Annotated in this window: 781 protein-coding genes, 5 tRNA genes and 24 pseudogenes (1 of these 810 cut by a window edge); 394 read left to right on the forward strand and 416 right to left on the reverse strand. The window is 62.8% G+C overall.

Annotated features, from left to right (window positions below):
* The first annotated feature begins 131 nt into the window (after positions 1-131).
* Positions 132-1,613 (forward strand): arginine-ornithine antiporter, encoded by a 1,482-nt coding sequence (arcD, locus tag H0I86_RS16810; protein WP_180925859.1) that lies wholly within the window; start codon positions 132-134, stop codon positions 1,611-1,613.
* Positions 1,614-1,702: 89 nt separating this feature from the next.
* On the forward strand, positions 1,703-2,245 hold the full coding sequence (locus H0I86_RS16815; RefSeq protein WP_180921342.1) for an Hsp20/alpha crystallin family protein: 543 nt from the start codon (positions 1,703-1,705) through the stop codon (positions 2,243-2,245).
* Between the two features lie 104 nt (positions 2,246-2,349).
* Here H0I86_RS16815 and polX read toward each other — a convergent pair whose 3' ends face one another.
* Complete coding sequence (gene polX, locus H0I86_RS16820; RefSeq protein WP_180921343.1) at positions 2,350-4,155, reverse strand: DNA polymerase/3'-5' exonuclease PolX; 1,806 nt, start codon at positions 4,153-4,155, stop codon at positions 2,350-2,352.
* Here polX and H0I86_RS16825 point away from each other — a divergent pair.
* Positions 4,154-4,318 carry a hypothetical protein gene (locus tag H0I86_RS16825; RefSeq protein ID WP_180921344.1) on the forward strand — a complete coding sequence of 55 codons (165 nt, stop codon included), beginning with the start codon at positions 4,154-4,156 and terminating at the stop codon, positions 4,316-4,318. The genes polX and H0I86_RS16825 overlap by 2 nt on opposite strands.
* A gap of 116 nt (positions 4,319-4,434) precedes the next feature.
* Positions 4,435-5,802 (forward strand): erythromycin esterase family protein, encoded by a 1,368-nt coding sequence (locus H0I86_RS16830; RefSeq protein WP_180921345.1) that lies wholly within the window; start codon positions 4,435-4,437, stop codon positions 5,800-5,802.
* 20 nt (positions 5,803-5,822) lie between these two features.
* Here H0I86_RS16830 and H0I86_RS16835 read toward each other — a convergent pair whose 3' ends face one another.
* Both H0I86_RS16835 and H0I86_RS16840 read right to left on the reverse strand, forming a co-directional pair.
* Entirely contained in the window at positions 5,823-6,482 is a 660-nt protein-coding gene (locus H0I86_RS16835) for a dienelactone hydrolase family protein (protein ID WP_180921346.1), read from the reverse strand.
* Positions 6,475-7,182, reverse strand: a complete 708-nt coding sequence (locus H0I86_RS16840) for a phosphoribosyltransferase (RefSeq protein ID WP_180921347.1) — start codon at positions 7,180-7,182, stop codon at positions 6,475-6,477. The genes H0I86_RS16835 and H0I86_RS16840 overlap by 8 nt, the downstream gene beginning before the upstream one ends.
* A 411-nt stretch (positions 7,183-7,593) precedes the next feature.
* Here H0I86_RS16840 and H0I86_RS16845 point away from each other — a divergent pair.
* Together H0I86_RS16845 and H0I86_RS16850 are read left to right on the forward strand one after the other, a co-directional pair.
* Positions 7,594-7,923 (forward strand): annotated as a pseudogene (locus tag H0I86_RS16845) (phosphoribosyltransferase); the annotation flags it as partial.
* Between the two features lie 19 nt (positions 7,924-7,942).
* Complete coding sequence (locus tag H0I86_RS16850; RefSeq protein WP_180921348.1) at positions 7,943-8,908, forward strand: ribose-phosphate diphosphokinase; 966 nt, start codon at positions 7,943-7,945, stop codon at positions 8,906-8,908.
* Positions 8,909-9,003: 95 nt separating this feature from the next.
* On the opposite strand, the gene H0I86_RS16855 is transcribed toward H0I86_RS16850, so the two are convergent.
* The 9 genes from H0I86_RS16855 to H0I86_RS16895 are packed head-to-tail and all read right to left on the reverse strand — an operon-like array spanning position 9,004 to position 19,082.
* On the reverse strand, positions 9,004-9,279 hold the full coding sequence (locus H0I86_RS16855; protein WP_180921349.1) for an acyl carrier protein: 276 nt from the start codon (positions 9,277-9,279) through the stop codon (positions 9,004-9,006).
* Positions 9,280-9,290: 11 nt separating this feature from the next.
* Positions 9,291-10,418, reverse strand: coding sequence for a dihydrolipoamide acetyltransferase family protein (locus tag H0I86_RS16860; protein WP_180921350.1), 1,128 nt, complete (start codon positions 10,416-10,418; stop codon positions 9,291-9,293).
* A gap of 46 nt (positions 10,419-10,464) precedes the next feature.
* The gene (locus H0I86_RS16865; RefSeq protein WP_219637294.1) at positions 10,465-11,439 is read right to left on the reverse strand and encodes an alpha-ketoacid dehydrogenase subunit beta; all 975 of its coding nucleotides are present in this window, start codon (positions 11,437-11,439) and stop codon (positions 10,465-10,467) included.
* An 8-nt stretch (positions 11,440-11,447) separates the two neighbouring features.
* Positions 11,448-12,431 (reverse strand): pyruvate dehydrogenase (acetyl-transferring) E1 component subunit alpha, encoded by a 984-nt coding sequence (pdhA, locus tag H0I86_RS16870; protein ID WP_180921352.1) that lies wholly within the window; start codon positions 12,429-12,431, stop codon positions 11,448-11,450.
* Entirely contained in the window at positions 12,428-14,188 is a 1,761-nt protein-coding gene (acsA, locus tag H0I86_RS16875) for an acetate--CoA ligase (RefSeq protein ID WP_180921353.1), read from the reverse strand. Before acsA ends, pdhA begins: the two co-directional genes overlap by 4 nt.
* Before the next feature lie 26 nt (positions 14,189-14,214).
* Positions 14,215-15,054, reverse strand: a complete 840-nt coding sequence (locus tag H0I86_RS16880) for an FAD/NAD(P)-binding protein (RefSeq protein WP_180921354.1) — start codon at positions 15,052-15,054, stop codon at positions 14,215-14,217.
* Positions 15,051-16,070, reverse strand: a complete 1,020-nt coding sequence (locus tag H0I86_RS16885) for a 4Fe-4S dicluster domain-containing protein (protein WP_180921355.1) — start codon at positions 16,068-16,070, stop codon at positions 15,051-15,053. The genes H0I86_RS16880 and H0I86_RS16885 overlap by 4 nt, the downstream gene beginning before the upstream one ends.
* Positions 16,057-18,156 carry a formate dehydrogenase subunit alpha gene (gene fdhF, locus H0I86_RS16890; RefSeq protein WP_180921356.1) on the reverse strand — a complete coding sequence of 700 codons (2,100 nt, stop codon included), beginning with the start codon at positions 18,154-18,156 and terminating at the stop codon, positions 16,057-16,059. The genes H0I86_RS16885 and fdhF overlap by 14 nt, the downstream gene beginning before the upstream one ends.
* Before the next feature lie 41 nt (positions 18,157-18,197).
* Positions 18,198-19,082, reverse strand: coding sequence for a universal stress protein (locus H0I86_RS16895; protein WP_180921357.1), 885 nt, complete (start codon positions 19,080-19,082; stop codon positions 18,198-18,200).
* Positions 19,083-19,374: 292 nt separating this feature from the next.
* Here H0I86_RS16895 and H0I86_RS16900 point away from each other — a divergent pair, with 292 nt between their 5' ends.
* On the forward strand, positions 19,375-20,427 hold the full coding sequence (locus H0I86_RS16900) for a phosphotransferase (protein WP_180921358.1): 1,053 nt from the start codon (positions 19,375-19,377) through the stop codon (positions 20,425-20,427).
* A 21-nt stretch (positions 20,428-20,448) separates the two neighbouring features.
* Here the strand turns inward: H0I86_RS16900 and groL are convergent, their stop codons facing one another.
* Complete coding sequence (gene groL, locus H0I86_RS16905) at positions 20,449-22,065, reverse strand: chaperonin GroEL (protein ID WP_180921359.1); 1,617 nt, start codon at positions 22,063-22,065, stop codon at positions 20,449-20,451.
* Positions 22,066-22,381: 316 nt separating this feature from the next.
* On the opposite strand from groL, the gene H0I86_RS16910 reads away from it, so the two are divergent.
* Positions 22,382-22,879 carry a BCAM0308 family protein gene (locus H0I86_RS16910; protein WP_180921360.1) on the forward strand — a complete coding sequence of 166 codons (498 nt, stop codon included), beginning with the start codon at positions 22,382-22,384 and terminating at the stop codon, positions 22,877-22,879.
* Positions 22,880-22,945: 66 nt separating this feature from the next.
* Complete coding sequence (locus tag H0I86_RS16915; RefSeq protein WP_180921361.1) at positions 22,946-23,179, forward strand: hypothetical protein; 234 nt, start codon at positions 22,946-22,948, stop codon at positions 23,177-23,179.
* Between the two features lie 98 nt (positions 23,180-23,277).
* On the opposite strand, the gene H0I86_RS16920 is transcribed toward H0I86_RS16915, so the two are convergent.
* The 4 genes from H0I86_RS16920 to H0I86_RS16935 form a co-directional block, all read right to left on the reverse strand.
* A complete protein-coding gene (locus H0I86_RS16920) occupies positions 23,278-25,560 on the reverse strand; it encodes a heavy metal translocating P-type ATPase (protein ID WP_180925860.1) in 2,283 nt (760 codons plus the stop codon).
* A gap of 121 nt (positions 25,561-25,681) precedes the next feature.
* The gene (locus tag H0I86_RS16925) at positions 25,682-27,070 is read right to left on the reverse strand and encodes an MBL fold metallo-hydrolase RNA specificity domain-containing protein (protein ID WP_180921362.1); all 1,389 of its coding nucleotides are present in this window, start codon (positions 27,068-27,070) and stop codon (positions 25,682-25,684) included.
* A gap of 97 nt (positions 27,071-27,167) precedes the next feature.
* The gene (locus H0I86_RS16930) at positions 27,168-28,088 is read right to left on the reverse strand and encodes a universal stress protein (protein ID WP_180921363.1); all 921 of its coding nucleotides are present in this window, start codon (positions 28,086-28,088) and stop codon (positions 27,168-27,170) included.
* 82 nt (positions 28,089-28,170) lie between these two features.
* Positions 28,171-28,425: an Lpp/OprI family alanine-zipper lipoprotein gene (locus H0I86_RS16935; protein WP_180921364.1), complete on the reverse strand. Its 255-nt coding sequence runs from the start codon at positions 28,423-28,425 to the stop codon at positions 28,171-28,173.
* Between the two features lie 234 nt (positions 28,426-28,659).
* Here H0I86_RS16935 and H0I86_RS16940 point away from each other — a divergent pair, with 234 nt between their 5' ends.
* The 3 genes from H0I86_RS16940 (at position 28,660) to H0I86_RS16950 (ending at position 31,720) form a co-directional block, all read left to right on the forward strand.
* Positions 28,660-29,307, forward strand: coding sequence for a BON domain-containing protein (locus H0I86_RS16940; protein WP_180921365.1), 648 nt, complete (start codon positions 28,660-28,662; stop codon positions 29,305-29,307).
* 86 nt (positions 29,308-29,393) lie between these two features.
* Complete coding sequence (ftsH, locus tag H0I86_RS16945) at positions 29,394-31,235, forward strand: ATP-dependent zinc metalloprotease FtsH (RefSeq protein ID WP_180921366.1); 1,842 nt, start codon at positions 29,394-29,396, stop codon at positions 31,233-31,235.
* 59 nt (positions 31,236-31,294) lie between these two features.
* The gene (locus tag H0I86_RS16950) at positions 31,295-31,720 is read left to right on the forward strand and encodes a potassium channel family protein (protein WP_180921367.1); all 426 of its coding nucleotides are present in this window, start codon (positions 31,295-31,297) and stop codon (positions 31,718-31,720) included.
* A gap of 33 nt (positions 31,721-31,753) precedes the next feature.
* On the opposite strand, the gene H0I86_RS16955 is transcribed toward H0I86_RS16950, so the two are convergent.
* Entirely contained in the window at positions 31,754-34,129 is a 2,376-nt protein-coding gene (locus H0I86_RS16955) for a phosphoketolase family protein (protein ID WP_180921368.1), read from the reverse strand.
* A 243-nt stretch (positions 34,130-34,372) separates the two neighbouring features.
* Between H0I86_RS16955 and fnr the strand changes: the two genes are divergently transcribed.
* Together fnr and H0I86_RS16965 are read left to right on the forward strand one after the other, a co-directional pair.
* Positions 34,373-35,119, forward strand: coding sequence for a fumarate/nitrate reduction transcriptional regulator Fnr (gene fnr / locus H0I86_RS16960; protein WP_180921369.1), 747 nt, complete (start codon positions 34,373-34,375; stop codon positions 35,117-35,119).
* 24 nt (positions 35,120-35,143) lie between these two features.
* The gene (locus tag H0I86_RS16965; RefSeq protein ID WP_180921370.1) at positions 35,144-36,127 is read left to right on the forward strand and encodes a zinc-dependent alcohol dehydrogenase family protein; all 984 of its coding nucleotides are present in this window, start codon (positions 35,144-35,146) and stop codon (positions 36,125-36,127) included.
* Between the two features lie 12 nt (positions 36,128-36,139).
* On the opposite strand, the gene H0I86_RS16970 is transcribed toward H0I86_RS16965, so the two are convergent.
* Entirely contained in the window at positions 36,140-37,036 is an 897-nt protein-coding gene (locus tag H0I86_RS16970; protein WP_180921371.1) for a universal stress protein, read from the reverse strand.
* 222 nt (positions 37,037-37,258) lie between these two features.
* Between H0I86_RS16970 and H0I86_RS16975 the strand changes: the two genes are divergently transcribed.
* Positions 37,259-37,822 (forward strand): GNAT family N-acetyltransferase, encoded by a 564-nt coding sequence (locus H0I86_RS16975; RefSeq protein WP_180921372.1) that lies wholly within the window; start codon positions 37,259-37,261, stop codon positions 37,820-37,822.
* Between the two features lie 57 nt (positions 37,823-37,879).
* Here H0I86_RS16975 and H0I86_RS16980 read toward each other — a convergent pair whose 3' ends face one another.
* The 4 genes from H0I86_RS16980 to H0I86_RS16995 all read right to left on the reverse strand — a co-directional run bounded on the left by H0I86_RS16980 (position 37,880) and on the right by H0I86_RS16995 (position 41,545).
* A complete protein-coding gene (locus tag H0I86_RS16980) occupies positions 37,880-38,797 on the reverse strand; it encodes a universal stress protein (RefSeq protein WP_180921373.1) in 918 nt (305 codons plus the stop codon).
* Positions 38,798-38,903: 106 nt separating this feature from the next.
* Complete coding sequence (locus H0I86_RS16985) at positions 38,904-40,142, reverse strand: MgtC/SapB family protein (RefSeq protein WP_180921374.1); 1,239 nt, start codon at positions 40,140-40,142, stop codon at positions 38,904-38,906.
* Between the two features lie 45 nt (positions 40,143-40,187).
* A complete protein-coding gene (locus tag H0I86_RS16990; protein WP_180925951.1) occupies positions 40,188-40,430 on the reverse strand; it encodes a hypothetical protein in 243 nt (80 codons plus the stop codon).
* 41 nt (positions 40,431-40,471) lie between these two features.
* Positions 40,472-41,545, reverse strand: a complete 1,074-nt coding sequence (locus H0I86_RS16995; protein ID WP_180921375.1) for an NAD(P)-dependent alcohol dehydrogenase — start codon at positions 41,543-41,545, stop codon at positions 40,472-40,474.
* Between the two features lie 259 nt (positions 41,546-41,804).
* Here H0I86_RS16995 and H0I86_RS17000 point away from each other — a divergent pair, with 259 nt between their 5' ends.
* Positions 41,805-42,737, forward strand: a complete 933-nt coding sequence (locus H0I86_RS17000) for a universal stress protein (RefSeq protein ID WP_180921376.1) — start codon at positions 41,805-41,807, stop codon at positions 42,735-42,737.
* Between the two features lie 61 nt (positions 42,738-42,798).
* Here the strand turns inward: H0I86_RS17000 and H0I86_RS17005 are convergent, their stop codons facing one another.
* Entirely contained in the window at positions 42,799-43,437 is a 639-nt protein-coding gene (locus H0I86_RS17005) for a TetR/AcrR family transcriptional regulator (protein ID WP_180921377.1), read from the reverse strand.
* A 129-nt stretch (positions 43,438-43,566) separates the two neighbouring features.
* On the opposite strand from H0I86_RS17005, the gene H0I86_RS17010 reads away from it, so the two are divergent.
* Positions 43,567-44,226, forward strand: coding sequence for an O-methyltransferase (locus tag H0I86_RS17010; protein WP_180921378.1), 660 nt, complete (start codon positions 43,567-43,569; stop codon positions 44,224-44,226).
* Between the two features lie 94 nt (positions 44,227-44,320).
* On the opposite strand, the gene H0I86_RS17015 is transcribed toward H0I86_RS17010, so the two are convergent.
* From H0I86_RS17015 to H0I86_RS17060, 10 genes are all read right to left on the reverse strand, one after another.
* Positions 44,321-45,997: a M28 family peptidase gene (locus tag H0I86_RS17015; RefSeq protein WP_180921379.1), complete on the reverse strand. Its 1,677-nt coding sequence runs from the start codon at positions 45,995-45,997 to the stop codon at positions 44,321-44,323.
* Positions 45,998-46,783: an amidohydrolase family protein gene (locus tag H0I86_RS17020; RefSeq protein WP_016702955.1), complete on the reverse strand. Its 786-nt coding sequence runs from the start codon at positions 46,781-46,783 to the stop codon at positions 45,998-46,000.
* A 64-nt stretch (positions 46,784-46,847) separates the two neighbouring features.
* Positions 46,848-47,636 (reverse strand): ABC transporter permease, encoded by a 789-nt coding sequence (locus H0I86_RS17025; protein ID WP_016702954.1) that lies wholly within the window; start codon positions 47,634-47,636, stop codon positions 46,848-46,850.
* Positions 47,633-48,436: an ABC transporter permease gene (locus tag H0I86_RS17030; RefSeq protein ID WP_016702953.1), complete on the reverse strand. Its 804-nt coding sequence runs from the start codon at positions 48,434-48,436 to the stop codon at positions 47,633-47,635. The genes H0I86_RS17025 and H0I86_RS17030 overlap by 4 nt, the downstream gene beginning before the upstream one ends.
* Entirely contained in the window at positions 48,436-49,422 is a 987-nt protein-coding gene (locus tag H0I86_RS17035) for an ABC transporter ATP-binding protein (protein WP_016702952.1), read from the reverse strand. The genes H0I86_RS17030 and H0I86_RS17035 overlap by 1 nt, the downstream gene beginning before the upstream one ends.
* A 118-nt stretch (positions 49,423-49,540) precedes the next feature.
* The gene (locus tag H0I86_RS17040; protein ID WP_180921380.1) at positions 49,541-50,377 is read right to left on the reverse strand and encodes a hypothetical protein; all 837 of its coding nucleotides are present in this window, start codon (positions 50,375-50,377) and stop codon (positions 49,541-49,543) included.
* 86 nt (positions 50,378-50,463) lie between these two features.
* A complete protein-coding gene (locus H0I86_RS17045) occupies positions 50,464-51,093 on the reverse strand; it encodes a class I SAM-dependent methyltransferase (RefSeq protein ID WP_180921381.1) in 630 nt (209 codons plus the stop codon).
* A 36-nt stretch (positions 51,094-51,129) separates the two neighbouring features.
* Complete coding sequence (locus H0I86_RS17050; RefSeq protein ID WP_180921382.1) at positions 51,130-52,152, reverse strand: outer membrane protein assembly factor BamB; 1,023 nt, start codon at positions 52,150-52,152, stop codon at positions 51,130-51,132.
* 125 nt (positions 52,153-52,277) lie between these two features.
* The gene (locus H0I86_RS17055) at positions 52,278-52,685 is read right to left on the reverse strand and encodes a VOC family protein (protein WP_258019331.1); all 408 of its coding nucleotides are present in this window, start codon (positions 52,683-52,685) and stop codon (positions 52,278-52,280) included.
* A gap of 26 nt (positions 52,686-52,711) precedes the next feature.
* Entirely contained in the window at positions 52,712-53,830 is a 1,119-nt protein-coding gene (locus tag H0I86_RS17060) for a tetratricopeptide repeat protein (protein WP_180921384.1), read from the reverse strand.
* Between the two features lie 803 nt (positions 53,831-54,633).
* Between H0I86_RS17060 and H0I86_RS17065 the strand changes: the two genes are divergently transcribed.
* Complete coding sequence (locus H0I86_RS17065; protein ID WP_028683953.1) at positions 54,634-56,607, forward strand: elongation factor G; 1,974 nt, start codon at positions 54,634-54,636, stop codon at positions 56,605-56,607.
* A 17-nt stretch (positions 56,608-56,624) separates the two neighbouring features.
* Here the strand turns inward: H0I86_RS17065 and H0I86_RS17070 are convergent, their stop codons facing one another.
* From H0I86_RS17070 to H0I86_RS17130, 13 genes are all read right to left on the reverse strand, one after another.
* A complete protein-coding gene (locus tag H0I86_RS17070) occupies positions 56,625-57,593 on the reverse strand; it encodes an aldo/keto reductase (RefSeq protein ID WP_028683952.1) in 969 nt (322 codons plus the stop codon).
* A 143-nt stretch (positions 57,594-57,736) separates the two neighbouring features.
* On the reverse strand, positions 57,737-59,524 hold the full coding sequence (locus H0I86_RS17075) for a SulP family inorganic anion transporter (protein WP_180921385.1): 1,788 nt from the start codon (positions 59,522-59,524) through the stop codon (positions 57,737-57,739).
* A gap of 44 nt (positions 59,525-59,568) precedes the next feature.
* Positions 59,569-60,390, reverse strand: coding sequence for a polyphosphate kinase 2 (gene ppk2, locus H0I86_RS17080; protein WP_180921386.1), 822 nt, complete (start codon positions 60,388-60,390; stop codon positions 59,569-59,571).
* A 126-nt stretch (positions 60,391-60,516) separates the two neighbouring features.
* The gene (locus tag H0I86_RS17085) at positions 60,517-62,127 is read right to left on the reverse strand and encodes a gamma-glutamyltransferase family protein (protein WP_180921387.1); all 1,611 of its coding nucleotides are present in this window, start codon (positions 62,125-62,127) and stop codon (positions 60,517-60,519) included.
* Positions 62,128-62,159: 32 nt separating this feature from the next.
* Entirely contained in the window at positions 62,160-62,939 is a 780-nt protein-coding gene (locus H0I86_RS17090; protein ID WP_180921388.1) for an amino acid ABC transporter ATP-binding protein, read from the reverse strand.
* 2 nt (positions 62,940-62,941) lie between these two features.
* Positions 62,942-63,709 carry an amino acid ABC transporter permease gene (locus H0I86_RS17095; protein ID WP_180921389.1) on the reverse strand — a complete coding sequence of 256 codons (768 nt, stop codon included), beginning with the start codon at positions 63,707-63,709 and terminating at the stop codon, positions 62,942-62,944.
* Between the two features lie 11 nt (positions 63,710-63,720).
* Positions 63,721-64,530 carry an ABC transporter substrate-binding protein gene (locus tag H0I86_RS17100; protein ID WP_180921390.1) on the reverse strand — a complete coding sequence of 270 codons (810 nt, stop codon included), beginning with the start codon at positions 64,528-64,530 and terminating at the stop codon, positions 63,721-63,723.
* Between the two features lie 79 nt (positions 64,531-64,609).
* A complete protein-coding gene (locus H0I86_RS17105) occupies positions 64,610-65,278 on the reverse strand; it encodes a GntR family transcriptional regulator (protein ID WP_180921391.1) in 669 nt (222 codons plus the stop codon).
* A 317-nt stretch (positions 65,279-65,595) separates the two neighbouring features.
* Positions 65,596-66,030, reverse strand: coding sequence for a nuclear transport factor 2 family protein (locus H0I86_RS17110; protein WP_180921392.1), 435 nt, complete (start codon positions 66,028-66,030; stop codon positions 65,596-65,598).
* A 149-nt stretch (positions 66,031-66,179) separates the two neighbouring features.
* Complete coding sequence (locus H0I86_RS17115; RefSeq protein ID WP_180921393.1) at positions 66,180-66,704, reverse strand: cupin domain-containing protein; 525 nt, start codon at positions 66,702-66,704, stop codon at positions 66,180-66,182.
* Between the two features lie 106 nt (positions 66,705-66,810).
* Positions 66,811-68,697, reverse strand: a complete 1,887-nt coding sequence (locus H0I86_RS17120; RefSeq protein ID WP_180921394.1) for a GldG family protein — start codon at positions 68,695-68,697, stop codon at positions 66,811-66,813.
* A gap of 10 nt (positions 68,698-68,707) precedes the next feature.
* Complete coding sequence (locus H0I86_RS17125; RefSeq protein ID WP_038579079.1) at positions 68,708-69,442, reverse strand: ABC transporter permease subunit; 735 nt, start codon at positions 69,440-69,442, stop codon at positions 68,708-68,710.
* Positions 69,439-70,362 carry an ABC transporter ATP-binding protein gene (locus H0I86_RS17130; protein ID WP_180921395.1) on the reverse strand — a complete coding sequence of 308 codons (924 nt, stop codon included), beginning with the start codon at positions 70,360-70,362 and terminating at the stop codon, positions 69,439-69,441. The genes H0I86_RS17125 and H0I86_RS17130 overlap by 4 nt, the downstream gene beginning before the upstream one ends.
* A gap of 335 nt (positions 70,363-70,697) precedes the next feature.
* Between H0I86_RS17130 and H0I86_RS17135 the strand changes: the two genes are divergently transcribed.
* Complete coding sequence (locus H0I86_RS17135) at positions 70,698-71,741, forward strand: hypothetical protein (RefSeq protein WP_258019332.1); 1,044 nt, start codon at positions 70,698-70,700, stop codon at positions 71,739-71,741.
* A 56-nt stretch (positions 71,742-71,797) separates the two neighbouring features.
* Here H0I86_RS17135 and H0I86_RS17140 read toward each other — a convergent pair whose 3' ends face one another.
* The gene (locus H0I86_RS17140; protein ID WP_180921397.1) at positions 71,798-72,589 is read right to left on the reverse strand and encodes a substrate-binding periplasmic protein; all 792 of its coding nucleotides are present in this window, start codon (positions 72,587-72,589) and stop codon (positions 71,798-71,800) included.
* Between the two features lie 780 nt (positions 72,590-73,369).
* Here H0I86_RS17140 and arnB point away from each other — a divergent pair.
* The 12 genes and pseudogenes from arnB (at position 73,370) to H0I86_RS17200 (ending at position 86,511) form a co-directional block, all read left to right on the forward strand.
* Positions 73,370-74,518 (forward strand): UDP-4-amino-4-deoxy-L-arabinose aminotransferase, encoded by a 1,149-nt coding sequence (arnB, locus tag H0I86_RS17145; RefSeq protein WP_180921398.1) that lies wholly within the window; start codon positions 73,370-73,372, stop codon positions 74,516-74,518.
* Positions 74,515-75,534, forward strand: a complete 1,020-nt coding sequence (gene arnC, locus H0I86_RS17150; protein WP_180921399.1) for an undecaprenyl-phosphate 4-deoxy-4-formamido-L-arabinose transferase — start codon at positions 74,515-74,517, stop codon at positions 75,532-75,534. Before arnB ends, arnC begins: the two co-directional genes overlap by 4 nt.
* Positions 75,531-77,537: a bifunctional UDP-4-amino-4-deoxy-L-arabinose formyltransferase/UDP-glucuronic acid oxidase ArnA gene (gene arnA, locus H0I86_RS17155; RefSeq protein WP_180921400.1), complete on the forward strand. Its 2,007-nt coding sequence runs from the start codon at positions 75,531-75,533 to the stop codon at positions 77,535-77,537. The genes arnC and arnA overlap by 4 nt, the downstream gene beginning before the upstream one ends.
* Positions 77,537-78,421, forward strand: coding sequence for a 4-deoxy-4-formamido-L-arabinose-phosphoundecaprenol deformylase (arnD, locus tag H0I86_RS17160; protein WP_180925861.1), 885 nt, complete (start codon positions 77,537-77,539; stop codon positions 78,419-78,421). Before arnA ends, arnD begins: the two co-directional genes overlap by 1 nt.
* The gene (arnT, locus tag H0I86_RS17165) at positions 78,418-80,064 is read left to right on the forward strand and encodes a lipid IV(A) 4-amino-4-deoxy-L-arabinosyltransferase (protein WP_180921401.1); all 1,647 of its coding nucleotides are present in this window, start codon (positions 78,418-78,420) and stop codon (positions 80,062-80,064) included. Before arnD ends, arnT begins: the two co-directional genes overlap by 4 nt.
* A complete protein-coding gene (gene arnE / locus H0I86_RS17170; protein WP_009048973.1) occupies positions 80,061-80,405 on the forward strand; it encodes a 4-amino-4-deoxy-L-arabinose-phosphoundecaprenol flippase subunit ArnE in 345 nt (114 codons plus the stop codon). The genes arnT and arnE overlap by 4 nt, the downstream gene beginning before the upstream one ends.
* A complete protein-coding gene (gene arnF / locus H0I86_RS17175; protein WP_180921402.1) occupies positions 80,402-80,815 on the forward strand; it encodes a 4-amino-4-deoxy-L-arabinose-phosphoundecaprenol flippase subunit ArnF in 414 nt (137 codons plus the stop codon). Before arnE ends, arnF begins: the two co-directional genes overlap by 4 nt.
* Entirely contained in the window at positions 80,812-82,185 is a 1,374-nt protein-coding gene (locus tag H0I86_RS17180; RefSeq protein WP_180921403.1) for a UDP-glucose dehydrogenase family protein, read from the forward strand. Before arnF ends, H0I86_RS17180 begins: the two co-directional genes overlap by 4 nt.
* Positions 82,186-83,796: pseudogene (locus H0I86_RS17185) on the forward strand (ArnT family glycosyltransferase); the annotation flags it as partial. It lies immediately after the preceding gene.
* Positions 83,797-83,848: 52 nt separating this feature from the next.
* Positions 83,849-84,424 carry a GNAT family N-acetyltransferase gene (locus H0I86_RS17190; RefSeq protein WP_180921404.1) on the forward strand — a complete coding sequence of 192 codons (576 nt, stop codon included), beginning with the start codon at positions 83,849-83,851 and terminating at the stop codon, positions 84,422-84,424.
* Positions 84,425-84,465: 41 nt separating this feature from the next.
* Positions 84,466-85,647 (forward strand): MFS transporter, encoded by a 1,182-nt coding sequence (locus H0I86_RS17195; RefSeq protein WP_180921405.1) that lies wholly within the window; start codon positions 84,466-84,468, stop codon positions 85,645-85,647.
* A gap of 156 nt (positions 85,648-85,803) precedes the next feature.
* A complete protein-coding gene (locus tag H0I86_RS17200; RefSeq protein ID WP_180921406.1) occupies positions 85,804-86,511 on the forward strand; it encodes an HPP family protein in 708 nt (235 codons plus the stop codon).
* A 160-nt stretch (positions 86,512-86,671) separates the two neighbouring features.
* Here H0I86_RS17200 and H0I86_RS17205 read toward each other — a convergent pair whose 3' ends face one another.
* The gene (locus H0I86_RS17205) at positions 86,672-87,535 is read right to left on the reverse strand and encodes a LysR family transcriptional regulator (RefSeq protein WP_180921407.1); all 864 of its coding nucleotides are present in this window, start codon (positions 87,533-87,535) and stop codon (positions 86,672-86,674) included.
* 318 nt (positions 87,536-87,853) lie between these two features.
* On the opposite strand from H0I86_RS17205, the gene H0I86_RS17210 reads away from it, so the two are divergent.
* The 5 genes from H0I86_RS17210 to H0I86_RS17230 all read left to right on the forward strand — a co-directional run bounded on the left by H0I86_RS17210 (position 87,854) and on the right by H0I86_RS17230 (position 93,081).
* Positions 87,854-88,267, forward strand: coding sequence for a GtrA family protein (locus tag H0I86_RS17210; protein WP_180921408.1), 414 nt, complete (start codon positions 87,854-87,856; stop codon positions 88,265-88,267).
* Between the two features lie 25 nt (positions 88,268-88,292).
* Positions 88,293-89,246, forward strand: coding sequence for a glycosyltransferase family 2 protein (locus H0I86_RS17215; protein ID WP_258019333.1), 954 nt, complete (start codon positions 88,293-88,295; stop codon positions 89,244-89,246).
* Positions 89,243-90,640 carry an ArnT family glycosyltransferase gene (locus H0I86_RS17220; RefSeq protein ID WP_180921410.1) on the forward strand — a complete coding sequence of 466 codons (1,398 nt, stop codon included), beginning with the start codon at positions 89,243-89,245 and terminating at the stop codon, positions 90,638-90,640. Before H0I86_RS17215 ends, H0I86_RS17220 begins: the two co-directional genes overlap by 4 nt.
* Before the next feature lie 164 nt (positions 90,641-90,804).
* On the forward strand, positions 90,805-91,926 hold the full coding sequence (locus H0I86_RS17225; protein ID WP_180921411.1) for an enoyl-CoA hydratase/isomerase family protein: 1,122 nt from the start codon (positions 90,805-90,807) through the stop codon (positions 91,924-91,926).
* Positions 91,927-91,929: 3 nt separating this feature from the next.
* Complete coding sequence (locus tag H0I86_RS17230) at positions 91,930-93,081, forward strand: acyl-CoA dehydrogenase family protein (protein WP_180921412.1); 1,152 nt, start codon at positions 91,930-91,932, stop codon at positions 93,079-93,081.
* Between the two features lie 257 nt (positions 93,082-93,338).
* Here the strand turns inward: H0I86_RS17230 and H0I86_RS17235 are convergent, their stop codons facing one another.
* From H0I86_RS17235 to H0I86_RS17260, 6 genes are all read right to left on the reverse strand, one after another.
* Positions 93,339-94,112, reverse strand: a complete 774-nt coding sequence (locus H0I86_RS17235; protein WP_180921413.1) for an enoyl-CoA hydratase — start codon at positions 94,110-94,112, stop codon at positions 93,339-93,341.
* Between the two features lie 20 nt (positions 94,113-94,132).
* Positions 94,133-95,260, reverse strand: a complete 1,128-nt coding sequence (locus H0I86_RS17240) for an acyl-CoA dehydrogenase (RefSeq protein WP_180921414.1) — start codon at positions 95,258-95,260, stop codon at positions 94,133-94,135.
* Between the two features lie 9 nt (positions 95,261-95,269).
* A complete protein-coding gene (locus H0I86_RS17245) occupies positions 95,270-96,463 on the reverse strand; it encodes an acetyl-CoA C-acyltransferase (protein ID WP_180921415.1) in 1,194 nt (397 codons plus the stop codon).
* Positions 96,464-96,472: 9 nt separating this feature from the next.
* A complete protein-coding gene (locus H0I86_RS17250; protein WP_180921416.1) occupies positions 96,473-97,234 on the reverse strand; it encodes an SDR family NAD(P)-dependent oxidoreductase in 762 nt (253 codons plus the stop codon).
* Positions 97,235-97,252: 18 nt separating this feature from the next.
* Positions 97,253-98,917, reverse strand: coding sequence for an AMP-binding protein (locus tag H0I86_RS17255; RefSeq protein ID WP_180921417.1), 1,665 nt, complete (start codon positions 98,915-98,917; stop codon positions 97,253-97,255).
* A 469-nt stretch (positions 98,918-99,386) separates the two neighbouring features.
* Positions 99,387-100,403: an AraC family transcriptional regulator gene (locus tag H0I86_RS17260; protein WP_180921418.1), complete on the reverse strand. Its 1,017-nt coding sequence runs from the start codon at positions 100,401-100,403 to the stop codon at positions 99,387-99,389.
* Between the two features lie 240 nt (positions 100,404-100,643).
* Between H0I86_RS17260 and H0I86_RS17265 the strand changes: the two genes are divergently transcribed.
* The 9 genes from H0I86_RS17265 to H0I86_RS17305 all read left to right on the forward strand — a co-directional run bounded on the left by H0I86_RS17265 (position 100,644) and on the right by H0I86_RS17305 (position 112,462).
* Complete coding sequence (locus H0I86_RS17265; RefSeq protein ID WP_180921419.1) at positions 100,644-102,851, forward strand: TonB-dependent receptor; 2,208 nt, start codon at positions 100,644-100,646, stop codon at positions 102,849-102,851.
* A gap of 340 nt (positions 102,852-103,191) precedes the next feature.
* Positions 103,192-104,502: an ABC transporter substrate-binding protein gene (locus tag H0I86_RS17270; RefSeq protein WP_180921420.1), complete on the forward strand. Its 1,311-nt coding sequence runs from the start codon at positions 103,192-103,194 to the stop codon at positions 104,500-104,502.
* A gap of 77 nt (positions 104,503-104,579) precedes the next feature.
* Positions 104,580-105,506, forward strand: coding sequence for a carbohydrate ABC transporter permease (locus H0I86_RS17275; RefSeq protein WP_180921421.1), 927 nt, complete (start codon positions 104,580-104,582; stop codon positions 105,504-105,506).
* Between the two features lie 10 nt (positions 105,507-105,516).
* A complete protein-coding gene (locus tag H0I86_RS17280; protein ID WP_180921422.1) occupies positions 105,517-106,347 on the forward strand; it encodes a carbohydrate ABC transporter permease in 831 nt (276 codons plus the stop codon).
* Between the two features lie 150 nt (positions 106,348-106,497).
* Positions 106,498-107,601, forward strand: a complete 1,104-nt coding sequence (locus H0I86_RS17285; protein WP_180921423.1) for an ABC transporter ATP-binding protein — start codon at positions 106,498-106,500, stop codon at positions 107,599-107,601.
* Between the two features lie 14 nt (positions 107,602-107,615).
* A complete protein-coding gene (locus tag H0I86_RS17290; protein WP_180921424.1) occupies positions 107,616-109,097 on the forward strand; it encodes a mannitol dehydrogenase family protein in 1,482 nt (493 codons plus the stop codon).
* A 248-nt stretch (positions 109,098-109,345) separates the two neighbouring features.
* Complete coding sequence (gene xylB / locus H0I86_RS17295) at positions 109,346-110,842, forward strand: xylulokinase (protein WP_180921425.1); 1,497 nt, start codon at positions 109,346-109,348, stop codon at positions 110,840-110,842.
* A gap of 13 nt (positions 110,843-110,855) precedes the next feature.
* The gene (locus tag H0I86_RS17300; RefSeq protein WP_180925862.1) at positions 110,856-111,794 is read left to right on the forward strand and encodes a carbohydrate kinase family protein; all 939 of its coding nucleotides are present in this window, start codon (positions 110,856-110,858) and stop codon (positions 111,792-111,794) included.
* Between the two features lie 50 nt (positions 111,795-111,844).
* On the forward strand, positions 111,845-112,462 hold the full coding sequence (locus H0I86_RS17305) for a transglycosylase SLT domain-containing protein (protein ID WP_180925863.1): 618 nt from the start codon (positions 111,845-111,847) through the stop codon (positions 112,460-112,462).
* A 212-nt stretch (positions 112,463-112,674) separates the two neighbouring features.
* Here the strand turns inward: H0I86_RS17305 and H0I86_RS17310 are convergent, their stop codons facing one another.
* Complete coding sequence (locus H0I86_RS17310; RefSeq protein WP_180921426.1) at positions 112,675-113,991, reverse strand: OprD family porin; 1,317 nt, start codon at positions 113,989-113,991, stop codon at positions 112,675-112,677.
* Positions 113,992-114,633: 642 nt separating this feature from the next.
* Here H0I86_RS17310 and H0I86_RS17315 point away from each other — a divergent pair.
* The 22 genes from H0I86_RS17315 (at position 114,634) to H0I86_RS17420 (ending at position 140,253) form a co-directional block, all read left to right on the forward strand.
* Positions 114,634-115,986 carry a UDP-glucose dehydrogenase family protein gene (locus tag H0I86_RS17315; protein WP_180921427.1) on the forward strand — a complete coding sequence of 451 codons (1,353 nt, stop codon included), beginning with the start codon at positions 114,634-114,636 and terminating at the stop codon, positions 115,984-115,986.
* Complete coding sequence (locus H0I86_RS17320; protein WP_025808992.1) at positions 115,983-117,011, forward strand: NAD-dependent epimerase; 1,029 nt, start codon at positions 115,983-115,985, stop codon at positions 117,009-117,011. The genes H0I86_RS17315 and H0I86_RS17320 overlap by 4 nt, the downstream gene beginning before the upstream one ends.
* A gap of 75 nt (positions 117,012-117,086) precedes the next feature.
* Positions 117,087-117,860, forward strand: coding sequence for a sugar transferase (locus H0I86_RS17325; RefSeq protein ID WP_258019466.1), 774 nt, complete (start codon positions 117,087-117,089; stop codon positions 117,858-117,860).
* A gap of 1 nt (position 117,861) precedes the next feature.
* Positions 117,862-118,506, forward strand: a complete 645-nt coding sequence (locus H0I86_RS17330; protein WP_180921428.1) for a CpsD/CapB family tyrosine-protein kinase — start codon at positions 117,862-117,864, stop codon at positions 118,504-118,506.
* Positions 118,507-118,528: 22 nt separating this feature from the next.
* Positions 118,529-119,542: a polysaccharide biosynthesis/export family protein gene (locus H0I86_RS17335; protein ID WP_180921429.1), complete on the forward strand. Its 1,014-nt coding sequence runs from the start codon at positions 118,529-118,531 to the stop codon at positions 119,540-119,542.
* An 11-nt stretch (positions 119,543-119,553) separates the two neighbouring features.
* Positions 119,554-121,122 carry a GumC family protein gene (locus tag H0I86_RS17340; protein WP_180921430.1) on the forward strand — a complete coding sequence of 523 codons (1,569 nt, stop codon included), beginning with the start codon at positions 119,554-119,556 and terminating at the stop codon, positions 121,120-121,122.
* 23 nt (positions 121,123-121,145) lie between these two features.
* Positions 121,146-122,210: a glycosyltransferase family 4 protein gene (locus H0I86_RS17345; protein WP_180921431.1), complete on the forward strand. Its 1,065-nt coding sequence runs from the start codon at positions 121,146-121,148 to the stop codon at positions 122,208-122,210.
* Positions 122,207-123,565 (forward strand): O-antigen ligase family protein, encoded by a 1,359-nt coding sequence (locus H0I86_RS17350; protein WP_180921432.1) that lies wholly within the window; start codon positions 122,207-122,209, stop codon positions 123,563-123,565. The genes H0I86_RS17345 and H0I86_RS17350 overlap by 4 nt, the downstream gene beginning before the upstream one ends.
* A gap of 208 nt (positions 123,566-123,773) precedes the next feature.
* Entirely contained in the window at positions 123,774-124,739 is a 966-nt protein-coding gene (locus H0I86_RS17355) for a glycosyltransferase family 2 protein (RefSeq protein ID WP_180921433.1), read from the forward strand.
* Positions 124,732-125,868 (forward strand): glycosyltransferase family 2 protein, encoded by a 1,137-nt coding sequence (locus tag H0I86_RS17360; RefSeq protein WP_180921434.1) that lies wholly within the window; start codon positions 124,732-124,734, stop codon positions 125,866-125,868. The genes H0I86_RS17355 and H0I86_RS17360 overlap by 8 nt, the downstream gene beginning before the upstream one ends.
* A gap of 1 nt (position 125,869) precedes the next feature.
* Entirely contained in the window at positions 125,870-126,868 is a 999-nt protein-coding gene (locus H0I86_RS17365; protein ID WP_180921435.1) for a polysaccharide deacetylase family protein, read from the forward strand.
* Positions 126,865-128,175, forward strand: a complete 1,311-nt coding sequence (locus tag H0I86_RS17370) for a lipopolysaccharide biosynthesis protein (RefSeq protein WP_180921436.1) — start codon at positions 126,865-126,867, stop codon at positions 128,173-128,175. Before H0I86_RS17365 ends, H0I86_RS17370 begins: the two co-directional genes overlap by 4 nt.
* Positions 128,169-130,103: a hypothetical protein gene (locus tag H0I86_RS17375; protein WP_180921437.1), complete on the forward strand. Its 1,935-nt coding sequence runs from the start codon at positions 128,169-128,171 to the stop codon at positions 130,101-130,103. Before H0I86_RS17370 ends, H0I86_RS17375 begins: the two co-directional genes overlap by 7 nt.
* On the forward strand, positions 130,100-130,804 hold the full coding sequence (locus H0I86_RS17380; protein ID WP_180921438.1) for a GNAT family N-acetyltransferase: 705 nt from the start codon (positions 130,100-130,102) through the stop codon (positions 130,802-130,804). Before H0I86_RS17375 ends, H0I86_RS17380 begins: the two co-directional genes overlap by 4 nt.
* A complete protein-coding gene (locus H0I86_RS17385) occupies positions 130,801-131,931 on the forward strand; it encodes a GNAT family N-acetyltransferase (protein WP_180921439.1) in 1,131 nt (376 codons plus the stop codon). The genes H0I86_RS17380 and H0I86_RS17385 overlap by 4 nt, the downstream gene beginning before the upstream one ends.
* Positions 131,932-131,951: 20 nt before the next feature.
* Complete coding sequence (locus H0I86_RS17390) at positions 131,952-132,734, forward strand: ChbG/HpnK family deacetylase (RefSeq protein ID WP_373369431.1); 783 nt, start codon at positions 131,952-131,954, stop codon at positions 132,732-132,734.
* Between the two features lie 167 nt (positions 132,735-132,901).
* Entirely contained in the window at positions 132,902-135,193 is a 2,292-nt protein-coding gene (locus tag H0I86_RS17395) for a type VI secretion system Vgr family protein (protein WP_180921440.1), read from the forward strand.
* A complete protein-coding gene (locus H0I86_RS17400) occupies positions 135,190-136,746 on the forward strand; it encodes a hypothetical protein (RefSeq protein WP_180921441.1) in 1,557 nt (518 codons plus the stop codon). Before H0I86_RS17395 ends, H0I86_RS17400 begins: the two co-directional genes overlap by 4 nt.
* A 4-nt stretch (positions 136,747-136,750) precedes the next feature.
* A complete protein-coding gene (locus tag H0I86_RS17405; RefSeq protein ID WP_180921442.1) occupies positions 136,751-137,692 on the forward strand; it encodes a PoNe immunity protein domain-containing protein in 942 nt (313 codons plus the stop codon).
* Positions 137,693-137,898: 206 nt separating this feature from the next.
* Positions 137,899-138,774: a hypothetical protein gene (locus H0I86_RS17410; RefSeq protein ID WP_180921443.1), complete on the forward strand. Its 876-nt coding sequence runs from the start codon at positions 137,899-137,901 to the stop codon at positions 138,772-138,774.
* 75 nt (positions 138,775-138,849) lie between these two features.
* On the forward strand, positions 138,850-139,731 hold the full coding sequence (locus tag H0I86_RS17415; RefSeq protein WP_180921444.1) for a hypothetical protein: 882 nt from the start codon (positions 138,850-138,852) through the stop codon (positions 139,729-139,731).
* A 261-nt stretch (positions 139,732-139,992) separates the two neighbouring features.
* Positions 139,993-140,253 (forward strand): DUF2790 domain-containing protein, encoded by a 261-nt coding sequence (locus tag H0I86_RS17420; RefSeq protein WP_038579170.1) that lies wholly within the window; start codon positions 139,993-139,995, stop codon positions 140,251-140,253.
* Between the two features lie 142 nt (positions 140,254-140,395).
* Here H0I86_RS17420 and H0I86_RS17425 read toward each other — a convergent pair whose 3' ends face one another.
* On the reverse strand, positions 140,396-140,665 hold the full coding sequence (locus H0I86_RS17425) for a DUF1652 domain-containing protein (RefSeq protein WP_096374174.1): 270 nt from the start codon (positions 140,663-140,665) through the stop codon (positions 140,396-140,398).
* A gap of 504 nt (positions 140,666-141,169) precedes the next feature.
* Here H0I86_RS17425 and eco point away from each other — a divergent pair.
* The gene (eco, locus tag H0I86_RS17430; RefSeq protein ID WP_096374173.1) at positions 141,170-141,652 is read left to right on the forward strand and encodes a serine protease inhibitor ecotin; all 483 of its coding nucleotides are present in this window, start codon (positions 141,170-141,172) and stop codon (positions 141,650-141,652) included.
* 153 nt (positions 141,653-141,805) lie between these two features.
* On the opposite strand, the pseudogene ilvA reads toward eco, so the two are convergent.
* Positions 141,806-142,813, reverse strand: a pseudogene (gene ilvA, locus H0I86_RS17435) (threonine ammonia-lyase, biosynthetic); the annotation flags it as partial.
* A gap of 267 nt (positions 142,814-143,080) precedes the next feature.
* On the opposite strand from ilvA, the gene H0I86_RS17440 reads away from it, so the two are divergent.
* The 3 genes from H0I86_RS17440 to map all read left to right on the forward strand — a co-directional run bounded on the left by H0I86_RS17440 (position 143,081) and on the right by map (position 144,459).
* Positions 143,081-143,416 (forward strand): DUF2834 domain-containing protein, encoded by a 336-nt coding sequence (locus H0I86_RS17440; RefSeq protein WP_180921446.1) that lies wholly within the window; start codon positions 143,081-143,083, stop codon positions 143,414-143,416.
* Between the two features lie 78 nt (positions 143,417-143,494).
* Entirely contained in the window at positions 143,495-143,698 is a 204-nt protein-coding gene (locus tag H0I86_RS17445; protein ID WP_180921447.1) for a ParD-like family protein, read from the forward strand.
* Positions 143,695-144,459, forward strand: coding sequence for a type I methionyl aminopeptidase (gene map / locus H0I86_RS17450; protein ID WP_180921448.1), 765 nt, complete (start codon positions 143,695-143,697; stop codon positions 144,457-144,459). Before H0I86_RS17445 ends, map begins: the two co-directional genes overlap by 4 nt.
* A gap of 4 nt (positions 144,460-144,463) precedes the next feature.
* Here map and H0I86_RS17455 read toward each other — a convergent pair whose 3' ends face one another.
* Together H0I86_RS17455 and H0I86_RS17460 are read right to left on the reverse strand one after the other, a co-directional pair.
* Complete coding sequence (locus tag H0I86_RS17455; protein WP_180921449.1) at positions 144,464-145,405, reverse strand: magnesium transporter CorA family protein; 942 nt, start codon at positions 145,403-145,405, stop codon at positions 144,464-144,466.
* Positions 145,406-145,412: 7 nt separating this feature from the next.
* Complete coding sequence (locus H0I86_RS17460) at positions 145,413-146,999, reverse strand: RimK family ATP-grasp domain-containing protein (protein ID WP_258019334.1); 1,587 nt, start codon at positions 146,997-146,999, stop codon at positions 145,413-145,415.
* 92 nt (positions 147,000-147,091) lie between these two features.
* On the opposite strand from H0I86_RS17460, the gene H0I86_RS17465 reads away from it, so the two are divergent.
* A complete protein-coding gene (locus H0I86_RS17465; RefSeq protein ID WP_180921451.1) occupies positions 147,092-148,198 on the forward strand; it encodes a GNAT family N-acetyltransferase/peptidase C39 family protein in 1,107 nt (368 codons plus the stop codon).
* 110 nt (positions 148,199-148,308) lie between these two features.
* Here the strand turns inward: H0I86_RS17465 and H0I86_RS17470 are convergent, their stop codons facing one another.
* Entirely contained in the window at positions 148,309-149,460 is a 1,152-nt protein-coding gene (locus H0I86_RS17470; protein WP_180921452.1) for a PQQ-dependent sugar dehydrogenase, read from the reverse strand.
* 67 nt (positions 149,461-149,527) lie between these two features.
* Complete coding sequence (locus H0I86_RS17475) at positions 149,528-149,893, reverse strand: hypothetical protein (RefSeq protein ID WP_180921453.1); 366 nt, start codon at positions 149,891-149,893, stop codon at positions 149,528-149,530.
* A gap of 216 nt (positions 149,894-150,109) precedes the next feature.
* Between H0I86_RS17475 and ku the strand changes: the two genes are divergently transcribed.
* On the forward strand, positions 150,110-150,973 hold the full coding sequence (gene ku / locus H0I86_RS17480) for a non-homologous end joining protein Ku (protein WP_180921454.1): 864 nt from the start codon (positions 150,110-150,112) through the stop codon (positions 150,971-150,973).
* A gap of 32 nt (positions 150,974-151,005) precedes the next feature.
* Positions 151,006-153,537: a DNA ligase D gene (gene ligD, locus H0I86_RS17485; RefSeq protein WP_180921455.1), complete on the forward strand. Its 2,532-nt coding sequence runs from the start codon at positions 151,006-151,008 to the stop codon at positions 153,535-153,537.
* 86 nt (positions 153,538-153,623) lie between these two features.
* Here the strand turns inward: ligD and lpxO are convergent, their stop codons facing one another.
* Both lpxO and H0I86_RS17495 read right to left on the reverse strand, forming a co-directional pair.
* Complete coding sequence (gene lpxO, locus H0I86_RS17490) at positions 153,624-154,523, reverse strand: lipid A hydroxylase LpxO (protein ID WP_124313521.1); 900 nt, start codon at positions 154,521-154,523, stop codon at positions 153,624-153,626.
* Between the two features lie 1,675 nt (positions 154,524-156,198).
* A pseudogene (locus H0I86_RS17495) lies at positions 156,199-156,447 on the reverse strand (IS110 family transposase); the annotation flags it as partial.
* 407 nt (positions 156,448-156,854) lie between these two features.
* Between H0I86_RS17495 and H0I86_RS32500 the strand changes: the two are divergent.
* Positions 156,855-157,045 (forward strand): annotated as a pseudogene (locus H0I86_RS32500) (IS110 family transposase); the annotation flags it as partial.
* Between the two features lie 838 nt (positions 157,046-157,883).
* On the opposite strand, the gene H0I86_RS17500 reads toward H0I86_RS32500, so the two are convergent.
* Complete coding sequence (locus H0I86_RS17500) at positions 157,884-159,173, reverse strand: hypothetical protein (RefSeq protein WP_180921456.1); 1,290 nt, start codon at positions 159,171-159,173, stop codon at positions 157,884-157,886.
* A 1,163-nt stretch (positions 159,174-160,336) separates the two neighbouring features.
* On the opposite strand from H0I86_RS17500, the gene H0I86_RS17505 reads away from it, so the two are divergent.
* The 4 genes from H0I86_RS17505 (at position 160,337) to H0I86_RS17520 (ending at position 169,057) form a co-directional block, all read left to right on the forward strand.
* The gene (locus tag H0I86_RS17505) at positions 160,337-161,344 is read left to right on the forward strand and encodes a hypothetical protein (protein ID WP_180921457.1); all 1,008 of its coding nucleotides are present in this window, start codon (positions 160,337-160,339) and stop codon (positions 161,342-161,344) included.
* 54 nt (positions 161,345-161,398) lie between these two features.
* Positions 161,399-166,390 carry an RHS repeat-associated core domain-containing protein gene (locus H0I86_RS17510; RefSeq protein WP_180921458.1) on the forward strand — a complete coding sequence of 1,664 codons (4,992 nt, stop codon included), beginning with the start codon at positions 161,399-161,401 and terminating at the stop codon, positions 166,388-166,390.
* Between the two features lie 437 nt (positions 166,391-166,827).
* Positions 166,828-167,400, forward strand: a complete 573-nt coding sequence (locus tag H0I86_RS17515; protein WP_180921459.1) for a hypothetical protein — start codon at positions 166,828-166,830, stop codon at positions 167,398-167,400.
* Between the two features lie 463 nt (positions 167,401-167,863).
* Positions 167,864-169,057 (forward strand): hypothetical protein, encoded by a 1,194-nt coding sequence (locus H0I86_RS17520; RefSeq protein ID WP_180921460.1) that lies wholly within the window; start codon positions 167,864-167,866, stop codon positions 169,055-169,057.
* 293 nt (positions 169,058-169,350) lie between these two features.
* Here H0I86_RS17520 and H0I86_RS17525 read toward each other — a convergent pair.
* The 4 genes and pseudogenes from H0I86_RS17525 to H0I86_RS17540 all read right to left on the reverse strand — a co-directional run.
* Positions 169,351-169,546 (reverse strand): annotated as a pseudogene (locus H0I86_RS17525) (transposase); the annotation flags it as partial.
* Between the two features lie 443 nt (positions 169,547-169,989).
* On the reverse strand, positions 169,990-175,026 hold the full coding sequence (locus H0I86_RS17530) for an RHS repeat-associated core domain-containing protein (RefSeq protein WP_180921461.1): 5,037 nt from the start codon (positions 175,024-175,026) through the stop codon (positions 169,990-169,992).
* 147 nt (positions 175,027-175,173) lie between these two features.
* Complete coding sequence (locus H0I86_RS17535; protein ID WP_180921462.1) at positions 175,174-180,174, reverse strand: RHS repeat-associated core domain-containing protein; 5,001 nt, start codon at positions 180,172-180,174, stop codon at positions 175,174-175,176.
* A 54-nt stretch (positions 180,175-180,228) separates the two neighbouring features.
* Positions 180,229-181,236, reverse strand: coding sequence for a hypothetical protein (locus tag H0I86_RS17540; RefSeq protein ID WP_180921457.1), 1,008 nt, complete (start codon positions 181,234-181,236; stop codon positions 180,229-180,231).
* A 1,625-nt stretch (positions 181,237-182,861) separates the two neighbouring features.
* Between H0I86_RS17540 and H0I86_RS17545 the strand changes: the two genes are divergently transcribed.
* The 3 genes from H0I86_RS17545 (at position 182,862) to H0I86_RS17555 (ending at position 185,183) form a co-directional block, all read left to right on the forward strand.
* On the forward strand, positions 182,862-183,926 hold the full coding sequence (locus H0I86_RS17545; protein WP_180921463.1) for a hypothetical protein: 1,065 nt from the start codon (positions 182,862-182,864) through the stop codon (positions 183,924-183,926).
* Between the two features lie 129 nt (positions 183,927-184,055).
* Positions 184,056-184,535 carry a hypothetical protein gene (locus H0I86_RS17550; RefSeq protein ID WP_180921464.1) on the forward strand — a complete coding sequence of 160 codons (480 nt, stop codon included), beginning with the start codon at positions 184,056-184,058 and terminating at the stop codon, positions 184,533-184,535.
* Between the two features lie 120 nt (positions 184,536-184,655).
* On the forward strand, positions 184,656-185,183 hold the full coding sequence (locus tag H0I86_RS17555; protein WP_180921465.1) for a hypothetical protein: 528 nt from the start codon (positions 184,656-184,658) through the stop codon (positions 185,181-185,183).
* Positions 185,184-185,622: 439 nt separating this feature from the next.
* On the opposite strand, the pseudogene H0I86_RS17560 reads toward H0I86_RS17555, so the two are convergent.
* The 7 genes and pseudogenes from H0I86_RS17560 to H0I86_RS17590 all read right to left on the reverse strand — a co-directional run.
* Positions 185,623-185,818: pseudogene (locus H0I86_RS17560) on the reverse strand (transposase); the annotation flags it as partial.
* Between the two features lie 1,190 nt (positions 185,819-187,008).
* Positions 187,009-187,341, reverse strand: coding sequence for a phage holin family protein (locus H0I86_RS17565; RefSeq protein WP_180921466.1), 333 nt, complete (start codon positions 187,339-187,341; stop codon positions 187,009-187,011).
* Between the two features lie 529 nt (positions 187,342-187,870).
* On the reverse strand, positions 187,871-188,230 hold the full coding sequence (locus H0I86_RS17570; RefSeq protein ID WP_180921467.1) for a PA0613 family protein: 360 nt from the start codon (positions 188,228-188,230) through the stop codon (positions 187,871-187,873).
* Positions 188,223-190,442 (reverse strand): VapE domain-containing protein, encoded by a 2,220-nt coding sequence (locus tag H0I86_RS17575; RefSeq protein WP_180921468.1) that lies wholly within the window; start codon positions 190,440-190,442, stop codon positions 188,223-188,225. The genes H0I86_RS17570 and H0I86_RS17575 overlap by 8 nt, the downstream gene beginning before the upstream one ends.
* Positions 190,432-190,656: a TraR/DksA family transcriptional regulator gene (locus tag H0I86_RS17580; protein ID WP_116254822.1), complete on the reverse strand. Its 225-nt coding sequence runs from the start codon at positions 190,654-190,656 to the stop codon at positions 190,432-190,434. Before H0I86_RS17580 ends, H0I86_RS17575 begins: the two co-directional genes overlap by 11 nt.
* A complete protein-coding gene (locus H0I86_RS17585) occupies positions 190,649-191,167 on the reverse strand; it encodes a phage regulatory CII family protein (protein ID WP_009049401.1) in 519 nt (172 codons plus the stop codon). The genes H0I86_RS17580 and H0I86_RS17585 overlap by 8 nt, the downstream gene beginning before the upstream one ends.
* 319 nt (positions 191,168-191,486) lie before the next feature.
* Complete coding sequence (locus H0I86_RS17590) at positions 191,487-191,744, reverse strand: hypothetical protein (protein WP_086946419.1); 258 nt, start codon at positions 191,742-191,744, stop codon at positions 191,487-191,489.
* Positions 191,745-191,820: 76 nt separating this feature from the next.
* On the opposite strand from H0I86_RS17590, the gene H0I86_RS17595 reads away from it, so the two are divergent.
* The 7 genes from H0I86_RS17595 (at position 191,821) to H0I86_RS17625 (ending at position 198,658) form a co-directional block, all read left to right on the forward strand.
* A complete protein-coding gene (locus tag H0I86_RS17595) occupies positions 191,821-192,543 on the forward strand; it encodes a LexA family protein (protein WP_180921469.1) in 723 nt (240 codons plus the stop codon).
* A gap of 272 nt (positions 192,544-192,815) precedes the next feature.
* Positions 192,816-193,406, forward strand: a complete 591-nt coding sequence (locus H0I86_RS17600) for a hypothetical protein (protein ID WP_180921470.1) — start codon at positions 192,816-192,818, stop codon at positions 193,404-193,406.
* Between the two features lie 10 nt (positions 193,407-193,416).
* On the forward strand, positions 193,417-193,698 hold the full coding sequence (locus H0I86_RS17605) for a phage antirepressor KilAC domain-containing protein (protein WP_180921471.1): 282 nt from the start codon (positions 193,417-193,419) through the stop codon (positions 193,696-193,698).
* Positions 193,699-193,856: 158 nt separating this feature from the next.
* Positions 193,857-194,237, forward strand: coding sequence for a pyocin activator PrtN family protein (locus H0I86_RS17610; protein ID WP_180921472.1), 381 nt, complete (start codon positions 193,857-193,859; stop codon positions 194,235-194,237).
* A 190-nt stretch (positions 194,238-194,427) separates the two neighbouring features.
* The gene (locus tag H0I86_RS17615) at positions 194,428-195,621 is read left to right on the forward strand and encodes a tyrosine-type recombinase/integrase (protein ID WP_180921473.1); all 1,194 of its coding nucleotides are present in this window, start codon (positions 194,428-194,430) and stop codon (positions 195,619-195,621) included.
* A 20-nt stretch (positions 195,622-195,641) separates the two neighbouring features.
* Positions 195,642-197,228 (forward strand): ABC-F family ATPase, encoded by a 1,587-nt coding sequence (locus tag H0I86_RS17620; protein ID WP_009043780.1) that lies wholly within the window; start codon positions 195,642-195,644, stop codon positions 197,226-197,228.
* 242 nt (positions 197,229-197,470) lie between these two features.
* Entirely contained in the window at positions 197,471-198,658 is a 1,188-nt protein-coding gene (locus H0I86_RS17625; protein ID WP_180921474.1) for an MFS transporter, read from the forward strand.
* Position 198,659: 1 nt separating this feature from the next.
* Here the strand turns inward: H0I86_RS17625 and H0I86_RS17630 are convergent, their stop codons facing one another.
* Together H0I86_RS17630 and H0I86_RS17635 are read right to left on the reverse strand one after the other, a co-directional pair.
* Positions 198,660-199,697, reverse strand: a complete 1,038-nt coding sequence (locus H0I86_RS17630) for an alpha/beta hydrolase family protein (RefSeq protein ID WP_180921475.1) — start codon at positions 199,695-199,697, stop codon at positions 198,660-198,662.
* A gap of 243 nt (positions 199,698-199,940) precedes the next feature.
* Positions 199,941-200,552, reverse strand: coding sequence for an FMN-dependent NADH-azoreductase (locus H0I86_RS17635; RefSeq protein ID WP_009048898.1), 612 nt, complete (start codon positions 200,550-200,552; stop codon positions 199,941-199,943).
* 129 nt (positions 200,553-200,681) lie between these two features.
* On the opposite strand from H0I86_RS17635, the gene H0I86_RS17640 reads away from it, so the two are divergent.
* Complete coding sequence (locus H0I86_RS17640; RefSeq protein ID WP_180921476.1) at positions 200,682-201,590, forward strand: LysR substrate-binding domain-containing protein; 909 nt, start codon at positions 200,682-200,684, stop codon at positions 201,588-201,590.
* 23 nt (positions 201,591-201,613) lie between these two features.
* Positions 201,614-201,958 (forward strand): MmcQ/YjbR family DNA-binding protein, encoded by a 345-nt coding sequence (locus H0I86_RS17645; RefSeq protein ID WP_025809028.1) that lies wholly within the window; start codon positions 201,614-201,616, stop codon positions 201,956-201,958.
* Here H0I86_RS17645 and H0I86_RS17650 read toward each other — a convergent pair.
* Positions 201,955-202,380, reverse strand: a complete 426-nt coding sequence (locus tag H0I86_RS17650) for a DUF1294 domain-containing protein (protein ID WP_180921477.1) — start codon at positions 202,378-202,380, stop codon at positions 201,955-201,957. The two genes, H0I86_RS17645 and H0I86_RS17650, sit on opposite strands and share 4 nt — an antisense overlap.
* Positions 202,380-203,210 carry an undecaprenyl-diphosphate phosphatase gene (locus tag H0I86_RS17655; protein WP_180925866.1) on the reverse strand — a complete coding sequence of 277 codons (831 nt, stop codon included), beginning with the start codon at positions 203,208-203,210 and terminating at the stop codon, positions 202,380-202,382. Before H0I86_RS17655 ends, H0I86_RS17650 begins: the two co-directional genes overlap by 1 nt.
* Before the next feature lie 284 nt (positions 203,211-203,494).
* On the opposite strand from H0I86_RS17655, the gene H0I86_RS17660 reads away from it, so the two are divergent.
* From H0I86_RS17660 to fapF, 9 genes are all read left to right on the forward strand, one after another.
* Positions 203,495-205,129, forward strand: coding sequence for a methyl-accepting chemotaxis protein (locus H0I86_RS17660; protein ID WP_180921478.1), 1,635 nt, complete (start codon positions 203,495-203,497; stop codon positions 205,127-205,129).
* A gap of 107 nt (positions 205,130-205,236) precedes the next feature.
* Positions 205,237-205,803 (forward strand): nicotinamide riboside transporter PnuC, encoded by a 567-nt coding sequence (pnuC, locus tag H0I86_RS17665; protein ID WP_038579217.1) that lies wholly within the window; start codon positions 205,237-205,239, stop codon positions 205,801-205,803.
* Positions 205,800-206,324, forward strand: a complete 525-nt coding sequence (locus tag H0I86_RS17670; RefSeq protein WP_180921479.1) for an AAA family ATPase — start codon at positions 205,800-205,802, stop codon at positions 206,322-206,324. Before pnuC ends, H0I86_RS17670 begins: the two co-directional genes overlap by 4 nt.
* Positions 206,325-206,679: 355 nt before the next feature.
* Positions 206,680-207,141: a functional amyloid chaperone FapA gene (gene fapA / locus H0I86_RS17675; protein WP_180921480.1), complete on the forward strand. Its 462-nt coding sequence runs from the start codon at positions 206,680-206,682 to the stop codon at positions 207,139-207,141.
* A gap of 1 nt (position 207,142) precedes the next feature.
* Positions 207,143-207,721, forward strand: a complete 579-nt coding sequence (gene fapB, locus H0I86_RS17680) for a fibril amyloid subunit FapB (RefSeq protein ID WP_180921481.1) — start codon at positions 207,143-207,145, stop codon at positions 207,719-207,721.
* 63 nt (positions 207,722-207,784) lie between these two features.
* Positions 207,785-208,804, forward strand: a complete 1,020-nt coding sequence (fapC, locus tag H0I86_RS17685; RefSeq protein WP_180921482.1) for an amyloid-like fimbrin subunit FapC — start codon at positions 207,785-207,787, stop codon at positions 208,802-208,804.
* Between the two features lie 63 nt (positions 208,805-208,867).
* On the forward strand, positions 208,868-209,548 hold the full coding sequence (gene fapD, locus H0I86_RS17690; protein ID WP_062825807.1) for a fibril amyloid maturation endopeptidase FapD: 681 nt from the start codon (positions 208,868-208,870) through the stop codon (positions 209,546-209,548).
* Positions 209,549-209,592: 44 nt separating this feature from the next.
* Positions 209,593-210,339 (forward strand): fibril amyloid subunit FapE, encoded by a 747-nt coding sequence (fapE, locus tag H0I86_RS17695; protein ID WP_164485497.1) that lies wholly within the window; start codon positions 209,593-209,595, stop codon positions 210,337-210,339.
* Positions 210,340-210,384: 45 nt separating this feature from the next.
* A complete protein-coding gene (gene fapF / locus H0I86_RS17700) occupies positions 210,385-211,677 on the forward strand; it encodes a fibril amyloid transporter FapF (RefSeq protein ID WP_180921483.1) in 1,293 nt (430 codons plus the stop codon).
* Between the two features lie 61 nt (positions 211,678-211,738).
* On the opposite strand, the gene H0I86_RS17705 is transcribed toward fapF, so the two are convergent.
* The gene (locus H0I86_RS17705) at positions 211,739-213,064 is read right to left on the reverse strand and encodes a sigma-54 dependent transcriptional regulator (protein WP_180921484.1); all 1,326 of its coding nucleotides are present in this window, start codon (positions 213,062-213,064) and stop codon (positions 211,739-211,741) included.
* 351 nt (positions 213,065-213,415) lie between these two features.
* Between H0I86_RS17705 and H0I86_RS17710 the strand changes: the two genes are divergently transcribed.
* Positions 213,416-213,682, forward strand: coding sequence for a hypothetical protein (locus H0I86_RS17710; protein WP_009048883.1), 267 nt, complete (start codon positions 213,416-213,418; stop codon positions 213,680-213,682).
* A gap of 272 nt (positions 213,683-213,954) precedes the next feature.
* Here H0I86_RS17710 and H0I86_RS32695 read toward each other — a convergent pair whose 3' ends face one another.
* Both H0I86_RS32695 and H0I86_RS32700 read right to left on the reverse strand, forming a co-directional pair.
* On the reverse strand, positions 213,955-214,137 hold the full coding sequence (locus tag H0I86_RS32695) for a PaaX family transcriptional regulator C-terminal domain-containing protein (protein WP_506551581.1): 183 nt from the start codon (positions 214,135-214,137) through the stop codon (positions 213,955-213,957).
* 38 nt (positions 214,138-214,175) lie between these two features.
* The gene (locus tag H0I86_RS32700; protein WP_506551580.1) at positions 214,176-214,460 is read right to left on the reverse strand and encodes a hypothetical protein; all 285 of its coding nucleotides are present in this window, start codon (positions 214,458-214,460) and stop codon (positions 214,176-214,178) included.
* Here H0I86_RS32700 and H0I86_RS17720 point away from each other — a divergent pair.
* Positions 214,425-215,014, forward strand: a pseudogene (locus tag H0I86_RS17720) (MaoC/PaaZ C-terminal domain-containing protein); the annotation flags it as partial. The gene H0I86_RS32700 and the pseudogene H0I86_RS17720 overlap by 36 nt on opposite strands.
* Before the next feature lie 138 nt (positions 215,015-215,152).
* Positions 215,153-216,655 carry a sodium/proton antiporter NhaB gene (gene nhaB / locus H0I86_RS17725; RefSeq protein ID WP_180921485.1) on the forward strand — a complete coding sequence of 501 codons (1,503 nt, stop codon included), beginning with the start codon at positions 215,153-215,155 and terminating at the stop codon, positions 216,653-216,655.
* Positions 216,656-216,784: 129 nt separating this feature from the next.
* Here nhaB and H0I86_RS17730 read toward each other — a convergent pair whose 3' ends face one another.
* Genes H0I86_RS17730 through gnd form a run of 3 tightly spaced genes read right to left on the reverse strand, consistent with a single transcriptional unit; the run spans position 216,785 to position 220,100 of the window.
* Positions 216,785-217,606 (reverse strand): HAD family hydrolase, encoded by an 822-nt coding sequence (locus H0I86_RS17730; protein WP_180921486.1) that lies wholly within the window; start codon positions 217,604-217,606, stop codon positions 216,785-216,787.
* Positions 217,603-219,123 carry a glucose-6-phosphate dehydrogenase gene (gene zwf / locus H0I86_RS17735; RefSeq protein ID WP_180921487.1) on the reverse strand — a complete coding sequence of 507 codons (1,521 nt, stop codon included), beginning with the start codon at positions 219,121-219,123 and terminating at the stop codon, positions 217,603-217,605. Before zwf ends, H0I86_RS17730 begins: the two co-directional genes overlap by 4 nt.
* The gene (gnd, locus tag H0I86_RS17740) at positions 219,120-220,100 is read right to left on the reverse strand and encodes a phosphogluconate dehydrogenase (NAD(+)-dependent, decarboxylating) (protein WP_180921488.1); all 981 of its coding nucleotides are present in this window, start codon (positions 220,098-220,100) and stop codon (positions 219,120-219,122) included. The genes zwf and gnd overlap by 4 nt, the downstream gene beginning before the upstream one ends.
* 277 nt (positions 220,101-220,377) lie before the next feature.
* Between gnd and H0I86_RS17745 the strand changes: the two genes are divergently transcribed.
* The 6 genes from H0I86_RS17745 (at position 220,378) to H0I86_RS17770 (ending at position 228,023) form a co-directional block, all read left to right on the forward strand.
* Complete coding sequence (locus H0I86_RS17745) at positions 220,378-220,551, forward strand: DUF6026 family protein (RefSeq protein WP_007922719.1); 174 nt, start codon at positions 220,378-220,380, stop codon at positions 220,549-220,551.
* Between the two features lie 284 nt (positions 220,552-220,835).
* Positions 220,836-222,578, forward strand: coding sequence for a phosphoethanolamine transferase CptA (locus H0I86_RS17750; protein WP_180921489.1), 1,743 nt, complete (start codon positions 220,836-220,838; stop codon positions 222,576-222,578).
* Positions 222,579-222,794: 216 nt separating this feature from the next.
* Entirely contained in the window at positions 222,795-225,026 is a 2,232-nt protein-coding gene (locus tag H0I86_RS17755; protein WP_180921490.1) for a TonB-dependent siderophore receptor, read from the forward strand.
* Positions 225,027-225,211: 185 nt separating this feature from the next.
* Positions 225,212-225,433, forward strand: coding sequence for a hypothetical protein (locus tag H0I86_RS17760; protein ID WP_180921491.1), 222 nt, complete (start codon positions 225,212-225,214; stop codon positions 225,431-225,433).
* A gap of 500 nt (positions 225,434-225,933) precedes the next feature.
* Positions 225,934-226,608 carry a heavy metal response regulator transcription factor gene (locus H0I86_RS17765; RefSeq protein WP_180921492.1) on the forward strand — a complete coding sequence of 225 codons (675 nt, stop codon included), beginning with the start codon at positions 225,934-225,936 and terminating at the stop codon, positions 226,606-226,608.
* Positions 226,605-228,023 carry a heavy metal sensor histidine kinase gene (locus H0I86_RS17770; RefSeq protein WP_180921493.1) on the forward strand — a complete coding sequence of 473 codons (1,419 nt, stop codon included), beginning with the start codon at positions 226,605-226,607 and terminating at the stop codon, positions 228,021-228,023. The genes H0I86_RS17765 and H0I86_RS17770 overlap by 4 nt, the downstream gene beginning before the upstream one ends.
* Positions 228,024-228,048: 25 nt before the next feature.
* Here H0I86_RS17770 and chrA read toward each other — a convergent pair whose 3' ends face one another.
* The 7 genes from chrA to speB all read right to left on the reverse strand — a co-directional run bounded on the left by chrA (position 228,049) and on the right by speB (position 233,971).
* Entirely contained in the window at positions 228,049-229,251 is a 1,203-nt protein-coding gene (chrA, locus tag H0I86_RS17775; RefSeq protein WP_180921494.1) for a chromate efflux transporter, read from the reverse strand.
* Between the two features lie 21 nt (positions 229,252-229,272).
* Positions 229,273-229,764, reverse strand: coding sequence for a GNAT family N-acetyltransferase (locus H0I86_RS17780; protein WP_180921495.1), 492 nt, complete (start codon positions 229,762-229,764; stop codon positions 229,273-229,275).
* A 94-nt stretch (positions 229,765-229,858) separates the two neighbouring features.
* Positions 229,859-230,464, reverse strand: a complete 606-nt coding sequence (locus H0I86_RS17785) for a DinB family protein (protein ID WP_180921496.1) — start codon at positions 230,462-230,464, stop codon at positions 229,859-229,861.
* A 32-nt stretch (positions 230,465-230,496) separates the two neighbouring features.
* On the reverse strand, positions 230,497-231,609 hold the full coding sequence (gene zapE / locus H0I86_RS17790) for a cell division protein ZapE (protein ID WP_180921497.1): 1,113 nt from the start codon (positions 231,607-231,609) through the stop codon (positions 230,497-230,499).
* Between the two features lie 105 nt (positions 231,610-231,714).
* Positions 231,715-232,056 carry a nuclear transport factor 2 family protein gene (locus H0I86_RS17795; protein WP_180921498.1) on the reverse strand — a complete coding sequence of 114 codons (342 nt, stop codon included), beginning with the start codon at positions 232,054-232,056 and terminating at the stop codon, positions 231,715-231,717.
* 54 nt (positions 232,057-232,110) lie between these two features.
* On the reverse strand, positions 232,111-232,827 hold the full coding sequence (locus H0I86_RS17800; RefSeq protein WP_038579249.1) for a helix-turn-helix transcriptional regulator: 717 nt from the start codon (positions 232,825-232,827) through the stop codon (positions 232,111-232,113).
* Between the two features lie 184 nt (positions 232,828-233,011).
* Positions 233,012-233,971, reverse strand: a complete 960-nt coding sequence (gene speB, locus H0I86_RS17805; RefSeq protein ID WP_180921499.1) for an agmatinase — start codon at positions 233,969-233,971, stop codon at positions 233,012-233,014.
* Between the two features lie 151 nt (positions 233,972-234,122).
* Here speB and H0I86_RS17810 point away from each other — a divergent pair, with 151 nt between their 5' ends.
* From H0I86_RS17810 to H0I86_RS17820, 3 genes are all read left to right on the forward strand, one after another.
* Positions 234,123-235,049, forward strand: a complete 927-nt coding sequence (locus H0I86_RS17810) for a LysR family transcriptional regulator (RefSeq protein WP_180921500.1) — start codon at positions 234,123-234,125, stop codon at positions 235,047-235,049.
* 177 nt (positions 235,050-235,226) lie between these two features.
* Positions 235,227-236,666 (forward strand): nucleobase:cation symporter-2 family protein, encoded by a 1,440-nt coding sequence (locus H0I86_RS17815; RefSeq protein WP_180921501.1) that lies wholly within the window; start codon positions 235,227-235,229, stop codon positions 236,664-236,666.
* A gap of 217 nt (positions 236,667-236,883) precedes the next feature.
* A complete protein-coding gene (locus tag H0I86_RS17820; RefSeq protein ID WP_180921502.1) occupies positions 236,884-237,357 on the forward strand; it encodes an LEA/WHy family protein in 474 nt (157 codons plus the stop codon).
* Between the two features lie 189 nt (positions 237,358-237,546).
* Here the strand turns inward: H0I86_RS17820 and glsB are convergent, their stop codons facing one another.
* The gene (gene glsB, locus H0I86_RS17825; RefSeq protein ID WP_009043730.1) at positions 237,547-238,455 is read right to left on the reverse strand and encodes a glutaminase B; all 909 of its coding nucleotides are present in this window, start codon (positions 238,453-238,455) and stop codon (positions 237,547-237,549) included.
* Positions 238,456-238,679: 224 nt separating this feature from the next.
* Between glsB and H0I86_RS17830 the strand changes: the two genes are divergently transcribed.
* Entirely contained in the window at positions 238,680-239,567 is an 888-nt protein-coding gene (locus H0I86_RS17830) for a LysR family transcriptional regulator (RefSeq protein WP_180921503.1), read from the forward strand.
* Positions 239,568-239,707: 140 nt separating this feature from the next.
* Positions 239,708-240,961 (forward strand): ferredoxin reductase family protein, encoded by a 1,254-nt coding sequence (locus H0I86_RS17835; protein WP_180921504.1) that lies wholly within the window; start codon positions 239,708-239,710, stop codon positions 240,959-240,961.
* A 6-nt stretch (positions 240,962-240,967) separates the two neighbouring features.
* Here the strand turns inward: H0I86_RS17835 and H0I86_RS17840 are convergent, their stop codons facing one another.
* Positions 240,968-242,491 (reverse strand): MFS transporter, encoded by a 1,524-nt coding sequence (locus H0I86_RS17840; RefSeq protein WP_180921505.1) that lies wholly within the window; start codon positions 242,489-242,491, stop codon positions 240,968-240,970.
* Between the two features lie 113 nt (positions 242,492-242,604).
* Between H0I86_RS17840 and H0I86_RS17845 the strand changes: the two genes are divergently transcribed.
* The 5 genes from H0I86_RS17845 to H0I86_RS17865 all read left to right on the forward strand — a co-directional run bounded on the left by H0I86_RS17845 (position 242,605) and on the right by H0I86_RS17865 (position 246,576).
* On the forward strand, positions 242,605-243,501 hold the full coding sequence (locus H0I86_RS17845) for a LysR family transcriptional regulator (RefSeq protein WP_180921506.1): 897 nt from the start codon (positions 242,605-242,607) through the stop codon (positions 243,499-243,501).
* A 387-nt stretch (positions 243,502-243,888) separates the two neighbouring features.
* Positions 243,889-244,674 carry a hypothetical protein gene (locus H0I86_RS17850; RefSeq protein WP_180921507.1) on the forward strand — a complete coding sequence of 262 codons (786 nt, stop codon included), beginning with the start codon at positions 243,889-243,891 and terminating at the stop codon, positions 244,672-244,674.
* A 10-nt stretch (positions 244,675-244,684) separates the two neighbouring features.
* Entirely contained in the window at positions 244,685-245,623 is a 939-nt protein-coding gene (locus tag H0I86_RS17855) for a DUF6708 domain-containing protein (RefSeq protein ID WP_180921508.1), read from the forward strand.
* Positions 245,624-245,719: 96 nt separating this feature from the next.
* Positions 245,720-245,977 (forward strand): PAAR domain-containing protein, encoded by a 258-nt coding sequence (locus H0I86_RS17860; protein WP_180921509.1) that lies wholly within the window; start codon positions 245,720-245,722, stop codon positions 245,975-245,977.
* A gap of 53 nt (positions 245,978-246,030) precedes the next feature.
* Positions 246,031-246,576 (forward strand): GNAT family N-acetyltransferase, encoded by a 546-nt coding sequence (locus H0I86_RS17865; protein ID WP_180921510.1) that lies wholly within the window; start codon positions 246,031-246,033, stop codon positions 246,574-246,576.
* On the opposite strand, the gene H0I86_RS17870 is transcribed toward H0I86_RS17865, so the two are convergent.
* Positions 246,569-247,489 carry a carbon-nitrogen hydrolase family protein gene (locus H0I86_RS17870; RefSeq protein WP_180921511.1) on the reverse strand — a complete coding sequence of 307 codons (921 nt, stop codon included), beginning with the start codon at positions 247,487-247,489 and terminating at the stop codon, positions 246,569-246,571. The genes H0I86_RS17865 and H0I86_RS17870 overlap by 8 nt on opposite strands.
* An 85-nt stretch (positions 247,490-247,574) precedes the next feature.
* On the opposite strand from H0I86_RS17870, the gene H0I86_RS17875 reads away from it, so the two are divergent.
* Complete coding sequence (locus H0I86_RS17875) at positions 247,575-248,510, forward strand: LysR family transcriptional regulator (RefSeq protein WP_180921512.1); 936 nt, start codon at positions 247,575-247,577, stop codon at positions 248,508-248,510.
* Here the strand turns inward: H0I86_RS17875 and H0I86_RS17880 are convergent.
* Positions 248,482-248,736, reverse strand: coding sequence for a hypothetical protein (locus tag H0I86_RS17880; protein WP_007928582.1), 255 nt, complete (start codon positions 248,734-248,736; stop codon positions 248,482-248,484). The genes H0I86_RS17875 and H0I86_RS17880 overlap by 29 nt on opposite strands.
* 155 nt (positions 248,737-248,891) lie before the next feature.
* Between H0I86_RS17880 and H0I86_RS17885 the strand changes: the two genes are divergently transcribed.
* Positions 248,892-249,212: an ElaB/YgaM/YqjD family protein gene (locus H0I86_RS17885; protein ID WP_180921513.1), complete on the forward strand. Its 321-nt coding sequence runs from the start codon at positions 248,892-248,894 to the stop codon at positions 249,210-249,212.
* Between the two features lie 96 nt (positions 249,213-249,308).
* Here H0I86_RS17885 and H0I86_RS17890 read toward each other — a convergent pair whose 3' ends face one another.
* Positions 249,309-250,346 (reverse strand): Ldh family oxidoreductase, encoded by a 1,038-nt coding sequence (locus H0I86_RS17890; RefSeq protein ID WP_180921514.1) that lies wholly within the window; start codon positions 250,344-250,346, stop codon positions 249,309-249,311.
* A 374-nt stretch (positions 250,347-250,720) separates the two neighbouring features.
* Between H0I86_RS17890 and H0I86_RS17895 the strand changes: the two genes are divergently transcribed.
* Positions 250,721-251,722: a FecR family protein gene (locus tag H0I86_RS17895; RefSeq protein ID WP_180921515.1), complete on the forward strand. Its 1,002-nt coding sequence runs from the start codon at positions 250,721-250,723 to the stop codon at positions 251,720-251,722.
* A gap of 52 nt (positions 251,723-251,774) precedes the next feature.
* Here H0I86_RS17895 and pvdQ read toward each other — a convergent pair whose 3' ends face one another.
* Positions 251,775-254,123, reverse strand: coding sequence for a bifunctional acylase PvdQ (gene pvdQ, locus H0I86_RS17900; RefSeq protein ID WP_180921516.1), 2,349 nt, complete (start codon positions 254,121-254,123; stop codon positions 251,775-251,777).
* A 312-nt stretch (positions 254,124-254,435) separates the two neighbouring features.
* On the opposite strand from pvdQ, the gene H0I86_RS17905 reads away from it, so the two are divergent.
* Positions 254,436-254,816 carry a fe2+ zn2+ uptake regulation protein gene (locus tag H0I86_RS17905; protein WP_180921517.1) on the forward strand — a complete coding sequence of 127 codons (381 nt, stop codon included), beginning with the start codon at positions 254,436-254,438 and terminating at the stop codon, positions 254,814-254,816.
* An 18-nt stretch (positions 254,817-254,834) separates the two neighbouring features.
* Here the strand turns inward: H0I86_RS17905 and H0I86_RS17910 are convergent, their stop codons facing one another.
* Positions 254,835-255,023: a hypothetical protein gene (locus H0I86_RS17910; RefSeq protein WP_180921518.1), complete on the reverse strand. Its 189-nt coding sequence runs from the start codon at positions 255,021-255,023 to the stop codon at positions 254,835-254,837.
* Positions 255,024-255,221: 198 nt separating this feature from the next.
* Here H0I86_RS17910 and H0I86_RS17915 point away from each other — a divergent pair, with 198 nt between their 5' ends.
* Positions 255,222-255,386 (forward strand): hypothetical protein, encoded by a 165-nt coding sequence (locus H0I86_RS17915; protein WP_180921519.1) that lies wholly within the window; start codon positions 255,222-255,224, stop codon positions 255,384-255,386.
* 59 nt (positions 255,387-255,445) lie between these two features.
* Here H0I86_RS17915 and H0I86_RS17920 read toward each other — a convergent pair whose 3' ends face one another.
* Positions 255,446-256,363, reverse strand: a complete 918-nt coding sequence (locus H0I86_RS17920) for a LysR family transcriptional regulator (RefSeq protein WP_180921520.1) — start codon at positions 256,361-256,363, stop codon at positions 255,446-255,448.
* A gap of 119 nt (positions 256,364-256,482) precedes the next feature.
* Between H0I86_RS17920 and H0I86_RS17925 the strand changes: the two genes are divergently transcribed.
* Complete coding sequence (locus H0I86_RS17925) at positions 256,483-257,478, forward strand: aldo/keto reductase (protein WP_180921521.1); 996 nt, start codon at positions 256,483-256,485, stop codon at positions 257,476-257,478.
* A 61-nt stretch (positions 257,479-257,539) separates the two neighbouring features.
* On the opposite strand, the gene H0I86_RS17930 is transcribed toward H0I86_RS17925, so the two are convergent.
* Positions 257,540-258,070: a hypothetical protein gene (locus H0I86_RS17930; RefSeq protein WP_009043715.1), complete on the reverse strand. Its 531-nt coding sequence runs from the start codon at positions 258,068-258,070 to the stop codon at positions 257,540-257,542.
* 529 nt (positions 258,071-258,599) lie between these two features.
* Here H0I86_RS17930 and H0I86_RS17935 point away from each other — a divergent pair.
* From H0I86_RS17935 to H0I86_RS18020, 18 genes are all read left to right on the forward strand, one after another.
* Positions 258,600-259,055, forward strand: a complete 456-nt coding sequence (locus tag H0I86_RS17935; protein WP_038579284.1) for an SRPBCC family protein — start codon at positions 258,600-258,602, stop codon at positions 259,053-259,055.
* Positions 259,056-259,177: 122 nt separating this feature from the next.
* Positions 259,178-260,962, forward strand: a complete 1,785-nt coding sequence (locus H0I86_RS17940; RefSeq protein WP_180921522.1) for a copper resistance system multicopper oxidase — start codon at positions 259,178-259,180, stop codon at positions 260,960-260,962.
* On the forward strand, positions 260,959-261,888 hold the full coding sequence (locus tag H0I86_RS17945) for a copper resistance protein B (protein ID WP_180921523.1): 930 nt from the start codon (positions 260,959-260,961) through the stop codon (positions 261,886-261,888). The genes H0I86_RS17940 and H0I86_RS17945 overlap by 4 nt, the downstream gene beginning before the upstream one ends.
* A 59-nt stretch (positions 261,889-261,947) precedes the next feature.
* Positions 261,948-262,331 (forward strand): copper homeostasis periplasmic binding protein CopC, encoded by a 384-nt coding sequence (gene copC / locus H0I86_RS17950; RefSeq protein WP_180921524.1) that lies wholly within the window; start codon positions 261,948-261,950, stop codon positions 262,329-262,331.
* 3 nt (positions 262,332-262,334) lie between these two features.
* Entirely contained in the window at positions 262,335-263,249 is a 915-nt protein-coding gene (copD, locus tag H0I86_RS17955) for a copper homeostasis membrane protein CopD (protein ID WP_180921525.1), read from the forward strand.
* 205 nt (positions 263,250-263,454) lie between these two features.
* Positions 263,455-263,904 carry a DUF411 domain-containing protein gene (locus H0I86_RS17960; protein ID WP_180921526.1) on the forward strand — a complete coding sequence of 150 codons (450 nt, stop codon included), beginning with the start codon at positions 263,455-263,457 and terminating at the stop codon, positions 263,902-263,904.
* Positions 263,901-264,338 carry a YqaA family protein gene (locus tag H0I86_RS17965; RefSeq protein ID WP_180921527.1) on the forward strand — a complete coding sequence of 146 codons (438 nt, stop codon included), beginning with the start codon at positions 263,901-263,903 and terminating at the stop codon, positions 264,336-264,338. The genes H0I86_RS17960 and H0I86_RS17965 overlap by 4 nt, the downstream gene beginning before the upstream one ends.
* A gap of 134 nt (positions 264,339-264,472) precedes the next feature.
* Positions 264,473-265,498, forward strand: a complete 1,026-nt coding sequence (locus H0I86_RS17970; protein ID WP_180921528.1) for an alpha/beta fold hydrolase — start codon at positions 264,473-264,475, stop codon at positions 265,496-265,498.
* A gap of 21 nt (positions 265,499-265,519) precedes the next feature.
* Positions 265,520-266,473, forward strand: a complete 954-nt coding sequence (locus H0I86_RS17975) for a D-2-hydroxyacid dehydrogenase family protein (RefSeq protein WP_180921529.1) — start codon at positions 265,520-265,522, stop codon at positions 266,471-266,473.
* A 486-nt stretch (positions 266,474-266,959) separates the two neighbouring features.
* Positions 266,960-268,528, forward strand: a complete 1,569-nt coding sequence (glgA, locus tag H0I86_RS17980) for a glycogen synthase GlgA (protein WP_180921530.1) — start codon at positions 266,960-266,962, stop codon at positions 268,526-268,528.
* A gap of 14 nt (positions 268,529-268,542) precedes the next feature.
* On the forward strand, positions 268,543-270,339 hold the full coding sequence (gene treZ / locus H0I86_RS17985) for a malto-oligosyltrehalose trehalohydrolase (RefSeq protein WP_180921531.1): 1,797 nt from the start codon (positions 268,543-268,545) through the stop codon (positions 270,337-270,339).
* Positions 270,336-272,417 (forward strand): 4-alpha-glucanotransferase, encoded by a 2,082-nt coding sequence (gene malQ / locus H0I86_RS17990; RefSeq protein ID WP_180921532.1) that lies wholly within the window; start codon positions 270,336-270,338, stop codon positions 272,415-272,417. Before treZ ends, malQ begins: the two co-directional genes overlap by 4 nt.
* Positions 272,414-275,206, forward strand: a complete 2,793-nt coding sequence (locus H0I86_RS17995; protein ID WP_180921533.1) for a malto-oligosyltrehalose synthase — start codon at positions 272,414-272,416, stop codon at positions 275,204-275,206. Before malQ ends, H0I86_RS17995 begins: the two co-directional genes overlap by 4 nt.
* A gap of 21 nt (positions 275,207-275,227) precedes the next feature.
* The gene (locus H0I86_RS18000) at positions 275,228-275,566 is read left to right on the forward strand and encodes a DUF2934 domain-containing protein (protein WP_124336586.1); all 339 of its coding nucleotides are present in this window, start codon (positions 275,228-275,230) and stop codon (positions 275,564-275,566) included.
* A 113-nt stretch (positions 275,567-275,679) separates the two neighbouring features.
* On the forward strand, positions 275,680-277,854 hold the full coding sequence (gene glgX, locus H0I86_RS18005; RefSeq protein ID WP_180921534.1) for a glycogen debranching protein GlgX: 2,175 nt from the start codon (positions 275,680-275,682) through the stop codon (positions 277,852-277,854).
* A 291-nt stretch (positions 277,855-278,145) separates the two neighbouring features.
* A complete protein-coding gene (locus tag H0I86_RS18010) occupies positions 278,146-278,901 on the forward strand; it encodes a PIG-L deacetylase family protein (RefSeq protein ID WP_180921535.1) in 756 nt (251 codons plus the stop codon).
* A gap of 122 nt (positions 278,902-279,023) precedes the next feature.
* Entirely contained in the window at positions 279,024-279,794 is a 771-nt protein-coding gene (locus tag H0I86_RS18015; protein ID WP_373369363.1) for an endonuclease/exonuclease/phosphatase family protein, read from the forward strand.
* Positions 279,795-280,128: 334 nt separating this feature from the next.
* Entirely contained in the window at positions 280,129-281,187 is a 1,059-nt protein-coding gene (locus H0I86_RS18020) for an autotransporter domain-containing protein (protein ID WP_180921537.1), read from the forward strand.
* 184 nt (positions 281,188-281,371) lie between these two features.
* Here H0I86_RS18020 and glgB read toward each other — a convergent pair whose 3' ends face one another.
* The 3 genes from glgB to H0I86_RS18035 all read right to left on the reverse strand — a co-directional run bounded on the left by glgB (position 281,372) and on the right by H0I86_RS18035 (position 289,056).
* Entirely contained in the window at positions 281,372-283,600 is a 2,229-nt protein-coding gene (gene glgB / locus H0I86_RS18025) for a 1,4-alpha-glucan branching protein GlgB (protein ID WP_180921538.1), read from the reverse strand.
* Positions 283,597-286,941, reverse strand: coding sequence for a maltose alpha-D-glucosyltransferase (gene treS / locus H0I86_RS18030; RefSeq protein WP_180921539.1), 3,345 nt, complete (start codon positions 286,939-286,941; stop codon positions 283,597-283,599). Before treS ends, glgB begins: the two co-directional genes overlap by 4 nt.
* A 114-nt stretch (positions 286,942-287,055) precedes the next feature.
* Entirely contained in the window at positions 287,056-289,056 is a 2,001-nt protein-coding gene (locus tag H0I86_RS18035; RefSeq protein ID WP_180921540.1) for an alpha-1,4-glucan--maltose-1-phosphate maltosyltransferase, read from the reverse strand.
* Positions 289,057-289,303: 247 nt separating this feature from the next.
* On the opposite strand from H0I86_RS18035, the gene H0I86_RS18040 reads away from it, so the two are divergent.
* On the forward strand, positions 289,304-289,501 hold the full coding sequence (locus H0I86_RS18040; protein WP_180921541.1) for a hypothetical protein: 198 nt from the start codon (positions 289,304-289,306) through the stop codon (positions 289,499-289,501).
* Between the two features lie 90 nt (positions 289,502-289,591).
* On the opposite strand, the gene H0I86_RS18045 is transcribed toward H0I86_RS18040, so the two are convergent.
* The gene (locus H0I86_RS18045) at positions 289,592-290,107 is read right to left on the reverse strand and encodes an MgtC/SapB family protein (protein ID WP_180921542.1); all 516 of its coding nucleotides are present in this window, start codon (positions 290,105-290,107) and stop codon (positions 289,592-289,594) included.
* Positions 290,108-290,303: 196 nt separating this feature from the next.
* On the opposite strand from H0I86_RS18045, the gene H0I86_RS18050 reads away from it, so the two are divergent.
* The 3 genes from H0I86_RS18050 to mapR all read left to right on the forward strand — a co-directional run bounded on the left by H0I86_RS18050 (position 290,304) and on the right by mapR (position 293,683).
* Complete coding sequence (locus H0I86_RS18050; protein WP_124311115.1) at positions 290,304-290,537, forward strand: DUF3203 family protein; 234 nt, start codon at positions 290,304-290,306, stop codon at positions 290,535-290,537.
* A gap of 207 nt (positions 290,538-290,744) precedes the next feature.
* Complete coding sequence (ccoG, locus tag H0I86_RS18055; protein WP_180921543.1) at positions 290,745-292,157, forward strand: cytochrome c oxidase accessory protein CcoG; 1,413 nt, start codon at positions 290,745-290,747, stop codon at positions 292,155-292,157.
* Positions 292,158-292,273: 116 nt separating this feature from the next.
* Entirely contained in the window at positions 292,274-293,683 is a 1,410-nt protein-coding gene (gene mapR / locus H0I86_RS18060; protein ID WP_180921544.1) for a GntR family transcriptional regulator MpaR, read from the forward strand.
* A 179-nt stretch (positions 293,684-293,862) separates the two neighbouring features.
* Here mapR and H0I86_RS18065 read toward each other — a convergent pair whose 3' ends face one another.
* From H0I86_RS18065 to nirA, 12 genes and pseudogenes are all read right to left on the reverse strand, one after another.
* Entirely contained in the window at positions 293,863-294,609 is a 747-nt protein-coding gene (locus H0I86_RS18065; RefSeq protein ID WP_180921545.1) for an SDR family oxidoreductase, read from the reverse strand.
* A gap of 261 nt (positions 294,610-294,870) precedes the next feature.
* Positions 294,871-296,949 carry a putative bifunctional diguanylate cyclase/phosphodiesterase gene (locus tag H0I86_RS18070; RefSeq protein ID WP_180921546.1) on the reverse strand — a complete coding sequence of 693 codons (2,079 nt, stop codon included), beginning with the start codon at positions 296,947-296,949 and terminating at the stop codon, positions 294,871-294,873.
* 195 nt (positions 296,950-297,144) lie between these two features.
* Positions 297,145-298,623, reverse strand: a complete 1,479-nt coding sequence (locus H0I86_RS18075) for an efflux transporter outer membrane subunit (RefSeq protein ID WP_180921547.1) — start codon at positions 298,621-298,623, stop codon at positions 297,145-297,147.
* Positions 298,620-301,727, reverse strand: a complete 3,108-nt coding sequence (locus tag H0I86_RS18080) for an efflux RND transporter permease subunit (RefSeq protein WP_180921548.1) — start codon at positions 301,725-301,727, stop codon at positions 298,620-298,622. Before H0I86_RS18080 ends, H0I86_RS18075 begins: the two co-directional genes overlap by 4 nt.
* Positions 301,724-304,828: an MdtB/MuxB family multidrug efflux RND transporter permease subunit gene (locus H0I86_RS18085; protein ID WP_180921549.1), complete on the reverse strand. Its 3,105-nt coding sequence runs from the start codon at positions 304,826-304,828 to the stop codon at positions 301,724-301,726. Before H0I86_RS18085 ends, H0I86_RS18080 begins: the two co-directional genes overlap by 4 nt.
* Entirely contained in the window at positions 304,825-306,153 is a 1,329-nt protein-coding gene (locus H0I86_RS18090; RefSeq protein WP_180921550.1) for an MdtA/MuxA family multidrug efflux RND transporter periplasmic adaptor subunit, read from the reverse strand. Before H0I86_RS18090 ends, H0I86_RS18085 begins: the two co-directional genes overlap by 4 nt.
* 175 nt (positions 306,154-306,328) lie before the next feature.
* Positions 306,329-306,829, reverse strand: coding sequence for a thiol peroxidase (tpx, locus tag H0I86_RS18095; RefSeq protein ID WP_180921551.1), 501 nt, complete (start codon positions 306,827-306,829; stop codon positions 306,329-306,331).
* 203 nt (positions 306,830-307,032) lie between these two features.
* Positions 307,033-307,260 (reverse strand): annotated as a pseudogene (locus H0I86_RS18100) (polyketide cyclase); the annotation flags it as partial.
* A gap of 380 nt (positions 307,261-307,640) precedes the next feature.
* The gene (locus H0I86_RS18105; protein WP_180921552.1) at positions 307,641-308,312 is read right to left on the reverse strand and encodes a DUF3313 domain-containing protein; all 672 of its coding nucleotides are present in this window, start codon (positions 308,310-308,312) and stop codon (positions 307,641-307,643) included.
* A 171-nt stretch (positions 308,313-308,483) separates the two neighbouring features.
* Positions 308,484-309,449, reverse strand: a complete 966-nt coding sequence (locus H0I86_RS18110) for a hypothetical protein (protein ID WP_180921553.1) — start codon at positions 309,447-309,449, stop codon at positions 308,484-308,486.
* A gap of 221 nt (positions 309,450-309,670) precedes the next feature.
* Positions 309,671-310,165: a DUF934 domain-containing protein gene (locus tag H0I86_RS18115; RefSeq protein WP_180921554.1), complete on the reverse strand. Its 495-nt coding sequence runs from the start codon at positions 310,163-310,165 to the stop codon at positions 309,671-309,673.
* Positions 310,166-310,240: 75 nt separating this feature from the next.
* On the reverse strand, positions 310,241-311,914 hold the full coding sequence (nirA, locus tag H0I86_RS18120; RefSeq protein WP_180921555.1) for a nitrite reductase NirA: 1,674 nt from the start codon (positions 311,912-311,914) through the stop codon (positions 310,241-310,243).
* 357 nt (positions 311,915-312,271) lie between these two features.
* On the opposite strand from nirA, the gene ccoN reads away from it, so the two are divergent.
* Both ccoN and H0I86_RS18130 read left to right on the forward strand, forming a co-directional pair.
* Positions 312,272-313,699, forward strand: coding sequence for a cytochrome-c oxidase, cbb3-type subunit I (gene ccoN / locus H0I86_RS18125; RefSeq protein WP_009048795.1), 1,428 nt, complete (start codon positions 312,272-312,274; stop codon positions 313,697-313,699).
* Positions 313,700-313,771: 72 nt separating this feature from the next.
* On the forward strand, positions 313,772-313,999 hold the full coding sequence (locus H0I86_RS18130; protein ID WP_180921556.1) for a cbb3-type cytochrome c oxidase subunit 3: 228 nt from the start codon (positions 313,772-313,774) through the stop codon (positions 313,997-313,999).
* Positions 314,000-314,071: 72 nt separating this feature from the next.
* Here the strand turns inward: H0I86_RS18130 and H0I86_RS18135 are convergent, their stop codons facing one another.
* Positions 314,072-314,563, reverse strand: coding sequence for a hypothetical protein (locus tag H0I86_RS18135; protein WP_180921557.1), 492 nt, complete (start codon positions 314,561-314,563; stop codon positions 314,072-314,074).
* A 121-nt stretch (positions 314,564-314,684) separates the two neighbouring features.
* Positions 314,685-315,503, reverse strand: coding sequence for a helix-turn-helix domain-containing protein (locus H0I86_RS18140; RefSeq protein WP_180921558.1), 819 nt, complete (start codon positions 315,501-315,503; stop codon positions 314,685-314,687).
* Positions 315,504-315,582: 79 nt separating this feature from the next.
* Between H0I86_RS18140 and H0I86_RS18145 the strand changes: the two genes are divergently transcribed.
* Entirely contained in the window at positions 315,583-316,281 is a 699-nt protein-coding gene (locus H0I86_RS18145) for an aspartate/glutamate racemase family protein (RefSeq protein ID WP_180921559.1), read from the forward strand.
* A 120-nt stretch (positions 316,282-316,401) separates the two neighbouring features.
* On the opposite strand, the gene H0I86_RS18150 is transcribed toward H0I86_RS18145, so the two are convergent.
* The 22 genes from H0I86_RS18150 to gspG form a co-directional block, all read right to left on the reverse strand.
* Positions 316,402-316,920, reverse strand: coding sequence for a GNAT family N-acetyltransferase (locus tag H0I86_RS18150; protein ID WP_180921560.1), 519 nt, complete (start codon positions 316,918-316,920; stop codon positions 316,402-316,404).
* A gap of 157 nt (positions 316,921-317,077) precedes the next feature.
* On the reverse strand, positions 317,078-318,055 hold the full coding sequence (locus tag H0I86_RS18155) for a LysR substrate-binding domain-containing protein (RefSeq protein ID WP_180921561.1): 978 nt from the start codon (positions 318,053-318,055) through the stop codon (positions 317,078-317,080).
* Positions 318,056-318,156: 101 nt separating this feature from the next.
* Entirely contained in the window at positions 318,157-319,110 is a 954-nt protein-coding gene (locus H0I86_RS18160; protein WP_180921562.1) for a peptidylprolyl isomerase, read from the reverse strand.
* On the reverse strand, positions 319,107-319,601 hold the full coding sequence (locus H0I86_RS18165; protein ID WP_180921563.1) for a YbjN domain-containing protein: 495 nt from the start codon (positions 319,599-319,601) through the stop codon (positions 319,107-319,109). Before H0I86_RS18165 ends, H0I86_RS18160 begins: the two co-directional genes overlap by 4 nt.
* A gap of 20 nt (positions 319,602-319,621) precedes the next feature.
* The gene (locus H0I86_RS18170; protein WP_180925867.1) at positions 319,622-320,266 is read right to left on the reverse strand and encodes a DNA repair protein; all 645 of its coding nucleotides are present in this window, start codon (positions 320,264-320,266) and stop codon (positions 319,622-319,624) included.
* Positions 320,267-320,314: 48 nt separating this feature from the next.
* Positions 320,315-322,009 (reverse strand): putative porin, encoded by a 1,695-nt coding sequence (locus H0I86_RS18175; RefSeq protein ID WP_180921564.1) that lies wholly within the window; start codon positions 322,007-322,009, stop codon positions 320,315-320,317.
* A 43-nt stretch (positions 322,010-322,052) separates the two neighbouring features.
* Positions 322,053-322,760, reverse strand: a complete 708-nt coding sequence (locus H0I86_RS18180; protein ID WP_180921565.1) for a TonB C-terminal domain-containing protein — start codon at positions 322,758-322,760, stop codon at positions 322,053-322,055.
* A gap of 3 nt (positions 322,761-322,763) precedes the next feature.
* Positions 322,764-323,189, reverse strand: coding sequence for an ExbD/TolR family protein (locus tag H0I86_RS18185; RefSeq protein WP_023964687.1), 426 nt, complete (start codon positions 323,187-323,189; stop codon positions 322,764-322,766).
* A gap of 11 nt (positions 323,190-323,200) precedes the next feature.
* Complete coding sequence (locus H0I86_RS18190) at positions 323,201-325,018, reverse strand: DUF2341 domain-containing protein (protein WP_180921566.1); 1,818 nt, start codon at positions 325,016-325,018, stop codon at positions 323,201-323,203.
* Positions 325,019-325,038: 20 nt separating this feature from the next.
* Entirely contained in the window at positions 325,039-326,700 is a 1,662-nt protein-coding gene (locus H0I86_RS18195; protein ID WP_258019337.1) for a ShlB/FhaC/HecB family hemolysin secretion/activation protein, read from the reverse strand.
* A gap of 74 nt (positions 326,701-326,774) precedes the next feature.
* Positions 326,775-327,386 carry a transposase gene (locus H0I86_RS18200; protein WP_172666944.1) on the reverse strand — a complete coding sequence of 204 codons (612 nt, stop codon included), beginning with the start codon at positions 327,384-327,386 and terminating at the stop codon, positions 326,775-326,777.
* 364 nt (positions 327,387-327,750) lie between these two features.
* A complete protein-coding gene (locus tag H0I86_RS18205; RefSeq protein ID WP_258019338.1) occupies positions 327,751-327,981 on the reverse strand; it encodes a hypothetical protein in 231 nt (76 codons plus the stop codon).
* A 237-nt stretch (positions 327,982-328,218) separates the two neighbouring features.
* Positions 328,219-328,854, reverse strand: a complete 636-nt coding sequence (locus tag H0I86_RS18210) for a flagellar biosynthesis protein (RefSeq protein ID WP_258019339.1) — start codon at positions 328,852-328,854, stop codon at positions 328,219-328,221.
* A gap of 196 nt (positions 328,855-329,050) precedes the next feature.
* Positions 329,051-341,746 (reverse strand): filamentous hemagglutinin family protein, encoded by a 12,696-nt coding sequence (locus tag H0I86_RS18215; protein ID WP_180921568.1) that lies wholly within the window; start codon positions 341,744-341,746, stop codon positions 329,051-329,053.
* A gap of 212 nt (positions 341,747-341,958) precedes the next feature.
* Entirely contained in the window at positions 341,959-343,125 is a 1,167-nt protein-coding gene (locus H0I86_RS18220) for a phosphate ABC transporter substrate-binding protein PstS (protein WP_180921569.1), read from the reverse strand.
* Between the two features lie 550 nt (positions 343,126-343,675).
* A complete protein-coding gene (gene gspF, locus H0I86_RS18225; protein ID WP_180921570.1) occupies positions 343,676-344,887 on the reverse strand; it encodes a type II secretion system inner membrane protein GspF in 1,212 nt (403 codons plus the stop codon).
* Positions 344,887-346,308: a type II secretion system ATPase GspE gene (gene gspE, locus H0I86_RS18230; RefSeq protein WP_063430407.1), complete on the reverse strand. Its 1,422-nt coding sequence runs from the start codon at positions 346,306-346,308 to the stop codon at positions 344,887-344,889. Before gspE ends, gspF begins: the two co-directional genes overlap by 1 nt.
* Before the next feature lie 889 nt (positions 346,309-347,197).
* Positions 347,198-349,588, reverse strand: coding sequence for a type II secretion system secretin GspD (gspD, locus tag H0I86_RS18235; RefSeq protein ID WP_180921571.1), 2,391 nt, complete (start codon positions 349,586-349,588; stop codon positions 347,198-347,200).
* Positions 349,585-350,151: a type II secretion system protein M gene (locus H0I86_RS18240; RefSeq protein ID WP_180921572.1), complete on the reverse strand. Its 567-nt coding sequence runs from the start codon at positions 350,149-350,151 to the stop codon at positions 349,585-349,587. The genes gspD and H0I86_RS18240 overlap by 4 nt, the downstream gene beginning before the upstream one ends.
* Positions 350,144-351,337, reverse strand: coding sequence for a type II secretion system protein GspL (gene gspL, locus H0I86_RS18245; protein WP_180921573.1), 1,194 nt, complete (start codon positions 351,335-351,337; stop codon positions 350,144-350,146). The genes H0I86_RS18240 and gspL overlap by 8 nt, the downstream gene beginning before the upstream one ends.
* Positions 351,334-352,317 carry a type II secretion system minor pseudopilin GspK gene (gene gspK / locus H0I86_RS18250; RefSeq protein WP_180921574.1) on the reverse strand — a complete coding sequence of 328 codons (984 nt, stop codon included), beginning with the start codon at positions 352,315-352,317 and terminating at the stop codon, positions 351,334-351,336. The genes gspL and gspK overlap by 4 nt, the downstream gene beginning before the upstream one ends.
* Before the next feature lie 8 nt (positions 352,318-352,325).
* Positions 352,326-352,793 carry a type II secretion system major pseudopilin GspG gene (gspG, locus tag H0I86_RS18255; protein WP_180921575.1) on the reverse strand — a complete coding sequence of 156 codons (468 nt, stop codon included), beginning with the start codon at positions 352,791-352,793 and terminating at the stop codon, positions 352,326-352,328.
* Positions 352,794-352,941: 148 nt separating this feature from the next.
* Between gspG and gspI the strand changes: the two genes are divergently transcribed.
* Positions 352,942-353,370: a type II secretion system minor pseudopilin GspI gene (gene gspI / locus H0I86_RS18260; protein ID WP_180921576.1), complete on the forward strand. Its 429-nt coding sequence runs from the start codon at positions 352,942-352,944 to the stop codon at positions 353,368-353,370.
* Between the two features lie 134 nt (positions 353,371-353,504).
* Here the strand turns inward: gspI and H0I86_RS18265 are convergent, their stop codons facing one another.
* Positions 353,505-353,936: a type II secretion system protein N gene (locus tag H0I86_RS18265; RefSeq protein WP_180921577.1), complete on the reverse strand. Its 432-nt coding sequence runs from the start codon at positions 353,934-353,936 to the stop codon at positions 353,505-353,507.
* Positions 353,937-354,044: 108 nt separating this feature from the next.
* On the opposite strand from H0I86_RS18265, the gene gspH reads away from it, so the two are divergent.
* Together gspH and H0I86_RS18275 are read left to right on the forward strand one after the other, a co-directional pair.
* Positions 354,045-354,506 (forward strand): type II secretion system minor pseudopilin GspH, encoded by a 462-nt coding sequence (gene gspH / locus H0I86_RS18270; protein ID WP_180921578.1) that lies wholly within the window; start codon positions 354,045-354,047, stop codon positions 354,504-354,506.
* Positions 354,503-355,126, forward strand: coding sequence for a type II secretion system protein GspJ (locus H0I86_RS18275; RefSeq protein WP_180921579.1), 624 nt, complete (start codon positions 354,503-354,505; stop codon positions 355,124-355,126). Before gspH ends, H0I86_RS18275 begins: the two co-directional genes overlap by 4 nt.
* Positions 355,127-355,329: 203 nt before the next feature.
* Here the strand turns inward: H0I86_RS18275 and H0I86_RS18280 are convergent, their stop codons facing one another.
* From H0I86_RS18280 to H0I86_RS18290, 3 genes are read right to left on the reverse strand one after another with little or no spacing between them, the layout of a single operon-like run.
* Positions 355,330-356,280, reverse strand: a complete 951-nt coding sequence (locus H0I86_RS18280; protein ID WP_180921580.1) for a FecR family protein — start codon at positions 356,278-356,280, stop codon at positions 355,330-355,332.
* 39 nt (positions 356,281-356,319) lie between these two features.
* The gene (locus H0I86_RS18285) at positions 356,320-356,865 is read right to left on the reverse strand and encodes an RNA polymerase sigma factor (RefSeq protein WP_180921581.1); all 546 of its coding nucleotides are present in this window, start codon (positions 356,863-356,865) and stop codon (positions 356,320-356,322) included.
* The gene (locus H0I86_RS18290; protein ID WP_180921582.1) at positions 356,862-357,470 is read right to left on the reverse strand and encodes an STN domain-containing protein; all 609 of its coding nucleotides are present in this window, start codon (positions 357,468-357,470) and stop codon (positions 356,862-356,864) included. Before H0I86_RS18290 ends, H0I86_RS18285 begins: the two co-directional genes overlap by 4 nt.
* Positions 357,471-357,751: 281 nt before the next feature.
* Here H0I86_RS18290 and H0I86_RS18295 point away from each other — a divergent pair, with 281 nt between their 5' ends.
* Positions 357,752-358,099 carry a hypothetical protein gene (locus tag H0I86_RS18295; protein ID WP_180921583.1) on the forward strand — a complete coding sequence of 116 codons (348 nt, stop codon included), beginning with the start codon at positions 357,752-357,754 and terminating at the stop codon, positions 358,097-358,099.
* Positions 358,100-358,221: 122 nt separating this feature from the next.
* On the opposite strand, the gene H0I86_RS18300 is transcribed toward H0I86_RS18295, so the two are convergent.
* Both H0I86_RS18300 and H0I86_RS18305 read right to left on the reverse strand, forming a co-directional pair.
* Positions 358,222-358,848, reverse strand: coding sequence for an FMN-dependent NADH-azoreductase (locus tag H0I86_RS18300; RefSeq protein WP_180921584.1), 627 nt, complete (start codon positions 358,846-358,848; stop codon positions 358,222-358,224).
* Between the two features lie 36 nt (positions 358,849-358,884).
* Positions 358,885-359,325 (reverse strand): carboxymuconolactone decarboxylase family protein, encoded by a 441-nt coding sequence (locus H0I86_RS18305; protein ID WP_180921585.1) that lies wholly within the window; start codon positions 359,323-359,325, stop codon positions 358,885-358,887.
* A gap of 246 nt (positions 359,326-359,571) precedes the next feature.
* Between H0I86_RS18305 and pdxR the strand changes: the two genes are divergently transcribed.
* The 3 genes from pdxR to H0I86_RS18320 all read left to right on the forward strand — a co-directional run bounded on the left by pdxR (position 359,572) and on the right by H0I86_RS18320 (position 361,985).
* Positions 359,572-361,005 (forward strand): MocR-like pyridoxine biosynthesis transcription factor PdxR, encoded by a 1,434-nt coding sequence (pdxR, locus tag H0I86_RS18310; protein ID WP_180921586.1) that lies wholly within the window; start codon positions 359,572-359,574, stop codon positions 361,003-361,005.
* A gap of 181 nt (positions 361,006-361,186) precedes the next feature.
* The gene (locus H0I86_RS18315) at positions 361,187-361,468 is read left to right on the forward strand and encodes a putative quinol monooxygenase (RefSeq protein WP_180921587.1); all 282 of its coding nucleotides are present in this window, start codon (positions 361,187-361,189) and stop codon (positions 361,466-361,468) included.
* A 97-nt stretch (positions 361,469-361,565) separates the two neighbouring features.
* Positions 361,566-361,985, forward strand: coding sequence for a cupin domain-containing protein (locus H0I86_RS18320; protein WP_180921588.1), 420 nt, complete (start codon positions 361,566-361,568; stop codon positions 361,983-361,985).
* A 193-nt stretch (positions 361,986-362,178) separates the two neighbouring features.
* Here H0I86_RS18320 and H0I86_RS18325 read toward each other — a convergent pair whose 3' ends face one another.
* The 4 genes from H0I86_RS18325 to H0I86_RS18340 all read right to left on the reverse strand — a co-directional run bounded on the left by H0I86_RS18325 (position 362,179) and on the right by H0I86_RS18340 (position 385,923).
* Positions 362,179-367,050 (reverse strand): NAD-glutamate dehydrogenase, encoded by a 4,872-nt coding sequence (locus tag H0I86_RS18325; protein ID WP_180921589.1) that lies wholly within the window; start codon positions 367,048-367,050, stop codon positions 362,179-362,181.
* A gap of 429 nt (positions 367,051-367,479) precedes the next feature.
* Positions 367,480-374,595: a non-ribosomal peptide synthetase gene (locus tag H0I86_RS18330; protein ID WP_180921590.1), complete on the reverse strand. Its 7,116-nt coding sequence runs from the start codon at positions 374,593-374,595 to the stop codon at positions 367,480-367,482.
* A complete protein-coding gene (locus H0I86_RS18335) occupies positions 374,592-385,469 on the reverse strand; it encodes a non-ribosomal peptide synthetase (protein WP_180921591.1) in 10,878 nt (3,625 codons plus the stop codon). The genes H0I86_RS18330 and H0I86_RS18335 overlap by 4 nt, the downstream gene beginning before the upstream one ends.
* Positions 385,470-385,713: 244 nt before the next feature.
* Entirely contained in the window at positions 385,714-385,923 is a 210-nt protein-coding gene (locus H0I86_RS18340) for an MbtH family protein (protein WP_124354959.1), read from the reverse strand.
* A gap of 527 nt (positions 385,924-386,450) precedes the next feature.
* Here H0I86_RS18340 and H0I86_RS18345 point away from each other — a divergent pair.
* The 12 genes and pseudogenes from H0I86_RS18345 to H0I86_RS18400 all read left to right on the forward strand — a co-directional run bounded on the left by H0I86_RS18345 (position 386,451) and on the right by H0I86_RS18400 (position 399,258).
* Complete coding sequence (locus H0I86_RS18345; RefSeq protein WP_180921592.1) at positions 386,451-386,804, forward strand: hypothetical protein; 354 nt, start codon at positions 386,451-386,453, stop codon at positions 386,802-386,804.
* Between the two features lie 106 nt (positions 386,805-386,910).
* On the forward strand, positions 386,911-387,621 hold the full coding sequence (locus tag H0I86_RS18350) for a FadR/GntR family transcriptional regulator (RefSeq protein WP_180921593.1): 711 nt from the start codon (positions 386,911-386,913) through the stop codon (positions 387,619-387,621).
* A gap of 114 nt (positions 387,622-387,735) precedes the next feature.
* Entirely contained in the window at positions 387,736-388,929 is a 1,194-nt protein-coding gene (lhgD, locus tag H0I86_RS18355; protein ID WP_124354957.1) for an L-2-hydroxyglutarate dehydrogenase, read from the forward strand.
* A 63-nt stretch (positions 388,930-388,992) separates the two neighbouring features.
* Positions 388,993-390,332, forward strand: a pseudogene (locus H0I86_RS18360) (MFS transporter).
* A gap of 557 nt (positions 390,333-390,889) precedes the next feature.
* Positions 390,890-391,582, forward strand: a complete 693-nt coding sequence (locus H0I86_RS18365; RefSeq protein ID WP_258019340.1) for a formyl transferase — start codon at positions 390,890-390,892, stop codon at positions 391,580-391,582.
* Positions 391,583-391,884: 302 nt separating this feature from the next.
* Positions 391,885-392,844, forward strand: a complete 960-nt coding sequence (locus H0I86_RS18370; RefSeq protein ID WP_009048745.1) for an AAA family ATPase — start codon at positions 391,885-391,887, stop codon at positions 392,842-392,844.
* Between the two features lie 5 nt (positions 392,845-392,849).
* The gene (locus tag H0I86_RS18375; RefSeq protein ID WP_009048744.1) at positions 392,850-393,794 is read left to right on the forward strand and encodes a DUF58 domain-containing protein; all 945 of its coding nucleotides are present in this window, start codon (positions 392,850-392,852) and stop codon (positions 393,792-393,794) included.
* Positions 393,791-394,285 carry a DUF4381 domain-containing protein gene (locus tag H0I86_RS18380; RefSeq protein ID WP_180921594.1) on the forward strand — a complete coding sequence of 165 codons (495 nt, stop codon included), beginning with the start codon at positions 393,791-393,793 and terminating at the stop codon, positions 394,283-394,285. Before H0I86_RS18375 ends, H0I86_RS18380 begins: the two co-directional genes overlap by 4 nt.
* The gene (locus H0I86_RS18385; RefSeq protein WP_180921595.1) at positions 394,278-395,354 is read left to right on the forward strand and encodes a vWA domain-containing protein; all 1,077 of its coding nucleotides are present in this window, start codon (positions 394,278-394,280) and stop codon (positions 395,352-395,354) included. The genes H0I86_RS18380 and H0I86_RS18385 overlap by 8 nt, the downstream gene beginning before the upstream one ends.
* Positions 395,351-397,111 (forward strand): vWA domain-containing protein, encoded by a 1,761-nt coding sequence (locus H0I86_RS18390; protein WP_180921596.1) that lies wholly within the window; start codon positions 395,351-395,353, stop codon positions 397,109-397,111. Before H0I86_RS18385 ends, H0I86_RS18390 begins: the two co-directional genes overlap by 4 nt.
* Entirely contained in the window at positions 397,108-398,757 is a 1,650-nt protein-coding gene (locus H0I86_RS18395; protein WP_180921597.1) for a BatD family protein, read from the forward strand. The genes H0I86_RS18390 and H0I86_RS18395 overlap by 4 nt, the downstream gene beginning before the upstream one ends.
* A 123-nt stretch (positions 398,758-398,880) precedes the next feature.
* The gene (locus H0I86_RS18400; RefSeq protein ID WP_180921598.1) at positions 398,881-399,258 is read left to right on the forward strand and encodes a hypothetical protein; all 378 of its coding nucleotides are present in this window, start codon (positions 398,881-398,883) and stop codon (positions 399,256-399,258) included.
* Positions 399,259-399,923: 665 nt separating this feature from the next.
* On the opposite strand, the gene H0I86_RS18405 is transcribed toward H0I86_RS18400, so the two are convergent.
* Complete coding sequence (locus H0I86_RS18405) at positions 399,924-401,075, reverse strand: polymorphic toxin type 44 domain-containing protein (protein ID WP_180921599.1); 1,152 nt, start codon at positions 401,073-401,075, stop codon at positions 399,924-399,926.
* Between the two features lie 569 nt (positions 401,076-401,644).
* Here H0I86_RS18405 and H0I86_RS18410 point away from each other — a divergent pair.
* Genes H0I86_RS18410 through H0I86_RS18420 form a run of 3 tightly spaced genes read left to right on the forward strand, consistent with a single transcriptional unit; the run spans position 401,645 to position 407,129 of the window.
* Entirely contained in the window at positions 401,645-402,889 is a 1,245-nt protein-coding gene (locus H0I86_RS18410; RefSeq protein ID WP_007923235.1) for an exonuclease SbcCD subunit D C-terminal domain-containing protein, read from the forward strand.
* A complete protein-coding gene (locus H0I86_RS18415) occupies positions 402,886-406,527 on the forward strand; it encodes an AAA family ATPase (RefSeq protein ID WP_180921600.1) in 3,642 nt (1,213 codons plus the stop codon). The genes H0I86_RS18410 and H0I86_RS18415 overlap by 4 nt, the downstream gene beginning before the upstream one ends.
* Positions 406,524-407,129 (forward strand): glutathione S-transferase, encoded by a 606-nt coding sequence (locus tag H0I86_RS18420; protein WP_180921601.1) that lies wholly within the window; start codon positions 406,524-406,526, stop codon positions 407,127-407,129. Before H0I86_RS18415 ends, H0I86_RS18420 begins: the two co-directional genes overlap by 4 nt.
* Positions 407,130-407,277: 148 nt before the next feature.
* On the opposite strand, the gene H0I86_RS18425 is transcribed toward H0I86_RS18420, so the two are convergent.
* The 8 genes from H0I86_RS18425 to H0I86_RS18455 form a co-directional block, all read right to left on the reverse strand.
* On the reverse strand, positions 407,278-407,535 hold the full coding sequence (locus H0I86_RS18425; protein WP_180921602.1) for a hypothetical protein: 258 nt from the start codon (positions 407,533-407,535) through the stop codon (positions 407,278-407,280).
* The gene (locus tag H0I86_RS18430; protein ID WP_180921603.1) at positions 407,532-407,738 is read right to left on the reverse strand and encodes a hypothetical protein; all 207 of its coding nucleotides are present in this window, start codon (positions 407,736-407,738) and stop codon (positions 407,532-407,534) included. The genes H0I86_RS18425 and H0I86_RS18430 overlap by 4 nt, the downstream gene beginning before the upstream one ends.
* Before the next feature lie 115 nt (positions 407,739-407,853).
* Positions 407,854-407,979 carry a hypothetical protein gene (locus H0I86_RS32220; RefSeq protein WP_007923222.1) on the reverse strand — a complete coding sequence of 42 codons (126 nt, stop codon included), beginning with the start codon at positions 407,977-407,979 and terminating at the stop codon, positions 407,854-407,856.
* A 212-nt stretch (positions 407,980-408,191) separates the two neighbouring features.
* Positions 408,192-408,371: a hypothetical protein gene (locus H0I86_RS18435; RefSeq protein WP_007923220.1), complete on the reverse strand. Its 180-nt coding sequence runs from the start codon at positions 408,369-408,371 to the stop codon at positions 408,192-408,194.
* Positions 408,372-408,538: 167 nt separating this feature from the next.
* Positions 408,539-409,711: a lactonase family protein gene (locus H0I86_RS18440; RefSeq protein WP_180921604.1), complete on the reverse strand. Its 1,173-nt coding sequence runs from the start codon at positions 409,709-409,711 to the stop codon at positions 408,539-408,541.
* Positions 409,698-409,991 (reverse strand): DUF5629 family protein, encoded by a 294-nt coding sequence (locus H0I86_RS18445; RefSeq protein ID WP_038579469.1) that lies wholly within the window; start codon positions 409,989-409,991, stop codon positions 409,698-409,700. The genes H0I86_RS18440 and H0I86_RS18445 overlap by 14 nt, the downstream gene beginning before the upstream one ends.
* Before the next feature lie 256 nt (positions 409,992-410,247).
* The gene (locus H0I86_RS18450; protein WP_180921605.1) at positions 410,248-412,623 is read right to left on the reverse strand and encodes an efflux RND transporter permease subunit; all 2,376 of its coding nucleotides are present in this window, start codon (positions 412,621-412,623) and stop codon (positions 410,248-410,250) included.
* Between the two features lie 47 nt (positions 412,624-412,670).
* Positions 412,671-413,720 carry a WD40/YVTN/BNR-like repeat-containing protein gene (locus H0I86_RS18455; RefSeq protein WP_180921606.1) on the reverse strand — a complete coding sequence of 350 codons (1,050 nt, stop codon included), beginning with the start codon at positions 413,718-413,720 and terminating at the stop codon, positions 412,671-412,673.
* Positions 413,721-414,122: 402 nt separating this feature from the next.
* Between H0I86_RS18455 and H0I86_RS18460 the strand changes: the two genes are divergently transcribed.
* Positions 414,123-415,796: a SulP family inorganic anion transporter gene (locus tag H0I86_RS18460; RefSeq protein ID WP_180921607.1), complete on the forward strand. Its 1,674-nt coding sequence runs from the start codon at positions 414,123-414,125 to the stop codon at positions 415,794-415,796.
* A gap of 28 nt (positions 415,797-415,824) precedes the next feature.
* Here the strand turns inward: H0I86_RS18460 and pepN are convergent, their stop codons facing one another.
* The 6 genes from pepN to H0I86_RS18490 are packed head-to-tail and all read right to left on the reverse strand — an operon-like array spanning position 415,825 to position 422,344.
* Entirely contained in the window at positions 415,825-418,494 is a 2,670-nt protein-coding gene (pepN, locus tag H0I86_RS18465) for an aminopeptidase N (protein ID WP_180921608.1), read from the reverse strand.
* Between the two features lie 13 nt (positions 418,495-418,507).
* Positions 418,508-419,338 carry a DUF2797 domain-containing protein gene (locus H0I86_RS18470; RefSeq protein ID WP_124354951.1) on the reverse strand — a complete coding sequence of 277 codons (831 nt, stop codon included), beginning with the start codon at positions 419,336-419,338 and terminating at the stop codon, positions 418,508-418,510.
* Positions 419,335-419,595, reverse strand: coding sequence for a YeaC family protein (locus H0I86_RS18475; protein WP_007920905.1), 261 nt, complete (start codon positions 419,593-419,595; stop codon positions 419,335-419,337). The genes H0I86_RS18470 and H0I86_RS18475 overlap by 4 nt, the downstream gene beginning before the upstream one ends.
* Positions 419,596-419,610: 15 nt before the next feature.
* Positions 419,611-420,483: a rhomboid family intramembrane serine protease gene (locus H0I86_RS18480; RefSeq protein WP_038579484.1), complete on the reverse strand. Its 873-nt coding sequence runs from the start codon at positions 420,481-420,483 to the stop codon at positions 419,611-419,613.
* A complete protein-coding gene (locus H0I86_RS18485; protein ID WP_180925870.1) occupies positions 420,480-421,457 on the reverse strand; it encodes a metallophosphoesterase in 978 nt (325 codons plus the stop codon). Before H0I86_RS18485 ends, H0I86_RS18480 begins: the two co-directional genes overlap by 4 nt.
* Positions 421,454-422,344 carry an NAD(+) kinase gene (locus H0I86_RS18490; RefSeq protein WP_007920913.1) on the reverse strand — a complete coding sequence of 297 codons (891 nt, stop codon included), beginning with the start codon at positions 422,342-422,344 and terminating at the stop codon, positions 421,454-421,456. Before H0I86_RS18490 ends, H0I86_RS18485 begins: the two co-directional genes overlap by 4 nt.
* 105 nt (positions 422,345-422,449) lie before the next feature.
* Between H0I86_RS18490 and H0I86_RS18495 the strand changes: the two genes are divergently transcribed.
* Positions 422,450-423,400 carry a DUF1853 family protein gene (locus tag H0I86_RS18495; protein WP_180921609.1) on the forward strand — a complete coding sequence of 317 codons (951 nt, stop codon included), beginning with the start codon at positions 422,450-422,452 and terminating at the stop codon, positions 423,398-423,400.
* Positions 423,401-423,424: 24 nt separating this feature from the next.
* On the opposite strand, the gene H0I86_RS18500 is transcribed toward H0I86_RS18495, so the two are convergent.
* From H0I86_RS18500 to H0I86_RS18510, 3 genes are all read right to left on the reverse strand, one after another.
* Positions 423,425-424,711, reverse strand: a complete 1,287-nt coding sequence (locus tag H0I86_RS18500; protein ID WP_180921610.1) for an arsenic transporter — start codon at positions 424,709-424,711, stop codon at positions 423,425-423,427.
* A gap of 41 nt (positions 424,712-424,752) precedes the next feature.
* Entirely contained in the window at positions 424,753-425,100 is a 348-nt protein-coding gene (locus H0I86_RS18505; RefSeq protein ID WP_038579491.1) for a metalloregulator ArsR/SmtB family transcription factor, read from the reverse strand.
* A 130-nt stretch (positions 425,101-425,230) separates the two neighbouring features.
* Positions 425,231-425,788, reverse strand: coding sequence for an NADPH-dependent FMN reductase (locus H0I86_RS18510; RefSeq protein ID WP_180921611.1), 558 nt, complete (start codon positions 425,786-425,788; stop codon positions 425,231-425,233).
* Positions 425,789-426,016: 228 nt separating this feature from the next.
* Here H0I86_RS18510 and H0I86_RS18515 point away from each other — a divergent pair, with 228 nt between their 5' ends.
* Positions 426,017-426,253 (forward strand): hypothetical protein, encoded by a 237-nt coding sequence (locus H0I86_RS18515; protein WP_025809195.1) that lies wholly within the window; start codon positions 426,017-426,019, stop codon positions 426,251-426,253.
* An 86-nt stretch (positions 426,254-426,339) separates the two neighbouring features.
* A complete protein-coding gene (locus tag H0I86_RS18520; RefSeq protein ID WP_180921612.1) occupies positions 426,340-427,233 on the forward strand; it encodes a LysR substrate-binding domain-containing protein in 894 nt (297 codons plus the stop codon).
* On the opposite strand, the gene H0I86_RS18525 is transcribed toward H0I86_RS18520, so the two are convergent.
* From H0I86_RS18525 to dnaQ, 3 genes are all read right to left on the reverse strand, one after another.
* Complete coding sequence (locus tag H0I86_RS18525; protein ID WP_180921613.1) at positions 427,230-427,820, reverse strand: GNAT family N-acetyltransferase; 591 nt, start codon at positions 427,818-427,820, stop codon at positions 427,230-427,232. The two genes, H0I86_RS18520 and H0I86_RS18525, sit on opposite strands and share 4 nt — an antisense overlap.
* Before the next feature lie 14 nt (positions 427,821-427,834).
* Positions 427,835-430,090 (reverse strand): Orn/Lys/Arg family decarboxylase, encoded by a 2,256-nt coding sequence (gene ldcA / locus H0I86_RS18530; RefSeq protein WP_180921614.1) that lies wholly within the window; start codon positions 430,088-430,090, stop codon positions 427,835-427,837.
* Positions 430,091-430,209: 119 nt separating this feature from the next.
* A complete protein-coding gene (gene dnaQ, locus H0I86_RS18535; RefSeq protein ID WP_180921615.1) occupies positions 430,210-430,968 on the reverse strand; it encodes a DNA polymerase III subunit epsilon in 759 nt (252 codons plus the stop codon).
* A 195-nt stretch (positions 430,969-431,163) separates the two neighbouring features.
* Here dnaQ and H0I86_RS18540 point away from each other — a divergent pair, with 195 nt between their 5' ends.
* Both H0I86_RS18540 and H0I86_RS18545 read left to right on the forward strand, forming a co-directional pair.
* Positions 431,164-431,487, forward strand: coding sequence for a DUF2388 domain-containing protein (locus H0I86_RS18540; RefSeq protein WP_180921616.1), 324 nt, complete (start codon positions 431,164-431,166; stop codon positions 431,485-431,487).
* A 143-nt stretch (positions 431,488-431,630) separates the two neighbouring features.
* Entirely contained in the window at positions 431,631-432,581 is a 951-nt protein-coding gene (locus H0I86_RS18545; protein ID WP_180921617.1) for a glycerophosphodiester phosphodiesterase family protein, read from the forward strand.
* Positions 432,582-432,597: 16 nt separating this feature from the next.
* Here H0I86_RS18545 and rnhA read toward each other — a convergent pair whose 3' ends face one another.
* Together rnhA and H0I86_RS18555 are read right to left on the reverse strand one after the other, a co-directional pair.
* On the reverse strand, positions 432,598-433,050 hold the full coding sequence (rnhA, locus tag H0I86_RS18550; protein ID WP_180921618.1) for a ribonuclease HI: 453 nt from the start codon (positions 433,048-433,050) through the stop codon (positions 432,598-432,600).
* 83 nt (positions 433,051-433,133) lie between these two features.
* The gene (locus tag H0I86_RS18555) at positions 433,134-433,898 is read right to left on the reverse strand and encodes a methyltransferase domain-containing protein (protein WP_180921619.1); all 765 of its coding nucleotides are present in this window, start codon (positions 433,896-433,898) and stop codon (positions 433,134-433,136) included.
* A gap of 65 nt (positions 433,899-433,963) precedes the next feature.
* On the opposite strand from H0I86_RS18555, the gene gloB reads away from it, so the two are divergent.
* The 7 genes from gloB (at position 433,964) to H0I86_RS18590 (ending at position 443,912) form a co-directional block, all read left to right on the forward strand.
* The gene (gene gloB, locus H0I86_RS18560) at positions 433,964-434,731 is read left to right on the forward strand and encodes a hydroxyacylglutathione hydrolase (protein ID WP_180921620.1); all 768 of its coding nucleotides are present in this window, start codon (positions 433,964-433,966) and stop codon (positions 434,729-434,731) included.
* A gap of 99 nt (positions 434,732-434,830) precedes the next feature.
* Positions 434,831-436,285 carry a transglycosylase SLT domain-containing protein gene (locus tag H0I86_RS18565; protein WP_180921621.1) on the forward strand — a complete coding sequence of 485 codons (1,455 nt, stop codon included), beginning with the start codon at positions 434,831-434,833 and terminating at the stop codon, positions 436,283-436,285.
* A gap of 242 nt (positions 436,286-436,527) precedes the next feature.
* On the forward strand, positions 436,528-438,357 hold the full coding sequence (locus tag H0I86_RS18570; RefSeq protein WP_180921622.1) for an extracellular solute-binding protein: 1,830 nt from the start codon (positions 436,528-436,530) through the stop codon (positions 438,355-438,357).
* On the forward strand, positions 438,354-440,207 hold the full coding sequence (locus H0I86_RS18575) for an extracellular solute-binding protein (protein ID WP_180921623.1): 1,854 nt from the start codon (positions 438,354-438,356) through the stop codon (positions 440,205-440,207). The genes H0I86_RS18570 and H0I86_RS18575 overlap by 4 nt, the downstream gene beginning before the upstream one ends.
* A 1-nt stretch (position 440,208) precedes the next feature.
* A complete protein-coding gene (locus H0I86_RS18580; RefSeq protein WP_009048701.1) occupies positions 440,209-441,282 on the forward strand; it encodes a microcin C ABC transporter permease YejB in 1,074 nt (357 codons plus the stop codon).
* A 1-nt stretch (position 441,283) separates the two neighbouring features.
* The gene (locus H0I86_RS18585; protein ID WP_180921624.1) at positions 441,284-442,303 is read left to right on the forward strand and encodes an ABC transporter permease; all 1,020 of its coding nucleotides are present in this window, start codon (positions 441,284-441,286) and stop codon (positions 442,301-442,303) included.
* Position 442,304: 1 nt separating this feature from the next.
* The gene (locus H0I86_RS18590; protein ID WP_180921625.1) at positions 442,305-443,912 is read left to right on the forward strand and encodes an ABC transporter ATP-binding protein; all 1,608 of its coding nucleotides are present in this window, start codon (positions 442,305-442,307) and stop codon (positions 443,910-443,912) included.
* Positions 443,913-444,000: 88 nt separating this feature from the next.
* On the opposite strand, the gene H0I86_RS18595 is transcribed toward H0I86_RS18590, so the two are convergent.
* From H0I86_RS18595 to H0I86_RS18615, 5 genes are all read right to left on the reverse strand, one after another.
* Positions 444,001-444,609: a GGDEF domain-containing protein gene (locus H0I86_RS18595; RefSeq protein WP_180921626.1), complete on the reverse strand. Its 609-nt coding sequence runs from the start codon at positions 444,607-444,609 to the stop codon at positions 444,001-444,003.
* Between the two features lie 91 nt (positions 444,610-444,700).
* Positions 444,701-445,279, reverse strand: coding sequence for a hypothetical protein (locus H0I86_RS18600; RefSeq protein ID WP_180921627.1), 579 nt, complete (start codon positions 445,277-445,279; stop codon positions 444,701-444,703).
* A gap of 1 nt (position 445,280) precedes the next feature.
* Positions 445,281-447,428 carry a xanthine dehydrogenase family protein molybdopterin-binding subunit gene (locus H0I86_RS18605; protein ID WP_180921628.1) on the reverse strand — a complete coding sequence of 716 codons (2,148 nt, stop codon included), beginning with the start codon at positions 447,426-447,428 and terminating at the stop codon, positions 445,281-445,283.
* 23 nt (positions 447,429-447,451) lie between these two features.
* Positions 447,452-447,907 carry a (2Fe-2S)-binding protein gene (locus H0I86_RS18610; protein ID WP_009048695.1) on the reverse strand — a complete coding sequence of 152 codons (456 nt, stop codon included), beginning with the start codon at positions 447,905-447,907 and terminating at the stop codon, positions 447,452-447,454.
* 189 nt (positions 447,908-448,096) lie between these two features.
* Positions 448,097-448,942: an oxidoreductase gene (locus H0I86_RS18615; RefSeq protein ID WP_180921629.1), complete on the reverse strand. Its 846-nt coding sequence runs from the start codon at positions 448,940-448,942 to the stop codon at positions 448,097-448,099.
* Between the two features lie 111 nt (positions 448,943-449,053).
* Here H0I86_RS18615 and H0I86_RS18620 point away from each other — a divergent pair, with 111 nt between their 5' ends.
* From H0I86_RS18620 to H0I86_RS18630, 3 genes are all read left to right on the forward strand, one after another.
* Positions 449,054-449,968 carry a LysR family transcriptional regulator gene (locus H0I86_RS18620; RefSeq protein ID WP_180921630.1) on the forward strand — a complete coding sequence of 305 codons (915 nt, stop codon included), beginning with the start codon at positions 449,054-449,056 and terminating at the stop codon, positions 449,966-449,968.
* A 124-nt stretch (positions 449,969-450,092) separates the two neighbouring features.
* Complete coding sequence (locus H0I86_RS18625; RefSeq protein WP_180921631.1) at positions 450,093-450,596, forward strand: VOC family protein; 504 nt, start codon at positions 450,093-450,095, stop codon at positions 450,594-450,596.
* Positions 450,597-450,635: 39 nt separating this feature from the next.
* Positions 450,636-451,469 (forward strand): AraC family transcriptional regulator, encoded by an 834-nt coding sequence (locus H0I86_RS18630; protein WP_180921632.1) that lies wholly within the window; start codon positions 450,636-450,638, stop codon positions 451,467-451,469.
* A 114-nt stretch (positions 451,470-451,583) separates the two neighbouring features.
* Here H0I86_RS18630 and H0I86_RS18635 read toward each other — a convergent pair whose 3' ends face one another.
* Complete coding sequence (locus H0I86_RS18635; protein ID WP_180921633.1) at positions 451,584-452,171, reverse strand: LysE family translocator; 588 nt, start codon at positions 452,169-452,171, stop codon at positions 451,584-451,586.
* Positions 452,172-452,276: 105 nt separating this feature from the next.
* On the opposite strand from H0I86_RS18635, the gene H0I86_RS18640 reads away from it, so the two are divergent.
* The 16 genes from H0I86_RS18640 (at position 452,277) to H0I86_RS18715 (ending at position 467,096) form a co-directional block, all read left to right on the forward strand.
* Complete coding sequence (locus tag H0I86_RS18640) at positions 452,277-452,867, forward strand: GNAT family N-acetyltransferase (RefSeq protein WP_180921634.1); 591 nt, start codon at positions 452,277-452,279, stop codon at positions 452,865-452,867.
* Positions 452,864-453,370 carry a GNAT family N-acetyltransferase gene (locus H0I86_RS18645; RefSeq protein ID WP_180921635.1) on the forward strand — a complete coding sequence of 169 codons (507 nt, stop codon included), beginning with the start codon at positions 452,864-452,866 and terminating at the stop codon, positions 453,368-453,370. Before H0I86_RS18640 ends, H0I86_RS18645 begins: the two co-directional genes overlap by 4 nt.
* Before the next feature lie 407 nt (positions 453,371-453,777).
* Positions 453,778-454,527, forward strand: a complete 750-nt coding sequence (locus tag H0I86_RS18650; protein ID WP_373369364.1) for a YjfI family protein — start codon at positions 453,778-453,780, stop codon at positions 454,525-454,527.
* A gap of 26 nt (positions 454,528-454,553) precedes the next feature.
* Entirely contained in the window at positions 454,554-455,255 is a 702-nt protein-coding gene (locus H0I86_RS18655) for a PspA/IM30 family protein (RefSeq protein WP_009048686.1), read from the forward strand.
* Between the two features lie 193 nt (positions 455,256-455,448).
* The gene (locus tag H0I86_RS18660; protein ID WP_028682286.1) at positions 455,449-456,015 is read left to right on the forward strand and encodes a rhomboid family intramembrane serine protease; all 567 of its coding nucleotides are present in this window, start codon (positions 455,449-455,451) and stop codon (positions 456,013-456,015) included.
* A gap of 69 nt (positions 456,016-456,084) precedes the next feature.
* A complete protein-coding gene (locus tag H0I86_RS18665) occupies positions 456,085-457,119 on the forward strand; it encodes a potassium channel family protein (protein WP_180921636.1) in 1,035 nt (344 codons plus the stop codon).
* On the forward strand, positions 457,106-457,756 hold the full coding sequence (locus H0I86_RS18670) for a DUF2491 family protein (protein WP_009048683.1): 651 nt from the start codon (positions 457,106-457,108) through the stop codon (positions 457,754-457,756). Before H0I86_RS18665 ends, H0I86_RS18670 begins: the two co-directional genes overlap by 14 nt.
* Positions 457,757-457,771: 15 nt before the next feature.
* Positions 457,772-458,200: a DUF350 domain-containing protein gene (locus H0I86_RS18675; RefSeq protein WP_009043573.1), complete on the forward strand. Its 429-nt coding sequence runs from the start codon at positions 457,772-457,774 to the stop codon at positions 458,198-458,200.
* 20 nt (positions 458,201-458,220) lie between these two features.
* Positions 458,221-458,937 (forward strand): DUF1190 domain-containing protein, encoded by a 717-nt coding sequence (locus H0I86_RS18680; protein WP_180921637.1) that lies wholly within the window; start codon positions 458,221-458,223, stop codon positions 458,935-458,937.
* Positions 458,938-458,948: 11 nt separating this feature from the next.
* Positions 458,949-460,106 carry a glutathionylspermidine synthase family protein gene (locus tag H0I86_RS18685; RefSeq protein ID WP_180921638.1) on the forward strand — a complete coding sequence of 386 codons (1,158 nt, stop codon included), beginning with the start codon at positions 458,949-458,951 and terminating at the stop codon, positions 460,104-460,106.
* Positions 460,107-460,536: 430 nt separating this feature from the next.
* Positions 460,537-460,821, forward strand: coding sequence for a hypothetical protein (locus H0I86_RS18690; RefSeq protein WP_180921639.1), 285 nt, complete (start codon positions 460,537-460,539; stop codon positions 460,819-460,821).
* Between the two features lie 289 nt (positions 460,822-461,110).
* Positions 461,111-463,825 carry a magnesium-translocating P-type ATPase gene (gene mgtA / locus H0I86_RS18695; protein ID WP_180921640.1) on the forward strand — a complete coding sequence of 905 codons (2,715 nt, stop codon included), beginning with the start codon at positions 461,111-461,113 and terminating at the stop codon, positions 463,823-463,825.
* A gap of 126 nt (positions 463,826-463,951) precedes the next feature.
* A complete protein-coding gene (locus H0I86_RS18700; protein ID WP_180921641.1) occupies positions 463,952-464,167 on the forward strand; it encodes a hypothetical protein in 216 nt (71 codons plus the stop codon).
* Between the two features lie 21 nt (positions 464,168-464,188).
* Positions 464,189-465,898 carry a Na/Pi cotransporter family protein gene (locus H0I86_RS18705; RefSeq protein ID WP_180921642.1) on the forward strand — a complete coding sequence of 570 codons (1,710 nt, stop codon included), beginning with the start codon at positions 464,189-464,191 and terminating at the stop codon, positions 465,896-465,898.
* Complete coding sequence (locus H0I86_RS18710) at positions 465,886-466,239, forward strand: DUF2493 domain-containing protein (protein ID WP_180921643.1); 354 nt, start codon at positions 465,886-465,888, stop codon at positions 466,237-466,239. Before H0I86_RS18705 ends, H0I86_RS18710 begins: the two co-directional genes overlap by 13 nt.
* A gap of 71 nt (positions 466,240-466,310) precedes the next feature.
* Positions 466,311-467,096 carry a PA4824 family protein gene (locus H0I86_RS18715; RefSeq protein ID WP_180921644.1) on the forward strand — a complete coding sequence of 262 codons (786 nt, stop codon included), beginning with the start codon at positions 466,311-466,313 and terminating at the stop codon, positions 467,094-467,096.
* Positions 467,097-467,283: 187 nt separating this feature from the next.
* On the opposite strand, the gene H0I86_RS18720 is transcribed toward H0I86_RS18715, so the two are convergent.
* From H0I86_RS18720 to H0I86_RS18730, 3 genes are all read right to left on the reverse strand, one after another.
* A complete protein-coding gene (locus H0I86_RS18720) occupies positions 467,284-467,913 on the reverse strand; it encodes a LysE family translocator (protein ID WP_180921645.1) in 630 nt (209 codons plus the stop codon).
* Positions 467,914-467,970: 57 nt separating this feature from the next.
* Entirely contained in the window at positions 467,971-468,891 is a 921-nt protein-coding gene (locus tag H0I86_RS18725; protein WP_180921646.1) for a pyridoxal-phosphate dependent enzyme, read from the reverse strand.
* Between the two features lie 86 nt (positions 468,892-468,977).
* On the reverse strand, positions 468,978-469,634 hold the full coding sequence (locus tag H0I86_RS18730; protein ID WP_180921647.1) for a ribonuclease T2 family protein: 657 nt from the start codon (positions 469,632-469,634) through the stop codon (positions 468,978-468,980).
* A gap of 340 nt (positions 469,635-469,974) precedes the next feature.
* Here H0I86_RS18730 and H0I86_RS18735 point away from each other — a divergent pair, with 340 nt between their 5' ends.
* Together H0I86_RS18735 and H0I86_RS18740 are read left to right on the forward strand one after the other, a co-directional pair.
* Positions 469,975-470,673, forward strand: coding sequence for an AzlC family ABC transporter permease (locus tag H0I86_RS18735; protein ID WP_180921648.1), 699 nt, complete (start codon positions 469,975-469,977; stop codon positions 470,671-470,673).
* Positions 470,673-470,984 carry an AzlD domain-containing protein gene (locus tag H0I86_RS18740; protein ID WP_009043562.1) on the forward strand — a complete coding sequence of 104 codons (312 nt, stop codon included), beginning with the start codon at positions 470,673-470,675 and terminating at the stop codon, positions 470,982-470,984. The genes H0I86_RS18735 and H0I86_RS18740 overlap by 1 nt, the downstream gene beginning before the upstream one ends.
* A gap of 197 nt (positions 470,985-471,181) precedes the next feature.
* Here H0I86_RS18740 and H0I86_RS18745 read toward each other — a convergent pair whose 3' ends face one another.
* From H0I86_RS18745 to H0I86_RS18755, 3 genes are all read right to left on the reverse strand, one after another.
* Positions 471,182-472,402 carry a cytochrome c biogenesis protein DipZ gene (locus H0I86_RS18745; RefSeq protein WP_180921649.1) on the reverse strand — a complete coding sequence of 407 codons (1,221 nt, stop codon included), beginning with the start codon at positions 472,400-472,402 and terminating at the stop codon, positions 471,182-471,184.
* Between the two features lie 72 nt (positions 472,403-472,474).
* Positions 472,475-472,726, reverse strand: a complete 252-nt coding sequence (locus tag H0I86_RS18750) for a hypothetical protein (protein WP_180921650.1) — start codon at positions 472,724-472,726, stop codon at positions 472,475-472,477.
* A gap of 44 nt (positions 472,727-472,770) precedes the next feature.
* Complete coding sequence (locus H0I86_RS18755) at positions 472,771-473,034, reverse strand: DUF2790 domain-containing protein (RefSeq protein WP_180921651.1); 264 nt, start codon at positions 473,032-473,034, stop codon at positions 472,771-472,773.
* A 293-nt stretch (positions 473,035-473,327) separates the two neighbouring features.
* Between H0I86_RS18755 and H0I86_RS18760 the strand changes: the two genes are divergently transcribed.
* The 4 genes from H0I86_RS18760 (at position 473,328) to H0I86_RS18775 (ending at position 476,738) form a co-directional block, all read left to right on the forward strand.
* Complete coding sequence (locus H0I86_RS18760; RefSeq protein ID WP_009048666.1) at positions 473,328-474,068, forward strand: response regulator; 741 nt, start codon at positions 473,328-473,330, stop codon at positions 474,066-474,068.
* Entirely contained in the window at positions 474,065-475,384 is a 1,320-nt protein-coding gene (locus H0I86_RS18765) for an ATP-binding protein (RefSeq protein ID WP_180921652.1), read from the forward strand. Before H0I86_RS18760 ends, H0I86_RS18765 begins: the two co-directional genes overlap by 4 nt.
* Positions 475,385-475,500: 116 nt before the next feature.
* On the forward strand, positions 475,501-476,136 hold the full coding sequence (locus tag H0I86_RS18770) for a hypothetical protein (protein WP_180921653.1): 636 nt from the start codon (positions 475,501-475,503) through the stop codon (positions 476,134-476,136).
* A gap of 95 nt (positions 476,137-476,231) precedes the next feature.
* Complete coding sequence (locus H0I86_RS18775) at positions 476,232-476,738, forward strand: HvfX family Cu-binding RiPP maturation protein (RefSeq protein ID WP_180921654.1); 507 nt, start codon at positions 476,232-476,234, stop codon at positions 476,736-476,738.
* Between the two features lie 143 nt (positions 476,739-476,881).
* Here H0I86_RS18775 and H0I86_RS18780 read toward each other — a convergent pair whose 3' ends face one another.
* The 8 genes from H0I86_RS18780 to H0I86_RS18815 form a co-directional block, all read right to left on the reverse strand.
* Positions 476,882-477,643, reverse strand: coding sequence for an HvfC family RiPP maturation protein (locus tag H0I86_RS18780; RefSeq protein WP_180921655.1), 762 nt, complete (start codon positions 477,641-477,643; stop codon positions 476,882-476,884).
* Positions 477,636-478,532: an HvfB family MNIO-type RiPP peptide maturase gene (locus H0I86_RS18785; protein ID WP_258019341.1), complete on the reverse strand. Its 897-nt coding sequence runs from the start codon at positions 478,530-478,532 to the stop codon at positions 477,636-477,638. The genes H0I86_RS18780 and H0I86_RS18785 overlap by 8 nt, the downstream gene beginning before the upstream one ends.
* A gap of 64 nt (positions 478,533-478,596) precedes the next feature.
* Positions 478,597-478,983, reverse strand: a complete 387-nt coding sequence (locus H0I86_RS18790; protein ID WP_009048660.1) for an EF-hand domain-containing protein — start codon at positions 478,981-478,983, stop codon at positions 478,597-478,599.
* 202 nt (positions 478,984-479,185) lie between these two features.
* Positions 479,186-480,118: a GDP-mannose pyrophosphatase NudK gene (gene nudK, locus H0I86_RS18795; protein ID WP_180921656.1), complete on the reverse strand. Its 933-nt coding sequence runs from the start codon at positions 480,116-480,118 to the stop codon at positions 479,186-479,188.
* 169 nt (positions 480,119-480,287) lie between these two features.
* Entirely contained in the window at positions 480,288-481,484 is a 1,197-nt protein-coding gene (gene fabV / locus H0I86_RS18800) for an enoyl-ACP reductase FabV (protein WP_016704607.1), read from the reverse strand.
* A gap of 209 nt (positions 481,485-481,693) precedes the next feature.
* Entirely contained in the window at positions 481,694-482,983 is a 1,290-nt protein-coding gene (locus H0I86_RS18805; protein WP_180921657.1) for an NAD(P)/FAD-dependent oxidoreductase, read from the reverse strand.
* Positions 482,983-484,536, reverse strand: coding sequence for an amino acid permease (locus H0I86_RS18810; protein ID WP_180925872.1), 1,554 nt, complete (start codon positions 484,534-484,536; stop codon positions 482,983-482,985). The genes H0I86_RS18805 and H0I86_RS18810 overlap by 1 nt, the downstream gene beginning before the upstream one ends.
* Before the next feature lie 415 nt (positions 484,537-484,951).
* Positions 484,952-487,543: an EAL domain-containing protein gene (locus tag H0I86_RS18815; RefSeq protein WP_258019342.1), complete on the reverse strand. Its 2,592-nt coding sequence runs from the start codon at positions 487,541-487,543 to the stop codon at positions 484,952-484,954.
* Positions 487,544-488,244: 701 nt separating this feature from the next.
* Between H0I86_RS18815 and H0I86_RS18820 the strand changes: the two genes are divergently transcribed.
* Positions 488,245-488,745, forward strand: a complete 501-nt coding sequence (locus H0I86_RS18820; RefSeq protein ID WP_028682184.1) for a DUF3916 domain-containing protein — start codon at positions 488,245-488,247, stop codon at positions 488,743-488,745.
* 47 nt (positions 488,746-488,792) lie between these two features.
* Here H0I86_RS18820 and H0I86_RS18825 read toward each other — a convergent pair whose 3' ends face one another.
* From H0I86_RS18825 to H0I86_RS32505, 3 genes are all read right to left on the reverse strand, one after another.
* Complete coding sequence (locus H0I86_RS18825) at positions 488,793-489,278, reverse strand: hypothetical protein (protein ID WP_180921658.1); 486 nt, start codon at positions 489,276-489,278, stop codon at positions 488,793-488,795.
* Positions 489,279-489,553: 275 nt separating this feature from the next.
* The gene (locus tag H0I86_RS18830; RefSeq protein WP_180921659.1) at positions 489,554-490,060 is read right to left on the reverse strand and encodes a GNAT family N-acetyltransferase; all 507 of its coding nucleotides are present in this window, start codon (positions 490,058-490,060) and stop codon (positions 489,554-489,556) included.
* A gap of 103 nt (positions 490,061-490,163) precedes the next feature.
* Positions 490,164-490,550, reverse strand: coding sequence for a DUF7002 family protein (locus H0I86_RS32505; protein WP_373369432.1), 387 nt, complete (start codon positions 490,548-490,550; stop codon positions 490,164-490,166).
* A 64-nt stretch (positions 490,551-490,614) separates the two neighbouring features.
* Between H0I86_RS32505 and H0I86_RS18840 the strand changes: the two genes are divergently transcribed.
* A protein-coding gene (locus tag H0I86_RS18840) for an IS3 family transposase (RefSeq protein ID WP_180921255.1) occupies positions 490,615-491,777 on the forward strand; the annotation gives its coding sequence in 2 pieces (ribosomal slippage) (positions 490,615-490,870 and positions 490,870-491,777; 1,164 coding nt in all).
* Here H0I86_RS18840 and H0I86_RS18845 read toward each other — a convergent pair.
* The gene (locus tag H0I86_RS18845) at positions 491,770-492,414 is read right to left on the reverse strand and encodes an adenylosuccinate synthetase (RefSeq protein WP_258019343.1); all 645 of its coding nucleotides are present in this window, start codon (positions 492,412-492,414) and stop codon (positions 491,770-491,772) included. The two genes, H0I86_RS18840 and H0I86_RS18845, sit on opposite strands and share 8 nt — an antisense overlap.
* On the opposite strand from H0I86_RS18845, the gene H0I86_RS18850 reads away from it, so the two are divergent.
* Positions 492,304-493,523 (forward strand): IS3 family transposase gene (locus H0I86_RS18850; protein ID WP_373369362.1). Its coding sequence is split into 2 segments (ribosomal slippage): positions 492,304-492,649 and positions 492,649-493,523, totalling 1,221 coding nucleotides; the frame shifts between segments, so codons are not numbered across the junction. The two genes, H0I86_RS18845 and H0I86_RS18850, sit on opposite strands and share 111 nt — an antisense overlap.
* Here H0I86_RS18850 and H0I86_RS18855 read toward each other — a convergent pair.
* The 4 genes from H0I86_RS18855 to H0I86_RS18870 all read right to left on the reverse strand — a co-directional run bounded on the left by H0I86_RS18855 (position 493,495) and on the right by H0I86_RS18870 (position 499,871).
* Positions 493,495-494,733 (reverse strand): adenylosuccinate synthetase, encoded by a 1,239-nt coding sequence (locus H0I86_RS18855; RefSeq protein ID WP_180921661.1) that lies wholly within the window; start codon positions 494,731-494,733, stop codon positions 493,495-493,497. The two genes, H0I86_RS18850 and H0I86_RS18855, sit on opposite strands and share 29 nt — an antisense overlap.
* Position 494,734: 1 nt before the next feature.
* Positions 494,735-495,283: an AAA family ATPase gene (locus H0I86_RS18860; protein ID WP_219637295.1), complete on the reverse strand. Its 549-nt coding sequence runs from the start codon at positions 495,281-495,283 to the stop codon at positions 494,735-494,737.
* Positions 495,284-496,534: 1,251 nt separating this feature from the next.
* Positions 496,535-498,994, reverse strand: coding sequence for a DEAD/DEAH box helicase (locus H0I86_RS18865; RefSeq protein WP_180921663.1), 2,460 nt, complete (start codon positions 498,992-498,994; stop codon positions 496,535-496,537).
* Positions 498,987-499,871, reverse strand: a complete 885-nt coding sequence (locus H0I86_RS18870) for a hypothetical protein (RefSeq protein WP_219637296.1) — start codon at positions 499,869-499,871, stop codon at positions 498,987-498,989. Before H0I86_RS18870 ends, H0I86_RS18865 begins: the two co-directional genes overlap by 8 nt.
* A gap of 368 nt (positions 499,872-500,239) precedes the next feature.
* On the opposite strand from H0I86_RS18870, the gene H0I86_RS18875 reads away from it, so the two are divergent.
* Complete coding sequence (locus H0I86_RS18875; RefSeq protein WP_180921664.1) at positions 500,240-501,400, forward strand: IS30 family transposase; 1,161 nt, start codon at positions 500,240-500,242, stop codon at positions 501,398-501,400.
* Positions 501,401-501,703: 303 nt separating this feature from the next.
* On the opposite strand, the gene H0I86_RS18880 is transcribed toward H0I86_RS18875, so the two are convergent.
* The 9 genes from H0I86_RS18880 to H0I86_RS18920 form a co-directional block, all read right to left on the reverse strand.
* Positions 501,704-502,324 carry a dihydrofolate reductase family protein gene (locus tag H0I86_RS18880; protein ID WP_180921665.1) on the reverse strand — a complete coding sequence of 207 codons (621 nt, stop codon included), beginning with the start codon at positions 502,322-502,324 and terminating at the stop codon, positions 501,704-501,706.
* A gap of 199 nt (positions 502,325-502,523) precedes the next feature.
* Positions 502,524-502,808: a DUF3077 domain-containing protein gene (locus H0I86_RS18885; protein ID WP_180921666.1), complete on the reverse strand. Its 285-nt coding sequence runs from the start codon at positions 502,806-502,808 to the stop codon at positions 502,524-502,526.
* 488 nt (positions 502,809-503,296) lie between these two features.
* Positions 503,297-503,707 (reverse strand): hypothetical protein, encoded by a 411-nt coding sequence (locus H0I86_RS18890; RefSeq protein WP_124338199.1) that lies wholly within the window; start codon positions 503,705-503,707, stop codon positions 503,297-503,299.
* Entirely contained in the window at positions 503,704-505,173 is a 1,470-nt protein-coding gene (locus tag H0I86_RS18895; protein ID WP_180921667.1) for a PAAR domain-containing protein, read from the reverse strand. The genes H0I86_RS18890 and H0I86_RS18895 overlap by 4 nt, the downstream gene beginning before the upstream one ends.
* 189 nt (positions 505,174-505,362) lie before the next feature.
* Positions 505,363-505,602, reverse strand: coding sequence for a pyocin S6 family toxin immunity protein (locus H0I86_RS18900; RefSeq protein ID WP_180921668.1), 240 nt, complete (start codon positions 505,600-505,602; stop codon positions 505,363-505,365).
* Between the two features lie 17 nt (positions 505,603-505,619).
* The gene (locus H0I86_RS32225) at positions 505,620-505,994 is read right to left on the reverse strand and encodes a pyocin S6 family toxin immunity protein (protein WP_241161574.1); all 375 of its coding nucleotides are present in this window, start codon (positions 505,992-505,994) and stop codon (positions 505,620-505,622) included.
* A 29-nt stretch (positions 505,995-506,023) separates the two neighbouring features.
* Positions 506,024-506,521 (reverse strand): RES family NAD+ phosphorylase, encoded by a 498-nt coding sequence (locus H0I86_RS18910; RefSeq protein ID WP_180921669.1) that lies wholly within the window; start codon positions 506,519-506,521, stop codon positions 506,024-506,026.
* Positions 506,521-507,117 (reverse strand): Xre family toxin-antitoxin system antitoxin, encoded by a 597-nt coding sequence (locus H0I86_RS18915; RefSeq protein WP_180921670.1) that lies wholly within the window; start codon positions 507,115-507,117, stop codon positions 506,521-506,523. The genes H0I86_RS18910 and H0I86_RS18915 overlap by 1 nt, the downstream gene beginning before the upstream one ends.
* 126 nt (positions 507,118-507,243) lie before the next feature.
* Positions 507,244-507,558 carry a hypothetical protein gene (locus H0I86_RS18920; protein ID WP_180921671.1) on the reverse strand — a complete coding sequence of 105 codons (315 nt, stop codon included), beginning with the start codon at positions 507,556-507,558 and terminating at the stop codon, positions 507,244-507,246.
* Between the two features lie 221 nt (positions 507,559-507,779).
* On the opposite strand from H0I86_RS18920, the gene H0I86_RS18925 reads away from it, so the two are divergent.
* Complete coding sequence (locus tag H0I86_RS18925; protein ID WP_023969102.1) at positions 507,780-508,613, forward strand: DeoR/GlpR family DNA-binding transcription regulator; 834 nt, start codon at positions 507,780-507,782, stop codon at positions 508,611-508,613.
* 18 nt (positions 508,614-508,631) lie between these two features.
* Here the strand turns inward: H0I86_RS18925 and H0I86_RS18930 are convergent, their stop codons facing one another.
* The 6 genes from H0I86_RS18930 to ltnD form a co-directional block, all read right to left on the reverse strand.
* Positions 508,632-509,045: a hypothetical protein gene (locus H0I86_RS18930; protein WP_180921672.1), complete on the reverse strand. Its 414-nt coding sequence runs from the start codon at positions 509,043-509,045 to the stop codon at positions 508,632-508,634.
* Between the two features lie 165 nt (positions 509,046-509,210).
* Positions 509,211-509,993, reverse strand: coding sequence for a 2-oxo-tetronate isomerase (otnI, locus tag H0I86_RS18935; RefSeq protein WP_180921673.1), 783 nt, complete (start codon positions 509,991-509,993; stop codon positions 509,211-509,213).
* A gap of 19 nt (positions 509,994-510,012) precedes the next feature.
* A complete protein-coding gene (locus H0I86_RS18940; protein WP_180921674.1) occupies positions 510,013-511,479 on the reverse strand; it encodes a GntT/GntP/DsdX family permease in 1,467 nt (488 codons plus the stop codon).
* A 192-nt stretch (positions 511,480-511,671) separates the two neighbouring features.
* Positions 511,672-512,322: a 3-oxo-tetronate 4-phosphate decarboxylase gene (gene otnC / locus H0I86_RS18945; RefSeq protein WP_180921675.1), complete on the reverse strand. Its 651-nt coding sequence runs from the start codon at positions 512,320-512,322 to the stop codon at positions 511,672-511,674.
* A complete protein-coding gene (gene otnK / locus H0I86_RS18950; protein ID WP_180921676.1) occupies positions 512,319-513,611 on the reverse strand; it encodes a 3-oxo-tetronate kinase in 1,293 nt (430 codons plus the stop codon). The genes otnC and otnK overlap by 4 nt, the downstream gene beginning before the upstream one ends.
* 10 nt (positions 513,612-513,621) lie before the next feature.
* Complete coding sequence (gene ltnD / locus H0I86_RS18955) at positions 513,622-514,527, reverse strand: L-threonate dehydrogenase (protein ID WP_180921677.1); 906 nt, start codon at positions 514,525-514,527, stop codon at positions 513,622-513,624.
* A gap of 480 nt (positions 514,528-515,007) precedes the next feature.
* On the opposite strand from ltnD, the gene H0I86_RS18960 reads away from it, so the two are divergent.
* Complete coding sequence (locus H0I86_RS18960; RefSeq protein ID WP_124320586.1) at positions 515,008-515,361, forward strand: hypothetical protein; 354 nt, start codon at positions 515,008-515,010, stop codon at positions 515,359-515,361.
* Positions 515,362-515,413: 52 nt separating this feature from the next.
* Here the strand turns inward: H0I86_RS18960 and H0I86_RS18965 are convergent, their stop codons facing one another.
* The 4 genes from H0I86_RS18965 to H0I86_RS18980 all read right to left on the reverse strand — a co-directional run bounded on the left by H0I86_RS18965 (position 515,414) and on the right by H0I86_RS18980 (position 518,274).
* Positions 515,414-516,451 (reverse strand): hypothetical protein, encoded by a 1,038-nt coding sequence (locus H0I86_RS18965; RefSeq protein ID WP_180921678.1) that lies wholly within the window; start codon positions 516,449-516,451, stop codon positions 515,414-515,416.
* Entirely contained in the window at positions 516,448-517,437 is a 990-nt protein-coding gene (locus H0I86_RS18970) for a DUF2157 domain-containing protein (protein WP_180921679.1), read from the reverse strand. Before H0I86_RS18970 ends, H0I86_RS18965 begins: the two co-directional genes overlap by 4 nt.
* Positions 517,438-517,658: 221 nt before the next feature.
* Complete coding sequence (locus tag H0I86_RS18975; protein ID WP_124313377.1) at positions 517,659-517,931, reverse strand: DUF4242 domain-containing protein; 273 nt, start codon at positions 517,929-517,931, stop codon at positions 517,659-517,661.
* A gap of 61 nt (positions 517,932-517,992) precedes the next feature.
* The gene (locus tag H0I86_RS18980; RefSeq protein ID WP_023969091.1) at positions 517,993-518,274 is read right to left on the reverse strand and encodes a DUF3303 domain-containing protein; all 282 of its coding nucleotides are present in this window, start codon (positions 518,272-518,274) and stop codon (positions 517,993-517,995) included.
* A gap of 342 nt (positions 518,275-518,616) precedes the next feature.
* On the opposite strand from H0I86_RS18980, the gene H0I86_RS18985 reads away from it, so the two are divergent.
* A complete protein-coding gene (locus H0I86_RS18985; RefSeq protein ID WP_180921680.1) occupies positions 518,617-519,102 on the forward strand; it encodes an adenosine-specific kinase in 486 nt (161 codons plus the stop codon).
* A 34-nt stretch (positions 519,103-519,136) separates the two neighbouring features.
* Here the strand turns inward: H0I86_RS18985 and H0I86_RS18990 are convergent, their stop codons facing one another.
* On the reverse strand, positions 519,137-519,328 hold the full coding sequence (locus H0I86_RS18990; protein ID WP_009048622.1) for a hypothetical protein: 192 nt from the start codon (positions 519,326-519,328) through the stop codon (positions 519,137-519,139).
* Positions 519,329-519,431: 103 nt separating this feature from the next.
* The gene (thpR, locus tag H0I86_RS18995; protein ID WP_180921681.1) at positions 519,432-519,977 is read right to left on the reverse strand and encodes an RNA 2',3'-cyclic phosphodiesterase; all 546 of its coding nucleotides are present in this window, start codon (positions 519,975-519,977) and stop codon (positions 519,432-519,434) included.
* Positions 519,978-520,193: 216 nt separating this feature from the next.
* Here thpR and H0I86_RS19000 point away from each other — a divergent pair, with 216 nt between their 5' ends.
* A complete protein-coding gene (locus H0I86_RS19000; RefSeq protein ID WP_180921682.1) occupies positions 520,194-521,306 on the forward strand; it encodes an endonuclease/exonuclease/phosphatase family protein in 1,113 nt (370 codons plus the stop codon).
* Positions 521,307-521,442: 136 nt separating this feature from the next.
* On the forward strand, positions 521,443-521,529 hold the full coding sequence (locus tag H0I86_RS19005) for a hypothetical protein (protein WP_258019468.1): 87 nt from the start codon (positions 521,443-521,445) through the stop codon (positions 521,527-521,529).
* Between the two features lie 32 nt (positions 521,530-521,561).
* On the opposite strand, the gene H0I86_RS19010 is transcribed toward H0I86_RS19005, so the two are convergent.
* Complete coding sequence (locus tag H0I86_RS19010) at positions 521,562-522,764, reverse strand: PrpF domain-containing protein (RefSeq protein WP_180921683.1); 1,203 nt, start codon at positions 522,762-522,764, stop codon at positions 521,562-521,564.
* Between the two features lie 235 nt (positions 522,765-522,999).
* Here H0I86_RS19010 and H0I86_RS19015 point away from each other — a divergent pair, with 235 nt between their 5' ends.
* The 4 genes from H0I86_RS19015 to H0I86_RS19030 all read left to right on the forward strand — a co-directional run bounded on the left by H0I86_RS19015 (position 523,000) and on the right by H0I86_RS19030 (position 525,748).
* Positions 523,000-523,353 (forward strand): DUF3302 domain-containing protein, encoded by a 354-nt coding sequence (locus H0I86_RS19015; RefSeq protein WP_180921684.1) that lies wholly within the window; start codon positions 523,000-523,002, stop codon positions 523,351-523,353.
* Between the two features lie 3 nt (positions 523,354-523,356).
* Positions 523,357-524,316: an HlyD family secretion protein gene (locus H0I86_RS19020; RefSeq protein ID WP_180921685.1), complete on the forward strand. Its 960-nt coding sequence runs from the start codon at positions 523,357-523,359 to the stop codon at positions 524,314-524,316.
* 166 nt (positions 524,317-524,482) lie between these two features.
* Positions 524,483-524,965: a GNAT family N-acetyltransferase gene (locus H0I86_RS19025; RefSeq protein WP_180921686.1), complete on the forward strand. Its 483-nt coding sequence runs from the start codon at positions 524,483-524,485 to the stop codon at positions 524,963-524,965.
* Between the two features lie 171 nt (positions 524,966-525,136).
* Positions 525,137-525,748 (forward strand): LysE family translocator, encoded by a 612-nt coding sequence (locus H0I86_RS19030; RefSeq protein WP_180921687.1) that lies wholly within the window; start codon positions 525,137-525,139, stop codon positions 525,746-525,748.
* 91 nt (positions 525,749-525,839) lie between these two features.
* Here H0I86_RS19030 and H0I86_RS19035 read toward each other — a convergent pair whose 3' ends face one another.
* Complete coding sequence (locus H0I86_RS19035) at positions 525,840-526,301, reverse strand: GNAT family N-acetyltransferase (protein WP_180921688.1); 462 nt, start codon at positions 526,299-526,301, stop codon at positions 525,840-525,842.
* A gap of 819 nt (positions 526,302-527,120) precedes the next feature.
* Positions 527,121-528,340 (reverse strand): IS3 family transposase gene (locus H0I86_RS19040; RefSeq protein ID WP_373369362.1). Its coding sequence is split into 2 segments (ribosomal slippage): positions 527,121-527,995 and positions 527,995-528,340, totalling 1,221 coding nucleotides; the frame shifts between segments, so codons are not numbered across the junction.
* A 56-nt stretch (positions 528,341-528,396) separates the two neighbouring features.
* On the opposite strand from H0I86_RS19040, the gene H0I86_RS32510 reads away from it, so the two are divergent.
* From H0I86_RS32510 to H0I86_RS19060, 5 genes are all read left to right on the forward strand, one after another.
* Positions 528,397-528,660, forward strand: coding sequence for a DUF6680 family protein (locus tag H0I86_RS32510; RefSeq protein WP_373369365.1), 264 nt, complete (start codon positions 528,397-528,399; stop codon positions 528,658-528,660).
* Positions 528,661-528,986: 326 nt separating this feature from the next.
* A complete protein-coding gene (locus H0I86_RS19045; protein WP_180921689.1) occupies positions 528,987-529,697 on the forward strand; it encodes a histidine phosphatase family protein in 711 nt (236 codons plus the stop codon).
* Positions 529,698-529,747: 50 nt separating this feature from the next.
* The gene (locus tag H0I86_RS19050; RefSeq protein WP_007921837.1) at positions 529,748-530,062 is read left to right on the forward strand and encodes an SCP2 sterol-binding domain-containing protein; all 315 of its coding nucleotides are present in this window, start codon (positions 529,748-529,750) and stop codon (positions 530,060-530,062) included.
* A gap of 310 nt (positions 530,063-530,372) precedes the next feature.
* Positions 530,373-532,109 (forward strand): hydrogenase maturation protein, encoded by a 1,737-nt coding sequence (locus tag H0I86_RS19055; RefSeq protein WP_180921690.1) that lies wholly within the window; start codon positions 530,373-530,375, stop codon positions 532,107-532,109.
* Positions 532,110-532,158: 49 nt separating this feature from the next.
* Positions 532,159-533,973, forward strand: a complete 1,815-nt coding sequence (locus tag H0I86_RS19060; protein ID WP_180921691.1) for a P-loop NTPase fold protein — start codon at positions 532,159-532,161, stop codon at positions 533,971-533,973.
* A gap of 48 nt (positions 533,974-534,021) precedes the next feature.
* On the opposite strand, the gene H0I86_RS19065 is transcribed toward H0I86_RS19060, so the two are convergent.
* Positions 534,022-536,658: an MGH1-like glycoside hydrolase domain-containing protein gene (locus H0I86_RS19065; protein ID WP_180921692.1), complete on the reverse strand. Its 2,637-nt coding sequence runs from the start codon at positions 536,656-536,658 to the stop codon at positions 534,022-534,024.
* A gap of 198 nt (positions 536,659-536,856) precedes the next feature.
* Between H0I86_RS19065 and H0I86_RS19070 the strand changes: the two genes are divergently transcribed.
* Positions 536,857-537,135 (forward strand): hypothetical protein, encoded by a 279-nt coding sequence (locus tag H0I86_RS19070; RefSeq protein ID WP_258019344.1) that lies wholly within the window; start codon positions 536,857-536,859, stop codon positions 537,133-537,135.
* A gap of 107 nt (positions 537,136-537,242) precedes the next feature.
* Entirely contained in the window at positions 537,243-537,704 is a 462-nt protein-coding gene (locus H0I86_RS19075; RefSeq protein WP_180921694.1) for a hypothetical protein, read from the forward strand.
* Positions 537,705-537,716: 12 nt separating this feature from the next.
* Here H0I86_RS19075 and H0I86_RS19080 read toward each other — a convergent pair whose 3' ends face one another.
* The 3 genes from H0I86_RS19080 to bsrA form a co-directional block, all read right to left on the reverse strand.
* Positions 537,717-538,121, reverse strand: coding sequence for a DUF488 domain-containing protein (locus H0I86_RS19080; RefSeq protein ID WP_180921695.1), 405 nt, complete (start codon positions 538,119-538,121; stop codon positions 537,717-537,719).
* Positions 538,122-538,262: 141 nt separating this feature from the next.
* Positions 538,263-538,889, reverse strand: coding sequence for a thiol:disulfide interchange protein DsbA/DsbL (locus tag H0I86_RS19085; protein ID WP_180921696.1), 627 nt, complete (start codon positions 538,887-538,889; stop codon positions 538,263-538,265).
* Between the two features lie 124 nt (positions 538,890-539,013).
* Positions 539,014-539,952: a LysR family transcriptional regulator BsrA gene (bsrA, locus tag H0I86_RS19090; RefSeq protein WP_180921697.1), complete on the reverse strand. Its 939-nt coding sequence runs from the start codon at positions 539,950-539,952 to the stop codon at positions 539,014-539,016.
* Between the two features lie 94 nt (positions 539,953-540,046).
* Here bsrA and H0I86_RS19095 point away from each other — a divergent pair, with 94 nt between their 5' ends.
* Positions 540,047-541,216 carry an SRPBCC family protein gene (locus H0I86_RS19095; RefSeq protein WP_180921698.1) on the forward strand — a complete coding sequence of 390 codons (1,170 nt, stop codon included), beginning with the start codon at positions 540,047-540,049 and terminating at the stop codon, positions 541,214-541,216.
* Between the two features lie 25 nt (positions 541,217-541,241).
* Complete coding sequence (locus H0I86_RS19100) at positions 541,242-542,351, forward strand: SMP-30/gluconolactonase/LRE family protein (protein ID WP_180921699.1); 1,110 nt, start codon at positions 541,242-541,244, stop codon at positions 542,349-542,351.
* A gap of 175 nt (positions 542,352-542,526) precedes the next feature.
* On the opposite strand, the gene H0I86_RS19105 is transcribed toward H0I86_RS19100, so the two are convergent.
* The 8 genes from H0I86_RS19105 to H0I86_RS19140 form a co-directional block, all read right to left on the reverse strand.
* On the reverse strand, positions 542,527-542,760 hold the full coding sequence (locus H0I86_RS19105; protein WP_097137880.1) for a DUF465 domain-containing protein: 234 nt from the start codon (positions 542,758-542,760) through the stop codon (positions 542,527-542,529).
* Positions 542,761-542,961: 201 nt separating this feature from the next.
* Positions 542,962-545,622, reverse strand: coding sequence for an excinuclease ABC subunit UvrA (locus H0I86_RS19110; protein ID WP_180921700.1), 2,661 nt, complete (start codon positions 545,620-545,622; stop codon positions 542,962-542,964).
* A 174-nt stretch (positions 545,623-545,796) separates the two neighbouring features.
* Entirely contained in the window at positions 545,797-547,908 is a 2,112-nt protein-coding gene (locus H0I86_RS19115) for a hybrid sensor histidine kinase/response regulator (protein ID WP_180921701.1), read from the reverse strand.
* Positions 547,909-548,069: 161 nt separating this feature from the next.
* Positions 548,070-551,153, reverse strand: coding sequence for an error-prone DNA polymerase (locus tag H0I86_RS19120; RefSeq protein WP_180921702.1), 3,084 nt, complete (start codon positions 551,151-551,153; stop codon positions 548,070-548,072).
* A complete protein-coding gene (locus H0I86_RS19125) occupies positions 551,150-552,565 on the reverse strand; it encodes a Y-family DNA polymerase (protein WP_180921703.1) in 1,416 nt (471 codons plus the stop codon). The genes H0I86_RS19120 and H0I86_RS19125 overlap by 4 nt, the downstream gene beginning before the upstream one ends.
* Before the next feature lie 7 nt (positions 552,566-552,572).
* Complete coding sequence (gene imuA, locus H0I86_RS19130; protein WP_180921704.1) at positions 552,573-553,190, reverse strand: translesion DNA synthesis-associated protein ImuA; 618 nt, start codon at positions 553,188-553,190, stop codon at positions 552,573-552,575.
* Positions 553,190-553,807, reverse strand: coding sequence for a transcriptional repressor LexA (gene lexA, locus H0I86_RS19135; protein WP_180921705.1), 618 nt, complete (start codon positions 553,805-553,807; stop codon positions 553,190-553,192). Before lexA ends, imuA begins: the two co-directional genes overlap by 1 nt.
* A 38-nt stretch (positions 553,808-553,845) precedes the next feature.
* Complete coding sequence (locus H0I86_RS19140; RefSeq protein WP_180921706.1) at positions 553,846-554,763, reverse strand: LysR family transcriptional regulator; 918 nt, start codon at positions 554,761-554,763, stop codon at positions 553,846-553,848.
* Positions 554,764-554,866: 103 nt separating this feature from the next.
* On the opposite strand from H0I86_RS19140, the gene H0I86_RS19145 reads away from it, so the two are divergent.
* From H0I86_RS19145 to H0I86_RS19155, 3 genes are all read left to right on the forward strand, one after another.
* Positions 554,867-556,609, forward strand: coding sequence for an amidohydrolase (locus H0I86_RS19145; protein ID WP_180921707.1), 1,743 nt, complete (start codon positions 554,867-554,869; stop codon positions 556,607-556,609).
* Positions 556,610-556,726: 117 nt separating this feature from the next.
* Complete coding sequence (locus H0I86_RS19150) at positions 556,727-557,464, forward strand: TorF family putative porin (protein WP_180921708.1); 738 nt, start codon at positions 556,727-556,729, stop codon at positions 557,462-557,464.
* A gap of 125 nt (positions 557,465-557,589) precedes the next feature.
* On the forward strand, positions 557,590-559,248 hold the full coding sequence (locus H0I86_RS19155) for a phosphoethanolamine transferase (RefSeq protein ID WP_373369366.1): 1,659 nt from the start codon (positions 557,590-557,592) through the stop codon (positions 559,246-559,248).
* 20 nt (positions 559,249-559,268) lie between these two features.
* Here H0I86_RS19155 and H0I86_RS19160 read toward each other — a convergent pair whose 3' ends face one another.
* The 3 genes from H0I86_RS19160 to H0I86_RS19170 form a co-directional block, all read right to left on the reverse strand.
* The gene (locus H0I86_RS19160) at positions 559,269-560,237 is read right to left on the reverse strand and encodes a Gfo/Idh/MocA family protein (protein ID WP_180921709.1); all 969 of its coding nucleotides are present in this window, start codon (positions 560,235-560,237) and stop codon (positions 559,269-559,271) included.
* Between the two features lie 28 nt (positions 560,238-560,265).
* Positions 560,266-561,150, reverse strand: a complete 885-nt coding sequence (locus H0I86_RS19165; protein WP_180921710.1) for a Dyp-type peroxidase — start codon at positions 561,148-561,150, stop codon at positions 560,266-560,268.
* A 109-nt stretch (positions 561,151-561,259) separates the two neighbouring features.
* Positions 561,260-562,297: an AraC family transcriptional regulator gene (locus H0I86_RS19170; protein WP_180921711.1), complete on the reverse strand. Its 1,038-nt coding sequence runs from the start codon at positions 562,295-562,297 to the stop codon at positions 561,260-561,262.
* Positions 562,298-562,568: 271 nt separating this feature from the next.
* Between H0I86_RS19170 and H0I86_RS19175 the strand changes: the two genes are divergently transcribed.
* Positions 562,569-563,519, forward strand: a complete 951-nt coding sequence (locus tag H0I86_RS19175; RefSeq protein ID WP_180921712.1) for a SphA family protein — start codon at positions 562,569-562,571, stop codon at positions 563,517-563,519.
* A 68-nt stretch (positions 563,520-563,587) separates the two neighbouring features.
* Here H0I86_RS19175 and H0I86_RS19180 read toward each other — a convergent pair whose 3' ends face one another.
* From H0I86_RS19180 to H0I86_RS19215, 8 genes are all read right to left on the reverse strand, one after another.
* A complete protein-coding gene (locus H0I86_RS19180; RefSeq protein WP_180925876.1) occupies positions 563,588-564,796 on the reverse strand; it encodes a DSD1 family PLP-dependent enzyme in 1,209 nt (402 codons plus the stop codon).
* An 82-nt stretch (positions 564,797-564,878) separates the two neighbouring features.
* The gene (locus tag H0I86_RS19185; RefSeq protein ID WP_180925877.1) at positions 564,879-566,207 is read right to left on the reverse strand and encodes a D-arabinono-1,4-lactone oxidase; all 1,329 of its coding nucleotides are present in this window, start codon (positions 566,205-566,207) and stop codon (positions 564,879-564,881) included.
* 86 nt (positions 566,208-566,293) lie between these two features.
* Positions 566,294-566,695 (reverse strand): c-type cytochrome, encoded by a 402-nt coding sequence (locus tag H0I86_RS19190; protein ID WP_180921713.1) that lies wholly within the window; start codon positions 566,693-566,695, stop codon positions 566,294-566,296.
* Between the two features lie 344 nt (positions 566,696-567,039).
* Complete coding sequence (locus tag H0I86_RS19195; protein ID WP_180921714.1) at positions 567,040-567,876, reverse strand: energy transducer TonB; 837 nt, start codon at positions 567,874-567,876, stop codon at positions 567,040-567,042.
* A complete protein-coding gene (gene tolR / locus H0I86_RS19200; protein WP_180921715.1) occupies positions 567,873-568,319 on the reverse strand; it encodes a protein TolR in 447 nt (148 codons plus the stop codon). Before tolR ends, H0I86_RS19195 begins: the two co-directional genes overlap by 4 nt.
* Positions 568,320-568,332: 13 nt before the next feature.
* Positions 568,333-569,043, reverse strand: a complete 711-nt coding sequence (gene tolQ / locus H0I86_RS19205; RefSeq protein ID WP_180921716.1) for a protein TolQ — start codon at positions 569,041-569,043, stop codon at positions 568,333-568,335.
* A gap of 91 nt (positions 569,044-569,134) precedes the next feature.
* Entirely contained in the window at positions 569,135-571,057 is a 1,923-nt protein-coding gene (locus H0I86_RS19210) for a phytase (RefSeq protein WP_180921717.1), read from the reverse strand.
* Positions 571,058-571,122: 65 nt separating this feature from the next.
* Complete coding sequence (locus tag H0I86_RS19215; RefSeq protein WP_180921718.1) at positions 571,123-573,657, reverse strand: TonB-dependent receptor; 2,535 nt, start codon at positions 573,655-573,657, stop codon at positions 571,123-571,125.
* 445 nt (positions 573,658-574,102) lie between these two features.
* On the opposite strand from H0I86_RS19215, the gene H0I86_RS19220 reads away from it, so the two are divergent.
* The 4 genes from H0I86_RS19220 (at position 574,103) to H0I86_RS19235 (ending at position 579,010) form a co-directional block, all read left to right on the forward strand.
* Positions 574,103-575,017 (forward strand): GGDEF domain-containing protein, encoded by a 915-nt coding sequence (locus H0I86_RS19220; RefSeq protein WP_180921719.1) that lies wholly within the window; start codon positions 574,103-574,105, stop codon positions 575,015-575,017.
* A 9-nt stretch (positions 575,018-575,026) separates the two neighbouring features.
* On the forward strand, positions 575,027-576,064 hold the full coding sequence (locus H0I86_RS19225) for an AraC family transcriptional regulator (protein WP_180921720.1): 1,038 nt from the start codon (positions 575,027-575,029) through the stop codon (positions 576,062-576,064).
* A gap of 218 nt (positions 576,065-576,282) precedes the next feature.
* Positions 576,283-577,908 carry an NADP-dependent glyceraldehyde-3-phosphate dehydrogenase gene (locus H0I86_RS19230; RefSeq protein ID WP_180921721.1) on the forward strand — a complete coding sequence of 542 codons (1,626 nt, stop codon included), beginning with the start codon at positions 576,283-576,285 and terminating at the stop codon, positions 577,906-577,908.
* A gap of 61 nt (positions 577,909-577,969) precedes the next feature.
* A complete protein-coding gene (locus H0I86_RS19235) occupies positions 577,970-579,010 on the forward strand; it encodes an FUSC family protein (protein WP_180925878.1) in 1,041 nt (346 codons plus the stop codon).
* 31 nt (positions 579,011-579,041) lie between these two features.
* Here H0I86_RS19235 and H0I86_RS19240 read toward each other — a convergent pair whose 3' ends face one another.
* Positions 579,042-580,247 (reverse strand): molybdopterin molybdotransferase MoeA, encoded by a 1,206-nt coding sequence (locus tag H0I86_RS19240; protein WP_180921722.1) that lies wholly within the window; start codon positions 580,245-580,247, stop codon positions 579,042-579,044.
* The gene (gene moaB / locus H0I86_RS19245) at positions 580,244-580,783 is read right to left on the reverse strand and encodes a molybdenum cofactor biosynthesis protein B (RefSeq protein ID WP_180921723.1); all 540 of its coding nucleotides are present in this window, start codon (positions 580,781-580,783) and stop codon (positions 580,244-580,246) included. The genes H0I86_RS19240 and moaB overlap by 4 nt, the downstream gene beginning before the upstream one ends.
* 251 nt (positions 580,784-581,034) lie before the next feature.
* Here moaB and mobA point away from each other — a divergent pair, with 251 nt between their 5' ends.
* Both mobA and H0I86_RS19255 read left to right on the forward strand, forming a co-directional pair.
* Complete coding sequence (gene mobA / locus H0I86_RS19250) at positions 581,035-581,625, forward strand: molybdenum cofactor guanylyltransferase MobA (protein WP_180921724.1); 591 nt, start codon at positions 581,035-581,037, stop codon at positions 581,623-581,625.
* A gap of 149 nt (positions 581,626-581,774) precedes the next feature.
* On the forward strand, positions 581,775-582,677 hold the full coding sequence (locus tag H0I86_RS19255) for a LysR family transcriptional regulator (RefSeq protein WP_009049723.1): 903 nt from the start codon (positions 581,775-581,777) through the stop codon (positions 582,675-582,677).
* 30 nt (positions 582,678-582,707) lie between these two features.
* On the opposite strand, the gene moaE is transcribed toward H0I86_RS19255, so the two are convergent.
* The 5 genes from moaE to moaA form a co-directional block, all read right to left on the reverse strand.
* Complete coding sequence (gene moaE, locus H0I86_RS19260) at positions 582,708-583,154, reverse strand: molybdopterin synthase catalytic subunit MoaE (RefSeq protein ID WP_180921725.1); 447 nt, start codon at positions 583,152-583,154, stop codon at positions 582,708-582,710.
* A gap of 3 nt (positions 583,155-583,157) precedes the next feature.
* Positions 583,158-583,409, reverse strand: coding sequence for a MoaD/ThiS family protein (locus H0I86_RS19265; protein WP_180921726.1), 252 nt, complete (start codon positions 583,407-583,409; stop codon positions 583,158-583,160).
* The gene (gene moaC / locus H0I86_RS19270) at positions 583,406-583,900 is read right to left on the reverse strand and encodes a cyclic pyranopterin monophosphate synthase MoaC (RefSeq protein WP_180921727.1); all 495 of its coding nucleotides are present in this window, start codon (positions 583,898-583,900) and stop codon (positions 583,406-583,408) included. Before moaC ends, H0I86_RS19265 begins: the two co-directional genes overlap by 4 nt.
* 78 nt (positions 583,901-583,978) lie before the next feature.
* A complete protein-coding gene (locus tag H0I86_RS19275; RefSeq protein WP_180921728.1) occupies positions 583,979-584,878 on the reverse strand; it encodes a bestrophin family protein in 900 nt (299 codons plus the stop codon).
* A 39-nt stretch (positions 584,879-584,917) separates the two neighbouring features.
* Entirely contained in the window at positions 584,918-585,916 is a 999-nt protein-coding gene (moaA, locus tag H0I86_RS19280) for a GTP 3',8-cyclase MoaA (RefSeq protein WP_025804561.1), read from the reverse strand.
* A gap of 443 nt (positions 585,917-586,359) precedes the next feature.
* Here moaA and H0I86_RS19285 point away from each other — a divergent pair, with 443 nt between their 5' ends.
* The 5 genes from H0I86_RS19285 to H0I86_RS19305 all read left to right on the forward strand — a co-directional run bounded on the left by H0I86_RS19285 (position 586,360) and on the right by H0I86_RS19305 (position 591,555).
* Complete coding sequence (locus tag H0I86_RS19285) at positions 586,360-588,684, forward strand: FdhF/YdeP family oxidoreductase (RefSeq protein WP_180921729.1); 2,325 nt, start codon at positions 586,360-586,362, stop codon at positions 588,682-588,684.
* A 127-nt stretch (positions 588,685-588,811) separates the two neighbouring features.
* Positions 588,812-590,233, forward strand: a complete 1,422-nt coding sequence (locus H0I86_RS19290; protein ID WP_180921730.1) for a cytochrome ubiquinol oxidase subunit I — start codon at positions 588,812-588,814, stop codon at positions 590,231-590,233.
* Positions 590,234-590,248: 15 nt separating this feature from the next.
* Positions 590,249-591,265 (forward strand): cytochrome d ubiquinol oxidase subunit II, encoded by a 1,017-nt coding sequence (gene cydB / locus H0I86_RS19295; RefSeq protein WP_180921731.1) that lies wholly within the window; start codon positions 590,249-590,251, stop codon positions 591,263-591,265.
* Positions 591,252-591,407: a hypothetical protein gene (locus tag H0I86_RS19300; protein ID WP_164486474.1), complete on the forward strand. Its 156-nt coding sequence runs from the start codon at positions 591,252-591,254 to the stop codon at positions 591,405-591,407. The genes cydB and H0I86_RS19300 overlap by 14 nt, the downstream gene beginning before the upstream one ends.
* Complete coding sequence (locus H0I86_RS19305; protein WP_180921732.1) at positions 591,394-591,555, forward strand: DUF2474 domain-containing protein; 162 nt, start codon at positions 591,394-591,396, stop codon at positions 591,553-591,555. Before H0I86_RS19300 ends, H0I86_RS19305 begins: the two co-directional genes overlap by 14 nt.
* Before the next feature lie 126 nt (positions 591,556-591,681).
* Here H0I86_RS19305 and H0I86_RS19310 read toward each other — a convergent pair whose 3' ends face one another.
* Positions 591,682-592,635: a Dyp-type peroxidase gene (locus tag H0I86_RS19310; RefSeq protein WP_180921733.1), complete on the reverse strand. Its 954-nt coding sequence runs from the start codon at positions 592,633-592,635 to the stop codon at positions 591,682-591,684.
* Positions 592,636-592,719: 84 nt separating this feature from the next.
* On the reverse strand, positions 592,720-593,616 hold the full coding sequence (locus H0I86_RS19315; protein WP_009049735.1) for a DMT family transporter: 897 nt from the start codon (positions 593,614-593,616) through the stop codon (positions 592,720-592,722).
* Positions 593,617-593,748: 132 nt separating this feature from the next.
* On the opposite strand from H0I86_RS19315, the gene H0I86_RS19320 reads away from it, so the two are divergent.
* Both H0I86_RS19320 and H0I86_RS19325 read left to right on the forward strand, forming a co-directional pair.
* The gene (locus tag H0I86_RS19320; protein ID WP_180921734.1) at positions 593,749-594,186 is read left to right on the forward strand and encodes an Lrp/AsnC family transcriptional regulator; all 438 of its coding nucleotides are present in this window, start codon (positions 593,749-593,751) and stop codon (positions 594,184-594,186) included.
* Positions 594,187-594,268: 82 nt separating this feature from the next.
* Positions 594,269-594,598 carry a YceK/YidQ family lipoprotein gene (locus H0I86_RS19325; protein ID WP_180921735.1) on the forward strand — a complete coding sequence of 110 codons (330 nt, stop codon included), beginning with the start codon at positions 594,269-594,271 and terminating at the stop codon, positions 594,596-594,598.
* 123 nt (positions 594,599-594,721) lie between these two features.
* Here H0I86_RS19325 and H0I86_RS19330 read toward each other — a convergent pair whose 3' ends face one another.
* Positions 594,722-595,393 (reverse strand): Bax inhibitor-1/YccA family protein, encoded by a 672-nt coding sequence (locus H0I86_RS19330; protein ID WP_007929309.1) that lies wholly within the window; start codon positions 595,391-595,393, stop codon positions 594,722-594,724.
* 123 nt (positions 595,394-595,516) lie between these two features.
* Between H0I86_RS19330 and H0I86_RS19335 the strand changes: the two genes are divergently transcribed.
* Both H0I86_RS19335 and H0I86_RS19340 read left to right on the forward strand, forming a co-directional pair.
* Positions 595,517-595,604, forward strand: a tRNA-Ser gene (locus H0I86_RS19335).
* A gap of 806 nt (positions 595,605-596,410) precedes the next feature.
* Entirely contained in the window at positions 596,411-596,947 is a 537-nt protein-coding gene (locus tag H0I86_RS19340) for an AidA/PixA family protein (RefSeq protein WP_180921736.1), read from the forward strand.
* Positions 596,948-597,501: 554 nt separating this feature from the next.
* On the opposite strand, the gene H0I86_RS19345 is transcribed toward H0I86_RS19340, so the two are convergent.
* From H0I86_RS19345 to H0I86_RS19365, 5 genes are all read right to left on the reverse strand, one after another.
* On the reverse strand, positions 597,502-597,693 hold the full coding sequence (locus H0I86_RS19345) for a hypothetical protein (RefSeq protein ID WP_180921737.1): 192 nt from the start codon (positions 597,691-597,693) through the stop codon (positions 597,502-597,504).
* Between the two features lie 151 nt (positions 597,694-597,844).
* Complete coding sequence (locus tag H0I86_RS19350; RefSeq protein ID WP_180921738.1) at positions 597,845-598,081, reverse strand: hypothetical protein; 237 nt, start codon at positions 598,079-598,081, stop codon at positions 597,845-597,847.
* 160 nt (positions 598,082-598,241) lie between these two features.
* Positions 598,242-598,406 carry a hypothetical protein gene (locus H0I86_RS19355; RefSeq protein ID WP_180921739.1) on the reverse strand — a complete coding sequence of 55 codons (165 nt, stop codon included), beginning with the start codon at positions 598,404-598,406 and terminating at the stop codon, positions 598,242-598,244.
* Between the two features lie 330 nt (positions 598,407-598,736).
* On the reverse strand, positions 598,737-599,009 hold the full coding sequence (locus tag H0I86_RS19360) for a hypothetical protein (protein ID WP_038577921.1): 273 nt from the start codon (positions 599,007-599,009) through the stop codon (positions 598,737-598,739).
* A gap of 108 nt (positions 599,010-599,117) precedes the next feature.
* Positions 599,118-600,689 carry a L,D-transpeptidase family protein gene (locus tag H0I86_RS19365; RefSeq protein WP_180921740.1) on the reverse strand — a complete coding sequence of 524 codons (1,572 nt, stop codon included), beginning with the start codon at positions 600,687-600,689 and terminating at the stop codon, positions 599,118-599,120.
* Positions 600,690-600,830: 141 nt separating this feature from the next.
* On the opposite strand from H0I86_RS19365, the gene H0I86_RS19370 reads away from it, so the two are divergent.
* Entirely contained in the window at positions 600,831-601,544 is a 714-nt protein-coding gene (locus H0I86_RS19370; RefSeq protein WP_009049746.1) for a murein L,D-transpeptidase catalytic domain family protein, read from the forward strand.
* 13 nt (positions 601,545-601,557) lie between these two features.
* Here H0I86_RS19370 and nosR read toward each other — a convergent pair whose 3' ends face one another.
* Positions 601,558-602,916 (reverse strand): response regulator c-di-GMP phosphodiesterase, NosR family, encoded by a 1,359-nt coding sequence (nosR, locus tag H0I86_RS19375; RefSeq protein ID WP_180921741.1) that lies wholly within the window; start codon positions 602,914-602,916, stop codon positions 601,558-601,560.
* Positions 602,917-603,129: 213 nt separating this feature from the next.
* On the opposite strand from nosR, the gene H0I86_RS19380 reads away from it, so the two are divergent.
* The 6 genes from H0I86_RS19380 to H0I86_RS19405 all read left to right on the forward strand — a co-directional run bounded on the left by H0I86_RS19380 (position 603,130) and on the right by H0I86_RS19405 (position 613,973).
* Positions 603,130-605,406, forward strand: a complete 2,277-nt coding sequence (locus tag H0I86_RS19380; protein ID WP_180921742.1) for a GGDEF/EAL domain-containing response regulator — start codon at positions 603,130-603,132, stop codon at positions 605,404-605,406.
* Positions 605,403-607,271 carry a putative bifunctional diguanylate cyclase/phosphodiesterase gene (locus tag H0I86_RS19385; RefSeq protein ID WP_180921743.1) on the forward strand — a complete coding sequence of 623 codons (1,869 nt, stop codon included), beginning with the start codon at positions 605,403-605,405 and terminating at the stop codon, positions 607,269-607,271. Before H0I86_RS19380 ends, H0I86_RS19385 begins: the two co-directional genes overlap by 4 nt.
* Before the next feature lie 25 nt (positions 607,272-607,296).
* The gene (locus H0I86_RS19390; RefSeq protein ID WP_180921744.1) at positions 607,297-608,250 is read left to right on the forward strand and encodes a cytochrome-c peroxidase; all 954 of its coding nucleotides are present in this window, start codon (positions 607,297-607,299) and stop codon (positions 608,248-608,250) included.
* On the forward strand, positions 608,247-610,058 hold the full coding sequence (locus H0I86_RS19395) for a DAHL domain-containing sensor histidine kinase (protein ID WP_180921745.1): 1,812 nt from the start codon (positions 608,247-608,249) through the stop codon (positions 610,056-610,058). The genes H0I86_RS19390 and H0I86_RS19395 overlap by 4 nt, the downstream gene beginning before the upstream one ends.
* Complete coding sequence (locus tag H0I86_RS19400; RefSeq protein ID WP_180921746.1) at positions 610,055-611,461, forward strand: ATP-binding protein; 1,407 nt, start codon at positions 610,055-610,057, stop codon at positions 611,459-611,461. The genes H0I86_RS19395 and H0I86_RS19400 overlap by 4 nt, the downstream gene beginning before the upstream one ends.
* 328 nt (positions 611,462-611,789) lie before the next feature.
* Positions 611,790-613,973: a TonB-dependent siderophore receptor gene (locus tag H0I86_RS19405; RefSeq protein ID WP_180921747.1), complete on the forward strand. Its 2,184-nt coding sequence runs from the start codon at positions 611,790-611,792 to the stop codon at positions 613,971-613,973.
* 12 nt (positions 613,974-613,985) lie between these two features.
* Here H0I86_RS19405 and H0I86_RS19410 read toward each other — a convergent pair whose 3' ends face one another.
* From H0I86_RS19410 to H0I86_RS19420, 3 genes are all read right to left on the reverse strand, one after another.
* The gene (locus H0I86_RS19410; RefSeq protein ID WP_180921748.1) at positions 613,986-614,384 is read right to left on the reverse strand and encodes a hypothetical protein; all 399 of its coding nucleotides are present in this window, start codon (positions 614,382-614,384) and stop codon (positions 613,986-613,988) included.
* Positions 614,385-614,641: 257 nt separating this feature from the next.
* Positions 614,642-616,288 (reverse strand): malate dehydrogenase (quinone), encoded by a 1,647-nt coding sequence (mqo, locus tag H0I86_RS19415; protein WP_009049755.1) that lies wholly within the window; start codon positions 616,286-616,288, stop codon positions 614,642-614,644.
* Positions 616,289-616,999: 711 nt separating this feature from the next.
* Positions 617,000-617,335: a hypothetical protein gene (locus H0I86_RS19420; RefSeq protein ID WP_016701875.1), complete on the reverse strand. Its 336-nt coding sequence runs from the start codon at positions 617,333-617,335 to the stop codon at positions 617,000-617,002.
* A gap of 437 nt (positions 617,336-617,772) precedes the next feature.
* Here H0I86_RS19420 and H0I86_RS19425 point away from each other — a divergent pair, with 437 nt between their 5' ends.
* The gene (locus H0I86_RS19425) at positions 617,773-618,009 is read left to right on the forward strand and encodes a DUF6555 family protein (protein WP_038577898.1); all 237 of its coding nucleotides are present in this window, start codon (positions 617,773-617,775) and stop codon (positions 618,007-618,009) included.
* A gap of 89 nt (positions 618,010-618,098) precedes the next feature.
* Here H0I86_RS19425 and H0I86_RS19430 read toward each other — a convergent pair whose 3' ends face one another.
* On the reverse strand, positions 618,099-618,347 hold the full coding sequence (locus tag H0I86_RS19430) for a DUF1652 domain-containing protein (protein WP_092421978.1): 249 nt from the start codon (positions 618,345-618,347) through the stop codon (positions 618,099-618,101).
* Positions 618,348-618,629: 282 nt separating this feature from the next.
* Between H0I86_RS19430 and H0I86_RS19435 the strand changes: the two genes are divergently transcribed.
* From H0I86_RS19435 to H0I86_RS19470, 8 genes are all read left to right on the forward strand, one after another.
* Complete coding sequence (locus H0I86_RS19435; RefSeq protein ID WP_180921749.1) at positions 618,630-618,962, forward strand: DUF6388 family protein; 333 nt, start codon at positions 618,630-618,632, stop codon at positions 618,960-618,962.
* Positions 618,963-619,013: 51 nt separating this feature from the next.
* On the forward strand, positions 619,014-619,718 hold the full coding sequence (locus H0I86_RS19440; RefSeq protein WP_038577893.1) for a YoaK family protein: 705 nt from the start codon (positions 619,014-619,016) through the stop codon (positions 619,716-619,718).
* Positions 619,719-619,782: 64 nt separating this feature from the next.
* Positions 619,783-620,175 carry a sulfurtransferase complex subunit TusD gene (gene tusD, locus H0I86_RS19445; RefSeq protein WP_180921750.1) on the forward strand — a complete coding sequence of 131 codons (393 nt, stop codon included), beginning with the start codon at positions 619,783-619,785 and terminating at the stop codon, positions 620,173-620,175.
* Position 620,176: 1 nt separating this feature from the next.
* Positions 620,177-620,539: a sulfurtransferase complex subunit TusC gene (gene tusC, locus H0I86_RS19450; protein WP_180921751.1), complete on the forward strand. Its 363-nt coding sequence runs from the start codon at positions 620,177-620,179 to the stop codon at positions 620,537-620,539.
* Positions 620,539-620,838, forward strand: coding sequence for a sulfurtransferase complex subunit TusB (tusB, locus tag H0I86_RS19455; protein WP_180921752.1), 300 nt, complete (start codon positions 620,539-620,541; stop codon positions 620,836-620,838). Before tusC ends, tusB begins: the two co-directional genes overlap by 1 nt.
* Complete coding sequence (locus H0I86_RS19460) at positions 620,835-621,170, forward strand: TusE/DsrC/DsvC family sulfur relay protein (RefSeq protein WP_025804683.1); 336 nt, start codon at positions 620,835-620,837, stop codon at positions 621,168-621,170. Before tusB ends, H0I86_RS19460 begins: the two co-directional genes overlap by 4 nt.
* The gene (locus H0I86_RS19465) at positions 621,167-622,168 is read left to right on the forward strand and encodes a glycosyl transferase family protein (RefSeq protein WP_180921753.1); all 1,002 of its coding nucleotides are present in this window, start codon (positions 621,167-621,169) and stop codon (positions 622,166-622,168) included. Before H0I86_RS19460 ends, H0I86_RS19465 begins: the two co-directional genes overlap by 4 nt.
* Positions 622,169-622,257: 89 nt before the next feature.
* Complete coding sequence (locus H0I86_RS19470; RefSeq protein ID WP_180921754.1) at positions 622,258-623,259, forward strand: glutathione S-transferase family protein; 1,002 nt, start codon at positions 622,258-622,260, stop codon at positions 623,257-623,259.
* 99 nt (positions 623,260-623,358) lie between these two features.
* Here H0I86_RS19470 and cysG read toward each other — a convergent pair whose 3' ends face one another.
* The 6 genes from cysG to ftsK form a co-directional block, all read right to left on the reverse strand.
* Positions 623,359-624,753: a siroheme synthase CysG gene (cysG, locus tag H0I86_RS19475; RefSeq protein ID WP_180921755.1), complete on the reverse strand. Its 1,395-nt coding sequence runs from the start codon at positions 624,751-624,753 to the stop codon at positions 623,359-623,361.
* Positions 624,754-626,034 (reverse strand): serine--tRNA ligase, encoded by a 1,281-nt coding sequence (gene serS, locus H0I86_RS19480; protein ID WP_009049768.1) that lies wholly within the window; start codon positions 626,032-626,034, stop codon positions 624,754-624,756.
* 16 nt (positions 626,035-626,050) lie between these two features.
* Positions 626,051-626,425: a fluoride efflux transporter CrcB gene (gene crcB / locus H0I86_RS19485; RefSeq protein WP_180921756.1), complete on the reverse strand. Its 375-nt coding sequence runs from the start codon at positions 626,423-626,425 to the stop codon at positions 626,051-626,053.
* Positions 626,422-627,747: a replication-associated recombination protein A gene (locus H0I86_RS19490; RefSeq protein WP_016701882.1), complete on the reverse strand. Its 1,326-nt coding sequence runs from the start codon at positions 627,745-627,747 to the stop codon at positions 626,422-626,424. The genes crcB and H0I86_RS19490 overlap by 4 nt, the downstream gene beginning before the upstream one ends.
* Positions 627,748-627,777: 30 nt before the next feature.
* Positions 627,778-628,401 carry an outer membrane lipoprotein periplasmic chaperone LolA gene (gene lolA / locus H0I86_RS19495; protein ID WP_007929220.1) on the reverse strand — a complete coding sequence of 208 codons (624 nt, stop codon included), beginning with the start codon at positions 628,399-628,401 and terminating at the stop codon, positions 627,778-627,780.
* A gap of 69 nt (positions 628,402-628,470) precedes the next feature.
* Positions 628,471-630,879, reverse strand: coding sequence for a DNA translocase FtsK (ftsK, locus tag H0I86_RS19500; protein WP_009049771.1), 2,409 nt, complete (start codon positions 630,877-630,879; stop codon positions 628,471-628,473).
* A 317-nt stretch (positions 630,880-631,196) separates the two neighbouring features.
* Between ftsK and trxB the strand changes: the two genes are divergently transcribed.
* From trxB to infA, 4 genes are all read left to right on the forward strand, one after another.
* Complete coding sequence (gene trxB / locus H0I86_RS19505; RefSeq protein WP_180921757.1) at positions 631,197-632,147, forward strand: thioredoxin-disulfide reductase; 951 nt, start codon at positions 631,197-631,199, stop codon at positions 632,145-632,147.
* A gap of 71 nt (positions 632,148-632,218) precedes the next feature.
* Entirely contained in the window at positions 632,219-632,899 is a 681-nt protein-coding gene (gene aat / locus H0I86_RS19510; RefSeq protein ID WP_180921758.1) for a leucyl/phenylalanyl-tRNA--protein transferase, read from the forward strand.
* Positions 632,900-632,956: 57 nt separating this feature from the next.
* Positions 632,957-633,664 carry an arginyltransferase gene (locus H0I86_RS19515; RefSeq protein WP_180921759.1) on the forward strand — a complete coding sequence of 236 codons (708 nt, stop codon included), beginning with the start codon at positions 632,957-632,959 and terminating at the stop codon, positions 633,662-633,664.
* 100 nt (positions 633,665-633,764) lie between these two features.
* Entirely contained in the window at positions 633,765-633,983 is a 219-nt protein-coding gene (gene infA / locus H0I86_RS19520) for a translation initiation factor IF-1 (RefSeq protein WP_002553999.1), read from the forward strand.
* A gap of 105 nt (positions 633,984-634,088) precedes the next feature.
* Here the strand turns inward: infA and clpA are convergent, their stop codons facing one another.
* A complete protein-coding gene (gene clpA, locus H0I86_RS19525) occupies positions 634,089-636,359 on the reverse strand; it encodes an ATP-dependent Clp protease ATP-binding subunit ClpA (protein WP_023964421.1) in 2,271 nt (756 codons plus the stop codon).
* 29 nt (positions 636,360-636,388) lie between these two features.
* Entirely contained in the window at positions 636,389-636,751 is a 363-nt protein-coding gene (clpS, locus tag H0I86_RS19530) for an ATP-dependent Clp protease adapter ClpS (RefSeq protein WP_180921760.1), read from the reverse strand.
* Positions 636,752-636,977: 226 nt separating this feature from the next.
* Here clpS and cspD point away from each other — a divergent pair, with 226 nt between their 5' ends.
* The gene (cspD, locus tag H0I86_RS19535) at positions 636,978-637,235 is read left to right on the forward strand and encodes a cold shock domain-containing protein CspD (RefSeq protein ID WP_180921761.1); all 258 of its coding nucleotides are present in this window, start codon (positions 636,978-636,980) and stop codon (positions 637,233-637,235) included.
* Positions 637,236-637,325: 90 nt separating this feature from the next.
* Here the strand turns inward: cspD and icd are convergent, their stop codons facing one another.
* Positions 637,326-638,582 carry an NADP-dependent isocitrate dehydrogenase gene (gene icd / locus H0I86_RS19540; RefSeq protein WP_007929208.1) on the reverse strand — a complete coding sequence of 419 codons (1,257 nt, stop codon included), beginning with the start codon at positions 638,580-638,582 and terminating at the stop codon, positions 637,326-637,328.
* A gap of 504 nt (positions 638,583-639,086) precedes the next feature.
* Between icd and H0I86_RS19545 the strand changes: the two genes are divergently transcribed.
* The 24 genes from H0I86_RS19545 (at position 639,087) to H0I86_RS19660 (ending at position 666,058) form a co-directional block, all read left to right on the forward strand.
* Entirely contained in the window at positions 639,087-641,312 is a 2,226-nt protein-coding gene (locus H0I86_RS19545) for an NADP-dependent isocitrate dehydrogenase (protein WP_081360453.1), read from the forward strand.
* A 124-nt stretch (positions 641,313-641,436) separates the two neighbouring features.
* The gene (locus tag H0I86_RS19550) at positions 641,437-641,883 is read left to right on the forward strand and encodes an NUDIX hydrolase (protein WP_180921762.1); all 447 of its coding nucleotides are present in this window, start codon (positions 641,437-641,439) and stop codon (positions 641,881-641,883) included.
* A gap of 71 nt (positions 641,884-641,954) precedes the next feature.
* A complete protein-coding gene (gene mnmA, locus H0I86_RS19555) occupies positions 641,955-643,079 on the forward strand; it encodes a tRNA 2-thiouridine(34) synthase MnmA (protein ID WP_028682820.1) in 1,125 nt (374 codons plus the stop codon).
* A complete protein-coding gene (gene hflD / locus H0I86_RS19560; RefSeq protein ID WP_009049779.1) occupies positions 643,076-643,699 on the forward strand; it encodes a high frequency lysogenization protein HflD in 624 nt (207 codons plus the stop codon). The genes mnmA and hflD overlap by 4 nt, the downstream gene beginning before the upstream one ends.
* 126 nt (positions 643,700-643,825) lie before the next feature.
* Positions 643,826-645,196: an adenylosuccinate lyase gene (gene purB, locus H0I86_RS19565; RefSeq protein ID WP_124324920.1), complete on the forward strand. Its 1,371-nt coding sequence runs from the start codon at positions 643,826-643,828 to the stop codon at positions 645,194-645,196.
* Positions 645,197-645,278: 82 nt separating this feature from the next.
* Complete coding sequence (locus tag H0I86_RS19570) at positions 645,279-646,445, forward strand: ribosomal protein uL16 3-hydroxylase (protein ID WP_180921763.1); 1,167 nt, start codon at positions 645,279-645,281, stop codon at positions 646,443-646,445.
* Positions 646,438-646,863: a GNAT family N-acetyltransferase gene (locus tag H0I86_RS19575; RefSeq protein ID WP_038577846.1), complete on the forward strand. Its 426-nt coding sequence runs from the start codon at positions 646,438-646,440 to the stop codon at positions 646,861-646,863. The genes H0I86_RS19570 and H0I86_RS19575 overlap by 8 nt, the downstream gene beginning before the upstream one ends.
* A gap of 180 nt (positions 646,864-647,043) precedes the next feature.
* Entirely contained in the window at positions 647,044-647,799 is a 756-nt protein-coding gene (locus H0I86_RS19580; RefSeq protein ID WP_180921764.1) for a secretin N-terminal domain-containing protein, read from the forward strand.
* A gap of 499 nt (positions 647,800-648,298) precedes the next feature.
* Positions 648,299-649,624 carry an isocitrate lyase gene (aceA, locus tag H0I86_RS19585; protein WP_007929188.1) on the forward strand — a complete coding sequence of 442 codons (1,326 nt, stop codon included), beginning with the start codon at positions 648,299-648,301 and terminating at the stop codon, positions 649,622-649,624.
* 595 nt (positions 649,625-650,219) lie between these two features.
* Positions 650,220-650,633 carry an NADH-quinone oxidoreductase subunit A gene (locus H0I86_RS19590; protein ID WP_007929187.1) on the forward strand — a complete coding sequence of 138 codons (414 nt, stop codon included), beginning with the start codon at positions 650,220-650,222 and terminating at the stop codon, positions 650,631-650,633.
* A gap of 10 nt (positions 650,634-650,643) precedes the next feature.
* On the forward strand, positions 650,644-651,318 hold the full coding sequence (locus H0I86_RS19595) for a NuoB/complex I 20 kDa subunit family protein (protein ID WP_007929186.1): 675 nt from the start codon (positions 650,644-650,646) through the stop codon (positions 651,316-651,318).
* Between the two features lie 72 nt (positions 651,319-651,390).
* A complete protein-coding gene (gene nuoC, locus H0I86_RS19600; RefSeq protein ID WP_009049783.1) occupies positions 651,391-653,172 on the forward strand; it encodes an NADH-quinone oxidoreductase subunit C/D in 1,782 nt (593 codons plus the stop codon).
* Positions 653,173-653,174: 2 nt separating this feature from the next.
* Entirely contained in the window at positions 653,175-653,672 is a 498-nt protein-coding gene (nuoE, locus tag H0I86_RS19605; protein ID WP_009044589.1) for an NADH-quinone oxidoreductase subunit NuoE, read from the forward strand.
* Positions 653,669-655,027, forward strand: coding sequence for an NADH-quinone oxidoreductase subunit NuoF (gene nuoF, locus H0I86_RS19610; protein ID WP_180921765.1), 1,359 nt, complete (start codon positions 653,669-653,671; stop codon positions 655,025-655,027). Before nuoE ends, nuoF begins: the two co-directional genes overlap by 4 nt.
* 125 nt (positions 655,028-655,152) lie before the next feature.
* A complete protein-coding gene (gene nuoG / locus H0I86_RS19615; RefSeq protein ID WP_180921766.1) occupies positions 655,153-657,867 on the forward strand; it encodes an NADH-quinone oxidoreductase subunit NuoG in 2,715 nt (904 codons plus the stop codon).
* Positions 657,864-658,871 (forward strand): NADH-quinone oxidoreductase subunit NuoH, encoded by a 1,008-nt coding sequence (gene nuoH, locus H0I86_RS19620; protein ID WP_007929607.1) that lies wholly within the window; start codon positions 657,864-657,866, stop codon positions 658,869-658,871. The genes nuoG and nuoH overlap by 4 nt, the downstream gene beginning before the upstream one ends.
* A gap of 11 nt (positions 658,872-658,882) precedes the next feature.
* Entirely contained in the window at positions 658,883-659,431 is a 549-nt protein-coding gene (gene nuoI, locus H0I86_RS19625; protein ID WP_003223795.1) for an NADH-quinone oxidoreductase subunit NuoI, read from the forward strand.
* A gap of 9 nt (positions 659,432-659,440) precedes the next feature.
* Positions 659,441-659,941 carry an NADH-quinone oxidoreductase subunit J gene (gene nuoJ / locus H0I86_RS19630; protein ID WP_009049787.1) on the forward strand — a complete coding sequence of 167 codons (501 nt, stop codon included), beginning with the start codon at positions 659,441-659,443 and terminating at the stop codon, positions 659,939-659,941.
* A gap of 13 nt (positions 659,942-659,954) precedes the next feature.
* Positions 659,955-660,263, forward strand: coding sequence for an NADH-quinone oxidoreductase subunit NuoK (gene nuoK / locus H0I86_RS19635; RefSeq protein WP_023964387.1), 309 nt, complete (start codon positions 659,955-659,957; stop codon positions 660,261-660,263).
* Positions 660,260-662,113 (forward strand): NADH-quinone oxidoreductase subunit L, encoded by a 1,854-nt coding sequence (gene nuoL / locus H0I86_RS19640; protein ID WP_124321368.1) that lies wholly within the window; start codon positions 660,260-660,262, stop codon positions 662,111-662,113. Before nuoK ends, nuoL begins: the two co-directional genes overlap by 4 nt.
* A gap of 39 nt (positions 662,114-662,152) precedes the next feature.
* Positions 662,153-663,685, forward strand: coding sequence for an NADH-quinone oxidoreductase subunit M (gene nuoM / locus H0I86_RS19645; protein ID WP_180921767.1), 1,533 nt, complete (start codon positions 662,153-662,155; stop codon positions 663,683-663,685).
* 7 nt (positions 663,686-663,692) lie between these two features.
* Positions 663,693-665,156 (forward strand): NADH-quinone oxidoreductase subunit NuoN, encoded by a 1,464-nt coding sequence (gene nuoN, locus H0I86_RS19650; RefSeq protein ID WP_009044594.1) that lies wholly within the window; start codon positions 663,693-663,695, stop codon positions 665,154-665,156.
* Between the two features lie 184 nt (positions 665,157-665,340).
* A complete protein-coding gene (locus tag H0I86_RS19655; protein WP_180921768.1) occupies positions 665,341-665,754 on the forward strand; it encodes a toxin in 414 nt (137 codons plus the stop codon).
* Positions 665,744-666,058: a helix-turn-helix domain-containing protein gene (locus H0I86_RS19660; RefSeq protein ID WP_025804712.1), complete on the forward strand. Its 315-nt coding sequence runs from the start codon at positions 665,744-665,746 to the stop codon at positions 666,056-666,058. The genes H0I86_RS19655 and H0I86_RS19660 overlap by 11 nt, the downstream gene beginning before the upstream one ends.
* A 180-nt stretch (positions 666,059-666,238) precedes the next feature.
* Here H0I86_RS19660 and H0I86_RS19665 read toward each other — a convergent pair whose 3' ends face one another.
* The 6 genes from H0I86_RS19665 to H0I86_RS19690 are packed head-to-tail and all read right to left on the reverse strand — an operon-like array spanning position 666,239 to position 672,199.
* Positions 666,239-667,981: an ABC transporter substrate-binding protein gene (locus H0I86_RS19665; protein WP_180921769.1), complete on the reverse strand. Its 1,743-nt coding sequence runs from the start codon at positions 667,979-667,981 to the stop codon at positions 666,239-666,241.
* A 50-nt stretch (positions 667,982-668,031) separates the two neighbouring features.
* Positions 668,032-668,304 carry a DUF2160 domain-containing protein gene (locus H0I86_RS19670; RefSeq protein ID WP_009049795.1) on the reverse strand — a complete coding sequence of 91 codons (273 nt, stop codon included), beginning with the start codon at positions 668,302-668,304 and terminating at the stop codon, positions 668,032-668,034.
* A gap of 10 nt (positions 668,305-668,314) precedes the next feature.
* On the reverse strand, positions 668,315-669,115 hold the full coding sequence (locus H0I86_RS19675) for a carbohydrate ABC transporter permease (protein WP_038577819.1): 801 nt from the start codon (positions 669,113-669,115) through the stop codon (positions 668,315-668,317).
* Between the two features lie 11 nt (positions 669,116-669,126).
* Positions 669,127-669,993 carry a carbohydrate ABC transporter permease gene (locus H0I86_RS19680; RefSeq protein WP_180921770.1) on the reverse strand — a complete coding sequence of 289 codons (867 nt, stop codon included), beginning with the start codon at positions 669,991-669,993 and terminating at the stop codon, positions 669,127-669,129.
* On the reverse strand, positions 669,990-671,105 hold the full coding sequence (locus H0I86_RS19685) for an ABC transporter ATP-binding protein (protein ID WP_180921771.1): 1,116 nt from the start codon (positions 671,103-671,105) through the stop codon (positions 669,990-669,992). Before H0I86_RS19685 ends, H0I86_RS19680 begins: the two co-directional genes overlap by 4 nt.
* On the reverse strand, positions 671,105-672,199 hold the full coding sequence (locus H0I86_RS19690; protein ID WP_062825323.1) for an ABC transporter ATP-binding protein: 1,095 nt from the start codon (positions 672,197-672,199) through the stop codon (positions 671,105-671,107). The genes H0I86_RS19685 and H0I86_RS19690 overlap by 1 nt, the downstream gene beginning before the upstream one ends.
* 444 nt (positions 672,200-672,643) lie before the next feature.
* Between H0I86_RS19690 and H0I86_RS19695 the strand changes: the two genes are divergently transcribed.
* Positions 672,644-674,494 (forward strand): sigma-54-dependent Fis family transcriptional regulator, encoded by a 1,851-nt coding sequence (locus H0I86_RS19695; RefSeq protein WP_180921772.1) that lies wholly within the window; start codon positions 672,644-672,646, stop codon positions 674,492-674,494.
* Positions 674,495-674,571: 77 nt separating this feature from the next.
* Here the strand turns inward: H0I86_RS19695 and cysS are convergent, their stop codons facing one another.
* Entirely contained in the window at positions 674,572-675,954 is a 1,383-nt protein-coding gene (gene cysS / locus H0I86_RS19700; protein ID WP_180921773.1) for a cysteine--tRNA ligase, read from the reverse strand.
* Between the two features lie 18 nt (positions 675,955-675,972).
* Positions 675,973-677,670, reverse strand: a complete 1,698-nt coding sequence (locus tag H0I86_RS19705) for a glutamine--tRNA ligase/YqeY domain fusion protein (protein ID WP_180921774.1) — start codon at positions 677,668-677,670, stop codon at positions 675,973-675,975.
* Between the two features lie 277 nt (positions 677,671-677,947).
* On the opposite strand from H0I86_RS19705, the gene H0I86_RS19710 reads away from it, so the two are divergent.
* The gene (locus H0I86_RS19710) at positions 677,948-678,451 is read left to right on the forward strand and encodes a peptidylprolyl isomerase (RefSeq protein ID WP_007929634.1); all 504 of its coding nucleotides are present in this window, start codon (positions 677,948-677,950) and stop codon (positions 678,449-678,451) included.
* Entirely contained in the window at positions 678,448-679,197 is a 750-nt protein-coding gene (lpxH, locus tag H0I86_RS19715; protein WP_180921775.1) for a UDP-2,3-diacylglucosamine diphosphatase, read from the forward strand. The genes H0I86_RS19710 and lpxH overlap by 4 nt, the downstream gene beginning before the upstream one ends.
* Before the next feature lie 131 nt (positions 679,198-679,328).
* Here the strand turns inward: lpxH and H0I86_RS19720 are convergent, their stop codons facing one another.
* The 7 genes from H0I86_RS19720 to H0I86_RS19750 all read right to left on the reverse strand — a co-directional run bounded on the left by H0I86_RS19720 (position 679,329) and on the right by H0I86_RS19750 (position 690,404).
* Positions 679,329-680,858: a DHA2 family efflux MFS transporter permease subunit gene (locus H0I86_RS19720; RefSeq protein ID WP_180921776.1), complete on the reverse strand. Its 1,530-nt coding sequence runs from the start codon at positions 680,856-680,858 to the stop codon at positions 679,329-679,331.
* A gap of 65 nt (positions 680,859-680,923) precedes the next feature.
* On the reverse strand, positions 680,924-682,126 hold the full coding sequence (locus H0I86_RS19725) for an HlyD family secretion protein (protein WP_180921777.1): 1,203 nt from the start codon (positions 682,124-682,126) through the stop codon (positions 680,924-680,926).
* Positions 682,127-682,141: 15 nt separating this feature from the next.
* The gene (locus tag H0I86_RS19730) at positions 682,142-683,611 is read right to left on the reverse strand and encodes an efflux transporter outer membrane subunit (RefSeq protein WP_180921778.1); all 1,470 of its coding nucleotides are present in this window, start codon (positions 683,609-683,611) and stop codon (positions 682,142-682,144) included.
* Entirely contained in the window at positions 683,612-684,085 is a 474-nt protein-coding gene (locus H0I86_RS19735) for a MarR family winged helix-turn-helix transcriptional regulator (protein WP_180921779.1), read from the reverse strand.
* 206 nt (positions 684,086-684,291) lie between these two features.
* Positions 684,292-687,966: a translocation/assembly module TamB domain-containing protein gene (locus H0I86_RS19740; protein ID WP_180921780.1), complete on the reverse strand. Its 3,675-nt coding sequence runs from the start codon at positions 687,964-687,966 to the stop codon at positions 684,292-684,294.
* A complete protein-coding gene (locus H0I86_RS19745) occupies positions 687,963-689,690 on the reverse strand; it encodes an autotransporter assembly complex protein TamA (RefSeq protein ID WP_180921781.1) in 1,728 nt (575 codons plus the stop codon). The genes H0I86_RS19740 and H0I86_RS19745 overlap by 4 nt, the downstream gene beginning before the upstream one ends.
* 63 nt (positions 689,691-689,753) lie before the next feature.
* Complete coding sequence (locus tag H0I86_RS19750; RefSeq protein ID WP_180925879.1) at positions 689,754-690,404, reverse strand: GNAT family N-acetyltransferase; 651 nt, start codon at positions 690,402-690,404, stop codon at positions 689,754-689,756.
* A gap of 223 nt (positions 690,405-690,627) precedes the next feature.
* Between H0I86_RS19750 and xthA the strand changes: the two genes are divergently transcribed.
* A complete protein-coding gene (xthA, locus tag H0I86_RS19755) occupies positions 690,628-691,440 on the forward strand; it encodes an exodeoxyribonuclease III (RefSeq protein WP_180921782.1) in 813 nt (270 codons plus the stop codon).
* Positions 691,441-691,495: 55 nt separating this feature from the next.
* Here xthA and H0I86_RS19760 read toward each other — a convergent pair whose 3' ends face one another.
* The gene (locus tag H0I86_RS19760; RefSeq protein WP_180921783.1) at positions 691,496-691,822 is read right to left on the reverse strand and encodes a DUF1508 domain-containing protein; all 327 of its coding nucleotides are present in this window, start codon (positions 691,820-691,822) and stop codon (positions 691,496-691,498) included.
* A gap of 249 nt (positions 691,823-692,071) precedes the next feature.
* On the opposite strand from H0I86_RS19760, the gene H0I86_RS19765 reads away from it, so the two are divergent.
* Entirely contained in the window at positions 692,072-693,454 is a 1,383-nt protein-coding gene (locus H0I86_RS19765) for a substrate-binding domain-containing protein (RefSeq protein WP_180921784.1), read from the forward strand.
* 94 nt (positions 693,455-693,548) lie between these two features.
* Here H0I86_RS19765 and H0I86_RS19770 read toward each other — a convergent pair whose 3' ends face one another.
* A complete protein-coding gene (locus H0I86_RS19770; protein ID WP_180921785.1) occupies positions 693,549-694,778 on the reverse strand; it encodes an acyl-CoA dehydrogenase in 1,230 nt (409 codons plus the stop codon).
* 177 nt (positions 694,779-694,955) lie between these two features.
* On the opposite strand from H0I86_RS19770, the gene H0I86_RS19775 reads away from it, so the two are divergent.
* The 3 genes from H0I86_RS19775 (at position 694,956) to H0I86_RS19785 (ending at position 697,511) form a co-directional block, all read left to right on the forward strand.
* On the forward strand, positions 694,956-695,882 hold the full coding sequence (locus H0I86_RS19775) for a LysR family transcriptional regulator (protein WP_009044615.1): 927 nt from the start codon (positions 694,956-694,958) through the stop codon (positions 695,880-695,882).
* Positions 695,883-696,049: 167 nt separating this feature from the next.
* Positions 696,050-696,454: a MerR family transcriptional regulator gene (locus tag H0I86_RS19780; protein ID WP_007929654.1), complete on the forward strand. Its 405-nt coding sequence runs from the start codon at positions 696,050-696,052 to the stop codon at positions 696,452-696,454.
* A gap of 157 nt (positions 696,455-696,611) precedes the next feature.
* Positions 696,612-697,511: a hydroxymethylglutaryl-CoA lyase gene (locus H0I86_RS19785; protein ID WP_180921786.1), complete on the forward strand. Its 900-nt coding sequence runs from the start codon at positions 696,612-696,614 to the stop codon at positions 697,509-697,511.
* A gap of 656 nt (positions 697,512-698,167) precedes the next feature.
* On the opposite strand, the gene H0I86_RS19790 is transcribed toward H0I86_RS19785, so the two are convergent.
* Positions 698,168-699,862 (reverse strand): AMP-binding protein, encoded by a 1,695-nt coding sequence (locus H0I86_RS19790; RefSeq protein ID WP_180921787.1) that lies wholly within the window; start codon positions 699,860-699,862, stop codon positions 698,168-698,170.
* Between the two features lie 225 nt (positions 699,863-700,087).
* Between H0I86_RS19790 and H0I86_RS19795 the strand changes: the two genes are divergently transcribed.
* The 5 genes from H0I86_RS19795 to H0I86_RS19815 are packed head-to-tail and all read left to right on the forward strand — an operon-like array spanning position 700,088 to position 705,911.
* Positions 700,088-701,251 (forward strand): isovaleryl-CoA dehydrogenase, encoded by a 1,164-nt coding sequence (locus tag H0I86_RS19795; RefSeq protein ID WP_180921788.1) that lies wholly within the window; start codon positions 700,088-700,090, stop codon positions 701,249-701,251.
* A gap of 9 nt (positions 701,252-701,260) precedes the next feature.
* Entirely contained in the window at positions 701,261-701,524 is a 264-nt protein-coding gene (locus H0I86_RS19800; RefSeq protein WP_180921789.1) for a hypothetical protein, read from the forward strand.
* Positions 701,525-703,132, forward strand: coding sequence for a carboxyl transferase domain-containing protein (locus H0I86_RS19805; protein WP_180921790.1), 1,608 nt, complete (start codon positions 701,525-701,527; stop codon positions 703,130-703,132). It abuts the gene before it with no gap.
* A 17-nt stretch (positions 703,133-703,149) separates the two neighbouring features.
* Positions 703,150-703,965, forward strand: a complete 816-nt coding sequence (locus H0I86_RS19810; protein ID WP_023964344.1) for a gamma-carboxygeranoyl-CoA hydratase — start codon at positions 703,150-703,152, stop codon at positions 703,963-703,965.
* The gene (locus H0I86_RS19815; RefSeq protein ID WP_180921791.1) at positions 703,965-705,911 is read left to right on the forward strand and encodes an acetyl/propionyl/methylcrotonyl-CoA carboxylase subunit alpha; all 1,947 of its coding nucleotides are present in this window, start codon (positions 703,965-703,967) and stop codon (positions 705,909-705,911) included. The genes H0I86_RS19810 and H0I86_RS19815 overlap by 1 nt, the downstream gene beginning before the upstream one ends.
* 56 nt (positions 705,912-705,967) lie before the next feature.
* Here H0I86_RS19815 and H0I86_RS19820 read toward each other — a convergent pair whose 3' ends face one another.
* Positions 705,968-706,633, reverse strand: coding sequence for a LexA family protein (locus tag H0I86_RS19820; RefSeq protein WP_180921792.1), 666 nt, complete (start codon positions 706,631-706,633; stop codon positions 705,968-705,970).
* A 131-nt stretch (positions 706,634-706,764) separates the two neighbouring features.
* Here H0I86_RS19820 and H0I86_RS19825 point away from each other — a divergent pair, with 131 nt between their 5' ends.
* Together H0I86_RS19825 and H0I86_RS19830 are read left to right on the forward strand one after the other, a co-directional pair.
* Positions 706,765-707,106 (forward strand): DUF6124 family protein, encoded by a 342-nt coding sequence (locus H0I86_RS19825; protein ID WP_180921793.1) that lies wholly within the window; start codon positions 706,765-706,767, stop codon positions 707,104-707,106.
* Between the two features lie 510 nt (positions 707,107-707,616).
* A complete protein-coding gene (locus tag H0I86_RS19830; RefSeq protein WP_180921794.1) occupies positions 707,617-708,768 on the forward strand; it encodes a M14 family metallopeptidase in 1,152 nt (383 codons plus the stop codon).
* A 5-nt stretch (positions 708,769-708,773) separates the two neighbouring features.
* Here the strand turns inward: H0I86_RS19830 and H0I86_RS19835 are convergent.
* Positions 708,774-709,217, reverse strand: a pseudogene (locus H0I86_RS19835) (winged helix-turn-helix transcriptional regulator); the annotation flags it as partial.
* Between the two features lie 97 nt (positions 709,218-709,314).
* On the opposite strand from H0I86_RS19835, the gene H0I86_RS19840 reads away from it, so the two are divergent.
* On the forward strand, positions 709,315-710,526 hold the full coding sequence (locus tag H0I86_RS19840) for an MFS transporter (RefSeq protein WP_180921795.1): 1,212 nt from the start codon (positions 709,315-709,317) through the stop codon (positions 710,524-710,526).
* Positions 710,527-710,568: 42 nt separating this feature from the next.
* On the opposite strand, the gene H0I86_RS19845 is transcribed toward H0I86_RS19840, so the two are convergent.
* Positions 710,569-711,108, reverse strand: a complete 540-nt coding sequence (locus H0I86_RS19845) for a cytochrome b (RefSeq protein WP_180921796.1) — start codon at positions 711,106-711,108, stop codon at positions 710,569-710,571.
* Entirely contained in the window at positions 711,105-712,190 is a 1,086-nt protein-coding gene (locus tag H0I86_RS19850; RefSeq protein ID WP_180921797.1) for a catalase family peroxidase, read from the reverse strand. Before H0I86_RS19850 ends, H0I86_RS19845 begins: the two co-directional genes overlap by 4 nt.
* Positions 712,191-712,367: 177 nt before the next feature.
* Here H0I86_RS19850 and H0I86_RS19855 point away from each other — a divergent pair, with 177 nt between their 5' ends.
* Both H0I86_RS19855 and H0I86_RS19860 read left to right on the forward strand, forming a co-directional pair.
* Positions 712,368-712,874, forward strand: a complete 507-nt coding sequence (locus H0I86_RS19855; RefSeq protein WP_009044629.1) for an RNA polymerase sigma factor — start codon at positions 712,368-712,370, stop codon at positions 712,872-712,874.
* Complete coding sequence (locus H0I86_RS19860; RefSeq protein WP_180921798.1) at positions 712,871-713,626, forward strand: anti-sigma factor family protein; 756 nt, start codon at positions 712,871-712,873, stop codon at positions 713,624-713,626. The genes H0I86_RS19855 and H0I86_RS19860 overlap by 4 nt, the downstream gene beginning before the upstream one ends.
* Before the next feature lie 214 nt (positions 713,627-713,840).
* Here H0I86_RS19860 and H0I86_RS19865 read toward each other — a convergent pair whose 3' ends face one another.
* The 7 genes from H0I86_RS19865 to H0I86_RS19895 form a co-directional block, all read right to left on the reverse strand.
* Entirely contained in the window at positions 713,841-714,827 is a 987-nt protein-coding gene (locus H0I86_RS19865; RefSeq protein WP_180921799.1) for a Csu type fimbrial protein, read from the reverse strand.
* Between the two features lie 32 nt (positions 714,828-714,859).
* Positions 714,860-717,217 carry a fimbria/pilus outer membrane usher protein gene (locus tag H0I86_RS19870; protein ID WP_180921800.1) on the reverse strand — a complete coding sequence of 786 codons (2,358 nt, stop codon included), beginning with the start codon at positions 717,215-717,217 and terminating at the stop codon, positions 714,860-714,862.
* Positions 717,218-717,332: 115 nt separating this feature from the next.
* Positions 717,333-718,130 (reverse strand): fimbrial biogenesis chaperone, encoded by a 798-nt coding sequence (locus tag H0I86_RS19875; RefSeq protein ID WP_180921801.1) that lies wholly within the window; start codon positions 718,128-718,130, stop codon positions 717,333-717,335.
* Between the two features lie 27 nt (positions 718,131-718,157).
* Complete coding sequence (locus H0I86_RS19880) at positions 718,158-718,658, reverse strand: Csu type fimbrial protein (protein WP_038577747.1); 501 nt, start codon at positions 718,656-718,658, stop codon at positions 718,158-718,160.
* 4 nt (positions 718,659-718,662) lie between these two features.
* Positions 718,663-719,196, reverse strand: coding sequence for a Csu type fimbrial protein (locus H0I86_RS19885; RefSeq protein ID WP_180921802.1), 534 nt, complete (start codon positions 719,194-719,196; stop codon positions 718,663-718,665).
* 20 nt (positions 719,197-719,216) lie between these two features.
* A complete protein-coding gene (locus tag H0I86_RS19890; protein ID WP_081360422.1) occupies positions 719,217-719,756 on the reverse strand; it encodes a Csu type fimbrial protein in 540 nt (179 codons plus the stop codon).
* A gap of 101 nt (positions 719,757-719,857) precedes the next feature.
* Positions 719,858-720,358: a Csu type fimbrial protein gene (locus tag H0I86_RS19895; protein ID WP_371920944.1), complete on the reverse strand. Its 501-nt coding sequence runs from the start codon at positions 720,356-720,358 to the stop codon at positions 719,858-719,860.
* A gap of 309 nt (positions 720,359-720,667) precedes the next feature.
* On the opposite strand from H0I86_RS19895, the gene zapE (H0I86_RS19900) reads away from it, so the two are divergent.
* Positions 720,668-721,813 (forward strand): cell division protein ZapE, encoded by a 1,146-nt coding sequence (gene zapE / locus H0I86_RS19900; RefSeq protein WP_180921803.1) that lies wholly within the window; start codon positions 720,668-720,670, stop codon positions 721,811-721,813.
* 93 nt (positions 721,814-721,906) lie between these two features.
* Entirely contained in the window at positions 721,907-723,220 is a 1,314-nt protein-coding gene (locus tag H0I86_RS19905; protein WP_180921804.1) for a leucine-rich repeat-containing protein kinase family protein, read from the forward strand.
* Between the two features lie 85 nt (positions 723,221-723,305).
* Here the strand turns inward: H0I86_RS19905 and H0I86_RS19910 are convergent, their stop codons facing one another.
* Both H0I86_RS19910 and H0I86_RS19915 read right to left on the reverse strand, forming a co-directional pair.
* On the reverse strand, positions 723,306-724,010 hold the full coding sequence (locus tag H0I86_RS19910; protein ID WP_038577737.1) for a YebC/PmpR family DNA-binding transcriptional regulator: 705 nt from the start codon (positions 724,008-724,010) through the stop codon (positions 723,306-723,308).
* 118 nt (positions 724,011-724,128) lie between these two features.
* A complete protein-coding gene (locus H0I86_RS19915) occupies positions 724,129-724,992 on the reverse strand; it encodes a LysR substrate-binding domain-containing protein (protein ID WP_180921805.1) in 864 nt (287 codons plus the stop codon).
* A gap of 128 nt (positions 724,993-725,120) precedes the next feature.
* On the opposite strand from H0I86_RS19915, the gene H0I86_RS19920 reads away from it, so the two are divergent.
* From H0I86_RS19920 to H0I86_RS19930, 3 genes are all read left to right on the forward strand, one after another.
* On the forward strand, positions 725,121-726,230 hold the full coding sequence (locus H0I86_RS19920) for a 2-aminoethylphosphonate--pyruvate transaminase (RefSeq protein WP_180921806.1): 1,110 nt from the start codon (positions 725,121-725,123) through the stop codon (positions 726,228-726,230).
* 121 nt (positions 726,231-726,351) lie between these two features.
* Positions 726,352-727,179 carry a phosphonoacetaldehyde hydrolase gene (gene phnX, locus H0I86_RS19925; protein WP_180921807.1) on the forward strand — a complete coding sequence of 276 codons (828 nt, stop codon included), beginning with the start codon at positions 726,352-726,354 and terminating at the stop codon, positions 727,177-727,179.
* Positions 727,180-727,350: 171 nt separating this feature from the next.
* The gene (locus H0I86_RS19930; protein ID WP_180921808.1) at positions 727,351-727,899 is read left to right on the forward strand and encodes a cytochrome b; all 549 of its coding nucleotides are present in this window, start codon (positions 727,351-727,353) and stop codon (positions 727,897-727,899) included.
* Here the strand turns inward: H0I86_RS19930 and H0I86_RS19935 are convergent.
* Both H0I86_RS19935 and H0I86_RS19940 read right to left on the reverse strand, forming a co-directional pair.
* A complete protein-coding gene (locus tag H0I86_RS19935) occupies positions 727,896-728,828 on the reverse strand; it encodes a 1-aminocyclopropane-1-carboxylate deaminase/D-cysteine desulfhydrase (RefSeq protein ID WP_180921809.1) in 933 nt (310 codons plus the stop codon). The two genes, H0I86_RS19930 and H0I86_RS19935, sit on opposite strands and share 4 nt — an antisense overlap.
* A gap of 168 nt (positions 728,829-728,996) precedes the next feature.
* Entirely contained in the window at positions 728,997-731,036 is a 2,040-nt protein-coding gene (locus tag H0I86_RS19940) for an NADPH-dependent 2,4-dienoyl-CoA reductase (protein WP_180921810.1), read from the reverse strand.
* A 211-nt stretch (positions 731,037-731,247) separates the two neighbouring features.
* On the opposite strand from H0I86_RS19940, the gene H0I86_RS19945 reads away from it, so the two are divergent.
* A complete protein-coding gene (locus H0I86_RS19945; protein WP_038577722.1) occupies positions 731,248-732,378 on the forward strand; it encodes a carbon-nitrogen hydrolase family protein in 1,131 nt (376 codons plus the stop codon).
* Positions 732,379-732,382: 4 nt separating this feature from the next.
* Complete coding sequence (locus H0I86_RS19950) at positions 732,383-733,420, forward strand: AraC family transcriptional regulator (protein WP_180921811.1); 1,038 nt, start codon at positions 732,383-732,385, stop codon at positions 733,418-733,420.
* Positions 733,421-733,438: 18 nt separating this feature from the next.
* Here the strand turns inward: H0I86_RS19950 and H0I86_RS32235 are convergent, their stop codons facing one another.
* The 3 genes from H0I86_RS32235 to H0I86_RS19960 form a co-directional block, all read right to left on the reverse strand.
* A complete protein-coding gene (locus H0I86_RS32235; RefSeq protein WP_258019479.1) occupies positions 733,439-733,567 on the reverse strand; it encodes a hypothetical protein in 129 nt (42 codons plus the stop codon).
* A 208-nt stretch (positions 733,568-733,775) separates the two neighbouring features.
* Positions 733,776-734,645, reverse strand: coding sequence for a DUF2242 domain-containing protein (locus H0I86_RS19955; RefSeq protein ID WP_180921812.1), 870 nt, complete (start codon positions 734,643-734,645; stop codon positions 733,776-733,778).
* Positions 734,646-734,736: 91 nt separating this feature from the next.
* On the reverse strand, positions 734,737-735,636 hold the full coding sequence (locus H0I86_RS19960; protein WP_180921813.1) for a LysR family transcriptional regulator: 900 nt from the start codon (positions 735,634-735,636) through the stop codon (positions 734,737-734,739).
* Positions 735,637-735,766: 130 nt separating this feature from the next.
* On the opposite strand from H0I86_RS19960, the gene H0I86_RS19965 reads away from it, so the two are divergent.
* Positions 735,767-736,972, forward strand: coding sequence for an MFS transporter (locus tag H0I86_RS19965; protein WP_180921814.1), 1,206 nt, complete (start codon positions 735,767-735,769; stop codon positions 736,970-736,972).
* A gap of 55 nt (positions 736,973-737,027) precedes the next feature.
* On the opposite strand, the gene H0I86_RS19970 is transcribed toward H0I86_RS19965, so the two are convergent.
* From H0I86_RS19970 to H0I86_RS20010, 9 genes are all read right to left on the reverse strand, one after another.
* Positions 737,028-738,899, reverse strand: coding sequence for a SurA N-terminal domain-containing protein (locus tag H0I86_RS19970; protein ID WP_180921815.1), 1,872 nt, complete (start codon positions 738,897-738,899; stop codon positions 737,028-737,030).
* Positions 738,900-739,132: 233 nt separating this feature from the next.
* Entirely contained in the window at positions 739,133-739,405 is a 273-nt protein-coding gene (locus tag H0I86_RS19975) for an HU family DNA-binding protein (protein WP_002552737.1), read from the reverse strand.
* Positions 739,406-739,555: 150 nt separating this feature from the next.
* Positions 739,556-741,952 (reverse strand): endopeptidase La, encoded by a 2,397-nt coding sequence (lon, locus tag H0I86_RS19980; RefSeq protein WP_016701944.1) that lies wholly within the window; start codon positions 741,950-741,952, stop codon positions 739,556-739,558.
* A 163-nt stretch (positions 741,953-742,115) separates the two neighbouring features.
* A complete protein-coding gene (gene clpX, locus H0I86_RS19985) occupies positions 742,116-743,399 on the reverse strand; it encodes an ATP-dependent Clp protease ATP-binding subunit ClpX (RefSeq protein ID WP_007927204.1) in 1,284 nt (427 codons plus the stop codon).
* Positions 743,400-743,504: 105 nt separating this feature from the next.
* Positions 743,505-744,146, reverse strand: a complete 642-nt coding sequence (gene clpP / locus H0I86_RS19990; RefSeq protein WP_007927205.1) for an ATP-dependent Clp endopeptidase proteolytic subunit ClpP — start codon at positions 744,144-744,146, stop codon at positions 743,505-743,507.
* Positions 744,147-744,239: 93 nt separating this feature from the next.
* Positions 744,240-745,550, reverse strand: coding sequence for a trigger factor (gene tig, locus H0I86_RS19995; protein ID WP_009044653.1), 1,311 nt, complete (start codon positions 745,548-745,550; stop codon positions 744,240-744,242).
* Between the two features lie 422 nt (positions 745,551-745,972).
* Positions 745,973-746,057, reverse strand: a tRNA-Leu gene (locus H0I86_RS20000).
* Between the two features lie 60 nt (positions 746,058-746,117).
* Positions 746,118-746,193: transfer RNA gene (locus H0I86_RS20005), tRNA-His, on the reverse strand.
* 40 nt (positions 746,194-746,233) lie between these two features.
* Positions 746,234-746,310: transfer RNA gene (locus tag H0I86_RS20010), tRNA-Arg, on the reverse strand.
* Between the two features lie 280 nt (positions 746,311-746,590).
* On the opposite strand from H0I86_RS20010, the gene folD reads away from it, so the two are divergent.
* Positions 746,591-747,445 (forward strand): bifunctional methylenetetrahydrofolate dehydrogenase/methenyltetrahydrofolate cyclohydrolase FolD, encoded by an 855-nt coding sequence (gene folD / locus H0I86_RS20015; protein WP_124309065.1) that lies wholly within the window; start codon positions 746,591-746,593, stop codon positions 747,443-747,445.
* Between the two features lie 282 nt (positions 747,446-747,727).
* Positions 747,728-748,666, forward strand: coding sequence for a D-alanyl-D-alanine endopeptidase (gene pbpG / locus H0I86_RS20020; RefSeq protein ID WP_180921816.1), 939 nt, complete (start codon positions 747,728-747,730; stop codon positions 748,664-748,666).
* A gap of 90 nt (positions 748,667-748,756) precedes the next feature.
* Here pbpG and H0I86_RS20025 read toward each other — a convergent pair whose 3' ends face one another.
* A complete protein-coding gene (locus H0I86_RS20025; protein ID WP_180921817.1) occupies positions 748,757-749,431 on the reverse strand; it encodes a PA2778 family cysteine peptidase in 675 nt (224 codons plus the stop codon).
* A 222-nt stretch (positions 749,432-749,653) separates the two neighbouring features.
* On the opposite strand from H0I86_RS20025, the gene H0I86_RS20030 reads away from it, so the two are divergent.
* Complete coding sequence (locus tag H0I86_RS20030; RefSeq protein ID WP_180921818.1) at positions 749,654-749,821, forward strand: hypothetical protein; 168 nt, start codon at positions 749,654-749,656, stop codon at positions 749,819-749,821.
* Positions 749,822-749,900: 79 nt separating this feature from the next.
* Here H0I86_RS20030 and H0I86_RS20035 read toward each other — a convergent pair whose 3' ends face one another.
* Both H0I86_RS20035 and H0I86_RS20040 read right to left on the reverse strand, forming a co-directional pair.
* A complete protein-coding gene (locus H0I86_RS20035; protein ID WP_180921819.1) occupies positions 749,901-750,662 on the reverse strand; it encodes a TerC family protein in 762 nt (253 codons plus the stop codon).
* A gap of 32 nt (positions 750,663-750,694) precedes the next feature.
* Positions 750,695-750,943, reverse strand: coding sequence for a hypothetical protein (locus H0I86_RS20040; protein WP_009044657.1), 249 nt, complete (start codon positions 750,941-750,943; stop codon positions 750,695-750,697).
* A 135-nt stretch (positions 750,944-751,078) separates the two neighbouring features.
* Here H0I86_RS20040 and nhaR point away from each other — a divergent pair, with 135 nt between their 5' ends.
* On the forward strand, positions 751,079-751,984 hold the full coding sequence (nhaR, locus tag H0I86_RS20045; protein WP_007927225.1) for a transcriptional activator NhaR: 906 nt from the start codon (positions 751,079-751,081) through the stop codon (positions 751,982-751,984).
* A 6-nt stretch (positions 751,985-751,990) separates the two neighbouring features.
* On the opposite strand, the gene H0I86_RS20050 is transcribed toward nhaR, so the two are convergent.
* Positions 751,991-753,145, reverse strand: coding sequence for an MFS transporter (locus H0I86_RS20050; RefSeq protein WP_180921820.1), 1,155 nt, complete (start codon positions 753,143-753,145; stop codon positions 751,991-751,993).
* A 284-nt stretch (positions 753,146-753,429) separates the two neighbouring features.
* Between H0I86_RS20050 and sstT the strand changes: the two genes are divergently transcribed.
* Positions 753,430-754,662, forward strand: a complete 1,233-nt coding sequence (gene sstT, locus H0I86_RS20055; protein ID WP_180921821.1) for a serine/threonine transporter SstT — start codon at positions 753,430-753,432, stop codon at positions 754,660-754,662.
* A gap of 99 nt (positions 754,663-754,761) precedes the next feature.
* Here the strand turns inward: sstT and H0I86_RS20060 are convergent, their stop codons facing one another.
* Complete coding sequence (locus tag H0I86_RS20060) at positions 754,762-755,271, reverse strand: DUF1993 domain-containing protein (RefSeq protein WP_009049861.1); 510 nt, start codon at positions 755,269-755,271, stop codon at positions 754,762-754,764.
* A 137-nt stretch (positions 755,272-755,408) separates the two neighbouring features.
* On the opposite strand from H0I86_RS20060, the gene H0I86_RS20065 reads away from it, so the two are divergent.
* Positions 755,409-756,059, forward strand: coding sequence for a YceH family protein (locus H0I86_RS20065; protein ID WP_180921822.1), 651 nt, complete (start codon positions 755,409-755,411; stop codon positions 756,057-756,059).
* Positions 756,060-756,131: 72 nt separating this feature from the next.
* On the opposite strand, the gene H0I86_RS20070 is transcribed toward H0I86_RS20065, so the two are convergent.
* Entirely contained in the window at positions 756,132-756,650 is a 519-nt protein-coding gene (locus H0I86_RS20070; protein ID WP_180921823.1) for a cupin domain-containing protein, read from the reverse strand.
* A 107-nt stretch (positions 756,651-756,757) separates the two neighbouring features.
* Complete coding sequence (locus H0I86_RS20075) at positions 756,758-757,576, reverse strand: shikimate 5-dehydrogenase (RefSeq protein ID WP_180921824.1); 819 nt, start codon at positions 757,574-757,576, stop codon at positions 756,758-756,760.
* 253 nt (positions 757,577-757,829) lie between these two features.
* Between H0I86_RS20075 and H0I86_RS20080 the strand changes: the two genes are divergently transcribed.
* The 3 genes from H0I86_RS20080 to H0I86_RS20090 all read left to right on the forward strand — a co-directional run bounded on the left by H0I86_RS20080 (position 757,830) and on the right by H0I86_RS20090 (position 758,922).
* The gene (locus H0I86_RS20080; RefSeq protein WP_373369367.1) at positions 757,830-758,186 is read left to right on the forward strand and encodes a hypothetical protein; all 357 of its coding nucleotides are present in this window, start codon (positions 757,830-757,832) and stop codon (positions 758,184-758,186) included.
* Between the two features lie 249 nt (positions 758,187-758,435).
* Entirely contained in the window at positions 758,436-758,630 is a 195-nt protein-coding gene (locus tag H0I86_RS20085; RefSeq protein WP_007927235.1) for a hypothetical protein, read from the forward strand.
* A 109-nt stretch (positions 758,631-758,739) separates the two neighbouring features.
* The gene (locus H0I86_RS20090) at positions 758,740-758,922 is read left to right on the forward strand and encodes a hypothetical protein (protein WP_007927236.1); all 183 of its coding nucleotides are present in this window, start codon (positions 758,740-758,742) and stop codon (positions 758,920-758,922) included.
* Here the strand turns inward: H0I86_RS20090 and H0I86_RS20095 are convergent.
* The gene (locus tag H0I86_RS20095; RefSeq protein WP_180921825.1) at positions 758,919-759,986 is read right to left on the reverse strand and encodes an AI-2E family transporter; all 1,068 of its coding nucleotides are present in this window, start codon (positions 759,984-759,986) and stop codon (positions 758,919-758,921) included. The two genes, H0I86_RS20090 and H0I86_RS20095, sit on opposite strands and share 4 nt — an antisense overlap.
* Before the next feature lie 165 nt (positions 759,987-760,151).
* Between H0I86_RS20095 and trhP the strand changes: the two genes are divergently transcribed.
* Positions 760,152-761,489: a prephenate-dependent tRNA uridine(34) hydroxylase TrhP gene (trhP, locus tag H0I86_RS20100; RefSeq protein ID WP_180921826.1), complete on the forward strand. Its 1,338-nt coding sequence runs from the start codon at positions 760,152-760,154 to the stop codon at positions 761,487-761,489.
* A 105-nt stretch (positions 761,490-761,594) separates the two neighbouring features.
* Here the strand turns inward: trhP and ctpM are convergent, their stop codons facing one another.
* Both ctpM and H0I86_RS20110 read right to left on the reverse strand, forming a co-directional pair.
* Entirely contained in the window at positions 761,595-763,274 is a 1,680-nt protein-coding gene (ctpM, locus tag H0I86_RS32705) for a methyl-accepting chemotaxis protein CtpM (protein WP_180921827.1), read from the reverse strand.
* Between the two features lie 213 nt (positions 763,275-763,487).
* A complete protein-coding gene (locus tag H0I86_RS20110; protein WP_180925881.1) occupies positions 763,488-764,804 on the reverse strand; it encodes a Na+/H+ antiporter family protein in 1,317 nt (438 codons plus the stop codon).
* Positions 764,805-765,431: 627 nt separating this feature from the next.
* Between H0I86_RS20110 and H0I86_RS32525 the strand changes: the two are divergent.
* Together H0I86_RS32525 and H0I86_RS32530 are read left to right on the forward strand one after the other, a co-directional pair.
* Positions 765,432-766,454: pseudogene (locus H0I86_RS32525) on the forward strand (cache domain-containing protein); the annotation flags it as partial.
* 390 nt (positions 766,455-766,844) lie between these two features.
* Positions 766,845-767,360, forward strand: a pseudogene (locus tag H0I86_RS32530) (methyl-accepting chemotaxis protein); the annotation flags it as partial.
* 28 nt (positions 767,361-767,388) lie between these two features.
* Here the strand turns inward: H0I86_RS32530 and H0I86_RS20120 are convergent.
* Genes H0I86_RS20120 through H0I86_RS20135 form a run of 4 tightly spaced genes read right to left on the reverse strand, consistent with a single transcriptional unit; the run spans position 767,389 to position 769,989 of the window.
* Positions 767,389-768,702, reverse strand: a complete 1,314-nt coding sequence (locus tag H0I86_RS20120) for a sensor histidine kinase (RefSeq protein ID WP_180921829.1) — start codon at positions 768,700-768,702, stop codon at positions 767,389-767,391.
* Complete coding sequence (locus H0I86_RS20125) at positions 768,699-769,367, reverse strand: response regulator transcription factor (protein ID WP_180921830.1); 669 nt, start codon at positions 769,365-769,367, stop codon at positions 768,699-768,701. Before H0I86_RS20125 ends, H0I86_RS20120 begins: the two co-directional genes overlap by 4 nt.
* The gene (locus H0I86_RS20130) at positions 769,367-769,681 is read right to left on the reverse strand and encodes a PepSY domain-containing protein (RefSeq protein ID WP_007930564.1); all 315 of its coding nucleotides are present in this window, start codon (positions 769,679-769,681) and stop codon (positions 769,367-769,369) included. Before H0I86_RS20130 ends, H0I86_RS20125 begins: the two co-directional genes overlap by 1 nt.
* Positions 769,681-769,989: a PepSY domain-containing protein gene (locus H0I86_RS20135; protein WP_007930566.1), complete on the reverse strand. Its 309-nt coding sequence runs from the start codon at positions 769,987-769,989 to the stop codon at positions 769,681-769,683. Before H0I86_RS20135 ends, H0I86_RS20130 begins: the two co-directional genes overlap by 1 nt.
* Positions 769,990-770,149: 160 nt before the next feature.
* Here H0I86_RS20135 and H0I86_RS20140 point away from each other — a divergent pair, with 160 nt between their 5' ends.
* From H0I86_RS20140 to codA, 10 genes and pseudogenes are all read left to right on the forward strand, one after another.
* On the forward strand, positions 770,150-771,229 hold the full coding sequence (locus H0I86_RS20140) for a patatin-like phospholipase family protein (RefSeq protein ID WP_180921831.1): 1,080 nt from the start codon (positions 770,150-770,152) through the stop codon (positions 771,227-771,229).
* 97 nt (positions 771,230-771,326) lie between these two features.
* The gene (gene queD, locus H0I86_RS20145) at positions 771,327-771,683 is read left to right on the forward strand and encodes a 6-carboxytetrahydropterin synthase QueD (protein ID WP_007930577.1); all 357 of its coding nucleotides are present in this window, start codon (positions 771,327-771,329) and stop codon (positions 771,681-771,683) included.
* Positions 771,684-771,830: 147 nt separating this feature from the next.
* A pseudogene (locus H0I86_RS20150) lies at positions 771,831-772,016 on the forward strand (N-acetyltransferase); the annotation flags it as partial.
* A gap of 21 nt (positions 772,017-772,037) precedes the next feature.
* Positions 772,038-772,874: an alpha/beta fold hydrolase gene (locus tag H0I86_RS20155; RefSeq protein ID WP_180921832.1), complete on the forward strand. Its 837-nt coding sequence runs from the start codon at positions 772,038-772,040 to the stop codon at positions 772,872-772,874.
* Positions 772,871-773,377 (forward strand): nucleoside 2-deoxyribosyltransferase, encoded by a 507-nt coding sequence (locus tag H0I86_RS20160; protein WP_180921833.1) that lies wholly within the window; start codon positions 772,871-772,873, stop codon positions 773,375-773,377. The genes H0I86_RS20155 and H0I86_RS20160 overlap by 4 nt, the downstream gene beginning before the upstream one ends.
* Before the next feature lie 37 nt (positions 773,378-773,414).
* Complete coding sequence (locus H0I86_RS20165) at positions 773,415-774,038, forward strand: NUDIX hydrolase (RefSeq protein WP_180921834.1); 624 nt, start codon at positions 773,415-773,417, stop codon at positions 774,036-774,038.
* A 74-nt stretch (positions 774,039-774,112) separates the two neighbouring features.
* Positions 774,113-774,487 carry a hypothetical protein gene (locus H0I86_RS20170; RefSeq protein WP_180921835.1) on the forward strand — a complete coding sequence of 125 codons (375 nt, stop codon included), beginning with the start codon at positions 774,113-774,115 and terminating at the stop codon, positions 774,485-774,487.
* Positions 774,484-774,681: a helix-turn-helix transcriptional regulator gene (locus tag H0I86_RS20175; protein ID WP_180921836.1), complete on the forward strand. Its 198-nt coding sequence runs from the start codon at positions 774,484-774,486 to the stop codon at positions 774,679-774,681. The genes H0I86_RS20170 and H0I86_RS20175 overlap by 4 nt, the downstream gene beginning before the upstream one ends.
* A 223-nt stretch (positions 774,682-774,904) precedes the next feature.
* Positions 774,905-776,176, forward strand: a complete 1,272-nt coding sequence (gene codB, locus H0I86_RS20180) for a cytosine permease (RefSeq protein ID WP_180921837.1) — start codon at positions 774,905-774,907, stop codon at positions 776,174-776,176.
* A gap of 78 nt (positions 776,177-776,254) precedes the next feature.
* On the forward strand, positions 776,255-777,508 hold the full coding sequence (codA, locus tag H0I86_RS20185) for a cytosine deaminase (protein WP_180921838.1): 1,254 nt from the start codon (positions 776,255-776,257) through the stop codon (positions 777,506-777,508).
* A 165-nt stretch (positions 777,509-777,673) separates the two neighbouring features.
* Here codA and H0I86_RS20190 read toward each other — a convergent pair whose 3' ends face one another.
* The 3 genes from H0I86_RS20190 to H0I86_RS20200 form a co-directional block, all read right to left on the reverse strand.
* Positions 777,674-778,669 carry a diaminopimelate epimerase gene (locus H0I86_RS20190; protein WP_180921839.1) on the reverse strand — a complete coding sequence of 332 codons (996 nt, stop codon included), beginning with the start codon at positions 778,667-778,669 and terminating at the stop codon, positions 777,674-777,676.
* A gap of 98 nt (positions 778,670-778,767) precedes the next feature.
* The gene (gudD, locus tag H0I86_RS20195) at positions 778,768-780,123 is read right to left on the reverse strand and encodes a glucarate dehydratase (RefSeq protein WP_180921840.1); all 1,356 of its coding nucleotides are present in this window, start codon (positions 780,121-780,123) and stop codon (positions 778,768-778,770) included.
* A gap of 23 nt (positions 780,124-780,146) precedes the next feature.
* Positions 780,147-781,499: an MFS transporter gene (locus H0I86_RS20200; protein ID WP_180921841.1), complete on the reverse strand. Its 1,353-nt coding sequence runs from the start codon at positions 781,497-781,499 to the stop codon at positions 780,147-780,149.
* A gap of 353 nt (positions 781,500-781,852) precedes the next feature.
* On the opposite strand from H0I86_RS20200, the gene H0I86_RS20205 reads away from it, so the two are divergent.
* On the forward strand, positions 781,853-782,569 hold the full coding sequence (locus H0I86_RS20205) for a FadR/GntR family transcriptional regulator (RefSeq protein WP_180921842.1): 717 nt from the start codon (positions 781,853-781,855) through the stop codon (positions 782,567-782,569).
* Positions 782,570-782,611: 42 nt separating this feature from the next.
* Here H0I86_RS20205 and H0I86_RS20210 read toward each other — a convergent pair whose 3' ends face one another.
* Positions 782,612-783,397: an AraC family transcriptional regulator gene (locus tag H0I86_RS20210; RefSeq protein WP_180921843.1), complete on the reverse strand. Its 786-nt coding sequence runs from the start codon at positions 783,395-783,397 to the stop codon at positions 782,612-782,614.
* Positions 783,398-783,489: 92 nt separating this feature from the next.
* Between H0I86_RS20210 and H0I86_RS20215 the strand changes: the two genes are divergently transcribed.
* A complete protein-coding gene (locus tag H0I86_RS20215; RefSeq protein WP_180921844.1) occupies positions 783,490-783,741 on the forward strand; it encodes a hypothetical protein in 252 nt (83 codons plus the stop codon).
* Between the two features lie 138 nt (positions 783,742-783,879).
* Here H0I86_RS20215 and H0I86_RS20220 read toward each other — a convergent pair whose 3' ends face one another.
* On the reverse strand, positions 783,880-784,884 hold the full coding sequence (locus H0I86_RS20220) for a cyclase family protein (RefSeq protein ID WP_180921845.1): 1,005 nt from the start codon (positions 784,882-784,884) through the stop codon (positions 783,880-783,882).
* A 98-nt stretch (positions 784,885-784,982) separates the two neighbouring features.
* Here H0I86_RS20220 and H0I86_RS20225 point away from each other — a divergent pair, with 98 nt between their 5' ends.
* Positions 784,983-785,909 (forward strand): LysR family transcriptional regulator, encoded by a 927-nt coding sequence (locus H0I86_RS20225; protein ID WP_180921846.1) that lies wholly within the window; start codon positions 784,983-784,985, stop codon positions 785,907-785,909.
* Here the strand turns inward: H0I86_RS20225 and H0I86_RS20230 are convergent.
* Entirely contained in the window at positions 785,882-786,802 is a 921-nt protein-coding gene (locus tag H0I86_RS20230) for a LysR family transcriptional regulator (RefSeq protein WP_180921847.1), read from the reverse strand. The two genes, H0I86_RS20225 and H0I86_RS20230, sit on opposite strands and share 28 nt — an antisense overlap.
* 147 nt (positions 786,803-786,949) lie before the next feature.
* Here H0I86_RS20230 and H0I86_RS20235 point away from each other — a divergent pair, with 147 nt between their 5' ends.
* Positions 786,950-787,372 (forward strand): DoxX family protein, encoded by a 423-nt coding sequence (locus H0I86_RS20235; RefSeq protein WP_009049889.1) that lies wholly within the window; start codon positions 786,950-786,952, stop codon positions 787,370-787,372.
* 224 nt (positions 787,373-787,596) lie between these two features.
* Here H0I86_RS20235 and H0I86_RS20240 read toward each other — a convergent pair whose 3' ends face one another.
* On the reverse strand, positions 787,597-788,067 hold the full coding sequence (locus H0I86_RS20240; RefSeq protein ID WP_124315279.1) for an Lrp/AsnC family transcriptional regulator: 471 nt from the start codon (positions 788,065-788,067) through the stop codon (positions 787,597-787,599).
* Positions 788,068-788,221: 154 nt separating this feature from the next.
* Between H0I86_RS20240 and H0I86_RS20245 the strand changes: the two genes are divergently transcribed.
* A complete protein-coding gene (locus H0I86_RS20245; RefSeq protein ID WP_241194616.1) occupies positions 788,222-788,563 on the forward strand; it encodes a PALP domain-containing protein in 342 nt (113 codons plus the stop codon).
* Positions 788,564-788,594: 31 nt separating this feature from the next.
* Positions 788,595-789,755, forward strand: a complete 1,161-nt coding sequence (locus H0I86_RS20250) for an MFS transporter (protein WP_180921848.1) — start codon at positions 788,595-788,597, stop codon at positions 789,753-789,755.
* A gap of 179 nt (positions 789,756-789,934) precedes the next feature.
* On the opposite strand, the gene H0I86_RS20255 is transcribed toward H0I86_RS20250, so the two are convergent.
* From H0I86_RS20255 to H0I86_RS20270, 4 genes and pseudogenes are all read right to left on the reverse strand, one after another.
* Entirely contained in the window at positions 789,935-792,382 is a 2,448-nt protein-coding gene (locus tag H0I86_RS20255; protein ID WP_180921849.1) for a TonB-dependent siderophore receptor, read from the reverse strand.
* Between the two features lie 96 nt (positions 792,383-792,478).
* Positions 792,479-793,462, reverse strand: coding sequence for a FecR family protein (locus H0I86_RS20260; RefSeq protein WP_180921850.1), 984 nt, complete (start codon positions 793,460-793,462; stop codon positions 792,479-792,481).
* A gap of 43 nt (positions 793,463-793,505) precedes the next feature.
* Positions 793,506-794,003, reverse strand: coding sequence for a sigma-70 family RNA polymerase sigma factor (locus tag H0I86_RS20265; protein WP_180921851.1), 498 nt, complete (start codon positions 794,001-794,003; stop codon positions 793,506-793,508).
* 422 nt (positions 794,004-794,425) lie between these two features.
* A pseudogene (locus H0I86_RS20270) lies at positions 794,426-794,981 on the reverse strand (transposase).
* A 353-nt stretch (positions 794,982-795,334) separates the two neighbouring features.
* Here H0I86_RS20270 and H0I86_RS20275 point away from each other — a divergent pair.
* The 7 genes and pseudogenes from H0I86_RS20275 (at position 795,335) to H0I86_RS20305 (ending at position 804,135) form a co-directional block, all read left to right on the forward strand.
* On the forward strand, positions 795,335-795,550 hold the full coding sequence (locus H0I86_RS20275; RefSeq protein WP_180921852.1) for a hypothetical protein: 216 nt from the start codon (positions 795,335-795,337) through the stop codon (positions 795,548-795,550).
* 126 nt (positions 795,551-795,676) lie between these two features.
* Positions 795,677-795,982 carry a colicin V synthesis protein gene (locus tag H0I86_RS20280; protein ID WP_180921853.1) on the forward strand — a complete coding sequence of 102 codons (306 nt, stop codon included), beginning with the start codon at positions 795,677-795,679 and terminating at the stop codon, positions 795,980-795,982.
* 788 nt (positions 795,983-796,770) lie between these two features.
* On the forward strand, positions 796,771-798,027 hold the full coding sequence (locus H0I86_RS20285) for an HlyD family secretion protein (RefSeq protein ID WP_180925882.1): 1,257 nt from the start codon (positions 796,771-796,773) through the stop codon (positions 798,025-798,027).
* A gap of 11 nt (positions 798,028-798,038) precedes the next feature.
* Positions 798,039-800,198 (forward strand): peptidase domain-containing ABC transporter, encoded by a 2,160-nt coding sequence (locus H0I86_RS20290; RefSeq protein WP_180921854.1) that lies wholly within the window; start codon positions 798,039-798,041, stop codon positions 800,196-800,198.
* Positions 800,198-801,601, forward strand: a complete 1,404-nt coding sequence (locus tag H0I86_RS20295; RefSeq protein WP_180921855.1) for a TolC family protein — start codon at positions 800,198-800,200, stop codon at positions 801,599-801,601. The genes H0I86_RS20290 and H0I86_RS20295 overlap by 1 nt, the downstream gene beginning before the upstream one ends.
* A gap of 384 nt (positions 801,602-801,985) precedes the next feature.
* Positions 801,986-802,622 (forward strand): annotated as a pseudogene (locus H0I86_RS20300) (lytic polysaccharide monooxygenase auxiliary activity family 9 protein).
* Between the two features lie 46 nt (positions 802,623-802,668).
* On the forward strand, positions 802,669-804,135 hold the full coding sequence (locus H0I86_RS20305) for a carbohydrate-binding protein (protein WP_180921856.1): 1,467 nt from the start codon (positions 802,669-802,671) through the stop codon (positions 804,133-804,135).
* Positions 804,136-804,338: 203 nt separating this feature from the next.
* On the opposite strand, the gene H0I86_RS20310 is transcribed toward H0I86_RS20305, so the two are convergent.
* On the reverse strand, positions 804,339-805,325 hold the full coding sequence (locus H0I86_RS20310; RefSeq protein WP_180921857.1) for a fimbrial protein: 987 nt from the start codon (positions 805,323-805,325) through the stop codon (positions 804,339-804,341).
* Positions 805,322-806,110 (reverse strand): fimbrial biogenesis chaperone, encoded by a 789-nt coding sequence (locus H0I86_RS20315; RefSeq protein ID WP_258019345.1) that lies wholly within the window; start codon positions 806,108-806,110, stop codon positions 805,322-805,324. Before H0I86_RS20315 ends, H0I86_RS20310 begins: the two co-directional genes overlap by 4 nt.
* 286 nt (positions 806,111-806,396) lie before the next feature.
* Between H0I86_RS20315 and H0I86_RS20320 the strand changes: the two genes are divergently transcribed.
* From H0I86_RS20320 to H0I86_RS20345, 6 genes are all read left to right on the forward strand, one after another.
* Complete coding sequence (locus H0I86_RS20320) at positions 806,397-806,990, forward strand: fimbrial protein (protein WP_180921858.1); 594 nt, start codon at positions 806,397-806,399, stop codon at positions 806,988-806,990.
* A gap of 50 nt (positions 806,991-807,040) precedes the next feature.
* Entirely contained in the window at positions 807,041-807,766 is a 726-nt protein-coding gene (locus H0I86_RS20325) for a fimbrial biogenesis chaperone (RefSeq protein WP_180921859.1), read from the forward strand.
* 112 nt (positions 807,767-807,878) lie between these two features.
* The gene (locus tag H0I86_RS20330; RefSeq protein ID WP_180921860.1) at positions 807,879-810,371 is read left to right on the forward strand and encodes a fimbria/pilus outer membrane usher protein; all 2,493 of its coding nucleotides are present in this window, start codon (positions 807,879-807,881) and stop codon (positions 810,369-810,371) included.
* A 32-nt stretch (positions 810,372-810,403) separates the two neighbouring features.
* On the forward strand, positions 810,404-811,402 hold the full coding sequence (locus H0I86_RS20335; RefSeq protein WP_180921861.1) for a fimbrial protein: 999 nt from the start codon (positions 810,404-810,406) through the stop codon (positions 811,400-811,402).
* 704 nt (positions 811,403-812,106) lie between these two features.
* Complete coding sequence (locus tag H0I86_RS20340) at positions 812,107-812,751, forward strand: response regulator (protein WP_180921862.1); 645 nt, start codon at positions 812,107-812,109, stop codon at positions 812,749-812,751.
* A gap of 438 nt (positions 812,752-813,189) precedes the next feature.
* Positions 813,190-816,069 carry an ATP-binding protein gene (locus H0I86_RS20345; RefSeq protein WP_180925884.1) on the forward strand — a complete coding sequence of 960 codons (2,880 nt, stop codon included), beginning with the start codon at positions 813,190-813,192 and terminating at the stop codon, positions 816,067-816,069.
* A gap of 196 nt (positions 816,070-816,265) precedes the next feature.
* Here H0I86_RS20345 and H0I86_RS32535 read toward each other — a convergent pair.
* The 8 genes and pseudogenes from H0I86_RS32535 to H0I86_RS20385 form a co-directional block, all read right to left on the reverse strand.
* Positions 816,266-816,400: pseudogene (locus H0I86_RS32535) on the reverse strand (ATP-binding protein); the annotation flags it as partial.
* 150 nt (positions 816,401-816,550) lie between these two features.
* Positions 816,551-817,636 (reverse strand): fimbrial protein, encoded by a 1,086-nt coding sequence (locus tag H0I86_RS20355; RefSeq protein WP_258019347.1) that lies wholly within the window; start codon positions 817,634-817,636, stop codon positions 816,551-816,553.
* A gap of 283 nt (positions 817,637-817,919) precedes the next feature.
* Complete coding sequence (locus tag H0I86_RS20360) at positions 817,920-820,961, reverse strand: two-partner secretion domain-containing protein (protein WP_180921864.1); 3,042 nt, start codon at positions 820,959-820,961, stop codon at positions 817,920-817,922.
* 72 nt (positions 820,962-821,033) lie between these two features.
* A complete protein-coding gene (locus H0I86_RS20365) occupies positions 821,034-822,719 on the reverse strand; it encodes a ShlB/FhaC/HecB family hemolysin secretion/activation protein (RefSeq protein WP_180921865.1) in 1,686 nt (561 codons plus the stop codon).
* A 79-nt stretch (positions 822,720-822,798) separates the two neighbouring features.
* Entirely contained in the window at positions 822,799-823,578 is a 780-nt protein-coding gene (locus H0I86_RS20370; protein WP_180921866.1) for a fimbrial biogenesis chaperone, read from the reverse strand.
* Positions 823,578-826,172 (reverse strand): fimbria/pilus outer membrane usher protein, encoded by a 2,595-nt coding sequence (locus tag H0I86_RS20375; protein WP_180921867.1) that lies wholly within the window; start codon positions 826,170-826,172, stop codon positions 823,578-823,580. Before H0I86_RS20375 ends, H0I86_RS20370 begins: the two co-directional genes overlap by 1 nt.
* A 166-nt stretch (positions 826,173-826,338) precedes the next feature.
* On the reverse strand, positions 826,339-827,106 hold the full coding sequence (locus H0I86_RS20380) for a fimbrial biogenesis chaperone (protein ID WP_180921868.1): 768 nt from the start codon (positions 827,104-827,106) through the stop codon (positions 826,339-826,341).
* A 24-nt stretch (positions 827,107-827,130) separates the two neighbouring features.
* Positions 827,131-827,691 (reverse strand): fimbrial protein, encoded by a 561-nt coding sequence (locus H0I86_RS20385; RefSeq protein ID WP_180921869.1) that lies wholly within the window; start codon positions 827,689-827,691, stop codon positions 827,131-827,133.
* Between the two features lie 419 nt (positions 827,692-828,110).
* Here H0I86_RS20385 and H0I86_RS20390 point away from each other — a divergent pair, with 419 nt between their 5' ends.
* Complete coding sequence (locus H0I86_RS20390) at positions 828,111-828,734, forward strand: response regulator transcription factor (protein WP_180921870.1); 624 nt, start codon at positions 828,111-828,113, stop codon at positions 828,732-828,734.
* 337 nt (positions 828,735-829,071) lie between these two features.
* A pseudogene (locus tag H0I86_RS32665) lies at positions 829,072-829,383 on the forward strand (transposase); the annotation flags it as partial.
* A gap of 209 nt (positions 829,384-829,592) precedes the next feature.
* Here the strand turns inward: H0I86_RS32665 and H0I86_RS20400 are convergent.
* A pseudogene (locus H0I86_RS20400) lies at positions 829,593-829,921 on the reverse strand (MFS transporter); the annotation flags it as partial.
* A 53-nt stretch (positions 829,922-829,974) separates the two neighbouring features.
* Here H0I86_RS20400 and H0I86_RS20405 point away from each other — a divergent pair.
* Positions 829,975-830,490, forward strand: a pseudogene (locus tag H0I86_RS20405) (TetR/AcrR family transcriptional regulator); the annotation flags it as partial.
* A 66-nt stretch (positions 830,491-830,556) separates the two neighbouring features.
* On the opposite strand, the gene H0I86_RS32370 reads toward H0I86_RS20405, so the two are convergent.
* The 3 genes from H0I86_RS32370 to H0I86_RS20420 all read right to left on the reverse strand — a co-directional run bounded on the left by H0I86_RS32370 (position 830,557) and on the right by H0I86_RS20420 (position 835,539).
* Positions 830,557-832,053 (reverse strand): methyl-accepting chemotaxis protein, encoded by a 1,497-nt coding sequence (locus H0I86_RS32370; RefSeq protein ID WP_180921872.1) that lies wholly within the window; start codon positions 832,051-832,053, stop codon positions 830,557-830,559.
* Between the two features lie 303 nt (positions 832,054-832,356).
* Entirely contained in the window at positions 832,357-834,435 is a 2,079-nt protein-coding gene (locus H0I86_RS20415) for a TonB-dependent siderophore receptor (protein ID WP_373369434.1), read from the reverse strand.
* A gap of 198 nt (positions 834,436-834,633) precedes the next feature.
* Entirely contained in the window at positions 834,634-835,539 is a 906-nt protein-coding gene (locus tag H0I86_RS20420) for a LysR family transcriptional regulator (RefSeq protein ID WP_180921874.1), read from the reverse strand.
* Between the two features lie 120 nt (positions 835,540-835,659).
* Here H0I86_RS20420 and H0I86_RS20425 point away from each other — a divergent pair, with 120 nt between their 5' ends.
* Together H0I86_RS20425 and H0I86_RS20430 are read left to right on the forward strand one after the other, a co-directional pair.
* Positions 835,660-836,520 (forward strand): type 1 glutamine amidotransferase domain-containing protein, encoded by an 861-nt coding sequence (locus H0I86_RS20425; RefSeq protein ID WP_180925885.1) that lies wholly within the window; start codon positions 835,660-835,662, stop codon positions 836,518-836,520.
* Positions 836,521-836,631: 111 nt separating this feature from the next.
* Positions 836,632-838,806, forward strand: coding sequence for a DNA/RNA non-specific endonuclease (locus H0I86_RS20430; protein WP_180921875.1), 2,175 nt, complete (start codon positions 836,632-836,634; stop codon positions 838,804-838,806).
* 26 nt (positions 838,807-838,832) lie between these two features.
* Here H0I86_RS20430 and H0I86_RS20435 read toward each other — a convergent pair whose 3' ends face one another.
* On the reverse strand, positions 838,833-839,519 hold the full coding sequence (locus H0I86_RS20435) for a GNAT family N-acetyltransferase (protein ID WP_180921876.1): 687 nt from the start codon (positions 839,517-839,519) through the stop codon (positions 838,833-838,835).
* A 105-nt stretch (positions 839,520-839,624) separates the two neighbouring features.
* Positions 839,625-840,236: a cell wall hydrolase gene (locus tag H0I86_RS20440; protein ID WP_180921877.1), complete on the reverse strand. Its 612-nt coding sequence runs from the start codon at positions 840,234-840,236 to the stop codon at positions 839,625-839,627.
* Positions 840,237-840,461: 225 nt separating this feature from the next.
* Here H0I86_RS20440 and H0I86_RS20445 point away from each other — a divergent pair, with 225 nt between their 5' ends.
* Entirely contained in the window at positions 840,462-841,313 is an 852-nt protein-coding gene (locus H0I86_RS20445) for a CAP domain-containing protein (RefSeq protein WP_180921878.1), read from the forward strand.
* 393 nt (positions 841,314-841,706) lie between these two features.
* A complete protein-coding gene (locus H0I86_RS20450; RefSeq protein WP_124311698.1) occupies positions 841,707-842,753 on the forward strand; it encodes a class I SAM-dependent methyltransferase in 1,047 nt (348 codons plus the stop codon).
* Positions 842,754-842,861: 108 nt separating this feature from the next.
* On the opposite strand, the gene H0I86_RS20455 is transcribed toward H0I86_RS20450, so the two are convergent.
* A complete protein-coding gene (locus tag H0I86_RS20455) occupies positions 842,862-843,311 on the reverse strand; it encodes a hypothetical protein (protein ID WP_180921879.1) in 450 nt (149 codons plus the stop codon).
* Between the two features lie 203 nt (positions 843,312-843,514).
* On the opposite strand from H0I86_RS20455, the pseudogene H0I86_RS20460 reads away from it, so the two are divergent.
* Together H0I86_RS20460 and H0I86_RS20465 are read left to right on the forward strand one after the other, a co-directional pair.
* Positions 843,515-843,631: pseudogene (locus H0I86_RS20460) on the forward strand (tautomerase family protein); the annotation flags it as partial.
* Between the two features lie 206 nt (positions 843,632-843,837).
* Complete coding sequence (locus tag H0I86_RS20465) at positions 843,838-844,377, forward strand: phosphohydrolase (protein WP_180921880.1); 540 nt, start codon at positions 843,838-843,840, stop codon at positions 844,375-844,377.
* 4 nt (positions 844,378-844,381) lie between these two features.
* On the opposite strand, the gene H0I86_RS20470 is transcribed toward H0I86_RS20465, so the two are convergent.
* From H0I86_RS20470 to H0I86_RS20530, 13 genes and pseudogenes are all read right to left on the reverse strand, one after another.
* On the reverse strand, positions 844,382-844,735 hold the full coding sequence (locus H0I86_RS20470; RefSeq protein WP_016702331.1) for a DUF1428 domain-containing protein: 354 nt from the start codon (positions 844,733-844,735) through the stop codon (positions 844,382-844,384).
* Positions 844,736-844,869: 134 nt separating this feature from the next.
* The gene (locus tag H0I86_RS20475; protein WP_180921881.1) at positions 844,870-845,955 is read right to left on the reverse strand and encodes a hypothetical protein; all 1,086 of its coding nucleotides are present in this window, start codon (positions 845,953-845,955) and stop codon (positions 844,870-844,872) included.
* A gap of 343 nt (positions 845,956-846,298) precedes the next feature.
* Positions 846,299-846,475: a hypothetical protein gene (locus tag H0I86_RS20480; RefSeq protein WP_180921882.1), complete on the reverse strand. Its 177-nt coding sequence runs from the start codon at positions 846,473-846,475 to the stop codon at positions 846,299-846,301.
* 241 nt (positions 846,476-846,716) lie between these two features.
* A pseudogene (locus H0I86_RS20485) lies at positions 846,717-847,298 on the reverse strand (benzoate/H(+) symporter BenE family transporter); the annotation flags it as partial.
* Between the two features lie 27 nt (positions 847,299-847,325).
* Complete coding sequence (locus H0I86_RS20490) at positions 847,326-848,663, reverse strand: MFS transporter (RefSeq protein ID WP_180921883.1); 1,338 nt, start codon at positions 848,661-848,663, stop codon at positions 847,326-847,328.
* A gap of 159 nt (positions 848,664-848,822) precedes the next feature.
* Positions 848,823-849,596, reverse strand: a complete 774-nt coding sequence (locus H0I86_RS20495) for a 1,6-dihydroxycyclohexa-2,4-diene-1-carboxylate dehydrogenase (RefSeq protein WP_180921884.1) — start codon at positions 849,594-849,596, stop codon at positions 848,823-848,825.
* 88 nt (positions 849,597-849,684) lie between these two features.
* Positions 849,685-850,698, reverse strand: coding sequence for a benzoate 1,2-dioxygenase electron transfer component BenC (benC, locus tag H0I86_RS20500; protein WP_180921885.1), 1,014 nt, complete (start codon positions 850,696-850,698; stop codon positions 849,685-849,687).
* Positions 850,699-850,708: 10 nt separating this feature from the next.
* On the reverse strand, positions 850,709-851,197 hold the full coding sequence (benB, locus tag H0I86_RS20505) for a benzoate 1,2-dioxygenase small subunit (RefSeq protein ID WP_180921886.1): 489 nt from the start codon (positions 851,195-851,197) through the stop codon (positions 850,709-850,711).
* On the reverse strand, positions 851,197-852,558 hold the full coding sequence (gene benA / locus H0I86_RS20510; protein WP_180921887.1) for a benzoate 1,2-dioxygenase large subunit: 1,362 nt from the start codon (positions 852,556-852,558) through the stop codon (positions 851,197-851,199). The genes benB and benA overlap by 1 nt, the downstream gene beginning before the upstream one ends.
* A 368-nt stretch (positions 852,559-852,926) precedes the next feature.
* Positions 852,927-853,883, reverse strand: a complete 957-nt coding sequence (locus H0I86_RS20515) for an AraC family transcriptional regulator (protein WP_180921888.1) — start codon at positions 853,881-853,883, stop codon at positions 852,927-852,929.
* A 166-nt stretch (positions 853,884-854,049) separates the two neighbouring features.
* Positions 854,050-854,979, reverse strand: a complete 930-nt coding sequence (gene catA, locus H0I86_RS20520) for a catechol 1,2-dioxygenase (RefSeq protein WP_180921889.1) — start codon at positions 854,977-854,979, stop codon at positions 854,050-854,052.
* A 51-nt stretch (positions 854,980-855,030) separates the two neighbouring features.
* Complete coding sequence (catC, locus tag H0I86_RS20525; RefSeq protein ID WP_180921890.1) at positions 855,031-855,321, reverse strand: muconolactone Delta-isomerase; 291 nt, start codon at positions 855,319-855,321, stop codon at positions 855,031-855,033.
* Between the two features lie 32 nt (positions 855,322-855,353).
* A complete protein-coding gene (locus H0I86_RS20530; RefSeq protein ID WP_164485383.1) occupies positions 855,354-856,481 on the reverse strand; it encodes a muconate cycloisomerase family protein in 1,128 nt (375 codons plus the stop codon).
* A 125-nt stretch (positions 856,482-856,606) separates the two neighbouring features.
* Here H0I86_RS20530 and H0I86_RS20535 point away from each other — a divergent pair, with 125 nt between their 5' ends.
* Positions 856,607-857,500 (forward strand): LysR family transcriptional regulator, encoded by an 894-nt coding sequence (locus H0I86_RS20535; protein ID WP_180921891.1) that lies wholly within the window; start codon positions 856,607-856,609, stop codon positions 857,498-857,500.
* Positions 857,501-857,668: 168 nt separating this feature from the next.
* Positions 857,669-858,931: an OprD family porin gene (locus H0I86_RS20540; RefSeq protein ID WP_180921892.1), complete on the forward strand. Its 1,263-nt coding sequence runs from the start codon at positions 857,669-857,671 to the stop codon at positions 858,929-858,931.
* A gap of 53 nt (positions 858,932-858,984) precedes the next feature.
* On the opposite strand, the gene H0I86_RS20545 is transcribed toward H0I86_RS20540, so the two are convergent.
* Genes H0I86_RS20545 through H0I86_RS20555 form a run of 3 tightly spaced genes read right to left on the reverse strand, consistent with a single transcriptional unit; the run spans position 858,985 to position 860,554 of the window.
* Positions 858,985-859,401 carry a T6SS amidase immunity protein Tai4 family protein gene (locus H0I86_RS20545; RefSeq protein ID WP_180921894.1) on the reverse strand — a complete coding sequence of 139 codons (417 nt, stop codon included), beginning with the start codon at positions 859,399-859,401 and terminating at the stop codon, positions 858,985-858,987.
* Positions 859,398-859,970, reverse strand: a complete 573-nt coding sequence (locus tag H0I86_RS20550) for a type VI secretion system amidase effector protein Tae4 (protein WP_180921896.1) — start codon at positions 859,968-859,970, stop codon at positions 859,398-859,400. Before H0I86_RS20550 ends, H0I86_RS20545 begins: the two co-directional genes overlap by 4 nt.
* Complete coding sequence (locus H0I86_RS20555; protein WP_009049936.1) at positions 859,970-860,554, reverse strand: PAAR domain-containing protein; 585 nt, start codon at positions 860,552-860,554, stop codon at positions 859,970-859,972. The genes H0I86_RS20550 and H0I86_RS20555 overlap by 1 nt, the downstream gene beginning before the upstream one ends.
* A 461-nt stretch (positions 860,555-861,015) precedes the next feature.
* Between H0I86_RS20555 and H0I86_RS20560 the strand changes: the two genes are divergently transcribed.
* Positions 861,016-861,387 (forward strand): PH domain-containing protein, encoded by a 372-nt coding sequence (locus H0I86_RS20560; RefSeq protein ID WP_009044741.1) that lies wholly within the window; start codon positions 861,016-861,018, stop codon positions 861,385-861,387.
* Positions 861,388-861,399: 12 nt separating this feature from the next.
* Here the strand turns inward: H0I86_RS20560 and H0I86_RS20565 are convergent, their stop codons facing one another.
* A complete protein-coding gene (locus H0I86_RS20565) occupies positions 861,400-862,284 on the reverse strand; it encodes a LysR family transcriptional regulator (RefSeq protein WP_180921898.1) in 885 nt (294 codons plus the stop codon).
* A 112-nt stretch (positions 862,285-862,396) separates the two neighbouring features.
* On the opposite strand from H0I86_RS20565, the gene argC reads away from it, so the two are divergent.
* Positions 862,397-863,323 (forward strand): N-acetyl-gamma-glutamyl-phosphate reductase, encoded by a 927-nt coding sequence (gene argC, locus H0I86_RS20570; protein WP_180921900.1) that lies wholly within the window; start codon positions 862,397-862,399, stop codon positions 863,321-863,323.
* 193 nt (positions 863,324-863,516) lie between these two features.
* Here the strand turns inward: argC and H0I86_RS20575 are convergent, their stop codons facing one another.
* From H0I86_RS20575 to katG, 8 genes are all read right to left on the reverse strand, one after another.
* Positions 863,517-863,870, reverse strand: coding sequence for a BON domain-containing protein (locus H0I86_RS20575; protein ID WP_096374925.1), 354 nt, complete (start codon positions 863,868-863,870; stop codon positions 863,517-863,519).
* 228 nt (positions 863,871-864,098) lie between these two features.
* Positions 864,099-864,464: an avidin-fold protein gene (locus H0I86_RS20580; protein WP_038577565.1), complete on the reverse strand. Its 366-nt coding sequence runs from the start codon at positions 864,462-864,464 to the stop codon at positions 864,099-864,101.
* 181 nt (positions 864,465-864,645) lie between these two features.
* Positions 864,646-864,906: a PAAR domain-containing protein gene (locus tag H0I86_RS20585; RefSeq protein ID WP_180921902.1), complete on the reverse strand. Its 261-nt coding sequence runs from the start codon at positions 864,904-864,906 to the stop codon at positions 864,646-864,648.
* Between the two features lie 76 nt (positions 864,907-864,982).
* Positions 864,983-866,020, reverse strand: coding sequence for a T6SS immunity protein Tli4 family protein (locus H0I86_RS20590; RefSeq protein ID WP_258019349.1), 1,038 nt, complete (start codon positions 866,018-866,020; stop codon positions 864,983-864,985).
* 264 nt (positions 866,021-866,284) lie between these two features.
* A complete protein-coding gene (locus tag H0I86_RS20595; RefSeq protein WP_506551576.1) occupies positions 866,285-867,328 on the reverse strand; it encodes a T6SS immunity protein Tli4 family protein in 1,044 nt (347 codons plus the stop codon).
* Positions 867,329-867,420: 92 nt separating this feature from the next.
* Entirely contained in the window at positions 867,421-869,121 is a 1,701-nt protein-coding gene (locus tag H0I86_RS20600) for an esterase/lipase family protein (RefSeq protein WP_180921905.1), read from the reverse strand.
* Entirely contained in the window at positions 869,118-871,649 is a 2,532-nt protein-coding gene (locus H0I86_RS20605) for a type VI secretion system Vgr family protein (RefSeq protein WP_180921911.1), read from the reverse strand. Before H0I86_RS20605 ends, H0I86_RS20600 begins: the two co-directional genes overlap by 4 nt.
* Before the next feature lie 589 nt (positions 871,650-872,238).
* Positions 872,239-874,503, reverse strand: coding sequence for a catalase/peroxidase HPI (gene katG, locus H0I86_RS20610; RefSeq protein WP_180921913.1), 2,265 nt, complete (start codon positions 874,501-874,503; stop codon positions 872,239-872,241).
* A 446-nt stretch (positions 874,504-874,949) separates the two neighbouring features.
* On the opposite strand from katG, the gene H0I86_RS20615 reads away from it, so the two are divergent.
* Both H0I86_RS20615 and H0I86_RS20620 read left to right on the forward strand, forming a co-directional pair.
* A complete protein-coding gene (locus H0I86_RS20615; protein WP_180921915.1) occupies positions 874,950-875,540 on the forward strand; it encodes a hypothetical protein in 591 nt (196 codons plus the stop codon).
* A 113-nt stretch (positions 875,541-875,653) separates the two neighbouring features.
* Positions 875,654-876,433 (forward strand): nucleotidyltransferase domain-containing protein, encoded by a 780-nt coding sequence (locus H0I86_RS20620; RefSeq protein WP_180921916.1) that lies wholly within the window; start codon positions 875,654-875,656, stop codon positions 876,431-876,433.
* A 106-nt stretch (positions 876,434-876,539) separates the two neighbouring features.
* Here the strand turns inward: H0I86_RS20620 and H0I86_RS20625 are convergent, their stop codons facing one another.
* Positions 876,540-877,946 carry an MFS transporter gene (locus H0I86_RS20625; protein ID WP_180921917.1) on the reverse strand — a complete coding sequence of 469 codons (1,407 nt, stop codon included), beginning with the start codon at positions 877,944-877,946 and terminating at the stop codon, positions 876,540-876,542.
* A gap of 141 nt (positions 877,947-878,087) precedes the next feature.
* On the opposite strand from H0I86_RS20625, the gene H0I86_RS20630 reads away from it, so the two are divergent.
* The gene (locus H0I86_RS20630; protein WP_180921919.1) at positions 878,088-879,035 is read left to right on the forward strand and encodes a LysR family transcriptional regulator; all 948 of its coding nucleotides are present in this window, start codon (positions 878,088-878,090) and stop codon (positions 879,033-879,035) included.
* A 200-nt stretch (positions 879,036-879,235) separates the two neighbouring features.
* On the opposite strand, the gene H0I86_RS20635 is transcribed toward H0I86_RS20630, so the two are convergent.
* Positions 879,236-880,876, reverse strand: a complete 1,641-nt coding sequence (locus H0I86_RS20635) for an ATP-binding response regulator (protein ID WP_180921921.1) — start codon at positions 880,874-880,876, stop codon at positions 879,236-879,238.
* A gap of 113 nt (positions 880,877-880,989) precedes the next feature.
* Here H0I86_RS20635 and H0I86_RS20640 point away from each other — a divergent pair, with 113 nt between their 5' ends.
* Together H0I86_RS20640 and H0I86_RS20645 are read left to right on the forward strand one after the other, a co-directional pair.
* On the forward strand, positions 880,990-881,595 hold the full coding sequence (locus tag H0I86_RS20640) for a LuxR C-terminal-related transcriptional regulator (protein ID WP_180921923.1): 606 nt from the start codon (positions 880,990-880,992) through the stop codon (positions 881,593-881,595).
* A gap of 83 nt (positions 881,596-881,678) precedes the next feature.
* The gene (locus H0I86_RS20645; protein WP_180921924.1) at positions 881,679-882,341 is read left to right on the forward strand and encodes a glutathione S-transferase family protein; all 663 of its coding nucleotides are present in this window, start codon (positions 881,679-881,681) and stop codon (positions 882,339-882,341) included.
* Positions 882,342-882,515: 174 nt separating this feature from the next.
* Here H0I86_RS20645 and H0I86_RS20650 read toward each other — a convergent pair.
* Positions 882,516-882,590, reverse strand: a tRNA-Gln gene (locus H0I86_RS20650).
* A 429-nt stretch (positions 882,591-883,019) separates the two neighbouring features.
* Here H0I86_RS20650 and H0I86_RS20655 point away from each other — a divergent pair.
* Positions 883,020-884,732, forward strand: coding sequence for an amidase (locus H0I86_RS20655; protein ID WP_180921926.1), 1,713 nt, complete (start codon positions 883,020-883,022; stop codon positions 884,730-884,732).
* 202 nt (positions 884,733-884,934) lie between these two features.
* On the opposite strand, the gene cls is transcribed toward H0I86_RS20655, so the two are convergent.
* From cls to H0I86_RS20685, 6 genes and pseudogenes are all read right to left on the reverse strand, one after another.
* Positions 884,935-886,230 carry a cardiolipin synthase gene (cls, locus tag H0I86_RS20660; protein ID WP_258019351.1) on the reverse strand — a complete coding sequence of 432 codons (1,296 nt, stop codon included), beginning with the start codon at positions 886,228-886,230 and terminating at the stop codon, positions 884,935-884,937.
* 318 nt (positions 886,231-886,548) lie between these two features.
* A complete protein-coding gene (locus H0I86_RS20665) occupies positions 886,549-887,109 on the reverse strand; it encodes a lipid-binding SYLF domain-containing protein (protein WP_180921930.1) in 561 nt (186 codons plus the stop codon).
* A 302-nt stretch (positions 887,110-887,411) separates the two neighbouring features.
* Positions 887,412-887,537: pseudogene (locus H0I86_RS20670) on the reverse strand (LysR family transcriptional regulator); the annotation flags it as partial.
* Between the two features lie 33 nt (positions 887,538-887,570).
* Positions 887,571-888,356: a PhzF family phenazine biosynthesis protein gene (locus H0I86_RS20675; protein ID WP_180921931.1), complete on the reverse strand. Its 786-nt coding sequence runs from the start codon at positions 888,354-888,356 to the stop codon at positions 887,571-887,573.
* A gap of 5 nt (positions 888,357-888,361) precedes the next feature.
* On the reverse strand, positions 888,362-889,078 hold the full coding sequence (locus tag H0I86_RS20680; RefSeq protein WP_180921933.1) for a helix-turn-helix transcriptional regulator: 717 nt from the start codon (positions 889,076-889,078) through the stop codon (positions 888,362-888,364).
* A 78-nt stretch (positions 889,079-889,156) separates the two neighbouring features.
* Complete coding sequence (locus tag H0I86_RS20685; protein WP_180921935.1) at positions 889,157-890,035, reverse strand: LysR family transcriptional regulator; 879 nt, start codon at positions 890,033-890,035, stop codon at positions 889,157-889,159.
* Between the two features lie 182 nt (positions 890,036-890,217).
* On the opposite strand from H0I86_RS20685, the gene ampC reads away from it, so the two are divergent.
* Entirely contained in the window at positions 890,218-891,408 is a 1,191-nt protein-coding gene (gene ampC, locus H0I86_RS20690; protein WP_180921937.1) for a class C beta-lactamase, read from the forward strand.
* A 181-nt stretch (positions 891,409-891,589) separates the two neighbouring features.
* Positions 891,590-892,144, forward strand: coding sequence for a UPF0149 family protein (locus H0I86_RS20695; protein ID WP_180921939.1), 555 nt, complete (start codon positions 891,590-891,592; stop codon positions 892,142-892,144).
* A gap of 106 nt (positions 892,145-892,250) precedes the next feature.
* Here the strand turns inward: H0I86_RS20695 and H0I86_RS20700 are convergent, their stop codons facing one another.
* The 8 genes from H0I86_RS20700 to H0I86_RS20735 all read right to left on the reverse strand — a co-directional run bounded on the left by H0I86_RS20700 (position 892,251) and on the right by H0I86_RS20735 (position 899,624).
* A complete protein-coding gene (locus tag H0I86_RS20700) occupies positions 892,251-893,036 on the reverse strand; it encodes a sulfite exporter TauE/SafE family protein (protein ID WP_124309121.1) in 786 nt (261 codons plus the stop codon).
* 219 nt (positions 893,037-893,255) lie between these two features.
* The gene (locus tag H0I86_RS20705; protein WP_180921941.1) at positions 893,256-893,789 is read right to left on the reverse strand and encodes a DUF3087 domain-containing protein; all 534 of its coding nucleotides are present in this window, start codon (positions 893,787-893,789) and stop codon (positions 893,256-893,258) included.
* A gap of 224 nt (positions 893,790-894,013) precedes the next feature.
* Complete coding sequence (locus H0I86_RS20710; protein ID WP_180921943.1) at positions 894,014-894,781, reverse strand: DUF533 domain-containing protein; 768 nt, start codon at positions 894,779-894,781, stop codon at positions 894,014-894,016.
* Positions 894,782-894,938: 157 nt separating this feature from the next.
* A complete protein-coding gene (locus H0I86_RS20715; protein ID WP_180921945.1) occupies positions 894,939-895,379 on the reverse strand; it encodes a carboxymuconolactone decarboxylase family protein in 441 nt (146 codons plus the stop codon).
* Between the two features lie 227 nt (positions 895,380-895,606).
* Entirely contained in the window at positions 895,607-897,046 is a 1,440-nt protein-coding gene (locus H0I86_RS20720; RefSeq protein ID WP_180921947.1) for a mechanosensitive ion channel family protein, read from the reverse strand.
* A gap of 247 nt (positions 897,047-897,293) precedes the next feature.
* Positions 897,294-897,920, reverse strand: coding sequence for an isochorismate family cysteine hydrolase YcaC (gene ycaC / locus H0I86_RS20725; RefSeq protein WP_180921949.1), 627 nt, complete (start codon positions 897,918-897,920; stop codon positions 897,294-897,296).
* Positions 897,921-897,975: 55 nt separating this feature from the next.
* On the reverse strand, positions 897,976-898,659 hold the full coding sequence (locus tag H0I86_RS20730) for an isochorismatase family protein (RefSeq protein ID WP_180921951.1): 684 nt from the start codon (positions 898,657-898,659) through the stop codon (positions 897,976-897,978).
* Between the two features lie 98 nt (positions 898,660-898,757).
* On the reverse strand, positions 898,758-899,624 hold the full coding sequence (locus H0I86_RS20735) for a pirin family protein (RefSeq protein WP_180921952.1): 867 nt from the start codon (positions 899,622-899,624) through the stop codon (positions 898,758-898,760).
* Between the two features lie 108 nt (positions 899,625-899,732).
* Between H0I86_RS20735 and H0I86_RS20740 the strand changes: the two genes are divergently transcribed.
* The 3 genes from H0I86_RS20740 to dkgB all read left to right on the forward strand — a co-directional run bounded on the left by H0I86_RS20740 (position 899,733) and on the right by dkgB (position 902,298).
* Positions 899,733-900,641: a LysR family transcriptional regulator gene (locus tag H0I86_RS20740; RefSeq protein ID WP_180921954.1), complete on the forward strand. Its 909-nt coding sequence runs from the start codon at positions 899,733-899,735 to the stop codon at positions 900,639-900,641.
* A gap of 125 nt (positions 900,642-900,766) precedes the next feature.
* On the forward strand, positions 900,767-901,306 hold the full coding sequence (locus tag H0I86_RS20745; RefSeq protein ID WP_180921956.1) for a PaaI family thioesterase: 540 nt from the start codon (positions 900,767-900,769) through the stop codon (positions 901,304-901,306).
* A 188-nt stretch (positions 901,307-901,494) separates the two neighbouring features.
* Positions 901,495-902,298: a 2,5-didehydrogluconate reductase DkgB gene (dkgB, locus tag H0I86_RS20750; protein ID WP_180921957.1), complete on the forward strand. Its 804-nt coding sequence runs from the start codon at positions 901,495-901,497 to the stop codon at positions 902,296-902,298.
* Between the two features lie 7 nt (positions 902,299-902,305).
* On the opposite strand, the pseudogene H0I86_RS20755 reads toward dkgB, so the two are convergent.
* From H0I86_RS20755 to H0I86_RS20780, 6 genes and pseudogenes are all read right to left on the reverse strand, one after another.
* Positions 902,306-902,782: pseudogene (locus H0I86_RS20755) on the reverse strand (hypothetical protein); the annotation flags it as partial.
* 355 nt (positions 902,783-903,137) lie between these two features.
* Complete coding sequence (locus H0I86_RS20760) at positions 903,138-903,566, reverse strand: ANTAR domain-containing protein (protein ID WP_180921958.1); 429 nt, start codon at positions 903,564-903,566, stop codon at positions 903,138-903,140.
* 173 nt (positions 903,567-903,739) lie between these two features.
* Complete coding sequence (locus H0I86_RS20765) at positions 903,740-904,456, reverse strand: MgtC/SapB family protein (protein WP_007927856.1); 717 nt, start codon at positions 904,454-904,456, stop codon at positions 903,740-903,742.
* A 299-nt stretch (positions 904,457-904,755) separates the two neighbouring features.
* Positions 904,756-907,521 carry a magnesium-translocating P-type ATPase gene (gene mgtA / locus H0I86_RS20770; RefSeq protein ID WP_180921965.1) on the reverse strand — a complete coding sequence of 922 codons (2,766 nt, stop codon included), beginning with the start codon at positions 907,519-907,521 and terminating at the stop codon, positions 904,756-904,758.
* 615 nt (positions 907,522-908,136) lie between these two features.
* Positions 908,137-909,471, reverse strand: a complete 1,335-nt coding sequence (locus H0I86_RS20775) for a lysine N(6)-hydroxylase/L-ornithine N(5)-oxygenase family protein (RefSeq protein ID WP_180921966.1) — start codon at positions 909,469-909,471, stop codon at positions 908,137-908,139.
* Positions 909,472-909,602: 131 nt separating this feature from the next.
* Positions 909,603-910,085 carry a sigma-70 family RNA polymerase sigma factor gene (locus H0I86_RS20780; RefSeq protein WP_180921968.1) on the reverse strand — a complete coding sequence of 161 codons (483 nt, stop codon included), beginning with the start codon at positions 910,083-910,085 and terminating at the stop codon, positions 909,603-909,605.
* Positions 910,086-910,420: 335 nt separating this feature from the next.
* Here H0I86_RS20780 and H0I86_RS20785 point away from each other — a divergent pair, with 335 nt between their 5' ends.
* The 3 genes from H0I86_RS20785 to H0I86_RS20795 are packed head-to-tail and all read left to right on the forward strand — an operon-like array spanning position 910,421 to position 914,969.
* Positions 910,421-911,593 carry an efflux RND transporter periplasmic adaptor subunit gene (locus tag H0I86_RS20785; protein ID WP_180921970.1) on the forward strand — a complete coding sequence of 391 codons (1,173 nt, stop codon included), beginning with the start codon at positions 910,421-910,423 and terminating at the stop codon, positions 911,591-911,593.
* The gene (locus tag H0I86_RS20790) at positions 911,594-913,567 is read left to right on the forward strand and encodes a MacB family efflux pump subunit (RefSeq protein WP_180921972.1); all 1,974 of its coding nucleotides are present in this window, start codon (positions 911,594-911,596) and stop codon (positions 913,565-913,567) included.
* A gap of 7 nt (positions 913,568-913,574) precedes the next feature.
* Positions 913,575-914,969, forward strand: coding sequence for an efflux transporter outer membrane subunit (locus H0I86_RS20795; protein ID WP_180921974.1), 1,395 nt, complete (start codon positions 913,575-913,577; stop codon positions 914,967-914,969).
* Between the two features lie 222 nt (positions 914,970-915,191).
* Here the strand turns inward: H0I86_RS20795 and pvdP are convergent, their stop codons facing one another.
* The gene (gene pvdP, locus H0I86_RS20800) at positions 915,192-916,817 is read right to left on the reverse strand and encodes a pyoverdine maturation tyrosinase PvdP (protein ID WP_180921976.1); all 1,626 of its coding nucleotides are present in this window, start codon (positions 916,815-916,817) and stop codon (positions 915,192-915,194) included.
* 218 nt (positions 916,818-917,035) lie between these two features.
* Between pvdP and pvdM the strand changes: the two genes are divergently transcribed.
* From pvdM to pvdO, 3 genes are read left to right on the forward strand one after another with little or no spacing between them, the layout of a single operon-like run.
* The gene (gene pvdM, locus H0I86_RS20805; protein WP_180921982.1) at positions 917,036-918,385 is read left to right on the forward strand and encodes a pyoverdine-tailoring dipeptidase-like protein PvdM; all 1,350 of its coding nucleotides are present in this window, start codon (positions 917,036-917,038) and stop codon (positions 918,383-918,385) included.
* Positions 918,386-918,415: 30 nt separating this feature from the next.
* Entirely contained in the window at positions 918,416-919,708 is a 1,293-nt protein-coding gene (pvdN, locus tag H0I86_RS20810; protein WP_180921984.1) for a pyoverdine-tailoring periplasmic protein PvdN, read from the forward strand.
* A 52-nt stretch (positions 919,709-919,760) separates the two neighbouring features.
* On the forward strand, positions 919,761-920,660 hold the full coding sequence (gene pvdO, locus H0I86_RS20815) for a dihydropyoverdine dehydrogenase (protein WP_180921986.1): 900 nt from the start codon (positions 919,761-919,763) through the stop codon (positions 920,658-920,660).
* 152 nt (positions 920,661-920,812) lie between these two features.
* On the opposite strand, the gene H0I86_RS20820 is transcribed toward pvdO, so the two are convergent.
* The gene (locus tag H0I86_RS20820; protein WP_180921988.1) at positions 920,813-921,640 is read right to left on the reverse strand and encodes a formyl transferase; all 828 of its coding nucleotides are present in this window, start codon (positions 921,638-921,640) and stop codon (positions 920,813-920,815) included.
* 186 nt (positions 921,641-921,826) lie between these two features.
* Here H0I86_RS20820 and H0I86_RS20825 point away from each other — a divergent pair, with 186 nt between their 5' ends.
* Positions 921,827-922,746, forward strand: partial view of a cyclic peptide export ABC transporter gene (locus tag H0I86_RS20825; RefSeq protein WP_180921990.1) — the 5' portion only. 733 nt of this gene lie beyond the right edge of the window; 920 of the gene's 1,653 nt are visible here — the first part of the coding sequence; it begins with the start codon at positions 921,827-921,829; the stop codon falls past the right edge of the window.

A 922,746-nucleotide genomic window follows, 5' to 3' on the forward strand; every position in this document is an offset into this window, starting at 1 on the left:
GCGACGAAATGCTTTCCGGCTTCTGACCTAAATCAAACACGAACCGGTCATTCACGCAGAAATTGACATCCAGTGTTCGCGCCATCGCATTCGCGATGAGCGTAGAACCTCTTTTCTCGTGGAGGCTTCTCATGGCTACGCACCTGCACGGCACGCAACCTATTGGCCCTCACCCGCTTGCTGGCAGTGTGCGGAAAGTGGAGCCCAAGCGTTTTTCCCTGAGCCTGCTGATTGCCCTGGTGGTCGGCTCGATGATTGGCAGCGGCATTTTCAGCCTGCCACAGAACATGGCGGCCAATGCGGGGGCCGGGGCGATCCTGATTGGCTGGTCGATTACGGGCGTCGGCATGCTGTCGTTGGCCTTGGTCTATCAGACCTTGTCCAACCGCCAACCGACACTGGATAACGGTGTGTTCGCCTATGCCCACGCCTTAGGGGGTGAGTTCCTCGGTTTCAACTCGGCCTGGGGCTATTGGATCAGCGCCTGGATCGGCAACGTCAGCTACCTGGTGATTCTTTTCGCTGCGTTGAGTTACTTCTTTCCGCTGTTCGGCGAAGGCAACAACAAAGCGGCGATTGCCGGTGCATCGGTGGTGCTTTGGGTGTTGCACTGGATGATCCTCAGGGGAATGCGCACCGCGGCACGGGCCAACGCATTCACGACATTGGCCAAGATCGTGCCTTTGCTGTTGTTTATCGGACTGGTGATTGCAGCTTTCCGGAGTGAAACCTTCAGGACGGACTTCTGGGGGACTCCCGCGCTGGGTAGTACCCTGGAGCAGGTCAAAAGCACCATGCTGGTGACCGTCTGGGTCTTTATCGGGATCGAAGGCGCCAATGTATTCTCCGCCCGTGCCGCGGAACGGGCCAATGTCGGCCGCGCCACCGTCATCGGTTTTGTCATCACCCTGCTGTTGCTTATTGCGGTGTCCCTGCTGTCGCTGGGCATCCTCAAGCAGCCCGAACTGGCAGCTCTGAAAAACCCCTCGATGGCGGGCGTGCTCGAGGCGGCAGCCGGGCCATGGGGAGCGATCCTGATCAGTATCGGCTTGATCATTTCGGTCGGAGGCGCCCTTCTCGCCTGGACGCTGCTGGCTGCTGAGTCGGTATTCACCCCGGCCAAGGAAAGGGTCATGCCCGGGATGCTCGCCGCGGAGAATCCCCAAGGCGCCCCGGTCAATGCACTGTGGACCACCAATGGCTGCATTCAGCTGTTTTTGCTGCTGACGCTGTATTCGAGCGCCAGTTACCTTGCCCTGATCTCCCTGGCCACTTCGATGATTCTGCTGCCGTATCTGTTCAGTGGCTTGTATGCGCTGAAGCTGACCTGGCAGGGCCAGACCTACGCCGGGCACAGGGCGCTCCAGCTGCGCGACATGGCCATCGCTTCGGTCGCCACGCTGTATTGCCTGTGGCTGTTGTATGCCGCCGGCCCTAAATACATGTTGCTCAGCGCGTTGCTCTACGCCCCAGGATCATTGATTTACCTGGCGAGCATGAAGTCTCGCCAGGGGCAAGCGCTCAATGGCCCCGAAACCGCATTGTTGATCATCATCTGGACGGCGGCAGCCTTCGCCGGCCGGATGTTGTGGACCGGGACCCTGGCTTTGTAAAGCCATGGCCCACGCGCTGTTCTGTTCAGGGTGGACTGGTGTCCAGGACGTCCGCAGCCTGCCCTTTTATCCAAGAGGAGTAGTGAAAAATGAGCAATTCCATGAAGAAAGTGCCAGTAACGACTGAAGACAAAGCCCGTCAGCCATCGCTGACGACAGACCTCTGGCGGCCCCTGGAAAAACTGCGGCAACAGGTCGATCACCTGTTCGAAGATTTCAATCGCGGCTCCGGTCTGTCGCCCTTCAGCCGCGGATTGTTCGATGTCGAGCCGCTCTGGCGGCGCGAACTGATCGGCCATGGCCTGCCCGCCGTGGACATTACCGAGAAAGACAAGAGCTTCGAGATCTCCGCCGAACTGCCGGGCATGGATCAGAAGAACATCGAGCTCAAGCTGTCCAACGGCTGCCTGATCATCAAGGGAGAAAAGAAAGAGGACAAGGAAGAGAAAAGAAAAGGCTATCACCTCAGCGAGCGTCACTATGGCTCCTTCGAGCGGGTGTTCAACCTGCCCAAAGGTGTCGACGCCGATAAGATCGAAGCCAGTTTCAGCAAAGGCGTGCTGAGCATCTCGCTGCCGAAAAAGCCCGAAGCCATGAAGGCCGAGAAAGTCGTGCCGATCAAAGCCGATTGAATCCGGGCCAGCCTGCCCCTTGTCGGGAAACCGGCATGGGGCTTTTTTGTTGTCAACGCCATGGATGAGAAAGCTAGTCGGATACGGTGAGCTCGCCCCGACCGTCAGTCAGCTGTGGCTGGAATAAGCTGCAGAATCCGTTTGAGTTCGATCAGCGAACGGGTATTGAGCACGTCGTTTTTTTTCAGCCAGGCGCGGCGAGCCTGAGCGACCCCATAACGCAAGTGGGTAAAGTCGGCGGTGCGATGGGCATCCGAGTTGATGCTGATGAGCACCCCCTCCTCCTTGGCGTATTGGCACTGCAGATCGAACAGGTCCATGCGTTGCGGCTGTGCATTGAGCTCCAGACAACAACCGCGCTGAGAGGCTGCCTTGATGATTGCCGGCAGATCCACATCCAGAGGGGCGCGCTCATTGATCAGTCGACACAGCGGATGCGCCAGAATCGTGAAGTAGCGATGATCCATGGCCCTTAGAAGGCGTTGGGTTTGTTGACGCCGAGTCAGGCCGAAATGACTGTGGACGGCCCCCACCACCAGGTCCAGGCGTCCCAGAATATCATCCGGCAGATCCAGGCTTCCCTCTTCAAGAATGTCCACCTCGATCCCTTTGAGCAAGGTTATGCCTTGCAGGTTGGCGTTGAGTGCGTCGATCTGCTCGATCTGCTTCAACAACCGGTCTGCATCCAGGCCATGGGCAACTCTGAGGGAGCGTGAATGTTCGGTGATCGCCAGATACTCCAGCCCCGCTGCCCGTGCCGCAAGCGCCATCTGCTCCAGACTGTTGCCGCCATCCGAAGCGAGAGTATGGGCATGCAAGTCCCCTTTCAGGTCGCCCGGTTCGATCAACCTGGGTAATCGATTCGCTTGTGCCGCTGCAATCTCGCCCCGATCCTCACGCAACTCCGGGGTGATCCACGGCAGGCCCAGTGCGTGATAAACCGCAGCTTCAGTGGCGCTGGCCACACATTTCCTGGCCTTGAATACGCCATATTCGCTGAGCTTGAACCCTTGCCGCCGGGCCTTCTGGCGAAGCGCGATGTTGTGTGCCTTGCTGCCGGTGAAATACACCAATGCGGCACCATACACCGCAGGCTCGACCACACGCAGATCCACCTGCGTGCCTGAACCCAGAGTCACGCTGGCGCGCGCGTGGCCTTGCACCAGCACGGTGGAAATCTCGGGATGGCTGATGAACCCTGCAACGACCTCCACCGAAGGCTGCGCGGCGACGAGGATATCGATATCGCCTACGGTATCGCGCATGCGGCGCAAGCTTCCGGCAACCGTTGCTTTCTCGACGCCCGGAATCTGTTGCAGGTACTCGGTCAATCGCTGCGCCACAGGGGCGACAAAGGCTATCGGCGAACGACGGTCCTTGCCGATCCCCTTCTGGGCGGCCAGCAACAACCGGGCCTCCATTTTCTCGCCGAAGCCGGGTACATGGCGAATCCTCCCCTGCCTGGCGGCCTCGCACAATTGCGCCACGTTTTCGACACCCAGATCGTGATAAAGGTGTTTGACCCGCTTGGGGCCCAATCCGGCAATGGACAACAGGTCAACCAGCCCCGGCGGCAATGTCGATCGCAACCGCTGGTGTAGAGAACAATCGCCGGTGCCGACGATTTCGTTGATCTTGCCAGCCAGGTCGACCCCGATACCGGAAAGCTTTGGCTGCGACTCGCCACGCGCAATGCTCTTCGCCAGGTCGAAGGTCAGGGCCCTTAGAGTCCGCGCAGCATTACGGTAGGCACGGATCCGGAAGATATTGGCGTCCTCGATTTCCAGCAAGTCGGCAATATCGTCAAAAACCGCGGCGATGTAATCATTATCGATAATCTGGCTGCCCTGGGCCGAGGAACGTGGCAACGCTGGCAATGGCGTTTGAGGAGGCACGGCAGGGAGCTTCATGGCGCAATCCCGATTCGACGACGGTCATGCAAGCAGTTTTGCCGCCCTTGCTTCCCGGGTATTGATAAAAGTCAGGCAGGGCTTCTTCATCGGCACCGCCTGGTTCCGATTATTGATAAAACTCAAGCGGGCGACGGCAGGCAGGCGTAAAAATGATAAATGAGGCGGCGCAGGCCTGAGACGTTCCTGAGACGTTGAATCAAACGCCTCCGTCTGCGCTTCTGACAGTCGACGTGATGCTGCACGTCGGGTAATCCATCCTTGATGGGAATGACCGTCATGAACACCTCTTCCCAAGACATGCTCGATAGTCTGTACGGCTTGCCTGCGCACATCGACCAGGCAGCCATTACCCCTCTCTTGCGCCAATACGCCGAGCCCCTGCCGGAGCTGAATTCGTCTGCTTTCGGTGAAATGTTCGACCGCTACGCGGATGCGCGCGTGGTGATGATCGGTGAGGCCAGTCATGGCACCAGCGACTTCTATCAAGCCCGGGCAGCAATCACCCGGAGGCTGATCGAGCAGCACGGGTTCAACATCGTTGCCGTTGAAGCCGACTGGCCAGACGCGGGCCATGTCGACCGTTACGTGCGCGGATTGGCACACTCGGCCTGGAAGCGCCATATCTTCAGCCGATTCCCGACCTGGATGTGGCGCAACATCGAAGTGAAGGAGTTCGCCCATTGGCTGCACCAGTTCAACCACCAGCACGCCCCGCAGCGCCGCGTCGAGTTCCGCGGCCTGGACGTTTACAGTTTGCGCAACTCCATTCATGAAGTCCTGAGCTATCTGGACCGGGTCGACCCGCAGTTGGCCCATGAGGCTCGCCGGCGCTATGGCTGTTTGACGCCCTGGCAGGATGATCCGGCGCTGTACGGTCACTTCGTCGAGCGCGGCGGCCTGATGCCGTGTGAGCAGCCAGTGGTCGAACAGCTCAATACCATGCTGACCGAGCAACTGGCCGGGCTCATCAAGGACGACGAGGCGTTCTTCGATGCGGCGCAAAACGCCCGGGTAGTGCTGGCGGCGGAACAATACTACCGCGCGATTTATCGAGGCTCGACAGCCTCCTGGAACCTGCGCGACCGACATATGTTCGACACCTTGCGCGCGCTGCTTGAACACCGAGGCCCGCAAGCCAAAGCCGTGGTCTGGGCACACAATTCCCATATCGGCAATGCGGCGGCCACGGAAATGGGCTGGAAGGGTCAGTTCAATATCGGTCAACTGTGCCGCAGTGCCTTCGGGCGAGATGTCGTTCTGATCGGCATGGGCACCGACCGTGGCCAGGTCGCTGCGGCCGATGACTGGGATGGCGACCTGCTGATCAAGGATATCCGGCCGTCACGCCCAGACAGCTGGGAGTATCAGTTCCTTAAGGTCGGCGTCGCGGCGTCCTTGACCGACTGGCGTGATCCGCAACGAAAAGAACTGCGTCGAGCCCTTTCCAAACCCTTGCTGGAGCGAGCCATCGGCGTGATCTATCGCCCCGAGAGCGAGCGTAGCAGTCACTACTTCGAAGCGGTGCTGGCCGAACAGTTCGACGCCATGATCTGGATCGAGCAAACGAAACCGGTAACGGCGCTGCCACTGCCGAAAAGCCAGGAACTGGAACCGGAAGACGAAACCTTTCCGTTCGGTGTATGAGGCCGGTCAACGAATGCCAGCTATGGAGGGGGGCCGTGCAGATACGTCTCAAACCAGTCGCCAGCAAGCCTGGCGACTTCCTCGAGGGCGCCGGGCTCTTCAAACAGATGCGTGGCGCCAGCCACGACTTCCAGGCGCTGCTCACACCGCAGGGCACGACGGCTCTGGCAATTCAGATCGAACACCACCGGGTCCTGTGCGCCGACGATCTGCAGGGTCGGTGCCTTCACTCGAGACAGCACAGGCCCCGCCAGATCGGTCCGCCCTCCCCGGCTAACCACGGCATGCACCACGTCCGGCCGTGCGGCCGCGGCCAGCAGCGCCGCGGCCGCACCGGTACTTGCGCCGAACAGGCCGATCCGCAGAGATTGCAACTCCAGGTCCCGACCGATCCAGTCGATCACCTCAATCAGTCGCCTGGCAAGCAATTCGATATCGAAACGCAGCTCCCGGGTCCGGTTATCCAGGCGTTGCTCGGTCTCCGTGAGCAGGTCGAACAGCAATGACCCCAGCCCTCGCAGGGCCAGCGACTCGGCAATGTACCGATTACGCGGGCTTGAACGGCCGCTGCCACTGCCATGAGCGAAGACCACCAGCGCCCTGGCGCCCGGAGGCAGGCGCAAATCGGCTGATAATTCAGTTCCCTGCAGGTCCAGCTGGCGAGATTGAAGTTCAAACATCGCGATACTCCTGGGCCGAGGGACCGGGAATCGATTCCCGCTCCCAGGCTCGCTGCAACAGATCGATGACCTCGGTATCCGACGTCTGGGAAAAATCCAGGTACCAATAGCCGATCGACATCATCCATTCGGGGGTGAGCGGACAGATCAGCTCATCCACTTCGCTACGCAGCGCCTCCACTGTCTCAAGCGGCGCAACCGGCACCGCAATGACGATACGCGCCGGTGCTTGCGCGCGCACCGCGCGAACCGCCGCCAGCATCGAGGCGCCTGTGGCCAGGCCATCGTCGATCAGAATCACCACCTGATCCTTGAGTTGCAACGGTGGACGGCCCTCCCGGTAAACCTGTTCACGACGCAACAACTCCTGCGTTTCCCGTGCGACCACGGCATTGAAACTGGCTTGATCGACCGGATAGGCGCGCAGGGCGTCTTCATTGAGGATTTGAATGCCGCCGCTGGCTATGGCACCCATGGCGAACTCCTCGCGGGAAGGTACGCCCAGCTTGCGGACCAGCATCAGGTCCAGGCGAATGTCCAGGGCCTTGGCCACCTCATAGGCAACCGGAACACCGCCACGGGGCAAGGCGAGGACAATGACATCGGGTCGATGGGCATATTCGAGCAACGGCTCCACCAGGCGGCGTCCGGCATCTGCCCGATCCCGCAAGATGGTTTGCAATGAGAGATCTCTGGACATGAGAAGAACCTCCTCAGGCGATTACGCGGCGCAAGCAGCAGCGCTTGCCATCCAGAATCCTCCGTCGATTCCGCCCTGGCGTTGATATATATCAAGCGCCTGTGCAGCGCTGTCCTGTGGGATGTGCGTCTGCCAATATCCCGGGTTGGCCCTGTCCATATGGGACGACAGGGAGCGCGGGATTCGCGCTCGGGAAATGGCTTCAGCCTTCATTGCACCGCAGTTGATCAATATCAATCGGGTCAAGGCCGAGCGGGTTACGTTGACAAGACTGGACAGCACGGCGCTGTGCTCAGGACTTCGATGCTCGCCGGTCCCTTGGTGGTGTTATGCGCCCCAACGCTTGCGACCATCTGCAATACAGCCCCTTGGCGTCATGATTGTCCCTCCGATTCTCGACAGGAGACCGCCATGCCGAGCCTGCTTGCGAGTCAACGATTGCGGCTGTACGACAGCGATGGACTCGACGGAGTGCTGCGAGTCATGGCACGCCAAGCCGCAACACTGTTGCCACCTGCTCAAGCGGCACTGATTGGCATCCAACGCCGCGGCGAACCTCTGGCGCAGCGTTTGCAGCAACACCTTTCACATCACAACGGTCAGCCGGAACCGCCTCTTTATCCCCTGAAGGTCAAGCGCTATGCCGATGACCTCAAGGTGCTGCACGCCCGCACGGCGTTGACCGAGAACCCATTGCTGGGCGAACTGGACCTCGCCGGTACCACCCTGCTGGTTGTCAATGCGTCAAAGGAGCCAGTACATGCCCTCCGAGCCCCCACTTCTTTTTGCCCTGCAAGGCAGTGAACACTATGCAACCGGCGTCGCGCAGCGGCTTGGCTGCCAACTGGCCCGTCATGAGGAGCGCGACTATGAGGACGGCGAGCATAAATGCCGACCGCTGGAACCGGTCAACGGTCGCGAGGTCGTGGTGTTCCATTCTTTGTATGGGGATGGTCGGCAGAGCGCAAACGACAAGCTGTGTCGCTTGCTGTTCTTTGCTGCAGCACTCAAGGACGCCGGCGCTCGTCAGGTACAGGCAGTGACGCCCTACCTCTGCTACGGGCGCAAGGATCGTCGCAGTCAGCCTCAGGACCCAACGATCACTCGCTATCTGGCGACCCTGCTCGAAGCCTGTGGCGTAGATCGCCTGATTGCCCTGGAGGTGCATAATCCGGCGGCCTTCGACAACGCCTTTCGCATTCCTGCGTGGAACCTGCAGTGCGCGGAGTTGTTCGCCCGGCATTTCGCCAGGCTCGTCGGCGACGCCGAAGTGGTTGCGGTGTCCCCGGACTCCGGCGGCGCCAAGCGAGCCGAGCTGTTTCGTCAGGCTCTGGAGCAACAACTGGGACGTTCGGTAGGCGCTGCCCTGATGGAAAAGCACCGTGACCATGCCACGCTTACCGGGACTCTCCTGGTCGGCGATGTGCGGGGTAAGACAGCCATTATTTTCGACGACCTGATCAGCACGGGCGAAACGCTCAAGCATGCAGGTCTAGCCTGCCAAAAGGCTGGAGCCGTTCGGCTGTTCGCCGCCGCCACCCATGGTTTGTTTACCGCTGGCAGCCATCTGTTCGACAGCGCGCTTTTTGAGCTGATTGCGGTCTCTGACAGCGTGCCTCCATTTCGCCTGTCCGCCGAATGTGCGACCCAATACTTGCACATACTCGACAGCACAGCCCTGATTGCCGCCGTGCTCGCTGAAAGTGGTGCGTTTGATCACGTTTAAGATCGGCCCCGTCGGATCCACTCGCGGCACAACCGATTCGGCGAACCGCTGCTGGACAGCGCCACCCTGGCGAGTTCCCTGCTCTGTTGTCGCCATCAGTCGCCGGTCGAAGGCTCGTCTGCGCAGGGTTTGATCTTGTGCCCAAGATAGTCGATGAGCTTGTCCAGGGTATCCACGTGCTGGTAATCGGTTTCAGCAATCGCCACACCCAGGCTCCGATTCAAAGCCTCAATGAAACGAAGCCAGTCCATGGAGTCCAGATCAACCTCTTCGCGCAGTGGCCGATCAGGGAGTAATTGCCCGGCCTCAAATTCCGGGGCAATGCTTTTCAAGGCGCTCAGTACCTCATTACGGATCATTTGCCGATTCATGTGTCCTCTCCTTAAAGGGCCTCGGGCATTTGCAGCAAGCGACGGACCTCCCCCAGAAAGCGGGCGCCATAGTGACCGTCGCTGACTCGATGATCGGCGGACAAACTGCTCATGACGGTCGGCATGACACACAACTGGCCATCTTTCACCCAGGGCCTTTCACTGATACGACCGAAGCCGACCAGGGCTACCTGGGGCGGATAAATAACCCCCAGTACACTGTCCACGCCCTGATCGCCGAGTTGAGTGACTGCCATGCCGGCCCCCACCAGCTCGGAGCTGCGCAGAGACCCACTGCGGGCGCGCTCTACCAGGCTGCTCAGCTCACTCATCAAATGGCTCGGGGTCATGTCAGCCACATGATGCAGAACCGGGGCGACGAGACCTCCCTGGCGCAATGTGATCGCCACCCCAAGGTCTGTATCGAGGGCTGGCTTGAAGGCATTGTCCTGCCAGAAACCATTGAGCCGTGGATAGTCGCGCAAGGCCAATGCCACTGCTTTGAGCAGCAATACGCTGGGTAGCAGGCGCTCCTGTAGCCCGTGTTGGGCGTTGTGTGCCTGCAGCCAGGTCATAGCCTTATCCAGAACGATGGTTTCGCTCAGGTAATAATGGGGGATCTCTCGCTTGGAACGACTCATGGCCGCCGCAATCGTATGTCGCATGCTCTGGTCATGGTCGGGCTCCGAAGCCACACGTGCGGCTGCCTCGACATCTTCCAGGGTAATGACACCGTGGGGGCCATGGCCTTGTAATCGACTGATATCGAGCCCCAACTCTGCAGCGCGCTTGCGTGCAGCTGGAGAAATCCGCGAGCGTCTGCCAGAGCGGTTTTCCCCTTCGATCAAAACAGGCGCTGGGGTCGATGTTCGTCGCACACGTTGCGCACGTTGCGCACGCTCACCCGGTGCCAGCAACTGTGCGATGGTCGTCCCGACGGGTACCTTGGTTCCCACGTCGATCAGCAACTGCGAGACCGTCCCCTCATGCCAGCACTCTACGTCGATGGCGGCCTTGGCTGTGTCAACGATGGCAATGACCTGGCCGGGCCTGACCGGATCGCCAGGATGGACTTTCCACTCCAGCAACGTGCCTTCATCCATATCGGCCCCCAGGGAGGGTAGTTTGAATTCGATCATCGTTTACTCTCCTGGCCCGATACTCGAATACGCCAAGTCATTGCGATCACCCTGATGTCCCCTGGCACAGTTCATGAGCAACCGCGACGATCGTCGACACTTGTGGTAGCGCAGCCTCTTCCAGATGCCGGGGATAAGGCATTGGTACCTCGGCGCTGCACACTCGCGCGGGCGGAGCATCCAGTTCGAAAAAACCTTGTTCGATGATCCGGGTGATGATCTCGGCGGATAGACTACCGCTGCGCCATCCCTCATCAACCACCAGGGCACGACGGGTCTTGCAGACAGAAGCCATCAGCGTCTTGTCATCCAGAGGGCGCAGAACCCGCAGGTCGATGACTTCGCATTCAATTCCCTCCCCAGCCAGTTCCTCAGCGGCCGCCAGGGCCTTGCCGAGAGTGCCGCCATAAGTGACCAACGTCAGGTCCTTGCCGACCCGGCGTACCTTGGCGGAGCTGATGTCCACAGCCTCCCATTCGCCTGCATCGCCCTCCAGATTGTAGAGCTGGGCATGTTCAAATATCAGCACCGGGTCTGGGTCCTGCAGCGCTGGCCAGAGCATGCCGCGCGCGTCCTCGACGGTCGCCGGTACCAGGATTCTCAGCCCTGGAATATGTGCGTACCAGCCCTCCAGGCTGTGCGAGTGTTGCGCCGCAAGCTGGCGTCCCGCGCCTGTCGCCATGCGCACAACCAAGGGCACAGAAAACTGTCCACCGGACATGTGCCTTAAGGCAGCAGCCGTATTCATCAGAGGATCGAGGGCGAGCAGACTGAAGTTCACAGTCATGATTTCCACAATCGGCCGCATCCCCCCCAGCGCCGCCCCGATACCGGCCCCCACGAAGCCCAGCTCGGACAGCGGCGCGTCTCGAATACGTTCAACGCCGAATGCCTCAAGCAGCCCCAAGGAAACGGCATAGCTGCCGCCGTAACGACCGACGTCTTCTCCCATCAAGAATACCCGTGGGTCCCGTTGCAACGCGTCACGCATGGCCTCGCGCAGCGCTTCGCGATAGGTCATGCGCGTGCTCATGGCGCCCCCCCGGGGGTGTACAGATCGCGTGACAAATCCTCGATCAGCTCCAGGCTACCGTTTTCGGCATAAGCGACAGCGGCTTCCACCTCGGCGCTCACTTGGGCCAGGATTGCCAGGAAACCGGGTTCATCCAACAGGCCCTTCGCCTTGAGCCACGCACTGTAGGTATGAATGGGGTCTCGCGCCCTCCATTGTTCCACCTCTGCCTTGTCACGATAAAGTTGCGGATCGAACATCGAGTGGGCACGAAATCGATAGGTGCGAAACTCCAGAAAAAAAGGCCCACGCTCCGCGCGGATGTGTTCAACCGCATGACGAGTGGCTTCGTGCACTGCGATCACATCCATGCCATCGACGGACCGGGCATTGACCTTGTACGCCAAGGCTTTGCTACACAAGTCGGTTTGCGATTGCGAGCGATCCAGGGCTGTACCCATCGCATAGAGGTTGTTCTCGCAGCAGAACAGCACCGGTAGATGCCACAACGCGGCCAGATTGATGGACTCATGAAATGCCCCTTCCGCCATTGCGCCTTCACCAAAAAAACAGGCGCAGAGGCGCGATCCATCTTGCATACGTTCAGCGAGCGCCAAGCCGACAGTCAATGGCAAGCCCCCCGCCACGATGGCATTGCCACCGAAGAATCGCGTACGGGCATCGAACAGGTGCATTGAGCCGCCACGCCCTCGCGAGCATCCTTCCTGACGCCCATACATCTCGGCCATGATCGCACTCATGGGAACCCCCTTGATCAGGGCATGGCCGTGTTCGCGATAGGTCGCAACCACGGCGTCGTTTGCGGCCAGTGCATGCAGAACGCCGACGGCTACCGCTTCTTCACCAATGTACAGGTGCAGAAAACCTCGAATTTTGCCCTCCCCGTACAGTTCACCGGCGCGCTCCTCAAGACGGCGGATACGCATCATGTCTCGTAGCAAGTGCAGAGATATGTCCTGGGGCAGCAGTGCAAGACTCATGACGGGCTCTCCATGCTGGAAGTATCGCCTTCAGGCAGGCCCAACTCCCGGGCCTTGAGCAGACGCCGCATGAGTTTTCCGCTCCGGGTGTGCGGAAGCGTTTCCACAAATTCCAGTTCCTTGGGCGCAACGACCGCTCCAAGGCGCTTGCGTCCATGGCCGAGCAATTCGTCGTGCAGGGCCTGGCTGACAGTGAAACTGCCCTTGAGCGAAACAAAGGCCTTCACGGTTTCACCCAACAGCGGATCGGGCTTGCCTATCACCGCAGCCTCTGCCACGGCCGGGTGTTCCATGAGGGCGCTTTCTACTTCGAACGGACCGATCAGGTGCCCGGCCGACTTGATGACATCGTCGCTGCGTCCAATGAACCAGTAGTAACCATCGACATCGCGACGCACAAGATCGCCACTCAGGTACCAGTCACCGACAAAACAGCGACGATAGCGCTCCTCCTGCCCCAGGTAGGCACGGAACATGGCAGGCCATGGCTGCTTCAAGGCAAGCTCACCAAGCTCATTGTCAGCCAGGAACTCCAGTCCCCCCGCTTCTCCTCGTGTGACGATGGCCGCCTCGACACCCGGCAGCGGCTTCCCCATCGAGCCCGGCTTGATGGGCATGGCGACAGTGTTGGCGATCATGATGCCGCCGGTTTCGGTCTGCCACCAATTGTCATGGATCGGCAGCCCAAGCACCTCTTTGCCCCACCAGACGGCCTCGGGATTAAGCGGCTCTCCGACGCTGGCGATAAACCGCAGGCTCGGAAAACGATGGCCGCGCGCCAAAGCCGGACCCGCTTTCATCAAGAGGCGAATGGCCGTCGGCGCTGTGTACCAGACCGTCACCTGTTGCTTCTCAAGTATCCGGTACCAACGCTCCGCGTCGAACTCATAACCCTCGACCACGCTAGTGACACCGAGCAACAAGGGCGCAAAAATCCCATAAGAAGTACCGGTAACCCAGCCCGGATCGGCACTGCACCAATAGACATCATCGGGGTGCAAGTCCAGGGCGTATTTTCCTGTGACGCGGTGGGTCAACGCCGCGCCATGGACATGCAATACCCCTTTTGGGGTGCCCGTCGTACCGCTGGTGAAATGTAAAAGTGCCGGGCTGTCGGCTGTCGTCGGTACGACGCAGAACGCCTCTTCTGCCTGCGCCAGCAGTTGATGCAGATTAAGCGTCCCCTCGACAGGCGCCGTATTCCCGCCATTTTCGTCATACAGCAACACATGCCGGAGCGCCGGTAGACGCTCACGAATGGCCGCGATCTTGCGGCGATAGAGGGTTTTGCTGGTCAGCAACACACTGCCTTCGCCAAGACGCATACGGGTTTCGATGGGGGCTGGGCCAAACGCACAGAATAATGGCGACACCACGCAACCTAGCTTCAGGCCTCCGAGCACACCCAGATAGAGCTCCAGCCCTCGGCCACAGAGCACGAATAGTCGTTCGCCGGGTACCACGCCCAGTTTTTTCAACACATTGGCGAATCGATTGCTCAGGGTACTCAACTGACCATAACTGATATCGCAACACCCACCCTTGTGATCAAGAATGCGCAACGCCGTGTGCCGATGCGCACGCTCCACATGGCGATCCACAGCTTCATACGCGAGGTTCAAACCGCCGCCCGGTAGTCCGGCCAGGGCAGCGCCCTCCAAAGACCAGGAAAAAGCCTCGCGGGCTTGCACGCTATCAAGCCAATTCGGCGCCACCGGCAAGCCAGTCAGGATTTTCTCGATGATCGGCGGATGCATGATCAACCTCTTCAATAGCATGCGGCTCAACAGAGCCCGCTGTCTTGCCCGGCAGGTCCCATCGAGGCGCTGGCCAGCAGTCGTCGATAGTCGTTATAGCGATAGGTCGGGCCATCCCTGCAGGCATAGCTTTCACCGACATAACAGTGACCGCACAAACCGTCTGCACAGTGCATCCGGCGTTCCACGGATAACCAGATCCGGCTGTCCGCAACACCTCGCTTCATACAGTCCCGAGCGGTGGCCAGCATGAAAGGCTCCGGCCCACAGCACAGCACGGTGTCGGGAGGTTCATCGCCAAACAGCTCATCGAGATACGCCAGGGGGCTTCCCTGGCGGTGCCCCACGGGAGCGACATCAAAAGTCTCGATCCACGGCAATGCCAACCGCCAATGCTCACGCTCTCGCGACAGCACTTGGGAGCTGGCATGTCGGGCCCCATACAGCACGCTCAGGCATGCTGCCCCAGGGTGGTTGATCGCGCCATCGATCACCCCAGCCAACGGGGCCAATCCGCAACCTCCCGCGACCACCAGGACTCGGCGAGCACTTTTGAGTGACGGCCAGCCCTTGCCAAAGGGGCCTCGATACCCCAGTACCGGGTCCTGTACCCGATCGAACAAGGCTGCGGTAAGGCTTCCCGTCCGACGAATCAGGGCATTGAAATGCCCCCTCTTGTCCGGCGGACTGACATAGGTAAAGGGCGCCTCGCCCAGGCCGGGCACGGTGAGCATGAAAAACTGCCCGGCCCTGGCGGCCAGATCACTGGCCTGGGGCAAGTCGATGCAAAAGCTGAAGTGTCGGGCATCTTCGCCGTCTTCGTACTGAGCGACTATATGCAGGTTTCTTGGCGTCAGGTCGATCATGGGCGGGCCACCTTGTGCATGACACCGTGAACACCGATTCCACCTGGACACACACGATCGCAACGACCACATCCAACACAGCCGTAACGCTCGAAATGATCCTTGAACCCATCCCCCAACTTGTGAAACCAGAAACGCTGTACCCGCTGCCCCGGCGTGGCACTGGGGTTATACCCACTGGCTTGCTTTTGAAATCCCTCGTACAGGCAAGAGTCCCAGACCCGCAGGCGCTGCACGTCGCCCTCGGCCGAAGGCCTGTCCAGTGGCGCAAAGCACGAACAGGTCGGGCATACCGAGGTGCATCCCGAACACCCCAGGCAATGCAGCCCCAGGTCATCCCAACGTTGTGGTTCTATCTGCCCGGCGTTCAACGCTTTGATTCCGTCGACGACATCGCGCTGTTCTCCCTGCTCGCTGGCGACCTGAAGACTGTTGGCCGTCCGCTGAGCCTGCCAGTCCAGTCCTGCCGGCGTCAGACCAAGGCCGCTGACAGCGGCCCCCCCGGCTTCGGAGGCGACCAGCAGCAACCAGCCGGCGTCATCGGTGGCAGGAGGTAATAGAACAAGGTCGGCGGTATGGGGCTGTACCGTAGGCCCACTGTTCATAACGCTACAAAAGCCGCCACTGCAACTGTGCAGACAGTCGAGCCCCACCAGCAAAGTGGCCTGGCGTCTGGCCTGATAATGTGGGTCATCGGCAAAAAAACGATCCTGATAGGCCACTGCTATCAAATCGCAGGCGTTCAGACCGAAGATCACCTGTGGCACCACCTCTGGCAATGTCGAATAGAACTGCCCACCATCGAAGCGAAACAGCGGTTCGCGCTCGGCGAAGAAAAAACTCTTGGCGGAAAAGGGCGGCGGCTCGACGCTCGGTTCAAAAGGACTGGGGTCGCAAGCCGTGACCGTTTCCCAGTGCTGACCACCCTGCCCGTCTGCACGGGCCTCGTACAGCATGCGTTGCCTGGCCAGATGAGTGCGCAGAGTTTCCGGCCGGTCCAGGTTATAAGCGTGCATGATGATTGCCCCCCAGCAGAATCGCCTCGGGCATGCGAGGCAGAACCCCGGTGGGTAATGGCTCGACCGCTACCGCACAGGCTTTGAGTTCAGGCATCTTGCTGTTGGGATCCTGCGCGCTGTTGGTCAGCAGGTTGCACGGTGCTTCCCGAAAGTGATAAGGCATCGCCAGGGTTCCCGGAGGAACGTCATCCGTGAGATGGACCCGGGTCTCAAGCCAGCCTCGACGCGAGCGAACGCGAACAGCTTGCTGATCGTGCAGGCTGAGTGCGGCACCGTCGGCCGGATGCATGAACAGCAACGCCTCGGGCGTCTCGCGCTCAAGCAAAGGCGACTTGCGCGTCATTGAGCCACCACCGTAATGGAAATGCAGCCGATGGGTAGTGAACGCGAATGGATACTCGGCGTCAGGGCATTCGTCCGGTGCCACCTGGGTCACCGGCAGCAGTCGGGCTCGACCGCGAGGAAAGGAATGTTCATGCAGTACGGGAGAACCGTGCGGATGGGCGACATCGCAGGGCCATTGCAAGCCGGCATGGCCATCCAGTGCGGCATAGCTCATGGCTGAGAAGATCGGCGTCAGAGCTCTCATCTCATCGAACAACGCTTCGGCATTTGCCCAGTTCATGCCTGCATAGCCCATGCGCCGAGCCAATGCCCCTAGGATCTGCCAGTCACAACGAGCCTGACCCGGTGGCGCGATAGCCTGGCGGACCCGCTGCACACGGCGCTCGCAATTGGTGAACGTGCCATCCTTTTCGGCGAAGGCCGCTGCCGGCAGCACCACATCAGCGAGCCGGGCAGTTTCGGTCAGCGTCAGTTCCACCACCACCAGAAAATCCAGCGCTTGCAAGGCCTTGCTCACCTGATGTTGATCTGGATCGGTGAGTACAGGCTCTTCGCCCATGATCATCAGGGCCCGCAATTGTCCATGCAGGGCCGCCCGGCTCATACCCAGGGAGGTCAGGCCTGGTTGCTGCGGAATAGGGGCTGCCCAGGCCGCAGCGAATTTTTCTTGTACTGAGCGGTCATTGGCATCCTGATAGCCAGGATAAACATTCGGCAGGCAACCCATATCGCAGGCGCCCTGCACGTTATTTTGCCCTCGTAGCGGGTTGATGCCCGTCCCTGGTCGACCGATCTGACCACAGGCCAGTACCAGGTTCGACACCGCGACCACATTATTGGTACCGCTCTGAAACTGGGTAATACCCATGCCATAGGCGGTGAACGCGGCATTGGCGTGGCTGTATAGATAGGCCACCTGCAACAGCTCGGCGATGCTGATGCCGGTGCTGGCACAGGTCTGTTCCGGGGTCAGTCGGGCAAGGTATCGGCGCAGCGGTTCGATGGTCTCACAGCGCGTTGCGAGAAACGCCTGGTTCTCCCAGCCATTGGCCAGGATGATCTGCAGCAGACCGTTGAACAATGCGATATTGCTGCCCAGACGCAATTGCAAATGAATATCGGCCAGGCGTGCCAGACGGGTCTTGCGCGGGTCCACGACTATTACCGTGGCTCCACGGGCCTGCGCGCGCAGGATGCGAGCGCCGATCATCGCGTGATTTTCCGTGACATCGGCACCGATTATCAGAATCAGGTCGGCCTGATCGATGTCGACGATGCTGTTGCTCATCGCTCCCGAACCCAGGGTACACAGCAACCCCGCCACCGACGGGCTGTGGCAGATGCGGGCACAGTGATCGATGTTGTGAGTTCCCAGCACCGCCCGGGCAAACTTCTGAGCGGCGTAGTTATCCTCATTAGTGGCGCGGGCGCAGCTGATGATCCCCACGCCCGACGGGCCCAGCTCATCCAGCGCCATGCGAAACTCGTCGGTAATCCGTGTCAGCGCTTCATCCCAGCTAGCCCGCCGAAAGCCTCCGCACTCTTTGATCAAAGGGCTGGTCAGACGATTGACCGGGTCTACGGCAAAACTGGTAGCCCATCCCTTGGAGCACAGCTGGCCTTGGCTGAGCGGATGTCCGGGTTGAGGTTCGACACCGACGACCCTATCGTCTTCCACGCGCAACCCAAGACCGCAACCCACCCCGCAGAACGTGCATATGATTGGCACAACGTGCATCACATGTCCCTCATCAATGGTTTCAGGCGCAGGTCTGCCCCTTAGACCGCCAAGACGCTGCAAGGCACCTGATAGAGGATATGTTCGGTCGTGCTGCCCAGAAGCTTGCCCAGGCCCTGGGACTGGACTCGGCCCATCACGATCACATCCACGTGCTGCTCATTGACGAACTCGCTCAGCACCGGGACGGGGTGGCCCTGGATGAAATGCCGGCGGTCAGAGGGCACGCCATACCGACCGGCCAGTTTGAGGAACGATTTTTCCAGGTCCCTGCGCTGCTCTTTAGTGAGGTCGGCAAGTGCCCCCTCTCCCATGTCGGCCAGATAGGCGGCTGAAATATCGCAGGCATACAGCAGGTGCAGCTCGGCATCACACTGCATGGCAAGGGCGCAAGCCTGCTTGATGATCCGCTCATTGAGCTCATTGCCCTGTGGCTTGGTGCTCGAAGCATCGACCGCCGCCACCACCTTGCGCGGCATGGCATGGCCACCTTCGCCAACCAGATAGACCGGTATCGGGCAATGGCGCAGCAAGCGCCAATCCAGCGGGGTGAAAAACGCGCGTTTGAGGGCCGGTTCATGCTGCACTTGCTTGAGCAACAGGTCGGGCTGCATCTCCATGACGTGATCGAGAATGTCTTTCTGCAGGTCATCGGCCCACGCCACCTCTGTCGTCACCTCCAACCCCCTGGCACGCAGATTTTTCGCTTGTTCCTTGAGCCAGTCGCGATGGTCTTGCAGGTAATCCTCGCGAGCCTTTTTCCGGTCGCCTTCTTCGAGCAATGCCAAGAGTTTCCAGGACGGCATCAAGGCACAAACATGCAGGCTCGCGCCGCAGGCCTTGGCCAGGGCAGCGGCATGGTTCATGGCCTGGGAATGGCGCAGGGCCGGGTTGATGATCAGCAATAACCGTTGATATTGGCTCATGATCTGGCTCCGGGCAGATGGGTTTCAACGCCTGCCGTGCCCCCTTTCGACGGCCGCCGCGGCGTCATCGCTGGCGCAGGCACCAGCGCTTGCAATCCAGCGTCCTCCGTCGATGCCACCTTGGCGTTGATTTTTATCAAGTGCCCGCGCGAGGCATGCAAAATGTCCCCTCCGGCCCGAACGCCTGAGGCAGGTGCGGTCTTTCGTTTCAGCGTATTTGATCAATATCAATCAGACCGGGAGCGCCCTTCTTCACACTGCCCAAAAGGTCGCAGGCAGCGGGGAGAAGACTATGAGCAACGGGCAAGACGAGGTGATTGCCTTTCTCTCCAGACCCTCCAGTTACGATGCGTCCAACCGGCCGGTGGAACGCATCGAGACCCATGGTTCGGTGATTTTCCTGCATGCGGACCGTGCCTACAAACTCAAACGCGCCGTGGCTTTTGCCGAGTTGGACTTCCTCAGCCTGGAAAGCCGCAGAAATGCCTGCCAGGCAGAATTGCTACTGAACAGGCGCACCGCCCCCAGGTTGTATTTGGGGCTGTGCCCGATCAATCGCCGGGAAAATGGCCAGCTGGCGCTCAATGGCCGTGGCCCCGTGGTGGACTGGCTGGTGGTGATGCGCCGCTTTGCGCAAGAGCGGCTGTTTGACCGTATGGCCATTGAAGGGCGCCTGACCGAATCCTTGATGGAGCAGCTCGGAGCCGAGATCGCCCGGTTCCATGCGAGCGCACAAATCACCCTGGCTTTCGGCCACATCCCGGACCTGTACGAAGAAATCGAGAAAAACCACAGGGAAATGTGTCGCTACCGGGAAATCCTCGACATGGCGACAGTCAGCACGATTACCCGTGCCTCCCAGGCGATGCTGAATGCACTGGTCGATTGTCTCGAATCACGTCGCCGCGAGGGTCGCGTTCGACGCTGCCATGGTGATATGCGCCTGGCCAATATCTGCCTGATCGACAACCGGCCGACACTGTTCGACGGTATCGAGTTCAGTGAACGGATTGCCTGCATCGACGTGCTCTACGATCTCGCCTTTGTGCTGATGGACCTGCAACACCATGGCCTGCCCAGGCTGGGTGCACGGCTCTTATCCAGTTACCTCCAGCACAGTGTCATGATGGAAGATTGCCGGCCCCTGTCATTTTTCCTGGCTCTGCGTGCCGCTACGCGTTGCTTCTCCCTTGCGAGTGGCGCGCTGCGCCATGTCGATCCTGCCAAGCGATATGAAAAAAAAGAACAAGCCATCCAGTTGATGCACCTGGCACTGGCTTACCTGCAGGATGAAAACCTGCGGCACAATCACCTGTCCCTGATCACGGCGTCCTCCCATGTGTGAGTACGACCCGACTCACGGCCATCACTCAGGGAATGGTGGCTGGGCAGGCGATTCCTTTTCCGGAATATCGGTCATGGTCGCTTCGGTCAGCAGCAAGATGCTGGCCACCGAAACAGCATTTTCAAGGGCAATGCGCACTACTTTGGTCGGGTCGATAATGCCGGCTTCGTACATGTCGACATAGCTGTTGGTGGACGCATCGAAGCCAATGCTCCCAGGTTCCGCCAACATGCGCGCAACGACGACACCGGCATCCACCGACGAGTTTTCCGCGATGAGCCGCGCCGGCGCTTCCAACGCCCGACGCAATATCTGCAGACCGGTCCTGGTATCGCCCTCATGCAACGTCTCCTCGGCGGCGACCGTCGGGACAGCCTTGAGCAGGGCCAGGCCACCCCCAGGAACGATGCCTTCGGCGATCGCCGCCCGGGTCGCCGAGATCGCGTCATCCAGTGCATCCTTACGGGCCTTCATTTCAACCTCGGAAGGCGCCCCGACCCGGATCACCGCGACACCGCCAGACAGCCTGGCCAACCGCTCCTGAAGCTTTTCCCGGTCGTAATCGCTGGTAGTACTGCCCATTTGCGCGCGAATCTGTTGCAAGCGCGCCTCGATAGCTTCACGGGTACCTGCCCCTCCAATCAGCGCCGTGCTGTCTTTTTGCACCACGACTCGATGCGCTCGTCCTAACTGGCCCAGTTCCACCTGTTCAAGGCTGATGCCCAACTCGTTGGAAACCACCGTTGCCCCTGTCAGGACAGCCATGTCCTGAAGTACCTCCTTGCGTCGGTCACCAAAGCCTGGCGCCTTGATCGCCACTGCGCGCAGGACACCCCGTATCTGGTTCACGACCAGCGTAGTCAATGCCTCTCCTTCGATGTCGTCCGCGATCAACACCAGGGGTTGCCCGCTTTTGGCAACCAGCTCAAGCAATGGGAGCAAGTCTTTGAGTACGCCGATCTTATGGTCGCAGAGCAGCAAATAGGCATCATCGAGCTCGACCTGCATCTTCTCGGTATTGGTGACGAAGTAAGGCGAGACATAACCCCGGTCGAACCGCATCCCCTCCATGACCTCGACCACGGTCTCGGTGGTCTTGGACTCTTCGACGCTGACGACGCCTTCAACGCCCACCTTTTCCAGAGCGTCAGCCACCAGTTGACCGATGACGGCATCGTTATGCGCCGACAGCGAGGCCACCTGTGCCTTTTCCCTGGGCGTGCCCACCGGCCGCGACTGGGCCTGGAGCGACGTCACGACCAACGACAACCCCCGATCCAGGCCGCGCTTGAGGTCGATCGCACTGGCTCCCGCGACGACGTTGCGTATGCCATCGGCCAGGATCGCATGGGCCAATACCGTTGACGTACTGGTCCCATCGCCTACCGCGTCGCCTGTGCGCTCGGCCGCTTGACGCAGCATTTGGGCCCCGAGGTTTTCCTCGGGGTCGAGCAGGTCGATGCGTTTGGCGATCGTCACGCCATCATTGCAGACCGTCGGGTTGCCCCACTTGTTCTGAATCAGCACTGATTTCGATTTCGGGCCCAGCGTCACGCGCACGGCGTCCGCCAACTGTGTGGCGCCACTCAGGATCTTCTCGCGAGCAGCAGCACGAAACACGATTTTACTGTGAGCCATGAAGTCGTTCTCCTGCCCGTTCGATAGTCCTTACAGCTTCCATTAACCCCCCCTCAAAAAACCTTGACTTTCATCAACAAAACCACACGTCAGCGGGCACGTGCCCCCAAACATAAAGAGTCCTGGCGCAGGGGGTTGAACGGCTCTCGGCGCTCGCCTCGCGATTGATATAAATCAACCCGTGCGGCAAGAAATCGAGCCCAAATAAAGTCGTGGGGGTCCACGGTGTTTTCGGTGGGCAGAGGGGTGGGTACTCAATTTTCAGTCACCGCTAAACGTGCAACCTTTTTCCATCTCGTGCGCGAGGAGCAAAGCCATGGACAAGTATCAGCAGAGCCAGAAAAACAAACTGTTCAAACCCGCCATCCATGATCCCTATTACGTGCAGCGAATTGAAGGCTCAGCCATCTGCTCGCAGTGTGGAGCGGTTTATCAGGCCGGTAACTGGAGCTGGAAACGCCCCGAAAACACAGTAATCCACGACGCGCAAACCATGACATGTCCTGCCTGCCGGCGCACCGAGGACAACATGCCGGCGGGTACGCTCAGGCTGTCGGGGGGGTTCTTGCTCAAGCATCGGAATGAAATCGTCCATCTGATCGAAAATACTGAAAAAAAGGAAAAAGCCGATCATGCCCTGGAACGCATCATCAACCTGAGCGACGCGACGGGTGAGCTGATCGTGACGACTACCGGCATCCATCTCGCTAATCGCCTGGGCCATGCATTGGTGGCAGCTTTCAAAGGGCACGCCGATTACCAGTACAGCGATAACGAGTATGGGGTGAGCGTCAACTGGACACGTGACGAGTAGAACCAGGCGCGGTCGTTTCAATATGGATACGGCCCGGATTCTTTTGTCTCCAGAAGGCGTAAGACCATGACCATCAATGAGTCTGTAACACCGCATGCTGCCAACCCTGGACCGATCGACCGTAGCGCGCTGCTGTTTCTTGAAGCAGATCAACTGTACGAGCAAGCCTACGCCCTGTTGAAGGAACCCGTTTCAACGCAAAGCATGGGGGAGTTTTCTGCTGCGAAAAAACACGCGGATGAAAAATATCGACAAGCTCGTCAGGAATGGTTGAATGCCAGGCTCCGGATCAACCGATGACGGCAGTGAGCGGGATTCTGTATGGTTTCCGCATTGGCGAACGCACAAGATGCCAGGTGACGATTGCCGGAAAACGGCTGTGTGTCGGCCTCATGCCGTTAGCGCCAGTCAAGATAACGGTACAGTTCTTCCTCCTGATCGAAATGCAGCCTCACGAGGGTATCCAGGCGAATCAACTGATGCTGGATCTCCTCGGCAGAAGCCGTGGCGGGGGCGGCGCTGAAGTCGGCGCTCATACGTGCCAGCAAATGGATAAGGCGAAAAATTTCCCGGTGAGCGTGGCTCATCGTCGACAGGGGGTCCTCGCCCGGCAGGCTTCGAGTCAGCAACGGGTACAGGGTGTTTTCATCATCGCGCTCATGTTGCGCCAGCGATGTCTGCAGCTTTCCAACCAGTTCCAGCAAGTCGGCCTGTGCCTGCTCAAGGGGACGCCGCGAAAAGTCACTGGCCAGCTGATGCAGATCGCTCAGCACCGCGGCCAGTTGCTGGTGTTCGTCTTGCAGGCGATCGATATGTTCTGCGGCAAGCTTTCGTTGACCCATTCCCGGCAGAGGCCCCAATGCACGCAGGGCGTTGATGATGATCAACACATCAATGCCCTCCTGCACGACGGCACCGACAAGCGGTGGCAGGTAACCGAGCGCAGCCACGACCATGGCCAGCAATGACATGCCCATGCCGACCCATACGCCCTGCCGGGCGATCCGGCAGGTCCGGCGAGCGATGTCCAGCGCATCGACCAGACGGTCCAGGCGATCGACCAGCAATACGACACCCGCCGCTTGCGCTGAAGCCGTGGCACCACTGGCGCCCATCGCCACACCGACATTGGCCGCCGCCAGCGAGGGGGCATCGTTGATGCCGTCGCCGACCATCAGTGTGCTGGCGCGCTGGCAGCCCTGCTGGACAGCCTGCACTTTATCCTTGGGCGTCAACCCGGCCCGCAGCTCGTCTATCCCGGCAGACAGGGCAATCATCTCGGCGGTTTCCAGGCGGTCCCCGGTGAGCATGACGATTTTCTCGATGCCTCGGTTGCGCAATCGCCGCAAGGTTTGCGGGGTTTCTCGGCGCACCCTATCCGAAAACACCAGCAAGCCAGCCAGTATCCCGTCCACGTCGATGAAGCTGCCACTGCACGCCAGGTAATCCATGTGGCGCAGCATGGCCGTGGCCCAGTCGGTCGCAGGCGCTTGTTCATGAGCAAAAGACAAGGTGCCGAAACGCACGCGCCGGCCTTCGACCAGACCACAAAGCCCCGAGCCAGGATGTTCCTGAACCTCCCGCGGAACGCTGAGCGATAAATGGCGTTGATGTGCCGCCTCGACCATTGCCTGGCAGATGGGGTGCGTCGAAGCCTGCGCCAGCGAGGCCGCCAGGCCAAGCAGATACTGGGGATTGGCCAGCCCGTTGACTTCTATCGACTGCAGGCGCGCATGGCCGCTGGTCAGTGTGCCGGTCTTGTCGAGAAATACCTGCCTGATCCCGGCCAACGCCTCCAGGGTCGTGCCGTCCTTGATCAATATCCCGCGCCGCGCCGCCCTCGAAATGCCTGACATGATGGAAATCGGCACCGCCAGGATCAACGGGCAAGGTGTGGCGACCACCAGCACCGCCAGAACCCGCAAGGGATCGCCACTCATTTGCCAGGCCACTGTGGCGATCAGCAAGGTCAGCGGGATGAACAGCAGCGCATAGCGGTCGGCCAGGCGCACAAAAGGTGCGCGCGAGCGTCTTGCCGTCTCCGCCAGCCGCACTATCCCGGCATAGGTGCTTTGCGCTGCCGTGCGCGTGGCGGTCAGCAGGAAAGGTGCACCAACATTGGATACGCCGCTGGGCAGTTGCTCACCTTTGCGACGGGTTACCGGCAACGACTCACCGCTGAGCGCCGATTCGTCCAGGATGGCCGCGGGACTCAACAGGCGACCATCGACCGGTATCACCTCCCCCAGGCGCACCAGCAATGTCTGCTGCGGTTGGATCTGTTCGACGGGGATCCTGCGTAAGCCGCCCTGCTCCTGTAGCCAGGCAAAACGTGGGGCGCGATCGATGAGCGCGCGAAGCTCGCGCTCGGCGCGTTGCCTGGTGAAGAATTCCAGGGTGCGCCCGGTAGCCAGCATCAAGGCAATCACCGCAGCCACCAGCATTTGCTCCAGGACCAGGGCGGCAATCATCGACATCAGCGCGATCAGGTCTACACCCGCCTCGCGCCGGGCCAGGCGCCGGGCAATCTCGACGAGCAGGACCAGGGTCATCACCAGGCTGCCTGCGGCCCAGCCTAGCGATGCCCAGCCGGGCTTCTGCGCCATGTGCGCAACGCCACCGGCCAGGAGCGTCAGGACGCAGAACAGCAATAGCAGTGGGTTCAGCCACTTGCCGAACATCGAGGAGAGTTCCTCAAAAGGCGAATCGAATTCAGCGCGGTGAAAAACGTTGTCCTTCATAGGATCACTCTCGTATCCACCACGACGCCTCGATCGATGAGTGGCAACACCGGGGGATCTGTCAGAGCGACAGGCTTGCAGGCTGGTCGGCAGCCGAGAGCTCGACGCTGTCGCGGTACTCCGGCACCGAGACCGACCATCCCAGCTCCTGGCTGATGCGGCGGCGCAGCACGTCCGAGGCGTTGGGCTCGCCATGCACCACGAAGGTGTGCTTCGGTGGCCGCTTGAACCCGCGCAGCCACTGCATGATTTCATCGGCGTCGGCGTGCGCGGACAAGGTTTCCATCGGCACTACTTCGGCGCGGATCGGCACATCCTTGCCGTGGATACGCACCGACTCGGCGCCCGCGACTATCTGCGCGCCGCGGGTGCCGCCGGCCTGGAAGCCCGGAACCAACAACGTATTGATCGGGTTGGGGGCCAGCGCCTTGAGGTGGTGAACCACCCTGCCGCCGGTGGCCATGCCACTGGCGGCGATGATCACCGCGGGCGTGCGCTGCAGATCCAGGTTGATCGATTCCTGGGTCGTGCGCACGAAATGCGCGACATGACACATGCCTTCGCACTCCTCCTGGGAGAGGCGATGCTCGCTGCGAAAACGCTGGTACAGGCGCGTGACATCGGTGGCCATGGGGCTGTTGAGGTAGATCGGCAGGTCGGGAATCGCACGTTTCTGCAGCAGCCGGTACAGGTGATACATCAGCAATTGCGCACGCCCTACCGCAAACGACGGTACCAGGGTGATGCCACGGCGCATCGCGGTTCGGCTGATGACCTGTGCCAGTTGCTCTTCCGGCGACTCGACGGGGTGCCGGCGGTCGCCATAGGTCGACTCCACCAACAGATAATCGGCGTGCTCGATGGTTTCCGGGGCGAACATCAAAGGGTCGTTGGGCCGTCCCAGGTCCCCGGAGCACACCAGCGTGACGCCGCCGGCCACGACTTCCACCGTGGCCGCGCCGAGAATGTGCCCGGCGCAGCGCAACTGGATGCTCACTCCCGGAAGGATATCGACCCGATGGTGCAACTCCAGCGGCCGCAGCAGCTTCAGGGCACGTTCCGCGTCCTGCTCGGTATAGAGCGGCAGCGCCGGGGTGTGTTTCGAGTAACCATGGCGATTGGCGAACTCGGCCTCTTCCTCCTGCAGGCGGCCACTGTCGCGCAACAGGATTTTCACCAGCTCACAGGTGGCGGCCGTGGCATATACCGGGCCTCGGTAACCGTTGCGCGCCAGTACCGGCAGGTAGCCGCTGTGATCCAGGTGGGCATGGGTCAGGACAATCGCGTCCAGGTCGCGAACCGGTAGCTGGAACGGGTCCCAGTTATGCAGGCGTAATTGCTTGTAGCCCTGGAACAGGCCGCAATCGATCAGCACATGCTGGCCTTCATGCTCCAGCAGGTACTTGCTGCCGGTGACCGTTCCGGCCGCGCCGAGAAATGACATTCGCATGCTCGTCTCCTTGAACTTTCATGGGAACGCTATTGATCGCTCCTTTCGCCCTGGCGACCGTTGACCTTTATCAACCGTGGCTGTGCCCGCGGTCATTTCAGCCGGTCTCGGCGGGCGGCTTGACCAGCATCAGGCTGCAGGGGGCACGGTGCAGCAGGCTCTCGGCGGTACTGCCGACGAAAGTCTCGACTCCGTGGCGGCAGGCCGTGCCCAGCACAATCATGTCGAAAACGTTCCTGCGGGCGAAATGGCCGATCACCTGATGGGGAATGCCGGCCAGCAGATGTCGGCGTTTCTGCTCGACCCCATAACGCTCGGCGAGCAGATCGAAGGCCTCTTGCTGGGCATCGTTGACCGCATCCCGCAGGCTGTCGTCCAGGCTCGAGGTCGGCACACTCGTCACCGTGTCGCCCACTACCGACCAGTTGCTGACATTGAGCAGGTGCAAGGTCGCGCCGCAGGACGTTGCCAGCGTCGAGGCCAGGTCGAGAATCCGTTCGTTGAGCCCTTGGGTCAGCGCTTCCAGGTGGGACAGGTCGATGGCGGCAAGGATCTTCAACGGCTTGGGGTTTTCCGCGCGGGTGACCAGGTGCAAGGAGCCGGGACAGTCACGCAGCAGCAGCCAGTCCAGGGGCCGATGGAAGACCCGGTCGAGCGCCGGCACCCGTTGCACATCCTTGATCACCAGGTCCGGGTGGAAGTCGTTCACGTATTCAAGCACGTGGCCCGGGCTCAACCTGGCCCAGACCACCTCGGTGGTCACCTGCCCTCCCTTGCATCGCTCCAGCCTGGCCTGTTGCTCGAGCCAGTGCCGGTGCACCTGCAGGTATCCTTCCCGGGCCTGGGTCATCGCGTCATGGTCGAACAGGCCGGCCACCGCCAGCGCGTTGACATAATCGAAAGCGACAATGTGCAACATCGCACCTGTTGCGCAGGCCAACGCCTGCGCCCGTTCGAATGCGGGGGTGCGGATCATCTCCGTCGGTGCAATGAGCAGTAAACGTTGTATTTTCAACATCACACACCTCGTCCTGGAAACGCTTTACCGTGTAACTGCCAGCCCGGCTTCCTGCCCGTGAGCGTCGTTCAAAGATCATTCATTACTTGCGAGCCGCCTTGTCGAGCATCCGGCGAGCACGTTCATTGGCCTCATCCGCAGTCCGTTGCGCCTGGCTGGCCGCTGCCTCTGCCCGTTCCGCCTTCAAATAAGCCTCATCGGCCCTGAGCCTCGCCGTCGCGGCGTTGTTTTCCGCGGACTCCAGTCGCGCGTCGACTTCCTGGGCATATCGGTGGCTGCAACCGGCAGTCGTCGCCAACACGATGTTCAGCAATACAACGGGCAAGTGCTTATCCATGGTTTTCCCCTCAGTCGATTGCGACTGGATAGCTTCAGGCTGTGTTTCGAGTATCGGGCGTTATCGACGTGAACCTCTGATCTTTGTCAACTAATGCCGGCTAGCGATCAGCGGACGGACTCAGCGAAGCCTTGTTGATTTAGCTCAATGTCCTGGTGTTGCTCAGGCGTAGAAAAAAACAGGGAGGCCGGTTTGTAATCCGTACAACCAACACATCAGCCAAAGGACACCATCATGAGCGACCTGAATCTGCGTAAATTCATTCTGGAGGAGCTGGAGTTCCAGCCTGACATCGATGCCGCCAACATCGGTGTGACAGTGGAGAACGGTGTGGTCACGCTCACCGGCCACGTCAACAGCTACGCCCAGAAAATCAGTGCCGAACGTGCGGTAAAAGGCATCAAGGGGGTACGCGCGCTGGCCGAGGAAATCCAGGTCAGGCTGGAAAAAGGCGCCGGCACGGCGGACGACACCATTGCCAACCGAGCCGCGAACATCCTCAGTTGGAGTTCAGACGTTCCTGAAGGCGACATCAAGATCATGGTGCAGAACGGCTGGATCACCCTCGAAGGTGAAGTCGACTGGCAGTACCAGAAAGAAACCGCGGAGCGGGCGGTACGTAAATTGTCTGGCGTGGTGGGCGTGGACAATCGACTTACCCTGCGTCCGCGGGTGGATGTGGCCGATATCCAGCAGCGTATCGAGGATGCCCTCAAGCGCAATGCGGAAATCGATGCCAAGGCCATTCACATCAAGGTCGACGGTGATGTGGTAAAGCTTGAAGGCAAGGTTCATTTGTGGCGCGAACGGCAGATAGCCGAACGAGCTGCCTGGTCAGTGCCGGGGGTGAGGAAGGTAGACGATCATTTGCTGATCGCCTGAATCGATCACCCGGGGAGCCCACGGTTTCCCCGGGTGATAGGCGGCCTGCCCGGCCTCACCCCGTGCCCTCTCCTTGAGACAAGGCCATGAACAAAAGTCACCAATGGAACCTGTCCTACTTCGTGATCGCGTTGGCCATGGTCGCCCTCGCTCAGTTTCTCTTTTTCGATCGTCATGTCGTGCAGGACATTCCTTACAGCCAGTTTCTGCAACTGCTGAACGAGCAGAAGGTCAGCGATTTGCGAATCGAGAAGGATCGGATCAGCGGCAAACTGCAGCCTCCCATCGATGGGCACAACCTGTTCTCGACGGTGCGGGTCGAGCCGGCACTGGCGGCGGATCTTGCCCGATCGGCTGTCGGATTCAGAGGAGTCAATGAAAACCCCCTGTTGAGTAACCTGCTGGGGTGGTTGCTACCTTTTGCCCTCATCATGGCGGTCTGGCATTTCCTGTTTCGCGGGCTGGCAGAAAAACAGGGCCTGGGGGGATTGATGAGCATCGGTAAGTCCCGGGCCAAAGTGTTCGTGGAGCGCGATACCGGGGTGACCTTCGCCGATGTCGCGGGCATCGATGAAGCCAGGGCAGAACTGGTGGAGATCGTCTCGTTCCTCAAGGACAAGGCCAGGTACGCGCGCCTTGGGGCGCATATTCCCAAGGGGACGTTGCTGGTCGGTCCACCGGGTACAGGCAAGACCCTGGTGGCCAAGGCCATCGCCGGGGAAGCCGGGGTACCGTTTTTCTCGATCTCGGGCTCCGAATTCGTCGAAATGTTCGTTGGCGTCGGCGCCGCCCGAGTGCGTGATCTGTTCGAACAGGCCAGGCAGGCCGCACCCTGCATTATTTTCATCGATGAGCTCGATGCCCTGGGCAAGATGCGGGGTATCGGCGCGTTCGGTGGCAATGACGAAAAAGAGCAGACGCTCAACCAGCTATTGGCCGAGCTGGACGGATTCGACCCCCGCGAAGGCGTCGTCCTGCTGGCCGCAACCAATCGCCCCGAGATTCTCGACCCGGCGCTGTTACGGGCGGGCCGCTTCGACCGGCAGTTGCTGATCGATCGCCCCGATCGCAAAGGCCGAGAGGCAATTCTCAAGGTCCACCTGAAAAAAATTGCCGCGGCAGCGGACCTCGATTGCCAGCGTATCGCCGACATCACCACCGGTTTCACTGGCGCCGACCTGGCCAACCTGGTCAACGAAGCCGCCATCGTGGCCACCCGCCGCGGCGCCGAGTCGGTCCACCTCGACGACTTCACCTCGGCTGTGGAGCGCCTTGTCGCGGGGGTCGAGCGCAAGAGCAGCTTGCTGCACCCCGACGAACGCAAGGTGGTGGCCTACCACGAGATGGGGCATGCCCTGGCCGCCAGCAGCCTCCCGGCCATGGACCCGGTCCACAAGGTGTCGATCATCCCCCGCGCTGCCGGTTCTCTGGGGTATACCCTGCAACGGCCGACCGAGGATCACTTCCTGATCAGTTGCCAGATGCTCAAGGACCGGATTGTCGTGCTGATGGCCGGGCGCGCCGCCGAGTTCCTTGCCTATGGCCAGATATCCACCGGCGCCGCCGACGACCTGGGGCACGCCACCGATATTGCCCGCCAGTTGATCACTCGGTTCGGCATGGACTCGACACTCGGCCAGTCGGTACTCGAACGACAACCTGCAAGCTATTTGGGCGAACGCCTGCCGCGAGGTGGCGAGAGAGACTATTCGGAACAAACCGCCCGGGAAATTGACCTGGGCATCCGCGCCTTGCTCGATGAAGCCTATGACAAGGCCAAGGCCCTGCTCCAGAGCCGCCGGAACGACCTGGATGCCGGAGCCCGCCTGCTGCTGGAAAAGGAGACCCTGACTCCCGAGGAATTTCCACCGCTCCGGCCGTTGGTGCCAGCCCCGGCGTCGCAGCGGCTGAGCGCGACGCGGTCCTGACCAGGCATTGTTCTGCGCAACGAACGCGCGCCCTTCCCCTTTTTAGCTGGAGGCCCGTCATGCTCGTTGTCACGCTGATCAATACGCTGGTGGTGGTCGTCGTCGTGGTCATTCACTACGAATGCCTGTTACGTCTGAACGACTGGCTGCCCAAACTTAAACTCTGGAGCCGCTTCAGGATCGTTGTCGGGGTGTTCGGTGCGCTGATGGCTCATGCGCTGGAAGTCTGGTGCTTCGCGCTGGTCTATTACCTGATGACGCTCTCCAGTGAGTGGGGCAACCTAAAGGGCAACTTCGATGGCTCGCTCATGGACTGCGTGTACTTTTCCTTCACCACGTACACGACGATCGGTTTCGGCGATATTTCACCTGTGGGCAACCTCAAGTACCTGACCGGGCTGCAGGCATTGACCGGGCTGGTCCTCATATCCTGGACAGCATCGTTTCTGTTTCTCGAAATGCAGAAGTACTGGAAGAACAGATGACCCCCAGCCCTCCTTCCTTGCACGCTCTGACACTCAAGTACCGGTAGCCGGCGTCCATTGCCAATTCAGCACCTCGGGCATGTCCTGCCCGTGTTCGATGAGGTAGAGCTTGTGTTTTTCCAGGGTCGACCAGTAGCGTGACCGCGCCAGCTGCAACTGATCATGCAGCCGTGGCACCCGCTCGATCACGTCCAGCGCCAGTTGGTAACGATCCAGGTTGTTGATCACCGCCATGTCGAACGGTGTGGTGGTCGCGCCCTCCTCCTTGAAGCCCCGCACATGGAAACGCTCGGGATTGTTTCGCTTGTACAGCAACCTGTGGATCAGCGCCGGGTAGCCGTGGAACGCGAAGATCACCGGCTTGTCGAGGGTAAACAGCTGCTCGAAGGCACTGTCCGGCAAACCGTGGGGGTGCTGGTATGAAGGCTGCAGCACCATCAGGTCGACGACATTCACCACCCTTACCCGCAGGTCCGGGACGTACTCACGCAGCAGGGTCACGGCGGCCAGGGTTTCCAGGGTCGGCACGTCGCCGGCGCAGGCCATCACTACGTCGGGGTCCTGGTCATCCCGGCAGGCCCAGTCCCATCGACCGATCCCGGCCTGGCAATGGCGGATGGCCGCATCGATATCCAGCCACTGCCATTCCGGTTGCTTGCCGGCCACGATGACGTTGATGTAGTTACGACTGCGCAAGCAGTGATCGGCTACCGACAACAGGCAATTGGCATCGGGTGGCAGATAGATTCGCGCTATATCGGCCTTTTTGTTCGCCAGCAGGTCGATGAACCCCGGGTCCTGGTGGGAGAAGCCGTTGTGGTCCTGGCGCCAGACGTGGGAAGTCAGCAGATAGTTGAGCGAGGCCACGGGTTTGCGCCACGGCACCTCGGCGGCGGTTTTCAGCCATTTGGCGTGCTGATTGACCATCGAATCGACGATGTGAATGAACGCCTCGTAGCAGGACAGCAGGCCGTGCCGCCCCGTCAGCAGGTAGCCCTCGAGCCAGCCTTCACAGACCTGTTCGCTGAGGATTTCCATCACCCGACCGTCAGCCGCCAGGTGGCTGTCGTCGGGCTCTTGTGGATCCATCCAGGCCTTGGCACTGACCTCATAGACCGCGTCCAGCCGGTTCGAGGCCGTTTCATCCGGGCCGAACAGGCGAAAGTTGCGCGACAGCAGACTGTTTTTCATCACATCCCGCAAGAACCTGCCCAGCACGCGGGTGGCCTCTGCCCGCAGGCAGCCCGGCGCCGTGAGCTGCACGGCGTAGTCGGCGAACCGTGGCAGATCCAGCGACCGCAACAACAAGCCGCCATTGGCATGGGGGTTGGCGCTCATGCGCCGGTGCCCGGTGGGCGCCAGTGCGGCAAGCTCGGGCAGCAAGGCACCGTTGGCATCGAACAGCTCGGCGGGGCGATAGCTGTTGAGCCACTCCTCGAGCTGGCGCAGGTGCAGCGGCTGCTGGAAATCGGCCAGGGGCACCTGATGCGCACGGCAGGTGCCTTCGACTCGATGGCCGTCGACGAATTTCGGCCCGGTCCAGCCCTTGGGCGTGCGTAACACCAGCATGGGCCAGAGGGGGCGCTCCGGAGCCCGGTCCTGGTTATTACGACGGGCGACGCGCTGGATCTCGCGAATTTCCTGCAGCACTGTGTCCAGTGTCCTGGCCAGCGCCTGGTGCACCTCCATCGGGTCATCGCCTTCGACGAAATACGGGTCGTAGCCATAGCCATACATCAGGGCCGACAGCTCGTCCTCGCTGATCCTGGAGAGCAGCGCCGGATTGGCGATCTTGTAGCCGTTGAGGTGCAGGATCGGCAACACCGCGCCGTCGCGCGCCGGGTTGAGGAATTTGTTGGAATGCCAGCTGGCCGCCAGCGTTGCCGTTTCCGCCTCTCCATCACCGATGACACAGGCCACGATCAGGTCCGGATTATCGAAGGCGGCGCCGTAGGCATGAGCCAGGCTATAACCCAACTCGCCGCCTTCATGGATCGACCCTGGAATCTGCGCCGAAACATGGCTGGAGATCCCGTACGGCCAGGAAAACTGCCTGAACAGGCGGCTCAGGCCGCTGGTGTTGCGCCCCACCTCTGGATTGAGCTCGGTGTAGGTGCCTTCCAGGTAGGTCTGGGCCACGACAGCCGGCCCGCCATGACCGGGGCCGGCGATAAAGATCATGTTCAGATCGTACTGGTTGATCAGCCGATTGAGGTGCGTGTAGATGAGGTTGAGCCCCGGTGTGGTGCCCCAGTGCCCCAATAACCGCGGCTTGATATGGGCCAGGGCCAGAGGCGCCTTCAGCAACGGGTTGTCCTTGAGGTAGATCTGCCCGACCGCCAGGTAATTGGAGGCCCGCCAGTAGGCATCCAGCGTCTCCAGTTGTTCCGCACTCAGGAAGCCGCTCATGAAGTTCTCCGCCAGGGCCCGGCCCACCGAGCGACATGCATTGATTCTGGGGACCTGGAACACTCAAGACTTGATTTACATCAAGCACCGGCGAGGCCATTGAAGCTGAATAAGCCATCGTTCCATCGACGCCGTTTAACCAGGCCCTTCCACTCGTCGTCTGTTTTTTGCCAGCAGCCGAACGGCCCGCCCTGGCAAGACTCAGAGACTATGCTTTACCAACCGATAGAGGGGTCTTATGGCATGCCAGACGCCCGAGCGTACCCGAACCATCATCTCAAGGCTGCCTGTGCCAACTGCAGCGTCTTGGAGCTGTGCCTGCCGCTTGGCCTGACCGGACAGGAAATCGAGCGCCTGGACACCCTGATCGTGCAACGGTTCAAGGTCAGGAAAGGCGCCGCCCTCTATCGCGCCGGCGATCCATTGCGCTCGCTTTATGCCGTGCGTATCGGCTCATTCAAGACCAGCGTGCTTTCACTCGATGGGCGCGAGCAGGTCACCGGCTTCCAGATGCCGGGCGAAATGCTTGGCCTGGACGCCATCAGCACCGACACTCACACCTGTAATGCGCTGGCCCTCGAAGACAGCGAAGTCTGCCCTATCCATTTTGCCCATCTGGAAAAACTCGCCCTGGAGCTGCCGTCGCTGCAGCACAACCTGAACCGGATCCTCAGCCGCGAGATCGTGCGCGATCATGACATGTTGATGATGCTGGGCAACATGAACTCCGACGAACGCCTGGCGGCCTTCCTGCTGAACCTGTCGCAACGCCTGAGCCTGCGTGGCTACTCGTCCAGGGACTTCATCCTGAAGATGCGCCGCGAGGAGATCGGCTCCTACCTGGGGCTGAGACTGGAAACCATCTGCCGGGGCATCGCGCACCTGCGGGACCAGGGGCTGGTGGAAATTTCCGGCCGGGAAGTCAAGGTCCTGAACATGGAGGGACTCAAGCAATTGGTCGCAGGTTGCCACCGTTCAGCCCTGTACTGAGCCCTGGAAGCGTGGAGAACCATCATGCGCGCCATGGTCCTGCATATCCCCGGCGAGCCGCTGCGCCGGGAAGAACGCCCGGTCCCGACACCCGGTCCCCAGCAACTGCTGATCAAGGTCCTGGCCTGCGGTGTCTGCCGCACCGACCTGCACCTGGTCGACGGCGAGTTGCCCCAGGCCGTGCTGCCACGGGTGCCGGGCCACGAAATCGTTGGCCAGGTGACCGCCGTGGGCGCCGACGTCGCGCCGGACCGGATCGGCCAGCGGGTGGGCGTGCCATGGCTCGGCTGGACATGCGGCGAATGCGAGTTCTGCCGCACGGGCCGGGAAAACCTGTGCGACCAGGCGCAATTTACCGGCTGTCACCTGGACGGCGGCTATGCCGACTACACCCTCGCCGACGCCCGTTTCTGCCTGCCGCTTCCCGATGCGCTCTCGGCCACCCAGGCCGCACCGTTGCTGTGTGCCGGGCTGATCGGTTTTCGCGCGTTGCGGATGGCCGGGAATGCGCGGCACCTGGGCCTCTATGGTTTCGGCGCGGCAGCGCACCTGGCGATCCAGGTGGCGCTGGGCCGGGGGCAGCAGGTGTATGCCTTCACCCGACCCGATGACCACGCGGGCCAGGACTATGCCCGGTCGCTGGGGGCCAGCTGGGCCGGCCCCTCGGATCAGCCCCCGCCGCACCCGCTCGATGCCAGCCTGATCTTCGCCCCCGTCGGCCCGCTGGTGCCGTTGGCGCTGGCCGTCACGGCCAAGGGCGGCTGTGTGGTCTGCGCCGGCATCCACATGAGCGACATCCCGGCATTCCCTTATCGACTGCTCTGGGGCGAACGCAGCCTGCGCTCGGTGGCCAACCTGACCCGCGAAGACGGCAGCGCGTTTTTCGCAGAATTGCAGCACACCCCGGTTCACTGCGACGTCACCTGCTTCGCCCTGGACGATGCCAACCAGGCACTGGAATGTCTGCGGGCCGGTCAGTTCAACGGTGCGATCGTGCTCACCCCGTGACGCCCGAGCCGTTCACCTGACCGCCAGAATACTGCCCGGCACCGAGTACAGTGCCCGCTCGGTATTGCTGCCGATCAAGCGGTCGATCCCCAGCCGATGCACAGTTCCCATCACCACCACATCGGCCAGGTACTGCTCGACGAAATCACTGATCGCCGGCACCGGCGGACCCGGGACGAAGTGCCGGCGTTCCGGCGGGATGGCGTAGCGCTCCGCCAGGGTGACAAACGCCTGGTGCAAGGACTCACGCAGCTCCTCGACGACGTCCATGCCCCAGCCACCGCTGACCAGCGGTGCATCGCCATTGAATGCCGGCGACAGGTCATAGGCGTACAGCAGGTGCAGTGGCGCATCGCATTGCAGGGCCAGGACATTGGCGGTCTGGATGATGGTGTCGTTGAGGCCGCTGATCTGTGTCGATGGATCGAATGGATCCACCGCCGCCACGACCCGGTGCGGCAACCCGTAACGGGCCTGGTTCACCAGATGCACAGGAATCGGGCATTCACGCAGCAAATGACAATCGAGTGGGGTGATGAACACCCGCTTGAGCAGCGGTTCCAGGCTGACGTCCTTGATCAGCAGGTCGGGGCCGAGCTCCTCGACCGTCTTCAGGATGTCCAGCAGCGGATGGGTGGTGAACAGCACGTCGACCGTCGCCTCCAGCCCCAGGTCGCCGAGCCGCCGGGTCTCTTCGGCCACCCAGCGGCGATGGCGCCGCATATAACGCTGATAACCCGCCTCGTCGATCTTCTCTTCCCACAAGTGCACCACCGGCGCCGGCTCGGCGAAGGCGCGTACATGCAGCGCAGCTCCGCTGGCCTTGGCCAGCGCAACCGCCCGCAGCGAGGCAGGCGACTGATGCAGGGTTGGATCGGCAATCAGCAGCAAATGTTGGTAATGCCCCATCACACACCTCGCTCAGGCACCGGTCGAACAGGCCGGCATGCGCCAAGAGTGCGCCTTGTCCCCCGGTAAGCGGCTTGATTTACATCAGATCCCAATCAATGAACGAGGTCTGTCGCCAGTGTCTGATCCAGATCAGATCCGGGTGCCATCAGCAGGGTAAAACCAAGCGAACCGCGTGTGCATTGCCGCGCGGCCCCTTTCGGCCGTATGGAGAACCCCATCATGCTCACTGTCAAAGACCACAACGAACGGGCCGCCGCCGTCTACGCCGCGGTCCCCGGAGAACACTGGATCGAAGCGCTGAGGGACGGCCATCATGTGCTGATCCGGCCACTGGCGGAAAAGGACCGCGAGCGGGAGTACGCCTTTATCAAGCGCCTGTCTCCCGAATCCAGGCACATGCGCTTTCTTGCCCAGATCAGCGACCCCAGTGGTGCCATGCTCGATCAGTTGATGAACATCGACGGCAAGCAGCGCATGGCCTACGTCGCACTGGCTCACGATAACGGACAACTGATCGAGATCGGCATCAGCCGCTACGCCGCCACGGGCGAACAAGAATGCGAATGCGCGGTGACCGTCGCCGACGAATGGAGACACCTGGGCCTGGGAACCTTGTTGATGGAGCATCTGATCAAGGCTGCCCGCAAGAACGGCTTTCGCCAGATGTATTCGATCGACGCCGCCAGCAATGCGCCCATGCGCGACCTGGCCAAGGCCCTGGGTTTCGAACGCAGTCACGATCCCGACGACAGCCGCCAGGTCATCCATCGCCTCCACCTGTAAAATCAGCGCCCCGTGGCGGACCGGCCAGCGGTCCGCCCGGGGCGACTCAACCCTCGATTACAGCCTTTTGTCCGGTTTTATCGCCAGCACACTGCATGGTGTCCGATGCAAAAGCTGCTCGGCGGTGCTGCCCAAGAGTTTTTTCAATCCCTTGTGCTGAACGGTTCCCATGACAATGACGTCAGTGCGGTGGGTAATCGCGAAGTCACAGATGCACGACAGCGGCGTACCTTCGATGAAGTGGCGACGCTCTGGCGGCACGCCATGGCGTTCGGCGAGTGCCGCGAACGCCTCGAATTGCGCCTCGCCCAACACTTCGTAGATCCCGGCGCTCAATGGCAGCACGCCAACCCCCATGTCCTGGGCATACACCGCGGCCCAGTCATACACATGCACCAGCTCGAGTCCCGCGGCACATTGCCCGGCCAGCTTTACCGCGGCGTCGATAATCTGGTCGTTGAACACCTTGTCCTGCTCTTCGCTGCGCAGCACGTCGACGATGGCCAGCACATTGCGTGGCCGCGGGTTGAGGGCATTGGTCACCAGGTGCACCGGCACCGGACAATCCCGTAGCAGCTGCCAATCCAGCGGGGTGAAGAACACGCGCTTCAAGGCCGGCTCTTCTTCGGCGTCCTTGATGATCAGGGCCAGGGGCATTTCATTGACGAAGTGCAGGATTTCTTCGAACGGACGGTGCACCCAGACCACTTCGCAGGTGACCTCTATGCCCTGTTCGCTCATCGAGCGAGCTTGCTCTTCGAGCCATTGCCGATGGCTGTGCAGATAACCATCCCGGGCCTGGGCGATCTGTTCGGGCGCGAACAGGCCGGCCACCGCCAGCGCCTGCAGATAATCAAACGCCACGATATGCAAGGGTAACTGCATCGCCCGGGCCAGTGCAGCGGCGCGGTCGAACGCCGGCGTCCGGTTCATGGCTGGCGGGGCAATGAGCAATAAACGCTGAGTCTGCGACATAAGGCACCTTGGCATGCGGCCGTCTAAAAACACTGACTGGAATTGCAGATTGAAGGTTTCAAGGCCGGGTGACTTGATCTTTGTCAGCTACCCGAAGCAACAGGCTTCAGTACAACCAGATGCCGGCCCACATCGCCAACGTCAGCAGTACCTGGCCCGGAATGACATAAGCGGCGAAGCGGTGCCCGCCGCTGACCCAGGCCACCAGGCATTTGCTCAGGGAATTGCTGCTGATCACGATCAGCACCGGCGTGGCGATAGCCTGGAACGGCAACTGGCCGGACTTGGCCAGGGAGGCTATCGACGCCGTCGAGGAATGGGCGTCGGCGAAACCGCTGAGGGTCGCCGTGACCATCACCCCTACTTCGCCAAAGTGGCTCAACATCACCGACGACAGGAAAGTAATACCGGTCATGGCCAGCGTGACGAGCAAGGCCAGCTTGAGGTTGAACGCGCCGCCGACCTTGATCGGCTGGTGGGCGTCCTGGGCTGGTGCGGGAAACATCAGGCACAGGCCATACAATGCCGTGGCGGCCGCACCGGCGAATAGCGGCCCCCACATAGGCCCCAGCAGACCGGTATCGACCGCGCCCAGGATCAGGCCCACCTGGGTCAGGGTGGCCAGGTTGGAGAGTAGCGCCGCCGAGCCCAGGACCTTGATGCTGTCCGGTTCTTTGGCAGCGATATGCCCCATAGCGGCGATGGTCACCGTGCTGGAGGCGAACCCCGAAGCGATGGCACTGATCGCATAACCATAACGGGTGCCCAGGGTACGGACGGCGATATGGCCTATCGCGCCCACGGCCATCAGCAACACGGTCAGGGTGCAGATGGTGCGCAAATTGATCGCGGCATAAGGCCCGATGTAACGATCCGGCGCCAGCGGCAACACCACCAGCGCGGCGATCAGCAGTACCAGGCCGTCGCGCATTTCCGCTTCGCTCAGTTGGCTGCGGGCGAAATGATGCAACTTTTGCCGATAGGCCAGCAGCCCGGCCATCACCACGCCAATGGCAATCGCCAGTTCCGGCGCCGTACCGCACATCGCCCCCAGCGCCAGTACCGTGAGCAACGCCACTTCGCTGGTCACGCCCGGGTCGCTGCCCAGGCTTCGCCAATACGCCACGGTGACCAGCGAGGCCAGGCAGATCGTCATGATCCCTAGCAGCAGGCCACCACCGACCTGCATGGCCACGTATCCCAGCAGCGCGGTAATGGCGAATGTGCGCAACCCGGCACAGGCTCGGCTGTCTCCTCGCCCCTTGTGCCGCTCGCGCTCCAGGCCGATGAGCAGGCCGATTCCCAACGCAGCCGCCGCGCCCTCCGGGCCAAGGGTCGCACTCATAGCGCCTCCATATCCGGGTGAACCTTGCAGCCCTGGCCACGAGGGTCACTTCACCAGGCCTGGGCAGGCTCCCTTGCTGGTCGTCGGGGCGGATCGGTTGCCGGCGGTCCGAGGGGCGTCCCCCATCAGACCGGGGCTGGCCGGCCAGGCATGCGGCGCAGCGATGCGCGCCTTGAGTTGACCGACGAAGGCCGTTGCCGCTTCCAGGCTGCTGAAGCTCACTTCCAGGGTATCCATGTGCACCACCCAGCCGTGGCCGGTCGGATTCTCTGTAATGTCGATGATCATCGATCGCCTCCGTCCAAGCACCCGCGTCGCCCGCCCCGGCATCACGGGGTAATCGCCACCTTCATGACTCCGTCCCGCTGGTGAGCGAACAGCTCATAGGCGGCTTCGATATCGTCGAGTTTGAAGCGGTGGGTCACCAGCGGCGACAGATCGACCCCGCCGCTTTGCACCACCGCCATCAAGCGGCGCATGCGTTCCTTGCCGCCGGGGCACAGGGTGCTGACGATGCTGTAGTCGCCCAGCCCGGCGGCGAAGGCATCGAGGGGGATGTGCAGGTCGCTGGAATACACGCCGAGGCTGGACAAGCGCCCGCCGGGCCGCAGCACGCGCAAGGCGGACTCAAAGGTGCCCTGGGTGCCCAGGGCTTCGATGGCCACGTCGACGCCACGGCCATCGGTGAGCGCCATGATCTGCTCGACCACGTTGCCGTCCCTGAAGTTGACCACCTGGGTCGCCCCCAAGCGTTTGGCCACCGTCATGCGCTCGGCCACGGCATCCACGCCGATGATCTGGCTGGCGCCTTTGAGCCGTGCACCGGCCACCGCGCAGAGGCCGATCGGCCCCAGGGCGAATACCACGACGGTGTCGCCGATATTGACCTCGCCACGCTCTGCCCCGGAAAACCCGGTGGACATGATATCGGGGCACATCAGCACCTGTTCGTCGCTGAGGCCGTCGGGGATCGGGCACAGGTTGGCCAGGGCATCCGGCACCAGCACGTACTCGGCCTGGCAACCGTCGATGATATTGCCGAACTTCCAGCCGCCGGTGGCGCGAAAGCCGTGACGGGTGTCCGGGCCGTCCTGGGAAGCGCAACCACACAAGCAGGCATAGCTTTGCCCGCTGGGCGTGATGGCCCCGGCTATCACCCGCTGCCCTTCGGTAAAACCGCGCACCTGCGAACCCAGTCGCTCGATGATGCCCACCGGTTCATGACCGATGGTCAGGCCCTTGGCCACCGGGTACTCGCCCCGCAGGATGTGCACGTCGGTGCCGCAGATCGTTGTCGTGGTGATGCGCACCAGGGCGTCCAGTGGGCCTACTTCCGGGATCGGCTTCTCATCAAGCACGATCCGGTTCTTTTCAACGAAAATTGCCGTTTTCATGGTGGCCATGGTGATCCTCCAGTCCTGAGCTCGCGCTTGAGTCCAGCAAGAGTTCCAGGCTGCGCCGGGAGGCAGGCCCTGAGGTTGATCATGATCAATAATTCATCAATGGGCCCCTCGCGACTGACCGCACGTCAGCTGGCCCGCTCCACTGCCGGACGGGTTGATACAGATCAAGCCCGCTCCCCCGGCCGGAGGCAGGATCGCAGAAGGTTTCACGGCCGAAGACGCGTTGCCGTCACTTGCTATTACCCCTGGGAGATTTGTCATGTCCGAGCAAGCACGTTTCATGCTGGTCGCCTCGCCGCTGATGGAGAACAGCCCGGCCTTCGATCGGGCCGCCGCGCTGGCCAGGGCCGAAGATGCAGCCCTGCACATCGTCGCCTTCGACTACCTGGAGGGTCTGGCCACGGCCAGCCTGGTCAACGAACAGGCCCTGGAGCAGATGCGCCTGGGCTACGTCGAGCGCCATCGCCAATGGCTTGAGGAACAGGCCCGCCCGCTGCGCAAACTGGGTGTCACCGTCACCACTGAAGTGGTGTGGGTGCAAAACCCGCTGCAGGAAATCCTGACGCACCTCAAGGAACAGCCCATGGCCCTGCTGATCAAGGCCCTGGAGCATCAATCGCGGCTGTCGAGGGTGTTCTTCACTCCCCTGGACATCCACCTGCTGCGCGAATGTCCGGTGCCCCTGCATTTTGTCAGCCATGTACGGCATGCGTTGCCACGCAGGATCGTCGCGGCGGTCGACCCGTTCCATCGCGATGGTCAGTACCAGGACTTCAACGACCGGATACTGCATGAAGCCTCGAAACTGGCCAGCGCCTGTAACGCCGAACTCGACGTGATCTATGCCCATGACTTGTCATCCATCGACGAGGACGAATTCAACTTCGACCAGAGCTCGACGTTTTTCTCGTCCAGCAAAGTCAAGACCCTGTTCGACGCACAGGGCGCGGCCTTCAACGAACTGGCCGAACGCAACGGCATTCCAGCGGAACGCCAGCACATGATCATGGGCAACCCGGCCAAGGTCCTGACCAGCTACGCAGACGCCTATGACGTCGACGTGATTGTCATGGGCAGGGTCGGTCATCGTGGTGGCTTGGGGCGCCTGATCGGCAGCACGGTGGAGCAATTGCTGTACAAGATGCCTTGCAGTGTGTGGGTGGTTTCGCCCGAGGTGCTGACGGCTGAATAGAGCCCCTTTTCAGGAGGCTTGCCCCCGCGCGCCTGGCCGGCAACCTCGCGGCCTTTACCGGTCAGCCAGCGCGGCGCGCCAATTGCGTGAGGTAAGCGCAGAACATGTCTGCCATCGCGTCGGCATAGGTCTGGATCTCTGCGGCGGTGCGCGGGCTTTCTGAAAAGTCCTTGCCTACGCTGCTGAGGGTGGTGGTGATCAAGTCGGCGGCCAGGACGCGGGCCGCCTGCGGCGCCTCGGGCAGCGCCTCTTCCATGAAAGCCTGGAAAATCCTCTCTCCTTGCGCCTTCACGGCCTGCGCTTCGGGGGCGTGGCGATACAGCGGCGCGGCGTCGTTGAGCGCCACGCGCATCCTGGCTTCCTCGCATTCGGAATGGATAAACACCCGGACCAGCACGCGCAACCGTTCCAGCGGGGCTTCGCCGACATCTTCGAGGATGCCGCGCAGCATCTGCGTGGTCTGTTGCCACTCATCGCTTTGCAGCCGGAACAGGATCGCCGCCTTGTTCGGGAAGTATTGGTACAGCGAACCGATGCTGACGCCGGCCTTCTCGGCCACCCGCGCGGTGGTGAAACGCTGCGCGCCTTCTTTGGCCAAAACCTGAGTAGCGGCTTCCAGGATCGCCGCGACCAGCTCCGTCGAGCGCGCCTGTTTAGGGGCTTTTCGCGAGGAAACCTGCGGGGTCCGGCGATTGCTCATGACGGCCTGGCAGGGCCGGAGCCAATGCGAATAGCAGATGCGGTCACTTGCTCATATCCTCTAAATGCGACGAATTGATCGCATTTTAGTTACGCGCCACCCGGCGTCAACTTCACACGGGATCCCCCCATGACCAGCACACTGACTACTTCCCCGCTCGCGCCCTTGCTCGATCGCCTGTTCGAGCAGGCCCATACGGCAACCAGCCCGGCCGTCGCCGGCATCTCCCGCGAAGAACGCGAGCGCCTGATGCACAGCAAGACCGAATACATGGATTTCTATGGCCGCCTGAAAGACCTCTGGCTGCCCGTCTCGCGCGAAACCGGCGGACTGTTGTACATGCTGGCACGCAGCACCCGGGCCCGACACATCGTCGAATTCGGCACCTCGTTCGGCATCTCGACCCTGCACCTGGCCGCGGCCATCCGCGACAACGGCGGCGGCCGCCTGATCGGCAGCGAGTTCGAAGCGTCCAAGGTAGAACGGGCACGCCAGCACCTGCTCGAAGGCAGCCTGGCTGACCTGGTGGAAATCCGCGAAGGCGACGCGCTGAAGACCCTGGCGGTCGACCTTCCGGAAGCCATCGACCTGCTCCTGCTCGACGGCGCCAAGGCGCTGTATGCCGACATCCTGGCCCTGGTCGAAAGCCGCCTGCGCCCGGGCGCGCTGATCGTCGCCGATAACACGGATTACTGCCCGGACTACCTGGCCCGGGTACGTTCGCCCGGCAGTGGCTACCTGTCCGTGCCCTTCGGCAACGACGTGGAGCTGTCGATGCGGCTTGGCTGAGTCATATCCAAGAGTACCAAGCGATCATCGAAACCCTCGGCCACTGCATCGAAGGCAACCGGCAGGCCAGCAGCGCGACGATGAAGCCTGTGTTTCATGAACATGGCGACGATTTTCGGCCGCCTTGATCTGGATAACGTCGCGGGCCATCAGCCGGATCTGCCTGTCCCTGGAGTCTGGTCCGGATAGCCGGCGAGCGCAGTGCGGGACGCCATGACGAGTCGGCCAGCAGGAGCAGCGTTTCATGAAGCACGTCGATGTCGGCGCAGAGGCTGGTGAAGTCCCAGTACCTGTCGAACGCATCGGACGTGCTGTGATACAGGTTCGAGTCGTAGAAGTCATGCCGTTTCAGGCCTTCCTCCACGCCCCCGCTGATCAGGTCGCTGCCGGTACTGACCTGGACCGCGGGGATGTCGATCTTGGCGAAGCTCGCCTGGTCGGATCGGTAGAAGTAGCCGGCGGCGGGCGCGTCATCGAGACTGATTTGCCGGTTCAGTTGCTTGCCGGCCCGCATGAACGCACTGGGCAGCTCGGATTGATCACCGTCCACCAGGCTCAGGTCGCGGGTCCTGCCGATTGGCACGAAGCCATCAACGTTGAGCGCCGCGACCACATCAAGGCCGGTCTCGTCGATCAACCGGGCGACCTGGGCGGAACCGAGCATGCCCACCTCCTCCGCGGTGGTCCAGGCAAAGAGCACGGTGCGGCGTAGCGGGCCCGCGTTCGCCAGCCGCCTGGACAGTTCGAGCAACACAGAGACACCGACCGCGTTGTCAACTGCGCCGGGGTAGTAGCCACGGGGCTGGCTGCTGTCCGGGGTCCTGCCGAGATGATCCCAGTGCGCGCACAGCAATACGCATTGCCGGGGGAAAAGCGCGCCTTTGTGCATGCCCAGCACATTCCGGCAATGGCCGATCTTGATCTCGAAACCCAGGCGCAGCTGCAAGCGGACGTCGAGCCAGGGCGCGCGTCTGGCCATCGGCCATGGGTCGGCCAGGAAGGCATCGAGCTCGACACCGGCCCTGGACAACAACTGCCGGCCGAAACGTTCGCTGCAGATCCCCTCGAATGCCAGGCCACTGCGCACCGCGCCCGGAAGAAACCGAAACGGCCGGCGCATCTCGTCCCGTACCAGATGGAAGGCGCTGCCGAACAGCTCATCGGTGTGGACGATGATCACGCCCGCGGCGCCTTGTCGAGCGGCCTCCTCGAACTTGTATTCCCAGCGGCCGTAGTAGGTCATCCGCTCACCCTGGAAGCGCTCGCCCCCCGGGCTGTTGCGCCCGGGATCGTTGGGCAGCGCCACCACCACCTTGCCGACGACATCGAGCCCGGCGTAATCGTCCCACTGGTATTGCGGCGCGACTATGCCGTAGCCGACGAAGACCAGAGGCGCGTTGTCGAACACGACGCGGGCCTGCTGGGAACGAATCAGCAACTCACCATCGTGCAGCGGGTCGGGCTGCCAACCGTCGCCCTGGATGGTCACCTGCCCGCCCCGCGGGGTAGCGGAACCAAGCGCCACGGACTGAAAAAGGCTTCTGCGGCCGTGCCAGGCCTTGAGCCCCATCCCCCGTGCCTTCCCGGCAATCCACAGGGATGCCCGCGCCCCTCCGGGCTCCCCTGCCCCACGCCCGGCGAAAAGCGCGCCGGACAGGGTCCGGCAGTTGTCGGCGAGTGCCGCGGCATGGGCCTTGTGCCTGAGGTAGCCACGCAAGGACGGCGCGCCCCCGGGCTTGGACTTGGCCTTTTTTGGCAGTGACCGGCGCATCTAGGCCCCCTGCTCCCTGGAAAAATGCTTGAACAACCGGGCGCCATTGTCGAAGAACACCTGCCGGTGGTACTGCGGCGCAATCGCCCTGGCGCACGCGGCGAAATAACCCGGGTAATCGACAGCGGGCCAACCCGAGCCGAAGACCAACCTGTCCGGCTTGCCGGTGTAGTCGAGCATCCAGCGGATCGGCTCGATCAGCAGCCTGTCCAGCGTGGCCTCGGAGACATCGCTCAACGGGCCCTCGATGATCGAACTGAGGTCGAGCCAGACATTGTGATTCTTCGCCGCGAGCACCGCGGCATCGGTGAACCAGGGATTGCCGCTGTGCACCAGGAGGAAGTTCACCTCGGGATGCTCGACTATGACCTCGTCCAGGCTCAGCGGATGGGCATACTTGAGCTTGGAGCGATGCCAGCCGGTGTCGCCGCTGTGGAACAGCACCGGGACATCGAACTGGCGCGCCAGGGCGTACAGCTCCCGAAGCCGAGGGTCGTCGGCGTACACATGCATGAACCCGAGGTTGATCTTGATCGCCAGGTAGACGCCGTCGGCCAGCCCCTGTGCCAGCGACTCGGAGCACCATTCAGGCTGGGCGATGACCGCGCACCTGCCCACCCCCAGTTCCCGCAACGCCTGGTCGCCGCAGGCGGGGGCACGGGAGTCGGTCACCGAGGCGACGATATTGAAGCGTGATTGCAACGCCTGGAACGCTTGCAGGCTGCCCGCCGCGGCGAACTCGGTATGCACGTGCGCGTCGAGAACGGGCCCGGAATAAGTGCTCATCGAAAAACTTCCCTGTGGGTCGATCACTATCGCCGCGCGGCATCCGGCGCGGCACCTTGAAGCACTAGCTGCTAGCGCTGCTGTAGGACCTCAGGGCAAACAGCCAGAACACCCTGGACAGGCACAGGAAGGCGACAGCGAACAGAATCGCGCCGAGTACCTGCGGCCATCCGACCATGCCCATGGCCCCGGTAACCGGGACGTTGGAAACGAAATACACCGGGACGAGGAAGGTCAGTATCGTGCGGATCGTCTGCGGAAAGGCCGATACCGGAAACCGTGCGATTTCCATCAGCGTATAGCTGATGATCCAGACATCGCCGATCTTCACGAACCAGATCGACAAGGTGCAGGTGATCAGGAACACCGAGTAGAAAATCGCCACCCCCGCGGCCATCAGCCCGAGGAACGCTGCGAGGTTGCCTGCACCCAGCGCGCCTTCGCTGTACATGGCGTACAGCACCACGGCAAGGCCGATCAGTACCCGGGGCAGTTCCCAGAGGCTGATCTTCGAACAGGACACCAGGAACTGACTGTCGACCGGACGCACCAGCAGGTAATCCAGGTCACCGGTGCGCACCTTCTCCGACAACGCGTGCAGGCTGGGAAACAGCCAGACCTCCAGCAGGCCCTCGAGGATCAGCGCCACGCCGAACAGCGCCAACACCTGGTGGAGGTTCCAGCCGCCCAGGCTGCCGACTTCGGCGAACATGGCATCGAGGAAGTACAGCGCCAGGAGCATGCCGACCACCGTATTCACCGCATTGGTGATGGCATTGGCGCGAAACTCCAGTTCCGCGAGCATCGAATGCCTGATCAGGGCCAGCAGGACTTTCAAGGTTCTCAGGCTCATATGCCGGCTCCGGAAAAGCGCTTCAGGCCCTGGCGCCACAGGCCCCGGCGCAACGCCACCAGCACCAGCACCCAGAACAGCTGGGCCACGAAACCGTACAGCAGCTCGATGCCCGCGGCCTTACCGATCAGCACCTTGACGGGAAAATCCAGAGCCGAGGCGAATGGCAGCAGCGCGACGATGGAGCGGGTCGCCTCGGGGAACAGGTCGACGGGAATGAGCGTGCCGCCCAGAACGGTGTACATCGACCAGACCAGGGCATCCAGCGCCACGGAGTTGGCCATCCAGAACGCCAGCAGGCCGACGCAGTAATAGATATGGAAAATGATGATCCAGGCCAGGACCAGCGAGACCAGGAAAAACGGCAGCTGCCTGGCGATGCTCGGCAGGTCAATGTCGAACAGGGAGGCGCCGATGCAAAACACCGTCACCACGATCGGCGCGCGCACCAGCATCTGCCCCAGATGTTCGGCCACATGGAACCAGAACGGCGCGACCGGCTTGAGCAGGCGGCCCGACAAGGTGCCGTGGCGTATCTCGTCGTTCAGCACGAAGATGACCCAGACCGCGGTCAGTTGCCTGACCAGATAGATGCCCAGGAAATACGCCACGAAATCGCTTGCAGCGTACCCACCAATCACCTGGTCCCGGGAAAGCTCCCACCAGATCAGCATCATGAACAACGGCGCGACGCCGCTGATCAGCCACACGAACAGCTGCGCCCGGTAGATCACGGTCACCAGCACGCTCGTGCGGATCAGGCGCCCGGCAATGCCGGGCAACGAAGCCAGGGCGACCATCAGGCGTGCTCCCTTGGCAGCAACAGGCGGGGGAACGCCTGCTCGAGGGACGGGCTCTGGATCGAGATGTCCGTCACCGGGAAGCTCGCCAGCAGCTGTGCCACGGTCTTGGCGACCTGCTCCTCGGGCACCAACAGTTCGGCGCCTTCGTTGTCCAGCCGGATCAGCTCGCCATAGGGGCGCAGGGATTCGTCGCTGACCGCCGAGGAGAAACGCAGGCACACCCGGCGCTCGGAAACATGGGCCTTCACCAGCGCCTGCCGGCCGCCGTCGAACACCACCTGGCCACGGTCCAGGACGATGACCCGGTTGGCCAGCGCCTCGATGTCCGCCATGTAGTGCGAGGTCAGGATGATCGTCGCCCCGAACGCCTTGTTGTAGTCGACGAGGAATTTGCGGATCGCGACCTGCATTTCCAGGTCCAGGCCGATGGTGGGCTCGTCGAGAAACAGAATGCTCGGGCGATGCAGCAACGACAGGATGAGCTCGCATTTCATCCGCTCGCCCAGGGACAGCTTCCTGACCGGGCGGCGGGCGATGTCGCCGGCCGACAGCAACTCGCACAGTTCATCGATCCGGCGCCGGCATTCGGCAGGCGGTATGTCGTAGAGGGCACCGTGCAGGTGGAAAGACTCCAGCGCCGGCAAGTCCCAGGTCAGTTGCTGCTTTTGCCCCATGACCAGGGTGATCGACTTGAGGAACTCCGGCCGTCTCTTGAAGGGTTCATGTCCCAGGACCGAGAGATGCCCGCTGCTGGGCCGGACGATGCCCGAGAGCATTTTCAGGGTCGTGGTCTTGCCCGCGCCATTGCCGCCGAGAAACCCGACCACCTCACCCGCGTCGATCGAAAAGGAGACATCCCTGACCGCGGGGATGAACTCTTTCTCACGCCGAAAATACCGGAGCAGGCTGCGTGAATGGCCGTCACTGGCTCGGTACACTTCGTATACCTTGCTGACATCACACAGCTCGATTGCTTTTGACATACATCTCCTTGATAACTCGCGCGTCCTGCGATTCAGTCAAAACGCCAGAATACTAGCATGGTGATCCTAGGTACTTGCCCGGCTGGCCGGGACCATCGGCAGCTGTGGCGCGGCGTATTTATCGGCGGCGCGCCAGCAGTTGCGCCTGATGCCAGGCAGGGGACAATCCCGTGTCGATTACAAGACAGATCGACGGCGCGACCTTTGACTGGGCGAGCAGCCCCAGGCCGGGCACGTGGTCCAGGGCGAAGTCGGCCGCTTCGAGCATCGCGGTTGTCCGACCCAGGTCGACCGTGGCCAGGTGCACCAGGCAGGACGCCCGCGCCAAGTCCACCGGCCCACTGTGGCGCTGCGCTGCGCGGTGCAGAAACGCCAGCCACTGGTGACCGATGGACAAGTGCCCCTCCTCCGTGCCGATGCTCCCCGTCACGTCGCCAAGGCCTTCGAAGCAATGGCGTCGATCCTGCTCGGGCTGGGCGCAGAGCAATGACACCCCGCTGATCGCAAACAGGCCATTTTCCGCTACCAGCAGGGTGAGGTCCGTACCGATACCGCGCAGGTACTGAATGACCGACACCGGTACATCTCCCGGGCTGCGGGCCGGCAGGCTGGCAATCAGCCAGGCCGGTGCCTCCTCGCCCAACGGCGTCTTCTCGGTCACCGCCAGGGCCGCACGCCGCGCGGGCGAAAGGCCTTCGACATCCGCCAGCAGATCGGTCGAGCAGAGCCAGATCGAACAGGGTCGAAGATCCTGCCCCTCCCCGGCCCCCACGGCCCCCTCGGAACAGAACTCAAGATACCCCCCACTCAACCTGAAGAAGGCGCTTACGCGTCCGTCGCCGTGCTGCACTTGTCGCGTATGCCCGATGAAGCCTGCCCGCTCCCACTGTCCGATGACCTCCGCGAACAGGCCCTCCGGCAGCGGATAGACGATGTGATCAAGATGGGATATCACCAGCGCTCTCCCTGCGGCTGCAATCGATGTCCAGTTCCCCCGTCGCCCGCCGAAGCACCGTCCTGTGCTCAGGCATGGGTATCGGTCTAAGGGCGCTTGCCCCGGGTGCAAAGCGTCAGCCCGTGCTCGTGCACGCCACCGCTTTTCACCTCCTGGGTCACCGCCTGCAAGCCCGTCGCCTTGAAGGCGTCGAGATAGCGAGCTTGCGGCCAGCGCGTCAGCTTCACGCCCAGCTCTTGCGCCCAGTCCTGCGACTCGTGGCTTTCCTCGTAGTAGTCGACCATGACGATCAGTTCTCCGCCCGGCGCCAGCAGGCTGGCGGCTTTCTCGATGGCGGCGGCGATGTCCTCGAAGTAATAGAACACCTCCATGGAGAAGATCAGATCGAAATGGCGGCCTGCTGGCGGGCGCCAGTTCAGGAAGCTCTCGACATCGATCTCGACGTTATCCAGGTCGGACACCCTGGTGGCGCACATGCGGGCCATTTCCTGGCTGAGTTCCACGGCAAGGCAATGCCCGCTGGCGAACTTCGACCTGGCCATGTACTCCAGGGCGTAACCATTGCCCGGCCCGATCTCCAGGTAACGCCCTGTAGATGGTTCAAGGGCGGACAGCACAGGCTCGACCCGGGCCCAATGTTCCCGGGCCATGTCCACCGCGCCATCCTCGATGGCCCACTCGTCGAAGAGCGCCTCGACTTCCAGTTCGTGACTCATCCAACACTCCTGTTTGCAGTTGGGATTCGACCCGCGTCAGCGGATCCATCGATAGAAATGTACGGCGTTGCGATGCGAGCCGATCACCAGGTGACCGTCATCCGTAAGCAGTGGCGAGGAATGAAAACCGCCACTGTGCTCCAGGCGCCACAGGCTCTCGCCGGTGCGTTGCGCCAGGCAATGCAGGCGCTCATCCGTGCCGACCAGCAAGGCATCGCCGGAAGGCAGCACGGTAAAGGGCGTGTACCTGAACTCGCACTCCAGGTTGACCCGCCACAGGCATTGCAGGCTGTGCAGGTCGATCCCGTACACATGCCCGTCATTGCTGCCGACGTACGCCACCCCCTGCGGGGACAGGCTCGGGCAAGACACCACGAAGCCATCGGTGTGAAATTGCCTGAGGACCGTACCGCTTTTGGTCTCGAACACGATGATCTTGCCGTCGACTTCCGTGCCTATGACACCACGCCCCGAGGCATGGTCGATCGCCGCGGTGCCTTCGAACCTGCCGGTTTCGGTGATTCTCCAGCGCTCCTCGCCGTCGGGCCTGAAGCACATCAGGATATTGTCGGTGCCGACGATGACATTGCCGTCCGCATCCAGTGCTGGCGAGCTGTAGAGATCGTCCTCTACCTGCTCGTCGAACGACTGCTTCCACAGCAACCTGCCCGAGGCATGGTCAAGGGCGTACAGCGTATGATCGTAGCTGCCTGCGTAGACGATGCTTCTGGCTGGATCGATGGTCGGGCTGGCATGGAATGGCCCCTGAGCATGAAAGGCCCAGAGGCATTCGCCATCCTGGCTTATCCGGCGCAAGACATGGTCCTCGCAACCCACCACGAAACTGCCATCGTCCGACACCGCAGGAGAGCTGTAGACCGGCCCCTGGGTCGCGAAACGCCACTGGTGCGCGCCATCGCGCAGGCTGACGCACTGCAGGCTGTTGTCCCAGCAGCCGAAAACGATGCGGTCCTCGCCGATCCTGCACGGAATGCTCCATACCCGTTCGGCGCAGGGAATCGTGCGCTGATGAGTCGGCTTGACGTGCCAGTCCAGCACCGGCGTATCCCGCCATGGCCTGTAACAGCGCAGCGCCTGGTTGTTTTTGTACCATGTGCTTTGCAAATGCTCAGCGTAATCCGACACGCCACCCTCCCCGGACACTTCCCGGTCCGTCGCGCTGCTTATTGGCACATTGTCCGCCTGGCGTCTTCTATGCCGCCGCCGTACTTCTCGGATATCTCGATCTTGTAACCATTGGGATCGAGAAAATAAACCGAACGTGAAGAGTGGTATTGAACTTCATAATCGGGGAGCAACTTCACGCCGTGATCGCGTAGTTGCGCCAGAACATGGTCGAAGTCTTCCACCAAAATACCGAAGTGAGTAATTTCCAGGCCATCATTCTTTACACCCCGCCCTTCGGCATATTCATGCATGCATAAATACAGTGTCTGATCCGCGCCAATAATCATCCAGCGGGTAAAGGCACGAATACCCACTTCCTTCACTTCGAAACCGAACACCCGCGCATAAAACGCCTGGCTTTCTTCAATATCGGCCACATCGAGCTGGATATGATCGATACCCACGATTCTGATCCTGTCGAGCGGAGCATTCATTGGACAAGCCCTCGATAATCATCCGGCAACAGGCCGTCGGTTTCCCAGGTATCGATATAGGATTTGAAGAACGGCAGCACTTCCGGCGAATGTTGCCGGGCTACTTCATAACCGGCGATACCGGCGGATATATTTGTCTTGTCGAGTAACAGGGTGCTCTTGAACGCGTCCAGCGCCTGGTCGAAGTTCCCCAGTTGCTGATGACAGGCACCGATCATGTATTGCGAGTAAGTCACCCGTGGAAAACCGATGTCGTAAGCCTTCTGGAAGCGTTGCAACGCGCGTTGCCATTGCCGGTCGACCACTTCGACCTCACCGGCCTCGTGATAGGAAATACTCCAGTCGGGATCGTAGGCAAGCAGCTCATCGGCCACACGCCGGGCACTTTCGACATCGCGGGCGACGTAGAGCATTTCCTTGAGCTTCGACTCGTAGACAGTCTTGCGTGCTTCCCGGGCCTCGATACTGCCGCCTCTCTCGCCGCGCAACACCGCCTCGGCATACTCTTCGGCCAGCAGCATGTATTGCCGCGTGGTGGCGACGTCGCCCCGGGCCGCCGGCACCATGGCCAGGCCGCGATAGAACGAAGACAGCGAAACCAGATCCGCCGGCGTGGTGCTCGAGGCAATCTGCTTGACCGCCGCCTCGCCCGTGCCGATGAACCAGCGGTTCAGCTCGTCATCGATGGCATTGCCCTTGATTTTCCAGACGATCGCCTGGGAGCAGACATCCAGCACCCGGGCTGGCGACAGCCGATGGGCCTGCATGAGCGCCTTGAGTGCGGTGAAGTCGTCCTGATGCGAGGATTGCATCTCAAGACGGTTCTGAATGGCAAAGCGGGCCAGATGATAAGTCACCCGCTGATCGGGATAGAGCGCGTCATAAGGTACCTCGGCCAGTACCTGATTGGCGAAGCGGTACCGGCAGCTGGCGGCCAGGGACTGTGCCAGGCTCAGTTTCTGCACCGGCGGAGCCCATTCGCGCAGGTCCGCCAGCCACTTCAGCTTGGCGACCGGACCGTCCATCCCGTACGAGAAAAACTCGAGCTCATCGACGCTGATGGCGTGCCGCTGCGCGACTTCGACCAGTGTCGAGGGTTCAAGAAGTTGAGGCACCCGATAAGGCACTTCATCGAAATTCTGTTCCGCCAGCCCCGCACACACAGAGCGGGACCAGTTCGTTTGATGCACGCCCGTGTCATCGTAAAAGAACACGGCGCGCGAGAATGCGTCATCCACTTTTCTGGACATATCATCTCCCTATGACATGTAGGAACCGCGAGAGGTGTGATTAAAAATACGGCCGAAGCAATGCTTCGGCCGTACTTCACAAGACACCGGTATCTTGTGTACAGCAGACAATCAGAGGATGAACAGCGCCGAAAGGATTCGGGTCTGAACGCTTTGATATTTAATCATTTCACTATCTCCATGTGATTAAAGGTTGCTGCCGAGTTGCAGCGATATCAGGTCTAGTTGCCACCCCGAAAAAGGTCAAGGAAACTCATCCAAAAAAATTTATTTAGCCGAAAAGCAGTCACAGAGAAAAAACCCGCTCATCCTTTATATACTTAGAACATATACTCAACCGCACAAGAATTTAACTGAACAGTTAGAACACATATAGAGCCCATTGTTATCAGCGACTTACTCGCGCAAACAAAATGACAACGGCGCCACTGCGACTATCCACTCGAACGGTTATCAATCGCTGCGCCGTTTCATTTGAATGCCTATACCCACGAGCTTATCGCCGCAACAACTTGTAATACTTCGCCTTTGCTTGACGCTTTCACAAAACTCAACTAATTAAACTTCCTTCCAGAACGGTACATGGACTTGTCCGCAGACGGAAACAAGGCACATGAATGGAACTCAACAGGCTGCCCGGCAGTCGCGAAGATCAGGAGCGATCGACGATGAAATCCCTGAGCATGGGTATCCTGGCGCATGTCGATGCCGGCAAGACCAGCCTGACCGAGCGGATACTTTTCGACGCTGGCGCCAGGCCGCGCCTGGGCAGTGTGGACTCGGGCAGCACCTACACCGACAACCTGCTCCTGGAGCGTGAACGCGGCATCACCATCAGGTCCGCGGTGGCTTCGTTCGAGCTCGACGGCATCCTGGTGAACCTGCTGGACACTCCCGGGCACCCGGACTTCATCGCCGAGGTGGAGCGCACGCTGGCCTTGCTGGACATCGCCATTATCGTGGTGTCGGCGATCGAGGGGGTCCAGGCCCAGACCCGCGTACTGGTGGGCGCCCTGCAGCGACTGGCGATTCCCCATGTGTTCTTCGTCAACAAGGTCGATCGCAAGGGGGCCGACTTCCAGCGCACCCTGGAGGCGCTCGGCAGCCACCTGAAGAGCCGGCCCCTGTCACTGGTCAGCGTGCACGATGCCGGGACTGGCCTGGCGACGGTCGAAACCAGCGATCCGGCGGCGCCCCAGGTGATGGCGCAGTGGCTGGATCTGCTGTGCGAGCATGACGAAGCCTTGCTGCACGACTATGTCAGCGCCCCTGAAGCCATTGGCAAGGCGCGCCTCGAGCGGGAGTTGCGCCAGCAACTTGGCCAAGGCCTGGTCAACCCGGTGTTCGCCGGGTCCGCCATCACCGGGGTCGGCGTCGCACAGATGATCGAGGCAATCACCCGGCTGGCCCCGGTCAAGTCTTATGACGCCAGTGCCCCTGTGCTTGCCTCGGTGTTCAAGATCGACAGAGGCTGGGGTGGGCACAAGCGCTTTCATCTCTGCATGCTGGCCGGGACCTTGCGCCTCAGGCAAACCGTCGACACGCCGCAAGGTGCGTCCAGGGTCACCGGCATTCATGTGTCCGCCAGCGGCGGCTTGCAACCCGCCACCCAGGCCACCGCAGGCCAGATTGCCTGCATCACCGGGCTCGAAGGCGTGCGCATCGGTGACCGCATCGGCGCTTGCAGCGAGCGCGGCAAAGGCGCCCACACCTTCACCCCCCCGGCTATCGAAACCCATGTCTCCCCCGCTTCGCCGGGGCAGACCAAGGCGCTCTGGGAGGCGCTCAGTGCGCTGGCCGAGCAGGATCCACTGATCGACCTGCGAAGAAATGCCGCGGGCCAGGTGTTCGTCTCGCTGTACGGCGAGGTACAGAAAGAGATCATCCAGGCCACGCTGCAGGACGAGTACGACATCCAGGCCCTCTTCGAGGAAAGCTCGGCCATCTGCGTCGAAACGTTGCTGTCGAGCGCCGAGGGCCTGGAGTCGCTCGACGATGAAGGCAATCCCTTCCTCGCCACCGTGGGTATTCGGGTCAGTCCGGGGGCGCCGGGATCGGGCCAGACATTCATCCGCGAAGCCCATGCCGGGCTGATGCCGACGAGCTTCTACAAGGCCATCGAGGAATCGGTCTTCGAAACCCTCCGGGAAGGCCGGCATGGCTGGGCGGTGCACGACTGCGAAGTCGCGCTGACCAGGGTCGACTATGCATCCCCCTCGAGCACGGCCGCTGATTTCCGCCACCTCACCCCCCTGGTGCTCGCTGCGGCGATCGGACGGGCCGGTACCCAGGTGTGCGAGCCGCGCAGCCAGTTCCGCATCGAGGTGCCCGCGGCGCTGAGCAGCCCAGTCCATGCCTTGCTGGCCAAGGCCGGCGCCACCCTCAACGGTGCGACCCTGAGCGGCGAGACCGTGCGCATTCAAGGCTCGATCGTCACCACGCGCATCTACCGGCTGCAACATGAAATCCCTAACGCCACCAGCGGCCTGGGCTTCATGGAAAGCGAACTCGCCAGCTATGCGCCAGTTGCGGGAACACCCCCCTGCCGGGAGCGGACCATGGCCAACCCTTACAACCGGCATGACTACCTTCGGCAGGTACGGCTCGGCCTGCGCATGGGCAGGCCGGCCAGCAACGCCTGATCACCTCGGCCCCGGGTTCAGACCACGGGCGCGGCGCTTACCTGGTTCAACTGATACAGATCGGCCTGCGACAGCTGCAACTGCGGGGCCGCCATGATCTCCCGCAGTTGCTCGACCGAGCTGGCTCCCACCACGGGTGCGACCACGGCGGGGCGAGACAACAGCCAGGCCAGGGCAACCTGGGTGCAGCTGCTGTCGCGCTCCTGGGCGATCCGCCGCAGCACCTCGAGGGCCTGCCAGTTCCGGGCGTTGAAGTAGTCTCGCTGCACGCCCGCCGCGCGAGGCGAGCCCGGCAAGGCTGCCTGCTGTTGGTAGCGGCCGCAGAGAAAGCCCTTGGCCAAGGGGTTGTAGGGCAACAGACCGACCCCCTCCTCCACGCACAGCGGCTGCAGTTCGGACTCGATTCGATCACGCTCCAGCAGGTTGTAGCGTTCCTGGACGCTGACATAGCCCGCCAGGGCCGAGCGCTCGCTGATCGCCAGCGACTTCATCAACCGCCAGGCCTTGAAGTTGGAGCACCCCACATAACGAACCAGCCCACGCTGCACCAGATGGTCGAAGGCCCGTAGCGTCTCCTCCACCGGGACATCGTCGTAGTCGTCATGCGCCTGATACAGGTCGATGCAGTCGACTTGCAAGCGGCTCAAGGAACCTTCGACAGCCTTGACGATATGCCGCCAGGAAAGCCCCTGGTCATTCGGCCCTGGCCCCATGCGCCCGGACACCTTGGTCGACAGCAGCACCTCGTGCCGCTTGGTCGTGGTCTGCAACCAGCGCCCGACGAACTCCTCCGAGGCCTTGCCCCCCACCCCGTCGGCAAAGACCGGATAGACATCGGCGGTGTCGATCAGGTTGCCGCCTGACTCGACGTAGGTATCGAACAACCTGCGCGATGTCGCTTCATCCACCCACCAGTCGCATTGCGCGGTTCCCAGCGCAATGGCGGAAACCTTCAGCCCTGAACGGCCAAGACGCCTGTAATCCATGATCGATCCTTACTTCCCTGTGGTATTGGTTCCATGCATCCGCGGCGCAGTATAGTCGCGGCCGCCTCTGGCGCTCCCGCCCTCGCGCGATGATGTGGCGCAGCGACAGCGAGACAAACAAGCGTCAATCAGGCGCCTGCCGTTCAAGGTTGCTCGTCGTACCCTTCCCCCTCCAGCGGCTGTAGCGCGAGGTAGCTGTCGACGGCATCGTCTATGGTCGGGAAGAACGCCGCTTCGCCAAACCGCGCGAACAGCCCGAACCGCTTCAGCTTGTCCTTGACCGGGTCTTTCATCTGGGCCACGCACAGCTTTATGCCAGCCTGGTGCAGGGTGTCGTCCAGTTCCGCCAGCATGTCGGCGGACGTCACGTCGACGCTGGTCACCGGTTCCGCCGCCACCACCAGCCAGCGCACCGGTGTCGGCGAGGCCGCCACGGCGTCCAGCACCCGGTCATGGAACAGCTCGGCGTTGGCGAAGAACAACGGTGCATCCCAACGAAACAGCACCACACCAGGGATCAGGCGCGCATCGGGATAACGCGTGATGTCGTGATAGCCCTTGATCCCTTCCGCCCGCCCCAGGACCGCCGAGTAAGGGCGCCACCCATCCCACAGGAACTCGATGACGGCGATCACGATGGCCAGGCCGATGCCTTCGATCGCGCCCAGCACGGCCACGCCGACGGTGCAGACGATGGAGAGCCCGCATTCCCAGCGCTGGATGCGGTAAATCCGCCGCAGGTCGCGGATTTCGATCAGGCCAATGGCCGATGCGATCACCACCGCGGCCAGGGCGCTGGTGGGCAGATTCTCCAGCAGGTCCGGGGCCAGCATCAGTAGCAAGGCCACGGCCAGCGCGCCTATGACTCCGGTCAACTGGGTCCTGGCGCCGGCGGCCTCGGCCACGGGGGTTCGCGACGAACTGCTGCAGACCGCAAATCCCTGGAAAAAACCGGCGGCCAGGTTGGCAACGCCAAGCCCGACCATCTCCTGGTTCGGATCGACATAGCTGTGGGTCCGTGCCGCGTAGACCCGGGACAGCACGCTGGTATCGGCGAACGAAACCAGGGCCACCGCGCAGCCGCCGATCAGCACCGGGCCGATATCGGCGCGGCTGATCCAGGGGATGGCGAACCCCGGCAGGCCTTGTGGCAGCGAGCCCAGGACCGACACGCCGGCTGTTGCCGCAAGGTCCAGCCCCGCGACGGCAATGGTCGCCGCGGTAACGGCGATCAGGATGCCCGGCAAGCGCTTGTACTTCCTGAACAGCAGGATCACCGCCAGGGTCGCCGCGCCGACCATGAAGGCTGTCCAGTTGGTTTTCCCTTCCAGCACCGCTGTGGCAATGGCCCACAGGTTGTTCAGCGGCCCGTCGGCGTCCACCGTGAAACCGAAGAGTTTCGGCAACTGGCTGATCAATACCGTCAATGCGATGCCGTTCATGTAGCCGTAGCGGATCGGTTTGGAAAGCAATTCAGTGACAAAACCCAGGCGCGCGATGCCGGCCAGGACGCACACCGCCCCCGACACGATGGCCATCATGCTCGCCAGGACGACCGCGCGCTGCGGGTCACCACCGGACAGTGGCAGGACCACGGCGAGGATTACCGCGACCAGCGAGGAATCCGGTCCCAGCACCAGGATCCGGCTGGGGCCGAACAGCGCATAGGCGAGCAACGATACTATGGTCGCGTAGAGGCCATAGATGCCGGGCAGGCCCGATGCCACGGCGTAGGCGATGCCGACAGGCACCAGCACCGTGGTCAGCACCAGCCCGGCCACGAAGTCGTAGCGCAACCAGGCCATCCGGTAGTCCTGCAGCATGCGCAGCCCGGGCAGCCAGCGGCTCCAGCGGTTGTGCCCGGCGCCGGCATCCCGGCGGGCAATCCGGCCGGACTCCGGGACGGGTGGTGAAGACCCCGAACGGCTCATGGGATACGGTCCTTTGCAATGTGCAAATTGGCGTGTACCTGCGCTCAGAACTTTTCCGGCACCCGCCGCAACGGATGGTCCGACTCCCGATAGCCGCCCGGCTTCTGGCGTTTGGGCAATACCACTTTCTCTCGTGGTACTTCCTTGTAGGGAATACGGCTGAGCAGGTCGGAGATGATATTCAGGCGCGCGCGGCGCTTGTCGTTGGAGTCGGCCACCAGCCAGGGTCCATGTTCGGTGTCGGTGGCCTTGAACATCTCGTCGCGGGCGCGGGAGTAGTCATACCAGCGGCTGTATGACTTGAGGTCCATGGGCGTCAGCTTCCAGATTTTGCGTCCGTCCTTGATCCGTGCTTCGAGGCGGCGGGTCTGTTCTTCCGGGCTGACTTCCAGCCAGTACTTGAGCAGGATCACGCCCGAATCGACGATCGCCCGCTCCACCAGCGGCACGGCCTTGAGGAAGCCGACCGCCTGCTCTTCGCTGCAAAAGCCCATCACCCGCTCGACACCCGCGCGGTTGTACCAGCTGCGATCGAAGATCACCACTTCGCCCGCCGCGGGCAGGTGCGGCAGGTAGCGTTGCAGGTACATCTGGCTTTTCTCGCGGTCGGTCGGCGCCGGCAGCGCCACCACCCGGAACACCCGCGGGCTCAGGCGCTCGGTCAGGGCCTTGATGGTGCCGCCCTTGCCGGCGCCGTCGCGCCCCTCGAAGACGATGCAGATCTTGATGCCCTTTTCGCGCACCCACTCCTGCAGCTTGACCAGCTCGACATGCAGTCGCCGCAACTCGTCCTCATAGTCTTTTTTGCTCAGCTTCGCGTGTTCAACGGCAGCGCCCTTGGCGGCGCCCTTGTTGTTTTTTGCCATGACCCGAACCTCATTCCCGACTCCATCGATCGCGTGAGTCTAGTCGATGATCCGCCACCCACAGGGTCGCCCAGGCCGGCTGGGGGCGCGGCGAGGAACAAGCGCCCCCGCCCGCTCGCCCCTGGCTCAAAACACCGCGATATGGGCATCCGTGCGCGGTTCGGTGCCGCCGCACAGCACGCCGCTTTGCGGGTCGCGCAGGATAATCTGCCCGCGCCCATAGCTGGTCAGGTCGCAGGCCACCTGCACCTCGTGCCCGCGACGCGCCAGGGCGGCGCTCATGTCCCGCGAGGCGTTCTGTTCGATCCCCACCTGCAGCCCGCCCAGCCATTGCCAGCGCGGCGCATCCAGGGCCGCCTGCGGATTGAGGCCGAAATCCACCAGGTTCATGACCATCTGCACATGCCCCTGGGGTTGCATGTAGCCGCCCATCACGCCAAACGGTCCCATTGGCACGCCGCCCTTGCTGAGGAAACCCGGAATGATGGTGTGGAAGGTCTTCTTGCCGGGCGTCAGGCAGTTGGCGTGTGCAGGGTCGAGGCTGAACTCTTCGCCGCGGTTCTGCAGGGCGATGCCGCTGTCGGGCAGCACCACGCCCGAACCGAAGCCGTGGTAGTTGCTCTGGATGAACGACACCATGTTGCCCTCGGCATCGGCGCTGGCCAGGTAGACCGTGCCGCTGGCGTGCGGGTCGCCCGGCTGCGGGGCCTGCGCCTGTTCGCCGATCTGTGCCCGGCGCTGGGCCGCATAGCGGTCGCTGAGCAAGTCCTCCACCGCGACCCGCATATGCGCGGGGTCGGTGATGTAGTGCAGGCCGTCGCTGTAGGCCAGCTTCATCGCCTCGAGCTGGCGGTGCCAGGTCTGCTGGCTATCGCGGTGATCGAAGTCGAAGCCTTCGAGAATCTTCAGGGTCATCAGTACCACCAGGCCTTGGCCGCTCGGTGGAATCTCCCAGACGTCCACGCCACGATAGTTGACCTTGATCGGCTCGACCCACTGCGCGCGGTAATCCTGCAGGTCGCTGGCGCGCAGGTAACCGCCGGTGGCCCGCGAGTGCTGGTCCAGGCGTTGCGCCAGGGCACCGCGATAGAAGCTTTCGCAGCCGCTGGCGGCCAGTTCCGCCAGGGTCCGGGCTTGCGCCGGGTTGCGAAACATCTCCCCGGCCCGGGGCGCCCGGCCGTCGATCAGATAGGTGTCGAACCAGCTGTCGAGCACGGTATTGCGGCTCGGGGTGAAGTTCTCCAGCGCGCTTTGCCATTGCAGGGCAACCACCGGCGACACCGGAAAGCCGTCGCGCGCCAGGCTGATGGCAGGCTGCAACAGCTCGGCGAATGGCTGGCGGCCGAAACGTTTGGACAGTTCGGCCCAGGCCGATGGGCAGCCCGGCACCGTCACTGGCGTCCAGCCGTGCAAGGGCATCTGTTCATGGCCGGCGGCTTTCACCGCCTCGATGCTCAGGGCCTGGGGGGCCACGCCGTTGGCGTTCAGGCCATGCAGCTTGTTCTGGGTCCAGACCAGGGCAAAGGCATCGCCACCGATGCCGCAGCCGGTGGGCTCGACCACGGTCAAGGCCGCCGCCGTGGCGATTGCGGCGTCGATGGCGTTGCCACCGCGACGCATGATTTCGATGCCGGCCTCGGCGGCCAATGGCTGGGACGCGGCGACCATGCCGCGCTTGGCGAACACGCTTTGTCGCTGGGAGGCGTAGGGATACTCGTGGGCAGAAAATTTGAACATGGCAGGACTCACACAAGGTTGAGAATTCGGGTTCACAACACCCGACTGAGAAAGGCCCGGGTCCGGGCATGGCGGGGCTGGCTGAAGATCTGTTCGGGCGGGCCCTGCTCGATCAGCTCACCTTGATCGAGCACCGCCACCCGGTCGGCCACTTCGCGGGCAAAACCCATTTCGTGGGTGACCACCACCATGGTCATGCCCTCCTCCGCCAGCTCCTTGATCACTTGCAACACTTCGCCCACCGTCTCCGGGTCGAGGGCGCTGGTCGGCTCGTCGAACAGCATCGCCTGGGGTTTCATCGCCAGCGCCCGGGCGATCGCCACCCGCTGTTGCTGGCCGCCAGACAACATTGAAGGATAGTGGCCAGCCTTCTCCGCCAGCCCCACACGCTTGAGCAGTACCCGCGCCTGCTGCTCCGCGGCGGCGCGCGGCACGCCGAGGACGTGGACCGGCGCCTCGATGATGTTTTCCAGGGCGCTCATGTGCGGGAACAGGTTGAAGCGCTGGAACACCATGCCGATGTCCCGGCGCTGGCGGGCGATGTTGCGTTCCGAATCGCGCACCAGGCTGCCGTTGGCCCGCGTGCGATAGCCCATGGGCTGGCCGGCGACGCGGATCTGCCCGGCCTGGATGTCTTCCAGCAGATTGATGCAGCGGATAAAGGTGGTCTTGCCCGAGCCGGAGGCGCCGATCAGCACCACCACTTCGCCGCGCCGGACTTGCAGGGAGATGCCCTTGAGAATATCCAGGTCGCCGAAGGACTTGTGAATGTCCAGGGCTTCGATGACCAGTTCTTCACTCATGTGCGCCATGCTCAACGCCCTCTCAGCAGTTTCAGGGTGTGACGCCCGAACAGGCGGCTGGCCGCCGGCGCCGGCCGCTCGGACTGGCCGAAGCGGTTCTCCAGCCAACGCTGGAAAAAGCCCCAGAGCGTGGTCAACGCCAGGAAGTAGAGGGCGACCACCAGGTACAGCTCGAACACCCGGAAGGTCGCCGAGGTGACCATCTGCGTACTGAGCAACAGCTCCTGCACGCCGATGACGCTGACCAGGGTGGTGTTCTTCAACATCACGTTGAACTCGTTGCCCAGCGGCGGGACGATCACCCGGAACGCCTGGGGCAGCACAATGCGCCGCATCAGCTTGGGGAAAGTCATGCCCAGGGAGCGCCCGGCCTCGTACTGGCCTTTATCCACCGCGCCGATGCCGGCGCGGATGATCTCGGCCATGTACGCGCCTTCGTTGAGGCCCAGGGCGATGATCGCCGCCTGGATATTGCCCGGCACCACGAACCAGCCCAGGTGCAGGTCCTCGAAGCGGAAAATCCCCCCGGCCGCCAGCGCGGTGTACAGGAACACGATCTGCACCAGCAGCGGCGTGCCGCGCATCAGCCACACATAAAAGCACACCGGATACTGCAACAGCGGGTTGCGCGACAGCTTCATCAACGCCGCCAGCAACCCCAGCACACAGCCCAGGAGCATGGCCGATACGCTGATCAGGCAGGTCAGCCCGAGCCCCGTCAGGTAGACATCGCTGGGCAGCAACAGGTACTGCCAGAACACGTCCCAATTGAAGTTCATCGAGTCCGCCCTCAGTCCAGTTTGTCGCTGCCGACATGCCATTTATCCAGCAACGCGGCGTAGCTGCCATCGGCGCGCATGTCCTGCAGGATCGTGCCCAGCGCCGCGCTCAGTTGCGGGTCCTGCTTGCGCACGCCGAAGCCGGTGAGGATCCGGTTGAACGCCGGCACCGCCGGTTGGAACAGGTCCGGGGCCAGTTGCTGATAGTGCCCGGCGGATTCCACCGTGGTGCCGAAGGCGTCCACCTGGTTGATGCGCAGCGCCTGGAAGGCATCGGCGTCGACGTTGTACACCACCAGTTTCATCGGTGGCTTGCCGGCCGCCTGCAACTTGTCGTTCTCGGCGCCGAGCAGGAGGCGGATGGTCGAACCGTTGCTGACCGCCACCTTGAGCCCGGACAGGTCCTGTAGTGAGTTCACCGCTTTCGGGTTGCCCTTGGGCACCACGATCGACTGGCTGGAGTACATGAAATTGACGATGTCGATCACTTCCCGACGCTCGGGCTTGTCGAACAGCTGGTCGACGATCATGTCGCATTGCTGCGCCAGCAGCGCCGGGATCAACCCGGCGAATGGCGAGATGCGCCACTCGACTTTCTTGCCACCCAGGCGCTGGGCAATCGCCTCGCCCATGTCCACTTGCAGCCCCACCGGTTTCTGTTGCGTGTCGAAGGACACCAGCGGCGGCGAGTCCATGCCGGAGCAGTAGACGATCTTCTCGCTCTTGCTCAAGCGCTCCGGCAACTCGGGGGCGGCTTGCGCCCATAGGGAACAACATAGACTCAAGGTAAGAACGGCAGCTGACGCGCAAGGCTTGTGCATGGCATTACTCCAGTCATGTCGGGTAGCAAGGGCGGCTGGCGCTCACGGCAAGCGTGAGTGCCCGGCGAAACGTGGGTGGTTACTGATGGGCCTCCAGGAACTGGATCAGCCGCGGAATGGTGCCTTCGATGTGTTCGCACACCACTTGCGCCGCCTTGTCCGGGTCGCCGGAACGCAGCGCGGCAATGATCGAGGCGTGTTCGTCACGGGCGCTGCGGGGCTTGTCGGCGTGTTGCAGCCACAGGCGCATGTGCGGCTCGATCACCGAATACAGCGCCGAGATCTGCCGCATCAGCCGCGGGCGTTCGCTCAGGCTGCACAGGTATTCATGGAAGGCGCGATGGCGGCTGACCCACTCGGCGCTGTCTTCGCGGTAGTCGTCCATCTCGTCGAGCAGGCGCTCCAGATGGCTGAAATGGCGCTCGGTGATCTTGCCCGCCGCCACCCGGATCGCCAGGCCTTCGAGGGCGCTGCGCATTTCGAAGACTTCGCGCATTTCATCGATGTTCAAGCCACGGACAATGGCGCCGCGATTCGGTCGCAAGGTCACCAGGCCATCGGCATCCAGGCGTCGGAAGGCTTCGCGCACCGGCATGCGGCTCATGTTGATTTCGCTGGCGATGTCCTCGGCGATCAGCCGCTCGCCGGTGCGGAAACGCCCTTTGCAGATCGCTTCCAACAGAAAGTTGTAGGCCTCCTCCTCCGCGGTCACGGGCTGGCGCTCGGTATAGGCTGGGGCGAATTTCATCGGCGGCACCTTTTGTATTTTTGTATCCAATTATCCATATAGCCAAAACAGCACATTGCATGCCAAGGCCCCGCTGCGTTTTGCAGGTGTTTGATTCGTTTGGTTTTTGATTAATCGGGAAGGCGGGCCAAGAGAATTGCTGATCATGACGGCGAGTGAAAACGCCCCAGGACGGGGCTCATGGTGCACAGAAAATGTGCTGGCGGTAACAGTTGACCGGGGCTCTTCATTTTCCACTGACCCACATAAAAAACGGGCGCCTGCCACGGTGCCCGTTTTTTTGGCCAATGGCTGGCCGCCCTGCTCTCGCTGGCGGCTCAGCCAGACGCCTTGCTCGCCGCCAGATAGGGCGCCAGGCGGCGCGCCATTTCTTCGCCGAGGGCCTGCAGGCCGCTCATGGGACGGACCATCACCTCGAATTCGACGATCTTGCCGGCTTCGTCGAAGCAGATCAGGTCGATACCCTTGATCTGCCGCTCGCCGACCCGCGCGCTGAACTCCAGCACCACGCTCAGGCCATCGGCGCTGACCAGTTGGCGGTGATAGGCGAAGTCGCTGAACACCTTGAACACGGTATTGAGGATGGTCGAGACCACCGGCGCGCCCGGATAAGGCGTATGGGCCATGGGCGAACGGAATACCACTTTCGAATCCAGCAGGTCAGGCAAGGCGCCCAGGTCGCCCTGGGCAAGCATGGCGTGCCAGCGCTGCAGGGAGGCAGCAGCCTGGGGATGCAGTTTCAGATCGGACATGGTGTTCTCCTGTCGCTGGTAAGGGTCGGACTGGGGAGCTGAGGTTCGCTGCGATTGACCGGGCCACCATAAACGCCGGGCGCGGCGCGCAACAATGATCGAAAATGACACTTGACTGATCGCAATGAGCAATCCGCGTGGCGGCATCTTCAGGGCTGGCAGAGTTGCTCGAACAGCCTGGCGTGCTGCGGGAAGCGTTCGCTGAGCTGGCGTTTGCAGCCCAATTGCATGTCCGCGTAGTCGAACCCGGGGCACACCGCTTCACTGATCAGGCCATAACCCGCCGCGCCGGGCAGCAGCCGCGAGGCCTTCCATACGCCGCCGGGAACGTGCAGCTGCAAACATTGCCCGGCCAGGACATCGCTGCCCATCACCAGGGTTTGCAGGCGGCCGTCCGGGAACACCAGGCAGTATTCGAGGGCATCCCCGAGATGGAAGTAATGCAGGATGTCGGACTGGTTCAGATGGAAGTGAGCGATAGGCAAATCCCCGGTCAGCAGGTAATAGATGGAGGTCATCAAGTAACGCTGCCCGCCCGCGCTGGCGAGCATTGGCCGCTGGTCCGTCTGGAAGGTCCGGCGGTAGTAACCGCCTTCCGTATGCGGCTCCAGGTTGAGGGCGCTGAGCAATTGTTGGGCACTGCAAGCAGGCTTGGGCGGGAGCTGGTCAGTCATGGCGGGATCGCAGGTCAGGGAGTTGCTCCCAGCGTAGCAGCGCCTCGCCCTGGCGCCCTCGGCTGGCCCGACCTGCCGTGCGAATGGCAGGTCGAGCCCTTGTCATTTACGCCCGCCGCGTGCCGGCTACCTTGCCGGCCGGTGCAGGCTTGCGCGACAGGGTCCTGGTCCGGCGCAGGTAACGCACGGCCCAGACCAGCAGCATGCCAAGGCTCAACAACAGCGGAACCGCGGCGATGTTGAGCATCTTCAAGGTCCTGCCCAGCTCATCGATATTGGCGTTCAGCTGGTACTGCACCTCGCGCAGTTCCTTGCGAATGCGGGTTTTCTCCTGCAGGAACTGGCGCACCGTTGCCTGCTGTTCGGCGCTGAGGCTCTCGCCCTTTTCCGACGAACCCTGCAACTGCTGCAGCTTGCCTTCGGTTTCCTCGAGACTTTCCTCGAGGGCGAAGCGTTTGGCGCGGAAGCTGTCTTCGGCCTGGCGGCGCAATTGCTCCACCACCACGAACGGACGGCTGTAGGGGCCGCGCGAGCGCAGGTTGTTCAGGGCATCCGAACCAGCGAGGTTGTCCAGGGTGTTGAGCACGAAGGAGGCGTTGTCCGCCCATGGCCGCGTTGCCGGGCGCCCGTTGATGTCCTGCATCTCCAGCCACATCCGGTCGCTCAACAGGTCCGTATCGGCCACCACCACCAGGTTGACCTGCTGCGCTTCCTTGAGGCCGTCCTTGCGTCCCTCTATGCCCTCGGCAAAGGCGGTCTTTACCGGCCCCTGCACCCGGGCGGCGACGATGTAGCGCTGGCTGGGCTGCGCCTGATCAAGCAACATCTGTTTGCGGTCGGCGGGCTTGTCGAAACGGTCCGCCTCGAAGGCCTTGGCCGAGTCGGAGCTGTACATCAGCGGGGTAAAGCGCGTGCTGGCGCCGGCCACCGGTTCGAGGATGCCGACTGTGCTCAGGGCGATGAACTCCAGCCCGGCGGTACTCGGGTCCTGCTGGCTCAAGGCGGCTTGCGGCACACCCAGGGTGAACGGCCGCGGCATCGGACGCCCGTCCTCCTCAGAACTCTCCATCAAGGCATAGAGGTTGTCCCCCAGGACCTTGCCCGGCTGCATATGAATGCCCCAGGCCTTGAACAACGGCTCGAGATTGGAGGACTTGTCCTTGCTCTGGATGCCGAAGTACTCCTCGCCGGAGTCCTGTTCGCTGTAAGGATCGACGAAGGCCAGCAGCTTGCCGCCGCGCAGCACGAACTGGTCGATGGCGTACAGGGTCGGCTGCGAAAGTTTTTTCGGGTGCAGCAACATCAGGATGTCGACGTCTTTCGGGATGTCCTGGGTATCGGACTTGAGCTGTTGCAGATCGAAATCCCGGCGCAGCTCCTGGATCAGCATCCACGGCTCGGTCTTGCTCTGCGTGCGGATATCGAAGCCACCGTTGGCCGGCAGGCTGCTCAGCAGGCCCAGGGTTGGACGCTTCGGGTTGGCCAGGGCCTGCAGCAAGCGGCTGATGTCGTACTCGAGAAACTCTTCCTGATCCGGCGCAAAAAACTCGATCGTCTGGGCGTTGTTCTGCTCATCGGTGCCGGCCAGGCCGAAATACACTGGCGCCCCGCCCTGCCCCAGCGGCACGGCCTGCAGGCCGAACTCGCTGGCCTTGTCCTCGTCCGCGGAAAACGGCAGCGGGTCGATGACATGCAGGCGGATCTTGCCGTCGGCCTCGCGCTCATAGACCTTGAGCAATTCCTGGACACGCTGGGCATAGCCGCGCATCGGCACCAGTTCCTTCGAGCCACTGTCGGAAAAGTAGAAATACAGGTCGAGCGGTTGTTTCAGCTCCGCGAGAATCTGCCGGGTGCCGGCGCTGATGGAGTAGAGCTTGTTCTGGGTCAGGTCGAACCGGACACCGGTGAGCAGCAACCCGGTCGCCAGGTTGAAGGCCAGGAACAGCACGGCAATCAGCAACAGGCCGGAAGTGGAATACAGCATGCGTTTCATCGAATCGTCCTCACTCGGCTTTCTTCAGGTTGACCGTCACCACCGTGGCCATCAGCCAGGCGACGATCACGCTGAGGAAATACAGCGGATCGCGCAGGTCGATCAGCCCTTTGCTGATCGCGCCGAAATGCGTCAGCAGGCTCAGCGAGGCCAGCAAGTCCAACAGCCATTGCGGCGCCCACGGGTTGATGGCATCCAGCACCAGGGAGAAACCGCAGGCAACGAACAGGAAACACACCGTGAAGGCGAGGATCAGGGCGATCACCTGGCTCTTGGCCATGGCCGACATGCAGGAGCCGATCGCCAGGTAGGCGCCGGCGAGCAACCAACTGCCCAGATAACCGGTCAGGATCACGCCGTTGTCCGGGTTGCCCAGGTAATTCACGGTCAGCACCATGGGCAGGGTCAACAGCAGGGTGAGGCCGGCGACGACCCAGGCGGCGAGGAACTTGCCGACCACCGCTTCGAAACAGCTCACCGGCAGGGTCATCAGCAATTCGATGCTGCCGGACTTGCGCTCCTCCGACCACAGGCGCATGGCCAGGGCCGGCAGGAGGAACAGATAAAGCCAGGGATGGACGTCGAAGAACGGCGCCAGGTCCGCCTGGTTACGCTCGTAGAAACTGCCCAGGTAGAAGGTGAAGACGCCCGAGAGCACCAGGAAGATCTCGATGAACACGAAGGCCAGCGGCGTGGCGAAATAACTGCCCAGCTCGCGCTTGAAAATCACCGGTAGCTGTCTCATGCCGATCCTCCTCGGGTCAGGGTCTGGAACACTTCATCGAGACGACCCTGCTCCAGTTCCAGGCGCTTCATCTTCCAGCCACGCGCGGTTACCAGCGCGTTGACCTGCGGGAAAATCACCTCGCCAGGCCGCGCCAGCAGGGTCAGGCTGCCCTCGGCCGGGTTCTCCTCGACGCCCGCCACGCCCGGCAATACCACCAGGGCCAGCAGGTCCAGCGGCTCGTCGGCCTGCAAGGTCACCGCCTGGCGATAGCGCGAACTGCGCTCCAGCTCATACGGCGTGCTGTCGGCCAGCAAGCGGCCATTGCTGATGATCAGGGCGCGGTTACAGACGGCCGAGACTTCTTCGAGGATGTGGGTCGAGATGATCACGATCTTGTCCTGGCCCAAGTCCTGGATCAGTTGGCGAACCAGTTGCTTCTGGTTCGGGTCGAGCCCGTCGGTGGGTTCGTCGAGAATCAGCACCCGCGGATCGTGGAGGATCGCCTGGCCCAGGCCGACCCGGCGGGTGAAGCCCTTGGACAGGGTCTCGATGGTCTGGCGCCGGACTTCGCCCAGCTCCAGCAGGTCGATCACTCGATCCACCCGTTCGCGCTTCTGTGCGCCGCGATAGCCGCGAACGCTGGCAATGAACTCGAGAAACCCCTGTACCGCCATATCGCTGTAGCTGGGTGCGCCTTCCGGCAAGTAACCCATCTGCTGCTGGGCGTGACGGGTCTGGGTGCGGATGTCGAACCCCATGATGCTCGCGGTGCCGGAGGTCGGCGCCAGAAAGCCGGTGAGCATTTTCATCGTGGTGGATTTACCTGCACCGTTTGGCCCAAGAATCCCCAGAACTTCTCCCGGGCCGATATGACAGGACAGATCGTCGACCGCGACCTGTCCGGAAAAAGACTTGGTTAGTTTTGATATTTCGATCATGGCTTCCAGGTTCAACAAGAGAAGTCTGAGGTGAACAGCTAAAGGCCATTCATATTCAGCAGGGGGTTGGGATTGGGTAGTTGCAACAGGATCAATAGCCGTGTTGTGCCGGAATGGGCGCAATACAATACACGCTGATATTTTCAATAAGGGTATAAAGCCATATGAACAAGATCATTCAGTAGAAATATAAGATTTATCTTACTCATGCAAAGTATTGCTCTTAACGCCAGCTGACATTATTTCCTAGTATCCTACCCCTCATATTTTTACTTGAGTTTACTGGGAGACATATGCTCTTACGTACTATCTTCATCGAAAACAAAGAGCAGCAAATGCTGACTGCGGCTTTGCTCTGCAGTTTTTCTGTTCCAGAAGCAGGTCGAAACTTTCTCGCCTATAGCCTGAACGAAAGCATTGATGATGATAATCTGCGCGTCTATATCGCTTTGTTATTCAACGAAGGCGGTAATTACTGCCTGGGCGCCCTGGACTCGGACGAAGATGGGCAACTGGCGATGCGCGTGTTCGGCCAGATCCTGCGCGAAGCCGCCACTGGCGAACGCCGTGAAAGCGATGTGCCCTACCATCTGCTGGACCTGAACAAACAACAGTTGCCCGCCGCCGCCGCGGCGGACCATCGACTCTTGAGCACCAAGAAGGAATGGGTCGCCAGGCTGCTGAGCTTCCAGGCTTCAGCTCAATCTGGCCCGGCGGTTGAACATTCACCCACCGTCATCGATGACCAGCAACTCGACGCCGCCCTGGCACAGCTCGACGAACAGTTGGACCACAGCGCGGAACAGGAACACCACGAATCCACCGAGACTGCCGATGGCTGCGAAACGGAAAGCCCCCGGCCAGAGGCGCCTGCGGCCGAAATTCGCTACTCCGATGCCGGCCCCCTGCCGATGCCGGCCGAGCAGCAGAACCCGGGCGGCTTCCAGGATGACGACTGGCCTTTCCCGGGCACCGACCCCGAGCAGTTCCTGCAGGATGTAGAGGTCAGCCTGATGGAGTTTTCCACTATCGCCGACCGGCTCAAGCAGCAGAAACAGCACAGCCAGGCACAACAGCAGACCTTGAACTCCAGGGAGTCTCAACTGCAGGAGAAAGAGCGCCTGTTCGAACGGAAGGAAGAACAGTTACAACAATGGCAACGGCAACTTGATCAGGATCGGCAAGCCGACAGTGCGCTACGCGCGCAACAAGAAGAGCGTCAGTGCGAACTGGATAAACGTGAAGAAGCTCTGCAGCAAAAGACCAGGGAACTGGCGCAGCAATTCAAGAAGCTCAACCATGCCAAGGACCACTTCAACAACACCCTGAAAAACCTCAATGAGATCATTCGAGTCAATGAGGATGTGCTGTCCGAATAAACCTATCCTGGCCGCCAGGCAAACTTCGTTGTTACCAGGACTGATGGCCCACTCAATTACAAGCTGCCTGACTTTGTCGACTTTGCCATCGAATCGTTATTTAGATAGCGACCTTTGACTTTCTCGATATAACCGTCACGGCGCATGGTTTCTATGGCTTTCGCGACATGGGTCACGACATCGGCGTTGCACACTTTGGAACAGGCAAGGTAAAGCTCATGACTGACCATGGGCGGGCTCATCAACAGCGGCCGGCTGGAGACGCGCTTCCAGATATACCGGCTTTCCTGGACCCCGTTGAACCAGGCGTCCACCCTGCCCTTCAACAACAGTTGCGCGGGGTTTCCGCCGATCTTGATCGCATAGATCTGTTCCGGGGCGAAGCCTTTGCTGCGCAGGATTTCTTCCTGGGCACTGCCCAGCCCCACGGCGATGGCCTTGAAACGCCGCCGGGCTTCTTCGAAGCTCGCCACTTTATGCTCGAGGCTGAAAAACGCCCGGTCCATCTGCATGATCGGGGCAATCCAGGTGTAGCGATGTTCCCGCTCGGGTGTGCGGCTGAGTGGAGCGATCAGGACGTTGTCCTTTTCAATGGCATATTTCTGCGCCCGCGCCCACGGCAGGGCTCTGGGTTCGCTGGCATACCCGCTGTTTTTCAGCGCCTGCAAGACAATGTCACCGACTATGCCGTGACGATCGCCCTGATCGATCAGGGTCAGGGGCGGTGCGTCCGGCACCAGGAACTCGAGGGGCTCCTGTGCCCCGAGCACAGGAATCGATCCCAAAAATAGCGGCAGTAACAACAGGGTGAAAAGAGAAACGCCTTTGGCTGGTGTTCTGTCAATCACACAACGAGCCTCTTATTGGCTTTTATTCGATATTGAGTGGTCGGTGGTCAGGGTGTGAATGGTAGAGCAGTGTGGTTGTCGGTACCCTGCTTCTGCCGATTCGGACAAAGATAGCCCCCGTTTTCTTCACTATTGTTTGACTTCAGGCAAATGATCGGGCGGCGCTACAGACCCTGCGCAGTATACGACGGGAACGCGACGGCCTTATCGAAGGTCGTATCGGTCGCCATGGTCGGGCGGCCTGAAAGTGTCAAGGCAACCAGATAGAGCGTCCATGGATCGCTGGTGTGCAAACGGATGCGCCTTGGTTCAAGTGACGCTTGAAAACAGTGGCGCCCGCAAAGTTGAAGAACGTCTCTCGACCAAGCGACTTTCACCCATGTTATCAGCGCAAAAAAACACCTTTGGGATTGCTGCAACCGGGGTTTTCCCGGTCAACGAGTGGCGAAGTCTGAACACCGGCTGTCTAGGTGAAAGATAAACGCGCCGTTGGCCTTTTTTTCATGTTCGTTTCACATTTTTCCGCTTAACCTGAATCCATTCAGGGGCGCTGGGAGCCAGCTCGGCCATCTAATCGAGACAAAAGCTAACACATTGATCTGGCTTTACTTTTACCTTGCATGATCTTTACTGCAATCAGGCATGGATGAGCATACCGACCTCACTTATGGACGCGCTTCAATGACCGAACCAAAAACGCCTTTTTTGAATAACCCCATCTGTAGCACAGGCGCTTTTTCTTCTTTCGATTGCTGAAATCCTTTTTTCCCCGAGGTCTAAATGAACCAGGTTTTCCTTCCTTTCTCGCGCCCGAGTATCGGCGATGAAGAGGTTGCTGCGGTCGAGCAGGTTCTACGTTCCGGCTGGATCACCACCGGACCGAAAAACCAGGAGCTCGAGCAGCAATTCGCCGCGCGGGTCGGCTGCAAGCACGCGGTGGCGCTGTCGTCGGCCACCGGCGGCATGCACATCACCTTGCTGGCCCTGGGGATCGGTCCCGGCGACGAGGTGATCACCCCCTCGCAGACCTGGGTTTCCACCGCCAACATGATCTGCCTGCTGGGGGCGACGCCGGTCTTCGTCGATGTCGACCCGCACACCCTGATGACCGACGCCGCCACGGTTGAAGCAGCGATCACGCCACGGACCAAGGCGATCATCCCGGTGCATTACGCCGGCGCCGCCTTCGATCTCGACCCGCTCTACGCCCTGGCCGACAAACACGGGATCGCGGTGATCGAGGACGCCGCCCACGGCGCCGGCACTACCTATCGCGGGCGGCCCGTCGGCGCCCGGGGCACGGCGATCTTTTCCTTCCATGCGATCAAGAACATGACCTGCGCCGAAGGCGCGATGTTCGTCAGCAATGACGAGGCCCTGGCCAACCGGGTGCGCATGCTCAAGTTCCATGGCCTGGGTGTCGACGCCTATGACCGCCTGACCCACGGGCGCAAGCCCCAGGCCGAGGTGATCGAGCCCGGCTTCAAATACAACCTGGCGGATATCAATGCCGCCATCGCCCTGGTGCAGTTGCAGCGCCTGGACGCGATCAATCGCCAGCGCGAAGTCCTGGCCAACGCCTATCTGGAGCAACTGCGCGACCTGCCGGTGCAACCGCTGCACCTGCCGACGTATCCGCAACAGCATGCCTGGCACCTGTTCATCCTGCGCATCGACGCCGAGCGTTGCGGCATCGATCGCGACGGCTTCATGAAGGCTTTGCAGGAACAGAACATCGGCAGTGGCATCCATTTCGTCGCCACTCACCTGCACAGTTATTACCGCCAGCGCTTCCCGGATGTGCATTTACCCAACACCGAATGGAACTCGACACGCCTGTGCTCGATTCCGCTGTTCCCCGACATGACCCTCGACGATGTCGAGCGGGTCGTCGGCGCCATCAAAACCTGTCTGGACCGAAGCCTTTGAAACCTTACCCAATCCAGTTCGTGTCGATCGTCATTCCGGTCTACAACGAAGAACAGAGCCTGCCCGAACTGCTGCGCCGCACTGTAGCGGCATGCCGCCAGCTCAAGCACGATTTCGAGATCGTCCTGGTCGACGACGGCAGCCGCGACGAATCGGCACAGATCCTCGAGGACGCCGCCAGCCGCGAAGGCAGCCCGGTGGTGGCGGTGATCCTCAACCGCAACTACGGCCAGCATGCGGCGATCATGGCCGGTTTCGAGCAGTGCCGCGGCGACGTGGTCATCACCCTGGATGCCGACCTGCAGAACCCGCCGGAAGAAATCCCGCACCTGGTGGCCCAGGCCGAGCTGGGCTACGACGTGGTCGGCACGGTGCGCAACAACCGCCAGGATTCCGCCTGGCGCCGCTGGCCGTCGAAGCTGATCAACCTGGCCGTGCAACGCTCCACCGGCGTGGCCATGAACGACTACGGCTGCATGCTGCGCGCCTACCGCCGCAGTGTGGTCGACGCCATGCTCGCCTGCCGCGAACGCAGCACCTTTATCCCGATCCTGGCCAACAGCTTCGCCCGCCACACCACCGAGGTGCTGGTGAACCACGCCGAGCGTGAACACGGCGATTCCAAGTACAGCCCGATGCGCCTGATCAACCTGATGTTCGACCTGATCACCTGCATGACCACCACGCCGCTGCGCCTGCTGAGCATCATCGGTTTCAGCATGGCCGGCCTCGGTGTGCTGTTCGCCCTGTTGCTGATTTTCCTGCGCCTGGTGTTCGGTTCCGAATGGGCCGGCGACGGTATGTTCGTGCTGTTCGCCATCCTGTTCGTGTTCACCGGTGGCCAGTTCATCGGCATGGGCCTGTTGGGTGAATACCTGGGGCGCATGTACAGCGATGTGCGCGCCCGCCCACGCTTCTTCATTGAAAAAGTCCTGCGCAGCCAGCCTGCCGCCCCTGCTCCCGCTGTCACGGTCGACGGTCTAACTTCCACTCTCTCCGATCAGGTTTCGCCATGAGTCATAAAGCTGTTGTCTTCGCCTATCACGATATCGGCTGCGCAGGCCTCGAAGCCCTGCTCAATGCAGGCTATGAAATCGGCGCGGTCTTCACCCATGCCGACGATCCGCAGGAAAACACCTTCTACGCCTCCGTGGCCCAGTTGTGCTCGCTCAAGGGCATCCCGGTGCATGCCCCGGAGGACGCCAACCACCCGCTGTGGATCGAGCGCATCGCCAAGCTGAAGCCTGACTACATCTTCTCCTTCTACTATCGCAACCTGCTCAACGAAGCGCTGCTGGCCACCGCCAGCAAAGGCGCGTTCAACCTGCACGGTTCGCTGCTGCCGAGCTACCGTGGCCGCGCGCCGGCCAACTGGGTGCTGGTCAATGGCGAAAGCGAAACCGGCGTGACCCTGCACCGCATGGTCAAGCGCGCCGACGCCGGGGCGATCATTGCCCAGCAGCGGGTGGCCATCGAACGCAGCGATACCGCGCTGAGCCTGCACGGCAAGCTGCGCGCCGCCGCCGCCAGCCTGCTGCGCGACACCCTGCCCGCCCTGGCGCAAGGCAAGGTCAGCGAAACCGCCCAGGACGAATCCAGGGCCAGCTACTTCGGTCGCCGCACCGCGGCCGACGGCAAGTTGCTGTGGAGCCAGCCGGCCGAACAGCTGTTCAACCTGGTGCGTGCCGTGACCAAGCCTTACCCGGGCGCGTTCTGCGCCGTGGGCGAACACAAGCTGATCGTCTGGAGCGCCGAGGTGGTCAAGGGCAACGACGGCCAGGCCCCGGGCCGGGTGATCAGCGTCGACCCGCTGCGCATCGCCTGTGGCCAGGACTCGCTGCGGATCAACGCCGGCCAGCGCAACGATAACGGCCTGTACCTCAGCGGCCCGCAACTGGCCAACGAGCTGGGCCTGGTGGACGGCTCGCTGCTGCGCGGCGCCGAATCCGGCCGTGCCCCACGGCGTACCCGGGTGCTGATCCTCGGCGTCAACGGCTTTATCGGCAACCACCTGTCCGAGCGCCTGCTGCGTGACGACAAGTACGAAGTCTACGGCCTGGATATCGGCTCCGACGCCATCGAGCGCCTGCGCGACCACCCGCACTTCCACTTCGTCGAAGGCGATATCAGCATTCACTCCGAGTGGATCGAGTACCACATCAAGAAGTGCGACGTGGTCCTGCCGCTGGTGGCCATCGCCACGCCGATCGAATACACCCGCAACCCGCTACGCGTGTTCGAACTGGACTTCGAAGAGAACCTCAAGCTGGTCCGCTACTGCGTCAAGTACAACAAACGCGTGATCTTCCCGTCGACCTCCGAGGTCTACGGCATGTGCCAGGACCAGAACTTCGACGAAGACAGCTCCAACCTGATCGTCGGCCCGATCAACAAGCAGCGCTGGATCTACTCGGTGTCCAAGCAGTTGCTGGACCGGGTGATCTGGGCCTACGGCAGCAAGGGCCTGAACTTCACCCTGTTCCGTCCGTTCAACTGGATGGGGCCGCGCCTGGACCGCCTGGACTCGGCACGCATCGGCAGCTCCCGGGCCATCACCCAGCTGATCCTCAACCTGGTGGAAGGCACGCCGATCCGCCTGTTCGACGGTGGCGAGCAGAAGCGCTGCTTCACCGACATCGCCGACGGCATCGAGGCCCTGGCGCGCATCGTCGACAACGAAAACGATGTGTGCAACGGCCAGATCATCAACATCGGCAACCCGGACAACGAAGCCAGTATCCGCCAGTTGGGCGAAGAGCTGCTGCGCCAGTTCGAGGCCCACCCGCTGCGTGGCAACTTCCCGCCGTTCGCCGGTTTCCGCGAGGTCGAGAGCAAGTCGTTCTACGGCGCCGGCTACCAGGACGTGGAACACCGCAAGCCGAGCATCGCCAACGCCAAGCGCCTGCTGAACTGGGAGCCGACCGTCGAGATGAAGCAAACCATCGGCAACACGCTGGACTTCTTCCTGCGCGAAGCCATGCTCGAAATCGCGGAGCCCTCTAAAGAAGAAGCATGCTGATGCAGGCAGGTCTGCGAATCGATGTCGACACCTATCGCGGCACCCGTGAGGGGGTGCCGCGGTTGCTGGAACTGCTCGACGAGGCCGGGATCAAGGCCACCTTCTTCTTCAGCGTCGGCCCGGACAACATGGGGCGCCACCTGTGGCGCCTGATCCGCCCGCAATTTCTGTGGAAGATGCTGCGTTCCAACGCCGTCGGCCTGTATGGCTGGGACATCCTGCTGGCGGGCACCGCCTGGCCGGGCAAGCCGATCGGTCGCGACCTCGGGCACCTGATGCGTCAGGCCCGGGACGCCGGTCATGAAGTCGGCCTGCACGCCTGGGATCACCACGGCTGGCAGGCCAATGCCGGGCGCTGGAACCAGGCGCAGCTGATCGAGCAGATTCGCCAGGGCGTCGACACCCTCAATGACATTCTCGGCCAGCGCATCGACTGTTCGGCGGCCGCCGGCTGGCGCGCCGACGAGTCGGTGATCGAGGCCAAGCAGGGCTTCGGCTTTCGCTACAACAGCGACTGCCGCGGCACCTCGATCTTCCAGCCGCGGCTGGCGGATGGCGGCCTGGGCGCCCCGCAGATTCCGGTCGACCTGCCGACCTTCGACGAAGTGGTCGGGCCGACCGTCGTGGCCCACGACTTCAACACATTCATCCTGGACCGGTTCAGCCCCGACAGGCTCAACGTCTACACCATTCACGCCGAGGTCGAAGGGATTCTGATGGCCAACGATTTTCGCCAACTGCTGGCGCAAGCCCGCCAGCGCGACATTCATTTCACTGCCCTGGGCGAGCTGTTGCCCGCGTCCTTGCAGAGCCTGCCCCAGGGGCAGGTCATTCGTGGCGCCCTCGAAGGCCGCGAAGGCTGGCTGGGGGTGCAAGGCGCATGACCAGACGCTGGGCCCTGCCTCTTTTACTGCTTGCCTTCGGCCTGTTCTACCTGCTGCCGATGGCCACCCACGGTTTGTGGATTCCCGATGAAACCCGCTATGCGCAGATCAGCCAGGAAATGCTCCTGACCGGCCACTGGGCATCGCCGCATTTCATGGGCATCCGTTATTTCGAGAAGCCGGCCGCCGGCTACTGGATGATCGCCCTCGGCCAGGCGGTGTTCGGCCAGAACCTGTTCGGCGTGCGGGTGGCTTCGGCCCTGAGCATGGGCCTGAGCGTGCTGCTCACCTACCTGCTGGCCAGGCGGCTGTGGAACGACCCGCGCAAGAGCCTGGTCTGCGCCCTGCTGTACATGAGCTTCTGCGTGGTGGTCGGCGCCGGTGGTTATGCCAACCTCGACCCGCAGTTCACCTTCTGGGTCAACCTGAGCCTGGTGGCGCTGTGGTTCGCCCTGGACAACCAGACGCTGCGCGGCCGCCTGCTGGCCTGGACCGGCCTGGGCTTCGCCTGTGGCATGGGCTTCATGACCAAGGGTTTCCTCGCCTGGCTGCTGCCGGTGCTGATCGCCCTGCCCTACATGCTCTGGCAGAAACGCTTGCGCGAGCTGTTTGTCTACGGCGGTGTGGCGGTGCTGGTGGCGATTGTCGTCAGCCTGCCGTGGGCCCTGGCGGTGCATGCCCAGGAAGCGGATTACTGGCGCTTCTTTTTCTGGCATGAACACATCCGTCGTTTTGCCGGTGACGACGCCCAGCACGCTTCACCATGGTGGTACTACCTGCCGCTGCTGGTGGCGTTCAGCATGCCCTGGGTCCTGGTGCTGCCGGGCGCCTTGAAGCAGGCCTGGCAGACCCGGCGCCAGGCGAGCATCGGTTTCCTGCTGCTGTGGCTGATCCTGCCGCTGGCGTTCTTCAGCCTGAGCAAGGGCAAGCTGCCAGCCTATATCCTGCCGTGCCTGCTGCCGCTGGCGCTGCTGATGGGCAATAGCCTGAGCGACCGGCTGCACGCCGGGCAGACCCGGATCATCCGCCTCAACGCTGTGCTCAACCTGGTGCTGGGCCTGTTGCTGCTGTTGGCGCTGGTGTATTTCCAGCTGAAGAAGCCGCTGTACAGCAACGAGCCCGGGCACCTGGTGCTGGTGTTCCTGGCCCTGCTTGGCTGGAACATGAGCAACCTGCTGCCGGCCTTCCGCCCGCTGCGCCTGTGGGCCGCGCCGGCGCTCGGCAGCTGGCTGTTCATCGCCCTGCTGCCCGCCGGCCTGCCGAACTCGGTGGTCTACAACAAGATGCCGGATCAATTCATCATCGATCACGCCGAGGAACTCGCCCGGAGCCACACCCTGGTGAGCAATGACCTGGGCGCCGCCTCGGCCCTGGCCTGGCGCCTCAAGCGCCCGGATATCGCCTTGTACAACACGACAGGCGAAGTGAAATATGGCCTGGCCTATCCTGACACCCAGCATCGTTACATCGACCTGCGCAAGGTCGGCGAATGGATGCCTGCGGCCCGCAAGCTGGGTCAGGTGGCCGTGGTGATGCGTATCAATGGCGACGAACACTACGAAATCGATCTGTTGCCGCAGGATTTCAAACGTTATGACCAGGGCAATCTCGTGATCCTGATCTTCCCTCAGAGCCAACCATGAGCCTGTTGCTGCTACTCGTCGCCTGCCTGCTGACCTGCCTGGGCCAGATCGCCCAGAAGTTCGCCGTGGAAAGCTGGCGCGGCCAGCCTTCGGGCGCGCTCGACAAACTGCGCTCGCCCTGGCTGTGGCTGGCCCTGGCCAGCCTCGGCCTGGGCTTGCTGGTGTGGTTGCTGGTGCTGCAACGGGTCGAGGTCGGCATTGCCTACCCGATGCTCAGCCTGAACTTCGTGCTGATCACCCTGATCGCCCGCTTCGTCTTCCATGAAGCCATCGACCGCCGCCACTGGCTCGGCGTGGTGCTGGTGCTCGCTGGCGTACTGCTGTTGAGTCGCCACGCATGAGCCGGGTTCGCGGTTTCACTTTCGCCATGGGCAGCGTGCTGCTGGTCAGCACCGCGCAACTGGGCATGCGCTGGAGCATGACCCGCCTGCCGACGCCGGCGGACTGGCTGGCGGCGCTGTCCAGTGGCCAGGTCGACCTGCTGGCGCTGGGCGTGGTGCTGGCGGCAATCCTCGCCTATGTCCTGTCGATGCTCTGCTGGCTGGCGGCGTTGCGCGACCTGCCGCTGGGCCGGGCCTATTCCCTGCTCAGCATCAGCTACGCCCTGGTCTACCTGCTGGCCGCCGCGCTGCCGCTGTTCAACGAGCCGTTCAGTCTTTCGAAAACCCTGGGGGTGGCCCTGGTCATCCTCGGCGTCATTATCATCAACTCACGACCTGCTCCCGCGACAAGTCCCAGGAATACCCCATGAAAATCAGCGTATTTGGAAGTGGTTACGTCGGCCTCGTACAGGCCGCCGTGCTGGCCGAAGTCGGCCACGATGTCATCTGCATGGACATTGACGAGCACAAAGTCCAGCAGTTGCAACAGGGGCACGTCAGTATCTTCGAGCCCGGGCTGTCGAGCCTGGTGCGCGACAACCTGGAAAGCAAACGCCTGAGCTTCACCAGCGACGAAAAGCTCGCGGTGCAACATGGCCAGGTGCTGTTTATCGCGGTCGGCACGCCGTCCAGCGAGGACGGCTCGGCCGACCTGCGTTATGTGCTGTCGGTGGGCGACGCCGTGGCCCGGCACCGTGAGCAGCCGGTGATCCTGGTGGAGAAATCCACGGTGCCGGTAGGCACCGGCGACACCTTGAAAGCCCATATCGAAAAGGCCCTGGACGGGCGCGCCCTGCAGTTCGATATCGTCTCCAACCCGGAATTCCTCAAGGAAGGCTCGGCGGTTTCCGATTGCCGCCGTCCGGACCGGATCATCGTCGGCTGCGAGCGCGAAGAAGTCCGCGACGTGATGCGCGACCTCTACGCCCCCTTCAACCGCAACCATGACCGCATCATGTTCATGGACCTGCGCAGCGCCGAGCTGACCAAGTACGCCGCCAACTGCATGCTGGCGACCAAGATCAGCTTCATCAACCAGATCGCCGAGCTGGCCGAACACCTGGGGGCCGACATCGAATCGGTGCGCCTGGGGATCGGCGCCGACTCGCGCATCGGCTACCACTTCATCTACCCGGGCTGCGGTTATGGCGGCTCGTGTTTCCCCAAGGACATGCGCGCGCTGATCCACAGCGCCGAGCAGGCCCATTGCTCCAGCGACCTTTTGCAAGCGGTGGAAGCCATCAACGAACGGCAGAAACACAAGCTGTTCGAGCGCATCAACGCCTTCTACCAGGGCGACCTGAAAGGCAAGACCTTCGCCCTCTGGGGCCTGGCCTTCAAACCCAACACCGACGACATGCGCGACGCCCCCAGCCGGGTGCTGCTGGAGTCGCTATGGGCCGCCGGCGCCAACGTGCGCGCCTTCGACCCGGAAGCCATGCAGGAAACCCAGCGCCTGTACCCCGACGAGCCAAAGCTGATGCTGATGGGCACCCCGGAATCGGTGCTCAACGACGCCGACGCGCTGATCATCTGCACCGAGTGGCAGCAGTTCAAGGCGCCGGACTTCCAGCTGCTGCAACAGCGCCTCAAGGCCCCGGTGATCTTCGACGGGCGCAACCTGTACGACGCCGAGCGCCTGGCCCGTGGCGGCTTCACCTACTTCCCGATCGGTCGCGGCGAGTCGCGCCGCCTGCCGATTCCTCACCGGCAATGGGCCGACGCCAGGGCCAAGGCCTGAATGCCCAGGGCCGGCAGCACGCCTTCCAGCACCCTGCATTGGCAAGCCTGGGGGCTGGGGCTGCTGGCCCTGCTGCTGTTCTGTGCCGGCGCCGGGCAAGTGGCGGTGATCGGCTTCGATTCGCGCTTCGTGCTGTTCGCCAAGGAAATGCTGCGCCATGGACCGGGCTTCTTTCCCACCACCTACGGCCAACCCTACGCTGACTACTCCAGCGCCTCGACCCTGCTGATCGACCTGTTCGCCCTGGCCTCGGGCCAGGTCACGACACTCGCGGCCTGGCTGCCCACGGCCATCGCCGGGGCGCTGATCGTCAACCTCATGTACCGCCTGCTGGCGCCCAGTTCAAAAACCTGGGCCTTGACCAGCATCGCCCTGCTGTTGCTCAGCAGCACCTTCATCAGCGAAACCCGCGCCGTCTCCCTCGACCTGATGCTCGCGGCCATCGCCCTGGCGGTGTTCTACCTGGGGTATGCGCACGATCATTTCGCCGCGCCGCGCCGCCTGTGGCTGATCCTCGCGTTGCTGGTCGCGGGGTTCGCCATTCGCGGGCCGATCGGCCTGGTGATTCCCTGCGGCATGCTGTGCAGCTATTACCTGCTCGAAGGCCAGTGGCGGCGGATGTTCATCTTCGGTGGCTGCGCCCTGCTCCTGCTGCTGGCGTGCGTGGCGCTGTTGCTGGGGCTGGCCCGACTGAGCGGCGGCCCGGCCTTTGTGCAGGAGGTGATCCGCATGCAGTTCATCGGGCGCATGGATGGCAGCGAAGGCAGCAGCGGCCCGTTCTATTACTTCAGCAGCTCCCTGGGCAACTATGCCCTGGCCTACCCGCTGGCGATCCTGACCTGGCTGGCAGTGTGGCTCGGCCCCCGCGAACAGCAGGACCGCGCGCGCAGGCTGCTGGTGCTGTGCAGCGCCGCGGCCCTGCTGGTGTTGATCGGCCTGTCGATTCCCCAGGCGAAAAAAGCCCGCTACCTGCTACCGATGTTGCCCATGCTGGCGATCGTCGCGGCTTATCCCTTCCACGATATCCAGGGTCGCGGCCTGGCCTGGCTGCGCCAGGGCATCCAGGCCCTGTGGCTGCTGACACCCGGATTGCTGATAGCGGCGTTGCTGGTGGTGCAGCGGCGCTTTGCCGAACCCTTGGCCGGCTTGACCCCTCTGCTGGTGTTGCTCGGCGTTTTTCAGCTGGCGGCGCTGGGCCTGTTGCGCATGCCGCGCTGGCGGATTGGCGGCCTGGCCCTGGGGGCCGTGCTGGCCGTCTGGAGTGCCTATATCCTTGGGTTCGAGCCGCTGGCCCGCCAGCTCTACGACACCCGCACCTTCACCCTGGCCGCCTGGAAGCTGATCGAACAGGACCCGGCCCCGGTGGTGCTGCACCATATGGGCAAGGACGCCAAGGCCATCAAGTTCATGGTCCATCTCGACCAGGATCTGCAGCCGCTGTTCACCGAACGCGCCGAAGCCCTTGCCGCCATACCAGGCCCAGCCTGGGTGGTGATGGATCAAAGTGACCTGGCGACGCTCAAGGCCACGCCCCTGGCGCGGCTGGCCCCGGTGCTCAGCGGGCGCTTCGACAAGAACGACTTCGTCATGCTGCACCTGCCTGCCACCCCCCCAACCCTGAACGGTTGCCCCACCGCGCCCTGGCTCCTTACACTCGCGCCCCATGACTCTGCAAATCCGCCTGGCCACAGAGGCCGATGCCCTTCTGCTCCCCGCCATCGAACGCAGCGCCGCCGCGCTGTTTCGCCGCGACCCCGAACTGGCCTGGCTGGCCGATGCCGAGGTGCCCGACGCCGCGCAGCACCGCGCGCATATCCGCCAGCAGCGGGTGTGGGTGGCGGTGCTCGATCAAGAGGTGTGCGCCTTCCTCGACGCCGAAGCCTGCGCCAATGCACTGCATATCTGGGAAATCTCGGTCGCCAGTAGCGCCCAGGGGCGCGGCATTGGCCGCCGCCTGCTGGAGACGGTGCGCGAACAGGCGCGCCAGCAAGGCTTCAGTGCCCTGACCCTGAGCACCTTCCGCCAATTGCCGTGGAATGAACCTTTCTACCAGCGTTGCGGTTTCGTCACCCTGGACGCCGACCAACTGGGGCCGCGCCTGCAGCAGGTACTGGCCGAGGAAGTTCGCCACGGCCTGCCAGCGGCCCGGCGCTGCGCCATGCGCCTGACGTTGCCTGCTAATTGTAGGAGCGAGGCTTGCTCGCGATGCGATGGCAAGCCTGGGCTGCCGGATCGCTAGGGGTTGTCGCCCACTCAGACAACAAGGACTCATGCACCACCGTGGCCACTTATTCGCTGGTTATCCGCCGCCTGATGATCTGCTCGCTGACCATTGTCGTCAGTCGCGCCATCACCAGCCCCTTGCTCACCCTGTTCCTCAGCGAAAAACTCAGCCTCGACCAGCAGGACGTCGGCCTGCTGCTGGGGATCGCGGTGTTCATCGCCACCCTGCTCGCGCTCTATGGCGGCTACATCCTCGACCGCCTGGACAAGCGCCGGCTGCTGATCCTGAGCATGCTCTCCAGCGGCATCGGTTTTGTGCTACTGACCTTCGCCCACAACCTCTACCTGACCACCGCGATCCTGGTGATCACCGAAACCGCCTCGGCGCTGTTCCTGATCGGTTCCAAGGCGATCATCAGCGAGAACCTGCCGGTGAGTCAGCGGGCCAGGGTGTTCTCCCTGCGCTACACCCTGACCAATATCGGCTACGCCACCGGCCCCATGCTCGGCGTGGTGATCGCCGGGCAGCTGCCGCTGGCACCGTTCCTGATCGCCGGCGCCATCGCCTTTCTCAGCACCCTGCTGATGCGCGGCATTCCACCCACGCCGGGCCTGCCCTTGAGCAAGCCGCAGAGTTTCCTCAATACCCTGGTGACCCTGAAAAACGACCGCACGCTGATCATGTTCACCTGCGGCTGCCTGCTCAGCACCATCGTCCATGGGCGTTTCACCCTGTACCTGTCGCAGTACCTGCTGGTCACCGAAGACGCGAAAAGCGCCCTCGACACCATGGCCGCCCTGCTGGCCTGCAACGCCATCAGCGTGATCCTGTTGCAGTACCAGATCGGCCGGTTCCTCAAGCGCGAACAATTGCGCCACTGGATCGCCGTCGGCACCAGCCTGTTCATCCTCGGCCTGATCGGCTTCAGCCTGGCCGACAGCCTGCTGGGCTGGTGCCTGGCGATGTTCGTCTTCACCCTCGGCGAGATGATCATCTACCCGGCGGAATTCCTGTTCATCGACACCCTGGCCCCCGAGGCACTGCGCGGCAGCTATTACGGCGCGCAGAACCTCGCGGCCCTGGGCGGCGCCTTGAGCCCGGTGATCTGCGGTTATCTGCTGGTACACACCCCGGCACCGACCATGTTCTATGCCCTGAGCGCCTTGACCGCCCTCGGCGGGCTGCTGTGTTTCATCAGCGGACGGCGGGTGGCGCAGGTCGCGACAGTGCAAAAATAGTGCATTTAAACAGCATTATTATGAATTTGTAGGCGCTTCGATTGATCGGCACACTGTGCCGGTTCCTCCCCCAACTGTTGGAACGCTTCAGGGCTTTCTGGTGATCCAGACAAGCCCTTCTTTTTGCCCGCTGAACCGGAATTGGATCGCTTCGTCATGCTTGCTCGCTGGAAACCCGCCGCCATCAATACCCGCCCCTCGGAATGGAGCCGCGCCGCGATCGGCATGGCCTTGGGCACGCTGTTCAGTGTCTGGTTGTGCAGCCGGGTGTTCGGCATGGAGGTGGCGCTGCACCTGATCGGCCCGCTGGGGGCTTCGGCGGTGCTGCTGTTCGCGGTGTCGTCCGGGGCGCTGGCGCAACCCTGGTCGATCCTCGGCGGCTACCTGTGCGCCGCGGTCCTGGCGTTGCTGGTATCCCATGTGCTCGGGCGTACCCTGGGCAGCGCCTGCCTGGCCGCCGGCATGTCCCTGGTGCTGATGTGCTGGCTGCGCTGCCTGCACCCGCCGGCCGGCGCGGTGGCCCTGACGATGGTGCTGGCCGACCCGGCGACCATCGCCCTCGACTGGCTGGCCCTCGGGCCGGTGATGCTGGCGGCCCTGTGCCTGTTGCTCAGCGCCCTGGCCTATAACAACCTGACCCGCACCCGCTATCCCAAGGGCCAGAGTGAACCCGCGACCCAGCTGCCCGCCGAGCAGCCATCCACCGATGCCCTGGCCATCACCGCCGCCGACCTCAAGCTGGCGCTGGATGAGATGCAGGAGTTCTTCGACGTCACGCCGCAAGACCTGGAGCAACTGATCCATGCCAGCGAAGCCCATGCGCGCCGGCGCAGTATTGGTGAGGTGTTGGCGTCGCGGGTTTGATCGGGGATATCCGGACAGATCGCGGAGTCAGGCTTTACGGCAACTGCGTTGCCGATCGCAGCCTCGCAGACTCCGCGATCCCTGTAGCCGCTGCCGCAGGCTGCGCTCGAGCGCGAAGCGGTCGTAAAACCAGACGCCGCGTTTTCAAGATTGCCCCGACTCAGATCATCGGGTCCCAACGCTGCGACCAGTCGGTGTCGCTGGCGATGACTTCGCGCAGCACTTCGAAGGCCTGCTGCAGCTCCGCCGAATCCCGTTCGCGGGCGTACAGCAGGTAGGTCGGGAAGTTGAACTCCGGGGCCTTTTCCACCCGTTCCAGCACGCCGCTGTCCAGGTAGCTCTGCACCACCCGGGTACGGAAGTAGCCACTGCCGCCGCCCTCGAGGATGAACTGCAAGGCCAGCGGCCCGAGGTTGAACCCCACCGCGGCCTTGGCCTGGTCCGGCAGCGCCGCGTCGTGCTGGCGGCGGAAATCCTCGCCCCAGTCGATGTACACATAAGGCTCGGGCTTGCCGGCCAGGCGCACCAGGATCAGTTTTTCCTCGAGCAACTGCTCGACCTGCAACCCCGGCCCGTACACCGGCTGGAACACCAGAGCCGCATCCAGCACACCCAGTTCCAGTTGGCGTTGCAGGCTCGCGCCCTCGGCGATCTGGCTGCGCACCGCATAGCTGGGAATCGCCTGGCGCAAGCGGCGCACCCAGTTGAGCATCAGCGGATTGCACAGGCTGACTTCACCGCCGATGTGCAGCACGTTGCGATAACCGGCCAGCAGCGGCAGGTCGCGCTGGGCGGCCTCCCAGGTCTGCACCAGCTGGTTGGCATAGACGATGAACGCCTCTCCGTCGGCAGTCAGCCGCGCCCCGGCGCGGTTGCGCACGAACAGCTTGCAATTGAGCTGGCCTTCGAGGTTCTGCACCCGGGCGCTGATCGCGGTCTGGGTCAGGTGCAGGCGCTCGGCCGCGGCGATCAGGCTGCCGCTGCGGACGATTTGCAAAAAGGTGCGGGCCAGGTCGATGTCCATGGAACCTCTGGGTCACGAAAGTCGAGCGCCATTGTAACGACCCTCGGCCATCGAGCCAGGCTTTCAACGCTTGCACAGCGGCTGACTGTTACAAGCTGACAGCTGAATAACAACCACGATATGTTTCGGTAAGTTTGCTTATTACCATGTCCGACAACACCGCGACTTTACTGGCGCCGAATAAATAATGACTTATTTGTCAGGTTACTTCGTGAAATATCTTCACTGACCTGAGAAACAATATTTTCACAAAACACCCACTTAATATCGACACAACTCCTCCAAGAATTAGTGCGCTCGCCACCTTGGGAACTGTCGATGTCGCAATCGTTAAAAACGGCCTTCAATCATTATCTGCAGCAACTTTCCCGCTATGCCCTGGTGGGCGTTCTCGCCACCTTGAGTCACTACGCGCTGTTCCTGGTCCTCATCGCTTGCATGCCGGCTCTGCTGGCAAGCCTGCTGGGCGCCGGCCTGGGCACCTGGGTCAGCTATCAGGGCAACCGACGCTGGACCTTTTCCCGGGCGGACCACGAGGCCAGGGCCGATCAGGCCCTGCGGTTCTGCCTGACGGCCGCCGGCTACAACCTCGGCAATGCCTTGCTGATGCTGTTCCTGCTGCGCCTCGAACCTGACTCGCCACTGCTGATGCAAGTGTTCAGCACCCTCTGCCTGACCCTGGTCAGTTACTGGATAAATCGAACCTGGACTTTTAAAAATGAAGTTACCTAGTTGTGCTCGACCAGATACTGGCGAAATGCTCAGCATCATTATCTGCTGCTATAACGAAGCCCATGTATTACCCGAGTTCCATCGCCGCCTGATGTTGGTGATGGATACACTTTCACTGGTCTACGAGGTTCTCTATGTGAACGACGGCAGCCAGGATGACAGTTCCGACTTGTTGGAAGCATTCTGCCAAACGCCCCAAGTACGCTGCCTCAACTTGAGTCGCAACTTCGGCAAGGAATCGGCGATGTCCGCCGGGCTGGATCATGCCAGCGGCGATGCGGTGCTGTTTATCGATGCCGACTTGCAGGACCCGCCAGAACTTATTCCGCTGATGGTCCGCCAATGGCTGGCCGGTCACGACATCGTCAACATGCAACGCAGCGACCGACGCAGTGACACGGCAGGCAAGCGCCTGGGTGCGCAGCTCTATTACAAGCTAATGAACCTGCTAGTGGACAAGTACCCGGTGCCGCCGGACGTCAGCGACTTTCGCCTGATCGGCGCCGCGCCCCTGCATGCACTGCGCACCATGCCCGAGCGGGCCACCCTGATGAAAGGCCTGGTCAACTGGCTGGGTTTCAAGACCGTGGAGATCCCCTACCAGCGAGCGCGCCGGGGCGCCGGCGAGTCGAAGTGGAGCCCCATGGCGCTGGTGGACCTGGCCATGGAGGGCGTACTGGCCTTCTCCCGCAAACCCCTGCGCTGGTTCAGCGTGCTCAGCCTGGCGACCCTGCTGCTGACCGGCGGCTACCTGCTGCGCCAGTGGTTCATCGATGCCTTCGACGTGCATCACCTGATCCTCGGCGCACTCGCCCTGGCCCTGGTGGGCATCGCCATGGTCGGCGAGTACATCGGCGCCACGCTGGTCGAGGTCAAGCGCCGCCCGCTGTATTTCCTGCGCAGCACCTTTGGCGGTTTTCCCCGGCGGCTGCAAGCGCCACCCTCAGTGCCATCCAGCGAACAAGACGAGATCCGATGAACAGCCTTTCAACCCGCAGCTGGTGGTGGCTGCTGCTCGGCATCCTCGGCCTGCGTCTGATGACGCTCGGCCTTTACCCCCTGATGGACACCTCGGAAGCGCGCTACGGCGAGATGGCGCGCAAGATGCTCGAACTCGACGACTGGGTCACCCCGATGTTCGACTATGGCGTGCCCTTCTGGGGCAAGCCGCCGCTGGCCTTCTGGACCCAGGCCTTGAGCATGCAGCTGCTGGGCATCAACGAATTCGCCGCGCGCTTGCCCGCCTGGCTGTTGCACGTCGGCAGTTGCCTGATCCTCATCCGCTTTGCCCGCGAGGAATACGACGAACGCACCGGGCTGGTGGCGGCCATCCTGTTTTCCAGCTCCAGCCTGGGCCTGGTCTCGGCAGGCGTGGTGCTGACCGATCCGGCCCTGGGTTTCGCCGTGCTGCTGGCCTGTTATGGCTTCTGGCGCGGCACCGTGCACGGCGACCGGGCCTGGGCCCTGGCCGGCTTCTTCGGCCTGGGCCTGGGGTTGCTGGCCAAGGGACCGCTGGCGCTGGTGCTGGTGGGCGTCCAGGCGGGGCTCTGGACCTTGTTGAACACACAATGGCGCGCCCTCCGGGCCCTGCCCTGGTTCAGCGGACTGTCGCTGATGCTGTTGGTGGCGCTGCCCTGGTATATCTGGGCCGAACTGCGCAGCCCGGGGTTTCTCGATTACTTCCTGGTGGGCGAACACTGGAAGCGTTATGTGATCAGCGACTGGGCCGGCGACCTGTACGGCAGCGCCCATGCACGCCCCACTGGCAGTATCTGGCTCGACCTGCTGCTGGCGCTGTTCCCCTGGAGCCTGTTGTTGCCCCTGCTGTACAGGGTCTATCGGCAGCATGCAAACATGCGTCGATCCCTGAGTTTCATCAGCTTGTGGGCACTTACCACCCCGCTGTTCTTCACCTTCTCCGGCAATATTCTCTGGACCTATGTGCTGCCCGCCCTGCCCGCCTGGTGCCTGCTGCTGGCGCTGGCCCTGCGCACCCGCTTGAACGCCCCCGGCAAGCTGGTGGCCGGCTTGGCGCTGGCCTTGCCCCTGGGATTGACGGTGGCGGTGGTCGAGGGCGGAACCTTCCAGCGCCCACAGAACCAGCGAGCCCTGGCCCAGGCCTGGAGCGACCTGCAGACGACGGAGGCCGCGCCGCTGTACTACTGGGGGCGGCGCTCCTACTCAGGGGAGTTCTACAGCGCGGGGCAGGCACGGCGGATCAAGAGCCTCGCCGAATTGCCCGACAGCGGCGCCTTCTACCTGGCACGCCGGGCCAAAGACCTGGACCAGGACCGCGAACAGCTGCACCCCCTGGGCTGCGAGGAGCGGCTGCGGCTCAGCCAGAGCGTATTGTTCAAGTGCGCGGGGCGTTGAAAACAGGCCTTGGAGGGCGCCATCGCGAGCGCTGCGCCTCATGCAAAAATGCACAGCCAACCTGCAGTTATCCGGGTTGTACATGGCAAATTTGCACTGTTACGATCCTTCATCGTTCGCGCGCGAACACACCTATAAAGAACAATAAAAGCAGGGAGTTAGTGATGACTGCTCAGGTTCCATCCCAGGCCACGCGAGACGCCGGCACCGCGCCGGTGGACGCCTCGCAACAGCACGTGCTGGCCGAAGTCCGCAACCATATCGGTCACCTGACCCTCAACCGCCCCGCCGGCCTCAATGCCATCACCCTCGGCATGGTGCGCACCCTGCAGCGCCAGCTCGATGCCTGGGCCCAGGACCCGCAGGTGCACGCAGTGGTCCTGCGCGGCGCCGGCGAAAAAGCCTTCTGCGCCGGCGGCGATATCCGCACCCTCTACGACAGCTACAAGAACGGCCAGACCCTGCACGAGGAGTTCTTCGTCGAGGAATACGCGCTGGACCTGGCGATCCACCGTTACCGCAAGCCGGTGCTGGCGCTGATGGACGGTTTTGTCCTCGGCGGCGGCATGGGCCTGGTCCAGGGCGCCGACCTGCGCCTGGTCACCGAGCGCAGCCGCCTGGCGATGCCGGAAGTGGCCATCGGTTATTTCCCGGATGTCGGCGGCAGCTACTTCCTGTCGCGCATCCCCGGCGAGCTGGGCATCTACCTGGGGGTCAGCGGCGTGCAGATCCGCGCCGCCGATGCCCTGTACTGCGGGTTGGCGGACTGGTACCTGGAGAGCGACCAGCTGAGCCTGCTCGACCAGCGCCTCGACAACCTGCAATGGCGCGACACCCCGCTCAAGGACCTGCAAGGCCTGCTGGCCAAGCTCGCCGTGCAGCAGTTTCCGGACGCACCGCTGGCGGCGCTGCGCCCGGTCATCGATCATTTCTTCGCCCAGGCCGACGTGCCGAGCATCGTGCAACAGCTGCGCGAAGTGACCCTGGGCGATACTCATGAATGGGCCACCAGCACCGCCGACCTGCTGTCGACCCGCTCGCCCCTGGCCATGGCCGTGACCCTGGAAATGCTCCGGCGCGGTCGCCAGCTGAGCCTGGAACAGTGTTTCGCCCTGGAGCTGCACCTGGACCGCCAATGGTTCGAGCGCGGCGACCTGATCGAGGGCGTGCGCGCCCTGCTGATCGACAAAGACAAGAACCCACGCTGGAACCCGCCCACCCCGCAGGCGCTGGACGCCGCGCACGTGGCGAGTTTCTTCAGCGCTTTCGACCCGAACCGGAGCTGAGCCATGCACGACATTGAATTGAGCGAAGAGCAGGTGATGATCCGCGACATGGCCCGGGACTTCGCCCGCGGTGAAATCGCCCCCCACGCCCAGGCCTGGGAAAAGGCCGGCTGGATCGATGACGCCCTGGTGGCGAAGATGGGCGAGCTGGGCCTGCTGGGCATGGTGGTCCCCGAGGAATGGGGCGGCACCTATGTCGACTACGTGGCCTACGCCCTGGCGGTGGAAGAAATCTCCGCCGGCGACGGCGCCACCGGCGCGCTGATGAGCATCCACAACTCGGTGGGCTGCGGGCCGATCCTCAACTACGGCAGCGAGGAACAGAAACAGGCCTGGCTGGCGGACCTGGCCAGCGGCCAGGCGATCGGCTGCTTCTGCCTGACCGAACCCCAGGCCGGTTCCGAAGCCCATAACCTGCGCACCCGCGCCGAACTCAAGGACGGCCAGTGGGTGATCAACGGCGCCAAGCAGTTCGTCAGCAACGGCCGGCGCGCCAAGCTGGCCATCGTCTTCGCGGTGACCGATCCGCAGCTAGGCAAGAAAGGCCTGTCGGCGTTCCTGGTGCCCACCGACACCCCGGGTTTTATCGTCGACCGCAGCGAACACAAGATGGGCATCCGTGCCTCGGACACCTGCGCGGTGACCCTCAACCAGTGCACCGTCCCCGAAGCCAACCTGCTGGGCGAGCGCGGCAAGGGCCTGGCCATCGCCCTGTCCAACCTCGAAGGCGGCCGTATCGGCATCGCCGCCCAGGCCCTGGGTATCGCCCGTGCCGCGTTCGAGGCGGCGCTGGCCTACGCCCGCGAGCGGGTGCAGTTCGACAAACCGATCATCGAGCACCAGAGCATCGCCAACCTGCTGGCCGACATGCACACCCGCCTCAACGCCGCGCGCCTGCTGATCCTGCATGCCGCGCGCCTGCGCAGCGCCGGCCAGCCGTGCCTGTCGGAAGCCTCCCAGGCCAAGCTGTTCGCCTCGGAAATGGCCGAGAAGGTCTGCTCCTCGGCGATCCAGATCCACGGCGGCTACGGCTACCTCGAGGACTACCCGGTGGAGCGTTATTACCGGGACGCGCGGATCACCCAGATCTACGAAGGCTCCAGCGAGATCCAGCGCATGCTGATTGCCCGCGAGCTGAAGCACTATCTGTTGTGACCCCAAAAGCATCGCGGGCACGCCGGATAGAGGTAGCCGCTGGCGCAGCCTGCGATCGAGGCCGAAGGACTCGCTGTCAGCCCTGACGCGGCTCATCCACTGAACCGCGTCGCCCGCCTTGCGACCGTACCGGTCGATCGCAGGCTGCGCCAGCGGCTACAGGCACACGCGCTACCCGCGATAGCTTCCGTACAAACACCACACAAATAAAAATCGCAGCCAAGGCTGCGATTTTCTATGGGTAACGACAGCCCGGACTATTTGTCCTTGAACTGTGCCTCGCGCTTGGCAATAAACGCTGCCATGCCTTCCTTTTGATCCTCGGTGGCGAAAGCCGCGTGGAACACCCGGCGCTCGAAACGCACGCCTTCCGACAGGCTGACTTCGAAGGCGCGGTTCACGCTTTCCTTGATCATCATGCTCACGGGCAGCGACTTGGCGGCGATCAGCGCCGCGACTTTCAGCGCTTCGTCCAGCAGTTCATCGGACGGCACGATGCGCGCGACGATGCCGCAACGCTCGGCTTCCACCGCATCGATAAGACGCCCGGTCAGGCACATTTCCATGGCCTTGGCCTTGCCCACGGCGCGGGTCAGGCGCTGGGTGCCGCCCATGCCCGGCAGTACCCCGAGGTTGATTTCCGGCTGGCCGAACTTGGCGTTGTCGCCGGCCAGGATGAAGTCGCACATCAGCGCCAGCTCGCAGCCGCCACCCAGGGCAAAACCGTTGACCGCGGCGATGATCGGCTTGCGCCGGTTGGCCACCCGGTCACTGTCGCTGAACAGGTCGTCCATGTAGATCCGCGGGTAGGTCAGCTCGGCCATTTCCTTGATGTCGGCACCGGCAGCGAAGGCCTTCTTCGAACCGGTGAGGACGATACAGCCGATCTGCGGATTGGCTTCCAGGCTGTCCAGGGCCTGGTTCACTTCGCTGACGATCTGCGCATTGAGGGCGTTCAGCGCATTCGGGCGATTGAGGGTGATCAGGCCGACGCGGTCCTTGATCTCCAACAGAATGGTTTCGTAACTCATGGATCAGCTCCTGCTAAAAGTCAGAGGTTGCGCGAAATGACCATGCGCTGAATGTCGCTGGTGCCTTCGTAGATCTGGCAGACCCGCACGTCGCGGTAGATGCGCTCCAGCGGAAAGTCGTTCAAGTAGCCATAGCCGCCCAGGGTTTGCAAGGCGGCGGAACAGACCTTCTCGGCCATTTCCGAGGCGAACAGCTTGGCCATCGACGCCTCCACCAGCGCCGGCTTGCCGCTGTCGCGCAGGGCCGCGGCGTAGTGCACCATCTGCCGCGCCACGGCGATCTGGGTGGCCATGTCCGCCAGGCGGAAAGCCACCGCCTGATGCTCGATGATCGGCTTGCCGAAGCTCTGCCGTTCGCGGGCGTAGTCACGGGCAGCCTCGAAGGCCGCGCGGGCCATGCCCACCGATTGCGAGGCGATGCCCACCCGCCCGCCTTCGAGGTTGGCCAGGGCGATCTTGTAGCCCTCGCCCTCCTCGCCCAGACGGTTGGCCACCGGCACCTTCACCTCCTCGAAGAGGATCTGGCAGGTGTCGGAGGCATGCTGGCCGAGCTTGTCTTCCACCCGCGCGACGCTGTAGCCCGGCGCGTCGGTGGGCACGATAAAGGCGCTGATGCCGCGCTTGCCGGCCGCCGGGTCGGTCACCGCGAACACGATCACCACCCCGGCGTTCTGCCCGGAGGTAATGAACTGCTTGCAGCCGTTGAGCACGTAATGATCGCCCTCCAGCCGCGCTCGGGTTTTCAGGCTGCTGGCGTCGGAGCCGGCCTGGGGTTCGGTCAGGGCAAAGGCGCCAAGCATCGCGCCGCTGGCCAGGGGCTTGAGGAAACGCTCCTTCTGCTCGTCGTTGCCGAACTTGAGGATCGGCACACAGCCCACCGAGTTGTGCACGCTCATGATGGTCGAGCAGGCGCCGTCGCCGGCGGCGATCTCTTCCAGGGCCATGGCGTAGGCCAGGTAGCCGGTGTCGCAACCGCCCCACTGCTCCGGCACCAGCATGCCGAAGAAGCCCAGCCCGGCCATCTCGCCGATGGCCTCGCGGGGGAAGCGATGCTCGCGGTCCCATTCGGCGGCGAACGGCTTCAGGCGTTCCTGGGCGAACTGCCGGGCCGCGTCGCTGATCTGCTGTTGTTCGTCATTAGGCAGCATGGTGATTCCTTAATACAGGCATTCGACGGCCATGGCCGTGGCTTCGCCGCCGCCGATGCAGATCGCCGCGACGCCGCGCTTCAGGCCTTTCTGGCGCAGGGCCGAGAGCAGGGTCACGAGGATCCGCGCGCCGGACGCGCCGATCGGGTGGCCCAGGGCGCAGGCGCCGCCATGGACGTTGACCTTGTCGTGGGGGATTTCCAGCTTCTGCATGGTGACCAGGCTGACCACGGCAAAGGCTTCGTTGATTTCGAACAGCTCGACCTGGTCCAGCGACCAGCCGGTCTTCTTCATCAGCGTCTTGATCGCCCCGACCGGCGCCACCGGGAACAGTCCCGGGGTATCGGCGAACGCCGCATGACCGTGGATCACCGCCAGGGGCTTGAGGCCACGTTTCTCGGCCTCGGAACGGCGCATCAGCACCAGGGCCGCGGCGCCGTCGGAGATCGAACTGGAGTTGGCCGCGGTAACGGTGCCGCCGTCGCGGAACGCCGGTTTCAGCGTGGCGATCTTGTCCAGCCTGGCCTTGGGCGGCTGTTCGTCGTCGCTGACGGTCTGCTGCTCCTTGCCGACGGTGACCTGCAACGGCACGATTTCCGCCTTGAAGCTGCCGTCCTTGATCGCCTGCTGGGCGCGGGTCAGCGAAGCCACGGCGAAGGCGTCCTGGGCTTCGCGACTGAAGCCGTTGGTCTCGGCGCAGTCTTCGGCGAAGGTGCCCATCAGGCGGCCCTTGTCGTAGGCGTCTTCGAGGCCGTCGAGGAACATATGGTCGAGCACCCGCCCGTGGCCCATGCGGTAGCCGCTGCGGGCGCGATCCAGCAGGTACGGCGCGTTGGACATGCTTTCCATGCCGCCGGCGATCACCACCTCGGCGCTGCCGGCCAGCAGCATGTCGTGGGCGGCGATGGTCGCGGCCATGCCGGAGCCGCACATCTTGTTCAGGGTGGTGCAGCGGGTGGCCTTGTCCAGCCCGGCGCCCAGCGCCGCCTGACGGGCCGGCGCCTGGCCGAGACCGGCCGGCAGCACGCAGCCGAACAGCACTTCATCGATGCTGTCGCTGGCCACCCCGGCGCGCTCCACTGCGGCCTTGATGGCGGCGGCGCCGAGTTGCGGCGCGGTCAGGCTTTTCAGCTCGCCCTGGAAGCCGCCCATGGGGGTGCGGACGGCGCTAACGATAACGATCGGATCTTGGTTCATGGTCATCCTCCTTCCTTACTTGGCTGCCATGCGCAGGGCGCCGTCGAGACGGATCACCTCGCCATTGAGCATGCTATTGCCAATGATATGCCCGACCAGCGCGGCGTACTCGTCCGGCTTGCCCAGGCGTGGCGGGAACGGCACGCCGGCGGCCAGCGAAGCGCGGACTTCGTCGCTCATGCCGGCCATCATCGGGGTTTCGAAAATGCCCGGGGCGATGGTCATCACCCGGATGCCGAAGCGCGCCAGCTCGCGGGCGGCCGGCAGGGTCAGGCTGGCGATCGCGCCCTTGGACGCGGCATAGGCGGCCTGGCCGATCTGCCCGTCGAAGGCCGCCGCCGAGGCGGTGTTGATGATCACCCCACGCTCGCCGTCGGCGTTCGGCTCGCTATTGGCGATAGCCGCGGCGGCCAGGCGCATCAGGTTGAAACTGCCGATCAGGTTGACGTTGATCACCTGGCTGAAGCTGGCCAAGGCATGCGGACCGTTCTTGCCGAGGATCTTCTCGCCGCGCACGATCCCGGCGCAGTTGACCAGCCCGTGCAGGCTGCCGAACGCCTTGAGCGTGGCCTGCACCGCCGCTTCGGCGGCCGCTTCGTCAGTGATATCGGCGACCGTGCTCTGGCAGCCGAGCTGTTGCGCCTGGGCCGCGACGGCCTCGGCGTTGAGGTCCACCAGCATCACCTGGGCGCCGGCCCTGACCAGCATCTGCGCGGTGGCCGCACCGAGACCGGAAGCGCCGCCGCTGACGAGAAAAACCTTGTTTTCGATGTGCATCATGAGTTCCTGGGTAATTCAGGCCGAAGCCTTGTGCGCCGCGGCCTCTTGAGCCTTGGCGATTTCCTGGTTGCGCAGGATGAAGCGCTGCAACTTGCCGCTTGGGGTTTTCGGCAATTCGCTGACAAATTCGATTTCACGGGGGTACGAGTGCGCGGCCAGGCGCTTGCGCACATGCTGGCGCAGCTCTTCGGCCAGCTCCGGCGCGGCGCGGTATTGCGGGTTGAGCACGACGAAGGCCTTGACCAGCTCGGTGCGCTCCGGATCGGGCTTGCCGATCACCGCCGCCTCGACCACCGCCGGGTGCTCGATCAGCGCGCTTTCCACGTCGAACGGGCCGACCCGGTAACCCGAGGTGGTGATCACATCGTCACTGCGCCCGACGAAGCTGATGCTGCCGTCCGGGTTCAGCTCCACGGTGTCGCCGCTGAGGTAGTAGTGGCCGACGAAGGCCTTGGTCACCACGCCGTCGTAGCCGTTGAACCAGCACATCGGCGACTGGCTGCGGTCGATGGCGAGGATCCCCGGCTGGCCGACCGAGAGTTCCTGGTGCTGCTCGTCGAGCACCACGATACGGTGGCCCGGCGAGGCGAAACCGGCCGCGCCGACATGCACCGGATGCTCCAGGCCGTGGTGGTTGCACAGGACCATGCCCAGCTCGGTCTGGCCGTAATGGTCGTGGATCACCACCCCGAGGTTGTCGGCGAACCAGCGGATCACCTCCGGGTTCAGCGGCTCGCCGGCGCTGCTGACGATGCGCAGCTTGCCCTCGATCGAACGGGCGAACTCGTCGCCGCCGGCGATCAGCAGGCGGTAGGCGGTCGGCGAACCGGTGAGGTTGCTGATCCCGTATTTGTTGATCACCCGGCAGGTGCTTTCCAGGGTGAAGGGCCCATCGTAGAAGGTGATCGGGTGGCCCAGGCCCAGCGGGCCGGTGACGCCGAAATAGATGCCGTAGGCCCAGCCCGGGTCGGCGACGTTCCAGAACGCGTCCTCGGGACGCAGGTCGACGGCGTCGCGGGTGTAGCTCTGGAACGCGACGATGGCCTTGAGCGGCACGTAGAGCGCCTTGGACGGACCGGTGGTGCCGGAGGTGAACATCAGCAGGAATGGGTCTTCGCCCGTCAGCAGCACGGGTTCGCACTGCGCCGGGTAATTGGCCAGCTCGGCCCAGAAACTGAAGTCGCCACGGACGATGCCCTGGCCCTTGGCGCCCGCGACCGTGACGATGGTCGGGCAGTCGGCCACCTCGTTGAGCTTTGACCGGTTGACCGCGTCGGTCACCACCACTTTGGCCCCGGAGCTGTTCAGGCGGTGTTCGATGGCCTTGGGGCCGAAGGCGGTGAACAGCGGCTGGTAGACCGCGCCGATGCGCCAGGTGGCGAGCACCGCGATCAACAGTTCGACGTTGCGCGGCAGCAGGCCGGCGACCTTGTCGCCCTTGCCCACGCCCTGGGCCAGGAGGAAGTTGGCGAAACGTGCGGCCTGGTCCTGCAATTCGCTGAAGGTGTAGGTCGCGCTACTGCCGTCGCGGCCCTCCCAGAACAGCGCGATACGCCCCGGCAAGGCGTGCCGGTCACAGCATTCGACGCAGGCATTGAGTGCCGACAACGAGCCATGCAGGGCCGCATCGACGGTGTACTGGTAATTGAAGTGTGCCGTGGCAGACAGGTAATCGCGCATTGCCAGAATCCCTCGCTGTTCTTATTAGGATGGGAACCAATGGGAACCACAAAGACATCAGGCAAATACTGGCGCCACGGCCCGGGCGGGACAATGGTCAAAGCTTTCAAGTTGCGTGACTGGTTTGGCCAAGAACCCCATGGCGGCCAAGACATTCTGTAGCCGCTGCCAAGCGACAGTGAGGCTGCGCCGGACCTGGGCGGCATTCCGACGTAGCGCTCGCAACCCAGGCAATGCATTCAGCCTGACCCACCGCAAGCTCGGGTTTTGCGGCAACTGCGTTGCCGATCGCAGCCTCGCGCTGCTCGACAGCGGCTACCCAGGTTCCCCGTAGCCGCTGCCGCAGGCTGCGATCGAGGCCACAGGACTCGCTATCAGCCTTGACGCGGAGCATCAGAGACACCGCGCCGCACGCCTTTGCGACCGTTCCGGTCGATCGCAGCCTGCGACAGCGGCTGCAGGGATGCGCTCAGGTCGGGTCGTTGAGGATCAGGCTGCGGTAATGCCCGGGGTTGGAGCCGGACCACTTGCGAAAGGCCTTGTAGAACGAGCTGGCGTCGGCGAAGCCCAGGCGGCTGGCGATTTCCGTGAAGCTGATCTGCGGCTCGGCCAGCCAGGCGATCGCCAGTTCCTTGCGCACCCCGTCCTTGATTCCCTGGTAGGTCTGCCCCTCTTCCGCCAGGCGGCGGCGCAGGGTCGAGGCCGACATGCACAGGCTGTGGGCCAGGCTCTCGGTTTCCGGCCACTGGGCGGCGGGCAGCTGGCGCAGGTCGTGCTTGATGCGGCTGGCCAGGCTCTCCGGGTCGCGGTATTTGACCAGGATATTGGCCGGCGCCTGGGCCAGGAAGCGCTTGAGCTCCTCGTCAGTGCGCTTGATCGGCAGGTCCAGGCAGTCGGCGGCGACGATCATCCGCGTGCGCGGCCGGTCGAACCGCAGGTTCTGCGAGAACATCACCTGGTAGTCGTCGCAGAAATCCGGTTCTGGGCAGCGCAGCTCGATGGCCAGGATCGGGATGCGCCGCCCGGCCAGCCAGCAGGCCACGCCGTGGACGATCATCCAGTAGGTGAAATAGGTGAAGGCCCGGCGCGGCGCCTGCTCGTCCTCCAGCAGGACGATCTCCGCCAGGCTCTGCTGGCGTACCAGCTGGGCCGGCAGGTGTTCGAGCATCAGCGACAAAAAAGCCAGCCCGGACTCCAGGCCCGCCGCCAGGTTCTGCCGGGCCATGGCGGTGCGGCAGAGAAACTCCAGGCTGCCGGACTTGAGCTTGCGCGGGTCCATGCCGAAGAACTCGTCGTCCGTGCGCCGCGCCAGCAGGCGCCACAGCCGGGCATAGGCCAGCGCCGGCACGCGGGCGGCACTGACGTCCAGCTGGGCCGGGTCGATGCCGACCTTGAGCAGCACTTCTTCGCTGGCGGCACCCGGGGCGCAGCTTTGCAGCAGCGCTTCGCGCACCAGTTGCATGGAGATGGTGTCTTTTTCCGACATCGCGCTGAACGGCTTCCTGCATAAAGGGATGGGCCGGTCATCTTAGGCAGTGACCGGTAAAAAGCTAGCGTGCTTTTGGCTAAAGTGCGGCATCCGTCCGATACCCGGCGGTGACTTTTACCGGGCTCTCTCGGGAAACGTCCTAAATTTCGCGAGATCGCCGCAAGTAGCACCTGTGCAGCCGTTCTTAGCAATCAATCTCAAATAGGATTCGCTCTCACCAAAAAGAGAGTGCTTCTTATGCAAACGAAAGCCCCATCCCCACTGCCGCCACACCGCTTGCTGGCCTCTACCTTGGGCCTTGCCCTCGCCTCCTGCGCCGGCGCGGCCGAAGCCGGCGAACGGCAGAAATCCCTGCAACTGGACAACATCAAGGTCGAGGCCGAGCAACCCGGTTCCCGGACCGATCGCTCGGCCTCCGCCAAGTACGTGGCGCCGCTGCTGGACACCCCGCAGACCATCACCGTGGTGCCGCCCAAGCTGATCCAGGAACAGCAGGCGCTGAGCCTGCGCCAGGTGCTGTCGAACGTGTCCGGCATCACCTTCAACGCCGGCGAAGGCGGTGGCGGCTCGGGGGACAGCATCAACATCCGCGGCTTCTCGGCCAACAGCAACATGCAGATCGACGGCCTGCGCGACAGCGCGCAGACCAACCGTTCCGACACCTTCAACGTCGAGCAGGTGGAGGTCATCAAGGGCCCCAACTCGGTGTTCGGCGGCGCCGGCACCACCGGCGGCAGCATCAACGTGGTCAGCAAGCAACCGAAGAACCAGGCGTTCACCCGCCTGGGCGGTAGCCTCGGCACCGACAATTACTACCGCCTGACGCTGGACAGCAACCAGCCCCTGGAAGGCGTCGGCCAGGACAGCGCGGTGCGGATCAACCTGATGGGCCATCAGAACGATGTGCCCGGCCGCGAAAAGATCGACCGCGAGCGCTGGGGCATCGCGCCGTCGTTGCGCCTGGGGTTCAGCGACGCCACCCGGCTGACCCTCAGCGCCTTCCACCAGACCGACGACAACCTGCCCGACTACGGCGTACCGGCGCTGGACGGCAAGAAGCTGGCCGGGGTCAAGCGCGATGCCTATTTCGGCTGGAAGAACCTCGACAAGGAAGAGATCGAACAGAACGCCTTCACCGCCGACTTCGAGCATGATTTCAGCGACCACCTGCGCCTGCAGAACCTCACGCGCTACAGCCACACCGCGCGCGACACCATCGTCTCGGCATCCCATGCCAATACCAGCGGCGTGCCGGCGGGCCGCTACCGCCCGGCCGGGCCCCAGGCCTACGGGCGCGACGCCACCACCGAGATGTGGATCAACCAGAGCAACCTGATCGGCGACTTCGAATTCGCCGGCATGCGCCACGATCTGGTGGCGGGCGTGGAACTGTCCCGGGAAATCCTCGACCTGAAGACCTACAACCACGGCCTGAACACGGCCTTGTATCCACGCAACGGCTATGCCCTGGGCAACCCGCCCGGGCGCTGGAACGGCCCGGTCAACAAGGCCACCAGCGGTTATACCGAGACCACCCTCAAGGGCCAGGCGTACTACCTGTTCGACACCATCGCCCTGAGCGAGCGCTGGGACCTCAACCTCGGCCTGCGCTACGACAAGATCAAGGGCGATGTCGACAAATACTCGGCCAGCCATGTGAAGAGCGACAGCCTGGCCTCGGACACGAACAAGGCCAGCGCCCGTACCGGGCTGGTGTTCAAGCCGACCGAGAACGGGCGCATCTATGCCGCCTGGGGCAACTCCTTCAACCCGTCCGCCGAGAACCTGGCCTCCACCGGCGGAGGCTTGAGCAAGGGCAACCAGGACCTGGCGCCGGAAAAGAACGAAACCTGGGAACTGGGCACCAAGTGGGAGCTGCTGGACAAGCGCCTGGAACTGGACGCCGCGCTGTTTCGCGTAGAGAAGAGCAACGCCCGGGAAACCATGGCCGACGGCTCGACCCAACTGGCCGGCAAGCAGCGGGTGCAGGGTGTGGAAATCGGCGTCACCGGGCATGTCAGCGAGCAGTGGGATGTGTTCGCCAACTACACCTTCCTCGACAGCGAAATCCTCAACGCGGCGAACACCGCCTCGGGCATCGCGCGCAAGGGCCAGGCCCTGGGTAACACGCCGCCGCGTTCGCTCAACCTGTGGACCACCTATGAGTTGCCGGCCGGCTGGACCCTGGGTTACGGCACGCGTTATGTCAGCGAGCGCAACGTCAGCTCCAGCACCCGCGCCAAGCTGGATGCCTACTGGGTGCACAACGCCATGCTCGGCTACAAGGTCAACCACAACCTCGACCTGCAGTTGAACGTCAACAACCTGTTCGACAAGGACTACGTGGAACGGGTGCGCCAGCAGTCCGGCTCAACGACGCGCTCCTCGGCCATCGAATACGGCGACGCGCGCGCGGCGATCATGTCGGCCACCTACACCTTCTGACCCCTCCCCCATCAGCGCGAAGCCCCGGTCGACCGGGGCTTCGCCGCTGTCATCGGCGCCGTCTCCCCGTTCTCCGGCTCAGGCCGCCACGGTAAAAAACCAATACGTTATCTCCCCGGCTTTACCTGGCCCGAACGGGCGAATCCTTGGCCCATGGCGGCTTGCGCCGGGTGGAGGATTTCGTCGCAGTGCAAAAAAGTATCGATTCGAGTGTCAGGGATGATTTGTCAGCGCGGGCGTTGAGGGCTGTAATCAGCCCCACATTCTTCCCTGCATCCGGAAGACACAACAACAATAACCGTCCTTCTGCCGCCCACCGGGCCCGGAAGAGGAGTGCACGATGAAACCCAGCATCACAGCCCTGCTCGTCACCACCTGCATGACCTTGAGCGGCGTCAGCCTCGGCGCCCAGAGCGTGACCATCGCCACCGTCAACAACAGCGACATGATCCGCATGCAGAAACTCTCGAAAACCTTCGAGAGCGAGCACCCGGACATCAAGCTGAACTGGGTGGTGCTCGAAGAGAACGTGCTGCGCCAGCGCCTGACCACCGACATCGCCACCCAGGGCGGGCAGTTCGACGTGCTGACCATCGGCATGTACGAAGCCGCTTTGTGGGGCGCCAAGGGCTGGCTGCAACCGATGCAGGACCTGCCCGCCGCCTATGACCTGCAGGATATCTTCCCCGCGGTACGCGAAGGCCTGTCGGCCAAGGGCACGCTGTACGCCCTGCCGTTCTACGCCGAAAGCTCGATGACCTACTACCGCACCGACCTGTTCAAGGACGCCGGCCTGGTCATGCCCGAGCACCCGACCTGGGAGCAGATCGGCGAGTTCGCCGGCAAGCTCAACAAACCCGAGCAGGAGCAGTACGGCCTCTGCCTGCGCGGTAAGGCCGGCTGGGGCGAGAACATGGCCCTGATCACCACCCTGGCCAACGGTTTCGGCGCGCGCTGGTTCAATGAGCAGTGGCAACCGGAATTCACCGGGCCGGAATGGAAGAACGCCCTGACCTTCTACGTCGACACCATGAAAAAGGCCGGCCCGCCCGGCGCCTCCAGCAACGGTTTCAACGAGAACCTGGCGCTGTTCAACAGCGGCAAGTGCGCGATCTGGGTCGACGCCAGCGTCGCCGGCTCCTTCGTCACCGACAAGTCGCAGAGCAAGGTCAGCGAACACGTCGGCTTTACCTACGCCCCGCACCAGGTGACCGACAAAGGCAGCGCCTGGATGTACTCCTGGGCGCTGGCGATCCCCACCAGTTCCAAGGCCAAGGATGCCGCGCAGACCTTCGCCACCTGGGCCACGTCCAAGGAATACGGGGCCCTGGTCGCCGAGAAGGACGGCATCGCCAACGTGCCGCCGGGCACTCGCGCTTCGACCTACAGCGAGGCCTATATGCAGGCCGCGCCGTTCGCCAGGGTGACCCTGGAATCGCTGAAAGTCGCCGACCCGACCAGGCCGACCCTCAAGCCGGTGCCCTACATCGGTATCCAGCTGGTGACCATTCCCGAGTTCCAGGCCATCGGCACCCAGGTCGGCAAACTGTTCTCCGCCGCGCTGATCGGCCAGACCACGGTCGACCAGGCCCTCGCCGCCGCGCAGCAAACCACCGAACGCGAAATGAAACGCGCCGGCTATCCCAAGTAAATCCCATCTCCTGTAGGAGCAGGGGGACGCCTAGTCCTACAGAAGAAAGCATCTGTACCTGAACGGTTGTGATCGCCATGAATACCTCGACTGCCAAAGCTCATTTGCCAATGCCCCAGGTCGCGCGCAAGCGCCGCCTGCTCAACCCCGGCTGGTTCCTGGTCAGCCCCTCGGTGGCGCTGTTGCTGCTGTGGATGATCGTGCCGCTGGGCATGACCCTGTACTTCTCGCTGATCCGCTACAACCTGCTGTACCCCGGGGAAAACCAGTTCGTCGGACTTGAGAATTTCAGCTACTTCCTCAGCGATTCGGGCTTTTTGCCCGGGGCCGGCAACACCCTGTTGCTGGTGGGCAGCGTGCTGCTGATCAGCGTGGTGTTCGGGGTGCTGATCAGCGCCCTGCTGGAGGCCAGCGAGTTCCTCGGCCGCGGCATCGTCCGGGTGTTGCTGATCTCGCCGTTCTTCATCATGCCCACGGTGGGCGCGCTGATCTGGAAGAACCTGATCTTCCACCCGGTGTCGGGGATTCTCGCCGCCGTGTGGAAGCTGTTCGGCGCCCAGCCGGTGGACTGGCTGGCTCACTACCCGCTGCTGTCGATCATCATCATTGTCTCCTGGCAGTGGCTGCCGTTCGCCATCCTGATCCTGATGACCGCCATGCAGTCCCTGGACCAGGAGCAGAAGGAAACCGCGCGCCTGGATGGCGCCGGGGCCATCGCGATCTTCTGGCACCTGACCCTGCCGCACCTGGCGCGGCCCATCGCGGTGGTGGTGATGATCGAGACCATCTTCCTGCTCTCGGTGTTCGCCGAAATCTTCACCACCACCAACGGTGGCCCGGGCTACGCCTCGACCAACCTCGCCTACCTGATCTACAACCAGGCGCTGGTGCAGTTCGACGTGGGCATGGCCTCGGCCGGCGGCCTGATCGCCGTGGTCATCGCCAATATCGCCGCGATCATCCTGGTGCGGATGCTCGGCAAAAACCTGACTGACAAGCCCTGAGGTGCGCGCCATGACCCTGCAACAATCCCGCCGCCTGCAAAGCCTTCTGCTCGGCACCCTGGCCTGGGCCATCGCCATCCTGATTTTCTTCCCGATCTTCTGGATGCTGCTGACCAGCTTCAAGACCGAAATCGATGCCTTCGCCACGCCGCCGCAGTTCATCTTCACGCCGACGCTGGAGAACTACCTGCACATCAACGAGCGCAGCAACTACCTGGCCTTCGCCTGGAACTCGGTGGTGATCTCCTTCAGCGCCACCGCCCTGTGCCTGCTGATCGCGGTGCCGGCGGCCTATTCCATGGCCTTCTTTGAAACCCGCAACACCAAGCGCACCCTGCTGTGGATGCTGTCGACCAAGATGCTGCCGCCGGTGGGCGTGCTGATGCCGATCTACCTGCTGGCCAAGAGCTTTGGCCTGCTGGACACGCGCATCGCGCTGATCGTGATCTACACCCTGATCAACCTGCCGATCGTGGTCTGGATGATTTACACCTACTTCAAGGACATCCCCCGGGACATCCTCGAAGCCGCGCGGCTGGACGGTGCGACGCTGGGCCAGGAAATGCTCCGGGTGCTGCTGCCGATCGCCAAGGGCGGGCTGGCCTCCACCGTGCTGCTGTCGCTGATCCTGTGCTGGAACGAGGCGTTCTGGTCGCTGAACCTGACCTCGTCCAACGCCGCGCCGCTGACCGCGCTGATCGCCTCCTACTCCAGTCCCGAAGGGCTGTTCTGGGCCAAGCTCTCGACGGTCTCGACCCTGGCCTGCGCGCCGATCCTGATCTTCGGCTGGATCAGCCAGAAACAACTGGTGCGCGGCCTGTCCTTCGGCGCCGTGAAATAACCCAACGACCCACTACCTGTAGCCGCTGCCGAAGGCTGCGATCGAGCCGCAGGCTCGCCAGCGATCGCACAGACGCCCAGGCCCCTGCGGTGCCTATCGCAGCCTGAGGCAGCGGCTACACACCGACATTCAGAAACATGGAGACCCATCATGGCCAACCTGAAAATCAAGAACCTGCAAAAAGGCTTCGAAGGTTTTTCCATCATCAAGGGCATCGACCTGGAGGTGCGCGACAGGGAGTTCGTGGTCTTCGTCGGCCCCTCGGGCTGTGGCAAGTCCACCCTGCTGCGGCTGATCGCCGGCCTGGAAGAAGTCAGCGGCGGCAGCATCGAACTGGATGGCCGCGACATCACCGAGGTCAGCCCGGCCAAGCGCGACCTGGCCATGGTGTTCCAGACCTACGCCCTGTACCCGCACATGAGCGTGCGCAAGAACATGTCCTTCGCCCTGGACCTGGCCGGCGTGCCGAAAGCCGAGGTGCAACAGAAGGTCAACGAAGCGGCGCGCATCCTCGAACTGGGGCCGATGCTGGAGCGCAAGCCCAAGCAGCTGTCCGGCGGCCAGCGCCAGCGCGTGGCCATCGGCCGGGCCATCGTGCGCAACCCGAAGATCTTCCTGTTCGACGAACCGCTGTCCAACCTCGACGCCGCGCTGCGGGTGCAGATGCGCCTGGAGCTGGCGCGCCTGCATAAAGAGCTGCAGGCGACCATGATCTACGTGACCCACGACCAGGTCGAGGCCATGACCCTGGCCGACAAGGTGGTGGTGCTCAATGGCGGCCGCGTGGAACAGGTGGGCTCGCCGCTGGAGCTGTACCACAGCCCGGCCAACCTGTTTGTCGCCGGTTTCCTCGGCACACCGAAGATGGGCTTCCTCAAGGGCCGGCTGAGCCGGGTCGATGGCCAGGGCTGCGAGGTGCTGCTGGACGCCGGCACCCGCATCCAGTTGCCACAGAGCGGCGCCCACCTGAGCGTCGGCAGCCCGGTGACCCTGGGCATCCGTCCCGAGCACCTGGAACTGGCCCGGCCCGGCGACTGCACCCTGCAGGTTACCGCCGACGTCAGCGAGCGCCTGGGCAGCGACACCTTCTGCCACGTCGTCACTGCTTCCGGCGAAGCCCTGACCCTGCGTATCCGCGGCGATCTGGCCAGTGCCTACGGCCAGCAACTGAGCCTGAACCTGGACGCCGAACACGGCCACCTCTTCGATGCCGACGGCGTGGCCGTGGCCAGGCCGCTGCGCGCCGCCGCCTGAACGAGAACCGAACGATGAAACTGAACCGACACAACCTCCACCGCCTGGCCCCTGAAGTGCGGCTGCCCGCCTACGACCTGGGCGAGACCCGGCAAGGCATGGTGCATATCGGCGTCGGTGGTTTCCACCGGGCGCACCAGGCCTACTACACCGATGCCCTGATGAACACCGGCGAAGGCCTGGACTGGAGCATCTGCGGGGTCGGCCTGCGCGCCGAGGACCGTCGCGCCCGCGACGACCTGGCCGGCCAGGACTACCTGTTCACCCTGTTCGAGCTGGGCGACAGCGACGACGCCGAAGTACGGGTGATCGGCGCCATTAGCGACATGTTGCTGGCCGAGGACGACGCCCAGGCGCTGATCGACAAACTGGCCGACCCGCAGATCCGCATCGTCTCGCTGACCATCACCGAGGGCGGCTACTGCATCGACGACAGCAGCGGCGAGTTCATGACCCACCTGCCGCAGATCCAGCACGACCTGGCCCACCCGCAGCAGCCGAAGACCGTGTTCGGTTTTCTCTGCGCGGCCCTGGCCCAGCGCCGGGCGGCCGGGGTCCCGGCCTTTACCCTGATGTCCTGCGATAACCTGCCGCACAACGGCGCGGTGACCCGCAAGGCGCTGCTGGCCTTCGCCCGCCAGCGCGACGCCGACCTGCACGACTGGATCGCCGCCAACGTCAGCTTCCCCAACGCCATGGTCGACCGCATCACGCCCATGACCAGCACCGCCCACCGCCTGCAACTGCGTGACCAGCACGGCATCGACGACGCCTGGCCGGTGGTCTGCGAGCCTTTTGCGCAATGGGTGCTGGAAGACAAGTTCGTCAGCGGCCGGCCGGCCTGGGAAAAGGTCGGCGTGCAATTCACCGACGACGTCACGCCCTATGAAGAGATGAAAATCAAGCTGCTCAACGGCAGCCACCTGGCCCTGACCTACCTGGGGTTCCTCAAGGGTTATCGCTTTGTCCACGAGACGATGGCCGACCCGCTGTTCGTGGCGTACATGCGCGCCTACATGGACCTGGACGTGACCCCACAACTGGCGCCAGTGCCGGGCATCGACCTGGACGACTACAAAGACACCCTGGTGGCGCGTTTCTCCAACCGGGCGATTGCCGACCAGCTGGAACGGGTCTGCTCCGACGGCTCGTCGAAGCTGCCCAAGTTCACCGTGCCGACCCTCAACCGCCTGATCGCCGATGGCCGCGACACCGAGCGCGCTGCCCTGGTGGTCGCCGCCTGGACCCTGTACCTCAAGGGCGTGGACGAAAACGGCGACAGCTATGCCATTCCCGACCCGCGTGCCGGATTCTGTCAGGCGCTGGTGGAGGATGACGCGCTGATCGACCAGCGGCTGTTGGCGGTCGAGGAAATCTTCGGCACGGCGATCCCCGCCAGCGCCGCATTTACCGCGGCTTTCGAGCGCTGCTACAGCAGCCTGCGCGACAACGGCGTGACCCGCACCCTGGAGCGGATATTGGGCCGGGACCGCTGATGCTTGCCTGTCGCCGATGCGTTTCTCCAGACAGATCGTGCATTCAGGTTCTGCGATTGCTGCGCAATCGATCGCAGCCTCGCAGGCTCGGCAGCGGCTACACAGGCACTGCGAACCCTGTAGCCGCTGCCGAAGGCTGCGATCGGGTTGGGCGGCATTCCGACGCAGCAGCCGCAAGTGCAGTCCACGCGCTGTACCTGATACACCAGCTACAGTGGGTTTGATTTGAATTTCGTGCAGGTTCATCCATGACGACGCAACAGCTTTTCCTCGGTATCGACTGCGGCACCCAGGGCACCAAGGCCATCGTCCTCGACGCTGCCAGCGGCGAGGTGCTGGGGCTGGGCGCGGCGCCCCATAGCCTGATCAGCGGCGCCAACGGCCGCCGCGAACAGGACGTCGGGCAATGGCGCGAGGCGTTCGCCCTGGCCACCCGCCGTGCGTTATTGGCCGCTGGTGTCAGCGGCCTGGACATCCTCGGCATCGGCGTGTCCGGCCAGCAGCACGGCCTGGTCCTGCTCGACCAAGAGGGCCAGGTACTGCGCCCGGCCAAGCTCTGGTGCGACACCGAATCCACCCCACAGAACCAGCGCCTGCTGGATTACCTGGGCGGCGAACAGGGCTCCCTGGAGCGCCTCGGCGTGGCGATTGCCCCCGGCTACACGGTGTCGAAACTGCTGTGGACCCGGGAGCAGCACCCGCAGATCTTCCAGCGCATCGCCCATGTGTTGCTGCCCCACGACTACCTGAACTACTGGCTGACCGGCCGCTGCTGCAGCGAATACGGCGACGCCTCGGGCACTGGCTATTTCAATGTGCGCACCCGGCAATGGGACCTGGCGCTGCTCAGGCACATCGACCCCGACGGCCGCCTGGAAGCCGCCTTGCCGGAGCTGCTCGAAGCCCACCAGCCAGTGGGCACCCTGCTGCCGGAGATCGCCCGGCACTTGGGCCTCAACCCCCAGGCGCTGGTGTCCGGCGGTGGCGGCGACAACATGCTGGGGGCCATCGGCACCGGCAATATCCAGCCCGGGGCGATCACCATGAGCCTGGGTTCTTCCGGCACCCTGTACGCCTATGCCGAGCAACCGCGGGTCAGTGCGGACGCGGCGGTGGCGACCTTCTGTTCCTCCAGCGGCGGCTGGCTGCCGCTGATCTGCACCATGAACCTGACCAATGCCACGAGCGCGGTGCGCGAGTTGTTCGAGCTGGATATCGACGCCTTCAACCAGTTGGTGGCGCAGGCGCCGATCGGCGCCAAGGGCGTGTGCATGCTGCCGTTCCTCAACGGCGAGCGGGTCCCCGCCCTGCCCCATGCCAGCGGCAGCTTGCTGGGCCTGACCGCCAACAACCTGACCCGGGCCAACCTGTGCCGCGCGGTGGTCGAAGGCACCACCTTCGGCCTGCGCTACGGCCTGGACCTGCTGCGCCACAACGGCCTGCAAAGCCAGAGCATCCGCCTGATCGGCGGCGGTTCGAAAAGCCAGCTGTGGCGGCAGATGGTCGCCGATATCATGCACACCCCGGTGGTCTGCACCGAGCAGAGCGAAGCGGCGGCCCTGGGCGCGGCGATCCAGGCGGCCTGGTGCGAGTCGCACCACAGCGGCCAGGCACAGAGCCTGGCGCAGCTGTGCCAGCGCTGCGTGAGGCTCGATGCAAGCAGCGAAACCTTGCCGATAGCGACCAATGTCGCGGCCTACCAGCAGGCCTATGAACGCTACCAACAGCATGTGGCAACCCTTTGAAGAGCGAATGACTATGTACCTGGTCTGTGGTGAAGCACTGTTCGATTTTTTCAGCGAAGACGATGCCAGCGGTCGGGCATCGCGGGTCAACTTCCAGGCAATCGCCGGCGGTTCGCCTTTCAACGTCGCGGTGGGTTTGCGCCGCCTGGGCGTGGACGCGGCGCTGTTCGCCGGGCTGTCCACCGACTACCTCGGCCGGCGCCTGTTGCAGGTGCTGCGCGACGAAGGCGTGGGCGAAGACTACCTGCTGCACATCCAGGCCCCGACCACCCTGGCGATGGTCGCGGTGGGCGCCGACGGCTCGCCGCAATACAGCTTCCGTGGCGAAGGCGGCGCCGACCGCCAGTTGCAACTGGCCGACCTGCCGCAACTCGACAGTCGGGTGCGCGGCCTGCACATCGGTTCGTTTTCCCTGGTGGTTCAGCCGATCGCCGACACCCTGCTGGCGCTGGTGCGCCGCGAACGCGGCCAGCGCCTGATCAGCCTCGATCCCAACGTGCGCCTCAACCCGGCCCCGGACATCCAGCTGTGGCGCCAGCGCATCGATACCCTGGTCCGGCTGGCCGACCTGATCAAGGTCAGCGACGAGGACCTGCACCTGCTCTATCCCGACCAGGACCCGCAGCAAGTGATCGAAGGCTGGCTGCAGCATCGCTGCCAGTTGGTGTTCCTGACCCGCGGCGCAGAGGGCGCGACGGTGTTCAGTCGGGTGCATGGCCGCTGGTCGGCGCCGGCCATGCCGATTAAGATGGCCGACACCGTGGGCGCCGGCGACACCTTCCAGGCCGCTCTGATTGCCTGGCTGACCGAACGACAGCTGGATTCGTTGGAAGGTGTGGCGGGCTTGAGCCGGGACCAGATCGACCAGATGCTCAGGTTCGCCATCCACGCCGCGGCGCTGACCTGTGGCAAGACCGGACCGGACCTGCCCTATCGCCACCAATTGAACTGATCGCAGGGGCGCCACGCGGCGCTCCCATCGACCCGAATAGAGCCTTGCCTTTGACCCGCTTCGCCTATGCCGCCGTAGCACTCCCCCTCATCCTGACCGGTTGCGCGACCTCGCCGCCGGCCAACCCCAACGACATCTGCGAGATCTTTCGCGAGAAAAGCGACTGGTACAAGGCGGCCAAGGCCACCGAAGAGAAATGGGGGGTGCCGATCCAGGTGCCGCTGTCGATTATCTACCAGGAGTCGAGCTTCAAGCAGGACGCCTTGCCGCCACGCAAATACCTGTTGTGGGTGATTCCCTGGGGCCGGGTCTCCACGGCGGCCGGCTACCCGCAGGCCAAGGACGAAGTCTGGGGCGACTACCAGCGCAAGGGCGACAACTACTGGGCCAGCCGCACCAACTTCGCCGACGCCACCGACTTTATCGGCTGGTACATGGACCAGACCACGCGGGTCAACGGCGTGACCAAGCAGGACGCCTACCGCCAGTACCTGAACTACCACGAAGGCTGGGGTGGCTACCGCCGGCAGACCTATGTGGCCAAGCCCTGGCTGCAGACCGTGGCGATGAAGGTGCAAAGCCGCTCCAGCCTGTACGGCCAGCAATACGCCGGTTGCCGGGAAGAACTGAACCGCGGCTTCTGGAGCCGTTTCTGGGATTGGTTGTAAGCGCCTGACGCGGATCTTCCCGCCTCCTCGCGCTCCGTAGCCGCTGCCGAGCACCGCGAGGCTGCGACCGGCTGCAACGCAGCCGCCCAACCATCGCACGCGTTGTACCTGATGCAACGCGGTTGCCGGGTTTGCGACGGCTGCGCAGCAGCCGCAAGGCTTGTCGGCGCGTTTCTCCAGGCAGATCGCGGATTCAGCTTCCGGCAGTGCCGTCAGAGGATCGAGAAGTTGTAGCTGACGATCAGCCGCGTCTCGTCCACGTCCCGGGCGAACTTCTCGTAGTTGCTGCGGTAGGTGGCGTTACGCAGGCGCAGGCTGACGTCCTTGAAGGTGCCGCTCTGCACCACGTACTTGAGTTCGCTGTCGCGCTCCCACTCGCGGCCTTCCTGGTCGCTGCCCGGGACCTTGATATGGTCGCCGCTGACATAGCGGGTCAGGAAGCTCAGGCCGTTGATGCCGATGGCCTTGAAGTCGTAGTCGTAGCGCAGCTGCCAGGAACGCTCCTGGGCGGCGGCGAAGTCGTTGACCTGCACATAGTTGACCAGGTACGGGTTGCTGCCATCGAGGTACGGCATCGAGTTGTCGCCGTTCATGCGCTGCCAGCCGGCGCTGAAGGTGTGGCCGTCGATGGCATAGCCGAGCATGCCGCTCAGGGCGCGGTTGTCGATGGAGCCGGCGCGCTCGGCGCCGCTGTCGGCGCTCTTGAGCAGGCGCAGGTCGGCCTTCAATACGCCCGGGCCCAGCGGCTGGTTGGCCAGCAGGCCGATGAAGTGCTGGCGGTAGATGTCTTCCAGCTCGGCGTAGTGGTACTGGCCGGTCAGGCGGTCGTTGAACTTGTAGTCGATGCCGTACATGTCGAAATGGTCGGCGGTGACGTTGCAGGCGTACCGCTTGTTCTTGCAGTGCACGCGGATGTCCTGGGCGTCCGTGGAATCCCGGGCGGTGTACCGGTCCAGGCGCGCGGCCATGAACGTCAGGTCCTTGATCTCCTTGGACGTGAGCATGGCGCCGTTGAACATAGTCGGTAGCAGGCGCCCGTCGTTGTACTTGAGCAGCGGCAGGTCCGGCAGCAGCGCGCCGTACTTGAGCACGCTCTGCGACACGCGCACCTTGGCCGTCAGGCCGAGCTTGGCGTACTGGTCCTTGGAGCCTCGCGGGTCCTGGCCGCTGGACGGCAGCAGGCCGCTGTTGCTGCGGTCGGGGCTGGAATCGAGCTTGAAGCCGAGCATGCCCAGCGCGTCGACACCAAAACCGACGGTGCCTTCGGTGTAGCCCGATTGCAGGTTGAGAATGAAGCCCTGGGCCGCCTCTTCGCGCCTGGAAGCGCCCTGATCGTTGCTGGTATGGCCGTCGCGGAAGTCACGGTTGAAATAGATGGTGCGCGACTCGAGCTTGGCGCTGCTGTCTTCGAAGAAGCCCGCGGCCTCGGCCTGGGCGGTAAAACCCGCGCACAGGCAAAGGGCGCCGAGGCCCACCGTTGGATAACGCAGCGGTCGGAATGAGTGCAGCAAAGGGAAAGGGGGACGCATGAAAAGCTCCAGCAGTGCATCGGTAACGCGGATGAAAGAAAGGCAATAGCAATCCATCTGGCGAATCATGTCTGGCCAAGTGAATTGATCAAATCAATGTTGACTCGCAATGATGGCAGATGGCCTTGGCTGGCTACACCCGACTTTAGTCTGAAGCTGCTCTAGCCTTTGGCACTTCCCGCGCTCCTCCAGCGCACGGCCCTGCCTGCAATAAAACGATCATTTTCAACACTTTTCCTCCTTCGTCGACGCTCTTGGCCCAGACATCATTCATTGGGCGATTCCAGAGGTTTTGGATCCAATGAAGCGTCCGTCGACAATAAAAGCGCTGTATTTTTTACCCAAAACACTACCGTTCGTCGGCTTTATTTGCCTTGCCGAGATTTGTATCAAGGAATTGACACAATGCTTTCAGCACCCTTTCAGACAACCTATCTAGTTGATTTTAAAAACAATTAATTAAATTATAAAAGGATACAAAACGCCATCGTCATTTATACAACACGGCAAAACGCCAATTAACCGTCTCCTTGCTGTGGTAGTGTCAAAAAAAGAACACCGAAAGGACTTGCACCTATTCAGTTCTTTAAGAAGTGGGCAAAAAAAACTCACTCATTACCCATCACGGATGAGGTTCCTCCCTTGGATGTCAGCGTTTTTGGTACCGGCTACGTCGGCCTGGTACAAGCAGTCGCCCTGGCCGACGTCGGCCACAACGTGGTCTGTGTCGACATCGACGGCCAGAAAGTCGCCCAATTGCAGCGCGCCATCGCGCCCATTCACGAGCCGGGGCTGACGACGCTGATCGAGGACAATCTGAAAGCCGGCCGCCTGTCCTTCACCACCCAGGCCCAGGACGCAGTGAACCATGGCGAGCTGATGTTCATCGCGGTCGGCACCCCGTCCAACGAAGACGGCTCCGCCGATCTCGACCATGTGATTGCCGTCGCCCGCGACATCGCCCGCCTGATGCACAGCGACAAGACCCTGGTGATCAAATCCACGGTGCCGGTGGGCACCGCCGACCAGGTGCTGGAAACCGTCATCGAGCAGCTCACCGACCTGGGCAAGTCCGAGCTCAGGGTGCATGTGGTGTCCAACCCCGAGTTCCTCAAGGAAGGCAGCGCGGTGGCCGACTGCATGCGCCCGGACCGGATCATCGTCGGCTGCGCCCATGACAAGCCGCGCCAGCAATTGAGCGAGCTGTACGCGCCGTTCAACCACAACCGCGACCGCCTGATGTTCATGGATAACCGCAGCGCCGAGCTGGTGAAGTACGCCGCCAACGCGATGCTCGCCACGCGCATCAGCTTCATGAACGAAATGGCCAACCTGGCCGAGCGCCTGGACGTCGACATCAGCGCCGTGCGCAAGGGCATCGGCGCCGACCCGCGGATCGGCTATCACTTCATCTACCCGGGTGCGGGTTTTGGCGGCTCGTGTTTCCCCAAGGACCTCAAGGCGCTGATCCACACAGCCGAGAGCCATGGCCTGGAACCGCACATGCTCAGGACCGTGCGCGACGTCAACGAGCAGCAGCGCCACGTGCTGTTCCGCAAGCTCAAGGCGCACCTGGGCGACGACCTGCGCGGCAAGGTCATCGCCATCTGGGGGCTGGCCTTCAAGCCCAATACCGACGACATGCGCGAAGCCACCAGCCGCTACCTGATGGAAGCGCTGTGGGACGCCGGCGCCACGGTGCATGCCTACGACCCGGAAGCCATGACCGAATGCCGGCGCCTGTATGGCTACCGCCCCGACCTGCAGCTGTGCGCGACCCGCGACGACACCCTGCAATGCGCCGATGCGCTGGTGATCTGCACCGAGTGGAAGGCCTTTCGCGTGGTCGATTTCAACCAGCTGCGCGAGCGCCTCAAGGCGCGGCTGATCGTCGACGGGCGCAACCTCTACAGCCCGCAACAGGCGGCGGATGCCGGCCTGCATTACTTGAGCATCGGACTACCCTATCGTCTACCGGGGGCGCTCTACGCATGAATATCCTGATCACCGGGGCCGCCGGTTTCATCGGCGCCCATACCGCACTGCGTTTGCTCAAGGATGGGCATCAGGTCACCGGGCTGGATAATTTCAACGACTACTACGACCCGCAGCTCAAGCGCGACCGGGTGCGCTGGGTCGAACAACAGGTGGGCGCCTTCCCGCTGTACCGCCTGGACCTGAGCGATGCCGACGCCCTCGATCGGCTGTTCGCCCAGGTCCGCCCGCAGGTGGTGATCAACCTGGCGGCCCAGGCCGGGGTGCGTTATTCCCTGGAGAACCCCAAGGCCTACCTGGACAGCAACCTCGGCGGTTTTCTCAACCTGCTGGAAATGTGCCGGCGCTACCCGGTCGAGCACCTGATCTACGCCTCGTCCAGCTCGGTGTACGGCGCCAACCATCACACGCCGTACAAGGTCAGCGACAACGTCGACCATCCGCTGTCGCTGTACGCCGCGAGCAAGAAGGCCAACGAGTTGATGGCCCACAGCTACAGCCACCTGTTCGACGTGCCGGCCACCGGCCTGCGCTTTTTTACCGTGTACGGCCCCTGGGGCCGCCCGGACATGTCGCCGATCCTGTTCGCCCAGGCCATCAGCGAAGGCCGGCCGCTGAAGCTGTTCAACTACGGCATGCACCAGCGCGACTTCACCTACATCGACGACATAGTCGAGTCCCTGGTGCGACTGCTGGGTAAACCGCCGGTACGCGACCCGCTGTGGGACCGCGAACAGCCCGACCCGGCCACCAGCATGGCGCCCTGGCGCCTGTTCAATATCGGCGGGCAGCGCCCGGTGGAACTCAAGGACTACGTCGCCACCCTGGAGCAACTGCTCGGGCGCAAGGCGCTGGTCGAGTACCTGCCGCTGCAGCCCGGCGATGTGCTGAACACCTGCGCCGATGCCAGCGCCCTGGAGAACGTCACCGGTTTCGGCCCGCAGGTGCCCCTGGCCGAAGGCCTGGGACGCTTCGTCGACTGGTTCCAGAGCTACTACCGGCCGCCCTCGCCGCCACGGGCCTGACGAATCGCACCGAGCTGCACCGGCGAATCCGCTCGCCGCTTCTACCCACTGCCTATGGAAATACCCCCGATGGACATGGAGAGACCATTCTCATCGCCCGCGCCTTCTGTTCCCGAGGAGCCGGCACCGGCTGCCGGCCGCGTCCATATCGACCGGCGCAACGACCCGTTCCGGCGCAAGGTCGAGGCCGCCGTCGAGCTGCAACGCCGTGGCTGGCTGATCGGTCGCCTCGGCGGCTGTCCCTGGACCCTGTCCCTGAGCAAGCGCCTGACCTCGACCCTGCTGGCCGCGCTGATTTTGCTGCTGATCGCACCGCTGCTGCTGGCGATCGCCCTGCTGATCAAGCTGACCAGCCCCGGCCCGGTGTTTTTCGTGCAACTGCGCACCGGTTTTCGTGGCCGGCGCTTCGGCATGTACAAGTTCCGCACCATGGTGGTCAACGCCGAATCCCTGAAGGACTCGGTGCGCCACCTGAACAAGCACGGCCCGGACTCGGTGGACTTCAAGATCGACCGCGACCCGCGGATCACCGGGATCGGCGGTTTCCTGCGGCGCACCAGCCTCGACGAGCTGCCGAACCTGATCAACGTGCTGCTCGGCCAGATGCGCATCGTCGGCCCGCGGCCGACCTCGTTCCACGCCCAGACCTACAAGGAACACCACCTCGGCCGCCTGAGCATCTACCCCGGCATCACCGGCCTGTGGCAGGTGTCCGGGCGCAGCGATGTGGATTTCGACGGCCGGGTGACCCTGGACATGACCTACATCTTTCAGCAGAGCCCCTGGCTGGACCTGAAGATCCTGCTCAAAACCCCTCTCAAAGTCCTCAACGGCCACGGAGCAAGTTGAAATGGCGGCTGCAACCTTTGCCAGTCTGGAAATCCAGACCCCCACCGAAAGCAACCTGGCCGTGACCGTACTCGACCAGCAGCTGCGGGTGATCCTGCTCACCGCGCCGAACCGCAACAGCGGCGTGACCACCAGCAGCCTGGCCCTGGCCAACGAGCTGGCGCGCACCAGCCGCGGACGGGTGCTGCTGCTGGACACCAGCCTCGCCGACGACAGCCTGACCCAGCGCCTGGGCCTGGAGCAGAACCCGGGCTTCCTCGACCTGGTACTGGCCGAGCAGCCGCCGAGCCTGGCGTCCTGCATCGAGCACCCCGGTGCCCCGGGCTTCGACTTCCTGCCCCTGGGGCGTCGACAGCAGTACAGCGAACGCCTGACCAGCCAGCCGCTGCGGGAGCTGTTCGCCGCGCTCAACGAGGTGTACCGCTTCGTGATCGTCGACGGCGACCCGGTGTACAGCAACGGCGACCTCCTCACCCTCAGTACCCAGGTCGATGGCGTGGTGCTGGTGGTGCGCGGCGAGGAAACCCGCTGGGAAGTGGCCCAGGCCGCCGCGCAACGGCTGGTCCAGGCCGAGGCGAAGCTGATCGGCAGCGTGTTCAACGCGCGCAAGTATTACATGCCCAAATGGGTCTACGACCGTCTCTGACCGGCACAAGGAAAGTCTGCACATGAAACCTCAAGCACTCCCCCTTTGCCTGTTGCTGGCCGTCCTCGCCGGCTGTTCCAGCCCCGACGTCGAGGAAATGCCGGTGCAAGTCCTCAGCGCCGGGGCCGGCCAGGGCCAGATGACCGAAGTGCTGCCGGTGGAGCAGGTCCTGCGTCCCCAGGACGTGCTGGACGTGATCTTCCACATCGGCAGCACCAGCCCGACCCGCTATCGGGTGCAGCCGGGCGACCAGGTCGACGTCTCGTTCCTCAGCGCCGCCGAGCTGGGCGGCGACAAGCTGGTATTGCCCGACGGCAGCATCGAGATGCCCTACGTCGGCAACGTGCAGGTCGCCGGGCTGACCGCCGAAGAGGCGCGCCGGACCCTGGAAAGCGCCTATTCGCAGGTGCTGAAAAAGCCCCAGGTGACTTTCTCGATTTCCCACGCCATGGCCCTGCTGGACAACCTGCGCACCAGCCTGACCAACCCGGCCACGGGCCTGAGCCGCGAGATCACCGTCGGCTCGGACGGGCGCGCCAGCTTCCCGCTGCTGGGCGCCATGTCCTTGCAGGGCATGACCCTCAGCCAGTTGCAGAAGACCATCAACCAGCGCTACGCCAAGGAAGTCGGCCAGGTCAGCGCCGACGTGCTGCTCAAGTCGACGGCGGCCAACGAGGTGTTCGTGCTCGGTGAAGTCGGCCAGCCCGGCGCCTACCCGATCCGCCGCCCGGTGTCGGTGCTCGAGGCCCTGACCCTGGCCAAGGGCGCCGGCCCCACCGCGCGCCTGGACTCGGTGGTGATCATGCGCCGCACCGGCAACCAGGTGCAGGCCCGCACCTATGACGTCGCCGCCGCGCTGGACCGCAACGCTGCGCAGTTCGCCTACCTGCAACCGGACGACCTGCTCTACGTGCCCAAGACCCGCCTGGCCAAGGCTGGTGCGTTCAGCAAGCAACTGGCGGACATCATCATGTTCCAGGGTGTCGGCTTCAGCTTCGGCTACCGCGTCGACAACAAAGAATCGGACAACAATTGAGCCTTCCCGCGATGAACAGAATCGAAAACTACCTGCACGAGTTCCTCCTCGTGTTCTTCGTCAATCGCCGGCTGATCAAACGCGTGTTCCTCGGCTTCGCCGTGATCGCCCTGCTGTTGCCGCTGGTGCTGCGCCAGAGCTACGAGATCACCGCCGAAGTCATAGTGCAGTCGAAGAAGCTGTCGCAGAGCGACGCCAACACCGTGCTCACCCCGGACAGCGACAAGTTCATCCCGCCGTCCCTGGCGGACATGGAAACCGAGAGCAATATCCTGCGCTCGCCGACGCTGATCCGCGAAACCATCGGCCAGTTGCGCGAGGCCGGCGAGTTCGGCGACGGCGAGGGCCTGCTCGCCCGGCTGCTCTTCAACCCGCTGCGCGATCATGTGACCACCCCGCTGCGCGCAGCCCTGGGCCTGAAGATCGAGCCGGTACGCGACACCGCCCTCGACGCCATGACCAACCAGGCGGTCCAGGACCTGAAGATCGCCACCCTGCCCGGCTCCAACGTGATCTCGGTGGTCTATGCCAGCGCCGACCCGACCCAGGGCACGCGTTTCGTCGAGCGCCTGCTGGCCAACTACCTGAAGAACCGCCAGGACCTGCAATCCAACGAGCTGCCGCAGACCTTCTTCGAGCAGAAGAAAGTCCAGTACCAGGAGCGCCTGGACGACCTAGAAGGCTTGCGCCAGGCCCTGCTGGAAGCCGCCCATGCCTCCGATCCCAAGGAAGAGATCACCTTCCGCCTGAACGCGATCAACACCGAGGAGCAGTCGCTCAACGGCTACCGCGACCAGGCCCTGGAGAACCAGCGCCGCCTGGACTACCTGCAAAACAACCTGAAGGCCGCGCGCAAAGGCAGCCTGACCGACTACACCTTCCCCTTCGCCTTCGCCAACACCGTCGACAACGTGGCCTACGAGGACCGCGAGATCAAACAGCTGGGCGAGCAGTTGACCAACCTGGTGAGCCAATACGGCACCACTTCCGACACCTACCGCGCCGACAGCGTGCCGATGCAGCAGCAGCGCGAGCAGATCGTCCGCGCCCGCGCGCAGTTCCTCAAGGTCGTGGAAAACCGCGTCCGCGAGCGCACCAGCGACTTGCAGATCACCAACTCGGTGATCGCCCAGAAGACCGCGCGGATCAACGAATACAAGACCCGTGTGCGCGACCTGCAGGAAGTGCTGAGCAAGCTGCGCCAGCTCGACACCGAGATCGACGCCCTGCACAAGGCGTTCTTCACCTACACCCAGCGCTACGAAGAAAGCCGCGGCGAACGCCTGATCAATGGCGAGCTGTCCAATGCCCGGGTGCTCAGCCAGCCCTATGAACCCAGTGAAGCAGCGTTTCCCAAACCGATGCTGATCATTCCCCTGGGCCTGCTCACCGGCCTGCTGCTGGCGATTGCCCTGGGCTATGTCTACGAGTTCTTCGATCACCGCTTCAAGCATCCGGCCCAGGTCGGCGACCACCTGAACCTGCCGGTGCTGATGGTGCTCGACGCGGTGCAGGCGCCGGTGGTCAACCCCTACCCGCGCTGGACCTGGCAGTGGCTCTGGCACTGGGCCAAGCAGTGAACCGCACGGAACGCGAGAGGCTCATGGCCGACCTGCCGATTGTCCATGTGATCCACAGCGGCGGCTTCTATGGCGCCGAACGCATGCTGCTCGACCATTGCCGGGGCATGCCCGGGCAGCATCGTGTGCTGTTCATCGACGCACCGCCGGCCCTGCTCGAGCGTTTTCGCGCGGACGGCGTCGAGTGCCACAGTTGCAGCGGACTGCGGGCGATGCTCAGCCACCTGGGCCGACAACCGGTGCTGCTCAATGCGCACAACTTCAAGGCCCAGCTGTTTGCCCTGCTCTGCGCCTGGCGCCTGGGCCTGCCGCTGGTATGGACCCAGCACGGGTTCACCCCGCGCAGCGCCAAGCAGAAGTTCTACACCTGGCTCAGCCTGCGCCTGTGCCGCCGGCGCACGGTGCGGCGAGTGGCCTGCGTGGCGCAGAGCATCGCCCATTTGCATCGCCAGGCGGGAGTCGAGGCGGAGAAACTGCAGGTGATCCCCAACGGTCTGCCCGAGCAGTGCATCCCCGACCAGAACCTGCGCGACCGCAATGCGCCGCTGGTGGGCTTCGTCGGCCGCCTGAGCCAGGAAAAAGGCCCGGACCTGTTTCTCGACGCACTGATCCCGCTGTGCCAGCAACGCCCGGCGCTGAAGGTGGTGCTGCTCGGCGACGGGCCCTTGAGCGACATGCTGCGCCAGCGCATCCAGGACGCCGGCCTGGCGTTGCAGATCCTGATGCCTGGCTACCAGAGCAATATGAGCAAATGGATGCACCGCGTCAGCGTGCTGGTACTCAGCTCGCGCACCGAAGGCACGCCGATGATCCTGCTCGAAGCCATGCAGGCCGGAACGCCGATCGCCGCCTTTGCCGTCGGCGGCATTCCCGATGTGATCGAACACAGCGTCAACGGCCTGCTCGCCCGGCCGCTGGACAGCGCCGAGCTGGCCGGGCATATCGCCGAACTGCTGGACGACCCCGACCTGGGCGAACGCCTGAGCCTGGCGGCGCGCCAGCGGCAACGCCGCGACTATCACCTGCCGCGCCTGGCCCTGCGCTGGCAGGCCCTGTACCGCGCGGCCAGCGAGGCCTGGAACCGATGATCGCCTCCCTTTCCCTGGGCGCCCTGCTGGGCCTGGCCTGCCTGCTGCTTCTTGCCAGCCCCTGGCCCTACCTGGCACCGCTGGCGGTGGTCGGCCTGTTTGGCCTGGCGCTGCTGCACCGCCGCACCGGCTGGGGCCTGCTGGGCATCTGCGCGCTGGTGCCGTTCGAAGGCCTGTTCAAGGACAGCGCCTTTTCTGCGGCCAAGCTGCTGGGGGCCTCGCTGATCCTGATCCTGCTGTTCAAGCTGCTGATGCGCCAGATCGGCGAGACGCGCCTGCGCAGCAACCTGTGGCGGGCGCTGCTGCCGTTCCTGCTGTGCCTGCTGCTGAGCCTGATGTACAGCGAGAACCTCGGCGTGTCCCTGGGCAGCCTGCGGGAACTGGCGGTGGGCCTGGTGCTGTTTTTCGTGACCCTGCTGATCGGCCGCGAGGTCAACCTGCTGATGCTCTGCCGCCTGCTGGCGCTGAGCGTGGCCGCCACCTGCGTGATTGCCCTGTTCTCGGCCAAGTACCAGGTCGGCGGCCGGGCCATCGGCCTGTTGCAGGACGCCAACTACTTCGCCCTGCTGATCGCCATGGCCGTGCCGCCGGCGATCCTCCTGGCCCTGCGCGACCGGCATTGGCCGCTGCGGCTGTTCTGGGCCGGGGTGACCCTGACCCTGATGGCCGGCATGACCAAGACCGACTCGCGCTCCGGGCTGCTTGTCGTGCTGTTCACCATCGCCATCGGCGCCTGGCACTACCGCCATCGGCTGCAACGGCTGCGGCCCAAGCACCTGGGATTCGTCATGTTCGCCGTGGCAATCGTCGTGCCCCTGGGCATCGCCGCGCTGCCGGCGGACTATGTGGCGCGGATCCAGTCCCTGAGCCTGCTCAAGTCCGGCGCCCACTCCGCCGACACCTCCCTGGGCCGGCGCACCTCGTACCTGGTGGTCGGCGGGCAGATGATCCGCGAGAACCCGCTGCTCGGCTCGGGCCTGGGCACCTTCCCGATCCATTACGCGCAGACCGGTTTTGCCAGCGGCTTCTCGGAGAACATGAACGAGCCGGACCTCTACCGGCGCGCCCACAACACCTACCTGGAGCTGTTCAGCGAACTGGGGATTCCCGGCGGCCTGAGCTTCGTCGCCCTGCTGCTGATGGGCCTGCGCAACTTCGAGCGGGCGCGGGTTGCATGGCTGCACAAGGGCCGGCAGGACCAGGCCGATATCGCCACCCACCTGGGCCTGAGCCTGTTGGCCCTGGCGGTGTTCCTGCTGTTCCTCAGCGCACCGAACCACAAGTACCTGTGGATCTTCCTGGCCCTGTCCAGCGTCCTGCGCCGCCAGGCCGAAGCCCCGGAGAACCGCCCATGACGATGTACTCACCCCCTGTAGCCGCTGCCGAAGGCTGCGATCGAACGCGCAGCGCTCGCCAAACCAGCCTGCGCGTTTCTCCAGGCAGATCGCGGACTCAGGCTTTGCGCTTGCTACGCAACCGATCGCAGCCTCGCAGGCTCGGCAGCGGCTACACAGGCAATGCGCTGCGGCAGCGGCTACCGGTCAGGAACAAGGAAAGCCGAGCATGAAACGGATCAGCGTGATCGTGCCGATGTACAACGAGGCGCGCCATATCGTGCGCACCCTGGACAGCGTCAGCAGCGCCGCCGCCGTGGCGGGGCTCGAATGCGAGCTGATCGTGGTCGACAACGGCTCGCGCGACAACGGTCCGCGACTGGCCATGGACCAGGGCGCGCGGGTGCTGCATTACCCCGGGCTGTCCATCGGTGCCCTGCGCAATCGTGGCGCGGCCTGCGCGACCGGCGACTGGCTGGCCTTTCTCGATGCCGACATCGAGGTGCCGCTGAACTGGCTGCTGCTGTGGAAATCCGCCGAGGCCAGCCAGCGCGCCGATGTCTTCGCCCTGGACTGCGACGCGCCGCGCAGCGCGCCCTGGTTCGCCCGTGCCTGGCAGCGCCGCAGCCTGTCCGGCAACCAGCAGGAACGCCTGCTGCAATGGCTGCCCACCCCCAACCTGTGCATGGCCCGGGTCTGGTTCAACCGCATCGGCGGTTTCGACGAGGGTCTGCGCACCGGCGAGGACAAGGATTTCGGCCTGCGCCTGAACCGCGCCGGCGCCCGGCAGCTGAGCCTGGCCACACCCGTGGTGCGGCACTGGGGCTTCGAGGGCAGCTGGCGCGAATGGAGCGGCAAGGAGTTCTGGCGCCAGAGCAGTCATGTGCAGTTGCTGCGCAATGGCGGGCTGAGCCCGCGGCTGCTGCGCTTCCCCCTGCTGTGCCTGGCCACCGCCCTGCTCAGCCTGCTGGCCGTGCTCTGCCTGCTCGGCGGGCAATGGCCGGCGGCCCTGCTGGCCCTGCTCGGCAGTGCCCTGGCGCCCCTGGGCCTGGCCCTGCGCCAGAGCTACCGGCACCGCGACCCGCTGTTTTTCCTGCAACTCTGGCTGCTGCACTGGCTGCGCCTGCACCTGGGCGCCGGTGCTCTGCTGCAGGGCCTTTTCAACCGTACTGCCGTGAGGCCCGATCGTGGCTAAGACACTCTTCTGGTTATGCCTGCTGTTGCCGGTCTACGCCTGGGTCGGTTACCCGCTGATCCTGGCACTGATCAGCCTGTTTATCCGCAAGCCCCGGGTCGAACCGGGGCCGCCCTTGTCGGTCAGCGTGATCATTGCCGCGCACAACGAAAGCCGGCACATCGAGCACAAGCTGCGCACCCTGCTGGCCCAGGACTACCCGGCCAGCGACCTGCAGATCATCCTCGCCAGCGACGGCTCGACCGACGCCACCGTGGCCACCGCGCTGGCGATCCACGACCAGCGGGTGCTGGTGCTCGACCTGCCGCGAGTAGGCAAGGCCGGAGCGCTGAACGCCGCGGTGGAACTGGCGCGCAACGAGATCCTGGTGTTCACCGACGCCGACAACCAATGGTCCGGCGACACCCTCGGCAAGCTGCTCGCCCCCTTCGCCGATCCGGAAGTCGGCGCCTGCGGCGGGCATATGATCATCCCCACTCCCGGCCACGCCCTGAGCCTGGGCGACAGCCTGTACCGGCACTACGAAGCCTGGCTGCGCGAGGCGGAAAACCGCACCGGCTGCATGGTCTCGGCCGACGGCGCGCTGCTGGCCCTGCGCCGCGAGCTGTTCGAGCGGGTTCCGGCGGAGGTCAACGACGACTTCTTTATCAGCACCTGCGCGCCGGTGGCCGGCAAACGCATCGTCTACGTCGAGGAGGCCCAGGTGCTGGACCAGGGCGTCGATGAAGTCGGCAAGCAATACCGCCGGCGCCTGCGGGTCACGGTCGGCGGCTTGCAGAGCCTGGCCCAGCGCCGTGGCCTGATGAATCCCTGGCGCCACGGCTTCTACGCGATCGCACTGATCAGCCACAAACTGATCCGACGCCTGGCGCCGGTGCTGTTGATCCCGCTGCTGCTCAGCAACCTGTGGCTGTGGAACGCCGGGGCCTTCTACAGCCTGTGCCTGATCGCCCAGCTGTGCGGTTATGGCGCCGGCATTCTTGGCCTGCTCGATCAACGCGGGCGTTTGCCCAAACCCTTTCGCCTGGCCGGTTTCGTCCTGGTGACCCTGGCCGGCATGAGCATGGGCCTCTGGCAATTTCTCCGCGGGCAGCGCTACAGCCTGTGGAACCCGCAGCAGAACCGCTGACATGAAGCTCAAACAACACTTCAAGCGCCTGGCCGGCACTGCCTACCTCAATAGCTTCGGGCGCACGCGCCTGAGCGAGGCTGGCGTGGTACTGATGCTGCACCGGGTGCTGGCGGACGAGCACGCGGCGAACCTGCCCCATCGCGGGCCGCTGTGTGTCGGCCATAGCAGCTTCGAGCACCTGCTGCGCTGGCTGCGCCGGCATTTCGACTGCGTGCCGCTGGAGCACCTGCTGCTGTACCCCGGCGGCGATCGCCCACGGCTGGCCCTGACCTTCGACGACGGCTGGCGCGACAACGCCGAGCAGGCCTATCCACTGCTGGAACGCCATGAAGTGCCGGCGAGCATCTTTCTCTCCACCGACTTTATCGGCACCGGCAAGGCGTTCTGGTGGGAAGCCCTAGGCGAGACCCTGTGGCGCCAACCCGAGAGCATCGCCGGCCGGCAATTGCAGGAGCAACTGCGGGTGCTGGGCGTGGTGCTGCCGGCCAGCCTCAGGCAGCCGGGTACTGGCGAGGCCCGCAGCCGTGACCTCGGGCTGTTGTTGCAACGCCTGAAAACCCTGGCCCCGGACAGCCTGCAATTGCTGGCCGACAGTTGCCCGCGGGACGCCGCGCCCCATAGCCTGGACTGGAGCCAGGTCAAGCGCCTGGAACGCTCCGGGCTGGTGCGCTTCGGACCCCATGGGGCCAGCCACGGCATCCTCACCCAATTCGACAACGCGGCCCTGAAGGACGATCTGGCACGCTCCCACGCCTGCGTGCAACACCATTGCGCCGCGCCGCTGCCAATCTATTGCTACCCCAATGGCGACCATGACCCGACCGTGCGCCAGGCCGTCGCCGACCTTGGCTACCGTTATGCCCTGGGCACCGCCCCGGGGCTGATCGAATCCTCGCGCAACGAGCCCCTGGCCCTGCCGCGCATCGACGTCAGCCAGGCCAGCGCCCGCCGTCCGTCACTGCTGGCCTGGCGTGTGTTGAAAGGGGCGCGGGCATGAAGCGCAACGGCTATGTCTGGCACCTGCTGCTGAGCATGGGCACGCGGCTGGCGATGATCGCCATTCGCCTGTTGCGCAACGTGCTGCTGGCGCGCCTGCTGGGCCCGGCGGATCGCGGCCTGTTCGCCCTGCTCAGCGCCCTGCCCGACCTGATCGCCGCCCTCACCAGCGGCGGCCTGAACACCGCGGTGGGTTATGAAGCGGCGCGCCAGCGACCGATGGGCCTGCTGCTGACCCAGATCCTTATCTATGGCTGCCTGCTGGCCGGGACGTTGACCGTGATCGGCCTGCTGCTGATGAACAGCCTGGGCCAGGACTGGTCGATCACCACCCAGCTCGGCCCCTTCGCCTGGTTGTTGTTGCTGGCGGTCCCGCTGACCGTACTCAAGAGCGGCCTGCTGACCCTGCACAACGCTGACGGTCGGGTCGGCGCGTTCAATGGCCTGCGCCTGCTGGAATCCCTGGTGCCCTTGCTGCTGTTTGTCGTGCTCTGGTGGCTGTGGCGCGACCAGGCCCTGTCGGCGGCGCTGGCCGGCTGGCTCGGCGGCACGCTGCTGGTGGTGCTGGCGGGCTGGTACTGGCTGAGGCGTTATCACCGGTTGCGGCTGCGCTGGCAGCCGGGCGAGCAAGGCAAGCTGCTGCGCTACAGCGCCCAGAGCCACCCCGGCGTGCTTTCGCAGCAATTGATGCTGCGCTGCGACTACCTGTTTATCGGCGCCCTGCTCGACCCGGTCGCGCTGGGCCTGTACGCCATGGCCAGCGCCGCCGCGGAACTGCTGCTGATCATTCCCGAGGCGGTGACCACGCCACTGATGAAGCGCCTGCTGCAACAGGGCGCAGGCATCGAACGCCTGACCCCGCTGGCCCTGCGCATCACCGCCACGGTAATGCTCGGCGCCTGCCTGGGCATGGCGCTGGTCGGCCACTGGCTGATCGTCAGCCTGTTCGGCGAGGCCTACGGCCCGGCCTATCCGGCCCTGCTGGCGTTGCTGCCGGGGCTGTTCGGCCTGTGCTACGCGAGCATCCTGCGCCTGGACCTGCTGGGCAAGCAGCGTCCCGGCGCGCTGTCGTGGCTGCTGGGCGGCGGCGCGCTGCTCAACCTGCTGCTCAACGCGGTGTTGATCCCGACCCTGGGCATAGTCGGCGCCGGCCTGGCCTCGTCCCTGGCCTATCTGGCGGTGAGCCTGGCGATGCTGGTGATGTACTGCCGCCTGAGCGGCGTGGCCTGGTACCGCACCCTGCTCCTGCTGCCCGAAGACCTGATGCAGTTGCGCGCGCTGCTGCGCCCTCGGGAGGCGGCATGCTGAAAACCGCTCTCTACCCGCTCCTGGCCCTGCTCAGCCTGGCCCCGGGCGCCCACGCCGACTCCATGCAGTGGTCGAGCATCCGCGACGGCAGCCTGTACCTGCGCGTCGTCCAGCCGGACCGGCTGAAGATCGGCTGGAGCCCGGCCTGGCAGAGCGACGCCAATCGCGAGCAGCTGTACCTGCTGCAGCCCGGTGGCCAATTGTTCAAGCAACTGGAGATCCGCGCCGACCAGGCCTATGGCGAACAGGACATCGAGCTGCCAGCGGCCGCGGGCGACTACCGCCTGCAGATTCCCGGCTACAGCTTTCGCGGGTTCAGGGTCAGCCACCGCGGCAGCACGGCGGCGCAATTCGAGCCGACCAAGGTGCATTTCAGCGCCGAAGTGCACAGCGGCGCCGAGCTGTTCTTCCGGGTCGCGGCCGGCGAGCAGGCGATACTGGCCGGCAAGTATTACGGCGGCGTCAGCGTATTGCAGGCCAGCCGCCTGAGCGATGGCGCCAAGGTCCGCCTGGAGCTGAAAGAACACCCGGCCTACGGGCAATTCGATCAGGTGGCGCTGCCGTCGGCCGAGCGTGACGAAGTCTGGCGCCTGGCCCTGGGCGGCTCCGGCAAGGCGGCGTTCTGGCTGGACGGCACGGCCAATCTGTTTGCCCAGGAGGTCCAGCAACTGCACCCGCTGGACCCGCCCCGGGGCGAGGCACGCCTGCGACTGCAACCCCAGATACTCGGGGCCACGCCGCGCCTGGGCATCGCCCTGCCCTATGCCCAGCCGCCGCAGTCCACCTTCGGCCTGTTGCAGGCGATTGGCGCCCGCGCGGCCAACTTATACAGCTTCGTCGATGTGATCGAGCAGGAGCCCGAGCGGGAAATCGGCTTTCGCCGGCTGTACCGCGAGCGCTTCGGGATCGACCGCGACATCACCCTGCTGGCCGGCACCGGGCGCCGCGCCGTGCTCGCGGCGCACGCCCAGAGTTTCGCCGGCCTCGACGCCTGGCTGGCCGACAGCGTGCGCCTGGCCGGCAACGGCCTGCATTACCTGGCTTTCGCCGACGAGCCCAACCTCAACTACCCGGACTACAGCAGCTACGCCCTGTACTTCGAGCAGATGCTGGCCCGGGCCAAGGCCAATCCCGAGGCCCGCGCGGCCGGGGTGCGGATCGCCATGCCGGCCAGTTCGCGGCTGCTCGACGGGCCGTTCCGGGTCGGCGCCGGGCAACGCCGCGGCATCGACTGGGCGCGCAAGCTGCTGGAGCGGCACGGCGAGGACATCGATGCCCTGGCCTGGCACGAATGGATGGTCCGCGACCTGCTCGCCACCCGCCGCTACCGCGACAGCGTGCGCGCCGCCGCCGAGCTGGTGGGCCTGGATGCCGCGGGCCGGCCGCGCAAGGCCCTGCTGCTGAGCCAGACCAATATCTCCAGCGGCCGCGATCTGAGCCCCTACCAGCAGGACACCCATTACGCCGGCCTGTGGTGGGCCTCGGTGGTGATCAACGCCTCGGCGGACGGCCTGCTGGACATGCTCAACTGGTTCCAGGCCGCCGACGAGCCGGACTACCCCAAGGGCATGCTCGCGCAACGCAGCGCCAACCAGTTCAGCCTCAAGCCGGTGGCCGTGGCCCAGCAGTTCATTGCCCGGCACTGGCTGGCCCATGTGCAGGCCCTGGACAACCCGGCGTTCGAGGTCGATGCCCTGGCCATGAGCGAGGCCGGTCGCCACAGCCTGCTGGGGGTGAACAAGGCGTCGCGGGTGCAGGCGGTGAGTCTCGACGGCCCCGGCGACCTGTGCCAGGCCGCGCCGCTCAAGCTGAGCCTGCTCGGCCCCGACGACCAGCCTCGCGACGCGACCGTTGAATGCCGCGATGGCCGGGTGCACTTCGAACTGCCCGGCGAAACCCTGTTTGCCCTGACCTGGAAAGCCTTATGAGCCGATTGAGCGCATTGCTGGAAAAAATCCGTCGCAAGGGCCTGCGCGACAGCCTGCGGGTCCTGCGCGAGCGCTACTTCTATTACCACTGGGAACTGCTCAGCGTCGAACGCTCCCTGGCGCTGCCGGTGCCCTGTCCGGTCACCACGCGGCGCTGGCCCCAGGTGCCGATCGAGCGCGCGCTGCTGCCGGCCTTCGACAAGTACTTTTCCGCGCAGTTGCCGGCGATCCGCGGCCTGCTGGACAAGGGCTGTCGCGGCTACGCCCACCTCGACGCCAACGGCAACGTGATGCTGATGATCTGGATCAACGAGCGCGACTACTACGACGATCAGCTGTACCGCTGCTGGATCCGCATCCCGCCGGGCTGCATCTATCAGTTCGCCGGCGAGTGCGCCCTGCCTTACCGCGGCACCGGGGTGGTGGTGCTGGCGCAGAAACTGATCTGGGAGCACTACCGCGAACGCGGCTTCAAGACCACCCGGGCGGTGGTCAACGTGCGCAATGAGGCGGCGCTGAAGATGCACATGCGCATGGGTTTCACCGAGGTCGGCGAATCGATCCACGTCTATTGCCTGTTGCGCTGCCTGCATTTCCATCGGCGCGTGCCCTATCACCAGCCCCGCCTGCTGCACCTGCGCAAGTCGCGACCGACGGCACAAGCAGGCACCTCGACCGACACCGGTAGGGAGCCGCTGTGACAATCCGCTTCGCCTGGCGCACCAGCCTGCTGGACCATGACTTTCCCGCTGCCGCTTTCGAGCAACTGCGCAACGCGGTCGAACTGGCCACGCCCTTCAATCGCCTGGTCTGGCTGCGCGGCGCCGAGCAGGCGCTGGACGCCGGGCAACGCCTGCGGGTGCTGCTGGGCTGGCACGGGGAACGGCTGGTGCTGTGCCTGCCGTTGCTCCATGGCCGCGAGCACAAGGCCGGCCTGCCGTTACAGGTGGTGCGCCACCTGGGCTTCCCCCTCAGCGACCGCCTGGCGCTGCTGGTGGCCGAGGACGCACTGCCGGCCATGCCCCGGGCACTGGAGGAAATCCGCCGTGAGCTGCCCCACGCCCTGCTGCAGTTAAGCGAACTGCTGGCGGCCGAACCCACCCTGGCGGGCTGGCGCGAACACAGTTGGTACAGCGCCTGCGCGATCAGTTGCCGGGCGCCGGAACACTTGATCATCGAAGCCGACCGCCAGGAAGCCCGGGACAAGAACCTGCGCTACGAGCTGCGCCGGGCGAAAAAACGCTGCGCCGAAATCGACGCCCGGGTGATCCGCGTCAGCCCCGATGGCGAGGGCATGGACGCGTTGCTGGACTTTATCGGCGCCGTGGAACAGGCCAGCTGGAAAGGCGCGGACGGCCTGGGGATCTTCTCCGGCGCCCAACGCCAGCAGTGGATGCGCAGCGCCCTGCGTGGGCTGGCCGCCGACGGCTGCGTGCGCGTGGTGCTGCTCGAACACCAGGGCCGCTGCATCAGTTATCGCCTGGGGCTGCTGGAGCGCGGGCGACTGTACGACTACAACATCGCCTTCCTGCCGGACTACGCCAGCTTAGGCAGCGGCCGGCTGCTGCTCGACGAGTGGATTCGCTGGGGCCTCGACGAAGGCTGGCGGTGGGTCGATGCCTCGCGGGTCAGTCTCAGCCGCTCCAGCCATCAATTGCACGAACGCATGAGCGGCCAGGTCGAGCACCAACGCTGGAGCTTCTATTCGCGCCGCCCCGACGGCCTGCTGCTGGGCCTCGCCGATCGCCTCTGGCAGGCGCTCAAACCCCATATCAAAAACTGGCGCGAACGCCGTGCCGCCCGCCACCAGCAAGAGAGCCGACCTTGAGCGCTACTTTGAACAGCCGTTTGAACAGCACAACGACCGCGGCGAACCTGCCGGCGGTAATCGTCAACGCCGACGACTTCGGCCTCGACCCCGAGTACAACCAGCTGACCCTGCGCGCCTTCGAGCGTGGGGTGATCAGCTCGGCGACCCTGATGGCCAATATGCCGGCCTTCGAGGACGCCTGCCGGCTGGCCCGCGAGAACAGTCTGCAAGGACGCATCGGCCTGCATTTCAACCTGACCTACGGCGAGCCGCTGAGCGTGCCGATCCGCAGCCAGCGGCGGTTCTGCAACAGCAGCGGCGAGTTCGACCTCAGGCTGCCGCGCTCGGTGCTGCACCTGCCCGCCAGCACTGTGGCCGCGGTCCGCGACGAACTCCAGGCGCAATGGCAGCGCTGCGTCGACCAGGGCCTGCGCCCGAGCCATATCGACTCCCATCAGCACGTGCACAACCTGTGGCCGATCGCCCCGATCGTCGCCCGCTTCGCCGCGCAACAGGGGGTGCCGGTGCGCCTGGCGCGCAATGTCGGAGGCAATATCGGCCTGGCCAAGCGTCTGTTCAAGAGCGCCCTGAACCGGCGCATCGTCCGTTTGAGCGGCGCCACGGTGGCCTTCGTCTGCACCCCGCGGGACCTGCTGCAAGGCTTGCGGCCAGCCGGTGCGCTGGAGGTGGTGGCCCACCCGACCCTGCTGGCCGACGGCGATTTCGGTGACGATTACCTGCCCGAGGGGCAGTCCCTGGACCGGTTGCTCCGGGAAACCCTGAGGGGCCATCGGCATATCGCCTACAGCCAGTTGCGCTGATACCCGTAGGGCGTTAGCCGGATCGGTTGTCAGGCCTAAGGGATAGTTGGCGCGGACATTTCTGAATGTTCCAGGGGGGCGGATGGCGGCGGCCGACCCTGCTTGAATCGACTGGCTTATTGCTGCACCATCCGCCCCCTGCTTATTCAATGGATGGATTTCACGGCATGCTGGATGCTAACGCTACCCATATTTCCCTGACGATCGAAGGCGCCTCGGTCGACCTTCAGGTCCTCAGTTTCGTTGGCCGCGAAGCCCTCAATCAGCCCTTCTGCTTCGATATCGAACTGGTCAGCGCGCGTCCCGACCTCAAGCTCGAAGAACTGTTGCACAAGCCGGCCTGCCTGACGTTCGGCAGCACGGGTAAAGGCCTGATCCATGGCCTGGTGTACCGCATCGCCCAGGGCGATTCCGGGCGCAAGCTGACCCGCTATAGCATCAGCCTGACCCCGCAGCTCAACTACCTGCGCCACAGCGTCAACCAGAAAATCTACCAGCACCTCAGCGTGCCGAAGATCATCGCCCAAGTCCTCGAGGCCCGCGGCATCCTGGCCGACGCCTACAGTTTCCAGCTCGGCGCCACCTACCCGGAGCGGGTCTACTGCACCCAGTACGACGAGTCCGACCTGCACTTCATCCAGCGCCTGTGTGAAGAAGAAGGCATTCACTTCCACTTCCAGCACAGTGCCAGAGGCCACAAGCTGGTGTTCGGCGACGACCAGACGGTGTTCCGCAAGCTGGCGGCAGTGAACTACCAGCAGGATTCCGGCATGGCCGCCGAGCAGCCGGTGATCAAGCGCTTCAACCTGCGCCTGGAAACCCGTACCAGCCGCGTCAGCCGCCGCGACTACGACTTCGAGAAACCACGCCTGCTGCCCGAGGGCGCGGCCAAGTCCGGGGTCATGCCGGACCTGGAAGACTACGACTACCCCGGCCTGTTCACCCAGCAGGCCCGCGGCAAGCAACTGGCGACCCGCGCCCTGGAACGCCACCGCAGCGACTACCAGCTGGCCGAAGGCAAAGGCGACGAGCCGAGCCTGGTCAGCGGCCACTTCCTGACCCTGGCCGCCCACCCGCGCAGCGAATGGAACGACCTGTGGCTGCTGCTGGAAGTGATCCATGAGGGCAAGCAGCCGCAGGTGCTGGGCGAAAACATCACCAGCGACGTCACCCGCAACAAGGACGACTTCCACCAGGGCTACCGCAACCGCTTCCTCGCCACGCCCTGGGACGCCCACTACCGCCCGCCGCTGGAGCACCCGAAACCCAAGTCCCTGGGCAGCCAGACCGCGGTGGTCACCGGACCCAAGGGTGAAGAGATCCATTGCGACCAATACGGCCGGATCAAGGTGCAGTTCCACTGGGACCGCGACGGCCTGGCCGACGACAACACCTCCTGCTGGGTCCGCGTCGCCAGCGGCTGGGCCGGCAAGGCCTACGGCGGCATCGCCATCCCGCGGATCGGCATGGAAGTGCTGGTGACCTTCCTCGAGGGCGACCCCGACCAGCCCCTGGTCACCGGCTGCCTGTACCACAAGGAAAACGTGGTCCCCTACGACCTGCCGGCGAACAAGACCCGCAGCACCTTCAAGACCCTCAGCTCGCCGGGCGGCAAGGGCTACAACGAACTGCGCATCGAAGACAAGAAAGGCGCCGAGCAGATCTACCTGCACGCCCAGCGCGACTGGGACGAGAACGTCGAGCACGACCAGCGGATCCGCGTCGGCAACGAACGCCACGACACGGTCGAAGCCAACACCCTGACCGAACTCAAGGCCGAAGAACACCGCATCACCCACCTCGACCGCAAGAGCGAAATCCGCGCCAACGACCACCTCACCGTGGCCGTCACCCAGCACGCCAACATCGGCACCGCGCAATTCGTCGAAGCCGGCCAGGAAATCCACTACAAGACCGGCAACATCGTGGTCCTGGAAGCCGGCGCCGAACTCACCGCCAAGGCCGGCGGCAGCTTTGTGAAGCTCGATGCCGGTGGCGTGACCATCAGTGGGGCCGACGTGAAGATCAATTCCGGCGGCGCGCCGGGGGTGGGGACAGGTATTGCTTCTCTCTTACCACTCATTCCCGGCGCAGTCGCTGTAGACAGTGCCGGTAACTTGATGGAAAGCGCCAAGGCCAATCCGACCTGGCTCGAACTGAACCTGCACTATAAAAACCTTGAACCTGTTCCTGGTGCGTCCTATCGCGTCGAGTTTGCCGATGGTTCTACTCGTGAAGGTGTTTTGGATGCAGATGGTTTTGCACGTCTGGAAGATGTCCCCAAAGGTCCCGCCAAAGTTTACTACGGGGAGGATCCACGACCTTATGATCGAGAGGCAGTCAAGGTCGTTGAAAGTTCTGATGAAAAGATCAACGACGACTTGCGCAAGCTGGGGCTCGATCCTGATCAGATAGATTTGCAGGCATTGATTGAGCAAGCGGCAGGGAGGCTGGTATGAGTGGTGTCACAAATGCTTCAGGAACCAATGATCGTAAGGAGGCCTACAAGGAGGCGGCAGTCGAATTGGCCAAAGGCATTGCCTTGGGAGCTGTCCCCTTTCTCGGTCAAGCGATTGATGCCTACGACACCGTAGAGTCCTGCGTGCTGTTGTACAAATCCGATAGCGAGTCCGCAAAGGAAGATGCTCAGTTCGACTTGTTGCTGGCAATTATCGGATGGGTGCCTGGACCTGGAGACGGGCTGAAAAAAAGTCTGCGTATCGTCAATCGCAACCCACAACGATTTGCCCCAGTATTATTCGACCTTCTGCGTTTTGTCCTTGATGAGTGCGGCATAAAATCCAGTCCTGAGGCATTGCTCGAACAGATGTTCAACGCTGGAAAGCTGAAAGCAGAAATCGACGACATCATCGGCGGAGTTAAAGGTTCCAGTACCTTCAAAAGTCTGCCCAACTGGACTCAATCAGCCGTTGTAACAGTGCTTGCAACATCGCGTGACAACATGCCAGCCATGATTGGAATTGTTGAAAAGCGATTAAAAAAGTGGAAAGGCATGCAACGTAACAGTTCGGCAAGCTCATCCGGTACAAGTCGGCCTGCTCATGGTAAAAAGCCAGCGAACAGAGATGCAGTTGTTGCCAATAGTGGTAAAGATGGGGCGAGCAACACTCACTCAAATAAGATTGATAGCTCCAATATCGGAACTCAGGCCTTGCCCAGTATTCTTAATGAAGGGCTTGGTGTAAGTGGTGAGCACATTGCTGACTATATTTGTGCTGTAAAGTTTGGATGGGGGAAGGACTGGGACGGACATGATAAGGGCAGTGATGGAAAATGGCTCGAAGGAACCCCTGACGCATCCAAGAAGGGCAAACTTTCGCAAGGTGGAAGTCCAAAGACAAGGCATGCTCTTTACAAGCTAACGGATGGTGCAAACGGTACGGGTATCGATGCTGTATGGCGTGCCAATCCAGCAACCAACAATGGAGAAAAGTTTGCCATTGTTGAGGCAAAAGCGAGTCGCGACGAAGATGCTCCGAAGTTCATGCGCAAGCCGAATAATACACGTAAGCCTGGAGTTGGATCTCGACTCGGTGTATCTGGCCTAAGCGATCCTAGTGAGCTGATTGAACCGGTTGAAGATAGCTCGACTCAATCAGGGAAAAACACCCGAACAGTTGTCAGAGGAAAGAAAAGCACCTCGCCGCAAAAAGTCACTCAAGGGACAACGGGAAAATCTAAAAACATTTTGGTTCAAATGAGTTCAGAATGGATAGCTGAAAACATTGGTAAAGCGGTATCAGGGCGTCTATTAGCAGCACAGGTAATCAACTCCTACAGCCGCCATCTCTTTTATGCCCCGCTTTACCACCCTAGTTCGAGCCCCAAAGAGCACGCGCAAGCACGACTGGACGGTGATATTGAAAGTGCTCATGCAAAACATGAAGCATTCCATTATGGCGAAAGCGAAGTAAAGTCATTTGTTAATAAGCGCAAGAAGTCGCTAACAAAAAAACATGGCGCATTAAAAAACTTAAAGATCGAGGCTTAAACAAATGACCAAAAGACAAAAATTTCTAAGTGACAATCAGTATAAAATATTTCTGAAGGAGTCCGATGAGGTAACCAAGTTCTTTGAGTCCAATCGTTTCAAGTCTGAAACTGACGAAGAAGAAAAGTCTCTCAGAGCAAGACACTTCCAACGCTTGACTCTTGACAAATTATTTATCACCTATACCGCAGGCCAGCCAATAGAGGCTCTTTTGCCGATATTGGAGGAAGTAATTGAAGGATACGAAACTTGGCAGCGAGCACTGGCCTTACATGAGGGAATCATAAATATTTCGCCTCTTGCAATTGATGACTGGTCTTACCAATACGAAGAATGCGTTCAAGTTATTTCTCTTTGTATTTTGCTTCACCGCAAGGACTTATTGAAGCGTTTTGTGGCCTTGATCGATCAAGCAGGTTATGCAGGCGACGATACGCTATACGAAGATCTACTTAGAAAAGTCCTTCCAGAAAGACATGACGTGGATCAGTGGTACCATGATTCGTATACTCTTTTGGTTCGTGCCATTTATGCAAGCAGTCAAAAAGAAGCATCTGAACTATTAAAAAACTATTGTAAAGACTGGTACTCTGAATTTGAACAGGCGCCTTGGCATGACTCTCACTTACAAGGTGACGAGGGCAGTTATGTCGGCTATTGGGCTTTTGAAGCTGCGGCTGTAGCTTTTTTGTATGATATTGACGACAGTCAAGTTGACAACCCGGTTTATCCAAAAGATTTGACTGAGTATGCTAGAAACTATAAATCGCTGAATTCACCTCAAGTTAATCGTATTGAGTCAGGCAAGCCCTGCAGTCGTTCGGGTTACTGGTTCACCCCTGCCCAGACTGGTTCTCGTCGCTATTTCAATCAAGGGGACATCATGCCTTGCTTCAGCGACTCTGATTGGGGCGACACACTTTGGTACTGGTCAGGCGAAAAGTAGAACTCGACGGAAGCCCTCTTAGAATCTTTTGTAGGTAGAGGGCCACCTCAACTGTTTTCTCATTACACCCTGAGTTTCAGAACTCCAGTTAAACTAACTACATGAAGCTCATTCATCCCATGAAAAACAGTAGCACCCGTTGATCAAAGCCGAATACCCTACATGGAGATGCTGATATCAAGTATCGCTTTCTGGAAAAACAAAACATGAGAAGACTGTACTACCTTATCATTATTACCTTTCTGGTCGGCTGCAATAAAAGCGAGAACACATATGCAAAAAGCCAACTCATCCACATAGACCTCAACGGATCTGCGCAAAGCCTACTACAAAAGAGTCCGGTCGAGTTCTCTAAAGACTGCATGAATGCAGTGGATATGTGCTGGTATAAAATCCAGAGTCCTTCCAGCATAAACCTTCCTTCAGTAGATATCAGCCTTGACAATAAAATATTAAATATCAATCAGGTTTCAGATATCACAACTGCTGTCAGCAAAGAGTTTGGCGAAAATCTGAGCAACCTCAAGTTGACCTTGCGCGGCCTTCCAGACAACAGCCTCCACAAGGATCAAAGAGATTTTATCTATGCGCTGATAAACTCTATAAAAGCTGTGGGATGGCAGCACTACTTCTTTCCATCTGACCCTAGAGTAAGTGATTCACAGGCAAAAAAGATAAACAGCCCAGATGATGTACTTGGATTTTATGTAAGCAGCCATCCCTGGCTGGATCCGGACTATGAAATGGACATGGACTCCTGGCTTAAAGTCGGCTCCTTCTATAATTGGTATTTTTTCAAGGATGGAGTTCATTTAAATCTTCGCGCCTGGCGAAAAAACTCCAAAGATACACCTGGTGAACGCGGAACTTACCTAATCACCTTGAATTTCAAAACTGAGGAATTCTACTGGCTTTCTGGATTTGAAGAGAAAAATGAACGACGTAACTGGAGAGAGTTACTCCCTGCACGTTTGAAAAAATATGCTGAAATGCGGCAAGAACGAGAAGAAAAGGTACGCACAGTAGGTATTGAGGTGGATGAAAGCTACCAAGACCCTCAAATCAAAGCTCTAGAGAAATGAGAAATTTTATCACGGCATCGCCTTCCATGGACCGGTTAGTGGGATCGTTACGATCGCCAGTTAGAGGAGCAAGGAATGAAAACACTCTGGTTACTGTCCCTTGTCTTGCTCGTTGGCTGCGATGGCTTTACAAATGAAGGCACGTACAAGATTAAAAAAGAAACCAAGAGCATAAATATTCAACTAGGATCGCCTGTTGAAGACCTACTTAAACAAAGCCCTGTCAAGTTCAGCTCCGACTGCCTGGCTGCCGCCAATATATGCTGGCACGAAATCAATAAAAGCAGGGATAACCAGGACCTATTGAGCCTGAGCATCACTCAACCTGAGAGTGCCCTCAAGTTGGATCAGGTCGTGTCCCTTGGCATTGTGGCTGACGATGCCGTTTCCAAGAACATCGAGGAGGTTGAGGTTACGTTCCGTGGCTTGCCGGATAACAGCACACACGAAGAAAACCGGACGCTGATCTACGGCCTCATAGACAAGCTGAAAGCGGCGGGATGGCATAAATACTACTTCCCTTCGGACCCACGAATCCCAGGTTCCGAACTGGATAAATTCGACTGGAAAAAATCGGTATTCGGGCGAAGTCCTTTGAGCCATCCGCTCTTTGATCCAGACAGAAAAATGAGTCTTGAGCAGTGGGTAGCATCAGGCATGTTCTATGACTGGTACTTGTACAGTGGCGACTACCTGGCTCACATCAAGGTCTTGCGAAACTCGGCGGTCGCCTCGAGAGAGACCGGGTCCTATTTGATAAAAATCGAATTCACCTCACTGAATAGCTTTTGGCAAAGCAGCTTCGAAGAGGAAGAGCGCCCTGACTGGAAGAAGCTATTTCCCGAGCACTTGAAAGCTCTTTTACTGCTTAGATCGGAAGCCGAGTCCAAGGCAAGAACTGCAGGAGTGAAAATTGACCAGAGTTACCAAGCTCCCGCCATGGAACTGGTTAACTGAAATAGTAAAAATGACCCGAAAGGCAGGGGGCTTCCCTTGCCTTCAAGCCTCACACTGGGATTGAACAACGGGTAAACATTTCTGCCCACAGCCCCTTCCCCTGACCGATCTCCCTTCACACCACAAATCATTAGCCCCCTACTTAATCTTCGATTAATCCCGCCGCCCAAAACTGTACGGGGCCGCGCAGCGCAGAATCCTCTGCCGCCCTCCGCGGCGTGCTCGATGGCGGTTTGTGTCGGGCTTATCGGAGAAATGCTCATGAACATGCGTATTTTGCTGGTCGGGGCCTTGGCTTTTGTCGGGGCCGTGGGTGTGGCTCAGGCGGACACGGCTCAGGTGCAGCCGGTGCCTTATCACTATGGCATGCCGCTGAATGTGGCCAAGGTGGTGTCGATGACCGAGCCCGCGACGCCGGAGTGCAAGGTGATCACCGCGGACATGACCTTTATCGACAAGGCGGGCAAGCTGGAAGCCATCAGCTACCGCAAGTTGTCGGACGCCTGCAGTTATCAGAACTGAAGACCGCCCTGCTCTACCGCGCGCAAGGTTGCAGGCAGCTCTGTGAGATTCAGGCGGGGATTTTATTCGCGGTGAGGGTCGGGTTTGCGCCTGGCCCGGGATCTATCCAGGCCAGGCAGGCAACGCTGGCAAAGCCGACCGTTCAATGAACCCTGGATTTCAGGGTGATGGGCTGGCTTCCCGGATGATTGGCCAGGTCGTAGCGCAGTTCGGCGATCAAGTCGTTGATTTCCCGGCAGCCGTTGAGGCTCGCCGCATCGATGCCGGTGACCACCAGGTCCACACGGTCGGTTTCATGGTCGCCATAGACTTTCACAGTCATGTGCAGGTCGGGGCTCAGGGTGCACTCGCAGCGTTTGGGCAGGAAGCTGCATTCAATGATATTGCGCAGTTCCAAGGCAGATAAAAACATGGCAGATCTCTCCGTTGGTGCAGTGGCCATTCAATGATGGCAAGAATATCGTCTCGGGATTCCACCCCCGAAATACGGCGTACGGCATGACTAAACCTCCCTGGAAGAGAAAGCCAATTCCTAGACTAGGCCGTATTTGCGCTTCTACTAAATTCTTTTTTGCTCTGAGTAGTGGGCTTTTTTCACGTGATGTCCCGATACCTCCGTCAGGGGGATGACCTCCTGCGAACGGGTGCGGCCGACTTCTCGCTGATAGCGAATGGAGCATTAAGCGTGCCGTCTTCGTACGCGTTGTCATGCCGTGATAAATCATCGGGTTATAAAGCGCTATCGGAGGATTGCGTCGTGCAGACTGCCGGATTTGCCGTTGGTCACCCGGCAATTTGCCGGAGTGAAATGGCCACGGTTTGCATGACCGGGCGTTACCCGGTCAAACTGCCCGGCGTTTCAAGCAAACGGCTCCCTCCATTGGCAGAGCCGTCGATCAACCTGCAAGGAGGCCTTATGCGCTTTTTTCCTGTTTCCACCGCCATCGCTGTGCTGTTGAGCGGTATTTCCACCCTGAGCCATGCGGCCAAGCTCGAAGACGTGGCGCCCTACCCCAAGGCCGAAGACGGTTTTGTGCGCCAGGTGATCCATCTGCCCAAGCAGGCCAAGGAAGAGGAGTTCAAGGTCGAGGTGCTGGCCGGCAAGACCCTGACCGTCGACTGCAACCGTCAGCGCCTGGGCGGCACCCTGGAAGAGAAGAACCTCGATGGCTGGGGTTACCCCTACTACCGCCTGGACAAGGTCAGCGGCCCGATGAGCACCCTGATGGCCTGCCCCGAAGGCACCAGCAAGCAGGCCTTCGTGCCGGTGGTCGGCGAAGGCTTCGTGCTGCGCTACAACAGCAAGCTGCCGATCGTGATCTACGCCCCCAAGGACATCGAAGTGCGCTACCGCCTGTGGTCCGCCTCCGATAAAGTCGAAAAGGCCCGCGCGGAATAACCCTGCCTTCGCAGCGGCTACATCGCAGGTGATGTAGCCGCCAGGCCAGGCAACGCGGTGCAGCAGTGGTTCGGCTGGCGAGCGCTTCGCGCTCGTGCGCAGGCTTCGCCAGCGGCTACATGACACCCGTCAGCCTCACGCCAATGCACCAGCTCCCAAGGCCGCGCGCTCGGCCACCTGCCCCAGGCGATCGAAGTTGATATTGGCTCCGGAATCGATGGCCACCAGGGTTTCACCCTGCACGCCGCTGCGGGCCACGTACTGCTTGATCCCGGCCACCGCCAGCGCCCCCGACGGCTCGGTGATGGAACGGGTGTCGTCATAGATGTCCTTCATCGCGCAGCAGAGTTCGTCGTTGCTCACCGTAAGCACCTCATCGACCAGCACTCGGCACAGCTCGAAACAATGGGCACCAACCTGCGCCACGGCAACGCCGTCAGCGAAGGTGCCGACACTGGGCAGCAGCACCCTTTCCCCGGCGTGCAACGCCTGCTGCAGGCAGTTGGAGTGCTCGGACTCGACGCCGACGATGCGCACCTCGGGCCGCAGGTATTTCACATAGGCGGCGATGCCGGCGATTAATCCGCCACCGCCCACCGGGACGAAGATCGCATCCAGGCGTCCGGAGTGCTGACGCAAAATCTCCATGCCCACCGTGCCCTGGCCGGCGATCACGTCCGGGTCGTCGAAGGGCGAGACGAAGGTCTGGCCGCTGCTCTCGGCCAGTTGCAGGGCATGGGCCAGGGCAAAGGGAAAACTCTCGCCATGCAGCACCGCCTCGGCGCCACGGCTGCTGACGCCCTGCACTTTCAGCTGCGGCGTGGTGGAAGGCATGACGATGGTCGCCTTGATCCCCAGTTCCCGCGCCGCCAACGCCACGCCCTGGGCGTGATTGCCGGCGGATGCGGTGATTACCCCACGACGCTTCTGCTCGTCACTGAGCTGCACCAGCTTGTTGTAGGCACCGCGGATCTTGAAGGAAAAGGTCGGTTGCAGGTCCTCGCGCTTGAGCAGCACCTGGTTGCCCAGCGCCGCCGACAAGGCCGGCGCCGGTTGCAATGGCGTACGCACCGCCAGGTCGTAGACCGGCGCCGCGAGAATCTTCTTCACGTAGTGCTCAAGCAGGTCCAGTTGCGTGTCGGGCTCGGCGGGATGGTTCATACGGCTCTCCTGGCTGTGTTGAAGGCCCCGGAGACAGAAAGAAAAAAACCCGCCTCTAGGGCGGGTTGGGTGCAGTCGTCAGCAAGCCCGCCAATCAGGAATGGCGGTAATAATGCTTGGCTGGGAACGCAATGCGGAAAAAGTCATGGCCAGGAAATTAACCGGCGCGCTGCTGGCAAGTCAATGGCCAATTCTTTGAGGCGGCCGCTGCCTGCGCTACTCGCGGCTCGCTTCTCAGCCCTCATTCAGCCACCAAGGAAGGAACCCATGAAGTCTGTCGGATTGCCGTTGATTGCCCTGATCGCCTTTGCCGGCTACACCTTCGCGGTGATGCTGCAGGCGGAACAATCGCTGATCGAGTTTGGCCTCAGCCTGATGTCCCGCCCCGACACCGCGCAGGTGGTGATCGACCTGTACCTGCTGGCGACCCTGGCCGGTATCTGGATGTACAAGGACGCCCGCTCCCGTGGCCAGTCCGCGCTGTCGGTGCTGCCGTATCTGCTGCTGACAGCGGTGTTCGTCTCCATCGGTCCGCTGTTGTATCTGGTGGTTCGCGGCCTTCGTCAACGCCGGTCCGCCCGCCCTGCCCGCCAGCAGGCTTGAGCCCGATCGAGCGATTGTCGTTTGCCGACGAATATATGAAACGTATATGCTTCGTATATTTACCAGGACAGAAACCCCGTGGGCATCGTCAAGATTTCAGATCAGCTGCATGAACAGGTCCGCGTCGCCAGCGACGCCATGGATCGCTCCATCAACGCCCAGGCCGAGTTCTGGATCAAGATTGGCCTGCTGGCCGAGCTCAATCCGCACCTGGCCTACAACGACCTGATCAACAAACTGCTGCTGAACAAGAGCGACCTGATCCGGGGGCGCAGCGAATGACCCAGGCCCTGATCAAGACCCCGCAACAACTGGCGCTGATGCGTGAGTCCGGGCGCCTGCTGGCGACGGTGTTCACCTTTCTCGACGACCTGGTCGCGCCCGGCCTTTCCACCATGGAGCTGGACACCGCGGTGGAGCGCTTCATTCGCCACGACCTGGGCGCCCGCCCGGCCAGCAAGGGCCAGTACAACTACCCCTACTCGATCAACACCTCGATCAACGAGGTGGTGTGCCATGGCATGCCCCATGAGCAGGCCATTCTCAAGGACGGCGACATCATCAACATCGACATCACCCTGGAAAAGAACGGCTTTATCGCCGACTCCAGCAAGATGTACCTGGTCGGCAACGTCAGCCCCAAGGCCCAGCATCTGGTCAGCACCACCTTCGAGGCGATGTGGCAAGGCATCAAGGTGGTCCGCCCCGGCGCGCGCCTTGGCGATATCGGCCACGCCATCCAGAAACACGCGGAAACCCAGGGCTACAGCGTGGTCCGCGAGTATTGCGGCCACGGTATCGGCCGGCAGATGCATGAAGAGCCGCAGATCCTGCATTTCGGTCGCCCCGGCACCGGCCTGGAGCTGCGCGAAGGCATGGTGTTCACCATCGAGCCGATGATCAACCAGGGCAGCGCCCGGGTGCGCGGCCTGAAAGACGGCTGGACCGTGGTCACCCGCGACAACCGCCTGTCGGCGCAGTGGGAACATACGGTGGCGGTGACCCGCGACGGCTATGAAGTGCTGACCCTGCAACCGGCCTGAAGGCTCAGGCGCACTTGCCGCTGCCGCCGGCCAGGCGCCTGAGACCGAGCACCATCCCCCCTGCCGCCAGCAGCATCGCCACGAGGAACAGCGGGTAGGCGATCCACCAGGGGGTGCCGGCGGTCATCATGCTGAATTCGGACATGCCACCGATGCTGGCGATCAGATTCAGCGGCAGGAACACCACGTTGATCAACGTCAGTTTGCGCAACAGGCTGTTCATGTTGTTGTTCATCAGGTTGCCGCGCGCGTCGATCAGCCCGGAAAACACCGTCGAATAGATCTCCGCCTGCTTGTAGCACTGGTTGTTTTCGATGATCAGGTCGTCGATCAGGCCGATGGCCTCGGCGCTGAAATGCGCCTTCTCGGCGTGGTTGCGCAAGCGGGTCAGCACCGCGCCGTTGCTGTGAATGGCATTGATGTAATAGATCAGGCTTTCACTGAGGTTGAACATCTGGATCAGGTGGCGGTTTTCCATCGAGTCGTTGAACTGCTGCTGCAACTCCCGGGCGACCATCTTGATCACCTTGAGGTGCCCCAGGTAGTGATGGATGTTGTTGGACAGCAGGTCCAGCAGCACATCCAGGGGGCTATTCAAGGCCTGGCGCGCGCCCAGGCCGCTGAGCTGGCTGTCGTCATGGGCGATCACCAGCAGCCGTTGCGGGGAAAACAGCAGGCCGCAGGACGACACCTCGAACGACAGGCTGCCGCCGCCGGAATAGTTCTCCGGGCGCTTCCAGATCAGGAACAGGTTGTCCGGGTGGAATTCGATGCGCGACACCTCGTCCGGGTCCAGGGCCGAGGCCAGGGCATGCTCGTCGAGCTTGAAGCCGGTGCGCAGCAGATCGCGTTCGGCGGGGTCCGGGTTGCTGAACAGCATCACCTCGGCGTCCAGACGCTCCACCGCCAGCAGGCGGCCCTGGCTCAGCTGATAGCTCTTGATCATCGGCCGTTCACCAGGCCTGTCCGCGGCGCTTGAGCTCCAGGCGGCGGACGAACTCCTCGAGCACCAGGGAATACAGGTCGTCGCGCAGGTAGGCATCTTCGATACCGGCGTCCAGGTTGGGGTTGTCGTTGACTTCGATCACCACCACCTTGTCGCCGGACTGTTTCAGGTCGACGCCGTACAGGCCGTCGCCGATCAGGTTGGCGGTCTTCACCGCCAGCTCCACCACCGCCCGCGGCGCCTCGTGGATCGCCAGGGTGCGGCATTCGCCGTTGATGTCCTGGCCCTTGGCCTTGTGGTTGTAGATCTGCCAATGGCCCTTGGACATGAAGTACTGACAGGCAAAGATCGGCTTGCGGTTGAGCACGCCGATGCGCCAGTCGTACTCGGTGTAGAAGAACTCCTGGGCCAGCAGCAACACCGAATGCTCGAACAGCTCGGCGGTGGCCTCCAGCAGCGCCTGCTGGCTCTCGACCTTGATCACCCCACGGGAGAAACAACCGTCGGGAATCTTCAGCACCAGCGGGAAGCCCAGGCGTTCGCCGACCCGCTCGAAATCTTCCGGTCGCTCCTTGTAGAGAATCTCGGTGGCGGGCATGCCCAGCTGATGGCTTTTCAGCAGATCGGTCAGGTAGACCTTGTTGGTGCAGCGCAGGATCGAGGTCGGGTCGTCCATCACCACCAGGCCCTCGCTTTCGGCCTTCTTGGCGAAGCGGTAGGTGTGGTTGTCGACGCTGGTGGTCTCGCGGATCAGCAAGGCGTCGTATTCGGCGATCCGCGGGTAATCCTTCTTCTCGATCAGCTCGACGTCGATGCCCAGGCCCTTGCCGACCCGGACAAAGTTCTCCAGCGCCCGGGCGTTGGAAGGCGGCAAGGCTTCCTGGGGGTCATGCAGAATGGCCAGGTCATAACGGGCCAATCTTTTCGAGCGCGGCACGCGCCAGATCTTGCGACTGAAACTGTCCAGGGAGTGGGCGAATTGATCTTCCTGATCTTCACGCAACTTATGTAAGGCACCGGACTTCACGCCTTCTATATGCCAACCGTTAGTTCGCTTGAAGTCCACCAGCAATATCGGACAGGGGAAAACTTCGAATAACTGGCGGGCCAATTCCTGCAACGGTTCGATATGGGTCTTGCCGAAGTACAGGGTCAGGGTAAAACCTTCGGTATCGCTGTAAAGATGATTGCTCAGGGCCTTTTCCAGGGTTTTATCCAGGTCGTCCAGGGCCAGCCCGTAGAGCGACTTGCGGGTCAGTTCGCTGATGGTGCGCACCGAGGGAATCACCTTGTGCCCCCGCGCCTCGGCCAGCAGCGAGCAGTAGTAACCGTGGCCCAGGTACTTGTAGCTGCGGCACAGGTTGATCACCTGGACCCGCTTGCCGGGCTGGGTTTCGCGGGTCTGTTCCAGGTACTCCTGGGCGCTGAGGATGTCTTCGCTGGGGAAGTAGGAAGCCCAGTCTTCCTTGCGCTCGACAATAATCACCAACTGACTGGAGGTTTCATTCACCGCTGAAAAATAATTAACCGGCGTTATTGTCGCCGGCAGACTTTGCTCGGATACTCCACGCCAATGACCTTGTACCGCTGACATAATGTTTGATCCGCTTAAGAACAAGACCTTTTCTATTAAGCACGAACTTTTCTGAAAGTCTCGTTTCGTTACGCAACTTTTACGGCGGTTATATGGATCTTGTCTTTCGCATTGCCACACCTGAGGATTTGCCCGCGTTAGTGCGACTGGAACAGCAGTGTTTCACCACCGATCGCCTGACGCTGCGCAGCTTCCAGTGGATGATCAGCCGCGCCCATGCGCGCCTGATCGTCGCCGAGCAGGCGGAGCAGTTGCTGGGTTACGCCCTGGTGCTGTTCCATCGCGGTACGTCCCTGGCCCGCCTGTACTCCATCGCCACCGCGGTCGAGGCCCGCGGGCTGGGCCTGGGCAAGCGCCTGCTGGAGCGGATCGAGGCCTGCGCGCGGGAGCACGACTGCGCCTACCTGCGGCTGGAGGTGCGCGCCGACAATCCGACGGCTATCGCCCTGTACGAACGCAGCGGCTACCGGCGCTTCGCCGTGCTGCACGATTACTACGAGGATCACGCCGATGCCCTGCGCCTGGAAAAGCGCATCCTGCAGCATCGCGAAACCCGCAATATCAGCGTGCCCTATTACCAGCAAACCACCGATTTCACCTGCGGCCCGGCCTGCCTGTTGATGGCCATGGGCGCGCTGCAACCCGGACGGGCGCTGGAGCGACGCGAAGAGCTGCAACTGTGGCGCGAGGCGACCACCGTGTTCATGACCTCCGGGCATGGCGGCTGCAGCCCTCAGGGGCTGGCGTTGGCCGCGTGGCGCCGGGGCTTCAGGGTGAGGCTGCAGGTCAATACCCGCGGGCCGCTGTTTCTTGGCGGAGTGCGCGACGAGCATAAAAAAGACGTCATGCGCCTGGTGCACGAGGAGTTCTGCGCAGAGCTGGATAGCAGCGACGTCTTGCAGGTGCTGGGCGGCCCGCTGGACCTGCCGAGGCTGCTGGCCGATGGCGGCCAGCCCCTGGTGCTGATCAGCAGCTACCGCCTGACCCGCTCCAAGGCCCCGCATTGGGTGATGGTCACCGACTGCGATGAGGAGTTCGTCTACCTGCACGATCCCGATGTCGACCACAGCCAGCATCGCCAGCCTATGGATTGCCAGCACCTGCCGGTGAGCCACGGTGAGTTCGCCAAGATGTGCCGTTTCGGCAGCGGCAAGCTGCAGGCGGCGGTGATCCTCTACCCGGCCGCAGTGCCTCTGTAGGAGCGAAGCTTGCTCGCGAAAAATCCTCGACGATAACGCGTGTTGGCAGGATGAATCGCCGCTTCGCGGCTATCGCGAGCAAGCTTCGCTCCTACAGAAGAGGGCCTGGATTATTCCAGGCCGACCTTGTACAGCGTGCCCTTGTCCTCGTCGGTCAGCACATACAGATAACCGTCCGGCCCCTGGCGCACGTCGCGGATGCGCTCCTTGAGTTCGCTCAGCAGGCGCTCTTCGTGGCCCACCTTGTCGCCGTCGAATTGCAGGCGGATCAGTTCCTGGGAAGCCAGGGCGCCGATAAACAGGTTGTGTTGCCAGGCCTTGAAGCGGTCGCCATCGTAGAAGGCCATGCCGCTGATAGCGGGAGACTTCTCCCAGACATGCCGCGGCCCCACGGTGCCTGGAGCGGTCTTGCCCTGGGCTTCGGGAATCGGCGCACCGGAATAGTTGATGCCGTGGGTCGCCAGGGGCCAGCCGTAGTTCTTGCCCCGCTCGATCAGGTTGATTTCGTCGCCGCCCTTGGGCCCGTGCTCGTTATCCCACAGGGTGCCGCTCCAGGGGTTGAGCGCCGCGCCCTGGGGGTTGCGGTGGCCGTAGGACCAGATTTCCGGGCGCACGCCCGGCTGGCCGACGAAGGGGTTGTCCTGCGGGATCCGGCCGTCCGGATACAGGCGCACGATCTTGCCCTGCAGCTTGTCCAGGTCCTGGGCGGTCGGGCGCTCGTTGTTTTCCCCCAGGGTGATGAACAGGTAGCCGTCGCGGTCGAACACCAGGCGCGAACCGAAATGGTTGCCGGTGGAGAGCTTGGGCGTCTGGCGGAAAATCACCTGGAAATCCTTGAGTGTCTTCAGATCCTCGGACAGCCGCCCTCGCCCCACCGCCGTCCCCGCCGTGCCGCCCTCGCCGCCGCCTTCGGCATAGGACAGGTAGACCAGGCGGTCCTGCTTGAAGTCCGGCGACAGCACCACATCCAGCAAGCCGCCCTGGCCCTTGGCCCAGACCTGCGGCACGCCGCCCAGGGGCGCCGAGAGCTTGCCGTCGGTGCCGACCAGCCGCAGGTTGCCCGGCCGTTCGGTCACCAGGATGCCCTGGCGGTCCGGCAGGAACGCCAGGGCCCAGGGATGATCCAGGCCCTCGACCACCGGGGTCACGCTCAGCGGGCCCTGCTCGCTCTGCAACTGTTGGCGGGTGGCGGCCGCGGCCGGTAGCGCGCTGCTCAGGACAAGGCTGGCGCAGACTGTCGCCAAGAGGGTTTTACGCAACATGCACGATTCCTTCTGTCGATAAAAAGGTTTCCACCCGGAGCCGGCATCGGCCTCGGGCGGTCAGCGTTTATCGCTGCTGTTGGTTACGCGGTGGGGTCACGGGTGTCGGATCGATGATCCGTGGCTGGGTGATGGTGCGCGGGTAACCGTTGCCGATGCCGCCGTTCTCCAGGGTCGGAGGGCGTTGCACCGGTACCGGATTAACCCCACGGACAGCTGGGGCACTCGGCTGGGTGCCCTGCATGCTGTTGGGGTTGGCCCGGCGAATCGGGCTGTTGTAGGGATTGTTGTTACTGCTGCCGGGCAGGTTCTGCGCCAGCAGCATGGCGGGCGCCGGGCTGCTGTCCGCGTGCGCCTGGGGCGCGGCGAACGCCGCGGTGCTGGCCCAACTCATCAATGCGAAAGCGGCAAGACCGCGAAGCAGGCTGTTCATGACGACCCTCTTGGATGGCGACGAGTTATCGCATTCGAGTCCAGGCTACGTCGCAGGTTCGGCCTTGTTAATTAAATAATCCGCCAGACATGTAACACGAGTTATCGGCTTGCCCCCTGCAGCCCGGCACCCCGGGGAAACTTTCGCGCCACGCCACGGGTCACCTGAAAACCAGTCGCTGCATAGCGATTCCACAGTCAATACGGGGACAGGCTCATGGCACGGGCAATCTGGAAAGGCGCGATCAGTTTCGGCCTGGTTCACATTCCGGTGGCGCTGGTCTCGGCGACCTCTTCCCAGGGCGTCGACTTCGACTGGCTGGACCAGCGCACCATGGACCCGGTGGGTTACAAGCGGATCAACAAGGTCACCGGCAAGGAAGTCACCAAGGAACATATCGTCAAGGGCGTGGCCTACGAAAAAGGCCGCTATGTGCTGCTCAGCGAGGACGAGATCCGCTCGGCCCACCCGCTGTCGACCCAGACCATCGATATCTTCGCCTTCGTCGACAGCCAGCAGATCCCACTGCAGAACATCGACACCCCCTACTTCCTGGCCCCGGACAAGCGTGGCGGCAAGGTCTATGCGCTGCTGCGCGAAACCCTGCAGAGCACCTCGAAAGTCGCCCTGGCCCTGGTGGTGTTGCACACCCGCCAGCATCTGGCGGCGCTGATGCCGCTGGAGTCGGCGCTGGTGCTGGTAATGCTGCGCTGGCCGGCCGAGGTGCGCAGCCTCGACGAACTGGCCCTGGGGCCGGAGGTGACCCAGCCGGACCTGACCAAGGGCGAACGGGACATGGCCAAGCGCCTGGTGGCGGACATGAGCACCGACTGGCAGCCGGAGGAATACCGCGACAGTTTCACCGACAAAATCATGGCCCTGGTGGAGAAAAAGGCCCAGGCCGGCAAGATCGAGGACGTGGAAAGCAGCACCGGCGAAGAGCAACGCAAGAGCGCCGATGTCATCGACCTGACCGAGATGCTCAAGCGCAGCCTGGGAAGCAGATCCAGGAGCAAGGCGCCCGCCAGCCCGGACAAACCCGGCAAGACCAGGAAAACCACGAAGAGCTCCCGCGCCTGAACCGCGCGGCTCGCCACACGAGGTAGTCGGTCATGGCCAGATCCTTGAGTGAATACCAGCGCAAGCGCAACTTCGCGATCACTTCCGAGCCGGCGGCGGACCAGCCCTCCGGCCAGTCCGGCCAGTCCGCCAAGGCCGCCTCGGCCCTGCGCTTCGTGATCCAGAAGCACGATGCGCGCAACCTGCACTACGACTTTCGCCTGGAACTGGGCGGCAACCTGAAAAGCTGGGCGGTGCCCAAGGGCCCGAGCCTGGACCCCAGGCAAAAACGCCTGGCGGTGCATGTCGAAGACCACCCGCTGAGCTATGGCAATTTCGAAGGCAGCATCCCCGCCGGGCAATATGGCGCCGGCGACGTGATCGTCTGGGACCATGGCGTCTGGCAACCCCATGACGACCCCGACGCCAGCTACCGGGCGGGCAAGCTCAAGTTCACCCTGATCGGCGAGAAGCTCGGCGGCGACTGGACCCTGGTGCGCACCCATATGCGCGGCAGCGGCGACAAGGAACAGTGGCTGCTGATCAAGGAGCAGGATGCCCAGGCGCGGCCGAGCGACGAGTACGACGTGGTCCAGGCCCTGCCCAGGAGCGTGCTCAGTGGTGCCACGGTGGGCGCCAAGCCCCAGGCCGCGAAAAAAACCGAGAAGAAGCCGCCAAGGAAAAAGACCGTGGTCCTGCCGCGAAGCCTGGCGCCGCAACTGGCGACCCTGGTGGACAAGGCGCCCAGCGGCGACTGGCGCTATGAGATCAAGTTCGACGGCTATCGGGTCCTGGCGCGGATCCAGGGCGACGAAGTACACCTGCTGACCCGCAACGGTCACGACTGGACCAGCCGCCTACCCCAACAAGCCAAGGCCTTGGCCGCCCTGAAGCTCAAGGACAGCTGGCTGGACGGTGAAATGGTAGTGCTCAACGACGAAGGCCTGCCGGACTTCCAGGCATTGCAGAACGCCTTCGATATCGGCCGCAGCGTGGACATCATCTATTACCTGTTCGATGCGCCCTTTCTGCAGGGCGAGGACCTGCGCGAAACGCCGCTGGAAGAACGCCGTCAGGCGCTCAAGCAGGTGCTCGGGCGCAAATCGAGCAAGGTCCTGCGCTTTTCCGAAGCCTTTGCCGCCCATCACCAGGACATCCTCGAAAGCGCCTGTGCCCTGTCCCTCGAGGGGGTCATCGGCAAGCGGGCCGGCAGCCCCTATGTGTCGCGCCGCAGCGCCGACTGGATCAAGCTCAAATGCCGGCTGCGCCAGGAGTTCGTGGTGGTCGGCTACACCCGTCCGCAAGGTTCGCGCAGCGGTTTTGGCGCCCTGCTGCTGGGGGTCAACGACGCGAGCGGGCTGGTGTACGCCGGCCGGGTCGGCACCGGTTTCGACCAACAGACCTTGAAGCAGCTGTATGAGCGGATGCAGGAACTTGAGCGGGATTCATCGCCCCTGGCCAAGCCCCTGACCGCGGCCCAGGCCTGCGGCGTGCACTGGATCGAACCGCAACTGGTGGCCGAAGCCGAGTTCGCCGAGTGGACCCGCGAACAGGTGGTGCGCCAGGCTGCCTTCATCGCCCTGCGCAGCGATAAGCCGGCCAGCGAAATCGTTCGCGAGCGGCCACAGACCTCCAAGACCGTCGAGACCCGCAGCCGGAGCACGCCCGCCCGTTCGGATAAGTCGGCCGCCCACAGCGTCGCCGGGGTCAGGATCACCCATCCGGAACGAGTCATCGACCAGCAGTCCGGCACCACCAAATTGCAACTGGCGCAGTTCTACGCCAGCATCGACGAGCAGATCCTGCCGCACCTGCGCGACCGGCCGGTGTCGTTGCTGCGGGCGCCTGAGGGAGTGGAAGGCGAGCAGTTTTTCCAGAAACATGCCGAGCGCCTGGCCATTCCCAATATCCGTCACCTCGACCCGGCGCTGGACCCCGGCCACGCGCGACTGATGGAAATCGACAGTACTTCGGCGCTGATCGGCGCGGTGCAGATGGGCACCATCGAGCTGCACACCTGGGGCGCGACTCACGATCAGATTGAAACCCCGGACCTGTTCGTGCTCGACCTCGACCCGGACCCGGCCCTGCCCTGGAAAAGCATGCTGGAAGCCACCCAACTGACCCTGTCGGTGCTCGATGAGCTGGGCTTGCAGGCCTTCCTGAAAACCAGCGGCGGCAAAGGCATGCACCTGATCGTGCCGCTGGCGCGCAAGGCCGACTGGGAAACGGTCAAGGGCTTCGCCAAGGCCGTCGCGCAGTTCATGGCGCAGCAGTTGCCGGAACGCATCACCGCGACCATGGGCCCGAAAAACCGGGTCGGCAGGATCTTCGTCGATTACCTGCGCAACACCCGCGGCGCCAGCACCGTGGCCGCCTATTCGGTACGGGCGCGCCCGGGACTGCCGGTCTCGGTGCCTATCGCCCGGGATGAACTGGGCGATGTCCGGCATGCCCAGCAGTGGAATGTGGCGAACCTGAGTCAGCGCCTGGAGGCCTTGACCGAGGATCCGTGGCACGGCTACGCCCATCGGCAGCGGATCACCGCGAAGATGTGGCAGCAATTGGGGGCGGACAAGCCTTGAGAAAATGATGGCGGGCAAGCCTCGTTCCTGCAGAACCCCTGCAGGAGCGAGGCTTGCCCGCGATCAGCGATTCGCCGGGCGGCGAATCAGATGAAGATGAACAGCAGCAACAGCGCAGCGAAGATCGCCCACTTTTCCAGGTAATAAAGCTTGCGGTTGCGCTTTTTCAGCTCTTTACCGCGCAGGCGGATCTTGTACAGCTTGGTGAAGGCGCGGTTCAGGCCCCCGGTGCGGTCGCCGGCATCGTTGGGCGCACCGGCGGCGGCCATCACGGTGCGGCTGAACCAGCGGTTGAAAGCGGCGGCCCAGCGGTACTTCATCGGCCGCTCGACGTCACAGAACAGGATGATGCGGTTCTGCTCGGTGGTGTTTTCCGCGTAGTGGATGTAGGTCTCGTCGAACATCACCGCTTCGCCGTCGCGCCAGTGATACTTCTCACCATCGACATTGATGTAGCAACCGGCGCTGTTGGGCGTTTCCAGGCCCAGGTGGTAACGGTAGGAACCGGCATAAGGGTCGCGGTGGCGCACCAGCTTCGAGCCCGGCGGCAGTTCGGCGAACATCGCCGCCTTGATCGAGCCGATGCTCTGCACCAGCTCGGTGGTCCGCGGGCACAGCTTCATCGCCGAAGGATGGCTGTCGCCGTACCACTTGAGGTAGAAGCGCTTCCAGCCGGTCTTGAAGAACGAGTTGAAGCCGACGTCGTCGTACTGCTCCGAACGCTTGATCTCCCCGGCCCTGAGCAGGCTCTGGCCCTCGGCGCGGATTTCTTCCCAGTGGGCCTGCAACGGGCTCAGGTCGGGAAAGTCGGCCGGATCGAGGTACGGGCGGTTGGGGATCTTCGAGAACAGATAAAGGAAGCAGTTGATCGGGGCCAGGAACGTCGAGTGATCACTCAGCTGACGGCCCAGTTTATGGCGCACGCGACCACGCAGGTGCACATACGCAATGGATAAAACGTAAACAGCGGCAATGATGAGTTTCACGGAAATCGTCACATGTCAGAAGAGAACATACTGCGCCCCCATGTGGGCCACCTGGGCCGAGGGGTCATGTGCAGCGTCCGAAAGCGATAAGAGGTCCTGAAGGCACGTCCCTGAGCCCATGCCAATGATGGCATGTGGCAACTGGTCGGCATTTTAGCCACAGTTTGTAACCAAAGGTTAACTCCGATTTGTGAAAATGTGTCCGCCCACGGTGCCACGACCTAAGTCGCATTGCCCGGGACAAATCCGCAGCGGCGACTTTTACAACGGCTGGCGCTGAGCCGCCTGGATGAAAAATCCGTGGCTCGCCGTCATACAACTGCCGGCGCACATATGCGACAATGCGCGCCAAATTCCAACATGACCTCCCACCTTTATTGCCCAGCAACTTGGCCATAGCGTCCAGATGTTGCTGTCTACTTATGCTCGCTGGCTCGACTCTGGCGATGACCGGGGCGAAATGGAAACGCTCCAAACTGCCCCGGGAATGGCCCAAGAGCCAACACGATGCTCGCAACCCCTTGATAGGTAAAGTAATTGATCTCCACAGCTAACATCACGATGCGATCTTGGATGCATTGTGATGCGGTCACAAGCGTAGGAAAATCAATGGGTTAGCTCACACAGGATCGCACGAGAATGCATCTTTAAGCGGTCCCTGGTATCAAAATCGGTATCAGATCTTGCCCCGCTCTTCTTCGACTTACCAAGGGAGCAACACCTCCTTGGCAAGTCGTTTGTACGCGGCGAATATGGCATCCGCCCTCGCAAACAAGTCATATAAATCCTTTTAAACACATGGGATTTTAAGTCCGACATTAATTTGATATGAACTGGTCAAGTAATTCTGGACACCAGTTAAGGTTTTCACGCCTCCAGTTTCTCCGTAGCTACCGGCGATCGGTAATCGTTGTAGCTATCGAGCCTGACATTGTTGTAGCACATCACGTAGCGCTGCACATCCACCTGGGCCTTATGCTCCGAGCTGTAGCCCGTTTCAGGCACTCACTCTGACTTCAGGCTTTCGAAGAAACGTTCCATCGGAGCGTTAACCCCATACGCAGGACAGGACACTCAAGATGCAGTACAAGGCTCCTATCAGGTCGCAGACGCAGGACCCGGCAATGCCAGGGAACATCAGCGTCCAACCGACAGGTCAACGCAAAGGCACTCTATTGGCCAATCCCAGCACGGGTCAGATTGGGCTGTCGCTCCTTAAGCATAGTGAACTGAGTATCCCAGCACTCGCCTTTACGACTCATGCTTTGCCGATGGCCATGCCTGAGCAGTTCATTCCTGAACTTATGGCTGGTGTACTGACAGCCTTGATCCGAGTGAAAAAGAACATCTTTGGGTCGACCTCGCAGTTCGACGTCCATTCACAGGGCCTCGCAGGTCAGCGAGGCATCGGAGATCATCGAAAACGACCAACCCACGATCGGCGGGCGAACAGATCCTGAACCGCGGCGAAATACATACACCGTGTACCGACCTTGATGTACGTCACGTCGCCACACCTCGTTGATCGCAGTGACATCAATCTGGCTCTTGAGTACATGTGTGCCACCAGCGTTTCCACGCCGGATGATTTGTACTTGTGACGCCTGCGCTCACGGCTGGAGATGCCGGCTTCGCGCATCAAACTTCGCGCTATGTACCTTCCGACACGATGTCCTTAAGAAACACCTTCAGCCGGCTGAAGCGTAAAGCCAAATTCGGCAGCGCGTCGGTGTAGACCTTTCACTACTCGCTCCCGATATTTTTGCTCATAGTGATCGGCCTCCGGGTCTTGATATTTCATGCCGAAACGCATGGCGTTATAGAACAGGATCGCGATCTTTCGAGCAGTCGCAGTGGTCGCCTTTGCTTTGCTGGTTAAAATCGCGAGACGCCGATAGAACGCTCCCAATGCCGTGCTCGTTCTAGCGCCGGGGAGGCGTTTTTTTAGGATTTCGATATCCCGATCCTTTTGCCTGAACAAAGCCTTGAGCTCCTGGATTTCCAGCTGGAGCATCTGCAACACCAATTGCGCCTCCAACAGTTGGCCGCGCTTTTCAAGAATCAGTGAATGCAGCGCAGTCCCTCGTTACTCTGGATGAGTAAATCACTTAGTTGGATAAAGAGATGGCTGGCCAACTGGCTGACGATGATCCGGCAGTCGTTTGTTGAGTATGCTCGGAGTCAGCCCGCCCCCCCAGCCTGCTAGTTGTCGAAATGGGTGATGATAAACAGTTCGGAGGTCGAAATTTCGGCCTCCATCGGCTTGGTACTCAAGCAGTACAGCATCGACGGCGGCCCCAACTTGAAGAGGATCAGCATGCGAGATTTCGGTGCACCAGGGTTTACATTCAGGAGCTGGAGACTCAAAACGGGGGCTGGCCAATTGGGTACGCTTATTGCTCCAGCGACGACACTCGAATGTAGAGACATGCGCTTTGGCCAATAAACTGGAGCGAATTGCCTGGGCAATGTCCGCTCACCATTCACAGTATGACGCGAGGTCAGGCGCCTTGAACATCTGACCTCGTGATTGAGAATAACAGTGATGGGACAATGCCCAGAGTATTTTTCGTTCCAGTTTTAAGGCAGGCTTCTAAATCATTCTCTCCCGTGCTTTTTGGGGGGGAGTTATTACCGTCTCTGGAAAGTAGATCATGGCAAACGATTCAATTTTTTGAACTCTGGGTGAGTCTATTGCTCTGACCCAAAAAATATATTTCAGCTGTCTCAAACACTTGAGAAAATTGCCCCTTCGGCTTGGCTAAAACCCTTCAACAAAAACTGCTCAGGCTGTATGCCACAACTGTTACAAACAGCAATATACCAGCCTACATGAACAATTACACCCCCCCCTTCTTCCGCTTGCTCTTGTGGGGAAAAATGAGCTTTGCTCGAAAACTAAAATCCAATGACTTATAGTGCTTATTACTGGACACAGTGGAACGGCACTGCCGTCTTTTTTACGAAAACGTCAGCACTCATTAGTAATTAAATCACCTTAGGTACTTATGATTCCCGCCATCTTGGATATCCGAAGATGCTCATTTGGAGCGGGCAATTACTATCTGATTCGCCACTGTGTAAGGAGTCGTTGTTTGTACTCTCCTCTATAAATTCACTTCCTGCATTTTCAACACTCATCTCAACAGTGGCACGGGAACGAATACCACTCCTGTGATAAGTTATAAAAAGTGCACACTGAGTGTTCAAAAAAACCAGTTTTTGGCGATGACTTGCTATCTGACGCCATTACCGAATCTGGTATAAAATATGACGATACCTTGTCGGCGGTATTACTTTGTGAAGGATGAGCAATCACTTTCGCAAAAGCCATCCCGCGGCAAAGCAGCGTCGAAATTTTTATTGCCTGAGAGTGTCAATCCTTATCATATGCTCCTCATCGTTACTGTTAATATCAAGCTTCACATCCAAAGTAATCCAATTCCCGCAACCATCGACTACATCAATTTTCGCGTCCCGGCGAGTTGTTCCTATCCCAGAGGCATTCCCTTTCGCGCGAATGGCAAATACCACTGTCATTTCATTGTTGCTCGGCTGACGAGCACCGTAAGTTCGCATCAAGTATAGCATACGCGCCGCTTCGGGATCATTCCCCTCATAATGGCAATTCACATAATTGCTAACCGGACCTCTAAAGCCAGTTGAAAGGTTCATCATCATACTTCCACTTTTTTTCCCCATATACCCCGTCGACAGTAACAAATTATTATTATGCATGTAAGCTTGATAGACGGGGACGGGTCTAAGCGTACCAGGGAGTTGCAAAGAAATATAATAATTTTTAACTTGCTCTATCCGAAGGTCCCAAGTGTCTTGGTCACTGTGTACCAACACGTTGCGCTCTACTAACCCGTTCCCCTTAACATAGTTAGGCTGATTGACCGAGCGCAGCTGGACACAGCTGTTAAAACGCCCGGCCTGTCCGGCGCCGCCGTAAGGCACCTCCGGGTAATTGGTCCGGAACTCCACCCCATTAAAACTCACCTTCACTGCAAAGCGGTCAACCCGCCCTCCGATATTGCCCTGATTGCATAGATAGACATTAAATTGCTGATAAAGCACCTCGCCGCCGTCCGGAGACAGTAAGCACGTCCAGACCGGTGATGAGGGTGGTTGAAAATATACCTCGGAAGCCTGGCCCGGGCTGACCTCCGGAGCTGGGCACTGGACACTCGCACAGTCTTCTCCCGTACCTGAAGTCATTTCTTCTTCCAGCGTCAGGCTTTCATCAAACCGCTGGTAACGGGTGATTTCCCACTCTTTCGTCACTGGCGGCCAGCGCCCGGCCAGAGCGGTGTAAGGAATAATTTCAACCTTTGCATTAGCAGGCAACTCAGTCACTTGCCCATCTGCATCATGCGCCCGCAGTGTCACAATAAAACGTGAGACCTGACCGGAATAATATATGCTCCCGTCATTCAGTTCCTTCGCGTTGTTGTACAATCGGGCGGTTGCATTCTGTTGCCCCTGGAACGCCTCCGTTTCCAACAGTAAATAACTCAGCGTTGTGGCCGGGCCGCGCGTGGACTGTGGCCTAATGTTTTCCAGCCATTTTTTAGCTTCTTCTTCATTCGTCGGCAGGGGCTGGGGCCAGGGGGATAGTGCATTTGGTACGGTATTATCAGTCATGGGGAACTCCTTTTCTTTACCGATGTTAGAGGTCTGATCGGCCAGCTCGGGTGTATGCCAACCGAGGTTACGAACATTAGTATCATCCACCAGCGACCGCCATTCCTTGTCGCTGTTTTTTTAAACAAGATCACTACCCTGCACGAAACACCACCGTCACCGAAAGCAATAAGTAGCATTAATATGTGCTGTATCAAACACATACGCATGCATGATCAATTGGGACAACTGCTCCACCCTGCTTGTCCGAAACTGTTCTTTATGGAGTGCGCTCACATTTATCACTTAACCATCACACTTTTTTGTAACTTGTCATAGGAATGACTTGATACGATGATTCGCGTTGTCAGCACGATTGAGCTCCTTAGCCTAGCCAGCCACTCCAGGCGAGTCGTTGTGGAGCCACCAAGGCCTTCACTCCAAGACGTTGAAGACCCAAGGTCGCACACCCCCTCCGACAGGCGTCACGCTGGACGGCTACGCCGCCTCGCACCGAGCGGTGCGAGAACTGTCAGATAAAGGTATCTTGCTGGAGAAACACACGGGCGTGCTCGTCGAAATACCACATTAACCTGATAGAGCAAGACGCATTACCCCGGCGTCAGCACTCGGCTACACAAAAAAACCTGCACCAGCCCCCCTTTTTCAGACGCGATTGGCTTCGAACAGCGATCTAAAGCAGTCTGCCATGCTCATCTGGCCTTTCCTTATTGAATTTACGAGCCCGCAAGTAACTCGTCGGAAGTTGCCGACGGCCAAACGTCAATAGATGGAGATAAGGCGCGCACTTTACCTCTGCGCACCGCTCTACTTATATCTTTTGCTGCTAGAAACACTCGCCTCAAGAGTCAAATATTATGAGCCGGGCGCTTGCTATCACTTGTTATTCAACTAGGATCCAATTCGCACAGGTGAAGTCATAGTGGCTGAAATATACTCCGGCATGTTCAAGCTTATTATCAGGCCCACAACATTAGTGATTAGGTAGCATGTAAAAATTGAAAGCGCATACAAACTCTATGTGCCTGCGCTTTTATGTCCCGTACAAACACTCTAAGACAGTGATCTTATAATTATCGATGCCATATCGATGCGGTCTCGTAGGCTATTTCCGCCTTAAGGCTACCTGTTTGTTCTTGGTAACATTTATAAAAGGAATTTAAATGACTATCGCCCATCAAAAGCCCCCTCTAACAGACTGGTTAAGCCGTTTTGAAATTGCCCTCACCTCGGCATCCCCGCAACTCTATCCCAACGCTCGCCAACAAATTGCGGTAACCCTGACGATTCAAGCCAGGACGGGGAAAGTCATCAGCCGTCAGGAACAGGAGAGCCTCTGCCTGTCCGTCCGGAACAACACTGGCCAGTTTTCGCCGCTACCGGTAGAGGACAATGGCACGGCCCACTGGTTTGCCAGCGCTACCCGAAACAATTACTCCTACTATCCGTCGACTGCTGATCCCGCCCCGAACAAAAATGAGGAAGGCGGCACATCGGCTGGAGTGGCGGATGGCGATGTTACGTTTTTTGAGAAAACCTTCTATGTGATGAGTCGCGCCCCAGAGGGTAGTCAGGAAACGCTGTATGCGCGGGTGACGCGTCATATGGACAATGAGAGCTACGTCTACAATACCGTCGAAGACCCGAGTTTTAAGACATCCGTAGGTATCACGGCAGCGCCTATTCCACAATTCTTCGCTCCTGAGCATTACACCTTCGATCGTACCCTTGTCGGCGGTAACGGGAGCAGCGACCTGTTCATCTGGGAATACTCCCTGGCGGGTCGCAACATGCAGCTGCCGGTCGTGACCTTTCGGTCGGCCGAGATGCAACCGGCGGGGATGATCCAGTGGGCGGATCGCGACCCAAGCGAGACCCGAGCTTCGCATGTAGGCTATGCCGCACCCGGCCAATCGGAATTCCATTACAACCCCGCCATCCGATTGGGGAGCCAGTTCCAGCCGACCCCGACAGCGGTGCGTCCGCGCAGTGGCCATATCACGATCGTGCTGCAGGGCAGCAACAACATTCCCTACGACCGTGACAGTGCCATTGGTCAGGGCGGCCCTTGCGTGATAACCGCGATCGACATGTATGGCAATGACCATCGCTTCCGGGTGCGGTTTCAAGACGGTACGCCGACAGGTCGTTTGGCACTGGAACTGTATTAACAGTCAACTTGCCCCCCCTGATTGCCCTTCGCCATCCCCTATTGGGAGTCTGTAATGAATGAGATTTCTCCTGCCTCGGCACGGCTGATCGCTGGCGGCCTGTATTCCCAAGCTGGCAACTTTCTCAGTCACGGCAATACCGGTGTGGACGCTCGCACCGGCCAGTTTACGCTGCACTTCACGCTGCCCGGCCTGCAGGCCAACAACCTCGCGGGGCCTGTCGTGACGCCGGCGCTGTCGTTCAGCCCGCTGGCGTCTCACACTGACTATGGCTTCGGCCGTGGCTGGAGCATGGAGCTTTCCCGGTTGGACCTGGCGGCGGGTAGCTTACGGCTGACAACGGGCGAGAGCTTCAGCCTCGATCGTGATAAGTCGGAGTTCTCTGACGGTGGTGAGTTGGTATTCCGTGACCAAAAGCTCAAGACCTTCCGTGTGATTCAGGAAGGCGTGGCGGGACAGCGCTTTCGTATCGAGTCCAAGGACGGCGACACCCAGTGGCTGGTGAGGCAGGATGGCGGTAGCCTGGCCCTGCCGGAGGAGGTGCGCTCACCAGAGGGGCGTCAGGCTTTCCTGTCCTGGCGGCCCCACGGCAGTGGTCAGTATGCCCTGACCGAGGTCCGGGATGAGCGGCGTGTGCTGCTGCGTCGGGACCAGTCAGAGAACGGCGATGAAGTTTACCTGCATCTCTTTCCTGACAGCGCCCAAGCCTGCACCTTTACTCTGCAACTGAGCGGCGATCAACTGACCGCACTCATCTTGCCGGATAGGGATAGCCGCTGGACCTTTCGTTACGACCCGCATGAAGGGCTGTTGTTTCCAATAGGTGCGACGGGGCCGCTTGGCAGTGAGGACGAAGTTCTCTATGCCACGGGGCCGGAGGGGCATCGGTTGCCACCTGGCGCGCCGCTGGCATATTTGCCCCGGGTTACGTCTCACCGCCACAGCCCTGGTGCGGGTCAGCCGGCCATTTACCGGACTTACACCAAGCTGGGTGACGCCAACTTCCTGGGATATGGCGCAGAGTTGCCCGGCGGCTGGCGGGATGGTGAAGAGAATCTGTATCGCACTGATGATTATCAATACAAGAGCATCGAGACCCTGAAAGATGCGCTTGGCGCCACGCTGGCAGAGGTTGAGCGCACCTGGAATCGTTTCCACCTGCAGACCGAAGAAGTGAAGAGGCGTCAGGGTAAAACCGTGCGGACGCTCACCACGTATGGCGACGACCCCGCGCTGAGCTGGGAACGTCAACCGGCCTGGTGTCAACTGCCGGTCAAGGGGGTCACCCGTTACGAGGGCGATCCGTCTCGAGAAGACATCACGCAGACGAGCTATGACGACTACGGCAACACGCTGACGCAGTGCCATCCCGATGGACGAACCGAGCGTTGGATCTATTACCCGGTGGGCGGCGCGGAGGGCTGTCCGGATGATGACGGCCTCTTTGTTCGCTGGCTGCAAGCACATACCCGGATGCCCGTCACACTTCCTGACGGTGAGAGCGGAGGCGCTCTGCCGACCCGGACCGACTACCGGTATGAGCGTCTGCCGCTGAGGCAGAGTGATGACCGCCCATTCCTGGTGGCTGTTTCAGAAGCCGCGGTGGTGGTGACGCCGGAGGGGGACCGCCCGCTCGGCGTCACCACTCAGCGCTATCAGACCGATGTGAACAACCCGCACTATGCTCAGATCGTGCAGGCGGTCACCACACTGAACCAGCTGGCCACCACCACCGACTATACCCACACCCTCGCCGGTACCACCTTGACGGTCGAGAGCACCGTGACCGGCCATGACGGTACCGCCACCACCGAGAGCACGACCCGTGACAGCCTGACCGGCCTGACGATGCGCGAACGTAATGTCAATGGGGTGGAAACCGCCTATGACTACGACAAGCTCGGACGGGTAATCCGTCGCATGGAGGCACCCGGCACCCCCTATGAAGCCAGCGCCACGTGCCGTTATGTCACGGCGGGGCGTGAACGTCTGCGAGCGGTGATGGCGGAAGAAACCGATATCACGGGCCAGCAGCGGCGGATCTACCTCGATGGTGCCGGACGGCGGGTGCGCGAGGAGCGTCGGGATGAGGACATCACCGGAGAGGCATTCCGGGAAATCTGGCGAGGCACCTACAATCACGAAGGGCAGCTGGAGAGTGAAACCGCCCAGGACTGGCGAGCGGACCGGGACACTCCGATCAGCCTGACCACCGAATACCGCTTTGATGCCTGGGGTCAGGTCAGCGAACTGATACGGCCGGACCGGATGATCGAACACACGCAATCTGATCCGCTGACGCTGGTCACGCAGCGTTGGCACACAAGTGCCGACGGAGAGCGCAGCGCGCAGACCGAGATCCTTCATAACAAAGCCGGCGACGTACTCAAAGTGACCTTGCGTTCTCCCACGGGAGACACACAGCGTATTGAAGAATGGACACATGACGGTTGGCATCGGCCGATCACCCATCGGGTGACCGTGCCAGGCGAGGCATCGGTGACGACCCAAACCCGCTACGATGCCCATGGCCGGATTCTGAGCCGGACCCTGGCGGACGGGAGCGAAGTCAACTGGGAGTATGCGGCGCACAGCGACGGCGATCACCCGATCAGCGTGACCCTCACCCCGCCGGGCGGCGACCCAGTATTACTGGGAGAGCAGACCTTCGATGGGCTGGGGCGGCAGCTGACTTGCAGTGCGGGTGGACAGCTGGACCAGTTGCACTATATCAAAGGGCAGGTGCCACCCGTCTCTCGGGAGAGTACCAGTGGCCGGATGCAGACTTACCGCTATGAGCCGTTGCTGAACAATCGGCTGATCGGATTGACCCAGAATGATGGGAGTCCGGAAAGCACCTATCGCTACCATCCTCGCCTAACTCAACTGGTGGAAGCGCAGGGAGGACTGGGGCAATTAGCGTGGACCTACTCTGCCAGTGGTCGCCTGACCGCAGAGCACTGGACCGTAGACGGTAAACGCAACACCACCACTTGGCAGAATTCGTTGAACGGCTTGCTGCTGACGTTTACTGACGTCAACGGCGTTGAACATCGGACCGAGTACGATGCGCTGGGACGGCCAGACCAGCAGCAGGCTGACACGGTCACGATGCGCATGACCTACGATGCCTTCAGCCGGGTCAGCCAGATGGTGACGGAGGACACCGGCAGTGGCCAATCGCTGCAGCAGACCGTGGGGTATGACGCCTTCGGCCGCGAAGTGTCGCGCCAGTGGCTCAGCATCAGTCCGGCAGGTCGGCGTCAGCTGACCCAGACGTTGGGTTGGACGAACCTGGATCAGGTCGCCCGTCGCCGCTGGGAGGCCGACGGCCAACTGCTCAGTGAGGAATCCTATCAGTATGATTGCCGGGGACGTCTAACGGAAACCACGGCGTCCGGCCCCGAGGGGCCGGTGGACGCGCGAACCGGCAAGCGGATACGGCAACAACGCTTTACGTTGAATGCGCTGGATGGGTATGAACGGGTGGTCACGGTGTACACCGATGGAACTCAGAACGAGATGACGTTCACGTACGCGGCCGTGGCGCCAGATCGGCCGGTCAAGATCAGTCACTCCTACCCGACCCCGCGGGACTTCACGCTGGAATACGATGCGGATGGCCGGTTGATACGCGATGGGCAAGGACGTCTGTTGCACTGGAACGCCGATGGGCAGTTAAGCCGCGCCAGTCGAGAAGATCAGGAATGTGGCTACCAATACGACCCCTTGGGGCGACTGAGTGAAGTAAAACCGAATGGCGTTGTGAAGCGCCGCTACTACCAAGGTGAACATGTCGTCAACGAACAGGGCGCGGATGAGACGGTAACGCTGTTGCGCACCGGTTCGTCGGTGTTCGCGCAAACCCGCATCAGTCAGGCCGTCCGCGAGGTGCTGTTGACCGGAAGCGACGGCCAGGGAACGGTTCGACTGGAGGCTGGGACAGATGATACCCGCCTCGTCAGTTATACCGCGCACGGTGCCGATGCTGGCGAGGCGAATAGCCTGATAGGTTATGCCGGCGAGTCTCGTGATGCGATATCGGGGTGTTATTTGCTGGGGAGTTACCGGCTGTACGATCCGGTGTTGATGATGCTCCTGGAGCCGGACAGCGAGAGTCCATTCGGAGCGGGGGGATTGAACCGCTATGCCTATTGTGCGGGTGATCCAGTGAACCGGATTGACCCGGACGGTCATAGTTTCTGGAAGTGGCTGATTGCCGGTGTGGGGATCGCCTTGGGCGTTATCGGGACGATAGCGTCATTCGGGGCGGCAGCCCCCGTGCTGGCGGGCGGTATCGCGGCGCTGACAGTGAGTAGCGCGCTGGCGGTGACCTCGACGGCGCTAGGGGTGCTCAGCCTTACGACGGGGGTGGCGTCAATGATTTTGGAGGCCACGGGTGACGAGTCGGCGGCGGGTGTTCTGGGGTGGATCTCGCTAGGAACCGGCATCGCCTCCGCGGTGACCGGCTTGGCGCCGGCGGCGACCAAAGCAGCGTCCAAGCTAGGAAGAGTTGTGGGAAGGTGGAAAAATACAACTTCAGGGAAAGGCACCAGACTTAACCTTGTTGATATGAGTGTTGAAGGTGACGGATTTTTAAAATTTCGGCGTGGTTATACAGATAACTTTAGGGGGACTGGTGAAGAGGCTGTTTATCTTCATGGCAGTAAACAAGGTAGGCTACTCGTTGGGGAGGAAGCTGTAAGGCAGGGGAGATTGAGGTGGGTTACTAATTACGATAACTCTATGTTAGTAACTGGAGATGAACTCCCCGTATACATGCTTAATGAACACCGTATCGATTTATATTCAGGACGTGGGCCTGTACATTTGCTAAGTTGTTATGCCAAACGAGGGGCGGCCCAGGCTTTGGCTACGGAAATTCAAAGGCCCGTCATTGCTTACTCAAAGCACCCGATCTGGGCTAATAGCTTAGACACCATTGAAAACGTGAACTTTTCAGTTGGCGCTGATTTCAGGAAGTATGATCCACGCCGCCTTTTCTTTTCTGAGCATAAAGCCAAGCCAAGGACCTTCAACCCTTAATTTTACGACGCACTTAACGAGGTAACATTTTTATTCTGCACCGGAGTAAAAAACCGGGTGAATTCATCTGAATGCGAATTCACCCGATTTTATCTTCACTTTTAGATCCGGGTATTCTGTTGGTCGTGTAGTGGTCAATAAGTTATAGATGGTTTTTGAGTCTCACTTTTCGTGCAACTGGGGCTGGCTGTAAGTCCTTTGTTGTAATTGTGGAGGTGTCTCTACTAACTGTAAGAGCAAGGTTGGACTCCCTCGCGGGGAGACACCACCTTTATGCAACAAAGCAACAAAGCAACAAAGCAACAAAGCAACAAAGCAACAAAGCAACAAGGCAACAAGGCAACAAGGCAACAAGGCAACAAGGCAACAAAACGATAATGGACGGGAGTGTTAGCGCATAACCTCCAAACTAATGATGATAAGGAACCCTTTAAGTCATGAGAAAACTATTGACTTGCACTATGGTCGCCTCCATTGTTTTCGGCCCCAATGCTGTCGGAGCTGCGGAAGAAAAAACTGAAATTAAGACGACTCCTATAATTGAATTTTACGGTAAGCACGGGGACAACGATTACAAATGTGAGTTCACCTTGACTTCCGGAAATCATAATTTCAAAAAAAACTCCTGCCCCAATGACGACGTTTACTCTTTCAAGATCAAAAACCCTAAAGAAGGCTATGTCATAAGGATAGAGGATAGTCCGGATTGCGACCACAGCGAACCTTGGGCGAGCTATGGCATCAGAGATCCACACCCCCCCATGGACCCAACGCAGCGTATGAATGTCGATGCAGGATACGGCCTATCTTTCGGAAAGGAAATCGTACCTGGAATTTATGCAAGGTACCATAAAAACAGAAACCAACTGACCGGCAAGGTTTCCTGTGTAAATGTCGTAATAAACAGCCGAGCAGAGATCGAAAAAGAGAATGAGAAAATTACAAAAACACAACCTGAGCAAGAGAGAGAAAGGGTGAAAGAAGCAAAGGAATATCAAAAGTCTTTATGAACTGATGAAGAACACCGCTCAGCAGGCCACGCTGTTCGCTCTATCAAACTTATGGATGGCTCGAAAACAGCTGATGGGTATGGTGAGTTACGCATGTAACGCGGAGAAATGGGCTGACAAGGCGATGCGTACGGGTTTCGCGAGAAATAGCGCCGAACGCCACGAGATTTTCAATCTTGCCGCGTGGTTGCAGCATGTTGATCGGAGCTTCCCTAGCCCCTTTATGCTTTATCATAATTGCAGAGCGTTTATTTATTAAAAACAAATCACACCATGGCTATTCACGTACTTGCGAAATCAAAAGGTGCATCTATCATCAGTAAGCGGCATGACTCGATCTAACTTAAACTTCAAGGAGGACATTTTTTGAGATTCAATCAAAGAGAGCATCAAAAAAAACGCAGGCTACCTCAGTATCAATACAATATAAAAAGCGCAAAAGCCACATTGCAGGAGTTCCCAGATGAGTGAACATACCCTTCAAGAATCGAGCATTGATGACGAGGCAGTTAAAAGACATCTAGAGCACTTCAACCCACGAAAGATAACTGCTGGACCGGCTGTTACGTTGAGCTATTTACTTCTTAAGGCAGAAAATTTTCAATCACAAGAAAATGCCACTGCCAGAGTCTATGGTAACGGTAATCAGGCATCTGAATTGCTTGTGGAAGTGGAGGCTCGCGACGCAAATGGCCAGGTAACAAACTTGCCCGTAGGTACTGTAGTTGAACTTATACCCTATACTACTAACCGCGGTAACTGGACTCCAAAGCCGGGACTGAATGGCTATAAACGATTTAACGAAAGTTTTCCAAATAGTGAGATAGCGGAGGGTACTACCCCGCCAGACGATGGGGCGGCAACATTATCTCCAGCCACCAATGACGGTCTCTCGAGTGTGGAGATTACTACTACGTCAAAATCAGAGTGGCGTCCGACTGAAATGTCTGACGGAGATACAGTCTGGCGCCAATCCATCTCTTTGTTTCTCGCAAGTGGAAATACTATCGAAATCACAGATCGTTTTGCAGTAAGAGTCAGATTTCCCAATGAGGTATCTTTTAGCAGTAATCACCCGGACGTACCTTATGGTGGGGCTGGACAAAATGGTCGCTTCAACAGCAGTGTGTACTTACGCTCCGTGGTTCCTCCAAGATACACCATAGCAAACGGAGGGTTAGCTTTAGATATTGTTGAATTTGATGATCCAATATATATTGCCGTTATCAAAAACCACTACATCACACTAAAACACCCAACAACCAAAACACCGATTGAATTCAATAAGGTAGACTATTCTCCCGGTCCGATTTCTGCATACCATGCTCTTGTTTATGGGGACGAAGTTTTAGTCGTAGTGGTTAGCGGCATGCAAATTCCTTCTAGGCCAAATGAACTATCGGAGGATCTTCCGAACTCATTCCCAGTCAATAAAAAATATTTCAGAGAACGAGGCCTAGTAGGGCAGCGCCCTAATACTATAGTTTATTCTGTTCTTGGTGGCTTAGAGCTTTTACCGTTGATGACGCCAAGCAAAAGAAATAGCTTGTGCAGTGTGGTGGATGAGTACGGCAACAGCTTTAAACTAACCGTGAGCCTTACGTTGGATCCTGCACTTACAGGGTACTACTCTGTACTAATTGATTCAGCTTCTTAAAAAATACAATTAGGACTCGCGAGACAATCTGGCGAGACGCGCCTGTGAAGCAGAAAGCCGAGCTGAAAAGTTCGGCCCTCTGTAATAGACACTACGAATACCGAAAGCAAAGAACAACATGGGTTGTATTTCATATCGATGGCATACGCTTGCCTGCTTGTCCGACACTGCTCTTCTATGGGAGTGTTCACATTGCTCACTTCACGACCTTACATTGTAACTTGTTGCAGAAGTGACTTGATACCACAGATCTCCGCACCACCGCGGTTAGCCTCGCAGCAGCCTCCCCCGCATTACAGGTGCATCTCCCCTGAATTCGCCAGTAAATGTCGGCGAGCCTTCCAGAGGTCCGACAGGGCGAATAACGTGACCATCTGCGCCGTATTCTTTGCCCAGGCCGCGGAAACGCACCATCATCACATAACCGAACTGGCGCTTGGTCACTCGAAATGGATGCTCGATCTTCGCTCGCACCTGGGCCTTAGCTTGCCCTAACATTTTGCTGAGACGCCACAAGCGACCAATAGCCTGTGGCCGGCATCCTCAGGGGGCAACACCTGTTTCTCGCATAAGTGGTATCCGTACGATGCAAGGCCGATCGCCTCCCCTGACCGCTGGGCAATCGGTAGAGGAGAACGTTGGCCGGGGGGAACGCCGGCGGAGACATGGCTGAGTAGTTGTCGGTGTTGTTTGCCAATTGCGCGGTGATCGGCGTACCGTCTGCGGGATCTCGGTGTAGGGACTCCTTCTTGTTGCAGGACTGAAGAGAAGCGTTTGAAGCCCGGCAGGGCGACGCCTGTCGGACACCAGCACTAATAAACGCAAGGTCAGTCTCAGATATCAGTGGTGCCTCCTGAACACTAGGGACGGTGCTTCAGGAGGAACAAATCACCAGGTTCTGTATATAAATTCTGCTATGACCTTCTTGTCCGTCAGTTGAAGGTTGGCCTTTGTATGTCTCCTGGAATATAACTGGTAAAAACTTTACTGTTTGAATAAAATCTTAGCGCCTCGTCATTTATACCATAACAATAACCCAAAATAACATGAGCCTTCTTGTTAGAGAGATATTCACTAAATCGGATGTCGGTCATTCCATCAGCATCCACAACTTTAACTCGCCCTCCGATCTGCCCGTGATGAAACGTCCTGTCCTGCCGATAGAAACCTCCATCAATTAGGCTTGGGTCACGCATGCCAGAAGTAGTCCAATTGTTTCCAGATGGCCTACCATGGGTACCTGAAATGACGATAATATCTCGTTGCGTAATGCTAGGTCGTTTATTAAAAAACTCGAGTGGCGTACCTATACCGAATGAATCTACTATCGTGTCCGAGCCAAAAATAAATTGATCTGCTCCGGCGTCGTGAACGGCTTTCCAATGACTGGAAGATGTCGAGGGTTTAAGTGCCGCAGTAGGGGGGGGCGCGAGATCAGAGAAATATGCGGGCCCTCTGGGAGTGAGGTCGCCACTGTTAACAACCAATTTTCTTTTCCATCCTCCCACAACTCTTCCTAGCTTGGACGCTGCTTTGGTCGCCGCCGGCGCCAAGCCGGTCACCGCGGAGGCGATGCCGGTTCCTAGCGAGATCCACCCCAGAACACCCGCCGCCGACTCGTCACCCGTGGCCTCCAAAATCATTGACGCCACCCCCGTCGTAAGGCTGAGCACCCCTAGCGCCGTCGAGGTCACCGCCAGCGCGCTACTCACTGTCAGCGCCGCGATACCGCCCGCCAGCACGGGGGCTGCCGCCCCGAATGACGCTATCGTCCCGATAACGCCCAAGGCGATCCCCACACCGGCAATCAGCCACTTCCAGAAACTATGACCGTCCGGGTCAATCCGGTTCACTGGATCACCCGCACAATAGGCATAGCGGTTCAATCCCCCCGCTCCGAATGGACTCTCGCTGTCCGGCTCCAGGAGCATCATCAACACCGGATCGTACAGCCGGTAACTCCCCAGCAAATAACACCCCGATATCGCATCACGAGACTCGCCGGCATAACCTATCAGGCTATTCGCCTCGCCAGCATCGGCACCGTGCGCGGTATAACTGACGAGGCGGGTATCATCTGTCCCAGCCTCCAGTCGAACCGTTCCCTGGCCGTCGCTTCCGGTCAACAGCACCTCGCGGACGGCCTGACTGATGCGGGTTTGCGCGAACACCGACGAACCGGTGCGCAACAGCGTTACCGTCTCATCCGCGCCCTGTTCGTTGACGACATGTTCACCTTGGTAGTAGCGGCGCTTCACAACGCCATTCGGTTTTACTTCACTCAGTCGCCCCAAGGGGTCGTATTGGTAGCCACATTCCTGATCTTCTCGACTGGCGCGGCTTAACTGCCCATCGGCGTTCCAGTGCAACAGACGTCCTTGCCCATCGCGTATCAACCGGCCATCCGCATCGTATTCCAGCGTGAAGTCCCGCGGGGTCGGGTAGGAGTGACTGATCTTGACCGGCCGATCTGGCGCCACGGCCGCGTACGTGAACGTCATCTCGTTCTGAGTTCCATCGGTGTACACCGTGACCACCCGTTCATACCCATCCAGCGCATTCAACGTAAAGCGTTGTTGCCGTATCCGCTTGCCGGTTCGCGCGTCCACCGGCCCCTCGGGGCCGGACGCCGTGGTTTCCGTTAGACGTCCCCGGCAATCATACTGATAGGATTCCTCACTGAGCAGTTGGCCGTCGGCCTCCCAGCGGCGACGGGCGACCTGATCCAGGTTCGTCCAACCCAACGTCTGGGTCAGCTGACGCCGACCTGCCGGACTGATGCTGAGCCACTGGCGCGACACTTCGCGGCCGAAGGCGTCATACCCCACGGTCTGCTGCAGCGATTGGCCACTGCCGGTGTCCTCCGTCACCATCTGGCTGACCCGGCTGAAGGCATCGTAGGTCATGCGCATCGTGACCGTGTCAGCCTGCTGCTGGTCTGGCCGTCCCAGCGCATCGTACTCGGTCCGATGTTCAACGCCGTTGACGTCAGTAAACGTCAGCAGCAAGCCGTTCAACGAATTCTGCCAAGTGGTGGTGTTGCGTTTACCGTCTACGGTCCAGTGCTCTGCGGTCAGGCGACCACTGGCAGAGTAGGTCCACGCTAATTGCCCCAGTCCTCCCTGCGCTTCCACCAGTTGAGTTAGGCGAGGATGGTAGCGATAGGTGCTTTCCGGACTCCCATCATTCTGGGTCAATCCGATCAGCCGATTGTTCAGCAACGGCTCATAGCGGTAAGTCTGCATCCGGCCACTGGTACTCTCCCGAGAGACGGGTGGCACCTGCCCTTTGATATAGTGCAACTGGTCCAGCTGTCCACCCGCACTGCAAGTCAGCTGCCGCCCCAGCCCATCGAAGGTCTGCTCTCCCAGTAATACTGGGTCGCCGCCCGGCGGGGTGAGGGTCACGCTGATCGGGTGATCGCCGTCGCTGTGCGCCGCATACTCCCAGTTGACTTCGCTCCCGTCCGCCAGGGTCCGGCTCAGAATCCGGCCATGGGCATCGTAGCGGGTTTGGGTCGTCACCGATGCCTCGCCTGGCACGGTCACCCGATGGGTGATCGGCCGATGCCAACCGTCATGTGTCCATTCTTCAATACGCTGTGTGTCTCCCGTGGGAGAACGCAAGGTCACTTTGAGTACGTCGCCGGCTTTGTTATGAAGGATCTCGGTCTGCGCGCTGCGCTCTCCGTCGGCACTTGTGTGCCAACGCTGCGTGACCAGCGTCAGCGGATCAGATTGCGTGTGTTCGATCATCCGGTCCGGCCGTATCAGTTCGCTGACCTGACCCCAGGCATCAAAGCGGTATTCGGTGGTCAGGCTGATCGGAGTGTCCCGGTCCGCTCGCCAGTCCTGGGCGGTTTCACTCTCCAGCTGCCCTTCGTGATTGTAGGTGCCTCGCCAGATTTCCCGGAATGCCTCTCCGGTGATGTCCTCATCCCGACGCTCCTCGCGCACCCGCCGTCCGGCACCATCGAGGTAGATCCGCCGCTGCTGGCCCGTGATATCGGTTTCTTCCGCCATCACCGCTCGCAGACGTTCACGCCCCGCCGTGACATAACGGCACGTGGCGCTGGCTTCATAGGGGGTGCCGGGTGCCTCCATGCGACGGATTACCCGTCCGAGCTTGTCGTAGTCATAGGCGGTTTCCACCCCATTGACATTACGTTCGCGCATCGTCAGGCCGGTCAGGCTGTCACGGGTCGTGCTCTCGGTGGTGGCGGTACCGTCATGGCCGGTCACGGTGCTCTCGACCGTCAAGGTGGTACCGGCGAGGGTGTGGGTATAGTCGGTGGTGGTGGCCAGCTGGTTCAGTGTGGTGACCGCCTGCACGATCTGAGCATAGTGCGGGTTGTTCACATCGGTCTGATAGCGCTGAGTGGTGACGCCGAGCGGGCGGTCCCCCTCCGGCGTCACCACCACCGCGGCTTCTGAAACAGCCACCAGGAATGGGCGGTCATCACTCTGCCTCAGCGGCAGACGCTCATACCGGTAGTCGGTCCGGGTCGGCAGAGCGCCTCCGCTCTCACCGTCAGGAAGTGTGACGGGCATCCGGGTATGTGCTTGCAGCCAGCGAACAAAGAGGCCGTCATCATCCGGACAGCCCTCCGCGCCGCCCACCGGGTAATAGATCCAACGCTCGGTTCGTCCATCGGGATGGCACTGCGTCAGCGTGTTGCCGTAGTCGTCATAGCTCGTCTGCGTGATGTCTTCTCGAGACGGATCGCCCTCGTAACGGGTGACCCCCTTGACCGGCAGTTGACACCAGGCCGGTTGACGTTCCCAGCTCAGCGCGGGGTCGTCGCCATACGTGGTGAGCGTCCGCACGGTTTTACCCTGACGCCTCTTCACTTCTTCGGTCTGCAGGTGGAAACGATTCCAGGTGCGCTCAACCTCTGCCAGCGTGGCGCCAAGCGCATCTTTCAGGGTCTCGATGCTCTTGTATTGATAATCATCAGTGCGATACAGATTCTCTTCACCATCCCGCCAGCCGCCGGGCAACTCTGCGCCATATCCCAGGAAGTTGGCGTCACCCAGCTTGGTGTAAGTCCGGTAAATGGCCGGCTGACCCGCACCAGGGCTGTGGCGGTGAGACGTAACCCGGGGCAAATATGCCAGCGGCGCGCCAGGTGGCAACCGATGCCCCTCCGGCCCCGTGGCATAGAGAACTTCGTCCTCACTGCCAAGCGGCCCCGTCGCACCTATTGGAAACAACAGCCCTTCATGCGGGTCGTAACGAAAGGTCCAGCGGCTATCCCTATCCGGCAAGATGAGTGCGGTCAGTTGATCGCCGCTCAGTTGCAGAGTAAAGGTGCAGGCTTGGGCGCTGTCAGGAAAGAGATGCAGGTAAACTTCATCGCCGTTCTCTGACTGGTCCCGACGCAGCAGCACACGCCGCTCATCCCGGACCTCGGTCAGGGCATACTGACCACTGCCGTGGGGCCGCCAGGACAGGAAAGCCTGACGCCCCTCTGGTGAGCGCACCTCCTCCGGCAGGGCCAGGCTACCGCCATCCTGCCTCACCAGCCACTGGGTGTCGCCGTCCTTGGACTCGATACGAAAGCGCTGTCCCGCCACGCCTTCCTGAATCACACGGAAGGTCTTGAGCTTTTGGTCACGGAATACCAACTCACCACCGTCAGAGAACTCCGACTTATCACGATCGAGGCTGAAGCTCTCGCCCGTTGTCAGCCGTAAGCTACCCGCCGCCAGGTCCAACCGGGAAAGCTCCATGCTCCAGCCACGGCCGAAGCCATAGTCAGTGTGAGACGCCAGCGGGCTGAACGACAGCGCCGGCGTCACGACAGGCCCCGCGAGGTCGTTGGCCTGCAGCCCGGGCAGTGTGAAGTGAAGCGTAAACTGACCGGTGCGGGCATCCACACCGGTGTTGCCGTGACTGAGGAAGTTGCCAGCTTGGGAATACAGGCCGCCGGCGATCAGCCGCGCCAGGGCAGGAGAAATCTCGTTCATTACGGACTCCCAATAGGGGGTGGGTAGCGAAGGGCCATCATTGGCTGGCCAAGTGGACTGTTAATACAGTTCCAGTGCCAAGCGACCTGTCGGCATGCTGTCTCTAATTCCAATTCAAATTGAAACGATGACTGCGAACTACGCAAGTTATATGACTGGCCTAGGGAAGTAATAACTCATTCCAGCCACTTCGAATCCACCAGTTGGATTTCCAATCCACGAAACTTTATCCTGTTTAACTAGGTTTCCGAAAATATCGAAGGCGTCTAATTGCCAGACTTCGCCCAACAAATCCGGTGATTTTGCATAAATGCTATTAGCCTGTGAATACGATACAACAGGGCGTCTAAGGACGTTTGCCACATCCTGTGCGGCGCCAGAGCGCCCAGCATAGCAAGCCATCAATACCATCGGTTGATCATCGGGAATCTGTAATTGGCTGACCCTAGGCAATATATCGTTATGTGCAACTTCAGTAGCGGTTCGCCAATTTCCGGTTGAATCCATGAGTTGGCCACTTGGATTTCCATGAGTTCGATAAGCCACGATTTTTTGTCCATAAAGGTCATCAAAAAAAGCAACATCGGGTTGCCCAGGAGGGCGATATATCGTCTCCGGACCACCTAAAGCTCCCGACGATTGGCTTGCCTTCCTTGACACATTCCCATGTTGTTTCCACCGTCCGACGAAGCGGCTGGCTTTTTGTGCGGCTTTGGTCGCCGCCGGTGCCAAGCCGGTCACTGCGGAGGCGATGCCGGTTCCCAACGAGATCCACCCCAGAATACCCGCCGCCGACTCGTCACCCGTGGCCTCCAGAATCAGCGACGCCACCCCCGTCGTAAGACTGACCACCCCCAGCACCGTCGAGGTCACCGTCAGCGCGCCGCTCACGGTCAGCGCCGCGATACCGCCCGCCAGCACGGGGGCTGCCGCACCAAATGACGCGATCGTCCCGATAACGCCCAAGGCGATCCCCACACCGGCAATCAGCCACTTCCAGAAACTATGACCGTCCGGGTCAATCCGGTTCACTGGATCACCCGCACAATAGGCATAGCGGTTCAATCCCCCCGCTCCGAATGGACTCTCGCTGTCCGGCTCCAGGAGCATCATCAACACCGGATCGTACAGCCGGTAACTCCCCAGCAAATAACACCCCGATATCGCATCACGAGACTCGCCGGCATAACCTATCAGGCTATTCGCCTCGCCAGCATCGGCACCGTGCGCGGTATAACTGACGAGGCGGGTATCATCTGTCCCAGCCTCCAGTCGAACCGTTCCCTGGCCGTCGCTTCCGGTCAACAGCACCTCGCGGACGGCCTGACTGATGCGGGTTTGCGCGAACACCGACGAACCGGTGCGCAACAGCGTTACCGTCTCATCCGCGCCCTGTTCGTTGACGACATGTTCACCTTGGTAGTAGCGGCGCTTCACAACGCCATTCGGTTTTACTTCACTCAGTCGCCCCAAGGGGTCGTATTGGTAGCCACATTCCTGATCTTCTCGACTGGCGCGGCTTAACTGCCCATCGGCGTTCCAGTGCAACAGACGTCCTTGCCCATCGCGTATCAACCGGCCATCCGCATCGTATTCCAGCGTGAAGTCCCGCGGGGTCGGGTAGGAGTGACTGATCTTGACCGGCCGATCTGGCGCCACGGCCGCGTACGTGAACGTCATCTCGTTCTGAGTTCCATCGGTGTACACCGTGACCACCCGTTCATACCCATCCAGCGCATTCAACGTAAAGCGTTGTTGCCGTATCCGCTTGCCGGTTCGCGCGTCCACCGGCCCCTCGGGGCCGGACGCCGTGGTTTCCGTTAGACGTCCCCGGCAATCATACTGATAGGATTCCTCACTGAGCAGTTGGCCGTCGGCCTCCCAGCGGCGACGGGCGACCTGATCCAGGTTCGTCCAACCCAACGTCTGGGTCAGCTGACGCCGACCTGCCGGACTGATGCTGAGCCACTGGCGCGACACTTCGCGGCCGAAGGCGTCATACCCCACGGTCTGCTGCAGCGATTGGCCACTGCCGGTGTCCTCCGTCACCATCTGGCTGACCCGGCTGAAGGCATCGTAGGTCATGCGCATCGTGACCGTGTCAGCCTGCTGCTGGTCTGGCCGTCCCAGCGCATCGTACTCGGTCCGATGTTCAACGCCGTTGACGTCAGTAAACGTCAGCAGCAAGCCGTTCAACGAATTCTGCCAAGTGGTGGTGTTGCGTTTACCGTCTACGGTCCAGTGCTCTGCGGTCAGGCGACCACTGGCAGAGTAGGTCCACGCTAATTGCCCCAGTCCTCCCTGCGCTTCCACCAGTTGAGTTAGGCGAGGATGGTAGCGATAGGTGCTTTCCGGACTCCCATCATTCTGGGTCAATCCGATCAGCCGATTGTTCAGCAACGGCTCATAGCGGTAAGTCTGCATCCGGCCACTGGTACTCTCCCGAGAGACGGGTGGCACCTGCCCTTTGATATAGTGCAACTGGTCCAGCTGTCCACCCGCACTGCAAGTCAGCTGCCGCCCCAGCCCATCGAAGGTCTGCTCTCCCAGTAATACTGGGTCGCCGCCCGGCGGGGTGAGGGTCACGCTGATCGGGTGATCGCCGTCGCTGTGCGCCGCATACTCCCAGTTGACTTCGCTCCCGTCCGCCAGGGTCCGGCTCAGAATCCGGCCATGGGCATCGTAGCGGGTTTGGGTCGTCACCGATGCCTCGCCTGGCACGGTCACCCGATGGGTGATCGGCCGATGCCAACCGTCATGTGTCCATTCTTCAATACGCTGTGTGTCTCCCGTGGGAGAACGCAAGGTCACTTTGAGTACGTCGCCGGCTTTGTTATGAAGGATCTCGGTCTGCGCGCTGCGCTCTCCGTCGGCACTTGTGTGCCAACGCTGCGTGACCAGCGTCAGCGGATCAGATTGCGTGTGTTCGATCATCCGGTCCGGCCGTATCAGTTCGCTGACCTGACCCCAGGCATCAAAGCGGTATTCGGTGGTCAGGCTGATCGGAGTGTCCCGGTCCGCTCGCCAGTCCTGGGCGGTTTCACTCTCCAGCTGCCCTTCGTGATTGTAGGTGCCTCGCCAGATTTCCCGGAATGCCTCTCCGGTGATGTCCTCATCCCGACGCTCCTCGCGCACCCGCCGTCCGGCACCATCGAGGTAGATCCGCCGCTGCTGGCCCGTGATATCGGTTTCTTCCGCCATCACCGCTCGCAGACGTTCACGCCCCGCCGTGACATAACGGCACGTGGCGCTGGCTTCATAGGGGGTGCCGGGTGCCTCCATGCGACGGATTACCCGTCCGAGCTTGTCGTAGTCATAGGCGGTTTCCACCCCATTGACATTACGTTCGCGCATCGTCAGGCCGGTCAGGCTGTCACGGGTCGTGCTCTCGGTGGTGGCGGTACCGTCATGGCCGGTCACGGTGCTCTCGACCGTCAAGGTGGTACCGGCGAGGGTGTGGGTATAGTCGGTGGTGGTGGCCAGCTGGTTCAGTGTGGTGACCGCCTGCACGATCTGAGCATAGTGCGGGTTGTTCACATCGGTCTGATAGCGCTGAGTGGTGACGCCGAGCGGGCGGTCCCCCTCCGGCGTCACCACCACCGCGGCTTCTGAAACAGCCACCAGGAATGGGCGGTCATCACTCTGCCTCAGCGGCAGACGCTCATACCGGTAGTCGGTCCGGGTCGGCAGAGCGCCTCCGCTCTCACCGTCAGGAAGTGTGACGGGCATCCGGGTATGTGCTTGCAGCCAGCGAACAAAGAGGCCGTCATCATCCGGACAGCCCTCCGCGCCGCCCACCGGGTAATAGATCCAACGCTCGGTTCGTCCATCGGGATGGCACTGCGTCAGCGTGTTGCCGTAGTCGTCATAGCTCGTCTGCGTGATGTCTTCTCGAGACGGATCGCCCTCGTAACGGGTGACCCCCTTGACCGGCAGTTGACACCAGGCCGGTTGACGTTCCCAGCTCAGCGCGGGGTCGTCGCCATACGTGGTGAGCGTCCGCACGGTTTTACCCTGACGCCTCTTCACTTCTTCGGTCTGCAGGTGGAAACGATTCCAGGTGCGCTCAACCTCTGCCAGCGTGGCGCCAAGCGCATCTTTCAGGGTCTCGATGCTCTTGTATTGATAATCATCAGTGCGATACAGATTCTCTTCACCATCCCGCCAGCCGCCGGGCAACTCTGCGCCATATCCCAGGAAGTTGGCGTCACCCAGCTTGGTGTAAGTCCGGTAAATGGCCGGCTGACCCGCACCAGGGCTGTGGCGGTGAGACGTAACCCGGGGCAAATATGCCAGCGGCGCGCCAGGTGGCAACCGATGCCCCTCCGGCCCCGTGGCATAGAGAACTTCGTCCTCACTGCCAAGCGGCCCCGTCGCACCTATTGGAAACAACAGCCCTTCATGCGGGTCGTAACGAAAGGTCCAGCGGCTATCCCTATCCGGCAAGATGAGTGCGGTCAGTTGATCGCCGCTCAGTTGCAGAGTAAAGGTGCAGGCTTGGGCGCTGTCAGGAAAGAGATGCAGGTAAACTTCATCGCCGTTCTCTGACTGGTCCCGACGCAGCAGCACACGCCGCTCATCCCGGACCTCGGTCAGGGCATACTGACCACTGCCGTGGGGCCGCCAGGACAGGAAAGCCTGACGCCCCTCTGGTGAGCGCACCTCCTCCGGCAGGGCCAGGCTACCGCCATCCTGCCTCACCAGCCACTGGGTGTCGCCGTCCTTGGACTCGATACGAAAGCGCTGTCCCGCCACGCCTTCCTGAATCACACGGAAGGTCTTGAGCTTTTGGTCACGGAATACCAACTCACCACCGTCAGAGAACTCCGACTTATCACGATCGAGGCTGAAGCTCTCGCCCGTTGTCAGCCGTAAGCTACCCGCCGCCAGGTCCAACCGGGAAAGCTCCATGCTCCAGCCACGGCCGAAGCCATAGTCAGTGTGAGACGCCAGCGGGCTGAACGACAGCGCCGGCGTCACGACAGGCCCCGCGAGGTTGTTGGCCTGCAGGCCGGGCAGCGTGAAGTGCAGCGTAAACTGGCCGGTGCGAGCGTCCACACCGGTATTGCCGTGACTGAGAAAGTTGCCAGCTTGGGAATACAGGCCGCCAGCGATCAGCCGTGCCGAGGCAGGAGAAATCTCATTCATTACAGACTCCCAATAGGGGATGGCGAAGGGCAATCAGGGGGGGCAAGTTGACTGTTAATACAGTTCCAGTGCCAAACGACCTGTCGGCGTACCGTCTTGAAACCGCACCCGGAAGCGATGGTCATTGCCATACATGTCGATCGCGGTTATCACGCAAGGGCCGCCCTGACCAATGGCACTGTCACGGTCGTAGGGAATGTTGTTGCTGCCCTGCAGCACGATCGTGATATGGCCACTGCGCGGACGCACCGCTGTCGGGGTCGGCTGGAACTGGCTCCCCAATCGGATGGCGGGGTTGTAATGGAATTCCGATTGGCCGGGTGCGGCATAGCCTACATGCGAAGCTCGGGTCTCGCTTGGGTCGCGATCCGCCCACTGGATCATCCCCGCCGGTTGCATCTCGGCCGACCGAAAGGTCACGACCGGCAGCTGCATGTTGCGACCCGCCAGGGAGTATTCCCAGATGAACAGGTCGCTGCTCCCGTTACCGCCGACAAGGGTACGATCGAAGGTGTAATGCTCAGGAGCGAAGAATTGTGGAATAGGCGCTGCCGTGATACCTACGGATGTCTTAAAACTCGGGTCTTCGACGGTATTGTAGACGTAGCTCTCATTGTCCATATGACGCGTCACCCGCGCATACAGCGTTTCCTGACTACCCTCTGGGGCGCGACTCATCACATAGAAGGTTTTCTCAAAAAACGTAACATCGCCATCCGCCACTCCAGCCGATGTGCCGCCTTCCTCATTTTTGTTCGGGGCGGGATCAGCAGTCGACGGATAGTAGGAGTAATTGTTTCGGGTAGCGCTGGCAAACCAGTGGGCCGTGCCATTGTCCTCTACCGGTAGCGGCGAAAACTGGCCAGTGTTGTTCCGGACGGACAGGCAGAGGCTCTCCTGTTCCTGACGGCTGATGACTTTCCCCGTCCTGGCTTGAATCGTCAGGGTTACCGCAATTTGTTGGCGAGCGTTGGGATAGAGTTGCGGGGATGCCGAGGTGAGGGCAATTTCAAAACGGCTTAACCAGTCTGTTAGAGGGGGCTTTTGATGGGCGATAGTCATTTAAATTCCTTTTATAAATGTTACCAAGAACAAACAGGTAGCCTTAAGGCGGAAATAGCCTACGAGACCGCATCGATATGGCATCGATAATTATAAGATCACTGTCTTAGAGTGTTTGTACGGGACATAAAAGCGCAGGCACATAGAGTTTGTATGCGCTTTCAATTTTTACATGCTACCTAATCACTAATGTTGTGGGCCTGATAATAAGCTTGAACATGCCGGAGTATATTTCAGCCACTATGACTTCACCTGTGCGAATTGGATCCTAGTTGAATAACAAGTGATAGCAAGCGCCCGGCTCATAATATTTAACTCTTGGGACGAGCCTTTCTAGCAGTAAACGATATAAGAAAATATTGATCTTGTCTCGAATGCCGGGCATAAATTGACGATCGATCAACATCAGATCCGCAGTCCAAAAGTCCTTCCCAGGCTTCTCATACGCTCACTGCGCTTACATTAAGATGAGCACATCATGGCAATGTTGAGGAACACGCTTTTTGAGATCTCCAGCCTTCCCTGATAGTTTGGAAATAGCTCATTCGAAATCCGTGGATACACCAGCCAACCTTCTCCATCGATCTCCTGCCACGATGCCTCCTTTTACCTTCAAGACACTGGCGAGTCGCTCACGAACCTGATTGAGCTGCGGGTTTGTGAAACTGTCGACAAACGCCCTCGCAACGAATGCAGTGGTTTGACATTACGCTCGGCCCGGTGAATTGCGACAGTCGGCCCGTGCCTGGTACATTCATCGCAGGTTGGAGCCTTGTGAATCGACAAACCCTCCAGCGCCTGAGAGTGGGTGATGGTTTGCTGTTGCAGGATTTATTCATTATCGCCCACTCGGCACCCTATCGGTCCACGCCGCCCCTATCGTTACTATCAAGGCCGTTTCTGGCGCATCAGATTTGCCAGTGTGCCCCGACGCGGGTCCAGGAACGACGACATGCCAAATCAGCATAAGCCCTATCATTTTAATCACGAATTAGTATTTGCTGTTCGAAAAGTTTAGCTACGATCTTTTTATGTTTTCGATCTTGAAAGAGCTTCTATTGATAAAGATAAACAATCGTCTAGTTTAGCCTCTGGTCAGCAATGGATGCATTTCCCAAGGCAGGTCAAAATCATGGATGAAATTTACACCTTCGCTAGGCATTTTGTCAGTCCCGCTAGCTTTCTTTTTTTGCCTTTCTCAAATCACCCGATTTGTACCAGGGTTCACTGGACAAATTTAATTCCCCTCTCGCCAAAGACACAAAATTACCTTTCCTGGTCTTAGGCTGGGCAGGGTGATTTCTGTGCGTTTATGGATGCCGAATTTTGGCGTGGCCGCTCAATAATGGGCGGGGAAATATTGCCCGTCCGAATTGAGCAAGTATTAGTCGCTGATTCCTATTTGTTATTTGCAGTATTTTTATTTTGTTCCGAGCGGCGCTATTTACCGGGCCTGCTGTGGTTTCCGATGGTTGCAAGACGGTACAGCAATTAATTTTTACTGAGCTCCAGGGCGACCCAAGATGCAGGCTCTTGGGCTGCCTGGAAGAACAGTGAAGTTGGACGAAGATACTCATCTGGAGAGGTGCTTACTACCTGCTCCGCTACTGTGTAAGGAGTCTATGATGTCTGAGCATTCAGTTTCGAAACCGGCCGATGAAAGAAATACGGCCGTAACATTGTCGTATTTACTAGTGGAAGCCGAGCACTTTCAGGGGCAACAAAATGCAACGGCCAGGCTGTACGCCAACGGTACGCAAAAATCCACAGCACTTATCACACTGGTTGCACGTAATGCTTTTAACGAAGTGGTAACGCTACCGCCCAATACGTCTATTGAGATTATCCCGTACGGAAGCTTTGTGGGGCTGTGGCCAAGTGATGGGACGCCGCCTGCCGCGGGCTTCTTACCATTCGATGAGTCGCTTCCAGGTCTCATTCACGAACCTGTATCGACTGTCCATGAAGCGGCAACCAAGGATGAAGAGGGGGGAGACGTTCTCAGTCAAACGTTTCGTCGCTACATTCGAAATGTAAACAACCCTGCTTTTTTGACTGAAAAATTTGCGGTACAGGTCACGTTGGGTACTACCGTATTTCGGACCAATCACTTAGATGTTGAGTACGGTGGTAACGGTGAGAACGGCCGATTCAACAGCAGTTTCCAACTGCGCTCGGTAGAGCCCACGCGCTATACACTGGGAATGGGCGGATTGCACATCAGCGATTCTACAGAAGTATATAGCCAGTCAGTCGACGGATATACCGCGAAGGTACTAAATTATAAGGTAGCCCTGCGACATCCAGCGACTGGAAGAGCGGTCGCGTTTCATGCCTCAAGTAATATCACTGCAGATTCGTCGCACAATGGCAACAAAGCAACGGCCTTTGGCGCACCGGGTAGTGCTGTTTCCAAGAAAAACATCCCCGCGACCCCCAGCCGATTGGCATCAGCGTTGAATAACCACGCCCTCAGTACGATCATGTCTCCGAGCGCCGATCGGATAACGGTGGCCGTCGGAATGTGGTCCCGTGTGAGCGAGCGCTTTGCAACTCGGCAAACCAGCTATTGCAGAGGCGCCGTGGATGTCTATGGGAATCCGGTCAATTTGCGGGTCGAGCTGATTTCGACACCGGTGGATGAGGGGCGGGATCCGTGGAAGTACAGCATCAGCATTGATGGGGAATAGTGCGGTTGGGAAAGTGTGCCACGAACCGCGCTTTTAAAACCGCCAGTTGATACCCGATGCTGGCTCCTGATTGCGTTCAGGAGCCAGCAACCATGAACGCGAACAAATTGACTATTGGGAAGCATTGCAATGAACAACATCAAAACATTTATTGCAACACTGTTATTAATGCTCGGCCTCTCGGCGTGTACTAGCGGAGTATCGTCTACTACGACCTATCCAACATTAAAGTTGTATGGTCCGGCTGCAAATCTGCTGTGTGAGGTTGCTATGTCATCAGGAGAGACATTGCTCCCTCAACGGTGCGGAACAAAAAACTACCTCTACTATTTCACCATTGAAAATCCGAAAGAAGGCGTGTCATTCTCTTTCCATACTCCCACTCCAAATAATTGTCTCTTTTGCCGAGCCAGCGTTAATTACAAAGTCCGTGACCCTATCTATGGCTCGTCGACCAAACTTATGGCTATCAATGCCGGCGCCACCCTGCCATTATCAGGAAATGTGGAAATATTTAGGGGGGTTTGGACCGACGTACGAGTCGCTCCGGATACCCCAGCCGCTGCGTTGGGGCCGTTCATGTATGTTAAAATCTCGAATAACAACTAAGTTGTCAATTTTTTGAAAACGGACATTTAAGCAGCTGGACACCAGCGTACAGCGTAGACGCAAGTCCATAAGCCAGCCAACTCTAAGTACCATTATACCCATCGCAAAGGGCCGAAACTCATGAAAGACATATCGAAGGCAATACTTGTTTTTTTGGCATTGTTCGCTCCGTTCATTCACGCATCCGAACCTGTAAATCGGGGATTGTATCCAGTTCTCGTACTGTATACCCAGGGAGGAAGTTTAACATGCATGATCACAATGACCCCTGGCATACATCTTTTCAACCAAACCTGTCCGTATAAATTCGCGTCATATTTCAGCGTTGCGAATCCAAGAGAGGGCCTCTCATTCAAGTTTGGGGAATATAACGTCATGTATGATCCGCAATACCCTGAGCGTGCTTGCGCCGGTTTTAACTCACCCACCCCTGAGTACTATGTAGCCGCTCCTCTTGCTGATGGAGAGCCGACTAGGCAGGTAATATTGAACTACGCTCTTGACGTGCCAGCCAATACCGAGATAGTTCCCGGAATAAAAAACACTTACCGGGCAACTAAACAGATTGGCTTGTCGGGCTGCGTATACATTACTAACACCGGAAAACTAACCGAGCTCTCTCCAATCGAAAAGCCGAAAGTGTATTGAACAATGCCGGCAGGCGAACGGAGCAGTTCTGGTGGATGTCAGATGAGCACGGGCACGTGGTGAAGACATTGCAGAACAGGAACCAGCTGTTCAAGGAGCAGCGGTATCTCAAACGCGAGGTCACTGTGCTTTGCGTCCGCGAGTACCTTCCTATCTGCGGAGCGCGCAGGGCTCAACGCTTCGTGCCGGAGTTCGAGAAGCGCTGGGGAGCCGGCTTGATCGCAAGGTCGGCCTGCCCTGGCACGTCGATGAGACCTACGTGTGCCGACGTGCCCTCAATAGATTCGACAGAGCAGACAAGGTAATCCGTTGCGCGGTGTTTTTAGCCAAGCCACGCAAGTGTACTTTCACGTAGCCAAACTGGCGTTTGATCGCCCGGCGAGGTGATCTCGTACAGCGCTTCCTCCATCGCCGAGTCGCTGAGAGCAAACCAGTTTTACAGCAGGTGGATGCGCAGCATGGTTTCCAGCGAATACGGTGGACGTCCATTGCCCGCGTTGGGGTAGAACGGCTCGATCATCGCCAACAGCCCCGGCCCATGGCGCCACTTGCTCCATCTCCGCCAGACAGCGCTCGTGCCGGGTCTGTTTGTGTTTACCGGCGTACTCGGCATCGGAAACGCTCATCTGGATCATGCGATAGGGCTCAGATTTAGCGGGGATGCCATTTCAGCAGATTGTCCAGGACTTTCCGGAGTGTCCCTAGGTGCCCGCCTGCACAGCCGTTTGCTTACGAACTCGCTGTTCAGCAAGGCCACCACGATGTCATTGTGATCAACGACATCGCCCGGCCACTGTCACCAGATCATCGTCAAATACTCCCGCCCTCTGCATGCTGCCACTGGCAATGGACACCAGGTACACATGGGGGGTGCGCATGTTGAGTACCTCATTCCGTGAGATGTGCTGTTCGATATGGTCAACTGCCGGCGAAGGAAAATCCGCATGCGGCGCTGGCAGTTTCTGGCTCACTATCGTTAAAGGTGTACGTTCCCTACAGTCGATAGCAAAACAAATGGTTAAGTTGCAGAGCCTGCACGAACTTCAAGATCTTTAGCGGCCCCCCGTAGATGCCTTCAAAAACCGGCCGAATCGAGTAGTCCTGCCGGTCATCCGGTATGCCCAGCATCGCTGCCTCATTCCCCTTCGGTAACGAGATGTACCCCGAACTCCTCGCGCGATATCTGCAAGGCCTCGCGAAGCCGTTGTCGCAGGGGCGGCCATCAGGTGCCGTTCGACTTGCCACGGATCCGACGTGGCCACCAGTTCCGGTGCTAATGGTGGCGACATGCCTAGCAGAGTTTCGTGGAGCATGCGTCCGACCTGGAAAACACCCCTCTGTACCACACCGACTTCCACCAGGGCTCCCTGCGCTTTGCGGAACTCATCTCAGCCAACTGCGCCAAGTAGTGTTCGCGAGTAGCCAGGACGTCGACCTGCTTGCCGTTCGGCGGAAGCACCATCCACTGCGGTCCTTCAGCCAGTTGATGGTGCGGTCGAGAGCCCTCCTTTTCAGCGGCTTTTCAATGAGTCCTTTCAAGATTTCAGTGATTGAAATTTCAGTAAGCTGGCGGGCCTGCCACTAACACGATCCCGCGGGTTTCCGACCCCGTGTCCTTTGGAAGTCCCCAGGGTCCCCGGCGGTTTTCTGCACGGTCCGGTCGGTCGACTGCCATGCCCTGCCCCCATTCCTTTGGAAAGACGGACATCCGTGCGAAGGTTTCAGCTAGAGAGATTCCGCGAGTTCGATCACCCGTGTAGGGGGCGGCCCTCGGGGAGGACCCGGAAAAATCGGCGCCCCGCCCGGCCTGCCCGGCCTGCCCGGCTCATGCCTCCGGTTCGGCTTCGCTCAGGTCCAGGCGCTTGGCCACCCAGCGTTCGTACAAGCCGATGGCGACATCCGCACCGGCCATCGCGGTCAAGCAACCCAGAGCGCCTGCTGTCCAGATCGACAGGCCCGCACCGAACAGCAACATCATCGCTGACACGCCGCAGACGATGCAGGCGCCGGACCGAAGTGCGAGGCGGCGCAGTAACGCCCAGCCTCGTGCCCCGTCCTTGTCAGCGCGCCACATCTCGCCGGACACGCCGCCCACCAGGGACAGGGCAATCACCAACCAGATCGGCATCTCTGCCAGTGCCTGTTGCTCATTCGTCATTGCCCTGCCCCTTAAACAAAAAGACCCGGCGCATTGGCCGGGTCATGTGGTGGGTTGCCTGCCGCATTCTGCGGTCGCACCCATCGAAGATGGCTCCTTTTTACAGATCGATTCTGCTGGCAGCAAGACCGTTTTAATGCCATCCGGTGAATGCGTGGGTGACGCCCGGTGAACGGCTGGCGAATGTCGGTGAATATCTCTCTCGGCTATCTTTTGCTTTGGCGGCGTCCCATGCGTCCCACCTCTTTAAAACTAGGTGGGACGTCTGAAAGCCCCGCAGATTGGGGCTTTGCCCCACCGTCCTACTTTTATCTCTTCTTTCTCGTGTAAAGAGAGAAATTTAAAAAGCACGCGTGCGCGTAAACGCGCGTATCTGTACCCGCTACGCACACACGGGCGGGAGGCATGAAAAAGGTGGGACGGTGGGACAGCCCAACAACGACGCGGCCTGCGCCCGTCCCACCACCGCAAAAAGCGGTGGGACGGAGGCAGGCCGGTGGGACGGCGTAAGCAAGAGGGACGCCCACGATCAAGCCGCTTCCCCCAGGAGGAAGTGCTCGACCACGATGTGAGCGTCATGCAGGCGCTGGTAGTAGATGTTGCGCGTACAGCCACTTCGCGCCAGACGCGCAGCCAAGGGCGCATCGGGCTGGCAGTAATGCACCTGCACCACCGCCATCAGCTCAGGATCGAGGCGTTTCTTGACGATGCGCTCAATGTCCAGCGACGCTTCTAGCGGCACCCTGCTCCCGCGCCTTCCGCGCACGAGCTGACCACCGCTTTCCATCATCATGGCGACCATGTTGCCGCCCGAGTAACCGGCCGCCACCTCGTCGCCGTGCAGCTCCTGCGCCCATTGTTTGAGGGCCATATCGATTGCCTTAATCATCGAAGCACGGCTCCTCGAATTCGTCCTTTTGCAGCGCAGGCGCCCTGCCCCAATGCTCCGGTTTCTTGTACGCCCAAGGTCGCTGACCGCTCTTGCTCAAAGCGCCCAAACGGAACCGTCGCCAGCCCAGCCGATGCATGATCGCGCCGACGCGCATCTGCTCCGGTTTGCCCCAGTGCCCCGGATCGAGCTTGAGTGCCTGACTCATCACTTCACTGCCGGTGGCGGTCTCGCCGATCTGCGATTCCTCCAGCCAGGTCAGGATCGGACCTTCCCATTCATCGACGACAAAACGCTGGTCCTGGGCTTCGGCGAACATCGGCGCTTCGTCCGGGGTCACCCACCACAAGTCCCCCGCCTCGTAACAGAACACGGCTTCGGCCCAGAGTTGATCACGGATCTCGCGTAGCAACGCCACGTCGACCTTGGTACAGGCCACCGGCCAATAACGCCGGTTGCCGGTGGCGTCCTTGAGGTACTCGTCCTGGTTGGTGGTGCCGACGAACACACACTGGCGTGGCACGTCCATGGTTCTGCGGCCATAGCTTTCGCGGTAGGTGTCGGTGGATGCGGAGAAGAACTGCTTGGCCTTGGTGCTCTCGGCCTTGTTGAAGCTGTCCAGCTCGCCCAATTCGACGATCCATTTACCGCGGATCGCCTGAAAGCCATCCTTGTCGCCGAGGGCAAACGGCGTGTCCATGAACCACTCACCGCCGAGCACGCTCATGGCGGTCGACTTACCAGCGCCCTGCGCACCTTCGAGAATCATCACCGAGTCGGCCTTGCAGCCGGGTTTCATCACCCGCGCCACGGCCGAGATCATCCAGCGCTTACCGACCTTGGCGGTGTAGTCGCAAGCCGGTACACCCATCACGTCGGTGAGCCAGGCTTCCAGGCGTGGCACGCGGTCCCACTCCAGTTTTTTCAGGTACTCGCGTACTGGGTGAAACGCGTGGTCATGGGCGACGACACTCACTGCCTCGATCACATGCGAGGACTTCACGCGCAGGTTGTACTGCTGTGCGAGCCACTTCATCACGCGCACGTCATCGATGTCGGCCCACTCGCCGGTGCCGCCGCCATACGGCGCGGCCCGCAGCTTGACGATCTTCGAGCTGAACGCGCTGTAGCTGATCACTCCGGCCCAGCGCTCATCGTGGGCCAGAATCAATTCGACATTCTGCATGTGCGCAATCAGGGCGCCGCTCTCGCTACGGGCGAGCTGATCCTTCCAACCACCGGCAGCCGGTGGACGGACCACGGCCAGCACCTGTCGGCGCACAGCTTCGAGCCCTTCGGCGACGTGCAGGTCATTGAAGTCAGTCCACTTCTCGTGACGCTCGACCGAAAAGATCGGCGCAACGACTTGGGCACCAACGATCAGGGCGGCGTTGCTGGCCTTCTCCTCGCCGGGATTCCAGGCGTCGCCGTTGGGCTTGGTGGTCTTCCAGTCGTCATCGCGGCAGATGATCAGCGGGCAGCCGGCAAAGCGTTCGCGCATGGCCTTGCACACAGCCAGCAAGTTACCGGCATCGAAGGCCACGGCCACAGCGAGCGACGTCGCCATGTGCAGGCTGGCGCCAGTGGCGTAACCCTCACAGACCAGCACCGGTTCACCTGGCTCCGGATGTGGACCAAGCAGGTGAAAAGTGCCCTCCTTCGCCATCCCGTAAGGCCAGTAGGATTTATCGCGGCCGGTGTCTTCCTGTTTGTTCGGGAAGATCACCTGCAGGCCCATGATCTGATCACGGGCATTGTTCATCGGAACCAGCACGGCGCCAGTGCGCGGCGCGTAACGGACCTTGATGCCGACAATCTGCTTGCGGTCCAGGTAATCGCTGCGCCCGGTGGTCGGCATGCGCTCGAACAGACCCTGCGCTTTTTTCGCGGCCCGCCGCGCAGCGTTATTCGCGATTTCCGCGGCGCGGCGCTTGGCTTCTTCCTGGCGGGCGCGCATCACTTCACGCTCTTCCGGCGACATCCGCCCGGCCTTGACCTTGATCTTCTGCGTCTCGCCCGAACGCCAGTCACCGAAGGCGCCGAAGATCAGCGTGTCGCCCTTCTCCGTACGCTGCTCGTGGACGACGTACCAGCCGTTCTTTTCCTTGCCCTTATCCTGCGATGTCTTGCAGCGGGTCAGCTTGCCGAACACCAGCGGTTGCGCCGGTTCCAGACCGTAATCGGCGAATTGCCCCAATACCTCATCGAGCATGCTGAATCCCCCGCTCAGAGAGGGATTGGCAACTGATGCACTGCGAGCAACCCGGCGAGGCCAAGCGACGTGCTTCCGGAATCGGATCATCACAGGCTTCACAGAACAGCAAGGAATGAGCAGCGCTCTCTGCCTTGGCAGCGCTGCGCGCGGCCATGGCCTGATCGATGCGTTCCTGCACCAGATCGTTGGCAAAATCAGCGATGTCAGCCACGGTCGGCACCCCGCGTCGTCTGATTGACGTAGGTGGCGCGGTTGAACAACCCCAGCAGCCCTTGAATGCCACGGAATACCTGCAGGCGAATCGCGGCGAGTTCCTGATCAGTCACCACACCGTCGCCGATGCTCTTGGCCCAGGTCTCGGCCAGATCCGCGACCTGACGGAAGTATTCGGCGATGCCGGTGGTGAGGGTTTCGGGCATGTCGTTGGTGTAGGTGTCGGCCAGCTCCTGCCAGATCGTGTCGCCGACCAGCGCATGCACCGCATCGAGAATGCGGCGGTCCTTGGTCAGTTCGAGGATCTCGCCGAATTCCTGAATGTTGATGGAGTGGCTCGGATGGGTCGGCGACAGTTTGTGCTGCAGGGTGGTCGGATTGCGACCAGTGGTAGCGGCGATGGCCGCGGCACCGCCCGGGTAATCGCGAGCGGCGTGGTACAGCGCTAAATCGAGCGGCAGGATTTCCCGCTGCGCCCGTTCCAGAGAACTAAGAGCGATTCGGCTCATGGCATTAATCCTAAAAGTTGCCAGTGCCGCGTGACAGAAGTTGGTGATACATTTGTCACGTGGCACGAGAGGCCCAAACGCCGGCGAGGTTCTCAAGACCAACACCGGCACCGTGCCGGGGCGAACAATCCGTTGTTCACCCCTGGCGCAACAGCTGCCAGCTCTGTGGTAAGAACGGCAGCAACACCAAGGCTTCCGAGCCTTGGAAACGCGATGAAATTCGGCGGCATGTGGTGTGCGCACCTACTGACATCGCGCCCCGACAGCATTGTGGTGATGCTATCGGGAGAAACTGGGCGACCCTTGGGTCGCCTTTTTTCTATGCCGCCTTCTGGGGAGCGGATTTTCCAAGCAACCAGCAGGCGTCGAATGGATTGCCTTTTTCCTGCGCAGCTGCAGCAAGCAACTTCGCGTACTCAGTTTCACCTGTGTAATCGGTGCGCGGTAACGATGCTGCTAGCCTCCACTTATTGAGAGCTTGGTAACTCCGTCCACACACACGTGCTGCGGCGCCGATACCGCCAACCGCCTCAAAAGCGAAGGCAATAGCATTAGGGAAACTTTGTGGGTCTAGCATGACCGCCTCCTTTCAACTGTCGGTTGATAATAATGTTCAACTGACAGATTAGCAATGATTATGTGACTATCAACCTATGATTGATAAAGAATCCGAAAGATACATGTTCGCCGAGCGGCTTCATGCCGCACTCGACGCCAATGGCATTCGCCAGCGTGGCCGAGGGGCTGACATCATTAAACAGCTCAGCTCCAAGGGAGTCGTTAAGACCCCCCAAGCCGTTAGTAAATGGCTCAATGGTGCGGCTATTCCTGAAATTGATAGTTTGACCGCCCTATCCGCCTGGCTAGGTGTGCGGAGAGAATGGCTGGAGCATGGAGTCATGCCTGTCTTTCCCCATGAAGCAGGCCATCAGCAAGCAGTGCATGACGAGAACGTAATTGCCGTAACCTCAAGCATGAACAAAGTCCCGCTGATTTCATGGGTTCAAGCCGGCGCCTGGTGCGAAATAGCTCCTACCGTCGAGCTTCTTCATGCAGAACAGTGGGTGCCCTGCCCCGTAAATATCAGCAGATCAGGATATGCGCTTCGAGTGGTAGGAGACTCAATGACAAATACTGGCCCGGGCCGTAGCTACCCCGAGGGCTGCATAATCTTTGTCGATCCGGATCTCGCTGTGAACAATGGTGATCGAGTGATTGCGTCGCTACCGAGTAGCAATGAAGCTACGTTCAAGGTGTTTGTGAAGGATGCTGGAAAGCATTACTTGAAGCCTATCAATCCCCAATATCCCATCATTGAAATGACAGACGAAATGCAAATTTGCGGAAAAATTGTGGGGGCATTCACTCCAGAGTGAATGCGACACACCACTTTTTCACCCATCAGTTGTTGACTTAATTTAACCACTGGTTGATATTTGCCCCACTCTTTACCACAGAGCGAGGCAGTACCTATGCGCACCATCGCAACCCTGCATGTCCATCCGGCATGCGTCAGCAATCGCAAACTGATCGAACAGCTGCAGCTCGCTACGGGCTGCCTGGTCGTCATCCATAACAGCAAGCCCAGGCTAGTTGCCAAAACTTGCCAGCCCTCTCCTCTCGATCCGAACGGTGGAGGGCATGCGGCATGATCAAGTACAAAATCGACAACCGCACCCTGCAGTTGCTCAACGCTCAGGTCAACCTGACCGAGACCTTCAACCACGTCCTTCGGACAGCGCCCAAGCGTGAGTGCCTGGCATTCCGTCTCAAGGCTGAGCGCGGCGTGACTCAGAGCACTTTTGTCATCGAACTGGGCAGCGAACGCCACACGCTAACCCTGCAGAACGACAAAAAGATGCACCTCAAGCTGGCCGACTTCATCGAAGAGATTGCCAACGGTCCGCTCGACCCGAGCAACACCAGCGACGTGGTGTCCCACCCGCACGCAGATCGCCAATACGGCCGCTTTGAAGTCCAGGACAAGCAGCGCGTATTCGAGCTGATCCGCACCGGCGGCGTGCTGAGCCTCGACATGGGCTTTGACGTGCCTCTGCATGTCGCTGTGCATCGCCCGCACACGCTCACCTGCGTCACCGCCATCCTCAGCATTGGCAAAAAGAGCCCACGCACACGGTGCTTCACTGCGTGTGGAACCGATGTCGAGATCTACGGCAAGGTCAGCGAGTCCATCAACCACCTCGCTGCAGCGGCCACCCCTGCCGCGCACGCGGCATGAGGAGGACGTCATGGAACGCACCCTCGCTCAAGCAGCCGCTCAACTCGGCCTCACCCGACCCAAACTGATCGCTCTCATGCGGGAGAAAGGTCTGCTCAAGGGGAATTTGCCTGCCGACCTCAAGCGCGACAAAGAGTATCTGCGGGTCAAGGACAGTCCTTGGTATGACGAGAAGTACGGCCTGCAGTACAGCCAGTCGACCCGGGTAAAACAACCAGGCATCCGCTGGCTGGCCGACGAGTTGGGCATCGATCTTCCTGCCATCCCGGCAGACCGCCGTGACGTGGCCTAGGGAATACGCCCGCCAGATCATCGCCATGCGCACACGCGAGGAGCGCAACGCCGCGCTCCTCGAAGTGCCCGAACATCTGCGCGAGCTGACCAGACGCCACTGCCTGAACGCGTGGAACCACCCGGCACGAAAACATCGCAAGGAGGCTCAATAAGGCCATGAGTAACGCAGCACAGAACCCGCTTCGCCTGCACCCGGCGCCCGAATCGGCCACCGTCGAACTGCTCTACCGTATTTTCGGTGACGTCCTGATCCCGCTGGAAAAGGTACGCGAGCAGTACTTTCGCAACCTCAACGAGCAGTCATTCGTGACGGAGATCAACAGCGGCCGCATCCAGCTTCCTATCACCACGCTGGACACCAGCCGCAAGGCACTCAAGTACGCGCACATCCGACACATCGCCTCTCTGATCGACATCCGCGCCTACAAGGCGGATGAAATCATGCAGCGACAGCAGGACGGCCAGCACCAGGTAGCAGCCACACCGTTGATGGCTGTCACCACCAGCCAACGACAACCACAGGAGCACTCCACATGATGCCCCCAATACAAACCGATGCACTCATGCCTCATCCCGACGTTGACAAGGTCTCGGAAGAAGTCATGGCCCACATTTTGGGGATCTCGTTTAGAGCTCTCGCAACGCGGCGCGCACGGAAACAGATACCCGAGGGGGTCTGGAACAGACAAGGGCATCGCATTATGTACAGCAAAAGAAGGTATGAAGAATGGCAAGAAGCACAGTGGATTTGCCCAGAGGAGTGGAAATCTTCCGCAAATCCCTCCGGATTCGTTTTACTTGGAACGGGGTCCGACGATGCGAAACACTCCCCTACCCCGCGACGCCGAAAGGCATTAAAGCTGCATCCCAACTACGCGATCAAGTAACCAGCCTGATCAAGCTCGAGCTCTTGGATGATACCAAGTACGCTGAGCTGTTCCCGCGCTCGACTGTTTTACTGGACGGCATTCCAACGTTTCACGAGTACGCTCAGTTATGGCTTGATGGTCGAGTCATCACCTCCGGCACGCGCAACAATTACAAGGGCGCGCTGAACCTGTATTGGATTCCGCCGCTGGCCCTGATCCGCCTCGACCAGATCACCACCACGCTCCTGCGCCGCGTCATTGCGGCGACGGAGTGGACGTCGCCAGGTGTTCGCCGCAACGCCTTGGTCAAACTCTCGACCATCCTGGAATCGGCCGTCACTGAAGAGCTGATCAAGAAGAACCCTGCCAAAATGATCGACCGCCCCAAACGGGCGCGTAAGGAAATTAACCCTTTCTCTCTAGACGAGGCGAACAGGATCATAGCCCACATGTACCAGACCACTCACTGGCCCAGCGGGATCTACGCCGCGTTCTTTGAGTTTGCGTTCTTCACCGGGCTCCGGCTGTCAGAGGTCGCGGCACTGCGCTGGGATGCTGTGGACCTGGTGAAGCGCCAGGTTCATGTCCGCCGCACTGTGGCACTGGCCGTAGTCGAAGAACGCACTAAGACCGGCAAAGATCGCTATGTGCTGCTCAATGAGCGGGCGCTGCACGCGCTGGAGTACGCCCGCCAGTACGCGGAACGTCGCAAAAAAGGCGTCGGCAGGATCAAGGAAACGCCCTATGTGTTCCCGCCATCGAAGAACAGCGAGTACATCAAACAGACGTCCGACCTGCATAAGCAGTGGGGACCAGCCCTGAAGGCACTGGCGATGTCTTATCGGCCACCGTACAACTGCCGTCATACTTATGCGACAATATGCTTAATGTCCAACATGAACCCCGCCTTCATCGCTCAGCAACTTGGCCACAGCGTCCAAATGTTGCTGACGACGTATGCGCGTTGGCTCAACTCAAGCTCAGACTGGGCGGAGCTGGAAAAGCTCCAGATTGGTATCAAATCGGTATCAGGCAAAAACGACCAGCTCTAACCCATTGATAGGTAAGGTAATTGATTTCCACAGCTAACATCACGATGCAGTTCGGCGCCAAGCCGCTATTCGAGAACGTTTCGGTCAAGTTCAACGGCGGCAACCGCTATGGCCTGATCGGCGCCAACGGTTGCGGCAAATCGACTTTCATGAAGATCCTCGGCGGCGACCTCGAGCCGTCCGGCGGCCAGGTCATGCTGGAGCCGAACGTTCGCCTGGGTAAACTGCGCCAGGACCAGTTCGCCTACGAAGAATTCACCGTGATCGACACCGTGATCATGGGTCACGAAGAGCTGTGGAAGGTCAAGGCCGAGCGCGATCGCATCTACTCGCTGCCGGAAATGAGCGAAGAAGACGGCATGGCCGTGGCCGAGCTGGAAACCGACTTCGCCGAGATGGACGGCTACACCGCCGAATCCCGCGCCGGTGAACTGCTGCTGGGCCTGGGCATTCCCCTGGAACAGCATTTCGGCCCGATGACCGAAGTCGCTCCGGGCTGGAAACTACGGGTCCTGCTGGCCCAGGCGCTGTTCTCCGATCCGGAAGTGCTGCTGCTCGACGAACCGACCAACCACTTGGACATCAACACCATCCGCTGGCTGGAAACGATTCTGACGGCGCGTAACAGCACCATGATCATCATTTCCCACGACCGTCACTTCCTCAACAGCGTCTGCACCCACATGGCCGACCTGGACTACGGTGAGCTGCGCCTGTTCCCGGGCAACTACGACGAGTACATGACCGCGGCGACCCAGTCCCGCGAGCAGCTGCTGTCGGACAACGCCAAGAAGAAAGCGCAGATCGCCGAGCTGCAGACCTTCGTCAGCCGCTTCTCGGCCAACGCCTCGAAAGCCAAGCAGGCCACCTCCCGCGCCAAGCAGATCGACAAGATCCAGCTGGCCGAGGTCAAGCCATCGAGCCGCGTCAGCCCGTTCATCCGTTTCGAACAGACCAAGAAGCTGCACCGCCAGGCCGTGACCATCGAGCAGATGTCCAAGGGCTTCGACGGCAAGACCCTGTTCAAGAACTTCAGCTTCACCGTCGAAGCCGGCGAGCGCGTGGCGATCATCGGCCCGAACGGCATCGGCAAGACCACCCTGCTGCGCACCCTGATGGGCGAGCTGACCCCGGACGCCGGTTCGGTGAAATGGACCGAAAGCGCGGAGCTGGGCTACTACGCCCAGGACCACGCCCATGACTTCGAAGACGACGTCAGCCTGTTCGACTGGATGGGCCAATGGACCCAGGGCGAGCAGATCATTCGTGGCACCCTGGGCCGCATGCTGTTCTCCAACGACGAGATCCTCAAGTCGGTCAAGGTCATCTCCGGTGGTGAGCAGGGCCGCATGCTGTTCGGCAAGCTGATCCTGCAAAAGCCCAACGTACTGGTGATGGACGAGCCGACCAACCACCTGGACATGGAATCCATCGAGGCGCTGAACCTGGCGCTGGAAAACTACCCGGGCACCCTGATCTTCGTCAGCCACGACCGTGAGTTCGTATCGTCCCTGGCCACTCGCATCATCGAGCTGAGCCCGAACGGCGTGACCGACTTCAGCGGCACCTACGACGACTACCTGCGCAGCCAGGGCGTGGTGTTCTAAGGAACACCCGTTGCTTGCCCGTCTGAAAGCCCCGTCCTGGTGACGGGGCTTTTTTTGTCCGGCTATAAAAGCATCGCGGGCAAGCGTGCGTACGCATTTCTGTAGGAGCGAGGCTCGCCCGCGATGGCGTCCTCCCTGCCCCCACAAATAGCCGGCCATAAGAAGTCGTTAGCCTGCTTCCTTTTATTTCCAGCCCGCGCCATGATGCAGTCCTCCAACCGCCCGCCCGCGAACGAGCCCTCATGTCTGCGCAACAAAAGCCCGTGCCCAGTTCCATGGCGATCACTCAGCAGATTGTCTCCATCGTCTTCTATACCTTTATCGCGTTTCTCTGCATTGGCCTGCCAATCGCGGTATTGCCCGGTTACGTCCATGGCGAGCTGGGCTTCAGCGCGGTGGTGGCCGGGCTGACTATCGGCGCGCAGTACCTGGCCACCCTCCTCAGCCGGCCCATGGCCGGGCGCCTGTCGGACAACCTCGGCACCAAACGGGCGATCGTCTACGGCCTGGCGGGGATTTTCCTCAGCGGGCTGCTGACCCTGGCGTCCACCCTGCTGCAGGCATTGCCGCTGCTCAGCCTGGGCATCCTGCTGCTCGGACGTTTGCTGCTGGGGATGGCCCAGGGCCTGATCGGCGTCGGCACCATCAGCTGGTGCATGGGCCAGGTCGGCGCCGAGCACACCGCGCGCTCGATTTCCTGGAACGGCATCGCCTCCTATGGCGCGATTGCCATCGGCGCGCCGCTGGGGGTGGTGATGGTCGCCGACTACGGCTTCGAAAGCCTGGGGCTGGCCCTGTCGCTGCTGGCGGCCCTGGCCCTGCTGCTGATCCGCAACAAGCCGTCGGTGCCGGTGATCCGTGGCGAGCGCCTGTCATTTCGCACGGTGTTCGGCCGTATCGCGCCGTACGGCGCCGGCCTGAGCCTGGCCTCCATCGGCTACGGCACCCTGACCACCTTTATTACCCTGTTCTACCTCAGCCGCGGCTGGACCGGCGCGGCCTATTGCCTGACGGTATTCGGCGTCTGCTTCATCCTCTCGCGCCTGCTGTTCATCTCCAGCATCAGCCGTTTTGGCGGCTATCGCGCGGCCATCGCCTGCATGAGCATCGAGACCCTGGGCCTGATCCTGCTGTGGCTGGCGCCCTCGACCGCGTACGCCATGATCGGCGCCGGGCTCGCCGGCTTCGGCCTGTCGCTGGTATACCCGGCGCTGGGCGTGGAGGCGATCAAGCAGGTGCCCAGTACCAGCCGCGGCGCAGGCCTGAGCGCCTACGCGGTGTTTTTCGACCTGGCGTTGGCGATTGCCGGGCCGCTGATGGGCGCGGTGGCGTTGAACCTGGGTTATTCGTGGATTTTCTTCTGCGCGGCGCTGCTGTCGCTCAGCGCCCTGGGCCTGACCCTGCTGCTCATGCGCCGGGCCGACGCCTGAATCACTGATCCGCGGTCTGCATCCCGGCACGACTCGGCTTGCCCAGGGCCTGGGCAAAGAAGCGGCCAGCCTCGGCAATCAGATTGCGGTGGATGTCCGCGCGGTCGACGCCATCGGCGTCGGTGCACAAGGCCGGCATGCTCAGCAACTGCTCCTCGGTGCACGGCGCCATGAACACGAAGTGCCCGGCCCCGGCCAACAGCCTGAAGTCCGGCGCCACCGGCAGCTTGCGGGCCAGGGCCGCGGCGTTCTTGTCCAGGGCCACCAGCTTGTCGACATCGCCGCTGTACAGCAGTACCGGCACATGAACACCCGACAGGGTTTGCCGCCCGAACTTGAGGCTCAGCGGCGCCATCAGCAGCAAGGCCTGGACCCGCGGGTCGGCGACCGGTTGCAAGTCATCGCGATCGACGATCAGCTCGCCCTGGGTATTGCAGGCATCGTGATCGTCTGGGCGCTCCTGGCAATAGCGGCGCAAGCGGTCCAGTTCGGGGGTCGCCCCGGACAGGATCAGCGCGGTTTCGCCGCCGGCCGAATAACCGATAACCCCGACCTGCCCGGCATTGACGAAAGGCGACAGCATCGGGTCGGCCAGGGTCGCGGTAATGGCTTCGGAAATCTGGATCGGCCGGCCATAGAGGTTGCTCAGGGTGCCCAGCCGGCTGTGATCCTTGTAGTTGTCACCCGGATGAATCACCGCCACTACCACGAAGCCCTTGCGCGCCAGCGAGGTGGCCAGGTCGTGCAGGGCCAGCGGCGTGCCGGTGTTGCCGTGGGACAGCATCAACAGCGGGAAACGGCCGATGGCGATCTTCGAATCCCGGGAGGCGGCAATCTGATAACCCTCGACCTGGCTGCTGTGCTCGATGCCGGTGGAGGGATAGAAGGCAATGGCCCGCATCGGCTGCTGGTCCAGCGGGTCGAGAAAACTCATCTCGTGGAAACCGACGCTCCAGTGCGGATGGGGCGCAGGCGCGGCGTGCACGATAATCGGGCCGCCAAGCAGGCAGATCAGTGACATTGCCCAAAGACGCATCATGGATGCACCACCTTCCCTACCTGATGAAAACGCCGGTTCATTGCTCCAGTGGCCAGGGTTTCGCTGGCCTGATGCCTGGGCTGTCGGCCGGATCACACCGTTGTATGCGCTGCAATTTGCATAACCCGGGCCAGAACGAAAAAAGCACGAACACGAAAAACTCCGTATCCCGCTGCCTGGAGGGCATCAGAATACAGAGTTTAAAGGGCGTTGCCTGGGGCGTAAGCGACTTTTACACAAGCCTTACGCGGCAGCGAACAGTTGCTCGCTGATTTGCGCCTGGGCGTCGTTCAAGGCCTTGGTGCGGACTTCGTCGCCATAAGCCAGGCCGTGGGCGCGGACGAATTCGATGTCGGTGATGCCGAGGAAACCGAACAGCACTTTCAGGTAGTCCTCGTGAGCCACGCCAGTGGCTTGGCCGGCATGCAGGCCGCCGGAGGTGGAGACCACCACGACTTTCTTGCCACCGCACAGGCCTTCAGGGCCGGCTTCGGTGTAGCGGAAGGTCTGGCCGGCCACGGCGATGCGGTCGATCCAGGCCTTGAGCTGGGTCGGGATGGTGAAGTTGTACATAGGCGCGGCGATCACCACCGCGTCGGCGGCCTGGAATTCGGCGAGGGTCGAAGCGCTCAGCTCGGCTTCGTGCTGCTGGGCGGCGTTGCGCACTTCGGCCGGGGTACCGGCGGCCACCAGGGTGGCGGAGCTGAAGTGACTGATGGCATCGGCGGCCAGGTCGCGGTAGGTCACCTCAACGCTGGCGTCGGCGTTTTTCCAGGCCTTGACCACGCTTTCGCTCAACTGACGGGAAGCCGAGTTGTCACCAAGGATGCTCGAATCGATATGCAGCAGTTTCATCTGGGATTCTCCAAGTGAGGATCGCCACCGGGCGATCAATTGAGGACAATCCTACAGATGAAACCAATAGCTGATTAGCCGACATAAATGCGATAGTTTGTCCCATCAGCAGGACAGTCGAGCCATTCTATGCAAGACCTCAACGATCTTTATTATTTCGCCAAGGTGGTGGAAGCCGGTGGTTTCGCCGCCGCCGGGCGTTTACTGGGGGTGCCCAAATCCCGTTTGTCGCGGCGTATCGCCGAGCTGGAAGAGCGACTGCACACCCGGTTGCTGCAACGCACCACCCGCCAATTGAAGCTGACCGCGGTCGGCGAACGTTACTTGCGCCACTGCCAGGCCATGCTGCTGGAAGCGGAAATGGCCGACGAGGCCGTGGCCAGCATGTCCAGCGAACCTCGCGGGCGCCTGCGGGTGTCCTGCCCGGTCGGCCTGGCCCACCATATGTTGCCGACCGTCATCAGCTCCTTCCTCGAGCAATATCCCCAGGTCCAGCTGGACATGCAATTGCTCAACCGCCGGGTCGACGTGGTCGCCGAAGGCATCGACGTGGCGCTGCGGGTTCGCGAGCATGGCGACGAAGACCCCTTGCTGGTGACCCGGCGCCTGCGCCAGGCACAGACCGTGATGGTCGCCAGCCCGGGGTTCGCCCGGGAATGGCCGATCCACAGTCCCGAAGACCTGCACAAGGTGCCGGTGCTGGGTGCCCTGGAGGCCGACCGCATGGTGCATTTGCGCATGCTCGATGCCCGGGGCGAGAAATGCGACCTGGTCCTGGAGGCGCGCCTGGGCATCGACGATTTTCTGGTGCGCCGCTCCTGCGCCCTCGCCGGCCTTGGCTGTACCATCCTGCCGATGATGTATTGCGAGGAAGAACTGCAGACCGGGCAACTGGTGCAACTGCTGCCTGAATGGTCGCTGCCTGGCGGTTGGCTACAGGCGGTCTACCCTCACCGGCGCGGTGTATTGCCAGCGGTAAGGGCGTGGATCGAGCATGTCAGCGAAGCGTTCAAAGGCTGCGGAGACCGAATGCTATGACGGCCGCGATAAAAGGAAAAACCATGACTGAAGCGGATGTGGCGCAATTCTGCCTGGACTTGCCGGGTGCGCGCGAAGACTACAAATGGGGCGGTGTACGAGTGTTTTCCGTGGCCGGCAACAAGATGTTCGCCCTGCAGAACCTGCGGGGCGAGTCACTGGCGTTCAAGGTGGACAAGGAACTGTTCCTCGGCCATGTCGACCGTCCCGGCATCGCGCCGGCGCCGTACCTGGCCCGGGCGCACTGGATTATCATGCAGACGCCCTACCCACTGGGCGCCGGTGAGCTGCGGGACTTGCTGCAGCGTTCGCACCAGCTGGTGGTGAGCAAGCTGCCCAAGCGGGTACAGGTTGGCTTGTTGCTTTAGAACAGCGAGAACAGGCTGCCTTCGAGAAACAGCCGGTCGATCCAGAACACCTGGTGCAGCAGCACGATCAGCCAGAACACCAGTTGATAGGACAGCTTGCGGGTCTTGTGGCGAAAGGCCTGCTGCGCCAGCAAGGCGCCTGGCCAGCCACCGGCCAGCTCCACGGCGTGCAGGACGTTTTCCGGGGTCCGCCAGCTGTCGCTACGGGCCTTGCGCTTGTCGCTCCAGTAAAGGAAGAACGTCAGCACGCTGACCGCGCCGTAGGCCGCCAGCGGTACCCAGGAAATCCCCTTCACGCCCAATAGCAGCGAGCCGCACAGGGGCAAGGCGCAGAGCAGCAGGAAAACCACCGCCTTGAGCCGTGGCTGCTGGATCCGTGCCCCGGCGACTTCGCCGGGGCGGTTCTGGTTGCGTGCGTTCATCAGGAATGTACCGCGGTCCAGTCGACCCAGCCGAACTGCCAGGTGGCGAGGATCACCAGGCCGAAGGCAATGCGATACCAGGCAAACGCCGCGTAGCTGTGGTTGGCGATGAACTTGAGCAGGCCCCTGACCGCGATCATCGCGAAGATGAACGAGGTGATGAAGCCGACGGCGAACACCGGCAGGTCATCCGGCTGGAACAGGTTGCGGTACTTGTAGCCTGAGTAGACCGCGGCACCGACCATGGTCGGCATGGCCAGGAAGAACGAGAACTCGGTGGCGGTCTTGCGCGACAGGCCGAACAACAGGCCGCCGATAATCGTGGAGCCCGAGCGCGAGGTGCCTGGAATCATCGCCAGGCACTGGGCGAAACCGACCTTCAAGGCATCTTTCCAGCTGATTTCGTCCACGCTGTTGGCATGTATTTCATGCTGCCGGCGCTCGGCCCAGAGCATGACCAGGCCACCCACCACCAGCGCCGTGGCGACGGTGATCGGGTTGAACAGGTATTCATGGATCAGGTCGGCGAAGATCACCCCCAGCACCACGGCGGGCAGGAAGGCGATCAGCAGGTTGATGGTGAATCGCTGCGCGTTGCGCTGGGTCGGCAGGCCGGTGACCACGCCGAGGATCTTGCGGCGAAACTCCCAGACCACCGCGAGAATGGCCCCCAGCTGAATGATGATGTTGAACGCCATGGCGCGCTCGCCACCGAAGTTGAGCAAGTCCGCCACGATAATCTGGTGGCCGGTACTGCTGATGGGCAGAAACTCTGTCAGCCCTTCCACAATCCCCAAAATCAATGCCTGTACGGCGGTCCAAAGCTCCATCAATCCCCCGAAGGTCATGCCGTGGCATGCCTTTTAGTTTTTCTTCAATGTTCACTGACACGTGCGTCGCGACTTCACAGCCGCAATAGGATCATCATCGCCCCTGAAAATTCCGTGAAAAATCAGCCGGATTCAGGTTTTTCGCGATGAGGCCGAAATCCTAGCAGACAGATGCGATAAAGACTGTCGCGTTGCGAGAATCCGATGGACCTGACTGCAAGGAGCGCATGACGGATGTACAGGGTGTTTCCATTACAAGAACAACAATCGGGAGTGACAGATTCATGAACAGCTTACGCAGAATGTCGATCAGCCGCCGGCTGTGGCTGATCCTGATTGTGGCGGTACTGATGCTGCTGACCCTGGGCATGCTGATGCTCAAGCAGATCCGCGACGACCTGTACCAGGCCAAGGCCCAGAAGACCCAGCATGTGGTGCAGACTGCCAACGGCGTGCTGGCCCATTTCCAGGGCCTGGAAAGTGCCGGCAGCCTCGATCGCGCGACGGCGCAGAAGCAGGCGCTGAGCGTCATCCGCGGGCTGCGCTACGACCAGAGCGACTACTTCTGGATCAACGACCTGACCCCGGTCATGGTCATGCACCCGACCAACCCCAAGCTCGACGGCCAGAACCTCGCGGCGATCCGCGACCCGGACGGCTTTGCCGTGTTCAACGAAATGGTGGCCATCGCCAAGGCCAAGGGCGCCGGCATGGTCAACTATCGCTGGCCGAAACCGGGCGCCAGCGAGCCGGTGCAAAAGACCTCCTATGTCCAGCTGTTCCAGCCCTGGGGCTGGATCATCGGTTCGGGGGTGTACATCGATGACGTGCAAGCCGAGTTCCGCAGCCAGGTGGTGAAAGCCTCGGTCGTCGGCATCGCCATTGCCCTGCTCATGGCCCTGCTGGTGTTGCTGATCGCTCGCAGCATCGTCCGCCCGTTGCAGGAAACCGTGCACGCCATGGCCAACATCGCCAGCGGCGAAAGCGACCTGACCCGCACCCTCGACACCCATGGCCAGGACGAGGTAACCGAACTGGCCCGTCACTTCAACGGTTTCACCGCCAAGCTGCGTCTTGTCGTCAGCCAGCTGCAGGTGTCGGCCAGCGCCCTGGCGCAATCCTCCACCGACCTGGGTGCCAATGCCAGCCAGGCCCAGGAACGCAGCCAGCAGCAGTCGCAGCAGATGGAACTGGTGGCCACCGCCATCAACCAGGTGACCTACGGCGTACAGGACGTGGCGAAGAATGCCGAGCACGCCGCCAGCGAGATGCGCGCCGCCGAGGCCCAGGCCCAGCAGGGCCAGGTCAATATCGACGGCAGCCTGCAACAGATCGACTGGCTCTCGGCCACCATCGACCAGGCGGTGGAGGTGATTCGCACCCTGGCCCAGGAAAGCACCCAGATCGGCAGCGTGCTGGAGGTGATCCACTCGATCGCCGAGCAGACCAACCTGCTGGCGCTCAACGCAGCGATCGAAGCCGCGCGGGCCGGCGAACAGGGCCGTGGGTTCGCTGTGGTGGCCGATGAGGTGCGCCTGCTGGCCCAGCGGACGCAGAAATCCACCGCCGAGATCCAGTCGATGATCGAGCGCCTGCAAGGGCACTCGGAAGCCGCGGTGAGAGTCATCGGCGACAGCAGCCGGGCTTCGCAGCAGACCATCGAGCAGGCCGGGCTGGCCGGGGAAAGCCTGAACGCCATCGGTCAGGCTCTGCGCAACCTCAACGGGCTGAATGCCTCCATCGCCAGCGCCACCCTGCAACAGGCCCATGTGGTCGAAGACATCAACCAGAACGTGACCCAGGCCGCCGGCCTGTCCCACAGCACGGCCCTCGCGGCCGAGCAGTCCAGTGCCGCCAGCCTGCACCTCAAGGAATTGAGCGAGCAGCTCAACGGCCTGTTGCGCCAGTTCCGGGTCTGAGACTGTCCGTTGGCGGGGTTCGCCTCGCCACGGTTGCCGGCCTTCACTAACATGCAAGGCCGCTTCTGGTTACAATCCGCACCCTCCTTTGCTTCCAGGTAGTTTTCATGTCCGGGCTTGAACTGTTCGCCGCTGCACTCGGCGTGATCGCCGTCTGGCTGACAGTCAGACAGAACCCCTGGTGCTGGCCGATCGGCCTGGTCATGGTGCTGCTGTACAGCTGGATCTTCTTCGAGGTGAAGCTGTATTCGGACATGCTGCTGCAAGTGGTCTACGCCGCCCTGCAACTCTATGGCTGGTGGCAATGGACCCGCGGCGGCGCCAGCCATCAGGGGCGTCCGGTCAGCCTGCTGGCGCCCCGCTCGATGCTGTTGGGCCTGAGCCTCGGGGCTGTCGGCAGCCTGCTGCTGGGGGCCGCCATGGCCCATTGGACCGATGCCGCGCAACCCTGGCTGGACGCCGCGCTGACCGGCTTCAGCCTGGTGGCGCAATGGTGGATGGCGCAGAAGCGCGTGCAATGCTGGCCGCTGTGGATTGCCGTCGACGTGATTTTTGTCGGCCTGTTCATCTACAAGGATCTGTACCTGACAGCGGCACTCTACGGGCTGTTCACCCTGCTCGCCGTGCAGGGCTGGCGCGCCTGGCGGGCCGACCCGGCGTTGCGCCCGGCATGAAGGTCCTGGTGCTGACCGGCCCCGAGTCCAGCGGCAAAAGCTGGCTCAGCGGCCACTTGCAGGCGCGCTTCGGCGGCATCCAGGTGGGCGAGTACGTCCGCCATTTCATCGAGCAGCACCGGCGCGACACCTGCCTGGCGGATATCCCGGAGATTGCCCGCGGCCAGTTGGCCTGGGAAGACCAGGCCCGGACGCAACACCCGCCGCTGCTGATTCTCGACACTCACCTGCTGAGCAATATGCTCTGGAGCCAGACCCTGTTCGGCGCCTGCCCGGACTGGCTGGAACCCGAGTTGCTGGCTCGCCGCTATGATCTGCACCTGCTCCTCTCGCCGGAAGATGTCGGCTGGAGCGACGACGGCCAGCGCTGCCAACCCCAACTGAGCGAGCGCCTGGCCTTCTTCAAGGCCACCGGTGATTGGCTGGTGCGACACCAGCAGCCCTTCGAAGTGATTCGCGGCGACTGGGAAGCCCGTCGGCAGCGGGCATTCGAACGGGTCGAGCGCCTGCTTCAGGGTTAGTCGAGCCCTCTGCTCAATTCGCCGTTTTCTCTCCACCGCTGGCGGAAAAACTGTCCACTCCTGAAACACTCGCCATTGTGTAAAAGCGCTGAATCAAAAGGCTTTTCACCGTCCGTCAGGCAACTGTTAACCCTGTGACACACCCCCTCGCAAGCCTTGGATCCAGAGCGCCGCCCCGACGATACCGGCCTGTTGGAGGCTGTCGCTGTCTCATCGCTGAAACGGCGGTGCTGCGGCCAATGCCTCGAATACTCATAACCTGTTGAATTGCTGAAACAATCGAAAAGCGGCACGGCTTCTGCTCTCTCCCTCGCAACGCCGGCTAGGGCCAGCGACAAAAGAAGGGAATGCTGCCGTGGAGAATCTCAATTCAGCTCTGACTCGCCTGCTGCTGATCGGCTGTGCCATCAGCTCGCTGCTCAGCCTCCCGGTCCAGGCTGCCGGCGACATCAGGGACGGCCGGATCGTTCTCGACCGCGACGTCCAACCTCATACCGTCGGCCGCCCTCCGCTGCGTCCTGATCCCTACCCGACCACCGTCAATGCCAACCCATCGGCCCGGGTCAAACAGATGACCAGCAACACCGAATTGAGCGACGGCGATTTTGCCGGGGTCAGCAGCGGTTCCACGATCAGCAGCAGCGTCATGCCCAACGGCGTCAACCTGCAGGGGCTGAACACCGTCACCAATCCCAACGGCATGGCCGGCATGAGCGCCGGCCACGGCGGCGGCAGCGGCGGCGCCATCTCCGGCACCATCAACCGCTCCCTGAATTCTGGCCTGGCTCCTTTGGGCAGACTGGCCGGAGGCCAATGAGATGACCCGTACCCTCGTATGGCTTGCATTGTTCGGCTGCGCTTCGGTGATGGCCGATCCAGGCATCCAGGCGGTGGACACCGCCACCCTTCACAACTCCGGCGCCCGCTACAACGGCAACTTCAACGTCAACCAGGCCGCCGGCGACCAGCAGCAACAGACCAACACACGCGCCATCGCCATCGGCACCGACGCCCAGGCCACCACCGTGGTCCGGCAGAAGCTCGGCACCCCGGCCAACAGCGCGATCGACGCCACCAGCAGCATCGGCGGCAACGCTTTCAGCAACGGCAACGGGGTCCTGGGCGTGAACCAGGGGGCCGGGGCCAACAACCAGATGGTCAACGCAATGCGAGTGAGCATCAGTGCCCAGCCGCAAAGCATCGACGACAGCGTCCTGTCCCAGCAGAACGTGGCGCTGTTACCAGGCTCGGGAGCAACTGACGCTTCCAAAGGCAGCCGCCAGGTCCTTACCAGCGACCAGGCCTTCACCGGCAGCCGGGGAGTGATTCAGGTGAACCAGAGTGCCGGGGTGGGGAACCGAATGGCTAACACCCTGAGCATACGGGTCGCTGACTGACCCGCAGCAGTGCGATTGGAAGGTACCAACACTTAACCAACTAAATATGCACGGAGAAACACCATGAAACCTACAATGGCTCTCAAGCCACTGGTTTTTGCCCTCGCCGCGGTCATGGCAATCGCCGCACAGGCAGGCGGTAATGACAACAACCACGGAGGTCACGGTGGTCACGGTGGCCATGGCGGTCACCACGGCGGTCACGGCGGCCAAGACCTCAACACCAAGCTGCAACTCACCGCCGGTGCGGTGGCCAGCGTAACCGACGAGCAGTTCAGCTCGGGCAACAGCGTCAGCAACCGCGGCACCAATAACAACGCCGACGCCAGCAACTCGATGAACAACTCCAACGGCAACATGGGCGCCAACGTGGCTGCCGGCGACGGCAACCAACAAGACAACGCCGTCGCCCTGGCCACCGCCGATGAAAGCTTCATCTTCGGCAGCGCGGTAGCCACTTCCAGCGCGACCCAGACCAACACCAACAACACGGTAAAAAACTGGTCCACGCAAAACAGCGCAACACTCGACAATGCAGGCAACAGCGGCTCCGGCAACATCGGCATCAACGTCACCGCCGGCAACTTCAACCAACAGAAAAACAACCTGGCAATCGCCGTATCCGGCGGACGCGTAGCGACCGCGTCGGCTTCGGCCGACCAGACTTCCACTGGCCTGGACGTGGACAACAAGGGTGTGCGTACCTACAAAAAAGACACCCTCAGCGGCGAGTTCAATGCCTCTGGCACCTACAAAGGCACCGGCTACGGCAAGATCCAGGGCGACGACGATCACCATGGCGGCGGTCATCATGGCTACGGTGATCGTAGTGGCGGTGGCGACCACGATAATGGCAATCAGAAGTTCACCTTCAAGGAACAAGGGACGATCGAACTTTCCGGCGTCTGGACGAAGCAAGTGCTGACCAAAGACGGCTGGAAAAACCCTGTGATCAACAACGCGTCGATGTCTGGCTCGATGAACGGCTTCTCCGGCAACGGCGGCGCCAACGTCTCGGCGGGTGTCGGCAACCAACAAAGCAACTCGCTGTCCATCGCTGCCGGCTGCAGAGCCTGCCTGTAATCACGAGAGTGACGAAAGCCCCGGAAACGGGGCTTTTCCACAGTCCCACAAGGCGTAGCGATCATGCGAATGGCGACCTTCTCTCTTTTGCTTTGTCTGACGGGCCTGGCTCAGGCCGCACAGATGCCGGTGGCCGTGCTGCCTGGCGGAAACCTGGTGTACAAGCAGGTGCAAAGCGTCCGGGAGCGCAAATTCGCCGACCTGGTCGAGCAGAAAACCGACTTCAGCTGCGGCGCCGCCGCGCTGGCGACGGTACTGCGCCAGGCCTACTGGCTCGATGTCGATGAGGAGCACGTCATCAAAGGCATGCTGGCCACCGCTGACCAGGACCTTGTGCGTACCCAGGGTTTCTCCATGCTGGACATGAAGCGCTACCTGGAAAGCATCGGCATGCGCGCCCGGGGCTACCGGATACCTCCCGACAAACTGCAGGCGGTTTCCATTCCGGTGGTGGTACTGATGGACATTCGTGGTTACAAGCACTTCGTGGTCATGCAGCGGGCGCAGAAAGACTGGGTCTATATCGGCGACCCCGTCCTCGGCCATAAACGCTACTCCCACGAAGACTTTGTCAAAGGCTGGAACGGTATCGTCTTCGCCATCGTCGGCCCCGGCTACGACAAGGCCAACGCCTTGCTCGACCCGCCCAACCCGCTGACCGCAAAGAACAAGCTGGATACCTTCAACCCGGTCAAAGACGCAGAACTGATGGAATTCGGTTTCATTCAGAGCGACTTCTTCTAGGGTCGCCCTAAGGATAAAGGGGCAGGATGCTCCGGGAGCTGCAGATGAAAAGCGCTTACTGGCTGGCCGCTGCCTGCCTGGTCACAAGTCTTCCTGCATACGCCAACGCAGGGTTCAAGCCTATCGAAATCAAGGACCAGGAACTCTCCGAGCTCCGTGGTCGCTACGTCATGCCGGGGCGGATCATCAGCTTCGGCATTGTCATGAGCAGCACCTGGCGCAACGCCTCGGGCGATCTGATCGGCGCCACGACCTCGATGCAGATCCAGCAATCGACGATCAAGCCTGAATTCTATGTCTCCACGATCACCGAAACCGGCAACGGCTCCACGCCGACCCAGGGCTCGGGCAACGTGATCGGCGGCGCGGGCCTGGCCACCACCCAAGGGGTGACCCAGAGCGTACGCGCGGCGGGCGACCGCAATAGCGCCTATAACAACGTTTCCATCGACGTCAAGGAAGCCAGCCATGCTCCGGCGCTGGTGCCGGCGCAAGGCCAGCTATTGATGAGCGGGCAAACCATCAGCGGCAGCAACGCCGCGGGTAGCGTGGCCGTATCCGCCACCGGTGGCGGCATCCAGATGGCCATCCAGGCCAACAACAACCAGGGCTCAGCCGTGCAACAAGTGGCCCAGGGCGGCTTGCTGCAGAACACCCGCCTGCTGGGCGACAACAACCTGGTCAGCAACCTGACGCAACTGAACGTGGTACTCAACAATAACGGAGCGAGCACTGGCGCGTTGGATTGCAACCTGACCCAGCTCAAGGGCCTTCGCAACCTGGGATATTGAACTACGCTGATTCTCGATCATTAGGCTCAAAGGGACGGCTTATTCATGTATCGATCAGTCTCGCTGCGCGCGGTTGTATGTTTGAGCACGCTCCTCCCGACGGCACTGCTGCAAGCAGCGCCTGATGCCGACGTTGAGGCCCTGAAACGAGAATTACTGGAGCTTAAGCAACGTTACGAAGTGCAGCAGCAAGCACTGGCGGTATTGGAACAACGGGTACGCCAGGTCGAGGAGCAACCGGCGGCGCCACCCCCGAAACGCCTGGCCAAGTCGCCAGCGGACATGCGTGGCAACCAGCAGGTGGCCGGGACCACGAGCAAAGGCCCGACCCCGGCCGGCGGCAGCTCCTACGGGGAATCGCTCAGGGATGATTCGCAACCGGCGCAGAGTGTGTCCAACCTGTACGACGAAGCCAGCGGCTTCTTCGGCGGCGGCAAGTTCAGTGTCGAGACCGGCCTGACCTACTCCCGTTACGACACCCGGCAGCTGATTCTCAACGGCTTCCTGGCGTTGGACTCGATCTTCCTCGGCAACATCAACCTGGACCGGATCAAGGCCGACAACTGGACCCTTGACCTCACGGCCCGCTATAACCTGGACAACCGCTGGCAATTCGACGTCAACGTGCCGGTGATCTACCGCGAGTCGACCTACCAGTCCGGCGGCGCCCAGAACGGCGCGGCGGGCGTCACCAGCGAAAAGACCGTGTCCAAGGATCCGAGCCTCGGCGACGTGAACTTCGGCATCGCCTACAAATTTCTCGACGAATCGGTCAATACCCCGGATGCGGTGTTGACCTTGCGCGTCAAGGCGCCAACCGGCGAAGAGCCCTTCGGCATCAAGCTGCGCCAGGTCCAGGACAACACCAACCTGTTCGTCCCGGATGACCTGCCGACCGGTAACGGCGTCTGGTCGATCACCCCGGGTATCTCGCTGGTCAAGACCTTCGACCCGGCGGTGCTGTTCGGTACCCTCTCCTACACCCACAACCTGGAAGAGTCGTTCGACGACATCAGCTCCACGGTCAACCAGAAGATCCCGGGCAAGGTCAAGCTCGGCGACAGCTTCCAGATCGGCATGGGCATCGCCTTCGCGCTGAACGAGAAGATGAGCATGTCGTTCTCCTTCTCGGACCTGGTCCAGCGCAAGAGCAAGCTCAAGGAGGATGGCGGCGATTGGCAGTCCGTGGTGTCCAGCGATGCCAACGCCGGTTACTTCAACGTCGGCATGACCGTGGCGGCCACCAACAACCTGACCATAGTGCCCAACCTGTCCATCGGCCTGACCGACGATGCGCCGGACTTCACCTTCAGCCTGAAATTCCCCTACTACTTCTAAACGCCAACCAAAAAAAGGCCCGCGGCGATCACCTCGCCGCGGGCCTTTTCGTCGCACCGCCCTAGCGGATCTGATGCTTGTGCAGCAACCGGTAGAAAGTCGGGCGCGATACGCCCAGCACCCTGGCCGCGACACTCAGGTTGTCGCTGTGCCGATTCAACACATCGCACAGGGCCTGGCGCTCGGCCCGGTGCTTGTAGTCCTCCAGCGTGCCCATGGGCGCGATGCTGGCCTGCGGGCTCAGCAGCCCCAGGTCCCGGGCCTCGATCTGCCGGCCCTCGGCCAGTACCAGGCCACGCCGCACCCGGTTGGCCAGCTCGCGGACATTGCCCGGCCAGTCGTGCTTGCCCATGGCCGCCAGCGCGTCTTCGCTGAAACTGCGCGGCCGGCGCCCGGTTTCCTGGCTATAGAAGTGGGAAAAATGGTTGGCCAGCATGCCGATATCACCATGCCGTTCGCGCAGTGGCGCGGTGACCACCTGCAACACGTTCAGGCGGTAATACAGGTCTTCGCGAAAGCGTCCTTTGTCGATCGCCGCCTCGAGGTCGACATGAGTCGCCGCCAGCACCCGTACATCCACCGGGATCGGTTGGCTGCCGCCCACCCGTTCAATGTGTTTTTCCTGCAAAAAGCGCAACAGATTGGCCTGCAGCTCCAGCGGCAGGTCGCCGATTTCGTCGAGAAACAGCGTGCCGCCATGGGCCGCCTCGATACGCCCGACCTTGCGTTGATGGGCGCCGGTGAACGCGCCCTTCTCATGGCCGAACAGTTCGGACTGGATCAAGTGTTCGGGGATCGCCCCGCAGTTGATCGCCACGAAGGGCTTGCTGTGGCGCTGCGACTGGCGGTGCAGGGTCCTGGCCACCAGCTCCTTGCCGGTACCGCTTTCGCCGCGAATCAGCACCGGCGACTCGGTGGGCGCCAGTTTGCTCAAGAGTTTGCGCAAGTCGCGGATCGGTCGGCTGTCGCCCAGCAGCTCATGCTCGGGCTGAGCGACATGGATGTGCCCCTGGCCACGCAGGCGGGCCATGCCGAAAGCCCGTCCGAGGGTTACCTGGACCCGCGAGACATCGAACGGCAGGGTGTGGAAATCGAAAAACCACTCGCAGACAAAATCGCCGACTTTCTGCAGGCGCAACACGTCCGGGCTGAGCACCGCGATCCACTCGGTACCGCTGCGGCTGATCAGGTCCTTGACCGCCTCCGGTCGCTCCAGGTGAAAAGCCTGCAAACGCAGCAAGCCGACATCACAGCCGCGATCGACGGCCGACTCCAGGTCACAACTGTCGACATCCCAGCCCACCGTGCGTAATCCAGGCAGCAGACGATGGCAATCGTCGCACGGGTCAACCACTAAAAGGCGGCGTAAGGCGGTCGCTTCAAGCATGACTGTTCCTTGGCGCCAAAAAGAGGAAAAGTTATTAGAAACAGTAGTTTGGCAAACCTGGCTGTAACATTAGCAATTACTTGACGGGGTCTTGTATCGATTGTTTATAGCGCCAATCACCATTTGGACTAACCGTTAGATGGATCCAAAAGCCTGGTTTGTTTCCGTGCGCCAATCTTTCATTCAGCTTTCAAAAGAAGGCTCTGAATCGCGGGTGTGAACAAAAGTTGTAAATTCTGGTCTTTCTATGTGACCTGATCCCTGGTTCGAGACATCAGTACAAGTAACCAGCCGAACGGTAAGCCCAACCGACGGCACATCATTTGATTGGGCACATAGAGAGAAGACCCCATGAACGCCCCGCTCCGTATCAACGAAGCACTTTTGATCGCCGACCGCGCATTCCAGCCGTTCCAATGCGTCGCCTGGGCCCCACAAGACGGTAACGGCGAACTGAGCCTGACCGTCATCGACCGCACCAATACCCGTATTGGCCGCAAACAGATTCCAAGCAGTGCCTACTCCGACCCGGCGCAACTGGAAGACCTGCTGAAACAGGCCCGCGCCGAACTGAGCCAGGAAGGTTACAAACTGCAATCCTGGGCCATGCCAGAGTAAAAACACGAACGCAGATCACCTTCGGGTGATCTGCGTTATTTTGTCGCAGTTGATATGCCAGCACTTTATCCCGTTTACAGAAAGTTCAACTTTCGCTGTCTGAGCCGCCTCTCCCTCGCCTGTTTCAAGGCGAGTCTCCAGACACTCGTTAAAACCTCTTTATTGCCGCCTTAGTCCGCGCCTGACATGGCGCTTTAGTATCTGCCGCACATCCCTCGCCAGGCGCCCCGATACTCGAGTTTTCCTGAACGAGGGCTGCATCTTGAAACGCCTTACTTCAAACCGCCAAAACGCCGATAGAAACTTTCGCCCACGTCGGGCAGCGGACCGTCGGCGTTTTCCAGCGCGTCGTTGAGCCATTCCCCGGCCTTGACGTAGATCAGGCGATAGATGTTGCGGCAGAGCTGGCGCGCCGCCCGGCCTTCCCAGTCGCCAGGGAGCAGCTCGTCCGGCAACTGCGGGTCGCGCAGCAGCAGTTTGCGGTACTCGTGGATCAGCAGCAGGCACGCCAGGAAACAATCGGCCGGTTACAGCTGCTCCTGCTCGCGCAGCGCTTGCCACAGCGGCCGGAACAGCTGGATGAACTCGCTGTAATGAGCCGCCAGCTCGTCGATGTTCCAGCTTTCGCGCACCTGCAGGCGCAGCGCCTTGGAGGCCAGCACATCCTGAGCGGTGGTCTCGGGCGCCCGACCTTCTCGGCGGTCAACCAGCCTTCCTTGGTCAGGCGGAAGATCGAGGTGCGGATCAGCCGTTCGTTGATGCCGATGGGTTCGAGCAACTGGATCAGGCTGCCCAGCCGTTCGGCGCCCGCGACGGCTTCGAGCCACGCGGTACAAACGTCAGCCAGGGCGCGTTCTTCGCCCCGACCCTGCTGCTGGCCCACGACCCGCATGCCGAAGACGGCACCCACGATATCGAGGCCTTCGGCCCGGTCAGCACGCTGATGGCCTATGACGACCTCTCGGCTGCCTGTCCGGCGACCACTTCTATATGCACTTCGACGAGATCGCGGCCAAGGAGTCGCAGTTCGGCAAGCGTATCGCCCACGGTTACTTCGTGCTGTCGGCGGCGGCCGGGCTGTTCGTGTCCCCGGCACCGGGCCCGGTGCTGGCCAACTACGGCCTGGATACCCTGCGCTTCATCAACCCGGTGGGTATTGGCGACACCATCCAGGCGTGCCTGACCTGCAAGCGCAAGATCGACCAGGGCAAGAAGAGCCCGCAAGGCATTCCCCAGGGCGTGGTGGCCTGGGACGTGGAGGCCACCAATCAGTCGGGTGAGCTGGTGGCCAGCTACGACATCCTGACCCTGGTGGTCAAACGCGAAGACTGACCGACACGGCCCGCAGGAGCTGGTTTATCGGCTCCTGCACGGGCCTCGGCGGCATTTGTGGCAAAAGATTTCAGAGTTTCTTGATCTTCACCGGTGCTTGCGGCAAGTTGCGCGCTTCGTCAATACAAGGAGCAGCCAATGTCCGGTTCACTGGCCCAGGCTTTCACCCACAACTTTCTCGGCCATTCACCGCGCTGGTACAAAGCCAGCATCCTCACCTTCCTGCTGCTCAACCCCTTGCTGCTGTTCACGGTCGGCCCGGTGGCGGCCGGCTGGATGCTGGTGGCCGAGTTCATCTTCGCCCTGGCCATGGCCCTCAAGTGCTACCCGCTGATGCCCGGCGGCCTGCTGGTGCTGGAAGCCGTGGCGCTGGGCATGACCACGCCCGAGGCACTGTACGACGAACTGGTGCACAACTTCCCGGTGATCCTGCTGCTGATGTTCATGGTGGCCGGCATCTATTTCATGAAGGAACTGCTGCTGTTCCTGTTCTCCCGGCTGTTGCTGGGGGTGCGCTCCAAGGCGCTGCTGGGCCTGCTGTTCTGCTTTCTCTCGGCCTTCCTCTCGGCGTTTCTCGACGCGCTGACGGTCACCGCGGTGATCATCAGCGCCGCGGTGGGCTTCTATTCGGTGTATCACCGGGTGGCCTCCGGCGGCGACCCGCGCCAGGACAGCGAATTCAACGACGACCAGCATCTGCCCCTGTTGCATCATCAGGACCTGGAACAGTTCCGCGCCTTCCTGCGCAGCCTGCTGATGCACGGTGCGGTGGGCACCGCCCTGGGTGGCGTCTGCACCCTGGTGGGCGAGCCGCAGAACCTGCTGATCGGCCATGAAATGGGTTGGCACTTCGCCGACTTCTTCCTCAAGGTCGCCCCGGTGTCGCTGCCGGTGCTGGTGGCCGGGCTGGTGACTTGCGTGCTGCTGGAGAAACTGCGCTGGTTCGGCTACGGCACCCTGCTGCCGGACAACGTGCGCGCGGTGCTGGCCAACTATGCCGCCGAAGACAACGCCGAACGCACCGACCGGCAACGCGCGGCGCTGCTGGTACAGGGCGTGGCCGCGCTGATCCTGATTGCCGCGCTGGCCCTGCATATCGCCGAGGTCGGACTGATCGGCCTGATGGTGATCGTGCTGATTACCGTGTTCACCGGCATCACCGACGAGCACCGCCTGGGCAATGCGTTCAAGGATGCGATGCCGTTCACTGCCCTGCTGGTGGTGTTTTTCGCGGTAGTCGCGGTGATTCACGACCAGCAGCTGTTCACCCCGCTGATCCAGTGGGTGCTGGCGCTGCCGGCGGGCCAGCAGCCGGGCATGCTGTTTATCGCCAACGGGCTGTTGTCGGCCATCAGCGATAATGTGTTCGTCGCCACCATCTACATCACCGAAGTGAAGCAGGCCTTCGTTTCCGGGCAGATGAGCCGCGAGCACTTCGAAACCCTGGCGGTGGCCATCAACACCGGCACCAACCTGCCGAGCGTGGCCACGCCCAACGGCCAGGCGGCGTTCCTGTTCCTGCTGACCTCGGCGATCGCGCCGCTGGTGCGCCTGTCCTATGGACGCATGGTGTGGATGGCGTTGCCTTACACCCTGGTGATGGGTGCGCTGGGCTGGTATGCGGTGAGCTACTGGCTGTAAACCTGTAGCCGCTGCCGCAGGCTGCGATCGGCCCGTAGGGTCGTTGCGATTTCCAGATCGCTGAAGGCCTTCGGCCTTATCGTCCGAACGCGGCCCGAGCCTGCGGCAGCGGCTACAGAGGTTTTTGCGTTAGCGCGGCAGGATAAACCGTTCGATCGCCTCGGCGGCGCCGTCGGCGACATTGCTGCCCGTCACCAGGTCGGCCTGGCGTTGCACCGCTGCTTCGGCCTGGCCCATGGCAATCGACAACCCGGCCTGCTGGAACATCGCCGGGTCGTTGCCGCCATCGCCCAGCGCCGCGGTGCGCTCCAGCGGCACCCCGAGAAACTCCGCCAGGGTGATCAGCGCCTGTCCCTTGTTGGCCTGCAGCGCCGTCACATCCAGGTACACCGGCTGCGAGCGGGAGATTTGCGCCTGTTCACCGACCTGCTCCAGCAGGCGCGCCTCCAGTTCCACCAACAGCTCGGTGTCGGCACTGGCGGCGACTATCTTGTCGATGCGCGGCAGGTAGTGGTCGAAACGCTCCACCACCACTGGCGGATAACCCAGGCCGTGCTGCTCGCGCGGCACCATCGGCCCGCGGGGGTTGCGCAGCAGCCATTCACCGTCGGCAAAGACCCAGACCTCCACTTCCGGCTGCGGCGACAGCAACGCCAGGACAGTATTGGCAACCGCTACCGGCACATGGTGGCGCACCAGGAAACTGCCATCGGGGTTGACGATGGTGCCGCCATTGAAGGCCGCGGTCGGCAGGTCGACGCCCAGGGCTTCGATCTGCTGCAACATGGCCCGCGGCGGCCGCCCGGTGGCGAGGCTGAAGAACACCCCGGCTTCGCGCAGCGCGCGCACCGCGGCGATGGTGCGCTGGCTCAGGCTGTGATCGGGCAGCAGCAAGGTGCCGTCCATGTCGCTGAGCAGGAACTGGATGGGATGCTGCCCCTCGCCCCTCATCCGAGGCTGTGCCATTCACGGCCGTCGCGGGTCAGCAACTCGTCGCCGGCCGCCGGTCCGTCTTCGCCGGCCCGGTAGATATGGACCTTGGCCTTTTGCTTCCAGGCATCGAGGAACGGCTGCACCGCGCGCCAGCCGTTTTCGATGTTGTCGGCACGCTGGAACAGGGTCTGGTCACCGGTCAGGCAATCGTAGATCAGCGTCTCGTAGCCGGTGGAAGGCTGCATCTCGAAGAAGTTCTTGTAGGCAAAGCCCAGCTCGATATTGGCCATGTCCAGGGTCGGCCCGGGCTTTTTCGCCAGCAGGTCAAACCACATGCCTTCATTGGGCTGGATCTGGATGCGCAGGTAGGTCGGCTGCAAGTGGTCGACCTCGGTGTCGCGGAACTGCGCGTACGGCGCAGGCTTGAAGCAGATGGCGATCTCGGTGTCGCGCACGCTCATGCGCTTGCCGGTGCGCAGGTAGAACGGCACGCCGACCCAGCGCCAGTTGTCGATCATCACCTTGAGGGCAACGTAGGTTTCGGTGTTGCTGTCCGGGGCCACGTTGGCTTCTTCGCGGTAGCCGGCCACGGGCTTGTCGCCTGCCTTGCCCGCCACGTACTGGCCGCGCACCGAGTTGGCCAGGGCCTCTTCGGTGCTCCAGGGACGAATCGCCCCCACCACCTTGGCCTTTTCGCCGCGTACCGCATCGGCGCCGAAGGCGGCCGGCGGTTCCATGGCGACCATCGCCAGCAGCTGGAACAGGTGATTGGGCACCATGTCGCGCAGGGCGCCGGTGTTTTCATAAAAGCTGCCACGGGTTTCCACCCCGACGGTTTCCGCCGCGGTGATCTGCACGTGGTCGATGTAATGGTTGTTCCAGAAAGCCTCGAACAGGCTGTTGGAGAAACGGCTGACCAGAATGTTCTGCACCGTCTCCTTGCCCAGGTAATGGTCGATCCGATAGATCTGCTTCTCGCTCATCACCTTGAGCAGGCATTCGTTCAGCGCTTGCGCCGTTTGCAGGTCGGAGCCGAACGGCTTTTCGACCACCACCCGGCGAAACGCATTGTCACCTTCGACCAGCAACCCCGACGCGCCCAGGCGCTGCACCACTTCACTGAAGAAGCGCGGTGCGGTGGCCAGGTAGAACACCGCATTGCCGGTGCCGCTGGCGGCGATTTTCGCCGCCAGCGCGTCGTAGGTGCTGTCGTCCAGGAAGTCGCCCTGGACATAGCTGATGCCGTTGGCCAGCTTGGCCCAGAGCGCCGGATCCAGCGCTTGCGCGCCGTTGCCGACCTTGCCGGCGGCCTCGGTGCGAATGAAGTCCTCGAGCTTCTTGGCGAAGTCCACATCGCTGATCGCGTTGTGATCGACGCCGACAATCTTCAACCCCTCATCCAGCAGGCCGTCACGGTTGAGGTTGTACAGCGCCGGCATCAGCAGGCGCTTGACCAGGTCGCCATGGGCGCCGAACAGAAACAGTGTGGTGGGTGGAGCGGGTTGAGCCTTGGACTTCTTTCGCGAGGAGGTCATTTTTTCGGAGTCTCCACGTGGCCGCCGAAGCCGAAGCGCATGGCCGACAGCATCTTGTCGCCATAGGTGCTCTGCTGGCGGGAACGGAAACGGGCGAACAGCGAACTGGACAGCACTGGAACCGGCACCGCCTGCTCGATGGCGGCTTCGATGGTCCAGCGGCCTTCGCCGCTGTCGGCCACTTCGCCGGAGAAACCGTCGAGTTGCGGATCGGTGGCCAGGGCGTCGGCGGTCAGGTCCAGCAACCAGGACGAGACCACGCTGCCGCGGCGCCAGACTTCGGCGATATCGGCGACGTTGAGGTCGAAGCGCTGGTCTTCCGGCAGGCTTGGCGAGGCTTTGGTCTTGAGGATGTCGAAGCCCTCGGCGAAGGCCTGCATCATGCCGTACTCGATGCCGTTGTGGATCATCTTGACGAAGTGTCCGGCACCGGCGGGGCCGGCGTGGATGTAACCGCGCTCGGCGCGATCGTCTTCAGCCACCCGGTCCTTGGTCCGCGGGATGTCGCCCATGCCCGGTGCCAGCGCATCGAACAGCGGGTCCAGGCGGCGCACCACCTCGGCGTCGCCGCCGATCATCATGCAGTAGCCGCGCTCCAGGCCCCAGACGCCGCCGGAGGTGCCGACGTCGATGTAGTTCAGGCCCTTTGCCGCCAGCGCCTGGGCGCGACGAATGTCGTCCTTATAGTAGGTGTTGCCGCCATCGATGATCACGTCGCCCGGTTCGAGCAACTGGCTGAGGGTTTCGATGGTGTCTTCGGTGGGCGCGCCAGCCGGCAGCATGACCCAGACCGCGCGTGGCTTTTCCAGACCGGCGACCAGGGCCGGAAGGTCGGCGACGCCCTTGGCGCCTTCGTCACTCAGGGTGCTGACAAAAGCGCTGTTGCGGTCATAGACCACGGTTTCATGCCCATTGAGCATCAGGCGCCGTGCAATGTTCCCGCCCATGCGGCCCAGTCCGATAATCCCCAGTTGCATGTGCTGATGCTCCTTACTACTAAATTGTGTCAAAAGGTTATAGCCCAACGAGGCCAGTGAGGGTTAGTCCAGAGCATCCGGACTAAGTTTCCAAAGCAGTGTTTCCCAAGCGGTGAGTGGATAACGACGCGAATCGCCACGAAGGCACAACGACCGTTAAAAATAAAAAAGTTCCCTTTGCCGGCAAAAGAAATCAAAATTGCCGCCGATAGTGTTTCAGGCCCCGGAGTTCGAGCGGCCGGACCACAGTTGATGCACGCCATTTGCGAGGTGAGCAATGGGCACAGTACTACCGGCACGACCTGCACAAACCCTCTACGTCACTATCCGTCGTGACGAGTTGCGCGAACTGAAGAACGAGCGCGACCAGTTGAAGCAAGAGCTGGCGCAACTGCGCCTGGCATTGCAGAACCAGGGTCAGGTGGCTGCCGTCACCCAGCTCCACGCCTGAGGATCCGAGGAACCCGCCCGCCGTGGCCGGTCCTTGCAACAGGTTGTTAATGAAGCCGGCCGAGTCCTCGATGGATCGCCGGCTTCTTTTTGCCCGTCGCCTTTTACCCTATCCGCCTCCTGGCGACGGCATTATCTGACACGCAGGTACCAACTCACAAAGTTTTCACACCTTCTTATGGATACTCCGGCGCGATATTGCCGCCCCCACGGGCGCGGCGCGCGTTCGCCGAGGTAGTCGAAGCTTTCCGGCGAATGTCATGTTCAATGAAGCTGGAGCGCTCGATGGCTGTGTTTAAACGCGACAAGACGTCCACGAAAGGGTTTGACTGGACGGGCCTGGGCTGGCTCTTCCTGTTCTTCTGGTACTTCTCCGGCATCACCCAGTTACTGATCCAGCTGACCGACACGTCCGGCTTCGCCGGTTTCCGCCAGGCGTTCATCATGAGCGCGATCTGGCTGGCGCCGATGCTGCTGTTCCCGGCCCGCACCCGCGCGATGGCCGCCGTCATAGGCGTGGTGCTCTGGGCTTGTTCCATGGCCAGCCTGGGTTACTTCTTCATCTACCAGCAGGAGTTCTCCCAGAGCGTCATCTTCATCATGTTCGAGTCGAACCCCTCCGAAGCCGGCGAGTACCTGACCCAGTACTTCGCCTGGTGGATGGTGCTGGCGTTCCTCGTCCATACCGCCTTCGCCATCTTCCTCTGGACCCGCCTGCGCCCGGTCTACCTGCCGCGCGGCCGCGCGCTGGTGGCGGCCATGGCGATCCTGATCGCCGTCGTCGGCTACCCGCTGATCAAGCAGACCGCACGCACCGGCAGCTTCGCCGGCGGCCTGGAGAAATTCGAGACGCGCATCGAGCCCGCGGTGCCCTGGCAGATGGTGGTGGCCTACCGGCGCTACCGCGAGCAGCTGGAAAACATGCAGGGCATGCTCGACAACGTGAGCAAGATCCCGCCGCTGCACAACCTCAAGGACAGCATGGCCAACCAGCCTTCGACCCTGGTCCTGGTGATCGGCGAGTCGACCAACCGCCAGCGCATGAGCCTCTACGGCTACCCGCGCCAGACCACGCCGGAACTGGACAAGCTCAAGGACCAGCTGGCGATCTTCGACAACGTCATCACCCCGCGCCCCTACACCATCGAAGCCTTGCAGCAGGTGCTGACCTTCGCCGACGAAGAAAACCCCGACCTGTACCTCAAGACCCCGTCCCTGGTCAGCGTGATGAAGCAGGCCGGCTACAAGACCTACTGGATCACCAACCAGCAGACCATGACCAAGCGCAACACCATGCTCACCACCTTCTCCGAACAGGCGGACGAGCAGGTCTACCTGAACAACAACCGCAACCAGAACGCCCGCCAGTACGACGGCGACGTGCTGGAGCCGTTCTCCAAGGCGCTGGCCGACGGCGCGCCGCGCAAGTTCATCGTGGTCCACCTGCTGGGCACCCACATGAGCTACCAGTACCGCTACCCGCCGAGCTACGACAAGTTCACCGACCGCAGCGGCGTACCGGCCGGCGTGCGCGACGACCAGGTACCGACCTACAACAGCTACGACAACGCGGTGCTGTACAACGACTTCGTGGTCTCGAGCCTGATCAAGGACTACGCCAAGACCGCCCCCAACGGTTTCCTGCTGTACCTGTCAGACCATGGCGAAGACGTGTTCGACTCCGCCGGCCACAACACCCTGGGTCGCAACGAAGGCAAGCCGACCGCGCCGATGTACACCATTCCCTTCATCGCCTGGGCCTCGCCGAAGTGGAAGCAGAACCACGACTGGAACTTCGCCGGCGACCTCGGCCGTCCCTACAGCAGCTCGCACCTGATCCACACCTGGGCCGACATGGCCGGCCTGAGCTCCGACGAACTGGACCGCAGCAAGAGCCTGGTCAGCGACAGCTTCAAGCCGCGCCCGCTGCTGATCGGCAATCCTTATGAGCGCAACGAGAAAGCCCTGATCGACTTCAGCCTGATGAAGCCCAAGGCGCCGCCGCCCACCGCGGTGGTACAAAAATAGGTAGCACAGAAATAAGTGATACAGAAATAAGCGATATAAAAATAAGCCTTTTCCTACGGGGCTCGAGCAGCCCCGTAGTACCGGCCTTCAATGCCCCTTCATGGGGCATTTTTGCACCTTAAAGATAATAATTATTCTCGTTTAGCCTAAATACCCTTCCTCCTTTTCGTCTCAGTGCAAACGGATTTTTCCCTCGACGACAAGGAGACGGCAACGATGTTGGCGCCATTCACTCGTTCCATGACTTTGATATTCAGCCTGTGCGGCGCGGTTCTGAGCCCCGAGCTGCTGGCTGAAAACGAACCCGCGCAAAGTGCCGAGCCTGTCGCCCAGGCCCTGGAACTCGATGCCACCAGCGTCACCGCCCAGGGCCTGGGCGCGACCACGGAAAACAGCGGTTCCTACACCACCGCCACGCGCCTGAACCTGTCGATCAAGGAAACCCCGCAATCGGTGTCGGTGGTGACCCGCCAGCAGATGGACGATTTCAAACTCGATACCTTGTCCGAGGTGCTGGGGCAAACCACCGGGGTGGTGGTCCAGCACCTGGACTCCGACCGGGTGATCTATTCCTCCCGCGGCTACTCCATCAACAACTTCCAGATCGATGGCATGCTCAACACCTTCAACCGCATGAAGTCCGATTCGGACACCATCATCTACGACCGCATCGAAGTGGTCCGCGGCGCCACCGGCCTGACCACCGGCGCCGGCGACCCTTCGGCCACCGTCAACATGGTGCGCAAGCGACCGACCCACGAATGGGCGGCCAAGGCCGGCGTCAGTGGCGGCAGCTACGACAACTACTACAGCTACGTCGATGTCGGCGGCCCCCTGGCGTTCGACGGTCGCCTGCGCGGGCGCACGGTGCTGGCCTATCGCGACAGCCAGTCGTTTCGCGACCACTACCAGCTGCAGCGGGAAGTCGGCTACGGCATTCTCGAGGCCGACCTGACCGACAGCACCACCCTGGCCGTGGGCTACGACTACCAGGACAAGCAGGTCCAGGGCACCTCCTGGGGCACCGTGCCCTACTGGAACGCCTCGGGCGGCAAGGCCAACCTGCCGCGCGCCACCAACATGGCGGCGCACTGGAGCTCCTGGCCGCTCAAGGACAAGACCGCCTTCGCCACCCTCGACCAGCGCCTGGGCCATGGCTGGCACCTGAAAGCCGCCTACACCCACCGCGACAGCGACAGCGACGGCAAGGTCTATTACGGCGGCGCCGGTTTTCCGGAAGCCGACCGCTCGGGCATGACCGCCTGGGCCAGCCATATGATCGGCACGCAGAAAATGCGCGTGTACGACTTCAACCTGGCCGGTCCCTACAACCTGCTGGGCCGCGAACATGAACTGATGCTGGGCTACGGCGAGGCCGAGCGCCGCGAGTCGTCGCCCTACACCGTCGACGGCCCGAGACCACCGGGCTACACCAGCATCGCCGACTGGAAATACATGGGCGGCATCGCCAAGTTTCCCGACACCGTGACCAACCTGCCAGGCTCCGGCGACAGCACCCGGCAAAAGGCCGGCTACCTGGCCACTCGCCTGAGCCTGGGCGACGACCTGCATGCGGTGCTCGGCAGCCGTTACGGCAGCTGGAGCGCCCACAGCCGCTCTCGCAGCTACGACGCCGACAACCAGCTGACCAGCCTCGAGGACACCCGCCAGCAGCACAACGACATGTGGACGCCCTACGCCGGCCTGCTGTACGACCTCACCCCCGAATACACGGTGTATGTCAGCTACACCGACATCTTCAAGCCCCAGACCGAGCGCGACGCCAGCCGCAAATACTTGGAACCGATAGTCGGCAGCAACTACGAGCTGGGGCTCAAGGGCAGCCTGCTGGAGGAGCGCCTGAACCTGGCCACCGCGGTGTTCTGGAGCAAGCAGGACAACGTCGCCGAACTGGACAGTTCGGTGCCGCCGGACCCGGTCACCGGCGAGGAGTTCTACAAGTCGGGCGGCAAAGGCGGCAAGGTGCGCGGGTTCGAGGCCGAGGTCTCGGGGGAGATCCTCCCGGGCTGGAACCTCACCGCCGGCTACACCTACACCCATGCCCTGGACGGCGAAAAGCAGCGTGCCAACGGCGGCGAACCGATGAACATGTTGCGCCTGTCGACGGCCTATCGCCTGCCGGGCCAGTGGCGGGCGCTGACCGTCGGCGGCAGCCTGAACTGGCAAAGCGAAATCTACGGCAGCAGCCGGCGGCCGGTGGGGCGCGACGGCAACGGGCGCCTCGTCACCGAAAACACCCGCATCCACCAGCAGGCCTACAGCGTGGCCGGGCTGATGTCGCGCTACGAGTTCGACCCGCACCTGTCGGCCTCGCTCAACGTCACCAACCTGTTCGACAAGAAGTACTACGAACGGGTCGGCTTCTATAACGGCGTCTATTGGGGAGAACCGCGCACCATGACCCTGAGCCTGGACTGGAAGCTTTAACCCGCCTTTCTTCCTACACGGCCCATCTCAGTGGGTCGTCAGTGCTTCTCATCCGGGATGACAGAATTGTCATCCCGCCTTCAGCGCCCTGTTAACCCCCCGTTAATAAGATCGCACCATACTTCTATTACTGCTTCGTCACAGGGACGCGACGGATTCCGATAACCGTCAATGGGACACCGCACATGAAAGCCTCCACACTCCTGCTCGCCGGTCTGATGATTGCCAGCTCGGGTGCAGCGTTCGCCGAAGGCGGCGCTGAACGCATGAAGCACTACTGGGACAACTTCCCCATCAGCCAGCAGATACCCCGCACCGATAGCGAACAGACGTCCTCCGAGAGCGGGAAAAAACCCCAGGCACCCGCCGCGGACCCGACCCGCGCCCCTGCGCAACCGGACGCCTGAAACGCCCCGAGCTCTACTCCTCTCTGGCGATAATGCTCCTTTGCCAGAGAGGATCTTCCGGCGCCCTTTCACGGGCGCCTTTTTTATCCCGTCGATATCGGCAACATGACCATGGGTTATCAAATTTCTGACGTCAAAATGACAATTACGCCATCTAAGAAACCGTCATTAATCGCTGTATTAACATAAGTTCCCGGCAAACTTAGACATACATTGAAACAGTAATAACGATGACACCCCCGCTTGTTGCTCACTACCAGAGAAAAAGCGCCCGGCTGCGGAAAAGGCCAAGCGACCGGCTGTCGAAAACAGGCACAAGCCGTTGATATCAGTTACTTAAAATCTTGACCCTAAAGCCACTTCAGGCTTGAGCATTCCCCCACCCTAGCGGCTGAGGCTATTTATCAGCAGCAACTTCGCGGGGTTTTATGGCTGGTCCAACAACAACTTCACATCCAGCGCCATTGAATTCTTTTTAATGATCAAGAGGTCACTTTTCCATGCGCATTCTGGTTGTCGAAGACGAGCGTAAAACTGCCGATTACTTGCATCAGGGGCTGACCGAAAGCGGTTATGTGGTCGACCGCGCCGCCACCGGTGTCGACGGTCTTTACCTGATCGAACAGCAAAACTACGAACTGGTGATTCTGGACGTCAATCTGCCGGAAAAGGACGGCTGGCAAGTGCTGGAAGACATGCGCAAGGACAACAGTACCCGGGTGATGATGCTCTCGGCGCGCGGGCGCCTGGCCGACAAGGTCAAGGGGCTGGACCTGGGGGCCGACGATTATCTGGTCAAACCGTTCGAGTTCCCCGAACTGCTGGCGCGGGTGCGCACCCTGCTGCGGCGCAGCGAGAACCTGCCGGCGACCGACACCCTGCGGGTCGCCGACCTCGAGCTCGACCCGCGCCGGCACCGGGCCTATCGCGGTTCGCGGCGCATCGACCTGACCACCAAGGAATTCACCCTGTTGCAGGTGCTGATGCGCCAGTCGGGCGAGGTGCTGACCCGGACCCAGATCATTTCCCTGGTCTGGGACATGAACTTCGACTGCGACACCAACGTGGTGGAAGTCTCCATCAGCCGCCTGCGGGCGAAGATCGACGATGCCAGCGATATCAAGCTGATCCACACCATCCGTGGCGTCGGCTATGTCCTGGAAGTGCGCCAATGAAAGCCTCGCAACGCACCGCCAGCAGCCTGTCTATGCGCCTGGGCCTGACCGTCAGCCTGATGGGCGCCGGCCTGGTTTTGCTGCTCGCCACCCTGGCGTACCTGGCCCTCAGTCATGAACTGGGCAGCCTGGCGCGGCAAAGCCTGGACAGCAAGCTCGAACAGATCCGCCATACCCTGACCAGCGACCTGAAGACCGGCGATATCGCCGCCCGCCCGCATTCGCTGCTGGACCTGGTGATGGGCCACGACAACCTGCACCTGAGCATTTTCGGCGCCGATCCCCGGGCCGAAGCGCTGCTGAACATCGGCAACCGCAACCTGGGTCCGCTACCCGAAGCCCTGACCCAGCCGGAGAGCCCGGCGTTCCTCGACTGGCTCGACAGCGCCGGCAACCGGTTGCTCAGCGCCTCCAGCCTGATAACCCTGCGCAATGGCGAACAGGTGCGGGTGGTGCTGTCCCTGGACCGGGCCAACGACCAGGCGCTGCTCAGTGCCTACCTGCGGTCCACGGTGATCGCCCTGCCCTTGCTGCTGATGCTGATCGGCATCGGCGCCTGGTGGGTGGTGCAGCGCGGCCTGGCGCCGTTGCAGCAGTTCAGCCGGGTGGCCGCCAAGGTCACCACCCAGGATCTGACCCATCGCCTGTCGCCGGACAACCTGCCGCGGGAGCTGGCCGAGCTGGCCCACAGCATCAATTTCATGCTGCACCGGCTCGACGGCGGCGTGCAGCAACTCTCGCAATTCTCCGACGACCTGGCCCACGAGCTGCGCTCGCCCATCACCAACCTGATGGGCAAGGCCCAGGTCACCTTGTCCCGGGAACGCCCGCCCCATGAATACAAGGCAGTGCTGGAGTCTAGCACCGAGGAGCTGGAGCGCCTGACCCGGATCGTCAGCGACATGCTGTTCCTCGCCCAGGTCAGCCACCCGGCCTCCCAGGTGGCGTTCGAAGAAATCTCCCTGGGCGAAGAAGCGCGGCGGGTCATGGAACTGTTCGCCCTGAGCGCCGAGGAAAAACACCTGGGCATCAGCCTTTCCGGCGATGGCCTGGTGTACGGCGACCGCCTGATGATCCAGCGGGCGATCTCCAACCTGCTGTCCAACGCCATCCGCCACAGCCCCCGGGCGGCGAGCATTTCGATCCTGGTGGAGGAACACGATTCGAGCGTGTCGCTGTCGGTGGGCAACCCCGGCGCCGGTATCCCGGAGCAGCATCTGGAACACCTGTTCGAGCGTTTCTACCGGGTCGACAGCAGCCGCTCGCGCGCCGAAGGCGGTACGGGACTGGGCTTGGCGATCGTACGCTCGATCATGAACCTGCATCAGGGGCGGACCGAGGTCAGCAGCGTACCGGGCAGCTTTACCTTGTTCCGCCTGGTGTTTGCCCGGCCCAATCATCCGTCGCGGGTGTAATGCTGCTGATTGCAGGAGCGTGACTTCAGGCCCCCAGCAGCAGGCCGACGGCGCCACCAGCGAGCACCACCAGCCAGGACGGCAGCCTCCAGCGCATCAACGCGGCCAGGGCCAGCAGCGCCAGCGCCAGGTCCAGCGGCTTGAGGATGGTGCTGGTCCACAGCGGGTCGTACAGCGCCGCCGCCAGCAGGCCGACCACCGCTGCATTGACTCCGGCCAGCGCGGCCTGGACCCAGCCCAGGTGGCGCAGGTTCTGCCAGAACGGCAGGACGCCGACGATCAGCAGCATGGCCGGCAGGAAAATCATCACCAGGCACAGCAGCGCGCCGCTCCAGCCGTCGATGGCTGCGCCGAGAAAGGCCGAGAAAGAAAACAAGGGCCCCGGCACCGCCTGGGCGGCGGCATAACCGGCGAGGAACAGATCGTTGCTCAGCAGGCCCGGTGCGACCACCTCGCTCTGCAATAGCGGCAGCACCACATGGCCGCCACCGAACACCAGGGCACCGGCGCGATAGAAACCGTCGGCCAGCACCAGCGACAGGCTGGGCCAGAACCCGGCCAGCAGCGGCAAAGCCGCCAGCAACAGGGCAAATAGCACAAGGGCCAGGTAGCCCGTACGCTTGCCGACCATAATCGCCAGGCCGTCTTCGCGGTTGTTGAAGGTCGGCTGGAGCAGGCCCGCGCCGACCACGCCCGCCAGCAACATGACGCAGACCTGGCCGAGGGTGCTCGGCCAGAGCAGCACACTGGCCGCCGAGGCAAGTGTGATCAGCATGCGCAGCGGCCCGCGGCACAAGGCATGGGCCATGCCCCACAACGCCTGGGCCACCACCGCCACCGCGACTATCTTCAGGCCATGCACCAGTCCGCCGGGCAGCCCCGTGCCGCTACCGGTCAAGCCCATGGCCAGGGCAATCAGGATCAGCGCCGAGGGCAAGGTGAACCCCAGCCAGGCACTCAGCGCACCGGCCAGGCCGGCCCGCGACCAGCCGAGGGCGAAGCCCACCTGGCTGCTGGCGGGCCCCGGGAGGAACTGGCACAGGGCAATCAGTTCGGCATAGGCCGCCTCGCTCAGCCAGGCGCGGCGCTGGACGAACTCGGTACGGAAGTACCCCAGGTGCGCCACCGGCCCGCCGAAGGAGCTCAGCCCCAGCCGCAGGAACACCAGGAACACCGCCCAGGCGCTGTCACGGTGGATCACGGGGGCATGCTGGGGGCGTGAATTCATCGGCCGGCGGGCTCCTGGGGTCTACAGGGTCTTGTTCCAGAACAGCATCCGGCCATGGCTCGGGTCGAGCCTGGCGTCGTCGAAGCCGAACTTGCGGTAGGACGCCTGGGCCACCGCGTTGCCCTCCAGCACTTCCAGGGTGATCTTGCAGCAGCCGCGCTGGCGGGCAATCTCCTCGACCTTCTGCAGCATCTTCTGGCTCAGGCCCAGGCCGCGGAATTTATCGATCACCGACACGTCGTGCACATTGACCAGCGGCCGGCCGGCAAAGGTGGAAAAACCCTCGAAGCAATTCACCAGCCCGGCCGGTTCGCCACCGACAAAGGCCAGCACGCTGAAAGCATGGGGGCGCTTGGCCAGTTCGCCGGGCAATTGCCGCAACAGATCGGCGTCCAGCGGCTGGCCGCCACCCATCGGGTCCTGGGCATAGTGATTAAGCACCAGGGCGATTGCCTCGGCGTGTACCGGGTTGGTGTAGCTGGCCTGGAGTACCAATACGTCTGCAACGTCCATGTCTGTCCTCAACAGTTATTGATCCGGGCGGGTCCCCGGGAGAGCGATTGTAAACATCGGCACATGACCAAACGAGCGGCTAGCGCGTCAAGCGCTACCGTTCTTTTTCCTCGACCGCCTCCGCGCCCCAGATCTGCGCTTCGCTCCAGCCCAGCTCGGCAAAGTCCTCGGCGCGCAGGGCCGCCTCGCCCGCGCAGAAGAACTCGTCCAGCTGCGGCGGCGCCACCCGGGTGCCACTGAGCATGGCGTGCACCTGGCCACGGTGATGCAACTGGTGCGCGAACAGGTGCGAAAGCATGCGCAGCCGGGTATCGCGCTGCGGTTTTTCCCGGGCGATGGTGACGATACGCGCAAGGTCCACATCCCGCTGCTGCTCGCAGTAGGCGATCAGCCGGCGGTCCACCAGCGCCTGCTCTCGCCGCAGGTCGGCGGCCTGGTCGAAAGGTTCCTCAATCTCGAAAAACACATAGCAGTCGGCCCGTGGCGCCTCGCCGCGCAGCTCCCGCTCCAGCGCGTCGACGTAGAACCAGTCGCAGGTGAGGATGTGGTTGAGGGTGGCTTTGAGGCTGGGAAAGAAGCTCACCCGCGGCGCCGCCAGCTCGCTCGGGGTGAGTGTTTCCCAGGCCTTGCCCAGGCGGTGATTGGCCCAGGCGTTCTGGTAAGCCATGGTCAGCAGATGATGGGACAGGGGCTGGTTCACGGTCAGGTCTCCCTTGTAATGATCAGGCGTGTTCAGCCGAAACGCTGCAGCTGCATCTCCTTCAGACGACTGAGGGTACGGCGGAATGGAAACTCCAGGTAGCCCTCGGTGTACAACGCCTCCATCGGCACCCGCGCCTCGAGGTACAGCGGCACCTTGCGGTCGTAGCACTCGTCCACCAGGGCGATGAACCGCCGCACACTGTCATCGTGGATCGACAGCTGCGGCAGCTCGCGATCGCCGGCCACGACTCGCTCGGCGCCGTCCTCGGTGCCCCGGGCAATCCGTCCCGGGCGCTGTTGCGCACTGAGTTCGGGCACTTCGCTGAGCAGGATCGCGCTGAAACGGTCGCACAGGGCCATGAAGTCCATGGCGGCGAACGGCTGCTCGCACAGGTCGGCGAAACGGCACCAGAGCACCCGCTCGCTGGTCTTGATCACCTGGACCTCGCGGTAACCCACCGGCAACACCGCGCTGGACGCCGCCTGCCCCGCCGCCAGTTGTTCGAACACCGGGCCCAGGGCGCTCGGTTGGCCGTCCGGGGTCACCCAATAACGCTGGGTCAGCGCCCCCGGGTGCAGGCGATGGTCCTGGGCGCCATCCACCGCCACCACCTGCATATGCGCCTCGATCGCGGCGATCGCCGGCAGGAAACGCTCGCGGTTGAAGCCATCGGCATACAGCTGTTGCGGCGGCTGGTTGGAGGTGCAGACCATCACCACGCCCTGTTCGAACATCACTTGGAACAGGCGACCGAGAATGATCGCGTCGCCGATGTCGTTGACGAACAGCTCGTCGAAACACAGCACCCGCACCTCTTCGCTCAGCTCCCGGGCCAGGGCCTGCAGCGGGTCGGCGGTGCCGGTCAACTGGAACGAACGCTGGTGGACCCAGCCCATGAAATGGTGGAAGTGCTGACGCCGCGCCGGCACCTCGAGGCTTTGATAGAACTGGTCCATCAGCCAGGTCTTGCCCCGTCCCACGGGGCCCCACAGATAGACCCCGGTGATCGACTTGCGCCCTTCATGCAGGGCGACATGGCACTGCTGCAGGGCCAGCATCGCCCGCTCCTGGGCCTCGTCGGCGACAAAACCGCGCTCCTGGAGGGCGTACTGATAGGCGCTGAGGGGAGAATCGAAAGGCATGGGGTCCACGCATCCGCAAATGGGCCCGCAGTATGCCATGCCCCATCTTGCGTCGGGATGCCGCCCAGGTCGATCGCAGGCTTCGCCAGCGGCTACATTGTGCGGCTACAGCGAGATATCCAGCCGGGCGATCTTGCCCTGCTCGTCGAGCCGGAACACGTAGCGCAATTCCAGCGGGCTGCCGGGGAAGCTGCCGGAGATCAGGTTGTCCACCAGCACCTTGCCGGTGCGCTGCTGGACCTTGAGCACCTCGAGCCGTGGCTGGTAACGGCGGGCGGTGTCTTCCATCCATTGGGCGATGGCCCGGGTGCCGGCCTGATGCTGGCCCTCATCGAACACCTGGGCGTCTTCGGCGAAGAAACTGGCGACCGCCGAACTGTCACGACCATTGGTGGCCGCGAGGTAGGCGGCGATGGCCGGTGCGAGAGAAGTGACTGTGCTGGACATGGTGCTGCGGCTCCTTGTTTATCATTGCTGGAGCCATGCTAAAACGCCGTCGCGTCAATTCTTGTCAGGAGTGAAACGCCCGGCATCGTCCAGTTGCATGCGCTGGCGCCAGGTGCGCAACAGGTCGCTGCGGCGCCCCGGATATCGCTGGCCCTGCTCGCTCGCGGCGGCGATCCGGTCGGTGCGAAAAGTGCGGAAATCGTCGCGCAGCTCACACCAGGCGACTATCACCCGCGCCTCGTTCATGAAGCCCAGGGCCAGCGGCCAGATCAGGCGCTGGCTGGGGGTCTTGTTCACGTCGGCGTAATCGATGTGCAGCTTGGCCTGCTCGCGGATCGCCTGACGAAATACATTCAGCGGCACCACGTTTTCCGGATAGCGGTATGCCGGCGGGCCGGGCAGCACCGTCGGGTTGTGCAAGGCTTCCTGGGCCGCCGGGGCCAGCACCGCGGCGATCTTCGCCAGGGCATCGGCGGCGGCCTTGCCGAGTACCTCGTCGCCACGCTGGTCGACATAACGCAGGCCGAGGACGATGGCCTCGGTCTCGTCGGCGTTGAGCATCAGCGGCGGCAGAAACAGGCCGCTGCGCAGCACATAGCCGATCCCGGCCTCGCCATGGATCGGCGCGCCCAGGGCCGTCAGCTCGGCGATATCGCGGTACAGGGTGCGCTCGGACACCTCCAGCTCGGCCGCCAGCGCCGCGGCGGTCACCGGGCAGCGCTTGCCGCGCAGCACTTGCAACAAGGTCAACAAACGAGTGGTGCGCGACACGTCATCAGGCTCGGCAGGGAAAGATCGGCGCAGCTTAGCAGAGCCCCCTGTCAGGATCTGTCAGTAGCGATCAGCGCCAACGATTCGTGGAACCTGTAGCCACTGCCGAGCCCGCGAGGCTGCGATCGGCAACGCAGTTGCCGCAAACCGGATGCCTGCGGCAATCCCGCGCCCGCTTCCCGCCCTACCGATCGACCTTATGCCGCGCCGCATACAGGCAGAGCATTTCCATCGCCAGGGTGGCCGCCGCCAGCGAGGTGATTTCCGCGCTGTCATAGGCGGGGGCCACTTCCACCACGTCCATGCCCACCAGGTTGATGCCACGCAGGCCACCGAGGATCTCCAGCGCCTGCAGCGTGCTCAGGCCGCCGCACACCGGAGTGCCGGTACCGGGGGCGAAGGCCGGGTCGAGGCAGTCGATGTCGAAGGTCAAGTACACCGGCTGCTCGCCGACCCGCTGGCGGATCGCCTCGACGATCGCTTCGCAACCGCGCCGATGCACCTGCCGCGCATCCAGCACCTGGAACCCCTGGTGATCGTCATTGGTGGTGCGCAGGCCGATCTGCACCGACCGCGCCGGGTCCACCAGCCCTTCCCTGGCCGCGTGCCAGAACATGGTGCCGTGGTCGATGCGCTTGCCCTCTTCGTCCGGCCAGGTATCGCTGTGGGCATCGAAGTGGATCAGCGCCAGCGGACCGTGCTTGCGCGCATGGGCCTTGAGCAGCGGATAGGTGATGAAGTGGTCGCCGCCGAAGGTCAGCATCGCGCTGCCGCTGCCGAGGATCTGCTCGGCATGGGCCTCGATGCGCTCCGGCACCGACTGCGGCACCCCGGAATCGAAGGCGCAATCGCCGTAGTCGACCACCGCCAAATGGTCGAACGGATCGAACGTCCACGGCCAGTGGCGCTCCCAGGCGATGCCGGTGGAGGCCGCGCGAATCCCCCGTGGGCCGAAACGCGCGCCGGGGCGGTTGCTGGTGGCGGTATCGAACGGCACGCCGCTGACCGCCACATCCACCCCGCGCAGGTCGCGGCTGTAGCGGCGGCGCATGAAGCTGGTGATGCCGGCGTAGGTGCTTTCGGCGGCGGTGCCGTACAGGCTGTCACGGGTCAGGGCCTGGTCGTTGCGGTTGGCGATATCCATGGATGCGTCCTTATGGTGGGCAGCTAACGAAGGGTTGCAGATATCCCCGCGCTGACGGCCCTCGAGGAATCTGTGGCGGCAGCTTGCACCGGTCGATACATTGGAAAAATATCAAGCGTATTAACCTGACATTCGCCCGGAGTAATGTTTGATGCTCGGCCAACTGCACGACCTCGACCTGCACCTGCTGCGCCTGTTCGTCTGTGTGGTCGAATGCGGCGGCTTCAGCGCCGCCCAGGGCGAACTGGGGTTGAGCCAGTCGAGCATCAGCCAGCAGATGGCCAAGCTGGAAACCCGCCTCGGCTATCGCCTGTGCAGCCGTGGCAAGGGAGGCTTTCGCCTGACACCCAAGGGCGAACAACTGCTGCTGGCGACCCGCAGCCTGTTCGACTCCATCGAGCAGTTTCGCCATCAGTCCAACGGGGTGGCCGGGCGTTTGCTCGGCGAGGTGCGCCTGGGCCTGTCGGAGGCGCTCGACCCGGCGGTGTTGCAGAAAGTCGCCGAGGCGATCCGGCGCTTTCGCCAGCGCGACGAATCGGTGCGCATCGAGATGCTGAGCGCCATGACCGGCGAGATGGAACGCCTGCTGTTGCAGCAGCGCCTGGACCTGGCGATCGGCTATTTCTCCAAGGTGCAGAGTGCCTTCGATTACCGGCAGCTGTTCACGGAAACCCAGCACCTGTACTGCGGGCGCGGCCATCCGCTGTTCGCTCAGGACAACCCGGACCTGGACGAACTGCATCGCGCCGACAAGGTCGACCACAGCTACCGACTGCCGAGAAACGACGAGCCGTTGCGGGGCGTGCCCGGCTCGGCCTGTTCCCAGCAGGTCGAGGCCACCCTCACCTTCATCCTCTCGGGCCAGCATATCGGCTATCTGCCCAGCCACTTTGCCCGCGCCTGGGAAGACCAGGGCCTGCTCAAGGCCTTGCGCCCGCGGGAGTTGAGCTACGACGTCGGCTTCTACCTGGCCCGCCACCGCGCCCAGGCTCCCGGCGATGCGCAGCAGGCCTTCGAGGAAGACCTGCTGGCCGCCTTCGGGCAAGCGCCGCATCCGCTAGCCGCTACCGTCGATTGAAGTTTCAGCCGGCAACGCGCTTTGCTCTTCTGACCCGTTCACCTTTCTGGCATCCTGCGCCTCCATTTTTCCGACCGGGTTCGCAGATTTTGCCTTACGTCCTCCGACAGCCCGCGTCGTGCCCCTTTTCTTCACGTGTTTCATGCCCTATCGACACGTCATTGGCAGGCTTTTCCCATGACCGCACCTGATCGCTCCACGCCGCGCTACAAGTCCGACCTGATCTATGGCCTGGAGGACCGCCCGCATTTCAGCGCGGCGATCTTCGCCGCGCTGCAACACGTGCTGGCGAGCTTTGTCGGCATCATCTCCCCGACCCTGATCTTCGGCGGCGTGCTGGGCCTGCAGAACGAAACGCCCTACCTGATCAGCATGGCGCTGTTCGTCTCGGGCCTGGGCACCTTCGTCCAGGCCCGGCGCCTGGGGCCGATCGGCTCCGGGCTGCTGTGCGTGCAGGGCACCAGCTTTTCCTTTATCAGCGTGCTGCTCAGCGCCGGGCTGATGGTCAAGGGCCGTGGCGGCAGCAACGAGGAGATCCTCTCGACCATCTTCGGCATCTGCTTCTGCGCGGCCTTTATCGAGATGTTCCTCAGCCAGTTCATCGGCAAGCTGCGCAAGCTGATCACCCCGGTGGTCACCGGCACCATCATCACCCTGATGGGCCTGTCGCTGATCAAGGTGGCGGTCACCGACATGGCCGGCGGCTTCGGTGCGCCGGACCTGGGCGCCGCCAGCAACCTCGGCCTGGCCGCCCTGGTGCTGCTGACCATCGTGATCCTCAACCGCTTCAGCCACCCGATGCTGCGCCTGGGCTCGATCGTCATCGGCCTGACCCTGGGCTTCGTGGTCGCCTGGCTGCTGGGCCGGGTCGATTTGGCGACGATGCCGGAAGTGCCGATGGTCAGCGTGCCGGTGCCGTTCAAGTACGGTTTCTCCTTCGACCTGATCGCCTTCATCCCGCTGGCGGTGATTTTCCTGATCTCGCCCCTGGAAGCGGCCGGCGACCTGACCGCCAACTCGATGATTTCCCAGCAGCCGGTCAAGGGCCCGCTGTACATCAAGCGCATCAAGTCCGGGCTGCTGGCCGACGGTTTCAACTCGATGGTGGCGGCGGTGTTCAACAGCCTGCCGATGGTCACCTTCGCCCAGAACAACGGGGTGATTCAGCTGACCGGCGTGGCCAGCCGCTACGTGGCGTACTTCATCGCCGGCCTGCTGGTGCTGCTGGGGCTGTTCCCGGTGATCGGCGCGGTGCTGCAACTGATGCCCAAGCCGGTGCTGGGCGGCGCCACCCTGATCATGTTCGGCACCGTGGCCGTGGCCGGGATCAAGATCCTCGCCGAAGCCGGGCTGCATCGACGCAATGTGCTGATCGTGGCCATTTCCCTGGGCATGGGCCTGGGCGTGGCGGCGGTGCCGGAAGTCCTGCGCGAACTGCCCAAGGCGCTGCACAACATCTTCGAATCACCGATCACCGTGGGCGCGATGTGCGCGATCCTGCTGAACATCTTCCTGCCGGAAGAATTCATCGAGCTGGAAGAAGACGAGTTCGACCCGGAAGCGGCGACCCTCAAGGTCATGCAGGACCCGGATGTAAGCACCAAGTCCATCGCCTGACCCAACACGCATCTGTAGGAGCAGCCGGTCGACGCTCGATTGCTCGCGATAGCATCGGTGGCGACGCTACCAGATGGCAGGCCTCAAGCTCACTGCCGGCCTTATCGCCGGCAAGCCTGGCTCCTACAGAAGAGGGTGCTCAAACAACCTCCGGTTTGTGGTGCAGATCTGGTCGCGCTAGATTCGCTACTGCCTCCTTTCCCGCAGAGAGCTTCCAATGCGCAGATTCCTCGGCCTCACCCTTTCCTTGCTGTTGCTCAGCCTGAACGCCTGCGCCCTGTTTCCCCAGCACGATCCGCTGAATATCAATGTGGTCGGTATCGAACCCCTGCCCGGCCAGGACCTGGAAGTGCGTTTCGCAATCAAGCTGCGCCTGCAGAACCCCAACGAAACCGCGATCAACTACAACGGCGTGGCCCTGGACCTTGAGGTCAACGGCCGGCCGCTGGCCTCCGGGGTCAGCGACCAGAGCGGCAGCATCGGGCGCTTCTCCGAGGGCGTGCTGGTGGTGCCGGTCAGCGTCTCGGCCTTCGCCGTGCTGCGACAGACCCTGGGCCTGAGCCAGACGCAAAGCCTCGACGACCTGCCCTACGTGCTGCGCGGCAAGCTCGCCGGCGGCCCGTTCGGCACTATGCGTTTCGTCGAAAAAGGCCAGCTGAGCCTGCCGAAGACCGCCAACTTCACCTGGTAATCGGGCGCGTAACGCTCGCAAATAGCTTATCCAGGCAGATCGCGGACTCAGGTTTTGCGGTTGCTACGCAACCGAGCGCAGCCTCGCAGGCTCGGCAGCGACTACACAGACACCGCGCCCCTGTAGCCGCTGGCGCAGCCTGCGACCGGGTGTGCAGCGCCCGCAACCGGCCACAATGCTCCCGCCGTCCTAGAACACCGACCAGCCGATGCGCTGGCTCAGCAGTTCCAGCGCCGCCATGCCCACCAGGGAATTGCCCGCCGCATTCAATTCCGGCGACCACACGCACACCGTGAACTGCCCCGGCACCACCGCGACGATACCGCCGCCCACGCCGCTCTTGCCCGGCAGGCCGACGCGGTAGGCGAAATTGCCAGCTTCGTCGTACAGGCCGCTGGTAGCCATGATCGAGTTGACCTGCTGGGTCTGGCGCGCCGTGAGGATCTGCTCGCCGCTGTGCTTGCAGAAGCCGTCGTTGGCCAGGAAGCAGAAGGCCCGCGCCAGGTCGATACAGCTCATGCGCAGCGCGCAGTGGCTGAAGTAGCTGCGCAGCACCGCCTCGACGTCGTTGTGGAAATTGCCGAAGGACTGCATCAGGTAGGCCATCGCCGCATTGCGCGCGCGGTGCTGGTATTCCGAATCGGCGACGCGGCCGTCCACCAGCACCTGCATGTTGCCGGACAGGCGCCGCACGAAATCGCGCATGGACAGCGCCGGCGCGGCGAAGCGCGACTGGTTGATATCGCAGATCACCAGCGCCCCGGCATTGATGAACGGGTTGCGCGGACGGCCACGCTCGAACTCCAGCTGCACCAAGGAATTGAAGGGTTGCCCGGAAGGCTCATGCCCCAGGCGCTGCCAGATTGCCTCGCCGGAATGGCCGATGGCCTGCACCAGGCTGAACACCTTGGAAATGCTCTGCACCGAGAACGGCGTATCGGCATCACCGGCGCTGAACACCTGGCCATCGTTGCCATACACGGCAATCCCCAGCTGGTTGGCCGGCACGTCGGCCAGCGCCGGAATGTAGCTGGCCACTTTACCCTGGCCAATCAAGGGACGGACCTCGTCGAGGATCTCGTTCAACAACGCTTGCATGTTCAGACTCGCACTTCGTGCCTCGCACCGCCGCGAAGCTACCGCTGCTAGACGCCCCCCGCCGCGTCGAGAACACAGTTGTCGTGGCTATCCCTCGCCCTCCCCCCATACAGCCCCTCGCGCGGGAGAAAAACCGGCGATAAAAATTATCCGCGGGCCGCGCATTTTTGATCGGGCAGAGCCGCAGCTGATAGGCTTTCCCCTACATTCGACAGGGAGCGCTCATGGATCTCAACGCCGCCAGGATGTTTGTCAGCGTGGTCCAATGCGGCAGCATTTCGTCCGCCGCCAACCTGCTGCAACTACCGCTGGCCACCATCCGCCGGGGCATCCGTGAACTGGAACGCAGCCTCAACGTGCAACTGCTGGAACGCTCCGCCCGCGGCACCCGGCTGACCGCCGCCGGCAGCCAGCTCTACGAACACGCCAGCCGCGGTATCGAGGCCCTGGCCGAGGGCGAACAGGCTGTCAGAAATGATCGAATACACTTGCAGGGCCGCCTGAGTGTCTCGGTGCCGGCGGCATTCGAGAGCTGGTGGAAGCTGCTGGCCGAGTTCCAGCGGCGCCATCCCGAAATCCAGGTCGCGGTCTACACCAGTGAGCGGGAAAGCGACCTGGCGCAGGACGGGGTCGACGTCGCCCTGCGCGCCGGGCCGCTGTTCGACGAGGATCGCCCGGCGCGCCTGCTCGGCAGCTACCGGCATCTGCTGGTCGCCAGCCCGCTGCTGCTGGAGCGACTCGGCACCCCGCAAACGCCTGCCGACCTTCGGCGCTTGCCCTGCGCCGTCTGGTCGCGCCATGCCGATGCCCGGGAACAGTGGCAACTGGGCGACCAGTCCTACAGCCCCGACCCGCTGTTCGCCGCCAACGATTACCTGCACCTGCGCCAGCTGGCGCTGACCGCCAAGGTGGTCACCGAGCTACCGGCCTTTCTCGCCGCCGAAGCGGTGCGCGACGGTCGTCTGCAAGCCCTGCTGCCCCACCTGCCGATGCCGGAACAACAGCTGCACCTGCTTTATCCGAACCGGCACCCGCCCTCGAACATCGTCCGCGCCTACCTGGATTTCGCCCAGGCCTGGCTGGTGGAAAACCCGTTGCCATACCCGCACTGAGCAGGCGCTGATACAGATCAGCCCGGGCTCGCCGCTCTGCCAGTAAAATCCCCCTCACCCCGGCTGCGCCCTCACCCGCCCGCAGTCCGCAACCCATCCTATGCGCCGACACTGGCGCCATCTTGCTGGAGGTGTCCCCCTTGAAAACCTGGTATTCGGTGGTCGGCGTCCTGCTGATCACCACCCTCACCGTGCTGCTGGAAATCCCCAGCGATACCTGGCTGACCTCCGCCACCCTGAGCCTGGTCCTCGGCGCCACGGCGCTGGCCTATATGGCACTGTCCTGCCTGCTGGCCAGCCGCTGGCGCTGGGTCGAGCGGCTGTTCGGCGGCCTCGACCGGGTCTATGAAACCCACAAGTGGCTGGGCATCTGGGCGCTGGTCTTCGCCAGCTATCACCTGGTGTTCAAGGCCAACCTGGATCTCTGGCAAAGCGTACCGATCGTCGAGCTGTCCAAGTACTGGACGCGCATGGTGCGGCAGCTGAGCTACGTCGCCCTCGGCCTGATCGTGCTGCTGGCGCTGAACCGCAACATTCCCTACGGCCAGTGGCGCTGGTGGCACAAGCTGTCCGGGCCGCTGTTCGCGATCGTCATCCTGCACTGGCTGAGCTTCAAGTCGCCGATTACCCTGGATAACCCCTCGGGCATCTGGCTCACCGCACTCTGCGGCCTGGGCCTGCTCGGCGCCCTGTACAAGCTGCTGCTCTATCCGTTGCTGGCCAAGGCCGGCGAATACCGGGTCAGCGCCGTGACCCTGGAGAAAAATTCCCTGCACCTGGAGCTGACCCCGCTGCACCGCGGCTTCGCCTTCAAGGCCGGGCAGTTCGCCTTTCTCGCCATGCGCGAAAAAGGCCTGCGCGAGCCACACCCCTTCACCATCGCCAGCGCCCACGCCAGCGATGGGCGCATCGAGTTCGTGATCCGCGCCCTGGGCGACTACACCCAGAAGCTGCGCCAGCAGGTCAAGGTCGGCATGCTCGCCGACCTCTACGCGCCCTATGGCCGCTTCAAGCGCCGGCTCGATGCCGGCCGGGAAATCTGGATCGGCGGTGGCGTCGGTATCTCGCCCTTTATCTCGTGGCTGCAGGATGCCGCCGCCGGGCGCTTCGACCGGGCGACCCTGGTCTACTGCTGCAACCCGTCACGGGCCTTCCCCAGCATCGAAACCTTGCAGGGCCTGGCCGAGGAACGCGGGGTGGATTTCATCGGCCACACCGACGGCGCCGACCGCCTGGGGGAAACCCTGAAACGGCTGGCCAGCGAAACCGATCCACAACAGATCCAGATCAGTTTCTGCGGGCCCAAGGGCTTGCTGGCGCGGGTCAAGGCATTGATGCGCGAATACGCGATTCCCGAGCGCAACCTGCACCACGAGTTCTTCGAGTTCCGTTGAACACCCTCAAACCCGGCGCGGCTCATGCAGCATCAGCCGCACCATCAGCGCCGCGACCAGGGTGATGGCGATCAGCGCATACAACAGCCAGGTGAAGGCCTTGGCGTAGAGCCCGAGCAATACGTCCCGGCCCAGCTCGGGCAACAAGGCCGCGCTGCCCTGCAGGTTGCCGCTGGCCAGTTGCTGGGCGGCCAGCGGCCGTTGCGGATGCTCCGGCAGCGCCGCGGCCATGGACAGTTGCAGCAAGCCGGCCAGCAGCGCCACCACCAGGGCCAGGGCAATGCCCTCGCCCGCCACCCGGGTGGTGCTGAAGATGCCGGTGGCCATCCCCGCCCGTTCCTTGGGCACCACACTGACCGACAGCCCGTCCATCAAGCCCCAGGGCAAACCGGTACCGAGGCCGATCAACAGCATGGGCAAGACATTGGCCGCCGGCGCCTGCCCCGGGGCGATCCGGCTGAGCAGATAGAGCCCGAGCGCGGCAACCACCAAGCCGACGCTGGACAGGGTCCCGGCGCCGAACCAGCGGGTCAGCCACGCCGCCAGCAACGGCACCACCACCATCGGCGCGGACAGGGCAATCATCATCAAACCGGCATCGATCTCGCTGTAGCCTTCCACGCCGATAAAGCGGATCGGCAGCAGGATCAGCAACACCACGAAGCAATAGCAGGTGGCGATCGGCAGCAGCTGCACGCCGACAAACCGCGGGTAACGAAACAGCGACAGGTCGAGCATCGGCCGCTTGACCCGCAGCTCCACCACGATGAACAGCAACAACGCCAGCAACGCCACCAGCAACAAGCCCCAGACCAACGGGCTGCCCCAGCCGCTTTGCGGCGCCTGCAAGATACCCCAGGTCAGCGCCACCAGCGCCGCGGTGAAGCTCAAGGTACCGGGCCAGTCGACACCCGCCGCGTCCGGGTCGCGGGACTCATGCATGCGCGGCACGCCAAACAGCAGCGACAGACCGCCGATCAAGGTCCCCGAAACGAAGATCGAGCGCCAGCCGTAGGCTTCGATCAGCACTCCGGCCAGGATCGGCCCGAATGCCAGGCCGACGCCGAAGGTAGTGCCCAGCAGGCTGAAAGCGCGGGTCCGCGCCGGGCCCTCGAACGCCTGGGCCAGGGCCGCCGAGCCGCCCGCCAGCGCTGCCGCGCCGGCCAGCCCCTGCACGGCCCGCAACAGGTCGAGCCAGAGCACCGAAGGCGCGAAGGCCAGGGCCAGCGACGTCAGGGCGAACAGGCCGACACCGAGGCTGAACACGCGCTTGCGCCCGTACTCGTCGGCCAGGGTGCCAGCGGCCATCAGCACGCTGCCGAAACTCAGCATGAAGGCATTGGTGATCCAGCTCAGGGCCAGGGGGCCGCCGCCCAGCTCCCGGTCGATGGCCGGAGTCGCCACCGCCACGCCGACGAAGGTCAGCGGCAGGATCAACGCCGCCAGGCACACCGCGGCCAGCACCGCGTAGGAAGAACCGCCCGCGACAGCGTCATCGACCGCTGCAGGCACATCGGTTGGCGAATTCATCGGCACCTCAGGGGGAACGTTGGAGTGCGATCAATGATAGATTCGCCGCAATCATCCACAAACAGGGCTCAAGTCCGTTATTTACGGACATAAACGCTCCAATCGAGATTCCCATGGACAACCTCAGTGGCATGCTGGCCTTTGTGCGCACGGTGCAGGCCGGCAGTTTTGTCGGCGCGGCGGAACGCCTGGGCATCTCCGCCTCGGCGGTGGGCAAAAGCCTGGCCCGCCTGGAAGAACGGCTCGGCGTGCGCTTGCTCAATCGCAGCACCCGGCGCATCAGCCTGACTGACGAAGGCACGCTGTTCTTCGAGCGCTGCCAGCGCATCGTCGGCGAGGTGGAAGACGCCGAGGCCGAGCTCGCGCGCATCAGCGACAAGCCCCGCGGCAAGCTGCGGGTCAGCTTGCCCGCGATCGGCTATCGCATGCTGTTGCCGATCCTGCCGGAGTTCGCCGAACGCTACCCGGACATCGAGCTGGACCTGGATTTCAACGACCGGCTGATCGACGTGATCGCCGAAGGCGTCGACGCGGTGATCCGCAGCGGCGAGCTGGCGGACTCCCAGCTCAAGTCCCGCACCCTGGGACCGTTCCGCTTCGTACTGGTCAGCGCCCCGCACTATTTCACCCGCCATGGTGTGCCCGAGTGTCCCCGGGACCTGGAGCGGCATGCCTGCCTGCGCTACAAGTTTCCCGGCACCCCGCAGCTACAGGAGTGGAAACTGCGCCTGCCCAACGACGCACCGCCGCTGGTGCTGCGCAGCGCCCTGACCAGCAACAACCTGGAATCACTGATCTTCGCCGCCACCCAGGGCCTGGGCCTCGCCTTCGTGCCGGATTTCGTGGTGCGCCCGGCGCTGGCCGACGGCTCGCTGGTGTCGGTGCTGGACGACTATCAGATCGACAGCGGCAAGTTCTCGGTGCTCTGGCCCGGCAGTCGACATCTGCTGCCGAAACTGCGAGTGTTCGTCGACTTTCTCAGCGAACGTCTGGTGTTGGGCGGACGCTGAAAAAAACACAGCAGGTCCACACAAGGAATGTGCCGCGCATATGAAGCCGTCCTACGAAATAGCCAGAAACATCTTGTTGCGACGCCCTCACGTTTTTTCGGCTTTCATGGCTTTATCGTCCGCCTTCAAAAACTTGTACCGAATATAGTGCTCTCACAATTACAGTCAGCTGTTCCATTTGCTGTTATCTGTAACAAGAGTTCTTAGGTTAAAAGCAGTATTTCGGCAATGGCTACCGCTGGGGTAAGTCTGCGCAGCATTTACGTGGCATCAGCGGCGCGTTTTGGTCAGAGCCTTCCTGGAGCGGCCTTCGGAGCTGGAGTAACAAGCGCACTCTCGAGCAAGCTATTCGGGCGAGGGTTGGGGTGGCCGGGAATTATCCTGGGTGTGATAACCGATGGCTATTCAGGGTATGAAAAGCTCAACGCTGGCAACTCTACCGCTGCGACTTATACATGGGGCGGAGGCATTGCCCTGGCCATTGGGAGCGCGGCGATGCTCGAGGGTGGCCTTGCCTTGGGGAGTGCAATGGCGGGCGTCGGCACCGCTGCCGGCGCCTCCGCGACCATTCCTGTTGCTGGCTGGATTGCTGCTGCAGTGATATTGATCGGTGGGGCAATGGTCATAGGGGCCATGTGGTTGATGTCCAAGGCAAACCAGGAAAACCACACCCCCATGGAGCTTTGGGCCGCGCGCAGTGTATTCGGTAATCGTAAAAACGATGGGCAAGTACGCCAGGACCTGAAACTCGACGAACAGAAACGCCTTCCTGGCTACGCCACCTTGAGCGACGAAATAAGGGGTTGGTATCAAGGCTATTTCGGTCCTGTACTGCTTGACGCCAGCCAAGCGAAGTCATTGGGTTGGAATGGCATAGACAGCGCTTGGCATGACAACTATCTCGAGGCCGACCAGGCCGAATTTGCCGTTCTTTTCCCAGGTTTCGTGCAGGATCAAAGTACCTGGCAAGGCAAGCTTGCAAGCCGTGCGCCCCTACCGATAACCAATGCGACGACTCAATGCCGACAAGTCAAAGCGGGATTGATACTTCACTTCAATCACAAAATAGGCGCAACTGATAGTGACAAAATATCTCTCGAGGTCAGCTACAAACCCAACCAAAGCTGGGATGAAACCGCCGTCGCGACTGCGAAGTTTGAGCTGATCGACTAAGGAGATACACATGACCATCAGTTGGACGTGGACACCGGCAGACAAGGCAGAAGCGGCACCGTCTATCGGTGATCAATACATTTCCATGGAAAAAAATGTCTTGTGCCTGCGCAATCCCATGCCTGCGGATTCAGCCTTCATGGCAACGATGTTCTCTGCCACGATAGTCATCACTCTACTGCTGTGGTTATGGATGTTCTGTGCCGTTATCAATGACACGCCATCCGATGAAGCCTGGGTTCTATTCATTCCCCTGCTCTTGCCGCTGGGAGTTTCGTTGTTTCTTTTTTACCGAATCCACTTGATCAGGAGTCAATCGAACTTCTATTTCAATCGCCACACCCAGAAAATCTACTACCTCAAGGGCAAGACCCTGCTTGTCGGTGACTGGGCTCATGTCAAAGCTGGCGTGATGGGTCGAACCGAGTTTTCCGGCCGGTCGTTCAGTACCACTACTTCTTTGGTCCTGAATGCATTCGGTACCCAACAAGACAGCCTGCAAGCCAAACAGATCGCCAAATCCTGGGCGCCCACCTATAGCATCTGCATAGACAGCAATGAACCCAGCGATCCTCGACCGATCTTCGTTGCTCAGGTGTGGGAGTACATTCGTCAGTTCATGGCCCATGGTCCGGATAAGCTGCCCGTTCCTCAAGAGCCCCACTGGTGGTATGCGCCTCATAACGCCATCTGCCTGACACCCCGTCAGGCATTTCGTCACTATGTGCCTTGGCGCACGGGAGAACCGGGGGAAAAGCAGGGCAAGAAATGGTGGCTGATGCCTCTTTGGTTGGTGTTCTTCCCTTACAACTTCTTCGTTGCTCTTTGCCGGTGGATGACCTGCCGCCTGTTGCGCGTACACCCGGCGGCCCCACCACAACAAGCGCTCGAAGGAGAACCTGGTACATCAACGCCCATAGGAATGACTGCCAGGACCGTTGAACCCTAGCGTTTGCCGACAAGCTGGAGTGCCAAACCTGGCCAAAGACTCTCCAGAGCACCGTTCATTGACGGCAACCGGGATTGATTCAGAGAGGGAACTTGCATGAAACCAGTCGTACTTGTTGGTCATAGCCATGACTGCCCGATACACGGAGCAGGAACGGTTGTCAGTGGGGCGACAAGTGCCTCTATCAATGGCAAGGCTGTCGCCCGGGTGGGGGATGGCATCAGTTGCGGTGCCGTCATACAAACTGGTTCACCGACAGAGGACATTGAGGGAAAAACGGTTGCCAGGCAAGGAGATACGACCCGTCATGGAGGCACGCTCACCGAAGGCGACAGTAGCTGGATGCTCGACTAGACAATAGATGGATTACCCCTGAAGTCATTGCCCGCAAGGAGAAAGGCTTTCATATGGAGCCGTCCCCCACCCTCTACACCGCACGCCTGATCCTGCGCCCGCTGGAGCTGGCCGATGCCGAGGCTGTCCAGCAGCAGTTTGCGCACTGGGAAGTGGTGCGTTATCTCAATGCGCGGGTGCCCTGGCCCTACCCTGCCGATGGCGCCCTGACGTATCTGCGCGACCTGGCGCTGCCGGCCATCGAGCGCGGTGAGGAATGGCACTGGTCGATCCGCCTGAACAGCGCGCCGGAGCAACTGATCGGTAATGTCAGCCTGATGGACCAGACCGATAACAATCGCGGCTTCTGGCTGGCTCCGGCGTGGCAGGGCCAGGGCTACATGAGCGAGGCCAGCGCGGCGGTCACCGAGTACTGGTTCGAAGTGTTGGGGCGCGAGGTGATGCGGGTGCCCAAGGCCGCGCCGAACCTGGCCTCGCGGCGGATTTCCGAGCGCGGCGGCATGCGCTTGATCCGCAGTGACGAAGACGACTTTGTCTGCGGGCGATTGCCCCGTGATATCTGGGAAATCACCCGCGAGCAATGGCGTCGTCTCAGATGAAACGCACGCCGGCCTTGGCCCGTTCGTCCACCGTCAGCTCGAACACATCCGGGCGCGCATAGTGGCCGACCACGTCGTAGTCGTAGCGCGCCCGCACCAGCTCGGCGGTGTCGATCTGCGCCGTCAGCAGGCCGGCACGGCCCACCAGCGGCCCGGCCAGCACCTCGCCCATGGGTCCGACAATCACACTGCCGCCGGCAATCAGCGGGCGCTCGGCCGGCCAGTTGGCGATCTCCAGCCCCAGCTCCTGGGGTGACGCCTGCACCTGGCAGGCGCTGACCACGAAGCAGCGGCCTTCATGGGCGATGTGGCGCATGCTGACCTGCCACATCTCGCGCTCGTCCACGGTCGGCGCGCACCAGACGTCCACGCCCTTGGCGTACATCGCGGTGCGCAGCAACGGCATCATGTTTTCCCAGCAGATCACCGCGCCGACCCGGCCGACCTGGGTGTCCAGCACCGGCAGGGTCGAACCGTCGCCCTTGCCCCAGATCAGCCGCTCGGTGCCGGTCGGCATCAGCTTGCGGTGCTTGCCCACCAGGCCATGCTGCGGGTCGAAATACAGCGCCGTGCAATACAGGGTACTGCCGGCGCGCTCGATCACCCCCAGCACCAGGTTGGCCCCGGTGCGCGCCGCCAGGCCGGCCAGGGCCTCGGTCTCCGCGCCCGGCACCTCGACGGCGTTGGCGAAATAGCGGGCAAAGGCCTCGCGGCCTTCCGGCAGGCGATAGCCGAGCTGGGTGCCGAAGCCTTCTCCTTTGGGGTAGCCGCCGAGCAAGGCTTCGGGCATCACCACCAGCTGCGCGCCGGCCTCGATGATGGCGTCCTCATAGGACAGGATCTGCTCCAGGGTATCGGCCTTGCCCCCTGGCAGGGAGCCGATCTGCAACGCGGCGACAACGGACTTGGACATCGGGAAAACTCCTGTGGCGATGAAGTGTTGCCCATTGTCCGGCGCTCGCCGATCATGCAGAAAGCCCCTCCTGATACTGAATGATATGAACCAGATGAATATCGCCCAGGTCGATCTCAACCTGCTCAAGGCCTTCGAAGCCCTGCACGACGAATCCAGCGCCAGTCGCGCCGCCCTGCGCCTGGGTGTCACCCAGTCGGCCATGAGCGCGGCGCTGCGGCGCCTGCGCGAGCTGTACGGCGATCAGTTGTTCGTGCGCACCGGGCGCGGCCTGGCGCCGACCCTGCGGGCCAACCAGCTCAAGCCGGTGATCAGCGAGGCCCTGAACAAATGCCGGCAGAGCCTGGCCATGGTCGATCCCCATGCCAGCCATTATCAGGGCCGCTCGGTGGCGATCGGGCTGTCGGACGATTTCGAGATTGCCTACGGCCGGCGCCTGATCGAGGAAGTCGCCCGGCGGGCGCCGAAACTGCGCCTGATCTTTCGCCAGAGCCACAGCCAGATCGTCGGCGAGGCGCTGTTGCAGCGCAGCATCGACCTGGCCATCAGCGCCGGCGGTTTCGCCGAACGCATGCTCAGCCGCCAGGTATTGGGGGAAGGCAGTTATCTGTGCCTGGCGGACCCGGCGAGCCTGAGGCCCGGACAGCAGGCCATCGACCTCGACGAGTTCGTCGCCCGCGAGCATGTGCTGGTATCGTCGCAAGGGTTTATCGGGATTACCGACGAGGGTCTGGCGGCCCTGGGCCTGAGTCGCCAAGTCTGCGCCTCGACCACGCATTTTGCCGCGCTGCCCCATCTGCTCAAGGGCAGCCAGGCGGTGGCGACCATTCCGGCCCACGCCGCGCGGAGCATCGCCGAACTGACCGGGCTGGCGCTGCTGCCCTGCCCGCTGGACCTGCCGCGCTACCCGATCGAGCTGGGCTGGCGCACCAGCGCGCAGATCGATCCGGTGGTGCTGAAAGTGCGGGAGGCGATCGTCGCCAGCTTCGAACTTACTTGTTCGCCGCCATCAGGCGATTGACTTCACTGCGCACCATGTTGGCGTATTCGGGCGGCGACATGCCGTCGAGCTCGGCACGCACCCATTCGGCCCATTTGCCCTTGCGCTTGCCGCGCTCGCCGAACAACCGTGCGGCTTCGCCCTTGGCCTTGCCCAGGTTGCTCTGCCACAGCTCGAACAGACGGGACTTTTCATCTTCGATCTCTGCACGCTCGGCGAGAGTCTTGTTGGCCAGATTGAAGCTCATGGGAATTTCCTGCTGCGTAAAATAGCCGACATCTTACACTGTGACGGCTGGGGTTTTCCCGCTGGCATGGAGCGGGTGGAGAAAATATCTGCAACTTTTCGCCGGCCCCGCGACTCCATTGTTCATCGCATCACTGACCCGCAAGGAGTAACTCAATGGCTCGTAAAACTGCTGCGCAAGCGGCTGACGAACAAATCAAGGACCAGGAATTCAGCGAGCTTCAGGCGTTGATCGAAGAATCGGAAAAGCTTCTGAAAAGCAGCGCATCGCTGATCGGTGAGGAAGGCGAAAACCTGCGCCAGCAGGTCGGGTTGAAACTCAAGCAGGCGCTGGACTCGGTGTCCAGCGTGCGCGAGCGCAGCAAGCCGGTGGTGGACGCTACCGAGCAGTACATCGGCGGCCATCCGTGGCAGACCGTGGCCATCTCCGCCGGCGTCGGCCTGGTGGTGGGCCTGCTGCTGGGGCGTCGCTCGTAACAGGCTTTTTGTAACGACCACCGCCACCCGCAACCGCTGAAAAAAGGACCAGGCCAGCAGCATGCTCGCCTGGTCCTTGCGTGTTGAACGCGCGCTTTAAAGCCCGGCCAGCTCCCGCAGCTGCTTGAGTTCCGCGGCGTCCAGGGCAATCCCCTCGCGCAGGGACTTTTCCCGCTGGCGATGCCGCCGATCCCCCGGCAGGCGCTTGAGCCCTACGCCGTGCATCTGCCGGATCAGCTCCTGGCTGCGCTCGGCGAAATTCTGCCCGGCGCCCTTGCTCGGATCGATGACGATCAGCAACTGGCCGGTCCAGGGCGTCTTCGCGCCTGGATGGTTGGACCAGTCGAACTCGAACGAGAAATGGCCGCCGGTCAGCGCCGCCGCCAGCAACTCGACCATCATCGACAGCGCCGAGCCCTTGTGCCCCCCGAACGGCAGCAGCGCGCCGCCTTCGAGAATGGCTTTCGGGTCGTCGGTGGGCTGGCCGAGGCCGTCCACGCCCATGCCCGACGGCAGGCGCTCGCCCTTGCGCGCGGCGATCTGCACGTCGCCATGGGCGATGGCGCTGGTGGCCAGGTCGAAGACGATGGGATCGCCAGCGGCCTGGGGCGCGGCGAAGGCAATCGGGTTGGTGCCGAACAACGGCCGATCGGCGCCGTGGGGCACCACGCAGGTCATGCTGTTGACCACGCTCAGGGCGACCAGCCCTTCCGCGGCGAATGGCTCGACGTCCGGCCACAGCGCGGCGAAGTGATGGGAATTGCGGATGGCCAGAATGGCGATCCCGGCGTGGCGCACTTTCTCCACCAGCAGCGCGCGCGCCGCTGCCAGCGCCGGTTGGGCAAAACCGTTACACGCATCGACCCGGACAAAGGCCGGGGCCACGTCTTCGACCACCGGCACGGCCTTGCCGTTGACCCAGCCGCTGTTGAGGGTCGACACGTAGCCGGGAATACGGAACACGCCATGACTGTGGGCGCCGTCGCATTCGGCAGCGGCACAGTTCTGCGCCAGGCAACGCGCCACTTCGGCGCTGGTGCCATGGCGCAGGAAGATCGTTTCCAGCAGCGTCACCAGCGCCTCGAGCGACAGGTGTTCCTGCGGTGTTTCAACAGCTGGGGGCGATACAGACATCTGGAGCTCCGGATTAATTATTGGAATGGGCTACAGCGTATGAGGATGCACGTGGATAAGTGCGCCCGACGATTAAACAACGCTTTGCGCGCGCCCTGTCAACCTCGGCCATGGCCTAGCACAGGCGATGCCAGGAAGGGACAGAGTCGCTACAAACAGGCCGAGGATGGTGCGCCAAGGTGGCAGTAGAGATGGCAGCGCCTCATGTGTTTTTGATCGTTTTTTCACTCCAGCTGTGGATACTGCTGGCGAAAGCCCAGTGTTGCAGAGGCTTCGGGCCAAAAATAAGTTCCACTTTTGATAGGCATCAGCCATGACGGCGGTTCTACAAGCCTGGCTGCGAAGGGTAGAATGCGCGAAACCAGGAAGAGCCAATGAGCGAACAGCACCTTACAGAAGCCGAATACGACGCCATCACCGATGCCGCCGCGCAGTGGTGCATGCGTCTGCATGCCGCGGACTGTACGGCCGCCGAACGCCAGGCCTTCGAGCAATGGCGCGACGCCCACCCGCTGCATGCCGTCGAATACGAAGCGATGCAGGAAATCTGGGAAGTCGCCGACCATCTGCCACGTCCGCTAGCCACCACCGTCCAGCCCTTGCCGGCGCCGCGCAAATCCTGGCGCGCCTATGGCATGGCCGCGGCGATCAGTGCCCTGGCCCTGCCCCTGGCCGCCTATAGCGGCTGGACCCTGGGCTGGCTGCCCTCCTCCTACGAACATTTCCAGGCCGACGGCAGCATGCGCCAGGTGACCCTGGCCGATGGCAGCCAGGTCGAACTCAACCTGGGCACCGAGCTGACCTACAGCAACTACAAGGATCAGCGCCGGGTCACCCTGAAAAAAGGCGAAGCTTTCTTCAAGGTCAGCCATGACAGCAGCCACCCGTTCGTGGTCAAGGCCGCCAGCGGCGAGGTCCGGGTCACCGGCACCCAGTTCAACGTCTGGATGTACGAGGATCAGGTACGGGTCACCCTGCTCGAGGGTTCGGTGCTGGTGAACAGCGACAACAGCCACCCCGATGGCAGCTTCCGTCTCGATCCGGGCATGCAGGCGCGTTATCGTCAGGGCGATCACCAACCGCAGATCAGCCAGAGCGATGCCAACGACAGCTCGCTGGCCTGGCGCCAGGGCAAGCTGGTGCTGGACAACCTGGCCCTCGGCGAGGCCCTGCCGCTGATCAACCGCTACCTCAGCAGGCCGGTGATGCTGGCCGACAGCGCCACGGGCAACATTCGTGTCGGCGGCATCTACGACGTCACCGCAGTCAAGAGCCTGGTGACCACGCTGCCCAAGGTATTGCCGGTGTACCTGACCCGCAACCAGGACGGCAACCCGGTCATCAATTCACTGCCAGGCACCACGCCAAAAAGCTGAAGGCCGCTACCCTCGCGGGTGCGGCCTTCGCTTGATGCCAGGTTGAACGCGCTTACTGGGTCGCGAGCTTGCGCAACCGATCGTCCACTTCGTGAATCACCTGCAAGCGGTACTGCGGGTCCGCCTGGATCTGCTGTTCGGTGAACGGCAACACACTCCACTGCTTCTTCGAGAACGCCTCGGTCTGGTCCCGCGAGTGCGGCGACGCCGGGTCGCTGGACAGGGAAAACGCCAGCAGGCCCTGGGCATGCGGGCCCTGGTCATCGAAGGTCACCACTTGCAGGTAGCTGGTGCCGCTGACCACCTCACGCTTGCCATCGGCTGTGGGGACGCTCTGGATCGCGTTGTACACGCCCAGGCTGGCCGGGCCGCCATGAATCGGCGTCTGCCGGCCGCCGCTGCTGACCACCTGGATATCGCCCCAACGGCTGTCGGCCTTCAGGCCCGATTCGGCCACCTGTTGCACCGAGGCCAGCATCGCCTCGCGCAGCGACTTGGCCACCTGGGGCCGGTCGATCGCCAGGCCGCGCGGTGTGTGCTGCGGGTCCCGGGTATCGAAGGGCACGCGCCAGAGGTCGTCGACCGCCTCCAGCTGTTCCATGACGTTCTGGAAATGCACCAGGCCCAATCCGCTTTGTAGGTTGGCGCTGCGGTCCCAGGCCTTGAGGCTGGCACACAGCGGCGCCAGGGCCTGGGCATCGCTGCCCAGGTCGGCGGCACAGAACTGCAGCAGGTCCGGCATCACCTGCCCCGCCTGGTACACCTGATCGTCCATCACCATGTGCTTGAGGTCGGCGGCGCTGAGCGGCTCGGCCTGGCCCGTGCCGATCAAGCGATTCAGGGCAAAACGCGCGCGCTGTCCAAGCGGCAGGTCCTGCTGGCTGATCAGCGGCGAGAAGCCCTGCAGCGGCGCGGCCGGGTTGACCATCCACGCCGAGTCGTTGGAGTTTTGCACGTAATCGCTGCGCAGCAGCTGCGGCAGCTGGCTGGCCGGGTAGATGCCCTGTTGCGCGGCGGAAGGGTCGATGTCCCAGGCGCAGGCCGCGCGGGAACCGTCGAGAATGATCAGTTGGGTGCCGATCCGCGGGTCGCTGCAGCGCGCGAGTTTTTCCGCGCTGACGTTGGGCACCACCGACTGGTTCATGTACAGGGTCTGGCCCCGGTCATCCACCGCCAGGGTATTGACCCAGGGAATGCCCTGCAGTTGATGCACCGAGGTTTGCAGCTCCTTGAGGCTGCGGGCCTGGTTCATCGCGTACCACTGTTGCAGCACCCGGTCGTTTTCCAGATTCGCGTCGCGCAGGCTGTAGGCGAAGCGGTTGTCCCAGTCCAGCTTGCCGGGCCATTGCACCAGCGGGCCGAACTGTGAGCTGTAGACCCTGTGGCTGACGGTGGTGAGCTGGCCGTCCTCGCCCTTCACCTTGATGCTGAGCGTCTGTTTGTCCAGCGGCAGGGACTTGCCGTCGAGCAGGTAGCGGGTCGGATCCTTGGGGTCCAGTTGCAGGCGGTACAAGGTGAAATGCTTGGAGGTGTCCACCGTATGGGTCCAGGCCAGATGCTGGCTGAAACCGATATTGATCATCGGCAGGCCGGGCAAGGCGGCGCCCATGACATCCAGCTGGCCGGGAATGGTCAGGTGCATCTGGTAGAAGCGCATGCCACCCACCCACGGGAAATGCGGGTTGGCCAGCAGCATGCCGCGGCCATTGAACGAGCGCTCGCGCCCCACGGCCACCGCGTTGCTGCCCCGGTCCAGGGCGAAACGCTGGCCGCGGGCATCCGCCTGGGCGAAGACCTGGGCCGATTGCTTCAGCTGCGCCGTGGCGGATGGCGGTGTCGCGCCCACCAGGGCTTCGGCGAACTGGCCGACGCCGCCTTCCACTAGCAGCCGGCGGGTCAGCTTGACCAGGTCCAGGGCGGTCAACGGCCGTACCCAGTCACCCTGGCACTGCTCGGGCAGGCCCTGGGCCCGGCGCTCGGCCAGGGAGCGGTTATAGCCGGCGACATAACCTTCGATCAGTTGCCGCACCTGCGGCGTCTGCGCCTGCCAGAAGCCGAACACCGCCTGGGGCGTGTTCAGCCAGTTGAAGAACAGGTCGCTGGTGAGGTTTTCCCGTTGTTCGACGGTCTGTTGCTGCGGGCCGAAGTATTTGGAACGCTCGCCATTGACCGTCAGCACTTCGTTGGCCAGCAGGCACAGGTTGTCCTGGGCGTAGGCATAGCCGATGCCGTAACCCAGCCCGCGTTCGTCGGCGGCGCGAATATGCGGGACGCCAAAACCGGTACGGCGAATATCGGCACTCGCCTCGCCGCTCTGCACCTCACGTCCCTGAGCCGCCAGGCTCAACCCGAGAAACAAACCCGCAAGGCAAAACCTGGGCAATTGGCTGGAAATAATCACGCCGACTCCTGATCGAAAAAAGATGCACAACCGAGGCTGGCGTGGCATGCGATGAGCGCACAGGGGACACGGATTCCAGCCTGGAGAACGGCCCGCCCCGGCAATAGCCAAGGCCCGCCTGCCCTTACAGACGAAACCGCCACGGAAAATTTAGCGGCTCGGCGCCAGGCGCGAATCGCCCGTCAACCTGGTGACGACAAAGGCCTGACAAATTTTCTACATCTGATTCCTCATGATTTGCGCGGCTCGTTCGTCTAGTTATGTGAGAGCACCCGTCATTTTCCTGATCAGGCTCTGAAAAGGAGTTTTTGCATGTACGACCCGCAACTGCCAATGGATGGCCACACCGCGCAACCCGCGTCCTCCCTGAACGCCAGCGCCGGTGTCTTCGGCAAGCAAGCCGAGCGCAACCGCAACGAACGCATCAGGCACCTGCTCAAGAGCTTCGGCCTGCGCACCAGCCTGATTCGCCTGAAAGTCATCGATGCCTTGCTGCAGGCAGCCGAAAGCCAGCGCGCCCTGGGGGTGCGTGGTATTCACAGTCATTTGCTGGATCTGGATATCCCGCTGTCGTTCCTCAGCGTGCGCGAGGTGTTGAAGCGGCTGTGCAGCGAAGGCGTGATCACCCTCAATGCAGACAAGAGCTTCAGCCTGCATCAACAGGCTGAAGCCATACTCGACGGCCGCGACTGAGGCCGTCGGGGATGTCTCTCAAGGCTTGACCTTGCGCCGCATCACGCCATTGATCACGACCACGGTCACCGCCACGCCAATGGCGATGTACTGGAACACTTTCTCGGTGATCATTCCGGCGTTCTGCAGGTAAGAAAGGCCAAGCATGATTCCCAGTACCACCAGGGAAGTCACAATCGAATAGATCAAGCGTTGCTTCTGGGTCATTGCGGGTTCCTGAACCTGTAAAGGTGCGGCCTGAAAATGCCGCCTGTAAATGTATCGATTCTGTATCGAAACAGATGCCAAACGCCTACCGAGAATCGGGGATGGGCGCGGGCAAACGGGGTCTCATGTTACAGCCGCCGAAGAGTTTTCGCTGCATCGCGGCGGTTAAAACCCCGATGGCCCTTTGAGGACTGCGCAATGTCCCGTCGAATCACATGGCTGATTCCCATGCTGGCGATGCTGACCCTGTCCGGCTGCATCAGCTTCCCTCACGACGGCTGGCATCACCGCCATTACGACGGCGGCCCCGGCTACTATTACCACCGCCAGGTCATCCAGCCCGCCGGTATTTCCCCCTTGTAACCCCACCACGAAATTGCCCGACGCCCGCCTCGCCACGGGCGTCTGTCTTTTCTGTCGAACTACGCCAGTCGAGTGTTGTGAATCCCCGGCTGGGCGAACAACTCCACCAGCCAGTCGACGAACACCCTGACCCGCGTCGACAGGTGTCGATGCGGCGGGTACAGCGCGCTCAACGGCAACCGGGGCGGCGGGATGTGCCTGAGCACCTCGATCAGCCGGCCTTCGGCCAACTGCTGGGCGACATGGTAGTAAGGCGTCTGCACCAGACCGTAGCCGGCCTCGCAGGCGGCCAGGTAACCATCGGCGCTGTTGACCGACACCTGCTTGGGCAGCTCCGGCAACAGCACCTGGCCCTGCACCTCGAACTCCAGGCCATAACGCTTGCCGCTGACGCTGGAGAAATACTCGATCATCCGATGCCCGGCCAGTTCGTCCAGGCTCTGCGGCACACCGCGCTGGCGCAGATAAGCCGGACTGGCGCAGGTCACCTGCTCCATCAACAGCAACGGTCGGGCCACCAGCGATTCGTCGAGGCACAGGCCGCCGCGCAACACGCAGTCCACCCCTTCGCGGATCAGGTCCACCGGCCGGTCGTTGAGGCCGATTTCCAGGTCAATCAACGGGTAGCGCTCGGAGAATGCCGGCAACGCCGGGATCACCACCAGCCGCCCGATCCCCGCCGGCATGTCGATGCGCAAGGTGCCGCGCGGGTTGTGGCGCGCGACGGAAAACACCGCTTCGGTTTCCTCGAGGTCGGCCAACAGCTGCACGCAACGCTGGTAATAGGCCGCGCCGTCCAGGGTCGGCGTGACCTGGCGGGTGGTGCGCAGCAGCAGTTGCACGCCCAGATGCGCTTCCAGCTGCTTGATCAGCACCGTCACCGAAGCCCGGGGCATCTGCAGGCTGTCGGCGGCCTTGGCGAAACCGCCGAGGTCGACAATGCGAGTGAACACACGCATGGCATTAAAACGGTCCATTGGCTTGGCCTGTGACGGATTATTTAGAAATCACGAATAGTGATAGCGCTTTTAGCCGGTTTATCTTGTTTTTGTCGAGGGGAGCAATGGCCGCCACGCCATCCACCGGAGCTTCTCCTATGCAAACCCGTCAACTGGGCAAGAACGGCCCGCAGGTGTCCGCCATCGGCCTTGGCTGCATGGGCATGACCGACTTCTACACCACCGGCACCGATACCAGGGAGGCCACCGCCACCTTGCATCGCGCCCTGGAGCTGGGGATCAACCTGCTGGATACCGCCGACATGTACGGGCCCCACAGCAACGAAATCCTGATCGGCCAGGCGATCCACGGCAAACGCGAGCAGGTGTTCCTGGCCAGCAAGTTCGGCATCGTCCGCGACCCCGGCGACCCGGCGGCACGCGGGGTGAACGGCCGCCCCGACTACATTCACCAGGCGATCGAGGGCACCCTGCAGCGCCTGGGCGTGGAAACCCTGGACCTGTATTACCAGCACCGCATCGACCCGGACGTGGCCATCGAGGAAACCGTCGGCGCCATGGCCGAGCTGGTGCAGGCCGGCAAGGTCCGCTACCTGGGGCTCAGTGAAGCCTCGGCGGCGACGCTGGAACGGGCCCACAAGGTGCACCCGATCAGCGCCCTGCAAAGCGAATATTCGTTGTGGAGCCGCGACCAGGAAGACAACGGCTGCCTCGCGGCCTGCCAGCGCCTGGGCATCGCCTTTGTGCCCTACAGCCCGCTGGGGCGAGGCTTTCTCACCGGCGCCCTGAAGAGCCCGGAAGATTTCGCCGCCGACGACTACCGGCGTTTCAGCCCACGCTTCCAGGGAGAGAACTTCACGAAGAACCTGCTGCTGGTGGAACAGGTCAAGCAACTCGCGGCCGCCAAGGGCATCACCACCGGGCAACTGGCCCTGGCCTGGGTGCTGGCGCAGGGCGATTACCTGATCCCGATTCCGGGCACCAAGCAACGCAAGTACCTGGAGGAAAACGTCGCCGCGCTGCAAGTCCGCCTCTCCACCGATGAACTGCAGGCCCTGGAGCGGATCTTCAGCCCCGACGCCACCGCCAGCGAGCGTTACCCGCAAGCGGTGATGGCCCTGCTCGACCGGTAGACAGCCGGCCACAAAAAAGACCCTCGACCGGTTGATCGGTCGAGGGCCTTTGTTTGTCGCCTCACGCCTTGGCGGAGTGATTCTTGTCGGTCACCGTGGTGCCGTTGCCCTTGCCGTAGCTTTGCAGGTTCTGCAGCACGTAGATGGCTTTCTTGTACTCGGGGATCAGGTAGCTGGCGTACTTGTTGCCCTTGAGGTTGTTGGTCTGGATGTTGTCCAGCTGGATCGCGAAGTACTCCAGGGCGTTGAACTTGGCATCCGGGTCGGCCTGCACGCCGAAGCGGTCGAACTTGTCGCCGGCGTTGAGCAGGGTCATCGCCGTCACGTCGCTGATCAGGCCCTTCTGCTTGAGGAAGGTGCTCATGTTGCCCAGTTGCTTGGCGCTGACATTCTCCGGATCGAAACCCTTGATCTGCTTGTGCAGCTTCATTTCATCCATCTTGAACACGTTCAGCGCCAGCGGGTTCTGGCCGACCAGGGCCAGCATCTGCTTGACCTTGACGCTCTGGCTGACCGGCTTGCCCCGGGTGCCAGTGTCCTGCACCAGCAGACCGGCTTTGCTGGTCCAGCCGCCGACATATCCAATTGTCATAAAAGACTCCTGTGTACGGGCTTTTCCATAGCCTTTTATCCACTTGCACAGCCAACTAGAGGGTCTCGCAAGTTCAACTAATAAGCGTCTGAAAAGCCTGATTGAGGGAAAACGATGCCCGTGAGTATCGGCGCGCCAGAGCGCCTCACCAATAAATATTTCGGCTTTTTACAATTTTTGTACATTTCCGATACAAATACCTGGAAGCCACGGTTTTGCTAGCTGAAACAATTGTTTAACAATCCAACGCGTGACAACTAAGCGACAACTTACGACCATTAATGTACCGAATGGTTAGTTATGACCAGGTGTTCTTCCAAGCCTTCATGACGCCATCTTGCGGGGATCTTCCACGACATTGCTGCGTGACAGCCCGACTGTGCATGGCGCCCTTCCCTTTACTGCGGGAAAAGCCTTGCATCGCCCTCTTGATGACCACCTCGAAGTCCGCTGAATGGTCGATTTACGCCCCTCCATGGCAGGCGCGCGGGCAACTATATTTGATGCTCCTACTGCAAGGAGGTGCATCATGGAACAACGTCAGCAGCACCTTTTGGACGAGCTCATCTTCCATGAGCTCTACATCGACGCGCCGATCGATACCGTCTACTACTACGTGACTCAGCCGGATCGCTGGCACGAGTGGCATCCCGCTTCCCTGCGCGCCGACACCGGCCTGGCTGGCTCGTTGCCGGCGGGGCATCGCTTCAGCAAAACCATCGATCTGCTCGGCCTGCAGATCCACATGAGCTGCCGGGTACTGGTCGCGGTATTTCCCAAGGAGTTCAAGATCGTCTTCAGTTCTCCGCCAGCAGACGGCTCGATCCACTACCAGTTGTGCAAATACGGGGACGGAACCCTGTTCAAGCGCACCCTGCATTGCTGCTCCGACCTCAACCTGGTCAGCCTGCGCCCGCGTATCGAGCACTTGTCCCAACTGGCCATGGCCAACCTCAAGCGCAACCTGGAAAAGATCGCCCACTGATCCGGCAACGGGTGGCGCCGCGCTGGCTGACAAATCTGTAATCTTCACCTCAGTTTTCTGACAGGCCGCGCCGCTTAAGGTCGCCTCATACCTGACCAGCAGGATCGAGGGAGCCTTGGGGCATGCATGTAAAACCCACACGACGCAGTTTTATCAAGGGCCTGGCCGCCGGTGGCGTACTGGCCGGCACCGGGCTGTGGCAACAGCCGCTCTGGGCACGCAGCAAGGACGGCCAACTGCCCGCCCTCAGCGGCCAGCAGTTCGACTTGTTCATCGGTGAATCCCAGGTCAACTACAGCGGCACCTCGCGCACCGCGATGACCATCAACGGCGGCCTGCCCGGCCCGCTGCTGCGCTGGCGCGAGGGCGATACCGTGACCATCCGGGTGCGCAACCGCCTCAAGGAGGACACCTCGATCCACTGGCACGGCCTGATCCTGCCGGCCAACATGGACGGCGTGCCGGGCCTGAGCTTCCATGGCATCGCCCCCGGCGGCCTCTACGAATACCGCTTCAAGGTCCGGCAGAACGGCACCTACTGGTACCACAGCCACTCGGGGTTGCAGGAGCAGGCCGGGGTCTACGGGCCACTGGTGATCGAGGCCCGCGAGCCGGAACCCTTCCAGTACGACCGCGACTACGTGGTGATGCTCAGCGACTGGAGCGACGAGGCGCCCGAACGGCTGATGCACATCCTGAAAAAGCAGCCCGGCTACTACAACTTCCACAAGCGCACGGTCGGTGACTTTATCGAGGATGTCAGCCGTGACGGCTGGGCCGCCACCCTCGCCGATCGCAAGATGTGGGCGCAGATGAAAATGACCCCCACCGACCTGGCGGACGTCAGCGGCTATACCTACACCTACCTGATCAACGGCCAGAGCCCGGGCGGCAACTGGACCGGGTTGTTCAAGCCCGGCGAGAAGTTGCGCCTGCGCCTGATCAACGGCTCGGCCATGAGCTACTTCGACCTGCGCATTCCCGGCCTGAAGATGACCGTGGTCGCCGCCGACGGCCAGTACGTGCAACCGGTCAGCGTCGATGAACTGCGCATCGCCGTGGCGGAAACCTACGACGTGCTGGTCGAGCCCGGCTCGCAGGAAGCCTACACCCTGTTCGCCCAGGCCATGGACCGCAGCGGCTACGCCCGCGGCACCCTGAGCCAGCGTCCGGGGCTGAGCGCGACCGTCCCGCCACTCGACCCGCGGCCGCTGGTCAGCATGGCCGACATGGGCATGGATCACGGCAGCATGGCTGGCATGGATCATGGCCAGATGCAGGGGATGGATCAGGGCAACATGGCCGGCATGGACCACAGTGGCATGGCCGGCATGTCGGGCATGGACCACGGCACCATGGGCGGCGCCATGCAAAGCCACCCGGCCTCGGAAGACGGCAACCCGCTGGTGGACATGCAGACCATGAGCCCGACGCCGAAACTCGCCGACCCAGGCATCGGCCTGCGCAATAACGGGCGCCGGGTGCTGACCTACGCCGACCTGCGCAGCACCTTCGAAGACCCGGACGGGCGCGAACCGAGCCGCACCATCGAACTGCACCTGACCGGGCACATGGAGAAATTCGCCTGGTCGTTCGACGGCATCAAGTTCAGCGACGCCGAGCCCCTGCGCCTGACCTATGGCGAGCGGGTACGCATCACCCTGGTCAACGACACCATGATGACCCACCCCATCCACCTGCACGGCATGTGGAGCGACCTGGAAGACGAACAGGGGCGCTTCCTGGTGCGCAAGCACACGATCGACATGCCGCCGGGCAGCAAGCGCAGTTACCGGGTGACCGCCGATGCCCTGGGGCGCTGGGCCTATCACTGCCACCTGCTGTTCCACATGGAGATGGGCATGTTTCGCGAAGTACGAGTGGACGAAGCCGGGAGCACCGCATGATGCCGAAAAACGCCTTGACCCTGTTCGCCACCCTGTTCGGCCTCAGCGCCGGCACCCTGCAAGCCGCCGAAGGCATGGATCACTCCAGCATGGATCATTCGTCCATGCCGGCCTCCTCCCTGCAAGGCAACCCGATGCCGGGCATGGACCACAACCAGATGACCGGCATGGACGGCGAACCCTTGCAGACCATGGAACCCGCGGCGCCCACCCAAAGCCGCACGCCGATCCCGGTACTCACCGACGCCGACCGCCGCGCCGCCTTCCCGCCGGTGGCCGGCCATGGCGTGCACGACAAGGCGATCAACTCACTATGGCTGGTCGATCGCCTGGAATACCAGGACGCCGATGACGGCAGTGCCCTGGCCTGGGAAATGAACGGCTGGATCGGCGGCGACATCGACCGGCTGTGGCTGCGCAGCGAAGGCGAGCGCAGCAACGGCCGGACCGAAAACGCCCAGGTCGAAGCGCTCTGGGGCCATGCCATCGGCCCTTGGTGGGATGTGGTCAGCGGCGTGCGCCAGGACTTCAAGCCCGGCGCGCCGCAGACCTGGGCCGCCCTCGGGCTGCAAGGCATGGCCCTGTACAACTTCGAAAGCCAGGCCACCGCCTACCTGGGCGAAGGCGGCCAGAGTGCCCTGGGGCTCCAGGCCGAATACGACATCCTGCTGACCAACCGCCTGATCCTGCAGCCCAACGCGGAGGTCAGCCTGTACGGCAAGAACGACCCGCAACGCGGCATCGGCTCGGGGCTCTCCTCGCTGGAAGCCGGCCTGCGCCTGCGCTACGAAGTGCACCGTCAGTTCGCGCCCTACCTCGGCGTGACCTGGAGCCGCAGCTACGGCAAGACTGCGGACTACGCCCGTGAAGAAGGCGAAGACAGCAGCGAAGCCCGTCTGGTGCTCGGTGTGCGCCTGTGGTTCTGACCTCCACTCAATAGACAACTAAAAAAACATCACGCGGCCAATGCCGCCTGGAGCCTTGCATGTCCTACCTCAAGCACCTCGCCATCGCCGTCACCTTCGGTGCCGGCCTGACCCTCGCCGGCGTCGCCCAGGCGCACCCCAAGCTGCTGGCCTCGACCCCGGCCGAAGGCGCCAAGGGCGCGGCACCGGCGAAGATCGAGCTGCAATTCTCGGAACCCCTCACCACCAAGTTTTCCGGGGCCCGATTGCTGATGACCGGCATGCCCGGGATGAGCCATGCACCGATGCCGGTCAAGGCCAGCGTGGCCGGCGGCAGCGATCCGAAAAGCATGATCATCAGCCCCGCCGCCCCGCTACCGAAGGGCAGCTACAAAGTCGAGTGGCGGGCGGTGTCCGCCGACACCCATCCGATCACGGGCAACCTGACCTTCGAAGTCAACTGAGCCATGGGCGAACTCATCAACGTCGCCCTGCGTTTTGCCCTGTACCTCGACCTGATGCTGCTGTTCGGCCTGGCGCTGTTCAGCCTTTACGGGCTGCGTGGCGCGCAGAGCCGCTGGCGTTTTCGCCGGCCTCTGGCGAGCACCCTGGTGCTGGGCGCGCTGCTGTCGGGCGCCGCGCTGCTGCAGCTGGCGCTGTCGATGAGTGGCGCAACCAGCCTGGCCGAACTGGACCCGGCGCTGGTGCCCGTGCTGGTGCTGGAAACCGATGTCGGCCAAAGCTGGCTACTGCGCCTGGCGGCATTGCTGCTGGCGGGCGTGCTGCTTCTGTTCAGCAGTGGCTGGCCGAGATTCACCCTCTACGGCCTGATTCTGTGCACGGCGGCCGCCCTGGCCAGCCTGGCCTGGGGCGGCCATGGGGCGATGAGCGAAGGTGGCCGGCGTTACCTGCACCTGGGCAGCGACATCCTGCATTTGCTGGGCGCCGGCGCCTGGCTGGGGGCGCTGGCGGCTTTCGCCCTGTTGCTGCGCCGTGGCGCCTGCGAAGGTGAACGGCAGACGGGCCACCTGCTCGATGCCCTGAAGGGGTTTGCCAGCCTGGGCACGCTGATCGTGGCCAGCCTGAGCCTCAGCGGGGTTCTCAATTACCTGCTGATCGTCGGCCCGGACCTGGCAACGTTGAGCGTCAGCACCTACGGCCTGCTCCTCAGCCTGAAGGTGGCGGTGTTCGCCAGCATGCTGGTGTTCGCCGCGTTGAACCGTTTTCATCTGGTTCCGCAGTTGGAACAGGCGCTGCACCAGGCCTCGCCCCAGGCGGCCCTGCCCGCCTTGCGCCGCAGCATGTTCCTGGAACTGGCGGCGGCCCTGCTGATTGTCGGCCTGGTGGCCACGCTCGGCATCCTGAGCCCGGTTCCCGAATGAATGCCTATCGCGGGCACCCTTTTGTAGGAGCGAGGCTTGCCCGCGATGAACGACAACGCGCAGTGCCAGACAATCTGAATGGCAAGCACTTGGTAAAACGTTGAAACACAAGCGCCCCGCCGCGCTCGAGAAAAGTAGCAAAATACGCCACCCTGTCGGCCCAAGACCGCGCCCCCGAGGCGCCCTGACGATCAAGAGACTTCCTATGAACAACACTCTGCGCCTGGCAGCCCTGTCAGCCCTGCTCATCGGCTCCCTGGCCCAGGCCGCCGACCTGATCCCCATCGATGTGCACCGCGATGCCAACTGCGACTGCTGCAAGAAATGGATCGAGCATTTGCAAGCCAACGGCTTCAAGGTCAACGACCATGTCGAAAGCAACATGAGCGAAGTCAAGCAGCGACTGGGCGTGGCCCCGCGCCTGGCGTCCTGCCACACCGCGGTGATCAACGGCAAATTCGTTGAAGGCCATGTGCCGGCGGACCAGGTGCTGGCCCTGAGCAAACGCGACGACCTGCTCGGCGTCGCCGCCCCCGGCATGCCCATGGGCTCGCCCGGCATGGAAATGGACGGCATGCCGGCCGATGCCTACCAGGTCATCGGCCTGACCAAAGACGGCAAGGACGTGGTGGTCGCGGACTACCCGGCCCATTGATCCTCACCGCCTGCCTCGGCCTGTTCCTCGCGGCCTTCGGCGCAGCCACCCTGCTGCCACTGCAATCCGAAGCCGTGCTGGTGGGCCTGCTGCTCAACAGCCAGTTCAACCTGTGGTTACTGCTGGCCGTGGCCACCCTCGGCAATGTCCTCGGCTCCCTGGTGAACTGGTGGCTGGGCCAGCGCCTGGAACACTACAAGGACCGCCGCTGGTTCCCTGTCGGCCCACGCCATCTGCAAACCGCCCGCAACCATTACCAGCGCTACGGCCATTGGTCCCTGCTGCTGAGCTGGCTGCCGATCATCGGCGACCCGCTGACCCTGGTGGCCGGAGTCATGGGCGAACCGCTCAAACGCTTCCTGCTGGTCGTCACCCTGGCCAAGGGTGCGCGTTATGGCGTGCTGGCCTGGATGACCCTCGGCTGGGTCGGTTGAGCTGACGGGGCACGCCTGCGGGCTCATAAGCATGACCACGAAGGGAACGTTTCGCCCTGGCGATGGCCTCTGCCTATTAATGTTGCGCTAATCGCGCCGCTCCAGGATCGACCCATTTCTCTCGGAGGTCATGTATGTCCCTAAGCCCCACCCGCTGGAGCCTCACCCGCTGGTTGCCCGGCCTGCTGCTGACCGCCGCCCTGCCCGCCCTCGCCACCGAAGGCCCGGCCTACGGTCCCGAGCTGCAAGGCTTCGACTATCCCCACCCGCTGCAGCACTTTGCCTTCGAGTCCCAGGGCCAGGCCTTGCAGATGGGCTATATGGATGTGCCGGCCAAGGGTACGCCCAACGGCCGCAGCGTACTGCTGATGCACGGCAAGAATTTCTGCGGCGCGACCTGGGACAGTTCGATCAAGGCCTTGAGCGACGCCGGCTACCGGGTCATAGCCGCGGACCAGATCGGCTTCTGCACCTCCAGCAAGCCCGAACACTATCAATACAGCTTCCAGCAACTGGCGCAGAACACCCGGCAGTTGCTGGACCGGCTGGGCGTCCGGCAGATCAGCCTGCTGGGCCATTCCACCGGCGGCATGCTGGCTACCCGCTATGCCCTGCAATACCCCGAGCAGGTGCAGCAACTGGTTCTGGTCAACCCGATCGGCCTGGAAGACTGGAAGGCCCTCGGCGTGCCCTACCGCAGCGTCGACCAGTGGTACGCCCGCGAACTCAAGCTGTCGGCCGAGGGCATCCGCAACTATGAACGCAGCACCTATTACGGTGGCCGCTGGAAGCCGGAATTCGAGCGCTGGGTGGACATGCTCGCCGGCCTCAACCAGGGGCCCGGGCACACACGGGTGGCGTGGAACTCGGCGCTGATTTACGACATGATCTTCACCCAGCCGGTGTACTACGAGTTCAAGGACCTGAAGATGCCGACCCTGCTGCTGATCGGCACCTCCGACACCACGGCGATCGGCAGCGATATCGCGCCGCCGGCGGTCAAGGCGCAGATCGGCAACTACCAGGTGCTGGGCAAGCAGGTGGCCGGGCTCATCCCGCACTCGACCCTGATCGAGTTTCCCGGCCTGGGCCACGCCCCGCAGATGGAAGAACCGGCACAATTCCACCAGGCCCTGCTGGGCTGGCTGGCGTCACATTGATGCGTTATCCCCGGAGCCTTCATGAGTGTGCAGATCGCGGTAATCGATGATTGGCAGGACGTTGCCCGTGACGTCGTCGACTGGTCGGTGCTGTCGGGCATCGGCCAGGTCAGCTTTATCCATGACTACCCCAGCGACACCGCCGCCATGAGCGAGCGCCTGGCGCCGTTCGAGGTGATCTGCGTGATGCGCGAGCGCAGCCGTTTCGACGCGGCCCTGCTGCGCAGCCTACCGCGGCTCAAGCTGTTGCTCACCGGCGGCATGCGCAACGCTGCTATCGATCTCGCCGCCGCGGCCAGCCTGGGCATCCAGGTGTGCGGCACCGACAGTTACAAGCACGCGGCGCCAGAACTGACCTGGGCGCTGATCATGGCCCAGACCCGCAACCTGCTCAGCGAAGCCAGCGCCCTGCGCGCCGGCCTCTGGCAGCAGGGGCTGGGCGGTGACCTGCACGGCAAGACCCTGGGCATTCTCGGCCTGGGCAGCATCGGCCAGCGGGTGGCGCAGTTCGGCCAGGTGTTCGGCATGCGGGTGATCGCCTGGAGCGAGAACCTCACCGCCGAGCGAGCCGCGGCGGCCGGCGCGACCTATGTGAACAAGCAGCAGCTGTTCGAACAGGCCGACGTGCTCTCGGTGCACCTGGTGCTCAGCGAACGCAGCCGCGGCCTGGTGGATGCCCAGGCGCTGGCCTGGATGAAACCCTCGGCGCTACTGGTCAACACCGCCCGCGGGCCGATCGTCGATGAAGCGGCGCTGATCAGCGCCCTCGAACGCGGGCGCCTGGCCGGTGCGGCGCTGGATGTGTTCGAGCAGGAGCCGCTGCCCCTCGACCATCCGTTCCGCCGCCTGCCCAATGTGCTGGCCACACCTCATGTCGGCTATGTCAGCCAGCAGAACTACCGGCAGTTCTTCGCCCAGATGATCGAGGATATCCAGGCCTGGGCCGCCGGCCAGCCGATCCGTCAGTTGGGCTGAAGCCACCTCAGGGCATTGCGCCAGCACGGCCCTGCACCATCATCGGGCGCGGGCGGTTTCCCCCCGCACCGTCTGCTTGCACCCCTCACCGTTTTCGCGCCCGTGCCAGAAAGCCTCGCCCCCGGCCGGTGCGCGAGACTGCCTTTCGTCGGCTTTATTCCGGGGCAGCGCAACCTTCGCCCCGAGAAAACCTAATCGTCATGCCCGCGCTCTAACTTCTGTCCTAGACTGAAATTCAAAAAGTGACCGGACAGTCACCCCCGAGGAAATAAAGTCGAAACTTTTGGCTCACGCCTTGGGTCAGGTTAAAGGTAGGGCCTTCGCGACTGGTGCAATCCTTGCAATGGCCCCTTCACCCTCTTTGCATCGACGCATGAGGCTGCGTTCGGCTTCCGCATGTGTAACGTTTTTGTGCCCGGCCACCGGATTGGCCTTTTGACACCGCCGGCAGATGCCAGGAACAGATCAATAAAACGGGAGAAACAGATGACCAGTGCCGTATTGCAAACCCAGGGAAAGCATCCTCTGCCGCTGGCCGGTGAAACGGCCTCCACATCGATTCTCGCCCCAGGTGGCAAGACGACACTGCCCTTGATCCGCCACAACCCCAACCGCAAGAAGGTCCTGTTCGTCACTTCGGAAATCGCCGATCTGGTCAAGACCGGCGGCCTGGGCGACGTCTCGGCCGCCCTGCCCCGCGCCATGGCGCACCTGCACGATGTACGCCTGCTGATTCCCGGCTACCGGCAGGTGATGCACAGCGAAAACCCGATTCATATCATTGGCGAGCTGGGCGGCCACGCGGCCCTGCCGGCCTGCAAGATCGGGCGCATGGACATGCCCGACGGCCTGGTGATCTATGTGCTGATCTGCCCCGAACTCTTTGAGCGCGAAGGCACGCCCTACGGCGCCAACAACGGACGCGACTGGCCGGACAACCATATCCGCTTCGCCCGCCTGGGCCTGGCCGCGGCCGACATCGCCGCCAACCTGGCGCAGATCCACTGGTGCCCGGACCTGGTGCACGCCCATGACTGGCCCGCCGGGCTGGCGCCGGCCTATATGCACTGGCGCGGGCAACGTACGCCGACCCTGTTCACCATCCACAACCTGGCGTACCAGGGCGTGGTCAGCCTGGCCTCCTGCCCGGAGCTGGGCATTCCCGAACACGCCCTGCAACAGGAAGGCATGGAGTTCTACGGCAAGCTGTCGTTCCTCAAGGCCGGCATGGCCTACGCCAGCCACATCACCACCGTCAGCGCCACCTATGCCCAGGAAATCACCACCCCGGCCTTCGGCTGCGGGCTTGACGGTTTCCTCGCCAGCAAGACCCAGCAAGGTCTGCTCAGCGGCATCCCCAACGGCATCGACGAAAGCTGGGACGCCGCCACCGACCCGCACCTGTCCACTCCCTTCGCGATTGGCGACTGGCAAGGCAAGGCCGCCAACGCCGCCCATGTGCGGCAGATGTTCGGCCTCGACCCCAGCAGCGGCCCGCTGTTCGCCGTGGTCTCGCGCCTGGTCTACCAGAAAGGCCTGGACCTCACCGAAGGCGTGGCCGAGTACATCGTCAAGTCCGGCGGCCAGATCGCCATTATCGGTCGCGGCGAGCCGGAGGAAGAGCAGGCCATGCGTGCCCTGGCCGCGCGTTTCCCCGGGCGCATCGGGGTGAATATCGGCTTCAACGAAACCGACGCCCGCCGCATGTTCGCCGGCAGCGATTTCCTGCTGATGCCTTCGCGCTACGAGCCCTGTGGCCTGAGCCAGATGTACGCCCAGCGCTTCGGTTCGTTGCCGGTGGCGCGCAATACCGGCGGCCTGGCCGACACCATCGAGAACGGCGTCACCGGCTTCCTCTTCGACGAGTCCACCGTGGCCAGCTACAAAGAGGCCCTGAGCCGCGCCTTCAAGGTGTTCGCCTATCCGCCGCTGCTCAACGCCATGCGCTGCCGGGCGATGGCCGCGCCCTTCAACTGGTGCAAGGCGGTGGAACCCTACGCCGAACTCTATGAACAGCTGGTGGCCAAGGCCTTGGGAAAATCGGCCAAACCTTGAGAGGGCACCCCAAGATGCCGTCAAGGACACTGGAAACCTGGCCCCACGGCACCGCGCCGCTCGATGCCGAGCGCACCCGCTTCGCCCTCTGGGCGCCGGACGCGCAACACGTCAGCGTCGAACTCGAACACGGCGTGTCGCTGCCCATGCTGCCCCAGGCCAACGGCTGGTTCATGGTCGTCGGCCGTTGCCCGCCCGGCACCCGCTACCGCTTCAACATCGACGATGAGATCCGCGTACCCGACCCGGCGTCCCGGGCCCAGGATGGCGATATCGACGGCCCCAGCCTGGTGGTCGACCCCCGGGCCTATCGCTGGCAACACCCGCACTGGCAAGGCCGGCCGTGGCACCAGGCGGTGATCTACGAGCTGCATGTGGGGGTACTGGGCGGCTACCGCGAAGTGGAAAAACACTTGCCGCGCCTGGCCCATCTGGGCATCACCGCCATCGAGCTGATGCCCCTGGCGGAGTTTCCCGGCGATCGCAACTGGGGCTACGACGGCGTCCTGCCTTATGCGCCGGAAGCCTCCTACGGTTCGCCCGACGACCTCAAGCACCTGATCGACTGCGCCCATGGCCTGGATCTCGCGGTGATGCTCGATGTGGTCTACAACCACTTCGGCCCCGACGGCAACTACCTGCACCACTACGCCAAGGCCTTCTTCAGGGAAGACCGGCATACGCCCTGGGGCGCGGCCATCGACTTTCGCCGCCAGCCGGTACGCGACTTCTTTATCGACAATGCCCTGATGTGGCTGCTGGAGTACCGCTTCGACGGCCTGCGCCTGGACGCGGTGCATGCGATCGACGACCCGGACTTCCTGCAAGAACTGGCGCAGCGGGTGCGCCAACGGATCGACCCGACGCGGCAGGTCTGGCTGACCGTGGAAAACGAGTACAACCAGGCCAGCCTGCTGGAGCAGCAATTCGATGCGCAGTGGAACGACGACGGCCACAACGCCCTGCATGTGTTGCTCACCGGCGAAACCGACGCCTACTACGCCGACTTCGCCGAACGCCCCACCGAGAAACTGGCGCGCTGCCTGAGCCAGGGCTTCGCCTACCAGGGCCATGTCACCCGCCACGGCACCGCTCGCGGCGAACCCAGCGGCCACCTGCCGCCCAGCGCTTTCGTGCTGTTTTTGCAGAACCACGACCAGATCGGCAACCGCGCCTTCGGCGAACGCCTGGTGCGCCTGGCCGAGCCACAGGCGTTGCGGGCGGCCACGGTGCTGTTGCTGCTGTCGCCGATGATTCCGCTGCTGTTCATGGGCGACGAGTTGGCGGCGCCGCAACCCTTCCTGTTTTTCACCAGCCACCATGACGAACTGGCAGACGCGGTGCGCGAAGGCCGGCGCGACGAATTCGCCGCCTTCAGCGCCTTCGCCGATCCGCATAAACGCGAGCAGATTCCCGACCCGAACGCGCCGGACACCTTCCTCGCGTCGAGGCCGCAGGCGGACCCGGCCCAGGGCGAACAGACCCTGGCGCTGTATCGCCAACTGTTGCAACTGCGCCGCGAGCACATCGTGCCCTACCTGCCCGGCGCCGAAGCCCTGGGCGCCGAGGTGCTGGCCGAGGGTGCGCTGTGTGCCCGCTGGCGCCTGGGCAATGGCCAGGAGCTGCGCATCGACCTCAACCTGAGCCCGCACGAGGTCGAGCAGCGGCCAGCGAACGCCGCGCAGCGCCTGTTCGACTACCCGGCCCAGGCGTTCGAACGGTTGCAGCGAGGCCATCTCGCCCCCTATAGCGCACTGGTCAGCCTCGGCGCGGCCGCCCCACTGCCTGACCTTGACGGAGAACGCCCATGAGCGACGCGCAACTGGAAATCCTCGCCAGCCGGGCCGGCCTGGCCGTCGACTGGATCGACGCCAACGGCCGCCCGCAACGGGTCGAGCCGCGGGTGCTGCGAACCGTGCTGGCCAGCCTCGGCCATCCGGCCGACAACGACCAGCAGATCGAAGCCAGCCTGCGCCAGCTGCTACAGGTACAGCAGAGCCGGCAACTGCCACCGCTGCTGACCGCCGATGCCGGCCAGGGCCTGGACCTGGGGCATTACTTCGCCCCGGACACGCCCTGCGAAATCCGCCTGGAAGACGGCAGCGTGCTCAACCTCAAGCTGGACGCCAACTCCATGCTGCCGGGGCTGGTGCCGGTGGGTTACCAGGAGGTGAGTATCGCCGGCCAGCACTTCACCCTGGCCGTGGCGCCCGAACGCTGCTACAGCGTCGCCGACGCCGTGGACCAGGCCACGCCCCGCGCCTGGGGCCTGAGCGTGCAGCTGTATTCGCTGCGACGCAGCGGCGACGGCGGTTTTGGCGATACCCAGGCGCTCGAAGACCTGGTCCGGGTCGCCGGCGAACGGGGCGCCGAGGCCATGGCTATCAGCCCGCTGCATGCCATGTTCAGCAGCGACACCGGACGCTACAGCCCTTATTCGCCGTCCAGCCGGCTGTTTCTCAACAGCCTGTACGCCGCGCCCGGGACCATTCTCGGCGAGCGGGCCTGGCGCAGTGCCATCGACGCCAGCGGCCTGGGGCCGCAACTGCAACAGCTGGAACAACAGCCGATGGTCGACTGGCCAGTGGCGGCCCAGGCCCGGCAGAAAGTCCTGCGCGCGCTTTATGAAGGCTTCTGCCAGGGCGAGCATCCGCTGCACCAGGATTTCGCCAGTTTCCGCCACGCCAACGGCGAGGCCCTGGAAAACCACTGCCGCTTCGAAGCCATCCAGGCCCGGCGCGCGGCCCGCGGCGAAAGCCTCGACTGGCGCGAATGGCCCGATGCCTGGCGTACCCCACGCAGCCCGGCGCTGGCACAGTTCGCCGAGGAGCACGCCAGCGACATCGGCTTCTATGCCTTCTGCCAATGGCTGATCGCCCGTTGCCTGGAGCGGGTGCAGACCACCGCCCGCAGCAGCGGCATGGGCATCGGCCTGATCGCCGACCTGGCGGTGGGCGCCGACGGCGGCGGCAGCCAGGCCTGGAGCCGCCAGGACGAACTGCTGGCGGCGCTGACCGTCGGCGCGCCGCCGGACATTCTCAATCGCCAGGGCCAGGGCTGGGGCATTTCCGCCTTTTCCCCGGAGGGCCTGGTACGCAATGGCTTCCACGCCTTTATCGAAATGCTCCGGGCCAACTTCGCCCATGCCGGCGGCCTGCGCATCGACCATGTGATGGGTCTGCAACGGTTGTGGGTGATCCCCCTCGGCGCCCCACCCTGCGACGGCGCCTACCTGTATTACCCGGTGGACGACCTGCTGCGCCTGCTGACCCTGGAGTCGCACCGGCACCAGGCGATCGTCCTCGGCGAAGACCTCGGCACGGTGCCCGACGGCCTGCGGGAGAAACTCAGCGCGCGGGCCATGCTCGGCATGCGCGTGCTGCTGTTCGAGCAGGAGCACGGCACGCATTTCCGGCCGATCCTCGACTGGCCGGACAATGCCCTGGCGACCACCAGCACCCACGACCTGCCGACCCTCAACGGCTGGTGGCAGGGCCGCGACATCGACTGGAGCGCGCGCCTGGGCCTGGTGGACGAAAGCGGCGAAACCCATTGGCGCGAACATCGCCAGCGTGAACGCGAGGGCCTGCGCCACGCCCTGAGCCGCGACCCGCAGAACTTTCGCGAAGACACCCACGAAGCCGACCAGGTGGTGGACGCCAGCGTGCGCTTCCTCGGCCATACCCGCGCGCCGCTGGTGCTGCTGCCCCTGGAGGACGCCCTGGGCATCGACGAACAGGCCAACCTGCCCGGCACCCTCGACAGCCATCCCAACTGGCGCCGGCGCCTGGCCGGCAGCAGCGCGGCCTTGCTCGACGACCCGGACGCCGCGCGCCGCCTGGAACTGCTGGCCTGCGCCCGGCTGCAGGCCCACGAGCGCGACCGATGAGCAGCGCGACGATCCACAGCCAGCCCGTGCGGGCCACCTTGCGCCTGCAGTTTCATCGCGGCTTCACCCTCGACGACGCGGTGCCGCTGGTGCCCTATTTCGCCCGCCTGGGCATCAGCCACCTGTACGCGTCGCCGCTGCTGTGCGCCCGCGCCGGCTCGATGCACGGCTACGACGTGGTCGACCCGACCCGGGTCAACCCCGAGTTGGGTGGCGAGGCCGCCCTGGAACGCCTGGTCCGCAGCCTGCGCCAACACGACATGGGCCTGTTGCTGGATATCGTCTCCAATCACATGGCGGTCGGCGGCGCGGACAATCCCTGGTGGCAGGACCTGCTGCGCTGGGGGCGCCTGAGCCCCTACGGCGAGTTCTTCGATATCCAGTGGCACTCCCCCGACCCCTTGATGGAAGGCCAGTTGCTGCTGCCGTTCCTCGGCAGCGACTACGGCGTAGCCCTGCAGGAAGGCACGCTGCGGCTGTGCTTCGATACCGAACGGGGCGAATTCCATGTCGAGCATTACCAGCATCACTTCCCGATCTGCCCCAGCGATTATGGCGAGTTGCTGCGAGTTCGGGGCGAGCTCGACGCCGAGTCGGCCGAGCGCCTCAAGCCTCTGGCCGATGCCTTCAGCACCCTGCGCTACCAGCCCGACGCCCACACCCAGGCCGAGCCCTTGCAGCGGCAATTGCAGGACGCCGCCTGTGACCCACAGGTCCGCGCGGCCATCGAGCAGCAACTGGCGCTGTATGACGCGCGCCAGCCGCAGGGCTTCGCTCGCCTGCACGCCCTGCTGGAGCAACAGAGTTATCGCCTGGCCAGCTGGCGCACCGCGGCGGACGACATCAACTGGCGGCGCTTCTTCGACATCAACGAGTTGGGTGGGCTGCGGGTCGAGCGCCCGGCGGTGTTCGAGGCCACCCACGGGAAAATCTTCCAGTTGATCGCCGCCGGCCTGGTGGACGGGCTGCGCATCGACCATATCGACGGCCTGGCCGATCCCCGCGGCTACTGCCGCAAACTGCGGCGCCGGGTCGATGCGCTGCGCTCCGGCCAGCACCTGCCGATCTATGTGGAAAAGATCCTCGGCGCCGGCGAGACCCTGCGCCGCGACTGGTGCGTGGACGGCAGCACCGGCTATGAATTCATGAACCAGCTGTCGCTGCTGCAACACGACCCGCAAGGCGCCGAGCCTTTGGCCGAACTCTGGAGCCGGCACAGCGAACGCCCGGCGGCCTTTCTCGAAGAAGCCCGGCTGGCGCGCCAGCAGTTGCTCAACGGCTCGCTGGCCAGCGACTTCGAAAGCGTGGCCCAGGCCCTGCTGCAAGTGGCGCGCAACGACGTGATGAGCCGCGACCTGACCCTGGGCGCCATCCGCCGCGCCTTGCAGGAACTGATCGTGCACTTCCCGGTGTACCGCACCTACATCGGCGCCTGCGGGCGCTCGGCGGCGGACGAGGTGTTTTTCCAGCAGGCCCTGCAAGGCGCCCGCGACACCCTGGGCGAAGCCGACTGGCCGGTGCTGGCCTACCTGCAACAGTGGCTCGGCGGCCGCGGCTGGCGCCAGCTGCCACCGGGACGCCAGCGCAAGGTGCTCAAGCATGCCTGCGTGCGCTTCCAGCAACTGACCTCGCCGACCGCGGCCAAGGCGGTGGAAGACACCGCGCTCTATCGCTCGGCGGTGCTGCTGTCGCGCAACGACGTGGGTTTTTCCACCGAGCAGTTCTGCGCCCCGGTGGAAGATTTCCACGCGCTCTGCCGCGAGCGCCTGGCGACCTTCCCCGACAACCTGCTGGCCAGCGCCACCCACGACCACAAGCGCGGCGAAGATGCCCGCGCGCGCCTGGCGGTGCTCAGCGAACTCAGCCCCTGGTACGTCGCACAGGTCGAACACTGGCGCAGACTGGCCCAGGCCCTGCGCAACGATCCCCAGGCGCCCGGCGCCGGTGACGAGCTGATTCTCTACCAGGCCCTGCTCGGCAGCTGGCCGCTGGAACTGCACAGCGACGACAGCCAGGGCCTGCAAGACTATGCCCGGCGCCTCTGGCAATGGCAGGAAAAAGCCCTGCGCGAAGCCAAGCTGCACAGCAGCTGGGCGGCGGCCAACGAGGCCTATGAAAGTGCCGTGCATGCGTTCATCGAGCGGCTGTTGCTCAGCCCCGAGGGCCTGCCGTTGCGCAGCGCCATCGGTGCGGCCGTCCAGCGCATAGCGCCCGCTGGCGCCCTCAACGGCCTGGCTCAATCCTTGCTGCGCATGACCGTGCCGGGCGTGCCGGACCTGTATCAGGGCAACGAGTTCTGGGACTTCAGCCTGGTGGACCCGGACAACCGCCGCCCGGTGGACTTCGCCACCCGACAGCAGGCTCTGGACCCCTGCGGCGAAACCATGGAACTGTTGACCCAGTGGCGCGACGGGCGCATCAAGCAGGCCCTGATCGCCGCCACGCTGAAGCGCCGCGGCGAGTACCCGCAGCTGTTTCGCCGGGGCACTTACCAGCCGCTGCTGGCAGAGGGCCGACACGCCGACAAGGTGCTGGCCTTCATGCGCGAACACCAGGGCCAGCGCGCCGTAGTGATAGTGCCCAGGCTGGTCGCCGGGCTGCTGGAAAGCGGCGCGCAACCCCGGGTCGACGCGCCGGATTGGGGCGATACGCGAGTGCACCTGCCATTCGCCGCGCCAGGACAAAACCTGAAGGGACTTTTTTCCACGGGGACAGTCACACCCCACAAGGATCTGATGATCGGCAGCGCATTGCGGGATTTCCCGGTCAACCTCTTCATCCAAACTTGAGTTCAGTTCAGGAGCATTGCGATGAGTACCGACGACAAACGCATTCGTGAGTTCGCCTATCAAATCTGGGAATCGGAAGGCCGGCCCGATGGCCAGGAGCACCGGCATTGGGAAATGGCCCGCAAGCTGGCCGAAGCCGAGGCCCTGGCCCCGAGCAAGCCGCCCAGGGCGACCCGCGCCGCCAGCGCCAAGCCTGGCAAGCCCGCGGCAAAACCCAAGGCCGTCGCCAAACCCGCGGCGGCGGCACCCGTGGTACCTCCCGGAGAAAAGGTGCCTCCTGGAGAAAAAGGATTGCCGCCCGGGGGCAAAAGCAGCGCGGCGAAAAAGCCACGAGCCCCGCGCAAGCCAGCGGCCAGCTGACGACCTTTCGCCAAGGCGCTCGCGCCACCCTCCACTGCCGACCTTGCCCATGTGCGTGGCGCGCCCGTGCGCCACAGGGAGCCTGTTCGCCCATCTGATTTGCAGGAGCACCCATGACCCCGTCCAAACCCAAAACAGCCGCCACGCCGAAAACCCCGCAAGCGACCGAGCCCTCGCGCATCCGCGAAGGCCTGCCCTTCCCGCTCGGCGCGACCTGGGACGGCCTGGGGGTCAACTTCGCGCTGTTCTCGGCCAATGCCACCAAGGTCGAGCTGTGCCTGTTCGATGCCACGGGCGAAGTCGAACTGGAACGCATCGAACTGCCGGAATACACCGACGAGATCTTCCACGGCTACCTGCCCGACGCCCATCCCGGGTTGATCTACGGCTACCGGGTGCATGGCCCCTACGACCCGGCCAACGGTCATCGCTTCAACCCCAATAAACTGTTGATCGACCCCTATGCCAAGCAACTGGTGGGCGAGCTGAAATGGTCCGAGGCGCTGTTCGGCTATACCATCGGGCATCCCGACGCCGACCTCAGTTTCGACGAGCGCGACAGCGCGCCCTTCGTGCCGAAATGCAAAGTGATCGACCCGGCCCACACTTGGGGCCACGATCATCGGGTCAGCGTGCCCTGGGACAGAACGATCATTTATGAGACTCACGTGCGCGGCTTCACCATGCGTCATCCCTCGGTGCCGGAAGCGGTGCGCGGCACCTTCGCCGGGCTGATGGTCGACGATGTGCTGGAGCACATTCGCAAGCTCGGGGTGTCCTCGGTGGAGCTGCTGCCGATCCATGCCTTCGTCAACGACCAGCACCTGCTGCACAAGGGCATGACCAATTACTGGGGCTACAACAGCATCGCCTTCTTCGCGCCCGACCCGCGCTACCTGGCCAATGGCAAGATCGCCGAATTCAAGGAAATGGTCGCGCATCTGCACGAAGCCGGGCTCGAACTGATACTCGACGTGGTCTACAACCACACCGCCGAAGGCAACGAGCAAGGCCCGACCCTGTCCATGCGCGGCATCGACAATGCCTCCTACTACCGCCTGATGCCCGACGACAAACGCTTCTATATCAATGACTCCGGGACCGGCAACACCCTCGACCTGAGCCACCCCTGCGTGCTGCAGATGGTCACCGACTCGCTACGCTACTGGGCCACGGAAATGCATGTGGACGGTTTCCGCTTCGACCTGGCGACCATTCTCGGGCGTTATCACGATGGCTTCGACGAACGCCACAGCTTCCTCGTGGCCTGCCGCCAGGACCCGGTGCTGCGCCAGGTGAAGCTGATCGCCGAGCCGTGGGACATCGGCCCCGGCGGTTATCAGGTGGGCGGGTTCCCGCCGGGCTGGGTGGAGTGGAACGACAAGTTCCGCGACACTGTGCGCGCCTTCTGGAAAGGCGACGACGGCCAGCTCGCCGACTTCGCCGCGCGCATGACCGCCTCCGGCGAGATGTTCAACCAGCGCGGCCGGCGGCCTTATACCTCTGTCAATTTCGTGACCGCCCACGACGGCTTCACCCTGCACGACCTGGTGTCGTACAACGACAAGCACAACGAAGCCAACGACGAGGACAACCAGGACGGCAGCAACAACAACCTGTCGTGGAACCACGGCGTCGAAGGCCCCACCGACGACCCGCAGATCAATGCGCTGCGCCTGCGCCAGATGCGCAATTTCTTCGCCACCCTGCTGCTGGCCCAGGGCACGCCGATGCTCGTCGCCGGCGACGAGTTCGCCCGCACCCAGCACGGCAACAACAACGCCTATTGCCAGGACAGCGAAATCGGCTGGGTCAACTGGGACCTGGACGAGGACGGCAAGTCGCTGCTGAAGTTCGTCAAGCGCCTTATCAAGTTGCGCATGACCTATCCGATCCTGCGTCGCGGACGCTTCCTGGTGGGCAACTACAACGAGGACATCGGGGTCAAGGACGTCACCTGGCTCGCCCCGGACGCCAGCGAGATGACCATCGAACAATGGCAGGACAGCCACGGTCGCTGCCTGGGCATGCTGCTCGACGGCCGCGCCCAGGAAACCGGAATACGCCGCCCCGGTGCCGACGCGACCCTGCTGCTGGTGGTCAACGCCCATCACGACATCGTCAACTTCTGCCTGCTGGAAGTGCCCGACGGCGGCTTCTGGACCTGCATGATCGACACCAACCAGCCCTCGGTGAAAGGCCAGGAGCGCTTCGAGTTCGGCCACCAGTACTCGGTGACCGGGCGCTCGCTGCTGCTGTTCGAACTGCAGCACGAGGATGACGATTGAGCAGTTGGTTGGCCATTTGCCGGGATGGGATGGTGGGCAGTGGCCAGATCAGACAAATGTACGATGGTGCCAAGCGTCTATTCCCCGCTATCTTGAACACCTGAGCGTCGCCATCAGAAAAAAGCCGCTGGCCCCTGCGACGTCGGCCAACGGCTGTGTATGATTGAACGCTCTTGCAGGACGGCAATCCAAGGTATGGAGCGCCGGCACCCGGACCGACACCGGGTGCGAACCCAAGCGGCCCGGTTCATCACCGTGCGCCGACTGCCCCGGAACAAGGATGTGACACCCATGAGATCCATACCCCTGAGCGACAACTGGCCGGAGCAGGTCTGGAACGGCGCCCGCCAACTGCTCGACGTCCCCCCCATCAACCTTGCCAGCCTGGTGCCGCCCGGATTTCGCGCGGTGGTCATCGCCCCGCACCCCGGCGATGAAGTCCTGACCTGCGGCGGCCTGCTGCAGGTACTGGCCCACCACGGCCATCCATTGCAACTGATTTCCGTCACCGACGGCAGCGCCAGCCACCCCGGCTCCGACCTGTGGTCCGAGCGGCGCCTGAGCGTGTTCCGTCCCCAGGAAAGTGTCGAGGCCCTGCGCCGCCTGGGCTTGCCCCTGCACAGCCTGCTGTGGATTCGCGGCGGTTTCGTCGACAGTGGGCTGCAGGAGCGCGAGCATCAGTTGAGCCAGTTCATCGGCCGCTACCTGCGTCCCGATGACGTGGTGTTCAGCACCTGGCGCGAAGACGGCAACGATGACCACGACGCTGTCGGCCGGGCCAGCGCCAAGGCTGCGGCCCAGGCCGGCGTGGCGTTCCACGAAGTGCCGGTGTGGGCCTGGCACTGGCCGGCGCGCGATGAGCACCTGCTGCCCTGGCACCGCGCCCGCAAGCTGCGCCTCGACACCTGGACCGTGGCCCGCAAGCGCCATGCGGCGCATGCCTATGCCAGCCAGTTGCAGGGCGATCCGGGCATCGGCCTGGCCCCGACGCTGACGCCGGTGGTGCTGGAGCGGCTGCGCCAGTCCTACGAAATCATTTTCATGTAGGGCTGCCCCGAGGCAAGCAGACCGGGGAAAACCTGAACTGACCGGCAAAGTGTCAGTCGCATGAGTAACCGCCCTGATTACGAGGAGTGAGCGTGAGCACCGATTCAACCAGGCGCCCGGTCATGTCGGCAGCGCCAGACGCCCCCCCGGCGATCCATCGCCTGCGCATCCTGACCGTCAATACCCACAAGGGCTTCACCGCCCTGAACCGCCGTTTCATTCTCCCGGAGCTGCGTGACGCAGTCCGCAGCACCCAGGCCGACCTGGTGTTTCTCCAGGAAGTATTGGGCGAGCATGATCGCCACGCCAACCGCTACAGCAACTGGCCCCAGCAGTCGCAATACGAGTTTCTCGCCGACAGCATGTGGAGCGATTTCGCCTACGGGCGCAACGCGGTCTATCCCGACGGCCATCACGGCAACGCCCTGTTGTCGAAATACCCGATCTGCCAGAACCGCAACCTCGATGTCTCGATCACCGGTCCCGAGCGCCGCGGGCTGTTGCATTGCGTGCTGGATGTACCGGGGCATGCCGAAGTGCACGCGATCTGCGTGCACCTGAGCCTGCTGGAAAGTCATCGCCAGTTGCAGTTGGCGCTGTTGTGCCAGTTGCTCGAGTCGCTGCCGGACGATGCGCCGGTGATCATCGCCGGCGACTTCAACGACTGGCAGTTGCATGGCAACGCCACCCTCGCCCGTCGCGACGACCTGCACGAAGCCTTCGAACGCCACCATGGCAGCCCGGCCAAGACCTACCCGGCACGCTGGCCGCTGCTGCGCCTGGACCGCATCTACCTGCGCAATGCCAGCAGCCACGCGCCGAAGATCCTTGGGCACAAGCCCTGGACTCATCTGTCGGACCACCTGCCGCTGGCGGTAGAAGTGCACCTCTGAATATCCGGCCAAAGAGTCGTTGGCTACCGAAAATCGCTTTTCCTCGCCTTTCTTGACGTTTTTCCGCACAAACAAGAACTTAGAGAAGCGCTTTTTTTCAGTCGGTTACAACACCCGAATCTCCTACGCCACTGGTCGGTCATTTTCTTGACGGCTGCCCTGTCGTCTCCTTAGCTACAGCTTACTACCCCCGGAAATACAACCAGGGGCAAGCCTCGGATACCTGCTCTAGAGCGGGTCGCCGGGCCTTGCCTCAACGAACTCGGTCGCCCCTCATTCGGGGTAGGAGAGACGCCACGGCGAGACACGGCATGCGATTGCAAGGTAGCCCTCCATGAAAACTTCACTCACCCCACAAGAGATCAAGATCATTCTGTGCACAGTTTCCGCTTCGGTATTGCTGTGCTCTTCCATGGAGGTACAAGCGTCCCCTGCCGAGGACGAGGCGCAACTCTGGTATCGCCAGGACCTGCTCCTGAACCGTCTGTTGACACCCGCGCCATCCGCAACGCCCATGCCACCAGCCAGCCAGCCCCCGGGCAACGGCCTGGGCATCGTGCAAGGCAGCCCGCAGGTCTGGGACCCGCTGTACGGGCCCGCGGCGCGGCAGACTGAAGTCGGTTATCTCGGTTCGCGTTTTGCCAGCAGCATCAACGGCACGCCCGGCGGCTCGGTGCTCTACACCCTGGAAAGCAGCAGCGGGCATACCCAGCGCATCGGCCTGCTGGGCGGCCAGAGCCAGTTCCAGGCCAACGGCCAGGGAATGCCCGGCGGTTTCAGCGACCCGCGTAATGACAGTTTCAGTGTCCAGGGTCAAAGTCTTGGCGCGTTCTGGAGCCTGACCGGCCCGCAGGGCTGGCACGTCGACCTGTCGGCCAGCGGCGCCCGGGTCAGCGGCTTCAGTCGCACCGAGCAAGGCCAGCGGCAAGCCGCCGAAGGCAGCGCGGTGACTCTGTCGGTGCAAGGCGGGATTCCTATCGGCATCAGCGACAACTGGGTGGTCGAACCCCAGGCGCAATTGATCAACCAGCGCGTCAGCCTGGACAACCCGAATGCCGACAGCAGCACCAGCTCCGCCGGCAACCTGAACTCCTGGAGCGGTCGCGTCGGGGCCCACTTGCAAGGGCGTTATGACGTCGCCGGGCACTCGGTGGAACCCTATGTACGCACCAGCTTGTGGCACACGGTGTACAGCGGCGACGTGCTGACCCTGGACAAGGTCGACAAGATCAGCAGCAGCCACAAGTCCTCCACCGTCGAGGTCGGCCTGGGCCTGGTGGCCAGGCTTACTCCCGTCGTCAGCCTGTACGTGAGCGCCGACTACAGCAGCGATGTGGACGACAACGACCTCAACGGGCTGATTGGCAGCCTGGGTGTGCGGATGCGCTGGTAAAAACCTGCATAGCCGCTGCCGCAGGCTGCGATCGGCGGCGCAGTCGAGGCAAAGGAGCCATCGGCAATACGCGTCGTCCGGGTTGCGGGCTCTGCGAGCCCGATCGCAGCCTGCGGCAGCGGCTACAGGGATTGGTTTTTCAGGGACACCCCTTGCTGGCTTGCGTTCCTCCGCCCGGCGGTGATCAACCCTCGGGTTGCAGGATCAGCACCGCCAGCGGCGGCAGGTTCAACACCAGCGACAACGCCTGGCCGTGGCTCGGCTCATCCTCGGTGAAGGCCCCCCCACCGTTGCCATAGTTGGAACCGGCGTAGGTGTCGGAGTCGCTGTTGAGCAACTCGCCCCAGCGCCCGGCGAACGGCACGCCGACCCGATAGGCCTGGCGCGGCACCGGGGTGAAGTTGGCCACCACCAGCAGCGGCTTGCCCTCCTTGCTCCAGCGCAGCCAGGCGTAGACGCTGTTGATTGCGTCGTCGCCGATCAGCCACTGGAAGCCCTGGGGCACGTCGTCCTGGTCGTGCAGCGCCGGATGCTCGCGGTACAGCCGGTTGAGGTCGCCTACCAGTTTCTGCACGCCACGGTGCTCGGGGTATTGCAGCAGGTACCAGTCCAGTTGCTGATCGTGGTTCCACTCGCGCCACTGGCCGAACTCGCAGCCCATGAACAGCAGCTTCTTGCCCGGGTGGGTCCACATGAAGCTCAGGTAGGCCCGCAGGTTGGCGAACTTCTGCCAGCGATCGCCGGGCATCTTGTCGATCAGCGAATGTTTGCCGTGCACCACCTCGTCATGGGAGATCGGCAGGATGAAGCGCTCGGACCAGGCATACACCAGGCCGAAACTCAGCTCGTTGTGGTGATGGGCGCGGTACACCGGGTCCTGCTGGATGTAATGCAGCGAGTCGTGCATCCAGCCCATGTTCCATTTGTAGGCGAAGCCCAAGCCGCCCTGCTGGGTGCCCTGGCTGACGCCCGGCCAGGCCGTGGACTCCTCGGCGATCACCAGGGCGCCCGGTGCCTCGAGGGACACCACGTCATTGAGGTGGCGTAAAAAGTCGATGGCTTCGAGGTTCTCGCGCCCGCCGTGGCGATTGGGCACCCACTCCCCGGCGTTGCGCGAATAGTCGCGGTAGAGCATCGAGGCCACGGCATCCACCCGCAGGCCGTCGACATGGAAATGCTTGAGCCAGTGCAACGCCGACGCCAGCATGAAACCGTGGACCTCGGTGCGCCCCAGGTTGTAGATCAGGGTGTCCCAGTCCTGGTGGAAACCTTCCAGCGGGTTGCCGTATTCGTACAGCGCAGTGCCGTCGAACCGCGCCAGGCCGTGGGCATCGGTGGGAAAGTGCGCCGGCACCCAGTCGAGGATCACGCCGATACCTGCCAGGTGGCAGGCGTTGACGAACGCCGCGAAGTCGTCGGCGCTGCCGTAGCGGGCGCTGGGGGCGAACTGCGACAGCGGCTGATAACCCCAGGAGCCGCCGAAGGGATGCTCCATGATCGGCATCAGCTCGATATGGGTGAACCCCAGGTTCTGGACGTAAGGGATCAGGCGTTCGGCCAACTCGTGCCAGTCGTACTGGCGCGCCACTTCGCCCAGATCGTCCACCTCGCATTGCCAGGAGCCGGCATGTAGCTCGTAGATCGACAGGGGCGCGTCCGCGCGCTGGCGTTCGCCCCGGGCCTGCATCCAGTCGAGGTCCTGCCAGTCGATGCTCAGCGGACTGGCGACTTTCGAGGCAGTGTCCGGCGGCAACTGGGTGGCCAGCGCCACTGGGTCGGACTTCAGCGGCAGGATGCCGTGGGCGCCGAGGATTTCATATTTGTAGGCTTCGCCCGGGCCCAGGCGCGGAACGAACAGCTCCCAGACCCCTGACGGATGACGCAGGCGCATCGGGTGCCGCCGCCCGTCCCAGACGTTGAAGTCGCCGACCACCGAGACTCGCCGGGCATTCGGCGCCCAGACCGCGAAACGCACGCCATCGACGCCATCCACGGTTTTCATCTGCGCACCGAGGCAAGTACTGAGGTCGCGGTGGTTGCCCTCGGCGAACAGGTACAGGTCCATCTCCCCCAGCAACGGGCCGAAGCTGTAAGGGTCTTCGCCGATGTGCTCGCCACCGGCCCATTGCGTGCGCAGCAGATAGGGCTGGGCCTGGGCAAAATGCCCGACGAACAGCCCCGGCACCTCGGTGCCCTCCAGGCTGCCCAGCACTGTAGTGCCATCGCGGGCCAGCACCTGCACACTCAGGGCGCCCGGCAGGAAGGCGCGAATGAATTGGCCACCGGCGTCGTCGCCATGGGGGCCGAGTACGGCAAAGGGATCCTGGTGCTCGGCACGCACCAGCGCCTCGACATCCCGGGCGCTGGGCATTGCCTGTTTGACCTCACCCTGTTCCTTGTTCGAGAAACTCATGACTGCTCTCCACCACTTTTTGTATCGGAAAAGGGTTTCACACCACCCAACAATGCATGCAGCCCCCGCAGCGGTACCGCGAGCCAGGCAGGACGGTTTTCCGCTTCGTACACCACTTCGTAGGCCGCTTTCTCCAGGCTGAACAAGGCCAGCGCGGCGTCCTCGCCGTTTTTTTCCTGCCAGGCATGAGCAAGACTAGCTGCCGCCAGCCGGTACGCCTGGACAAACGACTCGCGGGCTTCGTGCAGATAACGCTCGGCGACCCGCTGCCGGGCCGCCAGGGTGTGGGCCGAAGCGTCGAGGCTCTGGCCGCTGAGGGCCAGCGCCGCGGCATAGTCGAAGGAGCGCAGCACACCGCTGACGTCCTTGTACGGGCTGTGCTTGCCCCGGCGCTCGTCCAGCGGCCGCGCCGGTTCGCCCTCGAAATCGATCAGGTAGGCATCGCCCTTGATCACCAGCACCTGGCCCAGGTGCAGGTCACCGTGGACGCGCATGCGCAGGCCGCCGACCGCCTGTTTCGCCAGGCCCTGGATATGCGCCAGGATCGCCTTCTTGTGTCGGGTCCATGACGCCACGCGCTGTTGATCCTCGGCCGTCAGCTCGGCGTGATGCTGCTTGAGCAAGTGCAAGGCCCGTTCCACCTGCGCGCCGATCTGTTTCGCCCAGGCCTGGGCATCCTTGTCCGTGCTCGGCCGCGCGCGAAAGTCCGGGTTGGCGGTCGGTGCCGCGAGGATCTGGTGCATTTCCCCCAGGCGCTGGCCGAGCATGCCGGCAAAGTCGCGCAGCTCGCCCAGGGCGTTGTAATGCTGGTCCTGCTCGGACATGGCGTCGGCCAGTTCGTCGCGGATCGCCCGCTCCAGGTTGTTCTGAGTCCACTCCCAGGCGTCGCCCTGATTGCTCAGGTACCCCTGGGCGATCATCAACAGGCTGTCGCCCTGCCCGTCCCGGCGAACCACCGAACCGAGCAAGGGAGAAATGTGCTGGAAGCCGGCGGCGGTCAGGTAAGCGCCCATCTCCAGTTCCGGGTGCACGCCGCTGGCCACCTTGCGGATCAGCTTGAGCACCAGGCTGCCACCGATCACCACCGAGCTGTTGGACTGCTCGGCGGACAGGTAGCGCACCTCGGAGTCCGCGCCCAGGCCGAGCGCGGCCAGTTGCTCCGTGGCCTCGAAGCGGATCTCGCCCTCGCCACAGGGCAGCACGGTGTGCGCCTGGATCGCCTGCAGGACATTGTGGACAAAACTTTCCAGGGCGAAGGCGTCGGTGATCAGCCCCACCTGGCGACCCCGGCGAACCCGGGCCAGGGCAAGTTGCTGCGGCAGCGCGGCGCCGATCTGCTCTTCGGCGAGCAGGCCGAACGGCAGTTGGTAGCGCCCGCTCTGGCCGCCGCCGCTGACCTCCAGCTCGCTGAGCAACACCGGATGCTGCGGGTCGCCGAAGCGCACGCCGTAGGCGATGTGCACCTGTTCGATGGCGCTGTCCTTGCCAGCGAACCAGCGGCGCTTGGGCAGCCAGGTCGGCAGCGAGCTCTGCTCCAGGGTGGTGCGCGATGGCGCTTCGAGCAATTCCTCGAGGCGCTTTTTCAGCACCAGGGTGGTGAAGTCCGGCATGCTCTGGGCCGGTTCCACATGCCAGCTCGGCATCTGGTTTTCCGCCGCCAGGACGAACCAGTAGAAGCCGTAGGGCGCCAGGGTCAGGAGGAAATTCAGCTGGCCGATCGGCGGGAAGGCATTCCCGCCGAGCATCTCCACCGGCACCATGCCGGCGAACGCCGACAGGTCCAGCTCCGCGGCCTGGGCGCTGCGCGAGACGTTGGCCACGCAGAGGATGATTTCGTGCTTGCCGTCGGGCCCGGTGTATTCGCGGGTGTAGGCCAGGATCCGGCGGTTGCTCGGCGACAGCATCTTCAGGCTGCCGCGACCGAAAGCCTTGGACTGCTTGCGGATCGCCAGCATGCGCCGGGTCCAGTTGAGCAGCGAATGGGGGTCGCCGGCCTGGGTCTCGACATTCACCGACTGGTAGCCGTACTGCGGGTCCATGATCGGTGGCAAGACCAGGCTCGCCGGATCGGCCCGGGAAAAACCGCCGTTGCGGTCGATCGACCATTGCATCGGCGTGCGCACGCCATCACGGTCGCCCAGGTAAATGTTGTCGCCCATGCCGATCTCGTCGCCGTAATACAGGGTCGGCGTGCCGGGCATCGACAGCAGCAGGCTGTTAAGCAGTTCCACGCGACGCCGGTCGCGCTCCATCAGCGGCGCCAGGCGCCGGCGGATCCCCAGGTTGATCCGCGCGCGGCGGTCGGCGGCGTAGTAGTTCCACAGGTAGTCGCGCTCGCGGTCGGTGACCATCTCCAGGGTCAGCTCATCGTGGTTGCGCAGGAAGATCGCCCACTGGCAGTTGGCGGGAATCTCCGGGGTCTGGCGCAGGATGTCGGTGATCGGGAAGCGGTCTTCCTGGGCCAGCGCCATGTACATGCGCGGCATCAGCGGGAAGTGGAAGGCCATGTGGCATTCGTCGCCGTCGTTACCCTTCACATCGCCAAAGTACAGCTGGGTGTCTTCCGGCCACTGGTTGGCCTCGGCCAGCAGCATGCGGTCCGGATAGTTGGCGTCGATCTCGGCGCGGATCTGCTTGAGCACAGCGTGGGTCTCGGGCAGGTTCTCGTTGTTGGTGCCGTCGCGTTCGATCAGGTAGGGAATGGCGTCCAGGCGCAGGCCGTCGATGCCCATGTCCAGCCAGTAGCGCATCACCGACAGCACCGCCTTCATCACCTGCGGGTTGTCGAAGTTGAGGTCCGGCTGATGGGAATAGAAGCGGTGCCAGAAGTACTGGCCGGCCACCGAGTCCCAGGTCCAGTTGGATTTCTCGGTATCGAGAAAGATGATCCGCGTGCCGTCGTACTTCTGATCGTCATCGGACCACACATAGAAGTCCCGCGCCTTGGAACCGGCCTTGGCCTTGCGCGCCCGCTGGAACCAGGGGTGCTGGTCCGAGGTGTGGTTGATGACCAGCTCGGTGATCACCCGCAGCCCGCGCTTGTGGGCCTCGGCGATAAACCGCCGGGCATCGGCCAGCGTCCCGTAGTCGGGGCTGACGCCACGGTATTCAGCGATGTCGTAGCCGTCGTCGCGGCGCGGCGAGGGGTAGAACGGCAGCAGCCAGATGGTGTTCACACCCAGGTCGGCGATGTAGTCGAGCTTGGTGATCAACCCGGGAAAGTCGCCGATCCCGTCGTTGTTGGAGTCGAAATAGGATTTGACGTGAACCTGATAGATCACCGCGTCCTTGTACCAGAGCGGATCCTTGATGAAGGTGGCTGACCTGGTTTTCTTCGCCATGGGTAACTCCTGAAAAATTCATTGGTCCGTGGCTGTGTAGCTGCCCTGTAGCCGCTGTCGAGCCTGCGAGGCTGCGCCAAGGCCCGCAGGGCCTTCGAGCCCCCAGGCACAAAATCAGGCAACGCTGATACGCCAGATGCCGAACGGTTGCTGCCAGGGTTCGATCCGCATGAACTGGGTCTTGCCGTACCAGGTCCAGCGATGGCCGTTCATCAGGTCCTCGCCCTGGGTCTGCGCATCGTCGGGCAGCCCCAGTTCCCACAGCGGCAATTCGAAATGCGCCTCCTGGGCGTTGAACGGGTCGAGGCTGACCGCCACCAGGATGAAGTTGCTGAGGTCGGTGGTGCGCTTGCCGAAATACAGGATGTTGTCGTTCCAGGCGTTGTAGACCTGCAAACCCAGGTGGGTATGCAGCGCCGGGTTCTGCCGGCGGATGCGGTTGAGCTGGGCGATCTCGGCAATGATGTTGCCGGGGGCGTTGAAGTCCCGGGGGCGGATCTCGTATTTCTCCGAGTCGAGGTATTCCTCCCGTCCCGGAACCGGCGCCGACTCGCACAGCTCGAACCCCGAATACATGCCCCACAGGCCCGAGCCCATGGTGGCCAGCGCGGCGCGGATGAGAAATCCCGGGCGCCCCGACTCATGGAGAAAGAACGGATTGATGTCCGGCGTGTTGACGAAAAAGTTCGGCCGGTAGCACTCGCGCCACGGCGACTGGTTCAGTTCGGTGAAGTAAGTCGCCAGTTCGCTCTTGGTGTTGCGCCAGGTGAAGTAGGTGTAGCTCTGGGAATAACCGACCTTGCCCAGGCGCGCCATCATCGCCGGCGTGGTGAAGGCCTCGGCGAGGAAGATCACCTCCGGGTACCGCGCCCGCACATCGGCGATCAACCACTGCCAGAACGGCAGCGGCTTGGTGTGGGGGTTGTCCACGCGAAAGATCTTCACCCCCTCCTCGACCCAGCCGACCACGATGTCGCGCAGCTCCAGCCACAGGCTGGGGATGGCCTCGATGGCATAGAAGTCGACGTTGACGATGTCCTGGTATTTCTTCGGCGGGTTCTCGGCGTATTTGATGCTGCCGTCCGGGCGCCAGTTGAACCAGCCCGGATGTTGCTTGAGCCAGGGATGGTCCTGGGAACACTGGATGGCGAAATCCAGGGCGATCTCCAGGCCGTGCTCGGCGGCGGCCGCCACCAGGCGGCGGAAATCCTCGCGGCTGCCGAGCTGCGGGTGGATCGCCTCGTGGCCGCCCTCCTCGCTGCCGATCGCATAGGGGCTGCCCGGTTCGTCGGGGCCGGCGGTCAGCGAGTTGTTGCGGCCCTTGCGGAAACTGCGGCCGATGGGATGGATCGGCGGGAAGTACAGCACGTCGAAACCCATGTCATGGATCATCGCCAGGCGCGAGTGCACATCATTGAACGTGCCGGGCCGGGCCGGATCGTCGGTGATCGAGCGGGGAAACAGCTCGTACCAGCTGGCGAACTGCGCACGTTCGCGTTCCACGTCCAGCGGGTATTCCGGGCTCAGGCTCAGGTAGGGACGGTGGTCGGCCTCGGCCATCAGCTGTGCACTGCGTTCGTGCAGGAACAGCGCCACCTGCTCGGCTTCGAGCAGCGTCGCCAGTTCATGGTGCAATGCCAGCAACTGCTCGCGCAGCGGCCCTTCGCTGCGCTCGGCGGCCTGCAACACGTGGCTGCGGCCCTCCTGCAATTCGAGGCTGACCGCGACGCCGGCCTGGTGTTTTTTCTGCAGTTCGTAGCAGAAGCTGGCGAACTGATCGATCCAGGCTTCGATGCAATACAGGTAGCGGCCCTGGCTGGGCACTGTGAACTGGCCTTCCCAGCTATTGTTGCCGAGGTCTTCCATGGTTTCGCTGTGCCAGTGGCTGTCGGTCTCGGCGCACCAGCGGATGCGCACGGCCAGCTTGTCGTGGCCATCGGCGAACACCTTGCTGCTGACCTTCACCACTTGCCCCACCACCGCCTTGACCGCGAACTGGCCACCGTCGATCAGCGGCCGGGTGTTCTCGATGACGATGCGTGGCAGCAGCAAGGCCTGCGACAGTGGCAGGTTCGGGTTGTATTGCAGTTCAGTCAGTCTTTTTTCGGCAGTCATCGAGCATCACTCCTTACGCCCCATGGACGCTCTGTTGCTGGTCTATTCCGGCGCGGCGCCCTCTCTTGGGAGCGGCCCCCAGGGTCGGCAACGACCCGCGCGGATCAGCGAAGCACTTAGGTTCCGAGACACCGGGGCCGGGAAAGTTCACCCGGATTTGCCTCCCTTCGCGCCGGGAATCAAATCACCGGGTCGAGGGTCCACCTTGGGAGACTGTGCAAAACCAAGCACAAAGGAGGCCATGCCGATGAGTATCCCGATCCCTGCGGAAACGCCCGATCCGAACATCGATCGCCCGACCTTACCGCCAATCTTGCCCCCAACAGGGCCGCAACCGGTGCCCGAAGAAGATCCACCGGAAACCACCCCACCGCCCAAGGAGGACCCGCCGAACGATCCGGCGCCGGTCATCGCTTCCGGTCACAGCATTGCGCCCAAACCATGACAAGCGTAGACAATCGGTTGCCCGTCGCTGCCGTCGCCAACCGGCAGCGGGCATCCCTTCGTTGCTGGCGGCGAGCGTGTCCACAACGCTTCAGGGCGTTCCTCCGGGCGGATCCTCGTCGCCTTCCAGCTTGCGCACTATCCAGGGCATCACGCTGAAGACCGCCAGCGCCAACAGGGTGCTGAGCACCGCCGTGGCTTCGCGACCAACGCCCACCGAGACGCCGATCGCCGCGGTCATCCATAGCCCGGCCGCGGTGGTCAGGCCCTTGACGTGCCCTTCCTCGTCCTGCTTGCCCTTGAGAATGGTGCCCGCGCCGAGAAAACCGATACCGGCGATCACCCCCTGCACCACCCGGCTCATGGCATCGGCCTGGGAGCCGGACATCTGCGGCACCAGCACGAACAGCGCCGCTCCCAATGCCACCAGCATATGGGTGCGCACCCCGGCGGCCTTGCCCTTGTGCTCGCGTTCGAAACCGAGAATGCCGCCCAGCAGCGCGGCGATCAGCAGGCGTACGGTGATCTGGGTGAGTTGCCGGGCATCGCCGATGTCGGCGAACTCCGCTTGCAGGGTGACCCAGACTTCATTCCACCAGGCGTTCATGCGCAGGTCCCTTTTCGTTCGGCGTCTTGTTGGTTGGCGGGCGACGACTTTGGCGAGGCAGCCCTCCTTAATGAGAGGACAGCGACGCCAGGCAAAAGGTGCGATCCGCCGGCGGGCGACCATTGATCGGGCGGGCAGAACCCCGGCCGGCAGCCGGGCCCTAAAAACCGTACCCACCGCACAACAGGATTCGACCATGAGCCTGCGCATCGAAAACCAGACCTGTCATTTTGACACCGAAGACCTTCACGCCCGACTGCCGGCCAGCGCCGTGACTGTGGTCACCGACGCGGCCAAGTCGATGTCGGCGGTCGACCTCGAAGGGCAACGCATCTACATCACCGAAGCAGAAGCCGACGCATTGACCGTAGCAGGCGCCACCGACGGCCGGCGCCATCTGCGCGCCACCGACAGTGATTCGGTGATTTGACTGATCTGCATCACGGCACCCGGCACAGGCTTGTGCCAGACGCCGCTGGCGCCCGATACCGGGCGCTTTGCCGGGTATGGCAAGTTGTCGCAGGGCGGCCCTTCGCGGCCATCTGATCTGCTTTTTATTGCGATACCTGAGCCTGTTATGCAAACAGTTCGCTGGGCATAGTTCATCGGCCTGATGGAGGCTGATGAGCGAACGACCATGAGCGAAAGAATCCCCGTCCGATTAGTAGAAACATTCGAGCCTGCGCGCCCAACGACGAAGGCCAAATCCAGCGACAACCTGATCCACACCCGCAGCTTCACCGGCTTGTTCCGCACCCTGCGCATGAGCGGCGCGGGGTTCCTGTTCCTGCTGTTCTTCGGCACCGTGTGGCTGAACTGGGGCGGCCGCCAGGCGGTGCTCTGGGACCTGTCGGAAAGCAAGTTCCATATCTTCGGCGCTACCTTCTGGCCGCAGGATTTCATCCTGCTCTCGGCCCTGCTGATCATCTGCGCCTTCGGCCTGTTCGCCATCACCGTGTTCGCCGGCCGCGTCTGGTGCGGCTACACCTGCCCGCAGAGCTCCTGGACCTGGCTGTTCATGTGGTGCGAGAAGGTCACCGAGGGTGAACGCAACCAGCGCATCAAGCTCGCGGCCGCGCCCTGGAGCCTGAACAAGTTGATCCGCCGTTCGGCCAAGCACACCCTGTGGCTGGCCATCAGCCTGCTCACCGGGCTGACCTTCGTCGGCTACTTCACCCCGATCCGGCCGCTGGCCGAGGAGCTGCTGACCCTGCAGATCGGCGGCGTCAGCCTGTTCTGGGTGCTGTTCTTCACCGGCGCCACCTACCTCAACGCCGGCTGGCTGCGCGAGGCGGTGTGCATGCACATGTGCCCTTATGCGCGGTTCCAGAGCGTGATGTTCGACAAGGACACCCTGACCATCTCCTACGACCCGGCCCGCGGCGAAATCCGCGGCCCGCGCAAACGTGGCGTGAAACCCACCGATATCGGCCTCGGCGACTGCATCGACTGCCAGCTGTGCGTGCAGGTCTGCCCGACCGGCATCGACATCCGCGACGGCCTGCAGATGGAATGCATCGGTTGCGCCGCCTGCATCGACGCCTGCGATTCGATCATGGACAAGATGGGTTATGCCCGGGGCCTGATCAGCTACACCTCGGAGCACCAGTTGCAGGGTGGCAAGACCCACCTGCTGCGCCCACGCCTGATCGGCTACAGCACAGTGCTGCTGGTGATGATCGGCGCCCTGGCCCTGGCGCTGGTGGAGCGGCCGATGGTGTCGCTGGACGTCAGCAAGGACCGTGGCCTGTTCCGCGAAAACAGCCTGGGCCAGATCGAGAACATCTACAGCCTGAAGATCATCAACAAGACCCAGCAACGCCAGGATTACCGCCTGCAACTGATGAATGGCGACGGCTTCCAGCTGCAGGGCAAGAGTGAAATCAGCCTGGCCGCGGGCGAGATCGTCGACCTGCCGGTGTCGGTGGCAATGATCGCCGACCAGCCGCAGAGCAGTTCCCAGGAGCTGAGTTTCAAGGTGGTCGACGCCGACCAGCCAGAGATCTACAGCGTGGCCAAGAGCCGGTTTGTTGCGCCCTTGAACCGTTGATCCCTTAGACTGGGCGCCGCTTTGCGGCTATCGCGGACAAGCCTCGCTCCATTGCCGGAGCGAGGCTTGTCCGCGGTAAACGCCCAGACACCGCAGACCCCGACCCGAGCCGCCCCATGAAACGCTACGAAAAATTCGCCGACGACATCGCAGAACTGATCCGCTCCGGGGTGCTCGGCCCCGGCCAGCGCGTACCTTCGGTACGTTATGCCAGCCAGACCTATGGGGTCAGCCCGTCCACGGTGTTCCAGGCCTATTACCTGCTGGAACGCCGCGGCCTGATTCGCGCCCGGCCGCGCTCCGGCTACTTCGTCAACACCCATGCGCCCAGCCCGTTCTCGGAGCCGGTGATCAGCAGCCAGGTCAACGAGTCCACCGAGGTCGATGTCAGCGAACTGGTGTTCTCGGTGCTGGACTCGATCAAGGACCCGACCACCGTACCGTTCGGCTCGGCCTTTCCCAGCCCGACCCTGTTCCCGTTGCAGCGCCTGTCGCGCTCCCTGGCCAGCGCCAGCCGCGAGATGGACCCGCGCGTGGTGGTCACCGACATGTCGCCGGGCAACCCGCAGCTGCGCCGGCAGATCGCCCTGCGCTACATGGTCGGCGGGCTGATGCTGCCCATGGAAGAACTGCTGATCACCAACGGTGCCCTGGAAGCCCTGAACCTGTGCCTGCAGGCGGTGACCGAACCGGGCGACCTGGTGGCCATCGAGGCCCCGGCCTTCTACGCCAGCCTGCAAGTGCTCGAACGCCTGAAACTCAAGGCCGTGGAAATCCCCGTGCACCCGCGGGACGGTATCGACCTGGGGGTGCTGGCGCAGACCCTGGAACGGCACCCGATCAAGGCCTGCTGGTGCATGACCAGCTTCCAGAACCCCATGGGCGCGACCATGCCCGAGGCGAAGAAGCAGGAATTGGTGGAGTTGCTGCGCAGCCATCAGGTGCCGCTGATCGAGGATGACGTCTACGCCGAGCTGTATTACGGCCAGCAGGCGCCGAAACCGGCCAAGGCCTTCGACACCGAGGGCCTGGTGATGCATTGCGGTTCGTTCGCCAAGAGCCTGGCCCCGGGTTATCGCATCGGCTGGGTCGCCGCCGGGCGTTATGCGCAGAAGATCGAACGGCTGAAGCTGATGACCTCGTTGTGCGCCTCGATGCCGGCCCAGGCGGCCATCGCCGACTACCTGCAACACGGCGGCTACGACCGCCACCTGCGCAAACTGCGCTACGCCCTGGAAGAGCAGCAGAGCGCCATGCTCGCCGCCATCGCCCGCTACTTCCCGGCCCAGACCCGAGTCAGCCAGCCGGCCGGCGGCTACTTCCTGTGGCTGGAACTGCCGTCGCAGATGGATTCGTTGAAGCTGTTCCAGATGGCCCTGGCCCAGGGCATCAGCATCGCCCCGGGACCGATCTTCTCGCCGACCCAGCGCTTTCGAAACTGCATCCGCCTCAACTACGGCAGCCCGTGGAACGAAGCGGCGGAAAAGGCCATGGAAACCCTGGGCAGGATCGTGCGGTCGTTCTGAAGCCGGGACGATGTGGAATCTGTAGCCGCTGCCGAGCCTGCGAGGCTGCGATCGGTCGCGCAGCGACCGCAAATCCTGAACTTGCGATCTGTCTGGATAGACGCGCTGTCCGGCCTTGCGACTGCTGCGCAGTCGATCGCAGCCTCGCTGCGCTCGGCAGCGGCTACAGGGCTACAGGATCAGCGGCCGCCGCCGAGGTCGATAAAGGTCCCGGTGGAATAGGAGGCCTTGTCCGACAGCAGCCAGATGATTGCCTCCGCCACTTCGTCCGGGCGCCCGCCGCGGCCCATGGGAATGGCGGACTCCAGTTTGCTGACGCGGTCGGCATCGCCGCTCAGGGCGTGGAAGTCGGTGTAGATATAGCCCGGGCGCACCCCGTTGACGCGGATGCCTTCGCCGGCGACTTCCTTGGACAGGCCGATGGTGAAGGTGTCCAGCGCCCCCTTGGAGGCCGCGTAGTCGATGTACTCGCCGGGCGAGCCCAGGCGGGCGGCGACCGAGGACACGTTGACGATGCTGCCGCCCTGCCCGCCATGCCTTGGCGACATGCGCAGCACCGCGTGCTTGGCGCAGAGGATCGGCCCGAGCACGTTGGTCTTCATGGTCTTCAGAATGCGGAATTCGGACATTTCGTCGAGCCGCGACTTCTGCCCGACGGTTCCGGCGTTGTTGACCAGCGCGGTGACCCGCCCCAGTTCGGCATCGACCCGGTGGTACAGGGCGATCACTTCGTCCTCGATGCTGACATCGGCCCGCACGGCAATCGCCTGGGCTCCCAGGCCGCGCACCTGCTCCAGCACCTGGAAGGCCGCCTGTTCGTCGGCCTGGTAGTTGATGCAGATGCGATAGCCCTGTTGCGCGGCCAGCAGCGCGGTGGCCGCGCCAATACCGCGACCGCCACCGGTGATGAGGATGACTTTGTCCATGCTGCCAACTCCCTCGCTGATCTTTGAACGCCAGCAATTAAACACCCTGGGGCCAGCGTTGCAAACCTTCTCGGGACCGTCATCCGTCCCGTGGCTGATCGCCGGTCGGCGTGTCTATCCAGGCAGGTCGCAGGCTTGGAGTTACGCTTGTTGCGCGACCGGGCGCAGCCTCGCGGGCTCGGTAGCGGCTACAGAGTCGACTGCAACGCTAGCGATGTAGCCGCTACCGAAGGCTGCGAAGCAGGCAGGCTTTCGAGGCGCTCAGAGGGCCAGCTGTTCGGCCTGATGGATGTTCTGCATGAAGCGCGCGGCCGGCAGCGGATGGCCGAGGAAATAACCTTGCAGCGAATCGCAACCCAGCTGGGTCAGGAAGCTTTGCTGCACATCGGTTTCCACGCCCTCGGCGACGATGCGCAAGCCCAGGGCCTGGCCCAGGGCGACGATGGCCGAGACGATCGCCGCGTCGTCGCTGTCGTGCTCCAGGTCGCGGACGAAACCGCGGTCGATCTTCAACTCGTTGGCCGGCAGGCGCTTGAGGTACATCAGGCTCGAATAACCGGTACCGAAGTCGTCGATGGACAGGTCCACGCCCATCTCCGCCAGTTGCTTGAGCACGGTCATGCTGGCATCGGCGTCGCTCATGGCCGTGGTCTCGGTGATCTCCAGGGTCAGGCTGTTGGCCGGCAACTGGTGGCGGCTCAACGCCCTGGCCACGCTGTCGACCAGACCGGCATGGCAGAACTGCAGCGCCGAGATGTTCACCGCGATCCGCCAGCCTTCATAGCCTTCGCTGTACCACTCGCGCATCTGCCGGCAGGCCTCGTTGAGCACCCAATCGCCGATGGGGATGATCAGCCCGGTCTTTTCCGCCAGGTCGATGAACGTGTCCGGCAGCAGCAAGCCCAGTTGCGGGTGCTCCCAGCGCAGCAAGGCTTCGGCGCCCACCGGCAGGCCGTTGGCGGCGTCGAACTTGGGCTGGTAATACAGCCTGAACTGGCCGTGCTCGACGGCATTGCGCAGATCCTGCAACAGTTGCAGTTGCCGGCGTGCGTCGCTGTTCATCGAGGCGTCGAAGAAGCTGTAGCCGTTCTTGCCGGTGCCCTTGGCGTGATACATCGCCGCATCGGCATTCATCAGCAGTTCCTGGGGCGTCATGCCGTTGCCCGGGTACACCGCGATGCCGACGCTGGCGGAGATCTGCAACTCATGCTCGGCCACCCGGAACACCTGGCCGATCAGGCCCACCTGGCGCGCGGCCAGGCGCAAGGCGTCGTCCGCGTCGGTCAGTTGCACCAGCAGCACGAACTCGTCGCCGCCGATCCGCGCCAGGGTGTCCTGGCTGCGCAGGTCTTCGCGCAGGCGCACCGCCACCTCGCGCAGCAACTGGTCGCCCATATGATGGCCAAAGGCGTCGTTGACCGGCTTGAAGCCGTCCAGGTCGATGAACATCAGGGCAAAACAGCCGCCCTGCTCCGTCACCCGCTGCATCGCCTGATCGATCCGGTCGGCCAGCAGCGTGCGGTTCGGCAGGCCGGTCAGGGTGTCGTGCAGCGCCAGTTGGGTCAGCTCGCGGTTGGCCACGGTCAGCGATTCGGCCAGCACCGCGGTACGGGCTTCCAGGCGCGCGTCGAGTACCGAGGTCAGCAAGGCAATGACCAGCACCGCCAGGGTGGTGATCAGCACCAGGTTGTCCAGGCCCTTGCCGCTCAGGCCGTCCACCGTCGCGCCACAGAAACTGCCGTCGGCGAAACGCGCCGCGGCCATGCCGGTGTAGTGCATGCCGACAATGGCGATGCCCATCACCACCGCAGCCCCACAACGGGCCAGGCGCACATAAGGGGTATTACGGCGCAGGCGAAAGGCGATCCACAGCGCCGCGGCCGAGGCGCCGACGGCAATCAGCAGCGAGGCGCCGAACAGGCTCGGGTCGTAGTCGATGCCCGGCTGCATGCGCAGCGCCGCCATGCCGGTGTAATGCATGGCGCTGATCCCGGCGCCCATGACCTGCGCGCCGAAGGCCAGCTGCCACAGCGGCAGGCTCTGCTGGCTCACCAGCCACAGGGCGAAGCCGCAGGACAGCACGGAAATCAGCAGCGACAGCGCGGTGATGCCGGTGTCGTAGCCCAGGTCGATGGGCAGGCTGAAGGCAAGCATGCCGATAAAGTGCATCGACCACACCCCGATGCCCATGGCCAGGGCGCCGCCGGCCATCCACAGCAACGCCGCTCGACCACGCGTGGTGGCGATGCGACCGGTCAGGTCGAGCGCGGTGTAAGAGGCGAGAATCGCCACAAACAGGGAAATCAGAACCAGGGCGGGAGAGTAGGTACCGGTGAGCATGAACGTCTCGTGGCGTTAGCCGGAAGCGTCCATGCCCGGCGGTAAAAAGGCGCAATTGTACTGATTGCTTACAGAAACACACTCACAAAGTAAGCAAAAAGCCATCATTCAGACGAAAATAACCGAGCGACAAAACAAATCCATTACATCGGTACCGCCTCCGTAGCCGTTGTGACACAGCTACGGTTCGGCCCATTACTTGTTGCTGGCCTGCAGCTGGCCGTCCCAGCCGCCGCCGAGGGCGGCGATCAGTTGCACGCTGGTAACCAGCCGGCTTTGCAGCAGGCTCAGCACGCTGCGTTCGTTGCTCAACGCCGTGGCCTGCACCACCACCACGTCCAGGTAGGCGATCACCCCGGCCTTGTACTGGTTCTCGGTCAGGCGCAGCGACTCGCGCGCCGCGTCCAGGGCCTGCTGGCGCACCGCGGCCTCGTCTTCCAGGACCTTGAGCTGCACCAGGTAGTTCTCCACCTCGCGGAAGCTGTCGAGCACGGTCTGGCGGTACTTGGCCACGGTCTGGTCGTAGGCCGCCTCGGTGCGGTCGACTTCCGCCGAACGCTGGCCGCCGTCGAACAGGGTCATGGCCAGTTTCGGCCCCACCGACCAGAAGCGGTTCGGCAGGCTGATCCAGTCGGCATAGGTACTGCTGCTGTAGCCGCCGGCCAGGCTCAGGGTCAGGTCCGGGTAATAGGCGGCCTTGGCCACGCCGATATTGGCGTTGGCGGCGATTACCGAGCGCTCGGCCGAAGCGATGTCCGGGCGCCGTTCCAGCAGTTGCGACGGCAGGCTCAAGGGCACCTGGGGCAAGGCCGGGATGTCCTGGGTCTCGGCCAGGCTGAACTCGGCCGGCGGCAGACCGATCAGCACCGCGATGGCGTTTTCCAGCTGCGCGCGCTGCCAGATCAGGTCGATCAGGTCGGCCTGGGTAGTCTTCAGCTGGGTTTGTGCCTGGGCCACCGCGTCCTTGCCGGAGACGCCGGCGCGGTACTGGTTCTCGGTCATGGTCAGCGAACGCTGGTAGGCCGCCACCGTGGCTTCGAGCAGGCGCTTCTGCTGGTCCATGACCCGCAGTTGCAGGTAGTTCTGCACCAGTTCCGACTGCTGGCTCAGGCGCATCGCCGCAAGGTCGGCGAAGCTGGCCTCGGCGCTGGCTTCGTCGGCTTCCAGGCCACGACGCAGCTTGCCCCAGACGTCCGCCTCCCAGCTCACCCCGAGCTGGGTGTTGTAGGTGTCGCGAATGCCGCTGGAGGAGCTGCTCAGGGCCGAACTGCTGCTGCCGGTGCCCTGGCTGGCGCGGGTTTTCCCGGCGCTCAGGTCCACCGTGGGGAACAGCGAGCCACGGGCGCTGCGCACCATGGCCTGGGCCTGGCGGTACTGGGCCTCGGACTGCGCCACGGTTTGGTTGGCGCTGTTGAGCTTGTCGATCAGGCCGTTGAGCTGCTGGTCGCCATACAGCTCCCACCAGGCGCCACGGGCCAGGGAATCGCTGGGGCTGGCCTGGCGCCAGCCCGCCGCCTCCTTGTATTGCGCAGGCTCGGCGACGGTCGGGCGCTGGTAGTCCGGGCCGATGGCGCAGGCGCTGAGCAGCGCCAGGCTCAAGCTCAGGCTCAACAGCCGCGAACCGCGGGCCAGGGCCAGGCGCTGAGGAAGGTTGCGGGGCGAGCAGTCAGTCATAGCGGCGTTTCCAGAGCGGCATCGGTACGGACCCCACGCCAGTGGTTGAATTTATGGCGCAGGCGATCGAGATAGAGGTAGACCACCGGGGTGGTGTAGAGGGTCAGGATCTGGCTGAAGACCAGGCCGCCGATGATGGTCAGGCCCAGGGGTTGGCGCATTTCCGCGCCTTCGGCGCTGCCGAGCAGCAACGGCAAGGCGCCGAGGATCGCCGCCAGGGTGGTCATCAGGATCGGCCGCAGGCGCAGCAGGCAGGCGCTGCGGATCGATTCCAGCGGGCCCAGGCCCTGGTGGCGCTCCAGCTGAAGCGCCAGGTCGATCATCAGGATGGCGTTTTTCTTCACCACGCCGATCAGCAGGAACAGCCCCAGCAGCGAGATCAGGCTGAACTCGCCGCCCAGCACATAGATCGACAGCAAGGCGCCGACCCCGGCCGACGGCAGCGTGGACAGAATGGTCAGCGGGTGAATGTAGCTTTCATAGAGCACGCCCAGCACCAGGTACACCGCCAGCAGCGCGCCAAGGATCATGAACGGCTGGCTCTTCTGGGTCGCGGCGAAGGCGTCGGCGGTGCCGGCCATCTTGACGATCACGTCTTCGGGCATGCCGACCTTGGCGATCGCCCGCTCGATGGCCGCCGTGCCCTGCTCCACCGTCACCCCTTCGGCCATGTCGAAGGAAATGCTTTCCGAGGCGAACTGGCCTTCATGGCTGACCCGGTCGTCTTCCAGGCTGTTCTCGTAGTGGGCGATGGTCGACAACGGCACCCGCGCGCCATCGGCGGTGATCACCTGCACCTGGTTGAGGGTGACCGGGTCCTGGGCGTATTTCGGGTTGACCTCCATCACCACCTGGTACTGGTTGAGGCTGTCGTAGATGGTGGAAATCTGCCGCTGGCTGTAGGCGTTGTTGAGCACCGCGGTGACCATGTTCATGTCGATGCCCAGGCGCTTGGCCTGGTCGCGGTCGACCACCAGCGTCACCTGCTGGGCACCCTGACCCTCGCGGGCGTCGATGGCGGTGAGTTCCGGCAAGGCGCGCAGCGCGGTGACCACTTTCGGGTACCACTCGCGCAATGCCCCCAGGTCGCCGCTCTGGATGATGTAGGAATACTGCGAGGTGGTCTGTTCGCGGCCGCCGCCGAACTGCAGGTCCTGGTCGGCCATCAGCATCAGCTGGGCGCCGGGCACCTTGGGCATTTCCTTGCGCAGGCGCTCGATGACCTTCTGCGCGGAGATGTTGCGCTCCTTGATCGGCTTGAGGCGCACCAGCATGAAGGCATTGTTGGTGCCGTTACTGCCGCCGATGAAGCCGGCCACGCTCTCCACCGCCGGGTCCTTGAGCACCTCGCGGCGGAAGATTTCCATCTTCGGCTGCATCACGGTGAACGACAGGCCGTCGTCGCCACGCACGAAACCGATCAACTGGCCGGTGTCCTGCTGCGGCATGAAGGTCTTGGGCACCACCACGTACAACGCGATATTGACGCCGATGGTCACGAGCAGGCTGAGCAGGGTCAGGCGCTTGTGGCGCAGCACCCAGTCCAGGCTGCTGGCGTATTTCGCCACCATCCAGTCGTTGCCGCGCTGGCTCCAGCGCTGCAGGCCGTTCTCCTGGCCCGGCACGTGGGGCTTGAGCCAGCGGGCGCAGAGCATCGGGGTCAGGGTCAGGGACACCACCAGGGATACGATTATGGCCGCCGCCAGGGTGATGGAAAACTCGCGGAACAGGCTTTCGATGATCCCGCCCATGAACAGGATCGACAGGAACACCGCCACCAGCGAGACGTTCATCGACAACAGGGTGAAGCCGACTTCCTTGGCCCCCAGGTAGGCGGCCTTCATCGGCGCGATGCCTTCGTCGATGTGCCGGGAAATGTTCTCCAGCACCACGATGGCGTCGTCCACCACCAGCCCGGTGGCGAGAATCAGCGCCATCAGCGACAGGTTGTTCAGGGAAAAACCGTACAGGTACATCACCGCGAAGGTGCCCACCAGCGACACCGGCACCGCCAGGGTCGGGATCAGCGAGGCGCGCAGATTGCCGAGGAACAAGTAGACCACCAGTATCACCAGGGCCACGGCGATCAGCAGGGTCATCTCGGCTTCATGCAGGGTGGCCTTGATCACCGGCGAGCGGTCCATGGCCAGGTTGAGCTTGACGCTGGCCGGCAATACCGCCTGCAACGCCGGCAGCTGCGCCTTGATCTCGTTGACCGTCTCGATGATGTTGGCCCCGGCCTGGCGGTTGATCACCAGCAGCACCGCCGCGTCGTCGTTGAAGAAGCCGCTGTTGTAGCGGTCCTCGACGCCGTCGCTGACCTTGGCCACGTCTTTCAGGCGCAGGGCCGCGCCGTCCTTGTAGTGGATGATCAGCGGCTCGTAGTCCTTGGCCTTCTCCAGCTGGTCGTTGGCCTGCACCTGCCACATCTGCTCGCTGTTCTCCACCGAGCCCTTGGGCCGGCGCACGTTGGCTTCGGCGATGGTCTTGCGCACATCGTCGAGGGCCACGCCGTACTGGTTGAGCAACTGCGGCTCGAGCTCGATGCGCACCGCCGGCAGCGAACTGCCACCGATCTGCACCTCGCCCACCCCGGACACCTGGGACAGGCTCTGGGACAGGATGGTCGAGGCCAGGTCGTACAGCTGGCCCTTCTCCAGCACATCGGAGGTCAGCGACAGCACCATGATCGGCGCCTGGGACGGGTTGACCTTCTTGTAGGTGGGCATGCTGCGCATGCCGCTGGGCAGCAGGTTGCGCGAGGCGTTGATCGCCGCCTGCACTTCCCGCGCCGCGCCGTTGATGTCGCGGTCCAGGTCGAACTGCAGGATGACCCGGGTCGAACCCTGGCTGGAGCGGCTGCTCATGGTGTTGACCCCGGCGATCGCGCCGAAGGAACGCTCCAGGGGCGTGGCCACGGTGGACGCCATCACCTCGGGGCTGGCCCCCGGCAGGCTGGCCTGGACCACGATCACCGGGAAGTCCATCTGCGGCAGCGGCGACACCGGCAGCAGGCCGAAGCTGACGCCGCCCAGCAGCATGATCGCCAGGCTCAGCAGCATGGTGGCCACCGGCCGGCGGATAAAGGGTCCGGACAGGTTCATGGCTGCTCTACCGGCTCCGCGGGCTCAGGCGCCGAACGCCAGCGGCGGCCCAGGCGGTCGAAGTACAGGTAGATCACCGGCGTGGTGAACAGCGTCAGGATCTGGCTCAGCAACAGGCCGCCGACCATCACCAGGCCCAAAGGCTGGCGCAGTTCGGCGCCGGAACCGGTGGCCAGCATCAGTGGCACGGCGCCGAACAGCGCGGCCAGGGTGGTCATCAGGATCGGCCGGAAACGCAGGAGCGCCGCCTGGTAGATCGCCTGCTCCGGGGCCATGCCCTGGTTGCGTTCGGCGTCGAGGGCGAAGTCGATCATCATGATCGCGTTCTTCTTGACGATGCCGATCAGCAAGATGATGCCGATGATCGCGATCATGCCCAGGTCGTTGCCGCTGAGGATCAGCGCCAGCAAGGCCCCCACAGCCGCCGACGGCAGCGTGGAAAGGATGGTGATCGGGTGGATGTAGCTCTCGTAGAGCACCCCCAGCACGATGTACATGGTCACCACCGCCGCCAGGATCAGCAGCAAGGTGCTCGACAGCGAGGCCTGGAACGCCTGGGCCGCGCCCTGGAACTGGGTCTGCACGCCCACCGGCATGCCGATGTCCCGCTGCACCTGCTCGATGATGTCCACCGCTTGCCCCAGGGCCACGCCGGGCGCCAGGTTGAAGGACATCATCACCGCCGGGAACTGGCCGATATGGGCGATGGCCAGTTGCGCCTGGCGCTCCTCGACCCGGGCCAGGCTCGACAGCCGCACCTGGCCGCCGTCGGTGGTCTTCACATGGATCTGTTCCAGCGCCTGCGGGCCGATGCTTTCCCCGGCCTGGGCCTGCAATACCACGCGGTATTGGCTGGCCTGGGTATAGATGGTGGAAATCTGCCGCTGGCCGAAGGCGTCGTACAGCGCGTCGGTGATGTTCGACACCGAGACGCCGACGCGCGAAGCGGCGTCGCGGTCGATCACCAGGTACACCTGCAAGCCCTTGTCCTGCAGGTCGCTGGCGACGTCGGTGAGCTCCGGCCGGTGAGCCAGGGCATCCACCAGGCGCCCGCTCCACAGGGCCAGCAGGTCGGCATCCGGCGACGACATGCTGAACTGGTACTGGGTGCGGCTGACCCGGTCCTCGATGGTCAGGTCCTGCACCGGCTGCATGAACAGGCGGATGCCCACCAACCGGTCGACCTGCGGCTGGATCCGCGCAATCACCTCGGCGGCGCTGAGGTCGCGTTCGCGGTGCGGCTTAAGGTTGATCAGCAGCCGGCCACTGTTGAGGGTGGCGTTGTCGCCATCGACCCCGATATAGGACGACAGGCTTTCCACCGCCGGATCGGCCAGGATGATTTTCGCCAGGTCCTGCTGGCGCTGGCTCATGGCGGCGAAGGACACCGACTGCGGCGCTTCGGAAATGCCCTGGATCACCCCGGTGTCCTGCACCGGGAAGAAACCCTTGGGCACCACCATATAAAGGAACACGGTCAACGCCAGGGTGCCGACGGCCACCAGCAGGGTCAGCGGCTGATGCTTGAGCACCCATTGCAGCCAGCGACCGTAGCTGGCGATCAGCCAGTCGATCCAGGCGCCGCTGGCGCGGTAGAAGCGCCCCTGCTCTTGCTCCTTGGGCTCACGCTTGAGCAGGCGCGCGCACATCATCGGCGTCAGGGTCAGGGACACCACCAGGGAAATCAGGATCGCCACCGCCAACGTGATGGCGAACTCGCGGAACAGCCGCCCGACCACGTCGGCCATGAACAGCAGCGGGATCAATACGGCGATCAGCGACAGGGTCAGCGACACCAGGGTGAAGCCGATCTGCCTGGCGCCCTTGAGCGCGGCCTGCATCGGGCTGTCGCCCTCCTCGATGAAGCGCGAGATGTTCTCCAGCATCACGATGGCGTCGTCGACCACGAAGCCGGTGGCGATGGTCAGGGCCATCAGGGTCAGGTTATTGACCGAGAAACCCGCCAGGTACATCACGCCGAAGGTACCGATCAGCGACAACGGCACGGCAATCGACGGGATCACCGTGGCGCTGGCCCGGCGCAGGAACAGGAAGGTCACCATCACCACCAGGGCGATGGCGATCAGCAGTTCGTGCTGCACGTCGGTGACCGAGGCGCGGATGGTCTGGGTGCGATCGGTGAGCACAGTGACGTCGAGGCCCGCCGGCAGGTTGTCGGTGATGCTCGGCAGCAGCGCCTTGATCCGGTCCACCACCTCGATCACGTTGGCCCCGGGCTGGCGCTGGATGTTGAGCAGCACCGCCTGGTTTTCATTGGCCCAGGCCGCCAGGCGTTCGTTCTCGGCGCCGCCGACGATCTGCGCAACGTCCTTCAAACGCAGCGGCGCGCCATTCTTGTAGGCCAGGATCAGCTCGGCGTAGTCCTTGGGCGAGGTCAACTGGTCGTTGGCGTCGAGCATCGACACCCGGGTCGGGCCGTCGAAGTTGCCCTTGGGCTGGTTGACGTTGGAGGCGCCGATCAGGGTGCGCACGTCCGCCAGGTTCAGGCCGTTGGCCGCCAGGGCCTCCGGGTTGACCTTGATCCGCACCGCCTGGCGCTGGCCGCCGGCGATGCTGACCATGCCGACGCCGCTGATCTGCGCGATCTTCTGCGCCATGCGGGTATCGACCAGGTCGTTGAGCTTGGGCAGCAGCATGGTCTTGGAGGTGATGGCCAGGGTCAGCACCGGGGTGTCCGCCGGGTTGACCTTGTTGTACACCGGCGGCGCCGGCAGGTCCGTGGGCAGCAGGTTGGTCGCGGCGTTGATCGCCGCCTGCACCTGCTGCTCGGCGACATCCATATTGATGTCGAGGTTGAAGCGCAGGGTCAGCACCGAGGCGCCACCGGAGCTGGTGGAAGCCATCTGGGTCAGGCCGGGCATCTGCCCGAACTGGCGCTCCAGGGGCGCGGTGACCGCGCTGGTCATCACGTCGGGGCTGGCGCCGGGGTACAGGGTCATCACCCGGATGGTCGGGTAATCGACCTGGGGCAACGCCGAGACCGGCAGCAGGCGATAGGCGATCAGGCCGGCCAGGACAATGGCCAGCATGCTCAGGGTCGTGGCTACCGGACGGAGGATGAACAGCCGCGAGAGGTTCATGCGCCGACCTTGCTCGCCGGGGCGTCAGCGGCCGGGGCCGTGGCCGGTGTGGTCGCCGAGCTGGCCGGCTTGCCCTGCAGATGCTGGGTCGGGGTGGTCGGCACTTCTTCGGTGGTGTTCACCACCTCCACTTCGCTGCCGTCTTTCAGGCGGTCGGTGCCTTCCAGCACCACCCGGTCGCCGGCTTCCAGGCCGGCCTTGATCACGGTGGAGTCGCCGTTGCTGTCACCGACCTGCAACTGGCGGATCTTGACCTTGTTGTCGCCGTCCAGGGCATAGACGAAGGTGCCGTTGGTGCCGAACTGGATCGCCGCCGACGGCGCCAGCACCACGTTTTTCAGGGTGTCGGCGAGCACGCGCACGTTGACGAACTGGTTGGGGAACAGCACCTGGTCGCGGTTCTCGTAGCGCGCCTTGAACTTCAGGGTGCCGGTGGTGGTGTCGATCTGGTTGTCGAGGCTTTGCAGCACGCCACTGGCCTGCAGCATCTGGTCGCCGCGGTCCCAGGCTTCCACCGGCAGCTTGGCGCCGCTGCGATAACGCTCCAGCACCCTGCTCAGGTTGTTCTCCGGCAGGGTGAAGGCGACGCTGATCGGCTGGGTCTGGGTGATGATCGCCAGCGCGGTGGTGTCGTTGGCCGCCACCAGGTTGCCGACGTCCAGCTGGCGCAGGCCGACGCGGCCGGTGATCGGCGCGCGGATCCTGGTGAATTCGAGATTGAGCCTGGCGTCGTTGACCGCCGCCTGGTTGGTCTTGACCGTGCCCTGGTACTGGCTGACCAGTGCCGCGGCGGTGTCCAGGGTCTGCTTGGCGATACTGTCCTGGGCATACAGGCCGCGATAACGCTCGTAGTCGACCTGGGCGTTCTTCAACTGGGCCTGGTTCTGCAACAGCGTGCCTTCGGCCTGGAGCAAGGCGTTCTGGTAAGGCCGTGGGTCGATTTCCGCCAGCAGGTCGCCGGCCTTGACCATCTGCCCTTCCTCGAAGGCCACCTTGACCAGCTCACCGGCCACCCGGCTGCGCACATTGATGGTGTTCAGCGCGGTGACGGTGCCCAGCGCCTTGTAATACAGCGGGAAGTCCCCGCGCGTGGCCGGCGCCACCCGCACCGGGATCGGCCCGCTCGCGCCACCGAATCCCGGGCGCATCGACCCGCTGCGCCCGGTGTGTCCGGCGGCGGCCTTTTGCCCGGCGGCATCCTTGTGGGTGGTCGAGGCCGGCCAGAACTTCCAGCACAGGCCGACGATGGCCAACAGGACAAGCAGGCCGAACAGCCAGCGACGGGAGTTGCGGGAAACGGAGGATTGCATGGAATGATCAACCATTGGGCGCGAGGGGATCTTTTTCAGAAGACTGAAAGATAAGCACTGGCCGGTGTTTAGCAAAGCGCCTTTACCGGCAATTTACCTTGGGCTTACGTTTGCAAGTGTCTGCTAAGCCACTGAAGCACAAATAAAAACGGCCTGGACAGGGCCAGGCCGTGAATAATTGTAAAACCTGTTACTTCAGAACGGCCAAGGCCGCGTCGTAGTTCGGTTCTTCAGCGATTTCCTTGACCAGCTCGCTGTGCAGCACGGTGTCGTTCTCATCCAGCACCACCACCGCGCGGGCGGTCAGGCCGGCCAGCGGGCCGTCGGCAATGGCCACGCCGTAGTTTTCGATGAACTCGCGGCCACGCAGGGTCGACAGGTTCTGCACGTTTTCCAGGCCTTCGGCGCCGCAGAAACGGGCCTGGGCGAACGGCAGGTCAGCCGAGATGCACAGCACCACGGTGTTGTCCAGGTCGTTGGCCTGGGCGTTGAACTTGCGCACGGAGGTGGCGCAGGTCGGGGTGTCGACGCTTGGGAAGATGTTCAGCACTTTGCGCTTGCCGGCAAAGCTGCTCAGGGTGATGTCGGCCAGGCCGGCGCCCACCAGGGAGAACGCTGGCGCCTTGGAGCCGGCTTGTGGCAGTTGGCCGTTGACTTGAACCGGGTTGCCTTTAAGGGTGACTTGAGCCATGAACGGAGTCCTTATAAACGATTGTCATTGAACAGCTGTAAAGAACATCGAGAGGCCGGAAGTTAAACATGAAACGGCCCGGCCACCTATGCCCGGGATACAAATTGTCGCCCTTTTGCGCCCTTGACTGGATACAGGGAGCGAGGCTGTCGCCATCCAGCCCGCAGGATCGAAGCGACAGCCGTCAACCCGACAAGCGCGCTGACCTCACGTATAACCACCGTCCATGTCGCCGGTATGACACCCCACATCCCGTGCCGAAAGCTGAACTGACGCCCGGCGCTGATCCGCAGGCTGTCGATACCCACACCTTTCCGAGGGCTGATGCGCTCGGGAAATGTCTTCGGGAAGTTGACGCCTTCAAGGCAGAAGTCCAGCACCTGGGGCGGGCTGCGACCGGCGATAAAAGTCGTGCGCTCAACCACGGGCATGCCAGGAAAACTCCTTGAGAGCATCAACAATATATGATGAACAACATCATAAATATTACACAACCATATGTTTTTATTGAATTTACTACTCTTGATAAATCACATTAACTTAACCACTAAAAGTGCATGGAAATAATCACAATCTGCATGAACGACCAAGCAGACCTTGAAGCTCCGTTGCCACTCGATCCAGGAGCACGCCCCCTGCTGCGGACGGTAGAAACCTGCCATGGACGATGCCATCGGCGGCCTTGCGCCCTCGCCTCGCCAGCAAAACCTGTGCTTTTGATCGACTGCCGGACCTGCTCGGTGAAGGGGTCAGGCACCCGCCCCGACCCCGACGCAGTTGGCAAAAAGACGCTCGGGAGATGCCCCAGGCGTTACTGCTTTTTCAGCTTGTTAAAGGACTGATGCAGGTCGGAGGCCCAACCGTCGATAACGTTTTTCACGTCCGCCGGCTGCATGACCTGGGTGTCGTTCTGCAGCGGCTTGCCACTGCCCTTGCGCACCACCTGGGCGATCACCTTGTTGTTGCCGCCGTCGATAAACTGCGCTTCGGTGCCCAGGGTGGTCTCCTGGTCGCGGATCCCACTGGCCGTGCTCACCGCCGCTGCCACCAGGGCGATGGGAATGATTTCGTAGGGTTTCAGGCCTTCGGTCTTGCTGCTCACGGCGGTGATCGCCGCGCGCACCACAATCACGCCTGGCCCCGGTGCGCTGGCCAGGGGCATGGCCTGGCCGATCTCGCGCTTGAGCGCCTCGTCGTAATAGCGGTTGATGCCGTACAAGGTGTTCTGCGGGATCTTCACCGTCGGTTGCGGCTTGGGATAGAACTGGGTGGGCTCGATATAGACGCTGCTGTACTGCTTCAAGTCCAGCTTGGGATCGACCCAGCGCATCACTTCGACGCCCGATGGCGACTTGGCCTCCTTGAGCTGGCTGTAGTCGCCAAGAAAACCGGAATACTCGTCGGGCTGGGTGACGTTGCTGGAACAGCCCACCAACCCGAGGGTGGCCAGGCACAGCGTGCTCATCATTGATGCGAGCTTCATGGGGTAACTCCTGTCAGAAATCCGGAAGCGCTACTGGTTTGAGGAAATCTAGGTATAGCCAATAGCGGGCATATCAGCACGGCAAAAGCGGATTAATCGGCGAAGCAGGCCAGAGTTTTCTTAGCGGATCGGAAAGAGACAGGTGCAGCGTCAACACTGCACCCCACCCCATTACCAGGTGGTTCCGCGCCTTGCCGCCGCCTCGCGCCGAGCGTCGATGCGCATGGCCTTGAGCAGGGAAAAGGTCCCGGCCAGGACGATCACGGCGCCAAACACGAAGTCGATGCCGTACAACTGGTAGTCCTGCAGCGGCCCGATCAGGAATACCCGCACCGCCGCCACGCCCAGCAGCGTGGCGAGAAAGTCGATGGTCGGCTCGTCTCGGTACAGCACCATCAACAACGGCAAGCACAGCACCAGCAACAACAGCAGCACGATGATCTTGAACGAGCCTTTGCGCTCGATGCTGAAGGCGCACTCGCTGGCGCCATAGGCCGGATAGTCGCCGGGCTGGACCAGGCTGTTCTGCTCGGCGATGTAGTCCGCCGGGTTGTACACCCGGGTCGGGGTGAAGGTATTGGACAGGTTCATCTGCGTGGTGATGCGCTTGAACGGCAGGTCGACCTGCTCGTTGCCCTTGAGGATGTACAGCACCGGCTTGTAGCCGTAGCGGTAGACCTCGAAGGGAAAGCGGCTGGACTCGCCATTGACCCGGATCGGCCGGCTTTCCAGGTCCGCGTAGGCATTCTTGTGCGGGGAACTGAAGTTGCGGTTCAAGGGCTTGACCTTGATCTCTTCAAAGAACAGCGGCGGCATGTTGTAAGTGGACTGCAACGGCTCCAGGCGCAATTTCAGCGGGTAGCGGCCCAGTTCATAGCGGTTGTAGGTGCGTTCGGAAACGTTGACCTCCCCCGAGACCCTGAACTGGCCCTGGGTGCTGTTGGTGACCCTGAGCAGCAGATAGTCGCGCTTGAAGGAATGCGGCGAATCCACGGCGGGGCCGCACCAGCCGTAGCTGTCGAGGGGGTCGCCGAGGCGCCCGCTGCGGGCATCCTGGTACACATAGAAATAGCCGACCCACAGGGTCAGGATCAGCAACAACGAAAACAACCCGAGTATCTTTTTAGCAACGCTCACAGCCGCGACTCTCTTCCATGGATGGCCCATGCCAGGCACGCCTGCGACTGATCGCCGGACGCCGATCCCTGGCTCCTTCATAAGGGGTGGGACTCTACCAAAGTGCCATCAGCGACCCAAGGACAAATGCCCCTGTCGGCCAGACAATGGCAGTCGCCTGCCCGATTCCCGGGCGGCTGTGAGCATCGATGGAAGCGCCGACCGGTGCCGGCGCCCCCTCTTCAGCGCCGCCGGAACAGCGGCCGCGGCTCGATCGCCGAGCGCCCGTAAAGCACGCTCATGCCCGCCAGCCCCTTGAGGGCGTCGTCGGCGCATTTGTCTTCGCGGATGGCAAAGCTGTCAAAACCGCATTGGCGCATATGGCTGAGCTGGTCGCGCAGCACATCGCCCACCGCCCGCAGTTCGCCCATCCAGCCCAGTCGGGTGCGCAGCAGATAGGCCTGGCTGTAGGCGCGGCCGTCACGGAAGCTGGGGAAATCCAGGGCGATCAGCGGGATCAGCTTGAGCCAGGGCCTGAGGCTTTCCACCTCATCGTCCGGGCCGAGCCAGACCCCGTCCCGCGCCGGCACATGCTCGATGCGGCGGATCAGCCAGCGGGCCAGTGGCAAGATCAGCGGCCCCTCGGGCAGCGGGCCGTCCACTTCGCGCACCAGGCTCCAGGGATCGTCCTCGACCCGCCCGGCCTGGCCTTCCTGCAAGCGCAACAGATTGTTCATGGTTTTAGTCTCTCGCTCACGGCTGTAATTCCTCGCTCATGGCTGTGCTTGCTGTTGCACGGTCGCGTTGCTGGCTCATGGCTGTGCCTCCAGCACTTTCGGATAGACCCGCTCCTTGAACGGCTCCAGGTCGATGCGCTGCACGGTATCGACGAACAGCTCCTCGCTTTCCCGGTAACGCACGAAGGTGGCGATGATGCGTTCGATCACCCCGGGCACTTCCTCGGCGCTGAACGACGGGCCTATGACCTTGCCCAGCGCGCTGTGCTTGCCCTGGGCACCACCGAGGGTGATCTGGTACCACTCGCTGCCGTTCTTATCGACGCCGAGGATGCCGATATTGCCGATGTGGTGATGGCCGCAGGCGTTCATGCAACCGGAGATGTTCAGGCTGATATCACCCAGGTCATGCAGGTAATCCAGATCATCGAAGCGCGCCTGGATCGCCTGGGCGATGGGGATCGACTTAGCGTTGGCCAGGGCGCAGAAATCGCCACCGGGGCAGGCGATGATGTCGGTCAGCAGGCCGACGTTGGCGCAGCCCAGGCCGTGCTCGCCCGCCAGCCGCCACAGTTCATGCAGCGCGGCCTTGGGCACGTCCGGCAGGACAATGTTCTGTTCGTGGGCGATACGGATCTCGCCGAAGCCGAAGGCCTCGGACCACTCGGCCACCGCCTCCATCTGCGCCGCCGTCACGTCTCCGGGCGGCGAGGCGCTGCCGGGCTTGGTCGACAGCACCACACTGGCGTAGCCCGGCACCTTGTGCGGCTTGACGTTATGCGCCACCCAGCGCTCGAAAGCCGGCTCCTCGGCCAGGCGGCTGCCGTAGTCGAGATCGGTGGCCGGCTGGCGCTCGTAGAGCGGCGGGATAAAGGCACTGGCGACCCGCTGGTATTCGGCCTCGGTCAGCTGCGCCGGGCCGTCCTTGAGGTGCTGCCACTCCTCCTCCACTTCCTTGGCGAAGGCCTCGATACCCAGGGCCTTGACCAGGATCTTGATCCGCGCCTTGTACTTGTTGTCGCGCCGGCCGTGGCGGTTATAGACCCGCAGCACCGCCTCGACATAGGACAGCAGGTGCTGCCACGGCAGGCCGTCGCGGATCTGCTGGCTGAGGATCGGCGTACGCCCCAGGCCGCCGCCGACCATCACCCGCAGCAGCATCTGCCCGCGCCAGTCGCGGTACAGGTACAGGCCGATGTCATGCATCATGATCGCCGCCCGGTCCTCGCGGGCCGAGCAGATGGCGATCTTGAACTTGCGCGGCAGGAACAGGAATTCCGGGTTGATGGTCGACCACTGGCGCAGGATCTCCGCCAGGGGCCGCGGGTCCATCAGCTCGTCGGCGGCCACCCCGGCGAAGGCTTCGGTGGTGATGTTGCGCACGCAGTTGCCGGAGGTCTGGATCGCGTGCATCTCGACGCCGGCCAGGCGTTCGAGGATGTCCGGCACCTGGGCCAGTTCGATCCAGTTGAACTGCATGTTCTGCCGGGTGGTGAAGTGGCCATAGCCGCGATCGTAGTCGCGGGCGATGCTGGCCAGGGTGCGCATCTGCCGCGCACTGAGGGTGCCGTAGGGAATGGCCACCCGCAGCATGTAGGCATGTTTCTGCATGTACAGGCCGTTCTGCAGGCGCAGCGGCAGGAACTCTTCTTCGCTCAGCTCGCCAGCCATGAAGCGTTCGACCTGATCGCGAAACTGCGCCACCCGTTCAAAGACCAGGGCCCGGTCGTACTCGTCATAGTGATACATGTCACGGCCTCATCAGTGCTGACCCCGATCCCGCCCCTGAAGCCGCTGTAATCCTGTAGCCGCTGCCGAGCAGCGGCTACAGGGCCACGGTGGCTACGGGGTTATGGCATTCCAGGGGTGATCCGGGGGGTTTGGTGTGGCGATGACTATGCCCTTGCGGCTCAGAGCGTTACAGATTCAGGTAAAAACTAAAAAACCGTATCAGCCGGTCCCGAGCCTGCATGGGCAGGCGAGTAAATCTGATCCGTACTAATGGTTTTTTTCTGAGCCTGTTTTGTTTCGCCGCTGCTTTCTACAGTGCAGGGCATGCCAGGCCGGGTGGCCTGGCAAGCCTTTGCAACCGTGGAAGCATTGACCATGAGCACAGCAACAATGGAACCGGCCTACAACTACAAGGTGGTGCGCCAATTCGTCATCGCCACCGTGGCCTGGGGCGTGATCGGCATGGCAATGGGGGTGTGGATCGCCTCCCAGCTGGTATGGCCGCAAATGAACCTCGACCTGCCCTGGACCAGCTTCGGCCGCCTGCGCCCGCTGCACACCAGCCTGGTGATCTTCGGTTTCGCCGGCAGCGCCCAATTCGCCGCCAGTTACTACGCGGTGCAGCGCACCTGCCAGGTGCGGCTGTACTCCGACAAGCTCGCCGCCTTCACCTTCTGGGGCTGGCAGTCGGTGATCCTGATCATGCTGGTCACCCTGCCGCTGGGCTACACCACCACCAAGGAATACGCGGAAATCGAATTCTCCGGCGCGGTGTGGATGGCCGTGGTCTGGGTGGTCTACGGCATCGTGTTCTTCACCACCGTGGTGCAGCGCAAGACCAAGCACATCTACGTCGGCAACTGGTTCTTCGGCGCCTTTATCCTGGTGATCGCCATGCTGCACGTGGTCAATCACCTGTCGATCCCGGTGGACTGGTTCAAGTCCTACCCGGTGTACTCCGGCGCCACCGACGCCATGGTCCAGTGGTGGTACGGCCACAACGCCGTGGGCTTCTTCCTCACCACCGGTTTCCTGGGAATGATGTATTACTTCGTGCCCAAGCAGGTCGGGCGCCCGGTGTATTCCTATCGCCTGTCCATCGTGCACTTCTGGGCGCTGATCACCCTGTACATCTGGGCCGGCCCGCACCACCTGCACTACACCGCCCTGCCGGACTGGGCGCAATCGCTGGGCATGGCCATGTCGCTGATCCTCCTGGCACCGAGCTGGGGCGGCATGATCAACGGCATGATGACCCTTTCCGGCGCCTGGCATAAATTGCGCACCGACCCGATCCTGCGCTTTTTGGTGCTGTCCCTGGCCTTCTATGGCATGTCGACCTTCGAGGGGCCGATGATGGCGATCAAGACGGTCAACGCCCTGTCCCATTACACCGACTGGACCATCGGCCACGTCCACGCCGGCGCCCTGGGCTGGGTGGCGATGATCACCTTCGGCGCCATCTACCACATGGTGCCCAAGGTCTTCGGCCGTGAGCAGATGCACAGCATCCCGCTGATCAACCTGCACTTCTGGCTGGCGACCATCGGCACCGTGCTCTACATCGCTTCGATGTGGGTCAACGGCATCACCCAGGGCCTGATGTGGCGCGCGGTCAACGACGACGGCACCCTCACCTATTCCTTCGTCGAAGCCCTGCAGGCCAGCCATCCGGGTTTCATCGTGCGCTTCGCCGGGGGCGTGTTCTTCCTCAGCGGCATGCTGCTGATGGCCTACAACACCTGGCGCACCGTGCGCGTGGCCGACCCGCGCCTGGCCCTCAGCGACGCCCAGATCGCCTGATCGCCCAAGAGCACGACGCGGGCCGCACCGCCCGCGTCGTTCGTTCCCTCCTGCAGCACAGCGAGCCCTCCGATGATCGAATTCGCCCTTGACCTGCTCGGCGTGACCTTCCTCTACCTCAGCATCGACTACTGCCTGCGCCATCAATCGGCCAAGAGCCTCGACGACGCCAGCCTGATCCCCTTCGCCGACGACCCGGACGTGGCGCGCCGGGTGGAACTGGCCACCGGCAAGAAGATCGACGCCGTGGCGCCGGAACCGACCGAAGCCCGGCCGGGCTGGGGCAATATGGAGGTTTGAGGGATGCCCTTGACGGGCTGGAGCAACAACCGCAACGCCCGATAACCCTTCATTCGCCAGACAGCATGGAGCTCACCCACGCTCCCGGGGAATCAGCACCTGCAGCTGCGACGCCAGGAAGTTGCCGTCGAAGGTGAAGACGTCGGGCTCCTTCAGGCCATTGGCCTTGCGCCATTGCCAGCTGCCGTCGGGCAGGCCCACCAGGGACACGCTGCCGTAACGCGCGGCGGTCAGGCCCATCACCGCCAAGGAAATTTGCCCGGCGGCGCCCATCACATCGGGCACGAACTCCACCGGTTTGCCGGCGATCACAATGGTCAGCTTTTCGGTCTTGAAGGTCGAGGTTTCCAGCGGGACGCTGGGGCTGAAGGCCACGTAGGGTTCGCGAGTCAAGGCCAGCAGGTCCGGCATCAGCACCGGCGCCAGCCACTGCTGGATATGATCGAACAGCTCATTGATACGGTTCGCCCAGACCACCGACTGGCTTTCGAACAGCTGTTTCTTGTGGGCTTCGCTTTCGGCGTAGCGGCGAAGCATCTCGCCCAGTTGCTGTACGTCGTCCATGTTCATGCCTCTTCGAGAAACCGCGATTGCGGAACTCGATCATGGCAGATGCACGCCCGCGTCGTATGACTAAAAGTCGAACCCTGACGGCACGGCTGCCGAACGGTGAACGCGCTCGCCCTCAGCCTCGTCCGCCGCCGAGGGCGCGGTACTGGCTGGGGGTCAGGCCGAGGATCCTGCGAAAGGCGCTGCCCATATGGGACTGGTGGGCGAAGCCGGTTTCCAGGGCGATGGCGGCGAGCGACAGGCCGCTGTGCTCGATCAGCCGCCGCGCCGCCTGGACCCGCACTTCGACCAGCCAGGCATGGGGCGTCATGCCGATGGCGCGGGTGAAGTCGCGCAGGAAACGCAGTTCGTTGCGCCCGGTGCAGGCCGCCAGCTCAGTGAGCGACAGCGGCTCGGCGAACCGCTCGTCGATTAGCCTCAGCACCCGGCTGAACTCGGCGCGCCTGGCGGTCTTGGCGGGTGGTTTGTCGAAGGCCGCCAGGCCGGCGAACTGCAAGGCGCATTGTTCCAGGGCCAACCGATCGTGGTTGGGGTCCAGCAACAGCCGCCGCGCCTGCCGTCCCAGCACCAGGGCCCTCGCATGTCCTGGCAGCTGCAGGCGCCGCGAACCGCTGGCGATATCCAGACCCTGTGGTTCGGCCAGCCAGCGCAGCAGCAGGTATTCACCGCCGTGGGGCGACTCGGAAAACACCTCGACCCCGGCCGGGGTCAAGGCCAGGGTCCCCGGCCAGCTGTCGAAATCCTCGCGCCGGTCGCTGCCGATGGCGTGCACGCCCCGCTGGCGCTCCAGGCTCACGCCGAGGCTTTGCCACTGCAACGGATCGCGCGCACTGTAGGCCGCGCGCGGCAGCAATTGCAGGTCGAGCGTGCCGCCCAGCAGTTCGCGGCGCGGCAGCCCGTAACCCTGGACCTTGCGGCTCAGTACGGCGGGCATATGAAATTTCTTGATAGATCGCGGGGCTGTGCCACGGGACACTCTCGGCATTCAGGTTTGTCAGCGACAGGAGCTGCGTATGCGCACCATCGGCCTTATCGGCGGCATGAGCTGGGAGTCCAGCGCCGAGTATTACCGCCTTATCAACCAGCAGGTACGGGACCGTCTCGGCCCGCTGCGCTCGGCGCAGTTGCTAATGTACAGCGTCGACTTCGGGCCTGTCGAACAGGCCCAGCACGCCGGGCGCTGGGACCTTGCGGCAGAGATCCTGGTGGATGCGGCGCGCCGCCTGGAGGCCGGTGGCGCCGAGTGCGTGGTGCTCTGTACCAACACCATGCACAGGGTCGCCGAGCAGATTCAGGCTGTGCTGTCGGTGCCCTTCCTGCACATCGCCGACCCGACCGCCGAGGCCGCGCTTGAGGCTGGAACCCTCAGCGTGGGCCTGCTGGGCACGGCCTTCACCATGGAGCAGGATTTTCTCAAGCAACGCCTGGTCGATCGCGGCCTCAAGGTGCTGGTGCCGGACGCCGTGGACCGCCAGGCCGCGCACCGGATCATCTACGACGAGCTGTGCGTGGGCGTCATCAGCGAGACCTCGCGCCAGCGCTACCAGCAGGTGATCCAGGCCCTGAAGGAGCGCGGCGCCCAGGCCATCATCCTCGGCTGCACCGAGATCGGCCTGCTGCTCAAACCGGAGCACAGCCCCCTGCCGCTGCTGGACACCACCGAGCTGCATGCGCGGGCGGCGGTGGCGTTTGCCCTGAGTGAGGCGCAGTGACCTGTAGCCGCTGCCGTAGGCTGCGATCGACCGGAACGGTCGTGGCGATCTTGCGGGCGCCAGAGGTCCTTCGGACCTATCGCAGCCTCGCTGGCGCTCGGCAGCGGCTACAGGGGCGAATCAGGCCTGGGGGGTGCGGCGCAGGCGCGCCATGCTCAGGACGTCAACGTACTGGCCGTCGCGCACCGCGTAATCGCGCAGCAGACCTTCGCGCTCGAAACCGAACTTGCGGTACAGGCCCAGGGCGGCTTCGTTGTCGGCGAACACCGTCAGTTCTACCCGATGCAGGTTCATCCAGTTGTCCGCCACATCCAGCACCGCCGCCAACAAACGGCTGCCGACGCCCTGGCCCTGCCATTCCACCGCCACGCCCATGCCGACGCCGCCGCAGTGGGCACGACGGATGCGCGAGTACTGCTCGATGCTGCAACTGCCGATCACCGCCCCCTGGTGCAGCGCCACCAGGGCCACCCGCCGTTCGTTGTCCGGCGCCAGGCGATTGCGCCAGACCTCGGCGGACTGAAACGGCATTTGCAGCACCTGCCGGGCGACCGCAGGGTCGTTGTACAGCGCGGTGATGCCCTGCACATGGGCTTCGCTGAAACGTTCGATGACGATAGTGGAGGGCTCGGCGGGCATAAGTCTTCCTTGGTTTATGCGATAGGGCCGTCGAGTGTAGAGCGCCAGGGGCGGTTGTGGCGATAAGCTGAACGACCGCGTTGCGGTCTATCGCGAGCAAGAGCTGGGCGCCCCCCTTGCTCCTACAGCAGCAGCGAAGCAGCAGCGCGCCCGGCGGCTATTCAAACCATTCGCTGCGCTCATTGAAGGTGCGCAGGATCAGCTCCACCAGCATCCTCACCTCGGCGTCGTGCTCCATTTCGGCGTTCACCGCCATCCACACCTGGCGCGGCATGGCCTCGTCGAACAGCCCGGGCAGTGCCGTCAGGCCGCGGTCGAAGCGGCTCATGTAATGGGGCAACAGGCCGATGCAGGCGCTGCAACGGATCATCTCCAGCATCAGCGCGTAGGAATGCACCTGCACCACTCCCGCCAGGCGCTGCTCCACCAGCTGGTTCCACGGCCGCAGCGGTTCGACCTGACGGTCCTGCTGCCACTGCACCAGCATGTAGTCGGCCAGGTCGTCCAGGCTGTCGGGGCGCGCCGCGACCCGCGAATAACGCTTGGCGATATGCGGCAGGTAGTCCAGGCGCACCAGCGGCTGCGGCGGGCTGGTGACGAAACTCGGCCCCGGTGCCGGCGAATCCACCCCGCCCAGCCACACCACCACGTCGGCGCTCAGGGCCCGCAGCGACAGCTCGCTGTCGATGGAGATGATCTCCAGGCGCACGCTGGCGTTGCGCCGCAACAGGGAAATCAGGTCACGGCCGAGGATATCGTGCAGGATCGACTCGGCCACCGCCAGGCGCAGCAGCGGCTGTTCGAGCACCGGCAGCGTGCGTTCGTGGGCCAGGGCGATCAGTTGCGCCTTGAGTTGCTGGCCTTCGCGGCTGAGGCTCAGGGCGCTGCCCTGGAAGCTGAACAAGGAGCGGCGCAACTGTGCCTCCAGGTGCGCCAGCTGTTTGCGCAGCAGCGTCGACTTGATGTTCAGGCTGCGCGCCGCCTGCATGAAGCAGCCGCAACGGGCGGTGACCAGGAAATACTGGGCCAGCTCCGGCTCGATCCCGGCGGCCAGGGCCAGCCAGGCTTCCCGGGGTTCGGCCGGAGCGATGTAGGGTGTGATGCCCGAGATCGGGGCGGGTTCCAGAAAGGACATGGGTGACTCCCTGTCGTGTGGGTGATGGCATCCATTGCACGTTGTCATAGCGGGTCGGACGGCTGCGCCGTCCGATAGCGGTATCAACCACGCCGCCGTACTTACAGCTTCTCCTCCAGCACCTTGTTCAACTGCGCGCCGTCGATACTCAGGGTCGCCGTGTCGAGCATGCCTTCCAGATAGGCCTTGGCGATCTGCTCCTGGCGCTGGGCCCGCAGGGCCTGGGTCAGGCGTTCGCGCAACTCGTCCAGGGTCGCGGTGCGGGCCGGTTGCTGCTCGGTCAGCTTGAGCACATGAAAACCCGCCGCGCTCTGCACCACATCGGACACCGCGCCGACCTTCAGGCGCGCCACCGCGCCGCGGACCTCGGGCAGCAGTTGCTGCAACGGCTGCAAACCCGAGTCGCCGCCGCGCCGGGCACTGTCGGGTTCCTGGGAATACTGGCTGGCCAGGGCGGCGAATTCGCCCGGGGCGGCCTGGGCCTTCTTGCTCAGTTCCTGGGCCTGCTTGCGTGTTGCTTCCAGCGCTTGCGGGTCACTCACCGCGAGGAAGATCTGGCTGACCCGGTACAAGGCCGGGGTCTGCCACTGCGCCTTGCCCGCGTCGTAGGCCTGCTGCAACTCGGCCTCGCTCGGGTAACCGGCCGGCACCTGGCTGACCGAGCGCAAGTAGTCGCGAAAGACGATCTGCTCGGTGGCCACCCGGGTCTGCAAGGCCACGTCCGGACGCTGGCGCCAGCCCTGGGCATCGGCCTGTTCGAGCACGGCCTTTTCCGCCAGGCGGGTGCGAATCCAGTTTTCCAGGGCCGGGCGATTGCCCCGCAGCTGCTCGCGGGACGGCTCGGGCAACGCCGCGAACAGCGCCTTGAGCTCCTCCGGCGCCACCCGCTGGTTACCCAGGCGCGCCACCGCCGGGCTGTCGTCGACCGGGCTGGCGGCCATCGGCCTGGGCTGTTGCGCCGCCACCGGGTCGCTGCCCGGGCGCACGCCCAGCCACACCGCCAATGCCACCAGGGCCAGGGCTCCGACACCGACCATCAGGCTTGGCTTCTTCACTGCGCAGGCACCTCGGCGGCCTCGGGCGTTGTTTCAGGCGCATCGGCCTGGGCCTGCAGGCGCGCGGCGTGCTGGCTGTAGTCGCGCAGGTAGACGATGAATTCCTGCAACAGCCGGTCCCAGAGTTCCAGCTGGCTGCGCAGGTGATCGTGGCTGACCCCGGCCACCACCACGTCCATTTCCATCACCAGGAACTCGCCCTGCACCGACAGCCGGGCAAAGCGCCGCGAGGCGTTCCACAACTCGGCCAGGCCCGCCGGCAACTCGCCCTGGACCCGCAGCGCGCAGCTGAAGGTGAAGTCCACATAGCTGCCCTGTCCGGCACCCGCCGCGTTGCCGAAGCGCACAGCGTAGCCGATGCCCTGGCTCGCGCTGAGCAGTTGCACGATGCCGTTCTGGTCGGTCTGGTTGACCCGGTAGCCGGCGCCTTGCAGCAGTTCGGTGAGGCTCTGCGGGGTGACGCTGGCGATCAGTTGCGTTGCTTCAGTCATGCTCGATTCTTCCCTGATGTTCAGTGGGTACTCGCTGCCTGGGGGGCATCGAACTGGGTCTTGTACAGGTCGTCGCCAAAGCCCTGGGCCAGTTCCTCGAACTTGACCCGGGCGCCGCCGGCGAAGGGCTGGCGGATTTTCATCACCTGCGCCACGTCGATCTTTTCGTAGGCCGCGAGGATCTCTTTGGCCACGCCATACATCTGCTGATTCTTGACCGAACATTGCTGCACTTGTGTGTCACGCTCGCTCAATTGCGCCTGCAGCCTGGCCCGCTCGGCCTCTTTGGCCCGTGCCATGACCAGCAGTTCGTCATAGGCCTTCTTGAACTTGCCGATCTGCTCGCTGCTGGCGGCCATCTGCGCCTGGGCCTGGCTGTGCAGGTTCTGCTGCTGGCCGGCCAGTTGCTCGGCCACGCCGCGGGCCTTGGCCAGGTCGGCGGTCAGTTGCTTGATCTGCGCCTGCGCCTGCTTGGCCTGGTTCTCGGCGGCGACCCGGGCGGCGCTGGCCTGGGCCTGTTCGCTCTGCAGCGCCTGCAACTGCTGGGTGGTGCTGCGCAACTGGGTGCGCAGGCGCTCCTCCATGCCTTCGGCGCTGGCCCCGCTGGCCAGCAGCACGCCCAGGGTCAACAACAGGCAGCGCCCTGCCCTGGCTCGCGTGTTCATCGCCGTGCTGTTCATAGCAAGACTGGTCATGACAGTGCCCCTTGCGCCCTAGAAGCGCGTGTTGATTTCAAGCTGCAAGACATCGATGTCGAACGGCGCGCCGTACACCGCCTCGGAGCTCAGCCAGCGGCCGGTGGCGAAGACGTTCTTGGCCAGGCCGTAGTTGCCGCCGAGGAAGTAACCCTTGGCGTTGGTGCCGCCGAGGTGGAACGAGGAATCGTTGAAGCCGTCAGGCAGCGCATCGGGCTGGATGTACTTGTAGCCGGCGAACAGGTTCCAGTCGCCCTGCTTGGCCAGCTCCAGGCTGTTGCCCAGGGTGAACTGCACCATCCAGGCGTTGGCGCCGCTTTCCAGCTCGCCGTTGCTGTCCAGGTTGTTGACGATCTGGCCTTCGGAGCGCTTGCGCATCTCGCCTTCGTCGTAGCCCAGGTTGTGGATGTAGTTGGCCTGGCTGCGCAGCTTGAAGTTCTCCGGCAGGTCGGCGTCCCACACCAGGTTCAGGTCCAGCAGGTTGAACTCCGAGGCCAGGCCGACGAACTGCGGCTGCGCGGTGGCGGCCGGGTTGAGCGGGTTGGGCGTGATGTCGCGCAGCAGGAACACGCTGTTACCCTTCTGCATGAAGGCCACGCGGCTGCCGTCGCTGTCGCAGCCCGGCGCCCCGGCCCAGGGTTCGCAGGCACTGGAGCGCTGGCCTTCGATGTCGTCGAAGCGGTAGTAGGCCAATGCGCCCTTGAGCCGGTGGTTGCCGTTGATCGCCCAGTTGGCGCCGATCTGCGCGCCGTACAGCCATTTGTTGTCGCTTTCTTCCTTGTCGAAGCCGTTGCTGGTGGAGGTGTCGTTGGTGTACTCCACCGGGAACGCGCCGACCGTGCCGAACAGGCCCCAGTCACGATTGAGCTTGTGGTTGAAGATCGCCGCCACACCGTCGAAATTCAGGTCGTTGGAATACAGCAGGTCGGTGGAGAAGAACGGGTTGGCGATCCGCCCGCCGGTCAGGGTCAGCTCGTCGGTGGCCTTCCAGGTCAGGTAGCCCTGGTCGAGCCAGATGTCCTTCTTGCCGAACCCGCCGCCCAGGGTCTGGGTGGTGGACACCGGGTTGTTGTCCGAGCCGGTGCCGATGCGGATGCCGGCGGTCCAGTCCTCGGCGACCTGCGCCTTCATGCCCAGCCGGGCGCGCAGGCGGAACAGGTTCTCGCGGTCTTCGCGGGTGTTGAGCAAGGGCGGCAGGTTGGAGCTGCTGTTGGGGTTGACGTCGTACGGGCCCTTGTCGTTGAGCCTGGCGAAGTCGACGATCTCGTTGCTGTTGCTGCCCGAGTAGTAGCGCGACTCGTCGCGCAGGCGAATGTCGCCGTCGAAGCTGATGCGCGACACCCAGTCCGGGAAGGTGTTGGGCTGGGCCCAGTTTTCCTGCTTGGCGGTGGCCATGACCTCGGCCTTGACCTGGTCGCGGATCTGGTCGCGGACGATGGCCGGCACGTATTGCACCCGCACATCCCCCGGGGTCGCCGCCGGCCCTGCCGCCACCGCGGTGTTGGCCTGGCGCGCCTGCTGCGCTTCGCGCTCGGCCTGGGCGATCAGGCCGTCGGCCTGTTCCTGTTTCAGCACGCCCTGCTGCACCAGCAAACGGATCAGATTGATCGTGGCGTTTTCCGAGGGCGCAGCGGGCGCGGCCGCTACCGGTCCCACCAGGGTCGCGATGACCATGCCGATCGCCAGGGACAATCGATTCACGTTGGAAATCATTTGCACACAGCTCCTTTTGGCAAAACTTGCATCAATCGTTCGGTTAACCCGGACGCCGCCCCTGCAGGGACAGGCGTACAGGCAGGGTCAGGGAGGCCGGTGGCCGCTCCGTCAGGTGCGGCGCGCCGCGCAAGGCGGCCAGCACCAGGGTGTCGATCTGCGGGTTGCCGCTGGACTTGACCAGCTCGACCCGGGTGATCTCGCCGACGGCACTCAGCCAGACGTCGGTTTGCAGCGAAAAGGCCTGGTTGCGCAGGTCCGGGTTTTCCCGCAGCACGCGCTGGAAGGTGAAGGCCAGGAACTGGCTGTAGGTGCCGTTGCCCAGGCGCCCACCGCCGGAACCGGCCATGCCGCCACCCTTGCCGGCGCCGATGTTGAAGGCGTCGCTGCCGGCCTGGGCATCGCCATCCATCTGCATCGGATTGGCCAGGTCGTCCACCGGCGACGGCGGTGCTTCTTCCTCGGGCTTGACCTGTTCCGGCTCCGGGGTCGGTTCCGGTTCGGGCACCTTCTCCTCGACCGGCGGCTCCGGTTCCTTGGGTTTTTCCGGCGGCGGTGGCGGTGGTGGCGGCAACGGGATGATGGTCGGCACCTTGGGCGCCTCCCGGCGCACTCCGCTCATGTCGTTGGCCCACTGCCAGAGCAGCCAGGCAGCGCCAGCCCCCAGCAGCAGCCCCGCGCCCCACTTGAGCAGGCGTGGCGCCGTGCGGTTTTTCACTGGCGGCAGCTGGATAGGTTGTTGTGCGGTCATGGGTCAGCCCTGGCTCGGTTTGCCGGTGACCAGGCCGACCTGGGACAGCTCCAGCCGGCGCAGCAGGTCCAGGACCTCGATGACCTTCTGGTACTGCACCGTGGCGTCGCCGCGCACGATCACCGGGAAGTCCGGGTTCAGGGCCTTTTCCATGCGCAGGCGTTCTTCCAGCTCCGCCAGGGTCACCGGGTAGGCGTCGAGGAACACCTGGCCGCCGTCGTTGACCGAGATCGCCTTGGTCTTGGCCTCGGACAGCGACACCGAGGCGCTGGCCTTGGGCAGGTTGATCTGGATCCCGGAGACCTGGGCGGTAGCGGTGAGGATGAACATCACCAGCACCACCATCAGCACGTCCACCAGGGGCGTGATGTTGATGCTGTCCACCGCTGCGTCGTCATCGTCGTCGTGGGAGGCGTTCACAGAAGCCATGACGTTTCTCCTCAGGCCGGCACGCTGGCGTTGGCGTTATGCCCACGCGCAGGCGCGGCTTCACTGGACTGGCCGGCGCCATGCAGCTCGGCCAGGCGGGTGATGAACTCGTCGACGAACACCCGCATGTCGGCGCTGACTTCCTTGTTGCGGGTAATCAGCCGGTTGTAGCCGAACAGCGCCGGGATCGCGACGAACAGGCCCATGGCGGTGGCCAGCAGGGCCGCGGCCATGCCCGGGGCGATGGCGTTGATGTTCACGTCGCCGGCCATGGCCGTGCCGAGGAACACCACCATGATCCCCAGCACCGTGCCCAGCAGGCCGATATAGGGCCCGCCGGCGATGGCGTTGGACAGGGTCGAGAGCTTGGAACTGAGCTGCTGGTTCTCGCGGGTGCGCACGCCGTCCATGGAGCAGCGGATGGCCTCGATGGTCGCCGCCGAGACCGACGAGGTGTCGGCGCCCTGCTCGCGGCGGGTGCGGATCTCCTGGACCGCCACCTGGTACAGGCGCCACAGCGAGGAATGCTCCAGGCGCTGGGCCAGCTCGCGGTCGTCGGCGAACATTTCCAGGCGGGTGCCGACTCGGGCGAACTGCTCGCGGAACAGCTGGTTGGCGCTGCTGACACGGCCGACCATGCGGTTCTTGCGGATCATGATGATCCACGACTGGAACATCATCAGCACCAGCACCGCGATGATCACCCAGGCATCCACCGGCACCGCCTTGAGCAGAAAGCCCAGGCTGCCGAAACCGAAGCCCGACTGTTCTTCATCGACGCCGTACACCACCAGCTTCGACTCGGCGCCCTGGGCCGCGGCATCGGCCAGCAGCAGGCCGGCGGGACGCGCCACCTTGGACAGGCGCAGTTCGTCGATGGCGCCGTTGAACGGCAGGAACGCACTGGCCTCGGCGCCTGCAGCCGGCGGCAGGTCAGCACCGATGGCCAGCGGCGAATTGAACGCCGGCAGCGCCACCGCCAGGCGGGCGCTTTCGCGGCCATTGACCCATAGCGCCAGCTGGCTGCCCTGGGCCGTCAGGGCCAGGTGCTGCCACTGCCCGGGGTTGAGCGGCTGGGTCGACACCGCGCGCTGGCCGTCGACCTCGACAAAAGGCACGCCCTGGTTGACCCCGACCAGCAGGCTGCTGGCCCCTTCACGCCGGGCCAGCAACAGTTGCTCGCCGCCGGCCTGGTCCAGGCGCAGCCAGGCGCTGAAGGTAAAGGCGCCATCGGCGCTGTGTTGCAACGACGGGCTGGCCGGCAACAGCAGCGGCTGGCCGTTGAACTGCAAGGCCCGGCCGATGACCCCGTCGATGCTCGCCCCGGTGGCGTTCTGCGCGTGGTTGCCGTAGGCCGTGGTGTCCTTGGCCGGGGTACCGTTGGCGCCGTCGAAGTGATAGAGGGCGATGTAGTTCGGGTCGAAGGTCAGCTGGCCGTTGGCGCTGGCCGGGGCCTTCTGGTTGCCGTAGTACATCCAGATGTCCTGGCGCTGGCCGCCCTCCACGTTCGGCACATCGACCCAGACCAGGGCCATGCCCATCAGCGGATCGAAGCTTTCGATCTGGTGGTTGAACACCGTCTTGTCATCGGCGCTGACGAAGCGCAGGTCGGAGCCGTCTTCCTTGACCCCGTCGAAGCTGAAGTTGCCGGTGTGCAGGCGCACCAGCAGCGCGGTGCGGCCCAGGGCCTGGTTGATGGCCGCGCCTTGCGGCGTGGTGTCGATGGAGACCTGCTTGCGGTAGTGCCAGTCGTCCTGCCACCACGCCTGGGCCGTCGCCGGGAGCACGAAGCCCAGGCAGATCAACAGGGAAATCAGTAAGCGCTGCATGAAAGTTACTCCGTGAAAGATCAAAACGTCGCCTGCACACTGAAGTGCACGCGCGAGTCCTGTTTCTGGGTGTTCGGTCCATCAAGCAGCGGGTAACCCCAGTCCAGGCTGCCGGAAAGCCATTTGCTCAAGCTGGCGCGGGTGCCCAGGCCGACGCTGGCCAGGCTGTAGTCGGCCTCCTGGTCGGGAAGCTCGTCGCGCAGGTACATCCGGGCGCCTTCGGCGAAGGCATAGAAGCGCCATTCGTTGACATACCCGCCCAGGTACTTGGCCAGGGACGGCGTGCGCAGCTCCTGGGAAAACAGGTAGCCGTCGTCACTGGTGCGCTCGGCCGCCAGGTAGCCGCGCACCGAGGTGGCGCCGCCGGCGGAGAACTGCTCGTTGGACACCAGCGGCCCCGAGGCCAGCTGGAACGCGGCCTTGGATGCGCTCTGCCAGTCGTTGGCAAAGGTGTAGGTGTAATTCAGGTCGCCCTTGAGCACGGCGAAGCTGGGGTTGGCGCGGTAGCGCTTGTAGTCGAAGTCCTCGTCCGAACTGCCGTAGCCGAACAGGCTGCGGGTGCCGGCCACCAGGCTCAGGCCGAGGCCCAGCTGGGAGGTCTCGGTGTAGCGAAAGCCGTTGTAGGCGAAGGTGAACGGCGCGTACTTGAGCGGCACCTTGTCGCTTTCGCCGCCCAGGCTCAGCTCTTCCTCGAAGTCCTTGAAATCCACCCCGACCGAGAACGAGTTGGCCCAGCTGCCGCTGGCCGGCAGGCTGTAGATCAGCGACAGACCATAGGAATGGCCCTTGCCCAGCACGTTGCTGCCGCCGATGGTGGCGACGTTGCTGTCGGACTTGTAGCCGGCGAACTGCAGGCTCCAGCGCTCGTTCAGCGGCGCGGTATAGGAACCGGACCAGACCTTGGCGTTGTCCTGGTCCTCGGGCGCGGTGAAATAGGTCAGGGAAATGCTGTGGCCCAGCTGCCAGAGGTTGTTGTAGCCCAGGCTAGTGACCGCCCGCAGGTGCTTGGTGTCGGCGCTGTAGTCGTTGTTCAGGCCGACGCTGGCCTGCCACGGGTTCTGGTCTTCCACCTGCAAGTCGACGTCCATGGTGCCGGGGCGCCGGCCTTCGCGGACCAGCGGCATGACCTGGCGCCCGGGAGTCTTGTTCAGGCTCGCCAGCTGGCCCTGGACCTTGGCGAAATCCGGTACCTCGCCTTCCTGCAGCGCCGGTACCTCGTCGCGGATTTCCACCGGCGAATAGTGCTTGGCCCCCACCACCCGCACCCGCCCGACCTTGGTCTCGCTGACCTGCAGGTAGACGATGCCGTCCTCGACCTTCTGCTCCGGCAGCTCGACGAACACCGACTGATAACCGCGGGCCTGGTAGACCTTCTGCAAGGCGTCGCGGGCGCCCTCGATATCGCTCAGGGCCTTCTGCGGGCCAAGGAAGGGATACACCGCCTCTTCGATGGCCCGCGCATCGAGCACGGTGTTGCCGCGCACGAAGTACTCATTCACATCCACCAGCCGTGCAGGCGCGGCCTCGCCTTGCGCCGCACTGCCCTGCACCGGCTCGCCTTCCACCGGGCCGCCCTCCTCGGCCAACAACGGCTGGCTCAGCGCGACCAGCGCCAGCCAGCCGCACACCGGCAGCCAGCGCCTGGTCGGCCCCGGCCGCCCCCTATCGAACAGATGCTCCACACCGCCCCCTAGATTTCCAAGAATGTCGAACCGCGTCGAAACCGCCGTCGCCGTCTGTACGGCGTTTGGCCGGTTCAATTGCTCAAGGTCGATGTCGTGGCGTGCTTGGCCAGCCAGCTGTGCAGCAGCGCGAAGTTCAACGAGAACTCGGGCATTTGCAGCAAGGCGCCACAGAACACTTCACCGATGATTTTCTGGATCAGCAGCACCGCCCGCGCATCGTTCAACAGCGTGGCGATGTCGCGGCTCAGCACGCCGAGGCTCCAGACCTTCTGGTTCAGGTCCAGGCCGACGAACCAGCGAAACAGCAGGTTGTAATTGAGCTGCTCGTACAACTGCTGCTCGCCGGGCACCGAATACAGCAGCTGCAACAGCAGGATGTGCATCACCGTGCGTGGGGCGATGAGCATGCCGGGCTCGCTGTCCAGGCCCTGGAGAATGTCGCGGTGCTGGTCGAGCAAGGCGTCGATCTGCGGACGCAGCAACACCAGCGAATGGCCCGGCGGGATGTAGCTCGACACCTCCTTCAAGGCGCCCTGCCAGTCATCCTGGGAAACGATCCAGACCCACGGCGCACCGTAGCGATAGACTGACACCGGCTTCTTGCGCGCGGCCTCGACGATCTTCGACAACCGCTGGTCCAGCTCCTGCATGCCCACTTTCGCGTAGCGTTCCATAGTCCCCATAACCTCACTCCCGGCGTCCCGCCTCGGCTCAGAACAGTGGCCAGAAGGCCCCCTCAAGCGCGTCACATATCCATGACGGGACTGGCTAAGTGCTACCGAACTTTTGTCACAAAAGCTTCACTCGGAAGAGGGAGAGACTTGTCCGCGATGCCCGGGAACACCTGCGCACCCGGTTCGGAAATACGGGATGGCGGCTTGCAGGAACGACGGAGGAATCGGTGAGACAGCCCGTAGAAGAGCGGGCTGGAAAAGACTGGGGACCTGCGTTCATCTGAAAGCTGATTGTAGGAGCGGCCGGTCGACGCTCGATTGCCCGTGATGGCGTCGGCACTGTCGCGGGTGATGCTAGTTGGGGTACAGGCCCCTACAAAAACTGCCCGTCTGGCAGGCCCAGATCGATGCCCCCACTGGCTAATGCCGAAGCCGCTGCCCTGGCCTTCGCTGAAAACAGTCGCAACCGCACGATTTTATCCAGCGTGTCGCTGCGCAACGCCCCGTCGTGCCGGTTGCCGATCAGGACCACATGCGCAATCGTCCAACCGCCGGCCCGGGCATAAAAAAGGAACCAGCGGCGGATCGCAGGTAAAGACGCCAATATCCAGATAGCTGTGCTCCATGCAGCGGGTGGCCACAGCGACCGTCCTCAGCCCCACACCCTGTAGCCGCTGCCGCAGGCTGCGATCGGCCGAATGGCCGTGACGTTTTCAAGACCGCTGAAGGTCCTTCGGACCTTATCGCAGCCTGCGGCAGCGGCTACAGGGCAAGCGTCGGGGAAGTAAGCACCCGGGGGCCCATCAGCATGCGGGCGCCCGGCAGTTGAACAGCCCTGGATTCAGAGCTGCTTGGCCATGGACTCACTGATGGCCTGCAAACCAGCCTCGGTGATCAGTTTCCAGTCATCCTCGGTAATCATCTGCATGCCTTCGCGTTTCAAGGTCTTGACCTCGACAGGCGAGGACGCGCTACCGGTGTCCACCTTCAGATGCGATTTGTTGTTCACCGCAACGGAGAAGGCACCCGGCGACATCCATGACCAGAACTCAACCACATGCACGGTGACGGTCCTGGCATCCGGCGCCTGCTCGGTGCTCGGCACCACTTGATAACCGGCTTTGCCGTAGGCTGCACCGATGCTCTTGGCAATCAGCGTACTGACCTTGATGCCCTCCGGTAACAGCACATCGCCCAATCCCATGCCATAGCCATTGCGCTTGCGCGCAATCGCGCGCTCGGTGATCGCCTTGTCGTTGATCTCGCCGTTCTTCAGCGAAGGAATATCGGCACTGCGCGGGTCGGCTTCAAAACGACGCTCGTCGAGCACGTTGATCACCACCTTCTGGCCGTTGCCACTGGCCACTTCAGGCCCGTCGATATCTACCACCGAACGGCTGGTGGCGCAGCCGAACAAGGTCGTGGACAGCAGCAGCAAACCAGCGAGTTTCAGGTATTTCATGGCAACTTCAATCATTGGCATCCATCCAGTTCCGATTCAGTAAACAAGGCTGCCCGACGCACCCAGGCGTATTCGGGCAGCGCAGAATAATGCGTAAAGCCATTAAATTGCCACCACCCAAACCATGAATCGTTACAAAGGCGGCAAGCAGTGCAGGCAAAAAAAAAGGGGTGATCAACGATCACCCCGAGGCTTGGTACCACGAGAGAACCTATAAGGTCAGTTGCCGCCGCTCCTCCTCGGTCAACTGCTGCCGCGCCTGATCGCTCAGCGGCCCGGCGCCCAGCACCTGCACCGGGCTGTCCGGGTTGTAACCGGGGTTGGACCGGCTGGCGCCATCCTGGGTCGGCGCCAGGCGTTCCTGGCCGAAACTCAGCACCTGCACGCTAAACACCGACGGCATGTTCTGCCGCGCCGCCGCCTGCTGCTGACGCGCCACATCTTCCGCGGCCTGGGTCGCCGAAGACGCCGCCGAACTGGCCGACGTCAGGGCCCCGGTATTGACCGACGCCACCACCGGAATCCCCGAGGACTTGCCCTGGGTCTGGATGTTTGCCGCGTTGACTACCTGCAAGGCGAAGATGTTGACGTTACCCGAGACCCGGATCCCCGCCTCGCCGGCATCGATGGTGCCCAATGGCGCCAGCAGGTCGATATCCCCGGCAGGCACCTCGGCAATCGGTGCCAGGGTGGCGATCCCCGCCCCCGAGCTCGGCACGTTCGACGACAGCGTGACGTTGCCCCAGTTGTCGTAGACCCGCTTGGGCGGCGTATAGATCACGGTGGTCTTGGAACCACGCCCGGCGTTGATGTCGCCAGCGTTCGACCAGCCGAGGATCGATCCGCCAAAGGTGGTCATGACCCGGCTCTGCCCCAACAGGATGCTGCCTTGGGAGTACAACTGGATATCGCCGGCGCCCTGGGTGATGACCCCGGCACTGGCCGGTGGCGCCTCGCCTTCGATGCCGAATACCTGTTGCCCACCCGGGGTCAGCATCTGGATATCGCCACCAAACAGGGTGTGTACGCCCGCACCGCCGTACAGGGTTATGTCGCCGTCGTAAACGATCGGGTTGCCCGCCACATCGGCGGCTGGCAGCAAGGAGGCGATCGCATTGCGACTGCGCAGGAAGCTGCCGAAACGCGGGCCGTTGGCATCGTTGTACTCGCGGCCGCCCCCACGCAGTTCCTCGAAGTAGACACGACGGGCGAAGACCCGCTGCTGCTCCGCCGGCAAGCCGGCAAAGTAGCCCCGCGCCTCGTCGCCGGAACCCTCGAAGGCAAAGCGCTCCTTGAGCCACTTCAACATTTCGGTTTCATAGGTCTTGGCGACTTTGCCCCGTTGCTCGGCCAGCGGCACGCCGGCCTGAGCCTGATTGATCGGGTCCAGGTAGGGCGTGACGAACTTCAGATAATCCAGGCCCGCGGCCCCGACACCGGCCTGCATGACGATGCTGGCGCCAGGCCGCGAGTCGCCGGCCACCACCGGACCGAGACTGCTCACCGAGGCCTTGTCCTGCATCAGGATATTGCGGCCGGCGCTGATCTCCAGCGTGCCGGGGCCGGCGACGTTGAAGGAGCTGAACAGCAGGTCGCGTCCGGCGGAAACGATGGAGATATCGCCGGGGTTGTTATGGACAAACAGGTTGCCGCTGCTGGTGCCACCACCGGAGGACATTATATTCCCCTGGGAACTGGAGATGATGCTAGGCATCTCTGTCAGCATGCCCAGCGTCGTTCCCGAGTTGACGATATCGCGACCCGCCTTCATCCACACCGGCCCTGCAGCTTCGTACCAGGTTTGTCCAAGCCGTGAACCGGAGGTGAAATTCAATATTTCGCCACTGCGCAACCCGACTATGTCCCCGCCAACCGCATAAAAGCGCGCCGCGTCACTGCTGGCGAACTGACTGTTGGCGGTATTGGCACCAAAGGCGAACAACGAAAACTCGGCCTTGGTGTTCGGGATCGTAATGCCGTCGCTGCTCAGATTAGTCACTATGGGGGCGATGTCCGTACCCCAGCCTGCAAAGGCCGGCGCGAAAGGCGTGGGCATCGCGCTCAGAGAAGCTCCAGACTGGTTGATGGCATACCCGCCGGCATAAATCGAATCCCCGGCCAGCACGTCCAGGCGACCATGGGTCGACGGCGCCAACAGCAACGAGTACTGCTGGTTGTTACTCGCGCCCCCCAACGCCGAGCCGCCGATGAACACATCGCCACTGGCGGCAATTGCGCTCAATTGCGAAGGGAAGATGAATCGGCCATCGGTCGGCGAGCTGTTGCGGTTGCCAATAGGTTGACCGTTATTGTTTATATCAATATCACCGACCTGCACACTTGGGGTCAGATTGCCACCCGCCGAAAACAGGTTGATCGCAGTGCGATCGGTCCACAGCGAAAACCAGCCATAGCCCCCCGTTCCATAAGAAGTACCGTCATAGGTGAATGCCGAGGCGTTTTCAGTAGAAGTCCGCCCTGGGTCGCCCGTACCGGCCAGCACCAGGTCGCCACGGGTGGCCAGGCTGGCCGTGGCGTCGCCGAGCATCAACACCATACCCCCTGTGGCGGTGCCCAGAGAAGCGTTGAACGGATCGTAGGCACGGGTCTCCTTGCTGTCGTTAAACAGAGCGAGACTGCCATAGTTCAAGGCAATCCCCCCCAGACTCGAGGCTTGCAGGTCGAGCGCGCCACGCAGGTTGCTCAAGACCCCGTTCAGACGCAGATCCTGCTGGGTGTAGTCGGTGGATACAGGATTGGCAACCGATGTATTAGTGGCGGCCCGAGCCGATAATCCAGGGTTCAGATCACCACCGACGCGCACATCCAGATCGCCACCGCCGGTCAGCAGCAGCTCTCCTGTCGGGGTCACCCGACCGCTGCTGCCCACCGCCAACACCAACCCCTGGCTGCGTGGCGAGGGGGTCGCGTTCGGAGCGCCACGACGGCTGAGCAAACCGGCATCACGACCCACGTCCAGGGTCAGATTGCCGCCGCCCAAGGTGCCAATACCGGTAAAGCCCACCAGTATTGGCAGCTGCGCAATCAGGCTGCTATCGGGATTACCGGTATTCACTACTCCGCGACCACTCACATAAGTGCCGAAGTTGATCCACCAACTGGCCGGAATCGGCGTAACCCCGGCCGTATCGCCCGTCCCCTGGCGCCAAAGCCAATTGCCCAGGTTGGAGCTGGCCAATTGAGCGCGGGCGTTTTCCTTACGGGGTTCGGTGTAGTTGCTGAACACATCACCCGTCAGACTGCCACCGCTGCGCAGTAACAGGTTGCCACCCTGATCCGGGTACCAGGCCGCATACAGACTACCCGGGGCCTCGTTGACCAGGGTTTCGTAAGCGGCCGCCGCACTGCCCAGCACACTGTCATCGCTGCCACGACTACGCGGCTGATCGAAAGCGCCCTGCAGATCACCGGCTCGTGCAGCGGTCGAAGCCCCGGCGGTATAGACCCCATACGACGACTGCATGGCCACATTGCCTGCGGCCAGCAGGTCCAGGTCCCCGGTACCGGTGCGCAGTACGCTGAAGTTCTGGGTGACCGGTACCACCTTGTTCACCGGACCGACGATGACTTGCTCCGGCGTGCCGGGAATGGCCTCGCCCAGTGAGGTACACAGGCCTTCGGCACACCAGGATTCATATTCCGCCAGAACCGGTGCCCCCTCGACAAAGCTAGGGTCGATCAATACCCCAAGGTCGTTCCACACATAGTTGAAGCGATTGCACATACCTTCGGCGCACCAGGACTCATCCGCCGGCGCAACACGCGTACCCTCAACGAAACTCGGGTCGATCAACACCCCCAGTTCATTCCAGAACCAGGCACCTGCCGGACGCTCCGGGGTCCCCGGAATAATGATGGTCTCGTGCCCCTCGAGGACCGCGTAATGGGTGTCGGCCAGGGTCAGGTCGCCGGCCATCACCGGTTTGATCGCCCGGGTGTCGGCGGCCTGGGTATCGGCCCCCGAAACCAGGCGCATCGACCAGGACAACGAGCCCTCCGGCAACAATGAAGCGACGGCCCAATTGCTGCCCTGGCGCCCGCCGGTCACCGTGCGCAGTGGCACCGAAATCACCCCGGACGGCAACTTGATATCGGTTTCCGACGGGATCAAGGCCCCCACCTTGAGCGCCAGCGAGCCGGCCAGTTGTACGCCGTCCGGGTTGTTCGGGCCAACGCTGTCGCGGCTTGGCAGAGGCACCCCGGCCGGCCAGGTCATGGCGCCCAGCGAGGCCGCCGCGGGCAGCCGTGTGCCAGCGTCCAGAGTCGTGCCGCTGGCCAGGGTCACGGCTTCGCGGATCAGGGTACCGGCGGCATACACCTGATTGCCGGCACTGTCGCGCACGGCCGCTTGCAGTACCGTACCGGCCGGCAGTTCCAGCGGTGCCTGCAGGGTCGCCTCGACCGGCAGCAAGGTGCCCTGCGCCAGGCGCACCGGCTTGATCGGCAATGCATAGTTGAGGGTCTTGCCGGCCGGGAACAGGCTACCATCGGCCAGCGTCACACCCGGCCCCGGCACCACCACGTCGCCACCAAAGGCCTGACGACCAGGGGTCAACACCCAGCCGGCATCGTCCGGGGTCGGCGGTGGTGGCGCAAAACCGTCGTTGATGCTGCCGTAGATGTCCAGGTTGCCCCCGGCGCGAATCACCAGGTTGCCCGGCTCGCCCGAGCCATACACCGAGGTTTTCTGCGCATGGGGATTGACGCTGGTATAGCGATAACCGGAGAGGTCCAGGTCACCGCTGATCACCAGATCGCCCTGGGTGACGATCTCCAGCCCCGGGCGCAGGTGAAAGGCGTCGGCATAGGTGGCGTTGTTCAAACCGGCCAGCTTGCCGTTCATCAAGCCGGTATTGCTCAAGGCATTGTCGATAAAGCGCTGGCTGTCCTGATGCTTGGCGTCCAGGTAGGCCTGGTCGATCACCTGGTACGGCCGACCGCTGGCGGCCGGCGCCGTGCCCTCGGGGGCATCGGTGTAGCGGGCGGTGCCGTTTACTGCGATGGAGCGAGCACCCAGGATGTTCAGCCGGCCACTGGCATCAATGGCGATATCGCCCAGGGTCGGGTCGCTGGCATCCAGGCGCGGGGCATTGAGCTCCAGTGTCCCGCGGGCCTGGCCGTCGTACTGGCCAGGCGCCGTACCGGCAACGACCGAGGTGCCGTGGCGCAGGTCGATGCCTGCGCCGTCGGCCAGGGTCAGTTGACCAAGGCCGGAGTTGAGTTCGACCACCGCACGGTTCGGCGAATCGATGATCTTGCCGTAGCTGTCGACCCGCAGGGCCGTGCCATGGGTATCGAGCAAGGCACTGCCGGCCAGGGTCAGGCCCTGGCTGGCAGCGAGGCGAATGCTGCCGACCCGCTCACCGCTGGCATCGATGGTACCCAGCACCGTCAACTGGCCGTTATCCACGGAAACGTTGACTTCGCCGGCCTTGAGTTCGCTGCCGATCGTCAGGTCGCCGCGCTTGATCTGGAAGCTGCGGGCGCCGAACACCTGGCCCTGGTTGAGACGCTGGTTGAGCGCAGCGAAATCCCCCAGGGTCTGCGCGCGGATATCGACACTGCCAGCCTTGTAAGGCACCAGGGTACCGCCGGCGTCGTAATGCCCCGAACTGGCACCGAGCAGTTGGCCTTGCAGGTCCACCTGACCGCCGCCCTCGCCCACGGCCAGCACTTTCAGATTGCCGCCGTGGTTGTTCTGCGCCGACAGATCGATCAACGACCCAGCCGCCTGGCGGATATCACCCTCGCGGCTTTGCAGGATCACATCGCCGCCCCAACTGTATTGGCTGACTTCGTTGAACATGACCTGGCGCCCGGCCAGGTCGAGATGGGCGCGGTCGGTCAGGTTCAACCCATGCTCGGCATTGACCGTCAGCTTGCCGCTGGGCAGGGCCACGGCGCTGTCCAGTTCGACGTTGTCGCCGGCCAGCAACACTTCAGCGCCAAGGCTGTCGATAACCGGCAACACCGCCTGCTGGCCCGGTGCGCGACTCAGCCGCAGGTCCCCCCCCGCCGTGATGCGGTTGACCGAACCCGCCTCGCCGGTCAGCAACGGCGTGCTGATATTCAGGTTGCCGCCGCTGTAGGCGAAGCCCTTGCCGGCTTCATAGGCACCCTGGGACTGATAGACCGCCAGGCTGCCCTTATGGTTGGCGGTCAGGCGTTCGCTGGCACTGAGGTTGACGTTGGCAAAGCCCAGGGCCAGGCGTGCGTAGTCGGCCAAAGGATCGGGCTGAGTGTTGGGGCCATAGCCGAATTCGATGCGCCGGGCCTGGATCTCCAGGGTGCCGCTGCCGGTGCCGGCACCGTTGGCGATCACCGCAGCGGGCGTACCGGCTACCCCGTTCCAGATCAGGTTACCGGTCTGGATCAGCGCCACATCGCCGGCCACGCCGTCGCCGTAGATCGCCGGGGTACTGAGCATCAGGTTGTCCAGCATCGACTGGCCGTTGCTGTCCAGGGTGCTCAAGGTGGTGCTGCCGTAGAAATTCAATGACTGGCCGGCGGTCAACGACAGGGTTTCCAGGGCCGGCGCCCCACTCGCGATATCGCCGCGTAGCAAGCGGTTCATGACGTCCTGGTTGAGGGTCAGTCCCGACGGCAGTGCATTGCGCGCCTGGGCGGCGGCCAGGGCTTCTGGACTGCCAACATTGATTCCGCCGACCGCCAGAGTCAGATGGCGGGTGCCATAACGCACCGCATCACCCAGCCTGAAGGTGTTGGTGGTGGCGAAGGCAATGGTGCCTTGGGAGTACAGCGTGGTTTCGCCCTGGCAGGCAGCCTGTACACAGTCACCGATCAAGATGCTGCCAGGTCCTCGGCCCGCATCGCCCTCGGTTGGCGCGAGCATTTGCAGTACGCCATTGGAGACGGCCAGCACGCTGCGAAGTCCGGGTTGGTAGATGAAACCATCGGTGGAATCATAGGCCGCGTCGCCACGGCCCAGGGTGTTGATCGATGCGCCCTGCTCGATTTGAATCGCGCCTCTGGGCTGGCCGGAAACGAGGAACACTTCAGGGGCCGACAAGGTCACGCCCTGGCGCAACGTCACCGACTCGGCGGCACGGTTCGCGTCGAAGCCAACAAAATTGCCACCCTGGCCATACACCACGGTCGGCGCTCCGCCAATGCTCATGCGGGCTGTACCAATGGCGTTCAGATCATCGGCATGGAACGACACCCCGTTGCCGCTGGCTTTGGCCCCGGCAGGCAGAATCTCGATCGCGCTGCCGCTCGCCCCGGACATCACCTCCAGACTCGCGCCAAAACCACCTTCGGCCACTGCCGAACGAGCCATCCCGGCGAACTCGAAGCTGCTGGGAGAACCGCTCTGGCCGGCGATCAGGCTGACCCGCAAGGTTTTGCCATCGGCCTCCAACGCTGCGCGAGGCACGCCCTGGCGCGCGGCATCGCTGCGGACAAAATCGGCATACGGGGTTTCGTTGTACTGCGAGTAACCGCGCAGCACCGCGGCCGGGGTCAGGATCACCTGACGGGTCAAGGCATCCTGAATCCCGGTCTGGGCAATGGACAGCCGGCCCGCGCTGGACCAGGAACCGTTGCTCATGACCGTGCCACGGGTCAGCGCGGTCGCGCCGAATGGCGCGACCAAGCCATTGATCTCGACCCGGAACGCTCCCGGCAGCAAGGCATAGGTCGAAGGCAGCAAGGTGTAGGTGCCCGCCGGCAAGCCGGGGACGCCCGCGTCGATGCTGATCTGCTGGCCCACCAGGGGCGTTGTCGCCCCTGCCTCGCCGCCGCTGGGCGCAACATTCGCCTGGACCCCAGGCACGATGGCGTACACCGGATTGGTGTCCAGCCCTGGCAAGGTGAAACGGCCATCGGCGCCGAACTGCACCAACGGGTTGTAGCGCGCATCGGTCGATCCCCCACGCCCGGAAACAAACGCCGCGCCCAATAGCTGGCCACCGCCGGAGAGGTCCAGTACCGCGCCCTGCTGCACCTCGATCGACTGCCCCAGCAGCTGCGCACCCACCACCAGGTTAGCGTTGGAACTGGTGCCTCCCACGCCCAGCAAGTCCACTTGCTTACCGTCGAAGCGCCAGGTCACGCCGTCCACCGTGCCGCCATAGGGCAAGGTCAGGCCCGCGGCACTGACCGACGTCAGGCTGCCCGGCAGCAGACTGAGTTCCTTGGTGTAGCGCAATATCCCCTCCTCGGTGCCCAGGGAAATATTGCCCAGGGGCGCCCGCAGCACGCCGCCCTGCTCGATGGCCGCCGCACCAAGAGTCAGTTTGCCGAACACCGAATAGGGTTGTGCCGGGCCGACGCTGCCGGTGCGCCCGATACTCAGGGTCCGGTCTGGATCGTAGTCCAGGCCATTGCCCCGATAGCCCGCAAGCACCTGCGCCACCGCACCGGTGGCCGGATAGATCTGCGCCGCCGCCAGCCTCAGGTCGGCCTGGGTGCTCAGATTGGTGTTGCGTGAATCGACGGTGCTGGCCAGGAAGCGCATATCGCCCTGGCTGATCAGTTGCGTGTCGTCGAAAGCACGGCGGTCGATGTCCTGGCTCAGACCGCTGGCAGTGGTGCCATGGGCACCGATACTCACGCCATCGCGGATATCCAGTACGTTACCCGCCATGACCAACAGGCTGCCCGTCGAAGCCTGGGTCGAAACCCCACCCTGCACTGTAGGGCGGATCGAACGATCAGGCGCATCCACCGCGCCAACACCCGCCAAGCGCACATAAGGCGCGGCCAGTTGCACCCGCGAACCGACCACGGCGTCATCGCTCAACGCCAGGGCACCGGCGTACAATTGCAGGCTCTGCCCCAGGGACAGCGACAACGCGCCGTCGAAACTGATCAGGCCATTGCTGAGCAGCGACAGGTTATCGAAGCCCCCTGCCTGAACCTTCTCCAGCCCCAGCCGGGCATGGCCATAGGCAAGGGTGTCTTGCACGGTTTCGGGACCAGCGCCGCTGGGCAACAGGCTGTCGGCGCTGACCTGGCCAACCACCATTTCCCGCGCCTGGCGTACCCGCTGCGACGCACTGGTGCGGTAGAGCGGTACCTCCAGCGCCACATTCAACGAGCCGCCGGCCGCACCGCTGCCACCGGCGTGGGCGTTAAAACTGCCGTCCAGGTACAGACCGTTATTCGACGCCAGGGAAATACTGCCGCCACTGCTGGCAATCGCCACAGGCCCTTGACCCGCCACATCGACCATGGCTTGGGCGCCGGAAGCCTCCAGGCGCGCGCCTTCACGCACCACCACAAATTGATTGGCCGCGCTGGCGATGCCGGTCTGCGGGTCGATTTGCCCACCGATCACGATGCTGCCACCTGCGTCCACCTTCCCGTAGCGACGCCGCAGGGCATCGGTCGCGGTGGCCGCCCGCGCGGCGACATCGAGCACCGCCTGTTCCCCCACCCAGATCGAACGACCATGACCGGCGCTCTCGACGGCTTCGGCCACATCCGGCGCAACCGAGATATCGCTCAAGGTGATGGCGCCGCCCCAGGCATTCAATGCACCGTCCACGGTCAACTGGCCAATGCTGCCCAGGGCGATCGACTGGCCGGGGTCGACGCTGATGGCTGCACCCTTGCCCACCACCAGCTGGGTACTGGCCATGTCCGCCGCGCTCGAGCGCGCGGTGCCGGCCCGCAGGCTGATACTCGCGCCCTGACGCTGGCTGAGTACAGCCTTGATCGGGTCTTCCTGGTAAAGCCCGGGAAGCCGGTGTTCCAACGCAGAGGCCGGGCCCGCTCCAGTCGCTGTGCTCCTGGCCTGATCGCCCAACAGATAGACCGGTTGGGTCACTTCGACCTGCGCACCATCGGCCACCCGCAGGCCCTGGTTACCGGTGATGTCATACGCGGCGAAGCCTTTGTCGAAAAACTGCGGGGCCAGCACCAGGGTGTCGGCAGCTGTATCGGCGGCGCGCTCACCGATCAGCACCTTGCCACTCTGGAGGCTCAAGGTGCCGCCACCGTTCACGCCATGGCCGCGCAGCTCGCCGTCCAGGGTGAGCGTGCCGATGGCCGCCGCGCTGTTGGCATTGGCCGCCAGGGTGAGATTACCGCCCTTACCGGAACGGGTCTTGCCGTCACTCATAAGCGCCGCGCCCGATGACACGTCGATCAGGCTGCCGCTCTGCAGTGCGACATCGGCGCTGCTGCGCAGCGAGACGCTGCCGCCATTGAGGTAAGGCAAGCGACTGCCATCGGCGGGGTCCAGCAACAGATTGCTCCACAGGCCGCTGGTGTCCAACCGGACGCCACTGCCAACCGTCAGCGTTGCGCGCTTGCCCCCCGTCGCCGCCAGGGTGGTGTCGAGCTTGCCGTTGCTGGTGATCTGCTGCAGCACATTGCCCAGGGCCAGATTGCCGCCATGGGCTGTCAGGTCGGCATTGACCTGCACCTGGGGACCGTACAGGGTGATATCGCCACCGGGACTGACTTCCAGAGCACCCTCAACCAGGATACTGCCGGTGGCGGCGACCTTGACGCTGCTGAGTTTGAAACCGTTGAGCTGCTCGGTGTCGAGCCACAAGGTGCCCTTGCGCTCATCGGACAGAACAGTATCCAGGTCCAGCCCGTCGGCTATCGTCGCGGCCTGCCCCAGCACCACTTGCTTGACGGTATTGGCATCGGCACTCAGGGCGTACTGCAAGCTGGCGCTGTCCTTGACGTAGTAAGGCACATAAGCCCCCACCACCAACTGCCCGCCCCGGGCCACGGCGTTCTGCCCCTGCTGGTAGCCGTCGAGCCCCGGACGCGGGGCCTGAGTCTGGCGGTCGCCCTGGAAGGTGTCACCAACGATCTGCCCTTCGAGCACCGCATTGCGAGTGCTGACTTCCAGGCGACCAGCATCTCGACCCACGCTGTAGCCTTGTTCGGAACGCTCGCGGGGGGCGATCAACGGGTTGTAGTGATACTCGGTCTGGCCCCAGCGCACGCTGTGCTCTTCGAAACCCTTGTAGAGCCCGCTGTAGAGAATGTCCCCCGGAGCCTTGGACAACTCGAACAGCCGGCCATCGGCGGCCCGCAACCAAGTCTGCTGGATCATCCCGTCCTGCACGTCCAGGGTGCCACCGGAGAGGTTGATCTGCGACCCCTGCTGAGTCACTACCTCATTGCCGCTCAGACGTACGCTGCCGCCCTGGGCCATCCATTCGCCGACGTTGTGCGGCTGGGTGCCCAGATAACCGCCCACCTCCAGCAAGCCACCGGCGGTGTACCAGCGATCCGTGGCGTAGCCGCTGGTCCCTGCCGGGACCAGCACCAGTTCGCGGGCATCGACCCAGACATCGTTGCTGTTGAGGTTCTTGCTGTCCCGGTTGACCGAGGCGTCCCGCTGCTCGTTGCCCTGGATATTGACCTTGACGCTGTTGGACTCCATCGCCACCTTGACGCCCACCGCCCCCGACACATCGATCACCGCACCGTCGCGCACCAGGCTGCGCTGCCCGGCATTCACCGCGACCTGGCCGCCGGTGGCCAGGGTGATCGAACCACTCTGGAAGTCCACGGTGCCGCCGCTGGCGATCTCCACCAGTGACTGGTCGCGACGATAGGTATCGGCCGGCGTCACGTTTCCAGCCTGGTTCAAGGCCGGCGTCAGCAACCCGTCGCGCTGGCTGTCCAGGGCCGTGCTGCTGTCGATCAGGATGGCGCTGGTACTGCCCTCGCCCAGGGTGACCTTGGCGTCTTTCCCCCGGGCATTCAGATGCAAAGTGCCACGGGCGTCCACCGAAGTACTGCTCAGGGCCAGGCCTTTTTGCAGCACTTCCTGGGCACTCAGGGTGATGTCGCCGGTAGCCGCCTGGATCGAGCCATGGTTGCTGACCTTGCCGCTGCCTGAAGCGACGACCTCGTTGCCGCGGGTGGTCGAGGTCGGGTTACCGTCGGTGCTGTAGCCTTTCTTGATCACAAAACTGTCGCCGGCGACCAGAGCGGTCTGGCCCCGCGGAGTATTGATGCTGCCGGCGTTATCCACTTCCTTGCCGAGCAACAGCACATAACCGCCGCTGGAGGTGGAAGAGCCCGGCACATGGGTCTGCAGTTGCGCGCCCTGCTCCACCAGCACCTTGCCGGCGGCGTCGCTGAAAGTCGGCGCGCTGTCGCTGGCGCTGAACAGCCCACGGTTGTTGAACTGTTCGTCGCTGAGGGTGGTGGCTGCCGCCACCAGGTTGCGCACATTGATCTGGCTGCTGCCGCTGAATACCACGCCGTTACGGTTGAGGATCATCACCGTGCCGTCGGCCTTGAGCGCGCCCTGGATCTGGCTCGGCGAGGTGCTGTTGTTGACACGGTTGAGCGCGGCCCATTCGGCGTTCTGCTGGAACTCGACGGTGGTGTCGCGACCGATATTGAAGGTTTCCCAGTTGAGGATCGCTTTGTCGGCGGTCTGTTTGATCGACACCAGCGCCTTGCCGTTGGCATCGGTTTGCACCGGCCCCTCGGCATTGACGAACAGCGGCTTGCCATCGGCCCCGACCAGCACATTCAGGCCATTGCCCCCCAGGCCGTTGTGCACGGTCTGCGGAGCGGTCAGCGCCGCCGCGCGCCCGGCCGCTTGCGCTGCCTGTTGCGCGGCGATGGCGGCCACGGTGTTGTTGAGGTTGCTCATCGAGCGTTGCAGTTGGCTGTTGACCCGCTGCTGTTGCGCCAGGGGCGGTGGCGTACCGGCCGGCTGCGCCACCGATGGACGCGCAGCGCCGGCGCCCTGGTTCGCGCCCATGGCCCCGAACCACCCCGAACTGAAAGCCTGAGACTGCGCCGCCTGGGCCGTGCCGGCGAACATCAACAGGGCAATGGCGTGCGCCAGCGGCTTGAGTCGCAGCACCGGTTGCCCGGCGGCAGCGGAGGCGTTGATGAGTCGGGAAACAGGCAGATTCGGCTCAGAGCGCATCACTTGCGGATCCTTTTTACTGTTCGGCGAATGGCGGGTACGACGGTTGCCGCCAAAACATTCGCGGGATTACTGCTAAGGCGGTTATGGGCAGGCGCGACCGAACTCTTGTCATGCAAAGTTCATCTACGCGACAACAGGCGGAAACGAGAAAGCCGGCAATGGCTTGAGCCATTGCCGGCTGTTACACGAACCCTGCCGATGGCGGGGTATCAGGCTGGACGACCAATGCCGTTGCAGACGTTGGTGTTGCCCACGCGCAGGGCGCTGGTGGTTTTGTAGAAGGTGTCGTGAACAGCGGTCTGCCAGGCAGCCGACAGTGGGATAAAGGAGTGGCTCGATACCGCACCGTTGTTGACACCGGTGTAGTGGGCATTGAGGAAGTTGCGGATGCGCAGGTTGTCACCGGCGTCCTTGTAGCACTGGCTGAAGATCAGGTTGGTGTAGCCAACGATCGGGTAGCCGGTGCTTGGGTTGGCGAAGGTCGGTACCCAATCCAGAGGGTTGGCTGGGTTCTTGCCGCTGGCTGGGTTGGTTGGTGGCAGCGCGGTATCCAGGGTGATCTGCACGTTGACTTCGGTCGGCAGGAAACCGTTGACCGTTGCCACCTTGGCCGCATTGTTGAACTCGGCGAAGTCAGGGCTGACATAACCGATGGCACCATTGGTGTTGGCCACGGTGGAAGCGATCGCGCCGCTACCGGAAACACCGACGTAGGTGGAACCGGCTGGAGCGTTAGTGGCCGGGTTGAAGCCTACGGCGGTGGCGAAGCTGTTGCTGGCGGCAGGTACCGAAGCAGGTTTTACAGCTTTCAGGTGAGTGGTGAAGATTTCGGTAGTGCCGCTGCCGTCGGTGCGATAGACGACTGTGATAGGCAGGTTTGGACCGGCAACGCCGGAGAAGACGATTTGATTCCAGTTTGTAATCTTGCCCGAGAAGATATCGGCCAGTTGAGCGCTGGTGAGATTCAGCGAGGTCTTGCCAGCAACGTTGTAAGGCACGGTCACCGAAGTCGCTTCGGCCGGGATCTGGATCAAAGGACCGAAGGTGGCACGGCCCTTGTCAGCGCTGTTGTTGTAAGCGGTCAGTTCAGTCGAGCTCACGATCGAGTCGCTACCGGCGTAGTCGACGTTGATGCCCGAGGCCAGGTTGAACTTGGTGGAGTCATTGTTGAAGAAAGCCTGTTTGCCTGCACCGCTGCCTACGCCGATGTAAGGGTTGAAGCCTGGAGTCGAGGAAGCCAGGATGCCAGTGCCGGCGGTGGTGCCGTACAGGCTCTGTGGCAGAGTGGCACCGCCACCCACAACAGCCGCCATCGATTGGGCCGAAGCCAGAGCCGCTACGGCCAGGGAAGCTGCGATCATAGTGCGCTTAAACATGAAGAATCTCCTTTCGTCGTGTGTATACGGAGGTCAATGGTTCTTGCATGACGCCATGGCGCTCAGATCCTCTGCCCTGCTCTGAGAGCGTTGTGCGGGGTGAGGCCATGGGTAAGAAGTTCGCAGCTTCCGGTGACAGATAAAGGAAAAAACCTCGGGAGAAAGCGCTTGATTTTCAAAAACTTTCTCGGGTGTTCGAGGGTCCTGGCACGGGCATTTCAGCGCAGGTGACAGCGAGGTTTCGCGGGGCCTTTTGCCAGATCACGAGCCGACGCGGCGCGGATCTTGGGCTGGGGGCGATGGGGGTGCTTGTGCATGACAGAACGAGGAACCCGAGTTCGGCGGATTGGCCGCTCGGGTGATGATTGCGACGCAAAAAAAATTGTCGGGGCTGGCACTATCGCGAGCAAGCTCACTCCTACAAAACCCCATAGCTTGCGTAGATGCTGGTGCCGGCGATCCTTGCACCGCATTCCGCCAGATCCACCGCTATCGCGAGCAAGCTTCGCTCCTACAGAAGCCCTGCCTCTTGCGGCGATCCGTATACCTTTTATTGCACCAGCTGGTTGATCTCGATGATCGGCAGCAGCACCGCCATGACGATCACCAGCACCACCCCGCCCATGACCACGATCATCAGCGGCTCCAACAAGGCGGTCATGCCCATGGCGCGGCGTTCGATGTCGCGGGACAGGGTTTGCGCGGCGCGTTCGAGCATGGGTGGCAGGGCGCCGGTTTTTTCGCCGCTGGCGATCAGGTGGATCAGCACCGGCGGGAAGACTTTTTCCACCCGCAACGCGGCGGCCAGGTTGACGCCTTCGCGGACCTTGGCGGTGGCGTCGCTGACGCTCCGGCTCAGGCGGTCGTTGGACAGGGTCTGGCGCGCCGCTTCGAGGGCACGCAGCAGCGGCACCCCTGCTCCACCGAGGATCGCCAGGGTCGAGGCGAAGCGCGCGGTGTTCAGGCCCAGCACGAAACGCCCGATCAGCGGCAAGCGCAGCACCCGGCTGTGCCAGTTCAAGCGGGCCTGGGGGTTGCGCAGGTACAGGCGCCAGCTCCAGAAACCGCCGGCCAGCACGCCGAAACACAACCAGCCCCAGGCGCGGATGAAGTCGCTGGCGTTGAGCATCGCCAGGGTCAGCCCCGGCAGGTCCTGGCGTGCCTGGGAGAAGGCGCTGACCACCTGGGGCACCACGTAGCTGAGCAGGAAGATCACGATGCCCACCGAGACCAGCCCGACCACGCCGGGGTAGATAAAGGCGGTGAGGATCTTGCCGCGCAGGGTATTGCGCTCCTCGATGTAGTCGGCCAGGCGCTCCATGACCTGGGCCAGGTCACCCGACTCTTCGCCGGCGGCGATCAGCGCCCGGTAGATGTCCGGGAAATCCCGTGGCCGTGCCGCCAGGGCTTCGGCCAGGCGCATGCCGCTGCGCACATCGGCGCGCACCGCGCTGAGGGTGTGGGCGATGTGTTTGCGTTCGGCCTGCTCCACCGTGGCGCTGAGCGCCGCCTCCAGCGGCAGGCTGGCGCCCAGCAGGCTGGCCAGTTGGCGGGTGGCCCAGGCCAGGTCGTTGTCCGACAGCTTGGCGCTGAACAGGCCGCCGCCACCGGCCTTGGGCGTGTTGCTCTCCACCTGCACCATCAGCGCCGTCAGCCCACGGCTGCGCAGCACGCCGAAGGCGGCACTCTGGCTGTCGGCTTCCAGGTGCCCGGACTCGATCTTGCCGAGGGCGTCGGCGGCTTCGTAGCGATAACGGTTCATCAGGCGTCCCGGGTTACGCGGAGGATTTCTTCAGGGGCGGTGGCGCCGCTGCGCACCCAGCGCTCGCCGTCCTCGCGCATGCTGAACATCCCGGCGCGGCGCGCGGCGGCGCGCAGCGCCTGTTCGTCGGCGCCCTGGTGGATCAGGCTGCGAATGTCGTCGTCGATGCAGAACAGCTCGTGGATGCCGGTCCGCCCGCTATAGCCGACCTGGTTGCAGGCCGGGCAGCCCACCGGGCGCCAGGTGCCGGGGGCGGTCGGGTCTTCTTCCTTGCAGTGCGGGCACAGCCGGCGCACCAGGCGCTGGGCCAGCACCCCGAGCATCGACGAGGCCAGCAGGAACGGCTCGACGCCCATGTCGATCAGGCGGTTGACCGCCGACACCGCGTCGTTGGTGTGCAGGGTCGCCAGCACCAGGTGGCCGGTGAGCGAAGCCTGCACGGCGATCTGCGCGGTTTCCAGGTCGCGGATCTCGCCGATCATGATGATGTCCGGGTCCTGGCGCAGGATCGCGCGCAGGGCCAGGGCGAAAGTCATGTCGATCTTGGCGTTGACCTGGATCTGGCTGATCCCCGGCAGGTCGTACTCCACCGGGTCCTCGACGGTGAGGATGTTGCTGGTGCTGGCGTCCAGCCGCGCCAGGGCGGCGTAGAGGCTGGTGGTCTTGCCGCTGCCGGTGGGGCCGGTGACCAGCACGATGCCGTGGGGCTGGCGGATCAGGTGGTCGAGCTTGCCCAGCACCTGCGGGTCCATCCCCAGGGTTTCCAGTTGCAGGCGCCCGGCCTGTTTATCCAGCAGACGCATCACCACCCGTTCGCCATGGCCGGTGGGCACCGTGGACACCCGGATATCGATGGGCCGCCCGGCCACGCGCAAGGCGATGCGGCCGTCCTGGGGCAGGCGTTTTTCGGCGATGTCGAGCTGGGCCATGATCTTGATCCGCGACACCAGCGCGCCATGCAGGGCCTTGCGCGGCGAGACCACGTCACGCAGCGTGCCGTCGACCCGGTAGCGCACCACCGAATGGCTTTCATACGGCTCGATATGGATATCGCTGGCCTCGTCCCGCGCGGCCTGGGTCAGCAAGGCGTTGATCATGCGGATCACCGGCGCGCCGTCCTGGGTGTCCAGCAGGTCGGTGATTTCCGGGATGTCCTGCATCAGTCGGTCGAGGTCGACTTCGTTCTCGGCGGCGCCGACCACCGCGGCGGCGCTGCCGGTGTCGGAATAGGCGCTGGCCAGCAGGCCGTCGAGTTCCTCGTCGCGCACCCGCTCCAGGCGTGCCGGGCCGAACTGGCGGCGCACTTCGCTGATCGACCAGCCGGGGGTCGAGGGGCAAACCAGGAGTACGGCGCCCTCCTCGCTGTGACGCAGGAGGATGCGTTGGGATTTGGCCCAGGCATAAGGGAGCTGTGGGTTCATGGGAGTGCCTCCGGGCCTTGGCCTGGGCCGTGTGCATATCCGTTGCTGCGGTAACGGCCGTTGGCGGTTCCGCCCTTACGGCGAAGTGAGTGTATATATCCGTTACTGCGGTCAAGGCCGCTGACGGTTCCGCCCTTACGGCGGGTCACTTTGGAAAAGCCGGAAGCCGGCCCAGCCCAAAGTAACCAAAGGGCTCTTGCCCCAAGCGTCCGGTCCTCGCTAGGGCTCGGATTCCCTCGCTCCGGTCCTGCTCCGTGGGCCGCCGCCCCAGGCCATCCACGGCCTGGGGTGGCTAACTCGGCATCCCTGCCGAGTTGCCCATTGCGCAGAATCTCTACTCCACCTTCCGACGGGGCAAGAAAACCAAAAGCAATGCGAGGCGACCTGCCTGCCGGCCTGTCTGAGAACACGTTCCCTGTAGCCGCTGCCGCAGGCTGCGATCGGCTGCGAAGCAGACGCAAAACCATGCGCCTCGATCTGCCTGAAACACCGCGCCGTCTGGTTTGGCGTGCGCTGCGCGCCCGATCGCAGCCTTCGGCAGCGGCTACAAGAAGCGCGTAAAACGCGCTTGGCTCTTGCTCTTGCTCTTGCTCTTGCTCTTGCTGTGGCTCTCGCTCTTGATCTACCCGCCCCTTTCCCAGAGGCCGAACGCAGGCGTTGCGTAGGGGGTAGCGCGGCAGGGATGCCGCGCTAGCCGCCCAAGGCCATGGATGGCCTGTGGCGGCGGGCCCCCGGAGCAATGCCGGAGTGAGGGCACCCCGAGCCTTAGCGAGGGGCCGAATGGAGGGGCGAGACCTTTTGGTTACTTTTGGGGCGTTTGCCAAAAGTGACCCGCCGTAAGGGCAGAACCCTAAGCAGCCGTTACCGCAGCAACGGATATGTACACCAATCATTGCACCGGCACCGCTTTGATTCTCGCTCTCGGCGCTGGCGACGACACCGGCACAGCCCCCGGCACCCCCTGCTCCGCCGTCGGCAATTGCGGCGCCTGCATGTCCGGCATGGCCCAGCTGCGATCCGGCTGCAGGCCGCCCTGGGCGCGGCGCATGAAGTCGTAGCGGTTGAGGGTGATGCTGCGCCCCGCGGCACTGTCGCGAATGATGTAGGGCCGCAGGAACACCATCAGGTTGGTCTTGTTGGTCGAGCGGCTTTCGTTGCGAAACAGCGCGCCGATCCCGGGAAGGGTCGACAGCCACGGCACCGCGTTGTTGCTCTGGCTGTAGCCGTCCTGCAGCAGGCCGCCGAGGACCATGATCTGGCCGTCGTCGAGCAGGATGCTGGTGTCGATCGCACGTTTGTTGGTCACGGTACCAGCCTGCACCGAGGCGCGCTGGTCGACGCTGCTGACTTCCTGATAGATGTCGAGCTTGACCGTGCCACCTTCGGAAATCTGTGGCCGCACATTCAGCTTCAGGCCGACTTCTTCGCGCTGCACGGTCTGGAACGGGTTGTTGCTGGTGCCGCCCCCGCCGGTGACGTAGCTGCCGGTGACGAAGGGAATGGTCTGGCCGACGAAGATGCTCGCCGCTTCGTTGTCCAGGGTCAGCAGGTTCGGGGTCGACAGCACGTTGTTCCCGCCCTTGCTCTTCAGGGCCCGGGCCAGCACCTTGAGGTCGAGGATCTTGCCGATCCCGGGGATGTCCACGGTGCCGTTGACCAGGCCGACGTTGAGGCCCTGGGGCAGCACGTCGAGGCTGGTCTTGCCGTTGAGGTTGAGGCCGCTGCCGCCCAGGTTGGCGCCGCCGATGATGCCGCTGCCACCGAGATTGCCGGTCTGCCACTGCACGCCGAATTCGGCGGCGTCGTCTTCGTTGACTTCGACGATCAGGCTTTCGATCACCACCTGGGCGCGGCGCTGGTCGAGCATGTCGATGACTTCCCGCAGGTTGCGGTACAAAGGTTCCGGCGCAGAAATCAGCAAGGTGTTGGTGGTGGCGTCGGCCTGGATGGTCACGCCGCCGGCACTGAAGGCAGTGTTCTGGTCGGACGCCTGGGTGCCGCCCTGGCTGCTGCTGGAACCGCCGCCCTGGGCATAACCGCTGCCGGAACTGCCGCCGCTGAGGCTGGAGCTGCCACTGGTGGAGCTGGTGCTGCCGCTCTGGCCGCTGCTGGAACTGCCGCCCTGGCTCATGCCGCCCATGCTGCCGAGCATGGCCCGCGCGTTATCGCTGGTGCCGCTGTCGCTCTCGCCGGTGAGCAGGCCGCGCAGGGCCTGGGCCAGCTTGCCGGCCTGGGCGTTGCGCAGGTACACCACGTGCAGGTTGCTCGGGTTGCTCTGGGCATTGTCCAGCTTATAGATCAGGTTGCGCGCCAGCTCGGTGCGCTCGGGGCTGCCGGTGCGGATGATGATCGAGTTGGAGCGCGGGTCGCCGACCACGCTGACTTTCTGGGTCGGGTCGGCGCCCTGGGTTTCCAGCAGTTCGGAGACCATGCCGGCGATGTCCACCGCAATGCCGTTCTGCACCGGCACCACGTCGGTGTCCAGGGCACTGGGAATGTCTATGCCTTCGATGATCTGCGCCACCCGGGTGAGGTTCTCGGCGTAGTCGGTGATGACGATGCTGTTGTTGCCCGGGTAGGCGTTGATCGGGTTGTTCGGCGACACGATCGGGCGCAGCACCGGGATCAGGTTCACCGCGTTTTCGTACTGCAGGCGGAAGGTGCGGGTCAGCATGCCGTTGGCCGACGGCTTGCCGGCGTTGTAGATCGGCCCGCCGAGCAGCTTGGCGTCGGCTTCCGGCACCACCTGGGCCACGCCGCCGACGTCCACCACGCTGAAGCCCTGCATGCGCAGGGCCGCCAGCAGCATGTCGTAGGCCTGGTGGGCCGGCACTTCGCCTTCGCTGACCAGGGTCAGGTTGCCCTTGACCCGCGGGTCCACCAGGAACTGCTGGCCGGTGGAACGCGCCAAGGCCCGGACCACGGCCTGGATATCGACGTCGACGAAATTCAGGCGCACCGGCTGGTCGCCCAGGGGATTGCGTACCACCGTGCCGCTGGCGGCGGGAGCACCGGGAGCACGTCCCGCACGGCTGATCGGATGCTGGTATTTGGGACGCTGGGTCTGTTGTGCCTGGGCCCTCTCCCGCTCGGCCACCACGTCGCCGCCACTGCGATTGGTCTCGCCCAGGGGCCGCCCCAGTTCGCTGTCCACCAGCAACGGTGGCTGTGGCTCCTTGTTGTTACTGCACGCCGCCAGCGCCAGGGCCAGCGGTCCCAGCAGGAGCAAGGGCAGCGCCTTGCGCGATTGGCGGGCGTAAAAAGAACCTGACCACTTCATGAAGCTTCCTTAGCGCCAAGCGCCTGATCCATGCGAACGGTTCCGGACAGTTTGCCTGCCGTGCCATCGATGTCGGCCGGCCCCGCGCGTTGCAGGCGGGCCTCCACCACTTCCAGGGAAAACTGCCGGGGATTGCCCAGCAGCCAACCGACCACGGCATCCGCCGGGGCCTCTTGAAAACTCAAGTGCCAGGCCTGGGATTCGCCCTCGCCCGCCAGCTGCAACTGGTACAGCCCCTGCAAACCGGCGGCATCCAGGGTCTGGCGCAAGGACTGCTCCAGGCTCTGCCCCGGCTCGCCGCCACGGGGCCCGCCGGCCTGGTGCAACACCAGCTCCAGGGCTTCGGACTGGGAGCGCAGCTTGGGGATCTCGGCCTGCCAGTAATCGATCTTTTTCAACGCCGGCTCGATCAGCACCAGCCATACCAGCAAGCCACCCAGCACCGCCGCCGCGCCGGCCAGCAAGCGTTTCTCGCGCAGGGCCAGGCCGTTCCAGTACAGCTGTGCCTGGGCGGCCTGACGCTGCCAGCGCTGCCGGTAACGGCTAAGGCTCAGCTTATTCATCCTCGTCTTCCTCGCTGTCGTCGGCTTCCATCGGCACTGCGCCGGTCGCCATGCCTGTGGCCGCACGCAGGGTCCAGCCCTGGTCGCTGGGGCTGGCTTCAAGCCCGGCCTGGGTCAGCAGGCCCTGCCAGCCGCTGTCGGGCGCGGGGACGCGGGTGTCGTTGAGCAGGCTCAGCTGCAATTCACCGTTCTGGTAATTCAGTTGCTCGACTCCGCCAATCACGAAAGGCATGGCGTTGCTGGCCTGCTGCACCAGGCTGTTGAAGCTTTGCGGGGCGTCGCCGCCGGCACCGCTCTGGCGCGCAGCCAGTTGCTGACGCGCCTGTTGCAGGGGGTTGAGGATCACCGGCAATTCCGGGAACACCTGCTGCACCCGTTGGCTCATCTGCGCCTTGAGCTGCTGGCCCTGGGCCGCCTGGCGCGCGGCGTAAAGGTTCAGGCCGAGGGTCCAGACCACCAGCGCCGCCGCGCACAGTGCCGCGGCACGGCCCCAGCCCTGTTGGCGAGCGCTGTTGTTCTGCACGCCGCCGTGCAGGCCCCAGGCGGGTGCTTGGCCGGTCCAGCGACAGCTGTCCGGCAGTTGCTCCAGCGCCCCTTGCGGGGCCGCCTCACCTATCCATTGCAGCCCGGCACCATTGGCCAGCAGGGCCTGCAAGGCGTCCTCCGGCAGCGGCTGCACACTGCCCTGCTGCGGGCTATGACGCAGCAGCAGGTGCTGGTCCTGCAGGCAGGCAGTCAACTGGCTCGCCACCGGCACCGGCAAGGCATAGGGCGCCGGGTACAGGCCGCGCAGTTTCAGGCCAGCCTGCTCCAGCACCTGGCCGAGCCGCGCCAGCGTTTCGCGTGGCAACCAGCTGATGTGCACCTGGCCGTCGCTGTCGCGCGGGCTGTGGGCCACGTACATGCTGTCGCTGTGGCCGAGAATCAGCGCCTGGGCCGCACAGGCCACCGCCGCGCTGACCTTGGCCGGCGCCAGGACCGGCAGCTCGATGCTCGCCAGCAGGCTGTCCTCGGGGTGCAGGAAACACTCCACGGCCGGCGCCTTGGGCACCTGCCCCAACTGCATCAGACTGGCTTCGCCGGCTTCCTTGACCTGGCCTTCTTTAGCCTGGAGCCGGGCGAAGCTCACCCGGCTCTCGGCCGTCAGTGTGTGCAAGGGCGGCAGGCTGACCCGCAAGCGGCTCATACGCCCACCCGTGACCAGATCACCCGCGGCATGTTGTCTTCGCTGCGGTGCAGCAAGGCCAGCAGCTTGACCCGCCGCCGCTCGCCGCGGGCCTGGCCTTGCAGGCGGAACCACTCGCTGGTGATGCCGACCCGCACCGCGTCCGCCGGTACGTGCGGCATGCGCAGGCGGTTGATGAAGTCACCCTGGTTGATGAACCACTGGCCGCTGTCGCGCTCGGCGATCAGCGCCTTGGCCCGTGGCAGCGCCAGCCCCGGCACGGTCGCGGCGAGCACTTCGGCGCTGGCGGTATTGCCGTTGACCCAGGTATTGGCCGGCAGGATGGTGACAAAGGGTTCCAGGCGCGCCAGCAGCTTTTCATCGACGCCGTTCACCCCCAGCAGGTCGTCGAGGCTGCGCAGCATCGGCTGCTTGGCCGGCAGCGGTTTGCGCGCGGCCTCGGGCGAAATGTCGCGACCGCTGTGGAAACCGCTATTGACCGGCGGCGCCGTGCCTTCCGGGCTCAACAGTCGTGGGTAGGACGCAATCACCCGCTGGCTGATGCGCTGGCCCAGGGTCGCGTTGACCCCCAGCAGTTCGCACAGGCGCTGGAAATTCTCTATCTGCAACGGGTCGAGGCGGTCGTTGGCCAGCAGGTTGCGCAGGTTGAACTTGCTCTGCTCGTCCTCCAGCCGGCCCTCGAACGGCCCGGCGCCCGGGCCCAGGGCCGCGAGTTGGATCGGCCGTGCCCAGTTCTGGTCGAGGCGGGTCAGCACGTCGCGCTGGCGGTCTTCCCACAGGCGCTGGCGGCTGACTTCCATGCCGCCCTGCAGCTGCCAGCTGCCCTGGACCCGCAGTTGCTCGCTTTCCAGCCCGCGGGTGAACAGGGTCTGGCGGGTCAGCATGCCGCCGGCGATCACCGCCACCACGGCGGCGATCAACAAGGCGCTGATAATGGCCATGCCACGCTGTTTCGCCGCTGTCGGCGAACGGGCTGTCATGGCGGCGCTTACAACTGCCAGGAGCCGATATCGGCATTCACGCCGTCACCGTCTGGCTGGCCGTCGGCCCCCAGGGAGAACACATCCACTTCGCCGTTGGCCCCCGGGTTCAGGTAATGGTAAGGACGGCCCCAGGGGTCGTTGGGCAGGCGTTCCAGGTAGGAGCGCCAGTTGCTGTTCTTGGCATCCGCCGGGCGTTCCACCAGCACTTTCAGGCCCTGGTTCATGCTCGGGTAGGTGCCGTGGTCGAGGCGATAGAGCTTGAGGGCCTGCATCAGCCCACCGATGTCCTGCTTGGCCGCGGTGGCCCGGGCCTGGTCCGGACGGTCGAGCACCTTGGGCACCACCATCGCGGCCAGGATCCCGAGAATGACCACCACCACCATGATCTCGATCAGGGTGAAACCGCCCTGGCCGCGCGGGCGGCGGGGCTGAAGATGAGGCTGGGGGTGTGACGTGAAGCGCACGACATCCATCTCGACGTTCCTTGGCTTGATTTCGATTCGTCGCGCAGTGTTGCAAGAAAATATGTCAGTGATATTGACGTTGCTCGGGAGTGACCGTAGCCAATCGGTCAAATTTGCCGGTTAGGCTGCAAGCCTTCATTCGCGCCACGAGACGTCCATGCCGCGGCCACGCCAGCCACTACCCGAACGACCCGCCAGACGGCCAGCCACCCAACAACGGGGCTTCACCCTGATCGAGGTGCTGGTGGCGCTGGCAATCATTGCCGTGGCCATGTCGGCGGCGATCCGCGTGGCCGGGTTGATGACCCAGAGCAATGGTTTGCTGCGGGATAGATCCATCGCCCTGCTGGCGGCCCAGTCGCGCCTGGCGGAAGTGCGCCTGGAAGGCCGCCTGCCGCCCGGGACCAAGAACATCGAGTGCGACCAGGGCCGGCTCAAGCTGCGCTGCGAGCAGAACATCGCCCCCAGCCCCGATCCGCGGCTGTCCAGGGTCAGCGTGCGGGTCCTCGACCGCAGCCGCGAGGCCCCGCCCCTGGCGCGCCTGGACACCCTGGTCGCGCGGGTGCCGAAAAATCCCAATCGTTAAGGCCAAGGGACTCTGTAGGAGCGAAGCTTGCTCGCGATGCCCCTCAACGACACTCGCCTATTGCTGGATAAACGCAGCGCGCTTCAGCCCATCACGGGCAATCGTGCCTCAATCGGCCGCGCCTGGCCGTCGTCTCATTGTCGGGTCAATACCGGCAGCGCCGGGCTCTCCGGCAACTTGCCGACATCCAGCCGCGAGCGCTCGCCGCCGCGCTCGATCACCACCCCGTCGCCCTCGATGGCCACCAGTTGCACGCCCTGGGCCAGGCGCTCGCCCACCAGGAAGCTGCGCGGCGGCGCGTCGTTGAGGCTGAGAATCGCCACCGCGCCGCGGGGGCTGGCCATCAGCCCGGTGACCTTGATGTCCAGCGCCAGCGGCTGGTTGGAAAACCACTGCTGCGCCGGGCTCTGGGCCTGGGCGGCCAGGGCTTGCGGCGGCGCCTGCGGGGTGTGGGACTCGGCGGGGGTCAGCAGCAGCGACGACCAGGTCGCCACCCCGGCCACGATCGCCAGCAGGGCCACGGACTGCACCAACTGCGGCGGGGAAAATCGATGGACGAATGCCATGGCAAGGACCTCCTGTTTGTCCGTCTTCGCAGCCTAGCGCGCAATGGTCACGTTTTTATTTCACATTCACCCGGCAGGATGAAAACCGACGCACAGGAGGCGCGCCCCATGACCCCATCCCGACAACAGGGCTTCACCCTGATCGAGCTGATGGTGGTGCTGGTGATCATCGGGATCGCCAGCGCCGCCATCAGCCTGAGCATCCGCCCCGACCCGCTGCAGGGCCTGCGCAAGGATGCCGAGCGCCTGGCGCAGCTGCTCCAGGTGGCCCAGGCCGAGGCGCGGGTGGATGGCCGGCCCATCAGCTGGCGCGCGGACGCCAAGGGCTTCGCCTTCAGCCGGCCCAGCGACGACGGCCGCGGCCTCGATCAGTTCAAGGACGACCCGCAGCTACGCCCGCGGCCCTGGGAAAGTTCGTCGATCAAAGTGCGCATCGAGCCCGGCCCGCGGCTGGTGCTCAACGCCGAATGGATCGACGCGCCGCTGCAGGTACATCTGTCCGACGGCCAGCACAGCCTGACGGTGCAGCGCACCGCCACCGGCGTGGTACGGGTGGTGGCACAGCCATGAGGGCACGGACCAACCAGCGGCAAGGCGGCTTTACCCTGATCGAGGTGATGGTGGCGATCCTGCTGATGGCAGTGGTCAGCGTCATCGCCTGGCGCGGGCTGGACAGCGTCAGCCGGGCCGACAGCCACTTGCAGGCCAGCAGCGAGCAGACCGAGGAACTGCTGCGCACCCTGCACCAGCTGGAACGGGACGTGGCGCTGCGGGCCAGCGTGGAATTGATGGAGCCGGTGCCGGCGGGAAGCGATGCCGAAGCCAGCGATGTGCCGCCGACCCTGACCGTGCGCAGCGCCGACGGCGGCACCTTCCGCCTGGATGTGATCCGCACCGCGGCGACGCCCGGCGAGGGCCTGCAACGGGTGCGCTGGTGGCTCAAGGGCGACACCCTGTACCGCGCGGCGGCGCCGGCCCGCGATCGCTATCCGCTGCCCGCGCCGAAAAACGGCGTGGCGGTGCTGGAGCACGTCAGCGACTTGCAGCTGCGGGTCTGGGATCGGGACAAGGGCTGGCGCCAGCTCAGCGGCAACCGCAAGGAGAATCCGCCGGGCCTGGAAATCCGCCTGGTGCGGCAAACGCCCCAGGGTGAAGAGCGTTATCGCCAGGTGCTGGGGCCGTTGGAGTGATTGCCGCGCCGGGCTGGAAGCCGCACCTGTAGCCGCTGCCGAGCGCAGCGGCTACACAGCGGCAACGCACGTTAACGCAACAGTTACGCGGGATTGGGTCGACAGTGATTCTGTAAGAGCGAGGCTTGCCCGCGATCCAGGCAACGCGGTTGGCCTGAACGGACGCTATCGCGAGCCAGCTTCGCGCCTACCGGTTTTGCGCTTCAACTCAACAACACCACACCGCCCGGCAACTCGGTGCATTTGGCGCCGTAGGCGTCGCGGATCAGCAGGGCCACGCCGGCCAGCTGGTTGAGGTTGAAACGCGCCTGCACCTTGCGCTTGCCCAGCTCGGCGTTGAGCAGCACTAGCATGCCCGGGCGGTAGCGGTTGATCTCGTCGATCACGGTGTTGAGGGTGGCGTTGTCGAACACCAGCACCTGCTCGCGCCAGGCGATCACCGCCGTCGGGTCCACCGCCGTCGGCTCGCCGACCTGGCGGCTGTCGTAGGTCAACTGGCGACCGCTGTCCAGGCGGATCAGCCGGCCCGCGACCTCGACCTGCAGCGCGCCATCGATGCAGGTCACGCAGACGCTGTGGTTGGTATTGCGCACATTGAAGCGCGCCTGGGAAGCGCTCATCCAGCCGTTGCCGGCCTGGACCCGCACCGGCAACGCGCGCTGGCTCGAGACCTCGACCTCGCCTTCGAGCAGTTCGATGCCCTGCCCGCCTTGCGCCAGCTCGCGCCGGCTGATGCGGGTCTGGGTGTTGAGCTCCAGGCTCAGGCCGTCCTCCAGCTCGACCCGGCGTTGTTCGCCGACCTCGGTGCGGTAGTCGGCGCTCAGCCCGGCAAAACCTCCGGGCACCGAGACCCGCACCGCCACCAGCGCCACCGAGGCCGCCAGCGCCCCGCCGAGAAAGGCCCGGCGCCCGAAGCGCCGCGGCGGGGTCTGCTGCTGGCATTGTTCGGCGGCCGGTTTCAGGCTGTGCCACAGCAACTTGGCCTGCTCGAAGGCCTCGGCATGCTGCGGGCTCTGTTCGCACCACTGCTGCAAGGCCCGGGCATCGGCCGCGGTGGCCCGCCCCGAGGTCAGCAGGAGCAGCCAGTCCTGGGCCTCGTTGCGCAGCCGGTGGTCCGGTGTCGCCCGAGAAGTGGAGATGCTAAAGATGTTCAAGCGTGCGGGTACTCACGGATTAATCGGGGCCTTTAGTGACTAGGACGGTTTTCCGGCGCCGGGACCGAACCGCTGAATCACTTTTCTTTCAAGGCGCGAGGCGCAGTGGCCCAGGGCCGCCTTGATTTCCTTCTCGACCATCCGTGTCGAAATGCCGAAGCGCTGGGAGATTTCCAGGTGCGGCGCCTCCTCCAGGCGCGCGGCGATAAATATCTTGCGCCGGCGCGCCGGCAGTTCGTAGAGCGCCTTGAGCAGCGACTGGATTTCCTTCTGCCCGCCCACCACCCGCGACGGGTCCAGGGCTTCGTCGCTGATCTGCAGCAGTTCCTCGACCTCGCTGCCGGTGAGCAGCCGGGCGTCGGCCTGGCGGCGGTCGGCGGCGATGTTCAGGGCCATGCGATAGAGGTAGGCATTGGGCTGGGCCAGGTTCGGCGGCTCTTCCATACGGTCGACCCGCAGGTAGGTTTCGTGCAGCACATCGTTGGCCAGGTCTTCCGAGCCCAGGCGCCGGCGCAGACGCAGCTTGAAGTCGTCGTAGGAGGTCAGGAACAGCCTGACCATCGCACTGTGCCCGGTATTCTTCATGCCCCGGAGGCTCCTTGGCGTTGTCTGCAATCCATGCGTTTTCCTGCGCTGTCGGGTATCAGAAGCAAGGTCACTGGCTGGCGCAGCGAACTCGGCGCGGGCCGTTCGACCCAGGTCTCGCTCAGGCTCTGCACCAGCGCCTCGTCGCGCCGCAGATCGCCGGTGGTGGTGACCAGGCGGCTGTGCTCGATATGCCCGCCACGGTCGATCCACAGTTGCAGCACCGCCCGATAGCGACCCGGCCGGGTCAGTTCCGAACGGCACAGGCCGGCCTCCACCGCGTGTTGCAGGGCACTGGCGAAACTGTCGCTGGCCCCGGCGTTGCCGCCCGCGCCCTTGGGGGCAGGCGCATCGCTGAGCTGGGCGACTTGCAAGGTAAAGGCATCGGAACGGGCGTAACGGGCCATCAAACCACTTCCTGTCAGCAGGCGACTCAGGGCATCCCGGGCGCTGTAGCGCCCCTGGACCCGTACCGAGCGGCGCCCTCGGGTCAGCTCGCGATCCACCAGCACCGCCATCCCGGTCGAGCGGCTGAACAGTTCAAGCGCTTCGGCCAGGTCTTGCGCGGCGATGTCCAGGTCCAGCAGCCGGTGCGGATCCACCATTGGCGGTGCAGATGGTGCCGCCCACAACCCGCCCGAGGCAGCCAGCGCCAACAGCAGCGCAAGCCCCCAGCGCGCGAACCCCGCGTGAAAGAAAGACCGATACCCGACCTTTGCTCGGCGTCGCTGCACGGCTGACCTGTCCCTGAAAACCGTCATCCTGAGGCCAGTTTATGAATCTGGTGTTACGGCACCCGCAAAAAAACCATCACTTTTTCGCCACCCGCCTTGCTCTACACTCAAGGACCGCAACGGCCCCTCCCGGGCCCGCCAGGAGGCCCCCGATGAAACAGCTTTGCACCCTTGTCGCCAGCCTGATGCTCGGCGCCCTGCCGCTGGCCGGCCATGCCGCCACGCCTGGCGAAACGCCCACTGCTGCTTCTGGCGAAAAGCTCGGCGCGGGTTGTGTCGACGTCAGCGTGGGAGGCTACAAGGCCCCGGACTACGGCTGCCTGAGCAAGCAGATGGGCAACAACCCCGACGGCGCCAAGGCCGAACAGAAGAATCAGGAAGCCATGCAGGTGCCGATCCACAAGCGCCCGCCAAACCAGATGGGCCTGTCGACCCCGGCCGCCACCAGCACGCGGATGGGCAATACCTTCGGCACTTCGGTGAAGCCGCAGCGGCCTTAGGTTCTTGCGTTGGCCGTTCGGGCCCTGTCGCGGGCAATCGAGCGTCGACCGGTCGCTCCGAGAGAAGCAGCAGGTCTTCTTCTGTAGGAGCGAGGCTTGCCCGCGATAGACGGCAAAGCCGTCTACGCCGCCCACTGCCAGGCCACGCCATCCAGCTCCGCCCGGGCCCGTTGCAGGGCTTCCTCGCGGGCTTCGGGGTTGGCGAATTGCAGCGGCTGGGCATCGACGAACACTGGGTTCTGCACACCGATAAAGGCAAAGGCGGCCTTCAGCGCCGGGGTCAACGCGTCCATCCAGGCCATGGGATTGCCCGGGCGCAGGTCGGCGCCACGGCTGGTGAGGAACAGCACCTTCTGCCGGGTCAGCTGGCCGACGATGCCGTCCGGGGTATTGAGGTAGGTCAGCTCGGTGCGGGTGATGCTGTCGATAAAAGCCTTGAAGGTCGAAGGCATCGACCAGTTGTACATCGGCATGGCGAACAGGCAGGCATCGGCGTCCATCACCCGCTGGCACAAGGCATCCGAGGCCGCCAGGGTCTGGCGCATCTGCGGCGTGCGGGCATCGGCAGCGGTGTAGGTGGCGATGGCGAAGGCCTCGCTGACGTGGGGCGGCGTATCCACCGCCAGGTCCAGGTAGTCGATCTCCAGGTCGACGCCCTGGCCTTGTAGCCGTTCGATGAAGTAGCGGCCCAGGGCACGGGAGTTGGAGCGTTCGCCTTTGGAGCTGGCATCGACGTGCAGCAGTTTCATTGAGCATTACCTTGCTTGGGTTGAAAGATATCTGGGCTAAATGCTGGGCTGTTGGCGGAACGCCACGGCGAGGCGGTTCCAGCAGTTGATGGCGGCTACCGCGACAGTCAGGTCGACCAGCTCGCGCTCGCTGAACTCGCCGTGCACCGCCTGGAACAATTCATCCGGCACCGCAGGGTCGGACAACAGGGTCACCGACTCGCTCCAGGCCAGGGCCGAGCGTTCCCGCGGGCTGAACAACCCCGAGTCGCGCCACACGCTCAGGGCGTACAGGCGCCGCTCGCTCTCGCCGTTCTGGCGCGCCTGCACCGCGTGCATGTCGGTGCAGAACGCGCAGTGATTGAGTTGCGAGACGCGGATCTTGATCAGCTCCAGCAACGGCTTCTCGATGGACAGGCCGAAGGTTTCTGCCTCGAGCATCAGCAGGCCCTTGAGGGCTTCCGGCGAGGCGCTGTAGTAGTCCAGGCGGGGTTCCATCGGGGTCACCCTGAGCGTTCGTTTGTGTTCTTCCTAGCCTAAGGGCCGTGCCGGGCTGTCCCTATAGCCAATCCGCGGGTTTATCGGCAGTCCACCGGGACCTGTGCCGGACTTGATACCGCCGAAGCCCTGCGGGCTTATCGCAGTACGCGCCCGGATCTCAGGCCGATCCCCCTATCGGCCCGCTACACCAAACCCGGCCGGGCGGGTAATCTGGCGGGCACTGATCGTTTTGGAATGTCATCGATGGAACTGCATGTCGTCATCAACGGGCGCAAGGACCTGGCCGACCAGCTGTATCGGCAACTGCGCGCCGCCATCGAATCCGGGCGACTGGCGGCGGGTGCCCAGTTGCCGCCGAGCCGCCTGCTGGCCGAGCAACTGGGGATCTCGCGCAAGACGGTGTCGGACACCTACAGCCTGCTGACCTATGAGAACTTCCTGATCGGCAGGATCGGCCGCGGCACCTTCGTCAATGCCCGGCCGGTGAAGGCCGAAGCCAAGCAGAGCGCCGCCGACCTGGCCTGCGCGCAGAGCCTGGAAAAATGGCGCGAGCTGCCCACGCCCCTGCGCCATCCGACCCTGGAAGGCACCTCGCGCTACGAGTTCATCGGCGGCGCCACCAGCCGCAATCAGTTCCCCCAGGAAGAATGGCGGCGCTGCACCCAGGACGCCCTGCGGCGGATCGCCCAGAGCGGCGGTTTCTACAGCCAGCCGGAAGGCCTGCCGGCGCTGCGCCATGCGATTGCCGGGCATGTGTCGTTCTCTCGCGGCGTGGCCTGCAGCGACGCCGACATCGTGGTCTGCAACGGCGCGCAACAGGCCCTGGACCTGATTGCCCGGGTGGTGCTGGAACCCGGCAGCCTGGTGGCCATGGAAGACCCCGGCTACACCCCGGCGCGCCTGCTGTTCAGCGCCCAGGGCGCGACGGTGATCGGCGTGCCGGTGGATGATGAAGGCATCCAGGTCGAGCGGATTCCCGACGGCGTGCGGCTGATCTACGTCACCCCGTCCCATCAGTTCCCCCTGGGCATGCCCATGAGCCAGGCCCGTCGCGAGGCCCTGCTGGAGCGGGCGCGGGAGCTGGGGGCGATCGTCATCGAGGACGATTACGACAGCGAGTTCCGCTACGAGGGGCGACCCACCGACGCCCTGCAGAGCCTGGATAAACGTGGTGCTGTGGCCTATGTCGGGACCTTCTCCAAGACCATGCTGCCGCAGCTGCGCCTGGGCTACGCGGTGCTGCCGCCGGCGATTCTCGGCGCGGCGATCAAGGCCAAGCGCCTCACCGACTGCCACACCTCGACCCTGCCGCAATGGGCGCTGGCCAAGTTCATCGCCGAGGGTTACCTGCTCAAGCACATCCGCCGCTGCCACACGGTGTACGCCGGGCGCCGCGAGCGCATCCTGCAACGCCTGAACGGCGACCTCTCGCCCTGGCTGCAGGCGGTGCCGTCCACCGCCGGCTTCCACATGGCGGCGCTGTGCAAGGTGCCGGTGAACATCCCGCTGTTGCTGGAGCTGGCGAAGAAGGTCGAGGTCGGGCTCTACCCGCTGCACGGCTTCTATTATCAGGAGCCGGCCAGGGACGGGCTGTTCATCGGCTTTGGCGCCATCGAGACCCTGGACATCGACCCGGCCCTGGACAAGGTGCGTGACATCCTGCAACAGATTGCCTGATTGGCCCCGGGCTTTTCCCGGGGATTGGTTATTTTCCTTGCAATCTCCTGGCGCTATTCTGAGCCTCCAGCAAACGCCGTGACTGCAACTGCGATCTTGAGATCCTGCACCTGCTACGTCGGAGTGCCGCCCAAGCCGATCGCAGCCTGCGGCAGCGGCTACAGGTCGTGGAGGGTTCGAGATGTCCAGTCCAGCCATCAATATCGTGCAGATCCGAGCCGCCCAAGGCCGTTCGGATGAATTTGACCAGCATTTGACAACACTCCTCGCCGCCCTGCGCGAGGCCCCGGGGTGCCTGGAGTACACCGCTCGCCGCAGCGTCGAAGATCCCCGGCATTGGACCGTGCGCGGCCAGTGGCGCTCGACGGCCGAGATGCAGGCGCATTTCCATCTGCCGGCAGCCCAGGGCTTCATCGACCTGCTGGCCAGCCGCCTGGCCTGCGCCCTCGACTTCGAACACTGAGGCATTGGTCTGCGCTTCTTTGCCGGGATTGGTTATAGGCCGGTCGCGCCAGCGGGCTTACCTTGAGCCGGCCCCTTCCGCACCGGAGAAACCGACCATGAAGACCCTTGCTGCCCTGACCTGCGCCCTCGCCGGCCTGACCCTGCTCACCTCCCTGGGCGCCGCCGCCCATGACCCGGGGTACGGCCAGGAGAAACTCAAGATCCTCCAGGAACATGCCCTGAGCAACCTGCCGGGCAAGACCGCGCTGATGCTCACCGTCGACTACGCGCCGGGCCAGGCCACGGTGCCGCACATGCACAAGGGCGCGGCCCTGGCCTATGTGCTCGAAGGCGAGATCACCTCAAGGGTCAACGACGAGCCGGCCATCACCTACAAGGCGGGCGAATCCTGGTACGAACCGGCCGGCTCGCAGCACCCGGTGTCGGCCAACGCCAGCGCCAGCAAACCGGCCAGGCTGCTGGTGTTCGTGCTCAAGGACGCCAAGGATGAGGTGCTGACGCCGTTGAAGCAGTAAGCGCCTGGCCGCGGATCGCGAGCAAGCTTCGCTCCTACAGAAGCCGCGTTTTTTTGTAGCCGCTGCCGCAGGACCTTGAGCCCCTCGCGAGCGTTCCGCTCGATCGCAGCCTGCGGCAGCGGCTACAACATTTCGTGAGGCCATGAAAAAAGCCCCGTATCTCGCGATACGGGGCTTTTCATTTACCGCTCGATCAGGCCGCCGCTACAAGGCCCGATTGACCGCTCATGGCCAGGTCCAGCAGTTCGCGGTTGGCCACCGCGTACATCGCGTAGTCGGTGCCGCTGGCGGCACGGATTTCCACCAGCATCGCGCGCCAGCGCTCGACCATGCTCTGGTTCTGCTCCAGCCACAGGGCCACGCGGGCTTCCATGTCTTCCGGCGCGTCGGCCATTTGCAGGACCGAGATGGTGATCGCCCGTTGCTGCCAGTCCACGTCGTCGCGGAAGGCTTCGCGTGCCTGGGCCTGCCAGTTGTTGGCTACCGGCAGATCGCTGATCTGCTGCAGGTACCACGGCAGGTCCAGGGCGCTGCCCACGGCGAAGTAGGCCTTGGCCACATCGGCGGCGTCGTGCCCGGTGACATCCGCGGCCTCGATGATCGGCAACAGGGTGTACAGGTGGGTGGTACCTGCCACCATGCGCGCCAACAGCTCGGGCACGCCGGCTTCGACGTAGGCGGTGTAGCGGGTCTGCCAGCCTTCGCGGGTCGGGCCTTCCAGCAGTTCGTCGAGCTTGAGGCCCAGCGCCGCCAGGTGCGGACCGAAGTGCGCGACGTCCCGCGCGGCATCCTGCTCGTTGCGACGGCTGCGCAGGAACCAGCGGGTGGCGCGACGGCCAAGGCGCATCAGCTCGTCCATCAGCTCCAACTGCACCTGGGCCGAGACCTGGTGGTCCAGGGCTTCGATCTGGCGGAACCAGTGCGGGAGATGGAAGATGTCACGCACGATCACATAGGCGCCCGCCACATTGGCCGGGCTCATGCCAGTGGACTCCTTCAGGCGTTGCACGAAGGTGATGCCCATGTGGTTGACCAGGTCGTTGGCGATCTGGGTGCTGACGATTTCGCGCTTGAGGCGGTGACGGCGCATGGCTTCGGCGAACTTGCTGACCAGGGTCGGCGGGAACGCGGTTTCCATGTCGCGGGTCAGGTAGTCGTCGTCCGGTACCAGGGAGTTGAGCAGCTGTTCCTTGAGGTCGATCTTGCTGTAGGAGATCAGCACCGACAGTTCCGGACGGGTCAGCCCGTGGCCAGCGGCGACGCGCTCGTTGAGCTGCTCTTCCGACGGCAGGAACTCGATGGCGCGGTCCAGCTTGCCACGGCCTTCCAGGTCGCTCATCAGGCGCTTGTACTCGGCGATCCGCGCGAAGGCGCGACGGGCCGCCAGGGACAGGGCCTGGGTCTGCTTGTAGTTGTTGCCCAGCACCAGGCCACCGACTTCGTCGGTCATGCTCGCCAGCAACTGGTTGCGTTGCTTGTCGGTCATGTCGCCGGCCTGCACCACTTCGTTGAGCAGGATCTTGATGTTCACTTCGTGGTCGGAGCAGTCCACGCCACCGGCGTTGTCGATGAAGTCGGTGTTGGAACCGCCGCCATTAAGGCCGAACTCCACACGACCCAGCTGGGTCATGCCGAGGTTGCCGCCCTCGCCCACCACCTTGCAGCGCAACTCGTTGCCGTTGACCCGCAGCGCATCGTTGGCCTTGTCGCCGACATCGGCGTGGCTTTCAGTGCTGGCCTTGACGTAGGTACCGATACCGCCGTTCCACAACAGGTCCACCGGCGCCTTGAGCAAGGCGTTGAGCAGCTCGGTCGGGGTCAGCTTGTCGGCCTGGATGTCGAAGCGTTCTTTCATCTGTGGCGAGATGGCGATGCTCTTCGCGCTGCGCGAGAAAATGCCGCCGCCTTCGGACATGATGCTGGTGTCGTAGTCGCTCCAGGCCGAACGCGGCAGGTCGAACAGGCGCTGGCGTTCGGCAAAGCTGGTGGCCGGATCCGGATTCGGGTCGATGAAGATATGCAGGTGGTTGAAGGCCGCGACCAGTTGCAGCTTATCGGACATCAGCAAGCCGTTGCCGAACACGTCGCCGGCCATGTCGCCAATGCCCACCACGGTGATGCTGTCTTGCTGGACGTTGATGCCGCGCTCGCGGAAGTGGCGCTGCACGCCGACCCACGCGCCCTTGGCGGTGATGCCCATCTTCTTGTGGTCGTAGCCGGCGGAACCGCCGGAAGCGAACGCGTCGCCCAGCCAGAAGCCGTAGTCGATGGCGATGCCGTTGGCGATGTCGGAGAAGGTCGCGGTGCCCTTGTCCGCCGCGACCACCAGGTACGGGTCATCGTCGTCGTGACGCACCACGTTGGCCGGCGGCACCAGGGCGCCGTCCTTCAGGTTGTCGGTGATGTCCAGCAGGCCGGAGATGAAGATGCGGTAGCAGGCGATGCCCTCGGCCGCGATCTCGTCCCGGCTGCCGCCCAGTGGCAGGCGGCGCGGCAGGAAACCGCCCTTGGCGCCTACCGGCACGATCACCGAGTTCTTCACTTGCTGGGCTTTTACCAGGCCGAGGACTTCGGTGCGGAAGTCTTCCTCGCGGTCGGACCAGCGCAGGCCACCGCGAGCGACGTTGCCGAAACGCAGGTGCACGCCTTCGACGCGCGGCGAGTAGACGAAGATCTCGAACTTCGGCACTGGCTTGGGCAGCTCGGGAATCAGGTGCGGGTTGAACTTGAAGCTGAAGTACGACTTGTTATGGCCGTTGGCGTCGGTCTGGTAGAAGTTGGTCCGCAGGGTGGCCTTGATCAGGTCCAGGTAGCGACGCAGGATGCGGTCTTCGTTGAGCACCTGGACATCGTCCAGAGCGGTGAGGATCGCGTGCTCCAGGCGTTGCTGCTTGTCTTCCAGGTCATCGCCGGTGAGCTTGCGCGCCAGGTAGAAGCGGGTCTTGAACAACCGGGTCAGCTCGCGGGCGATATCGGTGTGGTTGTTCAGGGTGCTGGCGATGTAGCCCAGGTCGAAGCCCAGGCGGATCTGCTTCAGGTAACGGGCGTAGGCACGCAGCAGCGCGACGTCGCGCCATGGCAGACCGGCGGTCAGCACCAGGCGGTTGAACGCATCGTTCTCGGCATCGCCACGCACGATATGGACGAAGGCGTCCTGCAGGGTGTCGTTGAGCTGCTGGATATCCAGGTTCAGGCCTTCGGCCGCGGTGAAGGCGAAGTCGTGGATCCAGAACTCACGGCCGCTGGCGTGACGCAGGCGATACGGGAACTCGCCGAGCACGCGCAGGCCGAGGTTTTCCAGGATCGGCAGCACGTCGGACAGCGCCAGCGGGGTATCGGCGTGGTACAGCTTGCAGTGCAGCAGCGGCTGGCTGATGGACTGGGTCAGCGGCTGGTAGAAGCTCATCACCAGCGGGTTGGCCTCGGACAGGCTCAACAGGTGTTGCATGTCGACCACCGCCGAATGCGCGGCGAAGCGCTCGCGGTAGCCGGCCGGGAAGCCTTTCGGGAAGTCGGCCAGGACGTTGGTGCCGTGGGCTTCGCCGAAGCTTTCGACAGTCAGTGCGGCGTAGTCGTCCTGCCAGCTGCGGCAGGCCTGTACCACTTCTTTTTCCAGCAGCAGCGGGTCGATGTCGATGCGGTTCTTCGGGTCGACCCGCAGGATCAGTTGCACACGCGCCAGCACGGACTCGGAGAAGAAGGTCCAGAACTCGCAGTCGGTGGCCTTCAGGCGATCCATCAGCACCTGCTGGATCTTCTGCCGCACTTCGGTGGAATAGATGTCGCGCGGCACATAGGCCAGGCAGTAGCAGAAACGACCGTACGGGTCCTTGCGCAGGAATACGCGGATCTTGTTGCGTTCCTGGATCTGCACGATCGACATCACGGTGCTGAACAGCTCGTCGACCGGGGTCTGGAACAGGTCGTCGCGGGGCAGCACTTCGAGGACCTGGGCCAGCTCCTTGCCCAGGTGCGCCTTGGCCTGGAAGCCGGAGCGCTGCTCGATGATTTCCACCTTGCGGCGGATATAAGGAATCACCCGCACGCTTTCGCCGTACACCGACGAGGTGTACAGGCCCATGAAGCGGCATTCCTTGATCACGTTGCCGTCGGCATCGATCTGGCGGATCGACACGTAGTCCGGGTAGGCCGGACGGTGCACGCGGCTTGGGTGAGCGGCCTTGGCGAACGACAGCGGCGTCGGTTCGCGCAGGTAGTTCACGGCGTAGTCTTCGATGCGCAGGTCGTCGACGGTGAGGCCGGCGCGCAGCAGCTTGGTCAGGCCGAGGAAGGAGTCCTGGTCGTACTCGATATGGCCGCCGTGCTGGTCCTCGCGCACCACGAACTCTTCGTAGCCGAGGAAGGTGAAGTGGTTGCCCACCAGCCATTCCAGGAAGCTCTTGATCTCGCCCTTTTCATCGGCGTCGATCTCGAACTGGCTGTTGCCGATGCCATCGATCAGTTCCTGGACCTTGGCTTTCATCGGCTCGAAATCGGCGACGGCGACGCGCACTTCGCCGAGCACCTGCTCCAGCTCCTTGCTCAGCACATTGAGCTCGGCGGTGTTGGCGCAGCGGTCGATCTCCAGATACATCAGCGATTCTTGCAGGATGCCTTCGCCCTGGGTGCCCTTGGGCAGGATTTCCAGCAGCTCGTTCTTGCTGCCGCGACGCACGCTCAGCACGGTGGTCTGCAGGGTGTGGATGCTGTAGCCGCGACGGTTCAGCTCGGTGCGGACCGAGTCCACCAGGAACGGCAGGTCATGGTGCAGCACTTCGACCGCGGTGTGGGTCGACTGCCAGCCATGACGTTCGTAATCGGGGTTGTAGACGCGCACCTGCGGTTGCGCGTGGTCGAAGCGCTCAAGCAGGCGCCAGGCAGAAAGGGTGCAGCCCGCCAGGTCGGACAGCCGACGCTGGGTGAGTTCGTCCAGAGAAATGATGCCGAAGAATTGTTCAGCGAACAGCGCCACTTGTGGCAGTGCCTGTTCACTGATGTGCTGCGCCAGTGCCGCTTGCAGTTGGTGCTGGAAGTCGGCCTTGCTGGCTGCGGTGAAGAACGCCATCTGTGGTACTCCGCTTGGGCTTGTTATTGATGAAAGCGTCGCATGCAATCCCCCTTGGGGGTGTCGGTCATCCTGCTCCTGGATCTCGGGCAGAGGTCGCAGGATGACAGGGTGGTGAAGCTGTACGAGACGCTCAGGTCACATTCACCGTTCCCGGAGGGGCATCTGCAAAAACGACTGCCCAGGTACCGTCGGGCAATGCCTTTACAGGTGCTCATCCGTTGCGCAGCTTAACGAGTGCGGCAAGCCCGCTGCTTGCGGTGCTGCGACATATTCGGTCATTGGCAGGCAACAGGTGGGCCAAACCCTGTCCTGAGCGAAAAAGCACCATCAGGGTGCGCCCTGGGGCGCCCCCCCACTGGCGGGCTCAACAGAGCACGCTCCAAGACTTCCGATGACTGTAGATCAAGCTGGTGTACCGGGCGAACATCAACGCTCCATGGCCTGCAGAGCCTGCTGTAGCGTCGGGCCGATGATGCTCAGGGCCTGTGGGCCCAGCATGTTTTCATGGCTGCAGTCGATCTCATGCACAGTGATCCCGTCGGCGACATGCGCCTGCCAGCCTTGCGGATCGTGCGACATGCCCCCCTCATCCAGGATCAGCGCCTTGAAAAACAACAGACGTCCGTTGAACAGATCCGGTGAAAAACTTCGCAACAAACGCGGCGCATCACGGAACTCGGCAAGGATTCGCTCGAACAACGACGCCTCGTAGCTGGCCAGAGGGTGCTCGCTGCGTGTCAGCCGCAGTTTCAGGCTGGCGATGGTCAGTTCCTCGCCCGGCCCGGGCGCCCCACCCCCCAGTGACTCGAACAACGCCCTGAGGCTCTCCTTATCGCTGCGCTCCATCTGCTGGTACAAATGCCATATCGGATAGCCATCGAGAAACGCCAGGAAGGATACGCTTTCGCCCTGCTGCTGCAGCAAGGTCGCGACCTGGTGCGCCAGATGGCAGCCGAACGACCACCCGAGCAAGGCATAGGGCCCATGGGGCTGCACGCGGCGAATCTGCTCCAGGTAATCCCGGGCCATTGCCTCCAGAGAAAGCGGAGCCTCCCCGGTGCTCAGCCGGCGTGCCTGGAGGGCATACAGCGGATGGTCGCCCAGATAAGGGATCAACCCCGCATACGACCAGCCCAGGCCGCCTCCCGGATGCAGACAGAACAAGGGCTTGTCTTGACCTTCACGCTTGAGCGGCAACAATACATCCAGCGAGCGGTCGTGCACCTCGTCTTCCAGGCGCCGGGCGAGCAAGGCAACTGTGGGCGCCTCGAACAGGGCGCGGATACCGAGCCGGACATTCAGCCGGGCAGCGACCCGATTCATCAGCCGGGCAGCCAGCAGCGAATGCCCACCGATCTCGAAGAAGTTATCGTCGATGCCGACACGGCCCAGTTGCAGAATCGAAGCGAACAGCTCGCATAACAGCTCCTCTCTGGGAGAGCGAGGCGCTTGTGCCTGTCGCGGGACGAACCGGGGCGCGGGCAATGCACGGGTGTCGATCTTGCCGTTTACCGTCAGCGGGAACCCCGCCAGCGTCATCACCGCCGCGGGCACCATGAAGTCCGGCAGCTGTTGCTTCAGGTAGGCCATCAGCGCTGACACCTCGCAGACCTGCCCCGGTTCCGGGATCACATAGGCCACCAACTGCTTGCCGCCCTGGGCACTGTCCCGGGCGACGACCAATGCCTGGGAGATCTGCGTATGGGTGCAGATGACGCTTTCCACTTCACCCGGCTCGATCCGGAAACCGCGAATTTTTACCTGCTGGTCAACCCGCCCGACAAAGAGCAGCTCCCCATCATGACGCCAGCGAACGATGTCCCCGGTGCGGTACATGCGGCTGCCCGGAGGGCCGAACGGGTCCGCCACAAAATGATCCGCGGTCTGCCCGGGACGCTTCAGATAACCACGGGCCAGGCCACTGCCTGCGATGTACAGCTCGCCAGGAGCACCAATGGCCGCAGGTTGCAGTTGCTCGTCCAGCACATACAGTCGGTCGTTATCCAGCGCCAGACCAATGGGAACGCAAGCGTACGGAACATCGGCATCGGTAATCCGATGGCTGGTGACGAAGGTGGTGGTCTCCGTCGGCCCGTACACATTCGATATCTCGACAGACGGCCAGCGCTCGCGAACTGCCCGGACCGCATCGCCGGAGATGGCTTCGCCGCCGGTAAAGATCTCCTGGATGCCTTGCAGCGACGCCACGTGCTCCTCAGCCAGCAACCGGAACAATCCCGAGGTCAGGAAGGCGCTTGTCACTTCGTGCTCGACGATGGCACGGGTCAGGCTCGGCACATCCAGCTCATCACCCGGCACGATGATTGCCTGGTGCCCATTGAGCAAGGTGGTCCACAGCTCATAGGTGGAGGCATCGAAAGCCTGCGCCGAGTGCAGCAATACCCGACGATGCTTTGCGGCACTCCAGCGCTGGTCGCGGGCCAGGGCGATGATATTGCCGTGGCTGATCGCGATGCCCTTGGGTTCACCGGTGGAGCCGGAGGTGTACATGAGGTAGGCCAGGCTTTGCGTATCCTGGTCCGGGCGGTCGATGGCAGCCGAAATCCCCTGCAACGCAGTGCCGCTCGTCACCGTCTCGATCAATTCGACGTCGGGTAGCGCAACTGTGCTGTGCGTCTCATCGACCAGCAGGATGCGCAACCGCGCCTCGTCAACGATGTGTTGCCAGCGCTCTCGTGGATCGCTGCCGCGCAACGGCACATAAAAGCCGCCGGCCTTGATCACCGCCAATGTAGCAATGACCCATTCGACGGAACGCTGCATCAACAACCCGACCCCGGACTCGAGCTGCACGCCTCGGGCCACCAGGCGCTGCGCCAGTTGGTTGGCCCTGGCATCGAGTTCCCCGTAACTCAGCCTCTGCTGTTGGCAGACCAGTGCCGTCGCATCAGGCGCCCGCGCGACCTGCCTGGCGAACAGCGCGGCAAGATCCTGGCTGGGCAAGGCTGATGCCGTGGACCGATGGCTACCGAGCAAACGTTGCCTTTGCGCTTCGCTCAACAGTTCGATCTGGCTCAATCGTTGTCCGGGCCGTTCGGCGACCTGGGTCAGCAACCGCAGGAAGTACGTGGTGAAGGCCACTATGGTCGGGTGATCGAACAGGTCGCTGGAGTAATCGACCTGCGCCTCCAGCGCGACGACCTGGCCTTGTGCATCCAGGCATTGGTCGAAGTTGCAGGTCAGGTCGAACTTGGCCGGGGTAAAGCCTATCGGCTCGGCAGTGACCTGCAGCTCCGGGAAATCGGCACTGCCATGGCTGTTGTTCTGTAGCACCAGCATGACCTGGAACAAGGGGTGTCGGGACTGGCTGCGCTGCGGATTCAAGGCTTCGACCACGCGGTCGAAGGGTACGTCCTGGTGGACGTAGGCCCGTAGCGAATACTCACGCAGTTGAGTCAGCAGCGTGTTGAACGCAGGGTCTTGCGCCGTACTGACGCGTATCACCAGGGTATTGACGAAAAACCCCACCAACTCGGCCAGGGCCTCCTCGGTACGCCCCGCCACCACCGAGCCCAGGGTGATGTCGTTACCGGCACCGAGCTTGCTCAACAGGCTCGCCATGGCGGTTTGCAACAGCATGAACAGGGTCACGCCCTCCTCTTGCGCCACGGCTTTCAGGCGTTTGTAGAGTGGCTCGTCAATCCGGTAAGTGACGCGCCCGCCCCGGTTGCTCAATACCAATGGTCGGCGCCGATCCATCGGTAGCGTCACTTCCTCGGGGGTTCCCGCCAGGGTCTCGACCCAGAAGTCGATCTGCCTGGCCATTTGGCTCTGCCGGTCATTGCCATCTCCCAGCAGCTTCTGTTGCCACTGGGCATAGTCCGCATACTGCACGGGCAATGGCTGCCACTGCGGCGACTGGCCGTTGCAGCGCGCCCGATAGGCCTCGGCCAGGTCGCGCCAGATCGGCCACAACGAGCCGCCGTCGCACGCGATGTGATGGAGCACCAGCAGCAGGACGTGCTCCTGGGTTTCGGGCAATGCGAAAAGCCACCCGCGAACAGGCAGGTCCTGGCTCAGATCGAAACCGCAGGCGGCAGCCTTGTCCAGCCGCCGCGCCAGGTCGCCTGCGGCTAACCGGTGATACTCAAGCTCGATAGGGGCAGCCTCTGGCGCCAGGATGTGTTGATACGCTCGCTCCCCGTTCAGGCAATAAAGCGTGCGCAGGATTTCATGGCGTGCCAGCAAGTCGTTCAGCGCCTCTTGCAGCGCAAGCGGCTGCAACGGGCCTTGCAAACGCAACGCCAAAGGCATGTTGTACGTGGCTTTGTCATCCAGCTGATCGAGCAGCCACATCCTCTGCTGGGCGAATGACAGCGCGGGGAACGCTTCACGCGGTTGCGCCGTCAGCGTTTGTCGAGCCTGTTGGCCATCACCCAGGCGTTTTGCCAACTGCGCCACTGAAGGCGCTTCGAACACTGCGCGAATCGGCAGGTCGATGGCAAAACGCGTGCGGATCCGACTGATCAGGCGCATCACCAGCAGTGAATGACCGCCCAGGTTGAAGAAGTCATCGTCCATCGCCAGTGTTTCCACCCCTAGAACCTCGGCGAACAGGCTGGCGAGGATTTCTTCCTGCGGGCTGCCCGGATGACGTCGGCTACCCTGGCTGTGAAGCACTGGTGCGGGCAAGGCGCGGCGGTCCAGCTTGCCATTGAGGGTCAGCGGGAAAGCCGGCAGCGGCACGATCGCCGCCGGCACCATGTAATCAGGCAAGCGCCTGGCCAGGTAATCGCGCAAGGCCTGAGTATCGCCCCCTCCTTCCTCATGGAGCCTGACATAGGCAACCAACTGTTGATGGCCAGGGCGATCCTCGCGGAGCAAGACCACGGCGCTGGCCACCCCGGCATGCTCGGCCAGGGCCGACTCGATTTCCCCCAACTCGACGCGAAAACCACGAATCTTCACCTGCTGGTCGGCCCGGCCCAGATAACTGAGGTTGTTATCCTCGCGCCAGCAGGCCAGGTCACCGGAACGGTACATGCGCGTACCCGGTGCTCCGTGAGGGTCGGCGACGAACCGCGTGGCGCTCAGTTCGACCTGGTTCAAGTAGCCTCGGGCAAGCCCTGCTCCTGCAATGTACATCTCGCCCTCGACCCCGACGGGCACCGGGCGCAAGGCATCATCCAGGACATAGATCCGCAGGTCCGGAATCGCTCCACCGATCAGGCTGTCACGCTGCTCGCGCGCTAGCTCGTCATTCAATGCCTGGTAGCTGACATGCACGGTGGTTTCCGTGATGCCGTACATATTCACCAGCGTCGGCGTATCCGTGGCATGCCGCAGGTACCAGCGCTGCAGCTGTGCCAGGTCCAAGGCTTCGCCACCGAAGATCACGTAGCGCAGGCTCAACCGGTCTCCCTGCTGCGGCGTTTGTTGATCGGCCTCGATCAGTTGATAGAACGCCGACGGTGTCTGGTTGAGCACCGTCACCTGCTCATCGACCAACAATTGCAGGAAAGCCGAGGGCGAACGACTGGTTTCATAGGGCACGATCAACAAGCGACCGCCATGCAATAGCGGGCCCCAGATTTCCCAGACCGAAAAATCGAAGGCGTAGGAGTGAAACAGCGTCCAGACATCCTGGCTATCGAAATGAAACCCGTGCTGAGTAGCCGCGAACAGGCGGACCACGTTTCGATGGGAAATCAGTACGCCCTTGGGGTTTCCCGTGGAGCCCGAGGTGTAGATGATGTAAGCCAGGCTGTCGGGGCTCATGGGCCGTACCCGTTCCCGGGCCAGCAGATCCTCGCCGCTGAAGCCATCGATCAGCCCCCGCCCGCTCTCATCGTCGAGCACCAGGCAGGGCACCTGCAGATCCGTGCAATGCCTGGCGTCCTTCTGGGTCAGCAGCAACCGCGGCTGCGCATCGGCCACAATGAACGCGATCCGCTGCGACGGACTCTGCGGGTCCAGCGGCAGGTAGGCCGCCCCGCTTTTGAGCACCGCCAGCAGTGCCACGATCATCTCTGCCGAACGCGACAGGCTCAGCGCCACGATGTCCTCGCACCCCACGCCCTGGCTCACCAGGTAGCGGGCCAGACGGTTGGCGCGCCGATTGAGCTCGGCGTAACTCATCGGCTCGCCTTCAGCGCTCAGGGCGATGGCCTGCGGCGCTTTCCTGGCCTGCTCCTCAAAGATCTCGATCAGGCTGGCATCCGCTTGCAGGCTCGGCATTTGCGGCCATTGCCGGGCCTGTTGTTCCCGGGGCAACAGCAAGGGCACTACGCCGATGGGGCTGTCGGGGCGTTCCACCATCGCCTGCAGCAGATACTCGAAGCGCTCCGCCAGGCGCACGATCGACGGGTCGTCGAACAGCGACGGCAACCAGCTGAAGCGTAACTGCAATTGCTTGCCCGGCACCGCGACCAGGCCCAGCGGGTAATGCGAGGCGTCGCCTCCAGTGTGGCTGGCCAGACGGATGGCCAGCGCCGTTTCCGCCGAATCGTTCGCACCATCGAGCAATGGATAGTTTTCAAAAACCACCAGGGTGTCGAACAGTTTGTCGTGACCGCTGTCGGTCTGGATCGTGGTCAGTTCCAGATATTGGTACTCAAGAAGCCTGGCCTGCTCCACCTGCACCCGTTGCAACAACGAGGTGAAGGACTCCGCCAGGCTGAACCGCAAGCGCAACGGCACGGTATTGATCAACAGCCCGACGATCTGCTCGACCCCCTCCAGCTCCCCTGGACGCCCGGACACCGTGACCCCGAACGTCACATCCTGAGTGCCGGTCATCTCTCCCAGCAAGACGCCCCAGGCACCCTGGATCAAGGTGTTGACGGTGATGCCAAGGTGCTTGGCCAGTTGCCCCAGTTGCAGGGTGCGAGTCTCGCACAGGTCGCGGCACAGGGCCTGTGGGCGCTTGTCCTGACTGACCCGGCCCTTGGCCAGGCAGGTAGGGCTGGGCAAACCCTCCAGCGTGTCCAGCCATACCTGGCGCATCCGCTCCTTGTCGCGCTCGTTCAGCCACTGCAGATACTGACGATAGGCGGCCGCGGAAGGCAGCTCCTGGTTATCCCCTCCCGTGCGATACAGCGTGAACAACTCTTGGAGCAGCACCGGAATCGACCAGCCATCGAGCAACAGATGATGATTGGTGAACACCAGCTGGTGGAGTTTGTCGCTGAGCCTGATCAAGGTAAAACGCAGCAATGGCGGGTCCTGCGGATCGAAGCGCTGCGCATGGTCGGCCCGCAGTTCGTAGTCCAGGGCCTGTTGCTGCGCCTGCGGTTGCAGCTGGCTGAGGTCGATCTCGCGCCAGGGTAGCGGCAACCCACTCAAGACGATCTGCGCCGGCTCGGCCAACTCTTCATACTCGAAGCCCGCGCACAGGTGCCGATGGCGTTGCAACAGGCACTCCACGGCATGTTTGAGACGCTCGCTGTCCAGCGCTCCCGCAAGCTCGAAGACTTGCTGGACATGGTAGGCATCGCTGCCTTCGCTGTCGTAGAGCAGATGGAACAGCAGGCCTTTCTGCAGAGGCGACAGGGGAAGCATTTCAAGCACTTCAATATTCATTTTTTCTTCTTCCACTTGCTTTGCAGTTTGTCGAGAGCCGACTGCTCAACACTGACCATGGCCAGGTCGGAAGGCGTCAGCCCGCCGACGCCGGAGGTATCGCCCAGTTGGGAGAATGCCCGTAACCAGTGGAACCAACGCTCGGCCAGAGCCTGGATATCGGTGGCGTCGAACAGTTGCTCGGCCCAGGTCCAATGGGCGACCAGCACTGTCTCTCCCGCGCGCTCCCGGGCTACCGCGTTCAATGAAATCCCGTGGGGCAAGGCGAAGTCGGCATCGGCCGCAGGATCGAGTAACGCCGAGTCCTCGACCGGTGCCCAGTCGCGCTCGTTGCCAGCCGCCAGGCGGCCCATATAGTTGAAGCCGATCTGTCGGCTACCCAGGGCGGCCAGTTGCGGCGCCGTCGTCGGGTCGAGGTAACGCAGCAGTCCGAAATCCAGGCCATTGCCCGGCACCTGGCGCAGTTGCTCCTTGACTCGCTTGATCGCCTGGCCGAGGCTGGTCGGGTCCTCGCCCCGTACCCGCCCTGGGTCCAGACACACCGGGTACAGGCTGGTAAACCAGCCGACCGTGCGCGATAGCTCGGCGCCGGCCACGGTTTCTCGACCATGACCCTCGACATCCAGCAGCACCGCTGTGCCCTGCTCGACCGCGAAGCGTCGACGCCAATCACAGATGGCCAGGGCAAACGCTGCCAGCAGGACATCGTTGACCCCGCCATGGAAGAGCGCCGGCACACTGCCGAGCAGGGGTTGGGTAAAGCTGCCAGGCAACTCCACCTGCAGCGATGCGCTGTGTTGCGTCGTGTCTTGCTCGGGGTCGAGGGCGCGCGCGCTCAACAGCGGGTCGGGCGTATTCAGTACCCCTGACCAGTACGGCAATTGCCCAGCGCGCCCCGCGGCTTCGTCCGCCAGCTTGTGGGCCCAGGCTCGAAATGAGGTCTGTACCGGAGCCAGCATGGGGATTCTGTCGGCGACCAGCGCCTGCCAGGCAGCCTCCAGATCGGACACCAGAATGCGCCAGGAAACCCCGTCCACCACCAGATGATGCAAGATCCAGAGCAAACGACCCGGCTTGCCCGGCCCGCGCTCGAACCACACCACCGCCGCCATGCGCCCCTGCTCGGGCGACAGACGCCGCTTGGCCTGCTCGGCATGGACCACGATACTCTGGCGCAACTGCTCGTCATCCAGCGCCGCGGCGTTGACCACCTGCAGCGTGAATGCCGACTCGGCCTGATCGGCGCCGGGGACTTCCAGCGTCCAGGACTGACCTGTGCGACGTACCGCTCGCAGCCGTAGCACGTCGTGATGACATACCAGCAATGCCATCAGCTGACGTAACGTCGGCTCGCTCAGTTGGCTTGGCACCTGGAGCAATACCGATTGAGCGAAACCCTCGATCGAACCAGGGTTGTCCGCCAGCCAGTGAATGATCGGCGTGGCCGGCAAGGTCCCGATGGCGGCGACCTGCTCTTCTCCAGACACCTCCTCAAGTGGCTCTAGCTGCTGAGCCAGGGCCGCGGGGTTCTTGTGTTCGAATATCTGCCGGGGCAGCAGACGCCAGCCTTTGAGCCGTGCACGGGCCACCAGTTGAATCGCCGTGATGCTGTCACCACCCAGCTCGAAGAAGCTGTCATCGATCCCGACGTGCTCAAGAGCCAGTACTTCGGCAAATAGCTCGCAGAGCGTCCCTTCCTTCCGGTTACGCGCCCTGCGCGTATCGCCCTGAGTCTTCTCGGGCTCGGGAAGCGCACGCCGATCCAGCTTGCCGTTCGGCGTTGTCGGTATGCTCCCGAGTTTGATCAGCGCAGCGGGCACCATGTAGTCCGGCAACTGCGCGAGCAGGTACTGACGCAGGTTTCTCGGATCGAAATCCGCGTCATGGGGAACCACATAACCCAGCAACTGCTTATGGCCCGAGGCGCTTTCGCGCATGATGACCGCGACCTGGGCCACAGCTTCATGCTGAAGCAGTACCGACTCGATCTCCCCCAACTCGACCCGGAAGCCGCGAATCTTGATCTGTTGGTCCGCCCGCCCGACAAAGACCAACTGGCCATCGGCCCGCCAGCGAGCCACATCGCCACTGCGGTACATGCGGCTTCCCGGCGCTCCGTAGGGGTTGGCCACAAAACGCTCGGCGGTCAACTGCGGTTGCTTCATGTAGCCACGGGCCAGTCCCTGGCCGGCGATGTACAGATCACCGTCCACCCCCGGCGGCACAGGTTGCAGGTATCGATCCAGGACATAGACCTGGCTGTTGATGATCGGCGAACCGATGGACAGCGGAGTACGCCCTGACAAGGGTGGGCTGAAGGTTGAACAGACGGTTGCCTCACTGGGACCGTAGGCATTAATCATGCGTCGGCCCTTGGACCAGTGCTCGACCAGCTCCGGCTGGCAGGCGTCGCCTGCTACCACCAGGGTGTCCAGCGTCGGCAGCGTATTCTCCCGAGGCATGACCGCCAGGCCAACAGGCGGCAAAGTGGCGTGCGTCACCCCCTGCTCATCGATCAGCCGACTCAGGGCCTCGCCTGGCAACAGGCTGTCGGCATCGGCGATAACCAGTCTCGCCCCATTGAGCAGCGCCATGCTGATATCCCAGAACGCCGCGTCGAAACTTGGCGATGCGAACTGCAGGACCCGACTCTGGGTCGTGATCTTGAATGCCTCCCGCACGCTCGTCGCCAGGCTGTTGATACCGCGATGGGTCACCCACACGGCCTTGGGCCGTCCGGTGGAGCCCGAGGTGTAGATCACATAAGCCGCATTATCGACCTGCAGGCCGCTGGACAGCGAAACGGCCGGGCTGTCGCTCAGGCCGGCCAACAGCGCTTGCGTTTCGGAATCGTCCAGATACACGCAAGGACAGGCAGCGCAAAGCCTGCATGAGATCGGCCGGTTGCTGAGCAAGAGCCGGGGCGCGGCGTCTTCCAACATGTAGCGCAAACGCTCCAGCGGATAGTCCGGGTCCAGCGACAGGTAGGCAGCACCGGCCTTGAGGATCGCCAGTAGGCTGACAATCATCTCCACCGAACGTGGCAAGGCGACAGCCACCACATCCTCGACCCCGACGCCCTGCATCCGCATATACCGCGCCAACCGCTCAGCCCGCTGATTCAGCTGGGCATAGGTCAGGCGGATGCCATCACCGAGCAACGCCAGCGCATCGGGGCTGTGTTGCACGAAATACTCGAACTGTTCGGGGAAGGTCCTGGCCGGCAGCGTTTCGCGAAGGTTGGCGCTCCAGTCGACGAGCATCTGCTGACGCTCCTGCGCGGCCAGCATCGGCAATTGAGCGATCGGCGTCTGTGGAGCCTGAACGATGCTCGAGAGCAGGCTGATGAAGTAACCGGCGATACGACTGACCGTCTGTTCATCGAACAGGTCCGTGGCATATTCGATCTCCCCCTTGAGCTCACCTGCCTGGCCACCGTACGACTGGCCCTCGATGATATTGAACGTCAGATCGAACTTGGCCACCTGCAGTTGCGGCACCTCGACCCGCGATTGCAGTTGATCCAGTTCCAGCGTTCCCCTGGCCTGATTCTGCAGGACCAGCATTACCTGAAACAGCGGATGCCGTGCCAGGGAGCGCTCCGGGTTAAGCGCTTCGACCAGCGTCTCGAATGGCACCTCCTGGTGGGCATATGCCTGCAGCGCCTGCTCTCGCACACGCTTGAGCAAGGTGCTGAAGGACGGATTGCCGGAGACATCGCTGCGCAGCACCAGGGTATTGGTGAAGAACCCCACCAAGGGTGCCAGCGCGGCGTCGGTCCGCCCGGCAATGGCCATCCCCAGGGGAATGTCGATGCCGCCTCCCAGGCGGTTCAGCAATACCGACAAGGCGGCCTGCAGGAGCATGTAGAGGCTTGCATTGTGCTGGCGCGCCAAGTTTTGCAAGGCTTGGTGCAGCGCCGGCTCGATCAGGAACTGCAGGTGCTCGCCATGGTAACTGGCGGTCAGTCCGCGCGGCCGATCAAACGGCAACGGCAGCTCTTGCGGAAGATCGTCGAGGGTTTTCTTCCAGTAATCGAGCAGCCGGCTCAGCGTACTTTCAGCGTCATGTCCATCCCCCAGCAGGTCGCGCTGCCAGAGCGTGTAATCGGCATACTGCACGCTCAGCGCCTGCCACTGTGGCGCCTGCCCCTGGAGGCGAGCGTTGTAACTTGCCGAGAAGTCCTCCAGCAACGGTTCCAGGGAAGCCCCGTCGCTGGCGATGTGGTGCATCAACAGCAACAGTACCGAGCGCTGCGGGCCCTGGCGGAACAGCCAGGCGCGGAACGGGTTTTCCCGGGCCAGGTCGAAAAGATGCTGGCTGGCCTGCGCCAGCGCGCCGGGCAGCTGTTCGGCGGTGACATCGTGGCAAAGCAACTCACAGGCCGCAGCCTCGGCACTGACGATGTACTGATACGCCTGGCCATCGGACTGCTCATGAAACCGGGTGCGTAACGACTCGTGGCGCTGCACCACATCGTTCAAGGCGGTCGCCAGCGCCTGCTCATCCACAGTGCCATCCAGGTGCACGACCAGTGGCATGTTGTAGGTGGCTTTACGGCCTTCGATGCGATCGATCAGCCACAACCGTTGCTGCGCGAAGGACAACCGCAGTTGTTCCGGACGCGGCCTGGCCTGCAAGGCCGGACGGGCCGGAGCGCCCTGCGTCAGTTGCTCGCCGAGCTGCGCCACACAAGGCGCCTCGAACAGGCTGCGCACACTCAACTCGACATTGAACGTCTTGCGGATACTGTTGATCAGACGCATGGCCAGCAGTGAATGCCCGCCCAGCTCGAAGAAATTGTCATCGATGCCGACCGCATCCACACCCAGGGTATCGGCGAACAGACGGCACAGCAGATCCTCCTGAACGTTGCGCGCATCACGCCCCTGCCCGCCAATGAACTCGGGCGCCGGCAGCGCCCGCTGGTCGATCTTGCCATTGGCCGTCAACGGGAACTGTTCCAGCAGCGTCACCGCCGCGGGCACCATGTAGTCCGGTAAATGCGTTCTGGCATGCAGAATCACATCCGCCTGCCCGCAGCTCACCCCCTCTTGCGCAATGACATAAGCCACAAGCTGCTTGTTACCTGGACGGTCCTCGAAATCCTTGACCAGTACCTGGGCAACGCCTGGACACAGCGCCAAGACCGCCTCCACTTCCCCGGTTTCAATTCGGAAACCGCGAATTTTCAACTGACTGTCACCGCGCCCGAGATACTCCAGCACCTGATCGGCATGCCAGCGCACCAGGTCGCCAGTGCGGTATAGACGCTCGCCCGGGGCACCGAAGGGGTTGGCGACAAAGTGCCTGGCCGTCAACCCTGCGTTATTGACATAGCCCCTGGCCAGGCCGGAACCGGCGATATACAGCTCGCCCCGGACCCCCACCGGCACCGGCTGCAGATAGTCGTCCAGGACATAGACCCGGGTGTTGTCCAGTGGCGATCCGATCGGCACCGAGGTGGTGTGCGGCGGTTTCGAGTTCATCCTGTGCAGCGTGGTAAAGGTGGTGGCTTCAGTAGGGCCGTAGCCATTGATGATCGTCTGCTGTGGATGACGGGCGAGCAAGGCCGCCACGGCGGCCTTGGGCAACACATCGCCTCCGGCCAGAACCTGCCGGACACCGGCCAGGCAACCCGGTTCCTCTTCGGCGATCAGGCGGAACAAGCCCGCTGTCAGCCACAGCGCCGAGACTTCCTCACGCACGATGATGTCCGCCAGGGTGGCGACATCCAGTTCTCCCCTGGGTGCCACGATCAACCGTCCGCCATGCAGCAACGGCACCCAAAACTCGAAGGTGGAGGCGTCGAACGCTATCGACGAATGCAGCAGCACCCGCTGATAGTCACCCTGGCGCCAAGACTGATCGCAGGCCAGGCCGATGATGTTTTCCTGGGTAACCGCAATCCCTTTCGGCGCACCGGTCGAACCCGAGGAATACATGATGTAGGCCAGGCTGTCGGGGGCGACCTGGAGCCGCAGATCATCGAAATCCTCGGCGAACAGCGTCGAGTCCTCATCGACGAATACCACCTGTTCCACCCGCAGCGCCGGCCTCCCCATCGCTGACTCGCTCAGCAGGATCCGCACGCCCGCGTCATCCAGCATCATTTGCTGGCGCTCGACAGGGTCGCCGGGGCGCAGAGGCACGTAGGCACCGCCCATCTTGATCGTCGCCAGCATCGCCACCACACATTCGATCGAGCGCTCCAGCAACAGACCGATACAGGGTTCGCGATCGTTGGTCAGCACTGTCAGTCGATGGGCCAACCGGTTGGCCAGGGTATTCAACTGCCTGTAGCTCAGGCGCTGCTGCCCCGCGCTGACCGCGATCGCCTCGGGAGTACGTCGCACCTGGCGCTCGAACAAGGCCGCCAGGCTGCCTTCCGGTAGTGGCCGAGAGGTGTCGTTCCAGGCCTGCAGCACTTGCCTGCGCTCTTCTGGCGCCAGCAAGGCAAACTGGCTGATACGTTGCTGCGGCTGCTCGACGACAGCCTCGAGCAGCCTGACTAGGCGCTCGGCCAAAGCCGTTACGGTGCGCACCTCATAGAGGTCCGTGGCGTATTCGATATGACCGCGCAGCAGCCCCGACCCACGGTCCTCATCGAAGACGAATGACAGATCGAATTTTGCCGTGGAGACTTGCAGTTCCTGTTGCTCGACCTTCAGCGGGGAAAAGTCCGCCGTGGAGCGCTCGTGGTTCTGCAACACCAGCATGATCTGGAACAACGGATGCCGGGACAGCGAGCGAACGGGATTGAGTTCCTCGACGATCCGCTCGAAGGGGACATCCTGATGGGCGATCCCTTGCAGGGTGGTTTCTCGCACTCGGGCAATCAGTGTCGGCATATCGGGATCGCCGGAGAGATCCGTACGCAGCACCAGGGTGTTGACGAAAAAACCGACCAACTCGGTCAACGCCTGATCGGTACGCCCGTCGACCGGCGTGCCCAATGGGATATCAGTGCCCGCCCCCATGCGATGGAGAAACAGTGCCAGGCAGGCCTGGAGCACCATGAACAGACTGGCACCATTGCTTTGCGCCAACGCCTGGAGCGCCGGGTACAGCGACGCAGGCAGGTCCAGCGCGACCTGGCCCCCCTGATGGCTCGGCAAGGCTCTACGGGCGTGGTCGGTGGCCAGCCTGAGCTCATCAGGCAGACCGGCGAGTTGCTGCTTCCAGTACTGGATCTGCTGTTCACAGGTAGCGGTCGGAGTTCGCTCATCCCCCAGCAGTTGCCGTTGCCAGAGACAATAATCGGCATATTGCACAGGCAGCGCTGGCCAATCCGGCGCGCCGCCCTGGGTCCAGGCACGGTATGCCGTGGCCAGATCGTTCATCAGCGGCCGCAGCGAACCACCGTCTCCAGCCGAGTGATGAACCAGCAACAGCAGCACATGATGTTCGGCATCCAGGGCATAGAGCACGCCCTTGACCGGCAACTCCCGGGACAGCTCGAAGTGTTGCCCGCAGGCCTGTAGCAAGCACTGCTGCAACTGCCCGGCCTCGATTTCTTGACGCTCGAGCTGGAACACCAGTTGCGTGGCCTCGACGACCTGCTGGACCGCCACGCCTTCCTGCCTCGACAGCAACGTGCGCAGGCTCTCGTGACGCAACAGCACATCCTGCACGGCGAGGCGCAGGCCCACCTCGTCCAGCCCCCCCGTCATCTGCAGGACCAACGGCATGTTATAGGCGGAGCTGGGAGACACCTCCTCAAGAAACCACAGACGCTGCTGGGCAAAAGACATTGGCAGGAGCAGCGGGCGGGGTTGTTTTTCCAACGGTGCGCGCGAGGGCGCAAGCCCGCTGCGCCCAATCACCTCACACAACTGGCCGACCGTAGGCGCATCGAACACGGCCTTTAACGGCAGCTCCACCTGGAATATCGAACGCAGGCGACTGACCAATTGCATTGCCAGCAGCGAATGGCCGCCCAGGTCGAAGAAACTCTCGTCGATCCCCGGTGGAGCGATTGCCAGCACCTCGGCAAATACACCGCACAGCACCTGTTCCTGGGAGGTTATCGCGAGTTGCACGCTGCGGGCCTCGAACGTCGGCACCGGCAGCGCCGCGCGATTGACTTTGCCGTTGGGGGTCAAGGGCAACACCGGCAATATCATGATCGCCGCCGGCACCATATAATCCGGCAGTTGTTCGCCGACCGCCTCGCGCAGTTTTTGACTGGATAACGCCTGACCTTCATCGGCCACCACATAACCCACCAGCTGTTTTGGCTCGGCCCGGGCCACGACCACCGCATTTTTCACCCCGGGACAGAGCCCCAGCGCCGCTTCAATTTCCCCCAGCTCGATACGGTAACCGCGAATTTTCACCTGATTGTCGGCACGTCCCAGGAAGTACAAGCGCTGGTCCGTCCCGAAATAGGCCAGGTCGCCGGTGCGGTACATCCGACTGCCTTTTTCCCCATAGGGATTGGCGACAAAACGGTCACTGGTAATGTCCGGCCGCGAAAGATAGCCGCGCGCCAGCCCCTGTCCGGCGATATATAACTCGCCGGCCTGGCCGGCGGGCAGCGGCTGCAGGCCCGAGTCGAGAATGTAAACCTGGGTATTGAGAATCGGACTGCCGATCGACAAGGCTTCGTCAGCGTCACTGTCCAAGCGGTGCAAGGTGGACCATATCGTGGTCTCGGTCGGGCCGTACACGTGATAGACCCGTTGCGCCAGGCGGCACATTTCCCCGGCCAGGCGATTGCCCAGCGAATCACCGCCCACCAGCGCTGTCAGGGATGCCAGGGCTTGCGGCTGGTACTCCACCAACCCCTGCCACAGGGCAGGCGTACCTTGCAGGTGGGTGATCCGGTGGTGGCTGATCTGCGCCGCCAGCAACATCGGGTCGACCGCCGCTTCCCGGGAGGCAATGATGACCTGCGCCCCGCTGATCAGCGGCAGGAACAGCTCCAGGCCGGCGATATCGAAGCCCAGGGTGGTGGTCGCCAGAAAACGGTCACCTGTCTGCAACTGCAGCTGCCGCTGCATGGAAAACAGGAAATTACTCAGGCAGCCATGGGGAATGACCACGCCCTTGGGCGTCCCGGTAGAGCCCGAGGTAAACAGTACATAGGCCGCATCGAGCCCAGCGCCAGTCGTTCGAAGTTTTTTTTGCGAAGACAGGCAACTGAGCCACTCCTGCACCCGAGCATCGTCCAGCGCGCAGCATCTCACCCCGCGAGCAGGCCGATAGCGGCCACTGCGCTCGACCAGCATCAGAACCGGCTTGGCCACTTCAACAATAGTGTTCAGCCGTTCTTGCGGATAATAGGGATCCATCGGGATGTAGGTAGCCCCGACCTTGGCGATAGCCAGCAGGGCCACCAACATCGACGTCGAACGTGACAGCGAGACCCCTACCCCGTCCCCCCTTGACACCTCCAGCTCGACGAGCAAATGGGCCATCCTGTTGACCCGATCATTGAGCTGCCTGTACGTAAGCTGCTCATCGCCGTGGCCGAGCGCCAGTGCCTCAGGGGTCCTCTCCACCTGGGCCTCGAACAACTCCGGCAGCGTAAGACGGGGCAACTCGCAACTCGTCTGGTTGGGTTCGAGCAGGGCTCTTTGCGCCTCCTGCGGCGAAAGCAAGTTGAACAGCCCCACAGGCGACTGGGGGTTATTCAAGACCCTAGTAAAAAGACCCTGCAAGCCATCGGCATAGCTTTCCAGTTGCGATTCGTCATACAGAAGACTGTTCGCATCCATGCCCAGAACAATATTTTCAGTTGCATCATCACAAAAGAAAAATATATTCAGATCTTTTGCCGGGCCATTGGCGATATTGTTCGGGGACGCCACAGCCTCACCAAACAAAGGCGTTCTGCCAAAACGTTCTATATTGACAGTCGCTTTAAACAGCTCCTGCTGGGTTGCCAGCAGGTTCAAGTCACGCAATATGTCTTCATAACGATACTGTTGATGAAGCAAGGTGGCCTTGACTTCCCTCCTGACCTTGCTCAAGACATCCTGCAAATTGTGCTTAGGCAAGATACTCAAGCGTATGGGCAGAATATTCGACATCAACCCTGGGATATTTCTCTGGGACTTTCCCACGCGCCCGGTGACAGGCAGGCCGACAACCACTTCCTGCTGACCGGTCATCTTGTACAGATACATGCAGGTCAGGGCTATGAGCAGTTGGGAAAAGTTGCAACCCAACTTCTCCGGCAATTCATGCAGCAGTGTTACCACGCCTGAAGAAAACGCTTTCCTGTAACGACAAGTTCCGGCGAGCGGTGCCTCTTTACGCGCCAGGCTCAAGGGTTCTGGAACATCCTGAAAACGCGACGTCCAATATTCTCTGTCACGCTCGAACTTTGCCGAGTTGCGATAGGCTATATCAGCAGCAACAAGTTCTTCGAAAGGACCAAAGGAACCTGGCGTCGGCACCTGATTAACCAGCAGGGAGCTATAGACCTCAGCCAGTCTATGGATAATCAGATGGCTACCCAGTCCGTCCTGAACGATATGATGATAGCGCTGATAGAAAATGAACTCATTCGCCGAAAGGCAGATAAGCGTGAACTTGAACAGGGGGGAGACGAATAAATCACAGGCCTGTTCAGTGTCGCCGAACATGTGCTCCCGTGCCATGGCCAAGGGCTCCGGGGCGTTGCTGAAGTCAATGAACTCCAGATCGAAATCCTCCTGCGGCTCAAGCGTCTGCCGAACCTCATGACACTCTCGATAGAGGCGGATGTGCAACGAAGAGGCCTCGGCGACCACCCGACAAACCGCCCTTTTAAAACAGGGAACATCCACCCTGCCCCTGATCAACCAGTAGTCACTACCGTTGTAGACCTGCGGTAAGTCGCTTAACTCATGACCTAAAAACACCCCCATCTGGGAAGAAGTCAAAGCGAAATCCCCACCACCCGCAACACTACTAATGCTACTCATCCCTGAACCACCTCAGGCCTTAAAGCCTAAAACAGATTACTTGCGCGCAAGCGCATGCGCGCAACGCAGAATCGTCACAAAAAAAGCCAAGGTACAAACCAAGGAGACTCAAAAGAGTGCAGGTACCTTTCCAGGCACTACGCTCTTAGTCTTCTCGGCCGAATACGGAATTCATTACAGCCTTATGAAGAGCGGCAAACTTTCATCCGCCCATCACTTTGACCAGACTTGCAGGACGCATATCACGCCAGTTGTCATTTATATAGTCAAGACAGGCCTGCCGAGCAGCAGGGCCAAACTTCTGACGCCAGCCTTTTGGACACTCCATGAATTCCGGCCACAGTGAGTACTGCCCCTCGTCATTCACCAGCACAGCAAAACTCAACTCGTCATTTTCAAAAGGATTAGTCATACATTCTCACCACGACAGTTCAACAATAAAACTTATATTCCATACCGGGCCCGGAGGAGACGCAAGAATGCACACTAGCAAACTGAAGATCAATTAAATTTGAACTCCAAAGCCAAGGGCAATATGACATCATTACAGTTTCGCTTGCGTATTAAATACAGATACCCCAACTTTCAGAAGTATCCGACAATCGAACGGCTCGATTCCCGCATTTTTCACCCAGACAAAGATAAATCTGAATTTTTCTTCAGATACATCTTACCGATCGCTCTCAGAGTTGATTCCCCCGTATTAAGCCCCTATCAACTTATTCATCTTTATAAAAACCATGTACAGATGAACCGCTTATCAATGGAGCCCTCGGACGGGGCATCTCGGGCAAAGCCGATGCGCCTTGCTGCACGCATGACACCCCCCACCACCAATGGCCATGCGCATCAGAGAATGCGGCAGAAACCTTTTCGAGCTGGCAGAATTGCACTTCGTTCGCCCCGCTCCCCACCGGAGCCAGACCCAGGACTCGCCTCATGCAAATGACCACCGCCCACCTGATCGCCAACCCGTGCGACGACGAAGAAGACAACATGGCCATGCTCTGCTGCCATAGCAACCAGGGCGAGATGTTCCTGATGACCCGCTACCCGGACGAAGGCGAGCTGGAGATCACCCTGGACGGCGAACCTTCGACCCTCGACGGGGTGAAAGTCACCCTGGGCCCGACCCGCCTGCTGATCGAAATCGCCGCGGCCGACGCCGACGCGCTCAATGGCAGCGATCATCTGGAGATTCGCCACAACACCGCGGCGGCGGACCTGGCGGAAGTCGAGCAAACCCTGCGCAACATTCTCAAGGGCACCGGCACCTATATCAGCGAGCTTTGATTTCTATGGGCTTTGATCCACGAGCTGTGAGCAAGCGACTGGTTTCTTGACAAGAAACCGGCGCCCCGGCATTGTCTGACAACCTGACTTACGAGCCACCTCCTCCATGCTTCAACTCCAGCGCCCCGACACCCTGGTCGAACGAGTGGTCAACGCCATCCGCAAGGAAATCGACTCCGGCCGCCTGACCGCCGAATCGCGCCTGCCGACCGAACAACAATTGACCGAGCAACTGAACGTCAGCCGCTCGGTGGTGCGCGAGGCCGTGGCACAGCTCAAGGCCGATGGCATCCTGGTCAGCCGCCGCGGGCTGGGCTCGTTCATTTCGCAGAACCCCAACGGCAGCGTGTTCCGTTTTCCCAGCCAGAAGGGACGCAAGCCCGACCTGGTGCAGATGTTCGAAATGCGCCTGTGGATCGAGACCCAGGCCGCCTCCATCGCCGCCCAGCGCCGCGACGACGCCGACCTGAAGCGGATGCGCACGGCCCTGCAAGAGATGCACGAGCGGCGCAGCGATCTGGCCGCGGCCGCCCTGGCCGACGTGGAGTTCCACCGGGCCATCGCCGACGCCAGCAAGAACCACTACTTCGTCGCCTTCCATGATTTTCTCCGTGGCCAGTTGGCCGAAGCGCGGCGCACCGCCTGGGAAAACTCGGCGGCCCATTCGGTCGGCGGCTCCGCCGATGCCGGCCGCGAACACCAGGCACTGTACGAAGCCATCGCCGCCGGTGACCGGCAGCAGGCCGCCGCCTGCGCCGAAGCGCACCTGCGGGCCGCGGCCAAACGCTTGAAAATCGACCTGCCGAGTATCGATTGAATCCCTGAAACCCACTGTCTGGCGGACGCTGCCGTGCGGCGTCTTTTGTTTACCTATCTTTGTCTGACAACCTGATGATCAGACTCAAACAAGAATAACCAAGGTGACATCTGCATGATCTACGACTACTGCATCATCGGCGGCGGCATCGTTGGCCTCGCCACCGCCATGGCGCTGCTCGAACGCCAGCCCGGCGCTTCGCTGCTGATTCTGGAAAAGGAAAACGTCCTGGCCCGGCACCAGACCGGCCATAACAGCGGCGTAATCCACGCCGGCATCTACTATGCCCCGGGCAGCCTCAAGGCCGACCTGTGCAAGCGCGGCGCCCAGGCGACCAAGGATTTCTGCACCCAGCACCAGATCAAGTTCGAGGTCTGCGGCAAGCTGCTGGTGGCCTCCACGCCGCTGGAAGTCGAGCGCATGCATGCCTTGTACGAGCGCTCGCAGCAGAACGGCCTGAAGGTCGAACAGCTGGACGCGAAAGAGCTGCAACGGCGCGAACCGAACATCGTCGGCCTCGGCGGCCTGTTCCTCGATGCCACCGGCATCGTCGACTACAAGCAGGTGTGCGAAGCCATGGCCCGGGTCATCCAGAAAGCCGGCGGCGAAGTGCAGTTGCAGACCACGGTGCGCGCCATCGTCGAAACCGCCGACCAGGTCACCATCAGCAGCGACGACAAGGTCTGGAGCGCCCGCCAACTGGTGGCCTGCGCCGGCCTGCAATCGGATCGCCTGGCGGCCCTGGCCGGGGTCAGGATCGACCACCAGATCATCCCGTTCCGTGGTGAGTACTTCCGCCTGCCGGCGGCGAAGAACAACATCGTCAATCACCTGATCTACCCGATTCCCGATCCGGAGCTGCCGTTTCTCGGCGTGCACCTGACCCGCATGATCGACGGCAGCGTCACCGTCGGCCCCAACGCCGTGCTCGGCCTGGGCCGGGAGAACTATCGCAAGTTCTCCATCAACTGGCGCGACGTGGCCGAGTACGCAACCTTCCCCGGCTTCTGGAAAACCCTCTGGAACAACCTCGGTTCCGGCACCACGGAGATGAAGAACTCATTGTTCAAGCGCGGCTACCTGGAGCAGTGCCGCAAATACTGCCCGTCCCTGGAAGTCGACGACCTGCTGCCTTATGAAGCAGGGATTCGCGCCCAGGCGGTAATGCGCGACGGCACCCTGGTGCACGACTTCCTGTTCGCCGAAACCCCGCGCATGGTGCACGTCTGCAATGCCCCCTCGCCGGCCGCGACCTCGGCCATCCCTATCGGCCAGATGATTGCCGAGAGAATTCTCAAAGCCCGCTGATCCCCGCTGCACGGGTGCCTGGCGCCCGCTTGAAAATAACTACAAACAACAAGGAATCCTCAGATGTCAGTACATGAGGCGGCCCCGGCCGCATGCGAAACGCCGCAACAGAAACAGAAACGCTTGCGCAAGGTGGCAGCGGCGACCATCTTCGGTTCGATGCTGGAGTGGTACGACTTCTATCTGTACGCCACCATGGCGGCCATCGTCTTCTCGAAAATCTTCTTCGACCCCGGCAACCCGAAAGTCGCCTCGCTGCTGGCGTTCTCCACCTTTGCCATCGGTTTTATCGCCCGGCCCTTCGGCGGCATCCTGTTCGGCTACCTGGGCGACAGGTTCGGCCGCAAGCAGGTGCTGGTGATCACCTTCTGCATGATGGGCGTGTGCACCACCCTGATCGGCCTGATTCCCAGCTATGCCTCGATCGGCATCTGGGCGCCGATCATCCTGGTGCTGGTGCGGATCATCCAGGGCCTCGGTGCTGGCGCCGAGCTGTCCGGGGCGGCGGTGACTTCCTATGAGCACGCCAGCGAAGGCAAGCGCGGCAGCCAGGGTGCCTGCCGGCGCTGGGCCTGAACCTGGGCCTGCTGCTGTCGTCGCTGACCGTCTACCTGCTGACCATGAACGGCAACGACTTCCTGCTCTCCGGCGGTTGGCGCATTCCGTTCGTCTGCAGCATCGCCCTGGTCGGCGTCGGCCTGTGGGTGCGCCGCAGCATTCCGGAAACCCCGCAGTTCGAGAAGCTCGATAAAGCACTCGACACGCACAGCGCCAAGGCCCCGGCCTCGCCCCTCAAGCTGCTGTTCAAGAACGACCTCAAGGGCCTGGCCGTGGTGCTGTTCGTGGCCATCGGCTACAACGCCCTGAGCTACATCTTCAAGACCTTTTCCCTGGCCTACCTGACCCAGTACAAAGGCGTCGAAGCCCATGTCACTTCGCTGTCGGTGACCATCGCCAGCCTGGTGGCGATCGTTGCCGTGCCCTGCTTCGGCTGGCTCTGCGACAAGTGGAGCAGCAAGAAGGTGCTGATGCTCGGCGGCCTGTGCTCGGTGCTGTTCGCCTATCCGTTCCTGAGCCTGCTCAATACCGGCGAGCCGCTGATGATCTACCTGGCCATCGCCATCGGCACCGGGGTCCTGGCGCCGATGATGTTCGCCCCCCAGGGCTCGTTCCTCAGCCGCCAGTTCCCGACCCAGACCCGCTCCTCCGGCTTCGGTACCGGCCGTGAAATCGGCACCGCCATCGCCGGTGGCCTGGCGCCCCTGGGCGGGCTGGCCCTGGTGGCCAACTCGGCCACTCACTCGACCGACGGCGTGGCGCTGATCCTGGCGGTCTCGGCGGTCATGGTGGTGGTCTTCGCCCTGTGCGACCAGGGCCGCAAGCACTCCAGCTTCAAGAACTGAGCACACCCCACTGACGCGCCGTGATGGCGGCGCGTCAGGCACCCGCTGCCATCCCCTTGCGCCAATCCTCACAACAGGTCCCAGCGTTGCGGACCATTACCGGTTATTTGCGCAATTGCACGCCACGTGACCACCCGTCTGCATTCGACCTGACCCGTCATTTGCATTCGTTCTGACCACCGATTGCATCGGATTTCACCAGCACGCTTTGTAACCATGATCGGCAGAGAACGGCCAGGAGCTGCTGGGGGACGTAGCAATGACGAAAGAGCAACTATGCTAGGTCTGATGCCGGAATTGATCGAGCAGATCGGGCCTTGCGTCCATACGTCGTGGCAAAACAATGGGAATGGGATCGATCCGCTTGTGTTGAATTGGCCTTTGCTGCATCTCAAGGCAGGTCTGCCGGAGGAGGTCTGAAGTTGCGAATCGCTTTTCTGGTGAACCGGGACGTGGAGAGCAATCTCACTCTCAATTTCCTGCTGCCCGAGATTCACGAGAGCACAGTGGGAATATTCCTCTCGGAGAGAGTGGGATCGGGCAGGAAGGTGCCACGCATGCTCGGACAACTGGCATTGATCGAGCAGGACTTCTTCAATGCCTTGGCCCCAGGGTTAATCGGATCGAGCGACCAGGTGAGCAGCGGGCATCGATTCGGTTTTGCAGAACTGCAGCAACGCTTTGGGGTTCCTGTGCGGGTATTGCCCAGCTTAAGGGATCCTGCGGGCCTGCAAATGCTGCAGGATGTGGGAGCGGATCTGTTCATCTCAATCCGCTTTGGTCAAATCCTGAAGAATGAAGCGTTGGCAATTGCGCCACGCGGCGTCCTCAATCTGCACTCTGGCCTCTTGCCTCAATATCGAGGTGTTCTCGCGACCTTCCGGGCGCTGCTGAACGGGGACCCGGAGATCGGTTGTACTCTCCATTGGATCGACAGTCCCGGCATTGATGTGGGTCGCATCATTGAGACTGCGCGTGTGGCAGTCGAAAAGGAGCGCTCCTTGCTGTGGCACATCCTTTCACTTTATCAACCAGGCGCACGTCTCATCATGAACGCAATCAGGCGCCTGGAGCGCGATGAGCCCATGACGGGGACGTCTCAAGATCCATCTGCCGGGGCCTACTACTCCTTCCCCGGCGAGGATGACCTGATGCAGTTCACGACACTGGGGTGGCGGCTCTTCGATCGCGAGGACGTTTGGGATCTTTTCGAATCGTACGGATTTCCGTTGCGCATAAACGCTCCTTGAGAGCTGAACGGTGGCAAGGCTTACTGAGGCCTTGTTGCTGGAGCATTGAAAAGTTCAAAACGACGCCGCAAAAGGTTCGCGTCGCTCAACGTCTGTGTTGGGTCGTTCTCTGCCGGTCATGTCCACGAATCGTGCTGGTCAAATCCGATGCAAATGGGTGGGCAAGTCTGTGCAATTACCCATTATTTACAGAAATTTGCCAGGTGCCGTTAGTCGCCAGGGGCCCGGATGGATTAAAGTAACGCCCCCAGCCCTGGCGTTATTCGAACGCCCTCGGTCACCCTCTGCAGGAACAGTCATCGATGGAACATCGTGAAGCGCTACTCGCGCTGCGAACCTTTCTTTCAACGCAGATTCTCGGCCAGGAAAAACTCATCGAGCGCTTGCTCATCGCCCTGCTCGCCGACGGCCACATGCTGGTCGAGGGCGCCCCGGGCCTGGCCAAGACCAAGGCCATCAAAGAGTTGGCGGAAGGCATCGAAGCGCAGTTCCATCGCATCCAGTTCACCCCCGACCTGCTGCCGGCCGACATCACCGGCACCGAAATCTATCGCCCGGAAACCGGCAGCTTCGTGTTCCAGCAAGGGCCGATCTTCCACAACCTGGTGCTGGCCGACGAAATCAACCGCGCCCCGGCCAAGGTCCAGTCGGCCTTGCTCGAAGCCATGGGCGAGCGTCAGGTCAGCGTCGGCCGCAGCACTTATGAGCTGTCGCCGCTGTTCCTGGTGATGGCCACGCAGAACCCGATCGAGCAGGAAGGCACCTACCCGCTGCCCGAAGCCCAGCTCGACCGTTTCCTGATGCACGTCAAGATCGGTTTCCCCGACGCCACCGTCGAGCGGCGCATCCTGCAACAGGCCCGTGGCGAAGCGCTGAACGGCGAAACCAAGCCCGAGCGCCGCATCAGCCAGCAGGCGATCTTCGCCGCGCGCAAGGAAATCCTCGGCCTGTACATGGCCGACGCCGTGGAGGAATACCTGGTGCAGCTGGTGATGGCCACCCGCACCCCGGCCAAATTCGACCCGGAGATGGCCGAATGGATCGCCTATGGCGCCAGCCCGCGGGGTTCCATCGCCCTCGACCGCTGCGCCCGGGCCCACGCCTGGCTGGCCGGGCGCGACTTCGTCAGCCCCGAGGACATCCAGGCCGTGCTGTTCGACGTCTTGCGCCACCGCATCATTCTGTCCTTCGAAGCAGAAGCCGCCGGCATCGATCAGGACCGGGTGGTCCAGCGGATTCTCGACGTCGTAGCCGTCGCTTGACCCCGATGAACGCCAGCTCAGTCGATGCCCCGGGCATCCGCGTCAGCCTCGCCGAGCTGATCGAGATGCGCCATCGCGTGCGCGAAGTGCAGCTGTTTTCCACGCCGAGCCAGCGCAGCCCGCTGGTCGGCCTGCACCACTCCAAGCTGCGCGGCCGCGGCGTCGACTTCGACCAGGTGCGGGTCTATCAGGCCGGCGACGACGTGCGCACCATCGACTGGCGCGTCACCGCGCGCACCCAGGAACCGCACACCAAGCTGTTCCACGAAGAACGCGAACGGCCGATCTTCATCATGGTCGAGCAGAGCCGGCGGCTGTTCTTCGGTTCCGGGCTGATGTTCAAGTCGGTGCTCGCCGCCCAGGCCGCGAGCCTGATCGGCTGGGCCGCCCTGGGCCACAACGACCGGGTCGGCGGCCTGGTGTTCGGCGACGACGACCACTACGAGATCAAGCCGCGGCGCAGCAAACAGAGCCTGCTGCAACTGCTCAACCGCCTGGTGCGGGTCAATCAGTCGCTGCACAGCGAAACCGAGCCCGAGCGCGACGCCCTCGGCACCGCCCTGCGCCGTGGCCGCGAAGTGCTGCGCCCGGGCAGCCTGGTGATCGTGATCTGCGACGAGCGCGCCCTGAGCGACGCCGCCGAGCAGCAACTGAGCCTGCTGTCGCGGCATTGCGACCTGCTGCTGATGCCGCTGTCCGACCCGCTGGACCACGCCCTGCCCGCCGCCGGCCTGCTGCGCTTCGCCGAGCGTGGCGCGCAGCTGGAGCTGGACACCCTCAACTACGAACTGCGCCAGGCCTATCGGGCGCAGGGCGAAGCGCGCATCGCCCGCTGGGAACTGCTGGCGCAGAAGCTGCGGGTGCTGCTGATGCCCCTGAGCACCCAGAGCGAAATGGTCGAGCAACTGCGCGAGTACCTGAACCCGCAACGCCCGGGGAAAACCCGATGAGCAGCCTCGACCAACTGCAACCCTTGATCGCCCCGCCCGCCATCGGCCTGTGGCCGCCCGCGCCGGGCTGGTGGCTGTTGCTGGTGTTGCTGCCGTTGTTCGGTTTCGGCCTGTGGCGGCTCAAGCGCTTCTGGCCACGCCAGCACGCCCTGCCCCGCGCCGAACAGCCGCTGGACCCAGTGCGCCTGGCTGCTCTCGCCGAACTGGCGCTGCTGCCCAAGCCCTACGACGGCGCGCCCGCCGGTGCCTGGCTGCAACAACTCAACGGCTTGCTCAAGCGCCTGTGCCGCAACCATTACCCCTACAGCCAGAGCCACACCCTCAACGGCCGCAAGTGGCTGGCGTTCCTCGACAACCGCTGCCCGGCGGCCGGCCTTACGCGCTGGATGGTCCTGGTGGAAGGCGCCTACAAGCCCGAGTGCAAGCTCGACGACAAGGCCATCGCCGGCCTGACCCAGGCGGTGGAAATCTGGATTCGCAAACATGTTTGAGTTTGCCTGGCCGTGGATCTTCGCCCTGCTGCCGCTGCCCTGGCTGCTGCGGGTGCTGCTGCCGGTGGCCGACAGCGGCGAACCGGCGCTCAAGGTCAGCTTCCTCAGCGACCTGGAAGGCCTGGCCAAGCGCCGTGCCCGGGCCAACCTGCCGACCTGGCGCCAGCAGGCCCCCTTCATCCTGTTGTGGCTGTTGCTGCTGGTCGCCGCCGCCCGCCCGCAGTGGCTGGGCGAGCCGCTGCCCGTGGCCGCCAGCGGCCGCGACCTGCTGGTGGCGGTGGACGTCTCCGGCTCCATGGACTTCCCCGACATGCAATGGCAGGACGAAGACGTCAGCCGCCTGAACCTGGTCCAGCACCTGCTCGGCGACTTCCTGGAAAGCCGCGAAGGCGACCGCGTCGGGCTGATCCTGTTCGGCAGCAAGGCTTACCTGCAGGCGCCGCTGACCTTCGACCGGCACACCGTGCGCGTGTGGCTGGACGAAGCGAAGATCGGCATCGCCGGCAAGAACACCGCCATCGGCGACGCCATCGGCCTGGCGCTCAAGCGCCTGCGCCAGCGGCCGGCGCAGAGCCGGGTGCTGATCCTGGTCACCGACGGCGCCAACAACGGCGGCGAAATGGACCCGCTGACCGCCGCCCGCCTGGCCGCCGAAGAAGGCGTGAAGATCTACCCGATCGGCATCGGCGCCGACCCGGAGCAAAGCGCCACCCTGGGTTTCCTCGGCCTCAACCCGAGCCTGGACCTGGACGAACCAGCCCTCAAGGCCATCGCCGCAGCCACCGGCGGGCGCTACTTCCGCGCCCGCGACGGCCAGGAACTGCAAGCGATCAAGGACACCCTCGACCAACTGGAACCGGTGACCCAACAGCCGACCCAGGCCCGTTCGGCCCAGGCGCTGTACAGCTGGCCGCTGGCCGGGGCGCTGCTGCTGAGCATCCTGCTGGTGGTGCGCGAGCGCTGGCCGGACCATCCGCTGCAACGCTTTTTCACCCGCGAGCGTTTTCTGCAACCTTTGCCAGACTGGCGCGAACGGCTCAAACGCCTGCGCCTGCGGAGACGTCGATGAGCGTGCCGTTCTGGGCCGAACTCTGGCCCCACTGGTTCCGCCCCTGGTGGCTGCTGCTGTTGCCGCTGCTCGGCTGGCTGCTGTGGCAACTCTGGCACCGACAGAAACGCGCCGGGCGCTGGCAGATGATCCTGCCGCCGGCCTTTCACGCCACCCTGCTCAGCGGTGGCAACGGCCGCGAAAGCAAGCTGCCGTGGGTCGCCCTCGGCCTGGCCTGGATCCTCGCCGTTCTGGCCCTGCTCGGCCCCGGCTGGCAGCGGGTCGAACAAACCAGCCAGAAACCGGCCGACCCGCTGGTGGTGGTGCTGGAACTGACCCCGGAAATGCTCGCCGGCGACGTCCCGCCCAATCGCCTGGAACAGGCCCGCCGTAAACTGCTGGACCTGTTGCAGGTGCGCAGCGATGCGCAGACGGCAATCGTGGTCTACGCCGGTAGCGCCCACACCCTGGTACCGCTGTCGGATGACCTGGCCACCAGCCGCAACCTGCTGGAAGCCCTCAAGCCATCGATCATGCCCCAACCCGGGCACCGCGCCGACCTGGCGCTGCTCAAGGCCTTGAAGCTGCTGGACCAGGGCGCGCTGGGCCAGGGCCGGATCCTGCTGATCGGCTCGTCCCTGAGCGAGCAGGAACGCCAGGGCATCCGCCAGGCCCTCGGCGGCCAGGCGCCGCAACTGTTGATGCTCGGGGTCGGCAGCCGCCAGGGCTCGCCGGTGGCCCAGGAAGACGGCAGCTTTCTCAAGGACGAACAGGGGGCGATTCTCATGTCGCGCCTCGACAGCCCGAGCCTGAAGCGCTTCATCGGCGAGGTCGGCGGCCGCTATCGCCCGGCGCGCCTGGACGATAACGACCTGCGCGGCCTGGGCCTGCTCAGCGGTCCGCAGAACCTGCGCAGCGACGGCCAGACCCTGCGCCTGGACACCTGGGCCGACCAGGGTTACTGGCTGCTGCTGCCCTTGTTGCTGCTGGCCGCCTGCGCCGGGCGCCGCGGCTGGCTGTTCTGCCTGCCGCTGCTGCTGTTCGCCGTGCCGCAGCCCAGCTACGCCTTCGAGTTCAACGACCTGTGGCTGCGCCCCGACCAGCAGGGCCAGCGCCTGCTGGAGCAGAAGCGGCCCGGCGAGGCGGCGCAGCATTTCGAGGACCCGCAGTGGCAAGGGGTGGCGCTGTACGAGGCCGGCAACTACGCCGCTGCCGCTCAGCGCTTTGCCGAAGGCAACGATGCCCGCGCCCACTACAATCGTGGCAACGCCCTGGCCAAGAGCGGCGAGCTGGAAGCCGCGCTGGATGCCTACGAGCAGGCCCTGGAGCTGCAACCGGAGCTTTCGGCCGCGCAAAAGAACAAGGCCCTGGTCGAACGCCTGCTGCAGGAAACCGAGCCTGCGCCCGCGGAAGAACCGGCCAAGGGCGAAAGCCAGGACAACAACGAACCCCATCAGCCGCCACAAGCCGGCGCGGCGACCCAGGCACCGGTCACCCCAGGCCAGCAGCCACCGGAGAACAGTCACCCGACCACCGCCGACGAGTCGACGGACGACGAGGTCGCCACCCCGGGCAACGATGCGATTCCCGGCAGCGAGCTGGGCGATGAACAGACCACCACGCCGCCGCTGCGCGATGCCCAGGACAATTTCGACGGCGAACACCGCCAGGCATTGGAACAATGGCTGCGGCAGATTCCGGACGATCCGGGCGAACTGCTGCGCCGCAAGTTCTGGTACGAACAGCAACAACATCAGGATCAGGGAAAAATTCGATGACCCGCTTCACCACCCTCTTACTCACGCTGGTGTTGACGCTCGGCGCCTTTACGGTCCGGGCCGAGGGGCTGGTCGCCAGTGTCGACCGCAGCCGCGTGAACTCCGGGGAAACCGTCGAGCTGACCCTGGAATCCAACAATGTCACGCTGTTCGGCAAACCCGACCTGACGCCGCTGCAAGCGCAGTTCGAGGTCCAGGGCACGCGCCAGGTCAACCAGTTGACCAGCCTCAATGGCGACAACCGCGCCATCACCCGCTGGATCATCACCCTGCTGCCCAAGACCACCGGCACCGTGGTGATCCCGCCCCTGCAACTGGGCGAAGTACAGAGCCAGCCGATCACCCTGCTGGTGCTGCAAAGCGAAAGCCGCAACGACAGCGCGCCGCTGGAGCCGGTGTTCATCGACGCCAGCCTAGACCAGGACAGCGTCTACGTGCAGGCCCAGGCGGTGCTGACCCTGCACATCTATCACTCGGTGTCGCTGTACGACGACAGCAGCCTGACGCCGCTGCAGATCGACGACGCCCGGGTCGAACAGCTCGGCGAGTCGCGCACCTATGAAAAGGTCATCAACGGCGTGCGCCACGGCGTGATCGAGATCCGCTACGCGATCTTCCCGCAGCACAGCGGCGTGCTGAACATTCCGGAGCTGGTCTTCAGCGCCACCCTGGCCGACACCGCGGGCGCCCAGAACCCGGCGCCCCTGGGCCTGAAGCCGGGCAAGCTGATGCACGTGAGCTCGGCGCAGATGCCGTTGACGGTCAAGGCCAAGCCGGTCGAATACCCGGCCGACGCCCCCTGGCTGCCGGCCCGCAGCCTGAGCCTGAGCGAAAGCTGGAACCCCGAGCCGGATCACAGCCAGGTCGGCGACTCGCTGACCCGTAGCCTGACCCTCAAGGCCGAAGGCCTGTCCAGCTCGCAGCTGCCACCCTTGCCGGTGACCGAGGCCAACGGCCTGCGCAGCTACCCGGACCAGCCGCAACTGAGCAATCAGGTCAGCGACCGCGGGCTGATCGGCAGCCGCGAAGACAGCCAGGCCCTGGTGCCGAACCGCAGCGGCAGCATCGACCTGCCGGCGCTGGAAGTGGTCTGGTGGAACACCCATGAGGACCACCTGGAACGCAGCAGCCTGCCGGCGCGCACCCTGCAAGTGGCGAACAATCCAAGCCTGGTGGTGGACACCCCGGCCGGCGCGACGCCAGCCGGCGTCAGTGACGACAGCACCACGCTCTGGGCCTGGAAACTCAGCACCCTGCTCCTCGCCTGCACCACCCTGCTGGGCTTCGGCCTCTGGTGGCGCGCGCGCTGGCAACCGGCGATCCTGCGTGCCGCGCAGACCGGCCCCAGCCCGCGCACCCTGCTCGACGACCTCAAGCGTGCCTGCCTGGCCAACGACCCGCAGGCCACCCGCCAGGCCCTGGACGCCTGGGCCCGCCAACAACCGGAAACCCTGGCCGACATGGCCGCGCGCTTCGTGCCCCTGTCCGACGCCCTGGATGGCCTCAACGGCGCGCTCTACAGCGAAACCGGCCACTACTGGCAAGGCGAAGAACTGTGGCGCGCGATCCGCGCCATCCCGATCGCCGAACACGTACAGACCCCGCTGGCCGACACCAGCAGCCTGCCACCGCTGTACCCGAAATAACCGAGGAAACCGCGCAGCCCTGCGCTGCGGTTTCTGCCCCCCATTTCAGAATTCTCCCATTCCTCAGCACGGGCCAAGAGTGAGCTAATCCCCACTCTCCCCCGCCGAGGCAGGCCACGAATTTTGATCATCACCTCCAGCGCCCGATTTCTGCTCGTCACCCATTTGAGTGGCAGCCCCCTCCAGCCAACCACTCACCTGCGAGAGCAGCTGAACTCGATTCTCGATCATGAACTGAAGGCTGATTGCCAGTTATTGTTCTGCAATGCCGAGCAGACTGAGCTGGGATGGCTTATTCAGTCGGGTCAGCCCTATCGAGAGCTCGATGCCAGGCTGTCCCGGCTGGTGCGTTCCGACAGCATGGCGCTACTCGCTGCCGGATTGCATTTGGAACGATTTGAATTGTTCGAACAGTACGAAAAGCGTGGGCTGGAAGCTGCCTGGCGGGAATGCAGGAGTCTGATTGGAAAGATGTACCTGCAACTGCTGGCGCGGGTTTGAGCAGGCTTGCCCGTTACCGGATAAGCCTGACGATGGGCAATCTGCATTTCGTTGATAGTCTGTTTTAGCCAAAAACAGCCGTTGGCGACTGGCCGGTTGAATCCACCGGTCATTAGCAGCCGGTTCGAGGTGCCTACTAAATCAAGGACGACTCATACCGCAGAATTCACTCGCTCACACCCTCGGTTTTACCGCAGTGCAGGATGGCCGTTCTTGGGTGTGAACGAGCAGCCAGCTTACTTTAGCCCGTAACGCAGACATCTACCTAAGGCTTGGCTCGATCCCATTGACACTCTTTCAACCTGTCAACGTCAGTACCGCTCTCTTTTCGCATGTCGATGTTGCCATCTGCGTCTAGGTATATATCGGTGTTAGGCCACTTTGGTGTGATGCTGATGCAATGATTACGCCCTTCTTTTTTGCTCCACCATGAAAACTCCATGAAGAATTCATCGTCTGGGAAGAGCATCCCATTATCAACCGCCCCGCCTCCAGGAAGCATTCCACCTTTGTAAATCCGGTCTTGGACGTTCCAGATGTACCGGAACTCCTCTCGCCCAGCGTTAGAGTAGTGAACATTCACGGTTGGCAAAGCTATGTCCCAGTGAGTGACCACTAAATACAACACAGGTATCCACAGTATCCGCATGTACCATGTCCGACGCTTACTGGCATTTGTGGGCACGGATTCCATCTCCCCAGTTCGCGGGTGGCACTGCTAACACTTCATCCATGATCATCTTCGCGGTTACTCCCCCTGTGGGATGCTGTTTGGCGAGCTTCATCCCAATTTCAATGGATACCCTATCAGCCACGTCGTCCCATGATCGCGGTTCAGTCCATGGACTCGCCGTAGTATGTGGACCAGGATGCACTCTCTGCGCTTCAGGCTTGCTCATCTCGCCAGCTTTGGTAGCGGCGTCCGACAAAAATTGTGCAGCCCCAGCGCCATCCAGTAGCTCGCTCTCTGACAAGCCTCCTATGATTCCAACGTATCCATAGTGGATGTTCGACCAGATGTCGTAAAAATACTCGTAGGCTCCCTGCTTATGGTGCAGGCCAACAAACAGCTTACGAAGCTTCGGTTTGTGATCCCAATCCATCCTTGGGCCCACTTTACTGGCCCAGATTGCCCACGATGCAGCTGTGTCCCGGTACTTGTTCAAGGCGCGGGCCGCTGGTCCGCCCAAGCCAGTGAGTCGTGGAGGCTCCCTGTCTGTAGCAGTGGGATCATAGTTGTTAAGCCTTTGCATCCTTAAGACTTCCGGGCTCAGGATGTTTCGGTTCATCTCACCGGCGATGTAGTTGGCCAGCCCTTCCATTTCGTCAGGGTCTTTGCAAGTAGCAGGTTCCGCCTTTGGCTCGGGCTTCGCGCCCTGCTGCTTAGAAGCTTCATCGGGATCTACCAAAGCATTGGCAGCGGCTGCCCTCTCTGTCAGCTTCGGATCAGCCAGCAGTGTGGCCATTTTCTCATCATCCACAGTGCCGTCTGGCCGAAATGCTCCAAGCACCATGAAGTTGATGATTGTTGCACCGCCAGCATCCCCCATGACGAATCCGCCACCAACATCGCTTGACCCAGTGATGATGATTCCACCATGACTGGTAGGACTACCCAAGTAAGCCATGGGGCGCCCGTTCACTTGAATCGAGGGAAACCCGGTAGTAATAACAGCGCCACAGCCACAGGTATCGCCTACGCGTGCAGAACCCATGAAGTTGATGTTCGTATCGGCGGAGGCAGAGGCAATCGGGGTAGTACCGTGGCCCGGTAATGGGCAGACATGTTTGTCACCCAATCGAGCAGAGGAAATCATTCGTCGTCCTTGTCGTGTAAAAAAGCCCCATCGGTGGAGGCGGAGAACGTTTTGTAAGCGCCGCGAGATTACAGCAAGTGATGGCGACTGGTCTGCGGGAAAAATCTGAACTTGCATCATCCGCCGGCCCGAGACTTTAGCCTCCCCACCCTTCACTGCTTCAGTCGCCGTAGACGCGTGTAATTCACTAATAGTGGGTTGGGTAACGAGCCAACACAGACGAGAAGTCTGCAGACATTTGGCGATTGAACAGACACTGGTGAAGAAGACTGTTGGATACTGCGAGGCAGAACTCTAGCTTGAAAAAACGTTGCAATGGCAAACGCTCAATGAAGTTGCAAGGCAGCTAAATAGCCGCCCTCGGAAAACACTAGGCTACGAAACACCCGCAGAACGATTTAGCCAATCTGTTGCATCGACCGATTGAATCCACAGCCAAAAGCAGCCTCTCTTCTACAGTTTCCATCTACGCATCCAACCAAGCCCCCCAGCCGATTTGCAGTAAACTCTCCCCCCTCACGCCGCTCTCCTCTTCCCTGCGGCTCACCTGATTGTTTGCGGAGTCTGCCTTGCGTCTGTTTCACACCTCCGACTGGCACCTGGGGCAGAACCTCCACGGCCAGGAACGCGATTTCGAGCATGCCTGCTTTCTTGAATGGCTGTTGCGCCAGCTGGCGCTGCACAGCCCTGACGTGTTGCTGATCGCCGGCGATATCTTCGACACGGTCAACCCGCCGGTCAAAGCCCAGGAGCGGCTGTACGACTTTATTGTCAGCGCCCATGAACAGCAGCCCGGCCTGACCATTGTGATGATCGCCGGCAACCATGACTCCGGTTCGCGCATCGAGTTGCCGGCGCCCTTGATGCGGCGTCTGCGCACCCATGCCCTGGGCCGGGTGCTGTGGCTGGACGACGGGCAGCTGGACAGCGAGCGTCTGTTGCTGCCGTTGCCCGATGCCAGCGGCGCGATTGCCGGTTGGTGCCTGGCGTTGCCGTTCCTGCGGCCGGCGGAAGTCACCGGCCCGCACCTGGGCGACGATTACCTGCGGGGTATCGGCCAGGTGCATGAGTGGCTGATCGCCGCGGCCAACGCCAAGCGCCAGCCGGGCCAGGCGCTGGTCGCCATCAGCCACGCGCACATGGCCGGCGGCTCGGTGTCGGAAGACTCCGAGCGCAGCCTGATCATCGGCAATGCCGAGGCCCTGCCCGCCAGCCTGTTCGGCCCGAGCATCAGCTATGTGGCCCTGGGGCATCTGCACAAGCCGCAGAAGGTCAACGGCGAGGAGCGCATTCGCTACAGCGGTTCGCCGATCCCGCTGTCGTTCTCGGAGATCGGCTACCAGCACCAGATCCTCGATATCCAGCTCGACGGCGAAACCCTGGTCAGCGTCGAGCCAAGGCTGATACCGCGCGCGGTCAACCTGCAGCGCCTGGGCCCGGCGCCGCTGGCGGAGATCCTGCTGCAACTGGCCGAGTTGCCGGATATCGACCTGCTGGCCGAAGAACAGCGCCAACCCTGGCTGGAAGTGCGGGTGCGCCTGGACGAGCCGCAGCCGGACCTGCGCCAGCAAGTGGAAAGCGCCCTGCAGGGCAAGGCCGTGCGCCTGGTGCGGATTGCCGCCGAATACGCCGGCAATGGTGGCCGCGAGGGCGACGACGGCGCCGCGCAACTGGTGGAGCTGGACCAGCTCAGCCCGCAGGATCTGTTCAGCCGCGCCTGGCTGGACAGCTACGGCAGCGAGGTGGATGAACAGACCCTCAAGGACTTCGCGCAACTGCTCCAGGAAGTGCAGCACGAGGAGGAGCAGCCATGAAGATTCTCGCCATCCGCCTGAAGAACCTGGCCTCCCTGGCCGGCCCCTTTGAAATCGACTTCACCGCCGAGCCCCTGGCCAGCGCCGGGTTGTTCGCCATCACCGGGCCCACCGGCGCCGGCAAGAGCACCCTGCTCGACGCCTTGTGCCTGGCGCTGTTCGGCGCGGTGCCGCGGCTGAACAATATCGGCCGCGAAACCAAGGTGCCGGAGGTCGACAGCGAGATGCTCACCAGCGACCCGCGCACCCTGCTACGGCGTGGCACCGGCAGCGGTTACGCCGAGGTCGATTTCGTCGGCATCGACGGCCATCGCTACCGCGCGCGCTGGGAAACCAACCGCGCCCGGGACAAGGCCAACGGCAAGCTGCAGGCCAGCAAGCAGAGCCTGCACGACCTGGACAGCAATCAACTGCTGGCAAGTGGGAAGCGCGACTACGAGCAGTTGATCGAAGCCAAGCTGGGGCTCAACTTCGAGCAGTTCACCCGTGCGGTGATGCTGGCCCAGAGCGAGTTCAGCGCCTTCCTCAAGGCCGACGACAAGGAACGCAGCGAGCTCCTGGAAAAGCTCACCAACACTTCGATCTACAGCCAGCTCGGGCGGCGCGCCTACAGCAAGAGCAAGGAAGCCGAGGAACAGCACAAGACCCTCAAGGCCCAGGCCAGCGGCATCACCCCGCTGGAGCCAGAGGCCCGCGCCGAGCTGGACCAGCGCTTCAACGCCGCCCAGCAACAGCTCAAGGCCCAGCAGGCGCAACTCAAGCAACTGGAGCTGCAACACGCCTGGCTCAAGGAACTGCAGCAGTTGCAGGACCAGCAGCAGAGCGCCGCCGAGCAACTGCAACAAGCACAAGCGACCTGGGAAGGCCTGGCCAGCGAGCGGACCAGGCTGACCCGCCTGGAGCAGCTGGCGCCACAACGCCATCAGTTCGCCCGGCAGGTGGAACTGAACCAGCAACTGACGCCGCTGCGCGAGCAGATCCGGCAACAGCGCCAGCAACAAGGCGCAGAGCAACAACGCCAGGATGAACTGGAGCAGCAACTGGCCACGGCCCAGGCCGCGTTACTCGCCGCCCAGGAACAGCAAAACGCCAGCGCCCCGCTATTGCGCGAGGCCTTTGCCGAGCAAAGCACCCTCGCCCACCTGGGCAAGACCTGCGTCGAAGCCGGCGAGCTCAAGGACAAACTGCAACAGGCCAGCGAGCAGGGCCAGCAGGCGATCCAGGCCATGCTCGAACAGCAGCGGCTGGTGGGCGAACGCCTGCAACGGATTGCCGAACAGCTGGAACACAGCACCCATCTGGCGCCGCTGAGCGATGCCTGGAATGCCTACCGCGATCGCCTGCAACAGCTGATGCTGGCCGGCAACCGGCTGAACAAGGGCCAGGAAGAATTGCCCGGCCTGCAACAACGGGCCGCCAGCGCGGCGCAGCAACTGGCCGCGCAACGCGATGAACTGCAAGTGCTGTACAGCGAGGCCGGCGCCGAGCCCCACGCGGTGGCCGAACAGTTGCAGATCCTCAGCGACCTGCTGCAGGACAACCGCAAGCAACAGCGCGCCTTCGAAGAACTGGCGCGGCTGTGGGCCAGCCAGCAGGAGCTGGACAAGCGCGGCGCGGAGCTGGCGGACAAGTTGCAGACCGCCGCGCGCCAGCGCGAAGAGTTGAACCGGGTCGGCCTGCAGAGCAAGGCCGAACTGACGGTCGCCGAACAGACCCTGACGGTGACCCAGCAACTGCTGGAACGCCAGCGCCTGGCACGCAGCGCCAGTGTCGAAGAGCTGCGCGAGCAATTGCAGGACGACCAGCCCTGCCCGGTCTGTGGCAGCCACGAACATCCCTACCATCAACCCGAGGCGCTGTTGCAGAGCCTGGGTCGTCACGACGAAAGCGAAGAAGCCAACGCACGCAAGGCGGTGGACGAACTCAAGGAAAAGCTCGCCGAACTGCGCAGCCAGGTCGGCGGCCTGATCGCCCAGCAGAAGGAATTCCTCCAGCAACAGGAGCAACTGGCAAGCCAGCAGCAGGCCCTGGCACCGAGTATCGAAGCCCATCCACTGGCGGCGGCGCTGCTCGACCAGGACGCCGGCAAGCGCGACGCCTGGCTGCACCAGCAACTGAGCCAACTGAACCAGAGCATCCAGCAGGACGAACAGCGCCAAGGCGCCCTGCTGAAACTGCAAAAGGACGCCGCGCGCCTGCAACAGCAACTGCAAGCGGCGATCGAGGCCAGCCAGGAGGCCACGCAACAGCTGACCCAGCAGCAACAGCAGTTGGGCGCGGATCGCCAGCGCCTGGAGGAAGAGCTGTCGGCCTTCGCCACCCTGCTGCCGGCCGATACCCTCGAAGCCCTGCGCAGCGACCCGGCCGCGACCTTTATGCAGATCGACCAGCAGGTCATGCAGCGCCTGGAACAGCTCGACCAGCAGAAGGAAGAACAGCAGGAGCAGCAACAGCGCCAGCTGGCCCTGGACAAGGAACAGGACCGCCAGCAGACCCGCGTGCAGCAACTGCAAGCCGCCCAGGAGCAGTTCAATACCTTGGCCGAACAGCAGCAGGCCGCCCGCGACAAGCTCGCGCAACTGTTGGGCGAGCACGCCAGTGCCGAGCAGTGGCAGCAGCATCTGGAACAGGCCGTGGAACAGGCGCGCGCCGCCGATGTGCAGGCCAACCAGCAGTTGCAGGAAGTTCGCAGCCTGCTGGTGCAGCTGGGTGCGGAACTGCAAGGCAAGGCAGAACGCCTGCTGGCCCTGGAAGCCGAACAGCAGGCGCTGGGCAGCAAGATCGCCGACTGGCGCCAGCAGCACCCGGAGCTGGACGACGGCGGCCTGGAACAGTTGCTCAGCCTCGACGACCAGCAGGTCGCCGCGTTGCGCCAACAACTGCAAGAGCGCGAAAAGGCGATGGAACAGGCCAAGGTCCTGGTCACCGAACGCGAGCAACGCCTGCACAGCCATCAGGCCCAGCACGACGGCCAGCTCGACGCCGAACAATTGGCCAGCGCCCTGAGCGAACTGCACAACCAACTGACCGCCAGCGAACAGCTGAGCGCCGAACTGCGCGCCCAGCAGACCGAGGACCAGCGCCGGCAAGACGCCAACCAGGCGCTGGGCGAGCAGATCGCCCAGGCCTACGCCGAATGGCAACGCTGGGCGCGGCTCAATGCCTTGATCGGCTCGGCCAGCGGCGACACCTTCCGCAAGATCGCCCAGGCCTACAACCTCGATCTGCTGGTGCATCACGCCAACGCGCAACTGCGCCAGCTGGTGCGGCGCTATCGCCTCAAGCGCGGCGGCAGCATGCTCGGCCTGCTGGTGATGGACACGGAAATGGGCGATGAACTGCGCTCGGTGCATTCGCTGTCCGGCGGCGAGACCTTCCTGGTGTCCCTGGCGCTGGCCCTGGGCCTGGCGTCCATGGCCTCCAGCACGCTGAAGATCGAGTCGCTGTTTATCGACGAAGGTTTCGGCAGCCTCGATCCGGAATCCCTGCAACTGGCGATGGACGCCCTCGACGGCTTACAGGCCCAGGGGCGCAAGGTGGCGGTGATTTCCCACGTGCAGGAAATGCACGAGCGGATTCCGGTGCAGATCCAGGTACGGCGCCAGGGCAATGGCCTGAGCACCCTGGAGGTGAAATGAATACTTTGTATTCGTTCCGCCGCTGCCCCTACGCCATGCGCGCCCGCCTCGCGCTGCGCTACAGCGGAGTGCCGCTGGAGATAGTCGAGGTCAGCCTCAAGGCCAAGCCGGCGGCGATGCTGGCGCTGTCGCCCAAGGGCACGGTGCCGGTGCTCAACGTTGACGGGCGGGTGATCGACGAAAGCCTGGACATCATGCGCTGGGCCCTGGCCCGGCACGATCCGCAGGATTGGTTGCTGAAGGACGATGGGCCGGCGCAGCAACGGATCGAGGCGCTGATCGCGGAAAACGACCAGGTGTTCAAGCTGCATCTCAATCGCTACAAATACGCCGAGCGTTACCCCGAGCAGCCGATGGAGCATTACCGCGGCCAGGGAGAAGTATTTCTACGGCAGTTGGATGAACTGTTGAGCCAGCGCGATTACCTGCTGGCGGATCACCCGAGCTTGGCGGACATGGCCCTGGCGCCTTTCGTGCGGCAGTTCGCCCATGTCGATCGCGAGTGGTTTGCGCAGACGCCTTACAAGCATTTGCAGCGCTGGTTGCAGCGGTTCCTGGAGTCGGAGCTGTTCACCCAGGTGATGGCCAAATCGCCCCTGTAGCCGCTGCCGCAGGCTGCGATCAAGCGCGCAGCGCTTGTAAAACGCCCTACCGTGTATTGGCAGAAACACCAGGGTGCCCAGCAGGCGGCCGCTTCGCGACCGATCGCAGCCTGCGGCAGCGGCTACAGGGTTCGCGTTATTGCTCGGGTCAGGCCAACACACTGCACATCTGCAACGCCGAGCAATCGACGCTGAACGGGCCGAAGAACGCGGCCCTGGGCTTGGCTGGCGGGTTGCCGGCCAGCAGGCCCAGGACCTTGGCGGTTTCAATGTTGTGGGCGATGTTGTGATTGCATTCGATGGCCCGGGCCAGCGAGCCCGCCGAGCCCTGCCCTACCCCCAGCAAGGAAGCGCCATTGGTCATGAACGCCAGGAAGGCAATGACCCAGAACCCGCGTCCTTTCATAGCAGCGCCACTCCCGCATCCGGAATCTGTTCGGCGGCTTGCGCGCGGTGTTCGAACTGGATGGCCGGGTAAGCGACCTGGATCGGCGGTTGCACCGTCGACGGGGTCTGGGCCGAGAGGCTGACCAGGAGGACCATGGCCAGGTACAGGCCAATGGCGACATAGGCGCCGCGCTTGGCAGAGGTGAGGATTGAGTGGGCCATGATGGTCTCCGTGGGCATGTTTCAGTGCCCACAGAATCCGTTAAAAACGCCCGCCGCAAAAACAACCTCGGTGCATAGTCACCATCAGTTGGATTGATCGTTAGTCCGCGGCCAGTCAGTCCTCAAGCAGGGTCAGCATTCGCTCGCGGGAGGTTTCCGGCTCGCCTTCGACAGGCTGGGCAGCCGAAAGAATCGGGGTGGAATAGAGGAACAGAAGAACCACTGCCAGACGCATCGCCATGCTGTCGATCCTTGGAAAGGAGGAGTCAATTAATTAGCGTCAAATTTAAACATATGGCGATATGACATTACCAAGCTAATTTGTCTGGCATGGGGGAAAACGTCGCATACAGGTGATGCAGGAGCGACATCACTGCCGGTCCGCTGGATGAACGAGTCCATTCAGGGAAGCCAGTGACTTCGCTCCTGCATACCTGGGCGGTGCGGGGGATTTCAGTGTTGGATCTTGTGATCCAGTGCGGCGTAGAAGTTGGCGCTCTGTTGCAGGTATTTCTGGGTGTAGGTGTTGGTCGCGGATTTTTTCTCGCTGATTTCCACGTTGGCGCTGGCTGGCAGGGCCACGGTAGCGGAGATGGCGGAAGCGGCGATCACGGAGAAGAGATTGAAGTTCATTGGGTAACCCTCGTATGCAGTCGGCTTGTTTGCCCGGAAGCCTTGATGCGCCAGGCCGTGAAGCAAAACTACGCCCGAGGGTTGGCGGGTTGAAATTTTTTCCAGCAGTAGCAGATATCAGCGTCATTAATAGAAAGGCTCAGGCCCCGTCGACCGGGGCCTGTGGCTTATTGACGCACCAGGAACTTGATATCGCTGGGTGAATCGAACGGCAGTTTCTGCACGGTCTTGCCGAGGAAACCGGTCTTGGCGTCGCGCTCGATCACCACGATCTCGTTGCTCTTCTGGTTGCCGATCAGCACGTACTTGTTGCTCGGATCGAGGCTGAACTCACGAGGGTGATCGCCCTCCACCGAACGCCGCTGGATCTCCTTGAGCTGGCCCGTGGCTTCGTCGATGGCGAACACCAGCAACTGATTGGCCGTGCCGCGGTTGCTCACGTACAGGTACTTGCCGTCCTTGGAGGCATGCAGCGCGCCCGCTGCCTTCTTGTCCTTGCCGCCGTTGGTCAAGTCGAGGATCTGCTTCTGGGTCAGCTTGCCGTCCTGGTAATCGAACATCGCCACCTGGGCGCTCATTTCCAGGGTCAGGTAGGCGTGCTTGCCATCGGCGCTGAACAGCAGGTGGCGTGGGCCGCTGCCCGGTGGCAGCTCGACGAACGCCGGCTCGGCCGCGGTCAGTGGGCGTTCGGCGTTGGCCTTGGGGTCGTAGCGGTAGACGAAGATCTTGTCCGCGCCCAGGTCGCTGGCGAACACGAACTGGCCGTCCGGCGACGACACCACCGAATGCACGTGGGCCGCCACCTGGCGCTCGGGGTTGACCCGGCTGCCTGGGTGGCTGCTGAGCTGGACCACCGGCGACAGCTTGCCATCGGTACCGACCGGCAACACCGCGAGGCTGCCGCCCGGATCCGCGACCACCGAATAGTTGCTGACGAACAGGTAGCGGCCATCGCCGCTCAGGCTCGAATGCGTCGGCTCGTTGCCCAGGCTCTGCACCTGGTTGATCGGGTTCAGCTTGCGGCTCTTGGCCTCGATGCTGAAGCTGCTGACGCGGCCGATCGGGTCGGCTTGCCCCGGCCCGTTCTCATTGACCACGAACAGCTGCTTCTGGTCCTTGGACAGGGTCAGCCAGGACGGGTTGGCGCTCTTGACCACCTGCAGCGGCTTGGCCTCGATCTTGCCGGTGCGACCGTCGAACTTGAGGCGGTAGATGCCTTCGCTCTGGCCCTGGGTGTAGGAACCGACCAGCAGCTCCTGGGTCTCGACCGGCGCGGCCTGCACGGCCATGGCGCCGACACTGCCAGCCATCAGCAGTGGCCAGAAGTTACGCATCCTCATGTTCATCCTCCTCATCGTTACGGGCACTGAAAGCACTCATGCACACCAGGCGGTGCTCACCGGAGTCGCCGACGATGGTCCAGCTTTGCAGGGTGTCGTCGAAGGTCGCGGCGTTGACCTGGGCCAGGCTGAAACTCCAGCGCTTGGCCGCGCGGCCGTCCATGCATTCGATCAGCAGGCGCTGGTCGTCAAGGGTGAAGTCGAAGGCATGCAGCCCGTCGATTTCCAACATGTCGCAGGCTTGGAGGGCAGTCAGCAAAGTGTCTGTAGCGGCAGTCATGGCAGTCAGTCAGCAATGGAAAGCGGCCATGATAGCGGGTCCGGCGCGGCGCGGCTGTAGTGGCATTGCAAAGTTCGCACGAACCATTGCTACAAATCCTGTAGCCGCTGGCGCAGGCTGCGCCAGGAAGACCGCTGCGACCGTACCGGTCGATCGCAGCCTCGCGGGCTCGGCAGCGGCTACAGGGAGCGGTGGTGCCGGACCGGGCAATAAAAAACCGCGACCTGGGTCGCGGTTTTGCTTGGAGTTTCGAGGTTTAGTGGGCGAACAGCGAATGGCCCTTCTGCCCCGCCAGTTTCTCCGGCTTGATCAGGAACCGCGCCAGCGCCGGCAGCAGCCACAGCGCGCCGAACATGTTCCACAGGAGCATGAAGGTCAGCATCAGGCCCATGTCGGCCTGGAACTTGATGGCCGAGAAGATCCAGGTGGCGACGCCGATGGCCAGGCACAGGCCGGTGAACAGCACCGCCTTGCCGGTGGATTTCAGGGTCTGGTAGTAGGCCTCCTGCAACGGCAGGCCGGCGCGCAGGAAGCTTTCCAGGCGGCTGTAGATGTAGATCCCGTAGTCCACGCCGATACCCACCCCGAGCGCCACCACCGGCAAGGTCGCGACCTTGACGCCGATGCCCATGAACGCCATCAGCGCGTTGCCCAGCACCGAGGTCAGCACCAGCGGCAGGACAATGCACAGGGTCGCCGCCCAGGAGCGGAAGGTGATCATGCACATCACCGCCACGCAGATGTACACCAGCACCAGGATGGTCAGCTCCGAGCGCTTGATCACCTCGTTGGTGGCCGCCTCGATCCCGGCGTTACCCGCCGCCAGCAGGAACTCCAGGCCGTCCTTGTTGTGCTCCTTGGCGAACTCCTGCACCGCATGCACCGCGCGGTCGAGGGTCTCGGCCTTGTGGTCGTTGAGGAAGATCAGCACCGGCGCCAGCGAGCAATTGTTGTTGTACAGGCCATCGGCGCGGGCGATGGAGTTGTTCAGCACATCCGGGTTGCGCGACAGGGTTTCCCATTTCAGGTTGCCCTCGTTCATGCCCTTGATCATCTGCTTGGACACGGTCACCAGGGAAATCGCCGACTGCACGCCCTCGGTGTTCTGCATCTTCCACATCAGTTCGTCGATCGGCGCCATGGCTTCGTAGCGCGAGCAGCCTTCGGAGGCGGTCTTGACCATCACCACCAGCACGTCGGAACTGGTGGAATAGTTGTTGATGATGAAGTTGTTGTCCTTGTTATAGCGCGAGTCCGGACGCAGTTCCGGGGCGCCCTGGTCGAGGTCGCCGATCTTCAGGTTCTGGCTGTACCAGAGGCCGCCACCGAAGGCCAGCAGGGCCAGGAAGATCGACACCGGGGCGACTTTCGGGCTGGCGAAGTTCGACAGCAGGCGCCAGAACGGATGCTCGCGGGTAGCGTCCTTCTTGCTGCGCTCGATTGCACGCTTGCTGATGCCGACATAGGAAATCGCCACCGGCAGCAGGATCAGGTTGGTGAACACGATCACCGCCACGCCGATGGAGGCGCCGATGGCCAGCTCACGAATCACCCCGATGTCGATGATCAGCAGGGTGATGAAGCCCACGGCATCGGCGAGGATCGCGATCATCCCCGGCAGGAACAGCTGGCGGAAGGTACGCCGGGCGGCGGTCAGCGCGTTGTCGGCACCGCTGGATTGCAGGGCGATACCGTTGATTTTCTGCACCCCGTGGGAAATGCCGATGGCGAAGATCAGGAACGGCACCAGCATCGAATAGGGGTCGAGGCCGAAGCCCACGGCGTGCATCAGGCCCAGTTGCCAGACCACCGCCACCAGGGTGGTGATGAGCACGGCGATGGTGCTACGGATGCACCAGGTGAACCAGTAGAGCAGCACCAGGGTGATCAGGAAGGCGACGCCGAAGAACATCACCACCATGATCAGGCCGTCGATCAGGTCGCCGACCTTCTTGGCGAAACCGACGATGTGAATCTTCACATTGGGGTTCTGCGCCTCGAACTTGTCGCGGATCTTTTCTTCCAGCTCGTGGGAGAACTTCTGGTAGTCCAGGGCCAGCAGCTTGCCCTGGTCCTGCGGGTCCGGGTAGGACTCCAGCAGCGGAATGTCGATGATGCTCGACTTGAAGTCGTTGGCCACCAGGCGCCCGACCTGGCCCGACTTGAGCACGTTGTTGCGCAGCAGGTCGAGGCTGTCGGCCGAGCCGTTGTAGCTCTGCGGGATCACTTCGCCGCCGGCGAAGCCCTCCTCCGTCACCTCGGTCCAGCGCACGCTGGGGCTCCACAGCGACTTGAGGCCCGAGCGGTCGACGCCGGAGATGTAGAACACCTCGTCGTGGATCTGCCGCAGCGTTTCCATGTAGTCCTTGGTGAAGATGTCACCGTCCTTGGCCTCCACCGAGATGCGCACGGTGTTGCCCAGGTTCGCCAGGTCGTTGCGATGCTCCATCATCTTCTCGATGAAGGGATGCTCGAGCGGGATCATTTTTTCGAAACTGGTGGACGGCTTGATCAGCGTGGCCTGCCAGAACAGGAAAACGCTGACCAGCAGGCAGATGACGATCACTGCCGGGCGGTTGTTGAAAATCAGACGCTCGAGAAACGTCGCCTTGTCGGTTTGATGACTGCTCATGGAAGTATTCCCGCCTTCTTATTATTGGCCCGGCTTGCTTGCCCTGATTATTTTCCGAGATCGGCGCCATTCGACGAGGTCGAGCGTACACCGCCCTGCCCCGCCAGAATCAGGTTGCCATTGCCGGCTGCCGTCACCGCTGCCAGGGAGATCCGGTCCGGACGGTTGTAGACGCTGAAGGTCACGCCGTTGTCGGTGCTGCGCACCACGCTGCCGCCGTTGCCGACGATCACCAGCGAACCGTCGTCCAGCAGCGTGGCGCCGGACAGGCCGAATTCCAGGCTGCCGCGGGCGGCCTTGAGCTCGACCTGTTCCCAGGTGCTGCCGAAGTCGGTGGAGCGATAGAGATTGCCGCGCAGGCCGTAAGCCAGCAGCGTGGCGGGCTGGGCGGTGCCGATCACGCCGAAGAACGAACCTTCATAAGGGCCTTCGAGGCGTTCCCAGGTTTGTCCCCAGTCGGCGGAGCGGAACATGCTGCCCTGTTCGCCGACGATGAACAGGCCGGAATCCTTCACCGCGGCGATGGCGTTGAGGTGGTACTGGTCTTCGTTGTCCAGGCGGTCGCTGGCGTCTTCCCAGTGCTTGCCGCCGTCGGTGGTGGCCAGCAGCGCGCCGTAGGCACCCACGGCCAAACCGTTGCTGGTGTCCTGGAACCACACGTCCAGCAGCGGCGCTTCGCGCTTGAGGTCTTCGAATTGCTTGGTCCAGGTCAGGCCGCCGTCTTCGCTGGCGAGCACCTGGGCATCGTGGCCGACGGCCCAGCCGTGCTTGGCATCGACGAAATACACCGCGGTCAGCAGCTGCCGGGTCGGCACCTTGGCCTGGGTCCAGGTCTGGCCCTGGTCGTCGGAATAGAGAATGTGCCCACGATCGCCGACCGCGACCAGGCGCGAACCGGCATGCACGACATCGAGCATCAGGCCCTTGCTGGCCTTGGCCGATTCGGTGGAATAGACAGTGTCCGCCGCGGACGCGGCGGCCTGGACCGGGGCCGACAACAGGGCGACCCCCAACAGCGAGAGCGCTGTAGCCAGCAACGCAAATCTGCGCAAGGCCGGCGGGCGGCAGGAACTCACACCCATGACAGGCTCACTCATAGACCTTTCCCCCATTTATTATTGTTAGGTCGTTCAACCTTCAGGGCGCCGTTCGGGGCGGTTAGGACAATGTCCTGAAACCTGCAATCTAGAGCCCCTTCGGAAGCTGACCTATCCTATCGGGCTTTCGAAACGTCTGACAATCGACACCACGTTATCTTTTGTTAACCACTGCCCCGACCTGGAACCTGAATACTCCGGCATGCACTGGGGTGGGCGAGACCGATGCGGTGTAATAAGCGTAGCTGAGGCAGGAACACAAACGCCGCGGACTGCGCGCCTCCATCCCCAAGCATCTGCTCCAGATAACCGCGCAAAGACTGATTCAGGCCAGGGGCCGCGCCTCCTGGCTTTGGCTATGATGAGCAGCGTGGTCTGCGAGTCGGATGTCGGGAGTGAGCCATGATTGCCATACGCGAGGCGTGGAAAGCCGGATTGCTGGGACGCGCCCACTGGGCCCGCAACCTGGTGTCCGGGGTGATTGTCGGCGTGGTGGCGCTGCCCCTGGCCATGGCCTTCGCCATCGCCTCCGGGGTCAAGCCTGAACAAGGAATCTACACCGCCATCGTCGGCGGCCTGCTGGTGTCGTTGTTCGGCGGCAGCCGCTTGCAGATCGCCGGGCCCACCGGGGCCTTTATCGTGATTCTGGCCGGGGTCACCGCCAAGTACGGGGTCGACGGCCTGCAACTGGCGACCATGATGGCCGGGATCATCCTGTTCCTGCTGGGCATCAGCCGCCTCGGGGCCCTGATCAAGTTCATCCCGGACCCGGTGATACTCGGCTTTACCGCCGGGATCGGGGTGATCATCTGGGTCAGCCAGTGGAAGGACTTCTTCGGCCTGCCCGCCGTCGGCGGCGAGTACTTCCACCAGAAGCTCTGGCACTTGCTGCAGGCCCTGCCCGACCTGCACCTGGCCACCACCCTGCTGGCCCTGCTCAGCCTGGCGCTGTTGTGGGGCGTGCCGAGGATCGCGCAGCTCAAACGCCTGCCGGCGCCCCTGGTCGCCATGACCCTGGCCACGGCCTTGCAGTCCCTGTTCCAGTTCGACGGCGTGGCCACCATCGGCAGTGCCTTCGGCGGCATTCCCCAGGGGTTGCCGGCGTTGCAGTTCCCAGAGATCAGCCTGCCGCGGGTGCTGGACCTGATCGGCCCGGCCTTCGCCATCGCCATGCTCGGCGCCATCGAGTCGCTGTTGTCGGCGGTGGTGGCCGACGGCATGGCCGGCACCCGCCACGATTCCAACCAGGAACTGATCGGCCAGGGCATCGCCAACCTGGCCACGCCGCTGTTTGGCGGATTCGCCGCCACCGGCGCCATTGCCCGCACCGCGACCAATATCCGCAACGGCGGCAGCAGCCCGCTGGCGGGCATCACCCACGCGCTGGTCCTGGTGCTGATCATCCTGTTTCTCGCGCCGCTGGCGGCCAATATCCCGCTGTGCGCCCTGGCGGCGATCCTGTTCGTGGTCGCCTATAACATGAGCGAATTGCACCACTTCAAGCGCATGGTGCAACGGGCGCCCCGGGCGGACGTGGCGATCCTGCTGGCTACCTTTGCCCTCACGGTGTTCAGCGATCTGGTGATCGCGGTGAATATCGGGGTGATTCTGGCGATGCTGCATTTCCTGCGGCGCATGGCCTCCTCGGTGGAGGTGCAACAGGTGGTGGAACAGGACCTGCAACACGAGCTGCACGGCAACGGCCAGCTGCATCTACCGCCGGGAGTGCTGATCTACACCATCGAGGGGCCGCTGTTCTTCGGTGCCGCGGAGACTTTCGAGCGCGCGCTGGCGCAGACCCACAGCGACCCGCAGGTGCTGATCATTCGCCTGAGACACGTGCCTTTCATGGACATCACGGGCTTGCAGATGCTGGAGGAAGTGATAGGCCAGCTGCACAAGCGCGGGATCGTGGTGAAGCTGTGCGAAGCCAACCTCAAGGTCCACACCAAGCTTGAACGGGTCGGCATCCTGCACGCCATCGGCGCGCAGAACTATCACCGGGATCTGCCTGACGCACTACAGAGCATGAACCCTGGCGTCGCTCCCCCCAGCCCGACACCCCATCCTTTGTAGGCGTCGGGCCAGTTCCCAGGAGAGAGGGTCAGGCCAGGCTTTTGCTGACCACCTCGAACACATCGCTGGACAGCTCGCCGGAGGCGCGGATGCGTTCCAGCTCGCCCTTCATCAGCACCTGGCGGGCGCTGTCGTATTTGCGCCAGCGGGTCAGCGGCGCCAGTTGCCGCGAGGCGATCTGCGGATTGAAGCCGTTGAGCTGGATCACCAGGTCGGCCAGGAAGCGGTAGCCGGAGCCGTCCGCGGCGTGGAAGTTGATCAGGTTCTGGCCGGCGAAGGCGCCGATCAGGGCGCGCACCTTGTTCGGGTTCTTGATGTTGAACGCCGGGTGCTGCATCAGCGCCTTGACCCGCTCCAGCCCGCCCGGCAGGGTGCTGCCGGCCTGGACGCTGAACCACTGGTCCATGACCAGGGCGTTGTCCTTGAAGTGCTCGGCGAACACCGCCAGGGCCTTGGCCTTCTCGGCCTCGAACGGCGAGTTGACCAGCACCGCCAGCGCTGTCAGGCGCTCGGTCATGTTGTCGGCGGCGTCGAACTGTTCGATGGCCGCCGCCAGCACTTGCGGCTTCTCGGTGAGCATCAGGTACGACAGCGCGATGTTTTGCAGGGCGCGGCGGGCAAAGTGCGCGGACTCGGCGACATAGTCGGTGCTCCGGGAGACCTCGCGATTGGCCTGGTAACGCCTCCACAGCCCGTCGAACAGGCTGTCGGCCAGTTGCTGGCGGGCGAACTCGCGCGCCGCGTGAATGGCCTCGACATCCGCCACTTCGCTGATTTCGGCCAGGTAGGCCTCGCCCGGCAGCGAGAGCATTTCCGCGACCATGGCCTGGTCCAGGCTGTCGTCGGCCAGCAGCGTAGCCAGCGCGGTGACCAGACGCTGGTCCAGCACCAGTGCCTGGCCCTGCTGATGCTGGGCAATCAGGTCTTGCAGCACTTGAACCGCCAGTTGCTGGCCGGCGTCCCAACGGTTGAAGCCGTCGCTGTCGTGCTGCATGAGGAACATCAGCTGGTCGCGGTTGTACGGGAAGCTCAGCTTCACCGGCGCCGAGAAGCCGCGCAGCAAGGACGGCAGCGGTTGTTCGGCGATGTCGACGAAGGTGAAGGTCTGCTCGGCTTCGGTCACCGAGATCACCCGCGAAGTGCCTTGCGCGGCGGCTTCGCCGGCCAGGCGCAGGGCAATGGCCGCGCCCTTGGAGTCCAGCAGGCCCAGCTCGACCGGAATCACGAACGGCAGCTTTTCCACCTTGTCCGGGGTTTGCGGGCAGCTCTGACGGAAGGTCAGGCTGTAGGTCTTCGCCGCCGCGTCATAGGCTTCGCTGACCGCCAGGCGCGGGGTGCCGGCCTGGCTGTACCAGCGCTTGAACTGGGCGAGGTCGATGCCGTTGGCGTCTTCCATGGCCTTGACGAAATCGTCGCAGGTCACGGCCTGGCCGTCGTGGCGCTCGAAGTACAGGTCGCTGCCCTTGCGGAAGCCTTCGGCGCCCACCAGGGTGCGGATCATGCCGACCACTTCCGAGCCCTTCTCGTACACGGTCAGGGTGTAGAAGTTGGAGATCTCGATAAAGCTTTCCGGGCGCACGGCGTGGGCCATGGGGCCGGCGTCTTCGGCGAACTGGTGGGTGCGCAGGTAAGCCACGTCCTGGATGCGCTTGACCGTGCGCGAGTTCATGTCCGAGGAGAAACCGGCATCGCGGAACACCGTGAAACCCTCCTTGAGCGACAGCTGGAACCAGTCGCGGCAGGTCACGCGGTTGCCCGACCAGTTGTGGAAGTATTCGTGGGCGACGATCGCCTCGACCCGCTGGTGCGCGGCGTCGGTGGCGGTCTCGGCGCGAGCCAGCACGGCGCTGGAGTTGAAGATGTTGAGGCCCTTGTTCTCCATGGCGCCCATGTTGAAGTCGTTGACCGCGACGATCATGAAGATGTCCAGGTCATACTCACAGCCGTAGGTCTGTTCATCCCAGCGCATGGACTTCTTCAGGCTGGTCATGGCGTGCTGGCACTTGTCGATGTTTTCCGGCTCGACATAGATGCGCAGCGCGACCTCGCGCTGGTTCATGGTGGTGAAGCTGTCCTCGACGCACCACAAATCGCCCGCCACCAGGGCGAACAGGTAGGCCGGCTTCATGAACGGGTCTTCCCAGGTCGCCCAGTGCCGGCCGTCTTCGCCCGGCCCGCTGGCGATCGGGTTGCCGTTGGACAGCAGCACCGGATAGCTGTGCTGCTCGGCCACCACGGTGGTGGTGAACTTGCTCATCACATCCGGGCGGTCGAGGTAGTAAGTGATCTTGCGAAAGCCCTCGGCCTCGCACTGGGTGCAGAACATGCCGCTGGACTTGTACAGGCCTTCCAGGGCGGTGTTGCTTTCCGGGTGGATCTTGACGCTGGTGTCGACGGTGAAGGATTCGCTGGTCGGCTGCAGGGTCAGGTGGTTGGCGCTGAGCTGGTAATCCGCGGCCGTCAGCTCGCGATCGCCCAGGGACACCGACAGCAGCTCCAGCTGCTGGCCGTCGAGCACCAGCGGCGGCAGGCCGACACCGCTCTCTAGACTGCGGGCCGGATTGCGGCGCATCACCAGTTGCGCATGGACCAGGCTGTGGTCCTCGAACAACTCGAAGGTCAAGTGTGTTTCGTCGATCAGGTACTCGGGCGCCTGATAGTCCTTCAGATAAATCATCTTCGGTTGTTCGGTGCGCATGCGTCGAATCCTTCTACTGATGCACGGCGAGCTGGTAGGCCGTGTATTTACGAATGTTGATCACGCCGGTATCGAAGATCAGGTACTGGCCCTTGATCCCCAGCAGCGTGCCTTCGGCAATCGGGTTCTTGTCCAGGTTGAAGCTGACGATCTTGGTCGGGTATTGCTCGACCGGGTAACGGATCTCGATCGGCTCGACATCGCTGACCGGTTGGATCGCCTGCAGGCCGAAGCGCTCCTGCAAGGCGCGCAGGCCCTCGGCGCAGGAAGCGAACAGCTGGTCGCGCACCTGCACCAGGTCCACCGACTCGGCATCGCCCTTGAGCAAGGCGCGCCAGTTGGTCTTGTCGGCCACCTGGGTGCGGAACAGGTCCTCGACGAAACCGGACTGCTGGCGGGTCGCCACGCGCATGATCGGCAGCGCCTGGCTGGCGCCCTGGTCGAGCCAGCGGGTGGGCAACTGGGTGGCGCGGGTGATGCCGACCTTGATTCCCGACGAGTTGGCCAGGTACACCACATGGTCGGTCATGCAGAACTGCTCGCCCCATGACGGCTCGCGGCAGGTGCCGGCGTCGTAGTGGCAGCGTTCCGGGCTCATGATGCAGACATCGCACTGGGCCAGTTTGGTCATGCACGGGTAGCAGTAACCCTGGCTGAAGCTGGTCTTGGTCTTGCGCCCGCAATGGGTGCAGTGGATCGCCCCCAGGTACTCCAGGCGCACGGTGCTGCCGATCAACGGATTGACCGGCACCTCGGTGTCGCCAAGACGAAAGGCGTACTGGACATCCGCCCCGTCCAGGCGCGCCGACATTTTACTGATGGAGCCACGGCCAATTTCGATCAATGGATGGCGTCCGACTTGAACAGGATGTTCGGTACTTCGATCGACTTCGACGCACATTCTTGCGGGCCCATGTAGCCAGTGCGCTGCTCTTCGGGCAGGTTCTGCATTTCCCAGGCGATCATCGCCTGCAGGGACAGCTCGCGCTGCTCGGCGGTGAGCTTGCGGCCATCGGACCATTTGCCGATCTCTACCGCCAGTTTCAGGCTCTGGTAGATGTCCGGGGTGATGTTTTCAATCATTTCAACAAACGACGACATAAGCGGTCTCCAGCATTAGAGGGCCAGTTTACGGCGACTGTACAAGCCGCCCAACAAACCTGTGAGGCATCCGACGAGCAACCCGCCGACGTGGGCGGCGTTGGCGATTTCACCGAAGCCGATCACCGAGATCAGCCCCGACATACAGATCAGCAACCACACCAGCATCATCGCCAGGACTCCGCGAGGCAGGCGATAGGCCGGGTTGGGCGAAAGCAACTGATAGATCCAGCAATGCCCGAGCAGGCCGTAGAGCACGCCGGACAGGCCGCCGAACAGGCTCGGCCCGCTGAACAGGTATTGCGCGTAGTTCGACACCAGGCTGAACAGCAGCGTCAGTCCCAGCAGGTTGATGCTGCCCTGGCGCTGTTCGATCCGCCGCCCCAGCTCCCAGTACCACATGCCGTTCATGGCGATGTGCAAGAAGCCGAAGTGGATCAGCATCGGCGTGACCAGGCGCCACCACTGCCCCGCCGCCAGGCTGTCGGCCAGGGGCGTGAACTGGATATAGTCGCCGACCACGCGGAACTCGAGGAAAGTCAGCCAGCGCAGGGTGCCGAGGTTCTCGCCGAGCAAAGTCAGGGCGGCGACGATCAGGCTCAGCAGCAGGATCAGCGCGGTGGCCGGGCTACGGCGCAGTTGCTCGACGAACCCCGGACGACGCAGGGCGGCGCCGGCCTCGGGGATGTCCAGTTGTTGCTCGGGGTCGCCCGCCGGAAAACGCTCGTACAACGAACGCACGTCCTCGCTGATAGCGTCCGGCACCCAGAGCACCTGCTCCCCCGCCTCCTCGCTGACCCGGTGCGGCACCTGCATGCGCTGCAACAGTTTGACGAAGCCACTCAGGTCCACATTCAACGGCAGACGCAATACCGCAACAGCACTCATGGCAGGGACTCCTCCGGCCGCTCGACATAGACCCAGACGAATTTGTCCGGGTCCAGGCGGGTTTCCTGGTCCAGGCGATAAGCCACCAGCTTGCCATAGAGCACCGCGCTGTAATCCAGGCAGGCCAGGTTCGAGCGAATCGGCGCCGGTTTGCCGCTGCGCCAGTAATGGCCGACGAACAGCAACGGCTCATCGACGCCGTAGCGCAGCAGGTTGTTTTTCTCCGCCGAGGACAGCGGCGTGCGGGCCACCGGCTCGGGCAGCGCATCGGGCTGGAACACGATGTCGCCGTAGGTCTGCGGGTCGTCTTCCCAGAACTTGGTGCGGAAGAACGAACGGGTCAGGCCATCGCCGCTGGTCATGGTCAGGCCATGGGGCAGGCGCATGTCGGTGCCGCGCAGCAGGCGGTCGAACACGTTATTGGCGAAGCTGCCATGTACCGCCGAGGCCTGGAGGAAGTGCTCGTCGATGCAGCCATCGGGGTATTGCGCCCGCAGCGGCTCGATCAGGCCGGCGTCCCAGCAGGCATGCACCACGCGAAAACGCCCGGCGTCGATGAACAGTGGCATCTGGTAGAACCAGTCGAGGAAATCGTGCCAGTCCTTGGGGTACTGCTCGAATTGCGCCAGGGTCTCGTTGATCAGCCGGGCATGGCGCGGCGTGTGTTCGCGCACGAACTGCCTGCTGCTGCCGGGCGGTGCCGGGGTGACCCAGCCCAGGGCGTTGAACTCATGGTTGCCCATGGCGCACAGCGCCTGGCCGGCCTCGACCATGTCGTGGACAATGTGCAAGGCTTCGCGGATCCGTGGGCCGCGGTCGATGATGTCGCCGAGGAACACCGCCATGCGCGACGGATGCCGCCAGACGCCACCCTGCTTGCGATAACCGAGCTTGTCCAGCAGGTGCTCAAGGGTCAGGGCGCAACCGTGCACGTCACCGATCAGGTCGTAGCTACGCGCGGGATCGAGCATCAGTCGCCTCCACCACCCAGTCGACTGCCCCAGCCGAGCTTGGTCCGGCAGACCTCGTAATAGTTGTGGTCCAGCGGATGGATCAGGCGCAGTTTCTGCGCCTTCTTGCTGACGGTGATGGTGTCACCGGGGGCACAGGTGAAATGGTTCTGCCCGTCGCAGGAAACCTGCGGGTAGATCTGCATATCCTTGGACACGACGATTTTCAGCTCGCTGTTGCCATCGACCACGATCGGCCTTCCCGACAAGGTATGGGGGTACATCGGCACAATCACAATGGCGTCGAGCTTGGGATGCATGATCGGCCCACCGGCGGACAAGGCGTAGGCGGTGGAGCCGGTCGGCGTGGCGACAATCAGGCCGTCGGCCTTCTGGCTGCAGACGAACTGGCCGTCGATGTAGATCTCGAACTCGATCATCCGCGTCGACTTGCCCGGGTGCAGCACCACATCGTTGAGTGCGTCGCCCTGGCCGATGGCTTCGGCGTGGCGCCGTACTTCGGCCTGCAGCAGGAAGCGGTTTTCCACCAGGTAGTGGCCGTCGAGGACCTCGGCGACCTTGACCTCCAGCTCGTCCGGGCGAATGTCGGTGAGGAAGCCCAGGCTGCCCCGGTTGATCCCCAGCACCGGAATGTTGTGGCGCGCCAGGGCGCGGGCCGCGCCCAGCAGGCTGCCGTCGCCGCCGACCACGATCACCATGTCGCAGACTTCGCCGAGCAGCTTGCGCGAGGAGGTCTGCAGGCCGTGGCCGGGCAGCACTTCGGCGATGGTGTCTTCGAGGATCACATGCAGGTGGCGGGCGAGCAGAAACTTTTTCAGTCGGCGAACTGTGTCCAGCACCTGGGAACTGCCCAGGCGACCGATAATGCCGATATTGCGAAATTGCTCCATGGGGCTCCTGCAGGGGTTCTGGGACGGGCAAAGCAGAGATTATGGGCGAAAGCCGGCCATAGACAAAATCCTTTCAGCCTCGACGTTAGGCGCTATGCTCGCAGAATGATCCTGTTTCCCGGCTTGCTCGACCTCCCCCGCCAGTTGCGCCACCCCGAAGTGCGCGACCTGGCCTGGGTCATCCTCGCGCCACCGATGCTCGACGAGACGCCCTGGCCACAGCGCCATCCGCTGGCCGGCAGCGACTGGGTGCAGGCACCGCAGTTGTTGGCGCATTGGCTGCATCAGCTGGACCAGGACGGCCGCGCCCTGCGCCGCTGGCTGGCCCTCGGGCCGACCAAACGCCTGGGCCTCTACTACGAACGCCTGTGGCAATTTGCCGTACAGCACGCGCCCGGCGTCGAGCTGCTGGCGGCCAACCTGCCGATCCGTCGCGCCGGCCACACTCTGGGCGAACTGGACATGCTGCTGCGCGATCGCGACGGCATTCACCATCTGGAACTGGCGATCAAGCTCTACCTCGGCCCGCAACATGGCAACGGCACGAACACCGCGTTGTGGCTGGGCCCCGGCTGCCACGACCGCCTGGACCGCAAGCTGGCGCACTTGAACGAGCACCAGTTGCCGATCTCCGCCCGCGCCGACAGCCTGGAAGTGCTGGCGGCCATGGATATCCAGGACTTCAGCGCCCACCTGTGGCTCGGCGGCTACCTGCTCTACCCCTGGCCCGGCACCACGCAACCACCCCGCGGCGCCCACCCGCAGCACCTGCGCGGGCGTTGGCTGCACCAGCGCGACTGGCCGGCCTTTATCGCGCAAAGCCCGCCCGGACGCTGGCAACCCTTGCCACGCCAGGCCTGGCTGGCGCCAGCGTCCTACCCGGCGGAACAAACCTGGAGCGCCCCACAATTGCAAGCCTGGCTGGAGGAACTCGACCCGCACGCCCCGGCGCAGCTGCTGGTGCGCCTGACGGAAAACCGTGTCGGCGACTGGGAAGAAGCCGAACGCCTGTTCCTGGTGGCGGACCTCTGGCCGAATGTGCCGGGGACGGCTTGAGCCGCCCTCAGAACATCAGCGCCCTCACATCACCGACAAACGCAGGGCCAACGCCGCCAGGGTCACCAGCAGCACCGGCAGGGTCAGCACGATGCCGACCTTGAAGTAGCGGCCCCAGCCGATATGGATATCCTTGCGATCCAGCACATGCAGCCAGAGCAAGGTGGCCAGGCTGCCGATCGGGGTGATCTTCGGCCCCAGGTCGCTGCCGATCACGTTGGCGTAGATCATCGCGTCCTTGACCACGCCGCTGGCCTGGCTGGCGTCGATGGACAGCGCGCCGATCAGCACCGTCGGCAGGTTGTTCATGATCGATGACAGGACCGCGGTCAGCAGCCCGGTGCCCATGGCCGCGCCCCAGATGCCGTAGTCGGCGAAGCGGTCGAGCCAGCCGGCCAGATGGGTGGTCAGCCCGGCATTGCGCAGGCCGTACACCACCAGGTACATGCCAAGGGAGAAAATCACGATCTGCCACGGCGCTTCCTTGAGCACCTTGCGCGTGGAGATCTTGTGGCCCTTGGCCGCGATGCCCAGCAGCAAGGCCGCGCACACCGCCGAAATCGCGCTGATGGGAATGCCCAGCGGCTCCAGGGCAAAACAGCCCAGCAGCAGGATGATCAGCACCCACCAGCCGGCAACGAAGGTAGCCTTGTCGTGGATCGCGCTGGCGGGCGGCTCCAGTTCCTTGGGGTTGTAGGCCTGCGGAATGTCGCGGCGGAAGAACCACAGCAGCACCGCCAGGGTCGCGGCCACGCTGACCAGGTTCACCGGCAGCATCACCGCGGCGTACTGGTTGAAGCCGATATTGAAGAAGTCTGCGGAAACGATGTTCACCAGATTCGAGACCACCAGCGGCAGGCTCGCAGTATCAGCGATGAACCCGGCGCCCATGACGAACGCCAGGGTCGCGGCCCGGGAGAAGCGCAACGCCAGCAGCATGGAGATCACGATCGGCGTGAGAATCAGCGCCGCCCCGTCGTTGGCGAACAGCGCCGACACCAGCGCCCCCAGCAGCACCATGAAGGCAAACAGCTTGCGTCCGCTGCCCTGCCCCCAACGCGCCACATGCAAGGCGGCCCAGGCGAAAAACCCGGCCTCGTCGAGCAGCAGGCTGATGATGATCAAGGCCACGAAGGTGCCGGTGGCGTTCCAGATGATCTGCCAGACCACCGGGATATCCGTCAGTTGCACCACCCCGAACAGCAACGCCAGCACCGCGCCGAACACCGCGCTCCAGCCCACGCCGAGGCCCTTGGGCTGCCAGATCACCAGGGTAATGGTCAGCAGGAAAATCAATGAAGCAGTCAGCATGCCGGGCAGCCTTGAACAGGAAAAGTGAGGTGGATGGGAATTCAGCAGCAGCGCACGGGGCGATCGGCCATGGTCTGCAAGCGTTGCAGGTCAGCCTGCAGCCAGGGGCTGTTGGCCTCCAGCGTGTCGTGCAGCAGCGTGGTCACCCAGGGTGACAATTGCGGGTGCAGCCGGTAGTAGATCCATTGCCCCTGGCGGCGATCGGCCAGCAGGCCGCAGCTGCGCAACAGCGCCAGGTGCCGGGAGATCTTCGGCTGGCTCTGGCCCAGGGCGGCGGTCAGCTCACAGACACACAACTCGCCTTCGCGGGTCACGAGCAAGGCGATGCGGCTGCGGGTTTCGTCGGCAAGCGCCTTGAACAGCTCGGCGGGGTTGAGAGAATCGGACACCAGGGCCACTCCAGGCAGTTGGAGCGGCGAATATATGAATATTCAGATATACGGTAAAGCGCTTTTCTCACAGCGACAGGAATTCCCATCACCCGCGGAAGCCGGCTGGCCGACTCCCGCGGTGCCAGGATCAGAGTTTTTTGTGCTGCTCGACCCACTGCGCGTAGGCATTGATGAACTTCTCCAGGAACGGCTTGAGCGACTCGGACAGCTTGCCCGCCTCGTCGAAGGCCGAACCGGCGCCGCTCAGGTAGGCTTCCGGCTGCTGCATGCACGGCACATTGAGGAACACCAGGGACTGGCGCAGGTGGTGGTTGGCGCCAAAACCGCCGATGGCGCCCGGGGATGCGCTGATCACCGCCCCCGGCTTGCCGTTCCAGGCGCTCTTGCCGTAGGGGCGCGACCCCACGTCGATGGCATTTTTCATCGGTGCGGGAACCGAGCGGTTGTATTCCGGAGTGACGAACAGCACGGCATCGGCGGCGCTCACCTGCTCGCGGAACGCCTTGTAGGCCGCTGGCGGGTCTACATCGATATCTTCGTTGTAGAGCGGCAGGTCGCCGATCTCGACAATCTTCAACCGCAGGTTGGCCGGCGCCAGTTCCGCCAGGGCCAGCGCCACTTTCCGGTTGATCGAGGCCTTCCTCAGGCTGCCGACCAGTACTGCAATCGTGTAGACGTTGCTCATAGTGCATTCCCGACTTCTGGTTGAGGAGGCTGGTAGTTATAGATGATCCACCCCGATCACAGCCACCTTGCCCCAGGAAATTCCACGGGGTTTTCCAGGCCCTTATTCCACTGCACCTCAGTCGCGTTCAGGGCCGCGGACTATTTTTTTCCCATCGCTAAACTTACTTCGCCCAGACACGGTCTACAGGACCGCAAATTGAGTGTTTTATCTCCAGAGGCTCTAAAGATGGCAGCAGTACTCGTCGGACAATTTCATGCAAGGGATGCGGAAGGCCGTGTCTATTCGGTGCATGAGTTCCAGGAATCCACTCCCTCGCCAGAGGGCATCGCCGGCTCGGAGCCCGTTACCACCTATCGCCTGGCCATTGGCGACCGCGTCAACAAAATGGACGACAACCAGTTCCTCCTCGTGCAATCGGGCATTACTCTCATTCGCGAACCCGAGACCATCCTTCCTTCATAACGTGCCGTTATGAGCAGAAGTCATATGGGCGGACATGAGTTAGGATTCAGTGTGAATCCCTCACCGGCTGGACATGGACTTCAAGCATGCGTTTACGTCATATCGAAGTGATTCAGGCGCTCCTGCAAACCGGACACCTGGGCACGGCCGCCGAGCTGCTGCAACTGCCGGTGGCCGAGGTGGAAACGCTCCTGCGCGACGCCGAAAGCCAATCGGGTTTCATGCTCTTCGCCAGTGTTCGCGGACGCCTGCAAGCCACCCGGGAGGCCCGCGAGCTGCAGCCGGCGATCGCTACCCTGTATGACGCCTTCGAACCCGTGCAACGCCTGGCCGACAGCCTGAAGCAATACCAGGCGCCGCCCTTGCGCATCATCGGCACCCCGCCCCTGGCCCAGCAACTGTTGCCACAGAGCATCGCCGCCCTGCGCCGGCGTTTTCCCGATACCCCGTGCAACCTCGCCAGCCAGAGCACCCGCGACATGGTCAAGAGCCTGTTGCTGCGCGAAGGCGACCTGGGCCTGAGCCTGCACAACCCCGACCACCCCGATATCCAGTGCGCCGCCCTGGCCCAGGGCAAGCTGCAACTGCTCGCCCCTCACGGCTGGCTGCAACCGAAACAGAAGTACATTTCCCTGCAGGACCTGGCGGGCCAGGCCATGGTTGGCCTGGAAGGCCAGGACCCGCTGAGTGTGACCCTGGACAGCAAGCTGCAGAACCTGCGCCCGAGCCCGACGATCCACACCCGGGTACAGACCCACCAGATGATGCGCAGCATGGTCGAGGCCGGCGAAGGCCTGGCGATTGTCGACCCCTTCACCGCCCTCGGGGCGCGCGAGGGTGGCCTGGACGTCTGCCCGCTGTCGCCACCGATCCCGGTCACCCTCTATGCCCTGACCCGCAGCGGCAACCCGTCCTCGCCGACCCTGGAGGCGCTGCTGGAAACCCTCACGGAAAAGGCTGAAGGCATGCTGGCCGGCTAGACCCCGGCTTCCCGTGCCAGCTCGTCGTTGAACAGCCGATACCAGAAAATCGCCACCTCGGCCGTGGTCGGATCGATCCCGCGGTAACGCAGATGATCGATGCCGCCGACCACATAACCGCAGCGCTCATAGAGCCGGCAGGCCCCCAGGTTGTTGTTCTGGGTCTCGAGCATGATGCCCGGCAGTTTTTTCTTGCGGCTCCAGAACTGCGCCACATCCAGCAAGGCCTTGGCCACCCCGTGGCGCCGCGCCGGCGCGTGCACCGCCAGCTCGTCGATATGGGCGTAACCGTTCCAGTTGGTGCTGACCACCACATGGCCGACCGGCTCGTCGTCCAGGTAGGCCATGAACACCGCGCTGTCGGCGGCATCGCGATAGCTGCTGAATTCTTCGGGGTCGATGCCGTAGCACTTGCGGTACGGGATGATGTGATGCAGTGGCCACTTGGCCACCGACTGCCCGCTCTGTGCCTGGGCATAGGCGCTGACTTCGAAGCTGAAGTCGCTGCCCCAGACATACGCGGCGAAACCGTCGTCGGCGACGCGCACCGACAGGCCGGGGTACTTGGGATTGATCATTGGCTGCATAGCGGGAAACGTCCTCAAACCTTGATGCAATCGACGGTGTACTGCCGCCCATTGCCTTCGTCTTCATGCTGCAATCCATGCACATCCGCGACAAAGCCGGGAAAGCTGCTATCGAACGTACGGGCGAAAGCCAGGTAATCGATGATCGAGCGGGTCGATTCGGTAAAGCGCTCGCCCGGCATGATCAGGGGAATACCCGGCGGGTACGGCACCAGCATCACCGCCGCCACCCGCCCGGCGAGGGCATCGATGGACACCGCCTCGACCTCGCCCCGCACCAGCTGATCGTAGGCGTCGGCGGGCTTCATCGCCACCTCGGGCAGCACGGTGTACATGCGCTTGAGGTGCTTGGCCGTGGCATTGCTGCGGTAGCAGGCATGCAACTGATCGCAGAGGTCGCGCAGCCCCATGCCCTGGTAGCGCACCATGTCCTGCCGGGCGATGCTCGGCAGGCAGGCGGCGAGGCTGACATTGGCGTCGTAGTTGCGCTTGAACTCCAGCAACTCGGTCAGCAGCGTACTCCACTTGCCTTTGGTGATGCCCATGGAAAACAGCACCAGGAACGAATACAGGCCGGTCTTTTCCACCACTAGGCCACGTTCCCAGAGGAACTTGCTGACCACCGCCGCCGGTATCCCGCGCTCGCTCAGGGCACCGCCAGCAGTGAGCCCGGGCATCACCAGGGTGACCTTGATCGGATCCAGCAGTACATAATCATCGGTCACCCCGGCGAACCCGTGCCACTCCCCTTCCGGCTCCAGCAGCCAGTCCTCGGTGCTGACCTGGTCGATGCCTTCCACCCGCTCCGGCTGCCAGATGGAAAACCACCAGTCGTCCGCGGCGATGTGCTGGCGCAGGTTGGCCAGGGCGCGACGGAAGCTCAGGGCCTCGTCGAACATTTCCTGCAGCAGCGAGCGCCCCGCCGGCCCTTCCATCATCGCCGAGGCCACGTCCAGCGAAGCGATGATGCTGTACTGCGGCGAGGTGGAGATGTGCATCATGAAGGCTTCGTTGAAGCGGTCGCGGTCCAGCTGCCGGGCGCCGCCGTCCTGCACATGGATCATCGAGGCCTGGCTGAAGGCTGCCAGCAGCTTGTGGGTGGAATGGGTGGTGAACACCAGCGGGCTGTCGGCGCTGCGCGAGGTGCCCATGCCGTAGCGCCCCTCGAAGAACTCATGGAAGGCCGCGTAGGCGTACCAGGCCTCGTCGAAATGCAGCACCTCGACGCTGTTGCCCAGGCTCTGCTTGATCAGCTCGGCGTTGTAGCAGAGGCCGTCGTAGGTCGAGTTGGTGACCACCGCCAGCTTGACCAAGGCCTGCCGCCCCTGGGTCAGCGGGTTGGCGTCGATCTTGGCCTGGATCGACTCGCGGCTGAATTCGCTCAGCGGGATCGGGCCGATGATCCCCAGCTCGTTGCGCTCCGGACAGAGGAACAGCGGGATCGCGCCGGTCATGATGATCGAGTGCAGCACCGACTTGTGGCAGTTGCGATCCACCAGCACCAGGTCATCGCGACCGACCATGGAATGCCAGACAATCTTGTTGGCGGTCGAGGTGCCGTTGATCACGAAAAAGGTGTGGTCGGCGCCGAAATTGCGCGCGGCCCGCGCCTCGGCTTCCGCCAGGGGCCCGGTATGATCGAGCAGCGAGCCCAGCTCCGGGACCGACACCGACAAGTCCGAACGCAGGGTGTTCTCGCCGAAGAACTGATGGAACGCCTGGCCCACCGGGCTTTTGCGATAGGCCACGCCACCGCCGTGCCCCGGGGTGTGCCAGGAATAGTTGGAGTCCGCCGTATGTTGCACCAGCGCCTTGAAGAACGGCGGCAACAGGCCATCAAGGTAATTGCGCGCCGCCCGCGCCACCTGCCGCGCCAGAAACGGCACGGTGTCTTCGAACAGGTAAAGAATGCCGCGCAGTTGATTGAGCTCGCTCATGGCGTCGGCCGGGGCGTTTTCCAGGGTCACCTGCTCGCCCAGGGCGAAGATCGGCAGGTTCGGCGCGCGCACCCGGGCCAGGCGGATCAGTTCCACCATGTTCTGCAGCAGGTGGGTGTTTTCCCCGGCGCCTTCGGCGGCGATCAGCATGCAGGCCAGGCCGTGATGGGTCGAAGCCACCAGGCGCCCTTCGGCATAGTCCACCGCGGAAAAGATGCTGAAGCCTTCCTGCTCCAGTTCCCTGGCGATCCCCCGCACCCGGTCGCCGGCCACCGTGTCGGCCTTGATGTCGCGATGCACGATAAGGACGGGGAATTTCAGGTCTTTGTACATGGCACCAGGCATCCTGAGGCGGCGGACAAGGGCCCGCCAATCACCTCAGGGTAGAAGCTCGGGGGCCGGCGCGGAACCCCGTCAACGACCTCTTGTAACAAAAGGTCGCCCACGAACAACTACTGTTGCTGGGCCTTGGCCTCGGCCAGTTGGGTCCAGAGCGCCGGAGCACCGGCGGATTTGGCGATGATCTCGAGACGCACCTGGTGCTCGGCCAGTTCGGCTTCGCTGGCGCGAATGACCCGCCCACGCTGGCGATCCGCCGACAGACGACGGATTTCGCTGGCGCTGTTGCCCGAACCTTCGCTGCCGTTGCCGTCCGAGGCGTTGCCGGCCAGGGACAGGCTGGTCTGGCCGCCGGTCATGGTCAGGTAGACGTCGGCGAGAATCTCCGAGTCGAGCAAGGCGCCGTGCAGCTCACGACCGGAGTTGTCGACGTCATAGCGCTTGCACAAGGCATCGAGGCTGTTGCGCTGGCCAGGGTGACGTTCCCGGGCCATCAACAGGGTGTCGAGGATGGTGCAGTGCTGAGTGATGTCGGCGCGGTCGTGCTGGCCTATCAGGGCGAATTCGTTGTTGATGAAGCCAACGTCGAACGCCGCGTTGTGGATGATCAGCTGCGCGCCCTGGATGAATTCGAAGAACTCGTCGGCGACTTCGGCGAAGCGCGGCTTGCCCACCAGGAACTCGTTGGTGATGCCGTGGACGCCGATCGCGCCCTCGTCGCTCTCGCGATCCGGTTGCAGGTAGACGTGGAAATGCCGACCGGTCAGGCGCCGTCCGATCAACTCGACGCAACCGATTTCAATGATCCGGTGGCCGTCGGTCACCGGCATGCCGGTGGTTTCGGTATCGAGTACAACAGATCTGTTGGCCATCAGGGGTCAGTTCTCAACGGTGGAAGTCTTTCAAGGCGCGGGATTTTAGCACGCTCTCGCGGCATGACACGCATGGCGGATTCGCCTGGCTCCGGCGTGCGCAGTTTTTAACAATCATTCGCAAAGCTCATGCAGTTTGCCGCACAGGGGCTTGTTAGGGTGCGCGACGATATTTCCAGCGGACTCCACCCTGCCATGACCACCTGCAAAACCCGCCTGACCTTTCTGCTCTGCGCCTGCCTGTTCGCCGACATCGGCCAGGCCACCAGCCTGGTGATCAGCACCGACATCACCATGAGCCTGGCCTTGAGCACGACCGAAGGCAGTTCGAAAGCCACCAGCTCGTTCAAGGACGACAAACTGGTGCTCGCCGCCAAGACCGATGCCACGGCCTTTGTCGCCAGCGCCGGCGAGATCCGCGGCGCCCAGCTGGAAGCGGCCATGCGGCACATTCGCCAGACGCTCGGCAACCCAGGGTACTCAGACCTGCAACTGGCCAGCGCCATCCTTACGCTTTGATCGCCCCGAAACAGGGCCACTAATTCACCCCGCACACCACGCGTTTCTTTAAATGAGCAAGGTCATTGCGCTACCGTACGGCCCACTCAGGCGGGCGGGGCTGGCACCCGGCCTTGCACTCATTTCCAGGAAACCACCCTCCCATGCTCGAGACTCGGCAGAGGCTCCCACTGCTGTTGGCCGCGGCCTTCATCGGTGGCTGCTCCTCCCTTCCGGCGACTGCCCCCGACGCTGGACCACAACCCTTGATCGTCGCCCATCGCGGCGGCGCCGCGGACTTTCCCGAGAACACCCTGCTGGCCATCGACAACGCCCTGCGCAACGGCGTCGATATGCTCTGGCTGACAGTGCAGCTGAGCCGCGACGGCGTGCCGGTGCTGTATCGACCGGCGGACCTGAGCGCCAATACCCCGGCATCCGGCGCAATCAACGAGAAAACCCTGGCGCAGTTGCAAATACTGAATGCCGGCTGGAACTTCAAACAGACCGCGGCCGATGGCCAGGTGACATTTCCCTATCGCTCCCAGGCGGTGACCATCCCCTCATTGCAGCAGGCGCTGGCGGCGATCCCCGGCTCCGTGCCGGTCATTCTCGATATGAAGGCCCTGCCCGCCGCACCCCAGGCCCAGGCGGTCGCCCAGTTGCTGGAGCATTTGCATGCCTGGAACCGGGTGCTGATCTACTCCACCGATGCCGGCTACCAGCAGGCCTTCGCGCACTATCCGCAGGCGAGGCTGTTCGAGTCCCGGGACAACACCCGCGATCGCCTGGCCAGCGTCGCCCTCGCCCACAGCTGTACTACGCCGCCGGCGCCAGCCAGCTGGGTGGCTTTCGAGTACCGGCGCCCGGTGCAGTTGGTCGAGACCTTCACCCTGGGCGAGACCCGTTCCAAGGTAGATGCCCGGTTGTGGACGCCCGCGGCGGTGAAGTGCTTCCAGTCCCGGGGCAAGGTGCGGATGCTGGCGATCGGGGTCAATACGGCCGAGGATTACCAGGCGACCGTCTGCCTGAAGATGGACGCGGTGCTGGTGGATTCGCCCCGCGCGATGCGGGAAATGAAGCAGCGGCTCGAACGGCCGCTGCGTTGCGACTGACTACCCGTTCAGGGCATCAGGCCGGCTTGTAACCGCGTACCTCGTCGACGCCGCGGTTGGCCAGTTGGTCGGCCCGTTCGTTGCCGTGGTGGCCGGTATGGCCGCGCACCCATTTCCAGGTGACCTGGTGGCGGTTGACCTGCTCATCGAGCTGCTGCCACAGGTCGGCATTTTTCACCGGTTCCTTGGCCGCGGTTTTCCAGCCACGCTTTTTCCAGTTGGCCATCCACTCGTTGATGCCCTTCATCACGTACTGCGAGTCGGTGACCAGGATCACCTGGCACTCGCGCTTGAGCTCTTCCAGGCCGCGGATCGCCGCCATCAGCTCCATGCGGTTGTTGGTGGTGTTGGCTTCGCCGCCCCAGAGTTCCTTCTCCACCCCCTTGAACACCAGCAGTGCGCCCCAGCCCCCCGGGCCAGGATTGCCCTTGCAGGCGCCGTCGGTGAAGATTTCTACGCTATCGCTCATGCCAGACTTCCAATCGAAAATACCTGTGGCTTGCCGATCGTCGATCGACAACGCCCAAGCCGGGCAGGTTCGGCCCGGCTGAATTAAAGAGGGGATTCGCTGTGCCGGCGGTTGACCTTGGCCATCGGCAGCGGCACCAGCTTGCCCATCGGCTCGCGGCGTACCTGGCGCACCGGGCGCAGGCCGACCACTATCTTGCGCGCCACCAGCAGGTAGAAGCCGCCGCCGGACAGTTGCCAGTCACCGGCCTTGCGCTCCCAACCGGCCAACCGAGCCTGCCAGGCCGCCGAGGCAAGCGGCGGACGATAGCACCCGAAGCGGCGTTTCTCCAGCGCGAAGCCCAGCAGGTTCAACCAGTCGGCGACCCGCGACGGCGAAATGCAGCGCGCCTTGCGCAAGGCGTCATGGGCGAACACATGCCGCAGGCCCCAACTGCTCCAGGGGTTGATACCGACGATCAACAGGTGCCCGCCCGGCCGCACGGCGCTGGCGGCTTCGCGCAGCAGGCCGTGGGGCGACAGGCAGAAATCCAGGCCGTGCTGCAACACCACCACATCGGTGGCGTGCTCGCTGAGCGGCCAGGCCTGCTCCTCGCAGACGATCTCGACGCCGGGCAACGGTGCGCCCAGGCGTACATTGCGCTGCACCTGGGGCGCCGCCGGCGGGGTTTGCGCCGACGGACCGTAATGCACCAGGTAACCGCCGAAGAAGCGCCCCAGCTCGTCGTCGAGCATGCGCCGTTCTTCATCCAGCAGAAATTGCCCCAGTGGCCCGGACAGCCACTCACGGGCGGCACTGATCAGGGCCAGCCAGTCAGGATCGGCCTGAGCGAACGCTTTATCGGTCATTGCATTCTCCAACCCGCCAAGAAGTTCTAAGATGCGCCAATGTTTTCCGCTTGGCGACTCCAACGATGATACAGATCAGTGCCCTGCCCGCGTTCACCGATAACTACATCTGGTTGTTACAGGACCATCGCCATCAGCGTTGCGCGGTAGTCGACCCGGGTGACGCCGCACCGGTACAGGCCTGGCTCGCCGAACATCCGGGCTGGGTGCTGAGCGACATCCTGGTGACCCATCACCACCACGACCATATCGGCGGTGTCGAACAGCTGAAAAAAGCCAGCGGCGCCAAGGTCTGGGGCCCGGCCAACGAAAACATCCCGGGGCGCGACGTGGCCCTGCACGACAACGACCGGGCCAGCATCCTTGGCTGGGACTTCGACATCTACACGGTGCCCGGGCACACCCTGGGGCATATTGCCTACTACCATCACGGCCTGCTGTTTTGCGGCGACACCCTGTTCGCCGCCGGGTGCGGGCGCCTGTTCGAGGGCACGCCAGAGCAGATGCACCACTCCCTGAGCCGCCTGGCCGCGCTGCCCGAAGACACCCTGGTGTACTGCACCCACGAATACACCCTGAGCAACCTGCGTTTTGCCCAGGCGGTGGAACCGGACAACCCGGACATCGCCGAGCGCCTGCGCAAAGTCAGCGAACTGCGGGAAAACGGCCGCATGACCCTGCCCTCCACCCTGGCCCTGGAAAAACTCACCAATCCCTTCCTGCGTACCGGTGAAACATCCGTTAAACAAAAAGCGGACGAACGGAATGGCCTCGATAACCGGGCCCAGAGTGCGGTTTTTGCTGCATTGCGGGCTTGGAAAGATAAGTTCTAAGCAGGTTGCCTGTTGGTACGAAAATTCTGAATGGTTGACCGCACCGGGTGCGCTTTCTAGAATCGCCCGACATTTTTGCCCGGAACTTACTTCCAGCCAATGTCGTCATCTATTCGTAAATCCATCAATTCAGACGCATTGACGCGCTTGGCTCAAGCCATCGCGGTGGCTGTGTCCGCCACTCTGGCGGGCTGCCAAAGCACGAGCCACGTCCCGCAAACCGACGCTTCGCACACCCAGAATTTCAACGCCCGCATCAAGCAGAAACCCATCTGGCTGAATGAAAAACCCAGCCCGCAATTGCCCCAGGACGTCTGGGAGCGCATGCGCGAAGGTTTCCAGTTGCAGGAAGGCATCAGCGTCAACCCGCGCATCGAACAGCAGCGCCTGTGGTTCGCCAGCAATCCGTCGTTTCTCGAGAATGCCAGCGAACGCGGCAGCCTCTATATCCATTACATCGTCGAGCGCCTTGAAGAACGCAACATGCCGCTGGAGCTGGCCCTGCTGCCAGTGATCGAGAGCGCCTACAACCCGATGGCCTATTCCCGGGCCGACGCGGTAGGCCTCTGGCAGTTCATCCCGTCCACCGGTCGTTCCTTCAACCTGCGCCAGACCCGCTTCTACGATGGCCGTCGCGATATCACCGCCTCGACCACCGCGGCCATGGATTACCTGACCCGCCTGCACGACATGTTCAACGGCGACTGGCTGCTGGCCCTGGCGGCCTACAACGCTGGCGAAGGCACGGTCAGCCGGGCCATCGAGCGCAACGAGAAGCTCGGCCTGCCCACCGACTACTGGAACCTGCCGCTGCCGTCGGAAACCCAGGCCTATGTGCCCAAGCTGCTGGCCCTGTCCCAGGTGGTCATGGCGCCCGAGGCCTATGGCGTGAACCTGAACCCGATCGCCAACGAACCCTACTTCCAGGTCGTCGAGATCAACCAGCGCATGGACCTGTCCAAGGTCGCCGCGGTGGCCAACATCGACGAGGACGAGCTGTTCCAGCTCAACCCGGCCTTCAAGCAGCGCACCACCATCGACGGTCCCCAGCATCTGCTGGTGCCGACGTCCAAGGCGCAATTGCTGAGCGCCAGCCTGTCGACCATGAAACCCGAGGAACTGATCAGCCAGCGTTCGCTCAAGCCGGTGTTCGAGGGTGCCGACAGTCGCGAAATGGCCCAGGCCAAGCGCAACTATCGGGTCAAGCGTGGCGATAACCTGTCGCAGATCGCCAAGGCCAACAAGGTCGACGTCAAGGACCTGCAACGCTGGAACAAGCTCAGCGGCAAGCAGCTCAAGGTCGGCCAGACCCTGGTCATGCAGGACACCAGGGCCAAGGCCAGTACCAAGACCCGCGCCAAGGCTTCCGGCAAGAAGACCCTGGTCGCCAGCGCCGACAAGAAGTCGACCCAGTACAAGGTCAAGCAAGGCGATTCGCTGTACATGGTGGCCAAGCGCTTCAACGTCGAGATGCAACACCTCAAGCGCTGGAATCCCCGCGCCGGCCAGGCCCTCAAGCCAGGCCAGATGCTGACTGTCTACCTGCCTCACTAACCCCCAGAACCCTATCTGTAGCCGCTGCCGCAGGCTGCGATAGGGCCGCAGGCCCTCCTGCGCCCTGAAGATCCCCACGACCGTACCGGTCGATCGCAGCCTGCGGCAGCGGCTACGGATTGCACTGTATCCAGCCGCGGGCAAATATCGTGGCCAGCCTGGGGCGACCTTTTTCCTGTCGATACAAGCTGTTACTGTACGGAGCACAAAGCCCAAGCCGCCTGGATCGGATCTCTGACTTGATGCGTCCCCTCCTCCTGTCCCTAATCAGTCTGGCCTTGAGCTTTCCCGCAAGCGCAACGATCACTGAAAGTCATGGTTACGCGCAGTTCGGCACGCTCAAGTACCCCGCCAAGTTCACCCATTACGACTGGGTCAACCCTGCCGCGCCCAAAGGCGGGACCTTGCGGGTCATGGCGTTTGGCACCTTCGATACCCTCAACCCCTACACCTTCAAGGGCAGCAGCCCGGTTTCCACGCCCAACTTCCTGCAATACGGGGTCAACGAGCTGAACGAGCCGCTGATGGTCGGCACCGGCCAGTACGCGCCGTCCGGCGACGAGCCGACTTCCAGCTACGGCCTGATCGCCCGCTCCGTCGAATACAGCGAAGACCGCAGCTGGGTGGTGTTCAACCTGCGCCCCGAGGCGCGTTTCCACGACGGCCACCCGATCACCGCCTACGATGTGGCGTTTTCCTACCGGCTGCTGCTCAAGGAAGGCCACCCGCAATACCGCACCAACCTGCAGGAAGTGCAGCGGGTGGACATCCTCGGCCCGCAGCGCATCCGCTTTGTCTTCAAGCGCTCCGGCAACCCGCTGCTGATCCTGCGCCTGGGCGAGTTGCCGGTGCTGCCGCAGCATTACTGGAAAGACCGCGACTTCAAGGCCACCACCTTCGAGCCGCCGCTGGGCAGCGGCCCCTACCGCATCACCCGGGTGCAACCGGGGCGCTCGCTGCTGTTCGAGCGGGTCAAGGACTACTGGGGCAAGGACCTGCCGGTCAATCGCGGCTTCAACAATTTCAACAAGGTCGCGGTGGAGTTCTACCGTGACAGCGACGTCGCCTTCGAAGCCTTCAAGGCCGGCGAGTTCGACATCTACATCGAACACCAGGCGAAGAACTGGGCCAACGGCTACAACTTCCCCGCGGTCAATCGCGGCGACATTATCAAGGCCCAGGTGGCGCACCAGATCCCGACCCAGACCCAGGGCCTGTTCATGAACAGCCGCCGGGCGCTCTTCGCCGACCGCAAGGTGCGTGAAGCCCTGGGCCTGATGTTCGATTTCGAGTGGACCAACCGCACCCTGTTCAGCGGCGCCTACAAGCGCGCGACCAGCTACTACCCCAACAGCGAGTTCTCCGCCACGGGCCTGCCGGTCGGCCATGAATGGCTGCTGCTCTCGCCCTACCGCGAGCAGTTGCCTGCCAGCCTGTTCACCCAGCCCTTCAGCCTGCCGCAGACCGACGGCCGCGGCATCCCGCGGGCGACCCTGCGCCAGGCCCTGGGCCTGCTCGCCGAAGCCGGCTGGAAGCTCAACGGCCAGCGCCTGCTCGACGCCAACGGGCAACCGCTGCGCTTCGAGTTGCTGCTGGTCAACCCGAACCTGGAACGGATCCTCCAGCCCTACGTCGAGAACCTGGCCAGCATCGGCATCGACGCGCGCCTGCGCACCGTGGACCGGGCGCAGTACAAGCAGCGCCTGGACCAGTTCGATTTCGACATGATCCTCATGACCCTGAGCCAGACCCTGAGCCCGGGCCTGGAGCAATGGCAGTACTTCCACTCCAGCCAGGTCGGGGTCAAGGGCAGCAAGAACTATGCAGGCATCGACAACCCCATCGTCGATCACCTGCTGGAACAATTGCTCGCCGCGCAGAGCCGCGACGAGCAACTGGCCGCCGGTCGGGCCCTGGATCGGGTGCTGCTGTGGCAGCACTACACCATCCCCAACTGGTACCTCAACTATCATCGCCTGGCGTACCGCAACCGGTTCGCCTTCGTCACCACGCCGCCCTACCAGCTGGGCCTGAGCGCCTGGTGGCTGAAGTCTCTGGAGAAAGCCCAATGATGCCCCTGCGTGCCCTGTTCCCGTGGGCCGGCGGCGTGCTGCTGACGGGAATCGCCTGCCTCGCCCAGGCCGCCCCGCAACACGCCCTGACCCTGTACAACGAACCGCCGAAGTACCCGGCGACCTTCAAGCACTTCGACTACGTCAACCCGGACGCGCCCAAGGGCGGTACCTTCCGCGAGTCCGGTTTCGGCGGCTTCGACAGCCTCAACCCGTTCATCAACAAAGGCGTGCCGGCGGACAATATCGGCCTGATCTACGACACCCTGATGCGCCAGAGCCTGGACGAACCCTTCACCGAGTACGGCCTGATCGCCGGGCAGATCGAGAAGGCCCCGGACAACAGCTGGGTGCGTTTCTACCTGCGCCCCGAGGCGCGTTTCCACGACGGCCATCCGATCCGCGCCGAAGACGTGGTGTTCAGCTTCCAGACCCTGATGAAGGCCGGCGCGCCGATGTACCGCGGCTACTACGCCGACGTCGAGGACGTGATCGCCGAAGACCCGCTCAAGGTGCTGTTCAAGTTCAAGCACAAGAACAACCGCGAGCTGCCGCTGATTCTCGGGCAGCTGTCGATACTGCCCAAGCACTGGTGGGAGCACCGCGACTTTTCCAAGGGCAACCTGGAAATCCCCCTCGGCAGCGGCCCGTACAAGGTGGTCGAGGTCAAGGCCGGACGCTCGGTGCGCTATGAGCGGGTCAAGGACTACTGGGGCAAGGACCTGCCGATCAACCGCGGCCAGTTCAACTTCGACGTCATGGCCACCGACTATTTCCGCGACAACACCGTGGCCCTGGAAGCCCTCAAGGCCGGCCAGTTCGACTACTGGCTGGAAACCAGCGCGAAGAACTGGGCCAACGCCTACAACATCCCGGCCGTGAGCGAAGGCCGGCTGATCAAGGAACAGATCCCCAACGGCAACCCCACCGGCATGCAGGGCTTCGTCTACAACATCCGCCGCCCGCTGTTCCAGGACGTGCGGGTGCGCAAGGCCCTGAGCCTGCTGCTGGACTTCGAGTGGACCAACAAGCAACTGTTCAACGGTGCCTACACCCGCACCCGCAGCTACTTCGAGAACTCGGAAATGGCCGCCACCGGCCTGCCCGACGCCGACGAACTGCAAATCCTCGAACCGCTGCGCGGGAAGATTCCCGACCAGGTCTTCAGCGAAGCCTTCCAGCCCTCGGTGTGCGATGGCAGCGGCATGATCCGCGCCCAGCAGCGCCAGGCCTACCAGCTGTTGCAGGAAGCCGGCTGGCGCATCGTCGACGACAAGATGGTCGACGCCCAGGGCAAGCCGGTGGTGATCGAGTTCCTGCTGGCCCAGACCGAGTTCGAGCGCGTATTGCTGCCGTTCAAGCGCAACCTCGCGGACCTCGGGATCGACCTGGTGATCCGCCGGGTCGACGTTTCCCAGTACATCAACCGCCTGCGCTCGCGGGACTTCGACATGGTGGTCGGCGGCTTCCCGCAATCGAGTTCGCCCGGCAACGAGCAGCGCGAATACTGGAAGTCCTCCAGCGCCGACAACCCCGGCAGCCGCAACTTCATCGGCCTCAAGGACCCGACCATCGATGCGCTGGTGGAAGACCTGATCAACGCCGACTCGCGCAAGAGCCTGGTGGCCCATGCCCGCGCCCTCGACCGGGTGCTGCAATGGGGCTACTACGTGATTCCCAACTGGCACATCAAGACCTGGCGCGTGGCCTACTGGGACCATATCGGCCACCCGAAGGTCTCGCCCAAATATGACATCGGCACCCAGACCTGGTGGATCAAGCCCGACGCCAAGCCGGCCGTGACCCCGGACACCCACTCGCAGGCCGCCCCCGCCGGCGTGGAGCAATAAGATGCTGGCCTACATTCTGCGGCGACTGCTGCTGATCATCCCGACCCTGTTCGGCATCCTGCTGATCAACTTCGTGATCATCCAGGCCGCCCCCGGCGGCCCGGTGGAACAGATGATTGCCAAGCTCGAGGGTTTCGAGGGCGCCACCAGCCGGATCGCCGGCGGCGGCGCCGAAGTCTCGGTGGCAGGTTCCAGCTACCGTGGCGCCCAGGGCCTGGACCCGGCCCTGGTCAAGGAAATCGAGAAGATGTACGGCTTCGACAAGTCGGCGCCGGAACGCCTGTGGATCATGATCAAGAACTACGCCACCCTGGATTTCGGCGACAGCTTCTTCCGCGACGCCAAGGTGGTCGACCTGATCCGCGAGAAACTCCCGGTGTCCATTTCCCTGGGGCTGTGGAGCACCCTGATCATGTACCTGGTGTCGATCCCCCTGGGGATCGCCAAGGCCACCCGCCACGGCAGCCATTTCGACGTCTGGACCAGCTCGGCGATCATCGTCGGCTACGCGATCCCAGCGTTCCTGTTCGCCATCCTGCTGATCGTGATGTTCGCCGGCGGCAGTTATTTCGACTGGTTCCCGCTGCGCGGCCTGACCTCGAACAACTTCGACCAGTTGAGCTGGGGCGGCAAGATCCTCGACTACTTCTGGCACCTGACCCTGCCGGTGACCGCCCTGGTGATCGGCAACTTCGCCACCATGACCCTGCTGACCAAGAACAGCTTCCTCGACGAGATCAACAAGCAGTACGTGATCACCGCCAGGGCCAAGGGCCTGACCAAGCGCCGCGTGCTCTACGGCCATGTGTTCCGCAACGCCATGCTGCTGGTGATCGCCGGTTTCCCCTCGGCCTTCATCGGCATCTTCTTTACCGGATCCTTGCTGGTGGAGGTGATCTTCTCCCTCGACGGCCTGGGCCTGATGAGCTTCGAGGCGGCGATCAACCGCGATTACCCGGTGGTGTTCGGCACCCTGTTCATCTTCACCCTGCTGGGGCTGGTGGTGAAACTGATCGGCGACCTGACCTACACCCTGGTCGACCCACGCATCGACTTCGAAAGCCGGGAGCATTGAGATGAACCTGTCCCCCCTCAATCGCCGGCGCTTCGAACTGTTCAAGGCCAACAAGCGCGGCTGGTGGTCGCTGTGGCTGTTCCTGATCCTGTTTGGCGCAAGCCTGGGCGCCGAGCTGATCGCCAACGACAAGCCGCTGGTGGTGCACTACGACGACAGCTGGTACTTCCCGGCGCTCAAGCGCTACCCGGAAACCACCTTCGGCGGCGAGTTCCCCCTGGAGGCCAACTACAAGAGCCCGTACATCCGCGAGCTGCTGGCGGCCAAGGACGCCTGGGTGCTGTGGGCGCCGATCCCGTTCAGCTACCAGAGCATCAACTACGACCTGAAAGTCCCGGCCCCCGCGCCGCCCTCGGCGGACAACCTGCTGGGCACCGACGACCAGGGCCGCGACGTGCTGGCGCGGGTGATCTACGGCTTCCGGGTGTCGGTGCTGTTCGCCCTGACCCTGACCATCCTCAGCTCGATCATCGGCGTCATCGCCGGGGCGTTGCAGGGCTTCTATGGCGGCTGGGTCGACCTGGCCGGGCAGCGTTTCCTGGAGATCTGGTCGGGGCTGCCGGTGCTGTACCTGCTGATCATCCTCGCCAGCTTCGTGCAGCCGAACTTCTGGTGGCTGCTGGGGATCATGCTGCTGTTCTCCTGGATGAGCCTGGTGGACGTGGTGCGCGCCGAGTTCCTGCGCGGGCGCAACCTGGAATACGTGCGCGCCGCCCGCGCCCTGGGCATGCAGAACGGCGCGATCATGTTCCGCCACATCCTGCCCAACGCCATGGTCTCGACCATGACCTTCATGCCGTTCATCCTCACCGGCGCCATCGGCACCCTGACCGCCCTCGACTTCCTCGGTTTCGGCCTGCCGCCCGGCGCGCCGTCCCTGGGTGAACTGGTGGCCCAGGGCAAATCCAACCTGCAGGCGCCGTGGCTGGGCATCAGTGCCTTTGCCGTGCTGGCGATCATGTTGAGCCTGCTGGTTTTCATCGGCGAGTCCGCTCGCGATGCCTTCGACCCGAGGAAATGAGATGAATCAGGACAATCTGATCGAAGTCCGCGACCTCGCCGTCGAATTTGTCGTCGGCGAGCACAAGCAACGGGTGGTCGAGGGCATCAGCTTCGACATCAAGCGCGGCGAAACCCTGGCCCTGGTGGGCGAAAGCGGCTCCGGCAAGTCGGTGACCGCGCACTCGATCCTGCGCCTGCTGCCCTACCCGCTGGCCCGTCATCCGTCCGGCACTATCCACTATGCCGGCCAGGATTTGCTGACCCAGAAAGAGAAGGCCATCCGCCATATCCGCGGTAACCGGATCGCGATGATCTTCCAGGAGCCCATGACCTCGCTCAACCCGCTGCACAGCATCGAGAAGCAGATCAACGAGGTACTGGGCCTGCACAAGGGCCTGACCGGCAAGGTCGCCACCCAGCGTACCCTGGAGCTGCTGGATCTGGTGGGCATCCCCGAGCCGCACAAGCGCCTCAAGGCCCTGCCCCACGAGCTGTCCGGCGGCCAGCGGCAACGGGTGATGATCGCCATGGCCCTGGCCAACGAGCCGGAACTGCTGATCGCCGACGAACCGACCACCGCCCTCGACGTCACCGTGCAACTGAAGATCCTCGAACTGCTCAAGGAGTTGCAGGCGCGCCTGGGGATGGCCTTGCTGCTGATCAGCCACGACCTCAACCTGGTCCGGCGCATCGCCCACCGCGTCTGCGTGATGCAGCGCGGCTGCATTGTCGAGCAGGCGCCCTGCGAAGAGCTGTTCCGCGCGCCGCAGCATCCCTACACCCGCGAACTGCTGGCGGCCGAGCCCAGCGGCAAGCCGGCGACCAATGTGGTCGGCCCGCCGCTGTTGCAGGTCGAGGACCTGAAGGTCTGGTTCCCGATCAAGAAAGGCCTGCTGCGCCACACCGTCGACCATGTAAAGGCGGTGGACGGCATCAACTTCAGCCTGCCCCAGGGCCAGACCCTGGGCATCGTCGGCGAAAGCGGCTCGGGCAAGTCCACCCTGGGCCTGGCGATCCTGCGGCTGATCGCCAGCAAGGGCGCCATCCGCTTCGAAGGCAAACAGCTGGACGGCCTGTCGCAGCGGCAGGTGCGGCCGTTGCGCCGGGAAATGCAGGTGGTGTTCCAGGACCCCTTCGGCAGCCTCAGCCCGCGCATGTGCGTGAGCCAGATCGTCGGCGAAGGCCTGCGCATCCACAAGATCGGCACCGCCGCCGAGCAGGAACAGGCAATCATCGAGGCGCTCAAGGAAGTCGGCCTGGACCCGGAAACCCGGCATCGCTACCCCCACGAGTTCTCCGGCGGCCAGCGCCAGCGCATCGCCATCGCCCGCGCCCTGGTGCTCAAGCCGGCGCTGATCCTGCTGGACGAGCCGACCTCGGCCCTCGACCGCACCGTACAGCGCCAGGTGGTGGAGCTGCTGCGCAAGCTGCAGGCCAAGTACAACCTGACCTACCTGTTCATCAGCCATGACCTGGCGGTGGTCAAGGCCCTGAGCCACCAGTTGATGGTGGTCAAGCATGGCCAGGTGGTGGAACAGGGCGACGCGCAGAACATCTTCGCCGCGCCGCAGCATCCCTACACCCGGCAGTTGCTGGAGGCCGCCTTCCTGGTGCCGACCGCCGAGTGACAGCCAGCCAATAAAAAACCGCCTGAGGGCGGTTTTTTATTGGCTGGACTTTCTCCCCGTCCAACCCACGCAGCTGTTTGATCAGCAGCTAGTCCTTTATCTGCGGTCCGAGGCCCGGCCTGTTCATGGACTTGTCGGCGTCCGCCAACAAGGTTTCCACATCGGCCGGCTGGGCCGGATCGAACTCGATCTGGCCGATGCTGAAGCAGATGTCGTAAATGCACTGCTGGGTGGCGGTGCGCTCGTCGAGGATGGCCTGCAGGCGGGCGATGATCGCCAGTTTTTCCACCCGTTCCGAGCCGGTCAGCAGTACCGCGAAACGCTGGTACTCCAGATGCCCGACCACGTCGCTCTCGCGAAAGGCGATGCGCAGGCCGTCGGCGAAGGTCTTGAGCGCCGCCTCGCCTTCTTCCGCCCCATAAGCGCGGGCGATGCGGTAGATATCGTCGAGGTCGAACAGCAGCAAGGTCGCGGGGCAGTTGAGGTCCTTGCAGGCCTGCAACGCATCGCCGGCCAGCACCGTAAAGCCGTGGGGGTTGGGCAGCAGGGTCAGTTTATCGAGGTTGGCTACCTGCACCGCGGCCAGCTCCTGCTCGGCCCGACGGTTCTGATCGCGCAACAGTTGCCGGGACGGGTCGTCCGCCTCCGGGGATGGCACCTGGTCCGGTGCCTGGACAGGCTTGTCTGGGGAAAACATCGCACACTCCATTGGCGGGTAACTCCTATAGAGCTTAGTTGCCGGGGCCTGCGACTGCCCCGTAACCAGCCCTCCCAGGGTGCCCCTGGCGTCAACTTCCGACCGCCGGACAGGGTCCGCCTGCCTCGGCCCAGCGTTTGAACTGGCTGACGAACATGTCGTGGGGCACCGGCACCGGCGCGCGGTTGCCACCGGGATTCCAGCCCCAGAGCACCAGCTTGTCTTCGCTGACATGCTTGATCAGCGCGGCAAAGTCGCGGTCGCCGTTGCTGGCCTTGTCCTTGATCACCTGGCACAGGCGGTCGGCCGGCAGGCCGATCCAGGCCATCTTGTGCGCCGCCGGCGGCAGGCTCCAGTGCGGCGCCCCCGGTGGCATGTGCGGACCATAGCTGGCCGGCGGGTTGCTTTCGCCATGGCAGGTGGCGCACGGCAGCCCCGCCGCGCCCTTGCCGTCCAGGCCACGGACCACGGCCATGGCGTGGGGCGTGCCGGCGTCGAACTGCAACGGCGCATCCCCAGGGATATGGCAGTTCTGGCAGCGCGGGCTCTGGAACACCTTCTGCACCGTCGCGAACGCCGCCAGCGCCGGTTCATCGGCGGCGAACAGGTCCGAGGCATAACCGCCCAGGCCGACCAGGATCAGCGAACCGAGGAACAGGTGGCGTTTCATCTCACACCCCCGCCAGTTGCAGCGGCAGCTCGCGCAGCCGCTGGCCGGTCAGGGCAAACACCGCGTTGGCCACCGCCGGCGCCGTGGGTGGCACACCCGTCTCGCCGATACCGCCGGGCTTATCGGTGCTGGCGACTATATGCACCTCGACCCGGGGCATCTCGTTCAGGCGCAACACCTGGAAGTCGTGATAGTTGGACTGCACCACCCGGCCGTCCTTGAAGGAAATGCGGCTGTGCAGGGCCATGCCCAGGCCGAAGGTGATGCCCGACTCCATCTGCGCGGCGATGCTCTGCGGGTTCACCGCGATGCCGCAATCCACCGCGCAGACCACCCGGTGCACGCGAATCTGCTCGGCCTCCTGGGACACCTCGGCCACCTGCGCCACGTAGCTGCCGAAGGACTCGTGCACCGCCACGCCCAAGGCATGCCCATTGGGCACGGGCTTGCCCCAGCCGGCCTTCTCCACCGCCAGGTTGAGCACACCCAGGTGCCGCGGATGATCCTTGAGCAGGATCCGGCGGTATTCCACCGGGTCCTTGCCCACCGCGTCGGCCATCTCGTCGATCAGAGACTCGACGACGAACGCGGTGTGGGTATGGCCCACGGAGCGCATCCACAGCACGGTGATGCCGGTCATCGGCGAATGCAGGTCGACCCGGTGGTTCGGCGTGCCCTTCAGGTAAGGCCCGTCCGCCAGGCCCTCCACCGAAGTGTTGTCGATGCCGTTCTTGACGAAGCTGGCCTCGAACGAGGTGCCGGCCATGATCGACTGCCCCACCAGCACATGCTGCCAGGCCAGCGGCAGACCCTTGGCATCCAGGCCGACCTGCGCCTGGTGCAGGAACGCCGAACGGAAGTAGCCGCCGCGCACGTCGTCTTCCCGCGACCAAACGGTTTTCACCGGGACTGCGGCGGCCTTGGCCACCTCCACCGCTTCGCTGACGAAGTCCGAGGTCGGGTTGGCCCGGCGGCCGAAACCGCCACCCAAAAATTGCGTATGGATCTGTACCTGTTCCGGCTTGAGCCCGGTGATCTTCGCCGCGACCATCTGGTCCAGGGTCTGGAACTGGGTGCCGGTCCAGATCTCGCATTTGTCGGCGCCGATGCGCACCGTGCAGTTGAGCGGCTCCATCGGCGCATGGGCCAGGTACGGCACGCTGTATTCGGCCTTGATCACCTGCGTTGCCTTGGCCATGTTCCCGGCCGCATCGCCGGCCTCGGCGGCCTTGGTCCCGGGGGTCAGCGCCAGCTCGCGAAAGCTCTGCATCAGGCTTTCGCTGCTCATGTTGGCGTTCGGCCCCAGGTCCCATTCGGCCTTGAGCGCATCGCGCCCCTGCTTGGCCGCCCAGTAATGCTCGGCGACCACCGCCACGCCCGTGGGCACCTGGAGCACCTTGATCACCCCGGGGACCGCCAGCGCCGCCTGGGGATCGAAGGACTTGAGCGTACCGCCGAACACCGGCGAACGCAGGACCACGGCGGTCAGCAGGCCGTCGAAATACATGTCCATGCCGAATTGCGCGCGGCCGGTGACTTTCTCCGGGGTGTCCAGGCGCTTGGTCGGCTTGCCGATCAGCCGCCAGTCCTTGGCTTCCTTCAAGCGCAGCGAATCCGGGTCCGGCACCGGCAGCTGCCCGGCGTCGTTGGCCAGGTCGCCGTAGCTCAGGCGCTGGTCGCCGGCCACCACCCAGCCCTGCTCGGTGTGCAGGGTCGAGGGTGCCACCTGCAGGCGCTTGGCCGCCGCTTCGATCAGCATCTGGCGCGCTGCGGCGCCGGCCTGGCGATAGCGGTCGAACTCCATCCAGGTCGAGGTCGAGCCGCCGGTGATCTGCATCCCGCCGAACGCCGGCAAGCCATACACCGCGGCGGCCGGCGCGTGCTTGACACGGATCCTCGACCAGTCGGCATCCAGCTCCTCGGCAATCAGCATCGACAGCCCGGTCCAGATGCCCTGGCCCATTTCCGAATGGCCGAGCACCACGGTGACCATGCCGTCCGGGGCGATGCGCAAGAACGCATTGGGCACGAACGCTTCGCTCGCCGCCCGGGCAAAACGATTGGCCCCCGGGATGACGAACGCCACCACCAGGCCACCGCCGAGCAGCGCCCCCCCTTTGAGAAATCCACGACGCGACGCAGTGATCATGCCTTGCCCTCTTTAATGCCGACTCAGCCGATTTCGGCGGCGCGTTTGACCGCCGCGCGGATCCTTGGGTAGGTGCCGCAGCGGCAGATATTGCCGGACAGCGCCTGGTCGATATCGCTGTCGGTGGGCGACGGGATCTTCGCCAGCAAGGCCGCGGCCGACATGATCTGCCCGGACTGGCAGTAACCGCACTGCACCACGTCCAGCTCGGCCCAGGCGCGCTGCACCGGGTGCGAGCCGTCCGTCGACAGGCCTTCGATGGTGAGGATCTTCTGCCCGTTGGCCACCGCCGCGGCCGGGGTCACGCAGGAACGCAGCGGCGCGCCGTCGACATGCACGGTGCAGGCGCCGCATTGCGCCATGCCGCAGCCGAACTTGGTGCCGGTCAGGTGCGCCACATCGCGCAGCACCCAGAGTAGCGGCATGTCCGCGGGCACCTCGAGTTGCTGGTCCTTGCCGTTGATATTGAGTGTCAGCATGCATAACTCCTCAGGCCGAGGGGGGACAGGATTCACGGGATCCTGGAGCGGCGCCGCTGTGGCCGAAGGCCTACGCGCGCCGCGAGGTTTTCCATACAGCTAAGCGCAGTTTGCCGAACAGGCCGGATTCTGCGACCGCCGGTCACGCCCAGCCGCCCTGGATGGGGCGGTCGGGCAATGAGCGCAGCATCAGAAATCAGTGGAAGCCGACAGCGCCCGCCAGGTCGCGGTTTCCTGCTCGACGTAGGCGTTCTTCGCCGCGATGGCGCCCAGGGTGTCGGTGCCCAGGGGCAGGCGCAGCGGCGGTTGCTTGGCTTCGACCAGGGCGATCATCGCCTGCGCCAGCTTGTCCGGGTCGCCCGGCTGCTGCTGGTTATAGGCCTTGGCCTGCTGGCGTACCTGGCCAACGGTGGCGGTGTAGTCGGCGATCGAGGCCGGCGACTCCAGCAACGAATTGCCATCGAGGAAGTCGGTGCGGAAGTAGCCCGGCTCGACCACCGTGACCTTCACGCCCAAAGGCGCCAGCTCGCTGTGCAGGGCTTCGCTCAAGCCTTCGACGGCGAACTTGGTCGAGCAGTAGACGCCGTAGCCCGGCCCCGACTGATAGCCGCCGATCGACGAGATATTGATCACATGGCCGCTGCGGGCGGCGCGCATGTGCGGCAGCACCCCGCGGGTGACATTCAGCAGGCCGAACACGTTGGTTTCATAGACCCGGCGGATCTCGTCGTCGCTGGCCTCTTCCACCGCGCCGAGCAGGCCGAAACCGGCGTTGTTGACCAGCACATCGATACGGCCGAAATGCTCGACGGCCATCTGCGCCACGTCGCGGGCCTGGGCCTCGTCGGTGACATCCAGTTGCGCCGCCAGCAGGCCCGGCTGCGCGCCGAAACGCTCGCTGATCGACTGGGCATTGCGCGCGGTGGCCACTACCGCATCGCCGTGGGCCAGGGCCGCGGCGGTGATTTTCGCGCCGATGCCACGGGAAGCCCCGGTGATCAGCCAGACACGTTTGAAAGGGGTTTGAACAGTCATGGGTCAGTACCTTGTAAGGAGTGGGTGAGCACAAGGTACGCAGGAACATTGGTGAGAAAAATGGCTCCGTGCTACAAGCACTATTAACTTCTCTTTCATAATAGCCTTGCAATGAACCAGGACCCTTTCGACGGCCTGACCGAGTTTCTCGCCGTCGCCGAACACAAGAGCTTCACCCTCGCCGCCAGCCAGCTGGGGGTGACCCCGACCGCCGTGAGCCATGCGGTAAAGACTCTGGAGCGGCGCACCGGGGTGCTGCTGTTCCAGCGCACCACCCGCCGCGTGGCCCTGACGGAAGCCGGCAGCAGCCTGTTCATCCGCCTGCGCCCGGCCGCCAGTGAAATCGGCGACGCCCTGGCGGTACTGGGCAGCTATCGCGACCGGCCGATGGGCACCTTGCGCCTGACCGCGCCACGGCTGTCCGGCAAGCTGCTGATCGAACCCCTGGTCTCGCGTTTTCGCGCGGCCTATCCCGACGTCAGGCTGGAGATTTCCCTGGACGATGCCACGGTCGACCTGGTCAGCGAGGGCTTCGATGCCGGTATCCGCCTGGGCGAGTCGATCGAAAAGGACATGGTCGCCGTGCGCCTGACCCCGGACCTGCAATGGTCGGTGGTGGGCTCCCCGGACTATTTCGCCCGGGCCGGCAGGCCGCAGACCCCGGAAGAGCTGACCCGGCACCAGGGCATCGGCTTTCGCTTCCTCACCTCGGGCACGACCCACCGCTGGGAGTTCCGGCGCAATGGACGGGATTTCACCGTCGGCGTCGAGGGTGCGCTGGTGGTCAACGATCGGCACTTGCTGGTCGCCATGGCGCGAGGCGGACAGGGGCTGGCCTACGCCTGCGACTTCGAGGTGGCCGACGACCTGGCCAACGGACGCCTGGAGTCTGTGCTGCAACCGTTCGTCCCGCTGAGTTCGGGCCTGTACCTGTACTTTCCCAGCCGCACCCAGAGCCAGCCGAAACTGCGCGCCTTCATCGACATGGCCAACGCCTGGGTGGCCGAGCAAGGGCGGCGATCCTGAGCCGGATGCGTGGGCTCGATACCGCTCCTCGCCCGGCTGCGCTTTGTCGATCTACGGCAGCCCCGGCCGCCCCCGGGCTGGCTACGCTTGCTCAAGCGTGGACCATCCGCCGAGGAGAACCGTCATGTCGCACATTCATCGCATCACCCCCTGCCTGTGGTTCGACCATCAGGCCGAAGCCGCCGCCCAGTTCTACTGTTCGGTCTTCGAGCACTCGCGCATCACCGCCCTCACCCACTACGGCAAGGCCGGCTTCGAGTTCCACGGCCGCCCGGAAGGCTCGGTGATGACCGTGTCCTTCGAGCTCGATGGCCAGACCTTCACCGGCCTCAACGGCGGCCCGGTATTCCAGTTCAACGAAGCGGTTTCGCTGCAGGTCAATTGCCAGAACCAGGGCGAAATCGATCATTTCTGGAACTCCCTGTCCTACGGCGGCGCCCCCCAGGCCCAGCAGTGCGGCTGGCTCAAGGACAAGTTCGGGCTGTCCTGGCAGATCGTACCCTGCGCGCTGAACCACTGGATGACCGACCCCGACACGGCCAAGTCGCAGCGGGTGATGCAGGCCCTGCTGCAGATGAAAAAACTCGATATCGCCGCGCTGGAGCGAGCCTTCGCCGGCGAGACCTAATACACTCGCAGGCCGACGCTTGCCGATGGGATACCTTTGATGAAGCCGAGCTTGAGCCATAGCCTCGATACCGCCCCACAGTTCTGGCGCGATGCGGCGCTGCCCTTTATCGAGGCCCGCTCGATCGCCGACGGGCGCAAGGTCTGTTACGCCCGGCATGCCCACGAGCACTTCTCCATCGGCGCCATCACCGCCGGGCACAGCACCTACCTGCATGAGCAGGCGCGGTTTCGCATCGGCGCCGGCACCGTGGTGCTGATGAACCCCGGCGAAGTGCACGCCTGCAACCCCATCGACGACCAGCCCTGGTCGTATCTCATGCTCTATGTCGATACCTCCTGGCTGACCGATCTGCAGCACCAGCTGGGGTTCAGCCAGGACCTGGGCTTTCGCGCCTTTTCCACGCCCCACAGCGACGACCCCGAGCTCTATGCCGGGCTCAACCGCCTGTATGAGGTGCTGGTGGACGAACAGGCCGAGGTCCTGCAAAAACACAGCGCCACGGTGGCATTTTTCAGCGACCTGCAACAGCGCCTGAACCCGGCCAGCCGGCCACCGCGCGAAAGCAACCAGAAACTGCAACGGGCCGCCGACTACATTCGCCAACACTGCACCCGTTCGCTGAAGCTGGAGGAAATCTGCCAGGCCGCCGAGCTGTCGCCCTCCTACCTGATCCGCGCCTTCAAGCAGCATTACGGTATGACGCCCCACGCCTTCGTGGTCAACCAGCGGGTGCAGTTCGCCCAGACCCGGCTGCGTGACGGCGAGCCGATCGCCGACGTGGCCCTGGAAGCCGGCTTCGCCGACCAGGCGCATTTCCAGCGCGCGTTCAAGCAGCATCTGGCGGCGACGCCGGGGCAATATCGCGGGTGATTCATCACAGCCCGCAAACCGCTTCTGTAGGAGCGAGCGGGCGGCGATCCGACTTGCCCGCGATGGCCACGACACGAAATGCCTGACACACCGCGACAACGCCCACGCCAATGCTCAAGGCAACAACAGATACACCGCGCTCGCCATCAGCAGCGCCGCCATGCTGCGGTTGAACAGGCGCATGCCCTTGGGGTTGCTCAGGTACTGGCGCAAAAACGTCCCGGCGTAGGCCCAGCAGGCAATCGACAGGTAGCAGATCACGAAGTACACCAGCGCGAACTGCCACACCAGCAGCGCCTCGCCATTGGCGGCAAACGCGCCCATGCCGGCGACGCAGGCCAGCCAGGCCTTGGGGTTGAGCCATTGCATGATCGCGCCGTACCAGGCCGACGGCGCCTTGGCATGGCCATCGCTGCCCAGCCGGCCGTCGTCCACCGCCAGCTTCCAGGCCATGAACAGCAGGAAGGCCACCCCGAACAACTGGATGCCGCGGGTCAGGAACGGCCACAGCCGCAACAGCTCATGCAGGCCCAGGCCGATCAGCACCAGCAACAGGACAAAACCCAGGGTCGCGCCACCGACATGCCGCAAGCTGGCGCGAAAGCCGAACTGCGCGCCGGAACTCAAGGCCACGATATTGACCGGGCCGGGAGTAATCGAAGAGGCTAGCGCGAAGGCCGCCATGGAAAACACTACGCTCATCACACACCTTCAAAGGATCAATCGGAGAGTCCGGTGACCAAGGTAAGTGCGCAGGCTGACCAGTGTATTGAAGAAAAATACCCCTCTCGCGTACGGACGAACCCTATGCCCGATGCTCCCCCTTCCGCGACCACCCTCACCGCCCGCCTGCTGTTGCGCACGCCAACGGCCGCCGACCTGGACGTCACCCACCTGATCCACAGCGACCCGCGGACCCAGCGCTACAACCCGGCAGGTCCCGACAGCCGCGAGAGCTGCCAGCACCGGCTGCAGGGCTGGATACAACACTGGCAGGACCAGGGTTTCGGCTATTGGGTGGTCTGCGACCGCGCTCAACCCGGACGGGTGCTGGGGCTCGGTGGCGTCATGCACAGCCGCTTCGGCGAGCGCAGCGGGCTGAACCTGTACTTTCGCTTCGCCGTCGAGGCCTGGGGCCAGGGTTACGCCAGCGAAATGGCCGGCGCCGCGCTGCACCTGGCGTTCCGCGTGCTGGGCAAGGAACAGGTGATCGGCCTGGTACGCCCCGACAACCTGCCGTCGCGCCGCGCCCTCGAGCGCCTGGGCCTGACCCGCGACGGCGAACTGGACGACTTCCCCGGCCTGGCCCCCAGCTTGCTGTACAGCCTCAGCGCCGAACACTACTTCGCGGCCAAGGCCACCTCGCCCACCGACATCGCACGGAGCCTGGAACCATGAGCCAGATCGAACTGCACCCGGCCCAGCGCGACGAGCTGCAATGCATCGAAAACCTGATGCAGTTCTACCTGTACGAACTCAGCGAGTGGTTGCCGCTCAAGCTCGGCCGCCACGGTCTGTTCGAGATCGGCCCGTTGCTCGAATACTGGCGCGAGGCGGCCACGCGCCCCTACCTGATCCGGGTCGATGGCGAACTGGCAGGTTTCGCCACGGTGGACGACAAGGTGAAACTGGCCGAGGTGCAGTACAACCTCGCCTACTTCTTCGTGGCCCGGCGCTTTCGCGGTCGCGGCATCGGCCGGCAGGTGGTGAGGCAACTGCTGGAACAGCTGCCCGGACACTGGCAGATCGTCCACATCGACGACAACCGGCCGGCCCGGGATTTCTGGGCCCGGATCATTCCCGAGCTCACCGGCGACGCCTACAGTTGTCATCCGATCACGGCGGACGGCTATCCCTGCACCCTGTATAAATTCCACGTCCCGACATCGCCCGGGCGATGATCAAGGGGGCGATCATCAACAGCCTCGCCCACCGCACAAGGACCGCCCCGGCATGGACTCAATGAGCCTTCTGGACACCGAGCACTGGCGCATCAGCTATCGCCGCGATGCTCGCCACCCGGGCAGCCTGATCGTCGCCTCGCGAAGCGACGCCCGCGACCTCGCCAAAACGGACGCTGACACCCGCAGAACAGCTCGAGCAGACGCGGCAGGTCGAGCGCCTGCGCCAGCGGCTGGCGAGCTTGAATTGAACCCCGGAAACCTTGCCTTACCCACGGAAACTACCGTTCCAGAACCATCCAGTTATTTTTTCGATGCATCGAAAAATATCACGCGTGAGTCATTGAGCCGTAACAAAATCCCCTGTAATGTTCTCACGCGTGATACGTGCACAACGGAGTCACCCCATGAAAAAGACCCTCCCGGCCAGTCAGCCTGCTGACCTACCGGCTTCCTCAGAGAGTCGACAAGGAGAGCGCTCGAAACCTTCCAGCAACAAGGCCTCCAGCAACAAGGCCTCCAGCAACAGGGCCCCCAGCAGCAAGGCTTCCGCCAAGAAGCCGTCGAGCTTCTATATGAAGCAGATGCGCGCGGGCCTGAGTGCCGCTGGTTATGTGAAACACGAAACCTGGGTACTTCCGGAAAACCGGAGCGTGCTCAAGCACATTGAGAAGAAGCTGCGCCAACCCCTGATCGGCGGCGCACCGGTATTGGAGAATGACATGATCGCAGGTGAGAACTGGACCATCGACCGCCTCTTCAGCGCCTTGCAGGCCCTGGACGAAGTGACCTCGAACGAAATCGGCCTGAGCCTGATTCAAGGCGCCGAGCCAAGCATCAAGCTGGAAATGCACGACTTCGGCGGCCTGCCGATCTACATCGCGGTGGTCGGCGAGCAGATCATCGTCGACACCGTGCTGGTGGACCTGGAGTCGATCAACGACGTCGCCCGCTTCAATGACGCGGTGCTGCGCAGCCGGGAGATGTTCCCCCTGTCCTCGATCGGCATCGAGTCCATGCCCAACGGCCAGACCGTCTACAACATGTTCGGCGCCCTGAGCGCCAGCTCGAACCTGACCAACGTGGTGACCGAGGTCAAGACCCTGGTGGACAACGTCCAACGCGCCACCGAAGCCTTCGAAAGCTTCTTCAACTGATTGCCGAGAATCCGGAGTACGCCTATATGACTCAGTCCATCTGGAACAAACTGTTCACCGCCCTGCGCGGCGGCGCCAACGAAGTCGGCGAAAGCATCGCCGACCAGCAGGCCCTGCGCATCCTCGACCAGGAAATCCGCGACGCCGACAACGCGCTGTCCAACGCCAAGCGCGAGTTGGTCACCATCATGGCCAAGCACAAGCTGTCCACTGAGCGGGTCAGCGAATTCACCGCGAAGATCGCCGACCTGGAATCCAAGGCCCTCGCCTCGCTGCAGGCCAACCGCGAAGACCTGGCCCTGGAAGTCGCCGAAGCCATCTCGACCCTGACCACCGGCCTGGAAGCGGAGCAGAAGCAAGCCAGCGAATTCGGCGCCTACGCCGAGAATATGCGCAAGGACATCGGCAAGGCCGAAGCGCGCATCCGCAGCCTGCGCCAGCAAGTAGACATGGCCAAAGCCCGGGAAAGCGTGCAGAAGGCCCAGGTCAGCGCCTCGATCGCCAGCGGCGGCGCCAACGGCAAGCTGGAAACCGCGGTCAACACCCTGAACCGCCTGCAGGCCCGCCAGGATCAGCGCGCGGCGGAAATGGAAGCCCAGGAGCAACTGGCCGATGCGAGCAACGGCAACGACCTGGAACGCCGCCTGCGCGAAGCCAACATCGTGCCGGACCAGGGCAGCGCCAACGCCATCCTCGAGCGACTGAAGAAACAGAAGTCGGCCGAGTAAGGCCCCTCCTGTAGCCGCTGCCGCAGGCTGCGTACGACTGCGCAGCAGTCGCAAGGCCAGGCGGCGCGGCACTTCAGAAAGGCTGCGCACTCAGGTTTCGCCACCGCTGCGTCGGAATGCCGCCCAAGCCGATCGCAGGCTTCGCCAGCGGCTACCCGCAATGCCCTTTTTCTGGCCTTATGGGAGGGCCTCGATGGCAGTTGCAAACGGTTTCAAGACCCTGGCGGGCCTGGCCCTGGTGATGATCGCCGTGCAGGTGCTCAACAGCCTGAGCGGCTACAGCCTGAATCTCTTCGGCCTGATCCCGCGTACCCTGCAGGGTTTGCCGGGGATACTCACCTCGCCCTTTCTCCACGGCTCCTTTACCCACCTGACCGCCAACCTGGTGCCCTTGCTGATCCTCGGCGCCATGGTGATCGCCGAAGGCCAGCGGCGCTTCGTGGTGGCCAGCCTGATCATCATCCTGCTCGGCGGCGCGCTGGTCTGGCTGTTCGGCTTCAGGGGCATCCATGTCGGCGCCAGCGCCTGGGTCTTCGGCCTGTGGGCCTACATCCTCACCCGCGCCTGGTTGCTGCGCAGTTGGAGCAGCCTGCTGGCCGCTGCGGTGACGATGTTTCTGTATTCCGGCCTGGTCCTGGGGTTCCTGCCACGGGCCGGGGTTTCCTTCGAGGGGCACATCTTTGGCGCCTTCGCGGGGTTCATCGCAGCAAAAATGCTTTTATCCGGCGCCAAGCCGATGTCTAATGCCGCGCGGCAATGAGCCATGCCTTGCCCGGACACGGCGCGCTGCATCACGGATAGATCAGTTCAACAGGAAATCAGGGATTCGATGTCGATTTTCATCTTGCTTCGGGTATACGCGGCCACCTTCTTCCAGCGCTTCGGCTGGATGGGCCTGGCCATCGCGCTCGGCGTGCATGCCGCGACCTCCTATCTCGGCCTGGTGGCCCTGGGCGAGCAGCACCTCACCACGCCCGCGACCTTCATCTACTTCTATTTCACCACCACCCTGACCGTGGGTTATGGCGACCTGTCGCCGCAATCCGCCGCTGGCCGGGTCTTCGTCGCCGTGTGGGTGATGCTCGGCGGCATCGCGCTGCTGACCGCGGCCATCGGCAAGACCACCAGCAGCGTTATCGACGTATGGAGAAAAGGCATGAAAGGCAAAGGCGACTTCACCGGCCAGACCGGGCATACCGTGCTGGTCGGCTGGGAAGGCGCGTCCAGTGAGCGGGTGATCGAATTGCTGCTGCAGGACGAAACCTCCAACGACAACCTGATCGTCATCTGCGACGCGACCCTCGACGAGAACCCGATGCAGGGCAAGGCCGCCTTCGTCAAAGGCGAAAGCCTGTCGTCCGCGGCCCTGCTGCTGCGCGCCGGGGTGCCCGGCGCCGAACGGGTGCTGGTGCGCACCAGCTCCGACGACCTGACCCTGGCCAGCGTGCTGGCGATCAACCAGTTGCGCCCCGCCGGCCATGTGGTCGCCCACTTCAACGACAGCGAAATCGCCACCCTGGCCGCCTCCTACGCGCCGAAGCTGGAGTGCACCTCGAGCATGGCCATCGAGATGCTGGTGCGCTCCTCCCAGGACCCGGGCTCCTCGGTGGTGATCAACGAACTGCTGTGCGTCGGCCAGGGCGCCACCCAATACGTCATGCGCCTGCCCGAGACTTACGAGGGCCGTTTCGCCGAACTCTACGTACGTCTCAAGGAAGGCTACAACGCCACCCTGATCGGCTACCGCGCCCGCGGCGCGCAACACCCGCAGATCAACCCGCACAGCGATACGCGGATCCAGGGCGGCGAACTCTTCTACATCGCTTCCAACCGCCTCAAGGACATCGACAATGGGATGGTTTAAACGCTTTCTGGGGCTCCAGGCCCCGGCCACCACAAGCTCGAGTTTCGCCACCGGCCCACTGGGCCTGAGCATGGGCGCGGGCATCCGCTTCGATGCCAGCCTCAAGCTGCTGCTCGCCGACAACAGCCGCGTGGCGATCCCCGGCGACCAGGCGGTCTACAGCGAAGGCCTGGTGGACCTGGGCCAGTCCGAATGGCTGTCGCGCTACTACCTGGACGACGAGGACTACTGGCTGCAGGTGCACACCAGCGGCGGCATCGACGGCCAGGTCAAATCGATCATCCTGTTCAACTACCTGAGCAACCAGGCCGTCAACAGCGAAGCCGAGCTGCGCCGCCTGGCCGGCCCGGACAGCCTGATCGGCCAGCCCACCTACAGCCTCGACGGCGTCGAGTACCAGCGCGAATGGGGCACCGAAGCCGGGCAGACCGAGCTGGTGCCGCTGCGCGAGCAGGTGTCCAAGCCGGACGAGACCTTCGCCTTCGAAAGCCACTCGATGCTCTATGCCCGTGACACCGGCCTGACCAATCGCCGCGAATTCCTGCTGTTTTCCGTGGAGCAATACGCCGACGGCAGCGTCAGCCTGGTGACCTCACTGGGCATTTCCCTGTACATGACCGACCTGCAAACCCTCTGACAAGGACCAGAACCCATGCTTGAAGCCCTTTCCATTTCCCTGAACAAATTCGCCGTGGTCGGTTTCCTGACCTACATCCTCGGGGCGGCCGTGCTGTTCGCCCTGTTCCAGTTCGTCTACACCCGCCTGACGCCGCACAAGGAGTTCCAGCTGATCCGCGAGGGCAACGTCTCCGCTGCCATCGCCCTGGGCGGCGCCATCATCGGTTTCGCCATCCCGGCGAGCAACGTCATCGCCTACTCCATCAGCCTGCTGGACTTCGCCGTCTGGGCGCTGATCGCCGCCGTGGTGCAACTGCTGGCGTTCCTGATGACCAGCCTGGTGCTCAAGGGCACTTCGCAGCGCATCCGCAACGGTGAAATCGCCGCCGGCATCTACGTCGCCGCCGTGGCCATCAGCGTCGGCCTGCTCAACGCCGCCTGCATGACCCCTTCGCAGAACTGATCGACCGCACGGAGCCCTCGATGAAACGAAGCCAATACGTTCAGCTCTCCCTGGCCGCCTCGGTGGCGCTGGCGATCTCGGGCTGCAACTCGGAGCCGGAGACCCTCGCGGTCCAGCAGAAATTCAACTTCCAGTCGGTGCAGGAATGCGTGGACGGCAAGATCGCCGTGGACGTCTGCTCCGATGCCTATATCAAGGCCATGGCGGAGCACCGCGCCCAGGCGCCGGTCTACGACAACCAGGCCGACTGCGATGCCGACTTCGTCGAAAACTGGTGCCAGATAGACTCCAACGGCAAGTTCGTGCCGAAGCTGGGCGGCTTTGAAATCAACGCCCAGGGCGCCTTCACCCGCGAGCAGTTGGCGGCGGCCGGGGTCAGCCCCGGAGCCGGACAGGGTTCGTCGCTCAGCAGTATCGACAGCGGCCTGCTCACCGGCCTGCTGATCGGCAACCTGCTCAGCGGCGGTAGCCGCAACTATTACTCCGAGCCGGTCTACCGCTATCGCGACGACCGCGGCAACTACGCCAACTCGACGCTCAACCAGCGCATCGCCAGCGGCTCGACCTTCTCCAGGTCGCGCCAGGCGCAGTCGGGCAGCGGCTTCCGGACCACCACCCGGCCGATGTCGGTGTCCTCCTCTACCTCCCGTGGCGGCTTCGGCAGCCAGGCCAGCGCCCGTAGCGGCTGGGGCGGCTCCAGCTCCTCGAGCTGGAGTTCGGGACGCTCGAGCAGCTAAGGAACCGCGCCATGAAGAAGATCCTCTGCAACGAACGCCCGGACTGGCGACAGACCGCGGAAAAACTCGGCTTCCTGTTCCACACCATCGACGGCGAAGCCTACTGGGACGAAAGCGCCTACTACCAGTTCAGCCTCAAGCAGATCGAGGACGACCTGGAAGACCCGACCACCCAGATCCATGAGATGTGCATGGACCTGGTGGACCGGGTGGTGCGCAGCGAGGCCCTGCTGGATCGCCTGAGCATTCCGCCGGCCTTCTACGACATGATCCGCACCTCATGGCTCGACGGTCACCCGCACCTCTATGGCCGCCTGGATTTTTCCTATAACGGCCAGGGCCCGGCCAAGCTGCTGGAGCTCAACTACGACACCCCCACCAGCCTCTATGAAACCGCGGCGTTCCAATGGGGCTGGCTGGAGCAGAACATCGAGCGTGGCGTGCTGCCGAGGCATGCCGACCAGTTCAACAGCATCGACACCCGGCTGCACCAGGCCTTCGCCCAGCTGGGGATCGAGCGCCCGTTCTACTTCGCCTCGATGAAGGACTCGGTGGAAGACCGCGCCACCACCGACTACCTGCGCCTGATCGCGAAAAAGGCCGGCATCGAGTCGCGGCATATCGACGTGGAAGACATCGGCCTCACCGCCGAAGGCCGCTTCGTCGACCTGCAGGACCGCTGGATTCCGCACCTGTTCAAGCTGCACGCCTGGGAGTTCATCTTCCACGAGCCCTTCGGCGCGGCGATCGCCGCCAGCGACACGCAGTTCTTCGAACCGGCGTGGAAATCCATCCTCTCCAACAAGGGCATCCTGCCGCTGCTCTGGGAGGCCCACCCGGGCCACCCGAACCTGCTGGAAACCCACCTGGACCTGCACCCGCAGCGCGACGTGCCCAGGGGCTGGGTGCGCAAGCCGTTCTTTTCCCGCGAAGGCGCCAACATCGAGTTGCGCACCCCGCAGGACGAGGTGGTCAAGGAAGACGGTCCCTACACTGACGCGCCCTACATCCTGCAGTCCTTCGCCCCGCTGCCGCGCTTTGGCGACAGCTACACCCTGATCGGCTCCTGGGTCATCGGCGACCAGGCCGCCGGCATCGGCGTGCGCGAAGACGACAGCCTGATCACCAAGGACTCCAGCCGCTTCCTGCCGCACCTGATCCTCGACTGACCTATCCGCCGGGGCGCGCAATGCGCCTCGGTCTATGACTCAACGGTTGCAGCACAATAACTATCGCCGGCATCGTTATGGCCGTTATTCAGAACTGCCTTATATAACTTTCCCCTTCATTTATCTGAGTTCCGATACAGACCTTACTTAAAGCTGAACGAACATATGATTCGTGGCAATTTAATCTTGACTTGACAGGTTGGCCTGAGTAAATTGCGCGGGCCGGCCAAACCGGCCTTTTTTCAACTCACTAAAGAAGCCAATGGACACAGTATCTAGACGCTGTCTGGTCGATGCGCTTGCGCAAGGCTGGGCACTTAACCCAGAAAATGACGGGGCTCGACTTTTCGGTCGGGTGAGCTGCGCTAGAGCTTGACGCTCCTTCGTAACTTGCCTTCACCGGAGCCAGTCCGGTCGCGAGGCAACTGTTATGAACTTCAAATCCACTGTAATGCCCGGCGTACGCACCTTTGCATCGACCATGCGGGTCAAGCCCTGCGCTGAGCGCGCGGGCGCCTCCCGGGTCGGCACCCTGTATTCCGCCCCCTCCTCGCAAACCCGGCCGCGGGCCAACTGGCGCGTCTGCCCGGTCACCTGCCGGCTCCAGCAACGCTGGAGTTTCGACGACAGCCAGGACCCTCAGAGTCGGAGCCTGGCCGGCCTCCTGATGCGGGCCGGCCTGCTGCTGAGCCTGTCCCGGGACTCGCACTTCTAGTTCAACCGAAGGCACTTCCAAGTCCTTCCTGAACGTTTTCCTTAATAAGGAATTCGGCAACTTTGTATTGCCTGCTTAAAACTAAAAGTTGGTGGCCATTATTATGGACGAAGCCAGTAGTAGGTTCGTCGTCTATTCATGTTCAGTGAATAGGCGGCGAACGTTAAAACCAATAAAACGCAACTACCTGAATCGATCGCTTACTTGCGGCTCGACATACGTTCGCTCGTCTTTGAATAGGTGAGTGGTTTGTGTGTCGTGCCGCAAGCCTGCGGTAGGAGCACACGTAATGACTACGGTAAAAACCCGCACCTCCTCCTCGCAAAACCCCACCCGCGACGACACTCGGCTGTCGATGCGGGCCGCCCGCGAAGCGCAGAACAGCCTTGGCGTGACCCTGGACAACGTCAAGTCGAACGCCAACGGCCTGACCGAACTCGACGCCGAAGGCCGCCTGCAGCGCGACGGCTTCAACGAGGTGGCCCACGACCGGCCGCCCTACGCCCTGGTGCAATTGCTGCAAGCCTTCAACAACCCGTTCATCTATGTGCTGATGACCCTGACCGGCATCAGCTTCTTCACCGACTTCTGGCTGCCCCTGCAGTCCGGCGAGGAAACCGACCTGACCGGGGTGGTCATCGTCCTGGTCATGGTCCTGGTCAGCGGCCTGATGCGTTTCTGGCAGGAATACCGTTCGGCCAAGGCCGCCGAGGCGCTCAAGGCCATGGTGCGGACCACCGCCACCGTGCTGCGCCGCGAGCAGATGGGCATGAAAGCCGCGCTGCGCGAAGTGCCGATGCGCGACCTGGTGGTCGGCGACATCGTGCAGCTGTCGGCCGGCGACATGATCCCCGCCGATATCCGCCTGATCGAATCCCGCGACCTGTTCATCAGCCAGGCGGTGCTGACTGGCGAGGCGCTGCCAGTGGAGAAGTACGACACCCTGGGCGCGGTGCAGGAGAAATCCGCCCACCGCACGGCGGCCGACCAGCAGGACCTGCTCGACCTGCCGAACATCTGCTTCATGGGCACCAATGTGGTCAGCGGCACCGCCACCGCGGTGGTGGTGGCCACCGGGTCGCGCACCTACTTCGGTTCCCTGGCGCGCTCCATCGTCGGCTCGCGGACCCAGACCGCCTTCGACCGCGGGGTCAACAGCGTCAGCTGGCTGCTGATCCGCTTCATGCTGGTGATGGTGCCGGTGGTGCTGCTGATCAACGGCTTTACCAAGGGTGACTGGGCCGAGGCCTTCATGTTCGCCCTGGCGGTGGCTGTCGGCCTGACCCCGGAAATGCTGCCGATGATCGTCAGCGCCAACCTGGCCAAGGGCGCCGCGGCCATGGCCAAGCGCAAGGTGGTGGTCAAGCGCCTCAACGCGATCCAGAACTTCGGCGCCATGGACGTGCTGTGCACCGACAAGACCGGCACCCTGACCCAGGACCGGATCATCCTCGAGCACCACGTCGATATCAGCGGCAGCCGCTGCGACCAGGTGCTGCAACTGGCCTGGCTCAACAGCTACCACCAGAGCGGCATGAAGAACCTGATGGACCGCGCGGTGGTGAGCTACGCCGAAAACAACCCGAAGTTCAGCGCGCCCGATGCCTGGAGCAAGGTCGATGAACTGCCGTTCGATTTCGTCCGCCGGCGCCTCTCGGTGATCCTCGCCGACGCCAGCGGCCATCACCTGCTGGTGTGCAAGGGCGCGGTCGAGGAAATGCTCGACACCGCCACCCGGGTACGCCAGGACGGCGTCACGGTGGCCCTCGACGCCGGGCGCCGGGCGGCGCTGCTGGAGCTGGCCGAGGAGTACAACCGCGACGGTTTCCGCGTGCTGCTGGTCGGCACCCGCGACCTGGCGCCGGGGCAGACCCGCCAGCAGTACAGCGCCAGCGACGAGCGCGAGCTGATCATCGAAGGCTTCCTGACCTTCCTCGATCCGCCCAAGGAAACCGCCGGCCCGGCCATCGCCGCGCTGCGCGAGAACGGCGTGACGGTGAAGGTGCTGACCGGCGACAACCCGATCGTCACCGCGAAGGTCTGCCGCGAGGTCGGCCTGGAAGTCGGCCAGCCGCTGCTCGGGCGCGATATCGAGAACATGGACGACGCGGTGCTCGCGCGCCTGGTGGAAGAACGCACGGTGTTCGCCAAGCTCACCCCGCTGCAGAAATCCCGGGTGCTCAAGGCCCTGCAGGCCAACGGGCACACCGTGGGCTTCCTCGGCGACGGCATCAACGATGCGCCGGCGCTGCGCGACGCCGACGTCGGTATCTCAGTGGACAGCGGCACCGACATCGCCAAGGAATCGGCCGACATCATCCTCCTGGAAAAGAGTCTGATGGTCCTGGAGGAAGGCGTGATCAAGGGCCGCGAGACCTTCGGCAACATCATGAAGTACCTGAACATGACTGCCAGTTCCAACTTCGGCAACGTGTTCTCGGTGCTGGTGGCCAGTGCGTTCATCCCGTTCCTGCCGATGCTGGCGATCCACCTGCTGCTGCAGAACCTGATGTACGACATCTCCCAGCTGTCGCTGCCCTGGGACAAGATGGACAAGGAGTTCCTGCGCAAGCCGCGCAAGTGGGACGCCAGGAACATCGGGCGCTTCATGCTGTGGATCGGGCCGACCTCGTCGATCTTCGACATCACCACCTACGCCCTGATGTGGTTCGTGTTCGCCGCCAACAGCGTGGAAATGGCTGCCCTGTTCCAGTCCGGCTGGTTCATCGAAGGCCTGCTCTCGCAGACCCTGGTGGTGCACATGCTGCGCACCCAGAAGATCCCGTTCATCCAGAGCACCGCGGCGTTGCCGGTGATGCTGATGACCGGCCTGGTGATGGCCCTGGGCATCTACGTGCCGTTCTCGCCGCTGGGTGAAATGGTCGGCCTGGTACCGCTGCCGTGGGAATACTTCCCTTGGCTGGTCGGCACCCTGCTGTGCTACTGCGTCGTCGCCCAGACCATGAAGACCCTCTACATCCGTCGCTTCAAGCAATGGTTCTGAGGACTTGAGCCGGGACCGCGTCATCGGCCGCAGCAAGGCATATGACGCGGTTCTTCCGATAGCCAGTGGCGCGCCAATCGCGGGCAAGCCTCGCGCCTGCGGTTCTGTGCCGTCCGGAGAACAACCATGAAACCGATCACCGAACGGCTGGCTCGTGGCGAGCGCAGCTTGCGCGCCCTGCTGGTCAGCACCCTGGAAGGTATCGCCGCGCTGATCACCCTGGTCGGCATCCGGATGTATGCCCGGGGCCTGTTGAGCCGCGGTGCCATTCGCCTGCTGCTGGGCCTTGCCAGCGCCATTCATCGCCGCTGCATCCGCCTGCTGCGATCCGCCAAGCCATGAAACACACAAGGGAGAGTCCTCATGTCGGGAACTACTCTGCTGATCAACCTCGCCGGCTCCATCGCCCTGCTGCTGTGGGGCACCCAGATGATTTCCTCGGCGCTGCTGCGCGGCTTCGGCACCCGGTTGCGCCAGTGGCTGGGGCAGCACCTGAACAACCGCTGGATGGCCCTGCTGTCCGGCATCGCCATCACCGGGGTCCTGCAAAGCAGCACCGCGGTGAGCCTGATGGCCAGCTCCTTTACCGCCACCGGCACCCTGGGGCTGGCCCCCGCGCTGGCGGTGATGCTCGGGGCCAATATCGGCTCGACCCTGGTGGTGCAACTGCTCAGCGTCGATATCTCGATCCTCACGCCGCTGGTGTTGCTGGCGGGCTTTATCGTGTTCCGCCTGCGCGACGACTCGCGCTTTGAAAGCCTCGGCTGCGCGCTGATCGGCCTGGGGCTGATGCTGCTGGCCCTGCGCATGCTCGGCGCTACCTTAGGCGAAGTGGAAGGCACGCCGGTGTTCGCCGCGCTGATGCGAGGCCTCGACGGCGACCTGCTGATCGCCCTGCTGGCGGCGGCGCTGCTGACCTGGCTGTGCCATTCCAGCGTCGCCGTGGTGCTGCTGGTGGCGTCCCTGGCCGCCACCGGGCTGCTGTCGTCGGTGACCGCCATGGCCCTGGTGCTGGGGATCAATATCGGCGGCGCCCTGCCGTCGCTGCTGAACGCCGATTCCAGCGTCGCCCGGCGCCTGCCCCTGGGCAATCTGCTGGTACGTCTCAGCGGCGCCGCCGTGCTGCTGCCGTGCCTGCCCTGGATCGCCCAGAGCGCGCCGGTCGCCGCTCTCGATGCCAGCCTGCAGGTGGTCTACCTGCACAGCCTGTTCAACCTGGTGCTGGCGCTGTTGTTCATCGGCCTGACCGGGCCCATGGCAACCTTGCTCAACCGCCTGCTGCCGGAGCCGCCGCGCGACGTCGACCCGGGCATGCCCCACTACCTGGACGAAGCCGGCCTGGCGGTGGCCAATATCGGCCTGTCCAACGCCGCCCGCGAAGCCCTGCGCCTGGCCGACATGCTGTCGCTGATGCTCGACCGGGTGCTGCGCCTGTTCCAGGCCTCGACCCCGGCCGGTGCCGATGAAGTGCGGCGCATCGACCAGTCGCTGGACCTGCTCAGCGCCGCGATCCGCGCCTACCTGGCGGATATCGGCCAGGACGGCATCAGCGACCAGGACGCCGACCGCGCCCAGGAAACCCTGCTGTTCGTGATCAACCTGGAACACGCCGGCGACATCCTCTCCAGCAGCCTGACCCAACTGGCGGCGCGCCGGCTGCGGCGTGGCGAGCAGTTCTCGGTGTTCGAACTGGACTGCATCGAGCCCTTGCACCAGGCCGTGGTGGACAGCCTGAGCCTGGCGATCACGGTATTCCTGCGCGAAGACCTGGCCAACGCCCACCAACTGGTGAACCGCAAGGAACTGGTCAGGCGGCTGGAAGCCGACGCCAGCCGCGAGCACTTTCGCAGCCTGCGCGAAGACCGCACGGCCTGGGCCGAGTCCGGCGACATTTTCCAGCGGGTGCTGCGCGACTACCGGCGCGTGCACCATCACATCGCGGCCCTGGCCTATCCGGCGCTGGAGCGGGCCGGCGAGCGCGACCTGGATAACGCCGAGCTGGGCGATGTGCTGCTGGACAACCCGTTGAGCATCCAGCCGACGGCGCAGGAGCGCGCACGATGCGTGTCCTGATCTGCGCGGGGCGCCATTACGCCGACGTCCAGCTGTGCCGGCGGGTACTCGACGCCTTTCAGCGCCTGCATGAAGTGCAGGTGCTGATCCACGGCGGCAGCCAGTTCCTCGGCGCGGAGATAGAAGACTGGGGCCGGGAGATCGGCGCCGACATCGTGCGTTACCCGGCCAACTGGCAGCTGCACGGCAAGTTCGCCGAACGCCTGCGCAACGCCTTCATGCTGCGTGACAGCCGGCCCGACCTGGTCATCGCCCTGCCCGGCGGCGACGACACCGAAGAGCTGGTGGCCCTGGCCAGGGCCGCCGGCATCCAGACCCTGTCAGTGGGCGACTGGCAATGACCCTTTTCCCCACTCGACCACGGAGCGGCCCGCGCAGCGCGACCGCTTCCCATGCCTTAGCGAGAACCGCCATGTCCAAGTACAACCCTTCGCGCAATAACCGCTTCGCCAGCCTCACCCGCGACCTGCCCCCGGCGAAACGGCGCATGCTGCGACGCAACCTGATGTTCGTCACCATTACCCTGAGCCTGATCGGCCTGCTGACCCTGGTCGCCAAGGCCAACGCCGCGGGCGGCGCCTATGTGGTGGACGACGGCGCGATCAACGCACCGGGGGAATGCAACCTGGATCTCTGGTACCAGAGCCTGCGCCACCAGGGTTCCAACCATGGCGCGGTATTCTCCCCGGCCTGTACCTTCGCCGGCCTGCCCTGGTTGCAGGTGGGTGCCACCATCGAGCGCAGCCGCGAGGACGGCCACGGCGAAACCCAGCTGAGCCCGCAACTCAAGGCGCAACTGTGGAACCGCGAAGACCTGGGCCTGCAACTGGCGCTGGCGACGTCCGCGCATTTCGCCCTCGACCGCGGCCACTCGTTCGACGGTGGCGACATCAGCCTGCCGCTGACCTACCAGCCCCTGCAAAGCCTGCGCCTGAACTTCAACGCCGGCTGGGCCCACACCTATGACGACGGCCAGCAGAACCATCGCTGGACCTGGGGCAGCGGCTTGGAATACGACCTGGGCGAACGCCTGACCCTGGTCGCCGAACGCTACGGCCAGCGCGGCGGCGAACAGGCCTGGCAAGCCGGGCCACGCTTGCATCTGGGGGCGAACCTGGACCTCGACCTGGTGCTGGGCGGCCAACTGAACGAAGGCCGCGACCGCTGGCTGACCAGCGGCGCGACCTTGAGGTTCTAGAGGCTTCTGGCGGTGTACCTGACACACCGCTTCACGCACAAGCTGCGCGAAGGCAGCTTCTGTAGGAGCCAAGCTTGCTCGCGAAGCGCCGTGTCAGATGTACCGCAGCGTATCTATCGCCAGCAATCGAGCGTCGACCGGCTGCTCCTACAGAAGCAGGACGCCTGTCTATCGGGTCAATGCAGCCTCAGCGTATATCGCTGCGCCGATACAGGCTCAGGCCCACCGCCAGGACTGCGAGCATGCCGGCACAACTGCGGTTGATCCACAGCATCACCCGCGCGGAGAAGGTGCGCATGGCATAGCGCCCGCCAAAGGCGTAGGTCGCCATCATCACGCAATTGATCGCCGTGCTGACCAGCGCCAGGATCAGGTACTGCTGCGCCACCGGCTGGTCGGGACGCACGAACTGCGGCAGGAAGGCCGAAAAAAACAGCAGCCCCTTGGGGTTCGACAACCCCACCAGCAACGACCGCACAAACGCGCCGCGCCCGCTGCTGGCACTGCCGCGTGTCTGCGCGGCCAGAGCCTGGGTCGGTGCCTTCCACAGCACCCACGCCAGGTACAGCAGATACGCAGCACCGCCCCACTTGACCAGGGAGAACAACTGCTCGGAGGCTTGCAGCAACGCACCCAGGCCGCAGCCCACCGCACCGATCAGCAGCAGGTCGGACAGCATCGCGCCAGCCATGCCGCAACCGGCGATGCGCATACCATGGGTGGCACCGTTATTGAGAGCCAGCAGCATCGACGGCCCCGGGGTCATCATCACCGCGCTGACGGTGACGACGTACAGAAACAATGTGGTGGCGTCCATCCGAACCCTCCTTAAAACCACAGGTACAACAGGTCGGCCAGCATACACCAGGGGCTTTCAGCCCGGCAGCGACGCGCCCCAGTCCGCCACCTGGCGGGCGCTGATACTGACGCCGCCGCACACCACGATCACCACGTCCCGCGCCGCGGCGATGGCCGGGTGATCGAGGTAGGCCACCGCCAGCGAAACGCCGCAGGCCGGTTCCACCAACTGCCGCAGATCGTCGGCATAACGCACTACACCGAGGATCGCCTCGGCATCCGACAACACCAGCGACTGATAGGGAAAGCCCTGGATCTGCTGCAACGGCCAGGCCGCCACCTGGGCCGCGCCGAGGGAACTGGCGACGGTGTCGATCTTCGCCAACTTGACCGGGTGCCCGGCCGCCAGCCCCGCGGCAAAGGAAGCGCTGCCGGTGGTTTCGCAGGCGATGATCCGGCAGTCCTGGCGCTGATGGCGCAACAGGCCGGTGAGGATACCGGCCAGCAAGCCACCGCCGCCCACCGACGCAACTATGGTGTCGACCTGCGGACAGTCTTCGAGGATTTCATCGACCATGCTGCTGTGCCCTTGCCACAACACCGGGTGGTCGAAGGCCGGCACGTATTCACTGTCGGCATCGCTGCTCAGTTGCAGCGCACGCTCGTTGGCCTGGTCCCAGACCTTGCCGTGCACCAGCACCTCGGCGCCGGTCCGGGCGATGCGTTCGCGGGTGGTTTGTGGGGTGGTCTGCGGCACCACGATGCAGGCTTGCAGGCCGAGGCTGGCCGCCGCCATCGCCGTGGCCAGCCCGGCATTGCCGCCGGAGGGACAGACCACGCGGCGCTTGCCCTGCTGCGCGGCCTGGGAGCAGAGCAGGCCCAGGCCACGCATCTTGAACGAGCCACTGGGTTGCAGGTTTTCCAGCTTGAGCCAGATGCGCCGGGTGGCCGTGGACAACCCGGGATGCAGGATCAGGGGGGTGCGGATATGCAGCATCATGGGCTCCTTGGAGGAAGACGGGCGTCTTGCAACCATAGATGCTCAGGCCTGCCTATGCCGCCCTCCCCCTGGCCGCTCGCCGGTCAGCGAATCGGCGGTACGCGAATGTCGCCTTTGCGGCACTGGGTGCGCACGCCCTTGCCGCAGGCCCCGAAGCCCAGGTTCTTGTCCAGGCAGACCCGCACTTCGGAGAGTTCCGGACCGCTGCACAACACCGCTACGCCCTTTTCGGGAATACCCGGGTTGGCCTGGCGAAACAACTGCTCGATCTCCCGGGCCTCGAAGTAATGCACGGTGATCGAAGGTTCCAGTACTTCAGGAATCTTCACCTTGCCCAGGGCCTGGTCGGAGGTCTCCAGGTAACCCATGGCGCCCAGCCCGCTGCAGGTGCCGTGCTTGCTCCATTCATGCTCCAGCAGCTTGCCAGTCGGGAACATAGTCAGGCCCTTGGCCCGCTCTTCGGCGGTCAGCGGGGTCAAGGGCGGGCAGGATTCCGGCCAGCCGCCCTTGGCGTATTGCGGCCACAGGCCATGCAGGACAAAACCGTAGCCCTTGCCGGAGCACTGCTCGTTTTCCGGATGGGTCAGGCAAAAGGTCGGCGACCAGGACAGCGACAACAGGTAGTAGTCGAACACCCCGGCGACCGAGTCGCGCTGCTGCCGCGCCTCCCGTGCCTGGCCGACACCGACGGTGCAGATCATCAGCGCGGCCAGCGCCGCGGTTGCGAAAAGTTTTCTCATAGACCCTCTCCTTGGGATGGGGCGGTAGGTGAACGACCCCGTAGTGACCTGGCCGGTATCGGCCAGCCCCCTTTCTTGGCACGGGGCTGTTGCAGGAAGATGACAGGCCGCCTCCCCCACGGGGAAGCTGGCCGATGCTAGCGAAGCGTTTTAGCAGACAGATCGGGTTGGCGCCATGGCCAGCGGGCAGCGTCTACGGAATGACCGGATTTATGGCTCCTACAGAAGCGGCTGCGGGTGAACGAAATAACGATCGTTGGCGCCAAGTGCGCAAGATCGTTCAAGCCATTCCTGTCGTGGGCTGGCACAGTCGGTTTCCGTTCCTTGATTGCAGGCTGTCATGTCCAGCGTTCTTCTTCCCCGCGCCGCATTCCTGCGCGGCGCCGTTGCCATCATGCCGCTGTCCCTGGCCACCGCGCCCTGGGGCCTGCTGGCGGGTTCCATGGCCATCGAGGCCAATCTCACGCCCCTGCAAGGCCAGGGCTTGTCGAGCATCGTCTTCGCCGGCGCCGCGCAACTGGTGGCGATCGGCATGCTCAAGGGCAGCGCGGGGATCTTCTCGATCCTGCTCACCACCCTGCTGCTGACCTCCCAGCACCTGCTATACGGCATGAGCCTGCGTTCGGTGATTTCGCCGCTGCCGGGGCGCTGGCGGGTCGGCCTGGGCTTCCTGCTCACCGATGAGCTGTTCGCCCTGACCAGCCAGCACGACAAGCAGCAGTTCGACCGCTGGTACGCCCTCGGCGTGGGCCTGACCTTCTACATCGCCTGGAACCTGTTCACCCTGGCCGGCATCGTTCTCGGGCGCGCCATTCCCGGGCTCGAACACCTGGGCCTGGACTTCTCCATCGCCGCGACCTTTATCGCCCTGATCACCCCGTTGGTGCGCAACGTGCCGACCGTGGTCTGCGTGGCGGTGTCGCTGTTCTGCTCGGTGCTGCTGAGTTACTGGCAATGGGGCTCGGCCCTGGTGCTGTCGGGCCTGCTGGGCATGACCGCGGGTTTTCTCTGCAACAAGTTCTACCGGGAGCGCACATGATGGTCTGGGCAGTGATTTTCGGCATGGGCTTGCTGGTGTTTCTCAACCGCTATGTGTTTCTCGAACCGCGCCTGCCGGTGCGCCTGAGCAGCAACGCCCGGCAATTCCTCGGGTTTGCCGTACCGGGCATGCTCACGGCGATCTGCGGGCCGATCGTGTTCATGCCCGAGCACCAGCTGAACCTGGCGTATGACAATCCGTACCTGATCAGCTCGCTGGTGGCCATCGTCCTGGTGATCTACACCCGCAACACCCTGGTCAGCATGCTGCTGAGCATGGCGTTCTTTTTCCTGCTGCGGTGGTGGTTGTAAGAGCCAGTTTGCTGGTGACAGGCACCACGCGGTGTGCCTGGTGCGACGCCTCGCGCGCAAGCTGCGCTCCTACAGAAGCAGAAGCCAATGTTCACTGCTGGTCTCTGCTTCTGTAGGAGCCAGGCTTGCCGGCGATGGGGGCGACGCGGTGCAACTGAACACACCGCCTCGCGAACCACCGACCGCTGACGCCCCCATTACGACGCCTTGGCCTCCCGCAACAACTGCTGGATCACCTGCTCCTGCGCCTCGTAACTGCCCTCGCCAAAGTGGCTGTAGCGCACCTGCCCGCGGGCGTCGATAAAGTAGTGGGCCGGCCAGTACTGGTTGTCGAAGGCACGCCAGATCGCGTAGTCGTTGTCGATGGCCACCGGGTAACCGATATCCAGCTTGCGCACCTGGGCCTTGACGTTGTCGATGACCTTTTCGAAGGCGTACTCCGGGGTGTGCACGCCGATCACCACCAGCCCGTCCTTGGCATATTTTTTCGCCCAGGCGTTCACATAGGGCAGGCTGTGCTGGCAGTTGATGCAGTCGTAGGTCCAGAAGTCCACCAGCACCACCTTGCCGCGCAGGGCTTCGGCGTCCAGCGGCGGCGAATTCAGCCATTGCACCGCGCCATTCAACGAAGGCATCGGGCCTTTGCTCGGCAGCGTCTCGGCGGGTGCAGCGCCGGCCTTGTCGATCAGGTAATCCAGGGCCTTGGGCACGGTCTTCAGCAGGCCTTGTTCGAGGGCCGCGCCGCCTTGCGATGAAGTGCTGGCCAGCAGGCGGTTGTCCACCCCGCTGCCGATCGCCACGGCCGCCAGCAACACCAGGCAACCGGCGGCGCGACGCAACCAGGCGGTGGCCGGCAGGGACGGCTTGAGCCGGTTGACCAGCCCTCTTCCGGCGAAGATCAACAGCCCCAGGGACAAGGCACTGCCCAGGCCGTAGGCCAGCAGCAACAGGCTGGTCTGGGCGCTCGCCCCTTGCAGCATGGCGCCGGTCAGGATCACCCCGAGAATCGGCCCGGCACAGGGCGCCCAGAGCAAGCCTGTGGCCACCCCGAGCAGCAGCGCCGCCAACGGCCCGGAAAGCTGGCGCGCCCGGTCCAGGCGCAGGCCATCCAGGCGATTGCCCAGGCTGACCCAGGGCCGCGCCAGCCAGTTGCCGAAGCGGGCGAAGATCAGCGACAGCGCGAACAACCCCAGCACGACCAGCGCCAGCTGGCGCCCGATGCCATTGGCGCGGACGATCCAGTCGCTGCTGACCACCGCCAGGCTCGACACCAGGGCAAAGGTCAGCGCCATGCCGCCGAGGGTCAGCAGCACCGAGCCGCGCGAGCGGTCGGCCCGGGCGAACAGGAACGGCACCACCGGAAGAATGCAGGGGCTGAGGATGGTCAGGACCCCGCCGAGAAACGCAATGAGCAACATGGCATCACCTGTGATCGGTCAATGTCCCGCCCGCCATCGGCGGCGGGCGTATTCAGGGGTGGCAGGCCCGGTTCAGGCCTGGTTGTCGGCGTGCATCCCCTGCGGGGTGCGCTCGTAGCCGCCTTCGGCCAGCCAGTTGTGCGGCTGCAAGGTGCTGGCTTTCAAGGTGCTCGCTTTCAAGGCGGCAGGCTTCAAGGGGCTGGCACTTGAAAGCGGGCTGAGCTGGAAGCAGGTCGAGCAGGATGAGTCGGCGGCGCTGGCATCCACGGCCACGCCGGCCAGGGTCAAGGTCAGGGCAAGCAGGCAACTTTTCAGGGCGTTCATGGGCGAATCCTCATGGCGAACAGGTGATAGGACAGGGAGTGTGTTCAGTTGCCGTCGTTACAGTTATTGGCGAACTTGCGGTAATCCAGGGCCTGGGTGCGGCCCTGGGAATCAAGGTAGGTCATGCGCGCATTGACCACGCCGCAGGTCGGCTCGGCGTCTTCGGTCATCGACAGGACTTTCTGGATATCCAGCTGGGTGCCGTAGCTGTAGGTTTGGGCCTGCACGGTGCTTTCGGCGCGGGCCGACAGGGTGCAGATGTTCAGGGCGGCGAACAGGCAGGCGGCGTAGAGGGCGGTGCGTTTCATGATGTGTTCCTCGGGCGACAATGGGTTTGGGTGGCGAGGCAGTAGCTGTGCCTCGATGGAGCCCATTGAATGCGCGGGAGGTATCGCGCTTGTGTCGGCGAACCGCCCTTGCGGTCTCCCTGCGTATCCACGCCGCCGGGGGATACAGAGCGATACAAAAGCGTCGGAAAAACCTTGTTTTGCATCGCCGTGTGTTCAGCCAGGCGCCAGATACACTGCAATACAAAAGCCCGCAGGCAGGCCCGCCCGGGCCCTATAGACTAGGCAGCACGACCCTATACAGAGGCAGCCCCATGGATCATGTCGATCACGTATTGATAGTCGATGACGACCGCGAAATCAGAGAGCTGGTAGGCAACTACCTGAAGAAGAACGGCCTGCGCACCACGGTAGTGGCCGACGGCCGGCAGATGCGCAGCTTCCTGGAAACCACCCCGGTGGACCTGATCGTGCTCGACATCATGCTGCCCGGCGACGATGGCCTGCTGCTGTGCCGCGAGCTGCGCGCCGGCAAGCACAAGGCCACGCCGGTGCTGATGCTCACCGCGCGCAACGACGAGACCGACCGCATCATCGGCCTGGAGATGGGCGCCGACGATTACCTGGTCAAGCCCTTCGCCGCCCGCGAACTGCTGGCGCGAATCAATGCCGTGCTGCGCCGCACGCGCATGCTGCCGCCGAACCTGGTGGTCACCGAGAGCGGCCGCCTGCTGGGCTTCGGCCGCTGGCGCCTGGACACCACCGCACGCCACCTGCTGGACCAGGACGGCACCATGGTCGCCCTGAGCGGCGCCGAATACCGGCTGCTGCGGGTGTTTCTCGACCATCCGCAACGGGTGCTCAACCGCGACCAGTTGCTCAACCTGACCCAGGGCCGCGACGCCGACCTGTTCGACCGCTCCATCGACCTGCTGGTCAGCCGCCTGCGCCAGCGCCTGCTGGACGACGCCCGCGAACCGGCCTACATCAAGACCGTGCGCAGCGAGGGCTATGTATTCTCGCTGCCGGTGGAGATCCTCGAGGCCGCGTCATGAAGCTTGCGCTGCACTGGCCGCACACCCTCGCCTCGCGGCTGTCGCTGATTTTCCTGGTCGGCCTGGCGCTGGCCCAGGGCCTGTCGTTCGCCGCGCAGTCCTACGAGCGCTACCAGAGCGCGAAGATGACCATGCTCGGCAACCTGGAGAGCGACGTCTCGACCTCCATCGCCATCCTCGACCGCCTGCCCGCCGCCGAGCGCCCCGCCTGGCTGCAACGCCTGCAACGGCGCAACTATGGCTACCTGCTCAGCGCCGGCGAACCCGGCCAGCCCCTGGACGGCGAGGATGTACCGGTCTCGGTGTACTCGATCAAGAACGCCCTCGGCCGCGACTACGAGCTGGCATTCAACAACATTCCCGGCCCGCGCCAGCACTATCAGGCCCACCTGCGCCTGGCCGACGGCAGCCCGGTGACCATCGACGTGCGCCCGGCGCTGATGCCGATGTCGCCCTGGCTGCCGGCGGTGCTATTGGGGCAGTTGCTGGTGTTGATCCTCTGCGCCTGGCTGGCGGTGCGCATCGCCGTGCGCCCGCTGACCCGGCTGGCCCAGGCGGTGGACAGCCTCGACCCCAATACCCACGGCGTGCACCTGGACGAAAAGGGCCCGATCGAAGTGGTGCACGCGGCCAAGGCCTTCAACGCCCTGCAGGCGCGGATCGGCGCCTACCTCAAGGAACGCATGCAACTGCTGGCGGCGATCTCCCACGACCTGCAGACGCCGATCACCCGCATGAAACTGCGCGCCGAGTTCATGGACGACTCCGCCGAGAAGGACAAACTGTGGAACGACCTGAGTGAAATGGAGCACCTGGTGCGCGAGGGCGTGGCCTATGCCCGCAGCATCCATGGCGCCACCGAGGCCAGTTGCCGGATCGACCTGGATGCGTTTCTCGACAGCCTGGTGTTCGACTACCAGGACACCGGCCAGGACGTCGAGCTGGCGGGCAAGAACGGCGCGCTGATCGACACCCGCCCCCACGCCTTGCGCCGGGTCCTGGTGAACCTGGTGGACAACGCGCTGAAGTTCTCCGGCGCGGCGCGGATCGAAGTCCAGGCGCAGGCCGGCGACCGCCTGTCGGTCAAGGTCCTGGACCGTGGCCCGGGGATCAGCGAAGAGCAGCTGGCCGAAGTGCTCAAGCCGTTCTATCGGGTGGAAAGCTCGCGCAACCGCGACACCGGCGGCACCGGCCTGGGCCTGGCCATCGCCCAGCAACTGGCGGTGGCCCTGGGCGGCTCGCTGCGCCTGAGCAATCGCGAAGGGGGCGGCCTGTGCGCCGAACTGATCCTGGTCAGCGGCAAGGCCAGTCTCTGAACGCTTTGCTACACAGGCATACATAACCGCCCTTTGCCGACACAGCCGATATACACGGCCTTGCAAGACTCCCGGGACGCGCCGCGACAGCGGCGCCCAACCTCAAGGAGCCTCTCATGCCCACTCAATCCCTCCCCTCGCGTTTCCACGGCTGGCGGCTGTTCAGTCTGCTGGCCGCCGTCGTGCTGCTGATGACCGCGCTGATCCTGCAGCTCGAGCCGGACCTGGTCGAGGCCACCCGCAGCGCCATCCGCGCCACCGCGCGCTCGTCCTTCGTGCTGTTTCTGCTGGCCTTCACCGCCTCGGCATTCGCCGTGCTGCTACCCTCGCCGCTGGGCCAGGCACTGGTGCGCGAGCGCCGTTTCATCGGCCTGGCGTTCGCCTTCTCGCACCTGGTTCACGCGCTGCTGATCTACAGCTACGGGCAACTGAACCCGGAGTTCTGGCCCGGCCGCAGCACCCTGGGCAATCTGCCCGGGTCCGTGGGTTACCTGTTTATCCTGCTGCTGACCCTGACCTCGTTCAAAGGCCCGGCCTCGCTGCTCAGCCGTGTCGCCTGGAAACGCCTGCACACCACCGGCATGTGGGTGATCGCGACGATATTCGCCTACTCCAATTTCAAGCGCATTCCGCTGAGCGCCTGGTACCTGCTGCCCTTCGCCATCACCTGCTCGGCCATGACGATCAACCTGCTGGGCAAGCTGGCCCAGGCCAACAAACGCCGGCAACGCCAGGCCCTGAGCCCGCGCTGAATTCAACCGCCCTGTAGCCGCTGCCGCAGGCTGCGATCGACGCCGCAGGCAGCGCCGCTTTTGTAATACCCTCACTTTGCACAGGAGACCCACCCATGATCCTCACGCTTTCGTCCGCCCTCGACGGGCTGCAACGCCAGCTCAATCGCCTGTCCCCCTGGGTCGCGCTCCTCAGCCTGCGCCTGTTGCTGGCCTGGGAGTTCTTCGAATCGGGCCTGGAAAAATGGCAGGGTGAAAACTGGTTCCAGCAGATCCAGTCCGCCTTCCCGTTTCCCTTCGACCAGCTGCCGGCGCGCCTGAACTGGCAGCTGTCGATGTGGGCCGAGCTGCTGTGCGCCCTGGCGCTGCTGCTGGGCCTGGGCACCCGCTTCGCCGCGCTGGTGCTGATTGTGGTCACGCTGGTTGCCACCGCCGCCGTGCACTGGCCGGCGGACTGGTCGAGCCTGAGCGAGCTGGCCCAGGGTTACGCCATCAGCAACAAGGGCCACGGCAACTTCAAACTGCCGGTGATCTACCTGGCGGCGCTGCTGCCGTTGCTGTTCCAGGGCCCGGGCAAGCTCAGCCTGGATACATTGATCGGGCGCCTGCGCCACGGGCGCTGATGCCTCGAGGCAAAAAAAGCCGCAGCTTGAGCTGCGGCTTTGGTGTTTATGTGGGGTGGAAGTTCGATAACAGGCGCATCTCCCTGTAGCCGCTGGCGCAGCCTGCGATCGGCGGCGCAGCCGGGCGCAGGCTGCGCCAGCGGCTACACAGGGCCGATAACGCCTTGGTCGTGCAGCTGTCGCAACAGGCTCTGGCCATTGGCGAGAAAGGCCTCGAGGTCGTCGATACCCGCCTCCCGGGCCAGGCCTTGCAACTGGTCGCGACCGTGGAGTTGGGGAAAGGCCTCGATACGCTCCAGCAGGCGCCAGGCCAGCGGGCTGAGTTCGGAGAAGTGCACCCGGTAGTCGACATCGCGGCGGATCAGCAGCAAGGTCGGTGCAGCCCCGGGCTCGCTGGGACGCCGGGCCGGGCCCAGGCGCTGCACCGGCCAGGCGTAGGCCAGCGGCCAGGCCAGGGGCGACAGGCGCAAGGGCTGGGTCAGCAGCCGCTCCGGGTCACTGGCCGGCAGCGGTTCGGACTCGGCCTGTTGCAGGGCCATTTCGATCCACTCGTAATGGCTCAGCTCGAGCATAAAGGCCGGCCAGCTGGCGTCCTGCAAAGCGGCGGGCGCGGAAGCCATCCAGGCCACGAACTCGCCGGCGATCTCGCCGAACTTCGGCGTGGCGCAACGGTGCTCGCGCAGGAACACCCGCAGCAGCCGGCGCCAGTCCGCCTCGCCGAGTATCGAGCGCAACACCGGGAAGGTATTGCCGAGCAACGACAGCAGGTTGTCGAACACCAGCTCGCGGTAAATCTCCACCCGCGCGCGGTCCATCCCGGCGGGCGGCGCGCGGTGCTCGGGGTCGCGCAGGTAGGCGGTCAGGGCCTGTTGCTGAGTGTCGAGGGCAATCAGCGGCTTATCCATGGGCCAGCCTCCCCTGTGCCTGACAGGCATCGGCCTGCAACCGGCGGATGCTGTCCAGCTCGCCCAGCAGTTCGGCGAATGGCGGGAAGTTGAAGTCCCGCTCCAGCAGGGTCGGCTGCACGCCAAACAGCTGGTAGGCGCGCGCCAGCAAGTCCCAGATCGCCGCTTTGACCGGCGCGCCATGGGTGTCGATCTTCAGGCTGTCGGACTGGTCGTAGTGCCCGGCCACATGCATCGCCACCACCCGCTCCGGCGGCAGGCCGGCGAGAAAGGCCTGGGGCTCGAAGCCGTGGTTCACCGAGTTGACGTAGAGGTTGTTGACGTCCAGCAACAGCTCGCAATCGGCTTCGGCCAGCACCGCGTTGGTGAAGGCCAGCTCGTCCATGTCCTGGCGTGGCGCGGCGTAGTACGAGACGTTCTCCACCGCCAGGCGCCGGCCCAGCACATCCTGGGCCTGGCGGATGCGCGCCGCGACATGGCGCACCGCCTCTTCGGTGAACGGCAGCGGCAACAGGTCGTAGAGGTGCCCGTCGTCGCCGCAGTAGCTCAGGTGTTCGCTGTACAGCGGCACCTTAAAGCGCTCGAGGAACTGCCGCACTTCCCGCAGGAACCCCAGGTCCAGCGGCGCCGGGCCGCCGAGGGACAACGACAGCCCGTGGCAGCTCAACGGGTAACGTTCGGCCAGGGCGCGCAACGCAGCGCCATGGGCACCGCCGATGCCGATCCAGTTTTCCGGCGCCAGCTCCAGAAAATCAAAAGCGCCCGCAGGCGCCGTATTCAATGCGTCGAGCAAGGCTCGACGCAAGCCAAGCCCCACGGCTGCCGAAACGGGCGGCCGCGGGGCCTGGGCGGTTGATGGGATGTTGCAGGGTGGTATTGAGGGAGGCATGGTCCGTCTCCTGGTTGCCCCGGAAAAAAACGGGGGGCACCTGAGTGCCCCCCGCCACCGTCGATCAGGACTCGATCGCCGCACCGCATTTGCCTTCGCCACACTTGCCTTCGGCCGAACCGGCCTTGGCCGCCAGGTACTGCTTGGCTTCGCTCAGGCTGATGGCGCCATCGTGGTTGGCGTCGATCTTGTCGAACTCGGCGGCGCGCTCGGGGGCGGCGGCGATGAACTCCTCGCGGGACACCTTGCCGTCGTGGTTAGTGTCGGTCTTGGCGAACTTGTCTTCGCCGCACTTGCCTTCGGTGGAGGTCTTGACCCCGTCGGCCGCGGCCAGGGTATAGCCCTGGGACAGCTCGGTCATGCTCAGTGCCGAAGCGGCGGTGGACAGTCCCAGGCCGCCGACCAGTGCCAGGCCGAGCGCGACGTTGGAAACGTTGGAGAGTTTGAACATGCTGATACCCCTTCGATGGATTGATTAACGGGTCCCGCCACCGACACCGAGAAGCTCGGTGCTGGCGGGTGGACGTAGTTAATCCTCGGGGTGTATCCGGGTTGTGTGCGCAACCGGCGCCAGGATAAGCAGGTGTATCGGCACCGGGCCGATACACACTCCGATACAAGGCCGTCGGCCAGCCGGCCTGCTGAACGCGGGCTCAACTGGCCGGATTGCACTGCGGGATGTCCTGCAGCGAACGGTAGACCGGCAGGCCCAGGCGCTCGCCCATCGCGACCAGGGCATCGGCACTGGCGCAGGCGCCGCCGATGCGCAACAACGCGTCGCAACGCTGCAACTGCTGTTGCGCACGCTCCTGGAACCGGGCGCCTGGCTCGCCGGCAGCGCTCGAGTCCGCCGCCGCCAAGCCCAGCCACTGGCCGAACACGGGGCTGTGCCCGGCCTCGAACAGCCGCGCGGCACAGTCATCCAGGCTGGCGACCTGCCGCGCCAGCGCCGCTGGATCTTCTGCCCCCGAGTACCGGGGCGCGGCCACCAGGATCGTCAGGTGGCGCGACGGCATCAGGCGCAGCTCCAGGTATTGCAGGAGCATGATGGTCTTGCCGTCGACGATCTCGCCGCTGCGCACCATATCCAGCGCCTGCTGGTAACCCAGCTCCAGCACCTCGATGTCCTCGCCCTCTTCTTCCAGGCCGCCACCGTCGCCGATGCGGTCGTCGGGGGAATACTCGCCGATGAAAAAGTGGATGCGCTCGGTGACCGAGCCTGGGCTCATGAAGGCTTCATAGACCTTCTCCACCGCGCCGACGCGGTAGCCGGTTTCCTCCTCGGCTTCCAGGCGGATGCGTGCTTCCGGGCTGGCATTGTCCAGCAGGCCGGCGGCGGTCTCGATCAGGTAGCCGCTGTGATCGTTGACGTAGGTCGGCATGCGGAACTGGCGGATCAGCAGCACCGTGCGCCGCTCGCGGTTGTACAGCAGGATGGTCGCGCCATTGCCGCGGTCGTAGACCTCGCGGGTCTGCGCCTGCCAGCTGCCGTCGCGGCGTTGCAGGTCGAAGCTGTATTTCTTCAGCAGGTACCAGTTGTCGGAGAGCATCTCCTCGGCGGTGATGCGCACGGGTGCGGCTTGCATGGTCTTCCCCCTTGGCAATTGGGCGACATTCAACACGAGTGATGCGCCGGATGTCGATCCCGGCCCAAGCCGACCTTTGACAGGCGCCGGCCTGAATGTGCGAACGACCCGGGCAGAAACGACAACGCCCCTCAGGAGAGGGGCGTTGGCGATGACGCAGTAAGCTCGCTTACACCTGGATCAGGTTGGCGATCTTCACGTCCGGATCGACATCGGCTTCGTAGTCGACGCCGTCGATCTCGAAGCCGAACAGGCGCAGGAATTCCTGCTTGTAGCCGGCGAAGTCGGTCATCTGGTAGAGGTTTTCGCTGGTGACTTCATCCCACAGCTGCTTCACCCGGTCCTGGACGGCAGGTTCCAGTTCCTTGTAGTCGGCACGCAGGCGGCCTTCCTGGTCGATGATCGGGTTCGGGTTGTACAGGCTGTCCTTGTACAGACCGTAGACCTGCTCGATGCAACCTTCGTGACTGCCCTGCTCTTTCATGACCTTGAACAACAGCGACAGGTACAGCGGCATGATCGGGATCGCCGAGCTGGCCTGGGTCACCACGGCCTTGAGCACCGATACCCGCGCGTCGCCGCCCAGGTCCGACAGTTCCTTGCGGATGCCGATGACTTTCTGGTCCAGGTCCTTCTTGGCTTCGCCGATGGAACCGTTCCAGTAGATGTCGTGGGTCAGCTTCTCGCCCAGGTAGGTGAAGGCGGTGGTTTTCGCGCCTTCGGCCAGTACACCGGCTTCGTGCAGCGCGTCGATCCACATCTGCCAGTCTTCGCCGCCCATCACCGCTACGGTGCCATCGATTTCTTCCTGGGTGGCTGGCTGCAGGGTGGTTTCTTTAACGATTTCCTTGTCGGTGTCGACACCGCGCAGGGTCACCGATTTGCCCAGCGGCTTGAGGGTCGAGCTCAGGACTTCGCCGGTTTTCGGGTGGGTGCGACGCGGAGCGGCCAGGCTGTAGACCACCAGGTCGATCTTGCCCAGGTCGCGCTTGATGGTTTCGATGGTCTGGCGCTTCACTTCGTCGGAGAAGGCGTCGCCGTTGATGCTCTTGGCGTACAGGCCTTTTTCTTCGGCGAACTTGTGGAAGGCCGCGGTGTTGTACCAGCCGGCGGTGCCGAGCTTGCCGTCAACGCTGCCGCGCTCGAAGAACACACCCAGGGTGTTGGCGCCGCAACCGAAGGCGGCGGTGATACGTGCGGCCAGGCCGTAGCCGGTGGAAGCGCCGAGCACCAGTACGTTCTTTGGCCCAGCGTCGATGGTGCCTTGTTCGGTGACGTAGTCGATCTGTTGCTTGACGTTGGCTTCGCAACCGACCGGGTGGGTCGTCACACAGATAAAGCCGCGAACGCGGGGTTTGATGACCATACACAATCTCCCAATTTCAATATGCCAAGAGCCAATACGGGCTGCAGCAGCGTCACTTGTTCAAGTCGTAGACGCTCGGAACGTCCTCGCGTCACGCCTTGGGTTTTCAATGAGTGCAGATTTGCCCGCCAGCATAAGTTCATTCCGGGGTTTGGGCCAGAAAACGCTGAGATTGCTCCATGGCCTGTACGGCGTGGGAAAAGCTGCGGTCATTTGTTCAAACGGTGGGCATCGTAGGCATCCAGGGCCTGATAGGCGGTGTAGGTCGCCTGCGCCGCGACCAGGCCGGCGAGACCAAAGGTGGGCACCAGGCCGAACCGGCCAAAGCCCTGGGGAATGGGGATGGCCTTGGCGATGGCATCCGCCAGCACCTCCCCCGCCACCGTGGTCGGGGCCATGCCGTGACCGCCGAACCCCACGGCATGCCACACGCCGTTGTCGTCCCGGCCGATCTGCGCCATCTGCTGGCGGCCGTAGCTCATCAGCCCGCCCCAGGCATACTCGATCTCCACATCGGCCAGTTGCGGGTAGACCGTGACCAGGTCGGCTTTGAGCAAGCCGGCGATCGCCTGCGGGCCACGGTTGAGGATGGAAATGCGTCCGCCCCAGAGGATCCGGCTGTCCGCCAGCGGGCGGTAGTAGTCGAAGGCAAAGCGGGTGTCGTAAATGGCCGACTCGCAGTTGATCGAATCCTTCAGCGCCTCGCCCAGGGGCTCGGTCGCCACCACATAGGTGGCAATCGGCAGCGTCGCCCGCTCCACCGGGCGATACAGCCCGCGGGCATACCCACCCGCGGCGAACACCACCTGCTCGGCGAGCACCTCGCCGCCCGCGGTCTTGACCAGGTACTTGCCGCCCTGCCGCTCGATCGCCAGGGCCACGGAGTGTTCGTGGATATCGATGCCGTAGCCAGCGACAGCCGCGGCCACGCCATACACATACTTGAGCGGGTGGAAGTGAAAGGCGTTGCTCTCGAACAAGGCGCCAAAGTAGCGCTCGGTCTTGAGCTTTTCCCGCAACTCGCCCGGCGGCACGTACTGCCAGTCGACGCCATAGGCCTCCTTCATCAACTGCCGGGGTTTTTCCAGGCGCGCCGGGTCGTTGAACCAGTTGGCCAGCAGCACGCCCCTGTCGGTCAGGTCGCACTGGATGCCGTATTGCCGGACGCGCTGGCGAATCAGGTCGACCGCATCGATGGTCAGCCGGTAGAGCCGCCGCGCTTCCTCGCGGCCCAGGGTCTTGAGCAACTCGGCATTGCCCAGGCAGTAGCCGCCGAACACAAAACCGCCGTTGCGCCCCGAAGCGCCGTGCCCCACGGTGTGCGACTCGAGGACCACCACGTCGGTCACCCCGCGCTCGGCCAAACCCAGCGCCGTGCAAAGCCCGGCCAGCCCGCCGCCCAGAATGCACACCCGGGTCTCCACCCGGCCGTCGAGCGCCGGATAGGCGGTCCTCTGGACCGTGGCTTCGTAATAACTTTCGAGAAAATCCTGACTCATCACTTGGCTCCGACCTGGGTCATTCGCACAGGAAGCCCCACATCCTCATTCATCGCCGATTCCCCTGGCAGGTAACGTTCGGACTTGCTGCGAATCATTGAAAAACTCATGTCATCGAACCGGACGAACCTGGACCCACTGACGACTTTGTGCGCCAGCCAGATCACCAGGAACAGCACCAGGCCAATGTAGGTGGCGGTCAGCCCGGCCCAATCGATCGAGTCGCCGAGCAGGGCTTGATAGTTCTGCCCCAGGGTGACGAACAGGCACAGGACAAAGGCGAAAATCGGCCCGAACGGAAAGAACCGCGACACATAGGGCAGATTGCCCAGGTCGTTGCCCTGGCGCACATAGCCGCGGCGAAACCGGTAGTGGCTGACCGCAATGCCCAACCAGGCGATAAAACCGAGCATGCCCGAGGTGTTGAGCAGCCAGTTATAGATCTGCCCCGGGCTGAAAATGAAGGTCAGGAAGCACAGGGCCGCCACCGTGGCGGTGGCCAGCAGCGCCCATCGCGGGGTGCCGGATGCGCTCAAACGGGCGAAGATCGCCGGCGCCTTGCCTTCCAGGGCCAGGCTGTAGAGCATCCGCGAGGAGGCATACATGCCGGAGTTCCCGGCGGACAGCACCGACGTCAGGATCACCGCGTTCATCACCGCGGCCGCGCCGAGCATGTCGGCCCGCTCGAAGATCAGGGTAAAGGGGCTGACCCGGATATCGGACACCCCATTGCGCAATAGGCTGGGGTCATTGTAGGGAATCAACAGGCCGATGATCAGGATGGTCAGCACGTAGAACAGCAGGATCCGCCAGAAGATCTGCCGCACCGCGCGCGGCACGTTTTTCCCGGGGTCCCGGGTCTCACCGGCGGCGATACCGACGAACTCGGTGCCCTGGAACGAAAACCCCACGATCATCGCCACCCCGACCAGGGCCCCCAGGCCGCCGACAACGGGCGCATCGCCAATCAACCAGAGCCTGGGGCCGGCATTTTCGCCGCCGCTGAGAATGCCGAACAGCATCAGAATGCCCACCGTGATAAACAGCAGGATAGTGATGACTTTAATCAGGGCGAACCAATATTCGGACTCACCGAACAGGCGCACCGAAGCCATATTGAGCGCGGTGATGATCAATAGAAAACCCGCACTCCAGATATACCCCGGCACATCCGGAAACCAATAAGCCATGATGATCTGCGCAGCCACCAAGTCGACCGCAATGGTCACCGCCCAGGCATACCAGTAGTTCCAGCCCAGTGCGAAGCCGAAACTTTCATCGACATACTTGGAAGCATAAGTCGAGAACGAACCGGTGACCGGCATGCAGGACGCCAGTTCACCGAGGCTGGTCATCAGAAAGAACACCATGGCGCCGATGACCACAAAGGCCAGCAGCGCTCCACCCGGCCCAGACTGGGCAATGGTCGAGCCCGAGGCAACGAACAGCCCGGTGCCGATGCTGCCGCCAATGGCGATCATGCTCAGGTGCCGGGGCGTGAGGGTTCGTTTCAGTCCGCCGGTGGTTTTCTCGCTGTGAAAATCGCCGGTCATGTCGCACGCACCCGGCACTTTTGTGGAGTCTGTCATGGATCACCTTTTTATTATATTTAAGCCACCGATGAGTTGACTCACGCGGTATGGCAGTGTCCCTGGATTGTTTTCCTTCCCCACTAAAGCCCACAAAAATACCGCTGACAAATGATTTTCCAGCATCACATCAGTCGCTCAGGGAATACGCCTGCGGTTAAAAGTTTTAAAAAATCGACACACTAGCAAAGTGCTATCCGCCCACAGACCATAACTAAAACCCTGTCAGGATTAGTTGGTTTTCACGGAGAAAAATAGAAGTTTCCTACACGCTAATAACTTTAACTAAAGAAAATACTCTTCAAATAGCCAAGCGCGTTCCTGGCGCCGGGCAGGCCTTGATCTTTGACGAAGGTGCAGGCCCGAATCGCCTCGCCAGCTAACGGTGCCAACCAACAAACCACTGCCCGAACACCCGGGCCGGCATGGGCGAGGAAAACAGCTGGCCCTGCCCCACGTCATAGCCCCGCGCTTGAAGAATGTCGCGCTGCGCGGCGTGTTCGATGCCCTCGGCGGCCACCCGCAGGGACAGGCCCTTGCCGATGCCGATGACCGCCTCGCTCAAGGCGCGGCAAGTGGCGTCGTGCTCCAGCTCCTCGACGAAGCTCTGGTCCAGCTTCAGTTCGCTGATCGGCAAGCGCCGCAGATAGCCGAGGCTGGAATATCCCGCGCCAAAGTCATCGATGGCCAGGCGCACGCCCAGGGTGTGCAGGTCCTGAAGGGTCTGCTCGGTAGTCGGATTGCTGCACAGGAACACGCCCTCCGTGACCTCCACGCACAGGTCCGCCGGCTGCAGGCCGCAGCGCTGCAACTGACGGGCGATCAGCGCCGCCAGGTTGAAGTTATGGAAGTTGATCGGCGACAGGTTGACCGAGATGGACGGCACCCGGATTCCCGATCGGCGCCAGCGCGCCAGTTGCTCGCAGGCCTCGCATAGCACCCACTGGCTGAGGTAGTTGATCAACCCGCACTCCTCGGCCAGCGCGATGAATTGCGCGGGCGCGATAGTGCCCAGGCTCGGGTGCTCCCAGCGCGCCAGCGCCTCGACCCCGACCAGGCCGTTGCTGCGCAAGTCGATCTGCGGTTGATAGACCAGGTGCAGGCCGTCGCTGGTCAGGGCCTGGCGCAGCGCCGTCTCCAGTTGCAGGCGCTGCTGGACGGTCTGGTCCATCTCCTCGAGGAAGAACCTGAAACCGCCGCGCTCGGTACGCTTGGCCTGGTACATGGCGATATCGGCGCAATGCAGCAGGCTTTCCATATCCTGGCCGTCGCTGGGGTACAGGCTGACACCGACGCTGGCCGAAGGAACCATGGCGGTCCCGGCAATATCGGCCGGGGCGCCCAGGGTCAGCATCAGGCGCTCGATAAAGGCCGTGACCCGGGCAGCGTTCATCCGTGGCAGCACCAGCACGAACTCATCGCCCGACAGCCGCCCGACGATGTCCGACTCGCGCAGCACGCTGCGCAGCCGTTGCGCCATGACCTTAAGCAGCTCATCGCCCGAGGCATGCCCCAGGGCATCGTTGACCTGCTTGAAGCGGTCCAGGTCGACATACAGCACCGCCAGCTCACCCTGCTCCAGGGCGACCTCGGCGAGGCTGCGGTTGGCCTCGGCCAGCAGGGAACTGCGATTGGGCAAGCCGGTCAGGGCATCGGACAAGGCCATGCGCTGGATCGACTGACGCGCCTCCTCGCGCTCCAGGGCCAGCATGCACAGGTGGGTCCCGGTCATGATCAGATGGGCATGGGTGGTATCGGGCTTGCGGCTCTCCCGGAAATACAGGGCAAAGGTTGCGCAGACCCTGCCGCCGCTGTTGCGCACCGGCATCGACCAACAGGCCCGCACCCCGGCCTGCTGCGCCAGCCAGCGGTAATCGGCCCACAGCGGATCGGTGTCGATATCGGTGACCAGCGCCGGCTCGCCGCGAAAGGCCGCGGTGCCGCAGGAGCCGGCAGCGAGCCCGATCGGCAGCCCCTCCATGGCCCTGGCGTAATCGGCCGGCAGGCCGGGGCTGGCCAGGTGATGCAGCAGCCCCTGTTCGTCCACGCCGAGGATCGAGACGACGACCTCCGGCGCCAGGCGCTCGATTTCCTGGCACAGCAGGGTCAACACGCGCTCCAGGGGTTGCTCTTGCAACAGGGCGCCTATGACCTTGTCCTGCAGCACTTCGGGCAGCCTGGAACGGGTGATGTCGGTGAACACGATGACGATGTTGCCGATCCGCCCCCCGGCGTCGAACACCGGCGCCGAGCAGACATGCACCCACAGCCGCTGGCCGTTGCGCTTGCTGACCAGGCCGCAGGCTTCATGGGGCTGGCCACTGAGGATGCTCTCCAGTTGCAGCTCGTCGGCCTGGGCCGCCCCCGGGGTATCGGCGACGAAGAACATCTGCGGCGAGCGCTCCAGCAACTCCTCGCGGGAATACCCCAGCAAGCGCACCAGCCCGTCGTTGATGTAGATCAGCCGGCCGTCGGCGTCGACGATGCAGGTGGCCGAGCTGCTGGCGTTGACCGACATCGACAGCAGGCGCTGCTCGATATCCTTGAGCCGCGTCTGGGTCACGTCCTTGAAAAAGGCGGCATAGAGAATGCGCCCCTGCAGGGTGATTTTCGAGATCGCCATCGCGCCCCAGCGTTCTTCGCCATCCTTGCGTGTAATGCACACATCGCGGCTGGTGCCGATGATCTTGTTGACCCCGGTCTCGCCGTCGTTCCGCGAGCGGATGGGGATCGGCACCAGCGTGCCGACCTCGCTGCCCAACACCTCGCGCCGTTGACAGCCCCAGAAACGCTCGGCCGCCGCATTGAAGAACACCACCTGGTTGCGATCGTCGATGATCACCACGGCATCGTTGGCCTGTTCCAGGGTCTGCGCGAAAAAGTCCGCCGCCTCTTCTCCGGTCGTTGACCCGACGCTCATATCCATTGCCGCCACTGCATGCATGCCATCACGGTCATCGTCCCTGATCACGGTGAAGCGCCATCAAGAACCCTCGAACTGGAGGGGGCCGGTCCTCGAAGCAACACCCGATACGGCTCAGCGAGGCTGAGAAACACGCGTTTACCCGGGCGAGCAGGACATCAGGCCATAGGCGTGGACATGGATCTTTTAGGCCATCGACCTGAAATTAGAGAATAGCCGCGAAGTGACAGGGCCATGGAAAACCGTGCGAACTCCGCCCTGCCCCCCGGCCCTCGCCAAGGCCATGCAATCCGTAGTGTCCGCTTGTGGAGGGCACTTTAGTCAGCGGGTTGTCCGATGTGCCAGATTTTCAGGGCTTCACGAAAAGCCAGACCTGTTCGTGAGACCACTGGACAGCAGATGAACTGCAACTGATGGACGCCCGACGGTTGCCGCCAGAATGCAGAGAAGAGGGGCGGACGGCTTATAGGGTGATTTCGCCGAGCTATTTCAAGTTTTTTGCTGCTCGTATTTTGGGTATGGATGAAGCAGGGATTGTGGTCGGAACGTTTCCGGGATCGCTAAAAAGGATGTCGAACCACACAGAAAAACATCAGGCTATTTGCGCAAACCGTCAGAAATGAAAGCCCATGCCGGGCAGCTTTCAAGAGCGGATATTTCCAATATCAACTCCCGAAAACGCTGATCGTTTAGCAGCTTACAATGAGTACCCAAACCGTCAGTGTCCCCGCACAGCATAAGGACATCCCTTGCGAAGATTACTCCTCAGTAACAAAAAACTCCGAGGCATCCCCCGCCGTCTCCGTGCATTGGAGTACTGGGCCGCGGGCTTTAGCGGTGAGTTCTATCCTCACATTGATGAACGCCAGCGCTACACGCACTGGAAAATTCCAGTGCTCAATACCCTCGTTGAAGGTCCGCAGGCACGTATCGAATTGCAGGCGTTTTGCGTTCAGCAACTGCTCGAAGCAGCGAACCATCTTTCCCGCGCTGCGGATCGCAGCCAGGGCTACTACCGCGTCGCCTGCCTACTGGTATGGCCCTGGCTGCACCAAAGTGAAGTAACGGTGTTCTATGACCGTGAGTACTACCTGAGTTTTCTGGGGCAGCATAATTCGCTCGCTCCAATAAGCCTGAGCCACAAGCTTGCCCTGGATATACCCGAGTCATTCATCGAACATGGGCATGATGTAACCCAAAGCGATGATGAGGTTGAAGTTCAGTGGTGGTGTATTGGAGAGCGTGCCTGATCAACGCAGTTCAGGAACAGGCCCTGGGTTGATAGTTGATCACTAGGCTAATAGCCAAGCTCAAATTGCTGAAAGCCCATGCGCTTGATGTAAATCCAAAAGTCATCCCCTGGCTCATGCAGCTCCATGCAGACGCTGTGACTCATACACAGTTCGTCTTCATCGACCAGGGTTCGACCCCAATCAAAATCAGGGTTCTTGGAAATGGTATAGCCGGGGTAAGGTGAGTCGAGATCGAAGTGGATCGAGTACACATACAACGGAGACTCCCACTGCATATGAGTTTCATAAAGCCGCATCAATTCGGGCATCTGCGTTTTACAGTGCTGTTCGGCAAAATTTAGGGCTTGGGGCAAGTCAATCCACGCAGCGTTGACCACTCGTTGCGCTTCGATAAGCCTGCCATGGGGTAGCTCGTTATCGTGATGCTGGACGTAAATTAATCGGCTCCCAAACTGGAACTCGCATTGCCAGACACCCGAGGGAATACGCCAATGGCCGATCATGGATTCGTTCAGTAGATTGATGTTCATCGCGGTGCTACGTAGTTGGGGGTGCTCAGGTTACCGTCGAGTGCCTGTCTGAAAATACCTGTCCCTTAGAGCTGTCCGCCCAACATCCACAAGATCTGACCTGCAGAAATGGATCAAGAACTGCAACTTTTCTAAGAGCTGCTCTTGCCATAAGCAGCCACTCGAAGAAGCCGCCAAACGGGACTCACGGTGGATCTGGGATTACGAAACCTACCACAAGTTATCGATACCCGAAGCAGACTTCATCCTGAGTGAAAAAGATTAAGTCTCACGCCTTATTGAAAAGAGGTCCTACGCGGTGCTCTTGTAAACAATTGCAACTGATGCTCTCCGTGGGTTGAGCGATAGGTGGACCCTGATGGTACAAATCCAAGTTTGATCAAGACTCGATGCATAACAATATTTTCCAAGCGCGAAGTAGCTAGGACTCCATCCGCACTTACCAGTGAGATTGCAGCCTCCGCAAGAGAATGTGCGTAACCTTTACCTCTAGCAACTGGGGTAACAAACACCCAACCCAACTCATAGGGAAATGCGTCTTTTGCATGCGTAAATCCCGAGGCACGAGCCACCCTAGCGCGATACCTATCATTGGGGTTCTTTATTGCCGCCACCCCAACTAACTGCCCATCGACACGTAGAAAAGCCAGTTGTTCTGCATCCATCACCCGCTGGCTCAGCCCACCAGCTTCCACTTCACCTCCTTGCACAACCAAATCGACAAAGTCGCAGATTTCAGCAGTGGAACATTCACCGGGACTTTTCACTTCGATTCGACTCATGCCACTCCCCCCTTTAGCAATCATGATGAGCACCTCGAGTCGCCCACTCTTGAAACAATATGTGGCGGTTAAGCTGAGGAGGTTATCCAAGACTCATGCTTAGTCAAGGATAGAGACAACCCAGAACGTTTGAACCGATCATCCGTCGCACCTCAACAACATAGTCAGCAATATTTGGCACATAGTGATCTACTGTGATCTCGACGACCTCTTTGAGCGGTGCGCCATTCCTCTTGGCTGGGTAGTCAGGAATGCGCTGGAACGTATTTTCATCCCTAGCATGCGGCATTGGCCAGGTATTGCCTGAATTCATGTGGCATAGCCAAATACTGGCTGAGTAATCGCGAATAAAGCGCTCCGAGTCGACCGTCAGGACGTCATGCTCCAGAGCTCGATAGGCACGAGCATTTAGCAAGACATTCAGCCGTTTTTCCTCTGCCCAGAAAAAAACTTTCTGATTGATCTGGTGGTACCACTGTTCGGGGGTGATTGTAGTGGTCTAATGAAACCGGACACCCATTTAGGCGAGAATGCTCGCCAGATAGAGGTGTCTGATGACCAAGCAACGTCGTTCCTTTTCCGCTGAATTCAAACGCGAGGCTGCAGCTCTCGTGCTCGATCAAGGCTATAGCCATATCGAGGCCTGCCGCTCGCTCGGGGTGGTCGAGTCCGCGTTGCGTCGCTGGGTTAACCAACTCCAGCAGGAGCGCAGTGGTGTTACTCCGCAGACAAAAGCGCTGACGCCCGAGCAGCAGAAGATCCAGGAGTTGGAAGCCCGGATCGCTCGTCTTGAGCGGGAGAAATCCATTTTAAAAAAGGCTACCGCGCTCTTGATGTCGGAAGAGCACGAACGCACGCGCTGATTGATCAACTGAGCACCCAAGAGCCGGTTGATTGGCTTTGTGTCGTCTTTGATATCACTCGTTCGTGCTACTACGCCCACCGCCTCAGATGTCGAACTCCGGACGTTGAACGACTTCGGTTACGCAGTCGAGTCAATGAGTTGTTCACGCAAAGTCGGAGCGCCGCCGGCAGCCGCAGCATTGTGTCGATGATGCAGGAAGATGGCGAGCAAATCGGACGGTTCAAGGTGCGTGGTCTGATGCGGGAGCTGGCGTTAGTCAGCAAACAACCTGGATCACATGCTTACAAACAAGCGACGGTTGAGCGGCCGGATATTCCGAACATCTTGAATCGAGAGTTTGAAGTGCCGGCACCCAACCAAGTCTGGTGTGGCGATATCACCTACATCTGGGCCCAAGGGAAATGGCATTATCTGGCTGTCGTGCTGGATCTCTATGCGCGCCGAGTTGTGGGCTGGGCGCTGTCGAGCAAACCGGACGCGGACTTAGTGATCAAGGCTCTGGATATGGCTTACGAGCAGCGTGGCCGGCCTCAAGGACTGCTGTTTCACTCGGATCAGGGCTCGCAATACGGCAGTCGCCAGTTTCGCCAACGGCTCTGGCGTTACCGCATGCGCCAAAGCATGAGCCGTCGTGGAAACTGTTGGGATAATGCGCCGATGGAGCGTGTGTTTCGCAGTTTGAAAACTGAATGGATACCGACCGTGGGCTACATGACGGCTCAAGAGGCGCACCGAGACATCAGTCATTACCTGATGCATCGGTACAACTGGACTCGACCGCACCAGTTCAACGATGGGCTGGCCCCGGCTCAGGCCGAGAAAAAACTTAACGTCGTGTCCGGGATTAGTTGACCACTACATTCGAACCGTCGTTATCTCGTGCGAATCGGGTATTGATTAACGAGACGGGAGCTTGGGAAACCCGCTCTATTTCCTCTATGAACTGAATGGTGTCGGGATGTAGTTGCTCAAAGCGCCTTGCATTCCGGTTGGCTGCGATCAAGTAATCGGCAAACGTGAGGACGACATCAGTGGGAGCATTAAGAGCGCAAGCACGCCTAAACTGATCCCAATCAAACCAACCCACACGACGATTTCTTTTAGTCGTAGAAGTCTTTTCAGCTTTGTTGAGTATCTCTGCATCTAACCCTGCCTCCTGAGCGATATCAGCAAAGGTCGTCGGGTGTTTGAGTGGGCCTGAGGTCTCACCCGTGTCACCATCGGGATCACCAACCCGAATTGGCATGGGGCGGATCACCATGAGAATTTTTCTAACCCTGCTGGGCGAGATTCCTGCTTCTGCAAGACTGAACGAGCCCCATGAAAGACAGGACACTGTTTCCCCCTTACGATAAGGGATAGGCAAACGGTTATGTTTATGACTAACAGCAACGATAAGAGTGGGGAGCTTTTGGGCCAGGAGCGGCGGCGCCGCTGGAGCCCAGAGCAAAAGCTGGCCATGGTTCGCGAGAGCCTTGAGCCAGGACAAAGTGTGTCGGTCGTCGCTCGGCGCAACGGCATCAATGCCAATCAGCTGTTCTTGTGGCGCAAGCTGTATCAGGACGGCAGCCTGTCGGCGGTCAGTGCTGGCGAAGCCGTGGTGCCTGCCTCCGAGCTGAGCGATGCGCTCAAGCAGATCCGTGAACTGCAACGGATGCTGGGCAAGAAAACGATGGAAGCCGAAATCCTCAAAGAGGCCGTGGAGATCGCCCGGTCGCGAAAATGGATTGCGCACTCACCCTTGTTGCCGGGGGACGACCAGTGAAGCTGGTCAGCGAATGTCTCGGTGTGGCGCGCTCGCAATTAACGGTTCGAATCAAGCAATCGGTATCGCCCAAAGTACGGCGAAGTAGGCCTGTGGACGATGCTGCGCTGGTGGTCGAAATCCAGCAACAGGTCAGCGAGCTTCCCAGCTATGGCTACCGTCGTGTCTGGGGATTGCTGCGTCGCGCCCGTGAAACCCAGTCGCTGCCGGCGATCAACGTGAAACGAGTTTACCGGGTCATGCGTGATCACAACTTGCTGTTGGAACGTCGACTCAAACAGCCCGGCGTGCCGCGTCGGCACGAAGGCCGTATTGCGGTGAAAACCAGCGATACGCGTTGGTGCTCGGACGGCTTTGAGTTCCGCTGCGAGGACGGGGCCAAACTGAGCGTGACCTTCGCCCTGGACTGCTGTGATCGCGAGGCCATCGGCTGGGTCGCGAGCCCGACCGGGTACAGCGGCGATGATATCCGCGACTTGATGCTGGAAAGCGTGGAGAAGCGCTTTGGTGATCAACTGCCCGTCACGCCGGTGCAATGGCTAAGCGACAACGGCTCGGCGTACACCGCCGAACAGACACGCCTGTTTGCTCGACAGATCGGCTTGCAGCCGGTGACCACCCCGGTGCGCAGCCCGCAGAGCAACGGCATGGCCGAGAGCTTCGTGAAGACGATCAAGCGTGACTACGTGGCGCACATGCCCAAGCCGGATCGAGAAACGGCGTTGCGTAACTTGGCAATCGCCTTCGAGCATTACAACGAGCAGCATCCGCACAGCGCCTTGAATTACCGTTCACCAAGGGAGTTCAGGCGCTTGGCGCCAGCATCAATTTAACGGGGAGTTGGTGTCCGGTTTTGTAGGGGCAAGTCCAAAGACAGCCTGCGACATTCGTGTCTCTTGAGGTGACGTAGGGATAGATTCCATGAAACAGGCTGAGGCCACTTCCTTGAGTTCCTTCAAGGAGAATCGAATGACAGTTTCGATAAGCTTCTTCCAAACGGTCAGCTGTACAACCGTGATAGTTGCCCTCTGTTCCCACATAGGGTTCTAGCTCACAGACATCACGGGCTAGCCTGACTTTCCCGTTTCCCCGGTCAAGTATTCGCCTTGCAGTGGCGGCACCGCTGCCGCTGCCTGTAGAGGCTATTGTGCCAACAAGCCTCTGCTGCTCCGTCTCTATATCTTGGTCATCAATGATCGTCGCTTGAGGGTCTATAAAGAGACGATCAGCACTAATCTCGCAGTCAGCAATCTCTTTCAGGAGACCTCGGAGCTCGATGGTCATTCCCGGACCAAGAAGCAGTCTAGCGGTTACATCCCTAGCGCCTGAAGGTAGGTGGTGATACGTGTACTCACCCTTCACAGATGCCACTGTATGACCCGCATTGGGGCCTCCAACTCGCACTAGAACGTTGTATTCGCGAGCGAGGTACGAAACGACGTTTCCCTTACCCTCACTACCAAACTGCCCTCCGATAAGCACGTCAACACAACGAACTTCAGGGGACGTAAACAGATGTAGACGGGCTGCGACTCGCACCAGGGTATCGCGCGCATCTGAACGAGTTGTATAGATCCTTACGTCCGCATCGTTTTTCAGAGTCCTTATGTGCGTGTCATCAATCAAACGATTAATGGACTCGAAAGGCGGTGCATCCTTTCCTTCAGTACCCTGGTATCGCTCAACCAGTGTTTCTGTATTTGCCCATAGATGAACGTGCACAAGATTCTCGGCAAACGCGCGACGAAAGGCATACACCTGCTCTGGACTCGTTACGTAGTCCACAACTACCGGTTGATCTGGCGGTAGGCCTAGCAGCCTGGCCTGCAGAGCCTTCGTGACCCAATCCGAGTTAGTGAGTTCGTCCTGCTCTCGCTCACGAGCAGCCAACTCCTCACGCGTGAGCGACTCATCATCAGTTACCGCCAGGACATCTCGGGTCCTCAAGGCGTAGAAACCAAACTCTTTCTCGAGAAGCTTCGCTAGACCAGTTTTACCTGTACATGTCTTCCCACTGATAACGACAATCTGACGGTTTCCCATCTCATCGCTCCTGGCAGAACGCTGCTATGCGTTGTGTGATTTCTTCGATCGAGTAGTGCTCGGTGTCCACAATCAGGTCGGCGAGCCCAATAAGTGAGCGTGCTGCTTGTTCGTTTGGATGACAGACTGCGTCTTGGTAAGACGAGTCAACGTGAGGTTGAACCCGGGAATTGAAACGAACCTCAAGGGTGTGCTCGGAAACAGTGAGATGGACGTGCTTAACCAATCCAGGGAAACGAGACTTGAAATGCTCGACTTGACGATGCTTTCTGACGGCATCTAAAAGCCAGTGGGTAGTATCTGGTGTGCCACTGATCACGGGTACAACAACGCAATCTATGATCCAGCTGTAATCCGTATCTACATCCAGCTGGTCACCAAACTGTTGCAGATTCAGCCTTGTTGGCTGAAGGCCTTGAAGCTCAAGCTGTGAACGCAGATAGCCGCTACTGCTGATGCTGGTGTAACCATGCTTGGATTTAAGGTCTTGAGCTATGGTGCTTTTCCCCACACCTATTGCGCCACTCAGAAGCAATATCCTTTTCATCATCGTGACCTCTCTTCCTTGACGGCTGCAACAGCATCGAATCTAACAGTAGTACATTTTTTGCCACTACAATGACATCCCCGGCACAAACACATTAGATGACTGCTTTTGACCGAAAGCCATCGACCACGAAGTGCCGCTTTCGACAAATAGCTGTCGGTGGTGACAGGCAGAAATCGGCCCATTCTGTTGAAAAACTCGCCTTAGTTTCCACGAGCAAAAAGTACGCGCCTGAGATTGAGATATTGAATCGTCGCGGAGGCAATCCGACTCGAACTTCATGTAAAAGTGGACTAAGAAGATGCTTTCACCGATCAGCCTTCTTGAAACTTGAGAATATCGACTTTTTTCAACAGAGCCGGCTGATAGCTGCCAATTACTAAAGGTAGCTATCGGTAACCGCAACACCTAGGCCCGACAATGTGGGCGACGGAACCTCTTGTATGAGTTCGTTTCCAATCAGTCGTTGCAAGTACTCATAACCAAGCCGCCTTAGCGTGCGCCGAGCCATTAATACCTATATCAGATCATCAAGACCATATGACAAATTAAATAACTCATGGATGCTTACCCTAGAATATAACGGGTCAACTTTCGTGGAAAAAAACAACTTTTCGGGCGAGTCATAACCTTTTCTTACCCCGCTTGACAAGCACTCAACCACCAACCTTCCACTAGACTCATCTTCGTTATAGATATTCATTCGCATAACAATATTAGAGATCAATCCCATCACGAAGGAAAGACTCCTAGGTATCACACCGTTGATCAGCTCTCTTGCCCTTGGGCAAACTTTTGATGAAAGAGTTGAAGAGTGTGGATCCCCCCCCAGCAAAACCTCAATAGAGTCGACACTTTTTCCGGAGATCCATGCATGCAAGCCATCCCGGAGATTAGATATATTTTTCGAGGTTAAAGCGCTATCTTTGTTCAACCCAAGGGAACCCATGATTGCTCGCCGAGAGTCGGACAGGAGTTCAGCAGCTGCTCCGACATCATCCGTCAACCACTCAAGTGTCCAATCCAACCACTCACTTATTGTCTCGGGAAGATCGAGTCCAATATTAAGGATACGGACTTGAAGATCTTTTAGTATGTGAATAGGGAGACCACTTTGCGACGCAAGATAAATGAGCTCATCACTAGTATCCTCAGGAACTGCAGCTCTAGCCAAGTTGTTTAGCTCACCTAGCAACTGGCTATATTTAGCCGAATCATTCCTCTTCGCTGCCTGAAAGGAAGATAGTGAATAATTTAAATTGAAAAGCCTATCGGATTCATCTGTACTAATTTTTTTATTGTAGCCAAACGATTTATCAAGTAACGAGTATCAGAATCTACAATCGCCCCCACGGTTAACTGATCGAGAATACTCTGAATAGGGTCAGTAATAGTGACACATCGATCATCCTCAGGTAATACCGACTGCAATTTAGCAACTACGTCAGCCGATAGTGGTTTTCCAGAGCTAAAACTAATTACAGGCTCTGGGACCAAGAGCACTACGCCGTTTGCAAGATGACCAGCTCTACCGGCGCGCGCAGCAGCGTTTAGAATCTCATGAGCCTCCAAGCTTTCCCGGCCTTTTGAGTCCGAATTCGCGCGTTTATCACCTGCGAGGATCGCAAGCTGAGCAGGTAGATTAAGCCCTTGCGCTAGTGTTGGAGTGGCCACAATTACATCTGCACCGTCAGGCCTCTTAAATAAACGCTCAGCAAGGTCGCGTTCAAGTTTGAACATAGAGGAATTATGAGGAACGGCACTTCCAGTTTCTGCAAGCAAAGAGTGCTCTAAACTTCCTAGCTCGATTTTTAGCTGTGAAAAGCGCTGTTCCTCCTCGTCACTGTAAACAATACCCTTCTTATTCCCTGATGTTATTTCCTTCGCCACGCTTACTGCATCATTCTTGGTGTTAACAAACACTATGGTTTTCATGCCTTGTTGAGCAGCAGTAGCGGCCAAGCGTGAGGATACTTTGTTTGCGTTAGGTTTAAAATAAACCTGCCTCCGCTTATTCAATCCACCTGTTAAGTCAACCTTGCCTGACAAGAGCGGAGTGAAAGTGCAGTGCGCTATATTACTCTTAGACTGCAACCAGTTATGCTGGAGTCCCCAGATCGCCCATGGTGTGAGTTTAAGAGCGGATTGAGCAGAAGCACGTAGCCCCTTAGAAAGTTTACCTACTTTCACATCACCTGCAGCTTGTAGCTTTTCCGATAAACCAGCTGTTTTAGTCAGTTCTTCCTGTTGGTAAATCACAACCCCCCGTGCTTGGCGACTTGGCTTCCAAAGCAGATCAATTGACAAGCATTCGCGACTTATCACAGCACCGATCCATTCAGCTATTTCTTGACTATTTTCTAACATGGCCGAGAGAAACAAGTAATCAAGATCCGGAACCAAGTGCCTGAAAGCTAACACGCAGAGCATTCCATCTAATGAACGACGAATCTTTCCAGACTGGGGGCTCAATAAATGACATTCGTCAAAGACGAGCAACCCCACTTCTTTGAATGCCTCTGGCGCAAATGACAACATTGCCAAACATCGTTCAGGTGTCATGACTTCAATTTCGCGCAACTGCGCATCTTCCTGAAACAAAAGATCAAAATCACTCGATACAACAGAACCTAATAAATCTTTAGGGAATGTTTCTTGAAGATCTACCGTAAGCTGATCGGATAAAGCGTGGGTTGGAGCCAAGAAAATGACTTTCTTTTTTCGTGCTAAGACCCCTGCGATCTTTACAGACGAAACGGTTGTCTTACCAGCTCCTGTTGGAAGCACCACGACCGCAGATACCCCGGTCTGGTGAAAGCCCTTATTTATCGCGACACGATGGTTTGGCCAAACATAAGGATATCTAATAGCGCGAAACCGCACCCACTGCTGCCAAAAGTTGTGATCGGCCCCGGTTGGAGGAGGAATTGCCGTGATACCTGCCTCACAAATACCATCGTATGTGGCCATTAATAGCGATGCCAAATGGCTTGGACCAGTATAGGTGTACAATACCCGATCATTTATTTGGGCGGACAGTTCTAGAACTCGCTGAAAAGCGTGGCGTGGCGATTGAAAATTGATCGGTGCTTCTAAAACTTCTCCTGTCAGTTTTTCGGCAAGCAGCTCAATCCCTACAATCAAAGTATCTAGAAGAGCAATAAGAGCCAGTTCTTGCAGATCATATGACTGAGACTTTTCTGATCGCCAACGCGAAGCTCGCCGAACTATTTCTGTAAGTCTCCCGCTTGCTAAGTCGACTACACCTTCTGCAATAACTCTCGCCTCCAGAGTCTGTGTTTCATCGAGAACATTAAAATCTACAACCGATTCGCTTGCGTCCGCATACTGCTCAGCTGCCAAAAACAATAGCGCGGCTGCGAGTGTAGGATCGACAGAATTTCGGTCTACATAATAACTTCTACCAGCAATAGAAGCGTCACCTTTTGCTGCAATAAGATGTGCAGTCGCCGCCACAAAAGCCGCGGACTTCCTAAGTTCATCATCAGATTGTAGTGCAGTTACAATCTCGTAAGTATCAGCAATCCGCGAAGGAGGCCACAGCTCATTTTCGGGCGGTGTACTGTTACCGGCTAATCTATTTGAAATCAAACGCGCGTAATGCGCAGTAAGTATGGCTGGAATGTTTTCAGCATCTAACCCTGGCACATTTGGTGCTGAGCGCAAAATTCTAGATGTTTCTGTATCAAACATTGTTCACCTCCAATTCCCAGTCATCTAGATATTTTCTTACATCCTCAGCCAAGACATTAAACCACTCGCGCAATTCGCCTTCTACAATAAAGCAAGCTCCGATGCGCCTACTGCTATCCAAGTCGACTATTTTTTCGTAACCTTTGAACAGTTTCTGACGCGCTTCAATAAGTTCGAACTCTGAAGTTAGAGCAAATGCTGCTCGATAGCTTCGAAGTGTTCGATCCATCACAGAGGCCGAAAGCATTGCAACTGCATCTGCATCTACAGCAGCCATTCGAAGTAAGGTTGACGCTGTGGCGACAAGCTCCGCGCCTCTTTTATTAGAATGTCTATCTTGGAAACCTGGAATTACCTTATCCCGAAATGTCTCACGCGCATTTTCCGTACACTTGTCTTCAAATATAGTAGTCAGATCAACCCGCGACCTATCTGCAGATAAGGTGATCATAAGACCATCAAGTCCTTGAGACGTCGCACTTGTATGAGGGTCTTTCAGCAATACCTCTTTTCCGTGACTCTGAAGCGCGGCCACCCACGAAACCACTTCAAAAATAAAACCATCCCGTTGATACGTTGGGTAGCCGTATCGCTCACCTGACTTGTAATCGTCTTGCACCGTGAGTCTAATTTTTGCTTCCTCTTGAAGTGACTTAATAAACGGCGGGCTACCAGGGGACAGTTCCTGAAGTATCCTTCTTGCAGTAAATGCTTGACCTACTGCCACGAAGGCTATCGATTGCACTAACTTCGGCCTTTGTTGGACGTGCCAGACACTTCCGACACAATGGGGATTGAGAATACCTTCGATAGTTTTTAACGGCAGTAAATCCCCCGCAGTGCTACTAGGTATTGCTTCTTTCTCGACCGTTTTCACTACGCGTTCACCTGCTTCCCATGCATGATGGCCTTTCTATACCACGTGCTCACCACTGGTTGCTATTAGTTAGCGAATCTTGCCATTTTCTGACAGGCGTATCGGGCAATGAACTGATGCTATTCAAGTGCATGATTACCATATGAAAAACAGAGCTCCCCTACTGCTCGAGCTGGAGATACAAGCCACTCTAAGCAGAGTAGAAATCCGTATGCCGGAGGTCGCGCAAGCTGGTTGGATGATCAGAAAGCACGGATAGGTGAATCACCCATACTTTGATAGAAACATCGAGTGCCTGCTTTTAGCTGTGGATTCAACCGGTCGACGCAACACAACTAAATTCTGTGTGAGCAGAAGGAGTGTTGCAGATGAAGCAGAGACCTCGGATCTATTACACCGAAAGCCAGAAAAAACTGATGTGGGATCACTGGCGGAAAGGCGACTCTCTCCAGCAGATCGCCCAACTATTTGATCGAAACCACTCATCGATACAGCACATCTTGGCGGAGACCGGGGGGATCAGACCCGCTGTACGGCGCAGGTCCAGATTGGCGCTGACGTTGGCTGAACGCGAAGAGATTTCGCGTTCAGTAGTGGCAGGTAACTCGATCCGTTCCATAGCAACGCAGCTAGGGCGAGCAGCCTCGACCATCAGCCGTGAGATCAGACGCAACGGTGGCCAAGGATGCTACCGGGCAAATCAGGCTGATCAGGCGGCTTGGGATCGGGCACATCGACCCAAGGTCTGCAAGCTTGTTGAGAACCGAGCGGTGGCGCAAATTGTTGCAGACAAGCTTCAATTGCAGTGGTCACCGGAACAAATTGCCGGCTGGCTGAAGCGCACCTACCCGGACGATACGAGCTATCAGGTGTCACACGAGACGATCTATCGCACCCTCTTCATACAGGCTCGCGGGGCTCTGAAGAAGGAGTTGCTTGAGCATTTACGGCGAACACGAGCCATGCGTCGCTCGCGCCATCACACGCAGAAGAAAGAAAATCACGGTCGAATCACAGACGCGGTATCGATCCGCGAACGCCCGGCCACGGCTGAGGATCGGGCGGTGCCAGGTCACTGGGAGGGTGACCTGCTGTGCGGTAGCAGGAACAGCCAAATTGCCACTCTTGTGGAGCGTCATACCCGTTACGTAATGCTGGTGAAGTTGGCCGGTAAGGACACCGAGACGGTCATCAGCGCCCTGATCGAAAACGCCCGCGAACTCCCCGAGGAACTCTACCAATCGCTGACGTGGGATCGCGGCAAAGAGATGGCGGACCATAAACGTTTTACGGTGGCTACCGACATCAAAGTCTACTTCTGCGACCCTCATCGTCCCTGGCAACGGGGATCAAATGAGAACACCAACGGGTTGTTAAGACAGTACTTCCCGAAAGGGACCGACCTTGCGGAGCACTCGCAAGCCACGCTCAATGAAGTAGCAAGGCAGCTGAACAGCCGTCCTCGGAAAACCCTAAACTACGAAACGCCCGCTGAACGATTTAGCCAATCTGTTGCATCGACCGGTTGAATCCACAGCCGTTAGAAGTCATTTACAACCAGTGCTTTCTCCCCTAAACGAACAACCAGAAACCTCTACTCACACCCCAAATCCCCGGAGGTGACTTCACCCCAGAGTGCAGGACTCCAGTCCTTCGTGGTGCAACTGGTACCAAGAGAACCGGTATTAATTTCATTCAATGTGAGAGATGTGAAATGAGTCTGCTGGAACGGAGTGTGACTCACTTGCTCAACCCCATATCGACTCAAGTCAAGACAGAGGCCCACAAGGGACCTAGGCTTTGAACGAGTTTGTCAGCCATTATGGGCTTTCCTACTCTTCAAACGTTCCTGTACCTACCTCGCTACTGCGAACGTAGTGGGCAATCAACACCCCGTCAGGAGTACTCGTCGAGTTCACCAAAGTGAAGGCCGACGCTTGTGCATGATCGTCAAACAGGCGCTTACCGCGTCCCAGTACGATAGGAAAGATCATCAACCTCAACTCGTCCACCAAGCCGGCTGCAAGCAGTTGGCGTACCAGATCGGCGCTGCCCTGGGTCAACAGGTGGGCGCCATGCTGCTGTTTGAGGGCCTGTATGGTGTCGGCAAGGTTTCCTTGCAGTGCATGGCTGTTGTGCCAATCAAGGGTGTTGGGACTATGGGTGGCCACGTGCTTGGGCACGCGGTTGAACAGGTCGGCGATAACGCTGTTGCTTGAGCCGGCCTGTATGTGCGGCCAATACCCCGCGAATATGTTGTAGGTGCGCCGCCCCAGCAGCAAGTCGAACGGCTGCGAGAACAGCTTCTGTATGGCCAGACCGAAGGCTTCGTCGGCGTAGGGCACTATCCAGCCACCGAAGCGGAATTCGCCGCTGGTGTCTTCTTCAGGCCCGCCGGGTGCTTGAATAACGTTATCCAGGCTCATGAAAGCGGCAACGATAAGCTTGCGCATGGTCTTCTCCTGGTTCGTCTGCATAAAAGTGCTCAGGCAGGGAGCACCGACGATCATTGCGACCCATCGGCTTCATTCCCTGAAAGATAGTCGAACGAGACTCCGGGAAATCGACAGGGCGATACCAGGGTAACCACCATAAAAAACGCCGTTTCCCTTCCACCCAGAAACGGCGCCCTACCCAACATCCCCCTACCTGCTAAACCTGCAAGACCTCCTCTTCCCTCAGCCCCAATCCCACATCATCGATCACCGCCTTGCCCATCTCCGCCAGAAAGTGCGCGGCCCAGGCGTAACGTTCGCCCTGCTCTTCCATGGCCGCATCCAGGGCGAGTTTCTTGGCGTAGTACAGCAGGGTCGAAGCGTGTTCCAGGGCTTGGTACAGGGGTACGTCGGCGTTGACGCGAAACAGGGTTTGATCACCGTCGCCGCAAGGGCCGAAGGTGACGAAACCGAGGGTTTTGACGGGGCTGGAGGTGCTCATAGCGCACCTCCTTTTACCCCGTTGAAGCGACCATGATTTGCGGAGGTTTTGATAGCGCACATGATTGAAACTCCCATATCAAAGTGAGAGCTGCCACGTTCGTTACCAAGCGAATGGGTGGCAGCTGCGCGCAGGTTGGTAAACCGGAGATACAGGAACCCGGCAGGGACGAGCCCTCCCACGCACAGCCGCCATTGCACGAGTGTGCAGGCACAAAAAAGCGCCTGCAGTTGTGAAACGGGGCGCTGTTGCGCCTGTATCAAAACGGGTTACCAAGCCCGATCGCTGAGTTGGCAGCGACGATCAAAGGCTAGTCCCGGGCTCGATACGGAGCAACGACAAAGGCGTGGCAGTTTATGTCTAACCCATCGTCTTGGAAATATCTGGAGTACGGTAAGTCAGGGCGGGCCGCACTCTGCGCGGGGTATCGAGGTGCCGGCCTATCCGGCCATGGTCGCAGCTGGAAACACAGTCCGAACCTCGGGGCCTTAAAGGCCGCCTTTTTTTACATAGTTCCAACACACAACCATTGCTCCGCCGACCAACACCCCAGCCACGACCAACGCAATATTCACGATATGCAACAGGATCAGCTTGCGCTTTAGGGTCGATGGAAAAGCGTCCAAGTCCGCCTGACTGACTCCGCCGTGACGAAGATAAACTCCGGGAAATGTCATGATTCCCGCAATCGACGCCGTGAGCATGACTGTCCCCCACGGCCCGACGTGCATAAGAAACCTTCTTTGCTGTATTGCTTGGCAATTCTCAAGATGGCCCAACATTTCCTCCATACGTGAATACCCGACATACAGAAAAACGCCCATCAGGATAAAAGCGGCGGCAAGTATCCCGGCAAACAAAAAGGCCAATACCGTTGCCATCGTACTCAGCAAACTCACTTGTCAGCCTCGTAGATGATCTCACCCATGATTTTCCCCCCTTTCTCTCCGGCCTTCCCCGCAGCGTAGGAGGCTACGCCAGCAACGATTAAGCCACATACAACGCCACCTGCTCCTGCGCTCGGTACTCCAATCGCTACACAAATGGCCGCCCCACCGCCCCCGCTCACACCCATCACCGCCCCGATAGCCATTCCGGCACCCACTCCCCCTGCAAAACTTCCTGTCTCAGTAAACCTCACTTTTTCGCAGGCCTCTTTACTCCCCGCGGTGCAAACATCTTGAACCTTCACATAAGACGCTCCACCGCCCAAAGCCGTCCCAATCCAGCCACCATACTTGAGCACCTTGGAGGCCTTCGAGACACCCTCGATATGCGTGGCGTAACCCGGTATCTGACCCACTGCGCCTGCTTGGGTCCAGTGATGAACCAGACTACGGCTTGAAATCCCCAAGGCGGTTTTCAGGTCGGGGTGGTCGGGAAAGGCAATGCTCATTTTCGTGATGGTCGTCAGATGGGTGTCCAGCCGGGCAAACAGCGTTTGTCTTTCGGCAAAGAATTGGACGCTGCGTAGATGCCCATCCCGCAGGAAGTACCTTTGATGGAGGGATTCGATTTCCTGCAAGGTCCTTTTAATACCGTCCAGATGATTGCCGGCTGCTGACGTAGCGACACCCAGGCTGGTTGAACCATAAGACAGCACCGACTCTATCTGCTGCCGGTACTGGACCATAAACGCCGCCTCTTCAGGAGTGAGGGTGTCCAGCGCAGCGCTGACCTTTTCCGCTGCCTCCATCAGCAAGGCTTCTTCACGGGTGCACTGATGGTTTTCGGGATGGCTGAGGACCACCATCTGGCCGGGTTTGGCGGTGTCCGTCAGTTGGGGGTTGAGCCGACGAAATTTCTCCAGGAGGGCCGCGTCGGGCTGACCGAAAAGCACCACTTCTAGGGCTGCACGGCTCATCGGAGACTGAACGATATAAAAGCCCGGCTCTACGCTTTGTTGCGACAACTGAGCGGGCGCTGACAGCGCCGTTTCGCTTATGGGCGTCAGCCCCTTCACCTGATCGCGCGGCACCGAATCCGCAAATTGGTTTTGCGAATATCCCCGCCTGATCGCTTCGGCCCATTGATGGGTATTCGCCACAACTTGCGGTATCAAGGCAGCGGGAACTGGAACCGGTGGCTGATTATCCGAGAGGACAGAAGACTGAGTGGCGACAAGACGGTTAGAACCTACAGGGCAGCCACACTGCACGGCGCCCCCTTCCACCGCGATAGCCTGTTGGTTATCCAGCCATGTGTTATGGCCTTCCGCGATATAACCCACTGACTGGCACACCGGGCACCACACGGGGTCGGTGATGCGTGCAACTTTGCGGTACTCAACGATGGTCGTTGATGAACCTGCGATAACCTTCCCACCCGTCGTGGTCGGGTCTCCTTCCCTGATGACATAGGCCATGAGTACATCCTGAGTGTCTGAGAAATTTAGGCACCGACCCTATCAATGCAGAAAAGTCGTAAATATCAGAGCTTTCCCAAACCTCCGTACTAAAAGTCCCTATGAACTGCAGAGGACGAATAAGAACGATCAGAACCTCCTGATTTCGCTCTTCAACAGGCCGACAAGGGGCACGGATGATGGATGGAGCTATGCCACCACACCAATAAACATATCGAGGTGATTGGGTAAGGACTCTTTGATGGCTGCGGCTATCTGACCAGCCTGCTCATTGGTCAGTGGTAGCTCACCATCGACTTCTGCGGCGAGGCTTTCCCAGCCCAAGATATCCATGACCCTCTGTTCAAATTCTGGAGCAACGTCCAGCTCATATTTTAATGACGTGTCGTCAAAGCCGTCGGGTAAAAAACCAGTGAGGTACAGGTGCATAGGTCGTATCCCAATTCCTAGGCAAAAACGCTAATACAGATATCCAGATCACTCGGTATGGGTTGCCCAAGCACACTCTCAATCTGCCTGACTTGTGCTGCGGTTAACTCTACAACGCCATGTCTCACGCTCTCTTCAAGGGAGTTCCAGCCAACCAGATCAAGCACGGCCTGATTGAATTCCGGTGCTACGTCCAGCTCGTACTGCAATGAATCGTCATTAGCTTCGTCAGGTAGAAAACCAGTGATGCATAGGTACATAAAAAGCTCCTTCTCAGCAGGTCGTATCCGCTCCACATCGCCCATAAAAAAGCCCCCATCAAGATGGGGGCAAGTTTTAGCAGTTGGCGACAGGACATTACCCGAAATGACCACGAGCAGGTCGTAGGACAATTCTGAATTTGATGTGCATTGCTTCTCCCTTAACGCTCCGGCGGACTCAACCGCCCATCCAGCGCAAAACGCTCCTGCAACACCAGCTCATACAACCCCGTGGCCAGCAAGGGGTTGATCAGCAGGTTCCAGCTATGGCGCGACACGCTGGAGGGGATCAGCACGAAGGGGTGCTGCTCCAGCAGGCTGGCGCCGAAGGCTTGTTGGCTGTGGCTGGGGGTGCCGGGGATCAGCCAGTTGGGGTTGGGGATGTCTTCGGGGCAGACGGTGTGGACCTTTGAGGGGGCCAGCACCCGGGCCGCGGTCAGGGTGTGGGGCAGGCAGTCGAGGGCCTTGAAGCCTTTGTGCACCGCCACTTCCAGGATGGCGGTCGAGGCGTCCAGGCTGGCGTACACCACTTGCAGCCCCTTGGGGTTCCAGCGGCCGCCGCTGCCTTCGGCGCCGATGCCGCTGTTCCAGGTCGAGGCATGCCGGGCCTGGTCGAGGCGCCAGAAATGCAGGGACGGGGCCAAGGGGTCGGTGAGCATCAGTAGACCCCGAACTCGAGCCGGTGCAGAAAGTCCGTCACCAGTTCATAGCCCACCGGGTTGGCCAGCAGGTCGATGGGAACTTCGCCATCCAGGCCCAGCGCCGGCTGGGTCATCCACTCCTCGGCCAGCGCCCGGGAGCCCAGCACCGACTCGGCCTTTTCCAGCACTTGCGCGTAGTGCAAGGCGCGGGCGCTCTGTTCGGGGGTCAGGGCCTGGTCCTGGTTCTTCAGGCGCCGCGCCAGGGTGCGCTCGGAAAACCCGACGATCTTCGACAGCACGTTGTAGCGCTTGAAGGCCTCGACCGACTCCACCAGCTCGATCACCGCACCCAGGGAGAACCCCAGCTGGGTGGCCCTGAAGACCGCCATCGGGTCATCGGCGTCGGTGCCGGGCAGCAGCCCGCGCACCATGGGCGAAGGCAGCGCATAGACAGCCGCCTCTTCGCGCAGCAGGTTCGCCTTGGCCTTGGGGCTGCGGCTTGCGGAGGGCTTGCGCGGTTCGACCTTGGCGATGGCCTTGGGCGCAACGCCCTTGACCTTCTCGGCCTTGGCTGAAGGTTTCACGGTGGCGGTATTCTTGGCGGCGGCGGTCATGCTCATCTCCCTGCCTTATGACAGATGGCATCAACTTTAATGCCATTTGGCAAAAGAAAGAACCGCCAGCTTACCAACGGTCGTCAGGCCCCGGTGATTCTTCGTCGGCATGAGCCACGGCGCGGCTCAGCCCTGCGCCCGCTTCAGCGCCTGTTCGATATCCTCGGTGGCAACCGCAGAGCCCTCCAGCCACAGACTGTTGTCGGCCAGGCGAATGCTCAGGCAAATTGCCTCACGATCTCCGGGGTACTTGCGCAATAGCAGCTCTACCGCCGTCGTCGATGGCGAGCTGGACACCAGGTCCCACGGCCCGCCGCTCAGGTCCAGCAGTACCCGGCCATTGCGCCCATCCACCACCTTCGGTGCATACACCCAATGGCTCATGCGCATTTCATGGGGCTCGACGCTGATCGTCAGGTGTTCATAACGTTTGGGGTCCATGACCGCTCCTTGGTAACCGCTGGTACACGCCATTCTGTATGGGCGAGACTTGCCCGCGCTAGCCGTCACGCGCAATGCCGGGGTACCGCGTTATCGTTCATCGCGAGCAAGCTGCGCTCCTACGGAAGAAGCCGGCGTGCACCGCTTCTCGTCCACACCTCGCGGATTCGCTACTATGTCCGCCAGTTACCCGCCTTCTGCCCAACCACTGCGGAGCCTCAATGCCCAACCCCAAGGACATCGCCAGCGATAGCGGCGCCCCGATGATTCCCGAGCAGCGTCGCGAGCTGATTCTGCGCCAGTTGCGCAAGCATCAGGTGTTGAGCGTGCATCAGTTGATGGAGATGTTCGACTGCTCGCACATGACGGTGCGCCGCGATATCGCGCTGCTGGAGCAGGAAGGCCGGGCCTATTCGGTGACCGGCGGGGTGCGTATCGCCAGCCAGTTGCACAGCGAGCCGAGCCACCAGAGCAAGGCGGTGGTCGAGCTGCCGCAGAAGCAGGCCATGGCCCGGCTGGCGGCGCGCCTGCTGCACGCGGACATGACGGTGTACCTGGACGCCGGCACCAGCACCCTGGAGATCGTGCCGTACATCAAGGCGCTGTCGGGCATGACCGTGGTGACCAACGACTTCGGCATCGTCCAGGCGCTGATGGAGGCGCCGCAGGTGACGGTGATCCACACCGGCGGCCAGCTCGACCACGACAACCATTCCTGCGTCGGCGGGCTGGCGGTGGCGACCCTGCGTCAGGTGGTGACCGATATCGCCTTCATGTCCACCAGCTCCTGGGACCTGCGCCGCGGCATCACCACGCCGTCGGCGTTGAAGGTCGAGGTCAAGCAGGTGGCGATGCAGTCGGCGTCCCAGGTGGTGCTGGTGGCCAGCAGTTCGAAGTACGGCACCTTCAGCATGTACCGCATCGCCGGGCTGGAGCAGTTCGACGTGATCATCAGTGACGACGACCTGGCCCAGGCCGCGGCGGACGGGATTCGCAAGCAAGGGGTGGAATTGCTGCTGCCGTCCGACCCGGAAGTCAAGGCAGCGAAGGACTGACAGCCGGCCGAGCGCGTCTCAGCAGTGTTTTTTTCTGAACCACAGCACGCAGGCGATATCCCGCAGGTCTTCGCCCAAGCCGTCGAGGGCGACCCGGGTGCTCCGGCGAATGCGCCGCAGCCACTCCACCACCGCGCACAGGCTGGCGAAAAAGAACAGCAGCACGAACAGTTGCCGCAGGCCGAAGCCCTGGTCCAGCCCCTGGGCGCGGAAGTGGTTCCACAGCCAGAGACCGCAGGCGGCGCTCAGCACCACCAGCAGCACGCTGGCGATATTGATCCACTGGCCGAGGATGGTGGTGCGCCGGGCACGGCGGTATTCGCGCTCGATGCGCTCCAGGGTCACGGTGGGGATCTGTTCCCAATGCAGATCGCGCGGGCGACAAGGCGCGTGGTCCAGGCTCGACTGATCGACGAGTATCGACTTTTCCATGCTCCCCGCTCCCATTGATGGCACCAGTGATGGCCCTGGCGACAGGGAGCCAATGTACCCGCAGGTAGGGGACTAAGGCCGACACCTTCAGAAATGTTCAGATTCGCGCAGAATCGCGGCTAGCGGGCGGCATGCACTGAATAGCACCGCCGCCCTGCCCGCCCCTCAGAAGGCTTTCCAGTCCCGCAGCCATTGCAGGCCGGCCGAGGTATCGCCCTGTGGCCGGTACTCGCAACCGACCCAGCCGTCATAGCCCAGCTGGTCCATCAGCGCGAACAGGTACGGGTAGTTCAACTCGCCCAGGTCCGGTTCGTGGCGGTCCGGCACGCCAGCGATCTGGATATGGCCGATGCCGGCGAAGTCGCGGCGCAGCTTGGTCGCCAGGTCGCCCTCGACGATCTGGCAGTGGTAACAGTCGAACTGCACCTTGAGGTTGCTCGCGCCGACTTCCTTGCAGATCGCCTGGGCCTGGTCCTGGCGGTTGAGGAAGAAGCCCGGCATGTCGCGGGTGTTGATCGGCTCCAGCAGCACGGTAACGCCGACCTTGGCCGCCTCGGCGGTGGCATAGGCCAGGTTCTCCAGGTACACCGCGTGATGGCGTTCGCGCCGGTCTTCCGAGGGCAGCAGGCCGGCCATCACATGGATGCGCGAGTTGCCCAGCACCGCGGCGTATTCCAGGGCGCGGTCGAAGCCGGCGCGGAACTCCGCCTCGCGCCCCGGCAGGGTCACGGTGCCCCGCTCGCCCGCCGCCCAGTCGCCGGGCGGCGCGTTGAACAGCGCCTGGACCAGGCCGTTGTCGCTCAGGCGCTGCTTGAGTTCCTGGGGGCTGTAGTCGTAGGGGAACAGGTATTCCACCGCTTCGAAACCGTCGGCCGCCGCAGCGGCGAAACGCTCGAGAAACCCGTGTTGCGGGTAGAGCATGCTTAGGTTGGCAGCAAAACGAGGCATGTTGGCTCCTAAAAACGGCTCAGACAAAAGGCCAGATCAGCAAGGTAATACAGAAACCCAGGGTACCGAGCAAGGTGGTGAGGACGGTCCAGGTGCGCAGGCCGTCGGCCACGTTGAGCCCGGCGAGCTTGGTGAAGATCCAGTAGCCGGCGTCGTTGATATGCGACATGGCGAGCCCGCCACCGCCCATGGCCAAGCACAGCAGCGCCATATGGTTGGGGGTCAGGTCGAGGGTAACGATCAGCGGGCTGATGATCCCGGCGGTGGTCACCAGGGCCACGGTGGTCGAACCCTGCACCGCGCGCAGCAGCATGGTCAGCAAAAAGCCCAGGGCCAGCACCGGCAGGCCGGTGGTGCGCAGCAGGTCGGAGACCACCGCGCCGATCCCGGTGTCCACCAGCACCTTGCCGAACACCCCGCCGGCCCCGGCGATCAGGATCACCATGGCCACGCCCGGCAAGGCCGAGCCGATCACGTCCGACACCTGGCTGCGGCTCCAGCCACGGCGCGACCCCAGCAGCCAGGCGCACAGCAAGGTATCGATCAGCAGCGCCACCAGCGGCGCGCCCAGTACCGTCATCACCCCACGCAAGGTCGACTCGGCCGGCAGCAGCGAAGTGGCCAGGGTGCCCAGCAGGATCAGCACGATCGGCAGCAGGATCAGGCTGACGATCAAGGCAAAACCGGGCGCCGGCGCGGGCGGCAGCTTGGCGACTATGGCGCTGGTGGACTCTTCCAGGCCCATGTGGGACACGGCCAGCGCAGCCTGTTGCGGGTTCTGCTCATGGCCATTGCCGTTGGTCCAGGCCAGCAGGTCTTCGTTGGTCACGTGAGGGCCATAGACTTCGGCGCGGATGTCGTCGGTCATCGGGTAGAAGCGCCGGGTCATGCGCCCGGCCACGCGGTAGCCGACGTAGCACAGCAAGGCGGTGATCGGCAGGCCGAACATCAGCACCCGGCCCAGGTCGGCGCCCAGCTGGCTGGCCGCGGCCACGGCGCCCGGATGGGGCGGCAGGAACGCGTGCACGGTGAGCAGCGCCGCGCACATCGGCAAGGCGAACACCAGCAGCGGCTTGTGCGCCCGCCGGGCCACGCCATAGGCCAGCGGCATGAGGATGATCACCCCCACTTCGAAGAACACCGGCACGCCGATGATGAACCCGGCGATGGTCAGCGCCAGCGGCGTGCGGCGGTTGCCGAAACGCTCGATCAGCGACTTGGCCAGGGCCTCGGCGCCGCCGGACAGTTCGATGATCCGCCCGATCATCGCGCCCAAGGCAATGATGATCGCGATATGGCCCAGGGTCTTGCCCATGCCGCCTTCGATGGTCGCCACCAGGTCGGCCGGTTTCACCCCGGCCACCAGCGCCACCAGGATGCTCACCAGCATCAGCGCGACAAAGGGCTGGAACTTGTACTTGAGCACCAGAAACAGCAGCAGCGCGATGCCCGCGCCGGCCGTCAACATCAGGATAAGCGGGCTCATTGCGCGGCACCTCCCTCATAAGAGAAAGAGGCGCTGGTGAAACCAAAACAGCTGCAGTCAGGAAACGTCATGCGGGGATGTCCTGTTGTTATTGTTTTTTCAGGCAAGCCGGGGCCGTCGAGAGCCTGACAACGGCTCCCGGGCGGTGCTTGCAATGTCGGTTTACAGTTTCGAGTTGCAGCGGCGCGCTACCTACCAGTGCGCGCCGAAGGTCTCGCGCAGCTCATCCAGGGCTGCCTGATCCAACGGCTCAGGCTTGGGATTGCTCATCAGCCAGAGCCGCGCGGTTTCTTCCAGTTCTTCCAGGGCATAGCTGGCCTTGGCCACCGAGCTTTCCCAGACTACCGGCCCCAGGCGTTCGAGCATCACCCCGCGCACGCTGTTGGCCAGTTGCGCCACCCGCTCGGCGACCTTGGGCGAACCCGGGCGCTGGTAGCCGATCAGCGGAATGTGCCCGACTTTCATCACCTGGTACGGCGTCAGCGGCGGCAGGATGTCGTCCGGCCGCCATACCCCGGCCAGGGTCAGCGCCACCAGGTGGGTGGAATGGGTGTGCACCACGCCACCGACGCTCGGGTTGCGGTCATAGACCTGACGATGCAGGGCCAGGGTCTTGGATGGCTTGTTGCCGGACACCCACTCCCCCGCCAGGTTGACCTTGGCGATGGCCGCCGGATCGAGGCGGCCGAGGCAGGCGTCGGTCGGGGTGATCAGCCAGCCATCGTCCAGGCGCGCGCTGATATTGCCGGCGCTGCCCACGGTGTAGCCGCGCTGGTAGAGGCTGCGGCCAACGTCGCAGATCTCTTCGCGCAGGGCCAGTTCCTTGCTCGCCGCGGCGCTCATTGGCCATCTCCAGCCAGTTGCCTGAGGGCCTTGGCGAAGAAGTCGCGGCTGCCGAAGTTGCCGGATTTCAGGGCCAGCGCCAGGGGCTCGGCGGAATTGCTGAGGGTGGCCGGCACGCCCGGGTCGATCTGCGCGCCGATCTGCAACAGGTTGACCCCAAGCGCCTTGACCACCGCGCCGGAGGTTTCGCCACCGGCGATCACAAAGCGACGCACGCCGTTCTGGCGCAGGCCCGCGGCGATCTCGCCCAGGGCGTTCTCCACCAGCGTGCCGGCGCGTTCGACGCCGAGCTGCTGTTGTACCGCCTTGACCTCGGCCGGGGTGCTGGTGGCGTAGATCAGTACGGTTTCGTCACTGTCGCGGACAAAGGCCAGGGCCTGCTCCACCACCGGTTCGCCGGCGGCCAGGGCCATGGGGTCGATGCGCAGGGCCGGACGGTCGGCCTCCAGCCAGGCCGCGACCTGGCCAATGGTGGCCACCGAGGCGCTGCCGGCCAGCACCACTTCGCCGCCTTCGACGGTTGGCAGCGACGCCGCATCGAAGTCGCGCAGTTTGCCGGCGCGGCGGAAGTTGCCCGGCAGGCCCAGGGCCAGGCCCGAGCCGCCGGTGAGCAGCGGCAGGTCGGCGCAGGCGCTGCCGAGGGTGTAGAGGTCCTGGTCGGACAGCGCGTCGGCGATGGCCATGCCGATCCCCTGCTGGCGCAGTTCGGCAATCTTCGCCCGCACCGCCTCGACGCCCCCGGCGATGCTGTCGTAGCGCAACAGGCCGACTTTCAGTTGGGTCTGGGCCTGCAGCACGCGCACCAGGTTGGCGTCGGTCATCGGCGTCAGCGGGTGATGCTGCATGCCCGACTCGCTGAGCAACTGGTCCTGGACGAACAGGTGGCCGCGAAAGATGGTCCGGCCGTTTTCCGGGAACGCCGGGCAAGCCAGGGTGAAATCGCTGTCCAGGGCCTTGAGCAGGGCCTCGCTGACCTGGCCGATATTGCCGGCGGCGGTGGAATCGAAGGTCGAGCAGTACTTGAAGAAGATCTGCTCGCAGCCTTGCTCGCGCAGCCAGTCCAAGGCCGCGAGGGACTCCTCGACCGCCTCGGCAACCGGCGTGGTGCGCGACTTGAGGGCGATGACGATGGCGTCGGCATCCAGCCCGGCCGCCACTTCCCGGCTCGGGATGCCGATGCTTTGCACCGTGCGCATGCCGCCGCGCACCAGCATGTTGGCCAGGTCGGTGGCGCCGGTGAAATCGTCGGCGATGCAGCCCAGCAGCGGGCGTGCGGTGGAATCGGTCATGAACGGTTCCTCAGACAGGCTCGGGCTTGGCGGTCGGCAGGTCGATGCCCGGGAAAATCTTGATCACCGCCGAGTCGTCCTCGCGGCCAAAGCCGGCGCTGGAGGCCTGCATGAACATCTGGTGCGCGGTGGCCGACAACGGCAGCGGGAATTTGCTGGCGCGGGCGGTATCCAGCACCAGGCCCAGGTCCTTGACGAAGATGTCCACCGCCGACAGTGGCGTGTAGTCGGCCTTGAGGATGTGCGGCACGCGGTTCTCGAACATCCAGGAGTTGCCGGCGCTGTGGGTGATCACTTCGTACAGGGCATCGGCGTCCACCCCTTCGCGCAGGCCCAGGGCCATGGCTTCGGCGGACACGGCGATGTGCACCCCGGCCAGCAACTGGTTGATGATCTTGACCTTGGAACCCAGGCCGTGGGCGTCGCCCAGGCGATAGACCTTGCCCGCCATGCCGGCGAGTATCGCTTCGGCCTTGGCGTAGGCCGCAGCCGGGCCGGAGGTCATCATGGTCATCTCGCCGGCGGCAGCCTTGGCCGCGCCGCCGGAGATCGGCGCGTCGAGGTACAGCAGGCCCTGTTCGGCCAGACGCTCGCCCAGCTCCACGGCATAGGTCGGCGCCACGGTGGCGCAGCCGATCACCAGGCTGCCGGCACCCAAGGCCAATACAGCGCCCTCTCCACCGAACAGCACGGTTTCGGTCTGCTCGGCGTTGACTACCACGGTGATGATCACATCGCAGGCATCGGCCATCCGCGCCGGCGACGCACAAGCCACCCCGCCTTCGCTGGCGAACTGTTGGGTGACCGCTTCACGCACGTCACAGGCATGCACATTGAAGCCCGCGCGCAGCAGCGAGCGGGCAATGCCCAGGCCCATCGCGCCCAGGCCGACAACACCGACATTCTTGTTATTCATGGGGTACTCCAGGGGTAATAGCAGCCTGGTCCACGTCGGCAAGGCGTGGGTGGCGGGCCGCGGGGTAAATGGGAGCACGGGCGGCGGGGGCGACAGGGTCGCTTGGCAGGTGAATCGAGACCTTGTCGGACATCGAGGGGCCGTCCTGTGATTTGTTGTTATCAGGTTGTGGCCGATCATCCACCAATGAACAGATTATGTGAAGTATTTTTTCAATCTAACATTTATTAACATCATAGAACACGGACGCCAGGCACCCCGCGATAGCCTTGCAGCCCGCGCAGAATCAAACGGACGAGCGGTAGGCCATTGCGACCAGCGCACTGATCTGCGTCAACGAGACGTCTACACTCGAGACCGATGCTGTTAGGCGCAACATCACCGATCAGCGGTACCGCCCTTCATCGTCCACCGATTGACGGTGGGCGCCGGACAGCGCTGTATGATCAATCCCGCAATGCTTGAACAAGGATATTCAACATGGCAAAAATCAACGTATTGGCTGGTGATTTTCTACAAGGGAATGGTGAGTACCGTCAGGGAGTCTTCAGGTTGGCCACCGCGACCAACCCCTCGCCGGGCGTCGAGGTCAAAGCCTCCGCATTCAAACGTCTGGAAATCGCGACGCAGGACAGCATCACCAACAGGGACGCCATTGGCTACGGCATCGCCGGGGCCATGCTGCTGGGTCCGGTGGGTGCTCTGGCGGGCTACCTGATAGCCGGCAAGGAAACCGAGGTGACCTTCATCGCCACCTTCAAGGATGGCCGCAAACTGTTGGCGGCCACAGACAGCGAGACCTACCGGGATATTGAAAAACGACTGACGGCCTGACGCCCGTCGTTCGCCCATGCCTGCGACTTCGGGCATGGGCTTCTCCTCTTCCCTACACCGACTCCGCTTCGCCCGGCCCAGCCCGGCGCTTCTGCCGTTCGCCTTCCAGCCAGACCACCAGCCCCAGCAGGCTGCCGCCAGCAATCAGCAGGCTGACGAACCAGCCCAGGGTTTCCGCCAGCCGGGTGAAGAACAGCGTGTACAGCTGGATGATGAAGAAGGTCGCGCCATAACCCACCAGCATGGAAAAGCGCAGGCGAATGCCCAGCGCCAGCAAGCCCAGGCTGAACGCCGCCCACAGCCCGTTGAACAACACCAGCTCGCCGGACTCGGCCAGGTGCCAGGGGCCGTCGATCAGGTCGTAGCTGCCGAACAGCGACAACAGCCACAACGACATCTGCGCCATGAACAGCCCGGCGGAAATCCATACCTTGGCAAAGCCGCGATAACGGGCAAGCGTTGACGCCTCGCCCCACAGATGAACAAAACCGAACAGCGCCATGGCCAGGGCCGCGCCGAGGAAGCGCAGCGGATAGTTCATGCCGAACCAATAGGCGCCCCAGCCCGACTCGTAACCGCTGCGCCCGCCGAACCAGATGAAGAACAGCACACTGCACAGGGTCAGCAGCAAGACGTTGTTCAGTACATAGCTGAGCGCCAGCAGCAGGAGCAGGTCCACCAGCAACAGCGCCGGCCAGTTGCCCGAGCCATCGGAGTAGATCATGCCCAGCACCAGGCTCAAGCCGATCAGGGCAAAGCCACCGAGCAACTCCAGGGTCGCGCCGAGCAGCTTCAGCTGCTTGCCCAGCAGCCAGCGCCCGGCGGCGAACAGCCCGACCATCAACAGGCCCAGGCCGCCGGCCAGTTTCGGCAAGGTGAACGTCAGGTGTTCATGCAGCAGGATCAGCAACCCAGCCGCCAGGCTGATGGCGCCGAAGGTCAGGAACCAGCGCCCCAGGGAACGCCAGTCCCAGCGGGTCAGCGGGTACAGCTCGGCGATCCGCGCGTGGGCCTGGGTGTCGATCAGGCCGTCACGCAGCCATTGGTCCAGGGCGTTGTGCACCTGGCGATTACGGCGATCCGGGTTCATTGGCCAGCCTCCCCGGCGCGCAGCGCGGTGCGTTCGAACAACCAGCCCAGGAGCACGCCCACTGCGCCGGCCACGGCAAAGAACACCGCGGCGCTCAGCTGTTCCCAGGCGTACTCATAAAAGCGCGTGTACAGGTCGATGCCGAGGAACACCACGCCGAAACCGGTGAAGCTGGGGTGCTTGAAGCGTGCACCGAGCACCAGCTGGACGATGGCGCCGAGGGTGAACAACAGGGTCCAGGTCAGGGGCTGGCGGTAAGCGTCCTCCAGGCTGAGGAACCACAGCGAGCAGTTGAAGTACAGCAGCCCGAAGATCACATACAGCCGCCCAAAGCCGCTGAAACGGCGCAGGGCGTGATCCTCGGCGCGCTGGTGCCACAGCCCCAGGAGCGCGGTCAGCGCGGCGATCACGGCCATGGAACGCGGGTCCTGGATGCCGAAATAGTAAGTGCCGGAACCGCCATACCACTCCCACGAACCCAGGCCGTGGAAAACACAGAGCAGGCCCAGCAGCAGCGGCCAGCGCAGGCGATAGCCATAGGCGGTGGCGATACTCAGGGCGGCGGTGACCAGCAACGCCAGCGGCAGGTTGCCGAACTCGCCGGTCTCGCTGTCGGAGCTGCCCAGCAACAGGCTGGCGCCCATCAGGATCAGGCCGATGGTCAGGATCGCCACCCCGGTGACCGGCATGCGCCGCGCCGAATCGCGGGCCAGGCGCGCGCCGATCAGCCACAGCCCGACACCGGCGGCGAAAAACAGCACCGCCCCCACCAGCACCGACTCGGCCAGCAGGCCAATGCCGCCCAGCACCGCCATGCCGATCAGCAGCACCGCGCCGATGCCCAGCCATTGCAGCACTGTGGACAGTCGGTGTTCGGGACGTTCATACAAGGCGCCGAGCCGCTGCTGCGCCTCGGCATCGATCAGGCCACGGTGGCGCCAGTCGGCGATTTCGTGGAGCAACATCTGCTGGGTGGTTTTTCTCATGGCGCTCTTGGTTCAAGGTTTGCACATCGGCCGCAAACCGGCCGTCGACTATGCAGCATAGCCGAGCCTATGCCTGGCAAGACGCCCCGCGACGCTAACGCGGCACGCCGCGCCCATGAAAAAGGCCGCCCCGAGGGCGGCCTTGTTTTCCAGCCAGCGGCATCACCTCGCCCTGGGGCAAGGGTATGCCGAGCCAGGCGCGCGCCTGTCACCGCAAGGCACTACTCCGCTGTCGTCGGATCGATGATCGAGGTAACCCGCGATACCCGGTCCGCCGGAAAGCCGCCTTGCCGGGCATGCTCCCGGATGAGCTCCTCGTTTGGCGCGATATAGACGCAGTAGATTTTGTCGCCCGTGACGTAGCTGTGCAGCCACTGCACCTGCGGCCCCAGTTCATCGAGCACCTTGCAGGACTTTTGCGCGATCCCTTGCAGATCCTGCGCCGACAGCGCTCCAGCGCCCGGGAAATCGCGTTCAATGACAAATTTAGGCATGACAACCTCCAGTTCTGTCCCGCTCTTGCTGAAGCAACAGCTTCAGGCCTATCGCCAACGGCTATTGCTTGCCGATCACCGCCGCCAGCAACGGCGCGGCCTGTTCATCGGTCAGCGCCGGGTGCACGTCCATCCTGAGCAGATCGCTCCACTCCAGCACCCATTTCTGCATCAGCGTGAGATCGTCGGTCTGTGCGACACCAAACCCCGTCATGCCGCCGACGGCATGCCAGCGTCCCAGCATGCTCACCCCTGCGGGTGGAGCCCCGCCCGTCTTGAGAAACCGCTCGATCGCACTGTTACGACGTTCGGGGCTGATTGACCAACTGACAATGAATAACATCTGCCACCTCCTGCGAAACGGGCACCCGTTGTTCGTTGCGTGCGCCGGGCAGGCACCGTGACCACGGCCACGCATCGGCATCGCCCCGCCCTCTCGGCCGGCCCGAAACCATTGCCCCCTAGGGAAGGCATAGCAGCCTTGCGCGGCCGGCGCATGACCGCCGATCCTGTTCCTCGGACGCTCCAGCCCCAAGCGCGAACGAGCGAAGCCGCGGCCAATGAATGGCTATGCTTGATCTGTTGCTGGAAGCAATCCCGCCGCCGCGCTAACGGGCTGCGCCGGGCATCCTCTTTCCGCCAACGCCCCCTAGCGCCGCGCGACATCGGCAAGGAGCGGTTCGAGATGCAACTGATCAGCGTGAACATCGACAAGCCGGAAGCCACCAACTTCATTTTCGGCCAGACCCACTTCATCAAGTCCGTCGAGGACATCCACGAAGCCCTGGTCGCCAGCGTGCCGAACATCGCCTTTGGCCTGGCCTTTTGCGAAGCCTCCGGCCAATGCCTGGTGCGCTGGTCCGGCAGCGATCCGACGATGATCGCGCTGGCGCAAAAAAACGCCCAGGCAATCGCCGCCGGCCATAGCTTTATCGTGTTTCTCGGGGAAGGTTTTTATCCGTTGAACGTGCTCAACACCCTGAAGATGGTGCCTGAGGTGTGCCGCATCTTCTGCGCGACCGCCAACCCGACCCAGGTGATTCTCGCCGAAACGGCGCAGGGCCGGGCGGTGCTGGGGGTGGTGGATGGCTTCTGCGCCAAGGGCCTGGAAGGCGACGACGATATCCTGTGGCGCAAGAACCTGCTGCGACAGATCGGCTACAAGCAATGATTTTCGCGCAGGCATTGCCCACCGCGCCGACAGGCTACTCGGACGGCGTGGTCCGGCAACTCTTGCGCTGACGGATCTCCTGCTCCGAAGGACGCTCCTTGACGAACTCGAAGCGCGGTTCGCCCTCGCTGTAGGTGACCAGCCAGCCCCACTCCAGCTCGGACTCATCCTGGCCCGGTTTCGGCGGCGCCGCCCACCAGGGCTCTTTGCTGACGATCTGGCGCATGTCCTCCTCCCATTGATTCGGCCTCATCAACTATAACGTTCAGGCCTTGAGGCACGTGGATTTCGGCTGATCGGTGAACCTGTCGACAGGGCTGCCCCGACCGTCACCGCGCCAGCGCCCATTCGGCCAGTGGCCGATAACGGCCTTTATGCGACTCGAACAGGGCGAAGTGCCGGGCACTCAGGTGAAAATCCGCAGGGGTCTGGGACTCGGGCACCGGCGCCCGATAGTCGCGCATCAAGGTCAAGTGCGGACGAAATTCCCGCGGCGAATCGACCAGCCCGAGTGGCAGCAGCGCTTCCTGCAGGGCATACACCAGCTGACGCAACTCCAGCGGCGCCTGTGTCGGCGCCAGCAACAAGACCCCGGCCCGGCGCCAGACCTCCAGACGATCGAGCGGGACGTCCAGCGGCTCGCCGCAGGCTCGCACGCTCGCCGCCGCAGCGCAGATCCGCGGAATCTGCGCCACGGCCACCGAGCCCAGGAACATCAGGGTCAAATGAAAGTTTTCCGCCGCCACCGGCCGGCCGCTCCTGAGGCCCAGCGCGCCGCGCCACTGGGCGATGGCCCGGCGTTGGGCGGCAGTGCAAGGCAAGGCGAAGAACAGCCGCTTGAACGGCTCGCCCTGCTCGCGGGACTCATCATTCATGCCCTGTCCTCCCCGTTCGGTTCGGGCGAAGTGCTGTCTGTCAGGTCGCTCCCCCACCGGCCCTCTGCGACTCGCCCACCGGGAATCTCAGGCCGGTTTAGCCCTTTCTTGAGTTCAGCATAAAGAAGGCAACAAGACGCCGCGCCTGTCGGTATTCGGTCATTTTTATCGGTTGTAATGCTCATTGACGTCCGCCCCACTCACAGGAAGAGCACGATGAGACTCGCGTCCTACAACGTTGAAAACCTGTTCAACCGCGCCAAGGCCATGAACCTGGAAGGCTGGGCCGAGGGCCGGCCTGTGCTGGAGCGTTTCGCCCGGCTCAACCAGTTGTTGGGCGAGCCCATCTACACGGACCAGGACAAGGCGCAGATGGTCAAGCTGCTGACCGAGCTGGGGCTGAGCAAGTCGGACAAGGGCCCCTTCGTGATCCTGCGGCAGAACCGCGGCAGCCTGGTCAAGCGGCCCAAGGCCGGCGGCCTGGAGATTGTCGCCAACGGCCGCACCGAGTGGGTGGGTTCGCTGGAGCTGATCGAGGCGCCGGTGGACCTGGAAGCCATGCGCAATACCGCACGGGTGATGATCGACCTGCAAGCCGATGTGCTGGCGGTGGTCGAGGCGGAAAGCCGCCCGGCCCTGCGCGACTTCAACACGGAAATCATCGGCGCCCTGGGCGGCCCGTTGTTCCGGCATGTGATGCTGATCGACGGCAACGATACGCGAGGCATCGACGTCGGCCTGATGACCGCCGAGGGCTACCCCATCGGCCAGCTGCGCAGCCATGTCGACGACACCGCGGCCAACGGCGAACTGATCTTTTCCCGCGATTGCGCGCAGTTCCAGATCCCGTTGCCCAGCGGTAAACAGCTGTTTGTCCTGGTCAACCATCTGAAGAGCAAAGGCTTCGGCAGTCTCGCGGCTTCGGCGAAAAAACGCCTGGCCCAGGCCGAGCGGATCAAGCTCATCTACCAGGCGCTGGTGGCCCAGGGCGAGGCCTATATCGCGGTGGTCGGCGACTTCAACGACACCCCGGACAGCGCGCCGCTGGAGCCTTTGCTCAAAGGCACCGACCTGAAGGATGCCTTCGTCCATCCGGCCTTCGACGACGGCGGTTACCCCGGCACCTTCGACACCTGCAAGGCGGCGAACAAGATCGACTACCTGCTGCTGTCTCCCGCGCTGTTCGCCACCGTCACCGCCGGCGGCGTGTGGCGCAAGGGCATGTGGCCGGGCAGCAAGCCCAAGCGCTGGGAGGTCTACCCGCAGTTGGACAAGAAGGAAAATGCCGGCTCGGACCACGCGGCGGTGTGGGTCGACCTGGACCTGTAAGCCGAACCGGCCCTGATCGTGAGCGGGGCCTGAGGCACGGCCTTGTCAGCCCTGGACGGGTGCGCTCGACGTCATCGGCCAGCAGCGTCAAGGGCATTTCCACCGCGCGGATCGTGCTGTAGCCCTTGCGCGCCAGCTGGGTTATGAATCCGAGGCCGCCTTCAGTCGCGCCTTTCGCCGCGAGTTCGGGGTCGCTCCCTGCGAATACCGCTCACAGGCTTGAGCGGATTTGCTGCCATCTGCGGGATGCGGGGTTCAGCCCCGCCCTTGCAACGCCTCGAACAACGCCGCCGAGGCGTTGTACAGCGGCACCCGGCCCTTGAGCAGGATCTGCGCGCTGCGCCGGTAGGCGGCCGCGTCGATGCGCATCGAACCGCCCTCCTCGCGCGCGGTGATCAAGGTGTCCAGCACCCCCGCCGGGTTTTCGATCGACACCGGGTATTCCGCCGTGGTGGCGCCCAGGGGCTTGGGCGTCTTGAGCAGCTCGTGGGCCACGGTGCCTGGCGCCAGGCAGGCGGCGGCCAGGCAGCAACCACCGGAGACGGCCAGCGAGGGATGGGCATTTTGCGGGGTGAAATAACGGGTGTTGATATCGCCCGCGCCCTGGGCCGGGCTGACGATGCAGATCTTCGGCAGGGTTTCGCTGCGTTGCAGCTCCTCGGCGCTCATCAGGGCGCCGCTGCGGTTGCGCAACTGCATGCGCAGGCCGCCCTGCACCATCAGGCCGATCAGCCGCGCCTTGAATTCGCCATCGGCATCCAGCTGCGCCGGGGTTTCCAGGCCGGTCTTGCCCAGGTCCGCGGCCTGGACGATGACCATCGGCACCGCCACATCGAGGCAGGTGGCGCGCACGCCGTCGAGCAGGTCGATGCGCTGCCCGGTGGGAAACAGCTGGCCGGTCTTGGCCCCCACCGGGTCGCTGAGAAACAGGTCGACCCCGGGGAATACGCCATTGACCCCAGGAATCCGCGTATCGCTCAGCAGGCGACCGTCGCGGAACGCCAGGCGCGCGAGCATGGTGGTCTGGGTATTGCTGTTGAATATCTCGATCTGCGCGCTGTCCTCGTCCGGGCTCAGCCAGCCACGCTCCAGGGCATACAGGGGCAAGGCCGCGGACATGTTGCCGCAGTTGACGCTCCAGTCGATCGCACTTTTACCCGCCGCCAGCTGCGCCAGGGTGCTGACCAGACGCGACTCGCCGGGCTGGCGCTCGGCAATGAACACCTTGTTGCTGGTGGGCCCGCCACGGCCCAGGCCGGTGATCTGGTTATTGCCCGGCAGGTCGCCACTCAACGGCACGCCCATCAGGTGGCGCAGCAGTTCCTCGACCAGCGCCGGGTCCTCGGGCAGGGTTTCGCGAGCCAGGATCAGCCCGGTGGACGTACCACCGCGCGCATGCCAGACCGGGAACTCAACGATACCGGCACGGATTTCAGGAAGGTCCAGTTCAAAAGGCATGATCGGGCTCGCAGTGATGGACGACAGGCAGGGATCATAAACCGCGGCCTGCGCGAGCGCAGCTTTCCAGGTTCAGGGCTGCGCGCGCGTCCTGGAAGGCAGCCCGGCAGATGAACGAACTTGAACTAGTATGGATTGCGTAAGGCCCGCGCCATCGAGCTGTCCCATGGCCGTGGCTGATCAAGAGGCTTCAAAAGCGGTTGCGTGCGAGCTGAAGGCTTCCGGGAGGCGAATCATGCTCGATCAGATTGCGCTGGGCATGCTTATCTTCGCCGGGATAGTCCTGTTCTACGGAATCATCGTCCTGCACGACATTCCCTACGAAATTGCCGTCCATCGGAACCACCCCCACCAGGATGCGATTCACGCGGCAGGCTGGGTCAGCCTGTTCACGCTCCATGCCCTGTGGCCGTTCCTGTGGATCTGGGCCATGTTGTACCGCGAGGATCGGGGCTGGGGCTTTGCCACCGACAAGGCGCGGATGCAGGCCGAAAAGGATCTGGCGCAAGAGCTGGCCGAGCTGCGACAGCGGGTCGAGCGACTGGAGGGACAACCCCAGGCCGGGTCCCGCCCGGAAGGGAAAATGTGACCCATGGACCTGTTACTGATCCTGACCTACACCGCCATCTGCGTGGCCATCTTCAAGATCTTCCGTATCCCGCTGAACAAATGGACGGTGCCCACCGCCGTGCTGGGCGGCGTGATCTTGATCGGCGCGCTGATTTTCCTGATGAACTACAACCACCCCTATTCGGAAGTGGCGCGCTCCTACTTCGTCTCGGTGCCCGTGATCCCGGTCGTCACTGGTCGGGTGATCGAGGTGCCGGTCCAGGGCAACACGCCGCTGGAGCCAGGCGACGTGCTGTTTCGCATCGACCCCGAGCCTTTCGAGAACCGGCTCAAGTCACTCAAGGCCCAGCAACTGGCCGCGCGGGGCGACCTGTACCGGATCAACGAGTTGATCAGGCGCAACTTCGGCACTCGCCGCGAGCAGGAAGCCGCGATTGCCCGGGTCGACGACCTGCAGGCTCAGATCGACAACGCCCAGTTCGAGCTGGACAGCACCGTGGTCCGCGCCCCGAGCAGAGGCTTCGTCACCCATGTGTCGCTGCGCCCGGGGATGATGGCGAGCAAGCTGCCCCTTCGCCCGTCGATGGTGTTCATTCCCGACGAGGGCCATTATTTTTCCGCCTGGATGCGCCAGAACAGCCTGCTGCGCCTGGTCCCGGGAGACGAGGCGGAAGTGGCGTTCGACGGCATACCCGGCAGGGTGTTCAAGGGCCGGGTCAAGAACGTCATCACGGTGATCGGCGAAGGACAGGTACAGCCGTCCGGCACCCTGCTGAGCTACACCGGCTCCCCGCCGCCGGGGCGGGTGCCGGTGGTCATTGAAATCACCGACCCGGACTACCTGCCCTACGCCAAACTCATGCCCGGTGGCGCCTATGGCCAGGCGGCGCTCTACAGCCAGCACTTCCACCATGTGGCGATCATGCGCAAGATCCTCCTGCGCATGTCGGCCTGGATGAACTACATCTTTCCGTTCCATTGATGAGCTGGGATCGGGGCTGATATTCGGTGCGTTGCGAGTCCAGCTTGATTTCACTATCGGTCGAGTGGGCGTTTTCGCCTGTGGGCCTCAACAGATAAAGCGGGTGGGCCGCTTGTTTCTATTCTCTCTATACTCGCTGCCCAGGATGATAGTCAGAGCGCAAATGATGCCCGCCACACCCGATAAAAATTCCCAGGTCATTTTGATCCCGGCTCGACAAAGCGACTCGGACAATCTTGTAGCCATTCGAATCGAGGCCATGCGCGAAAGCCTGGAACGTGTTGGACGATTTGATCCGGTACGCGCGCGCGAACGCTTTCTTAGCGGCTTTGAAGCCCGCAATACACGCTACATCGAGGTATCTGGAGAGAGGGTTGGTTTTGTCGTGGTCAAGCACCGGCACACTGAACTCTTGCTCGACCACTTGTATGTGAGACCAAACGCGCAGGGATCAGGGATAGGCTCTGCTGTTCTCGCCCAGATTTTCAAAGAGGCGGATATGGCTGGGCTCCCTATCAGAGTGGGTGCTCTCAAAGAAAGCGCTTCGAATCGTTTTTATACCCGCCATGGTTTCCAACTCATCGAAAGCGGTGAGTTCGACAATTACTATGTTCGCCAGTGTGTTCCGATGGTTGGCCCAGCTTGCTAGCCGGGGCGTCATGCACCTCGACGTAGGTTCTTACCCACTCTGGACTCAACGCAGGCATCCACAACGGCGTGCCTTGCCCCTGCATGGGAAGCAAGCGACCTTAGTGTTTTCCCTGCTCACCCAATGCGAACATGCCGTTCGATATACCAAGACAACAGGGAGGCTTCACCCATGAGCGCTACTTCTTCGCTCTGGTTTTTTGTCGTGCCATTCGCGATTGCGGCTGCAATCCCCGGCCCCGCTCAGGGAGCCCTGCTAGGGCAAGTGGTGTCACGCGGCGCAAGGGCGACGCTGCCCTTCATCGCAGGCATGGTGCTGGGCAATGCTGTCTGGCTGGTGGTCGCCACCCTCGGTCTTGCGGCACTGGCGCTGCAGTTCGAGCAGGTGTTCATTGCCGTGAAATGGCTGGGTGTCGCCTTTATCCTGTTCATCGCCTGGAACTTGTGGTCAAAGAACACCGAACACCTTCAAGCCCCCCCAAAGCGCTCGGCAGGCCGGGGTCTGCTTGCAGGCGCTGTGCTGACGCTGAGCAATCCAAAAGCGGTCGTATTTTTCGGTGCGGTGTTGCCTCACGCATTCGATCTGACGGTACTGTCCTGGCCAGAAGTCATCCTGATTACCGCGCTCGGCATCGGCATCGATCTCACCGTCCAATTGGCGTACCTCGTTACGGCATCACGCATCAAGAACGCCATACGATCTCCAAAGGCAATGAAGCGACTGAACAGAACCTCAGCTGGGGTAATGACAGGGTGTGCGGGCTGGATGGCCGTTTCGCGCTGATGGTCTCTGCAGTAAGGCTTTGCAAACCTGCAAAGCCTTCACTCTTCGCCGTTGACCGGCTACACCAACCATCTGCCCTTCAATGAGCGGGTTACGTGACATCGGCTAATGACTTCACATGAGTGGCAAAATCATCCTGTATCGGTTGAAACCCGCAGCGAAGGTAAAATGCAGCGCCCTCCGGAGTATCCGTGGATAGGCGCACGACACGAAATCGCTGAGCCGCATATTCCAGAAGCCGCTGCACCAGGGCTTTACCCACACTCTGCCCCCTTGCTGCTCGCGCGACGTATACCCTCCGTAGCCTGCCGATGTCCGGCCCGGCATATGGATCATATGAAAGACCGCCCATGGCAAGCAGTTGCCCGTCGCGGAAAGCGCCCAAAAGGCATTCACCCGGTTGATCGAATCGATTGGTCCCGTTTTTCCAATCCGCAACCAAGCGCGTGAGAAACCTGAAACCTTCTGCAACGGCCTCTGCTTCCAGTTCCAGGATTTCCGGAGCAAGCGCTGAGATCTGACGTATCGCCAGTTCACCCGTTGACCTAACCACTCAATATCCCCGTGCTTGTTTTGCCCCCCTGCCTGACGCATCTGCGCGGACAATACGTCCAGCCTTCAAGATTAACTCTCGGGAGATTTTTTACAGGCTCTGGCCCCAAAGGGGACATCCGCGAAAGACAGCAATCGGCCAAAAGTAGTCGGTGGACAGACTAGGGGCAAATAGATGGTGTCCTGCTACCCTCTTTACCGTAGTCGGGCTTGCCGTCATCCCAATCGCGTTATCCCTCGATAGATCTCGCGCTTACCACGACATGACATGTCAACTAATGAGAGAGTGTCAGGATAGCGCCATGAAAGTTCGATGCCCTAGCTGTGGTTATATCGCAGACAAGCTTCCACCAAGCCTTAGGTGTCCTAAATGCGACAATTTTTCCCACGACTGGCTGATTTATGATTGGGAAAGTTTTGCTTCAATGAAGCGCCGACATATTAGATATAACTTATTCATTATTGGCATGACTCTAATTAATTTGCTTGTGGCGATCATTTTGAAATCAACCGATGCACTTCAATGGTTATTCAGCTTGTTGCTTATCCCAGCCATTATCAGTTTGTTTTATTGTCGAAAACAGCTTGATAGTGAATCGGAGTATGAGGGGCATAGAGGCAGGGCTTTACTTTTCTGGCTTTCCGGTTTCGGGGGTATCTAAAGCGGCTAACAAGTCGCATATGGCCTCTCCCTACACGTGGTGAGTAATGCCTTCCAATCCTGTCGTCAGTGCGATTGCATCCTTATATCTGGTCGCTGTTGGGCTTGCTCGCCCTGGCCACTGGACTTGCCCCTACAAAACCGGACACCAACTCCCCGTTAAATTGATGCTGGCGCCAAGCGCCTGAACTCCCTCGGTGAACGGTAATTCAAGGCGCTGTGCGGATGCTGCTCGTTGTAATGCTCGAAGGCAATTGCCAAGTTACGCAACGCCGTTTCTCGATCCGGCTTGGGCATGTGCGCCACGTAGTCACGCTTGATCGTCTTCACGAAGCTCTCGGCCATGCCGTTGCTCTGCGGGCTGCGCACCGGGGTGGTCACCGGCTGCAAGCCGATCTGTCGAGCAAACAGGCGTGTCTGTTCGGCGGTGTACGCCGAGCCGTTGTCGCTTAGCCATTGCACCGGCGTGACGGGCAGTTGATCACCAAAGCGCTTCTCCACGCTTTCCAGCATCAAGTCGCGGATATCATCGCCGCTGTACCCGGTCGGGCTCGCGACCCAGCCGATGGCCTCGCGATCACAGCAGTCCAGGGCGAAGGTCACGCTCAGTTTGGCCCCGTCCTCGCAGCGGAACTCAAAGCCGTCCGAGCACCAACGCGTATCGCTGGTTTTCACCGCAATACGGCCTTCGTGCCGACGCGGCACGCCGGGCTGTTTGAGTCGACGTTCCAACAGCAAGTTGTGATCACGCATGACCCGGTAAACTCGTTTCACGTTGATCGCCGGCAGCGACTGGGTTTCACGGGCGCGACGCAGCAATCCCCAGACACGACGGTAGCCATAGCTGGGAAGCTCGCTGACCTGTTGCTGGATTTCGACCACCAGCGCAGCATCGTCCACAGGCCTACTTCGCCGTACTTTGGGCGATACCGATTGCTTGATTCGAACCGTTAATTGCGAGCGCGCCACACCGAGACATTCGCTGACCAGCTTCACTGGTCGTCCCCCGGCAACAAGGGTGAGTGCGCAATCCATTTTCGCGACCGGGCGATCTCCACGGCCTCTTTGAGGATTTCGGCTTCCATCGTTTTCTTGCCCAGCATCCGTTGCAGTTCACGGATCTGCTTGAGCGCATCGCTCAGCTCGGAGGCAGGCACCACGGCTTCGCCAGCACTGACCGCCGACAGGCTGCCGTCCTGATACAGCTTGCGCCACAAGAACAGCTGATTGGCATTGATGCCGTTGCGCCGAGCGACGACCGACACACTTTGTCCTGGCTCAAGGCTCTCGCGAACCATGGCCAGCTTTTGCTCTGGGCTCCAGCGGCGCCGCCGCTCCTGGCCCAAAAGCTCCCCACTCTTATCGTTGCTGTTAGTCATAAACATAACCGTTTGCCTATCCCTTATCGTAAGGGGGAAACAGTGTCCTGTCTTTCATGGGGCTCGTTCAAAAGGCATACCACGACCATTTGAGCACAGGGGACTCGACTACGGCACACTGGGGTTCTACAAGATTGGAACTACTGGTTGACCTACTCCATAAAATGGCCATAGTTCTTAAATACGACTTCGATAAGACCCACATCAAAAACTCGTCTTATGCACCGGGCTATCACTTTGAGACTGAAGGTCAGCAGGCAGCAATTCGTAAAGGCCTAATGGAGGTAGTGGCGGGGGAGCGTCCACGCCTATACAGATAGGGGCAGGCGAGGTCTAACAGTTTTCTAACAGGTTGTGACGGTGTGTGAGAGGTCATAGCAGGCCAAGCCCTTGTGTTACATGGGTTTGACCTCATCGGGTATCAGTTGGAGAGAAACTCCACAGGGACTCCTTAAAGACGTGCATCACTGCCAACACGTGGCGGAATGGCTCCAGCATACCGGCGCAGCCAGGCGTCGGCCAGTCGCGAAACCTCCTGTTACCGTGCTCTAACGGGCATTTCAAACAAGCGTATGTTTTTTCATTGACAGCTCACCGGCATCCTCATAACCTCGCAAAACTTTCAACGTACCGGGATGACGCGGACGTGGGCAGCATCTATCTGATTCGACATGGCCAGGCCTCCTTCGGTGCGGACAACTACGACGTCCTGTCGACCACGGGTGTTCGCCAGGCCGAAGTGCTCGGTCAACACCTGGTCGAACTGGGGGTGAACTTCGACCGCTGCCTGGCTGGCGACCTGCGCCGCCAGCAACACACTGCCAATTCCACCCTGCAACAGTTCAGCGCCGCGGGCCTGCCCACGCCGATCCTGGAAACCGATTCGGCGTTCAACGAATTCGATGCCGACGCGGTGATCCGCGCCTTGCTGCCCGACATGTTGTCCGAGGAGCCCGACGCCCTGGACATCCTGCGCAACGCCGCGCAGAACCGAGCCGAATTCCAAAGAATCTTCGCCCTGATCATCGACCGCTGGCTGGCCGGCACCTACGATCCACCGGGCCTGGAAAGCTGGCTGGGGTTCGTCGAGCGGGTGCAGGCTGGCCTGCAGCGAATTCTGGAACAGGCCGACAACACCCAGAAAATCGCCGTGTTCACCTCCGGTGGCACCATCACCGCCCTGCTCCACCTGATTACCCGGATGCCTGCCGCCCAGGCCTTCGAACTGAATTGGCAAATCGTCAATACCTCGCTCAACCTGCTGAAGTTTCGCGGTCGCGAGGTCGCCCTGGCTTCCTTCAACAGCCATGCCCACCTGCAGTTGCTGAAGGCCCCGGAACTCATCACTTTCCGCTGAGTCCGGATCACTGTGACCCTTGCTGTAACAACCCATAAAAGGATCGAACCATGACCTCCGTAGCCGACGCCGTACAAGCCATGAAAGCCAAGTTCAACCCAGCTGCCGCTGCCGGCCTGGACCTGGTTTTCGGTTTCCGTATCGATGACACCAAGAACTTCTCGCTGATCGTCAAAGACAGCACCTGCGAGCTCAAGGAAGGCGAGAACCCGGACGCCCAGGTCACGCTAGTAATGGACGGCGAAACCCTGCAAGGCATCGTCAGCGGCGAAACCGACGGCATGCAGGCCTTCATGGGCGGCAAACTGCGCGCCGAAGGCGACATGATGCTGGCGATGAAGCTGAGCGAACTGTTCCCGGCCTGAGTAAGCGCTTCCCCAGGGAAGCCCTTGTTTGCCCACGAATCCCGCCTTCTGGCGGGATTCGTCGTTTCAGCAGTACCGCTCCAGCACATCGAAGATGTGCAACAGGCCTGAATCCATTTGGAAGTAATTAAAAATTCACCACGACTAACTAACGAATATATGCAATCTGGCGCCTCGCCGCGCCGCACGACGCACTTGATTGATCTCGGTCAGCAGTACACCCAAAGCTCCTCTCTACTCTGGCGCCTCCATCGGCCAGGGACGGCTTTCGGAACGGCCGGCCCCGCTTCACCTTCAAGGAAGAGTCGTTATGCAATCGCTGAAGATCATTCTGCTGTCCACCGCCTTCAACGGTCTCACCCAGCGCGCCTGGCTGGACCTGCGCCAGTCCGGCCATCGCCCCAGCGTGGTGCTGTTCACCCACGAAGACGAAGTCTGCCGGCAGATCGAACAGGCCGATGCCGACCTGGTGATCTGCCCCTTCCTCAAGGACCGGGTGCCCGAGCAACTGTGGCGCCACCCGACCCGTCCGGTGATCATCATCCACCCGGGTATCGTCGGTGACCGCGGCGCCAGCGCCCTGGACTGGGCCATCAGCAACAGCCTCGAGCGCTGGGGCGTCACCGCCCTGCAGGCAGTGGAAGAAATGGACGCCGGACCGGTCTGGTCCACCTGGGAATTCAAGATGCCGGCGCAGGTGCGCAAGTCCGAGCTGTACAACGGGCCGGTGGCCGACGCGGCGATCTACTGCATCCGCGATGTGGTGGAAAAATTCGGCAGCGACTTCGTCCCGGTGCCCCTGGACTACAGCCAGCCGCAAGTGCGCGGCCGCTTGCAACCGAACATGAAACAGGACGACCGCAGCTTCAGCTGGCACGACAGCGCCCACTTCATCAAGCGCTGCATAGACGCCGCCGACGGCCAGCCCGGAGTCCTGGCCAGCCTCGCCGGCGGGCAGTACTACCTGTATGACGCGCACCTGGATAGCCGCAGCGGCACCCCCGGCGAGCTGCTGGCGGTGCACGACGATGCGGTGCTGGTGGCCTGCGGCGACCGCAGCCTGTGGATCGGCTCGCTCAAACGCAAGGCCCGCCCGGGCACCGAACACTTCAAGCTGCCGGCCCGCCATGTGCTGGCCGGCCAATTGGACGGCGTGCCCCACCTGGACTGGTCGGTCGCCAGCGAACCGTTCAGCGACGAGGCCTACCAGCCGATCCGCTACCGCGAGTCGGGCCACGTCGGCGAACTGACCTTCGAGTTCTACAACGGCGCCATGAGCACCGAGCACTGCCGGCGCCTGGTCAGCGCGCTGCAATGGGCCAAGGCCCGGGACACCAAAGTGCTGCTGTTCAAGGGCGGGCGTGGCGCGTTCTGCAACGGCGTGCACCTCAATGTGATCCAGGCTGCGCCGGTACCGGGCCTGGAGGCCTGGAACAATATCCAGGCCATCGACGACGTCTGCAAGGAGCTGCTCAGCGCCCGCCAGCTGGTGGTCAGCGGCCTGACCGGCAATGCCGGGGCCGGCGGCCTGATGCTGGCGCTGGCGGCCGATGTGGTGCTGGCCCGGGCCAATACCGTCTATAACCCGCACTACAAGAGCATGGGCCTGTACGGCTCGGAATACTGGACCTACAGCCTGCCCCGCGCCGTCGGCCACGCCATGGCGAACAAGCTCACTGACGAATGCCTGCCGATCAACGCCTTCCAGGCCCTGCAGATGGGCATGGTCCAGGAAGTCGGCCCGCGTTGCCCCGACGAGTTCAGCCTGTGGCTGCTGCAACGGGCCAACGCCGTGCTGACCGAGCCGAAATACCAGGCCCTGCGCGAGCGCAAGGCCAATGCCGACCCGCAACTGATGCAGCACTGCCGCAACGCCGAGCTGGAACAGATGCACCTGGACATGGTGCAGAACCGCCACGGCTTCGCCGAGAAATGCGCCAGCTTCGTCTACAAGCGCAAGACCTGCTGCACCCCGCAGCGGTTGATCGAGGATTGGGCGGTGGCAGATGCCAGGCACCGTAGTGGCATTGTTGCAGCACTTGAGTAAACTCCGGCAGCCTCCCTCCAACACCTCGTAGATAAGAGCATTTGAATACATGGACGGTTCAAGACGAAACACCAGCAATCAGCATATTGATGACTATCTGGACTATTACCTCACTCGTGATGAGCCGCCCCGTTATGCGGTGATGCTTAATGGCGCCTGGGGCGTAGGAAAGACCTATCTGCTGCGCTCATTCCTCAAAGATCGTGAAATTTCCTCGGAACAATATACCTATGTGAGTTTGTATGGACTGACTTCAACCACTGAAATCGATGATCGGATATTTACAGACACCCACAAGTTTCTAGACAGTGCTCCTGCAAAACTGGTTGAGAGCATAGGAAGATCAGCACTCAGTTATGTCAGCGTCGAAACCGACCTGAGCAGAAAACTGTTCTTCAAAAAATTCAAGAAAGACATCTATATATTCGACGACCTCGAACGGTGTGAAATCCCTATCAACAATGTACTGGGCTACATAAATGAGTTCGTCGAACACAAAGACAAAAAGGTTCTGATTATCGCCAATGAGAAAGAAATCAAAAAACCAGAAAGCTATCAACGCATTCGCGAGAAGTTGGTTGGAAAGACTTTAGCTGTGCAACCTTCTCTGCAGGATGCCTTCACGCAATTCATATCCAAGCTGAAGTCTGTATCTCTCCAAGAGCTTCTTGCACAGCACGCCAATACGATTCAACAACTCTACAATCAACATAACTTGAACAACTTACGTACTCTTCAACAATCGATATGGGATTTTGAACGCTTTTTCAGCCTATTAGACGAGAAACATCGATCTCACCCCGATGCCATGCTCGCCTGCATAAACTTGATCCTGCCGCTGGCTTTCGCGTTCAAGGCCGGAGAGTTGCAGGAAGAAGACATCGCCCAGCGCCCTGGACACGTTCCGAGCTTTGCACGAAACCATAGCAAGAATCTGGAGGACCTTTCTCCCTTTGAACGACTTGAACTGCGCTATCCGAATGTAGATATTCGCGACTCGTTACTGACCAATGAAGACCTGGCCAATATGCTGGTGAAGGGTGTTTTCAGAGCACCCAACATAAGGCTTTCCCTTGACAGTTCGAGATACTTTGCAAATAACGAGAATGAATCCGCTCTTGATACGTTGCTGAATGCCTTCGCAAGGAGTGAAGAACAGTTCCACAAGGCTTTGTCTGCTTTCAGTTTTCAATACCAGCAACGAGCCTTTATTGAAACTGATGACCTATTGATGACTTTCAGGCTTCGCCTATGGCTGTCCAGCCAACAGCTTATCCAGGAGGACACCAAGCAGGTGCTCGAAGAAGGCAAGAAATACATCGACGACCTCTATGCCGATGGAAAACTCAATACACTGACACACGAACATCTGGAAGGTAGAAACTACAACATCTTCAATAACCTGCGCTCACTCATAAATGGTGAAAAGTCCGAAGAGTGCGAAGTTTTCTTCGAACACTTGGTAGAGAAAAACAACGCAATCATACAGTCGAGCTATCCCGTAATAATCGATAGCCTATTGGCAGATATGCAAAACGCACCCGACACCTACGCCAGAAAAATCTCCTACGCTAGCGTAAAAAGCGGCGAGCATGTTTTTACTCATGTCCTGCTACTTATCGAGCCAGAGATCTTTGTCAGAAAGCTATTGGGGTTACCGCCTGCCCAACAACAAAAAGTGCTGCTCGCGTTCGACAGTCGTTATCGCTTTACCCCTATTGATATCAACCAGGAGCGTCCATGGCTGAAGGCCGTTAAGTTGATACTGCAAAAAGAAGCCGCCGATAGCCAGACACTCTTCAATAAAAAGCGCATCGCCAGTTTGGTCGAGTACTACATAGAACCGCACTTAAGGAACTTCTAATCTTGTAATACCACAAGCTCTGGAACATAGATCCTGGCGACAAGCCCTTCAGTTCAAAGGCTGCAGCAACAACGCCACCAGCGCCGTCCAGCCGGTCTGGTGGCTGGCCCCCAGGCCGCGGCCGGTGTCGCCGTGGAAGTACTCATGGAACAGCAGCAGATCCCGGTCCCGGGGATCGGCCTGCAACTGCGCGTAGGCGCACATCGACGGGCGGCGCCCGTCCTCGTCGCGCAGGAACAGGCGGGTCAGGCGCTGGCTCAGGCTGTCGGCGACCTCCTCCAGGGACGCCAGGTAGCCGGAACCGCTGGGGTATTCCACCGAGAAGTTGTCGGCGTAGTAGCGATGAAACTCGCGCAGCGACTCGATCAGCATGTAGTTGATCGGCATCCACAGCGGCCCGCGCCAGTTGGAGTTGCCGCCGTACAGCCGTGAGTCGGAATCGGCCGGCGCATAACGGGCGCACAGTTGGTGACCGTCGACCTGCAGGGCAAAGGGGTGTTCGGCGAAGACCCTGGACAGCGAACGGATACCGAAGTCGGAGAGAAACTCGGCCTCGTCGAGCATGCGCGTGAGCAGGTCTTTGGTGCGCTCGCCGCGCAACAGCGCGAGCAACAGGCGATTGCCCTGCCCCGGCTCGTTCCAGCGCGACACCAGGCGGGCCAGGTCCGGCCGATGGTGCATGAACCCCAGCAAACGCTCGCGCAGCCCGGGCAAGCCTTCGTGCTCGCGCTGCTCCAGCACCTGCACGGCGAACAGCGGCATCAGGCCGACGATGGAGCGCAGGCGCAGCGGTTCGTTGCCGCCGTCGGGGCGGTGCAGCACGTCGTAGAAGAACCGGTCCTGCTCGTCCCACAGCCCTGCGTCGCCATCGTCCAGCCGGTTGATGGCCCCGGCGATGTACAGGAAGTGCTCGAAGAACTTCACCGCGATATCCACGTACACCGGGTTGCGCTTGGCCAGCTCCAGGGCGATGCGCATCAGGTCCAGGGCATAGGCCGCGACCCAGGCGGTGCCGTCGGCCTGGTCCAGGGTGTAGCCCGGCGGCAAGGGTGCCGAGCGGTCGAACAGTGCAATGTTGTCGAGGCCGAGGAAACCGCCCTGGAACAGGTTGCGCCCTTCGGCATCCTTGCGGTTGACCCACCAGGCGAAGTTCAGCAGCAGCTTATGGAAGACCCGCTCGAGAAAGTCCATGTCGCCCCGGCCGGTCAGGGCCTTTTCCCGCAGGTACACCCGCCAGCTGGCCCAGGCATGCACCGGCGGGTTGGCGTCGTCGAAGCGCCACTCGTAGGCCGGCAACTGCCCATTGGGATGCATGAAGCGGTCCTTGACCAGGAGCAGCAGCTGGTGCTTGGCGAACCCCGGATCGATCAAAGCCAGGGCCACCGCCTGGAAACCCAGGTCCCAGGAGGCGTACCAGGGGTATTCCCAGGTGTCGGGCATGGCCACGATGTCGAGGTTCGCCAGGTGCCGCCAATGGCTGTTGCGCAAATGGGCGTGGGATGCCGGTGGCGCGGGCTGACCAGGGTCGCCGTCGAGCCAGCGGTTGACGTCGAAATCGTAGAGTTGCTTGGACCACAGCAGCCCGGCCAGGGCCTGGCGCTGGACATTGCGCGCGTCGGCATCGGCGATGCCCTGTTGCAGCGCGGCGTAGAACGCGTCGGCCTCGGCCCGCCGCTGTTCGAACAGGCGCCTGGCGCTGACCTGGGCCGAACCGGCCGGGGCGAAGCGCAGATACAGGCTTTTACTCTCCAGCCCGGCCAGCTCCAGGGTGAAGTGGGCGGCAGCGCGGGTTCCGCCGTCGCGGGCAATGACGGTGCTGGCACCTCCCAGCAGATAGTCATTGATCCCATCCTTGAACGGGCCGGGCGTGGCGAGGCCATCGAGCTTCGGGAAGTTGGTTTCGTTGTTGCAGAACAGCCACTCGCAACGCTCCGGCCCCCAGGCCGTGACCTGCATCGGCGAACAGCGCGGATGCCGGGCCAGCAGCTGCTCGCCCTGCAGGCGCAGGCTCGGCTTGCGCGAATCGCCGCCCCAGCTCCAGGTGTTGCGCGCCCATACCTGGGGCAAGACCCGCAGGCGCGCCGGCTGATAAAAACGGTTGTGCACCGTGACCCGCATGAAGATGTCGTCGACCGCGTGCTTGGCGTACTCCACCGTCACGTCGAAGTAGCGATCGTCCTCAAACACCCCGGTGTCGAGGATCTCGTACTCGGTGTCGTCCAGGCCGCGCCGGGCGTTTTCCCGCAGCAGGTCTTCATAGGGAAAGGCCGCCTGCGGGTATTTGTAGAGCATGCGCATATAGGCATGGCTGGGCACGCCATCGAGGTAGAAATACAACTCCTTGACGTCTTCGCCGTGATTGCCCTCGGCGTTGTTCAAGCCGAACAGGCGCTCCTTGAGAATGCTGTCGCGCTCGTTCCACAGGGCCAGCCCCAGGCACCAGTGCTGGGCCTTGTCGGAGAACCCCGCCAGCCCGTCCTCGCCCCAGCGGTAGGCCCGGCTGCGGGCATGGTCGTGGGGCAAGTAAGCCCAGGCATCGCCGTCGGCGCTGTAGTCCTCGCGCACCGTGCCCCACTGCCGCTCGCTCAAGTACGGCCCCCACTCGCGCCAGGGTTCGCCCGCCGGGCCATTGAGGCGCTGGCCTTCGACCGTTTCGAGGATGCTTGCCGCCGCTGCTGCTGTCATGGGGATGTCCGTGAGCCATGGAGGTCAAAGCCAGTGTAGGGGCTGGCAGCACCGGCGGCCCATGACAAATGTTTCATGGTGCGAGGCGCCAACCGCGCCCCGTTGCCGCACAAGGCCCGTGATAGAGCCTTCGGCTTAAATTTCCGGGGAGGCGTTCGTTATACTCGGCAACCCTTTTGTGTAAACGCGGTACCCATGATGTCCAGCGACAACACCCTCCTGGCGAGCCTTGTGCTCTGTGTATTGGCCCTGCCAGCACAGGCCGAAGGCCTGGACCTGAGCTACCCGATGCCAGCCCTGACAGAAGCAACGGTCACCCCGGCGGCGAAACCGGAACCCAGCAAGTTCCACCTGGAGTTCAAGGCACCGATCAGCCTGGAGCATTCCTGCAGCGGCCCCCGGTGCAATTACGAAACCGACCCGAGCCATCGCCATGAGCCGGAAACAGTGAACCGATGGTCGGTCGGGTTCAACTGAGCCGCTTCTTTCAGCGACGCCTATAAGACTCCCGTCGCCAAGGCCCTCCCGCCGGCAGAAGCTTGGCTAGGCTAATAAGCATGCCCCGTGATTGCCTGGGAGGTCCGATGAACCGCACGATCCTGAGCCCTCTGAGCCTGGCCCTGGCCCTGTTGACCGGCTGCTCCAGCCCGCCCGAAGTCATCGACAAGGAAGCGGCGGCCATCGCCGAAGGCGTGCTGGCCTTTCGAGATATCTGCCTGAAATCCGCGCCCTCCTTCGCCGGGGCCGACAACGCGGCCAAGGGCTATGGCATCGCCAGGCTGGACGATGCCGGCTATGCGCGGATGGGACTGAGGGCGGACCACAGCCTTGGGGTCCAGGTACAGAAAGGCAAGCAATGCGCGGTGACTACGCCGTCGCAACGGGACAAGACCCTGACCGCGCAATTTCTCAAGCTGGCCGAGCAATTCTCCAGCACCCCGGTGGCGCAGCACCTGCCGGCGAAAATCACCCTCGACCGGCAGACCTTCCTGCTGATGCACGACCGGCGCGGCGGCGAGGCTTATGTGATGTTGAAGCACCCCTGAAGCGCAGCGCCTTCATTCAGGCGGCGACCGGTGCGCGTAACACACTGGCGAACTCCCCTCGCCCTGCCGGTCCAACTCGTCCTCCAGCCACTCGGCCAGCACCCGGGCATTGTTGTGCACTTCATCGTGCGCCGAGTACACCAGGGTCAAGCAACCCTTTTGCGCGCATTCCAGCAACGCCCACCAATGCTCGGGGCGGGCTGTCAGTTCCTGGCGGTAACGGCTGCGGAAGGTGGCGAAATCCAACTCGCCGGACTTGAAGGCACGGCGCAATTCGGTAGACGGCGCCAGGTCTTTCAACCACTCATCCAGCAGCAACTGCTCCTTGCGACAGTTGCGCGGCCACAGCCGGTCCACCAGCACCCGGTAACCGTCGTCGGGGCTCGCCGGCTCGTAGGCGCGTTTGCACAGAATCATGGGTTCCTCCCCTCTATGGTTGCGGCATGGCTGTCGTCAGCTTAGTGGCTGGACAAGGTCAGGCACAGCCATCAGGGCGCAGGCGGTATCGACGCCGCTGCCGAGCCCGGCAGGCTCGACAGTGGCCAGGGGATCAAGCGCTTACTTCGCCGCCCGCACCTGGGCGATCAACTGGTCCGCCACCGCGAACAGGCCCTTGGCGCCGTCGCTGGTCATGCCAAAGCGGTACTTGCCGTCCACCACCAGCGAAGGTACGCCGGTGACCTGGTAGGCCGCGGTGCGCTTTTTCGCGTCCATCACCTTGGCCTGCACGGCGAAGGAGTTGTAGGTGGCGAGGAACTTCGCCGGGTCGACGCCCTGCCCTTTGAGCAGTTCGGCCATGGCCTCGGGGGTTTTCAGGCGGTTGCCGCCGTGGATCGCCTCGAATACCGCGTGGTGCGCTTCGGGCCTGGCCTCCATGGTCGCCAGGGTCAGGTACAGCTGGCCGTAGACATCCCAGATCCCACCGAACATGGCCGGCAGCTTGACGAAGTTCACGTCCTCGGGAAGCTGGGCCGCCCAGGGGTTGATCGAGGCTTCGAGGTTGTAGCAGTGGCCGCAGCCGTAGGAAAACAGTTCCACCACTTCGATCTTGCCGGGCGCGACCTGCGGCACGGCATCCTTGAGCTCCACGTACTGGCTGGCATCCACCGCTGCCATGGCGGTCTGCCCGGCCAAGCCAAAGAGGCAGCTGGCTGCCAGGGCAATGTTCAGAATCGAGTGACGCATGCAATCTCCAATGGGTTGGCGCCTTTGAGTCAGCACGGCTGCTCATCAAGCGGGCCCCAAAGGATACAGACGACATCCGCGATGCCAATCAGACCTGTCTTAATCTTTTGTTGGTTTTTTGTCATCAATGCCCGGACAGCTCCGGCTGCCCCGCGAACCGGGCGGCCAGCGCGATGATCTCCTCGCGCAGCCAGCGATGCCCCGGAACCCGCTCCTGCTGGCGATGCCAGATCAGGCTGACCTGCACCGGCGGCGCCACCAGCGGCAGCTCGGCGATGCGGATCGGCATCAGCGCGCAGAAGTGCTCCGCCAGGCGCCGCGGCACCGTGCCCAGCAAGTCCGACTGGGCGACAATCAACGGGATGCTCAGGTAATGCGGGACGAACAGCTGCACATGGCGCTGGACCTTGGCCGAGCCGAGGACGATTTCCAGCGGCGAGCCGCGCCCGCCCCGGTCCGGAATCGCCACGTGCAGGCTCTGTTCATAGGCCTTGAGACTGAGCTGCGGCTCGAAGGCCGGGTGGTCGATACGGCCGATCACCACCAACTGTTCTTCCAGCAGCGGCTGGTAGCAAAGGTCGGGATCGTCGAAGTACAGGTAGTCCACCGCGAGGTCGAGCATTCCGGTGGTCAGCCAGGCCGGCAGGGAGTCGGCGGCATCGCTGCGCACCGCCAGGCGGACCTTGGGCGCGGCGCTTTGCAGGCGCCGCGACAGTGCCGGCAGCAGGCGCGCCTGGGCGTAGTCGTTCATCGACAGGGTAAAGGTCTGATCGGACGCCACCGGGTCGAACTCGCTGCTCGGGTCCAGGCCTTCCTGCAACAGGCGCAGGGCCTGGCGCACCGAGCCGTGCAGCACATGGGCCCGAGGCGTCGGCTGCATGCCCCGGGCGGTGCGGATGAACAGCGGCTCGTCGAGCTGGCTGCGCAGGCGCGCCAGGGCGTTGCTCACGGCCGGCTGGCTGAGGTTCAGGCGCACCGCCGCGCGGGACAGGTTCTGCTCCTGCATCAGCGCGTCGAACACCAGCAACAGGTTGAGATCCAGGTGCCGCAAATTCAGCTTCATGAATAATGCCCATTCCGAATATCCATTAGCTGGATAATTCGAGCAGGACTAATCTTCTGTCAATAAGAACAACAAAACCCACAGGAGAACGGCCTTGAGGCAAACCACCCTGGCATTTCGCGAGCGTTACCGCGCCGCGGTTCATCCGCGCTACAACCCGTGGCTGCACGGCGGTTTCGTGCTGGCCTACGGCATGGCGTGCATCGCCCTGCTGTGGAGCACCCTGCACCAGGTGCAGCCGCTGGAGTGGCTGGCGGTGCCGGTGGCGCTGTTGTTCTTCAACCTGTGCATCTATGTCGTGCACCGCTGGCTGGGCCACCACAAGCAGGCCTTCGCGCGGATGTTCTACGCCCGCCACAGCGGCGACCATCACAGCTTCTTCGTGCCGGGATACATGACCTACGACGGCCCCCGGGACTGGCGGGTGATCCTGTTCCCGGCCTGGCTGATCGTGGTCCACAGCCTGCTGTTCGCCCTGCCGCTGTGGTGGCTGCTGAAGTTCTGGAATGCCAATGTCGCGGCGCTGTTCGCCAGCTGCACCCTGATCGGCTACCTGGCCTACGAGGTGTTCCATGCCTGCGAACACCTGCCGGCCGGGCACCCGCTGGCGCGGCTGCCGTGGATTCGCCAGATGCGCCGCCTGCATGAGCTGCATCACCGCCGCGAGCTGATGCAGGAGCGCAATTTCAACATTGTCCTGCCGCTGATGGATTACCTGTTCGGCACCCTGTACTGGGAGCCGGAACCCGCAACCTCCTCGCTATCGAAAAGGTCCTCGTCCATGACCCGCATGCAGCATCAGATCGATATTCCACGCAACCCGGTGGCCCTGCTCGACTACGCCAGCGCCTCCAGCCGCTGGCCGGAGTGGCACCCGTCGTCGCTGAAGGTCCAGGGGCCGGCCGGAGCCCTGCCCGCCGGCGCGCGCTTCGAGGAAGACATCCACGCCGGCGGGCGCAGCGGGCACCTGAGCTGGCGGGTCGACGAGTACCTGCCGGGGCTTCGCTGGCGTGCCGCGGCCAGGGGCGATCATGGCCTGGAACTGGTGGTGACCTATGAGTGCCAGGCGCTGGACGCCCACCACACGCGTTTTATCCGCACCCTGGAATACCGCTTCGACGGCCTGCTGATGCGCCTGGGCAATCGCCTGTTATTCAGAGGGCGGATAGAACGGGAGTCCGCCGACTCCCTGCTAGCCTTGTGCGAAGTGGCGCAAAGGGCGATTCCCCTGGGCGCCGGCGTCGCGCCGCAGCGTGCGACTTGAACCCATCACCCAGGAGCCGCCATCAATGAAGCCAGTCGCACCCCGTCGGATCAAGTTTCGCCATCTGCTGCTGGTCGTGCTCATCGCCATCGGCGCCTTTCTGCTGCTGATGCCGACCAAGGTCCAGCCACTGGCCTGGACCCCACCGCCGGCGCCTTCGCTGAAGAGCGGCCTGTACGCCGAGAACCAGAAGCTCAAGGGCCTGCAGGCGGTGGGCGCGCTGAATATCGAAGGGCCGGAAGCCCTGCTGCTGGAGGACGGCTCGCTGATCAGCGGCCTGCATGACGGGCGGGTGATCCGCACCGCCCTGGACGGCAGCGCCCTGCAGGTACTGGCCAATACCGGCGGACGCCCCCTGGGCCTGGCCCGCCATCCGGATGGCCGGCTGATCATCGCCGACGCGCTCAAGGGCCTGCTGGCGCTGGACGCCAAGGGCCAGTTGAGCACCCTCACCAGCTCCTCCAACGGCCTGCCCTTTGGCTTTACCGACGACGTGGCTGTGGATGCCGCCGGGCGTTATGCCTACTTCAGCGACGCCACCAGCCGCTGGGGCTACGGCCAGGATGGCGAGGCGGTGATCGAGCACGGCGGCGACGGTCGCCTGCTGCGCTATGACTTCCAGACCGGCCAGACCGAACAGTTGCTGGACGGCCTGGAGTTTGCCAACGGCATCGCCCTCGGTCCCCAGGAAGCCTATGTGCTGGTCAACGAAACCGGCGCCTACCGGATCAGCCGCTACTGGCTCAGCGGCGCCAAGGCCGGCACCCGCGACCTGTTCATCGACAACCTGCCGGGGCTGCCGGACAACCTCAGTTTCAACGGCCAGGGGCGTTTCTGGGTGGCGCTCTACGCCCCGCGCAACGTGCTGCTCGATGGCACCGCACCCTACCCACGGGTGCGCAAGATAATCGCGCGCGCCATGACCCTGCTGCCCAAGCCGGTGGAAAAACGCGGCTTCGTCCTGGGCCTGGATACCCAGGGCCAGGTCATCGCCAACCTGCAGGACGCCAGCGCCGGCAACTACGCGCCCATCACCACGGTGCGCGAATACGGCGACGCCCTGTACTTCGGCTCGCTCAAGGCCACGCACATGGCGCGCCTGCCGCTGAGCGTCGCCCTGTCGAAGGCGCCCTGACGCCGCCGTGGTCAGCCCCGGGCAAAGCCGGTCGCGCGCCCTTGGCAGCGGCATTATGGGTTGGTTAGCAACAGGGAAATAAATACGTAAACAGCAGGAAGGGAGAGTGGCTACAGCTCAGAACCTGGCGAGATGCCCGAAGTCTCGGGACATCTCGCCCAGGGCAGGGTCGGGGTCAGGAGCGTGCGGTCAACTTCTCGGAGATTTCATCCTTGATCAGCAGCCGCTTTTCCTTGAGTTTTTTCAGTTCGTCGTCAGCGGCCGCCGCGGCCTCCGCTTTGAGCACCTGATCATCAATGGTGGAGTATTTGTCGAACAAGGCATTCAAGTGCGGGTCATTGGCCCGACGCTGTTGAATGTCTTCTTTGCTGTAGCTCAGGTCCTGGTACAGGTCATGGGGCACCGGCATGAAACACCTCCGTTTGTTGATCGGTGGCAAGCCCGTTTACACGCGCTTGCCAGTTACCAGAATGACCTCGACCACCGCTGTCTGTCGACCGTCAATCAGACCACAGCAGTGACCGTTCGTCGCCTTCGGCGGCACTGTCCGCGACCCACCGCCCGACACCACAACCGGCCATGACCAGAGCCCCACCGACACGACCGCGATTCACCCCAGCGCCTGGGCCAGAAACGGCGCGGTGCGGCTCTTGCGGTGCCTGGCCACCTGCTGCGGGGTACCGCTGACCACCAATTTGCCGCCCTGGTCGCCGGCACCCGGACCGATATCGATCACCCAGTCGGCCTGGGCCACCACGCGCATTTCGTGCTCGACCACCACCACGCTGTGGCCGGCCCGCACCAGGTTGTCCAGTTGCTCCAGCAGGCGATCGACATCCCGCGGATGCAGGCCGGTGGTCGGTTCGTCCAGCACATACAGGGTGGCGCCGCGGGGGTTGCGCTGCAGCTCGGTGGCCAGCTTGATCCGCTGCGCTTCGCCGCCGGACAGTTCGGTGGCCGGCTGGCCGAGGCGCAGGTAGCCCAGGCCGATATCGCGCAAGACTTCCAGGGAACGGCGGATGCTCGCCTGCCCGGCGAACACCTCGACCGCCTCCTGCACCGTCAGTTGCAGGACCTGGGCGATGTTCAGGCCTTGCCACTGGATAGCCAGGGTCTGCGGGTTGTAACGCGCGCCGTGGCAGGTCGGGCACGGCGCATAGACGCTGGGCATGAACAACAGCTCGACGCTGACAAAGCCTTCACCTTCGCAGGCCGGGCAGCGCCCCTTGGCGACGTTGAAGGAGAACTGCCCGGCGTCGTAGCCCAGCGCGCGCGCCTCGGGGGTGGCGGCGAACAGCTTGCGCACGTGGTCGAACAGCCCGGTGTAGGTCGCCAGGTTCGAGCGCGGGGTGCGGCCGATGGGTTTCTGGTCCACCTGCACCAGGCGCTTGATCCGTTCCAGCCCGGCGGTGACTTCGCCGCTGCTGGCCTGCGGGGCCTCGTCTTCCAGATTCAGCTCTTCCGGCTCTTCGTTGCCCTGCGGCCGCCCGAGATGCGCCCCCACCAGTTCCAGCAACGCCTGGCTGACCAGGCTCGACTTGCCGGAACCCGACACCCCGGTCACCGCGGTGAAGCAGCCGAGGGGGAATTCGGCGCTCAGGTCCTTCAGGTTGTTGCGGCTGATGCCCTCCAGGCGCAGCCAGCCCTGGGCCTCGCGCGCGGTGCGGCGGGCCGGCGCCAGCTCGGCGAACAGGTAGGCGCGGGTCTGCGACTCCGCGACCTGGGCCAGCCCCGCTGGCGGGCCGCTGTACAGCACCTGGCCGCCCTGCTCGCCCGCCGCCGGGCCGACGTCGATCAGCCAGTCGGCGCGGCGCATGGTCTGCAGGTCGTGCTCGACCACGAACAGCGAATTGCCCGCAGCCTTGAGCTGCTGCAGGGCCTCGAACAGCGCCTCGGCGTCCGCCGGGTGCAGGCCCGCCGAAGGTTCGTCGAGCACGTAGATCACCCCGAACAGCTGCGAGCCCAGCTGGGTCGCCAGGCGCAAGCGCTGCAACTCGCCGGACGACAGGGTCGGCGTGCTGCGCTCCAGGGCCAGATACCCCAGGCCCAGGCCGGTCAGGGTGCCGACCCGCTCCAGCAGGTCCTGGGCGATGCGTTGCGCGGCCAGGCGTTTTTCCAGGGACAGGTTCGGCGTATGCCGCACATCCGGCCCTCCGACATGCCCCGGCGCGCCCTGGGCAATCCGTTGTTGGCGCGCGGCCTGGGTCTGCTCGTGGCTCCAGACCTCGCCGGCCTCCTCGGCCTGCTCCGGGTAAGCCTGGGCGGCCACCGGCTTGAGCACCTCGGCCAGTTGCAGCAGGGGCATCTGCGACAGCTCGCCGATGTCGAGGCCGGCGAAGGTCACCGACAGCGCCTCGCGCTTCAGGCGCTTGCCTTCGCACAGCGGGCACGGGCTGCCGAGCATGAACTGCGACACGCGCTTTTTCATCAGCGCGCTTTGCGAATGGGTGAAGGTGTGCAGCACGTAGCGCCGGGCCCCGCTGAAGGTGCCCATGTAGCTCGGCTCCTGCTTGCGCTTGAGGGCCTCGCGGGTCTGCTCCGGGGTCAGCCCGGCGTACACCGGCACGGTCGGGGTTTCTTCGGTGAACAGGATCCAGTCGCGCTGTTCTTTAGGCAGGTCGCGCCAGGGGATATCGACGTCGTAGCCCAGGGTCACGAGGATGTCGCGCAGGTTCTGCCCCTGCCAGGCCAGGGGCCAGGAGGCCACCGCGCGCTGGCGGATGGTCAGCGAAGGGTCCGGCACCATGGACGCCTCGCTGACCTCGTAGACCCGGCCCAGGCCATGGCAGTTGGGGCAGGCACCCTGCGGGGTGTTGGGCGAAAAGTCTTCGGCGTAGAGCATCGGCTGCCCCGGCGGGTAGCTGCCGGCCCGGGAATAGAGCATGCGGATCAGGCTGGACAAGGTGGTGACGCTGCCCACCGAAGAGCGGGTGCTCGGCGTGCCGCGCTGCTGTTGCAGGGCCACCGCCGGCGGCAGGCCTTCGATGGCGTCGACATCCGGTACCCCGACCTGGTCGATCAGGCGCCGGGCGTAAGGCGCCACCGATTCGAAATAGCGGCGCTGGGCCTCGGCATACAGGGTCGAGAACGCCAGGGACGATTTGCCGGAACCGGAAACCCCGGTGAACACCACCAGCGCATCGCGGGGAATATCCACGTCGACGTTGCGCAGGTTGTGTTCACGGGCGCCGCGCACCCTGACAAAACCCGAGCTGTTCGCTGGCAAGGAAGACAAAACCTGGGGCGAAGGCATGTTGCGCGCTGAAGTCATGGGCCAGCCTTGTATCGGAGGTGTCGGGACGAGATATCAAGTCAGAGAGCCCCACGGCGCCAGCACCGGCGACAGGCAGCCACCCGACCGAGGTGCAGGGTGCATGGGCTCGGGGTTTTGAGCAACCGTGGATATCGAAGGTTCAGCGGACTTTTCCCTGAGGGGCTTACGGCCTCACGCCTCCAGCACCGACCTGACCATGGCGGTCAGGGCGTCCGGGCTGTAGGGCTTGCTCAGCAGGTGGGTGTCCGGGCTGAGCTGGTGATTGCAGGAAATGATGTCGCGGGTATGCCCCGAGGTGAACAGCACCGCCACGGCCGGCGACTGGGTCTTGGCCCAGAGCGCCAGGTCGGTGCTTTTGATCAGGCCGGGCATCACCACATCGGTGAAGATCAACTCGACCCGGGCGCCGTTCAGCAACAGCTGCATGGCCGCATCGCCATTGGCCGCCACCAGCACCTTGTAGCCGGCGTGCTCCAGCAACTCGACCGCCGCCGCGCGGACGTCCTCGTTGTCCTCCACCACCAGGATGGTTTCCTGGCCATGGCAAGACCGCTGCCCACGCCGGGGCGCCGCGCCCGGTTCCTGCTCGGTACTGCGGACAAAATACATGCGCACCGTAGTGCCCTGCCCCGGCGTGCTGAGCATCTCGATATGGCCGCCGCTCTGCTTGACGAAACCGAACACCATGCTCAGCCCCAGCCCGGTGCCCATGCCATCGCGCTTGGTGGTGAAGAACGGCTCGAACGCCTGCTTGAGCACCTCGGGTGGCATGCCATCGCCGGTATCGGCCACCGACAGGCACAGGTAGTCGCCGGCGGTGATGCCCTTGCCGGCACAGAAACCGTGGTCGAGCACCACATTTTCGCCACGGATGCCGATGGTGCCCTCGCCCTTCATGGCATCGCGGGCGTTGATCGCCAGGTTGAGCAAGGCGTTTTCCAACTGACTGCGATCGACCTTGATGCACCAGGGCTGCGCGGGCAGTTGCACGTCGATATCGATGTTTTCGCCAAGGGCCCGTTGCAGCAGCTCGCTCAGGCTGTCGGGGATCCGGCACGGGTTGTAGACCTCGGGCGACAGCGGCTGGCGCCGGGCGAACGCGAGCAATTGCGCGGACAGCTTGGCGCCGCGCTCGACCGCGGTAATGGCCGCGCCGACCCGGCGCTGCACATTGGCATTGTCCGGCTCATGGCGCGCCAGCAGGTGCAGGTTGCCGGCGATCACTTGCAGCAGGTTGTTGAAGTCGTGGGCCACGCCACCGGTCATGCCGCCAATGGCCTCGAGCTTCTGCGACTGGCGCAGCTGCTCCTCGGCCGAGACCCGCGCGTTGACCTCCTCGGCCACCCGCTGCTCGAGATTGCGCGTCAATTGCAGCAGCGACTCTTCGGCCATCTTGCGTTCGTGGATATCGATCAGCACGCCGGGAAAACGCAAGGCCTGCCCCGCCTCGTCGAACTCGCAACGGCCACAGCCCATGACCCACAGGTAACTGCCGTCCGCTCGACGGATGCGGTATTCGGTGTTGTAGGGCACGCCCTTTTGCACGCTGTAGGCCAGCTGTTCCTTGATCCGCGCCAGGTCCTCGGGGTGCACCCGGCTGTCGGCGACCGCCATCGACAGGTCGTCCAGCGGCTGCTCCAGCGGGTAGGAAAAAGTCCGGGCAAAACGCTCGTCGCCCGACAGCCGATCAGCCTTGATGTCCCAGACAAAGGAACCCAGCAGTGCCCCGGCATTGAGCGCCAGTTGCACCCGTTCGTTTTCCGCGCGGTAGGCGTTCTCGACTTCCTGGCGGCGTTGCTCGGACAGCACATGGGCGGTGGTTTCGACCACGATCGCCATGACCCCGGCCGGCGCCTGGTCGTCGCCGGCCACCGGGCTGTAGTAGAGGTCCATCCAGACATGTTCCGGCTGGCCGTTGCGCAGCAGCACCAGCTCCTTGTTGCGGTACGACAGGGTCCCTCCCGCCAGGCAGGTGTCCAGCACATGGCGGTTGAAATCCGCCACTTCCGGCCAGCCCTGCTCCACCTGGCAGCCGAGCAGGTACGGATGCCGGCCGCCGGCGAATTCGGCATAGGCATCGTTGTAGATCATGTAGCCCGAGCGGCCCCAGAGCATGACCAGCGGCACCGGCGAGGCCAGCAGCAGTTGCACCGCACTGCACAGGCTCGATGCCCAGCGGTCCAGCGCCCCCAGCTCGGTGACAGACCAGTCGAACGCCTGGATGCGTGCGGCCATCTCGCCTTTCCAGCCCTGACAGCCATGTGGATCGGATAAGAACGACATCGCTTGACCCAGTGAACACGATTGAATGACGACATTCTCTGCCCGCAACCCGAACGCCACGGACAGGGACTCAAGGTTTGGAGCACAGGCCACGCGGATGGTTTCACCGCATTTTCGCGATTGCAGGACAAATGGCCATCATGCCAGGCAGACCGCCTGGATCAGCGAAAGTCCCGGCTGCGGATGGTGATGCCGCTCAGCAGGTCGCTGAGGTCGCTCAGGCGGCCGGCGATCAGGTGGCGGACCTCGCCTTCGGTTTCCAGGGTGCCGTCGACCTTGAGCAACTGCGCGCCGACCAGGACCTTGCGCTGGCGTTCGGCCAGGTCGCGCCAGACCACCACGTTGACGTTGCCGAACTCGTCTTCCAGGGTGACGAAGGTCACGCCGCTGGCGGTGCCCGGCCGCTGGCGCCCGGTGACCAGCCCGGCGATGCTCACCGGGCGCCCGTGCTCGATCTCCAGCAGCTCGCGGGAACTGCGGCAGCGCCGGGACTTGAGTTCGCTACGCAACAAGGCCAGCGGATGGGGCCCGAGGGTGGTGCCGACGCTCAGGTAATCGGCCTGCAGGTCTTCGCCGACCGTCGGCCGCGGCAAGGCCACGGGCGTTTCTTCCTGGCGCGGCAAGCCGGCGAACAGGCCGAGCTGTTGCTGCACCCCCGCCACCTCCCAGCGCGCCCGATGCCGGTGCCCGGCCAACCCACGCAGGGCGCCAGCATCGGCCAGCAGCTCCTGGGCGCGGCTGTCGAGGCGCGCCCGCTGCCCGAGGTCGGTGATGTCGACAAAGGGCGCGCACTGGCGCGCCGCCTCGATGCGCCGCGCGTCGTCTTCGCGAAAGCCCTTGATCATCCGCAGCCCCAGGCGCAACGCCGGCTGCGCGCCAGGCAGCGGCTCCAGGCTGCAATCCCAGGCGCTGGCGCGCACGTCCACCGGGCGAATCGCCAGATCGTGCCGGCGCGCGTCCTGGAGGATCTGGTCGGGGCTGTAGAAACCCATGGGCCAGCTGTTGATCAGGGCGCAGGCGAAGGCCGCCGGCTCGTGGCATTTGAGCCAGCAACTGGCATAGGTCAGCAAGGCGAAACTGGCGGCGTGGGATTCGGGAAAACCGTAGCTGCCAAAGCCCTTGATCTGCTCGAAGATCTGCGCGGCGAATTCGTCGCTGTAGCCATTGGCGCGCATGCCGTCGCGCAGGCGCAGGCGATGGGGCTCCAAGCCACCGTGGCGTTTCCAGGCGGCCATGGAGCGGCGCAACTGGTCGGCCTCGCCGGGGGTGTAGTCGGCGGCGACAATGGCGATCTGCATCACCTGTTCCTGGAACAGCGGCACGCCCAGGGTTCGCTGCAGCACCTCTTTCAGTTCCTCGGAGGGATAGGTCACCTCCTCCTCGCCCTTACGCCGGCGCAGATACGGATGGACCATGCCGCCCTGGATCGGCCCCGGCCGGACAATGGCCACTTCGATCACCAGGTCGTAGAAGTTCTTCGGCTTGAGCCTGGGCAGCATCGACATCTGCGCCCGCGACTCGATCTGGAACACGCCGATGGTGTCGGCGCGGCCGATCATCTCGTAGGTGGCCGGGTCCTCGGCGGGGATGCTGGCCAGGCTTAGCCGCTGGCCCCGATAGCCATGGACCAGGTCGAAACAGCGGCGAATCGCACTGAGCATGCCCAGCGCCAGCACGTCCACCTTGAGCAGCCCGACCGCGTCCAGGTCGTCCTTGTCCCACTGGATGATGGTGCGTTCGGCCATGGCCGCGTTTTCCACCGGCACCAGGGTGTCCAGCGGCTGTTCGGAAATCACGAAGCCGCCGGGGTGCTGGGACAGGTGCCGGGGAAAGCCGATCAGTTGCCCGGTCAGGCTCAGGACCCGGCGCAGCACCGGGCTGTCCGGGTCGAAACCAGCCTCCAGCAGGCGCTCGACGGTCGGCGGCGTATCGCTCCAATGGCCGCAGCAATCGGCCAGGGCGTTGACCTGGTCCGGCGGCAGGCCCAGGGCCTTGGCCACATCGCGCACCGCGCCGGCGCCATGGTAGGTGCTGACCACCGCGGTCAGCGCGGCGCGATGGCGGCCGTAACGCTGGAACACGTACTGCAGGACTTCCTCGCGGCGCTCGTGCTCGAAGTCCACGTCGATATCCGGCGGCTCGTTGCGCTCGCGGGAGAGAAAACGCTCGAACAGCAGGGTCGAACGGTCCGGGTCGATCTCGGTGATGCCCAGGGCGAAACACACCACCGAGTTGGCCGCCGAGCCCCGACCCTGGCAGAGGATCGACTGGCCGCGGGCAAAACTGACGATGTCGTGCACCGTGAGGAAATAGCTCTCGTAACCCAGCTCGGCGATCAGCGCCAATTCATCGTCGATCTGCTTGAGCACCTTGGGCTTGGCGCCCCCGGGCCAGCGCTTGACGATGCCGCGCTCGGTCAGTTCGCGCAGCCAGCCGGTGGGCGTCTGCCCTTGCGGCACCAGCTCCCGGGGGTACTGGTAGCGCAGTTGCCCGAGGTCGAAATGGCAGCGCTCGGCGATCCTCAGCGACTCTTCCAGCAGGGCCGGCGGATAAAGGCTCCGCAACGCCTCGAGGCTGCGCAAATGCCGCTCGCCATTGGGGTGCAGGCGCTGGCCGGCCTCGGCCACCCGCACGTGATGGCGGATCGCGGTCATGGTGTCCTGCAAGGCCCGGCGCCCACGCACATGCATATGCACATCGCCGCAGGCCACGGCGGCAATGCCCAGCTCCCGGGCCAGCGCCAGCAACTGGCCCAGGCGCTGCTGGTCGTCCTGGCCGCAGTGCAGCTCCACGGCCAGCCACAGCCGGTCGGCGAACACCTGCTGCAACCAGCGCCCGGCCTCTTGCCGCTCACCCTGTGGTTGAGCATCCGCCAGCCACAGGGCCAACAGCCCAGGCAAGGGCTGCTCGAAGTCTTCGCGCAGCAGCTGGTACTGGCCCTTCTGCGCCCGGCGCCGGCCGCGAGTGATCAGCCGGCACAGGACCTGATAACCCTCCAGGTTCTCCACCAGCAGCACCAGCCTCGGGCCGTCGTCGAGGCGCATTTCGCTGCCGACGATCAGCGGTAGATTGCAGTCCTTCGAGGCCTGCCAGGCCCGGACGATGCCGGCCAGGCTGCACTCGTCGGTAATCGCCAGGGCCTGGTAGCCCTGGGTCGCCGCCCGCTCGAACAGCTCGCGGGCACTGGAGGCACCGCGCTGGAAACTGAAGTTCGACAGGCAGTGCAGTTCGGCGTAGCCCTTCATGCGAACCAGCCCTGCAACAGCAAGGGCCCCGCCTCGCCCACCGGGCGATACGCCCAGCCCTGCTGGCCGCCACGGGTTTCGATCAGGTAATAGTCGCGGCGCACGTCGCCGCCGTCCCACCAGCCGGACTCGATGCGCTCCGGCCCCATGAGGATGCGCGCCGCCCCCTCCTGCAACGCCAGCGGCTCGCGCAACAGCCAGCCCGGGCGCCGGGGTCCGGGCAGCAGCGGGTAGGCCTGGCTGTCGCCGACCGGTTGCCAGCTGCATTCGGGACGGTGGTCAGCGTGGAAACGCAAGCCATGCACCGCCTCGTCCCCCAGGCGAGCGCGCAGGCGCTCGCGCAACTGCTCCCAGGGCAGGGACTGCTGCGGACGTTCGTCGAACAGCTCGCGGTGCTGCGGCACGAAGCGCGGCAAATCCTCGGCCACCAGACGCACGCCACGCACCGGTGCCGGCACCTGGACCTGCTCCAGGCGCCCGCGCGCCAGTTCGAACAGCATCGCCGGCTCGCGTTCGGCGCTGAGCAGGCCGACCTTGATCAGGGTGTCGGGCAGCTCGACATGTTCCAGGTGCAGGTCGAAGCGCTGCACCCCGCTGTCACGGCCACAGAGAAACGCCGCCAGATCGCTGGCCAGGCGGCGCAGGGGAAACAGCAGGGCCTGGTGGGACAGCACGTCGAAATTCAATTCGATGCGCAGATCGAAACGGTCCGGCGGCTGATAGAACGCCAGCGCCAGGGAACGCTCGCCCAACAGAGTATCCAGGTGCTTGAGCAGGCCCGCGTCGAAATGCCGGGCCAGGGTGTCCCGGGGCAGCCCGCGAAGCTGGGCGAAGGTGCGCAGCCCCATGCGCGATAGGGCTGTGGCCGCGCCCGGCGGCAAACCAAGGCGCTCCACGGGCATGTGCCCCAGGGCCTGGCGCAATTGCTCCAGGTCCGTCACCGCCAGCCCGTCGTAGGCATTGGCCAGCACCCGGGCCGCCGCCGGATTCGGCGCACTGACGATGCGGTGGCGAAAGCCCAGCTCGTTCAGCTCCTGGCGCAGGCGCGCCTCCAGCTGCGGCCAGGGGCCGAACAGGCCCAGGCTCGACTCGATCTCGAACACCAGGGTACGCGGGTAATGAAGGCTGACCTGGGAACTGAAACGGTAGGCCCAGGCCGCGAGAAACTGCTGCCAATGGGCGATTTCGTCGGCGTCGTATTCGGCGCTGGCGAAGTGCTTGCTCAGGGCCTGGGCGGCGCTCAACGACTGCCCGGGCCGTAACCCCAGCTCGCGGGCGGCGGCATTCACCGCCTGGATCACCCGGCGCTGCGGCGTCCCGCTGAGCAGCGCCAGCGCGGCGTCCGGTTCGGGGCGCTGGCGCAGCACCGCGTCCAGCGCCAATTGCGGGAACAGAATACAGACCCAGCGCATGGCAACCTCAGTGGCCCGGGGCGAAGGCGATCGGCGCCGCATGGGCCAGGCCGCCGCGGCACTTGAGTATCCGCAACTGCGCCGGCCGGGCCTCCACCGCAAGGCGCAGGGCCGCCGGCGAAGGGTTGATGGCTTCCTTGAGGAGACGGTAGGCAAAGGCCAGGGTCTGGCCGGTCTCGGCCGCCACCTGCAACCGCCGCAAGGCGCGGTCGTCGGCCTGTTGCGGCCAGCACAGCACGGCCCCGCAACTGCCCGAGCGCAGGCACTGCTCGGCGGCCCACAGGGCGTCCCGTTCGCCGGCCTGGATCACCGACAGCTGGCGCAGGTCGACCCCGGCGCTCTGCCAGGCCTGGGGATACGGCACATGGGGCGGCGCCACCAGCACGATGCGCTCGCCGGCGGCCGAGAGCCGGGCCAGGGTCGGCCACACCAGTTGCAACTCGCCGACGCCCTGGGCGGCGATAAGGATTTCCGTCAGCGCCGCTTCCGGCCAGCCGCCGCTGGGCAAGGCCGCATCCAGCATGGCGTGGCCGGTGGGTTGCAGGCTGGCGGCAGGCGCCGTCGGGCGGCCCTTCCACACCCGGCCGGCATTGAACAGCGTCTCCAGTGCCACGACGGCGCCCATCAGCCTTGCCTCACCAGGCCACAGAACACCCCTTCGATGGCCAGGTCCCGGTCCTCGCCGACCAGGATCGGGGCATAGGCCGGGTTGCGCGGCAGCAAACGCACGCCATCGGCCAGGCGTTCGAAACGCTTGATGGTGACTTCGCCATCCAGCCGCGCCACCACGATCTGGCCGTTGCGCACCTCGCTGTCGCGGCGCACCGCCACCAGGTCGCCGTCGAGGATGCCGTCCTCGATCATCGAGTCGCCCTGGACCCGCAGCAGGTAATCGGGAGTACGGGAAAACAGCGCCGGGTCGAGCAGCAAGCGGTTGTGCACCTCGGCATCGGCGCCGATCGGCAGGCCGGCGGCGACCCGGCCGAGCACCGGGATCTCCAGCAACTCGGGGCGCGGCGGCTGGTTGAGCAGGCGGATGCCTCGGGCCTGATGGGGGTTGACCTCGATGAAGCCGGCCTCGGTCAGGGCCACGACATGCTTGCGCGCCACGCTGCGCGAGGCGAAGCCGAAAGCCTCGCTGATTTCAGCGAGGCTCGGGGGCTGGCCATGTTCGGCGATGCGCTCGCGGATAAAGGTCAGGATGGCACTGCGGCGGGGAGATAAAGTGGTCATGGAGTACATTTGTACTCTTCCCGGGTTTTCCTGACAAGAACCGCCAGTCAGCCCAGGCCACGGCTCGCCAGGAACGCGCTGATGTAATCGATGAACGCCAGCACCTTGGCCGTGGCCCGCCGGTGGCTGGGGTAGACCGCGAGGATGTGCGGCCCGAAGCAGTCCGGGTCGATGGCGTAGTCGGCCATCACCCGCACCAGGCGGCCGTCGGCCAGGTAAGGCGCGGCGCTCCACAGCGGGGTGTGCAACAGCCCGCGCCCGGCCAGGGCATTGGCCAGCAGCAGGTCGTAATTGTCGCTGCGCAAGCGTGGCGCCCGGGGTTGCAGCAGGCTCAGGCGCTGCCCGTCCCGTTCGACCCACCAGAACTCACGGCTGAGCAAGGGATGGCGATAGAGCAGCCATTCGTGTTTATCCAGGGTCTGCGGCGTCACCGCCACGCCCTTGCGCGCCAGGTAGGCCGGGCTGGCGCACAAGGCCAGGCAATTGCTGCCGACCACCCGGGCGATCAGCCCCGGCAGGTCGTCATGGCCTTCGCGCAGGGCCAGGTCGTAGCCGCTTTCCAGCAAATTGACGAACTCGTCGCACAGGTCCACCTGCAGATCGATCTGCGGATACTGCTCGAGGAAACCGCCACACACCTGGTCGAGAAAGGCCTGACCATAGGCCAGCGGCGCGGTGATCTTCAGGTTACCGCGCAGGCCATGCTGCAACTGCTCGATTTCCTCGCCGGCCTCCTCCAGCCGCTGCAGGACCTGGCGCGCGGTTTCCAGGTAGAGCCGCCCCACTTCCGTCAGCAGGATCCGTCGGGTGCTGCGCTCGAACAAGCGCGCGCCCAGCTCGACTTCCAGGTGGTTGACCGCCTTGGTCAGGGCCGAGGGGGTCTTGCCCAACTGCTCGGCGGCGCGGCTGAAACTGCCCAACTGCGCGGTGACCACGAACATCTTTAATGCACCCAACTTGTCCATGTTTTTTCCATTCAGGCAAAAACGTTTTTCGTCAGCGAGGCGTTCTGTCGGCTCTGGCAAGCCACTAATCTGGCCATCAGACGCAATAACAAGGAAATACTCAATGAAAAGATTCATCCCGAATCTGCTGACGATTGCAGTGAGTTTTGCCTCAATGGAAGCCATGGCCGCTACCGACCTGGTGCTGTTCAACGGCCAGGTGTTCACCGCCGATCGCGCCCAGCCCAGGGTCCAGGCCCTGGCGGTGGCCGACGGCAAGGTGCTGCAAGTGGGCAGCGACGCGCAGATCAAGGCCCTGATCGAAACCGGCACCCGGGTCATCGACCTCGGCGGCAAGACCCTGATGCCCGGCCTGATCGACAGCCATTCCCACGCGATCTTCGGCGGCCTGGAAATGACCTCGGCCAATATGCAGGACGAGGTGGTCAGCCTCGACCAGTTGGAGCAGGAACTGCGCGCCTGGCGCGACGACGGCAAGGCCAGGCACGGCGATGTCCTCAGCATCGCCGGCATGAGCTCGGCCTACTGGGCCCAGGCCGAAGCCCTGGGCCAGCGCTTCAACGCCGGCGAATGGGCCAGGGTGCCCGTGGTGTTCACCGGCAGCGATCACCATACCGCCTGGGCCAATGACTCAATGCTTGAGCGCGCCGGCATCGACGCCGCCCTGCTCAAGAGCCTGCCGCAGGCCGAGCGCGACACCATCGGCCAGCTCGCCGACGGCCGCCCCAATGGCTTCCTGGTGGACGCCGGCTGGGACCGGGTCGCGGCGAAAATGCCGGTGCCCGGCAGCGCCGCCCTGCTCAACGCGGCGCAATCGGCGGTGCGCTACAACAACAGCCTGGGCATCACCGCCTGGATGGACCCGGCCGCCAACGCCGCCCCCGGCGAGGCGGTGTTCGCCCTCAAGCCCACGGCCCAGACGGTTGGCGTGCTGCCAGCCTACAAGGCGCTCGCCGAGAGCGGCGGCCTGAGCGCCCATGTCGCCGCGCTACTGGTGGCCAACCCGAAAAGCCTTCCTGCCGACCTCGACGTGCTGGAGCAGGTGCGCCAGCAATTCCAGGGCATTCCCAACCTGACCCTGCCCGGCGTCAAGATCTTCGCCGACGGGGTGATCGAGTACCCGGCCCAGAGCGCGGCGATGATCGATCCCTACAGCAACTCGCACAAACAGGGCGAACTGCTGATCGATCCCGAGCATTTCGGCGAGCTGGTCAGCGCCATCGACCAGCGCGGCTGGCGGGTGCACATCCACGCCATCGGCGACCGCGCGGTGCGCGAATCCCTCAATGGCATCGCCCAGGCGCGCAAGGACCGCCAGAGCGGCATCGCCCACTCCATCACCCACCTGCAGATGGTCAACCCGAAAGAGTTCGCCCGCTTCAAGCCGCTGGGGGTCATCGCCTCGATGCAACTGCTGTGGGCCTCGGCCGACGACTACACCCTGGGCATGATCAAGCCCTACGTCAGCGCCCTGGCCTTCCGTTACCAGTACCCGGCGCACTCGCTGCTCAAGCAGGGCGCGACTCTCGCCGGGGCCAGCGACTGGCCGGTGTCCTCGCCCAACCCGTGGAACGCCATCGCCCAGGCCATTACCCGCAAGGGGCCGCTGGGGGTGCTCAACGCCGACGAGCGCCTGGACCGCGAGACCATGTTCTACGCCTACACCCTCAACGCCGCCCGCGCCATCGGCCTGGAGCAGCAGATCGGCTCGCTGAGCGCCGGCAAACAGGCCGACTTCATCGTGCTGGACCGTGACGTGTTCCGCGTCGACGAAAAGGCCCTGCATGAAACCCAGGTGCTGCAAACCTGGTTCGCCGGCCGCGAAGTCTATTCCCGGCCTCTCTAGCCCGTCCCCTCTAAAAAAACAGCTCCACTGCCCGCCCCCACGTCCTTGCGCACGTGGGGCCGGCGCAGCCTTGCCTGAAACCTGCCCATAACAATCACAACAACACGGGACGCCCCCATGAAGACCCTCAGCCTGTTCGCCATCGGTGCCTTGAGCCTGTTGCCCCTGGGCAGCCAGGCCCTGCCCCTGAACGATGACTTTGCCGTGGAGCTGGAACTGACCCTGGCCAGCGACTATCGCACCCGCGGCATTTCCCAGACCCAGAACGACCCCGCCGCGCAGGCCGCCGCGACCCTGCTGCACAGCAGCGGCCTGTACCTGGGCGCGTGGACCTCCAACGTCGATTTCGGCGGCGGCCTGAAGACCCGCCAGGAAGTCGACTACTACGCCGGCTGGCTGTGGCAGACCAGCAACGCGATCAGCCTCGACCTGGGCTACCTCAAGTACAGCTACCCCAGGGAAGGGCAATTCAACCAGAGCGAGGTCTACGGGATTTTCAGTGCCTATGGGGTCAGCCTGGCGGCCTATTACTCCAGCGACGCCGCGGGCATCGACAGCCAGCAAAACACCCTGTACCGCTACGTGGGCTACGAAACCGAGCTGCCCCTGGGCCTGGGGCTGAAGCTGCGTTACGGCGAGATGGACTTCAAGGATCCACGGTTGATCTCGGCTTCGGGCCAGGGCGAGGATGCCTACCACGAATGGGAGGCCAAATTGACCCGCAAAGTGGCAGGCGTGGTGCTGGGCCTGAGCTACATCGATACCGACCTGTCGAAAAGCCAGTGCACCAGCAACTACGGGTTCAGCGACCTGTGTGGCGCGACCTGGGTCGCCAGTGCCAGGAAAACCTTCTGAACCCGGCGGGCGCCGGTCGGCGTGAATCGACCCGCGCCCTTTCGACATTTTTTTGACCAATGATCCTCTACAGTCGGCAGTGCCACTGCTGGTGCCTGCATCTCTACCCGGAGGAACGAACTGAAATGGTCTTGGGCAAAGGGCTGCGATTCGCGTCAATCACATCGACCCGCCTGGTACTGCTGTTTTCCCTGGCCCTGGTGGCGCTCTACAACTTCGCCACCTGGCGCGCGCTGGGCCACCTGATCAGCCTGCAGGGCCTGCACAAGCTGGCGTTCTTCGCCTCCTTCGGGCTGTTCCTGTGGGCCGCCATCACCCTGCTGCTGACCCTGGTGTCCTTCCGCTGGACCCTGAAACCGGCGCTGAGCCTGGTGGCCCTGACCTCGGCCGCCGCCGCGTATTTCATGAACCAGTACGGCATCACCATCGACACGGTGATGGTGCAGAACGTGTTCGAGACCAACCCGGGCGAAGCCGCCGCGTTGTTCAACTTCAAGCTGCTGGGCTACCTGCTGGTGCTGGGCGCGCTGCCGGTGCTGCTGATCTGGCGCACCCCGGTGCGCTACCGGCCGTTCTTTCGCGGCCTGCTGAACAAGCTATTGGTGATCGCCGCCTGCGTGCTGGTGATCGCAGTCTCGGTCGGTACCTTTTATTCCACCTACGCGCCGATCTTTCGCGAAGAAGACAAGCTGACCCACTTCATCAACCCGACCAACTACCTCTACGCCCTCGGCAAATACGCCAAACAGAGCCTGGGGATCAAGCAACACCTGGTGGTCCAGCCGATCGGCCAGGACGCGGCGATGAGCGCCCAGGCCAGCGCCCGGGAGAAGAAGTCGCTGATGATCCTGGTGGTCGGCGAGACCGCCCGCGCCGACCACTTTTCCCTCAACGGCTATGCCCGCGACACCAACCCGGAGCTGGCCAGGCTGGACATCCTCAACTTCACCCAGGTGCATTCCTGCGGCACCTCGACCGCGGTCTCGGTGCCGTGCATGTTCTCGATGTTTCCCCGCGAGGACTACAGCGACAAGAAGGGCAAGACCTACGAAGGCCTGCTGGATGTGCTGCAACGGGCCGGCGTGCAGGTGCTGTGGCTGGACAACAACAGCGACTGCAAGGGCACCTGCCTGCGGGTGCCGAACCGCGACATTCCCAAGACCCAGCCGAGCCCCTTCTGCGACGGCAAGAACTGCCTGGACGAAGCCCTGCTGGTGGACCTGCAGCAGTACATCGACGGCCTCGGCGACAACGCGATCATCGTCCTGCACGCCGACGGCAGCCACGGCCCGGAGTACTACGACCGCTATCCGAAGAACCTGGAGCGCTTCACCCCGATCTGCCACACCAACCAGCTGGGCAGTTGCAGCAGCGAGGAACTGGTGAACGTCTACGACAACACCATCCTCTACACCGACCACTTCCTGGCCCGGGTCATCGAGCTGCTCAAGCACAACCAGGAACGCTTCGACACCTCGATGCTGTACGTCTCCGACCATGGCGAGTCCCTCGGCGAAAACGGCCTGTACCTGCACGCCGCGCCCTACGCCCTGGCGCCACAGGCGCAGACCCATGTGCCGATGCTGATGTGGTTCGGCCAACAGGCCCTGGCCGACCTGGGCATCCAGCGCGACTGCCTGCAAGGCAAGAGCGGCGAGCCGGACCTGAGCCACGACAACCTGTTCCACTCGGTGCTCGGGCTGTTCGAGGTCAAGACCAGCCTGTACCAGCCGTGGCTGGACATCTTCCATTCGTGCCGGCCGAACATGACCGCGGCGCAGTAAAGACGTGGGATCTGTAGGGCCTAACCGCGCTTGAGGATCAGGTCCATGATCCGGTCGGTTTTCAGCGCCTCGGCGGCCAGGGCCGGATGCTGCGCTTGGCCGCGGATATGGGCGTTCATGCCGAGCACGTGGTGCCACTGGATATGTTCGGGGTTGTCGATGAAGAGGCTCAGCTGTTCATCGGCGTCCAATTGCAGCGGGTGCTCGTCGAACACCGAGAAGCCGATACGCCCCTGGCTGCCGATAATCTCCACCCGGTCCACCCGGCGGTCCGCGACGAAGTTCCAGGCCCCCGTGCCCAGGGCGCCGCTCGCGAAGCGCCAGCTGGCGCTCACCGCGTCCTCGGCGCTGTACAGCCCGGCCTGCCGCGCGGTGAAACCGGCGACCTCGGTAATGTCCCCCAGCAGGTACTGGAACAGGTCCAGGCCGTGGCTCGCCAGGTCGGCGAAGTAGCCGCCACCGGCGATCCTCGGGTCGGTGCGCCAGTTGCGGCCGCCATTGCGATCGGCCTCGGACGGGGCCTTGGTCAGGGTCCAGCTCAGGTGACGGACCTCACCGATGCGCCCGTCCCGCAGCCATTGCCGCACCTGCTGGAAGCGCGGCAGGGAACGGCGGTAGTAGGACACGAACAGGTGCAATCCGGCCTGCTGGAAAACCTGCTGCATCTCCAGGCTTTGCGCGGCGTTCAACGCCATCGGCTTTTCCACGCAGCAGTGCTTGCCGGCGGCGGCCACCCGCAAGCTGTAGGCGTGGTGACTGTCGGGGGGCGTGGCGATGTACACCGCGTCCACTTCGGGGTCGTCGATCAGCGCCTGGGCATCGGTGTAGAAACGCGCGATGCCGTGGCGTGCCGCATAGTCCCGCACCGCCTCCAGGCGCCGGCCCATCACCGCCACCAGGGCCGAGCCCGGCGCCTTGTAGAAGGCCGGGCCGCTCTTGCGTTCGGTGACGCTGCCGCAACCGATCATGCCCCAGCGCACGGGCCGCATGCCCTCTGCTCCTGTGCCCATTGGCCGATCAGACCGCTTGCAGAGCGCGCAGGTCGAGGCGGCCGTCCTGCAGCGGCGGGCACCAGTAGTAGCCGCCGGTGATCGGCCGGCTCATGCGGTACAGGCCGTCGACTATGCCGTCTTCCAGGCCGCTCATGCGCCGCAGCTGGACTTCGAAGGCCTGGAGGCTGTGGCCGAAGGCGAGGAACATCAGGCCGCCCTTGTCGCCTTCGATCCACGGCATCGAGCGGCGCAGCATAAAGGCCTCGGGGGTGAAGCTCTCCTGGGCGGTGCGCTTGACGTGGGCCGAGTCCGGCGCGTCGTCCAGCTCTTCGTTGTCGCTCAGGCGGCGGCCGATGATGTTGTCGCGCTCCTCCTGACGCATCGCGGCAACCCCCTTGAAGTCGTGCTGCCACTGCTGGATCGCGGCGAAGCTGCCACCGCGCAGGCCATCGGCGCCTTCGGCCAGGGCCGCGGAAACGGCCTCTTCATCGTGGGGGTTTTCGGTGCCGTCCTCGTAACCGGTCAGGTCGTGGCCGGTCTTGTGGCGGAAGGCCTCGTTCATCTGCACCAGGCGCAGCGCCGGGGCCAGGGCGGCCTCCAGGGCGTTGCTGCGGTGCAGCAGCTCGCCGCGGTCTTCGCCATGCAGCCAGACCCACAGCGCGTGCTGGGTCGAAGGGTTGTCGACGCCGACCCCGGTCAGCGCCGGGAAAGCCTTGAGCCCCTGCACGCGGGCGCCCAGCGCCTTGACCAGCGACGCACCGAAACCTGCTACCGCCGTTTTCCCGTCCACCTGCGTCAGCAAGCGATCGATCGCCGCCGGCAGCGCCTCGATGGATTCGAGGGCGAAAAACAGGTGACGAGCCTGGCTCGGAACGGGGGTGGCAAGAATGCCCGGCTGGTAGTAACTCATAGCGACTCCTTGAAGAAAGCCCGAAGTTTACCCGGAGCACCACAATTTGTGGGGGGTTAGACACGCATGGACCTGCGCGGTGAATCGTCACGCCACCGCAAGCCATGCCCTACAACGGGCCGCCCTCTTCCCGGTAGGCGCTGGGGCTCAGGCCGGTCCAGCGCTTGAATGCCCGGCGAAAACTGCGCACGTCGCTGTAGCCCACCGCCTCGGTGATGCGCTCGATGGACAACTGCGGGTTGGCCAGCAGGCTCAGGGTGCGCGCCCGACGCACCTGCTCCAGCAGCGCCTCGAAGGTCAGGTCGTGCTCGCTCAGGCGCCGGCGCAGGGTGCGCCCGCTCATGTTCAGGTCGCTGGCGACCTGGTCGATATGGCTGCCCTGGGTCAGGTCGCGGGAAATGGCCCGCTCCACCGCCTGGATCAGGTCCAGCTTGCGGTGCACCTGGGCGCTTTCCAGTTCCAGCAGCTTGAGCGCCTGGCGCAGGGCCACGGCGTGGTGGTTGGGCAGGCGCGTGTCCAGCCAGTGGCCGGCGATGACCATGCGGTTGTGCAGGCAGCCGAAGTGCACATCCGGCCCCAGCAGGCGCAGGTACTCGTCCCGGTAAGCCGGGGCGGCGTGCATGAACTCGACCCGCAGCGCCTTGAAATCGGCGCCGACCAGGGCGCGGCCGTAGACCGGCAGGCTGGCGAAGAACTCTTCGACGGCAAAGATCTGCACCTCGCCGTAGGGCAGCCGGCACTCGGCCTCGACAAAAAATTCGTCGCCCTGCTGCTGGACGCTGCAGCTGACGATGCCGCCCGAGGTGTGCTGGTGGCGGATGCCGATGTCGAAGGCATCGCGCAGGGTCTTGCACAGCGACAGCACATGCCCCAGCAGGCCCAGGGTGCCGAGCACGTTCTGGTGCCCGACCCACAGGCCCAGGCCCTGCTGGGGCAAAGCCTTGAGCGCGCGCTGGATTATCGCCACGGCCTGGCGGTAGGAGATGCGTTGCGCGGGGTCCTGCAGGTCGTCGAGGGTAAAGCCCAGGCCGCGGCACAGGGCGTGCGGGTCGACGCCGTGGCTGCCGGCGACTTCGGCCAGGGTCTGCAACAGGAAGGGTGAAACCAGGGCCAGTTGGTACTGTGGATCGACGGCTTTCGTCTGCATGGGCATCGGGTCCCGAGCCGGTTCGGCTGCAATTCTTATTCTGGTTATGCGCCCCGCTCCCATCACCGCCAGGGCGAGGCGAGCGCTCGCTCAGCATAGCGTTTTCCGCTTGCGTTCATGGAGGGATGTAACAAGTCATTGCAGGCTGGCCGCGAAAGTCCCCCTCAGTGGCCGCCAATACCCTGCCTGGCCGGGCGCCGAAGGCTTATTCCTATGGGGCGGCCGGAAACCGGTCGACTGCGCGCCCACTGACAATAATAAGAGCCCGAACATGAATTCGACCCGCCCCCGTCTCCCCCGGCGCCTCGCCGCCAGCCTGGCCTGTATCGCCGCCCTGCCCGCCCTGGCACCGGCCACCGAATCCGGGGTCGACAACATCGGCCCCGGCACCGACGGCTTTTTCATCCTGCCGCTGGACGTCAACGGCCTGCCGGACCACATGTTCGCCTTCAACCTCTATTACAACCACTACGAAGCGCGAAAGCTGAATATCAGCTCCCTGGGCGGCAAGGTGCCGGACGTGCGGATCGTCTCGGACGCGATCATTCCCCGCCTCGACTACCTGAGCCCGCTGCGGCTGTTCGGCGGGCGCCTCGGCGGCTACGTGGCGCAGCCTTATCTGCGCCAGCAGGTGGGGGTCTTCGGCCTCAAGGACCAGCGCGAAAGCATGGGCGACACCACCATCGCGCCGATCATCCTGTGGGACATGGGCAAGAACCTGACCCTGGGCGCCGCCGTGGAAATCACCCTCCCCACCGGCAAGTACGACGCGACGCGCCTGGCCAACACCAGCAACAACTTCTACACCTACAAGCCGCTGCTCTCGGTGACCTGGCTGCCCACCCCGCGCACCGAGCTGTCGCTGAAGACCACCTACAGCTTCAACGAGGAAAACCACGCCACCGACTACAAGTCCGGGCAGATCTTCCACTTCGACTATTCCGCCAGCTACAAGGTGACCGACAACCTGAGCCTGGGGCTCAACGGCTACTACCTGAAGCAGACCACCGACGACAAACAGTACGGCCGCACCGTGCAGTTTCTCGGCGAGGACGTGGACGACGGCGTGCGTGGCCAGGTGTTCGCCATCGGCCCGGCGCTGTACCTGACCTTCCTCAAGTACGCCAGCGCGGAGATCCGCTGGGCCAAGGAGTTCAACGTGGAGAACCGGCCCGAGGGCGAGATGCTGTGGGCCAAGCTGACGATTCCGTTCTCCTTGTAATGTAGGACCGCCGCCCGCTCGCTCCTACAGAAGAAGTGCGATGAGACCTTCGGCCCCACCGCAAAAATCTAGCTATAGACCGGCCAGCTCTCGACGATCCGCCCGCCGCGCACCGCCAGCAGGTCGCCGAATTGCAGCAGCACCGCTTCGCTCTGCATCGGCCGCAGGAATACCTGATCGTCCGGCCCCAGGCCCACGGCGGGCGAGCCGTTGACCATCTCCTGGTTCGAACTGCGGCCGAACAAGCCGTTGCTTTGCAGCCCCGAGGGCGACTCGAACTCGGCCAGCCAATTGCCGCCGTAGATGAAGAATGTCTCGCGCCGGTTCGGATCCCACCAGGCGAACAGCTTCGACTTGTCGTCCAGCGCCGGGATGCGCACCGGGCCGGTGCTTTTCAGCACCGGCGTGGCGATGTAGGCCGCCGGCCGATGTTCGCTGAGGGACGGCAGGTCGTAATGGGTCGGCTTGAGCATCGCCGTGCCCACCGACACTTCGCTGCTCAACTGCTCCTGCTCATGCATGCGGTAGCTGGGGCTGCCGGCGGTATTGAGGGTCAGCCCCGGCAGCCAGAGCGCCGGATGGCGTTGCCGGGTGAAATCCACGGCGCTCTGGTAGCGTTGCATGACCTTGGCGAACAGCGCTTCGGGCGAACCGAGAATGCCCGGCACGCCCATGCCGACAAAGGGGTCGTAGCCCATGAAGCCGGCGAACTCCAGGTGCTGGGGGTTGGCGGCGATCAGGGTCAGCAGCGGCCCCAGTTCGAGGCTGTCCTTCACCCCGCCGCGGTGCAGGCCGACGTCCAGCTCGATATTGATCCGCAACCGGGTGCCCAAACCTCGGGCCAGGGCCAGGTATTGCTGCAGGTGTTCCGGGGTATCGATCAGCCATTGCAACTGCCGGGCCGGGTCGAACGGGCCTTTGTGGCCCTGGTAGAACAGCTCCGCCGAACGCACCGGCAGCGGCTTGCCCAGCAGGATATCGGCCCTGGGAAAGCGCTGGGCATCGTGGTTGAGGAACGGCTGGTGGAACGACATCAGGCGCTGGGTGCCGGCGCGCTGGCCGATGTAGGCCAGCAGCCCGGGCGACGGCAGGGATTTCTCCACCAGCCGCAGCTGCTTGCCGCCGCGCTTGACCGATTGCAGCACCACATCGATGTTGTGGTCCAGGCGGTCGAGGTCGATCAGCATCACCGGGCGCATCGGGCCGTGGGCCTTGAGTTCCTGGTTCAGCGCGCGGAAATAGTCGCTGTAGGGCCCGCCCCGGTCGGCGGGCCGCAACCAGGCCCCCACCCCCGCCAACAAGGCGCCGACACCCGCGGTACCGAGCAGGAAGTTGCGTCGATTCATGCTTTTTCTCCCTTCAGACCACGCCCAGGATGGACGACAGGTGTGCATTGAGGAACTTGCCGCCGGGGTCCAGCGCCTCGCGCACCCGGGTGAATTCCCGCCAGCGCGGGTACAGCGCCTGCAACTGCCGGGCGTTGAGGCTGTGCAACTTGCCCCAGTGCGGGCGGCCGGCGTATTTCCAGAAAATCGGTTCGACGGCGGCGAAGAAGTTGTGGTGGCCCATGCCGTAGTGCTGGTGCACCGAGATCGCACAGCTGTCGCGGCCCTCGAACATGCTCAGGGGAATGTCGTCGGCCTGGACGTAGCGGTACTCGATGGGAAACCAGGTGCGCAGGTCCTTGTCGCGGATCAGCTTGAGGATTTCCCGCAGGCACGCCGGGCCGTGCTCGGCCGGTACCGAGTACTCCATTTCGTTGAAGCGCACGTTGCGCACATTGGCGTAGACCTCATAGGAGTCGCCGACCCGGTCATCGAAACTGGCGAAATGTCGCAGGCTGTTGAGCAGGGTGCGGCGGGTCTCGGGAAAGTCGCTGAGGTACTTGTCGAGGTTCTCGATCAGGCTGACGAACTCGTTTCCGCCCTCTTGTGCCGGGTCCACCGGCGGGGTCGCCGGGTCTTCGGTTTCATTCAGGGCAATCGACAGCGCGTAGTCGGAATGGGTGACCACCAGCATTTCCCAGTGCTGGTTGTCGCGGGTGTTTTTCGCCAGGTCTTCGAGCAGTTCTTCGGTCTTGGCGATCCACTGTTTTTCCCGCAGGCGATAGGCCGGGCGATTCTGCAAACGCACCCGGGTGGCCACGCCCAACGCGCCGAGGGACACCCGCGCGGCGCTGAAAACCTCGGCGTGGCGGCTACTGTCGCAGTCCAGCACCTCGCCGCTGGCGGTCACCAGTTGCAGGCCGCAGACCTGGGCCGAATAGGACTTGAAGCCGACGCCGGTGCCGTGGGTCGAGGTGGCGATGGCCCCGGCCAGGGTCTGGTAGTCGATGTCGGCCATGTTCGGCAGGGCCTGGCCGATCGCCTTGAGCGGCGCGCCCATGCGCGACATCGGCGTGCCGGCGGCGAATTCGGCCTGCAAGGCTGCGGCATCGTGGCTGAGCAGGCCGCTGAAGAAACTCAGCGACAGCAGCGTGCCGTCGGTGGGCACCAGGGCGCTGAAGGAATGCCCCGAGCCCACCGGGCGGATCTTGCCCGGGGCCTGGCGAATCACCTGCACCAGCTCGTCCAGGTCCTTGGGCGCCAGCCGCGCCAGGGGCAGGCAGCTTTGCGCGCCGGACCAGTTGCGCCAGGGAATCAGCCGTGGCGCCCGCGCCAGCTCGGCCAGCAGCGGGTTGCTGGTCAGCGCGCCGAACGTCCCGACTACTGCGCTGCGTTGCAGCAACTGACGTCGTGTGAGGTGCATGGTCATGCCTGTGTCCCTGTGCCGGGTTATTGGAGGTCTTGTGCGGACATGAAGCGGATCAGGGCGAGGAACTGCTCCTCGGAACACTGCATGCACAGGCCCATCGGCGGCATGCCGTTGTAGCCGTTGATGCTGTGGTCCAGCAGGGTGTCGGCGCCCTGGGCGATGCGCGGCCGCCAGGCCTGGACATCGCCGGTCAGCGGCGCGCCGGACGCCGGGTTGGTATGGCAGAGCTTGCAGCTGCTGTCGTAGATCCGCGCCAACGCCGAATCGTCGGGCAACTGTTGCACCGCGGCCGCCGATGGCGGCGCGGGCTGGTCGCCACAGGCAACCAGCAGCCCGCCCAGCGCCAGCCACAGCGCGAGGCGCGTCAGGCGATACAGCGTGGTGACGGATGAAAACCGCGGCGAGGCAGTCGGTGCCGGCATGGTGTTCCTCTCTGGTGACGGTCGGGATCGACCCAGAGCCAACACTAAGGCAGGCGCTGCCAGGACCTGAGGGCATTGCGGGCCAGCGAGGGGGCATCTGCGGCCAGGCCTGTGCAGACGCTTGCCCACGATGACGGCGTCGTGGTCTACCGGTGGACCGCGTTATCGTTCATCGCGGGCAAGCCGGATGGCCGCCCGCTCGCTCCTACAGGATTGCGGGGGCTTCTTTAGGAGCGAGGCTTGCCCACGAAAAACCGTTAACGATAACGCTGTGTCCTGGGGACCGCCGCTACGCGAGCAATCGAGCGGCGGCCGGCTGCTTCTACTGAAGAACAGCAGCCTGGCTATTTGATGCGGTAGTGGAAGGTGTTGCGCACCGCGGGCACCGACACCGCCTGGCCGTCGACGATGCGTGGCTGGTAGCGGAAGGTGTTGGCCGCCGCCAGCGAGGGGCGGATAAACAGCGGGTGGCAGCCGTCGAGCACCTTGGGGTTCTCCACCTTGCCTTGCGGGTTGACGCTGTATTCCACGGTGCAGTCGCCTTCGATGTTCTTGTCCAGGGCGCGTTGCGGGTAGTCCGGAGCCTCCTTGCTCAGGGGCAGGTACTGGCGGCTGTCGGCCGCGGCCTGGGCGGCTTGCTGCCGGGCGCGCGCGGCGGCCAGACGGGCCTGTTCGGCGCGCTGCGCCTGCTGCTGTTGCGCCTGTTGCTGGGCCAGGCGCTGCTGCTCGGCTTCGCGGTTGCGCTTTTCGTTTTCCTGGCGTTCATGCTGCTGGCGTTGCTGTTCGGCCAGCTGTTCGCGTTTCTTGTCCTCGAGCCGTTTGCGCGCCAGGGCCGCCTGTTCGAGTTTCTGTGCCTGGAGCCGCGGATCGACAGCAGGCTTGGCCGACTCGACCGGGGCCGCGACCACCGGCTCCGGCGGTGCGGGTGTGGGTTCGACCACGGCCGGTGCAGGCTCGGGCGCTGGCGGCGGCAACATCACCAACTGGGTACGCAACACCGCCGGCTGTTCGGCGGCCGGCGGCTCCACCGACCAGCCCGCCACCAGCAGCGCCAGCACCCCGGCGTGCAGCGCAACCGCCAGGGTCGCGGCCAGCGCATGGGAGCGCCAGTGCCTGCGCAAGGGTTGCAGGGAAAAATCGTCGAGGGTCTGCTGTGGGCTGTGCATGATCATCGCCGTCATTGCGGGGCCTCGGTCACCAGCCCCAGGTTGCTCACCCCGCCCTGCTGCAACGCCGCCATGGCCGCCACCACCAAACCGTAACCGGCATCCTGGTCGGCGCGGATGTAGACCTGGGTATCGCTTCGCGCGGCGACTATCTGCGCGACCTTGGCGCGCATCTCGTCGAGGTCCACGGCGCTGTCGGTCTGCTGCCGGGTATCCAGTTCGCCGCCGAGGCTCCAGTAGTAGCCGCCCCCGGCCTTCACCGACAGGGTCAGGATCTGCTGCCGGGTGTCGGTGGCCAGGGCCTCGCTGGCGACCTTGGGCAGCTCGACCTTCACCCCCTGGGTGAGCATCGGCGCGGTGACCATGAAGATCACCAGCAGCACCAGCATCACGTCGATATAGGGCACCACGTTCATTTCGGCCTTGGGCCCGTGTTTGCGTTGCGGCCTGACTAGCATCTGCACTCTCCTCTCAGGCCGCGACGGCCAGGTTCGACGACGCGCCGTGCAACTGGCGATGCAGGCGCGCCTGCAGTTCGTTGCCGAAGGCGTAGTAGCGGGTCAGCAGGGTCTGGCCACGGGCGGCGAAACGGTTGTAGGCGATCACCGCGGGGATCGCCGCGAACAGGCCGATGGCGGTGGCGATCAGCGCTTCGGCGATGCCCGGGGCCACGGTGGACAGGGTCGCCTGCTGCACCTGGGACAGGCCGAGGAAGGAATTCATGATCCCCCACACGGTGCCGAACAGGCCGATATAGGGGCTGACCGAACCGACCGTGGCGAGGAACTGCAAGCCTTTTTCCAGGCGGATTTCCTGTTCGCTGATGGCCACGTACAGCGAACGCTCCACCCCTTCGAGCACCACTTCGGCCGGGTTGCCGCCCTGCTGGCGCAGCTGGCTGTAGGCCTGGAAACCGGCCTGGAAGATCGGCTCGACACCGCCCTCGCCGTCCGCCCGTTGCTGGCTTTCGCGGTACAGCGGGGCGAGTTCGGCGCTGCCGCGAAAGCGCTGGACAAAGGCGTCGAGCTGGCGTTCGGTGCGCTTGAGCACGCTACCGCGCTGGATGATCAGGTACCAGCTGAGCAACGACGCCAGCAACAGGGTGAGCATGACCGCCTTGACCAACAGGCTGGCATCGCTGATCAGCCCCCAGATGGTCATGTGTTCCAGTGTCGCCTGCATGGTGAAACTCCTTTGCCTGTGCGCCCGGGCCGTCAATGCGCGACGGCGCCGGGGCTATTCGATGACATGTTGATGGACGGTTAATGACAACTCAGGGCAGCTTCAGCACCCTGGCCACCTCGGTCCAGGGCACGAACTTGAAGTTCTGGGTCTGCTCGGGCATGCGCTTGCGGCCGTCCTGGACCACCAGCACCCCCTGGCTCCAGGGCCCGCCGAGGTTGGCCGAGGTGACTTCCAGGCCATCGGTTTCCGACGCCCCGTCGATGCCCGCGGCGGCATTCAGGCCGACCCGGAAGGCCCCGCGGGAAGCGAACGGCGGCTCGGCATCGAGCACTACATAGCTGTCGTTGCCCTGGCTGGAAATCACCAGGTAGTCCTGCGCCTCGCTCTGGTACAGCGCCAGGCCCTCGACGTCGGCATGCAACTGCGGGCCGACCTTGATCACGCTACTGAGGTTGGCCGGCTGGTCGGCACGGGCATCCACCGCCCACACGCCGACGTCTTCCTCGCCAAGGAACAGGCGCTGGCGCTGGTCGTCGGCGACACAGCCCTCCGGCTGGCTGTCGACCTTGAACTGGCGCACCAGCTCGCCCTGGACCCGGCCATCGGGGGCGCTCAGGCGGTATTGCAGGAAGCTGCCGTCCTTGCCGTTGGCAAAGGCATAAAGCTCGCCGCTGGCCGGCTGGAACAGGCAGATGCCGTAGATTTCCTTGAGCGGCGTGGGGATCTCCCCGGCTTCGCGCAGCTCGCCGCTGGCGCGATCGATGCTGAACAGGCTGAGGCTGTTGTGATCGCGGTTGCTCGCCACCGCCAGGTCGACCACCTGGGTGCCCAGCTTGAAATTCGGCCGCAGGTCGACGTTGTTCAGCCGCCCCACCGGCAATTCCTGGAGCAACTTGCCTTGCAGGTCGTAGACCAGCAGCCCCTGTTTCTTGTTGGTGCCCAGCACCCGGCTCAGCTCCGGCTGCCGAGGGTGAATCCAGATCGCCGGGTCGTCCGCCGCATCGCCCTGGCGCCCCACCGGCTCGCTCTGGCCCAGGGCCGGCACATTCGGCAGCACCGGCGCCAGCGGCACCGGGGTGGCCTGCCAGTCCAGCCGGCCCTGGTAGATCTGCCCGTCGTCATCGTCGCGCACCAGCACCTGCAGGCCCTGGGCGCTGGCCTGCACGGCGAGGTTTTCCGGCTCCTTCAGGCCGGACAGCGCCAGCGCCGCCTTGGCCAACCAGCCTTCGCCCTGCTGCTGATAAAGGTGCAGGCGCGCCGCCTTGGGGTCGAGCGCCAGCACTCCGCCCGGCACCAAAGCCAGGGCGCCGGCGGCCTTGGCCACCTCGCCGAAGGGCACGCGCATGGCCACCGGCCGCCGCTCGACATCCGCCTCGGGGTGCGCCGGGTAGGCCCACCAGCCGACGTTCTCTTCGTTGACCAGCAACTGGTTAGCGCCATCGTCCACCTGGCAGAACTGCGCCGCCGGCGGCAACGGCACGCCGCGCACTCGTTGCGCCGTGGCGCTCAGCTGGGCGCCAGCGCCTACCAGCCATTGCTCGCCCTTGCCCTCCTCGCCCACCAGGAACAGGAACAGGTTGCTGGCCTCGTCGCGGTACAGGCACAGGCCGTTGACCGGGAAGTCTCGCGTCGGCAGGTACAGCGGCTGGCCCCATTGGCGGCTGCGCGGATCGAGGCTGACCAACAGCGCCTGCTGGCGCTGGCTGTCGAGCGTGGCGACCAGCACCTGCTGGCCGGCGGCGCGGCTGTCCAGGCCATTGAAGGAACCTTGCAGGCGCGACAGTTGCTGGCCCTGGGCGTCGAACAGCAACAGGCCGTCGCGCTCGCTGGCGGCCAGGCGCTCGCTGGCGCCGGGCACAAAGCCGATGGCCTCGATGGCCAGGTCCTGCTCGGGCAGCCAGGGTTTCAGAGTGAGGGTGGGCGCCGATGAGGAGCCGGCAACGGCCGCGCCGCTACCCAGGCAGATCAGCGCGGCCAGCAGGCAGCGCGCGGGTGACAACGAAATACTCATGGATGGATCAGGTCCTTATTGTTCGTTCGGCACGGCGGCAGCACTAAGGCGCCGCCGACTCGGGATCAGAAGTGGGTGAAGGTCAGGCCGAGCTTGTAGGTCGGGCCGTACTCCTCGTACTGGCCGTTGTAGGAGCGATGGCCGGTGTAGACGAAGTACGGCTCGTCGGTGAGGTTCTGCGCCTCGAAGCTCAGCTGCAGGCTCTTGGTCAGCGAGTAGCGGGCGCTGAAATCGACGAAGGTCTGGGCATCGACATGCAGGTCGTGGGCCTTGTCGTTGATCGAGGCCAGCTCATAGAGGTAGTCCGACTTGTAGTTGGCCGACAGGCGCAGGCTGAGCTTGTCGCTTTCCCAGCCGAGCATCAGGTTGCCGACCGTGTCCGACTGGTTCGGCAGGTCGATGCTGCGCTTGCGGTTGACCCCGCTGGCGGCGTCGAAGCCCTTGATCTCGGCGTCGGAGCGGCTGAAGGTGGCGTTGGCCCCCAGCAGCAGGCCGTTCCAGGGCGCCGGCAGCCAGTCGAATTTCTGCGAATAGGCCAGCTCCAGGCCGTACAGTTTGGCGCTGTCGCCGTTGGCGAAGGTATGCGCCTCGGAGAAGTCGGCCCAGGCGCCGGTGCCGGCCAGGTCGGTGTTGTAGACGAAGTTCTTGATGTCCTTGTAGAACACGAAGGCCGAGACGGTGCCGGCGCGGCCCATGAAGTGCTCGATGCCCAGGTCCAGGTTGCTCGACTCCAGCGGCTTGAGGTCCGGGTTGCCGAAGCTGGCTTCGTCATCGTCGATGACAAAGCCCGGCGCCAGCTGGCCGAAGGTCGGGCGCACCACCGCCTTGGTCCAGGCGGCGCGCAACTGGGTGTTCTTGTCCAGCTGGTAACGTGCGTGCAGGCCCGGCAGCCAGTGGTGGTAGCGGCGCTTGGTCTCAGTGGACTGGAACTCGCCGTCGGTGGCACCGGCGCCCTTGGCTTCGAACTCGGTGCCTTCGTAGCGCAGGCCGGCGATAAAGCGCCAGTCGTCGATATCCACGGTGTTCATCAGGTAACCGGCGTTGATGTCTTCGCGGATCTTGAAGTCGTTGACCCGAGATTCGGTCTCGTCGAAAAACGCATCGCGGTCCAGGCCGCCGATCAACTGCTTGATCGAGCCGCCGCTGATGCCCGGGCCGAAGCGGCCGAGGCGATAGTCGACGCTGCCTTTCTGGAAGCGGCTGAGGTTGAGCTGCTCGTCGCTGAAACCCAGTTCATCGAAGTCCTTGTAGACCCAGGCGTCGAGGTCGTTGTCCTTGTTGCGCCGGCTGACCTTGCCGCCGAACTTGACCTGGGACGCATAGCCGCTGAGGTCGTAGTCGCGGGCCAGGTCCAGGCGCAGGTTTTTCTCGGTGTCGGTGGTGCGCTGCTTTTCCCACTCGACCTTGTCCAGGCTGAAGTTGGCCGGGTTGTAGAACCCCTGGCCAACGATCGGCCGCGGCTTGTCGTTGTCGTAGAAGCCGCTGTCGGCGAAGTCGTCGTTGCCCTCGAACACCGCGTTGGCGATATGCCCCGGGCTGTCTTCGCTGGAGCGGCTGTAGCCGGCCTGGCCGCTGAGGGTCCAGAGGCCGAACATACGCTCGCCGCCGAACACGTAGGACTGGATCTCCTGGGTTTCCTCGCGCTGCTTGAGCTTGCGCTTACCTTCGGCGTCGCCCAGCTCGCCGGCCGCCTGGGGCTCGGCGAATTCCAGGCTGGTGGCGTTGCGCGTCTCGCTGTCCTTGTAGCGGCTGTAGAGGGTGCGCAGGTAGTAGCTGCTGAGGTCGTCCGGCTTGTAGTCGAAGTTCAGGCCGCCGCCGGCGCGTTCGCGGCTGATGTCGTAGTCGCGCTGTTCGAGCTCCTGCAGTTTTGCGCCCTGTTCGAAGTCCCAGGCACCGCCGGTCTCGACGTTGTCCGAGCCGAAGTCGCGCTTCTGCCAGCTCAGGGCCGCGGCCACGCCGAAGTTGTCGATGCCGTCGCCGAGGCTGAAGCGGTCGCTGATCGCCCCGGAGAATTTCGGGCTGGTCTGGTGGGTGTTCTGGTCGTAGCTGGCCTCCGTGCTGCCGGTGTAGAACAGGCCCTTGTGATCGAAGGCCGAAAGGCTCTGCACATCGACCGTGCCGCCCAGGGAGTTGGCGTCCATGTCCGGGGTCAGGGTCTTGATCACCGACAGCGACTGCACCAGCTCCGAGGGCAGCACGTCCAGGGCCACGGCGCGGCGTTCGCTTTCCGGGGCCGGCACCAGGGTGCCGTTGATGGTCACGCTGTTGAGGTCCGGGCCCAGGCCACGCACGCTGACGAAACGCCCTTCGCCCTGGTCGCGCTCGACGCTGATGCCCGGCAGGCGCTGCGCCGCTTCGGCGACGTTCTCGTCCGGCAACTGGCCCACGCCGTCGGCGTGCACCACGCTCTTGATGCTGTCGGCGTTGCGCTGCTCCTTGAGCGCCTGGTCGATGCTCGCGGCCTGGCCGACCACTTCCAGGTGTTCGGTGTTTTTAGTCGAGTCGGCTTCGGCGGCGCTCAGGCGTTCGCTGGCGATCGCCATGGCCAGGGCGGTGAGCGTGAAGCCGAGCAGGCCGGCGGTGCTGCTGCGCTTGTACATGATGGTCCTCCCCCAAGAGTCCGGTGACGCCAGGCAAGGGGCCCGGCAACTGGGAGGGCAAGCTAGGGTCGGCGAATGACGGTTCTGTGACAGGGGTTGGCGGGGAGGCCCTTGAAGCGGGGTTTGGGCCGGGATGGGGGGGCAAAGTGAGCTGAAATGACCTTTTCCCGGGGGGTTGGCGGTGATGGGTCTGGCGCTATAGCGGGCAAGCCTCGCTCCTACAGAAGCACGCGATCTTCTTCTGTAGGAGCGAGCGGGCGGCGACCCGACTTGCCCGCGATGACGTCAGCGGTCACACCCCCGCTCAATGCCTGGCCAGATCGTAAAAAAACGCACCATCACGATGAGCTGATTCGACCTCCCCCCCCCTTCACCATCGTCACCCGGCTGTCACAAACATCTGCTGTGCTGGCGCGCATTGCTTCTTCGCCAAAGGATCGCGGCCATGCTCTCAGTGCTCAAACCCCACCGATGGAAACTCGCCACCCTGCTGCTGGCGGCCAACCTCGGCCTGCTCCTGCACCTGGCCTGTGGCGAGTTGAAGGCGGTCAGCGAATGGGTCTGGCTGGACATCGTCGGCGAAGGTGGCACCGCGCTGCTGGCCCTGATCTGGCTCGGCCTGGTGCTGAAAAGCCGTCCGGCGGGACGGGTCACCAATTACCTGGCACTGGGCCTGAGCTGCATCTTTTTCTCCTGGTGGATCGACAGCCTCGACGAGTTCATCCGCCTGCCCGACAGCATCACCTGGGACCACTGGCTGGAATCGGGACCGATGCCGGTGGGCATGGTCCTGCTGACCATCGGCATCTACCACTGGCACCGCGAACAGCTGGCGATCAGCGCGCAGATGGAAAAACGCGAACGGCTGTTCCGCGAGCACCGGCTGTTCGACAAGCTCACCCCGCTGGGCGGCGCCGACTACCTCAAGCGCCAGCTGGCCGACAGCCTGCTGGACAGCCAGCGCCAGCAGCAACCGCTGTCGCTGCTGGCCCTGGACCTGGACAACTTCGCCGCGATCAACCAGGACTTCGGCCATGCCGAGGGCGACACGGTGCTGCAGGCGCTGAGCCATTTGCTGCTGCTCAACCTGCGTCGCCAGGACCTGCTGTGCCGGCTGGCCGGCGACCGCTTCGTGGTGCTGCTGCCGAACACCGGCGAGAGCCAGGCGCGGCTGCTGGCCCAGGAGTTGCGCCAGGCGGTGCAGAGCCTGGCGCACAAGAGCCGCCAGCATGGCGAACGCTTGCAACTGTCCGCCTGCACCGCGGTGGTGATGGCCCTCGACGAGACCCCGGAAGTGCTGCTCAAGCGCCTAAACCTGGCCCTGGCCCGGGCCAAGCAGCCGCTGGCGAAAAGCGCCTGAGGCCCGGCCATGACCCTGAAAACCAGTTGGTACGAAAACGACAGCCGTTTCATTCCCGGGCATTACCAGCCGGCCAGCCTGATCGACCTGGCGCTGTCGCGGGACATCGACAGCCATCGCCTGCTGCGCGGCACCGGGCTGTTCCACGAGGACATCCTCGCCGGCCAGACCCGCCTCAGCCCGCAGCAGTTTCTCGGCCTGATCGGCAACAGCCGGCGCCTGCTGGACGCCGACGACAGCAGCTTCCTGTTCGGCCAGCGCCTGCTGCCCGGCCACTACGGCGCCGCCAGCCACGCCCTGCGCCATGCGCAGAACCTGCACCAGGCCCTCGACACCCTGGTGCGGCAACAGGCGCTGCTTAGCCCGCTGGCCAGCCCGCGCTTGCTGCTGGATGACCAGCACGCCTATTTCTACTGGCTGGACAGCTGCGGGGCCGGCGAACAGTGGCGCTTTTTGCTGGAGGCCAGCATGACCTCGCTGGTGGCCATGAGTCAGTGGCTGAGCGGCCAGCGCCTGCCGTGGGAATGCTGCTTCAGCCATGCCGAGCCGCGCTATGTCGAGCAGTACTGGGTGCACCTGGGCGAGCACACCCAGTTCAAGCGGCCCATGGACCTGATGCGCATCCCCCGCGAATTCCTCACCCAGCCCTGGCCCAACGCCTCGGCCACCGCCGGCCAGGTGGCGCGCCAGGAAGCCCTGGGCCAGCTCGAGCAGTTGGGCTTTGCCTCAAGCTTTCTCGACTGCGTCTACCGCTACCTGCAAAGCCAGGTGCGCCAGGCGCCGAGCCTGGAACAGACGGCCCAGGCCTTCGCCATGAGCCCGGCTACCCTCAAGCGCAAGCTGCACAAGCACGGCAGCGGTTTCCAGCAGCAGGCGGACCTGGTGCGCAAGCATGTGGCGCTGTACCTGTACCGGATCAAGGGCCTGAGCAACGAGGAAGTCGCCGAATACCTGAGCTTCAACGACGCGGCGAATTTCCGCCGCTCGTTCAAGCGCTGGACCGGCAGCACCCCCAACCTGATCCGCCAATTGTTCAGCGCCGGTTGAAACAAAGGCTGTTTTTCCAAGGGAAAAAGCGGCTACTCTTGGCCCAAAGAACCACACCATCACACCTCTGCTGCACGACTTTCCGCCATTTTGGCCCAGCTTTTTGCTAAAGACCCGAGACATCAAGGCGTAACAACACCCTGAAGACCCGTCTCGCCCGTCAGTGCCGGCGCGCTATCCCGCCGGCGCATTGCCCATTGCCATTACGGAATAGAGTCATGACCACAGCCCATCTGTTGAACACGCTGTTTCCCGTCGCCGCCGACATCCCCGAGCAGTACCGCCTGGACGGCCAGGTCGAGCAACGCGAGTACCTGGTCGACGGTCAGTTGAAAACCTGGAACGGGCCCCTGGCCCTGGTGCGCAGCCCGGTGTATCTGGACACCGCCAATGGCGACGAACAAGTGATTCTCGGCAGCACCCCGCTGCTCGACGCCGACACCGCGCTGACCGCCCTCGACGCCGCCGTGCGCGCCTATGACCGTGGCCAGGGCGCCTGGCCGACCATGCGCGTGGCCGAACGCATCCAGCACGTCGAAGCCTTCCTCGGGCGCATGCGCGAACAGCGCTCGGCGGTGGTCAAGCTGCTGATGTGGGAAATCGGCAAGAACCTCAAGGACTCGGAAAAAGAGTTCGATCGCACCTGCGACTACATCGTCGACACCATCAACGCCCTCAAGGAACTCGACCGCCGCTCCAGCCGCTTCGAGCTGGAGCAGGACACCCTCGGCCAGATCCGCCGCGTGCCGCTGGGCGTGACCCTGTGCATGGGCCCGTACAACTACCCGCTGAACGAGACCTTCACCACCCTGATCCCGGCGCTGATCATGGGCAACACCGTGGTGTTCAAGCCGGCCAAGTTCGGCGTGCTGCTGATCCGCCCGTTGCTGGAAGCCTTCCGCGACAGCTTCCCGGCCGGGGTGATCAACGTGATCTACGGCAGCGGCCGGGAAACCGTCAGCGCCCTGATGGCCAGCGGCAAGATCGATATCTTCGCCTTCATCGGCACCAACAAGGCCGCCAGCGACCTGAAGAAACTGCACCCCAAGCCGCACCGCCTGCGCGCCGCCCTGGGCCTGGACGCGAAAAACCCCGGCATCGTGCTGCCGGAGGTGGACCTGGATAACGCGGTCAACGAGGCGATCACCGGCTCGCTGTCGTTCAACGGCCAGCGCTGCACCGCGCTGAAAATCCTCTTCGTCCATGAAACCGTGGTCGATGCCTTCATCGAGAAATTCAACGCCAAGCTGCTCAGCCTTAAGCCGGGCATGCCGTGGGAACCGGGGGTGGCGCTGACGCCGCTGCCGGAGTCGGGCAAGGTCGATTACCTGCACGCCCTGGTGGCCGACGCCATCGACAAGGGCGCCAAGGTGGTCAACCCCGGCGGTGGCGAAGCGCGGGCCTCGTTCTTCTACCCGGCGGTGCTGTACCCGGTGAACAGCCAGATGCGCGTGTACCAGGAAGAGCAGTTCGGCCCGGTGGTGCCGATCGTGCCGTATCGCGACCTGGAAACGGTGATCGACTACGTCCTGGAATCGGACTTCGGCCAACAGCTGAGTATCTTCGGCACCCAACCGGCACAGGTCGGACGGCTGGTGGACGCCTTCGCCAACCAGGTCGGGCGGATCAACCTCAACGCCCAGTGCCAGCGCGGCCCGGACACCTACCCGTTCAACGGGCGCAAGAACTCCGCCGAAGGTACGCTGTCGGTACATGACGCGTTGCGCACCTTCTCGATCCGCACCCTGGTGGCCACCAAGTTCCAGGAGAGCAACAAGGAGCTGATCAGCGACATCATCCGTAACCGCGAGTCGGGCTTCCTGACCACCGATTACATTTTCTAGAAACGGAGAACACCCTCTGGGCCTGCTGAACTCCTGGCGATCCTTGCGCCTGCCACCGCTGTTGCGTCGATTCCTGCTCCCGCTACTGGACCCGTATCGACGCTACCGCTACGCCAAGCTGATCCATGCGGTGCGCGTGGCCCTGGGGTTGCTGGCCACCATCGCGCTGACCACCGGCCTCAACCTGCCCCACGGCGAATGGGCGTCGGTGACCATGCTGGTGGTGATCGGCGGCTTGCAGCACCACGGCAATATCGGCAAGAAGGCCGCGGAACGGGCCATCGGTACCTTGATCGGCGCGGGCGTCGGCCTGGTACTGGTGGTGCAGCAGGCTTACCTGGGCATGTCCTGGCTGACCTACCTGGGGATGTCGGTGGTGTGCGGGTATTTCTCCTATCACGCCATCGGCAAGGGTGGTTACACCGCGCTGCTGGCGGCGATCACCGTGTTCATCGTCGCCGGCCATGGCGACAACCATGTCAGCGATGGCCTGTGGCGCACGGTGGACATCCTCATTGGCATCGCCCTGGCCCTGGCGTTCTCCTTCGCCATTCCGCTGTATGCGGTGTATTCCTGGCGCTACAACCTGGCCAGCGCCTTGCGCGACTGCGCCACTCTTTACGGACGCATCATCGGCGGCCAGTCGGTGACCGACGATGAACACTTGAAGTTGCTCGGGCGCCTCAACAGCACCTTGCTGCAACTGCGCTCGCTGATGCCCTCGGTGTCCAAGGAAGTGCGGATCTCCATGACCGAACTGGACGCCATCCAGCGCAACCTGCGCATGTGCTTCAGCACCCTGGAAATCCTTGGCAATACCCGGCCGAACCTCAGCGACCCACAGGCTCGCGAGCAGCTGCAACAGGTGTTGAAACACGAGCACCGGCAGGTGCGCATACAGCTGGTGGGCATGGCCCGCGCCCTGCAATCCGGCGCCACCAGACGCCTGGGGCGGCCCCTGGATGGCGCGGCGTCCTCGACCCTCGACACCTCGGTCTACAGCGCGCTGGACGGCTACCGCCTGCTGACCCGGCAACTGGTGGCCAATCTCAACGAGATGCGCCAGCGCCTGGCGAAAAGCGCGGAGCACTGGAAGATCTGATTGCCCTGCGCCTGCCGCCAGACCGCGCCTGCTAGAACAATTCGCTGAACGGAATGAAGCGCGCCGGCTCACCGGCCCGCAAGGTGCTGCCCTCGAGAATCTCCACCAGCCCATCGGCCCAGGAAGCGCCCAGCAACACGCCGGAACTCTGGTTCGGATAAAGCACGGCGCGCCCTTCCTCCAGCCTGGCCCGCAGGTACTCGCGGCGGCTGCCCGCTTTCGGCCAGTCGAAACCGACGCTGACCGGGAAGCTCAATGGCATCACCTCTTCGACGCCCTGGATGCGCAACAGATAAAGCCGGGCCAACAGGCCAAAGGTCACCAGGGCCGAGGTCGGGTTGCCGGGCAGGCCGATCACCGGCACCCTGCCGAAGCGCCCGACGGTCAGCGGCTTGCCGGGTTTTATCGCGAGTTTCCAGAACACCGGGGTGGCGCACTCGCGCAGCACCTGGCCGAGGCAATCGGCGTCGCCGGCAGACACGCCGCCGGTGGTCAGGATCAGGTCCGCCGCGCACTGCAACTGCTCCAGGCGCAGCCGAGTCTGCTGCGGCTGGTCGGGGAGAATCCCGGCATCGATCACCTCGCAGCCCAGGGCACTCAGCCAGTGGCTGAGCAGGGTGCGATTGCTGTTGTAGATGCAACCGGGGCGCAAGGGCGTGCCCGGCTCGGCCAGCTCGTCGCCGGTGGACAGCAACGCCACTCGTGGTCGTCGCACCAGCGGCAGATGGGTACAACCCTGGGCGGCGGCGATGGCCAGTTCGAAAGGCCCCAGGCGTTTACCGGCGCGCAGCAGCACTTGCCCGGCGCGGTTCTCCTGGCCTTGGGCGCGGATATTCTGGCCGGCCTTCAGCGGCAGCTTGAAGCGAATTCGACCGTCGTCGAGCGGCTCGACGTTCTCTTGCATCTCGATACTGTTGGCGCCCTCGGGCAGCGGCGCGCCGGTGAAGATTCGCGCGCAGGTGCCCGGCAGCAGCGGGTCGGGGGCCTGGCCGGCGAAAATGCGTTGCGACACCGCCAGCGGCTGCCCGTCCCAGCCCTCGAGGTTCAAGGCATAACCGTCCATGGCGCTGTTCGGCCAGGGCGGCAGGTCCAGGGTCGCCACCAGGTCGCTGGCCAGCACCCGTTGCCGCGCCTCGCCCAGCACCACCGGCTCGCTGTCCTGCAACCGTTGCGCCTCGGCCATGGCCAGCAGCCGGGCGATGGCCTCCTCCACTGGCATCAGCGGTGACGGGCTCATCCGCGGGTCCCGCAGGCTTGCACCTGCTTGAGGTGCGGCACGAAATTGCACGGCCGGTGGCGGGCATCCAACTGCTCGGCGAGGATGCCTTCCCAGGCGGTCCGACAAGCGCCCGTGGAGCCCGACAGGCAGCACACCAGGGTGCCGTTGGACAGCCCGGCCAGGGCCCGGCTCTGCACGGTGGAAGTGCCGATGTCGAGGATGGAGATCGCCCGGAACAGTTCACCGAAACCGTCGATCTGCTTGTCCAGCAGGCAGCTCACCGCCTCGGGCGTGCTGTCGCGTCCGGTGAAGCCGGTGCCGCCGGTAATCAGCACCACCTGGATATTTTCATCGGCGATCCACAACGCGACCTGGGCGCGGATCTTGTACAGGTCGTCCTTGAGCAGGTTGCGCTCGCTCAGGGTGTGGCCGGCTTCCAGCAGGCGGCTGACGAGCAGTTGCCCAGAGGTATCGGTGGCGTATTCGCGGGTGTCGCTGACGGTCAGCACGGCAATATTCAGGGGGACAAACAATGCATCCGATTTCACGCTCATGTCTTTCTCCGGCGGGCAGTCATAAAAACCATTGCCAGAGGCTAAAGCGCTGAAACCGTCAGTGTCTAATCACTCTGGCCGACCACTTTATCGAGCCCATCTATCAAGGCTTTTTTCCCTGGAAAATGCGCGCCGGCCCTGGTGGAACCCACGGTCGATAGAGCCTTTTGATTGCCCATTCGATACTTCCGATTGGACTCGCGGCGGCGACAATGAGATCGTCCCGATACCCAACCAGCGTGCCTTGAACAATGACCCCGACCTGCCCCGCTTCCCCTTCGTCCATTCCCTGCTCGGTGCTGCTGCTGGCTGGCGGCCGTGGCGCGCGCATGGGCGGACGGGACAAAGGCCTGCTGCCCTGGCAGGGCAAGCCGCTGATCGCCCATGTGCAGGCGGCGGTCCGGCCCTTCAGCGACGACCTGATCATCTCCTGCAACCGCAACGCCGAGCAGTATCGGGCCTATGCCGACCAACTGGTGGAGGACTCGCAGAAGGACTTCCCGGGCCCACTGGCGGGCGTGCTCGCCGGCCTGGCGGTGGCGCATCATCCGTGGCTGCTGGTGTTCGCCTGCGACACACCGAAAATCGATGCCGCGCTGATCAGCGCCATGCTGGCGGCGCGCCCCGCCCCGGACTCGGTGCTGATGGTGCAGCAGGCCGGCCACTGGCAACCGATGTTCAGCCTGATCCCCAAGGCCTTGCTGGCGAACCTGCAGCAAGACTGGGACGCCGGCGAACGCAGCCTGCAGCGCGCCTTGTCGAAGCACCGGCCGCAAGCCCTGGTCTGCGCCGAGGACGACCCGCGCCTGAGCAACTTCAATACCCCTGAGCTACTTTTTTAACGGCATTTTTTAACAGCGTTTTTTAGCAGCTCCGCGTGCCACCGAACGGGTGCACCGTCTTTTCCTCCAAAAGGTCGGCTCGGGATTTCCAAGCGCTGCGTGCATCCTGGAAACCGACCTTACCAACCCCTTCCTCAGCAGGTGCCATTGTGGACATCAAACAACTCAAGTTCCTTATCGCCCTGGACCAGACCCGACACTTCGGCCAGGCCGCGGCGCGCTGCCACATTACCCAGCCGACCCTGTCCATGCGCTTGCGCAATCTGGAGGACGAGCTGGACCTGGTGCTGGTCAAGCGCGGACAGCGTTTCGAAGGTTTCACCGAGGCCGGCGAACGGGTGCTGGCCTGGGCGCGGACCCTGCTCGCCGCCCATGACGGGCTGTTCGCCGAAGCCGCCGCGTGCCGTGGCCAATTGGTCGGCAGCCTGCGCCTGGGCCTGGTGCCGCTGAGCAGCTTCAACCCGATCGGCTACGTCCAGGGCCTTTCCAAGAGTTTCCCGGAACTCAAATTCGCCCTGTCGTCCATGAGTTCGGACCAGATCATCGAGGGCCTGGGCAACAACCAGCTGGACCTGGGCGTGTGTTATCTGGACCACGTGAACCCGAACTACTTCGAGTTTTTCGAGATCGGCGAAACCCGTGTCGGCCTGCTGTACGACACCCGTCACTTCCATTTCGAAGGCAGCGAAATGAGCTGGGAAGAAGCCGCCGAGCTGCCCCTGGGGATGATCAGCAATGGCATGCACTACCGCAAATCCATCGACCTGAGCTTCCGCAGCCGTGGCCTCGACCCGCAGCCGATCCTCGAAAGCGATTCCACCTATCAGCTGTTCCAGGCGATTCACGAAGGCTTCTGCTGCTCGATCATGCCGCTGTCCAGCGGCCTGGAAAACCCGATCGAAAACCTGGCGTTCATCAACCTGCCGGATGCCAGCGTGCTGGCGCCCCTGGGCCTGGTGATGCGCAAGACCGAACCGCGCTCGGCCATCGCCGAAAAGTGCTTTGCCGAAGCCAGGAAACTGTTTGCCGCACCAGAACCAACGGCCGACTAAAGCTGCTGCGCCGCAGGGCGCATCCCTGCCCTACCAGCGACTGGCGGCCAGTTGGTCGCTCTCCCTGCCCTCTACCCAACGCTCGCCGGACGAAGTCTGTTCGCGCTTCCAGAACGGCGCGCGGGTTTTCAGGTAGTCCATCAGGAAGGCGCAGGCCTCGAAGGCCGCCTGCCGATGGGCGCTGGCTACGCCGACAAACACGATCGGCTCAGCCACCTGCAACAGTCCCACCCGATGCACGACCCTGACCCGTTGCAGCGGCCAGCGCTCATTGGCCTCATCGACGATGCGCTGCAACGCGCGCTCGGTCATGCCCGGGTAATGTTCGAGGAACAGGCTGCCGACCTGTTCCCCCAGGTTCAGGTCGCGCACATAGCCGACGAAAGTCACCACCGCGCCAACGCTCGGGTCCCCGCCGTGCACCTCGCGGTGCAGTCGATCGAGGTCGAGGGCCTCGGCCTGGACATGCACGGTCATGGCTCAGCCCCCGGTGACTTGCGGAAAAAACGCGATCTCGTCGAAGTCCTCGATGGACGCGTCGAGGTTGCACAGGTCCTGGTTCAGCGCGCACATCAGGCTGTTTTCGCCAAGTACCGCCTGCCAGGTCTCGCCCCTGGCCATCAGCAACTTCCTGACATCGCCGACGCTGCGCAACGAATCATCCAGCGCGATCTTCTCGCCGCCGATACCGAGCTGCTCGCGATAACGGGCAAAGTAGTTGATCAGAATCATGCTGTGGCTCCCGCGTCAAAGGTGCCTGATCGTCCGCCCTGTTTCTTCAACAGCTGGATGCTGTCGATGACCATGCCGCGGTCGACCGCCTTGCACATGTCGTAGATGGTCAGCGCAGCCACACTGGCCGCGGTGAGGGCTTCCAGCTCGACCCCGGTGCGGCCGTTCAGCCGGCAGGTGGCGACTATCCTGACGCTGTCGGGCTCGACGGCCCTCAGCTCGAGGTGAATCGAGCCGAGCATCAGCGGGTGGCAGAGCGGGATGAGTTCATGGGTTTTCTTCGCCGCCATGATGCCCGCGATGCGCGCGACCGCGAACACGTCGCCCTTGGGGTGGCCGTTCTGCTGGATCAGTTGCAAGGTGGCGGGCCGCATGCGCACCCAGGCCTGGGCCTGGGCTTCGCGGTCGGTGGACTGCTTGTCGCTGACATCGACCATATTGGCGCGGCCTTCGGCGTCCAGATGAGTCAGGGTGGTGGAGTCGTGGGGCATGGTTATCCTCGCAGCCGGCTGGCTGGGTTGAGTACTTGATGTTGCCCGGGGGAACCGGGGCGAACGCGTGGGCGCCGATCAGCTCAGCACGAAGTCCACCGGTTGCAGCACCGGCGGCAGTTGGGTCGCCCCCAGGGCATCCAGTACCTCGCGCTCGATGGTGCGTACCAGGGCGTTGGTCGGCAGGTCGTTCTCGTCCCGGCCGAAAGGGTCTTCCAGCTCGTCGCCAATGGCATCCAGGCCGAAGAACGTATAACTGACGATGGCCGTGAAGATCGGCGTCAGCCAGCCCAGGGGCTCGGCCATGGCAAAGGGCAGCAGGATGCAGAAGATGTAGCTGGTGCGGTGCAGCAACAGCGTGTAGGGAAAAGGCAATGGCGTGCTCTTGATCCGTTCGCAGATGGTCTGGGCGTTGGTCAGGCTGCTCAGGTGATTGGCCAGCAGCGTGTAGCGCCATTCGCTGATCGCCCCGGATTCGGCCAGGGTCGAGCACTGTTGGCCGACGTGGCGCAGGATGCTGTCCGGCACGTTGGGCGCCTGGGCCACCGGCAACCGGCTCAACCAGGTGCCCGCCGCGCTCGACTCGTCTTCCTGGCGCAGCCTGGCGTTGAGCGCATGGGCAAAGCCGCAGAGGTCGCGCAGGATCTGGCCGCGCTGCCGCGAATCCTTGACCACCTGGGTTTCGCGGATCATCGAACGCACCTCCGTCACCAGTGTACCCAGGGACTTGCGCGCTTCATACCAGCGGTCGTAGCAGGCATTGTTGCGAAAGCTCATGAAGATCGACAGCGACAGGCCCAACAGGGTGAACGGCGTGGCATTGACCCTGGAGAAATAGGCCGGGTACAGGGTCTCGATAAACACGATCGCCGAGGCCAGCAGGGTCACCAGCAGGCTGCGCAGGGCGATGCGCTTGGCAATCGAGCCCTTGAGGGAGATCAGCACATTGATCAGGTTGGGTTTGGATCTGACGATCATCGCAAGACAGCCTTTTTGCAGAGGAGAAAACCGCGCGGGTTAGCCGCCGGTCATGTTCATGAACCGCACCACTTGCACCTCGTCATTGAGTTCGAAGTTGTGGCGGTACGGCTTGATTTTCATCGCCTCGATGATTGCCCGCTCCAGGCGCTCCGGCTCGCCCGGATGGCTGCGCAGCACCTGCTTCAGGTCGACCGAATGCTCGTTGCCCAGGCACAGCAGCAGCCGGCCCTCGACGGTCAGCCGCACCCGGTTGCAGGTGGCGCAGAAGTTGTGGCTGTGGGGCGAGATGAACCCCAGGCGAATCTCCGGCGCCTCGGCCAGGCGCCAGTAACGCGACGGCCCCTGGGTCGATTCGGTGGAGTCGATCAGGGTGTAGCGCTCGGCGATGCGCTCGCGCACCTGGGCGCTGGAAAAGAACGCATCGGCGCGGCTGTGTTCGCTGATCACCCCCAGGGGCATCTCTTCGATAAAAGAGATGTCCAGCCCACGGTCGATGGCAAACCCCACCAGGTCGTTGATCTCGTGATCGTTGCGCCCTTTCATCACCACGCAGTTGAGCTTGGTGTGCTGGAAACCGGCGGCGTTCGCCGCATCGATGCCGGCAATGACCTGGGCCAGGTCGCCGGTGCGGGTCAGCTCGCGAAAGCGCGTGGCATCGAGGCTGTCGATACTGATGTTCAGGCGCTTGAGCCCGGCATCGAACAGGGGCGCCGCCAGTTTGCCCAACTGCGAGCCATTGGTGGTCATGCACAGCTCGCGCAGCCCCGGCAGCGCGGCAATGCGCCGGCACAGCTCGACGACGCCCTGGCGGATCAGGGGTTCGCCCCCGGTCAGGCGGATTTTCCGGGTGCCCAGGGCGACGAAACTGTGCGCCAGCTGATAGAGCTCCTCCAGGGTCAGGATGCGTTGCCGCGGCAGGAACTGCATGTCTTCGGCCATGCAATACACACAGCGAAAGTCGCAGCGATCGGTCACCGACATCCGCAGATAGTCGACTCGCCGGGAAAAACCATCCTGCAGGATTCGATCTGACATTACCGCCTCCATCAACACTTCAGGCGCATTGACCAGAAGGCTGTTATTGGAAGGCCGCCGTTATAGAGGGGCCTTGTTGCGGCAAGACTAAGTTCAATTAAAAGCGCCGTCTAATCGCTATTAACAACCGGTTGATCAATAGGATCTATCAAGCAAAAAGCACCTGAAATGACCCCGCCTTAAATTAATAATTTATTGATTTATTTTGATTTTTTCATTGATAGAGGATCTCGATCAACTGGTCATTAATAGCGATTAGACAGGCACTTCACGGCCAACATAGGCTTGTTCCCGTAGTACTTGAGCGGCACCCGTGAAGTGAATAAATGCGCATGCCTTGTAACTGGCTGCAAATAAAAGCGCATTTAACCGCACAACAAAACAGTCATGAACAATGACTTGGCATTAGGCACAGCCTACGTGCGATGTCCTGGAGAAGAACCATGAGCGAAGTTGAACGCTACAAACCATACAAGGGGGCGGCCGCCGGTTGGGGCGCGCTGATTGCCGTGACCAGGAACTGGTTGGGCAGCGAAAACGCCTTCAAGAACATTCGCACCATGCTCAAGACCAACCAGAACGGCGGTTTCGACTGCCCGGGCTGCGCCTGGGGCGAATCGCCGGAAAACGGCATGGTCAAGTTCTGCGAGAACGGCGCCAAGGCGGTCAACTGGGAAGCCACCGGGCGCCTGGTCAACCCGGCCTTCTTCAATAAATACACGGTGTCGGCGCTGGCGGCGCAAAGCGACTACTGGCTCGAATACCAGGGCCGCCTGACCCACCCGATGCGTTACGACGCCAGCACTGACCGCTATGTCGAAACCAGTTGGGACGATGCCTTCGCCCTGATCGCCGAGCACCTGAACGCTCTGGAGTCGCCCGACCAGGCCGAGTTCTACACCTCGGGCCGGGCCAGCAACGAGGCCGCCTACCTCTACCAGCTGTTCGTGCGTGCCTACGGCACCAACAACTTCCCGGACTGCTCGAACATGTGCCACGAGGCCAGCGGCCTGGGCATGGACGACAGCGTTGGCGTGGGCAAAGGCACGGTGACCTTCGATGACCTGGAGGAAGCCGACGCCATTTTCGTCATCGGCCAGAACCCCGGCACCAACCATCCGCGGATGCTCGAACCGCTGCGCGAAGCGGTGAAGCGTGGAGCCCAGGTGATCTGTTTCAACCCGCTGAAAGAGCGTGGCCTGGAACGCTTCCAGCACCCGCAGCACCCGTTGGAAATGCTCACCAACGGCTCGGAACCCACCTCCTCCGCCTACTTCCGCCCGGCCCTGGGCGGCGACATGGCGGCCATGCGCGGCATCGCCAAGTTCCTCTGGCAGTGGGAACGCGAAGCCCTGGCGAACAATGGCGAGGCGGTGTTCGACCGCGCCTTCATCGCCGAACACACCTCGGGCCTGGACGCCTACCTGGCCGAGGTCGACGCCACCAGCTGGGAGCACATCCTCGAACAGTCCGGGCTGTCCCTGCAGGACATCGAGCTGGCCGCGCGCATGTACCGCAAGGCCAAGCGGGTGATCATGTGCTGGGCCATGGGCGTGACCCAGCACACCCACTCGGTGCTGACCGTGCAGGAAGTGGTCAACGTGCAATTGCTGCGCGGCAATATCGGCCGGCCGGGCGCCGGGCTGTCGCCGGTGCGCGGCCACAGTAACGTGCAGGGCGACCGCACCATGGGCATCAATGAACTGGCCCCTACCGAATTGCTCGATGCCCTGGAGGCGCGTTTTGCCTTCAAGGCGCCGCGCAAGCACGGGCACAACACGGTGATGGCGATCGCCGCCATGGAAGAAGGTCGCGCCAAGGTGTTCATCGGCCTGGGAGGCAACTTCGCCCAGGCCACCCCCGACAGCCCGCGCACCCACGCCGCCCTGCGCAACTGCGAGCTGACCGTGCACATCGCCACCAAGCTCAATCGCAGCCACCTGGTCACCGGCCGCGAGGCGCTGATTCTGCCGTGCCTGGGGCGCACCGATATCGACCTGCAAGCCCAGGGCCCGCAAGGCGTCACCGTGGAAGACACCTTCAGCATGGTGCATATTTCCCACGGCCAGCTGAAACCCAAGTCGCCGCTGATGCGCTCGGAGCCGGCGATCATCGCCGGGATCGCCAACGCCACCCTGGGCAGCCACCCCATCGACTGGCTCTGGGTGATCGAGGATTACAGCCGGATCCGCAACCTGATCGCCGACACCATTCCCGGCTTCAAGGACTTCAACAAGAAGCTGCTGCACCCCGGTGGTTTCCACCTGGGTAACGACGCCGCCCAGCGCATCTGGAAAACCGCCACCGGCAAGGCTCAGTTCACCCCCGGCGTGTTGCCGGAACACCTGGTAAGCAAGGGCGTGCGCGACCTGGGAGTGAAGCCGGAGCTGATCCTGCAGACCATGCGCTCCCACGATCAGTACAACACCACCCTGTATGGCCTGGACGATCGTTATCGCGGGGTCTACGGCATGCGCGACGTGGTGTTCGTCAACGAGCGGGACATTCGCAAGCTGGGCTACGAGCCAGGGCAGAAGGTCGACATGATCTCGCTGTGGGGCGACGGTCGCGAGCGCCGGGTGAGCGGCTTCACCCTGATCGCCTATGACATTCCACCCGGCCAGGCCGCTGCCTACTACCCGGAAACCAACCCTCTGGTGCCACTGGAAAGCTACGGCGACCGCACCTTCACCCCGACCTCGAAGTTCATCGCGATTCGCCTTGAGCCGGCGCCGGCCAGCAACCTGATCCAGTCCTCCGTCGATTGAACCTGCCCGGGGCGGCGCGCGTCGCCCCGGCCCTTTCGAAACCTGCATTGCCGTTGACCGCGAGCCGCAAGGCTCACGCGGTCGGCCGGGCCGTGCACACGTATCGAGCCACTCTGAGGGTATCGTCATGCCAAACCTGGAAGCGCTCGACCTGGCGCGAATTCAATTCGCGTTCACGGTCTCGTTCCACATCATATTTCCCGCCATCACCATCGGGCTGGCCAGCTTCCTGGCAGTGCTCGAAGGCCTCTGGCTGAAGAGCAATAATCCGGTCTACAAGGACCTGTACCATTTCTGGTCGAAAATCTTTGCCGTCAACTTCGGCATGGGGGTGGTCTCCGGGCTGGTCATGGCCTACGAGTTCGGCACCAACTGGAGCCGTTTCTCGGACTTCGCCGGGAGCATTACCGGGCCCCTGCTGACCTATGAAGTGCTGACCGCGTTTTTCCTCGAGGCTGGTTTCCTCGGGGTGATGCTGTTCGGCTGGAACCGGGTCGGCCGTGGGTTGCACTTCTTCTCCACGGTCATGGTGGCGATCGGCACGCTGATCTCGACCTTCTGGATCCTCGCCTCCAACAGCTGGATGCAGACGCCACAGGGCTTCTCCATCGTCGATGGGCGGATCGTGCCGATGGACTGGCTGGCCATCGTGTTCAACCCGTCGTTCCCGTTCCGCCTGGCGCACATGGCGATCGCCGCGTTCGTCGCCACGGCGTTTTTTGTCGGCTCGTCCGCGGCCTGGCACCTGCTGCGCAAGAACGACACGCCGCAGGTGCGCAAGATGCTGTCGATGGCGATGTGGATGGCCCTGATCGTCGCGCCGATCCAGGCGGTGGTCGGGGATGCCCACGGCCTGAACACCCTGGAACATCAGCCGGCGAAAATCGCCGCCATCGAAGGCCACTGGGAAAACATCGACAACCAACCGACGCCGCTGGTGCTGTTCGGCATCCCCGACATGGACGCCGAGAAAACCGGTTATGCGATCGAGGTGCCTTACCTGGGCAGCCTGATCCTGACCCACAGCCTGGACAAGCAGATCCCGGCGCTCAAGAGCTTCCCGAAAGAGGACCGGCCGAACGCGACCATCATCTTCTTCAGCTTCCGGATCATGGCCGGGCTGGGCATGTTGATGATCCTCACCGGCCTGCTCGGCCTGGCCCTGCGCCGCAACGGCGCGCTGTACCGCAACCGGCTGTTCCTGCGCCTGGTGCTGTTCATGGGCCCGACCGGGCTGATCGCCATGCTCGCCGGCTGGATCACCACCGAGGTCGGCCGCCAGCCGTGGGTGGTGTACGGCTTGCAGCGCACCGCCGACGCGGCATCCAACCACTCGGTCAGTCAACTGAGCATCTCGCTGGCGCTGTTCGTGCTGATCTACTTCTCGGTGTTCACCGTGGGCATTGCCTACATGATGAAGCTGGTCCGCAAGGGCCCGCAGCCCCATCACGATCATCCGCCACAAGGCGGCCCCGGCCAGGACCGCACGCCGCGCCGGCCGCTGTCCGCAGTCCCCGAGACCTTCGCGTCCGGCAACCCCGCCAACTGAACAAGGAGCTTGCCCATGGGCATTCAAGGTATAGACCTGTCGTTGATCTGGGGCGTGATCATCGCCTTCGGGGTGATGATGTACGTCATCATGGATGGCTTCGACCTGGGACTGGGGATCCTCTTCCCGCTCATCCCGGACGCGCAGGAGCGCGACGTGATGATGAACACCGTGGCACCGGTCTGGGACGGTAACGAGACCTGGCTGATCCTCGGCGGCGCGGCGCTGTACGGGGCCTTCCCGCTGGCCTATTCGGTGATTCTGGAGGCCTTGTACCTGCCGCTGATTTTCATGCTGGCCGGCTTGATCTTCCGCGGCGTGGCCTTTGAGTTCCGCTTCAAGGCCAGCCCGGAAAAACGCCATGTCTGGGATATGGCGTTCATTGGCGGCTCGCTGCTGGCGACCTTCTGCCAGGGCATCGTGATCGGCAGTTACATCGCCGGGATCCCGGTGGTCAATCGCCAGTTCGCTGGCGGCAACCTCGACTGGCTGGCGCCGTTCCCGCTGTTCTGCGGCCTGGGCCTGATCGTCGCCTATGCATTGCTGGGCAGCACCTGGCTGCTGGTCAAGACCGAAGGCATGCTGGAATCGCGGATGCGCCACTACAGCCGGCCGCTGGCATTCGTGCTGATGGCGGTGGTCGCGGTGCTCTGCGTGTGGACGCCCTTGCTGCATCCGGAGATCGCCAGCCGCTGGTTCACCCACGCGCATATCGTGGTCTTCGGCGCCCTGGTGGTCCTCGCGTTGCTGGCGCTGTTCGGGCTGCTGCGCACCTTGCGCCAGCATCACTCGCACTGGCCGTTCGTGTTCACCCTGGCGCTGGTGTTCCTCGGCTATATCGGCCTGGCCTTCAGCATCTGGCCGAATATCGTGCCGCCTTCCATCAGCCTGTGGCAGGCGGCATCGCCCCCGTCCAGCCAGCTGTTCATCCTGATCGGCACCCTGTTCATCCTGCCGATCATCCTGATGTACACCTGCTGGAGCTACTACGTGTTCCGCGGCAAAGTGAGGATCGGCGATGGTTACCATTGACAGCGAAACCCTTCGAACCCCTGCCAGGCTGAGGCCTTTCTACAAGCAGGTGGCGCAGTTGAGCCTGCTGTTCCTCGGCGGGCTGCTCATGCTGGCAGCCGCCACCGCACTGATGATGGAGTTGGCTTATGGAACGCTCTGAGGTATCGAGCACTGAAGGTCCGGCCGCCCCCTGGTATCGGCGGCTGGCATGGCTGGTGGGTATCTGGTTTGGCAGTGTGCTGGCCCTGGGTGCGGTGGCCAGCCTGCTGCGGCTGATGATGCAGATGGCCGGGATGAGCAGTCACTGATTGCTGGCTGCACCGGTAAGGCCCGGCACATTTTTAGGCACCGGCACCTTTCTCGGTTTGTGGTTTCAATCAGCCAGATGCAAAGAGCCCGCGAGGCCCTTACCTCGCGGGCTCTTTGCATCCGGATCAGGGCTGGCGTTCGGCCAACGCTTCCAGCAGATCGGCCGAAGGCACGAAGAACAGGCCGCCGGTCACCGCCGTGCTGAAATCCAGCAAACGGTCATAGTTGCCCGCCGGCCGGCCGACAAACATGTTCTCGAGCATCTGCTCCATGGGCTCCGGCGAACGCGCGTAGCCGATGAAATAGGTGCCGAACTCCCCCGCCCCGGGCCGGCCGAACGGCATGTTGTCGCGCAGGATCTTCACCTCTTCGCCGTCCTTGGTGATGGTGGTCAAGGCACTGTGGGAAGAGGTCGGCTTGACGGCATCGTCGAGTTCGATATCGGACAGTTTCTTGCGCCCGATAATGCGTTCCTGGGCCTCGACCGACAGCTCGTTCCAGGCGTTCATGTTATGCAGATACTTCTGCACCAGCACATAACTGCCGCCACTGAACGCCGGATCTTCATCGCCGACCAGGGTGAACTCGATGGCCTTGCGCCCGACCGGGTTTTCCGTGCCATCGACAAAACCGATGATGCTGCGCATGTCGAAATAGCGGAAACCCTGCACCTCATCGACCACCGAGATCGCATCGCCCAGTGCCGCGATCAGTTGCGTCGCCAGTTCGAAACACAGGTCCATCTGGTCCGCGCGAATGTGCAGCAGGATGTCGCCCGGGGTCGCCACGGCCCGGCGCTCGTGCGGGCCGAACTCGCGAAAGGCGTGCAGGGACGCCGGGCGCGGGCCGCCAAACAGCCGGTCCCAGGCCGCCGAAGCAAAACCGCAGACACACGACAGGTTACCCGCGGGCACCCGCTTGCCAACCGAACGGGTGAGGCCCGCCACATCTTCGCACCAGCCCCGTACCTTGGCGGCGGCGTCACTGCCAGGGGCCAGGGTGGCGACGATAAAGATCGCGCTGCTGGTAATCGGGTCGCAGACGGATTGCGGTTCAGGACTGGTGTCGGATATTGGCATGTTCTGTACTCGGCGGAACGGGATAGAAGGACCGCAGAGTAGCAAACAATCGCCCAGTCACAGCGCCTGAGTGGACCGCGGCGCTTACTGCGCCGCCACCCGACGACGCAAGCCCAGGCTCCAGCCCTGCTGCATGCCGGCCGCCGCCAGCAGGATGGCGATCACGCCGATCCATTGCAGTAACTCCAGGCGATGGCCGAAAGCGAACCAGTCGACGAAGATCGCCGCGATCGGATAGATGAACGACAGCGCGCCTGTCAGCGCGGTCGGCAGTTTCTGGATCGCGCCGTACAACAGCACGTACATTACCCCGGTGTGCACGATGCCCAGGGTCAGCAGGCTGGCCCAGGCCCCCGGCGCCGTAGGCAGCGCGGAAAGATTGGCCCAGGGCGCCAGCAGCAACACCCCGGTGCAGACCTGGATCAGCGCGATCAGGTGCGGCGGCGTGCCGGTCAGGCGCTTGATCAACAGCGCGGCGAAGGCATACAGCAGGGCCGCCCCCAGCGCCAGGGCGATCCCCAGCAGATAGTCATTGCCCCCCGCTCCCTGCTCGCCATGGGCACTGACGATGGCGAGCATCCCGGCAAAGGAAATGCTCAGCCAGAACAGTTTCTGCGCGGTGATTTTCTCGCCGAGGAACAGCGCCGCCAGCCCCACCAGCATGAACGGCTGGACGTTATAGACCGCGGTTCCGATGGCGATCGAGGCCCGGGAATAGGAGGCGAACAGCAGCACCCAGTTGCCAACGATGGCGACACCACTGAGCACGGCGAGGAGAAAGGTGGTGCGCGTCAGGATGCCAGGGCGCAGAAAGCCGAAGCCGGCGCAGATCAGCAGCAGGGTCGCGGCACCGAACACGCAGCGCCAGAACACCACGTCCAGCACCGGCTGCCCGGACACCAGCACGAACCAGCCGATGGTCCCGGAAATCAACATGGCGGCGGTCATTTCCAGTGAGCCGCGGCGTAACAATTTGTCCATGATCACTCTCCTCAACAAGAGCCAAAAGTATGACAATCGACTCCTGCCCCGCTCAAGACTCAACGGCAGGCTAAAATCGGCTTACACCTTTTTTATAAAGGTATTTCTTAGGTTTTACCTAATGAGGCTGACATGATCGACGAGATTGACCAGGCGCTGATCAGCGCCCTGATGGAAGACTCACGCCGTTCGCTCAAGGCGCTGGCGCAGATCAGCGGGCTGTCCTCGCCCAGCGTCGCCGAACGACTGCGACGCCTGGAAGAGCGCGGCGTGCTCAAGGCCTATACCGTCGAAATCGACCCCAGGTTCTTCGGCTATCAGTTGCAGGCCATCGTGCGTATCCGGCCGCTGCCCGGGAAACTCCAGGAAGTCGAACGACAGATCCTGGCCATCCCCGAGTTCACCGAATGCGACAAGGTCACAGGCGAAGACTGCTTTATCGCCCGCCTGCATGTGCGCGACATGGAGCAACTGGACAACCTGCTCGACCACCTCAACAGCTGCGCGGAAACCAACACCGCGATCGTCAAGAAAAGCCCGGTGAAACGGCGATTGCCGCCGATGGCGTAACGCACGAGCTCACACACGGCGCTTGTCCCTGGCGCCTAAAAACTGGCTAGACTCAGGGCCTCATCGACGAAGGATTCGCCCCGTGAAGACCTCTTTTCTGTTGCTGGCGGCATTGATGCTCTCAGGTTGTGGAACCATCGATACCGTCTTCAGGGAGGATGCGGTGGCCAGCCAGAAACTCAAGGAGCGAAAATCGTACTGCGGTGGAGTCCCGCGCATCTACAGTGGCGTGACTTATGACTTCTGCAGCATGCACGCCCCTGTGCCAGAAAACGGAAGAATTCCCACCGGCCCTGCCTCGACCCAAGCCATCCTGCTCGACATGGCCGTTTCAGGCGTGCTCGACACCTTGCTGCTGCCCTACACCATCTATCAGCAACAAACCGACGGCAGCCTGATCATTGCCGAATAATCTCCCCTTACAGCAACAAATGCTGCCCGTGCGCCACAATTCGTGCCGGCCTCTGGCCGAACGACCAGATCGCAGACAACAAAAAGCCCGCCGAAGCGGGCTTTTCTGTTTCAGGGCTGGCGATCAGTCGTCGCGACCCATGATGCCGAACAGCTGCAACAGGCTGACGAACAGGTTGTAGATCGATACATACAGGCTGATGGTCGCCATGATGTAGTTCCGCTCGCCGCCATGGATGATGGCGCTGGTCTGGTACAGGATGCACACCGAGGAGAACAGCACGAAGCCCGCGCTGATCGCCAGTTGCAGGCCGCTGATCTGGAAGAACAGGCTGGCCAGCGTCGCGCCCAACAGGACGAAGAAACCGGCGGTGATGAAACCACCGAGGAAGCTCATGTCCTTGCGGCTGATCAGCACATAGGCCGACAGGCCACCGAACACCAGCGCGGTCATCGCAAAGGCCGAGCTGACCACTTCCGCGCCGCCCTGCATGCCCAGGTAACGGTTGAGGATCGGGCCGAGCAGAAAGCCCATGAAACCGGTCAAGGCAAACGCCGACACCAGGCCCCAGGCCGAATCACGGAGTTTGTTGGTGAGGAAGAACAGACCGTAGAAACCGATCAGCACCACGAAAATATTCGGATAACCGACCCGCATCTGCTGGGCCACGTAAGCCATCACGCCACTGAAGGCGAGAGTGAGAGCGAGTAGGCCGTAGGTGTTGCGCAGGACGCGGCTAACTTCTAGCTGCTCGGCCTGCACGCTGTTATTAACTGCGTAATCCTGTTCGCGCATGGCGACACTCCTGTTGGTTTGAAACGTTCAGTGGCAAAGATCATAACAGACGCTCTGCAACAAGCTATGCACAGAGTTTGACAGTGTGTTTCATTCAGGTATTATGGCGCCCGCAACAAAAACGGAGGTGTGGCCGAGTGGTTTAAGGCAACGGTCTTGAAAACCGTCGACTGTAACAGGTCCATGAGTTCGAATCCCATCGCCTCCGCCATATTCGTCACGCTAAAGCCCCGATTATTCGGGGCTTTTTCGTTTCTGGCGGACAGAATCCAGAGCACCTCAACAAGCCGCCATCTCCTTCTATTTTAGGACGCGTCCTAAAACTATGTGCTTGCGATTGAATTCTGTACGCATCACCACATCCCCCGACCAAATCGGCGTTATCCCAATGACGCATACTTCGACTCCCCTCCTTTGGCATCCTGCCGACCGAACACAACCCTCTCAAACACAAGACGTCTTCACAACTGATCAAGCCTGGAGGTTCAGTTCTGGCTCATCATCCCCCAGAGAAAGGACTATCCTACCGCTCGTCTTATCCCTCAGGCTTGACCAGCCGGCGTATGCGTGTAATCGCTAAGGAACTGAATACGGCCACCTTCCACAACCAGTCGAGCCAGATGGTCATCATCTCGCATGGCATCCTCACTCCGAATTTGTCAGCACGCAGGCAGACAGAAACGCCCCACTACGGTCATTGATCGGATCCAGAACATCCGCTTTGTCAACGCGCAGCTATAAACAAATGGTGACGTAGCAAGGCAGATTATTGAAAACAACCACTAATCTGAACTGTATTTTTTTACTAAGACTGAATCTTGACTTTATAAAAACCATTAAATAAAGCAGGAAAAACACTTACTCATCTCATACTGAGCAACCGCTCATCCACTGCCCGCAAACACTATTTGACCCCCCACTTCCTGGGCCTATAGTCAATTTGCAAACCGCTTAACAAGAAGTAATTCACTGTTCGTTGAGATCATCACCCTCTAGCCCAGACGAAGGAGAGTCATAATGGGAATTATCGTTGATGTGCTAACCGTTGTAGACGTAGACACCATCATTCAATATTACAGCGAGAAAGGACACCCAGACATCAGTACTAACCGCAAACAGCCGACGATGCTTAGTTATGAACTGGCCCAAAAAACAATCCATATGCTTGCCAAGTTCAGCAACGGACTCCAACACCAGGGAACCGGTAACTTATATCTCCCGGTAGACGCTGGTGACGTCATTCGATGGCGCGCAACAGACATCGCAAAGAACCTAGGCAATGCAGTGATACTCGATCGTTTCAAAATTATTGCCTCTCACCCTCAGGGCATCATTGCTCAACCTAAACTACGGCCAGTCACTGACAATGTGTCATCGCTCAACCCCAACGATCCAGACGGACCACCGACTCCGCAGATGATTACTACCAATGCATGGGAGGCTACTGCAGAGGCCAGAGGCACCGTAACATACACATGGTCTTTTGTTATCGTCGACAGGCATAACAAAGTCATTGGGTGCTGCGAGTGGGATCCGACACTCAACATCGATTAACCTGGACGACCATTAGTTAGCAAGACTCTCGCCCGACATAAATCGGGCGAGAGTCTTGATACTGCTCATCCCTTACAAAAGCCGATCTTTTACATACTCCCTACTTGCAGTACCAAGTTGCCTACTCTGAGCGCTGAAACTCCAAGTACTCGATACGTGTCAGAAAAACCAGCTTGCAGAAACGTCCATTGCATACGCTTGACACGCAACCAGCGCGATCAGTCCTTGGTCACCGTCGCCGGTACAGGCTTAGCCAGTGCACACGGTTGCGGATGATCAGCGTGCCGTCGTCGCCATGCTCGCTCCCAGTGCTGCCAAGCATACCGCCGCCATCGGGCGAACACGGGACCTGCGTGCGCCCTCCCTTCAAGCACAAGGCTGAAGCTGCCAGTTACGCGGTACTCACCAACACCGAGCCGCTCGACGCTCAAACCGCGCGCTTCGTTACCAGCCTCCCTGCCAGTTCTCATCAATGAAGATTGTGACAGCATCTCCCTGCAAGAGCGGAAACAGGCTCCAGATACAAAGAGCCCAGCACTCGGGCTGGGCTTCGATTATTTTCTGCATGCCATCATTTTGTCGGCGAGCGTCTTGGCTCTTTCGACCAACAGGTTCTGCCGGTCTGCGTGAGTGGTCTCTCCTACAATCGGTGCCGTCAGATGGCTTTCCGCAATCAGCGCAGCACAGAAGTATTGATCCCAGACCCTTTGCTCCGACGCTTGCTTGCCCACTTGGTCAGCGATCATATGCGGCTCCTTTTGACGAGGTAGCCCCACCATTTTACGCCTCAACCAAGGGTAGCCTCCGTTGTAACGGATAGTCGGCAAGTGGTGTGGTCCGGCCGCTGCTCAGGTTACCAGCGTGATTGCGTTGTGTTCAGCGTCGAGGCATCACCGGTCATTGAACCTTCTGCCCGTTACCAATCTTCTTGGCCCTGTCGATCCCCCACTCAAACGCATCCTCCATATCCAGGCCATCCGGGGCCAGGTCATTGTCTTCGACAATAACGCTGCCATCCGGCTTGTAGATGCCGATGAACATCTTGAGCGAGCCATCTCTGAGGATCTCTGATCGCACCTTGATCTTGCACCCATTGGAAAGGGTTTCACTGTGGTTCAAATGACGCTCAGTCATGGCTGCATCCCTCAGTAAATGAAGTTCGAGTAAGGCACAGCCCATTGATTCATGCCAGTCGATAGGCCCCCATCAAGGGTTAGAGACGACAGGTCAGATTTTCCGAAGGCAATAAAAAGCCCCGCACAGTGGCGAGGCCGTTTTTGTATCTGTCAGCGCTTCAGCCGGCAGGTTTCAGTGGCGCCGGGGCGGCCATGACATAACGGGACATCAGGTAGGCGACCAGGCCGCCCAGCGCCGCGCCCGCCGCATCGGCCAGAAACAGCGCCAGTTGTGAGGCCGAATGCTGGTAGACCCTGCACATCGCCACCCAGGCGTTTTCCATGAAGCCGGAAGCCCAGTCCCACCCACAGGGGTACACCATCAAGAAGACCAGCCCGGCGAGAGTGATCCATCCGGACAACCTGGACGGGGTCTGAGAAAAGACGAACCGGGCCAGCTGGCAGATACCAACAAAGAGCCAGGCTGCCAGCAGACTTCTCATGAATTGATCGAATAACTCAAAAAAGGCCATAGCGCCCTACGCTGAAAAATCACCGAACGATGATAGCCATTCGCGTTGCCATAAAAAACCCGACGCAATAGCCGGGTTTTCATCAATCGCGTAGCGGTGCCCACGGGTGGAGCCGCGAATCCGGGCCTGCGCCGAGCCCCTTTATCGGCCAGCGGCCTGGCAGGCTCCTGCGCCCTCTTCCCCCACTCCACCTGCGACCTGGACCAGGGCTTCCAACAGGGCCTCGGTGTGGTTGATCGACTCCCGGATCTCATCGAAGGCATCCTCCAGATCGCGCACCTTCGCTGTCGCCGAAGCGCCGCACAGGGCTTGCTGGATCTGGAATTCATCCTGCTTGAATTGCAGGACATTGGCCCGCAGGCCTTCGATACGAAGGGACAGCTGCGAGACGTGGTGGCGGCGACGCTGAACCATTTCGGTTCTCCTTTTATGGCCCTCTTACTTATTCAGATCGTCGCGCGCCGGCGGATGTTCAGCAGTTCCTGACCAAAGGCACAGCGCCCCATGCCCATGGCCAGCCCCTCAAAGCTTGCTGTCCAGCGCCACCAGCAAGGCTGCGTCCCGCCCGTAGATATCCGGGGCATAGGACAGCTGGCCATGGCTGTCGGCTTGCGCCGTCCAGTACGCGAGCAGGATCGGTATCGGCGTCGACAACCTGAACTCATGGGTGAGCCCGGTGCTCAGCAACTCGTCGGTACGCACCCGTTCCGCCGGACTCACCAGCAGATCGCGCAGCTGCAACGCATGCTCGACCCGTACGCAGCCCGAACTGAAGGCCCTCGGCCCCTTGTTGAACAGCGCCTGGCTGGGCGTGTCGTGCAGGTACACCGAGAACGGGTTGGGGAACCGGATCGCCATCTGCCCCAGCGGGTTTCTCGGCCCGGCGTCCTGGCGCAGGAGGATATTGCCGGGGTTGTCCCAGTCGATATCCTCCACCGCCAGGGGATGACCCTCGCTATCGAGCACCTGCAGGTTCTGCCGATTGAGGAAGGACTGGTCACGGCGAATTTCCGGCAGTTTGTCTTCGCGAAAAATGGTCGGCGGCACCGTCCAGGTCGGGTTCAGGGTCAGGCGCGTGACCTGGGATTTCAGCAAGGGCGTCTGGCGCTCGGCACGCCCTACCTGGGTCCGGGTCTGCCAGACCGGCACTCCGTCCTGATAGACGATCAACTGCGCCGCGGCCAGGTTGACCAGCAGGCTGTCGGGCTCCATGTCTTGCGCCAGCCAGCGAAAGCGTTCGAGGTTGATGCGCAGCTGTTCGCGGCGCATCTGCGGGCTGACGTTCAGTTCATTCAAGGTCCCCGCGCCGATCACCCCGTCGGCTTGCAGCGAATGGCTGAGCTGGAAGCTTTTCACCGCGCTCACCAGGTCGCCGCTGTAAAGGGTATCGCCCTCGTTGGCGAGGGCGCTCAGATACCCCTCCTTGAACAGCCGTTGCGCCAACTCCGGCACCCGCGCGTCCCGCATCTGCGGACGCAGCAGCGGCCCGCTGGGCAGCGGCTGCCAATGGGGCAACTCCAGCTGGCGCTGCTGGGCATACAGCTGGCGCAGGTTCTGATATTGCTCGAGGCTCGGCCGCGCCAGCGCGAAGGCCGCCGGGATGTCCTGCAGGCCGGGCCCGGCGATGGCGAGCACCTGCGCCTGGCGATCCAGCGGCAAGGGATGGGCGTGCCACATCGGCTCGAAGCGGGCTTGCGACAGACGGCCGTAATGCAGGTCATGCAAGGCTTGCAGGTAATGCTGGCTGAAGCTCAGGTCGGCGCACAGCGCGTCGCCCGCAAGCGCACTGGCTGGTGACCGGTAGTCGGCCGGGTCCAGGCCATCGTCGGCCAGTTGCTGCAATTGTGCCTGCAACGCCTCCAAACGTGCGCTGGACGACCAGATCGGCTGGTCACCCTGCTGTTGGTAAAAGGCCTGCAGCAGGCTCTGGGCGGGAATGTCCAGGTGCGCGGCCACCCCCGGACAGGCATCGGACAATCGAATGAATACCCGTTGCACAGGGTTCTCATGATCGACCGGTACATCCTGAGCAGTCGCGACCAACGGCGCAGCGAGCAGGAAAAGGCTCAAGTAACATGCGTGTTTTTTGAACAACTGCTTTACTCCAATCATGGCCATCATGGTGATGGTCAACCTCGGCAGTGGCTGCGAAAAATCGTCCAACCACCTGTAACCAGAACTGCCAGAAGAGCGACAGGACGTCAGGAGCCAAAGTGACTGTGGGGACACTCTAGAATGCTGACCTTCCTGCGCCGGCTCTGCCTGGCAATGACCACCCTAGGCGCGATCTGCAGCCCTGCGCTCGCCGCCAACAACACGACTCCGCTGCTTTACAACAGCCTCGCCCACGCCGCTCCAGAACTCAATCCCCAAGTGCTGAAAAGTGCCTTGAGCGCCATGCAGTGCGCCGTCAACAGCGGCGCCAGGCAGGCCCGACACCTGGCGGTCATCGACTACTCGCAACCCTCCACCGCCCGCCGCCTGTGGATCTTCGACCTGAATAAAAGAACCCTGGTGCTGCGCGACCTGGTCGCCCACGGGCAGAAATCCGGGGAAAACTTCGCCACCCAGTTTTCCAATCGCATGGGCAGCTTCCAGTCCAGCCTCGGCCTGTTTCGCACCCAGGAAAGTTATGAAGGCAGCCACGGTTATTCGCTGCGCATGGACGGCCTGGAGCCGGGCTTCAACGACCTCGCCCGCGATCGGGACATCGTGATTCACGCGGCCGACTATGTGAGCCCCCTGTGGAGCCGACGCCAAGGGCGCATCGGCCGCAGCCTGGGTTGCCCGGCCGTGCGGCCACAGGTGGCGCGCCAGGTGATCGACCGCCTCAAGGACGGTCAGTTCATGTTTTCCTGGTACCCCGACCAGCAATGGCTGAAGTCCTCGCCCTATCTCAACTGCCAGCCACGCCAGGTGGCCAGCATTGTCGCCGCCAGCGGCGGGTAACCCCGTTCGCCCCTCAACCGGCGGCTGAGGCCGCCGTTTCCGCCTCTTCGGGTATTTTGACGAAGATGCTGTATTTGGCCCCTTCCATCGCTTCGAAGGCGATGAGCTTGTCCACCAGCGGACCGCTCAGCACCTTGCCGGCATTGAGCAGCAGCATGCCGTTGTCGGCATTGAGGTTGCGCGCCAGGGTCATGCCGGCAGCCAGGTCCCGAGTGGTCAGGACCCGGACCGTCGGATCGGCCAGGGTGACATCGTTCTGATAGGCCGCGCAGACGCCAACGAAGTCCTCCACCAGGTCCGGGTCGTAGAGTTTGCCGGCATATTTGCGAATGAACAGCAGCGCCTCATCGCTGTTCATCTGCCGTTCGAGTATCAACCCACGCTGCAGCTCGATGAAATCCACGGCCAGCTTGAGCCAGCGCGAGCCCAGTGGAATGGCCTCGCCCTTGAGATGATCGGGAAAACCGCTGCCATCCCAGCGTTCCTGGTGATGCAGGATGATGCGCGCCGCGTCCTTCATCGGCTCCAGGGTCATCAGCAGCGACTCGCTCTGTTTCGGGTAGGCGCGGTACAGGTCGCGCTCGGTGTGGTGCAGCAAATCCGCCGGCGCGGTCATCATGCTGTCGGTCCAGCTCAGCTTGCCGATGTTGTACAACGCAGCGGCCATGGTCATGTCGCGGCTTTCGCTTTCATCCAGGCCATGGGTGATGCAGTAGACACGAATCAGTTCGATGATCTGCCGGTTGGTCTGCTTGGCCTTGGGCAAGCGCAGGTTCGCCAGCAGCGAAAACACCTCGGTGCCGGTCACGTAGCTGCGCTTGAGCTCTTCATAGGCCAGGTCGAGCATGTCGGCGGTCTGTTGCAGCTCGGCGGTGCGCGCCGCAACGCGTTTTTCCAGGGTCGAGTTGAGTCTCTTCAGTTGCTCGTTCTGCTGCCGGGTCAGCGCTTCCAGACGCTGGCGCTCGCTTTCGGAATGGTGATGGGCCAGAGCCTGGCGCAGCGTCACCAGCATGTCCTCGTCGTTCCAGGGCTTGCTGATATAGCGATGGATCTGCCCTTCGTTGATGGCCTTGGCGATCAACGTCATATCGGCATAACCGGTGAGCAGGATGCGCAGCGTCGATGGATAACGCTGATGGATCTGGGCCAGCAAGGTCGCGCCGTCCATGCCCGGCATCCGGGCGTCGCTCATGACCACGTCGACCGGCCGCTGTTCGAGGATTTCCAGGGCCTTGGTACCGCTGTCGGCCAGCAGGATGTCGTAAGGCTGGCCGCGTAACAGCCGGCGAAGGCTATTGAGAATCGCTTCCTCATCGTCGACCAGCAGTACCGTCGATCTGTTCTGGGCTGCGCCCGCTGTATGTTCTTCCATGTCTCCCCCTCCCCTTTGACTTCGATCAGACCTGCCTTCTGGGACAGGCTAGATGACTTGTAGCGTTTCGGCATGAATTTGACGCCGGCCGATTAGCGCATACAGGGGAGCCTGACTATGCTCAAGGCAAAAATGGATTGCATGTCCAGGAAGCAGGAAGGGAAGCCCGATGAGCTTATATACAAGGTCCCCGCTCTGGGTTGGAGCACGACGATGATGGCGTCGGCAGACCGGACCAACCGGCGAATTCTGATCGTCGACGACACAGTGTCGATCCACGAGGACTTTCGCAAGATCCTCGCCGCCACGGATGCCCCCGAGGACAGCCTCAGCGACGCCGAGGCCGCCCTGTTCGGTATGCACCCGAGTGCCACGCTGGAGCATTTTTTCCTCGACTCGGCATTCCAGGGCCGCGAAGCGCTGAACATGGTGCAAGCGGCGCTGGAACGCAATGCGCCCTATGCCATGGCCTTCATCGACATGCGCATGCCGCCCGGCTGGGACGGCCTGGAGACCATCGAGCGGCTATGGCAGGTCGACCCCAAGCTGCAAATCGCCCTGTGCACCGCCTATTCCGACTACTCGTGGGAAGACATCGCCGAGCGCCTGCAACTGGGCGACCGCCTGCTGATCCTGAAAAAACCCTTCGATGCCATCGAGATCCGCCAGATGGCCAGCGCCCTGACCGTCAAATGGCAGATGACCGAAGACGCCGCGCTGAAAATGGACCAGCTGGAACAGGCGGTCGAGGAACGCACCCGCGAGCTGGCCGATGCCAACATCATCGTGCAGAACAGCCCCACCATCCTCTATCGCCTGCGCGGCGAGCCGTCGTTCAAATTAATGTACATCTCCCATAACATCACCAAGTTCGGCCATGTGGCGGCGCAACTGGTGGCCTCGGACGACTGGGCCCAGACGCTGATCCACCCCGACGACCAGGCCAAGGTCGAGAGCGCCATGCTCCGGGTCCTCGACCGGGATGTGGCGGGAGCGTCCATCGAGTTCCGCATGCGCACCGGCGACGGTGCCTTCCGCTGGGTGGAAAACCGCTACATCCCGGTGCGCAACGACCAGGGCCAATTGGTCGAAGTGGAAGGGATCATCCTCGACATCACCGAACGCAAACTGGCCGAAGAAAAGATGGCCCTGATGGCCCGCACCGACAGCCTGACCGGGCTGGCCAACCGCGCCACCCTGATCGAGCGCCTGCACCAGGCATTCGCCGCGGCCCGGCGGGGAGCCTCACCCTTCGCGATGTTTTACCTGGACCTGGACCACTTCAAGCGCATCAACGACACCCTCGGCCACCCCATCGGCGACCTGTTGCTGCAGGAAGTGTCCCGACGCATCAAGGCCTGCACCCGGGAAAACGATGTGGTGGCGCGCCTGGGCGGCGACGAGTTCGCAATCCTGCAACTGGACGTCGACGAGGCCACGCACTGCGCCGCGCTGGCGACGAAAATCCGCGACACCCTGGTGCTGCCCTACTCGCTGGAAGGCAACGAGGTGCGCATCTCGGTGAGCATCGGCATCAGCCTCTACAGCCCGCAGACCCTGAGCGCCGACAGCCTGATGGCGCAGTCGGACATGGCGCTGTATCGCTCCAAGGACCAGGGCCGCAACCAGTTCCATTTCCACAGCGAGGAAATCAACCGGGAAGTCACGGAGCGGGTGACCCTGGCCAACGACCTGAAGCTGGCCCTGGAACGCGACGAACTGCACCTGCATTACCTGCCGGAAGTCGATCTCGGTACCGGCAGGATCCTCGGCATGGCGGCTCAGATTCGTTGGCTCCACCCCCGGCGCGGCTGGCTCGAGGCCAAGGATTTCATGCCCGCGGCCGAGAAGACCGGCATTGTCATCGCTCTCGGCCATTGGCAGCTGGACCAGGCTTGCCGGCAGATGAGTGCCTGGCGCGACCAGAACGTGGCGCCGCCGTTGATTGCGATCCATTTATCCCTGGTCCAGCTCAAGACCGGATCGGAATTGATCTACGACGTGCTGCGCACCACCACGCGCTGGGGCATGTGCCCGTGGGACCTGAGATTCGACGTTACCGAGGGCACCCTGGCCCAGACCAAGTGGACCCACAACGACATCCTGCCGAGGTTGTGCGAGCTGGGCGTGAAGATCGCCATCGACGATTTCGGCACCGAGTATTCCTCGTTCGACTACCTCAAGACCTACAGGGTCAACCACCTCAAGCTTGCCCAGCGCTTTCTCGACAGCGCCAGCAGCGACCCGGACAACGCCATGACCCTGCGGGCCATCCTCAACTTCGCCCGCGAGGTGGGGATCGGGGTCACCGCTGAAGGGGTGGAAACCCAGGAGCAGCGCACGACCCTGATATCCAGCGGCACGCCACTGGGGCACTCACCCGCTACGGCAGTCGACAGCGACCAGGCTGGCGAACTGCTCAAGGCCAGGTCTGTCGCTATGGATGGCAGTGCCTGGTCGGCGGATCCTACGTCGGAGAATTTCAGGTGAGCCCTTTATCCGTGGCGCCCAATCGGCGGATTCTGATCATCGACGACACACCGGCGATCCATCAGGACTTTCGCAAGATTCTCAGCCCCGAAGACGAAGGACTGTTGGGCAGCACCGAAGCCTTGCTGTTCGGCGTCAACAGCAGGCCTCACCAGCACTTCCAGATCGACTCCGCCTACCAGGGCGAAGAAGCCGTGGAACTGGTCAAACGCGCCCAGGCCGAAGGCCGGCCTTATGCCCTGGCCTTCATCGACATGCGCATGCCACCAGGCTGGGATGGCCTGCAGACCATCGAGCATCTGTGGAAAACCGACCCGCAGTTGCAGATCGCCCTATGCACCGCGTTCTCCGATTACTCATGGGAAGCCATGGCCGAACGCATCGAGTTCGGCGACCAGCTGTTGATCCTGAAAAAGCCGTTCGACAGCCTGGAGATCCGCCAGATGGCCAGTGCCCTGACCTGGAAGTGGCAACTGGCGCAGGACGTGGCGAGCAAGATGCGCAACCTGGAACAGACCATCGAGGAACGGGTCCAGGAACTGCTGAGCGTGTCGCACCTGCTGCATTACGATGTGCTCACCGGGCTGCCCAACAGCACCTTGCTGGGCGACCGCCTGACCCAGCATCTGTCCCAGTCGCGCCGTCATGACCGCAAGCTGGCGGTAATGTTCATCGGTCTGGACCGTTTCAAACGCATCAACAATGCCCTCGGGCACCCGGCGGGAGACGAAATGCTCAAGCTCGTCGCCCAGAGCCTGGCAGCTGCAGTGCGCGAGTCCGACTCGGTGTTTCGCTACGGTTCGGACGAGTTCGTGGTGATTCTTGGCGACATCCTGCATCCGCAGCAGACCCGGGGGGTGGCCGAAAAACTCCTGGCTGCCGTCAACACCCCTCATTCCGTGGCGGGCCACGACCTGACGGTCACCGCCAGCCTGGGCATCAGCATCTACCCCGACGACGGCGCCGATGCCGTAACGCTGATCAAGAAGGCCGAGACCGCCATGCGTAACGTCAAGGATTGCGGTCCCAACGACTTCAGCTTTTTCATCGACGACATGAACCTGCGCGCACGCCAGCAGCAGACCCTGGAAACCGGCCTGCGCCTGGCATTGCAGCGCGAAGAGTTCGTCCTGCACTACCAGCCCAAGCTGGACCTGGCCCGGGGCACGGTGGTCGGCGCCGAGGCACTGGTGCGCTGGAACCGGCCCGACCATGGCTGGGTGTTCCCCTCGGACTTCATCCCGGTGGCCGAAGACAGCGGATTGATCGTCGCCCTCAGCCAATGGGTATTGCGCCAAGCCTGCCTGCAATCCCAGGCCTGGCAAAAGCAGGGCCTGCCCCCCATCTGCATGTCGGTGAACGTGTCGGCCATCGATTTTCGCCAGCGCGACTACGTCGAGCGTCTCACCCGCACGCTGACCGAGACCGGGCTCGACCCGAAGCTGCTGGAGCTGGAAATCACCGAAAGCGTGCTGATGCAGAACGTCGACGCCACCATCGCCACACTCCGCGCCATCAAGCAGCTGGGAGTGCGCCTGGCCATCGACGACTTTGGTACCGGCTACTCGAGCTTGAGTTACCTGCAGAAATTCCCGGTCGACGTGCTGAAGATCGACCAGTCGTTCGTGCGTGACCTGGGTACCGACAGCAACGACGCAAAACTGGTCAGCAGCATCATCGACCTGGGCAAGAGCCTGAACCTGAGCATCATCGCCGAAGGGGTCGAGACCCTCGAACAGCTGGACTTCCTCAAGCGCCACCACTGCGAGGAAGGCCAGGGCTTCTACTTCAGCAAAGCCGTGGAACCCGAGGTATTCGCCCGCTTTCTGACCGACTCCCTGCAACCTCACCTGCCCCATCCATGAAGTTGTGTCTGGTAAGGAAACCTCCATGTCGTCACTCGCATTACTCCTTTCAACTGGCTTGCTGTTCGCTCCAGGCGCCGCGGCTGCGCCATTGGAAGGACCGCTCAAACCCCTCCCCGCAGTACCGGCGCTGGACAGCAAACGGGTCGAACTGGGACGACGATTGTTCAACGACCCACGCCTGTCGGTGAACAACAGCCTGTCGTGCGCCAGTTGCCATCGCCTCGACCAAGGCGGTGCCGACACCGTCCCGCACTCCCTGGGCTTCGATGGCAAGCCGGTGGCGGTCAATACCCCGAGCGTGTTCAACGCCAGCCTGAACTTCCATCAGTTCTGGGACGGTCGGGCCGACACCCTGGAAGACCAGGTGCATATCGTGGTGCAGAGCCCCAGTGAAATGGGCAGTGACTGGAAAGTCGTGGTGCAGCGCATCGCCGACGACCCGACCTATCGCACCGCCTTTGCCGACGCCTACCCAGACGCCGTGACCCAGAGCAATATCCAGGGCGCCCTGGCCGACTACGAGCGCACCCTGCTCAGTGCCAACTCGCGCTTCGACCAGTACCTGGCGGGCAACACCGAGATCCTCGACATCGAGGAAAAATACGGCTACCAGCGCTTCCAGGAATACGGCTGCATCGCCTGTCACCAGGGGGTGAATATCGGCGGCAACATGTTCCAGAAATTCGGCGTGCTCGGCGACTACTTCGCGGCCCGGGGCAATCCGACCGAGGCCGACCTGGGGCGGTTCAACGTCACGGGCGAAGAAGAAGACCGCAATGTGTTCAAGGTGCCGAGCCTGCGTAACGTCGCGGTTACCGCGCCGTACTTCCACGATGGTTCGCAAGCCACCCTCGAAGGCGCCGTGGCAGTGATGTTCAAGTACCAGTTGGGGCGTACGCCGTCCGAGGAAGACAAACGCCTGATCGTCAAGTTTCTCAAGACCCTGACCGGCGAATGGGAAGGCAAGCCCCTATGAAAGTATCTCGTCGCGTGAGCATACTGTTGCTGTCCGCCCTCGCGGTCCTGCTGGCTTCGATCCTGTTGTTTCTCTACCTCAAGTCCAGGTCCGACCAGACCGTGGCCTACACCGAATCCCGCGACCTGATCCGCCAGATCAAGCAGCAGGATTCGCTGTGGGAGAACGAAATACTCAAGGCCAGGGTGGCCATCACCCACAACTACGACCCGCTGGTTTCACCGCTGGGCGAGATGACGCGCCTATGGCAGAAGTTCGACTCGATGGAGGCGCAGAACCAGCGCAACGATTCGCAGCTGTGGCGCAACGCCCACGACGGCTACCTGAGCGCAATAAAGGAAAAGACCCGGCTGGTGGAACAGTTCAAGTCGCACAACTCTGTGTTGCGCAACTCCCTGGCCTTCCTGCCGACCGCCGAGGACGACATCCAAGAGCAATTGGCCCAACTGCACGACGCGGACAAATTGCAGCTGCAGAACATCGCCACCGATACCTACGACCTGTTGCTCAGCAGCCTGGAGTTCGCCCAGGTCACCTCCGCCGACAGGGCCGCGGACATTCTGGTGGGCCTGAACAAGCTGGCGGTCAACAAGGAGCGCTTGCCCACGGAGTTCCATGAGCCGATCGATACCCTCAGCAACCACGTCGGGCTGATCCTGCGCGAGCAACCCAAGGTCAACCGCCTGCTCGAGGAAATAGAAGGGGTAGCGGTCGACGAACGCCTGGACGACATCACCATCCTGCTCAACCGTGACCAGCAGCAGGCCGAGGTCGTTGACCAGCAGTACCATTTCTACCTGCTGCTGTTTTCCGCGCTGCTGGTGCTGCTGCTGATCTGGCTGGGCATCCGCCTGATTCGCAGTTTTGCCGAGATCAACCAGATGAACCGGGCCCTGGTGGCCGCCAACGACGAACTCGAGCAAAGGGTCGAAGAGCGCACGCGCCAACTCAAGGACACCCAGAGCGAGCTGCTCGACACCGCCCGCCAGGCCGGCATGGCGGAAATCGCCACCAACGTCCTGCACAACGTCGGCAACGTGCTCAACAGCGTGAACATCTCCGCCGACCTGGTCAGCCGCAAACTGCGCAACAGCAAGGCCCAGGGGCTGGGCAAGGCGATGCAACTGATCAACGAGCACAAAGAGGACCTGGGCAGCTTTCTCACCGAGGACGCAAAGGGCAAGTTGCTGCCCGGCTACCTGAACCAGCTGGTCGAGGCCATCGACCTGGAACAGCAAGGCATGACCGAGGAACTGACGCAACTGAGCAAAAGCATCGATCACATCAAGGACATCGTCGCCACCCAGCAATCCTATGCGGGTGCCAGCAGCCTGCTGGAACCCCTGTCGGTCAGCGAACTGCTCGAAGACGCGCTGCGCATGAATTCCGGCGCCCTCACCCGCCACCATGTGACCGTGCTCAAGGATTACGCCGATGTGCCACGCATCATGGGCGACAAGCACCGCCTGCTGCTGATCCTGATCAACCTGATCAGCAACGCCAAGTACGCCATGTCCGACCTGACCAACCAGACGCGCAACATGACCCTGGCGGCAGCGGTGGTCGACGGCGAAACCTTGCAGATCAGCGTGCGCGACGAAGGCGAAGGCATCGCCCCGGAAAACATGACCCGCATCTTCGCCCACGGTTTCACCACCCGTAAGGAGGGCCATGGGTTCGGCCTGCACAGTTGCGCACTGGCGGCCATCGAGATGAATGGCCACCTGACCGCCCACAGCGACGGTCCGGGCAAAGGCGCGCTGTTCGTCCTGCAGATCCCCCTGATCCTCGCCGAAGGTGAGTCATGAACAACTCGATAAACCGGCGCGTCCTGCTGATCGACGACACCCCTGCGATCCACGACGACTTCCGCAAGATCCTCACCCCCAAGACCGGCGACAGCGCCGACCTCGATGCGATGGAAAGCGCGCTGTTCGGCAGTGCGCCGAAAACCGCCGCCACAGTGTTCGAACTGGACTCCGCCTACGGTGGCCAGGAGGGCCTGGGCAAACTGCTGGAGGCAGCAAGCAAGGGCCAGCCCTACGCCCTGGCCTTCGTCGACATGCGTATGCCCGATGGCTGGGATGGCGCGCAAACCATCGAAGAGTTGTGGAAACACGACCCACTGCTGCAGGTGGTGGTGTGCACCGCCTATTCCGACTACTCCTGGGACGAGTTGCTCGATCGCCTGAACGGCCATGACCGCCTGCTGATCCTGAAAAAGCCCTTCGACAATATCGAAGTCCAGCAGATGGCCAACACCCTCACCACCAAGTGGGAAATGACCTTGCGGGCGCAACTGCAGATGAGCGAGCTGGAAGAACGGGTGGAGCAACGCACCCTGGCGTTCAAGCAGGCCAGCGCCGCGCTGCAGCGGGAAATCGACGAGCGCAAGCTGCTGGAAAGCCAGCTGGTGCAATCGGAAAAGCTCGCCTCCCTGGGTCAGTTGGCCGCCGGGGTCGCCCATGAAATCAATAACCCGATCGGCTTCATTTCCTCCAACCTCGGCGCCCTGGACAATTACTTCAAGCGCCTGCAGGAGATGCTCGAGGCTTACGGCAATGCCGAAACCGGGATCGGTGCCAGTGAGCTGCGCGATCAGTTGAAACAGCTGCGCACGGACATCGAGCTGGATTTCCTCCTCGAGGACATTCCGCTGCTGATCAAGGAGTCCAAGGACGGCATCGGCCGGGTCAGCCAGATCGTCAAGGACCTCAAGGACTTTTCCCGGGTCGATTCGACCCAGGAATGGCAATGGGCGAACCTGCAACAGGGCATCGACTCGACCCTGAACATCGTCGCCGCCGAGATCAAGTACAAGGCCGACGTGATCAAGGAGTACGCCGAGCTGCCGGAGGTCGAGTGCCTGCCTTCGCAGATCAACCAGGTGGTGATGAACCTGATCGTCAACGCCGCCCAGGCCATGGGCAACGAACGGGGCACCATTACCCTGCGCAATGGCGTCGAGGGCGAGAACGTGTGGATCGAAGTGGCCGACAACGGCTCGGGCATCCCGCCGGACAGCCTGCAGAAGATCTTCGACCCGTTTTTCACCACCAAGCCCGTGGGCCAGGGCACGGGGCTTGGGCTGTCGCTGTCCTACGGCATCGTCAAGAAGCACCGCGGCGACATCTCGGTGCGCAGCGAGGTCGGTGTCGGCACCACCTTCCGCGTCGAGCTTCCCGTGCACCAGAGCAGAAAGGCCGGCTGAACGACCCCGCGCGCGACCGCCTCTGTAGGAGCCAGGCTTGCCGGCGATCCAGGCAGCGCGATGGGTCAGGCAGTCCGCTATCGCGGACAAGCCTCGCTTCTACAGGGACCGTGCATGCCACGGGCCCGATCTCTTGTATGATGGCGCGCTTCAAGAATGGGTAGCGGATTTCGTCTTGCCAATGACCACCGGAGCAAATCCGGCCTGACGCCTCCAGGGCACACAGCGCTTCCCCTGTCTTAAACAGCACGATGCTTTCCCGAGCGCGCCTGGGCCTCCGTGCCTGGTATTCGCCGGGGCCGGGATCGCCATCGTCGAGGAGCTTTTCATGGATATGCTTTACCGGGCCTCCCGCCAGGGGCTGCCCGCCCCGCGGTTCGCGCGCAATCTGCTGAGCCTGCTGCTGGCCGGCGCTGCCCCCCTGACCCAGGCCGCCGAAACCGAATTGCCGGCGCTGACCGTGACCGGCGAAGACCGCTCCGGTTATCAGGCCAGCAGCGCCGCGGTCGGCGGTTTCGAGGCGGCTCCCCTGCTCGACACGCCAGCCTCGATTGCAGTGATCAACGAAGCCTTGATCAAGGACCAGCAGGCCCGCCTGCTCAGCGAGGTGCTGAAAAACGACGCCTCGGTCGGCGAAAGCTACGCGCCGGTCGGCTACTACGAGAACTTCACGGTGCGCGGTTTCTCCCTGAACGCCGCCAGCAGCTACCGGATCAATGGTCGCAGCATCACCGGCGAGCAGAATGTCGGCCTGGAAAACAAGCAGCAGGTGGAGTTGCTCAAGGGGCTGAACGGCCTGCAGAGCGGCGTCAGCGAGCCCGGCGGGCTAATCAACTACGTGACCAAGCGCCCCACCGACGTGCGCTCGGTCACGATCTCTACCGACGATCGCGGCAGCGGCTATGTGGCCACCGATGTCGGCGGCTGGTTCGGCAGCGAGCAGCAGTTCGGGCTGCGCGCCAACCTGGCCCACGAGGACATCCACTCCTACGTCGAACACACCAATGGCCAGCGCGACTTCGCGTCCCTGGCCTTCGACTGGAACATCAGCCCGGATGCCCTGCTGCAACTGGACGTCGAGTACCAGACCAAGGAGCAGCGTTCGGCCCCGGGTTATCAGTTGCTCGGTGGCTCCAGCCTGCCGCACCACGCCTCGCCGAAAAAACTGCTGGCGCACCAGAGCGGTTCGAAGCCGGTCAGCACCGACGCGCTGAACCTCAACGGCAATTTCGAATACCGCTTCAACGATCAGTGGAAAGGCAACCTCAGCGCCTCGCGCAGCCGGGTGGTGATCGACGACTACAGCTCGTTCGCCTGGGGCTGCTACGGCGCCGCCAGTTGCGCCGGCACAGCGGTGCCCAATCACTTCAGCCTCGAGGGCGACTACGACATCTACGACTTCCGCAGCCCCGACGATACCCGGCGCAACGATGAGGTGCAGGCCGTCCTCAGCGGCAACTTCGACACCGGCGGCCTGGGTCACGAACTCAGCGTCGGGACCAGCGCGTTCCGCCGCGTGGTAGACAAGCGCGACCCGATCAACCAGATGATCGGCAGCGCCAATATCAACGGTGAGCCCTCGGATTTCGCCCGCTACGACGGACCGCTCAACGACTCCTATCGCCGTCTGGACAGCCGCCAGTACGGGTTGTTCTTCAACGACCGCATCAGCTTCAACGAACACTGGCAGACCGTGCTCGGCGGACGCGAGGTACGCCTGGACGAGGAAACCTTCGACAGCCAGGGCGACACCACCCGCCACACCCAGCGCTATGTGTTCCTGCCCCAGGCCGCGCTGATCTACAAGCCGGTGCAGAACCTGGCGCTGTACACCCGCTACAGCAAGGGCCTGTCCCTGGGTGGCGAAGCGCCGTGGTTCGCCAGCAATGCCTTCGAGATCCTCGCGCCCACCGTGTCGCGGCAGATCGAGGCCGGCATCAAATACGACTGGCGGCGCATCAGCCTGGCCGCGGCGCTGTTCCAGATCCGCCAGGCCTACCAGTATTCCCGGCCGAATGGCGACGGCACCTTCACCTTCACCCAGCAAGGCGAGCAGAAGAACACCGGGCTGGAGCTCTCGGCCAATGGCTGGGCCACCCAACGCCTGCAAGTCTCGGCCAGTGTCGCGGCGATCCGCGCGCGGGTCACCGGCAGCGACACTCCAGAGTATGAGGGTCACCAGGCGCTCAACGTGCCGACCCTGCGCGCCAGCCTCTATGGCGACTACGCCCTGCCCTGGTTCGACGGTTTGGCGTTGCTCGGCGGGGTGCAGTACAGCGGTCGCAAATACGCCAACCGCGAGGGCGAAGTGCAGACCGGCAGCTACGCCGTGTTCAACATCGGCGGTCGCTACAGCACCCGGATCGACGGTTACGACACCGTGTTCCGGCTGACCGTGGACAACCTGTTCGACAAGCGCTACTGGCGTGACGCCGGTGAATACATGGGCGATGGCTACCTGTTCCAGGGCGCGCCCCTGACCGCGCGGCTGAGCGCCTCGATCAACTTCTGATCAGGGCCAGGCCTACTGGAAGGCGTCGACCAGGACGTCGAAGATCATCTGGTTCGAGGTCCTGACCAGCAGCAGATCGGAACCCGCGCGCCACCATTGGTAGCCGTCGTAACGCGGCAACTGCTGGACCAGCCTGGGGTTCAAGCGTCGCGATTGCTGCGCGGGCAACGTCCTGCCCCGGCGGAGTTTCTGCCTGACGTCCGCCGGCAGGGCCGCGGTCGGGTTCCAGTCCCGCTTCGAAGCCTGCAACAGCGTTTTCACCTGGTAGTAGTTGACCACGGGAAGACGCTCCCAATTCGCATGATCGTTGGAGTACCGGGCGTTCGCCTGCGCGCCAGGCGCGGCGCCGGCATCCAGCGGGATCGATAGCAGAATCGAGACGATCGAGATTAAAGAACCAGCTCTGAACATCGCCTTCTCCAGGCATCATTGCGTCGAGCTTATGGAAAGGGATTCCCCGGCAATAGTTCCCGGGCAGGCGGACCTGGATGTTTCGGTTAGAAACACGCCGTGGGCGCAAGGCAGGATTGGAGGACGCGAGGGTAAAGGCCCTTGAGCGCTCCGCACAAACAAAAACGCCGCTCCTGGGAGCGGCGTTTTTTTAACCTGGAACGAACAGCGGGTTCCGGGTATTGGCTGCATCCAACGGTGTTGGACGCAGCCGGGTATTACAGAGCCATGTCAGCCGACGGGTTGCTCTCTTGCGCTTTCGGCTTGTCGCCAGCCGGTTGCTGAGGAGCAGCGGTCTGGCCGATGGCCGGTGGCGGAGTCAATTGCAGCACTTCGCTGGTGTAGGCCCACTCTTGAGCGACACGCTCAGGACTGCCGTTGAGCTGGGTACCGTAGCTCGGCACGATCTGGTGCAGCTTCGCCTGCCAGGCAGGAGTCGCGACCTTGTCCTTGAAGACCTTCTCCAGCACGCTGAGCATGATCGGCGCGGCGGTCGAAGCACCTGGCGAGGCACCCAGCAGGCCGGCAATGCTGCCGTCCTTGGCGCTGACGATCTCGGTGCCCAGTTTCAGCACGCCACCCAGTTGCTCGTCGCGCTTGATGATCTGCACGCGCTGGCCGGCCTGCCACAGACGCCAGTCTTCAGCCTTGGCATTAGGGAAGTACTCTTTCAGGGCATTCAGGCGGTCTTCATCCGACAGCATCAGTTGGCCGGCGAGGTACTCGACCAGCGGGTACTCCTTGATGCCGACCTTGGTCATAGGCCAGATGTTGTGAGTGGTGGTAGTGGTCAGCAGGTCGAGGTACGAACCTTCCTTGAGGAACTTGGTGGAGAAGGTCGCGAACGGGCCAAACAGGATCACGCGCTTGCCATCCAGCACGCGGGTGTCCAGGTGCGGCACCGACATCGGTGGAGCGCCGACCGACGCCTTGCCATAGGCCTTCGCCAGGTGCTGCTCGGCGATCGCCGGGTTCTCGGTCACCAGGAACGAGCCGCCCACAGGGAAACCGGCATATTCCTGAGCTTCAGGAATGCCCGACTTCTGCAGCAGGTGCAGGGCACCGCCGCCCGCGCCGATGAACACGAACTTGGCGTCGGTCTGGGTTTCAGTACCGTCCTTCAGGTTCTTGTACACCACGCGCCAGGAGCCATCTTCGTTACGCTTGATATCTTCCACTTCGCTCGACAGCTTGAGCGAGAAGTTCGGCTGGGCTTTCAGGTGGCCGACGAACTGGCGGGTGATCTCGCCGAAGTTCACGTCGGTGCCGAGCGGCGACCAGGTGGCGGCGATCTTCTGCTTCGGATCGCGCCCTTCCATCATCAGCGGGACCCACTTCTTGATCTGCTCCGGGTCTTCGGAGTACTGCATGCCGGCGAACAACGGGCTCGCCTGAAGCGCCTCGTAGCGTTTCTTCAGGAACTTGATGTTGTCATCGCCCCACACGAAGCTCATGTGCGGAGTGGAGTTGATGAACGAACGCGGGTCCTTCAGGACATTGTTCTTGACTTGCCACGACCAGAACTGGCGGGAAATCTGGAACGCTTCGTTGATCTCGATGGCCTTGGCGATCTCGACCTTGCCGTCCTTGTTTTCCGGGGTGTAGTTCAGTTCCGCCAGGGCAGAGTGACCGGTACCGGCGTTGTTCCAGCCGTTCGAGCTTTCTTCGGCAACGCCGTCGAGACGCTCGACCATTTCCATCGACCAGCCCGGCTCCAGCTCATTGAGCCAGACACCCAGGGTCGAACTCATGATGCCGCCACCGATGAGCAGCACATCCACTTTCTTGGTCTCGGCGGCGTACGCGGAGCTGAGCCCCATCGTCATCGCCAAGCCCAGCAGGGCCGTGTTCACTTTTTTCAACATACAGTAGTTCCTACGATAGAACGCCATCCGCCCCCCATTCTCGATCATCAGTCGCCCCGGCACCGCCATGGGTTCCCGCACTCAGAAGAACTGAAGGGTGGGCACACAAGGCCGACATGACACTATCGACCTCAGTTTATATGTCGCTCCTGCGCTGACTTCTTATTCGCTATTGGCTTCAGCTACTTGAGTGACACTATTTTGTTGGGACGCCTTCGGACAGCATCGATCGACGGTCCGAAACGCCCGCTAAAACCACATTCCCACAGAGAGACTAGTCGGGTGTAACCCAAGGAGTGAGTCAACAACACCCGGTATCACGATCGGCCTGCTGCCGATGCCCTCGATCACCGCCTGACAGCGGCAAGGCCATGGGTATCGCAACAGGGATCGCCCCCAACCCTGGCAGCCCTCCTGCTGAAAACGGACATAATGGCCATCATGGGTGGTGGCTAACGCGCCATTGTCTACTGGACGGATAAAGCCGTCAAAAAAACTGTCAGATTTATCCTGTTTTTATGCAGAAAAGCACCTTGATGATTCAAGAACTTGCCTGGATTCGAGCAGAGTGAGCCCTCCGGACAAGACCCCGCGAATACCAGGCACAAAAAAGCCCTGAACGGTCAGGGCTTTCTTGTGGGTGGGATCCGGCGGTTCCACGGCAGCGGGCTGTCACTTCGACAGGCCCTTCACGCAGGGCATGAAGCGGCCTTACAGGCAATCGTGCACGGCCTTTTTCAGCACCGCGGACTTGGCCCAGGGTGTTCCCTGGTAGAGCGAGACCAGGCTGCCGTTCTTCGACTTCACCACTTCCACGACCTCATCCGATGCCAGGCTGCCAGGAGCGGTGATTCGATAGCCGTTGGAGATATCGGCCTGGGTGCTCCTGGGCGTCTCACGCTGCCAGGCCGGCAGAACACACTGCGCATAGTCTTTTGGCGTTTTGCCAGTCAGCTCACTGACATTCGGTTTGCCCGGTGCCAAAGCCGTGGGTAACGAACACCCGGCCAACAGTCCCATCAGCGACGCCCCTAGCCAAACTCGCATATGTCTTCCTCATCCCTAAAAAATCGAGAAATGTATCATTTGCCCGCACCGACCGTTAGCAACACCTGCCTCTTTCGCCGAACGCTCCCCTGCCCGGCGATCATCACCTGACAGCTGTCAAAAAACCGTTAACCCCATCACGTCCCCGAACAGGCAAATGGTTCACCCGCTTTGATGCCGACCCAAACGTACTCGGATTCCCCCTGGGGACCCTGGACAGCGATCCTCGGGTCAGCGCGAGCCGCCATGTCTTTGTCGGGAGCAAGGCGCCCTGGTTCACCATCACCGATGACCTGGCGCAACATGACACCTATTGAAGGCATTTGAGGAACGAACCGCGACTGTTCATAGAGTTCGGATGAGTGGTGCACGCCAACACGTCCTTTTGGGAATATCTTGAATCGCCAACACCCAAATACAGCCCAAAGGACGCGGCGATGAACAGCATCAAGACTTTCGAAATCCGCTACTGTTTCGCAGGTTCACAAAGGACCTTCACTTACCAGGGCGCGCGATTGAGCGACAGCGATACCTGGTATCTGGCCTTTCTGCATTCCGGGTGCCTGATTACCCACGACACCCCCTGCGGCGGGACCTACCGCACGATGCAGACATTCGCCGAGCGCAGTGGCGTCACGCTGGCGAACTGGAGAGAGCTGTCTGAAAAGAACTAGCCCTGCCTCCCCGCAACCGTTCAGACGTCACCTGCTACATTCGCGCAAGGAAGCGCGCTAACCTGCCCAATGCTCAACGTGCACAACCACTAGAAACCGCCGGCAAATGCCCGACGCCCTGCCCTGATTTCAGTCCGCAACTCACCGACAAAATTGGCCGCCGCGCGGACACTGGTGAGATGCTCGGTCGATACCCCGGTAATGAACAGATCGATCCGTCCGCTTTGCGGCTCGAAAACCTTGATCGCCAGGGAGCCGTCGGGGTTGACGGTGCAGGTGCAGGAAAGCGGCAGGAAACCGGACTCCAGGATCTGGCAAAGCTCATCCATCGAGAGCATGAGAAATTCCTCCTTCGCGGCGCCACTTGGAGAGAGTGCCCGTTGAGAATAGGTCACAAGAACGGGGCTCATACCAAGGCATTCACTGGAAAGTGTTATCCAGCGCGCATTTTTGCCTGGCCAATCCGCTCAGTGGCATGGTGCGCACAGGGCTCCGACCGTCCGTCGCGGCAACTCCGCCCGGGAGCATTTTGACGCTGGACCGGCCAGGCGTTATGGTCGCTGGGCTTTCGCACAGCCCCAACCCGAAACGACTTCCTCCAACCCCATCCAGGATCGCCGATGGCCGCCCCCGAATACCCGCATGAAGTGGCCCTGCAGAAGTTTCTCGCGGCGCGCCCGGAGCTTCGTGAAGCACTGGATCACCTCAACCCCCTGGCTGCCCAGGCCAGGGGCGAAACCCAGGAGCAATACCGCACGGAGCGACTTCACGAAGCCTTCGAGGCCGAGGCGGAACGTCAGGGCCTGTTTGCCTGGGAACTGAGCCTGCAACTGACCGCACAGAGCGCGGAGGAATTTGCCGCGCGGCGGCTCGAAGTGCACCGGGAAGTGGCGGAGATGGCCGGCATGCCCTGGAGCGAGTATTGCGAGCTACATGGCCTGCCACGCGATTGAGCGCCGCTCGGGCCTTCGATAAAGGATCACTGTCACCATGAGTCAACGCTGATGCTGCCCTCTTCCACCAGCCTTCGTAGTAACCCGGAGCTGCTGCGGCGCCAGAAATGGCGCGGCCGCATAGGCCTGTGCCTGGTCGCCAGCCTATCGGTCCTGGCCGGCATGACCGACGCCATCGGCTTCATGGCCACCGGCGATTTCGTCTCCTTCATGAGCGGCAACACCACGCGCCTGGCCGTCGCCATCAGCGATGCCGACCTGGCCCTGACCCTACATCTGATGCTGCTGGTCGCCACCTTCATCGCCGGCAACGCCCTGGGCATAGTCGTCAGCCGCTTTGGCGGACGCCGCGCCCTGCCACTGCTGCTGTGCATTGCCACGCTGCTGTGCGCGGCAGCCGCCTGGCCGTTTGAACAACGGCTACCGGCCGTGCTGGCCGCGATCATCTCCATGGGCATGCTCAACGCCGCCGTCGAGGAAGTGAACGGGCTTCCCGTGGGCCTGACCTATGTCACCGGCGCCCTGTCGCGCTTTGGCCGCGGCCTGGGCCGCTGGATGCTCGGCGAGCGGCGCAATGGCTGGCGCGTGCAGCTGGTGCCCTGGAGCGGCATGTTCGCCGGGGCCGTGCTGGGCGCCGTTCTGGAGCAGCATCTCGGCCTCGCGGCCCTGTTCGTCAGTGGCCTGCTGTCGGCGCTGCTGGGGCTGCTGTCGCTGAAGATCCCCCATCGCTGGCAACTGGGCTATATGCCGCGCTAAAGCCACTTCGCCGGGCCTGGCATAAAGCTTTATCATGGCCCCAGGTTTGCAGACAGAGTTCTTCATGAAGTTCGCCATTGCCCTTTTTTCCGCCGCTCACGCGCCCTCCTCGCGCCGCGCCCTGGCATTCGCCCAGGCAGCGCTGGACGGTGGCCACGAGATCGTGCGGCTGTTTTTCTATCAGGATGGCGTGCACAGCGCATCGGACAACATTGTCACCCCGCAGGACGAGCTGGACCTGCCCGCGCAATGGCGGACCTTCGTCAGCGAGCACCAGCTCGATGGCGTGGTGTGCATTGCCGCGGCCCTGCGCCGCGGGGTGCTGAACCAGGAGGAGGCCGCGCGCTACCGGCGCCCGGCCGTCAACCTGAGCGCGCCCTGGGAGCTTTCCGGGCTCGGCCAGTTGCACGACGCCGTACAGGCGGCCGATCGCCTGATCTGTTTCGGAGGGCCATGAAATGGCGCAATCCCTGTTGATTATCAGCCGCCAGGCGCCCTGGTCCGGCCCCGGCGCACGCGAGGCACTGGATATCGTGCTGGCCGGCGGCGCCTTCGACTTGCCGATCGGCCTGCTGTTTCTCGACGACGGCGTGTTTCAGCTGGCCCCCGGGCAAAAAGCCGCCGCCGTGCAGCAAAAGGACCTCAGCGCCAATCTGCAGGCCCTGTCGTTGTTCGGTGTGGAGCAGTTGTTCGCCTGTGGCGCCAGCGTGGCGGAACGTGGCCTCGACCCGGCCGCGCTGAACCTGGACGAGGTGCAGGTCCTGGCCCCGGCCGAACTCGGCGCGCTTATTGACCGTTTTGACCAGGTGATCACCCTCTGATGTCGACCTTGCACGTGCTGTCCCACTCGCCCTTCACCGATTCCCGGCTGACCAGTTGCCTGCGCCTGCTCGGCCCGCAGGATGCCCTTCTCCTGTGTGGCGACGCGGTGTACGCCCTGCAGCCTGGCAGCGCGCCGCTGGCGGCCCTGCAGGCACGCGGGGAGGCGCTGGCGCTCTACGTCCTGGCCGAAGACCACCAAGCCCGAGGCCTGGAAGTTCCGGCCTGGGCCACCAGTGTCGATTACCCGGCGTTCGTCGCGCTGTCGATCCACTACGACAAGGTCAACAGCTGGTTATGAATGCACTGACTGTCGGCGAACGCGCCATCGCCCTGGACAAGGATGGCTACCTGGTGGAACTGGGCGACTGGTCCAGCGAGGTGGCCGATGCCCTGGCCGCGGCGGAACAGATCGAACTGACGCCCGAGCACTGGGAAATCCTCGAGCTGCTGCGCGGCTTCTATCAAGAGTTCCAGCTGTCGCCCGCGACCCGCCCGCTGATCAAATACACCGCTTTGAAGCTGGGCCCGGACAAGGGCAACAGCCTGCACCTGAACCGACTGTTCAAAGGCACTCCCGCCAAACTTGCCGCCAAGCTGGCGGGCCTGCCCAAGCCGACCAATTGCCTATGACCGATTTCGCCCCGCTGACCACCGAAACGCCCGCCGAGCACCCTTTCGCGCAGTTCGTGCGCATTCTCGGCAAAGGCAAACGCGGCGCCCGCAGCCTCACCCGTGAAGAAGCCCGCGAAGCCATGGGCATGCTGCTCGACGACAAGGTCGAGGACACCCAGCTCGGCGCCTTCCTGATGCTGTTGCGGCACAAGGAAGAAAGCCCCGAGGAACTGGCCGGCTTTACCGAAGCCCTGCGCGAGCGACTGCAGGCGCCACCGATCAAGGTCGACCTGGACTGGCCCAGCTACGCCGGCAAAAAGCGCCACCTGCCCTGGTTCCTGCTGGCCGCCAAGTGCCTGGCGCAAAACGGTGTGCGCATCCTGCTGCACGGCGGTGGCGCCCACACCGCTGGCCGGCTGTACACCGAGCAATTGCTGGAACAACTGCACATCCCGCTGTGCCGCGACTGGCAGGCGGTAGGCAAGGCGCTGGACCTGGGCAACCTGGCCTTTATCCCCCTGGGCGACTGGGCGCCCCAGCTGCAGCGCATGATCGACCTGCGCAACACCCTGGGCCTGCGCTCGCCGATCCACTCCCTGGCGCGCATCCTCAACCCGTTGGGCGCGCGCTGCGGCCTGCAAAGCATCTTCCACCCCGGCTATCAGGCTGTGCACCGTGATGCCAGCGGCCTGCTGGGGGACAACGTCATTGTGATCAAGGGCGACGGCGGCGAAATCGAGATCAACCCGGACAGCGCCAGCCATCTGTACGGCAGCACCGGCGGCGTCAGCTGGGATGAGGAATGGCCGGCGCTGTCCGAACAGCGTCATGTCAAACCGGCCGCCCTCGACCCCGAGCACCTGAAAGCCGTCTGGCGCGGCGAAGTGCAGGACAGCTACCCGCAACTGGCGCTGATCGCCACCATGGCCCTGGCCCTGCGCGGGCTCGGCATGCCCCGGGAACAGGCGTTCGAGCAGGCTCAACAATACTGGGACGCTCGCAACAGATCGATTTAACCGATCATAACCGCCCGACTTTTGCGTAATTCGTTCGAACTCCTCGGATTAGACTGCACTCCAATGCACACTGACCGAGGAGTTTTTTTATGGGCCTGCTGATTGAAGGACGCTGGCACGACCAGTGGTACGAAAGCAGCAAAGACGGCGCCTTCCAGCGCGAACAGGCGCAACGCCGCAACTGGGTGACCGCCGACGGCAAACCCGGCCCTAGCGGCGAAGGCGGCTTTCGCGCGGAAGCCGGCCGTTATCATCTGTATGTCTCCCTGGCCTGCCCCTGGGCGCACCGCACCCTGATCCTGCGCAAGCTCAAGGGCCTGGAAAGCCTGGTCGACGTGTCTGTGGTCAGCTGGCTGATGCTGGAACAGGGCTGGACTTTCGACCGGGCCCAGGGCTCCAGCGGTGACAAGCTGGATCACCTGGATTTCCTCCACCAGCGCTACACCGCCGATACCCGCGACTACACCGGCCGCGTCACCGTGCCCGTGCTCTGGGACACCCAGCAGAAACGTATCGTCAGCAACGAATCGGCGGAAATCATCCGCATGTTCAACAGCGCCTTCGATGACCTGAGCGGCAACGGCCTGGACTTCTACCCGGAACCGCTACGCCGCGAAATCGACGAGCTGAACGCGCGCATCTATCCCACGGTGAACAACGGCGTATATCGCGCCGGCTTCGCCACTTCGCAGCAAGCCTACGAAGCGGCCTTCGACGATCTGTTCGCCGAACTCGACTGGCTGGAACAGTGCCTGGGCGGCCAACGCTACCTGGCCGGCGAATACCTGACGGAAGCGGACATCCGCCTGTTCACCACGCTGATTCGCTTCGACGCGGTGTATTACGGTCACTTCAAGTGCAACCTGCGGCGGATCGCCGACTATCCGAACCTGTCGAACTGGCTGCGAGAGCTGTATCAGTGGCCGGGGATCGCCGAAACCGTGGATTTCACCCATATCAAGGGGCACTACTACGCCAGCCACCGCACCATCAACCCGACCGGCATCGTGCCGAAAGGGCCGGCGCAGGACTTCGATGCGACGCATGATCGCGAGCGTTTGGGCGGGCGGGGGGTTTGGCGGAAGAATTGAGGTAGGGGGTCAGTCGCTATCGCGGGCAAGGCTCACTCCTACAGAAGAAGCGTCTTCTGTAGGAGCGGCCGGTCGACGCTCGATTGCCCGCGATGCTGTTCAGACCTGCGACTGCGCGCCTTCGAACCAGGCGAGCTTCTCGCGAAGCTGCACCACTTCGCCGACGATCACCAGGGTTGGCGCATGCACTTCATGCTCCGCCACCAGCTTCGGCAGGTCCGCCAGGGTGCCGGTGAACACCCGCTGGTTGGAGGTCGTGCCCTGCTGGATCAAGGCGGCCGGCGTATCCGCCGAACGGCCATGCTGGATCAGTTGTTCGCAGATCACCGGCAAGCCCACCAGGCCCATGTAGAACACCAGGGTCTGTGCAGGCGCGACCAGGTCGGCCCAAGGCAGATCGGTGGTACCGTCCTTCAGATGCCCGGTGACGAAACGCACGGACTGCGCATAGTCACGGTGGGTCAGCGGAATCCCGGCATAGGCCGCGCAGCCGCTGGCCGCGGTAATCCCCGGCACCACCTGGAACGGAATGCCCTGGGCCGCCAGCTCTTCGATCTCTTCGCCGCCACGGCCGAAGATAAACGGATCGCCCCCCTTCAGACGCAGCACGCGCTTGCCCTGCTTGGCCAGGTCCACCAGTTGCTGGTTGATCTGCTCCTGGGGCAAGGCATGATCGGCGCGGCGCTTGCCGACATACACCCGCTCGGCATCGCGCCGGCACAGCTCGAGAATCGCCGGTGCCACCAGGCGATCGTAGAGCACCACATCGGCTTGCTGCATCAGGCGCAAGGCGCGGAAGGTCAGCAGGTCCGGATCGCCCGGCCCCGCCCCCACCAGATACACCTCGCCCGGCGCATGAGGCGCTTCGCCGGCGATCTTGGCCTGTAGCAAGCGCTCGGCCTCTTCGCCCTGCCCAGCCAACTGCCGGTCGGCGATCGGTCCCTGGAACACGTCTTCCCAGAAGGCACGACGCTGTTGCACGTCCGGAAACAGGCCTTTGACCTGATTGCGAAAACGCGCGGCCAGGCCGGCCAGCTGACCGTAAGTCGAGGGAATCCAGGTTTCCAGCTTGGCCCGGATCAGGCGCGCCAGCACCGGCGCATCGCCGCCGCTGGAGACGGCAATGACCAGCGGCGAACGGTCGACGATCGCCGGGAAGATCACGCTGCACAGGGCCGGCGCGTCCGCCACATTGACCGGCACGCAGCGCCGATGAGCGTCGGCGGAGACCTGGGCGTTGAGCGGTTCGTCGTCGGTGGCGGCGATGATCAGCACGCAGCCGTCCAGGTCCGCCTCGACATAACCGCGCAACCGGCATTCGCCGCCGCTGGCCGTGACCAGCTCACGCAATTGGGGTTCCACTTCAGGCGCAACTACCCGCAGCAGCGCACCGGCGTCGGCCAGCAGGCGGGATTTGCGCAAGGCAATCTCCCCGCCGCCGACCACCAACACACGACTGCCGCGCAGGTTATGAAACAGCGGCAGAAATTCCATTTAGCCGATGACCTCGAGGCCGCCCATGTAAGGCTTGAGCACCTCAGGCACGCGGATCGAACCGTCGGCCTGCTGGTAGTTCTCCAGCACCGCCACCAGGGTACGACCGACCGCCAGGCCGGAACCGTTCAGGGTGTGCACCAGTTCCGGCTTGCCGGTTTCCGGATTGCGGAAGCGCGCCTGCATGCGACGGGCCTGGAAGTCGCCACAGTTGGAGCACGACGAAATCTCGCGGTACTTGTCCTGGCTCGGGATCCACACTTCCAGATCGTAGGTCTTGACCGCGCTGAAGCCCATGTCGCCGGTGCACAGCGCCAGGGTGCGGTAAGGCAGCTCCAGCAGTTGCAGGACTTTCTCGGCGTTGGCGGTCAGGCCTTCCAGGGCTTCCATGGAGGTCGATGGCTCGACGATCTGGACCATCTCGACCTTGTCGAACTGGTGCTGGCGGATCATGCCGCGGGTGTCGCGGCCCGACGAACCGGCTTCGCTGCGGAAGCATGGGGTGTGGGCGACGAACTTGATCGGCAGTTGTTTCGAATCGAGGATCTCGCCGGCCACGATATTGGTCAGCGACACTTCGGCGGTCGGGATCAGGTACAGATCGGCTTCGTTTTCACGGCTGATCTTGAACAGGTCTTCTTCGAACTTCGGCAACTGGCCGGTCCCCACCAACGCCGGTGCCTGCACCAGGTAAGGGGTGTAGGCCTCTTCGTAGCCGTGCTCGCTGGTGTGCAGGTTGATCATGAACTGCGCCAGGGCGCGGTGCAGACGGGCGATCGGCCCGCGCAGCAGGGCAAAACGCGCGCCCGACAGCTTGGCCGCAGTCTCGAAGTCCAGCCAGCCATGCTTTTCGCCCAGGGCGACGTGATCCAGGATCGGGAAGTCGAACGCCGTCGGCGTGCCCCAGCGGCGTACTTCGACGTTACCGTCTTCGTCGTCGCCAACCGGTACCGATTCGTGAGGCAGGTTCGGGATGCCCTGCAGGATCGCATCCAGCTCGGTTTGAATGGCGTCCAGCTCGACCTTGCCGGCCGCCAACTCGCCCGCCATGCGCTCGACATCAGCCATCAACGGCGCGATGTCTTCGCCGCGCTGCTTGGCCTGACCGATGGACTTGGAGCGCGCGTTACGTTCGGCCTGCAGTTGCTCGGTGCGGGTCTGGACGGTCTTGCGCTGTTCTTCCAGCGCTTCGATACGTGCTACATCCAGGGCAAAGCCACGGGATGCCAGGCGGTCCGCTACGTCCTGAAGGTTGCTACGTAACAGTTTGGAATCGAGCATGTCGGTCTCTCGTTTATCAAAGTTTGGTCAGGGACAGGCCGGCCCAGGTCGCGAGCAGCCCGCCGAATACGCTGATGGCCGCATAGCCCAGGGCCAGCGGTATCTGTCCGCTTTCCAGCAGACGCACCGTATCCAGTGAAAAGGATGAAAAAGTCGTCAGGCCGCCAAGGAAGCCCACCATCAACCCGGCGCGCACCTCGATGGGCACCTCCGGGCGTATCAGAAACAGGCCGTACAGCACGCCGATCAGCAGGCAGCCCACGATATTAACGGCCAGCGTCGCGGTATAGAAGTGCCGCGGCCAATTGGCGCTGATCCAGTTGCCGGTGGCAAAGCGCAACAGGGTTCCGGCAACACCGCCCATCGAGACGGCAACGATTAACGGGATCACGGTTTTCTCCGCTGCTTGGGGCTGGTCCGATCAAGCTCCGCCAGATGCTTGAGCTTCTCGCCGATCTTCAGTTCCAGGCCACGGGGCACGGGCTGATAGAACGGCTGCGGCTCCAGCGCCTCGGGAAAGTAGTCTTCACCGGCCGCGTAGGCATCCGGCTCATCGTGGGCATAGCGATATTCGTCGCCGTAGCCCAACTGCTTCATCAGTTTGGTTGGCGCATTGCGCAGGTGCAGCGGCACTTCCAGCGAACCATGTTCGGCGGCGCTGCGCATGGCGGCCTTGAAGCCCATGTACACGGCATTGCTTTTCGGCGCGCAGGCCAGGTAGGTGATGGCCTGGGCCACCGCCAGCTCGCCTTCGGGACTGCCCAGGCGCTCCTGCACGTCCCAGGCGGCCAGGCACAGGCTCAGCGCCCGCGGATCGGCGTTGCCGATGTCTTCGCTGGCCATGCGCACCACGCGCCGCGCCAGGTACAACGGGTCGCAACCACCGTCGAGCATCCGCGCGAACCAGTACAGGGCGCCGTCCGGGTTGGAACCACGGACCGACTTGTGCAGCGCCGAAATCTGGTCGTAGAAGGCTTCGCCGCCCTTGTCGAAACGCCGACGGGTATCGCCCAGCAGGCTTTGCAGCAGCTCGACACCGATTTCCGTACCGTCTTCGGCGAGATCGGAGGCGTTCTCCAGCAGGTTGAGCAGCCGCCGGCCATCGCCGTCCGCTGCCGCCAGGAGCATCTGGAAGCCTTCGTCACTGAGGCTCAGCTGGCGTTTTCCCAGCCCGCGTTCTTCGCTCAACGCGCGCTGTACCAGCTTGTGCAGCGCCGCCTCGTCGAGGCTCTTGAGCACATACACCCGGGCCCGGGACAACAGTGCGTTGTTCAGCTCGAAGGATGGGTTCTCGGTGGTCGCGCCGATGAAAATCAGGGTGCCGTCTTCGACGTAAGGCAGGAAGGCATCCTGCTGGGACTTGTTGAAACGGTGCACTTCGTCGACGAACAGGATGGTCCGGCGCCCGTACTGGGCCGCCTGCTGCTTGGCGATTTCCACCGCCTGGCGGATCTCCTTGACCCCGGCCAACACCGCCGAGACCGTTTCGAAGTGCGCATCCGAGACTTTCGCCAGGAGCCGCGCCAAGGTGGTCTTGCCCACCCCCGGCGGCCCCCAGAAGATCATCGAGTGCAAGGCCCCCTGCTCCAGCGCTTCGCGCAGAGGCTTGCCGCGGGCGAGCACATGCTCCTGACCGACGTACTCGTCCAGGTTGGCCGGGCGCAAGCGCGCGGCCAGGGGTTGGGCGATCGGGTCACTGCGAAACAGATCCATGGCGGACGATTGAAACCTCTTGGCGTCGACTTATTCTTGAATCACGTCGGCACCCTTGGGGATGTCGAACTTGAACTTGGAAGCGGCGATTGGCTCGTTGGCCTTGACCCCGGTGAACAGGATATTGGTGCGCTGGCCAACGCTGTCAATCAGCTGCATGTCATTCACCAGGCCGTTGCGGAACGACAGTCGCAGGCTGTCGAACAGGGTGTCCTTGGTTTTCGGCTTGAGGATGAAGTCGACCACACCACCGGCTTCCTTGGCGCTGATGTCGAAGCTTTCGCTGATTTTCGACACATCACCCGACAGTAACAGGGCCGGAGTCTGGGTCAGGCGCTGGTCCAGGGTCTTGATGGTGACCTGCTCCAGGTCCGGGTCCCACAGGGAAACCTTCTTGCCATCGGAGACCATCAGTTGCTCCTGCGGCGCATCGGTGTGCCAGTAGAACAGACCCGGGCGCTTGAGTGCCATGTCGCCAGCGGTTTCCTGCAACTGGGTGCCGCTGCCGTCGAGGGTCAGCTGCGAGAAACGCGCGGTCAGGGTCTGGGACTTTTCGAGCAACTGGGTCAGGCGCGCCACGTCTTTCTGATCGGCATGGGCCGACAGCGTCGTTAAAGCCAGTACCGGTACCAACAACATGCGGATAAGACGCATGGGAGTCCTCATTAGATTCGTGGAAAAAACCGGCGGCGCTGGGTCGCGCCGCCTGTATCGGGTCATTGTTCAGTCGCGCATCGGACCCGGCGCTATCACTTCGCGGGAGCCGTTGGTGTTCATGGCGGTCACCACCCCGGCCATTTCCATGGCTTCGATCATGCGGGCCGCGCGGTTGTAGCCGATCTTGAGCTTGCGCTGAACCGCGGAGATCGACGCCCGGCGGCTCTCGAGGACGAACTGCACCGCTTCGTCGTACAGCGCATCGGTCTCGGCGTCGTCACCGTCGCCACCGCCGCCGCCACCGTCGAAGCCGCTACCGGCCTCTTCGACACCGTTGAGGATGTCGTCGTTGTACTCCGGCGCGCCACGCAGTTTCCAGGCCTCCACCACCCGGTGCACCTCATCGTCGGAGACGAAGGCGCCATGGACACGGATCGGCAGGCTGGTGCCCGGCGGCATGTAGAGCATGTCACCGTGACCCAGCAACTGCTCGGCGCCACCCTGGTCAATGATGGTCCTGGAGTCGATCTTGCTCGATACCTGGAACGCCATGCGGGTCGGGATATTGGCCTTGATCAGGCCGGTGATCACGTCCACCGACGGCCGCTGGGTCGCCAGGATCAGGTGGATCCCCGCGGCCCGGGCTTTCTGGGCGATCCGCGCGATCAGTTCTTCGACCTTTTTGCCGACAATCATCATCATGTCGGCGAATTCGTCGACCACCACGACGATGGTCGGTAGTTTGGTCAGCAGCGGCGCTTCGTCGTGGATGCTTTCGCGGTTGTACAGCGGGTCGGTCAGCGGCGTACCGGCTTCGATCGCCTCTTTAACCTTGGCGTTGAAGCCCGACAGGTTACGCACACCCATCTTCGCCATCAGTTTGTAGCGCCGCTCCATCTCAGCCACGCTCCAGCGCAGGGCGTTGGCGGCGTCCTTCATGTCGGTCACCACCGGGCACAGCAGGTGCGGGATGCCTTCGTAGATCGACAGCTCGAGCATTTTCGGGTCGATCATGATCAGCTTGGCGTCTTCCGGGCCGGACTTGAACAGGATCGACAGGATCATCGCGTTCACACCCACCGACTTACCGGAACCGGTGGTACCGGCCACTAGCAGGTGAGGCATTTTCGCCAGGTCGGTAATGATCGGCTTGCCACCGATATCGTGGCCCAGGGCCAGAGTGACCGGGGATTTGAAGTTGTCGTATTCCGGGGTCGACAGCACTTCGGAGAAGCGCACGATCTGCCGGTCTTCGTTGGGAATCTCGATACCCACGGTGGTCTTGCCGGGAATCACTTCCACCACACGCACGCTGGTCACCGCCAGCGAACGCGCCAGGTCCTTGGCCAGGTTGGCGATACGGCTGACTTTCACACCGGCGGCCGGCTGGATTTCGTAACGGGTAATCACCGGGCCCGGGTGGATGGAGTCCACCGATACCTCGACCCCGAACTCCTTGAGTTTGATTTCCAGCAGATGGCCGACGGCGGCCAGCGACTCGGGGGAATAGTTGAGCTGTTTCTTTTCCGCCGGATCGAGAATCGAGATAGGCGGCAAGGTGCCTTCGACCGCGCTGTCGATGAACAGCGGGACCTGTTTCTCTTTCTGCACGCGCTTGCTTGGCTCGGGCGCTTTTACCGGGGCCGGGGCGATCACCGGCGGGACCTGCTTCTCGCGATCGGACATGTGCTTGCTCAGGGCCTGCTCGCGCTCGATCAGGCGCTCCTTGACCTTGGCCTGCTCACGCTTGTCGGTGACGGTCGGAGCGACCACCTCGTCGACCCGGGCATCCACTTCACGCAATTGGGCGACCAGTTGCTTGCGCTCGGTACGGGCTGCCCACCAGCGGTTGGCGGCGCCCTGGAACAGTTCGAACAGGTCGAGGGTGATCTTGCCGGTCACATCCATGACCTTGAACCAGGAAAGATCGGTAAACACGGTCAGGCCGAACAGGAACAGCGCGATAAACATCAGGGTACTGCCCTGGATGTTCAGTGCGTTCTTGGCCAGGTCGCCCAGGCTTTCGCCCAGCGCCCCGCCCGCGCCGGCCGGCAGGCCAGTCGCCGCATGAAAATGGATATGCGCCAACGCGGCACCGGACAGCACCAGGAACACCAGGCCGATCAGACGCCAGGAAAACAGCCAGCCGCTCCACTGCCATGGCTCATGGCGTTGACGGAAGATCTGATAAGTCTTGATCGCCAATAACAACGGGAAGATATAGGCGAAGTAACCCAAGACCATAAACAGGATATCGGCGCTGTAAGAACCGGCAGGACCACCGAAGTTCTGTACATCTTCGATCTTGCTGTTATGGCTCCAGCCCGGATCGTCTTTGCCATATGTCAGCAATGCCATCATCAGGAACAGGCACAAGGCCCCAATGGCGATCAACGCACCTTCCTTGAGGCGGTAGTGCAATTGCTGGCGCCAGAGTGGGACTACTGTTTTAGGTGCTGCGGTGGATTTCTTCAAAACGCGTCTTTTCCTGCGCCATGGGCGCGTCCAACTGTTGATCGACTAAAAAATACTGCCCAATCCGAGCAGGTAAAAAAGTTGACGAGCGTAACTGGGGCTACTTTTAACATTCTGCCCACGCATTGCGAAACTGTAAGAGCTGCCACGTGCAATGCCGATGTATTCCACATAGGGATACAAGCCCGCATTGTACGGGTTTGTAAGCACCGTGCCACGCTGCTCAATACTGGGTGTAGCATAATCAGGAACACTTTACGCAGTATTCAATTTGAGCATGCATTCTCTTTTGTGACAAAGGCTTATGAGGTGTTTTTATGACCGAAGCGAAGCATTCACGCCTGATCATTCTGGGCTCCGGCCCTGCCGGTTACAGCGCTGCCGTTTATGCCGCCCGCGCCAACCTCAAACCGACCGTCATCACCGGCCTGCAAGCGGGCGGCCAGTTGACCACCACCGTCGAGGTCGACAACTGGCCTGGCGATGTCGAGGGCCTGACCGGCCCGGTACTGATGGAACGCATGCAAAAACACGCTGAACGCTTCGACACCGAGATCGTTTACGACCACATCCATACCGCGGAGTTGCAACAGCGACCCTTTGTCCTCAAGGGCGACAGCGGCGTCTACAGCTGCGATGCACTGATCATCGCTACCGGCGCATCCGCCCAGTACCTGGGCCTACCCTCCGAAGAAACCTTCGCCGGCAAGGGTGTATCGGCCTGCGCTACCTGCGACGGCTTTTTCTATCGCAATCAGGTGGTTGCCGTGGTTGGTGGCGGCAACACCGCCGTGGAGGAAGCCCTGTACCTCTCCAACATCGCCAAAGAGGTGCACCTGGTGCACCGGCGCGACAAACTGCGCGCGGAGAAAATCCTTCAGGACAAGCTGTTCGAGAAAGCCGCCAAGGGCAATATCCGCCTGCATTGGAACCAGAATCTCGACGAAGTGCTGGGCGATGCCAGCGGCGTCACCGGCGCTCGCCTGCGCGACAGCCTCAGCGGAGAAACCCAGGAATTGGCGCTGACCGGCGTATTCATCGCCATCGGTCACAAGCCCAATACGGACTTGTTCAAGGGCCAGTTGGAAATGCGCGACGGCTATCTGCTGGTCAAGGGCGGCAGCGAAGGCGATGCCACGGCCACCGGCATCCCGGGCGTGTTCGCCGCGGGCGATGTGGCTGACCATGTGTATCGCCAGGCCGTCACTTCCGCGGGCGCGGGCTGCATGGCGGCCCTGGATGCGGAGAAATTCCTCGACGACAACTGACCTCCCGACCTACGCTTGCGGCGGGCCTTGCAGGCCCGCCACCGCCCTCCCCTTCCGCAAGTCTGAATGCCATGCTGACCTGGTTACAACGCAACACCTTCGACTTTCCCCCACTGGAAAAGGCCCTGCGCGCCCCCGACGGCCTGTTGGCCGCCGGCGGCGACCTGTCGGCCGACCGGCTGATCCAGGCCTATCGCCATGGCTGCTTTCCCTGGTTTTCCGAAGGCCAGCCCATCCTCTGGTGGTCGCCCGACCCGCGCACAGTGTTATTTCCAGACGAACTGCATGTATCCCGCAGCCTCGGCAAGCTGCTGCGCCAGCAACGCTACCAGGTCACCTTCGATCAGGATTTTGCCGCGGTCATCAGCGCCTGCGCGGCGCCACGCCCTTATGCCGACGGCACCTGGATCACCGAATCGATGCAGAATGCCTATCTTGAATTGCACAGGCGCGGCCATGCACATTCGGTCGAAGTCTGGGATCAGGGCGGGCTGGTGGGCGGGCTGTACGGACTGGCAATAGGCCAGCTGTTTTTCGGTGAGTCGATGTTCAGCCGGGCTGACAATGCGTCGAAATTCGGCTTCGCCACGTTGGTCCAACACTTACAGGCATGGGGCTTCGCCCTGATCGACTGCCAGATGCCCACCGACCACCTGCACAGCCTGGGCGCCCGCACCATCCCGCGCCAGGAGTTTGCCGGCTATCTGCAGCGCCATCTGGACCAGCCCAGCCGCGCCATATGGGTTTCCTAGGCGGGTTTTGCCGGTGTGGCTTACACTTAATTCAAAGCTAATCCCGAGGGTTGATTCATGACCGAGTTGGCGCGTTTGAAGTTTTATGCCACTCAACCCCACTCTTGCAGCTACCTGCCCGAAGAACAGGCGACCACGCTGTTCCTCGATCCTAGTCAGCCCATGGATGTGCATGTCTACGCAGATCTGTCGGAAATGGGCTTTCGTCGCAGTGGCGACCATCTGTACCGGCCGCATTGCCAGAACTGCAATGCCTGTGTTCCGGCACGTATTCCTGCCGCGCAGTTTTTACCCAATCGTCAGCAAAAACGCATTCTCAAACGCAATGCCGACCTGAAGGTCCAGCCTGTCAAACCGGGGTTCAGCGAAGAGTATTTCGACCTTTACCAGCGTTATATCGAGCAACGCCACGCCGATGGCGACATGTACCCACCCAGCCGCGATCAGTTCTCGACCTTTCTGGTTCGCGACCTGCCTTTCTCCAGGTTCTACGAGTTCCGCCTCGATGGACGCCTGCTCGCCGTGGCCGTCACCGACCTGCTGCCCAATGGCCTTTCCGCGGTCTACACCTTCTACGAACCCGATGAAGAGCGTCGCAGCCTCGGTCGCTACGCCATTCTGTGGCAAATCGGCGAAGCCTTGCGCCTGGGCCTGGACGCGGTCTACCTCGGATACTGGATCAAGAACTGCAAAAAGATGAACTACAAGACCCAATATCGGCCCATCGAGCTGCTGATCAACCAGAGATGGGTCATCCTGAACTAGAAGCCCTTGGCTTGAACCCTACTTTTCGGGCACAATGCACGCCGCTTTTGCCTGGCGCAGTTGCACCGGGCCATTCACTGGACACCGAGGGCTTTACTGCATGTCGAAAGAAGACAGCTTCGAAATGGAAGGCACTGTCGTCGACACCCTGCCCAACACCATGTTTCGTGTGGAGTTGGAAAATGGGCACGTCGTAACCGCGCATATCTCCGGCAAGATGCGCAAGAACTACATTCGTATTCTTACCGGTGACAAAGTGCGCGTCGAACTGACGCCCTATGACTTGAGCAAAGGGCGCATCACTTACCGCGCTCGCTAAGCAAGTCAAGACAAGACGCCCGGCTCATGCCGGGCGTTTTTGTTTGCCTGCCTACAGAACAGATATAAAAAAGGCGCCTTGCGGCGCCCTTTTCATTGCGGCCTGTCAGGCCATTTCTGCGGTGGTCTCGAACTCGAAGGTCAGCTCGCCATCCTTGATGTCGATGTGCACCACACCGCCATGCTCGGCCAGTTCGCCAAAGAGTATCTCTTCCGCCAGCGGACGCTTGATCTTGTCCTGGATCAGGCGCGCCATAGGACGAGCGCCCATGGTCACATCGTAACCACCTGCCGCCAGCCAGCTGCGGGCCGCATCGGTGACTTCCAGCTGAACGCGCTTGTCCTCCAGCTGCGCTTGCAGTTCGGTAAGGAACTTGTCCACCACGCTCTTGATGACCTCATGACTGAGGCGACCAAACTGGATAATGGTGTCCAGACGGTTACGGAATTCCGGCGTGAAGCTCTTCTTGATCACTTCCATGGCGTCGGAAGAGTGATCCTGATGAGTGAATCCGATGGAAGCCCGCGCCGCCGTTTCGGCACCTGCGTTGGTGGTCATGATCACGATCACGTTGCGGAAATCCGCCTTGCGCCCGTTATTGTCGGTCAAGGTACCGTGGTCCATCACCTGCAGCAGCAGGTTGAAGACTTCCGGGTGGGCCTTTTCGATTTCATCGAGCAGCAATACGCAGTGAGGCTGTTTGGTAATCGCTTCGGTCAGCAAACCACCCTGGTCGAAACCGACATAGCCTGGAGGCGCACCGATCAGACGCGATACGGTGTGACGCTCCATGTACTCGGACATGTCGAAACGCACCAGCTCGATGCCCAGCGCCTTGGCCAACTGCCGCGCGGCCTCGGTCTTACCGACACCGGTAGGCCCGGCGAACAGGAACGAACCGACAGGCTTGTCTGGCGATTTCAGGCCGGCACGGGACAGCTTGATCGCGGTCGACAGCGAGTCGATCGCCGCATCCTGGCCGAATACTGTCAGCTTCAGGTCGCGCTCGAGATTACGCAGCAGCTCCTTGTCGGAACTGGTGACGTGTTTCGGCGGAATCCGCGCGATTTTCGCCACGATATCCTCGACCTGAGCCACCTCGATGCGTTTGACGCGCTTGTCGGACGGCTGCAGACGCTGATAGGCGCCTGCCTCGTCGATCACATCGATCGCCTTGTCGGGCATATGCCGATCATTGATATAACGCGACGCCAGTTCGGCGGCGGCGCGCAATGCCTCATCGCTATACTCAATACTGTGGTGCAGCTCGAAACGCCCCTTGAGGCCGCGCAGAATGCCAATGGTGTCCTCTACCGAAGGCTCGGACACGTCGACCTTCTGGAAACGGCGAGCCAAGGCCCGGTCCTTCTCGAAAATTCCACGGAATTCCTGGAAGGTGGTCGAACCGATGCAACGGATGTCGCCCGAGGAAAGCAGCGGCTTGAGCAGGTTCGAGGCGTCCATCACCCCACCGGACGCCGCGCCGGCGCCAATGATGGTGTGAATCTCGTCGATGAACAGGATCGCCTGCGGACGTTTCTTCAACTCGCCCAGCAACGCCTTGAAGCGCTTCTCGAAATCGCCGCGGTATTTGGTACCCGCCAGCAACGCACCGAGATCCAGGGAATACACCACGCTGTTGGCCAACAGGTCAGGCACCTGGCTATCGACGATGCGCTTGGCCAGACCTTCGGCGATGGCGGTTTTACCGACACCGGCTTCGCCCACCAGCAGCGGATTGTTCTTGCGCCGACGCGCAAGAATCTGCGCTACACGCTCGACTTCCTGCTCACGACCGACCAATGGGTCGATACGCCCCTGGCGCGCCAGCTCATTGAGATTGCTGGCATAAGCATCCAGCGGATTACCTGAAGAGGAAGACTCACCGCCTTCATCGTCCTGCATATCCTGCTCACCTTCGGAATGATCGCCATGCCCCGGCACCTTGGAGATGCCATGGGCGATGTAGTTGACGACATCGATGCGGGCAACGCTCTGCTGTTTCAGCAGGAACACTGCCTGACTCTCTTGCTCACTGAAGATAGCAACCAGCACATTGGCGCCGGTCACTTCGCGCTTGCCCGAGCTCTGCACATGGAAGACAGCACGCTGCAGTACACGCTGGAAGCCCAGGGTTGGCTGGGTTTCGCGATCCTCGTCATGCACGGGAATCAGCGGCGTGGTGGAGTCGATGAACTCCTGCAGGTCGTGCTTGAGTTTGTCGAGGTTTGCTCCGCAGGCACGCAAAACGGTGGCGGCGGCCTCATTATCCAAAAGAGCCAACAAGAGGTGCTCGACGGTCATGAACTCATGACGCTTCGAACGAGCCTCTTTGAAGGCGAGATTGAGGGTGACTTCGAGCTCGCGGTTTAACATAGCTTCACCTCATACCCAAGTGGTCGGCGTTAACCGTCCTTCTCGATTTCACAGAGTAGCGGATGCTGGCTTTCCCTGGCGTACTGGTTGACCTGCATGGCCTTGGTCTCGGCGATGTCGCGGGTAAACAATCCACATACTGCCCGTCCTTCTGTATGAACGGCCAGCATTACCTTGGTCGCCAGCTCGCGATTCAGGTTAAAAAACACCTCGAGCACTTCGACGACGAAATCCATCGGTGTGTAGTCATCATTGAACAAAATCACCTTGTACATCGGCGGAGCCTGCAACGTCGGCTTAGCTTCCTGTACAGCCAAGCCAGCGGAATCGTCGTCTTGGAAATCCGGGCGATCCTGATTGAATGTTAGTCGAATCTGGCTGATTGCATGCATGGAAAGAAAGGTTCGTTAGTTGAGCAAATACAGTGGTGGGGGCGCTCCGGGGGGATTTCAACTCCGACCGCCGGGTCACCTTGACTATCGGCAAAACGGTGTTACAACCAATAGAGCCCACGTTGGGTAATAAAGGTCCGTACCGTCAATCCTATATTTTCGGATTCCGGTACGGATGAACTGGATGATACTCCAGTGATGGAGTCTGTTGCAGAGGGATATGAGCATGGCAAGCGGCAAGGTCAAGTGGTTCAATAACGCCAAGGGTTATGGCTTCATTAATGAGGAGGGCAAGAGCGACGACCTTTTCGCCCACTACTCGGCCATCGAGATGGAAGGCTACAAAACCTTGAAAGCCGGTCAGGCCGTGAGCTTTGAGATCACTCAAGGACCCAAGGGCCTGCACGCTGTGAAAATCCATTCCATCAAGACCCAGAACGCCCCCGTCACAGCCTCTTCCTACCAGGAAACGGCCCTGAGCTGAAAATCTTCAGCATCCAGTCATAAAAAACAGTCATAAAAAAACGGCCGGCTCAATCAATTGAGCCGGCCGTTTCATTTACTGCGTGTCAATTCACATATGGGAGATCAGCGCATCGCCGAATGCCGATGACGACAACAACGTGGCGCCTTCCATCAGGCGTTCGAAGTCGTAGGTCACGGTCTTGGCACCAATGGCGCCGTTGGTACCCTTGATGATCAGGTCGGCCGCTTCGGTCCAGCCCATGTGACGCAGCATCATTTCCGCGGAGAGGATCAGCGAGCCCGGGTTCACCTGGTCCTTGCCCGCGTACTTTGGCGCCGTACCGTGGGTCGCCTCGAACATGGCCACGGTGTCGGACAGGTTGGCGCCCGGAGCGATACCGATCCCGCCTACTTCAGCCGCCAGTGCATCAGACAGGTAGTCGCCGTTCAGGTTGAGGGTCGCGATCACGTCATATTCGGCCGGACGCAGCAGGATCTGCTGGAGCATCGCATCGGCAATGGCGTCCTTGACTATCACGTTCTTGCCGGTTTTCGGGTTCTTGAACTGCATCCACGGGCCACCATCGAGCAGCGTCGCGCCGAACTCCTCCGCCGCCACTTCATAAGCCCACTCTTTGAAGGCACCTTCGGTGAACTTCATGATGTTGCCTTTATGCACGATGGTCAGCGAATCGCGATCGTTGTCGACCACATATTGCAGCGCTTTGCGCGCCAGACGTTTGGTGCCCTGCAGGGAAACCGGCTTGACGCCGATACCGCAGTTTTCGTCGAAACGGATCTTGGTGACGCCCATTTCTTCTTTGAGGAACTTGATGACCTTGGTGGCTTCGGCGGAGCCGGCCTTCCATTCGATACCGGCGTAAATGTCTTCCGAGTTCTCACGGAAAATGGTCATGTCGACATCGCCAGGCTTCTTCACCGGGCTCGGCACGCCTTCGAACCAGCGCACCGGGCGCAGGCACACATACAGGTCAAGCTGCTGACGCAGGGCCACATTCAGGGAACGGATACCGCCACCTACCGGAGTGGTCAGCGGGCCCTTGATGGAAACCACGTAATCCTTGACTGCATCCAGGGTTTCCTGAGGGAGCCAGGTGTCCTGGTCATACACTTGAGTTGCTTTCTCGCCGGCATAGACTTCCATCCAGGAGATTTTGCGCTCGCCGCCGTAGGCCTTTTTAACAGCAGCATCGACAACCTTGATCATGACCGGGCTGATATCAACGCCAATACCATCGCCTTCGATGAAAGGGATGATCGGGTTGTTAGGAACATTGAGAGAATGGTCTGCGTTGACGGTGATTTTGTCGCCGACTGCTGGAACCTGAATCTTCTTGTATCCCATGCTGAACTCCGTTGTGTGGATTGAACATCTGGCTGCGTTCGAGCGTACCCCAGTTGAATCTGGACGGGAACCTCATGTTCCACTCATCTGCCGTGAAGGCGGCGCAGTTCGTGGCCTACAAGCCTGAAAGCAAAGGGAAAAGCGCCAAACTCGAGCACTGCGCAGGACTCTACGCCGCCGCCCCGCCTGCGACCTTTAGACCAATGGACGAGAGCGGCTGCATATGAACCATCGGCGTTTTGCCAGCTACCTATGTATAATGCCGCCGCTGACCACAGAGTCACGACGGCTGAACGCCCTGCTACTGGAAAAAAGGAGCCGAGACTTTCCGCCCAAAGCCGGGTTGTTACCGCAGCCCACCCGCTTGACGCTCGACTGATGCACCCAACATCACCGCGAAGAAACCTCGACATTCGGTTCACGGATGACTTTGAACGAACGCGCTTACCCGGCGCCCCTCGAGTTTCTGCGTACGCTTTAGCAAAGAAGAGAGTTAATCCGAATATGCCCACCCGCTCGAAGATCATCTATACCTTCACCGACGAAGCCCCCGCCCTCGCCACCTACTCGCTGCTCCCTATCGTCGAAGCCTTCACCGCTTCCGCTGATATTGCCGTGGAAACCCGCGACATCTCTCTCGCAGGGCGTATTCTTGCCAGCTTCCCGGAGCTGCTGGGCGACAAAGCCGTACCGGACCACCTGGCCGAGCTGGGCGACCTGGCTGTAACCCCTGAAGCCAACATCATCAAGCTGCCGAACATCAGTGCCTCGGTACCGCAGCTTCAGGCCGCGATCAAAGAGCTGCAAGCCAAGGGCTACGCCCTGCCGGACTACCCGGAGACCGTAACCAGCGACGCCGACAAAGACGCCAAGGCGCGCTACGACAAGGTCAAGGGCAGCGCCGTGAACCCGGTCCTGCGTGAAGGCAACTCCGACCGCCGCGCCCCGCTGTCGGTCAAGAACTATGCGCGCAAGCACCCGCACAAAATGGGCGCCTGGGCCAAAGACTCCAAGTCCCACGTTGCTCACATGAGCCAGGGCGATTTCTACGGCAGCGAAAAAGCCGCCCTGATCGACGCCCAGGACAGCGTTAAGATCGAGCTGATCGCTCAAGACGGTAGCGCTACCGTCCTGAAGGAAAAAACCGCCGTACAAGCCGGCGAGATCCTCGATTGCGCAGTCATGAGCAAGAAAGCCCTGCGTGCTTTCGTTGCCGCCGAGATCGAAGACGCCAAGAAGCAAGGCGTACTGCTGTCGGTGCACCTGAAAGCCACCATGATGAAGGTTTCCGACCCGATCATGTTCGGCCAGATCGTTGCCGAGTTCTATCAGGACGCCCTGAGCAAGCACGCCGACGTGCTGAGCCAGATCGGCTTCAACCTGAACAACGGCATCGGCGACCTGTACGCCCGCATCAAGGCCCTGCCTGCGGAGCAGCAAGCTGCGATCGAAGCCGACATCCAGGCCGTCTACGCCGTGCGCCCTGCCCTGGCCATGGTCAACTCCGACAAAGGCATCACCAACCTGCACGTGCCGAGCGACGTGATCGTCGACGCCTCGATGCCGGCCATGATCCGTGACTCCGGCAAGATGTGGGGCACCGACGGCCAGTTGCACGACACCAAGGCGCTGATCCCGGACCGCTGCTACGCCACCATCTACCAGGCAGTGATCGAAGACTGCAAGGCCAACGGTGCCTTCGACCCGACCACCATGGGCAGCGTGCCGAACGTTGGCCTGATGGCGAAGAAAGCCGAAGAGTACGGCTCCCACGACAAGACCTTCCAGATCAAGGCTGACGGCGTCGTACGCGTCACCGACAGCAAGGGCAACCTGCTGCTGGAACAGGCCGTCGAAGCCGGCGACATCTTCCGCATGTGCCAGACCAAGGACGCGCCGATCCAGGACTGGGTCAAACTGGCCGTCAACCGCGCTCGCGCAAGCAGCACTCCAGCGATTTTCTGGCTGGACCCGATGCGCGCCCACGACGGCGTGATGATCGAGAAGGTCCAGGCGTACCTGAAGGATCACGACACCGCCGGCCTGGACATCCGCGTGATGTCGCCAGTCGATGCCATGAAGTTCACCCTGGCCCGCACCCGCGAAGGCAAGGACACCATCTCCGTCACCGGCAACGTGCTGCGCGACTACCTGACCGACCTGTTCCCGATCATGGAACTGGGCACCAGCGCCAAGATGCTGTCGATCGTGCCGCTGATGAACGGCGGTGGCCTGTTCGAAACCGGCGCCGGCGGTTCGGCTCCGAAGCACGTGCAGCAGCTGCTGGAAGAGAACTTCCTGCGCTGGGACTCCCTGGGTGAGTTCCTGGCCCTGGCCGCGTCCCTGGAGCACCTGGGCAACACCTACAACAACCCGAAAGCGCTGGTATTGGCCAAGACTCTCGACCAGGCAACCGGTCAGTTCCTGGACAACAACAAGTCGCCATCGCGCAAAGTCGGCAACATCGACAACCGTGGCAGCCACTTCTACCTGGCGCTGTACTGGGCCCAGGCCCTGGCCGCCCAGACCGAAGATGCCGCCCTGCAAGCGCAGTTCAGCACCCTGGCCAAGACCCTGACCGAGAACGAAGCGACCATCGTCGCCGAGCTCAACGGCGTTCAAGGCAAGCCAGTGGACATCGGTGGCTACTACAGCGCCAACCCTGAGCTGGTGAGCAAGGCCATGCGCCCAAGCGCCACCCTCAACGCGGCTATCGCTGCGCTGGTTTAAGCAACACCGCTGTAATACAAACCCCGGCCAGGTGCCGGGGTTTGTGCTTTTTGCAGCATGCTCGCTCCTACAAGCACCAGTGTTCACCTTATGATGACCACCCACTCAAGACAGAGCTTTATATATGGAATGGCAACCCCACATCACCGTCGCCACCATCGTTGAGGACCAGGGACGTTTTCTGTTCGTCGAGGAGCTCCAGGGCGACCAGGCGGTGTTCAACCAGCCCGCCGGGCACCTGGATCCGGACGAAAGCCTGCTCCAGGCCGCCATTCGCGAAACCCTGGAAGAAACCGGCTGGGACATCGAGCTGACCGGCGTGGTCGGCATCTACCTGTACACCGCCCCCAGCAATGGCGTGACCTACCAGCGCGTCTGCTTTGCCGGTAAACCGCTCAGGCACCACCCCGATTACCGATTGGACGACGGTATCATCGGCCCACGCTGGCTGAGCCGCGACGAACTGCTGGCCTTGCGCCCGCAATGGCGCAGCGAGCTGATCATCCGCTGCGTCGACGACTATCTGGCCGGGCAACTGCACAGCCTTGAGCTGATCCGTCCGTCGCTTTAACCGCAGTTTTAGCCTTGCAGGCCTCAGCCTGTTAGAATCGCGTCCTTTTTCAAGACACCCGTTGAATTCCTATGCGTGATCCAGCCCCTTCTGACACCCAAAAGAAGCGCGTCATCGTCGGCATGTCCGGCGGCGTGGACTCTTCCGTTTCCGCCCTCCTGCTGATGGAGCAGGGTTACCAGGTGGAAGGCCTGTTCATGAAGAACTGGGAAGAAGACGACGGAACCGAGTACTGCACCGCCATGGACGACCTCGCGGATGCCCAGGCCGTGTGCGACAAGATCGGTATCAAGCTGCACACCGCCAACTTCGCCGCGGAGTACTGGGACAACGTGTTCGAGCACTTCCTGGCCGAATACAAGGCCGGCCGCACGCCGAACCCGGACATCCTGTGCAACCGTGAAATCAAGTTCAAGGCGTTCCTCGACTACGCCATGATGCTCGGCGCCGACCTGATCGCCACCGGCCACTATGTGCGCCGCCGCGACATCGACGGGCGCACCGAGCTGCTCAAGGGCCTGGACCCGAACAAGGACCAGAGTTACTTCCTGCACGCCGTCGGCGGAGAGCAGATCGCCAAGACCCTGTTCCCGGTCGGTGAGCTGGAAAAACCCGAAGTCCGTGCGATCGCCGAGAAACACGACCTGGCCACCGCCAAGAAGAAGGATTCCACTGGCATCTGCTTTATCGGCGAACGGCGTTTCAGCGACTTTCTCAAGCAGTACCTGCCGGCCCAGCCCGGCGAGATCAAGACCACCGAAGGTGAAGTGATCGGCCGCCACCATGGCCTGATGTACCACACCATCGGCCAGCGCCAGGGCCTGGGCATCGGCGGCCTCAAGGACGCCGGCGATGAGCCGTGGTACGTGCTGATCAAGGACCTGGAACACAACGAGCTGATCGTTGGCCAGGGCAACGATCACCCGTGGCTGTTCTCCCGCGCCCTGCTCGCCTCCGACATCTACTGGGTCAACCCGATCGACTTGAGCGAACCGCGCCGCCTTACCGCAAAAGTGCGCTATCGCCAGAGCGACCAGCCTTGCACCCTGGAAAAGACCGCCAACGGCTACCGCGCCACCTTCGATGACCCGCAACGCGCGGTCACCCCCGGCCAATCCGTAGTCTTCTATGACGGCGAAATCTGCCTGGGCGGCGGCGTGATCGAAGTCGCAGAGCCCTGGAGCAGCAAGGCATGAGCCCGACCCAGGAACAACTGACGGCATTGGGCGGCGTGTTTCTCGCCGCCGTCCTGGTGGACAAGATCGCCAAGACCGGCCAGGTCACCGAAGCGGCCTTGAGCTGCATGCTCGGCAGCCTGCTGATCCGCGACCCGAAAGACACCCTGGAAGTCTACGGTGGCGACGACATCAACCTGCGTGAGGGGTATCGTGCCCTGATCGGCGCCCTGGAACGCGACCCCAGCACCCTGCAGCGCGAGCCGTTGCGCTACGCCCTGTCGATGCTCGGGCTCGAGCGCCAGCTGGCCAAGCGCGATGACCTGCTGGAAATCATCGGCAAGCGCCTGCCGCAGATTCAGTCCCAGGTCGAACATTTCGGCCCGGCCCACGAAAACGTGATTGCCGCCTGCGGCTCGCTGTATCAGGACACCCTGAGCACCCTGCGCCAGCGGATCCAGGTGCATGGCGACATGCGCAACCTGCAGCAGCCGAGCAACGCCTCGAAGATCCGCGCCCTGCTGTTGGCCGGCATCCGTTCGGCGCGCCTGTGGCGCCAGTTGGGTGGCCATCGCTGGCAGCTGGTGATCAGCCGCCGCAAATTGCTCAAAGAGCTTTATCCGCTGATGCGCAGCAGCTGAACTGCGCCCGCAAGACCTTTTGTAGTCAGTAACGCGTAAGACGCTGGTCAGTTGGCAACGGACCGGCGGATATTTTCATGTATGATACGCGCCCCATTTCGTTGCCCGACTGTCCGAGAACACCCCATGCAGCTCTCTTCGCTCACTGCGGTTTCCCCTGTTGACGGCCGCTACGCCGGCAAAACCCAGGCCCTGCGCCCCATTTTCAGCGAATACGGCCTGATCCGTGCTCGCGTCCTGGTCGAAGTGCGCTGGCTCCAGCGCCTGGCCGCCCATTCCGCCATCAGCGAAGTACCGGCGTTTTCCGCCGAAGCCAACGCCGTGCTGAACGCTCTGGCGGAAAACTTCTCTCTGGAGCACGCCGAGCGTGTCAAAGAGATCGAACGCACCACCAACCACGACGTCAAGGCGATCGAGTACCTGCTCAAGGAACAGGCCGCCAAGCTGCCTGAACTGGCCAACGTCAGCGAATTCATCCACTTCGCCTGCACCAGCGAGGACATCAACAACCTGTCCCACGCCCTGATGCTGCGCGAAGGCCGTGATGAGGTGATGCTGCCACTGATGCGCCAGACCGCCGGGGCTATCCGCGAACTGGCTCTGCGCTTCGCCGACGTGCCAATGCTGTCGCGCACCCACGGCCAGCCGGCCTCGCCGACCACCCTGGGCAAGGAACTGGCGAACGTGGTGTACCGCCTGGAGCGCCAGATCGCTCAGGTCGCCGCCGTGCCGCTGCTGGGCAAGATCAACGGCGCCGTGGGCAACTACAACGCACACCTGTCGGCCTACCCGGAAATCGACTGGGAAGCCAACGCCCGCGCCTTCATCGAAGACGAGCTGGGCCTGAGCTTCAACCCGTACACCACGCAGATCGAACCGCACGACTACATCGCCGAGCTGTTCGACGCCATCGCGCGCTTCAACACCATCCTGATCGACTTCGATCGCGATATCTGGGGCTACATCTCCCTGGGCTACTTCAAGCAGCGCACCATCGCCGGCGAAATCGGTTCCTCGACCATGCCGCACAAGGTCAACCCGATCGACTTCGAAAACTCCGAAGGCAACCTGGGTATCGCCAACGCGCTGTTCCAGCACCTGGCGAGCAAACTGCCGATCTCCCGCTGGCAGCGCGACCTGACCGACTCCACTGTCCTGCGTAACCTCGGTGTCGGTTTCGCCCACAGCGTGATCGCTTACGAAGCCAGCCTCAAAGGCATCAGCAAGCTGGAGCTCAACGCCCAGAAGATCGCCGAAGACCTGGACGCCTGCTGGGAAGTCCTGGCCGAGCCGATCCAGACCGTGATGCGCCGCTACAACATCGAAAACCCGTACGAAAAACTCAAGGAACTGACTCGCGGCAAGGGCATCAGCCCTGAAGCGCTGCAGACCTTCATCGACGCGTTGGAAATGCCTGAAGCCGCCAAGGCCGAGCTGAAAAAGCTCACCCCGGCCAGCTACATCGGCAATGCCGCGGCCCAAGCCAAACGCATCTGATCGATGGCAAGACCTTTGACGCCCGGCAGCGCCGGGCGTTTTTATTCCCGTATGAAAAGTGCATTTTTTCAATAGGTTACACATGAATCCTGACATTCCTCTTCAACTTCTGGGCGGCATCAGCGCACGGGAATTCCTGCGTGACTACTGGCAGAAAAAGCCCCTGCTGATCCGTCAGGCCCTGCCCGACTTCGAAAGCCCGATCGACGCCGACGAACTGGCCGGCCTGGCGCTGGAAGAAGAGGTCGAGTCGCGCCTGGTCATCGAGCACGGCGAACGCCCCTGGGAACTGCGCCGCGGCCCGTTCGCCGAAGACGAGTTCAGCAAGCTGCCGGAGCGTGACTGGACCCTGCTGGTCCAGGCTGTCGACCAGTTCGTGCCGGAAGTCGCCGAACTGCTGGAGCATTTCCGCTTCCTGCCGAGCTGGCGCATCGACGACGTGATGATCAGCTTTGCCGCCCCCGGCGGTAATGTCGGTCCGCACTTCGATAACTACGATGTGTTCCTGCTGCAAGGCCACGGCAAGCGCAACTGGAAGATCGGCCAGATGTGCGACGCCGAAAGCCCGCTGCTGCAACACGCGGACCTGCGCATCCTCGCCGAGTTCGAAGAAACCGAAAGCTGGGTCCTGGAACCCGGCGACATGCTCTACCTGCCACCGCGCCTGGCCCACTACGGCGTCGCGGTGAACGACTGCATGACCTACTCGGTGGGCTTCCGCGCCCCGAGCGCCGCCGAAGTGCTGACCCACTTCACCGACTTCCTCAGCCAGTTCCTGCCTGACGAAGAGCGCTACACCGACGCCGACGCCCAGCCGGTCAGCGATCCGCACCAGATCCAGCACGACGCCCTCGACCGTCTCAAGGGCCTGCTGGCCGAACATATGAGTGACGAGCGCCTGCTGCTGACCTGGTTCGGCCAGTTCATGACCGAGCCGCGCTACCCGGAACTGGTGGTTGGCCCCGAGCTGGAAGAAGAAGACCTGCTCGGCAGCCTCGAACAGGGCGCCATACTGATCCGCAACCCGAGCGCGCGCCTGGCCTGGTCCGAAGTCGACGACGACCTGCTGCTGTTCGCCAGCGGCCAGAGCCGCTACCTGCCGGGCAAGCTGCGCGAACTGCTGAAGATGATTTGCGCCGCCGACGCACTGCACCTCGACAACCTCGGCCCATGGCTGGCGGACGAGGATGGACGCGGCCTGCTGTGCGAACTGGTCAAGCAAGGAAGCCTGGGATTTGCCGATGAATAAGATTCGCGTACGTGTCGCAGACTGGCAAAAGGATAACGCCGAGATCCGGCGCATTCGTGAAGCGGTGTTCATCATCGAGCAATCCGTCCCACCCGAGCTGGAGTGGGACGCCGACGACGACAGCGCGGTGCATTTCCTCGCGCTCGAAGGCGACTTTCCGATCGGTACCGCACGCCTGCTGCCCGACGGGCAGGTCGGCCGGGTATCGGTCCTCAAGGACTGGCGCGGCCTGAAGGTCGGCGACGCGCTGATGCAGGCAGTGATCGGCGAAGCCGAGAAACGCGGCCTCAAGCAGCTGATGCTCAGCGCCCAGGTTCAGGCCACCGCCTTCTATGAGCGCCTGGGCTTCAGCATCGTCAGCGAGGAATTCCTGGAAGCAGGCATCCCTCACGTCGACATGGTCCGCGGCAACGCCTGAGCGAGCCTGCAGGCGATAATCCTGCCAGACGTCACAAAACGCCCCGCCCTCCCCGTATCCAGCAAGCTAAGCTGGCTCCCTGGAGGCCGGGGCGTTTTGCCATCGACGATTCAACTTGCCCCACCGCGAGCCGACAAACTGTCAAACTCAAGGCTTCCACCCCTAGCGGAGATAACGGACATGTCCCTACGCACCCTACTCACGACGCTGCTGCTGACTGCGAGCTTTTCAGTCACGGCCGCGACCGAGATCGTGCCCCTGAACAACCGCACCAGCGCCGACCTGCTGCCCGTCGCGCAGAACTTCCTCGGCAAGGAAGGCCGGGTCAGCGCCTACGGCAACCAGCTGATCGTCAACGCTGAACCGGAGAAGATCGAGGAACTGCGCGCCTTCATCGCGCAACTGGATATCGCCGCCAAACGCCTGCTGATCACGGTCGACACCAACGAAAACAATACCCAGAACAATCAGGGTTATTCGTTCAACGGCGCGCCACAAACCCGCATCATCACCCGCAGCACTGTCAGCCGCGATGGCGGCATACAGCAGATCCAGGCCAGCGAAGGCATACCGGCCCTGATCCAGGTCGGCCAGAGCGTGCCACTGACCACCACCCAGACCGACCCTTACGGTCGCCTGCAGAACCAGACCCAGTATCGCAACGTCACCCAGGGTTTCTACGTCACGGCCAGCGTCACCGGCGAAACCGTTCACCTGAGCATCAGTACCAACCGTGACCGCATGAGCCAGGAACGTCCCGATGTAGTGAACGTGCAAAGTACCGACACAACTGTCAGCGGCCGTCTTGGCGAGTGGATCACCCTGGCCGGCGTCAATCGCCAGAACCTGGCCGACAAACAGGCTGGAACCCGCAGCTACTCGACTCAGGGCCGGGATGACATGACCTTGCGAGTGAAAGTCGACGCCTTGGACTAAAGCACCGAAAACTGACTGATTAGTCGTATTAGACCAAAGATGTAGTGATAGAAAAAAAGCACTACAAAACGTTTGACGAGGCAAAAAACCGAAGGCATGATGGCCTCGCTCCCGCTAATCAGGGGCCCTGGCAAGGGCCTTCGGATCGCCGCTCTAACCTACCCACCTGAGCCGATTCGTGTCTGTACCGCCCACAAGGTGCGTTTGACGAGATTGCGACTGGAACGAGGTTGTCCCGAGGGACGGAAGCTAATTAGGTAGATCGGCAACACACTGATGGTTCGTATGAAGGCCCACGACGCCCGAATGCGCCCGACAGCTGGCCCTCACCTGCTCACTTTCCCCTTGAGCCCATCGTTCACCCGTCGCCATCTGCGCCATAGCCGACTTGACCGCCTAGACTTCTGGTCAGCGAGCAGCCAATTACGCACCTTTGATCCTGCGTATCTGGTGGAGCAAGAATTTTCCACCCCAGACCTATGCGACGAGGTTTATCTCCATGGCACTGACACGCGAACAGCAAATTGCAGCCCTTGAAAAAGACTGGGCTGAAAACCCGCGCTGGAAAGGCGTGACTCGCACTTATTCCGCTGCCGACGTTGTCCGTCTGCGTGGCTCGGTTCAACCTGAGCACACCCTGGCACGCATGGGCGCCGAGAAGCTCTGGAACCTGGTGACCCAGGGCGCCAAACCGTCCTTCCGCCCTGAGAAAGATTTCGTCAACTGCATGGGCGCCCTGACCGGCGGCCAGGCGGTACAGCAAGTCAAAGCCGGCATCCAGGCAATCTACCTGTCGGGCTGGCAGGTTGCCGCGGACAACAACTCCGCCGAATCGATGTACCCGGACCAGTCGCTGTACCCGGTGGACTCCGTGCCGACCGTGGTCAAGCGCATCAACAACTCGTTCCGTCGTGCCGACCAGATCCAGTGGAAATCCGGCAAGAACCCGGGCGACGAAGGCTACATCGACTACTTCGCGCCGATCGTGGCTGACGCCGAAGCCGGTTTCGGCGGCGTGTTGAACGCCTACGAGCTGATGAAGAGCATGATCGAAGCAGGCGCTGCCGGCGTTCACTTCGAAGACCAGCTGGCTTCCGTGAAGAAATGCGGCCATATGGGCGGCAAGGTACTGGTTCCGACCCAGGAAGCCGTACAGAAGCTGACCGCAGCCCGCCTGGCGGCCGACGTTGCCGGTGTACCGACCATCATCCTGGCCCGTACCGACGCCAACGCCGCCGACCTGCTGACTTCCGACTGCGACCCGTACGACCAGCCGTTCGTGACTGGTACCCGTACCCAGGAAGGTTTCTATAAAGTGCGCGCCGGCCTCGACCAGGCCATCGCTCGCGGCCTGGCCTACGCGCCGTACGCCGACCTGATCTGGTGCGAAACCGCCAAGCCGGACCTGGACGAGGCTCGTCGCTTCGCCGAAGCGATCAAGAAGGAATACCCGGACCAGATCCTGTCGTACAACTGCTCGCCTTCCTTCAACTGGAAGAAGAATCTGGACGACGCGACCATCGCCAAGTTCCAGCGCGAACTGTCCGCCATGGGCTACAAGCACCAGTTCATCACCCTGGCCGGCATTCACAACATGTGGCACAGCATGTTCAACCTGGCGCACGACTACGCCCGCAACGACATGACCGCCTACGTGAAGCTGCAGGAGCAGGAATTCGCTGACGCCGCCAAGGGCTACACCTTCGTGGCTCACCAGCAGGAAGTGGGCACCGGCTACTTCGACGACATGACCACCGTGATCCAGGGCGGCTCGTCTTCGGTAACCGCACTGACCGGCTCCACCGAAGAAGAACAGTTCCACTGATTCGACTTCTCTGAAAAACGGCCATTGCAGGCCCGGTAAAAGCTAACTGCAGTGCCGCACATCTGACGCCCCGACTGGTTCGGGGCGTTTTTTTTGCCTGTGGCTTTTGCCAGCATCACCGCCCCCCCTCAATCTCCGACAGGAGCGAACCCGCTCGCGACGCCGTCGACCCGAGCGCCGCCAATCAGGCAAAACATTGATCCAGAGCGGTATGCGTGGAGGAAAAAACGGGTAAAAGGGGCCGCTCGCAACTTGCAGTAACGAGCATATAAAAGACAACTTAGCGGCTCTTCATGGGAATCATTGTTTAAAAGCAGCGTCAAATAATATTGATTATCATTTAGAGGTGAGGATATTCGTTACAGCAAGGACAAAACATAATTAACAAAACGCCCGCTAATGCCCACAGGCCGTGGCTTATGGGGCTTGCAAGAGGAGCCATGTCCTTATTCCGCCAAATAATTTCGCCATGAAAATTTACTTGCCCGGTGTTTAGCCATAAAATCACGGCGATTGATTGCACTGCGACATATCGTCACTGCTTTATTTCTTTATCAAGCTCAGAGACCTTTGCTCTCTGTTAAGGATTACCAGCATGCCCGAAGCGACAGGACTCATGGCCCACAACTGGGGCTTTGCCATTTTCCTTCTGGGTGTAGGCGGCCTCTGCGCCTTCATGCTCGGCGTCTCCAGCCTCCTCGGGTCAAAAGCCTGGGGCCGCAGCAAAAACGAACCGTTCGAGTCCGGCATGCTACCTACCGGTGGCGCCCGCTTGCGGCTCTCAGCCAAATTCTATCTGGTCGCGATGCTCTTCGTGATCTTCGATATCGAAGCCCTCTTTCTCTTTGCCTGGTCTGTGTCCGTCCGCGAAAGCGGCTGGACCGGATTCGTCGAAGCTCTCGTTTTCATAGCAATTCTGTTGGCAGGTCTTGTCTACCTTTGGCGGGTGGGGGCTCTTGATTGGGCTCCGGAAGGTCGCCGTAAGCGGCAGGCGAAGCTAAAACAATGAGGCTTTGGCGATGCAATACAATCTCACCAGGATCGACCCCGATGCTCCTAACGAGCAGTATCCGATCGGCGAACGGGAAACCGTTTCCGATCCGTTAGAAGATCAAGTCCACAAAAACATCTTCATGGGCAAGCTGGAAGACGTGCTGAGCGGCGCGGTCAACTGGGGGCGTAAGAATTCCCTGTGGCCGTACAACTTCGGCCTGTCCTGCTGCTACGTGGAAATGACCACTGCCTTCACGGCGCCCCACGACATCGCGCGCTTCGGCGCCGAAGTTATCCGGGCATCACCGCGCCAGGCGGATTTCATGGTTATTGCCGGAACCTGCTTCATCAAGATGGCGCCGATCATTCAGCGTCTCTACGAGCAAATGCTCGAACCGAAGTGGGTCATCTCCATGGGTTCGTGCGCCAACTCCGGTGGCATGTACGACATCTATTCCGTCGTTCAAGGGGTGGACAAGTTCCTGCCCGTGGACGTCTACGTGCCTGGCTGCCCGCCCCGCCCTGAAGCTTTTCTGCAAGGCCTGATGCTCTTGCAGGAGTCGATTGGCCAGGAGCGTCGCCCACTTTCCTGGGTCGTCGGTGACCAAGGCGTGTATCGCGCCGAAATGCCGTCGCAAAAGGAACAGCGCCGCGAACAGCGTATTCAGGTAACCAACCTGCGCAGCCCCGACGAAGTCTGATTCCAGAGCGCTTCTTACAAAGAACGAAAAACTGGCTTCATTCTTTACGTTGACCGAAAGCGATAAAAAACCATGACTACAGGCAGTGCTCTGTACATCCCGCCTTATAAGGCAGACGACCAGGATGTGGTCGTCGAACTCAATAACCGTTTTGGCCCTGAGGCATTCACCGCCCAGGCTACCCGCACCGGCATGCCGGTGCTGTGGGTTACCCGTGCCAAACTCGTCGAAGTCCTGACCTTCCTGCGCAACCTGCCCAAGCCGTACGTCATGCTCTATGACCTGCACGGCGTGGACGAGCGTCTGCGCACCAAGCGTCAAGGGCTGCCAGGCGCCGACTTCAGCGTGTTCTACCACCTGCTGTCGATCGAACGTAATAGTGACGTAATGATCAAGGTCGCCTTGTCCGAGAGCGACCTCAGCTTGCCGACCGTGACCGGTATCTGGCCAAACGCCAACTGGTACGAGCGTGAAGTCTGGGACATGTTCGGCATCGACTTCGCCGGCCACCCTCACCTGTCGCGCATCATGATGCCGCCGACCTGGGAAGGTCACCCGCTGCGCAAGGACTTTCCGGCGCGCGCCACCGAATTCGATCCGTTCAGCCTGACCCTGGCCAAGCAACAGCTGGAAGAAGAAGCCGCGCGCTTCAAGCCGGAAGACTGGGGCATGAAGCGTTCCGGCGCCAACGAGGACTACATGTTCCTCAACCTGGGCCCGAACCACCCTTCGGCCCACGGTGCCTTCCGCATCATCCTGCAGTTGGACGGCGAAGAGATCGTCGACTGCGTACCGGACATCGGCTACCACCACCGTGGCGCCGAGAAAATGGCCGAGCGTCAGTCCTGGCACAGCTTCATTCCGTACACCGACCGTATCGACTACCTCGGCGGCGTGATGAACAACCTGCCGTACGTGCTCTCGGTCGAGAAGCTGGCCGGCATCAAGGTGCCGGAGAAGGTCGACGTCATCCGCATCATGCTGGCCGAGTTCTTCCGGATCACCAGCCACCTGCTGTTCCTGGGTACCTACATCCAGGACGTCGGCGCCATGACCCCGGTGTTCTTCACCTTCACCGACCGTCAGCGCGCCTACACCGTGATCGAAGCCATCACCGGTTTCCGTCTGCACCCGGCCTGGTACCGCATCGGCGGCGTCGCCCACGACCTGCCACGCGGCTGGGAAAAACTGGTGAAGGACTTCGTCGACTGGCTGCCCAAGCGCCTCGACGAATACACCAAGGCCGCCCTGCAGAACAGCATCCTCAAGGGTCGTACCATCGGTGTCGCTGCCTACAACACCAAGCAAGCCCTGGAGTGGGGTGTCACCGGTGCCGGCCTGCGTTCCACCGGTTGCGATTTCGACCTGCGTAAAGCGCGCCCCTACTCCGGCTACGAGAACTTCGAGTTCGAAGTCCCGCTGGCGGCCAACGGCGATGCCTACGACCGCTGCATGGTCCGCGTCGAAGAGATGCGCCAGAGCATCAAGATCATCGACCAGTGCCTGCGCAACATGCCGGAAGGCCCGTACAAGGCGGACCACCCGCTGACCACGCCGCCGCCGAAAGAGCGCACGCTGCAGCACATCGAGACCCTGATCACGCACTTCCTGCAGGTTTCGTGGGGCCCGGTCATGCCGGCCAACGAGTCCTTCCAGATGATCGAAGCGACCAAGGGCATCAACAGTTATTACCTGACGAGCGATGGCGGCACCATGAGCTACCGCACCCGGATCCGCACCCCGAGCTTCGCCCACCTGCAGCAGATCCCTTCGGTGATCCGCGGCAGCATGGTCGCGGACTTGATCGCGTACCTGGGTAGTATCGACTTCGTTATGGCCGACGTGGACCGCTAAGCATGAACAGCCCGCTTATCCAGACAGACCGTTTCGCCCTGAGCGAAACCGAGCGCTCGGCCATCGAGCACGAGTTGCATCACTACGAAGACCCGCGCGCGGCGTCTATCGAAGCCCTGAAGATCGTCCAGAAGGAACGTGGCTGGGTGCCTGATGGCGCGCTCTACGCCATCGGCGAGATCCTCGGCATCCCGGCCAGCGACGTGGAAGGCGTGGCGACGTTCTACAGCCAGATCTTCCGCCAGCCGGTCGGCCGTCACATCATCCGTGTCTGCGACAGCATGGTCTGCTACATCGGCGGCCACGAGTCCGTGGTCAGCCAGATCCAGAGCGAGCTGGGCATCGGCCTCGGCCAGACCACCGCCGACGGCCGCTTCACCCTGCTGCCGGTATGCTGCCTGGGCAACTGCGACAAGGCCCCGGCGCTGATGATCGACGACGACACTTTCGGCGACGTGCAGCCTGCTGGCGTGGCCAAACTGTTGGAGGGCTACGTATGACCCTGACATCCTTCGGCCCTGCCAACCGCATCCAGCGCAGCCCGGAAACCCATCCGCTGACCTGGCGCCTGCGCGACGACGGCGAGCCGGTATGGCTCGACGAGTACCAGGCCAAGAACGGCTACGCCGCTGCACGCAAGGCTTTCGCCGAGCTGTCCCAGGACGACATCGTCCAGACCGTCAAAGACGCCGGCCTCAAGGGCCGCGGTGGCGCGGGCTTCCCCACTGGCGTGAAGTGGGGCCTGATGCCCAAAGACGAATCCATGAACATCCGCTACCTGCTGTGCAACGCGGATGAAATGGAACCCAACACCTGGAAAGACCGCATGCTGATGGAGCAACTGCCCCATCTGCTGATCGAAGGCATGCTGATCAGCGCCCGCGCGCTGAAAACCTACCGTGGCTACATCTTCCTGCGGGGCGAGTACACCACCGCCGCCAAGCACCTCAACCGTGCCGTGGAAGAAGCCAAGGCCGCGGGCCTGCTGGGCAAGAACATCCTGGGCAGCGGCTTCGACTTCGAGCTGTTCGTCCACACCGGCGCCGGGCGTTACATCTGCGGTGAAGAAACCGCGCTGATCAACTCCCTCGAGGGCCGCCGTGCCAACCCGCGCTCCAAGCCGCCCTTCCCCGCCGCCGTCGGCGTGTGGGGCAAGCCGACCTGCGTGAACAACGTCGAGACCCTGTGCAATGTGCCAGCGATCATCGGCGATGGCGTGGAATGGTACAAATCCCTCGCTCGCGAAGGCAGTGAGGACCATGGCACCAAGCTGATGGGCTTCTCCGGCAAAGTGAAGAACCCTGGCCTGTGGGAACTGCCGTTCGGCGTGACCGCGCGCGAGCTGTTCGAAGACTACGCCGGCGGCATGCGCGACGGCTTCAAGCTCAAGTGCTGGCAGCCAGGCGGCGCCGGCACCGGTTTCCTGTTGCCCGAGCACCTGGATGCACAGATGTACGCCGGCGGCATCGCCAAGGTAGGCACCCGCATGGGTACCGGCCTGGCCATGGCGGTCGACGACAGCATCAACATGGTGTCGCTGCTGCGCAACATGGAAGAGTTCTTTGCCCGCGAATCCTGCGGCTTCTGCACCCCTTGCCGCGATGGCCTGCCGTGGAGCGTCAAGCTGCTGCGCGCCCTCGAGAAAGGCGAAGGGCAAGCCGGCGATATCGAGACCCTGCTGGGTCTGGTCGGCTTCCTCGGCCCAGGCAAGACCTTCTGTGCTCACGCACCGGGCGCCGTGGAACCATTGGGCAGCGCCATCAAGTATTTCCGTCCAGAGTTCGAGGCCGGCATCGCAGCCACCAGTGCTGCCGTCGTCCCGCCCCTGGCCCGGCCGATCGTAGTCGGCGCGTAAACGTATCGAACGAGGGTGGTCCGTGCCGCCCTCGTATCGCCTGAAGACGCCGCGACGCGCCAGGCGAGCACCAAGATTCCATTAGCCACGCCCGCTGACACCGGGCCAACGAAGAACTTTGAACCATGGCCACTATCCACGTAGACGGCAAAGCGCTCGAAGTCGATGGGGCGGACAACCTGTTACAGGCATGTCTGTCACTAGGCCTCGACATCCCTTATTTCTGCTGGCACCCCGCTCTCGGTAGCGTCGGTGCCTGTCGCCAGTGCGCGGTCAAGCAGTACACCGACGAGAACGACACCCGTGGTCGTATCGTCATGTCCTGCATGACGCCCGCCACCGACAACACCTGGATCTCCATCGACGATGAAGAATCCAAGGCCTTCCGCGCCAGTGTCGTCGAATGGCTGATGACCAACCACCCGCACGACTGCCCGGTCTGCGAGGAAGGCGGTCACTGCCACCTGCAAGACATGACCGTGATGACCGGCCACAACGAGCGCCGTTATCGCTTCACCAAGCGTACCCACCAGAACCAGGAACTCGGCCCGTTCATCGCTCACGAGATGAACCGTTGCATCGCCTGCTACCGTTGCGTGCGCTTCTACAAGGACTATGCCGGCGGCACCGACCTCGGCGTGTTCGGCGCCCACGACAACGTGTACTTCGGTCGCGTTGAAGACGGCACCCTGGAAAGCGAGTTCTCCGGCAACCTCACCGAGGTCTGCCCGACTGGTGTGTTCACCGACAAGACTCACTCCGAGCGCTACAACCGCAAATGGGACATGCAGTTCTCGCCGAGCATCTGCCATGGCTGCTCCAGCGGTTGCAACATCTCCCCGGGCGAGCGCTACGGCGAACTGCGTCGCATCGAGAACCGCTACAACGGTTCGGTGAACCAGTACTTCCTGTGCGACCGTGGCCGTTTCGGCTATGGCTACGTCAACCGCGAAGACCGTCCACGCCAGCCGCTGCTGAACGACGGCACCAAGCTGAACCTGGACCAGGCGCTGGACAAGGCCGCCGACCTGCTGCGCGGCCGCAATATCGTCGGTATCGGTTCGCCTCGCGCCAGCCTGGAAAGCAACTACGCCCTGCGTGAGCTGGTAGGCGCCGAGCACTTCTACAGCGGTATCGAAGCCGCCGAGCTGGAGCGCATCCGCCTGGTCCTGCAAGTGCTGAAAAGCAGCCCGCTGCCCGTGCCGACCATGCGCGACATCGAAGACCACGACGCGGTATTCGTCCTCGGCGAAGACCTGACCCAGACCGCCGCCCGCATGGCCCTGGCCCTGCGCCAGTCGGTCAAGGGCAAGGCCGAAGAAATGGCCGACGCCATGCGCGTCCAGCCATGGCTCGACGCCGCGGTGAAAAACATCGGCCAGCACGCGCTGAACCCGCTGTTCATCGCCAGCCTGGCTGAAACCAAGCTCGACGACGTTGCCGAGGAGTGTGTACACGCCGCTCCCGACGACCTGGCGCGCATCGGTTTCGCCGTGGCCCACGCCCTGGACGCCAGCGCCCCGGCCGTCGAAGGCCTGGACACCGAAGCCCAGGAACTGGCCAAGCGCATCGCCGACGCCCTTCTCGCGGCCAAGCGTCCACTGATCATCGCTGGCACCTCCCTGGGTTCCAAGGCGCTGATCGAAGCCGCGGCGAACATCGCCAAGGCCCTGAAGCTGCGCGAGAAGAACGGCTCCATCAGCCTGATCGTGCCTGAGGCCAACAGCCTCGGCCTGGCCATGCTCGGTGGCGAATCGGTGGACGCCGCGCTGCAAGCGGTGATCGACGGTAAGGCCGATGCCCTGGTCGTACTGGAAAACGATCTGTACACCCGCACCGACGCCGCCAAGGTCGATGCCGCGCTGAACGCCGCGAAAGTGGTGATCGTCGCCGACCACCAGAAGACCGCCACCAGCGATCGCGCGCACCTGGTTCTGCCAGCAGCCAGCTTCGCCGAGGGCGACGGCACCCTGGTCAGCCAGGAAGGCCGTGCCCAGCGCTTCTTCCAGGTGTTCGATCCAACCTATATGGATGCCAGCATCCTGGTTCACGAAGGCTGGCGCTGGCTGCATGCCCTGCGCTCTACCCTGCTGAACAAGCCGGTGGACTGGACCCAGCTGGACCACGTGACCGCCGCCTGCGCCCAGAGCAACCCGCAACTGGCACGCATCGTCGATGCCGCGCCATCGGCGTCGTTCCGCATCAAGGGCCTGAAGCTGGCTCGCGAACCGCTGCGTTACAGCGGCCGTACCGCCATGCGCGCCGATATCAGCGTGCACGAGCCACGTACCCCGCAGGACCAGGACACCGCGTTCTCCTTCTCCATGGAAGGTTATTCGGGCTCCGTGGAACCGCGCTCCCAGGTGCCGTTCGCCTGGTCGCCGGGCTGGAACTCGCCGCAAGCCTGGAACAAATTCCAGGACGAAGTCGGTGGTCACCTGCGTGCCGGTGATCCGGGCACCCGCCTGATCGAAAGCCAGGGCGACAGCCTCGGCTGGTTCGCCAGCGTGCCGCGCCCCTTCTCCCCTGCCCAGGGCACCTGGCAGGCGGTGCCGTTCTACCACCTGTTCGGCAGCGAAGAGAACTCTTCGAAAGCCGCTCCGGTCCAGGAACGCATCCCGGCCGCCTACGTTTCCCTGGCCAAGTCCGAAGCCGATCGCCTCGGTGTCAACGATGGCGCGCTGCTCGCCGTGAACGTGGCGGGCCAGACCCTGCGTCTGCCGTTGCGCATCAACGAAGAGCTGGGCGCTGGCCTGGTGGCCCTGCCGGCCGGCCTGGCGGGCATTCCACCGGCGTTCTTTGGCAAATCCGTTGACGGTCTGCAGGAGGCAGCGCAATGACCTGGTTCACCCCTGAAGTGATCGACGTGATCCTGGCGGTCGTCAAAGCCCTGGTCATCATGCTGGCCGTGGTGGTCGCCGGTGCCCTGCTCAGCTTTGTCGAGCGTCGCCTGCTGGGCTGGTGGCAGGACCGTTACGGTCCGAACCGCGTTGGCCCGTTCGGCATGTTCCAGATCGCCGCCGACATGCTGAAGATGTTCTTCAAGGAAGACTGGACCCCGCCGTTTGCCGACAAGGTGATCTTCACCCTCGCGCCGGTCGTGGCCATGAGCGCCTTGCTGATCGCGTTCGCGATCATCCCGATCACCCCGACCTGGGGCGTGGCGGACCTGAACATCGGCCTGCTGTTCTTCTTCGCCATGGCCGGCCTGTCGGTCTACGCGGTGCTGTTCGCCGGCTGGTCGAGCAACAACAAGTTCGCCCTGCTCGGCAGCCTGCGGGCCTCGGCCCAGACCGTGTCCTATGAAGTGTTCATGGGCCTGGCGCTGATGGGCATCGTGGCCCAGGTCGGTTCGTTCAACATGCGCGACATCGTCGACTACCAGGCGCAGAACCTGTGGTTCATCATTCCGCAGTTCTTCGGCTTCTGTACCTTCTTCATCGCTGGCGTGGCCGTGACTCACCGTCACCCGTTCGACCAGCCGGAAGCGGAACAGGAACTGGCCGACGGTTACCACATTGAATACGCCGGCATGAAATGGGGCATGTTCTTCGTTGGCGAGTACATCGGCATCATCCTGATCTCGGCACTGCTGGTCACTCTGTTCTTCGGTGGCTGGCACGGTCCGTTCGGCATCCTGCCGCAACTGTCCTTCGTCTGGTTCGCCCTGAAGACCGCGTTCTTCATCATGCTGTTCATCCTGCTGCGCGCTTCCATCCCGCGTCCGCGTTATGACCAGGTGATGGACTTCAGCTGGAAATTCTGCCTGCCGCTGACCCTGATCAATTTGCTGGTGACTGCTGCGCTTGTGTTGTTGAACACGCCAGCGGGCGCGGTTCAGTGAGGATTTGACCCATGTTCAAATATATTGGCGACATCGTTAAGGGTACTGGTACCCAACTGCGCAGCCTGGTGATGGTCTTCGGCCATGGCTTTCGCAAGCGCGACACCCTGCAATACCCGGAAGAGCCGGTCTACCTGCCGCCCCGCTACCGTGGCCGCATCGTGCTGACCCGCGACCCCGATGGCGAAGAGCGTTGCGTAGCCTGCAACCTGTGCGCCGTGGCGTGCCCGGTGGGTTGCATCTCGCTGCAGAAAGCTGAAACCGAAGACGGTCGCTGGTACCCGGACTTCTTCCGCATCAACTTCTCGCGTTGCATCTTCTGCGGCCTCTGCGAGGAAGCCTGCCCGACCACCGCGATCCAGCTGACCCCGGATTTCGAGATGGCCGAGTTCAAACGTCAGGACCTGGTTTACGAGAAAGAAGATCTGCTGATCTCCGGTCCCGGAAAGAACCCTGATTACAACTTCTATCGTGTTGCAGGTATGGCCATTGCCGGTAAGCCAAAAGGCTCCGCGCAAAACGAAGCCGAGCCGATCAACGTGAAGAGCTTGCTGCCTTAAGGAAGAAAGATGGAATTCGCTTTCTATTTCGCGTCAGGTGTCGCCGTTGTCTCCACGCTACGCGTGGTGACCAACACCAACCCTGTGCACGCCCTGCTCTACCTGATCATTTCGCTGATCGCCGTGGCGATGACTTTCTTCAGCCTCGGCGCACCGTTCGCCGGCGTGCTGGAAGTGATCGCCTATGCCGGCGCCATCATGGTGCTCTTCGTGTTCGTGGTGATGATGCTGAACCTGGGCCCCGCCTCGGTTCAGCAGGAACGCATCTGGCTCAAGCCGGGGATCTGGCTCGGGCCGGTGGTGCTCGCCGCCCTGCTGCTGGTGGAACTGCTGTACGTGCTGTTCAGCCACCAGAGCGGTACCGGTATCGGCCACACCACCGTGGACGCCAAGGCCGTGGGCATCAGCCTGTTCGGTCCTTATCTGCTGGTGGTCGAACTCGCCTCGATGCTGCTGCTCGCCGCAGCCGTCACGGCGTTCCACCTGGGCCGCAACGAGGCGAAGGAGTAAGACCATGCCTACTATCGGAACTATCCCTCTGGAGCATGGCATGGCCGTTGCCGGCATCCTGTTCTGCCTCGGCCTGGTCGGCCTGATGGTGCGCCGCAACATTCTCTTCGTGCTGATGAGCCTGGAGGTGATGATGAACGCCTCCGCCCTGGCCTTCATCGTCGCCGGTAGCCGCTGGGCGCAGCCGGATGGACAGGTCATGTTCATCCTGGTGATCAGCCTGGCAGCCGCCGAGGCCAGTATTGGCCTGGCGATCCTGTTGCAGCTGTATCGCCGCTTCCACACTCTCGATATCGACGCTGCCAGCGAGATGCGCGGATGAACCTTCTCTATCTGACTTTCCTGTTCCCCCTGATCGGTTTCCTGCTGCTGTCGTTCTCCCGTGGACGCCTCTCGGAAAACCTCGCCGCCCTGATCGGTGTCGGCTCCGTTGGCCTGTCGGCGATTGTCGCGGCTTATGTGATCTGGCAATTCAACGTCGCCCCGCCGGAAGGTGGCCACTACACCCAGGTGCTGTGGCAGTGGATGACCGTTGGCGACTTCAAGCCAACCTTCGCCCTGTACCTGGACGGCCTGTCCGTGACCATGCTCGGCGTGGTGGTGGGCGTGGGTTTCCTGATCCACCTGTTCGCCTCCTGGTACATGCGCGGTGAAGACGGTTACTCGCGCTTCTTCGCCTATACCAACCTGTTCATCGCCAGCATGCTGTTCCTGGTGCTCGGCGATGACCTGTTGTTCCTGTACTTCGGCTGGGAAGGCGTGGGCCTGTGTTCGTACCTGCTGATCGGTTTCTACTACAGCAACCGCAACAACGGTAACGCGGCACTCAAGGCCTTCATCGTCACCCGCATCGGCGACGTGTTCATGGCCATCGGCCTGTTCATCCTGTTCCAGCAGCTGGGTACGCTGAACATCCAGCAACTGCTGGTCGCGGCGCCTGCGAAATTCCAGGCCGGCGATTTCTGGATCGTCCTGGCGACCCTGATGCTGCTGGGTGGCGCGGTCGGTAAATCCGCCCAGCTGCCGCTGCAGACCTGGCTGGCGGACGCGATGGCCGGTCCTACCCCGGTTTCGGCACTGATCCACGCCGCAACCATGGTGACCGCCGGTGTCTACCTGATCGCCCGTACCCACGGCCTGTTCGCCCTGGCGCCGGACATCCTGCACCTGGTGGGCGTCGTCGGTGGCGTGACCCTGGTGCTGGCCGGCTTCGCCGCGCTGGTACAGACCGACATCAAGCGGATCCTCGCCTACTCGACCATGAGCCAGATCGGCTACATGTTCCTGGCCCTGGGCGTTGGCGCCTGGGACGGCGCGATCTTCCACCTGATGACCCACGCCTTCTTCAAGGCCCTGCTGTTCCTTGCCTCCGGTGCGGTGATCGTTGCCTGCCACCACGAGCAGAACATCTTCAAGATGGGCGGCCTGTGGAAGAAACTGCCGCTGGCCTACGCCAGCTTCATCGTCGGCGGCGCGGCCCTGGCGGCTCTGCCACTGGTCACCGCCGGTTTCTACTCCAAGGACGAGATCCTCTGGGAAGCCTTCGCCAGCGGTAACCACGGCCTGCTGTATGCCGGTCTGGTGGGGGCCTTCATGACCTCGCTGTACACCTTCCGCCTGATCTTCATCACCTTCCACGGTGAAGCCAAGACCGAAGCCCACGCCGGCCACGGCATCAGCCACTGGCTGCCGCTGTCGGTGCTGATCATTCTGTCGACCGCCGTCGGCGCCATGATCACCCCACCGCTGCACGGTGTGCTGCCACTGAGCGTCGGCCATGCCGGCGGTGAAGCCAAGCACAGCCTGGAACTCGCGTCCGGCGCCATCGCCATCGCCGGTATCCTGCTGGCCGCGCTGCTGTTCCTCGGCAAGCGTCGCTTCGTTACCGCCATCGCCAACAGCGGCATCGGCCGCCTCCTCTCGGCCTGGTGGTTCGCTGCCTGGGGCTTCGACTGGATCTACGACAAACTGTTCGTCAAGCCATATCTGGCGATCAGCCATGTACTGCGCAAAGACCCGCTCGACCAGACCATCGGTCTGATCCCGCGCCTGGCCAAAGGGGGCCACAACTCCCTGAGCCGTACGGAAACCGGTCAACTGCGTTGGTACGCCGCCTCGATGGCTGCTGGTGCCGTGCTGGTTATCGGCGCCGTCGTGCTGGTAGCGGTCTGATATGAACCTTGCGAACTTGCGAAAGGAATTGAGCCCGTCATGATTCTGCCTTGGCTAATCCTGATCCCCTTCATCGGCGGCCTGCTGTGCTGGATGGGTGAGCGCTTCGGCGCCACCCTCCCCCGCTGGATTGCGCTGATCACCATGTCCCTGCTGCTCACCCTCGGCCTCTGGCTGTGGGCCCACGGCGACTATTCACTCGCTCCGGCGCCTGGCGCCGATCCGACCTGGACCCTGGAGTTCAAGCACGTCTGGATCGAGCGCTTCGGCATCAACGTGCACCTGGCCCTCGACGGCCTGTCGCTGTTGATGATCCTGCTGACCGGCCTCCTGGGCGTGCTTTCCGTCCTCTGCTCCTGGAAAGAGATCCAGCGTCACGTGGGCTTCTTCCACCTGAACCTGATGTGGATCCTGGGCGGTGTCGTCGGCGTGTTCCTCGCCCTCGACCTGTTCATGTTCTTCTTCTTCTGGGAAATGATGCTGGTGCCGATGTACTTCCTCATCGCGCTCTGGGGTCACAGTTCTTCGGACGGCAAGAAAACCCGGATCTATGCCGCGACCAAGTTCTTCATCTTCACTCAGGCTTCCGGCCTGATCATGCTGGTGGCGATCCTCGGTCTGGTGCTGGTCAACTTCAACGACACCGGCGTGATTACCTTCAACTACGCCGACCTGTTGAAGACCAAGATGTCGACCACCACCGAGTACGTACTGATGCTCGGCTTCTTCATCGCCTTCGCGGTGAAGCTGCCAGTGGTGCCGTTCCACTCCTGGCTGCCTGATGCCCACGCCCAGGCGCCGACTGCGGGTTCCGTGGACCTGGCGGGGATCCTGCTGAAGACCGCGGCCTATGGCCTGTTGCGTTTCGCCCTGCCGCTGTTCCCGAACGCCTCGGCCGAGTTCGCGCCGATCGCCATGACCCTGGGTCTGATCGGGATCTTCTATGGTGCCTTCCTGGCCTTCGCCCAGACCGACATCAAGCGCCTGGTGGCATTCTCCAGCGTTTCGCACATGGGCTTCGTGCTGATCGGCATCTACTCCGGCAGCCAGCTGGGCCTGCAGGGCGCGGTGATCCAGATGCTGGCCCACGGTCTGTCGGCGGCGGCACTCTTTATCCTGTGCGGCCAGCTGTACGAACGCACCCACACCCGCGACATGCGTGAAATGGGTGGCCTGTGGTCGAAGATCGCCTACCTGCCAGCCATCAGCCTGTTCTTCGCAGCAGCCTCGCTGGGCTTGCCGGCAACCGGTAACTTCGTCGGCGAATTCCTGATCCTGATCGGTACCTTCGCCAGCGCGCCATGGGTCACCGTGCTCGCGACTTCCGGCCTGGTGTTCGGTTCGGTCTACTCGCTGATCATGATTCACCGCGCCTACTTCGGCCCGGCCAAGTCGGACGCGGTCCTGCACGGCATGGACGCTCGCGAACTGATCATGGTGGTCGGACTGGCGGCGCTGCTGATCTACATCGGCATCTACCCGCAACCGTTCCTCGATACCTCTGCCGCCACGATGAGTGGCGTGCAGCAATGGCTCGGCACCGCCTTCACTCAACTCGCTTCGGCCCGGTAAGAGCGCTATGGACTTTACGATTCAACACTTTATCGCGCTTGCGCCGCTGTTGATCACCAGCCTCACCATCATTGTGGTGATGCTGGCTATCGCCTGGCGTCGCAACCATTCGCAAACCTTCCTGCTGTCGGTCGCCGGTCTGAACCTGGCGTTGCTGTCGATCCTGCCAGCCCTGAAAGTCACCCCTCTGGCGGTGACTCCATTGCTGCAGATCGACCAGTTCGCCTGCCTGTACATGGCGCTGATCCTGGTGGCCACCCTGGCCTGCGTCACCCTCGCCCATGCCTACCTGGGCGACGGCGGCACCGGCTACCCGGGCAACCGCGAAGAGCTGTACCTGCTGATCCTGATGGCCGCAGCCGGTGGCCTGGTCCTGGTCAGCGCGCAACACCTGGCCGGCTTGTTCATCGGCCTGGAGCTGCTCTCGGTACCGGTCTACGGCCTGGTGGCTTATGCCTTCTTCAACAAGCGTTCGCTGGAAGCCGGCATCAAGTACATGGTGCTGTCGGCCGCCGGTTCCGCGTTCCTGCTGTTCGGCATGGCCCTGCTCTACGCCGAAGCCGGCAGCCTGAGCTTCAACGGCATCGGTCAGGCCCTGGCCGCGACCGGCCTGCCTAGTCCGCTGGCCCAACTGGGCCTGGGCATGATGCTGATTGGCCTGGCGTTCAAGCTGTCGCTGGTCCCCTTCCACCTGTGGACCCCGGACGTCTACGAAGGGGCCCCGGCGCCTGTGGCGGCCTTCCTGGCCACCGCGAGCAAGGTGGCGGTGTTCGCGGTGATGGTGCGTCTGTTCCAGATCTCGCCGGTGGCCAGCAGCGGTGTCCTGAACACCGTGCTGACCCTGATCGCGATTGCCTCGATCCTGTTCGGTAACCTGCTGGCGCTGACCCAGAGCAACCTCAAGCGTCTGCTGGGTTACTCGTCCATCGCCCACTTCGGTTACCTGCTGATCGCCCTGGTGGCGAGCAAGGGCCTGGCGATGGAAGCCATCGGCGTCTACCTGGTCACCTACGTGATCACCAGCCTCGGCGCCTTCGGTGTGATCACCCTGATGTCCTCGCCTTACAAGGGGCGCGACGCGGATGCCCTGTACGAATACCGCGGCCTGTTCTGGCGCCGTCCGTACCTGACCGCCGTACTGACCGTGATGATGCTGTCCCTGGCCGGTATCCCGCTGACCGCGGGCTTCATCGGCAAGTTCTACATCATCGCCACCGGTGTCGAAGCGCACCAATGGTGGCTGGTCGGTTCCCTGGTCCTGGGCAGCGCCATCGGCGTGTTCTACTACCTGCGCGTCATGGTCACCCTGTACCTGATCGAGCCGAACCTGCGCCGCGTCGACGCCCAGTTGCACTGGGAACAGAAAGCTGGCGGCGTGATGCTGCTGGCCATCGCGGTCCTGGCGTTCTTCCTCGGCGTCTACCCACAACCGCTGCTGACCCTGGTCCAGCAATCCGGTCTGGCGGGCTGATCGCTCAAGCACGATCCGCGGTAAAACAAGACGGCGCCTTCGGGCGCCGTTTTGTTTTCCAAGGAAAAAACCGCCCTGCCCCTCCTCCTGCCACCTGATAGGAATTGCCTTTCAGGCTTTAAAGACGCGTCCTACATCTCATCCTGATTGCCAAGTCTAAGGTCATTAAAAGGCGACGAGCGCCATGCGCAACGCCTTGACCTCTCGATCCATTCAATCAAAAATATACGCAGATTACGTACAGAACATGGACGCGCTTTTTATTGAGTTACCCCCGTTCCAACGCCATCGACAGGGCCACCTGGACGACGAGCTTTTTCGTAGCCTGCAGCTTGAATTGCTGAAAGCCCCCGAAGCCGGAGATCTCATCGAGGGAACCGGTGACTTGCGCAAGATCCGCTTTGTCGATGAGCACCGGCACAAGGGCAAACGCGGCGGGATCCGGGTGATTTATTACTGGTGGTCCGGAGGCGCCCAATTCTGGCTCTTCACCCTTTACGCAAAGAACGAGCAGAACGACCTGACACTCCATCAGAAAAAACTGCTCAAGCAACTGCTGAACAGAGAAGTCGACGCGAGAACCCATCATGAAACGTGACATCTTTTCCGAACTGGTCGAAGGTTTCGACGCCCTGGCCAAAGAGCGCCAAGGCAAGCTCACGCTGCGCACCCACAAGGTCAAGTTGAACGCACTGCTTCCAATCACCGCCGAAGAAGTGCTGGCCGTGCGCGAGCAGCTGAACCTGTCCAGATCGGTATTTGCCATGTACCTGCGCACCAATACTCGAACCCTGGAGAACTGGGAGCAAGGACGCGCAAAACCCAACGCTCAGGCCACCACCCTGATCCGCCTGGTACAGCGTTTTCCCGATACGGTGGAGCGGCTGGCAGCACTGGCCTGAAGATCTGCGCTGGTTCGAAGGTCGTCATCGCGGGCAAGCCTCGCTCCTACAGAAGAACGGCGTTGCGTAATCCTTCGTCCCCTGGTCTGGCCGTGACAACGATGGCTCTGGCACCACAACAATCATTCCCAAAACAGAACGGCACCCGAAGGTGCCGTTGCGCATTACAGAGCCAAAACCTTACTTGCGCGCCGCTTCCCACGACTTGAGCAGTTCGTTGTAGCTCACGGTCTCGCCCTGGGGTTTCTCGTTGGCCAGTTTCGGTTTCGGCGCGCCCGGTTGGTCGAACCAGTATTGCGCGTCGCGCTCGGGGTTCATTTTCGGGGCGCAGGTGGCCTGGGCTTTCGAGCGCTCGAGCCGGGTCATGATCGCGTCCTGGTCCTTGGCCAGGCCGTCGAGTGCCTGTTGCGGGGTTTTCTCGCCGCTGGCCGCCTCGGCGATATGGCTCCACCACAGCTGCGCCAGGCGTGGATAGTCCGGCACGTTGGTGCCGGTCGGCGTCCATTGCACGCGGGCCGGGCTGCGATAGAACTCCACCAGGCCACCGAGCTTCGGCGCCAGGTCGGTCATCGCCTGGGAGTTGATGTCCGACTCGCGGATCGGTGTCAGGCCGACGATGGTTTTCTTCAGCGACACGGTTTTCGAGGTCACGAACTGGGCATAGAGCCAGGCCGCAAGTTTCTGTTTCTCCGGGGTGGACTTGAGGAAGGTCCAGGAACCGGCGTCCTGATACCCCAGCTTCATGCCCTCCTCCCAGTACGGCCCCTTGGGCGACGGCGCCATGCGCCATTTCGGCGTGCCGTCGGCGTTCATCACCGGCAGGCCCGGCTTGGTCATGTCGGCGGTGAAAGCGGTGTACCAGAAGATCTGCTGGGCAATATTGCCCTGGGACGGCACCGGCCCGGATTCGGAGAAAGTCATGCCCGCCGCTTCCGGTGGCGCATATTTTTTCATCCAGTCCACGTACTTGGTGGTGGCGAACACCGCCGCCGGGCCGTTGGTGTCGCCGCCGCGGGTCACGCTGGAGCCCACCGGATGGCAATCCTCGACGCGGATCCCCCACTCGTCCACCGGCAAACCGTTGGGCAAGCCCTTGTCGCCGCCGCCGGCCATGGAGAACCAGGCATCGGTGAAGCGCCAGCCCAGGGACGGGTCCTTCTTGCCGTAGTCCATATGCCCGTAGACCCGCTTGCCGTCGATCTCCTTGACGTCTTCGCTGAAGAACTTGGCGATGTCCTCATAGGCCGACCAGTTCACCGGCACCCCCAGCTCGTAGCCGTATTTCTCCTTGAACTTGGCTTTCAGGTCGGCCCGCTCGAACCAGTCGGCGCGGAACCAGTACAGGTTGGCGAACTGCTGGTCGGGCAATTGGTAGATCTTGCCGTCCGGCGCGGTGGTGAAGGAGATGCCGATGAAGTCCTTGATATCCAGGGTCGGCGAGGTGTAGTCCTTGCCTTCGTTGGCCATCAGGTCGGTGATGGATTCGGTCTTGCCATAGCGGAAGTGCGTGCCGATCAGGTCGGAGTCGTTGACCCAGCCGTCATAGATGTTCTTGTCCGACTGCATCTGGGTCTGCAGCTTCTCCACCACGTCGCCTTCCTGCAGCAGGTCGTGGGTCAGCTTGATCCCGGTGATTTCACTGAAGGCCTTGGCCAGCACCTTGGACTCGTATTCATGGGTGGCGATGGTCTCAGAGACCACGTTGATCTTCATCCCGCGAAACGGCTCGGATGCCTTGATGAACCACTTCAGCTCTTCCAGCTGTTGCTCCGCAGTCAGGGTGGATGGCTTGAACTCGCTGCCGATCCATTTTTTCGCGGCGTCCTCATAGGCGTCGGCCCAGGCCGTCGCGCTCAAGCCGCTCATAGCCAGCATGGCCGCCAATGAAACGCTATGTCGCAGCTTATTGTTTTTGTCGAACATAGAGACCTCCTGGTTGAATTTCGAAGCAGGACCACCGCGCACGCGCCCGGCTAGCCCCAACGCATCACAGCCAACAGCCACACCAGGGACAGCACGAACGCCACCCAGATGCTCCAGTCGGTGACGCCGATTACCAGCAGATGCAGGTAGGCGCTGCCGAGAAGACCGATAAACAGGCGATCGCCACGGGTGGTGGCAATCGGCAGGAAGCCGCGCCGAGGGATGCTCGGCGAACGCAATTCCCACGTGGTCATGCCCAGCAGGATCAAGGCAATGACACCGAAGAATGCCGCCGTCGGGGCGGTCCAGTTCATCCATTCCATCAACGGATCCTCATACCCGGCCCAGGGCGAAGCCCTTGGCCACATGGTTGCGAACAAACCAGATCACCAGCATGCCCGGCAGAATGGTCAGCACCCCGGCCGCCGCCAGCACACCCCAGTCGATACCGGAGGCGGACACGGTGCGAGTCATCACCGCGGCGATCGGCTTGGCGTTCACCGAAGTCAGGGTCCGCGCCAGCAGCAGCTCGACCCAGGAAAACATGAAGCAGAAGAACGCCGTCACGCCGATCCCCGAGCCGATCAGCGGGACGAAGATCTTCACGAAGAACTTGGGAAAGCTATAGCCGTCGATGTAGGCGGTCTCGTCGATTTCCTTCGGCACCCCGGACATGAAGCCTTCGAGAATCCACACCGCCAGCGGCACGTTGAACAGGCAGTGGGCCAGGGCCACGGCAATGTGCGTATCGAACAGGCCGATGGACGAATACAGCTGGAAGAACGGCAGCAGGAACACCGCCGGCGGCGCCATGCGGTTGGTCAGCAGCCAGAAGAACAGGTGCTTGTCGCCGAGAAAGCGGTAGCGCGAGAACGCATAGGCCGCCGGCAGCGCCACGCTCAGGGAAATCACCGTGTTGAAGCTGACGTAATACAGCGAGTTGAGGTAGCCGGTGTACCAACTGGGGTCGGTGAAGATCACCTTGTAGTTGTGCCAGGTGAAATCCTGGGGCCACAGGGTCAGGCTGCCGAGGATCTCGTTGTTGCTCTTGAACGACATGTTCAGCAACCAGTAGATCGGCACCAGCAGGAACAGAATGTAAATCAGCAGCGGTATCAGCTTGCGCTTGGTCATGGCGGCCGTCCTCAGCGATTGGCGTCGGAGTGGGTCATGGCGGTGTAGAACAGCCAGGACACCAACAGGATGATCAGGAAGTACACCAGGGAAAACGCCGCGGCCGGGCCCAGGTCGAACTGACCGATCGCCATCTGGGTCAGGGTCTGGCTGAGGAAGGTGGTGGCGTTGCCCGGCCCGCCGCCGGTGAGCACGAACGGCTCGGTGTAGATCATGAAGCTGTCCATGAAACGCAGCATCACCGCGATCAGCAGCACGCTCTTCATCTTCGGCAACTGGATATGCCGGAACACCGCCCAGTTCGATGCCCGGTCGATGCGCGCCGCCTGGTAATACACGTCCGGGATCGCCCGCAGCCCCGAGTAGCAGAGCAGCGCCACCAGCGAGGTCCAGTGCCACACGTCCATCACCAGCACCGTGACCCAGGCATCCATGGTGTTGGCTGCATAGTTGTAATTGATGCCCAGGGCATTCAGCGACGAGCCCATCAGGCCGATGTCGGCGCGGCCGAAGATCTGCCAGATGGTGCCCACCACGTTCCACGGGATCAGCAACGGAATGGCGAGGACGATCAGCACCACCGACGACCAGCGCCCCTTGCTCGGCATGGTCAGGGCGATGGCTATCCCCAAGGGAATCTCGATCAGCAGCACGCAGGCCGAATAGATGAACTGGCGCAGCAGCGAGTCGTGCAGGCGCGGGTCGAGCAGCACCTGGCGATACCAGTCGGCGCCGACGAAATAGCGGCTGGACTGGTCGAAGATATCCTGCACCGAGTAGTTGACCACAGTCATCATCGGGATCACCGCACTGAAGGCCACCAGCAGGAACACCGGCAATACCAGCCACCAGGCCTTGTTGTTCTGCACTTTGTTCATGGCTGAACCTCGTTCGTGGCGTGGGCCTCCAGCAGGTATTCGTCGGCGTAGACCATCAACCACTGCGCGGGGAAGCTGATGCAGGCCCTGCCCTGCGGCACTGGCTTGTCTTCGGCCAGGCGCACTTTCAAGACCGCGCCGTCGAGGTTCAGGGTCATGATCTTGTAGGTGCCCAGGTCCTCGATGTGGACCACGTCAGCCTGCAGCGCCTCCTCGTAAGGCTCGTCCCAGACATGGATGAATTCCGGGCGGATGCCGACTTTCAGGCTCTGGTAATCAGTCTCGGCGATCCGCTGCTGCAAGGCCTCGGGCAAGGCCAGGTGGGTGCCGGCGAACCTGACACCGCCGGCCTCTGCCCGGACCTCGATCAGGTTCATCCCCGGGCTGCCGATGAAGTAGCCGACAAAGGTGTGGCTCGGCCGCTCGAACAGCTCCCGCGGGGTGCCGAACTGGACGATCTGCCCGCCGTACATCACCGCGATCTTGTCGGCGAAGGTCGAGGCTTCGAGCTGGTCGTGGGTAACATAGACCATGGTGATGTTGAACTGCTCGTGGATCTGCTTGAGCTTGCGCCGCAGTTTCCACTTCAGGTGCGGGTCGATCACCGTCAGCGGCTCGTCGAACAGGATCGCCGACACGTCGTCGCGCACCAGGCCGCGGCCCATGGAGACCTTCTGCTTTTCGTCGGCGCTGAGGTTGCGCGCCTTCTTGTTCAACAGCGCCTGCAGGTCGAGGACCTCGGCGATCTCCTGCACCTTGCTGTGCACCTTGGCCTCGGCCATGCCCTGGTTGCGCAGCGGGAAGGCCAGGTTGTCGAACACCGTCATGGTGTCGTAGACCACCGGAAACTGGAAAACCTGGGCGATATTGCGCTTCTCGGGAGTCAGCTCGTTGACCACCCGGGTATCGAACAGCACCTGCCCCTGGGACGGGCTGAGCAGCCCGGAAATGATATTGAGCAAGGTCGACTTGCCGCAGCCGGACGGCCCGAGCAAGGCATAGGCGCCGCCCTGCTCCCAGATGTGGTTCATCTCCCGGATCGCATAGTCCTCGGGACCGGCCGGGGTGCTGGTGTAACTGTGGGCGAGGTTGTGCAAACGGATCTCGGCCATCAGGCAACCCTCGCGACGCGCCGCCCCGGTGCCTGGACCAGACGGCCCTGGGCATCGAAGACGAACAGTTTGTGGGTGGGGATATAAATCCGGATCGGCGCATCGACGTCGTATTCGTGCACGCCGGGCAGGTGCAGCACCAACAGGAATTGTTCGTTGCGCACATGCAGGAAGGTTTCCGAGCCGCTGATTTCCGCGACCTCGACGGTCACCGCCAGCTCCAGGTCGTCGTCGTTGCTCGGCACCAGGGAGATATGGCTGGGCCGCACACCAAAGCGGAACTCGCCCTCGCCGACCGGGCGCAGATCGACGTTCAGCGGAAAATGCACGAAGTTGGCGAAGCTCACTTCATTGCCGGCGATGCGCCCCGGCATCAGGTTGATCGGCGGTTCGGAGAACAGCTCGGCGGCCAGCACCGTCTGCGGCTGGTGATAAACCTCGGCGGTCTTGCCGCTCTGCACCAGGCGCCCCTCGTGGAGGATGGTGGTGGTGCCGCCCAGGGCCAGCGCCTCGTTGGGCTCGGTGGTGGCGTAGATGGCGATGGTGTGACGGGCCTGGAACAGCTCGCGCATCTCCTGGCGCAGCTCTTCGCGCAGCTTGTAGTCGAGATTGACCAGCGGCTCGTCGAACAGGATCAGCTCGGCATCCTTGACCAGCGCCCGGGCCATGGCCGTACGCTGCTGCTGGCCGCCGGACAGTTCCAGCGGATGGCGCTGCAGGAACTTCTCGATCCGCAGCATCTTCGCCGTCTCCAGCACCTTGCTCTCGATCAACGGCGCGGCGACGCCGGCCTGGCGCAGCGGCGAGGCGATGTTCTCGAACACGGTCATGGTCGGGTAGTTGATGAACTGCTGATAGACCATCGACACGTTGCGCAGCCGCACCGGGCGCCCGGTGACGTCCACGCCATTCATCAGGATGCGTCCGCTGGCGGGCTTGTCGAGCCCGGCGATCAAGCGCATCAGGCTGGTCTTGCCGGACAGCGTGCGTCCCAGCAGGACATTGAAGGAACCGGGTTCAAAGCGCAGCGAGATGTCATCGATCCAGGTCTGGCCCTCGACGACACGGCTGACATGCTCCAGCGTTAATGACATGGCTCGGCCTTTTTTATTATTGGAGTCAAGCGACCGAAGCAGCAGAGCGACTTTCGTGCCAGAACCGCGGTAGCACTCCAAGTCACTGATAAGCCAGATATTTATTCCAGGGCAGGCGGTTTGCGGGTTCACAGCTGAACAGAAATGAACAACCCGGGCTGAACAACTGAACAGTCCGGCGGTTGACAATGAACAAGAGTGAACAACACTGGATGAACGTTTTTGCCGGTAAGATTGCTTCCTGTAGCCGCTGCCGCAGGCTGCGATCGAGCTGGGCGGCATTCCGACGTAGCGCTCGCAAAACCTGCCATCGCGATTTGCCTGATTGACCGCGATGGCTGTCTTGCGAGGCCTGCGGCCTCGATCGCAGTCTTCGCCAGCGGCTACAAAGGCCAGGCCATACGCCAATAACAACAATAAAAGCGTTTTCAGAGACCTACCGCCATGAGCGCACCTGCCTCACCGCTGTCTCACGAGACCATCATCAAGGACTCCTGGAGCCGCTGCCGGGCCTTTGGCCTCAGCCATCAGAGCGCCCCCGCCTTCGATCAACTGCCCGCCGAGCGCATCGCCCAGTTGCTGGAAAGCCAGCATGCCCTGGTGCAAACCACCCAGCAGGAAGTCCTGCCCTACTACGAGAACATCCTCAGCAACTCCAATTGCCTGATCATGCTCGCCGACAACCAGGGCCAGGTGCTGACCTCCTGGGGCACCCAGCGTTTTATCGAGCCGAGCCTGGCCCGTGGTTTCAGTGCCGGCGCCAGCTGGCTGGAACACTGCAGCGGGACCAACGCCATCGGCACCGCCCTGGCCTGCGAGCAGGCGGTGCATATCGAGCACGATGAACACTTTCTCAAGGCCAACCGCTTCATGACCGGCTCGGCCGCGCCGATCTTCGATACCGAGCGTCGGGTGATCGCGGTGCTGGACGTCTCCAGCGACAGCTACCTGCCGCCCTCCCACACCCTGGGCATGGTCAAGATGATGAGCCAGACGGTGGAGAACCGGCTGATCCTCAACCTGTTCGAAGGTCGGCATTTCCAGCTGACCTTCAACACCGGCCTGAACAACCTCGACAGCCAGTGGGCCGGCCTGCTGATCTTCGATGAAAGCGGTCAGGTGCTTTCGGCCAACCGCCGCGCCGACAACCTGCTGGGCATCAGCCTGTCGCGGGTCGGCATCGAAAGTCTGTTCAAGGTGTCGCTGCTGGAACTGCTCAACCAGCCGGAAGGCCTGCCCTTCGCCTTGCAGGCCGCCGGACGCAACCGCTTCCATTGCCTGCTCAAGCGTCCAAGGCAGGTGCCGATCCAGGCCCGGGTCTTCGCCGAGGCACCTGCTCGCTCGGCACCCGTCAACGCCGATGCCATCAGCCTGAACACCCTGCACTTCGGCGACAGCCGGGTGGAGAAAGCCGTGCGCCAGGCCGAACGGCTGCTGGAAAAGGACATCCCGCTGTTGATCCACGGCGAAACCGGCGTCGGCAAGGAAGTCTTCGTCAAGGCGCTGCACCAGGCCAGCTCGCGGAGCAAACAGGCGTTCATTGCCGTGAACTGCGCGGCGATTCCCGCCGAACTGGTGGAGTCTGAGCTGTTCGGCTATGAAAAAGGCGCCTTCACCGGCGCCAGCCAGAAAGGCAGCATCGGCCTGATCCGCAAGGCCGACAAAGGCACGCTGTTCCTCGACGAAATCGGCGACATGCCCCTGCCGACCCAGGCTCGCCTGTTGCGGGTGCTGCAGGAGCGCTGCGTACAACCGGTGGGCAGCAGCGAACTGTTCCCGGTGGACATCCGCATCATCTCCGCGACCAACCGCTCCCTGCGCGAACAGGTGCAGCTCGGGCGCTTTCGCGAGGACCTGTATTACCGCATCGGCGGCCTGACCCTGGAGTTGCCGCCCCTGCGCGAACGCAGCGACAAGCAGGCGCTGTTCAAACGCATCTGGGAGCAGCACCGCGAGTCCGGCCAATGGGCCGGGTTCAGCCGCGAAGTCCGGGACCTGTTCGAGCGCCATCCCTGGCCGGGCAACCTGCGCCAGGTCAGCAGCGTGATGCAGGTGGCGCTGGCCATGGCCGAAGAACAACCGATCCGCGCCGAACACCTGCCGGACGACTTTTTTGTCGACCTGGACATGGAGCCGGCCGCCAGCCATGAACCGCCCGGCGACATCGACCTGGAAGACAGCGCCGACCTGCACCGCCAGCTCAAGGCCGTGGGCGGCAACATCTCCCAACTCGCGCGGCGGCTGGGGGTGAGTCGCAATACCCTCTATAAAAGATTGCGCCAGCAGGAGGATTGATCGCCCGCCTTCCCCCCAAATAGCAGGCAAACAAAAACCCGCGCAAGGCGGGTTTCTGCTTGTAGCCAGTACAGCGATCAGTCAGCCAGGCGCCAGGTGGTCCCGCCCTTGCCGTCTTCCAGCACCACGCCCATGGCGGTGATCTGGTCGCGGATGCGGTCGGACTCGGCCCAGTCCTTGTTGGCACGGGCGGCCAGGCGCGCCTGGATCAGCGCCTCGACCTGCGCTGCGTCGACCCGGCCGGCGGCACCGGCCTGCAGGAAGTCGTCGGCTTCCAGCTGCAGCACGCCAAGCACGTCCGCCAATTCCCGCAGGTGCGCCGCCAGACCGGCCGCCGCCTCAAGATCGCTCTCGCGCAGGCGGTTGATCTCGCGCACCATCTCGAACAGCACCGCACAGGCTTCCGGGGTGCCGAAGTCGTCGTTCATCACCTCGGTGAAACGCTCGACGAAGGCTTCGCCACCGGCAGCCGGCACGCTCGGCAGGCCCTTGAGGGCGTGGTAGAAACGCTCCAGGGCGCCCTTGGCGTCCTTGAGGTTGTCTTCCGAGTAGTTGATCGCGCTGCGGTAGTGGCTCGACACCAGCAGGTAACGCACCACTTCCGGATGGTACTTGTCGAGCACATCGCGGATGGTGAAGAAGTTGTTCAAGGACTTGGACATCTTCTCGCCATTGATGCGGATCATGCCGCAGTGCATCCAGGCATTGGCGTAGGTCTTGCCGGTGGCCGCCTCGCTCTGGGCGATCTCGTTTTCATGGTGCGGGAACTCGAGGTCGCTGCCGCCGCCGTGAATGTCGAAGGTCTCGCCCAGGCAGCAGGTCGACATCACCGAGCATTCGATGTGCCAGCCCGGACGCCCGGCGCCCCATGGCGATTCCCAGCTCGGCTCGCCCGGCTTGGCGGCTTTCCACAGCACGAAGTCCAGCGGGTCCTGTTTCGACTCGTCGACTTCGATGCGCGCGCCGATGCGCAGGTCTTCGATCTTCTTGCGCGACAGCTTGCCGTAGCCGAGGAACTTGCCGACCCGGTAGTACACGTCGCCGTTGCCCGGCGCGTAGGCGTAGCCCTTGTCGATCAGGGTCTGGATCATCGCGTGCATGCCGGCGATATGGTCGGTGGCACGCGGCTCCATGTCCGGCTTCTTGATGTTCAGGCGCGCTTCGTCTTCGTGCATCGCCGCGATCATGCGCCCGGTCAGCGCTTCGAACGACTCGCCGTTCTCGTTGGCCCGATTGATGATCTTGTCGTCGATGTCGGTGATGTTGCGCACATAAGTCAGGTCATAACCGCTGAAACGCAGCCAGCGGGTCACCAGGTCGAAGGCGACCATGCTGCGGCCGTGGCCCAGGTGGCAGTAGTCGTACACGGTCATGCCGCACACGTACATGCGCACCTTGTTGCCATCGAGCGGCTTGAAGACTTCTTTGCTCTTGGTGAGCGTGTTGTAGATCGTTAGCACAAGGAGTTCCTTAACTGATCACTGACCCCAGGAGTCGCGCAGGGTCACGGTACGGTTGAATACCGGTGCGCCCGGTCTCGAGTCCTTGATATCCGCGCAGAAGTAACCTTCGCGCTCGAACTGGAAACGGTCTTCCGGCTGTGCGTTGCCCAGCGAGGGTTCGGCACGACAACCAGTGAGGACCTGCAGGGAGTCAGGGTTGATGTTGTCCAGGAAACTTGCGCTGTCTTCGGCCTTCTCCGGGTTCGGCGAACGGAACAGACGGTCGTACAGGCGCACTTCGCACTCGACGCTGGCGGCGGCCGGCACCCAGTGGATCACGCCCTTGACCTTGCGCCCTTCCGGGTTCTTGCCCAGGGTGTCCGGGTCGTACGAGCAATGCAGCTCGACGATGTTGCCGTCGGCATCCTTGATCGCCTCGTCGGCGCGGATCACGTAGCTGCCACGCAGGCGCACTTCGCCGGCTGGCTCCAGGCGCTTGTAGCCCTTTGGCGGCTCTTCCATGAAGTCGTCGCGGTCGATGTAGATTTCACGGGCGAACGGCAGGACCCGCACCCCCATGTCTTCTTTCGGATGACGCGGCAGTTCGAGGTTCTCGACCCGGCCTTCCGGGTAGTTGGTGATCACCACTTTCAGCGGACGCAGCACGCACATGGCGCGCGGGGCGCTGTGGTCGAGATCGTCACGGATGCTGAACTCCAGCATGCCGAAGTCCACCACGCCGTCGGAACGGTTGGTGCCGACCATCTCGCAGAAGTTGCGGATGGATTTCGGCGTGTAGCCACGACGACGGAAGCCCGACAGGGTCGACATGCGCGGATCGTCCCAGCCGTTGACGTGCTTCTCGTCCACCAGTTGCTTGAGCTTGCGCTTGCTGGTGATGGTGTAGTTCAGGTTCAGGCGGCTGAACTCGTACTGGCGCGGCTGCGCCGGCACCGGCAGGTTCTCGAGGAACCACTCGTACAGCGGACGATGGCTTTCGAACTCCAGGGTGCAGATCGAGTGGGTAATGCCTTCGATGGCGTCCGACTGGCCATGGGTGAAATCGTAGTTCGGGTAGATGCACCACTTGTCGCCGGTCTGGTGGTGATGCGCATGGCGGATGCGGTACATGATCGGGTCGCGCAGGTTCATGTTCGGCGAGGCCATGTCGATCTTGGCCCGCAGCACGCGCGCGCCGTCGGGGAATTCGCCCGCCTTCATGCGCGCGAACAGGTCCAGGTTCTCTTCCACCGAACGGTCGCGGAACGGGCTGTTCTTGCCCGGTTCGGTCAGGCTGCCACGGTATTCCTTGGCCTGTTCGGGGGTCAGGTCGTCGACATAGGCCTTGCCCGCCTTGATCAGCTCCACCGCCCATTCGTGCAACTGGTCGAAGTATTGCGAGGCGTAGCGCACTTCACCGGCCCACTCGAAGCCCAGCCACTTGACGTCGCTTTCGATGGCGTCGATGTATTCCTGGTCTTCCTTGGCCGGGTTGGTGTCGTCGAAACGCAGGTGGGTGACGCCGCCGAATTCCTGGGCCAGCCCGAAGTTCACGCAGATCGACTTGGCGTGACCGATGTGCAGGTAGCCGTTGGGCTCCGGCGGGAAGCGGGTCACGATCTGTGTGTGCTTACCCGAGTCCAGGTCCGCCTGGATGATCGGGCGCAGGAAGTTGACCGGTACGGCCGGTCCGGTCTTGGAATTCGAGGTAGGGTCGACAGTGGGCTTGCTCATAGGATCCTTGAACGTACAAGTGCGCGGCCGGTGCGGCCTGATAAATCAAAACGGATATCATAGCCGATGCGGTCAAGCCCCTGACAGAGCGGGCTTTAAATCTGCCGCGATTAATCCGTCGCAAATGAAAAAACAGCCTCGAATTTCACGCCCGGCACGCTAAACTGCGCACCTTGGCGGATTTTTGCCAGAGCGGTTCCGGCCCGCGGGTCCCATGCCCGCCTCCCGGAACCCGGGAATTCCTAGAAAACGCTCCTCCTTATAAAGAGTACCGATCATGACTCAAGTCAAACTGACCACCAACCACGGCGACATCGTGCTGGAACTGAACGCCGAGAAAGCCCCGGTCACCGTGGCCAACTTCGTCGAATACGTTAAAGCCGGTCATTACGAAAACACCGTATTCCACCGCGTCATCGGTAACTTCATGATCCAGGGCGGCGGTTTCGAGCCAGGCATGAAAGAGAAGAAAGACAAGCGTCCAAGCATCCAGAACGAAGCCGACAACGGTCTTTCCAACGACAAGTACACCGTCGCCATGGCCCGCACCATGGAGCCGCATTCGGCTTCCGCGCAGTTCTTCATCAACGTCGCCGACAACAGCTTCCTCAACCACAGCGGCAAGACTGTCCAGGGCTGGGGCTACGCGGTATTCGGCAAAGTGGTTGCCGGCACCGAAGTGGTCGACAAGATCAAAGGCGTGGCCACCACCATGAAGGCCGGCCACCAGGACGTACCGGCAGAAGACGTGATCATCGAGAAAGCCGAGATCGTTGAGTGATACTGCTGATTTCAGATTTGCATCTGGAAGAGGAACGCCCGGACATTACCCGGGCGTTTCTGGATTTACTGGGCGGGCGTGCCCGCTCGGCGCAAGCGCTGTACATCCTGGGAGATTTCTTCGAGGTCTGGATCGGCGACGACGCCATGACCCCCTACCAGCTTTCCATTTGCCAGGCACTGCGCGAGCTCAGCGACAGCGGCACGCAGGTTTTCCTGATGCATGGCAACCGCGACTTCATGCTCGGCAAGGCCTTCTGCAAGGCCGCGGGCGCGACCCTGCTCAAGGACCCGAGCGTGGTCGACTTCTACGGCGAGCCGGTGCTGCTGATGCACGGCGACAGCCTGTGCACCCGCGACGAAGCCTATATGCGCATGCGCCGTTACCTGCGCAACCCGGTTTCGCTGTGGATCCTCAGGCACTTGCCGTTGCGCACCCGGCACAAGCTGGCGCGCAAGCTGCGCAACGAAAGCCGCGCGCAAACCCGCATGAAGGCCAACGACATCGTCGACGTGACCCCGGACGAAGTGCCGCGGATCATGCAGGCGTTCAAGGTGCGGACCCTGGTCCACGGCCACACCCACCGCCCGGCCATCCACAAGTTGCAGATCGGCGACCAGGCCGCCAAGCGCATCGTGCTGGGCGACTGGGATCGTCAGGGCTGGGCCTTGCAGGTGGATGAACAGGGCTTCCAGCTGGCGGCTTTCGACTTCGTGCCGTCACAGCGGGCATTGCCCCGCCCGTAGCCGCTGCCGCAGGCTGCGACAAGGCCCGAAGGGTCTTGCCTTCAATCGCCAACCCGTTCGCCCCGACAAGGATTGTGCAGTCCCCTGCCGGAGCGAACGGGCTGGCGCCCCCCCTCAAGCCCCGCGCCCCCTCAATGCCCCGCCGACGCCGGCCCGGCCTTGGCCGTGAACGGTGGCTTGGCCAGCCACACCAGCAGAATCAGGCCCATGAAGCCCCAGCCCAGCAACGTGAAATAGTCCACGGTGGACATCATGTACGCCTGGCCGGTCAGCACCTGGTCCAGCTGCGCGTAGGCCTGGTTGCTGGCACCGCCCAGGGCGCCCAGGGCATCGCGGGTGGCCGGCTCGAAGCTGCTGATGTGCTCACCCATATAGGCATGGTGCTCGTTCGCCCGGCGGATCCAGATCCAGGTGGTCAACGAAGCAGCGAAGCTGCCACCGAGGGTCCGCAGGAAGGTGGCCAGGCCGGCGCCATCGGCGATCTGGTGCGGCGGCAGGTCCGACATCAGGATGCTCAGGGTCGGCATGAAGAACAGCGCCACGCCGATGCCCATGAACAGCTGCACCAGGGCGATGTGCTGGAAGTCCACCTCGTTGGTGAACCCGGCGCGCATGAAACAGCTCAGGCCGATCGCCAGGAACGCCAGCCCGGCCAGCAAACGCAGGTCGAACTTGTGCGCGTACTTGCCGACGAAAGGCGACATCAGCACCGGCAGGATGCCCATCGGCGCCACCGACAGGCCGGCCCAGGTCGCGGTATAGCCCATCTGGGTCTGCACCCACTGCGGCAGGATCAGGTTGATGCCGAAGAAGCCGGCATAACCACCCACCAGCACAATGGTGCCGATGCGGAAGTTGCGGTGGGCGAACAGCCGCAGGTTGACCACCGGATGGCGGTCGGTCATTTCCCAGATCACGAACACCGCCAGGCCGATCAGCGAAATCAACGTACCGATGATGATGAAGTTGGATTCGAACCAGTCCAGGTCGTTGCCCTTGTCGAGCACGATCTGCAAGGCGCCGACGCCGACGATCAGGCTCAGCAGGCCGATGTAGTCCATCGGCTGGCGACTGGTCACCACCGGCCGCGCCTTCAGCTGCTGCTTGACCACCCAGGCGGCGAACAGGCCGATCGGTACGTTGATGAAGAAGATCCACGGCCAGCTGTAGCTGTCGGTGATCCAGCCGCCGAGAATCGGCCCGGCAATCGGCGCCACCACCGTGACCATCGCCAGCAGCGCCAGGGCCATGCCCCTTTTCGCCGGCGGGTAGACCGCGATCAGCAGGGTCTGGGTCATCGGGTACAGCGGCCCGGCCACCACCCCTTGCAGCACACGAAAGCCCACCAGCTCGGGCATGGAGGTGGAAATCCCGCAGAGGAACGAGGCCAGCACGAACAGCAGGGTGGCCCAGATAAACAGCTTCACTTCGCCGAAGCGCCGGCTCAGCCAGCCGGTCAGCGGCAAGGCGATGGCGTTGCTCACGGCAAACGAGGTGATCACCCAGGTGCCCTGCTCCGAACTCACCCCGAGGTTGCCGGAGATGGTCGGCAAGGCCACGTTGGCGATGGTGGTGTCGAGCACCTGCATGAAGGTCGCCAGCGACAGGCCGATGGTGCTGAGCAACAGGCTGGGCGGCGTGAAAGAGGCGTTATTGCTCATCGCGAATCCTATGAAGCGAGGCAGGCGCCGCGACCGCTAACGGCCGCAGCAGAGGGATCGGCGAATCAGCGCTGCGCGGTCTTGCCGATGGCGGCGCTGTTGTCGTGGATCAGACGAGCGATCAAGGCATCGGCCTCGCTCAATTGACGGTCGTAGACGTTGGTACTGAACGAAGCCTTTTGTGGCGGCTGCTGGGCCAGCACCGGGCCGCTCTGGTCGTGCAGGTCGACGTTGACCACCGTCGACAGGCCGACCCGCAACGGGTGCTTGGCCAGCTCTTCGGCGTTCACGTGGATGCGCACCGGCACCCGCTGCACGATCTTGATCCAGTTGCCGGTGGCGTTCTGCGCCGGCAACAGGGCGAAGGCACTGCCGGTACCGGCGCCCAGGCTGTCGATGGTGCCGCTGTACTTGACGTCGCTGCCGTAGATATCGGCCTCGATGTCCACCGGCTGGCCGATGCGCATGTCACGCAGCTGGGTTTCCTTGAAGTTGGCCTCGATCCACAGCTGGTCGAGCGGGATCACCGCCATCAACGCGGTGCCCGGCTGTACCCGCTGGCCCAGTTGCACGGTGCGCTTGGCGACATAACCGGTCACCGGGGCAATCAGCGTGCTGCGGGCATTGGTCAGGTAGGCCTGGCGCAGTTGCGCGGCGGCCGCCTGCACGTCCGGATGGTTGGAGACCACGGTGTCGTCCACCAGCGCGTTGGTGGTGTTGAGCTGCTGCTGGGCATTGGCCAGGGCGTTCTGCGCCGAGGTCAGGTCATCGCGGGCGTGGGACAGTTCTTCCTGGGAAATCGCCCCGCTGCTGGCGAGGGTCCGGCGACGGTTGAAGTTGTCCTGGGCTTTCTGCACTTCGGCCTTCTGCGCCGCCACCTGGGCGCGCATGCCGTCGACGTTGCTGTACAGCCCGCGCACCTGGCGCACGGTGCGGGCCAGGTTGGCCTCGGCGCTTTGCAGGCCGACCTCGGCATCGTTGGGGTCGAAGTTGATCAGCACCTGGCCTTCGTGGACCAGGTCGCCATCGTCGGCGCCGATGCTGACCACCGTGCCGGTGACCAGCGGGGTGATCGCCACCACGTTGCCATTCACATAGGCGTCGTCGGTGCCTTCATTCCAGCGTCCGTAGAGTTCATACCAGGCAAAGACCCCCAGTCCGCCCAGGACGATCAGCGCCACCAGGCCCAGCAGCATGACCTTGCGCTTGCGTGGGTTGACAGTGTCCGGAGTGTTTTCGGGAGCGTTGTTGGTTTCGGCAGTGGCCATGATGAGTACCTTGAATTATTGATTGCGCGAGGCTGGGGTCGGGGTGGCCGCGGCCAGATTGTCGGTCTGGAAACCACCGCCCAGGGCCTGCATCAGTTGGATCGACAGGTCGATCTGCTGGGCATTCAGGGTCGCCAGCTGACGCTGGGCCTGCAGCAATTGCTGCTCGATGCTGAGCACGTCCAGGTAATTGCCGATACCCGAGCCGTAGCGCTGGACCACGGTGTCGTAGGAGTCCTGGGCGATGTCGGTGGCATGTTGCTGGGCGGCGATCTGCCGACCGATGTCACGCAGTTGGGAGATGGTGTCGCTGACATCCCCCAGGGCATTCACCAGGCTCTTGTTGTACTGCGCCACGGCCAGGTCGTAGTCGGCGTCCCGGGCATCCAGGTCGGCGCGCAGGCGGCCACCGTCGAAGATCGGCAGCGACACGGTCGGGGCGATATTGAAGAAGCGGCTGGCCGATCCGAACATCGCATCCCCCAGCAGCGACTGAGTGCCGGCGACGGCGCTCAGGTTGAGGTTGGGATAGAAGTTGGTCTTGCCGGCGTCGATGCTCTTGCTCGCCGCCTCGACCCGCCAGCGCGCGGCCACCAGGTCCGGACGGCGGCCCAGCAGTTCCGCCGGCAGCATCGACGGCAGCGCCACCGCGCTGGCCCGGAGGACTTTCGGCCGGGCTATTCCGTTGCCCCGGTCGGGGCCTTTGCCGAGCAATACCGCGAGAGCGATCTTGGCGCTCTGCAGGTTTTTCTCGGCGTCGATCAGCGAGGCTTCGGAGCTGGCCTCCAGGCTTTCGGTCTGCTGGTACTGATACTGGCTGTCGATGCCCGAGCTCAGGCGCTTCTGGCTCAGCTCGAGCATCTGCCGGGTGCGCTTGAGGTCTTCAGTGGCCAGGTCATGGACGATATGCGCCTGGCCCAGATCGCTGTAGGCCCGGGCCACGTCGGCGGCCAGGGTCAGTTGCGCGGCCTGGCGATCGATCTCCGCGGCGCGGGCCTGGCCCAGGGCGGCTTCCCAGGTATCGCGCTGGCCGCCCCAGAGGTCGAAGGTGTAATTGAAGTTGCCCGTCAGGCTACGCAGGGTGCTGTAGTTGTCGCCCTGCCCGCTCGGGTCCTGCGAGCGAGACAGGCGCGAGCGGCTGACACCGCCGCTGGCATCCAGGGTCGGCATGCGTGCCGCGTCCGCGGCATAGGCCGCCGCGCTGGCCTGGTGGGCACGGGCGCTGGCGATCTGCATGTCGGGGCTGTCGTGCAGGGCTTCGCGGATCAGGCCATCGAGCTGTGGATCGCCCAGGCTCTTCCACCAGTCGCTCTTCGGCCAGGCCGCCGGCGACAGGGTCACGCCACTCAGGGATTGTCCGGCCTTGAGGGATTTGGCATCGAGGCTCACCCCTTCGGTTGTCAGGCCGCTGTAGTTGGCACAACCGGCCAGGCTCATGGCCAGCAGCACCAGGCTGAAACGGGTACGCAAGGTTTTACTGCTCATTTACTTATCACCTACCCGCAACACGGTGATCGGGTCACCGGCCGCCAGCAAAATTTTCTTGAGGATCTGTTCCAGGGTTTTCAACTCTTCGGGGGTGATGGCGCCGGCCAGTTCGTTCATGGCATTGGCGCCGATGTGCGGCAGGCAGTCGGTGAGCTTCTGGCCCTCCTCGGTGAGCACCAGGCGCACCTGGCGGCGGTCGTGCTCCGAGCGTTGGCGGGCGAGGAAGTCCTTCTGCTCCAGGCGATCGAGCATGCGGGTCATGGAACCGCTGTCGAGGGACAGGTGGCGGCACAGCTCGGCCGGAGTGTCGACGCCGAACTGGGCCATGATGATCAGCACCTTGAACTGCGCGGCGGTGATGCCGTGGGGTTCCATGTGGGTGTCGATGATCCGGTCCTTGAGCAGGGCGGCGCGGCCCAGCAAGAGCCCAAGGTGGCAATTGTGGAAATCGTCTGGGGTGAAGTGTTTCATCTGACCACCTGTTAGCTGCCTAGGCAGCGAAAGTATGTCAAGATGTTACTGCCTAGGCAGCCAATATCCAAACAATAATTAGCATGCTCGCTATCAAGCTAATTAATGGGAAAGCCTTGGCGTCGAAAATCGGGGGGAGAAATACCGGTTGGAGGGGTGGCGAAAGCCAGTCCCCTGCCAAAAGGGGACTGGCTTGCCCACGACTATCAGAAGTCGCGTTTGTAGAAGATGTCCAGCGAGCTGGCAACGCCGCTGGCCGCTTCCAGGTAGACCTTCTTGCTCAGTTTGTAGCGCAGGGCGATGGTGTTGGCCGGTTCGAAGACCCCCACCCCGTACCGCAGGCTGAGGCGCTCGGAGATATTGCCGCTGGCCACCACGCTGGTGGTGTTGCCGCTGCCCTGGGTGTCGAGCTGGAAGTCTTCTATCCCCAGGTTCTTGGCCAGCCCGCCGGTGATGTTCGAGCTGCCCATCAGGCCAAGGCCCAGGGCGGCTTGCGCCAGCATGTTGTTGTCCTCGCCGGTAGTGCTCAAGGGACGCCCGAGTACCAGGTAGGACAAGGCCTGCTCCTGGCTCATGGCCGGCTCCGAGAAGATCTGCGTGGTCGGTTGTTCGGCGCTGCCACTGAGGCGGATCCCGGCGATCACGTCATCGGTCTGGCGGATCGCCTCGATGTCCAGGTACGGCTGGTCGATCGGCCCGGCGAACAGCAGGCGCGCCCGGCGCACGGTCAGGCGCTGGCCGTAGGCGCGGTAGCGGCCGTCGTTGAGCCACAGTTCGCCACGGGTGTCCATGTTGTCGCCGATGTGCACGTGGCCTTGCAGGTTGGCGGTCAGGCCGAAACCGGTGAAGCTGAGCTTGTCCTCGCCGACCACCACGTCGATGTCCATCGCCATGGCCATCGGCGCTTTGCCCTCCTCGGTCTGGTGGCCGATGATCACCGTGTCGTCCGACACCTTGACCGTCGACGGCGGCAATTCGCGAATGGTGATTTCGCCCTTGGGCACCTGGACCTTGCCGGCGATCGCCAGCTTGTCGTCCTTCATCGAGATCTTCAGGTCCGGCGCCACGTCCAGTACCGCATAGGGCTCGACGGTGACCGGCAACTGCGAGCCTTTCAGGCTCAGGTCCACCACCAGCGCCTGGCCCCAGGCGATATTGCCGTTGAGGCTGCCCTGCCCGGCCTTGCCGGTCTTCCAACCGCCGCTCAACTGCACATTTTCACCGGCGATCAGCGCCTGCAATTGCAGGTCCTGGAGGCTGATGGGCAATTCGGGACCGGAGACTTCGCCACCGCTGAGCGCCAGGCTGCCGTTGACCTGCGGCGCCAGCAGGCCACCGGAGATGCGCCCGCTGCCATTGAGGGTGCCGGCGAGCTTCTCGACCATCGGCACGAACGGCCGCGCCACCGCCAGGTCCAGGCCGCTGAGGCGGAACTCGCCGGACAGCGGCTTGTTTTTCGGCAACGGATTGATCTGCGCCTGCAGCATCAGCTCACCGAGCTTGCCGCCGCTGAACGCCAGCTGCGTGTCGATACGCTTGGGGTTGAGGGTGGTGTCGATTTTCAGCGTCTGATACGGGAAGTCCAGCCACTGCTGCTTTTCCTTGACCCGCAAGGTGCCGCCGCTGGCGTCCAGCAGGATCCGCCCCTGCGGGCCGCCAGCCGGTACGTCCAGCTTGATATCGGCATTGAGCCGGCCCTTCCAGGCAAAATCCTTGGGCAGCCACTGCGCGAGGCTGTCGATCGGGAACTGCTTGAGGTGATAGCGCAACTTGGGCTCGGGCATCAGCCGCTGATCCTCGCCACACAGGCTGGCATCGCCGCTGGCCCAGCAATGGGCGCCGAAATTGAGCTTGCCGTCGGCCAGGTATTCGAGCTTCGCCGGGGCTTGCAGCCTCCAGTCCTGGCCACCGGTCTGGATATCGCCGCTGGCCAGGCGTCCGCGCCAGTTGCCCTGGTCCAGCTTGCCGTCCAGGCCCAGCGCCAGCTTGAGCTGCGGCCCTTGCAGGTCCAGTTGCAACTTCTGGCTCTTGATATCGCCCTGGCCGCTGGCCGTCAGCGTCCCCAGCGAGGTTTCGCCGACCTGGATGCCGGCCCCCTTGAGGTCGATCCGCGCCCGTTGCGCGCTGTCCAGGTTGGCATCGAGCTTGAGGCTCTGCAGGCGATTGTCGGCGAACACCAGTTGCTGGCCTTGCAGGTCAAGCTTGCCCTGCGGCGCCTTCAAGGTACCTGCCACATCGAGGCGGCCGTTGAGCTGGCCACGCAGCTCGGGCCACAGCTGGCCGAGGCGTGGCAGCTTGATATCGAGCTGCCCGGCCAGGCGTTGTTGCAGGCGGCCGGAACCGTTGATGCGGTTGTCGCCCAGGCGGATGTCCAGGGCGTTCAGGTTCCACTGCTCGCCAGCGCCATCGGCCTTGGCCTGCAGCACCACGGGCTGGCCGCGCAACTTGCCCTTGAGGTCGAGGTCGGCGTTGAGCTTGAGTTGCTCGTTCTTCATTTCGCCCTGGCTGCGCAGCGGTCCAGCTAACGTACCCGGCAGTTCGGCAACCCAGTACGCCGGGTTGATCGCCGACAGGTCCAGGGCGGTATCCCAGGCGATGCCGTCGGCGAATTGCAGGTTCAGGTGGCCTTCGGCCTTGCCCTGGCCGGCCGTCAGCTTGAACTGGGGCAGGAAGATTTTCGTCAGGTCGCCGCTGAACGGGCTGCTGAGGCTGAACGCCCCCGCCGGGCCATCGAGGTCGCCCTTGAAGTTGCCCAGGTAGTTGCCATCGCGGTAGGCGACTTCCGCATTGAAACGACGCACCGCCACCGCGGGTTCTTCGATCAGCGGGTACAGGCGATGCCAGGGAAAATCCAGCCAGTCGAGCTTGGCTTCGGCGTTCAGGCCCTGGCTCCAGTCCAGCTGGCCGGTCAGCTTGAGGTTTTGCTTGTCGTTGGCGGTCAGGTCCAGCGCGGCGATCTGCGCGCCCTTGGCGTCGACCTTGCCTTGCAGCGCCAGTGCCACCGGCCCCTGCTCGGCCGGCAAGGTGGCCTTGCCCAGCAGTCGGTAACCCGCCTTGAGATTGCCTTTGCCGGTCAGTTCCAGCTGATTGAGCATCAGGGTATCGGGCAGATCGGCGCTGGCCTTGAAGCCATCGGCGGTGATCCGCACCTCGGCCGGCAGGTTCTCCGCCAACGGTTGCAGCTCACCGCTCAACCGGCCTTGCAGATAACCGCTGCTGTCGGCCGCAAGCTTGAGGGTCTTCAACAGGTCGCCATCGACCTTCAGTGCCAGCGCCCAGGGTTCGCTGCCGGGCGCCGGCAGGGTCAGGGTAGCGGTGGCGCTCAGTGGCCAGTCGCCGCTGGGCGACAACAAACCCGAGAGATTGAGGCTGAGGTCGTCGCGTCGCAGGCTCACCGAGTCGATCTGCAAGCCCTTGGCCGTCCACTGCGCCGCCAGTTGCAGGCCCTTGAGTTCCTCGGCGCCATTGAACTGCAGGCTGCCGACCCGCACCTGACCCAGCTCGATAGCCAGGGGCAGTTGCAGATCCGGCAGGCTGATCGGGCCGCTGCTTTCTTCTTCCGCACCCGGCGGGAACTGCAGGCTGACCTGCTCCACGTCCAGTTGCTCGATGCACAGGGTCATGCGCATCAGGCACGCCGGCGACCAGGCGAATTTCAGAGCCTGGAGTTCGACCCGGCTGCTGTCCTGTTGCCACAACAGGTGATCGGCGCTCCACTGTCCGCCCAGGCGGCCGGCGAAGTTCTCCACCGTCAAACCCGGCACCAGGCCCAGGGCCCAGCGACTGCCGGCCTGGGTGCCGAGCATCGAAGCCAGCGCCAGTACCAGCCCCGCCACCAGCACCAGCAGCGCCAGCGCCGCGATCTTCAAACCACGTTTCACAGCTCTGGCCCCATGGAAAAGTGCAAGCGAATGCCACCGTCGTCGTCCAGCGCACGGGCCAGGTCGAGGCGGATCGGCCCCACCGGGGATATCCAGCGCACACCGACGCCAACCCCGGTCTTGAGGTTCGGCAGTTCAAGCTTGTCAAAGGAGTTGCCCTGGTCGACAAAGGTCGCCAGGCGCCATTTTTCCGCGATGGAGTACTGGTACTCGACGCTGCCGGCCACCATGTAGCGCCCGCCGATCCGGTCGCCGTCGGAGTTCTCCGGCGACAGGCTCTGGTAATCGTAACCACGCACGCTCTGATCGCCACCGGCGAAAAAGCGCAGCGATGGCGGGACCTTCTTGTAACCGTTGGTGGCGCTGCCACCGAACTGCACCCGGCCAAGAAACCGGTGGTTGTCCCACACCGTGGTCAGGCCCTTGAGCAGCACGGTGCCATATAACAGGTTGGTGTCCGAGCCCAGCCCTTCCTTGGCCACCTTGCTGTCGAATTGCAGGCGATAGCCGTTGTGCGGGTCGATGCGGTTATCGCTGCGCAGGTAGGAATAACTGATGCCGGGCATCAACAGGGTACTCAGGCCCGAGTCGTCGCCAAGGCGGTATTCCTCGCGCTGCCACTTCAGCGAGATGACCCGCTGCCAGCCGCTGGGCAACTTGCTGTGCCACTCGGGGCCGAGGGTGAGCAGTTTGCTCAGGGTATCGGTATTGGAGATTTCTTCGTTCTGGTAGCCGCCGGCAAAACGCAGCTTGTCGGTCAGCGGCGGGTCCAGCGGTATGTCGTAGAACAGGCCGACGTTCTGCCGCGGCGCGGAGACTTCCGCCTCCCAGCCATAGCTGTGGCCTTGGGCGTTGACCCAGTGCCGGGTCCAGTTGGCCTTGGCCCGCGGCCCGACATCGGTGGAAAACCCCAGGCCCAGGCCCATGGTGCGCGGCTTGCGGGTTTCCAGCTGGACCGCCACCGGAATCACCTCGGCGGCGGCCGCGGTCGGCGCCGCGTCGACCCGCACGCCTTCGAAGTAACCGCTCGATTGCAGCGCCTGGTTGAGTTCGGCGATCAGTTCGGAATCGTAGGGAGTGCCGGCCTTGAACGGCACCATGCGTTGCAGCAGGTCTTCGTCGAACGGCGTATCGCCGGCGAAACTGACCTTGCCCAGGGCGTAGCGCGGACCGCTTTCGTACACCAGTTCGATATCCGCCACCCCGGCCTGGGGGTCCACGGCCAGCTTCTGCCGGGTGAAACGCCCGCTGAAAAAGCCGTAGCGCGACGCCTGGTTCTGGATCAGGCGCTTGGCGTCTTCGTAATGACCGTGATTGAGGACCGCGCCGCTTTTCAGCTGATCGCTTTTGGGCACACGAAAGCCCTTGAGGGAGGCCGCCGGGCCGTCGACCCGGATGGTGACGTTGCGCAGGTGCACCGGCTCGCCAGGATCGATGTTCAGCACCAAACGCGGCTTTTCGCCGCCTTTGACTTCGCTGCTGATCTGCGGCTGGTAGTAGCCCAGGGCCTGGGCGGCCTTGCGGGCCTGCTCCTCGGCACCACGACTGAAACGCAGCAGCGCCTCCTCGTCGCGATCGCCAACCCCGCCAATGTAGCCCTCCACATTGGCCTTGAGTTCATCGTTGGAGGGTTTGACCCTGACGTCCAATTCGCTTTGCGCCAGTGCCGCACAGCTTGTGAACAGCAGCAACAAGCCGCTGGTGAATCTTCCTGAAAACTTCATAGGCGCGAATGCTATCACGAGCTGGGAGCCCGATAGAGCGCACAAATGTGAGGAAAGTTCTGTTCAGCCGGCCGCGTTCTGCAGAACCTGCGGGTTGGCGTGAAAGAAAACGTGCTCACGGATCGGACCGACGGCGATCTCGCCAATCTCTTCGTAACCCTGGCGCTCATAGAACGCCAGGTAACGTGGGTTGCCGGTGTCCAGCACCACGCCCTGGGAATGCTCGTCCACCGCGCACCAGTTGTGCACCGCCTGCAGCAACTGCTCACCGAAGTGCTTGCCCTGGAACTGCGGGTGGACGCCCAGCAATGGCAGGACGTGCACCGAATCGCTGGGCAGGCAGCCCAGCACCGCCGCGTGATAGTCCAGGTAACGCCGGGTGCAGCGGAAACCGGTGCTGAGCACCATGCGCAGACGCCAGGCCCAGCTCTCGGTAATGCCCAGGCGACGCTGGGGGGGCGCGATCAGGGCGATGCCGATCAGCCGGTCGTTGACCAGCAGGCCGATGGCTGGCAGGTCCTGAAGAAAGTGCTGCTTGACCAGCTCACGCACCGTGGCCCGCACCCGCTGCTCGTAACCCGGGCGTTCGGACTCGAACAGATAAGCGAAGGTCCGCTCATGGCGATAAGCCTGGTACAGCAGGGAACGGGCTTCGCGGGCATAGCCGCTGTCGAGCATATGAATGTCGGCGATGGCAGTCGAGGTTTCAGGCATGGCGATGGGTCTCCCCCCTGGGGCCGGCTTGAAGTGGCCGCGCTGAGTGGCGGCAAACGTGTGCCCGTTCTTGGTGTGCTTCATAGCTACGAGCCTTCCAGGCCCGCGATCGTTCCACTACGCTGCGCTGCTCATGGACCTTAGCAGCGCAGCCGCCCCGCCGCCACGCTGGCCGCCGCGCGACTTGTCGGCTAGCATCGCAGTTTTGCCAGGACTGCCGACCATGAAGATCGTCTCGTTCAACATCAACGGGCTGCGCGCCCGCCCCCATCAGCTGGCGGCGCTGATCGAAAAGCATCAACCGGACATCATCGGCCTGCAGGAAACCAAGGTGTCGGACGACCAGTTCCCCCTGGCCGAAGTCCAGGCGCTGGGTTATCACGTGCATTTCCACGGGCAGAAAGGCCACTACGGCGTCGCCCTGCTTTCGCGCCAGGCGCCACTGGACCTGTACAAAGGCTTCGACGGTGACGATGAAGACGCCCAGCGGCGCTTTATCTGGGGCACCTTCGTCGACGCCAACGGCACCCAGGTAACCATCATGAACGGCTACTTCCCCCAGGGCGAAAGCCGCGACCACCCCACCAAGTTCCCGGCCAAGCAGCGTTTCTACAGCGACCTGCAGCACCTGCTGGAAACCCGTTTCAGCAACGAGCAGCCGCTGGTGGTCATGGGCGACGTGAACATTTCCCCGGAAGACTGCGACATCGGCATTGGCCCGGACAACATGAAACGCTGGCTGAAAACCGGCAAGTGCAGCTTCCTGCCGGAAGAGCGCGAGTGGATGGCCCGCCTGAAGAACTGGGGCCTGGTGGACAGTTTCCGCCACCTCAACCCCGAGGTGGCCGATCGCTTCAGCTGGTTCGACTACCGCAGCCGCGGTTTCGAGGACGAGCCCAAGCGCGGCCTGCGCATCGACCTGATCATGGCCTCCCGCGGCCTGCTGCCACGGATCAAGGATGCCGGGGTCGACTACGACCTGCGCGGCATGGAAAAACCTTCCGACCACGCACCGATCTGGCTCGAACTGAGCTGATCGCCAGGCACAAAAAAGCCCATCCTGAGATGGGCTTTTTTATTGCTTCAGCGTCTCAACACAACTCGACCCGGGTGCTGGTGCCGGCCTGCATGATGGCCTCGATGGCGGACTCACGGGTCGGCTCCGAGTCATACAGGTGGCTGACCAGGCTCACCTCCTTGCCGGCCTTGAGATTGAAGTAGGATTTGCCACCCGGGGCGATCTTCTTTTCGTAACTACCCGAGGACGTGCAGTGCTTGCGCAGCAGCGCGATGGCTGCCTCGACACTCTCACGACAAGGGTAACGGTCGCTTTGAAGCATGCTCTGCGCGTCCCTGGACTTCAGCAAGAACCTGAAACCTCCGCTGCCATATTGCTTCAGCTCGAACCAGCCACTCATTTCATACTCCTTTGACACAAGCAAATTGCAGCCAGGGCTGCATCGACGCCTGGTGACGACGAGAGTCGGCGTGCGCCAATTCCCCTCCAGACAAAGTTTTCAACTGTACTGAGCCAGCCGTTCCGGGTTGTTAAGAGCATTCTGAAAGCCAGGGGAAGGCTCCTATTACCCCCGTCAACTGTCACATCCCCGTCACCTCCCTGACTTAATCTCGCCGCACTCGCTCCCGCCATAGAAGGCCATTGCCGCATGTCACGCGTTTGTACCGTAAGTGAACGGGACCTCTGGTGCCGCACCCTCTGCCTGCTGCTGGTCGGCTTCGTCTGCTACGCCCTGCCCTGGTCGGTGTTCGCCGCCCTGCCCCTGGACGGTGACAACCAGCCGGTGCTGCGCATCCAGGGTTCCAACACCATCGGTGCCGCGCTGGGCCCGGCCCTGGTCAAGGGCCTGATGCAGGAACAGGGTTTGCTCGACATACGGATCGAGGCCTCAGGCAAAGACAACGAGCGTCGGGTGACCGGCCAGAATACCCAGGGCCGGCGCGTTTTCGTCGAGATCGCCGCCCATGGCTCCAGTACCGGCTTCGTCGCGTTGAAGAACGCCAGCGCCGACCTCGCCGCCGCGTCACGACCAATCAAGGACAGCGAACTGGTGGAACTGGAAACCCTCGGCGACCTGAAAGCCCCCGAGGCCGAACAGGTGATCGCCATCGACGGCCTGGCGATCATCCTCCACCCGCAAAACCCACTGGCGCGGCTGGACACCGAGCAACTGGCGCGGGTATTCAGCGGCGAGGTGAAAACCTGGGAAGAACTGGGCGGCGTCGGCGGCGCCATTCACCTGTACGCCCGCGATGATCGCTCCGGCACCTACGACACCTTCAAGGAGCTGGTGCTGGCCCACCGCGGCAAGAACCTCAGCGCCACGGCGCAACGCTTCGAGTCCAGCGAGCAACTCTCCGACGCGGTCAGCCACGATCCCCAGGGCATCGGTTTTATCGGCCTGCCTTATGTGCGCCAGGCCAAGGCCGTAGCGATCGTCGACGGTGGCTCGCAACCGATGTTGCCCCTCGACAGCCTGATCGCCACCGAGGACTACCCGCTGTCACGGCGCCTGTACTTCTACCTGCCACCCGACGAGCAAAACCCTTGGGCCCGCGCCCTGGTGCGTTTCGCCCAGAGCCCCAGGGGCCAGGCCATAGTCGCGGCCAACGGTTTTATCGCGCAGACGGTGCTGGCCATGAGCGTCACCCCCGCCCCGCAGATGCCCGAGGGGTATCAGGCCATCGCCCGACAGGCGCAGCGCCTGACCGTGAATTTTCGCTTCGAGGAAGGCAGCGCCACCCTCGACAACAAGGCGCGCCAGGATCTGACACGGGTCCTGGACTTTCTCAAGCGCCACGACAAGCTGGCCAAGCGCGTGACCCTGGTCGGCTTTGGCGACGCCAAGAACGATCCGGCGCGCGCGGCACTGCTGTCCAAGCTGAGGGCCATGACCGTGCGCCGGGAGTTAGTGAGAAACGGTGTGGTGCTGCGCGATATCCGCGGCTTCGGTGCCCAGATGCCGGTCGCGGCCAATACCGCGGACGAGGGACGGATCAAGAATCGGCGCGTGGAGGTCTGGGTGTATTGAGGAGGAAGTTCGCGGTGTAATCCGGGATGTTATCGCGGGCAAGCCGCGCTCCTACGGAAGATTCTGTAGAAGCGGAGCTTGCCCGCGAGCGCTTTTAATGCCCGCTGCGCAGCATTTCCTTGGGCACGTACTTGCCGATTTCGAACTTGCCGATGGCAGCGCGGTGCACTTCGTCCGGGCCATCGGCCAGGCGCAAGGTGCGTTGCATGGCATACATGTAGGCCAGCGGGAAATCGTTGGAGACCCCGGCCCCGCCATGAATCTGGATGGCCCGGTCGATCACCTTCAAGGCTACGTTCGGCGCCACCACCTTGATCTGGGCGATTTCGCTTTTCGCCACTTTGTTACCGACGGTGTCCATCATGTACGCCGCCTTCAGGGTCAACAGGCGCGCCATGTCGATCTCCATCCGCGAATCGGCGATCTTGTCGACGTTACCGCCCAGGCGTGCCAGCGGCTTGCCGAAGGCGGTGCGGCTCACCGCACGCTTGCACATCAACTCCAGTGCGCGCTCGGCCATGCCGATCGAACGCATGCAGTGGTGAATCCGGCCCGGGCCAAGGCGGCCCTGCGCGATCTCGAAACCACGACCCTCGCCCAGCAGCACGTTCTCGTAGGGCACGCGCACGTTGTCGAACAGCACTTCGGCATGGCCGTGGGGTGCGTCGTCGTAACCGAACACCGGCAGCGGCCGGACAATCTTCACCCCGGGGGTGTCGACCGGCACCAGAATCATCGAGTGCTGCTGGTGGCGCGGCGCGTCCGGGTTGCTCAGGCCCATGAAGATCAGGATCTTGCAGCGCGGGTCGCAGGCACCCGAGGTCCACCACTTCTTGCCGTTGATCACCCATTCGTCGCCATCACGCACGGCGCGGGCGGCCATGTTGGTGGCATCGGACGACGCCACGTCCGGCTCGGTCATGGCGAAGGCGGAGCGGATCTCACCGCGCAGCAGCGGCTCCAGCCAGCGTTGCTTCTGCTCTTCATTGGCGTAACGCACCAGCACTTCCATGTTGCCGGTGTCCGGTGCCGAGCAATTGAAGGGTTCCGGCCCCAGCAGGGAGCGGCCCATGATTTCCGCCAGCGGCGCGTATTCGAGGTTGGTCAGGCCGGCGCCGAGTTCCGACTCGGGCAGGAACAGATTCCACAGGCCCTCGGCCTTGGCCTTGAGTTTGAGCTCTTCCATGATCGCCGTCGGCTGCCAGCGATCGCCTTCGGCGACCTGGCGCTCGAACACGGCTTCAGCCGGATAGACATAAGCGTCCATGAACGCGGTCACGCGCTCACGCAGTTCCTGAACCTTGGGTGAATAGGCGAAATCCATGGGCAGCTACCTTCTTGGCAAGGTGGTTGAGGGCATGGAAGCGATGCTAGAACAGTTTACGAAAATTTACCTAGCCTATTCTCGGCGTGTATTAACATTCATCACCGATATATGATTGACTGATCGGGCAGGCCATCAGCCCATCCCTCCCGCCCCTAACAATAAGAGTGCAGCGCAATGAATCTGAGCAAGGTCGACCTCAACCTTTTCATCGTCTTCGACGCGATCTACACCGAAGCCAACCTGACCCGCGCCGGGCAGATCGTCGGTATCACTCAGCCTGCTGTCTCCAACGCCCTGGCCCGCCTGCGCGAGACCTTCAACGACCCGCTGTTCGTGCGGACCGCCCAGGGCATGGTGCCCACGCCGATGGCGCAGAACATCATCGGCCCGGTGCGCAATGCCCTTTCGCTGCTGCGGGTATCGGTGCAGGAAAGCCGCATCTTCAATCCCTTGCAGGCGGTCAAGACCTACCGCATCAGCATGACCGACCTGACCGAGGCGGTGATCCTGCCGCCGCTGTTCCAGCGCCTGCGGCGCCTGGCCCCGACGGTGATCATCGAGAGTTTCCTGTCCAAGCGCCGGGAAACCACCAAGGAACTGGCGGCCGGCCGCCTGGATTTCGCCGTCGATGCCCCGCTCAACACCGACCCGCAGGTCCGCCACGTCAAGCTGATGGAAGACCGCTACGTCTGCGCCATGCGCAAGAGCCACCCGCTGGCGAACAAGGAAAAACTCAGCCTCGACGACTACCTGTCGCTGACCCATATCCACATCTCCAGCCGCCGCAGCGGCCTGGGCTACGTCGACCTGGCACTGGGCAAGATGGGCATCCAGCGCAAGATCGCCCTGCGCTCCCAGCATTACCTGATGGCGTCGCAAGTGCTGCAACAAACCGACATGGTCATGACCGTGCCCGAGCGCTTCGCCCGGCGCCATGACCTGCAGGCGTTCAACCTGCCGGTCAACGACGTGCCGCCGCTGGAAACCCACCTCTACTGGCACGAAAGCACCGACCAGGACCCGGCCAACCGCTGGATGCGCGAGCAGATGATCGAACTGTGCCAGCAGGTGACGGCCCACGAGAAAAAACTCGAGAAGTGACCGGTAGGAGCGAGGCTTGCCCGCGATAAGAACGCTGCGTGACTCCTGAACCACTGCGTTCCCGCCCTCCTCGGCAAGCCTCGCATCCATGAATGGATCTGCATCTTGCTTGACGTATACGTCAACCTCGAATTAGCTTAACGCCAAGACCTTTTTCGAGTGCCCCCATGAGCAGCCAGACCTACAGCATTTCCGACCTCGCCCGCGAGCTCGACATCACCACCCGGGCCATCCGTTTTTATGAAGAACAAGGCCTGCTCGCCCCCGAACGCCGCGGCCAGGAACGCATCTACTCGCCGCGGGACAAGGTCAGCCTAAAGCTGATCCTGCGCGGCAAGCGCATCGGCTTCTCCCTGGCCGAGTGCCGCGAGCTGATCGAACTCTATGACCCCAGCAGCGGCAACCTGAAGCAGCTGCACAGCATGCTGGCGAAAATCGCCGAGCGCCGCGAACAGCTGGAGCAGCAGCTGCTGGACATCGAACAGATGAAGCTGGAGCTGGACACCGCGGAAGAGCGCTGCACCCAGGCGCTGGAGCAGACCATCCAGAATCAGAAAAGCGCCGTGCAGTAACCGCCCCAGGCTGCGATCGCCCGCAAAGCGGTCGCACCAGTAACACAGACAATCTGCCAGACAGACCACAGTGCCTGGTTTTACGCCGACTTCGTCGCCGAGCGCAGCCTGCGGCAGCGGCTAGATCAGCGATCCCTACATATAAAGGTAAAGCCCCATGTCCCTCCCCACCCATGTGCGCCTGGTCGAAGTCGGCCCTCGCGACGGTTTGCAGAACGAAGCCCAGCCCATCAGCGTCGCCGACAAGGTGCAACTGGTGGACGCCCTGAGCGCGGCCGGGCTCGGCTATATAGAAGTCGGCAGTTTCGTCTCGCCCAAATGGGTGCCGCAGATGGCCGGGTCCGCCGAGGTGTTCGCGCAGATCCAGCGCAAGCCGGGGGTGACCTATGGCGCCCTCGCCCCGAACCTGCGCGGCTTCGAAGATGCCGTGGCCGCCGGGGTCAAGGAAGTCGCGGTGTTCGCCGCCGCCTCCGAGGCCTTCTCCCGGCGCAACATCAACTGCTCCATCAGCGAGAGCCTGGAGCGCTTCGTGCCGATCATGGACGCGGCGAAACAACACGACGTTACCGTGCGCGGTTACGTGTCCTGCGTGCTGGGCTGCCCTTACGAAGGCGAGGTGGCGCCGGAACAGGTCGCCGTGGTCGCCCGCGAGCTGTACAGCATGGGCTGCTACGAAGTGTCCCTGGGCGACACCATCGGCACCGGCACCGCCGGCGCTACCCGCCGGATGTTCGAGGTGGTGTCCGCCCACGTTCCGCGGGACAAGCTCGCCGGGCACTTCCACGACACCTATGGCCAGGCCCTGGCCAATATCTACGCCAGCCTGCTGGAAGGCATCGCGGTGTTCGACAGCTCCATCGCCGGGCTCGGCGGCTGCCCCTATGCCAAGGGCGCCAGCGGCAACGTCGCCAGCGAGGACGTGCTGTACCTGCTCAATGGTCTGGGCATCGAAACCGGTATCGACATGGAGCGCCTGATCCTCGCCGGCCAGCAGATTTGCTCCGTGCTTGGGCGGCCCACCGGCTCGCGCGTCGCCAAGGCCCGTTACCCAGGTTGAGGGGATTGCCTGTTTCAGGGTGTTACCGGCCGCTCTGGCGCACGCTCGAAACGGGTAACACGGAAACAGTTTGTCGATTTTCTAGCGGTACAGATGAAATGCCATTTTTATCAAGCCATTGATTTTAAAGGATTTTAAAAAGTTGGCATGGCTTCTGCTATATCTCTGGCATAACAAGAATAAAAAGCAGCAAAGCTAATAAAAATAAGACGAAACGACTCTGACATAACAAAAACAACACGGCAGAGACGCAGCTAACAGATTTTTTTGGAGAGGATGTGTTTTTCAGGGTGTCTTTAACAACAAGAGCCACCCGCAACCGGGCAGAGAACAATAAAACTACCCTAAGGTAGCTCCCGAACTGGTTGGTCGCTCAAGCGAGAAAATAGATCAGCGCTCAAAAAAATACGTTTGCTCTTGATCCCGGATGGGGATCGCCAAAAACAGCGGTAAAGGGTAACGGTTGCCAAAAACAACAACAGACCGCCCCTCAATAATAAAAAAAGAGCACGCAACGACAAAATTAAAGGGGAGCTTCGGCTCCCCTTTGTGCTTTCCGGCCTTCCTGTTTCCCCCCTTCTCCTGATTCGACCGCGGCCTCTAAGACGGCTCGCGAGCCGCTCCCGCACGTATTCGCGGGAGCCTGCTCGAATGGCTCAGGAACGCCCGTGCAACTCCTCGATGCTGATCTCGCGCATCCTGAACTTCTGGATCTTGCCGGTCACGGTCATCGGGAATTCCTCGACGAACTTGAAGTAGCGCGGCGTCTTGAAGTGAGCGATACGCTCCTTGCACCAGGCCTGCAGCTCCTCCTCGCTGGCGCTGTGGCCGGGGTGGAACTTGATCCAGGCGACAATCTCTTCACCGTACTTCGAGCACGGGATGCCGATCACCTGCACGTCGGCCACCGCCGGATGGGTGAAGAAAAATTCCTCCAGCTCGCGCGGATAAATGTTTTCGCCGCCGCGGATGATCATGTCCTTGTTGCGCCCGGCAATGCACACGTAACCCTGGTCGTTCATGGTCGCCAGGTCGCCGGTGTGCATCCAGCCGGCCTGGTCGATGGCTTCGGCCGTGCCCTGCGGGTTGTTCCAGTAGCCCAGCATCACGCTGTAGCCGCGGGTGCAGAGCTCGCCGATGGTGCCGCGCGGCACGATATTGCCCGCCTCGTCGATGATCTTGCTTTCCAGCTGCGGCTGGGTGCGGCCGACCGTGGTCACCCGCAACTCGAGGTCGTCCGCCGGACCGGTCTGTAACGACACCGGGCTGGTTTCGGTCATGCCGTAGGCGATCTGCACTTCGCTCATGTGCATCTCGCTGATGACTCGGCGCATCACCTCGATCGGACAAGTGGCCCCGGCCATGATCCCGGTGCGCAGGCTCGACAGGTCGAACTCGGCCCGTCGTGGCTGGTCGAGCATGGCGATGAACATGGTCGGCACGCCGTACAGCCCGGTGGCCTTTTCCTCGGCCACGGCGCTCAGGGTCAGCAGCGGATCGAAGGCATCGTTGGGGTAGATCATGGTGGTGCCGTGGGTCACGCAGCCCAGGTTGCCCATGACCATGCCGAAGCAGTGGTACAGCGGCACCGGGATCACCAGGCGGTCCTCGTGGCCCAGGCCCAGGCTCTCGCCGACCATATAGCCGTTGTTGAGGATGTTGTAGTGGCTGAGGGTCGCGCCCTTGGGGAAACCGGTGGTGCCGGAGGTGTACTGGATATTCACCGCCTGGTCGGGGTCCAGGCTGTCCTGGCGTTCGCGCAGCGCTTCGACACTGACGCCGGCCCCCAGGTCGGCCAGCTGCGACCAGGGCAGAAAGCCCGACGGCGGCTGCGCGTCGAGGCTGATCACACCGCGCAAATCCGGCAGACGCTCGCTCTGTAGCTGGCCGATGGACTGCTGCGCCAGCTCGGGCGCCAGGCCCTGCAACATGGCGTGATAGTCGGAGGTCTTGAACGCACCGGCGCATACCAGCCACTGGCAACCGGACTGCTTGAGCACGTATTCCAGCTCGGAACTGCGATAGGCCGGGTTGATGTTCACCAGGATCGCGCCGATCTTGGCGCTGGCGAACTGGCTGATGCACCACTGGGCACAATTGGGGGCCCAGATGCCCAGCCGGTCGCCGGTCTTGAGCCCCAAGGCCAACAGCGCCCGGGCATGCAGATCGACGGTTTCGGCCAGTTGCTGCCAGCTGTAGCGCAGCTGCTGATGACGCACCACCAGGGCTTCGCCCTGCGGGTATGACGCCACCGTGCGATCGAACGCCTGACCGATGGTCAGCGCCAGCAAGGCTTTGTCCTGGGTGCCGCGAGTGTAGCTGCGCCCCGGCGCGGATGCGGGTTGATCCATGATGACCCCTATTGTCTTTATTAGTGGGTAAGCATGAGCCAGGCATGTAGCGAAGGAGCCTGGCCCCCAGAGAAAACGCCCTTACTCTGGCGCAAGTTGACGTTTACGTAAAGGGTGATTGACAGCCACCCGTCGCAGGCTTACGTTAACGTAAAGGTGAGAGCTGAATCAGCTGCTCTCCACAGCCCGACTCCCTTATATAAAAACAAGTTTGAAGGTGCCCCCATGAGCTATCCGACCCTGAACTTTGCCCTCGGTGAAACCATCGACATGCTCCGCGACCAGGTGCAGGCCTTCGTCAAGGCCGAGCTGGCGCCACGGGCGGCACAGATAGACGTCGACAACCTGTTCCCCGCCGACATGTGGCGCAAGTTCGGCGACATGGGCCTGCTGGGCATCACCGTGCCGGAAGAATACGGCGGTGCCGGCCTGGGCTACCTGGCCCACGTGGTGGCCATGGAAGAAATCAGCCGCGGCTCGGCCTCGGTCGCCCTCTCCTACGGCGCCCACTCCAACCTCTGCGTCAACCAGATCAACCGCAACGGCAACCCCGCACAGAAAAGCAAATACCTGCCCAAGCTGATCAGCGGCGAACACATCGGCGCCCTGGCCATGAGCGAACCCAACGCCGGCTCCGACGTGGTCTCGATGAAACTGCGCGCCGACAAACGCGGCGACCACTATGTGCTCAACGGCAGCAAGACCTGGATCACCAACGGTCCCGACGCCAACACCTATGTGATCTACGCCAAGACCGACCTGGAAAAGGGCCCGCACGGCATCACCGCGTTCATCGTCGAGCGCGACTGGAAAGGCTTCAGCCGCAGCAACAAGTTCGACAAGCTGGGCATGCGCGGCTCCAATACCTGCGAACTGTTCTTCGATGACGTGGAAGTGCCGGAAGAAAACATCCTCGGCATCCTCAATGGCGGCGTGAAGGTACTGATGAGCGGCCTGGACTACGAGCGCGTGGTGCTCTCCGGCGGCCCGACCGGGATCATGCAGGCCTGCATGGACCTGGTGGTGCCCTACATCCACGACCGCAAGCAGTTCGGCCAGAGCATCGGCGAGTTCCAGCTGATCCAGGGCAAGGTCGCCGACATGTACACCCAGCTCAACGCCAGCCGCGCCTACCTGTATGCCGTGGCCCAGGCCTGCGAGCGCGGCGAGACCACGCGCAAGGACGCTGCCGGGGTGATCCTCTACAGCGCCGAACGCGCCACCCAGATGGCCCTGGACGCGATCCAGATCCTCGGCGGCAACGGCTACATCAACGAATTCCCCGCCGGGCGCCTGCTGCGCGACGCCAAGCTGTATGAGATCGGCGCCGGCACCAGCGAGATCCGCCGCATGCTGATCGGTCGCGAACTGTTCAACGAAACCAAGTAAGGAAGCACCATGAAGGTCTACAGTACTTCCCCCTTCCCCATCGCACAGATGGTCCAGGACTTCATTGCGGATGGCTTCGTCGCATTGATCTCCTTGACCAGCGAGCAACGCCGCGTCGGCGGACAGATTGCACAGCAATTGCGGACGCTTGGTTATGAGCCGATCAATAGAGAAGCCAAAACGCCGAACTGGATTCACTTCGTTTATGACCCTGAGCGGCTCGACTCGGCGAAAGCCGAGAGCATCGCAATCACTCTCGACCCGGAGTCCTGAATGGCTATCCTGCATACCCAGCTCACCCCCCGTTCGGCGGAGTTCGTCGCCAACAGTGAAGCGATGCTCAAACAGGTCGACGCCCTGCACACCCTGCTCGCCCAGATCCAGCAAGGCGGTGGCGCCAAGGCCCAGGAACGGCACACCTCGCGCGGCAAACTGCTGCCGCGCGAGCGCATCAACCGCCTGCTCGACCCAGGCTCGCCCTTTCTCGAAGTCAGCCAGCTGGCGGCGTATGAGGTGTATGGCGAAGACGTGCCGGCCGCCGGGGTGATTGCCGGCATCGGCCGGGTGGAAGGTGTCGAATGCATGATCGTGGCCAACGACGCCACGGTGAAAGGCGGCTCCTACTACCCGCTGACCGTGAAAAAGCACCTGCGGGCCCAGGCCATCGCCCAGCAGAACCGCCTGCCCTGCATCTACCTGGTGGACTCCGGCGGCGCCAACCTGCCGCGCCAGGACGAGGTGTTCCCCGACCGCGAGCACTTCGGGCGGATCTTCTTCAACCAGGCCAACATGAGCGCCCAGGGCATCCCGCAGATCGCCGTGGTCATGGGCTCCTGCACCGCCGGTGGCGCCTACGTGCCGGCCATGGCCGACGAAGCGATCATGGTCCGCGAACAGGCCACCATCTTCCTCGCCGGCCCGCCGCTGGTGAAGGCCGCCACCGGTGAAGTGGTCAGCGCCGAAGACCTCGGCGGCGCCGATGTGCACTGCAAGATCTCCGGTGTCGCCGACCATTATGCCGACAGCGACGAACACGCCCTGGCGCTGGCCCGGCGCAGCATCGCCCACCTCAACTGGCGCAAGCAGGGCGAGTTGCAGCAACGCGCACCGATCGCCCCGCTGTATGCCAGCGACGAGCTGTACGGGGTGATTCCGGCGGACGCCAAGCAACCCTTCGATGTACGCGAAGTCATCGCGCGACTGGTGGACGGTTCGGTCTTCGATGAGTTCAAGGCGCTGTTCGGCACCACCCTGGTGTGCGGCTTCGCCCACCTGCACGGCTACCCGATCGCCATCCTCGCCAACAACGGCATTCTGTTCGCCGAGGCCGCGCAGAAAGGCACGCACTTTATCGAGCTGGCCTGCCAGCGCGGCATCCCGCTGCTGTTCCTGCAGAACATCACCGGCTTCATGGTCGGGCAGAAATACGAGGCCGGCGGCATCGCCAAGCATGGCGCCAAGCTGGTGACCGCGGTGGCCTGTGCCAAGGTGCCGAAGTTCACGGTGATCATCGGCGGCAGCTTCGGCGCCGGTAACTACGGCATGTGCGGCCGCGCCTACGACCCACGCTTCTTGTGGATGTGGCCCAACGCGCGGATCGGCGTGATGGGCGCCGAGCAGGCCGCCGGGGTGCTGGTGCAAGTCAAGCGCGAGCAGGCCGAACGTGGCGGACAGACTTTCAGCGCCGCCCAGGAGGCCGAGATCAAACAGCCGATCCTCGATCAGTACGAACACCAGGGCCATCCGTATTACTCCAGCGCCCGGCTGTGGGACGACGGCGTCATCGACCCGGCACAGACCCGCGACGTCCTGGCGCTGGCCTTGTCCGCGTCCCTCAACGCCCCTATCGAACAGAGCCGCTTCGGCGTGTTCCGCATGTAACCCTGCGCGAGACCGACATGAACGACTTCAACACCCTGGAACTGCTGAAGGACCCGCGTGGTTTCGCCACGCTGTGGCTCAGCCGTGAAGAAAAGAACAACGCCTTCAACGCCGAAATGATCCGCGAGCTGATCCTTGCCCTGGATCAGGTGCAAAGCGATCCGGCCCTGCGCTTTTTGCTGGTGCGCGGCCGCGGCAAGCACTTCAGCGCCGGTGCCGACCTGGCCTGGATGCAGCAGTCGGCCGAACTCGACTACCACACCAACCTCGACGACGCCCGCGAGCTGGCCGAGCTGATGTACAACCTGGCCAAGCTGAAGATCCCGACCCTGGCCGTGGTGCAAGGCGCGGCCTTCGGCGGTGCCCTGGGCCTGATCAGTTGCTGCGACATGGCCATCGGCGCCGACGACGCGCAGTTCTGCCTGTCGGAAGTACGCATCGGCCTGGCCCCGGCGGTGATCAGCCCGTTCGTGGTGCAGGCCATCGGCGAACGCGCGGCACGCCGCTATGCCCTGACCGCCGAGCGCTTCAGCGGCCAGCGCGCCCGGGAAATCGGCCTGCTGTCGGAAAGCTACCCGGCGGCCGAGCTGGAACAACAGGTGGCGTCGTGGATCGACAACCTGCTGCTCAACAGCCCGTGCGCCATGCGCGCTAGCAAGGACCTGCTGCGCGAAGTCGGCAACGGCGCCCTGACTCCGGCCCTGCGTCGCTACTGCGAGAACGCCATTGCCCGCATCCGCGTCAGCCCCGAAGGCCAGGAAGGCCTGCGCGCCTTTCTGCAAAAACGCCCGCCCAGCTGGCAGCCCGCCCCGACCACCAAGGAGCCGCGTTGATGAGCGCCCCTGTCCTGACCACCCTGCTGGTGGCCAACCGCGGCGAGATCGCCTGCCGCGTGATGCGCACCGCCAAGGCCCTGGGCCTGACCACCGTGGCCGTGCACAGCGCCACCGACCGTGGCGCCCGCCACAGCCGCGAAGCCGACCTGCGCATCGACCTGGGCGGCAGCAAGGCCGCCGACAGCTACCTGCAGATCGACAAACTGATCGCCGCCGCCAAGGCCAGCGGCGCCCAGGCGATTCACCCCGGCTACGGCTTTCTCTCGGAAAACGCCGGTTTCGCCCGCGCCATCGAAGCCGCCGGCCTGATCTTCCTCGGCCCGCCGGCGTCGGCCATCGACGCCATGGGCAGCAAGTCGGCGGCCAAGGCCCTGATGGAAACCGCCGGCGTGCCCCTGGTCCCCGGTTACCACGGCGAAGCCCAGGACCTGGAAACCTTCCGCGTCGCCGCCGAACACATCGGCTACCCGGTGCTGCTCAAGGCCACTGCCGGTGGTGGCGGCAAGGGCATGAAAGTGGTGGAGGACGTCAGCCAGCTGGCCGAAGCCCTGGCCTCGGCCCAGCGGGAAGCGCAGTCGTCCTTCGGCGATTCGCGGATGCTGGTGGAAAAGTACGTGCTCAAGCCGCGCCATGTGGAGATCCAGGTGTTCGCCGACCAGCACGGCAACTGCCTGTACCTCAACGAACGCGACTGCTCGATCCAGCGGCGCCACCAGAAAGTCGTCGAAGAAGCCCCCGCCCCCGGCCTGAGCGCCGAACAGCGCAAGGCGATGGGCGAAGCCGCGGTGCGTGCGGCCCAGGCCATTGGTTACGTCGGCGCCGGCACCGTGGAATTCCTGCTGGATGCCCGCGGCGAATTCTTCTTCATGGAAATGAACACCCGCCTGCAAGTGGAGCACCCGGTCACCGAAGCCATCACCGGGCTGGACCTGGTGGCCTGGCAAATCCGCGTGGCCCAGGGCGAAGCGCTGCCGATCACCCAGGAGCAGGTGCCGCTGATCGGGCATGCGATCGAAGTGCGACTGTACGCCGAGGACCCGAGCAACGACTTCCTCCCGGCCACCGGGCGCCTGGCGCTGTACCGCGAATCGGCGGCGGGTCCTGGGCGGCGGGTCGACAGCGGTGTCGAGGAAGGCGACAGCGTGTCGCCGTTCTACGACCCGATGCTCGGCAAGCTGATCGCCTGGGGCGAGAACCGCGAGCAGGCGCGCTTGCGCCTGCTGGGCATGCTCGACGAGTTCGCCATCGGCGGGCTGAAGACCAACCTGGCGTTCCTGCGGCGCATCATCGCCCACCCGGCCTTCGCCGCCGCCGAGCTGGATACCGGTTTTATCCCGCGCTATCAGGACCAGTTGCTGCCACCGGCCACCGCCTTGAGCGATGAGTTCTGGCAAGCCGCCGCCCAGGCGTTCGCCCAGAGCCAGCCGGACCAGGTGCGCACCGACGACCGCCATTCCCCCTGGGCCAAGGCCAGCGGCCTGCGCATCGGCCTGCCGCGGGAAACCGTGCTGCACCTCGACTGCGAGGGCCAGGACCGGGCGATCAAGCTGGACACCGGCAACGCGGCCATGGCCTTGCACGGCGAGCAGCTGTCGATCGAACACAAGGGATTGCGCCAGCAGCACCGGGTGATTCGCCAGGGTGACAGCCTGTACCTGCAGTGGCAGGGCGAAATGCACCGGGTCACGGCCTATGACCCGATTGCCGCGGTGGAGGCCAGCCACAGTCATCATGGCGGCCTGACCGCGCCCATGAACGGCAGCATCGTGCGGGTCCTGGTGCAAGCCGGGCAGAGTGTCGAAGCCGGGGCGCAACTGGTAGTCCTGGAAGCGATGAAGATGGAGCACAGCATCCGCGCACCGCAAGCCGGGGTGGTCAAGGCGCTGTATTGCCAGGAAGGCGAGATGGTCAGTGAGGGAAGTGCCCTGGTGGAGCTGGAATAAGCTCCTGAGGCAGAAGATCGTTCCCGCAGCCTTGCGGGAACGATCGTATTTTTACGTCAGAATTTAGCGGTAGCCTGCACTACCACACCAATAATCCGACACTCATCGCTGTAAAGCGTCTTCGGATAAGTCGGATTCAACGGCACCAGATAACGTTGCCCACCCTCTTCCACCAGCTTGCGGAAAATCGCTTCGGTACTGCCCGGGCATTGCACGATCACCAGCTTGCCGGGAACCGCCTCCACCGCCGGATCCACCAGGATCAACATGTCCTGGGCGATGCTCAGGCCGCTGGGGGCAATCATCGCGTCGCCCACCACGACCAGCCAGAAAGCCGAGCCTTCGGCCTGGTAGTCAGAGAGTTCGTAACGCTCGGCGGTGTAGCCCGCGCCACCGGCCTCGCGCACCTCGCCAACGCCCCGCCAGTCGCTGACCGGGTAGCGAAAGTACGGGTTGTACTTCTGCACCAGTGACGGCCCTTCCAGCAGCAACTGGCCCTCGTCATCCACCTGTGGTTTTTCGCGGATCACCAGCGCGACTTCGAGAAAACCCAGGCCGATTTCTTCCAGCACCCGGTTCATGTCTTCGATCTTCGGCTGGCGCCGTTTGCTCAGCCAATGGCCGATGCCGCCCTGGGACATGCCCAGGCGCTCCGCGAGCTTTTCTTGTGTGACCTTGCGGTCCTTCATGTTGGATTTAACCAACTCGATCCATTTGTCCATGGACCGGAACAATACGTTGTGTATTTCGGCCCTCAACACACAAGTTGTAGTATTTGAAACCTAGTCACAAATACATTAAGTATTACCATTCCTCAGACCCTCTTATTCCACGTCAAAGGATGGAACCACTCATGAGCACAACCAGCAAAGATGCACCGGAACTGGAAACCGATGTCGGCTTCAACGCCCTCAAGGACAGCGAGGCCGCCCGCCGGGCCATGGACTACTACTTGAAACCGGCTATTGCAGAAGCGGCGATCGACGAGAAGTTCTTCGAGGTCAGACACAGCATCAGCAGCGAGGAAGCAATGATCCACGCTTCCGACCTGCTGCGCTGCGCCGCGGCCAGCGCCTACGAGGCCGCCGACCACCTGCGGGGAACCCGACGGGACCTGGCGTTTTCCGTGGTGCACATGATCGATATGGCCAAGGCGCTGGTGGATCGCTCGCTGGACAGCCAGCGCCAGGAATGAAATGCACGGCAGAATTCGCCCACGGCCGACCCGGCCGATGAACAAGGCTGACAACAGAGCCAGGAAATTATTTTCTGAAAGGCGGGGAAAAACATTTGACTTGCAAATGATAATGATTATTATTGCAAGCAACTGGTCGCGAGATCAGTCGATAACCCAAGAGACCTTAGGTCGGACTCCTGGATTATCTCCTCATCAGGCTAATCACGGTTTTTGACCCGGCTTTTTGCCGGGTCTTTTTTTTCTGCCAGTTTTTCTGGCTTGGCTTCAGGCTAATGAAGACTGGGTACCGCTAAATTGGCGGCGATGATAGCAAAAGAATGCCTCATTGCAAGCCGACGCCCGCCGCAACGGCTCGCAAATGCAAAAACAGCGCTTGAGAATCAATCGTATAGCTTCTAAGCTGCTTTCGCGTCAAGGACGACGCCCCCCCTCTCCTGCGGAAATTACCCCGGTATTTCCCTGCCTTGCTAAAGTAACGGCCATAAAAATCCTGTTCAGGAATCGACCATGACCGTGGCTCAAAGCTCGTTTCAAATCTCTGCCAATTTCGACAGCGGCAATATCGAAGTACTGGATGCCAGCAATCCCTCGCAAGTCCTGCTGGCCATCAAGCCCGACACTCGCAGCGCGCATTTCCAGTGGTTCCACTTCAAGGCCAGCGGCCTGCATGTCGGCCAGGAACACTGGTTCCGCCTGAGCAACGCCAGCAAATCCTCGTACAACAAGGCCTGGACCGGCTATCAGGCGGTGGCGTCCTACGACCACGTCAACTGGTTCCGCGTCCCGACGATTTTTGAAGGCGATACCCTGCGCTTCTGCCTGGAAGCCACCCAGACCCACGCCTGGTTCGCCTATTTCGAACCCTACAGCCGCGGCCGGCATGACTGGCTGATCGAGCAGGCGCTGACCAAGGCCGGCGCCGAACTGCTGGCCACCGGCAAAAGCGTCGAGGGTCGCGATATCCAGTTGCTGCGCAAAGGCAGCGGCGGCGAAGGCCGGCGCAAGGTCTGGATCATCGCCCAGCAGCACCCTGGCGAGCACATGGCCGAATGGTTCATGGAGGGGGTGATCGAACGCCTGCAGCACCGTGACGATGCCGAGCTGAACAGGCTGCTGGCCAGCGCCGATCTGTACCTGGTGCCGAACATGAACCCCGACGGCGCCTTCCACGGCCACTTGCGTACCAACGCCATGGGCCAGGACCTGAACCGCGCCTGGCAGAGCGCCAGCCAGGAGCTCAGCCCGGAAGTGCTGTTCGTCCAGCAACAGATGGAGCAGTACGGCGTCGACCTGTTCCTCGACGTGCACGGCGACGAAGAAATCCCCCATGTGTTCACCGCCGGCTGCGAAGGCAACCCGGGCTATACGCCACGCCTGGCCAAGCTCGAGGAGCATTTCCGCAGCCACCTGAAACACAAGACCCGGGACTTCCAGACCACCCACGGCTACACCAGGGACAAGCCTGGCGAAGCCAACATGACCCTGGCCTGCAACAGCGTCGGCGAGAAGTTCGACTGCCTGTCGCTGACCCTGGAAATGCCGTTCAAGGACCACGACGACAATCCCAACCCGCTCACCGGCTGGTCGGGAAAACGCTCGATGCAACTGGGCAAGGACGTTCTCAGCACCGTGGCCGACATGGTCGGCATCCTGCGCTGATCCTGTTGCGCCGGCACCCGCCGGCAATCCTCGGGCCCGAGCAAGCGCCCGTCCGCCGAGCGCAATTCCAGCGGTCGCAGCGGCAGCCCCTGCTCGCGGTCGACCATCAGCGAATGCGCTTCCCCCTCCTCGTAGAAATGCGCCTCGCCCCACTGCCGCAGACCGATGATCAGGTTGAACAGGCCGTTACCCTTCTGCGTCAGCACGTACTCCTGATAGGCACTGCCGTCCGACGCCGGCAGCACTTCGAAGATGCCGTGGGCCACCAGGGTCCGCAGGCGGGCGGCGAGGATGTTCTTGGCCATCCCCAAATTGCGCTGGAACTCGCTGAAGCGGCGGATGCCGTCGAAGGCATCGCGAATGATCAGCAGCGACCACCAGTCGCCGATAGCGTCCAGCGAACGGGCTACCGGGCATTCGGCGCCCTCCAGGCTTGTGCGTTTGACCATGATGCAGACTCGCGACAGGAAAGTGGTTGCAATATAAAACCAGCCTCTCTACCGTACAACTGGTTTCATAAAGAAACTAGAATTCACGGAGCCGAGCATGACAGCCGCAATCGCCCCTCTGCCATCCGCCACCATTCCGGCGTCGGTGGTGCTGCTCTTTGCCATTGCCTGCGGGCTGGCGGTGGGCAATGTCTATTACGCCCAACCCCTGCTCGACGCCATGGCCCACAGCCTGGACATGCCGCCGGCGACCATCGGCCTGGTCATCACCCTGACCCAGGTCGGCTATGGCCTCGGCCTGCTGTTCCTGGTGCCGCTGGGCGACCTGCTGAACCGCCGGCGCCTGATCGTCGGCCAGACGAGCTTGTCGGTCGTGGCCCTGTTGATGGTGGCATTGGCCGCGGACAGCACCTGGCTGTTGCTGGGCATGGCCCTGACCGGGTTGCTCGCGGTAGTGACCCAGGTGCTGGTGGCCTATGCCGCCAACCTGGCCGCGCCGGGCGAACGTGGCCGGGTGGTGGGCAGCGTGACCAGCGGCATCGTGCTCGGGATCCTGCTGGCGCGCACGGTCTCGGGAACCATGGCCGACCTGGCCGGCTGGCGTTCGGTGTACCTGCTGTCGGCCGGGCTGACCCTGTTGATGGCACTGCTGTTGTGGCGGGTGCTGCCCAAGGTCGAGCAACCGGCGGCAATGCACAGCTACGGTCAACTGATCCGCTCGCTGTTCGGTCTGTTCCGCGAAGAAAAGGTCCTGCGCGATCGAGCGGTGCTGGCGATGCTGATCTTCGGCGCCGGCACTGTGCTGTGGACCCCGCTGGTGTTGCCCCTGAGCGCCCCGCCGCTGTCGCTGTCGCACACCGAGATCGGCCTGTTCGGCCTCGCCGGGGCGGCCGGAGCCCTGGGGGCTTCGCGCGCCGGACGCCTGGTCGACCATGGCCTGGGACAGTGGACCAGCGGCCTGGCGCTGAGCCTGATGCTGGCCTCCTGGTTGCCGATCGCCTACACCCAATCGTCACTCTGGGCCCTGTTGCTGGGGGTGATCGTCTTCGACCTGGGTTTGCAGGCGGTGCATGTCACCAGCCAGAGCCTGATCTACAGCACCCGCCCCGAGGCCCAGAGCCGCCTGGCCGCGGGCTACATGCTGTTCTATTCGATCGGCAGCGCCAGCGGCTCGATCGGCGCCACCGCCATGTACGCCTGGGCGGGCTGGACCGGTGTGTGCCTGCTGGGCGCCGCGATCAATAGCGTGGCGCTGCTGTACTGGCTGTGGAGCCTGAACCCGCGCAAAGCCCTGGTGTGTGCCGGTTGAGTCGGGGCCGGTGTGCCCCTTCTCGACCGCACCGCACGCGCCTCAGTCCTTGCCGCGCAGCATGCTTTCCAGTACCCCGTCGCGGCGCACCCAGCCATGGAACAGCGCCGCCGCCAGATGCAGCAGCACCGTCAGGAACAGCAGGTAGGCGAGAAAGCCGTGAGCCTTGCGCAACAAGGCGAACAGCTGGGCATTGGCCGGCAGGATCGACGGCAGTTGCAGCGAACTGCCGAGCATCACCGGGTCGCCCGCCGCCGAAATCATCGCCCAGCCCAGCAGCGGCAGGATCAGCATCAGCGCGTACAGCAGCACATGGGAGGCCTTGGCCGCCAATGCCTGCCAGCCCGGCAGGTCCGCCGGCATCGGCGGTTGCCGGGTGGAAAAGCGCACGACCAGACGCACGATCACCAGCAGCAGAATGGCAATGCCCAGCGGCTTGTGCAGGTGGATCAGCCACTCATGGCGCTCGGACACCGAGGCCACCATGCCGGCACCAATAAACAGCATGGCAATGATCATCAGCGCCATCAGCCAGTGCAGCAGGCGCGCCAGTGGCGCGAAATGATTCGGTTGGGCGCTCATGGGCGGGACTCCTGGGCAGCGTGGGGCAATTGATCGACTTCACTGGTGCGGCGCAGATAGGAACTGGCGTAGGCCGCCGAACGGGCCGCCAACAGCGGATCGTCGGAGGCGGCAATGCCGCTCGGCAGCACCAGCGGGTCGTAGTTGATGTCGCGGCATTCGCCCTCGTTCTGCGGCTGGCTGCGCTCCAGCACCAGGGTCCCGGCATTCAGCACCTTGCGCTCGCTGGGCCAGGCCTTGCTGGCGTCGTCGGTCGGGTCGCCCGGATTGGCCAGGGTGATGCTCAAGCGCCAGCGCAACGGTCCCGCGGCCAGGCGCTGCACCAGGTCTTTTTCGAGGAAGTCGTTACCCTCAGGCACTACTGCGCCGGGCGCGTCCTGGGTCAGCGGCACCACGCCCCAGCGCACCGCCTGGCGTTGCCCGGTGGCGCTCACCAGGTAAAACGCGTTGATGCCGTTGTAGGTTTCGGTGGCGTAGCTGGCCGAGGGCTTGGCGCTTTTGATCCATTGCAGGAACGGCATGGCTTCCGGGTGGGCGGCAAAGAACGCCGGCACGCTGGCCGGGTTCGGCTTGCCGGTCGCCGGCTCTGGCGCACTGGCCTGCTGCAACTGGTAAAACGCCTCGGGGGTGCCCACCGGGAACACCGGCATGCTGTTCATCCCGGTGCGCCATTGCTGGCCGTTGGCCTGGGTGAAACGCAGCGCCAGACTGCGGATCGGCACACTGCCGTCAGGTGCATAGGGGTTGCCGGGGGGCAAGGCGAAACGCCCGACCACCGGGGTCCGCGCTTCGTTGAACACCTGGGCGCTGGAATAGCTGCGGGCCTCGCCGCTGCTCTCGAAATAACCGACCACGCATACACCCTTGGCGTGGTTGCGACGGAAGCCCGGGTGCACGCCGTTGTTTTTCTCCAGCACATCCACCAGGGCCTTGGGAGTCAGGCGCTGCGGATCGAAAGTGCCGTTTACATAAGCCATGGCGCCGGCCAGGGCCGCGACCACCAGGGCGATCCCGGCCAGGCGCAGGCTCAGGCTGGCCGCGCTCAACGGCGGACGATCAGGGGGTGATGGACGATCTACCATGAATATCTCCAGGGCCGCGGGCCACAGGTGGAAAGGACAGGTCAGACGAACCCCGGCAGCGGTTATTCCCTGGCCCGCTATTTATTTTTCGGGCACGGGAATAACCTGCGTTGCCGGGCGTCTGGCGCAAGTGTGCTGTTGCAAGCGTAGCGACTGGCCAACAACCTGCAGGCCCCCATGAACGATATCGACGAACAGCTGCGTGAAATCATTCCCCGGTTGCGGCGCTTCGCCCTGTCCCTGAGCCGTCAGCCCAGCAGCGCCGACGACCTGGTGCAGGCGAGCCTGGAACGGGCGCTGTCGAGCTGGGGCGAAAAACGCCCCGAGGGCGATCTGCGGGCCTGGCTGTTCGCCATTCTCTACCGGCAGTTTCTCGACGCGCACCGCCGCTCACGGCGTTATGCGCGCATGCTGGAATTCTTCACCGGGCGCGACGACGCCCAGCCTTCGGTGGAACGCAGCGTGGTCGCGCAATCGACCCTGGAGGCCTTCGACCGCCTGCCCGCCGAGCAGCGCGCGCTGTTGCTCTGGGTCTCGGTGGAAGGCCTGAGCTACAAGGAAGTCGCCACTATCCTCGACGTGCCCACCGGCACCGTGATGTCCCGACTGTCCCGGGCGCGCCAGGCCCTGCGCCAGCTCAGCGACGGCGAAATCAGCAGCCCTTCTTTGCGGATACTCAAATGATCAGCCTGCCCCCCAGCGAACGCGACCTGCACGCCTACGTCGATCATCAGCTCAGCGAGAGCGACCGGCGCCTGCTGGAAAGCTACCTGAGCAGCCACCCGCAGCTCGCCGCTCAGGTCCAGGCCTGGCAACAGGACGCCCAGCAGCTGCGTGCGGCCCTCGGCGGCGCCCTGCAGCAACCGGCCAACCCTGGCCTGGACCCGGCGCTGATTCGCCAGCGCCTCAAGCGCCAGTCGCGCCGCCACCTGGCCAGCGCCGCGCTGCTGTTGATCGCCCTCGGCGTCGGCGGCCTGAGTGGCTGGCAGGCGCGGGAAATGACCCTGGCCAGTGCTCTGCCGCTGCCGATGACCGACGCCCTGCAAGCCTATCGCCTGTTCGCCCAGCAAGGCGTCCTCCCGGCCGACCTCGAGGTCCGGGGCAACGGCGCCATGCAGGCCTGGCTCGACCGCTACTTCACCCAGGCCGAGCGCTTGCCGGACCTGCGCGAGGCCGGGTTCCAGGCGGTCAGCGGGCGTTTGCTGAGCACCGATCAAGGGCCGGCAGCGATGGTGTTGTACGAAGACCAGGGCGGGCACAGGATCAGTTTCTATATCCGCCCGCCGGGACCGAGGAATTACCTGCTGCCCCGGGGCAGCCGCAGCGATGGCGAACTGCAGGCCGACTACTGGTCCGACAGCGGCTACAACTACGCCATGGTCAGCCCCAGCGGTTCGGCGGTGGCACAGCGGCTGCAGGACACCCAGAAATTTTGAGCCACAGCGCCCGTACCCGGTGGGCCAGCCTTGAGACCGCCAGAGGTCCTTCGGACCTATCGCAGCCTGCGGCAGCGGCTACATCGACCCCGTCATCTGGGCCATCACCTTCACCTATAGCCGCTGCCGTAGGCTGCGATCGGCGGCGAAGCAGCCGCAGGATCTGCGCCACACCACAAACACCTGCGACTAGCACAATAAGGTCACTCCCCCCTTAAAACCCCACATCCAGCACCACGTTGTCGATATAGGTCCCCGCCGGCGGCGTGGCCTGGTCGGTGTAGATCCGGGCGTTGTAGTTGAACACCTGGCTGCCGGTGCCCAGGCCGTTGCCGGGGTTCACCTCGGCGTCGGAACTGGCCCGCCGCGCCGCGCCCACGCTGCCCCAGCGGGTGGTGCCGGCGCTTTTGAAGATGTCGTAGGCCAGGTAGTTGCTCCCCGAGATCATCCGCCGCCGCCCGCCGACGCTGACGGCATGCTGGCCATCGTCCAGGCCCACGGTGTAGGCACTGCCCTTGGTACAGGCGAGGTTGATGGTCTGCCCGCTGACGGTGGCGAAGGCGCTGATCACCGGCGCGCTGCCGAAGCTGATGTTGGGCGCGGTGATCACGCAGTCGTTGGCTACCGTCAGGTTGACCGTCAGGCTGGCGACACCGCTGCCGATATCGCGCCCCAGGCATGCGCCCAGCGCACCGATCCCCGCGCAGTAGTTCCAGCTCCAGGCAATGCTCAGGGTCTCGGTGTAGATGCCGGCGGCGACGTTGCTGCCGGTGATGCTGCCCAGGTAGACCGGAATGGCCTTGGCCACGGTCGGGCTGCCCAGCAGCCCCAGGGCGTCGACGATGGAGTTGCGCGCGAAGTCGAACTGCACGCCGCGGGTGATGGGGTAGTTGGTGCTGTTGTCGCCGTAGATCGTGTAGCCGATGACATCGCCGGTGGGGCCCAGCAGCCCGCTCTGCGAGGAGGTGATGGTGGCGTAGAAATGGTCGTTGCTGGCCATCAGGGTCGCCAACGAGCCGGTGCAGGCCAGGCCGGCGTTGGTGCTGGAAGCAGGTTGCGAGGTGGTGCGCACCAGGATCGAACTGAGGGTGCCGAAACTCGCCGGCGAGGTACTGACCACCGAGCACAGGGCCTGGACCGCCCCGGGCAACAACGCCAACAGCAACAACCCCAGCCTCCAATAACGACGCAACCTGTCCATGTTCACTGACTCCCGATTACGTTCATGAATCCTCACTGACACACCAGCGGCCCAATCAACGGCACCTGTTCCTGTTCCGGCTCCAGGGTGAAGCTCACCTGGCAGATGCCGCCGTCGGCGAGGCTGACCCGCAGGCTGTTGTTCGGCGCCAGGTTTTCCAGGTACACCAGGCCGTCCCAGCCCACCACCGTCTGGGCGCCGCTCTGTTCGTGGGTCACCAGGCTGCCCAGGGGCAGCTCATGGTGCCGGGCGTCCACCAGGACCACGCTGGCGGCGAGGACGCGGGTCAAGGGGAACTCCACCAGATAGCCGCTGCCACGACGCACCGCGACCCGCTGTTCGACCAGCGGGCTCTGCACGTTGGGCGGCAGGTTCAACGGGTCGATCTCGTATTTGCCGCGGTAATAGGCGCTGCTCCAGGGCACCAGCAGATGGCCGTTCTTATCGGTGCTTCCTACCAGCTGGTTTTCGTAGCGCACCGGAATATCCCGGTAGCCGTCGGTGCTGACCACCACGAAGGCGTCGTCGATGCGGTTGGCGGCGAACACCTGGTGGTCCATCCACACCAGCGAACCGCTGGCATCGGCCCAGCGGGTTTGCGCCTCGCTGGAACCATAGACCCCGGCCTGCAATTGCACCGACTGCAAACGCCAGGTCAGGTCGGCCTGGCGGTAGGCCGGCGCATCGCCCTGGGCATATCCAAGATTGAAGCCGAAGCCGCCCTCGCTGGGCACCGCCCGGCTGTAGTTGACCCGCTGCCGGTTCTGCCCGTCCTTGCTGCGCTCGCTGCTCAGGCTGAGGCTGCCGTGGAGGTCGAACGGAATCACCAGTTGGGCCTGGACCGCCCAGTTGCTGTCGCCGATCTCGCGGTTGGCCGACAGGTAGAAACTGCTGCTGCGCCACAGCGGCTTGCTCCAGGTCAGGTTGAGCAGGCGGGTGCGCGAGTCGTCCGCGGCGCGCACATCGAAATAGCCGGCGCCGAGGCTGCCGTAGCGCTCGAGGTTGAGGCTCAGGGTCAGCTGTTCGCTGCGCTGGCTGAGGCTGGCGTAGGGGCTGTCCACCACCGTCAGGTCGGCATAGCCGTCGCGGCGCTGCATGCGCTGGTAGGACAGGCTGTAGCGTTGGCTGCTGTACTGATAACCGAGGCTGATCTGCTGCCCGCCCTGGCCGTCGAAGCGGCTCTGGCTGATGGCGCTGTTGAGCACGCCGAAATTGCCCATGCGCAGGTTGCCGCCGAAGCCGCCGAGGGTCAGGGATTCCGCCGCCTCGGCGTGGCCTTCCAGGGTCAGGTTATCGCTCAGGCCGTAGCGCAGGCTGCCGGAAGTGACGCCGGGGCCGTAGCTGAAATCCCGCAGCGTGTAGTCGCGGCGCAGGGTCCCGCCGGCCACCGAGAAGTCGCTCAGGCCTTTTTGCAGCAGGCTGCTGGTGACATAGAACGGCACGGTGGTCGATACCTGTCGCCCCAGGGCATCGGTGGTCACCACCACCGCTTCGCCGGCACCGTTGATGAACGGGATATTGGTCAGGGTGTAGGGCCCCGGCTGCAGGTCGGCGCTGCTGGACTTGTAGCCGTTGATAAACAGGTCCACCGAGGACGGCACCGCCGCCTCCCCGGCGAACTGCGGCAAGGGGTAGGTCACCAGGTCCGGGCGCACGGCAAAATCACGGGACAGTTGCACGCCGCCCAGGCGCACCGCGTTGCTCCAGGGCAAGGCGCCGCTGACCAGGTCGCCGGCCTCGTAGGTCAGCAGGCGTTCGTCGTCGGAGTAGCGCCAGGTCGTGTCGTAGCGCCGGTAGCCATTGTTCAGCGTGCCCTCGCCGAGGCCGGAAAAGGTCCGCCGGTACTGGCCGGTGTTGGACAGGGTGCCCCAACCGTCGAACAGCCGCACCTCATTCCAGGCGGCTAGGTAGGTGCCGGCATCGTCGGTGTCGTTGAGGTACAGATCGTAATTGAGCAAGGCGCCGAAACTGCTCAACGCCGGGGTTCGTGGATAGGCCTGGCGGCTGCCGATCCGTTGCTCCGGCAGCCAGTCCGGCGGCACCTCCAGCAACAGGCGCTGGCCCTGGCTGTCGTAGTCGCTGTGCAGCCCTCGCAGGCTGTCGAGGGCGACCTGCGCGTCGAGCCCCTCGGGCAATTTCATGCCGCTTTCCCGCAGGGCCTGGGCCGGCGCAAACAGGCGTCCGGCACGTTGCTCGACGGCGATCACTCGCCCGGTATTCATCTGATTGACCACCAGCTCCAGGAACAGTTGGGCATCGCTGATCGCTTCCATGCCGCTGGGTGGCGGCGGCAGCTCGCCCCCCAGGCTGGCGGAGGCGAACACCCAGCAACACAGCCCGCTCGCCGCCCACCCCGGGCGCCAGAAACGACGAGCTGCGCCGAGGCTCATTGTGGCTTTTCATCCATCGATGGAGACCTTTCTTCCATGGCCAGCCGTGGTTCCCGTTACCGGTCAGCCCGAGCGGCAGCTCTGCAACCCCGCCTGTCCGCGGCGGCAAGCGGCTTCAGTGGGCCGGCGCAACGCTCTGCACCTGTGGCGCGCCATTGACCCGCACCTGCAGCACCGCGTCCGTGGTCGGCGCAGCGGGCAGCGGCCAACGCATGATCGCCCCCGGCAGCACGTAGCCCAGCAGCCCTCCCACCAGCGGCCGGGTCTGCCCCGCCTGCTTGAACGCCACATCGGTCAGGCGTGCATGCACCGCGCCCTGGTTGCGTAGCTCCACGTAATTGCGCCCGTCCACTGCCACCTTGCGCCAGCTCAGCTCGGGCACGCCGGCGCTTTTCGGGTCACGCTGGCGGGTGCTGTCTTCCTTGCTCCAGAGCCCGGCCCCGTAGGCGAACAGCGGCACCGAATAGCGCATCTGGAAACGGATGGCCGCCGCCGTCTTGCCCTCGCCGTCGGCGATCGGCGGCTGGGCCGAGGGGATTTCATCGATGATGATCCGGTAGGCCAGCTCCTGGCCGGGCGGGACTTCGCGGGTCCGGGTCAGGCGCACCAATTGCTTCTGCCCCGGCGCGATCTTCGCCACCGGCGGGCTGCCGATCACGTCTCGCTGATTCTGATACTGGTCCTCGAAGCCGCTCTGGCTCCAGGCAAAGACGCGGATCTGCAGGTTGGCGGTTTCCGTGCCGCGGTTTTCCAGCCACAAGGCGCTGGCCTGTTGGTCGGCCTCCAGCACCGGGTCGATCGGCCAGATCAGCACCGAACTGGCGGCCCGGGCCTGGCCCCCCCCCCCCCCCAGCAACGCCATGGCCAGCACGGCACAACCAACGACCTGCAACCGCCGGGAAGTCGAATACATACCGCTACTCCTTATGGTCTTGCTCCATCACCACGACAACTGCACCTGCAGCACGTCGCTGTACGTCCCCCCAGGCTGGTTGCCCGGTAATTGCACCTGGCCGTAGATCGGCAGGCTGATGTTGTTCGCGTCGCTGTAGGCCACCGCCACGCTCTGGCCGATGCCCAGGCTCTGGCTGAACGCGGCGTCGCGAAACAGCTGATAAGCCACCCGCGCACTGCCGCCATCGAGCTGCATGTGCCGTCCACTGCTGTTGTACTGGCCGCCGTCGACACTCATGTTCAGGGTCACCCCCGGCGTGCATTGCAGTTGCACGCTGCTCGCCAGGGCGACCTGCAGCGTGCTGGTGGACAACGCCGACTGGCTGCCGAAGTCCAGGCTGCCGTAGTTGCTCACCCCGCCCACCACCAGGCAGCCGGCGACCACCGTGGCGCTGACCTGGAAGCTCTGGCTGGTCACCGCCGCCAGGGGCAGCGGCAGGCTGCTGGCAGCGAGCAGCACCAGCGCCGTGCAGGCGTGACGGGCCATGGCGTCAGAAGGTCAGTTCGACGGCGACGGTGTCGGTGTAGGTCCCCGCCGGCAGGCCGGCCTTGCCAAGCGCCTTGCCGTAGATATTGACGGTCTGCGCCACGCCGGTGCTGGTGGCGAGGTTGATGACATCGTCGATGGCCAGGAGCTGCGAATGGCCGGAGTCGGTGTACAAGTCGTAAGGCACGAAGTTGCCGCTGCCATCGGCCAGGGCCCGGGTGCCGCCGGCGGACTGGCCGTCGTGGGCGCCCGCGCGGACCTTCACCACCGGGCTGGTGCCGCTGGAACAGAGGATCGACAAGGCCCCACCGCCACCACCGAGCACCTGGGCCGTGGCCTGGGTGAACAGGCTGTCGGTGGTGCCGAAGTTCAGGGCGCCGAAGTTCAGGCCACTGCTGCCGCCCGCGCCGTTGACCTGGCAACTGCTGGTGAGAATCAGGCTGGACGTGATCTGGCCGGTGACCGTCGCGGCCTGGGCGCTGGAGAAGATCGCGAGGCCAAGCAGGGCCAGGGCGATCCGGGACACAAACATATGCATGACATTCGTCCTCTGTGGGTTTACCAATCCAGCGTCACCGTCAGGGTGTCGGTGTAGACCCCTGCCGGCAGCGCGCGGCTATTCGCGACCACCGAGCCAAACACCGGGATCGGTACCTGGGCTCCACTGGTAACGGCGAAATTGTGTTGTTGACCGATGCTGTAGCTGTCGCTGCCGGAGGCATCGAGGAACAGCCGATAGGCAATGGTCTGGCGGCCATTGCTCAGGCGCCGGGTGCTGCCGTCGCCATTCAGGCCGCCGTCGATGGTCACGGTGAACCCGGTCACCGAAGGGTTGCAGGCGACTTCCAGGCGGCCATTGCCAGCGCCGCTGAGGCTGGCATTCAGGGGATTGGCCCAGGTCGGGCCGTGCTGGCCGAAATCCAGCAGGCCGAAGTCGCTGAGCGGGTTTTCGGGCGTGCTGGTGGCGCCATTGGTCACTTCGCAGCCGGCGATGATGGTCAACCGCGCGTGGATCTGCCCGCTGATCGCCGCTTGCGCGTGGTCAGCCAGTAGTAGCACGGAACCCAGGGCCGCCAGCGCCCAGCGTCTACTTGTCATAGCGCATCCATCCCAGATCCATCAGGATCTCTCCCTTGACCGCTCATGGCGAGCGACCTCCCTGTACTGCCCGGATCCACCGGACGGCTCCTTCACAGTCACTACCAGGTGACCGTCACTTTCAGCAGATCGGAATAACGACTGACCCGCGGGATCTCGGCCAGCGGTTCGATCCGCCCGTACAACGGCAGGTCCACCGACCCCGAGTCCGGCACCCGGCCGCTCACCGGCACATTTACCGGCAGCGGAATGCGCCGGGCCGGATCCTGGTACAGGCGATACGGAATGGGTTTGCTGTGTTCGGCACTGCCGGCCAGGTAGCGCACCTCGCCGACGCCTCCGTGTTGTCCGCCGTCGACGCGCAATTGATAAGGGGTGTCCGGGTTGCATTCGAGCCTGGGCAAGCGGGCGTCGAGCAACGCCGCGCTGAGGGGGCCGGCGGGGTTGTCGAGGCGCGGGCTGCTGCCGAAATCCAGCACGCCCAGTTGCTCGATACCGGCATCGCGCTGCTGTCCCACCAGCTGGCAGCCACGCTGCACGTTGACCCGGACCTCCACCTGGAGCTCCGCGGCCCATGCCGTCGCGCCGAGCAACATGCTCATGACTGCGAAAACCAGCTTGCCATTCAACGCCTCAATCCTTTTGAGGAACGATAGGTACAGCTCAGGTTAGTCAGCGCTGGGGAAATCGCCAGCGCCGGGGGGCAAGCCGCGCGCCAATAAAACAGCCGCTTGAGCGCCCGGTGCACCGTGGTCGAACACAGTGACACGGGCAAAAAGCTGTACCGACCAGAGCTTTTCGTAGAACCAACCAGCACCTTCAGACAGCGCTGGATGCCGGGCCGGGGATTGGTTAAATTACCGCGCCGGTTCCAGGGGGGGAGCGGGCCTGGAACAATCGGGGTGACACCATTGGCCGCTTTACCGCCAAACCGCTCGCTACGCCCATCGCGCTGGCCCAGGCTGCGCGCGTTCTTCGGCAAGGCCTTCGCCCGGCCCGCCGCCAGTACCAGCCACGGCCGAGTGATTCACGAGTATTTCCGCCATAAAGCCCACGACCAGGGCTACACCCTGAGCCACAGCCAGCAGCGGGTGATCGACTACATGGCCCAGCAGGCCAACGCCCTGCTCCAGCCAGACGCCAGGCCACACGCCAGCCGCAGCCTGTATCTTTATGGCGCGGTGGGACGGGGCAAAAGCTGGCTGCTGGACGGCTTCTTCCGCGCCATCCCGCTGGCGGAAAAACAGCGCCTGCACTTCCACGATTTCTTCGCCCAGCTGCATCAGGGCATGTTCCGCCACCGCGAGCAGCCCGACGCCCTGGAGGCCACCCTCGACGAACTGCTCAGCCACTGTCGGGTGCTGTGCTTCGACGAGTTCCACGTCCACGACATCGGCGACGCGATGCTGATCACGCGGCTGTTCAAGGCGCTGTTCCAACGCGGCATCCTGCTGCTGGTGACCTCCAACTACGCCCCCCAGGGCTTGCTGCCCAACCCGCTCTACCACGCGCGCTTCAAGCCGGTGATCGACCTGATCGCCAGCCGCATGCAAGTGATGGAGGTCGGCGGCCCCCACGACTACCGCAGCCAGCCCCGCAGCCATTCGCAGCAGGTGTTCACCCAGGGCCGTTACCTGTGGCCCGGCAGCGAGCAGCATCGCCAGAGCCTGGGCCTGCCACCACGCAACGGCCCGACCTCGGCGCTGATGGTCGGCGCGCGCCAGCTCCAGGTGCGGTTGTGCGAACAACACAGCGTGGGTTTTGCCTTCAGTGACCTGTGCGAACAGCCGACCGCGGTCATGGACTACCTGGAGCTGAGCCGGCGTTTCGATCACTGGATCATCGACGAGCTGCCCGAGTTGGGCGAATGCCCGATCGCCGTGCAGCAGCGCTTTATCAACCTGATCGACGTGCTGTACGACCAGGACAAGCACCTGACCCTGATCGGCGAACGCTCCCTGCGCGAGAGCCTGGGCGGTAACACCATCGACCTGGCGCGCGCGCGCAGCCGCCTGGGACAGCTGCAGGAAATCAGCGCGGATACGCCGCCGAGCTGAACCGGCGGTCGCCACTCGCCGTCCTGCGCCGCTATCATGGCGGCCATTTCCAGGGCCGTGCGCCCTCCTCCTGCCTGAGTGTCGAATCTGTTCATGGATACCCTTGCCCAACTGCGGGCCGGCCAATTGGCCGGGCTCAAGCGTCTGGACCTGTCTTGCGGGCTGACCGAATTCCCCCGGGAAATCTTCGACCTGGCGGACTCGCTGGAAGTCCTCAACCTCAGCGGCAATGCCCTGAGCAGCCTGCCGGACGACCTGCACCGCCTGACCCGCCTGCGGGTGCTGTTCTGCTCCGACAATCTCTTCACGCAAATGCCGGCCTGCGTCGGCCAGTGCGCGCAACTGAGCATGGTCGGCTTCAAGGCCAACCGGATCGAGCGGGTGCCCGCCGCCGCCCTGCCGCCGCTGTTGCGCTGGCTGATCCTCACCGACAACCGCATCGAGGAACTGCCGGACGAGCTGGGCCGGCGCCCGCACCTGCAAAAGCTGATGCTCTCCGGCAACCGCCTGACCCGGCTGCCCCAGAGCCTCGGCCAATGCCACCAGCTGGAACTGATCCGCATCGCCGCCAACCGGCTCAGCGCATTGCCGGCCTTCCTGCTGGGCCTGCCACGCCTGACCTGGCTGGCCTATGCCGGCAACCCGCTGGAATCCGAGGCCGACGCGGCGGCGCTGGAGTCAGTGGCGCAGATTCCCTGGGCCGAGCTGGATTTGCAGCAGCGCCTGGGCGAAGGCGCCTCCGGGGTGATTCACCAGGCCCGCTGGCAGCGCCCCGGGCAAGCATCAGTCGAGGTGGCGGTCAAGCTGTACAAGGGCAGCATGACCAGCGACGGCTCGCCGCTGCATGAAATGAACGCCTGCATCAGCGCCGGCCGGCACCCGAACCTGATCCGGGTCGAAGGCCGGATCAGCGATCACCCCCAAGGGCAGAACGGCCTGGTGATGCAGTTGATCGAGCCGAGCTACCGCAACCTGGCGGCCTTGCCGAGCCTGGCCTCCTGCACCCGCGACATTTACGACGAGAGCAGCCGTTTCAGCGCCGACGCAACCTTGCGCATGGCCCGCGGCATCGCCTCGGTCGGCGCGCACCTGCACCGCCAGGGCATCACCCACGGCGACCTGTACGGCCATAACATTCTGTGGAACCCGGAGGGCGAGTGCCTGCTGGGGGATTTTGGCGCGGCGTCTTTCCATGCGCTGGCCGACACCGAGGAAACCCGGGCGCTGCAACGCATCGAAGTACGGGCCTTCGGCATTCTGCTGGAGGAGTTGCTGGCAAGGATCGAGCCGGGCCTGAGCCCGCGGCAGCACGAACGCCTGCAAGCGCTGGTCAGCGACTGCTGTCAGCCGCAGGTGCTGGCGCGGCCGGGGTTTGCCGAAGTCGGGGACGTGTTGCGGGGGATTTGAAGAGCATCGCCAGCCAGCTCGCTCCTGAAGGAACTCGCTGGCTGGCGCAAGCATCGCTCAAACGATGCGATTCACCGGGCCGGGCTTAACCCGCCAGGCCGACGAACATGTCCTGCACGTCGTCATGGTTGTCCAGGCCTTCGAGGAAGGCTTCGACTTCCGCCATCTGCTCGTCGGACAGGCCACTGACCGGGTTCTTCGGCTGGTAGCCCAGTTTGGCCGAGAGCACGGTGAAGCCTTGCTCGGGCAGGGCTTTCTGCACCGCGTCGAGGTCGGCAGGCTCGGTCAGGAACAGGGTCGCGCCCTCTTCTCCCGGCTCGAAATCCTGGGCCCCGGCTTCGATGGCCGCCAGTTCCGGATCGGCGTCCGGGCTGTCCGGCGTGGCTTCGATCATGCCGACATGGTTGAAGTCCCAGGACACCGAACCCGAAGCACCCAGCTGGCCCTTGCGGAAAGCCACGCGGATTTCGGCTACGGTGCGGTTGATGTTGTCAGTCACGCACTCGACGATCAGCGGCACCTGGTGCGGCGCGAAACCTTCGTAGGTCACGCGGTGATACTGCACGGTCTCGCCGAGCTGGCCCGAACCTTTCTTGATCGCACGCTCCAGGGTCTCGCGGGGCATCGAGGCCTTTTTCGCCTGCTCCACCACCAGCCGCAGGTGTGCGTTGGTGGCGACGTCAGCGCCGTTGCGGGCAGCAATGGTGATCTCTTTGACCAGCTTGCCGAAGATCTTGCCCTTGGCGTTGGCTGCTGCTTCTTTGTGTTTAACCTTCCACTGTGCGCCCATTACTCACTCTCTTTGATCTGTGGCGTCGAGTTGGATTTGGCCGACGCGATGGACAAGTTTATACGGCCTGAAGGCACCAATCGACCAAAAAGTCAGAACCGCGCCCCGTAGCCGAGTATCAACTCGTGGGCACCAGCGCCAGGAAGGCCTGGATCAGGCGCAACTCCCGACGCCGCTCCAGGCAGCCGAGCATGTGCCGGTTCAGCAGCCCCTCGCCGATGATCGGCACCGCCCGCACCCGCGGGTCCGGGCTGAGTTCCAGCGACGACACCACGCCCACCCCCAACTGCGCCGCCACCGCCTCGGTCACCGCCTCGCGGCTGTCCAGCTCCAGCAGCACCTTGGGGTTGATTCCGGCCTGGGCGCAGGCCGCGTCAAAGGTGCGGCGGGTAATCGAGCTGGGTTCGCGCAGGACCATGATCATCTGGTCCAGTCGCTCCAGCCACACACCCTCGGGTTCGGCCAGCCATGGATGGCCCTGCGGCACCAGCGCGCAGATCCGCGACTCGCCGAGGCTCTGCAGGTGCAGGCCCTTGCGCGGTTCGACCTCGGTCAGCACCGCCACATCGGCGTGCTCCGAAAGCAGGGCCGCGAGGGTTTCCTGGGCATTGCCCAAGCGCAGGTTGACGGTAATCCCCGGATAGCGTTCGCGCAGGCTGGCGAGCATCGGCATCACCAAATGCGGGCCGTCCGCCGCCACTTCCAGGCGCCCAGTGAGCAACTGCCGGTTGTCCTCGAGCATGGCCTGGGCCTCTTCGGCCAGGCCGAACAGGGCGCGGGTGATCGCCGCCAGCTTGGAGCCCTCCTCCGTCAGCTCGACCCGGCGTGCGGTACGTCGCAACAGGATGATCTGGTAGTGCTCCTCCAGCGCCTTGATATGCCCAGTGACCGCCGGCTGGCTGATGAACAGCCGCGCGGCGGCCCGGGTAAAGCTGCCTTCACGGGCCACGGCATCGAATGCGCGCAGTTGGAACAGGTTCATATCTATCGGCCTCACTTATGACTGGCATAACAATAAACAATTTGATTGATAGCGAGCCAAACTGCAATTTAAGCCCCGTAGTTTTTATCCCAAGCGCATCCCATAACGCTCTTGCGAGGACACCCGAATTGAGTACCGCCGCGCCCATCCTGCTCACTCCCGGCCCCCTGACCACTTCGGCCCGTACCCGCCAGGCGATGCTGCTGGACTGGGGTTCATGGGATGACCGTTTCAACCAGCTGACCGCCAGCGTCTGCGAACAATTGCTGGCGATCGTCAACGGCGCCGCCAGCCACCACTGCGTGCCCCTGCAAGGCAGCGGCACCTTCGCCGTGGAGGCCGCCATCGGCACCCTGGTGCCACAGGGCGGCAAGGTGCTGGTGCTGATCAACGGCGCCTACGGCAAGCGCCTGGCGAGGATCTGCGAAGTGCTGGGCCGCGATTTCAGCACCTTCGAAACCGCCGAGGACCAGCCCACCACCGCCGCCGACGTCGATCGCCTGCTGCATGCCGATGCCACCATCAGCCATGTGGCGCTGATCCACTGCGAAACCAGCACCGGCATCCTCAACCCGCTGCCGGACATCGCCCAGGTGGTGGCCAGTCATGGCAAGCGCCTGATCATCGACGCCATGAGTTCCTTCGGCGCGCTGCCGATCGATGCCCGGCAGGTGCCGTTCGACGCGCTGATCGCCGCGTCCGGCAAATGCCTGGAAGGCGTCCCCGGCATGGGCTTCGTCTTCGCCCGCAAGGACGCCCTGGCCGCGGCCGCCGGCAACTCGCACTCGCTGGCCATGGACCTGCACGATCAGCACAGCTACATGCTCAAGACCGGGCAATGGCGCTTCACGCCGCCGACCCATGTGGTCGCGGCGCTGCACGAAGCCCTGCTGCAATACCATGAAGAAGGCGGCCTGCCGGCACGCCACCAGCGGTATGCCGCCAACTGCCAGGCGCTGCTCGACGACATGGCCCGGCTGGGCCTGCGCAGCTTCCTGCCGGCGGCGATCCAGGCGCCGATCATCGTCACCTTCCACGCGCCGAACGATCCGCGCTACCAGTTCAAGGACTTCTACGAACGGGTCAAGGCCAAGGGTTTCATCCTCTATCCCGGCAAGCTGACCCAGGTCGAAACCTTCCGCGTCGGCTGCATCGGCCACGTCGACCCGGCCGGAATGCGCGCCGCGGTCCAGGCCATCGCCGACGTGCTGCGGGAAATACAAGTGCTGGATATCTGATCCCGACACACAACCTGTAGGAGCGAGGCTTGCCCGCGATTGCAGGCACCGCGTTCCTTCAGGTCAATCTCATCATCGTTCATAGCGGGCAAGCCTCGCTCCTACCACAGGTTTTCAACACATGAACTACAACACTCCCAACCAGCTGCAAGCGGCGATCCTCGACTGGGCCGGCACCGTGGTCGACTTCGGCTCCTTCGCGCCGACCCAGATATTCGTCGAGGCCTTCGCCGAGTTCGACGTGCAGGTCTCCATCGAAGAAGCCCGTGGCCCGATGGGCATGGGCAAGTGGGACCACATCCGCACCCTGTGCGACCTGCCGCAGGTCGCCGAGCGTTATCGCCAGGCGTTCGGCCGCACTCCGACCGACGATGACGTCACCGCCATCTACCAGCGCTTCATGCCGCTGCAGATCGAAAAGATCGCCGAACATTCGGCGCTGATCCCCGGCGCCCTGGAAACCATCGCCAACCTGCGCCAGCAAGGCATCAGGATCGGTTCCTGCTCCGGCTACCCGAAACAGGTCATGGACAAGGTAGTGGAACTGGCGGCGACCCACGGCTACGTCGCCGACCATGTAGTGGCCACCGATGAAGTGCCGAACGGCCGCCCTTGGCCGGCCCAGGCCCTGGCCAACGTGATCGCCCTGGGGATCGACGATGTCGCCGCCTGCGTGAAGATCGACGACACCGTGCCGGGCATTCTCGAAGGCCGCCGCGCCGGCATGTGGACCGTGGCGCTGATCTGCTCCGGTAACGCCCTGGGCCTGACCTACGAGGCTTATCGCGCCCTCGGCAGCGACACCCTGGCCAGCGAGCGCCAGCGCATCCACGGGCTGTTCGAGGGTTCGCGGCCGCACTACATGATCGACACCATCAGCGATTTGCCGCAGGTGATCGCCGACATCAACCAGCGCCTGGCCAACGGCGAGATGCCACAAGGCAGCTGATTGGCCATTTGCCTCCCCCCGAACGGCAGCCCGAGCCAGAGCTGCCGTTTTTTATCGGTACCCGCTCAAACCGCGCATTTGCCCCGCGCAGAGCCTCGGAAACAGGATTACAGTTACAGCACTCCGTCGTTAAGAACGGAGGCTACTGACCTGATGAACGAGGAAGGATCTATGCCCTGGAAGAACTCCGACAACCGTTACAGCACGGTGTCGATTGCATTGCATTGGCTGATGCTGGTGTTGTTGATCGCGGTCTACGCCTGCATCGAATTACGCGGCATTTTTCCCAAGGACAGCGGCGGGCGGACGCTGATCAAGGAAGCGCACTTCATGCTCGGCCTGACCGTGTTCGTGCTGGTCTGGCTGCGCCTGCTGGCCCGCAGCCTGGGGGTGGCGCCGAAAATCCTGCCGACGCCGCCGAGCTGGCAGATGATCCTGGCCAAGCTGATGCACTGGGCTTTGTACCTGTTCATGATCGCCATGCCGATCCTCGGCTGGCTGATCACCAGCGCCGAAGGCCATCAGGTGATGTTCTACGGTATCGACCTGCCGCTGCTGGTGGCTGAAGACAAACAGTTCGCCAAGCAGGTCGAAGGCTGGCACGTGTTGCTGGGCACCGCCGGCTATTGGCTGATCGGGCTGCATGCGGTGGCCGGGCTTTACCACCATTACTTTATGCGCGACAACACCCTGCAACGCATGCTGCCCAAGGGCGGCTAAGGCTGCGCCGGCGCGGTGAAACCCCGGCGGCCCTGCAAGCCGCCGGTGTGCACGAAGACCAGGCGGCTGCCGGCGGCAAAGCGCCCGGCCGCCACCTGTTGCTTGAGGGCCAGCAAGGCCTTGCCGGTGTACAGCGGCTCCAGGGGGATGCCGCTGTGGCGTTCGCTCTGCTCGATAAACGCCAGCAGCAGCGGGTCGACCTTGGCGAAACCGCCGCGACTGCTGTCGAACAGTTCATAACTCGCGGCCTGCAAGCCCGCCTCCCACACAATAGCCGCCACCTGTTGCGCGACACCGTGATCGTCCGGCACTGCCATGGCGCCATACACTGGGTGGGCGCCGGCCTCCCCCAACACCAGCCCGGCCAGGGTGGTGCCGGTGCCGGCGGCCAGCCACCAGCCGTGATAGTCGTCCCAGCCCAAGGCATTCAACTGGCTGCGCACCTGCTTCACCAGCGGCATGCAGCCGCTCGCCCCGAGCAGGCCGCCACCGCCCTCCGCCACCGGGAACAATTCAGGGTACTGCGCCTGCCAGGGCTGCCAGAACCCTGGCTCATGCCGTGCCCGGTAGCCGGCGTAACCGAGCCAGTGCAACTGCATGCCGAAGCCTTGCAGGTCGAGCACGGTGGGCGTGTCCTGCGGATGGCCACGCAGCAGCCCCACGGTGGCGAAACCGAAACGTTTGCCGGCGGCCGCCAACGCATGCAGGTGATTGGAGTGAGCACCGCCCAGGCTGATGATGCCCCGAGAGCCGGCCTCGCCAGCCGCCGCCAGATGCGGGGCGAGCTTGAACCACTTGTTGCCGGAGATCAGCGGGTCGATCTGGTCCAGGCGCAGGACCGCCACCTCTACCCCGGCGCGGGACAGCCAGTCGAGGGCCAGGGGTTGCAAGGGTGCGCTCGGCAGCCAGTGAAAAGGTCCAAGGCTCATGGGCGGGCTGGAACGGCAGCGGGAAGGCAATGCATCGCGGACGGGTTCTGAATGAAGAAGGCGGCAAGTTTACCAGCCTCAGGGGAGCTATCGCGGGCAAGTCGGAACAGACATAAAAAAGCCACCGGGACTCTTCGCAGAATCCCGGTGGCCTTGATTGCCGGTGGATCAGAGTTCAGCAGCCAGACGCGAGCCCTGGTTGATCGCGCGCTTGGCGTCCAGTTCGGCGGCCACGTCGGCGCCACCGATCAGGTGCACGTTCTGCCCGGCGGCCACCAGGCCTTCGTGCAATTCGCGCAGCGGGTCCTGGCCGGCGCAGATCACGATATTGTCCACCGGCAACACCTGCGGCTCGCCGCTCTCGCCGATGCGGATATGCAGGCCGGCGTCGTCGATCTTCAAGTACTCGACGCTGTTGAGCATCTGCACCTGCTTGTTCTTCAGGCCGGTACGGTGGATCCAGCCGGTGGTCTTGCCCAGGCCGTCACCGACCTTGGAGGTCTTGCGCTGCAACAGGAACACCTGGCGCGCCGGGGCATGACGCTCGGGCTTGATGCCGGCGACACCGCCACGGGCCTCCAGGTGCGTGTCGATGCCCCATTCCTTCCAGAACGCCTCACGGTCCTGGCTGGTGGCCACGCCCTGATGCACGAGGAATTCGGAGACGTCGAAGCCGATGCCGCCTGCCCCGATCACCGCCACTTTCTGGCCCACCGGTTTGCGCTGCAGCAGCACGTCCAGGTAGCTCAGGACCTTGGCGTGGTCGACGCCCGGGATCGCCGGCGTGCGCGGCGCGATACCGGTGGCCAGGATGATTTCGTCATAACCGCCGGCCACCAGTTGCTCGACATCGACCCGACGATTCAGGCACAGCTCGACGTGAGTGGTCTGCAGCTTGCGCTTGAAGTAGCGCAGGGTTTCGAAGAACTCCTCCTTGCCCGGCACGCGCTTGGCGACATTGAACTGGCCGCCGATTTCGCTGGCCGAATCGAACAGCGTCACCTGATGGCCGCGCTCGGCCGCCACGGTCGCGGCGGACAGCCCGGCGGGGCCGGCGCCGACCACGGCGATCTTCTTGATCTGCTGCACCGGCAGGTAGTTGAGCTCGGTCTCGTAGCAGGCCCGCGGGTTGACCAGGCAACTGGTGAGCTTGCCGCCGAAGGTGTGGTCCAGGCAGGCCTGGTTGCAGCCGATGCAGGTGTTGATTTCATCGCCACGACCCGCGGCCGCCTTGTTGACGAACTCCGGGTCGGCGAGGAACGGCCGCGCCATGGAGACCATGTCGGCATCGCCTTCGGCGAGGATCTGCTCGGCCACTTCCGGGGTGTTGATACGGTTGGTGGTGATCAGCGGGATGGATACCGAACCGCGCAGCTTGGCCGTGACCTTGCTGAAGGCGGCACGTGGCACCTTGGTGGCGATGGTCGGGATCCGCGCTTCGTGCCAGCCGATACCGGTATTGATGAGCGTCGCGCCGGCCTGCTCGATGGCCTTGGCCAGTTGCACGATTTCTTCCCAGGTGCTGCCGCCTTCCACCAGGTCGAGCATCGACAGGCGGAAGATGATGATGAAGTTCGGGCCTACCGCTTCGCGCACACGGCGGACGATTTCCACCGGCAGGCGCATGCGGTTTTCGTAGCTGCCGCCCCAGCGGTCGGTACGGTGGTTGGTGTGCGCGGCGAGGAACTGGTTAATGAAGTAGCCTTCGGAACCCATGATCTCGACGCCGTCGTACTCGGCCTGCTGCGCCAGGGTCGAGCAGGTGACGAAGTCGCGGATCTGCTTCTCGATGCCCTCTTCGTCCAGCTCCTTGGGCTTGAACGGGTTGATCGGCGCCTGGATCGCGCTCGGCGCCACCTGCTTCGGGCTGTAGGCATAACGCCCGGCGTGGAGGATCTGCATGCAGATCTTGCCACCCGCCTCGTGGACCGCGCGGGTGACGATACGGTGCTTGAGCGCCTCTTCTTCGCTGGTCAGCTTGGCCGCGCCGGAGTACACGCCGCCTTCGTCGTTGGGGCCGATGCCGCCGGTCACCATCAGGCCCACGCCACCGCGGGCCCGCTCGGCGAAGTAGGCGGCCATGCGTTCGAAACCGCCGGGCTTTTCTTCCAGGCCGGTGTGCATCGAGCCCATCAGGGTACGGTTGCGCAGGGTGGTAAAGCCCAGGTCCAGCGGGGCCAGCAAATGCGGGTAGTGAGCGGCGGCCATCGGTAACTCCACATCGAACGATCACGGAAAAAATGCGGAAGCTCTGCGGCCTCCGTCGGTCATGTTCGACAGACTAAGAGCAGCCCCCAAGGCGCTCAATGACCGTAACTGACAACTTATTGATCCAAATGCGCAGCCCGCCCTTGGCAATCGTGGACATGGGCCCTACCCTAGTCAGCGAATCCCGCACACGGCTGCCGACTGTCTTCCCATGCGCAAACTTCTTTACTTCACCTTCACCCTGGCCCTGATTGCCGCCCTGACCAGCTACACCCTGTGGACCCGCGAGCGGCCGATCGGTCATTACCTGTCCGACCTGCGCATCCAGCTCGCGGTGGACCAGGGCACCCCCGCCGATCACGGCAACCTGCTGGGCATCCAGCCCGAGCTGTTCCCCACCGATTACCAGAGCCCCGAGCGCCTGCACCGCAAGCTCGCGGCCTACCTGCAACAGGCCCGGGACCAGGGGCTGCTGAACGAAAAGACCGTGGTGGTGCTGCCGGAGCACATCGGCACCTGGCTGATGGTCAGCGGCGAGAAAAACGAGCTGTACCAGGCCGCCAGCCTGAAAGAGGCGATGAACTGGCTGGCGGTGAGCAACCCCCTGCCCTTCCTGCGCGCCCTGATCACCGCCAAGGGTGACAATCGCCTGAACGACGCGCACCTGCGGATGAAGGCCAGGAGCATGGCCGAGCAGTACCAGCGGCTGTTCGGCGGCCTGGCCAAGGAATTTGGCATCACCCTGGTGGCGGGCTCCATTGTCCTGCCGGAACCGGTGATCGAAGGCAGCAACCTGCGCATCGGCAGCGGCGCGCTGTACAACACCACCCTGGTCTTCGGCAGCGATGGCCTGCCGATCGGCCAGCCGCAGCGTCAGCTGTACCCGACCTTCGACGAGCGCGGTTTTATCCAGGCCAGCGCCGACCAGGCTGTCCAGGTGGTCGACACCCCGGCCGGCCGCCTGGGCGTGCTGATCGGCAGCGACAGCTGGTATCCGGACAACTACCGCAAGCTCAACGCCCAGGGCGCGCAACTGGTGGCGGTCCCGGCCTTCGTCATGGGCCGTGGCGCCTGGGACAGGCCGTGGCGCGGCTACAAGAACCTCTCGACCCCGAGCGAGGTCAGCCTCAAGCCTGAAGAAGTCAGCGAAGGCGAAGCCTGGCGTCGCCTGACCCTGACCAGCCGCGCGCCCAGCAGCCTGGCCAGCGCTGGCGTCAGCGTGTTTCTGCGCGGTCAGTTCTGGGATCAGGGCAGCGCCGGGCAAAGTTTCATCAACAGCAACGGCGAGCACTTCGCCGATGGCGATGCCCGTGGCGCGCGTTTGCTGAATATCTGGTTGTAAATCCATGAAGCCCCAGCCGATGCGCCTCGGAGACCTTTCGGTGGGCTTCGTCCATAGCCTGGCCGACGCCGTGCGCAGCCATGGCCTCGATCCGCAGCCGCTGCTGGAACAATACGGACTGGATACCGCGCGCCTGGCCGAGGCCGGGGCGCGGTTGTCGATTCCCCGTTACATGCGCCTGGGCCACGCGGCGATTCAACTGACTGGCGATCCGGCGCTGGGGTTGCGCATGGGCCAGCTCAGCCGCCTGAGCCAGGCCGGGCTGGCGGGCGTCACCGCCGCCCAGGCACCGACCGTACGCGAGGCCGCACGCTGCCTGACCCGTTTCGAAGCCCTGTATGGCTCGAACTATCGCGGCCAGTCGAGCCTCCATGAAGACGCCGACGGCGCCTGGCTGCGTTTCTACTCCATCAGCCCCTACAACGCCTACAACCGCTTCGTGGTGGATTCGATCCTGGCCGGTTGGCTCCAGCAACTGAGTAGCCTCGGCTCGCCGGTCAAGGCCGAACGCTTCGAGATCGAGTTTGCCCAGACCGATTACCGCGACTGCTACAACAGCCTGGGGGATTGCCCGATCCTGTTCGGCGCCGAGCACAATCAGCTGCGCCTGAGCCAGGCCACCCTGGCCCAGCGCAATGTCGAGCACTGCCCCAGCACCTGGCGCCATCTGCTGCAACTCTGTGAACGGGAACTGGAGCAACTGACCCGCACCCGCAGCCTGCGTGAACGCATCACTCAGTTGCTGGGGCCTTTGCTCAATGGTGGCCGGGAGCCCGACCTGGAAGAAGTGGCGGCACGCCTGAAGCTGCCAACCTGGACCCTGCGCCGCAAACTCGCCGAGGAAGGGACGCAGTTTCGCGCCATTCTCAACGACACTCGCCGCGATCTGGCCATGACCTACATTCGCGATACCGAACTGGCCTTCGGGGAAATTGCCTATCTGTTGGGGTTTGCCTCAGCCGAGGCCTTTCAACGCGCCTTCAAGCGCTGGAGCGGCCAGACACCGGGTGAATTTCGTCGCAGCCACCGGCAGTCCGCCTGAAAAAAAACGCCACCGGCGTTACAGCTCGGTGGCGTCTTCTGCGGGTTCCAGTGGGTCCAGTTCAAAGGCCTGGAATTCCAGCAGTTCTTCTTGGTAATCGTCCATGGCGGACTCCTTGTGTGTGGCTTGTGGGTGGGGCGTAGGCAACCTGCGTGCTGAGTAGTCTTCTTACTGACTTAGCCGTTAGCATAAAGTGCCGGTATGACAGAAAAAATACCGTGCGCAATCTCCGTCCCTCAAATGGAACGTAGCAGCTGGCAACGGATTTACCTGCGAGCAGGCAAAGAAATCTTCAGAGAGGCTCGGCAACCGCGGGATCGACACCAGGGGCGATCCCGCAGCTATCCGCAGATGCTTACTGTGGCAGTGCCGGAATCGGCTCTGTCGGGGCCGGCAAGGTGCTGGCGGGAGGCGGGGTAACGATCTCAGTGGCCGGCGTCGGCTCGGCAGGTGCGCTCGGCGCGATGGGCGCCGCTTCCGCGGGTGGCGCTAGCGGTTCCGAGAAGTTCGATGCGGGTGGCGCAACGGGCGGAGTGGCCGGAGTCGGTTCGGCAGCCGGGACAGCAGGCGGTACGACAGGTGCCGGTTGCGGCGTCACGGGCGCCGGGGCTGGTGCTGCGGCAGGCTCGGCAGGCTTGGGTTCGGGCATGCCCAGATCAGTCTTCGGCTGCTCGATGATGTGCGCGGCCTTTTTCGCTTCCTGCGGCAGGAACAGCTCCACCAGGGCGAAATAACGCTCGTAGAACTTCGCCGAGGAAACCGTCTCGCTGGCGACCTTGACCATCGAGTCGTCGGTCGAGCCGATCGGCATCGACACCGAACCCAGCACGCCCACCCCCAGGCTCGCCGAGTTGTTGACCTTCTTCAGGGCATAACGGTCCTGCAGGGCGTTGGCGAACACCGTGGAGCGGTGATTGGTGCTGCCGTCCTGGGCGCATACCACGCTGAAGCTGATCTCCATGTGGGTTTCGCCCGTCTGCTGGAAGCTCTTGTGACCACTGACCAGTTTCGGATCGCTGCTGGTGATGATGTAGCCCTGGCTGAGCAAGGCGCGACGGGCGGCCTCGCAGGACGCCGTGTCACTCACCGGGTAATTGCGCGAAAAGGTGCCGGAGTCATCGAAGTTTTCATGCTCGTAAATGGCGGTCTTCTGCGACGAACAACCGGCGACGGCCGCCAGTAGCAGCGTCAACCCGGCGGCACGCAGGTGAAATGATCTATGCATCGAAAATCCTGAGGAAAACGGTCCGGGGCGTATTGTGCAACAGTTCGAGGCCACAGGGCGCGCGGATTAGTGTCTTAAGGTTAATACAAGGTTACTGACCACGGTTTGCCGGAAAAAGTCGCGTACACAGATGATCGATGAATACCCGCAGCTTGGCGGCGGTGTGCCGGCTCGCAGGCCAGAGCAGCCAGAAGGTGCCGTTGTGCTCGAGGTGCTCGTCCAGCACCCGCTGCAACTCGCCTCGCTCGACCGCTTCGTGAACCATGAAATCGGGCAGGCAGGCGATCCCCAGGCCACACCGTACCGCGTGGTCCAGCGCTTCGATAGAGGTACTGACAAAACGTGTCGGTAACAGCGGTTCCGGGGCGTCGACCGCTCGTCGCAATGGCCAATGCTCGACCTTCCCCGTGTTGTGAAAGGTATGCCGCAAACACCCGTGGTTAGCCAAGTCCTCGGGCGTCTGCGGAACGCCATGCTCGCGAAAGTACTCAGGCGTCCCCACCAGCACCAGGCGGTACTGCCCCAAGGACCGGGCCACCAGCCGTGAGTCACCGGGGCTGCCGGTACGTATCACGGCGTCGAACCCCTCTTCCACGACATCCACTATGCGGTCCGTCAGCACGATATCCAGTTCGATCTCTGGATAACGCTGCATGAACTCCACCAACACCGGCATCACCAGGCCATGAACCTGCGGCAGGCTGACCCGCAGCTTGCCCCGCGGAGCATTGGAAGACTTGCACAGATCGAATTCGGCCGCCTCGACCTCGGCGACAATCCGGCGGCAGCGCTCAAGAAAACTTGCACCTTCGGCGGTCAGGGTGATGCTGCGGGTACTGCGATGAAACAGTTGGGTCTCCAGGCGCTCCTCGAGCCGCGCGATGCTCTTGCCGACAGCCGAAGACGATACCCCCAACAACCGCCCCGCCTCGGTAAAACTGCGGGTTTTCGCCACTTGCAGGAAGACCGAGATATTGCTCAACCAGTCCATCGCCGACCTCGCCATTGCGGACATGGATGTCCGATAAGTTCGGAACCTTAGCCTATTTTTCTCTTGGCCACAGCGCTCTACGCTCAGCCTCCTCATTTCCCAGAACCTGTAGCGAGCCCGAGACCAGACCATGACCGAACCTCTTGCCACCGTCGACGTACTGGACATTGAATCCAGACGTCACGACCGACTTCCGCTGAGCGGCCTGCTGGCGCTGGCGACCGCCGGGTTCATCACCATCCTTACCGAAGCCATGCCTGCGGGCCTGCTGCCGCAGATGAGCCAGGACCTGGCGGTTTCGCCGGCGCTGATCGGCCAACTGGTCACGCTGTACGCCATCGGCTCGTTACTGGCGGCGATCCCGCTGGTGATCCTCACCCAGGGCTGGCGCCGCAGGCCCTTGCTGATGATCGCGATAGGCGGTTTTGCGCTGGTCAACAGTGTCACCGCGTTCTCCACCCACTACAGCCTGATCCTGGTCGCGCGTTTTTTTGCCGGGATATTCGCCGGGCTGCTCTGGGCCCTGCTGGCCGGATATGCCAGCCGCATGGTCGCACCGCACCTGCAGGGTCGGGCCATCGCCGTGGCCATGCTTGGCGCACCATTGGCGCTGTCCCTGGGGATCCCCGCGGGCACGCTGCTCGGTACGTTGGTGGGCTGGCGGGTGAGCTTTGCGCTGATGACCCTGCTGACGCTGTTGTTGCTCGGTTGGGTGCGCTGGCAGGTACCGGACTTTCCCGGCCAGCGCGCCGACAAACGCTTGCCGCTCTCGGGCGTGTTCGCCTTGCCCGGGGTCAAGCCGGTGCTGTTCGTGACCTTCGCTTATGTCCTGGGCCACAACATCCTTTACACCTACATCGCACCGTTTCTGGAGCCGGCCGGCATCGGTGGGCAGATCGACCGGGTGTTGCTGGTATTCGGGTTGACCGCGGTGCTGAGCATCTGGATCGTCGGCCTGCTGATCGATCGCTGGTTGCGTCAACTGGTACTCGTCAGTTGCGTCCTGTTCGGTCTTTCGGCGCTGCTGCTGGCGTTCCAGGCCGATACGCCGATGGCGGTCTATGCCTCGACAGCCCTCTGGGGATTGTCGTTCGGGGGCCTGGCCACGTTACTGCAAACCGCGCTGGCCAAGGCTGCCGGGACTGCTGCCGATGCGGCGCAGTCGATGCTGGTGACAGCCTGGAACCTGGCCATCGCCGGCGGCGGGCTGGTGGGAGGCGTACTGCTGGAAGGCCCAGGCGTATTGTCGTTTCCCTGGGTGATCATCGGCCTGTTGCTGGCATGTCTGTTAGCGGCCGTAAATGCCCGACGCCATGGTTTCCCCACCATACGCTGAAAACAAAAACCCCGGCGCGTTGGCCGGGGTCTCTGTTTGTTACTTCAGTCAGGCATTAGAAGCGCTTGATGTCAGCCTGGTTTTCCAACTGCTTGCGGTACGCCGCGAAGTCTTGCTGCCCCATACGCGAGGCGAGGAAGCGGCGGTACTGAGCCTTTTCTTCGTCGGTCGGTGCAGCGGCTTCGTTCACACCATTGAGCTGCAGGACTACCAGGCTGCCGTTCGGCAGGGTCACGCTGCTGAAGGTCGGCTTGTCCTTGGCCGCTGGCTTGGCCATGCGGAACAGAGCCTGCAACACGATCGGCTCGACGCCTTCCTGGTTGCGGGTCACCGCTTCGGAAACCTTCCAGTTCTGGCCATCGACAGGCGCCTTCAGCGCAGTCTTGCCTTCACGCAGGCTGGCGATCAAGGCATCGGCCTTGGCCTTGGCGGCAGCACTGGCGTGCTCCTTGGCCAATTGCGTGCGGATGCTGCTGGCGACGCTTTCCAGCGGCAGTTGCTCTGGCTTGCGGTGCTCTTTGGCGCGCAGGACCACTACGGTTTCCGGATCCAGTTCAATGGCGGTGCTGTTGGCGCCTTCATCCAGCACTTCAGGGCTGAAAGCAGCCTGAATCACAGCGCGGTTGGCAGCAATGCCCTCGCCCCCTTCACGCCCGAATGGAGCGGAAGTGTGCACGGTCAGTTTCAGCTCTTGAGCCGGCTGGGCCAGATCCGAGGCTTCGAACGAGGAGTCTTCCAGTTGCTTGGTCGCCTCGACAAAACGCTGCTCGACCTGCTGGGTTTTCAGCTCGCGGGTCAGCTTGTCTTTCAGGCTGGCAAAGCTCGGTACTTCAGGTGCCTCGACGCCCAGCAGCTTGATCAGGTGGAAACCGAAACCGGTGCGAACCGGTGCCGAAACCTGATCCTTGTTCAAGGCGTACAGCGCTTCCTCGAAGGCCGGGTCATAGACGCCAGGGCCGGCATAACCGAGGTCACCACCGTTGTTTGCCGAACCCGGGTCCTGGGAGAACTCCTTGGCCAGCGCCTCGAAGCTTTCACCCTTGGCCAGGCGCGCCTGGATCTCTTCGATCTTGGCCTTGGCCTGTGCTTCGTTCACCTTGTCGTTCACTTCGATCAGGATGTGCGCGGCACGACGCTGCTCGGACAGGTTGGCGGTTTCTTTCTGATACAGCGCCTGCAGGTCTTCGTCCTTGACGCTGACCTGATCGAAGAAGGAGGCCTTCTTCAATTCCAGGTAGTCGATGACCACCTGGTCCGGCGACATGAATTCCTTGGCGTGTTCGTCGTAGTAAGCCTTGACCTCGTCGTCGGTCAGCTTGACTGCCGCCGGGTCGGCCTTGATGGTCAGGGAAGCATAATCGCGGGTCTGCTTTTCCAGGCGAGCGAATGCCAGCACCTGTGCATCTGTGACAAAACCGCTGCCAGCCAGACCGGCGCGCACCTGACCGATCAGCATTTCCTGAGCCAGCATCTGACGGAACTGCATCCGGCTATAGCCTAGCTGACGGATCACCTGGTCGAAACGCTCAGGGCTGAACTTGCCGTCCACCAGGAATTCCGGCGTTTGCAGGATCACCTGGTCCAGAGCGGCGTCAGAGAAGGCGAACTTGGAGTTTTCCGCGCCTTGCAGCAGCAGCTTGCGGTCGATCAGACCTTTGAGAGCCGCTTCACGCAGCAGCTTCTCGTCGAGCAAGGAACCATCGAAATCCTTGCCCAGTTGTTGCATGAGCTGACGGCGTTGCATATCAACCGCCTGGCTCAGCTCATTCTGGGTGATTTCTTCACCATTGACCTTCGCCGCGTCCTGACTGGTGGAAGTGGCTTGAAAAATGGCATCGAAACCGGTCAGCGCCATCAGTACGACGATGACCCCGATAATGGTCTTGGCAATCCAGCCTTGTGAATTGTCCCTGATATTCTGCAGCATGCGTCCCCCAGAAACGGTTGTACTTCAAATTAGGCAACCGTGGAGCGTGGGTAGAGTCCGGATAGAAGAAAGGCGCATCCGAGGATGCGCCTTTCTCGTAACTGGCGAAGCGGACAGGGGTTCGAACCTTCGATCCCCGATGTGACAAACCGGATTTCTAACCGGCTGCCCTACCGCTCCGCTGCCAGGTCGGGAAAGACCCCGACCCGGGTAGGCAAAGGCTTGAAGGAAGCTTAGTTAACAGCTTCTTTCAGTGCTTTACCTGCTTTGAAACCTGGTTTTTTGGCTGCAGCGATTTCCAGCGTCTTACCGGTCTGTGGGTTACGACCAATGCGAGCAGGACGATCGGTAACAGAGAAAGTACCGAAACCAACCAGTACAACGGAGTCGCCAGCCTTAAGAGCGCCAGTGACGGATTCGATTACTGCATCCAGCGCACGGCCAGCAGCAGCTTTCGGGATATCAGCAGATGCAGCGATAGCATCAATCAGTTCCGACTTGTTCACTCTAAGTCCCCTTATATATCTATTTGAGTATGATTCTAAGTTTTTTGGTGAAAGCAAAAACCAGTGCTGAATGGCCTACAGACACTTAAGAGCCGCTTTATAACAAGGGCTCTAAAAAGCTGTCAAGGAAGCCCCCCAGGCTAATGCGTACTAATGCGTGCTAATTCTTTCCTTAGAGTCAGACTCGCGTTTTTCATCCTTTGCAACTATCTCGGGAGCCACATCCGGCAAGGGCTCCGGCGCGTATTGCAGCGCAATTTGGAGGACTTCGTCAATCCATTTAACTGGCTTAATTTGCAGATCCTGCTTGATATTGTCAGGAATTTCCTTCAAATCGCGCACATTTTCTTCTGGAATGATGACAGTCTTGATTCCACCGCGATGTGCTGCAAGAAGTTTCTCTTTCAAACCACCGATCGCCAACACTTGACCACGCAGGGTAATTTCCCCGGTCATGGCCACATCAGCCCGCACCGGGATGCCGGTCAGTGCCGAAACCAGGGCCGTGCACATGCCTACGCCAGCACTAGGGCCATCTTTCGGGGTCGCCCCTTCCGGCATATGGATATGGGTGTCGCGCTTCTCGTGGAAGTCCAGGGGAATCCCCAGGCTCTTCGCACGGCTACGCACCACCGTCAGTGCTGCAGTGATCGATTCGACCATCACGTCACCCAGCGAACCGGTCTTGATCAATTGACCTTTGCCAGGCACCACGGCCGCTTCGATGGTCAGTAGCTCACCACCGACCTGGGTCCAGGCCAGGCCCGTTACCTGACCGATCTGATCCTGCTGCTCGGCCAGGCCGTAGCGGAATTTGCGCACGCCGAGGAAATGCTCCAGCAGGTCGGAAGTGACCTTCACCGAGAAGCGTTTTTCCAGCGCATGCTCCTTGACCGCCTTGCGGCAAACCTTGGCAATCTGGCGCTCCAGCCCACGCACACCGGCTTCGCGGGTGTAGTAACGGATGATGTCGCGAATGGCTTCTTCGTCGAATTCCAGCTCACCTTTCTTCAGGCCGTTGGCCTGGATCTGCTTCGGCGACAGGTATTTGACCGCGATGTTGATCTTCTCGTCCTCGGTGTAACCCGGCAGACGAATCACTTCCATCCGGTCCAGCAACGCTGGCGGAATATTCATCGAGTTGGAGGTGCAGAGGAACATCACATCGGAGAGGTCGTAATCGACTTCCAGATAGTGGTCGTTGAAGTTGTGGTTCTGCTCGGGGTCGAGCACTTCGAGCAATGCCGAAGCCGGATCGCCACGCATGTCGCTGCCCATCTTGTCGATTTCATCGAGCAGGAACAGCGGGTTGCGAACACCCACTTTCGTCATCTTTTGAATCAATCTTCCCGGCATCGAACCAATGTAGGTACGACGATGGCCACGAATTTCCGCCTCATCGCGCACGCCGCCGAGGGCCATGCGCACGAATTTACGGTTAGTGGCGTGGGCAATCGACTCCGCCAGGGAGGTTTTACCGACCCCAGGAGGCCCTACCAGGCACAGTACCGGACCACGAATCTTCTTCACGCGCTTTTGCACGGCGAGGTATTCGAGAATCCGTTCTTTGACTTCTTCCAGGCCATAGTGATCGGCATCGAGGATGTCTTCGGCGCGCGCCAGGTCCAGGCGAACCTTGCTCTGCGCCTTCCACGGCACCTGAACCAGCCAGTCGATGTAGGAACGCACCACTGTGGCTTCGGCCGACATCGGCGACATTTGCTTGAGCTTGTTCAGCTCGGCCTGGGCCTTGGCCAGGGCGTCCTTTGGCAAGCCGGCGGCGTCGATGCGCTTTTTCAGCTCCTCGACTTCGTTGTGGCCTTCGTCACCGTCGCCCAGCTCTTTCTGAATGGCCTTCATCTGCTCATTCAGGTAGTACTCGCGCTGGCTGCGCTCCATTTGCTTCTTCACACGACCGCGAATGCGCTTCTCGACCTGCAACAGATCGATTTCCGCATCCAGCAACGCCAGTACGTGTTCGACACGCGCCGACAGATCGATGATTTCGAGAATTTCCTGCTTCTGCTCGATTTTCAGCGCCATGTGGGCGGCCATGGTGTCTACCAGGCGGCTCGGCTCATCGATGCTGTTGAGGGACGACAGCACTTCGGCAGGGACTTTCTTGCCCAACTGTACGTACTGCTCGAACTGGGACAACAGGCTGCGGACGAAGACTTCCGACTCACGCTCGGGAGCGTCCACCTCGTCGATCAGGGCGACTTCGGCACGGCAGTGGCCATCCACTTCGCTGAAACGCTCCACAGCGCCCCGCTGCTCGCCCTCGACCAGTACTTTGACGGTGCCGTCGGGCAACTTGAGCAATTGCAGAACAGTGGCAATGGTACCTACGCGATAGAGTGCATCTTCACCGGGATCATCATCAGCAGGATTTTTCTGAGCCAACAGAAGAATCTGCTTGTCGCCCGTCATCGCGGCCTCGAGGGCTTCGATAGACTTCTCGCGCCCCACGAACAGCGGGATAACCATGTGCGGATAAACCACGACATCACGCAATGGCAAGAGAGGCAATTCGATGGTTGTCTTCATGATTTCGCCTCTACGGCGGCCATAAGGCCGTAAACAGATGGAAGTAAGCTTGAAACCAAGATGGGGGCTGCCTCGAAAAAAAACAAGCTCAAAGACAGTACTTTAAAGGCAGTAAAAGCAAAGGGGCCCGAAGGCCCCTTCTGTCAAACCAGCAGTCCGGCGCTTAGGCGTCCGGGGCTGCCTTGGCAGTCGGCTCACTGTTTTCATAGATATACAGTGGCTTGGACTTACCTTCTATAACGCTTTCGTCGATCACTACTTTACTCACCTCGGACTGCGAGGGGATTTCGTACATAGTGTCGAGCAACACGCCTTCGAGAATCGAACGCAATCCGCGAGCACCAGTCTTGCGCTCAAGCGCACGCTTGGCGACCGACTTGAGGGCATCGGTACGGAACTCCAGATCGACGCCTTCCATCTCGAACAACTTGGCATACTGCTTGGTCAAGGCGTTTTTCGGCTCGGTGAGGATCTGGATCAACGCAGCTTCATCCAGCTCGTCCAGGGTCGCCAGAACTGGCAGACGGCCCACGAACTCCGGAATCAGGCCGAACTTGACCAGATCGTCCGGTTCGACTTCACGCAGGGATTCGCCGACCTTCTTGCCCTCTTCCTTGCTGCGCACTTCAGCATTGAAGCCAATGCCGCCGCGAGTCGAACGGTTCTGAATAACCTTCTCCAGACCCGAGAACGCACCACCGCAGATGAACAGGATGTTGCGCGTATCGACCTGCAGGAACTCTTGCTGCGGATGCTTGCGACCACCTTGAGGCGGAACGGAAGCCACAGTGCCTTCGATCAGTTTCAACAGTGCCTGCTGCACGCCTTCGCCCGAAACGTCACGGGTAATCGAAGGGTTGTCAGACTTGCGGGAAATCTTGTCGATTTCATCGATATAGACGATGCCCATTTGAGCTTTCTCTACATCGTAATCGCACTTCTGCAGCAGTTTCTGAATGATGTTCTCGACGTCCTCACCCACATAACCGGCTTCGGTCAGGGTGGTGGCGTCGGCAATGGTGAACGGTACATTCAACAGGCGCGCCAGGGTCTCTGCCAACAGAGTCTTGCCCGAACCTGTAGGGCCGATCAGCAAGATGTTGCTCTTGCCCAGTTCGACCTCGTCATTCTTTTTGTCACGCTGGTTGAGGCGCTTGTAGTGGTTGTATACCGCTACCGCCAGAACCTTTTTCGCACGTTCCTGACCAATCACATACTGATCAAGGATGCCGCTGATTTCTTTAGGCGAAGGCAATTTATGCGCGCTGCTCTCGGCCTGTGCTTCCTGCACCTCCTCACGGATGATGTCATTGCACAGGTCGACGCACTCGTCGCAGATAAAGACCGAGGGGCCGGCAATCAATTTGCGTACTTCATGCTGGCTTTTGCCACAGAAGGAGCAATAAAGCAGTTTGCCGTTGTCCTCGCCGTTGCGGGTGTCAGTCATTCGATCGATCCAAATCCGATAGGCTTGCAACACAAGATGAAGGCAATTGCGGGCTTTTTCAAGTCCGCAGGTGGCCGGTTAACCAACCACCTACATTTGAGTTGCTTAGGCAGGCATTTGACGCTTGGTGATCACAGAGTCGATCAGGCCGTATTCAGCCGCACGCTCTGCGCTCATGAAGTTGTCGCGCTCGGTGTCGCGCTCGATGGTCTCGAGACTCTGACCGGTGTGATGAGCCAGCAGCGAGTTCAGACGCGAACGGATGTGCAGGATTTCCTTGGCATGGATGTCGATATCCGAGGCCTGGCCCTGGAAACCGCCCAATGGCTGGTGAATCATCATCCGCGAGTTAGGCAGGCAGTGACGTTTGCCCGCTGCGCCACCGGCAAGCAGGAAGGCCCCCATGCTGCAGGCCTGGCCGATGCAGATGGTGGAAACGTCCGGCTTGATGAATTGCATGGTGTCGTAGATCGACATGCCCGCAGTCACCGAACCGCCTGGCGAATTGATGTAGAGATGGATGTCCTTGTCCGGGTTTTCCGCTTCAAGGAAGAGCAATTGTGCCGCAACCAGGTTGGCCATGTAGTCTTCTACCGGGCCAATCAGGAAGATCACCCGCTCCTTGAGGAGGCGCGAGTAGATGTCATAGGCGCGTTCGCCACGGGCGGACTGCTCGATAACCATCGGGACCAGGCCGCCTGCGGCCTGGATGTCAGAGCTCTGCTGATAATAAGAATTGCGGGACATGTCCTGCAGTCACTCCCAAATAGTCATGTCTTGAATACGCATAAGCCAGCACGAAGGCTGGCTTATGGTGTGTATTTTCGAACGAGTAAAAAATCAGTCGGCTTGTGGTGCTTCTACCGGCTTGACCGCTTCTTCGTAAGAGACCGATTTGTCGGTCACGCTAGCTTTCTGCAGAACAGTATCCACAACTTGTTCTTCCAGCACAACCGAACGGACTTCGTTCAGTTGCTGCTCGTTCTTGTAGTACCAGGACACGACCTGCTCCGGTTCCTGGTAAGCAGAAGCCATTTCCTGGATCAGCTCACGCACGCGGGCTTCGTCAGGCTTAAGATCGAATTGCTTGACCACTTCAGCCACGATCAGACCCAGCACAACGCGGCGCTTGGCTTGTTCTTCGAACAGCTCGGCCGGCAGTTGATCAGGTTTGATGTTGCCACCGAACTGTTGAACAGCCTGAACGCGCAGACGGTTCACTTCGTTATCCAGCAGAGCCTTAGGCACTTCGATCGGGTTGGCAGCCAGCAGGCCGTCCATTACCTGGTTCTTGACCTTGGACTTGATGGCCTGACGCAGTTCACGCTCCATGTTCTTGCGAACTTCGGCGCGGAAACCTTCCAGACCGGCTTCCTTGATACCGAATTGAGCGAAGAACTCTTCGGTCAGTTCTGGCAGCTTAGGCTCGGAAACGGTGTTGACGGTCACGGTGAACTCGGCGGCCTTGTTAGCCAGGTCCAGGTTCTGGTAGTTCTCAGGGAAAGTCAGGTTCAGAACGCGTTCTTCACCAGCTTTAGCGCCGACCAGGCCTTCTTCGAAGCCTGGAATCATACGGCCGGAACCCAGCACCAGCTGAGTACCCTTGGCGGAACCGCCAGCGAACACTTCACCGTCGACCTTGCCAACGAAATCGATGTTCAGCTGGTCTTCGTTTTGAGCGGCACGGTCGGCCACTTCAAAGCGAATGTTCTGCTTGCGCAGGATTTCCAGCATGTTGTCCAGGTCGGCATCAGCCACGTCAGCGCTAAGGCGCTCAACGGCGATGGACTCGAAACCGGCAACGGTGAACTCAGGGAACACTTCGAACGTTGCAACGTATTCCAGGTCCTTGCCCTTCTCCAGAACCTTTGGTTCAACCGAAGGAGCGCCAGCCGGGTTCAGCTTCTGCTCGACAACAGCTTCGTAGAAGGAAGCCTGGATCACGTCGCCCACAGCTTCTTGACGCGCATCAGCTTCATAACGCTGACGGATCACGCTCATTGGGACTTTGCCAGGACGGAAGCCTGGAATCTTGGCCTTTTGGGCAGTCTGCTGCAGACGCTTGTTGACCTGTGTCTCGATGCGCTCAGCCGGCACGGTGATGCTCATGCGGCGCTCAAGAGCAGAAGTATTTTCAACAGAAACTTGCATGGATATTCCTCGTTGCACAGACGTTAGCCGGCCGTTTCCGACCCCAGAATCAAGGGCATGCATTCTAGTGGGTCAAACTCAAGAAGTCACCCTACTGAAAACGGGTAAAAAAACAGCTGGCGATTTAAAGGCGGGGACCAACGGTTCAGCCTCGCCCTGAGAGCAAATACAGCGAATCAAACCAGGGCCTCTGCACCAACGCTTCTATATATAGAAGGAATGGCGCATCACATCCCTGATGGCCGGACCAAACCACAGCCCGACCGGTAAACCTTCAGTATTCCAGCGACAAAAGGACGAGTGTTTCGTCGCCTTATCGGCCCATTACCTGCGCCCCGCCGAAATACAGACTTCTGAAACGAAAACGGCGCAGCCCTTTTCAGGTGCTGCGCCGTTATCTGCTATATAAATAGCTACTTAATTGGTGCGGACGAAGAGACTCGAACTCTTACACCTTGCGGCGCTGGAACCTAAATCCAGTGTGTCTACCAATTCCACCACGTCCGCGTATCAAGCTTTTAAAGCAAAGGCGCCAGACTATCTATTAATCTGGCGCCTTTCGGAATATGGGGTGGACGATGGGGATCGAACCCACGACAACAGGAGTCACAATCCTGTGCTCTACCAACTGAGCTACGCCCACCATATTGCGTTGTTGCGTTACTTGTGCCAAAGCTGCCTAATGGCGCACCCGGCAGGACTCGAACCTGCGACCATCCGCTTAGAAGGCGGATGCTCTATCCAGCTGAGCTACGGGCGCCTTATTAATCTGTATTCTTTAATGATTACAAACTAAGTGCTTTCAGTCGTTACGAGCTAAACACCAACTCTGCCCGACCTTCTTAACCAGTGCTAGGCTGTGCCCGACAAGTGCGACGAATGTTATAGGCGAGCCGTTAGGTCGTCAACTCTTTTTTGAAAAAAATTCATTTAATTAAAGGAGTTAGGGGAATTTGCAGACCAAGCGCCTTTGCCCTCACGTCCTGGCATGCGAGAATGCGTTCTCTTTTTCTCTCCCTCTCGATGGTTAATCACGCGTCATGACTGCACAACTAATCGACGGCAAAGCGATCGCCGCTAGCCTGCGCCAGCAGATCGCCAAACGTGTCGCCGAGCGTCGCGAGCAAGGCCTGCGTACTCCAGGCCTCGCGGTGATCCTGGTCGGCAGCGACCCGGCCTCTCAGGTTTATGTCTCGCACAAGCGTAAAGACTGCGAAGAGGTCGGCTTTCTTTCACAAGCCTATGACTTGCCTACAGACACCACTCAAGAAGCACTGGCCGGCCTGATCGACCGCCTCAACGATGATCCGAACATCGATGGCGTCCTGCTACAGCTGCCACTGCCCGAACACCTCGATGCCTCCAAACTGCTGGAACGCATCCGTCCGGATAAAGACGTGGATGGTTTCCATCCTTATAACGTCGGCCGCCTGGCCCAGCGCATCCCCTTGCTGCGCCCATGCACGCCGAAAGGCATCATGACCCTGCTGGAAAGCACCGGTGCCGATCTGTACGGCATGGATGCAGTGGTGGTCGGCGCTTCCAACATCGTCGGTCGTCCAATGGCAATGGAGCTGCTGCTGGCCGGCTGCACCGTTACTGTTACCCACCGCTTCACCAAGGATCTGGCCGGCCACGTCGGGCGTGCCGACCTGGTGGTCGTGGCCGCCGGCAAGCCGGGTCTGGTCAAGGGCGAATGGATCAAGGAAGGCGCCATCGTCATCGACGTCGGCATCAACCGCCAGGAAGACGGCAAGCTGGTGGGCGATGTGGTCTACGAGACCGCCCTGCCCCGTGCCGGCTGGATCACCCCGGTACCGGGCGGCGTCGGCCCGATGACTCGCGCCTGCCTGCTGGAAAACACCTTGTACGCGGCAGAAACGCTGCACGACTGACGCAGGGAAATGTCCCGGATAAAAGAACCCCGCCATTGGCGGGGTTCTTTGTTTCTGCTCGCCGAAAACCTGGACCGAATAACCCGCTTGCAACGGATGATCTACTCATCAGAAAAAAGAGGATCGAACTGATACAAAACTGATACAGGATGAAATTTAATTTACCTGAAGCCCTTTACCTACAGGCGTGTAGCTCTTTCCTGGCACATACTCATAAAATGTAACGTTTTTCTGAAAGCAGCCCGTTGCAGAACGGCATATCCACTTCATGAGTCCGCCCGCGTGAAAATCCGTCTTTCTATCCTGAGCCTATTTTTTGCATTTACAGGCACCCTTATCACGCAGAGCGCCGTCGCTCGCGAAACCACCGAAGCGCCGCGCGACCCCTCCCAACTGCATATTGCCTCCGGCAGCGCCATGCTGCTGGATCTGCAGACCAACAAAGTCATTTATTCCAGCAATCCCGACGTTGTCGTGCCCATTGCGTCGGTGACCAAGCTGATGACCGGCCTGATCGTACTCGACGCCAAACAACCGCTGGATGAATACATCTCCGTGGACATCAGCAACACCCCGGAAATGAAAGGCGTGTTTTCCCGGGTCAAGCTCAAGAGCGAGCTGCCGCGCAAGGAGATGCTGCTGATCGCCCTGATGTCGTCGGAAAACCGTGCCGCCGCCAGCCTCGCCCACCACTACCCGGGCGGGTACGCAGCCTTTATTGCCGCCATGAACGCCAAGGCCAAGGCACTGGGCATGACCAGCACGCACTATGTCGAGCCGACCGGCCTGTCGGCCCATAACGTGTCCACCGCACGGGACCTGAGCAAACTGTTGCTGGCGGCGCGCAAATACCCGCTGCTGAGCGAGCTGAGCACCACCAAGGAAAAGACCGTGGCGTTCCGCAAACCCAGCTACACCCTGGGCTTTCGCAATACCGATCACCTGGTCAACAGGGCCAACTGGGACATCAAGCTGACCAAGACCGGCTTTACCGATGAAGCAGGCCACTGCCTGGTGCTGGTGACCAGCATGAGCAACCGACCGGTCGCCCTGGTGATTCTCGACGCCTTTGGCAAATACACGCACTTCGCCGATGCCGGCCGCATCCGCCAGTGGCTGGAAACCGGTAAAAGCGGCTCGGTACCGGGCGCCGCCTTGAGCTACAAGGCCAGCAAAAACCTGAAAAGTCGTCAGAGCGGCGTCGCCCAGACTGCCGAGTAGAAGCTGGCAGACACAAAAAAGGCCGCGGATCTGTCGATTGCGGCCCCTTCAAAGACGGCGCCCTTGGGCGCCGTCAGCGTTTCTGCAACCTCAGTTGGCGCTCAATGCCTTGGTCGCCCGCGCTGCCGCGTTCTCCTGCCCGGCCTGGGCCAACTCATCGGCCGCCTTCAGCCAACGCTGGCGATCGACCTGGGCGGGTACCTGGGTCGGCCCCTGAATCAGCACCGCCCAGTGCCCCGCACTGCTCCAGGCTGATTCGAACTTGGCAAAGTCCATCAACAGACGACGATTCATTCCCGCTCGCAACAACACCGTCCGCTTGTGCCGGTTATAGCCCGCCAGCACGGCATAGCGAGGTTCGGCCCAGAACGCCGAGCCTTCGGTGTAACGCACCATCACCGGGTATCCCGCGGCAACCTGGGTCAGCAGCGCCGCTAAATTGTTATCCAGCGGATAGACCACCATCCCGTACTCACGCGCCAGGGTCAGCATGTTCTGCTGCAACTTCGCCTCGGCGCCTGGCAGGTGCAGCGGCTTGTCCAGCAGGCCTGGGGTGATCACGATGCCTTGCTGGGACAGCATGCTGGCCAGGGTGCCCGGGCCGCTCTGATAGGTTTCGCCGCGGAAAAACGGCACGCCATTGAGTTCCACCCGCTCGGGCAGGCGCTGAATCTCTGGCTGCACGCTGCTGGCGCAACCGGCCAGCGTCAGGGCGCAGGCGCCCGCCAACAACAGTGTTCGAAATCGCAGAAACATCAGTTCCATCATGACTCTCTTGTGCAGACGCCAAGCCAGGAACCCCGGCCGAAACGCTGATCATAGGGCGCCATGAAGCAAGGGTATAGCGTCAAGCCGCAGTAATTTGCGCCCCATAGAGCAAACAGTCTGATGACACTCGACTATTGGTCAATGGCTTGAAACACATCCGCGACTAGACTGTCCATGGCAACGGGTGTGTGCCCCGAACAGGGCAAAAAGGAGGCATGTATGAGCCTGACAACGACAATCCTGATGCTGATCGGCGGCTGGCTGGCCGTCGCCGCTGCCATGCTCTGGGGCGTCCTGCGGATCGCTCGCCGACACCATCATCCGCGTTTGCCGACTCCCGCCGCGAAAACCGCAAAACCGGCCCGATATCACGCCACCGCGCATTGACTGGCGCCTTTTCTCCTACCCAATAAAAAACAGCGACCTGTGTCCTTGAACACAGGCCGCCGTCGATTGTTGCCGCGAATCAGGCTTCGACTCCCGCCTCCGCCGCCACCCGCTTCTGCCGGGCACGACGAGCCAGCATGTTCAGCCCCTCGATGGCCGCCGAGAAGGCCATGGCCGCGTACACATAACCTTTTGGCACATGAGCACCGAAACCTTCGGCGATCAGCGTCATGCCGATCATGATCAGGAAGCCCAGGGCCAGCATGACCACCGTCGGGTTGTCATTGATGAACTTGGCCAGAGGCTCGGCCGCCAGCAGCATCACCAGTACCGACACCACCACCGCGATGATCATGATCGGCAAGTGCTCGGTCATGCCGACGGCGGTGATGATGCTGTCGATGGAGAACACCATGTCCAGCATCAGGATCTGGCCGATCGCCGCAGCGAACCCCAGGGACACGCCGGCGGTCTTGCTTTTGCTGTCCTGCGGCTCCGGGTCCATGCTGTGATGGATCTCCGTGGTGGCCTTCCACAGCAGGAACAGGCCGCCGGCGATCAGGATCATGTCCTTCCAGGAGAAGACCTGGCCGAAGACATCGATCACCGGCTCGGTCAGTTGCACAATGAAGGCGATGGTGCTGAGCAGTGCCAGACGCAGGATCAGGGCCATGCCGATACCTATCCGCCGGGCCTTGGCCCGGTGTTGCTCGGGCAGCTTGTTGGTCAGGATCGAAATGAAGATCAGGTTATCGATGCCGAGCACGATTTCCATGACCACCAGGGTTGCCAGGGCGACCCAGGCGGTGGGGCTGGCGGCGAGTTGTAAAAGGTATTCCATGGCTCAGTCCTGAGTCGGGGGGTATGGGGGAATCAGATTTCCTGGGACGACGAGGTGGCTTCTTTGGCCTCATCCGCCGGCTTTTCCTGCTTGCTGATCAAGCCTTGGGTCGCATCGCTGATCGCCTGTTCGGCGGCCTTGTGCGTGTCGTCGATCGCCTGCTTGGCGTTTTCCGCAGCCTTGCCCAACAGCTGCTGCGCGCTTTTTTCTGCCTGCTCGCAACCGGCAAGGGTGATCAACGACAACGCCAGCAACGATGCGGCGATGGATTTATAGGTCATTGCGCTTTCCTCGTTAGAACGGACCGGGCCGAGACGATAGCCCGTCAATAGCGAGGCATTCTATGGAGGTGAACACTTCAGGAAAATTCGTATTTTTAACAGCTATACTTCGATTTTTACGAATAAAAGCCAGCCATGCTCAATTACCGCCAACTGCACTACTTCTGGGTCGTCGCCAAGACCGGCAGCATCGTCCGGGCCTGCGAGCAACTGAACCTGACCCCGCAAACCATCAGCGGCCAGATCACCCTGCTCGAACAGACCTACGGCATCGAATTGTTTCGCCGGGTCGGTCGGCAACTGGAGTTGACCGAAGCCGGGCGCCAGACCCTGCCCTACGCCGAGCAGATGTTCCAGCTGGGCGGCGAACTGGAAGCCATGCTCCAGGCCCAGCCCAACGAGCAGCAGATCCTGTTCCGGGTCGGCGTGGCCGATGTGGTGCCCAAATCGATCGTCTATCGCCTGATCGCCCCGACCATGGAGCTGAACGAACCGATCCGCATCACCTGCCGCGAAGACAAGCTCGAACGCCTGCTGGCCGACCTGGCCATCCAGCGCCTGGACCTGGTGATCTCCGACAGCCCCATGCCTTCGCACCTGGACATCAAGGGCTACAGCCAGAAACTCGGCGAATGCGGCATCAGCTTTTTTGCCACCGAGGAACTGGCCGAGCGCTATGGAACGAACTTCCCCCATAGCCTGCATGGCGCTCCGCTGCTGATTCCCGGGCAGGAAACGGTAGTACGCAGCCGCCTGCTGCGCTGGCTGGCCGAGCAGCAGATACAACCCAGGATCATCGGCGAGTTCGACGACAGCGCCTTGATGCAGGCATTCGGCCAGTCGGGCAGCGGGATCTTCATCAGCCCCAGCGTGATCGCCGACGAAGTGCGGCGCCAGTACGGCGTGCAACTGATCGGCCAGACCGACGCGGTCAGCGAGTCGTTCTACGCCATTTCGGTCGAACGCAAGGTCAAGCACCCCGGCATCGTGGCGATCACCGAAGGCGCCCGCCGCGAGCTGTTTACCGCCATGGGCGCCTGAGGAGGATCAGACGCAGCTGGCCTGTGGCTTGAGGGTCATCAACAGCAGGGCCAGCAGGATCGACACCAGGATAAAACCGGCGGCGGCAACCCCCAGGCTGCCCAGCCCCAGGGTGTCGATTACCCGGCCGCCGACCATCGCGCCCAGGCCGATCCCCAGGTTGGCCCCGGCGATGTTCAACGACGCGGCAAACGCCGGCGCCTGGGGCGCGGCCTTGATCAGGCGGACATGGCTGACCAGGAACAGCGCCGCCTGGGTCACGCCCCAGACACCCATGGCCGCCGCCAGGCCCACCGGCGAATGAATGCTCGGCACCAGCGCCACCATGCCGCCGATCATCAAGGCGCAAAAGCCCATGGACGCCAGCAACGGATGACGGTCCACCGCGCGGCCGCCCAGCGAGTTGCCGATCAGCCCCACCGCGCCGAAGCCCATCAGGCACCAACCCACCAGCGTGCCGTTGAAACCGGCCAGGCGCTCGAGGATGTCCGCCAGGTAGGTGTAGGCGGTGAACATGCCACTGAACACCAGGATCGACAGCAGCACATGCCCTTGCATCAAGGGGCTGCGCAGGATGCCGAACTGCGAGCGCAGGCTGACCTGCTCGTTGTGCACGCGGGTCTGCGGCAGGTAGACATACAGCAGCAACGCCTTGGCAAAGGCCACCAGCGCCAGGATGCCGAACGCGCTGCGCCAGCCGAAGGCATCGGAAATCAGCGTCCCCACTGGAATGCCGAACACCGTGGCGCAGACGATACCGAAGCCGATCTTGGCGATGGCTCGCCCGGCGTAATCAGGGCCGACGATATCCACCGCGGTTTCGCTGGCCAAAGCCCAGAACACCGGCAAGCCCAGCGCCGGGATCAGCCGCGCCACCGCCATCACCCAGATATTCGGCGCCAGCGCCGCCAGGGTGTTGGCCAGGCCGAACATCACCAGTACCGAGATGAACAGGCGCTTGCGCTGGAAACGGGCGAAATAGGCCGTGAGGAACGGCCCGAATGCCGCCACGGTGAAGGCGAACAAGGTCACCAGCAGGCCGGCCTGCGGCACGCTGACCGCAAGATCCCGGGCAATCGAAGGCAGTAGGCCGACAATGATGAACTCCGTCGTCAGCACGGTAAAACCGGCGGCTGACAACAACAGAATGGGCAACAGCATGGAAAACTCCGGAAACGACGACATCAGCGATGGCCTGGGGGCCCGCTGACTGGAGATGAGAAGAGGATGGCGAATCCTAACAGAATGTGTCCGCGCATGTCTGGGGTAGCGGCGAAAAAACCGCAGGCTACTCTAGAGGGCTCAGGTGGCAGATCGTCACATCCGTGGGCGAACCCCGTGTGATAAAGTCCGCCCCCTGCCGCAACACCCCGTACCTTCAGCAACTCATCAGCACGGCGTCCCCCGTTGACGCACGGCATATTAAAAAAATCAGAGATACCGCTATGACTGCTTCCCCCCCGTCGCTCCTGGAAAAACTCAAACGCGCCAGCCTGGTCACGCAGATCGTCATTGGCCTGGTCGCCGGTATCGCCCTGGCGCTGCTGGCCCCTGAACTGGCGAAATCCACCGCCTTTATCGGCAAGGTCTTTGTCTCGGCGCTGAAAGCCGTCGCGCCGATCCTGGTGTTCGTGCTGGTAATGGCCTCCGTCGCCAACCACAAGCACGGCCAGGAAACCCATATCCGTCCGATCCTCTGGCTCTACCTGCTGGGCACTTTCGCCGCGGCGGTGGTGGCGGTGGTCGCCAGCAGCCTGTTCCCCTCCTCCCTGGTGCTGAGCACCCATGACGTCGCCATCTCCGCCCCCGGCGGCATCAGCGAAGTCCTGCAAAGCCTGCTGCTGAGCGTGGTGGACAACCCGGTCAGAGCGCTGATGAATGCCAACTTCATCGGTATCCTGGCCTGGGCCATCGGCATGGGCGTGGCCATCCGCCACGCCGGCAACACCACCCGCAGCGTGCTGGACGACCTGTCCAATGGCGTGACCCTGATCGTCCGGGTAGTGATCCGCTTCGCCCCGCTGGGCATCTTCGGCCTGGTGGCCTCGACCCTGGCCACCTCGGGCTTCGGCGCCCTGCTCGGTTATATGCATCTGCTGGCGGTGCTGATCGGCTGCATGCTGTTCGTCGCGCTGGTGATGAACCCGCTGATCGTGTTCTGGAAGATCCGCCGCAACCCGTTCCCGCTGGTGCTCATGTGCCTGCGCGAAAGCGGCATCACCGCGTTCTTCACCCGCAGTTCGGCGGCCAACATTCCAGTCAACCTGGAACTGAGCAAGCGCCTGGGCCTGCATGAAGACACCTATTCGGTGTCGATCCCGCTGGGGGCCACCATCAACATGGCCGGCGCCGCCATCACCATCACCGTGCTGACCCTGGCCGCCGTGCATACCCTGGGCATTGCCGTCGATCTGCCCACCGCCGTACTGCTCAGCGTGGTCGCCGCCATCTGTGCCTGCGGTGCTTCCGGCGTGGCCGGCGGTTCGCTGCTGTTGATTCCGCTGGCCTGCAGCCTGTTCGGCATCCCCAGCGAAATCGCCATGCAGGTGGTCGCCGTCGGCTTCATCATCGGCGTGCTGCAGGATTCGGCGGAAACCGCGCTGAACTCCTCCACCGACGTGCTCTTCACCGCAGCCGCGTGCATGGCCCAGGAAGAGAAGGTCCGCCAGACCGCCTGAGCCTGCATGAACAGCGCGCACTAAAAAGCCCGGCAAGGCTCGCACCTTGCCGGGCTTTTTTATGGGCTTAGCAGCCGGCTACACCAGAAGCCGGCTATTTCAGAAAGCGCCCATGTAGTCGCGCTTGCCGATTTCCACGCCGTTGTGGCGCAGGATCGCGTAGGTGGTGGTGACGTGGAAGAAGAACTGCGGCAGGCCATAGGTCAGCAGGTAGGACTGGCCGCTGAAGCGCTTCTCTTTCGGGGTGCCCGGACGGGTGACGATCTCGATGCCTTCCTTGCCATCGATCTGCGCCGGCTGGATGCCGTCGATAAAGGCCAGGACCTTGGCCAGCAGCGCCTGCAGCTCGGCAAAGGTGGTTTCAGTGTCGTCGTACTTCGGCACTTCGACTTCGGCCAGGCGGGCCGAAACGCCCTTGGCGAAATCGACGGCGATCTGCACCTGGCGGATCAGCGGGAACATGTCCGGGTACAGGCGGGCCTGCAGGAAGGCATTCGGGTCGATGTTCTTCGCCGTGGCGTGGGCTTCGGCCTTGTTCAGGACATCGCTCAGGGCGTTGAGCATTTGCTTGAAGACAGGAACGGAGGCGGCGTACAGGGAAATGGTCATGGTGATCTCGACAAGCTGACGGAAAAAAGCGGAAACAAAGGTGGCGCGATTATAGACCTGCCTGAGCCTCGCCGGCGGCTTGTCTTTTATCCAGCAAGGATTAGGCTAGTCGCCTTCGACAGCATAGGGAAAGCGCGATGAGCATCGAGCAAGAAACCTCCAGCGAGCAATTGCAACTGACCAGCACCGAACTGCGCATTCTCGGGTCGCTGATCGAGAAGCAGGCAACCAGCCCGGAAACCTATCCGCTGACCCTCAATGCCCTGGTCATCGCCTGCAACCAGAAAACCAGCCGCGAACCGGTGATGAACCTCACCCAGGGCCAGGTCGGCCAGAGCTTGCGCGCCCTGGAAAACCGCGGCTTCGCCCGCTTGGTGATGGGCAGCCGCGCCGACCGCTGGGAGCATCGCCTGGACAAGGCGCTGGAACTGGTGCCGGCGCAAGTGGCGCTGGCCGGCCTGCTGTTTTTGCGCGGCCCGCGGACGGTCAACGAGCTGCTGACCCGCAGCGGCCGCATGCACGATTTCGAAGACAGCGAACAGGTAGGACATCAGCTGGAGCGCCTGATCGCCCGTGGCCTGGCGCTGCTGATTCCGCGTCAGGCCGGCCAGCGCGAAGATCGCTACATGCACGCACTGGGAGACCCGGCGGATATCGAAGCGATCCTCGCCGCCCGGCAGAACCCGGTGGAACGCAGCTCGGGCAGCGGCGTATCGGCAGAGCGCATCGAAGAGCTGGAAGCACGTATCGCCGCCCTCGAAGAGCGCCTGGCGAAACTCGAAGGCTGACCCCCGCCCCTGCGGCAGCGCCTTGTAGCCGCTGCCGCAGTCGGCGCAACCTCTCAAAGGCTACAAAAGCCCCTACTCCCCGTCCCAGTAATCCACCCCGTCCGCATGCCGCGCCACCGCGACGAACCCTGAGGCATTGCCCTCATCGTCGATCTTGAAGTCCTTCATCACCACATACTTGCCGGAATCCGGGTATTCGCAGATATCCGGCGCCTCCTGGGTGCTGACCGCCAGGTAACGCAGCTCGCCCTGGCTGGTATTGATGATCTGGTGCGCGGTGTCCATGTCGCCCGGCGGGCAGGCAATCACATCGCCGGCGCGGATGGCAAAACGCTCGGCGCCGAGGCGGATCTCGCCCTCACCGGCGACTATGTAGAACATCTCTTCGTTGACGCGATGGTTATGGAAGGGGCTGGCGCGCATTCCCGGGCCCAGGGCAATCAGTCGGTAGCCGAGCTTCTGTGCGCCCAGTTGCTGGCCGATACGGGCGATGCGCTGGACATAACGGCCGGCGGTATCGCCGGTGGGGGTCAAGGCTTCAGGCAGCGGCTGAAGGTCCGCCTGATCCAGATTGAGAATGGCAGGTGGCATGACGGTCCTCGATCACGGTGGCGTGGAACAGGGGCAAGTCTTGGCTTGCTGGCGACCAGTATAGGAGGGCTTCGCGCGCCACCGACCTGCCCTGCTCCACCCACCGATCAGGCCCGGGCGAAGGCCACCGCCCGCTGGAACTGCTCGGCGCTGGGGCGCACGCCGGTGTACAGCACGAACTGCTCCAGCGCCTGGATGGCGATCACTTCCAGGCCGGTGATCACCTGTTTGCCTTCGGCCCGGGCGCGCAGGATCAGCGGGGTTTCCGCGGGCACCGCCACCACGTCGAACACCGTGCGCGCGGCCTGGATCGCCTCGACCGGGAACGCCAGTTGATCGGCCTCGGGACCGCCGCTCATGCCGATCGGGGTGACGTTGATCAGCATCTGTGGGCGCAGTTCGCCCAGCTCCGCCTGGCAGGCATAGCCCAGGGAGTCGGCGAGGGCCTGCCCGGCTTGTGCATTGCGGGCAACTATCACGCCATCGTGGTAGCCACCATCGCGCAAGGCACTGGCCACCGCCTTGGCCATGCCGCCGCTGCCGCGCAGGGCAAAGCGGGTGTCCTTGGGGATCCGGTGGCTGTCGAGCAACTGGGCGACGGCGATGTAATCGGTGTTGTAGGCCTTGAGGTGGCCGTTGGTGTTGACGATGGTGTTGATCGACTGGATCGCGCTGGCCGAGGCGTCCAGTTCGTCCACCAGGGCAATGCAAGCCTCCTTGAACGGCATGGACACGCCACAGCCGCGAATGCCCAGGGCGCGGATCCCGCCGACGGCGCCTGGCAGGTCCTGGCTGCTGAACGCCTTGTAGTAGAAGTTCAAGCCCAACTGTTCATACAAATGATTGTGAAAGCGCAAGCCGAAATTCCCCGGACGCCCTGACAGCGACATACACAACTGGGTGTCTTTGTTGGGGTTCATCTGCATGTTGATCTCCTTGGAACGCACTTTCGGATAGACGGGATTAGCCAGTCATCGGGTTCTGCCCGATCATATCGACAGCGCCTGAAAGACGGGCCTGCCGCCCATGAACGAGGGTAAAGAAGCCGGTACAGACCTTACACAAAATTTACCCGGCGGCTGTGCAGTTTTTCAGAAAAAAGCTGTCTTAGAAGTATCCCCGCGACAGTCCTCGCGTCTATTGCAGACCGAGCGCTGGGGTTGGAACCGAGGAATAGCCATGATGCATAAAGTCCCCAAGATAGCCTTGCTCATTGGTGCACTTGCTGTCGCCGGTCAAGCGTCCGCCCACGGTGGCCGTGGTTGGGGTGGCCCGGCGGTAGTCGGTGCAGTGGTCGGCGCAGCGGTGGTGGGTTCGGTGATCGCCAACCACAGTCGCCCGGTCTACGTGCAACAACCGGTCTACGTTCAGCCGCAACCTGTGTATGCCGCGCCGCCACCGGTCTACTACCAGCCACAGCCGGTGTACGTGGAAGGCCCGCCGGTCTATTACCGTCCGGCCCCGGTGTACTACGGCCCGCCTCGTGGCTACTACGGCCCGCCACGCCATTACTACTATGGCCCTGGCCGCTGGTAATTCCGGCGACCGCACACCCGCAGGCCCCGCCTTCACCAGCGAGGCCTGTTGCGTTTGAAACAACCCTGAAACGTCTGAATAAATCTTGCAGAGGTCGCTGCCGGGACAGCTTTTGCGATTCAATCCGGCAATAGTGTTGCCAAAGACAGCCCGTACGTGCGAGCCCACGGCTGTCATATTTATGTCATGCCAGGTCCGCAAGATCGGATCTGTCCACAAAACAGCCCCATAACAACAAGGACGACGCCCATGCCGACACAGAACCCCCATCACTCCCCTACCCTGGGTACCGCGAGCAAGGTGTACAGCGCCCTGACCGAACTCAAGCACCTGGAAGGCCACCGCAGCGCCAAGTTCCTGGCCTTGCTGGCCGAGCACCTGGTGCGCAAGGGCCTGCTGCACGACCCGGAAGTGGTCTACATGCTCGATCAGGTCGTCGACTGATCGGGCTGGCGCTTTTTTTCGCCGGTATCGATGTCCACTATCGAGCGTGGTGATTTTTCGTCGAACCTCTCGGTCCGTAAGGTAGCCCCATTGATTGATGGAGGTACTTATGCCCAAGGTTCAGATCATGTCCGTTATCGGTAGCGCCGTTCCCACCTCACTCAGGGAGCTGGGGTTGCTGGCGTGTTGGTACCTGGTGCGCGACGGCGAGCCGGTCAGCGGCCCGCTCACTTCGCTGACCGCCGCCCAGGCCCTGTCGCAAAAGATCGAGCAGCGCGTCCTGCATGCCTAAGGCAACGGCAGTTGTGTCCGCGGCCGGGTATCGACGAACAGGCCCCAGCTCGAGATGAACAGCGCGGCGATCAATGGCCCGATGACAAAGCCGTTCAGGCCGAAGATCGCCAGTCCCCCCAGGGTCGAAATCAGTATCAGGTAATCCGGCATCTTGGTGTCCTTGCCCACCAGGATCGGGCGCAGCACGTTGTCCACCAGGCCGATCACGAATACCCCGTACAAGCCCAGCACCACGCCTTGCCAGATCGCCCCGCTGAACAGGAAGTACAGGGCCACCGGGCCCCAGACGATCCCCGCACCCACCGCCGGCAACAATGACAGCAAGGTCATCAGCACCGCCCATAGCAGCGGGCTGGGAATATCCAGAAACCAGAAAATCAGCCCGCCCAGCACCCCCTGGCTGACCGCTACCAGCACGTTGCCCTTCACCGTGGCCCGTACCACCCGATTGAACTTGAGCTGTAGCCGGCGTTTCTGGTACTCGGCCAACGGCACCGCGATGCGTACCTTGCGTACCAGTTCGGCGCCATCGCGCAAAAAGAAGAACAACAGGTACAGCATCACGAAAAAGCTCACCACGAACTTGAAGGTACCCTGGCCGACGCTGAAAGCCTGGGTGGCGAAGAACTGGCTGCCTTGCAGCGCGCTCTTGACGATCTTCTCGCGCAGGCTCTCCAGCTCACCCAGGCCGAAGCGGTCCAGCAGTTGCTGGAAATACGGCGGCAGGCTGTGCTTGAACCGTTCCAGTTGACCGGCGATGTCCAGTTCGCCGCTTTCGATGCTCTGGTAGAGGTTGGCGCCTTCCTGCACCAGCAGGGTGCTGATGATGACCACCGGCAGAATGGCGCTCACCAGGCAGATACTCAGGGTGCAAAAGGCCGTCAGGTTGCGTGGCCAACCGAACTTGATTTGCAGGCGCCGTTGTAGCGGGTCGAACAGGATGCCGAGAATCACGGCCCAGAACACCGCGCCATAAAAAGGCAGCAGAAGCCAGATGAAGGCGACGGTCACCAGGGTCAGCAGAAGCACCAGGCTTTTGTGTTGCATGAGGTTCTGGTTCATGTCCGCTCTCTGTCAATAAGGTCCAGGACGCTGCAAAGCGCCTGAAACCTTAGTCCGCCGGCGTTTGCCCAAGTGCCCTGTTTTATTCATCGAGCATAGATCCAGATCAATGAAGTCTGTTGGCCCAGGCCTTACCCTCGCGACCTTTTGCCATCGACAACCGCCATGACGCCCCTGACCCGCCCCGAACTGCTCGCCCCCGCCGGCACCCTGAAAAACATGCGCTACGCCTTCGCCTATGGCGCCAATGCGGTATACGCCGGCCAGCCGCGCTACAGCCTGCGGGTGCGCAACAACGAATTCGACCATGCCAACCTGGCCCTCGGCATTCGCGAGGCCCAGGCCCAGGGCAAGCGCTTCTACGTGGTGGTCAACATCGCCCCGCACAACGCCAAGCTCAAGACCTTTCTCAAGGACCTGGAGCCGGTGATCGCCATGGCTCCGGACGCGCTGATCATGTCCGACCCGGGGCTGATCATGCTGGTGCGCCGGCACTTCCCGCAGATGCCGATCCACCTGTCGGTGCAGGCCAATACGGTGAACTGGGCCAGCGTCGAGTTCTGGCAGCAACAGGGCCTGAGCCGGATCATCCTGTCCCGCGAGCTGTCCCTGGAAGAGATCGAGGAAATCCGCCAGCAGGTGCCGGCCATGGAGCTCGAGGTATTCGTCCATGGCGCCCTGTGCATGGCCTACTCCGGGCGCTGCCTGCTGTCGGGCTATATGAACAAGCGCGATGCCAACCAGGGCACCTGCACCAATGCCTGCCGCTGGAAATACCAGGCAGAGGAAGCCACGGAGAACACCCTCGGCGAGATCGTCCAGCAGTTCCAGCCGGAGCCGACCCTAGGCCTGGGCGCGCCGACCGATCAGGTGTTCCTGCTGCGCGAGGCCAATCGCCCGGACGAAGCGATGCCGGCCTTCGAGGACGAGCACGGCACCTACATCATGAACGCCAAGGACCTGCGCGCGGTGCAGCACGTCGAGCGCCTGACGCACATGGGCGTGCACTCGTTGAAGATCGAGGGCCGCACCAAGTCGCACTTCTATTGCGCCCGCACCACCCAGGTCTATCGCCGGGCCATCGACGACGCGGTGGCCGGCCGTGAGTTCGACCGCAGCCTGATGAACGACCTGGAGTCCCTGGCCCAGCGTGGCTACACCGAAGGTTTCCTGCGCCGCCATGTGCATGACGAATACCAGAACTACCTGAACGGCAGCTCGGTATCGGAACGCCAGCAGTTCGTCGGCGAACTCACCGGCGAACGTCGAGACCGCCTGGCGCAAGTGAAGGTGAAGAACCGCTTTGCCCTGGGCGACCATATGGAACTGATGACCCCCAAGGGCAACTTCCACTTCGATCTGCACCAGTTGCAGAACGCTCGCGGCGAGCCGATCGAGGTCGCGCCGGGGGACGGACACACCGTGTACCTGCCGATCCCGGACGCCGTGGATCTGCGCTTTGCCTTGCTGATGCGCGACGTGACGCCGGACAGCACGGTGTAATCCTGATTGCGGTGGCGTCGCTGATGACGCCATCGCGGGCAAGTCGGATCGCCGCCCGCTCGCTCCTACAGAGGACAACGATCTACCCGCGATATGCTTGATCGCTCAGATACGGAACTGCCCCACCAGCCTGCCCAGGCGCTGGCCGAGTTCGGCCAGGCTGCGTGAGGTCTGGGCGCCGAGCTGGGTTTCGTCGGCGACGCTGTCCACCGCCACCGCGATCTGGTGCACGCTGCGGTTGATCTCTTCGGCCACCGCGGTCTGTTCTTCCGCGGCGCTGGCGATCTGCGCGTTCATCGAATTGATGGTACCGATCAGTTGCGCCATGGCATCCAGCGAAGCCCCCGCTTCGTTGGCCTGCTGCGAGGTGCCGTCGCCGGCGTCGCTGGAGCGGCGCATGGCCTCCACGGCGGTGCGCGTGCCCTGTTGCAGGCGATCGATCATGCCCTGGATTTCCTGGGTGCTCTGCTGGGTGCGGCTGGCCAGCGCCCGGACCTCGTCGGCCACCACCGCGAAGCCACGCCCGGCCTCACCGGCCCGCGCGGCTTCGATGGCCGCGTTGAGGGCCAGCAGGTTGGTCTGTTCGGCGATGGAGCGGATCACGTCGAGCACACTGACAATCGACGCCACGTCTTTCTGCAGGCTGTCCAGGGAGGTGCCACTGCTGCGGATATCGCTGACCAGCGCGTGAATCTGCTGGATGCTGCCGTCCACCACGCGCTTGGCCGCCTGGCCTTCCTCGTCGGTCTGCTGCGCCGCCACGGCCGCGCCCTGGGCACTGCGCGCCACTTCCTGGGCCGCCGACGACATTTCATTGATCGCCGTGGCCACCTGATCGGTCTCGTGACGCTGGCGCTCCATGGCCTGCTCGGAACGCTGGGCCTGCTCGGACACCTGGGCCACCAGGCCGGTGAGCTGGCCGGTCATCTCGGTGATCTGCCGCACCAGGCCGTGGATCTTGTCGACGAAGCGGTTGAAAGAGCCGGCCAGGTCGCCCAGCTCGTCCTGGCTGGTGATGGCCAGGCGGCGGGTCAGGTCGCCTTCGCCGGCGGCGATATCGTCGAGGTTGAGCTTCATCAGGTTCAGCGGCCGCAGGATAGTATTGGCCACCAGCATGCCGATGGCGGCGATCACCAGCAGCACCACCACGGCGATGCCGATGATGCTCAGGACCATGCCCTGCATGCGCTGGTTGACGCTGGCCTCGACCTCGGCCACCTGGGCATCGATGCCGTCCAGGTTCACCGAGGAGCCGACGATCAGGTCCCATTTGGGCAGGTATTCGGTGTAGCCCAGTTTCGGCACCAGCACGTCGCTGCCAGGCTGGGTCGAGCTGTACTGCACATAGTGCGTGCCGTCCTTGCCGACCTTGACCAGCTCGCGGTTGACGTACACGCCGTTGGGGTCGCGGTTGTCCTTGAAGCTCTTGCCCACGCCGTCCGGGTTGTTGCCCTTGAACAGGCGCACCGTCTCGGAGTCGTAGCCGAAGAAGTAACCATCCTTGCCGTAGGTGATGCTCGACAGCAGCTTCACCACCTGGGCGCGGGTCGCGGTATCGCCGGGCGCCGCCGCATCGTAGAGCGGCTTGACCGTGCTCAGGGCCACCTCCACATAGCTCTGCAGCATGGTCTTGGCCTCGCCGAGCAGGCGCTGCCGGGTCTCGTCCACCTCATTCTGCGCCTGCTCCTTGAGCATGACGACCGTGGTCAGGCTGATCACCAGCGCAAACAACAGCACCGGGAGGACCGCGAGGGACAGGACTTTGCCCTTCAGACTTAAGCGCATAGGAGGTTCACTCTTGATTTTGTTGGCGTGATACAGCCTTAACGGCACGCCGTCACAAAAGTTGAGCTGCGCGAGACGATGCGCTGAATCTGCGGACACGCAGCGCCCTTGAGATTTATCACGAGCCGCTTCGCGCCTACAGATACGACGCTTCTGTAGGCGCGAGGCTTGCTCGCGATAGGAACAACGCGGTGCAGCTGAAAACCCGCAGGCTCAGAGCACCATCGCCGCGACCCAGCCGAAGGCCAGCAGCGGCAGGTTGTAATGCAGGAAGGTCGGGACCACGGTGTCCCAGATGTGGTGGTGCTGGCCGTCGATGTTCAGGCCGGAGGTCGGGCCCAGGGTCGAGTCCGAGGCCGGCGAGCCGGCGTCGCCCAGGGCGCCGGCGGTGCCGACGATACAGACGATCGCCAGCGGGCTGAAGCCCAGTTGCACGCACAGCGGCACGAAGATGGTCGCCAGGATCGGCACGGTGGAGAACGACGAACCGATGCCCATGGTCACCAGCAGCCCCACCAGCAACATCAACAAGGCGCCGACGCCCTTGCTGTGGCCGATCCAGCTGGCCGAGGACTCCACCAGGCTCTTCACCTCGCCGGTGGCCTTCATCACCTCGGCGAAACCGGCGGCGGCGATCATGATGAAGCCGATCATCGCCATCATTTTCATGCCTTCGGTGAACAGGTCGTCGGTCTCGCGCCAGCGCACGATGCCCGACACCGAGAAGATCAGGAAGCCGGACAGCGCGCCGATAATCATCGAATCCAGCAACAGCTGGATGACAAAGGCCGCGACAATCGCCAGGCCCGCCACCAGCAGCGTGCGCGGGTTGTATTGCACCGTCACCTGCTCGACTTTCTCGATCAGCTGCAGGTCATACACGCGCTTCTTGCGGTAGCTGACAAAGGCCAGCAGCAGGCCGAAGACCATGCCCAGCGCCGGAATGCCCATGGCGTGGGTGACATTGATATTGCTGATGTCCACGCCGCTGCGGGCGACGTTGGCCAGCAGGATCTCGTTGAGGAAGATATTGCCGAACCCCACCGGCAGGAACATGTACGGGGTGATCAGGCCGAAGGTGATGACGCAGGCGATCAGCCGCCGGTCCAGCTGCAGTGCGCTCAGCACATACAACAGTGGCGGCACCAGCAACGGGATGAAGGCGATATGGATCGGCAGGATGTTCTGCGAAGCGATCGCCACCACCCACAACAGGCCGATCAGCAGCCATTTGACGTTGCCGCCGCCATTGGCGTCCTGGCGGTCCACCAGCAGCAGGATCTTGTCCGCCAGGGCATGGGCCAGGCCGGACTTGGCGATCGCCACCGCAAAGGCACCGAGCAAGGCGTAGGACAGGGCCACCGTCGCCCCGCCGCCGAGGCCGTTATTGAAAGCCTTGAGCGTCGCCTCGATGCTCAGGCCACCGGTCAGCCCTCCCACCAGCGCGCCTACGATCAGCGCGATCACCACATGCACGCGGGACAGGCTGAGGACCAGCATGACGCCAACCGCGGCAATTACTGCATTAATCATCGTTACCTCATGGCACTGCGACGGGAAAACGCCGCAAAAGGAATGAGTCCGGCCAGAGGGCATGGCTGCCGACACCGGATTGAAACAGGAGGGTCTTATTAGAGGGCGCGCACTTTGCAGCAGCGGGCAACGCTTGTCAAAACCGGCGGTCCGCTGCCAATGCGTTTCCTGTAGCCGCTGGCGCAGCCTGCGATAAGGTCCGAAGGACCTTCCGAGGCCCTCAAAAGCAGCGCCCGCTTCGTGGTCGATCGCAGCCTGCGGCAGCGGCTACAGGGGACGGTGGCTTAGGGGCGAATCCGCAGCGAGCCAGCCCCCCGGGGAAAATTCGAACGAGCGTTTAAAGAAAGCCGTTCTGCGGCCGATATGTTGCAAAGTCTCAGATAAATATCGAATAAGGACGTCTCCATGTCGCTCAGACAACTTTCCATCCAGTGGAAAATCACCTTGCTCGCCGGACTCTGCCTGGCCGGCATCGTGACCCTGCTGGTGGGGCTTTCGCTGTACCGCATGGAGCACAGCTCCGCACTGGTGAAGGCCTCGAGCATGGAGATGCTCAACGAAGCCGCCCAGGCCCGCATCGAAGCCCAGGGCGAGGTCCAGGCACTGGGCATCCGCCAGCAATTCATGGACGCCTATCAATACGGCCACGGCTTCGCGCGCCAGGTATTGTTCCTGCGCGAACAGGCCGAGAAACGCTTCCTCGATGCCTTCGACCTGCGCGAGGACCTGACCCGCCAGGTGAAGTCGGCGCTGCAGGCCAACCCCGACCTGCTCGGCCTGTCGCTGGTGTTCGAAGCCAATGCCCTGGACGGCAAGGACGAACTCTTCAGCGGCCAGGGCGAACTGGGCAGCAACGACAAGGGCCGCTTCGCCCTCTACTGGTCGCAGCCGACCCCGGGCAAGCTGACCTCCATGGCGCTGCCGGAAAGCGACATGAGCGACACCACCACCGGCCCCAGCGGCCAGCCGGCCAACGCCTGGTTCACCTGCCCGCGCAGCACCCTCAAGCCCTGCGTGATCGAGCCCTACTTCTATGCGATCGACGGCCAGAACGTGCTGATGACCAGCATCGTGTTCCCGCTGCTGGTGAACGGCAAAGTCATCGCCTCGCTGTCGGTGGACATCAACCTCAACAGCCTGCAATCGGTCAGCCAGCAAGCGAGCAAGGAACTCTACGACGGCCAGACCACGGTCAGCATCATCAGCCCGGTCGGCCTGCTCGCCGGCTACAGCGCCGACGCCAGCAAGCTCAGCCAGCGCCTGGACCAATTGGACCAGGCCAACGGCGGCGAACTGATCCGCCTGCTGTCGGCCAGCACCCAGACCCAGAGCCTGCACGACGACAGCGAACTGAAAGTGCTCGCGCCCTTCACCCCGATTCCCGACGGCAAGCCCTGGGGCGTGCTGCTGCAAGTGCCGGAGCGGGTCCTGGTAGGTCCGGCCGAAGCCCTGAAGAACCAGCTGGACCAGAGCAACCAGACCGGCACCCTGGTCGAACTGGGCCTGGGCCTGCTGGCCGCGGTGCTCGGCCTGCTGCTGGTGTGGCTGATGGCGCGCAGCGTGACCCGGCCGATCCTCGGCGTGGCGCACATGCTGGAAGACATTGCCAGCGGCGAAGGCGACCTGACCCGGCGCCTGGCCTACGACAAAAAAGATGAACTGGGCCAGCTGGCCGGCTGGTTCAACCGTTTCCTCGACAAGCTGCAACCGATCATCGCCGAGGTGAAACGCTCGGTGCAGGACGCCCGCGGCACCGCCGACCAGTCCTCGGCCATCGCCACCCAGACCAGCGCCGGCATGGAGCAGCAGTATCGCCAGGTCGACCAGGTGGCCACCGCCTCCCACGAGATGAGCGCCACCGCCCAGGACGTCGCCCGCAGCGCGGCCCAGGCCGCGCAGGCCGCCCGCGACGCCGACCAGGCCACGCGCCAGGGCCTGAGCGTGATCGACCGCACTACCGCGAGCATCGACCACCTGGCGGCCGACATGAGCACCGCCATGAGCCAGGTCGAAGGCCTGGCCGCCAACAGTGAAAAGATCGGTTCGGTGCTGGAAGTGATCCGTGCCATCGCCGAGCAGACCAACCTGCTGGCCCTCAACGCCGCCATCGAGGCTGCCCGTGCCGGCGAGGCCGGGCGCGGTTTCGCGGTGGTCGCCGACGAAGTGCGCAACCTCGCCCGCCGTACCCAGGAGTCGGTGGAGGAAACCCGCCAGGTGATCGAGGAGCTGCAAAGCGGCACCCAGGAAGTGGTCGGTTCGATGGGCAACAGCCATCGCCAGGCCCAGGGCAGCGTCGAGCAGGTCGGCCAGGCCGTTACCGCGCTGCGGCAGATCGGCGACGCGGTGACGGTGATCAGCGACATGAACCTGCAAATCGCCAGCGCCGCCGAAGAGCAAAGCGCGGTGGCCGAGGAGATCAACAACAACGTGGCGACCATTCGCGACGTCACCGAATCGCTGTCGGAGCAGGCCAACGAGTCGGCCCGGGTCAGCCAGTCGCTGAACAGCCTGGCCAACCAGCAGCAGAGCCTGATGGATCAGTTCCGGGTCTGACCTCAAGCCTCGGCTACGGGATTCGGCGCTAGCGCTTGGGCAACTCGATCAACACCCGCAGGCCGCCCTGCGGGCTTTCCAGCAAGCGCAACACCCCGCCCCAGCTCTCGACGATGTCGCGCACGATGCCCAGACCCAGGCCATGGCCATCGGTCTGTTCGTCCAGGCGCGTGCCACGGCTGAATACCTGGCTGCGCTGCTCTTCAGGAATCCCCGGTCCATCGTCGTCCACCGCCAGGCCATAACCCTGGGCGCTCTGCCAGACGCTCAGCGCCACTTCGGCATCGGCCCACTTGCAGGCGTTGTCCAACAGGTTGCCCAGCAGCTCCAGCAGGTCTTCCCGGTCCCAGGGCAGTTGCAGGCCGGGGGCCGCCTGATAGCTCAGGTCCAGGTGCTCGCCATGGATCATGTTCAGGGTTGCCAGCAGTCCCGGCAGCTCGGCGTCGCAATCGAACAGCGCGCCGGGCAACGCATCGCCGGCCAGGCGCGCGCGGTTCAGTTCACGGTTGAGTCGCTGTTGTACTTGCTCCAACTGCTCTTCGAGCAACTGGCGCAACTCCGGGTGCGCTTGCAGCTTGGGGTTGGAGGCCAGGCTCAAGAGCACCGCCAGCGGGGTCTTCAGCGCATGCCCGAGGTTGCCCAGGGCATTGCGCGAACGCTTCAGGCTGTCTTCGGTGTGGGCCAGCAGATGGTTGATCTGCGCCACCAGCGGCTCCAGCTCCAACGGCACCTGTTCGTCAAGTTGCGAACGCTGGCCGCGTTGCAGCTGGGCGATCTGCTCGCGGGCCTGCTCCAGCGGGCGCAAGGCGCGGCGCACGGTAAGCCGCTGCAGGATCAGGATCAGCAGCAGGCCGGCCAGGCCCAGGCCGAGGCCAACCTGCTGCATGCGCAAGAAACTCTCGCGCACCGGGGTGTAGTCCTGGGCGACGCTGATGGAAATCGATTGCCCGAAGCGTCGGTAATCGGTGCGCAGCACCAGCAGGCGCTGGCCCTCCGGCCCCAGTTGCAGGTTGCTGTGCAGGCCGGTCTGCTCCAATTTTGGCAGGTCCTGGTCCCACAAGGAGCGGGAGCGCCAGTGCACCTCATCGAAATCGATACGGAAGTAATGCCCGGAAAACGGCCGCTGATAGGCTGGCGACAGACGCCGCTCGTCCAGCTGCAACCCCTGCGGACCACGCACCAGCGCCACCAGCAGGCTTTCGCTGTCGTTGCGCAGGCCGGCTTCCAGATAGCGTTGCAAACCCATCTCGAACAGCCACAGGCTGGTCTGCGCCAGCACCAGGCCGACAATCACCATCACGCTGATCAGGCCCAGGCTCAGGCGGCGCTGGATCGACCTCACCGGGTGTTCCCGCCGAACAGGTAGCCCTGGCCGCGACGGGTTTCAATCACGCTGCGCCCGAGCTTGCGCCGCAGGTGGTTGACGTGGACTTCCAGTACGTTGGAGTCGCGCTCGGTCTCACCGTCGTAGAGGTGCTCGGCCAGGTGGCTCTTCGAGAGGATCTGCTCCGGGTGCAGCATGAAGTAGCGCAGCAGGCGGAACTCGGCGGCGGTCAGCTGGATATCCACGCCGTCGCGCACCACGCACTGGCGGCCTTCGTCGAGGTGCAGCCCGGCTGCCTGCAGTGTCGGCTGGTTGGCCTGGCCGTGGGAACGGCGTAACAGCGCCTGGATACGCAGGTGCAACTCTTCCGGGTGGAAGGGTTTGGTCAGGTAGTCGTCGGCACCGGCCTTCAGGCCTTCGATGCGTTCGGCCCAGGAACCGCGGGCGGTGAGGATCAGCACCGGGGTCGCCAGGCCGCCGGCGCGCCACTTGGCCAGCACTTCCAGGCCCGGAACCCCCGGCAGGCCGAGGTCGAGCACGATCAGGTCGTAAGGCTCGCTGGCGCCCTGGTACAGCGCATCACGACCATCGGCCAGCCAGTCCACGGCGTAGCCCTGGCGATTGAGCCCGGCCAGCAGTTCGTCGGCCAGGGAGACGTGGTCTTCCACCAGGAGCAGGCGCATCAGTCATCTTCCTTGTCTTTCAGTAAGCGGCCGGTGGTGGCCTCGAGGTCCAGCTCGCGAACCACGCCCTCGGCAGTCAGCAGCTCGACTTCATAGATGTAGACGTCGTGTTTTTCTTCCAGCTCGGCTTCCAGCAGCTTGGCCCCGGGGTAACGGTCCAGGGCCTGTTGCAACAGTTGCTCCAGCGGCAGGATCACCCCTTGCTGGCGCAAGCGCAGGGCTTCATCCTGGTCCAGGTCGCGGGCCAGCGCCACCGAGCAGAAAGCCAGAAGCGCCAGGGCCACCCTGCTGCCGGCGCGTAGATTTACCTTCATTACGTATCCTGATGATCCTTGAGCACCTGGCCGCTCACCGCGTCCAATTCCAGGTCCCACTCAACCCCTTGAGGATCGCGCATCTCGATCTGGTAGATGTACTTGCCGTACTCCTCTTCCAGCTCGGTTTCGGTGATGGTCGCGCCCGGGTGCTTGGCCAATGCCGTGGCATTGAGTTTTTCAAAGGACACAATGGTACCAGCGTCGCGCAGTCTCAGGGCCTCGTCGGGCCCCAGGTCGCGGGCATGGGCCAGGCTGGCGGTCATGCCGATGAGGGTCGCGGTGAACAGGGCAGTCAGGGTTTTCATGGGGTGTCTCCGGTTTTCTCGTTATGTGTTGCTACGCGGCTCACGATAGCGGGTCGAACTTAATTGAAACTGAATGGCCATCATCGCCAGCGCGCAGGTTTCATTCGGCGCCGCTGACCTGAGCTTTTATACTCACCCGTCGCTCGAGATTGAGACCGGTATGACCGCTATCCACATCAAGTTTCCCGCCCTGACCCTCAAGGCCGGCCCACGCGCCCTGGCGCGCATCCGCGCCAACGGCCTGAGCGCCGCCGAAGTCGGCACCCTGCCCGGCGCCGCCGGCGGGCCGAAAGCCCTGGGCATCCAGGGGCTGGACCTGGCGCTGTTCGGCGAGTGGCTGCCGGCGGCGCCACGGGAGCGTTCGCTGATCGGTGCCTCGGTGGGTTCCTGGCGCTTCGCCAGCGCCTGCCTGCCGGACGCCGCCGAAAGCATCCGCCGCCTGGGCCAACTGTACAACGCCCAGAGCTTCGCCAAGGGCGTGACCATCGCGCAGATCAGCCAGAGTTCGCAGCGCATGCTGCACGAGCTGCTCGACGGCCGCGATGCGAGCATTCTCGACAACCCGCACTACCGGCTGAACATCATGGTGGTGAAAAGCCACGGCCTGCTCGCCGACGACCATCGCGGGCGGCTGGGCCTGGGATTGTCCTCGGTGATCGCCGACAACCTGCGTGGCCGCGCGCGCCTGTCCCGGCACTTCGAACGCCTGGTGCTGCACGACCCGCGCCTGGCGCCGCCGCTGCGGGCCCTCGACGACTTCCCCTCGCGCTTCGTGCCGCTGGACACCCACAACCTGCGCCAAGCCCTGCTCGCCTCGGGCTCGATCCCGATGGTCATGCAAGGCGTGCGCGACCTGCCCGGCGCCGGGGCCGGCACCTTCCGCGACGGCGGCCTGCTGGACTACCACCTCGACCTGCCCTACAGCGGCGACGACATCGTGCTCTACCCGCACTTCACCGACCGGGTGATTCCCGGCTGGTTCGACAAGACCCTGCCCTGGCGCCGCGGCAACCCGGGTCGCCTGCAGGACGTGTTGCTGCTGGCACCGTCGAAGGAATACCTGGCACGCCTGCCCTACGGCAAACTGCCGGACCGCAACGACTTCAAGCGCTTCATGGGCGACGACGCCAGCCGCCAGAAATACTGGCGCAGCGCGATGGACGAAAGCCGGCGCCTGGGCGACGAGTTCCTCGAACTGGCCGCAGGTGGTCGTCTCGGCGAACGGCTATTGACCCTTTAGTCAGTGTTTTCCCGCACCCGCACAATCAAGCTGGTAAACTCGCTGCCTGCCTTACATCGCCCGCGGCGATAGCCACCTGACCGAGCTGACCGACACTGTGGAAATCTTCAAAGAGTTTACCTTCGAATCCGCCCACCGCCTGCCCCACGTGCCTGCCGGCCACAAGTGCGGGCGCCTGCACGGCCACTCGTTCAAGGTGGCCATCCACCTGAGCGGCGACCTCGATCCGCACACTGGCTGGATTCGTGACTTCTCCGAAATCAAGGAGATCTTCAAGCCGCTCTACGAGCGCCTGGACCACAACTACCTGAACGACATCCCCGGCCTGGAAAACCCCACCAGCGAAGTGCTGGCCAAGTGGATCTGGAACGAGCTCAAACCCCTGCTGCCGGAGCTGAGCGCGATCCGCATCCACGAGACCTGCACCAGCGGCTGCATCTATCGCGGCGAATAAACCGTCGCCCGCTTGAAAAAAACCACCTCCCGCGGTGGTTTTTTATGCCTATGCTTGCCCGCTCGGCCCTCGCGCCTTGAGCGGAGAACGCCCCCTCATGCCCTCGACCATTCGCCCGGCCACCGTGGCCGACCTCAGCCTGATCCAGGCCGGCAATGGCTGGGCTTCGCTGAAAGACAGGCGCTCGCCGCCGGTCATAGCTGCATCCGGCTTTACACCCACGAAGCCATGAGCGAAAACATCGCCCTGTATACCCGCCGCGGTTACACCAAGACCCACCGCGCCGAGGAGCACGGGCTGCGCCGGGCCTACATGAGCAAGGCGCTGGACTGATCACCCGCAGAGGACCACAGCATGAGCGATTGGCCGCTGGATCGAACCTACAGCTTCAATGGGTACACCGTTCGCTACGCCATTCATGGTGAGGGCCCGCCCCTGGTATTGGTGCACGGCACGCCCTTCTCTTCCTACGTCTGGCACCGCATCGCCCCGCACTTGCGCGCCAGCCACCGGGTGCACTATTTCGACCTGCTGGGCTACGGCCAGTCGGAACAGGCCGCCGGCCAGGATGTGTCCCTCGGCGTGCAGAACCAGCTGCTGGCCGAACTGCTGGAACACTGGGGCCTGGAGCGCCCGGACGTAGTAGCCCATGACTTCGGCGGCGCCACCGCCCTGCGCGCCCACCTGCTCAATGGCAAGGACTACCGCAGCCTGACCCTGATCGACCCGGTGGCGCTGTCGCCCTGGGGCTCGCCGTTCGTGCAGCACGTGCGCCAGCATGAACAGGCCTTCAGCGGCGTGCCGGACTACATCCAGCGCGCCATAGTGCCGGCCTACATCCGTGGGGCGATCCAGCGCGAGATCCCCGACCAGGAGCTGGCGCCCTACGTCCAGCCCTGGCTCGGCGCCAGCGGCCAGGCTGCCTTCTACCGGCAGATCGCGCAGATGGACGAGCGCTACACCAGCGAAGTGGCCGGGCTCTATCCGAGCATTCGTTGCCCGACCCAGATCCTCTGGGGCGAGGACGATCAGTGGATCCCCATCGAGCGCGGGCGCCAGTTGCACCAGTTGATCCCCGGCTCGCGGTTCCAGGCCGTGCCCAACGCCGGCCACCTGCTGCAGGAAGACGCACCGGAAGCCATAATCGCCGCGCTGTTGCGTTTTCTACCCCAGGCCGGGAGCAAGGCATGAGCCCACGCATCTACCTCGCCGGCTTCGATGTGTTTCGCCGCGATGCCATCGCCCGCGGCGAATACCTCAAGAATCTGTGCCAGGCCCAGGGCCTGCAAGGCCTCTACCCTTTCGATCATCAGGTGCCGGCCCAGCCGATGCCGGAGCAGACCGCCCAACTGATCTGCCAGCAGAACCTGCAGATGATCCGCGACTGCGACGCGGTACTGGCCAACCTCAACGCCTTTCGCGGCCTGGAGCCGGACTCCGGTACTGCCTTCGAGGTGGGCATGGCCGTCGCCCTGGGCAAACCGGTGTGGGCCTGGTTCGAGGCGCCCGCGACCCTGCGCGAACAAGTGCCCCATGACGCCGACGGCCGCGACGCCGAAGGTTTCCTGGTGGAGGATTTCAAGCTGCCGCGCAACCTGATGCTGGCCTGCACCTGGGCCGGCCACAGCCGCAGCGCCGAAGACGCCTTGCCGCGCCTGGCGGCTTACCTCGCACAGCGACCGCCAACGTTCTGACCGTGCCAGGTCCAGTGATCACTCAAGGACAGCCACCATGGAAAACACCTGGCTCACCCACGCCAAACGCTTGCAGGCCCTCGCCTCCAACGGGCTGCATTTCTGCAAGGACCCGTTCGATCGCGAGCGTTACCAGGAAGTCGCCGATATCGCCCACGACATGCTCGCGCAACTGGCCGACGTGCCCCTGGAACGCATCGCCGGCCTGGTGTCGGACTTTGCCGAACGCTACTCGACACCCCTGGTGGATGTGCGCGGCGCCTTGATCGAAGACGACCGCATCCTCCTGGTCCGCGAACAGACCGACGGACGCTGGGCCTTGCCCGGCGGTTATGCCGATATCGGCCTGTCGGCCGCCGAAAACATCGTCAAGGAGATCCACGAAGAAGCCGGGCTCAGCGTCTCGGCCCGCGCCCTCTACAGTGTCCGGCACAAAGCCAAGGGCCCCTTCACTCCCGACACCCGGGACTTCTACAAGCTGTATTTTCTCTGCGAGCGCAGTGAGCGCAGCGCCCCGGTGGCTGGCTCGGAAGTCAGCGACGCCGGGTTCTTCGCCCTCGACGCCCTGCCCGAACTGTCCCGCGGCCGCACCGTGGAAGGCGATATCGAAGCGGCCTTTGCCTTCCACCGCGGCGAAACCCGCCTGACCCTGTTCGATTGAGTCAATGTAAAGCATCCTTGACACCTCTGGATCGACTGCCTAATGTAAAGCACCCTTTACTTCAGGAGCCGGCCATGTGCGGCAAACGCTACCTCGTGGAACTCACCCTCGCCCTGCTGGCGTACCTTGTCGCCGTGGTGCTCAGCACTTACCTGATGCCGGGCATGGACAGCAGCGCCGGGCACATCGCGGTGTCGCTGATTCCAGTGATCCCGCTGATCGCCATGGCGCTGGCGGTCATTCGCCAGCTGCGGCGCCTGGATGAACTCAGCCAGCGCATCCAACTCAACGCTCTGGGCATCGCCTTTGTCTGTACCGCGCTGATCACCTTCAGCTACGGCTTCCTGGAAATAGCGGGCCTGCCACGACTGTCGATGTTCGCCGTCTGGCCGATCATGGGATCGGTGTGGCTGGTGGCCACGCTCATCGGCAACAGGCGTTACCGGTGAACAATCGCCTGCGTGAACTGCGCGCCGCGCAAGGCTGGTCCCAGGCGGAGCTGGCCGCGCACCTGAACGTTTCAAGGCAGACCGTGAACGCCATCGAGACGGGGCGCTACGACCCCAGCCTGCCCCTGGCCTTCAAGATCGCGAAGGCCTTCGGCCTACCCATCGAGGGCATTTTCGAGGCCCCGCAGGACTGAGCGGCCAGTGATCCAATTTGTCTCACCGGCGCACCGCTTTCGCGCCGAAGCCGGCCAATCGGATACGCCGGAAAGCAAAAATCCTCTGTTTGTCTATAAATCTCCTGCAGGTTGCACAACGCCGGCTGGGCGCCCCTGACGCTGAGGGCGTTGGCACGGCGACTGCAATGGGCCTGCGTCGCTTACGCACCAGGCCCGGCCTGGGCCAATCAGGAGAAGGCACATGACGCAGAACGATCCAGGTAACGACTACCCGCTCAGCGAAGTCCCGATGCACGCGCGCAAGGGCCTGGCCTCCACGGCCATGGTGCTGCTGGGCTTCACCTTTTTCACCGCCACCATGTTCGCCGGCGGCAAGCTCGGGGTGGCCTTCAGCTTTGCCCAGATGCTCGGGGTGATCGTCCTCGGCAACCTGCTGCTGGGCCTGTACGCGGCAGGCCTGGGCTATATCGCCTTCAAGAGCGGCCTGAACTCGGTGCTGATGGGGCGCTTCTGTTTCGGCGAGGTGGGCAGCAAGCTCAGCGACCTGATCCTCGGTTTCACCCAGATCGGCTGGTACGCCTGGGGCACCGCCACCGCTGCGGTGGTGCTGGGCAAGTATTTCGAGCTGGGCCAGGGCACCGTGCTGGGGCTGATGGTGCTGTTCGGCCTGGTGTTCTGCGCCACCGCCTACGTGGGTTACCGCGGGCTGGAAATCCTTTCCTGGATCGCGGTGCCGGCCATGGCCCTGCTGCTGTTGCTGTCGATGTGGGTGGCCACGGTCAAGGTCGGCGGCCTCGATGGGTTGCTGGCCGTGGTGCCGAGCGCCAGCCTAGACCTGTCCACGGCCATCACCCTGGTGTTCGGCACCTTCGTCAGCGGCGCCACCCAGGCCACCAACTGGACGCGTTTTTCCCGCTCGGCCAGGGTCGCGGTGCTGGCCAGCCTGATCGGCTTTTTTATCGGCAACGGCCTGATGGTGCTGATCGGTGCCTACGGCGCCATCGTCTACCAGCAGCCGGACGTGGTCGAAGTGCTGCTGTTGCAGGGGTTCGCCATGGCCGCCATGGCCATGCTCCTGCTGAATATCTGGAGCACCCAGGACAACACCATCTACAACTTCGCCGTCGCCGGCTGCAACCTGCTGCGCACCGGCCGGCGCAAGACCGTGACCCTGGTCGGCGCGGCGATCGGCACCCTGCTGGCGCTGCTGGGCATGTACGACATGCTGGTGCCCTACCTGATTCTGCTGGGCACGGTGATCCCGCCGATTGGCGGGGTGATCATGGCCGACTTCTTCTATCGCTATCGTGGCCAGTACCCGCGCCTGGCCGACAGCAAATTGCCGGCGTTCAACTGGGCCGGCCTGGGCGCCTATGCCATCGGCACCGTGGCGGCCTTCGGCTCGCCCTGGGTCGCGCCACTGGTGGGCATCGCGGCCGCCGCCCTGAGCTACATGCTGCTGAACAGCCTGCTCGGTGCACGCACCACGACCGCGGCGGACATCCAGGCATGAGCCCGGGCCACGCGACGTTGCGGCCGCCGGCCCGGGCGCCGTACCCTGACCGCCTGGATTGAAAAAGGAATCGCTCCGATGCTCATCATCAACGCCCGCCTGCGCAACCGTGAAGGCCTGCACGAGCTGCACCTGGAGAACGGTCGCATCGCCAGCATCGCCCGGCAGACCGAAGCCCAGACCCTGGGCCCCGACGACCTCGATGCCGGCGGCAACCTGGTGGTGCCGCCCTTCGTCGAGCCGCACATCCACCTGGACGCCACTCTCACCGCCGGCGAACCGCGCTGGAACATGAGCGGCACCCTGTTCGAAGGCATCGAATGCTGGGGCGAGCGCAAGGTCACCATCACCCAGGAAGACACCAAGGCCCGTGCCCGGAAAACCATCCGCGCCCTCGCCGCCCACGGCATCCAGCATGTGCGCACCCATGTCGATGTCACCGACCCGGAGCTGACCGCGCTCAAGGCCATGCTCGAAGTGCGCGAGCAAAGCGCGCACCTGGTGGACATGCAGATCGTCGCCTTTCCCCAGGAAGGCATCGAAAGCTACCGCAACGGCCGCGAGCTGATGGAAGAGGCAATCCGCCTGGGCGCCGATGTGGTGGGCGGCATTCCGCACTTCGAGTACACCCGCGAGCAGGGCGTGAGCTCGGTGAAGTTCCTCATGGACCTTGCCGAACGCACCGGCTGCCTGGTGGACGTGCATTGCGACGAGACCGACGACCCGCATTCGCGCTTTCTCGAAGTGCTGGCCGAGGAAGCTCGCAGCCGCGACATGGGTTCGCGGGTGACCGCCAGCCACACCACCGCCATGGGTTCCTACGACAACGCCTACTGCGCCAAGCTGTTCCGCCTGCTCGGCCACTCGGGCATCAGCTTCGTTTCCTGCCCCACCGAAAGCATCCACCTGCAGGGGCGCTTCGACAGCTTCCCGAAACGCCGCGGCGTGACCCGGGTCAACGAGCTGCTGGAAGCCGGGATGAACGTGTGTTTCGGCCAGGACTCGATCGTCGATCCCTGGTACCCCCTGGGTAACGGCAATATCCTGCGGGTGCTGGAAGCCGGCCTGCACATCTGCCACATGCTCGGCTACCGCAACCTGCAGAGCGCCCTCGATCTGGTCACCGACAACAGCGCCAAGGCCCTGGCCCTGGGCGAGCGTTACGGCCTGGAGGAAGGCCGGCCGGCCAACCTGCTGATTCTGTCGGCCGACAGCGATTACGAGATGATCTGCAGCCAGGGCCTGCCGCTGTACTCGATCCGCGACGGCAAGGTGTTGATGAAACGGCAGATGGCCCAGGTGGATCTGCCGGGCGATGTGGGGGTTGTGTAACGGCCGCTGACATCATCGCAGACAATCGAGCAGCGACCGGCCGTTCCTACAGAAGCAATGCGGGCCCTGTAGCCGCTGCCGCAGGCTGCGCAAAGATCCGCAGGATCTTCCGGCGTTCCTGAGATCGCTGCGACCGTGGCGGTCGATCGCAGCCTGCGGCAGCGGCTACGGGATCAGGCGCGCCGTACCGAACAGACCGACCCGCACCAGATCCCCACCCCGCTCCTCCAGGCGCAGCGGCGCGGTGCCGCCGGGCATCACCACCGCGACTTCGCCGGCCTTGATCCAACCGACCCGCCACGCCGCGCTGGCCACCGCACTGGCACTGGTGCCGGAGGATGCGGTGGGACCTTCGCCGCGTTCGAACACCCGGGCGGCGATACGCTGCGGACCTTCCAGCCACGCCCATTGCAGGTTCACCCCCGCCGGGCAGGGTTCGCCGCTGCCGGTGGGCATGGCGTAGGCGATGCGCGTCAGGGCCTCGGCCAGGGGCGCCTCGCTCATCTGCCGGTTGCTCGGCAAAGCGCTGGCGTCGTTAACCAGGGTCACGCAATGGGGATTGCCGATACGCACGAACTGGCTGCGAGCCCATTCCGGACGCAACCGCGCCAGCCTGCGTACCCGGCTCAGCTCGACGCAGCTCGAACCGTCATTCTCGACCCCATGTTGCGCACCCACGGCTTGTGCACCGAACGCCGGTTGCCCGAGGTCCAGCCAGAAGCCGGACACCCCGGCGACCTGCGCCGGCTCGACCACGGTCGCCACCGGCGACACCCCGTCCGGTTTGTCGTGATGCACCCGCAACTCCGTAGGCCCCTGGGCCGGCAGCAGCCCTTGCTCGGTCAAGGCCTGGGAAAAGATGGTCAGGCCGTTGCCACTGCGCTCGGCCAGGGTGCCGTCGGTGTTGACGATCAGCAGGTCGAATGGCGCCTCGTCCTGGAACGGCCCGACCAGCAAGCCGTCGCTGCGATGGGCCTTGGCCCCTTCCGGCCGGGTGCCGGGCGCCCAGCCGCAGAGGGCCTCGATGGCCTGTTCGCTCCAGCTGGCCCGGGCCAGCGCCGCCTCGGCCGCGCTGGCCGGCAAGGCAATCCCCAGCTCACGTACCGTGGCAGGTGCCACCACACCGTAAAGATTGCCGCGGGCATCGTAGAAAGAGGTCATTGCGAGGTTCCAAAAGCAGACGGGCCGCTGACATTACTGTGAATGCAGCGGCCCGGCCAAGCCCTGTGCCAAGCCCCCTGGCGGGGTCGGCGCCTGGCTCAGCGCACCAGGCACGGCCGCTTGTTGTCGAAGCGCCAGCCCGGGATCAGGCACTGCATGGCCACGCTGTCGTCCCGGGCGCCCAGGCCGCGGCTGTTGTACAGCTCGTGGGCGCGGGCCAGCGCGTCCAGGTCCAGCTCGACGCCCAGCCCCGGCGTCTGCGGCACCGCCACACAGCCCTCGACGATCTGCAGCGGATTGCGGGTCAGGTGCTGGCCGTCCTGCCAGATCCAGTGGGTGTCGATGGCGGTGATCTCGCCCGGCGCCGCGGCCGCCACATGGGTGAACATGGCCAGGGAAATATCGAAGTGGTTGTTGGAATGCGAGCCCCAGGTCAGGCCCCATTCATGGCACATCTGCGCCACCCGCACCGAACCCTGCATCGTCCAGAAATGCGGATCGGCCAGGGGAATGTCCACCGCTTGCAGCTGGATCGCGTGGCCCATTTCCCGCCAATCGGTGGCGATCATGTTGGTCGCCGTAGGCAACCCGGTGGCACGACGGAATTCGGCCATCACCTCGCGCCCGGAGTAACCGTTTTCCGCGCCGCAGGGGTCTTCGGCATAGGCCAGCACCTGGTGCTGGTCGCGGCACAGGGCGATCGCCTGCTTCAGCGACCAGGCACCGTTGGGATCGAGGGTGATGCGCGCCTTGGGAAAACATTCGGCCAGGGCGGTGACCGCCTCCATTTCCTCTTCGCCGCGCAGCACGCCGCCCTTGAGCTTGAAGTCGTTGAAGCCATACCGCGCCTTGGCCGCCTCGGCCAGGCGCACGATGCTCTCGGCGTTCAGCGCCGGTTCGTGGCGCAGGCGCAGCCAGGCATCGTCGGCCTCGGCTTCGTTGCGGTAGGCCAGGTCGGTCTGGCGCCGGTCGCCGATATAGAACAGGTAACCGAGCATCTTCACCGATTCGCGCTGCTGGCCTTCGCCAAGCAACGCCGCCACCGGCACGCCGAGGAATTGGCCGAACAGATCGAGCAGCGCCGCTTCCAGCGCGGTCACCGCATGGATGGCGATGCGCAGGTCGAAGGTCTGCTGGCCGCGGCCGCCGGCATCGCGCTCGGCAAAGCGCTGGCGCACCTGGTTGAGCAGCTTCTGGTAGTGGCCGATGGGCTGGCCGACCAGCAGTTCGCGGGCCTCCTCGAGGGTCGCGCGAATCCGCTCGCCCCCCGGCACTTCACCGACCCCGGTGTGACCGGCGCTGTCGCTGACGATCACGATATTGCGGGTGAAGAACGGACCGTGGGCGCCGCTGAGGTTGAGCAGCATGCTGTCATGCCCGGCCACCGGCACCACTTGCAGTCGGGTGATAAGCGGTGTCTGGCCAGGATGATGGTGGGTGGATTCAAGAGTCATGGGTCGGTTCCTGTCGGCAAAAGTCAGTGGGATTTGTCCAGCAGCGGGTGGGCTTCGCCCAAGGGCGCCGGCGCGGCAACGGCCTTGGGCCGGGTGCGGGCGAAAAACACGATGATCGCGGCGATGATCGAGGTCGCCGCCAGGCCGTACAGGCCGCCCTGGATCGACCCGGTGCGCTGCTCCAGCAGGCCGAAGGTGGCCGGGGCGACGAAGCCGCCGAGGTTGCCGATGGAGTTGATCAGGGCGATCACCGCGGCGGCGATGCGCGCATCCAGGTAGGCCTGGGGAATCGGCCAGAACAGCGCGGAGGCGGACTTGAAGCCGATGGCAGCAAAGCACACGGCGACGAAGGCGAACACCGGCCCGCCGGTGGTGGACAGGAACATCCCGGCGGCCGCCACCAGCAAGGCGCTGGCGACCCAGGCCTGCTGGAACTTCCATTTGCCGGACGCCGCGGCGAAGGCGTACATGGCGATGATCGAGATCAGCCAGGGAATGGAGTTGAAGAACCCCACCTGCAGGTCGCTGAGGTCGCCCATCTTCTTGATGATGCTCGGCAGCCAGAAGGTCGCGGCGTAGATGGTCAGCTGGATGCAGAAGTAGATCAGGCAGAACAGCAGGATCTGCCGGTCCTTGAGCAGGGTCCAGAGCGACGGCTTGACCGGCATCGCCGCTTCGCGCTCGCGTTGCTCACTGTCGATCGCCTGCACCAGCGCGTCCTGTTCGGCGGCGCTCAGCCATTTGGCGTCGCGTGGCGTGGAGTCGAGCCAGAACCAGACAAAACCGCAGAGCAGCACCGAGGCCATGCCCTCGATAATGAACATCCACTGCCAGCCGTGCCAGCCCAGGCCTTCGATCTGCAACAGCGCTCCGGACAGCGGGCCGGAGACCAGCGAGGCCACGGCCGAACCGCTTAGGAAAACGGCGATCGCCTTGCCCCGCTCCACGCCGGGCAGCCAGCGGGTGAAGTAATAGATCACTCCGGGGAAGAACCCGGCCTCGGCCACCCCCAGCAGGAAGCGCAGCACATAGAACTGGGTTTCGTTCTGCACGAAGGCCATGGCCGTGGCCACCAGCCCCCAGGTGAACATGATGCGGGTCAGCCAGATCCGCGCGCCGACCCGCTGCAACAGCATGTTGGACGGCACTTCGAACAGCGCGTAGCCGATGAAGAACAGCCCGGCGCCAAAACCGTAGGCCGCGGCACCGATGCCCAGGTCATGTTCCAGGTGGGTGCGGACGAAGCCGATGTTGACCCGGTCGATGTAGTTGACGATGAACATGATGACGAACAGCGGCAGTACATGACGCTTGACCTTCGCCACGGCGATGGCCAGCAGGGGATCGCCCCCGGATGGATTAAGGGTGGTATTCACGATGCCTCTCCCACTTGTTTGTTGTTGTGTGCGGGTGACTGGGCGAACGCCCTAGTTGACAGTCATCATACAAGTAGAAAAATAGCGTCACAAGCGCAGACTCACCGCCGAGGCCGCTACGCAAGGCAGACCTGATCGAGGAAGATGTTGAAAAATACCAACAACTAATTGATTTTAATTGGATAAATCAAAAGTCTTGTAGCAGGAATATTTTTTCAGGCCGCACTCACGCAGAGAATCCGCACTGAATCCGAAAGCGACTCATCCGACAACTTGTCATACATGTCAGACAAGTTGAGCCCTGCCCGGCCACTTCGGTGATAAGCTTTTTGCTTTCCCTGCGCGACCTTGCCATGAGCACCGAATCCGATATCGCCCAGGGCCGTCGTCGCCCTTCCACCAACCTGGCCCATGACCTGGTCAGCGACCTGACCCAGCAGATCATGCGCGGCCTTCTCAAGCCCGGTGACAGGCTGCCGTCGGAAAGCACCATCGTCCGCGCCCATGGCGTCAGCCGCACCGTGGTGCGCGAAGCCATCTCCAAGCTGCAAGCCGCCGGCTGGGTGGAAACCCACCATGGCGTCGGCAGTTTTGTCCTGGAACGCCAGGACACCCACGGCCTGCGCTTGAACGTCGACACCGCCCTGAGCGTGCGCGACATCCTCGAACTGCGCCTGGGCCTGGAAACCCAGGCGGTGGCCCTCGCCGCCCGCCGGCGCAGCGCCGAGCAACTGGCGCAGATGCGCCAGGCACTGGACGACTATCAGCAGTTACTGGCCAACAACGACAGTTGCGTGGAGGCCGACCAGCGTTTCCACCTGCTGATCGCCGAAGCCACCGGCAACCCTTATTTCGTGCAGATCCTGCAATCCCTGGGCAACGCCCTGATCCCGCGGACCCGGGTGCGCGACGCCGAGCGCGGCGATGTCGACCTGGCGCAGTTGGGAACCCTGGCCAACCAGGAACACGAAGCCATCTACGCGGCCATCCGCCGCCAGGACCCGGATGCGGCGCGGGCGGCGATGTGGACCCACCTGAGCAACAGCCGGGAGCGGTTTTCGGCAGGATGACGGGAGTCCATCACCGGCTCGCTTCTACCGAAGTCGCGGAGCTCAGTCCTTTTCGTGCCGGGCGAAGTAGCGTCCCGGCGTCACCCCGAACTGACGGCGGAACATGGCGATAAAGGCGCTGACATTGTCGTAGCCCAGGTCCAGCGCCACCCGGGTCACCGCATCCCCCGCCGCCAGGCGCTCCAGGGCCCGCAGCAATCGCGCCCGCTGTCGCCACTGGCTGAAGGCAAAGCCGGTCTCGCCGACAAAACGCCGGGCCAGGGTTCGCGGCGAGATCCCCGCCCACCGGGCCCAGGCTTCCAGGCCGCGGTTGTCCGCCAGGTCGTCGGCCAGCGCCTGGCAGATCCGCCGCAACCGCGGGTCCATAGGCAATGGCAGGCCGAAGGGTTCCACCGGCAGGCTGACCAGTTCATCGAGGATCACCCGGGCGATGCGCCATTGCGGCTCATCCAGCGCGCCTTGTGGCCAGCTCGCCGCGCGCATCACCGCCTCCCGCAACAGCCCGGAGGTGGCAATGATCCGTGGTTGCGCCGGCAGTTCTCGGCAGGCGTCGGGCTCGATATAGACACTCCAGCCGTCGAACGGGCCATGGGAACGCAAGGCGTGTTCGCAGCGGGGCGGCACCCACACCGCATGGGTCGCCGGCACCACCCACTGGCTGTCGGCCGCCGCCACCGACAGCAGGCCGCGCCGGGCGCCGAGCAGTTGGCCGCGGGCGTGGCTGTGGGCGGCGGTCTGCCGTTCGATCGGGTTCTGTTGCCACGCCGCGACCAGCAGCGGGCCGCCCTGGGCTTGAGCGAGCAAGGGGGAAACCAAAGATTGGGACATTGGCTGTTTCACGTTATTCAACGGCAAGAACCAGGCAGTTTAGCCAATCCCCAGGCCGCAGACTGAACGCTCATTCACACGAGGATCGATCCATGCGCGCCGAAGACCTGTTACCCGATCAACTCAACCATGGCGATTTCAACGGCACCCGGGTGCGCAAGGGCACGGTGGGGGCCTTCCTGATCAATGCCCGGCTGTGGGCCGATCCGGGCACCTCGGCGGCACAACGACGAGTGGCCGAGGAAGATCTGCTGGCGGCCCTGCCGGCGCTCCGGGCCCTGGGGTTGTTCGAGCTGATGCAAGTGCGCGACCCGGCCCTGCGGGCGTTGTGCGGGCAAGACTAACGCCGACAGCCCCTGTAGCCGCTGCCGAGCCCGCGAGGCTGCGATAGACCCGCAGGGTCTCCAGCGACCGCAAGATCCCCGCGAGCGTGCCGCTCGAGCGCAGCCTGCGGCAGCGGCTACAGGTCACACGGCAAGCACCTAGCGAATCGGCAAGGCAATCGGCCGAATCGGTGCGGCATCGGCGCCGCGGAACTTCAACGATGCGCCGATAAAGGCGAACTGGTACACCCGGTCCCGCGACAGGCCTTCGAGGTTGACCAGCTCCAGGATCGGCGCGCCCTGCATCGCCAGCAGGTAGGTGTGCAACGGCAGGTAGTTGCCTTCCACCTCCGACGGGAAGGTCTCGAAACTCAGGTTATCGGCGCCCACCACCATGGCCCCGCCCTCTTCCACCAGGAACTTCGCCGCGTCCAGGCTCATGCCCGGCGGATTGGCCATATAGGCCTGGGCCCTTTCATAGTCGCGCATGCGTCCGGTGCGGATCAGCACCACGTCGCCCTTTTCCAGGCTGACCTTCTGCGCCTTCAGCGCCTGTTGCAGGTCGGCGCGGGTCACCCGGTAATTGTCCGCCAGCATGTCCACGCCCTTGGCCGCGGCGACGTCGATCAGCACCCCACGGGCGACGATCGGTGGCAGTTTTTCCGCGCCGGTGACGTTCCAGCCACGGTCGCCCAGGTGCTGGTCGGCGCGAAAGCCGTTCCAGATCTTGCCGTCGAGGCCGAAGTGGTTGAGCGCATCGATATGGGTGCCCATATGGGCGTACATCGACACCGTCGAGCCGGTATAGCTGACATGCCGGTTCATCGGCTCGCCGACCTGCATCGGGTCGGCGATCACATTGCCGTGCGGGGTGTGGGTCATCCACATCTGGTAAGGCGGATCGCCCGCCGCCTGCCAGCTGGGCATGCCGACGTAATATTCGACCGCCAGGTCGTAGGCCTGGCTGCCGCTGACCCGGGCCATGATCGCCGCCCGCGACTGCTCGGTGATCAGGTTCAGGCGGCCGATCTCATCCTTCGGCCCCCAGGGGCTGACGCCCACCTCGGCCTGGGGCGCGGCGCTGCACTGTGCACTGAACAGGGCGCTGAACAGCGACCAGGCGGCCAGGCCGGGGATGACACGCAACAAACGGGAAACAGCCATGACGACACTCCTGTGAAATGAAGTGCCCATGGTATGGATTAACAATTGGGCGATAATCAACCATTTCGTTAAGACATATTCAACCCAGGAGAAACAATATGGATGTGCTGGCAGCCATGCGCACCTTTCGCCGAGTGGTGGAGCGCGCCAGCTTCAGCCTGGCGGCCAACGACCTGGGGCAATCCACCGCCGCGGTCAGCAAACAGGTACGCCAGCTGGAGGAACACCTGGGCAGCCTGTTGCTGCTGCGCACCACGCGCCGCATGAGCCTGTCGGACGCCGGCCAGGCCTACTTCAGCGAGTGCTGCCACCTGCTCGACGAACTGGCGGCCCTGGAGTGCGCGACCCGCGCCGGCACTCGTGAGCCGGGCGGCCGTCTGCGGGTCAACGCGCCGCTGTCGTTCGGCCTCAAGGTGCTGTCGCCGATCCTTGCCGACTTCATGCGGCGCTACCCGCAATTTCGCATCGACCTGACCCTCGACGACCGCCTCCTGGATGTGGTGAGCGAAGGTTTCGACGTGTCGCTGCGGATCCGCCGACAGTTGAGCGACTCGTCGCTGATCGCCCGGCGCCTGGGGGAAATCGAGCAGGTGATCTGCGCCGCCCCGGCCTACCTGCTGGCCAACGGCAGTCCGCAGACCGTCGATGAGCTACGCGACCACAGCTGCCTGGCCTATCGCCTGGCCGAACATCCCGGCCACTGGCAGCTGGAAGGCCCGCAAGGCAGCAGCCGCCTGGAACTGCCGGTGCGTTTTGCCGTGGACAACAGCCTGATGCTCAGCGACATGCTCCAGGCCGGGCTGGGCATTGGCGCCCTGCCCTCGTTCATTGCCCAGCCGCTGCTCGACAGCGGCCAGTTGCAGCGGGTCCTGCCCAGTCATTCCATGTCGCGCCGGACTATCTACGCGCTGTACGCCAGCAACCGCCATGTGTCGCAGAAGATCCGCTTCTTCGTCGACTTCCTGGCCCAGGCCCTCGGCCCGGACCAAGAGGCCGATCAGGCAGTGCCCGGGTCGGCGGACTGAACCTGGGCCGCCAGCCACTCGATCAACCAGGACGCCGCCGGCCCCGGCGGCGTGTCGAGGCGGTAGATGGCGTCGAAGCCATAAGGCAGGCCCTGGCTGCCCGGCAGATCGAGTTGCACCAGGCGCCCGCTGGCCAGGTCCTCCTCGACCATCGGCGCCGGCATGTTGCCCCAGCCGATGCCTTCCCTGAGCAGCATGTGCTTGGAGCCCAGGTCCGCCAGGCGCCAGCTGTGGGTGCCGACCACGCCGAAATCCTGGTTGCGGGTCAGCTCGGAACGGTCCGACAGCACCAGTTGCACATGCTCGCGGCCGGCCCCCGGCAGGTTGACCGACGCCTGTGCCAGCGGATGCTCTGGAGCGGCCACCGGAATCAGCTGGACGAACCCCACCTGCACCCGCTCGATACCGGCGATATCGCGGTGCACCATGCCGCTGACGCCCACCGCGGCGCGCCCCGCCAGCACCATCTCGGCCACCGCGCCCAGGGCCTCCATGTGCAGGTGCAACTGCACCGTGGGGAACTCGCGGCGGAAGTTTTTCAGCGCATCGACGATGCGCGCCGCCGGGAACATCACATCGATCACCAGGTGGACCTCCGCCTCCAGGCCCTGCAACAGCCCCTTGACCTTGGCCCGCAGGCCGTCGATGCCGTTGTAGATACTCCGCGCCTCGGCCAGCACCGTGCGCCCGGCCTCGGTGAGCTGGGGTTTGCGGGTGGTCTTGCGGTCGAACAGGCTGACCCCCAGTTGCAGCTCCAGGTTGGCCATGGAATAGCTGATCACCGAAGTGGCGCGATGCAGCTTGCGCGCCGCGCCGGCAAAGCTGCCGACCTCGACGATAGTGAGGAAGATGCGCAATTGATCGAGGGTGGGGGTGCCGGGGTTGCTGGACATGGTGCTGCTCTCGCAAAGTCTACGTTCTAAAAAATCGAACCTGATACTCGAAATTATTCGGCTATTGCGTTCATAACGCCAGTGGCAAACTTCTCTCCATCGCGGCCCACCAAGGTGGTGAGGCCGAACCCTCTGAGAGAATCCAACATGTCCACACTGACCAACAGCCTGTCCGCTACCTCGAACACCAACGCCAGCATCAGCCTGATCGGGCGCGTCCTGCTCAGCGCCATCTTCATCCTTTCCGGCTTCTCGAAAATCGCCGCGCCGGCCGCCATGGTCGGTTACATCCAATCGGTCGGCCTGCCCTTCCCGCAACTGGCCCTGGGCATCGCCATCGCCGTGGAACTGGGTGGCGGCCTGTTGCTGATCGCCGGCTACCGCACCCGCCTGGTAGCCCTGGGCCTGGCCGTGTTCAGCGTGGCCACCGCCCTGGCCTTCCACAACAACCTGGGCGACCAGAACCAGTTCATCCACTTCTTCAAGAACATCGCCATGGCCGGCGGCCTGCTGCAAGTGGTGGCCTTCGGCGCCGGTCGCTTCAGCCTGGATGCCCGTCGCCAGGGTTGATCGGCCTGCCCCACGACGACGCGGTGCCCAAGGGCGCCGTGTTGTCGTTTTTACCAGCAAGCCAGAGCCACCCGGGCTTCTGCAGGAGCGAAGCTTGCTCGGGATAAGAATGACGCGGTCCGCCTGACGGACCGCGTTTTGGTTTATCGCAGGCAAGTCGGATCGCCGCCCGCTCGCTCCTACAGAAGAACTTTTGTTTTCGGCAGACCGGGGTCAATCACTCATCAAGGCTGGGTCGGCACATCCAGCCCGACCTTGACCCGGCTCATGGCCACCAGGGTCTTGAAGCGCTTGACGTTGTTGTTCTCGAAGAACAGCTCGCGGGTCAGTTCGTTGTACTGGGCCATGTTGCGCACGACGAAGATCAGCACGAAATCGCACTCGCCCGCCACGTAGTAGCACTGCTGCACCTGCGGGCAGGCCTGGAAGCTGCGCTTGAGCGTATCGAGCTGGTCGATGCGTTCGCTCTCCACCTCCACCTCGACAATGATGCTCAGCTCATAGCCCAACGCCTCGGGGGCGATGACCGCGCTGTAGCGTTCGATCACCCCTTCATCGCTCAGGCGCTTGAGGCGCCGGTTGACCGCCGCGGTGGACAGGTTCACCCGCAACCCCAGCTCGCTTTGCGGGGTGCGCGCATCGCGTTGCAGTTCGGCGAGCAGTTTCAGGTCGTAGGCATCCAGGCTGGTGGTCATGCGGGCAATCCATGGGCGGGCTATCAGTGGTGGGCAATCAATGGAATAAAATTGTGCAAAGGCTGGCGATTATGCGAAACAAATTCGCCAGCCACGCAATATTATTTCCAGGGCTGCGAGCCGGGGCCAGGCCAGTGGCGCGCTGGACTCGCCGATGGCCGGCCCGGCCTGGCGCTTCCTGCAACCTTCGAACGATTGCCTGGTCACACTCCCCGACGCGCTCGCCGCCGGCGCCATGCGCCAACTGGCTACCGGCAGTGCCCGGGACATTCCCCTGCCGGCCGGCGAATCCGGCGCCGCGGGCCTCGCGGGACCGAGCCTGATGTGCAAGGATGGCGCGCGGCGCAAAGTCGCGCACCTCGACGCCCACTCGCGCGTCCTGCTTATCCACACCGAAGGCGCCACGTCGCCGACGGTGTATCAACAACTGGTCGGTGAAACGGCAGATTCGGTCCTCCAGCGGCAGCAGCAATGGCGCCAAGCGTCCATTGCCTGACAGGCGCCCGGGGTGACCGCCAAGGATTTTTATGACAGCCCTCAACACCCACACCCCGCAGCAACAGATCAGCCCCGGCCGCCTGGAACAGATGGCCACGCGCATCGCCTTTTTCATCGCCGGTTTCGGCATCGCTGCCTGGGCGCCGCTGGTGCCCTACGCCAAGGCCCGGGCCGGGCTCGATGAAGGCACATTGGGCCTGTTGCTGCTGTGCCTGGGGGTCGGTTCGATCCTGGCGATGCCGATCGCCGGGGTGCTTGCCGGACGCTTCGGTTGCCGGCGGGTGATGGCCGCCGGCAGCCTGCTGATCTGCCTGGCCCTGCCGCTGCTGGCCACGGTAAGCACGGTGCCGCTGCTGATCGCCGTGCTGTTCATGTTCGGCGCCGGGCTGGGCACGGTGGATTCCACGGTGAACCTGCAGGCGGTGATCGTCGAACGGACCAGCGGCCAGCCGATGATGTCGGGCTTCCATGGCCTGTTCAGCCTTGGCGGCATCGTCGGCGCGGCCGGGGTCAGCGCCATGCTCGGCCTGGGCCTGTCGCCACTGGGCGCGACCCTGGTGGTGGTGGCCTTGCTGGTCGTCGCCCTGCTCAAGGCGGCACCGCACATGTTGCCGTACGGCAGCCAGAGTTCGGGCCCGGCCTTTGCCGTGCCCCACGGCGTGGTGCTGTTCATTGGCTGCCTGTGCTTCGTGGTGTTCCTCGCCGAAGGCGCGGTGTTGGACTGGAGCGCGGTGTTCCTCAGCGCCGAACGCCAGGTGGATGCCGCCTATGCCGGCCTGGGTTACGCGGCCTTCGCCTTGACCATGACCGTCGGCCGCCTGACTGGCGACGCCATCGTGCACAAGCTGGGGGCCAAGCGAGTGATCGTCATGGGCGGCTCGGTGGCCGCCGCGGGCCTGCTGCTGGCGACCCTGGCACCGGCCTGGGAAGCGGCGCTGGCGGGCTATGCGCTGGTGGGTGTCGGCTGCTCGAACATCGTGCCGGTGCTGTACACCGCGGTGGGCAAACAGACCGTGATGCCCGAAGCCATCGCCGTGCCGGCCATCACCACCCTGGGTTACGCCGGCATCCTCGCCGGCCCGGCGCTGATCGGCTTTATCGCCCACGGCAGCAGCCTGAGCATCGCCTTCGGCCTGATCGCGGTGATGCTGATTGGCGTAGCGGCCAGCGGCAAAGTGTTGAAGGTCTGAGCCGTATCGCGGGCAATCGAGCGTGCACTGTGTTTTCAAGATTGCAGGAAGGCCCTGCGGGCCTTTTCGCAGCCTGCGGCAGCGGCTCGCCGGGCATAAAAAATCGCGGGCAATCGAGCGTCGACCGGCCGCTCCTACAGAAGCACGAAGCTTGCCCGCGATGGGCGTGACGCGGTCGGTCAGAAGCCGACGCTGGCCTGGACGAAGAAGGTCCGTGGCGCGCCGACGTAGATGCCGGAGTTGTTGTCGCTGGAGCGGGTGAAGTACTGCTTGTCGAAGAGGTTCTTCACCCCGGCGCCGAGTTTGAGGTTCGACAGCTGCGAACCGAAGTCATAACCGCCACGTACGTTCCAGGTGACATAGCCCGGCATGTCGCCGTACTGGCCGTCGGCCGTGCCTTCGGTGATGTAGTTGTCGTTGAAGCTGCCGTCGGCGTTGACCATGCTGCCCGGCGAACGCTGCTTGGACTGGGCGAAGGCATCGATGTTGTAGGTCCAGCGGTTGATGTCGTAACGCAGGCCGAGCGTCGCCACCTGGCGCGAGTAGAACGGCAGGTCACGATCCTTGAACGCCGAACTGCCCCCTTCATAGGTCGCGCGGGTGTAGGTGAAACCGGCATTGGCGGTCAGGCCGTCGAGGCGCGGGTCCAGCGCGGCCAGGTCGTAGTGCACCGACGCTTCGATCCCCTGGTGCTTGGTCGCGCCGAGGTTGGTCCAGCCGACATCGTTGCTGATGTATTGCAGCTCGTCCGAGAAGTCGATGTAGAACGCCGTCAACTCACCGCCCCACACCTCATCGTTGTAGCGCGTACCGATCTCGTAGGTCTTGGCCTTCTCCGGGTTCAGGCCGTTGGCAGTCTGGTCGCCCACCCCGCCCTGGCCCAGCTGGAAGTACTGCAGGCTGCCGAACGACGTCTCGTAGTTGGCGAACAGCTTCCACGCATCGGAGAGGTGGTACATCACGCTCAGCGCCGGCAGCGGCTCGTTGCTGTTGATCTCGCGGCGCTTCTCCTGCACCGGCACGCCATTGGTGCCGGCTACCGAGCGGTCGTGCCATTCGGTGCGGATGTTCTCGAAGCGGATCCCCGGGGTGATGGTCCAGTTGCCGACGTCGATCTTGTCGTCGATGTAGAAGGCCGTGGCCTCGGTGCCGCCGGTGCGGTCCTGGTACACATGGCCGTCGGAGCCCGGGCGCACCACCGGCTGGTTGTTGACCAGGGCCAGGCGGCTGGCCTCTTCGTGCATGCCTTCTTTCAGGTAGCGCATGCCGACGCTGGCTTCCTGGGTGGTAGGGCCGAGGTCGAACACATGGGACACCCGCGGCTCGATGCCGAAGGTGTAGTAGGTGCGCGGATAGGACACCAGGGTCTTCTGGTCGCGAGCGGCAATGGTGCTGCCACGGAAACTGTCGGAGTAGTAGGTCAGCACTTCGAACTGGGTGCGGTCATCGATCTGGCGCAGGTACTTGAACGACACATCCTTGCGGCGGCCGCTGAAGTTGTCCCAGTCGCGGTCCGACTGGTAAGGGTCGGCGTCGTACTGCTTCTGGGTCAGGCCGCCGGGCATGTCGGCCTTGGCGTCGTAGTAATGGAAGTTGAGGCTGAAATCGTCCTGGTCGGTGGGCGCCCAATGGGTCTTGAGGATCACGTCGTCGATGTCGTTGCCATTGTTGCTGCCGCGATAGCCGTTGCCGTTGACTCCGGAGTACAGCAGCGCGGCACCGATGCCGTTGTCCGCGGTGCCACCGAGGAACGCCGTGTCGATGTGCTTCCAGCCGCCGCGCTGGGAGGTTTCCAGGGTGCTGCCGATTTCCCCGGTGGCCTTTTCCGGGATGGCCCGGGTCACGAAGTTGATCACCCCGCCGACGTTCTGCGGTCCGTAACGCACGGAACCGGCGCCGCGCACCACGTCGATGCTGTCGAGGTTGCCCGAGGAGATCGGCGCCATCGACAGCTGTGGCTGGCCATAAGGGGCGAAGGCCGCCGGCACGCCGTCGATCAGCACCGTGGAGCGTGGCGACAGGCGCGACGTCAGGCCGCGCACGCCGACATTGAGGGAAATATCGCTGCCGCCGGTGCCATTGGCGTCCTGCACTTGCACGCCCGGTACCCGGCGCAGCACGTCGCCGACGTTCATCGCGCCCTGCTCGAGCATGGCTTCACGACGGATCACCGTGCGCGCGCCCGGGTGGTTCTGCACCACCGCCTCGTTGGCGTCGCCCAGCCAGTCACCCACCACGCTGATGCTGGTGGCGCCCAGTTCCAAAGGGCCGTCACCCGCCGCCGACTGCGCCGGGCTGAGGGTCACCGAGCCGCCATCGATCTGGTACTGCAGGCCGCTGCCTTGTAGCAACTGGCGCAGCGCCTGCTCCGGCGACAGGTTGCCGTCCACCGCCGGGGCCTGCTTGCCGGCCACCAGCTCAGGGCTGAAAAACACCTGCAGCGAGGTTTGCAGCCCCAGTTGGCTCAGGGCCTGGCCCAACGGCTGGGCCTGGATATGGATGGCGCTCGGCGCCTGCTCGGCATGGGCCTGGGGCAGCGCGGCACTGACCGCCAGGGCCAGGGCCAGCGGCAACCAGCGGGTGGAGGGCGAGCAAGGATTGTTGTTATTCAGGTCGAGGCGTTTCAAGTTCGAGCAGTCCTGTTGATCGCAAGAAGATGCGTCTGTTAATGCAAACCAGTTGCAGTTGGACAAGAAGACGAAGAACTCGAAAAAAACCTGAATCTATCGCGCAATTATTTCCTGGCTACCGTCGGCGTGGGTCTTCACCGCCACCGGCAGGATGCTCGGCAAGGCCTTGAGCAGCGCATCGGTGTCGTCGGCCTTGAACACGCTGGTCAGGCGCAACCTGCCCACCGCCTCGCTGCCGACCCGCAGCGGCGGGTCGCGATAACGCGACACCTCGGCGGCCACTTCGCTGAGGCTGGCGTTGTTGAACACCAGCTTGCCGCTGCGCCAGGCGGTCAGCGCCTGGGAATCTACCGCATAGGCCGCGGCCACTTTGCCCTGGGCATCGACCGCGGTGCCCAGGCCCGCGGTCAGGTTGACGAAATCGCTGTCCGCGGCGTTCTTTCCCTGGACCCGAACCGTGCCCTGCTCCACCGCCACCCGGGTCTGGCTGGCATCGCGACGCACATCGAAGCGCGTGCCGGTGACCGTGACCTTGCCGGCCCCGGCCACCACCATGAAGGGCCGGCTGCTGTCGTGCTCGACACTGAACATCGCCTCGCCTTCGCTCAGTTCGACGCTGCGCCGATCTTGCTCATACCGCACCCGCAAGCGACTGCGGCTGTTCAGGTCCACCTGGGAGCCGTCGGGCAACGCCACATGGCGGCGCTCGCCCAGGGCCGTGACAAACTCGGCGCTGTACCCGGCAGGCTGGTTCAGGCCGCTGAACAGCCCCAGCCCGACGGCCACCGCCAGCACACTGGCCGCCACCGCATAACGCAGCAGCGGCCGGCGCTTGCTGCGCAGGTTCGGGGCTTCGCACAGCGCCTGCAAACGCGCCTTGGGCACCAGGTCGGTGACCGCCCATAAGCTTTGCAGCAGTTGGTATTCATCCTGATGCGCCTCGTGTTCCGCCAGCCAGGCGTCGAAACGCTGCCGCTCCTCGGCGCTGATCGCCGGTTCTTGCAGGCGCACAAACCACAGCGCCGCCTCATCGCGAACCGTCGCCTGCCCGCACGCGCACTCACGAGTCTGCGTCATGGAACATCCTGTTGGGCTGGGGGTGAAAAAGTCATGGCATTCATCACCGCGGCCCGTCCACGCGCTCGCGCAGATGCCGCAGGGTGCGGATCATATACTTTTCCACCATGTTTTTTGACAGCCCCAGGCGCTGGGCAATCTCGGCCTGGGTCAGCCCTTCGATCTTCTGCCAGACGAACACCTTGCGGCAATTCAACGGCAACTCGCCAAGGGCCCGTTCGATGGAGTCAGCCAGCTGGATCGCATGCATGAAATGCTCCGGGTCGCCGCCGGGCGACGCGCCTTGATATACCGCCTCCAGCTCCATGGCACCGCGCCGATCCTCACGGCGATAAGCATCCACCGCAATATTGCGCGCAGTCTGATGCAGATACGCCCGCGGCTGCTGCACCGCCGCCGCATCCGACTCCAGCACCCGGACAAAGGTGTCATGGGCCAGGTCCTCCGCCTGCGAACGACTCTTCAGCCGACGCGTCCAGGTACCGATCAACTCTTCGTAGTGCTCGAAAAAGCCTGGTCGGCCGGAAGGCTTGGGGGTCATTGCAGTGTGCTGAGGATGGGGAGGCGTGAATAGTAATGCTTCTTATTAAAGGCGGCAAATGGTTCGGATGACCGTTCGCTGAATGTAGGCATTCAAAATAGATGACAGAACTTGCAAATAAATGATTCGCAAAATCTTGTAAGTCTTTGTTTTTTTTGAAATATCTACCGTAGGAAAGATGGATTGTTGGGCTGACGGCTAAAAACACACGCCTGTATGAAAGGGGGTAGAACGCCACCGAAATGCTAGAAGCCAATCACCCCTGAGCCTAACCTAAGGATGGTCTGAAGTAGCCCAATATTTTCTGGCTAATTCTTCATCCTCGACGCCAAAAGCGGCAGTAGATCAAGGTGCGATCACATCTGCTGTCTATTTCATGTTTTTTCGCCGCTGCGAGCACCTCGCAGCAACCATTTCGCGTACTACAGACGCATCTCTCCTGTCTTCGATAGCAAATGCCGACGAGCCATCCACAGGTTCGACAGCACGAACAGCGTCATCATCTGCGCGGTGTTCTTGACCAAGCCTCGGAACCGCACCTTGGTATAACCAAACGGGCGCTTGATCCCCCGGAAGGGATGCTCGACCTTGGCCCGCACCTGAGCCATTGATCACGCCCAAAATGCCTGCCGCCAACTCATGTTTCTCCAGCAAGCGACGGAAGTTGAGGAGGGTGGTTTCGTCAGGGATACGCTCCAGGCTCAGTCCAGAAAACTGTCGCAGGATCGTGGTCTCGTACAGCGCTTCTTCCATCGCCGGATCGCTGTAGCCGAACCAGTTCTGCATCAGGGGTATGCGCAGCATCGCCATCAACGGATAAGCCGGACGACCACCCTCACCCTTCGGGTAGTGCGGCTCAATCAGGGTGATCAACCCCTTCCATGGCACCACCTGATCCATCTCGGTCAGGAACAATTCCTTACGAGTTTGCTTGCGCTTGCCGGCGTACTCGGCGTCGGCAAAGGTCATCTGCTTAATCGGAAAACTTGGTGACAGGTGTCCGTGGATTTTGCCAAATCAGGAAGTCTTTTTCAGGGTGTCAAATCATGAATTTGACACTTCTCTCTCTTCTGTTGTGGAAAGCCTCCATCCTCAACGGAACATTCCCCCTGGTTTTCATCCACTCAAACGCTACCTAGAATCGTCTAAAACACCGTGGCGTCAAAAACGACTGGAGAACATTTAGCACAGCATCTTGCCACATCAGATCTGAGACATTTCTTTTCAGCCTTTTCTGATTTCTTCACGATCGCATCCACGCAATCATTTGCCTTGAATGCAAGCGCTAGTCGCATTCGATGCAATCACTATCACTACAAGTGAAAACACTCATGAAAGAACTGAACGAAAATGAAGTACTCCATGCCAGCGGTGCCGGCACCATCAAAACACTGGAATTCTACCTCCCTGTGTTTGACCTTGGAAAAGTAACCGGCATCATGCCTACCCTTCCTATGAAACCTTGTCCTCTCTGGGACTGGATAGGCCGTGATAATGCTGTTGCGAAACCAGCTCCACTACCCCCAAACTTCCATAGTTTCTGGTAAGGACGCTGAGCGATAAGTAAATAGGCCACCAACATTCAGAGAGATAGCGCCTCCAACTTTAATGGAGCCCTAAGTCAACTGAACATTGGTACAACACCATTCCCACTCTAAATAAATGGTAGAAAAATGAAAGAATTGACCATCAGTGAAATTGACGCTGTTTCCGGAGCTCTATCGCTAAAGGAGTCCATTACGGGCAGTGTAATCGGCACGATAGGCGGTAGCTGGGTCGGTGCAATTGCCGGGGGCAAGTTCGGCGCCAGCGCCGGCGGTTGGATCGTGGGCGGCATCGCCGCCGGAGTTGGCATGCTGTATGGGACCGCTCTCGGTGCTATCGGCGGGGGTATCGGCGGCGCCTTGGTAGGCCCAGAACTCGCAGGCAGAATTGCGATGGAAGCAGGCCGCATCCTGTTTGGCAATTCAAAGTCCTGATCTGAACCAGCGTGCTTGTCTGAATAGATAGGATGGGCAGGCACGCTCAGGCATTCTAGGATAGTCATACCTCACCATTGACTCTTCCTTACATCAGTCTAGACCGCCCCCATTCAGATACTCGACAGCGCCAGTGCACCGTACCGCCCAGCACAATTCAGATTGAATACAATCACACCCTAGATGATATAGACCTCAACTTCACTGGCAGTCACAATTAGTACATTCGCAAAAAACACACATTACCTATATAGCCGACGGCACACCGCTCCTGCCAGAAGCGTGCAAGAGAAACCTCAACCCCCGCCGATCCGCACAACCGCGTGAGAAATAGCTCTCAACATTTTAGAAAATAAAAAGCAAGGCTAACCAAGATCTTCCAACCTTCCTTAAAAAATACAAAATTTAAGAATCGCCCTATACCCATCGACCAACTTGACCAATAGATTAATCAAATAGCCTTTCAGCAAAAACTTCTCTAACTTTAGGAGACCAAAAAATGTCGACAGCTTGTTTATTGCGCTTTTATCTATTGCCAGTTTATTGATCAGCTCGTGAAGACTCATGAGGGTATACGCTATACGCCCTATATCTTCCTTACCGCTACGACCAGATAAATTTATCACCTTCCTGAAACGTCCATAAGTTCCTCTCTCTGGCAAGGCCATCATCGAGAGCCACTTCTCGGACGTTTCCCACCATCCCTAGCAACACAGTCGACCTCTCATTATTAGCTGATGACTCCAAATGATTGATTACAGGACACTTGCTCGATGACACAAACAGCCTTGTTCCGTAAGGAAGCGCTCGACGCGCAACACGCCAGCGGGCTGGGCGAAATCGTGCTGATCCGTCCCGTCTCCTTCGCTTTCCTCACTTTGCTGGCTACCGCAATGGCTCTTCTGGTTGTGGTTTTTTTCTTGTTTGGCAGCTACACCAAACGCAGCACCGTCAGCGGTCAACTGCTCCCTGCCAGCGGCCAGGTCAAGGTGCATGCCCCCCAGCCCGGTATCGTGCTTGAGAAATTCGTTCACGAGGGAAAGGCAGTGAAGCGCGGCGAACGCCTGATGATCCTCTCCAGCGAACGCTACGGCAACGATGCAGGACCGGTACAGGCGGGTATCAGTCACAAGCTCGAACAACGCCGCGACTCCCTGCACGATGAGCTTGAGAAGATCCGCCGTCTGCAGGTCGACGAGCGCGACAGCCTGACCAGCAAGGTTGCCAGCCTGCAACGCGAACTAGCCACCCTCTCCGAGCAGGCCAACAGCCAGCGGCGCTTGCTGGCCCTGGCCAGCGATGCCGTCGAGCGCTACCAGGGACTGATGGACAAGGGCTACATCTCTATGGACCAACTCCAGCAGCGCCAGGCCGAACTTCTCGGCCAGCGCCAGACATTGCAAGGACTGGAACGTGAACGTACCTCCCTGCAGCAGCAATTGATCGAACGCCGCAACGAGCTAACCGGCCTCTCGGCTCGCCAGGCCAACCAGCTCGCGGAAACCCAGCGCCAACTCTCGGCCTTGGAACAGGACTTGGCGGAAAGTGAGGCCAAACGCACCCTACTGATTATCGCGCCAGAAAGTGGTATCGCCACTGCAGTACTCGCCGAGGTTGGGCAGACCGTCGACAGCTCGCGCCCGCTGCTGAGCATCGTTCCCGCCGATACCCCATTGCAAGCAGAGCTCTATGCACCGAGCAAGTCCATTGGATTCATTAAACAGGGGGATTCTGTGTTGATTCGCTACCAGGCCTACCCATATCAGAAGTTCGGCCAGTACCACGGCCAGGTGCAGTCGATTTCCCGCACCAGCGTGCCATTCGCCGAGCTGTCCAGCATGACTGGTGGAATACCCAGACTAGGCCAGGACGGCGAGCAGCTATACCGCCTGCAGGTCAGCCTGGACGCTCAGGCGGTCACCGCCTACGGCCAGCCTCGCCCATTGCAGAGCGGCATGCTGCTCGACGCCGACATTCTCCAGGACACCCGCCGCCTCTACGAATGGGTGCTTGAACCGCTTTACAGCCTCACCGGCAAACTCTAGGAACGACTATCGTGGTATTTCTCGAAACACTCGCCTTGCGCCTGAGGCGGCGCTTGCCATTGATACTGCAGACCGAAGCTACCGAATGCGGTCTGGCCTGCCTAGCGATGGTCGCCGGCTACCACGGCTACCACACCAATCTGATGGAGCTGCGCCGTCGCTTCACCATATCGCTCAAGGGTATTTCCTTGAAGCAATTGATCCAGACCGCACACCATCTGCAGTTAGGCACCCGCGCAGTGAAGCTGGACCTCGCCGACCTGGGCAAGCTTAAACTGCCCTGCGTGCTGCACTGGAACTTCAATCACTTCGTCGTGCTGAAGGCTGTCGACAGCCGCGGCGCGCTGCTCCACGATCCCGCCCACGGGCTCCGTCGACTTAGCCAGGAAGAGCTCTCACGCAGTTTCACTGGTGTCGCCCTGGAGTTCTGGCCGGACAGCGGCTTCGAGAAACAGCAAGCCCCGCCGCGCATCAAGCTACTGGGTATGCTTGGCAAGGTCACTGGGCTTTACCGTTCGCTGACCCAGGTTCTGTTGCTCGCGGGCGCGCTAGAGGTGTTCTCGCTGGTCAGTCCGTTCTTCCTGCAGTGGACCATCGACAACGTCATTGTCAGCGAAGATCGCGACTTGCTCAGCACTCTAGTCATCGGCTTCGGCCTGCTGCTGCTGATGCAGCAGGCAGTCAGCGGGGTCCGCAGCTGGGTGATGATGCACATGAGCACCCTGCTTGGCGTGCAATGGCAGGCCAACGTCTTCAGCCACCTGCTGCGCCTGCCCATCCAATATTTTGAAAAACGCCATCTGGGCGATGTCGTCTCGCGCTTCGGCGCGGTAGACAGCATCCAGCAAACCCTTACCGCCGCCTTTCTCTCGGCGGTGCTGGACGGCCTGATGACCCTTGCCACCCTCGGCATGATGTTGCTCTACAGCCCGCCATTGGCAGCCATCGCCATCGCTGCCATGAGTATCTACGCTCTGGGACGCTGGATATGGTACCGACCACTTCGCAATGCCACCGAGGAGCAGATAGTGCATGCCGCTCGCCAGCAAAGCCACTTCCTCGAGACGATACGTGGCATCCGCCCGTTGAAGCTGTTCCAGCGCCAAGACGAACGCCGCTCAGTATGGCTCAGTCTGCTGGTGGAACAGATCAATGCCGGTCTGCGTACGCAGAAATTACAACTGCTCTATCAACAAATGAACGGCCTGCTGTTCGGCATAGAGAACCTGCTGGTGATTTGGCTCGGTGCGACCATGGTAATGGACGGCCAGTTCAGCGTTGGAGTACTGATGGCCTTCAACGCTTATAAGTCGCAGTTTGACGGTCGAGTCGGCAGCCTGATAGATAAGTTTTTCGAGCTGCGCATGCTGCAACTTCAAGGTGAACGTCTGGCTGACATCGTCCTCCAGACCCCGGAAAATAGTCACGGCAACCTCAGCCCGGATAGCCTGCGCGAACGCGATGCGGCGATCGAGATACACGGCCTGCACTATCGTTATTCGGAGCAAGAGCCGTGGGTGCTCGACGGCATTGACCTGCATATCGGTGCCGGCGAGTCGGTGGCCATCGTCGGTCCTTCGGGCTGCGGCAAGAGTACCCTGCTCAACGTTCTGCTCGGCATCCTACCACCCAGTGAGGGACAGATCCGTGTAGCCGGCCTGGAACTCTCACAACTGGGGTTGGATGGGCTGCGAGAACTGGTCGGCACGGTCCTGCAGGACGATGTGTTATTCGCCGGGTCATTGACCGAAAATATTAGTTTCTTCGACTCGCATGTGGACATGCCCTGGCTGATCCAATGCGCGCAGATGGCTGCCATCCACGACGATATCCAGGGCATGCCGATGGGTTACAACACCCTGGTCGGCGATATGGGCACGGTCCTTTCCGGTGGGCAGAAGCAACGCGTGATGCTGGCCCGAGCGCTGTACAAGAAACCGAAAATATTATTCCTCGACGAGGCTACAAGCCACCTCGATGTGCATTGCGAGCAACGGGTGAATGCCGCCATCCGTGCACTGCGGATTACCCGTATCATGGTCGCCCACCGCCCCGAGACCATAGCCTCCGCGGATCGAATAATCGTCCTCGGACAGGGTAAGGTGGTATTGGACGAGAGCGCTGCGGACCTGGCCAAACGGCAGACCATGGCTACGCAGGAGCAGATCTGATGCGCCCGCTAGTCTGTCTAATGATCTGCCTGCTGGGTACCGCACCCTTCGCTGCGGCCTACGAGCCGGATGTGTTCGGCACCACCAACCATACTGTGTACAGTCTTGGAGGACGCAATCTGCCCTGCCTTCCGGGGACACTACCGGCAGAACTGACTCTGGAAGAAGCCATCGAACGAATTCTCTGTCATGACCCACAAACCCGTCTTGCCTGGGCCAATACCAAAGTACAGGCGGCGCAGCTCGGTATCGCGCGCTCAGCCTTCCTGCCTCGCCTCGACGGACGCCTCGATGGTAACCGGAGCACCACTGACATCGATTACCGGGATATCCCCGGCCAATCCACCGAGGGGCATCGTCAGCGCCGCGGCGCCAGTCTCGAACTGAGCTGGGTATTGTTCGACTTCGGTCGGCGCAGCGCCGCCCTGCGCAATGCCCAGCAACTCCTGCTGGCGGCCAACGCCAGCCAGGAAGCGACCCTGCAAAATACCTTTATCCTCGCCGCCCAGGCCTACTACGATACCCTGGCCGCGCAGCGCAGTCTGGCTGCATCACAACAGGTGACGGAACTCGCGGAGCAGAACTTCAAAGCCGCCGACGCCAAGTACAAGGCCGGCGCCGCAGCACTCTCCGACCGCTTGCAAGCACAAACCGCGTTGTCCCAGGCAAGCCTGCGCCAGACCCGTGATGAGGGTACCTTGCGCAACGCCCTTGGCGTCATCGCCCTACGTATGGGGCTACCGCCGGACACTCCTCTACACTTGGCCAGCGAGCTGGAAGCGCTATCCAATACCGACTTCGTCAAGGGCATCGATGATCTGATCGCTGAGGCTCGTCGCGAACATCCGGCACTACTCGCCGCCCAGGCGAAACTGAAAGCCGCAGGAGCCGCAGTGATAGAAAGCCGAGCCATGGGCCGCCCGAGCTTGGCACTAACCGCCAACATAGCTCGCACCCGCAATGATCAGTCATTGGCGTTTAATGGTGATACTCGCGAATTCGACCGAAGCATCGGCCTGCAACTGAAGATTCCTCTGTTTGAAGGCTTCGAGCGTACTTATCAGGTCCGGAATGCCTTGGCTCGCAAGGAAGCCAGTCAAATGGAGTTGGCAGATACCGAACAGCAGGTATCGCTGGAAGTCTGGAGCAACTACCAATCGCTGAGTACAGAAACCCGCAGCCTGACACGCACCCGAGAGCTGGTCGAACAATCGCGCCAGAGTCTGGAAGTAGTGCAAGGGCGCTATCGCTCGGGGGTCGGAAGCATGATCGAACTGCTCAACGCCTTGACCGCCTACGCCAGCGCCGAAGAGCAACACACCCAGGCCCTCAGCAACTGGCAGACCTCACGTCTGCGCTTGGCTGCCAGCCTTGGTCGCCTAGGGTTCTGGACGTTACCCTGAATAGCTGCTGCAGGGCCGATCTGCTGCCTGTGGATCACCTTTCCGCCAGAGCGTCACGAGAGAAAGCAGTTCGACAGCTGCTTTCGATGGTCATGGCTTTCTTGAAATAGCGATGCTGATTTCAATAGTGCTGGTAATCGGGGGGCATATAACTGTAAGCGAGCATCATGTTTAGACGCTCTTTTGCTTGTCGCTGTCCTTGTAAGTCATTTGCCTATTCTCTTGTAGGTTTTTTGTTGTACTGACTTACAGATCTACAGTTTTTTTGAGGTACGACAATTTTCTCTACGCTTGTACGAGGAAGCAACTAGACAAAATACTGATCTGGACTAGCTTGAAAATTCTCCTTCGGGAGGAGTTTCATTAATCAATGGAGTGAGCCTCGTGAACAAACCATTAGTTCAACCGAAACACGGTCGTGTCGTATCCCCCTCCAGCCGTGGTGCTGTCGCCATCGAACTAGGACTCCTTGGCGCTTGGCAGGTCAATGAGATGGAGGGTGGCAAAAACTTCCCGGACCTAGTGGCTAGTGGGTGGACCTTTCCAGAAACCATACGAGAGCGATGTCGCCAGCGTTGTGCCACCGGCTGATGGGCATATCCTCAGCGGCGGCAAGACCGACGAGCGTGATTGCCTCAACTTCACCAATGAAGAAATGTCGAAGAAGCTTGGCCGTGCATTCTCCTGGCCGTTGCTCAACGTCGACCCGGGGCAGGTGTTCCAGGTCAAGTGGGAGTACACCGCTCCTCATGTGACCCGCGGCTACAGCTGGTTCATCACCAAAGATGGCTGGGATCCGAAACAGCGTATCAGCCGTGCGCAACTGGAGCCGCAAGCCTTTTTCAAGGACTTCTATACGCAAGTTCCCTTTGACCAACACGGCGATGAACTGAAGGCCAAGGTCGAACATCAAGTGACCCTGCCCAGGAACAAGAAAGGCCATCACGTGATTGTGCTGGCGTGGATTGTCGCCGACACCGGCAATGCGTTCTATCAGGCATTCGACGTCGACTTCAAATAACGGCAGAAGTCGTCACTCTCTTTAAATGGTTCTGAAGGATTAGAGCATGAACAAGCTAAAATTTGCATCGGCAAAGACCCAACTGAATGACTCGGCATCGTTGATGCCCTCGATCGCCGGCAAGAAGATTCTCATGGGCTTCTGGCACAACTGGCCGGCAGGTACCAGTGACGGCTACCAGCAGGGGCAGTTTGCCAACTTCGACCTGGAGGACGTACCCAAGGAGTACAACGTGGTGGCCGTGGCCTTCATGAAGGGTAACGGCATTCCCACTTTCAAGCCTTACAATCGGTCAGACGAGGAGTTTCGACGCCAGGTTGGCGTGCTCAACAGCCAGGGGCGGGCGGTGTTGATTTCCCTGGGTGGTGCGGACGCTCATATCGAGTTGCATAAGGGCAATGAACAACCACTGGCCGCCGAGATCATTCGCCTGGTAGAAACCTATGGTTTCGACGGCCTGGACATCGACCTCGAACAGAGCGCCATCGATTTTGCCGACAACAAGACCGTGTTGCCGGCGGCGCTGAAGCTGGTGAAGGATCACTACGCAGGCGAGGGCAAGCATTTCATCATCAGCATGGCACCGGAGTTTCCCTACCTCGCCGCAGACGGTAAATATGTCGGTTACATCCAGGCACTGGAGGGCTATTACGACTTCATCGCGCCGCAGTACTACAACCAGGGTGGTGACGGTGTATGGGTTCAGGAAGCCAATGGAGGACAGGGTGCCTGGATCGCCCAGCACAATGATGAGATGAAGGAAGACTTTCTGTTTTATCTGACTGAAAGTCTGGTTACTGGTACTCGCGGATTTACCTCTATCCCCGCCGACAAATTCGTGATCGGTTTACCAACCAACGTCGACGCGGCGGCGACCGGGTACGTTATCGATCCTGCGGCAGTGAGCAATGCCTTCAAGCGTCTGGATGCTGCCGGCTTGCCAATCAAGGGCCTGATGACCTGGTCGGTCAACTGGGATAACGGCCTCAACAAGTACGGCGTCCGTTACGACTGGGAGTTCCGTGATCGGTATGCGCCGCTGATCCATGGCGGTGGTGGCGGCGAGGAGCGCCCCTCAGCCCCAGGTAACCTGTTCTCTCCGACACAGACGGAAAACAGCGTGACCTTGAACTGGAGCGCTGCCCACGGCGTTCGTCCGATCGAGTTCTATACGCTATTCCGCGATGGCGAGCCGGTGGCCCAGACCGCCTCGCTGACCTTGAAAGACGAGGGTCTGAAAACCGATACGCTGTACAGCTACTTTGTCAGCGCCACGGACGTTCAGGGCAATCAGTCGTTGCCAAGCAGCAACCTGAACATCAAGACCGCCGGTGGTGTACCTGACCCGCAATACCCGGAATGGCTGTTGAACCATCACTACCGCAAGGATGACGGTGTGACTTATCAAGGCAGTCTGTATCTGTGCCTCCAGGAGCACACCTCGAATGCCGGCTGGACTCCGGATGTCGCCTTTACCCTTTGGGCCAAGGTGGCGGTTCAGCGTCGTGCGTGAGCACTGGTAGAGGCAGTACAAAGGCGCCCCGATGACGGGCGCCTTTTTTGTTGGGCACTGAGCACGGCAAAGCTGCGGGTTATGGGCTAATACTGACAGGCCGTTTTCGTCATAGGTAAAGTCTAGACACCGGTTTGCGCACAGGTTATTTATCCAGCTATTTCGTTCCAAGAATGGCGTTCTATGGCATTTATCCGGAGCTATTATTTGTAATAAATATCTAGGGTGGCACCGGTCTTGAACGCCCCCAGAATGGCATTGTTAGTAAGCCATCTCAATTGAGCGGTGAAGCGTTTGGAAATAGCCATGTCGCCGCTGGGCTCCGACAGTTCGAACTCTTGGTCGAATGGCAGAACTGAGCGATTTTCACGCATGAGCCTAATACCAACCGAGGAATTCTGGGACGGTACCAAAGTATCGCCATTCTGGACCGAGCCTCCCACAGGCTTCATGACTGCCGAGACTCCATATACGCTATTACAGGACTTGGTGATGAGTACGGTGAAAGACTTCTCATTGATGACCGAGCCCGCACGAACATTAGCGGTGCTTATCTTGCCGAAATTTACGGTCTCAGGAGACACGCTCAGGCGGGCCAGACAACCGACGTATCGAATCCGGTCCAGACCTGTTATCGTCATGCGGAAGTTTTTTGCCGTACTGCTATTAATACCTCCAGCACCGTCGATCTGAAATGCGTCATACCGGGAAAGCCCGCTGAGCGGCCCATCTTTACCCGCACTCTGTGCAGCAGTCGATTTCTTGCTAATGAAGAAGTTGTAGGAAAGATGAAAATCAAATTTTGCACAAAATATCATGCAAGAATTGACCATCCCTATTTTCACACGACATCCAGGAAGCCGACTACAAGTCATATCCACTCCGTTCAAGTTAATCCCAAACTCCAAGTCTGGCCCCAATTGAGTCATGCTTTGATCCGTAGGACTCAGATAGATGTACACATCCTCTCCCGCATCCCAGCTATGCTCTAGGTTACAGGTCACAGTCATGGCGTAATTGGAGGAGCGCCACAGCACCAGGTCTTTGGGTGCATTATTCGGAACTGCAATAGAGCTCTGTATGCTCGAAAATTCGGTGGAAATTTGCCCATTCTTCAGGCATGTAAGCGCATAGCTGCTTTCAGAAAACGAAAGCACTCCCAGCAACAAAATCGATAAGAACAGTCTCATTGCTTAGCCTCTGATTTTACTTGAATTCGCCGCTCCACTTCCCGGCCACTATCGGTAACGATGCTGTACTGCAGCCTCTGGACCGGCTCGAAACAGCCACCACTTGCCAATTTTTTTTTCGAAAAAGGCGTGAGCATCGTATGCATGATGGGGTCTCCACAGGCGCGCCCCTGTTCCCCCTGCCGTATCAGGTTAGTGATGGTCAGGTAATAAGGGGATGGATTGCCGGCCTCAATCTCGCCTCGTACCGGTGTGCGCTTCCACGTCACCGAAGCGGCCGCCTGATCTTGCGTTACATCTAGCCTAGGGCGAAAGAAAACTTTAAAGCGGTGCCGTAGCGCTATTTGGAGTGCATTTTCCTGCTGCGGTGCGATAGGCACATCCAATATGCTCAGAAGAAAATAGGACTCCCTGTCGTTCGGCAACCCCTTTCCTTGATAGAACAACTCTATGGATTTTTGCTGAGCTGGTGCAATACGCACCAAGGGAGAAGATACAGCCATAGGAACCTCCTCTTTTCGAGCGTCCCCCCATTCAATGGAAATATTGGCTAAAGCAGGTCTCTCTCCCTGATTCAAGATATCCAACCTGAATCTGTTATTTAGTCGTTCCTTCTCAAATATCACTCGGTTTTTTCCAACCAACGTGAGTTCCGCCTCCGCAACGCCTGGCGTTACCAGAACGCTAACAACCAGCAGCACGTTTAACACCTTGAGAGGTGTATCAGTCAACTTTCTGGCTTGTAAAAACCCGAATATTAGCCACTGACAAAAAGAGCTCATCATGGACAATTGTCCTGCACAATTGATTTGATCTGTAAATAGCACAGGCGACCAGTGTACTAAGAATATTAAACACTTCACATAAGAACATTCTTATTCTGGAGCTGACTTTGAGCGATAGCCCCTCACGCACCTTAATAGCCTTTTAAGAATCCCCCTATTGAAATACAGCTAACAAAATGCAATCGACATCAACGAGGCTTACGAATGGAACTTTAAGAATAGTCTGATTGTGCCAACTAAGATCACACTTCAACATCGAACCTCCACTCTTTAGCAGGTACATGAAATGTCCAAACTTCTCAAAAGCATCGTCTCCATGGCCATCGCTGGCGCAGTCAGCACTTCCGCTGTCGCGGCAGACGGTACCATCAACTTCACCGGCGAAATCATCGCCGCATCCTGTGCCATCACCGGCGGTGCCGGCACCAGCGTTGGTGGCAACAAAGGCGGACAGACCATCGATATCGGCCTCGGCAAGGTCAGCAGCGACTCGCTCACCGGCACTGCCGCTGGTGGCATCGTCGGCGGTAAGAGCATCAACCTGAACCTGGATTGCGGCGGTACCGCGGCCGGCCTGAAGTCCGTCAAGCTGCAGTTCGACCCGAACAGTGGCTCCGGCGTCGACAGCAAGAACGTCTCGTTGCTGAAAGTCACCGGTGGTGCAGAAGGCGTGGGCATCGGTCTTTACAACAGCAGCAACAAGCTGGTGAACCTCGGTGCGAACGAAACCATCGATGGCGCGCTGGTATCAACCACCGAAGGTCAAAACACCACCTACACCGCCAATCTGAACCTGCGTGCAGGTTATGTGGCAAACGGCGCACCGATCAAAGCTGGTCCTGCGAACGGCACCCTGCCGTTTACCTTGACCTACGAGTAACCCGCGCCAAAGGGAGGGGCATGCGCCCTTCCCACCGACCTGGAGCCGCTATGAAAACCTCACTATTGACACGTCTTGCCCTCACCAGTGCCATGACGCTCTTTGCGTCGATGGCCAATGCCGGCATTACGCTGGATGGCACCCGCGTCGTCTTTGCCGCGCCAGCCAAGGAAACATCCGTCATCGTCAGGAACCAAGGCTCGGATGACATCATGGTCCAGTCCTGGGTCGAGCCAGATCGCAATGGTCCCTCTGCTGAAGTCCCATTTGTCGTTACTCCTCCTCTCGTTCGTCTTGGAGGCAACAAGCAGCAAACACTGCGCATCCTCTATCAAGGCCAAGGGCTGCCGACCGATAAGGAGTCCGTGCTCTGGCTCGCCGTGCAAGAGATTCCGCAAAAAGCCAAGGACCAGAACACCCTGCAGATCGCCATACGCCAACGCATAAAACTGTTCTACCGCCCGGCCAATCTGCCGGACACCTCGGCCAATGCAGCCAAGAACCTGCAATGGAAGCTGGTGGAACAAGGCGGTAAAACCGCGCTTTCAGTGACCAACCCTTCCGCGTACCACGTGTCCTTTTCCGGTAGCACCGTGAAGCTGCGCAACGGCGCGGACACGGGCAGCGCCACCGCGGAAATGCTGGCGCCAGGGGCGACTCGCGTCGTCGCGATCAAAGGCTCGGCTGGCGTGAGGTCCGGAGCTGCAACGGTGGAATTCGACAGCATCAACGATTACGGCGGGCTGGATCGAATCACCAGCAAACTTTCCAACTAACGAAAGCACAACCGTCATTCGCGCCGCTCGCCAGAGCGCAAAGCTTTACCTATCCGACTTTTTACTCAGGTCAGTGCCTCGGGCATCCGATGCATGATCGAAAGGATTTCGCATGCCCATTTTTCAGAGAGAGCTCAGTTTCAGGATCGCCCGACGGGCGTGCGCGACTTGCCTCATGGCAGTGGGACTGACCTCGAAGCTGTCCGCCGCAGAGGTCGAGTTCAGCGACTCCTTTTTGAAAATGGAGGGTGCTCCGGTGGACCTCAAGTATTTCGAGAAAGGCAGCGCCATTCCGCCAGGCACCTACAGCGTCGACCTCTACTTGAACAACGTGCTGATCAAGCGCCAGGAGATCACCTTCAGTGCCGACGCATCCGGGCAGGCCAAACCCGTCCTCTCGCTCGGGCTGTTCAAAGAGCTCGGGCTCAACGCGGGCAAAGCCCAGCAGGACGGGCTTATCGCCGCCGACGCCAAGGATGAGCTGCCGTTCGACGTCAGCGCCCAGATCGCTGGCGCCGCGGTGGACTTCGACATCACCAACCTGGCCTTGCAGGTCAGCATTCCGCAGGCCTACGTCCAGCGCTATTCCCGTGGTTACGTCGACCCGTCGGTTTGGGACGAAGGCATCACCGCCTTCTACAGCGACTACCAGGCCAACTTCAACCGCAACACCAACCAGGGAACGAAGAGCGACTACCACAACCTGAACCTGCGCAACGGTTTTAACATCGCCGGCTGGCGCTTTCGTAACGAATCCGCCCTGACCGGTGGCACCGGTACAAAAAGCGAGTTCAAGAGCAACCGCACCTATCTGGAACGCGATGTTCGGCGCCTGAAAGGCAAGTTTTCCCTGGGCGAGCTGTACACCCCCGGCGAGATCTTCGACAGCGTGCGTTTTCGCGGCGCCCAGATCGCTTCGGACCTCGGCATGCTGCCTGACAACGAGGTCGGCTACGCACCTGTGATCCGCGGTATCGCTGAAACCAACGCCACCGTCGAAGTACGGCAAAACGGCTACGTGATCTATTCCGCGTCGGTGCCGCCTGGCGCCTTCGAGTTCACTGACATCTATCCCAGCGGCTCCAACGGCGACTTGCAGATCAAGATCATCGAAGCGGACGGTCGTGTGCGCGAATACCAGCAGTCCTATGCCTACCAGCCGGTCATGACCCGCCGCGGCAACCTTCGCTACAGCGTCACTGCCGGTGAATATCGTTCCGCCGACCAGCCATCGCCATCATTCACCCAGGGCACCGCAGTCTACGGTGTGACCGACAACCTGACCGGCTACGGTGGTGCGCTGCTCGCCCAGGACTATCGCGCCGTCAACCTTGGCGCGGGCGTGAACTCCAGCATCGGCGGCATTTCCTTCGACGTCACCAGCAGTGAATCGAAAACCCCGAACGGCAGGAGCAACAAGGGGCACAGTGCACGCTTCCTGTACTCCAAGACGCTGAACGCCACCGATACCACCTTCACCATGGCCGGCTACCGCTACTCCACCGAAGGCTATCGCAGCTTCAGCCAGCATGTGGACGACCTCATGTATCAGGAGCGTGCCGGCTTCAGTGCACAAAAGAGCCGGATCAACCTCCGGGTGAACCAGAACCTGTCGCAACGAGGATCGCTGTATCTGAGCATGGATGAAACCAGCTACTGGAAACAGCAGGGCCGCACGCGCAACTGGCAATTGGGTTATGGCAGCAGCATCGCCGATGTCAGCTACAGCCTGGCGGTGTCACGCACCCAGAGCGATCCCATGAACGGTGGTTCGGATACACAACTCACCGCCAGCGTCAGCCTACCGCTGGGTGGGAGAGGCAGTTCTCATCGCCTCTCCAGCAACGCCATCAGCTCGAGCAAGGGCGATTCCTCGCTGCAGTCGAACGTATCCGGCTACCTGGACGACCAGGCCACCCTCAGCTACTCGGCACAGGCCGGCCATAGCAAAACAAACGGCAGCACAGCCGGCGCCGGCCTGGACTGGGACACCCCCGTCGCCAAGCTGCGTGGTGGCTATAGCCAGGGGCGCGATGACAAGCATATCGACCTGGGTGCTTCTGGCTCCCTGCTGGTACACAGCGGCGGCATCACCCTTGGCCAGCCGCTTGGCGAGACCTTTGGCTTGCTGGAAGTTCCGGATGTCGATGGCGTCGGGGTATCCGGCTGGAACGGCGTGCGCACCAATGGCAAGGGTTACGCGGTGGTGCCCTATATGCAGCCTTATCGTTACAACTGGCTGAACCTGGACACCCAGACCCTGGGGACCGATACCGAGATCAACGAAACCTCCAAGGTGCTGGTGCCGACCCGTGGCGCCATCGTCAAGACCACCTACGCCGCACAGACCGGTCGCCGCCTGCAGTTCGTCCTGCGTGCGGAGAAAGGCGGCACCATCCCCTTCGGCGCCCAAGGCTACGACGAGCAAGACAAGCCCCTGGGTATGGTCGACAACCTGTCGCGCCTGCTGGTCTTCGGCGTTGCCGACAAGGGCCGACTGGAGATTCGCTGGGCCGAAGGCAGCTGTTTCGTGGATTACACGCTACCGGCAGCCAACAAGGAATTGGCATATGAACGTGTGGATGGCCTTTGCCGAGTTCGATGAATAATACAAACTCTCTTTCAATCGAGACTACTATGCGAAAAATACTTATACTTTTCTTTGCCCTTGGTAGCATGACACTGGCTGAACCAGCGCTCTCGTACTGCTACTGGGGAACCCAACCTAAAAACAATACATATCAGATTAATATTCCAAGCTCCCTGACCATCAAGCCAGCTCCAGTAGGAGGTGTACTTGCACGCCATAGTCAGAAGGTCGGCAACGCAGAGGCCATATTTTGCACGCAAGGCGATACAGCAAATATGACCATAAGTCATGGGCTACAACCCTCCACTATTCCCAATGTATACCAGACTAATGTGCCAGGAATCGGTATACGTGTCGTAGCCTCAAGATCTATTCTTGGCGAGCAGTCCGACGGATATTCTTTTCCTGGCCAATTTGTATTCTCGGGCTGGCAAACCCCATACCTCCCTACCTATATATATGTCGAGTACGTCCGCACCGGAGTCGCAGTCGGCTCAGGTCTGGTAACCGCCTCCTTCACAGCCAAATACATATTACCGTCGAATAGCGGTTTGACACCAAGCGTGATGTCTTATATATCCACAGGATCCACCAAGCTGGAGAACAACGTCTATTTCAGCAGTTGCGAGTCCCAAGAACCTACCAAGACTGTACCGATGGGGAAAATTGCCATTTCCAATATCAAATCGAGTACAACACAAGAGCAGCGTTTTTCTTTCGAAGTTCGCTGTCGCGGTATGCAGCCGACGACACCTCTACCGATGAAAATCTACTTCGAAGGTGACTCCAAAGCCAGTGGCCTGCTGAATCTTACAGGCGCTGGACAGGCGGGGGTTGCCCAAGGCGTGGCCATAGAGTTGCAAAACGATAAGGGCAGCAAGCTGCCTTTCAACAAACCTGGCGCAATCAACATGGATTGGCAGCGTAGCGAAATCGATAGCGAGGTCTACCGTTTCTCAGGTGTCGCCCGCTATGCCGCAAGCGGGGGAGAGATAAAAGCCGGTAAGGCGGATGCAACCATGACTTACGTACTGGACTATAATTAATTCGCACCTTTATATCTCGCCAGTCGCACGGTTACAGCTACATGCACCTAGCCAATAGCAGGTTTTCTCTGCCAACAATTTCTCATCGACCAAATCACTACCAACATGCTGCATTAACTTTAGACAACTCATTCCGCCACCGCACCAGACAGCTCAAGCCAAACATGAAAAAACACAGAAACACCCCCTCCAACGAATATTCAATACCGAGAAAGACATACCTATATCACAGGCAAACTCAAAGCCCAGCCCGTATACTTTTTGAGCCGAAAACGCTGGCAAACTAAAAATGAAAAGCTTCTCCAACCTTACTTGAAAAATAATACAGCCAAGCTTGGCTGACGTGGAGAAAAAAACGCTCCACCACTCAAACACCGATACGACTAGACTCTCTCCAAAGATGCGATCGCTATTTATCAGCACCGTACAGCAGGATATTAAACTTATCAGTCACGCTCTAAAAAAAGAAGATCTCCACGCTATAGGAGAAAACTTGAACAGCATTGGAGTCGCTCTATACATGGTAAGAGCTGCGGACCTCGCAAAGAACTGCACCGAACGAGCATGCGCACTCATAAACCCCACCACCAACGCACCATTACTTAAGCTACGGAAATTATTGATGAGGCTTTCAGCCATCATGGACAATATTGAGCAACACAAAACGCAGTAAACCGCACACTCACACCAAGCTCAAGAAACTCATGAAAAAATTAAAAGTAATCATCGCCGACGACCACCCTATTATAATTTACGGACTACGCCAGCTAATTAATCAGAATTATAATTTTTCACTTGTCGGAGAAGTCACATGCGCAGAAAGTTTAATGAGGTTACTCGAGAAGCAAGCGACGGATATTCTTATTACAGACTACAACATGCCTACAAATTCATTTTATGGCGATGGGCTCAAGGGAATCGAATACATAAAGAAAAATTACCCACACATACAAATCCTTGTACTGACCATGGTTTCCAACCCTTTGATACTCACTCGACTTCAGGAACTGGGAGTAGCTAGAATAATCCAGAAGAATCAGTCAAATGCCGAAATCCAAAGCACACTTAAGACCATTACTCAGCAGCGTAATTATTACAAACCAGCTCAAACAAAAACTTCCGCATATGAACCAAGCGCCATTGAAAAACGATTTTCTGCGCTATCAATTACGGAATTCAATATATTACAACTCTTTATTTCAGGCATGACCATAAGAGAGATAGCAAAACACCACAATAGAAGTCCCAAGACAATTAGCACACACAAAATGACCGCCATGAAAAAACTTGAGACCAATAGCGATCAAGATCTACTTTCATACTGCCTAGCATGTCGAATATTCAACTAGCTTCAAACAAAAACCGTCCTATACTGATAGCATCGCTGTATACAGGCACATTAATATATTATCATACCTACCCAAACTCTGCGCACCACACCCTGACTCCAGGAGTACCGCCGTTTTGATCACCCTGAGGGTCATAGGGGTATATAGAAAGTTTATAGTTGAGACTGCGTCATCCCACGACTCCTGTAGAATTCCGGCACAGGCCATTTGATGGATCACCAATTCTTCATCTAGATTGGATTGAAAAGTCCAGATCAAACATCCACGCTGGCTGAAAATCAGTTTGCAAGCACCACAGCCCAGCTAGAATATTGACGGACCACTCTAGATCTCACTCCCATTACCACATGCCAAAACAGCGCTGTCCAATAAGGGGCTGCTGTTTTGTGGGGCAACGGTCTACTTACGCAGATTGCCGGGTTTACAGGAACGTACTCCATGATTCCAGCGTGTTGTTGGCTTGTCGCGCTCTCTCTGTTACTTGCTTCATCACCGGTACTGCTCGCGCACGAATCAGACATCTCCTTGCTCGGAAGGGTCGCGGTGACCAGCCGCCCCTGGCTGAGTGAAGAAGATCGACAGTGGCTGGCGAGCAGGGGTCCACTCACGATTGGGGTGGCCTTACCCGACTACCCGCCGCTGGCCATACTCGATGCCAATCGTTTCCAGGGAGTCGCCGCGGATTACCTCACCTTGCTGTTCGAAGTCCCCCCTCATGTCCGTCTGTTTGCTTCCCGGCAGGCGGCGTTGACCGCGTTGCACAATGGCGAGATCGACTTGGTCGGCGGCGGCTCCGCAGTGGATGCCGAGGACCACGGCCTGCTACTGACCCAGGCCTATGAACCGAACCAGCCCGTGCTGGTAACAGCCGAGAGCCGCTCTTTCGACCCAGAGAAACCCGGCACCCGGCTGGGCGTATTTGCCGGCTATCGTATCGAGGAAAAAGTCTCCGCCATTTATCCGAACAGCCAGGTCCTGCCATTTGTCTCGACGCTGCGCGCGCTCGAAGCGTTAAGCCTGGGCGAGGTCGACGGGGTGATCGACGATGCGGTGTCGGCTCACTACCTGATCAACATCAACTACCTGCTGGACCTGCATATCGAAAACTTCGCTCCGGTGGAAAGCCGTGGCTTCGGCTTCCTGGTGCGCGCCTCCGATACGCGATTGCATGGCGTGATCGAACGCGCCTTGCCATTCATACGCTCGCGCCATAGCGAAAATATTCTGCGTAATTGGAGTGCGGGGAGCAGCCTGCGCCTGACCCAGCAGCGCGTGAAACTGACGCCCGCCGAGAACCGTTGGCTGGCGGCACACCCGGAAATCCCGGTGAGCGTCAGTGACTCTCTCGGAGCATTGGGGCAACTGGACAGCGGTGGGCAGGTACGGGGTATCGGCCCCGACTACCTCAAGTTGATCAGCCAGCGAAGCGGCCTGACGTTCCGCCCTGTCCGGGCGCAGAACTATACCGAGATGAAAACCCAGATAACCCAGGGCCAGACCCTGATGACCTCGGTCACGTCGGCAGATCCTGATACCGAGGCCGATATGGATATCCTCCTTCCTTATCTGAGGAGCTCGGTCGTGCTGATGGCCGGACCACGATCCGCACGCACCCAGGGCAGTCCTTTTCATAGCCTTGAAGACCTGCAAGGCAAGCGACTGGCCAGTGTCCCCGGCTACTTCATCAACCCGATCATCCAGCAGGACTATCCAGACATCCGGCTACAGATCTATCCCAACTTCCTGGAGGCCATGCGCAGCGTGGATGACGGGCGTAGCGACGCCTTCATCGGCAGTGACTACACCGGCCGTTTCCTGTCCGCGCAGCGTTTCAACAACCGCTTGCGCGTGATCGGCATCCTCGACGAGTTCTCCCGCCCCGTCAGCCTTGGGGTGCTAAAAGGGCAGGAAGAATTGCGCAGCATCCTGGAAAAAGCCCAGGTTGCTATCACCCCGGAGGAAGTGGCTGATATCGTGCGACAGTGGGAACCACGATTCTCTAGTAGCGGCAGCAACTTCTGGCGCGATCATCGTAGCAAGATCCTCCGGCTTGGCGGGGTCTTCGGTTTGCTGGTCCTGCTATCGCTGATCTGGGGCTTCTACCTGACTCGACAGGTGCGCAAGACCCGTCAGGCCGAAGGAGAGCTGGCGCTGGCGCGCGAGAAGGCCGAAGCCGCCAACGAGGCCAAGAGCGTGTTCCTGTCCACCATGAGTCATGAAATCCGTACCCCGCTGAACGCGATCATCGGCCTGCAGGAAGTGGTGCTGCAGAAAGCCGAGCGGGGCGAACTGGACCTGGCGTCGCTGGGGATTGCGCAAGAGGCCGCGCAGGGGTTGCTGTTGCTGCTCGGCAATGTGCTCGACCTGAACCGGATCGAGTCCGGCATGATCGACTCGGCGCCCGAGGCGGTGCTGCTCAAGGCCCAGATCGAAGCGATCGCGCCCCTGGTGGCCGGCATGGCACGACAGAAGCACCTGGCGTTCGAGATGCAGTTCGCGGGCGACATGGAGCAATGGGTGCTGATCGACCCGCTGCATTTGAAACAGGTGCTGTTCAACCTGTTGAGCAACGCCATTAAGTTCACTGAGCAAGGCGGAGTAACGCTGCGTGCCTCGGGGAGCCAAGATGGCGGATATCTGCGACTGCTGCTGGAGGTCATCGACACTGGCCTCGGTATTGCCGTGCAGGACCAGGCTCGGCTGTTCCAGCCCTTCTCCCAGGTCAGCTCAGCCCAGGTCGGGCAAAGCTTCGGCAGCGGGCTGGGGCTGAATATCACCCGGCGCCTAGTTGAGCTCATGGACGGTAGCATCGACTTGAACAGCGAGCAGGGCAAAGGTTCCTGCTTCAGCGTCACCCTGCAACTGCCCCTGGTCGAGGCGCCTGCCGAAGCCAAAGTAGAAATACCGGCGACCAGCACCGGGCAGCCTTCACTGAACATTCTCGTTGCCGAGGACAATGCGTTCAGCCGGCTGACGCTGGAAGAGCAACTGGTCCTTCTTGGCCATCGAGTGACGCTGGTCGAGGATGGGCAGGCGGCATGGGAAACCTGGCTGACTGCCAAGTACGATGTGCTGATCACCGACAGTCAGATGCCACGCCTGGACGGCTATGACTTGACCGTACGGATCCGCGCGATGGAGCTGGAACGTGGTCGTCAGCGCTGCTGGATCCTGGGCGCCACCGCCAGTGCCGAAGATGCGGAAGTCCAGCGATGCCTAGCCGCCGGCATGGACGAGGTAGTGTTCAAGCCTCTGACTCAGCAAATATTGCGACAGGTACTGGAGAATGCTCAACAAGTCCCTACTTGTTGGCACTGATTGAAACTTCCCCCCTACCGCTTGAAAATCGACCCACAGCGAAACGCTGATTTACATCAGCAATTGTAGATAAAGCTTAGCAATCGTGTCCCAGTGACAGAGGCATTAACCCCTACCGCATGCAGGAATGCGGTAGGGTATTCCCGGTGTAGATCAAAGCGGCTCATGATCCTCTTTACCATCCTCGTCCTTGCGCTCACGTTTGCGAGATTTGATCTTTGCCTGTGGAATCAAGCTGCTCGACGATGCGGCAATGATACGTCAGCCGATCCAGCAACGCAGTGGTCATCTTGGCGTCGCCAAACACACTAGACCACTCCGAGAAGCGAAGGCCGAAGCTTAGCCATTTTCATCTGATGATTCACTGACCATATGGCACGATCTGCATCGTTCCTATTGAAACAGATGTTCGAGCAACTATTTCGACGACGCCATCGACGCGCTTGCATTCTGCGCTAAAACAGTCGCACTCCCCTGCACCTCAAGGGAAAGTAAAGGTGAACTCCGCCGCGCCATCGGCATCGCCGACCTTGAGCTCGGCATCGCTGCCGGTGCGGATGTAGCCGGCGCGCAGCGGGATGATCGCGCTGTCGCCCACCCGTTGCATGTCGTAGAGGGTGCCATCGTACTTGATCCGCTGCTGGTTCAGGTCGTTGATCATGACGATGCCGAAGCCCTTGGCGCTGTTGGGCGAAGCCGTCAGATTGAGCACCGACGGGTCGGTGTGACCGGCTACTTTGTCGGTGAAGGTGATCTGTGGCTTGGCATTCAATGCGCACTGGCTCAGCTCGATGCGAAACGGCACCGGCGACGAGGTGGAACCCACCTTGGGAAAATCGGCCAGGGAGAAACGCCCGAGCTTCACCGGGATGGTCCTGTACGACTCCACCACACAGGTGTTGGGAATGACGACCTCACCTCCACCGCCCATATTGATGATGGCTGGCCCCATCAACGGGTAGGGTTTGCGGCAGATGCCGAGGGGCATGTTGTCAGTCGGAATAGTGACCTGCGCGCCCAGGTTGGCGACGTCCTTGAGCAAATCGACCGCATACAGCATCAGCCCCGAGCTGCCATCGACACGTTGGACTCGCAACTCCCCGCTGGGTAACTGGCTGGGAGGAACCATCAGAATCAGCGACTGCATGTAGTTGGTCACCATCAGCGAACGCTGGTTCTGACCAGCGCTTGGGTCATAACGGATCAGGTTCTTTTCCAATGTGACAGGTTTCGGGCTCTGGGTGATATCCCTGACGATCCCGTCCGAGGAACTCACCGCAATCTTGAAACCGATGCCGCTGATGTTGGTCGGCGCAATGGCATCGGGCAGAGGCGTGCCCGCGGTCCAGTGCCCGGCAGACACCAGTTCGTGCCCCTGGTTTCCCGAAGAACCACCGTATTTGTAGTTGGTGATCAAGGCGACTGGCCGCTGCCACAGGATGGAACCTACTGGCGTGGAACTGGTCAACGGGGTCACTTCCAGCCAGGGCCTTCCGGTGCTGTTACTGAACTCGCACTGGATCGCCTGGCTTTCCACCATCGCGGCCTGTGCCGTGGCACCAGTCAAACCCGGGAGCAACCATGCAAGTACCTGAACTGCACGGTTAAGCCGATGCCTGGAGCGGGAGGACCTGAGTACCAATGGATGGGTCATGAGGCCGTTCTCCATGTTCTCGTTAAACGCTCATGTGGTTCTTTAAGCGACAACCACGACTGAGGCGCGTTATGCATCGATGATCCGCAATGCGGGTCATCCTGAAAAAGGGGTAAATCCTGAAAAACGATACGCCCTGCACGGCAAGGCGTATCGAGAACGCCGATACCTGGATATCAGCGGGTAGCCCTCACAGTTACTGGATGATTCCGTTGTTACGGCCAGCGACAGGTACCTGGGCAGCTTCACCCAATACCGAGTTGTAGCTCATGATCCCCTCGTTAACGCCGACCAGACCGCCATAAATCTGGCCCCAACCCGAGTAGTTGATCTTGCCGGTGGCCACCGATTGACGAACGTTACCCGTGTTCAATCCCACCAGACCGCCCAAGGTCGCGTAGTGACTGCCACCCACTGCGCCCAGGGCTAACGAGTTGACGATCTGACCATGATTCTGCCCTGCCAGCCCACCGACGGTGCTGAAAAGGTCACCGTAGACCCTGCCCTTGGACGTAGCCGTCTCGACGATACTCCCCAGGTTGCGGTCGTTGGTACCCACCAGCCCACCCACGAAACTGCTGAACCCACCGATGACTTCGCCACTGGCTTCAACCGAACGCAGGTCGCCGTCGTTGTAGCCGATCAGTCCACCGACGTGACTTTGGCTGCCACCCACGACCTTGCCACGGGCCACGGTATGCTCGACGACACCGCCGTGGTTGTTACCGATGAGCCCGCCGACATTAGCCTTGGAGCCACCAGTGACGTTACCCAACACCTCGGCGGTTTCAATCCGACCGTAGCTGTTATAGCCAACCAGACCACCAATATTGACGCCCGACGAGTCGGAAACCGTGCCGGTGGCCTTAACGTCGACCAGGCTGCTGCTCTGGTTGGAACCGACCAGGCCGCCCACCGCGGCGCTGCCGCTACCGTTTACCGCACTGCTGGAACTGGACTCTTGGATCAAGCTGTTAGTATTGAGTCCTACCAGCCCACCGATGTTGCTGGCGCCGTAACCCCGCACTGACGCAGAGGAACTCGAGCGCTCGACAGTACCGGTCTGGTTATAACCAATCAGCCCCCCCATGTTCAGGTCCCTGTAGATGCTGTTGATGGAGCCACTACTCGAAGAGTCGGCGATATAGCCGCCCTTGTTGCTTCCGACCAGACCACCAACGCCGCCCACGGGATTGCGCTGCATGTAACCTGAAAGACTGACGTTCGCCGTGCTATTGGTAATATTGCCTGCGCCGGCCAGTCCCGAAACGTTTTCACCGACAAGACCACCGATGGATGATGTGTAGCTGTTACCGCTCACGTAAGACGCAGAAAGCGCAGAAGACGCAGAGCCCACCGATGCCCGATCGATGGAGCCACCCGCATTGAGCCCGACCAGGCCACCAATGACGTTGTGTTTCGCCGAGGAGCCGTTAACACGCAGGCCCGTGGTGCTGACATTGGTCAGGGTCCCGGTGTTGCTCCCCGCCAGACCACCGATATAGCTGAAGCCGGCTCCAGACGTAGTGCCATTCACCACCATGTTCGCCAGTTTCAGGTTGCTGATACTGCCCGAGTTGGCGGCGAACAGACCGACGTTAGGCCCGGTATTGGTCACCGTGAAACCGCTGACGGTATTGCCCAGGCCATCGAAGACGCCGGCGAAAGCGCTATTGCCGCCAATGGACTTGAAGGCACCGTAACCCTTGATGTCGGTCCCCAGGACATACAGGCCGTTGAGGTTGTTATTGACCGCCTGCAGCTGCGTGGCGTTCTGGATGACGCCATATTGCGAGCCATTGGAATCGAACGCAGCCCCGGTACCGGACAGGGAGACCTTCGCGTCCTGCCCCAGGGCATAGCCGCTGTTATGGTTCATCCCGAGGCTGGCATTGGCCCCGCTGAGGGTCACGTTGCCATTGAGCCGGACCCTTTTCTCGGCGTTCATTTCGACCCGGGCATTGGCGCCGGTGGCGGTCAGCCCGCCATTGAGTTCAATATCGCCCTTGGAAGACAGCTTCAGCCGATTGCCGCTGTTCCAGGTGACAGGACCGCCCACCACCACATCGCCGGCATTGCTGGCCAGCTCGATATGGGTGGTCGCCAGGTTGCTCGACAGGGTATCGGCGTAGGCCGTGTCGCTACCCGATGCCGCTGTCGGATTGACCTTGACCGAGTTCGAAGTGATCTTCCAGCTGCCGGTCTGGCCGTTGCTGGCCAGGGTATTGACCCGGGTCGCCAGTTGCACCTCGGTATTCGCGCCTTTGGTCTCGATCACACCGCCATTGCCTAGAGTGCCCGTAGCACTAGCAGTCATTACACCAGCCACCAGTACCTTGCCCATATCACCGCCATCGAGGGTGATCTTGCCGGCAGTACCCCTTAAGGTATTGGCCTCGATGGTGCCCTGGTTGTTGACCACAGTCTGCAACATGGTGCCCGCGCTCTTGGCGGTCATCAGCACCTGGCCGCCGTCGGCCTTGAGCAGGCCGCCGTTTTTCACCAGGGCATCCACAGCCGCTCCGTCAACCTGCAGATTGAGCAGGTTGTTGCCGTCGAAGTTCACGGTGAACTTGTCCCCCGCGCCCAGCGCCACACGCCCCATCTGCGCCTGGATCACCCCATCGTTGCGCACGTTGGTACCCAGCAGCGCCACGTTGCCGCCCTGGGTAGTGGTAATGCTGCCGTTGTTGATAATCTCTGCTGGCGAGGTGCCCGAGAACTTGTAGTTACCGGCCGTAAAGTCGGCATCGCTGATGTTTCGGGTCGAAGCCACCAGACCACCCACGTTGACCTGCGCGCCCTGGCCGAACACTACACCGTTGGGGTTGACCAGAAACACCTGACCGTTGGCATTGACCCGGCCCTGGATATCACTGGCATTGGTGCCGACCACGCGGTTCAGTGCTATCGAGCTTTTACCGGGTTGGTTGAAGGTGACCGTTTGGCCCGGTGCGACGCTGAAGCCATTCCAGTTGGTGATCAGTTTGTCGCTATGCTGGTTGATCGACATTTCCTGGCCATTCTCGAATGTCAGGATATCGCCGGTGCCGGATACCACGGCTCCCCCCGTCGGCAGGGCGAATGCCGACGACATGGCGCCCACTCCCAGCAGGCTGACAGCCGCCACGACCATCCCCTTGCGCGCACCCGACTTGCGCCGGCGACGTGCCCCTTCATGAGCCACATTCCAGCACGCCAGGGCTTGGTTCCAAACCAGTGCATACATCTTGTTCACGATGCTTCCTCTTCTTAAAAAACGCTCTGCAAACCATTTGCAGGGCGACACCACTCCTGCTACGAGCAGGTACTAGAAATATTGCGTCGCGTTCATCCAGACCTGGGGGCGGCGCTCCGGCTTCTCCCGGGTCTTGCCGTTGTCATGCAACGGCCAGGCGAGCGTCAGGTTGACTTGCTGCGAAGGCCCCACCCAGCTGGCGCCGATACCGGTTGCGGTAATCCGGCGGGTGTTGTTCTCGGAGGTCCAGGGCTGGCGGTTGACCTTGACCGTGCCGCTGTCGGCGAAGGCGCTGAGCTGCCAGCGCGGCGCCAGGGCATAGCGCAGTTCGGCGCTGGCCTGCCAACCCTGGTCGCCGCTGCCGGCGCCCACCGGATAGCCGCGCACACCGTAGGGGCCGCCAAGGCCGAGCTTTTCCGAGCTGTCCAGGTTGTCGTTGGCCCATTGCGCACTCAGCCGGGTATAGAGCTGGAAGCGATCGCTCAGGCGTTGCAGGCGCGCCGCATTGAGATTGAGCTTGGCGAACTCGCCCGAGGTGCCCGCGGTGCGGCCATCCTGGACTTCTTCCTCACGGTCGCCGAAGCGCAGCCGCCCGCTGCCGTAGGACAGATCGAAGAAGTTCTGGCCGCCCCCGAAAAAACGGTCCTGGCTGTTGCCGCTGAGGCTCAGGGTCCACAGGTCGATCTGTTTGCGACTGCTGAATTCGAACAGGTCGATGTCGTCACGCAGCCGTTTGTCTTCGTATTGCAGTTGCGCAGTGAGGTCGAAGGTGCGGCTACGCACCAGCGGCTGGGCGACGAAGAAACTGCGGAAGCTGGCGACACCGTGGTAATCCAGTACCTCGAAGTTCCTGCCCAGGCGGTAGCTCATTTCCGAGTACGCCCCCCCGATGCGGGTCGACCAGGGGCCGACTGGCAACTGGTAGGCCGCGCGGAAATAACGCTGCGACTCGTCGCTGCGCATCGCGCGCAGGCTCAACTGGTCGCCAAGACGCAAGGGGTTGTTGAGGTTGAGGCTGCCACCCAGGCGGTATTCACCGGTGTAATAACCGCCGAAGTTGTCCGCCTCCAGGGTGCCGTTCAACAGTGGCCCGGACTCGGTATCGACCACCAGGTCGGTGGTTCCGTATTCCTGGCCAGGACGCAAGGTGCCTCGGGCCTGGACCCCGGGCAGGTCGCTCAACAGCAAGAGACTGCGTTCCAGGTCCGCGTCGTATACCGCCTCGCCGCTGTTCAGCGACGACAGCGGCGCCCGCACCACTTGATCCAGGGCGCGCGAACGGTTCTGCACTTCGATGCGCCCGTAACGCCCCTCGACCACAGCGATCCGCACCAGGCCGTTTTCAATGTCCTGGGGTGGCAGGAAAGCCCGGGCCAGTACATAACCCTGCTTCTGGTAGTAGTCGGTAATGCGCTGCGCAGCCCCACGCAAACCGGCCAGGTCCAACTCCTTGTCGCGCAGGTCGGCCAGCAGCTCCTGCAAACGCTCGGTGCTGAAAACCTGGTTGCCCTCGATGGCAAACGTCTTGACCTGCACCCGGATCCCGGAAGTGTCCGGGGCTGCCGGCGCGGCGGGTGTCTCGGCCTTGGGCAGATCCAACTCCAGTTCCGAAGGAGCAGGCTGCGCCGGCTGGACCGACTCGATGTCACGCATCGCCTGGCCGGCGTTAGGCACCTGCAAAGCCAGGGCGATATCGGGCACTGCCAGTGGCAGCAGCGCCGCCAGGACAAAACATGACCCGCGCCACCCCGGACTCATGCCCACAGGTCGCGCACCCTCAGGCCCTCGGCCACTGCCGCATGACGACGTACTTGTCACGAATCTGCCCATCGCAAAACTACTGCTGTAACCGCGCACTTCCACTCAGCGTCTCCCCGCTGTCTACCGCCACCTGGTAACGAACGACCGTCGCGCTGGCGACGGCTGCCTTTTTTGCTGCGGGCAAGGCGATACGGGTCGTGCCGAAAGGCTCGAGCGTGATCCCCTGCCAACTGATCGATTGAGTCCCGCTGCCCAGTTCCAACTGCGAGATGGACACGTAGTAAGGCGCCCGACTGGTGGCCAGCAGTGCCATCTGCCCATCCGGCCCCGGGGTCTTGTCGAGGCTCCAGAGCACTTGCCCGATTGCCTCGTCCGCCTTGCCGGCAAGGCCCGCAGGGCGGTACAGCAGCTTCATGCGCATGCGATAGGCCAGGCGCAGCACATTGCTGTCGGTGGTCGTCACCGGCGGCACTTCGAGGAAGTTGATCCAGAACACCGACTCGCGATCGCCGGGCAAGGGTTCGCCGGTGTAACGCACCACCAGGGCGCTGCGCTGTTGTGGGTCCAGCCGTGAAATCGGTGGCGACAGGACGAACGGTACCGTCAGGCGGCTCGGGTCGGTGTGCGTATCCCCCCGGTCCAGCCAGGCTTGCAGGAGGATCGGCGCATCGCCGGTGTTGCCGACCCTGACCGTCAACGCCGGGGTATTGGCCGGGTAAATGAAGCGCGTGCCGGTAATGGCCAGCGCCGCCTGGGCGTCGACGCACAGCGACATCAGCAACCAGGCCGACAGCAGGCCGCCACGGATCCGCCGAGCCATGGCCGAGGAGCAGCGCAAGCCGCATGTCTGTTGCATCAGCCGTTCCTCGCCTGGGCGGGTGCCCCGGCAGCGTCGGGCGGCACCGGGCGGCATGGCAGGTCGAACACCTCATAGCCCTTCGCCTCGGCCGCCTTGGCAGGCGCGGCATCGCGCTCGGGCAAGCGGTAGTCGATCAGGCATTGCTGCCCAGGCTGGTCACCCCATTCGACGCGGATCGAACCCTGGTCCTTTTCGCTGCGCAGCACCAGGCGACTGCCCTGGCCGACCGCGCCCATCTCCACCCCGCTCTCGGCGTCGGTGGCGATCGCGGCAAACGGCAGGAGCGCGCCATTGGGTTGCAGGCTGTTGATCAGGAACGAGCGCGCCTTGCGGGTCGGGTACGACAGCATCACCACGGCCCCCGCCACCGGTGCCGTGTTGCGCGAACTCACCTGCAGCTCGACGTCGTCGGGCATGCCCTGCGGGTCGATATCCACGGTGTTGAGCTGGAAAGGCGTCAGGCTGGGCACCACCGCGTAACCGCTGCCGTTCACCCGCGCGCCGCTGTAGCCGACACCTGCGCCCTTGGCATGAGGCGCGTAGACCAGGCCACTGGTCTCGCTCAGGGTCTGGGCAAACGTCAGGCCGCCGGGGTGCAGGATCATGCCGCCGGACGCACCGATGGAGCCCTGACGGTAATCGCTGCCCTGGGAAAAACTGGAACTCAAGGCCACCTGGGGCAAGGAATAATTGAGGCTGGCGTTGTGGCTGGTTTCCCGTTGCTTATCGTCACGGGAAACGGACACGGCATAGGAGGCTTTGCCCGCGTCGTCCATGGTCCCGGAAACGCCGCTGGTCAGATGAGTTCCCGTACTCTGGTCGTGACTGACGAAGTTATTGAGCACCGTTGCGCCCCGGGTCTCACGGCCCAGCGGGATCGTAAGGGTCAAACTCAAGGTCGTGTTGCTACTGACTGCCCGACGCCCTGAATACCGGTTCTGTCCCAACGTGCGCTGTACGGCGAAGGAATAGCTGTTGCCTCGCCACTGATTGCTATAACCCGTGGAAAAGCTCAGGGCCTTGCCTTTTCTATTCCAGTAATTGAGCGCCGAACCACTGGCATAGAAATGCCCGCCAGTGGCCTTCAACTGCTGGCTGATATTCACATCCAGCCTGTCACGCATTCGGGAGAAGGCTTCCACCCGTTCGCCGCCCTCGACGAAGTCCTGTAACGCGACCGCGTCATGCAGTCCCAAATAACCACGGGTCGAGTAGCGATAAGCCAGTAACGAGAAGTTGGTACCGCTATTGGGCAGGTTCTTGCTATAGGAAAGACGCAGGCTCGTCCCCTTCAGACGGCCCCTTCTGGGCACGTTGGTTTTGGCCTGGGTCACATCGAAGGCAAAGCCCCCCACATCGGTATTGAGCGCGCTCCCCATCAGTACCGACATATAACTGCCCGTGACAGCGCTGCCGATGTATCCGGTAATGTCGTTATCCAGACCGTGCTGGGCTGTCCCTTGCAGCACATACTGGTTACTGCCGCGCAGCCCAGGATCGATGATCTGGCCGGCGGTGAAGCTGTATCGGGAGTTTCCAGGGCGCAGTAACTGAACAGTCGTGGCGAAGGGCACGGTAAAGCTGCTGCTCTTCCCGTTGGCCTCGGTCACGGTGACACTCAGGTCGCCACCGAAGCTGGCGGCCTGCAGGTCGCTGATCTCGAACGGTCCAGGCGCCACCGAGGTTTCGGAGATCAGATAACCGCGCTGATAAATCGATACCTTGGCGTTCGAACTGGCGGTACCGCGCACCACTGGCGCGTAAAAGCGTTCGGTATCGGGGAGCATCCGGTCGTCGCTGGACAGCTGCACGCCGCGAAACGATACGGAGTCGAACAGATCGGCATTGGTGACGCTTTCGCCCACCAGCAACTGTGAACGCCATGCCGGCAATTCGGTCTGGCCGTAGATGGAGCCACGCTGATAACGGCTACCCGCTTCCGGAGACCAGGTCAGGGTGCCGTTATGCCGCAAGCGCACCGAGCCCATATTGAGCCCCATGTTCAGACCGGCGTAAGCGTCGGTCTGGGTTCGGCCGTTATTCTGTGCACTGAACAGGTTGGTGTTGTAGTTGAGCAGCCCGGCGGAGATGCCATGATCCCAGTTGGCCGGATCGACATAGGTTTTCGACAGGTTTTTCTGCAGGAAATATTGCGGGACCGAAAGGTCGATCGTCAGTTCCTTGAGATCGATCTTCGTAGTGAGGCCGGGAATGTAGCGGGCCAGGTCCGCACAATAGAGGCCCTCCGGCATGCTTTCGGAAGACGGTTGCGCGGCGGCAGCCTTGTCCAGGTCGATACCGGCGCGGGTCAGCAACGCACGCTCGTAACAAGGCTGCCCGCCTTGCGGTCCGTGAGTGTCGCGAAACTCGATGTTCTGCGTGGCACGCCACTGTCCGTTCACCAGCAGGTCGATGCGGTAGTTGCCCGGAATGAGAAAGCCCTGGCGCTCAAACCGGGTGGTATCGATGGGCACGCCCTCGGTTTGAAACAGCATCTGCGAGTCGAATACCACGCCCTGTCCCGTCGGATCGGAGGTCTTAGCCAATGCCGGAGCGCCCGCGGAAGTTTCAGCTCGTGCTTCTGTCGTCATGACAATAATCGCCGTAAACACAAGACATAGGAAAAACCGACCCGAACTCAAACCGCACGCAACTAGCGCGCAAGCGAAAACAACCAGGCAACGAAACTGGACGCTCAACATATTTAATACCGTCATGCTGACAGCATGGACATGACAAAGCAGGGATAGTTAAAAGTTACAGCGAAAGCGGTTTTTCAAGGACCCGCCGCCCACCGAAATCATTAATCACCTCATAACGAACAGATGCCTTGCGATAGTTCTGAGGTTTTTGTTCAGGCAACGAAAAAAAAGTACTGCTGAAGGGCGCGATCATTTCATCCTTGACCGCAACCGGTTGCCCATCCAGAACAACTTCTATTTTTCCAAAGGAAACGTAATAGGCCGTTGGATTATTTACCTGAACTCCCAGGCGATTCTCGACTTTACCTTTTCTATCCGGATGACTGGCTTGTTTGAATTGCCAATCGAGCTTATTCGCCACCAAGTCCACATCCGACTTCAGGTTCTTGGGTCGAAAGAATACTTTGATTCGGGTCCTGAACGTAAACTGCAGGACATTTTCATCCACCTCTTTCCGGGGAGGTGTTTCCAGAACATTGAGCCAGAACAAGGACTCTCGATCTTCCGCAAGCTTCTCGCCCGTGTAAGAAACACGCAGGGATGCCGAACTTTCCGGATCCAGGCGAATAACCGCGGGAGACACTAGAAATGGAACCTTCATTTCTTCAGGCCCCTTGCTGGCATCACCATCGTCAATCCAGCTTTGGGCCAATGAAGAAGTGCCCCCTGTATTGTCCATCTTGATGGTGACTTCACGAGCATCCGACGGATAAACCAATCGAGTGCCCTGAATAACGATCGACGCCTGCACGGTTCCAGAACATACGCCCAAGAACATGACGCCAAGAACGAAAGAAGAAAAATTACGCGCTTTCGGCGTCATGGATAACTCCTCGGGCGTGTGTTTTTACTTGTATGACAGAGTGTATCGAACGAAGGAGTTACCCGAACCCGCTCCAACGGTGGTCGAGGTCGCTACATAGTTCGCCTTGAACTTGAGCGTTGCCGTATTGTCTTTCACCGTGGCGACCTGCGGTGCGCTCTCCGACTGACCCAGCGGGATCTTCGCGCCAGTCGCATCGTCGTTGTAGACCTGGATCTGTACGCCGGTTGCCGGAGCAGAACCAATCAGCTTCAGGTTGCCGGTGGCTGGATCAACGTTACCCACCTGGTCAAAATCGACCACGACCTTGGTGGCATCGGTACATTGCGCACCGGACAACACCAACTGGAAGCCCTTGAACGGAGAAGCATCGCCAATGGCCTTGAAGATCGAAGGAGAGATGCGCCCCAGCTCCACGTTGGTGACGTTGTTTTCACCTGGTGCCTTGCCGTTGATATTGCAAGTCACGTCAGTGATGCTGCCAGAGAAGTTAACCACTCCATCAGTGGCATGAGATAACGAAGGGACAAACGCGGCAAGCATCAAGCTGGAAGTTGCCAGGGATAGTAAAGATGTGCGTTTCATGTGATTTCCTTGTTCACGTTGATCGGCAAAGAAAGTGCGATCTAATTTGACCACCCTCCCGGTTCAGCCATGACCAATTCACCTCGGCCATAGCAGCTCCAAGCCTCTCTCATTCAAAGTCTAAGTCGATTATTCGACAACATTAGCAAGCTCCTTGGGCGACCCACGAGGGGGTAGTCAAAGGAAGTCATAGCTTACCGATCAGCCTTCAAATTTGAATTAAGATAGAGCTGAATCAGCCATCAGAGTAATCCTAATAACTCACCCAGAACTTTAAGCTTTACATATGAGACAAGACGGTGTAACTCTTTAAAATGCAGAAGCCGGCCATGCTCCACTAAAATCCTCATAGCCTGCATTTCAACCGTTAAGACATCAACAAATCCGAACCAAGAAAATTAAGGCAGAGAGAACACGCTATGGGAAACATAGTAATAGTCGACGACCACCCACTAATCAGGGTTGCCTTGAAAGTAATACTTCAGCGTAATGGACATTATATTGCTGCCGAAGCCGACAATGGTGTTGAAGCCATTCAACTTGTTCGCACACACAAACCAGATCTAGTAATACTGGATCTTGACTTGCCTCAACTGGACGGGCTTTCCGTACTCACTTACTTCAAAGCAAATAACTTCCTGGTAAAAACCCTGATATTGACTTCCAGCGACCCAAAAAACTTTGCCGTACGGTGTTTACATGAGGGCGCAGCAGGATTCATCTGCAAGGACGAAGCGCTGAATGAGGTGGGTGACGCAGTAAAAGCGCTGTTGTCAGGACATACCTATTTCCCTGAGACCTCCCTAGCGTTTTTACAAAAAAGCCTTTCCGCCAATCAGAGTACCTCTGCCTCTCAGCTCACTAACAGGGAAATCACCACACTGAGATTATTGGCTCAGGGCCTTAACAACAGGGAAATTGCTGACACACTACTGATCAGTTACAAAACGGTTAGCACTTATAAAATAAGGCTCTTGAAGAAGTTCAATACGACCAACCTTCTAGCCCTAGTTGAAATAGCCAGGCAAAAAGGAATCATATAGTTCCTAGCAGAATCCATTCATACATGGACATCTACCCCGTTCAAAGTCAGCATGTTATCGGTTTACGATGCGACACCAAAGTACACTTTCGTCAGAACAGTGAAAGCTAGGCTCTGGACGAAAAGTCGGTAACCGAGGGTCAAGCAAATAAAAATAGACGAGAAGGCGGATTTTAAGGATCTAAATAAGTATCCCGAGCCTGCTTTTAACACAACAGGACCGAGCGCAGCCATTTTTCGTCAGGATGGGGGGCGCCTGTACCTGTTGCTGGAGGTCATCGGTATCAGTATCTCCGCGCAGGACCAGGCCCGGTTGTTCGAGCCAGAGGCAGTCATTACTTCCCTCTCTGCATGTGGCTCAGATGTTTGGGCGGCATTGGGACACCGTTCGGTTGCTGGAACGGCGAGCCTTGCAGGCAGCATTGAGCACTCTGCCGAAGGCGCGACCGCGACGCCCGGTAATGGATGAGTTCGCATTGTTTACACCAGCGTCGTGCTGGATGCCGATACACGGCGAGTACTGTGGACTGGCGAAGACCGCGGCCAGGCCATTCTTCGAAAAGCTGGGAGCAGAGGGTTGCGCTCGAATCGAAGCGGTGACGATGGGCATGAACACCGCTTTTGACCTGGAGGTTCGCCAGCACTTCCCTGCAACTTTTGGGCGTACAGCACAGAAATCACTTTATGGCGGCGAAGGAAGATTATTGCCCCCCCAAAAACCAGCCGAAGCAGGTTCATTTATTTCGAAGATTTCAAAGGTTTTTATCAACAAGACTGAAAAAGCCATGAAGCAGCCATATCAAAAAAGATGCACAACTCATTGATTTTACAGACCATGAAAAATCACATTTTTTGAAAACCCACACAGCGGCACCGCCACCATGCGCCGCGCATACCCGGCGAGCAGGCTCCAGGCCAGGCCCGCGCAAGCCCCGGCGAAAAACCGCGCGATCAAGGTCAGCAGGTAGTTCGACGACCAGGCGGTGATGGAGTTGAACACCAGGAAACCGAAGATCGTCAGCAGCAAGACATTGCGTCGGCGCCACCCTTGGGTGGCGATGGTCAGCGGAATGGCCGCCAGCAGCGAGCCCAGGGCGTAGACCGTGATCATCTGCCCAGCCCCTGGCCGATCTCGGGCAACAAGCCGGCTGGCAAGGTCTCGGTAACGATGCAGATGAAGCCGGTCATCGCCAGCGCCAGCAAGGCGCCGAGGGGTAACCGTGGATGTTCAAGTGTGGTGCTCCACGTCACTCAGCCAGCTCAAGGAAGGGATTGGCGGCGGCATTTCCGCGCCCAGCTTTTACGCGGCTTTCGGCTCGAAGGAAGCCTTGTTCAAGGAAGTGCTGGAGCGCTATCTGGACACCCACGGCCGCGTGACCGAAGGCCTGTTCGATGAACACCTGGCGCCTCGGGACGCCATCGAATCGACGCTGCGACGCTCGGCCAGAATGCAGTGCGAAACCAGCCATCCCCGCGGCTGCCTGATCGCTCTGGGGGTGATGGACATCTGCTCGGTGCAGGACCCGGCGGTCTCTGCCCCGCTGATCGAAACCCGGACCCGCGACAGGGCCGGCCTCGTCGCCTGCATCGAGCGCGGCATGGCCCTGGGCGAGCTGCCTGCGGATACCGACCCGCCCGCCATGGCCGCGGTATTCGACAGCTTCATGCTCGGACTTTCGGTGCTGGCCCGGGACGGCATGCCCCATGAACTGCTGGATACGGCGGTCACCCAGATCATGATGGCCCGGGATGCCTAGAGTGCGTCCATGGATCGGCGCTGAGTCGACTCAGCGCCGGCCTGAAAGCCGGCACCGCTGCCCCCGTTACTTATGAAACGTCTGCCCCAACGCCTCCAGCCGGATCGCGATCGGTGGCAGGCGCTGGCTGCTCAGGGCCAGGTTGCCCATGTCGTCGGCGGTGTTCTGGGCGATGGCCTGGACCGAGTGCAGGCGGCCGACTATGTCGAGGCTGGCGCTGGATTGCTCGCGGGTGGTGCTGACGATGCGGCCGTTGAGTTGGTCGATATGCGAGATGTCGGCGCCGACGGCCTGGAACATCGCGGAGGCCTGGCGGCTGTCTTCGACGCAGCGCTGGGCGCCTTCGCGGCTGTCGTGCATGGCTTCGGCGGCCTGGCGGCTGCCCTGTTGCAGGGCTTCGATGATGGTCTTGATTTCCTGGGTGGACAGCGCGGTGCGCTGGGCCAGGTTGCGCACCTCATCGGCGACCACGGCGAAACCACGGCCCTGCTCGCCGGCACGGGCGGCCTCGATGGCGGCGTTGAGGGCCAGCAGGTTGGTCTGGGCGGCGATGCTGCCGATCACTTCCAGCACGTTGCCGATCTGCTGCGCCTGCCCCGCCAGGCGCTGCACGGTTTCGTTGGTGCCGTTGATGCGTGACGCCAGCTGGGTGATTTCCGCCTGGGCGCGATCGACACTTTGCTGGCCGAGGCTGATTTGCGCGCTGGCCTGGCCGGCGCGCTCGACCGCCTGCTCGACGTGCACGGCGATGTCGCCCATGGCATCGCCCATGCGCTGCATGGAGCCGGTCATCTGGGTGATTTCCGTCAACTGATGCTGGGCCCCCTGCTCCAGGGTCTGGCTGGTTTTCGCCAGGTCCTGGCCCAGTTCGCGCAGGCCGTGGGTGTCGCGCACCACGCCATCCACCAGCGCGGTGATCTGCTGCATGAAATGGTCGAAACGCTGGGCCAGCGACACATGCACCTTGCCGCTCTCGCCCTGATGAACCTCGACGGTCAACTGGGAGGTGGCGGCGAGCATCTTGTCCAGCATGTCCTGGCTCTCCACCGCGTCGGCATGGCTGTGCACCGCCAGGTACAGCAGGATCACCGTCTCCACCACCACATAGAAGGCGTGCACCGCCACCATGCCGAAACCGCCGTGATGGGCCATGACGTAGACAGGAAAACCTTGGTGCTGCAGCACATGAAACACCACGTGATGCAGGGCGATGGTCACCGCCGCCAGGAGAATCGGCAGCCAGTCGCGATAGAAGGTCAGCACCGCCAGCAGCACGAAAATACCGAAGTGCGCTTCGATCAAACCCTTGGCCTGGTTGATGTGCAACGCCGCCATGAGCATGAAGCCGATGGCGATGCAGCAGCGCATCAGGCGCGTGCCGCTGATGGCGCGGTACAGCAGGCTCAGCACCAGGGTCGTGCCGCCGCCCACCAGCAGCGCCTGGGTGAAGGTGTCGTGCCAGAACGCCAGGCCCAGCGCATAGGCGAACATCAGCCAGATCAGGCCCATCATGATGCGGTCGGCTTTGCGGTAATGCTCGAGAAAACGCGGGGGGAAAGCCATGCACTCTTACTCCATGTACGTGACGGGAAGAAAAACGGCAGAGGGCAAAACGGGATGACCGCCTTCGGCGAGCGGTTCAGTCAGCAACGATAGTGGCAAATAGCCAAGTTCGCCTTTCAACTATCGACATGGCCACAGCTTTCTTGACGCCGGGCCGCGGGGAATCGGGCCGCAGGTGGGCAAAGTCGGGAGATTGGCGGGAATGCCATGAAGGGCGGAATGGGCGGGGGACGAGCGACAGCGGCGAGACGGATCCCGCCGACGCGCCACCCGGCAGGGCGACGCGCAGCGGTCCGCGTGTTGTCAGAAGGTCACGCTGGCGCTCAGGCGTGCGGTGCGTGGTTCGCCGACGTTGACCTGCAGCTGGCTGCCGGTGGACGACGGGTAGTACTGCTTGTCGAACAGGTTGTCGACGTTGAACTGCAGGCTGGTTTTGTAACCGAACAGCGGCGCTTCCCAGCGCACGAAGGCATCGGCCACGGTGTAGCTGCTGAGCCAGAAATCGTTGGCGTTGTTGGCCGCGCGCTCGCCGACATAACGGGCACCGCCGCCCGCGTGCCAGGCGCCGAACTCCGCGGGCACGTTGAGGTGGTGGCTCAGGTACAGGCTGGCGGTGTGCTTGGGGGCGTTGGCCAGACGGTGACCTTCGTTGCTCGGGTCGTCGAGGATTTCCGTGTGGTTGTAGGCGTAGGTGCCGATCAGGTCCCAGCGCTCGGCGATGCGCCCGGTGACGTCCAGCTCCACGCCCTGGGAACCGACCTTGCCGGCGGCTTCAGAAAGGCTCACGCCATTGACCGTGGTGGTGGTCACCACGTTCTTCTTCTCGATGTCGTACAGCGCCAGGTTGATGTTCAGGCCCGGCAGCGGATCGTACTTGGCCCCCACCTCGTAGCTGCGGCCTTCTTCCGGATCGAAGGTCTTGCCGGCGTCGTCTACATCGGTGTTGGGCTTGAACGAACGGCTGTAGTTGCCGTACAGCGACAGGCTGTCGGTGGCCTTGAACACCAGGCCGAGGAACGGCACGAAGGTGTCGCCATTGCTGTCGCGGTTGACCTTGTAGCTGCGGCCCAGGCCCTGGTCGCTGTACTGGTCGTAATGCTGCTGGCGACCGCCGAAGACCAGGATCCACTGGTCGTCCAGGTGCCAATTGTCCTTGAAATACACCGAGCTCGAGGTCAGCTGGTTGCGCAGGTTGCTTTGGGTGGCGCTGACCAGGCTCGGCTCGGCCAGCTTGCCGTAGACCGGCGAGGTGATGTTGAAACCACCCTGGGCGGTGTTGCGGTAGGTCTTGCCGCGGTACTGGTCGGAGTGCTCGCTGTCGACGCCCACCAGCAGGTCATGGCGCTGGCCGAACAGTTCCTGCTGGCCGATGAAGTCCCAGCTGGCGTAGCGGGTCTCGTCGTCGTAGTGGGCACCGTTGGCGGCTCGGCGCAGGGTGTTGCCGGTCAAGCTGTTGGGCTGGGCGATCGACAGGCTGTAGCGGTCGTTGTTCCAGCCGTAGGTGACGCGGGTTTTCCAGGCGTCGCTCAGCTGGTACTCGAAGCGCGCGCTGGCCACTTCGCGGATGCCGACGCTTTTCGCCCAGCGTTCGTCCAGGCGCTTGTCGTAGTCGATGTCCGCCGGATGCCCGTTGGTGAACACGGTGCCACGGTCGAAGGGGCTGGAGTAGTCGCTGTATTCGTAGTTCAGGGTCAGGCTGGCGCGCTCGCCGGTCCAGGTCAGCGACGGCGCCACCAGGGTATGCTCGTTGACCCCGTAGTTGCGCCAGTAGTCTTCATGGCCGCGCTCGGCGATCAGGCGGTAGGCCAGGCCGGTATCGCCCAGGGGCCCGGTGGTGTCCAGGGCCATGGTGCCGCCGCCTTCGCTGTAGGCCGAGCCGCTGAGTGTGGTGCTTTGGGTGTATTCCGGCTGTTTGCTGATGATGTTGATCAGCCCGCCCGGCTCCAGCGCGCCGTAGAGCATCGACGCCGGGCCCTTGAGCACTTCGACCCGCTCGGTGGTGGCGCTGAAGTTCTGCCCCAGGTTGGAGCGCACGCCGTCGCGCAGGATCGAGCCGTCGTCGTTGGTGCCGAAACCGCGCTTGACCAGCGAGTCCCTGGAACCGCCCAGAGTGTTGCCCTGGCTGACGCCGCTGACGAACTTCATGGCGTCGTTCAGCGAGCGCACCTGATAGTCGGCCAGGGTCTGCTGGGTCACCACGTTGATCGACTGCGCCTCCTCCTTGATCGGCACATTGCTTTTGCTCGCCGTGCTGGCTTGCGACGTGGTGTAGCCGGTGTCCTGGCTGAGGCGATCGGCCTGGATATCGGTGGTCGGCAGTTCGACTGCCTCCTGTGCCCACAGCGGGCTGGCGACCAGACAGCAGGACAGTGTCGGCAACATGCGTTTGATCAGGGTGTTACGGCGGGCACGCGGACAGGATGACTTCAAGGTGTGCACTCAAGGGAGGGAAGGATATTAATAGCAATGATTATCATTGTAATCAGCGCCCGATTCTCAGTAAATCCCCTTGCCCACGGGAGTTGGCGCTTTTTTAATCCTCCTCCCGAGCAACACCGGGGCTGATGGCCAGTCGGCCTGTCACTGCGCCACGGCCTGGGTCAGATGATCGATCAGGGCCCGCGCCGCCGCCGACAGCTGGCGATGCGGCGGGTAGATCACCGAGAACGGCCGCGAACGACCGCCCGCCTCCGGCAGCAGCGCCACCAGGCGGCCGCTGGCGATCCGTTCGCGGACGATGAATTCATAGGTCTGGCAGATGCCCATGCCGTGCTCGGCCAGGGACACGATGCCCAGCACATCGTCGGCCACCTGGATATTCGCCTGGGGTGTCCACTCCAGGTCCCGCCCGTGCTCGCGCAGCAGCCAGGCACCGACCCGGCCGCTGCTGGGCATGATGAACGGCAGGCAGGCATGGGCCGCCAGGTCCTCCAGGCGCCGTGGCGTGCCGGCGCGTCGCAGGTAGTCGAGGGACGCCACCAGGCACAGCGGCGCGTCCTCCAGCTTGCGCCCGATCAGGCCGCTGTCGGGCAACTGGCCGAGGCGGATCGCCAGGTCGTAACCTTCGGCCACCAGGTCGACATTGCGGTTACTGATGCTCAGCTCGATGCGCACCTGCGGGTATTGCCGGGCAAAGCCGCCAAGCAGCGCCGGCAGCCGGTAATGGCCGTAGGTAGTCGGCACGCTCAGGCGCACCCGGCCGTTCAGCTCGCCCTCCTGGCCCTGGATGCTGCGTTCCGCGCCGTCGATCAACTCGAACGCCGCGCGCGACTGTTCCAGGTACAACAGGCCGGCCTCAGTCAGGCTCAAGCGCCTTGTGGTGCGGCGCAGCAGTTGCACGCCCAGGCGCGCCTCCAGCCGGGAAATCGCCCGGCTGACCACCGACGGGGTGGTGCCCAGCGCCACCGCGCCGGCACTCAACGAGCCCTTCTCCACCACGCTGACGAACACCTCGACGTCAGCCAGATAATCGAATCGGCGACTCACCTTAACCTCCAGGGAACAAGTGATTTCCAGTGGCGCGAGTTTATCGCCCACAGGGGCATGAATACAGTGAATCACCCGTCGGCTACCGCCGGCTCCCTGACCTACACCCTGGAAACCAACATGCGCCCACTCAGTACCCTCGCTCTTGCCATGAGCATCACCGCCGCCACCTTCAACGCCCAGGCCGGAAACGTCCTGGTGATGCTCTCGGACTCCGACCACCTCGACCTCAAGGACGGCAAGGTGTTTTCCACCGGTTTCTATCTCAACGAACTGATGCAGCCGGTGAAACAGCTGCTCGACGCCGGCCACTCGGTAACCTTCGCCACCCCGCAGGGCAAGGCGCCGACCCTGGACCGCTCCTCCACCGACAAGATGTACTTCAACAACGATGTCGCCGCGCTGCAGGCGCACCAGGCGCTGCTCGACCAGTTGAAAATCACCTCCCCCGGCGAATCGCCGGTGATCAGCCTGGCCCGGGTCGAGCAGATCGGCTACGAGCATTTCGATGCGTTGTACGTGCCCGGTGGCCACGCGCCGATGCAGGACCTGCTGCACAGCCCCGAGCTGGGCCGGCTGCTGAGCAACTTCCACCAGAACAACAAGACCACCGCCCTGGTCTGCCACGGCCCGATCGCCCTGCTGTCGACCCTGCCCCAGGCGCAAGACTTCACCCGACAACTGGCCAGCGGCGGCAAGGCCAGCGCCCAGGGCTGGATCTACGCCGGCTACCAGTTCACGGTGATCAGCAACCAGGAAGAGGAATTGGCCAAGGGTCTGCTGGACGGCGGCGCCATGCGTTTCTATCCGCAAACCGCCCTGGAGCAGGCCGGCGGCCTGTACCGCAGCAACCGCTCGCCGTGGAGCGAAAACGTGGTGATTGACCGCGAGCTGGTGACCGGGCAGAACCCGGGCTCGGCCCAGGGCGTGGCCAAGGTGTTGCTCGAACGCTTGCAGGAGCGCGCCGGCAAAGGCGCATAAAGAGCGGCGGATCCGACGAGCTGGCATGACGCCAGCCGTCTGCCGCCGCACTTGTTGTCTACGCTCAAATCGACAGCCCGAAAGGAATCCCGTACTCGCCAGGAGGTGCCCATGAGCAAGACACCAGATGCCGTTGCCAGTGCCCGTAGAAGCAACATGGCCAAAGCCCTGGAGCGCTGGAACCGACAAGCCGGCACCCGCACCGCATCGCTGTCGCGCATCCGCGAACTGGGCCCGGGCGCCGGCGATTCACCGCAGCAACTGGCCAAGTGGGTCGCCCGCGAGAACGCCCGTGCCATGTTGACCCGGGCCGGGCTGGAACGCCGGATCGGCACCTGGGACCCGACCTTCTACGCCCCCAGCGAGGCCGCCCGCCAGGCGGCAAGGCCGGTGGCGCGGCTGGTCAACGCACCACGCCCGGGCACGGTGGTCGAGGGTTTCGCCACCGGTTTCCTGGTCTCGCCCAGCCTGTTGCTGACCAACCAGCATGTGTTTCCCCGGTATGTGGATGCGGTGGACTGCGCCGCCAATTTTCTCTACGAAAGGCAGGAGCGCGGCATCAACGAAGGCACCTACTTCAACCTGCAGCCGGACCAGTTCTACTTCGCCGACGAGGCGCTGGACTTCTGCCTGGTGGCCATTTCCGCGCAGGGCACGCGCGGCGAGGCACTGTCGGACTACGGCTGCATCCGCCTGATCGAAGCCACCGGCAAGACCTTGCGTGGCCGGCCGATGAACATCATTCAGCACCCCGATGGCGGCCCGCGCCAGTACGCCACCACCCACAACCGGCTGCTGGACATTCTCGACCAGGGTTTCCTGCACTACGAAACCGACACCACCGAAGGCGCCTCCGGCTCCCCGGTGTTCAGCGACAACTGGGAGCTGATCGCCCTGCACCACTGCGGCATTCCCAGGACCGACGAAGCCGGCAACATCCTCAAGACCGACCACAGCCTCTGGAACCCCGAGGGGGACGAGGAAAGCACGGTGGACTGGGTGGCCAACGAGGGCACCCGGGTCAGCAGCATCGTCGGCGCGCTCAAGGCCCTGCAACTGAGCGGCAGGCCGGCCGAACTGCTGGCCCAGCTCATGGAGCAGACCGCCGACCCGCTGGCCGCGCTCAGCGTCAACGAAGCGGTGACCGTTACGCCGCACCGCCCAGGCATGGCCGATAGGTCGCAGAACATCTTTCATATCTCCGGCCCCACCACCATCAACATCGTCAGCCAAGCCGCGGACAGCCCGGCAAGCATTACCTCTACCCTGAGCGTGGCGCCGGCCGAGCCGGTATCAACCGACCCCGCTCCGGCAGTCGCGGCCCTGGAAAAGACCCTGACCTTCGACCTCGACTACGAGGCCCGCCCCGGCTACGACCCGGGCTTTCTCGGGGTGCCGGTCCCGCCGCCCTTCGTCGAGGGCGACCAGCTGACCCAGCTCTACCGCGTCGGCGACTACCGCGAACATGCCGCCTCGGCGCGCAATGTGCCGGCCATGAGGCTCTCCCACCTGGACGACGACGCCCCGCTGGAGCTGCCTTATCACCGCTATTCGCTGGTGATGAACAAGAAGTACCGCATGCCGATGTGGGCTGCCTCCAATGCCGACTACCGGCCCGAGGTCCGTGGCGATGCGCGGGGCCGCCGGGGCTTCGGCGGCGAAAGCTGGCGCCTCGACCGCCGGGTGCCGAGCCGCTACCAACTGACCAACAGCGACATCTACGCGCCGGCCGGCAACTTCGATCGCGGCCATATCGTGCGCCGCGAAGACAGCTGTTGGGGCCAGCCGGGGATCGACACCGAGTACGCCAACGCCGACACCTACCACTGGACCAACTGCACGCCGCAGCATGAGCTATTCAACCAGGAGTCGCCCGACGGCGCCCAATACCGCAATCGCAAAGGCATCTGGGGGTACTTCGAGGGCGAGCTGGCCGAACAGATCGAGGCCGGGGGCGGCCAGGCCGTCATCTTTGCCGGCCCGGTGCTGGGGGACTCCTGCGTCGAGCAGGACTTCGGCAAGGGCCCGGTGCATTACCCGACCCGCTTCTGGAAAATCGTCATCGTGCCCAAGGACGAATCGCGAACCCCGGAACTGTTGGCCTATGGCTTCCTGTTCGATCAGAGCGAGGTGATCAAGGAGTTCGGTCTCGACGTTCAGGAAGCCGCGCTGGACCTGGCCAAGGCCTTCCAGAAGCAGAGGGCGACGCTGGCGGACATCTGCCAGATGGCGGGCATTTCCCTGGCCCCCTCGATCATGGCCGCCGACCAGCACAAGCCGGGCTGAGCGTGCGGCTCAAGGGCTGAGCGGCCTCAGTCCTGTCCCAGGCGCTCGCGGACCAGCGCCTGGGCGTTGCGGGTCATCTGGTCCAGGTGGCGGTCGCGCTGTTTTTCGGCATCGAGCATCGCCCGCTTGCCATGCTTTTGCAGCAGGTAGCTGTGAATCTGCCGCACCTCCAGCGAGCGATAGATCGGCGCCGCGTCCAGCAGGCCCATCAAACCGTCGGTGGCGTGATCGCGGGTGTTCATCAGCACCTGCGGACCGCGCACGCCCAGCACCTGGAAGCCCAGCGCTTCGAACCAGGGCACCTTGCCCGCCGCGCAGGTCAGTTCGGCATGGGGGTAGCGCTCGCGCATCCGTGCCAGCAGCGAACGGGCGATCCCCTGCCGGCGATGGCTGGCACGCACCGCCATATAGGCCACGCCGCACGCCTCGGGATCGTCCTTGACCGGCAGGTACAGCACAAAACCCAGCACCTGTTCTGGATCGTCATCGTCGCTGGCCACCAGCAGCTCCACGGCGATGCCCCGGGAGCCGTCCAGGGCCTGCAGGTACAGATGCACTTCGTAGCCGATGGCGTACTGGTAGATGTTGTACAGCAGGTTGCTGGGCGGGATCGCTACCGCGCTGATGTCGGTCAGGTAATCAACCACCATCTGCAGGATCTGGCTGTTGACGGCCTCCGGGCACGGGGTCTGAAAGTGGTTGATAGTGGGCATTGCGCGGAGGGCTCCAAAGGTTGAGGCACGCCTGGACAGCAGGTGTCGGCGGCGGGCCGGGCATGATACCTGTTGTCGCACTATGGCCGTACCGCGATCTGCTTCTTAACGGGCGCTGTCGCCTTGTGGCTTGTAGAACAGAAACTTGCCGGTCTCGGCGGTCTTGCGGTATTGCCTGGCCCAAGCGGGCCGCACGCGCCGGTCATGGAAATACAGGGCGCCGTGGCTGCGGTCCGGGAGTTGCTGGTTGAGCGCCTTGCGCGCGATTTCCTTGGCCACGATGTAGGGCTCATCTTCCTTCACCTGGTCCGCACGTCCGTCGCACCACCAGGAAAACTGGCAGGCGCGCTGCTCCGAACCCTGCTTGACCACCGCGCACACCGTATCGGGAAACCCCTCGTGGCCGAGCCGGTTGAGCACCACGCTGGCCACGGCTTCCATGTCGGCGGCGGCCCCGCCCTTGGCTTCCCAGTAGATGGAGCGCGCCAGGCAGGTGATGGCGTCGTCCAGCGGCGCGGCGCCGGCCGGGTCCACCGCCTGGGCTTCGGGAGGGGTAATGGTTTCGCTGCGGGGCGCAGGCTGCTGGTCCGCGGCTTTCTGTTCCAGGACCTGGGCCTTGTCCTCCGCCACCTCAGGGTTCGCTCTTTCACCCGCGGCCATCGCCAGCCCCCCGCACAGGAGGATCAGGAGACCGCCGGAAATCGCTGTCGGGCGCATGCTCGCACCTTCGCCAAAAGCCCGATCCGGGCAAGGGAAAGCCGCCGCCAGCCTGGCGGCTGGCGGCGACTGGAGCTGAGTGTAGTTCGCCGCCGTCCGCCCGTAACCGGCGCCGCGCCGGCAACAGCAAGAATGGATAACGGCGCCCGTTTTCGGCAAAAAGACCTTGCGCCGACCGGGGCGAAATCGCGCATCATGGGCGCAATTCGCTCAAGGGAGACCTCCATGCGCTGCCTATCCTCCGCTCTGCCACTGCCCCTGCTGTCGTTGACCCTGGCGTTCGCCACCACCGCCGTGGCGAGCGACGAGACGCAACTGGTGACATCGATCAACAGCTACCGCAGCCAGGTCCAGCGTTGCGCCGGCCAGGTGTCCCAGGAGCTGCCGCCGCTGGCCGCCGACCCGCGCCTGGTGCTGCCCGCCAACAGCATCGGCAACCTGCAGCAGGCCCTGGCCAGCAGCGCCTACCCGATGGTCAATGTGCAGGCCATCAGCCTGTCCGGGCCGCGCGATGCCCAGGCGGCCATGAAGGCGGTGCGGGAAAGTTTCTGCCAGGTGGTGCTGGACCCGCAGTTCGTCGATATCGGCGTCAGCCGCACCGGCCAGGATTGGCGCATCGTCCTCGCCCGACCGCTGCTCACCGCACGCCTCGGCGACTGGCAGGCGGAGGGCCAGAAGCTCCTGGAAAGCCTCAACAGCGCCCGCGCGCAGCCACGCCAGTGCGGCAACCAGATCTTCGCCGCCGCCACCCCGCTGGCCTGGAACGCCACCCTGGCCAGCGCGGCCCAGGACCATACCCGGGACATGGCCAACCACAACTTCTTCGATCACAAGGACCGCGATGGCCGCACTCCCGGCGACCGCGCCGAACTGGCGGGTTACGCCGGCCAGCAGATCGGCGAGAATATCGCCGCCGGCCAGGACAGCGTGCGCAAGGTGGTCGATGGCTGGTTGGCCAGCCCCGGCCATTGCGCCAACCTGATGAACCCGCAATACCGCGAGCTGGGCGCGGCCTATGCGGTCGATCCGAAAAGCGATGCCGGTATCTACTGGACCGCCATGTTCGGCACCCCTTGAAGGCCTGACCGACCTTGCCCAGGGGCGCTCTCAGCGGCGCCCTGCCCCCTTATCGGCCAGCCCCGCGACGCCCCCGCCGGGGAACTAAACTGACTCATCTACCGACCAGGAATCGCTTGCTCCGGGCGCCCCCGGAACCTGCGCGCAGCCTCGCCTGCCGCCATGGGTTCGACGCCCAGGCCCGATGACCTGCCTCACCTTCCTTAACGGTAGGCATGCCCCCCGCCCCACGCGGGAGGCGTCCGTGCGTCAGCTCTTCAAAGCACGGGCCTGCCCTGCCAGGCCCACTCATTCGGCAGCGCCGGGACACGGCCTCCCCTCGCGTGCGCGTGTACCCATCTGGCCACTGCCGGGCTGTCTGCGACAGTGACCCTCACAGCGGAGGACAAGGCCATGGACGAAGCCAAGCTCAACGATTTCATGGGCAAACTGGTGTCAGACATGGGCGGCGCAGCCATGCTCGCCAATATGATTCTCGGCGAAGAACTGGGCCTGTACCGGGCCATGGCCGACAGTCGTTTCGTCAGCCCCGAGGCGCTGGCCGCCAAGACTGGCTGCAACGCGCGGCTGCTGCGCGAATGGCTGAGCGCCCATGCCGCGTCCGGCTACATGGAACACCTCGACGGCCAGTTCCGCCTGCCGGAAGAACAGGCCCAGGCGCTGGCCATCGAGGATTCGCCGGTGTACGTGGCCGGTGGCGCCGTGGTGGTCTCCGCGCTGTTTCACGACAAGGACAAACTGCTGGCGGCAATGCGCGGCGACGGCGCCCTGGCCTGGGGCGATCACCACCCCTGCATGTTCAGCGGCACCGAGCGCTTCTTCCGCCCCGGCTATCGGGCGCACCTGGTGGCCGAGTGGCTGCCGGCCCTGGACGGCGTGGTGGAAAAACTGCAGGCCGGGGCCAAGGTGGCGGACGTCGGCTGCGGCCATGGCGCGTCGACGGTGATCATGGCCCAGGCCTATCCCGCCTCGCAGTTTTTCGGCTTCGACTACCACCAGCCCTCAGTCACTACCGCGACGCAACGGGCCGAGGAAGCCGGGGTGACCGGCCGCGTGCAGTTCTCCCAGGCCAGCGCCAAGACCTACCCCGGCAACGACTACGACCTGATCTGCTTCTTCGACTGCCTGCATGACATGGGCGACCCGGTGGGTGCCGCGCAACATGCCTTCCAGGCGCTGAAAGACGACGGCAGCGTGCTGCTGGTCGAGCCGTTCGCCAACGACCGACTGGACCAGAACATCACCCCGGTCGGCCGGCTGTTCTATGCCGCCTCGACCTTTATCTGCACGCCCAACTCGCTGTCCCAGGAAGTTGGCCTCGGCCTCGGTGCCCAGGCCGGCGAAGCACGCCTGCGCCAGGTCTTCAGCGAAGCCGGCTTCAGCCAGTTCCGCCGGGCCGCAGAGACGCCGTTCAACCTGATTCTCGAAGCGCGTAAATGAAGGAGGATCGGGCGAGCAACAGGGTCATGTAGACGTCGTGCCGTGGAACGCAAAACGGCACCCGGGAAACCCCGGGTGCCGTGCTTCTGTACCGCTATGGATAGCGCCTTACGCCGCCGGCAGATCCACCAGCACCACCGCCTGTTGCCCTACGCACAACAGCCGGCCGCCATGATGGGCCACGTACTCCCGGGCCTCGTCCGGCGACGAGAACCAGCAGTTGAGATGGCCCGCCTGGCGGTAGACCAGTTCGAAGTGCTGCAACTGCTCGGGCGCCAGCTCGTCGAGGACCTGGCGGTAGCTCTCCCAATGGGCAAAACCGGCCTCACTGGCCAGGGTACGCAACAGGTGTTTGCGCTGCACCTTGTCGCGCTGCCGATACAACTCGGGCAACGACAGGCCAGGCAAACTGTTGCTCGCCAGCAAGCGTCGCAGGATCGGCAAGGCGCTGGGCAGCGAACCGCAGGTTGCAGTGCGATGCAGGCGCTTGGCTTCGCGCAGTACCAGGCTGGCGGCCTGACTGGCGGGTGAACGGGGAACGGATTTGTTGATAGGCATACCAACTCCAAGAGAATCGGCCTGCTCGCTATTGGCCCGGAGGGGGTATGCAAGCGTGGTGCTTGCGGGAATTGAAGGTGCTTGCGCTTTCGCGAGGTGGGCGCCCAGGAAGCCCGGCCGCCATACTAACCAATCCATCCCGGGCTGCCCACCCCCGCTTCAGGCCTGCCAGCCCGGCTGTTTCTCCAGCAGGAAATCGATAACGGGTGCTGAACAAGGCCCCGGAACTGACCCACACCGTCATCGAGGAAGTCGACACCGACAACTGGGGCTACGCCGGCATGACCACCACCGAATACCGCCAGCGAACGGCGCAATGAAAAAGGGCGGAGCGCCATACGCTGCGCCCTATTAACCGCATATCTTCTGTAGACGCGAGCAGGCGGCGATCCAACTGGCCCGCGATAGCGTCCGTTTGATACACCGCGGCGTCCGCATCGCCGGCAAGCCGGCTCCTACGTACCCGCATCCTCAAGCCCTGCGCCGAGCTTTATACTGTCGCCCTTCCAGCCCCGGAGCAGACCACATGGACGTCGTTCTCGAATGCCCGCTCACCGAACAGATCCTTGCCTCTTACGCCACGGTGATCGGCAAGGACCTGCCCGGCTATCGTAATCATATATATCGCGTGCTGAGCTTCTACACCGCGCTCAATCCGCAGGACCGGCCGCTGTCCTGCGCGGTGCAGATCGCCGCGGCCTTTCATGACCTGGGTATCTGGACCCACGGCACCCTCGACTACCTGGCCCCGTCGATCCAACTGGCCCGGGCCTTTCTGGCCGAGCGCGGCGAGTCGCAGCTGGATGAGCAGGTCAGTGCGCTGATCGAGCAGCATCACAAACTGCGCCCCTATCGCCAGGCCCACGCCGCGAGCGTCGAACCGTTCCGGCAGGCCGACACGATCGACGTCTCCCTGGGCCTGCTCAGCTTCGGCCTGCCCCGCCCGTTTATCCGCAAGGTGCAGGCACGCTACCCCGACCAGGGGTTTCACTGGATGCTGGTGCGCGCCTCGGCCTGGCAGTTGCTGCGTACGCCGCTGCGGCCGTTGCCGATGTTCCGCTGGTAACGCCTCAGGCATTCACCAGCATCTTGAACCCACCATAAATCATGCGCTGGCCGTCGAATGGCATCGGGCAGACGTCGGGCTTGAGCCGCGGGTCTTCCATGGCTTTTTGCATGCCTGCGTCGCGGATTTCGCGGGACGGCCAGATGATCCAGCTGAACACCACGGTCTCCTCCGCCTTGAGCTTGACCGCCATGGGGAACGAGGTCAGCTTGCCCTCGGGCACATCGTCGCCCCAGCAATCGACCACGCTCAGGGCGCCGAACTCCTTGAACACTTTCGCCGCGGTCTCTGCATGCTGCTTGAAGGCCTCACGGTTGGCGGTGGGTACCGCCAGGACACAACCATCGACATAAGACATGATCCTGCTCCTGCTGATTGGGGTTGAACATCCGGGGCCGAACCGGGTGTCGGCCCTTCTGTGAACTGGTCGATTCGCATCGTCGACAATCGACAGGCCGGCGCGAAAAAAGCCGGGAGGCCGACCGGCGGCCTTCATGGTTCCGGCTGCCAGCCGGTTTCCGGGGCACTCAGGCCCGGCGTGGCAGGCGGATGCACGGTGCCTTGCACGGTCTCGAGCGGGGGCTCCGGTACCGCGCTTTTGCCCAGCTCGCCCTCGACCTGCCCGGCCAGGTAATACACCCCGGCCATCACCCCGTTGCCGGTGTTATTCAACAGCTTGAACCAGGCCTGGTCGAACGCCTTGCCCAGGCTCTGGCGAATCTGCGCCTCGGTCTCGGCCCGGTCGCTCTCATGGGCAATCGCGCGAAAACCCGCGGCACCCAGGGAGATCACCGCACCGGCGACCTTGCCGGCCACCGCCGACGCGGCGCCGGCAATGCCACGGCCGGCCATCTGCGCTTCGAATTTTTCGCTGGCCTGTTTGGCCACCGAGACAATCCCCGCCTCGGACGACACCTCGCCGGTGCCCGCGGGGGCGCTATGGATCTGCTGGTACAGCGCCGAGTAGGCCGGCAGCGTGGTCAAGGGCTTGGCGTGCAGCACCTGGTACAACGACGCATCGCGCGCTGGCGGCGGCCCCAGGCGAATCGCCTGGATGCCGTTGAGCCGTTGATCGAGCTGCCTGGCCGGCAGCCGATAACGCTGGGCGATAACCTGCACCTGCTTGTCCAGCAGCTCGACATAGAACTCCGTGGCCTGGTTGAGAATCGCATCCGGGTCGATCTCCACCGCCACCGGTGCCAGCACCTGTTCCTGATACTGCTCCTTGAGGTAGGCCGCCAGTCGCTTGGCCGCCACGTCCTTCTCGTCGCCGGCGGTGAGGCTGTACCAACTGACTTTCATGGCCATCCATTCCTGGGTCCAGTAACTGCTGAACCAGGGGATGAAGTTTTCTTCGGTGACCGCATAGACCCGCACCCGCCAGTGCTCCATGGAGCCGCGGGCAAACACCTTGACCTGGATCACCGCCTGTTGCGAAGCCTCGGCGATCTCGCGGTCCACCTGGCGCCAAGTGCTGGGTGGAATCACCACTGGCGCCACCGCCTCGCGGACACGCTGGGTCGCGGTGCATCCGGCCAGCACCAGCAGCATCACGACGATCAGCGCACGCAGGTACAAGATGGCAACCCTCGCACAGCGTCGACCACGGCCACCCGCTCACGACGGGGCAGGCTCCAACCGGGTACCGCACGACCATGCCTGGGTTGAGTATAGGTGCTGGGGTCTGCGCCCCAGGCTCAAGAAGGGATTGGGAACGCCGCAGCCGACCAGCCGCATGCCTGCGGCGGTTCAGCCATACCACGCTACCGCATTATTTGCAGGAGCGAGCCTGCTCGCGATGGCGTCCGCTCTGGCCCCGCGCAGTGCCTGCATCGCCAGCAAGCTGGCTACAGGGGCCGCGCCAGCCACATGGCTTGTGAATGTCACGACCCCAGGCAGGAGCGGATCGGGTCAGTCGCGGTCAGCGTGGACCGCCACCGCCGGGACCTCCGCCAAAACCACCACGCTGGCCACCGCCACCGCCACCGCCGCCATGCCCACCACCGCCGCCACCCGGCGGGGAGAACATCCAGCAGCCCGACAAGGACGACAACAAGGCAATCACTACCGCCACTTTTGCAACTCGACTCAACATCATCGCTTCACTCTCTTTCAGGACAAGAACCACAAGTTTCTCGCAGCTTCAGACAGCGTTTGCGCGACATCGAGCACCGCACGAAGGTAAAGAGTGGGTAAGGGTTGTATCGAAAAACCCACAGGTTTCCGGGGATCTATGCGTTTATTTCAGCAGCAGTGAACGGCAGACCCGCAAGCACAGGCCGTGCCGGTGGTGATTCGCCTGTGCAAGGTTTTCGATACATGGCGGGCGCCTGGCGCTGTCAATTACGTGCCTGGGCCGGTGCCTCCCCCACCGCAGGTAATGCTTGCGGACAACGCAGGGTCAGCACGCCATGGGCCACCGGGCCGAACAGCAGCCCCCAGAAAGCCGCCGACAAGCCGAACAACGACATGCCCGACGCCGTCACCAGGAAAGTGATCAGCGCCGCTTCGCGATCCCGCGGTACGGCCATGGCGCTGCTCAGGGCGCCGCCGATGGCGGCGAACAGCGCGAGCCCGGACAGGGCCGCGATCAACGCCCGGGGGAAGGCGCTGAACAGCGAAACCAGGGTCGCGCCGAAGATCCACAGCAACAGGTAGAACAGCCAGCCCATGACCCCGGCCACATACCGCTTGCCCGGGTCTTCGTGGGCTTCGCGGCCGGTGCAGATGGCCGCGGTGATCGCCGCCAGGTTCAGCCCGTGGCAGCCGAATGGTGCCAACAGCAGGCTGGCGAAGGCACTGCTGGCGAGGATCGGGCTGGCCGGCGTGCGGTAGCCGTCATTGCGCAGCACAGCGATGCCCGGCACGAATGGCCCGGTCAAGGCCACCACCACCAGCGGCAGCACGACGTTGAGCACAGCGTGGCGCCCGCGCCGGTCATGGCATCACTACAGCGATGGCGCATTGGCCTGGTTGACCGGCAGCGCCTCGGCGGGCCGCTGGTAGACGAAACACATCGCCAGCGCCGCCACCGCCCCCGGAATGGCAAAGGCCATGAAGTTATAGTGCAGCGGCAGCTCGACGCTCACCAAGGCACCGCCCAGCAGCGGCCCGACTATGGCCCCGCTGCGGCCGATACCCGAGGCCCAGCCAATGCCGGTGGAGCGGATCGTCACCGGATAGAACTGGGCGACGCAGGCGAAGGCCAGGATCTGCGTGCCGATGGTGGTGGCCCCGGCAATCGCGATCAGGGCATACAGCAGCCCGTGCGGGCTCTTGAAACCGAGCAGGCTGATGGACAGCGCCGCCACGATAAAAAACGCTACCAGGACCTTTTGCAGCTGCAGGCGATCGCCGATCCAGCCGCCGCCCACGGCGCCGAAGATCGCGCCGAGGTTCAGCACCAGCAGGAACATCAGGCTCGAGCCCAGGCTGTAGCCGGCGCTGGCCATCAGCTTGGGCAGCCAGGAGTTGAGCGCGTAGACCATCAGCAGGCAGCAGAAGAATACGACCCAGAGCATCAAGGTACTCAGCGCCCGACCTTCGCGGAACAACTGCACCACAGGCGCGCCGGCGGTCTTGAGGTTGGCCTTGACGAACGAGTCGCCGGGTTGCGCGACGAAGCCCAGCTCGACTAATTGCAGCACCTGACGCGCCTCGTCTTCCCGCCCCTGGCGCAGCAAGAAGCCCAGGGATTCGGGCAGGAACCTGAGAATCAGCGGCAGCAGCAACAACGGAATCGCCGCCACATAAAACACCGCCTGCCAGCCGAAACTCGGCAGCAGCACGATGCCCAGCCCGGCGGACAGCGTGCCGCCCACCGAGTAGCCGCTGAGCATGATCGCCACCAGGGTGCTGCGGATTTTCTTCGGCGCGTATTCGTTCATCAGCGCCACCACGTTGGGCATCACCCCGCCGATGCCAAGGCCGGCGATAAAGCGGCAGATGCCGAACTGGGTGGGCGTGGTGGTGAAGCCGTTGAGCAGGGTGAAACCGCTGAACAGCACCACGCAGATGGCGATGACTTTCTTGCAGCCGATACGCTCCGACAGCGAGCCGAAAAACAGCGCGCCGAACATCATGCCGAACAGCGCATAGCTGCCCAGTGCTCCGGCCTGCAGCGGGCTCAGGCCCCACTCCTGCATCAGCACCGGCAGCACCACGCCGTAGATCACCAGGTCGTAGCCGTCGAAGATGATGATCAGCGCGCACCAGAACAGCACGCGCCAGTGAAAGGCATTGAAGCGTGCGTCGTCGATCAATTGATTGCTGTCTATGTTTCGCATGGCATCTGACTCTTGTTGTTGTTTTATGAGAAACCGGATGTGCGTTTGCGCGCTTCTGTAGGAGCCAGGCTTGCCGGCGATGGAGGTGCTGCGGCGTGTCAGGCCGGACGCCATCGCGGGCAAGCCGGATCGCCGCCCGCTCCTACAGTTCGTGGTGTTTCAGCCCTGGTCGCCACCGCCTACCGGCATGACCATGCCGGTGATGTAGGACGCCTCGTCGGAGGCCAGGAACAGGATCGCCGCGGCCTGCTCGTCGATGGTGCCGTAGCGTTTCATCAGGGTGCTGTCGACGGTCTGGTCGACGATCTGCTGGTACCAGACCTTTTCCTCGGCGCTCTGCTCGGCGCTGTTGCGCGGAATGCGCCGTGGCGGCGCTTCGGTGCCGCCGGGGGCGGTGGCGTTGACCCGCACCCCACGGCCGGCGGTCTCGAACGCCAGGCAGGCGGTCAGGGCATTCACCCCGCCCTTGGCCGCGCCGTACGGCACGCGGTTGATGCTGCGGGTGGCGATGGACGACACGTTGACGATGGCGCCGCTGCCCTGCTCCAGCATGTACGGCAGCGCCGCGTGGCAGCACCACAAGGTGGGGAACAGCGAGCGGCGCACTTCGGCTTCGATCTGCTGTTCTTCATAGTGCTCGAACGGCTTGGCCCAGATAGTGCCGCCGACGTTGTTGACCAGCACGTCGAGGCGCCCGAAACGCTCGACGGCGGCGGCCATCGCCCGGCTGCATTCGGCGTACTGTTCGAGGTCGGCGGTCAGCGCCAGCACCTCGAACCTGGGGGCCAGTTCGGCCTGCAACTCGAACACCAGTTCGGAGCGATCCACCAGCACCAGCCACGCGCCCTCCTCGGCCAGCCGCTCGGCAACCCGCCGGCCGATGCCCTGCGCCGCGCCGGTGACCAGGGCGACTTTCTTCTCGAATCTGCTCATCTCAAAACCTCATACCGATAGGCCCGATCCACCACCGTCTCTTCTGTAGGAGCGTCCGGTCGACGCTCCTACAGAAGCCGCTGTGGTTTCAGGCCGCGCTGGCGGCGAATTTTTCGTAGTAGAAATTGGCCGGGGCGATGCCCTGGTCGCGGATGAACTGGCTGACCGCCTCGACCATCGGCGGCGGGCCGCACAGGTACACGTCCACATCGCCGTCGTTCAGGTGCTTGGGCTCGATATGCTGGGTCACGTAGCCCTTGAGTGGGTGGCGGCTCTCGGGGTTGGCCACGCAGGCGCTGAAGCTGAAGTTGGGGATGCGCGCGGCGAAGGCTTCCAGGCGATCAATTTCCACCAGGTCGAAGTCGTTGGTCACCCCGTAGATCAGGTGCAGCGGATGCTCGCTGCCCTGCTCGGCGATTTTCTCCAGCATCGCGGTGAACGGCGCCAGCCCGGTGCCGCCGGCCAGCAGCAACAGCGGCCGGCGAATGTCCCGCAGGTAGAAGCTGCCCAATGGCCCGGCCAGGCTCATGTGGTCGCCGGCTTTCGCCAGGCCGGTGAGGAAGCTGCTCATCAGCCCGCCCGGCACGTTGCGGATCAAGAAGCTGACCTCGCCGTCGCGCTGCAGCGAGCTGAAGGAGTAGGCGCGGGTCTGTTCGCTGCCGGGCACGCCGAGGTTGACGTACTGCCCCGGCAGAAATGCCAGCTTGCTCAGGGCCTCGCCCTTGATCGACAAGGCGATGGTGCTGTCGGACAGCTGGCGCACCGCGCTGATGGTGGCGTCGAAGGTGGCCTGCGCCGTGCGGCAGACTTCCGAGGAAGCCGGCACCCGCACCACGCAATCGCTCAAGGCGCGCATCTGGCAGGTCAGCACGAAGCCCTGCTCGGCTTCATCCGCGGTCAGCGCGTCGTCGATGTATTCCTCGCCGAGGTCGTAACGCCCGGCTTCGGCGAAACACTTGCAGGTGCCGCAGGCGCCGTCGCGGCAGTCCAGGGGGATGTTGATGCCCTGGCGGTAGGCGGCATCGGCCACGGTTTCGCCGGTGTTGGCGGCGACGAAGCGGGTCACCCCGTCTTCGAAATTGAGTGCGATTTGATGAGTCATGGCAGTCGCCTCAGAGGTGGTAGACATCGACGACCTGACGAACGTAATCGTTCTTCAGGATGACTTTCTTGGCCCTGATCAGCGGGTTCTCGCCCCGCACGTCGAGGGTGTAGAAGCTGGTGCCGAAGTAGCTGTCGACGGTCTTGTAGCGAAAGCTCAGGGTGTGCCAGTTGAAGCGTACCTGGCACAGGCCGTCGACCTGCTCCAGCACCTCGATGTTGCTCAGGTTGTGCGAGGTGCGGGTGTCTGGAATGCTCGCGCTGGAGCGCTCGGTCTTGATCCGGAACACCCGGTCTTCCAGGCCGCAGCGGCTGCCGTACCAGATCAGCGAGATCTCCCGCTGCGGGTCTTCGGTGAGCTCGTCGTTGTCGTCCCAGGACGGCATCCAGAAGGTCGCGTCGGGAGCGTAGAGCTCCAGCCAGCTGTCCCAGTCCTTGTCGTCCAGGTAGCGCGCTTCGCGGTAGAGAAAGTCGCGCACGGTGTCATGGGAAACGCTCATCACACAGCCTCCACGGCAATGGTTCGCGCGGCTTCGGCGGCAAGCGCCTTGAGCATGGTTTGCTGCCAGTACTTGTGCTGCATCACGAACAGGCCCTCGTCTTCGGTGCGCACGCCACTGAGGATCGGTTGCAGGTCGATTTCCCGGGCCGCGTCGTCCGCGCCCTCGACCCAGTGTTCGGCGCCGCGGGACATGTCGTTCCAGGCGCTGTTGCAGCCCTGGTAGCCCATCTGGCAGGAACGGAATTCCTCCAGGTCGTCCGGGGTGGCCATGCCGCTGACGTTGAAGAAGTCCTCGTACTGGCGGATGCGCATGGCCCGGGCTTCGTCGCTTTCGCCCCTGGGCGCGATGCAGTAGATGGTGATCTCGGTACGGTCCACCGAGATCGGCCGGGCGATGCGGATCTGCGAGCTGAACTGGTCCATCAGGTAGACGTTGGGGTACAGGCACAGGTTGCGCGAGTTCTCGATCATCCAGTCGGCGCGGGCCTGGCCGAAGTCCCGGGCCAGATCAAAGCGGCGCTCGTAGAGCGGACGGTCCTCGGGGTTGGACCAGCGGGTCCAGAGCAGCATGTGGCCCTTGTCGAAGGAGTAGAAACCACCGCCCTGCTTGGCCCAGCTGCCGGCGCTCATGGTCTTGATCTCTTCGCCGGCTTCGCGCTGCTTGCGCTGGCTCTGGGTGGCCGCGTAGTTCCAGTGCACTGAGCTGACGTGGTAGCCGTCGGCGCCGTTTTCCGCGGTGAGCTTCCAGTTGCCTTCGTAGATGTAGCTCGAGGAACCGCGCAGCACTTCCAGGCCGTCGGCGGACTGGTCGACGATCATGTCGATGATCTTCGCCGACTCGCCCAGGTGCTCCACCAGGGGCAGCACGTCGGGGTTGAGGCTGCCGAACAGGAAACCGCGATAGGACTCGAAGCGCGCGACCCTGGTCAGGTCGTGGGAGCCTTCGCAGTTGAAACTCGACGGGTAACCCGCGGCGGCCGGGTCCTTGACCTTGAGCAGCTTGCCGGAGTTGTTGAAGGTCCAGCCGTGGAACGGGCAGGTGTAGGACGACTTGTTGCCGGTCTTGTGCCGGCAGAGCATGGCGCCACGGTGGCTGCAGGCATTGAGGAAGGCATTGAGTTCGCCGTCCTTGTTGCGCGCGATGAAGACCGACTGCCGGCCCATGGTGGTGGTGTAGTAGTCGTTGTTGTTGGGGATCTGGCTCTCGTGGGCGAGGTACAGCCAGTTGCCCTCGAAGATGTGCTGCATTTCCAGCTCGAACAGCCGGGGGTCGGTGAACATCTCCCGCTTGCAGCGGTAGACACCCCGGTCACGGTCTTCTTCAAGCAGGGAGTGAAGGTATTCGGGTCGCAGGGTCATGGCCGCCGCCTCCATTGTTTTTATTCAGGCAAGGCTCATGCTAGGGCGGGGTGCGCGGGGGCAATATCCGTTGCGTGCAGACCACTATCCGTTTTCTGCAGAGTTTTGTAGGGCAAGTCCTACAGGGGTAGCCGCTGCCGAGCAGGCGAGGCAGTGACCGGGCTGGGCGGCATTCCGACGTAGCGACCGCCACTCGGGCCTCGCATGTTTATCCAGAACGATCGCGGTTTCAGGTTTTGCGACTGCTGCGCAGTCGATCGCAGCCTCGCGGGCTCGGCAGCGGCTACGGATAACGCGGAGGATCAGGACGAATGCAGCCTCTGTAGGAGCGTCGACCGGCTGCTCCTACAGAGGCAAATGCATCGATATCAGTGCCGGCGTCTGAGGGTATCGGACGGCAATTCGCCGAACTGTTTGCGGTAGCTTTCCGAGAAGCGTCCCAGGTGCAGGAAACCGAAGTCCATGGCCAGTTCGGTGATGTTGCGTACGTTGCAGCTGGGGTCGCGGAGGCAGGCGTGGATCCGCTCGAGTTTCTTCTGGCGAATGTAGCGCATGGGCGTGGTGCGGGCGTTGCGCTCGAACAACGCATAGAGCGAACGCAGGCTCATCTGCGCCTGCTGCGCCAGTTCCTCGCAGCCAATGTCCTGCTTGAGGTTGCGCTCGATGTAATCGGCAATCGTCTCGAAGGTCGCCGACGACGAACCCAGGCCCGCGCGTCGGATGTTGGTCTTCATCAGGCTGAGCATCTTGCTCGCGACGATCTGCGCGTAATGCTCTTGCACCCGGGGGATGCACTCGGCGGCTTCGGCTTCGCGGCAGACCACGCTCATCAGGTTGATGAAACCTTCCAGCTCATCCAGCTGGTAGCGGTTGCCCACGAAGCGCACGCCCTGCCCCGGATACAGCCAGCGCTGCTCCTGGCACACCGATTCCAGCAGGCGGGTGGGCACCTTGATGATGAATTTCTCGCAATCGTCGGAGTAGGTCAGGTCCACCGGATCGTCGGGGTTGATCAGCAGCAGCTCGCCCGGGGCGAAGTAATGTTCCTGGCGATGGCCGCGCCACAGGCAGTGGCCACGCAGCAACACTTGCAGGTGATAGATGGTTTCCAGCGCCGGCGAGGTGACCCGCACGCTGGCGCCGTAGCTGATCGAGCACAGGTCGAGGCTGGCGAACTGCCGATGATTGAGGCTGGCCTGGGGACTGCCGGCCTTGGGCAAACGGATGCAGTGGCTGCCCACATGCTGGTTGACATAGCCGGACACGGCATAGGGATCGGCCTGGTCGAATACCCTGCTGCGCTCACTCAACAGATGCGTTTCCATAAGCGGGTCACTCCCAGTTCTAATTATTGGGATTGTTATTATCGGGCGGTGCTCGTTCGTCACCGCGGGCACATCACGCAAAACATCGACCACGACTCACAATGGCAAAAGCCACGGGATAACCGTCAAGTCATCCCGTGGCCCCGATTCGGGATCTGCCGTCGCCTCAGCTCTCCAGCGCTCGTACTCGCTCCATGCGCTGCTGCTCCTCGGGCTGGGCCGACGACTGCAGGGTGAAGTCGAAGTCGATCTCGGCAAAACGCCCGCCGACCCCATGCTGCGCCGCACGCTGCTGATCGTCGCTGAAGGTGATCTTGGCGATCAGCTCGTCGCGGGTGGCGTAGGCGAAATCGTCGTGCAGGTATTCATCGCCATCGAGGTTGATCTGGGTGGTCAGGTGACGGTGGTCGTCGGCCGAGATGAAGAAGTGGATATGTGCCGGACGCTGGCCATGGCGGCCCAGCTGGTCGAGCAACTGCTGGGTCGGACCGTCCGGTGGGCAGCCGTAGCCCGAAGGCACGATGCTGCGGAAACGGTAGCGGCCTTCGGCATCGGTGACGATGCGTCGACGCAGGTTGAACTCCGACTGGGTGGTGTCGAAGTAGGAGTAGGTACCGCCGGTGTTGGCGTGCCAGACATCGACAATGGCCCCGGCCAGCGGTTCGCCGGCGGTGTTGCGCACCTGGCCCTGCATGAACAGCACCACGCCCGGATCGAGGCCATCGTCGAGGCGCGCTTCACCCTGGCTCAGCGGCGCACCGGCCACGTACAGCGGGCCTTCGATGGTGCGTGGGGTGCCGCCGGTCTTGCCGGCCTGTTCGTCGGCGGCGTCCATCAGCAGGTCCAGGTAATGCTCCAGGCCCAGGCCAGCCACCAGCAGCCCGGCTTCCTGGCGGGCGCCGAGCACGTTGAGGTAGTTGACCGCCCTCCAGAATTCTTCCGGAGTCACGTCGAGGTCTTCGATGATGTTCACCGTGTCACGCAGGATGCGGTACACCAGGGCCTTGGTACGCGGGTTGCCCTGGTCGTTGAACTGGCCGCTGACTTCTTCGAGAAATTTCTGGGCGCTGGCAGTGTGGGAAATTCGGACGTTCATGGTTATTCCTCATCTTGTATTTATTAGAGTGTGCAGCGGGCTGGCGAGGGCTCAGCGGTCATCCGCATGAATGGACGAAGGATGCCTGCACAGCGCGTTCACTTCGATAGCCATGTACGGGTACAGCGGCAGTTGCATCAGCAGGTCGTGCAGTTCCTGCACGCTGTCGACGTCGAACACGCTGTAGTTGGCATACAGGCCGGCGATGCGCCACAAGTGCCGCCACTTGCCCTGCTCCTGCAGGCGCTGGGCCAGGGCCTTTTCGTCGGCCTTGAGCTGGGCTGCGCGCTCGGGGTTCATGTCGACCGGCAACTTCACGGTCATTTTGACGTGGAACAGCATGGTGCACTCCTTAAGACGTGATGAATGGCGGTTCAGGCTTTGTCGCGGCGGAAGAACGCCAGGCGCTCCTCGTCCAGGCTCAGGCCGAGGCCCGGCGCCTGGGATACGTGCAATTGGAAATCGCGGTACAGCGGCGGCTCAGCGAGGATGTCCTCGGTCAGCAGCAGCGGGCCGAACAGTTCGGTGTCCCAGCTCAAGGTATTGAGAGTGAGGAAGGCATGGGCCGACGCCAGGGTGCCGATGCCGCCTTCGAGCATGGTGCCGCCGTACAGGCCGATGCCCGCCGCCTCGGCGATCGCCGCGGTGCGCAATACCGCGCGCGGGCCGCCGTTCTTGGCGATCTTCAGGGCGAACACCGAGGCCGCGCCTTCGCGGGCCAGGTTGAAGGCGTCTTCCACGCATTCGATGGATTCGTCGGCCATGATCGGCGCCGGGCTGATGGCATTGAGGCGCACCATACCGGCGCGGTTGTTGCGCGAGATCGGCTGTTCGATCAGGTCGATGCCGTTGCCGCCCAGGACCCGGCAGGCACGCACCGCCACCGCTTCGTCCCACGCCTGATTGACGTCGACCCGCACGCTGGCGCGGTCGCCCAGGGCCTTCTTGATCGCGATCACGTGGGCCAGGTCGCGATCTACCTCGCCGGCGCCGATCTTCAACTTGAAGATGCGGTGACGACGCAGGTCGAGCATCTTTTGCGCTTCGGCGATGTCCTTGGCGGTATCGCCGCTGGCCAGGGTCCAGGCCACTGGCAAGGCGTCGCGCACCCGGCCGCCGAGCAGCTCGCTGACCGGCAGCCCCAGGCGCTTGCCCTGGGCGTCGAGCAAGGCGCTTTCGATACCGGATTTGGCGAAGGTGTTGCCGCGGATGCTGCGCTCCAGGCGCTGCATGGCGGCATTGATATTGGCGCCGTCCTGGCCGAGCAGCAGCGGCGTGAAGAAACGGTCGATGTTGGTCTTGATGCTGTCCGGGCTTTCATTGCCATAGGCCAGGCCGCCGATGGTGGTGGCTTCGCCCAGGCCTTCGATGCCGTCGGCGCAGCGCAGGCGGATCAGCACCAGGGTCTGGTTCTGCATGGTGTGCATCGCCAGCTTGTGCGGGCGGATGGTTGGCAGATCGACGATGATCGTTTCGATCGATTCAATGGCACTCGAAAGCATTTCCATACCCATCAGGTTCTTGAAGTTATGGACCTGATTCTCGTACGGCTTTTTCCGGGGTTCCAATATAGAATTGGTCTGGCTCGATACCTTTAAGGTATCCAACCTTTGTCTGCGGAGGCCTTATGGAACTGCGTCATCTGCGTTACTTCCAGGTGCTGGGCCAGACCCTCAACTTCACCAAGGCCGCCGAGCGCCTGCACATCGCCCAGCCGCCCCTGAGCCGGCAGATCCAGCAACTGGAAGAGGAACTCGGGGTATTGCTGCTGGAGCGCGGCCGGCCGTTGCGCCTGACCGAGGCCGGGCGGTTTTTCTATGAGCATTCCAGCGTGCTGCTGGAGCAGTTGGCCAAGATCTGTGACAACACCCGGCGCATCGGCCACGGCGAAAAGACCTGGCTCGGCATCGGTTTTGCCCCCTCGACCCTGTACGGCCTGCTGCCGGAACTGATCCGCCGCCTGCGCAGCCACGAGACCCTGGCCCTGGAACTGGGACTGTCGGAGATGACCACCCTGCAACAGGTGGAAGCGCTCAAGGCCGGGCGCATCGACATCGGCTTCGGGCGGATTCGCATCGACGACCCGGCCATCGTGCAGAGGGTACAGACTGAGGATCGCCTGGTGGCCGCCCTGCCCGCCGGGCATCCGCTGATCGGCCAGCCGGTGAGCCTGGCGCAACTGGCCGACGAACCCTTTGTGCTCTACCCCGGCAACCCACGCCCGAGCTACGCCGACCACGTGATCGCGCTGTTCAATACCCACGGCCTGAACATCCGCATCGTGCAATGGACCAACGAACTGCAGACCGCCATCGGCCTGGTGGGCGCCGGCATCGGCATCACCCTGGTGCCGGCCTCGGTGCAATTGCTGCACCGCGACGACATCGGCTTCAGCCCGCTGCTGGAAGCCAACGCCACCTCGCCGATCATCATCAGCCGGCGGGTCGGCGACGTCTCCGCGGGGCTCAATCACTGCCTGCGCATGATCGACGAACTGCGCGCCGAACACCCCGACGCCTGACTCCTCGCGCGCAACCGACTCGCGGTTGCGCCCACCTCCCCTTGTTGCAAAAAAGCATGCCTGCAGAAAAGGGATACAGGTCTGCACGCAACGGATAGCCCCCGCCCCACGCCCCCCCATAGCCTGCCGGGCAGTGAACTGCTTTCCATAACAATAAGAGTAAAAGCAATGAAACCTGCAAAGACCCTCGCCGTGCTGGGCGCCAGCGCGGTGTGCCTGAGCGCGCCCCAGCCGCTGCGAGCCGAAGAAGGCGGTTTTATCAAGGACGCCACCGCCACCCTCCAGGCCCGCAACTACGTCTTCAGCCGCGACTATTCGGATATCCGCGGCACCGAGCAGTCCATGGCCCAGGAATGGGCCCAGGGTTTTATCCTCAACTTCAAGTCCGGTTACACCCCCGGCACCCTCGGCGTGGGCCTGGATGCCATCGGCACCCTGGGGCTCAAGCTCGACAGCGGCAAGGGCCGGGTCAACAGCGGCCTGCTGCCGGTGCAGGAGGACGGCGAAGCCGCCGACGACTACAGTCGCCTCGGCCTGGCGCTGAAACTGCGCCTGGCGAAAAGCGAGCTGCGCATCGGCGAACTGCAACCCAACCTGCCAGTACTCAGCTTCAGCGACATCCGCCTGCTGCCGCCGTCCTACCAGGGCGCGAGCATCGTCTCCAACGACATCGACGGCCTGACCCTGCAAGGCGGCCGCCTGCGCTCCACCAGCCTGCGCAACGAGTCCGGCGACGACAAACTGCAAGCCATGCTCGGCCACATGCCGAAACGCGCGGTCAGCAGCGATGCCTTCAACTACGCCGGCGCCGACTACGCCTTCAACGACCAGCGCACCAGCGTCAGCGCTTGGTACGGACAGTTGGAAGACATCTACCACCAGCGCTTCCTCGGCCTGAAACACAGCCAGCCGATGGGCGACTGGATACTCGGCGCCAACCTCGGCTATTACAACAGCGAAGAAGACGGCAAACAGCTGCTCGGCGCCATCGACAACCAGGCCTTCTTCTCCCTGCTGTCGGCCAAACGCGGCGGCCATACCTTCTATGTCGGCTACCAGGGCATGTTCGGCGACAGCGCCTTCCCCCGGGTCTTCGCCAACATCACCCCACTGGGCAACGAAGTGCCCACCTACGAGTTCGCCTACACCGACGAACGCTCCTGGCAACTGCGCTACGACTACGACTTCGCCGCCAGCGGCCTCCCCGGCCTGACCAGCACCGTGCGTTATATCCGCGGCGACAACGTCGACACCGGCAAGGGCTTTGAGGGCAAGGACTGGGAACGCGACCTGGATATCGGTTACGTGATCCAGTCCGGCCCGTTGGGCGGGCTGGGGATCAAGGTGCGTAATGTGGTGGCGAGGTCGAATTATCGGACCGATATCAATGAGAACCGATTGTTGCTGAGTTATAGCTGGAAGTTGTTTTAAGGCAGGGTAGCGAGCGCGATATTGGACATCGCGCTCGGCCAGCTCTTTACCCATCATTGTGTAATGTACGGGTCCTGCGTCTTGATAAAATCGTCAAACGCCTTGGAGTTATAGATATCGAGGCAGGCATAAAATACAACTTTCCTATCCGTATATTTGCTACTGGCTTGGGTTTTTTCATACATGGAAAATACAAAATCCGTCGTTGCATCATAAGGATTATGCAGAGTCTCCAGGGTGTCTTCATTCTGAAGAATGCTGTGCATACCACTCCCCATGAAGGAATAGGCGCCAATAGCCGACTCGATATCGCTCTTCACATCGGACTCATCTTTAAACTGATTAACGATGCAATAGCCAAGACCATAATTCTTCAACGACTGCCGGGCCGCTGCAACATCAACCCCAGCGTAAGCGACGCTACCCATATTGCCTGCGGTCAAAAGCAATACCGCTAAAATCCGTTTCATCCTTTCAATTCCCAATAATTGGTCTTTACCAGTGACGCCGTGGAGTTTTCATAGGCATGACTGTCCAGACGCTGGTAGTCAGAACCGTCACTAGTCTCTTTTCCATTCCAAAGAACGACGTGCCCCCTGGCATCATTCCAGCCAGAAACCTCGACAATGATCAATCCCTTTTTCCCGGATATATCCTTATCCTTACCGGGAGCCATAACCAGATCCGGCTTCCCCCAATTAAACTCCAGGAAATCGATCATGTCATGGACCCGTAGAATGTAGGGCATCCCATCGTCCCCGCGCACCCTATAAATGGCCTTATTCTTAATGATCGTACCCCGTGGAATCCTGTAACCTCCATTGTTGAAAGCCCTGCTCATTCTAAGAGCGCAAGCGTTTGAATAATCAATAGGCTTTTGCCTTCTCAATGCAGCAGCCTCACCTCCAACAAGCTCATATACAGCCCCCGCCTCCCTATACCCTACTTCAGCATAGGCAGACCACAAGTCACTGAAACGTGGTCTTTTGATCGTAGCCGTAGAGGACACTTCTCCCGAGTTCATGACTATCCTGGCCATTACATCTCCCCTTCCATGTCAATTCGCTCACCGGCGAAAGCCTCAGAAATAACAGCGACACCATCCTCTCCAACTACTGCCGACAAGGTCCGCTCAATATCGCCGCTTAAATCCACAGTCACTATCTCGCCAGCTGCATACCCTGAAGTCTCTACATGAATATTTAAGTCAACATAAAATCGCGAAACCGCATCAAGCGGTATCCGCTCACTTCCATATGACAAAGAAATTCTTCTGATCAACCTCGGCTTTTTCAGAACCCCGGCAATGGCCATGAAGCCGGCACTATTATGCTCAGCCCCACCATACACAGAGGACTGTGCAGAAATTAAAGTATTAACAAGAGGTGGGCAGCCACAGGCAACGTAGTCACCTTCCAAAGCGACCAATCCAGCAGGCAAGGTAATCGTTCTGGGTCCCACGGCTACTATGGGCCCTTTGCCTTTACTACAAGCAGAGCAGCTTGCGATATGTCCTACTGACGCCGTACTGACCGAGCCATCGATATCAATACCTACGTTACCTTCCAGTACACGCCCTCCAGTCGATGTTGGCGCTCCAAGCCCAATCATTTTCCGCCCCACATTAAGTCTCCTTTATTTACAAAAAAGTCGCGTTCAAACCAAAACAGCAACCTCTTCATAAATTATTTATTCGGGACAGAAATCAATCGGAACAATCTGAAAGCCAACCAGGATATATCCAAAGCAGCCATCTATTATCAGCATACTCTTGGTATAACGCTGCCCTTCGATATCCAAACGGAGAACTCACAACAAAGGCCATAATTAAGAAAATGGATAATCTTCCCGCCAAATGGAGAAAAGGAATTCAGATCCATGAATGTAAATAAACGTCAGCCGTTCTAAATCTGGCGCCAACTGTTCATCCTGACAGTGCTCACGTACCTGATCTGGTACGTGGCGGTCCCAAGAGTAGGCATTCACTTATTCGAAGCAGGACATTGGTGCTAGTAGCACCTTGGCAAGGTCCGATAACCCTTAGGCCCCCCCTGGAAGCTCACTTCAAGAATGAGGACTCACCCATGATCGACTTCAACAACAAAGGCTTCTTCAAGCTCAAGCAAAACGACGAATACGCGGAACGGGTCAGCGACCTGTTGCTGGAAGGCGAACAGGTGATCGATGCCTATAAAGCCATGCGCGACGGTGTGGTGTTTACCAACAAGCGCATCATCGCGGTCAACGTGCAGGGCATCACCGGCAGTAAAAAGGACTTCACCTCCCTGCCCTACAAAAACATCGTCGCTTACTCGGTGGAAACCTCCGGCACTTTCGACCTGGACTCCGAGCTGGAGATCTATTTTTCGTCGCTGGGCCAGGTGAAGTTCGAATTCACCGGCAAGACTTCGATGGTGGAAATCTCGAAGCACATTTCCAGGCATCTGCTGGGCTAGAACGCCGAGGCGTCAATCGGCGCTCAGCCCCCACAACACCTCCAGCACATGCTGGGTCGAGCGCTCCACCTCGCCGTCCCGATGGGCAATGCCCAACTGGCGCCACAGCGGCGGCAACAACGGGCGCATGGCGATCCGCGTATCGGGCAGCGGCGTGGCGGCTTCGTGGGGCAGCAAGGTGGCGCCATAACCGGCGGCCACCAGGCTCTTGATCGCGTCGTTGTAGTTGAGCTGGATGCGCGCCGTGGGCTGCTGCCCGCCCAGGGCGAACCACTCCGAGGTCAGGCGCGACAACCGGGTGCTGTGGTCGTTGAGGATCAGCGGTTGGGCCGCCAGCCACTGCGGGGTTACCGGGTCGGGGCACTGCCAGCGGGCCGGCAGGAAAGCCATGACCGGGTCCTTGCGCCAGGGCTCGATGCGCAAACCCTTGACCGGGGTTTGCGGCAAGGCCACCAGGCCGATGTCCAGCGAACCTTCGGCGAGCTTCTTCAAGCTCTCCTGGGAAGTCAGCACCGCCACCTGCAGGTCGATGCCCGGGTGCCGCTGGCCGAGGGTTTCCAGGGCCTGGGGCAGCAATTGGGCGATGGCGCCGGTGGAGGCCCCCAGGCGCACCCGCCCGGCCAGACCCAACACTTGGTGCTGCACATCCTCCAGCGCCTGCTCGGCATCGGCCAACAAGCGCCGCGCGCGCTCCACCAGGGTTTCGCCAATGGCCGTGGGCTGCACCCGGCCGCGGGTGCGTGACAACAGCGAACCGCCCACCCGCGTCTCCAGGTCGGCGATATGCAGGCTGACCGTGGGCGGCGCCAGGTTCAGCGCGCGGGCCGCCTCGGCAAAGGAGCCGAGGTCGACAATCGCCACCAGGGTGCGCAACCGGTCGAGGCTGATTTCACGCATGGCTCGCTCCAGATTCAGAAAAACTGAAGCTTAGCGTTATTAAATTCAACTTTCTCTATTTCAGCTTCCGCCGGAAGATTTGCTCAACTTTTCCGGCTTGCGAGCACACAGCATGAGCACACCCCTCGTATTTATCGACGGCGACCAGGGCACCACCGGGTTGCAGATCCATCAACGCCTGCGCGGCCGCAGCGATCTGCACCTGCTGACCCTCGCCGCCGACCAGCGCAAAGACCCGCAACGCCGCGCCGAAGCCATCAACGCCTGCGACATCGCCCTGCTCTGCCTGCCCGACGATGCCGCCCGCGACGCCGTCGCCAGCATCCGCAACCCGGCCGTGCGGGTGATCGACGCCAGCTCGGCGCACCGCACCCACCCCCACTGGACCTACGGCTTCGCCCAGATGCACCCGCAACAGGCACAACGCATCGCCACCTCCAAACGCGTGAGCAACCCCGGCTGCTACCCCACCGGCGCGATCGGTCTGCTCCGTCCGTTACTGCAAGCCGGGCTGATGCCGCAGGACTACCCGATCAGCATCAACGCCATCTCCGGCTACTCCGGCGGCGGCCGCGCCGCGGTCGAAACACACGAAGGGCCGGATGCTTCCAAAGCCGCCCCTTTCCAGATCTACGGCCTGAGCCTGGCCCACAAACATGTGCCGGAGATCCAGCAACACAGCGGCCTGAGCGAACGGCCGCTGTTTGTCCCGGCCTACGGTGCGTTTCGCCAGGGCATTGTGCTGACCGTTCCACTGCAACTACGCCTGCTCGCCCCCGGCGTGGATGCCGCGCGTATCCATGCCTGCCTGGAGCAGCATTACGCCGGAAGCGGTTGTGTACAGGTGATGTCGCTTCGGCATGCACAAGAACTCACGGGCCTTGATCCCCAGGCGCTGAACGATACGGACGGTATGCGCTTGATGGTGTTTGAGGGCGAGGGGCAGGTGCTGTTGGCAGCGGTGTTCGACAACCTGGGCAAAGGCGCGGCGGGGGCGGCGGTAGAGAATCTGGATTTGATGCTGGCCGCGCAGGGCTGAAGGGATTGCCTGCGCGTTGCAACTGGCCGGATATAGCCTGGTTTCATGCTGCCTTTGGTGCCTGATAAAAAAGCCCCACCGGCTGAGGTGGGGCTTTCTGCGTGCTGATGATCCTCCTGAGACCCTGCAAAAAGGGCTATCGAACCCAGCGCCGGCCAGTTTTCCCGGCGCGACGCTCAAGCAATCACCTTCGTCATTTGTTGTCGTCCTTCTTCGTCGACGACGGCGAAGGGTATTCGCTGCTTTCTTCAGCGTTGGGCGCTTCAGGCGTGCTTCCCGGCCTGAACATATGGGTCAGCAAGTCACTGGCATCGATATCGACGACGCCCTGCACCGCACGAGTCAGGCTGACGGCTTGCTCACACTGTTTATGGGTGTTGAGCCGACCACTCAAGGCGACCCTGCCCGCATGGGTTTTGACATTGATATGCAGGCCGCGGGTCGGCTCGGCAAAGGCCAGGGCCGACTTCACCTTGGTGGTGATCCAGGCATCGTGAACGGCCATTTCCAGGCCATGGGAGTAATGCTGGAAGGAATGAAGTTTCATGGCGGGCCCCTCTCGCGTAATCAGTTGGGCGTCCCGTCCCATTGGTTGGACTGCCCTCTGCCTGGCGGGTGAGCGTGGTGGGTAACAGATGGGCGTAGCGGTACTCGCCGGGCAAATGAGGTGCTTGTTAATTATAGTTCGGGGGTGGGGTACGCTCAGGGGCCGTGTGCGAGGGCTGCCCGATGGTGCTGCTGATGGACGCAAGCATCATCAAAAGAACCTTAACCACTACGCGACAAGCTCGACGTAGTTCGACTCCCCTCCCCCAGTCGCGCCCGACAACCAACCCCATACGAAGCTCAGCGTGGTACGTCCTGCCTGATCAACACCCACCGTGCCACGCGACCAGCCGGCAAGCATCTCGCCGTCCGTCGTCAAGCACTGATAAAGAAGCTCGATGGTATCGGGGCCTGTCACGCGCCCGACTTGATTCCCCATGCGAATCCGCCCACCTTGGTAAGTGCTGAAAATGGCATCTTCCTCGACACGGTAATGAAATACCGTGCCTGCGCCGGATAGCCCTTGGGCGTTGTTCGCGACAGTAAACCGACGATTGTTCAAACGCTCGCTGACTTGAGAAAAGGGAGTTTCCATAAATGTGCGTCCTGTTAGTCGAGATGTTCAGTTCCAGCCTTCGATTACCTAAGCCATTTTGCCGCAACCGATGAAGGCGCAGCGAATTGCCACTCACATCACCCGAAGCGCCAGAAAGTCTGCGCTCACCCAACAGTCACTACGCCCTTCATACAAACAAAAAACGCCCACCTTTATCTGACTAACTCTCAGCGTCTCCTTTCGGACCGCTGGCGATCAGGTTGGCTCCACAGGCAGTTTTCATCCCATCGAGCGCCACGGGAATACCGCCAACATCCAGCAGTGCGCTGCCCTCGGAAATAGGAAACACGCCTTTACATAAAGGGCATGTGACCTTGTGCCCGACGCCGGCCATGGGTTTGCCATTCAGGTCGGTTTGGTTGAACGCTTCAATCACAGTGCCGCCGTGACTGGTGGAATCACCGAGTCGAATGATGTCCATATCTGCTCCTTTCTTTCCGTTGCATAACCAGACACTTCTCCCTCAGCGGGCATTGTGCCTACCGAAGGATGAGTATTCAGGAACCTCCTGCATTACCGCCACGCGTAGCAGAAGACACAGGGCGCAGGCGGACGGAGCCGATGACGGTGTCCCATAGCGCCAGCGCTTCTTTATCTGATTTGAATGGAGGCGCTGGCAGCTTGCCGCTGCTGTCGGGGCTACGTTCGAGTACGCCAAGCGCGGCGGAGATGTTTGGCTCGGTGATCGAACCATCTTTGCCCTGGGCTTCCCAGGCGAACGTATAGATGCGCTGACCCTTGTCGGTACTGGCCAACAGGTATTCGTCGGCTGGAACCGCGCCGCCACGTTCTCTTTTGCGCAGGGTCTCGATCCCTAACACCATCCTGGCGGCACCTGCCAGGAAACCACTTGCCCGATCCAACAGGCGATCTTCTTCGGCACCGGTGCTGGAGGTGAATTCGAAATGAACCCCAGGATACTCAGGAAAAGTTACGCCAATATCGAACCGCTCTCCTTGAAAGCTGTTACCCGCGATATAGGCTCGCTCAATACAAAAGCCAGGCTCTGAGGGAATTTCATTGGCTTCGCGAGAACGTAGGCTGTGGGCTAGAGAAGTGGCACTTTCAATGCCCTGCGGTTCACGATCTTTCGATACACCTCCCATCCACCGGTAAGCACGCCATGTCGGTCTGGAAATAGCGTAAGCATCCAACAGATACATCGCTGTGCTGGCATTGGATTTCCAGGAAAGCAGCCCTGTCGAATTCCCCCCAAGGTCTAGTCGGCGAAGAAACAGGCTACCTTGTTGCCTTCTATGTGGTTGTGCCTTCAGTTCCTGCTCACGCTGATCAACCCTGGCAGCCAGAGTGACTGGCGTTTCGTCGAGCGCTTCGATGTTATCACCCCAGAGGTAGTACCCCGCTCTAACTTCCGCTTGGGGTGGTAAATCAATTAGAAATCTGCCAAAGCAATGCGTGATCCACCCAGTCTTGTCCATGGAAGGGTTCCGAGAATAAGGAAGTAATGCGCAACTGGTTATACCGGTCAGGGCGACGATGCCCAGAACCGTGAAGAACTGATGCATGCGCATCATGAATCTTCTACCCAGCCAGCCCTCTGGGTAGACCACAAAGGGACTTTGACAATCGATGGCAAGTCTTGGCTAAACCGGTTGTTACCCCTGCGGTTCTCATCGTCTCGAATGATGTCCACACCTGTTCCTTTTCTGTGGCCTAACCAGACACCTCTCCCTCGACAGGTTTTATGCCCGCCGAAGGAAAAGTGTCGGGTATGAAGAGCAATGATCCAGAGAGGCAAGTGCCCTCTGTCACAACAAGTCCTGATGCCTACGAAGCTCTTACAGCTCATCCATCCAGCTGTTGTTCGGCTTCAAGTCGGCCAGGAATTTCTCGATGGCGTAATCGTCATCCATCGCTTTCGTACTCCCCGCTGGGGCAGCCGGAGAGGGGCTGCCGGCGTTACTGCCACGCGGAGCAGAAGACACTGGGCGCAAGCGGACGGAGTCAATGATGGTGTCCCATAACTCCAGCGCTTCCCGGTCTGACTTGAATGGAGGCGCTGGCAGCTTGCCGCTGCTGTCAGGGCTACGTTCGAGTACGCCAAGCGCAGCTGAGATATTTGGCTCGGAGACAGAGCCGTCTTTCCCCTGGGCTTCCCAGGCGAACGTATAGATGCGTTGCCCCTTGTCGGTGCCAGCCAACAGGTACTCGTCAGCGGGAACCGGCCCGCCCCGCTCCCTTTTACGCAGGGTCTCGATACCCGTAACAGCCCTGGCAGCACCTGCCAGGAAACCACCCACTCGATCCAACAGGCGATCCTCTTCGGCACCGGTGCTGGAAGTGAATTCGAAATGAGCACCGGGATGATCCGGGAAGGTCACGCCAATATCGAAACGCTCGCTCTGGAAGTGACTGCCTGCGATATAACCACGATCCATACAAAATCCAGGCTCGGAGGGAATTTCATTGGGTTCGCGGGAACGAAGATCGCGTACCAGATTCTTCGCGACCTCAATGCCACGAGGCTCGCGGTCTGGCTCCATCTCAATCCTCCAGTAATAAGGCTGCCACACCGGTTCTGAAACAGCATAGGCGTACAGGTAATACGACTCGATGCTGGCATCGGAAGCCCATGACAATATCCCGGTTGAACCTCTGCCCAGATCATACCGGCGCACAAACATGCTCCCCTTCGTATCATGCTGCTGCCGTTTAAGCTCCTGCTCGTGCTGATCGATCCTGGATATGAGTCCAGCGAGATCGTCCTTTAGTGGCTCAATAACCTGCCCACGCAAGTAATACCCCGCTCTGATTTCCGCTTGGGGCGGTAAATCGATCAAAAATCTGCCAAAGCAATGAGTGATCCATCCGGTCTTGTCCATGGAAGGGTTCCGAGAAGAGGAGAATGATGTGCAACTAGTGATACTGGCCAAGGCAACCATGCCGAGAGCAGTGAAAATCTGGCGTAGGCGCATCACGAACCTCCTGCCCAGTCAGCGTTCTGGGCGATCTTGATAACGCCATAGAGCGTGGCCCATTGAGCACGCTTGTCGTTGTAGCTGTTTTGATGGTCGTAGCCTTTGTCGGTGTTGTACTGCCCGACACCCTTGCCGCCCTGGCGGAAGCTGGCCTTGATGCCGGCTTTGCCGGGGGCCAGGCCCGAGTCGGTCGGTACGGTTCCGTCCCCACCGCTGCCGGATGATTCCTGTGTCATGGCAAACCGCAGTGGACCTTCGACGACAGCAGGCAGGCCACGGCGGAACCAACCGTTGTAACTGCCGTTCTCATCGTCCTTGACGGTAGAGCCGGACGACTCCAGGGACGATGAATCGCCTTGCCAAATCATGTCCCGCCAACTGTGCCTGTCAGGGGAGTCATCGGCACCATAGTGAGCGTAGGTTTCGGGGTAATACCCTACCGTCGCAAGTTCACGATGGAATTTGGCTACAGAGTCAATCAGCCTTCTGAAAACTACTCGTGGTCCCATCACGTCGTCATTACTGGCGTTATCCGACATGTTGAGGTACTTGGTATTTTGCGCTGGCACCAACCCATACCAAGCCGAACTCTTATAAATCTCCTCATAAGGGTCCCCATGCTGAGGGTAAGCCCGGGGGTTGCCATCGATGTCCTTCATGACCTGCCCTTGGGTATCGCACAGGAACAGCCAGGGACGCCCCCCTCGGTATTCCGCGGAGGGTGTCAGCTCCAGCGCGCCGGGTGAATTGGCCACGACCGCCGTCACTTCACCGGCATTGGCGCCCAGGACAACCTGGGCCACCCCTTCGTAGCCACAGCGCACGTGATGATAGATGGCCGATGAGCCAAGGGCAGGTAGCACGCCATGAACCACGCCCAGCACCCGCGTATAGCCATGGAGCTGGGTCAGGGACCGGGCAACCAGACCGCCCATTGAGTGGGTGACCAGAATGACCTTGGTCCGGGCCAGTTGCTCAGGATCGACCCCGCCCTTCTCGCGATAGAAAGGCAGCACTGTGTTCTCGATATAGTCGCGCACGTCCTGGCCGGATTGGCGGTTGGATTGCAGCCAGTTGTAGCCCCCGCACCAGACATCGAACTGATACTTGCCCGCGATAGTCAGCTCTTCGCTGCTAAGGGGAGCGGCACTGCCCAACTCTTCGCCATAGTCGGAAGGCGAGCGCAGGCTTTCAGCTTTCCACCATCCCTGAAGCTCGCGTTGTTTGACGATATGGTCCAGCCGGCTTTCCAGCAAAGCCATGATCGGGTTGTAGGAGGTGCGCATGACCTTGCCCCAGCCGCGCATCCGTGCGGCCTCTTCGCTCAGCCCCGATGCGCCGGGGTCGACAGTTCCGCGATCATCGACCTCCACATCATCGGCCTTGAGCAACTCCTGTCGTCTTTTCGGACCTCGGAATCCCCAGACAAACAATGCCCCTAGAGCACCCGCGATATCGCCAAAGCTGAACGACGCATTGGGCGGACTCCAGACACTGTTCAAGGTTTTCTTGTTGCGCAGATTGGTCCCCATGATGCCGGGAATGAAAATCACCGGAATGGTGACCTGCTGCTTCACCAGCAACACCTTGTCGCGCTGATCCTCGGTGCGGGTGAGCTGACTGGTGTAGATGGGACGCCCCAGGTTGTCGCGCGCGCGCGGGACTATCACTTCCTGGGTATTCGCTTCGCTGCTCATGTGGTGGACTCCCTGTCACCCTTGGTACTGGCTCCCTTGGCCAGAACCCGCATCTGAACCCGATCCATTGCCAGGTCCTGTTGTCTCGGCAAACGACCCTGGGCATCGGTAGTGAGCTTAAGCGGGGCTCCGTCGCCACGCAGCAGCTCCACAGCCGTATTGGCCAGGGGCTCCAAGGTGTTTTCGTCACGCAGGACAAAGGCATCGTCAAACGGCGTGGAGTCCCAGGTGTTGAAGGTGGTCGAGGCGTGTGCAGGACCAATCAGGCTGTGCTTGGCCGCCTTGACAATGAAGTTGCCTGGCATGCCCAGCTCGATGTTGCCGCCCTTGAGGGTAAGGTAGGCGCCACCACACATCAGCGTGATGTGCTCCTTTGCCGCAATCAGCACGTGTTGCTTGCTCGCGCTGACTTCCACGCTCTGATCCGCCTCCACGCGGATGTTGTTCTTCTGGGCCTGCACTAACATTGGCCCCTGGTGAGCGATATGGCGCATCTCGCCACTTTGCGCGAACAACCCCAGGTCGGTGCCGGCGTTGACCACAAACTTCTGCCCTGACGTCAGTTGCTGGTTCTGCTGGGCCACGCTGTCGATATGCTCGCCAGCCGCCAGGGTGACGCTGTTAGGAGACACGGCAGCGATACCGGCCTGACCACTCAGGGCAATGGCGGGGTTACCACCGTTGGTTTTGCCCGATTCATCGTTGGCCCCATGCCCCAGATCGCGAACCGCGTCACTGAGCGTCTTTTGAGGCGCGGTGTCATGACCTACACCCTCATGGTCCGCAGCATAGTCACCCAAGTCCTTGGCCAGCTGCAGAGCCGCCTCCAATACCTGAACAGCAACCGCCCGGTTCAAATGCCCACCATTGGCATTCAACTGCTCTTCAGTGCTGAGCAGCAGCCCCTTGGCCGCGCGCAACGCACCATGCTCGTCGGTACGCAGCTCGAAACCTTCACCCCGCGGCGCGCCACCGTCGGGGCGCGGGTGAGTCAGGTACCCCAGGTGCAGTGCGGTACTGCCGTGGTCGCTCATCAGCGCGGCGCTGATCTCCTTGGTGGTGTCGTCGATACGCAATTCGTTGGCGCGGCTGCCTTTGTATTCCTTACTCTTGATGGTGCTGAGGATCTTGTGATTTGGCAGTTGGTACGGCGGCATGTTGCTCGCACGGTAAGTACGGCCGGTGATGATCGGTTGGTCACAGTCGCCATCGAGGTAGTCGACTATGACTTCCTGGCCAATGCGCGGGATCGCCATGTGGCCCCAGTCAGCACCGGCCCAGTTCTGTGATACCCGGATCCAGCAGGAGCTGAACTCGTTGTCCTTACCCTCTCGGTCCCAGGGGAACTGAACCTTTACTCGGCCAAACTCGTCGGTGTGGATCTCCTCGCCTTCCGGGCCCACCACGCTGGCGATCTGCGGCCCGTCGATACGGGGCCTGGGCAGAGGTACCGGGCGCCACTCCATTTGCTCGGGAATGATCTCGGCGGTGAAGTCGTAACTCACGCCCATTTCAGCGTCGGCGGACTCTTCTTGCTGGCTGGCGTGCTGCACGCCTCTGTGGGTGATTCGGACCGATCGCCACCAGCGGTTGAAGTCTTCCCGGGGGTGGCCGGTCAGTTGGAAGGAAAGGCCTGGAATCAGGCGCGGATCGTCACCTTCGACCATCGCGACCTGGGCATCTCGACGGTGGCCCCGCAGGCGGTTTTCAGTGAAGGGTTTACCTGCTGCGCTGGCCTTGTAGCGTCCTGGATAGTCGTAGCGCTCATAGTGTGGAGCCTGGTGTTCCAGATCCTCGCCGACCAGGCGTTGTTGCTGGTTGAACGCGGGACGCTTGAAGGTGTAGTCGCGCTGAGTCTGTTCGGCCGTGCGGACGTTTTCCGTGTAGCTGAACGCGTACAGCACAGGCCGTTCAGCGTCTCCAGCCGGCTGCGTGCTGTACAGCACCGGCTCACCCTGGATGCGTTCCTGAACGTAGAGCTTGTCGCTCTGGATCAGCGTGTGAGAGGTCGCGTCGGATTTGAAGTAGTAGAACAAACCTTCTTCCGTAGAAAGCCTGTCAAACCAGTAAAGGTCAGTGTCCCCCGCCTGGGTACAGTATTCGCGAGGCAGGTGCTCGGTATGGGTGTTCTGCTGATAGTCCAGGATGCCGTGCTCGGCCAACACCGACTTGAGTATTTCGGGCACGCTTTTCTGCTGGAAGATGCGCCAATTGGAACTCAGGCCAAGCCGGGCAAGCTGCGGCTCGACCACGACGCGGTAGCGGGTACGCCGAAAGCCGGTTTTGCCCTGGGTGAAGCTGGAGACCAAACCGTGGACATGGCGGACAGCCGTGGAGCCTTGCCAGATAGTCAGCAACGCCGGCTGATCGAGGATCTGGGCAAAATCGATGGCGGGGTTGTCACTGGCCAGTTCGAGCGTCAGCCGATAAGGCTCGCTAATGGCTTCTTCCAGGGTGAACGCTACGACCTCGAACTCCATCCGGCCGGACGGCACGGAGAAGGTGAATCTCAAATCCCTTTGACGCATATGACTCATCCTTGGTCAATGTATTGAGGCGTCAGGTATGAAGATGGCGTCCAATGCCGAGCGCCAACCGCGCCTTGTACTACCTGGACGGATACCTGGGCCTGGTCTGGCTACGGCTGAACATTCCAGCCCGGTTCGTATGCCCGGGTAACTCGTCAGGGCAGTAGCCTATTTGCAAAAGTGCGCGAAGATCAACTCTACGCTCGCACCATCTGCATGTTCTCGAAGCCTGGTTTGCTGGACGTGTGGCCATCCAATGAGGCGTCCAGATCAGGCTTGCCACCATACCCAAAGAGACGAAAGGATAGGGATAGGAATTATCCAAAACTGCGGTAAGAAAAGCCTGATCCGGATCACATCAAATGCACTTGAGTGGTCAGGTTGTCGACGTCTATAAGAAGCGGATATCCCCTGCACTGTCCAAAATGCCCAGGCAATCGCCACCCCGCGAACAGAAAAACGCCTCCACACTGGGAGGCGTCAGAAACGTTCAAAACAAGGGTTATAACGCGGCTCCCTGGTCTGTGGCCCCCAACCTGAATCATCAGGTCGAGAGCCCTGTTTCCAGACCACAAAAGCGCCCTCCCCCTCACCTCAAATCAAACCGATCCAGATTCATCACCTTGACCCAGGCCGCGACGAAGTCCTGCACAAACTGCTCTTGCGCATCCGCGCTGGCGTAGACCTCGGCCAAGGCCCGCAGTTGGGCGTTGGAGCCAAAGACCAGGTCGACGCGGGTGCCGGTCCATTTGACCTGGCCGGTCTTGCGGTCGCGGGCTTCGAACTCTTGCTGGGCGTCGGACAACGGTTTCCATTCCACACCCATGTCCAGCAGGTTGACGAAGAAGTCGTTGGTCAGCGCTCCCGGCCGGGTGGTGAAGACGCCGTGGGGGGTGTGGCCGACGTTGATGTCGAGCACGCGCAGGCCGCCGATCAGCGCGGTCATTTCCGGGGCGCTGAGGGTCAGCAGTTGCGCCTTGTCGATCAGCAGCGCTTCGGCCGGTACCCGGTAGCGGGTCTTGAGGTAGTTGCGAAAGCCGTCGGCGATGGGTTCGAGGAAACCGAACGACTCGACGTCCGTCTGCTCCTGGCTCGCGTCCATGCGCCCTGGGGAGAATGGCACCGTGATGTCGCGGCCGGCGTTTTTCGCCGCTTGTTCGATGCCGGCGCTGCCGCCGAGCACGATCAGGTCGGCCAGGGAGATTTTCTTGCCGCCGGACTGCGCACTGTTGAAGTCCTTCTGGATCCCTTCGAGGGTCGCCAGCACCTTGGCCAGTTGCTCGGGCTGGTTGACCGGCCAGTCCTTCTGCGGGGCCAGGCGCAGACGCCCGCCATTGGCGCCGCCGCGTTTGTCGGAGCCGCGGAAGCTGGAGGCCGCCGCCCAGGCGGTGGACACCAGTTGCGACACTGACAGGCCCGAGGCCAGCAGCTTGGCCTTGAGGGACGCGACGTCGCTGTCATTGACCAGGGCATGGTCCACCGCGGGGATCGGGTCCTGCCACAGCAATTCTTCGTTGGGCATTTCCGGGCCGAGGTAACGCGAGAGCGGGCCCATGTCGCGGTGGATCAGCTTGTACCAGGCGCGGGCGAAGGCGTCGGCCAACTGGTCCGGGTTCTCCAGGAAGCGCCGCGAGATCTTTTCGTAGATCGGGTCGAAGCGCAGCGACAGGTCGGTGGTCAGCATGGTCGGGTTGCGCCGCTTGGACGGGTCGTGGGCATCGGGGATGATGCCGGCGCCGGCGCCGTTTTTCGGCGTCCACTGGTGCGCCCCCGCCGGGCTCTTGGTCAGTTCCCACTCGAAGCCGAACAGGTTTTCCAGGTAGTTGTTGCTCCAGCGGGTGGGCGTGGTGGTCCAGGTCACTTCCAGGCCGCTGGTGATGGTGTCGCCCCCCTTGCCGGTGCCGAAGGTGCTCTTCCAGCCCAGGCCCTGCTGCTCCAGGCCGGCGGCTTCGGGTTCGGCGCCGACATGGTCGGCGGGCCCGGCGCCGTGGGTCTTGCCGAAGGCGTGGCCACCGGCGATCAGGGCGACGGTTTCTTCGTCGTTCATCGCCATGCGGGCGAAGGTTTCACGGATGTCCACCGCCGCGGCGACCGGGTCCGGATTGCCTTCGGGGCCTTCCGGATTCACATAGATCAGGCCCATCTGTACCGCGGCCAGCGGGTTCTCCAGGTTGCGCCCCTGGTCGGTGCGGCTTTCTTCATTGCCCGGCTCGGCTACCAACTGACCCTCGCCGGGCTCTTGCATGGCGGCCTTATCCGGCTTGCCGTAGCGGGTGTCGCCGCCCAGCCATTTGTTTTCCGCCCCCCAGTAGACGTCTTCATCCGGCTCCCAGGCGTCCGGTCGACCGCCGGAGAAACCGAAGGTCTTGAAGCCCATGGATTCCAGGGCGACGTTGCCGGTGAGCACGATCAGGTCGGCCCAGGAGATGCTGCGGCCGTACTTCTGCTTGATCGGCCACAGCAGGCGGCGCGCCTTGTCCAGGCTGACGTTGTCCGGCCAGCTGTTGAGCGGCGCGAAACGCTGCTGGCCGGAACCGGCGCCGCCGCGCCCGTCACCGGTGCGGTAGGTGCCGGCGCTGTGCCAGGCCATGCGGATGAACAGCGGCCCATAGTGGCCGAAGTCGGCGGGCCACCAGTCCTGGGAGTCGGTCATCAGCGCATGCAAGTCTTGTTTCAGGGCCTGGAAATCCAGGCGCTTGAAAGCTTCGGCGTAGTTGAAGTCCTCGCCCATGGGGTTGGACAGGGACGAGTGCTGGTGCAGGATCTTCAGGTTCAGTTGGTTCGGCCACCAGTCGCGGTTGGTCGTGCCACCGCCGGCGGCGTGGTTGAACGGGCATTTCGATTCGTTTGCCATGAGGAGCTACCTTTGGTCGTGTTCATCCAGCTATCCGGCCCGGAGGGGCGCTCAATAGCGACAGGCGAAAGCAATGACATAGGTTGCGGGGCTCACAGTTCGCTCAACTGAGGGGGGCGGCCACAGGGCATGCTGCAGAGCGGCAAGCGAGTTGCCAGGACGGTGGCCCACGGTAAGCCCGGTACGCTTCTGACTCGTTCTTCGTTATCTCTCGATCAGGTCTCATCCGGCCGGCTCACGCCAGCGCTGAATTAAGGCTAGCCCCTCTGTGGCGGATCGCTAATAGCCGGACTATTGGTTGTTGATAGGGACAATCTTTTACCCGGCCTCCAAGGCCGAAGCCGATGATAGGGACAGCGCCCGCGGGGGGCGCCACAGGCGGTTTTTTTCCGATTGCTGCCCCGCCTTTTCGTCCGCCCGACGCGTACCGAGCACGGGAGAAGACCATGAACCAGCGCCCGCGTTGCACGGCCATCCATGAAGCCGGCCACGCCCTGGCCTTTTGGTGGAACGGTCAGCCGATCGCCCGCGTCAGCGTGCGTACCAGGGCCGAAGCTGCCGCTGGTCCGATGCTCGACCTGCGCGGCAACCCGCGCTATGTAGAGGGGTTGGTGGAAGCCGATTACCTGGTCCCGCGCCCCGCCTTCGATGCCCCGGGGATCGCCGAATACCTGCCGTCGATGGTCGAGTCCATCGAGCGCGACCTGCTGCATTGCTTTGCCGGCCCGGTGGCCGAAGCGATCTACCGCCATGGCCGATCCGACAGGCTGATAAAAGGCAGCGGCCGCGGCGACCTGAGTCGCGGTCATGAGTTGATCAGCCTGCTGCCGCCGCGCAAGCTGCTCGACGCCGAATCCCGGGCCATGGCCCGCGCCAGCTGCCTGGTGCATCGCTACTGGCCGGCGGTCGGCGCGGTGGCGGACCTGCTGCAAGAACACGGCACGGTCGAGGGGCAAACCATCAGCGCATTGCTGTGCGCGATCAGCGGCGAGTCGCCGACGCCGCTCGGTAACGATCTGGCGAGCCTCGACCCGTGATGGCGTGGCGCTGAACCGCGCTGGCTTGCGCGATCCGTGAAGTCAGCCAGACTGTCTGCCAACCGCCCGCCTGGCCGGGCTGCTTTCATCGCCATTGCCCCATCGAGATCACCATGTCGCAGTACCCAGGCGTCGACGCCGAAGGTTTTATCCAGTCCCTGCCCGACCAGCCGTTGCAACCGGCGTTCAGCCCTCTGGTGGATGAGCTGTGCGCGATGCTCTCGCGGCGTTTTCCGGCGCTGCTCGATGGCCTGTACCTGTACGGCAGCGTGGCCCGTGGCGATGCGCGGCCGGATACTTCCGACCTGGATGCGACCCTGGTCCTGGCCTGGGCGCCGAGCCCCGAGGAACGCCAGCGGCTGGAGGAAACTCGGCAAGCGCTGGAGGCGCGGCACCCGGAGGTGTCGAAGATCGATTTCGATATCGGCGTGCTCAGCGAGGTGCTGGCGCCCGACAATCGCTACCGCTGGGGGTTCTGGCTCAAGCATCAGTGCCGCTGCATCTGGGGCAATGACCTGGGGCTGCGCTTCGAACCCTTCCGCCCGAGCCGGACCATCGCCCTGGCGCTCAATGGCGATTTCCCCCAGGTGCTGGAAGGCTACGCGCAACAGCTGGAGCAGAGCCGCGAACCTTTGCAGCAACAACGCCTGCAACGGGCCGCGGCGCGCAAGGCGCTGCGCTCGGCCAACCTGCTGCGCGGCGAGCAGGAACGCGGCTGGCCGACCACCCTGGAGGAGCATGCGCAGCTGCTGACCGCGGCCGAACCGGGAATGGCCGAGTACGCCGCGTTCTTCCTCAAACAGGCCTATGTGCCCCAGGGTTCGGTAAATGAGTTCGTGCAGCGGCTGCGGGCTTACAGTGCGTTGCTGGCGGGGGAAAGCGCTCAGGCTTGAACGGCCTATCTGTAGCGGCCGATAGGTGGCTCGCGACAGGGTCGACCTTCTGCGTCGAATGACATGACGTCATCGCGGGCAAGCCTATGCTGATGCTGCCTCCGGGCTAGGCCGCCGAATCCACCGCCCGCCGCCAGCCCAGCTGGCTGGCCAGCGCCACCAGCCCCGCCGCCAGGGCAAAGGTGAACCCCATGCCGCTGGCGACAGCCTCGGCGCTTGCCGTGGCGAGGTCGCCGGCCACCGCGGCGAACACCGCGCCCATCAGCGAGGCGCCGGTGATCAGCCCGAGGTTGCGCGACAGGTTGAGCAGGCCGGAGATCACCCCGCGCTGTTCGGCGCCCACCTCGCTCATCACCGCGGTGTTATTGGCAGTCTGAAACATTGCATAGCCCAGGGTGGTGACAACGATAGGCGCCAGATAACCGCCAATGCCCAGGCTCGCGGGCAGCAACGCCAGCATCAGGCAACCGAGGGCCATGGCGCCGAGACCGGCGAGGATCATCGGTCGCACGCCAAAACGATCGGCGATGCGTCCGGCCGGTACGCCACTCAATGCGGTGACACAGGGGCCGAGCGACATCGCCAGGCCCACCCCGAGCGCCTCCAGCCCGAGCCCGTGGGCCAGGTAAAAAGGCCCGACCACCAGCGTCGCCATCATCACCGTCGAGACCAGCGCGCTCATGGCCAGGCTGCCGCTCAAGGCCGCGTCGCGAAACAGCGCCAGGCGTATCAGCGGCGCGGCCACCCGCGCCTCCACCCAGACAAACAGGCCAGCCGCCACCAGCGCCATTACCAGCAGCCCAACGTTGAGCAGGCCGAAATGGCCGCGCCCCAGGGTCATGGCCAGCCCGTAGGCCAGCAATGTGAAGGCCAGCAGCAAGGTGCCCAGGGGGTCGAAAGCGCCTCGTTCAAGGGCCCGCGCCTGAATACCAACCGGCAGATACCGATAAGCCAGCGCCCAAGTCAGCCCGCCCAACGGTACGCAGACCAGGAACAGCGCCTGCCAGCCGAACCCGGCGATCAACACCCCACCCAGGGACGGGCCGAGGGCGGTGCCGATCGCCGACATCGTGCCCAGAAGGCCCATGGCGCTGCCGGTGCGGGCCTTGCTGACCGTCTCGCCGACCAGGGCCAGGGTCAGCGCCATCATGATCGCCGCGCCAAGGCCCTGCAGCGCCCGGGCGCCGATCAGCAACCCCAGCGTCGGGGCGGCGGCGCAAAGCATCGAGGCCAGGGTGAACAGCAGGATCCCGATCAGCAGCAGGCGCCGTCGTCCCAGCAAATCGCCGAGCCGACCGACACTGACGATCAGCGCGGTCATCGCCAGCAGGTAGGCCAGGACCACCCACTGCACCTGCTGGAAGCTCGCCCCGAACGCCTGCACCAGGGTCGGCAAGCCGACGTTGGCGATGCTGGTGCCCAGCGACGCCAGCAACATCGACAGCGACAGGCTGGCCAGCGCCCAGCTGACTGACACCGTTTCCGGCTCTGCTCCGGCATTGACTGGCTTCACGTTGCACTCCCTCTCTGACCTGCGCGAAACGGCGCTGTCGCCAATCTAGCCCACGGTCTAACATGGCGGAAGGCGCAGCCCTTGCAGGTTATTCGTGCGTCTGACGCCATATCACTTTCTACGCCAGACGGGGCCGCCGCCATGTCCACACCCGATCTCAATCTGCTGATCACCCTCGACGTGCTGCTCGCCGAAGGCAGCGTGGCGCGCGCCGCCCAGCGCTTGCGTCTGAGCCCGTCGGCGATGAGCCGGGCCCTGGCGCGCCTGCGCGAAACCACCGGCGACCCGCTGCTGGTGCGCGCCGGCCGCGGCCTGGTGCCGACCCCGCGCGCCCTGGAATTGCGCGAGCGGGTCGGCCACCTGGTTCAGGACGCCGAAGCCATGCTGCGCCCTGTCGAACGGCTCGACCTGCAGCGCCTGGTGCGCACTTTCACCCTGCGCAGCGGCGACGGTTTTGTCGAGAATTTCGGCCCGGCCCTGGTCGCTCGCCTGCGTGCCGAAGCCCCCGGGGTGCGCCTGCATTTCATGCAGAAAACCAGCAAGGACAGCACGCCCCTGCGCGACGGCACGGTCGACCTCGACACCGGCGTGGTGGGCGCCAACGCCAGCCCGGAAATCCATACCCGCGCACTGTTCCGCGATCGTTTTATCGGCGTGGTGCGCAACGGCCATCCACTGAGCAGCGGGCCGATCAGCGCCGCCCGTTACGCCGCCGGCGAGCATGTGCTGGTATCGCGCCAGGGCCCAGGTCGCGGGTTGGTGGACGACGCGTTGCAGGCGGCAGGCCTGGCGCGCGAGATCGCCACCGTCGTTGGCGGTTTCTCCGCCGCCCTGGCGCTGGTCCGCGCCTCGGACCTGATCGCCGCCGTCCCCGAACGCCATACCCACAACCTGCGCGGTGGCCTGCACAGCTTCGCCCTGCCGGTGGCCATGCCGGAAATCACCGTGTCCATGCTCTGGCACCCGCGAATGAACAGCGACCCGGCGCATCGCTGGATGCGCGACTGCGTGCGGGAGGTTTGCGGGGAGCGAAGCGATTCGGCAAATGCCACTACTGAGGCCGGTAAAGCACTGCCTCCGGGCTTTTGAAATTGGCGGTGAAGTACTTGTCGATCAGCACCATTCAGTTGGTCGCCCTGGGCCGAACACCGACATTGGCAAGCAGCAACACCGGCCTGCCTGCAAACCATCGTGACCCAAGACTTTCTCTGCAAGCGATAAGCCCCGCGCCTGCGGCCGCTCTCCTTGTCCTGGCAAGGGATGCGGCCAGGGCTCGCTGAACCGCGCCATCACGCCTCGGGCATGACCCCCGCCACCGATGCCGACGCAGACTGCTGGCGCAGCGCACGCAAGCTGCCGCGCAGTTCGGCCGGCCGCACCGGCTTGGACAGGATGGCGATATTGCGGTCGTGCAACGCGGCCTGGATCTTCTCGACCTCATGGCCGGTGAGGATCAGCGCCGGCACCGCCCAGCCGCGCTGCCGGCGCAGGCTGTCGATGCATTCGATGCCCGTGGCGTGGTTGCCCAGGTCATAGTCGGCGACGATGATGTCGCAGTCGCTGACCAGATCCTTACCGGAAAGCTCGGCCTGGACCACACAGCCCCAGCGCTCGAGCAAGGCCGAGGTGGCCAGCAGCACATTGCGATCATCCTCCACCAGGCACACCTTCAAACCAGTCAACAGCCCCGCCTGACGCGCCTCGTCGAGGCTGGCCGCCTGCAGCTGCGGTGGCACCAGGGGCAACCCGTACAGGCTCACCGCGGTGCCGTGGCCAAGCCGCGAACGGATCGCCACCTCGAGCCCCATCAACTGCCCCAGGCGCTTGACGATAGACAGGCCCAGGCCCACGCCTTCAACGTCCTTGTCCCGTTGCTCGCGCACCCGGTAGAACTCCTCGAACAGGTTCGGCAGATGCTCCTCGGCAATCCCCCGGCCCCGGTCATAGATGACGATGGCCAGCCCCGCACCGCGCTTGCGCACACCGATCAGCACCGGTCGCCGCGCTGCGTACTTGAAGCAGTTGGACAACACGTTCTGGACCATGGTGGCGAGCAGCGCCGGGTCTGCCCGGACCCAGTGCGAACAGGGGCGCAGGCGCAGCTCGACCCCGGCCCAGCGCGCGGCTTCGGCGTTCTGCCGCAGCTGGTCGGCGAGGAATTCGCCCAGGTGCAAGGCCTGGTAACTGGGTTGCACCCGTCCGTTGTCCAGGGTGTAGAGGTCGAGAATCGAGCGGAACAGCTGCGAGACGTTGAGCAGCGAACGGTCGATGTTGTCCACCAGACGCCGCTCCTCGTCGCCCAGGCGCGCCTCGCGCAGGCAGGCGGTGAACAGGCCGATGGAATGGATCGGCTGGCGCAGGTCGTGGCTGGCCTGGGCGAGAAAACGCGACTTTTCCAGGTTGGCGGCAATCGCCTCCTCCGACGCCTTGCGCGTGCGTTCCAGCAATATATGGGCGTAGGCCGGGATCACCGTGCTGGTGATCAACAGCATCAGCACCATGAAGGGTTGCGCCTGCCACAGCGGCGTCAGGCGATAGATGGCCAGCAGTGCCACCAACGCCAGGATCGTGGCAATCGCCAGGTAACGCGAACCAAAGCGCATGCCGTTGCCCAGGTTGACCCAGACCATCACCGCGTACAGCGGCAGCGCTGCTTCCCCGCCGACCACCAGGCCGAACGAAGTGCCGGTATAGTCATAGACCATGCCCAGGACCCGCCGCGCCGGATAATGCCCGGGCCAGCGCACGATGGCCTGACGCAGGACAATCGACAGCAGCAGGAACAGGACGATATAGATCACGATCGGCAGATAGGTATCGACCCGCTGCCCGGGCAGGAAACCCAGCACGCTGATATAGGCCAAGGCGCAGCTGCCCACGATGGTGCGCAGGTTGGCCTGGTCGAGTTCGGTGTTTTTCTCGAATTTCATGGGGAACATCCTTGTGCGGCAGTCGTCGTATCCAGCACGAATCACGGGCAGTTGCCTGGCCCGCTGCTAAAGTAGCTGCCTCAAGGAAAGCTCGACCCAAGGAGAGTCACCCCATGGCATGCCGGATTATCATAGCCGACGATCACCCGCTGTTTCGCGAGGGCATGTTGCGCACGGTCCAGCGCCTGCTGCCGGAGGCGCTGATCGAACAGGCCGGCGACCTGGACAGGGTACTCGCCTTGACCCAGGCCGGCGACGAGCTGGACACGCTGATCCTCGACCTGCGTTTTCCGGGCCTGACCTGCGTCAGCCAGCTGGCCGAACTGCGCCAGCAATTGCCGCGCACCACCCTGATCGTGGTGTCGATGGTCGATGACCAGGCGCTGATCGGCGAGGTCATGGCCGCTGGTGTCGACGGTTTTATCGGCAAGAACATCGCCCCGGACGAGATCGGCCAGGCCGTCCTGGCCATTCGCGAAGGCGAGGTGCTGGTCAAGTTCGCCCCTTCCGGCCTGCTGCCCCTGGGCACCGGCGTCACCCTGACCACGCGCCAGCTCGAGGTGCTGCGCCTGATCGCCCAGGGCAAGACCAACAAGGAAATCGCCCGCGAACTGGAGATCTCGCCCTTCACCGTGCGTATCCATGTGTCTTCGCTGCTGCGCATCCTCAACGTGCCGTCGCGGGCCGCGGCGGCGGTGAAATATTCCGGGGGGCTGTAGCCCGGCTCGTCGCCTGCCAGCGCGTGGCCACCCAGGCAGGCCGATACTGTGTGGGTTTCCCTGCTTCACCGAGGAACCGGAAAATGCCGCTGACCCTGTATTTCCATCCGCTGTCGTCGTTCTGCCACAAGGTGCTGATCGCCCTGTACGAACACGGTGTCGCCTTTGAAAAGCGCATCATCGATCTGGCCAACGACGCCGACCGGGCCGAGCTGCAAAGCCTGTGGCCACTGGGCAAGTTCCCGGTCATCCGCGATCACGCCCGGCAGCGCGATGTGCCGGAATCGAGTGTGATCATCGAGTATCTGGATCGGTTCTATGGCGGCCAGCAGCCGTTGATTCCCCATGATTGGGAGAGTGCGCTGGAGGTCCGGCTGTGGGACCGTTTTTTCGACAGCTACGTCCAGGGGCCGATGCAGCGGATAGTCGCCGATCGCCTGTATGGCGCCAACGGCGACCTGAGCCGGGAACGCGCAGCCCTGCTGAGCGCATACGCCATGCTCGAGCGGCGCCTGGCCTCGAGGACCTGGGTGGCCAGCCCGGACTTCAGCCTGGCCGACTGCGCCGCCGCCCCGGCCTTGTTCTATGCCAGCACGCTCGTGGCCTTTACCGACGACCACCGCCACCTGAGCGCCTATTTCGAGCGGCTGATACAGCGCCCCTCGTTCCAGCGAGTCATCGACGAAGCCCGCCCCTACTTTGTCCATTACCCGTTTGCCGAGGCCATCCCACAGCGCTTTCGCTAGCAGTCGGGCAAAGGCGAGATAACGAGATGATCCGGGCACAGGAAAAGCGGCCACTTGAGCATCCACACGGATACCGGGGCATTACGGGAGCGTTTGATAAAACAGAAGGATGGGTGTTTCGGGAGGACTCGCCTCATGCCTGGCGGCTGAGGGGTACCTGGATGGGTAGGAAAATGGCAGGGGCGGCTGGATTCGAACCAACGCATGGCAGGATCAAAACCTGCTGCCTTACCGCTTGGCGACGCCCCTATGGCTGATGTTGCTTGCCTTCACTGCAAGCCCCGGGGGGGACTCTGCAAGAACGCGCGGAAATTTATCAACTTTTTCGTCGTTTGTGAAGCCACAAATGCATAAATTTGTTTTTAAAACAGCTACTTACTTTTTGGGCCAGGACTGAGGTAAAAACCGCCGATGCTTGGGGACCCCTACACGACGGGCGCCAGACCCCGATCAGCAGCCAACAACGACGGCGAAGCGTTTAGCGATTCCCCCGCCGGCAACTTGGTGCAAAATACCCCGCTCAGGTTGTAGCCCAGCCCCAGTCGCGTCGTGCCGCGCAACGAGAACCGATATGAAAACCCATTGTGAGATAAGCGATGTGCCCAAGCCGCCCAAACCCCAGCGCCAGTGTGATGGCAACCTTCACCACATCACCCATCAGCAGCCGGCGATAACAGCATGATCGAAGTCACCGAGGTTTCCATTGCCCAACTGCGCGCCGCGCTCGAATCTGGCCAGACCACGGCGGTCGAACTGGTCCAGGCCTATCTGGCCAGGATCGATGCCTACGACGGCCCCGACACCCCCACCGCCCTCAACGCGGTGGTGGTGCGCAACCCCGACGCGCTCAAGGAAGCCCAGGCCTCCGATGCCCGCCGGGCCAGGGGCGAAACCCTGGGTCCGCTCGATGGCATTCCCTACACGGCCAAGGACAGCTACCTGGTCAAGGGCCTCACCGCGGCCTCCGGCAGCCCTGCCTTCGCCAACCTGATCGCCTATCGCGATGCCTTCACCATCGAACGGCTGCGCGCCGCCGGGGCGATATGCCTGGGCAAGACCAATATGCCGCCGATGGCCAACGGCGGCATGCAACGCGGGGTCTATGGCCGTGCGGAAAGCCCGTACAACGCCGACTACCTCACCGCGCCCTTCGCCTCGGGCTCGTCGAACGGCGCAGGTACCGCCACCGCCGCCAGCTTCGCCGCCTTCGGCCTGGCGGAAGAAACCTGGTCGAGCGGCCGCGGCCCGGCCTCGAACAATGGCTTGTGTGCCTACACCCCTTCGCGCGGGGTGATCTCGGTGCGCGGCAACTGGCCGCTGACCCCGACCATGGACGTGGTGGTGCCCTATGCCCGGACCATGGCCGACCTGCTCGAAGTGCTCGACGTGGTGGTCGCCGAAGACCCGGACACCCGTGGCGATCTGTGGCGCCTGCAACCCTGGGTGCCGATCCCCAGCGTGGCCTCGGTACGCCCGGCGTCCTATCAGGAACTGGCCGTCGGCAGCAGCGCCCTGGCCGGCAAGCGCTTCGGTGTGCCGCGCATGTACATCAACGCCGACCCCGAGGCGGGCACCAGCGAAGCACCGGGGATCGGTGGCCCGACCGGGCAACGCATCAACACCCGCCCTTCGGTGATCGGCCTCTGGCAGCAGGCGCGCCAGGCGCTCGAAGCCGCCGGCGCCGATGTGCTCGAAGTGGATTTCCCCCTGGTGTCCAATTGCGAGGGCGATCGCCCCGGCGCGCCGACGGTGTTCAACCGCGGCCTGGTGTCCAAGGAGTTCCTGCATCACGAGTTGTGGGACCTGACCGCCTGGGCCTTCGATGATTTCCTGCGGGCCAACGGCGACCCGAAGCTCAATCGCCTGGTGGACGTCGACGGCCCGCTGATTTTCCCTCACGACCCCGGCACCCTGCCCAACCGCGAAGGCGACCTGGCCGCCGGCATGGACGAGTACGTGAAGATGGCCGAACGCGGCATCACCCCCTGGGACCAGATCCCCACCGTGCCCGACGGCCTGCGCGGCCTGGAGCAAACCCGCAAGATCGACCTCGAGGACTGGATGGACACGCTGGGGCTCGATGCGGTGATCTTCCCGACGGTGGCCGACGTCGGCCCGGCCAATGCCGATGTCGACCCTGCCTCCGCAGATATCGCCTGGAGCAACGGCGTCTGGGTGGCCAACGGCAACCTCGCCATCCGCCACCTGGGCGTGCCCACGGTCACCGTGCCGATGGGCGTCATGCCGGACATCGGCATGCCCATCGGCCTGACCTTCGCCGGCCGCGCCTACGACGACTCGAACCTGCTGCGCCTGGCGGCGGCCTACGAGTCCACCGGCAGCAAACGCCTGATCCCGCCGCGCACACCGGCGTTGGTGGCAGGCAAGTAAACGGCAGGTAACCCTGAGCGGCGGGATTGGAGCATTACCAGCACCCATCCCGCCCGCCAACGGCAAGCCTGGGCAATCCGGCCTGCGCAAACTCATCGCCCGCAGGCATCGCCCGCAGTCGATCTCGCCAGGGCTCGAACCCGGGCTGGCGGCATCCCCCTCAAGACGCAGAACAGTGCATCCCGGCAATGCGCAACTGGGCTCATAACCAGTATTCCCAAAGTCGCGCCATCTGCTCCTTGGCTCTCATACCCAGCGAACGGCGCTGCCACTGTTCCAGCTTGATTTCGTTCGACTTGGCCAGGTCAGCCATGAATGCCGCCTGCATCTTTTTTGCAAACCCGGTGCCCAGCACCACGACGTTGACTTCATCGTTATGCAGGAAGCTGCGCCAGTCGAGGTTGGTGGAACCGACACTCGACCACACACCATCGATTACCGCAGTCTTGACGTGGAGTAGCGCGTCGCGGCGTTCGTAAAGCTTGACGTTGGCCTTCAGCAGCTCGCTGTAGTAAGCGCGTCCAGCATGGAGCACCAGCCACGAATCGGTGCTGCTGGGTAGCACCAGCTTGACGTCGACTCCACGTGCCGCCGCTTCCTTGAGGACCGCTAGCAACTGCGGGTCGGGCACAAAGTAGGCGTTGGTCAGCCATATCTCGGTCTGTGCGCTACGCAGCGCCGAAATCAGCGTGGCGTAGATCAGGCTGAACGGTTCATCTGGCGAACTGCCGATGGCGCGCACCACCTCGCTGCCCTTGCGCTCAGGGGGTGGAAAGTACCGCCTGGCCGCGAGTGGTTCGCCTTTCTGGGCGGTCCAGGTTCCGATGAACAGCTTCTGCAGTTCCGCCACCACGGGCCCCTCGATACGCAGGTCGGTGTCGCGCCAGGGCAAATCGCCACTGGGCCGAGTCTTCGAGTGAGAGCTGAACGAGCCCCCCGAATAGACGCTGCTGATGTTGATCCCGCCGAGAAAGGCAATGCGGCCGTCCACTATCAGCAGCTTCCGATGGTCGCGCTGGTTCACGTCCCACCCCGCTTTGGCCGTCATCGGATTGACGGGGTTGTACTCCAGCACCTTGACGCCCGCTTCGGTCAATCGAGAGAAAAACCCTGACGATGTTCCGAGGGTTCCGACGCTGTCACGGATCAGGTTGACCTGTACGCCTTGCTGTTGCCGGGCAATCAATGCGGCGGCGAAGCGCTGACCGACCTCGTCATCGTCAAAGATATAGGTCTCCATGTTGATGTGGTCGCGTGCAGCCTCCACGGCCTTGATCATCGACTGGTAGGTGCTGGGGCCGTCCTGCAGCAAGTCGACCTTGTTGCCTTCCGTCAGCGGGCTGCCGACGATGGACTCTTCGATTGCGAGGTGCACATCGAAGATGTCGGTCTCTGCGCCGGAGGACTTGAGCCGGTCGAGAATGGCTTTGCTGCGCTCGGCAGACAGCGGTCCATGTGCCCCGTCGAGCTGCACTGGCGCAGAGGGCGCGCGGGCCATGTCGGGCACTATCCTGGGCAATGTGCTGCAGGAGATCATGAATGCCAGGAGCACAATCACGCATAGCGCCAGGGGAATACATGCCCCCTTGCATGGGTTTAGAAGGTTCATTGGCCCCCCTCATGGCGAGGACGGTGATAGCGCTCAACAATTCTGGAGATTTCGTCGCGCATCCTGCCCCAAAAGCGGCTGGGGCACAGGCGCTCGAGCCAGGCGTCTTGCTTGCCAAGCAAGGCGCCTTGGTGGAGCCCCCACTGGAGCGTGTTCACCGCACAGACGCGACACGCTTGAAAAGATCAAAACCCTTGTAAGGCAGTTTCAGCGCTTGATCAGGGAAATCTTTGTTCCTTCGATGCTGACCCCGGCCATCAACCCTTGCTGGTCGAAGATGAACGCGTAGGCATCGTCCTTCAGCGTCGAGCTCGACAGATTTTTCGCTATCCCTTCGTCGACCACGACAATGGTTGGCCCCACGCCGACTTCCCAGCCCTTGGTCTCGCGCACATAGTTCAGCGCTTTTTCGGTCATCAGGAACACCGCATAACCGTAAGACTGGGCGCCTGCCTGCAGCCCCCATGACCCGGTGACGGAGTTGTAATAACCCTCCACTTTCTGGCCTTTCATCAGCACGCCTTCGCCATAGCTGCCACCAAACACAAGGCCTGCCTTGACGATTTTCGGAAAGACGAGCACCGCTTTGGCATCGCGCGAAAGGGTTTCGGCAAACGGAGTGGCCTTATAGAGGATTTGCAAGGCTTGCTGGGAATCGGCATTCAAGTCCTCGGCGGTTGCCGCACCAGCATTGTTCAACAGGCTTGCCGATGTCAGGGATACTGCCGCCAGGACGATCGATAGGAAGAACCGCATTGATTGAGTCATTTTCGTACTCCTACGCGAGAGGAGCGGATGTGATCAACGGTCAGCGCCTGCACCAGGCAGGACCCGAACCTGCTTGAAGTTCTCCGGCTCCCCCTGAAGTGTGCTGCATGGACTGTCGGCAGAATCACCACCAGCCCTACAGCCAGCAGGATGGGAGTGAATCCGTTTATCAAGGGTCGCCGGCCGGAATGAAGCAGCCTGGAGGCCCTTGATCGGTTGACCATTGCGTATCGGCAGGGTTCGCCGCCAGCGGCTGCTTTTTTATTGGTTGCGGCCTGGCATGAATGGCCGGGATCGACTGAGCCTTGCGCCAGCACGGCGATGCCCGGATCGAGCGTCGCCAGGCGGCGGATCAAGCCCACACTGTTGAGCCGGAAGCGACCGCCCACCTCGACTTCAAGCGTTTCGCCGGCACGCGACAGCATCCAGTTGTCGATCCCGGCAAAGAGAACGCCAGGGCTTCAGATAAAAATCGTGCCCTTCAGATACAGCGCGCCCTGGCCGCTGATCAGCACCCGTCCGTTATCCAGCACCTCGCACCACAGCTGGCCCTTGCGCGCCCCGCCCTGCTCCGCGCTCAGCCGGGTTTTGCCCAGGCGTTGGGCCCAGTACGGGGCCAGGGAGGTGTGGGCCGAGCCGGTGACCGGGTCTTCGTTGACCCCGACGCTCGGGCCGAACCAGCGGGAGACGAAATCGAACTGCTTGCCCGGCGCGGTGACGGCGATGCCGCGCACATCGAACTTGGCCAGGGCGGCGAAATCGGGCTTGAGGCCGGCGATGATCGCTTCGTCCTCGACCACCAGCAAATAGTCGTCGGTGCGGTACAGGGCTTCGGCGCGCGGCAGGCCGAGGGCGTGCAGCAGGCTCGGTGCAATCTCCACGGCCGCCGGTTGCCTGGTCGGGAAGTCCATGGACAGCCGCTCGCCGTCGCGGCGTACACGCAACTCGCCGCTGCGGGTGCTGAAGCGCAGCAGTTCGCTGGGCTCGTTCAGTTGTTCGAACAGCACCCAGGCCGCCGCCAGGGTGGCGTGGCCACAGAGGTCGACTTCCACGGTCGGGGTGAACCAGCGCAATTCGAACAGCTCGCCATTGCGCACGAAGTAGGCGGTTTCCGAGAGGTTGTTCTCTTCGGCGATCCGTTGCAGCGTGGCGTCGGGCAGCCACGCGTCCAGCGGGCAGACCGCCGCCGGGTTGCCGCCGAAAGGCGTGGAGGAAAAGGCATCCACCTGAAAGATATCGAGCTGCATCGGCTTCATTCCTGTTGGCTGGCTTGGTCTGTGGCCCGGATCTGTTCCAGGTAGTTGTAGATGGTGTAGCGGGTGACGCCCAGGGCTGCGGCGGCCTTCTCGATGCCGCCCTTGACGATGAACAGCCCGCGGTCCTGCATCTGGCGCACGGCTTCGAGCTTCTGGGTCTTCTTCATCAAGGCCCGGCCGCCGGGGCAGGCTTGCTGAATGATCTGTGCCATCAACTGCTCCATGTCCTGGGGCTCGTCGTGGCGTGGTTCGGGGGCTGCGCCCAGGCCCAGCAACTCGCCGAGGCAGGCATGGGCGGCGGCGATGCCGCTGAGGTCGGCGTTGGTGCACAGGGTGGCGAAGGGCTGGCCGCTGCTGTCGCGATACACCACCGTCGAGCTGCGCAACGGGCGACCGTCGGGGGCGGTGGTCGGGTAGTTCTCCACCAGTACCGGCTCGCTGCCGGAGCGATCCTCCATGGCCCTGCGCACGGCGATGAACCCCAGGTCCTCGCGCGGCCCGGCCAGCACCGGGCTGCCGACCCGGCGACCGGTGACATGACCATTGGCGATGGCGACGATGGAGGACTCGGGCCGGCTCAGGTCATGCAGGACGATTTCGGTGTGCCGGCCAACCACGCTGCCGAGCATGTTCAGGGTGCTGTGCAGCACCTTGAATACCAGCTGGCGTTCGGCGGCACTCTCAGGGGACAAACGGCTGTCGGGGCTGTTCATGGCGGTTTCGCGCAAAAAGAATCAAGCGAAAATATCAACCAATAGTTGAATATTCAACTTAATGTTGATTAAAGCCATTCAGCCTTCCTGCACGGTCCCCAACAACCATTCCTTGAACGCCTGCATCGCCGGGCTCTGCGCCCGTGACTGCAAGCGGGTCAACCAGTAGCTGCCGGTGGTGATGCCCACCGCGAACGGCTGGACGATGCTGCCGGCGTGCAACTGCCGGGCGAACATCAGTGGCGGCGCCAGGGCCACGCCTATGCCCTGCTGCGCGGCTTCCATCATGCCCAGGGACGAGTCGAAGACGATGCTGCGCGACGGCAGGGTGCTGGCCGGCAGGCCGGCGGCGCTGAACCATTCCGGCCATTCGTCGGTGCGGTAGGAGCGCAGCAGGGTCTGGCCGAGCAGGTCGGCGGGGCTGTGCAGCTGTCGTGCCAGTTCCGGCACGCAGAGTACTGACAGCGGCGCCTCCAGCAGCTGGACGGCATCGGTGCCGTGCCAGGCGCCGCTGCCGAAACGGATGGCGTAGTCCAGGCCTTCGGCGGCGACGTCGACCCGGTTGTTATGGGTCGACAGGCGCAGGTCGATAAACGGGTGGCGGGCCTGGAAGTCCTCCAGGCGCGGCAGCAACCAGCCGACGGCAAAGGTACCGACAGCGCCGACGCTGAGCATTTCACGGTAGTGCCCGCCTTCGAAGCGGCCGAGGGTTTCAGCGATGCGGTCGAAACACTCACACAGCACCGGCAACAGGGTTTCGCCCTCGCTGGTCAGCATCAGCCCACGGGGCAGGCGCTTGAACAGGGTGACGTTGAGCTGGGCCTCGAGGCTTTTCACCTGATGACTGACCGCCGCCTGGGTCACGCACAGCTCGATGGCCGCGCGGGTAAAACTCAAATGCCGCGCCGAGGCCTCGAAGGCCCGCAGGGCATTCAGCGGCAAATGGGGTCGGATCATGACCACTCCCTAGTTTCTCTAATGGCTCCTGCGAAATATCGTCGTTTGTCGATCCTTCGCCGGCCGCCTACATTGAGCCGGCTCGCAGCGCCCTGCCCCCTGACTGCAAGGGCAGGCGCTGGCAAAAGCCGCTCGGAGTGTAGCGGCCATCACCCTGCAAAATCATGGAATGTCAGCCCATCATGCACAACAAAAACCTAGCCCTATCCGGATTTTTCGCCGTTTCCCTGCTGCTGTCCGGCGCCAGCGCCTGCCTGGCCGCCAGCCAGCCGGACAGCGCGCTCAAGCCCCTGGTCGACGCGGCGATCCGCCCGTTGATGCAACGACAGGACATCGCCGGCATGGCGGTGGCCATCACCATCAAGGGCCAGCCCCATTACTTTAACTACGGCCTGGCTTCCAAAGAGGAGCAGAAAGCCGTCGACGCCGACACGCTGTTCGAGGTCGGCTCGGTGAGCAAGCTCTTCACCGCGACCCTGGGGGCCTATGCCCAGGCCAGCGGCAAACTGTCCCTGAACGACCCGGCCAGCCGCTACCTGCCGGCATTGAACGACAGCGCTTTCGAGCACATCAGCCTGTTGCAACTGGGCACCTACAGCGCCGGCGGCCTGCCGTTGCAGTTCCCGGCGCAATGGGACAGCCAGGACAAGATGCTCGGCTACTACCAGGGCTGGAAACCGGCCTTTGCCCCCGGCGCCCAGCGCCTGTACTCGAACCCGAGTATCGGCCTGTTCGGCTACCTGGCCGCGCAAAGCCTGGGGCAGCCCTTCGAACAATTGATGGAGCAGAAGCTGTTCCCGCAACTGGGCCTGCAGCACAGCTATATCCAGGTGCCGAACTCGCAGATGGACCATTACGCCCAGGGCTACGGCAAGGACGGCAAGCCGGTGCGGCTCGGCCCCGGCGCCCTGGATGCCGAGGCCTACGGGGTGAAGACCAGCGCCGCCGACCTGCTGCGCTTCGTCCAGGCCAACCTCAAGCCCGAGTCGCTGCCGCAACCCTGGCCGCAGGCAATCGCCATCACCCACACCGGTTATTACCAGGTCGAGGGCATGACCCAGGGCCTGGGCTGGGAGCTCTACCCCTACCCGCTCAGCCTCGACGCCCTGCTGGCCGGCAACTCGTCGCAGATGGCCTTCGAACCGCACCCGACCCGCTGGTTCACCCCGCCCCAGGCGCCGCGGGCCAATACCCTGCTGAACAAGACCGGTTCCACCAACGGCTTCGGCAGCTATGTGCTGTTCGTGCCCGGCAAGGACATCGGCCTGGTGCTGCTGGCGAACAAGAACTACCCCAACGCCGAACGGGTGAAGGTCGCCCATGCCCTGCTCAAGGCCCTGGATGACCAGGTCGGCGCGGCGAAGCAACCCTGAGAAAAACAGCGACCGGGTCGGTTAACAGGCCCGGTCGCTGGACCGGCCGGGAACGCGTCGCCGCCATGACAAGCCGCTCCGCGACGATGATCGGCGCTGGATAAAAGCCGCGGAACGCGCCATCCTCCGCGTCTTTTTCCGCGCAGCCCCTGGGGCGCACGTTTTTCCAAGGAAGCCATCCATGCACAACCAGCCGCTCAGCCCCGCCGAGTTCGAATTCATCGAAGACACCCTGCTCAAGTACGGTGACGACCACTCCGTGCTCAACCTGGCCGAGCTGGACGGTTTCTGTACAGCCCTGGTGTCCGGACCAACCCAGGTGGACATCGCCGAATGGTTCCCGGCCATCTGGGGCGGGCAGAACCCGGACTGGCAGGCCCCCGAGGAATGCAAGCGCTTCATCGAGCTGAGCGTGCGCCACCTGAACGCCCTCGCCACGGCACTGGCGAGCGACTCGGCGAGCTTTCAGCCGCGCTTCGAACAGACCGAGCATCAGGACCAGCCGCTGACGCTGGCGGAAGAATGGTGCTTCGGCTACCTGCGCGCCATGGCCGTAAGCAACTGGCCCGAACTGCCCACAGCCCAGGCCGCCCAACTGCAAGCCATCGTCACCTGCGCCGAACAGGACAACTTCGAACTGCCGGCCGACCTGGATCTGGTTCAGCATCGCCAGACGGTAGCCAACGTCGAACAGGCAGCGCGTGGGCTGCACGATTACTGGTTGGCGCAACGCTGAGAGTGGCCTGGAGGCAGGTCTGCCAGGACCTGACTCAATCTGCACAAACTCCAAAAACACAAAAGCCTCCCGCAGGAGGCTCTTGGCTCGGCCCGCCAGCGCGGGTTCAGAACGCCAGCTTGTAACCGATGGAAAACAGCATGAGCGCCAGGAACGGCCGCAGCAGTTCGTCCGAGACGCGGCCGGTCATGTGGCTGCCGAGCCAGATCCCCGGCAGCGAGCCCATCAGCAGGAAACCCAGCAGTTGCCAGTCCATGTTGCCCATGCTCGCATGCCCCAGGCCGGCGACCAGGGTCAGGGGCACGGCGTGGGCGATTTCGGTGCCTACCAGGCGCTTGGTGGCCAGGAACGGGTACAGGATGAACAGCGCCACGGTGCCCAGGGCGCCGGCGCCGATGGAAGTCAGGGCGACCATGGTGCCGAGGACTACGCCGGTCACCACTGTCAGCCCGTTGAGGCTGGAATCCTTCAGGTGGTAGTGATCGCCGGCATGCTTCTGGGCAAACGCCAGGAGCTTTTTCTTGAACAGGATCGCCAACGCGGTAAGCAGCAGCACAAAGCCCAGGGCCTGCTTGATCACGCTGTTCAGCGCTTGCGGGTCGGTGTCCAGGCTCTTGAGGAACCACAGGGTGGCCAACACCGCGGGCACGCTGCCCAGGGTCAGCCAGCCGGTGATCTTCCAGTCGATGTTTCGGTTTTTCTGATGGACCAGCACACCACCGGACTTGGTGATGGCGGCATACAGCAGGTCGGTCCCCACAGCGGTCGCCGGGTTGATACCAAACCACAACAGGATCGGGGTCATCAGCGAACCGCCTCCCACCCCCGTCATCCCAACAATGAAACCCACCAACAGGCCCGCGATTACAAAACCAAAATTACCCACATCCATCAATAAGCCCTACGCATCAACCGCGGCCAGGTAAAAAACTGGCGGCAGCATAGCGCTAATGCTTATGTCCATTTATATAAATAAAATCTAACGTTATAACTCTTTGCCTTTTTGCCATGTATCCAGCGCATATAACCCTTGGATTTCATGCAGCAGTCACATGGCGAAAATGGCTCGGAAGCAGCCGGGGAAAACCTTGGAAGCCGCGCCCTTTTCAGCTCACTTTTTTACCGGGATCCGCTTCACCGCTTCGATCCAGTCCGGATTCAAACGGTTCTGCTCGGTGTCCATACCCAGGGCTTGCATCCGTTCCTTGTGCCGGTCGATCTCATGCACCACCTGGCTCAGCGCACTGGAGTTGGCGTCCAGCTGGTACATCTGGGTCAGGCCCAGGTGGTAGAAGCGCAGCAGCTTCATCGCTGTCAGGTCTGCGGCCTCGACGCCGGCGGTGACGTGGTGCATGACGTTGGTCACGCTCATCAGGCTGCGCTTGAGCTGCCAGCCGTAGACCGCCGCGGCCATCCACGGCTGCGACCAGAAACGCACGCGCATCAGCACGATGCTCACCACCAGAGCGGCCAGCACGCCGGCGACATTCAGGCGGAAGTTGTCGCCACCCGGCTCACCGAACAGCAGCACCGCGGCGCTGGAAAACAGCATGGCCAGGGACAGGAAGATCAGGGCGATAAACAGGGTGCTACGACGGGTCTGCTGGCGAAAAAGCTCGGGGTTCTGCGGCTGGATCTCGAACATGGCGACGGTGCGCTCGCATGATGAACAGGTCGGCATTATCACCCTGCCCGCACCGGGAGATGGCGAATAAATCCGCGCTGCGACAATCCACCTCGGCCCTGGGCGGTCGCACTGTCGAAACGACTCAGAGATAGGGAGTGATACGGATGCGGGATTGCCGGGCATCGAATGACGAGCCCGGCACGGTCAATGAACCGGCCCCCGCGGGGGCCGGCTCTTGTGGGTCAGGCCACCCCGCCCTTGGCCTGTTGCTCCAGGTGCAGTTGCAACTCGGGGTCGATCCGCAGCGCCGCCGCCAGCTCGTCCAGGTAACTGCGCTCGGCGTCCTGCTGGTCGTCCACCAGCATCACGCTGGCCAGGTACATTTCCGCTGCCATGCCCGGCTCGCCGGCGGCCGACTGGGCCACGTCGGCGGCGTCCAGGGGACGCGCGACTTCGTCGTCGAGCCATTGCTGCAATTGCGGGTCATCGGTGTGACGACCGATCTCGGCGCTGATCAGTTGTTTTTCCTGCTCGTCGATGCGGCCATCGGCCTTGGCTGCGGCGATCAGCGCGCGCAGGATCGCATGGCTGTGTTCTTCGACTTCCGGGCCGGCCAACTGGTCGACGGTACGCAACGCCTGTTGCGGGGCCGCCGATTGCTGCTGTTGTTGCCAGGCCTGGTAAGCCTGGAACGCCATCATCCCCAGGGACGCCAGCGCCGCGTAGTTCATGCCACCGCCGGAGCGCCCCTGAGGGACGCCACCGGAAGCCGCGCCGCCAGAGATCGCGCCGCCCAAGCCGGAACCGCCCAGCAGGCCGCCCAGCAGACCACCCAGCCCGCCCAGGCCACCGGCCGGAGCACCGCCGCCGCTGTTACCGCCCAACAGGCCGCCGAGCAAGCCACCCAGGCCTCCCAGGCCGCCCTGCGGTGCCGAGGCCCCGCCACCCTGCTGCGTCATCGAGGCCTGGCCGGCGCGCAGCAACTGTTCAAGCAAATCACTGGTGTTCATGGCATCGCTCTCTTCGGGCAGTTATTCAGATTGCCAACAATAGTCTTCGCCACGGCTTGCGCCAACTGCTTCCGCTGATGCCCTGATCCCTTCTCGCCAAACGCCGGCGCTGGCGGCCCATTCGATCCGCCAGCGCCGGCCATAGAACCCGGGCGAATCAGGCCTGGGGCATTTTGCGGAAACCCACGGCCAGGCGGTTCCAGCTGTTGATGGTGGCGATGGCCAGGCTCAGGTCGACCTGTTCACAGGGGCTGAACTGGCTGCTCAGCAGCTCGTAGTCGGCATCCGGGGCGTGGGTTTCGCTGACCCGGGTCAGCGACTCGGTCCAGGCCAGGGCGGCGCGTTCGCGGTCGGTGAAGAACGGCGTTTCGCGCCAGACCGAGACCGCGTACAGGCGGCGCTCGGTTTCCCCACTCTTGCGCGCGTCGGCGGTGTGCATGTCGACGCAGAAGGCACAGCCGTTGATCTGCGAGGCGCGCAGCTTCACCAGCTCGATCAGCGACTTTTCCAGGGGCAGTTTCGAGACCGCGGTTTCCAACGCGATCATGGCTTTGAGGGCGTCCGGCGAAGCGGTGTAGAAGTCGATACGCGGTTGCATGGGGTAGCTCCAGATCCAGTGAATGTGGCGCTACGTTAAGCCCGGGTCCGTTTCGCACCAATAACCAATTCCGGCTAAGACCAGGTGACCAATGCCCCCCTCTCTTCTGTAGGAGCGCAGCTTGCGCGCGATAGCGTCAGTCCAGACACCTCGGCGAATGGCCGCTGCGCGGATCGCGCGCAATCGAGCGTCGACCGGCTGCTCCTACAGGGGCTGTGTATTGACGTTCAGGCGCGGCGGCGCAGCCACTGCATAAAGCCTTTTTTCAGCACTGGCCGCGGGGTTTCCCGGGTCAGGGTCTGGGCGATGTGCTGGCGGAAATCCAGGAGGTTTTTCATCGCCTCGTTGATATCGCGCCGCGCGTCCAGGCACGGCTTGAGGTACTCGTTTTCGATGCGGTACAGGGTGCAGAAGGTCTTGGCCGAGAAGTCCGCCGCGTTCGCCTGATCGGCGATGCCCGCCTCGCCTATCACTTCGCCCGGCCCCATGCGCCCGGCCTCGAACGGCTTGCCATCGCGGATCAGGCTCACCGAGACCACTCCCGACTCGATGATCAGCAGGTGATCGCTGACCTCGCCCGCCGGCAGGATGGTCTCGCCGGCGCGGAAGGTTTGCAGGGTCATGTTCTGGCTGAAGGTTTCCTTCTCCTCCTGGCGCAGGGTGGAGAAGATGCTCGAGCTGTCCAGCAGCGCCCGCGGGCGCGACAGGTTGGCCGCCACACTGCTTTCACCGGAGGACAGCAGGCTGACGCCGGACGCCTGCAAGTGACGGAAGGCCAGGTCGAACAACTGGTTGCGCACCTCGCGCTTCTGCCCCATGGAGGCCACGAAGCCGCTGATCTCGTACTCCACCCCGGCGTTGCCCGAGCTTTTCAGGGCCACGCTGGGGGCCGGCTTGGGGAGCAGGAAACGGCAACCGAGCATGGCCCGCTCCAACGCCTCGATCACCGTTTGCGGCCGCGCATGGGGGCTGACCTGGAGGCTGATGGAAAGCCCGTGCATATCGGCGGGACGGCTGAAGTTGATGATCTTGGCCTTGGCCGCCAGGGAGTTGGGGATCACCGCCATGCTGCCCTGGGAGGTCTGCAACCGGGTGGCGCGCCAGTCGATGTCGGTGACCCGGCCTTCGGTGCCGTCGATGGAGATCCAGTCATCGAGCTGATAAGGCTTGGTGGTGTTCAGCACGATCCCGGAGAACACATCGCTGAGGGTGCTTTGCAGCGCCAGGCCGACAATGATCGCCACCGCGCCGGAGGTGGCCAGCACGCCCTTGACCGGCAGCTCCAGCACATAGGCCATGGCGGCGATGATGGCGATCAGGAAAATCACCGCGCCCATCAGGTCCTGCAACAGCCGCCCGGTATGGCCCACCCGTTGCATCATCAGGGTGCCGAGCAACACCGTCAGGGTCCGCGCGCCGAACAGCCACCAACCGATCTGCAACCCGGTGGCGGCCAGGTGCAGCGGCACGTCCTCCGGCCAGGGCGCCGCCTGCATCGGGTTCAGCCCCTGGTTGAACAGCAGCACGCTGTACAGGGTGAAGATCAGCACCCGCACCAGCAGCTTCCAGTAACCGCCCCGCGCGCCGATCAAGCGCCACAGCAGCATGTCCAGCAGGATCAGGACCAGCGCGGCGAACAGCGGGTGGTCGGCGAACAGAATCGACATCAAGCAACTCCAGCACAGTCAGAGGCGCGACAATCTCACACAAGCGACCTTGCAGGTATAGCCGGAAAAACAAAAACAGGGGCCTCATGGGAGGCCCCTGTCTGCAACACCCTCGTTCACCTCTGTAGCCACTGGCGCAGCCTGCGTTCGGCGACGTAGCCGTCGGCAGTCTGACCGGTAGATCGCATGCCCTGGATTGCGCTGGCTACGCCAGCGATCGCAGCCCTCGGCAGCGGCTACCGGCAGGTCATTTGCCGGTGGTCAGGGTGGTGTAGCTGGTGATCAGGTTGCGGTAGTCCGGGATGTGGTTGGAGAACAAGGTGCCCAGGCCCTCGATGTCGTTGCGCCAGTCGCGGTGCAGCTCGCAGGCCAGGCCGAACCAGGTCATCACTTGCGCGCCGGCGGTGGACATGCGGTTCCAGGCCGAATCGCGCGTCAGCTCATTGAAGGTGCCAGAGGCATCGGTCACCACGAACACCTCGAAACCTTCTTCCAGGGCCGACAGCGCCGGGAACGCCACGCAGACCTCGGTCACCACGCCGGCGATGATCAACTGCTTCTTGCCGGTGGCCTTGATCGCCTTGACGAAGTCCTCGTTGTCCCAGGCATTGATCTGGCCGGGCCGGGCAATGTACGGCGCGTCCGGGAACAGCGCCTTGAGCTCGGGTACCAGCGGGCCGTTGGGGCCGGTTTCGAAGCTGGTGGTGAGGATGGTCGGCAGCTTGAAGTACTTGGCCAGGTCGGCCAGGGCCAGCACGTTGTTCTTGAACTTGTCCGGGTCGATGTCGCGCACCAGGGACAGCAGGCCGGCCTGGTGATCCACCAGCAGCACGGCGGCGTTGTCTTTATCGAGACGCTTGTAGGCAGTAGTCATGGGGTAGTCCTCGCTTCTTGTCGATGCCGACTGGAAATCGGCGTGGGGTGCTGCTTCAGCGCTGGGAATCCAGCACTTCGTGTTCGTTCGCCACTTGCTGGGCCTTGATGTAGCTCTCGATCAGCAACTGATAGTGCGGCATGGCCTGGGCGTAGACCGCGGCCCACTGCTCGGCGTCCGGGCGGTTCCACGAACCCTGCAGTTCGGAGAGCGTGGCCATGATGTCGATCGGCACCACCCCGGCCTGGGCCAGTCGGGCGATGGTCAGATCGGTGGCCAGCCGCGAATGGTTGCCCGAGGCATCGACCACCGCGAACACCTTGTAGCCTTCATGCACCGCGGCGATCGAGGGAAACGCCAGGCAGACGCTGGTCAGGGTGCCGGCGATCACCAGGGTTTTCTTGCCGGTGGCCTCGACCGCCGCCCGGAACTCGGGATTGTCCCAGGCGTTGATTTCGCCTTTGCGGGCCACGTACCGGGCATGGGGCGCCTCCTGGTGGATTTCCGGGACCAGCGGGCCGTTGGGCCCCTGGGGTACCGAGGCCGTGGTGATCACCGGCATCTGCAACAGGGTCGCGGCTTTCGCCAGGGCGATGGCATTGGCCCGCAGTTGCGGCACGTCCATGTCCTTGACGATCTGGAACAAGCCGCTCTGGTGGTCGATCAGCAGCATCGCCGCGTCGTTGGGGTCGATGGTCGGTTTCAGGCCATTGAAGTTGGCCGCGTTGAGGGTGTTCATGTGCAGTTCCTCTTGTGTCTGGGGCATTTATTTAAGGCAACAGCCATCCCTGGCCCTGAAACCGGCCTACGCGTCCTGTGCAAGTCGGTAAGGGGGTGTCAGCCAGGCATCTGGCCGAAACGGCCGGACTGGAAGTCGACGAATGCCTGGTGGATCTCGGCCTCGCTGTTCATCACGAACGGGCCGTGGCCGACGATGGGCTCGTCGATCGGTTCGCCGCTGAGCAGCAGCACCACCGCGTCGTTGTTGGCTTCCAGGCTGAGCTGGTCGCCGTCGCGTTCGAACAGCACCAGCTGGCCTTCGCGCACCAGTTCCTGGCCGTTGACCTGGACCGTGCCGCGCAGCAGCACCAGGGCGGTGTTGCGCCCCTGGTGCAGATCGAGGGTCAGGGGCTTGCCGGCATTCAGGCGGATGTCCCAGACGTCGATCGGGGTGAAGGTGCGCGCCGGGCCCTCGACGCCGTCGAACTCGCCGGCTATCAGCCGCAGGGTGCCGGCCTTGTCCTTGAGAGCGATGGCCGGAATGTCGCCATCGAGAATGGTCTGGTAACCGGGCGCTGCCATCTTGTCCCGCGCTGGCAGGTTGACCCACAGCTGGACCATGTCCAGGGTGCCGCCGGACTGGGCGAACGCTGCGGAGTGGAACTCCTCGTGGAGAATCCCCGAGGCCGCGGTCATCCATTGCACGTCGCCAGGGCCGATCTTGCCGCCGCTGCCGGTGGAGTCGCGGTGCTCCACCTCGCCCTTGTAGACGATGGTCACGGTTTCGAAGCCGCGATGGGGATGCTGGCCCACGCCGCGGCGCCCCTGGGTCGGGGTGAATTCAGCCGGGCCGGCGTGGTCGAGCAGCAGGAACGGGCTGATGTGCTTGCCCAGGTTGTCGTAGGAAAACAGCGTACGCACCGGGAAGCCGTCGCCCACCCAATGGGCCCGTGGGCTGGTGTAGATACCGATGATGTTTTTCATGTGGGTGCCTCCGACATGGGTGAGTTATTTCGTGAGATACACCTTAAAACCCATACCTTTGATGCACTAGACTGCAAAAATCGCCCTTAGCGTTCTATTTGGAGAACGATGATGGAAGACCTCAACACCCTCTATTACTTCACTCAGGTCGTCGAACACCGTGGTTTCGCCGCCGCCGGGCGCGCCCTGGACATGCCCAAGTCCAAGCTCAGCCGGCGCATTGCCCAGCTCGAGGAGCGCCTCGGCGTGCGCCTGATTCACCGCACCAGCCGCCACTGCTCGCTCACCGAGATCGGCCATGAGTATTACCAACGCTGCCTGGCCATGCGCGTGGAAGCGGAAAGCGCCGCGGAAGTCATCGAGCGCAACCGTTCCGAACCCCAGGGCCTGGTACGCATCAGTTGCCCGACCGCGCTGCTCAACTCCTGGGTCGGGCCGATGCTGACCCGCTACATGCTCAAGTACCCGCTGGTGGAGCTGTTCATCGAGAGCACCAACCGCCGCGTCGACCTGATCCACGAAGGTTTCGATATCGCCCTGCGGGTGCGCTTCCCGCCGCTGGAAAGCAGCGACCTGGTGATGAAGGTGCTGGGCAACAGCACCCAGTGCCTGGTCGGCCACCCGGACTTTCTCGCGCGCCTGTCGAGCCCCGCCTCGCCCGCCGACCTCAGCGGCCTGCCGAGCCTGCACTGGGGCGCGGCGCAGCGCGAATACCAGTGGGAACTGTTTGGCCCCAACGAGGCCCTGGCGCAGATTCGCCACAAGCCGCGGATGGTCACCGACGACCTGATCGCCCTGCGCCAGGCGGCCCTGGCGGCGATCGGCATCGTCCACCTGCCCAGCGTGGTGGTACGCGACGATGTGGCCGCCGGGCGCCTGGTGCAACTGGTACCGGACTGGGCGCCCAAGTGCGGGATCGTCCATGCGATCTTCCCGTCGCGCCGTGGCCTGCTGCCGTCGGTGCGTACTCTGATCGACTTTCTCGGCGAGGAGTTCAGCCGCAGCGATATCACCTGAGGATGCGCTCAAGGTGAAGCCAGGCCGAATCTTCCGACCTGTGGCGTTTTTGACACTGGCCGAAATAATATTTCGAACATAATATTTTGCTCGTCATCTTATTCCGCCCAGTGAGGAAAACGCCCATGCAAAGCCCATCACGCGAGGCCATCCTGGCCCAGTGGATTGCCCAGGAACAGGCCATGCGCGCGCGCCTGGCCGGTCCGGGCAGCCTGTCCCTGGCCGAAGTCAGTGCCCTCTCTCCCAGCGAATTCTTCGAAGGCATCGGCAACGGCGAACTGCCCTCGCCGCCCATCGGCACGCTGATGGACTTCATCCCCATCGAATGGTCCGCCGGGCATTTCGTGTTCCAGGGCACCCCGGATGCCCGGCATTACAACCCGCTGGGCAGCGTGCACGGCGGTTATGCCGCGACCCTGCTGGACTCCTGCATGGGCTGCGCGATCCACACCCGGCTGAACAAGGGCCAGGGCTACACCACCCTGGACCTGCGCATCAGCTATGTACGCGCCCTGACCGGCAGCAGCGGGCCGATCCGCGCCGAAGGCAAGATCGTCCACCTGGGCCGCTCCACCGCCCTGGCCGAAGGACGGATCTACGATGTCGATGGCCGCCTGTACGCCACCGGTTCCACCACCTGCATGATCCTCGAAGCTCGTGGCTGAACCCGTCGCGTTTGGGTTGGGTGATGGAACAGGGTCGCCCGGCGGTTCCTGCGGGGGCGTGCGTCGTCTCTGCGGGAGCCGGGGATATTCGTGATTCGCGGTAAAGATTCCTTTGCCTTTCCGGCGGTTTTTCTCAAAGGTGCGGACCGGGATACTCGTGGCCTTTCCACTGCCATCTGGAGTCATTCATGTCTGTACCTGCTTTCGGCCTCGGCACCTTTCGCCTGCAAGGCCAGGTCGTCATCGACTCGGTCAGCACCGCGCTCGAGCTGGGCTACCGGGCGATCGACACCGCACAGATCTACGAGAACGAAGCCGAGGTCGGCCAGGCCATCGCCGACAGCGGCCTCCCCCGCGACGAGCTGTTCGTCACCAGCAAGATCTGGGTCGCCAATTTCGCCCGCGACAAGCTGATCCCCAGCCTCAAGGACAGCCTGCGCAAGCTGCGGACCGACTACCTGGACCTGACCCTGATCCACTGGCCGTCACCGGACAACCAGGTGCCGGTCGAAGAGTTCATGGCGGCGCTGCTGGAGGCCAGGCAACTGGGGCTGACCCGGCAGATCGGGGTTTCCAACTTCACCAACGACCTGATGAAGCAGGCCATCGCCGCGGTCGGCGCCGAGCACATCGCCACCCACCAGATCGAACTGCACCCCTATCTGCAGAACCGCAAGGTCGTGGAGTTCGCGCAAAGCCAGGGGATCCACATCACCTCGTACATGACGCTGGCCTACGGGGAAGTGCTCAAGGACCCGATCATTCAGCAGATCGCCGAGCAGTATCGGGCGACGCCGGCTCAAGTGACCCTGGCCTGGGCCATGCAATCGGGTTATGCGGTGATCCCCTCCTCGACCAGGCGCGCGAACCTGGAAAGCAACCTCAAGGCCTGTACCCTGATCCTGGGCGAAGCAGACATGCGGCGCATCGCCGATCTGGAGCGCGGGCATCGCCTGACCAGCCCCGCCGGCATTGCACCAGCGTGGGACTGAGGTCTAAACGCACCACGGCATTCAACCGAATGCCATCAGGTGCGATCTCTTGCTCATTGGAACTGCCGAGAAACGTTCCGGCCGTCGGGGTCTTGCTCCGACGGCCGGTGTCGATGGCCTTCATCAAGCGGCTGATGGTCTCGTAGTCCGGCAACGACAGGCTGCTGATATACATCTTGCGTCGCGAGCCGGCTGGAATCGACGGCATGCCGAGAAGCTCGGAGTCATAGACCAGTACGTGACGGACCTGCGGGTTATCCATACAGAACGCCACGATATCGAGCCGGGCCTGCAACCCCAGCGAGGCGTTGATGATCAGCAGGTCCATTGGCTCACTGCCATATTCCACGACGTTCAACACCTCGATGAGTCGATACATCGGTGCAATCCGGTAATAGCCCAGTTGGTTCAGCACCCGCTCGATCTTCATTCGATGAAAATGCTGTTCATCGGCGATCAGGATTCGTAACGTTTTATTCGGCATTTTTCGCGACCATGAAAAAGTCTGAGATGACAGGCTCCAAGCCTACGAATAAAGGCTAGGGGAGCAGCCGAGTGTTTTCTCTAAGGGATTTCTGAAAAGCCCTATTCCGAATTACTAAAATGCGGCTTTCCCCTACTTTTTGAGCCCGAAATGCTCGTTTCCCTGGGATATCCGCCCGCATCGGCGGTACACACCCGGTATCGATGGTCGGCCATGAATCCTGCTTTTTGCCCGCTCCGGATGGAGACAAAAGGCCCGCCCGGCTCCGGCAGCGGCCATCGGAAACCGCTGGCCAGGTGGTGGTTTCCGCCTCCAGCAGCACGACGCAAGCCCTGTTCCCGGCAACTGCGGGGGGCTATTCCAGTATTCGGACGGTTCGGTCTTTGCCCGAGGAGGGAGGATTGATATGGGCAATGAAGCGCCGGAGGATCTCCTGCGTTGCGCCCTGCACCCAGAGAATCTCCTGTAGCGCAGAGGCGCCGAGGACCACCGGCAATGCATGTTCGGTGCGACCGCCATAGATCATGGCATGGCGGATCTGCGGGTTGCCCTGGCAGAACGCACCGGCGTCCACCCCGGCGGCGAACGCCAGCTCGCCGCTGAGCAGCAACAGGTCGAAGTTCTCGAAGGGCTCGCAGGAATAGTGAGTCAGGGTCACCAGTTCGCGGAAAGCCCCCACCGTGGCGACCCGAAAGTAGCCCAGGCCGTTCAACACACGCTGGATGCGTACACACCGTTCCCGGGACGCGTCGGCAATCAGTATTCTCAGGCGTTTGTTGGGCATCGGCGTGGCAACTCTCGGTTGAACACAGAGGTTCAACAGACTATCCGATGGCCCCCGGCCAACTCTTTAAGACGATTCCCAAAATTCGCTGCGAACGGGAAAAATTTTCCTCTCGGCAAAGGCCTGCTGTTTACAGGCGCATCGCCCTCGCCCCGACACAGGGACTGCACGGTTTATTCGGTGGTACTGGGGCTCCAGAACGCCTGCTCCACCAGGGCCGAGGTGGACAGCCGCGCCACCAGCGCGTCGAGTTCGTCGCCGTCCACCGAGGTGGTGGCCAGGGTGGCTTCGATCTCCACGTCGTCGTTGCCGAAGGCATGGACATCGATATCGCTGGCCGGGTAGTTGCTGCGCTCCAGCTCCGCTTCGAGCAGGGCGAACACGGCTTTCTGCTTGGAGCGATGGGCGATCACGTAGACAATGTTGGTGACCTCGGCGGAGATCACGTCCAGCGGCTGGCGGTTGATGTTGTTGACGATCGGCCGCAGCAAGGTATTGGCCGCCAGCACGAACAGCGTGCCGAGAAAGGCCTCGAGGATCAGGTCGGCACCGGCACAGGCGCCCACCGCCGCCGAGGCCCAGAGGGTGGCCGCGGTGTTCAGGCCACGCACGTTGCCCTCCTCGCGCATGATCACCCCGGCGCCGAGAAAACCGATGCCGGACACCACGTAGGCCACCACCCGCACCGCGCCTTCGGCGCCGCCGAGACGGTTGGCCATGTCGACGAAAATCGCCGCGCCCACCGCCACCAGTACGTTGGTGCGCAGGCCGGCGGTGCGCTGCCGGTATTGGCGCTCGAAACCGATCAGGCCACCGAGGATAAAGGCCGCGCTGAGGCTGACCAGGGTGTCCACCAGGGAGGTCAGGTTGATGTTCTGGAGTGCTTGCATGAATCAAGTCCTTGAGTACGCGACGGTCGGCTGCCCCTACAGGATAGGTGCACTTCGTAGGAGCGAGCGGGAGGCGATCCAACCGCCCGCGATGAGGCTGGCTGGGGTGCCGGGTATCTTGCACCGGCTGGCGTTACGAGCAGATGGCGATTGCCGGTTAAGCCTGTAGCCGCTGCCGCAGGCTGCGATCGGCCCGCAGGGCCGTGGCGATCGTGCCAACGCCGGAGGACCTGCAGTCCTGGCACAGCCTGTGGCAGCGGCCACAGGAATTCTGTACAGCGTTGGCCGCACGCCGCAGCTTATTGCCAGCCGAACCGGCGGATATAAAAGCCCTTCACCGCCTGGGTCAGCGCCATGTACGCCAGCAGGATCACCGGCAGGAACACGAAGTACAGCGAAGGCAGCGCCTGCAGCTTGAAGTAGTGCGCCAGCGGGCCCATGGGCAAGAAGATGCCGATGGCCATGATCACCCCCGTCATCACCAGCAGCGGCATGGCCGCGCGGCTTTGCAGGAAGGGGATCTTCGGCGTGCGGATCATGTGCACGATCAGGGTCTGGGTCAGCAGCCCGACCACGAACCAGCCGGACTGGAACAGCGTCTGGTGGTCCGGGGTGTTGGCATCGAACACATACCACATCAGGGCGAAGGTGCCGATGTCGAAGATCGAACTGATCGGCCCGAAAAACAGCATGAAGCGCCCGACGTCCGCCGGCTGCCAGCGCTGGGGCCGGGCCAGCATTTCCTCGTCGACGTTGTCGAACGGGATGGCGATCTGGGAAATGTCGTACAGCAGGTTCTGCACCAGCAGGTGCATCGGCAGCATCGGCAGGAACGGAATGAAGGCGCTGGCCACCAGCACCGAGAACACGTTGCCGAAGTTCGAGCTGGCGGTCATCTTGATGTACTTGAGCATGTTGGCGAAGGTCCGCCGCCCTTCCAGCACGCCCTCCTCCAGCACCATCAGGCTTTTCTCCAGGAGGATGATGTCCGCCGCCTCCTTGGCGATGTCCACGGCGCTGTCCACCGAAATGCCGATGTCCGCGGTGCGCAATGCCGGCGCGTCGTTGATGCCGTCGCCCATGAAACCGACCACATGGCCATTGCCCTTGAGCAGGCGGACGATGCGCTCCTTGTGCGAGGGCGTGAGCCGGGCGAAGACATTGGTGGTTTCCACGGCCTTGGCCAGTTGCGCATCGCTCATGCGCTCGATGTCGTTGCCCAGCAGCAGGCCCTGTTGTTCCAGGCCGACTTCGCGGCAGATCTTCGCCGTCACCAGTTCGTTGTCGCCGGTCAGCACCTTCACCGCCACGCCATGGGCGGCCAGGGCCTGGAGCGCCGGGGCGGTGCTTTCCTTGGGCGGGTCGAGGAATGCCACGTAGCCGATCAGGGTCAGCCCCTGCTCGTCCGCCAGGCTGTAGCTGTCGCGATCCCGCGGCATCGGCCGGGCAGCCACGGCCACCACCCGCAGGCCCTCGCCGTTGAACTCGGCGGTGACCCGGCGAATCCGCGCCAGCAGCTCGTCGCTGAGCATTTCCTCGGCGGCGCCATGGCGCACCCGGGTGCACACCGCCAGCACCTCCTCCACCGCGCCCTTGCAGATCAGCAGGTGCGCACGCTCCTTCTCGGCCACCACCACCGACATGCGCCGCCGGTTGAAGTCGAAGGGAATCTCGTCGACCTTCTGGAACGCCGTGCCCACCCTCAGCTCGCGCTGCACCTCGACATGCTCCAGCACCGCCACGTCCAGCAGGTTCTTCAGGCCGGTCTGGTAGTAGCTGTTCAGGTAGGCCATTTCCAGCACGTCCTCGGACTCTTCGCCCCAGACATCCACATGCCGGGCGAGGAAGATCTTGTCCTGGGTCAGGGTGCCGGTCTTGTCGGTGCACAGCACGTCCATGGCGCCGAAGTTCTGGATCGCGTCCAGGCGCTTGACGATGACCTTCTTGCGCGACAGGAACACCGCGCCCTTGGCCAGGGTCGAGGTGACGATCATCGGCAACATTTCCGGGGTCAGGCCCACGGCGATAGACAGCGCGAACAGCAGCGCCTCCATCCAGTCGCCCTTGGTGAAGCCGTTGATGAACAGCACCAGCGGCGCCATGACGAACATGAAGCGGATCAGCAGCCAGCTGACCTTGTTCACCCCGTTCTGGAACGAAGTCGGCGCCCGGTCGGTGGTCCCGACCCGCTGGGCCAGGGCGCCGAAATAGGTGGCGTTGCCGGTGGTCAGGACCAGCGCGGTGGCCGCGCCGGACACCACGTTGGTGCCCATGAACAGGATGTTGTCCAGCTCCAGCGGGTTGAGGGTGGCGGCGTCCTGCTGGCGCGGGAATTTCTCCACCGGCATCGATTCGCCGGTCATCGCCGCCTGGCTGACGAACAGGTCCTTGGCGCTGAGCACCCGGCAATCGGCGGGGATCATGTCGCCGGCCGAAAGCTGGATCAGGTCGCCCGGCACCAGTTGCCGGATCGGCAGTTCCAGGCGTTGCAGGCCCTGGTACGCCACCGCCGCGCCATGCAGCCTGGCGAACACCGACGGCGCGGCGTCGCCCACGTTGCGCCGCAGCACGGTGGCGGTGTTGCTGACCATCGCCTTGAGGGCGTCGGCGGCTTTATTCGACTTGGCCTCCTGCCAGAAACGCAGCAGCGTGGAGAGCACCACCATGGACAAGATCACCGTGGCCGCCTTCATGTCTTCGGTCAGCCAGGAGATCACCGCCAGCAGGGTCAGCAGCAGGTTGAAGGGGTTCTTGTAGCAATGCCACAGGTGCGTCCACCAGGGCAGCGGCTGCTCGTGCTCGACCTCGTTGAGGCCATGCCATTCGCGCAGGGCCTGGGCCTCGGCTTCGCTCAGGCCATCGGTATGACTGCCGAAGCGTTGCAGCAGCTGCGCGGCATCGTCGTTGGCCGCGGCCACCAGGGTTTGCGCCAGGCTGGACGGCAGGTCGCGGCTGACGCTGGCGTCGCTGAAGCTTTCCAGCAGGGCCAGGCGGCGAAAGTGCCGGGCGAAGTGCCGGGTCCGCAGGAAGCCGGCAAAAAACTCTTTGAGCAGGGTGAGGTTCATGGTGTGTCCCCTAACGGTCGGCGCCGGGAGACTCACAGCCAGGTCGGGTTCGCCGGCGCGCAAGCAGGCGCGGCCGTAGCGCGGCGATGCGGCGCCAGGCCGGGCATCACCCACGGTTGCAGTGTCGATGAGAAGGACATCGGGAACTGGCCCTGAAGGCCACGATCGGGAAGCCGCCGCTCGCTGTTACGGCGAGACAACGGCACACAAGGCGGGCGCGTTATCTTGCCGGGAAGGTGCCGGTTATCGAAACCGGCCGACTACTGTCACTCGAACAAGTACCCACTGTGGGTCTCCGCTTGATGGAAAACGCGCGCAGCTTACGCCGGGGCTTTTGCGGAGTAAATCGATGGCAAAGGCCCGGGTGGGGGAATCGAAAAGTTCTTCAGCGAAGGTTCAGGAAGGGTCGACGACGGGCGCCCGGCCGGGGAGATAACAGCGGGAATTTGCGGGGTGTAAAGAGATCAGGAATGGAGGACGGCTGCGCCGTCCATCACGGGCAAGCCTCGCTCCTACAGACTGCGCGCTTCTGTAGGAGCGAGCGGGCGGCGATCCGACTTGCCCGCGATAAGGCCCGAACGTTCAACACAGAACTATCGGGCCCGGCGGCTTCTGTCAGCTGGCGGTGGCCAGCAGCAGGTCGCGCACCGAACGGCTGTGGCGGCCTTTGTCGTGCTCGTACAGCGAGGCGGCGATTTCCTCGGCACGGATTGGCAGCACCGACAGCAAGGTGTCGCTCAGGCCATGGCTGGCCTGGCTGAAGCCCTGGGTGTAGATGCCGGCCTTGCAGCGTCCGTCGGTGATGAGCCGGTAGTTGCGGTCCACTTCGAAGTCGCCCAGGTAGGCTTCCAGCGGCGCCAGCAGCGCGCGGTGGGTCTGGCGTTCGTAGCCGGTGGCCAGGATCACTGCGTCGTAGTGGCGGGTGCTCAACTCGCCGGTGGAGGTGTTGCGCAGCACCAGTTCGACGCCCTGGGCGGTGGCGGAGGCTTTCTCCACGGTGGTCAGGGTGCGGAAGGCATGGCGCGCGATGCCGGAGACTTTCTGGCGGTAGAGAATCCCGTAGATACGCTCGATCAGGTCGACGTCCACCACCGAATAGTTAGTGTTCTGGTACTCGTGGACCAGACGCTCGCGCTCGCCGCTCGGCTGCTGGAACACCAGGTCGGTGAAGGCCGGCGAGAACACTTCGTTGACGAACGGGCTGTCGTCCGCCGGCTTCAGCGCCGAACCGCGCATCAGCATGTCCACCTGCACCGAAGGGAAGCTGTCGTTGAGGTCGATGAAAGCCTCCGCCGCGCTCTGCCCACCACCGATGATCGCCACGTTCATCGGCTTGCCGCTGGTGCACGGCTGGCTGGCCATGCGCTCCAGGTAGTGCGCGTGGTGGAACACCCGGCCATCGTCCTTGAGCGCCTTGAAGGTGTCCGGGATCAGTGGCGTGCCACCAGGGCTGACCACCACCGAACGGCTGGTACGGACGAATTCCTGGCCCTGGCTGTCGCGGGAAATCACCCGCAGCGCCTCGACCTGCTGGTTGTGCAGCACCGGCTCGATGGCCAGCACTTCTTCACCGTAGCGGCTCTGCTCCTGGAAGTGCCCGGCGACCCAGCGCAGGTAGTCGTTGAACTCCATGCGGCACGGATAGAAGGTGCCCAGGTTGATGAAGTCCACCAGGCGGCCGTGGTGCTTGAGGTAGTTGACGAAGGAGTACGGGCTGGTCGGATTGCGCAGGGTCACCAGGTCCTTGAGGAAGGAAATCTGCAGGTCGCTCTGGGCCACCAGCGTGTTGCCGTGCCAGCGGTAGTCGGCCTGCTTGTCGAGAAACAGTGCGTCCAGCGGCCCCTGGATCTGGCCACGTTCTTCCAGCGCGATAGCCAGCGCCAGATTCGAGGGGCCGAAACCGATACCGATCAGGTCGTGAACGATGGTCGATGCAATTGCCTGTGTCATTTCCAGTGTCCTCTGGATAAATCCCTCAACGCGGGGAGAAATCGACGGTGACCTGATCGGCCCATGGCGAGGCAGCAGGTCGTCTGTTGAGTAGGAACGAGGACAGTGAAAAAAAATTTAACAAAGAAGGATCAATGGGCGTCCCACTGCCGGACCCGCACCCGGCAATGTTTCATCGCATTGACAATGTGCTTCTCCACCAGGCTGCGGGAAATCCCCAGGCGCTCGGCGATCTCGGGGTGGGACAGGCCTTCGAGCTTGCGCAGCAGGAAGCTTTCCCGGCACAGCGGCGGCAGTTCCGCCAGCGCCCGTTGCAGCATGTCCAGGCGCTGGCCGTGGTCGATGCTGGTTTGCGGCGAGGGGCTGAAGAAGCGCTCTTCATTGTCGAGCACATCCAGCGGCTCGACCTGGCGCAAGGCGTTGCGCCGATGGCCGTCGATCACCAGGTTCAGCGCCGTGCGATAGAGGAAGGCCCGCGGTTGCTCGATCGGCGTGTCGCTGGAGCGCTCCAGCACCCGCACGTAAGCGTCATGCACCACATCTTCGGCCACCTGCAGGTTGCCCAGCTTGGCGTTGAGGAAACACACCAGCTCGCGATAGTAGTTTTCCAACATGACTCCCGACCGCGATACGCGGCTTTTGTCCTTGAGTACAACCGGCGCCCCGCCCCTGGGCAGGCGATTCGATGATGGCAGTTTAGAAGTGGCGTAATTTATAGTAATTCTCATATAGATTTAAAGTGCTGCGTCGGTTCGCCGGATTTATTTTCGTCGCCTAACCTGTAACCCCTTCACCTGTAACGCCATGTGTCATGGCTTAAATTCCCCCCGGCGCTTCTCGTCTACCTGACAGCTCCCCGTATCTGTCGCGCTATCGACAGCCTCCGGCCCTGCCCACGCCCCTGGGCCTGGCCGGTCGACGGGCCGACTTCCATTGGCCGGAACCCTGCATGAAACGTCCCCGTCATCCCCGACGCGCCCTGCTTGTCACCCTGTGTCTGATTCCCATCATCGCCCTCGCCGCCTGGCAGATCCTGCCGCCGGGGCGCGACCAGCTCGCCACCGTGCAGGTCAGCCGCGGCACCATCGAAAGCAGCGTGACCGCCCTGGGCACCCTGCAACCGCGGCGTTATGTCGACGTCGGTGCCCAGGCGTCCGGGCAGATCCGCAAGATCCACGTCGAAGCCGGCGACCCGGTCAAGGAAGGCCAGCTGCTGGTGGAGATCGACCCCGCCACCCAGCAGGCCAAGCTCGACGCCAGCCGCTTCTCCATCGAGAACCTGCAGGCCCAGTTGCAAGAGCAGCGGGCGCAGAACGAGCTGGCCCGGCAGAAATACCAGCGCCAGCAGAACCTCGCCGCCGGCGGCGCGACCCGCGACGAAGACGTGCAGACCGCCCGCGCCGAACTCAAGGCCACCCAGGCGCGGATCGACATGATCCAGGCGCAGATCCGCCAGGCCCAGGCCAGCCTGCGCAGCGACCAGGCCGAGCTGGGCTATACGCGCATCTATGCGCCGATGTCCGGCACCGTGGTCGCGGTGGACGCCCGCGAAGGCCAGACCCTCAACGCCCAGCAGCAGACACCGCTGATCCTGCGCATCGCCCGGCTGTCGCCGATGACCGTCTGGGCCGAAGTTTCCGAAGCCGATATCGGCCACGTCAAACCGGGCATGAGCGCCTACTTCACCACCTTGAGCGGCGGCGCCCGGCGCTGGACCAGCACCGTGCGGCAGATCCTGCCGATCCCACCCAAGCCGCTGAACGAAAGCAGCCAGGGCAGTGGCAGCCCCAACAGTTCGAGCAAGAGCGGCAGCGGCCGGGTGGTGCTCTACACCGTGCTGCTGGATGTGGATAACGCCGACAACGCCTTGATGGCCGAGATGACCGCCCAGGTGTTTTTTGTCGCCGAGCGCGCGCAGGACGTTCTCACCGCACCGATCGCCGCCCTGCAGGGCAGCGCCGAGAGCGGCGTGCAGCTGGCCCGGGTGGCGGCGAAAAACGGTTCGATCGAGGAGCGCAAGGTGCGGGTCGGCATCAGCGACCGCTTGCGCATCCAGGTGCTGGACGGCCTCGACGAAGGCGATCACCTGCTGATCGGTCCCGCGCAAAGCAGCGGAGGCTGAATGCAGACCCCGCTGATCGACCTCAAGGGCATCCGCAAATCCTATGGCGGCGGCGACACGCCGCAGGTGGACGTGCTGCGTGGCATCGACCTTTCGATCCACGCCGGCGAGTTCGTTGCCATCGTCGGTGCTTCCGGCTCCGGCAAATCGACGCTGATGAACATCCTCGGCTGCCTCGACCGCCCGACCTCGGGCGAGTACCTGTTCGCCGGGGAAAACGTCGCCCGGCTGGGCAGCGACGAACTGGCCTGGCTGCGCCGCGAAGCCTTCGGCTTCGTGTTCCAGGGCTACCACCTGATTGCGTCCGGCTCGGCCCAGGAAAACGTCGAGATGCCGGCGATCTATGCCGGCACCCCGGCGGCCGAGCGCCATGCCCGCGCCGCCGCCCTGCTCGACCGCCTGGGCCTGGCCTGCCGCACCGGCAACCGCCCGCACCAATTGTCCGGCGGCCAGCAGCAGCGGGTGTCGATCGCCCGCGCGCTGATGAACGGCGGCCATATCATCCTCGCCGACGAACCCACCGGCGCCCTCGACAGCCACAGCGGCGCCGAGGTCATGGCGCTGCTCGACGAACTGGCCAGCCAGGGCCATGTGGTGATTCTCATCACCCACGACCGCGAAGTCGCGGCCCGGGCCAAGCGCATCATCGAAATCCGCGACGGCGAGATCATCAGCGACACCGCCGACGACCACCCCCAGGTCCAGGCCAGCGCCAACAGCGGCGCCCTGCAGGCGGTGGACCTGCGCCAGCGCCTGGCCGATGGCAGCGAACACAACGGCGCCTGGAAAGGCGAACTGGTGGACGCCGTGCAGGCGGCCTGGCGGGTGATGTGGATCAACCGTTTCCGCACCGCCCTGACCCTGCTGGGGATCGTCATAGGCGTGGCCTCGGTGGTGGTGATGCTGGCGGTGGGCGAAGGCAGCAAGCGCCAGGTCATGGCGCAGATGGGCGCCTTTGGCTCGAACATCATTTACCTGGGTGGCTATATGCCCAACCCACGCACCCCGCCCGGCATCATCACCCTCGACGACGTCGCCGCCCTGGCCGCCCTGCCGCAGGTCAAGCGCATCATGCCGGTCAATGGCGCCGAGGCCGGCGTGCGCTTCGGCAATGTCGACCACACCAGCTACGTCGGCGGCAACGACACCAACTTCCCGGCCATCTTCAACTGGCCGGTGGTCGAGGGTAGCTATTTCACCGAGGCCGACGAGCGTGGCGCGGCGGCCGTGGCGGTGATCGGCAAAAAAGTCCGCGACAAGTTGCTCAAGGACGTGGCCAATCCCATCGGCCAATACATCCTGATCGAGAACGTGCCATTCCAGGTGGTCGGCGTGCTGGCGGAAAAAGGCGCCAGCTCCGGCGACCAGGACAGCGACGATCGCATCGCCATCCCCTACTCCGCCGCGAGCATCCGCCTGTTCGGCAGCCACAACCCGGAGTACGTGGCGATCGCCACCAGCAATGCGCGCAAGGTCAAGGAGGCCGAGCAGGCCATCGACCAGCTGATGCTGCGCATGCACGGCGGCAAGCGCGACTTCGAGCTGACCAACAACGCGGCGATGATCCAGGCCGAGGCCCGGACCCAGAACACCCTGTCGCTGATGCTCGGCGCCATCGCCGCGATCTCGCTGCTGGTGGGCGGTATCGGGGTGATGAACATCATGCTCATGACCGTGCGCGAACGCACCCGCGAGATCGGCATCCGCATGGCCACCGGCGCCCGCCAGCGCGACATCCTGCGCCAGTTCCTCACCGAGGCGGTGATGCTCTCGGTGGTCGGTGGCCTGGCCGGGATCGGCGTGGCGCTGATCATCGGCGGCATCCTGATCCTCAGCGAAGTGGCGGTGGCCTTCTCCCTGGTGGCGGTCCTGGGCGCCTTCGCCTGCGCCCTGGTCACCGGCGTCATCTTCGGCTTCATGCCGGCCCGCAAAGCAGCCCGACTCGACCCGGTCACGGCCCTCACCAGTGAATGATCGACCTATGAAAGCGCCCCTCAGCCTTATCGCCGCCAGCCTGTTGCTGGCGGCCTGCAGCGGCCCCGCGCCGCGCCCGGACAGCGGCCTGCAGGCACCGCCCGCCTGGCACTCGCCCCATACCGCGGCCGCGCAGCAGGACAACCGCCAATGGTGGACCCGCTTCGGCAGCCCGGAACTGGAGCGCCTGATCGAGCAGGCCCGCCTGGGCAGCCACGACCTGGCCGCCGCCACGGCCCGGGTGCGCCAGGCGCAGGCCACGGCGGTGGTCGCCGGCGCGCCGTTGCTACCGGAACTCAAGGGCGCGCTCAATGCCAACCGGCAGAAGCTGCTGCGCGGCAACGGCTACAGCCAACTGGACGCCGACAGCAGCAACAAGGCCGTGGACTACTTCGACGCCAGCCTCAGCGCCAGCTATGAAATCGACTTCTGGGGCGGCAAGCGCGCGGCCCGCGACAGCGCCGTGGAAAGCCTGCGGGCCAGCGAATTCGACCAGGCCACCGTCGAGCTGACCCTGCTCGGCGGCGTCGCCAACAGCTACACCCAGGTGCTGTCGCTGCGCGAGCAGAGCCGCATCGCCGAACTCAACCTGGCCAATGCGCAAAGCGTGCTCAGGCTGGTGCAGACCCGCTACGACTCGGGCTCGGCCACCGCCCTGGAACTGGCCCAGCAGAAGAGCCTGGTGGCCGCCCAGCAGCGCCAGTTGCCATTGGTGCAGCAACAGGCCGAGGACGCGCGGATCACCCTCGCCGCCCTGCTCGGCCAGCCGGTACAGAACCTCGATCTCGGCCAGCAACCCTTCGCCCAGCTGACCTGGCCCAGCATCGATGCCGGCGTGCCCAGCGACCTGTTGAGCCGCCGCCCGGACATCGCCAGCGCCGAAGCCAGGCTCGCCGCCGCCCAGGCCGACGTCACGGTGGCGCGGGCGGCGATGCTGCCCAGCGTCACCCTGAGCGCCAGCCTCGGTTCGGGCGCCGATACGGCCTCGGATATCCTGCGCAGCCCGTTCTATAACCTCACCAGTGCCTTGGCGGCGCCGATCTTCAACGCCGGCCGCCTGAGCGCCGAGCGCGACCGGGCCCGGGCGCGCCAGCAAGAGCTGCTGGAAAGCTATCGCGGGGCGATCGTCAATGGCTTCGCCGATGTGGAAAAGGCCCTCGCCAGCATCCGCGGCCTCGATCGGCAGCGGCAATGGCAGAGCGAAGAACTGCGCCAGGCACAGATCGCCTTCGACATCGCCCAGAGCCGCTACCAGGCCGGCGCCGCCGACCTGCTCACGGTCCTGGAAACCCAGCGCACCCTGTACGCCGCCCAGGACCAGAACGTGCAACTGCGACTGTCACGCCTGCAGGCCAGCATCGCCCTGTACAAGGCTTTGGGGGGCGGCTGGAAAGCGCTTTGATCCCGAACACGCAGACGCTGCGCCGCCTCTGTAGCCGCTGCCGAGCGCAGCGAGGCTGCGACCGGGCGCGAAGCGGCCGTGAATCAGGCAACACGGTGTTTCAGACAAATCCCGTGCACAGGCTTTGCGAGGACTGCGTCGGAATGCCGCCCACCTCGATCGCAGCCTCGCAAGCTCGGCAGCGGCTACCGGGCCTTGGTGTCTGCACGGGCGTGAGCATTGTTACAGCAACCGCTCACGCACCTTCAGGTGGCGGGCATACCAGGGCCGCTTGGGCACTTTGCGAAACAGCTCGGCCAGCTTGCCTTCCTCGGCGAAGGTGATGCGCAAAGCCAGCTTCATGGTTTCCGGGTCCATCTCCACCGAGCGCCCCAGCTGCAGGCCGGGGGTGGTGCTGCAACCGTGGGTGTCCGGGCCCAGCCAGGGGTCGTCGATCTCGACCCAGCGCCCGGGAGCGAACCAGGGCACGCCGTTGACTTCAAGGCGGCTGACTTCTCCCGGGTGAAAGCGCTCATGGGCGCGGAACCAGTCCTCCACGCGGTCGTCGATCCAGCCGTGGAAATGCCAGAACACCGGGCTCACATGGGAAGAAAACGGATCGCCGAGGAAGTCGTTTTCCGCGGCGTACCAGCGCGCCGAAAAGTCCGCCGGATCGCGGGCGAACGGCACCGGCGCGCCGTTGGAGGGGTCGCGCGGCACCGAGGCCCAGCGCATGTGCAGCCAGTCGTGCAGGCCCAACTCCACCTCGGAACCGAACTGCCCCAGGGTCAGCGTCGACAAGTAGCGCGGGTCGCGGTAACGCGATTCCCAGACCTGGAAGTTACTGTGGTAGGTCTCGGCGGTCTTGATGTCGCTGACCCACTGGGTGTACTCGGCGTCGTCGCTGGCCAGCCAGGTCGGCGGCAAGGCGAAGCCGTCGTGATTGTCGAAATAACGGGCAAACCCCTGGCGATCGCGCTCCAGCTCCGGCTGCGGGGTCGGGAAGTTCAGCCAGGACGGCAGGTCCTGCATGGAACGCGCGGTGCCGAGCATGTGCCGGTGCATGAAAAAGAAATCGATGCCCGAGCCGTTGCGGTCCTTGCGCTTGCCCCGGGCATCACGCTCCTGGCCACGCGGGCCGGGCTGCCAGCCGATGCCGCGCAGGGCGTCGCGCTTCTCTTCGGACAGGGTGTGCCACTTGTCCCGCGAGGCGTGCCACAGCTGGTGAAACAGCCGGTGCTCGGGGGAAACCAGCCAGGCCAGCAGCGTCGGATTCAGGCCGATACGCTGGCGGGCTTCGGGAAACAGCTGCTTGGTGGCGACGAAGCGATTGTCCTGCTCGGGCAGCGCCAGCGGCCGGTCCAGGCGCAGGATACGCCCGCTGAGGGTGCCGCTGCCGGCGTTGCCGAAATCGGCCCAGACCTCGTCGAGCACCACGTTGAACTCATAACAAGGCGCGCCGTCGCGGGCATCGACGCTTACCAGGCGCCAATAAAGCTGCTTCGGATCGGGCGCCAGCAGATCGCCGACTACCCGATAACGCGGCTCGGCCTCGCCGCGCAATGCCTCGGCACGGTCCAGGTAGCCGCGCAGGCCGCGCCCGCGCTGGGCAATGTCGAGAAACAGTTCCAGCCCCTCGCGCGGCAGGCCCGCCAGGCCGGCGTCCGCGCCCTCGAAGCGCAGGGTCCAGACCCCGCGCAGCTTGTCCGCCAATTGCTGGCCGGCGGTGTCCGCCAGATCGACCGTCGCTTCGCCGGGGGTTTGCGGCTCCTCCTCACGCGTCAGTTCACGGTGCGCATAAATGGCCGCGGGCACCGCAGCTCCAGTGAGCGCCAAGCCTGCGATAAACCCTCGTCGAGAAATCGTCATTGCCCTACCTGTGTCAGCCCTGAAGCAGGCTTTATCCCAGCTAGGACGTTTGCAGAGGGGGGAAATTTAAGCGGCGCCAACAAAGGCCCGCGCCCGCCGCGCAGACCGGCCACGGGGCCTAATTTTCCACAGACCTCACTCGTTCTTCCCAGATAGCAAAGGCGCTGCACCTGTACCGGCACGCCTGCACCTTGACGGCGAACCCGACTGAGATGGCAATGACAAAACCACGTTCGAAAAAGGCTCTTTACATCGGTCTGCCGCTGGCCCTGGCCATCGGCGCCGGAGCAGGCTTTCTGGCCTGGGACTACTGGTTCCGTGGCAACCCCGGCTACCCGGTCAAGGTGATCAAGCAGGCCGATGAATTGCAGGAACGCATCCTGTCGTTCGACAGCCACATCAGCCTGCCGCTGGACTTCGGCGCCGCCGGCAACGAGTTCGACAAGGACGGCGGTGGCCAGTTCGACCTGGTCAAGGCCAACCGCGGGCGGCTGTCCGGCGCGGCCCTGACCATTTTCGGCTGGCCGGAAATGTGGAATGGCCCCAACGCGCCGCACCGCCCCACCGAGGGTTTTGTCGAGGAAGCGCGCAACCAGCAGGAGGTGCGCTACAAGATCATCTCCGGCATGGTCCGCGACTTCCCCAACCAGGTCGGCATCGCCTACACCCCGGACGATTTCCGCCGCCTGCACGGCGAAGGCAAGTTCGCGATCTTCATCAGCATGCTCAACGCCTACCCCCTGGGCAACGACCTGAACCTGCTGGACCTGTGGACCGCCCGTGGCATGCGCATGTTCGGCTTCAGCTACATCGGCAACAACGCCTGGGCCGACTCCTCGCGACCGCTGCCGTTCTTCAACGACTCGCCGGACGCCCTCGATGGCCTGTCGGAGATCGGCAAGCAGGCGGTGCACCGCCTCAACGACCTGGGGGTGATCATCGATGTCTCGCAGATGTCGACCAAGGCCCTGGAGCAAGTGGCGCAATTGAGCCGCACGCCGATGGTGGCCTCGCACTCGGCGCCACGGGCCTCGGTGGATATCCCGCGCAACCTCAGCGACAAGGAAATGCAGCTGATCAAGAACAGCGGCGGCGTGGTCCAGGTGGTCGGCTTCTCGCAGTACCTGCGCCCGCTGACCCAGGCCACCCAGGACAAGCTCAACGCCCTGCGCGCGCGCTTCGACCTGCCACCGCTGCCGAACCTGGCCATGGCCCTGATGCCGGGCGACCCGATCATCTCGGCCTGGCCGGAACAGAAGTTCGGCCAGTACGCCGGCGAGCTCTACGCCATCCTCGAGGAAGAGCCCAAGGCGACCCTCAAGGACCTGGGCGACGCCATCGACTACACCGTGCGCAAGATCGGCATCGACCATGTCGGCATCAGCTCGGACTTCAACGAAGGCGGCGGGGTCAAGGGCTGGGAGAACGTCGGCCAGATCCGCAACGTCACCGCCGAGCTGCTGTCGCGCGGCTACTCGGAGGCGGACATCGCCAAGCTCTGGGGCGGCAACTTCCTGCGAGTCTGGGACCAGGTGCAGAAGGCCGCGCGCCCGGTAGCCAACCGTTGAACCTCTTTTGCCGTCAAGTGAAACCGACCCATGACTGATCGTCGTACTTTTCTCAAGCAGGCCGGCGTCCTCGCCGCCAGCCTGCCGCTGGGCAATGCCGCCCTCGCCGCCCTGGCCCGGGCCGACGAGCCCCGCGACAGCACCCCAGCGTCCGGGGACAAATGGCTGCAACTGCGCCAACTGTTCAATCAGGACCCGGACTACCTGCACTTCTCCAACTTCCTGGTGACCTCCCACCCCAAGCCGGTGCGCGACGCCATCGAGCGCCACCGCGCGAGCATCGACCGCAACCCCGGCCTGGCCATGGACTGGGACCTGGAGGAAACCTGGAAGCGCGAAGCCGAGGTGCGCAAATGGGCCGGGCGCTACCTGGACGCCAAGCCCGGGCAGATCGCCCTGACCGGCAGCACCAGCGAAGGCCTGGCGATGATCTACGGCGGCATCCATGTGCACCCGGACCAAGAGATCCTCACCACCGTCCACGAGCATTACTCCACCGAGTACAGCCTGGACTTTCGAGTGAAAAAACAAGGCACCCAGGTGCGCAAGATCAAGCTGTTCGAGAACGCCCATACGGTGTCGGCGGACGAAGTGCTGGGCTCGATCAAGCGCAGCATCCGCCCCAACACCCGGGTGCTGGGCATGACCTGGGTGCAGTCCGGCAGCGGCGTGAAACTGCCGATCGGCCAGATCGGCCAGTTGGTGGAGGAGCTCAACCGCGAGCGCGCCGAGCAGGACCGCATCCTCTACGTGGTCGACGGCGTGCACGGTTTCGGCGTGGAAGACCTGAGCTTCCCGGACATGCATTGCGACTTCTTTATCGCCGGCACCCACAAGTGGATGTTCGGCCCGCGCGGCACCGGGATCGTCTGTGCACGCTCCGAGGAGCTCAAGGATGTCACCCCGATGACGCCGACCTTCTCCGAAGACAACAATTTCGCCACCTCCATGTCGCCCGGCGGCTACCACGCCTTCGAGCACCGCTGGGCGCTGGACGAAGCCTTCAAGCTGCACCTGGAACTGGGCAAGGCCGAGGTCCAGGCGCGTATTCACAGCCTCAACAGCTACCTGAAACGACGCCTGCAGCGACATCCGCAGATCGAACTGGTGACGCCGCTGAGCAGCGAGCTGTCCGCCGGCTTCACCTTCTTCCGGGTCAAGGGCAAGGACAGCGACGCGGTCGCCGCCTACCTGATGAAAAACCGCGTGGTGGCCGATGCCGTGGACCGCGACGTCGGCCCGGTGATCCGCACCGCGCCCGGGCTGCTCAACGACGAAGCGCAGATCGACCGCTTCATGGACCTGCTGGCGCGCACCCTCTGAGCGCGCGCCACTGGTCCAGCAGATCCCCCCTTGCCAACCCTTGAGATGACTCATGACCACTGAACCGACTCACCCCGCCACCCCACCACTGGCTCTGAAAAAACTCTGCGCCACCTCCCTGCTCGCGCTGTTCGGCGGCCTGCTGTGCCAGGGCGCACAAGCCGCCACGCCGCAACCGGGCCAGGTGTTCAAGGACTGCAAGGACTGCCCGGAAATGGTCGTGCTGCCCGCTGGCACCTTCACCATGGGCACTCCGGACGACGAGGTCGGCCGCGAACCCGACGAAGGCCCGATGCATGACGTGACCTTCGCCAAGCCCTTTGCCATGAGTCGCTTCCAGATCACCGCCGGCGAATGGGACAGCTACGTCAAGCAGACCGGCGTGGTCATCGCCAATGGCGACACCCGCCCCGGCCGCGAATGCGTCGCCAGCAAGCCGCGCTACCCGCAAGGCCCGCGTCAGCCGGCGGTGTGCATGGACTTCGCCGACGTGAAGGCCTATGTCGCCTGGCTGTCGAAAAAGACCGGGCACAACTATTCGATGGTCAGCGAGGCCCAGCGCGAATACGCCGCCCGCGCCGGTTCCAAGGGGCCCTTCCCGTTTCCGTTCGATGAAGGCAAGGGCTACAGCATCGCCAAGCACGCCAACACCTATGGCCCGGCCGATGGCTACAGCTTCAGCTCGCCGGTGGGCAGCTACCCGCCCAATGCCTTCGGCATGTACGACATGCACGGCAATGTCTATGAATGGATCGCCGACTGCGAACACGCCAACTATGTGGGCGCGCCTACCGATGGCAGTGCCTGGGTAGAGCCGGGCTGCGAATCGCTGCAGATCCGTGGCAACGACTGGGGCGAAGCTCCGGTGTTCTCCCGTTCGGGCAATCGCAACAATATCTACCCGAGCACCCGCGGCGACTGGATCGGCTTCCGAGTGGTACGCGAGCTGTAACCCCACTCCCGCGTCGCCAGGTTTACGCGGCTGCGCCCCGATCGCCGCCTGCGGCAGCGGCTACAGATATCCCCTCTGTAGCCGCTGCCGAGCCAGGGCGAGGCTGCGATCGCCCGCAAAGCGGGCGCCAGCTCCGGCGCCCGCCAAAGGGTTCAACCCTGCTTGGCCAACAGCGCCAGGCCTTCATGCAAGGCCGGGAACAGGCTGTTGTTGAAGTTGTTCCAGCGCAGTTCGAGGATAGTGTCCTCGGGGGCGATGGTGGTGTTGAGCACGTCATGGAACACCTCGCCGGAATCGATGCCGTTGTCCACGTAGTGGAACGAGGCACCGGTCATGTACAGCGGCTCGACCGGCTCGGTTTCCCGCGTGGTCCAGTCCACCACCTTCTGCCCACGGGCACCGTACAGCGCATTCCAGGTGGCATAGGCGCCGCGACGCTCGTAGGGCGACTCGAGGCGGGTGATGCCCGGATGGATGTTCATGATCCGCCGCGCGAAAGGCGCGCCCGGGCGCACCAGCTCGTCGAGAATCACCAGCAGGCCGTCGAGCACCACGATGTCAGCCTTGAGCTCCACCAGGGTGTCGTGCAGGCGGCGCTCGAAATCCTGCTTGCCGGCGATATGCTCGGCCGAGCCCCGCGGATGGCGACGATAGGTGGACGGCACGCTGAGCAGCAGGTCGTTGACCAGGCGCCCCTGCACGCGCAGGTCCGCCGGGTACAGCCACTGCCGGCCGGGCTGATAGGCAAAGCCGTAGTCGCTCACCAGTTGCTGGTCCCGTGGCGACTGCTCGTCATCGTCGTAGACCACCCCGACCAGGTTATAAGCCTCGCCCAGGGGCGTCTGGTTGAGCGACTCCACCAGGAACTCCAGCACCGACTTCATGTAGCGCTCGTGATCCTTGTAGGCCACCGGTTGCCCGGCCTTGTCGGCCGCCGCGTTCCTCAGGGACCAGACATACACCAGATTCTTTTTCATCATTTGCTCGCTCTCGCTGAATGGGCCAGGCACGACGTCGTTACGCGTGCCCCTCCAGAACAAGAACGAAGCAGGCGCCGGGCAATTTATCCGCGCCCGCTGCCAAGCTAAATACTCCCGCCAACGGTTCGTCTGTCATGAGTACGGGTCTTTCTGCCTCGACCCTTCATTCACTGCCGGGAACCCCTTATGACCGACCCCAAGCGCGGAGCCTTCCACGGATTGCTCGCCCTGCTCAGACCCTTTCGTACCACTGTCGTGATTTCCGTTGCCCTGGGCATGGTCGGCGGCCTGGCCATCACCCTGCTGCTGGCCACCATCAACAACGCCCTGCACTCGCAGACCGGCATGACCCAGGGCGTGGTCCTGACCTTCGCTGCCCTGTGCCTGCTGGCCCTGACCAGCTCGATCGTCTCGGATATCGGCACCAACTATGTGGGCCAGCGGATCATCGCCGCCCTGCGCAAAGACCTGGGAGAAAAAGTGCTCTCGGCGCCCATCGCCCAGATCGAACGCTACCGCTCCCACCGGCTGATCCCGGTGCTGACCCACGACGTCGACACCATCAGCGACTTCTCCTTCGCCTTCACCCCGCTGGCCATCGCCGCCACCGTCACCCTGGGCTGCCTGGGCTACCTGGCGTACCTGTCGGTGCCGATGTTCCTGATGATGGTGGTCGCCATCATCATCGGCACCAGCGTGCAGTACGTGGCCGGCGGCAAAGGGATCCGCGGCTTCGACCTGGCCCGCGACCAGGAAGACGAGTTGCAGCGCTACTACAACGCCATTGCCTCGGGCGCCAAGGAACTGCGCATGCACCGGCCGCGCCGCTACCGCATGAATACCCACCGCATCCAGGAAACCGCGGATCGCATCGCCTCGATCCAGGTGCGTTCGGTGAACATCTATATCCTGGCCAAGACCTTCGGCTCGATGCTGTTCTTCGTGGTCATCGGCCTGGCCCTGGCCATGCAGGCCTACAACCCGAACCCGGACCCGACCGTGATCACCGGCTTCGTGCTGGTGCTGCTGTACATGAAGGGCCCGCTGGAAAACCTGGTGGCCTACCTGCCGGTAGTGGGCAAGGCGAAGATCGCCTTTGGCCGCAT

The organism is Pseudomonas chlororaphis subsp. aurantiaca (assembly GCF_013466605.1).
GTDB lineage: Bacteria > Pseudomonadota > Gammaproteobacteria > Pseudomonadales > Pseudomonadaceae > Aquipseudomonas > Aquipseudomonas chlororaphis_I.

What these genes read in the sequence shown, in the direction of transcription:
- arcD (WP_180925859.1), top strand. Translation starts at nt 132, where the DNA reads ATGGCTACGCACCTGCACGGCACGCAACCTATTGGCCCTCACCCGCTT.
- H0I86_RS16815 (WP_180921342.1), top strand. Translation starts at nt 1,703, where the DNA reads ATGAGCAATTCCATGAAGAAAGTGCCAGTAACGACTGAAGACAAAGCC.
- H0I86_RS16825 (WP_180921344.1), top strand. Translation starts at nt 4,154, where the DNA reads ATGGCGCAATCCCGATTCGACGACGGTCATGCAAGCAGTTTTGCCGCC.
- polX (WP_180921343.1), bottom strand. Translation starts at nt 4,155, where the DNA reads ATGAAGCTCCCTGCCGTGCCTCCTCAAACGCCATTGCCAGCGTTGCCA.
- H0I86_RS16830 (WP_180921345.1), top strand. Translation starts at nt 4,435, where the DNA reads ATGAACACCTCTTCCCAAGACATGCTCGATAGTCTGTACGGCTTGCCT.
- H0I86_RS16835 (WP_180921346.1), bottom strand. Translation starts at nt 6,482, where the DNA reads ATGTTTGAACTTCAATCTCGCCAGCTGGACCTGCAGGGAACTGAATTA.
- H0I86_RS16840 (WP_180921347.1), bottom strand. Translation starts at nt 7,182, where the DNA reads ATGTCCAGAGATCTCTCATTGCAAACCATCTTGCGGGATCGGGCAGAT.
- H0I86_RS16850 (WP_180921348.1), top strand. Translation starts at nt 7,943, where the DNA reads ATGCCCTCCGAGCCCCCACTTCTTTTTGCCCTGCAAGGCAGTGAACAC.
- H0I86_RS16855 (WP_180921349.1), bottom strand. Translation starts at nt 9,279, where the DNA reads ATGAATCGGCAAATGATCCGTAATGAGGTACTGAGCGCCTTGAAAAGC.
- H0I86_RS16860 (WP_180921350.1), bottom strand. Translation starts at nt 10,418, where the DNA reads ATGATCGAATTCAAACTACCCTCCCTGGGGGCCGATATGGATGAAGGC.
- H0I86_RS16865 (WP_219637294.1), bottom strand. Translation starts at nt 11,439, where the DNA reads ATGACCTATCGCGAAGCGCTGCGCGAGGCCATGCGTGACGCGTTGCAA.
- pdhA (WP_180921352.1), bottom strand. Translation starts at nt 12,431, where the DNA reads ATGAGTCTTGCACTGCTGCCCCAGGACATATCTCTGCACTTGCTACGA.
- acsA (WP_180921353.1), bottom strand. Translation starts at nt 14,188, where the DNA reads ATGCATCCGCCGATCATCGAGAAAATCCTGACTGGCTTGCCGGTGGCG.
- H0I86_RS16880 (WP_180921354.1), bottom strand. Translation starts at nt 15,054, where the DNA reads ATGATCGACCTGACGCCAAGAAACCTGCATATAGTCGCTCAGTACGAA.
- H0I86_RS16885 (WP_180921355.1), bottom strand. Translation starts at nt 16,070, where the DNA reads ATGCACGCTTATAACCTGGACCGGCCGGAAACTCTGCGCACTCATCTG.
- fdhF (WP_180921356.1), bottom strand. Translation starts at nt 18,156, where the DNA reads ATGCACGTTGTGCCAATCATATGCACGTTCTGCGGGGTGGGTTGCGGT.
- H0I86_RS16895 (WP_180921357.1), bottom strand. Translation starts at nt 19,082, where the DNA reads ATGAGCCAATATCAACGGTTATTGCTGATCATCAACCCGGCCCTGCGC.
- H0I86_RS16900 (WP_180921358.1), top strand. Translation starts at nt 19,375, where the DNA reads ATGAGCAACGGGCAAGACGAGGTGATTGCCTTTCTCTCCAGACCCTCC.
- groL (WP_180921359.1), bottom strand. Translation starts at nt 22,065, where the DNA reads ATGGCTCACAGTAAAATCGTGTTTCGTGCTGCTGCTCGCGAGAAGATC.
- H0I86_RS16910 (WP_180921360.1), top strand. Translation starts at nt 22,382, where the DNA reads ATGGACAAGTATCAGCAGAGCCAGAAAAACAAACTGTTCAAACCCGCC.
- H0I86_RS16915 (WP_180921361.1), top strand. Translation starts at nt 22,946, where the DNA reads ATGACCATCAATGAGTCTGTAACACCGCATGCTGCCAACCCTGGACCG.
- H0I86_RS16920 (WP_180925860.1), bottom strand. Translation starts at nt 25,560, where the DNA reads ATGTTCGGCAAGTGGCTGAACCCACTGCTATTGCTGTTCTGCGTCCTG.
- H0I86_RS16925 (WP_180921362.1), bottom strand. Translation starts at nt 27,070, where the DNA reads ATGCGAATGTCATTTCTCGGCGCGGCCGGAACGGTCACCGGCAGCAAG.
- H0I86_RS16930 (WP_180921363.1), bottom strand. Translation starts at nt 28,088, where the DNA reads ATGTTGAAAATACAACGTTTACTGCTCATTGCACCGACGGAGATGATC.
- H0I86_RS16935 (WP_180921364.1), bottom strand. Translation starts at nt 28,425, where the DNA reads ATGGATAAGCACTTGCCCGTTGTATTGCTGAACATCGTGTTGGCGACG.
- H0I86_RS16940 (WP_180921365.1), top strand. Translation starts at nt 28,660, where the DNA reads ATGAGCGACCTGAATCTGCGTAAATTCATTCTGGAGGAGCTGGAGTTC.
- ftsH (WP_180921366.1), top strand. Translation starts at nt 29,394, where the DNA reads ATGAACAAAAGTCACCAATGGAACCTGTCCTACTTCGTGATCGCGTTG.
- H0I86_RS16950 (WP_180921367.1), top strand. Translation starts at nt 31,295, where the DNA reads ATGCTCGTTGTCACGCTGATCAATACGCTGGTGGTGGTCGTCGTCGTG.
- H0I86_RS16955 (WP_180921368.1), bottom strand. Translation starts at nt 34,129, where the DNA reads ATGAGCGGCTTCCTGAGTGCGGAACAACTGGAGACGCTGGATGCCTAC.
- fnr (WP_180921369.1), top strand. Translation starts at nt 34,373, where the DNA reads ATGCCAGACGCCCGAGCGTACCCGAACCATCATCTCAAGGCTGCCTGT.
- H0I86_RS16965 (WP_180921370.1), top strand. Translation starts at nt 35,144, where the DNA reads ATGCGCGCCATGGTCCTGCATATCCCCGGCGAGCCGCTGCGCCGGGAA.
- H0I86_RS16970 (WP_180921371.1), bottom strand. Translation starts at nt 37,036, where the DNA reads ATGGGGCATTACCAACATTTGCTGCTGATTGCCGATCCAACCCTGCAT.
- H0I86_RS16975 (WP_180921372.1), top strand. Translation starts at nt 37,259, where the DNA reads ATGCTCACTGTCAAAGACCACAACGAACGGGCCGCCGCCGTCTACGCC.
- H0I86_RS16980 (WP_180921373.1), bottom strand. Translation starts at nt 38,797, where the DNA reads ATGTCGCAGACTCAGCGTTTATTGCTCATTGCCCCGCCAGCCATGAAC.
- H0I86_RS16985 (WP_180921374.1), bottom strand. Translation starts at nt 40,142, where the DNA reads ATGAGTGCGACCCTTGGCCCGGAGGGCGCGGCGGCTGCGTTGGGAATC.
- H0I86_RS16990 (WP_180925951.1), bottom strand. Translation starts at nt 40,430, where the DNA reads ATGATCATCGACATTACAGAGAATCCGACCGGCCACGGCTGGGTGGTG.
- H0I86_RS16995 (WP_180921375.1), bottom strand. Translation starts at nt 41,545, where the DNA reads ATGGCCACCATGAAAACGGCAATTTTCGTTGAAAAGAACCGGATCGTG.
- H0I86_RS17000 (WP_180921376.1), top strand. Translation starts at nt 41,805, where the DNA reads ATGTCCGAGCAAGCACGTTTCATGCTGGTCGCCTCGCCGCTGATGGAG.
- H0I86_RS17005 (WP_180921377.1), bottom strand. Translation starts at nt 43,437, where the DNA reads ATGAGCAATCGCCGGACCCCGCAGGTTTCCTCGCGAAAAGCCCCTAAA.
- H0I86_RS17010 (WP_180921378.1), top strand. Translation starts at nt 43,567, where the DNA reads ATGACCAGCACACTGACTACTTCCCCGCTCGCGCCCTTGCTCGATCGC.
- H0I86_RS17015 (WP_180921379.1), bottom strand. Translation starts at nt 45,997, where the DNA reads ATGCGCCGGTCACTGCCAAAAAAGGCCAAGTCCAAGCCCGGGGGCGCG.
- H0I86_RS17020 (WP_016702955.1), bottom strand. Translation starts at nt 46,783, where the DNA reads ATGAGCACTTATTCCGGGCCCGTTCTCGACGCGCACGTGCATACCGAG.
- H0I86_RS17025 (WP_016702954.1), bottom strand. Translation starts at nt 47,636, where the DNA reads ATGAGCCTGAGAACCTTGAAAGTCCTGCTGGCCCTGATCAGGCATTCG.
- H0I86_RS17030 (WP_016702953.1), bottom strand. Translation starts at nt 48,436, where the DNA reads ATGGTCGCCCTGGCTTCGTTGCCCGGCATTGCCGGGCGCCTGATCCGC.
- H0I86_RS17035 (WP_016702952.1), bottom strand. Translation starts at nt 49,422, where the DNA reads ATGTCAAAAGCAATCGAGCTGTGTGATGTCAGCAAGGTATACGAAGTG.
- H0I86_RS17045 (WP_180921381.1), bottom strand. Translation starts at nt 51,093, where the DNA reads ATGAGTCACGAACTGGAAGTCGAGGCGCTCTTCGACGAGTGGGCCATC.
- H0I86_RS17065 (WP_028683953.1), top strand. Translation starts at nt 54,634, where the DNA reads ATGAAATCCCTGAGCATGGGTATCCTGGCGCATGTCGATGCCGGCAAG.
- H0I86_RS17070 (WP_028683952.1), bottom strand. Translation starts at nt 57,593, where the DNA reads ATGGATTACAGGCGTCTTGGCCGTTCAGGGCTGAAGGTTTCCGCCATT.
- H0I86_RS17075 (WP_180921385.1), bottom strand. Translation starts at nt 59,524, where the DNA reads ATGAGCCGTTCGGGGTCTTCACCACCCGTCCCGGAGTCCGGCCGGATT.
- ppk2 (WP_180921386.1), bottom strand. Translation starts at nt 60,390, where the DNA reads ATGGCAAAAAACAACAAGGGCGCCGCCAAGGGCGCTGCCGTTGAACAC.
- H0I86_RS17085 (WP_180921387.1), bottom strand. Translation starts at nt 62,127, where the DNA reads ATGTTCAAATTTTCTGCCCACGAGTATCCCTACGCCTCCCAGCGACAA.
- H0I86_RS17090 (WP_180921388.1), bottom strand. Translation starts at nt 62,939, where the DNA reads ATGGCGCACATGAGTGAAGAACTGGTCATCGAAGCCCTGGACATTCAC.
- H0I86_RS17095 (WP_180921389.1), bottom strand. Translation starts at nt 63,709, where the DNA reads ATGAACTTCAATTGGGACGTGTTCTGGCAGTACCTGTTGCTGCCCAGC.
- H0I86_RS17100 (WP_180921390.1), bottom strand. Translation starts at nt 64,530, where the DNA reads ATGCACAAGCCTTGCGCGTCAGCTGCCGTTCTTACCTTGAGTCTATGT.
- H0I86_RS17105 (WP_180921391.1), bottom strand. Translation starts at nt 65,278, where the DNA reads ATGAAATTCGCCCCAGCCTATACCGAGCGCCAGCCCGTGACCGCGGAG.
- H0I86_RS17110 (WP_180921392.1), bottom strand. Translation starts at nt 66,030, where the DNA reads ATGTCCGATCTGAAACTGCATCCCCAGGCTGCTGCCTCCCTGCAGCGC.
- H0I86_RS17115 (WP_180921393.1), bottom strand. Translation starts at nt 66,704, where the DNA reads ATGACTGACCAGCTCCCGCCCAAGCCTGCTTGCAGTGCCCAACAATTG.
- H0I86_RS17120 (WP_180921394.1), bottom strand. Translation starts at nt 68,697, where the DNA reads ATGAAACGCATGCTGTATTCCACTTCCGGCCTGTTGCTGATTGCCGTG.
- H0I86_RS17125 (WP_038579079.1), bottom strand. Translation starts at nt 69,442, where the DNA reads ATGAGACAGCTACCGGTGATTTTCAAGCGCGAGCTGGGCAGTTATTTC.
- H0I86_RS17130 (WP_180921395.1), bottom strand. Translation starts at nt 70,362, where the DNA reads ATGATCGAAATATCAAAACTAACCAAGTCTTTTTCCGGACAGGTCGCG.
- H0I86_RS17135 (WP_258019332.1), top strand. Translation starts at nt 70,698, where the DNA reads ATGCTGACTGCGGCTTTGCTCTGCAGTTTTTCTGTTCCAGAAGCAGGT.
- arnB (WP_180921398.1), top strand. Translation starts at nt 73,370, where the DNA reads ATGAACCAGGTTTTCCTTCCTTTCTCGCGCCCGAGTATCGGCGATGAA.
- arnA (WP_180921400.1), top strand. Translation starts at nt 75,531, where the DNA reads ATGAGTCATAAAGCTGTTGTCTTCGCCTATCACGATATCGGCTGCGCA.
- arnD (WP_180925861.1), top strand. Translation starts at nt 77,537, where the DNA reads ATGCAGGCAGGTCTGCGAATCGATGTCGACACCTATCGCGGCACCCGT.
- arnT (WP_180921401.1), top strand. Translation starts at nt 78,418, where the DNA reads ATGACCAGACGCTGGGCCCTGCCTCTTTTACTGCTTGCCTTCGGCCTG.
- arnE (WP_009048973.1), top strand. Translation starts at nt 80,061, where the DNA reads ATGAGCCTGTTGCTGCTACTCGTCGCCTGCCTGCTGACCTGCCTGGGC.
- arnF (WP_180921402.1), top strand. Translation starts at nt 80,402, where the DNA reads ATGAGCCGGGTTCGCGGTTTCACTTTCGCCATGGGCAGCGTGCTGCTG.
- H0I86_RS17180 (WP_180921403.1), top strand. Translation starts at nt 80,812, where the DNA reads ATGAAAATCAGCGTATTTGGAAGTGGTTACGTCGGCCTCGTACAGGCC.
- H0I86_RS17190 (WP_180921404.1), top strand. Translation starts at nt 83,849, where the DNA reads ATGACTCTGCAAATCCGCCTGGCCACAGAGGCCGATGCCCTTCTGCTC.
- H0I86_RS17200 (WP_180921406.1), top strand. Translation starts at nt 85,804, where the DNA reads ATGCTTGCTCGCTGGAAACCCGCCGCCATCAATACCCGCCCCTCGGAA.
- H0I86_RS17205 (WP_180921407.1), bottom strand. Translation starts at nt 87,535, where the DNA reads ATGGACATCGACCTGGCCCGCACCTTTTTGCAAATCGTCCGCAGCGGC.
- H0I86_RS17210 (WP_180921408.1), top strand. Translation starts at nt 87,854, where the DNA reads ATGTCGCAATCGTTAAAAACGGCCTTCAATCATTATCTGCAGCAACTT.
- H0I86_RS17215 (WP_258019333.1), top strand. Translation starts at nt 88,293, where the DNA reads ATGCTCAGCATCATTATCTGCTGCTATAACGAAGCCCATGTATTACCC.
- H0I86_RS17220 (WP_180921410.1), top strand. Translation starts at nt 89,243, where the DNA reads ATGAACAGCCTTTCAACCCGCAGCTGGTGGTGGCTGCTGCTCGGCATC.
- H0I86_RS17225 (WP_180921411.1), top strand. Translation starts at nt 90,805, where the DNA reads ATGACTGCTCAGGTTCCATCCCAGGCCACGCGAGACGCCGGCACCGCG.
- H0I86_RS17230 (WP_180921412.1), top strand. Translation starts at nt 91,930, where the DNA reads ATGCACGACATTGAATTGAGCGAAGAGCAGGTGATGATCCGCGACATG.
- H0I86_RS17235 (WP_180921413.1), bottom strand. Translation starts at nt 94,112, where the DNA reads ATGAGTTACGAAACCATTCTGTTGGAGATCAAGGACCGCGTCGGCCTG.
- H0I86_RS17240 (WP_180921414.1), bottom strand. Translation starts at nt 95,260, where the DNA reads ATGCTGCCTAATGACGAACAACAGCAGATCAGCGACGCGGCCCGGCAG.
- H0I86_RS17245 (WP_180921415.1), bottom strand. Translation starts at nt 96,463, where the DNA reads ATGACCATGAACCAAGATCCGATCGTTATCGTTAGCGCCGTCCGCACC.
- H0I86_RS17250 (WP_180921416.1), bottom strand. Translation starts at nt 97,234, where the DNA reads ATGCACATCGAAAACAAGGTTTTTCTCGTCAGCGGCGGCGCTTCCGGT.
- H0I86_RS17255 (WP_180921417.1), bottom strand. Translation starts at nt 98,917, where the DNA reads ATGCGCGATTACCTGTCTGCCACGGCACACTTCAATTACCAGTACACC.
- H0I86_RS17260 (WP_180921418.1), bottom strand. Translation starts at nt 100,403, where the DNA reads ATGTCGGAAAAAGACACCATCTCCATGCAACTGGTGCGCGAAGCGCTG.
- H0I86_RS17265 (WP_180921419.1), top strand. Translation starts at nt 100,644, where the DNA reads ATGCAAACGAAAGCCCCATCCCCACTGCCGCCACACCGCTTGCTGGCC.
- H0I86_RS17270 (WP_180921420.1), top strand. Translation starts at nt 103,192, where the DNA reads ATGAAACCCAGCATCACAGCCCTGCTCGTCACCACCTGCATGACCTTG.
- H0I86_RS17275 (WP_180921421.1), top strand. Translation starts at nt 104,580, where the DNA reads ATGAATACCTCGACTGCCAAAGCTCATTTGCCAATGCCCCAGGTCGCG.
- H0I86_RS17280 (WP_180921422.1), top strand. Translation starts at nt 105,517, where the DNA reads ATGACCCTGCAACAATCCCGCCGCCTGCAAAGCCTTCTGCTCGGCACC.
- H0I86_RS17285 (WP_180921423.1), top strand. Translation starts at nt 106,498, where the DNA reads ATGGCCAACCTGAAAATCAAGAACCTGCAAAAAGGCTTCGAAGGTTTT.
- H0I86_RS17290 (WP_180921424.1), top strand. Translation starts at nt 107,616, where the DNA reads ATGAAACTGAACCGACACAACCTCCACCGCCTGGCCCCTGAAGTGCGG.
- xylB (WP_180921425.1), top strand. Translation starts at nt 109,346, where the DNA reads ATGACGACGCAACAGCTTTTCCTCGGTATCGACTGCGGCACCCAGGGC.
- H0I86_RS17300 (WP_180925862.1), top strand. Translation starts at nt 110,856, where the DNA reads ATGTACCTGGTCTGTGGTGAAGCACTGTTCGATTTTTTCAGCGAAGAC.
- H0I86_RS17310 (WP_180921426.1), bottom strand. Translation starts at nt 113,991, where the DNA reads ATGCGTCCCCCTTTCCCTTTGCTGCACTCATTCCGACCGCTGCGTTAT.
- H0I86_RS17320 (WP_025808992.1), top strand. Translation starts at nt 115,983, where the DNA reads ATGAATATCCTGATCACCGGGGCCGCCGGTTTCATCGGCGCCCATACC.
- H0I86_RS17325 (WP_258019466.1), top strand. Translation starts at nt 117,087, where the DNA reads ATGGAGAGACCATTCTCATCGCCCGCGCCTTCTGTTCCCGAGGAGCCG.
- H0I86_RS17330 (WP_180921428.1), top strand. Translation starts at nt 117,862, where the DNA reads ATGGCGGCTGCAACCTTTGCCAGTCTGGAAATCCAGACCCCCACCGAA.
- H0I86_RS17335 (WP_180921429.1), top strand. Translation starts at nt 118,529, where the DNA reads ATGAAACCTCAAGCACTCCCCCTTTGCCTGTTGCTGGCCGTCCTCGCC.
- H0I86_RS17340 (WP_180921430.1), top strand. Translation starts at nt 119,554, where the DNA reads ATGAACAGAATCGAAAACTACCTGCACGAGTTCCTCCTCGTGTTCTTC.
- H0I86_RS17345 (WP_180921431.1), top strand. Translation starts at nt 121,146, where the DNA reads ATGGCCGACCTGCCGATTGTCCATGTGATCCACAGCGGCGGCTTCTAT.
- H0I86_RS17350 (WP_180921432.1), top strand. Translation starts at nt 122,207, where the DNA reads ATGATCGCCTCCCTTTCCCTGGGCGCCCTGCTGGGCCTGGCCTGCCTG.
- H0I86_RS17355 (WP_180921433.1), top strand. Translation starts at nt 123,774, where the DNA reads ATGAAACGGATCAGCGTGATCGTGCCGATGTACAACGAGGCGCGCCAT.
- H0I86_RS17365 (WP_180921435.1), top strand. Translation starts at nt 125,870, where the DNA reads ATGAAGCTCAAACAACACTTCAAGCGCCTGGCCGGCACTGCCTACCTC.
- H0I86_RS17370 (WP_180921436.1), top strand. Translation starts at nt 126,865, where the DNA reads ATGAAGCGCAACGGCTATGTCTGGCACCTGCTGCTGAGCATGGGCACG.
- H0I86_RS17375 (WP_180921437.1), top strand. Translation starts at nt 128,169, where the DNA reads ATGCTGAAAACCGCTCTCTACCCGCTCCTGGCCCTGCTCAGCCTGGCC.
- H0I86_RS17380 (WP_180921438.1), top strand. Translation starts at nt 130,100, where the DNA reads ATGAGCCGATTGAGCGCATTGCTGGAAAAAATCCGTCGCAAGGGCCTG.
- H0I86_RS17395 (WP_180921440.1), top strand. Translation starts at nt 132,902, where the DNA reads ATGCTGGATGCTAACGCTACCCATATTTCCCTGACGATCGAAGGCGCC.
- H0I86_RS17400 (WP_180921441.1), top strand. Translation starts at nt 135,190, where the DNA reads ATGAGTGGTGTCACAAATGCTTCAGGAACCAATGATCGTAAGGAGGCC.
- H0I86_RS17405 (WP_180921442.1), top strand. Translation starts at nt 136,751, where the DNA reads ATGACCAAAAGACAAAAATTTCTAAGTGACAATCAGTATAAAATATTT.
- H0I86_RS17410 (WP_180921443.1), top strand. Translation starts at nt 137,899, where the DNA reads ATGAGAAGACTGTACTACCTTATCATTATTACCTTTCTGGTCGGCTGC.
- H0I86_RS17415 (WP_180921444.1), top strand. Translation starts at nt 138,850, where the DNA reads ATGAAAACACTCTGGTTACTGTCCCTTGTCTTGCTCGTTGGCTGCGAT.
- H0I86_RS17420 (WP_038579170.1), top strand. Translation starts at nt 139,993, where the DNA reads ATGAACATGCGTATTTTGCTGGTCGGGGCCTTGGCTTTTGTCGGGGCC.
- H0I86_RS17425 (WP_096374174.1), bottom strand. Translation starts at nt 140,665, where the DNA reads ATGTTTTTATCTGCCTTGGAACTGCGCAATATCATTGAATGCAGCTTC.
- eco (WP_096374173.1), top strand. Translation starts at nt 141,170, where the DNA reads ATGCGCTTTTTTCCTGTTTCCACCGCCATCGCTGTGCTGTTGAGCGGT.
- H0I86_RS17440 (WP_180921446.1), top strand. Translation starts at nt 143,081, where the DNA reads ATGAAGTCTGTCGGATTGCCGTTGATTGCCCTGATCGCCTTTGCCGGC.
- map (WP_180921448.1), top strand. Translation starts at nt 143,695, where the DNA reads ATGACCCAGGCCCTGATCAAGACCCCGCAACAACTGGCGCTGATGCGT.
- H0I86_RS17455 (WP_180921449.1), bottom strand. Translation starts at nt 145,405, where the DNA reads ATGATCAAGAGCTATCAGCTGAGCCAGGGCCGCCTGCTGGCGGTGGAG.
- H0I86_RS17460 (WP_258019334.1), bottom strand. Translation starts at nt 146,999, where the DNA reads ATGTCAGCGGTACAAGGTCATTGGCGTGGAGTATCCGAGCAAAGTCTG.
- H0I86_RS17465 (WP_180921451.1), top strand. Translation starts at nt 147,092, where the DNA reads ATGGATCTTGTCTTTCGCATTGCCACACCTGAGGATTTGCCCGCGTTA.
- H0I86_RS17470 (WP_180921452.1), bottom strand. Translation starts at nt 149,460, where the DNA reads ATGTTGCGTAAAACCCTCTTGGCGACAGTCTGCGCCAGCCTTGTCCTG.
- H0I86_RS17475 (WP_180921453.1), bottom strand. Translation starts at nt 149,893, where the DNA reads ATGAACAGCCTGCTTCGCGGTCTTGCCGCTTTCGCATTGATGAGTTGG.
- ku (WP_180921454.1), top strand. Translation starts at nt 150,110, where the DNA reads ATGGCACGGGCAATCTGGAAAGGCGCGATCAGTTTCGGCCTGGTTCAC.
- ligD (WP_180921455.1), top strand. Translation starts at nt 151,006, where the DNA reads ATGGCCAGATCCTTGAGTGAATACCAGCGCAAGCGCAACTTCGCGATC.
- H0I86_RS17500 (WP_180921456.1), bottom strand. Translation starts at nt 159,173, where the DNA reads ATGACTGATAATACCGTACCAAATGCACTATCCCCCTGGCCCCAGCCC.
- H0I86_RS17505 (WP_180921457.1), top strand. Translation starts at nt 160,337, where the DNA reads ATGACTATCGCCCATCAAAAGCCCCCTCTAACAGACTGGTTAAGCCGT.
- H0I86_RS17510 (WP_180921458.1), top strand. Translation starts at nt 161,399, where the DNA reads ATGAATGAGATTTCTCCTGCCTCGGCACGGCTGATCGCTGGCGGCCTG.
- H0I86_RS17515 (WP_180921459.1), top strand. Translation starts at nt 166,828, where the DNA reads ATGAGAAAACTATTGACTTGCACTATGGTCGCCTCCATTGTTTTCGGC.
- H0I86_RS17520 (WP_180921460.1), top strand. Translation starts at nt 167,864, where the DNA reads ATGAGTGAACATACCCTTCAAGAATCGAGCATTGATGACGAGGCAGTT.
- H0I86_RS17530 (WP_180921461.1), bottom strand. Translation starts at nt 175,026, where the DNA reads ATGAACGAGATTTCTCCTGCCCTGGCGCGGCTGATCGCCGGCGGCCTG.
- H0I86_RS17535 (WP_180921462.1), bottom strand. Translation starts at nt 180,174, where the DNA reads ATGAATGAGATTTCTCCTGCCTCGGCACGGCTGATCGCTGGCGGCCTG.
- H0I86_RS17540 (WP_180921457.1), bottom strand. Translation starts at nt 181,236, where the DNA reads ATGACTATCGCCCATCAAAAGCCCCCTCTAACAGACTGGTTAAGCCGT.
- H0I86_RS17545 (WP_180921463.1), top strand. Translation starts at nt 182,862, where the DNA reads ATGTCTGAGCATTCAGTTTCGAAACCGGCCGATGAAAGAAATACGGCC.
- H0I86_RS17550 (WP_180921464.1), top strand. Translation starts at nt 184,056, where the DNA reads ATGAACAACATCAAAACATTTATTGCAACACTGTTATTAATGCTCGGC.
- H0I86_RS17555 (WP_180921465.1), top strand. Translation starts at nt 184,656, where the DNA reads ATGAAAGACATATCGAAGGCAATACTTGTTTTTTTGGCATTGTTCGCT.
- H0I86_RS17565 (WP_180921466.1), bottom strand. Translation starts at nt 187,341, where the DNA reads ATGACGAATGAGCAACAGGCACTGGCAGAGATGCCGATCTGGTTGGTG.
- H0I86_RS17570 (WP_180921467.1), bottom strand. Translation starts at nt 188,230, where the DNA reads ATGATTAAGGCAATCGATATGGCCCTCAAACAATGGGCGCAGGAGCTG.
- H0I86_RS17575 (WP_180921468.1), bottom strand. Translation starts at nt 190,442, where the DNA reads ATGCTCGATGAGGTATTGGGGCAATTCGCCGATTACGGTCTGGAACCG.
- H0I86_RS17585 (WP_009049401.1), bottom strand. Translation starts at nt 191,167, where the DNA reads ATGAGCCGAATCGCTCTTAGTTCTCTGGAACGGGCGCAGCGGGAAATC.
- H0I86_RS17590 (WP_086946419.1), bottom strand. Translation starts at nt 191,744, where the DNA reads ATGCTAGACCCACAAAGTTTCCCTAATGCTATTGCCTTCGCTTTTGAG.
- H0I86_RS17595 (WP_180921469.1), top strand. Translation starts at nt 191,821, where the DNA reads ATGATTGATAAAGAATCCGAAAGATACATGTTCGCCGAGCGGCTTCAT.
- H0I86_RS17600 (WP_180921470.1), top strand. Translation starts at nt 192,816, where the DNA reads ATGATCAAGTACAAAATCGACAACCGCACCCTGCAGTTGCTCAACGCT.
- H0I86_RS17605 (WP_180921471.1), top strand. Translation starts at nt 193,417, where the DNA reads ATGGAACGCACCCTCGCTCAAGCAGCCGCTCAACTCGGCCTCACCCGA.
- H0I86_RS17610 (WP_180921472.1), top strand. Translation starts at nt 193,857, where the DNA reads ATGAGTAACGCAGCACAGAACCCGCTTCGCCTGCACCCGGCGCCCGAA.
- H0I86_RS17615 (WP_180921473.1), top strand. Translation starts at nt 194,428, where the DNA reads ATGGCAAGAAGCACAGTGGATTTGCCCAGAGGAGTGGAAATCTTCCGC.
- H0I86_RS17625 (WP_180921474.1), top strand. Translation starts at nt 197,471, where the DNA reads ATGTCTGCGCAACAAAAGCCCGTGCCCAGTTCCATGGCGATCACTCAG.
- H0I86_RS17630 (WP_180921475.1), bottom strand. Translation starts at nt 199,697, where the DNA reads ATGATGCGTCTTTGGGCAATGTCACTGATCTGCCTGCTTGGCGGCCCG.
- H0I86_RS17635 (WP_009048898.1), bottom strand. Translation starts at nt 200,552, where the DNA reads ATGAAACTGCTGCATATCGATTCGAGCATCCTTGGTGACAACTCGGCT.
- H0I86_RS17640 (WP_180921476.1), top strand. Translation starts at nt 200,682, where the DNA reads ATGCAAGACCTCAACGATCTTTATTATTTCGCCAAGGTGGTGGAAGCC.
- H0I86_RS17645 (WP_025809028.1), top strand. Translation starts at nt 201,614, where the DNA reads ATGACTGAAGCGGATGTGGCGCAATTCTGCCTGGACTTGCCGGGTGCG.
- H0I86_RS17650 (WP_180921477.1), bottom strand. Translation starts at nt 202,380, where the DNA reads ATGAACGCACGCAACCAGAACCGCCCCGGCGAAGTCGCCGGGGCACGG.
- H0I86_RS17655 (WP_180925866.1), bottom strand. Translation starts at nt 203,210, where the DNA reads ATGGAGCTTTGGACCGCCGTACAGGCATTGATTTTGGGGATTGTGGAA.
- H0I86_RS17660 (WP_180921478.1), top strand. Translation starts at nt 203,495, where the DNA reads ATGAACAGCTTACGCAGAATGTCGATCAGCCGCCGGCTGTGGCTGATC.
- pnuC (WP_038579217.1), top strand. Translation starts at nt 205,237, where the DNA reads ATGTCCGGGCTTGAACTGTTCGCCGCTGCACTCGGCGTGATCGCCGTC.
- H0I86_RS17670 (WP_180921479.1), top strand. Translation starts at nt 205,800, where the DNA reads ATGAAGGTCCTGGTGCTGACCGGCCCCGAGTCCAGCGGCAAAAGCTGG.
- fapB (WP_180921481.1), top strand. Translation starts at nt 207,143, where the DNA reads ATGACCCGTACCCTCGTATGGCTTGCATTGTTCGGCTGCGCTTCGGTG.
- fapC (WP_180921482.1), top strand. Translation starts at nt 207,785, where the DNA reads ATGAAACCTACAATGGCTCTCAAGCCACTGGTTTTTGCCCTCGCCGCG.
- fapD (WP_062825807.1), top strand. Translation starts at nt 208,868, where the DNA reads ATGCGAATGGCGACCTTCTCTCTTTTGCTTTGTCTGACGGGCCTGGCT.
- fapE (WP_164485497.1), top strand. Translation starts at nt 209,593, where the DNA reads ATGAAAAGCGCTTACTGGCTGGCCGCTGCCTGCCTGGTCACAAGTCTT.
- fapF (WP_180921483.1), top strand. Translation starts at nt 210,385, where the DNA reads ATGTATCGATCAGTCTCGCTGCGCGCGGTTGTATGTTTGAGCACGCTC.
- H0I86_RS17705 (WP_180921484.1), bottom strand. Translation starts at nt 213,064, where the DNA reads ATGCTTGAAGCGACCGCCTTACGCCGCCTTTTAGTGGTTGACCCGTGC.
- H0I86_RS17710 (WP_009048883.1), top strand. Translation starts at nt 213,416, where the DNA reads ATGAACGCCCCGCTCCGTATCAACGAAGCACTTTTGATCGCCGACCGC.
- nhaB (WP_180921485.1), top strand. Translation starts at nt 215,153, where the DNA reads ATGTCCGGTTCACTGGCCCAGGCTTTCACCCACAACTTTCTCGGCCAT.
- H0I86_RS17730 (WP_180921486.1), bottom strand. Translation starts at nt 217,606, where the DNA reads ATGAGGGGCGAGGGGCAGCATCCCATCCAGTTCCTGCTCAGCGACATG.
- zwf (WP_180921487.1), bottom strand. Translation starts at nt 219,123, where the DNA reads ATGACCTCCTCGCGAAAGAAGTCCAAGGCTCAACCCGCTCCACCCACC.
- gnd (WP_180921488.1), bottom strand. Translation starts at nt 220,100, where the DNA reads ATGCAACTGGGGATTATCGGACTGGGCCGCATGGGCGGGAACATTGCA.
- H0I86_RS17745 (WP_007922719.1), top strand. Translation starts at nt 220,378, where the DNA reads ATGGGCACAGTACTACCGGCACGACCTGCACAAACCCTCTACGTCACT.
- H0I86_RS17750 (WP_180921489.1), top strand. Translation starts at nt 220,836, where the DNA reads ATGGCTGTGTTTAAACGCGACAAGACGTCCACGAAAGGGTTTGACTGG.
- H0I86_RS17755 (WP_180921490.1), top strand. Translation starts at nt 222,795, where the DNA reads ATGTTGGCGCCATTCACTCGTTCCATGACTTTGATATTCAGCCTGTGC.
- H0I86_RS17760 (WP_180921491.1), top strand. Translation starts at nt 225,212, where the DNA reads ATGAAAGCCTCCACACTCCTGCTCGCCGGTCTGATGATTGCCAGCTCG.
- H0I86_RS17765 (WP_180921492.1), top strand. Translation starts at nt 225,934, where the DNA reads ATGCGCATTCTGGTTGTCGAAGACGAGCGTAAAACTGCCGATTACTTG.
- H0I86_RS17770 (WP_180921493.1), top strand. Translation starts at nt 226,605, where the DNA reads ATGAAAGCCTCGCAACGCACCGCCAGCAGCCTGTCTATGCGCCTGGGC.
- chrA (WP_180921494.1), bottom strand. Translation starts at nt 229,251, where the DNA reads ATGAATTCACGCCCCCAGCATGCCCCCGTGATCCACCGTGACAGCGCC.
- H0I86_RS17780 (WP_180921495.1), bottom strand. Translation starts at nt 229,764, where the DNA reads ATGGACGTTGCAGACGTATTGGTACTCCAGGCCAGCTACACCAACCCG.
- zapE (WP_180921497.1), bottom strand. Translation starts at nt 231,609, where the DNA reads ATGCCTTTCGATTCTCCCCTCAGCGCCTATCAGTACGCCCTCCAGGAG.
- H0I86_RS17795 (WP_180921498.1), bottom strand. Translation starts at nt 232,056, where the DNA reads ATGTCCAGCACAGTCACTTCTCTCGCACCGGCCATCGCCGCCTACCTC.
- speB (WP_180921499.1), bottom strand. Translation starts at nt 233,971, where the DNA reads ATGGATATCGCCAACCGCAACGACCAGGCCCTGACCCGTGACAGCCTG.
- H0I86_RS17810 (WP_180921500.1), top strand. Translation starts at nt 234,123, where the DNA reads ATGCTCGGCCAACTGCACGACCTCGACCTGCACCTGCTGCGCCTGTTC.
- H0I86_RS17815 (WP_180921501.1), top strand. Translation starts at nt 235,227, where the DNA reads ATGACCGCACCTGATCGCTCCACGCCGCGCTACAAGTCCGACCTGATC.
- H0I86_RS17820 (WP_180921502.1), top strand. Translation starts at nt 236,884, where the DNA reads ATGCGCAGATTCCTCGGCCTCACCCTTTCCTTGCTGTTGCTCAGCCTG.
- glsB (WP_009043730.1), bottom strand. Translation starts at nt 238,455, where the DNA reads ATGCAAGCGTTGTTGAACGAGATCCTCGACGAGGTCCGTCCCTTGATT.
- H0I86_RS17830 (WP_180921503.1), top strand. Translation starts at nt 238,680, where the DNA reads ATGGATCTCAACGCCGCCAGGATGTTTGTCAGCGTGGTCCAATGCGGC.
- H0I86_RS17840 (WP_180921505.1), bottom strand. Translation starts at nt 242,491, where the DNA reads ATGAATTCGCCAACCGATGTGCCTGCAGCGGTCGATGACGCTGTCGCG.
- H0I86_RS17845 (WP_180921506.1), top strand. Translation starts at nt 242,605, where the DNA reads ATGGACAACCTCAGTGGCATGCTGGCCTTTGTGCGCACGGTGCAGGCC.
- H0I86_RS17855 (WP_180921508.1), top strand. Translation starts at nt 244,685, where the DNA reads ATGACCATCAGTTGGACGTGGACACCGGCAGACAAGGCAGAAGCGGCA.
- H0I86_RS17860 (WP_180921509.1), top strand. Translation starts at nt 245,720, where the DNA reads ATGAAACCAGTCGTACTTGTTGGTCATAGCCATGACTGCCCGATACAC.
- H0I86_RS17865 (WP_180921510.1), top strand. Translation starts at nt 246,031, where the DNA reads ATGGAGCCGTCCCCCACCCTCTACACCGCACGCCTGATCCTGCGCCCG.
- H0I86_RS17870 (WP_180921511.1), bottom strand. Translation starts at nt 247,489, where the DNA reads ATGTCCAAGTCCGTTGTCGCCGCGTTGCAGATCGGCTCCCTGCCAGGG.
- H0I86_RS17875 (WP_180921512.1), top strand. Translation starts at nt 247,575, where the DNA reads ATGAACCAGATGAATATCGCCCAGGTCGATCTCAACCTGCTCAAGGCC.
- H0I86_RS17880 (WP_007928582.1), bottom strand. Translation starts at nt 248,736, where the DNA reads ATGAGCTTCAATCTGGCCAACAAGACTCTCGCCGAGCGTGCAGAGATC.
- H0I86_RS17885 (WP_180921513.1), top strand. Translation starts at nt 248,892, where the DNA reads ATGGCTCGTAAAACTGCTGCGCAAGCGGCTGACGAACAAATCAAGGAC.
- H0I86_RS17890 (WP_180921514.1), bottom strand. Translation starts at nt 250,346, where the DNA reads ATGTCTGTATCGCCCCCAGCTGTTGAAACACCGCAGGAACACCTGTCG.
- H0I86_RS17895 (WP_180921515.1), top strand. Translation starts at nt 250,721, where the DNA reads ATGAGCGAACAGCACCTTACAGAAGCCGAATACGACGCCATCACCGAT.
- H0I86_RS17905 (WP_180921517.1), top strand. Translation starts at nt 254,436, where the DNA reads ATGTACGACCCGCAACTGCCAATGGATGGCCACACCGCGCAACCCGCG.
- H0I86_RS17910 (WP_180921518.1), bottom strand. Translation starts at nt 255,023, where the DNA reads ATGACCCAGAAGCAACGCTTGATCTATTCGATTGTGACTTCCCTGGTG.
- H0I86_RS17915 (WP_180921519.1), top strand. Translation starts at nt 255,222, where the DNA reads ATGTCCCGTCGAATCACATGGCTGATTCCCATGCTGGCGATGCTGACC.
- H0I86_RS17920 (WP_180921520.1), bottom strand. Translation starts at nt 256,363, where the DNA reads ATGGACCGTTTTAATGCCATGCGTGTGTTCACTCGCATTGTCGACCTC.
- H0I86_RS17925 (WP_180921521.1), top strand. Translation starts at nt 256,483, where the DNA reads ATGCAAACCCGTCAACTGGGCAAGAACGGCCCGCAGGTGTCCGCCATC.
- H0I86_RS17930 (WP_009043715.1), bottom strand. Translation starts at nt 258,070, where the DNA reads ATGACAATTGGATATGTCGGCGGCTGGACCAGCAAAGCCGGTCTGCTG.
- H0I86_RS17935 (WP_038579284.1), top strand. Translation starts at nt 258,600, where the DNA reads ATGGAACAACGTCAGCAGCACCTTTTGGACGAGCTCATCTTCCATGAG.
- H0I86_RS17940 (WP_180921522.1), top strand. Translation starts at nt 259,178, where the DNA reads ATGCATGTAAAACCCACACGACGCAGTTTTATCAAGGGCCTGGCCGCC.
- H0I86_RS17945 (WP_180921523.1), top strand. Translation starts at nt 260,959, where the DNA reads ATGATGCCGAAAAACGCCTTGACCCTGTTCGCCACCCTGTTCGGCCTC.
- copC (WP_180921524.1), top strand. Translation starts at nt 261,948, where the DNA reads ATGTCCTACCTCAAGCACCTCGCCATCGCCGTCACCTTCGGTGCCGGC.
- copD (WP_180921525.1), top strand. Translation starts at nt 262,335, where the DNA reads ATGGGCGAACTCATCAACGTCGCCCTGCGTTTTGCCCTGTACCTCGAC.
- H0I86_RS17960 (WP_180921526.1), top strand. Translation starts at nt 263,455, where the DNA reads ATGAACAACACTCTGCGCCTGGCAGCCCTGTCAGCCCTGCTCATCGGC.
- H0I86_RS17970 (WP_180921528.1), top strand. Translation starts at nt 264,473, where the DNA reads ATGTCCCTAAGCCCCACCCGCTGGAGCCTCACCCGCTGGTTGCCCGGC.
- H0I86_RS17975 (WP_180921529.1), top strand. Translation starts at nt 265,520, where the DNA reads ATGAGTGTGCAGATCGCGGTAATCGATGATTGGCAGGACGTTGCCCGT.
- glgA (WP_180921530.1), top strand. Translation starts at nt 266,960, where the DNA reads ATGACCAGTGCCGTATTGCAAACCCAGGGAAAGCATCCTCTGCCGCTG.
- treZ (WP_180921531.1), top strand. Translation starts at nt 268,543, where the DNA reads ATGCCGTCAAGGACACTGGAAACCTGGCCCCACGGCACCGCGCCGCTC.
- malQ (WP_180921532.1), top strand. Translation starts at nt 270,336, where the DNA reads ATGAGCGACGCGCAACTGGAAATCCTCGCCAGCCGGGCCGGCCTGGCC.
- H0I86_RS17995 (WP_180921533.1), top strand. Translation starts at nt 272,414, where the DNA reads ATGAGCAGCGCGACGATCCACAGCCAGCCCGTGCGGGCCACCTTGCGC.
- H0I86_RS18000 (WP_124336586.1), top strand. Translation starts at nt 275,228, where the DNA reads ATGAGTACCGACGACAAACGCATTCGTGAGTTCGCCTATCAAATCTGG.
- glgX (WP_180921534.1), top strand. Translation starts at nt 275,680, where the DNA reads ATGACCCCGTCCAAACCCAAAACAGCCGCCACGCCGAAAACCCCGCAA.
- H0I86_RS18010 (WP_180921535.1), top strand. Translation starts at nt 278,146, where the DNA reads ATGAGATCCATACCCCTGAGCGACAACTGGCCGGAGCAGGTCTGGAAC.
- H0I86_RS18015 (WP_373369363.1), top strand. Translation starts at nt 279,024, where the DNA reads ATGTCGGCAGCGCCAGACGCCCCCCCGGCGATCCATCGCCTGCGCATC.
- H0I86_RS18020 (WP_180921537.1), top strand. Translation starts at nt 280,129, where the DNA reads ATGAAAACTTCACTCACCCCACAAGAGATCAAGATCATTCTGTGCACA.
- glgB (WP_180921538.1), bottom strand. Translation starts at nt 283,600, where the DNA reads ATGAGTTTCTCGAACAAGGAACAGGGTGAGGTCAAACAGGCAATGCCC.
- treS (WP_180921539.1), bottom strand. Translation starts at nt 286,941, where the DNA reads ATGGCGAAGAAAACCAGGTCAGCCACCTTCATCAAGGATCCGCTCTGG.
- H0I86_RS18035 (WP_180921540.1), bottom strand. Translation starts at nt 289,056, where the DNA reads ATGACTGCCGAAAAAAGACTGACTGAACTGCAATACAACCCGAACCTG.
- H0I86_RS18040 (WP_180921541.1), top strand. Translation starts at nt 289,304, where the DNA reads ATGAGTATCCCGATCCCTGCGGAAACGCCCGATCCGAACATCGATCGC.
- H0I86_RS18045 (WP_180921542.1), bottom strand. Translation starts at nt 290,107, where the DNA reads ATGAACGCCTGGTGGAATGAAGTCTGGGTCACCCTGCAAGCGGAGTTC.
- H0I86_RS18050 (WP_124311115.1), top strand. Translation starts at nt 290,304, where the DNA reads ATGAGCCTGCGCATCGAAAACCAGACCTGTCATTTTGACACCGAAGAC.
- ccoG (WP_180921543.1), top strand. Translation starts at nt 290,745, where the DNA reads ATGAGCGAAAGAATCCCCGTCCGATTAGTAGAAACATTCGAGCCTGCG.
- mapR (WP_180921544.1), top strand. Translation starts at nt 292,274, where the DNA reads ATGAAACGCTACGAAAAATTCGCCGACGACATCGCAGAACTGATCCGC.
- H0I86_RS18065 (WP_180921545.1), bottom strand. Translation starts at nt 294,609, where the DNA reads ATGGACAAAGTCATCCTCATCACCGGTGGCGGTCGCGGTATTGGCGCG.
- H0I86_RS18070 (WP_180921546.1), bottom strand. Translation starts at nt 296,949, where the DNA reads ATGCTCACCGGTACCTACTCTCCCGCCCTGGTTCTGATTTCCCTGTTT.
- H0I86_RS18075 (WP_180921547.1), bottom strand. Translation starts at nt 298,623, where the DNA reads ATGACTGACTGCTCGCCCCGCAACCTTCCTCAGCGCCTGGCCCTGGCC.
- H0I86_RS18080 (WP_180921548.1), bottom strand. Translation starts at nt 301,727, where the DNA reads ATGAACCTGTCCGGACCCTTTATCCGCCGGCCGGTGGCCACCATGCTG.
- H0I86_RS18085 (WP_180921549.1), bottom strand. Translation starts at nt 304,828, where the DNA reads ATGAACCTCTCGCGGCTGTTCATCCTCCGTCCGGTAGCCACGACCCTG.
- H0I86_RS18090 (WP_180921550.1), bottom strand. Translation starts at nt 306,153, where the DNA reads ATGGTTGATCATTCCATGCAATCCTCCGTTTCCCGCAACTCCCGTCGC.
- tpx (WP_180921551.1), bottom strand. Translation starts at nt 306,829, where the DNA reads ATGGCTCAAGTCACCCTTAAAGGCAACCCGGTTCAAGTCAACGGCCAA.
- H0I86_RS18105 (WP_180921552.1), bottom strand. Translation starts at nt 308,312, where the DNA reads ATGAAGCTCGCATCAATGATGAGCACGCTGTGCCTGGCCACCCTCGGG.
- H0I86_RS18115 (WP_180921554.1), bottom strand. Translation starts at nt 310,165, where the DNA reads ATGAACAATCTGTTGCGCTTGCAGGAAGGCCAGGCCGGGCGGGTCGAG.
- nirA (WP_180921555.1), bottom strand. Translation starts at nt 311,914, where the DNA reads ATGTATCACTATGACGAGTACGACCGGGCCCTGGTCTTTGAACGGGTG.
- ccoN (WP_009048795.1), top strand. Translation starts at nt 312,272, where the DNA reads ATGAGCACAGCAACAATGGAACCGGCCTACAACTACAAGGTGGTGCGC.
- H0I86_RS18130 (WP_180921556.1), top strand. Translation starts at nt 313,772, where the DNA reads ATGATCGAATTCGCCCTTGACCTGCTCGGCGTGACCTTCCTCTACCTC.
- H0I86_RS18135 (WP_180921557.1), bottom strand. Translation starts at nt 314,563, where the DNA reads ATGGACGACGTACAGCAACTGGGCGAGATGCTTCGCCGCTACGCCGAA.
- H0I86_RS18140 (WP_180921558.1), bottom strand. Translation starts at nt 315,503, where the DNA reads ATGCCCGCCGTACTGAGCCGCAAGGTCCAGGGTTACGGGCTGCCGCGC.
- H0I86_RS18145 (WP_180921559.1), top strand. Translation starts at nt 315,583, where the DNA reads ATGCGCACCATCGGCCTTATCGGCGGCATGAGCTGGGAGTCCAGCGCC.
- H0I86_RS18150 (WP_180921560.1), bottom strand. Translation starts at nt 316,920, where the DNA reads ATGCCCGCCGAGCCCTCCACTATCGTCATCGAACGTTTCAGCGAAGCC.
- H0I86_RS18155 (WP_180921561.1), bottom strand. Translation starts at nt 318,055, where the DNA reads ATGTCCTTTCTGGAACCCGCCCCGATCTCGGGCATCACACCCTACATC.
- H0I86_RS18165 (WP_180921563.1), bottom strand. Translation starts at nt 319,601, where the DNA reads ATGACTGAAGCAACGCAACTGATCGCCAGCGTCACCCCGCAGAGCCTC.
- H0I86_RS18170 (WP_180925867.1), bottom strand. Translation starts at nt 320,266, where the DNA reads ATGAACACGCGAGCCAGGGCAGGGCGCTGCCTGTTGTTGACCCTGGGC.
- H0I86_RS18175 (WP_180921564.1), bottom strand. Translation starts at nt 322,009, where the DNA reads ATGATTTCCAACGTGAATCGATTGTCCCTGGCGATCGGCATGGTCATC.
- H0I86_RS18180 (WP_180921565.1), bottom strand. Translation starts at nt 322,760, where the DNA reads ATGACCGCACAACAACCTATCCAGCTGCCGCCAGTGAAAAACCGCACG.
- H0I86_RS18185 (WP_023964687.1), bottom strand. Translation starts at nt 323,189, where the DNA reads ATGGCTTCTGTGAACGCCTCCCACGACGACGATGACGACGCAGCGGTG.
- H0I86_RS18190 (WP_180921566.1), bottom strand. Translation starts at nt 325,018, where the DNA reads ATGCAGCGCTTACTGATTTCCCTGTTGATCTGCCTGGGCTTCGTGCTC.
- H0I86_RS18200 (WP_172666944.1), bottom strand. Translation starts at nt 327,386, where the DNA reads ATGGGGACTATGGAACGCTACGCGAAAGTGGGCATGCAGGAGCTGGAC.
- H0I86_RS18210 (WP_258019339.1), bottom strand. Translation starts at nt 328,854, where the DNA reads ATGATTGAAGTTGCCATGAAATACCTGAAACTCGCTGGTTTGCTGCTG.
- H0I86_RS18215 (WP_180921568.1), bottom strand. Translation starts at nt 341,746, where the DNA reads ATGCGCTCTGAGCCGAATCTGCCTGTTTCCCGACTCATCAACGCCTCC.
- H0I86_RS18220 (WP_180921569.1), bottom strand. Translation starts at nt 343,125, where the DNA reads ATGTTTAAGCGCACTATGATCGCAGCTTCCCTGGCCGTAGCGGCTCTG.
- gspF (WP_180921570.1), bottom strand. Translation starts at nt 344,887, where the DNA reads ATGAACCGTTATCGCTACGAAGCCGCCGACGCCCTCGGCAAGATCGAG.
- gspE (WP_063430407.1), bottom strand. Translation starts at nt 346,308, where the DNA reads ATGAACCCACAGCTCCCTTATGCCTGGGCCAAATCCCAACGCATCCTC.
- gspD (WP_180921571.1), bottom strand. Translation starts at nt 349,588, where the DNA reads ATGAAGTGGTCAGGTTCTTTTTACGCCCGCCAATCGCGCAAGGCGCTG.
- H0I86_RS18240 (WP_180921572.1), bottom strand. Translation starts at nt 350,151, where the DNA reads ATGAATAAGCTGAGCCTTAGCCGTTACCGGCAGCGCTGGCAGCGTCAG.
- gspL (WP_180921573.1), bottom strand. Translation starts at nt 351,337, where the DNA reads ATGAGCCGCTTGCGGGTCAGCCTGCCGCCCTTGCACACACTGACGGCC.
- gspK (WP_180921574.1), bottom strand. Translation starts at nt 352,317, where the DNA reads ATGACAGCCCGTTCGCCGACAGCGGCGAAACAGCGTGGCATGGCCATT.
- gspG (WP_180921575.1), bottom strand. Translation starts at nt 352,793, where the DNA reads ATGGATGTCGTGCGCTTCACGTCACACCCCCAGCCTCATCTTCAGCCC.
- gspI (WP_180921576.1), top strand. Translation starts at nt 352,942, where the DNA reads ATGCCGCGGCCACGCCAGCCACTACCCGAACGACCCGCCAGACGGCCA.
- H0I86_RS18265 (WP_180921577.1), bottom strand. Translation starts at nt 353,936, where the DNA reads ATGGCATTCGTCCATCGATTTTCCCCGCCGCAGTTGGTGCAGTCCGTG.
- gspH (WP_180921578.1), top strand. Translation starts at nt 354,045, where the DNA reads ATGACCCCATCCCGACAACAGGGCTTCACCCTGATCGAGCTGATGGTG.
- H0I86_RS18275 (WP_180921579.1), top strand. Translation starts at nt 354,503, where the DNA reads ATGAGGGCACGGACCAACCAGCGGCAAGGCGGCTTTACCCTGATCGAG.
- H0I86_RS18285 (WP_180921581.1), bottom strand. Translation starts at nt 356,865, where the DNA reads ATGAAGAATACCGGGCACAGTGCGATGGTCAGGCTGTTCCTGACCTCC.
- H0I86_RS18290 (WP_180921582.1), bottom strand. Translation starts at nt 357,470, where the DNA reads ATGGTGGATCCGCACCGGCTGCTGGACCTGGACATCGCCGCGCAAGAC.
- H0I86_RS18295 (WP_180921583.1), top strand. Translation starts at nt 357,752, where the DNA reads ATGAAACAGCTTTGCACCCTTGTCGCCAGCCTGATGCTCGGCGCCCTG.
- H0I86_RS18300 (WP_180921584.1), bottom strand. Translation starts at nt 358,848, where the DNA reads ATGAAACTGCTGCACGTCGATGCCAGCTCCAAAGGCGAACGCTCCAAC.
- H0I86_RS18305 (WP_180921585.1), bottom strand. Translation starts at nt 359,325, where the DNA reads ATGGAACCCCGCCTGGACTACTACAGCGCCTCGCCGGAAGCCCTCAAG.
- pdxR (WP_180921586.1), top strand. Translation starts at nt 359,572, where the DNA reads ATGGAACTGCATGTCGTCATCAACGGGCGCAAGGACCTGGCCGACCAG.
- H0I86_RS18315 (WP_180921587.1), top strand. Translation starts at nt 361,187, where the DNA reads ATGTCCAGTCCAGCCATCAATATCGTGCAGATCCGAGCCGCCCAAGGC.
- H0I86_RS18320 (WP_180921588.1), top strand. Translation starts at nt 361,566, where the DNA reads ATGAAGACCCTTGCTGCCCTGACCTGCGCCCTCGCCGGCCTGACCCTG.
- H0I86_RS18325 (WP_180921589.1), bottom strand. Translation starts at nt 367,050, where the DNA reads ATGGCGTTCTTCACCGCAGCCAGCAAGGCCGACTTCCAGCACCAACTG.
- H0I86_RS18330 (WP_180921590.1), bottom strand. Translation starts at nt 374,595, where the DNA reads ATGAATATTGAAGTGCTTGAAATGCTTCCCCTGTCGCCTCTGCAGAAA.
- H0I86_RS18340 (WP_124354959.1), bottom strand. Translation starts at nt 385,923, where the DNA reads ATGACTAATCCTTTTGAAAATGACGAGTTGAGTTTTGCTGTGCTGGTG.
- H0I86_RS18345 (WP_180921592.1), top strand. Translation starts at nt 386,451, where the DNA reads ATGCAAATGACCACCGCCCACCTGATCGCCAACCCGTGCGACGACGAA.
- H0I86_RS18350 (WP_180921593.1), top strand. Translation starts at nt 386,911, where the DNA reads ATGCTTCAACTCCAGCGCCCCGACACCCTGGTCGAACGAGTGGTCAAC.
- lhgD (WP_124354957.1), top strand. Translation starts at nt 387,736, where the DNA reads ATGATCTACGACTACTGCATCATCGGCGGCGGCATCGTTGGCCTCGCC.
- H0I86_RS18365 (WP_258019340.1), top strand. Translation starts at nt 390,890, where the DNA reads ATGCTCGGACAACTGGCATTGATCGAGCAGGACTTCTTCAATGCCTTG.
- H0I86_RS18370 (WP_009048745.1), top strand. Translation starts at nt 391,885, where the DNA reads ATGGAACATCGTGAAGCGCTACTCGCGCTGCGAACCTTTCTTTCAACG.
- H0I86_RS18375 (WP_009048744.1), top strand. Translation starts at nt 392,850, where the DNA reads ATGAACGCCAGCTCAGTCGATGCCCCGGGCATCCGCGTCAGCCTCGCC.
- H0I86_RS18380 (WP_180921594.1), top strand. Translation starts at nt 393,791, where the DNA reads ATGAGCAGCCTCGACCAACTGCAACCCTTGATCGCCCCGCCCGCCATC.
- H0I86_RS18385 (WP_180921595.1), top strand. Translation starts at nt 394,278, where the DNA reads ATGTTTGAGTTTGCCTGGCCGTGGATCTTCGCCCTGCTGCCGCTGCCC.
- H0I86_RS18390 (WP_180921596.1), top strand. Translation starts at nt 395,351, where the DNA reads ATGAGCGTGCCGTTCTGGGCCGAACTCTGGCCCCACTGGTTCCGCCCC.
- H0I86_RS18395 (WP_180921597.1), top strand. Translation starts at nt 397,108, where the DNA reads ATGACCCGCTTCACCACCCTCTTACTCACGCTGGTGTTGACGCTCGGC.
- H0I86_RS18405 (WP_180921599.1), bottom strand. Translation starts at nt 401,075, where the DNA reads ATGATTTCCTCTGCTCGATTGGGTGACAAACATGTCTGCCCATTACCG.
- H0I86_RS18415 (WP_180921600.1), top strand. Translation starts at nt 402,886, where the DNA reads ATGAAGATTCTCGCCATCCGCCTGAAGAACCTGGCCTCCCTGGCCGGC.
- H0I86_RS18420 (WP_180921601.1), top strand. Translation starts at nt 406,524, where the DNA reads ATGAATACTTTGTATTCGTTCCGCCGCTGCCCCTACGCCATGCGCGCC.
- H0I86_RS18425 (WP_180921602.1), bottom strand. Translation starts at nt 407,535, where the DNA reads ATGAAAGGACGCGGGTTCTGGGTCATTGCCTTCCTGGCGTTCATGACC.
- H0I86_RS18430 (WP_180921603.1), bottom strand. Translation starts at nt 407,738, where the DNA reads ATGGCCCACTCAATCCTCACCTCTGCCAAGCGCGGCGCCTATGTCGCC.
- H0I86_RS32220 (WP_007923222.1), bottom strand. Translation starts at nt 407,979, where the DNA reads ATGGCGATGCGTCTGGCAGTGGTTCTTCTGTTCCTCTATTCCACCCCG.
- H0I86_RS18435 (WP_007923220.1), bottom strand. Translation starts at nt 408,371, where the DNA reads ATGAACTTCAATCTCTTCTCCGTGATCGCCGCTTCCGCCATCTCCGCT.
- H0I86_RS18440 (WP_180921604.1), bottom strand. Translation starts at nt 409,711, where the DNA reads ATGAGGATGCGTAACTTCTGGCCACTGCTGATGGCTGGCAGTGTCGGC.
- H0I86_RS18445 (WP_038579469.1), bottom strand. Translation starts at nt 409,991, where the DNA reads ATGACTGCCGCTACAGACACTTTGCTGACTGCCCTCCAAGCCTGCGAC.
- H0I86_RS18450 (WP_180921605.1), bottom strand. Translation starts at nt 412,623, where the DNA reads ATGAGCAGTCATCAAACCGACAAGGCGACGTTTCTCGAGCGTCTGATT.
- H0I86_RS18455 (WP_180921606.1), bottom strand. Translation starts at nt 413,720, where the DNA reads ATGAGTGAGCCTGTCATGGGTGTGAGTTCCTGCCGCCCGCCGGCCTTG.
- H0I86_RS18460 (WP_180921607.1), top strand. Translation starts at nt 414,123, where the DNA reads ATGATTGCCATACGCGAGGCGTGGAAAGCCGGATTGCTGGGACGCGCC.
- pepN (WP_180921608.1), bottom strand. Translation starts at nt 418,494, where the DNA reads ATGCGCACCGAACAACCGAAGATGATTTATCTGAAGGACTATCAGGCG.
- H0I86_RS18475 (WP_007920905.1), bottom strand. Translation starts at nt 419,595, where the DNA reads ATGTCGTCGTTTGTTGAAATGATTGAAAACATCACCCCGGACATCTAC.
- H0I86_RS18480 (WP_038579484.1), bottom strand. Translation starts at nt 420,483, where the DNA reads ATGAGTGCTGTTGCGGTATTGCGTCTGCCGTTGAATGTGGACCTGAGT.
- H0I86_RS18490 (WP_007920913.1), bottom strand. Translation starts at nt 422,344, where the DNA reads ATGGAGCAATTTCGCAATATCGGCATTATCGGTCGCCTGGGCAGTTCC.
- H0I86_RS18495 (WP_180921609.1), top strand. Translation starts at nt 422,450, where the DNA reads ATGATCCTGTTTCCCGGCTTGCTCGACCTCCCCCGCCAGTTGCGCCAC.
- H0I86_RS18500 (WP_180921610.1), bottom strand. Translation starts at nt 424,711, where the DNA reads ATGCTGACTGCTTCATTGATTTTCCTGCTGACCATTACCCTGGTGATC.
- H0I86_RS18510 (WP_180921611.1), bottom strand. Translation starts at nt 425,788, where the DNA reads ATGAGCAACGTCTACACGATTGCAGTACTGGTCGGCAGCCTGAGGAAG.
- H0I86_RS18515 (WP_025809195.1), top strand. Translation starts at nt 426,017, where the DNA reads ATGGCAGCAGTACTCGTCGGACAATTTCATGCAAGGGATGCGGAAGGC.
- H0I86_RS18520 (WP_180921612.1), top strand. Translation starts at nt 426,340, where the DNA reads ATGCGTTTACGTCATATCGAAGTGATTCAGGCGCTCCTGCAAACCGGA.
- H0I86_RS18525 (WP_180921613.1), bottom strand. Translation starts at nt 427,820, where the DNA reads ATGCAGCCAATGATCAATCCCAAGTACCCCGGCCTGTCGGTGCGCGTC.
- ldcA (WP_180921614.1), bottom strand. Translation starts at nt 430,090, where the DNA reads ATGTACAAAGACCTGAAATTCCCCGTCCTTATCGTGCATCGCGACATC.
- dnaQ (WP_180921615.1), bottom strand. Translation starts at nt 430,968, where the DNA reads ATGGCCAACAGATCTGTTGTACTCGATACCGAAACCACCGGCATGCCG.
- H0I86_RS18540 (WP_180921616.1), top strand. Translation starts at nt 431,164, where the DNA reads ATGACCACCTGCAAAACCCGCCTGACCTTTCTGCTCTGCGCCTGCCTG.
- H0I86_RS18545 (WP_180921617.1), top strand. Translation starts at nt 431,631, where the DNA reads ATGCTCGAGACTCGGCAGAGGCTCCCACTGCTGTTGGCCGCGGCCTTC.
- rnhA (WP_180921618.1), bottom strand. Translation starts at nt 433,050, where the DNA reads ATGAGCGATAGCGTAGAAATCTTCACCGACGGCGCCTGCAAGGGCAAT.
- H0I86_RS18555 (WP_180921619.1), bottom strand. Translation starts at nt 433,898, where the DNA reads ATGACCGATAAAGCGTTCGCTCAGGCCGATCCTGACTGGCTGGCCCTG.
- gloB (WP_180921620.1), top strand. Translation starts at nt 433,964, where the DNA reads ATGATACAGATCAGTGCCCTGCCCGCGTTCACCGATAACTACATCTGG.
- H0I86_RS18565 (WP_180921621.1), top strand. Translation starts at nt 434,831, where the DNA reads ATGTCGTCATCTATTCGTAAATCCATCAATTCAGACGCATTGACGCGC.
- H0I86_RS18570 (WP_180921622.1), top strand. Translation starts at nt 436,528, where the DNA reads ATGCGTCCCCTCCTCCTGTCCCTAATCAGTCTGGCCTTGAGCTTTCCC.
- H0I86_RS18575 (WP_180921623.1), top strand. Translation starts at nt 438,354, where the DNA reads ATGATGCCCCTGCGTGCCCTGTTCCCGTGGGCCGGCGGCGTGCTGCTG.
- H0I86_RS18580 (WP_009048701.1), top strand. Translation starts at nt 440,209, where the DNA reads ATGCTGGCCTACATTCTGCGGCGACTGCTGCTGATCATCCCGACCCTG.
- H0I86_RS18585 (WP_180921624.1), top strand. Translation starts at nt 441,284, where the DNA reads ATGAACCTGTCCCCCCTCAATCGCCGGCGCTTCGAACTGTTCAAGGCC.
- H0I86_RS18590 (WP_180921625.1), top strand. Translation starts at nt 442,305, where the DNA reads ATGAATCAGGACAATCTGATCGAAGTCCGCGACCTCGCCGTCGAATTT.
- H0I86_RS18595 (WP_180921626.1), bottom strand. Translation starts at nt 444,609, where the DNA reads ATGTTTTCCCCAGACAAGCCTGTCCAGGCACCGGACCAGGTGCCATCC.
- H0I86_RS18600 (WP_180921627.1), bottom strand. Translation starts at nt 445,279, where the DNA reads ATGAAACGCCACCTGTTCCTCGGTTCGCTGATCCTGGTCGGCCTGGGC.
- H0I86_RS18605 (WP_180921628.1), bottom strand. Translation starts at nt 447,428, where the DNA reads ATGATCACTGCGTCGCGTCGTGGATTTCTCAAAGGGGGGGCGCTGCTC.
- H0I86_RS18610 (WP_009048695.1), bottom strand. Translation starts at nt 447,907, where the DNA reads ATGCTGACACTCAATATCAACGGCAAGGACCAGCAACTCGAGGTGCCC.
- H0I86_RS18615 (WP_180921629.1), bottom strand. Translation starts at nt 448,942, where the DNA reads ATGACTGTTCAAACCCCTTTCAAACGTGTCTGGCTGATCACCGGGGCT.
- H0I86_RS18620 (WP_180921630.1), top strand. Translation starts at nt 449,054, where the DNA reads ATGAACCAGGACCCTTTCGACGGCCTGACCGAGTTTCTCGCCGTCGCC.
- H0I86_RS18625 (WP_180921631.1), top strand. Translation starts at nt 450,093, where the DNA reads ATGTCGCACATTCATCGCATCACCCCCTGCCTGTGGTTCGACCATCAG.
- H0I86_RS18630 (WP_180921632.1), top strand. Translation starts at nt 450,636, where the DNA reads ATGAAGCCGAGCTTGAGCCATAGCCTCGATACCGCCCCACAGTTCTGG.
- H0I86_RS18635 (WP_180921633.1), bottom strand. Translation starts at nt 452,171, where the DNA reads ATGAGCGTAGTGTTTTCCATGGCGGCCTTCGCGCTAGCCTCTTCGATT.
- H0I86_RS18640 (WP_180921634.1), top strand. Translation starts at nt 452,277, where the DNA reads ATGCCCGATGCTCCCCCTTCCGCGACCACCCTCACCGCCCGCCTGCTG.
- H0I86_RS18645 (WP_180921635.1), top strand. Translation starts at nt 452,864, where the DNA reads ATGAGCCAGATCGAACTGCACCCGGCCCAGCGCGACGAGCTGCAATGC.
- H0I86_RS18650 (WP_373369364.1), top strand. Translation starts at nt 453,778, where the DNA reads ATGAAAAAGACCCTCCCGGCCAGTCAGCCTGCTGACCTACCGGCTTCC.
- H0I86_RS18655 (WP_009048686.1), top strand. Translation starts at nt 454,554, where the DNA reads ATGACTCAGTCCATCTGGAACAAACTGTTCACCGCCCTGCGCGGCGGC.
- H0I86_RS18660 (WP_028682286.1), top strand. Translation starts at nt 455,449, where the DNA reads ATGGCAGTTGCAAACGGTTTCAAGACCCTGGCGGGCCTGGCCCTGGTG.
- H0I86_RS18665 (WP_180921636.1), top strand. Translation starts at nt 456,085, where the DNA reads ATGTCGATTTTCATCTTGCTTCGGGTATACGCGGCCACCTTCTTCCAG.
- H0I86_RS18670 (WP_009048683.1), top strand. Translation starts at nt 457,106, where the DNA reads ATGGGATGGTTTAAACGCTTTCTGGGGCTCCAGGCCCCGGCCACCACA.
- H0I86_RS18675 (WP_009043573.1), top strand. Translation starts at nt 457,772, where the DNA reads ATGCTTGAAGCCCTTTCCATTTCCCTGAACAAATTCGCCGTGGTCGGT.
- H0I86_RS18680 (WP_180921637.1), top strand. Translation starts at nt 458,221, where the DNA reads ATGAAACGAAGCCAATACGTTCAGCTCTCCCTGGCCGCCTCGGTGGCG.
- H0I86_RS18685 (WP_180921638.1), top strand. Translation starts at nt 458,949, where the DNA reads ATGAAGAAGATCCTCTGCAACGAACGCCCGGACTGGCGACAGACCGCG.
- H0I86_RS18690 (WP_180921639.1), top strand. Translation starts at nt 460,537, where the DNA reads ATGAACTTCAAATCCACTGTAATGCCCGGCGTACGCACCTTTGCATCG.
- mgtA (WP_180921640.1), top strand. Translation starts at nt 461,111, where the DNA reads ATGACTACGGTAAAAACCCGCACCTCCTCCTCGCAAAACCCCACCCGC.
- H0I86_RS18700 (WP_180921641.1), top strand. Translation starts at nt 463,952, where the DNA reads ATGAAACCGATCACCGAACGGCTGGCTCGTGGCGAGCGCAGCTTGCGC.
- H0I86_RS18705 (WP_180921642.1), top strand. Translation starts at nt 464,189, where the DNA reads ATGTCGGGAACTACTCTGCTGATCAACCTCGCCGGCTCCATCGCCCTG.
- H0I86_RS18710 (WP_180921643.1), top strand. Translation starts at nt 465,886, where the DNA reads ATGCGTGTCCTGATCTGCGCGGGGCGCCATTACGCCGACGTCCAGCTG.
- H0I86_RS18715 (WP_180921644.1), top strand. Translation starts at nt 466,311, where the DNA reads ATGTCCAAGTACAACCCTTCGCGCAATAACCGCTTCGCCAGCCTCACC.
- H0I86_RS18720 (WP_180921645.1), bottom strand. Translation starts at nt 467,913, where the DNA reads ATGGACGCCACCACATTGTTTCTGTACGTCGTCACCGTCAGCGCGGTG.
- H0I86_RS18725 (WP_180921646.1), bottom strand. Translation starts at nt 468,891, where the DNA reads ATGCTGCATATCCGCACCCCCCTGATCCTGCATCCCGGGTTGTCCACG.
- H0I86_RS18730 (WP_180921647.1), bottom strand. Translation starts at nt 469,634, where the DNA reads ATGAGAAAACTTTTCGCAACCGCGGCGCTGGCCGCGCTGATGATCTGC.
- H0I86_RS18735 (WP_180921648.1), top strand. Translation starts at nt 469,975, where the DNA reads ATGTCCAGCGTTCTTCTTCCCCGCGCCGCATTCCTGCGCGGCGCCGTT.
- H0I86_RS18740 (WP_009043562.1), top strand. Translation starts at nt 470,673, where the DNA reads ATGGTCTGGGCAGTGATTTTCGGCATGGGCTTGCTGGTGTTTCTCAAC.
- H0I86_RS18745 (WP_180921649.1), bottom strand. Translation starts at nt 472,402, where the DNA reads ATGTTGCTCATTGCGTTTCTCGGCGGGGTCCTGACCATCCTCAGCCCC.
- H0I86_RS18750 (WP_180921650.1), bottom strand. Translation starts at nt 472,726, where the DNA reads ATGAACGCCCTGAAAAGTTGCCTGCTTGCCCTGACCTTGACCCTGGCC.
- H0I86_RS18755 (WP_180921651.1), bottom strand. Translation starts at nt 473,034, where the DNA reads ATGAAACGCACCGCCCTCTACGCCGCCTGCCTGTTCGCCGCCCTGAAC.
- H0I86_RS18760 (WP_009048666.1), top strand. Translation starts at nt 473,328, where the DNA reads ATGGATCATGTCGATCACGTATTGATAGTCGATGACGACCGCGAAATC.
- H0I86_RS18765 (WP_180921652.1), top strand. Translation starts at nt 474,065, where the DNA reads ATGAAGCTTGCGCTGCACTGGCCGCACACCCTCGCCTCGCGGCTGTCG.
- H0I86_RS18770 (WP_180921653.1), top strand. Translation starts at nt 475,501, where the DNA reads ATGCCCACTCAATCCCTCCCCTCGCGTTTCCACGGCTGGCGGCTGTTC.
- H0I86_RS18775 (WP_180921654.1), top strand. Translation starts at nt 476,232, where the DNA reads ATGATCCTCACGCTTTCGTCCGCCCTCGACGGGCTGCAACGCCAGCTC.
- H0I86_RS18780 (WP_180921655.1), bottom strand. Translation starts at nt 477,643, where the DNA reads ATGGATAAGCCGCTGATTGCCCTCGACACTCAGCAACAGGCCCTGACC.
- H0I86_RS18785 (WP_258019341.1), bottom strand. Translation starts at nt 478,532, where the DNA reads ATGCCTCCCTCAATACCACCCTGCAACATCCCATCAACCGCCCAGGCC.
- H0I86_RS18790 (WP_009048660.1), bottom strand. Translation starts at nt 478,983, where the DNA reads ATGTTCAAACTCTCCAACGTTTCCAACGTCGCGCTCGGCCTGGCACTG.
- nudK (WP_180921656.1), bottom strand. Translation starts at nt 480,118, where the DNA reads ATGCAAGCCGCACCCGTGCGCATCACCGCCGAGGAGATGCTCTCCGAC.
- fabV (WP_016704607.1), bottom strand. Translation starts at nt 481,484, where the DNA reads ATGGTCATCAAACCCCGCGTTCGCGGCTTTATCTGTGTGACGACCCAC.
- H0I86_RS18805 (WP_180921657.1), bottom strand. Translation starts at nt 482,983, where the DNA reads ATGAGTCAGGATTTTCTCGAAAGTTATTACGAAGCCACGGTCCAGAGG.
- H0I86_RS18810 (WP_180925872.1), bottom strand. Translation starts at nt 484,536, where the DNA reads ATGACCGGCGATTTTCACAGCGAGAAAACCACCGGCGGACTGAAACGA.
- H0I86_RS18825 (WP_180921658.1), bottom strand. Translation starts at nt 489,278, where the DNA reads ATGAACATCAATCTACTGAACGAATCCATGATCGGCCATTGGCGTATT.
- H0I86_RS18830 (WP_180921659.1), bottom strand. Translation starts at nt 490,060, where the DNA reads ATGAGTCGAATCGAAGTGAAAAGTCCCGGTGAATGTTCCACTGCTGAA.
- H0I86_RS18855 (WP_180921661.1), bottom strand. Translation starts at nt 494,733, where the DNA reads ATGGGAAACCGTCAGATTGTCGTTATCAGTGGGAAGACATGTACAGGT.
- H0I86_RS18860 (WP_219637295.1), bottom strand. Translation starts at nt 495,283, where the DNA reads ATGATGAAAAGGATATTGCTTCTGAGTGGCGCAATAGGTGTGGGGAAA.
- H0I86_RS18865 (WP_180921663.1), bottom strand. Translation starts at nt 498,994, where the DNA reads ATGTTTGATACAGAAACATCTAGAATTTTGCGCTCAGCACCAAATGTG.
- H0I86_RS18875 (WP_180921664.1), top strand. Translation starts at nt 500,240, where the DNA reads ATGAAGCAGAGACCTCGGATCTATTACACCGAAAGCCAGAAAAAACTG.
- H0I86_RS18880 (WP_180921665.1), bottom strand. Translation starts at nt 502,324, where the DNA reads ATGCGCAAGCTTATCGTTGCCGCTTTCATGAGCCTGGATAACGTTATT.
- H0I86_RS18885 (WP_180921666.1), bottom strand. Translation starts at nt 502,808, where the DNA reads ATGAGCACCTCCAGCCCCGTCAAAACCCTCGGTTTCGTCACCTTCGGC.
- H0I86_RS18895 (WP_180921667.1), bottom strand. Translation starts at nt 505,173, where the DNA reads ATGGCCTATGTCATCAGGGAAGGAGACCCGACCACGACGGGTGGGAAG.
- H0I86_RS18900 (WP_180921668.1), bottom strand. Translation starts at nt 505,602, where the DNA reads ATGCACCTGTACCTCACTGGTTTTTTACCCGACGGCTTTGACGACACG.
- H0I86_RS18910 (WP_180921669.1), bottom strand. Translation starts at nt 506,521, where the DNA reads ATGCTCACCGACCCCTTGGCCCCGTCCCTGCATTTCTGGCGCCTCGAC.
- H0I86_RS18915 (WP_180921670.1), bottom strand. Translation starts at nt 507,117, where the DNA reads ATGACCGCCGCCGCCAAGAATACCGCCACCGTGAAACCTTCAGCCAAG.
- H0I86_RS18920 (WP_180921671.1), bottom strand. Translation starts at nt 507,558, where the DNA reads ATGGACCCCAAACGTTATGAACACCTGACGATCAGCGTCGAGCCCCAT.
- H0I86_RS18925 (WP_023969102.1), top strand. Translation starts at nt 507,780, where the DNA reads ATGCCCAACCCCAAGGACATCGCCAGCGATAGCGGCGCCCCGATGATT.
- H0I86_RS18930 (WP_180921672.1), bottom strand. Translation starts at nt 509,045, where the DNA reads ATGGAAAAGTCGATACTCGTCGATCAGTCGAGCCTGGACCACGCGCCT.
- otnI (WP_180921673.1), bottom strand. Translation starts at nt 509,993, where the DNA reads ATGCCTCGTTTTGCTGCCAACCTAAGCATGCTCTACCCGCAACACGGG.
- H0I86_RS18940 (WP_180921674.1), bottom strand. Translation starts at nt 511,479, where the DNA reads ATGAGCCCGCTTATCCTGATGTTGACGGCCGGCGCGGGCATCGCGCTG.
- otnC (WP_180921675.1), bottom strand. Translation starts at nt 512,322, where the DNA reads ATGAGCGCCGCGGCGAGCAAGGAACTGGCCCTGCGCGAAGAGATCTGC.
- otnK (WP_180921676.1), bottom strand. Translation starts at nt 513,611, where the DNA reads ATGACCGATTCCACCGCACGCCCGCTGCTGGGCTGCATCGCCGACGAT.
- ltnD (WP_180921677.1), bottom strand. Translation starts at nt 514,527, where the DNA reads ATGAATAACAAGAATGTCGGTGTTGTCGGCCTGGGCGCGATGGGCCTG.
- H0I86_RS18960 (WP_124320586.1), top strand. Translation starts at nt 515,008, where the DNA reads ATGGCAAAAATCAACGTATTGGCTGGTGATTTTCTACAAGGGAATGGT.
- H0I86_RS18965 (WP_180921678.1), bottom strand. Translation starts at nt 516,451, where the DNA reads ATGAACCCGGATCGCCGTAATCGCCAGGTGCACAACGCCCTGGACCAA.
- H0I86_RS18970 (WP_180921679.1), bottom strand. Translation starts at nt 517,437, where the DNA reads ATGAGAAAAACCACCCAGCAGATGTTGCTCCACGAAATCGCCGACTGG.
- H0I86_RS18975 (WP_124313377.1), bottom strand. Translation starts at nt 517,931, where the DNA reads ATGCCTAAATTTGTCATTGAACGCGATTTCCCGGGCGCTGGAGCGCTG.
- H0I86_RS18980 (WP_023969091.1), bottom strand. Translation starts at nt 518,274, where the DNA reads ATGTTATTCATTGTCAGTTGGTCAATCAGCCCCGAACGTCGTAACAGT.
- H0I86_RS18985 (WP_180921680.1), top strand. Translation starts at nt 518,617, where the DNA reads ATGCAACTGATCAGCGTGAACATCGACAAGCCGGAAGCCACCAACTTC.
- H0I86_RS18990 (WP_009048622.1), bottom strand. Translation starts at nt 519,328, where the DNA reads ATGCGCCAGATCGTCAGCAAAGAGCCCTGGTGGGCGGCGCCGCCGAAA.
- thpR (WP_180921681.1), bottom strand. Translation starts at nt 519,977, where the DNA reads ATGAATGATGAGTCCCGCGAGCAGGGCGAGCCGTTCAAGCGGCTGTTC.
- H0I86_RS19000 (WP_180921682.1), top strand. Translation starts at nt 520,194, where the DNA reads ATGAGACTCGCGTCCTACAACGTTGAAAACCTGTTCAACCGCGCCAAG.
- H0I86_RS19010 (WP_180921683.1), bottom strand. Translation starts at nt 522,764, where the DNA reads ATGCCTTTTGAACTGGACCTTCCTGAAATCCGTGCCGGTATCGTTGAG.
- H0I86_RS19015 (WP_180921684.1), top strand. Translation starts at nt 523,000, where the DNA reads ATGCTCGATCAGATTGCGCTGGGCATGCTTATCTTCGCCGGGATAGTC.
- H0I86_RS19020 (WP_180921685.1), top strand. Translation starts at nt 523,357, where the DNA reads ATGGACCTGTTACTGATCCTGACCTACACCGCCATCTGCGTGGCCATC.
- H0I86_RS19025 (WP_180921686.1), top strand. Translation starts at nt 524,483, where the DNA reads ATGCCCGCCACACCCGATAAAAATTCCCAGGTCATTTTGATCCCGGCT.
- H0I86_RS19030 (WP_180921687.1), top strand. Translation starts at nt 525,137, where the DNA reads ATGAGCGCTACTTCTTCGCTCTGGTTTTTTGTCGTGCCATTCGCGATT.
- H0I86_RS32510 (WP_373369365.1), top strand. Translation starts at nt 528,397, where the DNA reads ATGGGGCTCGTTCAAAAGGCATACCACGACCATTTGAGCACAGGGGAC.
- H0I86_RS19050 (WP_007921837.1), top strand. Translation starts at nt 529,748, where the DNA reads ATGACCTCCGTAGCCGACGCCGTACAAGCCATGAAAGCCAAGTTCAAC.
- H0I86_RS19055 (WP_180921690.1), top strand. Translation starts at nt 530,373, where the DNA reads ATGCAATCGCTGAAGATCATTCTGCTGTCCACCGCCTTCAACGGTCTC.
- H0I86_RS19060 (WP_180921691.1), top strand. Translation starts at nt 532,159, where the DNA reads ATGGACGGTTCAAGACGAAACACCAGCAATCAGCATATTGATGACTAT.
- H0I86_RS19065 (WP_180921692.1), bottom strand. Translation starts at nt 536,658, where the DNA reads ATGACAGCAGCAGCGGCGGCAAGCATCCTCGAAACGGTCGAAGGCCAG.
- H0I86_RS19070 (WP_258019344.1), top strand. Translation starts at nt 536,857, where the DNA reads ATGTCCAGCGACAACACCCTCCTGGCGAGCCTTGTGCTCTGTGTATTG.
- H0I86_RS19075 (WP_180921694.1), top strand. Translation starts at nt 537,243, where the DNA reads ATGAACCGCACGATCCTGAGCCCTCTGAGCCTGGCCCTGGCCCTGTTG.
- H0I86_RS19080 (WP_180921695.1), bottom strand. Translation starts at nt 538,121, where the DNA reads ATGATTCTGTGCAAACGCGCCTACGAGCCGGCGAGCCCCGACGACGGT.
- H0I86_RS19085 (WP_180921696.1), bottom strand. Translation starts at nt 538,889, where the DNA reads ATGCGTCACTCGATTCTGAACATTGCCCTGGCAGCCAGCTGCCTCTTT.
- bsrA (WP_180921697.1), bottom strand. Translation starts at nt 539,952, where the DNA reads ATGAAGCTGAATTTGCGGCACCTGGATCTCAACCTGTTGCTGGTGTTC.
- H0I86_RS19100 (WP_180921699.1), top strand. Translation starts at nt 541,242, where the DNA reads ATGAAGCCAGTCGCACCCCGTCGGATCAAGTTTCGCCATCTGCTGCTG.
- H0I86_RS19105 (WP_097137880.1), bottom strand. Translation starts at nt 542,760, where the DNA reads ATGCCGGTGCCCCATGACCTGTACCAGGACCTGAGCTACAGCAAAGAA.
- H0I86_RS19110 (WP_180921700.1), bottom strand. Translation starts at nt 545,622, where the DNA reads ATGACTTCAGCGCGCAACATGCCTTCGCCCCAGGTTTTGTCTTCCTTG.
- H0I86_RS19115 (WP_180921701.1), bottom strand. Translation starts at nt 547,908, where the DNA reads ATGTCGTTCTTATCCGATCCACATGGCTGTCAGGGCTGGAAAGGCGAG.
- H0I86_RS19120 (WP_180921702.1), bottom strand. Translation starts at nt 551,153, where the DNA reads ATGAAGGGCTACGCCGAACTGCACTGCCTGTCGAACTTCAGTTTCCAG.
- H0I86_RS19125 (WP_180921703.1), bottom strand. Translation starts at nt 552,565, where the DNA reads ATGCGCTGGGTCTGTATTCTGTTCCCGCAATTGGCGCTGGACGCGGTG.
- imuA (WP_180921704.1), bottom strand. Translation starts at nt 553,190, where the DNA reads ATGGGCGCCGTCGTGGCACTGGAGACGCTGTTCAATGCCGGCCGGGTG.
- lexA (WP_180921705.1), bottom strand. Translation starts at nt 553,807, where the DNA reads ATGTACTCCATGACCACTTTATCTCCCCGCCGCAGTGCCATCCTGACC.
- H0I86_RS19140 (WP_180921706.1), bottom strand. Translation starts at nt 554,763, where the DNA reads ATGGACAAGTTGGGTGCATTAAAGATGTTCGTGGTCACCGCGCAGTTG.
- H0I86_RS19145 (WP_180921707.1), top strand. Translation starts at nt 554,867, where the DNA reads ATGAAAAGATTCATCCCGAATCTGCTGACGATTGCAGTGAGTTTTGCC.
- H0I86_RS19150 (WP_180921708.1), top strand. Translation starts at nt 556,727, where the DNA reads ATGAAGACCCTCAGCCTGTTCGCCATCGGTGCCTTGAGCCTGTTGCCC.
- H0I86_RS19155 (WP_373369366.1), top strand. Translation starts at nt 557,590, where the DNA reads ATGGTCTTGGGCAAAGGGCTGCGATTCGCGTCAATCACATCGACCCGC.
- H0I86_RS19160 (WP_180921709.1), bottom strand. Translation starts at nt 560,237, where the DNA reads ATGCGGCCCGTGCGCTGGGGCATGATCGGTTGCGGCAGCGTCACCGAA.
- H0I86_RS19165 (WP_180921710.1), bottom strand. Translation starts at nt 561,150, where the DNA reads ATGAGTTACTACCAGCCGGGCATTCTTGCCACCCCCGTTCCGAGCCAG.
- H0I86_RS19170 (WP_180921711.1), bottom strand. Translation starts at nt 562,297, where the DNA reads ATGCAGACGAAAGCCGTCGATCCACAGTACCAACTGGCCCTGGTTTCA.
- H0I86_RS19175 (WP_180921712.1), top strand. Translation starts at nt 562,569, where the DNA reads ATGAATTCGACCCGCCCCCGTCTCCCCCGGCGCCTCGCCGCCAGCCTG.
- H0I86_RS19190 (WP_180921713.1), bottom strand. Translation starts at nt 566,695, where the DNA reads ATGCCGGCACCGACTGCCTCGCCGCGGTTTTCATCCGTCACCACGCTG.
- H0I86_RS19195 (WP_180921714.1), bottom strand. Translation starts at nt 567,876, where the DNA reads ATGACGGCGATGATCATGCACAGCCCACAGCAGACCCTCGACGATTTT.
- tolR (WP_180921715.1), bottom strand. Translation starts at nt 568,319, where the DNA reads ATGCTAGTCAGGCCGCAACGCAAACACGGGCCCAAGGCCGAAATGAAC.
- tolQ (WP_180921716.1), bottom strand. Translation starts at nt 569,043, where the DNA reads ATGCAGGCGACACTGGAACACATGACCATCTGGGGGCTGATCAGCGAT.
- H0I86_RS19210 (WP_180921717.1), bottom strand. Translation starts at nt 571,057, where the DNA reads ATGAGTATTTCGTTGTCACCCGCGCGCTGCCTGCTGGCCGCGCTGATC.
- H0I86_RS19215 (WP_180921718.1), bottom strand. Translation starts at nt 573,657, where the DNA reads ATGTACAAGCGCAGCAGCACCGCCGGCCTGCTCGGCTTCACGCTCACC.
- H0I86_RS19220 (WP_180921719.1), top strand. Translation starts at nt 574,103, where the DNA reads ATGCTCTCAGTGCTCAAACCCCACCGATGGAAACTCGCCACCCTGCTG.
- H0I86_RS19225 (WP_180921720.1), top strand. Translation starts at nt 575,027, where the DNA reads ATGACCCTGAAAACCAGTTGGTACGAAAACGACAGCCGTTTCATTCCC.
- H0I86_RS19230 (WP_180921721.1), top strand. Translation starts at nt 576,283, where the DNA reads ATGACCACAGCCCATCTGTTGAACACGCTGTTTCCCGTCGCCGCCGAC.
- H0I86_RS19240 (WP_180921722.1), bottom strand. Translation starts at nt 580,247, where the DNA reads ATGAGCCCGTCACCGCTGATGCCAGTGGAGGAGGCCATCGCCCGGCTG.
- moaB (WP_180921723.1), bottom strand. Translation starts at nt 580,783, where the DNA reads ATGAGCGTGAAATCGGATGCATTGTTTGTCCCCCTGAATATTGCCGTG.
- mobA (WP_180921724.1), top strand. Translation starts at nt 581,035, where the DNA reads ATGACCCCGACCTGCCCCGCTTCCCCTTCGTCCATTCCCTGCTCGGTG.
- moaE (WP_180921725.1), bottom strand. Translation starts at nt 583,154, where the DNA reads ATGACCGTGCATGTCCAGGCCGAGGCCCTCGACCTCGATCGACTGCAC.
- H0I86_RS19265 (WP_180921726.1), bottom strand. Translation starts at nt 583,409, where the DNA reads ATGATTCTGATCAACTACTTTGCCCGTTATCGCGAGCAGCTCGGTATC.
- moaC (WP_180921727.1), bottom strand. Translation starts at nt 583,900, where the DNA reads ATGCCCCACGACTCCACCACCCTGACTCATCTGGACGCCGAAGGCCGC.
- H0I86_RS19275 (WP_180921728.1), bottom strand. Translation starts at nt 584,878, where the DNA reads ATGATCGTCAGATCCAAACCCAACCTGATCAATGTGCTGATCTCCCTC.
- moaA (WP_025804561.1), bottom strand. Translation starts at nt 585,916, where the DNA reads ATGTCAGATCGAATCCTGCAGGATGGTTTTTCCCGGCGAGTCGACTAT.
- H0I86_RS19285 (WP_180921729.1), top strand. Translation starts at nt 586,360, where the DNA reads ATGAGCGAAGTTGAACGCTACAAACCATACAAGGGGGCGGCCGCCGGT.
- H0I86_RS19290 (WP_180921730.1), top strand. Translation starts at nt 588,812, where the DNA reads ATGCCAAACCTGGAAGCGCTCGACCTGGCGCGAATTCAATTCGCGTTC.
- cydB (WP_180921731.1), top strand. Translation starts at nt 590,249, where the DNA reads ATGGGCATTCAAGGTATAGACCTGTCGTTGATCTGGGGCGTGATCATC.
- H0I86_RS19300 (WP_164486474.1), top strand. Translation starts at nt 591,252, where the DNA reads ATGGTTACCATTGACAGCGAAACCCTTCGAACCCCTGCCAGGCTGAGG.
- H0I86_RS19305 (WP_180921732.1), top strand. Translation starts at nt 591,394, where the DNA reads ATGGAACGCTCTGAGGTATCGAGCACTGAAGGTCCGGCCGCCCCCTGG.
- H0I86_RS19310 (WP_180921733.1), bottom strand. Translation starts at nt 592,635, where the DNA reads ATGCCAATATCCGACACCAGTCCTGAACCGCAATCCGTCTGCGACCCG.
- H0I86_RS19315 (WP_009049735.1), bottom strand. Translation starts at nt 593,616, where the DNA reads ATGGACAAATTGTTACGCCGCGGCTCACTGGAAATGACCGCCGCCATG.
- H0I86_RS19320 (WP_180921734.1), top strand. Translation starts at nt 593,749, where the DNA reads ATGATCGACGAGATTGACCAGGCGCTGATCAGCGCCCTGATGGAAGAC.
- H0I86_RS19330 (WP_007929309.1), bottom strand. Translation starts at nt 595,393, where the DNA reads ATGCGCGAACAGGATTACGCAGTTAATAACAGCGTGCAGGCCGAGCAG.
- H0I86_RS19340 (WP_180921736.1), top strand. Translation starts at nt 596,411, where the DNA reads ATGGGAATTATCGTTGATGTGCTAACCGTTGTAGACGTAGACACCATC.
- H0I86_RS19345 (WP_180921737.1), bottom strand. Translation starts at nt 597,693, where the DNA reads ATGATCGCTGACCAAGTGGGCAAGCAAGCGTCGGAGCAAAGGGTCTGG.
- H0I86_RS19350 (WP_180921738.1), bottom strand. Translation starts at nt 598,081, where the DNA reads ATGACTGAGCGTCATTTGAACCACAGTGAAACCCTTTCCAATGGGTGC.
- H0I86_RS19355 (WP_180921739.1), bottom strand. Translation starts at nt 598,406, where the DNA reads ATGGAAAACGCCTGGGTGGCGATGTGCAGGGTCTACCAGCATTCGGCC.
- H0I86_RS19360 (WP_038577921.1), bottom strand. Translation starts at nt 599,009, where the DNA reads ATGGTTCAGCGTCGCCGCCACCACGTCTCGCAGCTGTCCCTTCGTATC.
- H0I86_RS19370 (WP_009049746.1), top strand. Translation starts at nt 600,831, where the DNA reads ATGCTGACCTTCCTGCGCCGGCTCTGCCTGGCAATGACCACCCTAGGC.
- nosR (WP_180921741.1), bottom strand. Translation starts at nt 602,916, where the DNA reads ATGGAAGAACATACAGCGGGCGCAGCCCAGAACAGATCGACGGTACTG.
- H0I86_RS19380 (WP_180921742.1), top strand. Translation starts at nt 603,130, where the DNA reads ATGATGGCGTCGGCAGACCGGACCAACCGGCGAATTCTGATCGTCGAC.
- H0I86_RS19390 (WP_180921744.1), top strand. Translation starts at nt 607,297, where the DNA reads ATGTCGTCACTCGCATTACTCCTTTCAACTGGCTTGCTGTTCGCTCCA.
- H0I86_RS19395 (WP_180921745.1), top strand. Translation starts at nt 608,247, where the DNA reads ATGAAAGTATCTCGTCGCGTGAGCATACTGTTGCTGTCCGCCCTCGCG.
- H0I86_RS19400 (WP_180921746.1), top strand. Translation starts at nt 610,055, where the DNA reads ATGAACAACTCGATAAACCGGCGCGTCCTGCTGATCGACGACACCCCT.
- H0I86_RS19405 (WP_180921747.1), top strand. Translation starts at nt 611,790, where the DNA reads ATGGATATGCTTTACCGGGCCTCCCGCCAGGGGCTGCCCGCCCCGCGG.
- H0I86_RS19410 (WP_180921748.1), bottom strand. Translation starts at nt 614,384, where the DNA reads ATGTTCAGAGCTGGTTCTTTAATCTCGATCGTCTCGATTCTGCTATCG.
- mqo (WP_009049755.1), bottom strand. Translation starts at nt 616,288, where the DNA reads ATGTTGAAAAAAGTGAACACGGCCCTGCTGGGCTTGGCGATGACGATG.
- H0I86_RS19420 (WP_016701875.1), bottom strand. Translation starts at nt 617,335, where the DNA reads ATGCGAGTTTGGCTAGGGGCGTCGCTGATGGGACTGTTGGCCGGGTGT.
- H0I86_RS19425 (WP_038577898.1), top strand. Translation starts at nt 617,773, where the DNA reads ATGAACAGCATCAAGACTTTCGAAATCCGCTACTGTTTCGCAGGTTCA.
- H0I86_RS19430 (WP_092421978.1), bottom strand. Translation starts at nt 618,347, where the DNA reads ATGCTCTCGATGGATGAGCTTTGCCAGATCCTGGAGTCCGGTTTCCTG.
- H0I86_RS19435 (WP_180921749.1), top strand. Translation starts at nt 618,630, where the DNA reads ATGGCCGCCCCCGAATACCCGCATGAAGTGGCCCTGCAGAAGTTTCTC.
- H0I86_RS19440 (WP_038577893.1), top strand. Translation starts at nt 619,014, where the DNA reads ATGCTGCCCTCTTCCACCAGCCTTCGTAGTAACCCGGAGCTGCTGCGG.
- tusD (WP_180921750.1), top strand. Translation starts at nt 619,783, where the DNA reads ATGAAGTTCGCCATTGCCCTTTTTTCCGCCGCTCACGCGCCCTCCTCG.
- tusC (WP_180921751.1), top strand. Translation starts at nt 620,177, where the DNA reads ATGGCGCAATCCCTGTTGATTATCAGCCGCCAGGCGCCCTGGTCCGGC.
- tusB (WP_180921752.1), top strand. Translation starts at nt 620,539, where the DNA reads ATGTCGACCTTGCACGTGCTGTCCCACTCGCCCTTCACCGATTCCCGG.
- H0I86_RS19460 (WP_025804683.1), top strand. Translation starts at nt 620,835, where the DNA reads ATGAATGCACTGACTGTCGGCGAACGCGCCATCGCCCTGGACAAGGAT.
- H0I86_RS19465 (WP_180921753.1), top strand. Translation starts at nt 621,167, where the DNA reads ATGACCGATTTCGCCCCGCTGACCACCGAAACGCCCGCCGAGCACCCT.
- H0I86_RS19470 (WP_180921754.1), top strand. Translation starts at nt 622,258, where the DNA reads ATGGGCCTGCTGATTGAAGGACGCTGGCACGACCAGTGGTACGAAAGC.
- cysG (WP_180921755.1), bottom strand. Translation starts at nt 624,753, where the DNA reads ATGGAATTTCTGCCGCTGTTTCATAACCTGCGCGGCAGTCGTGTGTTG.
- serS (WP_009049768.1), bottom strand. Translation starts at nt 626,034, where the DNA reads ATGCTCGATTCCAAACTGTTACGTAGCAACCTTCAGGACGTAGCGGAC.
- H0I86_RS19490 (WP_016701882.1), bottom strand. Translation starts at nt 627,747, where the DNA reads ATGGATCTGTTTCGCAGTGACCCGATCGCCCAACCCCTGGCCGCGCGC.
- lolA (WP_007929220.1), bottom strand. Translation starts at nt 628,401, where the DNA reads ATGCGTCTTATCCGCATGTTGTTGGTACCGGTACTGGCTTTAACGACG.
- trxB (WP_180921757.1), top strand. Translation starts at nt 631,197, where the DNA reads ATGACCGAAGCGAAGCATTCACGCCTGATCATTCTGGGCTCCGGCCCT.
- aat (WP_180921758.1), top strand. Translation starts at nt 632,219, where the DNA reads ATGCTGACCTGGTTACAACGCAACACCTTCGACTTTCCCCCACTGGAA.
- H0I86_RS19515 (WP_180921759.1), top strand. Translation starts at nt 632,957, where the DNA reads ATGACCGAGTTGGCGCGTTTGAAGTTTTATGCCACTCAACCCCACTCT.
- infA (WP_002553999.1), top strand. Translation starts at nt 633,765, where the DNA reads ATGTCGAAAGAAGACAGCTTCGAAATGGAAGGCACTGTCGTCGACACC.
- clpA (WP_023964421.1), bottom strand. Translation starts at nt 636,359, where the DNA reads ATGTTAAACCGCGAGCTCGAAGTCACCCTCAATCTCGCCTTCAAAGAG.
- clpS (WP_180921760.1), bottom strand. Translation starts at nt 636,751, where the DNA reads ATGCATGCAATCAGCCAGATTCGACTAACATTCAATCAGGATCGCCCG.
- cspD (WP_180921761.1), top strand. Translation starts at nt 636,978, where the DNA reads ATGGCAAGCGGCAAGGTCAAGTGGTTCAATAACGCCAAGGGTTATGGC.
- icd (WP_007929208.1), bottom strand. Translation starts at nt 638,582, where the DNA reads ATGGGATACAAGAAGATTCAGGTTCCAGCAGTCGGCGACAAAATCACC.
- H0I86_RS19545 (WP_081360453.1), top strand. Translation starts at nt 639,087, where the DNA reads ATGCCCACCCGCTCGAAGATCATCTATACCTTCACCGACGAAGCCCCC.
- H0I86_RS19550 (WP_180921762.1), top strand. Translation starts at nt 641,437, where the DNA reads ATGGAATGGCAACCCCACATCACCGTCGCCACCATCGTTGAGGACCAG.
- mnmA (WP_028682820.1), top strand. Translation starts at nt 641,955, where the DNA reads ATGCGTGATCCAGCCCCTTCTGACACCCAAAAGAAGCGCGTCATCGTC.
- hflD (WP_009049779.1), top strand. Translation starts at nt 643,076, where the DNA reads ATGAGCCCGACCCAGGAACAACTGACGGCATTGGGCGGCGTGTTTCTC.
- purB (WP_124324920.1), top strand. Translation starts at nt 643,826, where the DNA reads ATGCAGCTCTCTTCGCTCACTGCGGTTTCCCCTGTTGACGGCCGCTAC.
- H0I86_RS19570 (WP_180921763.1), top strand. Translation starts at nt 645,279, where the DNA reads ATGAATCCTGACATTCCTCTTCAACTTCTGGGCGGCATCAGCGCACGG.
- H0I86_RS19575 (WP_038577846.1), top strand. Translation starts at nt 646,438, where the DNA reads ATGAATAAGATTCGCGTACGTGTCGCAGACTGGCAAAAGGATAACGCC.
- H0I86_RS19580 (WP_180921764.1), top strand. Translation starts at nt 647,044, where the DNA reads ATGTCCCTACGCACCCTACTCACGACGCTGCTGCTGACTGCGAGCTTT.
- aceA (WP_007929188.1), top strand. Translation starts at nt 648,299, where the DNA reads ATGGCACTGACACGCGAACAGCAAATTGCAGCCCTTGAAAAAGACTGG.
- H0I86_RS19590 (WP_007929187.1), top strand. Translation starts at nt 650,220, where the DNA reads ATGCCCGAAGCGACAGGACTCATGGCCCACAACTGGGGCTTTGCCATT.
- H0I86_RS19595 (WP_007929186.1), top strand. Translation starts at nt 650,644, where the DNA reads ATGCAATACAATCTCACCAGGATCGACCCCGATGCTCCTAACGAGCAG.
- nuoC (WP_009049783.1), top strand. Translation starts at nt 651,391, where the DNA reads ATGACTACAGGCAGTGCTCTGTACATCCCGCCTTATAAGGCAGACGAC.
- nuoE (WP_009044589.1), top strand. Translation starts at nt 653,175, where the DNA reads ATGAACAGCCCGCTTATCCAGACAGACCGTTTCGCCCTGAGCGAAACC.
- nuoF (WP_180921765.1), top strand. Translation starts at nt 653,669, where the DNA reads ATGACCCTGACATCCTTCGGCCCTGCCAACCGCATCCAGCGCAGCCCG.
- nuoG (WP_180921766.1), top strand. Translation starts at nt 655,153, where the DNA reads ATGGCCACTATCCACGTAGACGGCAAAGCGCTCGAAGTCGATGGGGCG.
- nuoH (WP_007929607.1), top strand. Translation starts at nt 657,864, where the DNA reads ATGACCTGGTTCACCCCTGAAGTGATCGACGTGATCCTGGCGGTCGTC.
- nuoI (WP_003223795.1), top strand. Translation starts at nt 658,883, where the DNA reads ATGTTCAAATATATTGGCGACATCGTTAAGGGTACTGGTACCCAACTG.
- nuoJ (WP_009049787.1), top strand. Translation starts at nt 659,441, where the DNA reads ATGGAATTCGCTTTCTATTTCGCGTCAGGTGTCGCCGTTGTCTCCACG.
- nuoL (WP_124321368.1), top strand. Translation starts at nt 660,260, where the DNA reads ATGAACCTTCTCTATCTGACTTTCCTGTTCCCCCTGATCGGTTTCCTG.
- nuoM (WP_180921767.1), top strand. Translation starts at nt 662,153, where the DNA reads ATGATTCTGCCTTGGCTAATCCTGATCCCCTTCATCGGCGGCCTGCTG.
- nuoN (WP_009044594.1), top strand. Translation starts at nt 663,693, where the DNA reads ATGGACTTTACGATTCAACACTTTATCGCGCTTGCGCCGCTGTTGATC.
- H0I86_RS19655 (WP_180921768.1), top strand. Translation starts at nt 665,341, where the DNA reads ATGCGCAACGCCTTGACCTCTCGATCCATTCAATCAAAAATATACGCA.
- H0I86_RS19660 (WP_025804712.1), top strand. Translation starts at nt 665,744, where the DNA reads ATGAAACGTGACATCTTTTCCGAACTGGTCGAAGGTTTCGACGCCCTG.
- H0I86_RS19665 (WP_180921769.1), bottom strand. Translation starts at nt 667,981, where the DNA reads ATGTTCGACAAAAACAATAAGCTGCGACATAGCGTTTCATTGGCGGCC.
- H0I86_RS19670 (WP_009049795.1), bottom strand. Translation starts at nt 668,304, where the DNA reads ATGGAATGGATGAACTGGACCGCCCCGACGGCGGCATTCTTCGGTGTC.
- H0I86_RS19675 (WP_038577819.1), bottom strand. Translation starts at nt 669,115, where the DNA reads ATGACCAAGCGCAAGCTGATACCGCTGCTGATTTACATTCTGTTCCTG.
- H0I86_RS19680 (WP_180921770.1), bottom strand. Translation starts at nt 669,993, where the DNA reads ATGAACAAAGTGCAGAACAACAAGGCCTGGTGGCTGGTATTGCCGGTG.
- H0I86_RS19685 (WP_180921771.1), bottom strand. Translation starts at nt 671,105, where the DNA reads ATGGCCGAGATCCGTTTGCACAACCTCGCCCACAGTTACACCAGCACC.
- H0I86_RS19690 (WP_062825323.1), bottom strand. Translation starts at nt 672,199, where the DNA reads ATGTCATTAACGCTGGAGCATGTCAGCCGTGTCGTCGAGGGCCAGACC.
- H0I86_RS19695 (WP_180921772.1), top strand. Translation starts at nt 672,644, where the DNA reads ATGAGCGCACCTGCCTCACCGCTGTCTCACGAGACCATCATCAAGGAC.
- H0I86_RS19705 (WP_180921774.1), bottom strand. Translation starts at nt 677,670, where the DNA reads ATGAGCAAGCCCACTGTCGACCCTACCTCGAATTCCAAGACCGGACCG.
- H0I86_RS19710 (WP_007929634.1), top strand. Translation starts at nt 677,948, where the DNA reads ATGACTCAAGTCAAACTGACCACCAACCACGGCGACATCGTGCTGGAA.
- H0I86_RS19720 (WP_180921776.1), bottom strand. Translation starts at nt 680,858, where the DNA reads ATGAGCAATAACGCCTCTTTCACGCCGCCCAGCCTGTTGCTCAGCACC.
- H0I86_RS19725 (WP_180921777.1), bottom strand. Translation starts at nt 682,126, where the DNA reads ATGGCCACTGCCGAAACCAACAACGCTCCCGAAAACACTCCGGACACT.
- H0I86_RS19730 (WP_180921778.1), bottom strand. Translation starts at nt 683,611, where the DNA reads ATGAGCAGTAAAACCTTGCGTACCCGTTTCAGCCTGGTGCTGCTGGCC.
- H0I86_RS19735 (WP_180921779.1), bottom strand. Translation starts at nt 684,085, where the DNA reads ATGAAACACTTCACCCCAGACGATTTCCACAATTGCCACCTTGGGCTC.
- H0I86_RS19745 (WP_180921781.1), bottom strand. Translation starts at nt 689,690, where the DNA reads ATGAAGTTTTCAGGAAGATTCACCAGCGGCTTGTTGCTGCTGTTCACA.
- H0I86_RS19750 (WP_180925879.1), bottom strand. Translation starts at nt 690,404, where the DNA reads ATGCCTGAAACCTCGACTGCCATCGCCGACATTCATATGCTCGACAGC.
- xthA (WP_180921782.1), top strand. Translation starts at nt 690,628, where the DNA reads ATGAAGATCGTCTCGTTCAACATCAACGGGCTGCGCGCCCGCCCCCAT.
- H0I86_RS19760 (WP_180921783.1), bottom strand. Translation starts at nt 691,822, where the DNA reads ATGAGTGGCTGGTTCGAGCTGAAGCAATATGGCAGCGGAGGTTTCAGG.
- H0I86_RS19765 (WP_180921784.1), top strand. Translation starts at nt 692,072, where the DNA reads ATGTCACGCGTTTGTACCGTAAGTGAACGGGACCTCTGGTGCCGCACC.
- H0I86_RS19770 (WP_180921785.1), bottom strand. Translation starts at nt 694,778, where the DNA reads ATGGATTTCGCCTATTCACCCAAGGTTCAGGAACTGCGTGAGCGCGTG.
- H0I86_RS19775 (WP_009044615.1), top strand. Translation starts at nt 694,956, where the DNA reads ATGAATCTGAGCAAGGTCGACCTCAACCTTTTCATCGTCTTCGACGCG.
- H0I86_RS19780 (WP_007929654.1), top strand. Translation starts at nt 696,050, where the DNA reads ATGAGCAGCCAGACCTACAGCATTTCCGACCTCGCCCGCGAGCTCGAC.
- H0I86_RS19785 (WP_180921786.1), top strand. Translation starts at nt 696,612, where the DNA reads ATGTCCCTCCCCACCCATGTGCGCCTGGTCGAAGTCGGCCCTCGCGAC.
- H0I86_RS19790 (WP_180921787.1), bottom strand. Translation starts at nt 699,862, where the DNA reads ATGGATCAACCCGCATCCGCGCCGGGGCGCAGCTACACTCGCGGCACC.
- H0I86_RS19795 (WP_180921788.1), top strand. Translation starts at nt 700,088, where the DNA reads ATGAGCTATCCGACCCTGAACTTTGCCCTCGGTGAAACCATCGACATG.
- H0I86_RS19800 (WP_180921789.1), top strand. Translation starts at nt 701,261, where the DNA reads ATGAAGGTCTACAGTACTTCCCCCTTCCCCATCGCACAGATGGTCCAG.
- H0I86_RS19805 (WP_180921790.1), top strand. Translation starts at nt 701,525, where the DNA reads ATGGCTATCCTGCATACCCAGCTCACCCCCCGTTCGGCGGAGTTCGTC.
- H0I86_RS19810 (WP_023964344.1), top strand. Translation starts at nt 703,150, where the DNA reads ATGAACGACTTCAACACCCTGGAACTGCTGAAGGACCCGCGTGGTTTC.
- H0I86_RS19815 (WP_180921791.1), top strand. Translation starts at nt 703,965, where the DNA reads ATGAGCGCCCCTGTCCTGACCACCCTGCTGGTGGCCAACCGCGGCGAG.
- H0I86_RS19820 (WP_180921792.1), bottom strand. Translation starts at nt 706,633, where the DNA reads ATGGACAAATGGATCGAGTTGGTTAAATCCAACATGAAGGACCGCAAG.
- H0I86_RS19825 (WP_180921793.1), top strand. Translation starts at nt 706,765, where the DNA reads ATGAGCACAACCAGCAAAGATGCACCGGAACTGGAAACCGATGTCGGC.
- H0I86_RS19830 (WP_180921794.1), top strand. Translation starts at nt 707,617, where the DNA reads ATGACCGTGGCTCAAAGCTCGTTTCAAATCTCTGCCAATTTCGACAGC.
- H0I86_RS19840 (WP_180921795.1), top strand. Translation starts at nt 709,315, where the DNA reads ATGACAGCCGCAATCGCCCCTCTGCCATCCGCCACCATTCCGGCGTCG.
- H0I86_RS19845 (WP_180921796.1), bottom strand. Translation starts at nt 711,108, where the DNA reads ATGAGCGCCCAACCGAATCATTTCGCGCCACTGGCGCGCCTGCTGCAC.
- H0I86_RS19850 (WP_180921797.1), bottom strand. Translation starts at nt 712,190, where the DNA reads ATGGTAGATCGTCCATCACCCCCTGATCGTCCGCCGTTGAGCGCGGCC.
- H0I86_RS19855 (WP_009044629.1), top strand. Translation starts at nt 712,368, where the DNA reads ATGAACGATATCGACGAACAGCTGCGTGAAATCATTCCCCGGTTGCGG.
- H0I86_RS19860 (WP_180921798.1), top strand. Translation starts at nt 712,871, where the DNA reads ATGATCAGCCTGCCCCCCAGCGAACGCGACCTGCACGCCTACGTCGAT.
- H0I86_RS19865 (WP_180921799.1), bottom strand. Translation starts at nt 714,827, where the DNA reads ATGGACAGGTTGCGTCGTTATTGGAGGCTGGGGTTGTTGCTGTTGGCG.
- H0I86_RS19870 (WP_180921800.1), bottom strand. Translation starts at nt 717,217, where the DNA reads ATGAGCCTCGGCGCAGCTCGTCGTTTCTGGCGCCCGGGGTGGGCGGCG.
- H0I86_RS19875 (WP_180921801.1), bottom strand. Translation starts at nt 718,130, where the DNA reads ATGTATTCGACTTCCCGGCGGTTGCAGGTCGTTGGTTGTGCCGTGCTG.
- H0I86_RS19880 (WP_038577747.1), bottom strand. Translation starts at nt 718,658, where the DNA reads ATGGCCCGTCACGCCTGCACGGCGCTGGTGCTGCTCGCTGCCAGCAGC.
- H0I86_RS19885 (WP_180921802.1), bottom strand. Translation starts at nt 719,196, where the DNA reads ATGCATATGTTTGTGTCCCGGATCGCCCTGGCCCTGCTTGGCCTCGCG.
- H0I86_RS19890 (WP_081360422.1), bottom strand. Translation starts at nt 719,756, where the DNA reads ATGACAAGTAGACGCTGGGCGCTGGCGGCCCTGGGTTCCGTGCTACTA.
- H0I86_RS19895 (WP_371920944.1), bottom strand. Translation starts at nt 720,358, where the DNA reads ATGAGCATGTTGCTCGGCGCGACGGCATGGGCCGCGGAGCTCCAGGTG.
- H0I86_RS19905 (WP_180921804.1), top strand. Translation starts at nt 721,907, where the DNA reads ATGGATACCCTTGCCCAACTGCGGGCCGGCCAATTGGCCGGGCTCAAG.
- H0I86_RS19910 (WP_038577737.1), bottom strand. Translation starts at nt 724,010, where the DNA reads ATGGGCGCACAGTGGAAGGTTAAACACAAAGAAGCAGCAGCCAACGCC.
- H0I86_RS19915 (WP_180921805.1), bottom strand. Translation starts at nt 724,992, where the DNA reads ATGAACCTGTTCCAACTGCGCGCATTCGATGCCGTGGCCCGTGAAGGC.
- phnX (WP_180921807.1), top strand. Translation starts at nt 726,352, where the DNA reads ATGAACTACAACACTCCCAACCAGCTGCAAGCGGCGATCCTCGACTGG.
- H0I86_RS19930 (WP_180921808.1), top strand. Translation starts at nt 727,351, where the DNA reads ATGCCCTGGAAGAACTCCGACAACCGTTACAGCACGGTGTCGATTGCA.
- H0I86_RS19935 (WP_180921809.1), bottom strand. Translation starts at nt 728,828, where the DNA reads ATGAGCCTTGGACCTTTTCACTGGCTGCCGAGCGCACCCTTGCAACCC.
- H0I86_RS19940 (WP_180921810.1), bottom strand. Translation starts at nt 731,036, where the DNA reads ATGGCCGCCGCTCACTACCCGCATTTGCTGGCCCCGCTGGACCTGGGC.
- H0I86_RS19945 (WP_038577722.1), top strand. Translation starts at nt 731,248, where the DNA reads ATGCGCAAACTTCTTTACTTCACCTTCACCCTGGCCCTGATTGCCGCC.
- H0I86_RS19950 (WP_180921811.1), top strand. Translation starts at nt 732,383, where the DNA reads ATGAAGCCCCAGCCGATGCGCCTCGGAGACCTTTCGGTGGGCTTCGTC.
- H0I86_RS19955 (WP_180921812.1), bottom strand. Translation starts at nt 734,645, where the DNA reads ATGCATAGATCATTTCACCTGCGTGCCGCCGGGTTGACGCTGCTACTG.
- H0I86_RS19960 (WP_180921813.1), bottom strand. Translation starts at nt 735,636, where the DNA reads ATGGACTGGTTGAGCAATATCTCGGTCTTCCTGCAAGTGGCGAAAACC.
- H0I86_RS19965 (WP_180921814.1), top strand. Translation starts at nt 735,767, where the DNA reads ATGACCGAACCTCTTGCCACCGTCGACGTACTGGACATTGAATCCAGA.
- H0I86_RS19970 (WP_180921815.1), bottom strand. Translation starts at nt 738,899, where the DNA reads ATGCTGCAGAATATCAGGGACAATTCACAAGGCTGGATTGCCAAGACC.
- lon (WP_016701944.1), bottom strand. Translation starts at nt 741,952, where the DNA reads ATGAAGACAACCATCGAATTGCCTCTCTTGCCATTGCGTGATGTCGTG.
- clpX (WP_007927204.1), bottom strand. Translation starts at nt 743,399, where the DNA reads ATGACTGACACCCGCAACGGCGAGGACAACGGCAAACTGCTTTATTGC.
- clpP (WP_007927205.1), bottom strand. Translation starts at nt 744,146, where the DNA reads ATGTCCCGCAATTCTTATTATCAGCAGAGCTCTGACATCCAGGCCGCA.
- tig (WP_009044653.1), bottom strand. Translation starts at nt 745,550, where the DNA reads ATGCAAGTTTCTGTTGAAAATACTTCTGCTCTTGAGCGCCGCATGAGC.
- folD (WP_124309065.1), top strand. Translation starts at nt 746,591, where the DNA reads ATGACTGCACAACTAATCGACGGCAAAGCGATCGCCGCTAGCCTGCGC.
- H0I86_RS20025 (WP_180921817.1), bottom strand. Translation starts at nt 749,431, where the DNA reads ATGGAACTGATGTTTCTGCGATTTCGAACACTGTTGTTGGCGGGCGCC.
- H0I86_RS20030 (WP_180921818.1), top strand. Translation starts at nt 749,654, where the DNA reads ATGAGCCTGACAACGACAATCCTGATGCTGATCGGCGGCTGGCTGGCC.
- H0I86_RS20035 (WP_180921819.1), bottom strand. Translation starts at nt 750,662, where the DNA reads ATGGAATACCTTTTACAACTCGCCGCCAGCCCCACCGCCTGGGTCGCC.
- H0I86_RS20040 (WP_009044657.1), bottom strand. Translation starts at nt 750,943, where the DNA reads ATGACCTATAAATCCATCGCCGCATCGTTGCTGGCGTTGTCGTTGATC.
- nhaR (WP_007927225.1), top strand. Translation starts at nt 751,079, where the DNA reads ATGCTCAATTACCGCCAACTGCACTACTTCTGGGTCGTCGCCAAGACC.
- H0I86_RS20050 (WP_180921820.1), bottom strand. Translation starts at nt 753,145, where the DNA reads ATGCTGTTGCCCATTCTGTTGTTGTCAGCCGCCGGTTTTACCGTGCTG.
- sstT (WP_180921821.1), top strand. Translation starts at nt 753,430, where the DNA reads ATGACTGCTTCCCCCCCGTCGCTCCTGGAAAAACTCAAACGCGCCAGC.
- H0I86_RS20060 (WP_009049861.1), bottom strand. Translation starts at nt 755,271, where the DNA reads ATGACCATTTCCCTGTACGCCGCCTCCGTTCCTGTCTTCAAGCAAATG.
- H0I86_RS20065 (WP_180921822.1), top strand. Translation starts at nt 755,409, where the DNA reads ATGAGCATCGAGCAAGAAACCTCCAGCGAGCAATTGCAACTGACCAGC.
- H0I86_RS20070 (WP_180921823.1), bottom strand. Translation starts at nt 756,650, where the DNA reads ATGCCACCTGCCATTCTCAATCTGGATCAGGCGGACCTTCAGCCGCTG.
- H0I86_RS20075 (WP_180921824.1), bottom strand. Translation starts at nt 757,576, where the DNA reads ATGCAGATGAACCCCAACAAAGACACCCAGTTGTGTATGTCGCTGTCA.
- H0I86_RS20080 (WP_373369367.1), top strand. Translation starts at nt 757,830, where the DNA reads ATGATGCATAAAGTCCCCAAGATAGCCTTGCTCATTGGTGCACTTGCT.
- H0I86_RS20085 (WP_007927235.1), top strand. Translation starts at nt 758,436, where the DNA reads ATGCCGACACAGAACCCCCATCACTCCCCTACCCTGGGTACCGCGAGC.
- H0I86_RS20090 (WP_007927236.1), top strand. Translation starts at nt 758,740, where the DNA reads ATGCCCAAGGTTCAGATCATGTCCGTTATCGGTAGCGCCGTTCCCACC.
- H0I86_RS20095 (WP_180921825.1), bottom strand. Translation starts at nt 759,986, where the DNA reads ATGAACCAGAACCTCATGCAACACAAAAGCCTGGTGCTTCTGCTGACC.
- trhP (WP_180921826.1), top strand. Translation starts at nt 760,152, where the DNA reads ATGACGCCCCTGACCCGCCCCGAACTGCTCGCCCCCGCCGGCACCCTG.
- ctpM (WP_180921827.1), bottom strand. Translation starts at nt 763,274, where the DNA reads ATGCGCTTAAGTCTGAAGGGCAAAGTCCTGTCCCTCGCGGTCCTCCCG.
- H0I86_RS20125 (WP_180921830.1), bottom strand. Translation starts at nt 769,367, where the DNA reads ATGCGCCTGCTCCTGGTGGAAGACCACGTCTCCCTGGCCGACGAACTG.
- H0I86_RS20130 (WP_007930564.1), bottom strand. Translation starts at nt 769,681, where the DNA reads ATGAAGGTAAATCTACGCGCCGGCAGCAGGGTGGCCCTGGCGCTTCTG.
- H0I86_RS20135 (WP_007930566.1), bottom strand. Translation starts at nt 769,989, where the DNA reads ATGAAAACCCTGACTGCCCTGTTCACCGCGACCCTCATCGGCATGACC.
- H0I86_RS20140 (WP_180921831.1), top strand. Translation starts at nt 770,150, where the DNA reads ATGACCGCTATCCACATCAAGTTTCCCGCCCTGACCCTCAAGGCCGGC.
- H0I86_RS20155 (WP_180921832.1), top strand. Translation starts at nt 772,038, where the DNA reads ATGAGCGATTGGCCGCTGGATCGAACCTACAGCTTCAATGGGTACACC.
- H0I86_RS20160 (WP_180921833.1), top strand. Translation starts at nt 772,871, where the DNA reads ATGAGCCCACGCATCTACCTCGCCGGCTTCGATGTGTTTCGCCGCGAT.
- H0I86_RS20165 (WP_180921834.1), top strand. Translation starts at nt 773,415, where the DNA reads ATGGAAAACACCTGGCTCACCCACGCCAAACGCTTGCAGGCCCTCGCC.
- H0I86_RS20170 (WP_180921835.1), top strand. Translation starts at nt 774,113, where the DNA reads ATGTGCGGCAAACGCTACCTCGTGGAACTCACCCTCGCCCTGCTGGCG.
- codB (WP_180921837.1), top strand. Translation starts at nt 774,905, where the DNA reads ATGACGCAGAACGATCCAGGTAACGACTACCCGCTCAGCGAAGTCCCG.
- codA (WP_180921838.1), top strand. Translation starts at nt 776,255, where the DNA reads ATGCTCATCATCAACGCCCGCCTGCGCAACCGTGAAGGCCTGCACGAG.
- H0I86_RS20190 (WP_180921839.1), bottom strand. Translation starts at nt 778,669, where the DNA reads ATGACCTCTTTCTACGATGCCCGCGGCAATCTTTACGGTGTGGTGGCA.
- gudD (WP_180921840.1), bottom strand. Translation starts at nt 780,123, where the DNA reads ATGACTCTTGAATCCACCCACCATCATCCTGGCCAGACACCGCTTATC.
- H0I86_RS20205 (WP_180921842.1), top strand. Translation starts at nt 781,853, where the DNA reads ATGAGCACCGAATCCGATATCGCCCAGGGCCGTCGTCGCCCTTCCACC.
- H0I86_RS20210 (WP_180921843.1), bottom strand. Translation starts at nt 783,397, where the DNA reads ATGTCCCAATCTTTGGTTTCCCCCTTGCTCGCTCAAGCCCAGGGCGGC.
- H0I86_RS20215 (WP_180921844.1), top strand. Translation starts at nt 783,490, where the DNA reads ATGCGCGCCGAAGACCTGTTACCCGATCAACTCAACCATGGCGATTTC.
- H0I86_RS20220 (WP_180921845.1), bottom strand. Translation starts at nt 784,884, where the DNA reads ATGGCTGTTTCCCGTTTGTTGCGTGTCATCCCCGGCCTGGCCGCCTGG.
- H0I86_RS20225 (WP_180921846.1), top strand. Translation starts at nt 784,983, where the DNA reads ATGGATGTGCTGGCAGCCATGCGCACCTTTCGCCGAGTGGTGGAGCGC.
- H0I86_RS20230 (WP_180921847.1), bottom strand. Translation starts at nt 786,802, where the DNA reads ATGTCCAGCAACCCCGGCACCCCCACCCTCGATCAATTGCGCATCTTC.
- H0I86_RS20235 (WP_009049889.1), top strand. Translation starts at nt 786,950, where the DNA reads ATGTCCACACTGACCAACAGCCTGTCCGCTACCTCGAACACCAACGCC.
- H0I86_RS20240 (WP_124315279.1), bottom strand. Translation starts at nt 788,067, where the DNA reads ATGACCACCAGCCTGGATGCCTACGACCTGAAACTGCTCGCCGAACTG.
- H0I86_RS20245 (WP_241194616.1), top strand. Translation starts at nt 788,222, where the DNA reads ATGGCCGGCCCGGCCTGGCGCTTCCTGCAACCTTCGAACGATTGCCTG.
- H0I86_RS20250 (WP_180921848.1), top strand. Translation starts at nt 788,595, where the DNA reads ATGACAGCCCTCAACACCCACACCCCGCAGCAACAGATCAGCCCCGGC.
- H0I86_RS20260 (WP_180921850.1), bottom strand. Translation starts at nt 793,462, where the DNA reads ATGACGCAGACTCGTGAGTGCGCGTGCGGGCAGGCGACGGTTCGCGAT.
- H0I86_RS20265 (WP_180921851.1), bottom strand. Translation starts at nt 794,003, where the DNA reads ATGACCCCCAAGCCTTCCGGCCGACCAGGCTTTTTCGAGCACTACGAA.
- H0I86_RS20275 (WP_180921852.1), top strand. Translation starts at nt 795,335, where the DNA reads ATGAAAGAACTGAACGAAAATGAAGTACTCCATGCCAGCGGTGCCGGC.
- H0I86_RS20280 (WP_180921853.1), top strand. Translation starts at nt 795,677, where the DNA reads ATGAAAGAATTGACCATCAGTGAAATTGACGCTGTTTCCGGAGCTCTA.
- H0I86_RS20295 (WP_180921855.1), top strand. Translation starts at nt 800,198, where the DNA reads ATGCGCCCGCTAGTCTGTCTAATGATCTGCCTGCTGGGTACCGCACCC.
- H0I86_RS20305 (WP_180921856.1), top strand. Translation starts at nt 802,669, where the DNA reads ATGAACAAGCTAAAATTTGCATCGGCAAAGACCCAACTGAATGACTCG.
- H0I86_RS20310 (WP_180921857.1), bottom strand. Translation starts at nt 805,325, where the DNA reads ATGAGACTGTTCTTATCGATTTTGTTGCTGGGAGTGCTTTCGTTTTCT.
- H0I86_RS20315 (WP_258019345.1), bottom strand. Translation starts at nt 806,110, where the DNA reads ATGATGAGCTCTTTTTGTCAGTGGCTAATATTCGGGTTTTTACAAGCC.
- H0I86_RS20320 (WP_180921858.1), top strand. Translation starts at nt 806,397, where the DNA reads ATGTCCAAACTTCTCAAAAGCATCGTCTCCATGGCCATCGCTGGCGCA.
- H0I86_RS20325 (WP_180921859.1), top strand. Translation starts at nt 807,041, where the DNA reads ATGAAAACCTCACTATTGACACGTCTTGCCCTCACCAGTGCCATGACG.
- H0I86_RS20330 (WP_180921860.1), top strand. Translation starts at nt 807,879, where the DNA reads ATGCCCATTTTTCAGAGAGAGCTCAGTTTCAGGATCGCCCGACGGGCG.
- H0I86_RS20335 (WP_180921861.1), top strand. Translation starts at nt 810,404, where the DNA reads ATGCGAAAAATACTTATACTTTTCTTTGCCCTTGGTAGCATGACACTG.
- H0I86_RS20340 (WP_180921862.1), top strand. Translation starts at nt 812,107, where the DNA reads ATGAAAAAATTAAAAGTAATCATCGCCGACGACCACCCTATTATAATT.
- H0I86_RS20345 (WP_180925884.1), top strand. Translation starts at nt 813,190, where the DNA reads ATGATTCCAGCGTGTTGTTGGCTTGTCGCGCTCTCTCTGTTACTTGCT.
- H0I86_RS20365 (WP_180921865.1), bottom strand. Translation starts at nt 822,719, where the DNA reads ATGAGTCCGGGGTGGCGCGGGTCATGTTTTGTCCTGGCGGCGCTGCTG.
- H0I86_RS20370 (WP_180921866.1), bottom strand. Translation starts at nt 823,578, where the DNA reads ATGCAACAGACATGCGGCTTGCGCTGCTCCTCGGCCATGGCTCGGCGG.
- H0I86_RS20375 (WP_180921867.1), bottom strand. Translation starts at nt 826,172, where the DNA reads ATGACGACAGAAGCACGAGCTGAAACTTCCGCGGGCGCTCCGGCATTG.
- H0I86_RS20380 (WP_180921868.1), bottom strand. Translation starts at nt 827,106, where the DNA reads ATGACGCCGAAAGCGCGTAATTTTTCTTCTTTCGTTCTTGGCGTCATG.
- H0I86_RS20385 (WP_180921869.1), bottom strand. Translation starts at nt 827,691, where the DNA reads ATGAAACGCACATCTTTACTATCCCTGGCAACTTCCAGCTTGATGCTT.
- H0I86_RS20390 (WP_180921870.1), top strand. Translation starts at nt 828,111, where the DNA reads ATGGGAAACATAGTAATAGTCGACGACCACCCACTAATCAGGGTTGCC.
- H0I86_RS32370 (WP_180921872.1), bottom strand. Translation starts at nt 832,053, where the DNA reads ATGGCTTTCCCCCCGCGTTTTCTCGAGCATTACCGCAAAGCCGACCGC.
- H0I86_RS20415 (WP_373369434.1), bottom strand. Translation starts at nt 834,435, where the DNA reads ATGTTGCCGACACTGTCCTGCTGTCTGGTCGCCAGCCCGCTGTGGGCA.
- H0I86_RS20425 (WP_180925885.1), top strand. Translation starts at nt 835,660, where the DNA reads ATGCGCCCACTCAGTACCCTCGCTCTTGCCATGAGCATCACCGCCGCC.
- H0I86_RS20430 (WP_180921875.1), top strand. Translation starts at nt 836,632, where the DNA reads ATGAGCAAGACACCAGATGCCGTTGCCAGTGCCCGTAGAAGCAACATG.
- H0I86_RS20435 (WP_180921876.1), bottom strand. Translation starts at nt 839,519, where the DNA reads ATGCCCACTATCAACCACTTTCAGACCCCGTGCCCGGAGGCCGTCAAC.
- H0I86_RS20440 (WP_180921877.1), bottom strand. Translation starts at nt 840,236, where the DNA reads ATGCGCCCGACAGCGATTTCCGGCGGTCTCCTGATCCTCCTGTGCGGG.
- H0I86_RS20445 (WP_180921878.1), top strand. Translation starts at nt 840,462, where the DNA reads ATGCGCTGCCTATCCTCCGCTCTGCCACTGCCCCTGCTGTCGTTGACC.
- H0I86_RS20450 (WP_124311698.1), top strand. Translation starts at nt 841,707, where the DNA reads ATGGACGAAGCCAAGCTCAACGATTTCATGGGCAAACTGGTGTCAGAC.
- H0I86_RS20455 (WP_180921879.1), bottom strand. Translation starts at nt 843,311, where the DNA reads ATGCCTATCAACAAATCCGTTCCCCGTTCACCCGCCAGTCAGGCCGCC.
- H0I86_RS20465 (WP_180921880.1), top strand. Translation starts at nt 843,838, where the DNA reads ATGGACGTCGTTCTCGAATGCCCGCTCACCGAACAGATCCTTGCCTCT.
- H0I86_RS20470 (WP_016702331.1), bottom strand. Translation starts at nt 844,735, where the DNA reads ATGTCTTATGTCGATGGTTGTGTCCTGGCGGTACCCACCGCCAACCGT.
- H0I86_RS20480 (WP_180921882.1), bottom strand. Translation starts at nt 846,475, where the DNA reads ATGATGTTGAGTCGAGTTGCAAAAGTGGCGGTAGTGATTGCCTTGTTG.
- H0I86_RS20490 (WP_180921883.1), bottom strand. Translation starts at nt 848,663, where the DNA reads ATGCGAAACATAGACAGCAATCAATTGATCGACGACGCACGCTTCAAT.
- H0I86_RS20495 (WP_180921884.1), bottom strand. Translation starts at nt 849,596, where the DNA reads ATGAGCAGATTCGAGAAGAAAGTCGCCCTGGTCACCGGCGCGGCGCAG.
- benC (WP_180921885.1), bottom strand. Translation starts at nt 850,698, where the DNA reads ATGACTCATCAAATCGCACTCAATTTCGAAGACGGGGTGACCCGCTTC.
- benB (WP_180921886.1), bottom strand. Translation starts at nt 851,197, where the DNA reads ATGAGCGTTTCCCATGACACCGTGCGCGACTTTCTCTACCGCGAAGCG.
- benA (WP_180921887.1), bottom strand. Translation starts at nt 852,558, where the DNA reads ATGACCCTGCGACCCGAATACCTTCACTCCCTGCTTGAAGAAGACCGT.
- H0I86_RS20515 (WP_180921888.1), bottom strand. Translation starts at nt 853,883, where the DNA reads ATGGAAACGCATCTGTTGAGTGAGCGCAGCAGGGTATTCGACCAGGCC.
- catA (WP_180921889.1), bottom strand. Translation starts at nt 854,979, where the DNA reads ATGAACGTCCGAATTTCCCACACTGCCAGCGCCCAGAAATTTCTCGAA.
- catC (WP_180921890.1), bottom strand. Translation starts at nt 855,321, where the DNA reads ATGCTGTTCCACGTCAAAATGACCGTGAAGTTGCCGGTCGACATGAAC.
- H0I86_RS20530 (WP_164485383.1), bottom strand. Translation starts at nt 856,481, where the DNA reads ATGCTTTCGAGTGCCATTGAATCGATCGAAACGATCATCGTCGATCTG.
- H0I86_RS20535 (WP_180921891.1), top strand. Translation starts at nt 856,607, where the DNA reads ATGGAACTGCGTCATCTGCGTTACTTCCAGGTGCTGGGCCAGACCCTC.
- H0I86_RS20540 (WP_180921892.1), top strand. Translation starts at nt 857,669, where the DNA reads ATGAAACCTGCAAAGACCCTCGCCGTGCTGGGCGCCAGCGCGGTGTGC.
- H0I86_RS20545 (WP_180921894.1), bottom strand. Translation starts at nt 859,401, where the DNA reads ATGAAACGGATTTTAGCGGTATTGCTTTTGACCGCAGGCAATATGGGT.
- H0I86_RS20550 (WP_180921896.1), bottom strand. Translation starts at nt 859,970, where the DNA reads ATGGCCAGGATAGTCATGAACTCGGGAGAAGTGTCCTCTACGGCTACG.
- H0I86_RS20560 (WP_009044741.1), top strand. Translation starts at nt 861,016, where the DNA reads ATGATCGACTTCAACAACAAAGGCTTCTTCAAGCTCAAGCAAAACGAC.
- H0I86_RS20565 (WP_180921898.1), bottom strand. Translation starts at nt 862,284, where the DNA reads ATGCGTGAAATCAGCCTCGACCGGTTGCGCACCCTGGTGGCGATTGTC.
- argC (WP_180921900.1), top strand. Translation starts at nt 862,397, where the DNA reads ATGAGCACACCCCTCGTATTTATCGACGGCGACCAGGGCACCACCGGG.
- H0I86_RS20575 (WP_096374925.1), bottom strand. Translation starts at nt 863,870, where the DNA reads ATGAAACTTCATTCCTTCCAGCATTACTCCCATGGCCTGGAAATGGCC.
- H0I86_RS20580 (WP_038577565.1), bottom strand. Translation starts at nt 864,464, where the DNA reads ATGGAAACTCCCTTTTCTCAAGTCAGCGAGCGTTTGAACAATCGTCGG.
- H0I86_RS20585 (WP_180921902.1), bottom strand. Translation starts at nt 864,906, where the DNA reads ATGGACATCATTCGACTCGGTGATTCCACCAGTCACGGCGGCACTGTG.
- H0I86_RS20590 (WP_258019349.1), bottom strand. Translation starts at nt 866,020, where the DNA reads ATGATGCGCATGCATCAGTTCTTCACGGTTCTGGGCATCGTCGCCCTG.
- H0I86_RS20595 (WP_506551576.1), bottom strand. Translation starts at nt 867,328, where the DNA reads ATGGACAAGACCGGATGGATCACTCATTGCTTTGGCAGATTTTTGATC.
- H0I86_RS20600 (WP_180921905.1), bottom strand. Translation starts at nt 869,121, where the DNA reads ATGAGCAGCGAAGCGAATACCCAGGAAGTGATAGTCCCGCGCGCGCGC.
- H0I86_RS20605 (WP_180921911.1), bottom strand. Translation starts at nt 871,649, where the DNA reads ATGCGTCAAAGGGATTTGAGATTCACCTTCTCCGTGCCGTCCGGCCGG.
- katG (WP_180921913.1), bottom strand. Translation starts at nt 874,503, where the DNA reads ATGGCAAACGAATCGAAATGCCCGTTCAACCACGCCGCCGGCGGTGGC.
- H0I86_RS20615 (WP_180921915.1), top strand. Translation starts at nt 874,950, where the DNA reads ATGAACCAGCGCCCGCGTTGCACGGCCATCCATGAAGCCGGCCACGCC.
- H0I86_RS20620 (WP_180921916.1), top strand. Translation starts at nt 875,654, where the DNA reads ATGTCGCAGTACCCAGGCGTCGACGCCGAAGGTTTTATCCAGTCCCTG.
- H0I86_RS20630 (WP_180921919.1), top strand. Translation starts at nt 878,088, where the DNA reads ATGTCCACACCCGATCTCAATCTGCTGATCACCCTCGACGTGCTGCTC.
- H0I86_RS20635 (WP_180921921.1), bottom strand. Translation starts at nt 880,876, where the DNA reads ATGAAATTCGAGAAAAACACCGAACTCGACCAGGCCAACCTGCGCACC.
- H0I86_RS20640 (WP_180921923.1), top strand. Translation starts at nt 880,990, where the DNA reads ATGGCATGCCGGATTATCATAGCCGACGATCACCCGCTGTTTCGCGAG.
- H0I86_RS20645 (WP_180921924.1), top strand. Translation starts at nt 881,679, where the DNA reads ATGCCGCTGACCCTGTATTTCCATCCGCTGTCGTCGTTCTGCCACAAG.
- H0I86_RS20655 (WP_180921926.1), top strand. Translation starts at nt 883,020, where the DNA reads ATGATCGAAGTCACCGAGGTTTCCATTGCCCAACTGCGCGCCGCGCTC.
- cls (WP_258019351.1), bottom strand. Translation starts at nt 886,230, where the DNA reads ATGGCCCGCGCGCCCTCTGCGCCAGTGCAGCTCGACGGGGCACATGGA.
- H0I86_RS20665 (WP_180921930.1), bottom strand. Translation starts at nt 887,109, where the DNA reads ATGACTCAATCAATGCGGTTCTTCCTATCGATCGTCCTGGCGGCAGTA.
- H0I86_RS20675 (WP_180921931.1), bottom strand. Translation starts at nt 888,356, where the DNA reads ATGCAGCTCGATATCTTTCAGGTGGATGCCTTTTCCTCCACGCCTTTC.
- H0I86_RS20680 (WP_180921933.1), bottom strand. Translation starts at nt 889,078, where the DNA reads ATGAACAGCCCCGACAGCCGTTTGTCCCCTGAGAGTGCCGCCGAACGC.
- H0I86_RS20685 (WP_180921935.1), bottom strand. Translation starts at nt 890,035, where the DNA reads ATGATCCGACCCCATTTGCCGCTGAATGCCCTGCGGGCCTTCGAGGCC.
- ampC (WP_180921937.1), top strand. Translation starts at nt 890,218, where the DNA reads ATGCACAACAAAAACCTAGCCCTATCCGGATTTTTCGCCGTTTCCCTG.
- H0I86_RS20695 (WP_180921939.1), top strand. Translation starts at nt 891,590, where the DNA reads ATGCACAACCAGCCGCTCAGCCCCGCCGAGTTCGAATTCATCGAAGAC.
- H0I86_RS20700 (WP_124309121.1), bottom strand. Translation starts at nt 893,036, where the DNA reads ATGGATGTGGGTAATTTTGGTTTTGTAATCGCGGGCCTGTTGGTGGGT.
- H0I86_RS20705 (WP_180921941.1), bottom strand. Translation starts at nt 893,789, where the DNA reads ATGTTCGAGATCCAGCCGCAGAACCCCGAGCTTTTTCGCCAGCAGACC.
- H0I86_RS20710 (WP_180921943.1), bottom strand. Translation starts at nt 894,781, where the DNA reads ATGAACACCAGTGATTTGCTTGAACAGTTGCTGCGCGCCGGCCAGGCC.
- H0I86_RS20715 (WP_180921945.1), bottom strand. Translation starts at nt 895,379, where the DNA reads ATGCAACCGCGTATCGACTTCTACACCGCTTCGCCGGACGCCCTCAAA.
- H0I86_RS20720 (WP_180921947.1), bottom strand. Translation starts at nt 897,046, where the DNA reads ATGTCGATTCTGTTCGCCGACCACCCGCTGTTCGCCGCGCTGGTCCTG.
- ycaC (WP_180921949.1), bottom strand. Translation starts at nt 897,920, where the DNA reads ATGACTACTGCCTACAAGCGTCTCGATAAAGACAACGCCGCCGTGCTG.
- H0I86_RS20730 (WP_180921951.1), bottom strand. Translation starts at nt 898,659, where the DNA reads ATGAACACCCTCAACGCGGCCAACTTCAATGGCCTGAAACCGACCATC.
- H0I86_RS20735 (WP_180921952.1), bottom strand. Translation starts at nt 899,624, where the DNA reads ATGAAAAACATCATCGGTATCTACACCAGCCCACGGGCCCATTGGGTG.
- H0I86_RS20740 (WP_180921954.1), top strand. Translation starts at nt 899,733, where the DNA reads ATGATGGAAGACCTCAACACCCTCTATTACTTCACTCAGGTCGTCGAA.
- H0I86_RS20745 (WP_180921956.1), top strand. Translation starts at nt 900,767, where the DNA reads ATGCAAAGCCCATCACGCGAGGCCATCCTGGCCCAGTGGATTGCCCAG.
- dkgB (WP_180921957.1), top strand. Translation starts at nt 901,495, where the DNA reads ATGTCTGTACCTGCTTTCGGCCTCGGCACCTTTCGCCTGCAAGGCCAG.
- H0I86_RS20760 (WP_180921958.1), bottom strand. Translation starts at nt 903,566, where the DNA reads ATGCCCAACAAACGCCTGAGAATACTGATTGCCGACGCGTCCCGGGAA.
- H0I86_RS20765 (WP_007927856.1), bottom strand. Translation starts at nt 904,456, where the DNA reads ATGCAAGCACTCCAGAACATCAACCTGACCTCCCTGGTGGACACCCTG.
- mgtA (WP_180921965.1), bottom strand. Translation starts at nt 907,521, where the DNA reads ATGAACCTCACCCTGCTCAAAGAGTTTTTTGCCGGCTTCCTGCGGACC.
- H0I86_RS20775 (WP_180921966.1), bottom strand. Translation starts at nt 909,471, where the DNA reads ATGACACAGGCAATTGCATCGACCATCGTTCACGACCTGATCGGTATC.
- H0I86_RS20780 (WP_180921968.1), bottom strand. Translation starts at nt 910,085, where the DNA reads ATGTTGGAAAACTACTATCGCGAGCTGGTGTGTTTCCTCAACGCCAAG.
- H0I86_RS20785 (WP_180921970.1), top strand. Translation starts at nt 910,421, where the DNA reads ATGAAACGTCCCCGTCATCCCCGACGCGCCCTGCTTGTCACCCTGTGT.
- H0I86_RS20790 (WP_180921972.1), top strand. Translation starts at nt 911,594, where the DNA reads ATGCAGACCCCGCTGATCGACCTCAAGGGCATCCGCAAATCCTATGGC.
- H0I86_RS20795 (WP_180921974.1), top strand. Translation starts at nt 913,575, where the DNA reads ATGAAAGCGCCCCTCAGCCTTATCGCCGCCAGCCTGTTGCTGGCGGCC.
- pvdP (WP_180921976.1), bottom strand. Translation starts at nt 916,817, where the DNA reads ATGACGATTTCTCGACGAGGGTTTATCGCAGGCTTGGCGCTCACTGGA.
- pvdM (WP_180921982.1), top strand. Translation starts at nt 917,036, where the DNA reads ATGACAAAACCACGTTCGAAAAAGGCTCTTTACATCGGTCTGCCGCTG.
- pvdN (WP_180921984.1), top strand. Translation starts at nt 918,416, where the DNA reads ATGACTGATCGTCGTACTTTTCTCAAGCAGGCCGGCGTCCTCGCCGCC.
- pvdO (WP_180921986.1), top strand. Translation starts at nt 919,761, where the DNA reads ATGACCACTGAACCGACTCACCCCGCCACCCCACCACTGGCTCTGAAA.
- H0I86_RS20820 (WP_180921988.1), bottom strand. Translation starts at nt 921,640, where the DNA reads ATGATGAAAAAGAATCTGGTGTATGTCTGGTCCCTGAGGAACGCGGCG.